The sequence below is a fragment of the Rhodopseudomonas palustris genome (assembly GCF_013415845.1).
GTDB lineage: Bacteria > Pseudomonadota > Alphaproteobacteria > Rhizobiales > Xanthobacteraceae > Rhodopseudomonas > Rhodopseudomonas palustris_F.
Window position 1 is genome coordinate 1,017,023 of the sequence record NZ_CP058907.1, and the last position, 913,452, is coordinate 1,930,474.

At 65.0% G+C, this 913,452-nt stretch carries 827 protein-coding genes, 6 tRNA genes, 4 pseudogenes and 2 riboswitches (1 of these 839 running past the window's edge); of the genes and pseudogenes, 511 read left to right on the forward strand and 326 right to left on the reverse strand.

The window, feature by feature from the left end; genetic code table 11:
• Positions 1–230: the beginning of a UbiD family decarboxylase gene (locus HZF03_RS04705; protein ID WP_011156466.1), read on the reverse strand. Its footprint begins 1,309 nt before the window's first position; the window shows 230 of its 1,539 coding nt (coding positions 1–230); the start codon lies at positions 228–230; its stop codon lies off the left edge, out of view.
• 115 nt (positions 231–345) lie between these two features.
• On the opposite strand from HZF03_RS04705, the gene ubiT reads away from it, so the two are divergent.
• The 3 genes from ubiT (at position 346) to HZF03_RS04720 (ending at position 2,861) form a co-directional block, all read left to right on the forward strand.
• Positions 346–891, forward strand: a complete 546-nt coding sequence (gene ubiT / locus HZF03_RS04710; RefSeq protein WP_011156467.1) for a ubiquinone anaerobic biosynthesis accessory factor UbiT — start codon at positions 346–348, stop codon at positions 889–891.
• A 3-nt stretch (positions 892–894) separates the two neighbouring features.
• Complete coding sequence (ubiU, locus tag HZF03_RS04715; RefSeq protein ID WP_011156468.1) at positions 895–1,872, forward strand: ubiquinone anaerobic biosynthesis protein UbiU; 978 nt, start codon at positions 895–897, stop codon at positions 1,870–1,872.
• A 68-nt stretch (positions 1,873–1,940) separates the two neighbouring features.
• Positions 1,941–2,861 carry a U32 family peptidase gene (locus HZF03_RS04720; RefSeq protein ID WP_119019249.1) on the forward strand — a complete coding sequence of 307 codons (921 nt, stop codon included), beginning with the start codon at positions 1,941–1,943 and terminating at the stop codon, positions 2,859–2,861.
• A 487-nt stretch (positions 2,862–3,348) separates the two neighbouring features.
• Here the strand turns inward: HZF03_RS04720 and HZF03_RS04725 are convergent, their stop codons facing one another.
• Entirely contained in the window at positions 3,349–4,650 is a 1,302-nt protein-coding gene (locus HZF03_RS04725) for an alpha/beta hydrolase family protein (protein ID WP_119019250.1), read from the reverse strand.
• An 81-nt stretch (positions 4,651–4,731) separates the two neighbouring features.
• Between HZF03_RS04725 and HZF03_RS04730 the strand changes: the two genes are divergently transcribed.
• Positions 4,732–5,304 carry a TetR/AcrR family transcriptional regulator gene (locus HZF03_RS04730; protein WP_119019251.1) on the forward strand — a complete coding sequence of 191 codons (573 nt, stop codon included), beginning with the start codon at positions 4,732–4,734 and terminating at the stop codon, positions 5,302–5,304.
• 28 nt (positions 5,305–5,332) lie between these two features.
• Here the strand turns inward: HZF03_RS04730 and HZF03_RS04735 are convergent, their stop codons facing one another.
• The 9 genes from HZF03_RS04735 to tkt form a co-directional block, all read right to left on the reverse strand.
• Positions 5,333–6,121, reverse strand: coding sequence for an inositol monophosphatase family protein (locus HZF03_RS04735; RefSeq protein WP_011156472.1), 789 nt, complete (start codon positions 6,119–6,121; stop codon positions 5,333–5,335).
• A gap of 104 nt (positions 6,122–6,225) precedes the next feature.
• Complete coding sequence (locus HZF03_RS04740; protein WP_119019252.1) at positions 6,226–7,317, reverse strand: tetratricopeptide repeat protein; 1,092 nt, start codon at positions 7,315–7,317, stop codon at positions 6,226–6,228.
• A 16-nt stretch (positions 7,318–7,333) separates the two neighbouring features.
• Positions 7,334–7,993 (reverse strand): thiamine phosphate synthase, encoded by a 660-nt coding sequence (locus tag HZF03_RS04745; protein WP_119019253.1) that lies wholly within the window; start codon positions 7,991–7,993, stop codon positions 7,334–7,336.
• 5 nt (positions 7,994–7,998) lie between these two features.
• On the reverse strand, positions 7,999–9,033 hold the full coding sequence (locus HZF03_RS04750) for a class I fructose-bisphosphate aldolase (RefSeq protein ID WP_012494591.1): 1,035 nt from the start codon (positions 9,031–9,033) through the stop codon (positions 7,999–8,001).
• Between the two features lie 54 nt (positions 9,034–9,087).
• Positions 9,088–9,411, reverse strand: coding sequence for a type II toxin-antitoxin system PemK/MazF family toxin (locus HZF03_RS04755; RefSeq protein ID WP_011156476.1), 324 nt, complete (start codon positions 9,409–9,411; stop codon positions 9,088–9,090).
• Positions 9,408–9,692, reverse strand: a complete 285-nt coding sequence (locus HZF03_RS04760) for an antitoxin MazE family protein (protein WP_119019254.1) — start codon at positions 9,690–9,692, stop codon at positions 9,408–9,410. Before HZF03_RS04760 ends, HZF03_RS04755 begins: the two co-directional genes overlap by 4 nt.
• 97 nt (positions 9,693–9,789) lie before the next feature.
• A complete protein-coding gene (locus HZF03_RS04765; protein WP_119019255.1) occupies positions 9,790–10,986 on the reverse strand; it encodes a phosphoglycerate kinase in 1,197 nt (398 codons plus the stop codon).
• A gap of 221 nt (positions 10,987–11,207) precedes the next feature.
• Positions 11,208–12,215 carry a type I glyceraldehyde-3-phosphate dehydrogenase gene (gene gap / locus HZF03_RS04770; protein ID WP_011156479.1) on the reverse strand — a complete coding sequence of 336 codons (1,008 nt, stop codon included), beginning with the start codon at positions 12,213–12,215 and terminating at the stop codon, positions 11,208–11,210.
• A gap of 215 nt (positions 12,216–12,430) precedes the next feature.
• Positions 12,431–14,416, reverse strand: coding sequence for a transketolase (gene tkt, locus HZF03_RS04775; protein ID WP_119019256.1), 1,986 nt, complete (start codon positions 14,414–14,416; stop codon positions 12,431–12,433).
• Between the two features lie 327 nt (positions 14,417–14,743).
• On the opposite strand from tkt, the gene HZF03_RS04780 reads away from it, so the two are divergent.
• Together HZF03_RS04780 and HZF03_RS04785 are read left to right on the forward strand one after the other, a co-directional pair.
• Positions 14,744–15,088 (forward strand): DUF4164 domain-containing protein, encoded by a 345-nt coding sequence (locus tag HZF03_RS04780; RefSeq protein ID WP_012494595.1) that lies wholly within the window; start codon positions 14,744–14,746, stop codon positions 15,086–15,088.
• On the forward strand, positions 15,085–15,495 hold the full coding sequence (locus HZF03_RS04785; protein ID WP_011156482.1) for a cell division protein ZapA: 411 nt from the start codon (positions 15,085–15,087) through the stop codon (positions 15,493–15,495). Before HZF03_RS04780 ends, HZF03_RS04785 begins: the two co-directional genes overlap by 4 nt.
• A gap of 135 nt (positions 15,496–15,630) precedes the next feature.
• Here HZF03_RS04785 and HZF03_RS04790 read toward each other — a convergent pair whose 3' ends face one another.
• The 8 genes from HZF03_RS04790 to HZF03_RS04825 form a co-directional block, all read right to left on the reverse strand.
• The gene (locus HZF03_RS04790) at positions 15,631–16,872 is read right to left on the reverse strand and encodes a class I SAM-dependent RNA methyltransferase (RefSeq protein WP_119019257.1); all 1,242 of its coding nucleotides are present in this window, start codon (positions 16,870–16,872) and stop codon (positions 15,631–15,633) included.
• Between the two features lie 46 nt (positions 16,873–16,918).
• On the reverse strand, positions 16,919–18,343 hold the full coding sequence (locus HZF03_RS04795) for an MATE family efflux transporter (protein ID WP_011156484.1): 1,425 nt from the start codon (positions 18,341–18,343) through the stop codon (positions 16,919–16,921).
• 62 nt (positions 18,344–18,405) lie between these two features.
• Positions 18,406–19,146: a TlyA family RNA methyltransferase gene (locus HZF03_RS04800; protein ID WP_119019258.1), complete on the reverse strand. Its 741-nt coding sequence runs from the start codon at positions 19,144–19,146 to the stop codon at positions 18,406–18,408.
• Positions 19,147–19,148: 2 nt separating this feature from the next.
• Complete coding sequence (locus HZF03_RS04805; protein WP_119019259.1) at positions 19,149–19,712, reverse strand: nucleoside 2-deoxyribosyltransferase; 564 nt, start codon at positions 19,710–19,712, stop codon at positions 19,149–19,151.
• Positions 19,713–19,811: 99 nt separating this feature from the next.
• On the reverse strand, positions 19,812–21,737 hold the full coding sequence (gene dxs, locus HZF03_RS04810) for a 1-deoxy-D-xylulose-5-phosphate synthase (RefSeq protein WP_011156487.1): 1,926 nt from the start codon (positions 21,735–21,737) through the stop codon (positions 19,812–19,814).
• A gap of 414 nt (positions 21,738–22,151) precedes the next feature.
• A complete protein-coding gene (locus HZF03_RS04815; RefSeq protein ID WP_011156488.1) occupies positions 22,152–22,403 on the reverse strand; it encodes an exodeoxyribonuclease VII small subunit in 252 nt (83 codons plus the stop codon).
• Positions 22,404–22,486: 83 nt separating this feature from the next.
• Complete coding sequence (locus HZF03_RS04820; RefSeq protein ID WP_011156489.1) at positions 22,487–23,416, reverse strand: histone deacetylase family protein; 930 nt, start codon at positions 23,414–23,416, stop codon at positions 22,487–22,489.
• 105 nt (positions 23,417–23,521) lie between these two features.
• Positions 23,522–25,204, reverse strand: coding sequence for a bifunctional metallophosphatase/5'-nucleotidase (locus HZF03_RS04825; RefSeq protein ID WP_119019320.1), 1,683 nt, complete (start codon positions 25,202–25,204; stop codon positions 23,522–23,524).
• 218 nt (positions 25,205–25,422) lie between these two features.
• Here HZF03_RS04825 and HZF03_RS04830 point away from each other — a divergent pair, with 218 nt between their 5' ends.
• On the forward strand, positions 25,423–25,899 hold the full coding sequence (locus tag HZF03_RS04830; protein WP_011156491.1) for a hypothetical protein: 477 nt from the start codon (positions 25,423–25,425) through the stop codon (positions 25,897–25,899).
• 38 nt (positions 25,900–25,937) lie between these two features.
• Here the strand turns inward: HZF03_RS04830 and HZF03_RS04835 are convergent, their stop codons facing one another.
• On the reverse strand, positions 25,938–26,699 hold the full coding sequence (locus HZF03_RS04835; protein WP_041809473.1) for a crotonase/enoyl-CoA hydratase family protein: 762 nt from the start codon (positions 26,697–26,699) through the stop codon (positions 25,938–25,940).
• Between the two features lie 206 nt (positions 26,700–26,905).
• Positions 26,906–28,687, reverse strand: coding sequence for an acyl-CoA dehydrogenase family protein (locus tag HZF03_RS04840; protein WP_119019260.1), 1,782 nt, complete (start codon positions 28,685–28,687; stop codon positions 26,906–26,908).
• Positions 28,688–28,901: 214 nt separating this feature from the next.
• Between HZF03_RS04840 and HZF03_RS04845 the strand changes: the two genes are divergently transcribed.
• The 23 genes from HZF03_RS04845 to HZF03_RS04955 all read left to right on the forward strand — a co-directional run bounded on the left by HZF03_RS04845 (position 28,902) and on the right by HZF03_RS04955 (position 51,725).
• A tRNA-Gln gene (locus tag HZF03_RS04845) sits at positions 28,902–28,976 on the forward strand.
• A 130-nt stretch (positions 28,977–29,106) separates the two neighbouring features.
• Positions 29,107–30,108, forward strand: a complete 1,002-nt coding sequence (locus tag HZF03_RS04850; RefSeq protein ID WP_119019261.1) for an NADH-quinone oxidoreductase subunit B family protein — start codon at positions 29,107–29,109, stop codon at positions 30,106–30,108.
• Positions 30,105–31,550, forward strand: a complete 1,446-nt coding sequence (locus tag HZF03_RS04855; RefSeq protein ID WP_119019262.1) for a nickel-dependent hydrogenase large subunit — start codon at positions 30,105–30,107, stop codon at positions 31,548–31,550. The genes HZF03_RS04850 and HZF03_RS04855 overlap by 4 nt, the downstream gene beginning before the upstream one ends.
• Positions 31,551–31,785: 235 nt before the next feature.
• Positions 31,786–32,898, forward strand: coding sequence for a hydrogenase small subunit (locus tag HZF03_RS04860; protein ID WP_011156495.1), 1,113 nt, complete (start codon positions 31,786–31,788; stop codon positions 32,896–32,898).
• A gap of 18 nt (positions 32,899–32,916) precedes the next feature.
• Positions 32,917–34,710 carry a nickel-dependent hydrogenase large subunit gene (locus HZF03_RS04865; protein ID WP_011156496.1) on the forward strand — a complete coding sequence of 598 codons (1,794 nt, stop codon included), beginning with the start codon at positions 32,917–32,919 and terminating at the stop codon, positions 34,708–34,710.
• Between the two features lie 16 nt (positions 34,711–34,726).
• Complete coding sequence (cybH, locus tag HZF03_RS04870) at positions 34,727–35,455, forward strand: Ni/Fe-hydrogenase, b-type cytochrome subunit (RefSeq protein WP_119019263.1); 729 nt, start codon at positions 34,727–34,729, stop codon at positions 35,453–35,455.
• A gap of 127 nt (positions 35,456–35,582) precedes the next feature.
• Positions 35,583–36,170 (forward strand): HyaD/HybD family hydrogenase maturation endopeptidase, encoded by a 588-nt coding sequence (locus HZF03_RS04875; RefSeq protein ID WP_119019264.1) that lies wholly within the window; start codon positions 35,583–35,585, stop codon positions 36,168–36,170.
• Between the two features lie 13 nt (positions 36,171–36,183).
• The gene (locus tag HZF03_RS04880) at positions 36,184–36,777 is read left to right on the forward strand and encodes a HupE/UreJ family protein (protein ID WP_119019265.1); all 594 of its coding nucleotides are present in this window, start codon (positions 36,184–36,186) and stop codon (positions 36,775–36,777) included.
• A 21-nt stretch (positions 36,778–36,798) separates the two neighbouring features.
• A complete protein-coding gene (locus HZF03_RS04885; protein WP_011156500.1) occupies positions 36,799–37,101 on the forward strand; it encodes a HypC/HybG/HupF family hydrogenase formation chaperone in 303 nt (100 codons plus the stop codon).
• A gap of 220 nt (positions 37,102–37,321) precedes the next feature.
• Positions 37,322–37,723 (forward strand): thioredoxin domain-containing protein, encoded by a 402-nt coding sequence (locus HZF03_RS04890; protein WP_119019266.1) that lies wholly within the window; start codon positions 37,322–37,324, stop codon positions 37,721–37,723.
• Positions 37,720–38,586, forward strand: a complete 867-nt coding sequence (locus tag HZF03_RS04895; RefSeq protein WP_119019267.1) for a hydrogenase expression/formation protein — start codon at positions 37,720–37,722, stop codon at positions 38,584–38,586. The genes HZF03_RS04890 and HZF03_RS04895 overlap by 4 nt, the downstream gene beginning before the upstream one ends.
• A complete protein-coding gene (locus HZF03_RS04900) occupies positions 38,583–38,795 on the forward strand; it encodes a rubredoxin (protein WP_119019268.1) in 213 nt (70 codons plus the stop codon). Before HZF03_RS04895 ends, HZF03_RS04900 begins: the two co-directional genes overlap by 4 nt.
• Complete coding sequence (hybE, locus tag HZF03_RS04905) at positions 38,785–39,312, forward strand: [NiFe]-hydrogenase assembly chaperone HybE (protein ID WP_119019269.1); 528 nt, start codon at positions 38,785–38,787, stop codon at positions 39,310–39,312. The genes HZF03_RS04900 and hybE overlap by 11 nt, the downstream gene beginning before the upstream one ends.
• Positions 39,309–40,418 (forward strand): nickel-dependent hydrogenase large subunit, encoded by a 1,110-nt coding sequence (locus HZF03_RS04910; protein WP_119019270.1) that lies wholly within the window; start codon positions 39,309–39,311, stop codon positions 40,416–40,418. Before hybE ends, HZF03_RS04910 begins: the two co-directional genes overlap by 4 nt.
• Positions 40,411–40,752, forward strand: a complete 342-nt coding sequence (gene hypA, locus HZF03_RS04915) for a hydrogenase maturation nickel metallochaperone HypA (RefSeq protein ID WP_011156506.1) — start codon at positions 40,411–40,413, stop codon at positions 40,750–40,752. The genes HZF03_RS04910 and hypA overlap by 8 nt, the downstream gene beginning before the upstream one ends.
• Positions 40,752–41,708 (forward strand): hydrogenase nickel incorporation protein HypB, encoded by a 957-nt coding sequence (hypB, locus tag HZF03_RS04920; RefSeq protein ID WP_119019271.1) that lies wholly within the window; start codon positions 40,752–40,754, stop codon positions 41,706–41,708. Before hypA ends, hypB begins: the two co-directional genes overlap by 1 nt.
• A gap of 4 nt (positions 41,709–41,712) precedes the next feature.
• Positions 41,713–43,986, forward strand: coding sequence for a carbamoyltransferase HypF (gene hypF / locus HZF03_RS04925; RefSeq protein ID WP_119019321.1), 2,274 nt, complete (start codon positions 41,713–41,715; stop codon positions 43,984–43,986).
• On the forward strand, positions 43,986–44,219 hold the full coding sequence (locus HZF03_RS04930) for a HypC/HybG/HupF family hydrogenase formation chaperone (protein ID WP_011156509.1): 234 nt from the start codon (positions 43,986–43,988) through the stop codon (positions 44,217–44,219). The genes hypF and HZF03_RS04930 overlap by 1 nt, the downstream gene beginning before the upstream one ends.
• On the forward strand, positions 44,216–45,358 hold the full coding sequence (hypD, locus tag HZF03_RS04935) for a hydrogenase formation protein HypD (protein ID WP_119019272.1): 1,143 nt from the start codon (positions 44,216–44,218) through the stop codon (positions 45,356–45,358). Before HZF03_RS04930 ends, hypD begins: the two co-directional genes overlap by 4 nt.
• Entirely contained in the window at positions 45,355–46,401 is a 1,047-nt protein-coding gene (hypE, locus tag HZF03_RS04940; RefSeq protein WP_119019273.1) for a hydrogenase expression/formation protein HypE, read from the forward strand. Before hypD ends, hypE begins: the two co-directional genes overlap by 4 nt.
• A 40-nt stretch (positions 46,402–46,441) precedes the next feature.
• Complete coding sequence (locus HZF03_RS04945; RefSeq protein WP_012494722.1) at positions 46,442–47,890, forward strand: sigma-54-dependent transcriptional regulator; 1,449 nt, start codon at positions 46,442–46,444, stop codon at positions 47,888–47,890.
• Positions 47,880–49,232, forward strand: coding sequence for a sensor histidine kinase (locus HZF03_RS04950; protein WP_119019274.1), 1,353 nt, complete (start codon positions 47,880–47,882; stop codon positions 49,230–49,232). The genes HZF03_RS04945 and HZF03_RS04950 overlap by 11 nt, the downstream gene beginning before the upstream one ends.
• Positions 49,233–49,337: 105 nt before the next feature.
• A complete protein-coding gene (locus HZF03_RS04955) occupies positions 49,338–51,725 on the forward strand; it encodes a PAS domain-containing hybrid sensor histidine kinase/response regulator (RefSeq protein WP_119019275.1) in 2,388 nt (795 codons plus the stop codon).
• Between the two features lie 23 nt (positions 51,726–51,748).
• On the opposite strand, the gene HZF03_RS04960 is transcribed toward HZF03_RS04955, so the two are convergent.
• Positions 51,749–52,540 carry an IclR family transcriptional regulator gene (locus HZF03_RS04960; protein ID WP_119019276.1) on the reverse strand — a complete coding sequence of 264 codons (792 nt, stop codon included), beginning with the start codon at positions 52,538–52,540 and terminating at the stop codon, positions 51,749–51,751.
• Positions 52,541–52,900: 360 nt separating this feature from the next.
• On the opposite strand from HZF03_RS04960, the gene HZF03_RS04965 reads away from it, so the two are divergent.
• From HZF03_RS04965 to HZF03_RS04995, 7 genes are all read left to right on the forward strand, one after another.
• Entirely contained in the window at positions 52,901–54,259 is a 1,359-nt protein-coding gene (locus HZF03_RS04965; protein WP_119019277.1) for an aromatic ring-hydroxylating dioxygenase subunit alpha, read from the forward strand.
• On the forward strand, positions 54,256–55,716 hold the full coding sequence (locus tag HZF03_RS04970; protein ID WP_119019278.1) for a glutamine synthetase family protein: 1,461 nt from the start codon (positions 54,256–54,258) through the stop codon (positions 55,714–55,716). The genes HZF03_RS04965 and HZF03_RS04970 overlap by 4 nt, the downstream gene beginning before the upstream one ends.
• A gap of 46 nt (positions 55,717–55,762) precedes the next feature.
• Positions 55,763–56,935 carry an ABC transporter substrate-binding protein gene (locus tag HZF03_RS04975; protein ID WP_119019279.1) on the forward strand — a complete coding sequence of 391 codons (1,173 nt, stop codon included), beginning with the start codon at positions 55,763–55,765 and terminating at the stop codon, positions 56,933–56,935.
• Between the two features lie 211 nt (positions 56,936–57,146).
• Positions 57,147–58,013 carry a branched-chain amino acid ABC transporter permease gene (locus tag HZF03_RS04980; protein ID WP_119019280.1) on the forward strand — a complete coding sequence of 289 codons (867 nt, stop codon included), beginning with the start codon at positions 57,147–57,149 and terminating at the stop codon, positions 58,011–58,013.
• A gap of 2 nt (positions 58,014–58,015) precedes the next feature.
• Positions 58,016–59,014 carry a branched-chain amino acid ABC transporter permease gene (locus HZF03_RS04985; RefSeq protein WP_012494729.1) on the forward strand — a complete coding sequence of 333 codons (999 nt, stop codon included), beginning with the start codon at positions 58,016–58,018 and terminating at the stop codon, positions 59,012–59,014.
• Entirely contained in the window at positions 59,011–59,775 is a 765-nt protein-coding gene (locus HZF03_RS04990) for an ABC transporter ATP-binding protein (protein ID WP_119019281.1), read from the forward strand. Before HZF03_RS04985 ends, HZF03_RS04990 begins: the two co-directional genes overlap by 4 nt.
• Positions 59,756–60,469 carry an ABC transporter ATP-binding protein gene (locus tag HZF03_RS04995; protein ID WP_119019322.1) on the forward strand — a complete coding sequence of 238 codons (714 nt, stop codon included), beginning with the start codon at positions 59,756–59,758 and terminating at the stop codon, positions 60,467–60,469. Before HZF03_RS04990 ends, HZF03_RS04995 begins: the two co-directional genes overlap by 20 nt.
• A 13-nt stretch (positions 60,470–60,482) precedes the next feature.
• On the opposite strand, the gene HZF03_RS05000 is transcribed toward HZF03_RS04995, so the two are convergent.
• Positions 60,483–63,020: an HWE histidine kinase domain-containing protein gene (locus HZF03_RS05000; protein WP_119019282.1), complete on the reverse strand. Its 2,538-nt coding sequence runs from the start codon at positions 63,018–63,020 to the stop codon at positions 60,483–60,485.
• 215 nt (positions 63,021–63,235) lie between these two features.
• Between HZF03_RS05000 and HZF03_RS05005 the strand changes: the two genes are divergently transcribed.
• Positions 63,236–64,021: a Crp/Fnr family transcriptional regulator gene (locus HZF03_RS05005; RefSeq protein WP_119019283.1), complete on the forward strand. Its 786-nt coding sequence runs from the start codon at positions 63,236–63,238 to the stop codon at positions 64,019–64,021.
• A gap of 21 nt (positions 64,022–64,042) precedes the next feature.
• Here the strand turns inward: HZF03_RS05005 and HZF03_RS05010 are convergent, their stop codons facing one another.
• Positions 64,043–64,774, reverse strand: coding sequence for a Crp/Fnr family transcriptional regulator (locus HZF03_RS05010; RefSeq protein ID WP_011156525.1), 732 nt, complete (start codon positions 64,772–64,774; stop codon positions 64,043–64,045).
• 166 nt (positions 64,775–64,940) lie between these two features.
• Here HZF03_RS05010 and HZF03_RS05015 point away from each other — a divergent pair, with 166 nt between their 5' ends.
• A complete protein-coding gene (locus HZF03_RS05015) occupies positions 64,941–65,516 on the forward strand; it encodes a histidine phosphatase family protein (protein WP_119019284.1) in 576 nt (191 codons plus the stop codon).
• Positions 65,517–65,568: 52 nt separating this feature from the next.
• Positions 65,569–65,768, forward strand: a riboswitch (cobalamin riboswitch).
• 190 nt (positions 65,769–65,958) lie between these two features.
• Entirely contained in the window at positions 65,959–66,294 is a 336-nt protein-coding gene (locus HZF03_RS05020) for a cysteine-rich small domain-containing protein (protein ID WP_011156527.1), read from the forward strand.
• A gap of 64 nt (positions 66,295–66,358) precedes the next feature.
• Here the strand turns inward: HZF03_RS05020 and HZF03_RS05025 are convergent, their stop codons facing one another.
• Positions 66,359–67,504, reverse strand: coding sequence for an acyl-CoA dehydrogenase family protein (locus tag HZF03_RS05025; RefSeq protein ID WP_119019285.1), 1,146 nt, complete (start codon positions 67,502–67,504; stop codon positions 66,359–66,361).
• A 375-nt stretch (positions 67,505–67,879) separates the two neighbouring features.
• Positions 67,880–68,749 (reverse strand): alpha/beta fold hydrolase, encoded by an 870-nt coding sequence (locus HZF03_RS05035; protein WP_119019286.1) that lies wholly within the window; start codon positions 68,747–68,749, stop codon positions 67,880–67,882.
• Between the two features lie 197 nt (positions 68,750–68,946).
• Between HZF03_RS05035 and HZF03_RS05040 the strand changes: the two genes are divergently transcribed.
• Positions 68,947–69,375 (forward strand): ArsR/SmtB family transcription factor, encoded by a 429-nt coding sequence (locus tag HZF03_RS05040; protein WP_011156530.1) that lies wholly within the window; start codon positions 68,947–68,949, stop codon positions 69,373–69,375.
• Positions 69,376–69,388: 13 nt separating this feature from the next.
• Here the strand turns inward: HZF03_RS05040 and HZF03_RS05045 are convergent, their stop codons facing one another.
• Positions 69,389–69,769: a rhodanese-like domain-containing protein gene (locus HZF03_RS05045; RefSeq protein WP_011156531.1), complete on the reverse strand. Its 381-nt coding sequence runs from the start codon at positions 69,767–69,769 to the stop codon at positions 69,389–69,391.
• 208 nt (positions 69,770–69,977) lie between these two features.
• Here HZF03_RS05045 and HZF03_RS05050 point away from each other — a divergent pair, with 208 nt between their 5' ends.
• Positions 69,978–70,592 carry an SAM-dependent methyltransferase gene (locus HZF03_RS05050; RefSeq protein WP_119019287.1) on the forward strand — a complete coding sequence of 205 codons (615 nt, stop codon included), beginning with the start codon at positions 69,978–69,980 and terminating at the stop codon, positions 70,590–70,592.
• A 7-nt stretch (positions 70,593–70,599) separates the two neighbouring features.
• Here HZF03_RS05050 and HZF03_RS05055 read toward each other — a convergent pair whose 3' ends face one another.
• Positions 70,600–70,995: an ArsC/Spx/MgsR family protein gene (locus tag HZF03_RS05055; protein WP_011156533.1), complete on the reverse strand. Its 396-nt coding sequence runs from the start codon at positions 70,993–70,995 to the stop codon at positions 70,600–70,602.
• 13 nt (positions 70,996–71,008) lie between these two features.
• Entirely contained in the window at positions 71,009–71,599 is a 591-nt protein-coding gene (locus HZF03_RS05060; protein WP_119019288.1) for a DUF2478 domain-containing protein, read from the reverse strand.
• A gap of 246 nt (positions 71,600–71,845) precedes the next feature.
• On the opposite strand from HZF03_RS05060, the gene modD reads away from it, so the two are divergent.
• Positions 71,846–72,688 (forward strand): ModD protein, encoded by an 843-nt coding sequence (gene modD, locus HZF03_RS05065; protein WP_119019289.1) that lies wholly within the window; start codon positions 71,846–71,848, stop codon positions 72,686–72,688.
• 130 nt (positions 72,689–72,818) lie between these two features.
• Here modD and HZF03_RS05070 read toward each other — a convergent pair whose 3' ends face one another.
• A complete protein-coding gene (locus HZF03_RS05070; protein WP_119019290.1) occupies positions 72,819–74,453 on the reverse strand; it encodes a class I adenylate-forming enzyme family protein in 1,635 nt (544 codons plus the stop codon).
• Between the two features lie 243 nt (positions 74,454–74,696).
• Here HZF03_RS05070 and HZF03_RS05075 point away from each other — a divergent pair, with 243 nt between their 5' ends.
• The 4 genes from HZF03_RS05075 (at position 74,697) to HZF03_RS05090 (ending at position 77,019) form a co-directional block, all read left to right on the forward strand.
• Entirely contained in the window at positions 74,697–74,903 is a 207-nt protein-coding gene (locus HZF03_RS05075) for a hypothetical protein (protein WP_011156537.1), read from the forward strand.
• Positions 74,904–74,981: 78 nt separating this feature from the next.
• Entirely contained in the window at positions 74,982–75,632 is a 651-nt protein-coding gene (locus HZF03_RS05080; protein WP_119019291.1) for an NUDIX hydrolase, read from the forward strand.
• A 139-nt stretch (positions 75,633–75,771) separates the two neighbouring features.
• Positions 75,772–76,146 carry a protocatechuate 4,5-dioxygenase subunit alpha gene (locus HZF03_RS05085; RefSeq protein WP_012494745.1) on the forward strand — a complete coding sequence of 125 codons (375 nt, stop codon included), beginning with the start codon at positions 75,772–75,774 and terminating at the stop codon, positions 76,144–76,146.
• 15 nt (positions 76,147–76,161) lie between these two features.
• Positions 76,162–77,019 carry a class III extradiol dioxygenase family protein gene (locus tag HZF03_RS05090; RefSeq protein WP_119019292.1) on the forward strand — a complete coding sequence of 286 codons (858 nt, stop codon included), beginning with the start codon at positions 76,162–76,164 and terminating at the stop codon, positions 77,017–77,019.
• Positions 77,020–77,155: 136 nt separating this feature from the next.
• Here the strand turns inward: HZF03_RS05090 and HZF03_RS05095 are convergent, their stop codons facing one another.
• Positions 77,156–78,046 (reverse strand): helix-turn-helix domain-containing protein, encoded by an 891-nt coding sequence (locus HZF03_RS05095; RefSeq protein ID WP_119019293.1) that lies wholly within the window; start codon positions 78,044–78,046, stop codon positions 77,156–77,158.
• 150 nt (positions 78,047–78,196) lie between these two features.
• Here HZF03_RS05095 and HZF03_RS05100 point away from each other — a divergent pair, with 150 nt between their 5' ends.
• Complete coding sequence (locus HZF03_RS05100) at positions 78,197–79,384, forward strand: cytochrome P450 (protein WP_119019294.1); 1,188 nt, start codon at positions 78,197–78,199, stop codon at positions 79,382–79,384.
• A gap of 36 nt (positions 79,385–79,420) precedes the next feature.
• Here the strand turns inward: HZF03_RS05100 and HZF03_RS05105 are convergent, their stop codons facing one another.
• Positions 79,421–81,367, reverse strand: coding sequence for an alkyl/aryl-sulfatase (locus HZF03_RS05105; RefSeq protein ID WP_119019295.1), 1,947 nt, complete (start codon positions 81,365–81,367; stop codon positions 79,421–79,423).
• Positions 81,368–81,626: 259 nt separating this feature from the next.
• Between HZF03_RS05105 and HZF03_RS05110 the strand changes: the two genes are divergently transcribed.
• Positions 81,627–82,280, forward strand: coding sequence for a 2-hydroxychromene-2-carboxylate isomerase (locus HZF03_RS05110; protein WP_119019323.1), 654 nt, complete (start codon positions 81,627–81,629; stop codon positions 82,278–82,280).
• A gap of 131 nt (positions 82,281–82,411) precedes the next feature.
• Complete coding sequence (locus HZF03_RS05115) at positions 82,412–83,176, forward strand: sulfite exporter TauE/SafE family protein (protein ID WP_119019296.1); 765 nt, start codon at positions 82,412–82,414, stop codon at positions 83,174–83,176.
• A gap of 25 nt (positions 83,177–83,201) precedes the next feature.
• Here HZF03_RS05115 and ccoG read toward each other — a convergent pair whose 3' ends face one another.
• Positions 83,202–84,644 (reverse strand): cytochrome c oxidase accessory protein CcoG, encoded by a 1,443-nt coding sequence (ccoG, locus tag HZF03_RS05120; RefSeq protein WP_119019297.1) that lies wholly within the window; start codon positions 84,642–84,644, stop codon positions 83,202–83,204.
• Positions 84,645–84,762: 118 nt separating this feature from the next.
• Positions 84,763–85,041 carry a hypothetical protein gene (locus tag HZF03_RS05125; RefSeq protein WP_420853846.1) on the reverse strand — a complete coding sequence of 93 codons (279 nt, stop codon included), beginning with the start codon at positions 85,039–85,041 and terminating at the stop codon, positions 84,763–84,765.
• A 226-nt stretch (positions 85,042–85,267) separates the two neighbouring features.
• On the opposite strand from HZF03_RS05125, the gene HZF03_RS05130 reads away from it, so the two are divergent.
• The 3 genes from HZF03_RS05130 to HZF03_RS05140 all read left to right on the forward strand — a co-directional run bounded on the left by HZF03_RS05130 (position 85,268) and on the right by HZF03_RS05140 (position 87,122).
• Positions 85,268–85,858 (forward strand): PadR family transcriptional regulator, encoded by a 591-nt coding sequence (locus tag HZF03_RS05130; RefSeq protein WP_119019298.1) that lies wholly within the window; start codon positions 85,268–85,270, stop codon positions 85,856–85,858.
• Positions 85,859–85,946: 88 nt separating this feature from the next.
• A complete protein-coding gene (gene petA, locus HZF03_RS05135) occupies positions 85,947–86,480 on the forward strand; it encodes a ubiquinol-cytochrome c reductase iron-sulfur subunit (protein ID WP_119019299.1) in 534 nt (177 codons plus the stop codon).
• 249 nt (positions 86,481–86,729) lie between these two features.
• Positions 86,730–87,122 carry a NifB/NifX family molybdenum-iron cluster-binding protein gene (locus HZF03_RS05140; RefSeq protein WP_119019300.1) on the forward strand — a complete coding sequence of 131 codons (393 nt, stop codon included), beginning with the start codon at positions 86,730–86,732 and terminating at the stop codon, positions 87,120–87,122.
• Between the two features lie 179 nt (positions 87,123–87,301).
• Here the strand turns inward: HZF03_RS05140 and HZF03_RS05145 are convergent, their stop codons facing one another.
• Positions 87,302–87,505 (reverse strand): YgaP family membrane protein, encoded by a 204-nt coding sequence (locus HZF03_RS05145; protein ID WP_119019301.1) that lies wholly within the window; start codon positions 87,503–87,505, stop codon positions 87,302–87,304.
• A gap of 80 nt (positions 87,506–87,585) precedes the next feature.
• Between HZF03_RS05145 and HZF03_RS05150 the strand changes: the two genes are divergently transcribed.
• The 7 genes from HZF03_RS05150 to HZF03_RS05180 all read left to right on the forward strand — a co-directional run bounded on the left by HZF03_RS05150 (position 87,586) and on the right by HZF03_RS05180 (position 95,009).
• The gene (locus HZF03_RS05150) at positions 87,586–87,927 is read left to right on the forward strand and encodes an ArsR/SmtB family transcription factor (RefSeq protein WP_119019302.1); all 342 of its coding nucleotides are present in this window, start codon (positions 87,586–87,588) and stop codon (positions 87,925–87,927) included.
• 1 nt (position 87,928) lies between these two features.
• A complete protein-coding gene (locus HZF03_RS05155) occupies positions 87,929–88,924 on the forward strand; it encodes an efflux RND transporter periplasmic adaptor subunit (RefSeq protein WP_119019303.1) in 996 nt (331 codons plus the stop codon).
• Positions 88,921–92,145 (forward strand): efflux RND transporter permease subunit, encoded by a 3,225-nt coding sequence (locus HZF03_RS05160; protein WP_119019304.1) that lies wholly within the window; start codon positions 88,921–88,923, stop codon positions 92,143–92,145. Before HZF03_RS05155 ends, HZF03_RS05160 begins: the two co-directional genes overlap by 4 nt.
• A 61-nt stretch (positions 92,146–92,206) precedes the next feature.
• On the forward strand, positions 92,207–92,860 hold the full coding sequence (locus HZF03_RS05165) for a DsbA family protein (RefSeq protein WP_012494760.1): 654 nt from the start codon (positions 92,207–92,209) through the stop codon (positions 92,858–92,860).
• 208 nt (positions 92,861–93,068) lie between these two features.
• On the forward strand, positions 93,069–93,380 hold the full coding sequence (locus HZF03_RS05170; protein ID WP_119019305.1) for a hypothetical protein: 312 nt from the start codon (positions 93,069–93,071) through the stop codon (positions 93,378–93,380).
• Positions 93,381–93,384: 4 nt separating this feature from the next.
• Positions 93,385–94,647 carry a ferric reductase-like transmembrane domain-containing protein gene (locus HZF03_RS05175; protein ID WP_119019306.1) on the forward strand — a complete coding sequence of 421 codons (1,263 nt, stop codon included), beginning with the start codon at positions 93,385–93,387 and terminating at the stop codon, positions 94,645–94,647.
• Positions 94,644–95,009, forward strand: coding sequence for a cytochrome b5 domain-containing protein (locus HZF03_RS05180; RefSeq protein ID WP_119019307.1), 366 nt, complete (start codon positions 94,644–94,646; stop codon positions 95,007–95,009). The genes HZF03_RS05175 and HZF03_RS05180 overlap by 4 nt, the downstream gene beginning before the upstream one ends.
• Positions 95,010–95,108: 99 nt before the next feature.
• Here HZF03_RS05180 and HZF03_RS05185 read toward each other — a convergent pair whose 3' ends face one another.
• Complete coding sequence (locus HZF03_RS05185) at positions 95,109–96,239, reverse strand: site-specific DNA-methyltransferase (protein ID WP_011156559.1); 1,131 nt, start codon at positions 96,237–96,239, stop codon at positions 95,109–95,111.
• Between the two features lie 379 nt (positions 96,240–96,618).
• On the opposite strand from HZF03_RS05185, the gene ypfJ reads away from it, so the two are divergent.
• From ypfJ to HZF03_RS05205, 4 genes are all read left to right on the forward strand, one after another.
• The gene (gene ypfJ, locus HZF03_RS05190; protein WP_119019308.1) at positions 96,619–97,533 is read left to right on the forward strand and encodes a KPN_02809 family neutral zinc metallopeptidase; all 915 of its coding nucleotides are present in this window, start codon (positions 96,619–96,621) and stop codon (positions 97,531–97,533) included.
• A gap of 138 nt (positions 97,534–97,671) precedes the next feature.
• Entirely contained in the window at positions 97,672–98,220 is a 549-nt protein-coding gene (gene moaB / locus HZF03_RS05195) for a molybdenum cofactor biosynthesis protein B (RefSeq protein ID WP_119019309.1), read from the forward strand.
• A gap of 112 nt (positions 98,221–98,332) precedes the next feature.
• A complete protein-coding gene (locus HZF03_RS05200; protein WP_119019310.1) occupies positions 98,333–99,151 on the forward strand; it encodes a CoA transferase subunit A in 819 nt (272 codons plus the stop codon).
• On the forward strand, positions 99,148–99,900 hold the full coding sequence (locus tag HZF03_RS05205) for a CoA-transferase (RefSeq protein WP_119019311.1): 753 nt from the start codon (positions 99,148–99,150) through the stop codon (positions 99,898–99,900). Before HZF03_RS05200 ends, HZF03_RS05205 begins: the two co-directional genes overlap by 4 nt.
• Positions 99,901–100,059: 159 nt before the next feature.
• Here HZF03_RS05205 and HZF03_RS05210 read toward each other — a convergent pair whose 3' ends face one another.
• Positions 100,060–100,998 (reverse strand): bifunctional helix-turn-helix transcriptional regulator/GNAT family N-acetyltransferase, encoded by a 939-nt coding sequence (locus tag HZF03_RS05210; protein WP_119019312.1) that lies wholly within the window; start codon positions 100,996–100,998, stop codon positions 100,060–100,062.
• A gap of 165 nt (positions 100,999–101,163) precedes the next feature.
• Complete coding sequence (locus HZF03_RS05215; protein ID WP_119019313.1) at positions 101,164–101,730, reverse strand: glycosyltransferase; 567 nt, start codon at positions 101,728–101,730, stop codon at positions 101,164–101,166.
• 180 nt (positions 101,731–101,910) lie between these two features.
• Between HZF03_RS05215 and HZF03_RS05220 the strand changes: the two genes are divergently transcribed.
• The 3 genes from HZF03_RS05220 to HZF03_RS05230 all read left to right on the forward strand — a co-directional run bounded on the left by HZF03_RS05220 (position 101,911) and on the right by HZF03_RS05230 (position 105,662).
• On the forward strand, positions 101,911–103,071 hold the full coding sequence (locus HZF03_RS05220) for a PA0069 family radical SAM protein (RefSeq protein ID WP_119019314.1): 1,161 nt from the start codon (positions 101,911–101,913) through the stop codon (positions 103,069–103,071).
• A gap of 96 nt (positions 103,072–103,167) precedes the next feature.
• Positions 103,168–104,082, forward strand: a complete 915-nt coding sequence (locus HZF03_RS05225; protein WP_119019315.1) for a ribonuclease HII — start codon at positions 103,168–103,170, stop codon at positions 104,080–104,082.
• A gap of 71 nt (positions 104,083–104,153) precedes the next feature.
• Positions 104,154–105,662 carry a glycosyltransferase family 39 protein gene (locus HZF03_RS05230; RefSeq protein WP_119019324.1) on the forward strand — a complete coding sequence of 503 codons (1,509 nt, stop codon included), beginning with the start codon at positions 104,154–104,156 and terminating at the stop codon, positions 105,660–105,662.
• A gap of 39 nt (positions 105,663–105,701) precedes the next feature.
• On the opposite strand, the gene HZF03_RS05235 is transcribed toward HZF03_RS05230, so the two are convergent.
• Positions 105,702–107,951, reverse strand: coding sequence for a TonB-dependent receptor (locus tag HZF03_RS05235; RefSeq protein WP_119019316.1), 2,250 nt, complete (start codon positions 107,949–107,951; stop codon positions 105,702–105,704).
• 456 nt (positions 107,952–108,407) lie between these two features.
• Positions 108,408–109,244: a uracil-DNA glycosylase gene (locus HZF03_RS05240; RefSeq protein ID WP_119019317.1), complete on the reverse strand. Its 837-nt coding sequence runs from the start codon at positions 109,242–109,244 to the stop codon at positions 108,408–108,410.
• Positions 109,245–109,445: 201 nt separating this feature from the next.
• On the opposite strand from HZF03_RS05240, the gene HZF03_RS05245 reads away from it, so the two are divergent.
• The 3 genes from HZF03_RS05245 to HZF03_RS05255 all read left to right on the forward strand — a co-directional run bounded on the left by HZF03_RS05245 (position 109,446) and on the right by HZF03_RS05255 (position 114,151).
• Entirely contained in the window at positions 109,446–111,104 is a 1,659-nt protein-coding gene (locus HZF03_RS05245) for an electron transfer flavoprotein-ubiquinone oxidoreductase (protein ID WP_011156570.1), read from the forward strand.
• Positions 111,105–111,362: 258 nt separating this feature from the next.
• A complete protein-coding gene (locus HZF03_RS05250; RefSeq protein WP_119020118.1) occupies positions 111,363–113,147 on the forward strand; it encodes a tetratricopeptide repeat protein in 1,785 nt (594 codons plus the stop codon).
• A gap of 122 nt (positions 113,148–113,269) precedes the next feature.
• Positions 113,270–114,151: a 4-(cytidine 5'-diphospho)-2-C-methyl-D-erythritol kinase gene (locus HZF03_RS05255; protein WP_179906314.1), complete on the forward strand. Its 882-nt coding sequence runs from the start codon at positions 113,270–113,272 to the stop codon at positions 114,149–114,151.
• 144 nt (positions 114,152–114,295) lie between these two features.
• Here the strand turns inward: HZF03_RS05255 and HZF03_RS05260 are convergent, their stop codons facing one another.
• Positions 114,296–115,306, reverse strand: coding sequence for a polyprenyl synthetase family protein (locus HZF03_RS05260; RefSeq protein ID WP_011156573.1), 1,011 nt, complete (start codon positions 115,304–115,306; stop codon positions 114,296–114,298).
• Between the two features lie 207 nt (positions 115,307–115,513).
• On the opposite strand from HZF03_RS05260, the gene HZF03_RS05265 reads away from it, so the two are divergent.
• The 8 genes from HZF03_RS05265 (at position 115,514) to HZF03_RS05300 (ending at position 124,104) form a co-directional block, all read left to right on the forward strand.
• A complete protein-coding gene (locus HZF03_RS05265; protein WP_119020120.1) occupies positions 115,514–115,741 on the forward strand; it encodes a putative signal transducing protein in 228 nt (75 codons plus the stop codon).
• Positions 115,734–116,513 (forward strand): tRNA1(Val) (adenine(37)-N6)-methyltransferase, encoded by a 780-nt coding sequence (locus HZF03_RS05270; RefSeq protein WP_119020121.1) that lies wholly within the window; start codon positions 115,734–115,736, stop codon positions 116,511–116,513. Before HZF03_RS05265 ends, HZF03_RS05270 begins: the two co-directional genes overlap by 8 nt.
• 245 nt (positions 116,514–116,758) lie before the next feature.
• Positions 116,759–117,661 carry a S49 family peptidase gene (locus HZF03_RS05275; RefSeq protein ID WP_012494777.1) on the forward strand — a complete coding sequence of 301 codons (903 nt, stop codon included), beginning with the start codon at positions 116,759–116,761 and terminating at the stop codon, positions 117,659–117,661.
• A 118-nt stretch (positions 117,662–117,779) separates the two neighbouring features.
• Complete coding sequence (locus tag HZF03_RS05280; protein ID WP_012494778.1) at positions 117,780–117,968, forward strand: DUF4234 domain-containing protein; 189 nt, start codon at positions 117,780–117,782, stop codon at positions 117,966–117,968.
• 425 nt (positions 117,969–118,393) lie between these two features.
• Positions 118,394–119,341 carry a glycine--tRNA ligase subunit alpha gene (locus HZF03_RS05285; RefSeq protein WP_119020122.1) on the forward strand — a complete coding sequence of 316 codons (948 nt, stop codon included), beginning with the start codon at positions 118,394–118,396 and terminating at the stop codon, positions 119,339–119,341.
• 151 nt (positions 119,342–119,492) lie between these two features.
• Positions 119,493–119,924, forward strand: a complete 432-nt coding sequence (locus tag HZF03_RS05290; protein WP_119020123.1) for an endonuclease domain-containing protein — start codon at positions 119,493–119,495, stop codon at positions 119,922–119,924.
• Positions 119,925–122,375: a glycine--tRNA ligase subunit beta gene (gene glyS, locus HZF03_RS05295; RefSeq protein WP_119020124.1), complete on the forward strand. Its 2,451-nt coding sequence runs from the start codon at positions 119,925–119,927 to the stop codon at positions 122,373–122,375.
• Between the two features lie 625 nt (positions 122,376–123,000).
• Positions 123,001–124,104, forward strand: a complete 1,104-nt coding sequence (locus HZF03_RS05300; RefSeq protein ID WP_119020125.1) for a hypothetical protein — start codon at positions 123,001–123,003, stop codon at positions 124,102–124,104.
• A 13-nt stretch (positions 124,105–124,117) separates the two neighbouring features.
• Here the strand turns inward: HZF03_RS05300 and HZF03_RS05305 are convergent, their stop codons facing one another.
• Positions 124,118–125,404 carry an MgtC/SapB family protein gene (locus HZF03_RS05305; protein ID WP_234832347.1) on the reverse strand — a complete coding sequence of 429 codons (1,287 nt, stop codon included), beginning with the start codon at positions 125,402–125,404 and terminating at the stop codon, positions 124,118–124,120.
• 473 nt (positions 125,405–125,877) lie between these two features.
• Here HZF03_RS05305 and HZF03_RS05310 point away from each other — a divergent pair, with 473 nt between their 5' ends.
• The 3 genes from HZF03_RS05310 to HZF03_RS05320 all read left to right on the forward strand — a co-directional run bounded on the left by HZF03_RS05310 (position 125,878) and on the right by HZF03_RS05320 (position 130,888).
• Positions 125,878–126,033, forward strand: a complete 156-nt coding sequence (locus HZF03_RS05310) for a DUF3096 domain-containing protein (protein ID WP_011156614.1) — start codon at positions 125,878–125,880, stop codon at positions 126,031–126,033.
• Between the two features lie 91 nt (positions 126,034–126,124).
• Complete coding sequence (gene ppdK, locus HZF03_RS05315) at positions 126,125–129,139, forward strand: pyruvate, phosphate dikinase (protein WP_165858190.1); 3,015 nt, start codon at positions 126,125–126,127, stop codon at positions 129,137–129,139.
• 318 nt (positions 129,140–129,457) lie between these two features.
• A complete protein-coding gene (locus HZF03_RS05320) occupies positions 129,458–130,888 on the forward strand; it encodes a cell wall hydrolase (RefSeq protein WP_119020127.1) in 1,431 nt (476 codons plus the stop codon).
• 556 nt (positions 130,889–131,444) lie between these two features.
• Here the strand turns inward: HZF03_RS05320 and nadC are convergent.
• The 3 genes from nadC to nadA all read right to left on the reverse strand — a co-directional run bounded on the left by nadC (position 131,445) and on the right by nadA (position 135,159).
• On the reverse strand, positions 131,445–132,320 hold the full coding sequence (gene nadC, locus HZF03_RS05325) for a carboxylating nicotinate-nucleotide diphosphorylase (protein WP_119020128.1): 876 nt from the start codon (positions 132,318–132,320) through the stop codon (positions 131,445–131,447).
• Positions 132,321–132,336: 16 nt separating this feature from the next.
• Positions 132,337–133,953, reverse strand: coding sequence for an L-aspartate oxidase (locus HZF03_RS05330; RefSeq protein ID WP_119020129.1), 1,617 nt, complete (start codon positions 133,951–133,953; stop codon positions 132,337–132,339).
• A gap of 93 nt (positions 133,954–134,046) precedes the next feature.
• The gene (nadA, locus tag HZF03_RS05335) at positions 134,047–135,159 is read right to left on the reverse strand and encodes a quinolinate synthase NadA (protein ID WP_119020130.1); all 1,113 of its coding nucleotides are present in this window, start codon (positions 135,157–135,159) and stop codon (positions 134,047–134,049) included.
• Between the two features lie 352 nt (positions 135,160–135,511).
• On the opposite strand from nadA, the gene acuI reads away from it, so the two are divergent.
• The 6 genes from acuI to HZF03_RS05365 all read left to right on the forward strand — a co-directional run bounded on the left by acuI (position 135,512) and on the right by HZF03_RS05365 (position 142,329).
• Entirely contained in the window at positions 135,512–136,498 is a 987-nt protein-coding gene (acuI, locus tag HZF03_RS05340) for an acrylyl-CoA reductase (NADPH) (protein ID WP_119020131.1), read from the forward strand.
• A 114-nt stretch (positions 136,499–136,612) separates the two neighbouring features.
• A complete protein-coding gene (locus tag HZF03_RS05345; RefSeq protein ID WP_119020132.1) occupies positions 136,613–137,182 on the forward strand; it encodes a hypothetical protein in 570 nt (189 codons plus the stop codon).
• Positions 137,183–137,988: 806 nt separating this feature from the next.
• Complete coding sequence (locus HZF03_RS05350; RefSeq protein ID WP_165858191.1) at positions 137,989–138,729, forward strand: helix-turn-helix transcriptional regulator; 741 nt, start codon at positions 137,989–137,991, stop codon at positions 138,727–138,729.
• Between the two features lie 85 nt (positions 138,730–138,814).
• Positions 138,815–141,031: a TonB-dependent receptor gene (locus HZF03_RS05355; protein WP_165858192.1), complete on the forward strand. Its 2,217-nt coding sequence runs from the start codon at positions 138,815–138,817 to the stop codon at positions 141,029–141,031.
• Between the two features lie 7 nt (positions 141,032–141,038).
• On the forward strand, positions 141,039–141,482 hold the full coding sequence (locus HZF03_RS05360) for a hypothetical protein (RefSeq protein WP_119020135.1): 444 nt from the start codon (positions 141,039–141,041) through the stop codon (positions 141,480–141,482).
• Positions 141,475–142,329 (forward strand): class I SAM-dependent methyltransferase, encoded by an 855-nt coding sequence (locus HZF03_RS05365; RefSeq protein ID WP_119020136.1) that lies wholly within the window; start codon positions 141,475–141,477, stop codon positions 142,327–142,329. Before HZF03_RS05360 ends, HZF03_RS05365 begins: the two co-directional genes overlap by 8 nt.
• On the opposite strand, the gene HZF03_RS05370 is transcribed toward HZF03_RS05365, so the two are convergent.
• The 4 genes from HZF03_RS05370 to HZF03_RS05385 all read right to left on the reverse strand — a co-directional run bounded on the left by HZF03_RS05370 (position 142,326) and on the right by HZF03_RS05385 (position 147,232).
• Positions 142,326–144,998 carry a DUF2339 domain-containing protein gene (locus tag HZF03_RS05370; protein ID WP_119020137.1) on the reverse strand — a complete coding sequence of 891 codons (2,673 nt, stop codon included), beginning with the start codon at positions 144,996–144,998 and terminating at the stop codon, positions 142,326–142,328. The two genes, HZF03_RS05365 and HZF03_RS05370, sit on opposite strands and share 4 nt — an antisense overlap.
• A 51-nt stretch (positions 144,999–145,049) precedes the next feature.
• Positions 145,050–146,045: an NUDIX hydrolase gene (locus tag HZF03_RS05375; RefSeq protein WP_119020138.1), complete on the reverse strand. Its 996-nt coding sequence runs from the start codon at positions 146,043–146,045 to the stop codon at positions 145,050–145,052.
• Positions 146,042–146,548, reverse strand: coding sequence for a tyrosine phosphatase family protein (locus HZF03_RS05380; protein WP_011156628.1), 507 nt, complete (start codon positions 146,546–146,548; stop codon positions 146,042–146,044). The genes HZF03_RS05375 and HZF03_RS05380 overlap by 4 nt, the downstream gene beginning before the upstream one ends.
• A 66-nt stretch (positions 146,549–146,614) precedes the next feature.
• Positions 146,615–147,232 (reverse strand): YfbR-like 5'-deoxynucleotidase, encoded by a 618-nt coding sequence (locus HZF03_RS05385; RefSeq protein ID WP_012494793.1) that lies wholly within the window; start codon positions 147,230–147,232, stop codon positions 146,615–146,617.
• 189 nt (positions 147,233–147,421) lie between these two features.
• Between HZF03_RS05385 and HZF03_RS05390 the strand changes: the two genes are divergently transcribed.
• Positions 147,422–147,583, forward strand: coding sequence for a hypothetical protein (locus tag HZF03_RS05390; RefSeq protein ID WP_165858189.1), 162 nt, complete (start codon positions 147,422–147,424; stop codon positions 147,581–147,583).
• Positions 147,584–147,589: 6 nt separating this feature from the next.
• Here HZF03_RS05390 and HZF03_RS05395 read toward each other — a convergent pair whose 3' ends face one another.
• Together HZF03_RS05395 and ygfZ are read right to left on the reverse strand one after the other, a co-directional pair.
• On the reverse strand, positions 147,590–148,246 hold the full coding sequence (locus HZF03_RS05395; RefSeq protein WP_119020140.1) for a DNA-3-methyladenine glycosylase I: 657 nt from the start codon (positions 148,244–148,246) through the stop codon (positions 147,590–147,592).
• Positions 148,243–149,124, reverse strand: a complete 882-nt coding sequence (gene ygfZ / locus HZF03_RS05400; protein WP_119020141.1) for a CAF17-like 4Fe-4S cluster assembly/insertion protein YgfZ — start codon at positions 149,122–149,124, stop codon at positions 148,243–148,245. Before ygfZ ends, HZF03_RS05395 begins: the two co-directional genes overlap by 4 nt.
• 147 nt (positions 149,125–149,271) lie before the next feature.
• On the opposite strand from ygfZ, the gene HZF03_RS05405 reads away from it, so the two are divergent.
• Together HZF03_RS05405 and HZF03_RS05410 are read left to right on the forward strand one after the other, a co-directional pair.
• Positions 149,272–150,606 (forward strand): dihydroorotase, encoded by a 1,335-nt coding sequence (locus HZF03_RS05405; RefSeq protein ID WP_119020142.1) that lies wholly within the window; start codon positions 149,272–149,274, stop codon positions 150,604–150,606.
• Positions 150,607–151,110: 504 nt separating this feature from the next.
• Positions 151,111–151,266, forward strand: a complete 156-nt coding sequence (locus HZF03_RS05410) for a hypothetical protein (protein ID WP_011156634.1) — start codon at positions 151,111–151,113, stop codon at positions 151,264–151,266.
• A gap of 20 nt (positions 151,267–151,286) precedes the next feature.
• On the opposite strand, the gene HZF03_RS05415 is transcribed toward HZF03_RS05410, so the two are convergent.
• The 4 genes from HZF03_RS05415 to HZF03_RS05430 all read right to left on the reverse strand — a co-directional run bounded on the left by HZF03_RS05415 (position 151,287) and on the right by HZF03_RS05430 (position 153,058).
• Positions 151,287–151,550: a hypothetical protein gene (locus HZF03_RS05415; protein WP_011156635.1), complete on the reverse strand. Its 264-nt coding sequence runs from the start codon at positions 151,548–151,550 to the stop codon at positions 151,287–151,289.
• 130 nt (positions 151,551–151,680) lie between these two features.
• A complete protein-coding gene (locus HZF03_RS05420) occupies positions 151,681–152,058 on the reverse strand; it encodes a TIGR02301 family protein (RefSeq protein WP_012494798.1) in 378 nt (125 codons plus the stop codon).
• Positions 152,059–152,120: 62 nt separating this feature from the next.
• On the reverse strand, positions 152,121–152,564 hold the full coding sequence (locus HZF03_RS05425) for an NUDIX hydrolase (RefSeq protein WP_119020143.1): 444 nt from the start codon (positions 152,562–152,564) through the stop codon (positions 152,121–152,123).
• The gene (locus tag HZF03_RS05430) at positions 152,561–153,058 is read right to left on the reverse strand and encodes a hypothetical protein (RefSeq protein WP_041810259.1); all 498 of its coding nucleotides are present in this window, start codon (positions 153,056–153,058) and stop codon (positions 152,561–152,563) included. The genes HZF03_RS05425 and HZF03_RS05430 overlap by 4 nt, the downstream gene beginning before the upstream one ends.
• A gap of 61 nt (positions 153,059–153,119) precedes the next feature.
• On the opposite strand from HZF03_RS05430, the gene HZF03_RS05435 reads away from it, so the two are divergent.
• On the forward strand, positions 153,120–153,893 hold the full coding sequence (locus HZF03_RS05435; RefSeq protein ID WP_119020144.1) for an SOS response-associated peptidase: 774 nt from the start codon (positions 153,120–153,122) through the stop codon (positions 153,891–153,893).
• Positions 153,894–154,001: 108 nt separating this feature from the next.
• On the opposite strand, the gene HZF03_RS05440 is transcribed toward HZF03_RS05435, so the two are convergent.
• Complete coding sequence (locus HZF03_RS05440; RefSeq protein ID WP_011156640.1) at positions 154,002–155,429, reverse strand: FAD-binding oxidoreductase; 1,428 nt, start codon at positions 155,427–155,429, stop codon at positions 154,002–154,004.
• A gap of 118 nt (positions 155,430–155,547) precedes the next feature.
• Positions 155,548–156,531 (reverse strand): L-threonylcarbamoyladenylate synthase, encoded by a 984-nt coding sequence (locus HZF03_RS05445; protein ID WP_119020190.1) that lies wholly within the window; start codon positions 156,529–156,531, stop codon positions 155,548–155,550.
• 242 nt (positions 156,532–156,773) lie between these two features.
• Between HZF03_RS05445 and HZF03_RS05450 the strand changes: the two genes are divergently transcribed.
• From HZF03_RS05450 to HZF03_RS05465, 4 genes are all read left to right on the forward strand, one after another.
• A complete protein-coding gene (locus HZF03_RS05450) occupies positions 156,774–157,676 on the forward strand; it encodes a helix-turn-helix domain-containing protein (RefSeq protein ID WP_119020145.1) in 903 nt (300 codons plus the stop codon).
• 125 nt (positions 157,677–157,801) lie between these two features.
• Positions 157,802–159,088, forward strand: a complete 1,287-nt coding sequence (locus tag HZF03_RS05455; RefSeq protein WP_012494805.1) for an MFS transporter — start codon at positions 157,802–157,804, stop codon at positions 159,086–159,088.
• Positions 159,081–159,983 (forward strand): amidohydrolase family protein, encoded by a 903-nt coding sequence (locus HZF03_RS05460; RefSeq protein WP_119020146.1) that lies wholly within the window; start codon positions 159,081–159,083, stop codon positions 159,981–159,983. The genes HZF03_RS05455 and HZF03_RS05460 overlap by 8 nt, the downstream gene beginning before the upstream one ends.
• 120 nt (positions 159,984–160,103) lie before the next feature.
• Positions 160,104–160,180 (forward strand) — tRNA-Pro (locus HZF03_RS05465).
• A gap of 110 nt (positions 160,181–160,290) precedes the next feature.
• Here HZF03_RS05465 and HZF03_RS05470 read toward each other — a convergent pair.
• Positions 160,291–160,959 carry a hypothetical protein gene (locus tag HZF03_RS05470; protein WP_234906868.1) on the reverse strand — a complete coding sequence of 223 codons (669 nt, stop codon included), beginning with the start codon at positions 160,957–160,959 and terminating at the stop codon, positions 160,291–160,293.
• Positions 160,960–161,294: 335 nt separating this feature from the next.
• Between HZF03_RS05470 and HZF03_RS05475 the strand changes: the two genes are divergently transcribed.
• The 6 genes from HZF03_RS05475 to HZF03_RS05500 all read left to right on the forward strand — a co-directional run bounded on the left by HZF03_RS05475 (position 161,295) and on the right by HZF03_RS05500 (position 165,750).
• Positions 161,295–162,626, forward strand: coding sequence for a curlin (locus HZF03_RS05475; protein ID WP_119020147.1), 1,332 nt, complete (start codon positions 161,295–161,297; stop codon positions 162,624–162,626).
• A 112-nt stretch (positions 162,627–162,738) separates the two neighbouring features.
• Positions 162,739–163,059, forward strand: a complete 321-nt coding sequence (gene csgH / locus HZF03_RS05480) for a curli-like amyloid fiber formation chaperone CsgH (protein WP_119020148.1) — start codon at positions 162,739–162,741, stop codon at positions 163,057–163,059.
• Positions 163,060–163,088: 29 nt separating this feature from the next.
• Complete coding sequence (locus tag HZF03_RS05485) at positions 163,089–163,547, forward strand: curlin subunit CsgB (protein ID WP_234832349.1); 459 nt, start codon at positions 163,089–163,091, stop codon at positions 163,545–163,547.
• Entirely contained in the window at positions 163,544–163,960 is a 417-nt protein-coding gene (locus HZF03_RS05490; protein WP_107343248.1) for a curli production assembly/transport component CsgF, read from the forward strand. The genes HZF03_RS05485 and HZF03_RS05490 overlap by 4 nt, the downstream gene beginning before the upstream one ends.
• A gap of 51 nt (positions 163,961–164,011) precedes the next feature.
• Complete coding sequence (locus HZF03_RS05495) at positions 164,012–164,953, forward strand: CsgG/HfaB family protein (RefSeq protein WP_119020150.1); 942 nt, start codon at positions 164,012–164,014, stop codon at positions 164,951–164,953.
• Between the two features lie 2 nt (positions 164,954–164,955).
• Positions 164,956–165,750 (forward strand): lytic transglycosylase domain-containing protein, encoded by a 795-nt coding sequence (locus tag HZF03_RS05500; protein ID WP_119020192.1) that lies wholly within the window; start codon positions 164,956–164,958, stop codon positions 165,748–165,750.
• A 31-nt stretch (positions 165,751–165,781) separates the two neighbouring features.
• Here the strand turns inward: HZF03_RS05500 and HZF03_RS05505 are convergent, their stop codons facing one another.
• Positions 165,782–166,120: a hypothetical protein gene (locus HZF03_RS05505; protein WP_234832350.1), complete on the reverse strand. Its 339-nt coding sequence runs from the start codon at positions 166,118–166,120 to the stop codon at positions 165,782–165,784.
• Positions 166,121–166,328: 208 nt separating this feature from the next.
• On the opposite strand from HZF03_RS05505, the gene HZF03_RS05510 reads away from it, so the two are divergent.
• The 7 genes from HZF03_RS05510 (at position 166,329) to HZF03_RS05540 (ending at position 171,779) form a co-directional block, all read left to right on the forward strand.
• Positions 166,329–166,589, forward strand: a complete 261-nt coding sequence (locus tag HZF03_RS05510; protein WP_119020151.1) for a hypothetical protein — start codon at positions 166,329–166,331, stop codon at positions 166,587–166,589.
• A 150-nt stretch (positions 166,590–166,739) separates the two neighbouring features.
• Positions 166,740–167,411 carry a Crp/Fnr family transcriptional regulator gene (locus HZF03_RS05515; RefSeq protein ID WP_119020152.1) on the forward strand — a complete coding sequence of 224 codons (672 nt, stop codon included), beginning with the start codon at positions 166,740–166,742 and terminating at the stop codon, positions 167,409–167,411.
• Positions 167,412–167,526: 115 nt separating this feature from the next.
• Positions 167,527–167,715 carry a YgaP family membrane protein gene (locus HZF03_RS05520; protein WP_011156655.1) on the forward strand — a complete coding sequence of 63 codons (189 nt, stop codon included), beginning with the start codon at positions 167,527–167,529 and terminating at the stop codon, positions 167,713–167,715.
• A 76-nt stretch (positions 167,716–167,791) separates the two neighbouring features.
• A complete protein-coding gene (locus tag HZF03_RS05525) occupies positions 167,792–168,163 on the forward strand; it encodes a carboxymuconolactone decarboxylase family protein (RefSeq protein ID WP_012494817.1) in 372 nt (123 codons plus the stop codon).
• A 134-nt stretch (positions 168,164–168,297) separates the two neighbouring features.
• Positions 168,298–169,377, forward strand: coding sequence for a 3,4-dihydroxy-2-butanone-4-phosphate synthase (ribB, locus tag HZF03_RS05530; RefSeq protein WP_119020153.1), 1,080 nt, complete (start codon positions 168,298–168,300; stop codon positions 169,375–169,377).
• Positions 169,378–169,437: 60 nt separating this feature from the next.
• A complete protein-coding gene (locus HZF03_RS05535; protein WP_119020154.1) occupies positions 169,438–170,652 on the forward strand; it encodes an acyl-CoA dehydrogenase in 1,215 nt (404 codons plus the stop codon).
• A 194-nt stretch (positions 170,653–170,846) separates the two neighbouring features.
• Entirely contained in the window at positions 170,847–171,779 is a 933-nt protein-coding gene (locus HZF03_RS05540) for an MBL fold metallo-hydrolase (RefSeq protein ID WP_119020155.1), read from the forward strand.
• 13 nt (positions 171,780–171,792) lie between these two features.
• Here the strand turns inward: HZF03_RS05540 and HZF03_RS05545 are convergent, their stop codons facing one another.
• The gene (locus tag HZF03_RS05545; protein WP_119020156.1) at positions 171,793–173,544 is read right to left on the reverse strand and encodes a methyl-accepting chemotaxis protein; all 1,752 of its coding nucleotides are present in this window, start codon (positions 173,542–173,544) and stop codon (positions 171,793–171,795) included.
• Positions 173,545–173,740: 196 nt separating this feature from the next.
• Between HZF03_RS05545 and HZF03_RS05550 the strand changes: the two genes are divergently transcribed.
• Positions 173,741–174,487, forward strand: coding sequence for a YebC/PmpR family DNA-binding transcriptional regulator (locus tag HZF03_RS05550; protein ID WP_011156661.1), 747 nt, complete (start codon positions 173,741–173,743; stop codon positions 174,485–174,487).
• A 46-nt stretch (positions 174,488–174,533) separates the two neighbouring features.
• On the opposite strand, the gene HZF03_RS24425 is transcribed toward HZF03_RS05550, so the two are convergent.
• A complete protein-coding gene (locus tag HZF03_RS24425) occupies positions 174,534–174,707 on the reverse strand; it encodes a hypothetical protein (RefSeq protein ID WP_234803358.1) in 174 nt (57 codons plus the stop codon).
• A 330-nt stretch (positions 174,708–175,037) separates the two neighbouring features.
• Here HZF03_RS24425 and ruvC point away from each other — a divergent pair, with 330 nt between their 5' ends.
• The 11 genes from ruvC to HZF03_RS05610 all read left to right on the forward strand — a co-directional run bounded on the left by ruvC (position 175,038) and on the right by HZF03_RS05610 (position 184,130).
• The gene (gene ruvC, locus HZF03_RS05560; RefSeq protein WP_104511976.1) at positions 175,038–175,562 is read left to right on the forward strand and encodes a crossover junction endodeoxyribonuclease RuvC; all 525 of its coding nucleotides are present in this window, start codon (positions 175,038–175,040) and stop codon (positions 175,560–175,562) included.
• A 184-nt stretch (positions 175,563–175,746) separates the two neighbouring features.
• Complete coding sequence (gene ruvA, locus HZF03_RS05565; RefSeq protein ID WP_011156664.1) at positions 175,747–176,364, forward strand: Holliday junction branch migration protein RuvA; 618 nt, start codon at positions 175,747–175,749, stop codon at positions 176,362–176,364.
• Positions 176,361–176,786 (forward strand): cytidine deaminase, encoded by a 426-nt coding sequence (locus HZF03_RS05570; RefSeq protein WP_119020158.1) that lies wholly within the window; start codon positions 176,361–176,363, stop codon positions 176,784–176,786. Before ruvA ends, HZF03_RS05570 begins: the two co-directional genes overlap by 4 nt.
• Before the next feature lie 177 nt (positions 176,787–176,963).
• Positions 176,964–178,013 carry a Holliday junction branch migration DNA helicase RuvB gene (gene ruvB, locus HZF03_RS05575; protein WP_119020159.1) on the forward strand — a complete coding sequence of 350 codons (1,050 nt, stop codon included), beginning with the start codon at positions 176,964–176,966 and terminating at the stop codon, positions 178,011–178,013.
• A 7-nt stretch (positions 178,014–178,020) separates the two neighbouring features.
• Positions 178,021–178,485, forward strand: a complete 465-nt coding sequence (ybgC, locus tag HZF03_RS05580) for a tol-pal system-associated acyl-CoA thioesterase (protein WP_011156667.1) — start codon at positions 178,021–178,023, stop codon at positions 178,483–178,485.
• A gap of 98 nt (positions 178,486–178,583) precedes the next feature.
• Positions 178,584–179,894, forward strand: coding sequence for an NAD(P)/FAD-dependent oxidoreductase (locus tag HZF03_RS05585; RefSeq protein WP_011156668.1), 1,311 nt, complete (start codon positions 178,584–178,586; stop codon positions 179,892–179,894).
• A gap of 145 nt (positions 179,895–180,039) precedes the next feature.
• A complete protein-coding gene (locus HZF03_RS05590) occupies positions 180,040–181,254 on the forward strand; it encodes an OpgC domain-containing protein (RefSeq protein WP_119020160.1) in 1,215 nt (404 codons plus the stop codon).
• A 57-nt stretch (positions 181,255–181,311) separates the two neighbouring features.
• Positions 181,312–181,779: a nuclear transport factor 2 family protein gene (locus HZF03_RS05595; protein WP_119020161.1), complete on the forward strand. Its 468-nt coding sequence runs from the start codon at positions 181,312–181,314 to the stop codon at positions 181,777–181,779.
• A gap of 16 nt (positions 181,780–181,795) precedes the next feature.
• Positions 181,796–182,344, forward strand: coding sequence for a TetR/AcrR family transcriptional regulator (locus tag HZF03_RS05600; protein ID WP_119020162.1), 549 nt, complete (start codon positions 181,796–181,798; stop codon positions 182,342–182,344).
• Positions 182,345–182,493: 149 nt separating this feature from the next.
• Positions 182,494–182,865, forward strand: a complete 372-nt coding sequence (locus HZF03_RS05605) for a YciI family protein (RefSeq protein WP_119020163.1) — start codon at positions 182,494–182,496, stop codon at positions 182,863–182,865.
• The gene (locus tag HZF03_RS05610) at positions 182,862–184,130 is read left to right on the forward strand and encodes an RNA polymerase sigma factor (RefSeq protein ID WP_119020164.1); all 1,269 of its coding nucleotides are present in this window, start codon (positions 182,862–182,864) and stop codon (positions 184,128–184,130) included. The genes HZF03_RS05605 and HZF03_RS05610 overlap by 4 nt, the downstream gene beginning before the upstream one ends.
• 20 nt (positions 184,131–184,150) lie before the next feature.
• Here the strand turns inward: HZF03_RS05610 and HZF03_RS05615 are convergent, their stop codons facing one another.
• On the reverse strand, positions 184,151–184,939 hold the full coding sequence (locus tag HZF03_RS05615) for an SDR family NAD(P)-dependent oxidoreductase (protein ID WP_011156674.1): 789 nt from the start codon (positions 184,937–184,939) through the stop codon (positions 184,151–184,153).
• A 241-nt stretch (positions 184,940–185,180) separates the two neighbouring features.
• Here HZF03_RS05615 and HZF03_RS05620 point away from each other — a divergent pair, with 241 nt between their 5' ends.
• The 24 genes from HZF03_RS05620 to HZF03_RS05735 all read left to right on the forward strand — a co-directional run bounded on the left by HZF03_RS05620 (position 185,181) and on the right by HZF03_RS05735 (position 210,696).
• Entirely contained in the window at positions 185,181–185,357 is a 177-nt protein-coding gene (locus HZF03_RS05620) for a DUF2934 domain-containing protein (protein ID WP_119020165.1), read from the forward strand.
• A 504-nt stretch (positions 185,358–185,861) separates the two neighbouring features.
• Positions 185,862–186,278: a YciI family protein gene (locus HZF03_RS05625; RefSeq protein WP_012494833.1), complete on the forward strand. Its 417-nt coding sequence runs from the start codon at positions 185,862–185,864 to the stop codon at positions 186,276–186,278.
• A gap of 137 nt (positions 186,279–186,415) precedes the next feature.
• Positions 186,416–187,120 (forward strand): TetR/AcrR family transcriptional regulator, encoded by a 705-nt coding sequence (locus tag HZF03_RS05630; RefSeq protein ID WP_119020166.1) that lies wholly within the window; start codon positions 186,416–186,418, stop codon positions 187,118–187,120.
• 142 nt (positions 187,121–187,262) lie between these two features.
• On the forward strand, positions 187,263–187,730 hold the full coding sequence (locus HZF03_RS05635; protein WP_119020194.1) for a DUF2852 domain-containing protein: 468 nt from the start codon (positions 187,263–187,265) through the stop codon (positions 187,728–187,730).
• A gap of 150 nt (positions 187,731–187,880) precedes the next feature.
• The gene (locus HZF03_RS05640; RefSeq protein ID WP_119020167.1) at positions 187,881–188,348 is read left to right on the forward strand and encodes a carboxymuconolactone decarboxylase family protein; all 468 of its coding nucleotides are present in this window, start codon (positions 187,881–187,883) and stop codon (positions 188,346–188,348) included.
• On the forward strand, positions 188,332–189,237 hold the full coding sequence (locus HZF03_RS05645) for a sigma-70 family RNA polymerase sigma factor (protein ID WP_119020168.1): 906 nt from the start codon (positions 188,332–188,334) through the stop codon (positions 189,235–189,237). Before HZF03_RS05640 ends, HZF03_RS05645 begins: the two co-directional genes overlap by 17 nt.
• A gap of 306 nt (positions 189,238–189,543) precedes the next feature.
• Positions 189,544–190,254, forward strand: coding sequence for a protein TolQ (gene tolQ / locus HZF03_RS05650; RefSeq protein WP_011156681.1), 711 nt, complete (start codon positions 189,544–189,546; stop codon positions 190,252–190,254).
• Positions 190,255–190,288: 34 nt separating this feature from the next.
• Positions 190,289–190,759: a biopolymer transporter ExbD gene (locus HZF03_RS05655; protein ID WP_011156682.1), complete on the forward strand. Its 471-nt coding sequence runs from the start codon at positions 190,289–190,291 to the stop codon at positions 190,757–190,759.
• 48 nt (positions 190,760–190,807) lie between these two features.
• A complete protein-coding gene (locus HZF03_RS05660; RefSeq protein WP_119020169.1) occupies positions 190,808–191,791 on the forward strand; it encodes a protein TolA in 984 nt (327 codons plus the stop codon).
• A gap of 72 nt (positions 191,792–191,863) precedes the next feature.
• Entirely contained in the window at positions 191,864–193,198 is a 1,335-nt protein-coding gene (gene tolB, locus HZF03_RS05665; RefSeq protein WP_011156684.1) for a Tol-Pal system beta propeller repeat protein TolB, read from the forward strand.
• Between the two features lie 170 nt (positions 193,199–193,368).
• Positions 193,369–195,699 (forward strand): putative bifunctional diguanylate cyclase/phosphodiesterase, encoded by a 2,331-nt coding sequence (locus tag HZF03_RS05670; RefSeq protein WP_011156685.1) that lies wholly within the window; start codon positions 193,369–193,371, stop codon positions 195,697–195,699.
• 194 nt (positions 195,700–195,893) lie between these two features.
• Complete coding sequence (locus HZF03_RS05675; RefSeq protein WP_119020170.1) at positions 195,894–196,643, forward strand: N-acyl amino acid synthase FeeM domain-containing protein; 750 nt, start codon at positions 195,894–195,896, stop codon at positions 196,641–196,643.
• Between the two features lie 327 nt (positions 196,644–196,970).
• A complete protein-coding gene (pal, locus tag HZF03_RS05680; RefSeq protein WP_011156687.1) occupies positions 196,971–197,468 on the forward strand; it encodes a peptidoglycan-associated lipoprotein Pal in 498 nt (165 codons plus the stop codon).
• 155 nt (positions 197,469–197,623) lie between these two features.
• Positions 197,624–198,661, forward strand: a complete 1,038-nt coding sequence (gene ybgF, locus HZF03_RS05685) for a tol-pal system protein YbgF (RefSeq protein WP_119020171.1) — start codon at positions 197,624–197,626, stop codon at positions 198,659–198,661.
• Between the two features lie 54 nt (positions 198,662–198,715).
• Complete coding sequence (gene tilS / locus HZF03_RS05690) at positions 198,716–199,756, forward strand: tRNA lysidine(34) synthetase TilS (RefSeq protein ID WP_119020172.1); 1,041 nt, start codon at positions 198,716–198,718, stop codon at positions 199,754–199,756.
• Positions 199,757–199,987: 231 nt separating this feature from the next.
• Positions 199,988–201,904, forward strand: coding sequence for an ATP-dependent zinc metalloprotease FtsH (gene ftsH / locus HZF03_RS05695; RefSeq protein WP_011156690.1), 1,917 nt, complete (start codon positions 199,988–199,990; stop codon positions 201,902–201,904).
• A gap of 132 nt (positions 201,905–202,036) precedes the next feature.
• Complete coding sequence (locus tag HZF03_RS05700) at positions 202,037–202,786, forward strand: AzlC family ABC transporter permease (protein ID WP_119020173.1); 750 nt, start codon at positions 202,037–202,039, stop codon at positions 202,784–202,786.
• Positions 202,783–203,100 carry an AzlD family protein gene (locus HZF03_RS05705; RefSeq protein WP_119020174.1) on the forward strand — a complete coding sequence of 106 codons (318 nt, stop codon included), beginning with the start codon at positions 202,783–202,785 and terminating at the stop codon, positions 203,098–203,100. The genes HZF03_RS05700 and HZF03_RS05705 overlap by 4 nt, the downstream gene beginning before the upstream one ends.
• A gap of 186 nt (positions 203,101–203,286) precedes the next feature.
• On the forward strand, positions 203,287–203,961 hold the full coding sequence (locus HZF03_RS05710; protein ID WP_012494842.1) for a TetR/AcrR family transcriptional regulator: 675 nt from the start codon (positions 203,287–203,289) through the stop codon (positions 203,959–203,961).
• Between the two features lie 123 nt (positions 203,962–204,084).
• On the forward strand, positions 204,085–205,578 hold the full coding sequence (locus tag HZF03_RS05715; RefSeq protein ID WP_011156694.1) for an FAD-linked oxidase C-terminal domain-containing protein: 1,494 nt from the start codon (positions 204,085–204,087) through the stop codon (positions 205,576–205,578).
• A gap of 162 nt (positions 205,579–205,740) precedes the next feature.
• Entirely contained in the window at positions 205,741–206,982 is a 1,242-nt protein-coding gene (locus HZF03_RS05720) for an FAD-binding protein (protein ID WP_119020175.1), read from the forward strand.
• Complete coding sequence (gene glcF, locus HZF03_RS05725; protein WP_119020176.1) at positions 206,979–208,292, forward strand: glycolate oxidase subunit GlcF; 1,314 nt, start codon at positions 206,979–206,981, stop codon at positions 208,290–208,292. Before HZF03_RS05720 ends, glcF begins: the two co-directional genes overlap by 4 nt.
• Positions 208,293–208,366: 74 nt before the next feature.
• Positions 208,367–209,305 (forward strand): hypothetical protein, encoded by a 939-nt coding sequence (locus HZF03_RS05730; RefSeq protein ID WP_119020177.1) that lies wholly within the window; start codon positions 208,367–208,369, stop codon positions 209,303–209,305.
• 419 nt (positions 209,306–209,724) lie between these two features.
• Positions 209,725–210,696 carry a TorF family putative porin gene (locus tag HZF03_RS05735; protein WP_119020178.1) on the forward strand — a complete coding sequence of 324 codons (972 nt, stop codon included), beginning with the start codon at positions 209,725–209,727 and terminating at the stop codon, positions 210,694–210,696.
• Positions 210,697–210,956: 260 nt separating this feature from the next.
• Here the strand turns inward: HZF03_RS05735 and HZF03_RS05740 are convergent, their stop codons facing one another.
• Positions 210,957–212,717: an ABC transporter ATP-binding protein/permease gene (locus HZF03_RS05740; RefSeq protein ID WP_119020179.1), complete on the reverse strand. Its 1,761-nt coding sequence runs from the start codon at positions 212,715–212,717 to the stop codon at positions 210,957–210,959.
• A 270-nt stretch (positions 212,718–212,987) separates the two neighbouring features.
• Here HZF03_RS05740 and HZF03_RS05745 point away from each other — a divergent pair, with 270 nt between their 5' ends.
• Positions 212,988–214,652, forward strand: a complete 1,665-nt coding sequence (locus HZF03_RS05745; RefSeq protein ID WP_119020180.1) for an L-lactate permease — start codon at positions 212,988–212,990, stop codon at positions 214,650–214,652.
• 144 nt (positions 214,653–214,796) lie between these two features.
• Positions 214,797–215,213, forward strand: a complete 417-nt coding sequence (locus tag HZF03_RS05750) for an META domain-containing protein (RefSeq protein WP_119020181.1) — start codon at positions 214,797–214,799, stop codon at positions 215,211–215,213.
• 2 nt (positions 215,214–215,215) lie between these two features.
• Here the strand turns inward: HZF03_RS05750 and HZF03_RS05755 are convergent, their stop codons facing one another.
• The 4 genes from HZF03_RS05755 to groES (HZF03_RS05770) form a co-directional block, all read right to left on the reverse strand.
• Positions 215,216–216,721 (reverse strand): phytoene desaturase family protein, encoded by a 1,506-nt coding sequence (locus HZF03_RS05755; protein ID WP_119020182.1) that lies wholly within the window; start codon positions 216,719–216,721, stop codon positions 215,216–215,218.
• A 112-nt stretch (positions 216,722–216,833) separates the two neighbouring features.
• Complete coding sequence (locus HZF03_RS05760) at positions 216,834–218,027, reverse strand: hypothetical protein (protein ID WP_119020183.1); 1,194 nt, start codon at positions 218,025–218,027, stop codon at positions 216,834–216,836.
• Between the two features lie 214 nt (positions 218,028–218,241).
• The gene (gene groL, locus HZF03_RS05765) at positions 218,242–219,885 is read right to left on the reverse strand and encodes a chaperonin GroEL (RefSeq protein ID WP_119020184.1); all 1,644 of its coding nucleotides are present in this window, start codon (positions 219,883–219,885) and stop codon (positions 218,242–218,244) included.
• Between the two features lie 39 nt (positions 219,886–219,924).
• Positions 219,925–220,221, reverse strand: a complete 297-nt coding sequence (groES, locus tag HZF03_RS05770; RefSeq protein ID WP_011156705.1) for a co-chaperone GroES — start codon at positions 220,219–220,221, stop codon at positions 219,925–219,927.
• A gap of 297 nt (positions 220,222–220,518) precedes the next feature.
• Here groES (HZF03_RS05770) and HZF03_RS05775 point away from each other — a divergent pair, with 297 nt between their 5' ends.
• Together HZF03_RS05775 and HZF03_RS05780 are read left to right on the forward strand one after the other, a co-directional pair.
• A complete protein-coding gene (locus HZF03_RS05775) occupies positions 220,519–221,034 on the forward strand; it encodes a hypothetical protein (protein WP_011156706.1) in 516 nt (171 codons plus the stop codon).
• A gap of 43 nt (positions 221,035–221,077) precedes the next feature.
• Positions 221,078–222,286 (forward strand): MFS transporter, encoded by a 1,209-nt coding sequence (locus HZF03_RS05780; RefSeq protein WP_011156707.1) that lies wholly within the window; start codon positions 221,078–221,080, stop codon positions 222,284–222,286.
• A gap of 15 nt (positions 222,287–222,301) precedes the next feature.
• On the opposite strand, the gene HZF03_RS05785 is transcribed toward HZF03_RS05780, so the two are convergent.
• Positions 222,302–223,093, reverse strand: coding sequence for a protein phosphatase CheZ (locus tag HZF03_RS05785; protein WP_011156708.1), 792 nt, complete (start codon positions 223,091–223,093; stop codon positions 222,302–222,304).
• Positions 223,094–223,393: 300 nt separating this feature from the next.
• Between HZF03_RS05785 and HZF03_RS05790 the strand changes: the two genes are divergently transcribed.
• Positions 223,394–224,182: a L,D-transpeptidase gene (locus tag HZF03_RS05790; RefSeq protein ID WP_119020195.1), complete on the forward strand. Its 789-nt coding sequence runs from the start codon at positions 223,394–223,396 to the stop codon at positions 224,180–224,182.
• Between the two features lie 87 nt (positions 224,183–224,269).
• On the opposite strand, the gene HZF03_RS05795 is transcribed toward HZF03_RS05790, so the two are convergent.
• From HZF03_RS05795 to HZF03_RS05820, 6 genes are all read right to left on the reverse strand, one after another.
• A complete protein-coding gene (locus HZF03_RS05795) occupies positions 224,270–225,121 on the reverse strand; it encodes a DUF2076 domain-containing protein (RefSeq protein WP_119020196.1) in 852 nt (283 codons plus the stop codon).
• Positions 225,122–225,236: 115 nt separating this feature from the next.
• A complete protein-coding gene (locus tag HZF03_RS05800; protein ID WP_119020185.1) occupies positions 225,237–226,130 on the reverse strand; it encodes a ChbG/HpnK family deacetylase in 894 nt (297 codons plus the stop codon).
• On the reverse strand, positions 226,127–227,170 hold the full coding sequence (locus HZF03_RS05805; RefSeq protein ID WP_119020186.1) for a glycosyltransferase family 2 protein: 1,044 nt from the start codon (positions 227,168–227,170) through the stop codon (positions 226,127–226,129). Before HZF03_RS05805 ends, HZF03_RS05800 begins: the two co-directional genes overlap by 4 nt.
• A gap of 93 nt (positions 227,171–227,263) precedes the next feature.
• Positions 227,264–228,241, reverse strand: coding sequence for an ATP phosphoribosyltransferase (gene hisG / locus HZF03_RS05810; RefSeq protein ID WP_012494854.1), 978 nt, complete (start codon positions 228,239–228,241; stop codon positions 227,264–227,266).
• Complete coding sequence (locus HZF03_RS05815; protein ID WP_119020187.1) at positions 228,238–229,386, reverse strand: ATP phosphoribosyltransferase regulatory subunit; 1,149 nt, start codon at positions 229,384–229,386, stop codon at positions 228,238–228,240. Before HZF03_RS05815 ends, hisG begins: the two co-directional genes overlap by 4 nt.
• A 144-nt stretch (positions 229,387–229,530) precedes the next feature.
• Positions 229,531–230,286: a 16S rRNA (uracil(1498)-N(3))-methyltransferase gene (locus HZF03_RS05820; protein WP_119020188.1), complete on the reverse strand. Its 756-nt coding sequence runs from the start codon at positions 230,284–230,286 to the stop codon at positions 229,531–229,533.
• Positions 230,287–230,477: 191 nt separating this feature from the next.
• On the opposite strand from HZF03_RS05820, the gene HZF03_RS05825 reads away from it, so the two are divergent.
• A complete protein-coding gene (locus HZF03_RS05825; RefSeq protein WP_012494857.1) occupies positions 230,478–231,194 on the forward strand; it encodes a hypothetical protein in 717 nt (238 codons plus the stop codon).
• Positions 231,191–232,141, forward strand: a complete 951-nt coding sequence (ubiA, locus tag HZF03_RS05830; RefSeq protein ID WP_104511968.1) for a 4-hydroxybenzoate octaprenyltransferase — start codon at positions 231,191–231,193, stop codon at positions 232,139–232,141. The genes HZF03_RS05825 and ubiA overlap by 4 nt, the downstream gene beginning before the upstream one ends.
• A gap of 35 nt (positions 232,142–232,176) precedes the next feature.
• Here ubiA and HZF03_RS05835 read toward each other — a convergent pair whose 3' ends face one another.
• Entirely contained in the window at positions 232,177–232,701 is a 525-nt protein-coding gene (locus HZF03_RS05835; protein ID WP_179906263.1) for a DUF6101 family protein, read from the reverse strand.
• A 298-nt stretch (positions 232,702–232,999) separates the two neighbouring features.
• Between HZF03_RS05835 and HZF03_RS05840 the strand changes: the two genes are divergently transcribed.
• The 5 genes from HZF03_RS05840 to lpxK all read left to right on the forward strand — a co-directional run bounded on the left by HZF03_RS05840 (position 233,000) and on the right by lpxK (position 237,874).
• Positions 233,000–234,397, forward strand: a complete 1,398-nt coding sequence (locus HZF03_RS05840) for a TldD/PmbA family protein (RefSeq protein WP_011156719.1) — start codon at positions 233,000–233,002, stop codon at positions 234,395–234,397.
• Positions 234,384–235,199, forward strand: coding sequence for a 3'(2'),5'-bisphosphate nucleotidase CysQ (locus HZF03_RS05845; RefSeq protein ID WP_012494861.1), 816 nt, complete (start codon positions 234,384–234,386; stop codon positions 235,197–235,199). The genes HZF03_RS05840 and HZF03_RS05845 overlap by 14 nt, the downstream gene beginning before the upstream one ends.
• A gap of 37 nt (positions 235,200–235,236) precedes the next feature.
• Positions 235,237–235,485 carry a DUF4170 domain-containing protein gene (locus tag HZF03_RS05850; RefSeq protein ID WP_011156721.1) on the forward strand — a complete coding sequence of 83 codons (249 nt, stop codon included), beginning with the start codon at positions 235,237–235,239 and terminating at the stop codon, positions 235,483–235,485.
• A 69-nt stretch (positions 235,486–235,554) separates the two neighbouring features.
• Positions 235,555–236,859 carry a 3-deoxy-D-manno-octulosonic acid transferase gene (locus tag HZF03_RS05855; RefSeq protein WP_041809542.1) on the forward strand — a complete coding sequence of 435 codons (1,305 nt, stop codon included), beginning with the start codon at positions 235,555–235,557 and terminating at the stop codon, positions 236,857–236,859.
• Positions 236,852–237,874 carry a tetraacyldisaccharide 4'-kinase gene (lpxK, locus tag HZF03_RS05860; protein ID WP_119019979.1) on the forward strand — a complete coding sequence of 341 codons (1,023 nt, stop codon included), beginning with the start codon at positions 236,852–236,854 and terminating at the stop codon, positions 237,872–237,874. The genes HZF03_RS05855 and lpxK overlap by 8 nt, the downstream gene beginning before the upstream one ends.
• 9 nt (positions 237,875–237,883) lie before the next feature.
• Here the strand turns inward: lpxK and HZF03_RS05865 are convergent, their stop codons facing one another.
• Positions 237,884–238,111, reverse strand: a complete 228-nt coding sequence (locus tag HZF03_RS05865; protein WP_012494864.1) for a DUF2093 domain-containing protein — start codon at positions 238,109–238,111, stop codon at positions 237,884–237,886.
• A gap of 148 nt (positions 238,112–238,259) precedes the next feature.
• A complete protein-coding gene (xseA, locus tag HZF03_RS05870) occupies positions 238,260–239,873 on the reverse strand; it encodes an exodeoxyribonuclease VII large subunit (protein WP_119019980.1) in 1,614 nt (537 codons plus the stop codon).
• A gap of 237 nt (positions 239,874–240,110) precedes the next feature.
• Here xseA and purD point away from each other — a divergent pair, with 237 nt between their 5' ends.
• Entirely contained in the window at positions 240,111–241,394 is a 1,284-nt protein-coding gene (gene purD / locus HZF03_RS05875) for a phosphoribosylamine--glycine ligase (RefSeq protein WP_119019981.1), read from the forward strand.
• Between the two features lie 163 nt (positions 241,395–241,557).
• Positions 241,558–242,466, forward strand: coding sequence for an alpha/beta fold hydrolase (locus tag HZF03_RS05880; protein ID WP_119019982.1), 909 nt, complete (start codon positions 241,558–241,560; stop codon positions 242,464–242,466).
• Here the strand turns inward: HZF03_RS05880 and HZF03_RS05885 are convergent.
• Complete coding sequence (locus HZF03_RS05885; RefSeq protein ID WP_011156728.1) at positions 242,450–242,896, reverse strand: nucleoside deaminase; 447 nt, start codon at positions 242,894–242,896, stop codon at positions 242,450–242,452. The genes HZF03_RS05880 and HZF03_RS05885 overlap by 17 nt on opposite strands.
• A gap of 165 nt (positions 242,897–243,061) precedes the next feature.
• Between HZF03_RS05885 and HZF03_RS05890 the strand changes: the two genes are divergently transcribed.
• Entirely contained in the window at positions 243,062–245,272 is a 2,211-nt protein-coding gene (locus HZF03_RS05890) for a pseudouridine synthase (protein WP_119019983.1), read from the forward strand.
• Between the two features lie 238 nt (positions 245,273–245,510).
• Positions 245,511–246,074: a 16S rRNA (guanine(966)-N(2))-methyltransferase RsmD gene (rsmD, locus tag HZF03_RS05895; RefSeq protein ID WP_119019853.1), complete on the forward strand. Its 564-nt coding sequence runs from the start codon at positions 245,511–245,513 to the stop codon at positions 246,072–246,074.
• 207 nt (positions 246,075–246,281) lie between these two features.
• Here rsmD and prmB read toward each other — a convergent pair whose 3' ends face one another.
• From prmB to uvrC, 5 genes are all read right to left on the reverse strand, one after another.
• Entirely contained in the window at positions 246,282–247,304 is a 1,023-nt protein-coding gene (gene prmB / locus HZF03_RS05900) for a 50S ribosomal protein L3 N(5)-glutamine methyltransferase (RefSeq protein ID WP_119019844.1), read from the reverse strand.
• Positions 247,304–247,771: a molybdenum cofactor biosynthesis protein MoaE gene (locus HZF03_RS05905; RefSeq protein ID WP_119019845.1), complete on the reverse strand. Its 468-nt coding sequence runs from the start codon at positions 247,769–247,771 to the stop codon at positions 247,304–247,306. Before HZF03_RS05905 ends, prmB begins: the two co-directional genes overlap by 1 nt.
• A gap of 25 nt (positions 247,772–247,796) precedes the next feature.
• Positions 247,797–248,048 carry a molybdopterin converting factor subunit 1 gene (moaD, locus tag HZF03_RS05910; protein WP_119019846.1) on the reverse strand — a complete coding sequence of 84 codons (252 nt, stop codon included), beginning with the start codon at positions 248,046–248,048 and terminating at the stop codon, positions 247,797–247,799.
• Positions 248,045–248,671 (reverse strand): CDP-diacylglycerol--glycerol-3-phosphate 3-phosphatidyltransferase, encoded by a 627-nt coding sequence (gene pgsA, locus HZF03_RS05915; RefSeq protein WP_011156734.1) that lies wholly within the window; start codon positions 248,669–248,671, stop codon positions 248,045–248,047. The genes moaD and pgsA overlap by 4 nt, the downstream gene beginning before the upstream one ends.
• Before the next feature lie 139 nt (positions 248,672–248,810).
• Complete coding sequence (uvrC, locus tag HZF03_RS05920; protein WP_119019847.1) at positions 248,811–250,925, reverse strand: excinuclease ABC subunit UvrC; 2,115 nt, start codon at positions 250,923–250,925, stop codon at positions 248,811–248,813.
• Positions 250,926–251,235: 310 nt separating this feature from the next.
• Here uvrC and HZF03_RS05925 point away from each other — a divergent pair, with 310 nt between their 5' ends.
• Complete coding sequence (locus tag HZF03_RS05925) at positions 251,236–251,859, forward strand: outer membrane protein (protein ID WP_012494872.1); 624 nt, start codon at positions 251,236–251,238, stop codon at positions 251,857–251,859.
• A 418-nt stretch (positions 251,860–252,277) separates the two neighbouring features.
• On the opposite strand, the gene HZF03_RS05930 is transcribed toward HZF03_RS05925, so the two are convergent.
• On the reverse strand, positions 252,278–252,493 hold the full coding sequence (locus tag HZF03_RS05930) for a cold-shock protein (protein WP_012494873.1): 216 nt from the start codon (positions 252,491–252,493) through the stop codon (positions 252,278–252,280).
• A 273-nt stretch (positions 252,494–252,766) separates the two neighbouring features.
• Entirely contained in the window at positions 252,767–253,624 is an 858-nt protein-coding gene (locus HZF03_RS05935; RefSeq protein ID WP_012494874.1) for a 23S rRNA (adenine(2030)-N(6))-methyltransferase RlmJ, read from the reverse strand.
• A gap of 293 nt (positions 253,625–253,917) precedes the next feature.
• Between HZF03_RS05935 and HZF03_RS05940 the strand changes: the two genes are divergently transcribed.
• The gene (locus HZF03_RS05940) at positions 253,918–254,313 is read left to right on the forward strand and encodes a response regulator (protein WP_011156739.1); all 396 of its coding nucleotides are present in this window, start codon (positions 253,918–253,920) and stop codon (positions 254,311–254,313) included.
• 85 nt (positions 254,314–254,398) lie between these two features.
• Here the strand turns inward: HZF03_RS05940 and HZF03_RS05945 are convergent, their stop codons facing one another.
• The 3 genes from HZF03_RS05945 to hisS form a co-directional block, all read right to left on the reverse strand.
• Positions 254,399–254,794, reverse strand: a complete 396-nt coding sequence (locus HZF03_RS05945) for a thioesterase family protein (protein WP_119019848.1) — start codon at positions 254,792–254,794, stop codon at positions 254,399–254,401.
• 207 nt (positions 254,795–255,001) lie between these two features.
• On the reverse strand, positions 255,002–255,205 hold the full coding sequence (locus HZF03_RS05950; protein ID WP_119019849.1) for a tautomerase family protein: 204 nt from the start codon (positions 255,203–255,205) through the stop codon (positions 255,002–255,004).
• A gap of 138 nt (positions 255,206–255,343) precedes the next feature.
• On the reverse strand, positions 255,344–256,873 hold the full coding sequence (hisS, locus tag HZF03_RS05955) for a histidine--tRNA ligase (RefSeq protein ID WP_119019850.1): 1,530 nt from the start codon (positions 256,871–256,873) through the stop codon (positions 255,344–255,346).
• A 214-nt stretch (positions 256,874–257,087) separates the two neighbouring features.
• On the opposite strand from hisS, the gene aptA reads away from it, so the two are divergent.
• The 3 genes from aptA to HZF03_RS05970 all read left to right on the forward strand — a co-directional run bounded on the left by aptA (position 257,088) and on the right by HZF03_RS05970 (position 260,963).
• Positions 257,088–258,434: an omega-aminotransferase AptA gene (gene aptA, locus HZF03_RS05960; protein ID WP_042440842.1), complete on the forward strand. Its 1,347-nt coding sequence runs from the start codon at positions 257,088–257,090 to the stop codon at positions 258,432–258,434.
• Between the two features lie 96 nt (positions 258,435–258,530).
• The gene (locus HZF03_RS05965; RefSeq protein WP_119019851.1) at positions 258,531–260,096 is read left to right on the forward strand and encodes an EAL domain-containing protein; all 1,566 of its coding nucleotides are present in this window, start codon (positions 258,531–258,533) and stop codon (positions 260,094–260,096) included.
• A 12-nt stretch (positions 260,097–260,108) separates the two neighbouring features.
• Positions 260,109–260,963: a TIGR01459 family HAD-type hydrolase gene (locus HZF03_RS05970; RefSeq protein ID WP_119019852.1), complete on the forward strand. Its 855-nt coding sequence runs from the start codon at positions 260,109–260,111 to the stop codon at positions 260,961–260,963.
• Positions 260,964–260,994: 31 nt separating this feature from the next.
• On the opposite strand, the gene HZF03_RS05975 is transcribed toward HZF03_RS05970, so the two are convergent.
• The 4 genes from HZF03_RS05975 to HZF03_RS05990 all read right to left on the reverse strand — a co-directional run bounded on the left by HZF03_RS05975 (position 260,995) and on the right by HZF03_RS05990 (position 267,983).
• Complete coding sequence (locus HZF03_RS05975) at positions 260,995–263,058, reverse strand: hypothetical protein (protein ID WP_119019429.1); 2,064 nt, start codon at positions 263,056–263,058, stop codon at positions 260,995–260,997.
• Between the two features lie 166 nt (positions 263,059–263,224).
• On the reverse strand, positions 263,225–266,050 hold the full coding sequence (locus tag HZF03_RS05980; protein WP_119019428.1) for a DUF4159 domain-containing protein: 2,826 nt from the start codon (positions 266,048–266,050) through the stop codon (positions 263,225–263,227).
• On the reverse strand, positions 266,047–266,979 hold the full coding sequence (locus tag HZF03_RS05985; RefSeq protein ID WP_119019427.1) for a DUF58 domain-containing protein: 933 nt from the start codon (positions 266,977–266,979) through the stop codon (positions 266,047–266,049). Before HZF03_RS05985 ends, HZF03_RS05980 begins: the two co-directional genes overlap by 4 nt.
• Positions 266,979–267,983, reverse strand: a complete 1,005-nt coding sequence (locus tag HZF03_RS05990; RefSeq protein ID WP_119019426.1) for an AAA family ATPase — start codon at positions 267,981–267,983, stop codon at positions 266,979–266,981. The genes HZF03_RS05985 and HZF03_RS05990 overlap by 1 nt, the downstream gene beginning before the upstream one ends.
• A gap of 233 nt (positions 267,984–268,216) precedes the next feature.
• Between HZF03_RS05990 and HZF03_RS05995 the strand changes: the two genes are divergently transcribed.
• From HZF03_RS05995 to HZF03_RS06010, 4 genes are read left to right on the forward strand one after another with little or no spacing between them, the layout of a single operon-like run.
• A complete protein-coding gene (locus HZF03_RS05995; RefSeq protein WP_119019425.1) occupies positions 268,217–268,828 on the forward strand; it encodes a DUF1285 domain-containing protein in 612 nt (203 codons plus the stop codon).
• 8 nt (positions 268,829–268,836) lie between these two features.
• Entirely contained in the window at positions 268,837–269,502 is a 666-nt protein-coding gene (locus HZF03_RS06000) for a CoA pyrophosphatase (protein WP_179906265.1), read from the forward strand.
• The gene (locus HZF03_RS06005; protein ID WP_012494883.1) at positions 269,499–269,762 is read left to right on the forward strand and encodes a DUF6111 family protein; all 264 of its coding nucleotides are present in this window, start codon (positions 269,499–269,501) and stop codon (positions 269,760–269,762) included. The genes HZF03_RS06000 and HZF03_RS06005 overlap by 4 nt, the downstream gene beginning before the upstream one ends.
• Positions 269,759–271,015: a CCA tRNA nucleotidyltransferase gene (locus HZF03_RS06010; RefSeq protein WP_119019424.1), complete on the forward strand. Its 1,257-nt coding sequence runs from the start codon at positions 269,759–269,761 to the stop codon at positions 271,013–271,015. The genes HZF03_RS06005 and HZF03_RS06010 overlap by 4 nt, the downstream gene beginning before the upstream one ends.
• A 129-nt stretch (positions 271,016–271,144) precedes the next feature.
• On the opposite strand, the gene HZF03_RS06015 is transcribed toward HZF03_RS06010, so the two are convergent.
• The 3 genes from HZF03_RS06015 to HZF03_RS06025 form a co-directional block, all read right to left on the reverse strand.
• Positions 271,145–271,372 carry a YodC family protein gene (locus HZF03_RS06015; RefSeq protein WP_011156753.1) on the reverse strand — a complete coding sequence of 76 codons (228 nt, stop codon included), beginning with the start codon at positions 271,370–271,372 and terminating at the stop codon, positions 271,145–271,147.
• A 77-nt stretch (positions 271,373–271,449) separates the two neighbouring features.
• Positions 271,450–272,082: a 7-carboxy-7-deazaguanine synthase gene (gene queE / locus HZF03_RS06020; RefSeq protein ID WP_119019423.1), complete on the reverse strand. Its 633-nt coding sequence runs from the start codon at positions 272,080–272,082 to the stop codon at positions 271,450–271,452.
• A 10-nt stretch (positions 272,083–272,092) separates the two neighbouring features.
• Complete coding sequence (locus tag HZF03_RS06025; RefSeq protein ID WP_104511954.1) at positions 272,093–272,548, reverse strand: tRNA (cytidine(34)-2'-O)-methyltransferase; 456 nt, start codon at positions 272,546–272,548, stop codon at positions 272,093–272,095.
• 276 nt (positions 272,549–272,824) lie between these two features.
• Here HZF03_RS06025 and petA (HZF03_RS06030) point away from each other — a divergent pair, with 276 nt between their 5' ends.
• The 3 genes from petA (HZF03_RS06030) (at position 272,825) to HZF03_RS06040 (ending at position 276,290) form a co-directional block, all read left to right on the forward strand.
• Positions 272,825–273,352 (forward strand): ubiquinol-cytochrome c reductase iron-sulfur subunit, encoded by a 528-nt coding sequence (petA, locus tag HZF03_RS06030; protein WP_012494887.1) that lies wholly within the window; start codon positions 272,825–272,827, stop codon positions 273,350–273,352.
• A 40-nt stretch (positions 273,353–273,392) separates the two neighbouring features.
• Positions 273,393–275,459: a cytochrome c1 gene (locus HZF03_RS06035; protein WP_011156757.1), complete on the forward strand. Its 2,067-nt coding sequence runs from the start codon at positions 273,393–273,395 to the stop codon at positions 275,457–275,459.
• A gap of 156 nt (positions 275,460–275,615) precedes the next feature.
• Positions 275,616–276,290, forward strand: a complete 675-nt coding sequence (locus HZF03_RS06040; protein ID WP_119019422.1) for a dienelactone hydrolase family protein — start codon at positions 275,616–275,618, stop codon at positions 276,288–276,290.
• A gap of 481 nt (positions 276,291–276,771) precedes the next feature.
• Here HZF03_RS06040 and HZF03_RS06045 read toward each other — a convergent pair whose 3' ends face one another.
• A complete protein-coding gene (locus HZF03_RS06045) occupies positions 276,772–277,548 on the reverse strand; it encodes an SDR family NAD(P)-dependent oxidoreductase (protein ID WP_011156759.1) in 777 nt (258 codons plus the stop codon).
• The gene (pdxH, locus tag HZF03_RS06050; protein ID WP_011156760.1) at positions 277,545–278,183 is read right to left on the reverse strand and encodes a pyridoxamine 5'-phosphate oxidase; all 639 of its coding nucleotides are present in this window, start codon (positions 278,181–278,183) and stop codon (positions 277,545–277,547) included. The genes HZF03_RS06045 and pdxH overlap by 4 nt, the downstream gene beginning before the upstream one ends.
• 123 nt (positions 278,184–278,306) lie before the next feature.
• Between pdxH and HZF03_RS06055 the strand changes: the two genes are divergently transcribed.
• The 6 genes from HZF03_RS06055 to HZF03_RS06080 all read left to right on the forward strand — a co-directional run bounded on the left by HZF03_RS06055 (position 278,307) and on the right by HZF03_RS06080 (position 284,234).
• Positions 278,307–278,717, forward strand: coding sequence for an RT0821/Lpp0805 family surface protein (locus HZF03_RS06055; protein ID WP_104511951.1), 411 nt, complete (start codon positions 278,307–278,309; stop codon positions 278,715–278,717).
• 119 nt (positions 278,718–278,836) lie between these two features.
• Complete coding sequence (locus tag HZF03_RS06060) at positions 278,837–279,805, forward strand: DnaJ C-terminal domain-containing protein (protein ID WP_012494889.1); 969 nt, start codon at positions 278,837–278,839, stop codon at positions 279,803–279,805.
• Positions 279,806–280,203: 398 nt separating this feature from the next.
• Positions 280,204–281,025, forward strand: coding sequence for an enoyl-ACP reductase FabI (gene fabI / locus HZF03_RS06065; protein ID WP_011156763.1), 822 nt, complete (start codon positions 280,204–280,206; stop codon positions 281,023–281,025).
• Between the two features lie 108 nt (positions 281,026–281,133).
• Positions 281,134–281,727, forward strand: a complete 594-nt coding sequence (locus HZF03_RS06070) for a histidine phosphatase family protein (protein ID WP_119019421.1) — start codon at positions 281,134–281,136, stop codon at positions 281,725–281,727.
• A 115-nt stretch (positions 281,728–281,842) separates the two neighbouring features.
• Positions 281,843–282,931, forward strand: coding sequence for a chorismate synthase (gene aroC / locus HZF03_RS06075; protein ID WP_012494891.1), 1,089 nt, complete (start codon positions 281,843–281,845; stop codon positions 282,929–282,931).
• 103 nt (positions 282,932–283,034) lie between these two features.
• Positions 283,035–284,234, forward strand: coding sequence for an adenylate/guanylate cyclase domain-containing protein (locus HZF03_RS06080; RefSeq protein ID WP_011156766.1), 1,200 nt, complete (start codon positions 283,035–283,037; stop codon positions 284,232–284,234).
• A gap of 175 nt (positions 284,235–284,409) precedes the next feature.
• Here HZF03_RS06080 and clpS read toward each other — a convergent pair whose 3' ends face one another.
• Positions 284,410–284,715 carry an ATP-dependent Clp protease adapter ClpS gene (clpS, locus tag HZF03_RS06085; protein WP_119019420.1) on the reverse strand — a complete coding sequence of 102 codons (306 nt, stop codon included), beginning with the start codon at positions 284,713–284,715 and terminating at the stop codon, positions 284,410–284,412.
• 246 nt (positions 284,716–284,961) lie between these two features.
• On the opposite strand from clpS, the gene HZF03_RS06090 reads away from it, so the two are divergent.
• A complete protein-coding gene (locus HZF03_RS06090; RefSeq protein ID WP_119019419.1) occupies positions 284,962–285,798 on the forward strand; it encodes a DUF1194 domain-containing protein in 837 nt (278 codons plus the stop codon).
• Between the two features lie 128 nt (positions 285,799–285,926).
• On the opposite strand, the gene yiaY is transcribed toward HZF03_RS06090, so the two are convergent.
• The gene (gene yiaY, locus HZF03_RS06095; RefSeq protein ID WP_011156769.1) at positions 285,927–287,078 is read right to left on the reverse strand and encodes an L-threonine dehydrogenase; all 1,152 of its coding nucleotides are present in this window, start codon (positions 287,076–287,078) and stop codon (positions 285,927–285,929) included.
• Positions 287,079–287,267: 189 nt separating this feature from the next.
• Positions 287,268–288,770, reverse strand: a complete 1,503-nt coding sequence (gene adh, locus HZF03_RS06100; RefSeq protein WP_179906316.1) for an aldehyde dehydrogenase — start codon at positions 288,768–288,770, stop codon at positions 287,268–287,270.
• A 256-nt stretch (positions 288,771–289,026) separates the two neighbouring features.
• Here adh and HZF03_RS06105 point away from each other — a divergent pair, with 256 nt between their 5' ends.
• Complete coding sequence (locus tag HZF03_RS06105) at positions 289,027–290,916, forward strand: sigma-54-dependent Fis family transcriptional regulator (protein WP_119019418.1); 1,890 nt, start codon at positions 289,027–289,029, stop codon at positions 290,914–290,916.
• A 40-nt stretch (positions 290,917–290,956) separates the two neighbouring features.
• Here HZF03_RS06105 and HZF03_RS06110 read toward each other — a convergent pair whose 3' ends face one another.
• The 10 genes from HZF03_RS06110 to HZF03_RS06155 all read right to left on the reverse strand — a co-directional run bounded on the left by HZF03_RS06110 (position 290,957) and on the right by HZF03_RS06155 (position 303,905).
• Positions 290,957–292,360, reverse strand: coding sequence for a carotenoid oxygenase family protein (locus HZF03_RS06110; protein ID WP_119019417.1), 1,404 nt, complete (start codon positions 292,358–292,360; stop codon positions 290,957–290,959).
• 41 nt (positions 292,361–292,401) lie between these two features.
• On the reverse strand, positions 292,402–293,787 hold the full coding sequence (locus HZF03_RS06115) for a vWA domain-containing protein (protein ID WP_119019416.1): 1,386 nt from the start codon (positions 293,785–293,787) through the stop codon (positions 292,402–292,404).
• Complete coding sequence (locus tag HZF03_RS06120) at positions 293,780–294,889, reverse strand: AAA family ATPase (RefSeq protein WP_011156774.1); 1,110 nt, start codon at positions 294,887–294,889, stop codon at positions 293,780–293,782. Before HZF03_RS06120 ends, HZF03_RS06115 begins: the two co-directional genes overlap by 8 nt.
• Positions 294,890–294,907: 18 nt before the next feature.
• Entirely contained in the window at positions 294,908–295,960 is a 1,053-nt protein-coding gene (locus HZF03_RS06125; RefSeq protein ID WP_119019433.1) for a hypothetical protein, read from the reverse strand.
• A gap of 173 nt (positions 295,961–296,133) precedes the next feature.
• Positions 296,134–297,129, reverse strand: a complete 996-nt coding sequence (locus HZF03_RS06130; protein ID WP_119019415.1) for an alpha/beta fold hydrolase — start codon at positions 297,127–297,129, stop codon at positions 296,134–296,136.
• Between the two features lie 220 nt (positions 297,130–297,349).
• On the reverse strand, positions 297,350–298,855 hold the full coding sequence (locus tag HZF03_RS06135) for a M81 family metallopeptidase (protein WP_119019414.1): 1,506 nt from the start codon (positions 298,853–298,855) through the stop codon (positions 297,350–297,352).
• Positions 298,856–299,003: 148 nt separating this feature from the next.
• The gene (locus tag HZF03_RS06140; protein ID WP_119019413.1) at positions 299,004–300,656 is read right to left on the reverse strand and encodes an ABC transporter ATP-binding protein; all 1,653 of its coding nucleotides are present in this window, start codon (positions 300,654–300,656) and stop codon (positions 299,004–299,006) included.
• 108 nt (positions 300,657–300,764) lie between these two features.
• On the reverse strand, positions 300,765–301,655 hold the full coding sequence (locus HZF03_RS06145) for an ABC transporter permease (protein ID WP_011156779.1): 891 nt from the start codon (positions 301,653–301,655) through the stop codon (positions 300,765–300,767).
• Positions 301,656–301,668: 13 nt separating this feature from the next.
• Positions 301,669–302,610 (reverse strand): ABC transporter permease, encoded by a 942-nt coding sequence (locus tag HZF03_RS06150; RefSeq protein WP_011156780.1) that lies wholly within the window; start codon positions 302,608–302,610, stop codon positions 301,669–301,671.
• A 164-nt stretch (positions 302,611–302,774) separates the two neighbouring features.
• Positions 302,775–303,905 (reverse strand): M20/M25/M40 family metallo-hydrolase, encoded by a 1,131-nt coding sequence (locus HZF03_RS06155; protein WP_119019412.1) that lies wholly within the window; start codon positions 303,903–303,905, stop codon positions 302,775–302,777.
• 251 nt (positions 303,906–304,156) lie between these two features.
• Between HZF03_RS06155 and HZF03_RS06160 the strand changes: the two genes are divergently transcribed.
• Positions 304,157–305,770, forward strand: a complete 1,614-nt coding sequence (locus HZF03_RS06160) for an ABC transporter substrate-binding protein (protein ID WP_012494904.1) — start codon at positions 304,157–304,159, stop codon at positions 305,768–305,770.
• A gap of 542 nt (positions 305,771–306,312) precedes the next feature.
• On the opposite strand, the gene HZF03_RS06165 is transcribed toward HZF03_RS06160, so the two are convergent.
• The gene (locus tag HZF03_RS06165; protein WP_012494905.1) at positions 306,313–306,948 is read right to left on the reverse strand and encodes a hypothetical protein; all 636 of its coding nucleotides are present in this window, start codon (positions 306,946–306,948) and stop codon (positions 306,313–306,315) included.
• A 484-nt stretch (positions 306,949–307,432) separates the two neighbouring features.
• Here HZF03_RS06165 and HZF03_RS06170 point away from each other — a divergent pair, with 484 nt between their 5' ends.
• Positions 307,433–308,449, forward strand: a complete 1,017-nt coding sequence (locus HZF03_RS06170) for a CBS domain-containing protein (protein WP_104511943.1) — start codon at positions 307,433–307,435, stop codon at positions 308,447–308,449.
• Positions 308,450–308,493: 44 nt separating this feature from the next.
• Here the strand turns inward: HZF03_RS06170 and HZF03_RS06175 are convergent, their stop codons facing one another.
• Genes HZF03_RS06175 through HZF03_RS06185 form a run of 3 tightly spaced genes read right to left on the reverse strand, consistent with a single transcriptional unit; the run spans position 308,494 to position 310,676 of the window.
• Complete coding sequence (locus tag HZF03_RS06175) at positions 308,494–309,285, reverse strand: hypothetical protein (RefSeq protein WP_104511942.1); 792 nt, start codon at positions 309,283–309,285, stop codon at positions 308,494–308,496.
• A gap of 28 nt (positions 309,286–309,313) precedes the next feature.
• The gene (locus HZF03_RS06180; protein WP_234832299.1) at positions 309,314–310,336 is read right to left on the reverse strand and encodes a CHAD domain-containing protein; all 1,023 of its coding nucleotides are present in this window, start codon (positions 310,334–310,336) and stop codon (positions 309,314–309,316) included.
• 16 nt (positions 310,337–310,352) lie between these two features.
• On the reverse strand, positions 310,353–310,676 hold the full coding sequence (locus HZF03_RS06185; protein ID WP_011156787.1) for a hypothetical protein: 324 nt from the start codon (positions 310,674–310,676) through the stop codon (positions 310,353–310,355).
• Between the two features lie 268 nt (positions 310,677–310,944).
• On the opposite strand from HZF03_RS06185, the gene iorA reads away from it, so the two are divergent.
• The 12 genes from iorA to HZF03_RS06245 all read left to right on the forward strand — a co-directional run bounded on the left by iorA (position 310,945) and on the right by HZF03_RS06245 (position 324,304).
• Positions 310,945–312,768, forward strand: a complete 1,824-nt coding sequence (gene iorA / locus HZF03_RS06190; protein WP_119019410.1) for an indolepyruvate ferredoxin oxidoreductase subunit alpha — start codon at positions 310,945–310,947, stop codon at positions 312,766–312,768.
• A complete protein-coding gene (locus tag HZF03_RS06195) occupies positions 312,765–313,709 on the forward strand; it encodes a 2-oxoacid:acceptor oxidoreductase family protein (RefSeq protein WP_119019409.1) in 945 nt (314 codons plus the stop codon). Before iorA ends, HZF03_RS06195 begins: the two co-directional genes overlap by 4 nt.
• Positions 313,706–314,869, forward strand: a complete 1,164-nt coding sequence (locus tag HZF03_RS06200; RefSeq protein ID WP_119019408.1) for a 2-oxoacid:acceptor oxidoreductase subunit alpha — start codon at positions 313,706–313,708, stop codon at positions 314,867–314,869. Before HZF03_RS06195 ends, HZF03_RS06200 begins: the two co-directional genes overlap by 4 nt.
• 1 nt (position 314,870) lies before the next feature.
• Positions 314,871–315,701 (forward strand): 2-oxoacid:ferredoxin oxidoreductase subunit beta, encoded by an 831-nt coding sequence (locus HZF03_RS06205; RefSeq protein WP_011156791.1) that lies wholly within the window; start codon positions 314,871–314,873, stop codon positions 315,699–315,701.
• Between the two features lie 14 nt (positions 315,702–315,715).
• Positions 315,716–316,276 carry a 2-oxoacid:acceptor oxidoreductase family protein gene (locus HZF03_RS06210; RefSeq protein ID WP_012494910.1) on the forward strand — a complete coding sequence of 187 codons (561 nt, stop codon included), beginning with the start codon at positions 315,716–315,718 and terminating at the stop codon, positions 316,274–316,276.
• A gap of 23 nt (positions 316,277–316,299) precedes the next feature.
• Positions 316,300–317,634, forward strand: a complete 1,335-nt coding sequence (locus tag HZF03_RS06215; RefSeq protein ID WP_119019407.1) for a phenylacetate--CoA ligase family protein — start codon at positions 316,300–316,302, stop codon at positions 317,632–317,634.
• 209 nt (positions 317,635–317,843) lie between these two features.
• Entirely contained in the window at positions 317,844–318,716 is an 873-nt protein-coding gene (locus HZF03_RS06220) for a branched-chain amino acid ABC transporter permease (protein ID WP_011156794.1), read from the forward strand.
• A gap of 2 nt (positions 318,717–318,718) precedes the next feature.
• On the forward strand, positions 318,719–319,864 hold the full coding sequence (locus HZF03_RS06225) for a branched-chain amino acid ABC transporter permease (RefSeq protein ID WP_119019406.1): 1,146 nt from the start codon (positions 318,719–318,721) through the stop codon (positions 319,862–319,864).
• Entirely contained in the window at positions 319,861–320,622 is a 762-nt protein-coding gene (locus HZF03_RS06230) for an ABC transporter ATP-binding protein (RefSeq protein WP_119019405.1), read from the forward strand. The genes HZF03_RS06225 and HZF03_RS06230 overlap by 4 nt, the downstream gene beginning before the upstream one ends.
• Before the next feature lie 3 nt (positions 320,623–320,625).
• A complete protein-coding gene (locus tag HZF03_RS06235) occupies positions 320,626–321,375 on the forward strand; it encodes an ABC transporter ATP-binding protein (protein ID WP_119019404.1) in 750 nt (249 codons plus the stop codon).
• The gene (locus HZF03_RS06240) at positions 321,359–323,059 is read left to right on the forward strand and encodes an AMP-dependent synthetase/ligase (RefSeq protein ID WP_119019403.1); all 1,701 of its coding nucleotides are present in this window, start codon (positions 321,359–321,361) and stop codon (positions 323,057–323,059) included. Before HZF03_RS06235 ends, HZF03_RS06240 begins: the two co-directional genes overlap by 17 nt.
• Positions 323,060–323,098: 39 nt before the next feature.
• Complete coding sequence (locus HZF03_RS06245) at positions 323,099–324,304, forward strand: ABC transporter substrate-binding protein (protein WP_119019402.1); 1,206 nt, start codon at positions 323,099–323,101, stop codon at positions 324,302–324,304.
• A 190-nt stretch (positions 324,305–324,494) separates the two neighbouring features.
• Here HZF03_RS06245 and HZF03_RS06250 read toward each other — a convergent pair whose 3' ends face one another.
• The 3 genes from HZF03_RS06250 to HZF03_RS06260 are packed head-to-tail and all read right to left on the reverse strand — an operon-like array spanning position 324,495 to position 327,698.
• Positions 324,495–325,691, reverse strand: coding sequence for an acyl-CoA dehydrogenase family protein (locus HZF03_RS06250; protein ID WP_119019401.1), 1,197 nt, complete (start codon positions 325,689–325,691; stop codon positions 324,495–324,497).
• A gap of 18 nt (positions 325,692–325,709) precedes the next feature.
• Positions 325,710–326,846: an acyl-CoA dehydrogenase family protein gene (locus tag HZF03_RS06255; protein WP_119019400.1), complete on the reverse strand. Its 1,137-nt coding sequence runs from the start codon at positions 326,844–326,846 to the stop codon at positions 325,710–325,712.
• A gap of 3 nt (positions 326,847–326,849) precedes the next feature.
• On the reverse strand, positions 326,850–327,698 hold the full coding sequence (locus HZF03_RS06260; RefSeq protein WP_119019399.1) for an enoyl-CoA hydratase: 849 nt from the start codon (positions 327,696–327,698) through the stop codon (positions 326,850–326,852).
• A 322-nt stretch (positions 327,699–328,020) separates the two neighbouring features.
• Here HZF03_RS06260 and exbB point away from each other — a divergent pair, with 322 nt between their 5' ends.
• From exbB to HZF03_RS06275, 3 genes are read left to right on the forward strand one after another with little or no spacing between them, the layout of a single operon-like run.
• A complete protein-coding gene (gene exbB, locus HZF03_RS06265) occupies positions 328,021–328,821 on the forward strand; it encodes a tonB-system energizer ExbB (RefSeq protein ID WP_234832298.1) in 801 nt (266 codons plus the stop codon).
• A gap of 4 nt (positions 328,822–328,825) precedes the next feature.
• A complete protein-coding gene (exbD, locus tag HZF03_RS06270) occupies positions 328,826–329,263 on the forward strand; it encodes a TonB system transport protein ExbD (protein ID WP_119019398.1) in 438 nt (145 codons plus the stop codon).
• The gene (locus HZF03_RS06275) at positions 329,260–330,132 is read left to right on the forward strand and encodes an energy transducer TonB (protein ID WP_119019397.1); all 873 of its coding nucleotides are present in this window, start codon (positions 329,260–329,262) and stop codon (positions 330,130–330,132) included. The genes exbD and HZF03_RS06275 overlap by 4 nt, the downstream gene beginning before the upstream one ends.
• A gap of 19 nt (positions 330,133–330,151) precedes the next feature.
• Here the strand turns inward: HZF03_RS06275 and HZF03_RS06280 are convergent, their stop codons facing one another.
• The gene (locus HZF03_RS06280; protein ID WP_179906267.1) at positions 330,152–331,660 is read right to left on the reverse strand and encodes an AMP-binding protein; all 1,509 of its coding nucleotides are present in this window, start codon (positions 331,658–331,660) and stop codon (positions 330,152–330,154) included.
• A 337-nt stretch (positions 331,661–331,997) separates the two neighbouring features.
• Between HZF03_RS06280 and HZF03_RS06285 the strand changes: the two genes are divergently transcribed.
• Genes HZF03_RS06285 through HZF03_RS06310 form a run of 6 tightly spaced genes read left to right on the forward strand, consistent with a single transcriptional unit; the run spans position 331,998 to position 336,029 of the window.
• Complete coding sequence (locus tag HZF03_RS06285; protein WP_119019395.1) at positions 331,998–333,185, forward strand: hypothetical protein; 1,188 nt, start codon at positions 331,998–332,000, stop codon at positions 333,183–333,185.
• A gap of 15 nt (positions 333,186–333,200) precedes the next feature.
• Entirely contained in the window at positions 333,201–333,806 is a 606-nt protein-coding gene (locus tag HZF03_RS06290) for a hypothetical protein (RefSeq protein WP_012494923.1), read from the forward strand.
• Entirely contained in the window at positions 333,793–334,185 is a 393-nt protein-coding gene (locus HZF03_RS06295) for a phage holin family protein (RefSeq protein ID WP_119019394.1), read from the forward strand. The genes HZF03_RS06290 and HZF03_RS06295 overlap by 14 nt, the downstream gene beginning before the upstream one ends.
• Positions 334,182–334,883, forward strand: coding sequence for a hypothetical protein (locus HZF03_RS06300; RefSeq protein ID WP_119019393.1), 702 nt, complete (start codon positions 334,182–334,184; stop codon positions 334,881–334,883). The genes HZF03_RS06295 and HZF03_RS06300 overlap by 4 nt, the downstream gene beginning before the upstream one ends.
• A 5-nt stretch (positions 334,884–334,888) precedes the next feature.
• Complete coding sequence (locus tag HZF03_RS06305) at positions 334,889–335,047, forward strand: hypothetical protein (protein ID WP_165858155.1); 159 nt, start codon at positions 334,889–334,891, stop codon at positions 335,045–335,047.
• Positions 335,048–335,075: 28 nt separating this feature from the next.
• A complete protein-coding gene (locus HZF03_RS06310; protein ID WP_119019392.1) occupies positions 335,076–336,029 on the forward strand; it encodes a YihY/virulence factor BrkB family protein in 954 nt (317 codons plus the stop codon).
• On the opposite strand, the gene HZF03_RS06315 is transcribed toward HZF03_RS06310, so the two are convergent.
• Positions 336,026–336,952: a response regulator transcription factor gene (locus HZF03_RS06315; protein WP_119019391.1), complete on the reverse strand. Its 927-nt coding sequence runs from the start codon at positions 336,950–336,952 to the stop codon at positions 336,026–336,028. The two genes, HZF03_RS06310 and HZF03_RS06315, sit on opposite strands and share 4 nt — an antisense overlap.
• Complete coding sequence (locus HZF03_RS06320) at positions 336,942–340,310, reverse strand: hybrid sensor histidine kinase/response regulator (RefSeq protein WP_119019390.1); 3,369 nt, start codon at positions 340,308–340,310, stop codon at positions 336,942–336,944. The genes HZF03_RS06315 and HZF03_RS06320 overlap by 11 nt, the downstream gene beginning before the upstream one ends.
• A 256-nt stretch (positions 340,311–340,566) precedes the next feature.
• On the opposite strand from HZF03_RS06320, the gene urtA reads away from it, so the two are divergent.
• The 7 genes from urtA (at position 340,567) to HZF03_RS06355 (ending at position 347,398) form a co-directional block, all read left to right on the forward strand.
• On the forward strand, positions 340,567–341,829 hold the full coding sequence (gene urtA / locus HZF03_RS06325; protein WP_011156814.1) for an urea ABC transporter substrate-binding protein: 1,263 nt from the start codon (positions 340,567–340,569) through the stop codon (positions 341,827–341,829).
• Between the two features lie 166 nt (positions 341,830–341,995).
• A complete protein-coding gene (urtB, locus tag HZF03_RS06330) occupies positions 341,996–342,922 on the forward strand; it encodes an urea ABC transporter permease subunit UrtB (protein WP_119019389.1) in 927 nt (308 codons plus the stop codon).
• Between the two features lie 14 nt (positions 342,923–342,936).
• Entirely contained in the window at positions 342,937–344,088 is a 1,152-nt protein-coding gene (gene urtC, locus HZF03_RS06335; protein WP_011156816.1) for an urea ABC transporter permease subunit UrtC, read from the forward strand.
• Positions 344,089–344,098: 10 nt separating this feature from the next.
• A complete protein-coding gene (urtD, locus tag HZF03_RS06340; RefSeq protein ID WP_012494928.1) occupies positions 344,099–344,854 on the forward strand; it encodes an urea ABC transporter ATP-binding protein UrtD in 756 nt (251 codons plus the stop codon).
• 10 nt (positions 344,855–344,864) lie between these two features.
• A complete protein-coding gene (urtE, locus tag HZF03_RS06345; protein WP_119019388.1) occupies positions 344,865–345,554 on the forward strand; it encodes an urea ABC transporter ATP-binding subunit UrtE in 690 nt (229 codons plus the stop codon).
• 35 nt (positions 345,555–345,589) lie between these two features.
• Positions 345,590–346,819: a formamidase gene (gene fmdA, locus HZF03_RS06350; RefSeq protein WP_119019387.1), complete on the forward strand. Its 1,230-nt coding sequence runs from the start codon at positions 345,590–345,592 to the stop codon at positions 346,817–346,819.
• A 234-nt stretch (positions 346,820–347,053) separates the two neighbouring features.
• Positions 347,054–347,398, forward strand: a complete 345-nt coding sequence (locus tag HZF03_RS06355) for an FmdB family zinc ribbon protein (protein ID WP_011156820.1) — start codon at positions 347,054–347,056, stop codon at positions 347,396–347,398.
• A 116-nt stretch (positions 347,399–347,514) separates the two neighbouring features.
• On the opposite strand, the gene cobS is transcribed toward HZF03_RS06355, so the two are convergent.
• Positions 347,515–348,312: an adenosylcobinamide-GDP ribazoletransferase gene (cobS, locus tag HZF03_RS06360; protein WP_119019386.1), complete on the reverse strand. Its 798-nt coding sequence runs from the start codon at positions 348,310–348,312 to the stop codon at positions 347,515–347,517.
• A gap of 131 nt (positions 348,313–348,443) precedes the next feature.
• Here cobS and HZF03_RS06365 point away from each other — a divergent pair, with 131 nt between their 5' ends.
• The 4 genes from HZF03_RS06365 to HZF03_RS06380 all read left to right on the forward strand — a co-directional run bounded on the left by HZF03_RS06365 (position 348,444) and on the right by HZF03_RS06380 (position 354,606).
• A complete protein-coding gene (locus HZF03_RS06365) occupies positions 348,444–348,914 on the forward strand; it encodes a hypothetical protein (protein ID WP_234832297.1) in 471 nt (156 codons plus the stop codon).
• 259 nt (positions 348,915–349,173) lie between these two features.
• Entirely contained in the window at positions 349,174–351,918 is a 2,745-nt protein-coding gene (locus HZF03_RS06370) for a cation-transporting P-type ATPase (protein WP_119019385.1), read from the forward strand.
• Positions 351,919–352,008: 90 nt separating this feature from the next.
• Positions 352,009–352,914: a universal stress protein gene (locus HZF03_RS06375; protein ID WP_119019384.1), complete on the forward strand. Its 906-nt coding sequence runs from the start codon at positions 352,009–352,011 to the stop codon at positions 352,912–352,914.
• A gap of 96 nt (positions 352,915–353,010) precedes the next feature.
• A complete protein-coding gene (locus HZF03_RS06380; protein WP_119019383.1) occupies positions 353,011–354,606 on the forward strand; it encodes an FAD-binding oxidoreductase in 1,596 nt (531 codons plus the stop codon).
• Here the strand turns inward: HZF03_RS06380 and HZF03_RS06385 are convergent.
• The gene (locus HZF03_RS06385) at positions 354,578–355,042 is read right to left on the reverse strand and encodes a hypothetical protein (RefSeq protein ID WP_119019382.1); all 465 of its coding nucleotides are present in this window, start codon (positions 355,040–355,042) and stop codon (positions 354,578–354,580) included. The two genes, HZF03_RS06380 and HZF03_RS06385, sit on opposite strands and share 29 nt — an antisense overlap.
• A 231-nt stretch (positions 355,043–355,273) precedes the next feature.
• On the opposite strand from HZF03_RS06385, the gene sciP reads away from it, so the two are divergent.
• The 6 genes from sciP to flbD all read left to right on the forward strand — a co-directional run bounded on the left by sciP (position 355,274) and on the right by flbD (position 360,878).
• Entirely contained in the window at positions 355,274–355,549 is a 276-nt protein-coding gene (gene sciP, locus HZF03_RS06390) for a CtrA inhibitor SciP (protein ID WP_011156827.1), read from the forward strand.
• Between the two features lie 199 nt (positions 355,550–355,748).
• Positions 355,749–357,365, forward strand: a complete 1,617-nt coding sequence (gene fliF / locus HZF03_RS06395) for a flagellar basal-body MS-ring/collar protein FliF (protein ID WP_119019381.1) — start codon at positions 355,749–355,751, stop codon at positions 357,363–357,365.
• A 6-nt stretch (positions 357,366–357,371) separates the two neighbouring features.
• Positions 357,372–358,460: a flagellar motor switch protein FliG gene (gene fliG, locus HZF03_RS06400; protein ID WP_011156829.1), complete on the forward strand. Its 1,089-nt coding sequence runs from the start codon at positions 357,372–357,374 to the stop codon at positions 358,458–358,460.
• On the forward strand, positions 358,460–359,086 hold the full coding sequence (locus HZF03_RS06405; RefSeq protein WP_012494936.1) for a FliH/SctL family protein: 627 nt from the start codon (positions 358,460–358,462) through the stop codon (positions 359,084–359,086). The genes fliG and HZF03_RS06405 overlap by 1 nt, the downstream gene beginning before the upstream one ends.
• A 17-nt stretch (positions 359,087–359,103) precedes the next feature.
• Positions 359,104–359,451 carry a flagellar motor switch protein FliN gene (gene fliN / locus HZF03_RS06410; RefSeq protein WP_011156831.1) on the forward strand — a complete coding sequence of 116 codons (348 nt, stop codon included), beginning with the start codon at positions 359,104–359,106 and terminating at the stop codon, positions 359,449–359,451.
• A gap of 47 nt (positions 359,452–359,498) precedes the next feature.
• Positions 359,499–360,878 (forward strand): sigma-54-dependent transcriptional regulator FlbD, encoded by a 1,380-nt coding sequence (gene flbD, locus HZF03_RS06415; RefSeq protein ID WP_012494937.1) that lies wholly within the window; start codon positions 359,499–359,501, stop codon positions 360,876–360,878.
• 370 nt (positions 360,879–361,248) lie between these two features.
• Here flbD and HZF03_RS06420 read toward each other — a convergent pair whose 3' ends face one another.
• The 3 genes from HZF03_RS06420 to HZF03_RS06430 form a co-directional block, all read right to left on the reverse strand.
• Entirely contained in the window at positions 361,249–361,395 is a 147-nt protein-coding gene (locus tag HZF03_RS06420) for a hypothetical protein (RefSeq protein WP_165858154.1), read from the reverse strand.
• A gap of 63 nt (positions 361,396–361,458) precedes the next feature.
• Positions 361,459–361,737, reverse strand: coding sequence for a DUF1488 family protein (locus HZF03_RS06425; RefSeq protein ID WP_011156834.1), 279 nt, complete (start codon positions 361,735–361,737; stop codon positions 361,459–361,461).
• A 37-nt stretch (positions 361,738–361,774) separates the two neighbouring features.
• Entirely contained in the window at positions 361,775–362,044 is a 270-nt protein-coding gene (locus HZF03_RS06430; protein ID WP_042441404.1) for a hypothetical protein, read from the reverse strand.
• A gap of 228 nt (positions 362,045–362,272) precedes the next feature.
• Here HZF03_RS06430 and HZF03_RS06435 point away from each other — a divergent pair, with 228 nt between their 5' ends.
• Both HZF03_RS06435 and HZF03_RS06440 read left to right on the forward strand, forming a co-directional pair.
• Positions 362,273–363,100: a transglutaminase-like domain-containing protein gene (locus tag HZF03_RS06435; protein ID WP_119019380.1), complete on the forward strand. Its 828-nt coding sequence runs from the start codon at positions 362,273–362,275 to the stop codon at positions 363,098–363,100.
• 131 nt (positions 363,101–363,231) lie between these two features.
• The gene (locus tag HZF03_RS06440) at positions 363,232–364,341 is read left to right on the forward strand and encodes an ATP-dependent DNA helicase (RefSeq protein WP_011156837.1); all 1,110 of its coding nucleotides are present in this window, start codon (positions 363,232–363,234) and stop codon (positions 364,339–364,341) included.
• A 150-nt stretch (positions 364,342–364,491) separates the two neighbouring features.
• Here HZF03_RS06440 and HZF03_RS06445 read toward each other — a convergent pair whose 3' ends face one another.
• The gene (locus HZF03_RS06445; RefSeq protein ID WP_119019379.1) at positions 364,492–365,187 is read right to left on the reverse strand and encodes a class I SAM-dependent methyltransferase; all 696 of its coding nucleotides are present in this window, start codon (positions 365,185–365,187) and stop codon (positions 364,492–364,494) included.
• A 282-nt stretch (positions 365,188–365,469) separates the two neighbouring features.
• Here HZF03_RS06445 and HZF03_RS06450 point away from each other — a divergent pair, with 282 nt between their 5' ends.
• On the forward strand, positions 365,470–365,997 hold the full coding sequence (locus HZF03_RS06450; RefSeq protein WP_042440862.1) for a Dps family protein: 528 nt from the start codon (positions 365,470–365,472) through the stop codon (positions 365,995–365,997).
• Positions 365,998–366,259: 262 nt separating this feature from the next.
• On the opposite strand, the gene HZF03_RS06455 is transcribed toward HZF03_RS06450, so the two are convergent.
• Positions 366,260–366,784 carry a hypothetical protein gene (locus tag HZF03_RS06455; protein ID WP_119019378.1) on the reverse strand — a complete coding sequence of 175 codons (525 nt, stop codon included), beginning with the start codon at positions 366,782–366,784 and terminating at the stop codon, positions 366,260–366,262.
• A gap of 232 nt (positions 366,785–367,016) precedes the next feature.
• A complete protein-coding gene (gene carA / locus HZF03_RS06460) occupies positions 367,017–368,210 on the reverse strand; it encodes a glutamine-hydrolyzing carbamoyl-phosphate synthase small subunit (RefSeq protein WP_119019377.1) in 1,194 nt (397 codons plus the stop codon).
• A 148-nt stretch (positions 368,211–368,358) separates the two neighbouring features.
• Between carA and HZF03_RS06465 the strand changes: the two genes are divergently transcribed.
• The 3 genes from HZF03_RS06465 to HZF03_RS06475 all read left to right on the forward strand — a co-directional run bounded on the left by HZF03_RS06465 (position 368,359) and on the right by HZF03_RS06475 (position 371,110).
• Positions 368,359–369,063: an alpha/beta fold hydrolase gene (locus HZF03_RS06465; RefSeq protein ID WP_119019376.1), complete on the forward strand. Its 705-nt coding sequence runs from the start codon at positions 368,359–368,361 to the stop codon at positions 369,061–369,063.
• 157 nt (positions 369,064–369,220) lie between these two features.
• The gene (locus tag HZF03_RS06470; RefSeq protein ID WP_119019375.1) at positions 369,221–369,676 is read left to right on the forward strand and encodes a GatB/YqeY domain-containing protein; all 456 of its coding nucleotides are present in this window, start codon (positions 369,221–369,223) and stop codon (positions 369,674–369,676) included.
• 585 nt (positions 369,677–370,261) lie between these two features.
• Entirely contained in the window at positions 370,262–371,110 is an 849-nt protein-coding gene (locus tag HZF03_RS06475; protein WP_119019374.1) for a DUF2189 domain-containing protein, read from the forward strand.
• A 113-nt stretch (positions 371,111–371,223) separates the two neighbouring features.
• Here the strand turns inward: HZF03_RS06475 and HZF03_RS06480 are convergent, their stop codons facing one another.
• A complete protein-coding gene (locus HZF03_RS06480; protein WP_119019373.1) occupies positions 371,224–371,697 on the reverse strand; it encodes an SRPBCC family protein in 474 nt (157 codons plus the stop codon).
• Positions 371,690–372,004 (reverse strand): ArsR/SmtB family transcription factor, encoded by a 315-nt coding sequence (locus HZF03_RS06485; protein ID WP_011156846.1) that lies wholly within the window; start codon positions 372,002–372,004, stop codon positions 371,690–371,692. The genes HZF03_RS06480 and HZF03_RS06485 overlap by 8 nt, the downstream gene beginning before the upstream one ends.
• Positions 372,005–372,132: 128 nt before the next feature.
• Between HZF03_RS06485 and HZF03_RS06490 the strand changes: the two genes are divergently transcribed.
• Positions 372,133–372,750, forward strand: coding sequence for a LysE family translocator (locus tag HZF03_RS06490; RefSeq protein ID WP_011156847.1), 618 nt, complete (start codon positions 372,133–372,135; stop codon positions 372,748–372,750).
• Between the two features lie 123 nt (positions 372,751–372,873).
• Here the strand turns inward: HZF03_RS06490 and HZF03_RS06495 are convergent, their stop codons facing one another.
• A complete protein-coding gene (locus HZF03_RS06495; RefSeq protein WP_119019372.1) occupies positions 372,874–373,671 on the reverse strand; it encodes an N-formylglutamate amidohydrolase in 798 nt (265 codons plus the stop codon).
• Between the two features lie 161 nt (positions 373,672–373,832).
• Here HZF03_RS06495 and HZF03_RS06500 point away from each other — a divergent pair, with 161 nt between their 5' ends.
• On the forward strand, positions 373,833–374,240 hold the full coding sequence (locus HZF03_RS06500) for a gamma-glutamylcyclotransferase family protein (protein ID WP_119019371.1): 408 nt from the start codon (positions 373,833–373,835) through the stop codon (positions 374,238–374,240).
• A 16-nt stretch (positions 374,241–374,256) separates the two neighbouring features.
• Here HZF03_RS06500 and HZF03_RS06505 read toward each other — a convergent pair whose 3' ends face one another.
• Positions 374,257–374,499 (reverse strand): LIM domain-containing protein, encoded by a 243-nt coding sequence (locus HZF03_RS06505; RefSeq protein WP_011156850.1) that lies wholly within the window; start codon positions 374,497–374,499, stop codon positions 374,257–374,259.
• Between the two features lie 352 nt (positions 374,500–374,851).
• On the opposite strand from HZF03_RS06505, the gene HZF03_RS24580 reads away from it, so the two are divergent.
• The 5 genes from HZF03_RS24580 (at position 374,852) to HZF03_RS06530 (ending at position 380,560) form a co-directional block, all read left to right on the forward strand.
• Entirely contained in the window at positions 374,852–375,526 is a 675-nt protein-coding gene (locus tag HZF03_RS24580; RefSeq protein ID WP_338111537.1) for a VOC family protein, read from the forward strand.
• A gap of 134 nt (positions 375,527–375,660) precedes the next feature.
• Positions 375,661–377,658, forward strand: a complete 1,998-nt coding sequence (dnaG, locus tag HZF03_RS06515; RefSeq protein WP_119019370.1) for a DNA primase — start codon at positions 375,661–375,663, stop codon at positions 377,656–377,658.
• Between the two features lie 259 nt (positions 377,659–377,917).
• Complete coding sequence (gene rpoD / locus HZF03_RS06520) at positions 377,918–380,014, forward strand: RNA polymerase sigma factor RpoD (protein ID WP_011156852.1); 2,097 nt, start codon at positions 377,918–377,920, stop codon at positions 380,012–380,014.
• Positions 380,015–380,081: 67 nt separating this feature from the next.
• Complete coding sequence (locus HZF03_RS06525) at positions 380,082–380,363, forward strand: DUF1902 domain-containing protein (protein ID WP_234832296.1); 282 nt, start codon at positions 380,082–380,084, stop codon at positions 380,361–380,363.
• Positions 380,363–380,560, forward strand: coding sequence for a type II toxin-antitoxin system HicA family toxin (locus HZF03_RS06530; protein ID WP_013503820.1), 198 nt, complete (start codon positions 380,363–380,365; stop codon positions 380,558–380,560). The genes HZF03_RS06525 and HZF03_RS06530 overlap by 1 nt, the downstream gene beginning before the upstream one ends.
• Before the next feature lie 107 nt (positions 380,561–380,667).
• Here the strand turns inward: HZF03_RS06530 and HZF03_RS06535 are convergent, their stop codons facing one another.
• Both HZF03_RS06535 and HZF03_RS06540 read right to left on the reverse strand, forming a co-directional pair.
• The gene (locus HZF03_RS06535) at positions 380,668–380,991 is read right to left on the reverse strand and encodes a HigA family addiction module antitoxin (RefSeq protein ID WP_012494952.1); all 324 of its coding nucleotides are present in this window, start codon (positions 380,989–380,991) and stop codon (positions 380,668–380,670) included.
• 9 nt (positions 380,992–381,000) lie between these two features.
• Positions 381,001–381,291: a type II toxin-antitoxin system RelE/ParE family toxin gene (locus tag HZF03_RS06540; protein ID WP_119019368.1), complete on the reverse strand. Its 291-nt coding sequence runs from the start codon at positions 381,289–381,291 to the stop codon at positions 381,001–381,003.
• A 438-nt stretch (positions 381,292–381,729) separates the two neighbouring features.
• On the opposite strand from HZF03_RS06540, the gene HZF03_RS06545 reads away from it, so the two are divergent.
• On the forward strand, positions 381,730–384,225 hold the full coding sequence (locus tag HZF03_RS06545) for an ATP-binding domain-containing protein (RefSeq protein ID WP_119019367.1): 2,496 nt from the start codon (positions 381,730–381,732) through the stop codon (positions 384,223–384,225).
• 865 nt (positions 384,226–385,090) lie between these two features.
• The gene (locus tag HZF03_RS06550; RefSeq protein ID WP_119019366.1) at positions 385,091–386,854 is read left to right on the forward strand and encodes a sensor domain-containing diguanylate cyclase; all 1,764 of its coding nucleotides are present in this window, start codon (positions 385,091–385,093) and stop codon (positions 386,852–386,854) included.
• 251 nt (positions 386,855–387,105) lie between these two features.
• Here the strand turns inward: HZF03_RS06550 and HZF03_RS06555 are convergent, their stop codons facing one another.
• A complete protein-coding gene (locus tag HZF03_RS06555) occupies positions 387,106–387,957 on the reverse strand; it encodes an SDR family NAD(P)-dependent oxidoreductase (RefSeq protein WP_119019365.1) in 852 nt (283 codons plus the stop codon).
• Positions 387,958–388,150: 193 nt separating this feature from the next.
• Complete coding sequence (locus tag HZF03_RS06560; RefSeq protein ID WP_179906269.1) at positions 388,151–389,266, reverse strand: beta-ketoacyl-ACP synthase III; 1,116 nt, start codon at positions 389,264–389,266, stop codon at positions 388,151–388,153.
• Between the two features lie 297 nt (positions 389,267–389,563).
• On the opposite strand from HZF03_RS06560, the gene HZF03_RS06565 reads away from it, so the two are divergent.
• The 3 genes from HZF03_RS06565 to HZF03_RS06575 all read left to right on the forward strand — a co-directional run bounded on the left by HZF03_RS06565 (position 389,564) and on the right by HZF03_RS06575 (position 391,832).
• Positions 389,564–389,911 (forward strand): cupin domain-containing protein, encoded by a 348-nt coding sequence (locus HZF03_RS06565; RefSeq protein WP_119017158.1) that lies wholly within the window; start codon positions 389,564–389,566, stop codon positions 389,909–389,911.
• A 226-nt stretch (positions 389,912–390,137) separates the two neighbouring features.
• Positions 390,138–391,091, forward strand: coding sequence for a restriction endonuclease (locus tag HZF03_RS06570; protein ID WP_119017155.1), 954 nt, complete (start codon positions 390,138–390,140; stop codon positions 391,089–391,091).
• A 177-nt stretch (positions 391,092–391,268) separates the two neighbouring features.
• Positions 391,269–391,832, forward strand: a complete 564-nt coding sequence (locus HZF03_RS06575; RefSeq protein ID WP_119017154.1) for a type 1 glutamine amidotransferase domain-containing protein — start codon at positions 391,269–391,271, stop codon at positions 391,830–391,832.
• Positions 391,833–392,016: 184 nt separating this feature from the next.
• Here HZF03_RS06575 and HZF03_RS06580 read toward each other — a convergent pair whose 3' ends face one another.
• A complete protein-coding gene (locus tag HZF03_RS06580) occupies positions 392,017–392,388 on the reverse strand; it encodes a hypothetical protein (RefSeq protein WP_119017157.1) in 372 nt (123 codons plus the stop codon).
• A 226-nt stretch (positions 392,389–392,614) separates the two neighbouring features.
• On the opposite strand from HZF03_RS06580, the gene HZF03_RS06585 reads away from it, so the two are divergent.
• Entirely contained in the window at positions 392,615–393,433 is an 819-nt protein-coding gene (locus HZF03_RS06585; protein ID WP_119017153.1) for a lytic murein transglycosylase, read from the forward strand.
• 30 nt (positions 393,434–393,463) lie between these two features.
• Here the strand turns inward: HZF03_RS06585 and HZF03_RS06590 are convergent, their stop codons facing one another.
• Complete coding sequence (locus tag HZF03_RS06590; RefSeq protein WP_011156868.1) at positions 393,464–394,177, reverse strand: flagellar hook capping FlgD N-terminal domain-containing protein; 714 nt, start codon at positions 394,175–394,177, stop codon at positions 393,464–393,466.
• 12 nt (positions 394,178–394,189) lie between these two features.
• Positions 394,190–395,788: a flagellar hook-length control protein FliK gene (locus HZF03_RS06595; RefSeq protein ID WP_119017152.1), complete on the reverse strand. Its 1,599-nt coding sequence runs from the start codon at positions 395,786–395,788 to the stop codon at positions 394,190–394,192.
• A 312-nt stretch (positions 395,789–396,100) separates the two neighbouring features.
• Here HZF03_RS06595 and mnmA point away from each other — a divergent pair, with 312 nt between their 5' ends.
• The 8 genes from mnmA (at position 396,101) to HZF03_RS06635 (ending at position 404,909) form a co-directional block, all read left to right on the forward strand.
• Positions 396,101–397,294, forward strand: coding sequence for a tRNA 2-thiouridine(34) synthase MnmA (gene mnmA / locus HZF03_RS06600; RefSeq protein ID WP_079403157.1), 1,194 nt, complete (start codon positions 396,101–396,103; stop codon positions 397,292–397,294).
• 19 nt (positions 397,295–397,313) lie between these two features.
• The gene (locus tag HZF03_RS06605) at positions 397,314–397,952 is read left to right on the forward strand and encodes a class I SAM-dependent methyltransferase (protein ID WP_119017151.1); all 639 of its coding nucleotides are present in this window, start codon (positions 397,314–397,316) and stop codon (positions 397,950–397,952) included.
• 45 nt (positions 397,953–397,997) lie between these two features.
• The gene (locus tag HZF03_RS06610) at positions 397,998–398,336 is read left to right on the forward strand and encodes a hypothetical protein (RefSeq protein ID WP_119017150.1); all 339 of its coding nucleotides are present in this window, start codon (positions 397,998–398,000) and stop codon (positions 398,334–398,336) included.
• 117 nt (positions 398,337–398,453) lie between these two features.
• Positions 398,454–398,530, forward strand: a tRNA-Met gene (locus HZF03_RS06615).
• Positions 398,531–399,719: 1,189 nt separating this feature from the next.
• Positions 399,720–400,784, forward strand: a complete 1,065-nt coding sequence (locus HZF03_RS06620; protein ID WP_119017149.1) for an ABC transporter substrate-binding protein — start codon at positions 399,720–399,722, stop codon at positions 400,782–400,784.
• On the forward strand, positions 400,781–402,397 hold the full coding sequence (locus HZF03_RS06625; protein ID WP_119017148.1) for an ABC transporter permease: 1,617 nt from the start codon (positions 400,781–400,783) through the stop codon (positions 402,395–402,397). The genes HZF03_RS06620 and HZF03_RS06625 overlap by 4 nt, the downstream gene beginning before the upstream one ends.
• On the forward strand, positions 402,394–403,203 hold the full coding sequence (locus HZF03_RS06630; protein WP_119017147.1) for an ABC transporter ATP-binding protein: 810 nt from the start codon (positions 402,394–402,396) through the stop codon (positions 403,201–403,203). Before HZF03_RS06625 ends, HZF03_RS06630 begins: the two co-directional genes overlap by 4 nt.
• Before the next feature lie 41 nt (positions 403,204–403,244).
• On the forward strand, positions 403,245–404,909 hold the full coding sequence (locus HZF03_RS06635) for an alkaline phosphatase family protein (RefSeq protein WP_119017146.1): 1,665 nt from the start codon (positions 403,245–403,247) through the stop codon (positions 404,907–404,909).
• A gap of 54 nt (positions 404,910–404,963) precedes the next feature.
• Here HZF03_RS06635 and HZF03_RS06640 read toward each other — a convergent pair whose 3' ends face one another.
• From HZF03_RS06640 to HZF03_RS06660, 5 genes are read right to left on the reverse strand one after another with little or no spacing between them, the layout of a single operon-like run.
• A complete protein-coding gene (locus HZF03_RS06640) occupies positions 404,964–405,299 on the reverse strand; it encodes a thiosulfate oxidation carrier complex protein SoxZ (protein WP_119017145.1) in 336 nt (111 codons plus the stop codon).
• Positions 405,296–405,766: a thiosulfate oxidation carrier protein SoxY gene (locus HZF03_RS06645; RefSeq protein WP_119017144.1), complete on the reverse strand. Its 471-nt coding sequence runs from the start codon at positions 405,764–405,766 to the stop codon at positions 405,296–405,298. Before HZF03_RS06645 ends, HZF03_RS06640 begins: the two co-directional genes overlap by 4 nt.
• Positions 405,766–407,058 carry an NAD(P)/FAD-dependent oxidoreductase gene (locus HZF03_RS06650; protein WP_119017143.1) on the reverse strand — a complete coding sequence of 431 codons (1,293 nt, stop codon included), beginning with the start codon at positions 407,056–407,058 and terminating at the stop codon, positions 405,766–405,768. The genes HZF03_RS06645 and HZF03_RS06650 overlap by 1 nt, the downstream gene beginning before the upstream one ends.
• A 10-nt stretch (positions 407,059–407,068) precedes the next feature.
• Entirely contained in the window at positions 407,069–407,410 is a 342-nt protein-coding gene (locus tag HZF03_RS06655) for a c-type cytochrome (protein ID WP_133303218.1), read from the reverse strand.
• Positions 407,411–407,428: 18 nt separating this feature from the next.
• Entirely contained in the window at positions 407,429–408,538 is a 1,110-nt protein-coding gene (locus tag HZF03_RS06660; protein ID WP_234832155.1) for a YeeE/YedE family protein, read from the reverse strand.
• Between the two features lie 210 nt (positions 408,539–408,748).
• Between HZF03_RS06660 and HZF03_RS06665 the strand changes: the two genes are divergently transcribed.
• From HZF03_RS06665 to HZF03_RS06695, 7 genes are all read left to right on the forward strand, one after another.
• Positions 408,749–408,901, forward strand: a complete 153-nt coding sequence (locus HZF03_RS06665) for a hypothetical protein (RefSeq protein ID WP_179906271.1) — start codon at positions 408,749–408,751, stop codon at positions 408,899–408,901.
• Between the two features lie 363 nt (positions 408,902–409,264).
• The gene (locus tag HZF03_RS06670; RefSeq protein WP_210210273.1) at positions 409,265–410,464 is read left to right on the forward strand and encodes an amino acid ABC transporter substrate-binding protein; all 1,200 of its coding nucleotides are present in this window, start codon (positions 409,265–409,267) and stop codon (positions 410,462–410,464) included.
• A 56-nt stretch (positions 410,465–410,520) separates the two neighbouring features.
• Positions 410,521–411,387, forward strand: a complete 867-nt coding sequence (locus HZF03_RS06675; protein ID WP_119017140.1) for a branched-chain amino acid ABC transporter permease — start codon at positions 410,521–410,523, stop codon at positions 411,385–411,387.
• 74 nt (positions 411,388–411,461) lie between these two features.
• Entirely contained in the window at positions 411,462–412,337 is an 876-nt protein-coding gene (locus HZF03_RS06680) for a branched-chain amino acid ABC transporter permease (RefSeq protein ID WP_234832154.1), read from the forward strand.
• On the forward strand, positions 412,334–413,086 hold the full coding sequence (locus HZF03_RS06685; RefSeq protein WP_119017138.1) for an ABC transporter ATP-binding protein: 753 nt from the start codon (positions 412,334–412,336) through the stop codon (positions 413,084–413,086). Before HZF03_RS06680 ends, HZF03_RS06685 begins: the two co-directional genes overlap by 4 nt.
• On the forward strand, positions 413,083–413,799 hold the full coding sequence (locus tag HZF03_RS06690) for an ABC transporter ATP-binding protein (RefSeq protein ID WP_119017137.1): 717 nt from the start codon (positions 413,083–413,085) through the stop codon (positions 413,797–413,799). Before HZF03_RS06685 ends, HZF03_RS06690 begins: the two co-directional genes overlap by 4 nt.
• A gap of 24 nt (positions 413,800–413,823) precedes the next feature.
• Positions 413,824–414,462 carry a 2-hydroxychromene-2-carboxylate isomerase gene (locus HZF03_RS06695; protein WP_119017136.1) on the forward strand — a complete coding sequence of 213 codons (639 nt, stop codon included), beginning with the start codon at positions 413,824–413,826 and terminating at the stop codon, positions 414,460–414,462.
• Between the two features lie 513 nt (positions 414,463–414,975).
• Here the strand turns inward: HZF03_RS06695 and HZF03_RS06700 are convergent.
• Positions 414,976–415,572 (reverse strand): nitroreductase family protein, encoded by a 597-nt coding sequence (locus tag HZF03_RS06700; RefSeq protein ID WP_119017135.1) that lies wholly within the window; start codon positions 415,570–415,572, stop codon positions 414,976–414,978.
• Between the two features lie 525 nt (positions 415,573–416,097).
• On the opposite strand from HZF03_RS06700, the gene groES (HZF03_RS06705) reads away from it, so the two are divergent.
• The 29 genes and pseudogenes from groES (HZF03_RS06705) (at position 416,098) to HZF03_RS06840 (ending at position 447,802) form a co-directional block, all read left to right on the forward strand.
• Complete coding sequence (groES, locus tag HZF03_RS06705) at positions 416,098–416,385, forward strand: co-chaperone GroES (RefSeq protein ID WP_119017134.1); 288 nt, start codon at positions 416,098–416,100, stop codon at positions 416,383–416,385.
• 55 nt (positions 416,386–416,440) lie between these two features.
• A complete protein-coding gene (gene groL / locus HZF03_RS06710; RefSeq protein WP_119017133.1) occupies positions 416,441–418,066 on the forward strand; it encodes a chaperonin GroEL in 1,626 nt (541 codons plus the stop codon).
• A 304-nt stretch (positions 418,067–418,370) separates the two neighbouring features.
• Positions 418,371–420,467 carry a sensor domain-containing protein gene (locus tag HZF03_RS06715; protein WP_165858085.1) on the forward strand — a complete coding sequence of 699 codons (2,097 nt, stop codon included), beginning with the start codon at positions 418,371–418,373 and terminating at the stop codon, positions 420,465–420,467.
• Positions 420,468–420,890: 423 nt separating this feature from the next.
• Positions 420,891–421,337, forward strand: coding sequence for a carboxymuconolactone decarboxylase family protein (locus HZF03_RS06720; protein WP_234832153.1), 447 nt, complete (start codon positions 420,891–420,893; stop codon positions 421,335–421,337).
• Between the two features lie 43 nt (positions 421,338–421,380).
• Positions 421,381–422,442 carry an acyl-CoA dehydrogenase family protein gene (locus tag HZF03_RS06725; RefSeq protein WP_234832152.1) on the forward strand — a complete coding sequence of 354 codons (1,062 nt, stop codon included), beginning with the start codon at positions 421,381–421,383 and terminating at the stop codon, positions 422,440–422,442.
• A complete protein-coding gene (locus HZF03_RS06730; protein WP_119017129.1) occupies positions 422,439–423,209 on the forward strand; it encodes an ABC transporter ATP-binding protein in 771 nt (256 codons plus the stop codon). The genes HZF03_RS06725 and HZF03_RS06730 overlap by 4 nt, the downstream gene beginning before the upstream one ends.
• 12 nt (positions 423,210–423,221) lie before the next feature.
• A complete protein-coding gene (locus HZF03_RS06735) occupies positions 423,222–424,412 on the forward strand; it encodes an ABC transporter substrate-binding protein (RefSeq protein ID WP_119017128.1) in 1,191 nt (396 codons plus the stop codon).
• A 71-nt stretch (positions 424,413–424,483) separates the two neighbouring features.
• The gene (locus tag HZF03_RS06740; RefSeq protein ID WP_234832151.1) at positions 424,484–425,173 is read left to right on the forward strand and encodes an ABC transporter permease; all 690 of its coding nucleotides are present in this window, start codon (positions 424,484–424,486) and stop codon (positions 425,171–425,173) included.
• Between the two features lie 104 nt (positions 425,174–425,277).
• Positions 425,278–426,186 carry an ATP-binding protein gene (locus tag HZF03_RS06745; RefSeq protein ID WP_119017127.1) on the forward strand — a complete coding sequence of 303 codons (909 nt, stop codon included), beginning with the start codon at positions 425,278–425,280 and terminating at the stop codon, positions 426,184–426,186.
• Positions 426,187–426,189: 3 nt separating this feature from the next.
• Positions 426,190–428,145: an anaerobic carbon-monoxide dehydrogenase catalytic subunit gene (cooS, locus tag HZF03_RS06750; protein WP_119017126.1), complete on the forward strand. Its 1,956-nt coding sequence runs from the start codon at positions 426,190–426,192 to the stop codon at positions 428,143–428,145.
• Between the two features lie 277 nt (positions 428,146–428,422).
• Complete coding sequence (locus HZF03_RS06755) at positions 428,423–429,370, forward strand: ATP-grasp domain-containing protein (protein WP_119017125.1); 948 nt, start codon at positions 428,423–428,425, stop codon at positions 429,368–429,370.
• Between the two features lie 26 nt (positions 429,371–429,396).
• The gene (locus HZF03_RS06760) at positions 429,397–429,957 is read left to right on the forward strand and encodes a carboxymuconolactone decarboxylase family protein (RefSeq protein WP_119017124.1); all 561 of its coding nucleotides are present in this window, start codon (positions 429,397–429,399) and stop codon (positions 429,955–429,957) included.
• A pseudogene (locus HZF03_RS24600) lies at positions 429,954–430,151 on the forward strand (ATP-binding cassette domain-containing protein); the annotation flags it as partial. The gene HZF03_RS06760 and the pseudogene HZF03_RS24600, both read left to right, overlap by 4 nt.
• Before the next feature lies 1 nt (position 430,152).
• Entirely contained in the window at positions 430,153–430,707 is a 555-nt protein-coding gene (locus tag HZF03_RS24385) for an ATP-binding cassette domain-containing protein (protein ID WP_119017122.1), read from the forward strand.
• Positions 430,704–431,411 (forward strand): ABC transporter ATP-binding protein, encoded by a 708-nt coding sequence (locus tag HZF03_RS06770; protein ID WP_119017121.1) that lies wholly within the window; start codon positions 430,704–430,706, stop codon positions 431,409–431,411. Before HZF03_RS24385 ends, HZF03_RS06770 begins: the two co-directional genes overlap by 4 nt.
• The gene (locus tag HZF03_RS06775) at positions 431,411–432,268 is read left to right on the forward strand and encodes a branched-chain amino acid ABC transporter permease (RefSeq protein ID WP_119017120.1); all 858 of its coding nucleotides are present in this window, start codon (positions 431,411–431,413) and stop codon (positions 432,266–432,268) included. Before HZF03_RS06770 ends, HZF03_RS06775 begins: the two co-directional genes overlap by 1 nt.
• A 2-nt stretch (positions 432,269–432,270) precedes the next feature.
• A complete protein-coding gene (locus HZF03_RS06780; RefSeq protein WP_119017119.1) occupies positions 432,271–433,230 on the forward strand; it encodes a branched-chain amino acid ABC transporter permease in 960 nt (319 codons plus the stop codon).
• Positions 433,227–434,450 carry an ABC transporter substrate-binding protein gene (locus HZF03_RS06785; protein ID WP_119017118.1) on the forward strand — a complete coding sequence of 408 codons (1,224 nt, stop codon included), beginning with the start codon at positions 433,227–433,229 and terminating at the stop codon, positions 434,448–434,450. Before HZF03_RS06780 ends, HZF03_RS06785 begins: the two co-directional genes overlap by 4 nt.
• 291 nt (positions 434,451–434,741) lie before the next feature.
• Positions 434,742–436,400: an ABC transporter substrate-binding protein gene (locus HZF03_RS06790; protein ID WP_119017117.1), complete on the forward strand. Its 1,659-nt coding sequence runs from the start codon at positions 434,742–434,744 to the stop codon at positions 436,398–436,400.
• 71 nt (positions 436,401–436,471) lie between these two features.
• Positions 436,472–438,085, forward strand: a complete 1,614-nt coding sequence (locus HZF03_RS06795) for an ABC transporter substrate-binding protein (protein WP_119017116.1) — start codon at positions 436,472–436,474, stop codon at positions 438,083–438,085.
• A 24-nt stretch (positions 438,086–438,109) separates the two neighbouring features.
• On the forward strand, positions 438,110–439,078 hold the full coding sequence (locus tag HZF03_RS06800; protein ID WP_207804860.1) for an ABC transporter permease: 969 nt from the start codon (positions 438,110–438,112) through the stop codon (positions 439,076–439,078).
• Between the two features lie 101 nt (positions 439,079–439,179).
• Positions 439,180–439,962 carry an ABC transporter permease gene (locus HZF03_RS06805; protein WP_234832158.1) on the forward strand — a complete coding sequence of 261 codons (783 nt, stop codon included), beginning with the start codon at positions 439,180–439,182 and terminating at the stop codon, positions 439,960–439,962.
• Positions 439,962–440,984 carry an ABC transporter ATP-binding protein gene (locus HZF03_RS06810; RefSeq protein ID WP_119017113.1) on the forward strand — a complete coding sequence of 341 codons (1,023 nt, stop codon included), beginning with the start codon at positions 439,962–439,964 and terminating at the stop codon, positions 440,982–440,984. Before HZF03_RS06805 ends, HZF03_RS06810 begins: the two co-directional genes overlap by 1 nt.
• Positions 440,944–441,942, forward strand: coding sequence for an ABC transporter ATP-binding protein (locus tag HZF03_RS06815; protein WP_119017112.1), 999 nt, complete (start codon positions 440,944–440,946; stop codon positions 441,940–441,942). The genes HZF03_RS06810 and HZF03_RS06815 overlap by 41 nt, the downstream gene beginning before the upstream one ends.
• A gap of 394 nt (positions 441,943–442,336) precedes the next feature.
• Positions 442,337–443,386, forward strand: coding sequence for an ABC transporter substrate-binding protein (locus HZF03_RS06820; RefSeq protein WP_119017111.1), 1,050 nt, complete (start codon positions 442,337–442,339; stop codon positions 443,384–443,386).
• A gap of 70 nt (positions 443,387–443,456) precedes the next feature.
• Entirely contained in the window at positions 443,457–444,272 is an 816-nt protein-coding gene (locus HZF03_RS06825) for an ABC transporter ATP-binding protein (protein WP_119017110.1), read from the forward strand.
• Positions 444,269–445,135, forward strand: a complete 867-nt coding sequence (locus HZF03_RS06830) for an ABC transporter permease (protein WP_119017109.1) — start codon at positions 444,269–444,271, stop codon at positions 445,133–445,135. The genes HZF03_RS06825 and HZF03_RS06830 overlap by 4 nt, the downstream gene beginning before the upstream one ends.
• Positions 445,132–446,694 (forward strand): class I adenylate-forming enzyme family protein, encoded by a 1,563-nt coding sequence (locus HZF03_RS06835; protein WP_165858084.1) that lies wholly within the window; start codon positions 445,132–445,134, stop codon positions 446,692–446,694. Before HZF03_RS06830 ends, HZF03_RS06835 begins: the two co-directional genes overlap by 4 nt.
• A gap of 112 nt (positions 446,695–446,806) precedes the next feature.
• The gene (locus HZF03_RS06840; RefSeq protein ID WP_119017107.1) at positions 446,807–447,802 is read left to right on the forward strand and encodes an NAD(P)H-dependent flavin oxidoreductase; all 996 of its coding nucleotides are present in this window, start codon (positions 446,807–446,809) and stop codon (positions 447,800–447,802) included.
• Positions 447,803–448,215: 413 nt separating this feature from the next.
• Here the strand turns inward: HZF03_RS06840 and atzF (HZF03_RS06845) are convergent, their stop codons facing one another.
• From atzF (HZF03_RS06845) to HZF03_RS06880, 8 genes are all read right to left on the reverse strand, one after another.
• Positions 448,216–450,039, reverse strand: a complete 1,824-nt coding sequence (gene atzF / locus HZF03_RS06845) for an allophanate hydrolase (protein ID WP_119017106.1) — start codon at positions 450,037–450,039, stop codon at positions 448,216–448,218.
• The gene (uca, locus tag HZF03_RS06850; RefSeq protein ID WP_119017105.1) at positions 450,039–453,587 is read right to left on the reverse strand and encodes an urea carboxylase; all 3,549 of its coding nucleotides are present in this window, start codon (positions 453,585–453,587) and stop codon (positions 450,039–450,041) included. The genes atzF (HZF03_RS06845) and uca overlap by 1 nt, the downstream gene beginning before the upstream one ends.
• A 2-nt stretch (positions 453,588–453,589) precedes the next feature.
• The gene (locus HZF03_RS06855; RefSeq protein WP_119017104.1) at positions 453,590–454,225 is read right to left on the reverse strand and encodes an urea amidolyase associated protein UAAP2; all 636 of its coding nucleotides are present in this window, start codon (positions 454,223–454,225) and stop codon (positions 453,590–453,592) included.
• A 2-nt stretch (positions 454,226–454,227) separates the two neighbouring features.
• On the reverse strand, positions 454,228–455,067 hold the full coding sequence (locus tag HZF03_RS06860) for an urea amidolyase associated protein UAAP1 (RefSeq protein WP_119017103.1): 840 nt from the start codon (positions 455,065–455,067) through the stop codon (positions 454,228–454,230).
• Positions 455,068–455,105: 38 nt separating this feature from the next.
• Positions 455,106–455,897 (reverse strand): ABC transporter ATP-binding protein, encoded by a 792-nt coding sequence (locus HZF03_RS06865; RefSeq protein ID WP_119017102.1) that lies wholly within the window; start codon positions 455,895–455,897, stop codon positions 455,106–455,108.
• The gene (locus tag HZF03_RS06870) at positions 455,894–456,712 is read right to left on the reverse strand and encodes an ABC transporter permease (RefSeq protein WP_011156972.1); all 819 of its coding nucleotides are present in this window, start codon (positions 456,710–456,712) and stop codon (positions 455,894–455,896) included. The genes HZF03_RS06865 and HZF03_RS06870 overlap by 4 nt, the downstream gene beginning before the upstream one ends.
• Positions 456,713–456,745: 33 nt before the next feature.
• Positions 456,746–457,816: a putative urea ABC transporter substrate-binding protein gene (locus HZF03_RS06875; RefSeq protein ID WP_119017101.1), complete on the reverse strand. Its 1,071-nt coding sequence runs from the start codon at positions 457,814–457,816 to the stop codon at positions 456,746–456,748.
• Between the two features lie 75 nt (positions 457,817–457,891).
• A riboswitch (guanidine-I (ykkC/yxkD leader) is annotated at positions 457,892–457,996 on the reverse strand.
• A 193-nt stretch (positions 457,997–458,189) separates the two neighbouring features.
• Entirely contained in the window at positions 458,190–458,981 is a 792-nt protein-coding gene (locus HZF03_RS06880; protein ID WP_119017100.1) for an enoyl-CoA hydratase/isomerase family protein, read from the reverse strand.
• A 119-nt stretch (positions 458,982–459,100) separates the two neighbouring features.
• Here HZF03_RS06880 and HZF03_RS06885 point away from each other — a divergent pair, with 119 nt between their 5' ends.
• The gene (locus HZF03_RS06885; RefSeq protein WP_119017099.1) at positions 459,101–460,660 is read left to right on the forward strand and encodes a class I adenylate-forming enzyme family protein; all 1,560 of its coding nucleotides are present in this window, start codon (positions 459,101–459,103) and stop codon (positions 460,658–460,660) included.
• A 156-nt stretch (positions 460,661–460,816) separates the two neighbouring features.
• On the opposite strand, the gene HZF03_RS06890 is transcribed toward HZF03_RS06885, so the two are convergent.
• Positions 460,817–461,755, reverse strand: coding sequence for an IclR family transcriptional regulator (locus HZF03_RS06890; protein ID WP_179906273.1), 939 nt, complete (start codon positions 461,753–461,755; stop codon positions 460,817–460,819).
• Between the two features lie 119 nt (positions 461,756–461,874).
• Between HZF03_RS06890 and HZF03_RS06895 the strand changes: the two genes are divergently transcribed.
• The 6 genes from HZF03_RS06895 to HZF03_RS06920 all read left to right on the forward strand — a co-directional run bounded on the left by HZF03_RS06895 (position 461,875) and on the right by HZF03_RS06920 (position 467,500).
• Positions 461,875–462,735, forward strand: coding sequence for a MaoC/PaaZ C-terminal domain-containing protein (locus tag HZF03_RS06895; protein ID WP_119019996.1), 861 nt, complete (start codon positions 461,875–461,877; stop codon positions 462,733–462,735).
• A gap of 212 nt (positions 462,736–462,947) precedes the next feature.
• Positions 462,948–464,192, forward strand: coding sequence for an ABC transporter substrate-binding protein (locus HZF03_RS06900; protein WP_119019997.1), 1,245 nt, complete (start codon positions 462,948–462,950; stop codon positions 464,190–464,192).
• 7 nt (positions 464,193–464,199) lie between these two features.
• Positions 464,200–464,919 carry an ABC transporter ATP-binding protein gene (locus HZF03_RS06905; RefSeq protein ID WP_107343456.1) on the forward strand — a complete coding sequence of 240 codons (720 nt, stop codon included), beginning with the start codon at positions 464,200–464,202 and terminating at the stop codon, positions 464,917–464,919.
• Positions 464,912–465,616, forward strand: coding sequence for an ABC transporter ATP-binding protein (locus tag HZF03_RS06910; RefSeq protein WP_119019998.1), 705 nt, complete (start codon positions 464,912–464,914; stop codon positions 465,614–465,616). The genes HZF03_RS06905 and HZF03_RS06910 overlap by 8 nt, the downstream gene beginning before the upstream one ends.
• Positions 465,617–465,629: 13 nt before the next feature.
• Positions 465,630–466,493 carry a branched-chain amino acid ABC transporter permease gene (locus HZF03_RS06915; protein ID WP_011156981.1) on the forward strand — a complete coding sequence of 288 codons (864 nt, stop codon included), beginning with the start codon at positions 465,630–465,632 and terminating at the stop codon, positions 466,491–466,493.
• Positions 466,490–467,500, forward strand: coding sequence for a branched-chain amino acid ABC transporter permease (locus tag HZF03_RS06920; protein WP_012495057.1), 1,011 nt, complete (start codon positions 466,490–466,492; stop codon positions 467,498–467,500). The genes HZF03_RS06915 and HZF03_RS06920 overlap by 4 nt, the downstream gene beginning before the upstream one ends.
• 27 nt (positions 467,501–467,527) lie before the next feature.
• Here the strand turns inward: HZF03_RS06920 and HZF03_RS06925 are convergent, their stop codons facing one another.
• From HZF03_RS06925 to HZF03_RS06940, 4 genes are all read right to left on the reverse strand, one after another.
• A complete protein-coding gene (locus HZF03_RS06925) occupies positions 467,528–470,686 on the reverse strand; it encodes an efflux RND transporter permease subunit (RefSeq protein ID WP_119019999.1) in 3,159 nt (1,052 codons plus the stop codon).
• Complete coding sequence (locus tag HZF03_RS06930) at positions 470,683–472,077, reverse strand: efflux RND transporter periplasmic adaptor subunit (protein WP_119020000.1); 1,395 nt, start codon at positions 472,075–472,077, stop codon at positions 470,683–470,685. The genes HZF03_RS06925 and HZF03_RS06930 overlap by 4 nt, the downstream gene beginning before the upstream one ends.
• An 87-nt stretch (positions 472,078–472,164) precedes the next feature.
• Complete coding sequence (locus HZF03_RS06935; protein ID WP_042441454.1) at positions 472,165–472,560, reverse strand: FixH family protein; 396 nt, start codon at positions 472,558–472,560, stop codon at positions 472,165–472,167.
• Between the two features lie 96 nt (positions 472,561–472,656).
• Entirely contained in the window at positions 472,657–473,058 is a 402-nt protein-coding gene (locus tag HZF03_RS06940) for a hypothetical protein (RefSeq protein WP_042440893.1), read from the reverse strand.
• Between the two features lie 544 nt (positions 473,059–473,602).
• On the opposite strand from HZF03_RS06940, the gene HZF03_RS06945 reads away from it, so the two are divergent.
• The 6 genes from HZF03_RS06945 to HZF03_RS06970 all read left to right on the forward strand — a co-directional run bounded on the left by HZF03_RS06945 (position 473,603) and on the right by HZF03_RS06970 (position 480,378).
• The gene (locus tag HZF03_RS06945; RefSeq protein WP_011156986.1) at positions 473,603–474,547 is read left to right on the forward strand and encodes a family 2A encapsulin nanocompartment shell protein; all 945 of its coding nucleotides are present in this window, start codon (positions 473,603–473,605) and stop codon (positions 474,545–474,547) included.
• Positions 474,534–476,507, forward strand: coding sequence for a family 2A encapsulin nanocompartment cargo protein cysteine desulfurase (locus HZF03_RS06950; RefSeq protein WP_119019565.1), 1,974 nt, complete (start codon positions 474,534–474,536; stop codon positions 476,505–476,507). Before HZF03_RS06945 ends, HZF03_RS06950 begins: the two co-directional genes overlap by 14 nt.
• Positions 476,508–476,674: 167 nt before the next feature.
• Positions 476,675–477,622 carry a serine O-acetyltransferase EpsC gene (gene epsC / locus HZF03_RS06955; protein WP_012495063.1) on the forward strand — a complete coding sequence of 316 codons (948 nt, stop codon included), beginning with the start codon at positions 476,675–476,677 and terminating at the stop codon, positions 477,620–477,622.
• Positions 477,623–477,811: 189 nt separating this feature from the next.
• Complete coding sequence (locus HZF03_RS06960) at positions 477,812–478,918, forward strand: methionine ABC transporter ATP-binding protein (RefSeq protein ID WP_119019566.1); 1,107 nt, start codon at positions 477,812–477,814, stop codon at positions 478,916–478,918.
• Complete coding sequence (locus HZF03_RS06965; protein WP_012495065.1) at positions 478,908–479,576, forward strand: methionine ABC transporter permease; 669 nt, start codon at positions 478,908–478,910, stop codon at positions 479,574–479,576. Before HZF03_RS06960 ends, HZF03_RS06965 begins: the two co-directional genes overlap by 11 nt.
• A gap of 28 nt (positions 479,577–479,604) precedes the next feature.
• Complete coding sequence (locus HZF03_RS06970) at positions 479,605–480,378, forward strand: MetQ/NlpA family ABC transporter substrate-binding protein (protein ID WP_119019567.1); 774 nt, start codon at positions 479,605–479,607, stop codon at positions 480,376–480,378.
• 357 nt (positions 480,379–480,735) lie between these two features.
• On the opposite strand, the gene HZF03_RS06975 is transcribed toward HZF03_RS06970, so the two are convergent.
• The 4 genes from HZF03_RS06975 to HZF03_RS06990 form a co-directional block, all read right to left on the reverse strand.
• Positions 480,736–482,073, reverse strand: coding sequence for a phenylacetate--CoA ligase family protein (locus HZF03_RS06975; protein ID WP_119019568.1), 1,338 nt, complete (start codon positions 482,071–482,073; stop codon positions 480,736–480,738).
• Positions 482,074–482,168: 95 nt separating this feature from the next.
• Entirely contained in the window at positions 482,169–482,954 is a 786-nt protein-coding gene (locus tag HZF03_RS06980; protein ID WP_012495067.1) for a MetQ/NlpA family ABC transporter substrate-binding protein, read from the reverse strand.
• A 246-nt stretch (positions 482,955–483,200) separates the two neighbouring features.
• Positions 483,201–483,392, reverse strand: a complete 192-nt coding sequence (locus tag HZF03_RS06985) for a hypothetical protein (protein WP_012495068.1) — start codon at positions 483,390–483,392, stop codon at positions 483,201–483,203.
• Between the two features lie 72 nt (positions 483,393–483,464).
• On the reverse strand, positions 483,465–483,626 hold the full coding sequence (locus tag HZF03_RS06990; protein ID WP_165858161.1) for a hypothetical protein: 162 nt from the start codon (positions 483,624–483,626) through the stop codon (positions 483,465–483,467).
• Positions 483,627–484,083: 457 nt separating this feature from the next.
• Here HZF03_RS06990 and HZF03_RS06995 point away from each other — a divergent pair, with 457 nt between their 5' ends.
• Positions 484,084–484,917: an NAD(+)--dinitrogen-reductase ADP-D-ribosyltransferase gene (locus HZF03_RS06995; RefSeq protein ID WP_119019570.1), complete on the forward strand. Its 834-nt coding sequence runs from the start codon at positions 484,084–484,086 to the stop codon at positions 484,915–484,917.
• A 171-nt stretch (positions 484,918–485,088) separates the two neighbouring features.
• Here the strand turns inward: HZF03_RS06995 and HZF03_RS07000 are convergent, their stop codons facing one another.
• The 12 genes from HZF03_RS07000 to HZF03_RS07055 form a co-directional block, all read right to left on the reverse strand.
• Positions 485,089–485,619, reverse strand: a complete 531-nt coding sequence (locus HZF03_RS07000) for a pyridoxamine 5'-phosphate oxidase family protein (protein ID WP_119019571.1) — start codon at positions 485,617–485,619, stop codon at positions 485,089–485,091.
• Between the two features lie 57 nt (positions 485,620–485,676).
• A complete protein-coding gene (locus HZF03_RS07005; protein ID WP_119019572.1) occupies positions 485,677–486,267 on the reverse strand; it encodes a gamma-glutamylcyclotransferase family protein in 591 nt (196 codons plus the stop codon).
• Positions 486,264–486,956 carry a Fe-only nitrogenase accessory protein AnfO gene (gene anfO, locus HZF03_RS07010; protein ID WP_119019573.1) on the reverse strand — a complete coding sequence of 231 codons (693 nt, stop codon included), beginning with the start codon at positions 486,954–486,956 and terminating at the stop codon, positions 486,264–486,266. Before anfO ends, HZF03_RS07005 begins: the two co-directional genes overlap by 4 nt.
• A gap of 79 nt (positions 486,957–487,035) precedes the next feature.
• Complete coding sequence (gene anfK / locus HZF03_RS07015) at positions 487,036–488,421, reverse strand: Fe-only nitrogenase subunit beta (RefSeq protein ID WP_104512167.1); 1,386 nt, start codon at positions 488,419–488,421, stop codon at positions 487,036–487,038.
• A gap of 12 nt (positions 488,422–488,433) precedes the next feature.
• Positions 488,434–488,874 (reverse strand): Fe-only nitrogenase subunit delta, encoded by a 441-nt coding sequence (gene anfG / locus HZF03_RS07020; protein WP_119019574.1) that lies wholly within the window; start codon positions 488,872–488,874, stop codon positions 488,434–488,436.
• A gap of 12 nt (positions 488,875–488,886) precedes the next feature.
• Positions 488,887–490,455: a nitrogenase iron-iron protein, alpha chain gene (gene anfD / locus HZF03_RS07025; RefSeq protein ID WP_119019575.1), complete on the reverse strand. Its 1,569-nt coding sequence runs from the start codon at positions 490,453–490,455 to the stop codon at positions 488,887–488,889.
• Between the two features lie 49 nt (positions 490,456–490,504).
• Positions 490,505–491,332, reverse strand: coding sequence for a nitrogenase iron protein (gene nifH / locus HZF03_RS07030; protein ID WP_011157001.1), 828 nt, complete (start codon positions 491,330–491,332; stop codon positions 490,505–490,507).
• A 525-nt stretch (positions 491,333–491,857) separates the two neighbouring features.
• Entirely contained in the window at positions 491,858–493,543 is a 1,686-nt protein-coding gene (locus HZF03_RS07035; RefSeq protein WP_234832317.1) for a sigma-54 interaction domain-containing protein, read from the reverse strand.
• A gap of 3 nt (positions 493,544–493,546) precedes the next feature.
• Positions 493,547–494,068: a hypothetical protein gene (locus HZF03_RS07040; protein WP_338111538.1), complete on the reverse strand. Its 522-nt coding sequence runs from the start codon at positions 494,066–494,068 to the stop codon at positions 493,547–493,549.
• 176 nt (positions 494,069–494,244) lie between these two features.
• Positions 494,245–495,075, reverse strand: a complete 831-nt coding sequence (locus tag HZF03_RS07045; protein WP_119019577.1) for an amino acid kinase family protein — start codon at positions 495,073–495,075, stop codon at positions 494,245–494,247.
• Positions 495,076–495,084: 9 nt separating this feature from the next.
• Positions 495,085–495,897, reverse strand: a complete 813-nt coding sequence (locus tag HZF03_RS07050) for an amino acid kinase family protein (RefSeq protein WP_119019578.1) — start codon at positions 495,895–495,897, stop codon at positions 495,085–495,087.
• 292 nt (positions 495,898–496,189) lie between these two features.
• Positions 496,190–497,005 carry a GntR family transcriptional regulator gene (locus HZF03_RS07055; protein WP_119019598.1) on the reverse strand — a complete coding sequence of 272 codons (816 nt, stop codon included), beginning with the start codon at positions 497,003–497,005 and terminating at the stop codon, positions 496,190–496,192.
• A 375-nt stretch (positions 497,006–497,380) separates the two neighbouring features.
• On the opposite strand from HZF03_RS07055, the gene HZF03_RS07060 reads away from it, so the two are divergent.
• The 8 genes from HZF03_RS07060 to HZF03_RS07095 all read left to right on the forward strand — a co-directional run bounded on the left by HZF03_RS07060 (position 497,381) and on the right by HZF03_RS07095 (position 508,970).
• Positions 497,381–498,382: an ABC transporter ATP-binding protein gene (locus HZF03_RS07060; protein WP_179906318.1), complete on the forward strand. Its 1,002-nt coding sequence runs from the start codon at positions 497,381–497,383 to the stop codon at positions 498,380–498,382.
• Positions 498,379–499,428 carry an ABC transporter ATP-binding protein gene (locus HZF03_RS07065; RefSeq protein WP_119019579.1) on the forward strand — a complete coding sequence of 350 codons (1,050 nt, stop codon included), beginning with the start codon at positions 498,379–498,381 and terminating at the stop codon, positions 499,426–499,428. Before HZF03_RS07060 ends, HZF03_RS07065 begins: the two co-directional genes overlap by 4 nt.
• A complete protein-coding gene (locus HZF03_RS07070) occupies positions 499,419–500,972 on the forward strand; it encodes an ABC transporter substrate-binding protein (protein ID WP_119019580.1) in 1,554 nt (517 codons plus the stop codon). Before HZF03_RS07065 ends, HZF03_RS07070 begins: the two co-directional genes overlap by 10 nt.
• Positions 500,973–501,024: 52 nt before the next feature.
• Positions 501,025–501,981, forward strand: a complete 957-nt coding sequence (locus HZF03_RS07075; RefSeq protein WP_119019600.1) for an ABC transporter permease — start codon at positions 501,025–501,027, stop codon at positions 501,979–501,981.
• Positions 501,978–502,862, forward strand: a complete 885-nt coding sequence (locus HZF03_RS07080; RefSeq protein WP_119019581.1) for an ABC transporter permease — start codon at positions 501,978–501,980, stop codon at positions 502,860–502,862. The genes HZF03_RS07075 and HZF03_RS07080 overlap by 4 nt, the downstream gene beginning before the upstream one ends.
• A gap of 26 nt (positions 502,863–502,888) precedes the next feature.
• Complete coding sequence (locus HZF03_RS07085) at positions 502,889–504,604, forward strand: AMP-binding protein (RefSeq protein WP_119019582.1); 1,716 nt, start codon at positions 502,889–502,891, stop codon at positions 504,602–504,604.
• A 63-nt stretch (positions 504,605–504,667) separates the two neighbouring features.
• On the forward strand, positions 504,668–507,979 hold the full coding sequence (locus tag HZF03_RS07090) for an acetyl-CoA carboxylase family protein (RefSeq protein ID WP_119019583.1): 3,312 nt from the start codon (positions 504,668–504,670) through the stop codon (positions 507,977–507,979).
• A 37-nt stretch (positions 507,980–508,016) separates the two neighbouring features.
• The gene (locus tag HZF03_RS07095; RefSeq protein WP_119019584.1) at positions 508,017–508,970 is read left to right on the forward strand and encodes a hotdog fold domain-containing protein; all 954 of its coding nucleotides are present in this window, start codon (positions 508,017–508,019) and stop codon (positions 508,968–508,970) included.
• 6 nt (positions 508,971–508,976) lie between these two features.
• Here the strand turns inward: HZF03_RS07095 and HZF03_RS07100 are convergent, their stop codons facing one another.
• Positions 508,977–509,132 carry a hypothetical protein gene (locus tag HZF03_RS07100; protein WP_012495088.1) on the reverse strand — a complete coding sequence of 52 codons (156 nt, stop codon included), beginning with the start codon at positions 509,130–509,132 and terminating at the stop codon, positions 508,977–508,979.
• 137 nt (positions 509,133–509,269) lie between these two features.
• Here HZF03_RS07100 and HZF03_RS07105 point away from each other — a divergent pair, with 137 nt between their 5' ends.
• The 6 genes from HZF03_RS07105 to HZF03_RS07130 all read left to right on the forward strand — a co-directional run bounded on the left by HZF03_RS07105 (position 509,270) and on the right by HZF03_RS07130 (position 515,016).
• Positions 509,270–509,878: a cytochrome c oxidase subunit 3 family protein gene (locus tag HZF03_RS07105; RefSeq protein WP_119019585.1), complete on the forward strand. Its 609-nt coding sequence runs from the start codon at positions 509,270–509,272 to the stop codon at positions 509,876–509,878.
• Between the two features lie 4 nt (positions 509,879–509,882).
• Positions 509,883–510,152 (forward strand): cytochrome C oxidase subunit IV family protein, encoded by a 270-nt coding sequence (locus HZF03_RS07110; RefSeq protein WP_011157017.1) that lies wholly within the window; start codon positions 509,883–509,885, stop codon positions 510,150–510,152.
• A 111-nt stretch (positions 510,153–510,263) separates the two neighbouring features.
• The gene (locus HZF03_RS07115; protein WP_011157018.1) at positions 510,264–510,716 is read left to right on the forward strand and encodes a c-type cytochrome; all 453 of its coding nucleotides are present in this window, start codon (positions 510,264–510,266) and stop codon (positions 510,714–510,716) included.
• A gap of 37 nt (positions 510,717–510,753) precedes the next feature.
• Positions 510,754–512,100 (forward strand): cbb3-type cytochrome c oxidase subunit I, encoded by a 1,347-nt coding sequence (locus tag HZF03_RS07120; protein WP_042440902.1) that lies wholly within the window; start codon positions 510,754–510,756, stop codon positions 512,098–512,100.
• Positions 512,101–512,154: 54 nt separating this feature from the next.
• Positions 512,155–512,967, forward strand: a complete 813-nt coding sequence (locus HZF03_RS07125) for a CbbQ/NirQ/NorQ/GpvN family protein (RefSeq protein ID WP_119019586.1) — start codon at positions 512,155–512,157, stop codon at positions 512,965–512,967.
• Between the two features lie 141 nt (positions 512,968–513,108).
• Entirely contained in the window at positions 513,109–515,016 is a 1,908-nt protein-coding gene (locus HZF03_RS07130) for a nitric oxide reductase activation protein NorD (RefSeq protein ID WP_119019587.1), read from the forward strand.
• 13 nt (positions 515,017–515,029) lie between these two features.
• Here the strand turns inward: HZF03_RS07130 and HZF03_RS24430 are convergent, their stop codons facing one another.
• The 4 genes and pseudogenes from HZF03_RS24430 to zigA all read right to left on the reverse strand — a co-directional run bounded on the left by HZF03_RS24430 (position 515,030) and on the right by zigA (position 518,156).
• Positions 515,030–515,287: a formate/nitrite transporter family protein gene (locus HZF03_RS24430; protein ID WP_234832318.1), complete on the reverse strand. Its 258-nt coding sequence runs from the start codon at positions 515,285–515,287 to the stop codon at positions 515,030–515,032.
• A gap of 94 nt (positions 515,288–515,381) precedes the next feature.
• A pseudogene (locus tag HZF03_RS24585) lies at positions 515,382–515,723 on the reverse strand (formate/nitrite transporter family protein); the annotation flags it as partial.
• Between the two features lie 116 nt (positions 515,724–515,839).
• On the reverse strand, positions 515,840–516,844 hold the full coding sequence (locus HZF03_RS07140) for a DUF4424 domain-containing protein (protein WP_234832319.1): 1,005 nt from the start codon (positions 516,842–516,844) through the stop codon (positions 515,840–515,842).
• 103 nt (positions 516,845–516,947) lie between these two features.
• Positions 516,948–518,156: a zinc metallochaperone GTPase ZigA gene (gene zigA, locus HZF03_RS07145; protein ID WP_119019589.1), complete on the reverse strand. Its 1,209-nt coding sequence runs from the start codon at positions 518,154–518,156 to the stop codon at positions 516,948–516,950.
• A gap of 328 nt (positions 518,157–518,484) precedes the next feature.
• On the opposite strand from zigA, the gene ilvD reads away from it, so the two are divergent.
• The gene (gene ilvD, locus HZF03_RS07150; RefSeq protein WP_119019590.1) at positions 518,485–520,344 is read left to right on the forward strand and encodes a dihydroxy-acid dehydratase; all 1,860 of its coding nucleotides are present in this window, start codon (positions 518,485–518,487) and stop codon (positions 520,342–520,344) included.
• 119 nt (positions 520,345–520,463) lie between these two features.
• On the opposite strand, the gene HZF03_RS07155 is transcribed toward ilvD, so the two are convergent.
• Positions 520,464–521,267, reverse strand: a complete 804-nt coding sequence (locus tag HZF03_RS07155; RefSeq protein WP_119019591.1) for a gamma-glutamyl-gamma-aminobutyrate hydrolase family protein — start codon at positions 521,265–521,267, stop codon at positions 520,464–520,466.
• A 245-nt stretch (positions 521,268–521,512) separates the two neighbouring features.
• Here HZF03_RS07155 and HZF03_RS07160 point away from each other — a divergent pair, with 245 nt between their 5' ends.
• Entirely contained in the window at positions 521,513–523,327 is a 1,815-nt protein-coding gene (locus HZF03_RS07160) for a chloride channel protein (RefSeq protein WP_119019592.1), read from the forward strand.
• Between the two features lie 13 nt (positions 523,328–523,340).
• Here HZF03_RS07160 and atzF (HZF03_RS07165) read toward each other — a convergent pair whose 3' ends face one another.
• From atzF (HZF03_RS07165) to HZF03_RS07220, 12 genes are all read right to left on the reverse strand, one after another.
• Complete coding sequence (atzF, locus tag HZF03_RS07165; protein ID WP_119019593.1) at positions 523,341–525,146, reverse strand: allophanate hydrolase; 1,806 nt, start codon at positions 525,144–525,146, stop codon at positions 523,341–523,343.
• On the reverse strand, positions 525,143–525,889 hold the full coding sequence (locus HZF03_RS07170; protein ID WP_234832320.1) for a GntR family transcriptional regulator: 747 nt from the start codon (positions 525,887–525,889) through the stop codon (positions 525,143–525,145). Before HZF03_RS07170 ends, atzF (HZF03_RS07165) begins: the two co-directional genes overlap by 4 nt.
• Complete coding sequence (hpxZ, locus tag HZF03_RS07175; RefSeq protein ID WP_011157029.1) at positions 525,886–526,281, reverse strand: oxalurate catabolism protein HpxZ; 396 nt, start codon at positions 526,279–526,281, stop codon at positions 525,886–525,888. Before hpxZ ends, HZF03_RS07170 begins: the two co-directional genes overlap by 4 nt.
• A 2-nt stretch (positions 526,282–526,283) precedes the next feature.
• On the reverse strand, positions 526,284–527,660 hold the full coding sequence (locus tag HZF03_RS07180) for an AtzE family amidohydrolase (protein WP_179906322.1): 1,377 nt from the start codon (positions 527,658–527,660) through the stop codon (positions 526,284–526,286).
• A gap of 28 nt (positions 527,661–527,688) precedes the next feature.
• Positions 527,689–527,880: a DUF4089 domain-containing protein gene (locus tag HZF03_RS07185; RefSeq protein ID WP_085977288.1), complete on the reverse strand. Its 192-nt coding sequence runs from the start codon at positions 527,878–527,880 to the stop codon at positions 527,689–527,691.
• A gap of 92 nt (positions 527,881–527,972) precedes the next feature.
• On the reverse strand, positions 527,973–529,796 hold the full coding sequence (locus HZF03_RS07190; RefSeq protein WP_119019595.1) for a dipeptide ABC transporter ATP-binding protein: 1,824 nt from the start codon (positions 529,794–529,796) through the stop codon (positions 527,973–527,975).
• Positions 529,793–529,948 (reverse strand): hypothetical protein, encoded by a 156-nt coding sequence (locus tag HZF03_RS07195; protein WP_234832321.1) that lies wholly within the window; start codon positions 529,946–529,948, stop codon positions 529,793–529,795. The genes HZF03_RS07190 and HZF03_RS07195 overlap by 4 nt, the downstream gene beginning before the upstream one ends.
• 3 nt (positions 529,949–529,951) lie before the next feature.
• Entirely contained in the window at positions 529,952–530,863 is a 912-nt protein-coding gene (locus HZF03_RS07200) for an ABC transporter permease (RefSeq protein WP_119019603.1), read from the reverse strand.
• 10 nt (positions 530,864–530,873) lie between these two features.
• Complete coding sequence (locus HZF03_RS07205; protein WP_119019596.1) at positions 530,874–531,887, reverse strand: ABC transporter permease; 1,014 nt, start codon at positions 531,885–531,887, stop codon at positions 530,874–530,876.
• 173 nt (positions 531,888–532,060) lie between these two features.
• The gene (locus tag HZF03_RS07210) at positions 532,061–533,680 is read right to left on the reverse strand and encodes an ABC transporter substrate-binding protein (RefSeq protein WP_119019474.1); all 1,620 of its coding nucleotides are present in this window, start codon (positions 533,678–533,680) and stop codon (positions 532,061–532,063) included.
• Positions 533,681–534,058: 378 nt separating this feature from the next.
• Complete coding sequence (locus HZF03_RS07215) at positions 534,059–534,523, reverse strand: hypothetical protein (RefSeq protein WP_011157035.1); 465 nt, start codon at positions 534,521–534,523, stop codon at positions 534,059–534,061.
• Positions 534,524–534,776: 253 nt separating this feature from the next.
• On the reverse strand, positions 534,777–535,016 hold the full coding sequence (locus HZF03_RS07220) for a hypothetical protein (RefSeq protein ID WP_011157036.1): 240 nt from the start codon (positions 535,014–535,016) through the stop codon (positions 534,777–534,779).
• Positions 535,017–535,341: 325 nt separating this feature from the next.
• Between HZF03_RS07220 and HZF03_RS07225 the strand changes: the two genes are divergently transcribed.
• The 7 genes from HZF03_RS07225 (at position 535,342) to HZF03_RS07255 (ending at position 541,389) form a co-directional block, all read left to right on the forward strand.
• Positions 535,342–536,349, forward strand: a complete 1,008-nt coding sequence (locus HZF03_RS07225; RefSeq protein WP_011157037.1) for an ABC transporter substrate-binding protein — start codon at positions 535,342–535,344, stop codon at positions 536,347–536,349.
• 47 nt (positions 536,350–536,396) lie between these two features.
• The gene (locus tag HZF03_RS07230; RefSeq protein ID WP_119019473.1) at positions 536,397–537,212 is read left to right on the forward strand and encodes an ABC transporter permease; all 816 of its coding nucleotides are present in this window, start codon (positions 536,397–536,399) and stop codon (positions 537,210–537,212) included.
• Positions 537,213–537,216: 4 nt separating this feature from the next.
• Positions 537,217–538,002 (forward strand): ABC transporter permease, encoded by a 786-nt coding sequence (locus HZF03_RS07235; protein ID WP_119019472.1) that lies wholly within the window; start codon positions 537,217–537,219, stop codon positions 538,000–538,002.
• A complete protein-coding gene (locus HZF03_RS07240; protein WP_119019471.1) occupies positions 537,999–539,063 on the forward strand; it encodes an ABC transporter ATP-binding protein in 1,065 nt (354 codons plus the stop codon). The genes HZF03_RS07235 and HZF03_RS07240 overlap by 4 nt, the downstream gene beginning before the upstream one ends.
• A gap of 20 nt (positions 539,064–539,083) precedes the next feature.
• Positions 539,084–539,914: a phosphodiesterase gene (locus tag HZF03_RS07245; protein ID WP_119019478.1), complete on the forward strand. Its 831-nt coding sequence runs from the start codon at positions 539,084–539,086 to the stop codon at positions 539,912–539,914.
• A 103-nt stretch (positions 539,915–540,017) separates the two neighbouring features.
• Positions 540,018–540,413, forward strand: coding sequence for a response regulator (locus HZF03_RS07250; protein WP_012495113.1), 396 nt, complete (start codon positions 540,018–540,020; stop codon positions 540,411–540,413).
• 130 nt (positions 540,414–540,543) lie between these two features.
• Complete coding sequence (locus HZF03_RS07255; protein WP_119019470.1) at positions 540,544–541,389, forward strand: alpha/beta fold hydrolase; 846 nt, start codon at positions 540,544–540,546, stop codon at positions 541,387–541,389.
• A gap of 10 nt (positions 541,390–541,399) precedes the next feature.
• Here the strand turns inward: HZF03_RS07255 and HZF03_RS07260 are convergent, their stop codons facing one another.
• Positions 541,400–542,635 (reverse strand): NAD(P)/FAD-dependent oxidoreductase, encoded by a 1,236-nt coding sequence (locus HZF03_RS07260; protein ID WP_104512181.1) that lies wholly within the window; start codon positions 542,633–542,635, stop codon positions 541,400–541,402.
• A gap of 349 nt (positions 542,636–542,984) precedes the next feature.
• Between HZF03_RS07260 and pgm the strand changes: the two genes are divergently transcribed.
• The 4 genes from pgm to HZF03_RS07280 all read left to right on the forward strand — a co-directional run bounded on the left by pgm (position 542,985) and on the right by HZF03_RS07280 (position 547,236).
• Entirely contained in the window at positions 542,985–544,637 is a 1,653-nt protein-coding gene (gene pgm / locus HZF03_RS07265; protein ID WP_119019477.1) for a phosphoglucomutase (alpha-D-glucose-1,6-bisphosphate-dependent), read from the forward strand.
• 177 nt (positions 544,638–544,814) lie between these two features.
• Positions 544,815–545,507 (forward strand): NnrU family protein, encoded by a 693-nt coding sequence (locus HZF03_RS07270; RefSeq protein WP_119019469.1) that lies wholly within the window; start codon positions 544,815–544,817, stop codon positions 545,505–545,507.
• 215 nt (positions 545,508–545,722) lie between these two features.
• Positions 545,723–546,949 (forward strand): NnrS family protein, encoded by a 1,227-nt coding sequence (locus HZF03_RS07275; protein WP_119019468.1) that lies wholly within the window; start codon positions 545,723–545,725, stop codon positions 546,947–546,949.
• Between the two features lie 38 nt (positions 546,950–546,987).
• Positions 546,988–547,236: a DUF2249 domain-containing protein gene (locus HZF03_RS07280; protein WP_119019467.1), complete on the forward strand. Its 249-nt coding sequence runs from the start codon at positions 546,988–546,990 to the stop codon at positions 547,234–547,236.
• A gap of 3 nt (positions 547,237–547,239) precedes the next feature.
• Here HZF03_RS07280 and HZF03_RS07285 read toward each other — a convergent pair whose 3' ends face one another.
• The 3 genes from HZF03_RS07285 to HZF03_RS07295 form a co-directional block, all read right to left on the reverse strand.
• The gene (locus HZF03_RS07285) at positions 547,240–548,442 is read right to left on the reverse strand and encodes a CaiB/BaiF CoA transferase family protein (RefSeq protein ID WP_119019466.1); all 1,203 of its coding nucleotides are present in this window, start codon (positions 548,440–548,442) and stop codon (positions 547,240–547,242) included.
• Between the two features lie 134 nt (positions 548,443–548,576).
• Positions 548,577–549,248 (reverse strand): response regulator transcription factor, encoded by a 672-nt coding sequence (locus HZF03_RS07290; protein WP_041810310.1) that lies wholly within the window; start codon positions 549,246–549,248, stop codon positions 548,577–548,579.
• Positions 549,249–549,267: 19 nt separating this feature from the next.
• A complete protein-coding gene (locus tag HZF03_RS07295) occupies positions 549,268–551,580 on the reverse strand; it encodes a GAF domain-containing protein (protein WP_119019465.1) in 2,313 nt (770 codons plus the stop codon).
• A 345-nt stretch (positions 551,581–551,925) separates the two neighbouring features.
• On the opposite strand from HZF03_RS07295, the gene pufB (HZF03_RS07300) reads away from it, so the two are divergent.
• The 9 genes from pufB (HZF03_RS07300) (at position 551,926) to HZF03_RS07340 (ending at position 561,869) form a co-directional block, all read left to right on the forward strand.
• The gene (gene pufB, locus HZF03_RS07300; protein WP_011157052.1) at positions 551,926–552,081 is read left to right on the forward strand and encodes a light-harvesting antenna LH1, beta subunit; all 156 of its coding nucleotides are present in this window, start codon (positions 551,926–551,928) and stop codon (positions 552,079–552,081) included.
• Between the two features lie 12 nt (positions 552,082–552,093).
• Positions 552,094–552,273, forward strand: a complete 180-nt coding sequence (locus HZF03_RS07305) for a light-harvesting protein (protein WP_011157053.1) — start codon at positions 552,094–552,096, stop codon at positions 552,271–552,273.
• Positions 552,274–552,459: 186 nt separating this feature from the next.
• Positions 552,460–553,896, forward strand: coding sequence for a PucC family protein (locus HZF03_RS07310; protein ID WP_011157054.1), 1,437 nt, complete (start codon positions 552,460–552,462; stop codon positions 553,894–553,896).
• 18 nt (positions 553,897–553,914) lie between these two features.
• Entirely contained in the window at positions 553,915–554,565 is a 651-nt protein-coding gene (locus HZF03_RS07315) for a hypothetical protein (protein WP_119019464.1), read from the forward strand.
• Positions 554,566–554,580: 15 nt separating this feature from the next.
• On the forward strand, positions 554,581–554,874 hold the full coding sequence (locus HZF03_RS07320) for a hypothetical protein (protein WP_011157056.1): 294 nt from the start codon (positions 554,581–554,583) through the stop codon (positions 554,872–554,874).
• 140 nt (positions 554,875–555,014) lie between these two features.
• Positions 555,015–556,556 carry a flavin-containing monooxygenase gene (locus HZF03_RS07325; protein ID WP_179906277.1) on the forward strand — a complete coding sequence of 514 codons (1,542 nt, stop codon included), beginning with the start codon at positions 555,015–555,017 and terminating at the stop codon, positions 556,554–556,556.
• A gap of 345 nt (positions 556,557–556,901) precedes the next feature.
• A complete protein-coding gene (locus HZF03_RS07330; RefSeq protein ID WP_119019463.1) occupies positions 556,902–558,101 on the forward strand; it encodes an efflux RND transporter periplasmic adaptor subunit in 1,200 nt (399 codons plus the stop codon).
• A gap of 10 nt (positions 558,102–558,111) precedes the next feature.
• A complete protein-coding gene (locus HZF03_RS07335) occupies positions 558,112–561,279 on the forward strand; it encodes a multidrug efflux RND transporter permease subunit (RefSeq protein ID WP_119019462.1) in 3,168 nt (1,055 codons plus the stop codon).
• Between the two features lie 137 nt (positions 561,280–561,416).
• Complete coding sequence (locus HZF03_RS07340) at positions 561,417–561,869, forward strand: hypothetical protein (RefSeq protein ID WP_119019461.1); 453 nt, start codon at positions 561,417–561,419, stop codon at positions 561,867–561,869.
• Between the two features lie 256 nt (positions 561,870–562,125).
• Here the strand turns inward: HZF03_RS07340 and HZF03_RS07345 are convergent, their stop codons facing one another.
• From HZF03_RS07345 to HZF03_RS07365, 5 genes are all read right to left on the reverse strand, one after another.
• Complete coding sequence (locus HZF03_RS07345; protein ID WP_119019475.1) at positions 562,126–562,575, reverse strand: ferritin-like domain-containing protein; 450 nt, start codon at positions 562,573–562,575, stop codon at positions 562,126–562,128.
• Between the two features lie 114 nt (positions 562,576–562,689).
• Complete coding sequence (locus tag HZF03_RS07350; protein WP_119019460.1) at positions 562,690–563,919, reverse strand: Coenzyme F420 hydrogenase/dehydrogenase, beta subunit C-terminal domain; 1,230 nt, start codon at positions 563,917–563,919, stop codon at positions 562,690–562,692.
• 60 nt (positions 563,920–563,979) lie between these two features.
• The gene (locus tag HZF03_RS07355) at positions 563,980–564,468 is read right to left on the reverse strand and encodes a CIA30 family protein (protein WP_119019459.1); all 489 of its coding nucleotides are present in this window, start codon (positions 564,466–564,468) and stop codon (positions 563,980–563,982) included.
• Entirely contained in the window at positions 564,468–566,072 is a 1,605-nt protein-coding gene (locus HZF03_RS07360) for an alpha/beta hydrolase (RefSeq protein WP_119019458.1), read from the reverse strand. The genes HZF03_RS07355 and HZF03_RS07360 overlap by 1 nt, the downstream gene beginning before the upstream one ends.
• Entirely contained in the window at positions 566,072–567,385 is a 1,314-nt protein-coding gene (locus HZF03_RS07365; protein WP_119019457.1) for a DUF3422 family protein, read from the reverse strand. Before HZF03_RS07365 ends, HZF03_RS07360 begins: the two co-directional genes overlap by 1 nt.
• A 238-nt stretch (positions 567,386–567,623) precedes the next feature.
• On the opposite strand from HZF03_RS07365, the gene hemC reads away from it, so the two are divergent.
• From hemC to HZF03_RS07380, 3 genes are read left to right on the forward strand one after another with little or no spacing between them, the layout of a single operon-like run.
• Positions 567,624–568,616, forward strand: a complete 993-nt coding sequence (gene hemC / locus HZF03_RS07370) for a hydroxymethylbilane synthase (RefSeq protein WP_041809592.1) — start codon at positions 567,624–567,626, stop codon at positions 568,614–568,616.
• A gap of 5 nt (positions 568,617–568,621) precedes the next feature.
• The gene (bchI, locus tag HZF03_RS07375) at positions 568,622–569,644 is read left to right on the forward strand and encodes a magnesium chelatase ATPase subunit I (RefSeq protein ID WP_119019456.1); all 1,023 of its coding nucleotides are present in this window, start codon (positions 568,622–568,624) and stop codon (positions 569,642–569,644) included.
• The gene (locus HZF03_RS07380; RefSeq protein ID WP_012495132.1) at positions 569,641–571,413 is read left to right on the forward strand and encodes a magnesium chelatase subunit D; all 1,773 of its coding nucleotides are present in this window, start codon (positions 569,641–569,643) and stop codon (positions 571,411–571,413) included. Before bchI ends, HZF03_RS07380 begins: the two co-directional genes overlap by 4 nt.
• A gap of 42 nt (positions 571,414–571,455) precedes the next feature.
• On the opposite strand, the gene HZF03_RS07385 is transcribed toward HZF03_RS07380, so the two are convergent.
• Complete coding sequence (locus HZF03_RS07385; protein WP_119019455.1) at positions 571,456–572,175, reverse strand: PilZ domain-containing protein; 720 nt, start codon at positions 572,173–572,175, stop codon at positions 571,456–571,458.
• Between the two features lie 381 nt (positions 572,176–572,556).
• The gene (hemE, locus tag HZF03_RS07390; protein ID WP_375164934.1) at positions 572,557–573,573 is read right to left on the reverse strand and encodes a uroporphyrinogen decarboxylase; all 1,017 of its coding nucleotides are present in this window, start codon (positions 573,571–573,573) and stop codon (positions 572,557–572,559) included.
• Between the two features lie 140 nt (positions 573,574–573,713).
• On the opposite strand from hemE, the gene HZF03_RS07395 reads away from it, so the two are divergent.
• The 5 genes from HZF03_RS07395 (at position 573,714) to hemF (ending at position 579,454) form a co-directional block, all read left to right on the forward strand.
• Entirely contained in the window at positions 573,714–574,667 is a 954-nt protein-coding gene (locus tag HZF03_RS07395) for an alpha/beta fold hydrolase (protein ID WP_011157071.1), read from the forward strand.
• A gap of 10 nt (positions 574,668–574,677) precedes the next feature.
• Positions 574,678–575,565: an alpha/beta fold hydrolase BchO gene (gene bchO, locus HZF03_RS07400; RefSeq protein ID WP_119019454.1), complete on the forward strand. Its 888-nt coding sequence runs from the start codon at positions 574,678–574,680 to the stop codon at positions 575,563–575,565.
• Positions 575,566–575,640: 75 nt separating this feature from the next.
• Positions 575,641–577,176 carry a phytoene desaturase gene (locus HZF03_RS07405; protein ID WP_119019453.1) on the forward strand — a complete coding sequence of 512 codons (1,536 nt, stop codon included), beginning with the start codon at positions 575,641–575,643 and terminating at the stop codon, positions 577,174–577,176.
• Positions 577,173–578,240: a phytoene/squalene synthase family protein gene (locus HZF03_RS07410; RefSeq protein WP_119019452.1), complete on the forward strand. Its 1,068-nt coding sequence runs from the start codon at positions 577,173–577,175 to the stop codon at positions 578,238–578,240. The genes HZF03_RS07405 and HZF03_RS07410 overlap by 4 nt, the downstream gene beginning before the upstream one ends.
• Before the next feature lie 302 nt (positions 578,241–578,542).
• Complete coding sequence (gene hemF / locus HZF03_RS07415; protein WP_011157075.1) at positions 578,543–579,454, forward strand: oxygen-dependent coproporphyrinogen oxidase; 912 nt, start codon at positions 578,543–578,545, stop codon at positions 579,452–579,454.
• Between the two features lie 49 nt (positions 579,455–579,503).
• Here the strand turns inward: hemF and HZF03_RS07420 are convergent, their stop codons facing one another.
• Positions 579,504–580,340, reverse strand: a complete 837-nt coding sequence (locus tag HZF03_RS07420; RefSeq protein WP_119019451.1) for a universal stress protein — start codon at positions 580,338–580,340, stop codon at positions 579,504–579,506.
• 300 nt (positions 580,341–580,640) lie between these two features.
• Between HZF03_RS07420 and HZF03_RS24525 the strand changes: the two genes are divergently transcribed.
• Entirely contained in the window at positions 580,641–580,775 is a 135-nt protein-coding gene (locus HZF03_RS24525) for a hypothetical protein (protein ID WP_011157077.1), read from the forward strand.
• A complete protein-coding gene (locus HZF03_RS07425; RefSeq protein WP_162843682.1) occupies positions 580,772–580,924 on the forward strand; it encodes a hypothetical protein in 153 nt (50 codons plus the stop codon). The genes HZF03_RS24525 and HZF03_RS07425 overlap by 4 nt, the downstream gene beginning before the upstream one ends.
• Before the next feature lie 26 nt (positions 580,925–580,950).
• Here the strand turns inward: HZF03_RS07425 and HZF03_RS07430 are convergent, their stop codons facing one another.
• Positions 580,951–581,904 carry a carotenoid 1,2-hydratase gene (locus tag HZF03_RS07430; protein WP_119019450.1) on the reverse strand — a complete coding sequence of 318 codons (954 nt, stop codon included), beginning with the start codon at positions 581,902–581,904 and terminating at the stop codon, positions 580,951–580,953.
• Between the two features lie 4 nt (positions 581,905–581,908).
• Positions 581,909–583,468, reverse strand: coding sequence for a 1-hydroxycarotenoid 3,4-desaturase CrtD (crtD, locus tag HZF03_RS07435; protein ID WP_119019449.1), 1,560 nt, complete (start codon positions 583,466–583,468; stop codon positions 581,909–581,911).
• A 121-nt stretch (positions 583,469–583,589) separates the two neighbouring features.
• Here crtD and HZF03_RS07440 point away from each other — a divergent pair, with 121 nt between their 5' ends.
• The 17 genes from HZF03_RS07440 (at position 583,590) to HZF03_RS07520 (ending at position 599,410) form a co-directional block, all read left to right on the forward strand.
• Positions 583,590–584,456 (forward strand): polyprenyl synthetase family protein, encoded by an 867-nt coding sequence (locus HZF03_RS07440; protein ID WP_012495143.1) that lies wholly within the window; start codon positions 583,590–583,592, stop codon positions 584,454–584,456.
• Between the two features lie 49 nt (positions 584,457–584,505).
• Positions 584,506–585,627 carry a methyltransferase gene (locus HZF03_RS07445; RefSeq protein ID WP_119019448.1) on the forward strand — a complete coding sequence of 374 codons (1,122 nt, stop codon included), beginning with the start codon at positions 584,506–584,508 and terminating at the stop codon, positions 585,625–585,627.
• Between the two features lie 88 nt (positions 585,628–585,715).
• A complete protein-coding gene (gene bchC, locus HZF03_RS07450; protein ID WP_011157082.1) occupies positions 585,716–586,654 on the forward strand; it encodes a chlorophyll synthesis pathway protein BchC in 939 nt (312 codons plus the stop codon).
• On the forward strand, positions 586,654–587,652 hold the full coding sequence (locus HZF03_RS07455) for a chlorophyllide a reductase iron protein subunit X (RefSeq protein WP_011157083.1): 999 nt from the start codon (positions 586,654–586,656) through the stop codon (positions 587,650–587,652). Before bchC ends, HZF03_RS07455 begins: the two co-directional genes overlap by 1 nt.
• Before the next feature lie 23 nt (positions 587,653–587,675).
• Positions 587,676–589,262 (forward strand): chlorophyllide a reductase subunit Y, encoded by a 1,587-nt coding sequence (gene bchY, locus HZF03_RS07460; RefSeq protein ID WP_012495146.1) that lies wholly within the window; start codon positions 587,676–587,678, stop codon positions 589,260–589,262.
• On the forward strand, positions 589,262–590,710 hold the full coding sequence (bchZ, locus tag HZF03_RS07465; RefSeq protein ID WP_119019447.1) for a chlorophyllide a reductase subunit Z: 1,449 nt from the start codon (positions 589,262–589,264) through the stop codon (positions 590,708–590,710). Before bchY ends, bchZ begins: the two co-directional genes overlap by 1 nt.
• A gap of 77 nt (positions 590,711–590,787) precedes the next feature.
• Positions 590,788–591,012, forward strand: a complete 225-nt coding sequence (locus HZF03_RS07470) for a hypothetical protein (protein WP_012495147.1) — start codon at positions 590,788–590,790, stop codon at positions 591,010–591,012.
• Positions 591,013–591,165: 153 nt separating this feature from the next.
• Positions 591,166–591,363, forward strand: coding sequence for a light-harvesting antenna LH1, beta subunit (gene pufB, locus HZF03_RS07475; RefSeq protein ID WP_011157086.1), 198 nt, complete (start codon positions 591,166–591,168; stop codon positions 591,361–591,363).
• Between the two features lie 15 nt (positions 591,364–591,378).
• A complete protein-coding gene (gene pufA / locus HZF03_RS07480) occupies positions 591,379–591,570 on the forward strand; it encodes a light-harvesting antenna LH1, alpha subunit (protein ID WP_011157087.1) in 192 nt (63 codons plus the stop codon).
• A gap of 131 nt (positions 591,571–591,701) precedes the next feature.
• Positions 591,702–592,535 carry a photosynthetic reaction center subunit L gene (gene pufL, locus HZF03_RS07485; protein WP_011157088.1) on the forward strand — a complete coding sequence of 278 codons (834 nt, stop codon included), beginning with the start codon at positions 591,702–591,704 and terminating at the stop codon, positions 592,533–592,535.
• A 27-nt stretch (positions 592,536–592,562) separates the two neighbouring features.
• Positions 592,563–593,486 carry a photosynthetic reaction center subunit M gene (gene pufM, locus HZF03_RS07490; RefSeq protein ID WP_011157089.1) on the forward strand — a complete coding sequence of 308 codons (924 nt, stop codon included), beginning with the start codon at positions 592,563–592,565 and terminating at the stop codon, positions 593,484–593,486.
• A 285-nt stretch (positions 593,487–593,771) separates the two neighbouring features.
• Positions 593,772–595,205, forward strand: coding sequence for a transcriptional regulator PpsR (ppsR, locus tag HZF03_RS07495; RefSeq protein WP_104512183.1), 1,434 nt, complete (start codon positions 593,772–593,774; stop codon positions 595,203–595,205).
• Positions 595,198–596,091 carry a chlorophyll synthase ChlG gene (gene chlG / locus HZF03_RS07500; RefSeq protein ID WP_011157091.1) on the forward strand — a complete coding sequence of 298 codons (894 nt, stop codon included), beginning with the start codon at positions 595,198–595,200 and terminating at the stop codon, positions 596,089–596,091. The genes ppsR (HZF03_RS07495) and chlG overlap by 8 nt, the downstream gene beginning before the upstream one ends.
• A gap of 2 nt (positions 596,092–596,093) precedes the next feature.
• On the forward strand, positions 596,094–597,410 hold the full coding sequence (locus HZF03_RS07505; protein WP_119019446.1) for a BCD family MFS transporter: 1,317 nt from the start codon (positions 596,094–596,096) through the stop codon (positions 597,408–597,410).
• A 1-nt stretch (position 597,411) separates the two neighbouring features.
• A complete protein-coding gene (locus tag HZF03_RS07510; protein ID WP_011157093.1) occupies positions 597,412–598,617 on the forward strand; it encodes a geranylgeranyl diphosphate reductase in 1,206 nt (401 codons plus the stop codon).
• A gap of 19 nt (positions 598,618–598,636) precedes the next feature.
• Positions 598,637–599,101, forward strand: coding sequence for a TspO/MBR family protein (locus HZF03_RS07515; protein ID WP_011157094.1), 465 nt, complete (start codon positions 598,637–598,639; stop codon positions 599,099–599,101).
• Positions 599,102–599,137: 36 nt separating this feature from the next.
• Entirely contained in the window at positions 599,138–599,410 is a 273-nt protein-coding gene (locus tag HZF03_RS07520) for a hypothetical protein (protein ID WP_012495151.1), read from the forward strand.
• 124 nt (positions 599,411–599,534) lie between these two features.
• Here HZF03_RS07520 and HZF03_RS07525 read toward each other — a convergent pair whose 3' ends face one another.
• Positions 599,535–599,954 carry a c-type cytochrome gene (locus HZF03_RS07525; RefSeq protein WP_011157096.1) on the reverse strand — a complete coding sequence of 140 codons (420 nt, stop codon included), beginning with the start codon at positions 599,952–599,954 and terminating at the stop codon, positions 599,535–599,537.
• 321 nt (positions 599,955–600,275) lie between these two features.
• On the opposite strand from HZF03_RS07525, the gene ppsR (HZF03_RS07530) reads away from it, so the two are divergent.
• Complete coding sequence (gene ppsR / locus HZF03_RS07530; RefSeq protein WP_119019445.1) at positions 600,276–601,670, forward strand: transcriptional regulator PpsR; 1,395 nt, start codon at positions 600,276–600,278, stop codon at positions 601,668–601,670.
• Entirely contained in the window at positions 601,671–603,866 is a 2,196-nt protein-coding gene (locus HZF03_RS07535; protein WP_119019444.1) for a GAF domain-containing protein, read from the forward strand.
• A gap of 43 nt (positions 603,867–603,909) precedes the next feature.
• Here HZF03_RS07535 and HZF03_RS07540 read toward each other — a convergent pair whose 3' ends face one another.
• Positions 603,910–604,572, reverse strand: coding sequence for a biliverdin-producing heme oxygenase (locus tag HZF03_RS07540; RefSeq protein ID WP_119019443.1), 663 nt, complete (start codon positions 604,570–604,572; stop codon positions 603,910–603,912).
• A gap of 60 nt (positions 604,573–604,632) precedes the next feature.
• On the reverse strand, positions 604,633–605,514 hold the full coding sequence (locus HZF03_RS07545) for a cobalamin B12-binding domain-containing protein (protein ID WP_119019442.1): 882 nt from the start codon (positions 605,512–605,514) through the stop codon (positions 604,633–604,635).
• Between the two features lie 331 nt (positions 605,515–605,845).
• Between HZF03_RS07545 and bchF the strand changes: the two genes are divergently transcribed.
• Genes bchF through hemA form a run of 14 tightly spaced genes read left to right on the forward strand, consistent with a single transcriptional unit; the run spans position 605,846 to position 621,682 of the window.
• Positions 605,846–606,331, forward strand: coding sequence for a 2-vinyl bacteriochlorophyllide hydratase (gene bchF, locus HZF03_RS07550; protein WP_011157100.1), 486 nt, complete (start codon positions 605,846–605,848; stop codon positions 606,329–606,331).
• Positions 606,328–607,617 (forward strand): ferredoxin:protochlorophyllide reductase (ATP-dependent) subunit N, encoded by a 1,290-nt coding sequence (locus HZF03_RS07555; RefSeq protein WP_011157101.1) that lies wholly within the window; start codon positions 606,328–606,330, stop codon positions 607,615–607,617. Before bchF ends, HZF03_RS07555 begins: the two co-directional genes overlap by 4 nt.
• A 2-nt stretch (positions 607,618–607,619) precedes the next feature.
• Entirely contained in the window at positions 607,620–609,242 is a 1,623-nt protein-coding gene (bchB, locus tag HZF03_RS07560; protein ID WP_104512190.1) for a ferredoxin:protochlorophyllide reductase (ATP-dependent) subunit B, read from the forward strand.
• Positions 609,217–612,963 carry a magnesium chelatase subunit H gene (locus HZF03_RS07565; protein WP_119019441.1) on the forward strand — a complete coding sequence of 1,249 codons (3,747 nt, stop codon included), beginning with the start codon at positions 609,217–609,219 and terminating at the stop codon, positions 612,961–612,963. The genes bchB and HZF03_RS07565 overlap by 26 nt, the downstream gene beginning before the upstream one ends.
• A complete protein-coding gene (bchL, locus tag HZF03_RS07570) occupies positions 612,960–613,898 on the forward strand; it encodes a ferredoxin:protochlorophyllide reductase (ATP-dependent) iron-sulfur ATP-binding protein (RefSeq protein ID WP_011157104.1) in 939 nt (312 codons plus the stop codon). Before HZF03_RS07565 ends, bchL begins: the two co-directional genes overlap by 4 nt.
• Positions 613,898–614,599 (forward strand): magnesium protoporphyrin IX methyltransferase, encoded by a 702-nt coding sequence (bchM, locus tag HZF03_RS07575; RefSeq protein ID WP_011157105.1) that lies wholly within the window; start codon positions 613,898–613,900, stop codon positions 614,597–614,599. The genes bchL and bchM overlap by 1 nt, the downstream gene beginning before the upstream one ends.
• The gene (locus HZF03_RS07580; protein ID WP_119019440.1) at positions 614,596–616,029 is read left to right on the forward strand and encodes a BCD family MFS transporter; all 1,434 of its coding nucleotides are present in this window, start codon (positions 614,596–614,598) and stop codon (positions 616,027–616,029) included. The genes bchM and HZF03_RS07580 overlap by 4 nt, the downstream gene beginning before the upstream one ends.
• Before the next feature lie 22 nt (positions 616,030–616,051).
• Complete coding sequence (gene puhA, locus HZF03_RS07585) at positions 616,052–616,819, forward strand: photosynthetic reaction center subunit H (protein WP_011157107.1); 768 nt, start codon at positions 616,052–616,054, stop codon at positions 616,817–616,819.
• Entirely contained in the window at positions 616,816–617,478 is a 663-nt protein-coding gene (puhB, locus tag HZF03_RS07590) for a photosynthetic complex putative assembly protein PuhB (protein WP_011157108.1), read from the forward strand. The genes puhA and puhB overlap by 4 nt, the downstream gene beginning before the upstream one ends.
• Positions 617,479–617,493: 15 nt before the next feature.
• Positions 617,494–618,000, forward strand: a complete 507-nt coding sequence (gene puhC, locus HZF03_RS07595) for a photosynthetic complex assembly protein PuhC (RefSeq protein WP_011157109.1) — start codon at positions 617,494–617,496, stop codon at positions 617,998–618,000.
• Between the two features lie 2 nt (positions 618,001–618,002).
• The gene (locus HZF03_RS07600) at positions 618,003–618,302 is read left to right on the forward strand and encodes a hypothetical protein (protein WP_011157110.1); all 300 of its coding nucleotides are present in this window, start codon (positions 618,003–618,005) and stop codon (positions 618,300–618,302) included.
• Positions 618,299–619,396: a magnesium-protoporphyrin IX monomethyl ester (oxidative) cyclase gene (gene acsF / locus HZF03_RS07605; protein ID WP_012495162.1), complete on the forward strand. Its 1,098-nt coding sequence runs from the start codon at positions 618,299–618,301 to the stop codon at positions 619,394–619,396. The genes HZF03_RS07600 and acsF overlap by 4 nt, the downstream gene beginning before the upstream one ends.
• 13 nt (positions 619,397–619,409) lie before the next feature.
• Positions 619,410–620,474, forward strand: a complete 1,065-nt coding sequence (puhE, locus tag HZF03_RS07610) for a putative photosynthetic complex assembly protein PuhE (RefSeq protein WP_011157112.1) — start codon at positions 619,410–619,412, stop codon at positions 620,472–620,474.
• Complete coding sequence (hemA, locus tag HZF03_RS07615) at positions 620,471–621,682, forward strand: 5-aminolevulinate synthase (RefSeq protein ID WP_119019439.1); 1,212 nt, start codon at positions 620,471–620,473, stop codon at positions 621,680–621,682. Before puhE ends, hemA begins: the two co-directional genes overlap by 4 nt.
• A gap of 340 nt (positions 621,683–622,022) precedes the next feature.
• Here the strand turns inward: hemA and HZF03_RS07620 are convergent, their stop codons facing one another.
• Positions 622,023–622,991 (reverse strand): LysR family transcriptional regulator, encoded by a 969-nt coding sequence (locus HZF03_RS07620; RefSeq protein ID WP_012495164.1) that lies wholly within the window; start codon positions 622,989–622,991, stop codon positions 622,023–622,025.
• Between the two features lie 585 nt (positions 622,992–623,576).
• Here HZF03_RS07620 and HZF03_RS07625 point away from each other — a divergent pair.
• The 6 genes from HZF03_RS07625 to cbbX all read left to right on the forward strand — a co-directional run bounded on the left by HZF03_RS07625 (position 623,577) and on the right by cbbX (position 630,875).
• Complete coding sequence (locus tag HZF03_RS07625; protein ID WP_119019985.1) at positions 623,577–624,266, forward strand: response regulator; 690 nt, start codon at positions 623,577–623,579, stop codon at positions 624,264–624,266.
• Positions 624,267–624,287: 21 nt separating this feature from the next.
• The gene (locus tag HZF03_RS07630) at positions 624,288–625,124 is read left to right on the forward strand and encodes a response regulator (RefSeq protein WP_011157116.1); all 837 of its coding nucleotides are present in this window, start codon (positions 624,288–624,290) and stop codon (positions 625,122–625,124) included.
• Between the two features lie 15 nt (positions 625,125–625,139).
• Complete coding sequence (locus tag HZF03_RS07635; RefSeq protein ID WP_119019986.1) at positions 625,140–627,851, forward strand: PAS domain S-box protein; 2,712 nt, start codon at positions 625,140–625,142, stop codon at positions 627,849–627,851.
• Between the two features lie 201 nt (positions 627,852–628,052).
• Positions 628,053–629,510: a form I ribulose bisphosphate carboxylase large subunit gene (locus HZF03_RS07640; protein WP_119019987.1), complete on the forward strand. Its 1,458-nt coding sequence runs from the start codon at positions 628,053–628,055 to the stop codon at positions 629,508–629,510.
• Positions 629,511–629,523: 13 nt separating this feature from the next.
• On the forward strand, positions 629,524–629,946 hold the full coding sequence (locus HZF03_RS07645; protein WP_011157119.1) for a ribulose bisphosphate carboxylase small subunit: 423 nt from the start codon (positions 629,524–629,526) through the stop codon (positions 629,944–629,946).
• Positions 629,947–629,948: 2 nt separating this feature from the next.
• On the forward strand, positions 629,949–630,875 hold the full coding sequence (cbbX, locus tag HZF03_RS07650; protein WP_011157120.1) for a CbbX protein: 927 nt from the start codon (positions 629,949–629,951) through the stop codon (positions 630,873–630,875).
• A 57-nt stretch (positions 630,876–630,932) separates the two neighbouring features.
• On the opposite strand, the gene HZF03_RS07655 is transcribed toward cbbX, so the two are convergent.
• Positions 630,933–631,907, reverse strand: coding sequence for a LysR family transcriptional regulator (locus tag HZF03_RS07655; protein WP_119019988.1), 975 nt, complete (start codon positions 631,905–631,907; stop codon positions 630,933–630,935).
• 136 nt (positions 631,908–632,043) lie between these two features.
• On the opposite strand from HZF03_RS07655, the gene HZF03_RS07660 reads away from it, so the two are divergent.
• The 5 genes from HZF03_RS07660 to HZF03_RS07680 all read left to right on the forward strand — a co-directional run bounded on the left by HZF03_RS07660 (position 632,044) and on the right by HZF03_RS07680 (position 637,922).
• A complete protein-coding gene (locus HZF03_RS07660) occupies positions 632,044–633,093 on the forward strand; it encodes a carbon-nitrogen hydrolase family protein (protein WP_119019989.1) in 1,050 nt (349 codons plus the stop codon).
• A gap of 207 nt (positions 633,094–633,300) precedes the next feature.
• A complete protein-coding gene (locus HZF03_RS07665) occupies positions 633,301–634,485 on the forward strand; it encodes an ABC transporter substrate-binding protein (protein ID WP_234832338.1) in 1,185 nt (394 codons plus the stop codon).
• Positions 634,486–634,493: 8 nt separating this feature from the next.
• Positions 634,494–635,369 carry a branched-chain amino acid ABC transporter permease gene (locus HZF03_RS07670; protein WP_012495170.1) on the forward strand — a complete coding sequence of 292 codons (876 nt, stop codon included), beginning with the start codon at positions 634,494–634,496 and terminating at the stop codon, positions 635,367–635,369.
• Positions 635,366–637,231: a branched-chain amino acid ABC transporter ATP-binding protein/permease gene (locus HZF03_RS07675; protein WP_119019991.1), complete on the forward strand. Its 1,866-nt coding sequence runs from the start codon at positions 635,366–635,368 to the stop codon at positions 637,229–637,231. The genes HZF03_RS07670 and HZF03_RS07675 overlap by 4 nt, the downstream gene beginning before the upstream one ends.
• Positions 637,218–637,922 carry an ABC transporter ATP-binding protein gene (locus HZF03_RS07680; protein ID WP_011157126.1) on the forward strand — a complete coding sequence of 235 codons (705 nt, stop codon included), beginning with the start codon at positions 637,218–637,220 and terminating at the stop codon, positions 637,920–637,922. The genes HZF03_RS07675 and HZF03_RS07680 overlap by 14 nt, the downstream gene beginning before the upstream one ends.
• Before the next feature lie 49 nt (positions 637,923–637,971).
• On the opposite strand, the gene HZF03_RS07685 is transcribed toward HZF03_RS07680, so the two are convergent.
• The 3 genes from HZF03_RS07685 to HZF03_RS07695 all read right to left on the reverse strand — a co-directional run bounded on the left by HZF03_RS07685 (position 637,972) and on the right by HZF03_RS07695 (position 642,327).
• Positions 637,972–638,754 carry an alpha/beta fold hydrolase gene (locus HZF03_RS07685; protein WP_179906279.1) on the reverse strand — a complete coding sequence of 261 codons (783 nt, stop codon included), beginning with the start codon at positions 638,752–638,754 and terminating at the stop codon, positions 637,972–637,974.
• Between the two features lie 3 nt (positions 638,755–638,757).
• Positions 638,758–640,053 carry an O-acetylhomoserine aminocarboxypropyltransferase gene (locus HZF03_RS07690; protein ID WP_119018089.1) on the reverse strand — a complete coding sequence of 432 codons (1,296 nt, stop codon included), beginning with the start codon at positions 640,051–640,053 and terminating at the stop codon, positions 638,758–638,760.
• A 156-nt stretch (positions 640,054–640,209) separates the two neighbouring features.
• Complete coding sequence (locus HZF03_RS07695; RefSeq protein ID WP_119018088.1) at positions 640,210–642,327, reverse strand: S9 family peptidase; 2,118 nt, start codon at positions 642,325–642,327, stop codon at positions 640,210–640,212.
• Positions 642,328–642,457: 130 nt separating this feature from the next.
• Between HZF03_RS07695 and HZF03_RS07700 the strand changes: the two genes are divergently transcribed.
• From HZF03_RS07700 to HZF03_RS07720, 5 genes are all read left to right on the forward strand, one after another.
• Entirely contained in the window at positions 642,458–643,333 is an 876-nt protein-coding gene (locus tag HZF03_RS07700; RefSeq protein ID WP_119018091.1) for a dihydrodipicolinate synthase family protein, read from the forward strand.
• A 251-nt stretch (positions 643,334–643,584) separates the two neighbouring features.
• Complete coding sequence (locus HZF03_RS07705) at positions 643,585–645,915, forward strand: xanthine dehydrogenase family protein molybdopterin-binding subunit (RefSeq protein ID WP_119018087.1); 2,331 nt, start codon at positions 643,585–643,587, stop codon at positions 645,913–645,915.
• 77 nt (positions 645,916–645,992) lie between these two features.
• On the forward strand, positions 645,993–646,607 hold the full coding sequence (locus tag HZF03_RS07710; protein ID WP_119018086.1) for a LemA family protein: 615 nt from the start codon (positions 645,993–645,995) through the stop codon (positions 646,605–646,607).
• Positions 646,608–646,611: 4 nt separating this feature from the next.
• Positions 646,612–647,526 carry a TPM domain-containing protein gene (locus HZF03_RS07715; RefSeq protein ID WP_119018085.1) on the forward strand — a complete coding sequence of 305 codons (915 nt, stop codon included), beginning with the start codon at positions 646,612–646,614 and terminating at the stop codon, positions 647,524–647,526.
• Between the two features lie 13 nt (positions 647,527–647,539).
• Entirely contained in the window at positions 647,540–648,037 is a 498-nt protein-coding gene (locus tag HZF03_RS07720) for a TPM domain-containing protein (RefSeq protein WP_011157134.1), read from the forward strand.
• Positions 648,038–648,118: 81 nt separating this feature from the next.
• Here HZF03_RS07720 and HZF03_RS07725 read toward each other — a convergent pair whose 3' ends face one another.
• On the reverse strand, positions 648,119–648,730 hold the full coding sequence (locus tag HZF03_RS07725; RefSeq protein ID WP_012495179.1) for a glutathione S-transferase family protein: 612 nt from the start codon (positions 648,728–648,730) through the stop codon (positions 648,119–648,121).
• Between the two features lie 208 nt (positions 648,731–648,938).
• On the opposite strand from HZF03_RS07725, the gene HZF03_RS07730 reads away from it, so the two are divergent.
• Positions 648,939–649,910, forward strand: a complete 972-nt coding sequence (locus HZF03_RS07730) for a hypothetical protein (RefSeq protein ID WP_119018084.1) — start codon at positions 648,939–648,941, stop codon at positions 649,908–649,910.
• A 155-nt stretch (positions 649,911–650,065) separates the two neighbouring features.
• Here HZF03_RS07730 and HZF03_RS07735 read toward each other — a convergent pair whose 3' ends face one another.
• The 3 genes from HZF03_RS07735 to putA form a co-directional block, all read right to left on the reverse strand.
• Positions 650,066–650,839, reverse strand: coding sequence for a ferredoxin--NADP reductase (locus HZF03_RS07735; RefSeq protein WP_011157137.1), 774 nt, complete (start codon positions 650,837–650,839; stop codon positions 650,066–650,068).
• 316 nt (positions 650,840–651,155) lie between these two features.
• The gene (locus HZF03_RS07740; RefSeq protein ID WP_012495181.1) at positions 651,156–652,364 is read right to left on the reverse strand and encodes a CaiB/BaiF CoA transferase family protein; all 1,209 of its coding nucleotides are present in this window, start codon (positions 652,362–652,364) and stop codon (positions 651,156–651,158) included.
• Between the two features lie 164 nt (positions 652,365–652,528).
• Complete coding sequence (putA, locus tag HZF03_RS07745; RefSeq protein ID WP_119018083.1) at positions 652,529–655,537, reverse strand: bifunctional proline dehydrogenase/L-glutamate gamma-semialdehyde dehydrogenase PutA; 3,009 nt, start codon at positions 655,535–655,537, stop codon at positions 652,529–652,531.
• Positions 655,538–655,681: 144 nt separating this feature from the next.
• On the opposite strand from putA, the gene HZF03_RS07750 reads away from it, so the two are divergent.
• Entirely contained in the window at positions 655,682–656,329 is a 648-nt protein-coding gene (locus HZF03_RS07750) for a hypothetical protein (protein ID WP_104512206.1), read from the forward strand.
• 24 nt (positions 656,330–656,353) lie between these two features.
• On the opposite strand, the gene HZF03_RS07755 is transcribed toward HZF03_RS07750, so the two are convergent.
• From HZF03_RS07755 to HZF03_RS07765, 3 genes are all read right to left on the reverse strand, one after another.
• A complete protein-coding gene (locus HZF03_RS07755) occupies positions 656,354–658,123 on the reverse strand; it encodes an adenylate/guanylate cyclase domain-containing protein (RefSeq protein WP_104512207.1) in 1,770 nt (589 codons plus the stop codon).
• A 203-nt stretch (positions 658,124–658,326) separates the two neighbouring features.
• Positions 658,327–659,436 (reverse strand): YcjF family protein, encoded by a 1,110-nt coding sequence (locus HZF03_RS07760; RefSeq protein ID WP_011157142.1) that lies wholly within the window; start codon positions 659,434–659,436, stop codon positions 658,327–658,329.
• Positions 659,433–660,902 carry a YcjX family GTP-binding protein gene (locus HZF03_RS07765; RefSeq protein WP_104512208.1) on the reverse strand — a complete coding sequence of 490 codons (1,470 nt, stop codon included), beginning with the start codon at positions 660,900–660,902 and terminating at the stop codon, positions 659,433–659,435. The genes HZF03_RS07760 and HZF03_RS07765 overlap by 4 nt, the downstream gene beginning before the upstream one ends.
• 243 nt (positions 660,903–661,145) lie before the next feature.
• Between HZF03_RS07765 and trhA the strand changes: the two genes are divergently transcribed.
• Together trhA and HZF03_RS07775 are read left to right on the forward strand one after the other, a co-directional pair.
• Complete coding sequence (gene trhA, locus HZF03_RS07770) at positions 661,146–661,841, forward strand: PAQR family membrane homeostasis protein TrhA (RefSeq protein WP_011157144.1); 696 nt, start codon at positions 661,146–661,148, stop codon at positions 661,839–661,841.
• A 59-nt stretch (positions 661,842–661,900) separates the two neighbouring features.
• Positions 661,901–662,701, forward strand: a complete 801-nt coding sequence (locus HZF03_RS07775) for an SDR family oxidoreductase (protein WP_119018082.1) — start codon at positions 661,901–661,903, stop codon at positions 662,699–662,701.
• A 488-nt stretch (positions 662,702–663,189) separates the two neighbouring features.
• On the opposite strand, the gene HZF03_RS07780 is transcribed toward HZF03_RS07775, so the two are convergent.
• From HZF03_RS07780 to HZF03_RS07805, 6 genes are all read right to left on the reverse strand, one after another.
• Positions 663,190–664,272 carry a threonine aldolase family protein gene (locus HZF03_RS07780; protein ID WP_119018081.1) on the reverse strand — a complete coding sequence of 361 codons (1,083 nt, stop codon included), beginning with the start codon at positions 664,270–664,272 and terminating at the stop codon, positions 663,190–663,192.
• A 298-nt stretch (positions 664,273–664,570) separates the two neighbouring features.
• Positions 664,571–665,188: a 30S ribosomal protein S4 gene (rpsD, locus tag HZF03_RS07785; RefSeq protein ID WP_119018080.1), complete on the reverse strand. Its 618-nt coding sequence runs from the start codon at positions 665,186–665,188 to the stop codon at positions 664,571–664,573.
• A 189-nt stretch (positions 665,189–665,377) separates the two neighbouring features.
• Positions 665,378–666,154 carry an acyltransferase gene (locus HZF03_RS07790; protein ID WP_119018079.1) on the reverse strand — a complete coding sequence of 259 codons (777 nt, stop codon included), beginning with the start codon at positions 666,152–666,154 and terminating at the stop codon, positions 665,378–665,380.
• The gene (locus HZF03_RS07795; RefSeq protein ID WP_011157150.1) at positions 666,154–666,549 is read right to left on the reverse strand and encodes a cupin domain-containing protein; all 396 of its coding nucleotides are present in this window, start codon (positions 666,547–666,549) and stop codon (positions 666,154–666,156) included. The genes HZF03_RS07790 and HZF03_RS07795 overlap by 1 nt, the downstream gene beginning before the upstream one ends.
• Before the next feature lie 53 nt (positions 666,550–666,602).
• Positions 666,603–667,397 (reverse strand): glutamate racemase, encoded by a 795-nt coding sequence (gene murI / locus HZF03_RS07800; RefSeq protein WP_011157151.1) that lies wholly within the window; start codon positions 667,395–667,397, stop codon positions 666,603–666,605.
• A gap of 82 nt (positions 667,398–667,479) precedes the next feature.
• Positions 667,480–667,968 (reverse strand): PaaI family thioesterase, encoded by a 489-nt coding sequence (locus HZF03_RS07805; protein ID WP_011157152.1) that lies wholly within the window; start codon positions 667,966–667,968, stop codon positions 667,480–667,482.
• Positions 667,969–668,122: 154 nt separating this feature from the next.
• On the opposite strand from HZF03_RS07805, the gene HZF03_RS07810 reads away from it, so the two are divergent.
• Positions 668,123–669,487, forward strand: coding sequence for a TrpB-like pyridoxal phosphate-dependent enzyme (locus tag HZF03_RS07810; RefSeq protein ID WP_012495192.1), 1,365 nt, complete (start codon positions 668,123–668,125; stop codon positions 669,485–669,487).
• 400 nt (positions 669,488–669,887) lie between these two features.
• Positions 669,888–672,098 (forward strand): phosphoribosylformylglycinamidine synthase subunit PurL, encoded by a 2,211-nt coding sequence (purL, locus tag HZF03_RS07815; RefSeq protein ID WP_012495194.1) that lies wholly within the window; start codon positions 669,888–669,890, stop codon positions 672,096–672,098.
• A 245-nt stretch (positions 672,099–672,343) separates the two neighbouring features.
• Here the strand turns inward: purL and HZF03_RS07820 are convergent, their stop codons facing one another.
• Together HZF03_RS07820 and HZF03_RS07825 are read right to left on the reverse strand one after the other, a co-directional pair.
• The gene (locus tag HZF03_RS07820; protein WP_011157157.1) at positions 672,344–673,525 is read right to left on the reverse strand and encodes an acyltransferase family protein; all 1,182 of its coding nucleotides are present in this window, start codon (positions 673,523–673,525) and stop codon (positions 672,344–672,346) included.
• Between the two features lie 74 nt (positions 673,526–673,599).
• The gene (locus HZF03_RS07825) at positions 673,600–673,962 is read right to left on the reverse strand and encodes a DUF427 domain-containing protein (RefSeq protein ID WP_104512217.1); all 363 of its coding nucleotides are present in this window, start codon (positions 673,960–673,962) and stop codon (positions 673,600–673,602) included.
• A 162-nt stretch (positions 673,963–674,124) separates the two neighbouring features.
• On the opposite strand from HZF03_RS07825, the gene HZF03_RS07830 reads away from it, so the two are divergent.
• On the forward strand, positions 674,125–674,361 hold the full coding sequence (locus HZF03_RS07830) for a BolA/IbaG family iron-sulfur metabolism protein (RefSeq protein WP_011157159.1): 237 nt from the start codon (positions 674,125–674,127) through the stop codon (positions 674,359–674,361).
• Positions 674,362–674,435: 74 nt separating this feature from the next.
• On the opposite strand, the gene HZF03_RS07835 is transcribed toward HZF03_RS07830, so the two are convergent.
• A complete protein-coding gene (locus tag HZF03_RS07835) occupies positions 674,436–674,834 on the reverse strand; it encodes a MarR family winged helix-turn-helix transcriptional regulator (protein ID WP_234832207.1) in 399 nt (132 codons plus the stop codon).
• Between the two features lie 67 nt (positions 674,835–674,901).
• Here HZF03_RS07835 and HZF03_RS07840 point away from each other — a divergent pair, with 67 nt between their 5' ends.
• Both HZF03_RS07840 and HZF03_RS07845 read left to right on the forward strand, forming a co-directional pair.
• Positions 674,902–675,396, forward strand: a complete 495-nt coding sequence (locus tag HZF03_RS07840; RefSeq protein ID WP_165858109.1) for a hypothetical protein — start codon at positions 674,902–674,904, stop codon at positions 675,394–675,396.
• A 237-nt stretch (positions 675,397–675,633) separates the two neighbouring features.
• Positions 675,634–676,359: a hypothetical protein gene (locus HZF03_RS07845; protein ID WP_119018076.1), complete on the forward strand. Its 726-nt coding sequence runs from the start codon at positions 675,634–675,636 to the stop codon at positions 676,357–676,359.
• 55 nt (positions 676,360–676,414) lie between these two features.
• Here HZF03_RS07845 and HZF03_RS07850 read toward each other — a convergent pair whose 3' ends face one another.
• The 3 genes from HZF03_RS07850 to egtB form a co-directional block, all read right to left on the reverse strand.
• On the reverse strand, positions 676,415–677,488 hold the full coding sequence (locus HZF03_RS07850; protein ID WP_119018075.1) for a fatty acid desaturase: 1,074 nt from the start codon (positions 677,486–677,488) through the stop codon (positions 676,415–676,417).
• A 356-nt stretch (positions 677,489–677,844) separates the two neighbouring features.
• The gene (gene egtD, locus HZF03_RS07855; RefSeq protein ID WP_119018074.1) at positions 677,845–678,825 is read right to left on the reverse strand and encodes an L-histidine N(alpha)-methyltransferase; all 981 of its coding nucleotides are present in this window, start codon (positions 678,823–678,825) and stop codon (positions 677,845–677,847) included.
• A gap of 45 nt (positions 678,826–678,870) precedes the next feature.
• A complete protein-coding gene (gene egtB / locus HZF03_RS07860) occupies positions 678,871–680,130 on the reverse strand; it encodes an ergothioneine biosynthesis protein EgtB (RefSeq protein ID WP_119018073.1) in 1,260 nt (419 codons plus the stop codon).
• A gap of 284 nt (positions 680,131–680,414) precedes the next feature.
• On the opposite strand from egtB, the gene grxD reads away from it, so the two are divergent.
• Genes grxD through HZF03_RS07875 form a run of 3 tightly spaced genes read left to right on the forward strand, consistent with a single transcriptional unit; the run spans position 680,415 to position 682,620 of the window.
• Positions 680,415–680,741, forward strand: coding sequence for a Grx4 family monothiol glutaredoxin (gene grxD, locus HZF03_RS07865; protein ID WP_012495203.1), 327 nt, complete (start codon positions 680,415–680,417; stop codon positions 680,739–680,741).
• On the forward strand, positions 680,738–681,280 hold the full coding sequence (locus tag HZF03_RS07870) for an O-acetyl-ADP-ribose deacetylase (protein WP_119018072.1): 543 nt from the start codon (positions 680,738–680,740) through the stop codon (positions 681,278–681,280). Before grxD ends, HZF03_RS07870 begins: the two co-directional genes overlap by 4 nt.
• A 59-nt stretch (positions 681,281–681,339) precedes the next feature.
• Positions 681,340–682,620: a serine hydrolase domain-containing protein gene (locus HZF03_RS07875; RefSeq protein WP_119018071.1), complete on the forward strand. Its 1,281-nt coding sequence runs from the start codon at positions 681,340–681,342 to the stop codon at positions 682,618–682,620.
• A gap of 10 nt (positions 682,621–682,630) precedes the next feature.
• Here the strand turns inward: HZF03_RS07875 and mdlC are convergent, their stop codons facing one another.
• From mdlC to HZF03_RS07900, 5 genes are all read right to left on the reverse strand, one after another.
• Positions 682,631–684,259 carry a benzoylformate decarboxylase gene (mdlC, locus tag HZF03_RS07880; protein ID WP_119018070.1) on the reverse strand — a complete coding sequence of 543 codons (1,629 nt, stop codon included), beginning with the start codon at positions 684,257–684,259 and terminating at the stop codon, positions 682,631–682,633.
• A gap of 269 nt (positions 684,260–684,528) precedes the next feature.
• Positions 684,529–685,386 (reverse strand): HTD2 family dehydratase, encoded by an 858-nt coding sequence (locus tag HZF03_RS07885; RefSeq protein WP_119018069.1) that lies wholly within the window; start codon positions 685,384–685,386, stop codon positions 684,529–684,531.
• Between the two features lie 12 nt (positions 685,387–685,398).
• On the reverse strand, positions 685,399–686,493 hold the full coding sequence (locus tag HZF03_RS07890; RefSeq protein WP_119018068.1) for a CaiB/BaiF CoA transferase family protein: 1,095 nt from the start codon (positions 686,491–686,493) through the stop codon (positions 685,399–685,401).
• A gap of 200 nt (positions 686,494–686,693) precedes the next feature.
• Positions 686,694–687,866 (reverse strand): acyl-CoA dehydrogenase family protein, encoded by a 1,173-nt coding sequence (locus HZF03_RS07895; RefSeq protein WP_011157171.1) that lies wholly within the window; start codon positions 687,864–687,866, stop codon positions 686,694–686,696.
• A 34-nt stretch (positions 687,867–687,900) separates the two neighbouring features.
• Positions 687,901–689,166, reverse strand: a complete 1,266-nt coding sequence (locus tag HZF03_RS07900) for a cytochrome P450 (protein ID WP_119018067.1) — start codon at positions 689,164–689,166, stop codon at positions 687,901–687,903.
• 347 nt (positions 689,167–689,513) lie between these two features.
• On the opposite strand from HZF03_RS07900, the gene HZF03_RS07905 reads away from it, so the two are divergent.
• Both HZF03_RS07905 and HZF03_RS07910 read left to right on the forward strand, forming a co-directional pair.
• Positions 689,514–690,686, forward strand: coding sequence for an isovaleryl-CoA dehydrogenase (locus HZF03_RS07905; RefSeq protein WP_119018066.1), 1,173 nt, complete (start codon positions 689,514–689,516; stop codon positions 690,684–690,686).
• A gap of 94 nt (positions 690,687–690,780) precedes the next feature.
• On the forward strand, positions 690,781–691,575 hold the full coding sequence (locus HZF03_RS07910; RefSeq protein WP_119018065.1) for a class I SAM-dependent methyltransferase: 795 nt from the start codon (positions 690,781–690,783) through the stop codon (positions 691,573–691,575).
• Here HZF03_RS07910 and HZF03_RS07915 read toward each other — a convergent pair.
• Both HZF03_RS07915 and HZF03_RS07920 read right to left on the reverse strand, forming a co-directional pair.
• On the reverse strand, positions 691,572–692,396 hold the full coding sequence (locus tag HZF03_RS07915) for a DUF2927 domain-containing protein (protein ID WP_234832206.1): 825 nt from the start codon (positions 692,394–692,396) through the stop codon (positions 691,572–691,574). The two genes, HZF03_RS07910 and HZF03_RS07915, sit on opposite strands and share 4 nt — an antisense overlap.
• Positions 692,397–692,464: 68 nt before the next feature.
• Positions 692,465–693,046, reverse strand: a complete 582-nt coding sequence (locus HZF03_RS07920) for a L,D-transpeptidase (protein WP_119018064.1) — start codon at positions 693,044–693,046, stop codon at positions 692,465–692,467.
• Positions 693,047–693,226: 180 nt separating this feature from the next.
• Between HZF03_RS07920 and HZF03_RS07925 the strand changes: the two genes are divergently transcribed.
• Together HZF03_RS07925 and HZF03_RS07930 are read left to right on the forward strand one after the other, a co-directional pair.
• Complete coding sequence (locus tag HZF03_RS07925; RefSeq protein ID WP_119018063.1) at positions 693,227–694,771, forward strand: acetolactate synthase large subunit; 1,545 nt, start codon at positions 693,227–693,229, stop codon at positions 694,769–694,771.
• A gap of 113 nt (positions 694,772–694,884) precedes the next feature.
• The gene (locus HZF03_RS07930; protein ID WP_012495214.1) at positions 694,885–695,316 is read left to right on the forward strand and encodes a DUF5413 family protein; all 432 of its coding nucleotides are present in this window, start codon (positions 694,885–694,887) and stop codon (positions 695,314–695,316) included.
• 162 nt (positions 695,317–695,478) lie between these two features.
• Here HZF03_RS07930 and HZF03_RS07935 read toward each other — a convergent pair whose 3' ends face one another.
• From HZF03_RS07935 to HZF03_RS07955, 5 genes are all read right to left on the reverse strand, one after another.
• On the reverse strand, positions 695,479–695,799 hold the full coding sequence (locus tag HZF03_RS07935; protein WP_011157179.1) for a hypothetical protein: 321 nt from the start codon (positions 695,797–695,799) through the stop codon (positions 695,479–695,481).
• A gap of 162 nt (positions 695,800–695,961) precedes the next feature.
• On the reverse strand, positions 695,962–697,422 hold the full coding sequence (locus HZF03_RS07940; RefSeq protein ID WP_119020109.1) for a hypothetical protein: 1,461 nt from the start codon (positions 697,420–697,422) through the stop codon (positions 695,962–695,964).
• Positions 697,423–697,663: 241 nt separating this feature from the next.
• Positions 697,664–697,738 (reverse strand) — tRNA-Val (locus HZF03_RS07945).
• A gap of 142 nt (positions 697,739–697,880) precedes the next feature.
• Entirely contained in the window at positions 697,881–699,161 is a 1,281-nt protein-coding gene (locus HZF03_RS07950) for a coiled-coil domain-containing protein (protein ID WP_119020110.1), read from the reverse strand.
• Between the two features lie 240 nt (positions 699,162–699,401).
• Positions 699,402–699,995 (reverse strand): DUF1134 domain-containing protein, encoded by a 594-nt coding sequence (locus HZF03_RS07955; protein ID WP_107343619.1) that lies wholly within the window; start codon positions 699,993–699,995, stop codon positions 699,402–699,404.
• 107 nt (positions 699,996–700,102) lie between these two features.
• Here HZF03_RS07955 and HZF03_RS07960 point away from each other — a divergent pair, with 107 nt between their 5' ends.
• Positions 700,103–700,609: a YHS domain-containing (seleno)protein gene (locus tag HZF03_RS07960; RefSeq protein ID WP_119020111.1), complete on the forward strand. Its 507-nt coding sequence runs from the start codon at positions 700,103–700,105 to the stop codon at positions 700,607–700,609.
• An 8-nt stretch (positions 700,610–700,617) separates the two neighbouring features.
• On the opposite strand, the gene HZF03_RS07965 is transcribed toward HZF03_RS07960, so the two are convergent.
• On the reverse strand, positions 700,618–701,445 hold the full coding sequence (locus HZF03_RS07965) for a 3'(2'),5'-bisphosphate nucleotidase CysQ family protein (protein WP_119020112.1): 828 nt from the start codon (positions 701,443–701,445) through the stop codon (positions 700,618–700,620).
• A gap of 133 nt (positions 701,446–701,578) precedes the next feature.
• Here HZF03_RS07965 and chpT point away from each other — a divergent pair, with 133 nt between their 5' ends.
• The 6 genes from chpT to HZF03_RS07995 all read left to right on the forward strand — a co-directional run bounded on the left by chpT (position 701,579) and on the right by HZF03_RS07995 (position 708,298).
• Positions 701,579–702,235 carry a histidine phosphotransferase ChpT gene (chpT, locus tag HZF03_RS07970; protein ID WP_011157185.1) on the forward strand — a complete coding sequence of 219 codons (657 nt, stop codon included), beginning with the start codon at positions 701,579–701,581 and terminating at the stop codon, positions 702,233–702,235.
• A gap of 190 nt (positions 702,236–702,425) precedes the next feature.
• The gene (locus tag HZF03_RS07975) at positions 702,426–705,239 is read left to right on the forward strand and encodes a hybrid sensor histidine kinase/response regulator (protein ID WP_179906281.1); all 2,814 of its coding nucleotides are present in this window, start codon (positions 702,426–702,428) and stop codon (positions 705,237–705,239) included.
• 26 nt (positions 705,240–705,265) lie between these two features.
• A complete protein-coding gene (locus HZF03_RS07980) occupies positions 705,266–705,736 on the forward strand; it encodes a chemotaxis protein CheW (RefSeq protein WP_174270123.1) in 471 nt (156 codons plus the stop codon).
• A gap of 67 nt (positions 705,737–705,803) precedes the next feature.
• Positions 705,804–706,169, forward strand: a complete 366-nt coding sequence (locus HZF03_RS07985) for a response regulator (protein ID WP_011157188.1) — start codon at positions 705,804–705,806, stop codon at positions 706,167–706,169.
• Positions 706,170–706,247: 78 nt separating this feature from the next.
• Positions 706,248–707,423, forward strand: coding sequence for a protein-glutamate methylesterase/protein-glutamine glutaminase (locus HZF03_RS07990; RefSeq protein WP_011157189.1), 1,176 nt, complete (start codon positions 706,248–706,250; stop codon positions 707,421–707,423).
• Positions 707,420–708,298, forward strand: coding sequence for a CheR family methyltransferase (locus tag HZF03_RS07995; RefSeq protein ID WP_012495220.1), 879 nt, complete (start codon positions 707,420–707,422; stop codon positions 708,296–708,298). Before HZF03_RS07990 ends, HZF03_RS07995 begins: the two co-directional genes overlap by 4 nt.
• 296 nt (positions 708,299–708,594) lie before the next feature.
• Here the strand turns inward: HZF03_RS07995 and HZF03_RS08000 are convergent.
• Positions 708,595–708,864 (reverse strand): annotated as a pseudogene (locus tag HZF03_RS08000) (winged helix-turn-helix domain-containing protein); the annotation flags it as partial.
• A gap of 62 nt (positions 708,865–708,926) precedes the next feature.
• Between HZF03_RS08000 and HZF03_RS08005 the strand changes: the two are divergent.
• Together HZF03_RS08005 and HZF03_RS08010 are read left to right on the forward strand one after the other, a co-directional pair.
• The gene (locus HZF03_RS08005; RefSeq protein WP_119020020.1) at positions 708,927–712,346 is read left to right on the forward strand and encodes a DUF4365 domain-containing protein; all 3,420 of its coding nucleotides are present in this window, start codon (positions 708,927–708,929) and stop codon (positions 712,344–712,346) included.
• A 63-nt stretch (positions 712,347–712,409) separates the two neighbouring features.
• A protein-coding gene (locus HZF03_RS08010) for an IS3-like element ISRpa2 family transposase (protein ID WP_179906209.1) occupies positions 712,410–713,593 on the forward strand; the annotation gives its coding sequence in 2 pieces (ribosomal slippage) (positions 712,410–712,659 and positions 712,659–713,593; 1,185 coding nt in all).
• A gap of 127 nt (positions 713,594–713,720) precedes the next feature.
• Here HZF03_RS08010 and ctrA read toward each other — a convergent pair.
• Positions 713,721–714,422, reverse strand: coding sequence for a response regulator transcription factor CtrA (gene ctrA / locus HZF03_RS08015; protein ID WP_011157191.1), 702 nt, complete (start codon positions 714,420–714,422; stop codon positions 713,721–713,723).
• A 367-nt stretch (positions 714,423–714,789) separates the two neighbouring features.
• Between ctrA and fliI the strand changes: the two genes are divergently transcribed.
• The 4 genes from fliI to HZF03_RS08035 all read left to right on the forward strand — a co-directional run bounded on the left by fliI (position 714,790) and on the right by HZF03_RS08035 (position 718,323).
• Entirely contained in the window at positions 714,790–716,115 is a 1,326-nt protein-coding gene (gene fliI / locus HZF03_RS08020) for a flagellar protein export ATPase FliI (RefSeq protein WP_011157192.1), read from the forward strand.
• A gap of 109 nt (positions 716,116–716,224) precedes the next feature.
• Positions 716,225–716,653, forward strand: coding sequence for a flagellar export protein FliJ (gene fliJ / locus HZF03_RS08025; RefSeq protein WP_011157193.1), 429 nt, complete (start codon positions 716,225–716,227; stop codon positions 716,651–716,653).
• 177 nt (positions 716,654–716,830) lie between these two features.
• Positions 716,831–717,379 (forward strand): sigma-70 family RNA polymerase sigma factor, encoded by a 549-nt coding sequence (locus HZF03_RS08030; protein WP_011157194.1) that lies wholly within the window; start codon positions 716,831–716,833, stop codon positions 717,377–717,379.
• A complete protein-coding gene (locus tag HZF03_RS08035) occupies positions 717,379–718,323 on the forward strand; it encodes an anti-sigma factor (RefSeq protein WP_119019505.1) in 945 nt (314 codons plus the stop codon). The genes HZF03_RS08030 and HZF03_RS08035 overlap by 1 nt, the downstream gene beginning before the upstream one ends.
• 200 nt (positions 718,324–718,523) lie before the next feature.
• On the opposite strand, the gene HZF03_RS08040 is transcribed toward HZF03_RS08035, so the two are convergent.
• A complete protein-coding gene (locus HZF03_RS08040) occupies positions 718,524–718,724 on the reverse strand; it encodes a hypothetical protein (RefSeq protein ID WP_011157196.1) in 201 nt (66 codons plus the stop codon).
• Positions 718,725–719,054: 330 nt separating this feature from the next.
• Positions 719,055–721,289 carry a flagellar biosynthesis protein FlhA gene (gene flhA, locus HZF03_RS08045; protein ID WP_085977329.1) on the reverse strand — a complete coding sequence of 745 codons (2,235 nt, stop codon included), beginning with the start codon at positions 721,287–721,289 and terminating at the stop codon, positions 719,055–719,057.
• 160 nt (positions 721,290–721,449) lie between these two features.
• On the opposite strand from flhA, the gene HZF03_RS08050 reads away from it, so the two are divergent.
• Positions 721,450–722,694 (forward strand): MFS transporter, encoded by a 1,245-nt coding sequence (locus HZF03_RS08050; protein ID WP_119019504.1) that lies wholly within the window; start codon positions 721,450–721,452, stop codon positions 722,692–722,694.
• 91 nt (positions 722,695–722,785) lie between these two features.
• Here the strand turns inward: HZF03_RS08050 and HZF03_RS08055 are convergent, their stop codons facing one another.
• Positions 722,786–724,477, reverse strand: coding sequence for a methyl-accepting chemotaxis protein (locus HZF03_RS08055; RefSeq protein ID WP_119019503.1), 1,692 nt, complete (start codon positions 724,475–724,477; stop codon positions 722,786–722,788).
• A 657-nt stretch (positions 724,478–725,134) separates the two neighbouring features.
• Here HZF03_RS08055 and HZF03_RS08060 point away from each other — a divergent pair.
• The 4 genes from HZF03_RS08060 (at position 725,135) to HZF03_RS08075 (ending at position 729,274) form a co-directional block, all read left to right on the forward strand.
• Positions 725,135–725,210, forward strand: a tRNA-Ile gene (locus HZF03_RS08060).
• 282 nt (positions 725,211–725,492) lie between these two features.
• Entirely contained in the window at positions 725,493–726,311 is an 819-nt protein-coding gene (locus tag HZF03_RS08065; RefSeq protein ID WP_234832306.1) for a helix-turn-helix domain-containing protein, read from the forward strand.
• A gap of 380 nt (positions 726,312–726,691) precedes the next feature.
• Positions 726,692–728,206 (forward strand): diguanylate cyclase, encoded by a 1,515-nt coding sequence (locus HZF03_RS08070; RefSeq protein ID WP_119019501.1) that lies wholly within the window; start codon positions 726,692–726,694, stop codon positions 728,204–728,206.
• Between the two features lie 201 nt (positions 728,207–728,407).
• Positions 728,408–729,274, forward strand: coding sequence for an FTR1 family iron permease (locus HZF03_RS08075; RefSeq protein WP_119019506.1), 867 nt, complete (start codon positions 728,408–728,410; stop codon positions 729,272–729,274).
• Here HZF03_RS08075 and HZF03_RS08080 read toward each other — a convergent pair.
• The 4 genes from HZF03_RS08080 to HZF03_RS08095 all read right to left on the reverse strand — a co-directional run bounded on the left by HZF03_RS08080 (position 729,265) and on the right by HZF03_RS08095 (position 731,677).
• Positions 729,265–729,975: a transglutaminase-like domain-containing protein gene (locus tag HZF03_RS08080; RefSeq protein ID WP_234832305.1), complete on the reverse strand. Its 711-nt coding sequence runs from the start codon at positions 729,973–729,975 to the stop codon at positions 729,265–729,267. The two genes, HZF03_RS08075 and HZF03_RS08080, sit on opposite strands and share 10 nt — an antisense overlap.
• A gap of 28 nt (positions 729,976–730,003) precedes the next feature.
• Positions 730,004–730,231, reverse strand: coding sequence for a DUF3222 family protein (locus HZF03_RS08085; protein ID WP_011157204.1), 228 nt, complete (start codon positions 730,229–730,231; stop codon positions 730,004–730,006).
• A gap of 98 nt (positions 730,232–730,329) precedes the next feature.
• Entirely contained in the window at positions 730,330–730,599 is a 270-nt protein-coding gene (locus HZF03_RS08090) for a hypothetical protein (protein ID WP_119019499.1), read from the reverse strand.
• 76 nt (positions 730,600–730,675) lie between these two features.
• Positions 730,676–731,677: an alpha/beta fold hydrolase gene (locus tag HZF03_RS08095; RefSeq protein WP_011157206.1), complete on the reverse strand. Its 1,002-nt coding sequence runs from the start codon at positions 731,675–731,677 to the stop codon at positions 730,676–730,678.
• Between the two features lie 152 nt (positions 731,678–731,829).
• On the opposite strand from HZF03_RS08095, the gene HZF03_RS08100 reads away from it, so the two are divergent.
• From HZF03_RS08100 to HZF03_RS08110, 3 genes are read left to right on the forward strand one after another with little or no spacing between them, the layout of a single operon-like run.
• Complete coding sequence (locus tag HZF03_RS08100) at positions 731,830–733,092, forward strand: efflux RND transporter periplasmic adaptor subunit (protein ID WP_012495226.1); 1,263 nt, start codon at positions 731,830–731,832, stop codon at positions 733,090–733,092.
• Positions 733,089–734,315 carry an ABC transporter permease gene (locus HZF03_RS08105; protein WP_119019498.1) on the forward strand — a complete coding sequence of 409 codons (1,227 nt, stop codon included), beginning with the start codon at positions 733,089–733,091 and terminating at the stop codon, positions 734,313–734,315. The genes HZF03_RS08100 and HZF03_RS08105 overlap by 4 nt, the downstream gene beginning before the upstream one ends.
• Complete coding sequence (locus HZF03_RS08110) at positions 734,308–734,988, forward strand: ABC transporter ATP-binding protein (protein WP_011157209.1); 681 nt, start codon at positions 734,308–734,310, stop codon at positions 734,986–734,988. Before HZF03_RS08105 ends, HZF03_RS08110 begins: the two co-directional genes overlap by 8 nt.
• A 99-nt stretch (positions 734,989–735,087) precedes the next feature.
• Here the strand turns inward: HZF03_RS08110 and HZF03_RS08115 are convergent, their stop codons facing one another.
• The gene (locus HZF03_RS08115; RefSeq protein ID WP_119019497.1) at positions 735,088–736,305 is read right to left on the reverse strand and encodes an ABC transporter substrate-binding protein; all 1,218 of its coding nucleotides are present in this window, start codon (positions 736,303–736,305) and stop codon (positions 735,088–735,090) included.
• A gap of 534 nt (positions 736,306–736,839) precedes the next feature.
• Between HZF03_RS08115 and HZF03_RS08120 the strand changes: the two genes are divergently transcribed.
• Positions 736,840–737,730, forward strand: coding sequence for a flagellar hook basal-body protein (locus tag HZF03_RS08120; protein WP_234832304.1), 891 nt, complete (start codon positions 736,840–736,842; stop codon positions 737,728–737,730).
• 101 nt (positions 737,731–737,831) lie between these two features.
• Here HZF03_RS08120 and HZF03_RS08125 read toward each other — a convergent pair whose 3' ends face one another.
• The 3 genes from HZF03_RS08125 to HZF03_RS08135 all read right to left on the reverse strand — a co-directional run bounded on the left by HZF03_RS08125 (position 737,832) and on the right by HZF03_RS08135 (position 740,747).
• On the reverse strand, positions 737,832–738,230 hold the full coding sequence (locus HZF03_RS08125; protein WP_119019495.1) for a translational machinery protein: 399 nt from the start codon (positions 738,228–738,230) through the stop codon (positions 737,832–737,834).
• 134 nt (positions 738,231–738,364) lie between these two features.
• On the reverse strand, positions 738,365–739,378 hold the full coding sequence (locus tag HZF03_RS08130; RefSeq protein ID WP_179906283.1) for an aldo/keto reductase: 1,014 nt from the start codon (positions 739,376–739,378) through the stop codon (positions 738,365–738,367).
• Between the two features lie 160 nt (positions 739,379–739,538).
• On the reverse strand, positions 739,539–740,747 hold the full coding sequence (locus tag HZF03_RS08135; RefSeq protein ID WP_119020113.1) for an ABC transporter substrate-binding protein: 1,209 nt from the start codon (positions 740,745–740,747) through the stop codon (positions 739,539–739,541).
• A gap of 102 nt (positions 740,748–740,849) precedes the next feature.
• Between HZF03_RS08135 and HZF03_RS08140 the strand changes: the two genes are divergently transcribed.
• On the forward strand, positions 740,850–741,545 hold the full coding sequence (locus HZF03_RS08140) for a sulfite exporter TauE/SafE family protein (protein WP_119020114.1): 696 nt from the start codon (positions 740,850–740,852) through the stop codon (positions 741,543–741,545).
• Between the two features lie 28 nt (positions 741,546–741,573).
• On the opposite strand, the gene HZF03_RS08145 is transcribed toward HZF03_RS08140, so the two are convergent.
• Complete coding sequence (locus tag HZF03_RS08145; RefSeq protein WP_119020115.1) at positions 741,574–742,788, reverse strand: GGDEF domain-containing protein; 1,215 nt, start codon at positions 742,786–742,788, stop codon at positions 741,574–741,576.
• 372 nt (positions 742,789–743,160) lie between these two features.
• Here HZF03_RS08145 and HZF03_RS08150 point away from each other — a divergent pair, with 372 nt between their 5' ends.
• Positions 743,161–743,358: a hypothetical protein gene (locus HZF03_RS08150; protein WP_012495238.1), complete on the forward strand. Its 198-nt coding sequence runs from the start codon at positions 743,161–743,163 to the stop codon at positions 743,356–743,358.
• A 208-nt stretch (positions 743,359–743,566) separates the two neighbouring features.
• Complete coding sequence (gene queD / locus HZF03_RS08155) at positions 743,567–743,929, forward strand: 6-carboxytetrahydropterin synthase QueD (protein WP_011157217.1); 363 nt, start codon at positions 743,567–743,569, stop codon at positions 743,927–743,929.
• Between the two features lie 66 nt (positions 743,930–743,995).
• On the opposite strand, the gene HZF03_RS08160 is transcribed toward queD, so the two are convergent.
• Together HZF03_RS08160 and HZF03_RS08165 are read right to left on the reverse strand one after the other, a co-directional pair.
• Positions 743,996–744,586, reverse strand: coding sequence for a hemerythrin domain-containing protein (locus tag HZF03_RS08160; protein ID WP_011157218.1), 591 nt, complete (start codon positions 744,584–744,586; stop codon positions 743,996–743,998).
• Between the two features lie 141 nt (positions 744,587–744,727).
• Complete coding sequence (locus HZF03_RS08165; protein WP_119019483.1) at positions 744,728–747,649, reverse strand: heavy metal translocating P-type ATPase; 2,922 nt, start codon at positions 747,647–747,649, stop codon at positions 744,728–744,730.
• 51 nt (positions 747,650–747,700) lie between these two features.
• Between HZF03_RS08165 and HZF03_RS08170 the strand changes: the two genes are divergently transcribed.
• Positions 747,701–747,976: a metal-sensitive transcriptional regulator gene (locus HZF03_RS08170; protein ID WP_011157220.1), complete on the forward strand. Its 276-nt coding sequence runs from the start codon at positions 747,701–747,703 to the stop codon at positions 747,974–747,976.
• 29 nt (positions 747,977–748,005) lie between these two features.
• On the opposite strand, the gene HZF03_RS08175 is transcribed toward HZF03_RS08170, so the two are convergent.
• The 8 genes from HZF03_RS08175 to HZF03_RS08210 all read right to left on the reverse strand — a co-directional run bounded on the left by HZF03_RS08175 (position 748,006) and on the right by HZF03_RS08210 (position 755,270).
• Positions 748,006–748,716 carry a hypothetical protein gene (locus tag HZF03_RS08175; RefSeq protein ID WP_234906869.1) on the reverse strand — a complete coding sequence of 237 codons (711 nt, stop codon included), beginning with the start codon at positions 748,714–748,716 and terminating at the stop codon, positions 748,006–748,008.
• A gap of 76 nt (positions 748,717–748,792) precedes the next feature.
• Positions 748,793–749,644, reverse strand: coding sequence for a 3,4-dihydroxyphenylacetate 2,3-dioxygenase (hpaD, locus tag HZF03_RS08180; protein ID WP_119019480.1), 852 nt, complete (start codon positions 749,642–749,644; stop codon positions 748,793–748,795).
• Between the two features lie 27 nt (positions 749,645–749,671).
• Positions 749,672–750,214 (reverse strand): VOC family protein, encoded by a 543-nt coding sequence (locus HZF03_RS08185; RefSeq protein WP_119019479.1) that lies wholly within the window; start codon positions 750,212–750,214, stop codon positions 749,672–749,674.
• Positions 750,215–750,369: 155 nt separating this feature from the next.
• Positions 750,370–750,672: a preprotein translocase subunit YajC gene (locus tag HZF03_RS08190; RefSeq protein WP_011157224.1), complete on the reverse strand. Its 303-nt coding sequence runs from the start codon at positions 750,670–750,672 to the stop codon at positions 750,370–750,372.
• Between the two features lie 254 nt (positions 750,673–750,926).
• Positions 750,927–752,276 (reverse strand): oxygen-independent coproporphyrinogen III oxidase, encoded by a 1,350-nt coding sequence (gene hemN, locus HZF03_RS08195; protein ID WP_011157225.1) that lies wholly within the window; start codon positions 752,274–752,276, stop codon positions 750,927–750,929.
• A gap of 28 nt (positions 752,277–752,304) precedes the next feature.
• Positions 752,305–753,015 (reverse strand): bacteriochlorophyll 4-vinyl reductase, encoded by a 711-nt coding sequence (gene bchJ, locus HZF03_RS08200; RefSeq protein ID WP_179906285.1) that lies wholly within the window; start codon positions 753,013–753,015, stop codon positions 752,305–752,307.
• The gene (gene bchE / locus HZF03_RS08205; RefSeq protein WP_011157227.1) at positions 752,987–754,684 is read right to left on the reverse strand and encodes a magnesium-protoporphyrin IX monomethyl ester anaerobic oxidative cyclase; all 1,698 of its coding nucleotides are present in this window, start codon (positions 754,682–754,684) and stop codon (positions 752,987–752,989) included. Before bchE ends, bchJ begins: the two co-directional genes overlap by 29 nt.
• Positions 754,685–754,841: 157 nt before the next feature.
• Entirely contained in the window at positions 754,842–755,270 is a 429-nt protein-coding gene (locus HZF03_RS08210; RefSeq protein ID WP_011157228.1) for a hypothetical protein, read from the reverse strand.
• A gap of 221 nt (positions 755,271–755,491) precedes the next feature.
• On the opposite strand from HZF03_RS08210, the gene HZF03_RS08215 reads away from it, so the two are divergent.
• Both HZF03_RS08215 and HZF03_RS08220 read left to right on the forward strand, forming a co-directional pair.
• Positions 755,492–756,232 carry a metallophosphoesterase family protein gene (locus tag HZF03_RS08215; RefSeq protein WP_011157229.1) on the forward strand — a complete coding sequence of 247 codons (741 nt, stop codon included), beginning with the start codon at positions 755,492–755,494 and terminating at the stop codon, positions 756,230–756,232.
• A 3-nt stretch (positions 756,233–756,235) separates the two neighbouring features.
• Positions 756,236–757,675 carry a serine/threonine protein kinase gene (locus HZF03_RS08220; RefSeq protein ID WP_119019538.1) on the forward strand — a complete coding sequence of 480 codons (1,440 nt, stop codon included), beginning with the start codon at positions 756,236–756,238 and terminating at the stop codon, positions 757,673–757,675.
• A gap of 45 nt (positions 757,676–757,720) precedes the next feature.
• On the opposite strand, the gene HZF03_RS08225 is transcribed toward HZF03_RS08220, so the two are convergent.
• A complete protein-coding gene (locus HZF03_RS08225) occupies positions 757,721–758,371 on the reverse strand; it encodes a BON domain-containing protein (protein WP_011157231.1) in 651 nt (216 codons plus the stop codon).
• A 378-nt stretch (positions 758,372–758,749) separates the two neighbouring features.
• Between HZF03_RS08225 and HZF03_RS08230 the strand changes: the two genes are divergently transcribed.
• The 8 genes from HZF03_RS08230 to HZF03_RS08265 all read left to right on the forward strand — a co-directional run bounded on the left by HZF03_RS08230 (position 758,750) and on the right by HZF03_RS08265 (position 770,803).
• On the forward strand, positions 758,750–761,101 hold the full coding sequence (locus HZF03_RS08230; protein ID WP_119019539.1) for a phosphoketolase family protein: 2,352 nt from the start codon (positions 758,750–758,752) through the stop codon (positions 761,099–761,101).
• Between the two features lie 177 nt (positions 761,102–761,278).
• Positions 761,279–761,782: a response regulator gene (locus tag HZF03_RS08235; RefSeq protein WP_011157233.1), complete on the forward strand. Its 504-nt coding sequence runs from the start codon at positions 761,279–761,281 to the stop codon at positions 761,780–761,782.
• Between the two features lie 646 nt (positions 761,783–762,428).
• A complete protein-coding gene (locus HZF03_RS08240; protein WP_119019537.1) occupies positions 762,429–764,579 on the forward strand; it encodes a methyl-accepting chemotaxis protein in 2,151 nt (716 codons plus the stop codon).
• Positions 764,580–764,757: 178 nt separating this feature from the next.
• Positions 764,758–767,571: a hybrid sensor histidine kinase/response regulator gene (locus tag HZF03_RS08245; protein WP_011157186.1), complete on the forward strand. Its 2,814-nt coding sequence runs from the start codon at positions 764,758–764,760 to the stop codon at positions 767,569–767,571.
• Between the two features lie 26 nt (positions 767,572–767,597).
• Positions 767,598–768,068, forward strand: coding sequence for a chemotaxis protein CheW (locus HZF03_RS08250; RefSeq protein WP_174270123.1), 471 nt, complete (start codon positions 767,598–767,600; stop codon positions 768,066–768,068).
• Positions 768,069–768,121: 53 nt separating this feature from the next.
• Complete coding sequence (locus HZF03_RS08255; RefSeq protein ID WP_119019116.1) at positions 768,122–768,997, forward strand: CheR family methyltransferase; 876 nt, start codon at positions 768,122–768,124, stop codon at positions 768,995–768,997.
• A gap of 11 nt (positions 768,998–769,008) precedes the next feature.
• Positions 769,009–769,323 carry a hypothetical protein gene (locus tag HZF03_RS08260; RefSeq protein ID WP_011157236.1) on the forward strand — a complete coding sequence of 105 codons (315 nt, stop codon included), beginning with the start codon at positions 769,009–769,011 and terminating at the stop codon, positions 769,321–769,323.
• A 229-nt stretch (positions 769,324–769,552) separates the two neighbouring features.
• A complete protein-coding gene (locus HZF03_RS08265) occupies positions 769,553–770,803 on the forward strand; it encodes an EAL domain-containing response regulator (protein ID WP_119019117.1) in 1,251 nt (416 codons plus the stop codon).
• 30 nt (positions 770,804–770,833) lie between these two features.
• On the opposite strand, the gene HZF03_RS08270 is transcribed toward HZF03_RS08265, so the two are convergent.
• Positions 770,834–773,425 (reverse strand): hybrid sensor histidine kinase/response regulator, encoded by a 2,592-nt coding sequence (locus tag HZF03_RS08270; RefSeq protein ID WP_119019118.1) that lies wholly within the window; start codon positions 773,423–773,425, stop codon positions 770,834–770,836.
• A 422-nt stretch (positions 773,426–773,847) separates the two neighbouring features.
• Between HZF03_RS08270 and HZF03_RS08275 the strand changes: the two genes are divergently transcribed.
• Complete coding sequence (locus HZF03_RS08275; RefSeq protein WP_011157239.1) at positions 773,848–774,474, forward strand: response regulator transcription factor; 627 nt, start codon at positions 773,848–773,850, stop codon at positions 774,472–774,474.
• A gap of 50 nt (positions 774,475–774,524) precedes the next feature.
• Here the strand turns inward: HZF03_RS08275 and HZF03_RS08280 are convergent, their stop codons facing one another.
• Positions 774,525–775,307, reverse strand: a complete 783-nt coding sequence (locus tag HZF03_RS08280; protein WP_012495252.1) for an SDR family oxidoreductase — start codon at positions 775,305–775,307, stop codon at positions 774,525–774,527.
• A gap of 108 nt (positions 775,308–775,415) precedes the next feature.
• Between HZF03_RS08280 and HZF03_RS08285 the strand changes: the two genes are divergently transcribed.
• Together HZF03_RS08285 and HZF03_RS08290 are read left to right on the forward strand one after the other, a co-directional pair.
• Complete coding sequence (locus HZF03_RS08285) at positions 775,416–776,177, forward strand: glucose 1-dehydrogenase (RefSeq protein ID WP_012495253.1); 762 nt, start codon at positions 775,416–775,418, stop codon at positions 776,175–776,177.
• 601 nt (positions 776,178–776,778) lie between these two features.
• A complete protein-coding gene (locus tag HZF03_RS08290; protein WP_234832281.1) occupies positions 776,779–781,260 on the forward strand; it encodes an autotransporter-associated beta strand repeat-containing protein in 4,482 nt (1,493 codons plus the stop codon).
• A gap of 152 nt (positions 781,261–781,412) precedes the next feature.
• Here HZF03_RS08290 and HZF03_RS08295 read toward each other — a convergent pair whose 3' ends face one another.
• Positions 781,413–783,017, reverse strand: a complete 1,605-nt coding sequence (locus tag HZF03_RS08295; protein WP_119019120.1) for a GMC family oxidoreductase — start codon at positions 783,015–783,017, stop codon at positions 781,413–781,415.
• A gap of 70 nt (positions 783,018–783,087) precedes the next feature.
• Positions 783,088–784,521: a coniferyl aldehyde dehydrogenase gene (locus HZF03_RS08300; protein ID WP_119019121.1), complete on the reverse strand. Its 1,434-nt coding sequence runs from the start codon at positions 784,519–784,521 to the stop codon at positions 783,088–783,090.
• A gap of 290 nt (positions 784,522–784,811) precedes the next feature.
• Between HZF03_RS08300 and HZF03_RS08305 the strand changes: the two genes are divergently transcribed.
• The 4 genes from HZF03_RS08305 (at position 784,812) to HZF03_RS08315 (ending at position 787,062) form a co-directional block, all read left to right on the forward strand.
• A tRNA-Met gene (locus tag HZF03_RS08305) sits at positions 784,812–784,888 on the forward strand.
• Between the two features lie 361 nt (positions 784,889–785,249).
• A complete protein-coding gene (locus tag HZF03_RS24440) occupies positions 785,250–785,522 on the forward strand; it encodes a GNAT family N-acetyltransferase (RefSeq protein ID WP_234832282.1) in 273 nt (90 codons plus the stop codon).
• 170 nt (positions 785,523–785,692) lie between these two features.
• The gene (locus tag HZF03_RS24530) at positions 785,693–785,827 is read left to right on the forward strand and encodes a hypothetical protein (RefSeq protein WP_012495256.1); all 135 of its coding nucleotides are present in this window, start codon (positions 785,693–785,695) and stop codon (positions 785,825–785,827) included.
• Between the two features lie 71 nt (positions 785,828–785,898).
• Positions 785,899–787,062: a DUF3095 domain-containing protein gene (locus HZF03_RS08315; protein ID WP_011157246.1), complete on the forward strand. Its 1,164-nt coding sequence runs from the start codon at positions 785,899–785,901 to the stop codon at positions 787,060–787,062.
• On the opposite strand, the gene HZF03_RS08320 is transcribed toward HZF03_RS08315, so the two are convergent.
• Both HZF03_RS08320 and HZF03_RS08325 read right to left on the reverse strand, forming a co-directional pair.
• Positions 787,059–787,499, reverse strand: coding sequence for a DUF2147 domain-containing protein (locus HZF03_RS08320; protein WP_119019122.1), 441 nt, complete (start codon positions 787,497–787,499; stop codon positions 787,059–787,061). The genes HZF03_RS08315 and HZF03_RS08320 overlap by 4 nt on opposite strands.
• A 131-nt stretch (positions 787,500–787,630) precedes the next feature.
• On the reverse strand, positions 787,631–789,004 hold the full coding sequence (locus HZF03_RS08325) for an MATE family efflux transporter (RefSeq protein ID WP_119019123.1): 1,374 nt from the start codon (positions 789,002–789,004) through the stop codon (positions 787,631–787,633).
• Between the two features lie 274 nt (positions 789,005–789,278).
• On the opposite strand from HZF03_RS08325, the gene HZF03_RS08330 reads away from it, so the two are divergent.
• The 3 genes from HZF03_RS08330 to crcB all read left to right on the forward strand — a co-directional run bounded on the left by HZF03_RS08330 (position 789,279) and on the right by crcB (position 791,839).
• Positions 789,279–790,514: an MFS transporter gene (locus HZF03_RS08330; RefSeq protein ID WP_011157249.1), complete on the forward strand. Its 1,236-nt coding sequence runs from the start codon at positions 789,279–789,281 to the stop codon at positions 790,512–790,514.
• A 201-nt stretch (positions 790,515–790,715) separates the two neighbouring features.
• On the forward strand, positions 790,716–791,312 hold the full coding sequence (locus HZF03_RS08335; protein WP_119019124.1) for a superoxide dismutase: 597 nt from the start codon (positions 790,716–790,718) through the stop codon (positions 791,310–791,312).
• A 152-nt stretch (positions 791,313–791,464) separates the two neighbouring features.
• Positions 791,465–791,839, forward strand: coding sequence for a fluoride efflux transporter CrcB (gene crcB, locus HZF03_RS08340; protein WP_012495262.1), 375 nt, complete (start codon positions 791,465–791,467; stop codon positions 791,837–791,839).
• A gap of 67 nt (positions 791,840–791,906) precedes the next feature.
• Here the strand turns inward: crcB and HZF03_RS08345 are convergent, their stop codons facing one another.
• On the reverse strand, positions 791,907–792,644 hold the full coding sequence (locus HZF03_RS08345) for an AraC family transcriptional regulator (RefSeq protein ID WP_234832283.1): 738 nt from the start codon (positions 792,642–792,644) through the stop codon (positions 791,907–791,909).
• Between the two features lie 333 nt (positions 792,645–792,977).
• Here HZF03_RS08345 and HZF03_RS08350 point away from each other — a divergent pair, with 333 nt between their 5' ends.
• Both HZF03_RS08350 and HZF03_RS08355 read left to right on the forward strand, forming a co-directional pair.
• Positions 792,978–793,142 (forward strand): hypothetical protein, encoded by a 165-nt coding sequence (locus tag HZF03_RS08350; RefSeq protein ID WP_234832284.1) that lies wholly within the window; start codon positions 792,978–792,980, stop codon positions 793,140–793,142.
• A gap of 44 nt (positions 793,143–793,186) precedes the next feature.
• Complete coding sequence (locus HZF03_RS08355; protein ID WP_119019126.1) at positions 793,187–793,822, forward strand: pyridoxamine 5'-phosphate oxidase family protein; 636 nt, start codon at positions 793,187–793,189, stop codon at positions 793,820–793,822.
• A 302-nt stretch (positions 793,823–794,124) separates the two neighbouring features.
• Here HZF03_RS08355 and HZF03_RS08360 read toward each other — a convergent pair.
• Positions 794,125–794,289 (reverse strand): annotated as a pseudogene (locus tag HZF03_RS08360) (IS3 family transposase); the annotation flags it as partial.
• Positions 794,290–794,304: 15 nt separating this feature from the next.
• Here HZF03_RS08360 and HZF03_RS24605 point away from each other — a divergent pair.
• Positions 794,305–794,595, forward strand: a complete 291-nt coding sequence (locus HZF03_RS24605; RefSeq protein ID WP_165858149.1) for a PepSY domain-containing protein — start codon at positions 794,305–794,307, stop codon at positions 794,593–794,595.
• Between the two features lie 43 nt (positions 794,596–794,638).
• On the opposite strand, the gene HZF03_RS08365 is transcribed toward HZF03_RS24605, so the two are convergent.
• Together HZF03_RS08365 and HZF03_RS08370 are read right to left on the reverse strand one after the other, a co-directional pair.
• Positions 794,639–795,127: a CinA family protein gene (locus tag HZF03_RS08365; protein ID WP_042440926.1), complete on the reverse strand. Its 489-nt coding sequence runs from the start codon at positions 795,125–795,127 to the stop codon at positions 794,639–794,641.
• Positions 795,128–795,245: 118 nt separating this feature from the next.
• A complete protein-coding gene (locus tag HZF03_RS08370; RefSeq protein ID WP_119019128.1) occupies positions 795,246–795,989 on the reverse strand; it encodes a sulfite exporter TauE/SafE family protein in 744 nt (247 codons plus the stop codon).
• A 145-nt stretch (positions 795,990–796,134) separates the two neighbouring features.
• Here HZF03_RS08370 and HZF03_RS08375 point away from each other — a divergent pair, with 145 nt between their 5' ends.
• The gene (locus HZF03_RS08375) at positions 796,135–797,922 is read left to right on the forward strand and encodes an acyl-CoA dehydrogenase family protein (RefSeq protein WP_119019129.1); all 1,788 of its coding nucleotides are present in this window, start codon (positions 796,135–796,137) and stop codon (positions 797,920–797,922) included.
• A gap of 134 nt (positions 797,923–798,056) precedes the next feature.
• Here HZF03_RS08375 and HZF03_RS08380 read toward each other — a convergent pair whose 3' ends face one another.
• The 4 genes from HZF03_RS08380 to HZF03_RS08395 all read right to left on the reverse strand — a co-directional run bounded on the left by HZF03_RS08380 (position 798,057) and on the right by HZF03_RS08395 (position 803,916).
• Positions 798,057–799,529: an amidase gene (locus HZF03_RS08380; RefSeq protein ID WP_119019139.1), complete on the reverse strand. Its 1,473-nt coding sequence runs from the start codon at positions 799,527–799,529 to the stop codon at positions 798,057–798,059.
• Between the two features lie 411 nt (positions 799,530–799,940).
• Positions 799,941–800,801, reverse strand: a complete 861-nt coding sequence (locus HZF03_RS08385) for a hypothetical protein (RefSeq protein ID WP_119019130.1) — start codon at positions 800,799–800,801, stop codon at positions 799,941–799,943.
• A 104-nt stretch (positions 800,802–800,905) separates the two neighbouring features.
• Positions 800,906–802,462 (reverse strand): acyl-CoA synthetase, encoded by a 1,557-nt coding sequence (locus tag HZF03_RS08390; RefSeq protein ID WP_119019131.1) that lies wholly within the window; start codon positions 802,460–802,462, stop codon positions 800,906–800,908.
• Between the two features lie 278 nt (positions 802,463–802,740).
• A complete protein-coding gene (locus tag HZF03_RS08395; RefSeq protein ID WP_119019132.1) occupies positions 802,741–803,916 on the reverse strand; it encodes an acetyl-CoA C-acetyltransferase in 1,176 nt (391 codons plus the stop codon).
• 131 nt (positions 803,917–804,047) lie between these two features.
• Here HZF03_RS08395 and HZF03_RS08400 point away from each other — a divergent pair, with 131 nt between their 5' ends.
• The 8 genes from HZF03_RS08400 (at position 804,048) to HZF03_RS08435 (ending at position 813,809) form a co-directional block, all read left to right on the forward strand.
• The gene (locus HZF03_RS08400) at positions 804,048–804,725 is read left to right on the forward strand and encodes a TetR family transcriptional regulator (protein ID WP_119019133.1); all 678 of its coding nucleotides are present in this window, start codon (positions 804,048–804,050) and stop codon (positions 804,723–804,725) included.
• Between the two features lie 455 nt (positions 804,726–805,180).
• On the forward strand, positions 805,181–805,939 hold the full coding sequence (locus HZF03_RS08405; RefSeq protein WP_012495272.1) for an SDR family NAD(P)-dependent oxidoreductase: 759 nt from the start codon (positions 805,181–805,183) through the stop codon (positions 805,937–805,939).
• A 223-nt stretch (positions 805,940–806,162) separates the two neighbouring features.
• A complete protein-coding gene (locus HZF03_RS08410) occupies positions 806,163–806,969 on the forward strand; it encodes an enoyl-CoA hydratase/isomerase family protein (RefSeq protein WP_119019134.1) in 807 nt (268 codons plus the stop codon).
• A 50-nt stretch (positions 806,970–807,019) separates the two neighbouring features.
• Complete coding sequence (locus HZF03_RS08415) at positions 807,020–808,894, forward strand: AMP-binding protein (protein WP_119019135.1); 1,875 nt, start codon at positions 807,020–807,022, stop codon at positions 808,892–808,894.
• A gap of 147 nt (positions 808,895–809,041) precedes the next feature.
• A complete protein-coding gene (locus tag HZF03_RS08420) occupies positions 809,042–810,169 on the forward strand; it encodes an acyl-CoA dehydrogenase family protein (protein ID WP_119019136.1) in 1,128 nt (375 codons plus the stop codon).
• 136 nt (positions 810,170–810,305) lie between these two features.
• On the forward strand, positions 810,306–811,553 hold the full coding sequence (locus tag HZF03_RS08425; RefSeq protein ID WP_119019137.1) for an acyl-CoA dehydrogenase: 1,248 nt from the start codon (positions 810,306–810,308) through the stop codon (positions 811,551–811,553).
• A 150-nt stretch (positions 811,554–811,703) separates the two neighbouring features.
• Positions 811,704–812,948 (forward strand): acyl-CoA dehydrogenase, encoded by a 1,245-nt coding sequence (locus tag HZF03_RS08430; RefSeq protein WP_119019138.1) that lies wholly within the window; start codon positions 811,704–811,706, stop codon positions 812,946–812,948.
• 165 nt (positions 812,949–813,113) lie between these two features.
• On the forward strand, positions 813,114–813,809 hold the full coding sequence (locus tag HZF03_RS08435; protein WP_119019140.1) for a nitroreductase: 696 nt from the start codon (positions 813,114–813,116) through the stop codon (positions 813,807–813,809).
• Between the two features lie 294 nt (positions 813,810–814,103).
• Here HZF03_RS08435 and HZF03_RS08440 read toward each other — a convergent pair whose 3' ends face one another.
• Positions 814,104–814,886: an enoyl-CoA hydratase/isomerase family protein gene (locus HZF03_RS08440; protein WP_011157439.1), complete on the reverse strand. Its 783-nt coding sequence runs from the start codon at positions 814,884–814,886 to the stop codon at positions 814,104–814,106.
• Positions 814,887–815,187: 301 nt separating this feature from the next.
• On the opposite strand from HZF03_RS08440, the gene HZF03_RS08445 reads away from it, so the two are divergent.
• The 4 genes from HZF03_RS08445 (at position 815,188) to HZF03_RS08460 (ending at position 819,895) form a co-directional block, all read left to right on the forward strand.
• Positions 815,188–815,862, forward strand: coding sequence for a Crp/Fnr family transcriptional regulator (locus HZF03_RS08445; protein ID WP_011157440.1), 675 nt, complete (start codon positions 815,188–815,190; stop codon positions 815,860–815,862).
• 11 nt (positions 815,863–815,873) lie between these two features.
• Positions 815,874–816,758 carry a DUF6537 domain-containing protein gene (locus tag HZF03_RS08450; protein ID WP_119018317.1) on the forward strand — a complete coding sequence of 295 codons (885 nt, stop codon included), beginning with the start codon at positions 815,874–815,876 and terminating at the stop codon, positions 816,756–816,758.
• Positions 816,759–817,005: 247 nt separating this feature from the next.
• Complete coding sequence (locus HZF03_RS08455) at positions 817,006–817,410, forward strand: DUF3307 domain-containing protein (protein ID WP_012495279.1); 405 nt, start codon at positions 817,006–817,008, stop codon at positions 817,408–817,410.
• A 274-nt stretch (positions 817,411–817,684) separates the two neighbouring features.
• Positions 817,685–819,895 (forward strand): sensor domain-containing diguanylate cyclase, encoded by a 2,211-nt coding sequence (locus tag HZF03_RS08460; RefSeq protein ID WP_119018318.1) that lies wholly within the window; start codon positions 817,685–817,687, stop codon positions 819,893–819,895.
• A 205-nt stretch (positions 819,896–820,100) separates the two neighbouring features.
• Here the strand turns inward: HZF03_RS08460 and HZF03_RS08465 are convergent, their stop codons facing one another.
• Positions 820,101–820,487 carry a hypothetical protein gene (locus HZF03_RS08465; protein ID WP_119018319.1) on the reverse strand — a complete coding sequence of 129 codons (387 nt, stop codon included), beginning with the start codon at positions 820,485–820,487 and terminating at the stop codon, positions 820,101–820,103.
• A gap of 246 nt (positions 820,488–820,733) precedes the next feature.
• Here HZF03_RS08465 and HZF03_RS08470 point away from each other — a divergent pair, with 246 nt between their 5' ends.
• Positions 820,734–821,141, forward strand: coding sequence for a hypothetical protein (locus HZF03_RS08470; protein WP_119018320.1), 408 nt, complete (start codon positions 820,734–820,736; stop codon positions 821,139–821,141).
• A 6-nt stretch (positions 821,142–821,147) separates the two neighbouring features.
• Here the strand turns inward: HZF03_RS08470 and HZF03_RS08475 are convergent, their stop codons facing one another.
• Together HZF03_RS08475 and HZF03_RS08480 are read right to left on the reverse strand one after the other, a co-directional pair.
• On the reverse strand, positions 821,148–821,480 hold the full coding sequence (locus tag HZF03_RS08475) for a YkgJ family cysteine cluster protein (RefSeq protein WP_011157446.1): 333 nt from the start codon (positions 821,478–821,480) through the stop codon (positions 821,148–821,150).
• Between the two features lie 63 nt (positions 821,481–821,543).
• The gene (locus HZF03_RS08480) at positions 821,544–822,164 is read right to left on the reverse strand and encodes a pyridoxamine 5'-phosphate oxidase family protein (protein ID WP_119018321.1); all 621 of its coding nucleotides are present in this window, start codon (positions 822,162–822,164) and stop codon (positions 821,544–821,546) included.
• 101 nt (positions 822,165–822,265) lie between these two features.
• Here HZF03_RS08480 and HZF03_RS08485 point away from each other — a divergent pair, with 101 nt between their 5' ends.
• Positions 822,266–823,183 (forward strand): LysR family transcriptional regulator, encoded by a 918-nt coding sequence (locus HZF03_RS08485; RefSeq protein WP_119018322.1) that lies wholly within the window; start codon positions 822,266–822,268, stop codon positions 823,181–823,183.
• A complete protein-coding gene (alkB, locus tag HZF03_RS08490; RefSeq protein ID WP_119018323.1) occupies positions 823,180–823,830 on the forward strand; it encodes a DNA oxidative demethylase AlkB in 651 nt (216 codons plus the stop codon). Before HZF03_RS08485 ends, alkB begins: the two co-directional genes overlap by 4 nt.
• 6 nt (positions 823,831–823,836) lie before the next feature.
• Here the strand turns inward: alkB and paaK are convergent, their stop codons facing one another.
• Positions 823,837–825,168, reverse strand: coding sequence for a phenylacetate--CoA ligase PaaK (gene paaK, locus HZF03_RS08495; protein WP_119018324.1), 1,332 nt, complete (start codon positions 825,166–825,168; stop codon positions 823,837–823,839).
• A 14-nt stretch (positions 825,169–825,182) separates the two neighbouring features.
• Positions 825,183–825,656, reverse strand: a complete 474-nt coding sequence (gene paaI, locus HZF03_RS08500) for a hydroxyphenylacetyl-CoA thioesterase PaaI (RefSeq protein ID WP_119018433.1) — start codon at positions 825,654–825,656, stop codon at positions 825,183–825,185.
• Positions 825,657–825,880: 224 nt separating this feature from the next.
• Here paaI and paaZ point away from each other — a divergent pair, with 224 nt between their 5' ends.
• From paaZ to HZF03_RS08515, 3 genes are all read left to right on the forward strand, one after another.
• The gene (gene paaZ / locus HZF03_RS08505) at positions 825,881–827,920 is read left to right on the forward strand and encodes a phenylacetic acid degradation bifunctional protein PaaZ (protein ID WP_119018325.1); all 2,040 of its coding nucleotides are present in this window, start codon (positions 825,881–825,883) and stop codon (positions 827,918–827,920) included.
• A 56-nt stretch (positions 827,921–827,976) separates the two neighbouring features.
• Entirely contained in the window at positions 827,977–828,993 is a 1,017-nt protein-coding gene (locus HZF03_RS08510; RefSeq protein ID WP_119018326.1) for a quinone oxidoreductase family protein, read from the forward strand.
• Between the two features lie 241 nt (positions 828,994–829,234).
• On the forward strand, positions 829,235–829,972 hold the full coding sequence (locus HZF03_RS08515; protein ID WP_119018327.1) for a hypothetical protein: 738 nt from the start codon (positions 829,235–829,237) through the stop codon (positions 829,970–829,972).
• Positions 829,973–830,575: 603 nt separating this feature from the next.
• Here the strand turns inward: HZF03_RS08515 and HZF03_RS08520 are convergent.
• The 6 genes from HZF03_RS08520 to HZF03_RS08545 form a co-directional block, all read right to left on the reverse strand.
• Positions 830,576–831,538: a fatty acid desaturase family protein gene (locus HZF03_RS08520; RefSeq protein WP_119018328.1), complete on the reverse strand. Its 963-nt coding sequence runs from the start codon at positions 831,536–831,538 to the stop codon at positions 830,576–830,578.
• A 52-nt stretch (positions 831,539–831,590) separates the two neighbouring features.
• Positions 831,591–832,814 carry a bifunctional alpha/beta hydrolase/OsmC family protein gene (locus tag HZF03_RS08525; protein ID WP_119018329.1) on the reverse strand — a complete coding sequence of 408 codons (1,224 nt, stop codon included), beginning with the start codon at positions 832,812–832,814 and terminating at the stop codon, positions 831,591–831,593.
• Positions 832,815–832,992: 178 nt separating this feature from the next.
• On the reverse strand, positions 832,993–833,658 hold the full coding sequence (locus tag HZF03_RS08530) for a sulfite oxidase-like oxidoreductase (RefSeq protein ID WP_119018330.1): 666 nt from the start codon (positions 833,656–833,658) through the stop codon (positions 832,993–832,995).
• A gap of 22 nt (positions 833,659–833,680) precedes the next feature.
• Positions 833,681–834,880: a cytochrome P450 gene (locus HZF03_RS08535; RefSeq protein ID WP_119018331.1), complete on the reverse strand. Its 1,200-nt coding sequence runs from the start codon at positions 834,878–834,880 to the stop codon at positions 833,681–833,683.
• A 68-nt stretch (positions 834,881–834,948) separates the two neighbouring features.
• Positions 834,949–835,176 carry a ferredoxin gene (locus tag HZF03_RS08540; RefSeq protein WP_011157460.1) on the reverse strand — a complete coding sequence of 76 codons (228 nt, stop codon included), beginning with the start codon at positions 835,174–835,176 and terminating at the stop codon, positions 834,949–834,951.
• 100 nt (positions 835,177–835,276) lie between these two features.
• Positions 835,277–836,710, reverse strand: a complete 1,434-nt coding sequence (locus HZF03_RS08545; protein ID WP_119018332.1) for an amidase — start codon at positions 836,708–836,710, stop codon at positions 835,277–835,279.
• Between the two features lie 138 nt (positions 836,711–836,848).
• Here HZF03_RS08545 and HZF03_RS08550 point away from each other — a divergent pair, with 138 nt between their 5' ends.
• Positions 836,849–837,961 (forward strand): SbmA/BacA-like family transporter, encoded by a 1,113-nt coding sequence (locus tag HZF03_RS08550; protein WP_119018333.1) that lies wholly within the window; start codon positions 836,849–836,851, stop codon positions 837,959–837,961.
• 12 nt (positions 837,962–837,973) lie between these two features.
• Here the strand turns inward: HZF03_RS08550 and HZF03_RS08555 are convergent, their stop codons facing one another.
• From HZF03_RS08555 to HZF03_RS08580, 6 genes are all read right to left on the reverse strand, one after another.
• Positions 837,974–839,350 (reverse strand): GH1 family beta-glucosidase, encoded by a 1,377-nt coding sequence (locus tag HZF03_RS08555; protein WP_119018334.1) that lies wholly within the window; start codon positions 839,348–839,350, stop codon positions 837,974–837,976.
• Between the two features lie 185 nt (positions 839,351–839,535).
• Positions 839,536–840,315: an SDR family oxidoreductase gene (locus tag HZF03_RS08560; protein ID WP_119018335.1), complete on the reverse strand. Its 780-nt coding sequence runs from the start codon at positions 840,313–840,315 to the stop codon at positions 839,536–839,538.
• Positions 840,316–840,357: 42 nt separating this feature from the next.
• Positions 840,358–841,842, reverse strand: a complete 1,485-nt coding sequence (locus HZF03_RS08565) for an ATP-binding cassette domain-containing protein (protein WP_165858120.1) — start codon at positions 841,840–841,842, stop codon at positions 840,358–840,360.
• Positions 841,842–842,765: a branched-chain amino acid ABC transporter permease gene (locus HZF03_RS08570; protein ID WP_011157465.1), complete on the reverse strand. Its 924-nt coding sequence runs from the start codon at positions 842,763–842,765 to the stop codon at positions 841,842–841,844. The genes HZF03_RS08565 and HZF03_RS08570 overlap by 1 nt, the downstream gene beginning before the upstream one ends.
• Position 842,766: 1 nt before the next feature.
• Positions 842,767–843,642 carry a branched-chain amino acid ABC transporter permease gene (locus tag HZF03_RS08575; RefSeq protein WP_119018337.1) on the reverse strand — a complete coding sequence of 292 codons (876 nt, stop codon included), beginning with the start codon at positions 843,640–843,642 and terminating at the stop codon, positions 842,767–842,769.
• Positions 843,643–843,838: 196 nt separating this feature from the next.
• Positions 843,839–845,053 (reverse strand): ABC transporter substrate-binding protein, encoded by a 1,215-nt coding sequence (locus tag HZF03_RS08580; protein WP_420853859.1) that lies wholly within the window; start codon positions 845,051–845,053, stop codon positions 843,839–843,841.
• A gap of 308 nt (positions 845,054–845,361) precedes the next feature.
• On the opposite strand from HZF03_RS08580, the gene HZF03_RS08585 reads away from it, so the two are divergent.
• Positions 845,362–846,375: a tartrate dehydrogenase gene (locus HZF03_RS08585; RefSeq protein WP_234832231.1), complete on the forward strand. Its 1,014-nt coding sequence runs from the start codon at positions 845,362–845,364 to the stop codon at positions 846,373–846,375.
• 33 nt (positions 846,376–846,408) lie between these two features.
• Here the strand turns inward: HZF03_RS08585 and HZF03_RS08590 are convergent, their stop codons facing one another.
• From HZF03_RS08590 to HZF03_RS08605, 4 genes are all read right to left on the reverse strand, one after another.
• On the reverse strand, positions 846,409–847,242 hold the full coding sequence (locus tag HZF03_RS08590) for a flagellar biosynthesis protein FlhF (protein WP_119018340.1): 834 nt from the start codon (positions 847,240–847,242) through the stop codon (positions 846,409–846,411).
• Between the two features lie 140 nt (positions 847,243–847,382).
• On the reverse strand, positions 847,383–848,297 hold the full coding sequence (locus HZF03_RS08595; protein ID WP_119018341.1) for an NAD(P)-dependent oxidoreductase: 915 nt from the start codon (positions 848,295–848,297) through the stop codon (positions 847,383–847,385).
• Between the two features lie 34 nt (positions 848,298–848,331).
• Entirely contained in the window at positions 848,332–849,582 is a 1,251-nt protein-coding gene (locus tag HZF03_RS08600) for a Zn-dependent hydrolase (protein WP_104513060.1), read from the reverse strand.
• A gap of 69 nt (positions 849,583–849,651) precedes the next feature.
• Positions 849,652–850,602, reverse strand: a complete 951-nt coding sequence (locus HZF03_RS08605) for a LysR family transcriptional regulator (protein WP_011157472.1) — start codon at positions 850,600–850,602, stop codon at positions 849,652–849,654.
• Positions 850,603–850,717: 115 nt separating this feature from the next.
• On the opposite strand from HZF03_RS08605, the gene HZF03_RS08610 reads away from it, so the two are divergent.
• The 9 genes from HZF03_RS08610 to HZF03_RS08650 all read left to right on the forward strand — a co-directional run bounded on the left by HZF03_RS08610 (position 850,718) and on the right by HZF03_RS08650 (position 861,824).
• Positions 850,718–851,536 (forward strand): putative hydro-lyase, encoded by an 819-nt coding sequence (locus HZF03_RS08610; RefSeq protein WP_119018342.1) that lies wholly within the window; start codon positions 850,718–850,720, stop codon positions 851,534–851,536.
• 57 nt (positions 851,537–851,593) lie between these two features.
• Entirely contained in the window at positions 851,594–852,841 is a 1,248-nt protein-coding gene (locus tag HZF03_RS08615; RefSeq protein WP_011157474.1) for an ABC transporter substrate-binding protein, read from the forward strand.
• Between the two features lie 127 nt (positions 852,842–852,968).
• Entirely contained in the window at positions 852,969–853,847 is an 879-nt protein-coding gene (locus HZF03_RS08620; protein WP_012495306.1) for a branched-chain amino acid ABC transporter permease, read from the forward strand.
• Positions 853,847–854,833, forward strand: a complete 987-nt coding sequence (locus HZF03_RS08625; protein WP_119018343.1) for a branched-chain amino acid ABC transporter permease — start codon at positions 853,847–853,849, stop codon at positions 854,831–854,833. The genes HZF03_RS08620 and HZF03_RS08625 overlap by 1 nt, the downstream gene beginning before the upstream one ends.
• Positions 854,830–855,564 carry an ABC transporter ATP-binding protein gene (locus tag HZF03_RS08630; protein WP_119018344.1) on the forward strand — a complete coding sequence of 245 codons (735 nt, stop codon included), beginning with the start codon at positions 854,830–854,832 and terminating at the stop codon, positions 855,562–855,564. Before HZF03_RS08625 ends, HZF03_RS08630 begins: the two co-directional genes overlap by 4 nt.
• Positions 855,548–856,252: an ABC transporter ATP-binding protein gene (locus HZF03_RS08635; protein ID WP_011157258.1), complete on the forward strand. Its 705-nt coding sequence runs from the start codon at positions 855,548–855,550 to the stop codon at positions 856,250–856,252. The genes HZF03_RS08630 and HZF03_RS08635 overlap by 17 nt, the downstream gene beginning before the upstream one ends.
• A 193-nt stretch (positions 856,253–856,445) precedes the next feature.
• On the forward strand, positions 856,446–857,225 hold the full coding sequence (gene otnI / locus HZF03_RS08640; RefSeq protein ID WP_119018345.1) for a 2-oxo-tetronate isomerase: 780 nt from the start codon (positions 856,446–856,448) through the stop codon (positions 857,223–857,225).
• 212 nt (positions 857,226–857,437) lie between these two features.
• The gene (locus tag HZF03_RS08645) at positions 857,438–860,632 is read left to right on the forward strand and encodes an efflux RND transporter permease subunit (protein ID WP_119018346.1); all 3,195 of its coding nucleotides are present in this window, start codon (positions 857,438–857,440) and stop codon (positions 860,630–860,632) included.
• Complete coding sequence (locus tag HZF03_RS08650) at positions 860,622–861,824, forward strand: efflux RND transporter periplasmic adaptor subunit (RefSeq protein WP_119018347.1); 1,203 nt, start codon at positions 860,622–860,624, stop codon at positions 861,822–861,824. The genes HZF03_RS08645 and HZF03_RS08650 overlap by 11 nt, the downstream gene beginning before the upstream one ends.
• 168 nt (positions 861,825–861,992) lie before the next feature.
• Here the strand turns inward: HZF03_RS08650 and HZF03_RS08655 are convergent, their stop codons facing one another.
• Both HZF03_RS08655 and HZF03_RS08660 read right to left on the reverse strand, forming a co-directional pair.
• Positions 861,993–863,507, reverse strand: a complete 1,515-nt coding sequence (locus HZF03_RS08655; RefSeq protein WP_119018348.1) for an acetyl-CoA acetyltransferase — start codon at positions 863,505–863,507, stop codon at positions 861,993–861,995.
• Positions 863,508–863,546: 39 nt separating this feature from the next.
• Positions 863,547–864,326, reverse strand: a complete 780-nt coding sequence (locus tag HZF03_RS08660; RefSeq protein WP_119018349.1) for an SDR family NAD(P)-dependent oxidoreductase — start codon at positions 864,324–864,326, stop codon at positions 863,547–863,549.
• Between the two features lie 167 nt (positions 864,327–864,493).
• On the opposite strand from HZF03_RS08660, the gene HZF03_RS08665 reads away from it, so the two are divergent.
• Genes HZF03_RS08665 through HZF03_RS08675 form a run of 3 tightly spaced genes read left to right on the forward strand, consistent with a single transcriptional unit; the run spans position 864,494 to position 866,696 of the window.
• Positions 864,494–865,294: an enoyl-CoA hydratase/isomerase gene (locus tag HZF03_RS08665; RefSeq protein ID WP_011157264.1), complete on the forward strand. Its 801-nt coding sequence runs from the start codon at positions 864,494–864,496 to the stop codon at positions 865,292–865,294.
• Positions 865,295–865,301: 7 nt separating this feature from the next.
• Complete coding sequence (locus tag HZF03_RS08670; protein ID WP_119018350.1) at positions 865,302–866,297, forward strand: phosphotransferase family protein; 996 nt, start codon at positions 865,302–865,304, stop codon at positions 866,295–866,297.
• Positions 866,298–866,315: 18 nt separating this feature from the next.
• The gene (locus HZF03_RS08675) at positions 866,316–866,696 is read left to right on the forward strand and encodes a DUF6285 domain-containing protein (RefSeq protein WP_119018351.1); all 381 of its coding nucleotides are present in this window, start codon (positions 866,316–866,318) and stop codon (positions 866,694–866,696) included.
• Between the two features lie 26 nt (positions 866,697–866,722).
• Here HZF03_RS08675 and HZF03_RS08680 read toward each other — a convergent pair whose 3' ends face one another.
• Together HZF03_RS08680 and HZF03_RS08685 are read right to left on the reverse strand one after the other, a co-directional pair.
• The gene (locus HZF03_RS08680; RefSeq protein WP_012495315.1) at positions 866,723–867,064 is read right to left on the reverse strand and encodes a hypothetical protein; all 342 of its coding nucleotides are present in this window, start codon (positions 867,062–867,064) and stop codon (positions 866,723–866,725) included.
• 121 nt (positions 867,065–867,185) lie between these two features.
• Positions 867,186–867,965, reverse strand: a complete 780-nt coding sequence (locus tag HZF03_RS08685; protein WP_119018352.1) for an enoyl-CoA hydratase-related protein — start codon at positions 867,963–867,965, stop codon at positions 867,186–867,188.
• Positions 867,966–868,090: 125 nt separating this feature from the next.
• Here HZF03_RS08685 and HZF03_RS08690 point away from each other — a divergent pair, with 125 nt between their 5' ends.
• A complete protein-coding gene (locus tag HZF03_RS08690; protein ID WP_042440934.1) occupies positions 868,091–869,365 on the forward strand; it encodes an acyl-CoA dehydrogenase family protein in 1,275 nt (424 codons plus the stop codon).
• Positions 869,366–869,741: 376 nt separating this feature from the next.
• Here HZF03_RS08690 and HZF03_RS08695 read toward each other — a convergent pair whose 3' ends face one another.
• Both HZF03_RS08695 and HZF03_RS08700 read right to left on the reverse strand, forming a co-directional pair.
• Entirely contained in the window at positions 869,742–871,319 is a 1,578-nt protein-coding gene (locus HZF03_RS08695; protein ID WP_119018353.1) for a fatty acid--CoA ligase, read from the reverse strand.
• 297 nt (positions 871,320–871,616) lie between these two features.
• Entirely contained in the window at positions 871,617–872,489 is an 873-nt protein-coding gene (locus HZF03_RS08700) for an SDR family oxidoreductase (protein WP_011157270.1), read from the reverse strand.
• 107 nt (positions 872,490–872,596) lie between these two features.
• Between HZF03_RS08700 and HZF03_RS08705 the strand changes: the two genes are divergently transcribed.
• Both HZF03_RS08705 and HZF03_RS08710 read left to right on the forward strand, forming a co-directional pair.
• Positions 872,597–873,409 (forward strand): crotonase/enoyl-CoA hydratase family protein, encoded by an 813-nt coding sequence (locus HZF03_RS08705; protein WP_119018355.1) that lies wholly within the window; start codon positions 872,597–872,599, stop codon positions 873,407–873,409.
• 148 nt (positions 873,410–873,557) lie between these two features.
• Entirely contained in the window at positions 873,558–875,102 is a 1,545-nt protein-coding gene (locus tag HZF03_RS08710; protein WP_011157272.1) for an acyl-CoA synthetase, read from the forward strand.
• Here HZF03_RS08710 and HZF03_RS08715 read toward each other — a convergent pair.
• The 3 genes from HZF03_RS08715 to HZF03_RS08725 form a co-directional block, all read right to left on the reverse strand.
• Positions 875,099–877,900 carry an ATP-binding protein gene (locus HZF03_RS08715; RefSeq protein WP_119018356.1) on the reverse strand — a complete coding sequence of 934 codons (2,802 nt, stop codon included), beginning with the start codon at positions 877,898–877,900 and terminating at the stop codon, positions 875,099–875,101. The two genes, HZF03_RS08710 and HZF03_RS08715, sit on opposite strands and share 4 nt — an antisense overlap.
• A 158-nt stretch (positions 877,901–878,058) precedes the next feature.
• Complete coding sequence (locus tag HZF03_RS08720; RefSeq protein WP_119018357.1) at positions 878,059–878,949, reverse strand: LysR family transcriptional regulator; 891 nt, start codon at positions 878,947–878,949, stop codon at positions 878,059–878,061.
• On the reverse strand, positions 878,946–880,010 hold the full coding sequence (locus HZF03_RS08725) for a YeiH family protein (RefSeq protein ID WP_119018358.1): 1,065 nt from the start codon (positions 880,008–880,010) through the stop codon (positions 878,946–878,948). Before HZF03_RS08725 ends, HZF03_RS08720 begins: the two co-directional genes overlap by 4 nt.
• Positions 880,011–880,288: 278 nt before the next feature.
• Between HZF03_RS08725 and HZF03_RS08730 the strand changes: the two genes are divergently transcribed.
• From HZF03_RS08730 to HZF03_RS08745, 4 genes are all read left to right on the forward strand, one after another.
• Positions 880,289–881,071, forward strand: a complete 783-nt coding sequence (locus HZF03_RS08730; RefSeq protein ID WP_119018359.1) for a hypothetical protein — start codon at positions 880,289–880,291, stop codon at positions 881,069–881,071.
• Between the two features lie 100 nt (positions 881,072–881,171).
• Complete coding sequence (ppc, locus tag HZF03_RS08735; protein ID WP_119018434.1) at positions 881,172–883,982, forward strand: phosphoenolpyruvate carboxylase; 2,811 nt, start codon at positions 881,172–881,174, stop codon at positions 883,980–883,982.
• A 137-nt stretch (positions 883,983–884,119) separates the two neighbouring features.
• Positions 884,120–884,449: a DMT family transporter gene (locus HZF03_RS08740; protein WP_011157279.1), complete on the forward strand. Its 330-nt coding sequence runs from the start codon at positions 884,120–884,122 to the stop codon at positions 884,447–884,449.
• A gap of 408 nt (positions 884,450–884,857) precedes the next feature.
• Positions 884,858–886,183, forward strand: a complete 1,326-nt coding sequence (locus HZF03_RS08745; RefSeq protein ID WP_119018435.1) for an OmpA family protein — start codon at positions 884,858–884,860, stop codon at positions 886,181–886,183.
• A gap of 160 nt (positions 886,184–886,343) precedes the next feature.
• Here HZF03_RS08745 and HZF03_RS08750 read toward each other — a convergent pair whose 3' ends face one another.
• The 3 genes from HZF03_RS08750 to HZF03_RS08760 form a co-directional block, all read right to left on the reverse strand.
• Positions 886,344–887,258 carry an SDR family NAD(P)-dependent oxidoreductase gene (locus HZF03_RS08750; RefSeq protein WP_011157281.1) on the reverse strand — a complete coding sequence of 305 codons (915 nt, stop codon included), beginning with the start codon at positions 887,256–887,258 and terminating at the stop codon, positions 886,344–886,346.
• Between the two features lie 286 nt (positions 887,259–887,544).
• The gene (locus HZF03_RS08755; RefSeq protein WP_119018360.1) at positions 887,545–888,684 is read right to left on the reverse strand and encodes a thiolase C-terminal domain-containing protein; all 1,140 of its coding nucleotides are present in this window, start codon (positions 888,682–888,684) and stop codon (positions 887,545–887,547) included.
• Positions 888,685–888,689: 5 nt separating this feature from the next.
• Positions 888,690–889,103, reverse strand: coding sequence for a Zn-ribbon domain-containing OB-fold protein (locus HZF03_RS08760; RefSeq protein ID WP_011157283.1), 414 nt, complete (start codon positions 889,101–889,103; stop codon positions 888,690–888,692).
• A 295-nt stretch (positions 889,104–889,398) separates the two neighbouring features.
• Between HZF03_RS08760 and HZF03_RS08765 the strand changes: the two genes are divergently transcribed.
• Together HZF03_RS08765 and HZF03_RS08770 are read left to right on the forward strand one after the other, a co-directional pair.
• The gene (locus HZF03_RS08765) at positions 889,399–890,748 is read left to right on the forward strand and encodes an amidase (RefSeq protein WP_119018436.1); all 1,350 of its coding nucleotides are present in this window, start codon (positions 889,399–889,401) and stop codon (positions 890,746–890,748) included.
• Positions 890,741–891,427, forward strand: coding sequence for a DUF2848 domain-containing protein (locus HZF03_RS08770; RefSeq protein WP_119018361.1), 687 nt, complete (start codon positions 890,741–890,743; stop codon positions 891,425–891,427). Before HZF03_RS08765 ends, HZF03_RS08770 begins: the two co-directional genes overlap by 8 nt.
• A 174-nt stretch (positions 891,428–891,601) precedes the next feature.
• Here HZF03_RS08770 and HZF03_RS08775 read toward each other — a convergent pair whose 3' ends face one another.
• On the reverse strand, positions 891,602–892,051 hold the full coding sequence (locus tag HZF03_RS08775) for a PaaI family thioesterase (RefSeq protein WP_119018362.1): 450 nt from the start codon (positions 892,049–892,051) through the stop codon (positions 891,602–891,604).
• A gap of 338 nt (positions 892,052–892,389) precedes the next feature.
• Positions 892,390–893,562, reverse strand: a complete 1,173-nt coding sequence (gene pobA, locus HZF03_RS08780; RefSeq protein WP_119018363.1) for a 4-hydroxybenzoate 3-monooxygenase — start codon at positions 893,560–893,562, stop codon at positions 892,390–892,392.
• 168 nt (positions 893,563–893,730) lie between these two features.
• Here pobA and HZF03_RS08785 point away from each other — a divergent pair, with 168 nt between their 5' ends.
• From HZF03_RS08785 to HZF03_RS08825, 9 genes are all read left to right on the forward strand, one after another.
• Positions 893,731–894,741: a TRAP transporter substrate-binding protein gene (locus tag HZF03_RS08785; RefSeq protein WP_119018364.1), complete on the forward strand. Its 1,011-nt coding sequence runs from the start codon at positions 893,731–893,733 to the stop codon at positions 894,739–894,741.
• A 225-nt stretch (positions 894,742–894,966) separates the two neighbouring features.
• A complete protein-coding gene (locus tag HZF03_RS08790) occupies positions 894,967–895,461 on the forward strand; it encodes a TRAP transporter small permease (protein ID WP_041810326.1) in 495 nt (164 codons plus the stop codon).
• Positions 895,462–895,467: 6 nt separating this feature from the next.
• Complete coding sequence (locus tag HZF03_RS08795; protein ID WP_420853851.1) at positions 895,468–896,775, forward strand: TRAP transporter large permease; 1,308 nt, start codon at positions 895,468–895,470, stop codon at positions 896,773–896,775.
• A 166-nt stretch (positions 896,776–896,941) separates the two neighbouring features.
• Positions 896,942–897,403 (forward strand): DUF3237 domain-containing protein, encoded by a 462-nt coding sequence (locus tag HZF03_RS08800; RefSeq protein ID WP_119018365.1) that lies wholly within the window; start codon positions 896,942–896,944, stop codon positions 897,401–897,403.
• 294 nt (positions 897,404–897,697) lie between these two features.
• The gene (locus HZF03_RS08805; protein ID WP_119018366.1) at positions 897,698–898,504 is read left to right on the forward strand and encodes a crotonase/enoyl-CoA hydratase family protein; all 807 of its coding nucleotides are present in this window, start codon (positions 897,698–897,700) and stop codon (positions 898,502–898,504) included.
• Positions 898,505–898,515: 11 nt separating this feature from the next.
• Positions 898,516–900,411 (forward strand): feruloyl-CoA synthase, encoded by a 1,896-nt coding sequence (locus HZF03_RS08810; RefSeq protein ID WP_119018367.1) that lies wholly within the window; start codon positions 898,516–898,518, stop codon positions 900,409–900,411.
• Positions 900,412–900,648: 237 nt separating this feature from the next.
• On the forward strand, positions 900,649–901,068 hold the full coding sequence (locus HZF03_RS08815) for an acyl-CoA thioesterase (protein WP_119018368.1): 420 nt from the start codon (positions 900,649–900,651) through the stop codon (positions 901,066–901,068).
• 79 nt (positions 901,069–901,147) lie between these two features.
• Entirely contained in the window at positions 901,148–902,305 is a 1,158-nt protein-coding gene (locus HZF03_RS08820) for an ABC transporter substrate-binding protein (RefSeq protein ID WP_011157295.1), read from the forward strand.
• A 315-nt stretch (positions 902,306–902,620) separates the two neighbouring features.
• Positions 902,621–903,475 (forward strand): GGDEF domain-containing protein, encoded by an 855-nt coding sequence (locus HZF03_RS08825; protein ID WP_119018369.1) that lies wholly within the window; start codon positions 902,621–902,623, stop codon positions 903,473–903,475.
• On the opposite strand, the gene HZF03_RS08830 is transcribed toward HZF03_RS08825, so the two are convergent.
• The 3 genes from HZF03_RS08830 to HZF03_RS08840 are packed head-to-tail and all read right to left on the reverse strand — an operon-like array spanning position 903,413 to position 906,947.
• Positions 903,413–904,132 (reverse strand): ABC transporter ATP-binding protein, encoded by a 720-nt coding sequence (locus HZF03_RS08830; protein ID WP_012495344.1) that lies wholly within the window; start codon positions 904,130–904,132, stop codon positions 903,413–903,415. The genes HZF03_RS08825 and HZF03_RS08830 overlap by 63 nt on opposite strands.
• Complete coding sequence (locus HZF03_RS08835) at positions 904,129–905,901, reverse strand: branched-chain amino acid ABC transporter ATP-binding protein/permease (protein WP_119018370.1); 1,773 nt, start codon at positions 905,899–905,901, stop codon at positions 904,129–904,131. Before HZF03_RS08835 ends, HZF03_RS08830 begins: the two co-directional genes overlap by 4 nt.
• A 5-nt stretch (positions 905,902–905,906) precedes the next feature.
• Positions 905,907–906,947, reverse strand: a complete 1,041-nt coding sequence (locus HZF03_RS08840; protein WP_165858121.1) for a branched-chain amino acid ABC transporter permease — start codon at positions 906,945–906,947, stop codon at positions 905,907–905,909.
• 164 nt (positions 906,948–907,111) lie between these two features.
• On the opposite strand from HZF03_RS08840, the gene HZF03_RS08845 reads away from it, so the two are divergent.
• Positions 907,112–907,630: a MarR family winged helix-turn-helix transcriptional regulator gene (locus tag HZF03_RS08845; RefSeq protein ID WP_119018371.1), complete on the forward strand. Its 519-nt coding sequence runs from the start codon at positions 907,112–907,114 to the stop codon at positions 907,628–907,630.
• A gap of 136 nt (positions 907,631–907,766) precedes the next feature.
• On the opposite strand, the gene HZF03_RS08850 is transcribed toward HZF03_RS08845, so the two are convergent.
• Entirely contained in the window at positions 907,767–909,497 is a 1,731-nt protein-coding gene (locus HZF03_RS08850) for a cation:proton antiporter (protein ID WP_119018372.1), read from the reverse strand.
• A 48-nt stretch (positions 909,498–909,545) separates the two neighbouring features.
• Here HZF03_RS08850 and HZF03_RS08855 point away from each other — a divergent pair, with 48 nt between their 5' ends.
• Both HZF03_RS08855 and HZF03_RS08860 read left to right on the forward strand, forming a co-directional pair.
• Complete coding sequence (locus HZF03_RS08855; protein WP_234832226.1) at positions 909,546–910,130, forward strand: DUF3124 domain-containing protein; 585 nt, start codon at positions 909,546–909,548, stop codon at positions 910,128–910,130.
• 110 nt (positions 910,131–910,240) lie between these two features.
• Positions 910,241–911,815 carry an adenylate/guanylate cyclase domain-containing protein gene (locus tag HZF03_RS08860; protein ID WP_119018373.1) on the forward strand — a complete coding sequence of 525 codons (1,575 nt, stop codon included), beginning with the start codon at positions 910,241–910,243 and terminating at the stop codon, positions 911,813–911,815.
• Between the two features lie 240 nt (positions 911,816–912,055).
• Here HZF03_RS08860 and HZF03_RS08865 read toward each other — a convergent pair whose 3' ends face one another.
• On the reverse strand, positions 912,056–913,336 hold the full coding sequence (locus tag HZF03_RS08865) for a glycerate kinase type-2 family protein (protein WP_119018374.1): 1,281 nt from the start codon (positions 913,334–913,336) through the stop codon (positions 912,056–912,058).
• Between the last annotated feature and the right edge of the window lie 116 nt (positions 913,337–913,452).

Genomic DNA, 913,452 nt, shown 5'->3' on the forward strand with positions numbered 1-913,452 from the left:
GTGCCGAACAGATTGACCAGGATCGGCATCTCGGACGGCGTGCCGTCGGCCTTGATCGGGTTTTCGATCAGGAGTGCCGGGCCACCGGCATGCAGCACACGACGATGGATTTCTGTGAGGTCATGGACCACCGACACCGGCTTGCGGATGCGGTGCAACTGTCCGCGTGATTCGAGATAGCCACTAAATGCACGCAGATCAGGGAAGGGCGGTTTGACGCGGCTCAGCATGGTGTCTCCCTGCGGACAACACTGGTCAGCACTTGCCATCGACCCTGTCTTTGATCAGGCGCAAAGAAGTACCGTCGGGGCCGGGCTACGCGAACTGTTCACGATAAGGTGGCCCATGTCGGTATCCAATTCGTCCGTCTCCAGGATGCCCGCGCCGCTTGCCCTCGCGACGCGGGTGTTGCCGCTGTTGCCACTGCAGGTGTTGCTCGGAATCTGCTTGCGCGAAATTCGCGCGCGCCATCCCCGGATCTTCGATCGCCTCGGTCCGCACACCGGCAAGCGATACGGCCTCGCGCCGACCGATCTGCCGATCGCGTTCGTGCTCGAGCCGCGCCGGATGAATCCGCGGGTTACGGTGGTGCGTACGCTGCCTACCAACATCCACGCGCGGATCGCGGGGCCGCTGTCGGCGCTGATCGGTATGACCGACGGCTCCTATGACGGCGACGCGCTGTTCTTCTCGCGCGACATCGAAATCGACGGCGACATGGAAGCGGTGGTCGCGCTGCGCAATGCGATCGACGATTCCCGCGTCGACTTCCTGAAAGAGTCGGTGGCGTGGTTCGGCCCGCTGGCGGCGCCGATCGAACGGATCTTGCGCAGCCTGGTCGGCGCGCAGCCCGGTTATCGCGAAGAGCTGGGTGTCGGAGGCGGAGGTTAGAGCATGGAACTGATCTGTCCCGCTGGTACGCCGGCAGCGCTGCACGATGCCGTCGCCGCAGGCGCCGATGCGATCTATTGTGGTTTCAACGACGAAACCAACGCGCGCAACTTCCCGGGGCTGAACTTCAGCCGCGAGGAGATGCGTGAGTCGATCGCGCACGCGCATCGCTACGGCACCAAGGTGCTGGTGGCGATCAACACCTTCGCCCGCGCCGGCAATGTCGAGCTGTGGCAGCGCGCGGTCGACGACGCGGTCGAAGCCGAGGCCGACGCGCTGATCCTCGCCGACGTCGGCGTGATGGATTACTGCGCCAAGACCCATCCGGAGCAGCGGTTGCACGTCTCGGTGCAGGCGGCTGCCGCGAATCCGGATTCGATCCGGTTCTATGTCGACAGCTTCAACGCGCAGCGCGTGGTGCTGCCGCGCGTGCTCAGCGTGCAGGAAATCGCCGCGATCACCAAAGAGGTGAAGGTCGAGACCGAGGTCTTCATCTTCGGCGGCCTGTGCGTGATGGAGGAGGGCCGCTGCTCGCTGTCGTCCTACGCCACCGGCAAGTCGCCGAACATGGACGGCGTGTGTTCGCCGGCCGCCTCGATCCAGTATCGCGAGCAGAACGGCTCGCTGGTGTCGCGGCTCGGTGAGTTCACCATCAACAAGTTCGCCAAGGGCGAGGCTGCGGCGTATCCGACGCTGTGCAAGGGCCGCTACCAGACCGACGAAGGCTGCGGCTATCTGTTCGAAGACCCGGCCAGCCTCGATGCCACCACGATGCTGCCGGACCTGCGCGCCGCCGGCGTCGCGGCGCTGAAGATCGAAGGCCGCCAGCGCGGCCGGGCCTATATCGAGCGGGTGGTGAAGACGTTCAAGGACGTGCTCGCCGCGCTCGATGACGGACGGCCGCTGCCGGTCGACGCACTGCGCGGCCTGACCGAAGGCCAATCCACCACCACCGGCGCCTACAAGAAGACCTGGCGCTGACAGCGTGGCGCCGACGCCCGTCGGCGCCGAGTGATTTTTCGCGAACCACCCACAGCGAGGCTACTCCCATGCAACTCACGCTTGGACCGGTGCTGTTCAACTGGAAGCCGGAAGAGTGGCGCGACTTCTATTTCCGCATCGCCGACGAAGCGCCGGTCGACACCGTCGTGGTCGGCGAGGTGGTGTGCTCGAAGCGCCAGCCGTTCCTCGAGGAGCACATCCCGGCGGTGGTCGAACGCCTCGCCGGCGCCGGCAAGAAGGTGCTGATGGGCTCGCTGGTGCTGATGTCGCTGCCGCGCGAGCGCAAGGCGATGGGCGAGCTCGCCGCCGACGACGGCTTCATGATGGAGGTCAATGACCTCTCCTGCCTCGGCATGCTCGGCGGCAGGGCGCACGCGATCGGTCCGTTCGTGAACATCTACAACGAGTCGACTGCGGCGTATTTCGCCTCGCGCGGCGCCGACCGCATCTGCCTGCCGCCGGAGCTGCCGCTGTCGGCGATCCGCAGCATCGCCAAGTCGCTGCCCGACGTGTCGTTCGAGGTGTTCTCGTTCGGCCGCGTGCCGCTGGCGATCTCGGCGCGCTGCTATCACGCCCGGCTCAACAAGCTGACGAAGGACAACTGCAAGTTCGTCTGCGAGCAGGACCCCGACGGTCTTGCCGTGACCACGCTCGATGACGAGCCGTTCCTGGCGATGAACGGCGTGCAGACGCTGTCCTACACCTGCGCCAGCCTGCTTGGCGACATCGACAAGCTCAAGGACGCCGGCGTCTCCTCGATGCGGCTGTCGCCGCAGCAGTGTGACATGGTGGCGGTCGCCAAGCTGTATCGCGAGGTGATCGACGGCAAGATCGCCGTCGCCGAAGGCGGGCAGAAGCTCGATCAGCTCTACCCTCTGAAGAAGTCCAACGGCTTCCTGTTCTCGAAGCCGGGCGCCGCGTTCGTGACTGACAGCGGCGACGTGCGGCGGATCGTGCCCGCCGCGTAAGCGCGGCGATTATTTGAAGCTCGGCGCCTCTCTACACAAACAACCGTCACCCTCCGCGCAAGCGGAGGGCCCAGTGCGGCCGTGCGCTGATCATTGAAGCAAAGCTCTGGATACTGGATCGCTCGTCTGCGCGGGCGATGGCGGCCGATTGTGTGGCATCGAGTGGCAATGCGGATCACCACTCGGTCCCGTCATGCGCAGGCTCGACCCGCCTGCGGGGCCGAAGCCCCTTCGGCGTGGCGAAGGCCCGCGCATCCATCCCGCGCGTGAGCGCGTGCGCAACAGCTTCATTTGAAGAAGATGGATCGCCGGGTCCAGCCCGGCGATGACGGCTTGCTTGGTTCGAAGAGGGAGCGTGCTCTCAGCCCGTTACGTCAGCGGCTTCAATATTCTGCACCTCGCCGCCGCCAAGGTCATCGACCATGGTGGGTACGCCGGATGTCGCCGGCGACGTTAATCCCGGGGCGCTCAGCCGGGCCAATTGCCGCTAGCCGAGCGTCTCGTCGAGCCAATCGAAGATTCGGGCGAAAGCCAATCGGTTGGCTCCGACTTGGCAATGCGCGCCGGCGCCTTCCGCCGTCGTGAAACGGATCAGGGTCTTACGACAGGTCAGGTGATCGTACAGTTGCTGGGGCTGTTGTGTGAAGAACAGATCTGCCTCGGCGTCGCAAACCAGCGTCGGGCAAGTGATCGCCTCCGCCACCCCATTGCGAAGATTGTAGTCGAGCATCTTAGCTAGGAAAGCGCGTGGTGACGCGGCGCCGGTCGACCACATCCCGTGCTCGTAGGCCCAGCGGAAAGTCGTCGACGTCTTCATTTGCTGCGCCAGCATCTGATCGATCGCCGGCGCTTGATCCGCTTTCAAACCCGACAGGAAGCCTTCGAGTTTTTCAGGCGGAACGTTCGCTTTGAAGGTGGCGGAAAAATCGTAGACGCCGTCATTGGCAATCAGAGCCGCAAGGCGCTTCTCGTAGGCGGCCGCCCGCGGGGCCAATAGCCCGCCCAGGCTGATTCCCATCAGCGCCAAGCGTTTCGGATCGACGTCGGGCCGCGTCAGCGCGAAATCGACCACCGGACCGACCGCATTTTCCCAGTCCGGCCTGAAGACGAGGCCGTCGCGATGCAGCGGGCCATATTGGCCGGGGCCGTCAAAAGCCAGGACATTATAGCCGCGTTCGACTGCCGCGCGTGCGCCGAACACATGCATCTCTTCAGCTGAACCGTCGAAGCCGGTATGCAGGATCAGAGTTGGACGCCGGCCAGGGCGGCCGGCTGAGTGGAAATAGCCGGGCAGCGTGCCGGTCCCGTATGGGATTTCGACGGGTTCGATGGCCGGTTCGTGCATCCTGGCGGCTTGGCCGTAGCATTCCACCGACCGCTTATAAGCCCGCAAAACCCTGGCGTCGTGCGGGCTTCCGTGCAGGAAGAAATCGGAGCACTGGTAGTAGGTCGCCGCGCGCAACAGACCATCTCGCGCGCTGACCCGATGGCCCCGCGCCAACTGTCTGGACGCTTCCTCTGCAACACGGTCTGCGGTCGCGTTCCATGCTGCGTACCAGCTATCCACGTCGCCAGCTTGGATGCTGTTGGCCGTCGCCAGAACTTCGCCAAATGATGAGCCGCCGTATTCTCCGGCTCCGATCGCTCGCAGCGTCTCGTACCAGAACTGATTATCGCTGGGAAACAGCAGCCGATCGACCGGAGGCGAGCCTGCCGCCGCTGGCGCTTGGCCAGCGTTGGTGAACAGAGTTGCAAGTGAAGTCGCGGCGAGAAAGAAACGACGATCCATGGGGAATGCTCCTGTAACGAGCCACCATGATAGGCGCCGAGGAGCGTTATTGCAAAATTTTTTGCGTTAAGGACTGTCGCGATGCAGCGTAATTCTCCTAAATCCCGACCTGGCGGTCGCGCGGCGCGGACAAAAACTGCTACGTTTCAAGCAGTTGCGGAGCTCGTCGCGGAAAAGGGACATGGGGCGGTAAGCATGACCGACGTGGCCGAGCGAGCCGGAGTCGCGGCGACGAGCCTCTATCGGCGCTGGGGAGACATCGGCTCGCTGATCCGCGAGGTCGCGGTCGAGCAGTTGATGCGCGACTATCCCATTCCCGACACGGGATCGATCGAGGGCGATCTCCGCCAGTGGGCGCGATCGATCGCTTTGACCTTAAGCCGGCCCGAAGGTTCGTCTTTCTTTCGCGCCTTCGTCGCCACCGCCACGCCGACACATGCCGGGACCGTGGCGCCGCCGGAAGCGTTGGCACGGCGGATCGAGCAGATTGAGCAGATGCTGGCGCGCGCGAATGCCCGCGGCGAACGCGCGCTCGCCGTCGATGACGTCATCGACTTTCTGCTCGCCCCGCTGTTCGTGCGCGCGCTTTTCGGCACGCCGCTCGACGAGGAAGCGGCCGAGGCTCTAGCCGAAAGGTTGCTGAAGAGATGGTGATGCAGAAGGAGGGCTGATCACGAGCCTCTCAGCTCAGCGGCTTCAGGATCCGCGCGAGTTCGGCGTGGATGGTTTCGTTGCCGCAGACGATGTCGCCGGTCTTGAGAACGTCGCCGCCGTTGATGTCGCCGACGGTGCCGCCGGCTTCGCGGATCATCACGATGCCGGCTGCGATGTCCCACGGCGACAGGTTGCGTTCCCAGAAGCCGTCGAAGCGGCCGGCCGCGACCGCGCCGAGGTCGAGCGAGGCGGTACCGAACCGGCGCAGGCCGGCGACCTTCGGCTGCAGGGCGGCCATCTCGCGCTGGTTCTGCGCGAAGTCACCGCGGCCGATATGCGGCAGGCCGCAGCCGATGACGCAGTCGTGGAGTTCACGGCGATTGGCGACGCGCAGGCGGGTGTCGTTGAGGAAGGCGCCCTTGCCGCGCTCGGCGATGTACAGCTCCTCATTGGCAGGATTGTAGATCACGCCAGCGATCATCGTGCCCTCGCGCTCGAGCCCGATCGAGATCGCGAAATGCGGGATGCCGTGCAGGAAGTTGGTGGTGCCGTCGAGCGGATCGACGATCCAGCGGTGGCTCTTGTCGGCGCCTTCGCGCACGCCGCCTTCCTCGCCGAGGAAGCCGTAGCCCGGCCGGGCTTTCGACAGGTCCTCGTACAGCATCTCCTCGGCGCGCTTGTCGGCGCGCGACACGAAGTTTGCCGGGCCCTTCAGCGACACCTGGAGATTCTCGATCTCGCCGAAGTCGCGCTTGAGGCTGCGGCCGGCGCGGCGCGCCGCCTTGACCATGACGTTGATGAGGGCGGAATGGATCATGGTCTGGTCTCGTGACGACCTGCGAATGGTCTGGTCGGGAAGGGGATGTGTGGGGTTTGCGGCCGCAAGGGGTGCCCTTTGCGGCGGGCGGCGTCAACCCCGGATCATTTGCCGCCGCCGATCCAGGTCCGCGCCGCCTCTTCGGCCTTGGCGCGATCCTCGGCCGACATCTGGGCCAGCGTCTGGTCGAGCTGCAGATCGCCCTTGCCGGCGGTCTTGGCGACCAGGTGCCATTTCATCGCCTCGTTGATGTCGCGCGGCGCGCCCTGGCCGGAGACCAGCACATGGGCGAGGCGGTTCTGGGCGATCGGGTTGTTGGCCCGCGCCGCCTTGCGCAGCAGCGCAACGGCGGCCGGCTCGTTCTTCGGGGTGCCGGTGCCGTTGTACAGCGCGATGGCGTATTCGACCTGGGCCGGGACGTTGCCGGCGAGCGCGGCGGCCTGCAGCAACCGCACCGACTGCTCGATGCTCTTGGTTACCCCTGTACCTTCCTTGTAGAAGGTCGCCAGCGCGTATTGGGCTTCCGGGTTGCCGGCATCGGCGGCCATCCGCAGCAGTTCGGCAGCGCGCTTGACGTCCTGCGGGAAGGTCTGGCCGTCGAGATAGAGCAGCGCCAGATTATAGGCTGCCTTCGGCTCGCCAAGCTTGGCAGCCTGCGCCAGCCATTTGGCGGCTTCCTCGCGGTTCGGCGGGCCGCCGCGGCCGCCCATCCGGGCCATGGCGAGGGCAAACATCGCCTCGCGGTCGCCGAGATCGGCCGCTCGCGAGTACCACTCCGCCGCCTTCTTGTAGTCGCGCTTCACGCCGAGGGCATTGGCATAGAGCTCGCCCAGCATGGTCATGGCCTTGGCGTCGTTGTCGGCGGCGCGCTTCTGCGCCAGTTCGAACGCGGTCTTGTAGAAGCCGCGCTGATAGGCGCCGTACACCAGGTCGACGTTGGGATCTTCGGCCGTGGCCGCGCCGCCCTCGGGGGCGGCCTTAGCGTCGGGTTTGTCTCCCGGCTTCTTGGCCTTGTCCTTCGCCTCGGTGGCGGGTGCCTTAGCCGGAGCCGGCGGCCTGGGCTTCGGCTTTTCCGGCTCCAGCGGCTTCGGGAATGGGTTGGGGCCAGACGGCGGCGACAGCGAAACTTGCGCCGCCGCGCCGGTGGCAAGCAGCAGTGAAGCCGCAACAATCGCGAACGCGCGCAGCGCCTTCATCGTCGAATCCAATGTGTCATTGCCGGGGGGCGGCAGCGAAGCCTTGACGTAGCGCTTCGCCGGCGTCCGCCAGCGCGGCCGTGGGATCGTCGGCGCCCCAGATGAAGTCGCCCACCAGCACGAAATCGGCACCTGCTGTGGCGAATTGATGGACTTCCTCGCGGCTGGTCGCATAGCCGACGCATGGCGGCTCGAACAGCTCGGCCCACCAGTCCAGCCGCTCGGCGATCGCCTCCGGCGACGGCCGGGTTCCATCGGCGCCGGGTTCGCCGAACAGCACGTAATCGGCGCCGGCTTCGCCGGCGATCATCGAATCATGGCGGGTTTCCAGCCCGCCGACGCCGGCGATCCGGGACGGCTGCAACTGCGGCAGCCATTCCTGCATCGCCTTGATGCCTGACAGATGCGCGCCGTCGGCGCCGCCGCGGGCCACCAGGTCGGCGTGGCCGTCGACCAGGAGCGCCGCGCCGCCTGCCTGCACCACTGGTGCCACCGCCTTGATCCGCGACGTCAGGGTCCGCGGATCGGACGACTCCAGCCGTAGCAGTACCGCCGCGATATCGGCAGCGGCGAGCAGCTTCGGCAGAGCCGCGGCCAGGGCGGCGGGATCGGCAGTCACCGGCGTCGCCAGATACAGGCGCGGCGCCGGACGCGATGGAGCAGGCTTGGCGTTCATACGGCTCAGGCGGCCTTCTTGGTTTCGAGCTCGGCGCTCCACTCGCCCTTGGCGGCGAGCGAGTTCATCCGGGCCCGGTGGGTGAACGCGGCCTGGCCGGCCGCGACGTTCTCGGCCTTGCCCGACCACGCCTTCTGCGGCGCGGCCTGCAGGGCACGGCCGTACGAGAAGGTGAGGCCCCAGGGCAGGCCACCGATCTTGTTCATGGCATCGAGGTGGGCCGTCGCTTCTTCGTCCGACTGGCCGCCGGACAGGAAGGCGATGCCCGGCACCGCCGACGGCACGCAGGCCTTCAGCAGCTTCACGGTCTTCTCGGCGACTTCCTGCACCGACGCCTTCTTAGCCGATTTCTTGCCGGGGACAGCCATGTTCGGCTTCAGGATCATGCCTTCAAGGGCGACGCGCTGGAAGTACAGTTGCTGGAAGGTTTCCTTCAGCACCCATTCGGTGATGCTGTAGCAGGTGTCGATGTCGTGGGCGCCGTCCATCAGCACCTCCGGCTCGACGATCGGCACGATCTGGGCCTGCTGGCACAGCGCCGCGTAGCGCGCCAGCGCGTGGGCGTTGGTCATGATCGCGGTGTGGCTCGGAACGCCACGGGCAGTGTCGATGTCGATCACCGCGCGCCACTTCGCGAACCGGGCACCCTGCTTGTAGTATTTGGCGAGCCGCTCGGCGAGCTTGTCGAGGCCGACCGTGATGGTTTCGCCCGGGCAGTTCGGCAGCGGCTGAGTGCCCTCGTCGACCTTGATGCCCGGAATGCTGCCGGCCTGCTCGATCAGCTTCACCAGCGGGGTGCCGTCGGCGGCGTTCTGCCAGATCGTCTCGTCGTACAGGATCACGCCGGAGACGTAGTCGCTCATCGCTTCCTTGGAGCGGAACAGCATCTCGCGATAGTCGCGGCGGTTGGTCTCGGTCGACTCCACCCCGATGACGTCGAACCGCTTCTTGATCGTCCCCGAGGACTCGTCGGCGGCGAGAATGCCTTTGCCGGGCGCGACCATGGCGCGAGCGATCTGGTTCAAGTCAGCGAGGTTCATCGCGTCTCTCCTTTGGCTGTTCTTGTTGGTTTGGGAAGCCGTTCGGACAGGGTCTTAGACAATGCCGAGGAAGATGGCGAGGGCGCGATTGACCGCGGCCATGTCGTCGGTGGAGAGGGAACCGATCACCGGGCCGACTTTCCGTCGTGCCAGCGAACCGATCTTTTCAATCATGATGCTGGAAGGGCTTCGCAGTCCATTTTCCTTCGTCGGCAAGACCAGGATACGCGTTCGCCGAGTGTCCAGCAGATGCGAAGTCAGCGGCAGGACGGTTACCGACGCAAGGTCGTCAAAACCATCAGACTGAATGACTAAAGCCGGCCGGGGCTTTCCGTAGTCTCCTGAAAACGCGACGGTGACCAGATCGCCGCGCTTCATGCTTTCCAATCACCGAAATCGGCCAGTTCCCACATGCCTTCCAGCACGATTTCGCTTTCGGGATCGGCGTTGATGAGTTCGCACTCTCGCCGGATCTCGGCCTTGTATTCCGGAGAGTTGTAGTCCTCCGGAACCCAGATCGTGACTGGCTTCAGGCCCATGGCCTTCATCTTTTCGCGGTGACGGCGGACCCGTTCGGCGCTGGCGCTGCGGGGCTTCGAGGCTCCACCGGAAGCGGCAGGGCGCTTGCCCTTGGCTGGCTTGTCGACCGGCTTGTCCATCGCAGGCCTCCTCCGACCGGAGCGTTACATGTAACGCAAGATAGGCTCCGGTGGAGGCGGTCGCAAGCCGGCGCCGCGGGGGCGCCGGCAGTAGGGATCACTTGACCTGGAGCACTTCGACGCCCGGCAGCGGCTTGCCTTCCATCCATTCCAGGAAGGCGCCGCCGGCGGTCGAGATGTAGGTGAAGTCGTCGGCGACGCCGGCATGGTTGAGCGCCGCGACGGTGTCGCCGCCGCCGGCGACCGACACCAGCTTGCCGGCCTTGGTGCGCTTGGCGGCATGTTTGGCGGCTTCGACCGTGCCCTTGTCGAACGGCGTCAGCTCGAAGGCGCCGACCGGGCCGTTCCACACCAGGGTCGCGGCATCGTCGATCGCGGCGTGAATGCGCTCGATCGAACGCGGGCCGACGTCGAGGATCATGGCATCGTCCGGGATGGCGTCGAGCCCGTAGGCGAACGACGGCGCATTGGCCTCGAAGTGATAGGCGACGGTGGCGTCGACCGGCAGGATGATGGCGCAGTTGGCGGCCTCGGCCTTGTCGAGGATGCGCAGCGCGGTCGGGGCCAGGTCCTTCTCGCACAGCGACTTGCCGACCTTGACGCCCTGGGCGTGCAGGAAGGTGTTGGCCATGCCGCCGCCGATCACCAGCGCCTGCACCTTGGTGACCAGGTTTTCGAGCAGGTCGATCTTGGTCGACACCTTGGCGCCGCCGACGATCGCGATCACCGGCTTCACCGGCGCTTCCAGCGCCTTGTTCAGCGCGACCAATTCGGCCTGCATGGTGCGGCCCGCGTAAGCCGGCAGCTTGTGGCCGAGGCCTTCGGTGGTGGCGTGGGCGCGGTGCGCGGCCGAGAACGCGTCGTTGACCCAGATGTCGCCGAGCTCGGCGAGCTTGGCGACGAACGCCGGATCGTTCTTCTCTTCCTCGGGATGGAAGCGGGTGTTTTCCAGGCACAGGATGTCGCCGTCGGCCATCGCGGCGATCGCCTTGGCGGCGGGCTCGCCGATGCAGTCGTCAGCGAAGCCGACCGGCTTCTTGATGACGTCGGCCAGCGCAGCAGCGACCGGCTTGAGCGAGTTCTTGTCGTCGCGGCCCTTCGGCCGGCCGAAATGCGCCAGCAGGATCACCTTGGCGCCCTTGCCCGACAGCTCGGTGATGGTCGGCATCACGCGTTCGAGCCGGGTGGTGTCGGTCACCTTGCCGGCGTCCATCGGCACGTTGAGATCGACGCGCAGCAGCACGCGCTTGCCCTTCAAATCGACGTCGTCGAGGGTGCGGAATGTCTTTGTCATGATGAACCCGGTGCCTTGGGTGTCATCCTTCGAGACGCCTCGCTGCGCTCGGCTCCTCAGGATGAGGGAGGATGAGGGGCGCACGAAGAACAGCTTCGGCGCGTCGAATGCGGCGCCCCATGGGAGAAGCGGGTAATAACCCGAACTTGGTCCATGAGGCGCCGTGTCGTTTTCGACTTCGTCGCTGAGCGACTTGGTCGACGAGATCGAGACTTAGTCGATTAGATCAGCTTGCCAATCGCGACGGCAGTGTCGGCCATGCGGTTGGAGAAGCCCCACTCGTTGTCGTACCACGACATCACGCGAACCAGCGTGCCGTTCTGCACCTTGGTCTGGTCCATGTGGAAGGTGGACGAGTGCGGATCGTGGTTGAAGTCGATCGAGACGTTCGGCGCGTTGGTGTAGCCGAGGATGCCCTTCAGCTCCTGCTCGGCGGCGCGCTTGATCGCTTCGTTGATCTCTTCCTTGGTGGTGGCCTTCTTGGCGATGATCTTGAGGTCGACCACCGAGACGTTCGGGGTCGGCACGCGGATCGCGACGCCGTCCAGCTTGCCCTTCAGCTCCGGCAGCACCAGGCCGATCGCCTTGGCGGCGCCGGTCGAAGTCGGGATCATCGACATCGCCGCGGCGCGGCCGCGGTAGAGATCCTTGTGCATGGTGTCCAGCGTCGGCTGGTCGCCGGTGTAGGCGTGGATCGTGGTCATGAAGCCGGTTTCGATGCCGACGGTGTCGTTGAGCACCTTGGCGACCGGAGCCAGGCAGTTCGTGGTGCACGAGCCGTTCGAAACCACCATGTGGTCCTTGGACAGGGTCTCGTGGTTGACGCCATACACGATGGTCGCGTCAGCGCCGTCCGACGGAGCCGAAACCAGCACGCGCTTGGCGCCGGCGGTCAGCAGCGTGGCGGCCTTGTCGCGCGCGGTGAAGATACCGGTGCATTCCAGCGCGATGTCGACGCCGACTTCCTTGTACGGCAGCGCCGAAGGATCCTTGATCGCCGTCACCTTGATCTTGCCGCGGCCGGCATCGATGGTGTCGCCGTCGACCTTGACCTCGAACGGGAAGCGGCCGTGGACGGAGTCGAAGCGGAGCAGATGGGCGTTGGTCTCAACGGGGCCGAGATCGTTGATCGCAACGACTTCGATATCCTTACGACCGGACTCGTAGATCGCCCGCAGAACGTTGCGGCCGATACGGCCAAACCCATTGATCGCGACCCGGACTGCCATCCAATTTCTCCTCGCTGCAGATGATTTTCAGTTCTATGGCGGGGCCCGCCCCGTACTCTTGCGCGGTTTCATGCCCAAAATGCCGAGCAGTTGCAATCCGCTCGTTCATGATTCAGATCAAAGACTTACCGCAGGCGCGGCCCACCTGATGCGGTGAACCGCCGCGCCTGAAAAACTGCGCGATCCTTAATCGCCCGAGTGTGGGCGCCGAGATATTAGGCGGCAAGCCGACGCTTAGCGGCGTCCGCCACAGCTTCGGCGGTGATTCCGAAGTGCTTGTAGAGGTCCTTGGCCGGTGCGCTGGCGCCGAAGCCGGTCATGCCGACGAAGCCGCCGTCCGGACCGATCACCGCGTCCCAGCCGAACCGCACCGCGGCTTCGACCGCGACCTTGACCGGTGCATCGCCGATGATCGCCGCGCGGGTGGCATCGTCCTGAGCCAGCAGCAGATCGAGCGACGGCACCGACACGACGCGGGCGGCGACGCCCTGCACCTCGAGCAGCTTCTGGGCCGCGACTGCGATCTCGACCTCGGAACCGGTGGCGAAGATCGAAACCTGCGCCTTGCCGGGTGCCGGGATCAGCTCATAGCCGCCGGTGGCGCAGAGGTTGGCCTCGGACGTCGCGGTGCGGACCTGGGCGAGGTTCTGCCGCGACAGCGCCAGCAAGGTTGGCCCATTGGTGTTTTCCAGTGCGAGCTGCCAGCACTCGGCGGTTTCCACCGCGTCGGCCGGGCGGAATACCCGCATGTTCGGCATCGCCCGCAGCGCCGCGAGATGTTCGACCGGCTGATGCGTCGGGCCGTCTTCGCCGAGCCCGATCGAGTCGTGGGTCATGATGTACACGACCGGCACATGCGACAGCGCCGCCACCCGCATCGACGGGCGGGCGTAGTCGGTGAAGCACAGGAAGGTGCCGCCCGCGGGCGCAAACCCGCCGTGCATCGCCAAGCCGTTCATCGCCGCCGCCATGCCCATCTCGCGGATGCCGTAGTGGATGTAGCGGCCGGAGAAATCGTCCGGCGTCACGTCCTTGGCCTGCTTGACGCGGGTGTTGTTGGAGGGCGTCAGGTCGGCGGAGCCGAGCAGCAGCTCGGGTACCACGGGCGTCAGCGCTTCCAGCGCCAGCTCGCTGGCCTTGCGGGTCGCGATGGTCTGCGGCTCGGCAACCAGCTTGTCCTTGAGCGTACGGATCGCGTCCGCAATCGCCGCCGGCCGCTTGCGGTCGATCACCCGGCGCTTGAAATCGTCGCGCTTGTCCGCTGGCAGGGCGTCGAACCGCGCCAGCCAGTCGGCGCGCGCCGATGCCCCCTGCTTGCCGACATTGCGCCAGGCGCTGAGCACGTCGTCGGGAATCTCGAACGGGCCGTAATCCCAGCCGAGCGCCTTCTTGGCGCCCGCGAGCTCCTCGGCTCCGAGCGGCTCGCCATGGGCCTTCGAGGTGCCGGCCTTATGCGGCGCGCCGAACCCGATCGTGGTCTTGCAGGCGATCATGGTCGGCCGGTCGGAGGCCTGGGCTTTGCGGATCGCGTCGGCGATCGCCTTGTGGTCGTGGCCGTCGATCCGGAACGAATTCCAGCCATGCGCCTGGAAGCGCGCGACCTGGTCGACATTGTCGGTCAGCGACAGCGGCCCGTCGATCGAGATGCCGTTGTCGTCGTACAGGAAGATCAGCTTCGACAGCCTGAGATGCCCGGCTAGTGCGATCGCTTCGTGGCTGACGCCTTCCATCAGGTCGCCGTCCGAGCACAGCACGTAGGTGTAGTGATCGACGATGTCGCCGAACTCCGCTTGCAACAGTCGTTCTGCCAGCGCGGTGCCGACCGAGGAGGCGACGCCCTGGCCGAGCGGACCGGTGGTGGTCTCGACCGAGGAGGTGATGCAGTTCTCAGGATGCCCCGGCGTCTTGGAGTCGAGCTGACGGAAATTCTTGATCTGGTCGAGCGTCAGCTCCTCATTGCCGGTCAGATACAGCAGCGCATAGAGCAGCATCGAGCCATGGCCGGCCGAGAGGATGAAGCGGTCGCGATCCGGCCAGTGCGGGTCGACCGCATCGAATTTCAAGAACTGCGTCCACAGCACGGTCGCGACGTCGGCGGCGCCCATCGGCAGCCCGGGATGGCCGGATTTGGCTTTTTCCACCGCATCCATCGCCAGCGCCCGGATTGCGTTTGCCATACGGGAATGATCGACCTGCGCCATGATGGATCTCGCTGAAAAATGAGGGATGCCGTGTTCCGGTGGAATCGGAACGTGCCCTGCCTTGATGGCAGGGCGATGAACAGAACAGATGGGGGTGAGCAGCCGGAGAAGCCAGTTCGGCATAGCACCCGATACCGTTAAGGCCAATATTAGGGCCGGAAACCGGCGTTCCGAGGGGCGCTTTGCAGTGCATAGTTCAGCGGCAGCGTTGCGCTGGGCTTCTGCGCCACGTAAATTTCATGCTCTAAAGGCTTGTTCAATCGTGGCTTTTGTGGGGGTCCCCAGAGACCTCGGGTGTGGGAGCTTGCGAGGGGTCGCGCAACGAGCATGACGGATCGTCCTGCCCACGGTTCCATCGCTACCGATCAGGCACCGGCCGAGATCGTTGCGGCGGCTCGCCGCCTTGCGGCGGCGCTCGAAGCGCTGGAAAGCGCGGTGGAACGGCGTGCCGAGGCCGACCGCGACGAGGACGAGCTGGCATCGCGAATCCAGGCGCTCGGCGCCGATCGTTCGCGCCTCGCCGATGAACTCGACGGTGCGTTGGTACGCAGCCGCAAGCTCGAGCGGGTCAATCGCGAGATCGCGCAGCGGCTCGACTCCGCGATCGACACCATCCGTCACGTGCTCGACACGGAAGCAGGCGATCCACAGCCGGCCGAGGAGGAGTCATGAGCTCGAGCGACTCCGCTGGATCCGCCAACCACGTCAGCGTCACCATCAACGGCCGGCAATACCGGATGGCCTGCGAGCCAGGCCAGGAGCCGCAGCTGCTCGGGCTCGCTGAAAATCTCGAGACACGGATCCAGAGCCTGCGCGGCCGGTTCGGCGAGATCGGCGACGCGCGGCTGACTGTGATGGCGGCGCTGATGATGGCCGACGAACTCCTCGACGCCCACGGCCGCATTGCCTCGCTGCAGCAGGAGGTCGATGCCCTGCGCAACGACCGCGCCGCTGCGCTCGATCGCACGGTCTCGACCAACCGCGCCGTCGCCGCTGCACTCAACAGCGCCGCCGAACGCATCGAACGCACCACCCAAGTGCTCAACCGCACGATCGGCGGCGGCATCGCGATCGGATAGTTGTTACTCCGTCATTCTGGGGCACGCGCAGAGCGCGTGAACCCGAAATCCCGACATGTTGAAATGCCGGTTGCTCGACAGCTCCAGATTCCGGGTTCGCTCGCGTTCGCGAGCGCCCCGGAATGACGCTTTGAACTACTGCTTTCGTAACACCGCCACCAATTCGACATGAGGCGTGTACTTGAACTGATCGACCGGGATCACGCGTTCGAGCTTGTAGCCGCCATCGATCAACAGTTTCGCATCGCGGGCGAAGGTGGTGGCGTTACAGGAGACGGCGATCACCAGAGGCACCCGGCTCGCTGCGAGCTGCGCGGCCTGCGCCTGCGCGCCCTGGCGCGGGGGATCGAACAGCACGGCGTCGAAGTCGCGGAGTTCGGGCGGTGCCAGCGGGCGACGGAATAGATCGCGTGCTTCGGCCTTCACCGGCTTCAGCCCCGACGTTGCCGGCGCGGCCTTCTGTAGCGCCGTGACCGCCGGCGCATCGCTGTCACAGGCGAATACTCGCGCCTTTTCGGCGAGACGTAGCGCGAAAGGGCCGACGCCGCAGAACAAATCCGCGACCTGCTTGGCGCGGCCGAGATTCGCCATCGCCAGCTCCGCCAGCGTCTGTTCGCCAAGCGCCGTCGCCTGCAGGAACACACCCGGCGGCAGCGTCACTTTGGCCTTGCCGATCGCCACCACCGGCGGCCGGCGCAGCAGAACTAATTCACCGTGGCGCGTCAGCCGGGCGAGCTTGTGCTTCTCGGCGAGTTGCGAGAGTGAAGTGATCATCTTCGGCGGCAGCGGCCCGGAGCCGCGCACGTCGATATCGAGGCCGTTCTCGGTGGCGGTGACTTGAATGTCGAGCGGCTTGCCGACCGGCGTCAGCGCTTCGGCCAGCGCCCAGGCCGCCTCCAGCGCGCCGTTCAGCCCCGGATCGAGGATCGGGCAGTGATCGATGCCGATGATGTCGTGGCTCGCGGTGGCGCTGAAGCCGACCTTGAGAATGTCGTGCGTGCCGCGGCGGGCATGCAGCGTGATGCGGCGGCGGCCGGCGCCGTGGGCGTCGATCAGCGGGTCGACCGGAACGTCGATCCCGGCTTGGGCCAGCGTCTCGATTACTAGGTTGCGTTTCCACGTCCGATACGGCTCGTCGCGCAAATGCTGGATGGCGCAGCCGCCGCACACGCCGAAATGCGGACAGAACGGCGCCACCCGGTCGGGGCTGGGGATCTCGACGCGCAGTAGTTTGCGGCGGTCGGGATGACCCTGCACCGGTTCGGCCTCGACAGTTTCGCCGGGCAGGGCGAACGGCACGTAGGTCGCGCCGCCTTGCGACAGGCTGACGCCGTCGCCGCGGTGGCCGAGCTGATCGATCGTCAGGGTTTGGATCATGGCGATGCGATAGTCCCCGGCCGGCAGGCCGTAAAGCCGGAAGTGATCAGGCGGCGACGGCCGCGGCCATCGCGTCGCGCGTCAGCCGGTGGAATCGCCACACCAGCAGCGCCGCATAGACGACGAGGCCGACCGCGAGCCCGATCCAGACACCGAACGGTCCGAGGTCGGTGTGGAAGCCGAGCACCCAGCAGAACGGAAAACCGATCACCCAGAACCCGAGCACCGCGAACAGCAGCGGCACCTTGGTGTCGTTGCGGCCGCGCAGCGCGCCGTTGGCGACGACCTGCAGGCCGTCGGCAATGAAGAAGCTCGCGCCGACGATCAGCAGTGCCGCGGTCAGCGTCGCGGTTTCGATCGAGGTGTCGGAATCGCCGAGGAACAGCTGCGGGATCTGATGCCGCGTCAGCGCAACCAGCAGGGTCATCGCGGCCATGAACACGAAGCCGAGGCCGATCGCCGCAAAGCCGGCGCGTCGCGCGGACGGCGGATCGCCGCGGCCGACCGCATGGCCGACCCGCACCGTGGCGGCGACCGAGATCCCCATCGGCACCATGAACATGATCGCGGCCACCTGCAGCGCGATCTGATGCGCGGCGAGTGCGGTGGTGCCGAACTTGCCCATCAGCAGCGCGGCGGCGCCGAATACACCGTATTCCAGCACGGAAGCGCCGGAGATCGGCAGGCCGAGCTGCAGCAGCCGGCGCATAAGCTCGCCGTCGAACCGGAACAGTTCGCCGAACACTTGGTATTTCCGGAACGGGCGCATCGTCACGCACACCACGGCGGCGGCGATACACATCGCCCACGACACGATGCTGGTGGCGAGGCCGGCGCCGAAGATCTCCAGCCGCGGCAGGCCGAACGAGCCGTGGATCAGTACGTAAGCGAGGCCGAGGTTGATCGGGATCGCGGTCAGCATGATCCACAGCGCCGGCTCGGGCCGGTTCACCGCGCCCATCAAGCCGCGCAGCGCGATGAATAGCCAGCCCGGCACCAGCGACCATGCCAGCCCGTCGAGATAATCACCGGCAAGCCGCGAGGTCGCAGGATTTTGGCCGAGCGCGACCAGCAGCTCTTCGCCATAGAGCTGGCCGAGCGTCAGCGGCACACCGGCGATCACGCCCGCCCACAGGCCGACGCGCAGTGAAGCACGCACCTGACGCGGCGCGCGGGCGCCGAACGCCTGTGCGGCCAGCGGCGTCACCGCGGAGACCAGACCCAGACCCATCGTGAAGGTCGAAAACAGCACGAAATGCGCCAGCGCCGCCGCGGCCACGGCGGCATCGCCGAGCCGGCCGATCAGCGCCAGATCGGTGGTCATCATCGCGATCTGGCCGAGCTGCGTCAGCGCCATCGGCCACGCGAGCCACAGCGTTTCGATCAGCTCTGTCCGCCACGCAGACGATTTCGCCGGCGCAAGCGCGCCGGCGGCGATGTTGGAACCAGGTGCGGTCATGGCGCGCACCATAGCCGAAGTTGCGGCCGGAGTAAGACTTTGGTTCCGGCCAAGTCGTCGCGCCCAGGACGCCTTCAGCCGCGCTTCGCACCGAGGAAGAACTCGACATTGCCGTCGCCGCCGGCGATCGACGAGGCAAATACCTCGATGTCGCGGCAACCAAGCGAGGCGGCGAAGGCGACGGCCTCGTCGCACACCGCGCGGTGCACCTTGGCGTCGCGGACGATGCCGCGCTTCGAGGGCGCCTCGAACTGCGGCTTGATCAGTGCCAGCAGACTCATCGGCGATGCGGCGAGCGACAGCGCAGCGGGCAGCACCTGTTTCAGTGAGATGAAGCTGGCATCGATCACCACGACGTCCGGCCGCTGCGGCAGCCGCGTGCCTTCGAGTTTGCGGATGTCGGTCTCTTCCATCGAGACGATCTTGGGATGGCCGCGCAGCGAAGCGTGGAGTTGATCGCGGCCGACATCAACCGCGAACACCAGCGCGGCACCGTGTGCCAGCAGCACCTCGGTGAAGCCGCCGGTGGAGGAGCCGACGTCGAGGCAGACGTGATCCTCGATCTCGATCGGATAGCGCTCCAGCGCGCCGGCGAGCTTGACGCCGCCCCGCGACACCCAGGGATGCGCCGGCTGCGCTTCGAGCACGGCATCAAGCGCGATCGGCTCAGAGACTTTCATCACTGGTTTGCCGTCCGCGACTACGAGGCTGGCCTCGATCGCCGCCTGCGCCCGCGCGCGGCTGTCGAACAGGCCGCGTTCGACCAGCACGACATCGGCGCGCTTGCGGGGCGTGGAGTCCGATGACTTGGCCATGGTCAGCGCGCCTGTTGCGGCCGCAGCCGCTCTGCCGCGATCTGAAGACAGGCGGTGAAGCTGTCGAGATCGTGCCACAGGTCGGCCGGCCGCCGGCGTGGCGTCACTAACGGAGCCCCGTACAGATCGAGGCAGTGGATCAGCATCAGGTTGTCGGCGAGGCCGAAGTCCTCGACCGCCAGTCGGTCGGCGCCGATCAGCAGACCGTTGCGGCTCTCGACGGTTTCGAACTGCTTGACGCGCGCGACGTAGTTCGCCGGATCGTTCGAATAGCCGAGCACCAGCTTGCCGCGTCCGGCCATGTAGCCGAGTTCGTACACCGTGCCGGCGTCGGCGCTGGGGCCGCGAAACGGCGTCAGATTGGCGATGATGGCGTCGGCATCATTCATCATCGCTTCGTTGCCGCGGAAGATCTGCAGCGACGCGTCGTGCGCGGCGAGCGCCACCGCGTTGTCGAGCGGAAACAGGCCGGTGAAGCCGTGGTCTGCGCACAGCGCGGCTTTGCGCCGGCCGATCAACAGCGCATCGGGCAGGAATACGTCGGGACCGGCGAGGTAGATCTTCATGGTCGGGTGGGTGCAAATTCACCCTCCCCTGGAGGGGGAGGGTCAGAGCACGCCGGCGCAGCCCGGGAAATCTCTGCCAGGGGCGCGCGTGTCAGCGCCTCAGGCCAGCTTCGAGGTCTCGGTCGCGGCATCCTTGCCGAGCACGTCGAACACCTTCTTGACGATTGCCTTGGCGTCGAGGCCGGCGCGGGCGTACATCGCCACCGGATTGTCGTGATCCATGAATACGTCGGGCAGCACCAGCGCCCGCATCTTCACTTCGCCGTCGAGCATGCCGTGCTCGGCCAGCGTCTGCATCACGTGGCTGCCGAAACCGCCGATCGAACCTTCTTCGATGGTGAGCAGCACTTCGTGGTCGCGGGCGAGCTTCAGCACCAGCTCGACATCGAGCGGCTTCATGAAACGCGCATCGGCGACGGTGGTGGAGAGGCCGAGGGTGGCGAGTTCGTCCGCGGCCTTCTCCGCCTCGGCGAGCCGGGTGCCGAACGACAGCAGCGCGACCTTGTTGCCCTGGCGGATCACGCGGCCCTTGCCGATTTCCAGCGGAATGCCGACTTCCGGCATCTCGACGCCGCGGCCTTCGCCGCGCGGATAGCGCACCGCGCTCGGCCGGTCGTCGATCGCCACCTGGGTGGCGACCATGTGCACCAGCTCGGCTTCGTCGGCCGCAGCCATGATCACCATGTTGGGGAGGCAGCCGAGATAGGCGTTGTCGAACGAACCGGCGTGGGTGGCGCCGTCGGCTCCGACGAGGCCCGCGCGGTCGATCGCAAAGCGCACCGGCAGCTTCTGGATCGCGACGTCGTGCACGATCTGGTCGTAGGCGCGCTGCAGGAAGGTCGAGTAGATCGCGCAGAACGGCTTGTAGCCTTCGGTGGCGAGGCCGGCCGCGAAGGTCACGGCGTGCTGTTCGGCAATGCCGACGTCGAACGTGCGCTTCGGGAAGGCCTTCTCGAAGATGTCGATGCCGGTGCCCGACGGCATCGCCGCGGTGATGCCGACGATCTTGTCGTCCTTCTGGGCTTCCTTGACCAGGCTCTGGCCGAACACGTTCTGATAGGAGGGGGCGTTCGACTTGGCCTTGGCCTGGGCGCCGGTGGCGATATCGAACTTGACCACCGCGTGATACTTGTCGGCCGCCGCTTCGGCCGGGCCGTAGCCCTTGCCCTTCTGGGTGACGACGTGGATCAGGAACGGGCCGGTGTCGGCATCACGGACGTTCTGCAGGATCGGCAGCAGGTGGTCGAGGTTGTGGCCGTCGACCGGGCCGACGTAGTAGAAACCGAGTTCCTCGAACAGGGTGCCGCCGCCCATCATGAAGCCGCGGGAATATTCCTCGGCGCGGGCGGCGCGGTCGGCGATCAGCTTCGGCAGGTGCTTCCCGATCTGCTTGCCGGCCTCGCGCAGCGACCGATAGGTCTTGCCCGAGTACAGCCGCGACAGATAGGCGGACATCGCGCCGACAGGCGGGGCGATCGACATGTTGTTGTCATTGAGGATGACGATCAGCCGGGAGTTCATCGCACCGGCATTGTTCATCGCCTCGTAGGCCATGCCGGCCGAGATCGAACCGTCGCCAATCACCGCGATGACGTTGTTCTTCTTGCCGGCGAGTTCGCTGGCGACCGCCATGCCGAGGCCGGCCGAGATCGAGGTCGAGGAGTGGCCGGCGCCGAACGGGTCGTGGTCGCTCTCGGTGCGCTTGGTGAAGCCGGACAGGCCGCCGCCGGTGCGCAGGGTGCGGATGCGGTCGCGCCGGCCGGTCAGAATCTTGTGCGGGTAGGCCTGGTGGCCAACGTCCCAGATCAGCCGGTCGCGCGGGGTGTCGAACACATAGTGCAGTGCGGTGGTCAGTTCGACCACGCCGAGCCCGGCGCCAAAATGCCCGCCGGTGACCGATACCGCGTCGATCGTCTCCAATCGCAATTCGTCGGCGACCTGCCGAACCTGATCGATCCGCAGCTTGCGCAGATCTTCCGGTGTGCGAATGGTGTCGAGAAGCGGTGTTTTACTAAATTCGGTCACGGCGATATTCCAGTCTTATAACTATAGGGTGGTGAGTCCCTCGACGAATGGTCCGAGTGTCCAGTCTGCGCGAGCCTCACCCGGCTCCCGCACTCCTACGTCAGGAGAAATCAACGATCGAAGCGTAGTGTGCGCTCCCGATCGTCGAAGTGACCTCGATCACTTATTGCGGCTGCACACGTCCACCGAACTTGACAGTGCCATCCCGGCGAGTGTCAAGCGCGGCGCATAAGCTCATACCTTTACACAAACCCGTCTTTAAAGCCAACCATCGGCCGCCCAAGGCTTGGTCAGGCTGCGTAAACTTTCGGCCAACAGGGTTGATGGGGGTAATTTCGGAACTCCAGTGTTGCGCCGCAAACACGGTGGGTGCCTGGATGGTGGCGCAAACAATTACCTTTACGTATGGTTGAGTTACTGCACGTCCAGCGGCTCGGTGCCGGTCGGAGCGCCCTGCGCGTCGGTGGTAATCTTGTCCACGCGGGCTTCGGCCTGCCGCAGCAGATCCTCACAGCGGCGCTTCAAAGCTTCACCGCGTTCATAAATCGTGACCGACTCCTCGAGCGGCACCTTGCCGTCTTCGAGCCGCTTGACGATGGTCTCGAGTTCCTCGAGGGCGCGCTCGAAGCTGAGCTTTTTCACATCGGTGGTTGCGGCTTCGGCCATTTCGCATTCCCAGCTGCACCGCGCGGGGGGCGCGGCAGCATTGTTTTGGTTGTTGTTCTTGGTCGCCTGACGGGGCGGCTGGTTCAAGCGCCCATCAGGGCGCCGACGTGAGCCGCAACCGATTCACTCAGGCCCTGGAGGTCATATCCCCCCTCGAGGACCGAGACAATCCGCCCGCCGGCGGTCTGGGCCGCGACCTCCATCAGGCGTTCGGTGACCCAGCCGAAATCTTCGGCGCGCAGGTTCAGGCTGGCCAGCGGATCGCGGTAATGGGCGTCGAAACCGGCCGAAATCACGATCAATTCCGGCGAAAACCGCTTGAGCTGGGGCAGGATCAGCTGCTCGAACGCGAACCGGAACTCGGTGCCACCGTCTTCGGAGGCGAGGGGGGCGTTGACGATATTGTCATATTCGCCGCGCTCGCCCTGGGAGCCGGTACCTGGGAACAGCGGCATCTGGTGAGTTGAGCAATACATCACGGTGCGATCGCCCCAGAAGATGTCCTGGGTGCCGTTGCCGTGGTGGACGTCGAAATCCACCACTGCGGCGCGCTCGATGCCGTATTGCCGCTGGGCGTAGCGCGCGGCGATCGCCGCATTGCCGAAGAAGCAGAACCCCATCGGCTTGGTGATTTCGGCATGGTGCCCCGGTGGACGGGTGGCCACGAAGGCGTTGGCGGCCTCGCCCTTCATCACCGCGTCCACCGCGGCGACCGAGCCGCCGACACCGCGTAGCGCGGCTTCGAACGTGCCGGGCGACATCGAGGTGTCACCGTCGACATAGACGATGCCGGTGGACGGCGACATGTGGCGCAGCTCGACGATGTGGTGATCGGTGTGGCACAGCGCGATGTGCTCGAGCGAGCCGATCGGCGACTCCGCGCGCGCCAGCGGTGCAAAGCGTTCTTCACCGAGCGTCTTGTTGATGGCGACGAGCCGCGCAGCGCGCTCAGGATGTCCTTCCGGCGTGTGATGGTCGAGGCACGCGGAATGGGTCAGAAAAAGCGTGGTCATTCAGAAGTGCCCGGGCGCCGATCTGTGTCTGCGATATATTCGAATGAATGTAGTTATTCGCAGCGACGAGCGAAAGGGCCGCTTAAGGCTTAGCCGGCCGCAAGCTTAATTCAATCGCGTCACCCGGTCGGTCGGCGGCGGCGCCACCGGGCTGTGAGTCTTGAAATAAGAGAACAACGCGTCGACGTCGTACACGCCGGTTTGCGGTGCAGCACCGTCCTTGAACACGGTGAAGCCGTCGCCGCCGGCTGCCAGATAGGCGTTGAGCGTCACCCGATAGGTGCGGTTCGGGTCGATCGGCGCTCCGTTCAGCGACATCCTGTCGGGCGGAATTCGTCCGCCGGGGGCGCCCGCCGCATCCCAGGCGAAGTGAAAACCCTTCGACACCTGCAGAATTCGCGGCCGCGCCGGCTCAGCCCATTGCTGTTCGAGCGCCGCCTTGAGCTGAGCGCCGGTCAGCGTCATCGTCACCAGCTGATTGCGGAACGGCTGCGCGGCGAACACCTGGCCGAATGTCACTGCTCCGCCTTCGCCGCCCAGGACATCGGAGCGGACGCCGCCCGGATTGGTCAGCGCGATCTCAGCGCCGCCTTTGTCCTTGTCGAGGGTGGCGGCGAGCTGAGCATCGGCGACGACGTCGCCGAGTACGCTCTCGCCGGCCACGTTCGGCATCCGCGACAGTGCCGAAGTCACCGAGCCTGCCGGCCGCGCCGCGATCGGGCCGGCCAGTTTGTCGTAGGCGGCGATCAGTTCGGTCTGCGCCGGATCCTTGGCCAGCGTTTCGGTTCGGACGATCGTGTTATTGGCCGCAGCGCTGATCACGTCGCCGGTGGTCGGATCGAGCTTGAGGTCGATCGCGGTGACGATGGTGCCGTATTTGTCGCCGCTGGTGACGAGGCGGCCGTCGATCCGGCAGGTGTAGGCGCGGTGGGTGTGGCCGCTGATCACCACGTCGACGGCGCGATCGAGCTTGTTGACGATCTCGACGATCGGGCCGGAGATGCCCGGGCATTCGTTGTAGTCGCCGGTCGGAAAACCACCTTCATGGATTAGCACCACGATCGCCTCGACGCCCTTGGCCTTCAGCTCCGGGATCAGGGCGTTGACGGTCTCGGCCTCGTCCTTGAATGAAAGTCCGGCGACACCTGGCGGTGACACCATATTCGGCGTGTTCTTCAGCGTCAGCCCGATGAACGCCACCGGCACACCGCCGAACTTGCGGATCGCATAGGGCGGAAACACCGTCTTGCCGGTCGCGGTCTCGACCGTGGAGGCGGCCAGATAGTTGAACGCCGCGCCCTTGAACGGATGCGGCCCCTGGCAGCCGTCGACCGGATGGCAGCCGCCGTTCTGCATCCGGAGCAGCTCGGTCTTGCCCTCGTCGAATTCGTGATTGCCGACCGAGGACAGCGCCAGCCCCATCAGCGACAGCGACTCGATGGTCGGCTCGTCGTGAAACATCGCCGACAGAAACGGGCTGGCGCCAATCAGATCGCCGGCGGCGACGAAGATTGCATTGGGATGATCCTTGCGCAGCGCTTTGACCAGCGTCGCCATATGTTCGGCGCCGCCGGCGGGGACGTGAATCTTCTTGGTCCGATCGGCCGGATCGTCGATCGTGATGCCGCCGGGCGGTGGCTGCAAATTGCCGTGGAAGTCGTTGATCGCGAGAATCCGCAGATCGACCGGCGGCGGCAGCAATTCGGCCGCGCGCGGTGCGGGCACGAATGCGACAGTGAGCGCGGCGGCGGTGGCGAGCAGGGCTAGGCGGGAGCGGAGCTTGATCATCGGCGATCCGAGCAGAGCTTTTTTCTGGCTTCGCATCGCCTGCCGCGCGAGCGAATGCAAGTGGCGTCGGTTTGCCGCAGGGTGCCGGCGATACGCCGCCGAATACCAACCTTGCCGAGGTGCCGATTGAACTGGACACAGGCACCACTTTACTGATGACGTTCAATCGCGCACCTGCCGTCGAGTCGGGTGCGCTCGTACAAGACCGGGGATGACGCATGAAGATGTTCACGCTCGCCAAGCCCGCCGCAGGAATCATCGGTGCGCTGGCGCTCGTCGGCACGATCTCGCTGGCCGGCGCACAGCAGCCGCGGGAAGGCGAGCGCCCCCAGCCGCGCCTCGCTGACCTGATGCAAGGCGCGCAGGTCGGGCACATCAAACTCTGGTATGCTGGCAAGGCCGGCAATTGGGGGCTCGCCACTTACGAGACCAAGCAGCTCAAGACTCGGCTCGAAGACGCCGCTCAGCTGTATCAGAGCCTACCGGTCAACGACGTCACCACCATGGCCAAGCCGATCCAGGCGGTGTCGGCGGCGATCGCCGCCAAGGACGTTCGCGAATTCGCCCGCGCCTATGACGAGCTCACCGCCGGCTGCAATTCCTGCCACCAGTCGGTGAAGCTCGGCTTTGTCCATTTGCGGACGCCGTCGTCGAACCCGTTCAGCGATCAGAATTTCGCACCGGGGAAGAAGTAATCAGCTCGGCTGCGGCACCCGGCGGGTGCCGCACAGGCTCATGCCTTCTTCCGCTGGAAGAACCGCATGAAGGCGTTGACGGCTTCGGGCGATTTCATTCGCTCGCCGAACAGATGAGTTTCCTGATCGATCCGCCGGGTGATCTCGTCGGGCGCCAGCCGCAGCAGCTTACGTGAGATCGCCACCGCTTCGGCCGGCAGCGCGCAGATTTCCCGCGCGGCTTTCTTGGCTTCCATTTCGGTCTGGCCCGGCGCCACGACGACGTTGACGAAACCGGCGACGCGGGCGTTCTCGGCCGTCATCGTGTGGCCCATCACCAGCGTGGCGAACGCGCGCTGATAGCCCATGGTGCGCGGCATCAGCAGGCTGGAGGCGCCCTCCGGCACCAGTCCGAGCTGGATGAACGGCGTCGAGAACGTCGCCGTGGTCGAGGCCAGCACGTAGTCGCAGTGAAACAGCATCGTGGTGCCGATGCCGATCGCGATGCCGTCGACAGCAGCAATGATCGGCTTCACATTGTGAGCCAGCGAATACAGAAATTTGGTGGCGTTGGTGACGCGCGCGGCGCCGCTGGTATCGGTGCCGGCTTTGAGGAAATCGTCGAGATCGTTGCCGGCGGTGAACACGCCGGAGCCGCCGGTGATGATCAGGCAGCGGATGTCGGGATTGTTCTGCGCGGTGTCGATCGCGTGGCTCATCTCGCGATACATGTCCTGCGTCAGCGCGTTCTTCTTTTCCGGCCGGCGCATGGTGATCACGCGCGTGCCGTCTTCATCCGTGACGATCAGATGCTCCGTCATGGCATTTCCCCCTAAGACTCGGCGTCCCCGCATCGAGCGGAGCGCTCCTCGGTACGCACCGTATCACGTTCGTCCGTGACGTCAGCTGACGCCCCCGCCGCCCGCGACGAATTTCTGTCGAAGCGCAGGCCTTAAGCGATGCACACAAAATAAAGGGTGGCTGCGACGCAGCCACCCCGGAGTTCTTCGTAAGCCGAAGGATCAACTTAGGCAGTCAGCACCGCCTCGGCACCGGCCACAGACGCCGCGCTGTCGACCACGCTGCGCTCCAGCGCAGGGGCCTGCACCGCGACGGTCTCGGCGAAGAACCGTGCCAGCGCGACGTAGCGCGACGGATCGTTGATGCCTTCGAGATCGCGCGCCGCGAGCGCTTCGGCCGCCAGCGCGCAGCCGCCGAGCGTGGCGCCGAACAGACGCAGGTAGGGCGTGGCGCCGGCCAGCGCGTCGTTGGTGTCGCTGCCGAGCTTGTCCAGGAGATAACGGCTGGTGCGGTCGAGCGCTTCCAGCCCCTCGCGCAGCCGCAGGCCGGTGAGGCCGAAGCCCGGATCGTTCGATGCTTCCACATCCTTGACGATCAGCGTCAGCTCGTCGAGCAGCGCGAACACCGAGGCGCCGCCGTTAGCGCCAAGCTTGCGGGTGACGAGGTCGATCGCCTGGATGCCGTTGGTGCCTTCATAGATCGGCGCAATCCGCGCGTCGCGGTAGTGCTGCGCGGCGCCGGTCTCTTCGATGAAGCCCATGCCGCCATGGATCTGGACGCCGAGCGAGGCGACTTCGATGCCGATGTCGGTGGAGAACGCCTTGGCGATCGGCGTCAGCAACGCGCCGCGCGCCGCGGCGGAGGCTTTGACCTTCGGGTCGGTGCTGCGCGCCGCGATGTCGAGTGCCACCGCGGTCGAGTAACAGATGGTGCGTGCGGCGCCGATCAGCGCCCGCATCGTCAGCAGCGTGCGCTTGACGTCGGGGTGCTTGATGATCGGATCCGACCCCGGGCCGGCGCTGCCGATCGCGCGGCCTTGTTTGCGCTCCTGCGCATAGGCCAGCGCCTGCTGATAGGCGCGGTCTGCAATGCCGACGCCTTCGAGGCCGACCGCAAGGCGGGCCTGGTTCATCATCGTGAACATGCACTGCATGCCGCGGTTTTCTTCGCCGATCAGATAGCCGATTGCGCCGCCGTGGTCGCCCATCGTCATGGTGCAGGTCGGCGAGGCGTGGATGCCGAGCTTGTGCTCGACGCCGCTCGGATAGATGTCGTTGCGGGCCCCGAGCGTGCCGTCGGCGTTGACGAGGAATTTCGGCACCAGGAATAGCGAGATGCCCTTGGTGCCGGCCGGCGCATCCGGCAGCCGCGCGAGCACGAAATGCACGATGTTGTCGGTCATGTCGTGGTCGCCGTAGGTGATGAAGATCTTGCTGCCGAAGATCTTGTAGCTGCCGTCGGCGGCACGCTCGGCGCGGGTGCGCAGCGCGCCGACGTCGGAGCCGGCCTGCGGCTCGGTGAGCTGCATCGTGCCGGTCCACTCACCGGAGATCAGCTTGCCGAGATAGACCTGCTTCAGCGCGTCGCTGCCGTGGGTGTGCAGCGCGTCGATCGCCGACAGGGTGAGCAGCGGGCACAGCCCGAACGCCATGTTGGACGACGCCCAGATCTCGGTGCAGGCGGCGTTGACCGCCATCGGCAGCCCCTGGCCGCCGAAATCCTCCGGTCCCGACACCGCATTCCAGCCGGCGGCGATCCAGCGCTGATAGGCATCCGGCCAGCCCGGCGCGGTGGTGACCTTGCCATGCTCGAGCTTGATGCCGTGCTTGTCGCCGACCCGGTTCAGCGGCGCCAGGATGTCGCTGGCGAACTTGCCCGCCTCGTCCAGAACTTGCGCGGTGATCTCGCTGTCGTAGTCGCCAAAATGGCCGGCGGCGACGGCGGCCTGCAATCCCGCACCGTGGTTCAGGGAAAGAAGGATGTCGTCGATCGGAGCGCGATAGGTCATGTTGATGTCCCGGCTGACGGAAGGATGCCGGCCTTTTTCCACGAAAACCCATTCCCCTCAACCGTCCGTCGCGTCGCGCCGGCTCTGCAGCCGGACCGGCCACACGCCGCGCACGACGCTTTCGGCGGTTGAAATGCCGCTTGGGTGTCGATAGACCGGCGGAGCCGAAGCGAATCCGCCATCCGGCCGCCCTGCGCGGCCCGGAACCGGCTGTTGGGGCGTAGCCAAGCGGTAAGGCAGGGGATTTTGATTCCCCCATGCGGAGGTTCGATCCCTCCCGCCCCAGCCAATTATTTCAACAGCTTAAGTCAGGCGCGACGGCCTATCTCGATGCATGGGTGTCGGACATCCGCCTTGCGGCCGTCGCTCGAACTCCCCCATAGTCGCTGCCCACAGAGCTGGTTGGGAGGCCGGCGGCGATGGACTCCTTCGACATCCTTTGGCTGCAAGGAGCCAGCTGCGGCGGCTGCACCATGGCGGCACTGGAAGGCGGGCATTCCGGCTGGTTTGCCGAGCTGAAGCGGTTCGGCATCGATCTGCTGTGGCATCCTTCCGTGAGCGAGGCGACCGCCGAAGAGGCGGTGGCGATCTTCGAACGCATTGCGTCCGGCGAGCAGAAGCTCGGCGCGTTGGTGCTGGAAGGCGCCGTGCTGCGCGGGCCAAATGGCAGTGGCCGGTTCAATATGCTCGGTGGCACCGGGCGTTCGATGCTGCATTGGGTGACGGCGCTGGCGCCGCGCGCCGATTATGTGGTCGCGGCGGGAAGCTGCGCGGCGTTCGGCGGCGTGCCGATGGCGGGGGGCAATCCGACCGACGCCAGCGGCCTGCAATATGCGGCGGCAGAGCCAGGCGGCGTCCTCGGCACGGCGTTCCGCTCCCGCGCCGGGCTGCCGGTCATCAACATCGCCGGCTGCGCGCCGCATCCCGGCTGGATTTCCGAAACACTGGCCGCGCTGGCGCTTGGCGGTGTCGACACCGCTGCGCTCGATGCGTTCGGCCGGCCGCGTTTCTTCGCCGATCATCTGGCGCATCACGGCTGCGCCCGCAACGAGTACTACGAGTTCAAGGCCAGCGCCGAGGAGCTGTCGCAGCAGGGCTGCCTGATGGAGCATCTCGGCTGCAAGGCGACCCAGGCGGTCGGCGACTGCAATCAGCGCGGCTGGAACGGCAGCGGCTCCTGCACCAGCGGCGGCTATGCCTGCATCGCCTGCACCTCGCCGGGCTTCGAGTCCTCCCAGGGCTTCATGGAAACCGCCAAGCTCGCCGGCATTCCGGTCGGCCTGCCGCTGGATATGCCGAAGGCGTGGTTCGTCGCGCTGGCGGCGCTGTCGAAATCGGCGACACCGAAGCGGGTTCGGGCCAACGCGGCGGCGGATCACATCGTGGTGCCGCCGCGCAGCGATCCCGGCCGGCGGCCATGACGCGGCGAATTACGGTCGGCCCGTTCAACCGCGTCGAGGGCGACCTGGAAGTGCGGCTCGATCTCGACGACGGCGTCGTCCGGTCGGCCGAAGTCACTGCGCCTTTGTATCGCGGCTTCGAACAAATCCTGCGCGGGCGATCGGCGATGGATGCGCTGACCCTGGTGCCGCGGATCTGCGGCATCTGCTCGGTGTCGCAGTCGATGGCCGCGGTGGCGGCGCTGCGGGCAGCCGGCGGCGTGCGGCCGGCGCGCAACGGCGTGCTTGCCGCCAATTTGGCGCACGCGGCTGAGAACGCGGCCGATCACCTGACGCACTTCAATCTGTTCTTCATGCCGGACTTCGCCCGCGATGCTTATGCGGGGCGGCCGTGGCATCCTGAGATCGCGGCTCGCTTCAAGGCGGTGCAAGGCAGCGCGGCGCAGGCGATGCTGCCGGCGCGGGCAAGGCTGTTGCAGATCATGGGCCTGCTCGCCGGCAAATGGCCGCACAGCTTGGCGTTTCAGCCGGGCGGCACGACCTGCGCGATCGATCTCGGCGAGCGGGTGCAACTGCTGTCGATCATCGGCGATTTCCGTGATTTTCTCGAACGCACAATGTTCGGCGACAGTCTCGACAACCTGCTGGCGATCGACAGCGTGGCGGCACTGGAAGCTTGGCGCGACGGCCGCGGCGGCGATTTCGCCAGTTTCCTTGCGGTGGCCGACGATCTTGCGCTGCATCGGCTCGGCCGGATCGCGCTGCCGCTGATGAGCTTCGGCGCCTATCACGGCGAGGATGCGCCGCTGTTTGCGGCCGGCGTGCTCGATTCAGCCAGTGCGGCGCGGACGTCGTTCGATCCTGCCGCGATCACCGAGGATGTGGCCCACGCCTGGATGCGCGACACCTCGCTGTCGCCGCTGGAAGCCGACACCGACCCCGATGCGGACAAGCCCGCCGGCTACAGCTGGTGCAAGGCGCCGCGGCTTGGCGGCGGTCCGGCCGAAGTCGGCGCTATGGCCCGGCAGGCGATCGACGGCGATCCGCTGATCCGCGATTGTGTCGCCCGTTTCGGTTCGTGCGTCACAACCCGCGTCATCGCGCGGCTGCGCGAGACCGCCCGGCTGGCGCTTGCGATGCATCAGTGGGCGCGGCAACTCGATCTTGCCGAGCCGTTTCTGGAGCGGGGCGAGCGGGGACGGGACGGCACCGGCATTGGCCTCGTCGAAGCTGCCCGCGGCAGCCTCGGTCACTGGATCGAGCTGCGCGGAGACAGCATCCGCCGCTATCAGATCATCGCGCCGACCAGCTGGAATTTCTCGCCGCGTGATCGCGGCGGCGTTCCGGGGCCGCTCGAACAAGCGCTGGTCGGCACGCCGGTCGGTGATGCCGGCGCACGCGCAGTGACGATCCAGCACGTCGTGCGTTCGTTCGATCCCTGCATGGTGTGCACCGCGCACTAACTGCTTGGCTGATCGCACCTGCGGTCACTCGGTTGTCAGCGCCGCAACCGGCTTATCACCTCGTCGTTTCCCGAAGCCCAGGGGGCTCACCCGAGATCGCGGAGCTTTACCGTTGCTATCAAGCACTTGATGCAGTGCGTCATTTCTACGCGTCGCTGGCACGGTTCTTGCGATCTCTCGTGAAGTTGCGAAGTCCGCACAGAGACTTCGAGAGGGCGGGACACCGGGAGCCATCATGGGTGCAGTGACGGAAACCTTTTACGAGGTGATCAGGCGGCAGGGGATTACGCGGCGCAGCTTCGTGAAATTCTGCAGTCTCACGGCCACCAGTCTCGGCCTCGGGCCGATCGGCGCCACCCAGATCGCGCATGCGCTGGAGACCAAGCCGCGCGTGCCGGTGATCTGGATGCACGGGCTGGAATGCACCTGCTGCTCGGAGAGCTTTATCCGCTCGGCGCATCCTCTGGTGAAGGATGCGGTGCTGTCGATGATCTCGCTCGATTACGACGACACCATCATGGCGGCGGCAGGCCATCAGGCCGACGCGATCCTCGAAGAGACTCGCAAGAAGTACAAAGGCCAGTACGTGCTGGCGGTGGAGGGCAATCCGCCGTTGAACGAAGACGGCATGTTCTGCATCGACGGCGGCCGCCCGTTCGTCGAGAAGCTGAAGGAAATGGCCGAAGACTCGATGGCGGTGATCGCCTGGGGTAGCTGCGCCTCCTGGGGCTGCGTACAGGCCGCCAAGCCCAACCCGACCAATGCCACCCCGATCGACAAGGTGATCCGCAACAAGCCGGTGATCAAGGTGCCGGGCTGCCCGCCGATCGCCGAAGTCATGACCGGCGTCGTTTCCTACATCATAACCTTTGGACGGCTGCCCGAGCTCGACCGCCAGGGCCGGCCGAAGATGTTCTACTCGCAGCGCATCCACGACAAATGCTATCGCCGGCCGCATTTCGACGCCGGTCAGTTCGTCGAGGAATGGGACGACGACGGCGCGCGCAAGGGCTACTGCCTCTACAAGATGGGCTGCAAGGGCCCGACCACCTACAACGCCTGTTCGACGGTGCGCTGGAACGGCGGCGTGTCGTTCCCGATCCAGTCGGGCCATGGCTGCATTGGCTGCTCGGAAGACGCGTTCTGGGACAAGGGCTCGTTCTACGACCGGCTCACCACCATCAATCAGTTCGGTATCGAGGCCAACGCCGACAAGATCGGCGCCACGGTCGCCGGCGTCGTCGGCACGGCGATCGCCGCGCACGCCGCGGTGACCACCGTGCGCAATCTGTCGCGCCGCAAGGAAGTCCCGAACGGCAACGGTACCTCCAACGGCAAGTCGGCTTAAGGCCCAGGACGCAGCATCATGACCAACGTCACGACTCCCAACGGCTTCAAGCTCGACAATGCCGGCCGCCGCGTCGTCGTCGATCCGGTGACCCGGATCGAGGGGCACCTGCGCGTCGAGGTCAATGTCGACAGCAACAACGTCATCCGCAACGCGGTGTCGACCGGCACGATGTGGCGCGGCATCGAGGTGATCCTCAAGGGCCGCGATCCGCGCGACGCTTGGGCGTTCACCCAGCGGATCTGCGGCGTTTGCACCGGCACTCACGCGCTCACGTCGGTACGCGCCGTCGAGAACGCGCTGAAGATCAACGTGCCGGAGAACGCCAACACCATCCGCAACATCATGCAGCTCGCGCTGTATGTGCATGATCATCTGGTTCACTTCTATCATCTGCACGCGCTCGACTGGGTCGACGTGGTGTCGGCCCTGAAGGCTGATCCGAAGGCCACTTCGGCGCTGGCGCAGTCGATCTCGCCGTGGCCGATGTCGTCGCCGGGCTACTTCAAGGATCTGCAGATCCGCCTGACCAAGTTCGTCGAGAGCGGCCAGCTCGGCCCGTTCAAGAACGGCTATTGGGGCCATCCCGCCTACAAGCTGCCGCCCGAAGCCAATCTGATGGCGGTGGCGCACTATCTCGAGGCGCTCGATTTCCAGAAGGAGATCGTCAAGATCCACACCATCTACGGCGGCAAGAACCCGCATCCGAACTGGCTGGTCGGCGGTGTGCCGTGCTCGATCAATGTCGACGGCACCGGCGCGGTCGGCGCGATCAACATCGAGCGGCTCAATCTGGTGTCGTCGATCATCGACCAGACCGTCGCTTTCGTCGAGCAGGTCTATGTGCCGGATCTGGTGGCGATTGCCGGGTTCTATAAGGACTGGCTGTATGGCGGCGGGCTGTCGTCGAAGTCGGTGATGTCCTACGGCGATCTGCCCGAATACGCCAACGACTATTCCGACAAGAGCCTGATGCTGCCGCGCGGCGTGATCATCAACGGCAATCTCAACGAGGTGCTGCCGGTCGATCTGAGTGCGCCGGACCAGATCCAGGAATTCGTCACCCACTCCTGGTACAAATACGCCGACGAAGGCAAGGGCCTGCATCCGTATGACGGCGTCACCGAGCCGAACTTCGTGCTCGGCCCCAACGCCAAGGGCACCCGCACCAACATCGAGGCGCTGGACGAGTCTGCCAAGTACTCGTTCCTGAAGGCACCGCGCTGGAAGGGCCACGCGGTCGAGGTCGGGCCGCTGGCGCGCTACATCATCGGCTACGCCCAGGGCAAGCCGGAGTTCAAGGAGCCGACTGAAAAGCTGCTGAAGACGCTCGACGTGCCGGTCACCGCACTGTTCTCGACGCTCGGCCGCACAGCGGCGCGCGGGCTCGAATGCCAGTGGGCGGCGCGCAAGCTGCGTGCGGCGCAGGACAAGCTGATGGCCAGCATCAAGGCCGGCGATCTATCCACCGCCAACACCGACAAATGGCACCCGTCGAGCTGGCCGAAAGACGTCAAGGGCGTCGGCTTCACCGAGGCTCCGCGGGGCGCACTGGCGCACTGGGTCAAGATCAAGGACACCCGAATCGACAATTATCAGTGCGTGGTGCCGACCACCTGGAACGGCAGCCCGCGCGATCCGCAAGGCAACATCGGTGCATTCGAAGCGGCGCTGCTCGACACCCCGATGGCCGACCCCAACCAGCCGCTGGAGATCATCCGCACGCTGCATTCGTTCGATCCGTGCCTCGCCTGCTCGACCCACGTGATGAGCGAGGACGGTCAGGAAATGGCACAGGTCAAGGTCAGCTGACGCAGGGGAGGCGACGATGACCACGGAAATCGCACGGGTCCAGGGCGCCATCGACTCGGCCGGAGAGCGCGCCCGGTCGTTGCAGACGGTCTATGTCTATCAGGCGCCGGTGCGGCTCTGGCACTGGGTCAACGCGCTGTTGATCGTGGCGCTATGCGTCACCGGCTATCTGATCGGTTCGCCGCCGCCCTCAGTGCCGGGCGAGGCCAGCGCCAGCTTCCAGATGGGCTACATCCGCTTCATCCACTTCGCGTCGGGACAGACGCTGATCGTGTTCTTCATTCTGCGTGCCTATTGGGCGATCGTCGGCAACAAATACTCCAAGCAGCTGTTCTACATGCCGATCACCAACCGGACCTGGTGGTGGGGCATGATTTACGAGTTCAAATGGTACGCCTTCCTGGTCAAGGATCCGAAGAAGTACATCGGCCACAATCCGCTGGCGCATGTGGCGATGTTCACCTTCATGCTGTTCATGATCTTCATGATGTGCAGCGGCATGGCGCTGTACGCCGAAGGGCAGGGTATCGACAGCTGGCAGTACAAGATGTTCGGCTTCATGTTCTGGATCTTCCCGAACAGCCAGGATCTGCACACCGTGCATCATCTCGGGATGTGGGCGATCGTGGTGTTCGTGATCGTGCATATCTACGCCGCGGTGCGCGAGGACATCCTCAGCCGCCAGAGCATGATCTCGTCGATCATCTCCGGCGAGCGCCTGTTCCGCGACGATCTGCCGGATTGAGGTTGGTTGAAGTGGGTTTCTCCCCGTCATTGCGAGCGCAGCGAAGCAATCCAGAGGTGCGGTGCACGGAGCTGGATTGCTTCGTCGCTTCGCTCCTCGCAATGACGCATTGAAACGTGAGGACTCAATGACAGATGCGCCCCGCGTCCTGATCCTCGGCATCGGCAACATCCTGTGGGCCGACGAAGGCTTCGGCGTGCGCGCGGTCGAAGCGTTTCACCGGGCCTATGATGTGCCGGCCAATGTCACCGTGCTGGATGGCGGCACCCAGGGGCTCTACCTCGTCAACTTCCTGCAGGACCACGACCACCTGCTGGTGTTCGACGCGATCGATTATGGCCTCGAGCCCGGCACGCTGAAGCTGGTGCGCGGCGACGAAGTGCCGAAATTCACCGGCGCCAAGAAGATGAGCCTGCATCAGACCGGTTTCCAGGAGGTGCTGAGCGCCGCCGATCTGCTCGGCGCCGCGCCACGCGAGCTGGCGCTGATCGGCTGCCAGCCGCTCGATCTGGAAGATTGGGGCGGAGCGCTGACCGAGCCGGTGCGGAGCCGCATCGCCGAGTCGCTGGCGTTGGCCTGCGCGATCCTGGCGGAGTGGGGCGTGGCCGTGACGCCGCGCGCGACACCGCTACCCGAAGGTGCCGCCCTGCTGGCCAATGATATCGACCACGATCATTACGAACGGCGCGAAGCCGCCGCATCTCCCACGATCTGAGCGAGGAAACCGCATGACTCATCTGCTCCGCGCCGGCACTGCCCTGATTGCGTTGCTCGGCCTGTCCGGCCTCGCCGAGGCCCACACCGGCGTTCACTTGATGGCGGCGGACGGTTTCGCTGCCGGCTTCGTGCATCCGTTCAGTGGCCTCGACCACCTGCTGGCGATGGTGGCGGTCGGTCTGTGGGCGTGGTCGCTCGGCGGCGCGGCGCGCTGGATTGTGCCGGCGAGCTTCGTGGCGCTGCTCGCGTGCGGCGCCGTGCTCGGCGCGTCCGGCGTATCGCTGCCGGCGGTCGAGCCGATGATTGCGCTGTCGGTGATCGCGCTCGGCGTGCTGGTGGCGCTGTCGGTACGGGTGCCGACGCTCGCAGCCGCCGCGGCGGTGGCGCTGTTCGGCCTGTTTCATGGTTTCGCCCACGGCGCCGAGATGCCTGCGCTGGCGCAGCCGCTTGCTTATGGGGTTGGCTTCGTCGCCGCCACTGCGCTGCTGCACGGCATTGGCCTCGCGCTCGGCGCCGCGTTGCCGCGGTTTGCACCGGCGCCGTCGATCCGCCTCGCCGGCGGTGCGATCGCGGCGGCCGGTGTCGCGCTCGCGCTCCCGCTGTAAGCGTCCGGCGAGTTTGCGGCGATGTGCGTCGGCCTGCCGATGACGGTGATTTCGACCGAGGAGGGCTCGGCGCTGTGTGTGCGCCGCGGCGAGCATCGCAGCGTCTCGACCATGCTGATCGGCGAGGTCGTCCCCGGCGATCAGCTTCTGGTGTTCATCGACAGCGCCATCCGCCGGCTCGATGCCGAGGAGGCGCGGCTGATCGACGATGCGCTGGACGGCGTCGCCGCTGCGCTGGAGGGCAAGCCGTTCGAACATTTGTTCGCCGATCTGATTGATCGCGAGCCCGAGCTGCCCGAGCATCTGCGCCGCGACCCGCAGTAGTTGCGATCCGTTCGCGCATCAACGCACGTCATCTACAAGTCTACTTCCCACCTGCCGGCTACTATGTTTCCATAGGCCCGCCTTGGCAGCGGGCGATTGGTCACAACCGATCGCAAAATGGTTAGTTTGCTGCCAATTCAGGGCAATCTCCGGCTGGCACGTCGCTTGCTCAATTAGCGACGGCGAAAACAACAAGCGCCGGAACGGGAGTGGAGGAAACATGAGCGGTTCGCTCGCGCGCGCGGCTGCGCGGCCAAATGCACCGACATTGGTGGACGAAGCCACCGTCGACGACTTCATCGCCCACTCCGGCAAGATCGTCGTGCTGTTCTTTCGCGGCGATGCGGTGCGCTTTCCGGAGGCGGCCGACCTCGCGGTGGTGCTGCCCGAACTGATCAATGCGTTTCCGGGCCGGCTGGTCGCGGCCGAAGTCGCCGCCGAGGCCGAGCGCGACCTGATGGTGCGCTTCGGCGTCGCGGTGTGTCCGAGCCTGGCGGTGGTGCAGCCGGAGCGCACGCTCGGCGTGATCGCCAAGATCCAGGATTGGTCCAGCTATCTGGCGCAGATCGGCGCGATGCTGGCCGAGGTCGATCAGCGTGGCGATGCGGAGCTGCAGTCATGAGAGTGGGCTACTGGACCAAGCCGGACAGTGACGACATCGAAATGACGCTGCTGCCGATCGGCGCGGGCGATGCCGGGCGCTTCGGCGTCACCGGCGCCGGCGCGATCTCCGCATTGGCGACCCGCGGCGGCGAGGAATTGACGCGGCAATGCCCGCTGCTCGCCGGCACCTTGACGCAGCTCGCCGAAGCGCTCGCCGCGCAGCGTGTCGACGCGCCGACCACGCTCTTGTCGATCGATCATCTGTCGGAGACCGAGCGCAGCCTGCTCGACGACATCCTCGGTGAAGGGGAAGTCTCCGGCATCGTCGCGCTGCCCGATCGCCGCGTCGCGCAGGTGCAGGAATCGGTGCTTGCCGGGCTGTGGCGGGTGCGGATCGAGGGCGACGCCGACGGACCGGCGCGCGATTATCTGGAAATTGGCTCGATTCCTGCGATCGTCAGCCGTGCCGCGCAGGATTTTCCCGCGCCCGACATCGAGATCACCGCGCCGCCCGCCGGCGCGATGAACGTGCAGCCGGTGCTGGCTGAAATCCGCGAGCGGATGGCGGCGCATCAGATCGGCCAGCCGTCGCACGTGATCAACTTCACGCTGCTGCCGATGAACGAAGCCGACATGGATCACCTCGCCGCGACGCTCGGCAATGGCGCGATCCAGCTGTGGTCGCGCGGCTATGGAAGCTGCCGCGTGCTGGCGACTGGCGCACGCTATGTCTGGTCGGTGCAGTTCCTCAACGCGATGGATGCGCCGATCCTCGATACCATCGAGATCGGCGACGTGCCGGCTGCCGTGCGTGCCGCCGATGAGGACTTTCAGGACTCAGCCGAACGGCTCGGCGAAATCATCGAGGCGTACTTCCGATGACCGAGTTCGCCACGTCTCACGACAGCGAGACCGATCCACGTACCCGGATGGAATGCGGCGTGTGCTGGACCGTGTATGACCCGGCCGAAGGCGATCCGCTCGGCCGTGCCGCGCCGGGGACGCCGTTCGCGGCCCTGCCGGAGGATTGGTGCTGCCCGACCTGCGATGCTCCGCCGGTCAAATTCCTGAGGCTGGACGATGACCGCTGAGGTCGCAGCGCACCGCGATGTCGAAGCGCTCGCCGCGGGCGAGGCGGTGGCGGCGATCTACCGCGCGGCGGTGCCGGCGATGCGCGATCTGCCGGTGTTCAATCCCGCGCTCGATGTCGCTGCGGTCGGCTTCCGCGCGTTGGACGACCATGCGTTCGGGGTGATCGTCACGCCGTGGTTCATGAATCTGGTCCGGCTGCCGCTCGATTCTGCCACTGCCGCCGGACGCAGCCAGGGCGAGGTAGTGACGCGCGTGCTGCCGGTCGGCGCGCTGGAGTTCACCGTCGGTCAGCTCGACGGCATCGGCGGAATCGAAAGCTGCTCGCTGTTCTCGCCGATGTTCGACTTCGCCGATCAGTCGGCGGTGGAAGCGGCTGCCGAGGCGGCGCTCGCCGCGGTGCTCGAAGCCGAGCAGGTTGCAGACGAGACGTCGCCGTCTCAGGCTCCGAGCAAGATAACGACTACGCTTGATCGCCGCGGCCTGCTGCGCGGCGCCTGGATGGAGCGGCAGCCATGACCGCGGCGCCGGGCGAGGATCGCATCGAGGTCGGAATCGTCCGCCGCGGCGATCGCGTCATTCGGCTCGACATCACGGCGCGCCGACCGATCGGCATCCGCCGGCTGGCGCAAGGCAAGTCCGGCGAGATGATCGTCGCGCTGGTGCCGCGGCTGTTCGCGCTGTGCGCATCGGCGCAGGGCGTTGCGGCGGCTCAAGCGCTGGCGGCGGCACGCGGCACCTCGCTATCGCCAGCGGTCGTCGCGGCACAGGCCAGCGCGGTACTGGCGGAGCGCATGATCGAGCTATTGCGCGGCACCATGCTGTTGCTCGGCGGCGGTGGATCTCCCGCCCTCACTCATCAGCTGCGCGATCTGATGATTGCCGCGCGGCCGAGCAATCCGGCGGCTCCGCTCGACGACGAAGCGATCAGCCACATCGCGCAGGGGCTCGAAGCACTCGGTCTGGCGCCGGGCTCGTTTGCGGATGCCGCCGCCTGCCGGCGCTGGCTCGGCTCGGATACGCTAATGGCCGAGCTTCACCGCCAGCTCGTGGCTGAGGCCGAATTCGGTGCAGCTTCGGTCGATCCGCTCACCGCGGCGGATGATTTCGTGATCGGCGAGCGACTAACTGGGCTGGGGCCGTCCTTCGCGGTGCGTCCCGATCTGGCAGGCCGCGTGCCGGAGACGGGTGCCCTCGCACGCAATGCGCATCACCCGGTTGTCGCCGCGTTCGGATCAGGCCTCTTCGGCCGGTTGCTGGCGCGGCTGATCGAGATCGCCGCGACGCCTGAGCTACTACGCGCGGTGCGGCGCGGGAACGTGGACACCGCTGCAGTCGTGCAGAGCGCACCACTTGGCGATGGCATCGGCCTCGCCGCCGTCGAATGTGCCCGCGGCCGGCTGTATCACCTGATCGCGCTCGATGCTGAGGGAGCGATCCGGCAGTTCGAGATCCTGGCTCCAACCGAGTGGAACTTTCATCCCGAAGGTCCGCTCGCCCGCGCGCTGGTCGGGACGAATCTGCAGGCCAGCGAAGCCGATCGCCGCCTGGTCGAGCGGCTGGTCGCGGCGTTCGATCCCTGCGTCGGCTTCGACGTTCGTTTTCGCGAGGCTGCCGATGCATGAGATGGCGCTGTGTGAGAGCATGATCGAAATCATCGAGCGCGAGGCGCGCGAGCAGCAGTTTTCGCGGGTTCGCGCGGTGTGGTTGGAGATCGGCGCGCTGGGCCATGTCGACCCGGAGGCGATGCGGTTCTGTTTCTCGGCGGTCGCGCATGGCGGCATCGCGGCCGATGCGCGGCTCGAAATCCTCGAAATGCCCGGCGCCGCCTGGTGCATGGACTGCGCCAAGACGGTGACGATCGCGCAGCGCGATGCGCCGTGCCCGGATTGCGGCGGCCATCACTTGCAGATCACCGCCGGCGAAGAATTGCGGATCAGGGAATTGGAGGTCGATTGATGTGTACGGTTTGCGGATGCGGCGATGCCAGTGCGGATCCGGGTCATGGTCACGACCATCCGCACAGCCATGGCCACTCTCACGGCGACGGTCACGCTCATCATCACCACCATCACCACGATCATGATCACGCGCATCCGCACACGCATGATCACGACCACGGCCATGATCATCACCACGATCACGGGCACGACCATGGCCATGTGCATGCGCCGGCGGGCGGCAGCATCGATTTTGGTGCCGGCCTTGCCGGCGTGCACATCCCCGGCCTGTCGCAGCCGCGGATCGTGCAGATCGAGCGCGATATCCTGTCCAAGAACGACGCTTACGCGGCGGAAAACCGCGCACGGCTGGCGGCGAGCGGCACCTTCGCGCTCAACTTCGTCTCCAGTCCGGGTTCGGGCAAGACGTCGTTATTGGTGAAGACGATCTCCGACCTGAAGGATCAGTATCCGATCGCGGTGGTCGAAGGCGATCAGCAGACCGCCAACGATGCCGAGCGAATCCGCGCCACCGGCGCGCCGGCGATCCAGATCAACACCGGCAAGGGCTGCCATCTCGACGCCCACATGGTCGGCCACGCGCTCGATCAGTTGCCGCGCCAGGAGGGCGGACTGCTGTTCATCGAGAACGTCGGCAACCTGGTCTGTCCCGCCGGTTTCGATCTCGGTGAGGCGCACAAGGTGGTGGTGCTGTCGATTACCGAAGGCGAAGACAAGCCGCTGAAATATCCGCACATGTTCGCGGCCGCGAAGCTGCTGCTGCTGAACAAGATCGACCTGCTGCCGCATCTTGATTTCGATCTTGCCGCGACGATCGAATATGCGCGGCGCGTCAACCCGACCATCGAAGTGCTGACGGTGTCGGCCAAGACCGGCGAAGGCTTGGCGGCGTTCTACGCCTGGATCGGCAAGCGTGCGGCCGCGGTGCGGGCCGCCGCCAACGCTGCCGAGTAGCGCGATGCAGCCGGCCGCGCCGCTCACCGCCGCCGCCGAACGCGCCCGGGTGCGCGTCCGCGGCGCGGTGCAGGGCGTCGGCTTCCGGCCGTTCGTGTACCATCTGGCGCATCGCTACCAGCTCGGCGGCTTCGTCGCCAACGATGCTGACGGCGTCCTGATCGAAGTCGAAGGGGCGGCGCTGCCGGAGTTCCTGGTCGCGCTCCGCCGCGAGGCGCCGCCACTGGCGCGGGTCGACACCATCGAGACCGAAACGGTTCGGGCGCGCGGCGACCGGGACTTCGGCATCGCCGAAAGCCGCGGCGGGGCGGTGACCACGCGAATTGGGGCGGATGCGGCGACCTGCGAGGCCTGCCTCGACGATCTGTTCGATCCGGCGAGCCGATTTCATCTCTATCCGTTCGTCAACTGCACCCATTGCGGCCCGCGCTACACGCTGACGCGCGCCTTGCCGTACGACCGCGCCAACACCTCGATGGCCGGCTTTACGATGTGCGAGGATTGTCGTCGCGACTATCTGGATCCGCACAACCGCCGCTTTCACGCCGAGCCGATCGCCTGCCCGCGCTGCGGCCCGCAGCTCAGCCATCCGATCGAGGAGATCGTCGCTTGCTTGCGCGACGGTGGGATTGTCGCGCTGAAGAGTCTCGGCGGCTATCATCTGCTGTGTGACGCAACCAGCGAAGCCGCCGTCGTCGAGCTGCGCCGGCGCAAAGGCCGCGACGCCAAGCCGTTCGCCGTGATGGTTGCGTCCGAAGCTTCGCTGGATCGCATCGTCATCGCGACCGAGGCCGAGCGCGCGTTGGTGTCGTCGGTCGAGCGGCCGATCGTGCTGATGCGCGATCGCGGTGCGCTGGCGCCGTCGGTTGCGCCCGCGCTCGATGCGGTCGGCGTGATGCTGCCCTATACGCCGCTGCATCATCTGATCTTCCATGCCGCCATGGGCGCGCCCGCGGGACGCGAGTGGCAGCGCGCGCCGGTTGATCTGGCACTGGTCGCCACCAGCGCCAATCTCGGCGGCGATCCGATCGTGACCGAGGATGCGCAGCGGCGGCTGGCATCTGTCGCTGATCTGATCGTCAGCCATGATCGAGACATCGTGGTGCGCGCCGACGACAGCGTCGCGCGGGTGATCGACGGTGCACCGTCATTCATCCGCCGCGCACGCGGCTTCACGCCGCGGCCGATCACATTGCCGGGCGAGACGCCGCCGGTGCTGGCGGTCGGCGCCTACTTGAAAAACACCATCACGCTGACCCGCGGCGGCGAGGCGTTCGTGTCGCAGCATGTCGGCGATCTCGCCACTGCCGAAACCGTGCGATTCTTTGAAGAGACGGTGGACCACCTGACGCGTCTCGTCGGCGTGAAGCCGGCCGCAATCGCGCACGATCTGCACGCCGACTTCGCCTCGACCCGTTTTGCCGAGAGCCTCGCCGCCGAGCATCTGGGCCTGCCGCTGATCGCCGTGCAGCATCATCATGCCCATGTCGCCTCGATCGCGGCCGAGCACGGCATCGACACGCCGCTGCTCGGCCTCGTACTCGACGGTCACGGCCTCGGTAGCGACGGCGGCAATTGGGGCGGCGAACTGCTGCGCGTCGATGGCATGCGGTTCAGCCGGCTGGGCCACCTGAAGCCATTGGCGCTACCCGGCGGCGATGCGGCGGCACGCGAGCCGTGGCGAATGGCGGCGGCGGCGCTTCACGCGCTCGGGCGCGACGATGAGATCGCATCGCGCTTCGCCGATCAGCCCCGCGCGGCAGCGCTCGCCGCGATGCTCGCCAATCACGGCTGCGCCACCACCACCAGCGCCGGCCGGCTGTTCGATGCGGTCGCGGGCCTGCTCGGCGTTTGCGCCGTACAAAGCTATGAAGGCCAGGCGGCCATGCAGCTCGAAGCGCTGGTGCAAATCCCGCGCGTGCTGGGCGGCGGCTGGGAGATCGGCGCCGGCACGCTCGATCTCTCGTCGCTGCTCGCCCATTTGGCGACGTCGCGGATCGATGCGCGAGACGGCGCCGAACTGTTCCATGGCACGCTCGCGGCCGCGCTGGCTGCGTGGGCCGTGCATGCCGCGGAGCAGAGCGGACTTACGACCATTGCACTCGGCGGTGGCTGTTTCCTCAACCGCGTACTGAGCGAAGATCTGGCGGCGCGACTGCGCGCGCGAGGGCTGACGCCGTTGCTGGCGCGGCAGGTGCCGCCGAACGATGGCGGCCTCAGCCTTGGTCAGGCCTGGATCGCCGGACAACATCTCACTGTCAGCAAGGAGCCGCACTGATGTGTCTCGCCATTCCGGCCGAAGTGGTCGAGCTGCTGCCCGAGCAGATGGCGCGGGTGTCGCTCGACGGCGTGAGCAAGGTGGTGTCGGTGGCGCTGGTCGAAGGCGTGGCGGTCGGGGACTACGTCGTGGTGCATGTCGGCTTCGCGCTGACCCGGATCGACCCGGACGAGGCCAAGCAGACACTGGCGCTGCTCGCGGAGATGAGCCAATCGGCCGAGGTCGCGCGATGAAATACGTGGACGAATATCGCGACGGCAACGTGGCGCGGCAGATCGCGGCGGCGATCGCACAGGCGGCCGATCCATCGCGCAGCTATCACTTCATGGAGTTCTGCGGCGGCCACACCCACGCGATCTCGCGCTATGGCCTGGAAGATCTATTGCCGCCGAACGTCAGGATGGTCCACGGCCCCGGCTGTCCGGTCTGCGTGCTGCCGGTCGGACGGATCGACATGGCGATCCAGCTCGCGCAGCGTCCGGAGGTGACGCTGTGCACCTATGGCGACCTGATGCGGGTGCCCGGTTCGCATGGCACCTCGCTGCTGCGCGCCAAGGCGGCCGGCGCCGACATCCGCATGGTGTATTCGACGCTGGATGCGATCGCGATCGCCGAGGCGGAGCCGAACCGTGAGGTGGTGTTCTTCGCCATCGGTTTCGAAACCACGACGCCGCCGACCGCATTGGCGATCAAGCTTGCGGCCGCCAAGCGGCTGACCAATTTCAGTGTGTTCTGCAACCACGTGCTGACGCCGCCGGCGATCCGCGGCATCCTCGAGCATCCCGATCTCGATGGTCAGCCGGGGCCGCGCCTCGACGGCTTCATCGGTCCCGCGCATGTCAGCGCAGTGATCGGCGCCGATGCATTCGCCGAGTTCGCGCGCGATTTTGCCAAGCCGGTGGTGGTCGCCGGCTTCGAACCGCTCGATGTGATGCAGTCGATCCTGATGCTGGTGCAGCAGGTCAATGACGGCCGCCACGTCGTCGAGAACCAGTACATCCGCGCGGTGACGCCGGGGGGCAACCGCATCGCGCAGGCTGAAGTCGCGGCGATCTTCGAGCTGCGGGACAGTTTCGAATGGCGCGGCTTCGGCCGCGTGCCGGCGAGCGGCCTGCGGTTGCGCGAGGCTTATGCGGCCTTCGACGCCGAGCGCCGCTTCGCGATGGCGGAGATCTCCGCCGCCGACAATCCGGCGTGCGACTGCGGTGCGATCCTACGCGGCATCAAGCGTCCGACCGATTGCAAATTGTTCGGCACGCTATGCACGCCGGAGACCCCGATGGGATCGTGCATGGTGTCTTCGGAAGGCGCCTGCGCGGCGCATTGGACCTACGGTCGCTTCCGCGACCACGCACGGAGGGCGGTGGCATGAGCGACCGGATCAGGCGGCGCAAGCTCGATCTCGCGCACGGTCGCGTCGACCTCTCGCACGGCGCTGGCGGCCGCGCGATGGCGCATCTGATCAGCGAGATCTTCCACGCCGCCTTCGACAACCCGATGCTGCGCGCCGGCAACGACCAGGCGGCGTTCGAAGTGGCGGCGGGTCGGATGGTGATGACCACCGACGGTTACGTGGTGTCGCCGCTGTTCTTCCCCGGCGGCGATATCGGCTCGCTCGCCGTGCACGGCACCATCAACGATGTCGCGATGGCTGGCGCTAGGCCGCTGTATCTGTCAGCCGGCTTCATCATCGAGGAGGGCTTTGCGTTCGCCGATCTCAAGCGGATCGCCGACAGCATGGCGGCGGCGTCGCGCGCGGCCGGCGTGCCGATCGTCACCGGCGACACCAAGGTGGTGGAGCGCCGCAAGGCCGATGGCGTGTTCATCACCACGACGGGCGTCGGCATCGCGCCGCGCGACCTCGTGCTGTCCGCCGAGCAGGCACGGCCCGGCGACAAGGTGCTGCTGTCGGGCTTCATCGGCGACCACGGCGTCGCGGTGATGTCGCAGCGGCAGAATCTCGCGTTCGAAACGTCGATCCAATCGGACAGCGCCGCGCTGCACGAGCTGGTCGCCGCCATGGTGGCGGCTGTGCCGCAGGGCCTGCGGGTGATGCGCGATCCGACCCGCGGCGGGCTTGCCGCGACCTTGAACGAGCTGGCGCAGCAATCCGCGGTCGGCTTCCGGCTCGATGAGGATGCGGTGCCGGTGCGGCCCGAAGTGGCGGCGGCGTGCGAGCTGCTCGGGCTCGATCCACTGTATGTCGCCAACGAGGGCAAGCTGGTGGCGGTCGCTGCGCCCGAGGCGGCCGATGCGCTGCTCGCCGCGATGCGGGCGCATCCGCTCGGGCGCGATGCTGCGATCATCGGCGAGGTCATCGACGACGATCATCACTTTGTGCAGATGACCACGGCGTTCGGCGGCGGCCGGATCGTCGATTGGCTGGCCGGCGAGCAGTTGCCGCGGATTTGTTGATGGTGTTTGGTTCAAATCGTTGCGTGACGGGACGACGGGGATGAGTGGACAGGCGACAGTGCTGGTGGTCGACGACGAGATCCGGTCGCTCGAATCGCTGAAGCGGGTGCTGTGCGACGAGTTCGAAGTGATCTGCGCGCGCGACGCCGGTGAGGCGCGGCGGGTGCTGGAGAGCGAGATCGTTCACGCCATCCTGTGCGACCAGCGGATGCAGTACGAAACCGGCGTCGACTTCCTCAAGGATGTGCGCAAGACCTGGCCTGACCCGGTGCGGATGATCATATCCGGTTATTCCGACAGCGAGGACATCATCGCCGGCATCAACGAAGCCGGGATCTATCAGTACATCGCCAAGCCGTGGCATCCGGACCGGCTGCTCGATATCGTCCGCGGCGCGGTGCAGCTGTTCATGCTGCAGAAGGAAACCGAGACCGCCGGCATCGACATCAAGCTGACGCCGGAGCGGGCGCAGCGCGTCGTTACCGAAAAGCGCGGAGCCGCCCGCAAGCTGTACGAATTCGACCGCATCGTGCACGCGCCGGACAGTCCGCTGAGCGAAGTCATCGAACTCGGCAAGCGCGCTGCCGAGTTCGATATCTCGGTGCTGATCACCGGCGAGAGCGGCACCGGCAAGGAGCTGCTGGCGCGGGCGATCCATTACGGCTCGGCTCGATCCGGCAAGGCGTTCGTGGTCGAGAACTGCGGCGCGCTGCCGGATGAGTTGCTCGAAAGCGAACTGTTCGGCTGCAAGAAGGGCGCGTTCACCGGCGCCTATCAGGACCGCATCGGTCTTTTTGAAGTGGCCGATGGCGGCACGATCTTCCTCGACGAGATCGGCGAGACCTCGCCGGCATTTCAGGTGAAGCTGCTGCGCGTGCTGCAGGAGAGTGAGATCCGTCCGCTCGGAGCGCAGCGGGTCCGCAAGGTCGACGTCCGCGTCGTCGCGGCGACCAACCGCGATCTGGAAGCCGAGGTGCGAGCCGGCCGATTCCGGCGCGATCTGTACTACCGGCTCGCGGCGTTTCCGCTGCATATGCCGGCGCTACGCGAGCGGCCGATGGATGTTCCATTGATCGCCGCCAAGGTGCTGGCCGACGTTGCCAAGTCGTACGGTCGCAATGTTGCAGGCTTCGCGCCAGGAGCGCTCAACCGGATGCGCCACTACGACTGGCCCGGCAACGTGCGCGAACTGCAGAACGAGATCCAGCGCATGGTGGTGCTGGCAACCGAGGACCGGCTGCAGGAAGGCGATCTGTCGCCGCGGGTGCGGCAGGGCGGCGAGCCGATCCAGCTCAAGCCGGTGCGCAACGGCTGTGCGACGCTGAAGACCAACATCGAAGCGCTGGAGCGGCACATGATCTCCGAGGCGCTCGATCGTCATGGCGGCAATATCAGCCGCGTCGCCGGTGAGCTCGGGCTGTCGCGCGTCGGGCTGCGCAACAAGCTCGGCCGTTACGATTTGCGCAAGGGCCTCGCCGATGAGGTCTGATCGCGGTGGTCGCGAGAGTCTGATCGACCGGGTCGGCTCGCAACTGCCGTCGCCGTTTGCCGGCGATCAGGAGGCTGCGTGGATCGAAGTGATCCGCAAGATGGACGAGGTTTACGCCGACCTGCTGCGCTACGAGACCGACCTGGAAGATAAGAACGCGGCGCTCGAGGAAGCGCAGGCGTTCATCTCCAGCGTGATCGAGTCGGTGTCCGACATTCTGATCGTCTGCGACCGCCACGGCAGTATCCTGCAGGTCAATCCGGCGGCGGTGCGGCTGCTCGGCGACAGCGCCGGCACGCTGCTGCATCGGTCGCTCACCGATCTCGTCGATCCCGCCGATCGTGCCCGGATCGACGCGCTGTTGCAGGCGCAGTGTCCGAGCGAAATCAGCAATCTGGAGATCCGCTTCGTCACCGAGCGTGGGCTGTCCGATCTCTATGCGATCAATGGCGCCACCCGCTGCGATCCGGCCGGGCACCGGCTCGGCGCGGTGCTCACCGGACGCCCGATCGGCGAGCTGCGGCGCGCCTATGAGGCGCTGCATGCCGCGCATAGCGAGCTGCAACACGCGCAGCGCCAGCTCGTCGAGCAGGAGAAGATGGCGAGCCTCGGACGCTTGGTCGCGGGCGTTGCGCACGAACTCAACAATCCGATCAGCTTCATCTACGGCAACATCCATACGCTCGATCGCTACCGCGACCGGATGTCGGCGTATCTCGGCGCGATCCATCGCGGCGCCGAACCGGCCGAGATCGAACGGCTGCGCCGCGACTTGAAGATCGACGCGCTGCTCGCGGATTACGGCTCGCTGATCGAAGGCACGCTGGAAGGCGCGATGCGGGTTGCCGACGTCGTCAAGAATTTGCGGCGGCTCAGCTTCCCGAAGAGCGGCGAGAGCCTGCGCGTCGATGTCGATCGCGTGGTGCGCACCGCAGTGCGCTGGGCAGCGCGCGCCAAACCGCATCACGTCGACTTCGCTTTCGAGATCGCGCCCGAACTGGCGATCCTCGGCAACGAGGGCCAGTTCCACCAGATCATCGTCAATCTGGTCGACAACGCGCTCGATGCGGTGCGCGGCCAATCTGCGCCGCGGATCGAGATCGCGGCGCGGCGCGGCGGCGACCAGATCGTGATCACCGTGTCGGATAACGGCTGGGGTCTGCCCGATGGACTGATCGACAAGATCTTCGAGCCGTTCTTCACCACCAAGCCGGTCGGTGAAGGTACCGGGCTCGGCTTGTGGATCAGTTATGGCATCGCGCGCGAACACGGCGGCACCTTGGCGGCAGCGAACCGCAACGGCGGCGGCGCGGTATTTACCTTGGCGCTTCCCGCGGCCTGAGCGGGTAGTTGGCGGCTTCGGTTCCATCGCGATCGGCGCGTTCCAAGGTCGACTCTCTGCCGAACATTGCGCTACGCTGGATGCCCAAGGCCCAAGAGGCGGCAGGTGACCAACAAGCTGTCGGCGCCCGAACAGGCGCTCATCGATCGCGAAAGGGAACTCGCTGAAGTTCAGCGCATCGCCAAAGTCGGCGGTGTGGTGGTGGATCTGACCGCCGGGTTCCGCAATCACCGTTCGCCGGAGTATCTGGCGATCCACGGCCTGCCGCCTGAAGCCGTCAACGAGACGCATGAAGACTGGGTCCGCCGGCTGCATCCCGATGATCGTGAACGCGCCGAGCGGCAGTTCCTCGATCTGATTAAGGGAACGTCCGACCGCTACTCGGCGGAGTATCGCATCATCCGTCCGAATGACGGCGAGGTCCGCTGGATCGCGGCGGAAGGACGGATCGACCGCGATGAATCGGGACGCGCGGTGCGGATGGTCGGCGCGCATATCGACATTACCGATCGCGCCATCGCCCGCGAGATGCTGCGCGAGAGCGAGCAGCGCTTCAAAGCGATCGCCGACAGCGCGCCTGTGCCGATCTGGGTGACCCGGCTCGACCGCACCCGCAGCTTCGCCAATCGCGCCTATTGCGACTTCATCGGGCTGCCCTATGAGGACGCGCTGGTGTTCGACTGGCGCAGCATCATCCATCCCGACGATGTCGCCGAGGTGGTACGTAACAGCGTCGCCGGGGAAGCCTCGCTGCAGCCGTTTGTGCTCGAAGGGCGCTATCGCCGCGCCGACGGGCAGTGGCGATGGATCAGGTCGGAGTCGCAGCCGCGTTGGGATCCGGCCGGACGCCACATCGGCTTCATCGGCGTCGCGCACGACATCACCACCGCCAAGCAGGCGGAGATCGATCTGCGCAATGTCAACGAGACGCTGGAGAGGTTGATCGCGCAGCGTACCGCGCAACTGCATTCCAGCGAGTCCCAGCTCCGCGCGATCCTGGAGACCACCAACCAGTATCAGGGCCTGCTCGATCTCAAGGGCCGGCTGCTCTACGTCAATGGCACCGCGCTCGCAGGCATCGCGGCCGAGCCGGCGCAGGTGCTCGGCGCGCTGTTCTGGAAGACGCCGTGGTTCGAGGCGGCGCCCGAGGCGGCAAGCGCGATCGAGCGCGCGTTCCGCACGGCGCGGGTGGGCGAGATCGCCAAGCTCGATCTGGAGCTGCAGCTTCCCGCCGGGACGCGGCATATCGATTTCTCATTGCGGCCGGTGGCGGATACGCAGGGCGGGGTGATGGCGGTGCTGGCCGAGGGCATCGATTCCACTGAGCGCCGCCGCAACGAAGAGGCGCTGCGGCAGGCGCAGAAGATGGAGGCGGTCGGGCAACTCACCGGCGGCGTCGCACACGACTTCAACAATCTGCTCACCATCATCCGTTCCGCGGTGGACTTCCTGCGCCGTCGCGATCTGCCGGAGGAGCGCCGACGTCGCTACGTCGATGCGATTTCGGATACGGCGGATCGTGCCTCGAAGCTCACCGGGCAACTGCTCGCTTTCGCGCGGCGGCAACCATTGTCGCCCGTGGTGTTCGATGTCGCGACCCAGATCCAGAGCATCGCTAATCTGATCCGCCCGCTGGTCGGCAGCCGGGTCGAGATCGATGTCGACACCGGGTCGGGACCGAACTACGCGATAGCCGACGTCGGCCAGTTCGAAACCGCTCTGGTCAATCTCGCTGTCAACGGCCGCGACGCGATGAACGGCGAGGGGCGGTTGTCGATCGCGCTCCGCCGCGTCGATGAAATTCCGCCGGTCCGGTCGCAGCCGGCGCGGCCCGGCGAGTTCGTGGCGATCTCGGTGACCGATAGCGGCAGCGGCATCGCGCCGACCCATCTCGATGTCATCTTCGAGCCGTTCTTTACCACCAAGGAGGTCGGCCGCGGCACCGGGCTCGGTCTCAGTCAGGCATTTGGTTTCGCCAAACAGTCCGGCGGCGAGATCAGCGTGCAGAGTACGCTGGGGGAGGGCGCGACGTTCACTATCTATCTGCCGCAGGCCCAGGCGCCGGAGCAGACCGCGGCGGCACAGCTGTCGCGCGTCGATCCGGCCGGCGGACTTGGCCATCGCATCCTGGTGGTGGAGGACAATGTCGAGGTCGGGAAGTTCTCGACCGAACTGCTGCAGGATCTCGGCTACACCATCAAATGGGTCAAATCCGCCGACGAGGCACTGGCGGCGCTGGCCGAGGACGAGTTCGCGTTCGATCTGGTGTTCTCGGATGTGATCATGCCCGGCAAGAACGGCGTCGAACTCGCCACCATCATCCGCGAGCGCTATCCCGGCCTGCCGGTGGTGCTGACCAGCGGCTACAGCAGCGTGCTTGCCGAGAATGCGCATCAGGGCTTCGAACTGGTGCAGAAGCCTTATTCGGTCGAGGCGATTTCGCGCGTGTTGCGGCGGGCGATTTCCGAACGCAGGACGCGGCCGACGGGATGATCAGTTCGCTACGATCCGCGAACTCACATCATCAGCGGCCTGGCCTCTTCAGCCATCGTCTGCAGCAGCGGCAGGAAGCGGTCGATCATCTCGCCGGTGGTGATGCGATCGACATGAGCACCGATATTGGCGGCGGCGACGATGGTGCCGTCATAGCGGCGGATCGGCACCGCGACCGAACGGAAGCCGGGCTCGGCTTCACGATCGACCAGCGAGTAACCCTTGGTGCGGTCGGCAATGATGGTGGCGATCACCGTCTGCTTGTCGGTGATGGTGTCTTCGGTCTGCTTGGTCAGTGTCATGGCGTTGATCGTCGCCGTCAGTTCGTTGTTGTCGAGCCGGCTGAGCAGCACCCGGCCGACTGACGTACAGAACAGCGGCAGCCGATAGCCGAGATCGATCCCGGCCGAGAACACCCGCGCCGGGCTGGCGCGCGCCACGAACACGGCGTCGTCGCCGTCGAGGATCGCCAGCGAGCAGACTTCCTTGGCGCTCGCCGACACCCGATCCATCAGCGGTTGCAGGACCGCGCTGATCTGATTGGACGCCAGATACGCCGATGCGAGACCCAGGACGCGCGGCGTCAGGGCGAACAGCCGGTCGTCGCTGCTGACATAGCCGGCGCTTTGCAGCGTCAACAGGATACGCCGCGCCGTCGCGCGTGGCAGGCCGCACGCCTTGGCGACATCGCTCAGCGTCATCGGCCGCTTCTCGGCGCCGAAGGCTTCGATCACCCGCAGGCCGCGCGACAGGCTTTCGATGAACTCGGCGCTCTCGCTCGGGCCGTCGTCGGCGGTTCGTTTCAGTTTGGGCATGCAGGTACTTCGGTGTGGGAATGAGGCGGAGCGTTGAGTGGCAGGCGCCGCGACGTTTGAGCGCTGAGCTATACGATTGTTCGTTCAACGAACACAAGTTCGCTCGCGGCTTAGGCGTCTGCCATCCTGCTAGGCAGCAATCGCGGAGAATTTGCTCTTGCGTGAAATGCTCTTTAGAGGCAGTTTCATTCTAAACGAACGAATGTTCGTCTATCGAACTTTTTGCTGCGCAGGGCGAATGATGGTCAGGATCAATTCGAGCGGCTATGGCACCGGCCAGTTGCTGCGCTCGCTGACCCGCGATCGCTCCTGCGCTCACAACAAGCGGCCCGCCGAGGCTGCGCGAAGGAGGCCAACGCCATGATGAGCCAGGAACAGAACGATCTGATCACCCGGGTCGGGCCGGGGACGCCGTGCGGCAAGCTGATGCGCGCCTATTGGCAGCCGGCCGCGCTCGTCGACGAGCTCGAAGGCGAGCGGCCGATCAAGCCGGTGCGATTGCTCGGCGAAGACCTCGTGCTGTTCAAGGACGAGACCGGCCGCTACGGCCTGATCGATCGCGACTGTCCGCACCGCGGCGCCGATCTCGCGTTCGGGCGGCTGGAGAACGGCGGCCTGCGCTGCGCCTTCCACGGTTGGCTGTTCGACGTCGACGGCAACTGCATCGACACCCCCGCCGAGCCTGCCGGCTCGCCGCTGTGCAAGAACATCAAGCAGCGCGCGTTTCCGGTGGTCGCCAAGGGCGGCATCCTGTGGGCCTATCTCGGCGCTGGCGAACCGCCGGCGTTTCCGGAGATCGATTGCTTCATCGCCCCCGACACCCATGTGTTCGCGTTCAAGGGCCTGATGGAATGCAACTGGCTGCAGGCGCTCGAGGTTGGCATCGATCCGGCGCACGCCTCGTTCCTGCACCGCTTCTTCGAGGATGAGGACACCTCGCAGGCCTACGGCAAGCAATTCCGCGGTGCCTCGGCCGGCAGCGATCTGCCGATGACCAAGGTGCTGCGCGAATACGATCGGCCGATCATCAATGTCGAGCACACCGAATACGGCTTGCGGCTGATCGCGCTACGCGAGATCGACGACGAACGCACCCATGTTCGCGTCACCAATCAGCTGTTCCCCCACGGCTTCGTCATCCCGATGAGCACCGAGATGACGATCACGCAGTGGCACGTCCCAGTCGACGACACCCACTGCTATTGGTACGCGATCTTCACCAGCTATGCCGCGCCGGTCGACAAGGTGAAGATGCGCGACCAGCGCCTAGAGCTCTACGAGTTGCCGGACTACAAGTCTCGCCGCAACAAGACCAACGATTACGGCTTCGATCCGCACGAGCAGGCGACCGCGACCTACACCGGCATGGGGCTGGACATCAACGTCCACGATCAGTGGGCGGTGGAGTCGATGGGCGCGATTCAGGATCGCACCCGCGAGCATCTCGGCCAGTCCGACAAGGCGATCATCCAGTATCGCCGGCTGCTGCGTCAGGAAATCGAGAAGGCCGCCTCCGGTGGCAAGCCGTTGCTGGCGCTCGACGAGGCCGCGGCGCGCGCGATCCAGGGACCGGCCACGATGGACGGCATCGGCCCGAGCCGCGGCTGGGAGACCTATTGGATGGAGGTCGACGTCAAGCGTCGCCGCGGTGCGCCCTGGGCGGCACCGGTGCCGTCCGAGATCGCCGCCAAGGTCCCGCATCTGACGGCCGCAGAATGAACGTGCACCAGCGATACGCAATGGGCGACAGCCTGGCGGCCAAGTACGGGCTGTGGTCCGAGGAGCAGATCGACGCGGCGGCGCGCGTCCGCCGCATCGCCGAAGAGCAGGGGCTCGAAACCATCCGGTTCTCGTTCCCCGATCAGCACGGCATCCTGCGCGGCAAGACGCTGGTGGCGTCCGAAGCGCTGAACTGCCTCGACAACGGCGCCACCATCACCACCACGATGCTGGCCAAGGACACATCGCACAAGACGGTGTTTCCGGTGTTTCAGGCCGGCGGCGGCTTCGGCATGTCGGAGATGCAGGGCGGCGCCGACGTCGTCATGCTGCCCGATCCGACCACGTTTCGCGTACTGCCCTGGGCGCCGACCACCGGTTGGGTATTGTGCGATCTGTACTTCGCCGACGGCCGTCCGGTGCAGTTCGCCACCCGTAACATCTATCGTGCGGCGCTGCAGAAGCTCGCCGACCGCGGCTACGACTACAAGGCGGGGCTTGAGGTCGAATTTCACGTCTTCAAGGTCGTGGACAGCAAGATGCGGCCGGAGCACGCCGGCCAGCCCGGCGAGCCGCCGGAGGTCAGCCTGCTGTCGCACGGCTATCAGTATCTGACCGAGCAGCGCTACGATCAGATGGAGCCGGTGCTCGAACTGATCCGCCGCGATGTCGTCGCGCTGGGCCTCCCACTGCGTTCGATCGAGGTTGAGTTCGGCCCGAGCCAGTGCGAATTCACCTTCCAGCCGACGGTCGGCCTGCTGCCGGCCGATCTGATGGTGCTGTTCCGCGCTGCCGTGAAGCAGATCTGCCGTCGGCACGGTTATCACGCCACCTTCATGTGCCGGCCGCGGATTCCCAACGTGGTGTCGTCGGGCTGGCATCTGCACCAGTCGGTCGTGGCACGCGACGGCGGCAGCAACGCTTTCATGTCGGACAGCGACATACTATCGGATTTCGGCAGGAATTATCTGGCCGGCCTGATGACGCACGCGCGGGCCGCGACGGTGTTCACCACGCCGACCATCAACGGCTACAAGCGTTATCGCTCCTATTCGCTGGCGCCGGATCGGGCGATTTGGGGGCGGGATAATCGTGGTGTGATGCTGCGCGTGTTGGGCGGGGCGGGCGACAAGGCGACGCGGATCGAGAACCGCGTCGGCGAGCCGGCCGCCAATCCGTATCTGTACATGGCGTCGCAGATCCTGTCCGGCCTCGACGGTGTCGACCGCGCGCTCGATCCGGGGCCCTCGGCGGATACGCCTTATGAGACCAAGGCGGATTTGTTGCCGAAATCGCTGCGCGAGGCGATCTTCGCGCTGCGCGACGATCCGTTCTTCCGTACCGCGCTGGGCGACGAGTTCGTCGACTATTATACCTTTATCAAGAATGCCGAGATCGAGCGCTTCCAGGCGGAAGTCACCGAGTGGGAGCAGCGCGAATATTTCGAGATGTTCTAGCGGTCAGCGGCACCAATTTCGTCAGCCAGAGGAGAGGAAGCACAACATGAAGGGACTTCGATCGGTCTGCGCGGCCGCGGCCTTGTCGTTCGTCGCGGCAGGCGCCCACGCTGATACCATCAAGGTCGGCGTGATCGGCACCATGTCGGGGCCGTACGCGCTGTTCGGCCAGAACTTCAAGATGGGCATCGACGCCTGGGTCGCCGAGCACGGCAACAAGGTCGGCGGCCACACCGTCGAGTTCGTCTATCGTGATGAGGTCTCGCCCAATCCGGCGCAATCCAAGGCATTGGCGCAGGAGCTGATCGTCAAGGAGAAGGTGCAGTACATCGCCGGCCTGTACTTCACGCCGAACGCGATGGCGGTTGCGCCGCTGCTTCAGGAAGCCAAGGTACCGATGGTGGTGCTGAACGCGGCGACCTCCTCGATCACCGAGAAGAGCCCCTACATCGTCCGCACCTCGTTCACGATGTTCCAGAACACCGTGCCGGCCGCGAAGGTCGCCAAGCAGAAGGGCGCCAAGAAGGTTGCGATCGCTGTCAGCGATTATGGTCCGGGTATCGACGCCGAAACCGCGTTCAAGAAGACCTTCGAGGCCGAAGGCGGCAGCGTCGTCGAGGCGGTCCGGATGCCGCTGGCCACCACCGACTTCGGTCCGATCATGCAGCGGATCAAGGATTCCGGCGCCGACATGATCTTCACCTTCCTGCCGGCCGGTCCGCCGACGCTCGGCTTCGTCAAAGCCTATATCGATAACGGCCTGAAGGCGGCCGGCGTCAAGCTGATGTCCACCGGCGACGTCGTCACCGAGCCCGATCTGCCGAACATCGGCGATTCCGGCATCGGCATTCTGTCGACCTACCACTATGCGGTGTCGCACGACTCGCCCGAGAACAAGGCGTTCCTCGCTCTGCTGCAGAAGGGCGGCGCCAAGCTGGGCGATGTCACCATGACTTCGGTCGCGGCTTACGACGGTGCCCGCCTGATCTACAAGATGATCGAGGCGACCGGCGGCAAGCAGGATCCCGATAAGGCGATTGCCGCCGTCAAGGACATGAAGTGGACCAGTCCGCGTGGACCGGTGTCGATCGATCCGACCACCCGCCACATCACCCAGAGCGTGTATCTGCGCGAGGTGGAGAAACAGGACGGTAAGCTGATCAACAAGGAGATCGAGACCTTCAAGGATCAGCCGGACTGGGGACTGGTTAAGCAGTAAGCTGAAACTTTGAGCCCTTCGCGCCTTCGTTCGTGACTTGGCGCGGAGGGCTCTGGTCGACTATAGCGTTTTCGAACAAAGCGGATCGCGGTCCGTGTGAAGAAAGCGCATGACGCTCAACGGTTAGCGCGCCCAGTCGAGTCGGGAGTGAGATTGTGAAGGCTGGATTGAATCGAACGGAATCGGCGGCGTTCGCGCCAGCGGCTGTGTAATGCGGACGATTCTCGGAATCCTGCCGGACGCGCTGGCCTACGGCATGGTGCTGTTCACGATCTCGATCGGCCTGTCGATCATGATGGGCCTGATGCGCGTGGTCAATCTCGCACACGGCGCATTCACGATGATCGGCGGTTATCTCGCCTCGTTCGCGCTGGTTTCGCTCGGCGTTTCCTATCCGATCGCGATCCTGATCGCGGTGATCGGCGCGGTCATCATCTCGGTCCCGTTCGAGTTCCTGCTGTATCGGCGGATCTATCGCCGCTCCGACGAACTGACCCAGATCCTGCTGACGATCGGCATCACCTTCTTCATCGTCGGCATCGCCAACTACATCTTCGGCCCGACTTCGAAGCCGATCCCGCTGCCGGAGATGCTGAAGGGGCCGTTCGATCTCGGCTTCCGCATGATCCCGGCGCACCGGCTGTTCGTGATCGGCTGCGGCGTGGTCACCGCGGTGGCGCTGTGGCTACTGATCGAGAAGACCGAGTTCGGCGTGCGGCTGCGCGCGGCGGTCGACAATGGCGACATGGCCGAGGCGCTCGGCATTCGCACCCAAATTGTCTATTCGGTCACCTTCGCGCTGGCGGTGGGGCTCGCGGCGTTTGGCGGCGTCGTCGGCGCCGAGCTGCTGCCGGTCGAGCCGTTCTACGCGCTACGCTACATGGTGACGTTCCTGGTCGTGGTCTCGGTCGGCGGCGCCGGCTCGGTCACCGGTGCGATGGCGGCGTCGCTGTTGCTCGGCCTTGCCGACACCACCGGCAAATATCTGGCGCCGGAGTTCGGCGAGTTCTTCTTCTATGTCGCGGTGATCGTCATCGTTTACGTATTCCCGCACGGCCTGTTCGGAAAGGCGCACTAAAGATGGCGACCTTGTCCGTCACCGCTGCGCCCTCGGCCTGGGCCGGTCTCCGCAACGACCTGATCGCTGCCGCGGTGATCGCCGTGCTCGGGGCGATCGGGTACTTTGTCTATCCCGACGATCTCGCCTTTCTGATCCGCGTGATCGGGCTGGCGTTCCTGGTGATCTCGCTCGACCTCGTCACCGGCTATTGCGGCGTCGCCACGCTCGGCCATGCCGCGCTGTTCGGCGTCGGCGCCTATGCGGCCGGGAATTTCTGTCTCGCCGGCGTTACCGATCCGATCCTGATGCTGTTGATTGGCGCGCTGGCTGGTACCGCCACTGGGCTCGTCTCTGGCCTCTTGGTGACGCGTTTCCGCGGCCTGCCCCAGCTCGTGCTGTCGATCGCGTTCGGCCAGCTGGTGGCCGCGCTCGCCAACAAGCTGTCGTCGATCACCGGCGGCAGCGACGGCCTTGCCGGCATCTCGCCGAGCCCGGTGTTCGGCATCTTCAACTTCGATATGTTCGGCCGCACCGGTTACGTGTTCTCGGTGATCGTGCTGCTGGTCACGATGGTGACGCTGCTTCGCTTCGCCCGCTCGCCGTTCGCGCTGCTGTGCCGTGCCATCAAGGACGACACGCTGCGGACCCGGATGATCGGCGTCTCGGTGTATCCTCGGCTGGTGGTGATGTACTGCGTGGCCGGTGCGGTCGCCGGGCTCGGCGGAGCGCTGACCGCGATCAACACCGGCGTGGTCGGGCTCGACAGCGTCAGCTTCGAGCGCTCGGCCGAAGCGCTGATCATGCTGATCCTCGGCGGTGCCGGCAATCTGTGGGGCGCGTTGATCGGTGCGATCCTGTTCGAGCTGTTTCACCACTACGTCTCGACCGCGAGCCCGTTCCACTGGATGATCCTGGTCGGTGTGTTGCTGATCGTGGTGGTGCTGTTCTTCCCCAAGGGGCTGGTCAACGAAGTGACCCGGCGGATCGGCGATTTCAGGCAGGCGAGGGCGGCGCGATGACGACCTTGCTCGAAGTCCAGCGTCTGTCGAAATCGTTCGGCGGCTTGCGCGTCACCGACGACGTCTCGTTCACGCTGTCGAGCGGCGACCGCGTTGCGCTGATCGGGCCGAACGGCGCCGGCAAGACCACGCTGGTCAATCAGCTCTCCGGAGATCTGGCGCCGTCGGATGGCCGCATCCTTCTCGCCGGCGAGGACGTCACCACCGCATCGATCCCCCAGCGCGTCCGCGGAGGTCTGGTGCGCACCTTTCAGGTGACGCGCCTGTTCACCAGCCTCACGGTGGCCGAGAACGTCGCGCTCGCAGTGATGCAGCGCCGCGGCCTGACCAAGCGGATGTTCTCTTCGGTGATCGACAAGTCAGATGTTCGCGACGAGTGGCAGGGCGTGCTCAGCCTGCTCGGCATCGGTCATCTGGCGGCCACGCCGGTGACCAAACTGGCTTACGGCCAGCAGCGGCTGCTCGATCTTGCGATCGGTCTCGCCATGAAGCCGCGGGTGCTGGTGTTGGACGAGCCTGCAGCCGGCGTGCCGCACGACGAGTCGCCGCGGATCCTCGAAGCGATCGGGCGGATGTCGCCGGAGATCGCGATCCTGATGATCGAGCACGACATGGATCTGGTGTTCAAATTCGCCAAGCGCGTGCTGGTGCTGGCGAACGGCGCGCTGATCTTCGAAGGCACGCCCGCTGAGGTGAAGGAAAACGACGCCGTCCGTGCGGCCTATTTGGGAAACTATGCCGATGCCCGCCGCGCGTCTTGAGGTCGAGCGCCTGTCCGCCGGCTACGGCTCGGTGAGCATTCTGAGCGACATCGGCTTTGCCGTGCCGGCCGGCGGGCGGCTGACGGTGCTCGGCCGTAACGGCGTCGGCAAGACCACGCTGCTGGCGACCCTGATGGGGCTGACCACCCACAAGGGTGGGACGGTTCGGATCGGCGAGCGCGAGGTGACTGGGCTCAAGACCTACGCGCGGGCCGCCGCAGGTCTCGGCTACGTGCCGCAGACGCGCGATGTCTTTCGCTCGCTCACTGTCGAGGAAAACCTGTTCACTGGACTCAAGGGCCGGCCGCGGTCCGAACTGGAGTCCGTGTATGCGATGTTCCCGCGGCTGGCGGAGCGTCGCAACCATGGCGGCATGCAGCTCTCCGGCGGTGAGCAGCAGATGCTGTCGCTGGCCCGCACGCTGCTGGGCAAGCCGAGTGTGCTGCTGCTCGACGAGCCGCTCGAAGGCTTGGCGCCTGTGATCTGTGATCAACTGATGGCGACGATCATCAAGCTCGCAGAGTCGGGTGAGATGACCGTGGTGCTGGTCGAACAGCAGATCGAGCGCGCTCTCGATTTCGCCGACGATGTGCTGGTGGTCGAGCGCGGCCGGATCGTTTGGCGGGGGCAGGCCGCGGAGTTCAGGGCCGACCGCGAACTGGCCGACCGGCTGCTCGGCGTCGGTATCGGCTGAGCCTGCGCGTCGCTCATTCGCTATCGTCGAGCATTGCGGACAGGGCACCGCGCAGCGAGTCGATCGAATACGGCTTACGGACGATCGGCAGGCCGCGCATGCGCTCGGGGATCATTGCCGTGTCGCCGTAGCCGGTGGCGAAGATGAAAGGGATGCCGAGGCGTTCGAGTTCATCGGCCACCGGAAGCGAACTGCCGCTACCGAGATTGACGTCGAGAATTGCCAGCGTCGGTGGCCGCTGCGCGATTGTCTGCAGCGCTTCTTCGGCGGAGGCGACCGAGGTTACCAACTTCGCTCCGATTGCGCCGAGCATATCCTCGGCGTCCAGTGCGATCACCAGTTGATCTTCGACGAGCAGGATCGATGCGTCGGCGATGTTCAGCGCGCTGCTGTCGGTGCTCTGGCCGCTTGCCTGCACGCTGGACAGCCGCTGCAGCGTCTCGGTGACGAATTGGCCCGGAATACCGAGTCGGGCGACGACGCCGCCCGGCAGGTAGTCGACTTCGCTCCATCCGCCGAGATCGAACGGAATGCTGCGGCTGAGCAGCACCGTGCCGAAGCCCTGCCGAGTCGGTGGCCGGACCGGCGGGCCGCAGCTCTCGGTCCACTCGATGTCGCAGCGGCCGTCGTCGCGCACCGTCCAGGCGACCTTGAGGCGTCCCGACGAGCGCGACAACGCGCCGTATTTCGCCGCATTGGTGGCCAGCTCGTGTAGCACCAGCGCCAGCACCGAATAGGCGCGGGCATCGACGCCGACATCCGGGCCCTCGAGAGCGATCTGGCTCGCCGGGTAGGGCGACAGTTCGGCTTGGATCAGATCGAGCAGCGCGCCGCCGCCGTCGGACCGCACCACCTGATCGTGCGCAAACGACAGCGCCATGATCCGACCACGCAGCGCCGAAGCGAACTCCTCCAGCGATTTGCCGTCGCCGGCGGGCTGATTCACCAGCGATTTGATCAGCGCCAGGATGTTCTTGACGCGATGATTGAGTTCTTCGTTGAGGACGCGCTGTCGTACCTCCGCCTTCTTGCGCTCAGCCGAGAGTATTTCGCTCTGCCTCAGCAGGACTTCGCGCAAGCCAACCTGAATGGTTGCCGCGGTGTCGCGATCGTCTGGGCTCCATGGTACCGATTGGCCATCGACTTGCTCTTTCCAGATCGAGAAGCTCTTGCGCGGCGTCAGCCGGTCGCCGAGCGGGCCGGTGTCGTAGGTCTTGTTCGGATCGCCCGCCCAATTCAGCGTCTGGACTTGCTCCTTGCGGAAGAACAGCAAGTAGTCGCCGGCGACCTGCGACAGCGGGATCGCAAGCATGCCGGCTGCGGCGCCGGCATAGTCGGTCGCCGCCGCGATCCGGTCGGTGAGGGCGTGGGTGGCGACGATCTCGTTGCCGGCCCGGCCGGTGAGAAGATGCAGGATCGACGGCAGCGCGTCAGCGGGCGGCGTCGATCCGTGCGCGGTCCAGACCCCGTTCATCCACAGCCCGACGCCGTCGCTCGGGATCAGGTCGGCGATGCGTTTCAGGTTGCCGCGCAGAAAGTCGTCGACCGAGGCGTCGAACGACATCTCGCTGGTCAGGCTGTCGAGTGTCCGCCGGGTGCGCAGCGAGGACTGGAAGCGGCGTTGGTGGTGGGCGGCGGTGAAGTGCAGCGAGAAGAAGTCGGCGAACATTTCGGCGGCGACGCGCTGCGCCATCGGCACGGCACGCGGCTCGTAATGATGACAGGCGATCAATCCCCATAGCGTGCCGTCAATGATGATCGACAGCGACATCGAGGCGCTGACGCCCATGTTCCGCAGATATTCGAGATGGACCGGCGAGACGCTGCGCAGGTGCGCGAACGACAGATCGAGCGCGGCGCCGGAGGCGTCGCGCTCGGGCACGATCCGGCTGCTGATGCCGCGCGAATCCGAGATCACGCGGATCGCGTTCTTCAAGTACAGCAGCCGCGCCTGTTGTGGGATGTCGGAGGCTGGGAAGTGCTGACCGAGAAAGCTCTCGAGGTCGCTGCGCTTCGCCTCGCCGATCACTTTGCCGGAGCCGTCGTCCGCGAAGCGGTACATCATCACGCGGTGATAGCCGAGCATCGCCTGGAGATAGCGCGGTACCCGTGCGGCCATCTCCTCGAGTGACTTCAGCTCTTTGGTGCGCGCGATGATCTGCCGCGTCAGCCGCAGCGGATTGTCGGCCTGATCGGCCGCCGCAGGTTCGAATTCGACGATCGATGTACCGTCATGGCGATGCAGCGAGATGTCGAAGGTGCGGCCGGTCAGGCCGTCGCGCCAACCGAAGATCAGCGCCGGCCGCTTTGGATCGGAGGACTGCGCCAGTGCGTTGCGCAGCGCGTGGGCTTCGGTCTCGCCGAAGTAATCGGCGAGTAGCTCGCCGACCCGCGGAGTTTCGCGTCCAAAGAACGCGCCGGCATTTTCCGAAATGCGCGTGATCCGCACCGCCTGCGCGTCGCAGGCCAGCAGGCAGCCGCACGGCTGAATGCTGCCGGGGATGTGGATCGGCTCGCGATCGCAGGAGGTGAGATCGACCTTACGCGGCATCGGACGCCCCCAGCGGGTATCGAGCGCGCTCCGCTCTGCGCTCGATCGGAGGCGCGCAGTGCTCACAGGTGATCGTCAACAGGATGGAAGCGCCAACAGCCAATGGATGCCTTGTGGGGTGGGGAGGAGCGAGCTGACGACAGCCGTCCACCGGGCTAAGGCTGGAGACACTCGCGACGTGTCTCGCTTGGACGCTGGGAACCAATCTAACCCCGATGCATTGTTTGTTCCGTTCACTAGTGGACAGAGGAACAGGCGTGACCGACACTTCCCACCGGCCCAACAACAATTTGTTGCGAGCGCTGAGCGCAACCGACTTCGAGCTGGTTCGTCCGCATCTCAGGTGCGAGAGCCGGGCCGCCGGCGATCTGCTGTATCGCCCGGGCGATCACGTCGGCAGCGCGTACTTTCCGTGCGGGCCGAGCCTTGTCTCCTACGAGGTGACCGACGGCGACGGCCGCGGCGTCGAGACGGTGCTGGTCGGGCGCGAGGGCGCGGTCGGCGGGATCGTCAGCTCAGGTTTCCTGCCGGCGTATTGCCTGATCAACGTCAAGTTCGAAGGGCCGTTCGTCCGCGTGCCGATCCTCAGCATCCAGGCTGCCAAGGATCGCTCGCCGAGCTTCAAGAACCTGTTTGCGCGCTATGCCGATTGCCTGATGGCGCAGATGTTTCAGGCGACCGCGTGCAACGCGATTCACTCGATCGAGCAGCGCACCGCGAAGTGGATCGCCGCGGCGATGGACCGGACCGGCGACACGATGGTCCCGCTCACCCATGAACAGCTCGCGGCGATGATGGGCGTCGGCCGCAGCTACACCAGTCGCGTGCTGCAGGCCTTCCGCCACGAGGGCATCCTGACCACGCGGCGCGGCGCGCTGATCGTCGATGATGCCGACAAGCTGCGGCAGCGGGCCTGCCGCTGCAACGAGGCGATCAAGGACCATTTCGACATCGTCTTGCGTGGAGTCTATCCTGAACCGGACGACGCGGCGGTGGCGTAGTCCTGGCACAGGCCCAAGGCTTCAGCGCGCCGGCGCGCGCTTGAGATGCAGGTAGCCGGGATCGAATTCGCCGATCTTGGCGAGGCTCTGCCAGTTGCGGATCGTCAGCACCCCATAGCGGAAGTCCATCGTCTTCGACGCCCGCAGCAATGAGATCGTGCGGTTGACGGTGGCGATCGCCATGCCGAGCGTATCGCCCAGTTGGGCGAGGCTGATCGGGAGCTGCATTGAATTACCGTCGGTCAGCTTGGACACCTCGGCGCGGTAGAACAGCTCGCAGAACAGATGCGCCATCCGCGCCTTCATCGTCCGGGCCGAATTGTTGGTGATTGCCTCGCGGAAAATCGCCGCATCCACAAGGGTCTCGCGCCAGATCGCAAAGCCGAGCCCGGGCCGGGCTTCGAACATCCGCAGGATCTCCCGGTGCGGAATGATCGCCGCCACCGCATGCCCAATCGCGCAGAGCGAATGATCCATCCGCTCGAGGAAGATCCCCTGCGAATCCGGCAAGTCACCGACCATGTGAAACGACAAGAATTGGCGGCGGCCGTCTCGCTGCAGATGATATCGCCCTAGCATGCCGTCAACGACCAGCGCGGCGCCTTTCGGCGATTCGCCCTGTCGGATCAGATCCTCGCCGCTCTCGAGCTCCCGCAGGGTGAAGCTGAGATCGCGAATCGCGATGAGATCATCGGCCGACAGTCGGGAGTGCTCCCGCAGCTTGTCGATCAGGACTCGATGGACATCCTTCATGTCGCCCTTTCGGATCAGATCATCTGATAGGTAGTGGAACTTGGGAGCTTCAACTCCGAAGGACGGCAGAGGTTGCAATTTCCGGGCCGGGTCGCCGTGTTCGTCTTCGCTTGCGCGGTGCGCGTCCGGCGTGCTCTGTCGGCCGGATCGTTCGCGAGGATGACCGATGAGCGAGTTCAGCCGTCTGTGGCTGGTCCGGCATGCGCCGGTCGATGGACCGAAGGGCGTGATTCACGCGCCTGACGCGCCAGTCGACCTCGGCGACAGCGCGGCGCTCGGTGCGCTACGTGAAAAGCTGCCGGGCGATGCTGCGATCTTCGCCAGTCCGAGCCAGCGCACCCGCGACACAGCCGCGGCGCTCGGGCTCGAGCCGCATCTCGATCCGGATTTCCGCGAGCAGGATTTCGGGACCTGGACCGGACGTCGCCACGACGATTTGTCGCGCGAACTCGGCCCAGCCTACGATGCCTTTTGGCAGGACGCCGCCCGTCTGGCGCCACCGGGTGGCGAGAGCTTTGTCGATCAAATCGAACGGGTGCGGCGCGGTCTGGCGCGGCTGCCCGGTGGCGATGTCGTGCTGGTGGTACACTCCGGCACCATTCGCGCCGTACTGGCGATTGCACTCGGGACTTCGCCCGAAGCGGCGCTGAGCTTCGTGATCGATCCGCTGTCGCTGACGTTGATCGATCGGCTGGGATCCTCCGGCTGGCGGATCGTCTGGGTCAATCGCGTGGTCGGTTAGGCCGGCCGTTTGGACCCAAGCCTTTTTGCTTGCGCGGCCTGTTGCCGCGTGCTCTGGTTTTGACGTCTTCGGTGCCTCGCGTGCGAGGTGAAACTGGGAATACGGTGCTGTGTTTTTCACCTAATCCGTAGCTGCCCCCGCAACTGTAGGCGGATCTGTCCGGATCATGTAGCCACTGACGTCCTCGGCGTCGGGAAGGCGGTCCAGGCGATATCCGTGAGCCAGGAGACCGGCCGAAGACGGGAAGCATCTAACCGATCGACGGCGGGTCGAGAGCGGAGCAGTGATGACTGATTTCTCTTAGCAGGCAGGCCGCGCGCCAGCGGTCGTTGGGAGTCGATGCTCCCTGCCGCCTTGCGCCCATCACCCGTCAAATCAAGAACCAGCCCAGCGCCGCTGCGATTGAGCCGGCGGTCCCCTGCTGCGGCATGAGGGAACGGTCATGGAGCCGAAAGACACCACCACCAACGAGGCCTTCAAGGGCTTCACCAACGAAGCCTGCCCGTTCCTGCCGTGTCATCGCGGCGTCGAGCGGGAGTTCAACTGCCTGTTCTGTTATTGTCCGTTGAGCGCCTATCAGTGTCCGGGACCCTACAAAACGTTCGTCGACCGCAACGGACTGACGCGTAAGGATTGCTCCGATTGCACGCTGCCGCACAACGGCTATCGGCGGTCGTGGAATTTCATCCAGCGCTGGCTGGAGCGGCCGGTGCCTTGGGACAGCCAGCCGCAGGATCCGCGCCGCCTCAAGCGCGAAGTGTCGGAAAGCGGCGACTGAACGCGGCCGCCGGCGCCTCCGCGCCGCTGGCTTGAACCAGCAACGGTGGCGCCGGCGCGCCGTGTTACAGCGAGCGGGCGATCAGCAGCTTCATCACCTCGTTGGTGCCGCCGTAGATCTTCTGAATGCGCGAGTCGATGAACATCCGGCCGATCGGGTATTCCTGCATGTAGCCGTAGCCGCCGTGCAGCTGCAGGCACTCGTCCACGGTCTCGACCTGCTTTTGCGTCGTCCACCATTTCGCCATCGAGGCGGTGACGGCGTCGAGATTGCCGGCGACCAGCTGGACCAGGCAGTAATCGACGAACACACGCGCGATGAAGGCTTCGGTCTTGCGTTCGGCGAGTGTGAAAGCGGTGTTCTGGAATTCGATGATCGGTTGGCCGAACGCCTTGCGCTCCCGCGTGTATTCCGAAGTCAGCGCGACCGCGCGCTCCATCGCCGCCACCGCGCCGATCGCGATGATCAGCCGCTCTTGCGGCAGCTGCTGCATCAGCTGCACGAAGCCTTTGCCTTCCTCTCCGCCGAGCAGGTTCTCCTTCGGCGTCCGGGCGTTCTCGAAGAACAGCTCGGAGGTGTCGGAGGCGTGTAGGCCGATCTTGTCGAGGTTGCGGCCGCGCTTGAAACCGGGGTTGTCCTTGGTCTCCAGCACGATCAGCGACAGCCCCTTGGCGCCGGCGCCGCCGGTCCGGGCGACGACAATGATCAGGTCGCAGTTCTGGCCGTTGGTGATGAAGGTCTTCTGGCCGTTGATGACGTAGTCGTCGCCGTCGAGCTTGGCGGTGGTGCGCACGCTCTGCAGGTCAGATCCAGTGCCGGGCTCGGTCATCGCGATCGCGCCGATCAGCTCGCCGCGCGCCATGCCGGGTAGCCAACGCCGCTTCTGTTCTTCCGACCCGTAGTTGAGGATGTAGTGCGCCACGATGCCGCTCGACACGGTGACGCCGGACAGCGCGTCCGGGACGATCTTCTCCATGTCCTCATAGACCGCGGCATCATAGGCGAAGCTGGCGCCGAGCCCGCCGTACTGTTCCGGAACGCTGGGCAGCAGCGCGCCCATTTCGCCGAGCTTCAGCCAGGCCGAGCGATCGACCATCTTCTGCTTCCGCCACTTGTCACCGTGGGGCGCGAGATCCTTGGCGAGGAATTTGCGAAACTGGTCGCGGAACGTGTCCAGCTCTTCGGTCATCCAGGGCGATCGGTATTCCATGTTTCCTCACTCGAATGGGCGGCCGCTTGGTACGGCGTATCGCCCGCTGATCTAGGCCAGTTCTGCGGTGCAGGATAGCCGTTGCGATCGCCGTATCTTGCGGCGTGTCGCTGCGGGCGGCTGTGCTGTTCGCAGCCGCAGCATGCGCAATAGGGGACGGGCGCTCAGGTGGTGCCCGACCCCGGCCGCCTCGCGTTCGCCGGCACCGCCGATGAAGTTCGCAACGATCCGCGGCTGCTGCAGTATCTGGCGCCGTAGCAGCGCTATCACCTTCTCCGCCATTGCGGGCGCAGCGAAGCAATCCAGACATTGTACACAGAGCTGGATTGGTTCGTCGCTTGCGCTCCTCGCAATGACGGGAGAGGGCGTTCGTGCTCAGGATGCGGGTGAAAGCTCGACAAACTCCGCAATGAGCCGCAACACCTCGTCGGGCCGGTCGTGCTGCAGCCAGTGGCCGGCGTCGGCGACGATCTCGGCGCGAACGTTTTTGAAGTAGCGCGAAGTTTCGGCCGCTTGGGCCGGATCGATGAAGCTCTCGCCTGCAAACAACAGCAGCGTCGGGCAGGTGATCCGCCCCCACAGCTCGGCGTATTCCTGCGGCGCCAGCCGGTGCGGGGCGGTGACGCGCTGATACGGATCGAACTTCCACGAATAGCTGCCGTCGTCGTTGCGGCGGGCCCCATGGGTGGCGAGGTGCAGCGCAAGGTCCGGCGTCAGCCGTTTGTTGTGGGCGCGCATCTGCGCTGCGGCATCGACGATCGTCGCGTAGTGGCGCGGCTCGCGGCCTTCCAGCCGATCGAGCTGCCCGAGCCATTTGATCATCCGCTCGTGGACCGGGGCCATCTTGGCGTCGGGGCGGACCGTCACGCCGTCGAGCACCACGAGCCGTTTCACCTTTTCCGGGAATGTCCCTGCATACAGCATCGCGATCATGCCGCCCATCGAATGGCCGATCACGGTGGCAGGCTGAGCATCAGCGAGCGGCGGCAGGCGCGTCAGGTCGTAGACGTATTCCGGCAGCGCGTAGCTGCCGCCGCGCGCCCAGTCCGAATCGCCATGGCCCCGCAGATCCGGCGCGATCACATGAAAGTGCGGCTGCAGTGCGCGGGCGAAAACATCCCAGCTTCGGCCATGGTCCTTACCGCCATGGATCAGCAGCAGTGGCGGCGCGGCGGCGTTGCCCCAGTCCCAATAGTGCAGGCGCAGGCCGTGGGATTGAAAGAAGCGGCTTTGTGGTTGTTGCATCGTTGTTTTTTCGAGCGTTTCCACGGCTGCAATAGCCCGGGCCGGCGACCGCTTCAATGCCCTGCTGGGCGGGCGACGCCCCACCGGGGGAGCCCATCGGCGCAACCTTGGCGGGCTGACAATCTGTTGCAACATGGCTATGCATGGATTCATGCGCGCGTCTTCATCGCCCATTTGAATTGAGCGGAGATCCCTCGATGGCTGCGGCCAGCGGAGTCCGAAAGACCTCTCCGACGCTGAAGCGTGTCGATACCCGCGAGCTACGCGAAAATGCCGTGGTGGCGGCCGAGTTTCTGAAGACGCTGTCGAACGTGTCGCGGCTGATCATGCTGTGTCAGCTCGCCGAAGGCGAGAAGTCGGTGTCGGAACTCACCGAGTTGCTCGACGAACGGCAACCGACGGTCTCGCAGCAGCTCGCGCGGCTGCGCAGCGAAAAGCTGGTGCAGGCGCGGCGCGAGGGACAGCAGGTGTTCTATTCGCTCGCCAGCGAAGAGGTCCGCAGCCTGATCCTGGCGCTGCACGCCACCTTCTGCCGCAAGGATCGCGACAAAGACAAACCTGCTGCAGCATCGCGCGCGAAAGCTGCGCCCACGCCACGCCGTCAGCGCCAGAGCGTCGACGCCTGACAGAGGCGTCGCTTCAATCAGCCGGCTTGCGGCCGAACAACCGCTGAAACAGGCTCGGCGGCTTCGGGCCCTGCACGGTCGGAAAGCCGGCCCTGCGCCACGCCAGAATGCCGCCGCCGAGCACGTAAGGCTCGCATACGCCGCGCGCCTTGGCGTCGATCTGGCCCGCATACATCCGCGTCCGTCCGCCCGAGTGGCAGAAGAAGATCGCCTTGCGCCCGTGCGCCGCGCCGAGATCGCCATGCTTGAAACCGGTCAGCGGCAGCTCGATCGCGCCGTCGATATGTTCGCGCGCAATCTCGTGACGCTCGCGCACGTCGACCAGCACCGCACGGCCTCCGGTCACGAGGCGGTGGGCTTCGATCGGCGAAATCGTCTTTACGCTCATGGCCATCGGTCTTTCGTGTTGTGAGCCTCGTCGCTGATGTCGTCGTCAGCGTCATGTCGTAGCGTAGGTACATTCGAACAATGGCCGACGGTCTGTGACGATGTCACCGCGGCGGCGCAGCCAATGGTGCATCAAGGAGGCGGGCATTGCGCGGTGCTCGTGCAGCCGCCAAGCTGGCGCACCAACGCAGCGTGTTGGAAGGAGAACCGGCATCATGGCATCCGAACATTTCGACATGTGGGAGAGCCGTTTTTCCGCGAACGGTTATCTGTTCGGCACTGCGCCGAACGCATTTCTGGCGTCGTGCCATGATCTGTTGCCGAAGCAGGGGCGGGCGCTGGCGATCGCCGATGGTGAGGGCCGCAACGGCGTATTCCTGGCCGAATGCGGACTGTCGGTGCTGTCGGTGGATTTCTCGCCGACTGCGCAGGCCAAGGCGCACAAGCTGGCAGCCGAGCGCGGCGTCACGATCGAAACCCGAACCATCGACCTCTTGAGCTGGCAGTGGCCGGGCGGATTCGACGTGATCGCCGGCATCTTCTTCCAGTTCGTCGAACCGGAGCAGCGCCCGCAGATCTTTCAGCAGATCCGCGACGCGCTGAAGCCCGGCGGTCTGCTGCTGATCGAGGGCTATCGGCCGAAGCAGCTCGCCTACAAGACCGGCGGTCCGAGCCGCGCGGAAAACCTCTACACCCGCGAACTGCTGGAGCGGGCGTTCGGCGATTTCGACAATCTCAGCATCCGTGAGCACGACAGCGAGATCGTCGAGGGCGCCGGCCACGCCGGACTATCGGCGCTGATCGATCTGGTTGGATGGAAACCGAAGTAATCGGCGGTCAATCGTCCATCGCGCAGCCGTCGAACACGCGCGGCCCGCCGGTCTGCAGCCCGAGCCAGGCGTGAACGGTGGCCTGATCGAATCCGACTTCGCGGCGGTCGCCCGACTGCATCAACGGGCGGCGGATCAGCAGCGGATCCTCGATCATCAGAGCGAGCGCTGCCTCCACACCGAGCGCGGCGAAATCGATCGCGCCGGCTTTCACTTTCGGCGACGATTGATTGAACCACTCGATCAGCGGCTTGTCGCCGAAGAACGGCCGCAGCGTCTCGCGGGTCCATGGCTCGGCCAGCAGGTTGCGGACCTCGAGCTCGTGGCCGGATGCGGTGAGCAGCGCCTTCTGCCGCGCGTTGCCGACGCAGCCGGGCTTCTCGTAGAAAACGACTTTGGCCATCGTGACAGCTCCCTCAACAGATCGTCTTGTGCTCGCGCTCATCGACGTTCGCGCCGCAGGCCGATGGTGCCGCCAATCGCGGCGCGATGCCGGCCCACCAGCTCTCGATCGCCGCGCGGCTGCACGGCAGCACCGCGCCCTCGTCGCCGATGAACTCGCGCCAGGCGTCGGCGCATTTCTCCGGCACCGCTGTGAGGAGCGGCCGTCCGGTGACGATCGCCTCGGCGAATTCGTTGCGCAGGCCCTTGCCGGTCGCTTCCTGCTTGGAGAATTTGTTGATCACCACCAGCGCGGTGTCGCTCGCGACCGCGCGTGTCACGGCTTGCGCGGACTCGGCGAGGCCGCCGGCGTCGAGCTTGCATGATCCTGCGCCGCTGCCGAGCGTCTGCGAAATCCCGATCGCCTCGCCGGTCATCAGGTCGATGAGCTGCATGTCGATCTTCCTGCCGGCGGCGTCCTTGAGGTTCCGCTGCACGATGCCGCCGAGCCGGTCTCCGGCCGCAAGCCGGGCGAATGCGAACTCTGCCAGCAGCGCGTCGACGTCATCGTCGGCCCGGTAGATGATCGCGGCGATCCGCGGAGCCTCTGCGCTGCTGTGCGTCATCTCTGCACCCTCCAGTCGGTGTGCTCGTCGTTAGTTCAGCAAGCGCCGTGCCGATTGCATGGCTGCCGCGGTCGCTTGCTATGCGGTTGATTTGTCGATCGTTTCGCTCCGCCGGACTGGCTGCGAGCTTTGGTCGCAAACCTGACAGCGTTGTATAGTCATGGACATAACGGTCCGAAGCGGAGATGTTGCGCCGGAAACGCCGCGCGTCAAATGCGCCGAACGACGATATCGGGGACCTGCCGTATGCCTGCCGCGACCACTGCCGAACTGGAGCGCCTGCTCGACGACGACGTGCCGTGCGGCGACTTGACCACCGAGGCGCTGGGCATCGGCGCCGCGCCTGGCGTGATGCAGTTCGCTGCCCGCGACCCGATGGTGCTGGCGCTCGCCGAAGATGCTGCTGCAATCATCCGGCTGTGCGGCTGCGAGGTTGAACTGGTCGCCTCGTCCGGCAGCCGGCTCGCGGCCGGCGCTCCGATCCTGACCGCGCGCGGCAGCGCCTCGGGCCTGCTGCGCAGCTGGAAGGTGGCGCAGACGCTGATCGAGATCTGGTCCGGCGTCGCCACCGCGGCGCGCGACATCGTCGATGCGGCGCGCGCGGTGTCGCCGGCCATCGCGGTCGCCTGCACCCGCAAGAACACGCCGGGTACCAAACGGTTTGCGGTCGCCGCCGTGAAAGCCGGCGGCGCCACCATGCATCGGCTCGGCTTGTCCGAGACGGTGCTGGTGTTCGGCGAGCACCGCGGCTTTCTGAATGAGCCGTTGGCGGCGACGGTGACGCGGCTGCGCGCCACACTCCCCGAAAAGAAGCTGATCACCGAAGTGGCGTCGATCGACGCAGCGCTCGCCGCGGCGGAGGCCGGCTTCGACGTGCTGCAGCTCGAAAAATTCGCGCCCGCCGATGTCGCGACCTTGGTCCAGCAACTTGCCGTGCGGCCGTCGCGCCCGGTCGTTGCGGTCGCCGGCGGCGTCAACGCCGGCAACGCCGCTGCTTATGCCGAGGCCGGCGCGGAGGTGCTGGTGACCTCGGCGCCGTACATGGGGAAGCCGCGCGACGTGCAGGTGCGGATCACGCGGGCAAACTAACCACAACAACCTGCGTCATGGCCGGGCTCGACCCGGCCATCCATCTTCTTGCGAAACAGATGGATGCGCGGGTCAAGCCCGCGCATGATGGCTCATATTGATGCGAGGCCCTGCTCGTTCGCTTCGCGAACTAAGACCGAGCGTAACTCGCCGCCCGGTCCGCTATCGTCTCGCGCAGCACCGTTTTCTGAATCTTGCCGTTGGCATTGCGGGGCAGGGGCTCGGAGCGGATGATGATGCTCTCCGGCACTTTGTAGTCCGACATCCGTGCCGCGCAGTAGGCGGCGACGTCGCGCTCGTTGAGACTGGCGCCTTCGCTGGTCACCACAATGGCGTTGACGCGCTCGCCGAGCACTGGGTCGGGCGTGCCGATGATGGCGGTTTCCAGCACGCCGTCGATCCCGCAGATCACGTTCTCGACTTCGGCCGAGAAGATCTTGAAGCCGCCGCGGTTGATCATGTCCTTCTTGCGGTCGAATACCCGGACGAAGCCGTCCTGGTCGATCGAGCCGATGTCGCCGCTGCGCCAGTAGCCGTTCACAAACTCCTTGGCGTTGGCGTCCGGCCGCTGCCAATAGCGCGGCACCACCATCGGGCCGGCGATCAGGAGTTCGCCGGGCTCGCCGGGTGCGACCTCGTTGTCGTCGGCATCGAGCACGCGGACATGCGCGTAAGGAATCACCTGGCCGACGCTGTTCATGTGATCACGCCAATACGCCTGCGGCATGATCGTGGTCGGCGAGGTGGTCTCGGTCGCGCCGTAGGCGTTGCGGAGCTGCAGGTTCGGCAGTCGCTTCGCCAGCATCTCGATGGTCGGCACCGGCATCGGCGCGCCGCCGAAGCAGCCGATCCGCCAGGCCGACAGATCGTGCTTGTCGAACTCCGGATGCATCACCGCGAGTGTGTAGATCGCCGGCACCAGGATCGAATAGGTGATCCGCTCGCGCGCCGCGAGGGCGAGGAAGTCGGCGGTTTTGAACGCCTGCCGCATCAGCACAACGCAGCCGCCGGCCGCGATCGTTGCATAGGATACGCCGACGAGGCCTGTCACATGCGACAGCGGCACCGCGACCAGGCCGCGGTCGCGTTCAGTCAGCTCGTGGGCGCGCGCGAACGCGTAGGATGAATGCAGGATGCTGAGATGAGTCAGCTCGGCGCCCTTCGGTTTGCCGGTGGTGCCCGAGGTGTAGAGGATCACCGCGGTATCGTCTTCGTGCATCTCTGCGAGCGGCGCGTTCGCCGGCTCGGCGGCGAGCAGATCCTCGAACGGCCGCGCGCCCTCGGCGGTTCCGTGCGCGACGAAGCGATGCGCGAGCTGTGGCACTTCGGCGGCTGCCGGGATCTCGTCAGTTAGCCCCGCCTCGAACACCACCACCTTGGCGCCGCTGTTGTTCAACAGGAATTCGAGTTCGGCACGGCGCTGCCGGATGCCAATCGGGACTACCAGGACGCCGAGCCGGTTGCAGGCGAGCGTCACCGCCAGGAACTCCCAGCAATTGCCGAGGAACATTGCGACGCGGTCGCCTTTGCCAATGCCGAGTGCGGTCAGCGACACCGCAATCTTGCGAACCAGCAGATCGAGCTCGCGATAGCTGAGCGCGCGGTCGTCGACGATCGCCGGACGGTCGCCGAACCGCGCGACCAGATCGTCGAACATGGCTGCGAGATGGGCAGGGCGCTCGGAGAAGCACAGCATCGACCGGCCGTCGTAGTGAGTCTCGCGGCGCAGCGCGCCACCGATGCCGGCCTCGGGCCAGAACGTCATGGGTGTTTCCTCATTGATCGTTGGGACGCCGCGGTTGCTTCCGCGATCGTCCGGCGGCTGTTTGCAGCGCCGCGGCAATTCTATCCCGGCTCGGCCAAGAACCACCAGTCGGTGCTTCGGTGTGTCACCTCACGGAAAATGTGTGCCTTCGCGGCGCGCTGACACAGCGGCGTCAGCATTGCCACCTAGGATGGCAATTTGCGACGGCGGGAACTGCCGCACGTCGATGTCAGGAAAGAAGCGATGAGACTCTCCGACGTGGAATGTGAATGCGGCGCGCTGTACCGCTGCGCCGAATCCGAAACGCTCGACGGTGAGCCGGGCAATCTGCATTGCGCCAATTGTGGCCGGATCGTCGAGGCGTGGCAGACCCGCAGCAAGCGCGTGTATCGCTGCGTGCTGACGCCGGACCGCAGCTATCCGGTGGTGGCGCCGCCGCCCGCGCCGTAAGCGCATGCTGGACGGCGCGTTTGATTTTTCGAAGCGGCGCGCAACGTCGTGCCTCGCTTGAGGGACGCTCGATCCTATATGGTGGAGGTCGATTTTCCGACGACGAAGGGCGGTAAGTTGCGAACTCCGGTGCTGGCAGCAGGCGGAATCGTGTTGCGGCGCGGCAAAGATCCGCTGTTCGCGGTCGTCCGGATGCGCAAGCGCAACGATTGGGTGCTGCCCAAGGGCAAGCTCGATCATGGCGAGACGCCACGCCAGGCGGCCGAGCGCGAGGTGCTGGAAGAGACCGGCCACGTCGTTGCGGTCCACGAATTCATCGGCACGCTCGCCTATGATTCCGGCGGCCGTTCCAAGGTGGTGCATTTCTGGCGGATGGAAGCCGAGCCACGGCAGACCCTGCCGCTGATGAAGGACATCCGCGCGGTCGATTGGTTGCCGCTCGACGAGGCGCTGCAGCGGCTGTCGCGCAGCTACGAGCAGGCGTTTCTGACCGAGGTGGGCCCATTGGTGCTGGAATCGGCCGGCCACTTGCTGTCGGCAGCCCCCGCCGCGCCGCCGCCACCGCGCTGCCCGACCAGTCCGTTGCCGACCGGGGACGAGATCGTCACCGACCTTGCCGAAGCTCCGTCGTTGGCGCTCGAACAACCATCCGAAGCGCTCGAACCGCAGCCGCCGCTGTCGATGCTGCAACGACTGCGACGATGGCTGCGGGGGCAGTCCCGCTCCTGATCGCTCTGTTACGGGGCGGTCTCTGCTGTCCGGATTCTCCTGACATTTGACGCACGTCAAATAGCCTCTCCTGCCGCCGCCTATCGTTCGCGAAATTTGGCCGTAGGGCCACATGCAGGAAACGTCATCAGGGGATGCCATGAGTGAGGCATTGGCGGCTGGCGCCGGGCGCGCCAAGCGCGAGATTTTCGGGACGCCGATCTTCGGCCCCGAGTCGGCGCAGAAGGGCTACGCTCTCAACAAGATGTGCTTCTCGTTCAACGACGCCGGCGCGCGCGCCGCGTTCGTCAAAGACGAAGCTGCGTATTGCGCGCGCTATGGCCTGACAGCGGCGCAGACCGAAGCGATCCTCAAGCGCGATCTGCTCAAGCTGCTCGACGAGGGCGGCAACGCCTACTACCTCGCCAAATTCGCCGGCATTCTCGGCCTCAACATGCAGGACATCGGCGCGCTGCAGACCGGCATGACGGTCGAGCAGTTCAAGGCGAAGCTGCTGGCGGCGCGGGACAATTGAGAGGGGATTGCTGACATGGCGACGATTATCGGCGGCCTGGCCGCTTCGCACGTGCCCGCGATCGGCGGGGCGATTGCCAAGGGCCTGCAGAAGGATCCGTATTGGGCTCCGTTCTTCGACGGTTTCGATGCGCCTTGCCGCTGGCTGGAGGCAGCCAAGCCCGATGCCGCGGTGGTGATCTACAACGACCACGGACTCAACTTCTTCCTCGACAAGATGCCGACCTTCGCGGTCGGCGCCGCGCCGGAATATCGCAACGACGACGAAGGCTGGGGCATTCCGGTGATGGCGCCGTTCAAGGGCGACACCAAGCTGTCCTGGCACATCATCGAGACGCTGGTGGAATCTGAGTTCGACCCCGTCACCTGCCAGGAGATGCTGGTCGATCACGCCTACAGCCTGCCGATGGAGCTGTTTCTGCGTGGCCGCGCTCACGACATTCCGACCGTGCCGGTGGTGGTCAACACCGTGCAGCATCCACTGCCGTCGCTGCGCCGCTGCTTCAAGCTCGGCCAGGCGATCGGCCGCGCGATCGAGAGCTATCCGGAAGATCTGAAAGTGGTGGTGATCGGCACCGGCGGCCTGTCACATCAGCTCGAAGGCCAGCGCGCCGGCTTCATCAACACCGCGTTCGATCGTCGCTGCATGGACGCGATGACCGGCGATATCGAGAGCTTACTCGGCATCGACCCGCACGAACTGGTCGAGCTTGCCGGCAGCCAGGGCGTCGAAGTGATGAACTGGGTCGCCATGCGCGGCGCTCTCACCGGCGACGTCCACGAACTGCACCGCAACTATCACCTCCCGATCTCCAATACCGCATCGGGCATCATGCTGATCGAGAACCGGCCGAAGTTGGCTCAGGCGGCGTAGGTCTGTCTCGTCAGCGGCACTACTACGCAAAGATCGTCAAGCCCGGGCTTGACCCGGGTATCCACGAAATTGGGCAAGGCAGTGCTTGTGGCCGTGGATGGCCGGGGCAAGCCCAGCCATGACAGTCTTTGGTGGACTACGCCTCCTCGCTCACCACGCGCCGATAATCCCGAGGACTCTGGCCGGTGCGGCGTTTGAAGAAGCGGCAGAAATAAGCAGGGTCTTCGAAGCCGAGTTCGAACGCGAGCTTGGAGATCGGCGCAGCTATATACGTCAGCCGGCGGCAGGCCTCGCGGGTGAGGCGGGCATGGACCACGTCGAGCGCGCTCTGGCCGGTCTCGGCTTTCGCCAGACGGTTGAGGCGTTCAGGCGTCATGCCGAGTTCGTCGGCGTAGCGCGCGATCGGCCAATGCTCGCAATGATGTGTCTCCACCAGCAACAAGAAGCGGGTGAACTGATCGCCGCCGCGCGCGGCATAGCGCGCTTGCCGCTCGCTTTGCTGCGCCAGCCTCCACACGATGGCACGGCCGAGCCACAACGGCACGGGCGAGTTGCCGGCATCCGGCGTCGCGAATTCATCGGCGAGCTCGGCGAACAATCTGTCGATCCGCATCGTTGCGGCGCCGTCCGGCGCGAATTCCAGGATGCGGGCCGCAGCGAACAGATCGCGGAGCGCCTGGCCGGTCGCCGGCACATCGCCTTCGATCATTGCGTGCGGATTGAAGGTGAAGACCTGACCTTCGGTGTGCGGCGAGAACCTGAAGCCGTGAACGACACCGGGCGGCACGATCACCGCGACCGGCCCATCGCGCTGCACGCGCTGCTCGTCGAGCGCGATCGTCGCCGTTCCGGAGCCGATCCAGAGGATTTGATGCAGGCTGCGGTGGGCGTGGACATCGATCTCCCACTGATACAACCGGCTGCGCGACTGGATCGCTTCGACATGCAGCATGTCGACCGGCGCCGCCGGCGTTTCGCCGTACAGCGCGAAGATCGGAATTGCTGCTTTGCGGCGTGCGCGAGCCATTCCGCAGCTAAGACCGAACGTCGGAAAAGTGCAAGTTTTTGTCACCGCGGCGTCTCACGGGGAAATACACCGTCAACTACACTCGGATGATCGCCGCAACTAACAGATCAAAACGAACCGGGCGGCCGCAACAAGAGAGGAAATCAGCTCATGTTCAGCTTCGATCCCTATTCGCCCGTTGTCGATGCCGACCCGTTCCCGCTCTACAAGACGCTGCGCGACGAGTATCCGGTGTTCTGGAGCGAGCCGGCCCAGATGTGGATTTTGTCGCGCTATCTCGACGTGGCCGGTGCCGGCAGCAACTGGCAGGTGTTCTCGTCGGCCAAGGGCAACCTGATGACCGAGCTGCCGAACCGGGCCGGCGCCACGCTCGGCACCACCGATCCACCGCGCCACGACCGGCTGCGCGGGCTGGTGCAGCACGCCTTCATGAAGCGCAATCTCGAAGCGCTGGCCGAACCGATGCGGGAGATCGCCCGCGATGCCGCCGAGGCGCTGCGCGGCCGCGACCAATTCGATTTCATCAGCGACTTTTCGTCCAAGTTCACCGTGCGGGTGCTGTTTGCAGCGCTTGGCCTGCCGATGGGCGATGAGCAGACCGTGCGGGACAAGGCGGTGCTGATGGTGCAGAGCGATCCGGTGACCCGCGCCAAGGGGCCTGAGCATCTCGCCGCCTACGCATGGATGCAGGACTACGCGTCGGGCGTGATCGCGCAGCGCCGCGCCGAGCCGAAGAACGATCTGATCTCGCATTTCAGCATGGCGGAGATCGATGGTGACCGGCTCGACGAGCGCGAGGTGCTGCTCACCACCACCACGTTGATCATGGCTGGCATCGAGTCGCTCGGTGGCTTCATGAGCATGCTGGCGCTGAACCTGGCCGACTTCGCCGATGCGCGCCGCGCGGTGGTGGCCGACCCGGCGCTGCTGCCGGACGCGGTCGAGGAGTCGCTGCGCTACAACACCTCGGCGCAGCGCTTCAAACGCTGCCTGCAGAGCGACCTGACGCTGCACGGCGTCACCATGAAGGCGGGGGACTTCGTGTGCCTCGCCTATGGCTCGGCCAATCGCGACGAACGGCAGTTTCCGAATCCCGACGTGTACGATCTGACGCGCAAGCCGAAAGGCCACCTCGGCTTCGGCGGCGGCGTCCATGCCTGCCTCGGCTCGGCGATCGCCCGGATGGCGATCAGGATCGCATTCGACGAGTTCCACAAGGTGGTGCCGGACTACACGCGCACCGAGCAGCAGTTGAACTGGATGCCATCGTCGACCTTCCGCAGCCCGCTGCGGCTCGACTTCGCGGTCGAGCAGGCCGCGGCGCGATCCGCGGCGTAGCCATCCCGGCAAGGTCCCATCGGAGCGGCCGTGGTCTCAGGTCACGGCTGCTCTTTTAGGTTCGACGATCTCGAACATCCGCGGGAATTCGTCCATCAGCGCCATCAGCTCGGCGAGCTTCATCGGATCGCCGCTGACTTTGATCTTGCCGGCCATCACCGCCTCGGGAAAGGAGGTCTGCTTGGCGATCACCTCGTCGAGCAAGCTTCTCGGCAGCACGAAGCCGGCGTCGGCCTTGGCGGATTGCGTGCCGGGCAGATAGGTCAGCGCGCAGTTCTCCAGCGTCAGCACCCAGTATTCGCTGGTGTCGGTGAACTGCCAGTTCAGCACGATGGTCTTGCCCTCGGCCTTCGGTCCGTTGAGGCGGACGCCGAGAACGTCCCAGATCTGCGAGGTCTTCAGCGCCGACAGCGTCTCGCGCGGCATCCCGGGCCGGGTCGGCATCTTCGGCATGCCGTGGCGCAGTTCCTGGGCGCCGAACAGATAGGCGTTGCGCCAGGTCGCGCTCTCGGATTGGTAGCCCAACTGTTCGAACGTATCGGCCAGCAGCAGCCGGCCGTCCTGGTTGTCGGGGTCGGCGAACACCAAATGGCTGAGTGCCTGCGCCACGAAGCGGAATTCACCGTTGGCGAAATCGGCGCGCGCCTTCGCTAGCAGCGCGTCGGGGCCGCCCATGTAGTCGACATACTTCTTGCCGGCGTCCACCGGCGGCAGCGGATCGAGATTGGCCGGGTTGGCGTCGTACCAGCCGAGATACTTCTGATAGATCGCCTTCACGTTGTGGCGGATATGGCCGTAATAGCCGCGGGCGTGCCAGGCACCATCGAGGCTCTTCGGCAGGCGGATGGTTTCGGCGATCTCGGCGGCGGTAAGGCCGTGGTTCATCAGCCGCAGCGTCTGGTCGTGGGCGAATTTGTAGAGGTCACGCTGCTGCCGGATCATCAGGTTGATCCGTTCGGTGCCCCACACCGGCCAATGGTGCTGGCCGCACATCACCTCGGCCTTGCCGCCCCAGAGCCGCAAGGCTTCGCCGAGATAGCCGGACCACGCCAGCGCATCGCGCACGTCGGCGCCGCGGAACGGCAGCAGATTATGGAAGTTGTGCGTGCAGTTCTCGGCGAGGTTGAGCAGCTTGTAGCGCGGAACGTAGAAGTGCATCTCCGCCGGCGCTTCGGAGTTCGGCGCCATCTGGAATTCGAAGTCGACGCCGTCGATGCGGCGGGTGTCGCCGGTCGCCTTGATCAGGTCGGTCGGCCGCAGCAGCGCGGCAGTGCCCGCGGCCATCGTCTTGCCGAGTCCGCAATCGACATGGCCGCGCGGTCCCTTGGCGAGCAGCGGCCCGAACTGATACTGCGCGCGCCGCAGCATCGCCGGCCCCGCGATGATGTTCTCGGAGACGGCGTGCTCCATGAACAGGTCGGGTGCGATGATCGGCACCCGACCACTCGCGAGCGTGGCGTCGTCGAGCACGCCGCGCGCACCGCCCCAATGATCGGCGTGGGTGTGAGTGAAAATCACCGCCACCACCGGCCTGTCGCCGCGGTGGCGGGCATAGAGCTGCATTGCCGCGCGGGCGCCTTCGATCGAGGTCAGGGTGTCGACCACGATCACGCCATTGTCGCTCTCGATCAGCGTCATGTTGGCGATATCGAAGCCGCGGACTTGGTACACGCCCGGCACGACCTCGAACAGTCCGTGCTGCATGTTCAGCCGCGATTGCCGCCATAGGCTTGGATCGACGGTTGCCGGTGCGATCTCTTCCTGGAGAAACTGATAAGGTTCGAGACTCCACACCGTCCGGCCCTGCGCCGAACTGATCGCGGCGTGGTCGATGCTGCCGAGAAAGCCACGCGCGGCGTCGTCGAAATCGGTCGTATCGGAGAACGGCAGCTCGTCCAGCACGGCCTTGTGGCGCGCGATCACCGAGGCGGAGGCGTCCTTCGGCGCAGTTGCGTCGTTCGCGATCGTGGTGGTCTCGCTCATCCTCGGTCTCCTCCGGTCTCGTCGTTTGTCGCGACGGCGGTATCTCAGCCGATGCAGAAACGGATTGCAATCGCAGGTCTCCGCCTTACGATTAGTTCATCAATGACAGACGCCGCCGAAGCGGCGCACCAATCAGGGAGATCTTCATGAGACTAATCGGTGGCGCGGCGAGGCCGTCCAAGCCCGCGCGGCGGAAATTGGCTCTGCAAATTGTACATTGCGGGACGCCCGTGGCGACGGTCTGGACGAAGGTTGGCCGATGAGTCTCAGCGTCGATCTGTTCTGGTCGTTTCGTAGCCCTTACAGCTATCTGTCATTGCCCAAGGCGGTGAAGCTGGTCGAGCAATACGATTTCGTCATCAACGCGCGGCCGGTGTATCCGCTCGCGGTGCGCGACCCGACGTTCTTCAAGCGCACCGATCCGAGGTTCGCGCGCTACGTCGTGCTCGACAGTTTTCGCGTGGCGCAGAAGGAGGGGATTCCGTTCCGCTTCCCGCGGCCCGATCCGATCGTGCAGAACATGCAGACGCTCGAAGTCGCTGCCGAGCAACCCTACATCACCCGCCTGACGCGGCTCGGCGCTGCTGCCCAGCTCGCTGGCCATGGTCTGGCGTTCATCCGCGAAGTCAGTTCCGTGCTGTATGGCGGCGCGGTCGACAATTGGCACGAAGGCGATCATCTGGCCAAAGCCGCCGAGCGGGCCGGGCTCGATCTGGCGCAACTCGAGGCGGAGATCGCGGCCGATGCCGACCGATACGACGAGACCATCCGCAGCAACGAGCGCGATCACGCCGCATCGGGCCACTGGGGCGTGCCGACCTTCGTGTTCAAGGGCGAACCGTTCTTCGGCCAGGACCGGCTCGATCTGCTACTGTGGCGCCTGCAGCAGCATGGGCTGAAGGAGCGGGACTGATCCGTCAGTCCGGGGCGCGAGCGTTCGCGAGGCGATAGGCGCCGGGGCGGGTTTGCCGCGGCCGATATTCCTCTGTACAGCGGAAGCGCCGCCGGTCGCGCGGCGACCCTCCATCCATTCGAGTCCGTTCGTTGTCGATCATCCTCGATCCCTGGTTCTACGCCGTCGCCATCCCCGCGGTGTTCCTGCTCGGCCTCGCCAAAGGCGGCTTTTCCGGCGTCGGCATCGCCGCGACGCCGCTGCTGGCGCTGTATCTGCCGCCGCTCGAAGCCGCCGGGCTGCTGCTGCCGGTGCTGATCACGCAGGATCTGATCTCGCTATACGTGTACCGGCATCATTGGGATGCACGCAGTCTGAAGGTGATGCTGCCGGGGGCGCTAGTCGGAATGGCGATCGCGTGGTGGACGGCCTCGATCGTGTCCGACGATGCGGTGCGGTTGATCGTGGGCGGCGTCGGGCTGGTGTTCGTGCTCAACGTCTGGCTGCGGCCGCATGCTTCCGCGGTGAAGCTGTCGGATGCCGCCGGCGTGTTCTGGGGCGCGGTGTCGGGCTTCACGTCGTTCATGACGCAAGGCGGCGGCCCGCCGTATCAGGTCTATATGCTGCCGCAGCTCCTGCCCAAGCTGGTGCTGGTCGGCACCACGACGATTTTCTTTGCCATCATCAATGCGCTGAAGATCGGTCCGTATTTTCTGCTGGGGCAATTCACCCCGGCCAATCTCGGAACGTCGCTGGCGCTGTTGCCGCTTGCCGCGGCGGCCAACATGGCGGGGATCTGGCTGGTGAAGCGGACGCCGACCGGGCTGTTCTACCGGATCGCCTACGCGCTGCTGTTCGTGGTGTCAGTGGCGCTATTGTATCAGGGACTGTCTCACCTGGTGCGCGGGGCGACGTAACCGATCGTCGCCCCGCCACCGTTGCTTAGTTCGAGGTCGGCGGCACGAAGTGGTCGACCGCAGTCGCCATCTCGCCGGTCTGCGGATCCTTGACCTCGAAGGTGATGTTCATCGACTTGCTCGGCACCTGCTCGCTCGGCACCATCACCGACAGCCGCAGTTCGCGGGTCTGATCCTGGCCGACTTCGACATCGAGCCGGTCCTTGGCGTCCGGATCGACGCCGACCGCCTGCAGCCGGGCACCCGGCACGCCGCTGACCGACACCTGCATCACGCGGCCCGTCGGGCGTTTGTTGAGCAGCCGCACGGTGTAGTCGTTGCGCACGCCGCCGTTGGACAACGTCACGAACAGCGGGTTGCGCTCGTGCAGCACATTGATGTCGAGCGAGCCGCGCGTTGCCAGCGCATACACCATCACCGCGCCGACCAGCACGATCAGCCCGGAATACAGCAACGTGCGGGCGCGGATCGGACGATACACCGAAGGTTTGCCGGCGAGCCGGCGCTGGATGTTGATGTCGGTATCGTAGGCGATCAGGTCCGGCGGACGGCCGACCTGCTGCATCACCGTATTGCAGGCGTCGATGCACAGGCCGCACTGCACGCAGCCGAGCTGCAGACCCTGGCGGATGTCGACGCCAGTCGGGCAGACGTTGACGCATTGGTGGCAGTCGATGCAGTCGCCGGCGGTCTCGCCATGGGCGCGCACCACTTCGGCCTTCTTCACCGACATCCGCGGTTCGCCGCGGTCGTACTTATAGGTGACGTTGAGCGCCCATTCGTCGGTCAGCGCCGCCTGGATGCGCGGCCACGGGCACATATAGATGCACACCTGCTCGCGCATGAAGCCGGCGAGAGTGTAGGTGGTGAAGGTGAGGATGCCGATCCAGACATAGGCGACCATCGGCGCCTGGAAGGTGACCAGCTCCTTCACCAGCGTCGGGGCGTCGGCGAAGTACAGCACCCAGGCGCCGCCGGTCCACCACGCGATCATCAGCCAAATGAAGTGCTTGAGGGCGAGCTCGCCGACGCGGCGTACGGTCAGCCCGTGCTTGTCCTTGGTGATGCGATCGCGGCGGTCGCCCTCGATCAGCCGTTCGACTGCGTAGAACAGGTCAGTCCACACGGTCTGCGGGCACAGATAGCCGCACCACACGCGGCCGGCGAGTGCGTTCATCAGGAACAGCACCAGCGCGGCGATGATCAACAGGCCGGTGAAGTAATACACTTCCTGCGGCCACAGCTCGATGAAGAAGAAATAGAACCGCCGCGCCGGCAGATCGATCAGCACCGCCTGATCGGGCAGGCCGGGGCCGCGGTTCCAACGTAGGAACGGCGTGAAGTAGTAGATCGACAGCGTGATCGCCAGCAGCGCCCATTTGATCCTGCGGAAGCGGCCGTGCACCGCCTGCGGATAGACTTTCTTGCGGGGCGCATAGAGCGGCCCCTCGATGTTGGTTTCGGTCATAAGAAGGGCTTTCGCTGGAGCTTCGCCCCGGAGAGGGGGCGGCCGTCTCCGGGCGAAATCATGCGGGATCAGTCACGCAGGATCGAGACGCTCTCGTGAGCGTCTCGATGGGGATCGTTCAGCGCATTGACGGGCGCGCGATCTTGCGCGCGACCAGGAACGAGACCGGCATCGCGATCACGAAGCCGCAGCCGACCGCGATCGGAATCCAATGCATCGCCTGCTCGGACAGGCTCGGAACCGCCAATACTGCAATAATCATCATGCCCGCGAGCGTCGCGCCGCCGATAATCCAAAGCAACATGGCAACCTTGATCATGATCTTCTCCTGTTGTTCTGCCGGGGCCGTCAGCCTCGCTCCCGAGCCGAGCGCAGGGTGCGCGATGGCGGGGCTCAAATGTCGGGGAAACATTTGAATATGTTCGGACGATATATTTTGGTCCCGTTCTAAGTTTGATCTGGATCAAACGATCTGTATCGGAAAACCACAGGCCGTGGAACAGGATAAGTAACAAGGCACCATTCTGTCGCACCTGGCCGAAATGTCGCTGCGCTCTCAAAAGATATATCTTTACTTCGCCCCGAGGCGTCCCTAGGTAAGATATATCTTTCAGGAGGTCGTCATGGACGGCGTCGACAACAGCCCGCGACGATGCGGGTTTGGGATGCCCGGGTGCCGGTGGGGCCGCCGGGGCATGGGCGGCCGCGGGATGGGCGGCGGCGAGATGATGCGCGCCGGCCGGATGCTGGCGCAAGGCGACCTCAAGCTGATCGCGCTGGCGCTGATCGCCGAGCAACCGCGCCACGGCTACGACATTATCAAGATGATCGAGGAGAAGACCGCCGGCTTCTACGCCCCGAGTCCGGGCGTGGTGTATCCGACGCTCACCTTCCTTGAAGAGACCGGCCACGTCATCGCCCAGCCGGAAGGCACCAAGAAGCTCTACGTCGCGACCGACGAGGGCCGAGGCCACCTGGCCGCCAATCGCGCGTTGGCCGATGCGGTGTTCGACCGCCTCGCCGCGTTCGGCGAGATGATGCGGCAACAGAACGTCGACAGCGGCACCGAGGGCAACGATTTGCCGCCGCTGCTGCGGGCAGCGCTCGACAACCTTCGGGAAGTCGCGATCCGCCAGATAGTCAAAGACCCGGACAACGAAGCAGAGCTTGTTGCGATCCTCGCTCGCGCCGCCGGCGAGCTTCGCAAAACGTAGGTGCGGCGCGATCCGCATCATTGGACCACGCATTCGACCGCGGGCCGGCACGGCAATCCGGCCAGCGGACAACCTTCAGGAGACGACGATGACCGCTATTACGTCTGAACAACCGAGCCGCCGTGACGTGTTGTACTTGGCGACCGGGGCCCTGGCTGCGGTCGGCACCGCCGCGATGGCGTGGCCGTTCGTATCCCAGCTCAATCCCGACGCCGGCACGGTTGCGGCCGGCTTCCCGCTCGAAGTCGACCTGGCGCCGATCTCGGAAGGGCAGGTCGTGAAGGTGTTCTGGCGCGGCCAACCGATCTTCATCAGCCACCGCACGCCGAAGGAAATCCAGTCAGCGCAGTCCGCCGATTGGCAAAGCTTCCGTGATCCGGAGCCGGACTCGGCCCGCGTCAAGCCCGGCAAGGAGCAGTGGCTGGTGGTGTCGGCGATCTGCACCCACCTCGGCTGCGTGCCGACCGAGCATCAGGGCAACTACGACGGCTGGTTCTGCCAGTGCCACGGCTCGCAGTACGACTCCGCCGGCCGTATCCGGCTCGGGCCGGCGCCGCGCAACCTGCCGCTGGTGCCCTACAAGTTCGCCACTGACACGCAGATCATTATCGGCGAGACCTGAGCGCGGCGCAGCCACAATCGAATTTGTCATGCGCGGCCTCGACCCGCCTGCGCGGCCGTAGCCGCTTCGGCGTGGCGAAGGCCCGCGCATCGATCGCGCGCGTCAGCGCGCCCCGAACGCTTGCGCGAAGATGACGGATTGCCGGGTCATGCCCGGCAATGGCGATCCATCGGTCGTTGCTGCGCGCCCGGCCGTGTTGAAGCCGCGGGCGCGGCTCTTTCTTCACTCACAGTTTCCGAAAGCCCAATCATGCTGATCGCAGTCGCCAGCCAGAATTTCCGCACCGTGACCGGCCACGCCGGCAAGACCCGTCGCTTCCTGGTGTTCGATGCGGCGCCGTGCCGTCCGCCCCAGGAGGTCGATCGACTCGACCTCCCCAAGGAGATGTCGATCCACGAATTCAAGGAAGACGGGGCGCATCCGCTCGACAAGGTCAGCGTGGTGATCGCCGGCAGCGCCGGGCCCGGCTTCCTCGCCCGCATGGCAGCGCGCGGCGTGATCGCCATCACCACATCCGAGACCGATCCGGTCACCGCGATCAAGAACTATCTGGCCGGGTCGCTGGCGCCCGCAGCCCCTCACGATGACGACGACGAGGAAGAAGAAGGCGGCTGCAATTGCAATTGCGGCCGGGCGGCCTGAGCGCGCCGCGTCGCTTCGAGGTGCCGCATCGCTTCCAGCCGCTGCGGTGCCAAACGCAACAGCGTCATGCGCGGGCTTGACCCGCGCATCCATCGCTCTTCATTGAAAATTTTGTCGCCAGAAGATGGATTGCCGGGTCGAGCCCGGCAATGACGTCTGTTGTTGGTGTCCTGTCGCCCTTACGAAAACGCATTGCCGGCCGGACGGCCGAGCTTCTTGAACACGATCGCCGCCGGGCAGAAGCCGGTGAACGATGCCTGGATCATATTGACCCCGGCGAATGCCGTCAGCAACAGCCAATACGGGCTGACCAGCCAGCCGAGCGTGAGGCTCACCAGCACGACGGCGCCGGCGAAGGCGAGCACGGTTTGATCGAGATTCATCGCAGTCCTCCTCCTGTGTGATGGCCCGGCCGCCCGGGTTCGGGTTGACTATATATTCGAATAATCGTATATACGCAAATATGAAAATAACAGACGATCCGATGGTGGTTGCCGCCGACCAAGCCAGCGAGCTTCTGAAAGCGCTGTCGAACCGGCATCGGCTGCTGATCATCTGTCAGTTGGTGGACGGCGAGCGCTCGGTCGGAGAACTCGCCGACGCGCTGGATCTGCGCGACTCGACGGTGTCGCAGCATCTCGCGCTGCTGCGCCGCGACGGGTTGGTATCGGCGCGGCGCGATGCGCAGTCGATCTTCTATTCGATCGCCAGCGAACCGGCGCGCGAAGTGTTGACGACGCTGTACCGGGTGTTCTGTCCGGGGCAGGCGACCGGAAAGACCAGCCGCAAACCTGCAGGGGCGTGACATGCGAATGCGATGGACGATGAGCGGCGCGGTCGCCGCATGGCTGCTCGGAGCAGTGGCGGCGCATGCCGCGGCGACGCTGACGGTGGCGGAGACCAGGATCTCCGACGAGAAAGCGGTGTTCGCCACCGTCGAGAGCATCAGCGTGGTGCCGGCGCGCGCGCGGATCGGCGGCACGGTGGTGGCGCTGAAGGTGCGTGAAGGCGACAGCGTCACCCGCGGCCAGGAGATTGCAGCCATCGGCGACGACAAGCTGACGCTGCAGATGAACTCGCTCGACGCCCAGATCCAGGCGCTGCAGGCACAGGCGACCCAGGCGCAGATCGACTACGATCGCATCTCGGGGTTGGTCGAGCGCGGCACGCTGCCACGCACCAAGCTGGACGAAGCCCGTACCGCGCTCAACGTCGCCGAGAACAACCTGCGCGCCAAGACTGCGGAACGGTCGGTGGTGCAGCAGCAGTTCAAGGAAGGCCAGGTGCTGTCGCCGGACGACGGACGCGTGCTGAAGAAGATGATCACCGTCGGTTCGGTGGTGCTGCAGGGTGATCCGATCGTCACCGTCGCACAGCAGCACTACAAGCTGCGGCTCCGGGTGCCGGAGCGGCACGCGCGCTCTCTCAAGAAGGGTGACAAGATCCGCGTCGACGGCAGCGAGTTCGGCGACAACGCAGCCAAGTTCGGCACCATCGATCTGGTGTATCCGCAGATCGAGGACGGCCGAGTCGTCGCCGACGCCACTGTCGAAGGACTGCCGCAATACTTCGTCGGCGACCGGCTGCGGGTGTGGATCTCCGGCGGTGAGCGCGAGGCCTTCGTGATTCCGGCGAAGTTCGTCTCCACCGAATTCGGCATCGACTACGTCCATATCGGCGAGCCCGGCAAGACCATGGCAGTGCCGGTGCAGCGCGGCCGCGAACATCCGACCGAAGTCATGCCCGACGGACTCGAGATTCTCTCGGGTCTGCGCAATGGTGACAAGTTGGTGCAGCCGTGAATCTTGGAATTTCGGGACGCCTGACCAAGGCGACCATTCAATCGCCGCTGACTCCGCTGTTCCTGCTGGCCTCGCTGATTGCCGGGCTGATTGCGCTCGCCGCGATCCCGCGTGAGGAGGAGCCGCAGATCAGCGTGCCGATGGTCGACATCCGCATCAACGCCGACGGCCTGCGCGCGCCGGACGCGGTGGAGCTGGTGACCAAGCCGCTGGAAGCGATCGTCAAGGGCATCGACGGCGTCGAGCACGTTTATAGCCAGACCGAAGACGACCGCGTGATGGTGACGGCGCGCTTTCTGGTCGGGACCAAGGCCGAGGATGCGATCCTGCGGGTTCACGAGAAGATTCGCGCCAACATCGGTAGCATCCCGGTCGGCATCCCCGAGCCGCTGATCGTCGGCCGCGGTATCAATGACGTTGCCGTCACCGTGCTGACGTTGTCGCCGAAGCCGGAAGCTGCCGCGCGTTGGACCGACAAGGATCTCTATGAGCTCGCCGACAAGCTGCGTTCCGAGCTGATGAAGGTCGACAGCATCGGCCTGACCTACATCTCCGGCGGCGGCGCGCAGCAGATCCGGGTCGAGCCCGATCCGGAAAAGCTGTCGCTGTACGGCGTCACGTTGCAACAGCTCGTCGCCAAGGTGAAGGACGCCAACCGTTCGTTCCTGGCAGGCAGCGTCCGCGACGCCGGCACGATGCGCAGCGTCTCGGCCGGGCAGACCCTGATGGGCATTCCCGACATCGGCCTGCTGCTGGTCGCGACCCGCGACAATCGTCCGGTCTACGTCAAGGACGTCGCGCAGGTGATCATCGGGCCGAACATGGCCGAGCATCGGGTGTGGAACGATGCCCGCGACTCCGCCGGCAAATGGGACCGTGTGCCGGCGGTGACACTTGCGCTCGCCAAGCGCGCTGGCGCCAATGCGGTGGTCGTGTCGCACGACATCAAGGCGCGGCTGGCGACGCTGCAGGGCTCTCTGATCCCGAAGGATGTCGCCGTCACCATCACCCGCGACTACGGCGAAACCGCCAACGAGAAGGCCAACGAACTGTTGTTCCATCTCGGCCTTGCGACGATCTCGATCGTGGTGCTGATCGCGATCGCGATCGGCTGGCGCGAGGCGATCGTCACCGCGGTGGTGATCCCGACCACGATCCTGCTGACGCTCTTCGCGGCGAATTTGATGGGCTACACCATCAACCGCGTCAGCCTGTTCGCGCTGATTTTCTCGATCGGCATCCTGGTCGACGACGCTATCGTGGTCGTTGAAAACATCGCCCGGCACTGGGGGATGAAGGACGGACGGCCCCGGCTGCAGGCCACCATCGAGGCGGTCGCCGAGGTCGGCAATCCGACCGTGATCGCGACCCTGACTGTGGTCGCAGCGCTGCTGCCGATGCTGTTCGTGTCCGGGCTGATGGGGCCGTATATGGCGCCGATCCCGGCCAACGCCTCTGCCGCGATGCTGTTCTCGTTCTTTGTCGCCATGATGGTTGCGCCGTGGCTGATGCTGAAACTGGCGCCGAAGCAGGGTGTCGCCGGGGCCGGGCATGGCCACCACGACGAAGGCCGGCTCGGCCGGCTGTATCGCCGCTTCGCCTCGCCGATCGTCGCTAGCAAGCGCGCGTCCTGGATCTTCCTGCTCGGCGTCGGCATCGCCACGCTGCTATCGATGGCGCTGTTCTACACCAAGTCGGTGACGGTGAAGCTGCTGCCGTTCGACAACAAGAGCGAGATCGCCGTGGTGCTCGATCTGCCCGAGGGCGCCACGCTCGAAGACACCGAGCGCACGCTGTTCGCGGCGGCCGACATCGCCCGCGGGCTGCCCGAAATCACCTCGGTGCAGACCTTCGCCGGCACGCCTGCGCCGTTCAACTTCAACGGCCTGGTGCGACACTATTACTTGCGCGAGCGGCCCGAACTCGGCGAGCTGCAGGTGAACTTGAAGGAGCGCGGCGAGCGCAGCCGCGCCAGCCATGACATCGCGCTCGACCTGCGCAAGCGATTGCAGGCGCTGAAGCTGCCGGAAGGCACCAGCCTCAAGGTGGTCGAGGTGCCGCCTGGTCCGCCGGTGCTGTCGACGCTGCTGGCGGAAATCTACGGCCCCGACGCCGCGACGCGCCGTGCGGTTACCGCCGAGGTCGAGAAAATCTTCAAGCAGGTGCCGTTCATCGTCGACGTCGACAATTCGATCGGTGAGCCGCGGCCGCGGCTCAGGCTGTCGATCGACCAGGACCGGCTAGAGTTCTTCGGCGTCGAACAGAAGGACGTCTATGACACCGTCCAGGCGCTGTTCGGCGGCACCTCGATCGGCTACTCGCATCGCGGCGAGGGCCGCAATCCGATCGCCATCACGGTCGGGCTGCCGAAGCGCGATCTCGAATGGAACGAGGCGCTGGCCTCGACGCCGGTGCCGGCCAATTCTCTGCCCGGCGCCAAGACGGTGGTCGAACTCGGCCAACTGGTGAAGGCCACCAAGGAAGTCGGCTCGCCGATGATCTTCCGCCGCGATGGCCGGTTCGCCGACATGGTGATGGCCGAGCTCGCGGGGAAATTCGAAGCGCCTTTGTACGGCATGCTCGACGTCGACAAGCTGATCGAATCCCACGACTGGGGCAAACTGCCGAAGCCGGCGATCAGCCTGCACGGCCAGCCGTCCGACGAGTCGAAACCGACCGTGCTGTGGGACGGCGAGTGGGAGATCACCTGGGTGACGTTCCGCGACATGGGCGCCGCGTTCGGCGCCGCAATCCTCGGCATCTATGTGCTGGTGGTGGCGCAGTTCAAAAGCTTCAAGCTGCCGCTGGTGATCCTGACGCCGATCCCGCTGACGCTGATCGGCATCCTGATCGGCCATTGGTTGCTCGGGGCGCCGTTCACCGCCACCTCGATGATCGGCTTCATCGCGCTCGCCGGCATCATCGTGCGCAACTCGATCCTGCTGGTCGATTTCATCCGCCATTCCGGCGGCGTGGGGAAGACGTTGCGCGAAGTCGTGCTGGAAGCCGGTGCAGTGCGGTTCAAGCCGATCCTGCTCACGGCTCTGGCCGCGATGATCGGTGCGGCAACGATCCTGCTCGACCCGATCTTCCAGGGCCTGGCGATCTCGCTGCTGTTCGGCCTCGCGTCGTCGACGCTGCTCACGGTACTGGTCATTCCGGCGATCTATATCGTGTTGCGCGACAAACCGCCGATTCCGCCGCCGGCCACGGCAAAGTGATGGCACTGCCGTTCGATCCGAGGCACAACAGGGCCAACCCAAGTCCTGGAGATTGGAACCGATGATGATCACCCGACGGTCGGCCGTGACGGCGGCGCTTGCACTGGCTCCGACGCTGGTGGCCGCCAAGGCCTGGGCGGCGCCGACCGCGCCGGATGCCGAGGATGTGCTGTCGACCGATGCGGTGTTGTACGACGCGGAGATTCCGGTTGCGGGCAATCCCAAGGGCGACATCACCATCGTCGAGTGGTCCGACTATCGCTGCCCGTACTGCAAAAAGGTGGCGCCGGACCTGACGCAGGTGGTGAAGGAGGACGGCAACATTCGCCTGGTGCTGAAGGACTGGCCGATCTTCGGCGGAGTATCGGTCGATGCGGCGAAGATGGTGCTGGCTTCGAAATACCAGGGCAAGTTTCTGCAGGCGCACGAGGCGCTGATCGGTTCGACCTCGAAGCTGACCGAGACGACGCTGAACGAGACGCTCAAGGCCGGCGGGATCGATGTCGACCGCGCCACCAAGGATCTCGACGCCAACCGCGCCACGATCGAAGCGATCCTCAAGCGTAACGACACTCAGGCGAAGGCATTCGGCTTCCAGGGGACGCCGTCGTTCATCGTCGGCCGCTTCCGCGTGCCCGGCGTGCTCGACGTCGCGCTGTTCAAGCAGGCGATCAAGGACGCCCGCGAGGCCGCGAAGAAGACCGACAAGAAGTAATAGCTTCGGACACTGACCTTTCCTCGTCATTGCGAGCGAAGCGAAGCAATCCAGTTCCGAGCATGGAGCCCTCTGGATTGCTTCGCTCGTAATGACGGAGAGCCGGCGGGGCCCGCTTTCAATTTCGCCTGTTGCTTGATCTGAGTCATCTTCACAACCGTCGCGGTCGCGCTAAGCTGCGGCGTCGCATCGCAGCGGGATGACGGTTATGCTCTGCATCCGCTTGGCGGCGTGTGCTGCCGTGATGATCAATCTGTCCGGATTGGTGCTGAGCGCGACTCCCGCGGCCGCGGCGCCGTGGCGCGCCGACGAAGGCAATACGCGTGGCTGGATGCTGATGTCGCCGCCGGAGCGGATCGAGCATCAGGGACGGGTGCGCGGCTTCACTGATTACAACGCCTGCGAAGCCTATCGGGCCGAGCATCACGCGCTGATGGTGCAGCGGGCGCGCGAGCGCGGGCTCGACCTGCCGCACGGTGGACGCGACTTCTGCGATCATCTGAAATCCGGGCGGGATTGAGCCGGTGGCGGCCGCTGCTGCAGCGCTGCGCAGGTGGTCGATCCCGCTGCTGAGCTGCGCGGTGCCGGCAGGCTTCGCGGTGTGGGCATTTCCCGAAGGTCTGGCGCCGGTTCGCGCCGCGGGCATCATCACCGGCTGGCTCGGCTGCGGCTTGTTGCTGGTCAGTCTGCTGCTGATGCTGCGCGAGCCACGGCTTGCGGCTTGGCTGGGTGGCCTGGAGCGAATGTATCGCTGGCACCACGCCACAGGACTGGCGGCCTATCTGTTCCTGTTGCTGCATCCGCTGCTGCTCGCCGCCAACAACTTGTCGTCGCCGCGGGTCGCCTGGCAGACGCTGTCGCCGTTCACCGAAAGCTGGCCGGTGTGGTCCGGCTGGCTCGGGCTGCTGCTCCTGATGGGCGGCCTCGTCACCACCTTCATCCGCCGCATCCGCTACAGCACGTGGCGCTGGCTGCATGCGCTGCTCGGCCTCGGCGTGCTGACCGGGCTGGTGCATCTGATCCTGCTCGGCATCGATGAGCCTGTGCTGCCGATCCTGGCGGTCGCGGCGGCGATTCTCGGTTGGCGGCTGATCCGTGGCGATCTTGGGCTTGCGGCGCGGCCCTATGTGGTGACGTCGGCGCTGCCACTCGCGGCGCGATCGATCGAGGTCGTGCTGCGTCCGCTCGGTGATCCGGCGATGGTGACGCCCGGTCAGTTTGTCCTCGTGGAATTCGGCAACGGCGACCGCTATCGCGGCTGCGGCGAATTTCATCCCTTCACGGTCAGCACGATCGCGGGCCAGGACGAGCTGCATCTTGCCGTCAAGGCGCTCGGGGACTGCACCACCCGGATGCAGGCGATCGAGCCCGGCGTTGCAGCCCGCGTGATTGGCGGTTTCGGCGGCTTCGTCGATCCGCACGGAAGGGCGCCGCAGTTCTGGGTGGCAGGCGGGATCGGCGTCACGCCTTTCGTTGCTTTGCTGAACGCCGGCCCGCTGCTGCATCCGACGCGGCTGCTGTATTTGTATCGCTGCGAAGCCGACGCGGCCTTCCTGCCGGAGCTGCGCGCGACTGCGGCGGCCGATCCGAAGTTTACGCTCCATGCCGTTGAGACCGGTGACGGTGTTCCCGATCTCGGCCCGTTGTTGCCGCCCGCCGGCGAGTTGTCGGGCGCCGAGTGTTATTTGTGCGGACCGCCCGGTCTGGTCGCCGCATTGAAATCGGCGCTCGCTGCACGCGGCGTCACCGCTCAGCATGTCCACTACGAGAATTTCGAGTTCAGATGATGCGCAAGCTGTTCTACGTCTCGACCGCCGCGTTCTGGATCGCCGTCGCCGGTTTCTGGATCGCCAATCTCCTGGTGCCGGGCGCCGACACCACGGCGACCGCCGCCGAGCGCGAGATCGGCGCCGCTGAATTGGCGAAGCATGCGGTGCCGCAGGATTGCTGGATGGCGATTCGCGGCAACGTCTACGACATCACGGCGTATCTGCCGGATCATCCGTCGCGGCCGAGCATCATCGAGCCGTGGTGCGGCAAGGAAGCGACCGAGGCTTACGACACCAAGACCAAGGGTCGTAAGCACTCGTCCGAAGCCGACGCGCTGCTGCCGAAGTACCGAATCGGACGGTTCATCGACGGAAGCTAGGGAGGTGTCTTAGGGAAAGCAGGCGCGGTTCGCATATCGCAACCACGGCAAAAAGAGCTCCGGTTCTGATTGGATCAGAACCGGAGAAACCTATTTGCGTCAGGCGATCATCGTGCTGCGAATCTCGGCGCGAAGTTCGTCGATCAGCCGCAGACCCTTGCTGGTTTCGACGTGCCAGAACGTCCAGCCGTTGCAGGCCTCCGACCCCTGGGCCACCGCGCCGATTCGGTGAATCGAGCCGACCTTGTCGCCGAGCATGATCGCGCCGTCGGCGCGCACCAGTGCGCCGTGCCGCTTCTTCGAATCGACTAATCGTGCGCCCGGCGAAATCATGCCGCGCTCGATCAGCTCGGAGAACGCCACCCGTGGCGCATCGCGCGCGGTAAGGAACGGCTTCAGCGTGTCGTCCGGCAGCGGTTCGATCGAATCGATCCGCGCACGTGCAGCTTCAGCATAAGTCTTGTCGCGCTCGATGCCGATGTAGTTGCGGCGCAAACGCTTGGCGACAGCACCTGTGGTGCCGGTGCCGTTGAACGGATCGACCACCAGATCGCCCGGCTTCGACGAGCTCAACAGCACGCGCGCCAGAAGCTGTTCGGGCTTCTGCGTCGGGTGCACCTTCTTGCCGTCCTTGCCCTTCAACCGTTCGTCGCCGGTGCACAGCGGAATCAGCCAGTCCGAGCGCGCCTGAACGTCCTCGTTGGCGGCCTTCAACGCATCGTAGTTGAAGGTGTAGCCCTTGGCGTTCTCATCGCGCGCGGCCCAGATCATGGTTTCGTGCGCATTGGTGAAACGGCGGCCGCGGAAGTTCGGCATCGGATTGGACTTGCGCCAAACGATGTCGTTGAGCACCCAGAACCCGAGGTCCTGCATGATCGTGCCGACGCGGAAAATGTTGTGGTACGAGCCGATCACCCACAGCGTCGCCGACGGCTTCATGATCCGTCGCGCGGCGAGCAGCCATGCACGGGTGAAGTTGTCGTAAGCGGCGAAGGACGCGAACTTGTCCCAATCGTCGTCGACGGCGTCGACTTCCGATTCATCGGGACGCTTCAGCGCACCTTTGAGCTGTAGATTGTACGGCGGATCGGCGAACACCAGATCCACCGACTTCGGCGGGAGCTTCTCCATCTCGGCGATGCAATCACCGACGATGATTCGGCTCTCGGGCATATCTTCAAATTGAGTGCGGGGCGCCCTTGCAGACGCCCCGCGACGCGACACAACCATGACTCAACTAACCTGACTCATGTGACGCCGTCGGCGACGCGGGACCAACAAACCGACTAGCCACTACAATGACCCGTCAAAGTAAAAATCGACTTAATTGGATTGCAGTTTGGTGACCACGGAACGAACGAACCGAGGAACAGTTCTCTGTGCCGGCATATCGGCGGCAGGAACCAGCGCGAATGGTTACACCATAGGTGTTTACGCACGGCTTTGTGCTGCGCAGATCCGGCGATGCGTCGTCCACGCCGGCGTTCGGGCTGCGCACTAGGCAATATTTGCCGGGCAGGTTAATGCTAATTGTCGCCGATTTCTTCCGATCGGCTACACACGGGGACCGGCCCCGAATCGCCGGTGCGGCCAAACCGAGGACAGGCTGATGCGTTTCGATGATTTCCGTCGCAGCGACAATATCGACGACCGCCGGGACCAGGAGGGCGGCGGTGGTGGTGGTGGCGGATTTCCGATGGGCGGCGGCGGTCTCGGTATCGGCACCATCGTGGTGCTGGGTATCGTCGGCTGGGCGCTCGGTATCGATCCGCGGCTGCTGATCAGCGGCGCCGAGATGATCTCGGAGACGACGCAGCATCATCAGGCCGACAGCCGGCCCAGCAAGCAGGGCGCGCCGACCGACGAGGTCGGCAGCATGATTTCTGGCGTGCTGGGCGAGATCGACGATCGTTGGACCGAAATCTTCAAGGCTAACGGTCAGACCTATGTCGGGCCGAAGATCGTGCTGTTCCGCGGCCGCACCAATGGCGGCCGCTGCGGCATGGCGCAGGCGGCGATGGGGCCGTTCTATTGTCCGCCCGACCGGCAGATCTACATCGACACCTCGTTCTTCAAGCAGGTCGAGACCCGCTTCCGCGGCTGTTCTGGGTCGGCCTGTCAGTTCACTGCCGCTTACATCATCGCGCACGAGGCCGGCCATCACGTCCAGAACCTGCTCGGCATTCTGCCGAAGGTGACGCGCGCTCAGGAGGCGGCCGGCTCGCGCGCCGAAGCCAATGCGCTGCAGGTGCGCGTCGAGCTGCAGGCCGACTGCCTGTCCGGCGTCTGGGTCAATCGCGAAAAGAAGAAGCGTCCGAACTTCCTCGAGGACGGCGACATCGACGCCGCACTCACCACCGCGGCCGCGATCGGCGACGACACCCTGCAACGCCGCGCCGGCCGCGACGTCGTGCCGGACTCCTTCACCCACGGCTCCGCCGAACAGCGCAAGCGCTGGTTCATGACCGGCTATCAGCAGGGCACCGTCCAGGCCTGCAACACCTTTGCGGCGGAGAAGCTGTAAGGTCTCGGCTTTCGGCGGCAGATATTCATTCGTCATGCCCGGCTTTGTGCCGGGCATCCACGTTTCGCGGTATGCCGAAGACGTGGATGATAGGGACAAGCCCGGCCATGACGCTGGTACAGGTTCGACGAGGCGCTTATGGCGAGCAAAGATCAACCGAAGCAATTCATCCCGCTCAACATCGCCGTGCTCACGGTCTCCGATACGCGCTCGCTTGATGACGACAAGTCCGGTGCGACGCTCGTCGAACGGCTGAGCGGCGCGGGGCACAGGCTGGCGGCGCGTGAGATCGTCACCGACGATGTCGAGAAGATCCGCACCGTCATCCGGCGCTGGATCGCCGATGACGGTGTCGATGCGATTATCACCACCGGAGGCACCGGCTTCACCGGTCGCGACGTGACGCCGGAGGCGATCGAGCCGCTGTTCGAAAAGCGGATGGATGGATTTTCGATCGCCTTTCACATGTTAAGCTGGGGCAAGATCGGCACCTCGACGATCCAGTCGCGCGCCACCGCGGGCGTCGCTGGCGCGACCTACATCTTCTGCCTGCCGGGCTCGCCCGGCGCCTGCCGCGACGGCTGGGACGGCATTTTGGCCGCGCAGCTCGATTATCGGACGCGGCCGTGCAATTTCGTCGAGATCATGCCGCGGCTCGACGAGCATCTGCGCCGCAGCAAGAGCTGAGCCGCACGCATCTGCATCGGCCGTCCGCGTGCCTTGACAGCCGCGGCCCGCCACGGAACCATCGCCTCCAATCACAAGGCGCAACAATGCGCCGCGACGATGGGAGGATGTTTTGGGTCAGATCGTTTCGATCGAAGCGCTCGCCGCGCAGATCCGCGACGGCATGATGGTGGCGGTGCCGTCCGACACCAGCGGCGTCGCGATGGCGGCAACCGTTGCGATCATCGCCAACCGGCCGCGCAATCTGCATCTCGTCTGCATCCCGATCAGCGGCCTGCAGGCTGATATGCTGATCGGTGAAGGTCTGGTCGGCACGGTCGAAACCAGCGCGATCTCGCTCGGCGAAGCCGGCGGTGCGCCGCGTTTCGCCGAAGGCATCCGTAGCAGCGCGTTTGTGATGAAGGATGCGACCTGCCCGGCGATCCTCGCCGGCCTCGTCGCCGGCCAGAAGGGCGTGCCGTTCATGCCGATCCGCGGCATCATCGGCAGCGACATCCTCGACACGCGCGACGATTGGAAGGTGATCGACAATCCGTTCGCGCCCGACGATCCGATCGTGGTGGTGCCGGCGATCCGCCCCGACGTCGCGCTATTCCACGCGCCGGAGGCCGACCGCTTTGGTAACGTCCGGATCGGCCGCCAGACCGAACTCGCCGCGATGGCCTACGCGGCCAAGACCACGCTGGTGACGGTCGAGCGTATCGTCGAGAGTTCGCTGCTTGCGGACGAGAACGCCACCGCCGGCGTGCTCCCGGCGCTTTATGTCAGTGCGATCGCTGAAGCCAAGAACGGCGCCTGGCCGCTCAGCCTCGCCGGCGAATACAACACCGACACGGCCGAGGTCGCGCGCTACGCCAAGATGGCCCGATCGGCGGAGGGTTTCGCCGCCTACATGCAGGGTTTTGCCCAGAAGTTCGAGGCGGTGGCATGAGCACGGCGGCTGCGACGTCACGCGAAATCCTGATCGCCACCATTGCCGATCTGCTCGACGGCGTCCGCACCGTCGCAGTCGGCGCCTCGTCGCCGATCCCGGCCGCCGGCGCGATGCTGCTGCGCGCCCGGAGCGAGAGCAGCGGTAGAGATCCGGTGCGGGTGATTGTGCTCGGCTCACGCGAGCACAACTTCTTCACCAACGGCGCGTTCGAGCTGTTCGATGCCACCGCGCAAGGGCGGATCGACGCGTTCTTCCTCGGCGGAGGTCAGATCGACGGGCAGGCCAACATCAATCTGGTCGGCACCGGCGATTATCCGGCAAGCCCCGTGCGATGGCCGGGCTCGTTCGGCTCCGCCTTCATGTACTACCTGGTGCCGCGGGTGATCCTATTTCGCGAGGAGCATTCTCCGCGGGTCCTGGTCGACAAGGTCGACTTCGTCAGCGCGCCGGGCGCGAGCGAGCGGATCTATCGCAGCGGCGGTCCGCACGCGCTGCTCACCGGGCTGGCGCTGTTCGGCTTTGACAAGCAGCGCAAGCGGTTCTGTTTGCGCAGTGTGCACCGGGGCAGCTCGGCGAAGGAGATCCGCGCCGCCACCGGTTTCGACTACGACGTTCCGGAACAGGTGCCGTTCACGCCGGAGCCGGATGCGGAGACGCTGGCGTTGTTGCGCGGCCGTGTCACCGACGAGCTCGCCGAGTGCTACCCGCAATTTGCCGAAACCCTGGTGGCGGATCGGGCGGCGTAACCCGTCGTCACCGCCGCTGGTTCAGCGCGGCGCGCCGCCACCGGAGCAAGGCTCGCGCGGCGGCTGCGATCGCAGCGCGCTGCAGCGCCCGTCCACGCCTGGTGTGGAAGGCGATCAGCTCGGCGGTGACGCGCGGCGACTCGGCGCGCTGCGGCGGCATTACAGGCTCAACTCCCAGGTTTCGCCGATCAGGTCCTGGCCGAAGCTGCGATGCGGCTCGGCCGCGACGCGTTGAAAGCCCGCATCCTGATAGATCCTGCGCGCCGCGGTCAGGATGCTCTGCGTCCACAGCGTGACCTTGCGATAGCCGCAGAGGCGCGCGAACCCGATCGCCTCGTCGATCAGTCTGCGGCCGAGCTGATGGCCGCGCGCCTGTGGCGTTACCAGTAGGAGCCGCAGCTTGGCGACATCGTCACTGTCTCGCACCAGAAACAGCGATCCCGCCTGGACGCCGTCGTACTCTGCGATCCAGCAGCGCTCGCGGCCGGGATCGTGTGAGGCCAGGAACTGTCCGGCGATCTCTGCCACCAAGGCTTCGAATGAAGCATCGAAGCCGTATTCGGCCGCGTAGAACGCGCCATGGCTCTGCACCACCCAGCCGATATCACCGGGGCGGGGACTGCGCAGGATCGGCGGCGGCGCGCTGCCTGCACCGAGCAAGCCCTGAATGGTGGACATCGCCGCGGTGAGCCTCGCCCGCTCGGCCGGCGGCAGGCCCGCCAGCATCGCGGTCACTTCGTTCTGCGAACTGCGTTCGAGCTTGGCATAGGCGGCGCGGCCCTTGGCGGTCAGCGTCAGCAGATGCTGCCGCCGGTCGGCCGGCGAGGGGGACCGCTTCACCAGGCCGTCATCGGCAAAACCCTGGATGATCCGGCTCAGATAGCCGGGGTCGAGCTTCAGTTCGGCGCCGATCTCTTTGGCGGTCGGTGCGTCGCGATGGGCCAGCTCGTACAGAATCCGCGCTTCGGTCAGCGAGAACGGGCTGTCCATCAGCCGCTGCTCGAGCACGCCCAGCCGTGCGGTGTAAAACCGGTTGAAGGCTCGCACCCGCGCGACCTCGTCGCCTTGGTTCGGCTGCTGCACGATGCCTGTCTCCATTCGTTTCGTCTCCGGTCGGAGCCTTGTCGCGATCTTCGGGCGGAGATCGCTGGGGCGAGCGGAACCATCTCAGCTCGATTGATTGCTTTCGTCAACAAATTAATTGCTAGAAGCAACTATTGGGCGGGGCGGTGCGTCGGAAAGGGAGCGGCGTCGAAACGGAGGTCAGGCGGCGAGGATGACGCGGCTGCGTAGCAGGGTGCGGGACGACCGGCCGAGGTCGCGCGGCAACGTCGCTTCCCCGCCGTGCCCGGCGTGCCCGCCAAGTCGAACGTAATGGTCGCGGGCGATCACCAGTCCCTGGTCCGCGCCGGAGCTGGAGAAGCTGCGGATCAGCGCCATCAGGCCTTCGCGCCAGCCGCTCGGTGCATAGGGCGATCGCGCGTAGCGGAAGATGCCGGCGCGCGGATGGCCGCTGGCGGCAACGCCTTCGATGAACTGGGTGGTCTCTTCGATCCAGCCCGGATCGAGCACCGCGCCGGCGTGGAGAAACATCAGCCAGGGCTGGCGCGCCTGCTTGGCTCCGGCCGTGAGCGCTTCGGCGCGGTTACCGTCGAAGGCGAGGTAGTTGCAGCCCGCCACATCGGCGACACGGGCGATGGTATCGCTGCCGCCGCTATCGACCAGGGTGACGTCGCTGACGACCCCGGCCGCAGCGCCCGGGACCAGCGACGCCAGCGTCGCGACGGCGGTCCGCTCGACGCCTTCGGTGGAAATGATCACGCTCAACATGTCCGGCGGGTGACCCTACGAAGACAGATGGCGCCACGCTTAGCACCTCATTGGCGCGAAATCAGCCGCGAATTGCGCAATGCCTATCATCGGGGCAACGTCATGCGTGGCGTTGTCGCCGAACGGTGCGAGTCGAACGTTTGTTCTTGATTTGTTCTTTCGACTCGCTATCTTGGACGCATGAGCAGAGCATCCAATGCCCTCAAGCGCCCGCCGGTCACGGCGCCCTCCGAGCCGGTGGGCGCGTCTTCCCCTTTCCCCGCCATCGAGGTGGCGGTTGATGAGCAGCGGCGCCGCGGTCGTGGCGCGCAGTCGAACGCCAGCGGCCGCTACGAGGCCGAGGCGCGCACCGCCTTCGACGACGGATGGGAAAGTCTGGAGGATCTGCCGCCGTTCAAGACGACGGTGGCGCTGGATACCGCTCGCAAGGTCATCACCCGCAACGAGTCGCCGGATATCGGCTTTGATCGCTCGATCAATCCGTATCGTGGCTGCGAGCACGGCTGCGTGTACTGCTTCGCCCGGCCGACCCACGCCTATCTCGGTCTGTCGCCGGGGTTGGATTTCGAATCCCGGCTGTTCGCCAAGCCGGACGCGCCCGCGCTGCTTGAAAAGGAGCTTGCGGCACCTGAATACGAGCCGCGGATGATCGCGATCGGCACCAATACCGATCCGTATCAGCCGATCGAACGCGAACGGAAGATCATGCGCGGCATCCTCGAGGTGCTGGAGAAGACCGGTCACCCGGTCGGCATCGTCACCAAGTCCGCACTGGTGGTGCGCGACATCGACATCCTGGCGCGCATGGCCAAGCGGCAGCTCGCCAAGGTGGCCCTGTCGGTCACGTCGCTCGATCCTAAGCTGGCGCGCAGCATGGAGCCGCGCGCTTCGACGCCGGCCAAGCGGCTCGAAGCGCTGAAGCTGCTTGCCGACGCCGGCATTCCCACCACCGTGATGGTGGCACCGGTGATCCCGGCGCTCAACGACATGGAGATCGAGCGCATCCTCGATGCCGCCGCCCACGCCGGCGTCAAGGAAGCGAGCTACGTGCTGCTGCGGCTGCCGCTGGAAGTGCGGGACCTGTTCCGCGAATGGTTGATGGCGAACTATCCGGACCGCTATCGCCACGTCTTCACGCTGATCCGCGACATGCGCGGCGGCCGGGACTACGATTCTCAGTGGGGCACCCGGATGAAGGGCACCGGCCCGATCGCCTGGATGATCGGCCGTAGGTTCGAGACCGCCTGCACGAGGCTCGGGCTGAACAAGCGCCGCTCCAAGTTGACGCTCGACCATTTCGAGAAGCCGGAGAAAGCCGGGCAGCAGCTCAGCTTGTTCTAAGGGGCAGGAGATCAGTTCCCGCTGGTTGCGCTGAATTGCGGGCATGATCCGGAATTTACGGTTGCGCAGCCCGGGCCTCACCCGCAGCATCGCCGCATGATTCGGGATACCAAACAGCCGATCAAGGTTCCGGCGAAGCCGGCGAGCCGATCGGGCGGCAAGGCCAAGACCGTCAAGCCCAAGACCATCAAGCCCAAGACCGTCAAGGCGGCTGACGGGAAGGCGGCGAGCGCGAAAGCCTCGACTTCCAAGGCCGCCGTGTCCAAGACCAGTGCAAAGGCCGCGGTCGCCAAGCCCGCATCCGCCAAGGGGCTGAAGGGCGTGATCGCAATGGCGCCGCCGAGCTTCCGGCGCGAGCGGGCGCTGATCAAGCGCGGCATCTGGCCAATCGCCGGCTGCGACGAGGCCGGCCGCGGCCCGCTCGCCGGTCCGGTGGTGGCGGCCGCCGTAGTGCTGGACCCCAAGCGCGTTCCCAAGGGGCTCGACGATTCGAAACGGCTGTCGGCCGAAAAGCGCGAAGCCCTGTTCGAGGAGATCTGCGCCACCGCCCAGGTTTCGGTGGTCTATGCCTCCCCGGAGCGGATCAATCGCGACAACATTCTGCGTGCCTCGCTATGGGCGCTGACCCGCGCTGTCCACGCGCTCCCGGACCTGCCTCGCCATGTGTTCGTCGATGGCCGCGACCGGCTGGCGACCAAATGCGACAGTGAAGCGGTGATCGGCGGCGACGGGCTGATCGCCTCGATTGCTGCCGCCTCGATCATTGCCAAGGTGTCGCGCGATCGGCTGATGTGCAAACTCGCCGAGCAGTGCCCCGGCTATGGCTTCGAGCAGCACAAGGGCTACGGCGTGCCCGAGCATCTGGACGCGCTCGCGCGGCTCGGCCCGACGGTGCATCACCGCCGCTTCTTCGCACCGGTCGCCGCAGCCTGGCAGAAGATCGAAGGCGCTCCGCCGCCGCAGATCCGCGACCTGTTCGAGGCCGACGTCACGGTCGAAGCCACCGCGTGAGTGCGGCCGCGCCGGTTGCGCGTGCGGCCGCCGGGCTCTATCACGGTCAGACCGAATTTCGCTGGCCCCACATGCGCTTCGCCTCCCTGATCGTCGAACTGATCCGCGCACGGCCGCTGCTGGTGTTCTGGCTGGTGGTGTGCGCTCAGGCGCTGCTGTGGATCCTGGTGCCGACGCTGTTCTACGCCACCCCGCCCGGCGACGTCGCGGTGGTGCTGGCCTATGGCCGCGAGTACCAGGTCGGGACCGATCTTGGTCCGCCGCTGGCATTCTGGCTCGCCGATGTCGCGTATCGGGCCGCCGGCAATCACATGATCGGCGTCTATGTGCTGGCGCAGCTCTGCTTCATCGTCACCTTCTACGCGTTGTTCCAGCTCGCCCGCGCCGTGGTCGGGCCGCAATACGCGGTGGTCGCGGTGCTGCTGACCTCGACCGTCACGGCCTTTGCGGGTTCAGGCGTCGAGTTCGGCCCGCTGATCCTGGCGCGGCCGCTGTGGGCGCTGGTGCTGTGGCACGGCTGGCAGGTGATCGGTCAGCACCGCCGCGCTGCCTGGTTCGCGTTGTCTATCGAGATCGGCCTGCTGCTCCTCACCACCGTGGCGGCGCCGGCGCTGCTGGTGCTGCCGCTCGCCTTCGCGCTCGCCAACGCGCGCTGCCGCCGTGCGCTGGTGTCGCTCGATACGGTGTTCGCGCTGCTGGTGATCGCCGTGCTGGCGCTGCCTTACGGCGTCTGGCTGCTGCGAGCCGATCAGTTTGCGCTGCCGGCGCTGCCGACGACGGCAGAGCTCGGCGATCGCGCGCTGCTTGGACTGAATCTGTTCCGCGGTCTGGTGATCTCGCTCGCCGGCATCGCGCTGCTCGCGGTGCTCAACATCGGCCGGTTTGCCCCGAAGCATCACGATGCGCCGATGATTGCCCGGCCGCCGGTCGATCCGCTGGCGCGGCAGTTCGTCTATGTGTTCGCGCTGGTGCCGCCGATCTTCGCCAGCATCGCGGCCGCGGTGTTCGGCCTCGGCCATGTCGTCGGCGGCCCCGGCGTCGTGCTGCTGCTCGCCGGTCTCGCGGTGATGATGCTGATCGGCGACGTGCTGTATCTGCACCGCCAGCGGCTGTTGCGCTCGGCCTGGGCGGCGCTGATCGCCGCCCCGGCCGTCGTGGTGATCTTCACCGTGGTGGTGCAGCCCTGGCTGACGCGCACCGAGGTGCCGACTTCGCTGCCGGCCAAGCAGATGGCGCAGTTCTTCGCCGACAGTTTCGAGCGCCGTACCGGCAAGCCGCTGCCGGCAGTGGCCGGCGATCCGCAACTTGCCAGCCTGATCGCGCTGGCGCCGTCGCGCCCGCATCTGCTCCTCGACGCGACGCCGGCGCGGACGCCGTGGGTTACGCAGGGCGACTTCGATCGGAATGGCGGCGTGGTGGTGTGGCGGGCTGCAGATACTGCGGGCAAGCCGCCGGACGACATCGCCCAGCGCTTCCCGGGAATTGTGCCGGAGCTGCCGCGCGGCTTCGACCGGATGATCTCCGGCCGTCAGCCATTGCTGCGGATCGGCTGGGCGATCGTGCGGCCGAAGGCGCCGTAGCCGTCCCGAGCACGGGGCAGCTCCGGCGCCGCGCCGCTGTTATAGTTCGACGTCCAGCGACACCAGGTAAGTTCGCGGCGCGCCGAGTGCGATGGTGCCGAACGACGCCACGCCGGCCCAGTAATTGGTGCCGGCGACGTTCTGCACTGTTCCGCGCAGCGTCGTCTTGCGGCCTTCGATCATGGTGACGTAGCGCACGCCGAGATCGACGCGGGTCCAATCCGGCAAGACTTGCGTGTTGCTATTATTGACATATTGCCGGCCCGTGTAGATCACGGTCCCGACCAAAGTCATCGCTCGCAGCCCTGGCAGATCCCATTCGCCGGTAAGATTGACCTGCGTGGTCGGCACGCTGATCGGCGTCTTGCCGAGATTGGCAGCAGTGGCGGTCCTGGTCACTTCGGCGTCGAACAGCGTCACGCCGCCGACCGCGCGCAGGTGCGGCGCGATCTCGCCGAACACGGAGAATTCGGCGCCGCGCACGCGCTGCTCACCGCCTGCCGAATACACCCCGGCGTTCAGCTCGCCATTGGGCTTGTTGATCTGGAATAGCGCGAAGGTCGTGCCGATGCGGCCTAGATCGAGCTTGACGCCGGTTTCATATTGCTTGGTCCGATACGGCGCCAGAACTTCGCCCGAGTTGGACGCACTGATCGGTGCGACGTCGCCGCGGCTGAGCCCTTCGATGTAGTTGGCATAGACCGACAGGTGCTCGATCGGGCGGATCACCAGACCGGCCATCGGCGTGGTGGCGGACTGGTCGTAGGAGGTCGTCAGCGCGCCGGTCGAGGTGGAGTAGTTGTGCGAGATCACCTGCTGGCGGCGGACGCCGAGCGTAAGCATCACGCGCTCGTCGAGTACCGACATCGTGTCGGCGATCGCGAAACCGTTGAGGCGGGTGTCGGACAGCCGCGGCTTGAACGCCGGAACCGTATAGGTCTGTTCGGGCTGCACCAGCGGCGTATACAGGTTCGACAGATACGACTGTCCCGGCGGGAACGTGCGATACTGCTCGTCCTGATAGTGCGATCCCTGCACGGTGACTGCGTGATGGACGAAGCCGGTGTCGAATTTCGCCCGCACCCCGCCATCGAAGGTGAAGCGATTGACGTCGAGATTGTAGTACTGCGACGTCGTCGAAGTGTCGCCGCGGCTGTTGAGGATGGTCGGCAGGCCGAAGAACCGTTCGGCATTGGTCTTGGAGCCGCCGATGTTGCCGAACACCGTCACCGAGTCGGTGAGGTCGAACTCGTTCTTCCACAGCGCCGAGGATTCCCGAATCCGCGACCATTCCCAGGTCTGCGTCAGGTTGTTGCTGCCGACCGGCGCGGGCGGCACCGTGATGCCGCTGGTTGTGAAGAACGGACGCACTGGCGCGGTGATGTGCTCGTTCTGGGTCAGCGCGTAGATCCAGGTTCGGTAGCGCTCGCCTTGATAGTCGAAGGCCAGCGACCCGACCTGCAGACGGTCGTTCTGATGATCGATCGCGGTGTCGCCGCCGCCGAGCTTGCCGGTGAAGCGCAGGCCGAATTCACGCTGGTCGCCGAACCGCCGTGCGACATCGAGGTTGGTGTAGGCGAAGCCCTTGGACGCATAGCCGACGCCGATCCGGCTGAGATCGGCTTCTGCCCGTTTCGGCACCACGTTGATCACGCCGCCGACGCCGCCGTTCGGCGAGACGCCGGACAGCATCGCGGCGGGACCTTTGAACACCTCGATCCGGTCGACATAGTCGTTGAAGATTCGGAAATTCGGCGCGATGCCGTAGACACCGTCGAACGCGACCTCGCCGGCCGTTCCTTCGGCGATCGGAAAGCCGCGAATGTAAAACGAGTCCACCATGCCGCCCACCGGGCTCGTGACCCGAACCGAAGGATCCAGCAGCATCGCGTCGGCGACGGTCGCCGCCTGCTGATTGCGGACCGCCTCGTTGGTGTAGCTCGCCGTGGAGAATGGTGACCGGAAGGTGTCAGTGTTGCCGAGCATGCCGAGCCGGCTGCCACGGGCCACCTGACCTCCGGCGAAGGGCGCCGGCCGATCCGATGTCGCCGAGCGGTTTACCGCCCGCTCGGCAGAAGGCTGCGGTGCCGCGGGCGCGGTCCGCGCGCGAGCTGCGGTGCGGGCAACGCTCCGGCGAGGTGTAACAGCCGGCTTGCTGCGGACCGTGCGCGGCGCATCGACCGTAACTGACGGCAGAGCAGTTTGGGCGTGGCTTGACGTGGGGCAGGCTGCCAGCCATGCGCTGAGCACGACAAAGCTGGCGCTGCCGAGAGCTCGACAACGGGACATCGTAAATCCTGATACGGCAGGGACGCCGCTTCGGTTGGAGGGCGGTCTGATAGATGCAGCCGTTGCCGCACCTATTTCGCTTGCATCCGCGCCGCCGCCACGGCTTGGCCCGTCTATCCGCCACAAGCGGATGTCAGCGGCGAGCGCTGAAATCTCGATCGAGAAGCAACTAAGCGTCAGGTCTAATCGGCAGAAGCTCCCCCTCGGCTGGGATTCAGTCGAGGGGCATCATGCTCGTCGCGAGATTGTTGCTACAATTTTACCCCCGTGCCTTGGTGGGGGATCGCTCGCCGAAGGTCAACCGGACGTGGAGCAGAATAGATGGCTTCTACGTAGTCGCGCTCTAGATGCAATGTGGCGTTTTACATCTCGCGACGTCGAGTGATGCTTTATCTCACATCCGACGTCGCGCGGTGCAGAAGCGCGAAAGCGGGAAAAGGCGTCGGCAGGGTCGGCTCAGGCGGAGGGCCCAGAGAGTGCGGAGGCCGCAGAGAGTGCGGTCGCGATCGCGCGCAGGTCTTGCCAGGCGAGCCGCTTGTAGGTCGGCTGGCGCAGCAGGTAGGCCGGATGCAGCGTCGGCAGAGCGCGGATGGTGCGGGTGCCGGTGTCGTAGTCGAACCAGCGGCCGCGGGTGCGCATGATGCCGTCGCGGGTGCCGAGCAGCGCCTGGGTCGACGGGTTGCCGAGCGTCACCAGCAGGTCCGGGTTCACCAGTTCGATCTGGCGCCGGATGAACGGCAGGCAGATCTGGGTCTCCTGCGGGGTCGGCGTGCGGTTGCCCGGGGGACGCCACGGGATCACGTTGGCGATATAGACGTTGCCGCGGTTCAGTCCGATCGCTGCCAACATCAGGTCGAGCAGCTTGCCGGAGCGGCCGACGAACGGCAGCCCTTCGATGTCCTCGTCGCGGCCCGGCGCCTCGCCGACGAACATCACCTTGGCCTGCGGATTGCCGTCGGCGAACACCAGCTGGGTCGCGGTCGCGCGCAACGCGCAGCCGTCGAACCGCTGCATCAGCTCGCGCAGCGCTTCCAGGGTCGGCGCGGTCGCGGCGGCTTCGCGCGCCGAGATGATGGCGGCGTCCGGGCTCGCAGGCGGTGCACCGAACGCCAGTGGTGGGGGCGGCTTGGCGTGCAAGGCGGGCTTGACGATCGGGCGCGGCTCGGGCGCCGCGGGTTCTGGCGCATCGTCGAGCATCCGGTTGATCGGATCCTCGGCCAAAGCGCAATCCACCCCTGCGTCCAGATAGAACGCGAGCAATTGACGCAGGCTCGGCGCGGGATCGGGTGTCATGCGGCGTGGTTTATCGTGAATGGACGAAACAGAACAGCCGATCTCGTTGCATCACGTTCCGCAGTGCGAAACTTATTTTCGCATCTATGATCTCGAGGCTGGAAAGATGAGCCAGCCGGTACATTTGGGTGGTTGTTCTTCTTCTAAAAATGCGAAAGAACACCCCAGGAAACGTCTCCGAGAGTCCTGCGAGAAAAAACGATGAGTGATGAAACGCTGCCGCCCCGCGAATCGATGGAATTCGACGTCGTGATCGTGGGTGCAGGCCCGTCGGGACTGTCCGCAGCCATTCGATTGAAGCAGATCAACCCCGAGTTGTCGGTGGTGGTGGTGGAGAAGGGCTCCGAAGTCGGGGCCCATATCCTGTCAGGCGCGGTGATCGATGTTTCGGCGCTCGACCGACTGATGCCGAGCTGGCGCGAGGACGAGAGCTGCCCGCTAAAGACCCACGTCGAAGACGACCACTTCTACGTCATGACGGCGTCGAAAGCGCTCAAGGTGCCAAACATCATGGTGCCGCCGATGCTCGACAACCATAAGAATTTCATCGGCTCGCTCGGTGATCTGTGCCGCTGGCTCGGGCCGAAGGCCGAGGAACTCGGCGTCGAGATCTATCCCGGCTTCGCCGCGACCGAAGTGCTGTACGGCGACAATGGCGAGGTGCGCGGCGTCGCCACCGGCGACATGGGTATCGGCCGCGACGGCCAGCCGAAGGATTCCTACACCCGCGGCATGGAACTGCTCGGCAAGTACACGCTGTTCGCCGAAGGTGCACGCGGCAGCCTGTCGAAGCAGCTGATCGCCAACTACAAGCTCGACAAGGATTCCAATCCACCGAAGTTCGGCATTGGTCTCAAGGAAATCTGGCAGGTCGAGCCGTCCAAGCATCGCAAGGGCCGGATCGCCCACTCGTTCGGCTGGCCGCTCAGCAACAATGTCGGCGGTGGCTCGTTCCTGTATCACTACGGCGACAATCTGGTGGCGGTCGGCTTCGTGGTGCATCTCAACTACGACGATCCGTATCTGTCGCCGTTCGAGCAGTTCCAGAAGTTCAAGACTCATCCGTCGGTAGCGCCGATCTTCGAGGGCGGCAAGCGTATCTCCTACGGCGCCCGCGCCATCACCGAAGGCGGCTATCAGTCGGTGCCGCGTCTGACTTTCCCGGGTGGCGCGCTGATCGGCTGCGCGGCCGGCTTCGTCAACGTGCCGCGCATCAAGGGCGTCCACAACGCGATCGGCTCCGGCATGCTGGCCGCCGAACACGTCGCGGCGGCGCTCGCGGCGGGCCGCTCCAACGACGAGCCGGTGGACTACGAAAACGCCTGGCGCGACTCCGGCGTTGGCAAGGACCTGTTCCGCGTTCGCAACGTCAAGCCGCTGTGGTCGAAGTTCGGCACTGCCGTCGGCGTCGTGCTGGCCGGCTTCGAAATGTGGTGTTCGACGTTCGGCTTCTCGGTGTTCGGCACGCTGTCGCATGGCAAGCCCGACCGCTCGACGCTCGATCCGGCGAAGTCGCACGAGCCGCACAAAAATCCGAAGCCGGACGGCAAGCTGACCTTCGACCGCCTGTCCTCGGTGTTCCTGTCGAATACCAATCACGAGGAAGACCAGCCGGTGCACCTCAAGGTCGCCGATATGCAGCTGCAGAAGACGTCGGAGCACGACGTCTATGCCGGCCCGTCGGGCCGCTACTGCCCGGCCGCGGTGTATGAGTGGGTGGAAGAGCCGACCGGTCCGCGCTTCGTGATCAATGCGCAAAACTGCGTCCACTGCAAAACCTGCGACATCAAGGACCCGAACGGCAACATCACCTGGGTTCCGCCGGAAGGCGGCGGCGGCCCGAATTATCAGGGCATGTGATCAGCGTTCTGACCGCGCGGCTTTGACCACGCGTCCGTGAGCGGCGGCGAGGCGATGCCTCGCCGCGCGGCCACGATGCTGCCATGTTGCCACCGTCTCAATCGTCTTCGACCGCCCGCTGGCGCCGTAGGGGGACCGCGGCGTTGTGCGCCGTCGGGCCTATCCTTGCGGTTGAGCGCCAAACGCGGCATTGTCGACGCGATGCTGCCGGCTCGGCGGCCGGGCCAACGAGCCTTTTCCTGGAGCTAGGCAACCTTGATGCTTTCCCTTCGAATCCGTCGATCGATGGCCGTCGCTCTCACGCTGGTGGCGATGCCGATCGCCGGACAGGCGCTGGCGCAAACCCCCGATCATCCGGCCGACAACGCGGCGCAGTTTCCGACCAGCCAGGATCTGCGCTCGATGACGACCGCCGGCAGCTACCTGGCCGCCCGCCACGCCAGCATCGAGCGTGACGCCGCCTCTGCCGCTGCGTTCTACCGCTCCGCGCTGCGCACCGATCCGAGCAACAACGAGCTGCTCGACCGCGCCTTCATCTCGTCGCTCGCCGAAGGCGACATCGACGAGGCGGTCAAGCTCGCGGATCGCGTGCTGAAGATCGACAAGTCCAATCGCGTCGCCCGGCTGGTGATCGGTATTCGCGATCTGAAGACCAAGAAATACGCTGCCGCGGTTCGCAACGTGAACCAGTCGGTGCGCGGCCCGATCACCGATCTGATCGCGACCCTGATCTCGAGCTGGTCGCTGTACGGCGCCGGCGACGTCAAGAGCGCGGTCGGCAACATCGACAAGCTGGCCGGTCCGGAGTGGTATCCGATCTTCAAGGATCTGCATTCCGGCATGATGCTGGAGCTGGCCAACCGCCAGAAGGACGCCGGCGAACGGCTGGAGCGCGCCTACAAGCTCGACGATTCCGCGCTGCGCGTGGTCGAGTCCTATGCGCGCTGGCTGTCGCGCAACAAGAGCGAGGCCGAGGCGCTCGCGGTCTATCAGGCGTTCGACAAGAAGCTGCCGCGTCACCCCCTGATCGAGGACGGCATCCGCGAGGTCAAGGCCGGCAAGAAGCTGCCGGCGCTGGTCGACAGCCCGCAGGCCGGCGCCGCCGAGGCGCTGTACGGCATCGGCGCGTCGCTGACCCGCCGCGGCGGCGAAGATCTGGCGCTGGTGTACCTGCAGCTCGCGCTCTACCTCGAACCCAATCATGCACTCGCGCTGCTGGCGCTCGGCGATCTCTACGAGTCGGTGAAGAAGCCGCAGATGGCGATCAAGGTGTATGAGCGCGTGCCGGCGTCCTCGCCGCTGAAGCGCAACGCCCAGATCCAGCTCGCCACCGACCTCGACGCCTCCGACCGCAGCGAGGAAGCGATCAAGATCCTCAAGGGCGTGATCGCCGAGGACGGCAAGGATCTCGAAGCCATCATGGCGCTCGGCAATATCGAGCGCGGCCGCAAGAAGTTCGCCGATTGCGGCGAGACCTACTCCAAGGGCATCGACGCGCTCACCGGTGCCGAGAAGAACGCCTGGGTGTATTACTACTTCCGCGGCATCTGCGAGGAGCGCTCCAAGCAGTGGGCCAAGGCCGAGGTCGACCTGAAGAAGGCGCTGCAGATGCAGCCCGACCAGCCGCACGTGCTGAACTATCTCGGCTATTCCTGGATCGATCAGGGCATCAACCTCGACGAGGCGATGACCATGATCAAGCGCGCGGTCGATCAGCGCCCTGACGACGGCTACATCGTCGATTCGCTCGGCTGGGCGTACTACCGCATCGGCGACTACGAGAATGCCGTGAAGACGCTGGAGCGGGCGATCGAATTGAAGCCCGAGGACCCGACCATCAACGATCACCTCGGCGATGCCTATTGGCGCGTCGGCCGTACGCTCGAAGCCCGCTTCCAGTGGGCGCACGCCCGCGACCTCAAGCCCGATCCGGAGGAGCTGCCGAAGATCGAGGCCAAGATCTCCAACGGTCTGCCCGAAGATGACAAGGCGTCGGCGGCGTCCGCGGACAAGAAGAAAGAAGACGGCAAGGGCGGCGGCTGAGGCGGCGCGGCCGGCCTTTGCGGCGGAAACGCGAACGCGCCTAAAAGGGGGGTGGAGCTTCGGTTCGGATTCGACCAGAACCGGCGCTCCTGGAGACTTTTTCCGTGACTGACGGCTCTGCGATGACACTGCGTGACGAGGCGCGCGCCAAGGTGAACCTGACGCTGCGTGTGGTCGGCCGTCGCCCCGACGGCTACCACGAGCTGGAAAGCGTGGTGGCGTTTGCCGATTGCGCCGATCACTTGACCCTGCAGCCCGGCGCAGCGCTGAGCCTGACCACGATCGGCCCCGGCGCGCAGGATTGCGGCGACAGCGCCGACAATCTGGTGCTGAAGGCTGCGCGGCTGCTCGGTGAGCGGGTGCCGGACCTGACGACCGGCGCCTTCACCCTCGACAAGCATCTGCCGGTGGCGGCCGGCATCGGCGGCGGCTCGGCTGACGCCGCGGCGGCGCTGCGGCTGCTTGCCCGCGCCAATGATCTCGCCGTCGATGATCCTCGACTGGTCGAAGCCGCCCGGCTGACCGGCGCCGATGTTCCGGTGTGCCTGCCGTCGAAGCCGTGTGTGATGACCGGCGTTGGCGAGAAGCTGTCGCCGCTGCCGCTGCCGCGGATCCCGGCCGTGATGGTCAATCCGCGGGTACCGGTGGCCACCAAGGACGTGTTCACCGCGCTCGGTCTGAAGCCCGGTTCGCTTGCAGTCGGCGCCACTGACGTCCTGGCTGCACCGGCCTGGCCGGAAGCCGGCGCGGCGCTCGCCGATTGGGTCGTGGCGCTCGAGGCCGGCACTAACGATCTCGAACCGCCGGCCCTCAAGGTCGAGCCGGTGGTCGGCACCGTGCTGGAGGCGCTCCGCGCGACCGCCGGTGTCCAGCTCGCCCGGATGTCCGGATCGGGCGCGACCTGCTTTGCGCTGTATGCCGATGATGCTTCAGCCCGCGCTGCTGCCGACTCACTCCGCGCCGCGCATCCCGGCTGGTGGGTCCACGCCGGCAGCCTGAGCTGACGGCCGCTTCAGCGGCGGTCATCCCGGGGCGCGCGCAGCGCGAACCCGGGATCTCGCAGTTCAGAACATCTCGGGATTCCCGGTTCGCTCGCTTTGCGAGCGCCCCGGAATGACGGTGCTTGTTTGAGGAAGAGCTGCGTCCGCTCAGTGCGAACGCGCCAGGCAGAAAGCCACCACCTGCTCCAGCGCCGTCTTCATCGGCGAGGAGGGGAACAGCGCCAGCGCGTCGACCGCCATCGCGCCGTAGTGATGGGCGCGCTGGATGGTGTCGTCGAGCGCGCGATGCTTGGTCATCAGCTTGATCGCCTGATCGAGGTCGGCATCCGAAATCTCGCCGCGCTCCAGCGACTTGATCCAGAACTCGCGCTCGGCGTCATTGCCGCGGCGGAACGCCAGCACCACCGGTAGGGTGATCTTGCCCTCACGGAAGTCGTCGCCGACGTTCTTGCCGAGCTTGGCGGCCTTGCCGCCGTAGTCGAGCACGTCGTCGATCAGCTGGAAGGCGATGCCGATGTTCATGCCGAACGAGCGGCAGGCCGACTGCTCCGGCTTTGGCCGGTTGGCGATCGCCGGACCGACTTCGCAGGCGGCGGCGAACAGTTCGGCGGTCTTGCCGCGGATCACCGCGAGATATTCGTCTTCGGTGGTTGCGGTGTTCTTGGCGGCGGCAAGCTGCATCACCTCGCCTTCGGCGATGGTGGCGGACGCCGACGACAGGATGTCGAGCGCGCGCAAGCTGCCGACCTCGACCATCATCCGGAACGCCTGGCCGAGCAGGAAGTCGCCGACCAGCACGCTGGCCTCGTTACCCCAGAGCATTCGCGCCGACTTCTTGCCGCGGCGCATCTCGCTCTCGTCGACGACATCGTCGTGCAGCAAGGTGGCAGTGTGCATGAATTCGACTGCGGCAGCGAGCTTGATGTGGCCGTCGCCGGTGTAACCGGTGAGATTCGCCATCGCCAAAGTCAGCATCGGCCGCAGCCGCTTGCCGCCGGAAGAGATCAGGTGGTTGGCGACTTCCGGAATCATGGTGACGTCGGAGCCGGTCCGCGACAGGATGGTGGCGTTGACGCGCTCCATGTCCGCCGCAACGAGTTCGACCAGTTGGTCGATCGAGGCGGTCGAGGGGCCCTCGAAGGGTACGATAACGGCCACGCTGGCTCTCCAAATTCCGGGGACGGATGCGGCGAAGCTGCTCGCGCCATCCGCGCCTTGGTCCAGTCATCGAGGCGCCGGCCGGCTCGACCATTCCGCGCCTCATGCGGTTCCCTCTATAGCACGGGAACGACCCTTCAACGAGGCGATCGATCCCCCGCAACGGTCGGCGCGAGCTATAATGCAGGGACGACAGGAGAGGCAAGGTTGCGAGAACTGCTGCGGACGAACGACGCGGTACTGCTTTCGGCGGTGGGGGCACTGCTCGACGGCGCCGACATCGACCATTTGGTGCTGGACCAGAACATGAGCATTCTCGAAGGCTCGCTCGGGGTGATCCCGCGCCGCGTTCTGGTGCACGAGGACGATCTGGCCGGCGCGCGACGGTTGCTGACCGACGCCGGGCTGGCGAACGAACTCAGGTCCGATGACTGAACCGGTTGATCCGGCAGCGCAAACCGTCACCGAAGACGGCTTTCTCGACGGCCGGCTGCGGCTGCGGCAACCCGTCACCGGCCACCGCGCCGGCCATGACGCGATCCTGCTGGCGGCTTCGACCCGGGCGAAGGCAGGCGATCGGGTGGTTGAATTCGGTAGCGGGGTCGGCGCCGCAGGGCTGGCGGTCGCGCGTCGGGTCGAGGGGATTGCCCCGTTGCTGGTCGAGATCGATCCAAGCCTGGCGGCGCTGGCCTGCGACAACGCGCGCCTCAACGGTCTTGTCGCCGAAACCGTCTGCCTCGACGTCACCGGTCCGGCCGAGGCGTTCGCGGCCGCCGGGCTCGGACCCGATACGGCTGACGCGGTGCTGATGAATCCGCCGTTCCATGATGCCGCCCGGCATCGCGGTTCGCCCGATCCGGCGCGGCAGTCTTCGCATCTGGCCACCCCGGCCACGTTGGAGGCCTGGGTCCACGCGGCGCGGCGGCTGCTCAAGTCAGGCGGGACGCTGACGCTGATCTGGCGGGCAGATGGGCTTGCCGATGTTCTGGGTGTGCTCGGACGCGGCTTCGGCAGCGTGATGATTCAGCCGGTGCACGGTCATGCCGACAAGCCGGCGATCCGTATTCTGGTTCGTGCGACGAAAGGCGGGCGGGCGCCGCTGATGCTTCTTCCAAGTTTGTTGCTCAACGATCCGTCAGGGCACCAGAGCCCGATGGTGCGGGCCGTGCTCGCCGGGGAGCAGATTTTGCCGCTGGCGCAATCCTGATCAGCGGCTGGGCAAAAACTACGCAGCGCTGACTACTGCGGTTGCGGCTCGTTGTGCTTTGCCGGCGCGCTGGTGACGTGCACGGCCGCCAAAATCGCAGCGATCAACAACATCAGCAGGTAAATTTTCATCGGTCCCTCCGCTGCGTCGTTGCAGCCTCGTCCCTATATGAATCCTGCGTTGCAAAACACGTTCCATACCTACCAAGTGGTGGCATTCGAGATGGTCGACAATAGGGTGAAGCGATGAGCGATGCTGCGATCAGCGGTCGCAGCGAGCAGGGCTGGCTCGCCGGTCTCGGCAACTGGATTCCGGCGCGTTTCCGACGCGACATTCCGGTGGTGCCGGTGGTGCGGCTGTCGGGCACGATCGGTGCGGTAACCCCGCTGCGGCCGGGCCTGACGCTTGCCGGAGTCGCCAAGCTGCTCGACCGCGCCTTCTCCACCCGCAACGCCAAGGCGGTGGCGCTGGCGATCAATTCGCCGGGCGGCTCGCCGGTGCAGTCGCGGCTGATCTATCTGCGCATCCGAGCGCTCGCCGCCGAGAAGAAGCTGCCAGTGTACGCATTCGTCGAGGATGTCGCGGCATCCGGCGGCTACATGATCGCCTGCGCGGCCGATGAGATCTATTGCGACCCGTCGTCGATTCTCGGTTCGATCGGTGTCGTCGGCGGCGGCTTCGGCTTTCAGGAACTGATCAGGAAAATCGGCGTCGAACGCCGGCTCTACACCGCCGGCGAGCGCAAGGCGCAGCTTGATCCGTTCCTGCCCGAAGACCCGCAGGAAGTCGCGCGGTTGAAGGTGCTGCAGCAGGAGATCCACGCGCTGTTCATCGCGCTGGTGAAGGAGAGCCGCGGCACCCGCCTGAAGGGCGAGGAGTCGAAACTGTTCACCGGCGAGTACTGGGCCGGCGCCACCTCGGTGTCGCTCGGGCTTGCTGATTCGATCGGTGATTTGCGCGCGGTGCTGCGCGGCAAGTTCGGCGACAAGGTCCGCACCCCGCTGATCTCGCCGCCGACCGGTCTGCTCGCCAACCTGTCGCGCAAATCGAGCGGTGCGGGAGCTTCGCTCGACGGCGTCGCTGCACTCCCCGAATCAATGATTACGGCGCTGGAAACGCGGGCGATCTGGGCCAAATACGGCTTTTGAAAGATGCACGGCGGCGCGGCCTCCGCGCCATTTGGTCCCGTCAGCGTGAGTTGCGAGTGATCGCCCACTGAGCGAAGATGCAACAGGGGCGTGACGCGACTCAAGGAGAGGTTGGACGATGCCGCCGCTGCTCGTATTGGCTGGAAGCCTGGTGGGCATCGCCATGGTGCGGTGGGCCTTCCGCACCGCCGGACGCGTGAATCAGGAGCTTGAGGTCGCCCGCGCGACGATGTTCGCCGACGCGGACCGCGCCAAGCTGCCGACGCTGCGGCCTGATCCGGTGACCGGCGCCTATCGGCCGGGCTGAGCTTTCCGCCAGACTGACCTTTTCGATCGGTGATTTTGGAATCGGTGCGCCGGCCCGAAGGGCGGGGCATCACCCATCGGGCCGGCGCGCAACCTTGGAGGTTGCAAACTTTTAGGAGCGGCCGAGCGAGTCGCTCAGCAGCGGCGCGACCACCAGCACGACCAGCGCAGCACTCACCGCATGAAAGGCTGTCATTTCGGCTCCCCGTCGTTTCGGCACCGGCTCCGCAGCCGAGCGCCCCGTCCCTGGAGCTCGATGGTTACCCGTCAGTTGCTAACGAAATTCAGCTTTTAGAGACCGCCGCGGCGGGGTGGTTAAGAACCCGTTAACCCGCGATTTGGCCCGTCCGTCGCCTTGATTTGCCGGGACGCGGCCGATACGGTCCGGCCGCTTTTCCAAAAACCCTCGTGAATCCAAAGCCGATCATGGACCCGACGCCTCCGCACATGCGCCCGGAACGTTCGTTCCAGGGCCTGATCCTGACGCTGCAGCGCTTCTGGGCCGATTACGGCTGCGTCATCCTGCAGCCCTACGACATGGAAGTCGGCGCTGGCACCTTCCATCCGGCCACCACGCTGCGGGCGCTCGGCCCGAAGCGATGGAATGCAGCCTACGTGCAGCCGTCGCGCCGGCCGAAGGATGGCCGCTACGGCGAGAACCCGAACCGGCTGCAGCACTATTATCAGTTCCAAGTGATCCTGAAGCCGTCGCCGCCGGACATCCAGGACCTGTACCTGAAGTCGCTGGCCGCGATCGGCGTCGACACCGCGCTGCACGATGTGCGCTTCGTCGAGGATGACTGGGAGAGCCCGACGCTGGGTGCCTGGGGGCTCGGCTGGGAGTGCTGGTGCGACGGCATGGAAGTCAGCCAGTTCACCTACTTTCAGCAGGTCGCCGGCGTCGAATGCGCGCCGGTCGCCGGTGAGCTGACTTATGGGCTCGAGCGGCTGGCGATGTACGTCCAGGGCATCGACCGCGTCTACGACCTCAACTTCAACGGCCGCGACGGCGACGACAAGGTCACCTACGGCGACGTGTTCCTGCAGGCCGAGAAGGAATACTCGAAGCACAATTTCGAGGTCGCCGACACCGAGATGCTGTTCGAGCAGTTCAAGATGGCCGAGGCCGCCTGCAAGAAATATCTCGACGCCGGCTGGGTGATGTCCGCCGATGGTGCCAAGCGCGAAGCCCACGCCATGGCGCTGCCGGCCTACGACCAGTGCATCAAGGCCAGCCACGTCTTCAATCTGCTCGACGCCCGCGGCGTGATCTCCGTCACCGAACGCCAAAGCTACATCCTCCGCGTCCGCGAACTGGCGAAAGCCTGCGGCGAAGCGTGGGTACATACGGAAGCGGGACGGGCGGAAGCGTAGTTCTCTCTTACCCACCCCTGGAGGGGCAGGGTCCTCGCTGAAGCGAGCGGGGTACACGATAATGAGGACGCCTCTGCTCCCCTCCCCCTTGCGGGGAGGGGTCGGGGGTGGGGGTCCACGGATGCAGACGTCAATGTTTGGATCGCCAGCGATGATCGACGATCGCCAGCGGTATTTCGCGCAGATGATGCGCCAGAATCCGACGGACGCCGAGCGTTTGCTGTGGCAGCGCTTGCGGCACGACCTCGTGCTGGCAAACTCGCATTTTCGTCGGCAAGTGGTGATCGGGCCTTTCATCGTCGACTTCGCCAGCCGCGGAGCTAGGCTGGTGATCGAACTTGATGGCGGTCAGCACGATGAGCAGCGTGCCGCCGATGAAGTGCGGAGCCGCTACATCGAGGCTCAAGGCTATCGCGTGCTTCGCTTCTGGAACAACGATGTGTTCGGCAATCTCGATGGTGTTCTCGCCGAGATTCAGTCCGCGTTGACCCCCACCCCCGACCCCTCCCCGCAAGGGGGAGGGGAGCCAAAACCGCGCGCTCCCCGCAAGCCGCGCCGTTCTCGCACCAGGATTTCAAACTAAATGCCCGATCTCCTCCTCGAACTGTTCTCCGAAGAAATCCCGGCGCGGATGCAGGGGAAGGCTGCTGATGATCTGAAGCGGCTGGTCACCGACAAGCTCGTCGCCGAAGGTCTCGTTTATGAGGGCGCCAAGGCGTTTGCGACGCCGCGGCGGCTGACGTTGACGGTGCACGGCATTCCGGCGCGGCAGCCGGATCTGAAGGACGAGCGCAAGGGGCCGAAGGTCGGCGCGCCGGATGCTGCCGTGCAGGGCTTTCTCAAGGCCACTGGGCTCGCCTCTCTGGACGAAGCCAAGATCCAGCGCGATCCGAAGAAGGGCGACTTCTATGTCGCGCTGATCGAGAAGCCGGGCAAACCTGCGATCGACGTGATCGCCGAATTCCTGCCTGTCATCGTCCGCACCTTCCCGTGGCCGAAGTCGATGCGCTGGGGCGCGCGTTCGGCGAGGCCCGGCGCGCTGCAATGGGTGCGGCCGCTGCATTCGATCATCGCGACCTTCGGCATGGAAACCGAAGAGCCCGATGTGGTGCATTTCAACGTCGACGGCATCGAGGCCGGGCAGACCACGCGCGGCCATCGCTTCATGGCGCCGGATGAATTCAGCGTGCGGCGATTCGAGGACTACGAGGCCAAGCTGTTCGCCGCCAAGGTCGTACTCGATTCCGCCCGCCGCAAGGACATCATCCTGGCTGATGCGAAGACGCTGGCGCAGGCGCAGAACTACGAACTGGTCGAGGATCAGGGCCTGCTCGACGAAGTCTCCGGCCTGGTCGAATGGCCGGTCGCGCTGATGGGCTCGTTCGACAAGGACTTCCTGTCGATTCCGGACGAAGTAATCCGCGCCACCATCCGCGCCAACCAGAAGTGCTTCGTGGTCGCCGATCCCGCGACCGGCAAGCTCGCCAACAAGTTCATCCTGACGGCGAACATCGAAGCCAGCGACGGCGGCGCCGCGATCACGGCCGGCAACGAGCGCGTGATCCGCGCGCGTCTCTCGGACGCGAAGTTCTTCTACGAGACCGATCTGAAGACCAAGCTGGAAGAGCGGCTGCCGAAGTTCGACCAGATCGTGTTCCACGAAAAGCTCGGCACCCAGGCCGAGCGCATCGCCCGGATCGAGCGCTTGGCAGCGGAGATCGCGCCGCTGGTCGGCGCCGATGTCGAAAAGACCAAACGTGCCGCGAAGCTCTGCAAGGCGGACCTGCTCACTGAAGTCGTCGGCGAATTCCCCGAGCTGCAAGGGCTGATGGGCAAGTACTACGCGCTCGCCCACGGCGAGGACGCGTCCGTCGCTGCGGCGTGCGAGGAGCACTACAAGCCGCAGGGGCCGGCCGATCGCGTCCCGACCGATCCGGTCAGCATCGCGGTGGCGCTCGCTGATAAGCTCGACACGCTGGTCGGGTTCTGGGCGATCGACGAGAAGCCGACGGGGAGTAAGGATCCGTATGCGCTCAGGCGCGCGGCGTTGGGGGTGATTAGGTTGATTCTCACGAATCAACTGCGCGTAAAAATTGCCGATCTGGTTCCTCTCTCGGCGCTCGCATACCTCATCTGGGGATTCCATGCTCGTCGTGATTTCAATCACGGTGGTTACTTGGAGTTGGTCGGCGAGCGGGCAGATGGCAATGGAGTCACCGGTGGTGATTGGCATAAGCTGCCATACTCCGCGTATCTCAACTATGATGGGTTCATAGACGCTAAGGCAGAGCTAATTGGAGCTGCGGAGCTTGCTGTCATCAATGATGATGAAGAGGAGGCGGGATATGCGGCCTTGGCCGAATTGAAGGTCCGCCTTGAGGCCATGGAAGGGTTTGCCGGTGGGTTGGCGTTCGGCTATGAGGATCTCGACAAAGAAGGACTGGCGAATTACTTCGATTCTCGGAACTACGATTCTAGGGTTTGGAAGGGAGCCGGAAAGTATATCCTCGCCTCGCTTCTTCCTTTCTTCGCCGATCGCCTCAAAGTCCAGCTCCGCGATCAGGGCGCGCGGCACGACCTCGTCGATGCGGTGTTCGCGCTCGAAGGCCAGGACGACATCCTGATGATTGTCCGCCGCGTCGAGGCGCTCGCTGCGTTCCTCGCGACCGACGACGGCAAGAATCTGCTGGCCGGCACCAAGCGCGCCGCCAATATCCTGCGCATCGAGGAGAAGAAGGACGGCCGCGCGTTCGACGGCGCGCCGGACGCGTCGCTCTACGCGCAGGACGAGGAGAAGGCGCTGGCCGCTGCGATCGACCGCGCTAAGGCGGATGCCGTTGCCGCCGTCGCCAAGGAAGACTTCGCCGCGGCGATGACCGCGATGGCGGGCTTGCGGCCTGCTGTCGATGCGTTCTTCGACAAGGTCACGGTCAATGCCGACGACAAGGCCGTTCGCGAAAACCGCCTGAAGCTGCTGAACGAAATCCGCGCCGCGACGCGCGCGGTGGCGGACTTCTCGAAGATCCAGGACTAACGGCGGCTGTTGGTCCGCCGCGCCAGCCGCTGCCACGCCACGTCATTGCCGGGCTCGACCCGGCAATCCATCTTCTTTGCGAAGAGTCTTTGCGGGCGCGCTGCGCGCGCGATGGATGCGCGGGTCGAGCCCGCGCATGACGCCCTCTGCGGGGCAGCGTCACCATTACGTCATTCCGGGGCGCCGCGGGGCGGCGAGCCCGGAATCCATAACCACGGCGCGGGTGGTTGAGCAGAGCGTGTCGGCGGCTGTGCCTAACGGCGAGTTCGGGGAGTATGGATTCCGGGCTCACGAGCTTCGCTCGTGCCCCGGAATGACGGCGAAATGCGTCCTCCCGTGGTCATTGCCGGGCTCGACCCGGCAATCCATCTTCTTTGCGAAGAGTCTTTGCGGGCGCGCTGCGCGCGCGATGGATGCGCGGGTCGAGCCCGCGCATGACGCCGGTGTGGGGGAGAGGCCGCGCGGCGTTCTGGAATGACGGTGGAGGGAAGCCCCGCCTCCCCCTCAAAAGCTGCACCGATCAGCAACATCGCGAAACGATTAACCGGTCGTTAACCATGTCCTGACAGGTTGGCTGGCGGTAACGGTTCCTTAACCGTCCTCCTCGGCAGCGGGGCGCTACGCCATGACCAGCATCACCAACGGCCTGAACAATTACGCGCAGTACGGGGCCGCCTATGCGCGGACCGCGGGTGCGCAGACCTCGCTGGCCACCATCCTGAACGGCAACAGCGACGACGTGCTGCCGGGCGCCAGCAGCAATGCGGCGACCCAGCTGACGCTGTCGGCGGCGGCGCGCGCGCAGCTCGCCGGCTCGTCGAAGGATTACTCCGCGGTGATCAGCGACAGTCGCGCCGCGATCGACAAGCTGTACAAGGCGGCCAACGTCACCGCACCTTATGACGACAGCGGCAAGCCGAAGATCGACCTGTCCGGGCTCGACCGCCGGGCGCTGTTCGCGATCGCCTCCAATGCCGGCGGCCGGTTCACCGACGCCGAGCAGACGCTGGCGGCGACCACCCGGATCGCGCAGTTCAACGATGCGCTGTCGCCGGCGACACAGACCGCCAACCTGATCGGCGACTACAGCACCGTGTACAAGGCGGCTGCCAGCTATCTCGACGGCGCTTCGAGCGAAGAGAAGGCGACCCCGACCTGGCAGGCCGAGCGCGCCGCGATCACCAAGGGGCTGGCGGCGACGCAGAGCGATCCGTCGAAGATCCCGGCCGGCATCAGCAACGATCCGGTGGCGGCGTATCTGGCGCGCTATCCGTCCGGCAGCAGCACCACGGCGACGAAGGATTTCGGCAGCGTCGCCAAGCAGGCCCGCGCCACGCTCGACGATCAGGCTGCGCAGGCGACCGCTGCCGGCAAGCTGCTGGTGTACGATCCGGCGCGCAAGACCGGCCAACAGGCGGATCTGTCGGTGCTCGACAATCGCTCCCTGTCGGCGATCTCGCTCAACAAGGACGACCTGTTCTCGCAGGAAGAGGTGTTCGCCGCCAAGCGCGAGCTCGACGGCCGTAACCGTGCCAGCATCCTCACCGCGCTGAAGCAGAGCCAGACCTCCGGCAATCCGGCGGATTTCAGCCTCGGGCTGCTCAACGCCTATTCGGGCATGAGCGCCGAGGAGCGCACCGCGACCAACTGGACCCCGGCGTTCCGCGACAACGCGGTGCAAAGCTACAAGGCGACCACGTCGCTGCTGTCGATGCTGAAGCGCGGCTAGCGTTCGCCGCCGCTCACGCCGCGATCTTCGCGAGCCACGCCGCCAGCGCGACGCCGGCGATCGCCAGCCCCACCAGCACCACCGCGCTCGGCCAGGTCCGGCGGCCGCCGAATGCCACCGCATAGGCGGCCTTCAACACGTTGTTAGACGAGGCAGCGATCAGCACCGCGATCGCGACTGCATGTTCGCCGATGCCCGCGGTGCCGCCCTGCGCCAAATTGAGCACGAACGGGTCGATGTCGGAAAAGCCGACGATCGCCGCCAGCCAGTAGATGCCCTGCGTACCGAATTCGGTTTTGACCCAGGTCGAGGCCAGCGAGATCGCGACGAACAGGGCTGCAAACACCGCTGCGGCGCCGAGTTCGAGCGGGTTGCCACGTTCCGATGGCTGGGTGGCCTCGCCGCTGGGCGCTTTGATGATGAGGTATTGCAGCGCTGCGATCGCCAGAGCGACTGCCGCGAGCCCCAGCATCGGCACCGCCAATGCGCGCGCCAGCGTCAGGTTGAACACCGCGATCACCACCAGGATGCGCAGGTACATGATGCCGGTCGCGAGGGTGATTCCAGCCGTCGCCTGGCGACGGAACGACTCGCTGACGGCGGCTTGCCGCGCCAGAACGACGGTGGTGGCGGTCGAGGAATACAGCCCGCCGAGTCCGGCCATCCACAGCCCTTGGGCTGCGCGCTGCCAATAACGCTGCGCCAGATAGCTCGCATAGGACAGCGCCGACACCAGCGTCAGCGCCAGCCACACCTGCCGCGGCGTGATGCTGGTCAGCGGGGTCACCGGCTCGGCCGGCAGCAGCGGCAACACCACACCGCTGAGGATCAAAAACTGCGCCGCGGTGGTGATCTCGCGCGTATCGACCTTGCGCACCAGCCGGTGCAGCCAGTCGCGGCCCGTCAGCAGCATCACTGCGGTCACCGTCACGCCCACCGCAACCCAATGCGGCAGCGCCAGCGCGATCGCCCCGAGCAGATATGCGTGAACGTTGAGCAGCAGCACGACGAGGCCGGCATTGCGCTCGCCCTGGTCGTCGCGCTCGCGCAAATGCACGGTGTAGAAGATCGACAGCCAGACGCCGAGCACCAGCAATCCGCCGGTGAAGGCGACCAGATGGGTGGGGTCGAGCCAGTACAAAACGCCGCCGCCGAGAGATAGCAGTGGAAAAGTGCGGACGCCGCCCGGCCGCGCCGATTTGCGCTGTTCGAAGAAATCTTCGAACGCGAAACCGAGAAAGAAACTCAGCAGCAACAACAGTGCGAGGCTGTGAACGGACGGTGTTGCGATCATCGGCATCGGCGAGGGCCGCATCTGCGCGGGAGGACGGCACGGAAGAAGACCGCGACGCCGGCGCGAGAACCGAGCCGGTTCCGGAACTCTAGCAGGCGGTGCGATGCGGGAGAAGCAATCGGAGGGCGAGGGAGGACCGACGGAGAAGAGCCCCGCCCGGCGGGGGAACGGGACGGGGCTCTCCGATCCGGCCGCGTCGGTGGCGTCCGGACCCACGTTCAAGCGACTTGCGCGTCCACCTGAACGATCGAAAAGCAGAGGCCTCAATCGCGGCTGTTCTGCTCGGTCTGTGGAGGCAATGCCCGCCGGCTTGGGATGTTCCGTGCAGGGATGTCGCAGTCCTTGGGATTTTCGCCCTTCAGGGAACCCAAGCCGCGCAGCGGCGTCATCAGCCGCCGGTATCGCTCCTTGCCTGCGTCCGCTACCAATCCGCCTGCGATTCGATCTTGATCGCTTTCCTTCGCCGGAGACATCCTGCCATGACAATCACCACTGCCCACATTCCAGCCATCGTCGCGCTGCTCGCCGGTATCCTGATTCTGGTGATGCCGCGTCTGCTGAACTTCATCGTTGCGATCTATCTGATCTGCATCGGACTGATCGGTCTGGGTGCGTTGCGTTTCTTGCATCTTTAGTCGGCTCGGGTTCCGCCAGCTTGCTTGAGACCGCCAAAACGTGGTCTAAAGCGCCCGTTTTCTGTTCCTCTTTCGCGGACCGTTGAGAGCCATGGCCAAAGCCGCTTCGAAGAAGAAGACCGCCCCGAAATCCAAGTCTTCCAAGACTGCGCGTGGAAAGGGCGCTGCCGCGTCGAGTGCGCGCAAGGCAGTGGCGAAGAGCCCGCCGAAGCCGGCCAAGAAGGCTGTTAGCAAGCCGGCCGCCAAGCCCGCTGCGAAGTCGAAAGCGGTGACCAAGCCCACCACCAAGACGGTGACCAAGGCTGCGGCCAAGCCTGCAACCAAGGCGGCCACGAAGCCCGCGACCAAACCGGCCGCGAAGGCGGTGGCCAAGTCCGCTGCCAAGCCCGCCAAGAAGCCCGCCGCCAACGTGGTGGCCGCGCCGAAGGCCGGCAAGTGGGTTTACACCTTCGGCGACGGCAAGGCTGAAGGCCGCGCCAACATGCGCGACCTGCTCGGCGGCAAGGGCGCCAACCTCGCCGAGATGGCCAATCTCGGCCTGCCGGTGCCTCCGGGCTTCACCATTCCGACCTCGGTCTGCACCTACTTCTACGCCAACGGCAAAACCTATCCGAAGGAGCTGCAGTCGCAGGTCGAGCGCGCGCTCGATCACGTCGGCAAGCTCACCAACAAGAAGTTCGGCGACGCCAAGAACCCGCTGTTGGTGTCGGTGCGCTCCGGCGCCCGCGCCTCGATGCCGGGCATGATGGACACCGTGCTCAACCTCGGCCTCAACGACCAGACGGTCGAAGCGCTGGCCGAGAAGTCGGGCGACCGCCGCTTCGCCTATGACAGCTATCGCCGTTTCATCACGATGTACTCGGACGTGGTGCTCGGCTTCGAGCACCATCACTTCGAGGAAATCCTCGACGCCTATAAGGACGCCAAGGGCTTCACGCTCGACACCGATCTCGATGCCGACGACTGGGTCGATCTGGTCGGCCAGTACAAGGAAGCCGTGGCGCGCGAGACCGGCGAGGACTTCCCGCAGGATCCGCACGCCCAGCTGTGGGGCGCGATCGGCGCGGTGTTCTCGTCGTGGATGAATGCCCGCGCGGTGACCTACCGCCGCCTGCACGACATTCCGGAATCCTGGGGCACCGCCGTCAACGTCCAGGCGATGGTGTTCGGCAACATGGGTGAGACCTCGGCGACCGGCGTCGCCTTCACCCGCAACCCGTCGACCGGCGAAAGCCGTCTGTACGGCGAATTCCTGATCAATGCGCAGGGTGAGGACGTCGTCGCCGGCATCCGCACCCCGCAGGACATCACCGAGCACGCCCGCCTCGAATCCGGCTCCGACAAGCCGTCGATGGAAATGGCGATGCCGGAGGCGTTCAAGGAGCTGACCCGGATCTATACCCTGCTTGAGAAGCACTACCGCGACATGCAGGACATGGAGTTCACGATCGAGCAGGGCAAGCTCTGGATGCTGCAGACCCGCGGCGGCAAGCGCACCGCCAAGGCGGCGCTGCGGATCGCGGTCGAGCTCGCCAACGAAGGCCTGATCAATCGCAAGGACGCCGTGACCCGGATCGAGCCCGGCTCGCTCGACCAGCTGCTGCATCCGACCATCGACCCGAATGCCAAGCGCGACGTGATCGCCACCGGCCTGCCGGCCTCGCCCGGCGCCGCCTCCGGCGAGATCGTGTTCTCGTCGGATGAGGCCGCCAAGCTGCACGCCGACGGCCGCAAGGTCGTGCTGGTGCGCATCGAGACCAGCCCGGAAGACATCCACGGCATGCACGCCTCGGAAGGCATCCTCACCACCCGCGGCGGCATGACCTCGCACGCCGCCGTGGTGGCGCGCGGCATGGGCAAGCCCTGCGTCTCCGGCTGCGGCGCGATCCGCGTCGATTACGGCCGCGGCACCATGATGATCGGCAACCGCACCTTCAAGGCGGGCGACATCATCACCATCGACGGCGGTACCGGCCAGGTGCTGGCCGGCAAGATGCCGATGATCGAGCCGGAACTGTCGGGTGACTTCAACACGCTGATGGGTTGGGCCGACGAAGTCCGCAAGCTCAAGGTCCGCGTCAATGCCGACACCCCGGCGGACGCCCGCACCGCGATCAAGTTCGGTGCCGAAGGCATCGGCCTGTGCCGCACCGAGCACATGTTCTTCGAAGAGACCCGCATCCGCACCGTGCGCGAGATGATCCTCGCCGAAGACGAGCAGTCTCGGCGCTCCGCGCTCGCCAAGCTGCTGCCGATGCAGCGCGCCGACTTCGTCGAGCTGTTCGAGATCATGAAGGGCCTGCCGGTGACGGTACGCCTGCTCGATCCGCCGCTGCACGAGTTCCTGCCGCACACCCAGGCGGAGATCGAGGAAGTGGCGCGGGCGATGAACGCCGATCCGCGCCGGCTCGCCGATCGCGCCCGCGAGCTCGCCGAGTTCAATCCGATGCTCGGCTTCCGCGGCTGCCGTCTTGCGATCGCCTATCCGGAGATCGCCGAGATGCAGGCCCGCGCGATCTTCGAGGCCGCGGTCGAGGCCGAGAAGCGCACCGGCGAGCAGGTCGGTCTCGAAGTGATGGTGCCGCTGATCGCGACCCGCGCCGAGTTCGAGCTGGTGAAGGCCCGGATCGATGCCACCGCGCAGGCGGTGAACCGCGATACCGGCAGCAATCTGAAGTACCAGGTCGGCACCATGATCGAGCTGCCGCGCGCCTGCCTGATGGCCGGTGACATCGCCGAAAGCGCCGAGTTCTTCTCGTTCGGCACCAACGACCTGACCCAGACGACGTTCGGCATCAGCCGCGACGACGCCGCCAGCTTCCTCGGCACCTATATCGAAAAGGGCATCTTCACGGTCGACCCGTTCGTGTCGGTGGACCGCGACGGCGTCGGCGAGCTGGTCCGGATCGGCGTCGAGCGCGGCCGCAAGACTCGCGCCAAGCTCAAGGTCGGCATCTGCGGCGAACACGGCGGCGACCCGGCGTCGGTGGCGTTCTGCCACGAGGTCGGCCTCGACTACGTGTCGTGCTCGCCGTATCGCGTGCCGATCGCGCGGCTCGCCGCGGCGCAGGCCGCGCTCGGCAAGGGCATCGCCAGCCAGGCGTAATCGCGCCTCGCAATTGATCAGATTTCGAATGGCCGGGCTTCGTCCCGGCCATTTGTATTTGTGCGTTGGTAACCAGCGGCGCGGCTGATGTGCAACGTCTTGTTAACGACGTCGCACAACGCATTCTTAACCAGCGTTATGAAGCGCTGATTCACCACATTCGCAGCCGGTTCCATGAACTAACAGCTTGGCGTTGCGTGTTGCTCGCATGCATCGGCCATTAACGCACGGGCAACTTTAATCGGATAACAACAGAAACGATCAACTTGTCCGAAACCCTCGGACTTGATCGCGAGTAAGCGTTGCGTGAGCGTATAGATGTCAGTCATGCGTAACCGGTCGAAGGGCGCGCGGATTGCGTCCTTCGGCCTCGGGGTTTGTGTCTTCGCGGCGCTGCCCAACGAAATCGGACACCAGGATATTGCGTCGCTGCTGGTTCGGCAGACGGGCGTTACCGAGCGTTGGCAGAAGCGGATGTTCGCGTCCTCGCTCGGCTCGGTGCAGGTCGCGACGTTCTCGTTCGGCCGGCCGCTCGGAACCTGGACACCGCAGCTCGGCTCCTCGCGTCTGGTCAGCATCGAAGGCCGCAGCGGCGGTCTCGCCGCCACTCGCAATCCGCTGCTGCAGGCGCCGTCCCGTTACCAGGCTTCCGACTACCCGAAGGTCGACCGCACCCTGAAGGGCGACCGCCTCGCGCTCGCTAGGCCCGACCAGTCGCCGACCCTCGAAGTTGCGCCTACGCCGGAGGACGCCGGCTCGCAGGCGCCCAACGTCGCCGGCGGTAAGACTGCCGAACAATTCCCGAGTTCCGATCAGAACGGCGCGCTCCGCGCGGCCGAATCCTCGCCGGCGCTCGATCCCGAACTCGCCGAAGCGCTGAAGTCCGAGCCGCTGCCGCAATACGATGGCTCGCTGTCGCTCGATAAGGACCACGAGGCGGCCGCTGTCGCGCCGCGGCCGCGCGATCCGTTCTCGTTCAAGACTGCCAGCCTGTTCTTCGGCACCGGCTCGCTCGGCGGCATGGATGAATCCCTGGAGCAGTGGCAGCCGGGCGAAGAGCCGATCATCGTGTCGCCGAACGCGGCCGATCCCGACATGAAGTCGCCGCTGCCGCAGACTGCTGCGCTGGATCCGTCCGCTTCGGGCGAAACCATCGCCGGCAAGGGCCAGGTCAACGTCGATCATCACGTCAAGACGCCGGCCGAGCGGCTCGGCCTCGCCAATGACTCCAAGCTGCGCGCCAAGCACGAGAAGTGTCTGGCGGAAGCGGTGTATTTCGAATCACGCGGCGAAAAGGTGCGCGGCCAGATCGCGGTGGCGCAGGTGGTGCTCAACCGGGCGTTCTCCGGCTTCTATCCGACCAACGTCTGCGGCGTGGTCTATCAGAACAAGAACCGCCGCTACGCCTGCCAGTTCACCTTCGCCTGCGACAACATCGCCGACGTGGTGCGTGAGCCGGAGATGTGGGACCGCGCCCGCAAGATTGCGCGCGCGATGCTCGACGGCAAGCTGTGGCTGCCCGAAGTCGGCAAGTCGACCCACTACCACGCCTATTGGGTGCGGCCGTCCTGGGTCCACGAGATGAAGAAGATGTACAAATTCGGCGTACACACCTTCTATCGTCCGCGCGCCTGGGGCGACGGCAGCGACGCCCCGAGCTGGGGCACCGCCGCCGAAACCGCCTCGATCGCCGCCCAACTCACCGAAGCCGCCAAGAGCTCGGCGGAGATTCAGGCCAGGGGCAACTAAGCGGGCAGCGCGCACAGGCCCCGCCTGTGTTGCCTGTTGTTTCCTTGACAGCCCCAGCAGTCATTCCGGGGCGCGCGCAGCGCGAACCCGGAATCTCGCGGTTTGGAGAAGGGGCGCTTTGCCAATTTCAGATTCCGGGTTCGCTCGCTCTCGCGCGACCCGGAACGACACCTTCAGATTTCGTCATTCCGGGATGCGCTGCGGAGCAGCGCAGGCCCGGAATCCATAACCCCTGCACTTGCTCTTTGGGCGAAGCGGTTATCGCCCTGTGCCTTAACGCGATGACGGTGGTTATGGATTCCGGGCTCGCGCTTCGCGCGCCCCGGAATGACGTGGCGGAGTCTATTACTTACTTGTAGCGTCATTCGCGGGCCTGCCCGCGCATCCATCGTTCTTCAAGAGGATGGATTGCCGGGTCGAGCCCGGCAATGACGCTTGGTGAAGCGGGTCAGCTTCGCTTCATCGTCGCGATCCGGCATTGCTGCCAAAATCGACAGGGACCCATCGGTTGCAGCTGAGAACTAACCATCGACGTTTCGGGGCCGTAGGTGCCAGACTACGCGTCGATATCCAGCGCGACGTCGAAGTTCGGCGCCGAGTGTGTCAGCGCGCCGGAGGAGGCGTAGTCGACGCCGGTTGCGGCGATGCTGCTGATCGACTCGCGGGTGACGCCGCCGGAAGCTTCGAGCACGACGCGGCCGGCGCTCATCGCCACCGCTTTCTTCAGCGTGTCGAGATCCATGTTATCGAGCAGCACGACGTCGGCGAGATTGGTATCGAGCACCTCGCGGAGCTGATCGAGCGTGTCGACCTCGATCTCGATCTTGACCAGATGGCCGATCTTGGCGCGCGCCGCTTCCAGCACCGGTCGGATGCCGCCGGCCACCGCGATGTGGTTGTCCTTGATCAGGATGGCGTCGTCGAGGCCGAAGCGGTGGTTGAAGCCGCCGCCGCAGCGCACCGCGTATTTCTCCAGCGCGCGCAGCCCCGGCGTGGTCTTGCGGGTGCAGCAGATCCGCATCTTGGTGCCTGCGGTGTGGCGGACGTAGTCCGCGGTCAGCGTCGCGATGCCCGACAGCCGGCCGACGAAGTTCAGCGCGGTACGCTCGCCGGCGAGAACGGCGCGGGCCGGGCCCGAGATCGTCAGCACCTGAATGCCCGCCGCCACAGTGTCGCCGTCGCGCGCATGCGCGGTGATGGCGACTTCGGCCGAGAGTTGGCGAAACGTCTCGATCGCCAGCGGCAACCCGGCGATCACGCCGGCCTGGCGCGCCACCAGGATCGCGTGCGCTTGTGTTGCTTCCGGAATCGTTGCGACCGAGGTGACGTCGCCGGCACGGCCGAGATCCTCGTCGAGCGCGCGCCGCACAGCGTCGGTGATCGCCAATGGCGACAGGAATGCATCGGGATGCAGCAGGGCAGACGGCAACATGAAAGATGGTCCTGAATCAGGCGAGCGCGGATTGCGCAGAGAGGCGAGGGGAGCGCGGGGCACCGCCGCCGAGCGCGGCGGCGCGCTCGCGGGCCTGAGCCAGCGAGGTGGTGGTGCGTTTCGCCTGCGCCGGGTTTTCTGTCGGATAGTCGGCGCGGTAGTGCGCGCCACGGCTCTCGGTGCGTGCCAGCGCTGCGGTGGCGACCAGCAGCGCGGTCGTCGCCATATTGGCGAGCGTGGTCGACGAGGTCTCGGCTTCGAGTGCCGCGAACGTTCGCACCGCTTCGGTCAGTCCGTCGCGGTCGCGGACCACGCCGACCTTGCCGGCCATGGTCTGGCGCAGCAGCAGCTCCTGCGCTGGATCGATCGGCGTGCTGTGTGTCTCGTGCACATCGAGTCGCGACTTGGTCGCGGCGAGGTCGGTGCCGGCGATGTCCTCGGCGATCCGCGCCGCGTACACCACGGCTTCCAGTAGCGAGTTGGAGGCGAGCCGGTTGGCGCCGTGCGCGCCAGTGCAGGACACTTCGCCCGCCGCCCACAGCCCGTGCAGCGAACTGCGTCCGCGCATGTCCACCGCGATGCCGCCCATGTGGTAGTGCGCCGCCGGCGCAATCGGGATCGGCTGTGTCGCCGGATCGATGCCAGCCGATATGCAGCTCTCGTACACGGTCGGGAAATGCTCGGCGAAATGCGCGCCAAGCGCCTTGGTGGCGTCGAGATAGGCGCCGCGGCCGGAGGCGACTTCGGCAAACACGCCGCGGGCAACGATGTCGCGCGGCGCCAGCTCGGCGAGCGGATGCGCGGCCAGCATGAAGCGTTCGCCCTGGCCGTTGATCAGGATCGCGCCTTCACCGCGCAGTGCCTCGGTGGCGAGCGGCGCCGGATCGCGGCCGACCATGATGGCGGTCGGATGAAACTGCACGAATTCGGGGTCGGCAATTCGCGCGCCGGCCCGGGCCGCGATCGCCAGCCCGACGCCGCGGGCCTCGATCGGATTGGTGGTGACGGCATAAAGATGACCGATGCCGCCGGTGGCGAGCACCACCGCGCGTGCCGCGATGTGCATCGGCGAGCCGGCGGCGTTGCCGACCTTGCGCAGCCGCAGTCCGGCGACCGCATCGTCGTGCATCAGCAGCCCGTCGGCAAACCAGCCTTCGATCACCTTGATCGACGGCGTGTTGCGCACCGCTTCGGTGAGTGCGCTGATGATCGCCTGGCCCGCCATGTCGCCGCGGACGTGGACGATGCGCCGCGCCGAATGCGCCGCTTCGCGCGCCACCGCCAGCCGGCCTTCGAGGTCGCGGTCGAACGGCACGCCGTAGCTGAGGAGATCGTGGATCCGTGCGGCCGCTTCGCCGGCGAGGCGATGCGCCACCGCCTCGTCGACCAGTCCGGCGCCGACCGCGATGGTGTCAGCCGCGTGCGATTCGGCGCTGTCGCCTTCGCCGACAGCCGCGGCGATGCCACCCTGCGCCCAGGCAGTGGAGGCGCCTTCGCCGAGCGGTGCGGCGCTGATCACCGTCACCGGCCGCGGCGCCAGCTTCAGCGCGCAGAACAGGCCGGCGAGACCACCGCCGACGATGACGACGTCACCATGGACGCCAAGATGTGCGAACTCAGGCGTGGTGCTCATGCGGCGATCCAACTCTCACGCGATTGTCCGCGAACGCCTTCGATGCACAGCGATGGCGGCACGGACGCCGCCATTCGTCGCGAGCCCTGAAGCTCAGTTGTTCAGGTTGATCATCCGCTCCACCGAGCGCCGGGCCGGCGCGATGATGGCGGGATCGACCGTCACTTCCTCACGCAGATACACCAGGCTGTCGAGGATCTTCGCCAGCGTGATCCGCTTCATGTGCGGGCACAGATTGCACGGCCGCACCATTTCGACGTCGCGCAACTCGGCCTGGACGTTGTCGGCCATCGAGCACTCGGTGATCATCACCACGCGCTTCGGATGCTGGGTCTTGACCCAGTTGATCATGTGCGCGGTCGAACCGGTGAAGTCGGCTTCGGCCAGCACGTCCGGCGGACATTCCGGATGCGCAATGATCTTTACGTTCGGATCGGCCTCGCGATAGACGCGCAGCTCGTCGCCGGTGAAGCGCTCGTGCACTTCGCAGGCGCCCTTCCAGGCGATGATCTTCACCTTGGTCTGGGAGGCCACGTACTTCGCCAGATACTGATCCGGCACCATGATGACGCGGTCGACGCCGAGGCTTTCGACCACCTGCACGGCGTTCGACGAGGTGCAGCAGATGTCGACTTCGGCCTTCACGTCCGCGGACGTGTTGACATAAGCGACCACCGGCACGCCGGGGAATTTCTCGCGCAGCAGCCGAACGTCGGCGCCGGTGATGGAGGAAGCGAGCGAGCAGCCGGCGCGGGAATCCGGGATCAGCACGCGCTTTTCCGGATTCAGGATCTTGGACGTCTCGGCCATGAAGTGCACGCCGCACTGCACGATGGTCGAAGCCTTCACCTTGGTGGCTTCGATCGCGAGCTGCAGCGAGTCGCCGACGATGTCGGCGACGCAATGGAAGATCTCCGGCGTCTGGTAGTTGTGCGCCAGGATCACGGCGTCGCGCTCGCGCTTCAGCTCGTTGATCGCCTTGACGTAGGGCGCCATGAACGGCCACTCGACCGGCGGCACGACGTTCTGCACCTTCTCATAGAGGTGTGCGGTCGCCGCTTCGACTTCGGGCGTCCATTCCAACGACGGCATCGGCAGCGCGCGGGCGCGTTCGTTCGCGCTCAAAGGTGCGCGCGGCAGCGACCCTTGGCGCGCATGCGGCGGCAGGCCGAAATTCTCCGGACCGTAGAGTTCAGCAAGCGGCATCGACGCCTCCTTGTACCGCGCTCCAATATATACTCAGTTTGAGCATATGCTGGGTTTGAGAAATCCGGCCACGATGGGCCGGCAACTTCCAACCGCTGCGATGAACCGCTTCCCTAAAGCCTTCGCGTCCCCGCGCCCCGCTTCCAGGAACCTATGAGGATAGGCTTATCCTCATTCAGAGCATAACTAATATAACACGTGGCTCCAGGTTCCGCCAGAGGCCGAAAGGGTTAAATCGTCACACCAGAGTCACGCAATTGCATCGCTGCAGCGCAGCGCGATCTTTACAGCGGGCCTGCGCTTTCTCTAACTCACGTCGGCATCGGCAAGCACAATTCAAGGGGGAGCGACAATGGCGACGTTCAAGGCGATCCGGATCGACAAGGCCGAGAAGGGCACCGTCGCGGCGCTGACCCAGTTCGACGAGGCCGAGCTGATGGACGGTGACGTGACGGTCGCGGTGGAGTGGTCGACCCTCAACTACAAAGACGGTCTCGCGGTCACCGGCAAGGCGCCGGTGGTCCGCCGCTTTCCGATGATCGCCGGCATCGATTTCGCCGGCACCGTGCTGGAGTCGTCGCATCCCGATTGGAAGGCCGGCGACAAAGTGGTGTGCAACGGCTGGGGCATGGGTGAGACCCATCTCGGCGCCTATGCCGAGAAGGCCCGCGTCAAAGGCGACTGGTTGGTGCGCTTGCCGCAGTCGCTGACTGCGCGTGACGCGATGGCGATCGGCACTGCCGGCTACACCGCGATGCTCAGCGTGCTGGCGCTGGAGAAGCACGGGCTGACCCCGAAGGACGGCCCGGTGGTCGTCACCGGCGCGGCTGGCGGCGTCGGTTCGGTGGCAATCGCACTGTTGTCGAAGCTCGGCTATCACGTCATCGCATCGACCGGCCGGGCGTCCGAAGAGGCTTACTTGCGACAGCTCGGTGCCGCCGAGATCATCGATCGCAACGAGTTGTCCGGTCCGGCCAAACCGCTGGCGAAGGAGCGCTGGGCCGGCGGCATCGACAGCGTCGGCTCGACCACGCTGGCCAATCTGCTGTCGATGACCAAGTACCGCGGCGCTATCGCCGCCTGCGGTCTGGCGGCCGGCATGGACCTGCCGAGCTCGGTCGCCCCGTTCATTTTGCGCGGAGTGTGTCTTTACGGCATCGACTCGGTGATGTGCCCGTTGTCGGAGCGCAAGCGCGCCTGGGAGCGACTCGCAACCGATCTCGATCCGGCAAAACTTGCGGAAATCACGCAAGAAATCGGCCTCGACCAGGTCATCGACGCCGGCGCCAAGGTGCTGGCTGGTCAGGTCCGCGGCCGCATCGTGGTGAAAATTTCGTAGGGGATCGGTTACTTCGTTCAGACTTTACCAACCAAGCTGCGCCATTCTTGCCGCAGTTTGTATGGTAAGGATCGGGTTAAGCGAGTTTCACCCGCTCCCAGTAGGAGTACAGGCATGTTTGCGCGTTTCGTAGTCGGAGCCGTGATATCCGGCGCTGCTGTCCTTCCGGCGATGGCCGGTTCGATGAATGCGGACGAGGCACGTAAATTCGTCGCGAACAAAGTGTTCGCGTTCACCTGTTTCGATGGAACCCGCGGCGCAGGCCGCGTGTTCGACGATGGCGGAGCTGCCGGCCAGGTGCAGTTCTCCGGCGCCGGTCCCAACCGTTTTATGCGCCTGCCCGGCAACACGCTGCAGGTGCGCGGCGAAGCGATCTGCGCGTCGATCAAAGGCATTCCGTTCGAGCCCTGCTTCAACCTGACCAAGACCAGCGAGCGCAGCTTCCGCGGTGCGGTCTCGGGCATGGGCTTCGCGTATTGCGATTTCCGCCATCAAGGCCGGATCCAGCTCGCACGCGCCATCTCGCATTCTCACACGCAGAGCCGTCCGCGCTCGCTGCACGCGCCCGGCAACCAGCAACGCGCCGAAGTCACCGCCAGCGTGCCGACGCCGCGCGTGGAGTCGGCCCGGCTCGATCCGCCGAGGGCCGAGGCCGCGCCCGAGCTGCGCCGCTCCACGGACTAAGTCGACCTGTCGCGCTTCTCGGGGAGGCGCCGTCTGCCTGACCCGGATTTAAGTGGTGAAACTCGGCTAGAGATGACGCGCATGCGCCGGTCGCACGAGCCGCGTTCTCGTTGGCAATCGAGGCGACACGACAGTCGTAGCTTCGGCCCTCTGTCGCGTCGACCGGAAGGTGCCGCCCCACGTGTCGGGGTGGTCACCCCTTGTGGCGTTCGATTCAGAAATTGGTCGTCATCGCGAATCGGAACGTCAGCGGTCTGCCTTGGGCGATGGTGCCGTAGCTCGCGACGCCCGACCAAGTCCTCGTTGAGCACATTCTGCACCGCTGCCGGAAGGTCACCGGCCGTGCGTTGATCGTGGTGCGGTAGCGCATACCGAGATCGAGTCGGGGCCATGCGGGATCATCTGCGTGTTCGGGGCATTGACGTATTGCTGATAATCGCGGCCGGGACTGAACATGTTAGCAGGCGTCACCATCGCGACATCGCCTGGTCTCGGCGTCCGTCTACTTTGATATGATCTAAATTGTTGAGTTTGCGCGATTATTTATGTGGCCCTAAGACTATCGGAGGGATGCGAAGACAGCCGGACAGCATCGGTCCACGTGGCTCCATATGGACGTTCAAGCGTACGAGCAAGTTGATCTGATCCGGTTCGAAGCGGCTCTCCGCTCGCCGCGCGCTGTCGATACTCCTGCGTGCATCCGCAATCTGCAGGTTCAACCCGGCCTCAACCTGCTCTCGACTGATCTTCGCCTGACCAGGCCGGCCGTCGTCGAAGCCGAGACCTTTCCGTCGGTCTGCCTCAGCGTGGTGCTCGACGGCTATGCGCAAGGCAAGACCGCCGGCATCGACACCGGCTTTCGTCCCGGTGAGTTCTGGATCTCGTCGACCAACGATCGCGTCTCGACGCGGAAGGTCATCCTGTCGGCGCATCCGGTGCGCACGGTCGAGCTGGTCGTCACGCCGCAATGGTTCGAGTTCGCGCAGACGCGGTTCGGCGGCGACCCGGCGTTCGATGCGATGGGCGCGGCCGTCGAACGGGCAACTGTGACCCGGCGCCGCCCGCTCGATGCACGGCTGAAGCAAGTCGCCAGATCGATCCAGCATTCAACCGGCTCCGGGTTCGCGACCGCGCTCTACCTCGAGAGTCGTGCACTCGATCTGTTGGCCGCACTGGCGGCGGAATTCCAGGGTGGCGGTGAACGTCCCGCGGTCGATCTCAAGGCTCCTGCGCTGGAGCGGGTGGTCGCCGTCAGGGAGCAGATCGATCGCGATCCGGCCGTGGCGACGACGATCACTGCGCTGGCGGCTGCGTTCGCCGTCAGCCCCAGCAAACTGAAGCAGGATTTTTCCGCCGCCTTCGGCGTCGGTCTCGGGCGTTACATTCACGAACGGCGCCTGCAGTTCGGGCGAGAACTCGTCGAAGACCACGGCGTGACCGTCTCGGAGGCCGCCTATCGCTGCGGATATGGCCAGCCGGCGAACTTCACGACGGCATTCAAGCGTCGCTTCGGCCGGCCGCCCAGCGCCGTCAGACGCTTCTCATAAGCCCTTTGTCTGAATTCATAAGCGAACGATGTCTCGCTTCGTGAACAACTCTGCGATGACTGCCCCGGCGAAGTGCGAGGGGCTAATGACCAGACGCAATCTCATCGTTCTGCTGATGTGTTCGGTGTCGTATCCGGCGATTGCCCAGCAGGCCGTGATGCTCGACGAAATCACGGTGACGGCGCAGAAACGTCCGGAGCAGGCGGCCGACGTTCCGATCAGTATCGACGTCTGGAGCGGCCAGCGCCTCGAGGAAAGCCGGACTCTGCGCCGCGATCAGGCGCTGTCGGCGACGCCGAACGCGCAGATGGGAACGGTCTCCGGCAGCCTCTACACGAATTTCACGGCGATACGCGGCGTGGGCTCGGCGTTGATCGATACCGATCCCGCCGTAGGGCTCTATGTCGACGGCGTCGCGGCCGGTGCGTCGCAGACCTACGGCGGCAATCTGCTGGACATCGATCGAGTGGAGATTCTGCGCGGCCCGCAGGGCACGCTCTACGGACGCAACAATCTCGCCGGTTCAGTCAACGTCATATCCAATCTTCCGGATCCGTCGCGGACGTACGGCGAATTCGGCGTCGACTACGGCCGGTTCAACACGGCGCGCAGCTTCGGCTTCTTCAACACGCCGATTGGTAACAGCGGTTGGGCGGTTCGTGGCGCGCTGTCCGGCTCCCGCAATGACGGCTATACGCCGGATGATGCGACAGGCGGGAAGGTCAACTCGCTGCAGGATATCTCCGGGCGCTTCAGCGTTATGGGGCCGGTCAGCGACACGGTGGACTTTCTGGGAAGCGTCGAGCACGAGCGTCAACGCACCGTCGATGGCGCGTTCATGAGCGAAGCGGATTTCCAGGCCGGGCGGCGCAGTGTCGACATCGTCAATCCGTTCAACGGCACCCTCTCGACGACGACCGCACGCGCTCAGTTCACGGCCCGCCTCGACAACGGTGATCGTCTGGTATCGCTCACCGGCTTCCGTACCAACGAAACCGACTTCAAGGGCAATTCGTTTCCCCAAGGCTATTTCGCCGCGACCAACGCCTTCTTCAGAAGTGCGGGTGTCGCCGGCTTCCAGTATCGGGCCGACAATCCCTTCAACGGAAGCTACGATCAGATCTCCCAGGAATTCCGCTACGAATCCGATCACAACGAGCGCTTCAAATGGGTCGGCGGACTCTACGCGGAGCGCAGCCACGGATCCCGTCAGTACGGCCTGACCAACAGTTTCGATTCGGGCGGCTTCTTGAGTGGGAGCGGCGTGACGCTGCAGTCGAAGGGCGTGACCGACACGACCGCACTCGCCGCCTTCGCGGACGGCACCTTCGCGCTGACCGAGCGCTGGAAGATATTCGGGGGAGCGCGCCTCGGCTACGATCACAAGGAGTTCTCTTACGACTTCCGGTCCGACAACGCGTCGTTCAACACGATCTTTGCCCCGGTCGTCGCCGGCTTTGCGCCGGCCTATCTCGCCAGCCTGTCCGCGCCGTATGTGACGCCGCGCTTCGGCACTCAGTTCGACGTGAGCGACAAGCTCAACGTCTATGCCAGCATCAGCCGTGGCTACAAGTCGGGCGGGTTCAATGCCGGCTTCGTCGCTCGCGGTGACGAGAAGGCGTTCGACGCCGAGACGCTGTGGAGCTACGAGGCGGGTTGGAAAGGTCGTTTCCTCGCCGATCGGCTGTCACTCAACGGCAGCGTCTTCTTCATGGATTGGCGCAATCAGCAGGTTCAGACGTTCAACGTCGCCACCCAATCGACGCCGATCCAGAACGCTCCGAAGAGCCGGTCCTACGGCGCCGAACTGGAGGCCCGTCTGAAGATCGACGATCATTGGTCGGTGCGCGCCGGGCTGGGATATGTCGACGCCACCTATGTCGACTTCAAGAACGCGCTCGCAACCGGAGCCTCGACGACGATCGACGTCGGAGGCAACCAGCAGCAATACGTCTCGAAATTCTCGGGCACGGTCGGCATCGGCTATGCCTGGAACGTCGGCTACGACGATCTGCAGGGGGCGGCGGAGGTCGCGTATCAGTTCCGGTCCGGATTCTACTTCGACGTCGCCAACACGCTGCGCCAGCCGGCCTATGGCTTGCTGAATGCGAGGATCGGGGTGGAGAACGAGCGCTACGCCGCGCATCTGTGGGGGCTCAATCTCGCCGACCAGCGCTATCGTGTCTCGGCGACGGACTTCGGGCTCGGTTCGCTGGTCGCGGTCGGAACCCCGCTGACGGTGGGGGCGACGTTCAAGATCAAGTTTTCGCAGCAGAACGACGCCCACGCGATCGTCAAATAGGTGCCCGATGAACAGCCCTCTCGACGTCAAGGATCTGATGGACCTCGGACTAGACCCGGTCGTCGTCTTCAACCCGCCGTCGATCGGCACGCCGGATCGGATTGAGCGCTATCATGCGGCGCTGGAATGGTTGATCGGGCGAGAACGGCCGTTCGTCCTGGTCACGCGCGCGGACGGAGACGAGGCGTCGGAAAGCCACGAGGATCGCAAGTCCCGCGCTGTGTGGTTCAAGAACAATCTGATGGCGTTGGTGCAGGTGTGCCGCGGGTTCGTCTACGTCGAACAGGACGAAGCCAGGCGGGCCGCGTGGCAGGCCCGGGCTGAAGGCATGGCCAAGACGTTTCCGGTTCCGATGATCATCGCCGGCGACATGGAAGCTGCAATCACGCAGGCGCTCGATCTGGTGGCGGCGTCGCGAGATCCTGCACCCGGCGGCTCTCCACATGCCTGAAAAGATGTCGGCCGACACTCTGCACGGCGTGGCGGAGACGCTGCTCATTCCGCAGGCCGCACGCGCGCTGCTGCCGCATCGGTTGCCGCGGAGTCGGTACGACGATCCGGAGGCGCGCCGCATCGCGAAACAGCTCGATGCTGATCTGACCCGGTTCCAGAGCGATAGGGCGTCGATGGAGAGCGCGATTGCGCGATCCGACTGGATTGATCGCCGGGCGGCGGCTTTCTTCATGGCTCATCCTGGCGGCTATGGCGTGAGTCTGGGGAGCGGGCTCGACACGCGCCTGGCCCGGCTGGCGCGGATCACCGACATGGTGCGCGCCGAATGGATCGACCTGGATCTGCCGGAGGTGACGGCGCTTCGTCGCCGACTCATTCCGGATACGGACTCATCGCGTTCGATCGCCGCGGACTTGAACGGCACCGACTGGTCCAGGGTGCTGGACGGGGCGGCGGATCGTCCGCTCATCGTCACCTGCGAAGGCGTGTCGATGTACATGACGCCCGAACGGGTGGCGGCTTTGTTCGGGACCATCGCCCGATGCCGCGGCGCATCTCGCGCGCCAACTGAGATCATCTTCGATTACTGCAGCCCCATGATGGCGCGACTCGGACGACATCACGTGTCGGTGCGCAAGACGTCGTGCGGGCGCTCGGACGCATCGCCGTTCCGGTCCAGCATGCGGCGCGCCGCCGACATCGCCGCCTTCGATCCACGCTGGCGCATCGACGAAGAGACCGATGGTCCGGCGCGCAGCGGCGCGGTCGGGACGGTGATCGCGACGATGCACCGCGTGATGACCGGCCGTATGGTCTACGGCCTGGCCAGAGCCACGCTGGTCTAACGAACGGGATCCTCGGGTGCATCGCCCGTCACGGGCGTGCCGCGCGGACGGAACAGGATGCGCTGATACAGCCATCCGATCGCCACCAGCACCACGCCGAGGCCCATGAACGACAGCGCCCGGTACACACCGGTCAGCGTCGACATGTCGATCACGAACACCTTCAGCACGGTGAGCCCGATCACCACCGCCGATGCCAGCCGCGCGCGCTGTGAGTTGAACAGCAGGCCGGCACCGAGCAGCAGCACGCCGCAGATCAGCCACGCCACCGAGTAGGTGTATTGTTCGGCATCGGTGGTCGGCCCGTAGGCCAGGATCGGGCCGTGATACACGCGCTGCACCTGCAGCGTCACGTAAGCGAGCCCCATGATCAGCGCCAGCGCGGCGAAGCCGTTGGCGTAGGCCGGACGCCGCACGCCTGCGACCGCATAGGACAGCAGCAGCGCCAGCACGGCCGGCAGCGCGTAGGCGAGTACGAGGCGGTTGATGATGAGCCCGCCGACATCGGTGGTCCAGAACGTCGGGTTCTCCCACAGCAGCAGGCCAAACACGCTGCCCAGCGCAGCGAAGATCGCGAGCAGGATCGCAGCGATGTTGTGGACCGGGCTGTGGCTGCGCAGCCGCAACCGTTCCAGGCCGATTGCCATCGCGAGCGTGACGCAGACCTGCAGGGCGACTTCTGTCAGGCCGGCGCTATCGCGATAGACGTCGCCGCCATTCACCGCGTGGCGGATTTCCATGAAGGCAAGCAGCACGGTGAACAGGATTGCGGCGGATTCTATCATGCGTAATGGCGCATCATCGCCGCGTCGGCGCATCCAGATGCTGGCTAGCCAGAACGAGGCCGCCGGCACGCCGTAGCCCCACAGCAGCCAGTTGAACACCGGCGTGGTGCCGACCGTGTCGCCGACGATGCGCGGCTCGTAGCCGATCCGGGCCACGACGATGCCGGCGAGGATCGCGGCGAGCCAGCGCAGGAACGGGATCGGCCGCTGCAGCGAGATCCACGCGGTGCCTGCCGCCATCAGCGCCAACGCGATCGTGAGCCAACCCTTCTCCAGCGCGAAGGTCAGCGCCAGCGCCAGCGCGCCAAGCGTCCCGGTCGCAAACAACGCGATCGAGATCGGCAGTCCCGGCCGATTGTCGCGCTTGCTGAGATGCTCGGTGGCGAAGCCAAACACAGCGGCGAGCACGACCGAGACAATCGCGAACGGAATTGAGCGATCGAGATGCACGATACGCGCATACAGCGCGATCAGCAGCGCCAGCGGCGTGAACACGCCGGCTGCCGCCCAGATCACTGGCACGGCCGCGTTCGGAGATCGTCCCTGCGCCAGGATGCCGAAGCCGGCGAAGCCGAGGCCGAACACCGCGGCGGCGATCAGATGCGTCGTCACCGGACCCGACAGCGGATCGGCGCCAATGCCCGGTAGCGCTCCGCCCGGAAGGACGAGGAGCTCGGGACTGCCGCGCACCACCCACGACAGGAACACCAGACCGACCAAGCCTGCCGCAGCGCCGACCGCAGCAGTGGCGGCCGCGGCGCGCCAGGCGATGCCGAGCGTTGCGGCGACCAGCCCCGCGAACACGATCAGCGCCGCATCGCTGTGCGTGCTGGCCACCACGATCAGCGCGGCACCGAGCAGATAGGTCGCGAGCGCTGCCGACGAGACCGGTTCGATCCGGCCCGGCTCGATCGACGGTCCGAACAGCAGACCGCATACCACCAGCAGCGCCGCCAGCGTGAAGCCGGCGATGACGTGGAAGGCGTGCGGTGCGATCAGCGTCGCGGCGCCTTCGAGGCCGGGCAGCGTCCACAACAGGGCGAGAATGACCGTCGTCACAGCCAACCAGCGCCACAGCCGGATACGGGCGAGCGCGAACGAGGCGGCGGTGATGACCGCCAGGTAGATGTAGAGCGCCCAGTAATCGGGCTCGCCCGACGATACCAACACCGGCGTCGCAAAACCGGCGACGACGCCGAGCCCGGCGAGTGCCGGTCCGTGGAGGAGTGCTGCGGCGAGCGTGCCGAGCGCGACAAGGCCGAGTAGGATGAAGGCGGTTGCGGGCGCGAGGAAATCGTACAGCGCGTAGGACGCATACACGGTCGCGAATGCCACCGCAGTGCCGGCCGCTGTGAGGATCGCCGGGATGTTGGCGATCGGCAGCGCGGCGAGCTGTGCGACGCTTTCCTTGCGGCGCGTGATTTCGCCGGCGATCAGCAGTGCCAGCGCGAACAGAGCGCCGAGCAGCACCCGCACGCCGGGACCGAGCAGGCCCTGCTCGATCGAGTAGCGCACCATGAAGAAGCCGCCGAGCGCCAGCGTCAGGCCGCCGATCCACACCACCCAGCGGGTGCCGATCCGCTCCTCGAATCCGGGCTTCGCAGCTTCTGCGACCGCCTCCGCCGCGGGAGTGGCCGTTGTGTCAGGCGATGATGGTTCGATGGCAATCGTCGCGGCAATCTCCGGCGCGGCCTCGGCCTCAGGAGCCAGCGGAGCCTCGTTGATCGCGATGGGGGCAGCCGTGGCGGCTTGGGGCGTCGCGGGGAGGGGCTGTCCTGCGGTCAGCGCGTCGAGCCGGGCGCGCAGCTGAAGGATCTGGGTCTGCGTCTTGCGGGCGATCACCAAGGCGACGATGGCGATCGCAAAAGCCAGTAGCTCGAACATCCAACCTCCAGGCGAGCGGCCCAGATGGCGGGGCGTTTCGCTTTGACAGAATTACCGCCGGCCGCGCACGCGCAGGCCGGGGGCGGGCCGTTCCTGCAGCACCTCGCGGCGGAAGCGGAACAACGCAGCGGGGCGCCCGCCGGTTCGTGTCGACATCTCGCCAGTCGGTTCGACCAGCGCGCCGGCTTCCACCAGGCGGCGGAAATTCTGCTTGTGCAGATGCCGGCCGGAGATCGCTTCGACGGTGTGCTGCAATTCGGTGAGTGTGAACTCGGGCGGGAGAAGTTCGAAGACCACCGGGCGGTATTTCAGCTTGGCGCGCAGCCGCGCGATCGCGGTGGCGAGGATGCGGCGGTGGTCGAACCGCATCGCGACGCCGAGTGTCGGCACCTTGCTGCGCGACAGCGCCGCCGGGCGGCCGTCGCGGCGCGCCTCTTCGATCAGCCCGGCCTCGTAAAGCAGTTCGTAGCGGTCGAGCACGCGCTCCTCGTCCCACGGTGCCCCATCCACGCCGAAGAACAGCCGCACCCGATCCTTGCGTGCCAGCGCCCGCGCCATCCCCGGCTCCTCGGCCTGTGCGGCCCAGGCGGTGAGTTCGGGGATGATATCGCGCGCGATAATCGCCGGCTGCTGTTCGCGCCAGTCTTCCCACGGGAAGAAGCGATACCAGGGTTCGAAGGTGGCGCCAGCCGCACGCGCGGCGTTGTCGGCGGCGCGGGTCAGCGCCAGATAGCCGATCGAAGCGACGTGAACCTCGGTGTCGCCGAGCCGGGCGTGACGGCCACGGTCTCCGAAGGTGTAGAGCTGCTCGACATAGCCGAGCCGCAGCCCGGTCTGCTCTTCCACCCAGGCCCGCAAGCCGATCTCCAGGGTGCGGTGGGTGATGGCGTCGAACGGGCCGTAGGGCAGGCCGGCGAGGCTGCCTCCGCCGTCGCCCGACGCTGTCAGGATCATCGGCTGGTTGGCCTCGATCGCGACGATCGCCGCGGTCAGTCCGATCTCGATCGGAACCGTGGCCTTGTCGCTGATCTCGGAGGGCAGGCTCATTCGAGATCGACGCGAAACGGCACGCCCTCGATGCTGAGATCGCCGGGGCCGATCGCCTCGAGGGCGCGCAGCATCCGCCCCTGCCGCCCCAGCGCCCGATCGGCCAGCGCCACGATCAAACGATTCGGTGATGCGCAGGGCGAGGCCCGGCGGATCTGACGGGCGATCGTCACCTCGTCGCGATGCGGATTGAGCGCGCAGGCGGCCGCAAATGCGCTGGCGGTGGAGCGGCTGATGCCGGCGTAGCAATGCACGACCAGCGGCGCCGAGCGATCCCAGCTCCGAACGAAATCCAGCACCTGGCTGATGTGATCGAGATTCGGCGCGTTGAAGCCGTCCATCACCTCGGTGATGTCGTCCATCTCGATCCGCAGGTGGTTGGCTTCGAGCACTGTGGCCGGGCGTTGCACTTGGCCGACATTGGCCATCACCGAGAGCACATGGCTGGCCTCGGTCGTCGCAACGGTCGGATGCAAGGCTGCGAGCGAGCAGACGTGAATCATGGGCCTTTCCGAGGTTGGCGCGATCTTAATCCTGCGCCGCGGGCGGTGAAAGCGCGATGACGGGACTCAAGCCTGCAGGCTCTCGAACCGGGCCAGCAGCCGCTTTTCGGCCTTTCCGGCCGGCCAGGGCGTCAGATAGTCCTCGACCATCGCCTCCGGCAGGCCCGGATCGTTGCCGAACAGCCGCTTGGCCTCGGCCTTGGTGAAGCCGGCGAGGTGAGTCGCTTCGAGGTAGGCGGAGCCGCGGTCGGCGGCCTTGATCTGGCGTTCGATCGCCTCATCCAGCACCGCCGGCAGGCCGAAGCGGATGTGGATCGCGCCGAGCAGGCGCTTTTCGACCCGCTTGTAGGACTCGCCGATCACCGCTTTGAACGGCGAGATCATGTCGCCGATCACGTATTCTGGGGCGTCGTGCAGCAGCGCGGCGAGCCGCAGCTTGGCGTCGATCCGCGGGTTCTTCTCGCGCATCACCGCCTCGACCAGCAGGGTGTGCTGCGCCACCGAAAAGATGTGGGAGCCGCTGGTCTGGCCGTTCCACCGCGCCACCCGGGCGAGACCATGGGCGATGTCGGCGAATTCGACGTCGAGCGGCGAGGGATCGAGCAGATCGAGCCTGCGGCCAGACAGCATCCGCTGCCAGACGCGGCTGGAGGCTTGCGACGATTTCTTCGGCGAAGACGGCATGACGATTCGAAATGGGACAGCTTGAGTAGATAGACGCGCCGCGGCGGCCGCGGCGATGTAACCGCCATATAGGCAGCCTTGCCCGAACTAAGCCACCGTCTCGGCCCAGTTCTGCACGATCTTGAGAGTACGATCGGGGTCCTTGTGCTGGTGGGCGTATTGCACCAAGGGGGATACACGATGGGGAGATTGGATCGCCGCGATGGGGAGCGGCTGCAGTGCAGTGATGCGGACGAACGGGCCGCACCAGCGGTGGCGCTGCGGGATCTGGAGAAGGAAAACGAGACGCTGAAGGAACTCGTCGTCAGCCTCTCCGAATTGGTGATGAAGCGGGTCGCGGGGCAGCGCTGAGAGAACTCAGCGCTGACGTAACGGAGCCCTCTTCGCCGGCGCCGCAGAACGCCGCGCCGGTTTTTTCATCTGCCCGCAGGTGGCGTGGCAGTGACAGTCGACCAGATGGTCGTTGACCATCCCGACCGCCTGCATGAAAGCGTACACGATCGTCGGCCCGACGAACTTGAAGCCGCGTGCCGATAGGTCCTTGGAGATATTCACCGACAGCGGCGTCGAGGCCGGCACGCTCGCGGTGGTCTTGAAGGTGTTGATTTTCGGCGTGCCGCCGACGAAGTCCCACAGCAGCTTCGAGAAACCCGGACCTTCTTCCTGAATCTTTAGCCACGCCTTGGCGCTGCCGATCGTGCCCTCGATCTTGGCGCGGTTGCGGACGATGCCGACGTCGTTCATCAGTGCCGCGACCTTGTCGGCGTCGTAGCGGGCGATCTTGGCCGGATCGAAATCGTCGAAGGCGCGGCGGAAGTTATCGCGCTTGCGCAGGATCGTGATCCACGACAGCCCAGCCTGAAAACCGTCGAGGATCAGCTTCTCGTACAGTGCGCGGTCGTCGTATTCCGGCACGCCCCATTCGGTGTCGTGATACGCGACATAGAGCGGATCGTCGCCCGGCCACGGACAGCGCATAAGTCCGTCAGCACCGACGCGCGGTCCGCGGGTCATATGGCGGTCTTCCGCTGCGCCGGCGTCAGCTCGTCTGGATCAGCGATCGCCAAGGTGACGCCGCCCGCACTCAGCGGCAGCGACGCCTCGCGCGCCTCGGCAACACGGTCGATGCGCAGCAGCGCCAGGCCGCGGCCCGTCGCCGACGATCCCATTGTGCCGACGCTCTTGTCGCCTGCGTTGATCTCGCTGCCCGGCTGCGGCGCGGGGCCGTCGAAGGTGACGCGCACGATCCGGGTGCGCGCGGTGCCGCGGTGGTGCATCCGCGACACCACTTCCTGGCCGATGTAGCAGCCCTTGTTGAAATCGACGCCGGACAGACGGTCCATATTGGCTTCGTGCGGAAACGCGTCCGCATAGCCGAAGTCGAGGCCGCCGGCCGGGACGCCACAAGCGATGCGATGCGCCTCGTACTCGTCCGCCGCTACCATCGTGGCGCCGAGTGCTTCGGCGGTTGCGGTGGCCAGGATCTCCGGCACCAGGATGCGCCAGCCGAGCTGATCACCGCGCGGATCGCGGAATCCCATCTCCGGCGGCTGCGACGGTTCGCCGCCCCATAGCGTCAGCACGCCGAGCCGGTCGGACACGTTCTCGATCAGCACCTTGGCGCGCAGCTTGTAGAACTTCAGCTTGGTGGCCAGTGCTTCGCTGAGCGGTTTCGGACAATCCAGCAGGAAGCCGCCATCGTCCTCGGCCGGCAGCTCGGTGATCAGGAAATCAGTGACGATCTTGCCCTGCGGCGTCAGCAGGGCGCCGAACCGGCCGGCGCCGGGTTCGAGCCTGTTCAGATCGGTGGTGACCAGGCCGTTCAGCAGGTGCCGCGCGTCGGGGCCGCTGATCTTGAGAACGCCACGGTCGGCGAGGAAGGCTGCCTTCATTGATCTCTCTCATGACGCCGGCCGGAAACATCCTTGCGTAAACGGTCCGGCCGACTAAGACATCCCAAGTTAGGCGGCCGGGCGCTGGTCAACAAGGCTTTGCAAGACTCGCGCCGCTTCGCTCCAAAACGGGCACCCGAGGACGTCATGACCGGCACATTCGACACCATTCTGAAGGGCGGCACCATCGTCAACCAGGACGGCGAGGGCGTCGGTGACATCGGCATCAAGGACGGCCGCATCGCCGCGCTAGGCTCGCTCGGCGCAGAAAAGGCCGGCGAGACGATCGATTGCCGCGGCCTGCATGTGCTGCCGGGCGTGATCGACACCCAGGTGCATTTCCGTGAGCCCGGCCTGACTCACAAGGAAGATCTCGAAACCGGCTCTCGTAGCGCCGTGATGGGCGGCGTCACCGCGGTGTTCGAAATGCCGAACACCAATCCGCTGACGATCACCGAAGAGACGTTTACCGACAAGGTGAAGCGCGCCGAGCATCGCATGCATTGCGACTTCGCGTTCTTCATCGGCGGCACCCGCGACAATGTCGAGGAACTGCCTAAGCTCGAGCGCGCTCGTGGCTGCTGTGGCGTCAAGGTGTTCATCGGCTCGTCGACCGGCAGCCTGCTGGTCGAGGACGATCCGAGCCTCAAGCGCATCCTGTCGGTGATCCAGCGTCGCGCCGCGTTCCACGCCGAGGACGAGTATCGGCTCAACGACCGTAAGGGCGAGCGGATCGAGGGCGATCCGCGCTCGCATCCGGTGTGGCGCGACGACATCGCCGCCTTGCAGGCGACGCAGCGGCTGGTGGCGATCGCGCGCGAGACCGGCAAGCGTATCCACGTGCTGCACGTCTCGACCCGGCAGGAGATGGAGTTTCTACGCGAGCACAAGGACGTGGCGTCGGTCGAAGTGACGCCGCACCATCTGACGCTGGTTGCGCCGGATTGCTACGAGCGGCTCGGCACCAAGGCGCAAATGAATCCGCCGGTGCGCGATGCCTGGCACCGCGACGGCATCTGGCACGGGCTGGCGCAGGGCGTGGTCGACGTGCTCGGCTCCGACCACGCGCCGCATACGCTGGAAGAAAAGGCCAAGACCTATCCGGCCTCGCCATCGGGCATGACTGGCGTGCAGACGCTGGTGCCGACCATGCTGGATCACGTCAATGCCGGCCGGCTGTCGCTGGCACGCTTCGTTGATCTCACCAGCGCCGGCCCGGCGCGGCTGTTTGGCATCGCCTGCAAGGGCCGCATCGCCGCCGGTTTCGACGCCGACTTCACGGTGGTCGATCTCAAGCGTAGCGAGACCATCACCAATGACTGGGTCGCCTCGCGCGCCGGCTGGACACCCTATGACGGCGTGCGCGTGACCGGCTGGCCGGTCGGCACCTTCGTGCGCGGCGCCAAGGTGATGTGGCAAGGCGAGCTGACGACGCCGGCGCGCGGCGAGCCGGTACGTTTTCTCGAGACGCTGAAGCCGTAGAACAGCGCTTCGCCCATCCGTGTCGTTTCCTGCGGCTGCCGCGTCACGCGCGGTGGCCCGCCTTGGCGCGATTGATGGTCGAACGACGCCCGGCACGAAGTGCTGGTAAGCGGGACGCAGGTTCCAAATCTGCTGCGTAGTAACAGCCTCCAGATACCTGCCGTGGACCAGGACGAGCCGGTGATAGGTGCGGATTGATGCGGCGGTTGGCGGTGCGACATGCGACCGTCCCCCTTTGATCTCCGGCTGCTGTTGCTCGAGCAGCGATCATCCCGGTTAGCGCCCCGCGTCGTTTTGTCCGTGCCTCCGTGGAACTCCGGTGGGGTATTTTGCGTATCCACTGCGCGATCATCATCCGCGATGATCGAGGCCAGAACGATTCGGCCAGCGCGAGGTCGCGGCAGGACCGGTGGTTAACAGGAAAGCAACGCAACAGGCGCAGCATTTCGCGTCGCACGATCGCCGGGATCGTCGATTGACCGATACGCCGAAAGGGGATTCCAGATGGAAGCTCAAAAGACCGCGGTCGAAGCGATCGTCGCATTGACGGGCTATGACCGCGCCGTGGTGGCCGAATTCATCCGTCGGTTCTATCTCGCCGGCGTTCGCGATCCGAAGCGGCTGACATTCAAGGGACTGCAGGCGTTCGCCCGCACCTGATTGTCGCCGACTGATTCGCTTTATTGCTTCGCCAAGCCGACCGAGAACTCGCCGTTGAGCACGCGGCCGGGCAGGCCTTCCACGAACTTGGCGACCGCGTCCTCGCCATAGGTGGCGACGAGCTCGGCAAAAGCAGTGAACAGGCTGGCTTGCGCCAGGCAATCGCCGTCGACCCCGTCGTGCAGGGCTTCGGCCCATGCCTCGCTGAGATAGGTGAGCGCAGTTTGCTTCTGCTCTCGGTCGGATTGCACTTCGCGATCGATGGGGAAGGTCGTCAGGCTCATGAACTTCAGCAGTCTCGGCGCGCTCCACCGCGAAGCGCGATGGGGTAGTGTTAGCACGCGGCTGCCGAACGCCTAGGCAGTTCTTTAGGAAAGGTTAACGGCCTGGGATAAACCCGCGGCCGTCGAGTGGTCAGTTCGCGTATCGAGCGGTCAGGTCGCGCGACAGCTTCGAACCTTCCTCCAGGTACCGCCGAATCGCCACGGTCGCGGCCGGCGTGCAGGTCCGGTAGGTCTGCTGGAACCCGTTGTAACCCCGATTGAACGCCGCGATCAGCCGGGTCCGGCGCTCGCCCGAGGGGGTCTCGGCGTCGATCAGCGCCTGCATCTCGGAGCGCCATTTGGCGCCGTCGCTGCCGCCGCAGATCCCTCTGAGATAATGCAGCGTCCCGAGAATCTCGGCGAGGCGCTGCAATTCGGCGTCGAACGGCGCCGCGCCGTCCTCGGCGCGCGCCGGGACGAGCCCGCAGCAGGCGAGGATCATCAGCACGGCAAGGGAACGCTTCAGCATGGCCGGCCTGATAGGCCGTTTCATCGGCCGCAGCAAGGAGTTGCCGGTTCCGGAAAGCGCCATCAGGTTCCGATCAGCTCGCGGGCGCCCTCGACCAGTTCGGCCAGCCCCTCGGTGGTCGAAAAGTTGGCCAGTTCATCAGGGCTGATCCAGCGGGCGTCGTCGAGTTCGCCATTGAGCTGCGGCTCACCGCCGGCCCAGCGCGCGGCGAACACCATGATGACGTAATGCCCGGCTGCACTGGCGGCGGAAGGCAGCACCTCGCGCCGGCCGGCAAGACCGACGATCTGGATCGACAGCGCGGTTTCCTCGGCAACTTCCCGCACCGCCGCCTGCTCCAGCGTCTCGCCGAATTCGACCCGGCCACCGGGCAGCGAGTACAGGCCCTTGCCCGGCATCCGCGCCCGGCGAACCAGCAGAAGGCGGCCCTCCCGGAAGATCGCGGCGCTGACGGCCAATTGCGGGTGGCGCGGCTGCGCCGGTGCGGCCTCGGTCACGGCGTTCAATGCGCCATGATGTAGTCGACGTCGGCTTCGCAGCCTTGGCCGTTGATGATGCCGCCGGCGCGGCCGATCAACGGCTTGATCCAGCCGACCGCGCTCTCGGCGAGCTTGGCCCGGGTGGCGTCCTGCGAGGCTTGGCGCATCGCCTCGCCGACCGCGGTGAGGATCGCCGTCATATTGTTGGTGATGTCGTCGAAATCCGATCTAATTCCGGGATCGGCCGTGTCATAGGCTTCGATCGCGAGATCGCGGGCCTTGAAGTTCGAGGCTTTGAAGTGCTCCGCGTAGGAGAGGGGATGCCAGGACAGGAAGTCTTCCGAGCACTCCGGCATGTCCGGAATCATTTCGAGCAGCATCACGGCTTCATTGAAATGATTCAGATAGTCGGTGGCGAGCCCGGTCTTCGGATTGATATTTGCGGAGGCAAGCTGAGCGGCGCGCGCCTCGTCGTAACGGGAGGGCGCACTTTGCGCAGCTGTGGATTCACTCGACGCCATCGGCGGCATTTTTGTTTACCGAAGTTAACAAGCACTGAACACGCCACCGGGTCCTGACAGCATGTGCGGACGCTTCGTGATCACCTCGGCTCCCGCCGCTATCCGACAGCTCTTTGGCTACGCCGATCAGCCTAATTTTCCGTCACGCTACAACATCGCCCCGACCCAGCCGGTTCCCGTGGTGATCGTCGACGAGGGCGCCCGGCGGTTCCGGCTGATGCGCTGGGGGCTGATCCCGTCCTGGGTGAAAGATCCGCGGACGTTTTCATTGCTGATCAACGCCCGCGCCGAGACCATCCAGGACAAGCCGGCCTTTCGTAACGCGTTCAGGCGTCGGCGCTGTCTGGTCCCGGCAGATGGCTACTACGAGTGGAAGGCCGGCGGCTCGCGCAAGCAGCCGTACTTTATCCATCCGGCCGGCGGCGGGCCGATCGGCTTTGCGGCGCTGTGGGAGACCTGGACCGGCCCGAACGGCGAGGAGCTCGACACGGTGGCGATCGTCACCACCGCGGCGCGCGGCGGCCTGGCCGATCTGCACGACCGCGTCCCGGTGACGATCGCGCCGCATCATTTCGCGCGCTGGCTCGAGACGGACGAAACCGACACCGAGGCGGTGATGGCGCTGCTGCGACCGCCGGGAGAGGGCGAGTTCGTCTGGCACCCCGTGTCGACCGCGGTCAACCGCACCGCCAACGACAATCCGCAACTGATCCTGCCGATCGCAGCGGAGGAGGTCGAGGCTCCGCCGCCAGCCGTTGCGAAGCCGTCGCCACCGAAGCGCGCGGTGCGGCCCAAGATCTCGGCGGATGACAGCGGGCAGGGCTCGTTGTTCTGACAGCGGTTAGCAACGTCCTTGCGAGCGAAGCGAAGCAATCCAGCAGCGCCGAACACTGAGCGCGGGATTGCTTCGTCGCTTCGCTCCTCGCAATGACGGTGGAGAGACCTACACCACTTTGCCGGGATTCATGATGCCGTGCGGGTCGAGCAGAGCCTTGATCGACCGCATCAGCTCGATCGCGGTCTTGTCCTTCACCTCGGCAAGCTCGTCGCGCTTCATCACGCCGATGCCGTGTTCGGCCGAGATCGAGCCGCCGAGCCGCAGCACCACCTCGAACACCACCTGGCTGACGTCGTGCCAGCGGGCCAGGAACTCGGCCTTGTCGGCGCCGACCGGCTGGCTGACGTTGTAGTGGATGTTGCCGTCGCCGAGATGGCCGAACGGCACAGGGCGCGCGCCCGGGATGAGGGCGACCACCGCGGCGTTGGCTTGTTCGATGAACTGCGGCACCGCCGCGACCGGCACCGAGATGTCGTGCTTGATCGAGCCACCTTCCGGCTTCTGCGCCGGCGAGATCTCCTCGCGCAGTTTCCAGAACGCCTGCTGCTGCTGCACCGAATTCGCGATCGCCGCGTCCACCACGATGCCGTCCTCGAAGCCGCGCTCGAGAATCGACTCCAGTGCGGCGCGGGCGTCGTCGCGCGGCGACGACAATTCGATCAGCACGTACCACGGATAGCGCGCCTCGAGCGGGTCGCGATTGTTGGCGTGCCGCACCGAGAAATCGAGCGGCGTCTCGGCGATCAGTTCGAAGCTCGTCAGATTGCCGGCGGCCTCTCCTTGCGCGATGCCGAGCAGCTTCAGTGCGTCGTCCGGCGACTGCAGCCCGACGAACGCGGTCTCGACCGCGCGCGGCTTTGGAAACAGCTTCAGCGTCGCTGCGGTGATGATCCCGAGCGTGCCTTCGGCGCCGATGAACAGATCCCGCAGGTCGTAACCGGTGTTGTCCTTCTTCAGTTTGGACAGCAGGTTCATCACCCGGCCGTCGGCGAGCACGACCTCGACGCCGAGCGCCATGTCACGCGCCAAGCCATAGGCGAGCGCCGCGGTGCCGCCGGCATTGGTCGAGAGGTTGCCGCCGATGGTGCAGCTTCCCTGCGCGCCGAGCGACAGCGGAAACAGCCGGTCGACCTCCGCGGCCTTCTCCTGCACCCGCTGCAGGATGGCGCCGGCCTCGACCGTGATGGTGTTCGACGAAGTGTCGATTTCGCGGATCTTGTCCATCCGCTTCAGCGAAATCACCACCTCGCCATTGTGCGGCGTCTGCCCGCCGACGAGACCAGTGTTGCCGCCTTGCGGCACCAGCGCGACACGCGCCTCGTTCGCCAGCTTGCAGATCGCCACCACCTCCTCGGTGGAGCCGGGACGCAGCACCAGCGGCGAGTGGCCGCGATACAGATTACGCTCCTCGGTGATGTAGGCTTCGAGCTCGAGAGGATCGGTCAGCGCGTGCTTGTCGCCGACGATCGCGGTGAAGCGCGCGATCAGTTCGGGCGAGAGCGTAACGGGCGAAAGCTGGCTGACGATGTTCATGGTGTTTCCTCTTCCCTGTCGTCGCGAGGCGCGAAGCGATCGATCCGAAGCGCGTCTTAGACGCCTTTGGATTGCTTCGTTTCGCTTGCGACGACGTCGCGATCTGCTTGTTGGTTTGTCATGGGCGCGGTGCCGCTGCGCGGCGCAGACGATCGTTGATCGCTTCGCCGAGTCCGTGAAACGGGATCGGCATCACGGCGATGCCGCGTGCGCCGCGATCGTCGAGCGCGCGAAGCGCGCCGAACAGATGTGCTGCGGCTTCGGTGAGGTCACCGCGCGGCGAGAGGTTGTGGACCGCGGCGGCTGTCTCGGCGCCCGGCGGCAACTCAGGGCCGAACGCCAGCAGCGCTTCGCCCGGTTTCACCTCGGTCGCATTCAGCCGGACCAGCGCACGCGGCGCGTAGTGCGACGCCAGCATCCCTGGTGCGACAGGCGCGTGATCGTCGGTGTTGTTAGTCGTCGGTGTGCCCAGCGCTTGACCGAGTACGCGCTCGATCGCTTCGCGCGGCAGGCCGCCGGGCCGCAGCAGAACTGGTGCGCCGAGGCAACTGACGATCGTCGACTCGACGCCGACCATCACCGGTCCGCCGTCGACGATCACATCGATCCGGCCGTCGAGATCGGAAGCGACATGTGCCGCGGTGGTCGGCGACACGTGACCGGACCTGTTGGCGGACGGCGCCACCACGGGCCCATCAAACGCGCGCAATAGTGCCTGCGCCACCGAATGCGACGGGATGCGGATCGCGACGCTGTCCAGCCCGGCGGTGGCGAGGTCGCAGACGGAACAGTCCGCCTGCTTCGGCAGCACCAGCGTCAGCGGCCCTGGCCAGAATGCCTCGGCGAGGCGGAGCGCGGCTGCATCGAACCTTGCGATGGTGCGCGCAGCATCGAGATCGGCGACATGCGCGATCAGCGGGTTGAACGACGGCCGGCCCTTGGCAGCGTATAGCCGCGCCACCGCTTCGGCATTCGATGCATCGGCGCCGAGCCCGTACACCGTCTCGGTCGGGAACGCGACCAGCCCACCGCCGCGCAGCGCGCGCGCGGCTTTGTCCGCATCCGCTGCGGTCAGCCTCTTGGTGATCAGGTCGAGCATCATTTCCGGTTTCATATCGCAATTCGTGCGGATGCGAAGTAGCAAAGTCGACGCGCTGCGCTGCATGCGCGCGAGAGCTGCGTGGCGCGGTCTTGCTCAACGGGCTCGCGCAACCCGCGAATCCGGCCGTTCCGCGTGCGAAAAACCCCGTTAAAATCGCAGGTTAGGCGGCGCGGCGGCCCCGGGGCTTGCAAGCCTCTCTAATATGGAGTGAGGATAGTTCGTTCAACCAGGCGCCCCTTCCGATGCAGCTCAATCCCCTCCTTCATGCCGAACGCGTCACCGGCCGAAGGCAATCGGCCTTGATCGATCTGTGGTCGACCACGGGATTCGCCGCGGCCGTGAGCGAGGTGACGGGGCCGCATATTTACGAGTTCGGCGAGCTGCCGGTGCCGACCGTCGCGATCACGCTGTACGACGTGCGCCGGCACGTTCTGATGGAAAACGGCAAGGTGCGCCGCGACGCGCCGGTGCGCTCGGGACGGTTTCGCATCGGTCAGCCGGGGCGGCGCGTGGTGGTCGATGCCGTGCCGGACACCCAGTGGGGCAAGCTGCTGCTGCTGTATCTCGGCGAGCCGCTGCTCAAGGAGGTGGGAACCTCGCTCGGCTCCAGCGGTCCGATCAGCTTGCGCGACACCACCTGGGATGTCGACGATCCGCTGCTGGAAGCGTCGGCCAAACGCCTGGTCGAGGCCAGTGATAGCGGCGACCGGCCGAACGCGCTGCTCGCCGAGCAATTGGCCTATACGCTGGCGCTGCATCTGACGGATCGCTATTCGGCGCCGCGCAGTGCGCCCGCCGAACTGTCCGCGCCGCTCGAGGCGCCGGTGCGCGATCGCATCGCCGAATTCGTTCGTTCCGATCTCGGCGCGCCGATCACCTTGGCGGCGATGGCGGAGGTCGCGGGCATGAGCCCTTCCTGCTTCATTCGCAGCTTTAAGCGCTCCACCGGAATGACGCCGCATCGCTTCGTGGTGGAGCAGCGCGTCGCCGCCGCCCGGCGTCTGCTGGAGACGTCGGACCTGCCGATCGTCGAGATCGCGCTCGGCGTCGGCTTCTCGTCGCAGTCGCATTTCGGCGTTGCGTTCCGTCAGGTGACCGGCGAAAGCCCGGCGCGGTATCGCCGGCGGCAGCGCGGCGGCGAGTAATTTTTCGACAGAAATCCGCCAGCTCCGCGGTCACCCGACAATTTTTCGGCAGACGTGTTCTCACGATTGCGAAATTTGTCGCCGACGAGCGGTCGCCCGGTGAAGGCGAGCGAGGGAGGGCACGTATGACGACATCTTCGAGCACGGTCGCGCCGATCACGGACACCAGCCTGACCGGCTTCTACAAAGACATGACCGTCACTGAGAAGCGCACGTTCTGGGCCTGTGCCACAGGCTGGGCGCTCGACGGCATGGACTTCATGATCTACCCGCTGGTGATCGGCACGATCATCGCGCTGTGGAAGGTCGATGCCGGCTCGGCCGGTCTCGCCGGCACCGTGACGCTGCTGGCGTCGGCGGTCGGCGGCTGGGCTGCGGGCTATCTGGCGGACCGGATCGGGCGCGTCCGCACGCTGCAGCTCACGATCATCTGGTTCTCGCTGTTCTCGCTGCTCTGCGCGTTCGCGCAGAACTTCGAACAGCTGCTGATCCTGCGCGCGCTGCTCGGCTTCGGCTTCGGCGGCGAATGGGCCGCGGGCGCCGTGCTGATCGGTGAGACGATTCGCCCGCAATATCGTGGCCGCGCGGTCGGCTCGGTGCAGTCGGGCTGGGCGGTCGGCTGGGGCATGGCGGTGCTGGCGCAGGCCGCGTTGTTCTCGCTGCTGCCGCCCGAGGAGGCGTGGCGCTGGATGTTCGCGATCGGCGCGCTGCCGGCGCTGTTGGTGCTGTATCTGCGCGCCTATGTGAAGGAGCCGCAGGTTGCCGTCGAAGCCCGCGCCAAAGTCAGTGCGGCGGGTGGCAGCCGCTCGATCCTGGCGATCTTCCAGGGCCGGATCCTCAAGACCACCATCCTGGCCTCGCTGGTCGCCACCGGTTGCCAGGGCGGTTACTACGCGATCACCTTCTGGGTGCCGCGCTTCCTGACCACCGAGCGCAAGCTGTCGATCGTCGGCTCGACCGGCTATCTGGCGACGCTGATCGTCGGCTCGTTCGTCGGCTATCTGGTCGGTGCGTGGTTCGCCGACCGGTTCGGCCGCCGCAGCCTGTTCCTGACGTTCTCGCTGGGCGCGATGGTAGTGGTGCTCGCCTACACGCAGCTGCCGCTCTCCAACGAAATGCTCTGGGTGCTCGGCTTCCCGCTCGGCTTCTTTGCCTCGGGTTACTTTTCGGGCATGGGCGCGTTCCTGACCGAGCTGTTTCCGACCAGCCTGCGCGGCTCGGGGCAGGGCTTCTGCTACAATTTTGGCCGTGGCGTCGGCGCGCTGTTTCCGTTCCTGGTGGGCTATCTGTCGCAGGTTACCACGCTCGCCAACGCGATCTGCCTGTTCGCGGTGTTCGCTTACGTGTTGTTCTTCGCCGCCGCCTACGCGCTGCCGGAGACCCGCGGAAGGGTGCTGAGCGCCGATGAGTAAGGCTGATACGTCCAAGGATCCGGCTCCGGCGTGTCCGGGGCCGGATCCGGCACCGCGCCGTCCGACCCGCTACGTCGTCCCGCCCGGCGCGGTCGATACCCACGCCCATGTCATCGGGCTGCCGCCGACCTATCCGTTCGTCGACGCCCGCAGCTACACGCCGCCGGCGGCAACGCCGGAGTCGTATCTGGCGATGCTCGATGCCACCGGCATGACCTATGGTGTGGTCGTGCAGGTCAGCGTGCACGGCACCGACAATCGGCTGATGCTGGAGACGCTGCAGGCACACCGCGATCGGTTGAAGGGCATTGCGGTGATCCCGCTCGGGCTACCAGACAAGGAACTGGCGGCGCTGAAGGATGCCGGCGTCGTCGGCCTCCGCCTGAACATCCTGTATGGCGGGGGCATCGGGTTTGAGCGCGTCGGCGAATACGCAGCGATGGCCAAGGAGCTTGGCTGGCATCTGCAGTTCCTGATCGACGCCAAGGATCTCGTGCCGCTCGCGCCGCAGCTCGGCGATCTGCCGGTGCCGTTCATCGTCGATCACTGGGGGCATTTCCCGGTGTCGCGGGGGATCGACGATCCCGGCTTCCAGACGCTGGTGTCGCTGGTCCGCGACGGCGCCTGGGTGAAGCTGTCGGGCGCTTATCGGAACACGGTCGCGGGATTTCCCTATCTCGACACCATTCCGTTTGCCCGCCTGCTGCACGAGACGGCGCCCGATCGTTGCGTCTGGGGCAGCGACTGGCCGCACGTCGCGACCTGGACGCACATGATGAACGTCGGCGAGCTGCTCGACCTGCTTGCCGACTGGGTGCCGGATGCGGCCGCGCGCGACCGCGTCTTCACCGACAACGCCTACCGTCTTTACGGCTTCACACCCACTCGGGCCTGAGTTTTGTGCGTTCAACCGCCGCCCCTGACCGGAGGGCGGCGGTTGGATAAAAATCCTGCTCAATATCGATTGGAACGCTTGCGAAGCCGAAAGGTGGACGCTATAAGCCGGGCCTCTTGTCGGAGTGTGGCTCAGCCCGGTAGAGCACTGCGTTCGGGACGCAGGGGTCGCAGGTTCGAATCCTGCCACTCCGACCAAGATTTCCAGCGATTTCCCCTCGCTTTTCCCGATCCCTTCTTCGTTTCACAGCATCACGACGCGGCCGCCGCTGTGCGAGGCCGTGCGAGCCGCTGCGCCGATGCGGCCTTCACCAACTGCCGCGGCGGGAATCGATCTGGGTGAAGTCGATCGGGCTCGGTTCGCCGACCTTGGGCGGCGGCGGCTTTTGAGGTTGTGCGCCACGCTGCTTGGCGGCCTTCAGGATCGCCTCGGCCAACGGCCCGGCCTTCACCGGGCCGGTCTGCTGCGGCTGCCCGTTCGACCCCGGTGGGGCCTGCAGCGCCATTGGCTGGTCGAGCCGGCCGGGGCGGACGCGGACGCCGACCACGGTGCCCCGCTCGGCGTCGAAGGCGCATTCATACGAGACCCGCACCCACTCCTTCTGCGGCGACAAGAAGCGGATCGAGTCGCCGCGATAATTGACGATGGCGTTGTCCGGCTTGGATGGATCGGCCTGCTGGAAAATGCCGGAGAACGGCCTGCTGATCCACTCGAAGTCGCCCGGAGCCTGCGCCTCGATCTTGCGGGCGCAGATCGCCGAGGCCTTCTCGTTGTTGGCGCGGACGCAAGCCTCCGGACATTTCGGCGAATCGGCGGCTGCCGGCCCGGAGATCGATGGTGATTTAGTACCATCAACGTTGACGGCCCCCGGCTTCGACGTCGGAGCGGGCTGTGAAGACTGTGCATGAGCCGCGCCGACCAAGCTCGAGACCAGCGCTGCCCCATAGATCAAACGCATCATTTTGATACCACCCATGGTTGGGCGCGTAGTTATTTTCTAGTCCGAAACTCCAGAAGGCGCGAGTCCAATCTTGCCGTCCCTTTGTGGTCTCAACAATTATTACTTCGTTAGTGACAGCTAATCGCTGTTAGCTCGCTTATCTAGACTGTTCTATTTCGGGAAAGGAAGTCGATTACTTAGAAGTGTATAGTTCACTCACCAAGTGTACATCGCTAAAAGCATGTTTTGCCCCATAATGACACAACTTAATCATTGTTTAACCTTTGGCTTCCCCCTAACAATTCGGGGCTCCAAGCGGCGAAGCCCGCTGGACATACGGCATTGATCTTTCAACAGGGGAGTATTTGTCGATGAAGCGTAATCTGTTTTTTGTAACGGCCAGCGTGCTGGTGTTGTCCGCAACCGCCGCGATGGCGGACAGTAACGTGGTGGTGCTGAATCAAGCTGATGCCACGCAAAAGGCGGTGGTCGATCAAGAGGGGTCGAGTAACTCGGTTGGCGCTTACAACGGGTGGTCTGGTTTCGATCAGAACAATGGCGGCCTCGCCGGCGGCAATAGTCTGACGGTCACTCAGACCGGAAACGGCAACAGTGTCGGTCGAGACGTGAAAGGTTATCAGTCCGGCGAGGGTAACTCAGCCGTGATTCTCCAGGCGGGTACCAGCAGCGACGTCGAGTTGCAGCAGAAGGGGACAACAAACGGATCGTCAGCCACGGGCTGGACGAACGATCCGGGTGTGTACAACAAAATCACCCAAGACTCGACCTCGAACGGCAGCAAGGTTTCAGTCTTCCAGGATGGCAAGAACAACGCTTTCAGCATCAAACAGGGTAATACCAACAATAACGCCTCGGTCTCGCAAGGTGGCGAGTCTGGCATGGCGTACGTTCGGCAGGGAGTCGGTGTCGCCGAGACCGATGCTGCGACTGGTGCCTCCCTCCCGCTCAATGGCAACTCCAACGTAGCGACGATCTCTCAGGTGAGCGCAGGCCTTAATTATGCGGTCGCCGTGCAGGGTGGTGGTGATTCAAATAGTTTGTCGATCAGCCAGACGGGTAACTTGCACGGAGCGAACGCTTGGCAGATTGGCGGTGGGAATACTTTCAGTTCGATTCAGGCTGGCACAGGAAATACTGCTGGTCTCAACGGTGGAATCTACGGCTCGGATGATCCGATCAAGCAAGTTGGTAATTCCAATTCCTATGTGTCGAATCAGAGCGGTAGCTACAACACTGCGAATGGATCACAGGTTGGGGATGTAAACTATCTCTACAACAGCCAGAGTGGGAACAACGGGGCAATCTCTGGTTCGCAGACCGGCAAATTCAATTACCTCAATAGCACTCAGGCTGGATCGTACAATAGTCTCAAGTATTCGCAGGCGAACGCCTCCGGTGGCGCTTGGAATTACGTTTACAACACTCAGACCGGTGCTGGAACCTCTGGATCGGTGAACGTGGCTGATGTCAAGCAGGACGGTTACGGTCTTTACAGCAGCGGCACTCAGTCCGGTGCGGACGGAAATTCCGCCAAGGTCGAGCAGACGGGGACGTGGCACGTCAGTTATTACACTCAGAGTGGCTCGGCCAACGTGATTCAAGTGGCGCAGACCGGTAGCGGAAATTACTCCAGCGTCAATCAAGCGGGCTCCGGCAATAACGCGAATATCACGCAGAAGTAAGCCGTTGGCTTTCTCTTATATGAAGCGAGGCGTGCGCGCCTCGCTTCCCTTCGGGATCTGCGGCGTGAACATCCGTCGCTGATCTCCCAGTGGTTGCGTCGCGGAGAGTCACATGGCTGTGGATCAAGTCCCACCGGTTGTCCAATGTGAGGTCGAGGCTGCGGTCAGCGGCGGCCACGTCACGTTGCGCGGCGTGATCGCTGCGGCGCGCGACGGTGGAGGCAGCTACACGCTGACCGTCGACAAGACCGGCGCAGCCGGGACCTCGCGCATCAAGCAAGCTGGCGCCTTCAGCGCCGTCGCCGAGCAGCGCGTGACCGTCGGCAACGTCGTGCTCGATTACAGCACCGCCAACCGATACGCAGCCAAGCTGGATGTGTCGTTCGGCAACATCACTATTCAATGTGATCTCGATCCGGAGACAGTCAAATGACCGCATCAACACGAGCGATGCGAGTAGCCGTGCCTCGGGTAGCCGCCGCGATGATCGGCGGTGTGGCGTTTGCCGGTGTGGCGTCGGCGCAGTCGGCCGATCTCTACACTGATTTTTCCGGCTATCTTGTGAACCCGGCGCAGCAGGGGGCGGTCGCCGACGGCGCGCTGCCGAGCGGCAGCCACAATACAGCGATCGTCAACCAGACCGGCAATGCGAACTCCGTGACGTCCGACGTGCGCGGCTCGTTGAACGTGACGCTGCAGTCGCAGCTCGGCTCCGGCAATGAGTCCAGCTTCACCGTCAACGGCAATCAGAACGTGCTGCACAACAGTCAGATCGGCGACAACAACAGCGCCAGGCTCGACGTCACCGGCAACCGCAACGCCTACAGCAGCACCCAGATCGGCAGCAATCTTAGCTACGGCCTCAGCCAGGTCGGCAACAATGGCGGGGCCGTCATCGTACAAATGGGAGGTCATCGATGAAATACGCTGGCATTCTCGCTGCCTTCGCCTTGTGCGCCAGTGCCGCCGGGGCGGATGCAGGCAGCCTGGTTTACACCCCGACCAATCCGGCATTCGGCGGCAGCCCGCTGAACGGATCGTGGCAGATGCAGCAGGCGACCGCGGGCAATCACTTCAACCGCGCCGCTCCCACCAGCGGGCCGCAGCAGCTGACGCAGTCGCAGATCTTTGCCCAGCAGCTGCAGAGCCAGCTCTACGCCTCGCTCGCCAACCAGGTCACCCAGGCGATCTTCGGCACCAACGCGCAGCAGAGCGGCACCTTCACGTTCCAGGGCACGACGATCAGCTTCGCCAAGGTCGACGGTCAGACCAACATCACGATCAACGACGGTTCGACCGTCACCCAGATCAGTCTGCCGACCGTGACGCATTGACCCGAGTTTCACCTGCCGGCGTTGGCCGCGGGTTGTGTGAGGATATTTGGCGTGACACGTTATTTCAGATCGATCATTGGCCTGGCCGCGGTGGCGGCTTTGCTCGCGGGCTGCTCGCGCCCCGGTCATCGCGACAGCTTCTTCGAGGAGCCGCCGGTGGTGACGCCGCCGTCGCCGACCGCTGTCAATCTCGAGACCTTGCCGCCGCCGAAGCAGAAGATCGACATCGCGATCTATCAATTCCCCGATCTCACCGGCAAGAACGAGCCAAACGACAACGTCGCAGTCTTCTCGCGCGCTGTGACCCAGGGCGGCGCCGGACTGGCGATCGATGCGTTGAAGCGCGCCGGTGGTGGAGCCTGGTTCCGCGTCGTCGAGCGCAACGGCCTCAACGATCTGCTGCAGGAGCGTCAGCTGGTCCGCGCCACCCGTCAGGAATTCGACCGCGACCGCGCCAAGCCGCTGCCGCCGATGCGCTTCGCCGGTCTCCTGATCGAGGGCGGCATCGTCGCCTTCGACGCCAACTATATGACCGGCGGCATCGGTGCCAACTATCTCGGCATCGGCGCCGACACCAAGTTCCGCCGCGACATGGTCACCGTCGCCCTGCGGGTCGCCTCGGTGCAGACCGGCGAGGTGCTGACCAGCGTCACCACCACCAAGACGGTGTACTCGGTGTCGTTGCAGGGCAACACGTACAAATACGTCGCGCTCGACAAGCTGCTGCAGATCGAAGCCGGCATCACCCGCACCGAGCCGACCCAGCTTGCGGTGCGGCAGGCGATCGACCTCGCGGTGTATTCCACCATCATGGAGGGCGCGCGCGACAAGCTGTGGCGGTTCGCCGATCCGGCGATGGAGGCCAAGCTGATCCGCGACTATCTCGACCGCGACAAGCCGCAGCCGGCGTTCATGAAGCCGTATCTCACCAAGGAGGAGCGGATCGAGGCCGAGAAGATCGATCATTCACCGGAATGGGCGCCGCGGAGCTGACCATGGCGGCGCGCGCGCTTCTCGCCTGGCTGGCAACTGCGGCACTTGCTGCCGTGACGGCCGGCGCGAGCTGCGGCGGTGTGATGGCGCAGCAGCGCATCGCCGATGCCGGCGGCTTGGTGGTGACCGCGCGCGCCGGAGAATCGTCCTTTGATGCACCCGCCGCGCCAACGGCACCATGGGCGCAAGTGATTGCACAGGCCGCGCAGGACAATGGCTTGCCGCCGGCGTTCCTGACCCGGCTGCTCAACCAGGAAAGCACCATGTTCACGCTGGCAGTGAGCCGCGCTGGTGCCATGGGCATCGCGCAGTTCATGCCCGGCACGGCCGCCGCGCGCGGGCTCGACGATCCATTCGACCCGTTCAAGGCGATCCCGGCCGCCGCGCGCTATCTCGCCGACCTACGCCGCCAGTTCGGCAATCTCGGCCTCGCCGCCGCCGCCTATAATGCCGGCGCCGGCCGGGTGTCGTCTTGGCTGCGTGGAACCTCGGAATTGCCGGCCGAAACCCGCGACTACGTGCTGCGCATCACCGGCTCCAGTGCGGAGGATTGGGCTGCCAATCGTGCGGATGCGTCGGCGATCAGCGCCGGCGTGCCGGCCCGGCCGCCGATCGTCTCACCGGCCGTTGCCGCGACGACACGCGTGCTTCCGGCGGTCCCGGCACCTGCCGCTCCGCGCGCTGCCAACCGCGCAGAGCGCGGCCGCGCGAGTGCGAAGAAGCCGACCGCCGAAGCTGAGCTGTGCGCTTCCGTTGCCGCCGGTGGCCGCGGCTGCATCCTGCAGACGGCATATTGAAACCGACGTGCCGACGAACCGGCACGGCCGATCACGGCAGGCGGTTGCGTTTCCGCTTCGGCTTCTTGGCCTTGCTGCGCCGATAATAGTCGCTTTCGCGCTTGAGCAGTGGTGAGACATCGCTTCGCGGTGGCGGCGTTTCGGAATAGGTCGTGACGCCCTGTTGCTTCTCGATGCATCGGCGCAGCGCCGTCGGATCTGTCAGCAATGTGCAATCATTGACCGCGCGGGGATTGGGCGAGAGCTGCGCCTGCGCCGGAGCAGCGAGCAGCACGACGACACCGATCAGTAGCGAATTCCGTAAGCAAGACATCGCGTTGAAGTCCCTGACGAATTCAACCACCTTAACTGAAGATTGCAGCTGCGCCACCTCGCAAATCGAACAGCGGAAAGTAACATCGCACCGTTGAAGGTTGAGGACACGAGACGTGACCTCCTCCGACAGGAATTAAGCGTGGCTCGACAATCGCCAACATCTCCGGCTCGTAGGCCATCATCGCTGCAATGACCCGCCGGTCCATGTTCCTCTCGGAACACTCTCGCATCATTGACATTGACCTCCGAACAGGAGGTTCAAGATGTCCAACCGCTTTCGCATCGCTTCTCTCGTTTACATGATGACCAACGCGGTGCTGTTCGGCATCGGCATGGTCATTATCTTGACGATCCCCGCACTGTCGCAGAACGCCATGGCATGGGTTCCGGCGATGGTGGTGGCGAGCTTCGTGCTTGCAGCGCCGATCGCGTGGTTGATTGCGCCGCGCCTGCGCGCCCGCTACTGGCGCCATCGCGACGGTGACGTGATCTCTGGCCCGACGACCGCGACCGAGAATCCGTAACGCGTTCTGCGCGTCCTTCGAACCGCAGATACGCCAGTCGTCCCTGCGTGCGCGGCGGTTCGCCGCCGCGTTCGGTTGATCAAGATCAACTGGACGCTGTGGCGCTCGCCTCTATCCTTCGCAGGTCGAACGCGAACTGGCTTGGTGGCGATGTTGCCTGCTGTGGATTGGTTGCGCGGCTTCCCGGCGCTCGGGGAGCTGCCGGAGACGGAACGGAGCGCACTGGCAGGGGCCGCGATGGCGATGAGCCTGCCGGCCGGCGCCTCTGTGTTCGCTCCGGATCAGCCCTGCGGCATGTTCATTCTGGTGTGCCGCGGCACGGTACGTGTGTTCCAGCTCGATCCGGCCGGCAACGAGATCGTGCTGTATCGGCTCGGCCCCGGCAGCATCTGCATTCTCACCACGTTGGCGCTGCTCGCCTCCGACAGCTACAGCGCTTTCGCGGTGACCGAGAGCCCGGTTGAGGCGGTGGGCCTGCCGGCCGCGACGTTCCACGATTTGATCGGCCGCTCGGCGCAGTTCCGCAGCTTCGTGTTCAACGCCCAGGCTGCACGTATGGCGGATCTGATGGCGGTGATCCAAAACGTCGCGTTCGCCTCGATCGAGACGCGGCTGGCCTCGCGCTTGCTGGCGCTGGCGGCGGACGGCCGCGAATTGTCGATCACGCACGCCCAGCTCGCCGCCGAGATCGGCTCGGCGCGGGAAGTCGTCAGCCGCCATCTCAAGACCTTCGAACGCCGCGGCTGGGTCAGCCTCGGACGAGGTCGTGTTGAATTGCGCAATGCTGCCCCGCTGCGGGCTGCTGCGCAGGCTGCCCGCTGAACCTCTTCTCGCAGCTTCTGGACGTCTTCTCTGCCGCCGGTGACTTGGTCACAGACCGTGATCCCCGCACGCCATACAACCAGCGTGTCACTCAACCGAGCGAGGGGAAACGAAGATGACTGTGAACATGGGAATGATCGATCGTCTGCTGCGCGCCATTGTCGGCGCCGGCCTGATCTATTGGGCGCTGACCGGCGGTCCGATCTGGGCCTGGATCGGCGTCGTCCCGCTGCTGACCGCGGCGATCGGCTTTTGTCCGGCTTACACGCTGCTCGGCATCAAGACCTGCCCGACCAAGTCTTGACGTCCACTACCCAAGTGTGGCTCTCGGGGCGGCGCAGCCCGCTCCCGGGAGTTGCCTTTGTTGAATAGGTGAAACCATGCACAAGAACTGGATCGATCTGACGGGCGAGTTGTCGGTGGCGCTGCGCGAAGTCCGCACCGGCGCGCCGGACGTCATGAAGGGTTTCTCGGCGATCGCCCAGGCCGCGCTCAAGGCGAATGCGCTCGATACCAAAACCAAGGAGCTGATCGCTCTGGCGATCTCGGTGGCGACGCGGTGCGACGGCTGCATCGGCTTCCATGCCGAAGCCGCGGTGAAGCACGGCGCGACCCGCGACGAGGTGATGGAGACCATGGGCATGGCGATCTACATGGGCGCCGGCCCGAGCGTGATGTACGCCGCCCAGGCGGTCGAGGCTTACGATCAGTTCGTCAAGAAGAAGGCCGCGGCGACTTCGCCTGCGGAGTAACCGCCAACCGCACGCGTCGTTTCAATTCCGCTCTGCGGTAGAGAATTTCGCGCAAGGCGGCCGCCCGGCTGGCCCGCCTTGCGTCGCCGCCCGCGCTGCGTCATATGGTCGGGTCCTGTTTCAGAGATCCGATCATGGCGCACCCGATTCAAGAAGTTCTGCAAGCCTTCGCCGCCGGCGAAATCGTCGTCGTCACCGATGACGATGATCGTGAAGGGGAAGGCGATCTGGTGGTCGCCGCCTCGCTGTGCACGGCGGAGAAGATGGCGTTCATCATCCGCCACACCTCGGGCATCGTCTGCGCCCCGATCACCATGGAAGACGCGCGGCGGCTGCGACTCGACCCGATGGTCGCGCACAACGACAGCAACCACACCACCGCCTTCACGGTTTCGATCGACTACAAGCCGGACAACGGCACCGGCATCTCGGCGGACGAGCGCGCATCGTGCTGCCGCGCGCTCGCCAATCCCAATGCCGGCGCCGCCGACTTCGCGCGCCCCGGCCACATCTTCCCGCTGATCGCGCGTGAGGGCGGCGTGCTGCTGCGCTCGGGACATACCGAGGCTGCGGTCGACCTGTGCAAGCTCGCCGGTTTGCCGCCGGTCGGTGTGATCAGCGAGCTGATGAACGACGACGGCACCGTGACCAAGGGTGCGCAGGTCGTCGCATTTGCCAAGAAGCACAATCTCAAGCTGGTTACGATCGCCGACCTGATCGCGCATCGCCAGGCCCGCGAGAAGCTGATCGAGCGCGTCGCCACGTTCCCGGTCGAAAGCCCGATCGGCGTGATGCGGGGCTATGCATATCGCTCGCCGTTCGACGAGATTGCCCACATCGCCTTCGTCTTCAACGGCGTCGGCGACGGCAAGAACGTGCTGACCCGGTTCCACAAGCCGAACATCGTCAAGGAGATCTTCACCGGTCCCCGGCGGATGGAATCTGTACTGGCGCAGTTCAAGAAGAACGGTTCCGGCGTGCTGATCTATCTGCGCGATGGCGCCGCCGGCGTGCCGGTGTCGCCGATCGACGAGCAGAAGACCGCCGAAGCCGACCGGCACCGGCAATGGCGCGAGATCGGCGTCGGTGCGCAGATCCTGCGCGACCTCGGGGTGACGTCGATCCGGCATCTCACCACGTCGCAGATCGACTACAAGGGCCTGTCGGGTTTCGGCATCGAAATCGTCGGCAACGAGCACCTTGAAGGCACCTGACCGAGGTTTTACCCTCCCCATCAACGTCGCCCGAAGCGGCAAGGTCTGAAAGGACAATCGATGAGCGTGCGCGCGCAAACCAAGGACAAGCCGGCTCAGGCGAGCTTCAAGTGGGATGATCCGCTGCTGCTGGAAGATCAGCTCACCGAAGACGAGCGGATGATCCGCGACACCGCGCGCGCTTACGCCCAGGACAAGCTGCTGCCCCGCATCAACCAAGCGTATCTCGAAGAGAAGACCGACCGCGAGATCTTCAACGAGATGGGGGCGCTCGGCCTGATCGGCGTCACGCTGCCGGAGGAATACGGCTGCGCCAATGCCAGCTACGTCGCCTACGGCCTGGTGGCACGCGAGATCGAGCGGGTCGATAGCGGCTATCGCTCGATGAACAGCGTGCAGTCGTCGCTGGTGATGTATCCGATCTATGCTTACGGCGACGAGAACCAGCGCAAGAAGTATCTGCCCAAGCTCGCCTCCGGCGAGTGGGTCGGTTGCTTCGGCCTCACCGAGCCTGACGCCGGCTCCGATCCCGGCGGCATGAAGACCAAGGCCGAGAAGGTCGCTGACGGCTATCGCCTCACCGGCAGCAAGATGTGGATCTCGAACGCGCCGATCGCCGACGTGTTCGTGGTGTGGGCGAAGTCGGCCGCGCACGACAACCAGATCCGCGGCTTCATCCTCGAGAAGGGCATGAAGGGCCTGTCGGCTCCGAAGGTCGGCGGCAAGCTCAGCCTGCGTGCCTCGATCACCGGCGAGATCGTGATGGACGGCGTGGTCGTTCCGGAAGATGCGCTACTGCCGAACGTGTCGGGCCTCAAGGGGCCGTTCGGCTGCCTCAACCGCGCGCGCTACGGCATCTCCTGGGGCGCGATGGGCGCCGCGGAAGACTGCTTCCACCGCGCCCGGCAGTACACGCTCGACCGCAAGCAGTTCAATCGTCCGCTCGCTGCGACCCAGCTCGTGCAGAAGAAGCTCGCCGACATGGAGACCGAGATTACCCTCGGTCTGCAGGCCAGCTTGCGCGTCGGCCGGCTGATGGACGAGGGCAAGATGGCCCCGGAGATGATCTCGATCGTCAAGCGCAACAATTGCGGCAAGGCGCTCGACATCGCCCGGATGGCCCGCGACATGCACGGCGGCAACGGCATCCAGATCGAGTATCACGTGATGCGCCATGCCCAGAACCTCGAGACGGTGAACACCTACGAGGGCACCCACGACGTGCACGCGCTTATCTTGGGCCGCGCGATCACTGGGCTGCAGGCGTTTTCGTAAGGCGTGGCGTAAGTCCGCGCCCTTCGTTCCGCGCTCTGCGTCATCGCCCGCGTAGGCGGGCGACCCAGTATCCCAGGGCGTCTGAGATCAGCGACGGCGGTGAGTACTGGATCCCCCGCCTGCGCGGGGGATGACGACCGGGAAGGAGGATGGGTCCGGCGACCCATCAGCAAATAACAACAAACGGGAAACGCATGAGCGACGAGAGCGAACCTTCGGACGATGTTCCGTTCAATCGCGAGTTCGGGCTGCAGCCGGGCATCGTCGAGGAAATCCGTCCCGGCTTGCGCCGCGTGTTGTGCAACAACCCGTCGCCGTTCACGTTCACCGGCACCGTCAGCTACATCGTCGGCCGCGGCAAGGTCGCGATCATCGATCCGGGTCCTGCGGACGAGGCCCATGCCAATGCGCTGCTGAACGCCGTCAAAGGCGAAACCGTCACGCACATCCTGGTCACCCACACCCACAAGGATCATTCGCCCGGCACGCCGCTGATCAAGCAGGCGACCGGCGCCACCGTCTATGCCGAAGGACCGCACCGCGCGTCGCGGCCGTATTTCGAGAGCGAGACGGTGTCGACCGAGTCCGGCGCCGACCGCAACTTCAAGCCGGATGTCGAGATCCGCGACAGCGATATGATCGAAGGCGATGGCTGGACCATTGAATCGGTGGCGACGCCCGGCCACACCGCCAACCACATGGCGTTCGCCTGGCGCGAAGGGGATGCGCTGTTCGTCGGCGATCACATCATGGGCTGGTCGACCACTATCGTGGCGCCGCCGGACGGCTCGATGCCGGACTACATGGCGTCGCTTGACCGGCTGATCGGACGCGACGAGCAACTTTATCTGTCCGGTCACGGCGCCGAGATTCTAGAAGGTCCGCGCTACTCGCGATTCCTGAAGCGGCACCGGCTGGCGCGCGAAGCCTCGATCCTGCACCGGCTCGGCAAGGGCGAGACCGACATTCCCAGCATGGTGCGGGCGATCTACATCGGCATCGACCCGCGCCTAGTCAGCGCCGCCGGCTATTCGGTGCTGGCGCACCTGGAAGATCTGGTGATGCGCGGCGTCGTTGCCACCGAGGGCGATCCGGTGATCAGCGGCCGCTACCGGCTGGCCGGTTAGCAGCCGCTTCTCTTCATAGTTTGTAGGCGGTGCGGAAGCCGCCCCAGTGGCGACCGCGCACCCGCACCGGCACATCGATCTCGCGCATCATCACGGTCTGGCCGCCGCCCATGTCGCGGGCGTAGCTCTGGATCAGGAACGAGCGGGTATTGCGCCCTGCCGCGAGCCCGGCCGGATCGTTGAAGATCCGGCGGTTGCGTGAGTTGGCGGTGTTGAACGCGACGTCGCCCGGCCGCTGCGGCTGCGAGTACAGCTTGTTGTGCACCGGCAGATAACCGTTGCGGTCGATCATCACGCAGAACGCCATCCGCCGGTCCTTGGCCAGAAAGCTTTCTTGGAACGGTGGCAGCGCGCGGTCGGCCCAGTCGAGATACTGCGTGCGGTATTGCTTCGGATCGGTTCCGGCGATCTCGATGTAGTTTTCGTCGAACATCTGCTCCAGCGTCAGCGCGCCTGACGCAATGCCGCGTTCGAAGATCTTCGAAAGTTCATGCCCGGCCTCGATCGCGCGGGTGACGAACTCGGTGTTCTCGTCGCGGATCGCCCATAGCCGATCCTCGATCCGGTTCTGCAGCGCCGCGTCGGGGGCGACGAATAGCGCCAGCGCCCCGGCCTTGCCGTGCTCGGCGATGCGGATGCTGCAGGCGCCGATGTCCTGCAGCTCGGCGGAGAGTTGCTGGCCGGTCGTCAGGGCGGCGGCGGATGGGCCGCTGATCAACACGCCGTCCATCGAGATTTCGTACACCGGCGCGGTGATCCTGCCGCGCGAAGTGTCGAGTTCGATCTGCAGGTGGCACGGCAGCTTCTCGCGGCGTCGTGCGTCTTCGCGGTCGCCGAGCTTGAGTAGAACCGCGGTCCTGGCCCGCAGCTTCTCGGCGAAGTTGGTTACGTTCTGGCCGGCGCGGGCGACCTCGTCGCCGTGTTGTTCTGCCTCGCGGGTGGCGCTGTCGATCTCGGCGGCGCTGTCGCCGACCGAGGCGATGAAGGTCGACGCCGAGGTGGCGTTGCCGGCGATTTCGCCGGTGGTGGCGTTCTGTTCGGCCACCGCGCCGTTGACTGTCTCGAATACCGGCCGGATCGCCGAGATCGCGCTGGTGATACGATGGACGGCGTCGGCCGAGCTGGACGCGTCGCGCTGCAGGGCGTCGATCTTGCGCTTGATCTCCTCGGTCGCCTCCTGGGTCTGCACCGCCAGCGCCTTGACCTCGGTCGCCACCACGGCGAAGCCGCGGCCGGCGGCGCCGGCGCGGGCCGCCTCGATCGTGGAGTTCAGCGCCAGCAGGGTGGTCTGCCGGGCGATCTGGGAGATCAGATTGACCACATTGCCGATCGCAGCCGACGAATCGCGCAGCCGCTCGACATTGGCTGTGGCCTCGTCGGCCGCGGCGCTGGCGTCGTCGGCGAGTTGCGATGCCTGACGGACCTGTGCGCCGATGCCATGGGCCGAATGGGTGAATTTGTCGGCCGCCTGGGAGAACGAACTCGCGGTCGTCTGGGCGGCACTGGTCCGGCCGGTGAGGGCGTCGGTGCGCTCGCGGATGGTGTGAAGCGTCGAGGTGGTCGACTGCACCCCGGTGGTCACGGAATGGGCAGCACGTTCGAGCTGCCGAATCAGCGAGCCGAGCTCCAGCTCCAGCAATTCGAGGATTTCACGGGCGGAATCGGCTTCCGCGACCGTCGGTTCGGCTGCAGCCGGGGGCGAGGCCGCCACGACGTTCAGGGCCGCCGTTTCCGGCGACCGCTTGCGAAATAGGCCGAACGCCATAGTTCCTCCCGCAAAACTAGAAGATAGGCTGCTACTCTCGCGGCGCCCCGTGAAGTTACGGTTAAATTTTCTTTCCGTGGAACTACGGATTTCGTGCTTCGGGGCGACGGCAAGTCTTTGATTTTGGCGGATGCGCCGCTTATAACCCCGCGCCGCAGCCCGAAATTCCAACGGATCGACCCGCGAGAGAGAGCGCATGGCCGGACATTCGCAATTCAAGAACATTATGCACCGCAAGGGCCGCCAGGACGCACAGCGGTCCAAGCTGTTCAGCAAGCTCGCCCGCGAAATCACCGTCGCTGCCAAGCTCGGCACCCCGGACCCGGCAATGAACCCCCGGTTGCGGGCGGCGGTGCTCGCGGCGCGCGCGGAAAACATGCCGAAGGATAACATCGAGCGCGCGATCAAGAAGGCGATCGGCGGCGACTCAGAGAACTACGACGAGATCCGCTACGAGGGTTACGGCCCCGGCGGCGTCGCAGTGATCGTCGAAGCGCTGACCGACAACCGCAACCGCGCTGCATCGGACATCCGCTCGTTCTTCACCAAGTCCGGCGGTAACCTCGGTGAAACCGGCTCGGTGTCGTTCATGTTCGACCGCACTGGGATCATCGAGTACGACGCCGACAAGGCTTCCGCCGACGACATGCTGGATGCCGCGATTGAAGCCGGCGCGGACGATGTGGTGTCGTCGGAGGCCGGCCACGAGATCTACGCGTCCCAGGAAACCTTCCGCGACGTTGCCAAGGCTCTCGAGGCCAAATTCGGCGAGGCCCGCAAGGCCGCGGTGATCTGGAAGCCGCAGAACACGGTCGCGGTCGACGACGAGACCGGCGAGAAGCTGTTCAAGCTGATGGACGCCCTCAACGACCACGACGACGTCCAGAACGTCTACGCCAACTTCGAAGTCTCTGACGCCCTGATGGCGAAGATGGCGGGCTGATCAGGACTGCGCGGCCGGAGTGGCCGCGCGTCCCGGGCTTGCCGCTTTATAGCACCTCGATGTTGTACTTCGCGGGGCCGACCACCGACACCACTCGCATGTAGATGGTGTTGTTGTTGTTTCCGTCCTCATAGATGATGGTCTGGTTCGCGGGCACCGGTGGCGGCGGCGGCGGAGCCGGCGTGTAGGGGGTGTTCGGCACGCGTTGGGTGATGAGCACGCCCGTTGTTCCAGCCGGCGGCAAAGGGCCGATGGGCTGGAGGGTGGGAAACGTCAGGCTCTCCACCGGCACTGCGTAGGCGTCAGTTTCCGAAACACGTTTAACCTGACCGTGAGTGATAACTCGGCTCATAACGATCTCCTATCGGCTACTTCCGATAGCGCTATGCAACCATCACAACTTTAAGTTGTAAAACACAATCTGCTCACCTCGTGTTCGCACGAGGGGCGTCGCGTTTTCGCGCGGCTCTCGACGCGACGCTGGGGAAGGCTCCGCTCAGCGCGCTGTTGCTATTTTGTTCTTAAGCTTTTCGGCGCTATCACAAGCGTCATGACCGCAGTCTCGATTCGTCGCCCGATCCGCATCCTCGGCATCGACCCCGGCCTTCGCCGCACCGGCTGGGGGGTGGTCGACAGCGACGGCAATCGGCTGGTCTATATCGCGTGCGGCTCGGTCGAGCCGCGGGATACGCTGCCGCTGGCCGAGCGGCTGCTGGCGATTCATGATGGGCTGGCGAAAGTGCTGGCCGCCCACGCGCCGGCTGAGGCCGCGGTCGAGCAGACCTTCGTAAACAAGGACGGCGCCGCGACGCTGAAGCTCGGCCAGGCGCGCGGCGTGGCGATGCTGGTGCCGGCGATGCATGGCCTTTTGGTCGCGGAATACGCGCCTAATCTCGTCAAGAAAACCGTGGTCGGCGCCGGCCATGCCGACAAGACCCAGATCCAGATGATGCTGAAGATCCTGCTGCCCAAGGCCGATCCGAAAACCGCCGACGCCGCCGACGCCCTCGCCATCGCCATCACCCACGCCCACCACCGCGGCGCCGCGCAGCGGCTGAAGGCGGTGGGGGCATGATGATGTTTGGAGCGATGCTTCTCCGCGCATGCAGCGCGCGCCCTCTCCCGTTTGCGGGAGAGGGCTGGGGTGAGGGCGACGCGAGCACAGTGCTCGGGGACCCCCACCCCCGACTCCTCCCCGCGAGGGGGAGGGGGGAAGAGGCGTCTCGCTTGGTTGGGGCACTGCTCGCTGGAGCCCACGCATGATCGGCAAGCTCAAGGGCATCATCGACAGCTACGGCGAGGACTACGTGATCCTCGACGTGCAGGGCGTCGGCTATCAGGTACACTGCGCCAGCCGCACCCTGCAGGCGCTGCCGTCGCCGGGTGAAGCGGCGACGCTGTCGATCGAAACCTATGTGCGCGAGGATCAGATCAAGCTGTTCGGTTTCCGCACCGACACTGAGCGCGAGTGGTTCCGGCTGCTGCAGACGGTGCAGAGCGTCGGCGCCAAGGTGGCGCTGGCAGTGCTGTCGACATTGCCGCCGCACGACCTCGCTAACGCGATTGCGCTACGCGACAAGGCCGCGGTGGCGCGCACGCCCGGCGTCGGGCCGAAGGTCGCCGAGCGCATCGTCACCGAGTTGAAGGACAAGGTTCCGGCGCTCAGTGCGGTCGACCCCGCAGTGGTGAAGCTCTCCGGCGCGATCGACGACAATCGGGCGCCGCGCGCAGTGGCGGATGCGATTTCGGCGCTGGTTAATCTCGGCTATGGCCAGCCGCAGGCGGCGGCCGCGGTCGCCACAGCCTCCCGCACTGCCGGTGAGGACGCCGAGACGGCGCAGCTGATCAAGCTCGGCCTGAAGGAGCTGTCGAAGTGAGTATCACCGAGGCCGACCGCGCGCTGATCGACGCCGCGATCGAGGCAATCACCAAGCGCTATCGCAATGATTGGCAGGAGGTCGGCGCCGCGCTGCTGACCCGCACCGGCAAGCGTTATGTGGCGGTCAATCTCGACGCGTATCTCGGCCGGATGGCGGTGTGCGCCGAAGCTGTCGCTCTCGGTCAGGTGATCACCGAGCTTGGAGAGGCCGGGATCGACACCATCGTGGCGGTTCGCCATCCCAAGCCCCACGATTCCGACCGCGAAGTCCGCGTCGTGTCGCCGTGCGGCGCGTGCCGCGAACTGATCTGGGACTACGACCGCAACGCCCGTGTGCTGGTGCCTGGGCCGGATGGTGTCGAAGCCGTCGGGATCAGCGATCTGCTGCCGAACAAATACAGCCGGGAGCGGATGTTGTGAGTGCCCTGACCGTGTTGGCCGCTACTCTCTCCGCTTGCGCGGCGCGCCCCCTCCCCCTTGCGGGGAGGGCAGGGGTGGGGGTCCACAACGGGACGCCATCCTTGTGGCCCCCCACCCCCGCCCCCTTCCCGCAAGGGGGAGGGGAGAACAGGCACTGCCGCGTGGTACACTTCCCCAATGACTGACCCCTCCCGTCTCGTCACACCCGAGCGCCGCGGTGATGACCTCGGCGATGCGGCGCTGCGGCCGCAGAATCTGTCCGAGTTCGTCGGCCAGCAGCAGGCGCGCGCCAACTTGCAGGTGTTCATCGACGCCGCGCGCAAGCGCAAAGAGGCGCTCGATCACGTGCTGTTCGTAGGTCCCCCGGGCCTCGGCAAGACCACCCTGGCGCAGATCGTGGCGCGCGAGCTCGGCGTCGGATTTCGCGCCACATCGGGACCAGTGATTGCGAAGGCCGGCGATCTCGCAGCCTTGCTGACCAATCTCGAAGAACGCGATGTGTTGTTCATCGACGAGATTCACCGTCTCAGCCCGTCGGTCGAGGAGGTGCTGTATCCGGCGATGGAGGACTTCCAGCTCGACTTGATCATCGGCGAAGGCCCGGCAGCCCGCTCGGTGAAGATCGATCTGTCGAAGTTCACCCTTGTTGGCGCCACCACGCGCGCCGGCCTCCTGACCAATCCGCTGCGCGACCGCTTCGGCATTCCGATCCGGTTGAATTTCTACACGATCGAGGAGCTGGAGAGCATCGTCACCCGTGGTGCGCGCGTGCTCGGGACTCCGATCACGGCTGACGGCGCCAACGAGATCGCCCGCCGCGCCCGCGGCACGCCGCGCATCGCCGGCCGCCTGCTGCGCCGGGTCCGCGACTTTGCTTCCGCAGCCGATGCCGAAGCGATCGACCGCACCATCGCCGACCATGCGCTTGGCGCGCTGGAAGTCGATAGTGCGGGCCTCGATGCGATGGATCGGCGTTACCTCACCACGATCGCGCTCAACTATGGCGGCGGCCCGGTCGGTGTCGAGACGATGGCAGCGGCTCTGTCCGAGCCGCGCGACGCCATCGAGGACATCATCGAACCGTATCTGATCCAGTGCGGTTATCTGCAGCGCACCCCGCGCGGGCGCCTGCTGACCGACCACGCCTTCCGCCACCTCGGCCTCGCCGCCCCCTCGCGCGACCCGGCGCAGTTCGGGTTGTTTGGCGATACAGGGGACCAAGAGTAGCTCAACGATGGCTGACGCTCGCTTGCATCATCTTTCCCTCGACGGCGCCATCATCGATGGCGCTCACCACATGCACGTCCGGGTCTATTACGAGGACACCGACTTCTCCGGCATCGTCTATCACGCCAACTACCTGCGCTTCATGGAACGGGGGCGGACCAATTATCTGCGGCTGCTTGGGGCGGCGCAGAGCGAGTTGTTCGCGGAAGCCGAAAGCGAAACCCCGGGCTTTGCCTTCGTGGTGCGGTCGATGCAGCTCGACTTCCTCAAGTCGGCAAAGATGGACGACCTGCTCGAGGTGATCACCCGGCCGGTCGAAGTCCGCGGCGCTTCGATCACCATGCAGCAGCAGATCAAGCGGGGCGATCTCGTGCTGATGGAGGCCAAGGTCAAGGTCGCGTTCGTCTCCGGCGGCCGCGCTAGGCCTATTCCGATACCGCTCCGGGTGGCCATGAAGGCGGACGTGGCCTGACCCCGCCGGGCGGCCGTTGCCTGTTTCCCGAGCTAGGGTGCTCCGGAATTTGATGTTACAGGGGGCGAGCCGGAAGCTCGAACCCCTCGGACATCTTGATGAGTGATAAGCCCCATAGGATTGTTATCGTCGGCGGCGGCGCCGGTGGCCTGGAACTCGCCACGGCGCTCGGCAACAAGTACGGTAAGTCGGACGCCGTCCGCGTCACCCTGGTCGACCGCAGCCGCACTCACATCTGGAAGCCGCTATTGCATGCGATTGCCGCCGGCTCGCTGCGCCGCTCCCAGCACGAGCTGAACTATCTGGCCCAGGCGCATTGGCACGGCTTCCATTATCGCCTCGGCGAGATGAATGGTCTCGACCGCGCCCGCAAGGTGATCAAGCTGGCCCCGGTGATCGACGACGAAGGCCGCGAAATCAATCCGGAAAGCGAGCTTGCTTACGACACGCTGGTGATCGCGATCGGAAGCGTTACCAATGATTTCGGCACCCCGGGGGCGCGCGATCACGCGGTGCCGTTGGAGACGCCAGAGCAGGCGTCGCGCTTCAACAAGCGCATGGTCAATGCCTGTCTGCGCGCTCAGCATCAGCACGCCCCGATCGAGCCGGGGCAGCTGCATGTTGCGATCATCGGCGCCGGCGCCACCGGCACCGAACTCGCCGCCGAGCTGCATCACACCGCGCGCGAGATCATCGCCTACGGTCTCGACAAGATCGATCCTGAGCATGACCTCAAGATCGTGCTGATCGAAGCCGCGCCGCGCATTCTGCCGGCGCTGCCGCCGCGTATTTCGGATGCGACGCTCAAGCTGCTGCTCGATCTCGGCGTCGAGGTGCGCACCGGCGCCCGCGTGGCGGAAGTGCTCGACCATGCGGTCCGTCTAGCCGACGGCGAAGTGATCCCGTCGGAGCTGGTGGTGTGGGCGGCCGGCGTGCGCGCTCCGGATTTTCTCGAAGGGATCGACGGCCTGGACACCAACCGCATCAACCAGCTGGTGGTGCGGCCGACGCTGCAGACCACCCGCGACGATAATGTGTTCGGGATGGGCGACTGCGCTGCCTGCGCAATTCCCGGCTACGAGAACGGCGTGCCGCCGCGGGCGCAGGCCGCTCACCAGGAAGCCGAATTCATGCTGGAGCAGATCGAGAAGCGGCTGAAGGGCGAGCCGCTCGGCGAATTCCGCTATCGCGATCTCGGCTCGCTGGTGTCGCTCGGCAAGTATTCCGCAGTCGGCAATCTGATGGGATCGCTGGTCGGTAAGAGCTTTCTGATCGAAGGCTATTTCGCTCGCTTCATGTATCGCTCGCTCTACAAGATGCACGAAGCGGCGCTGTACGGCCGCGGCCGCACCCTGCTCAGCGTGCTGTCTGGCTCCACACGACCCACCCCCACGGTGAAGTTGCACTAGCCTTCCGAGCTGCCTCGGGTCGCCCCGGTGTCTCCCGGACAGCCTGTGCGACCGCCGTAGGTTAGATTGGCGGCGTAACGGCTGATTCGGGCGCACAGGGAGGTCGCACGTGACGGGAGGAGTTCAGTCTCGCGAGGTGCCGCTGATGGGGCAGGGCGAGCGCGATTTGCGGCTCGATTTCCTGCGCGGCGTCGGCCAGTGGATGATCTTTGTTGATCACATCCCGTACAATTTCCTCAACTGGTTCACGCTGCGCAACTACGGCTTCTGCGACGCCGCTGAATTCTTCGTTTACATCTCCGGCTATTCGATCGGGTTCGCTTACGGACCGGCGGTGCGTGCCGGCGAGATGGTCGCGGCGACCAAGCGACTGTGGACCCGCGCGGCGCAGCTCTATGTCGCGCACATCTTCCTGTTCCTGTTCTTCACCGCGCAGATCTCCCGTGCGGCGCGTCGGTTCGACAATCCGATGTACAAGGACGAGTTCAACGTCGCGCAATTCCTCGAAAATCCTGACGTGATGATCCAGCAGGCGCTGCTGCTGAAGTACAAGCCGGTCAATCTCGACGTGCTGCCGCTGTACATCGTTCTTGTGGTTGCCGCGCCGCTGATCCTGTGGGGCCTGCTGCGAAGGCCGACTCTGACGCTGGTGTGCTCCGGCCTGCTGTACCTCGTCTCTCGCCACTTCGGCTGGAATCTGCCGTCTTTCCCCGACGGACATTGGTATTTCAACCCGTTCGCCTGGCAGTTTCTGTTTGTGTTCGGCATCTGGTGCGGCTTCGGCAATGGCCCGCAAATTCGGCCCTGGGTGAAGTCGCTGCCCAATCAGATCCTGAGCTGGACGATCGTGCTGGTCGCGCTGGTGATCGCGTTGTCGTGGAATTTCGAAGCGCTCTACGGCCTGGTGCCGGAGTCGATCGGCAAGATCCTGTATCCGATCGACAAGACAAGCCTGGCGCCGGTGCGTCTGATCCACTTCCTCGCACTGCTTGCGATCGTCGTGAAGCTACTGCCGCCGGATCTGCCGGCGCTACGCTCCGAGCATCTGCGCCCGATCATCCTGTGCGGCCAGCGCTCGCTGCCGGTGTTCTGCTTCGGTGTGATCCTCGCCTTCACGGCGCATTGGATCCTGGTGCAGGTGTCGGGCAGCATCGCGATGCAGATCCTGGTCAGCGTCGGCGGCATCGGCCTGATGACCGGCGTGGCTTGGCTCGCGACCTGGTACCGGACGCTGCCGACGCTGGTGACGGTGCCTGCGACGGTGCCGGTCGATCACGGCGACGAGGTGCCGGCGGAAGCCGAGAAGGCGTCGATCGCTGAGCCCTCCGCTCCGGAGCGGGGGCCGACCGAGCGCGCTTGACTCGCTGTACCGATCAGTACAGTCTCGCTGCGTTGAGTTCGCAGTGGAGAAGCCGTCATGTCTCGTCCCCCGTTGCCGCCGTTCACCCGCGAGACCGCAACCCAGAAGGTGCGGATGGCCGAAGATGCCTGGAACTCGCGTGACCCGGCGCGGGTGTCCCTGGCCTACACGCCCGACAGCCGCTGGCGGAATCGCGCCGAGTTTCTGCAAGGCCGCGACGCCATTGTCGAATTCCTGACCCGTAAATGGGCGAGGGAACACGATTATCGGCTGATCAAGGACCTCTGGGCGTTCGACGGTCGGTTCATCGCGGTGCGGTTTCAGTACGAGTGGCACGATGAAGCCGGGCTTTGGTATCGCTCCTATGGCAACGAGCAGTGGGAATTCGACGACGACGGACTGATGCGGCGGCGGGAGGCCTCCATCAACGACGTCGCGATCAGCGAGGGCGACCGCCGCTTCCACTGGTCGGCACCCGGTCCGCGTCCCGACGATGTGCCGGGGCTCGCCGCAGAGCCGTTCTGACCGTGCCGGGAGAGAGATGAAGGACCGAGCCTCCCTGCTGCCGCTGCTTGGCGAAGTATTTCGGACCCACGGCTACGAAGGGGCGTCGCTGGCGCTGATCACCGAGGCGACTGGGCTCGGCAAGGGGAGCCTGTATCACTTCTTCCCCGGCGGTAAGAAGCAGATGGCCGAAGAGGTGCTGGCCGAGATCGACGGCTGGTTCGAGGCCCACATCTTCGCGCCGCTGCGCGATCCGTCCGATCCTCCTGCCGCCATCGCGGCGATGCTCTCGGGCGTGGACGAATATTTCCGCTCGGGTCGTCGCGTCTGCTTGGTCGGGGTGATCGCGCTCGGCCGTGCGCGCGATGAATTCGCCGCGCCGGTGAACGACTATTTCGCTCGCTGGCAGGACGCGCTGGCGGCGGCGCTACGCCGCTGCGGAGTGTCGGCCGCCGCGGCCCGGCGCCGTGCCGAGGATGCCGTGCTGTCGATCCAGGGCGCCCTGGTGCTGGCGCGCGCGCGCGACGATGCCGCCGTGTTCACACGCGCATTGTCCGAATTGAAAGGGCGACTGCTGGCTGCGTAGCGTGCCTCAGAGTGTACCCGTGGGTTCCAGGCCCTCGGTCATCCGCTTCGTTGACGACCTCGTTCCTGGCTTGGACAGGCAAACATTGTTCGGCATGCTGTCGGCCAAGGACGACGATGATCGTCTTACAGCCGAGGGAGACGCACGCCATGCTCTACGCCATCCTTTGCTATCACGATGAGGGCTTTGTCGGCTCCTGGAGCCGCGAAGAAGACGCCGCCGTGATGGAGAAGCTGAAGGTGGTGCACGGCAAGCTCGCCGAGGCGGGCCGTCTTGGGCCGGTGGCGCGGCTGCTGCCGACCACCGCGGCGACGACCCTGCGCAAGGATTCCGAGCCGCCCGTCGTGATCGACGGTCCGTTTGCTGAAACCAAGGAGCAACTGCTCGGCTTCTATGTCGTCGAGTGTGATGGTCTCGACTGTGCGCTCGAGGTGGCGCGCGATCTCGGCCGCGCCAATCCCGGCGGGGCTTACGAGATCCGCCCGATCGGGCTGTTCATGCCGGGGACGGCGCAGCCATGACCGACCTCGCCTGGATCGAAACCGCGATCACCGCGGCGCGGCCCCAGGCGATCGGCGCGCTGCTGCGCTACTTCCGCGATCTCGACACCGCCGAGGAGGCGTTCCAGAACGCCTGCCTGCGGGCGCTGAATGCCTGGCCGCAGAATGGGCCGCCGCGTGACCCTACAGCATGGCTGATTATGGTCGGCCGCAATGTTGCGATCGACGATCTGCGGCGCGGCACGAAGCAACAGCCGCTTCCTGATGACGCGGTGATTTCCGATCTCGACGATGCCGAGGACGCGCTCGCCGAGCGGCTCGACGGCTCGCATTATCGCGACGACATCCTGCGGCTGCTCTTCATCTGCTGTCACCCCGAGCTGCCGCCGACCCAGCAGATCGCACTGGCGCTGCGCATCGTCTCGGGACTGACCGTGCCGCAGATCGCGCGGGCGTTCCTGGTGACCGATGCGGCGATGGAGCAGCGCATCACCCGCGCCAAGGCCAAGGTTGCGCGGGCCGGCGTACCGTTCGAGACCCCCGGCGCAGTCGAGCGCGCCGAGCGTCTCGGCGCGGTGGCGGCGATGATCTATCTCCTCTTCAACGAGGGCTATTCGGCCGCGGGCGAGACCGCCGGGGTCCGCGCGCCGCTGTGCGAGGAGGCGATCCGGCTGGCGCGCCTGTTGCTGCGGCTGTTTCCGTCCGAGCCGGAGATCATGGGGCTGACGGCGCTGATGCTGCTACAGCACGCCCGGGCGCCAGCGCGGTTCGATTCCGGCGGCACGATCGTGCTGCTGGAGGATCAGGACCGTAGCTTGTGGAACGGCACGATGATTGCCGAGGGGCTAGCGCTGATCGACAAGGCGATGCGTCACCGCTGCACCGGCGCGTATCAGATCCAGGCGGCGATCGGCGCGCTGCACGCACGCGCGCCGCGCTATGAGGACACGGATTGGGCGCAGATCGATCTGCTGTACGGCTCGCTCGAAATCCTGCAGCCGTCACCGGTGATCACGCTCAACCGCGCGGTGGCGGTGGCCAAGCTGCGCGGACCGGAAGCGGCGCTGGCGATGATCGCGCCATTCGAAGCCCGGCTCGGCAGTTACTTTCATTACTTCGGTGCCAAAGGCGCGCTACTGCTGCAGCAAGGACGCTGCGACGAAGCGCGCACCGCGTTCGACCGGGCGATCGCCCTTGCCCGCACTCCGGCCGAGGTCTCGCACATCCGGATGCATCTCGACCGGCTGATGCGGGAGGCCGACGCGGCCGGGCGTGCGAGCGCGTAGTCGTCGGACTGACCAGGCGGCTAACTATTTTTGCGTTCACCGCGCAGCGACGGCAGGCCGATGCCGGCGGCGTCGAAGCCGCCGTCCACCGCTAGAATTTGTCCGGTGATGTAGCTGGCGCGATCGCTGCACAGGAAGAAGATGGCCTCCGCCAGCTCCTCCTCGAGGCCGTAGCGTGCCATCGGAATCGCGTCGCGATAGTCGGACCGGATGTCCGCAGTGTGGACCTGCTTGGCCATTGCGGTGTCGACCGGACCGGGCGCAACGCCGTTGACGCGGATGCCGAGCGCGGCGAGTTCGACCGCGCACTGCTTGGTGAAGTGCGCCAGCCCGGCTTTGCTCGACCCGTAGGCGACGCGCAGGGTCGAGGCACGGAGCGACGAGATCGATGTGATGTTGACGATCGCGCCCCCGCCGGAGTCGCGCATCAGCGGCACCGCGGCCTGGGTCATCAGGAACGGACCGGTCAGGTTGACGTCCATCACCCGCTGCCATTCGTCCGGCGTCGTCTCCATCAGCGGCTTGAACACCGCAATGCCGGCGTTGTTGACGAGCGCATCGAGCCGTCCGAACCGCTCAGTGACCGCAGCGATGTCGCGGGCGACCGACCCGCGATCGGCGACGTCACAATGCAGCGCAATGGTGCGTTCGGGCAGGGCCAACGCCTGCATTGCGGCGCGCAGTCCGTCATCGTCGCGGTCGAGCAGCGCCACCGACCAGCCGTCGGCGAGAAAGCGCTTGGCCGCTGCGAGTCCGATGCCGCGAGCGGCTCCGGTTACCAGCGCGACATGGGGCGAGGATGCGGTCATGGCTGTTCCAGTCATTTCAGTGTCATCGAGCGGATGGGATTGTTCAGCGGATCGGCGCGCGCCAAGGCAGCGGCGGCTTGACGATACACATGCCAGCGTCCCGCCGTTGCTGTCCAGCGCCGCACTGTCACGGCAGCCCTGTTGGGAACAAGTCGACGACATCCGGTTTACATCGAACTGAAATACAACTTCACATCCCGGCGGGACGACGCCGCCGCATTTCAGAAATTGGGAGGTTTCAATGCAAGACGAACTCGAAGAACGCATTCGCCATCGTGCCCAAGAGCTGTGGCATGCTCAGGGGCAGCCCGAGGGACGCAGCGAGGAATTCTGGTTGCAGGCTGAAAACGAAGTCCGCGGCGAGAAGGAAACCTACGACCAACTGAAGTCGGATCCGAGCATCACGACCAACAGCTGACCGTCGCTTACGGAAGCGCCGCCTGCGTTCTTTGCGGCGGCGCTTCGTTCGTTGGCACTAACGATCTTCGATAGGTCAACGCACGTAGAATACGACGCCGGCGATGGTCAGCAGCGCGGCGGCGGCAAGTAGATGCGCGAGCGCGCGCGATGCGGCGAGTTTGGTAGTGTCGTTCATGCGGTTTTCTCCCCAGTCTGCAGAGCCGTTGCTGCGGCCCGCGGGCATCACGATCGGAGACGACCTGCATCGCGCAGGCACAGCCCGGCAAATATGCGCCGGACGTGATCGTTGATGAGATACGCTGAACACCCCGCGACGACCATTCGCACTTAGAGTCCCCACTCTGCGAATAGCGACATTGGTAAGCTGGTCACTCAATGCGGCGGCAATTTGTCGGCGGATTGGTGCGCTGACGTGCGCTGCACTGCAAATCTTTCGCAGCCGATGTCGGCGGGCGCGGTTACCGATCGTCTTCAAGCTGACAATCCAGCAGGGAGAGTGATGATGCGTTTCATGATGCTGATGATCCCGAAGGGATACGAGGCGGCGAAGCCCGGGGTGATACCGGAAGCCGATGCCGTCGCGGCGATGATGAAATACAACGAGGCGCTGCAGCAATCCGGTGTCCTGATTACTTGCGACGGCTTGCATCCGCCGTCGATGGGCGCGCGCGTCAGCTTCGACACCGGCAAGCCGGTGGTTACCGATGGACCGTTCGCCGAAGTCAAGGAAGTGCTCGGCGGCTATTGGATGATCGAGGTGGCCTCGCGCGAGGAGGCGATCGCCTGGGCGACGCGCTGCCCCGCCGGGCCGAACGAGATCATCGAAATCCGCCAGGTGCAGGAGATGGCCGACTTTCCGGCCGAGATGCAGAGCGAACTGGCCGGCTTCGAGGCCATGCAGGCGGCCGGACGGCGCTGACCAGCACTCCGCAGCCTGCGTCGGGGCGCTTGATCCTCCGCCATGGTCTGGGGTGTTCCGCCAGTGGGCGCCCTGACGCTGCCTGCCGGCAATTGGGTTCGTGACCTTTACATCGCCCTCATGTAAGACCCCTTCACATGAGCTGGCGCAAGGAACAGGGCCGCGCCGAGCGCGGCTACCATCACGGCAATCTCAAGGAAGCGCTGCTGCAGGCAGCGCTTGGGCTGATCGCGGAGAAGGGCCCCGGCGGCTTCACCTTCGCCGACGCCGCGCGGATGGCCGGCGTCAGCCCGGCTGCGCCGTATCGCCATTTCCGCGATCGCGACGAGCTGCTGTCCAACATCGCCCAGCGCGGCTTCGAACTGTTCGAACAGGTGCTGACGAAAGCCTGGGACGACGGCCGTCCCGACACCGTCACCGCGTTCATGCGGGTCGGGCGGGCCTATCTGGCGTTCGCCCGGAGCGAGCCGGCGTACTATTCGGCGATGTTCGAATCCGGTGTTCCAATCGACGTTAATCCGATGCTTCTGACCGCTTCGGAACGCGCCTTCAACGTGATCCGCGCCGCTGCCGAGCGTCTGGCGGCGTTGACACCGCCCGGCGTGACCCGGCCGCCGGCGCTTATGATGGCGTTGCACATCTGGTCGATGTCGCACGGCATAGCCTCGCTGTTCGGCCGCGGCGATGCCGCGCGGCGCAAACTGCCGATGGCGCCCGAGGAGCTGCTGGAGGCCAGCGTGTTGATCTACCTGCGGGGTCTCGGGTTCTCGACCGACTCTGCGTCGGCGGCCGAAAAGCCTGCAGAACCAAAGCGATCCGGCCCCTGGGGCCCGGCTGCTTGATCGCCCCGCTCACCGCAAGGTGAGCCCTGCGGCGAAAAATCCCCCAAACCTCGGACCGGTCTTTCTTGACAAACCAATAGAACCGCCCAAGTATGTAAATGTTATTTACATTCACAACGGCATCGAGCCGATGGAGAAGCAAATGGCCAACGCCGCTGACTACGAACGATGGGGTCCCGCCGGGGCGCGCTACCAGCCCGCGCTACGGTCGTCCTGGAGTCCGGGCTGGATCCTTCTGACGGTGGCCGGCTTCATCGTCTGGTGGCCGATTGGCCTTGCACTTCTCTTCTACACACTCTGGAGCAGAAACATGGGTTGCTGGGATCGCGATCGCTTCGCGGGCAAGATGGAGCGGATGCAGTGGAAGATGGAGCGGATGCGCAACCGCATGGATCGCGGCGGCTTCGGCTTCGGCCCGCCGACGAGCGGCAACCGCGCGTTCGATGAATATCGGATGGAGACGCTGCGCCGGCTCGAAGAAGAGCAGGTCCAGTTCAAGGAATTCCTCGACCGCCTGCGCCACGCCAAGGACAAGGAAGAGTTCGACGCGTTCATGGCGCAGCACCGGACCAAGCCGAATCCGTCGCCCGACAATTCGGCGCAGGGCTGATCAGCGCCCTGATCTGACCCTCCAGCGCCAACCCGCCGCCCGCCTGAGCCCCCAGGCGGGCGGCTTCTTTTTTGTCGCGCTTTTGCTCGCGGCAATGTCACATCGCGCGGCGCTGTCTCGTCCTATGCTCGTCAACCAAGGGAGACGACCATGATACCGCGCCTCAACCCCGCCGCTGCCGCGCCAGACGCCTACAAGGCGATGGTCGCGCTGGAAAAATACATCCAGGGCAGCGGCCTCGAGCCGAGCTTGATCGAACTGGTCAAGATGCGCGCCTCGCAGATCAACGGCTGCGCATTCTGTCTCGACATGCACAGCAAGGACGCCCGCGCCCGTGGCGAGAGCGAGCAGCGGCTGTATCTGCTTAATGCCTGGCGGGAATCGCCGCTCTACACCGATCGTGAGCGCGCCGCGCTCGGCTGGACCGAAGCGCTGACACTGGTCGCGCAAACCCAGGCGCCGGACCAGGACTACGCGGCCGTGAAGTCGCATTTCAGCGACGCCGAACAGGTCAATCTGACGTTGCTGATCGGGGCGATCAACACCTGGAACAGGATCGCGATCGGCTTCCGGCTGCTGCATCCGACCCCAGCCGTCGCGCATGCCAAGGCCTCCTGATCCAGCTATGTCCGACGATGCCGCAGCGAGCTTCGCGCCGCTGCGGCCGCGGCTGTTGCGCGTCGCCTATCGGATGCTGGGCTCGATCAGCGAAGCCGAAGACGTCGTGCAGGACGCTTACTTGCGCTGGCACCGCAGCGATCGTCGCGACGTTCGCGATCCGGCGGGCTTTCTCACGCGCACCGTCACGCGCCTGTGCCTCGACGTGCTGAAGTCCGCTCGGCAGCAGCGCGAGACCTATGTGGGGCCGTGGCTGCCGGAGCCGATCATTGCCCCGGAGCTTGAGCCTGATGGCGATGACATCACCCTCACTTTGATGCTGGCGCTCGAGCGGCTGTCGCCACTGGAGCGGGCCGCATTCTTGCTCCACGACGTGTTCGGTGTCGGCTTCGATGAGATCGGAACGACGCTCGGACGTGATGCGGCCGCCTGCCGCCAGCTTGCGGCGCGAGCCCGGGCGCATGTCCGTGCTGAGCGGCCGCGCTTTCCGGTCTCGGCAGAGCAGGGGCAGGCGATCGCCGCGGCGTTCTTCCAGGCTTCGCGGAGCGGCGATCTCGCCGCGCTGACGTCGCTGCTCGCGAACGAGGTCGTCTTTGTCAGCGATGGCGGTGGCAAACGGCCGGCAGCGATCAACCCGGTGCATGGCAGCGATCGGGTGACACGCCTGCTTGTCGGCATCGCGCGTAAGGCGCCGCCGGGGGCGAGTTCGCTGCTTGCGGTTCAGCTGATTGACGGCCTGCCGGGCTTCGTCTCGCGCGAGCCGGACGGGCTGATCCAGACCACAGCGCTCGAAATGACGGATGGTCGGATCGTCGCGATCTATGTGGTCCGGAACCCTGACAAGCTTCGGCATCTGATCCCCGTGCAGCCCTCCGCCGGTCTGCACTGAGCGCATCCGGCCGTCCCACTACGGCCCGCCGGCAGCCGTCCGGCTCCCGATCACTGGTATTTTCCCTGTTATAGTAACCCCTTATTAACCCTGATGAGGGTTTGGTGAGGAACGTCAAAATGCGGCATCAGCCCTTGTTTTGACACGTTGACAGGGGATTGAGGGGCCGGCTTCGGACAGGCCATCCCCTGCGACAACTGAAGGCTCCCACGGTGGCGCTTGGGCCAGATCGCGGCGCGTGGCCGCGGGGAGCCGGAGCCTTTGGCGGAATCGGCCGATGCCGAAACGTGTGAGAGGATTGCGACGATGAACCCGGCCGACGTGACACAGCTTGCTCCGGCGGTCTCCACGGACGTGTCGCTGCTGTCGTTGTTCTGGCACGCCCACTGGGTCGTGAAGTCGATCATGCTCGGGCTGCTCGGCTGCTCGGTCTGGGTCTGGGCCATCGCGATCGACAAACTGCTGCTATTCTCCCGCACCAAGCGCGCAATGGATCGCTTCGAACAGGCGTTCTGGTCCGGCGAGTCGATCGACGAGCTGTACCGCGCACTGTCGGCGAAGCCGACGCATTCGATGGCCGCGTGTTTCGTCGCCGCGATGCGCGAGTGGAAGCGCTCGTTCGAAAGCCATTCGCGCTCGTTCGCCGGCCTGCAGATGCGGATCGAGAAGGTGATGAACGTCTCGATCGCCCGCGAGGTCGAACGGCTGGAGCGCCGCCTGCTGGTGCTGGCGACCGTCGGCTCGGCCGGCCCGTTCGTCGGTCTGTTCGGCACGGTCTGGGGCATCATGTCGAGCTTCCAGTCGATTGCCGCGTCGAAGAACACTTCGCTGGCTGTGGTCGCGCCCGGTATCGCCGAGGCGCTGTTCGCCACCGCGATCGGCCTGATCGCCGCAATTCCGGCGACAATTTTCTACAATAAGTTCACGTCGGAAGTGAACCGGCAGACGCAGCGGCTGGAAGGCTTCGCCGACGAGTTCTCGGCGATCCTGTCGCGGCAGATCGACGAGCGCACGTGAACGGAGGCCAGGTGAGCACAGCGGGCATTCGATCATGGGAATGAACGTAGCCACTGGCGGCGGAGGCGGCCGGCGTCGCGGCGGGCGACGCCCGGTGATGGCGGAGATCAACGTCACCCCGATGGTCGACGTGATGCTGGTGCTGCTGATCATCTTCATGGTCGCGGCGCCGCTACTCACCACCTCGATCGATATCGATCTGCCGGTCGCCCGTGGCGGCAATCAGATCCAGTCGAACTCGCCGCCGCTGACCCTGTCGGTCAAGCGCACCGGCGGCACCTGTAACTCGCAGGTCGAGCTGTATCTCGGTGATAGCCCGATCGCGGCATCCGAGCTTGAAGCCAAGATGAAGGCGATCCGCGAGACCCGGTCGGAGACCGACAACGTGGTGTATCTCCGGGGCGACAAGGACGTCTGCTATACGGACATGATGAAGCTGCTTGGCAACATCCGGACCGCGGGCTTCAAGGCCAACATCGTCATCGTTCCCGAACAGGGGAGTTGAGCCGGCACCGCCGGCGTCGGCCGCGAAGGTGGAGCAGGAATTCTGAAGGTGAAGATCGACAAGACATGGGCTGCGTCGGTGGCGTTGCACGCTCTCGTGCTCGGCTGGGCCATGCTGTCTTTCACCTCGAAGGCGTTCGAACTTGAGCCGCAGGATTCGGTCGCGGTCGACACCATCTCCGAAGATCAGCTCGCCAAGGTGATGGCCGGTATGCGCACCGGCAAGAAGGATAACCCCAAGCCGCTGGTCGAGAAGGTCGCCGAGGCCAAGCCGGTCGACGACACGGTCGGCAAGATCAGCGAGAAGGCGCCGGTGGTCACCGACACCTCGCCGCCGCCCCAGCCCAAGCCGAAGCCGGAAGAGAAGCCGGTGGAGAAGAAGCCTGATCCGCCCAAGCCGGTGGTGAAGGAAGAGCCGAAGAAGGAAGAGCCCAAGAAGGCGGAGAAGAAGCCGGAGCCGGCGAAGGAAGAGGCCAAGGAAGCGGAGAAGAAGCCGGAGCCGAAGGTCGATCCGATCGCTGAGGCGCTGAAGAAGGAAGAGAAGAAAAAGCCGCCGCCGAAGCCGACCGAAACCGCCGCCAAGCCGCCGGAGCAGACCAAGCCGAAGCCTGAGCGGGTGTTCGACCAGTCGAAGATCGCGGCGCTGCTCGACAAGCGCGACCCGACCCGCAATGCCGTGGCCGGTGACGTGTTGAACTCGAACGCGGCGCTCGGGTTGTCGAAGGGCAAGTCCGCGGACAATTCGGCGACCTGGGGCGCGATGTTCCAGTCGCAGGTCGAGCGCTGCTGGAAGAAGCCGTATGGCGGCATCGAAGCGCAGCGTGCCGAGGCTTCCTTCGTGATCCGCCTGAAGCGCGACGGGACTCTCGAAACTCTGCCGCAGCCGGAAGGCCATCCGGCGACGCCGTATCTGCGCGTGTATCAGGAGAGTGCGCTGCGGGCGATCATCGAATGCCAGCCGTATAATCTGCCGGCACAGTTCTTCGACGAATGGAAGTTCTTCGCGCCCGTGTTCACCGATCGACGTCCGTAATGCGAACCTCCGCTCACCATTGCTCGCGCCGCCCGGCGCGGATCACCTGACCGACCCGATGGATTGCCCGCCATGTCGTTTGACCTCAATCGCCGCCAATTGATGATCTCCGCCGCGACGGCCGCTGGCGCGCTCGCGCTCGGCCCCGCCCGCGATGCCTTCGGTCAAGCCCGGGTGCAGATCACCGAAGGCAACGTCGCCCCGCTGCCGATCGCGATTCCGAACTTCGTCGCCGGCACGCCGTCGGACGCTGAAGTGGGCACCGGCGTGTCGCAGGTGATCACCAACAATTTGAAGCGCTCGGGACTGTTCGCGCCGATCGATCAGGCCGCGTATCTGGAAAAGATCACCAACATCGACGTGCCGCCGCAGTTCAAGAGCTGGGCGAGCATCAACGCGCAGGCGCTGGTGACCGGGCGGATGACCCGGCAGGGCGACGGCCGCCTCAAGGCCGAATTCCGGCTGTGGGACGTTGCCACCGGCCAGCAGCTTGCCGGCCAGCAGTATTTCACCTCGCCGGAATATTGGCGGCGCATCGCCCACATCATCTCGGACCAGATCTATGAGCGTCTGACCGGCGAGAAGGGTTACTTCGACAGCCGCGTGGTGTTCATCGACGAGAGCGGCCCGGCTGACCGGCGCGTCAAGCGGCTGGCGCTGATGGATCAGGATGGCGCCAACGTGCGCTATCTCACGCGCGGCAGCGATCTGGTGCTGACGCCGCGGTTTTCGCCGACCAACCAGGAAATCACCTACATGGAGTTCGGCCAGGGTGAGCCGCGGGTGTATCTGTTCAACGTCGAGACCGGCCAGCGCGAGATCGTCGGCAATTTCCCCGGCATGTCGTTCGCGCCGCGGTTCTCGCCGGATGGCCAGCGCATCATCATGAGCTTGCAGCAGGGCGGCAACTCCAACCTGTTCGTGATGGATTTGCGCTCCAAGGCGACGACGCGGCTGACCGACACGCCGGCGATCGACACTTCGCCCTCCTACGCCCCCGACGGCAGCCGGATCTGCTTCGAAAGCGATCGCGGCGGTAAGCCGCAGATCTACATCATGCCGGCGAGTGGCGGTCAGGCACAGCGGATTTCATTCGGCGACGGCAGCTATTCGACCCCGGTGTGGTCGCCGCGCGGCGACTACATCGCCTTCACCAAGCAGGGCGGCGGCCAGTTCGCGATCGGCATCATGAAGCCGGACGGTTCTGGCGAACGCATCCTGACGTCCGGGTTCCACAATGAGGGCCCGACCTTCGCGCCCAACGGCCGGGTGTTGATGTTCTTCCGCGATCCGGGCGGAAACGCCGGCCCATCGCTGTTCACGGTCGACGTTTCGGGCCGCAACGAACTGCGGGTTCCGACCCCCGGTTACGCGTCAGACCCGGCCTGGTCGCCGCTGCTGTCCTGACCACTGAGCGTTGAACTCACCGTAAGTTCCGAGCAGAGATTTACGGTGAGTTCCGCACGTGTCGTCGGTGCCGTTTCGGTGGACATCGCAATGATCCGCTAAGCATGTTCACTCAGAAAGACTTCATCAGCAGGGGTTACAACGGGTCCGAAAGGACACGCTTGCGCTTGATGCAGCTTGCCAGCCAGAAACGGAACTCCGAGCAAACGTCGCCTGCGATTCGCGCGGGCTTGGTCGACTCGTTGTTCATGAATCCGGCGCCGATGATTGTCGGAGCGTTCGGGCCTGCGATAGCCGGCGCGGTCATAGGGCTGGTCACTGGAAGCATCCTGAACTGGCTGTGCGTTCCGTTGTTCGTCCTCATCGGCTTCGCGCGGGCCGTGCAGATGCGTCGCTATCAGCAGCGCAACGCTCCGCTGACGGTGGAGGAGGCCGACGTCTGGGAGCGTCGCTATCGCTTGGGAGCGATCGCTCACGGTATCTCGCTCGGAGCCTGGTCGCTGGTGGTCTTGCTCGGTACCGACGACTCGGCCGCGCATATGCTGTGCGTCGCGACTGTGGTGGCATATACTTCGGCGGGTGTTGGACGGACCTTTGGCCGCCCCCAGATCTTCCATCTGCAGGTGCTGCTGAGCTGTGGTCCACTGATCTTCGCGATGGTGAGGGTCGGCGGGGTCTATTATCTCACGCTGGCGTTGCTCAGTGCGGTGTTCTTTATCTCGATCCGTCATCTGACATCGAGCCTGCAGCGAATCTATCTCAACGCCTGGATCGGCCGGGAGCGCGAGGCTGCACTGGCCAACCAGTTCGACACCGCGCTGAATAACATGCCGCACGGGTTGTGCATGTTCCGCGCCGACGGCCGCCTCGCTGTGATGAACCATCGCTTTGCCGAGATGATGCGGCTCCGGGACGAACTGGTCAAAGGCTCGCCCACCGCGACCGAAATCGTATCCGCGTGCGTAGCGATCGGCGCGATTTCAGCAGCGAGTGGCCGCCTGATCCTGTCGGAGATAGAGAGCGCGCTCGCGGGCGAGATCGTTACGGTCGGCGATGAGACGATTCCCCGGTCCTTGTGCTGGACCTTCCAGCCGATGGCGGACGGCGGCGCCGTGGTGCTGATCGAAGATATCACCGAGCGTCGCAACGCCGAAGCGCGGATCGTTCATCTTGCGCGTTACGACGAGCTCACGGCGCTGCCGAACCGGGTCAGCTTCCGGGACGAAATTGAGCGCATTCTTGAGGCCGAGCACGGCAGGGGCAAGACCCGGCTTTCGGCGCTGTTGTTCATCGACCTCGACCAGTTCAAGCAGATCAACGACACGCTCGGCCATCCATGCGGCGATCGGCTGCTGTGCTCCGTTGCCGAACGGCTGCGTGACATGCTGCGGCCGGACGATTATGTGGCGCGATTCGGTGGCGATGAATTCGTCGTATTCCAGCAGAACATCGCCTCGAACGAAGATGCTGCGGCGCTGGCTCGCCGAATCGTCGATCGGTTGAGCGACCGCTATCTGATCGATCATCACGTTGTTGAGATCGGTGCCTCGATCGGCATTGCGATGACGTCGCCGGGCACCAAGGCCGACATCCTTCTCAAGAATGCCGATATGGCGCTGTATCGCGCCAAGGCCGACGGCCGCGGCAATTATTGCTTCTTCCGCGAGGAAATGGCGCAAACCGTCGAGGCCCGCCGCATCCTCGAGCTCGATCTGCGCAAGGCGCTCGCCAACGAAGAATTTGAGCTGTACTACCAGCCACTGGTGAATCTCAAATCCGGCAAGATCACCACCTGCGAAGCGCTGCTCCGCTGGAATCACCCGGTGCGCGGGACGGTATCACCGGTCGATATTATTCCGGTCGCCGAGGACATGGGGCTGATCGTCGACCTCGGTCGCTGGATCCTGCGTAAGGCCTGCATGGAATGCATGCTGTGGCCGGAGCCGGTAAGTGTCGCGATCAACTTCTCTCCGCAGCAGTTCCATCAGCGTGACGTGCTGACAGAAGTGCGTTACGCGCTTGAAGTTTCCGGCCTGCCTGCCAGCCGGCTGGAGATCGAAATCACCGAGTCTTCGTTGCTGCGGAATACGCAGTGGACGCACGACGCTTTGCAGCAGCTTCACGCCGAAGGCGTTCGAATCTCGCTCGACGATTTCGGCACTGGCTATTCGTCACTCAGCTATCTGCACAGCTTCCCTTTGCAGAAGGTGAAGATCGACCGCTCGTTCCTCGAGGGGATCGACAGCGACCGGCCGCTGACTCTGTTGCGCGGCGTCGCTCGTCTCAGCAGCGATCTTGGCATGTCGGTGGTCGTGGAAGGCATCGAAACCAACGAGCAGCTCGAATTGATCAGCGCCGACGGCACCGTCACCGAGGCGCAGGGCTATCTGTTCAGCCGTCCGGTCCCCGCCCAGCGCATTCGGCAATTGCTGAACGCGTCGCAGGGGGTGCGCCAAAAAGACGGCAAAGTGCTTTCTTTGCCGACTCGATCGATCGCCTAAGTCCCCTTTTCGGGGCCCGATCTCAGGTAAAATTTCCTCGAACTTCTCCATTGTCGCTGGATATTCACTAAAGTGGAATTATAAGAATTAACCCTAATAGTTCTAATGCTTTGCCGGTCCGTTAAGGATTCGTTAACATTTTCGTACGGTCGGTAGCCTGTGTTGTGTCGGGACATGTGGGTGGGGTGAGAGCGATGGGAGTCGTACGACCAGCTGAACAGCAAAGCCGGATCGCCGCCCGCAGGGTCGCGTTGCTTGAGAAGGTGGACTATCGACTCGCTGAAACTCCGGCAGAACGCGAGGCGATCTACCGGTTGCGATATCGCGCCTATCTCAAAGAAGGGGCGATCGACGCCAACAGCAGCGGCATCGTTACTGACCGGTACGATGATCTTCCGAATTCATGGATCTTCGGCGTGTTCTATGAGGGGGAGCTCAGCAGCTCACTGAGGATCACAGTTGCATCTCCGGATCATCATGACTGCCCATCGATGGACGTTTTTCCGGATTTTCTTCAACCCTGGCTTGCTGAGGGCAAAGTTATCGTGGACCCCACGAGGTTCGTGGCCGATCCGACAAGCGCCAACCGGCTGCCCGAACTGCCATATCTGACTCTGCGTCTGGCCTATGTCTCGTGTGAGTACTTTAACGCGGACATCGGCCTTGCCTCGGTGAGGACCGAGCATCAGGCATTTTATCGCCGGGTGATGATGCGTTCGATCTGTGAATCGCGGCCGTATCCAGGATTGAAAAAGCCCATCGGGCTCATGGAGATCGACTTCCCCGCGATGCACGACAAGCTGTTCGCCCGTTATCCGTTCTTGCGCTCCAGTGAATCCGAGCGGCGCAGCTTGTTCGAACCGGCGACAGGTGTTCCAAATCTGACTTTGGCCGAGGCTCCAAATCTCGTGCCGATCGCTCCCATCGGTCGCACGTGTCTTTGACCGCACTCGGTTCTTGCGACGATTAGATCGAGCTGGCTTTCAGATCGATCGCCGGCATCGACCGGCGGTCGCCAATTATTGGAAGCTTTGGCCTTTCTCCGGCGCTCACAGCTCTCCACGCTTCCAACGCTTATCCGGGAATGGAACGCCACGGCTTCACTCTGGCGCCACATTTGCTCCTCATTAACCATCACGTTTGCTTTTGGCCGACCGGGGGCAATTGATCGAGTTCGGCAACACCTCGTCAAGGTTGACGGAACGTTCGCTTAACCATCGCCCTGTAGACCGAAAACACAGTCGGAATATCGCGAGCGTGGAGGCTCCGGAATGACCAATCACAAGCGAATCCTCCAGGGATTGAAGGTGGCCGCGGTGCTCGCGGTGGCCCTGTCGATGGGGGCTTGCGCGAACAAGAATGGGCTCGGTGGTGCCGATGGCGCGATGGCTGGTGCGGCCACCCCGGGCAGCCAGCAGGATTTCGTCGTCAACGTCGGTGACCGCGTGTTCTTCGAGAGCGATCAGTCGGATCTGTCGCCGCAGGCGGCCGCGACCCTCGACAAGCAGGTGCAGTGGCTGCAGACTTACAGCCGCTACACCTTCACCATCGAAGGCCACGCCGACGAGCGCGGCACCCGCGAGTACAACATCGCGCTCGGCGCGCGTCGTGCGCAGTCGGTCCGCAACTATCTGGTGTCGCGTGGTATCGACGCGCAGCGGATGCGGACCATCTCCTACGGCAAGGAACGCCCGGTCGCGGTCTGCAACGACATCTCGTGCTGGTCGCAGAACCGCCGCGCCGTCACGGTGCTGAACGCCGGCGCCTGATCGCCGGCCTCAATCGAAGTCGCAAAACGGCGCCGCGGGGCGCCGTTTTTGTTTTCGGTGGCGGCTTTGGCCGTCGCCTCAGTCACATTTTTGGCGTAGTACGGCGATCAATCCAGCGCCACTTGTTTGGCCGCCCTCGAACTCGTCGGACTGTCATGTCATCTGGTTTTGCCGTCTCCGCGCGCAGCCTCGCTTTGATGGCGACGCTCGCTTTCGCCGCTCCCGCGCTGGCCCAGCAATATGGCGGCGAGGTCGATCCCGAGATCCGTATCCAGCAGCTCGAGGACCGGCTGCGGACGCTGACCGGCCAGAATGAAGAGCTGCAGTACCGCAACCGTCGGCTCGAAGAGCAGGTTCGGCAGTTGCAGAGCGGCGCCGGTGCGCCGGGTGCTCAGCAGCCCGCCCCTAATCAGGCGGCGACGCCGCCGGCCGCTCCGCAGCAGCCTTATAGCCAGCCCGCGCAGCAACCGGCTTACGGCCAGCAGCAGCCGGGTTACGGTCAGCCGCAGGCCCCGATGGTTCAGCCGCAACCGGCCGTGCCGCAGGGCGGCGGCCGCCGTGGCGACGCGTTCGATCCGTCGCGCGATCCCAACGCGCCCGGTGTGCCGCGCGCGCTTGGCGGCGGCCAGCTGCCGATGGAGCAGAGCGGTGGCATGCCGGCCGGCCGCGCCGCCGGCGCTCCGATGGATCTGTCGAACGGCAATGGCGGTTACGTCCAGGGCGGCTATCCGCAAGGCGGCGCTCCGTCCGCCGCTAAGCAACCGCCCGCCGCCGCAGCCGGTGGCGCCTTGACGACGCAGCCGCCGTCGCAGACGCCGCGTGACGAATTCGATCTCGGCATTGGCTACATGCAGCGCCGCGACTACGCACTGGCCGAAGAAACCATGCGCAACTTCGCGCAGAAGTACCCCGACAATCCGCTGACTGCGGATGCGCAGTATTGGCTCGGCGAGAGCTTTTTCCAGCGCCAAATGTATCGCGACGCCGCCGAGGCATTTCTGGCTGTGACCAGCAAGCATGAGAAGTCCGGCAAGGCGCCGGATGCGCTGCTGCGGCTCGGCCAGTCGCTGTCGGCACTGAAGGAAAAGGAAGCGGCGTGCGCCGCGCTCGGCGAGATCGGCCGCAAATATCCGCAGGCGTCGTCGAGCGTGAAGAAGGCGGTCGACCGCGAGCAGAAGAAACTCAAGTGCTGAACCCAGCAGGCCTCGGCGGATAGCGGGGCCTGACAACCGGCAGGCAGACGGCCGATGTCCGGAACCGATCACGAGGCAGTATCTGCAACCGAGGCGCGGCGGCTGTTCGCCGACTGGAAGGCGGCGCCGGCGATCGTGCTGGCGGTCTCCGGCGGGCCCGACTCGCTGGCGCTGATGTGGCTCGCCGCCCGCTGGTGGAGGTCGTTGAAGCGAGGCCCGGCGTTGGCGGTCGTCACCGTCGATCACGGCCTCCGTCCTGAGGCAGCCGCCGAGGCGCGCGCGGTGAAGCGATTGGCGGCCTCGCTCGACCTTCCGCATCGGACGCTGCGCTGGAGTGGCGACAAGCCCAGCACGGGGATCCAGGCGGCGGCTCGCGGGGCACGTTATCGGTTGCTGGCGAAGGCCGCCAAAACGCTCGGTGCCTCGCATGTGATGACCGCGCACACCCGCGACGATCAGGCGGAGACCGTCCTGATGCGCCTGTCGCGTGGCAGTGGAATCGCCGGCCTTGCCGCGATGGCGCGGGAAATTGAGCGGGACGGGGTGGTGCTGGCACGGCCGCTGCTCGATGTTCCCAAGGCCCGGCTGATCGCCACGCTGGCCAAAGCTCGAATCGATTTCGCGACCGACCCGAGCAACGCCGATCCGCGCTTCACCCGCCCACGGCTGCGCGAGCTGATGCCGCAGCTTGCGGCCGAAGGCTGCGATGCCCGTTCGCTGGTTCGGTTGGCGGTCCGTGCGGCACGTGCCGATGCAGCGCTGGAACTGATGACCGACGGCGCTGAGCAGTTCTTGGCCTCGCTCGATGCCGGCTCGGAGCGCCCGGGCGTCGATGCACGCGCGTTCCTAGGGCTGGCTGCAGAAATTCAGATTCGTTTGTTGCTGCGAACCCTGTCCCGTCACGGCCACGAAGGGCCGCCGGAACTCGGCAAGGTCGAAGCGCTCGCGGAAGCGCTAAGCCAGGCGGCGGCGAGGAGCCCGCAAGCGGCAGCGAAGATTCGCCTCAAGCAGACCCTGGCGGGTGCCGTGATTTCTCTCACCGGTGACCGCCTGGTGATTGCCCCAGCCCCGCCGCGGCGTGGTCGGGTCCGCTGATGGTCTCTCCACGTACGTTTAACCACCTCCCTGGAGAGGGCCTTTGATCGCCACGATTTGAGCGAGAAACCGGTTAGAATGCGCCAAATAGTCCTGTGTGCTTCTCTTGGCAGGGGCTCGGCTCACACCTAGATTAGGCGAACCGGCTCTCGGGAAGCTCCCGCAGTGCCATTCGTTTCGGCGCCGCAGGGCCCACCTGGTCGCGATCCGCGCGACCCATAAGGAAGACCGATGAACGCCAATCTGCGCAATTTCGCCCTCTGGGTCATCATCGTGCTGCTGCTGTTGGCGCTGTTCACGCTCTTCCAGAATCCGGGCCAGCGCACCGCGTCGCAGGAAATTCCGTTCTCGCAGCTCCTCAGCGAGATCGACCAGAACCATGTTCGGGACGTGGTGATCCAGGGCCAGGAAATCCGCGGCACCTTCACCAACGGCTCGACCTTCCAGACCTACGCGCCGAACGATCCGTCGCTCGTGACCCGCCTGTACAACGGCAAGGTGTCGATCACCGCCAAGCCGCCGGGCGACAACGTGCCGTGGTTCGTGTCGCTGCTCGTGTCGTGGCTGCCGTTCATCGCGCTGATCGGCGTGTGGATCTTCCTGTCGCGGCAGATGCAGGGTGGCGCCGGCAAGGCGATGGGCTTCGGCAAGTCGCGCGCCAAGATGCTGACCGAAGCGCACGGCCGCGTGACGTTTGAAGACGTCGCCGGCGTCGACGAAGCCAAGCAGGACCTGCAGGAGATCGTCGAATTTCTGCGCGACCCGGGCAAATTCCAGCGTCTCGGCGGCCGCATTCCGCGCGGCGTGCTGCTGGTCGGCCCTCCCGGCACCGGTAAGACCCTGATCGCGCGCGCGGTCGCGGGCGAAGCCAACGTGCCGTTCTTCACCATCTCGGGTTCGGACTTCGTCGAAATGTTCGTCGGCGTCGGCGCCAGCCGCGTCCGCGACATGTTCGAGCAGGCCAAGAAGAACGCGCCGTGCATCATCTTCATCGACGAAATCGATGCGGTCGGTCGTCATCGCGGCGCCGGTCTCGGCGGCGGCAATGACGAACGCGAGCAGACCCTCAACCAGTTGCTGGTCGAGATGGACGGCTTCGAGGCCAATGAGGGCGTGATCCTGATCGCGGCCACCAACCGGCCCGACGTGCTCGATCCCGCGCTGCTGCGTCCCGGCCGCTTCGACCGTCAGGTCGTGGTGCCGAATCCGGACGTCGTCGGCCGCGAGCAGATCCTCAAGGTGCACGTTCGCAAGGTGCCGCTGGCGCCCGATATCAACCTGAAGAACATCGCGCGCGGCACTCCGGGCTTCTCGGGCGCCGACCTGATGAACCTCGTCAACGAAGCGGCGCTGATGGCGGCCCGGCGCAACAAGCGCATGGTCACTCAGTCCGAGTTCGAAGACGCCAAGGACAAGGTGATGATGGGCGCCGAGCGCAAGTCGCTGGTGATGACGGAAGAGGAGAAGCTCCTCACCGCGTATCACGAAGGCGGCCACGCCATCGTCGGCCTCAACGTCCCGGCCACCGACCCGATCCACAAGGCGACCATCATTCCGCGCGGTCGTGCGCTCGGCATGGTGATGCAGCTCCCCGAGCGCGACAAGCTGTCGATGTCGCTCGAGCAGATGACCTCGCGTCTCGCCATCATGATGGGCGGCCGCGTCGCCGAAGAGATGGTGTTCGGCCGCGAGAAGGTGACTTCAGGTGCCGCATCGGACATCGAACAGGCGACCAAGCTGGCGCGGATGATGGTGACCCGCTGGGGCCTGTCGGAAGAGCTCGGCACCGTCGCTTACGGTGAGAACCAGGACGAAGTGTTCCTCGGCATGTCGGTGTCGCGCACCCAGAACGCGTCCGAGGCGACGATCCAGAAGATCGACGCCGAGATCAAGCGGCTGGTCGAAGAGGGCTACAACGAGGCCAAGCGCATCCTCACCGAGCGTCGCGCCGACCTCGAGGCACTCGCCAAGGGCCTGCTCGAATACGAGACCCTGACCGGTGACGAGATCACAGACCTGATCAACGGCAAGAAGCCGAACCGCGAATCGGTGCTGGAGCCGTCGGGCCCCCGCACCTCGGCGGTGCCGCCGGCCGGCAAGCCGCGGCCGCGGCCCGATCCGGGCCTGGAGCCGCAGCCCCAGGCGTAAGCCGACCGGCCAAGCTGACTTCGAAAAACGCGGCGGCAACGCCGCGTTTTTTGTTGCGTGTCGCCCGCTGCCGCCGCGCTTGACCTGATCGCGCGAAGACCCCAGGCAGAAGGCGTCGTCACGGATCCTGCAATGACCACTCACATCACCAAAGCGCCGGCGTACTGGTCGCGCGACGCGATCTGGCCCGGCATCGTCGCGATCGGCCCGATGCTGCCCGGCACGCTGGCGTTCGGCATGGCGTTCGGCGCACTGTGTGCGCAGAAGAACTTCACGCTGGCCGAGGTCGAAGTGATGATGGCCACCGTCTATGGAGGGCTGTCGCAGTTCGTCGCGGTCCAGGCTTGGCCAGATCGGCTGACGCCGTCGACGATCGCGGCGCTGGCGCTGCTCACCACCACCGTCAACATCCGCTTCTTCCTGATGACGGCGTCGATGCGGCCGTGGTTCGGCACGTTGCCGGCGTGGCAGGCTTATCCCCCGCTGCTGCTGGTTACCGATGGCGGCTGGCTCGCAGCGATGCGCTATCGTGAGCATGGCGGCGCCAATGCCTGGTTCTACCTCGGCGGCGCGTTGGTTCTGTATCTGGTGTGGCTGGTCTCGGCGATTCCGGGCTTTCTGCTCGCCGAACAGCTCGCTGATCCGAAGAAGTTCGGCGTCGACATCGCGATGCCGGCGTTCTTCGCGGCGCTCTTGGTACCAGCCTGGAAGGGGCCGCGCCGGGCGATTACTTGGCTCGTGTCGGGGATCGTCGCCCTGACGGTGCATTGGCTGATCCCGGGCTATTGGTTCATCATTGCCGGCGCGCTGTCAGGTGCGATCACCGCCGGACTGATGGATGAACCGCCAGTGGCGACGTCCCACGCGGGGCATTCGTCATGACCGATATGCTCCGCAGCGACGTGATGATTGCCTTCGCCATCATGACTGCCGTCACCGTCGCGTCCCGGCTCGGCGGCTACTTCATGATGCGCTATGTCGAGGTCACGCCGCGGGTGAGGCGGATGCTCGATGCGCTGCCCGGCTCGATTATCGTCGCGGCGGCGCTGCCGGTGGCGGTCAATGGCGGGCCGATCGTCATGCTCGCGCTGGCGGCCGCGATCGCGGTGAGTGTGCTGCGTCGCAATGACTTTCTGGCAGTCATAACCGGTATGTTAGTAGCGGCGGCGGCCCGAGCTCTGGGGCTGCCGGGCTAGTTTGCAGGAATGCTATTCATTTCATTACCGTAAGGGCTTGCCTTCGCTTCTGAATAAGTGTTCACTTTTTTCACTGATTTGGTGAGGGTGTTCCGTCCGTTTCCCTCGCTACTCCAGCAACTTGATGAGCGCGCCGGTCGATTTTGTCGCACACTGCGGCCGCGCTCGTTCCAGGACGAACACGCCATGGTTTACCGGCGAACCCACCAGGTGGTTAAGCGCTTAGCAGCGCGCCGCAGCGCTATCCTCGCTGCAGCGCGTGAGACCGCCGCCGAAGGCGGAATGGCCGCGGTGCAGATCGCGCCGGTGGCAGCGCGTGCCAAGGTCGCCGCAGGCACCGTGTACCGTTACTTTCCCTCCAAAGCCGATCTGATTTCGGAACTCATCGCCGACGTCTCGCGCGACGAGCTCGCAGCGATCCGCCGTGCAGCCGACGCAGCGCCTGGGCCGTCTTCAGCACTGGCGGCGGCGGTCACCACGGTCGCGGTGCACGTATTGTCTCATCGCAAGCTGGCGTGGGGCATCTTGGCGGAACCCGTCGATGTCGATGTGTCCGCCTCACGGCTCGCCAGTCGCCGTGAGATCGCCGGCGAGATCGAACTGCGGATCACTGCCGCGGTGCGCGCCGGCCATCTGCCTGCGCAAGACACCGCGCTCGCTTCGACCGCGCTGCTTGGCGCGGTGCACGAATCGCTGGTGGGCCCCCTGGCGCCGGACAATCTCGACGACCCGGCGAAACTCCGTGATGCGGTGCAAACCGTCACGCTGCTGGCGCTTCGTGCGGTCGGGGTGATGGATGCCCGCGCCCGAGGCCTCGTGGTTCAGGCGGTGGTGCCGCCGCGTAGTCTGGTCGGGGCCTGATCAGTTCCAGTTTGCTCTGCGCGAGTGCGCTGGCTATGACAATCAGCGTATCCTGATCCGACCGTTTCCGCTCGCGGCGCGACAACCGCCTCGCGCACAGCAGCCTGCGCAGGAGTATCTCGCATGACTATTCTGATGCCGGAGCCGGATCAGTCGGTGCTGGCCCGTCGCGACGAGATCATCGCGGCGTTGCGCAAGATCGTGCCGGGCGAGGGCGTGATCTCCAGTGCCGCCGAAATGAAACCCTACGAGTCCGACGGCCTGATGGCGTATCGTCAGCCGCCGATGGTGGTGGTGTTGCCGAGCACGACCAAACAGGTTTCCGAGGTGCTGCGCTATTGCCACCAGAACGGCATCAAGGTGGTGCCGCGTGGCTCCGGCACCTCGCTGTCCGGCGGCGCGTTGCCGCTCGCCGATGGCGTGCTGCTTGGCCTCGGCAAGTTCAAACGGATCCGCGAGATCGACTTCGATAATCGCGCGGTGGTGGTCGAGCCCGGAGTCACCAATCTGGCGATCAGCCAGGCGGTCGATCATGCCGGCTTCTACTACGCGCCCGATCCGTCGTCACAGATCGCCTGTTCGATCGGCGGCAACATCGCCGAGAACTCCGGCGGCGTGCACTGCCTGAAATACGGCATGACCACCAACAACGTCCTCGGCTGCGAAATCGTGCTGATGACCGGCGAGATCCTCAAGATCGGCGGCAAGGCAGCCGAATGCGCAGGCTACGATCTGATGGGCGTCATCACCGGTTCCGAAGGGCTGCTCGGCGTCATCACCGAAGTCACCGTGCGGATCCTGCGCAAGCCGGAAACGGCGCGGGCACTGATGATCGGCTTCCAGAGCGTCGAGGCGGCCGGACAGTGTGTGGCCGACGTCATCAGCGCAGGCATCATTCCGGGAGGCATGGAGATGATGGACAAGCCGGCGATTCACGCCGCCGAAGCCTTCGTTCATGCCGGCTACCCACTCGACGTCGAGGCGCTGCTGATTATCGAGCTCGACGGTCCGCAAGTCGAGGTCGATGAACTGATCAGCCGTGTCGAGGCGATAGCGCTCGGCTGCGGCTCGACCACCTGCCAGATCTCCACCAGCGAGCAGCAGCGGCTATTGTTCTGGAGCGGCCGCAAGGCGGCGTTCCCGGCGGTGGGACGAATCTCGCCGGACTATCTGTGCATGGACGGCACGATTCCGCGCAAACAGCTTCCGCTGGTGCTGCGGCGGATGAACGAGATGTCCGAGAAATACGGCCTGCGCGTCGCCAACGTATTCCATGCCGGCGACGGCAATCTGCATCCGCTGATCCTGTATGATGCCAACAAGCCAGGCGAGCAGGACGCGGCCGAAGCTTTCGGGGCAGACATCCTCAAGCTGTGTGTCGAGGTCGGCGGCGTGCTGACCGGCGAGCATGGGGTCGGGATCGAGAAGCGCGATCTGATGCCGGAAATGTTCTCCGACATCGATCTCAACCAGCAGCAGCGGCTGAAATGCGCGTTCGACTCCGAAGGTCTGCTCAACCCCGGCAAAGTGTTCCCGACGCTCCACCGCTGCGCCGAGCTCGGACGCATGCATGTCCACAAAGGCCAATTGCCGTTCCCGGATATTCCGCGGTTTTGACGGATAGCTGGTTCTGAAACATGGCCGAACTTTCCACGTCATTGCGAGCGAAGCGAAGCAATCCGGCGCCGAGCACAGAACTTGATTGCTTCGTCGCTTCGCTCCTCGCAATGACCGCCGAGGATTGGCTCTCTGACCTAATTTGAAGGACGACGTTTGCCCGTGGACACGCTGAAAGTACGCGACGCGCAGGAGGTCGAGGACGCCGTGCGCGCCGCGATCGCCAATGAGCAGCCGATCGAGATCGTCGGCCATGGCAGCAAACGCTCCATCGGCCAACTGATGTCGACCAATGCGGTGCTGGAGTTGTCGGCACTCAACGCCGTCACTGCCTACGAGCCCAACGAACTGATCATCACCGTGCAGGCCGGTGCACCGATGGCCGATGTGCTGTCGCTGATCGATTCCAAGAACCAGCAATTCGCTTTCGAGCCGATGGACACCGCCGCGCTGCTCGGCACCTCGCCGGGAGCGGGCACCGTTGCCGGCATGATCTCGGCCGGTCTCGCCGGGCCACGGCGGATCAAGGCCGGTGGCGCGCGCGATCATTTGCTTGGTGCCAATGCCGTGTCGGGCTTCGGCGAGAGCTTCAAGGCCGGCGGCAAGGTGGTGAAGAACGTCACCGGTTACGACCTCTGCAAGCTGCTTGCCGGCTCCTGGGGGACGCTGGCGGTAATGACCGAGGTGACCCTGAAAGTGACGCCCCGGCCCGAGAGCGAGCGGACGCTGGTGCTGCGCGGGCTCGGCGACGTCGTTGCCAACAAGGCCATGACCGCAGCGCTGGGCTCGCCTTACGACGTCACCGGCGCCGCGCATCTGCCCGGCTCGGCGCTGCGCACTACAGTCGGTGCGCTGGCAGAGATCGCCCAGCCTGATCAGTCACTGACGTTGCTGCGGCTCGAAGGCATCACCTCGTCGGCCAGCCACCGCGCCCAGTCGCTGCGCGCGGCGCTGAAGAGTTTTGGCGATGCCGAACTGATCGAGGACGATGCCTCCGCCGCGCTATGGCGCGCGGTGCGCGACGTCGAGCCGTTCGCAGCGTCCGGTCCGCGGGCGCTGTGGTCGGTGTGGCGCATCGTCTGCCCGCCGGCGGCCGGTGGTGCCTTCGGCGAGCAGCTCAGCCGCGAGAGTGGCGGTGAGGTGATTTATGACTGGGGCGGCGGCCTGATCTGGGCGGCATTGCCGCCGGCAACCGACGGCCATGCCAAAGCGTTGCGCCAGCGGGTCGAGAAGATCGGCGGTCATGCCTCCTTGATCCGTGGCAGCGATGCGGTGCGGGCCGGCATCGACGTCTTCCATCCGCAGCCGGCCGGCCTCGCGGCGCTCGGTAGCCGCGTCAAGCGCAGCTTCGATCCCACCAACATTCTCAATCGCGGCCGGATGTCGCGAGGATCCGCGACATGAAGACCGAGTTCAGCCTGACTCAGCTCGCCGATCCCGACATCGCCGAGGCCGACAAGATCCTGCGCGCCTGTGTGCATTGCGGTTTCTGCACCGCGACCTGCCCGACCTATGTGCTGCTCGGCGACGAGCTCGACAGTCCGCGCGGGCGCATCTACCTGATCAAGGAGATGCTGGAGAGCGACAAGCCGCCGACCGCGGATGTCGTCAAACACATCGACCGCTGCCTGTCGTGCCTTGCCTGCATGACCACCTGTCCGTCGGGCGTGAACTACATGCACCTGGTCGATCAGGCCCGCGTCCGGATCGAGAAACAGTACCAGCGGCCGTTCTGGGATCGCGTTGTCCGCGAGGCGCTGTCGTGGATGATGCCGCATCCGGGCATGTTCAGGCTCGGGATGTGGGCGGCGCGGATCGTGCGGCCGGTTGCGGCGCTGTTGCCGGGCTCGCACAACCTGACACATCCGACGCTGCTCAGCCGGATCAAGGCGATGCTGGCGCTGGCGCCGAAGCATTTGCCGGAGCCGGGCCCCGACTCCGGGACGACGTTTCCTGCGGTGGGCCCGAAGCGCGGCCGGGTGGCGCTGTTGCACGGCTGCGCCCAGCAGGTGCTGGCGCCCCGCATCAATCGTGCGGCGATCAATCTGCTCACCCGCCATGGCATCGAGGTGGTGCTCGCCGCGGACGAAGCCTGCTGCGGCGCCCTGATTCATCATCTCGGCCGCGACACCCGCACGCTCGAATACGCCCGCACCAACATCAAGGCGTGGCTGGCCGAGATCGAGCGCGGCGGGCTCGACGCAATCCTGGTGACGACCTCCGGCTGCGGTACGGTGATCAAGGATTACGGCTACATGCTGCGAGAAGATCCGGAGTATGCGGCCGCGGCCGCAAAGGTTTCGGCGCTCGCCAAAGACATCAGCGAATATGTCAGCGGCCTTGAACTGTCATTGCCACGTCCTCATGACGACGTCGTGGTCGCTTATCACTCCGCATGTTCGTTGCAGCACGGCCAGAAAATCACGCAGATCCCCAAAGAACTGCTTTCCAAGACTGGATTCGTGGTGAAAGATATCCCGGAGAGTCATTTGTGTTGTGGTTCGGCGGGCACGTACAACATTCTCCAGCCTGACATCGCGACCAGATTGCGCGATCGGAAGGTCGCCAATATCGCTTCCGTCAAGCCGGATATGATCGCCGCGGGCAATATCGGCTGCATGGTGCAGATCGCCAGCGGAACGGAAGTCCCTGTTGTGCACACGATTGAACTTCTCGATTGGGCGACAGGCGGGCCCCGTCCTGCTCCGCACTGATCGGAGCCTGGAACGCCGGTCGCGGGGCGCGTGATTGCTGGCCGAGCAGCAATCCGCACAACTGGAGGACGACCATGGCGAAAGACAAGAAGTCGAAGAAGAGGGACAAGGCCGACAAGAAGGCCGAGAAGTCCAAGGCCAAGAAGAAGTCCAAGCTGTTGCTGGCCGCCAAGGCAGGCAAGAACAAGAAGAGCAAATCCGCCGGCAAGGCATCGGCCAAGAAGGACAAGTCGAAGCCGAAGGCCAAATCGAAAGCCAAGCGGGTCCCGAAGGCCAAGTCCGCATCCAAATCCAAGGCCGCCGCCGGTAAGGCTGCCAAGAAGGCGGTGAAGAAGGCCGCAGCTAAACCCGGCAAGAAGGCAGCTAAGCCGGCTGCCAAGTCCGCCGCGAAGTCCCCAGCTAAGTCAGTAGCGAAGCCGGCGACGAAGAGCGTTGCCAAGTCGGCTGCGGGTAAGCCGGCCAAGGCAAAGGCCGCCGCGCCGAAGGCCCCGGCTACGAAGACCCCGGCTACGAAGGCCTCTGCGGCCAAGAGGAAGGCCGCCAAGGCGCCCGTCGCCAAAACCGCCGCGAAGGCTCCCGCCGTCAAGCCGGCAGCGCCCAAGCCAAAGCCTGCGTCCCGCAAAGCGCCTAAGCCGGCCGAAGCTGCGCCCAGCGCGGCGGCCGAGCCGGTTGCTCTGCCGCCTGCAGCTCCGAAGAAACCTCGCAAGCCGCGCGCCAAGAAGCCGGCACCGGCTGTCGTCGAGCCGGAAGAGACCCAGCACGAGGCAGTGTCCGAGCCGGTGGCCGAAGCGACTCCGGAGACCGAGGATGTTGCGCCGGCCGAGCCGTTTCCGTCCGACGAGACCACATCGCCCGCGGATAACGAGCCGGTGGAGTCGTCTGCAGAGACCGATTCGATCGAGACCTCGGGTGATCCCCGGCCGGACGCCACCGAGGCGGCCGGAGAGGAGGAAGTTCCCGACGAGGAGTTTGACCACGCCGAGCCGGCCAAGCCGGCGGCTGACCCGATGTAATTAGGACGGTAGTCCGATCCTGATTTGCCGAGGCCGCGGTCCTGGACCGCGGCCTTCGTCGTCACGTTCCCCGAGCAGGGCTCTACAAGCAGCGCTTTTCGCCGAGGCTTGGTCGGGCGCATCGCAGCGATTCGGTCCTGCGGCCGCTACTTGTTACTTAGCCAAAAGTGTTGCTCTAACCACCATATCTCATGAATTTGGCCTACGAGCCGTTCGCAAAGCAGTGATTTTCTTGCAACACTTCCAAACAACGAATGGTTGAGTGTGCGGGATTGCACAAAAAGTCGGCATCTGCATGTGTTTTTTGCTTCACGGTTTTCGTGAGGCACCGCACAGTGATGTCACAATTGGTTTTGTGCAGGTCGATGTCGCGTCCTTGAACTTCGGGTCCGGCTGGCTTGGAAACGATGGGGATCAAAATGAAGAAGACAATCTTGTCGGTCGCGGCTTTGCTCGCAGTCGGCGTGGGCTCGGCCTCGGCGGCTGATCTGCCTGCCAAGGTGTACACCAAGGCTCCGCCGATCGTGGCGTTCGATCCGTGGGATATCGCGTTCGGCGCGGCCGTCATGAGCGACTACGTCTTCCGCGGCGTCACCCAGTCGAACCACAAGCCCTCGGTCACCGCGTATTTCGAGCCGCGCTACAACCTCACCAAGGACCTGCAGCTCTACGTCGGTACCTCGTTCGAGAGCATCTCGTTCGCCAACCGCGCCGCGGCTGAAGTCGACATCTACGGTGGTATCCGCCCGACCTTCGGCGCCTTCGCGTTCGACTTCGGTGTCTGGGGCTACCTGTATCCGGGTGGTTCGTGCGTTGATACCGCGGCGTCTGGTCTCGGCACCCTGTGCGCGGGCGACACCAACGCGATCTCGCTCGTCAACGGCAACGTCATGAAGAAGGACGTGAGCTTCTACGAGGGTTACGCCAAGGTTCTGTGGACCATCAACGACAGCTTCGCGATCGGCGGCAACGAATGGTATTCGCCGAACTTCCTGAACACCGGTGCCTGGGGCAACTACGCGTCGGTGACCGGTAAGTATACCGCCCCGACCACCCTGTTCGGTGCGAGCGGCGTCGGCATGTACGTGTCGGGTGAATACGGCCGTCAGTGGTTCGGTACGACTGACGCCTTCTATGGCAACATCAAGCTGGCCGATTACAATACCTGGAACGTCGGCGTGGGCTTCACCTACAAGGTGTTCACCCTCGACCTGCGCTACTCGGACACCGATCTGTCCCAGGCGAGCTGCAACGCGTTCACCAGCGACTTCACCGCGACTGCCAATGGAAGCTTTTCGTCGATCAATCAGACCGGCGTTGGTTCGAAGTGGTGCGGTTCGACCTTCATCGCCAAGCTGTCGGCTGACGTGACGCTGGGCGCTCTGAAGTAAGATAAATCCCTTCCGGGACTAAGGGCGGCAGAGCAATCTGCCGCCCTTTTCGTTTTTCTGCTCATTCTGTTCGATCTCTGGCGAGACCCGCCTGGAACTGGCTGTCGCCCCGGTGCTCAAGCGAGCCGTGCGGTGGGATCAGGTTGGGCGCAATCAAGCGAGCACGGCGAAAGAGCTGCGGCGGATCACCGACCGCGGATAGCCACTCGCGATTGCCACTGACGTTTCGATGCCTCTGCTTGTCCCGACCGTTGGATCGATCAGCTGCCCGCAAGCCCGACTTCGGGAGCCGCCGCCTTGGCTCGGTCGTGCAGGGTGAAGCCGTCGCCGGTGCGCGACAGCAACGCGTCGCGCTGATGGAAGGCTTCGAGCGTGGAGCGGTGGCCGATCGAGACGATCGTGGTGCCCGGCAGCTTGCGGTCCAGCAGCTTGTAGAGCGCCGCTTCCGACGGCTCGTCCAGCGACGCGGTGGCTTCGTCGAGGAACAGGTATTGCGGGGCGTGTAGCAGCGCCCGCGCGATGCCGAGCCGCTGCTGCTCGCCCAGCGACAGCGTCCTGTTCCAATGGCCATGCTGATCGAGCCGCTCTGCCAGTGCCGGCAGTCCCACCTCGCGCAGCACCTCGGCGACCTGCACGTCGCTGAACGCACCGGATTCGGCCGGATAGACGATCGCGGCGCGCAGCTCGCCGACCGGGAAGTAGGGGCGCTGCGGCAGCATCATCAGCGTTGCATCCGCAGGGATTGCGATCGAGCCCGAGCCGAACGGCCAGATCCCCGCAATTGCGCGGAACAGCGTCGACTTGCCGGCACCAGACGGGCCGACGATCAGGGTCCGCTCATTGTCGCCGATCTTGAAGCCGTCGGCGCTGATCAGCGGCGCTCCGGCCGGTAGCGTCAGGTTGAGGTCCTTCAGTTCGATTCCGCCGGCCGCAGCCGGCACGCGCATCACGCCTGGATTGTCGCGCCGGGTGGCCGCGCCTTCGATCGCGCGCTCGAAGCCGTCGAGCCGCTGCAGCACCGACTGCCATTCCGCCAGCGTCCGGTAGGCGGTGATGAAGAACGACAGCGAGTCCTGGACGCTGCCGAAGGCGGAAGCGGTCTGCATCATGCCGCCGAGCTGCACCTTCTGGGCGAAGAAGGCCGGCGCCACCAGGATGTAGGGGAAGATGATCGAAGCCTGCGAGTAGCTGGCGGTGAAGGCGGTCAGCCGTTTGGTCCGGCTCATGATCCGCATGAAGTTCTCGGCCACGTAGCTGAAGCGGGACGACAGCTTGTCGCGCTCGGCCGGCTCGCCGCGGAGCAGCGCGATCTGTTCGGCGTTCTCGCGGGCGCGCACCAGGTTGAAGCGGAAGTCGGCTTCATAACGCTGCTGGCGGAAGTTGAGATCGACCAGCGGCGAGCCGATCCAATGGGTGAGGGCGGTGCCCAGCGCGGCATAGATCAGCGCGCCCCAGACGAGATAGCCGGGGATCGGGACGTCCTGGCCGAACAGATGCAGCGGCGCTTCGTTCGATAGCCCCCACAGGATCACCACGAACGAGGCCAGCGTCACCACGGCGTTGAGCAGGCCGATGCCCAGCGCCAGCGTGCGCTCGACAAACAACTGCGTGTCCTCGGCGATGCGCTGATCGGGGTTGTCGGCGGCGTCGCCGGTGAGCTGCATCTGGTAGTGGTTGGCGTCGTGCAGCCAGCCGCCGAGATAGCGCTCGGTCATCCACTTGCGCCAGCGGATCTGCAGCCACTGATTGAGATAGAGCTGATAGACCTTGAGAGCGATCCAGATCGCCGCCAGCACACAGAAGTAGATGATCTGATAGGTGAAGACGTCGTAGTTCCGCTCCTGCAGCGCGTTGTAGAACACGTTGTTCCAGCGGTTGAACAGCACCGAGAGCCCGACGACGGCGAGCTCGATGACGACGACGGCTGCGAGCAGCCCGCGGCCCATCCATTTGTCTTCGGCACTGAAATACGGCGCGGCGATCCGCCAGGCGGTCGCCAGCGTTCCTTTGATGTTGCTCACGGATGAGATCTCCGGTGCGGCTCTCGGGGAGTTTGGTGGTTAGACGAAAGTTGTAGGTAACTTAACCTACGGCGGCTTGTCGCACCCAGTTGTCGCACCCTAGCATGATCGTGCCGGCGGCAAGATCGGCGGTCAGGTGCTTCGCGCGTTTGTGAGCAGGCCCGCTCATTCGGCCGTACTTGAGGAGGCCGCTGCCTCCCGATTGATCTCCGTGTCGGACCGGCTCGCACCGACGCGGCCAAAAAACATAACATTTAGGGAGAGAAATGCGTGTGGAATCAAATCTATAATCCACTTGGCAGCGCCGCTTTGTCGACCCTGGCGGCGGCCGTTCCCGTGGTTACGCTGCTGGTGCTGATCGCGAGCGGCAAGGTGAAGGCTCACCTTGCCGCGATCATCGCTCTGGTGCTCGCCAACGCGGTGGCGATCTTCGTATTTACGATGCCGGCCAACATGTCGGTGCGCGCCTCGCTACTCGGTGTCGTCACCGGCTTCTTCCCGATTGGCTGGATCGTTCTCAACGTCATCTTTCTCTATCGGGTCACCGTGGCGACCGGCCGGTTCGAGCTGCTGCAGCGGGCGATCGGTGGTGTCACCACCGACCGCCGACTGCAGCTACTCCTGATCGCGTTTGCGTTCGGCGCATTCTTCGAAGGTGCATCCGGGTTCGGCACGCCGGTCGCGATCACCGGTGCCGTGCTGATCGGCCTCGGCTTCTCGCCGCTCGCCGCCTCGGGCCTGTCGCTGATCGCCAACACCGCGCCGGTCGCCTACGGGGCGCTCGGCACGCCGATTCAGGGCCTCGCCTCGGTCACTGGCCTCGATCCCTACATCCTCGGCGCGATGGTCGGCCGGCAACTGCCGTTCTTCTCGCTGCTGGTGCCGTTCTGGCTGATCTGGGCGTTCGCGGGCTTCCGCGGCATGATGCAGATCTGGCCGGCGATCCTGGTCACCGGCGTGTCGTTCGCGGTCCCGCAATTCCTGATCTCGAACTACATCAATCCCTGGATCGTCGACATCGGCGCCTCGCTGATCTCGATGGGCTGCCTGATCCTGTTCCTGAAAGTGTGGCAGCCGAAAGAGCTGTGGCTGTCGCCGAAGCTGCGCAGCCACGATCCCTCCACCGAAACCATGGCCCCGCCGAAAGAGCTGAGCCGGGCTCCGCTGACGCAGACGCAGCTGTGGGGCGCGCTGCTGCCGTGGATCATCGTCTGCATCGTGATGCTGATCTGGGGCACCGGCCTGTTCAAGAGCTGGGCGAATTCGATCTTCGTCTGGAACTATCCCGTCCCTGAACTCGACAAGATGATCATGAAGGTGCCGCCGGTGGCCGCGAAGCCGACGCCAGAGGGCGCGGTGTTCTCGTTCACCTATCTGTCGTTCACCGGCACCGGCATGTTGATCGCGGCGCTGATCTCCGGCCTCCTGATGGGCGTATCGCCCGGCAGGATGGCGGCCGAGTATGGCCGCACCATCAAGGTCTGCGCGATCTCGCTGATCACCATCTCGGCGATGCTGGCGATCGGCACGTTGACCCGTCTGTCCGGCGTCGACGCGACGTTGGGCTTAGCCTTCGCGGCGACCGGCGTGTTGTATCCGTTCTTCGGCACGTTGCTCGGCTGGCTTGGCGTGGCGCTGACCGGATCGGACACCGCCTCCAATGTGCTGTTCGGCAATCTGCAGAAGATCACCTCCGAGCAGCTCGGCCTGTCTCCGATCCTGATGGGCGCCGCCAACTCATCCGGCGGTGTGATGGGCAAGATGATCGATGCTCAGTCGATCGTCGTCGCGTCGACCGCGACCAACTGGTACGGCCGCGAAGGCACGATCCTGCGCTACGTGTTCCTGCACTCGATTGCGCTCGCGTGTCTGGTCGGCGTGCTGGTGATGCTGCAGGCCTATGTCTATCCGTTCACCGCGATGGTCTTGAAGTAACGCAAGCCAGCGCTGAATTGCGCCAAAGCCCCGCGGTCTCGGTCGCGGGGCTTTTCGTTGCAGGCTTCTCTGGTGCCGCGGTCTGGCCAAGCCGGTGCGGTTCGCGATAAACAGCGGACCTTCCTGAACAACGGCCGAGGCACCATGCACTGTCAGTCGATCTTCCGTTTCGTCGCCATTGCCGTGGTGCTGGCAGCCAGCCTCTCGACGCCGTCGCTTGCGCAATCCGACCAGGAGTTTCCGTTCGGTCTGGAACTGACCTTGGATGCGCCGCCGAAGCCGGGTTCGAAGCGGATTCCGAATTTGGAAATCGGCGACCAGGGGAGCGTGCGGCTGGAGCTGTGGTGCAAGGGCGGCGTTGGGCAGTTCTCGGTCGCCGGCAGCACCGTGATCTTCATGCCGGGCGCGATCGAGGATCGCAATTGTCCGGCGGACCGCGCTCAGGCGGATGATGCGCTGGTCGCAGCGCTTGCCGCGGCGACCAGCTGGAGCCGGCAAGGCGATTTCGTGAACTTCACCGGTGGTCCGCAGCCGCTGCGGTTCCACCTCAACACGAACTAAGGCTATTTCCGATCCTGCAGGATCAGCTCGGCGCATCCTTCCGCCGCCTGCACCACGCCGCTGTAGCCGCCGATGCCCGCATAAGCCGACGACAGGTATAGGCCGGGCAGGGCTGTGCGCGGGGTGCGATAGGGCGCATCCGAGTTCGGCAGCAGCGGCGCAAAGCCGTAGACCGCGCCCTGCGGCGCGCCGAGATATTGCTGTACCGAGTAGGCGGTGTTGAACGCCGCCGCCGTCACCGCGCCGGCGAGGCCCGGATAGCTGCGGTCGAGATGAGAGAGGAGCGCCTGCTGCCAGCGGGCGCGCTTGGCCCGATAAGTATCCTGATCGAGGCCGTCCCAGTTCGACACCCGGTCGGGGCCAACCACCGACAGCACGTAAGGCGGCGACGGCACGCCGGAATCGATCGCGGTGTAGTCGGCGATCGCCAGCGGCGGCATCCGCGCACCCGGCTCGTCCGCCATCAGCGTCTTGGCTTCGGCGTAGGATGCCAGTGTCGTCATCCAGTCCGGCAGCAACTGCGTGGCGTAGCTGCTGACACCGAATTCGCGAGGCGGCCTGGACAGGCCGAGCGTCAGCGCGAACAGCGAGAGCGAGGGTGTCCGATCGGCGTAGCTGTCGGTGAGCAGCTTGGCCTGGTCGGCAGGAAGCAGGCTTGCCAGCGTCGAAGGCGCGGCATTGCCGATCACCGTCGAGGCCTCGGCGGTCTGCGGATCGCCGCCGTCGCGGGCGATGTGGGTGACCTGATGCGGGCCGCCATGATCGCCCATCACCACGCCGGAGACGACGCGGCGGAGCAGTACCTCGCCGCCGGCCTTGCGCACCGCGCGGGCCAGTGCGCTCGACAGCCGCTGCGAGCCGCCCTGAATGAAGCGCGCGCCGCTGAGCAGGAAGCTGCCCTGCACCATCGCGAACGGCACCCACCACAGCGCGGCGATATCATCGTGAACGTAGGACAGGTTGCCGGCGACCGCGCACTTCACCGCTTCGTCGTCGCCGAACAGCGCCTGCAACTTGTCGCCGAGCGGCGCGTGCCAATCGGGATACTCCGGCGCCAGTGCCAGCACGGCGTCCAGGCCGCCATCGCCGAGCGTTCCGGCAAGGCGTTCGAGTTCGCCGAGCCATTGTGCGATCCCGGCGCTCGCGTGGGGGAAGCGCTGGTTCAGCGCGTCGCGGGCAGCGGCGAATTCGTCTGGGAGCGTGAAGGGTTCGCCAACCGGACCGCCGCGCATCTGATACAGCGCCCCGGCTGGAATCCACTGCACGGCGTCGAGCACGCCGGCGCGGCTCAAGGCGCGGTGTTTCGGATCGCGGCCGTGCTGCGGGTTGCCGGTAATGTGCAGCGAGCCTTCGACGAACAGTTCGCCGGCCTTGTAGCTCGAGGCTGCGCCGCCGACCGAGTTGCCGCGCTCGATCACCAGTACCTTGCGGCCTTCGCGGGCCAGGATCGCGCCCGCAGTCAGGCCGCCGAGCCCGGCGCCAATTACCACTGCATCAAAGCGCGTCATTCAGCCGATCATCCTGCCATCCAAGGGAAGCGCTTCATTGCCGCATTGCAGCGGCATGTCAAATCGCGGTTCCATGACCTGGCGACGGCCGATCCTGGGCGCTTGCTGCGCGCTATTGCCAAGTCGAGCTTTCGGAATCCCAACGCTGGCCTTTGAGCTCCTTGGCGAGAGCCGCGACCGCGCCGCCATCGGTGCGGGGCTCACCTTCCTCTTCGCCGGGAGCGTCGTCGTTGAGGCCGAGCCGCGGCGGCGCGTTCTCATCGACGGTGGTGTCGCTGGCGTTGCCGAGCCACAGCATCAGCTTGTCGGTGCCGCCCGGCTTGTCGGCGCTGACCAGCGCCTCGACTGTGATCACCTCGGTGAGCTGCAGCGCCGGGAACGTCTCGCTCGGCCGCTTGAAGGTCATCTTCAGCTTGCCGCTTGCGTCGTCCCACACCGCCGAGGCGAGCTTGGCTTCCAGCGTCTGCGACAGGGTGGCGGTGATGGTATTGGCGATCTTCTCGCGATTGATCTTGCCGCCATCGCGCCAGCCCGCCGCCGGGAACAGGACGGTGCGGTCCATGTCGACGATGCCGTTGGTCCAGCCGGCTGCGGCAACGCCGGGGAACGCCTTGGCCTTGGCGATCACCGCAGCGGCGCGTTCCGGATCGACGGTGAGGTTGACCACCAGCTTGCCGGCGCGCAGCGCGTCGCAGCCGATGCTGAGGCTCGACAGCGACACTTCGACGTTCTCGGTCTTCAGCGTCTTCAGGAAGTCCGAAGCGCCTTCGAGCGCGACGCGAACCCCGACGGCTTCCGGCGACACCGCGGTAAAGTCCTTCGGTGCCTGCGCGATGCTGTCGTCGACGGACTGGTTCTCCTGGAATTCCTTCTCGCTGAGATCGGCATTGTCGGTCGAGGTGATCTCGTGCGTGGCGGTTCCGATCCCGATCACGCCTTTGAAGTCGTATGTCTCGCCATTCGGCCTCTGCTGCAGGCTCACCGACACCGGCGCCTTGCCGGCGAGCGTCTGGGTCGTCCCGGTCAGGGCCTGGCCGTTCGGAGTCAGGGTGACGACGAAGCGGTCGCGGCGGTCCGAGGTCTTCGACGGCGAATAGCAGACGTCGAGCTCGGCGGAGGTGACCGTCTTGCCCTGGCGCTTCTCCTTCAGGATGACGTCGGCGCCGTCCATGAAGCCATCGATGGCGGTGAAATAGCGCGTCTCGTTGGCCGGCGGCGCTGCCGATTTGGTCGCGGACTTGCTCTGGGCCAGGGCGACATCGGTCGCCGGCAGCAGGGCCAGCAGGCTGAACAGGAATGCGCGCATCACATGAACCTCGCGAGAATCAGGCTGCATCGAACCTAGAGCTTTTTGGGAGCCGAGTGGACAACGGTTCGCTGGGACACAACGCGCCAGAACCGGAAATGCTCTAGTCGATTCGAATTGCATCCGAACCAAGGCGCGCGAGGTGCGGCGCCAAAAAGCAAGGCCGCCCGGAGGCGGCCTTGCATGATCGATCTTCAGTGCGAGAGGGGTGGGCTTAGAAGCCCATGCCGCCCATACCGCCCATGCCACCGCCGGCCGGCATCGCCGGAGCGTCGGCCTTCGGCAGTTCGGCGACCATCGCTTCGGTGGTGACCAGCAGCGAGGCGACCGACGAGGCGTCCTGCAGCGCGGTGCGCACGACCTTGGCCGGATCGACGATACCCTTGGCGAGCATGTCGACATATTCCTCGGTCTGGGCGTCGAAGCCGAACGTCTCGGTCTTGTTCTCGAGGATCTTGCCGACCACGATCGAGCCTTCGACACCGGCGTTCTCGGCGATCTGGCGGATCGGAGCTTCGAGCGCCTTCAGCACGATGTTGATGCCGGCCTGGACGTCCGGATTGTCGTTGCTGATGCGGCCGACGGCCTTCTTGGCGCGCAGCAGGGCGACGCCGCCGCCCGGCACGATGCCTTCCTGAACCGCAGCGCGGGTCGCGTTCAGCGCGTCCTCGACACGGTCCTTCTTCTCCTTGACCTCGACTTCGGTCGCGCCGCCGACGCGGATCACCGCGACGCCGCCCGCGAGCTTGGCCAGACGCTCCTGCAGCTTCTCACGGTCATAGTCCGAGGAGGTTTCCTCGATCTGCGCCTTGATCTGCGAAACGCGGGCCTCGATCTCCGGCTTCTTGCCGGCGCCGTTGACGATGGTGGTGTTCTCCTTGTCGATCACCACCTTCTTGGCGCGGCCGAGCATCTTCAGCGTCACGGTCTCGAGCTTGATGCCGAGGTCTTCCGAGATCAGCTGGCCGCCGGTCAGGATCGCGATGTCTTCCAGCATCGCCTTGCGGCGATCGCCGAAGCCCGGCGCCTTCACGGCCGAAACCTTGAGGCCGCCGCGCAGGCGGTTGACCACGAGGGTCGCGAGCGCTTCGCCTTCGACGTCCTCGGCGATGATCAGCAGCGGCTTGCCCGACTGCACCACCGCTTCGAGCACCGGCAGCATCGACTGCAGGCCCGAGAGCTTCTTCTCGTGCAGCAGGATGTAGGCGTCGTCGAGTTCGACGGTCATCTTCTCGGCGTTGGTCACGAAGTACGGCGACAGATAGCCGCGGTCGAACTTCATGCCTTCGACGATGTCGACTTCGGTGTCGAGCGACTTGTTCTCTTCGACCGTGATGACGCCCTCGTTGCCGACCTTCTGCATCGCCTGGGCGATCATCTTGCCGATCGGCGCGTCGCCGTTGGCCGAGATGGTGCCGACCTGGGCGATTTCGGCCGAGGAGGCGACCGGCTTGGCGCGCTTCTGGATGTCCTTGACCACGGCCGCGACCGCGATCTCGATGCCGCGCTTCAGGTCCATCGGGTTCATGCCGGCCGCGACGGCCTTGGCGCCCTCACGGACGATCGCCTGGGCGAGCACGGTGGCGGTGGTGGTGCCGTCGCCGGCGAGGTCGTTGGTCTTCGAGGCCACCTCGCGCACCATCTGCGCGCCCATGTTCTCGAACTTGTCCTCGAGCTCCACTTCCTTGGCGACGGTGACGCCGTCCTTGGTGATGCGCGGGGCACCGAAGCTCTTCTCGATCAGCACGTTCCGGCCCTTCGGACCGAGCGTGACCTTCACGGCGTTGGCGAGCACGTCCACGCCGCGCAGCATGCGGTCGCGGGCATCGCCGGCAAACTTGACGTCTTTAGCAGCCATTCATTCGCTCCTGATATCTCGATACTGTCGCGATGCGGCTCAGCCGACCACGCCCATGATGTCCGACTCCTTCATGATCAGGAGTTCTTCGCCGTCCAGCTTGATCTCGGTGCCCGACCACTTGCCGAACAGCACGCGATCGCCGACCTTGACGTCGATCGGGGTCAGCTTGCCGGTCTCGTCGCGGCCGCCCGGGCCGACGGCGATCACCTGACCTTCCTGCGGCTTCTCCTTGGCGGAGTCCGGGATGATGATGCCGCCCTTGGTCTTGGTTTCGGCGTCGATACGCTTCACCACGACACGGTCATGGAGAGGACGAAAATTGATTTTAGCCATGGGCTATCCTGTGTGTTGCTGGAGGGGCTTTGGCGTTCGAGTGCCGGTTCGTGATCGCGGCTCGTGTTCGCGTCCGCGTGTTGGCAGTCGTACTGCAAGAGTGCTAATTGTGCGCTCGGGAATATGGCCTGCTGCTGTTTCTGTCAAGCTGACGGGCTTAAGGGCTTGGTGATGCCGGTGTAAGATGCTCCGTCCGCCGGACGGGACACCGTTCATCGGCGCGACCGCATTGCCTGCTGTGGCATTTTGCGGTTGTGTGGTTTAGGGGCGAACGGGGCGTTTGCTCGGGGAGAAATCATGGTCAATTCACGCAACGCACGCGCGTCGCTCAATCTGGGCATGGCGTCGCTGATGGCGCTGGGACTCGGCGCGTGCGGCAGCATCGGTGGCTTCGGCCTTGGCGGTTCGCAGCCGGCTGCTGTGCAGGAGCCAGCTGCGCCGCCGGAACTGCCGGCCACCATCCGCTCGGAAGAGATCGTCGGCCGCTGGGGCCTGGCGTCGTATCTCAATCCGTCCGACCGCGCCCGCACCGAAAAGGCAGCGGTCGCGCAGTGCAAGAATCCTTACGTCATCGGTGCCGGTCCGACCGGCGGCGTGATCATGCATCTAGCCGACCAGGCGACCCCGCAGGAGCTGCGGCTGAAGGGTTCGCAAAGCGGCAAGAACTATATCGGGCCGGCCGGTCCGATCGGCGAGCAGGACCGCGAGATCGTGTCGTTCGACGGTCGCGTGATGATCACCCGCTTCGTCGACAAGGACGCCGCCACCCGATACGGCAACATGGTCTATGTCCGCTGCGCCCCGCGCGCCTGACCGCTGCCACTCCCATTCCAGGCCGACCTGACTCCATGACCTCATGAGTGGACTGCGCAGACTGGTGTCCGGACCGGAACGCGCAGTCGGCGTTCTGGCGGTCACCCAGATTCTGTGCTGGGGCATGCTGATCTATCCGCCGGTCTTGACCATGCCGCATCTGGCTGCGGCGCACGGCTGGTCGTTGGCGTTCGGCATGTCTGGGTTTTCGCTGGCCCTTGTGATCTCCGGCATCCTGTCGCCGATCGTCGGCGGTCTGATCGACCGCCACGGCGGCAACGTGGTGATGGCGCCGGGAGCGTTGGTCGGCGCGCTCGGCATGGTGCTGATTGCCGGCATCGATCTGTGGCCGGTGTATTTCGTTGGCTGGGCTCTGCTCGGCGTTGCGATGGCCTCGACCCTGTACGATCCGGCATTCGCCACGCTGGCGCGGCTGTTCGGCACCACGGCCCGGCGGCAGATCACTTTCGTCACTTTTGCGGGCGGCTTCGCCTCGACCGTCGGCTGGCCGGCGACCCATCTGCTGCTCGACAATGTCGGTTGGCGCGGCACTTACTTCGCCTTCGCGGCGGTGCTGGCCTGCGTGGTCGCGCCGCTGCACGGCTTGGTGCTGCCGCGCAAGGCGGCGCCATCGGTCGCCGCGCCGAGTCCGAATCCGCATCTGATGCCGGCGGAGCCGCTGCGCCCGGAGGGGCGTCCGTTCGTGCTGATCGCGACCGCGTTTGCGATCTACGCCCTGATGCTGTCCGGGGTGACGTCGAACCTGCTGGCGATGTTTCAGCGCGGCGGCCTCGACGCCGGCACCGTCGTGACGCTCGGCGCGCTGTTCGGTCCTTCTCAGGTCGCAGCCCGGCTCGCGGACTTCCTGCTCGCCGGTCGGACGCATCCGCTGTGGATCGCGCGCGGGGCGGTGGGGCTGATGGCCTGTTCGTTCGCCATGCTGGCGTTTGCCGGACCGTCGGTGCTGGTCGCGGGCGTGTTCTGCGTGGCGTTCGGCGCCGCCAATGGCGTGATGACGATCGCGCGCGGCAGCCTGCCGCTGTTGATGTTCGGTGCGCAGGGCTACGGCCGGGTGATCGGCCGGATCGCACGGCCTGCGCTGTTCGTGCAGGCCTCGGCGCCGTTCATCGTGGCGGCGGCGGTGGAGCGGTTTTCCGACGCCACCGTGATCGAGGTCGGGATGGTCTGCGCCCTCGCGGCGCTGGGGTGCTTTCTGGTGCTGCAGCCGCCACGCGCCGCCGAGCGGCGCTGAGGCAACGGCTTGCGATCAGTTGAACATCGCGTCGATGTCGTCCTGCGAAGCGTGGCCGTCGTCGCCGAGCGCTCGCGGACCGTTCAGCAGCTTGGCGTCGTCGTCGCGGGTGTCGACCACCGGCGGCGCGTGCGCCTTGATCTCGTCGACGCCACCCCAGATCTCCATCATCTGCACGATGTGATGCTCGATGAACTTCATCGTGTTCATCACCTTGCTGATGCGCTGGCCGGTGAGATCCTGGAAGTTGCAGGCCTCGAAGATCGAGATCACCCGCTCCTGGATTTCTTCGCTCAGGGCCTGCTGCTGATCAGCCGAGTTGACCTTGCCGAGCGCGGTGGCGGCCTGATCGATCGCTTCCGCCGCTTCGAGGATCTGCTGCGTGGCTTCCTCGGTGCCGCCGACGACCGCGCCGAGTTCGCCGTTGACCTTGGCCATCTCCTCGCCGCTGAAGCTCTTGGAGTGCAGCACGGCGATTTCGCGCTTGGTCTGATCGATCGCGTTGTGGATCAGATCGAGTTCGATCTTCAGCTTCTCGCACTGCTCGACCTGAGCCTTGTAGCTCGCCAGCAGTGCTTTGGTCTCTGCGGCTTCGGCCGCGAGCGAAGCGTCGATTTCCTTGTTGGTACCCGACTCGCCGGATGCGGGCGCAGGATGGACGCCGTTGACGATCTGGGCTCGGATCGCGCGTAGCTCCGCCATCAGGTCGCGATTAGTCGGACCCGCTTCGAATTCGATCGGTGCGAGCATCGGCGCTGCGCCGAGCGTAAGTTCTTCAATGCGGAAACGCTTGCGTTGGAAGGACATCGGTCGGTTGATCCCAGTTCAAGGCACCGGCCTGTCGTAGCGACATCTGTTTAACGGTGCGTTGCGGATCGGAACCTGCATTTTCGCTAAGTAATCGGACGAACATACGCGCTGTTAACCATGGTGTATCGGCGTTCATCGAAAATAAACGCTGATCTCAAGAACAGGCGCTGTAGAGCGTCATGGTGAATCCGTTTGCCGTTTGCGTTTACCAAACCGATCCGGTTTTGGTTTCTGATCCGTTGCGTTCACCGCCGCAAATTTCGGCGAGTCCACGACGAAACGGTGCAGAGTACGTCGATGTTCAACAAAACTACCCTCGCATTGCTGACCAGCGTGTCCTGTCTCACCGCTGGCTATCATCCCGCCGTCGCTTACGAATTTTCATCGGGCCCGCAGCCGACGGTGGTCTATGCCGAGCCGCAGCCCGCCCCTCCGGCGCGGGTACGCACCGCCTATGCCGACCGCCCGAATATGGGCGGCGGTTTCATCGAATTCCTGTTCAGCGATGGCGCTCCGCCGCCGTCCTCGCGGTATTATCAGCGTGAGCCGGCCTATGAACAACGTCGTGAGTACATCGCGCCGACCGCTCCGCAGCTGATGCAGGAGCAGGAAGCGGCGATCGAGCCGGCCCATCCCGAGTTCGATCCGCGCTACGAAAAGCAACTTGTTGATTACCATGGCGGCGAAAAGGCCGGCACGATCGTGATCGATACCCCGAACAAGTTCCTCTACCTCGTGCAGGGCGACGGCAAGGCGCTGCGCTACGGCGTCGGCGTCGGCCGTCCCGGCTTCACCTGGTCGGGCGTGAAGACGATCACCGCCAAGCGCGAATGGCCGGCGTGGACGCCGCCGAAGGAAATGCTGGCGCGCCGTCCCGATCTGCCGCGTCACATGGAAGGCGGGCCGGCCAATCCACTCGGCGCGCGGGCGATGTATCTCGGCTCCTCGCTGTACCGCATCCATGGCTCCAACGAGCCTTGGACGATCGGGACCAACGTCTCGTCCGGCTGCATCCGCATGCGCAACGAGGACGTCATCGACCTGTACAGCCGCGTCGGCGTCGGCACCAAGGTGGTGGTGATCTGATCGCTCGAAGCGAAGGCTGAGCCGTCTTACGACAACGGCCGCCCTTTTTGGGGGCGGCCGTTGCGCGTTGGCGGATGCTGGAGAGCGTTAAGCGAAGTCGCTGTCGCCGCCGTCGTCGAAGTCATCCGAGTCGAGATCCATGTCGTCGCGGTCGTTGCCCGCGTCGGCGACACGGTCGTAGTCGTTGCTGTTCTGATCCATCATGCCGTAGCGCGAACTATCGTCGACGCCGCCGCGCTGCGAGCCGATGTCACCGAGCCCGGCCTGCTGCGCAAGGTTGCCGCCTGAAGAGTCGCCGCCCCACGGGCTCTGGGTGCCGCCGCCCAATCCGCTCTGGTCGGCGAGACTCTGATGCGAGCCGCCACCCATCATGCCGCGGATGCTGGAGAGTAGCAGCGAGCCACCGACCACACCGGCGGCGGCCGCCGCCGCGGTGCCGAGGAACGAACCTCCACCTCCGCCGCCACCGAAAGCTGAGCCGCCCTGGCCGCCGAACGGGCCGCCATACTGGCCCTGTGGCTGCCCATAGGGCGCCTGCGGCGGCTGGCCGTAAGGCGGCGTGGCGGATTGCTGGCCGAGCACCTGCCCGGTGTTCCAGGCCGGACGGCTACCGGTGGAGGGGGGCGGGACGTTCGGCACCGAACCCCGTTGCGGCGTCTGGCCCTGGCCGAAGAACGCGTCGCGCATCGAATCGAGAAAACCGCCACGCTCCTGCGATTGCGGCGCATGGTCGGCTTCCAGTTCCTGGATGCGCTCGTGCGCCCGCTTCAGCGCTTCATCCTGGACCAGTACGGTCTGCACCAGCCCGTAGATTGCATTCGGCGCGATCCGCAGCCCCTGTGTAATGGCGGCGGCGGCTTCCGGGTCGCGCGGGGTGGCTTCCAGGCGGGCGAGCCGTTCGAACAGATCGTCGACAAGCTGGCGTTCCTGCGGTGTCATCATGATCTCCCTGAGCATCGCTCGAACCCGCGCCGCGGCGCTCGCTGCTGCGATCGCAGGCGCGGGTGTCGACAAATCTAAGGAACCTTGAGGCGGCCGTAAGTCCGGGCCCGGATTAAATTTCTGTATGCGACAAAACGGTCTGACCCGGCGCCTGGGGCGGCACCGCCGCGAGGCTGACATTGTGCTTTGCAAGTAGTTCCGGGAAGCGATCACTGCCGAGATACGCGTATTCGCGCTCGCGCTGATCGGTGAACGGATCGAGGCTGATCAGCGTGTCGTCGACCTCGCCGGGATGGCACATCACCAGGCCGCCATCGGGCAGACCGTGGAGGAACGAGCCCATCAGGGTGTCGAAATCGGTTTCGCGCAGGAAGTCATAAGCGCCGGCGAAGCCGGAATTGAACGCGATGCCGGCCTGCGCCGCGCGGCTGCGGAACGGCGCGCTGAGTGCGTCGAGCAACAGCGGCTTGGGGTTGCCGAGCCGCCGCGTCAGCGGCACGCTGCGGCCGCACTGCCGCACCCAGGCGTCCGGCGCCAGCGTTTTCACCGCGCCGAGGAAGGCGTCGCGGACCTGCGGAAACAGCTGCACGTGCTGATGGCCGTCGATGTAGTCCGGCGGACGGCCGAACCGGTCGGTGAAGGCTTCGATCTGCGCGCTGAGTTCGGTGGCGATCACCGCGCGGTCGTGGCGGCGCAGCAGGGTGCCGCGCAGCTTGCGCCCGAGCGGCAGAAACTGGCCGCCATGCAGCGGGTGATAGTGCATGGTCAGCGGTGCGAACGGCGCCGTCAGCGTGGCGTGCAGCCCGATCGCCGCATGCGGATTGGCGGCGGCGGCGTTGAGCAGTTCCGCCGCGTCGTCACGCCCGATCGCCGGGCCGACCATCATCACCGAGGTGGCGTTGATCCGGCCGCGTTCGATCAGATCGCGGATCGCGCGGTTGACCCCGGGGCTGATGCCGTAGTCATCGGCAACCAGCCAGATCCGGCGCTGGTCCGGTTTGCTCATTCGGCGGCGGACCGCTTGGCCGGATCGCCGGCATCTGTGTCGGCGCGCTTCACGCTGTGCTCGGCCACGAAGTAGATCGGCCGCGCCTTCATCTCGGACAGGATCTTGCCGATGTACTCGCCGACGATGCCGATCATCAGCAGCTGCACGCCGCCGATCGTCATCATCCCGACGATAATCGACGGATAGCCCGGCACCGATTTGCCGTCGATCCAGGTCTCCCACAGGATGGATAGGCCGAACAGAAATGCGCTGATCGCCAGTACGACGCCGAGCAGGCTGGCGATCCGCAGCGGGGCCACCGAGAACGAGGTCAGCCCCTCGATCGACAGCCCGATCAGCCGCGCGGTCGAGAACGTGCTGAAGCCGTGCGAGCGCGGCTCCGGTTCGTAGTCGACCCGCTTTTGGCGGAAGCCGATCCAGCTCGCCAGGCCCTTGAAGAACCGGTTGCGTTCGGGAAGCTGCCGCAGCGCCTGGGCGGCGCGCGGTGACAGCAGGCGGAAGTCGCCGGCATCTTCCGGGATCTTCTGCCGCGCGCCCCAATTGATCAGCGTGTAGAAGCTGCGCACCGCAGCGCGCCGCAGCGCCGGCTCGTTGTCGCGATGCGCCTTGGCCGTATAGACGACGTCGAAGCCGTCCTCGATCCAGTGCCCCACCAGCGTCTCGACCAGTTCCGGTGCATGCTGGCCGTCGCCGTCCATGAACAGCACGGCGCCGCGGCTGGCGTGGTCGAGTCCCGCCATCAGCGCGGCTTCCTTGCCGAAATTGCGCGACAGCGACACCACCTGAACGTCGAGCATCGTCGCCGGCAGATTACGGGCGATGCTCAGCGTCGTGTCTGAGCTGCCGTCGTCGACATAGACCACCTCGCAGCCGAGGCCGTAGCGCTGGCGCAGCGTTGCGGCCAGCGTGATCAGCCGGCCGTGCAGCGCCTGCAGGCCGCCGGCTTCGTTGTAGGCCGGCACCACGATGGACAGGCCCAGTGCCGCGGCGGTACCCGCTTCGGTGGACAGACCCGAGACGTCACTCCCAAGCATCATCGATCGACTTCCGGCTTGCACACGGCCTTGTTTGTCTCGTGACTATATGGTGGTTCCACCCGCCGGCGCCACCGGCGCCGGGTTGCCTCGGCATTATTGCGGCAGGAACGCCGCAAGCTTGCTGAACAGCGGGTTTTCCTTGTCGAACACGTAGTCGAGCGCGGCTACCGACACGGTGTCTGCGCCATGCTGCCGCAGGAAGCTGCCGAGCGCGTAGATCTGCGCCGGCGGACAGTGCAGCGTCAGCATGCCCGACGAGGTCGGCCCGCCGAACGGCGACACCACGCCGAACCGGCTGTGGGCTTCGGCGAGCAGCGCGTCGTTGCAGCCTTTGAACCGGGTGCGGACTTCCTTGTACTTGCCGGCGCGAGCGCGCGAGGCGATGTGATCGAGGATCACGCGCGCGGTTTCGCGCGCGGTGTCCGACCAGTCGGCTTCGCGCGAGGCGACGAGATTGGCCTGGCTGCGCAGCATTACGCCGTCGTCGAGCACCTTGAGGCCGTTGGCGGCCAGCGTCGCGCCGGTGGTGGTGATGTCGACGATCATCTCGGCGGTGCCGACCGCGGGCGCGCCCTCGGTCGCGCCGGCGCTCTCGACGATCCGATAGTCGACGACGTTATGCTGGGCGAAGAAGCCGCGGGTCAGGTTGATGTACTTGGTCGCGACCCGCATCCGCCGGTTGTGCTGGGCGCGGAAGCCGGTGGTGACGTCGTCGAGGTCGGCCATGGTGCGGACGTCGATCCACGCCTGCGGCACCGCGACCACGACGTTGGCGTAGCCGAAGCCGAGGCCGTCGATCAGCAGCACGCGCTTGTCGGCATCGGTGATGCTCTCGCGCACCAGATCCTCGCCGGTGACGCCGAAATGCACCGAGCCGCGGGCGAGGTTGGCGGCGATCTCGCTGGCCGAGAGATACGCCACCTCGACATTGTCGAGGCCGGCGATCGTGCCGCGATAATCGCGCGCGCCGCCCGGCTTGCTCAGCGTCAGCCCGGCGCGGGCGAAGAACGCTTCGGCGTTTTCCTGCAGGCGGCCCTTGGACGGGACCGCGAGAACGAACGGCGCGCTCATGCGGCACCTCCGGCGCTTGTCTGTTTCATCGCCTCGATCCAGATCGAGAAGCCGACCGCAGGGATCGGCGAGGCGGCGCCGAGCTGGCTCATCAGCCCGTCGTAGCGGCCGCCGGCGACCAGCGGCTCGTCGCCGTTGCCGGCGCGGTGCACCTCGAATTCGAAGCCGGTGTAGTAATCGACGCCGCGGCCGAACGCGGTGGAGAACCGCACCTTGGACAGATCGATGCCGCGGCCGGCCAGGAAGCCGATCCGTGCTTCGAACTGATCGATCGCTGCGTCGATCGACAGCTTGGCATCGGCGGCGAGCGCACGCAGCGCCTTTAGGGCGTCGGTTGGTGCGCCGGCGATCGCCAGGAAGCGCTTGATCTTGTCGAGCGCGTCGCGCGGCAGCGCGCCGCTTTTCAGCGTCGATTGCTCGAGGAAGCGGTCGGCGATCTCCGCCACCGAACGGCCGCCGAGCGTGGTGGCACCGGCGATCGACATCAGGTCGGTGACGAGCGCCAGCGCCGCCTTGCGGTCGGAGCCGGCGAGCGCGGCAAGCACGCCTTCGTATTCGTTGCTGGTCGAGGGGGCGAGTGTCAGCCGCTCCAGGTCATGCGCCAGGCTGGCCTTGCGATGAAAATCCTTCATCAGCCGCCGCCGCCACACCGGCATCAGGTCGAGCGCGTCGATCAATGCGGCGAACAGCGCGACGTCGCCGGTGCGGACCTCGACCTCGCCGGCTTTGAGCGCGGTGGTGGCGCCGAGCGCCAGCGCCAGCATCTCGGCATCGGCCGCGGCGCGGTCCTGGCGGCCGAACGATTCGATCCCGGCCTGCAGGAATTCACTTGGCTTGCCGCCGCGCTGGCGGAACACCGGGCCGAGATAGTAGAACCCGACCGGCTGTCCGGCGGCCTTGGAGGCGAGGTAGTCGCGCGCCACCGGGATCGTCAGGTCGGGGCGCAGGCACAGCTCCTCGCCGCTGGCATCGGTGGTCAGGTAGAGGCTCTTGCGGATGTCCTCGCCCGACAGGTCGAGGAATGGTTCGGCGGGCTGCAGGATCGGCGGCGTGGCCTGGGCGTAGCCGGCCTCCGCGAAGGATTGCAGCAGCGCCTCCGCCCACGCGGCGGATCCGGTCGCGCGAGCGGCGGCGGTCTTTGTCATGATCGGTCAGTCCTGCGGTCCCGGGCAGGGAGGGTGAAACAGAAAACGCTAGTCGGCGCAGCCCTTAACACGGGTGGATGACAGATTCGACCGTCATCCGCCGCGGTTCGAAGGGGCGGGGCGGCGCCAATGGTCGAATGTTACCTAATTACCCTTCCAGTCGCCCAACACCGCCTGAACCAGAGTCAGGGCGGCGACCGCTGCAGTGTCGGCCCGCATAATCCGCGGGCCCAGTGCTAGCCGCAGGATGGCGGGCTGTTTCAGCAGCAAAGCGCGCTCTTCGGTGGAAAACCCGCCCTCGGGCCCGACCAGCAGGTCGACGCCCCTGGCCGCCGCATCCCGGGTGGCTTGCAGCGCCGCGACCGGGTCGGCGATCTCCGCGTCCTCGTCGCAGAACACCAGCAGCCGCTCTCCGTTTGCCCGACCGGCTAGGAACCGGTCCAGCCCGATCGGCTCGCCTACCTCGGCGAGGCTGAGGATGCCGCATTGCTCGGCGGCCTCGATCACATTGGCGCGCATCCGGTCGGTGTTCAGCCGGTGCACCTGGGTGTGCTGGGTGAGCACCGGCTGCAGCCGGCCGGCGCCCATTTCCACAGCCTTTTGAGCCATATAGTCGAGCCTGGCGTGCTTCAGCGGGGCGAACACATAGGCGACGTCGGGGAGGCGGTCCTGCGGCCGCGTCTGCTCCGCCACCTCCAGCGCCTCGGGCCGCTTGCGGCCCGCGATGGTGGCGCGCCACTCGCCGTCACGACCATTGAAGGCCAGCACGGCGGCGCCGGCACCGAGCCGCAGCACATTGCCGAGATAATTGCTCTGGTCGCGCTCGAGTGGCACCTGCGCACCGGGCGCGAGGGCGGCATCGACGAAAAGGCGGGGGCTGCGGAAGTCGTATCGGCTCATCGGCTGGGTCTCACGCGCCGCTTCTAACCCAATTTTTCAAGAATATCAGCCGCCTGTGGGGCGAAGCGCCGCGCTGCCGCCCCAATCGCCGGGTTGTTAAGGGCGATCCGGAATCGTAAAAGGCCCCCACGTCGTTTTTCGACGCGTCATCGGGCCAACGGGGACCATCGAACCTTGCCGGAGGAGCAGCCTTGATCATCCGACGTTTGATTGTACCGGCGTTAGCCGCCGCTTTTGCAGTTCAAGCCGTCCCGGCGCTGGCCCAGGGCGCGTTCCCGGCGCCGTTGCCGAACCAGTCTTCATCATCTTCGGCATTTCCTGCGCCGCTGCCGAACCAGTCGTCGTCATCGCCGGCTGCATCAAGCAACAGCTCGGTGTTTCCGCCGGTGAACAGCTCGGGCGGATCGTTCCCGGCCGCGGGCGCAGCCCCGATCGCCGGCGGCGGCGGGGCGTTCGGTCCACCGCCCGGTGCCGCGCCGATGGGGCAGCAGGCCGGCGGCGAAGCCTGCATGAACGACTTCCTCAAGCTGCGGAAAGAGGCCGAGAAGCGCGGCCAGGCGATTCAAGCCGCCGGCAAACGCAAGGCTCCGGCCTCCGAGGCCTGCAAGCTGATCGGCGCGTTCTCCAGTTCCGAGACGGCGATGATCAAATACGTGGTCAGCAACGCCAAGCGCTGCGGCATTCCGGACGACATCGCCGAACAGCTCAAGACCGGGCATAAGCGCACCGAGCAGATGCAGAAGCAGGTCTGCAACATCGCCGAGCAGCAGCAGCAGCGCGGGCCGGCCGGTCCGAGCTTCGCCGACGTGCTCGGCTCCTCCAGCGCCACGCCTGAGGTCAACACCTCCGCCAAGAAGTTCGGCGGCACCACCTTCGATACCCTCAACGGCAACGTGCTGGCGCGATGAGTGGAATTCCGGCCAGCGGCGCGGCCGGGCGGGTCGCCGACTCCACGGGCAACTGGGTCGACAACCATGCGCCGCTGTGGACACGGCCTTATTTGAGGCTGGCACGGTTCGATCGTCCGATCGGTTCCTGGCTCCTGCTGATGCCGTGCCTGTGGTCGGCGGCGCTCGCCGCCGGCATGGCCCACGACCTCAGCCGCCTGCCTCTGTTCTGCGCGCTGTTCTTCATCGGCTCGTTCGTGATGCGCGGCGCAGGCTGCACCTGGAACGACATCACCGATCGTGATCTCGACGACAAGGTCGAGCGCACCCGGTCGCGGCCGATTCCGGCCGGGCAGGTCACCGCCAAGCAGGCCGCCGTGTTCATGGTGCTGCTGTGCCTGATCGGCCTCGTGGTGCTGCTGCAGTTCAACAGTTTCGCGATTGCTACCGGCATCTCGTCGCTGATTATCGTCGCGGCCTATCCGTTCATGAAGCGGATCACCTACTGGCCGCAATTCGTGCTCGGTCTCGCGTTCTCATGGGGCGCGCTGATGGGGTTTGCCGGCACCTTCGAGCGGCTCGATCTGGTCGCGTTCGCGCTGTACGCCGGTTCGATCGCCTGGGTGATCGGCTACGACACCGTCTATGCGCATCAGGATGCCGAAGACGATCTGATGGTTGGTATCAAGTCGACAGCGCTGCTGTTCGGCGAGAACACCAAGCTGGCGCTGGTGCTGCTGTTCGGTCTGGCGGTGAGCCTGATCGGCGTGGCGCTGAAGCTCGCCGATGCCGGCTGGTTCGCCTGGATCGGCCTCGCCGCCTTCGCGGCGCATCTGGTGCAGCAGATCGTGCGGGTCGACATCCACGACAGCCCGCTGTGCCTGAAGCTGTTCAAGTCGAACCGCGACGCCGGCCTGCTGCTGTTCGGCGGCCTGGTGGCCGACGCCGTCTCGCGCAGCATGGCGTGAGCCCGGGCAGGCCCGGCACTCTCATCGGAGCATGATTAGTTGCGCGCGATGATCTCGCGCTCGCCGGCGAAGCACTTCGGTGAGTCGAGCAGGCGGCCGACCCGTCGGCGCATCAGGAAGCGCGGACGACGCTTGCTGATCACGTGGTGACGGCGGCGGCGCTGCGCGGGTTCGCGCTGCTTGTCTTCGGGAAGCTGCGGCAGTCCGAAGATCTCACTCCAGAGCGCCCACATGCGTTCGATCTCCTCGGGATCGTCGCTGATCCCGAGCGGGATCGACAGCGACGGATCGCGGTGCACCAGCATCAGCATGCGGCCGTCGTCGAGACCTCGGCAGCCGATGCCGCGGAAGTCGCTGACGCTGACGTTCACCGCCATTCTCATGCCGGCGACGGCGCGGCGTAGCACCACCCGCTCGCGGTGTAGTTCGATTTGCCGGATGCCACCGTCGGCCCGCACATCGTGCGCGTCGAAGCGGATCGGCAGTGAGAGAGGGTCGAGCCGCAAGTCGCGGCTCGACCCGGCGAGGTTAGCCCCGCCTGTTGCTGTTTGACGCCTCACGGCTTTGATCTCCCCGCCGGAATTATGTTCCCGGTCGATGGGTGAGAGCTTGCCAGAGCCCGGTCCGAATTCGCTTAATAAGGCTGGTTAATCGAAACTGACCCCGGCTGCTTCGCCGCTCATGATTGACAGAACCTTGGCCAGCATGATTGACGCAATCTTGCGCTGGGGCTCGCAAATGATTGTTCCAGCCTGGTGCAAAGTGCTTGAAGTCCGCGCCGAACAGGCACATCTGTGATGTCCACCGCGCGCATTCGCTGCCTCCGCTTCGTTACTTCCAGCCTTAGGAATTGTATTTGTGAACTCTTCACCAAGCGCACGCTCTTTGTCTTCGCCCTCTGTGGATTCCGCTTTGTTCGATCAGTCGGCGCTGAGCGATCTTGCACAGCGGCTGGTTGAGGCGGCGCGGCGCGCTGGTGCCGATCAGGCCGACGCTGTGGCGGTGCGTGGGGTGTCTCACGGTGTCGAAGTGCGCGATGGGCGGATGCAGGAGTCCGAGCGCTCGGAGGGCGACGACGTTGGCCTCCGGGTGATCGTCGGCCGACGCCAGGCGGTGGTCTCGACCAACGACATCAGCGGCGACGCGGTCACCAAGCTTGCCGAGCGCGCGGTGGCGATGGCCCGCGTCGCGCCGGACGACAAGTATGTCGGCCTCGCCGATCCTGAACTGCTGGCGCACGATTTTCCTGAGCTCGATCTGCTCGATCCGAACACGCCCTCGACCGCCGAGTTGGAGCGGCGCGCCCGCGCCGCGGAGGCCGCAGCGCTCGCAGTTCCTGGAATCAACAAGTCAGGCGGCGCCTCGGCGTCGTCGGGGATAGGCGGCATGGTGCTGGTGACGTCGACCGGTTTCCAAGGCTCGTTTCTGCGCTCCAGCCATAGCATCTCGATGACCGCGATTGCGGGCGAGGGCACCGGCATGGAGCGGGACTATGAATATACGACGGCGCCGCACGCCTCCGACCTGATGTCGCCCGAGGAAGTCGGGCGGGTCGCCGGCGAGCGCACCGCGGCCCGCGTCGGGCCGCGCAAGGTCGAGACCTGCAAGGTGCCGGTGGTGTTCGATCCGCGCGTTGCGGGCTCGCTGGTCGGGCATCTGGTCGGTGCAGCGAATGGCGCGTCGATCGCGCGCAAGACTTCGTTCCTGAAGGATCGTCTCGGCCAGAAGCTGTTCAAGGATGGCATCCGCATCGTCGATGATCCGCTGCGCAAGCGCGGCTTGCGTTCGCAGGCGTTCGACGCCGAGGGCGTTGCGGTCAAGCCACTCTCGATCGTCGACGATGGCGTGCTGACGTCGTGGCTGCTGGATTGCGCCACCGCGCGCGAACTCGGCCTCACCACCACCGGCCACGCGCATCGCGGCGTGTCGTCGTCGCCGTCGCCGGGGCCGTACAATCTGCATCTCGAAGCCGGACCGCTCAGCCCGGCCGAGCTGATAGCCGACATCAAGCAGGGCTTCTACGTCACCGATCTGATCGGCTCCGGCGTCAACGGCGTCACCGGCGACTACAGCCGCGGCGCCGCCGGGTTCTGGATCGAAAACGGCCAGCGCACCTACGCGGTCAGCGAAGTCACCATCGCCGGACACCTGATCGACATGTACAAGACGCTGACGCCGGCCAGCGACCTGACCTTCCGCTACGGCGTCAATGCGCCGACGCTGCGGATCGAGGGGCTGACGATTGCCGGACGCTAATCCAGATACGCGACACATCGAGACATCCGATAGCGATGCAGCGCTGCTTGCCGACACCGTGCGTGAGGCTGGCGCACTGGCGCTGTCGATGTTCCGAACCGAACTGCGGACCTGGACCAAGGGTGCATCGTCGCCGGTTTCGGAAGCCGACATTGCCGTCGACGAATTGATTCGGCGCCGCCTGCAGGACGCCACACCGCACTATGGCTGGCTGTCTGAGGAAAGCGCCGACGATCTCGTCAGGCTCGACAAGGATTGGGTGTGGATCGTCGATCCGATCGACGGCACCCGCGCCTATCTGGCCGGCCGGGAGGATTGGTGCGTTTCGGTCGCGCTGATCGCGAATGCCAAGCCGATGCTGGCCGCGGTGTTTGCGCCGGTATCTGGTGAGTTCTTCTTTGCCACGCGTGGTGCGGGTGCGTCGCTCAACGGCGCGTCGCTGCACGCCAGCGTCGGCACGACGCTGGAAGGCGCAAAGGTCGCCGGGCCGAAGCCGCTGATCGAACGGCTGGCGCTGCCGTCGACCGCCCACATCCTGCCGCGGATCGGCTCTCTGGCCCTACGGTTGTGCCGCGTCGCTGATCGTCAGGTCGACGTTGCATTCGCCGGAGGGCAGAGCCGCGATTGGGACCTTGCCGCGGCCGATTTGATCGTGCACGAAGCGGATGGTACAATGACAACTCTCGCGGGCGAGGACATCGTCTACAACCGTCCCGAGGTCACACATGGCGTGCTGGTGGCTGCGGGGCGCGAACGTCATGCTCACATCGTCGAGCATTTCCGCGTTTCTCCGCGAGGCTGAGCGCGCGCATGCCTGTTCGCCGCAATGAGGAAGTTTGATGTCGGACAATGCGCAGCAATTGCTCCACCTCGTAATCGGGGGAGAATTGGAGGACCTCGAGAACGTGACCTTTCGCGATCTCGAAAAGGTCGACATCGTCGGGGTGTACCCGAACTACGCAACGGCCTACGCGGCGTGGAAGGCCCGGGCGCATCAGACGGTCGATAATGCGCACATGCGGTACTTCATCGTTCATCTGCATCGCTTGCTCGATCCAGAAAAAGAAGCCCGGTCCGCGCAGCACTGATCGCGCGGGACTGACGATGCTGCCGAGCGATGATGCGCGTCACCTTCGCGGTGACAGACGGGGCCGTTGATGGTGGATCCGGTGCCGATGACGCTCCGCGTCTATCGCAAGTTGACCGCTGCCGCGGCGCCGCTGGCGTCGCTGTGGATCGGTCGGCGGCTGAAGCAGGGCAAGGAAGATCCAGCCCGGGTCGGCGAGCGTCGCGGTCTCAGCAACGATGCGCGACCGCGTGGACCGGTGGTGTGGATCCACGGTGCCAGCGTCGGCGAAGTGCTGGCTGCGGCCGGACTGATCGCACGGTTGCGCGCGCTCAACCTGCGCATCCTGCTCACCTCCGGCACGCTGACTTCGGCCCAGGTGGTGGCCAGCCGGTTTCCGCCGGACATCATCCACCAGTTCATTCCCTACGACGCGCCGCGCTTCGTTGATCGCTTCCTCGATCACTGGCGTCCGAGCCTGGCGTTGTTCATTGAATCCGATCTGTGGCCGAACCTGATCCTGGCCGCCTCGGCGCGGCGGGTGCCGATGGTGCTGATCAACGGCCGGATGTCGCAGCGCTCGTTCCCGCGCTGGCAGCGTGCGTCCGCAACCATCGGCGCGCTGCTCGGCCGGTTCGATATTTGTCTGGCGCAGTCTCGCGTCGATGCCGAACGTTTCAGCGCGCTCGGCAGCCCGAGCGTGATCACCACCGGCAATCTGAAGATGGATGTCGCGCCGCCGCCGGCCGATCCGGGCCGGCTGGAGCGGCTGCTCGCGGTCACTCGCGGCCGCCCGGTGATCGTCGCCGCCTCGACTCATCCGGGTGAGGAAGAATTGCTGGTGGAAGCGCATCGCCGGCTGTCCGCGAGCTTCCCGACGCTGCTGACGGTGATCGTGCCGCGGCATCCGCATCGTGGCGAGCAGGTCGCCGGTCTTGTCGAAGCCGCCGGCCTGCCGGTGGCGCTGCGCTCGCGCGAGCAGCAGCCGATGGCCGCGACCGCGATCTACGTCGCCGACACCATGGGCGAACTCGGGCTGTTCTATCGGCTGGCGCCGATCGTGTTCATGGGTGGCTCGCTGGTCGAGCACGGTGGCCAGAATCCGATCGAGGCGGTGAAGCTTGGCGCCGCGATCGTGCATGGCCCGCACGTCTCCAATTTCACCGAAGTCTATCGCGCGCTCGACGATGAAGGCGGTGCATTCGCCGTGTCCGACGTCGACGCGCTGGTGCTGCGGGTCTCGTCGCTGCTGTCGAACCACGACGCGCGGCAGATCTCGATCACCGCGGCCACCAACGTGGTCGACCGCCTCGGCGGCGCGCTCGACCGCACCATCGCGGCGCTCGAGCCCTATCTGCTGCAATTGCAGATCGAACAGGGCGCCGCGAATGCGTGAGCCGGGCTTCTGGCACCGGCCTCCTTCCCTGGTGTCGCGCCTGCTGCTGCCGATCGCCGCGATCTACGGCAACATCGCCGCGGCGCGGATGCAGAAGGCCGGGACGACGATCGGCGTGCCGGTGCTGTGCGTCGGCAACTATCACATGGGCGGTGCCGGCAAGACGCCGACGACGCTCGCGCTGGTAGCGTTGCTACGCGAATTCGGCGAAACCCCTGTCGTACTGAGCCGCGGCTATGGCGGACGGCTGCAGGGACCGGTCCAGGTCGATCCCTCGCGACACAGCGCCGCCGACATCGGCGACGAGCCACTGATGATGGCACGCCGCGTACCGGTGGTGGTGGCGCGCGACCGCACCGACGGCGCGGCACTGGCCTGTGCGCTTGGCGCCACCGTGATCCTGATGGATGACGGATTCCAGAATCCCGCCTTGACCAAGGACGCGTCGCTGATCGTGGTCGACAGTCACCGCAGCATCGGCAATGGCAGCGTGTTTCCGGCCGGGCCGCTGCGCGCGCCGCTGCCGTTGCAGGTCGCGCGCACCGATGCGCTGGTCGTGGTCGGCGACGGCACCGCTGCGGACGGCCTCGCGCAGCAAATTACGACGAAGGGCGGCGTGGTGCTGCGAGCCCGACTGGTGCCGGAGCCGGCGTCTGTCGAGGCACTTCGCGGGCGGCGGGTGCTGGCGTTCGCCGGCATTGGCGATCCGGCGCGGTTCGTCGCGACACTTCGGGACAGCGGCGTCGAAGTGGTCGAGCAACGCGCGTTCGCCGATCACCACCCGTTCACGGCGGAGGAACTGGCCGAGCTCGCCGCTGCGGCCAAGCGCGATGGACTGACCTTGGTCACGACCGAAAAAGATCTGGCGCGGATCGGCGGCGCGCAGCAGGCGCTTGGGGTGGAGATCGTACCGTTTGCCGTGACGCTGGCGTTCGGCGACGAGGCCAAGCTGCGGCTGTTCCTGCTCGACCGGCTCAACGGCGCGCGCGCCGCGAAGCTTGCCGGGCGGCGCTGAGACGCGGTCTCAGCTCTTGGGCTGAAACGCGTCGGGATAGTGCCGCTTCAGCACGGCTTCGGGCGTCGCGTACGGTTCCTTGAGATCGACGCTCCAATATTTCAGCTCGTCGAGCGGGATCTGCACCCCGGTGACGGCGCAGCGCACATAGGTGCCGGGCGAGATCACGCGGAAGTCGCCATCGAGATATTGCACCTGGGCTTCGCCAGAACCCGAGAAGCCAAATTTATTCAGCACGGCCGATCTCCTGGAAAACCGCAGGTTGCGGAACGACGCAACGCTGCGGGTCGATACACCCTGACAGATAGAACGGAAGCGCCGCATTGCAAACCGCCGTCCTGTCATGGCGGAGTCGTTTTCCCCGCGGTCCAATGGTCGTCCGGATCTAGAATAGTGACCCCTGGTCGGCGGGACTTGTCGGCCGCTTGGCCGGCTTTGCCGGTGCTGGCGCCGGTTTGGCAGCCTCGGCCGGCGATCCGCTGCCGCCGTCGGCGGTAACAGCAACCCGGCCGTCGGCAAATTCGACGCTGAGCCGGGCGCCTGCGGCGACAGACGCGGCGGCGTGCACCGAGCGGCCATCGGCGTCCCGCACCAGCGCGAACCCGCGCGCCAGCACTCCTCGGTATGATAATGCGGTGAGGAGCTTGCCGGTGGCGTCGACTCGCGCCTGCCGGCGTTCCAGCAGGGTGATCAGCGCCCGCCGCGCCCGCTCGGCGAGACGCTGCAGCCGCTCCTGCTCGCGGGCGATCCGCATCCGCTGCGCCTGCTGATTGGCCAGTTTCGAGGCCTGCAGCCGCACCGCCAGCCCCTCGAACCGCTCCCGGCGATGCCGTAGCGTGGCGCGGGCGCAGCGTTGCAATTGCGTGCCCGCGCTGTCGAGCCGGTGGGCGCTGTGCGCCACCTGCGCCCGCAGCACCTTGAGCGTCATGCCCGCCGCTGCCGCAGCGAAACGGCGGTGATGGGCGTTCGTACTGGCGCGCAGGGCACGGGGCAGGGCGGCGGACGCGCCGTCGAGCCGCTGTCGTGGAATCGCGAGCAGGTCGGACGCACCCGGCAGGGCGCGGGCGGCGGCGCGCAGCTCGTTGCGGCGGAAATCCTGGCCGCGCTGCCAGCTCGACAGTATCCGCCGCGCCAGCCCGCCGACTTCGACGAACAGTTCGGCCCGCACCGGCACCGCCATTTCGGCCGCCGCCGTCGGGGTCGGCGCCCGCTTGTCGGATGCGAAATCGATCAGGGTGACGTCGGTCTCATGGCCGACCGCCGAGATCAGCGGGATCATGCTGTCGGCGGCAGCGCGGACCACAATCTCTTCGTTGAACGACCACAGATCTTCGAGGGAGCCGCCGCCGCGCGCGACGATCAGCAGGTCGGGACGCGGGATCGGGCCGTCTTCGGGCAGCGCGTTGAAACCGTGGATCGCGGCGGCAATCTGCTCGGCCGAGCCTTCGCCCTGCACCCGCACCGGCCACACCAGCACGCGGCGCGGGAAGCGGTCTTCCAGCCGGTGCAGGATGTCGCGGATCACCGCCCCGGTGGGAGATGTGACGACGCCGATCACCTCCGGCAGCCACGGCAACAGCTGTTTGCGCGCCTCGTCGAACAGGCCCTCAGCGGCGAGCTTCTTCTTGCGCTCTTCCATCAGCGCCATCAGCGCGCCGACGCCGGCCGGTTCGAGCGCCTCGATCACGATCTGATATTTCGACGAGCCGGGGTAGGTGGTCAGCTTGCCAGTGGCGATGACTTCCAGGCCTTCCTGCGGCTTGAACCGCATCCGGCCGGCGACGCCCTTCCAGATCACCGCCTCGATCTTGGCGCCCTCGTCCTTGAGCGCAAAATAGCAGTGACCGGACGAATGCGGCCCGCGGAATCCGGTAATCTCGCCGCGCACCCGGACATGCCCATAGGTGTCCTCGACCGTCCGCTTCAGCGCCTGCGACAGCTCGGAGACGGTGAATTCGCCGACATTGGCGAGGGCTTGGGGCGTTTGCAGTCGGGCCATGCGATTCGATCGGGGTTTCGGGATGCGGCGGAAGGTAGGGGCTTTCGCCGCGGACGCCAACCCGCGGGGACGTCCAGTCTGCCGCGCCGGTGCGGCCGGATCGTGCCGCAGCCGGGCGGACGGCGACTTCGGCTCCGAGCGTCCGGACATATCCACATCCGCGCCGGCGCGCGTTGCCGGGCGCGTGCCGCGTGTTACACCTCGCGGACCATCCACAGGGCGCACGGTCAGGCTTTCATGAACATCCTTCTCCTCGGCTCCGGCGGGCGCGAACACGCACTGGCCTGGAAGATCGCGGCCTCGCCGCTGGTCACCAAGCTGTGGTGCGCGCCGGGCAATGCCGGGATCGCCCGCGAGGCGACCTGCGTGGCGCTCGACATCGGCAACCACCAGGCCGTGGTCGAGTTCTGCAAGGCCAATGCGGTCGACCTTGTCGTGGTCGGGCCGGAGGCGCCGCTCGCCGCCGGCATTGTCGACGATCTGGCCGCGGCCGGCATCAAGGCGTTCGGGCCGAGCCGGAAGGCGTCGCAGCTCGAAAGCTCGAAGGGCTTCACCAAGGATCTGTGCAAGGCGCACGACATCCCGACCGCGGCTTACGAGCGGTTCGGAGATCCCAACCAGGCCAAGACCTACATCCGTGCCCAGGGCGCGCCGATCGTGATCAAGGCCGACGGCCTGGCCGCCGGCAAGGGCGTGGTGGTGGCGATGACGGTGGCCGAGGCCGAAGCCGCGGTCGACATGATGTTCGGCGGCGGCCTCGGCAGTGCCGGCGTCGAAGTGGTGGTCGAGGATTTTCTGGTCGGCGAAGAGGCGTCGTTCTTCGTGTTGTGCGACGGCGAGCATGCACTGCCGCTCGCCAGCGCGCAGGACCACAAGCGCGCGTATGACGGCGACAAGGGGCCAAACACCGGCGGCATGGGTGCGTATTCGCCGGCGCCGGTGATGACCGATGCGATCTGCCAGCAGGCGATGCAGCGGATCATCTATCCGACGCTGAAGGCGATGAAGGCGATGGGCGCGCCGTTCAAGGGCGTGCTGTTCGCCGGGCTGATGATCACCGACGAAGGTCCGCAACTGATCGAATACAACGTCCGCTTCGGCGATCCGGAGTGCCAGGTGCTGATGATGCGGATGATGTCCGACATCGTGCCGGCGCTGCTCGCTTGCGCGGACGGCCAGCTCGATCATTTCAGCCTGCGCTGGCACGACGAGCCTGCGCTGACCGTGGTGATGGCGGCCAAGGGCTATCCGGGGACTTACGAGAAGGGCACGCGCATCGCCGGGCTGGAGCGCGCCGACGCGATTGCCGGCGTGCAGATCTTCCACGCCGGCACGATTGCCTCCGGCGACTGGATCCTCGCCAATGGCGGCCGCGTGCTGGCGGTGACGGCGTCGGCCAAGACCGTCGCCGAAGCGCAGCGCCGCGCCTACGAGGCGATCGGGGTGATCAACTGGCCCGAAGGCTTCTGCCGCCGCGACATCGGCTGGCAGGCGGTGGCGCGGGAACGGCGAGGGAAGTAGCTGCGTTGAAGTTCTAAGTTCGCTCAGCATCCGTCATGGCCGGGCTCGTCCCGGCCATCCACGTCTTCACTTGCGGCATCTGTCGTAAGTCGTGGATGCCCGGCACAAGGCCGGGCATGACGAGTGCTTCAAATGATCGTTAGTCACTCGCGAGGCTTCACTCATGCCCGATCTCGCCGACTTGTTTCCGGGCTTCGGCTCGGAATGGATCAACACCTCTTCGGGCCGGATCTTCGCGCGCGTCGGCGGTGACGGGCCGCCGCTATTGTTGCTGCACGGCTTTCCGCAGACCCATGTGATGTGGCACCGCGTTGCGCCGAAGCTGGCCGAGCGCTTCAAGGTGATCGTCGCCGATCTGCCCGGCTACGGCTGGTCGGATATGCCGGAGAGCGACGAGCAGCACACGCCCTACACCAAGCGGGCGATGGCCCAGCAACTGATCGAGGCGATGGAGCAGCTCGGCCACGTGCACTTTGCGCTCGCCGGCCACGATCGCGGTGCGCGCGTCAGCTATCGGCTGGCGCTGGATTCGCCGGGCCGGCTGTCGAAGCTCGCGGTGCTCGATATCCTGCCAACCTACGAATACTGGCAGCGGATGAACCGCGCCTATGCGCTCAAGATCTATCACTGGAGCTTCCTGGCGCAGCCGGCGCCGCTGCCGGAAAATCTGCTCGGCGGCGATCCTGATTTCTACGTCAAAGCCAAGCTGGCGAGCTGGACGCGGGCAGGCGACCTGTCGGCGTTCGATCCGCGTGCCGTCGAGCATTATCGTCTTGCATTCGCCGACCCGATGCGCCGCCACGTGATGTGCGAGGACTACCGCGCCGGCGCCTATGCGGATTTCGAGCACGACAAGGTCGATGTCGAAGCCGGCAACAAGATCCCGGTGCCGATGCTGGCGCTGTGGGGCGCCTCCGGCATCGCACAGTCGGCCGCGACGCCGCTCGATGTCTGGAGAAAGTGGGCGTCCGACGTGCAGGGCGCGCCGATCGAGTCCGGGCATTTCCTGCCCGAGGAAGCGCCGGACCAGATCGCCGAGGCGCTGGTGAAGTTCTTCAGCGTCGCGCCTTGAAGAATTCCCGCAGCATGGTTGCGGCCTCGCGCTCGCCGACGGCGGAATACACTTCGGGCGCGTGATGGCAGGTCGGCTGGCCGTAGAACCGCACGCCGGATTCCACTGCGCCGCCCTTGGGATCGAACGCGCCGAAATACAGCCGCCGGATCCGGGCGAACGAAATCGCACCGGCGCACATCGTGCACGGCTCCAGCGTGACGTAGAGGTCGCAATCGACCAGCCGCTCGCTGCCGAGCTTCGCCGCGGCTTCCCGGATCGCCAGCAACTCGGCGTGGGCGGTGGGATCGCGGTCGGTCAGGGTGCGGTTGCCGGCCTTGGCGATCACCACGCCGTCGCGGACGATCACGCAGCCGATCGGCACCTCGCCGGCTTCGGCCGCCGCGGCAGCCTCAGCCAGCGCCAATTCCATGAAAGTGGAAGCCGTCATCGTCGTTCTTGGCTCGTCTCGCCCCGAAAACTCTGCTAGGAGACCGGCTTCAGCAAAAGTGGATGGCTGTTGTGCGTGACCATGCGCGTTTCGATCGGAGCGCGCGGCCTGCGAGCCTTTCCCGACTGCCTGTGCCCCATTCCGTTTCCGACAGAAAGACCAGTCATGCCCCGCGACACCCGTAAAGACAACGACTCTGCGCGGGGCCGCCGCGACAGGCCCGCCGGCGGTAAGGGCGGTTTCGGCGGCAGAGGTCCGGCCGGCGGCAAAGGCCCGGCGGGCGGCAAGGGGGCGTTCGGCGGCAAGGGCCGCTCCGGCGCGGCCAGGGGGCCGGAGAAGAAATTCGCCAAGCGCGCCGGCGAAGGCGCCGGTGAGGGCCGCGGCGAGAAGACCTACGCCAAGAAGTCGTTCGGCGGCGACGCCAAGCGCTCGTTCGGCGGCGAGGGCAAGCGGCCCTACGCCAAGCGTGACGGCGCCGCACCGCGCCGCGATTTCGCCGATCGGCCGCGCCGCGATGACGGCGATGCGCCGCGTCCGCGTTTCAACCGCGACGACCGGCCCGCGCGCAGCGGCGGCGACCGTCCCGAGCGCGGCCCTCGCAAGGAATTCGGCGATCGTGCGGAGCGCGGTCCGCGCAAGGAGTTCGGTGACCGTCCCAAGCGGGATTTCGGCGACCGGCCGAAGCGCGACTTCAGTGATCGCCCCAAGCGCGATTTTGCGGATCGGCCGAAGCGCCCCTTCAAGCGCGACGGCGAGCCGGGCCGCGACCGCGGCGACGACAAGCCGTGGCGTGCCCGCGAGGACCGGCCGGCGCGTGCCGCAGGCGATGGCGATCGCAAGTTCGACAAGGGCGGCTTCGACAAGCCGCGGTTCTCCAAATCGCGCGACGACAAGCCGCGCTTCGACCGTGATCGAGGCGACAAACCCCGGTTCGACAAGCCCCGCGGCGACAAGCCGCGGTTCGATCGCGGCGAGCGTTCCGAGCGCCCCGAACGCAGCGGTGACCGGCCGAAATTCTCGCGGCCGCGCGACGGTGATCGCGGCGAGCAGCGTCCGTTCCGCGAGCGCAGCTTCGATCGTCCGCGCGAGGATCGGCCGCGCAGTGACCGCCCGCGCAGTGACCGTCCGCGTGAGGACCGTCCGCAGCGCGACCGTGCTGCCAGGCATGGCGACTGGCATGAGCATCCGAAGAACGAGGGCCGCGGCTTCGATCGTCCGCGCACGAGCCGCGACGATGAGCGCAGCTTCGACCGCCCGCGCCGCGACAACGAGGACGGCGGCCGGATCTTCGCCAAGCGTCCGGCATTCGGTGGCCGCGGTGCGTTCCGCAAGCAGGATCCGGCAGCTTCCAAGCGGAAGCCGGCGGCGCCGGCGAAATCCGACAAGGCCGGCGAGCGCATCGCCAAGGTGGTGGCGCGCGCGGGGCTGTGCTCGCGCCGCGACGCCGAGGCGTGGATCACGGAAGGGCGTGTCACCGTCAACGGCAAGGTGATCGACAGCCCGGCGCTCGACGTCAAAGCGAGCGACGTCATCACCATCGACGGCAAGCCGTTGCCGGAGCGCGAGCGCACGCGGCTGTTCCTGTATCACAAGCCGCGCGGCCTGATGACGACGCACAGCGATCCGGAAGGTCGCCCGACAGTGTTCGACCATCTGCCCGAAGGGCTGCCGCGGCTGATCTCGATCGGCCGGCTCGACTTCAACACTGAAGGCCTGCTGCTGCTCACCAATGACGGCGGTCTCGCTCGCGCACTCGAGCTGCCGGAGACCGGCTGGCTGCGGCGCTACCGCGTCCGCGCGCATGGCGAAATCACCCAGGCGCAGCTCGATGAACTGCAGAACGGCATCGAGGTCGACGGCGTGCAGTACGGCCCGATCGAGGCCAAGCTGGAGCGTGACCAGGGCGCCAATGTCTGGCTGGTGTTCGCGATTCGCGAGGGCAAGAACCGCGAAGTCCGCAACGTGCTGGCGCATCTCGGCCTCGAGGTGAACCGGCTGATCCGCGTCTCCTACGGCCCGTTCCAACTGCTCGAACTCGGTGAAGGCGAGGTCGACGAGGTCAAGACCCGTGTGCTGCGCGACCAGCTCGGCGAGAAGGTGATTGCGCTCGCCGGTTGCGACTTCGCCGGCCCATCGCCGAGTGAGACCAAGCCGAAGCCGCGCGCCGGCAAGGCCGTGTCCGCCGAGGAGTGGGCCGTGGCCGATGCTGCACCCGCGCCGAAGAAGACGATCACCAAGCGCGGCGCGGTCGAGGATCGCAAGGGCCGCAAGGTCAAGGTCGAACGCACCGCCAGCGAAGGCGGCGATCGCCCGCTGTCGCGCGGCCCCGCCCGCCGCTACCACGGCAAACGCGACCTCGCGCCGCGCGACGAGTGAGCTCAGCGGCCGTAATGGCGATTGGCCTTGCAGCGCGCACGGCTGAACCTCTCCCCGCGTGCGGGGAGAGGTCGACGCGTGTTTGCGCGGCGGGTGAGGGGGCGCCTCCGCACGGCCGAGACTCCGTGCCGGCGTCGCCCCTCACCCCACCCCTCTCCCCGCAAGAGCGGGGCGAGGGAGCGCGCTTCCATCGCGGCGATCGCTTCCTTTTACATCGGAGCGGATGGAGACAGTTGCGATGCGCGTGATCGGCGGGCGGCTCAGGGGGCGCAATCTGGTGGCGCCGTCGTCGCGGGATATTCGGCCGACGGCGGACCGGTTGCGCGAGTCGGTGTTCAACATCCTGATGCACGCTTACGAGAATCCGATTCTCGATGCCCGGGTGCTCGACCTGTTTGCCGGCACCGGTGCGCTCGGCATCGAGGCGTCGTCGCGCGGCGCCAAGTTCGTGCTGTTCGTCGACAATGGCGCCGAGGCTCGCGCGCTGCTGCGCGCCAATGTCGAGACGCTGGGGCTCGGCGGCGTCAGCAAAGTATATCGCCGCGATGCCGCCAATCTCGGGCCGGCGCATCCGGTCGAGCCGTTCGGTGTCGCGTTTCTCGATCCGCCGTATCGCAAACAGCTTGCCGAGGCCTCGCTCGCTTCGCTGCGTGACGGCGGCTGGCTGCTGCCGGGCGCGCTGGTGATCGTCGAGGAAGCCAAGGACGCCGGCTTTGCGGCCCCCGTCGGCTACACCGAACTCGACCGCCGTGCCTATGACGACACTGAGTTCACGTTCCTGCGGTTCGGGACAGGCGCGTAGTTAGCCGCTTTTATTGAGCAAAACCTTTCCATGTCATTCCGGGGCGCGCGTAGCGCGAACCCGGAATCCATAATCCCTGAGTTTGTTGGTGAAACCAAGCGTCGCCACGCTCGGCCCTACTGCGAGTCCTGGGGGTATGGATTCCGGGCTCACGCGCGTAGCGCGTGCCCCGGAATGACGATGGATAGGGCGGGTCGAACCTGCCGACTACAAATCCGCCGCGGCGATCCAGAACACTTCGGCTTCGGAGTCTTCGCTGTCGAGCCACAGCAGCGGGAGCTGCGGGAATTCGTCTTCGATCTGCGGCCGGCAGCGGCCGACTTCGCACAGCAGGCCGCCGTCCGGGTTGAGGTGATCTTTCGCCTCGGCGAGGATGCGGCGGATGATGGTGAGGCCATCGTCACCGCCGTCGAACGCCATCGCCGGCTCCGCGCGGCACTCGGCCGGCAGGCTCGCCATTCCTTCGGCATCGACATAAGGCGGGTTGGTGATGATCAGATCGTAGCGCTCGTCGCCGAGCGGACCGAACAGGTCGCCGTGATACAGGCTGACGCGATCGTCGAGCCGATGCTCGGCGACATTGCGGGTCGCGACCGCGAGCGCATCCTTCGACAGATCGACGGCATCGACCGTCGCGTTCGCGAAGGCGTAGGCCGCGAGGATCGCAAGGCAGCCCGAACCGGTGCAGAGGTCGAGCACGCGCTCGACCGCCTCGGGCGCATCGATCAGCGAGGTGTCGCCGCCGTCGAAATGCGAGTCCAGCAGCTCACCGATATAGGAGCGCGGCACGATCACCCGCTCGTCGACGTAGAACGGCACGCCGCGCATGTAGATCTTGTTGACGAGGTACGCCGCCGGCAGCCGGGAGCCGATCCGGCGCTCGATCAGGCCGAGGATCGCGGCGGCTTCGCGGGTGGTGACGCGGGCAGAGGCGAACATCTCGAACTGATCGGGATGCAGATGCAGCGCCTCGCCGACCAGGAACACGGCTTCGGCGATCGGATCGGTGGTGCCGTGGGCGAACACCACCCCGGCTTCGGCGAAGCGGCTGACCGCATAGCGGACGAAATCGAGCAGCGTGACCAGTTCGCCCGGCGCTACCTTCGGCGGCTTGGCGGCCACAGACCTGGCGGCGACGCCGCGCTTGGCGGGTTTCGCCTTCGCGACAGCCGTCTTCGCAGCTTTCGGCCTAGCTGCCTTGGCGGCTTTCGCTTTTGTTTTCTTCGCCATCAATCCTTGCTCCATCGCGCCAGCGCGGCGTCGTCGCGGCTGTGCGCCTCGACCCAGCGCGAGCCGTCTGAGCGCTCCTCGCGCTTCCAGAACGGCGCGTTGGCCTTGAGATAGTCCATCAGGAATTCCGCCGCCGCGAACGCCGCCTGGCGATGCGCCGAGGCCGCCAGCACCAGCACGATGTTGTCGCCCGGCACCAGACGGCCGACGCGGTGGATGATCGTCAGCGCGGTGATCGGCCAGCGCTTGATCGCCTCATCGGCATGGCGCTGGATTTCCTCCTCGGCCATGCCGGGATAGTGCTCGAGCGTCAGCGCCGCGACGGTGTCGTCACCTTCGACGCCGCGGCACAGTCCCATGAACGACACCACCGCGCCGATATCGGTACGGCCGCGCGTCATCGCGGCGGTCTCGGCGGCGACGTCGAAATCGGCTTCCTGAATGCGGATGGTCACCGGAACGGTCATCGGATCATCCCGTGCGTGCGCCGGCTCAACCGCCGGTCATCGGCGGGAAGAATGCGACCTCGCGTGCGCCATGAATCGGCGTCTCGGCGCGGACATGGGCGCGATCGATCGCGGCGCGGATCACGCCCGGCTTTTCGAACGCCAGCGCGTAGCCTTCGCCGCGCGCCGCCAGCCAGCCAATCAGGTCGGCGACGGTTGTCACCGCCGGCGGCGGTTCGACCGTCTCTTCGTCGACGCCGATCCGCTCGCGCACCCAGGCGAAATACTTCACCTTCATGCCTGATCCTCTTCGATCAGGTGGTGAATGCCGGCGCGGAAATAGTCGTAGCCGGTGTACATCGTCAGCAGCGCCGACAGCCACAGCAGCGATACGCCGATCTCGGTGGTGAAGGGCAGGACCTCGTCGCCGGCTTCGCCCGCGAGCAGGAAGCCGATCGCGACCAGCTGCGCGGTGGTCTTCCATTTCGCCAGCCGCGTCACCGGCACGCTGACGCGCAGCGCGGCGAGATATTCGCGCAGGCCCGACACCAGGATCTCGCGGCACAGGATCACGATCGCGGCCCACAGCGTCCAGCCATGGATGATGCTGTCGGCCGCCAGCATCAGTAGGCAGGATGCTACCAGCAGCTTGTCGGCGATCGGATCGAGCATCCGGCCGAATGCCGACTGCTGATCCCAGATCCGGGCGAAATGGCCGTCGAGGAAATCGGTGATCGCAGCGGCGATGAACACCGCCAGGGCCACCCAGCGCAGCGCCAGCGGTCCACCCAGGATGGACTGAGCGAAGATGCAGCCGACCACCACCGGGATCGCCGCGATGCGGGCATAGGTGAGGATGTTCGGAAGCGTCAGTGACGTCTTCGTTCCCCGCACCGGCGCTCTCGTCGAGACGTTGTTCATCGTGACTTACCAATACTGCCCGCGACGGAAGGTCAACCTCCGACCCGGGTGCTCTCGTTCCGTATCAGGAAAAGGTGAAATCCGCATTGGGCGCGGCCGCCTTCGGCGCCGCCGACTTTGGTCGGGGGCTGCCGGTGTGTCAGTCCGGACAGGCATGGAAAAACTCGAAGATTCGCTTGGCGCTCTCGGCGCTGATGCCTGGAACTTTGCCGAGATCGGCGATCGACGCCCGCTCGATTTCTTTCAACGTGCCGAAATGCAGCAGCAGCGCTCGCTTGCGCGTCGGGCCGATGCCGGGGATCTCCTGCAGGCCGGCCTCGCGGATGTCCTTCTTGCGCAGCGTACGATGCGACCCGATCACGAAACGATGCGCCTCGTCGCGCAGCCGCTGGATGAAATACAGCACAGGGTCGCGCGGCTCGAGCTTGATCGCGTCGCGGTCCGGCAGGAACAGTGTTTCGCGCCCGGCGTCGCGGTCCGGGCCCTTGGCGACGCCGAGCAGGGTGACCTGGTCGGTCAAGCCGATGCCGGACAATGCTTCGCGCGCGGCGTTGAGCTGGCCGCGGCCGCCGTCGATGATCACGAGGTCGGGCCACTGCGGAACATCGTCATCCTTCGGCTTGGCCTTCGCGGCGGCTTCGCCGTCGCCTTCGGCCTGTGAGGTCACCAGCCGCTTGAACCGCCGCTGCAGCACCTCGCGCATCATCGCGTAGTCGTCGCCCGGCGTGAGGCCTTCGGAGCGAATGTTGAATTTGCGGTACTGGTTCTTGATGAAGCCATCCGGGCCGGCGACGATCATCGCGCCGACCGCGTTGGTGCCCTGGATGTGGCTGTTGTCGTACACCTCGATCCGCTGCGGCGTCTTCGGCAGGCCGAGCGTGGTGGCGAGGTTTTCCAGCAGCCGGGCCTGGGTGGCGGTGTCGGCGAGCTTGCGGCCGAGCGCTTCGCGCGCGTTGGTCTGGGCGTGGGCGACCAGTTCCTTCTTCTCGCCGCGCTTGGGCAACGTGATCTCGACCTTGTGGCCGGCCTTGACGCACAGCGCGTCGGCGAGCAGCTCGGCCTCCTCGATCTCATGCGACAACAGGATCAGCTTCGGCGGCGGCTTGTCGTCATAGAACTGCGCCACGAAGGCGCCGAGCACTTCGGCCGGTGTGAACGACTTCTCGGCGCGCGGGAAGTAGGCGCGGTTGCCCCAGTTCTGGCCGGTGCGGAAGAAGAACACTTCGACGCACGAGTAGCCGCCGTCCTGATGGATGGCGAACACGTCGGCCTCTTCGACGGTGCGTGGATTGATGCCCTGCTGGGACTGGATCGCCGACAGCGCGGCGAGACGGTCGCGGTACAGCGCCGCGGTCTCGAATTCGAGCTCGCCCGACGCTTTCTCCATCTCGGCCGCCAGCAGCTCCTTCACCGCCCGGCTGCGACCGGACAGGAAGTCGGTCGCCTCGCGCACCAGCTCGCTGTAGCCGGGGAAGTCGACCTCACCGGTGCACGGGCCGGCGCACCGCCGGATTTGATAGAGCAGGCAGGGGCGGGTTCGGCTCTCGAAGAACGAGTCGGTGCAGGACCGCACCAGGAACGCGCGCTGCAGCGCCGTGATGGTGCGGTTCACCGCACCGGCCGAGGCGAACGGACCGAAATACCGTCCGGGGCGGCTCTGCGCGCCGCGATGCTTGAGGATCTGCGGCGCCCAATGGTCGCCGGTGATCAGGATGTAGGGAAACGACTTGTCGTCACGGAGCTGGACGTTGAAGCGCGGCCGGAGCTGCTTGATCAGGTTGGCTTCGAGCAGCAGCGCCTCAGTCTCGGTCGTGGTGGAGATCACCTCGACCTCGACGGTGAGCGCGATCATCCGGGCGATCCGCAGCACCTGGCCTGTGGGGCGGGCGTAGGACGCCAGCCGCTTCTTCACGTTCTTGGCCTTGCCGACGTAGAGCACGTCGCGCTCGGCGTTCAGCATCCGGTAGACGCCAGGTGAGGTCGGGGCGAGCCGCACCGCGCGCGCGATCGCCGACCGGCCCACCGCCATCGGCCCGGCACCGGCCTGCGCCGGCTCAGCTTCCGGCTCGTCCTCCACCTCCGGCAGCCGCGCCTCGTCGTCCTCCTCGACCGCAAGCGAGGCGGTCGCCGCGTCGATGTCCTGGTTGCCCGCAGCCGGGCGCGTGTCCGCGACGGGCGCAGCGCCGTCAGGGGAGGCCGTGTCGAGCGGTGGTTCGGCCGCGGCCGCAGGCGGCTCGGCGGGATCATGAATCATGGCGGCCCCAACCTATGCGCTCGCTTCCGCGGTTGCCAGCGCAGGGCTGCGGCGGAACCGAGCCCGCGCGAAATTCCGCTGTCTTGCCATGGTGTTGCCGCGAAGGCCGGGAAGTAAGATTTTGTTAACAATGCGCGCCGGATCGGTCCGCGGGTTAAGAACCGTTTAACTTAAAACTCTCGATAAATTCGACGGGAAAAGAGAGGAAAGCCGTAACCATTCGGGACATTTTCCCATCGGCCGCGGGAGGCCGATGACTGGACGCAGGCCGTGCCGCCGCTGGCGCGGGCGGGTCGTCGAGGAGAGTAAGATGCGTAAAGTTACACTGGCAGCGGCGGCCGTGATCGCCGCAAGCGTGTCGACGGCTCAGGCGGCCGACATGGGTTACTACCGGTCGAACGCGCCCTATACGGTCAATCAGCCGCTCAACGCCTTCAGTTGGGCCGGCCCCTATCTCGGCGGCAACCTCGGCTACTCCTGGGGCAACGTCACCAACAACATCACCAAGCCGTCGGGCTTCTCCGGCGGCGTGCAGGGCGGCTACAATTGGCAGTCCGGCAACATCGTGTTCGGTCTCGAGGGCGACATTCAGTTCTCGACCGCCGACGACACCTTCGCGCAGTACAAGTTCTCGAACCCATGGTTCGGCACCGGCCGCGGCCGCATCGGCTACGCGATGAACGACGTGCTGATCTACGCCACCGGCGGTCTGGCGTTCGGCCAACTCAAGGGCCAGAACGTGTTCGCCTCGGAAAGCCACAGCTCTGCGGGCTGGACGGTCGGCGCTGGCGCCGAGTTCGCCTTCGCTCCGAAGCTGAGCGCCAAGGTCGAGTATCTGTATATGAGCCTGTCGACCAGCAACTTCTTCATCACCGGCATGCCGAATGGCTACAACGCCGGGTTGGTCCGCGCCGGCATCAACTATCACTTCTAAGTCGCGCCTGATCGTCGCGATCAAGATCTTTGCGAACAAGGTTCGCGAAGCAGCCTTCGAGACCAAGAAACTTGGATCATCACTCCCGGCCGGTTTTCCGGCCGGGATTTTCTTTGTCGGTGACCGCCCGTGGTCGCAGCGCCGATTTATCACTAGGCAGTACGCGGGCCGGCAGGCTCTGCCGCTCAAGCGTCGCGTGATGTGGTTTGCGCAAGGAGGCTGTTGCGAGGCCACGCTTTGCAAAACGGTGCAAGCGGCCTGCAAGCGAACCGCCATAGCTTCGGAAGGAGCGCCCGCGTGATGCCCGCGTCGCCCATGCCCGAACTCACTGCGCGCTACCTAATGGCACGCGCCAACGTCGTCGCGCCCCGTCCCAACCCGTGCAGCGCCGCCGCGACGCTGCAGCTTTCCGAGCCGATTACGGCGAGATCACCAAGTTGACCGCCTTGGGGCCTTTGCCCTTCTTGTCAGGCTCCACTTCGAATGAAATACGCTGTCCCTCGGTCAAGTCTTTCAAGCCGGCCCGTTCGACTGCGGTAATGTGTACGAACACATCGCGGCCACCGTCATCAGGCTTGATGAAGCCGTAGCCGCGCTCGCCGTTGAAGAACTTCACCGTTCCCGTCATTGCCATTCCGGAAACTCCTCCCAGCATGCTTTCCGACGCGCGCCGGCGCATCGGTGCGACCTGGCATTTCGCTGCCGGATAGCTTGGCCAAGAGCGGGACCTGCTACTGACTGCGGGTCCAATCAAAATACGCTTTGAGGCCTTGTCACTCCGCCGCCCCCATTCGCGGAAGCGGAACGTAAAGCCAGTCCAATGAAACTAGCATAATACGGAATTTAGCGGATTGCCTACGGTCGAGTTGTGACTTTTCGCAAGCTGTTGGGGTCAGCGAATGAGTAATCAGGACTTCGGGAATTCGAGGCGGTAACGACCGACCCCACCGAGGCCGAGCGGACGCTCCAGCTCGGGGAGAACGGTTCTCAGTTCATCGGCCAGCGTCCAGGGCGGATTGACGATCAGCAGCCCGGTCGATGTCAGCGGCCCGTCCGACTGTTGTGGGGCGACGCTGAACTCCAGCCGCAGGCATTTGCCTTCGCCGCCCGCGGCGGCAGTCTCGGCCACCGCAGCGGCCAGCGCCTCGGTGGCGCGGCGGTTCTTGACCGGGTACCACAGCAGATACACGCCGGTCGGCCACTTGGCGTGGGCGGCGGCGAACTTGGCGGCCATCTGCTCGAACTCGTCCTTGCGCTCGAACGGCGGGTCGATCAGCACCAGCCCGCGCCGCTCCTTCGGCGGCACGTAAGCGGTGAGTCCGGTCCAGCCGTCGAGATCCACCACCCGGCCCTGCGGATCGTGGCGCAGCGCCGCGATCAGCTGCTTGCGCGCCACCGGCTCGAGCTCGCAGGCCACCAGGCTGTCCTGGGGGCGGAGCAGGGCGCGGGCGATCAGCGGCGAGCCTGGGTAGGCGGTCATGTCGCGCTGCGGGTTGAACGCCCGGACGATATCGAGATAGGGCGCGATCAGCGCGTAGGCCTCGTCGGAAAACCGCGCCTGCAGCACCCGGGCGATCCCGGTCGCCCATTCGCCGCCCCGGCGGGCCTCCTCGCTGGTCAGGTCGTACAGGCCGGCACCGGCGTGGGTATCGACCACCCTGAAGGCGGCCGGTTTGTCGTGCAGGTACGTCAGGATGCGGACCAGCACGAGGTGTTTGATGACGTCGGCGAAATTTCCGGCGTGGAAAGCGTGGCGATAATTCATGGCCCGTCCCCTAGCAGGGCGCGGCCTGCGCCGCCATGGTTTGGCGATCCGGGCGCCAGCCCCGTACGACTACGAGGCCGGCGCCAGTTCCAAATCCAGCGATTTTTCAATTAGTTTGGCCGCGCTGGGCGATTTGGCCGCAGAGCCCCGATTAACGCGCTGTTTAACCCCCGATGCTAGTTCTTGCTTTGCGAAAGACCGGCGGTTGTACGCCAGGACTTTCAAGAGAACCTGCGTTAGCCGGCCGGTCGGGCGGTGGTCGAGCCACCCTGCGGCGCCTTGGGGAGTTGAAGATGGCGGTTGATTTGTCGATGTCGGTTCTGGTGGTGGACGACTATAGCACCATGATCCGGATCATTCGTAATCTTCTCAAGCAGCTTGGTTTTGAGAATATCGATGACGCCAGCGACGGCTCGGCAGCGCTCGCCAAGATGCGCACCAAGAAGTACGGCCTGGTGATTTCCGACTGGAACATGGAGCCGATGACCGGCTACGACCTGCTGAAGGAAGTGCGCGCCGATCCGAACCTGTCGCAGACCCCGTTCATCATGATCACCGCGGAGTCGAAGACCGAGAACGTGATTGCGGCCAAGAAGGCAGGCGTCAACAACTACATCGTCAAGCCGTTCAATGCGGCGACGCTGAAGACCAAGATCGAGGCGGTGTTCCCGGATCACGTCGCGGCGTAAGCCGGCCGACCTTTTGTCTTCCGCACAGCTTTAGAACGCGCTCCTCATCGAGGGGCGCGTTTGTTTTTTGCAGCAGGGCGAAGGCTCAGCCTTCGGCGAAGCGCTTGGTGAACAGCGCAACGTCAACCAGGCCGCGGGCGTGGCGGCCGTCGCCGACCTTGCGGTCGCCGAGGAACGAGGCGACGTCGAACCGGATCACGCGGCGCTCCACCGCGCTCACCACCGCCGTGGTTCGCACCGTCTGGCCGACGAAGGCCGGCGCCAAATGGCGGATGTCGACTTCGCTGCCGACCGTCACCCAGCCTGAGGGCAGCTTCGGCGCGATCGCGTCGCCCGAGGTCATTTCCATCACCAGGATCATCATCGGGGTGGCGAACACCGCCGGCATAGACGGCACGAAGTGCTGCACGGTGATGTCCTGCGTCACCGTGGTCAGCCGCTCGGCGCTCATGCCGACGGTGATGAAGTCGCGTGCGTCCATGGGGCCTCTTCGTGCTTTTTGGCGATGCCTCAACGTTCGTCATTCCGGGGCGCGCAGCGAAGCAGCGCGAGCCCGGAATCCATACACTCAGTGTCATCGATCAGCAGGGGGGTGGCAACCCGGCGTCACATCAATCAGCACAGTGGTTATGGATTCCGTGCTCGCGCTGCGCGCGCCCCGGAATGACGACGGATGGGACAGGATGATCTACTTGCCCTGCGCTGCCTTGCGCTCGACGAAGGTCATGCCGCCCTTCATCTTGTTGGTGAGCGGGGCTTCGTTGATCTGAATCACCACGTCTTCGGCGGCGACGCCGAGATGCGTCACCAGCGCCTGGGTGATGTCGCGCATCATCCCGGCCTTCTGCTCGTCGGTGCGGCCCGCGGCCATGTTGACGGTGATCTCGGGCATCGGTGGTTTCTCCCCTTTTTGCTTGGTCTTTGTTGTTGTCATTCCGGGGCGCTCACGCCGTGAGCGAACCCGGACTCTCATGGTGCCCTGAACTGCGGGATTTCCGGGTTCGCGCCTGACGGCGCCCCGGAATGACGACTATCCCCACGCCACCCGGCGGCGCTGCAGCAGCTCCTGCACCTTGGCGACCATTTCATCTTCCTTGCAGGAGAACTGCGCTTCGGCCTGCTTCTTCAAATACTCGTCGCGGTCCTTCTCCAGCGACGCCAGTTCGGCGCCCAGGATCAGGTCCTTGATCTGCACGATGCCCTGCTGCTTCTCGTCCGAGCCCTGGATGATGGCGCAGGGCGAGTTGCGCTTGTCGGCGTATTTCATCTGCTGGCCGAGCGAGTGCTTGGGATTGCCCAAGTACAATTCCGCCCGGATGCCGGCTTTGCGCAAGGTGGCGACCATCTTCTGGTAGCCCGCGATCTCGCCGCCGAACACGGTGACGACAACGGGGCCGGCCTGCGGCTTGTTGCCGAGCTGGCCGATCAGCGTCAGCGCCGCCTGCAGCCGCGACACGCCGATCGAGAACCCGGTCGCCGGCACCGGCTCGCCGCGGAAGCGCGACACCAGGCCGTCATAGCGCCCGCCGCCGCCGACCGAGCCGAACCGCACCGGGCGGCCCTTGTCGTCCTTGGTATCGAGCAAGAGTTCGACCTCGTACACCGGGCCGGTGTAGTACTCGAGGCCGCGGACGACGGATGGATCGATGCGGATGCAATCGCCATAGCCGCCGGCTTCCGCCAGTTCGGCAATCGTTGCGAGTTCGGCGACGCCGTCGCCGCCGGTCTTCGATCCTTCGACGCGCGCTCGCATGTTCGCGACCGTCGCCTGATTATCCGCGCCCTGCATGCTGGCACCGGCATCCTTGTCGCCGATGAAGCTGATGATGGCCTGGATCTGCGTGTCGTTCAGGCCGGCGCCTTTGGTGAAGTCGCCTTTGCCTTCCTCGCCGCCATCCCAACGACCGGGGCCAAGTAACTGGATGATGTCCCGAATCGGAAACTTGTCGGCCTTGTCGATCGCGCGCATCACCGTGAGCCACTGCGCGTCGCTGTCGATGCCTTGCGCTTCGCGGATGCCATCCAGCACCTTGCGGTTGTTCACCTTCACCACGTAGCTGCCGCGCGGGATGCCGAGCGCCTCCATGGTGTCGGCGGCCATCATGCACATCTCAGCGTCGGCCGCGGCGGTCGGCGCGCCGACGGTGTCGGCGTCGAACTGCATGAACTGCCGGAAGCGGCCGGGGCCGGGCTTCTCGTTGCGGAATACCCAGCCGAACCGGTAGCTGCGATACGGCTTCGGGAGCTGATCGAAGTTTTCGGCGACGTAGCGCGCCAGCGGTGCGGTGAGATCGTAGCGCAGGCTGATCCACTGCTCGTCGTCGTCCTGCAGCGAGAACACGCCCTCGTTGGGACGGTCCTGATCGGGCAGGAACTTGCCGAGCGCGTCGGTGTATTCGAACGCCGGGGTCTCCACCGGCTCGAAGCCGTAGCGTTCGTACACCTCGCGGATCTTCTCCACCATCGCGCGCGTCGCCGCGATTTCGGCAGGGCCACGATCGGCGAGGCCCCGCGGCAGCCGGGCGCGCAGTTTCTGCGGTTTTTTCGGTTTCTCAGCCATGATCGCCTTTCAACTCAGGGCCGGGTTGGTACCAGCCGGTGTCCGCCGCAGCAAGGTTGGGTTGTGTGATCCAGCGCAAATCCCTCGCCGCCGGGGTCCATTAACAGATGGATGCCCCACGGAAATTTGCTGGCTCGCGGCGTTCCCGTAGGGGCGTGAAGCTGATACCGTGCCGCGCCTTTCACCCCCGGCCGCGCAGTGCATGAGGAGCGCCATGTTAGACAAGATCAAGCCCACGTCCGCCGTCAACGCGCCGAACGATCTCAACGCGTTCTGGATGCCGTTCACCGCGAACCGGGCCTTCAAGCGCGCGCCGAAGATGGTCGTGGGTGCCGAAGGCATGCACTACATCACCGCCGATGGTCGCAAGATCATCGACGCCGCCTCGGGCATGTGGTGCACCAATGCGGGCCATGGCCGCAAGGAAATCGCCGAGGCGATCAAGGCGCAGGCCGATGAACTCGACTTCTCGCCGCCGTTCCAGTTCGGCCAGCCGAAGGCGTTCGAACTCGCCAGCCGGATCGCCGATCTGGCGCCGGAAGGCCTCGATCACGTGTTCTTCTGCAATTCGGGCTCGGAAGCCGGCGACACCGCGCTGAAGATCGCGGTCGCCTATCAGCAGATCAAGGGCCAGGGCTCACGCACCCGCCTGATCGGCCGCGAGCGCGGCTATCACGGCGTCGGCTTCGGCGGCACCGCGGTCGGCGGCATCGGCAACAACCGCAAGATGTTCGGTCCGCTGCTCAACGGCGTCGATCATCTGCCTGCGACTTATGATCGCGACAAGCAGGCTTTCACCATCGGCGAGCCGGAATACGGCGCGCACTTCGCCGAAGCGCTTGAAGGCCTCGTCAATCTGCACGGCGCCAACACCATCGCGGCGGTGATCGTCGAGCCGATGGCCGGCTCCACCGGCGTGCTGCCGGCGCCGAAGGGCTATCTCAAGAAGCTGCGCGAGATCACCAAGAAGCACGGCATCCTGCTGATCTTCGACGAGGTCATCACCGGCTACGGCCGTCTCGGCTATGCCTTCGCGTCCGAACGTTACGGCGTCACCCCGGACATGATCACCTTCGCCAAGGGCGTCACCAATGGTGCGGTGCCGATGGGCGGCGTGATCACCTCGGCGGAGATCCACGATGCGTTCATGACCGGCCCCGAGCACGCGGTCGAGCTGGCGCACGGCTACACCTATTCGGCGCATCCGCTGGCCTGCGCGGCCGGCATCGCCACCCTCGACATCTACCGCGACGAGAAGCTGTTCGAGCGCGCCAAGGCGCTGGAGCCGAAATTCGCCGAGGCAGTGATGTCGCTGAAGTCGGCCCCGAACGTGGTCGACATCCGCACCGTCGGCCTGACCGCCGGTATCGACCTCGCCTCGATCGCCGATGCGGTCGGCAAGCGTGGCTTCGAGGCGATGAATGCCGGATTCCACGACCACGAGCTGATGCTGCGGATCGCCGGAGACACCCTGGCGCTGACCCCGCCGCTGATCCTCAGCGAGGACCACATCGGTGAGATCGTCGACAAGGTCGGCAAGGTGATCCGCGCGGTCGCCTGATTCTGCCCGATATCCCCTTGGGACGGCGGACGAATCCAGTGGACTCGTCCGCCGAATCGACAAAGATGGCGGATCGGCAGGCAACCACCGGCTTAAATGATCCGCATCTCGACCATTTTCATTGCCGTCTGCATGGTGCTGATCGCCACCTCGCTCGGCATGGTGGTGTATGCGGTCGCCGGATTTAACTTCGCCCAGGCGTCGCTGGTCGGCCTGACCGCACTGACATTGTTCGTGCTGTACCAGGCGGTTTCGATGCGGATGCGCGACCGCGCCGAGGCTGGCGATCAGATCGCCGACCTGTCGCGCGGTACTGCCGATCTCGCCCGCCAGGTCGGCGAATTCGGCCGGCGGCTGGCGGTGGTCGAGGCCAAGCTGGTTTCCGCCCGGTCGTCGCAGCAGGACCGGGTCCAGCACGTCTCCGACGAAATCACCGAGCTCGGTACTCTGGTGCAGCAGCTTGCTGCTTCCGTGGCTGCCCACGAAGACCTTCTGACCTCCGCCGCCCACAGCGTGGTCCGCCCGGAGGCGATCGCGGCGCCGGAACCTGCCACGCTGGCACCGGCAGCGATCCCGCCCGCGGCAGCGCCGGCGATTCCCGCTCCCGCAGCCGTGCCGCCATCGGTGCCTCAGCCCGAAACGCCGATCGTCGGAGTTGCGCCGGCGTCGGCCGCTTCGACGGTCGCCGCTTCTACGGTTGCGACACCCGAGGCCGCTTCAGTTCCGGCTTTGGCTGCGGCGCCTGCCGCTGTCACTGCGCCCGCCGGTCCCAATCTGGCGGCAGCGGTAGCGAGCGCCGTCGATGGCGGCCGCTTCGATCTTTATCTGCAGCCGATGGTCTCGCTGCCGCAGCGCAAGGTGCGCGCCTACGAAGTGGTGACGCGTCTGCGGGACAACGCCGATCAGGCGATCCCTGCCGAAACCTACCTGCCGATCGCCGAGACCGCCGGACTGATGGGGCGGATCGACAACGCCATCCTGCTGCGCGCCGTTCAGGTGGTCCGTCGGCTGTTGGTGCGCAACAAGGACGTCGGGCTGTTCGTCAACATCGCGGGCGCGACGCTGTCCGACAAGGCCGCCTTCGCCCAGTGTCTCGACTTCCTCGAGGCCAATCGCGCGCTGGCGCCGTCCCTGATCCTCGAATTCAAGCAGAGCGCGTTGCGCGGCCTTGGCCCGATCGAAGCCGAGCATCTTGCGGCGCTGGCGCAGCGCGGCTTCCGGTTCTCGATCGACCACGTCACCGATCTGCGATTCGAGCCCCGCGAACTGGCCGATCGCGGCGTCCGCTTCATCAAGGTGCCGGCGTCGCTGCTGCTTGCCGCGCACGACACCGCGTCGGCCGACATCCATCCGGTGGATCTGTCCGATCTGCTCGGCCGCTTCGGCATCGATCTGATCGCCGAGCGGATCGAGGGCGAACGCGCGGTGGTCGACCTGCTTGACTACGATGTTCGGTTTGGGCAGGGGTTCTTGTTCGCAGCGCCCCGTCCGCTGCGGCCAGAGACCGCCACCAACGCGGCCGCGCCGGCTTCCAACGCCCCGGCCCAGCAGGACATCAATCTTGATCCAGGCAAGCTACCGCAGAGCCCGCTCGCTCGCATCGAGCCGGCACGCGTCACCGGCAATGCCGCACTGGTTCGCCGCGCCGCCGGCCCGTTCTGATCGATTCAGCCGATGACCACGTTGCGTTTCGTCGAGCATCTGCACGAGCTCGTCGGCTCGGTCGACGTCGTGCTCAGCGACATCTGGGGCGTGGTGCATAACGGCCTGGAATCGTTCCCTGACGCCTGCGCGGCGCTGAAGACCGCGCGCGATCAAGGCCGCACCGTCGTGCTGATCACCAATGCGCCCCGGCCTGCGGATTCGGTGCAGCGCCAGCTCCGCAAGCTCGACGTGCCGGACGATTGCTACGACGCGATCGTGTCGTCGGGCGATCTCACCCGCATCTATGTGGCCCAGCATCCCGGACAGTCGATCTACTGGCTCGGCCCGGACCGCGACAATTCGATCTATCGCGGCCTCGACGCGGTGCTGACGCCGCTCGAAAAGGCCGATTACATCATCTGCACCGGGCCGTTCGACGACGAAACCGAGTCGGCCGAAGACTATCGCGAGATGATGGGGCAGGCGCTGGAGCGCAAGCTGACGCTGGTCTGCGCCAATCCGGACATCGTGGTCGAACGCGGCGACCGGCTGATCTACTGCGCCGGCGCGATCGCCGAACTGTATCGCGAGCTCGGCGGCGACGTGATCTTCTACGGCAAGCCGCATCGGCCGATCTACGACCGGGCGATGGCGTTGGCGCGCGAGATCCGTGGCGTCGACACGCCGGTGCAGCGGGTGCTGGCGATCGGCGACTCGGTGCGGACCGATCTTGCCGGCGCGCAGGGCTACGGCATCGATCTGCTGTTCGTCACCCGCGGCATTCATGCCGATGCGTTCGAGGGGATCGACCGGCTCGACACTGCTGCGGTGAACGAATTGTTCGGCCACCCGCCGCTGGCGCTGACCCGCGAGCTGCGCTGGTAGGCGCAGCTCGACTTCCACCTTTCAAGAGTGATCAGCGGCCTTCGCGCAGCCAAGTCGCCGCGAAGGCGCCGAGCAGCAGCAGCAAGCCGATCAGCCCGGTGAACACCGGCAGCACGCCGACGCCGGTGACGACGCTGGCGTCGCGCATCCGCACGCCGAGCCAGCCGTCGCCGCGGAACATCGTCGCCGAGGTCACCGGCACGATCCGCGGCAGCTCGACGCTGCCGCTCTCGGCGATCCGCCGGGCATCGCCGCCAGTCGCCTGAGTGAGTGGCCGCAGCGTCTCGGTGGTCGAGGTGACTTCGGCGAATTCCTTCGGATTGACCGGCCCGACATTGATCAGCGCCTTCAGCGTGCCGTCGGTCGCCGACCACAATCCGAGCTCGTCGGCCGGAAGCGTCGCGCGCCAGGTGCCGGGATCGCCGGCCGTCAGCGTCAGTTCACGGGTCTTGCCCGACGGCGATGTGACAGTGACGGGCGGCACGCTCTCGCCCATGGTCTGCCGTAGCACTTCGAGGTTTTTGCCCTCGGATTTCAGCCGCAGCGCTTCTTCATCGAGATCCGGCTGCTTCATCAGCCAGTGCGACATCCGCCGCAGCAAATCGAGATGCGGGCCGCCGCCCTCGTAGCCGCGCGCCCACAGCCAGATGTGGTCGCTCAGCAGCAGCGCGACGCGGCCCTCGCCGAAATGCGACAGCAGCAGCAGCGGCATGTTGTCGGCGCCGGTCATCAGCGGCGCTGCGGTGGCGTTGCGGGTGTCGACCGTGCGGAAGAACCGGCTCCAATGCGGCGGCTCGGAGGCCGAGCCTTCGAGCCCGCGCGTCACCGGATGGCGCTTGCCGGCGTCCGACAGCCGCGCGTGATACGGCTTCTCGGTGACGCCGACCGGCTCGGCCGGCAGCAGCGTGTCGAGCGGCGTGCGCCAGATCGAGGTGGTCGACGCGTAGTCCGGCCCCGCCGATACCAGCACCGCGCCGCCATTCTTCACGTAGCGCGAGATGTTGTCGAAATACGCCATCGGTAGCACGCCCTGGCGGGCGTAGCGGTCGAAGATGATGAGCTGAAACTCGTTGATTTTCTGCTGGAACAGCTCGCGGGTCGGGAAGGCGATCAGCGACAATTCGTTGATCGGCGTGCCGTCCTGTTTCTCCGGCGGCCGCAGAATGGTGAAGTGTACCAGATCGACGCTGGCGTCGGATTTCAGCAGGTTGCGCCAGGTGCGCTCGCCGGAATGCGGCTCGCCGGACACCAGCAGCACCCGCAGCTTGTCGCGCACCCCGTCGATCGACACCACCGCGCGGTTGTTGACCAGCGTCAGCTCGTTCTCCACCGGCGAGGCTTCGATCTCGACGATGTTCTGGCCGGCGTGCTTGATCTCGACATCGACATTGACGGTCTGGCCGCTCAGCACGGTGCGCTGGTTCAGCACTTCGCCGTCGCGCCGCACCACGACGCGGGCGCGGTCGCCAGTGATGCCCTGGTCGTCGAGCCGGTAGGTGATGGTCTGGGTCTGGCCGACGATGCCGAATCGCGGCGCCGCCAGGATTGCGATGCGGCGGTCGCGCTCGTCCTTGCGGCCGGTAATCAGCGCCTGCACCGGCGCCTGGAAGCCGAGCGCCTGCGCGTTCGCCGGGATGTCATGGACACGGCCATCGGTGATCAGGAACGCGCCGGCGACGCGGTCAGTCGGCACGTCGGACAGCGCCGACGTCACCGCGCCGAACAGCTTGGTACCATCGGTCTCGCCGTCGGCCTGGCCGGCTTCGACGACCCGGACCTCGAGTCCCTTGATCTGCTTCAGCCGGTCGACCAGCGCCTCCTTGGCCTGTTCGGCTTCTTCGGTGCGCTTGCCGAAATTCTGGCTCGGGCTCTTGTCGACCACCACGGCGGCGACCGAGGACAGCGGCTCGCGCTCCTCGCGGGTGAACGACGGATTGGCGAGTGCCAGCACGATCAGCGCCAGCGCTGCGATCCGCACCCAGGCGCCGCGCGACCGCCCGAGCAGCAGCAGCAGCGCGATCACCGCAACAGCAGCGATCGCGACCCACAGCACGGCGGTCGGGACGAGAGGCGCAAAGGCGATGCCGTAGTGCATCAGGTGCTAGCTCCGGATGCTGCCTGCTCCCTCTCCCATGGGGAGAGGGTTGGGGAGAGGGGGTACGACCTATTGAGAGGGCGAAACCCCTCACCCGGCGCTGCGCGCCGACCTCTCCCCATGGGATAGGTGAAGGATGCCTCGCTCGATTGTTGTCGATGTTGCATCACTGCCCCAGCCGCTCGATCAGCGCCGGTGCGTGGACCTGGTCCGCTTTGTAGTTGCCGGTCAGGGTGTACATCACGATGTTGACGCCGGCACGGAAAGCGAATTCGCGCTGGCGCGGCTCGCCGGGCGTCAGCGGAAGCATCGGCTGACCATCGGGACGCAGCGCCCAGGCGCCGGCGAGATCGTTGGAGGTGATGATGATCGGCGACACGCCGTCGCCGCCGCGCGCCGGGCGCGTGGTGTCGTCCTCGTCGGTCTCGCGCGGCAGCGCCTCGACCCAGGTCTGGCCGGTGGTGAAGCGCCCGGGGAAGTCGCGCAAGAGGTAGAACGTCTTGGTCAGGACGTGCTCGCGCGGCACCGGCTCCAGCTCCGGCACGTCGAGCGACGACAGCACATTGCGCAGCGTGATCATGCCGGGCGTCTGCGATGCGCCGTTCGGATCCGGCGGCGCTTCGATCGCATCGCGGGTGTCGAAGATCACGGTGCCGCCCTGCTTCATGTAGGCGTCGATCTTGTTGAGCGCGTCCTGCGGCGGCTTGGGCCCGCCGGCGATGATCGGCCAGTAGATCAGCGGGAAGAACGACAGCTCGTCGCGCGCCGGATCGACGCCGACCGGCTCGCCGGCTTCGAGCGCGGTACGCTGCGCCAGGAACAGCGTCAGCCCGCTCATCCCGGCTTTGACGATCGCATCGACGTCGGCGTTGCCGGTGATGACGTAGGCGAGGTGAGTCTGTGCCGTGGCTTTGATGGCGAAGTCGTCTTTGGCGCCCTGCGCGCGCAGCGGGAGCGGCATCGATGCCAGCGGCAGTGCGATGATCAGCGCCAGTGCGGCGGCGGCGGCGCGGCGGCGGCGCATCAGCAGCGCGGCCAGCCCGCCGCCGAGCACGGCGACGATCAGCGCATCGAGCAGGAACAGGCCGAGCGACGAGGCCAGCAGCATGCCGCGCAGATCGCGCGGCTCGGCGTTGCTATAGGCGGCGCGGCGGGCATTGATCGCCGACGTATCCAGCGGCGCGATGCGGTCGGCAGCGGCGAGTGCATTGACGGCGATCGGGCCATCGGCGGGACCGTAGAATCCGGGCGGATGTTCGGCGCTGCCGCGCTCGCGATAATCGGCAGGAATCGGCTTGGCGGAGGCCGGCGGCGGACCGAACGCGCCGAAGCCGTCGAGGTTTCGCAGCGGTGACACCGTCTCGGCGGCGTTCGGATCGGCGGCAACGCCGGCGCCGGGCGTCGATGTGTAGCCGGACATGTCGACCAGCCGGCGCAGCATCTCGACGAAGGTGCCGGACATCGGCAGGTTGGACCAACGCATGTCGGCGCTGACGTGGAACAGTGTCACCAGTCCCTTGCCGCGATGCTCGCCGGTGACCAGCGGAGTGCCGTCGGCGAGCGACGCCCAGCTCTTGCCGGGCAGCGTCGCGTCCGGCTCGGCCAGCACCTGGCGGTTGACGGTGACGTCGCTCGGCACTGCAAGTCCGGCGAACGGTCCATCGCCGGAGAACGCGGCGAGCTGCTGCGGCTTCTCCCAGGTCAGGCTGCCGCCGAGGCTGCGGCCGCCTTTGCGCAGCTTCACCGGGACCAGATCGTCATCGTCCTGGCGGGCAAGGCGAGGCCCGGCGAAGCGTATCAGCACGCCGCCCTGTTCGATCCAGGCATCGAGCCGCTGCCGGATTTCCGGTGACAACGCGCCGACATCGGCGAGCACGATCATCGGCAGCTTCTGATCGAGGAATTGTGCGATCACCTGCTGCGGCGCGGTGCGTTCGCCCTGGCGCAGGTCGGCGAACGGCGACAGCGCGCGGGTGAGATAGAACGTTGCTGCGAGCAGCGGCTGCGCCGTATCACTGCTTGCGCCGGACACGATGCCGACCCCGCGGCGGCGCCAGCGCTTGTCGAGCAGCTGCACGGCGCCCGCGGAGCGCTCGCCGGCGATTTCAAGCCGGGCGATGTCGTTGCGCAGCTCGACCGGCAGCTCGAAAGCCGCCTCGGTCTCGGTGGCGCCGGGCGCAAGGCTGAAGCGGGCTTCGCCGATCGGCGCGCTCTTGGCGTCGAGCGCGCGGACCACACCGGCATCGACGCCGCCGCTCTGGGCGCGCAACACCTTCACGGTCATCTTCGCCGCGGCGTTTTCGGCGGCGGCGAGCGCGTGGGCGGGCGGGGCGCCGCCCTCGACGATGGTGACGCTGCGGTTCTGCACCAGTCTGTTCAGCCCGGTGACGAAATCGCTGCCGCGGCCGGTGTCGACGCCGTCGGTCAACCAGACCAGCTCGGTATCGCCGGCGGTCTTCAGGAACCGCTCGATTCCGGGCAGCGCATCGACGCGCTCGACCGCATACGGCTTTGGCGCCAGCTGGCGCAGTGACACCCGCGCGGTACCGGCCGGCATCAGGGCAGGATCGCGCGCGGTTTCTGACAGCGGCGCCAGCGCCACTGCGCGGCGGGCGCTGTCGGCTTCGGCGATCAGCTCGTCGGCCGCCTTGATCCGCGCCTCCCAGCTCGACGCCGCGCTCCAGCCGTCATCGAGCAGGATGAGCAGCGGCGCCTGACTGCCGCCGGCAGCGGTCTGCGGATTCCAGATTGGACCGGCAAGCGCGATGATCACCAGCGCGGCCGCGAGCATTCGCAGCGCGGTCAGCCACCACGGCGTACGCGACGGCGTCTCTTCCTTCGGGGCGATCTCGAACAGCAGCCGGGTCGGCGGAAAATCGACCCGACGCGGCCGCGGAGGCATCACCCGCAGCAGCCACCACAGCGCCGGCAGCGCCAGCAGGCCGATCAGCAGCAGCGGCTGTGCGAACGAAAGGGGGAGGGCGCCGATCATGCGCCACGTCCTGCTTTGCCGCCGGCGTCTTTGGCGGTGGTCATGCCGCCGTGCAGGAACAGCAGCAGCTCGGCGGCCGAGCGCGAGGTGGTGTGGGTCGAGAACAGCCAATCGAGCTTGGAGGTCTCGGCACGGATCGCGTCACGATGCGCGGCGACCAGAGCGATGTAGTCGCTGGCCCATTTCTCCGCGCGGCCGGCTGTGATCGCGCCGCCACCTTCGGGCTCGACGAATTCGACCCGCCCCGCATAGGGAAAGCTCTCTTCGGCGGGATCGACGATCTGCACCAGCGTGCCGTGGGCGCCGGAAGCCGACAGGCCGGCGAGCATTTGCCGGATCTCACCGACCGGCGACCAGAAGTCGGACAGCACCACGATCTCGGCCCGGGACGACGGCACGAATGACGGCGGCAGGCTGCTGCGCGTGGCGGTGTCATGCAGGATCGCCTGCGCCATCTTGTCGATGACGTTGTTACTCGAGGTCGGGTTCATCAGGCTGGGAATGCCGACCCGTTCGCCGCCGGCGACCAGCAGGTCCGCCAGTGCGAACGCCACGATCAGGCCGCGCTCGAGTTTGCTGTCGCGCGCGCTCTTGGAGGCGAAGGCCATCGACAGCGACCGGTCCGGCCATAGCCAGACGGTGTGCGCGGCTTCCCACTCCAGCTCGCGGACATAGAGATGATCGTCGCGCGCCGAGCGGCGCCAATCGACGTTCTGCGCCGGCTCGCCGGAGACGAAGCGGCGATACTGCCAGAAATTCTCGCCGGCGCCGGCGCGGCGGCGACCGTGCAGACCGTGTGTGACGTTGTTGGCAATCCGGCGGGCCTCGAGCATCAGGCGTGGCAACGACGCTGCGAGCGAACGGCTTTCGCCATCCGCGCGGCGAACCGCGAGCGTCTCCTGGGTGCGATGCTCCTCGGCCTGCGCCATCAACCGATCCGGCTCTTGAGCTTCTGGATCACGTCCGGAATGGTGCGGCCTTCGGCGCGGGCCGAGAAGGTCAGCGCCATACGATGCTTCAGGATCGGTTCGGCGAGGTCGAGCACGTCGTCGATCGACGGAGCCAGCCGGCCGTCGAGCAGCGCGCGGGCGCGCACCGCCATCATCAGCGATTGGCTGGCGCGCGGGCCGGGGCCCCAGACGATCAGCTTGCCGAGGTCGCCGGCGTCGGGGCCGGGACGAGCCGAGCGCACCAGCGACAGGATCGCTTCAACCACCGAGTCGCCGACCGGCAGCCGCCGCACCAGCCGCTGCGCCGCCAGCAGCGTTTCGCCGCTCATCGTTGCTCTCGGTGCCGCCTGCTCGGCGCCGGTGGTGTCGAACAGGATACGGCGTTCGGCGTCGCGATCCGGATAGTCGACGTCGATCTCCATCAAAAAGCGGTCGAGCTGGGCTTCCGGCAGCGGGTAGGTGCCTTCCTGCTCCAGCGGGTTCTGCGTGGCGAGCACATGAAACGGCTTCGGCAGATCGTGCCGGGCGCCCGCAACGGTGATGTGCTGCTCCTGCATCGCCTGCAGCAGCGCCGATTGGGTGCGCGGGCTGGCGCGGTTGATTTCGTCGGCCATCAACAGCTGCGCGAATACCGGGCCGGCAATGAAGCGGAACGAGCGCTTACCGGCGGCGGTCTCGTCGAGCACTTCGGCGCCGAGAATGTCTGACGGCATCAGGTCGGGCGTGAACTGCACACGCTTGGCATCGAGACCGAGCGTGACACCCAGGGTTTCCACCAGCTTGGTCTTGGCGAGGCCGGGGACGCCGATCAGCAAAGCGTGGCCGCCGGACAGAATCGTCACCAGCGTATTTTCGACCACGCGATCCTGGCCGAAGATCACGGTCGAGATCGCTTCCTTGGCGGCGCGCACTTCGCTGGCGACCTGCTCGGCCGAGCGGACGATGACGTCTTCGAGTTTCTCGACACTGTCTGCGCCGGCCATATCGTCTCTCCTGTCCACACCGGCCGCCGCCGGGCCGGTTGTTTTCACCGGGAGCATGTTAGGCTGTTCGCCGCGAGACAGCGAAGGCCCTGGTTTCATTCACCAAATCTTTCCCCACATTATGAGCATCGCGGGATTGGCGCGGATCACGTTGTGGAGAGTTAAAACAAGCCGCGCGTGGCGAAACAGGGCAGCTCGCGTGCCGGGTTGGAAATCGAGGGTCAGGGTAAACAATGGCGAAGCAAGGGCAGAGTTCACCGCACAATCTCGACGGCCTCACCGAGGCCGCGCGGGAGGCCGCGGCGAGCGCCGCCAAGGGCAAGGGCTTGCCGCCCGTGCATCTTTGGAACCCGCCGTTCTGCGGCGATCTCGACATGCGCATCGCTTCGGACGGAACCTGGTTCTATCTCGGCACGCCGATCGGCCGCCCCGCTTTGGTGCGGCTGTTCTCGACCATTCTGAAGCGCGAGGGCGACAAGCACTTCCTGGTGACCCCGGTCGAGAAGGTCGGCATCAAGGTCGACGATGCGCCGTTTCTCGCGGTCGAAATGGTCAAGGATGCGGACGAGCGCGGGGCGCTGCTGCGCTTCCGCACCAATGTCGACGACTGGGTGACGTGTGATGCCGACCACCGGCTGCGGTTCGAAGTTGCCGAAGACGGCGGAGTGACACCGTACCTTCACGTGCGTGCCGATCTGTGGGCCAAGGTGACGCGGGCGGTGTATTACGATCTGGTTGACATCGGTGAGGAGCGAGTGGTCGATGGTCGCTCGATGTTCGGCATTGCGTCCGGCGGCGCGTTCTTCGCCATGGCCGATGCCGAGCTGATGAGGGAAGCGCATTGACCGGACCGATGACGGGAACGCAGTCTGCCAGCGGTAGCATCAGTTCGGCGGACTTCTTCGATCGGGCCCAGCGGCGGCTGCGGTTCGACGTGCCGGCGGCGCTCACCGACGCCGGGGTGATTCCCGCCACCGGTGATCAGGGCAACGATCAGATGCTGCGCACCATCGCGCAGGAACGGCCGATCCGTCCCGCTGCGGTGCTGATTCCGGTGGTCGAGCACGCCGAGCCGACCGTGCTGCTGACGATGCGGGCCGCGCATCTCAACGATCACGCCGGCCAGATCGCGTTTCCCGGCGGCAAGATCGACGCCACCGACAATTCGCCGCTCGATGCCGCCTTGCGCGAGGCCGAGGAAGAGATCGGGCTCGATCGCTCCTATGTCGAGCCGATCGGCTATCTCGATGTCTATGGCACCAGTTTCGGTTTCCGGATTTTGCCGACGGTGGCGCGGGTGCGGCCGGGCTTTGAACTTGCCATCAACAAATCGGAAGTCGACGACGCCTTCGAAGTACCGCTCGCGTTCCTGATGGACCCCGGAAATCATCAATTGCACAGCAAGGAATTTCGCGGCGCGCAGCGGTCCTACTACGCGATGCCGTTCGCCGAGCGCTACATCTGGGGGGCGACGGCGGGCATTCTGCGCGCGCTGTACGAACGGGTCTGCCTGCCATGATCCGTGTCGTCCTTACTGAGATCGGAATTTTCCTCATACCTTTCGTGCTGTACGCGGCCTTCCTGATCGCCACACGGTCGGCGATGTTGCATCGTGCCTCTTGGCCGTTGCGCGTGGTCGGGTGGCTGGTGGCGACAGCGCTGGTGCTTGTGATCGTGAGCTTGCTGTTGCTGGTGCACTATTCGGGCGCACCGCCGGGATCGACCTATGTTCCGGCGCATCTGGAGAACGGCAGGCTGGTGCCTGGGGTAGAGAAATGACCGACATGCCAGTGCGCAGCGATGCGCCGTGGCTACACACGGGACCGGCGGCGCGGGTACTCGCGCTGCTGAACGGCGACGGAGAAGAGGCGCGGGTGGTCGGTGGCGCCGTGCGCAACGCGTTGCTCGGCGAGCCGATCGGCGATGTCGACATCGCCACCACCGCACTGCCCGACGAAGTGATCCGCCGCGCCAAGGCCGGCGGTATCAAGGCGGTGCCCACCGGGATCGAGCACGGCACCGTGACGCTGGTGGTCGAAGGCCACGGTTTCGAAATCACCACGCTGCGCGAAGACGTCGAGACCTTCGGCCGCAAGGCCAAGGTGGCGTTCGGCCGGGATTGGGAGCGCGACGCGCAGCGCCGTGACTTCACCATCAACGCTCTGTCGATGTCGGCCGACGGGGCGGTGCACGACTACGTCGGCGGCCTCGTCGACATCGCGGCGCGCCGCGTGCGGTTCATCGGCGATCCCGACCAGCGCATCGCCGAGGATTACTTGCGCATCCTGCGGTTCTTCCGCATCCACGCCGCCTATGGTGCCGGCGAGCCGGATCGCGACGCGTATTTGGCCTGCATCCGCGGCCGCGGCGGTCTTGCCGCGTTGTCGGCGGAGCGGCAGCGGATGGAGATGTTGAAGCTGATGATCGCGGACGGCGCCGAAGCCTCGGTGGTGGCGATGGCCGATGGTGGGCTGCTGCTCGCGGTGCTTGGCGGTGTCGCTTATCTCGGTGCCTTTGCGGCGATGATCGGCGCAGAACGTGCGCTCGGGCTCGAGGCCGATCCGGTGCGACGGCTCGGCGCGCTGGCCGTGGCTGTCACCGAGGATGCCAAGCGGCTGGCCCAGCGGCTGCGGCTGTCGAACGTCGAAGCCAAGCGGCTCGACTCGATGGGCCACCGCTGGTGGCGGCTTGCCGGCATGGACGAAGCGACCGCGCGGCGGCGGCTATATCGGCTCGGCGAAGCGCGGTTTCACGACCGCATGATGCTGGCCTGGGCGCGCGCCGGTCGCGGCGCCGATCCAGCGCCGTGGCGCCAACTGATCGCGCTGCCGCAGCGCTGGCAGGCGCCGACCTTCCCACTCAAGGCCGCAGATTTCCTCGCGCGCGGCTTTGCTGCCGGGCCGGCGCTCGGCCACGTGCTGACGCTGGCTGAAGATGCTTGGCTGGCGGCCGATTTCCCGCTCGATCCGGCCGCGCTCCGCACCATCGCTGATCAGACCGCGGCACGCTTCGCACGCGATCATCTGCTGTAGCCGCAGCGGCGATTAGCAAGGAAGAAGGTGCCGGAGCGAAGCAACGCCACGCGTCAGGCTCGTCCGGAAAATACGCGACCGCGTGCTGATCCGCGGCCGCGTCAGTTGTGGCGAAGACAGCCTGTTCGTTCAGGCGACCTTGGTCTGCTCGTCTTCGTCGAGATCGTCGTCTTCGTCCTCATCATCGTCGACTTCGACGGCGATGGAATCGAGCACGGCCAGCGGCAGGGTCTCGCGGAACAGATCGCCGTCTTCACCCATCCACAGACAGGTGGCGCTGTCGTCGCTGGCTTCCGCCACCGTCATCGCCTGGCCGCCGGATTTCAGCATGACGATATCGCCCGGTTTCAAGTCCATGGTCGGCTCCTGCTCGGTTGTTGACCTCGCGATGAGCCTAGCGATTCGTCATGACAGCCGGATCACGCCGGCGCGAGCTACCTGATGCCGGTGATCTTGTGAGTCTGCAGGCTGAGCCGCCATTGCGGGTGCTTCAGGCAGTAAGCGATCGCGCGGGTGGTGTTGTCGTCGCGGTCCGGGCCGTCCATCGGTTGCAGCGAAAACCGCTCGAACTCGAGCGCCGCAAACTCTTCCGGCATCGCATCTGGCTGCGGATACACCAGCTTCAACTCATCGCCGCGGCGGATGCGCAACTCGGCACCTGCCTTAGGACTGACGCACAGCCAGTCGATGCCGACCGGCGGCTCGATCGTGCCGTTGGTCTCCACGCCAATCGCGAAGCCGCGCGCGTGCAGTGCGGTGATCAGTTCGCCGTCGAGCTGCAGTAGCGGCTCGCCGCCGGTGATCACCACGTAGCGGTCGCGCGCATCTCCGCCCCACTGCTCGGCGATGGTGTCGGCGAGATGCTCGGCGCTGGCGTAGCGGCCGCCGAGCGTGCCGTCGGTGCCGATGAAGTCCGTATCGCAGAATTTGCAGGTCGCCTGATCGCGGTCCTGTTCGCGGCCGGTCCACAGATTGCAACCGGCGAAGCGGCAGAACACGGCTGCGCGGCCGGCATGGGCGCCTTCGCCCTGCAACGTCAGAAATATCTCCTTAACCGCGTAGCTCACGCGTCGGTCCTCACTGTGCGAACTGGGTTTGCCGCAACGCCTCGCCGGTCACCACGGCCGCGGCCATCGCGATGTTGAGCGAGCGCAGGCCGGGCTGCATAGGAATTACTACCCTGGCATCTGCGGCAGCCGCGACGTCGTCCGGGACCCCGGCACTTTCCCGGCCGAGCATCAGCACGTCAGTCGGTTGGTAACGCTGTTCGAAATAAGGCCTTTCACCTTTGGTCGTAAGTAAAATCAGCCGCCAACCCGCGGTTTTCCGCCATTGCTCGAATTTTAGCCAAGAATCGTGCCGGACGATGCTCACCTGATCCAGGTAGTCCATCCCGGAGCGACGGAAATGCCGATCAGAGGTGGGAAAGCCGGCCGGCTCGATGATGTGCGCTTCAACGTTCAAACAGGCGCAAAACCGAAGAATAGTGCCGGTGTTTTGCGGGATGTCGGGTTGAAACAGGGCGATGCGCATCCCGTAATGCTCCCTATCAACTGAACGATAACGTGCCGTGTGTCATGGCACATCTTGGAATCGATCGAGGCGCGCCAATTAGCCGTTCGCGGGCTTGCGCTCTACCGGCAAGGGTGCCAATAGAACGATTCTGGACTGTCTGTTCTACCCGACCGGCCATGACAAGCGGCCCGGGGCATGTTGAAGGCCGCCGATCTCGCGACCTCCCCGGGCAATCGTCTCGCAAGCTTTGCCGAGAGCGCTGTGCCGGTCGCAGAGATGAAAGGGCTTTGGATCGTGACGACAGAGGCTTCGGCGGAACCGACACGCCGTGATTTTCTCTATATCGCAACCGGCGCGGTTGCCGCCGTCGGTGCGGCGGCTGCGGTGTGGCCGTTCATCTCGCAGATGAACCCGGACGCGTCGACGATCGCCGCCGGCGCGCCGATCGAAGTCGATCTGACCCCGATCGCTGAAGGTCAGGACATCAAGGTGTTTTGGCGCGGTCAGCCGATCTACATCATGAACCGCACCAAGAAGCAGGTCGAAGAAGCGCGCAACACGCCGCTGTCCGACCTCAAGGATCCGCAGACCGATCAGGCGCGGACCAAGGAAGGCCACGAGAACTGGCTGGTCGTGGTCGGCATCTGCACCCATCTGGGCTGCATTCCGATCGCGCACGAGGGCAAATACGACGGGTTCTTCTGCCCGTGCCATGGTTCGCAGTACGACAGCTCCGGTCGTATCCGCCAGGGGCCGGCGCCGCTCAACCTGCCGATTCCTCCCTACCAATTCGTCTCCGACACCAAAGTCCAGATCGGCTGACGTTCCCGTGCGCCGTACCAATGCTTACTAGGATCGCATCATGAGCGGACCCTCGACCTATCAGCCACAAAGCCCCTTGATGAAGTGGCTGGAGCAGCGCCTGCCGATCGCGGGCCTCGTTCATTCCTCCTTCATCGCCTACCCGACGCCGCGTAACCTGAACTACTGGTGGACGTTCGGTGCCATCCTGTCGATGATGCTGGCGGTGCAGATCGTCACCGGCATCGTGCTGGCGATGCACTACACCCCGCATGTCGATCTCGCCTTCGACTCGGTCGAGCGCATCGTTCGTGACGTCAACTACGGCTGGCTGCTGCGCAACATGCACGCCGCCGGCGCGTCGATGTTCTTCATCGCCGTCTACGTCCACATGCTCCGCGGTCTGTACTACGGCTCGTACAAGGCGCCGCGCGAAGTGTTGTGGATCCTCGGCGTCATCATCTACCTGTTGATGATGGCGACCGGCTTCATGGGTTACGTGCTGCCGTGGGGCCAGATGAGCTTCTGGGGCGCCACCGTGATCACCAACCTGTTCTCGGCGTTCCCGATCGTCGGCGACAGCATCGTGACGCTGCTGTGGGGCGGCTATTCGGTCGGCAACCCGACCCTGAACCGCTTCTTCTCGCTGCACTACCTGCTGCCGTTCGTGATCGCCGGCGTGGTCGTGCTGCACGTCTGGGCGCTGCACGTCACCGGCCAGAACAACCCGGCCGGCGTCGAGCCGAAGACCGAGAAGGACACCGTTCCGTTCACGCCTTACGCGACCCTCAAGGACGTGTTCGGCATGTCGTGCTTCCTGGTGTTCTACTCCTGGTTCATCTTCTACATGCCGAACTACCTCGGCGACGCGGAGAATTACGTTCCGGCCAACCCGGGCGTGACCCCGCCGCACATCGTGCCGGAATGGTACTACCTGCCGTTCTACGCGATCCTGCGTTCGATCCCGAACAAGCTGATGGGCGTCATCGCGATGTTCGGTGCGATCATCGTGCTGCTGTTCCTGCCCTGGCTCGACAGCTGCAAGGTGCGCTCGTCCCGCTATCGGCCGATGGCCAAGCGCTTCTTCTGGGCCTTCGTGGTGACCTGCCTGGTGCTGGGCTGGCTCGGCTCGAAGCCTGCGGAAGGCATCTACACCACGCTCGGTCAGGTGTTCACCTTCTTCTACTTCGCCTACTTCCTGATCGTGCTCCCGGTGCTGGGTCGTATGGAAAAGACTCTGCCGCTGCCGAACTCGATCGCCGAAGACGTGCTCAACAAGGGCAAGGTCGCCAAGGCCGTTGCCGGCCTGGTGGCGGTGCTGTTCGCAGGCGGCCTGATGGTCGGCGGCGTGCAGCCGGCCAAGGCCAACGAAGGTGGCGAGAACCCGCCGTCGCTGCAGTGGAGCTTCGCGGGTCCGTTCGGCACCTACGATCGCGCCCAGCTGCAGCGTGGCTTCAAGATCTACAAGGAAGTCTGCTCCAACTGCCACTCGCTGAAGCTGTTGCAGTATCGCAACCTCGCCGAGCCGGGTGGCCCGGGCTTCACCGTGGAGCAGGCCAAGGAGATCGCGGCCGCTGCGCAGATCAAGGACGGTCCGAACGACCAGGGTGAGATGTTCGAGCGTCCCGGCCGGCTCGCCGACACCTTCCACTCGCCGTTCCCGAACGAGCAGGCTGCTCGTGCGGCCAACGGTGGTGCGGCTCCGCCGGACATGTCGCTGCTGGCCAAGGCGCGCACCTATCCGCGTGGCTTCCCGCAGTTCATCTTCGACTTCTTCACCCAGTTCCAGGAGCAGGGCCCGAACTACATCGCCGCGCTGCTGCAGGGCTACGAAGACACCCCGCCGGAAGGCTTCAGTCTCCCGGACGGCTCGTTCTACAACAAGTGGTACCCGGGCCACTCGATCAAGATGCCGCCGCCGATCCAGGCCGGCATGGTCAGCTACGACGACGGCACCCCGGAGACCCTCGAGCAGTACGCCAAGGACATCTCGACGTTCCTGGTGTGGGCTTCCGAGCCCCACATGGAGGCCCGCAAGCGCCTCGGTCTGCAGGTGATGATCTTCTTGGTCATCCTTTCCAGCCTGCTGTACTTCGTGAAGCGCAAGGTCTGGTCGAACGTCCACTAAGCGGCGGACGAACCAACACAACGAGACAGGAAAGCCCCTTCGGGGGCTTTTTTGTTGTCTGCATTCCGGCGTTTGCCGCTTAGCAGCGATTGCATCCGGCGGCTGCTCCGGACAAAATAATAAAAAGCAATTGCATGTAACCCGCGAGGAGGATCCATGGGCACGCTGATCACTTTCAAACGTCCGGACGGCAAGGAAGCGAGCGGCTATCTCGCCAACGCCGCCAGCGGCAGGGCGCCGGGCGTGGTGGTGATCCAGGAATGGTGGGGGCTGTCCGAGCAGATCAAGGGATTGACCGACCGCCTCGCGCTGGCCGGCTTCGATGCGCTGGCGCCCGATCTCTACAACGGCACGGTGGTGCCGTATCACGACACGGATGCCGCCAATAAAGAGATGAGCTCGCTCGACTTCATGGACGCCACCACCCAGACGGTGCGCGGCGCAGTGAACTATCTGTCGCGCAACGGCGCCAAGGTTGGTCTGACCGGCTTCTGCCTCGGCGGGGCGGTGACGGTGATCGGCGCGTGCAAGATTCCGGAACTGAGCGCTGCGGTGGTGTTCTATGGCATTCCGCCGGAGCAGGCCGCCAAGCCGTCCGAGGTGCAGGTACCGATGCAGGGCCACTTCGCCAATCGCGACGATTGGTGCACCCCGCAGGTGGTGGATGCGTTCGAGGCCGGATTGAAGGCCGCCGGCAAGCAGGCCGAGTTCTTCCGCTATGAGGCCGACCACGCCTTCGTCAACGAGCAGCGTGCGGCGGTGCATGACCGCGAGGCGGCGGAACTCGCGTGGAGTCGATCGATGCAGTTCTTTGGAAAGCATCTCTCCTGACGGCCGCCGCCCGGTAAAATTTGAGCATTCGGCTGAAGACTTGGCAGATCAGTTTGCTGCGATAACGTCGGCCTACGCCACGAGGACAGCATGCTTGAAAAAGTCTTAAACCCGGATCTCCGAAACGTCGTCGACCTCGCCAGCTACCGTGCCAAGCCGCTCGGTATCCGGGGAGACGAGGGACGCCGGTGCAGACACTGCGGAGCGGCTCTGCTCGATGACGAGTCGGAGGATGATTGTTCGAGTGCCGGCATCGCCCTCCAGTCGCCGGTTCGCCGGCGACCGACGCGTGTGTTCCGCGCAGACTGATTTGATGACGACCGGCGTAGCCGCCTCGAGCCGCCACGCCGCACGCAACAAGACCGATGCGATCGTCTGCAACGCCCCGTTTCCGATGCGATCGGAAATGGGGCGTTGGTCTTTTCGGGGCACTTCAGGTTGGTAGCTGCTGCAGGCCCGGCTTGGGGCGCCGGGCGCAGAATCAAACGTGCTGGCCGCCGTTGATGTGGATTTCGGCGCCGTTCACATAAGACGACGTCTCGGTGCACAGCACGTAGATGATCTTGGCAACCTCGTCCGGGGTGCCGAGGCGGCGCATCGGGATCTGCTCCTCGACGATCTTTTCGGTGCCCGGCGACAGGATCGACGTATCGATCTCGCCCGGCGCGATCGAGTTGACCCGGACGCCGACATGGCCGAAATCCGCCGCCATCTCCCGGGTCAGCGCCGCGAGCGCTGCCTTCGAGGTGGCGTAGGCGGCGCCGGCGAACGGGTGCACCCGCGAACCGGCGATCGAGGTGACGTTCACCACCGACCCCTTGACCGCCTTCAGTTCCTCGATCAGCCCGCGCGCCATCAGGATCGGCGCGAAGAAATTCACCCGGAACACGTGCTCCCAGGTGTCGATTTCGGTGTCGATGGTGCCGAGACGGGCGCCGCCCGCCGCTTTCGGCGAGATCGCGGCGTTATTGACCAGTGCATGCAGCACACCGCCGTCGAGCCGCTCGCGGATCTCATCGATCGCCCGCAACGTGTCGGCACGGTCGCCGAGGTCGACCTGAATATGGTCTTCCGGCCCGGCACCCCAGGGGCACTGCTCCGGAAACGGATGGCGCGAGCAAGTGATCACTCGCCAGCCGGCGCTAGAGAAGCGGATCACCGTGGCGTGGCCGATGCCGCGGCTGGCGCCGGTCAGGATCATGGTCCGGCGCGGCGCGTTGCTCTCGGGCGGGCGCGGCTTTTGGGAGTCGGGGCTCATGGATACAGCCTTGTCTTGGTCCAGGGGTGATCCGGGGTGTCCCGGCGAAATTCGATGCGGTCGTGCAGGCGGAACGGACGGTCGTGCCAAAACTCGATCCGGCTCGGCGTGATCCGCCAGCCGCTCCAGCCAGGCGGCCGCGGGACGTCGCCGATCAGATGGCGCGCCGTCACCTTGGCGATCGCCTGCTCGAACGCGAACCGGCTTTCCAGCGGCTGCGACTGCTTGCTCGCCCAGGCGCCGATCTGCGCCTGCTTCGGCCGGGTCGCGAAATAGGCGTCGGCCTCGGTGTCGGTCACCGGGGTCACGGTGCCGCGAATCCGAATCTGCCGGCGCAGCGATTTCCAGTGAAACAGCAGCGCGGCCTTCGGATTGGCGGCCAGCTCGCGGCCCTTCTGACTAGCAATGTGGCTGTAGAACACGAAACCGTGCTCGTCATAGCCCTTCATTAGAACCATGCGCACGTCGGGCAGGCCGTCCGGATCGACCGTTGCCAGCGCCATCGCGTTCGGATCGTTGGGTTCGGACTTGTTGGCTTCCGCAAGCCATTCAGCGAACAGCGCAAACGGATTCTCTGCCGCAGTGAAATCACCGGGCGTTAACTCACTCTGTGGTCTGATCGTAGGGTCGCTCATGCGAGGGAATCCGACTTGTGCTTCACCGCGGTCCGGAACGCGCTGCGGGTCCTATATAGGCTCGACCTATATAGGACACGGCAACGCATTGGCCTATCGGCCATCTCGCACGGCTCGCCGGCGATGATAGCGATTCTAATCGGTGCCTCGCTCGGCGGCTGCGGCATGAACGGACGCGACGGGGCCTTTGCCCAGATGGACAGCAGCGACTTCACCGGCTCGATCGGCGCCGTGCTGCCGGCCCGCGAGGATGGCCCGACCGACGCCGATATGGCGCTGGCGCGGATCGCCGCCTCCGACGTGCTGACCAAAGGCGACAAGGATTCCAGCCAGCCGTGGGAGAATCCGACCACCGGAGCGCGGGGCTCGGTGACGCCTCTGGCGGCCGCCTACAGCAACGAAGGCCGCACCTGCCGCGACTTTCTCGCCTCCTATGTGAAGGAGCGGACCGAGAGCTGGATGCAGGGCGCGGCGTGCCGGACCACGCAGGGACATTGGGAAATCCGCTCGCTGCGGCCGTGGCGTAAGAGCTGATTCCTGCCGAATTGCGTCCGCTGGCGGGCCGATTCCGGTTGCAAAAAAGACATGAAACCCCCAGATGACTGGCGACGGGCGTTCGCCCACAGTTGGAATTCCTGAAGGAGACGAGACGGATGCGCGACCCCTATGAGGTCCTGGGGGTGCAGCGGGACGCCAGCGCTGCGGCGATCAAAAGCGCCTATCGCAAGCTGGCGAAGAAGCATCACCCCGACAGCAACAAGAACGATCCTAAAGCCGCCGCGCGCTTCTCTGAGATCAACTCCGCCAACGAAATCCTCGGCGACGAGACCAAGCGCAAGCAATACGACCGCGGCGAGATCGATGCCGAAGGCAAGCCGCGCTTCCAGGGTTTCCCTGGTGGTGGCGGCCGCGCGGGCGGCGCCGGTGGGTTCGAGCAATATTCCTTCCGCAGCGGCGGCGGTGCCCCCGGTGGCGGATTCGGCGGCGCGGCTGGTTTCGAGGACATCCTGAATTCGATGTTCGGCGGCGCAGCCGGCGCGCGCGGCGCCGGTGCGCGTGGTCGCACCCAGGGCTTCGACTTCGATACCGGCTTCGCGCCCGACCTCGATCAATCGGTGTCGATGACGGTGACGCTCGAAGAAGCGACACGCGGCACCGAAAAGCGGGTGCGGCTGCCGACCGGCAAGGAGCTCAACGTCAAGATTCCGGCCGGCGTCAGCGCGGGCCAGCAGATCCGGCTGAAAGGGCAGGGCGAGAGCGCGCCCGGTCACCGCGCCGGCGACCTGCTGATCACCGTCAACATCGCCCCGCATCCCTACTTCAAGATCGACGGCAATGATCTGAAGCTCGAGCTGCCGCTGACATTGTACGAGGCGGTGCTCGGCGCCAAGGTCCGGGTCCCGACGCTGACCGGCGCGATCGAATTGTCGATCCCGAAGAACACCTCCAGCGGCCGGATCTTCCGGCTCAAGGGCAAGGGGCTGCCGAAAGGCAGCGCGGTCGGCGATCTGTTCGTCACCACCCGCATCATTCTCCCGGACGGCCACGACGCCGCGCTGGAGAAGCTGATGCAGAAGTGGCGGGACGACCATCCCTACAATCCGCGGACCGAGCTCGGCTAAGCCCACGGGCAGCGGAATTTGACGCAAGTAGCGGCCTCGGTGCGGGGGATCAGCGCGCAACCCCGCCCGAGGCCGCTTGCGTCGATCGGCGGATCGGACGCGACTCACAAGATGCTGAGCGGCCGGTGCGATTCTGCGGCGCGTCGGTGTTCCGATTGGCGATAATCGATGTCGAAAATGGGATCGGTCGCATAGCACGCATTGAAAACGCTGCGCGATTTCGAATAGCGCACGGTTTTCCAACTAATTGACGAAGACAGTTTTCGTCCGGCGCGATCGATGCTGGGTAGGCCGCCCAGCCTTGCCCAAATGGTTGAATTTGCACGGGGACATGGGGCTGTACCCGGCCGGGCCGCTGGTGTAGGTCGAAGGCCGATTGCAAGACGATAGGATAGTCCATGTCGACAGCTTCCGGCCTGATGCAAGGCAAACGCGGTGTCATTCTTGGCGTCGCCAACAACCGTTCGATTGCTTGGGGCATCGCGAAAGCCTGCCGCGCCCAGGGCGCCGAGATCGCGCTGACCTATCAGGGTGACGCGCTGAAGAAGCGGGTCGAGCCGCTCGCCGCCGAACTCGGCGGCCTGGTGCTCGGGCACTGCGACGTCACCGACGGCGCCACGATCGACGCGGTGTTCGACGCGGTGAAGGAGAAGTGGGGCAAGATCGACTTCGTGGTTCACGCCATCGCGTTCGCCGACAAGGACGAGCTCGACGGCCGTTATGTCGACACCTCGCCGGAGAATTTCTCCAAGTCGATGCTGATCTCGTGCTACTCGCTGACCGCGATCGCGCAGCGCGCCGAGAAGCTGATGACCGACGGCGGCTCGATCATCACGTTGACCTATTACGGCGCCGAGAAGTGGATGCCGCATTACAACGTGATGGGCGTCGCCAAGGCCGCGCTGGAGGCCAGCGTGCGCTACCTCGCCGCCGACCTCGGCGAGAAGAACATCCGGGTCAACGCCATCTCGGCCGGCCCGATCAAGACGCTGGCCGCGTCCGGCATCGGCGACTTCCGCTACATCCTGAAGTGGAACGAATACAACGCGCCGCTGCGCCGCACCGTGACGATCGAGGAAGTCGGCGATAGTGCGCTGTACTTCTTGTCTGACCTGTCCCGCGGCGTTACCGGCGAAGTCCACCATGTCGATTCCGGCTACCACGTCGTCGGCATGAAGAACCCCGACGCGCCGGACATCTCACTCGGCGGCAAGGACTGAGGACACGCTCAGGATCGTCATGCGCGGGCTAGACCCGCGCATCCATCCTCTAAATCACCATCCTTGATGGATTGCCGGGTCGAGCCCGGCAATGACGTAAGTAAGGCCATGCCCACCATCTACTTCATCCGCCACGGCGAGACGGACTGGAACGCGACCGGGCGATATCAGGGCACGCGGGACATTCCGCTGAACGACAAGGGGCGGGGCCAGGCGGTCTCGGCCGGCGGCGTGCTCGGCGGGCTGCTCGCACGGAGCGGTGAGCCGCCGGCGGAGCTGGACTATAGCGCCAGCCCGCTCGGCCGCGCCCGCGTGACGATGGAGCTGGTGCGCGGCGCGCTCGGTCTGCCGCCCCAGGGCTACGCGGTCGACGAGCGGCTGCGCGAGATCACCTATGGGGCGTGGGAAGGCTTCACCCTCAAGGACATGGAACAGTCCGACCCGGAACTCTATGCTGCGCGCCATGCCGACCGCTGGAGCGTCGCGCCGCTGCGCGGCGAGAGCTACGCCCAGCGGCTGCCGTTCGTCACCGACTGGGTCGCCGCGCTGAAGCGCGACACCGTCGCGGTCGGACATGTCGGCACCGGACGCACCCTGTTCGTCGCGCTCGGCCTGAAAACCCCGCGCGAAGCGTTGGAAGGCCCGATCCAGCAGGGCGCCGTCTACGTCTTCCGCGACGGCGGCTTCGACATCGTGAGCTGAGCTTCCGCGGCGTTCTTCCCTTCTCCCACAAGGGGAGAGGGGGCTGAGGCCGGTTTGACCGTGTCCGGCCGGCGCGTTACCACACCGGCGCAATCCAAAAGGGTCGGTCCGCGCCATGTCGTTCAATACCTTCGGCCATCTATTTCGCGTCACCACCTTTGGCGAAAGCCATGGGGTGGCGATCGGCTGCGTGGTTGACGGCTGCCCGCCGCTGATCCCGCTGACCGAGGCCGATATCCAGGGCGATCTCGACCGCCGCCGGCCCGGCCAGTCGCGCTTCACCACCCAGCGCCAGGAAGCCGATCAGGTGAAGATCCTGTCCGGCGTGATGGTGCATCCCGAGACCGGCGTGCAGGTGACGACCGGCACCCCGATCGCGCTGTTGATCGAGAATACCGACCAGCGCTCCAAGGACTATTCGGACATCCAGAACAAGTATCGCCCCGGCCATGCCGACTTCACCTACGAGGCGAAGTACGGCATCCGCGACTATCGCGGCGGTGGCCGCTCGTCGGCGCGCGAGACCGCTACCCGGGTCGCCGCCGGCGCGATCGCCCGTAAGGTGATTGCCGGCATGACCGTGCGTGGCGCTCTGGTGCAGATCGGTCCGCACAAGATCGACCGTGACAAATGGGATTGGGACGAGATCGGCAACAACCCGTTCTTCTGCCCGGACAAGGATAAGGCGGCGTTCTACGCCGACTATCTCGACGGCATCCGCAAATCCGGCTCGTCGATCGGCGCGGTGGTGGAGATCGTGGCCGAGGGCGTGCCGGCCGGGCTCGGCGCGCCGATCTATGCCAAGCTCGATGGCGACCTCGCCGCGGCGCTGATGAGCATCAATGCGGTCAAGGGCGTCGAGATCGGCGATGGCTTCGCCAGTGCCGAACTGACCGGCGAACAGAACGCCGACGAAATGCGGACCGGCAATCATGGTCCGGCTTTCCTGTCCAACCATGCCGGCGGCATCCTGGGCGGCATTTCCACCGGCCAGCCGGTGGTGGCGCGGTTCGCCGTCAAGCCGACCTCGTCGATCCTGACCCCGCGTAAGACCGTCGATCGCACCGGCCACGACACCGAGATTCTCACCAAGGGCCGCCACGACCCCTGCGTCGGCATCCGCGCCGTGCCGGTCGGCGAGGCGATGGTCGCTTGCGTGCTGGCCGACCACCTGCTGCGGCACCGGGGACAGGTCGGCGGCTGATCCGAGCCGCCGTCTCGCTCCAGCATCCGCGCAGGACCGCTGGATGACTGCCATGAGTCCGCTCCTGCTACAAATCGCCCCGCGACGCAGCTAAGATGCTGCCATGCATTCCGAGCAGATCCGCGGCATTCTCGACTGGCTGAGCGATGGCGCACGGTCCGAGCCAGACCCGGCCATGAAGATGAAGCTGACCTGCGAGCAGCTCGTCGCGGCCGGGATACCGCTGCACCGGGTCGGCGTCTTCGTCGAGACCCTGCACCCCGACATCTATGGCCATCGTTTCATCTGGCGCGCTGACGGCGAGGTCGAGGTTGGCTCGACCACCCAGGACGTCGAGATGTCCGAGGAATATAAGCGCAGCCCGCTGAAGATCCTGTACGATTACGGCGTCGAGGTCCGTTTTCGGCTCGACGACCCGGAGAGCAAGAACTTCCCGTTCCTGGACGATCTGCGCGCCGAGGCCGTCACCGATTACACCGCGCTGCCGCTGCGATTTCTCGACGGCACCTATCACGCCGCGAGCTTCGCCACCAAGCAGCCGGGCGGCTTCACCGACTCCCAGCTCAGCGCGCTACGGGCGATGATGCCGCCGCTGTCGCGGCTGGTCGAGGTGATCAGCCTGCGCGACATCGCCACCAATCTGCTCGACACCTATGTGGGCAACCGCGCCGGCGCCCGGATTCTCGCCGGACAGATCCGTCGCGGCCACGCCGATCATCTGCGTGCCGCGATATGGCTGTCCGATCTTCGCGGCTTCTCGGCGCTGTCCGACGGCCTGCCGCCGGAGATCATGGTCAAAGTGCTGAACGCGTATTTCGACTGCCAGGTCGCGGCGATTGCCAGCCACGGCGGCGAAGTGCTGAAGTTCATGGGCGACGGGCTGCTCGCCGTGTTTCCGATCGCCGACGACGGCGCTGACGCCGCCGAGGTTTGCGGCCGGATGCTGGCCGCCGCCAACGAATGCCGCGCCAGCATCGCGGCGCTGAGTTTCGTCGAAGGCAGCTACGCCATCGAGAGCTTCCGCTTCGGCGTTGCGCTGCATGTCGGGCAGGTGCTGTACGGCAATATCGGCGGCGGCAACCGGCTCGACTTCACCTGCATCGGCCCGGCGGTGAATCTCGCCGCGCGGCTGGAGCGGCTCGCCGCCCGTCTCGGCCGCACCGTGGTCGCCTCCAGCGATTTCGTCGGGCTGTGCTCGGAAGGCTGGAGCGACCTCGGCGAATTCCCGATGGCCGGCTTCTCGCACGCCGAACGGGTGCATGGCCTCACCGACGAGATGCCGCTGGCTGTTGAAGGGCTGTGAGACACTGAACCATCAAATTGCCGAACGTCATCCGCGGGCTTGACCCGCGGATCCATCGCGCGCGCCAGCGCGCGTATCAAAGAGTTGTCCTGCAGAAGATGGATCGCCGGGTCGAGCCCGGCGATGACGCTTTTCGGATAGCAAGCGCAACGGTTTTGATACTACACCGTCCGCGCTACTCCTCCGGCTCCGTCGTGAACAACAGCGGATAGCCCTTGGCGCGGCCGGCGTCGGTGGCGCGGGTGGCTTTGGTCTCGGCGACGTCCTTGGTGAACACCCCGACCACGCAGACGCCGCGCTGATGCGCGGTGAGCATCACCTTGGTGGCTTGATCCTCGGTCATCCGGAACTCGCCCTTCAGCACCGACACCACGAACTCGCGCGGCGTGTAGTCGTCGTTGACCAGGATCACCTTGTGCAGCTTCGGCCGCTCGACCTTGATTTTGGCCTTGGTCTTCGGCTTCAGGTCGATGTTGCTCATCCGGTGCCGACCCGCGTCGCGTGTTGGTTGCATCCTCGTGTCGCCCAATCCTACAGCCTCAACGGTCCCGGGAAAACCGGGGCGGTTGAGCTAAGCACATCGCTGTGCGGGAGGCTTGCTTTGCATCGCACGCTCACGATCGATGATCGTTAGTGACTGGAAAGTGATCGGGATGGAACCGGCTTGGCCGCTTTTCGTCATCTGGTTTGCATGTCACCATCGCGGTTGGTCGACCGGAGGGCTGCGATGCGCTGGTGGGTCTCGATCGGAATCGTGCTCGCCGTCGCAGCGGCCGGCATAGCCGCTGTCGCCGCGCCCAACCAGGCGCCGCAATCCGCAGCGGGTGACGATGCCAAGCAGGTCGACGTCGAGCTGGTACTGGCGGTTGACGTCTCCTACTCGATGGACGTCGACGAACTCGCGGTGCAGCGCGAAGGCTATGCCCAGGCGCTGATCTCCAGCGAATTCCTCAAGACCCTGAAAACCGGCCCGACCGGCCGGATCGCGGTGACGTATTTCGAATGGGCCGCGTCCAGCGATCAGAAGATTATTCTTCCGTGGCACATCATCGACGGGCCGGAATCCGCCGATGCGGTCGCGGCCGAGATCCTGAAGGCGCCGCTGCGCCGTGCTTCGCGGACTTCAATCTCCGGCGCCATCAACTTCGCGCTGCCGCTGTTCGAGCAAAACCCGTATCACGGGCTGCGACGGGTGATCGATATCTCCGGCGACGGCCCGAACAATAACGGCGAGCCGGTGACGATCGCGCGCGATGCCGCGGTCGCCAAGGGCGTCGTCATCAACGGCCTGCCGATCATGGTGAAAGAGCCGTCCTACTCGATGATGGATATCGAGAATTTGGATTATTACTACGAGGACTGCGTCATCGGCGGTCCCGGCGCTTTCGTCGTGTCCATCAAGGATCGCGCCAAGTTCAAAGAGGCGATCCACACCAAGCTGGTGATGGAGGTCGCCGGCCACACTCCGCCCGCCCGCATTGTCCCGATCGCCGACGAGCACCGTCCCGCTCGGGTGTCGTGCCTGATTGGCGAGAAGGTCTGGCAGGATCGGTGGGGGCGGTGAGGGCGCGGACGGATCGGGCGTCTCCGTCCGGATCAGTTCGAGCGGGATGACTTGCCAATTCAGAATTCAGTCATCCCGCTCCAAGGTTGATCGGATCGGCCGTTATCCGATCATGGACGCGACGACCGTCAGGCGGCCGCCCGGAAGATGGTTTCGATCTCGGTCTGCGTCGCCTGCTTCGGATTGGTGAAGCCGCACGCATCCTTCAGCGCGTTGGCGGCGAGGATCGGCACGTCGGTTTCCTTCATGCCGAGACCGCCGAGACCGGGCGGAATGCCGACATCGGCCGATAGCCGCTGGATGGCATGAATGGCGGCATCGGCGCCTTGGGCATCGGTCATGCCGGTGGTGTCGACGCCGAGCGCGTGGGCGACGTCCTTCAGCCGTCCCGCCGCGACTTGCGCGTTGTAGGCCTGCACGTGCGGCAGCAGCACCGCGTTGCAGACGCCGTGCGGCAGGTCGTAGAAGCCGCCGAGCTGGTGCGCCATCGCATGTACATAGCCGAGCGAGGCGTTGTTGAACGCCATGCCGGCGAGGAAGCCCGCATACGACATCGCCTCGCGGGCGACGAGGTTCTGGCCCTCGGCGACCACGGTGCGCAGACTGTTGGAGATGATCGACATCGCCTTCAGCGCGCAGGCGTCGGTGATCGGCGTTGCGGCAATCGACACATAGGCTTCGATCGCGTGCGTCAGCGCGTCCATGCCGGTCGCGGCGGTCAGGGCCGGCGGCTTGCCGAGCATCAGTACCGGATCGTTGACCGACAGCAGCGGCGTGGTGTGGCGGTCGACGATCGCCATCTTCACCTGGCGTTCCTCGTCGGTGATGATGCAGAACCGCGTCATCTCACTCGCCGTGCCGGCCGTGGTGTTGATGGCGATCAGCGGAAGCTGAGCGTGCGCCGACCGATCGACGCCTTCATAGTCCTTGATGCTGCCGCCATTGGTGGCGGTCAGCGCGATGCCCTTCGCGCAATCGTGCGCTGAACCGCCGCCGAGCGAGATCACGCAGTCGCAGTTCTCCTGCTTCAGCAGTGCAAGCCCGTCTTCGACGTTCTTGATCGTCGGGTTTGGCTTCGCGCCCGGGAAGACGACGCTGGTCACGTTGCGTTCGATCAGCATCGAGGCGATCTGGTCGGCGACGCCGAGCTTGTGCAGCCCGCTGTCAGTGACGATCAGCGCGCGCTTGAAGCCCCGTGCCTTGGCGTGGTCCGCTGCGCTCGATACGCAGCCGGCGCCGAACAGATTGAGAGAGGGAATGAAGAAGGTCGTTGCGGTCATTGGTGTTTCCTTCCATGCGTTTTCGTTGTTGATCGGTGGTCGATGAGCGCGCCGGCCGGACGAATGCGACGGTCCAGCTACGCTCCGCGTTTCCAGGGCAATACCCTGCTGTCCGGACGGCGCAGGAAACGCCGTCCGGTATTGCTGCGAGCGAGTGCTTTGCACCCGCCGATGAAGTGAGTTCGCTTCCTAGAAGAAGCCGAGTGGGCCGGTGCCGTAGCTCACCAGCAGGTTCTTGGTGTGCTGATAGTGATCGAGCATCATCTTGTGGGTCTCGCGCCCGATGCCGGATTGCTTGTAGCCGCCGAAGGCGGCGTGCGCCGGATAGGCGTGGTAGCAATTGGTCCACACCCGGCCCGCAGCGATGGCGCGTCCGAACCGATAGGCACGGGTGCCGTCCCGCGTCCAGACGCCTGCGCCGAGTCCGTACTGGGTGTCGTTGGCGATGGCGATCGCTTCGGCTTCGTCCTTGAAGGTGGTGACCGACACCACGGGGCCGAAGATTTCTTCCTGGAAGATCCGCATTTGGTTGTGGCCGCGGAACACGGTCGGATGCACGTAGTAGCCACCGGCGAGATCGCCGGGCAGCTGCGCCCGCCCGCCGCCGGCCAGCAGTTCGGCGCCTTCGTGCCGACCGATGTCGATGTAGGACAGGATCTTGTCGAGCTGCTCTTGCGACGCCTGCGCACCGATCATCGTTGCCGGATCGCGCGGATCGCCCTGCCGGATCGCGGCGACGCGGGCGAGCGCCCGCTCCATGAAGCGATCGTAGATCGATTCCTGCACCAGCGCGCGGCTCGGGCAGGTGCACACTTCGCCTTGATTGAGCGCGAACATCACGAAGCCTTCGATCGCCTTGTCGAAGAACGGGTCGTCTTCGGCCGTGACGTCGCCGAAGAAGATGTTCGGCGATTTGCCGCCGAGTTCCAGTGACACCGGCACCAGATTCTCGCTGGCGTATTGCATGATCAGCCGCCCGGTCGAGGTCTCGCCGGTGAAGGCGATCTTGGCGATGCGCGGGCTGGACGCCAGCGGCTTGCCGGCCTCGACGCCGAAGCCGTTGACGACGTTGACGACGCCGGGAGGCAACAGATCGCCGACCAGTTCGGCCCATACCAGGATCGAGGCCGGGGTCTGCTCGGCCGGCTTCAGCACCACGCAGTTGCCGGCGGCGAGTGCCGGCGCCAGCTTCCAGGCGGCCATCAGCAACGGGAAGTTCCACGGAATGATCTGGCCGACGACGCCGAGCGGCTCGTGGAAGTGATACGCGATGGTGTCGTGATCGATCTCCGAGATCGAACCTTCCTGCGCGCGCAGTGCACCTGCGAAATAGCGGAAGTGATCGATCGCCAGCGGCAGGTCGGCGGCCCGCGTCTCGCGGATCGGCTTGCCGTTGTCGAGCGTCTCGGCGATCGCCAGCAGATCGAGATTGGCTTCCATCCGATCGGCGATGCGATTGAGAATGAGTGACCGTTCTGTCGTCGTCGTCTTGCTCCAGGTGACGCTCGCGGTGTGCGCTGCATCAAGCGCGAGTTCGACGTCTTCCTTCTGCGAACGCGGAATTTCCGTCAGTTTTGCGCCGGTGATCGGCGTGGTGTTGTCGAAGTATCTGCCATCGACCGGCGCAACCCAGCGGCCGCCGATGAAGTTGCCATAGCGGGCCTTGAAGACCGTGCTGGCGTCAGGATGCATCGTTGTGATGAGGTTCATGGCTTCCTCCCATATGTTGAAGCGAGCGGAACTACGCACAACCTGTGCCACCCGCGCCGGAGGCCTGCGGCCACTGCTCCGCGAACTGATCAGTTCGTTGATAAAGCTGGGAGGATTCTAGATTGGGACGCGCCGGCCGCAGGTGGCGATCTCTGGACAGCACCTCAGGCTGCGTGTGATACTCGCAGCAGTTGGACGCAACACCTGTTGCAGAATCCAACACTCCGAGGATCCGCCTATGTCTGTCGCATCAAACCGTGATGCCGTCGTCACTGCGCGCCGTCGCTTCTTCGGGGAAGGGCGGTCTGTCGATGGAATGCTCGCCGCTCCGATCCTACGGTCGTGGCAGCGCTGCGCCGGCCAGGGGCTGGACGCCAGCCGCTCGCCGCTGGTCGAGCCGCCTACCGCCCGCGAACTGCGCGAATTTCAGGAACGCCACGACCGGCTCGGCCGTCTCGCGCGGCCGGAACTCAATGCTCTGCAAGGCGATGCACGTCTGACCGGCAGCGTCGTCATTCTCACCGATGCGGCTGGCGTCGTCCTCGATATGATCGGCTCCGGCGAATTTGCGGGGCGTGCGGCGCAAGTGGCGCTGCGGCCCGGCGTGTCGTGGAGCGAAGCCGACACCGGCACCAATGCGATCGGCACGGCGCTGGTCGAGCGTCAGCCGATTGCAGTGCACGGCGCCGAGCACTTCTTCGAGCGCCACCGCATCCTGGCTTGCGCCGCCGCGCCGCTGATCGATCCGCGCGGCGTGGTCGCCGGTGCGCTCGATATGACAGGCCCCGCGGCGATCCGCCATGTCCACGCGCTCGGCCTGATGCGACTCGCCGCCGAGCAGATCGAGCACCGGTTCTTCACCGAAGGATTCGAGCACTGCACCATGCTGCGGCTGCACACCGACCGTGCGCTGCTCGGCACGCCGCGCGAAGGCGTGCTGGCGTTTGCCGATGGCGTGCTGGTCGGCGCCAATCGACACGGCCTCGATCTGATGAATCTCGATTGGCCGGCGCTCGATCTGGCGAGGCTCGAAACGCTGCTGCCGGGTGTGCGCCCCTCGGATCAGATCCAGATGCTGCGCGGCCCTCGTGGCACGCGGCTGTGGGGCCGGTTGGTCGACCCGCTGCGCCGCAGCCCACGCGCGCCTGCAGCATCGATGCCCGCTGCTGTGCCGGCGGCTCCGGTCGGGGAGGTCGAGCCGATCCTCGATGCAGAAATGATGGCGCAGCTGTCGCGCACCGTGCGGCTGGTCGAGGCGGGGATTCCGGTGCTGCTGCTCGGCGAGACCGGATCCGGCAAGGATGTTTTCGCGCGCCGCGTTCACGCCGAGAGTGCGCGGCGCAACAAGCCGTTCGTGCCGGTGAATTGCGCGGCGCTCCCCGAGGGGCTGATCGAGTCGGAGCTGTTCGGCTACGAGGCCGGTGCCTTCACCGGCGCGCGGCGGCAGGGCGCGCCCGGGCTGCTGCGTCAGGCCGATTGCGGCGTGCTGTTTCTCGACGAGATCGGCGACATGCCGCTGTCGTTGCAGAGCCGGCTGCTGCGCGTGCTGCAGGACAAGCAGATTTCGCCGCTCGGCGGTGGCCGTCCGGTGCCGGTCGACTTCGCGTTGATCTGCGCGACGCACCAGCCGCTCGGCACCCTGCTGGCCGCCGGGGCGTTCCGCCAGGATCTGTACTTCCGCATTGCGCAATATGTCGTCGAGCGGCCGCCGGTGCGCCATCATCCGGACCGGCTCGCGCTGGTTCGGACGCTGTGGCGCCAGCTCGGCGGCGAAGACGCCGGCGTGCAGCTCTCGGCTGAGGTCGAGCGTGTGCTCGCCGCCTACAACTGGCCGGGCAACTACCGGCAACTGGTCGGAACGCTACGCGCCCTGTTGGTACTTGGCGAGCCGGGACACCCGGTCGAGGTCTCGGCACTGCCCGCCGAAATCACCGCGGCGGCCGGCGCGGTGGAGAGTCAGGTTTCCGAGACGCTCCCGGGGACGTCGCTGGCGGAACAGACCCGGTCAGTGCTGCAGGCCGCATTGGACGCCAGCGGCGGAAACGTATCGCGCGCCGCGCGCCGGCTCGGGATCGACCGAAGTACGTACTATCGCCGCCTGCTCAAGGACAAAGATCGCGGCCGATGAGCTGCGCGATGCGTTGTGCTGCGTGGCGGGTGACGATCCCTTATCCTGCCGGCACCCAATTGCCGTGGAAGCCGTCGGGAATGCGGTGGCCGAGATGCACCAGGGCGATCGGGCCTGCCGCAATGTCTGTCGCATTGAACACCGCAAGGTCGCTGCGATTCTCGCAGCCGCGCCACACCACCGCGAGCAGCCAACCTTCGGCTTCGTTTGCGTCGGTCGCGCGCGGCACGAACACCGGCTCGCCGATGGTGTCGCCGGTCGGCAGCAGATAGCGAGTGCGGCGATGGCCGTTGCCGTCGACATGCACGAGTCCAGTGAGCATGCCGAGCATCGGTGTTTCCGGGCTGGCGCACGCGTACCAGCCGTGGCCGCTGCGCAGGCCGGCACGGCGCTCGTCGATCCGTGGAAATTCGCCGCTGATCTCGTCCAGATAGCTGCGCTTGAAGGCGTTGGTGTTGCCGGCGAGGTCGAAGCTCCAGCGGCACAGTCGCGCACGGCCCTTCTCCGGATCGGTGCGGCGACCGTCGGGATGGGTGAACAGCGGCGCTTCCTCCGACTGCATCACGTCGGCGACGATCCGGGTGCCGTCCTCCCACGCGTTCATGACGTGGAACACGAAGCAAGCCTCGCCGCGGAACCAGCGGATGTCGCGGGTCGAGCCGGAGCGGTTCATCACGCCGACATACGAGCCCTTGCGCGGATCCCAGGCGTAGGGCGGCCGGCCGCGCATCGCGCGCCAGATACTGCCGGTGAGCGGCAGGATCGGGAACAGCACATGATGCTCGGTGACGATGAAGTCGTGCACCATCGCCGCAAACGGGGCCTTGAAATGCTCCAGCCGGGTGACGTTGCCCGAGGCGTCGATCGCCCCGAACGACATCGTACGCGTCAGCGGGCCGCTGGCGTTGTAGCCGAAGAACAGCATCTCGCCGGTCACCGGGTCGATCTTCGGGTGAGCGGTGAATGGCCCCTTCAACGCGCCGCCGTAGTCGCAGTAACCGCGGGTCTCGAGCGTGTCGCGTTCGATCTGCATCGGCAGATGCGCCTCTTCCAGCGCCAGGAGCCGGCCGGCGTGGAACACGATGTTGGTGTTGGCGACGTTGCCGTCGTCCGGCACCGAGCGCGGTGCATCGGGCAGCTTGAGGTTGAACTCGCCGTAGAGCGGGCGGCCCGCCTCGTGCTCGGCGAGCCATTTCGGCGTGCGCACCCAGCGGTTACGATACGACGCGCGGCCGTTCTCCAGATGAAACGCGTGCAGCATGCCGTCGCCAAAGAACCAGTGCGCGTTCGGCGAGACGAATTGCGGGTTGGCGCCGTTGCGATACAGCGTGCCGTTCAATTCCCGCGGCAGCTCGCCCTTGATGCTGAGGAACGGCGCGTCGCATTCCATTGGGATCGGCGCGAGATTGTCGCACGCATCCGGAATTCCGGTCACCTGAAGCATGGCGTGCTCCTGAGCCTCTCTTGGTCGTGCTTCGGACCTCGTCAATCGAGCGCGAGCAGGCGCCCGAACGGCTGCACCGCGTGAGCGTGTTCTTGTGGCACCGCCCAGATCACCGGCCAACGCGGCTTGAAATGCGCCGGGCCTTCGAGGTCGGTCAAGACCACGGTGATATCGGGCTTGTGCCGGTCGGCCTCGGCGAGCAGCGGCGTGAAGTCGGTGCCGCCGCCGCCGGAGAATTCGATCTCGCTGAGCACGAAGCGGCGGCCGGGCTCGAAGACCTCGACCTGCCGCACCCGCTCGTCGCCGATGATCAGCACCAGGCCGGCTTCCTGGCGCCGGATGATGGTTTCGATCTCGTTGGCAAAGCGCTGCACCAGCGCGTCGTCGATCGAGCCGGAGACGTCGATGATCAGCACCAGCCGCGGCTCGTTCTTGGTGGGGCTGAAGCCCGGCTCGAACGGCATCCGATGATTGCCGGCGCGGCCCTGGTTGGCGATGTAAGAGCGGGTCGGGCGCGACCACGTCAGCGCCGGCTTGCGGGCGAGGCCGCGCGCGAGCTGCACCCGCAGCACCTGGGCCCACGGCGTGCGGGTCCGCGGCAGATCGGCGATCAGCGCGCGCAGCATCGAGAATGCGCCGTCGCCGGCATGGCCGCGCAAGATTCGCTCGCTCCATTCGCGTGCCCGTTCGGCCTCGTGCTCGGGTGCCGACTGTGAGTCCGGGTTAGGTACCAGGTCGCGTGAGCCACCGGCGCCGAGAGCCCGCACCTTGGCGGACTTGGCGCCATCGCTCGGTCGCGCGGTCTCGGTCTCGGTCTCGCCGGCGCCGGATTGCGACTGCGCCTGATCCTTTCCGCCGGAGCCGGACGCATCGGCTTCGGAGCCTTGCTGGGACTGCCGGCCGGATTGTTGTTTGCCGCTGGTGCCGTCACGGTCGCGGTCGTCGATCGCGCGGTACAGCTTCTCGACGTCCCATTCCAACAGTGCCGCCTCGGGCTGCTGCTCGCGGCCGAGCGCCTGGAAGACGATCTGCTCCAGCATCACGGCGTTCGCCGGCAGTTGCAGCCAGCTCAGATGCGCCAGCGTTGAGTTGACGATGGCGTCGGCGCAGATGTTGAACAGTTCGAGATCGACACCGCCCTGCGTACGTTGCAGCTCGACGAAACGCTGGGAGTGGCGCAGCGCGATGTGCAGCACTTCGTGCGCGACGACGCCGACCTGTTCGGGCAGCGGCAACCGTTCGAATGCGGCGCTGTAGTACACCGTGGTGCCGTCGGTGCCGGCGGCAGGGACGTCTGCCGGTGCATCGGCGGCAAGGTCGCGATGCTGCACCCACAGCGCCAACCCTCCGGTCGAGGGCGCGAACTCAACCATGCGCTGGATCGCACGCGTGCCGCGGTGACAATACAGCGCGCTGGCTTCAGGCATCGGAGGCTTCCAATTGCCGGCGCCCGGCGTAGCTGGCGTAGGCTGGGCTGTCGAGGATCGCGGATTCGAGGCCGTTCTCCAGGCCGCGCTGCATCAGCAATTCCATCGCCAGCGTCTGCGCTTCCCGGATCGGCAACGGCGCAGCGCTGCGGATGTCGGGCAGTTGCTCGATGATCTCCAGGGCGCGCGCCATCGTCTGCTTGTCGGTGCTGGCGGCGAGCAGCCCATACAGCATGCCGTAGAGGGCATCGAGCGACTTCGGCAGCAGTGCCGCGGTCTCCGGGCCCGGACGTGCGGCGAGTAGCTTCAGCACATCGGTGCCGGCCTGAATTTCGCGCAGCACGCCGAAGAATTCCGCGGCATTGGCGGCGCCGATCCGGCCCTGCACGAACAGCCGCTTGGCGTGATCGGACAGGCCGGATTTCAGCACGTTGGAAATGTCCTCCCAGCCGCGCGGGCTGGCGCCGATCAGATGATCGCCGGCGAGCTGCGCCTGGGTGTCGTCGAGCTTGTCGGGACGGATCTTCAAATAAGCCATCACTTCCGGAGCGAATTCCTGCGTGATGGCGTGGTTGAGAAACGCATCGATCGCGGTCTGGACGTTGAAGTGGAACATGCGGTCGGCGAGCGCGGTGCCCATGTCGTGGCTGATCGCGCCATGGAAGCTGGCATTGCCGGCGGCGACCACCTGCCAGCCGTCCGGCAGATGATAGTTGCCGACGCGGCGATCGAGGATCAGCGAGTAGGCCGAGATCTGCAGCCGCTGGTCGGCGGCTGTGAGCTCGTCGAGAAACAGCACGCCTTCGGGCTGATCGCGGGACGGCAGGAACTCCGGCGGAAACCAGACCGTCTTGGCGAGATTCTCGTCGGCATAGATCGCGCCGCGGATATCCACGGGCTCGATCGTGGTCAGCCGCAGATCGATCAGCGGCACCCGATAATGTGCGGCGACCTGGCGGACGATCGAGGACTTGCCGACCCCGCGCGTCCCCCACAGCATCGACGCCCGCCGCCGCAGCGTCGGATCGGCGTATTGCTCGATCAGCGCGGCCTTGGCGGCTGCGATCGAGACCGGAGGGATGTTCATCGGGTTGCCGTGCATCGATCGTGTCCTCGCTCGTCAGGTCGTCTGGGCGTCCAGGTTGGTCGTCGTCGGTTCCGGTTCGGACTCCGGCAGCCAGGTCTCCTTCCAGCGCCGGGGAATCGGGGGAATCTCCAGCGAAGGGGTTTCGCGCATGCCGAACGCGCCGAACATCAGCAGCGGCGGTGCGCCCATCAGCAGCAGGTTGAAGATCGAGTCCTGCGGCACGTCGATCATCGTCAGGCTGGCCGCTCCGGCGATCAGGCCGCCGAAGAACAACGCCGGCACCGCGCGGCGGAAGGTGACGGTCCAGCGCGCGCCGCGCAGCTTTTCGTAATACGCCGCCGGGGGCCGCGTCAGGGTGCGCTCCAGATGCGCCACGGTCTTCTCAAAGGCGGCCTCGACGCGGCCGCTCCGCTCGGGTTCCTGGCCGCGCACCATCAGCTTGCCGGTGAAACCGGATTTGTTCTTGCGCAGCGTGGACCACGACCAGCCGATGACGGCGAGCAGATCCTCCGGCAGCGCCACGCCGGGGGCCTTCGGCGTGATGTCGATCTCGGCCGGATAGCTGCGAACCTGGGCTGCACGCAGCACCACCATGAAGCCGGCGATCTCGGCCTCGCCCCGAATCAGCTCCCGGCGCACTGTGTCGGTCGCAGCGCGCCGCGCGTTCGGCTGCACCAGGCGATAGCTCAGCGCCACCGCGGTGCCTTCGATGGTGCGGAACTGTTGCTGCGGCAGCACCGTTTCGATCCGCTGCAACAACACCGCCGGATCGTCTCCCTGGCTTTCGAGCGTCGCCGACAGCCGCTGCGGCAACGTCAGTGTTCGGGTGATGAGGTGCAGACCCGGGCGCGGATTGTCGAGCTGCAGCACCTCGGTCGCATCGATCCCGCTACGATCGGATTTCTCGTGCGTCACCGGTTTGAAGATCAGCCGGCGGGCGATGCGATCGCTGGCGGCAAGGTCCACTTGGTAGCCGCGTTGCGTGAACGGCTGCACCAGCCCGAGGATTTCATGGTGGGTGAACGGGTGGGTCGGCTTGGTGGTGTCGATTCCTGCCGAACCGGTCCAAAGCTGAGCGTAGTTCATGACCGTCACCAACCTCCGCAGTGTGAGCAGCTGCGGCGCAGCCCGATGAGGAGCCGCGCCGCGATTCACGCGCTCAGTCGATCGCGTTGGGTCTAGTTTCTTCAACTGCGAGGCGAACGCAACTCACGCTATTGTTGATCGTGGCTCGCGGAGTTGCGTCACGCAGTGTGGGCTCAAACCGAGTGCGCGAGAGTCGGCTTGCCGACGTCGCTCGGCTGCAGCTTGCCCAGGAACTGATTGTACGAAGATACCACCTGATCCAGCACCTCGAAGTGCGGGAACGCGCCGGCGTCGAACTGCACGAGGGTCCAGTTCGGACGGCCTGCCACGCGGTTCTTGTGCCGGTAGTCGACGAAGTCGCCGCGCACCCCGTGCGCCATCCACACCGGCAGACGAAGCTGCTCGTAGACGGTCAGGATGTCGGTGCTGAACATGAAGCCGGCCACGAAGTAGTACGGGGCATAGCGTGCGCCGGGCTGATGCGTGGTGGCGTAATCGTAGTCCACCATCGGTTCGTCGATGGTCTTCGAGCCCCAGGCCTTCTCCAGGAACTTGCGGATCACCGGCCGGGCCGTGAGCAGCTTGAAGAAACCGCGATCCCACAATTTGACCCGCAGCGTGTCGATGATCCACGAACGGCCGCGCGTGCCGGGCGTGCCCGCATCACGGGCCTTGCCTTCGAATCCGGTCGGGCTGATGAAGCCGAGCGAACGGAATGCCTGCGGCGCCTCGGTCGCGGCGCGAGCGAGGAATTCGCTGGCCAGAGACAGCGCCAGCGCGTCGACCGGCTGTTCGCCGTGAATGCGGCGGATCTGTTCGACCGCGGCGTGGACCGCGTCGGTCATCATCCGCGCGGTGTATTCTCGGTCGTCGCGATCGGACTGGCCGAATCCCGGCAGGTCGATCGCATAAACCGGGCGCGTCTTCGCGTAGTAATCGTAGAGCGGCTTGACTTCGTAGGCCGAGCCTGCAGCGTTGACGCTGTGGATCAGCAGCAGCGGAGTCGTGTTGCCGTCCGGCTGCGCGGATCCGTCGGCGTAGATCGCCAGCCGGCCGACCACGCTGGTGATATCGGTGCGCGCACCCGCTACCGGATTGGCGAGACTCGTGCGCGCAAGATTTTGCTTGATGCGAATTGTTTCGATTGCTTGCCCGCTGATCAACGGCATCTGCGACCTCTCTTCAATTGAGCGAACCGTCGAGCCAATCGCGTGGAACCGGGAAGGTTCCAATTCGCGCGCGCTCCGAGTCGACCAAAAGAAAGAATGGTATTCGCATACACAGAAGCGCACGCACGATCGACTCGTACACACGCATGATAGTCCAGTGACCGACTGGTGCGATCACGAGGACGATGCGTCAGAGTTGCTTGACGTCAGGAGCGAGTTGTTAGTTCGGCGTGACGAATGGCTGTCCATTTGGCCTGACACGAATGCCCGGCTTCAGCCGCGTCCACGGCAAGGCGGCGGTGTCGGCCGGCATCGCGCCGGGTGCGGCACAGATCAACAGCCGCTCGGCGATCGGCTGAAAATCGGCACGGAAATGCACCGAGCTTTTCACAACCAGGATCGCCTGTGCGGTCGGTTCAATGCCGACGTAGCGATACATCGCCTGGTCGGCGAGCTGCGCCTTGTGCGATGCGACCACCACGCGCACACCGCCGATCCGCAGGCAGGCGGACGGACCCATCTCCATCTCGCGTCCGCCGAAATACGGACCGGGTGCGACGAAGCGGCCATCGGACAGCTGCTCGACGACGAAGATCTCTTCGAACGGCGCGTCGCCGGGAATCCCCGACTTGCCGCCGAGCGCCAGCGAGAGGACCGCGCCGACGCCGGCCGCATGAGCGGCCTTGGCCGCATCGGGATCGTAGATCACGCCGATCGCGGCGCGCTGCGCGTTGTTGCGCACCAGCGCGCGCAGCATGCCGGTGGTGTCGGAATCGCCGCCGGCGCCGGGATTGTCCTGGGTGTCGGCGATAATCACCGGCTTGGCGGCAGTGCGCGCCAGCTCGATCGCATGCTTCACGCCTTCGTCGGGCGAATAGATCTTGCCGTCGAAGTCGTCCTCGAGACTAGCCACCAGCGATGCGACGGAATCAGCCGCCGCATCGGCATCAGCCTGGGTGCGGCCATAGGCGAACACCGACGGGGCGCAGTCCGGGAAGTCGGCGGCCGGAAAGCCCGGCGCAAACGACAGCGTCGGCACAGCCTCGCTCTCCAGCGCCGCGAGCTTGTCGTAGACGCCCTTGGTCGGCTGATCGAACGTGCACTGCCACGAGATCGGAATCAGGAACGGCAGTTGCCGGAACGCCTTGGCGAATTTCTGGCCGCTGGTCAGGATCAGCTCCAGATGCTTGGCGGCGGCGCGGCCGGTGTCGGCCATGTCGACATGCGGATAGGTGCGGTAGGCGATCAGCGCGTCCGCATGCTCGACCATGCGCGGCGTCACGTTGGCGTGCAGATCGATGCTGACCACCAGCGGCAGATCGGGGCCGATCACCTCGCGCACCCGCGCCAGGATCTCGCCTTCGCCGTCGTCGAGATGTTCGGTGACCATCGCGCCGTGCAGGTCGAGATAGACCGCATCGAGGGGGCCGGCGGCCTTGATGCCGTCGATCATGATTTTGACGACGCGCTCGAACGCGTATTCGGTGACGTGCGCCGACGGGCTGGCGCCGCAGGCGATGGTCGGGATCAGCTCCCAGCCCTTGGCTTCGGCGTCTTCGACGAAGCCGGCAAGGCCGACATTGATGCCGCGCATCACCTTCAGCACGTTCGCGCCGATCGTCATCGCCGGCCAGCCGCCGCCGTGCACGAACGCCTCCCAGGTCGCCTTGGTGGGCGCAAAGGTGTTTGTCTCGTGCAGGAAGCCGCCGACGGCGATACGGGTCATGGTTGTTGTTCTCTTGCTGACTTAACGTTCGTCATTCCGGGATGCGCCCCTTGGGGCGCAGGCCCGGAATCCATATCCCCTGGCGGTGGTTATGGATTCCGGGCTCGCCGCTGCGCGGCGCCCCGGAATGACGCGGGGAAGCGGATACTTAGCTTACCATCGCCGCCGGCGCTTCGCTGACCGGACGGAAATTGGCGAAGTCCCAATGCCGGCCCGGGGCGGCTTCGAGCAGTTGGCGGGTGTAGGCTTGCTTGGGGTGGGTCAGCACTTCGGCGGCGGGTCCCTGTTCGACGACGCGGCCTTTTTCCATCACCGCGACGTCGTCGCAGATCTGCGCCGCGACGCGCAGATCGTGGGTGATGAATAGCAGCGCGATGCCGAGCCGGGTCTGGATCTCGTCGAGCAGATTCAGCACCTGCGCCTGCACCGAAACGTCGAGCGCCGACACCGCTTCGTCCGCGACCAGCACGTCGGGATCGAGCGCCAGCGCGCGGGCGATCGCAATGCGCTGGCGCTGACCGCCGGAGAACTGATGCGGGAACCGCGAGATCGCATCCGCCGGCAGATGCACCAGTTCGAGCAACTGCCGTGCCTTGGCCATCGCCTGGGCGCGCGGCATGCCGTAATTGATCGGTCCCTCGGCGATGCTCTCACCGACGCTGACGCGCGGATTGAGCGAGCGATACGGGTCCTGAAAGATGATCTGGATCTTCTGCCGATGCGGCCGCAGCAATCGGCGCGACAGCTCGGAGATCTCGCGGCCGGCGAGCCGGATGCCCCCCGAGGTCGGATCGATCAGCCGGACGATGCAGCGCGCCACGGTGGATTTGCCCGAGCCGCTTTCGCCGACGATGCCCAGGGTGCGGCCCTTGTGCAGTGTCAGCGTCACGTCCTGCGCCGCCACCACTTCGCGGTGACGGCCGAGCAGCGAGCGTTCGCGATACACCTTGCCGAGCTCATTGGCTTCCAGAACGACCGGCGTGCGGTTCGCGGGGCGCGGCGCCCGCGGCACCAGGCTCGGGACCGCCGACAACAGATTGCGGGTGTACTCCATCTGCGGGCGGCGTAGCACCGCCTCCAGCGGACCGGTCTCGACCAGCCGGCCCTGCCGCATCACCGCGACGCGGTCGGCGATCTCGGCGACCACGCCCATGTCGTGGGTGATGAACAGCACCGCGGTGCCGTGCGCCTGCTGCAGTTCGCGGATCAGCGTCAGGATCTGCTTTTGCGTGGTGACGTCGAGCGCCGTGGTCGGCTCGTCGGCGATCAACAGTTTCGGTTCGAGCACCAGCGCCATCGCGATCATGATGCGCTGACGCTGACCGCCCGATAGCCGGTGCGGATAAGACGCGAAGATCCGTTCGACATCCGGCAGCCGTACCTGCTGCATCATGTCGAGGATGCGGCGGCGGCGTTCGCGCGCGGGCAGGTCGGTGTGGAAGCGCAGCACCTCGTCGATCTGCTTGCCGACCGGCACCACAGGATTCAGCGCCGTCATCGGCTCCTGAAAGATCATCGCCATCCGCGAGGCACGGAGCTGGCGCAGCCGCCGCTCGCTGGCCGCCAGCACGTTCTCGCCGGCCAGCCGGATCTCGCCGCCGGACGCTTGCAGCACGCCCTTCGGCAGCAGCCCCATGGTCGTGAGTGACGTCACCGATTTGCCAGAGCCGCTCTCGCCGACCAGGCACATCGTCTCGCCGGCCCGCACGTTGAGTGAGATGCCGTCGATCACCTTGTCGCCGTGCCCGCTGCGGCCGAGGCGGACGACGAGGTTGTCGATTTCGAGGACGTTATCGGTCATGTCGGGCTCCGCAGTCGGGTACGGCGCGCTCCCTCTCCCCGCGCGCGGGGAGAGGTGAGGTCGGTGCGCGTTGTGGGGCTGAGAGAGCAGACATGATGAGCTGCCTCTTCATCGGCTGCCCTCGCGCTGTTTCATCCGCGGGTCGAGCGCGTCGCGGGCGGCATCACCGATCAGGTTGACCGACAGGATCGCGATCGACAGCAAGAGGCCCGGCCAGAAGATCAGCATCGGCTTGATCTGAAAGTAGGCGCGGCCTTCGGCCATGATGTTGCCCCAGGTCGGCGTCTCCGGGCTGATGCCAGCACCGAGGAACGACAGGATCGCTTCGGTGAGGATTGCCGAGGCGGCGATGTAGGTGCCCTGGACGATCAGCGGCGCGACCGTGTTGGGCATCAGGTGCCGCACCATGATCTTCGGCAGGCTGGAGCCGACTGAGATCGCGGCTTCGACATAGGGCTCCTCGCGCGCGGTCAGCACCACCGAGCGGACCAGCCGGGCGACCCGCGGGATTTCCGGAATGGTGATCGCGATCAGCACCGTGGTCAGGCTGGCGCCGGACAGCGACACCACCGCGATCGCCAGCAGGACGCTGGGAATCGCCATCAAGCCGTCCATCACCCGCATCATCACCGCGTCGACCCAGCGGAAGAAGCCGGCGACCAGACCGATGACGAGGCCGATCGCGATCGCGACGATCGCCGAGCCAATACCGATCAGCAGCGACACCCGGCCGCCATAGATGATGCGCGACAGCAGATCGCGGCCATAGGCGTCGGTGCCGAGCAGGAATTCGGCACTCGGCGGCTTCAGCCGCAGCGCCGGCGCCAGCTTCACCGGATCGTGCGGCGCCAGCCACGGCGCGAAGATCGCCATCAGCACGACCAGCGTCAGGCAGATGGTGGCGACGGCGATGATCGGCGTCGACAGCAGGAAACCGAGCCGCGGACGCATCGGGCGCGGCACCGGAAGGGTCGGTTCGGACATGGTATCGATGGCCATGGTGCGCGCGCCCTCAGTACCGGATACGGGGATCGAGCAGCGTGTAGGCCAAATCGATCAACAGATTGACGGCGACGTAGATGCCGCTGGTCAGCAGGATCATGCCCTGGATCACCGGGTAGTCGCGCGCCAGCACCGCGTCGACGGTGAGGCGGCCGATGCCGGGCAGGTTGAAGACGCTCTCGGTGACGACGACGCCGGAGATCAACAGCGCAAAGCCTGTGCCGATCACGGTGATTACCGGGACCGCCGCATTGCGCAGCGCGTGGCGCAGCAGCACGCGGCTTTCGTTGATGCCCTTGGCGCGCGCCGTGCGGACATAGTCCTCGCCCAGCACGTCGAGCATCGCCGCCCGCGTCATTCGTGCGATCAGCGCGATGTAGATGAAGGACAGCGTCAGCGTCGGCAGCACCAGCCGCTCGGCGAACGGGCCGAAGCCGCGCGCCATCGGGCGGAAGCCCTGCACCGGCAGCCAGCGCAGCTCGATCGCGAAGATCTGGATCAGCACGTAGCCGATCACGAACACCGGCACGGAGAAGCCGATCACCGACAGGCCCATCACAAAGCGGTCGACCCAGGTGCCGTGTTTCCACGCGGCGACGACGCCGAGCGGAACCGCGACGATGACCGACAGCACGATGGTCGACAGCGCCACCGTGATGGTCGGCTCGATACGCTGGCCGATCATCTGCAGCACCGGCACCTGCGAGATCAGCGAGACGCCGAGGTCGCCGTGCAGCAGCCGTCCGATCCAGGTGAAGAACTGCACGTAGAGCGGCTCGTTGAGCCCTAGCGACGTGCGGATGCGCATCAATTGTTCAGGGGTGGCGCTGTCGCCGGCAATGATCGCGGCGGGATCGCCCGGTGTCAGGCGCAGCAGCAGGAACACGAACAGTGCGACCACACCCATCACCGGGATGGCCGCCAGCAAACGACGGATCAGATAGCCGAGCATCGGCGCTCCATCATGGATTTGGATCGACGATTAGCGAAACTTATCCCGAAGATGCGGTTCGTCATCATCACCTGCGCTTGATGCCGTCGAAATCACCCTCGGAGTTCAGCAAGTCCCGTGCCAGGGCTGCAAGCCGGTGCGGTCTGATTTGCACAGGTGGGCGCTCACTCCAGCGTTGCGAGCAGGCCCACCATCAGCCGACCGCGCTCGGCGAGGCTGTCGACCTCGATGTGCTCGTTCAGCGTGTGCGCGTCTGCGCCGCGCACACCGAGGCCATCAAGCGTCGGAATGCCCATCGCGCCGGTGAAGTTGCCGTCGGAGCCGCCGCCGGCGCTACCGTGCGGCAGGCTGACGCCGAGCTGGGACGCGACCGTGCGGGCCTTTTCGTAAAGCGCCATGGTGCCGGCATCCGGCTCCCACACCGGGCGGGTGACGCCGCGCGTCACCTTGAAGGTGACGTCACTGCTGCTGCCGCTCAACGCCAGCATGCGGTCGACGCCGCGGTCGAGGTCTGCCTGACGCTTGGCCATGCTGAGCGCTTCGCCGGTGCAGGTGGTGGCGACGCAATTCACCCATTGGCCGCCGTGGACGATGCCGACGCTGAAGGTGCAGTCTTCCGTGGTCATCGCATCGATCGCCAGGATCTGCTTGGCCATTTCCCGTATTGCGGAACGGCCCGACGACAACGTCGCGCCGGCATGGCTCGGTTTGCCGATCGCCTCCAGGTTGAATCGCGCGATCGCGTAGCGTCCGGTGACGACGCCGTTGTCTGGGCGGCCGGGCTCCGGCACCAGCACGTATTTGTTGCGCGCCGCTTCGGCTTCGATGATGTCGCGGGTCGACGGCGTCCCGACTTCTTCGTCGGGCGTGAACAGCACCGTGATCGGCAGCGGCGTCGTGAACGACGCGCGCGCGAGCTGCTTGATCGCTTCCAGCGTCAGGTAGTTACCGCCCTTCATGTCGAAGATGCCGGGGCCGAACGCCTTGTTGCCCTCGCGGCGGAACGGCAGTTTCGACAGCGTGCCGACCGGATGCACGGTGTCGAGATGACCGGCGATCAGGATGCCGGGCTCGCCTTGCTTGGGATGCGGAAAGCGCGCGCGGACACAACCGGCGAAACCCTGGCGGCCGGCGATGCGCTCGATTGTCGCGCCCATGATCGCCATCTCCCGCGCTGCAAGATCGAGCATGCGCTCCACCGCGGCGGTGTCCCAGGTCGGGCTCTCACATTCAACCCAGGCGCGCAGGCCTTGCAGCATCGTATCGGAATCGAATGGGAGATTTGCTGGGTTCATTGCGCACTCTCTGTTGGGTGGCTTTACGAGACTGATTACCGGCGGCTTTGTAAAGCGAAAGATTTCGCTCCCCACTACACGGCCGAGCACCGGCAGCGGCGAGCCGGATGATTGACGCTTGGCACACTTGGTGCAAGTCTCGATTATCAGGGTGTGGCAATGCGCTGATCGCGTGGCACCGCGCCCGGACTCTTACTGCCCTGCACAAGCAATCATCTGTGACTGATCAGTTTCAAGTCAGGAGAAATCGAATGTTCCATCCACCGCGTTGGATGCGCTCGGTCGTCGCGTCGAAAATCGCTGTGCCGGCGTTCGCGCTCGCGGCATCGTTGACGCTGCCGGCGGCCGTCGATGCCAAGACGATCCGCGCCGTCATGCATTCCGACCTGCGTATCATCGATCCCGGCCTGACCACCGCCTACATTACCCGCGACCACGGCTATATGGTGTACGACACGCTGCTGGCGATGGACTCCAAGTTCAAGGTCCAGCCGCAGATGGCGGACTACAAAGTTTCAGACGACAAGCTGACCTACACGTTCACGTTGCGCGACGGACTGAAGTGGCACGACGGCACCCCGGTCACCGCGGAGGACTGCGTCGCCTCGCTGAAACGCTGGGGCCAGAAGGACGGCATGGGCCAGAAGCTGATGCAGTTCACCGCCAGCCTCGAAGCCACCGACCCCAAGACCATCACGCTGAAGCTGAAGGAGCCCTACGCGCTGGTGCTGGAATCGATCGGCAAGCCGTCGTCGCTGGTGCCGTTCATGATGCCGAAGCGGATCGCCGAGACGCCGGCCGACAAGCCGATCCCAGAGCAGATCGGCTCCGGCCCGTTCAAGTTCGTGGCCTCCGAATTCCAGCCCGGCGTCAAGGCGGTGTACGTGAAGAACCCCGACTACATTCCGCGCAAAGAGGCGCCGGACTGGACCTCGGGCGGCAAGGTCGTGAAGGTCGACCGCGTCGAGTGGATCACGATGCCGGACGCGCAGACGGCGGTGAACGCCCTGCAGTCGGGTGACATCGACTTCATCGAGAACCCGTCGTTCGACTTGCTGCCGGTGCTGGCGCAGGACAAGGAGCTGACGATTGACACGCTGAGCCCGCTCGGCTTCCAGACTCTCGGCCGGATGAACTTCCTGCATCCGCCGTTCGATAATCCCAAGGTTCGCCGCGCCGCCTTCCTGGCGATGAGCCAGAAGCCGGTGCTCGACGCGCTGGTCGGCAATCCGAAGTACTACAAGATCTGTGGCGCCGTGTTCGGCTGCGGCACGCCGCTCGAGACCGACGTCGGCTCCGAGACGCTGGTCAAGGGCAACGGCATGGCCGAGGCCAAGAAGCTGCTCGCCGAATCCGGCTACGATGGCACGCCGATCGCGCTGATGGCGCCCGGCGACGTGGTGACGCTGAAGGCGCAGCCGATCGTCGCTGCTCAGTTGCTGCGTGACGCCGGCTTCAAGGTCGACGTCCAGGCCACCGACTGGCAGACCGTGGTGTCGCGCCGCGCCAGCCAGAAGCCGCCGAGCGAAGGCGGCTGGAATATGTTCTTCACCAACTGGGCCGGCCCCGACATTCTCAATCCGGTCGCCAACGTTTCGGTCGGCGGTCAGGGCAAGAAGGGCGGCTGGTTCGGCTGGGCGGAGGACGCCAAGGTCGAGGAGCTGCGCGACAAGTTCGTCCGCGCCAACTCGCCGGACGAGCAAAAGAAGATCGCCGAAGAGATCCAGAAGGAAGTCTATGAGCAGGTGATCTACATTCCGCTCGGCCAGTACACCGCGCCGAGCGTGTGGCGCAAGGAGCTCTCCGGCATCGTTCACGGCCCGGCGACCCCGGTGTTCTGGAACATCGACAAGCAGGGCGATTAAGCGAGCGCTAAGCCCGCATCATTCGTCGAAACATCATCGCGCCGTCCTGCATCCAGCAGGGCGGCGCTTTGCTGTGCGGAGCTTGCACAGCTCGCGGAGGATCGTCAGGTATCCGCTTGACGACGGATCGACATCAGCCAGAGATTGCGGCGTGCGCCATGCCGGCCTACGCGTTCTTCAGAAGGGGCGCGAGGAAATGCGGGCGGCAAATTCAAAGGCTTTCATGAGCCGTTCAATTGACGATTAGTTTCGTCATGGCCGGGCTCGTCCCGGCCATCCACGCCTTGCTTGCTGTTTTCGCTGAAAGACGTGGATGCCCGGCACAAGGCCGGGCATGACGGGTTGAAACGAAGAGTGCTTGATTTCACTGCCCGCATTTGCAGTCGGGTTCTCAAGATGAGAACGTTACGACCCTTGGCAAGGGCCAAATCCGCTTCAATCAATCGATGAAGTGCTCTAGCTCCGCGCAACAAAAAGCCCGGCACGAAGCCGGGCTCGATTGGCGGGGTGCTGTCCCGATGCGGATCGGGCGCGCCTCTCGATCACTTGCGGGCGCAGGCGACCTTGATGGCGCTGGCGCTCGGGCTGCACTTCGCCGTCACCGAGCCGTCCTTGACCGTGAGCTGATCGGCGAGCTTGGCGGCGCCGCCGTTGACGCAATAGGCCGAGGTCAGGGTCTCGTTGGCAGCGCAGGTCACCGGGCAGCCGTCCGAGGCACAACTGGTCGATGTGACGTTACGCACCGCGGCGATCGCTGCCGGGGCCGCAGCAGCGGCCTGCTTGTCGGCGGCCGGAGCCTTGGTGGCAGGCGCGGGTGCCGGAGCAGCCTTCGCCGCCGGAGCGGGCGCCGCGGCTTCGGGGGCCGGCGTCGCGGCGGTCTCGACCGCCGCCGGGGCGGCGCTGGTTTCCACGGCGGCCGGGCGGGCATAGTAGCCGCTCGCCGACACCAGATAGACGAACAGGGCCGCAACCACGACCGCCCCGATCATGATCAGCGTCGTCGGCGGCAGTGCGCGGACGCGATCGACCGTCGAGCGGATCGAGGTGATGAAAGAAGTGGCATCGAACGAACCGCCACGGGAACGCATATCGTCGAAGGTGAGATACGCTGCGATCACGAGGCCACCACCGAACAACATGAGTATCAGCAGTGGACCGAGCGCGGAGAGATACTCCATGTTACGTCTTTCCATTCAGGGCAGGCCGGCGCGAGGTGTATAGGTTTCGCCTGCCGCAAGCTGCATTGTCGAAAATCAAATGAACACGCATATGCAACGGTGCGTTGAGGTATGTCAAAACCGTTGAGGCGCCGTTGGTCGAGGTGTAGCACGGCAGAGGGCGTGACGTCATCGCGGCAGAAAGCGTCGCAATTTGTTAGGGTTGACGATTAACACCTCGTCATTTGCCGAGTGCGGACCGGCTTTCCCTATGGTCGAATGTCCAATGCCCGGCGCGGCCTGCGGAGTCTGCGTCGATCGACCGCGATCAATGCCGAACAGCCTGCTTCCCGAAGCGTAGCGCACTGCGGAATATGGCGGTTGCTTGACGGAGATTCGCAAAAGCCCGCTGTGCGGCCGCAAGGCCGTTGCGCGTAGATCGCGCATCAGACCGCCATAGACGCCGCATATCATTCGATAGCCCGCAACGTTCGAAGAGATTCCCATGAAGGCAGCAGACGTGATGACCACCGCCATCGTGACGGTGCAGCCCGACACGCCCGTCCACGCCATCGCCGAGACGCTGCTCAAGCACGGCATCAGCGCCGTGCCGGTGGTCGACGGCGCCGGTGTGCCGCTCGGCATCGTCAGCGAAGGCGACCTGATGCCGCGCGCCGATAGCGATCGCGAGGCGCGTCACGATTGGTGGCTGCAGATGCTGTCGGAAGGCGAGGCGGTGCATCCCGACTACGTCCGCTTCCTGAAGTCCGATACCCGCACCGCCAAGGATGTCATGGTCGGTCCGGTGGTGACGGTCGAAGAGACCACGGCGCTCGCCGACATCGCCGACCTGTTGGTCGAGAAGCGGATCAAGCGGGTGCCGGTGGTGCGCGCTGGCCACATCGTCGGCATCGTCAGCCGCGCCGACCTGCTCAAGACCATGACTGGGCTCAACCACACCGGAGCTGATCCTGTGCACGACGATCCGAACGCCTGGCCGACGCCGTCCGACAAGCTCGCGGCACTGAGCCGTCCCGTCGCGCCGCCGGCTCCGCCGCCGCATGATCCTGCGGCCGACGATCTCTCCGCCTCAGCGTTCCGCGAGCTGGGGCTCGAGCACGAGCACGAGGAAGACGAGAAGCGAAAGCATGCCAAGGAGCTGGCCGACGAAAAGCACCACCGTCTCGCCAGCGACATGCTGGCGTCGCATCTGACCGACGAGACTTGGCAGAAGCTGCTGCGCAACGCCCGATCCGCCGCCAAGAAGGGCGAGCAGGAAAGCCTGCTGCTGCGGTTTCCGGCAGAGCTGTGCACCGATCACGGCCGCGCCGTGAATGCGCCCGATCCCGAATGGCCGTCGACGCTGCGCGGCATGGCCGCCGACATTTACCTGCGGTGGAAGTCGGAGCTACGCCCGCACGGCTTCGTTCTGCAGGCCCGCGTGGTCGATTTCCCCGACGGCATCCCCGGCGACATCGGCCTGTTCCTGACCTGGGGCAAGACCGAAGCGGCGCATCATTGATGTGCCGTCACTGATTTACGCTCATCGAGAGCGCGGCTCCGCGCTCAGATTTTGAGGTTGCGATACACCGAGACCTCGCGCTCGCGCGCGAGGCGGGCATCGTCGCCGGCGCGGATGCCGCGCCAGCCGTCGAAGAACACCACGATGGTGGTGATCAGTCCGGTGATCTTGCCGATCAGGAATCCGAACGGGAAGATCAGCCGCTCCGCCGGCAGGATGAACTGCGAGCCGAGGAAGATGATCACCGCGTTGGCGAAATACGCGGTGCGGTACAGCGTCTGCTCTTTCCAGGCGCTGCGCGCGTAGGGGCGCGAACTCTTCTTCACCGCCTTGTTGTAGCGCGGATTGCGCAGCAGCCCGAGCAGCCGGCGTTTCTTCGGCAACTGCCGTGGTCCGGCGATCAGAGCGCGATAATTCTCCCGCATCTGGAAATGCGCGATCAGCGCCAGCAACAGGTTGAGCGCGACCAGCACCGCCTTTAATTCCCACACCGACAGCAACAGCTGCGCGGCGAGGTCTACGAAGATCAGATGCGTCGCCGCGTTCAGCACGAAGGCCGAGCGGTGGAACGCGGCGCGGTTGATGTTGCCGACCTTCTCGTCGATGAACGCCGCGCCCGGCTTGGTCTCGCCGAGCTGCAGCAGGGAGTCGCGTTGGGCGTCGGTCAGTTCCCAGCTCTTGCCGAGTTCGGCGATCGTCACCGCCGGGGTGCCACGCTTGATCCTGAACGTCGCCTTGGCCGACCATTCGGAGACCCGCGCCAGCCAGCGCCGCGTCACTGCGAAGCGCGAGGTGCTGGTCGCCGCCTCGACGAGAGGGTGGGGATCTGGCTGCATCGTGTCCTTCAGCGCGGCTCGATCGCCGTCAATCGCCGAAAAGCGGATCCTCTGCAAGCTTGGCGGCGGCCTTGGCGGCCGCCTTCATCTGTTGTCGGATCTCGACATCATCAAGGTCTGCGAGCTGCCGGGCGGCGTCGGGATCGAGCTTCGCCGTGGCCCGGCGGCTGAATTTGCCGGCGAGTTTGCGGTGCACAGCGACGTCGTTGAGGGCGCCGAGCGCGTCGAGCAGCTTCTTCAGGTGCTTCCTGAACCGTTCCAGCCGCTTGCCCGTCCTGCCGTCGAACAGGCTTTCGAAGAAGCCGATTGCGTAGTTCAGCTTCTTGGCGGCGATCCGGACCTGATGCCGCTCCTCGTCGTCGAGCTGCTCCAGCTTCTCCAGGCGCTTGTTGAGCTTGCGGGCGCGGCGGGCCAACACCTGTTGGCCGAACTCGGCGGCCGACGGGCGTTCCGCGCCGTTTGCGCCCCTGGTCCACTCTCCGGCGTCGATCCAGCGTTGCAGGTCGCTCATCAGCTTGCGGAAGCGCTGCAGCTCGACGGTGGCGCTGGCGCTGGCGAAGGCTGCGCCGCGGTCGGAGCCGAGCCGCTTCAGGAACGCCGGTGAGCCGGTTCCAAGTTGCGCGCTCTTGATTTTGACTTCCAGGAGATGAAGGTCACGCGCCGGGGCGAGCCGTCCAGCGAGCCACTTCAGCTCACGCTTCAACCGCTGGGTGTCGCGCCCTTCGATCAGCTCGCCGAACACCGAGATCGCTGCGCGCATGCGCCGCAGCGCGATCCGCATCTGGTGCACGCCGGTCGGATCGCGGCGTCGCACCTTCGGTTGCTGCGCGGCGGTCAGGCGTAGCAATTCGGTCGCAATCGCCCGGAATGCCTCGGCGCTGCCGGCATTTTGCGACAGAACGATATCGTGGGCCGGGCCGGTGCCCGGCTTGGCCGTACGCTTCTTGAGAACTCGACGCATATTGTCCCACGCGGACGAAGAAGATGACCGCCCGCGGTATCCTAGCAGATTTACGCGCCGATGACGCCGCGTCGCGCAGTCGCCCCACACGCACCGCAACTGCCGGTCAGGCCCGCCTCAGCACCTCCAACGGGTAGCCGATCAGCTTGGCCACCGCATATGCAATGCCCATGCCGATCAGGGCCGCGATCGCCTGGCCGCCATAATACCAAGCGGCCGACGGCGGGAACGGCATCAATTGCGTGGCGAGGTCTAGGCACCACAGGATCGCGCCGACGCCGACGCCCATGACGATGACGAGCTGAATGCGCTGCACCGCGGCTTCGATCCGGGCCATCCGCGCTTCGACGTGTTTGTCCGGCCCGCGCTCCGGCGCCGGTTTGCTCGGAGCCGGGGTGTTCTGGACGTTGTCCGGAGCCGTCGTCGTCATGCCGTCCTCACTGTTCGTCTAAAGTCCAACTATCCACGCGATCGCCGTCGCGACCCGCTCTTGCGTAGCAGTAATCGTCGCTGCACTGCACAGAATTGACTCAGCACAAAAGCACTCCTGCAAACGCCAGCGCTTAGTGATCACGCCGTCAGATAACTGGCAGGCCCGTTGACTTAGCGCAAATACGACCGAAGGTAAATTTGGGAAAGAGAGCCCCTTTACAGCAGTTCTAATCGCCGCAGCGGCGTGCGCTTGGGGGGAGCTCGTGATGCATACACCTTGGCAAGCCGCCACCGCCTTGAAGAGCGAAGCCAAGGAGCTTCGCCCGCTTACCGGTAACGAAGCGATTGCGCGTGCCGCCTGGGAAGCGGGCGTTCGTGTCGCCGCTGCTTATCCTGGTACGCCTAGCACTGAAGTTCTTGAGAATCTTGCGACCTATCCGGTCGAGGATTTGCACGCGCAGTGGTCGACCAACGAGAAGGTCGCGCTCGACGTCGCGATGGGCGCGTCGTTCGCGGGGAGCCGCGCACTGTGTGCGATGAAGCATGTCGGCCTCAATGTCGCTGCCGACGCGTTCATGACCGCGACCTACATCGGCGTGAACGGCGGTTTGGTGCTGATTGTTTGCGACGACCCGGGCATTCACTCGTCGCAGAACGAGCAGGACAGTCGGATCTACGGCCAGCTCGCCAGTATCCCGGTGCTGGAGCCGAGCGACGCGCAGGAAGCCTACGACTTCACCAAGCTGGCGTTCGAGATTTCTGAGCAGTTCGACACCCCGGTGATCGTACGCAGCACCACGCGTCTGTCGCACACCCGCAGCACGGTGTCGGTGGGCGAGCGCGTCGAAGTGCCGGCGCGCGTCTTCCTGGAGCGGCCGTCGAAGAACGTGATGATTCCGGCGCACGCCCGCGGTAGGCATCTGTTCGTGCTCGAGCGCGAGGCCAAGCTGAAGGACTATCTCGCCGCCGCCGACATTACCCGGGTCGAGAAGGGCGATACCAAGTTCGGCGTCGTCACCGCCGGCACCTGCTATCCTTATCTTCGCGAAGTTCTGCCGAATGCCACCGTGCTGAAGCTCGGTGCGTCCTGGCCGCTGCCCGACACGCTGCTGCGTGAATTCTGCGCCTCGGTCGATCAGGTGTTCGTGGTCGAGGAGCTCGAGCCGATCATCGAGAAAGAGGTCGCCTCGCTCGGCATCAAGGTCGAGGGCAAGCGGCTGTTCCCGCGCGCCGGCGAGTTCTCGCCCGAGGTGGTTCGCGCCGGGTTCGTGCAGGCCGGCCTGCTGCCGGCGCCGCCGTCGTACAACGCCTGGGTGCCGGAACCGGTGGTGCGTCCGCCGGTACTTTGCGCCGGCTGCCCGCATACGTCGAGCTTCCTGGCAGTGCGCGCCTCCGGCGCCCGCGTTGCCGGCGACATCGGCTGCTACACGTTGGCGGTGCTCGACCCCTTGCGCGGTATCGACACCTGCGTGGCGATGGGCTCCTCGATCGGCAACGCCATCGGCATGGCGAAGGCCGGCGAGGCCAAGCCGGTGGTCGCCACCATCGGCGACTCCACCTTCCTGCATGCCGGCCTGCCGGCACTGATCGATGCAGTCTACAATCAGGCCAACATCGCGGTGGTGCTGCTCGACAACCACATTACGGCGATGACCGGCGGCCAGGAGCATCCCGGCACGGGCAAGACACTACGCGGCGAACCCGCGCCGCAGGTCGACTATGAAGCGCTGATCAAGGCGTGCGGCGTCAAATGGGTGAAGAAGGTCGACTCCTACGACCTCGCAGCCACCCATCAGGCGCTGCGCGAGGCGATCAATTATCGCGGCGTCGCGGTGCTGATCTCGAACCGGCCGTGCGTGCTCGATCCAATCAAGATCAAGGGCCCGCCGCTGGAAGTCATCACCAGCCAGTGCACCGCCTGTCAGTCCTGCATGAATCTCGGCTGCCCGGCGCTGACCTGGAGCGACGAATGGTTCGAGGGGCGGCATCGGGTGAAGATCGACCCGGCGCTGTGCATCGGCTGCACGCTGTGCGCCCAGGTCTGCACCATCGACTGCATCAAGATCGCGACCCCGGCGGTGACGCAATGAACGAGCAGAGCAACATCGCAGTGAATGCGGACAGCGAGCCGGTGGCGTTCAACGCAGCATTGGCGGAGCCCACCAACGTGCTGATCGTCGGCGTCGGTGGCCAGGGCGTCATCATGGTGTCGAAGGTTCTGGCGTCACTGGCGCAGGCACACGGCTACGAGGTCAAGCAGAGCGAAGTGCACGGCATGGCCAAGCGTGGCGGCACTGTGTTCAGCCACGTCCGGTTCGGGCCGCGTGTGTGGTCGCCGACCATCGCCAAGGGCGAAGCCGACGTGCTGATCGCGCTGGAATGGGCCGAGGGGCTGCGCTGGCTGCCGCATCTGAAGCGCGACACCGGCGTGTTCATCTGCGACACAAAGCGGATCGTGCCGCCGTTCGCCTGCCTTAGCCGTCGTCTCGGCGCGCCGATGCGCTATTCGACCGAGACTGCCGAGCAGGTCGCGGCCTACGTGTCGGAGGCGTACGCGATCGACGCCACCAAGATGGCCGAAGAGCTCGGCAATGAGCGCGCCGCCAACGTGGTGCTGCTCGGCGCGCTGTCGACGGTGCTCGAATTCGCGCTGCCGGAATGGGAAAAGACCGTCACAGCGTTCGTGCCGAAGAAGACCATCGCGGTGAACTCCGCCGCATTCGAACTCGGCCGTAATTGGATTGCGGATGCCAAGAGCGAGCCGGCGACCGCGGATGCGGCGCCTGCGTCCGTGCCGGCGCATACGCCCTATCGGCCGCGCCTCGAGATCACCGACGCTTGGTGCAAGAGCTGCGAGATCTGCGTCAAGCTCTGCCCAGAGCGCTGCCTGAAGCTCAACGCCGATCGCGTGGTCGAACTGGTGGCGCCGGAGAAATGCACCGGCTGTCGGTTGTGCGAATGGCTGTGCCCGGACTTTGCGATCCGCGTTCATCTCGACACTGAAGCGCCCGCGATGGAGGCCGCGCAATGAACGCGCCGGATCGTCACGTCCCAAAAGCTGCCGCCGCCAAGCTGCTGTCCGGCAATGCCGCCTGCGCCCAGGGCGCGATCGACGCCGGCTGCAAGTTCTTCGCCGGCTATCCGATCACCCCGTCGTCGGAAATCGCGGAGCGGCTGTCAACCATGCTGCCGGCCGCCGGCGGCGTATTCATCCAGATGGAAGACGAGATCGCCGCGATGGCGGCGGTGGTCGGCGCCTCGATGGGCGGCGTCAAATCGCTGACCGCGACCTCCGGCCCCGGCTTCTCGCTGAAGCAGGAGAACATCGGCTACGCCGCCGGTGCCGAGATTCCCTGCGTGATCGTCAACGTGATGCGCGGCGGCCCGTCGACCGGCATGCCGACGCGGCCGTCGCAGGCCGACATCTTCCAGACCCGCTACGGCAGCCACGGCGATTATCCGATGATCGTGCTGGCGCCGGCGTCGGCGCGCGAGATCTACGACGAGACCATTCGCGCCTTCGATCTTGCCGAGCTGTGCCGCACGCCGGTGATCCTGCTGTACGACCAGGTGATCGCGCAGTCGTCGGAGACTGTGGCGCTCGGCGGCCGCACTTCGGTGCACGCGACGCGCAAATGGGCGAGTGGCCCGCGCGAAGCTTACAAGCCCTATGCGGCAGATGCCGATCTGGTGCCGCCGATGCCGCGTCCAGGTGACGGCTATCGCACCCACACCACCGGCCTGACCCATAGCGAGACCGGATTCCCGAGCCAGGATCCGGAGACGGTGATCCGCAATCTCGGCCGGCTCTATGCCAAGCTCGATCGTCATCGCGACTTGATCGATAGCTTTGAGGCCGTTCGCTGCGAAGACGCCGAGGTGGTGATCGTTGCGATCGGCATCAGCGCTCGCGCGGCCCGCCGTGCCGTCGATGCCTGCCGCGCCGAAGGCAAGAAGGTCGGGCTGTTCCGTCCGGTCACGCTGTGGCCGTTCCCGGAAGTTGCGCTGCGCGAGGCGACCAAGAACGCCAAGGCGATCCTGGTGCCCGAACTCAACATCGGCCAGCTGCGGCTGGAGATCGAGCGCCAGCTCCGCGACCGCCGCGTTGAAGGCCTGCATCTGATCAGCGGTGAACCGATCACGCCGGCGCAGATCGCAGCCGCCGCTACCAAGCTCGCTTCGGAGGTCTGAGATGTTCCGCGACGCGCCGCATTTCGACGTCCGCGATTATCTCCGCAAGGAGATGATGCCGCACTTTCTCTGCCCGGGCTGCGGCCACGGCATGGCGCTGCGCGCGCTGCTGTGGGCGATCCATGAGCTGAACATCGACCGCGACAAGCTCGCCGTGGTGTCGGGCATCGGCTGCGCCGGACGGCTGTCGGCCTATATCGACGCCAACACCTTCCACACCACGCACGGGCGCCCGTTGGCCTATGCGACAGGGCTTGCTCTCGCCCGGCCCGACCTGCACGTCGTGGTGATCACCGGCGACGGCGACTGCCTGGCGATTGGCGGCAATCATCTGATCCACGCCTGCCGCCGCAATCTCAAGCTCACCTGCCTGATGCTCAACAACGAGATCTACGGCATGACCGGCGGCCAAGTGTCGCCGACGACCTCGGAGACCCGGCTCACCACCACCACGCCGTATGGCAATTCCGAGCCAAACTTCGACGCATGTGCGCTCGCAACCGCCGCCGGCGCCGGCTTCGTCGGGCGCGAAGTCACCCGGCACGTGCCGAAGCTGAAAGAGCTGATCAAGGCCGGGCTGCAGCATCCGGGCTTTGCCTTCGTTGAAGTGGTGTCGGACTGCACCGAGGTTTACGGCCGCAAGAACGACATGGGCTCCTCGGCCGAGATGGTGATGCGGCAGAAGAGCGAGATGCGCCCGAGCGCTTATCGTGACAGCGTCGACGAGCCGTTCCGTTCGACCGATCTGCCGACCGGCATTCTGGCTCAGAACAACCGGCCGGAATACGGCGCGGCCCTGCGCGCCGCTGCCGCCGCACGCGCCGGCAAGTGACGGGGAGATCAGCCATGTCGACATCCCGCATCGAACTGCGCTTCGGCGGTACCGGCGGCCAGGGCCTGTTGCTCAGCGCCAAGCTGCTGGCCGACGCGCTGGCGCTGGAAGGCCGTCACGTCGCGCAGTCGCAGACCTACGAGCCGACCTCGCGCGGCGGTTTCTGTAACGCCGACCTCGTCGTCGCTCATGGTGAGGTCGACTATCCGCTGCCGATTGAGTTCGACCATCTGGTGCTGCTCGACAAAATCGCCATCAAGCCATCCTGGCCGAAGCTTAAGGCCGGCGCGCTGGTGATCTCCGACGTCCGGCTGTGCCCGGAACTGCCGGAAGGCGGACGGTTCAAGCGCTATCCGTTGCCGCTTAGCCGCACCGCGATCGAACTCGGCAGCGAACGCGTCACCAACATCGTAGCGCTCGGCGTGCTGATCGAGTTGTCCGGCATCTGCAAGCACAAGTCGGTCGAGCAGGTGGTGCGTGCGTCGTCGCCGCGCGGCTTCCTTGACCTCAACATGGATGCGCTGGCCGCCGGCTACGCGCTGGCCAAGACGCCTGCCGTCGCGGCGGCCTCCTGATTTTCTGACAAAGGATTGCTTCGATGAGCGCCCAGCCCGCATTGCGCGAACAGACCGTCTATATGCACGACCGCGCCATCGAGACCATGCCACGGCCGCAGCTCGCGGCGCTGCAGTTCGAACGGCTGCGAAAGATTGTCGAGCGGGCGTATCGGGACGTTCCGCACTATCGCAAGAGCTTCGACGAAGCCGGCGTCAAGCCTGCGGATCTGACCTCGCTGGCCGACCTCGCGAAGTTTCCCTTCACCAAGAAGACCGACCTGCGCGACAACTATCCTTTCGGCATGTTCGCGGTGCCGCGCAATCAGATGCCGCGCATCCATGCCTCGTCGGGTACGACCGGGAAGCCGACCGTGGTCGGCTACACCAAGACCGATCTCGACAACTGGGCGAACCTGATGGCGCGGTCGATGGTCGGTGCAGGCGCGTCGCCGGACGACATCGTCCACAACGCCTATGGCTACGGCCTGTTCACCGGTGGCCTCGGCGCGCATTACGGCGCCGAGCGGCTCGGCTGCACCGTGGTGCCGGCTTCCGGTGGCGGCACGGAGCGGCAGGTGCAGCTCATCGTCGATTTCGGCGCCAATGTGCTGTGCTGCACGCCATCTTACGCGCTGAACATCGCCGAAGTCGCCGAGCAGATGGGCATCAACCTGCGCGGCGCGCCGCTGCGGGTTGGCCTGTTCGGCGCCGAGCCGTGGAGCGACGCGATGCGCCGCGATCTCGAGGCGCGGCTCGGCATCAAGGCGGTCGACGTCTACGGCCTGTCGGAAATCATGGGACCGGGCGTGGCCTGCGAATGCCATGTCGCGCAGAACGGCCTGCACGGCTGGGAAGATCACTTCCTGTTCGAGACCATCGATCCGGAAACGCTGCAGGTGCTGCCGATGGGCTCGGTCGGCGAACTGGTGATCACCACGCTCACCAAGGAAGCGCTGCCGATGATCCGGTATCGCACCCGCGACATCACCAGCCTGAACACCGAGCCCTGCGCCTGCGGCCGCACCCATCTGCGGATCATGCGTGTCACCGGCCGCGACGACGACATGCTGATCATCCGCGGCGTCAACGTCTATCCGTCGCAGGTGGAGTCGGTGCTGATCGGCTTCCCCGGCATCGCGCCGCACTACCAGATCGTACTGACCCGCGAGAAGGCGCTCGACGCCATGACGGTCGAAGTCGAAGTCGCGCCCGGCGCGCCGTCCGACGACGAGGCCCGCGCCAAGAAAGCCGCCGAAGTGACCCATCACATCAAGTCGCTGATCGGCGTCACCTGCAAGGTGTCGGTGAAAGCACCTGGCGAAGTTCCCCGTTCGCAGGGCAAGGCGGTGCGGGTCAAAGATCAGCGAAACATCTGATCGGTTGATTCCCGAACGTCATCGCGCCTTTGCGATGCAGCATAAAAGTAATCGACACGCGCCTTGACAGGCGCGTGTCGATCTAACTTTAATTAACTGATTGAGTAAGCCGAGCGCGATCAACGCGTGACGGAACGCTCAGTCACGCTGACCGGCAATCAATGTCGGCCGCAATAAATGTGGTTTGCAAAGAACCACACGGGGAAGAAATGCTCGATTTCGTCCAGCAGGTGATCGGCGGGATTGCCCTCGGCTGCGTCTACGGCTTGATCGCCCTCGGCTTCGTGCTGATCTACAAGGCGACCGAAGTCGTCAATTTTGCGCAGGGCGAAATCATGATGCTCGGCGCGTTTCTGTCGTTCACCTTCATCGCCACACTCGGGCTGAACTACTGGTTCGGCTTCCTGCTTTGTGTGGTCAGCATGGCGGTGCTCGGCGCCGCGATGGAGCGGCTGGTGGTGCGGCCGATCCTCGGGTACCCGCAGTTCTCGATCGTGATGGCGACGATCGGGCTCGGTCTCGTCATCCGCTCGTTGGTTGGCATCATCTGGGGCACCGACGATTTGCGGATCGAGACGCCGTTCACCGGCGGCGTGATCCAGCTTGGCGGCTTGGTGCTGTCGCAGGACAGCCTGTCGATCATTGTTGCCACCGCGCTGCTGTGCGCCGTGCTGTACGCTTTCTTCCGCTTCACCAAGATCGGCATCGCCATGCAGGCGACGTCCCAGAACATGCTGGCGGCCTACTACATGGGCATTCCGGTGAAGCGGATGTTCTCGCTGATCTGGAGCCTGAGTGCGATCGTCGCCTGCTGCGCCGGCGTGCTGCTGGCGCCGATCACCTTCATCCACGCCAATCTGGGTTTCCTCGGCATCAAGGCGTTCCCGGCCGCCGTGCTCGGCGGCTTCGGCAGCATCCCCGGCGCGCTCGCCGGCGGCATCACCATCGGCATCGTGGAATCGCTGTCGGGCTTCTATCTGCCGGAAGGGTTCAAGGACGTCGCGGCCTACATCGTGCTGCTCGCGGTGCTGCTGTGGCGGCCGCAGGGCCTGTTCGGCAGCAACGCGCTGAAGAAGGTCTGAGGATGAGCGCGCACGTCCGAACCAGCTACGCGCAGAGCGAGCAGCTGTTCCCGTCGAAGAACGCCGCGTTCTGGTACGCCGTCCTGGTCGCGGCGCTGATCGCCGCGCCTTATGTGCTGGAATCCTATTATCTCAGCCAGCTCGTGTTCGTGCTGATCTACGCCATCGTCGGCATCGCCATGAACGTGCTGTCGGGCCAGGCCGGGCAGGTGTCGATCGGCCATGCCGCGTTCATGGCGATCGGCGCCTACTCCGCCGCGGTGGCCGAGAAATACGGCCTGCCTCTGCCGGTCTATCTGGTGCTGGCCGGCGGTTTCACTGGGCTGATCGGCTATCTGGTCGGACTTCCGGCACTACGGCTTCACGGGATCTATCTGGCGATCGCCACACTGGCGTTCGCGTTCATCGTCGAAGAGATCGTCACCCGCTGGGAGAGCGTCACCAACGGCAACGAAGGCTTGATGCTCGGTGCGCCCTCGCTCTTCGGGCTCAAGCTCGGCGCGCAGGGCTTCTATTATCTCTGCCTCGGCGTCACCGTGGTGGTGATCCTCGCCGCGATCAACATCCTGCGGTCGCCGACCGGGCGCGCCTTCCTGGCGATCCGCGACAGCGAAACCGCGGCGCGCAGCATGGGCATCGACACCGCGCGCTACAAGACGCGCGCGTTCGCGATCTCCGCAGCGTTTACTGGCCTTGCCGGCGTGCTTTACGCGCACAAGCTGTCGTTCATCAGCCCGGAAATGTTCAGCCTGTCGATGTCGATCGAATTCGTCATGATCATCATCATCGGTGGCGTGCTCAGCCTGCGCGGCGCGGTGTTCGGCGCGATTTTCATGATCATCGTCGATCCGATCCTGATCGTGGTGAAGGACAAGGTGCCGCAACTGACGCTCGGGGCGATGCAGGGCGTGGGGCTGTCGGATCAGCTCACCGATGCGATCCAGGCCGGCGTGGTCCGCGTCGCCGGCGCGCCGGGGCTGAAGTCGCTGATCTTCGGCCTGATCATCATCCTGTTCATCATCTTCGAGCCGATGGGCCTCGACGGTCGCTGGGCCCGAGTGAAGTCGTATTTCCGACAGTTCCCGCTGTATCGGCCGACGAGCGCGCGCGCCCAGCGGATGTTCCTGAAGTCGGAGCGCAACCGGTGAGCACGTTCTTCAAGGTCGACAAGCTCACGGTTAAATTCGGCGGTCTCACCGCCGTCGACGACGTCTCCTTCGATATCGCCGAGGGCGAGGTCTTTACCATCATCGGCCCCAACGGTGCCGGCAAGACCACGCTGTTCAATTTGATCAGCCGCCTCTACACGCCCTATGCGGGGCACATCATCTTTCGCGACGAGGACGTCACGCGGTTGTCGGCGCAGCAGATCGCCGGCCGCGGCATCGCCCGCACCTTCCAGAACATCGAGCTGTTCGAGAGTGCTTCCACGCTCGACAATTTGCTGGTCGGCCGCCACCGCCATTCCACCACCTCGACCTGGCAGGACGTCCTGCGGCTGAAGAAGGTCCGCGACGAGGAAATCGCGCATCGCCGCGCGGCCGAGGAGGTGATGGACGTGCTGCGCCTGCAGCGCTACCGCGACACGCCGATCGGCAGCCTGCCATACGGCGTCCGCAAGGTGATCGAGGTCGCCCGCGCGCTGTGCGTCGGCCCGAAGCTGCTGCTGCTCGACGAGCCGTCGTCCGGCCTCAACGTCGAGGAGACCAACGCGATGGCGGAGTGGATCCTCGAGATCAATAACCGACTCGGTATCACCGTACTCATGGTCGAGCACGACATGTCATTGGTCAGCCGCGTGTCGGATCGCGTGCTGGCGCTGAACTACGGGCGGATGATGGCGCTCGGCACGTCCGATGAGGTGCAGAACCATCCCGATGTCGTCGCCGCCTATCTGGGAGCCTGATCGATGAGCGCCCAGCCGATCTTACGGCTTGCCAATATTGAAAGCTGCTACGGCCCGATCACCGCGATCCGGGGCATCACCCTCGATTTGATGCGTGGCCAGATCGTCACCGTGCTCGGTGCCAACGGTGCCGGCAAGACCAGCATCCTGAAGACGATCTCCGGCGTTCTCGATCCGCTGAAAGGCACGGTCGAATTCGAAGGCCGCAACATCCAGTCGATGGAGCCGGACAAGGTGGTGCGGCTCGGCATCAGCCACGTGCCGGAGGGGCGCGAGATCTTCCCGTTCCTCAGCGTCCGCGACAATCTCAAGATGGGCGCCTACATCCGCACCGATCAGCACGAGGTCGCCGCCGACATCGAGAAGGCATTCAATTACTTCCCGGTTCTGCGCGAGCGCCAGGATCAACTGGCCGGTCAGCTCTCCGGTGGCCAGCAACAGATGCTGGCGATCAGCCGCGCGCTGATGGCGCGGCCTAAGGTGCTGCTGCTCGACGAGCCGTCGCTCGGCCTGTCGCCGCTCTTAGTGAAGGAGATCTTCGCGATCATCCGGCGACTCAATGCCGAGGAGGGCGTCTCGATCCTGCTGGTCGAGCAGAACGCGCGGATGGCGCTGGAGACCGCACACTATGGCTATGTGCTCGAGGTCGGCCGGGTGGTGAAGCACGACACCTGCGCCAACTTGATGCAATCGGATCAGATCCGGGAATTTTATCTCGGCCACGGACAGGGCGGACATGGCAAGCGGCACTGACACGACCACGCTGGCGGGCCGCGTCATCGCGGCGCTGCGCCAGCACGGCGATGCCGTGGTGTTGCGCTGGAAGCGATACGGGTTGTGGCAGCCGGTCAGCGGCCGGCAATTCGCGGATCGCATCGAGGCGATCGCCGCCGGCCTGCGCGCCCAAGGCGTCGGCCCCGGTTCGGTCGGCGCGGTGATGGGCGACAATTGTTACGAGTGGGTGCTGGCGGATCTGGCGATCGGCGCCGCCGGCGGTGTCTCCGCCGGGTTCGATCCGCATGGCGATGCAGATGACCTCGCGCGCGTGCTCGGCGACTGCAAGGTGAGCGTGTTGTTCGTCGCCGGCGACGACCAACTGCACAAGGCGCTCGGCGTCCGCGAGCGCTGCCCGTCGCTCCGGCGCATCGTCGCAATGCATCAACAGTGGGACGAGGGCGCCGGTGATCCCGGCGTGATCCCGCTGTCGGCACTCGAAGCCGCGGGACGGGACGGCGCCTCGGGAACGGCAGGCCGCGAGGCCGTGATCATTTACACCTCCGGTAGCACTGGCCCGGTTCGCGGGGCGATCCTCGGCCATGATGCGGTGATCGTGCAGGCCGAGCGGGCGAAGCAGGCGCTGGGATTGCGTGCCAGCGATGAGCGGCTGTCGCTGACGCCGCTGCACCACGTGCTGGAGCGGGTCGTCGGCATCTACGCCTCGCTGCTCGCCGGCACGGTGATCAATTTTCCGGAAAGTCCGGACACGGCGCTGGCCGACCTCGCCGAACTGCAGCCGACCATCGTGCAGGCTTCGCCGCAGCTATTCGCCAGGCTGCACGCCGGCATCATGCTGGCGATCGGCGAAACCACGAAGTTTCAGCGCTGGGCTTGCCGCATCGCGTTCGCCCGTGGCCGTGGCGGCTCGCCACTACGCCTCGTCACCGATCCCTTGGTATTGGCGCCGATCCGGCGACGCCTCGGCCTTTGCCGCGCACGGTTGTGCCTGTCGAGCGGCGCGGCGCTGCGGCCCGATGTGGCCGATTGGTTCGCTGCGCTCGGCCGGCCGTTGACGGATGTCTATGGGCATGCCGAAGCTGGCGGCGCGGTGCGGATCGCCGATCATCACGTGATGGAGTGGAAGCTCGGCGACTATGACGAGCTCTGGCTGCGCGGCGACGCACTGTTTCTCGGCTATGCGGGCGACACCGCGCCCGCCACGCATCGCGATGGCTGGTGGTGCAGCGGCGATATTGCCCGCCGCGACGGGGCCGAGCGCTACGCGATCGTCGGCCGGCTCGAGGACGTGCTGCAGCGGGGCGGCGAGCGCGTGCTGCCGTTCGCTGCCGAGCAGGCGCTCAGCGCATCGCCCTACATCGCCGATGCCTTCGTGTATCTCGACGCCGCCGGCCGCGCCGTGGCGCGGGTGCTGCTCGATAGCGACCACGCGGTCCGCTACGCACAGGACCGCGGCATTCCGTTCACGCACTTCCAGAGCCTATGCCAGGCGGACGAGATCCGCGCGCTGGTCGGCGAGGCCATCGCCGACGTCAACCGCCGCCACACCGCGATCCGCATCGAGCATTTCACGCTGATCGAGCGCGCGCTGCGCCCGGGCGATGCCGCGCTCGCGCCGTCGGGAACGCTGCGGCGGCATCTGCTGAAAGGCGACGACGGCGACGCCGACACCAAACGCCGGTCCGTCGCCGGCGCGCACTAAGAAACTCCAAAGCAAACAACACAGAGAGGGAGCGAAACCATGAAGTCCAGCACTCTGCCGATGCTCGCCGCCGCGGCGCTGATCGGCCTCGGCGCCCAGCCCGCCCTCGCGCAGTTCAAGACCCAGGGTGTCACCGACAGCGAGATCGTGATTGGCACCCACATGGATCTCAGCGGGCCGCTGAAGGCCTGGGGCGTGCCGGCCACCAACGGCATGAAGCTGGCGATCGCGCAGATCAACGATGCCGGTGGCATCAACGGCCGCAAGATCCGGCTGGTCAACGAGGACGACGGCTATGATCCGAAGAAGGCGGTGCTGATCACCCAGAAGCTGATCGAACTCGACAAGGTGTTCGCGATCGTATCGGCAATGGGTTCCGCCACCACGCTGGCGCCGATGCCGCTGGTGCAGTCAGCGGGCCTGCTTCACCTGTTTCCGATCACCGCCGCCGAATTCACCTTCAAGATGGATCCGGCCAAGCCGGAAGATCGGCTGAAGTTCAACATGTTCAGCCCTTACTACGACACGATGCGGCTGGGCATCAAATACGTCATCGAGAAGACCCAGCCCAAGAAGCCCTGCATCGTCTATCAGGACGACGAGATGGGCAAGAACTTCACCGACGCCTACACCGACCAGCTCAAGGCGATGAACATCCCGAGCGCCACGATGGTGTCGTTCAAGCGCGGCGCCACCGACTTCAATTCGCAGGTCGCGCGGATGAAGGCAGATGGCTGTGACATGGTGGCGCTCGGCTCGGTGGTGCGCGAGTCGGTCGGCATCACCACGGCGGCGCAGAAGCTCGGCTGGAAGCCGACCTTCGTGGTGTCATCGCCGAGCTACGTGCCGGATTTTCCGCAGCTCGGCAAGGAAACCACCGAAGGCATCTATGGCGTCGGCCAGACCGAGATCTTCTACGCCGACACCGCCACCGGCGAGGTCAAGAAGTTCATCGAGGACTACAAGAAGATGTTCGGCATCGATGCCAACCAGCAGTCGACCGCCGGCTACAACGGCGTGATGGTGTTCGCGCATTTCGCCAAAAAGGCTGGCAAGACGCTCACCACCGAGTCGCTGATGACCGCGCTGGAATCCGGCGAGACCTTCGATGACATTTTCGGCGGCGCCCCGATCAGCTTCTCAAAGGACAACCACCTCGGCGTCTCGGCGGCGGTGATCGGCCAGATCAAGGACGGCCGTTGGACGACGATCGCCAAGAACCAGTCCTACAAGACCGAGAAATAATCTCGGCGCATTGTCCCAAACCCAAATGCCCGGCCTCGCGCCGGGCATTTTTCTTTCGAAGGCAGCGTTTCAACTCTCAATTCGTCATGGCCGGGCTCGTCCCGGCCATCCACGTTCTTTCATGCGTCCGCTGCAAGACGTGGATGCCCGGCACAAGGCCGGGCATGACGTGGTGAGTTGGACTTAGTGCCTATAGCCCCAGCACCAGCTTGCTGATGATGTCGCGCTGGATCTCGGAGGTGCCGCCGAAGATGGTGTAGGCGCGGCCGTTGAGGTGCGTCGGCATCACGGCGAGTTCGTTCTCCGGAATCGCCGGCGGCGCGTTGAGCCGGTGCAGCGGGCGGGTCGGTTCGACATAGAGGCCGTCTGTGCCGATGACGTCGACGCCGAGTCGGCTCACCGCCTGGTAGATCTCGCTGGTGCGCAGCTTCAGGATCGACGACACCGCGCCGGGGTTCTGGCCGTTCTGCAGCGCCGAGAGCACCCGCAGCTCGGTCATTTCCAGCGCATCGATATCGACCTCGGCCTCCGACATCCGGATCGCGATGTCCGGATCCTCGATCGCCCGGCCGGTCGCGTCCGACTCGGCGAACGCCGCCGCCCGGTGCAGCGCCTTGCGGAGCTTCGCCGAGGCGATGCCGGAGCCGCGCTCGAATTCCAGGAGATACTTGCCGTAGGTCCAGCCCTTGCCTTCCTGGCCGACCAAGTTCGACGCCGGAATCCGGACGTCGTCGAAGAACACCTGGTTGACCTCGTGATCGCCACCGATCGTGAGAATCGGGCGGATGGTGATGCCGGGGCTCTTCATGTCGATCAGCACGAAGCTGATGCCATCCTGCTGCCGCGGCTCGTCGCTGGTGCGCACCAGCGCGAACATCATGTTGGCGTTGTGCGCGTGGGTGGTCCAGATCTTGGTGCCGTTGATGACATACTCATCGCCGTCGCGGACCGCGCGGGTCTTCAGCGACGACAGGTCCGAGCCCGAGCCCGGCTCCGAATAGCCCTGGCACCAATAATCCTCGCAGGACAGAATCCGCGGCAGGAAGTAGTTCTTCTGCTCCGGCGAGCCGAAGCCGATGATCACGGGGCCGACCATCTTGACGCCCATCGGCGTCGGGGAGGGCACGCCCGCATGGGCGCATTCGGTCTCGAAAATCCAGCGCTGTGCCGGCGTCCAGCCGGTGCCGCCATATTCGACCGGCCAGCCCGGCGCGCCCCAGCCCTTGGCGTTGAGGGCGCGTTGCCAAGGCACGCCGGTCTCCGGCTCGGAGAACACCGAGGCGTTGAGCGACTCGGCCCGCTTCATGTCGGGCGTCAGATTCGCCGCGATGAAATCGCGGACCTCTTGCTGGAAGGCGAGCTCGGCTTCGCCGAAGGTCATGTCCATGTCGATGCCTCGCTTTGCTTAAACAGGCCGGCCGCTGAGCGCAGCATGGCGGCGATAGTGATGGGTGCTGCCGCCGAACAGCGTCTCGAACGCCAGCAGGCGTTTGAAATATGCGCCGACGTCGAGTTCCTCGGTGACGCCCATGCCGCCGTGAAGCTGCACCGACTGCTCGGCGACGAAGCGTGCGCCCTTGCCGATCTTGGCCTTGGCGCCGGAGGCGGCACGGCCACGCTCGGTGGCCTCGGCATCCGCCTTCAGAGCCGCACGCAGCGCCATCGAGCGGGCTTCGTCGACCTGCACCGACATGTCGGTCAGCCGATGCCGCACCACCTGGTTGGCGGCGAGCGGCCGGCCGAACTGTTTTCGAACTTTGGTGTAGTCGAGCGTCTTGTCGGTCAGCGTCTGCATCATGCCGACCGCTTCGGCCGACATCGCCGCGAGCGCGCGATCGACCACGGCCTCGATCGCCGGATACGCATCGCCGTCAGTGCCGAGCATCGCGTCGGCCGGGACGCGCACGCCTTGCAGCGTCAGATTGCATGCCCGTCCGCCACCGAGCCGCGGATAGTCGGCGAGCGATAGCCTCGCCGCGTCGCGCGGCACCAGGAACAGCCGCAGCGAGCCGCTGCCGTTGTTCGCCAGCCGCGCCGAGACGATCAGCTGATCGGCCGAGGCGCCGTCCAGCACCGCAACTTTAGCGCCGTCGATCACATAGTGATCGCCGTCTTTGCGCGCGGTGGTGTCGACGCGCGATAGATCTGCGCGCGCGGCGCGTTCGGCATGCGCGAAAGCGAGCCGCAACGTTCCTTCCGCGATCTGCGGCAGCAGCGCCGCCTTCTGCTCGTCGCGGCCATGTTCGGCGACGAGGCCGGCGCCGAGCACCACGGTCGACAGATACGGCTCGCTGACGAGGCCGCGGCCGAACGCTTCCATCAGGATGCCGACTTCGATCGCGCCGCCGCCGATGCCGCCATGCGCCTCGGGCAGCGGCAGCGCCAGCCAGCCGAGATCGGCGAACTGCTTCCAGATTGCTTCGCTGAAGCCGAACGGCTCCTTGGCGTTCTGCTCGCGCAGCTTCGTCGTGTAGGTCTCGGCGATGAAGCGGTCGGCGCTTTCGCGCAGCAGCCGCTGTTCGTCACTGGGCGTGAGATCCATCGCTTACACCTTTACTTGCTTGCGCACCGACGGATGCAGTCCCGACGGATCGACGATCATTCCAAACTCCTGCAGATTATGAGCGTGACAAAGCTGATGCAGCGCGAACGCCTGATCGATCGCGGCCGGCTGCCCCTGGATATCCACCGAGCGGTTGACCGCTTCCTTGGTCATCTTCAGCGCAAAGCTCGGCTTGGCGGCGATCCGCTGGGCCAGCGCCATGGTGAAAGCGGATAGTTCGGTGGCAGGCACCACGTGATTGACCATGCCGAGCTGATGGGCTTCTTGCGCGCTCCAGCTGTCGGCGGTGAACAACAACTCCTTGGCCTTGCGCGGGCCGAGCTCCCAGGGATGCACGAACCACTCGACGCCGCACACGCCCATTGTCACCACCGGATCGCAGAACTCGGCCGAGTCGGCGGCGACGATCAGGTCGCAGGCCCAGGCCAGCATCAAGCCGCCGGCAATGCACTTGCCGTGCACTTCGGCGATGGTCGGCTTGGCGAGATTGCGCCAGCGCCGGGTGATCTGCAGATAGATCTCCTGCTCGCGTGCCATCCGTCCGTGCGCGCCCGGCTCGCGAAACCCGCCCCAGGCGCCGATCGGCGGAAAGTCGATACCGGCTTCATTCTTGGTGGTCGCGCGCAGATCGTGGCCGGCGGAGAAGTGCGGACCGGCACCGGCCAGGATAATCACCTTGACGGTGTCGTCCTGCACCGCGTCGTCGAACGCGGCGTTGAGGTCGTAGGTCATCTGCAGATTTTGCGCGTTGCGCGCGTCGGGACGGTTCATCACGATTCGTGCGACCGCCGGATCCGGTCGCTCGACCAGGATCGTCTCGTAGGAGCTCATCCATCCTCCCGTTTCTTATTGTCTCGGCTTGTGGCGCCGGTTGTGTTTCGCGGAGTTTGGCAGGTCGCGCGCGCGACTGCAAACGGCATCTCTGCGGCTCTTGCTGAGGAATTCCGTACGACGGAGCGCGCTGAAAATGCCAGCCCGCCATCCTGCGCCGGTTCCGGAAAATAGCCGCTTTGAGCCAGAACAAACCGCGTCCGATGGGTTTATGCGATGGCCTCCGGCATCGGACCCGGGGGCCAGAATTGATTTCGGGTGGCCAGCGATCCGTGCGATAGCTCGCGGCCCCGCGCCGAACGTCTTTGCCTGTCGAAAGTGGATGATGCCGCCATTTTGCGTCCCGCCGATGATCCGCAATCTCGTCCGCGCCGGCGCGCTCGGCTCCGTGGTCGCGCTGTTACACGGCACCGCCGCTTATGCCGCCGCCGATATCGCCAGCCTGCCGCGCGACCTGTCGGCCTGGGGCATGTTCAAGAACGCCGACATTGTCGTGAAGGTGGTGATGGCAGGCCTCGCGCTGGCATCGCTCGCGACCTGGACGGTGTGGCTGTCGAAGACCATCGAGCTACGGCGCGAAACCGCGCGCGCCCGCGATGGTCTCAGCAAGCTCGAAACCGATACCACGCTGGCCGAGCTCGGCCGCAGCAGCGAGGGTGCGCATGACGCGGTGTCGCAGCTGATCCAGACGGCGGCGCGCGAAGGCAGCCTGTCGGGCTGGACTTTCGATGCCGACTTCAAGGAGCGCGTCGCGCTGCGGCTGGAGCGGGTCGAAGCGGCGATGGCGCGCAAGATCGCCAGCGGCACCGGCATTCTCGCCACCGTCGGCGCGGTGGCGCCGTTCGTCGGCCTGTTCGGCACAGTGTGGGGCATCATGAATGCCTTCATCGGCATTTCCGAAGCGCACACTACCAATCTGGCGGTGGTGGCACCCGGCATCGCCGAGGCGCTGCTCGCCACCGCGCTCGGCCTGGTCGCCGCGGTGCCGGCGGTGGTGATCTACAACTATCTGGTCCGTGCCATTGCGACCTATCGGGCGCTGCTCGGCGACGCCTCGGCGCAGGTGCTGCTGCTCGTCAGCCGCGACCGCGGCCGCTCGGCGCGGCAGATGCGGGCGGGGTGACGCGATGGGCGTGCGGCTCGGCGGACGACGGCCTGCGGCGGAGGGCGATCTCGAGGTCGCGCATGAGATCAACGTCACGCCGTTTATCGACGTGATGCTGGTGTTGCTGATCATCTTCATGGTGGCGGCGCCGCTCGCCACCGTCGATATCGGCGTCGATCTGCCGGCCTCCACTGCACAGCCCCAGCCTCGTCCGGACAAGCCGGTGTATCTGTCGGTGCAGCCGGATCTGACGCTCGCGGTCGGCGAGACCATCGTGGGGCGTGATACGCTGGGGGCTGCGCTGCAGAGTGCGACGAATGGCAACAAGGACGAACGGATCTTCGTGCGCGCCGACAAGGCGGTTGCTTATGGCGAGTTGATGGCGGTGATGAACCTGCTGCGCGACGCCGGCTATCTCAAGGTCGCGCTGGTTGGACTCGACGGCCGGGATCAGCCATGAACGACTACGTGCTGCACGAGGCGCCCGGGCGCGGCCGCAGCCAATGGCTGCTGTCGGCGGCCGCGATCGTCATGGCGCATTTCGGGCTGATCGCCGCTGCGGTCGCCTGGTATCAACAGGCTCCGTCACCAGGCGTGGTGATGCCGGCGATCCTGGTCGACATGGCGCCGGCCTCCGCGGCGCCCGCACTGCAGCCGCAGGATCTCGCGCCGGGACCTGAGATGCAGGAAGCGCCCAAGCCACAGGATGAGGCGAAACAGCCGCCGCCGTCACCGGCTCTTGAACCTCCGCAGCAACTCGCGGCACAGCCGCCAGAGCCCCTCGCGCCAGTGGTGCCGGAATCGGAAGTCGTACTGCCGCAACCGCCCGCTGCGGTCGAACCTTTGCGGCGTGACGACGCCAAGCCGAAGCGGGAGGAGATCAGGCGCGAGCGGGCGAAGCGCGATGATATCAAGCGGGACGAGGCCAAGGCCAAGCCGCATGCGCACCCGCCGGCGCCGCGTACCACGGCGGCGCCGAAGGCCGAGCGCCAGGCTGCGCTCGCCGCCGCGCCGAGCGCGGGGCAGGCTGCTGCAACCGCTGCGTTGCCTTCGTATCGCGACCGGCTGGCCGCGCATCTTGCCCGCTACAAGCAATATCCGTCGGAGTCGCGGGCGGCGCGCGAGCAGGGCACGGCGATGCTGTCGTTCACCGTCGGCCGCGGCGGCCAAGTGCTCGGCAGCCGGCTGGCCCGCACTTCCGGCCATGCCGCGCTCGACGCCGAGACCATGGCGATGATCCGCCGCGCCCAGCCGCTGCCGCCGTTCCCGAGCGAGATCACCCAATCGTCGCTCAGCTTCACCGTGCCGGTGCGATTTTCGCTGCAGTGAGTGAGCGCGCAGGCCGGCGTCAGGCCTGCCCGTGCGCTGTCTTCACTGCAGCCCGATCGATAGCACCCTTCGCATCCTTCGGCAGCGCCTCGACGAACACCACGTGCTTTGGCTTCTTGTAGCGGGCGATCAGCGATGCGACGAATTCGGCGAGGGCGTCTGCGGCGATGCTTTCGCCTGGTTTGCATACGCACACCGCCTTGATCGCTTCGCTCCATTGCGGATCTGGCACGCCGATCACCACCGCGTCGGCGATCGCTGGATGCTGCTTCAGTGCGCCTTCGACCTCGGCTGGATAGACGTTCTCGCCGCCGGTCTTGATCAGCTCCTTTTCGGGCGCGCGGCCGGCGTAGAACAAATAACCGTCGGCATCGAATCGGCCCATGTCCCCGGTATGGTGCCAGCCGTTGCGGAACGCATGCTGGGTGGCGGCCGCATTGTTCCAGTAGCCTTTGAATACGGTCGGGCCGCGCAGCACGATCTCGCCGACTTCGCCCGGCGGCAGCGGGCGATCTTCCGCATCGACCACCGCGACGGTGCGCCAGAACAGGGGGCGCCCGGCGGATTTCGGCCGGTCACGATAGGGCGCAAAAGTTGAGAGCCCCGAGGTTTCTGATTGGCCGAACGTTGCCCAGAACGTCGCATTGGGGCAGGTGGCCTCGAACCGCTCGATCGTCTCCGGCGTGTCGAGCCCGGTCACGGCGCGCAGGCTGGCCAGCTGCGCCGGCTCGGCCTGATCGAGAATGTTGCCGAGCATCGGCGCGAACTCGGCCATCACCGTCACCCTGTGAGCTTCGATGTCGCGCGCCGCCTGCGGCGGGTCGAACTTTGCGGCGATCACGCTCGCGCCGCCGGCCTGCTGCAGGGTCAGCATCAGGCCGAGCCCGGTGACGTGAAACAGCGGCAGCATGCCGAGATTGACGTCGGCTTCGGTCAGTCGCCATGCGTCGACCAGCGAGCTTTGCGCGATCAAGAGATTGCCCTGCGAGATCAGCGCGCCGCGCGGCCGGCCGCCGACCGCGGCGGTGTGGATGATGACGAAGCCGTCGGCAGCGCCGAACTCCGGGGCGCTGAACGGCGTGTCCGAGGCGAGATCCTTGAACGGCGCAAACGGTCCGCTACCGTCGCCGATCGCGTAGGCTTTCTTGACGCCGCCGAGCGAAGGCAGCACCCCGGCAACGATGTCGCGATAATCGGTGCCGGCCACCACCACGCTGGGCGCGCCGTCGCCGAGCACGAAGGCGATCTCGTCGGCGTTGAGCCGATAGTTTACGGGCAGCAGGATCGCGCCGATCAACGCCACCGCGCCGATCAGCTCGATCATCTCGATGCAATTCTGCGACAGAATCGCCACCCGGTCGCCGGTGTGCACGCCGTCGCGGAGCAGGCCGCTGGCCAGCCGCTCGGCCCGTGCCAGATAGTCGCGGTGGGTGAGGTGGACGCCATCGACCATGAAAGCCGTGCGATCGGGAAACAGCGCCGCGTTGCGGCGATAGACGTCGGCTAGCGTGAAGTCGTGAAGCGCCATCATGTCCCCCCTGGTACAGCCGAGGTCGCATGGTGCGGTCGGCCTGGATTGTTGTGCCGGCCGGTTCAGCCGGCCGTTCGCGCCTTGCTTTGTAGCGAACATCTTCATGCGGCGGAAAGCACCATCGCGATCTGATCGTCGGCAACCCGACCGCGCTACCGCTCAGGGCGGCCGAGAATCCACCGAAACGTCGGAGGTCAGTCGAATTTTAGTGGCCTGCGGCCAACCTCCGCTTCTCCTCTTGTTCCCGAATCCCCATTTGAATGAATGCATTGACAAGTGAGGAACAGAGCCGACCCTGTCGAGTTGGGCACCCGGACATGCATGGAGGCATTTGATGGCCAACGATACGCGCAGCCTGGAAGAGATTCGCCGCGACACCGAGCGTGCCCGTGCCGGCCTGACCGAGACCGTTGGCCAGTTGCGTGCCACGGTGACCGACACTGCCAACGACGTGCGCGAGAAATACTCGCCAGCCGCGATCAAGGCGGAGGTCAACAACTACATCAAATCGCGCGGTGAAGACCTCGCCGACGGCGTGCGCGACTCGATCCGCAACAACCCCGTGCAAGCGGTCGCGGTGGGCGCCACGTTGGCGTATCCGCTGTGGAAGATCGTGCGGGCGATTCCGACGCCGGTGCTGATGATCGGGGCGGGCCTGTATCTCGCCGGCACCCGGTCCGGCACAGAACTTACGCAGCGTGCCTCCGATGCGGCGCGTGACCTCGCCGGAGATCTCGAGCGCCGTGCCCGCGATTTCTCTGCCGATGCCGCCGATAGCGCGATCGCAGCTCGGGAATACGCCTCCGGCGCGATTGATGCCGCGGGGGAAGTCGTGGCGAGCCGCGCAGACCAATTCCGTCAGGCGGCGACGGCCACCGCGGCTGATCTTAAGCACAAGGGACAGGACCTCGGCCGCAGCGTGTCCGAAAGTAGTGACGAGTTGCGTCGCCGTGCCAGTGCGGCTGGTGAAGCGTTTGCTGGCGAGGCCGACCAGCTCGCGGCGCGCGGCGCAGGACTCGCCGGCATGGTCGTAGACACGGTCCGCGACGCGGCCGAACAGGTCCGCGATCGCGCCGGGGATGCGGCGACCAAGATGCGCGAGACGCTTCACGACACCCGCGATGCCGGGATGGATGCGGCGTCCCGGCTGCGCGATCAGGCGACCGATTTCGGCAACCGCGCCACCAAGACCGCTAGGCAGACCTTGACCGATCATCCGCTGCTGGTGGCGGGCGCAGGTCTGCTAATTGGTGGACTGATTGCAAGCGCCTTCCCGCGCGTTCGCGCCAGTGGCACCCGTGTGGGCCGTCAGGTTGCTGCGGGGGCTAAGGACATGGTGACGCGTGGCGCCGAAAAGGGGCAGGCCGCCTATCAAGGGGCAGCTCAGGAAGCGGAGAAACAGGGATTGACTGGTGAAGATCTCGCCGAGAACGTTCGCGATCTCGGCCAGCGCGTCCGCAAGGTCGCCGAGGCTGCTGTCACATCATTCGAGGCGTCGTCGCCCTCGCAGAACAAACATTGATCGGAGACATCGGACATGGCTGAGCAGATCGTCAAGAATCCCGGCGCGACCGGCGGCAGCAATGGCGGTCGCCAGCAGCAGCCCCCTAAATCCCCCAAGAAGGATGCGCAGGAGCTTTCGGGTGAGTTTGGACAAAGCGGTGAGCACGAGCGTGACCTGAAGGAGCGGATCGTCGGCCTCGCAAGCGACTCGGCAGATGCAGCGCGCGCCAAGGCGGAAGAGTTCGCCGAAACGGCCAAGGAATTCGCGGCCGAGGCCGGCGAATCGCTGAAGCGCCGCGCCTATGAAGAGAAGCAGGCGGGCGCCGACTACGTCGCCAACATCGCCGACGCCATCCGTCGCGCTTCGCGCGAGTTCGACAATGATCTGCCGATCGCCGGGGTTTACATGCGCAAGGCCGCGTCCAAGGTCGAGGACATCTCCGACACCGTGCAGCGCGGTGATCTGTCTGACCTCGTCCACGGCGTCCAGGATTTTGCGCGTCGCCAGCCCACCGTGTTCCTCGGCCTCGCCGTCCTGGCCGGCTTCGGTGCCGTGCGGTTCTTGAAGAGCTCAACGGGACGCGACAGCCGCGTCGTCGATGCCGAGCCCAACCGAGGTTCTGACGATGACAACGCCTAATAATCGTTCGATCCCGGATTTGGTGGGCGACGCATTTACCCAGTTCGCCAAGCTGGTCAGCAACGAATTCGATCTGGCCCGCGCCGAGATTTCGGAGAAGTTCGGCCAGATCGGCCGCGCCGCGGCGATGATAGGGGCCGGTGCGGTGATCCTGATCCCCGGCCTCATTCTTCTCCTGATGGCCGCGGTGGCGGCCCTGGTCGAGCATGGGTTTTCACAGTCGGTCGCGTATTTGATCGTGGGTGCATGCACCACAGGTCTAGCCGCGGCACTGATCGCCTTCGGCGCCAACCGCCTGTCGCCGGAGACGCTGAAGCCGGAAATGACAATCGAGCAATTGCAGCGGGACAAGGAAGCGGCCGGGGAGATGATCCGATGACCAAGAAAAATGGTGTGCCGTTCGTCAGCGATCTCGGCGACGCGATGCGGCGCAATCCGGTTTCCACCGCGCTGATCGGCATGGGACTGCTCTGGCTGTTCACCGGCGACCGCGCGAAAGCGAGCGCGGAGCGTATTGCTCGCGGCACCGGCCTCGACCGCGTGCCGGACGTTGCGTCCGATGCCCTTCACAGGGTTGGCGAGCGTTTTGCCGACGTCGGCGAGAAATTGTCCGAGGTGCGGGACAGCGCCGCCAACGCAGCCGGCGAGACGGCCCGAATGGCGCGCGATCGAGGCACCGAAGCTTTCGAGCGTGCGTCCGAGTTCGGCCGGGCGATTCCGGAAGCCGGTGCGGATCTGTACGACAGCGCCAAGACCAAGCTCTCGGATCTGTTCAACGAGCAACCGCTGCTGCTCGGCGCGATCGGTGTCGCGATCGGTGCTGGCATTGCGGCGTCGTTGCCGGCGACCGAGACCGAGCGCGAACTATTCGGCGACACCAGCGACGAGATGATGACGCAAGCACGCGGCTACGCGGAGCGGGCGAGCAGCATGGCGCGTGACGTTGCCGGTGCGGCGGCCGATGAAGCCCGTCGTCAAGGGCTGACGCCGGAGGCCGCGATGGCTGCGGTTCGTGAGGTCGGCGAGAAAGCCAAGCGGGTCGTGGAAGTCGCTGATGACAATGTCCGCCTGGAGTGATCGCGATGGACAACGACAAGGCGCCTGACGATCGCCCCGGCGATGCGATGAAGAGCGGCACTCGTGAGCCTTGGAAGAAGCCGGGGCAAAGCTCTCAGGTCGAAGATCAGAACCCGCCCGACAAGCCGGATCTGGAGCGCTGGCACGAAACCGACACGCACTGATTCTTCCAAAGACCTGGCAAGCATCGAGATGAACGCTGCGGAGCCGAGCGCTGCGCGCCGCGTATGGCGCGCGCCCGAACGCACCTCTCCGGCCGGGCTGCATCGGTTTGCGGATTCGCCGTGGCAGGTGCTGTGGGCCGAGTGGAAGCCGATCGCCGTCGGCACTTATGGGCGGATCGGCGACGACCGTTTGTTTCTGGTCGCTGCAGGCGTTGTGTTCTATTGGCTGCTCGCGCTGTTTCCCGCCATCACAGCTCTGGTGTCGTCCTATGCCCTGTTTGCTGACGCGGCCACGATCGGTGACCATTTGGCGCAGCTCTCCTCCATCGTACCAGCTGGTACATACTCGGTGATCGAGGAGCAGGTCGGTCGCGTGTTGGCGAACGGCCAGACCAAGCTGGGGTTTGCGTTTCTGATCAGCCTATCGCTGGCGCTGTGGAGTGCCAACGGCGGGGTCAAGGCGATTATCGCCGCGCTCAACGCGGTGTACGATGTCGAGGAGCAGCGCGGCTTCTTCAAGCTCAATGGATTTTCGCTGCTGCTCACGCTTGGCGCCCTTGGCGCGGTGCTGGCGGCGATCGGTCTGGTGATCGCTGCGCCGATCGTATTGGCGCGGATTGGGCTCGGTAACCTGGTGGCGGTCGCGATCGACTACGGGCGCTGGCCTGTATTGGCGTTGATGACGTTCGGCGGTCTGTCGCTGCTATATCGCACAGCGCCGAACCGGCCGTCGCCACCGTGGCGTTGGGTGGCGCCCGGTAGCATCGTCGCGACGCTGAGCTGGCTCGCCGGCTCCGCCGCGTTGTCCTATTACCTCGCCAATTTCGCCGACTACAACGCCACCTACGGCTCGCTCGGCGCGGCGATCGGCCTGATGATCTGGATGTGGATGACGGCGATCGTCGTGCTTGCCGGCGGCGAGCTTAATGCTGAGATCGAAGCACGCGCGGGCCGGCTCGGGTGCACGGAGACAAGCAGTTAGTCGCGACGGCTTGCATTGGTGGCGATCGCCGCGGCGGCTGTGCGGTTTTCGACGCCGAGCTTGGCATAGATCTGCTCGAGGTGCTTGTCGACGGTGCGCGGGCTGAGCCCCAGGATCTGCGCGATGTCGCGGTTGGTCTTGCCCTTGCTGAGCCACGCCAGCACTTCGCTTTCGCGGCTGGTGAGGCCAAACTCGGCGGAGAACTGCGCCGGCGCTTCGGCCGAGGTGTCGCGTCCCAGCCGCAGCAGGAATTCATTGGGACCGAGCTTGCCCATGTATTGCAGCCGCAACTCGTCGTTGCGCAGCATCGAGGACTTCATCGGCACCTTCGGCTGGGCGAGGCCGGTGTGCACCTGCTCCAGCCATTCGAGCCACGGCTTCGGCAAGTCGAGCCGCAGGCCGTCCTCCGGCGCGCCGTCGGCGGCGAGCAGCTTCTGCGCCTGCGGTGTCGCCCACAGCACCTTGCCGAGCCGATCGACCGCGAGCAGGAAACGTCCCGACACATCCAGCGCAGCACGCGCGCTCTGGCTGACGCGGGCATTGTTCAGATGCACGCGAATCCGCGCCAGCATCTCCACGATCGCAATCGGCTTGGTGACGTAGTCGACGCCGCCGGCCTCCAGCCCGCGCACGATGTGCTCGGACTCCGACAGGCCGGTCATGAAGATCACCGGCACGTCGGATAGTCCCGGGCTGCGCTTCAGCCGCCGGCAGGTTTCGAAGCCGTCCATGCCCGGCATCACCGCATCGAGCAGGATGATGTCGGGCGTGATCTGTTCGACGATCCGCATCGCTGCGGCGCCGTCGAGCGCGACCATCACGGTCATGCCGGCGCCGTCGAGGGCGTCGGTCAGCATCCTCAACGTCTCCGGAGAGTCGTCGACGACCAGAGCGATATCGCGCTTCTTCAGGTCATTGTTCATGGCGATACAGCGTGTTCAGCGTCTTCATGTAGGTATCGAGGTCGAACTGCTCCACCATCGTTCGCATCTGCGACACGAACGCCCAGGTCTCCGGATAATCGGTGTGGATCTGATCAAGTTTGGATTCGATGCCGCGGATGTAGCCGATCTTGCCGAGCTCGATCAATTCCTCGACGTGCTGCATCGGCGGGTTTTGAATCTCGGTGGCGTTCGCTGCAGCGGCGGTAGCCTCGCCCTTGTAGATCCAATCGATCTTGAGCAGCTGGCCGATCAGTTCGAGCAGGCGCGGAATGTCGACCGGCTTCATCAGATAGGCATCGTGGAACGGCTGCGACAGCAGCGTGCCGTGCGCCTCCAGCGCGCTCGCCGACAGCATCAGGATGCGCGCGTGATGGTGGCCTTGGGTGCGGAGCGTCTCCGCCACGGTCCAGCCGTCCATCCCCGGCATCGAGATGTCGAGCAGGAACAGATCAGGTTGGCAATGCTCGGCGAGATCGATGCAGGAATAGCCGTCGGTTGCGACCAGCACGATGAAGCCGAGCGGCGCCAGCGTATCCTGCAGCAGGCCGCGCTGCGCCGGATCGTCGTCAGTCACCAGGATGGTCTTGCGCGGGCCGTGATAGCCGAGCACCGGAGCGCGGATCGAGCGGGTGCGGGTCGGGTTGGTGACCTCCGACAGCAGCAGCTTGACGCGGAAGGTTGAGCCCTTATCGGGCGTCGAGGTGACGGTGAGGTCACCGCCCATCACGCCCGCAAGCAGCTTGCTGATGGTGAGGCCGAGGCCGGTACCGCTGTGCGGCTGTGCCGCGCCGAGCGCGCCGCGCTCGAACGGCGCAAAGATGCGCTCGAGGTCGTCGGTATGGATGCCGGGGCCCGTATCGCGCACTTCGAGTTCGGCCACTGGGTTACGATAGTGCACGATGAAGTGGACGCTGCCTTCCTGGGTGAACTTGATGGCGTTCGACAACAGGTTGATCAGCACTTGCCGCAGCCGCTTCTCGTCGGCATAGACCATCGGCGGCAGATATTGCGGCCGCTTGAACACGAATTCGATGTCCTTGGCGGCGGCCTGCAGTCGGAACATGCCGACAAGCTGGTCGAGAAATTCGCCGAACCGCACCTCGTCGCGCGACAGATACAGCCGGCCGGCTTCGATCTTGGAAATGTCGAGCAGGCCGTCGATCAGGCCGGAGAGATGGTCGGCGCTGCGCCGCATCAGCCGGATCTGGTCACGCGGCCGCGGCGGCAGAGTGTTGTCCTGTTCGAGCAGCTGCGCGTAGCCGCTGATCGCATTGAGCGGCGAGCGCAGCTCGTGGCTGAGGCCGACGACGTAGCGGCTCTTGGCGAGGTTGGCGGACTCGGCCGCTTCTTTGGCGCGCTGCAGCTCGGCGTCGGTCTGGCGGTGGGCGTCGATCTCCTGCATCAGCAGCTGGGTTTGTCGCCGCGTCTCGGCCTCTGCTGCCTGCCGGCTGAGCCGCGCCAGCACGAACAGCCAGCTCACCACACCGACGATGATGGTGAGCGCGAAGAACAGCTTCCAGAGAATCTCGGCGAGCTCGATCTGCTGCGCCTCGTTCGCGGTCGCGACCTGCAGATAGATCAAGAATAGCGACAGTCCGATCAGTCCGACCGAGACCGCGAACACGGTCAGATAGTGCCCGACCTGGGAGTTCAGTAGCGCGTAGGCCCGCTGCGGCAGCATCTTGCCGAGCGCATCGGTGAACTGTGCGTCGATCCGCGCATGTGGCTTGCACAGGTCGTTGCAGCGCGCATCGAGCGAGCAGCACAGCGAGCAGATCGGCCCCGCATAGGCCGGGCAATAGGCCATGTCTTCGGGCTCGAACGAGTGCTCGCAGATGCAGCACTTGATTGACTCGGCGGTCTGCCAGGCCCGCTTCGGCTTGCGCGCGATATAGAATCGCCCGCCGGTGACGAAGGCAATCATCGGCGCGGTGACGAAGGCGACCACGAGCGCCACGAACGGCGCCAGCGCCTTCGCTGTCGGCCCGAACACGCCATAGAATGCGCTGATCGATACCACGGTTGCGATCGTCATCGAGCCGACGCCGACCGGGTTGATGTCGTAGAGATGCGCTCGCTTGAACTCCATGTGCTTCGGCCGCAGCCCGAGCGGCCGGTTGACGACGAGATCGGAAACCAGGGCGCCGACCCAGGCGATTGCGACGTTGGAGTAGAGTGCGAGCGTATGCTCCAGCGCCTTATAGACGCCGATCTCCATCAGCAGCAGCGCCACCAGCACGTTGAAGACCAGCCAGACGACGCGGCCGGGATGGCTGTGGGTCAACCGCGAGAAGAAGTTCGACCAGGCTATCGAACCCGCATAGGCGTTGGTGACGTTGATCTTGATCTGCGACAGGATCACGAATGCGCCGGTCAGCGCCAGCACCAGGCCGGGCTGCTCCAGCACGGTGCGGAACGCCTCGAGATACATGTGGGCCGGCTCGGCCGCCTGATCCGGCGGCGCGCCGCGGCTGAGCGCGAAATATGCCAGAAATGAGCCGGCCAGGAGCTTCAGCGAACCGGGCACGATCCAGCCGGGGCCTGCGCTGATCATTGCGATCCACCAGGCGCCGCGCGAGGCCCGGCGATCGCGCGGCAGAAAGCGCAGAAAATCGACCTGCTCGCCGATCTGCGCGACCAGCGCGAACACCACTGAGGCTGCAGTGCCGAACAGCAACAGATCGAGCTTGCCGTCCTGACTGCCTTGCTCGCCGGCAAAGCGCGTCCAGGCGACGAACGACTCCGGGCTCTTCACTGCGATCGCGGCGAACGGGAGGATGTGCAGCAGAACCCAGAACGGCTGGGTCCAAAGCTGGAACCGGCTGATCAGCGTAATGCCGTAGGTCACCACAGGGATGATCACCACCGCGCTGAAGAAATAGCCGATCGGGAGTGGCAGGCCGAAGCACAGTTCCAGCGCATTGGCGAGGATGACCGCCTCGATCGCGAAAAACAGGAAGGTGAACGAGGCGTAGATCAGCGAAGTGACAGTCGAGCCGATATAGCCAAAGCCGGCGCCGCGCGTCAGCAGGTCGATGTCGACGCCACATTTGGCCGCGTGGTAGGCAATCGGCAGGCCGCAGCAGAAGATGATCACGCTGACGACCAGGATCGCCGCGGTGGCGTTGGTGACGCCGTAGTTCAGCGTGATGGTGCCGCCGATCGCCTCCAGTGCCAGGAACGAGATCGCGCCGAGGGCGGTGTTGGCGACGCGAGCTGCCGACCACCGGCGCGAGCTCTTAGCGGTGAAGCGAAGCGCGTAGTCTTCGAGGGTCTGGTTGGCGACCCACTGATTGTACTGGCGCCGAACGCGATCTATGCGCTGCCGCCCCGCCACGCGCTTCTCCTCATCTCTACTCGACACTAGCGCCGATCCACCGGCGACGTTGCCGGTTTTGCCGTCACGGCACGCGCAATTTGTCGGCCTCGCGCTCGTTGTTACGGCACCGGGACCGGAGATCCCGACGCCTGAAAAACCTACGTCGCGATCTTGCGATGCAACATACGTGATCTTGCGTATCGGTCCAGCCGCCGAATTCGTCGATCGTTTCCCTGACTGCACTCGCGTCCCACGAACCACGAAGGGGTAGTTAATGTCAGACGAAAACAAGACGGGCCTGAATTCGCCGCTCCGGCGTAAACTGCTGATGGGGATGGCGGCAATTCCCGCCCTCACGATGCTGCCGCGCACGTCGTTCGCGCAGGCGCCTGCAACTTCTGCGGTCAATACGACCGGACTCGCGGTGACGGATACTGAGGTCACGGTCGGCATCCTGCACTCGGTCACCGGCACCATGGCGATCTCCGAGACCGGTTCGGTGCAGGCCGAGAAGTTGGCGATCGAACAGATCAACGCCGCGGGCGGTGTGCTCGGCCGCAAGATCAAGTACATCCAGGAAGACGGCGCCTCCGACTGGCCGACCTTTGCCGAGAAGGCCAAGAAGCTCCTGGTCAACGACAAATGCGCCGCGGTGATGGGCTGCTGGACCTCGGCCTCGCGCAAGGCGGTGCTGCCGGTGTTCGAGCAGTACAACGGCATGCTGTACTACCCGACCTTCTATGAAGGCCTCGAGCAGTCCAAGAACGTCATCTACACCGGTCAGGAAGCCACCCAGCAGATCATCGCCGGCCTCGATTGGGTCAACAAGACCAAGGGCGCCAAGAGCTTCTACCTGCTCGGCTCCGACTACATCTGGCCGCGCACCTCGAACAAGATCGCTCGCAAGCACATCGAGAACCATCTGCAGGGCTGCAAGGTGGTCGGCGAAGAATACTTCCCGCTCGGCCACACCCAGTTCAACTCGGTGATCAACAAGATCAAGCTGACCAAGCCGGACGTGATCTACGCGATCATCGTCGGTGGTTCGAACGTGGCGTTCTACAAGCAGCTCAAGGCTGCCGGCATCGACCTGTCGAAGCAGACCCTGCTGACGATCTCGGTGACCGAGGACGAAATCGACGGCATCGGCGGTGAGAACATCGCGGGCGCTTACGCCTGCATGAAGTACTTCCAGTCGCTCGACAATCCGAACAACAAGAAGTTCGTCGAGGAGTTCCACAAGATGTGGGGCCCGAAGACGGTGATCGGAGACGTCACCCAGGCTGCCTATCTCGGCCCGTGGCTGTGGAAATTGACAGTCGAGAAGGCTGGCTCGTTCGACATCGACAAGGTCGCAGCGGCCTCGCCCGGCGTTGAGTTCAAGGGCGCGCCGGAAGGCTACGTCCGGATCCACGAGAACCACCATCTGTGGTCCAAGACTCGCGTCGGACGCGCCAAGGCGGATGGTCAGTACGAGCTGATCTACGAAACCGCCGATCTGGTCGAGCCCGATCCGTTCCCGAAGGGCTACCAGTAAGCGTCGGCAGGCGCTCTCACTCCGGACGTCATCGCCGGGCTCGACCCGGCGATCCATCCTCTTCGGAAGATGGATGCGCGGGTCATGCCCGCGCATGACGCTGCGAGTGTGGAAGCGCGCCGCCGACCTCCACCGAGTTCAGATCATTCCATCCAGGGGCAGCCTCATGTTCGGCGAATATTCGATTGGTGATCTCGGGGCGATCTTCGCGATGCAGGGCTTCGCGGGGCTCATTCTGTTTTCCGTCTACGTGCTGATGGCCCTTGGCCTGGCGATCATCTTCGGCCAGATGGGCGTCATCAACATGGCCCACGGCGAGTTCATGATCCTGGGCGCCTACGTCACCTGGATGACGTCGAACTTCTTCCAATCCTATCTGCCGTCGCTGTTCGCCGGCTACTTCTTCATCGCGATGATCCTGGCATTCATCGCCTCCGGGGCGCTCGGCATGCTGGTGGAGTGGGGGCTGATCCGCCACCTCTATAAGCGTCCGCTCGACACCCTGCTGGCGACCTGGGGGTTGTCGCTGATCCTGCAGCAGGCCTACCGGTCGATCTTCGGTGCGCGCGAGGTCGGCGTCGAGTTGCCGCAGTGGATGCTCGGCTCCAAGCAGGTCACCGACACCATCGAGATTCCGATCAACGGCATGTTCGTGATGGCGCTCACCGTGCTGATCACCGCGGCCGTGTCCTACGTCCTGTTCTGGTCGCGCTGGGGCCGTCAGGTCCGCGCCGTGGTGCAGAATCGGGTGATGGCCGGCGCCGTCGGCATCAACACTGAAAAGATCGACCGCTACACCTTCGGCCTCGGCTGCGGCATCGCGGGCATCGCAGGCTCGGCGTTCACCATGATCGGTTCGACCGGTCCGACCTCCGGTCAGCTCTACATCGTCGACACCTTCCTGGTTGTGGTGTTCGGCGGCGCCGCCAGCCTGTTCGGCACCATCGCTTCGGCCTTCAGCATCTCCCAGGCGCAGTCGACCATGGAGTTCTTCATGTCCGGCTCGATGGCCAAGGTGCTGACGCTGCTCGCCATCGTCGCGATCCTGATGGTGCGGCCGCAAGGTCTGTTCGCCCTCAAGGTCCGTAAGTAACAGGAGCCTCCGTCATGGAAAGCCCGCGCTTTCTCAGTCGTACCGATCTGCTCGGTCTCGCCGTCCTCGCCGTGCTCCTGGTGGTGATCCTGCCGCTGTCGCTCGACGTGTTCCGCCTCAATCTCGTTGCCAAATATCTGACCTACGCCTTCGTGGCGATCGGCCTTGTGCTGTGCTGGGGCTTCGGCGGGATTCTCAGTCTTGGCCAGGGCGTGTTCTTCGGCCTCGGTGGCTACTGCATGGCGATGTATCTCAAGCTGGAAGCCTCCAGCGTCGAGAACACCAAGATCCAGTCGACGCCCGGCATTCCGGACTTCATGGACTGGAACCAGATCACCCAGATCCCGTGGTTCTGGCAGCCGTTCCACAGCCTGACGATCACCGTGATCGCGATCCTGGTGGTGCCGGCGGTGTTCGCTTTCCTGATCGGCGCTGCGATGTTCAAACGCCGGGTGGGCGGCGTGTATTTCGCCATCATCACCCAGGCGATCGCCGCGATCATGACCATCCTGATCATCGGCCAGCAGGGCTACACCGGCGGCATCAACGGCATCACCGACCTTCGCACCTTGAAGGGCTGGGACATCCGTCCCGACCACGCCAAGGTGGTGCTGTACTTCGTCGAAGTCGCGTTCCTGTTCGGCGCGATCTTGCTGGCACTGTTCGTGCGGCACTCGAAGCTCGGCCGCATTCTGGTGGCGATGCGCGAGAAGGAGGACCGGGTGAGGTTCTCCGGCTACAGCGTCGCCAACTTCAAGATCTTCGCTTTCTGCCTCGCGGCGATGTTCGCGGCGGTCGGCGGCGCGATGTTCACACTCAACGTCGGTTTCATGTCGCCGTCCTTCGTCGGCATCGTGCCGTCGATCGAAATGGTGATCTACACCGCGGTTGGCGGCCGGCTGTCGATCTTCGGCGCGATCTACGGAACGCTGCTGGTCAACTTCGCCAAGACCTCGCTATCGGAATCCTTTCCGCAGCTCTGGCTGTTCGGTCTCGGCGCCTTGTTCATCGCGGTGGTGCTGATCTTCCCGAACGGTCTCGCCGGCATCTGGCGCGATTACGTCCAGCCGCTGTTCGACAAGCTGATCTCCAAGCGAAAGCCCGGTTCGGATCCTACAGGTGGCAAGTCGTTCGGCCCGGTGGCCGACGGCGCCCCGGCGGAATGAGGAGGACACCATGCTGATCGGCCATCAACCGCCCGAATTCCTGCTCGCCGTGGAAGGGCTCACGGTTTCGTTCGACGGCTTCAAGGCGGTCAACGATCTGTCCTTCTACGTCGAGGAGAACGAGATCCGCGTGATCATCGGCCCCAATGGCGCCGGCAAGACCACCGTGCTGGATCTGATCTGTGGCAAGACCAAAGCGACCTCCGGCGCGATCCACTTCCGCGGCAAGGATCTCACCAAGATGAAGGAGAACGAGATCGTCCAGGCCGGCGTCGGCCGCAAATTCCAGACGCCGTCAATCTACGAGGACCTCACGGTGTTCGAAAATCTGGAGATCTCCTATCCGCAGGGACGCTCGGTGTTCGGTGCGCTGGCGTTTCAGCGCACCGCGGCTGTGCGCGAGCGCGTCGAGGAGGTCGCCGAAGCAATCTTCCTGAAGGACAAGCTCGGCATGAGCGCCGATCTGCTCAGCCACGGCCAAAAGCAGTGGCTCGAGATCGGCATGCTGCTGATCCAGGACCCCGACCTGTTGATGCTCGACGAGCCGGTCGCCGGCATGAGCGTGTCCGAGCGCGTCAAGACCGCCGAACTGCTCCACACCATCATCAAAGACCGCTCGGTGCTGGTGATCGAGCACGACATGAAGTTCGTCGAAGACATCGCCCACAAGGTCACCGTGCTGCACCAGGGCCAGATCCTGTCCGAAGGCTCGATGGACACGGTCAAGAACGACCCGAAGGTCATCGAAGTCTATCTCGGCCACTAAGGAGGCGGACATGCTCGCTATCAACGATCTGCACGTCGCCTATGGACAGAGCGAGGTGTTGCACGGGCTCAATATCGATGTCGCGCCGAATGAGATCGTCGCGATCATGGGCCGCAACGGCATGGGCAAGACCACGCTGATGAAGTCGCTGATGGGCATCATCCCGCAGCGCAAAGGCTCGATCGCGATGAACGGCATCGAGCTCGGCGGTCTCAAGAGCTACGAGCGCGTCGCCAAGGGGCTCGCTTACGTGCCGCAGGGCCGGATGATCTTCTCCACCATGACGGTGAGGGAGAACATCGAAACTGGACTTGCGGCCTCTGGCGAGAGCGAGGTGCCGGCGGACATTTACGAGCTGTTCCCGGTGCTGCTCGAAATGAAAGGGCGGCGCGGCGGCAATCTGTCCGGCGGCCAGCAGCAGCAACTCGCGATCGCTCGCGCGCTCGCCACCAAGCCGAAGGTGCTGCTGCTCGACGAGCCGACCGAAGGTATCCAGCCGTCGATCATTCGCGAGATGGCGCGCACCTTGAAGCGTATCCGCGACAGCCGCGGTCTTTCGATCATCGTTTCCGAACAGGTGCTGAGCTTTGCGCTCGACGTCGCTGATCGGGTGCTGGTGATCGAAAACGGCGAAATCGTTCGCGATGAGCCGCGCGCCAGCGTCGATGAGGCGCAGGTCGCGAAATATCTGTCCGTCTAGTTTTCACTCGTCCACTGGTAACAAGGGAGCTTCCGATGCCAGAGACATTGATTAAGGTCGATCTCACGCAGTCTGCTTACGACAACGAGATGGTCCACAACCGTTGGCATCCGGACATTCCGATGGCTGCGTGGGTCAATCCGGGCGACGACTTCATCGTCGAGACCTATGATTGGACCGGCGGTTTCATCAAGAACAACGACTCGGCCGACGACGTTCGCGACATCGACCTGTCGATCGTGCACTTCCTGTCCGGCCCAATCGGCGTCAAGGGCGCCGAGCCTGGCGACCTCCTGGTCGTCGACCTGCTCGACATCGGCCCGAAGGCCGAGAGCATGTGGGGCTTCAACGGCTTCTTTTCCAAGCAGAATGGCGGCGGCTTCCTCACCGACCACTTCCCGCTGGCGCAGAAGTCGATCTGGGACTTCAAGGGCATGTACACGTCCTCGCGCCACATCCCGGGCGTGAATTTCGCCGGTCTGATCCATCCCGGTCTGATCGGCTGCTTGCCCGATCCGAAGCTGCTGTCGGCGTGGAACGAACGTGAGACCGCGCTGATCGCGACCAATCCGACCCGCGTGCCCGGCCTCGCCAATCCGCCGTTCGCGCCGACCGCCCACATGGGCAAGCTGAAGGGCGACGACAAGGCCAAGGCAGCGGCCGAAGGCGCCCGCACCGTGCCTCCGCGCGAGCACGGCGGCAACTGCGACATCAAGGATCTGTCGCGCGGTTCGAAGATCTACTTCCCGGTCTATGTGCCGGGCGGCGGTCTGTCGATGGGCGACCTCCACTTCAGCCAAGGTGACGGCGAGATCACCTTCTGCGGCGCGATCGAAATGGCCGGCTGGCTGCACATCAAGGTCGACATCATCAAGGACGGCGTGTCGAAGTACGGCATCAAGAACCCGATCTTCAAGCCGTCGCCTGTGACGCCGAACTACAAGGACTATCTGATCTTCGAGGGCATCTCGGTCGACGAGCAGGGCCAGCAGCACTACCTCGACGTCACTGTGGCGTATCGCCAGGCGTGCTTGAACGCGATCGAGTATCTGAAGAAGTTCGGTTACTCCGGTGCCCAGGCCTATTCGATCCTCGGCACCGCGCCGGTACAGGGCCATATCTCGGGTGTCGTCGACGTGCCGAACGCCTGCGCCACGCTGTGGTTACCCACCGAGATCTTCGACTTCGACATGATGCCGACCTCGGCCGGCCCGGTGAAGGCGATCAAGGGCGACGTCCAGATGCCGATCTCGCCGGATAAGTAAGGACTGCGGAGTTCGGGTGAAAAACTCCCGCCGTCATTGCGAGCGAAGCGAAGCAATCCAGCACCATGGACTGATCTGGATTGCTTCGTCGCTTCGCTCCTCACAACGACGGAGCTAGCTTGGAGAGCCGGACTCTAAGACTTCCCTGCGCGACGGGGAGCGGGACGGGGCGTCTTTTCCGCCCCGCTCCCATCGCACAGGTCCGAACAAATCGTCAGCGCAAGGGAAACGACGATGCCTGTTTATGAATACATGTGCGACGCCTGCGGGCCGTTCACCGATCTGCGGCCGATGGCGGAATGCGACGATCCGCAGCTCTGCCCGACCTGCGAGACCTCGTCGCCGCGGGTGATCCTCACCGCCCCGAATTTCTCCTGCATGCCGGCGTCGCAGCGCAACGCGCACGCCACCAACGAGAAGAGCCGGAACGCGCCGATGACGGTCGGCGAATACAAAGCCAAGCACGCGCCCGGCTGCAGTTGCTGTTCGGGTATCAAGAAGCCGGCCCGGCTGCAGACCCGCACCAAGAGCGGCGCCAAGGGCTTCCCCACAGCGCGTCCGTGGATGATCAGCCACTGAGTGCTGTCCCGTCATTGCGAGCGAAGCGAAGCAATCCAGGAGTCGGGGGCAACGAGCTTTCTGGATTGCTTCGTCGCTTTGCTGCTCGCAATGATGCAGGGATTTGAACGACCGACCTATCCGGCGACCACCGCCGCGACGCCGAGCAGAAAGCCGATCTCGAACAGTTGCTCGCTGGCGCCGAGCACGTCGCCGGTGTAGCCGCCGATCAGCCGCTTGGCCCAGCCGGCCATTGCGGCGGCGAGGATGCCGCCTGCAGCAAGTGCGATCACCACCGCGATCGGCGACACCAGGAGCAGCGGCAGCGCGCCAAGCGCGACCGCGATTCCGCCCAGCACAAGTTCATCCTTGCGCAGCGTAGTGTCGGCGTAGCTCGCCTTCATCGCCGCGGTGTTGCCGGCGTAATTCATCCGGTGTGCGACCAGACACGAGGCGCCGCGCGACGCCGCGTGGCAGGCGACCAGCGCGGCCAGCGCCGCCCACAGCGGCAATAGCGACAGCGCCGCAACCCGCAGCGCGACGCCGATGCCGAGTGCGAGCGCGCCATAGGTGCCGATCCGGCTGTCCTTCATGATCTCGAGCCGGCGCTCGACCGTCCAGCCGCCGCCGAACGCATCGAAGGTGTCGGCGAGCCCGTCTTCGTGGAACGCGCCCGTCAGCGCGATCGAGGCGGTCACCGCAAGGAGCGCGCCGAGCGTCGGCCCGAACAGCGAGGTGCCGACGATCATCGCCGCAGCCGACACCACGCCGATGCCGACTCCGACCACCGGAAAAAACGTCATCGCCCGCATCAGCCAGTCCGGCTCCGGCGCACGGTCGGCGCTCGGCACCGGCAGAATGGTCAGGAAACGTACGGCGTCGAGCAATTGCGCCAGCGTCGGCGTCGGCCGCGAAACTTGGGGGGAGTCGGTCATGAATCTGCCTTTGCGGAAGCCGCCGTACTGCGCGCCCAGGCCGCTACGGTCAAGCTCTTGCGTACGCAGTCGACAGGCTGTCGCGCGGTGCCTTAGTACCCAGTCAATGCCTCCGCGACCTTCTGCCGGCTGTGACCACCCGCCGCATCCAAACGGCTAACCCCTTGATAGAGGTCAATGTGACGGCCAAGTGCCGGCAGCTAACCTTTGTCGCTCCTGACCCAGATGGGGTACGCTTCCTGACGATGCGGTTTGAACGACATAACGACGGCCGGACGGTGTCCGCTGCATTGCGCCTGTGGCTCAAGGCGGCGATCTGCGTCTGCGCTTTCGTTGTGCTCGTTCTCGGCAATGTCTCGGCCGCGTCGGCTCACGAGGCGCCGCGGCCAGAGCTCGTCTTCGTCAAGACGCCGCCGCCGGTGCCGCCGCTGAACCTCAGCGACGATCCGGAGATCATGACCACCGACAGCGCCAATGCTCTGACTCCGGTCTCGTTCAGAAGCCTTGGCTGCGATCAGTCGACCCGCGTGCACCTGCCGCTGGCCGAGCCGATGCTCGATCGCAGCGAGCCGCCGCAACTACGGCCGCCGATAGCCGCGTAGCCCCACGCTGCGACTCCGTCTGCTGCTTTATTCCCGATCGAGCGAGCCGTCGTCTGACGGCGCGAGGCACTGAGCCTTTCCTCGCCCGATCGCTGCGGCGACGCCGTCCTGCATTTCCAAATTCCCCACATCGCGCTGCGCGGCCGATCCCGTCTTGGGACCGGACGGAGCCGAGGCCATGGACGCGTCTCTTCAAGAGAGGCGTTCCGACTCCGGGCCGCAGCGTTTCTGTCGAGCCGAAGACGTCGAGAGCCCCACCATGACCGAACTGCTGCAAGCCGACATCAAAGGCCCGAACGATCAGGCCTCCGACGAGATGTGGCACGCGATCGATGCCGATCGCGTCCTCACCGGCCTTGCCACCACCCGAGGCGGCCTCAGCACCGAAGAGGCCAAACGCCGGCTGCAGAGCTACGGACCCAACGCGCTGCCAGAGCCGCCGCGTCGCTCGGCGATTCTGCGGTTTCTGTCGCAGTTCAACAACACGCTGATCTACTTCCTGCTCGCGGCCGCGGTCGCAGCCGCATTCCTCGGCCACCAGATCGATGCCGCAGTGATCGTCGCGGTAGTGACGATCAACGCCATCGTCGGCTACATTCAGGAAGACAAAGCCGAAAAGGCGCTGGCCGCGATCAAGAAGATGATCTCGCCGCGCGCGCATGCCTGGCGTGACGGCCACCGCGTCGTGGTGCCGGCTGAAGAACTGGTGCCGGGCGACGTGGTGATGATCGAGGCCGGCGATCGCGTGCCGGCAGATTTGCGGCTGACGCGCGCCCGCGGCCTGCTGATCGACGAGGCGATGCTGACCGGCGAGTCGGTGGCGTCCGAAAAGCACGATCAGCCCGCGGCGGTGGACGCGCCGCTCGGCGACCGGCTGTGCATGGGGTTCTCCGGCACGCTGGTGTCGGCCGGGCAGGGCTTCGGCGTCGTGGTGGCGACCGGCGCACGCACCGAGATCGGCCGCATCAGCACGATGATCCAGGGTGTCGAGCAACTGGCGACGCCGCTGCTCGCACAGATCAACAAGTTTGGTGAGCGCTTCACCTGGGTGGCGATTTCGGCGGCGGCCGCAATCTTCGCCTTCGCCACGCTGGTGCGCGACTATGCCTGGGCCGATGCGCTGATCGCTGTGGTGGCGCTCGCGGTCGGCGTGGTGCCGGAAGGCTTGCCGGCGGTGATCACCATCACGCTGGCGATCGGCGTGCAGCGGATGGCCAAGCGCAACGCCATCATCCGCCGCCTGCCGGCGGTGGAGACGCTCGGCGCCACCTCGGTAATCTGCTCCGACAAGACCGGCACGTTGACGCGTAACGAGATGACCGCGCGCCGCATCGTCACCGCCGATCACACCATTCTGGTCAGCGGCTCCGGCTACGTGCCGAAGGGTGACCTCACCGTCGACGGTAAGGATAATCCTGAAGCGGTGCCGTCGGCGATGCAGCTCGTTCGCTCGGGACTGCTGTGCAACGACGCGCAGCTGCGCCCGGTCGACGGTCACTACGTGGTCGACGGCGATCCGATGGAGGGCGCGCTAGTCGCACTCGGGATCAAGGCCGGTCTCGATCCCGACACCGAGCGGGCCGCGTGGAAGCGCTCCGACGAGATCCCGTTCGACGCGCAGCATCGCTTCATGGCGACCCGCCACGCCACCGATTCCGGCGCGCAGGTGATCTTCGTCAAGGGCGCGCCCGAGCGGCTTCTGGCGATGTGCGCAACTCAAGTCGGGCCCGGAGGCGCATTGCATCCGATAGATCAAGAATTCTGGACCGCGCAGATCGCGCGTGCGGCGGCCGAAGGCGAGCGTGTGCTCGGCTTCGCGCTCCGTTCGCCGGCGCGGCCGTCCGACCAACTCGGATTTGCCGATCTCGACGAGGGGCTGGCGTTCATGGGGCTGGTCGGCTTCATCGATCCGCCGCGCGATGAGGTGATCCAGGCGATCGCCGAATGCCGCTCGGCCGGCATCGTGGTGAAGATGATCACCGGTGATCACGCCGCGACCGCGGAGGCGATCGCGCGGCAGCTCAATCTGACCGACCATCCCGACGTCGTCACAGGGGGCGATCTCGACCGCACGCCGGATTCCGGCTTCGTCGAGCTCGCGCGCCGCACCGATGTGTTCGCTCGCACCAACCCGGAGCATAAGCTGCGCATCGTGCAGGCGCTGCAGTCCACCGGCGCAGTGGTGGCGATGACCGGCGACGGCGTCAACGACGCGCCGGCGCTGAAGCAGGCCGATGTCGGCATCTCGATGGGCCACAAGGGCACCGAGACAGCCAAGGAAGCCTCGCAGGTGGTGCTGCTCGACGACAATTTCGTCTCGATCGTCGCCGCGGTGCAAGAAGGCCGCACGGTTTATGACAACATCCGCAAAGTCATCGCCTGGACGATCCCGACCAACGGCGGCGAGGTGCTCACCGTCATCGTCGCGATCCTCTTCGGCTTCACCATGCCGATGACGCCGGTGCAGATCCTCTGGATCAACCTGATCCTCACCGTCACGCTCGGCCTCGTGCTGGCGTTCGAGCCGCCGGAGCCTGGCGTGATGAAGCGGCCGCCACGGCCGGCGCACGCGCCGCTACTGTCGCGCTTCTTGGTGTGGCGGATCTTTTTCGTTTCGTTCCTGTTCACGGTCGGCGCGCTGGCAATCTTCTTCTTCGCGCTCGGCAAGGGACTGTCGCTCGACACTGCCCGAACCATGGTGGTGAACGTGCTTGTGGTGTTCGAGATCTTCTACCTGTTCAACGTCCGCTATCTGCACACCAGCTCGATCTCGCTGCGCGGCGCGCTCGGCACCATGCCGGTGCTGGCCGCGCTTGTCGTGGTGATCGCCGCACAGCTCGCCTTCACCTACGCGCCGTTCATGCACAGCCTGTTCGCCACCACGCCGATCTCGCTGGTCGACGGCGCCGTGGTGATCGGCGCCGGCGTGGTGCTGATGATCGTGCTCGAACTCGAGAAATGGGTGATGCGCCGGATCGGCGCGCTGCGCAGTCTCGAGCCATAACCGGCTTCATTGCGGCGCGCACGGCACCACGCCGTCGCGCCGCTTCCATCGCGTGTGGTCACGCGGCCCTTAGTAACGACGAGGTTCATCATGAACGAACTGCCCCGTCCCGATATGATGTTCGGCCTGAAAGTGGTGCTCGCTGCCACGGATTTCTCGGCGCGCTCCGATCGTGCGGTGCGCCGCGCCGCGGCTCTCGCCCGGCAGAGCGGCGCCCGGCTGGTGATCGCCCATGTGGTCGACGACGACCAGCCCGAGCACATCGTCGCCGTAGAGGTCGAACTCGCCGAGTCCGCGCTCGCTGACGCGATCCGCGAACACACTTATCTCGCAGGCCTACAATGCACGCCGCTGGTGCTTCTCGGCACGCCGTTCGATGCCATCGTCCGCGCCGCCCACCAACAGGGGGCGGATCTGTGCGTCGTCGGCAGCCACCGCCGTGCCTTCCTACGCGACATCTTCGCCGGCACCACGGCCGAACGGGTGATCCGCAACAGCACGGTGCCGGTGCTGATGGCCAATCTCGACCCGGCGCTGCCCTATGCCAAGAGTCTCGCGCCGGTCGACCTGACCGATTGTTCGGCGCAGGCCTTGGAGACCGCGCGGCGGCTCGGATTGCTGCAGCGAACCAAGCTGATCGTGATGCACGTTTATGACGCCGCTGCCGCCGGCATGCTGAACTACGCGGGTGTCGATAAGACCAGCCTCGACGATTATCTCGTCGACACCCGCACCGACGCGGTGCGGGATCTGGTGCGCTTCCTGGAGCCGCTGCGGCTCGACGACGTCGACTACTCGACCGTGGTCAAGGAAGGCGCCGGACCCGCCACCGATATCATTGAGGCCGCCACCGAATTGCGGCCGGATCTGGTGGTCATCGGTACGCACGCGCGGCGTGGTGCAGTGCGGCTATTGCTCAGCAGCGTGACCGAGGAGGTATTACGCCGCCTGCAGCGCGACATCCTGGTGGTACCTGTGCGCGACGCCGGGAGCTGAGCCCAGACGGCTTGCCGGCCTTGACATTGCCCGTCACACTACCCGCCGATCGGCGCGGCATCGGTACCTCGCCGACGAACAACGGGGAGGTCGACGATGGGCGCGCGGCTGAAGCATTACGGCTGGGGTCGGGAAGGCGAGGGGATGACCGAGGCCGAGCAGACTTTCGTGCTTGGCCGCTACAAAGCGAAGTTCGGTCGCGACAGCTTCGATACCGTCGAGGTCGCGCACCTCGACGACATCAAGCTGCGCGAACCGCGGATCGTGCCGCCGAAATCACTGTCGGAAATCTGCGCGGTTGACGTCTATCAACGTGCTGCCCACGCCTACGGCAAGTCCTATCCGGACTACGTCCGTGGCATGCTCGGCGACTACGACGCGGCGCCCGACGTCGTTGCCTATCCGCGTGACGAGGCCGAGATCGCCGCGGTGATGGACTGGGCCGGCGGTGCCGGTGCAGCGCTGACGCCGTTCGGCGGCGGCTCGTCGGTGTGTGGCGGCGTCGAATGCCGGGTCGACGGCAGCCCCTACAAGGCGGCGGTAACGCTCGACTTGCGCCATCTCGGCAAGGTGCTGGAGGTCGACGCCACCTCGCGCGCGGCGCTGATCCAGGGTGGTGCTTACGGCCCTGCGCTCGAGGGGCAGCTCAAGCCGCACAATGTCACGCTGCGGCACTTTCCGCAGAGCTTCGAATATTCGACGCTCGGCGGCTGGATCGCGACCCGCTCCGGCGGTCACTACGCCAGCCTCTATACGCATATCGATGATTTCGTCGAAAGCGTCCGCGTGGTGACGCCGCGCGGCGTGCTCGAGACGCGGCGGCTGCCCGGCTCCGGCGCAGGGCCGAGTCCGGACCGGATGTTTATCGGCTCGGAAGGCATCCTCGGCGTGATCTCGGCAGCGTGGATGCGGCTGCAATCGCGCCCCAGGTTTCGCGCCGGCGCCTCGGTGCGCTTCCCGTCCTTCTTCGCCGCGGCGCGCGCGGTTCGGGCGGTGGCGCAGGCTGGCCTCTATCCCTCGAACTGCCGCATCCTCGATCCGCAGGAGGCGTACAACACCGGCGCCGCCGACGGCAGCGTGTCCATCATGGTGCTGGCGTTCGAGAGCGGCGACCATCCGGTCGAGCCGTGGATGGCGCGGGCGCTCGAGTGCTGCGCCGATCACGGCGGTATCAGGGAAGAGGCAGAGGCCTCGTCAGGACATCTCGAAGGCGCCGCCGGGCTGTGGCGCAACGCCTTCATCCGGATGCCTTATGCACGCGAATTCCTCACCCCCGCCGGGCTGATCAACGACACTTTCGAGACGTCGATTACCTGGGAGCGGTTCGAGAGCTTCCACGACAGCGTCAAGACCGCGACCGAACAGGCGATCCTCGATGCGACCGGGATCAAGGGCGAAGTCACCTGCCGCTTCACCCACGTGTATCCGGATGGGCCGGCGCCGTACTTCTCGTTTCATGCGCTCGGCCGGCACGGAGAGCTGCTCGAGCAATGGCAGGCGATCAAGGATGCGGCGAGTGACGCGCTGATCGCGGCGGGTGGTACCATCACCCATCACCACGCGGTGGGGCGCGATCATCGCAAATGGTACGATCGCCAGCGGCCGGACTTGTTCGCCGCCGCGTTGCGCGCCGCCAAGCGCGAGCTCGACCCGCAGGCGATGCTCAATCCGGGAGTGCTGATCGATCCGTAGCGCGGCGCTGCGGCGTCCCCGGCGCGGGTGGCGGCAGCATGGCGTTGCCGTCCGGCAGCAGATCTGTGGCGCGGCGGCGCGGCAGGTCGACCCGGGCTTCGACGAATTCCGGCGGGCCTTCGACCAGCCGCGCGATTCGCCGGTCGCGTTCTTCGAGCGGCGCTTCGGGATCGATCAGCGCGTGAATCTGTGACGCGGCGAGTTCGACGGCACGGTCCGGCGCGATCGTCAGCGGCGGCCGTGCCCCCGGCGCGATGCTGAGCCCCAGTTGCACCAGACGCCCGAGCGCTTCGGTCCGCGACAGCAGCCGGCTGGTTGCCCACTGATCGACGGCTGCGAGCGTGGCGTCGTCGAGTGCGACCGCATGCAAGCTGTCGCACGCAATCACGGGTGAGTTGGTGGTTGGCTTCGTTGCCGGCGCGCTGTCGTCACTCATGTTGTCAGCACTAGACGATCGATCGCTGCTTCGAAAGCCGAACCTTCGGTTTGGCGGCCCACCACGTAATCACAGCAGGCCGGGCATTTTGAGGCGTTCGGGACGGCTGCCATTCGTTACCGCTTTACTAACACCAACCTGAACAATCCTGCGGCTCGCTTAGGCAAATTTTAAGCCGGCGCGCTTAGGTTAATTGTGTGAGTTGAGTGCTTTGCGAGTTGTGAGTACGCCATGACAGAGCCCCACCGCCCGAGGGTAAAATACGTGATCGGGCCCGATGGAAGCCCATTGACGATCGCGGACCTGCCTGCACCCGGCACCAAGCGCTGGGTCATTCGCCGGAAGGCCGAAGTCGTCGCTGCCGTCCGCGGCGGTCTGCTCTCCCTCGAGGAGGCGTGCAGCCGATACACGCTGACCGTGGACGAATTCCTGTCCTGGCAGTTCTCGATCGACCATCACGGCCTAGCCGGCCTGCGCACCACCCGAATCCAGCAATATCGCCAGTAAACAAATCCTTTCCAGGTTTTGACGTTTTGACGAAAGCCGGCCCCGTTTCGGGAAGCCGGCTTTCAGCATTTTCAAGGGTTTTTGCAGTCCGTTAAGACTCGTTAACCATATCGAAACCATCCCATAGGCAAGATTTGCCTAGCCGTGCGGGGAGGCTGAGCCCGCCGGTCGGTCGTGCTGCGCATCCGAGGGGCGTTTCTTGCAGAATCTGTTGGGTTTTCTCAAAGGCTTGGGAGCCGCCCGGCTGATGGCGATGATTGCCGTCACGGTTGCGCTGGTGGGATTCTTCGCCTTTGTCATCATGCGGGTGTCGCAGCCGCAGATGACGACCCTCTATACGGATCTCAGCGTCGAGGACTCCTCCAGCATCATCAAGGAGCTGGAGCGCCAGGGCATTCCGTTCGAGATGCGCAACGACGGCGCCATTCTGATGGTGCCGAAGGACAAAGTGACGCGGCTGCGGATGAAGCTCGCCGAAGGCGGCCTCCCGAAGGGCGGCGGCGTCGGCTACGAGATCTTCGACAAGTCGGATGCGCTCGGCACCACCAGCTTCGTTCAGAACATCAATCATCTGCGCGCGCTCGAAGGCGAGCTGTCACGCACCATCCGGGCGATCGACCGGGTGCAGGCGGCGCGCGTGCATCTGGTGCTGCCGGAGCGTCCGTTGTTCTCCCGCGAGGCGCCGGAGCCGTCGGCCTCGATCGTGCTGCGCGTGCGCGGGGCGCTTGAGCCGCAGCAGGTGCGCGCCATCCGTCATCTCGTCGCCTCCGCCGTTAACGGCCTGAAGCCGCAGCGGGTCTCGATCGTCGACGAGGCCGGCCAGCTGCTGGCGGACGGCTCCGCCAGCGGCGAGCAGGTCGAAGGCGCCACCAGCGACGAGCGCCGTGCCGCGTTCGAAAAGCGGATGCGCAATCAGATCGAGGGCATCGTCTCCTCGGTGGTCGGCTCCGGCCGCGCCCGCGTCCAGGTCTCCGCCGACTTCGACTACAACAAGATCACCCAGACCTCCGACAAATTCGACCCCGAAGGCCGGGTGCTGCGGTCGAGCCAGACCCGCGAAGAATCCGCCGCGACTTCGGCGGCGGACGGCCAGGTCACCGTCAACAACGAGCTGCCCGGCGCGAACCAGGGCCAGGGTGCCGGCGCGCGCGACGTCAGCAAGAAGTCGGAAGAGACCAACAATTACGAGATCTCCCGCGTCACCAAGACCGAGGTCACCGAGGCCGGCCGCGTCAACCGGCTGTCGGTCGCGGTGCTGGTCGACGGCGCCTACACCAGGAACGACAAGGGCGAGCTGGTCTATGCAGAACGGCCTAAGGAGCAGCTCGACCGCATCGCCGCGCTGGTGCGCTCGGCCATCGGCTTCGACCAGAAGCGCGGCGACCAGATCGAAGTGGTCAACCTGAAGTTCGCCGAGGCGCCGCAGGTCGAGAAGCTGCCGGAGCCGGCCGGGCTGATGGGGATGTTCCAATTCACCAAGGACGACATCATGAACATGATCCAGCTTGGGGTGATGTTCCTGCTCGGATTGGTGGTCCTGTTCATGGTGATCCGCCCGCTGGTGAAGCGCATCCTCGCCGCCGAGCCGGCGCCGGAAGCAGCCGGCGGCCTGCCGGCGCTGGCCGACGGCACCGTGCCGCAGATCGGTGCCGATGGTCAGCCGGTGCCGGCCAGCGTGCCCAGCATGATCGATATCGCCCAGGTGCAAGGCCAGGTTCACGCCCAGTCCGTGCATCGGGTCGGCGAACTCGCAGAACGCAATCCCAACGAAACCGCCGCCATTATTCGTCAATGGCTGGCCGAACCCGCAACCTAATCCGCCATGGCCGACGCGCCCGTCCCAGCAACCAGTCAGGATGACATCGCCTCCGTCGTCGCGACGTTGGCGCAACGTCAGAGCGGCCGTGCGCCCAGCAAGCCGCTCAGCGGGCCGAAGCGCGCCGCCATCCTGATGCTCGCGCTCGGCGAACAGTACGGTGGCAAGATCTGGAGCCTGCTCGACGACGAGGAAGTGCGCGAACTGTCGATGACGATGTCGACGCTCGGCACCATCGAGCCGGAAACGGTCGAGGATCTGCTGCTCGAATTCGTGTCGCGGATGTCGGCATCCGGTGCGCTGATGGGCAACTACGACGCCACAGAGCGGCTGCTGCAGAAATATCTGCCGGCCGACCGCGTCACCGGCATCATGGAAGAAATACGCGGCCCCGCTGGCCGCAACATGTGGGAGAAGCTGTCCAACGTCTCCGAAGAGGTGCTCGCCAACTATCTTAAGAACGAGTACCCGCAGACCACCGCCGTGGTGCTGTCGAAGCTCAAGCCCGAGCACGCCGCCAAGGTGCTGGCAATTCTGCCGGAAGACATGGCGCTCGACGTCATCAACCGCATGCTGCGGATGGAAGCGGTGCAGAAGGAAGTGATCGAGAGCGTCGAAAAGACGTTGCGCTCCGAATTCATGTCGAACCTGTCGCAGACCCGCCGCCGCGACGCCCATGAGGTGATGGCGGAAATCTTCAACAATTTCGACCGTCAGACCGAGACCCGCTTCATCACCTCGCTGGAAGAGGACAACCGCGAGTCCGCCGAGCGCATCAAGGCGCTGATGTTCACCTTCGACGATCTGGTCAAGCTCGATGCCGGCTCGGCCCAGACCCTGATGCGCAACATCGACAAGGACAAGCTGGCGATCGCGCTCAAGAGCGCCAACGAAGAGGTCCGCGGCTTCTTCCTCGGCAATATGTCGTCGCGCGCCGGCAAGATGCTGATGGACGATATGGCCGCGCTCGGTCCGGTGCGGCTGCGCGACGTCGACGAGGCGCAGGCGCTGCTCGTCAACCTTGCCAAGGATCTCGCCGCCAAGGGCGAGATCGTGCTGACCAAGAACCGCGCCGACGACGAACTGGTGTACTGATGGCCGCTCCCGCACAGAAATTCCTGTTCAACGACGATTTCGGGGCACCTGAGAAAACCCGCGAGAAGGCGATCGCTGCAGCCGAGCTGGCGCAGGCCGTCGCCGCCGCCGAGCAGCGCGGCTATCAGAACGGATTTGCCGCCGGCCAGAACGAAGCCCTGGTCGAGGCGCAGCGGCGCAGCGCGATGGCGCTGGAGCAGGTCGCGCAGGCGATGCACGTGATCGCCAGCGGCATCGGCGGCGTTGAAACCCGGATGGAGACCGAAGCGGTCGAAGTCGCGATTGCCGCGGCACGCAAACTCTGCGGCGAACTGATCGCCGCCGAGCCGCTGGCCGAGATCACCGCGCTGGTCGGTGATTGTTTCCGCCATCTGGTGGCGACGCCGCATCTGGTGGTGCGGATCAACGACTCTCTTTATGAGGCCGCGCGCGAGCGTATCGAATTGCTCGCCAAGCAGAGTGGCTTCGCCGGACGTCTGGTGCTGCTGGCCGATCCGGAAATCGCCGGCGGCGACTGCAAGATCGAATGGGCCGACGGGGGCGTGGTGCTGGAGCGCGCCACGGTCGAAGCCAAGATCGACGAATTGGTGGGCCGCTACATGGCATCGCGCAACAGCGGCCGATGAGAAAAGGAAGATGAGACATGGGCGATAATGACGGCCAGGTGCCGCTTCCCGACCTCAATGGTGCCGATGCCCCCCCGCTGGCCGACGTCGGCTATCAGGAAGACGAACAGATTTCGCGCGTCGCCGCCGATCTCGAAGCGGTGTTCGACGTGCCGGTGCAGGTGTCGGCCGTGCTCGGCCGATCGAAAATGGACGTCGGCGAGCTGCTCAAGCTCGGACCCGGCGCAGTGCTGGAGCTCGATCGCCGCGTCGGCGAGGCGATCGATATTTATGTGAACAACCGCCTGGTGGCACGCGGCGAAGTCGTGCTGGTCGAGGACAAGCTCGGCGTCACCATGACGGAAATCATCAAGGCGGACACCTAAACGCGAAGCGCGCGGGACTCGCGCGGCAGGAGATCTAGGAGCAATTCATGCGGCTTCTCATCGTCGGCACCTTGAAGGGCCAGCTCACCACCGCGACCAAGATCGCGATCGATAACGGCGCGTCGGTCACCCACGCGGCCGACAACGAACAGGCGATGCGGGTACTGCGCGGCGGCAAGGGCGCCGACCTGCTGCTGGCCGATGTCGCGCTCGATATCCGCGATCTGGTGATGCGGCTCGAAGCCGAGCACATCCACGTGCCGATCGTCGCCTGCGGCATCGCCTCCGATGCCCGCGCTGCGGTCGCCGCGATCCACGCCGGTGCCAAGGAGTACATCCCGCTGCCGCCGGATCCGGAGCTGATTGCCGCGGTGCTGGCGGCGGTGGCCAACGATAGCCGCGAGCTGGTGTATCGCGACGAGGCGATGGCCAAGGTCGTGAAGCTGGCGCAGCAGATCGCCGGCTCCGAAGCTTCCGTGATGATCACCGGCGAGTCCGGCACCGGCAAGGAAGTGCTGGCGCGCTACGTCCACAGCCGTTCCAATCGCGCCAAGAAGCCGTTCATCAGCATCAACTGCGCGGCGATCCCCGAGCACCTCTTGGAATCCGAACTGTTCGGCCACGAGAAGGGCGCCTTCACCGGCGCAGTGGCGCGCCGTATCGGCAAGTTCGAGGAAGCCAGCGGCGGTACGCTGCTGCTCGACGAAATTTCAGAGATGGACGTGCGGCTGCAGTCCAAGCTGCTGCGTGCCATCCAGGAGCGGGTGATCGACCGCGTCGGCGGCAAGAGCCCGGTGCCGGTCGACATCCGCATCCTTGCCACCTCGAACCGCAATCTGGCCGAAGCGGTGCGCGAAGGCACGTTCCGCGAAGACCTGCTGTTCCGACTCAATGTCGTTAATCTGAAGATCCCGCCGCTGCGCGAGCGGCCGGCCGACATTCTCGAACTGGCGCAGCACTTCGCCAAGAAATATGCCGATGCCAATGGCGTGCCGCTGCGGCCGCTGTCAGCCGAAGCGCGCCGCGTGCTCACCACCAATCGCTGGCCGGGCAACGTCCGCGAACTCGAAAACACCATCCACCGCGCGGTGCTGATGGCGCAGGGCGACGAGATCGGCCCCGAAGCGATCATCACGCCGGACGGTGACCGGCTCGATCAGACCAAGACGCCGCCGGCGGTGGCGCATGCCACCTTCGCGGCCGAGCAGGTCACCCGCGCGCTGGTCGGCCGCACCGTGGCGGATGTCGAACGCGATCTGATCCTGGAGACGTTGAAGCACTGCCTCGGCAACCGCACCCACGCTGCCAACATCCTCGGCATTTCGATCCGAACGCTGCGCAACAAACTCAATGAATATGCCGACGGCGGCCTCCCGATCCCGCCCGCCGGCGGCGGTGAGCCGCGCGCCTTCGTGCAGATGGGTTGATCGCCATCTTCGTCTTTCCGCGACCCTGAAGAGAGCCCTCCGGCCCCCTCTGGAAGGTCTCTCCTCCGCCCCTCCTCCTGAAAGGAGGTGGGGCGGAGAGGGGCTATTTGGCAGCAAAGAGTAGCTTCATCCGCTGTCATTCCGAGCGCGAGCGCGAGCTCGCGACCCCGGAATCCCGAGCTTGTTATCACTCACGCGCACCGCACATCGAGATTCCGGGTTCGCTCACTTCGTGAGCTCCCCGAAGTGACCGGAAATTAGTTCTTTCATCAAATATCAAGATCGAAAGGCGCGTCGCCCGGCGACGCAAGGCACCTCCATCCGCGGCCGGCTCCCTCGCCCGCTTTTGCGGGAAGAGGTTGAATTAGCCTCACGAATATTTCGGAGCGTCGGGATTGCGGAAGATGCGGATTGGATCGCCCGGGGTGAGCTTCGGCGCGGTCAGCATCGCATAGGCGTACAGCGCCAGATAGGCGCAGGCGAGTGCGCCCACCCCATACAGAATCCAAGTCGCCACACGCCGCATCTCGTTCATCCTCCGCCTGCGGAAGATGGCGATCTGGCCGTCAGAGTCAAATCGTCAGCTACGAAAATCCAGTCGCCGCAGGATGATCCCCGGAGGCCGGCCTTCCATCTCCGCGTTGGCGAATTTGCGTTCGGCGCAGCTCTCGATGCTGGCGCGCAGCCGCATGAACTGTTGCTCTCGTTGGGCTGGTGGGGTCCGCTTCGCCCCGTCGAGAAAGTCCATCGCGTCGGAACTGATCGCGCAGGGCACTTCGGTCAGATCGTTGATCATCGAAAACAGCACCACGGAGCGGTCCTCATCGTAACCGCGAAAGCTGCCGCTGGTAAAACTCATGGTGGATCATCCTCGTGTTGCGGGCGGCCCGCGCGGTTCAGGCCCGGCTGGTGCTGCTGTCGGCTTGTCGCGCGTCTCGCAGCGCGTCCGGTTCGATCGTGAGCATTTCTACCGCGGATTGGCGCGGCGGCGCGCAGGGCACCGTGATCATCGTCGCGACACGGCGGAACACCGGGAACGACAGGCCCTCGATCAGTTCTTCGTCGGTGATGACGTCGTAAGCGCCCGCCGGCAACTCGCGATCGATGCCGCGGAGTCGAAATGGATGAGCGAAGACGATCGTTTCGCGGCGCGTTCGGGTGGTCATGGACGCCTCCTTCGGGCCGCTGCGTCCTATCATCGGCCGTGTCGTTTTACGCAGCGATGACCGATGATGATGCTGCGCCTTTTCCTGCGCGATAGCCATCGAATTCGTCGTAAGTGGCTCGTTTGGTCCGCAACAGCTTGTTTTTAGGCCCTCGAGTGCCATTTAGGGAAAGCAGCCGGCGATCAGTTCCGATCAAGCCCACGGCGCGATAGTGGAGACCGCCAACCCATGAAGCTCCGCGTCGGCTATGAGATGATCTACGATTTCCCGCAACCGACGCCGATGATCGTGGTGCTCGGCACGCATTTCAGTCGGGCCTCCGACATCATCGTTCCGGATTTTCTCACTGTCGAGCCGCCAGTGCAGATCACGCCGTATCGCGACATGTTCGGCAATTGGTGCAGCCGCCTAGTGGCACCTGCGGGCCGGATGCGGCTTGCCGCCGACGGGATCGTGCGCGACAGCGGAATCCCGGATCCGGTGGTGCCGACGGCGACTCAACATGCCATCGAAGATCTGCCGGCCGACAGCATCGTCTATCTGCTCGGCAGCCGCTATTGCGAGACCGACCTGCTGTCCGACACCGCATGGAAGATGTTCGAGACCACGACGCCGGGCTGGCCGCGGGTGCAGGCGATCTGCGATTTCGTGCACAACCATATCAAGTTCGATTACCAGCACGCCCGCGCCACTCGCACCGCGCATGAAGCGTTCGACGAGGGCCGCGGCGTGTGCCGCGACTATGCTCATCTGGCGATCGCGCTGTGTCGCTGCATGAACATTCCGGCGCGCTACTGCACCGGCTATCTGGGCGACGTCGGCACGCCGAAGCCGTGGGCCGCGGGCGATTTCGCCGGCTGGTTCGAAGCGTTCATCGGCGGCCACTGGTACACGTTCGATCCGCGGAACAATGTGCCGCGGCTCGGCCGCGTGCTGATCGCGCAGGGCCGCGACGCCGCCGACGTGCCGATCACCCAGACCTTCGGCCCCAACACCCTGGTCAGCTTCAAAGTGTGGACCGACGAAATCGACGAGACCGCCGACCGTTCGCACTGACACTGTTCCGGTGACGCCTTTCGTGCCGTCGGCACCGAGCCCGGTTCCGATTCAATCGGAGCCGGATTTGCTTTAGCTTGCCGGAACCGAATCGCCGCGGGTCCGCCCGCGTGGTCCGCCCGCGAGATCCCATGACCACCTTCACCCCTGTTCAGGACGAGGCGCTGAAAGCCGTCGGCGCCTGGCTCAAGGCCAAGCCCGGCCGCAACGGCACGCCGCTGGTGTTCCGGCTGTTCGGCTACGCCGGCACCGGCAAGACCACGCTGGCGCGCGAGATCGCCGAGGGCGTGTCGGGCGAGGTGAAGTTCGCCGCCTTCACCGGCAAGGCCGCTTTGGTGATGCGCAACAAGGGCTGCGACGACGCTTCGACCATCCATTCGCTGATCTATCGCACCAAGGAGAGCGGCGTCGAGCAGCCGAGTTTTGAGCTGTGGGACGACGCGCCGGCTTCGAAAGCCAAGCTGATCGTGATCGACGAGTGCTCGATGGTCGACGAAGAACTCGGCCGCGATCTGATGTCGTTCGACTGTCCGCTCTTGGTGCTCGGCGATCCGGCGCAGCTGCCGCCAATCCAGGGCGGCGGCTTCTTCACCAATGCCGAGCCCGACGTGATGCTCACCGAAGTGCATCGCCAGGCGCAGGACGATCCGATCGTGCGGCTGTCGATGGACGTGCGCGAGGGCAGGGCGCTCGAACGCGGTCGCTATGGCGAGACCGAAGTGGTGACGCGCGATCAGCTTGATCCGCAGCGTGTGATGGACGCCGATCAGGTGCTGGTCGGCCGCAACAACACCCGCCGCGCCTACAATGCGCGCTTCCGCCAGCGACTGAACATCGAGGACCCGTTTCCGGTCGGTGGCGACAAGCTGGTTTGCCTGCGCAACAACCGCAAGAAGGCGCTATTCAATGGCGGGCTGTGGCGGGTGAAGTCGCGCTCGCCGATCAAGACCAAGATCATCACCATGCGGGTGACGCCCGATGAGGATTTCGGCGGCCGGCTGACCAAGGTCTCGGTCCGCAACGAGTGCTTCGCCGGCGGCATCGAGGACATCTCGTGGGATCAGCGCAAGCCCTATGACGAGTTCGACTACGGCTATGTGCTCACGGTGCACAAGAGCCAGGGCTCGCAATGGGATGACGTCGTGCTGTTCGACGAGAGCTTCGCGTTTCAGGACAGCCGCGCCCGCTGGCTCTACACTGGCATCACCCGCGCTGCGAAACGGCTCAGCGTGGTGGTGTAGGGGCGATTTCGCTCGACCTCTCTGCCTGTCATTCCGGGGCGCGAGCGATCAGCTCGCGAACCCGGAATTTGACGCGCATAATAACTTCGGGATTCCGGGTTCCCTCGCGGTGCGAGCGCCCCGGAATGACGTGCTGGCAGGACCGAAAAACTACTCAGCCTTCCGCGCCACGAAAGTCATCCGCCACGGGTTGTGGCCGATGTTGCGCTCGGCGCGGCGAGCGGTGAAGCCGGCGGCGTTCAGCTTGGCCAGCATCTCGGCCTCGCTGTAGCGCTGCAGGCCGATCTTCGTGCGCAGCTCGCGGTAGTCGGACAGCGCAGTCCGGGCTAGGCCCCACAGCGCATCCTTCATGAAGTCGTGACGGCGGGCCATCAACAGCAACGACAGCACGTCGCGCGTCATCCCGACCTCGGGGCGCAGAATATCGCCGACCACCAAGCTGCCGGGCGGCGACAGCAGCCTCCGGATCACCGCCAACGCCTGGTCGAGCTCGGCCGGCTTCATGTATTGCGCCACTGAATTCATCACCACCAGATCGACCGAACCGTCAGCCATGGTGCGCAGATCATCGAGCGACCGCACCCTGATCTTGGTGTTGAGTGCGTAGCGGGCGATCAGCCGGCCGCGTACGCCGGGGGCGGGTTCGGCCAGGATCAGCTTGCCGCAGGCCTCTGCGACGGTGGTCGCCGACAGCGCCTCGCCGCAGGAATAGTCCAGCACCACCGCGCCGGGGGAGGGGATGTAGCTGATTATGTCCCGGGCGATCTCGGCAAAATGCACGTCGCGATGGCGCTTGCTGACATAGATCGTGTGGGTGGAGTCGTAATAATCGATCCAGTCGTCCATCCCTTGACCCCGAAACACCCGCCGAACCAGGCCGAACGCGGCCAAATCAGGGCCGATCGGTGCAGTACTGCTGTCTTTGCATGGCTGTTCCATGAATGGAACGCCACCGGACGCAGCGCGTTGATGAGGGGTCTAACGTGTTTCGCGGGAAACACCAATGCACAGCCGAAACATCCAAGACGAGCTTTTCGGGACCGGCTTGGATCGACCGGGCCGCGGCCGCCCCGCCTGACCGTTGCATCCACCCCTAGCCGTCAACCGCATCACCGCAGGATTCTCATCGTGACCAAAGCAAAATCCGGCTCCGTCGCCCCCGAACTCGACACCCCGACCGACCTGCCGCCGCAGTCGGTGGAGAAGATCTCGACCGCGCTGAACGGTCTGCTCGCCGATTCCTTCGCGCTGTATCTGAAGACCAAGAATTTCCATTGGCACATCAGTGGTCGTCATTTCCGCGACTATCATCTGCTGCTCGACGAGCAGTCGGCGCAGATCCTGGCCACCACCGACGATCTCGCCGAGCGCGTCCGTAAGGTCGGCGGCACCACGCTGCGCTCGATCGGCCATATCTCCAAGCTCCAGAGCATCCAGGACAATAACGACGACTACGTCCCGCCGCGCGAGATGCTGCGCGAGCTGATGAACGACAACAAGAAGGTTGCCGCCGCGATGCGCAAGGCGCACGAGATCGTCGACGAGTGCAAAGACGCCGCCAGCGCCGGCTTGCTCGAGAACTTCATCGACGAAACCGAGAAGCGCACTTGGTTCCTGTTCGAAGCCACCCGCCAGGAAGGCGCCAACGAGGCGTAGGCGACGCGGGCTGTACAAGAGGCTCTCATTGAAGAGTTTATGAGAGAGACTCCCCCAAGCACAGCGACCTCCCTCTCCCCGCCCTTAGCGGGGAGAGGGGTGGGGTAAGGGGCGAAGCAGGCACTGCGCTGCGGCTTCGACCGAGCCCTTAGACTGTCGACTCCCTGGAGACGCTCCCTCACCCGGATTGCTGCGCAATCCGACCTCTCCCCGCGCGAGGGGAGAGGTGAAGACGCGCACCTGGGATGAGAGCACTGCGAAGCTACTTCAGCCATAGCTTCCGCAGTGGTCCATCGGCCCCGTACACCGGATCAGTCTTTGGCAGGGCTACCTGCGGAATGGTCTGTAACGCGCGCCGATAATTGGCGGGCGTGGGCCGCGTCACCTGCATCTTCGGCCCCTGCGGATAGGCGCCGACCACCGAGAAATCGTGGCTGGCGAACAGGCATTTGTGGCCGGTGCCTGCGGGCAGCACGGCGATGTCGCCGGGTGTCAATTCGATCGCTTCGCCTTGTTCGCCGCCGAACAGCACCATTGCCCGGCCGCGTGCGACGCCGAGCGCCTCATGCACGGTGGCATGATAATGGTGGTAATCGAAAATGCCGTTGCGCCAGCGGTCTCCCCAGCCATTTTGCTCGAACAGCTCCTCGATCGCCTGCTCCGGCTCACGGCCCGAAACATCGATAGCGCGCTTGTACAGCAGCAGCGGCAGCGGTGTGTTCGGGATCAGCCCGTCGTCGTCGAACACCAACTCAAGCGGTTTGATCTGGTCGCGGGCAAGCGACATGGCGTCTCCGGCGCGTGCAGGGAAGGATCATCGGCTCGCTGAGATAACGTGACGCCGCGCCGGGCGTTCCCGTGTTCGTCACTCGCCTAATACACGTCATTCCGGGGCGCGCCGATAGGCGCGAACCCGGAATCCAGACGTGACTGTGCCCAAATCAGATTCCGGGTTTGCGAGCTACGCTCGCGCCCCGGAATGACAAGTTGAGAAGATGATATGAGTAAGGCCGCCGCGACTACGCGGCGGCTTTCTTCGCGCGCATCAGATCGGTGAAGCGGCGGAACAGATAGTGCGAGTCCTGCGGACCGGGCGATGCCTCGGGGTGGTACTGCACCGAGAACACCGGCTTGTCGGCCAGCGCGATGCCGCAGTTGCTGTCATCGAACAGCGAGATGTGGGTCTGCTGCACATTGGCCGGCAGCGTCGATTTGTCGACCGCGAAGCCGTGGTTCATTGAGGTGATCTCGACCTTGCCGGTGGTGAGATCCTTGACCGGATGATTGGCGCCGTGGTGACCCTGATGCATCTTCACGGTCTTGCCGCCGAGCGCGAGGCCGAGCATCTGGTGTCCGAGGCAGATGCCGAAGGTCGGCACGCCAGTCTCGATCACCTTCCGAATCACCGGCACCGCGTATTTGCCGGTCGCGGCCGGATCGCCCGGGCCGTTCGACAGGAACACACCGTCCGGCTTCATCGCCAGGATGTCTTCGGCCGAAGTGGTGGCGGGCACGACGGTGACCTTGCAGCCTTCGCCGGCCAGCAGCCGCAGGATGTTGCGCTTGATGCCGTAGTCAATCGCGACGACGTTGAACTCGGGCTTGTCCTGCCGTCCGAAGCTCTCGCCCCACGCCCAAGGCGTCTCGTCCCAGGTGAAGCGCTGGGCCGAGGTGACCATCGGCACCAGGTCCATGCCTTCCAGGCCGGGCCACTCGCGGGCCTCTTCCTTCAGCGCGTGCAGGTCGAACTCGCCGGTGGGCGAATGCGCGATCACCGCATTGGGCATGCCCTTGCTGCGGATCAGCGCAGTCAGAGCACGGGTGTCGATGCCCGACAGGCCGATGATGCCGCGAGCCTTCAGCCAGGCGTCGAGATGGCGCGACGAGCGATAGTTCGACGGGGCGGTGATGGCGCTGCGCAGGATCACGCCCCGTGCGCCCGGCGTCGCCGCCATGTTCACCGTCTCGATATCCTCGTCGTTGGTGCCGACGTTGCCGATATGCGGGAAGGTGAAGGTGATGAGCTGCCCGGCGTAGGACGGATCGGTGAGGATCTCCTCGTAGCCGGTCATGGCAGTGTTGAAGCAGACCTCGCCAACGGCGTGGCCCTCTGCGCCGAGGCCGAAGCCTTCGAACACGGTGCCATCGGCAAGCACGAGCAGCGCGGTCGGCTTGTGGTCCGGCCAAGCGGGATGGGATGCTGAATTGGTCATGAGCGCACTACATAGTCGCGGGCGTTGCCGACGTCAAAGCGCCGAACCCCTCCAACTGTTCGCTTTTGGACGAGATTTGACAGGGAATTTGGCTGTCCTAGGCTCCCTGGCGGGCGCAGGGGCAGAATCGTGCGTGGGGAGAGCTTGAATGGACACATCATTGCCGGTGGTGCTGGTGCCCGGTTTGGCGGGCTCGCCGCGGATCTACGCCCCGATCTTCCCGGCGCTATGGGCGTGCGGCTCGCCGGTGACCGTCGCCAACCATATCTGCGACGACAGCATGGCGGCGATCGCCCGGCGGATTCTTGCCGAAGCCCCGTCACGGTTCGCGCTCGCCGGGCATTCGATGGGGGGCTACATCGCGTTCGAGATCATGCGTCAGGCGCCCGACCGGGTCGCCAAGCTGGCGCTGATCAACACCCAGGCCCGGCCCGATAGCCCGGAGGCCACCGAACGCCGCACCCGGCAAATCGGAGAAGCGGAGGCCGGCCGGCTGCATGCGGTGCTGGACGAGCTGTACCCCGGCTTCGTGCATCCGTCGCGCCGCGATGACGCCGCGCTGCGGACCGTCGTTCATGAGATGGGCGATGACGTCGGCGCTGCCGGCTTTGTCCGCCAGCAGCGGGCGATCATTGCCCGCACAGACTCGCGCCACACCGTGGGGACGATCGGTTGCCCGACCCTGGTGATTTCCGGCGACACCGACACCACCATTCCGAACAGCCTTTCGCGGGAAATGGCCGACGGCATCACCGGGGCGAAGCTGGTGATCATTCCCGATTGTGGCCACCTGCCGCAGATCGAGCAGCCCGCCGCGACCGCTGCCGCGCTGGCGGACTGGCTGCGGAACTGAGTTGTCTGAGGCTACCGAAGCGCCTACATCAGCGGCAGATTTGCCATTTTCGTCATCGTGAGCCGAAGGCGAAGCAATCCAGGCTCTTTTCGCGGCCTCTGGATTGCTTCGTCGCTTCGCTCCTCGCAATGACGCATCGAATACGAAGGAGCCCGACATGCTGCGCGACGACATCAACAACGCCGTGAAAGAGGCGATGAAGGCCAAGGACGAGCGCAAGCTGTCGACGCTGCGGATGGTGAATTCGACCATCAAGAACGCCGACATCGAAGCCCGCGGGCAGGGCAAGCCGCCTTTGAGCGATGGCGATCTGCTCAGCCTGCTGCAGAAGATGATCAAGCAGCGCCAGGAATCGGTCGAGCTTTATGACAAGGGCGGCCGCGCCGAGCTCGCCGATCAGGAACGCGCCGAGATCGCCGTGATCCAGGCCTACCTGCCGCAGCAGATGTCCGACGACGAGGTGAAGGCCGCGATCGCCGCCACCATCAGCGAAACCGGCGCTGCGCGCATCAAGGACATGGGCAAGGTGATCGGTGCCCTGAAGGCGAAGTACGCCGGCCAGATGGACTTCGGTAAGGCCAGCGGCATGGTGAAGGCAGCGTTGACGGGTTAATCGCGCGCTGACGTTCGCGCGATCCTTTCGTCCTTCATTCCGGGGCGCCGCGGAGTGGCGAACCCGGAATCTCGACGTGATCCTGCGTGACGGCCGCCGCGCACCCCGTTGCGCCTTTCTTCGCGAAAACTGCAAGATTCCGGGATCGCGGTCGCTCGCGAACCCGGAATGACTGATCAAACTCAATGCCCCATCGCCGGCTTGTCGCTGCGGAGGGAGAGCGCCAGCGGGATCATGGCCGCGGCGATCAGGCCGAGCGCGACGAAGACGTCGAGATAGGCCAACAAGCGATCTCGGCGCACCGCTTGCACAGCCGTTCACGACGGTGTGAAGCGGGGCCTGCCAGCCTGCCGAACAACGGCGATGTGTAGGTGCGGCTGCGGAAACGCGTCCAAACGACCCGCTGAGTGGCTGGTTTTGCGCGTGTTGCGGCGCGAATTAGTTGTGCGATGCGGCGGGAACTAATCGATATGCATGGCTCTTAGCGATCGGCTGCTACCAAGTTGATTGACGGTCGTTGCGCTTCGCGCCTTAATACGCGTAACTAATAATGAACAATGCCCCACGAACCAGGGAGGAGCGACTATGTCGATCTCCGGTAAGGTTGATCCCGTGGTGCGGCCGATTGCGATCGGAGACATCGCGGAAGCGTTGGGTCAGGGCCTGCGCGATTTCCAAGCCGCGCCTCTGTACGGGCTGGCGTTCGGTGCGTTCTATGCGGCGGGCGGATTGTTGATCCTCGCCTGTCTCACTGCCTTCCACATGGTGTATCTGGCCTATCCGCTCGGGGCGGGCTTTGCGCTGATCGGGCCGTTCGTCGCGCTCGGCCTGTACGAGGTCAGCCGGCAGCGTGAGGCCGGCAAGCGGCCGTCTTTGCTGCAGATCGTCGGCCTGATGCGAAGCCGCAGCGAGCTTGGCTGGATGGCGTTCGTGACGCTGTTCCTCTTCGTCATCTGGATGTACCAGGTCCGTCTGCTGATCGCGCTATTCCTTGGCGTCGGCGCGTCGTTCGGCAGCCTGCAGGAGTTCATCTCGGCGGTGCTCACCACCAACGAGGGGCTGGTGTTCCTGGCTGTCGGCAATTGCGTTGGCGCCTGTCTGGCCCTGGTGCTGTTCTCGTTGACGGCGGTATCGTTCCCGCTGCTGCTCGATCGGGACGTCGATTTCGTCACCGCGATGGTGACCAGCGTCCGCGCGGTGGTGAAGAGCCCGCTGCCCATGATCGGATGGGCCGCCACCATCGTGGTCTTGCTGGCGATCTCAGCGCTGCCTTATTTCCTCGGGCTGGTGGTGACGTTGCCGGTGCTCGGTCATGCCACCTGGCACCTGTATCGCAAGATCGTTGCGCCGGTCGCGGCTGAACTTCCCGACACCGCCGATACCGAGGCGAGCAACAACGTCGTGGCGATGCCCAAGCGCGCCGCGACAGGCTGAAGCCTAGCTAGAGACGGTTGATGGCCGGGACAGGCCCGGCCACGACGGCTCCGTGAGGAAACTAAGCTGTTTCCGGACAAGCTTTGCCGCAGGCAATGTGACCCGGTTACGGCTTACACATGAGCGGATTCCGCCGCCGCGTGCGACTGCGGAGCGAATGGTAGCGGCTGGCCGGTTTCCAAAATGCTCTTCAGGCTCGCCAGCACCATCGGCCAACCGAAACTGATGCTCGGCAGCGTCGCGCTGCCTTGGGTGAAGTTTTGGTGCGTGACCGTGAGCTTGACGAGGTCGCCTTGCGGTTCGATCTCGTAGGTCACGCGTGACGGTTTTTCCTGGCGCATCCCCGGATCCCACACCGAGACCCAATCGTACGCGAGCCGATGCGGCGGATCAGACTCCACGATAGTGCAGCGGTTCTTGATCTCGCCGCCGCGCTCCATCGTCATTTCGGAGCCGACGGTCCAGTCCGAGCGCAGCGTGCAGTCCATCCAGTAGCGCCGGGTGAAATCGGCGTCGGTCAAGGCGTGCCACAACCGGTCTGGCGTGGTGCGGATATAGGTGACGTAGGCGAATTCCGGCTTACTCATCGCGCGTCTCCAGTTTGCGTTTCAGATCGCTGAGGGCGGCGAGCCGGCCGCGCTCGAATTTCCTGATCCAGCGTTCGCCGATCTCATGGATCGGCATCGGGTTCAGGTAGTGGAGCTTCTCGCGGCCGTGTTTGACCGTGGCGACCAGATTGGCCGCTTCGAGAATCGCAAGGTGCTTGGTCACGGCTTGCCGCGTCATCGCGAGGCCGTCGCAGAGATCGCTCAGCGTCTGCCCGTTGCGGGCGTGGAGCCGGTCCAAAAGGGCGCGCCGCGAACCATCTGCCAGCGCTTTGAAGACCTCATCCATGGCGGCGATAATAGGCAACCAAAAGGTTGCGTGTCAACACCGACCATCGACGCGGCCTTTTCGCCAGTCGTCGCAGTCGCGCAGGGCTGGTAACGTCTCGGTGGAATCGTTGCGTGAATGGGAATGCCATGTCTCTCGAAATGTACCTGACCTTCGTCACCGCCTGCATCGTGCTCGCTCTGCTGCCAGGGCCGGTGGTGACGCTGGTGATCGCCAACGGCCTGCGTCACGGCACACGTGCCGCGTTGCTCAATATCGCCGGCGCGCAGCTCGGGCTCGGTCTGGTGATCGCGCTGGTCGCTGCAGGGCTGACCACGTTGATGGCGACGATGGGATATTGGTTCGACTGGGTACGGTTTCTCGGCGCGGCGTATCTTGTCTGGCTCGGCATCGGTCTGATCCGCAGGCCGGTCGAAGGTCTGTCGACCGATCAGCCGCCGCCTCCGCCGCGCGGCGGCTTCTTCCTGCAGGGCTTCTTCGTGCTGCTGGCGAATCCGAAGGTGCTGGTATTCTTCGGCGCGTTCATCCCGCAGTTCGTCGACATGCAGCGCGAGACGGTGCCGCAGGTGGCGCTGCTCGGCGTCACCTTCATGGTGATCGCGGCGATGACAGATGCGATCTACGCGCTGCTCGCCGGCCGCGCCCGCACGATGTTCTCGGCCCAGCGCACGCGGCTGCTGTCGCGGATCTCCGGCGGCTTCATGATCGGCGGCGGCATCTGGCTGGCGCTCAGCCGGGCGAAGTAAGGCGCGGCCTTGCCGTCATTGCGCGGAGGCGAAGCCGACGAAGCAATCCAGCTACCGGGTACTCGGCGCATCTGGATTGCTTTGCCTTCTGCTCGCATTGACGCAGAGATTTGCGATAGCGTGCTATCGCAGCGCTTGCTGTTGCCGGAGTGTATCGGCGATCGTGCTCAGCACGCGGGTGAGCCGGCTGGCCCATTCGACCTGGCCGGCCTCGTCGGTGATCTGATCCTGGCGGATTTCGATGCCCGAGGTGATTAGACCGCGTGCGGTGCCGTGCACCGGAATGGTGTAGTCGGTGCCGTCCGAGACCGCATAGGGCTGATTGTCGCCGATCACCAGATCCGGCTCGCGGCGCAGCTCGGCGAGCAGCAGTGGCGGCAGCACGGTGCAGTCCTGATACAGCGTGCCGATGTGCCAGGGCCGCGCCATGCCGTGATACACCGACGTGAACGAATGCAGCGCCAGCAGCACGGTCGGCTGGCCGGACAATTGTCGGTCCTCGATCGCGGCCTCGATCTGTTGGTGATACGGATCGAAGATCAGCCGCCGCCGCTCCGCGGCGTGCTCGCGAGACAGCCCGTCATTGCCGGGGATCGTGGTCGCTTCGCTGACCAGCGGGATCGAACTCTCGGCGCTCGGCGGCCGGTTGCAGTCGATCACCAGCCGCGAATAGCGCTGCGCGATCAGATGCGCGCCGAGCGCATCAGACACCCGCTCGGCGACACCGGCGATGCCGACGTCCCAGGCGATGTGCCGCGTCAGTTCGGCTTCGGGCAGGCCGAGGTCGCCGAGCTGCGCCGGAATCTGGCGGCCGTAATGGTCGCACACCAGCAGGAACGGCGACTGTCCGTTCTGATTGCGCTCGATCACCGGAGGTTCTCCGGCATCGAGGCTGAGGAAATTATCGCGCACGCCGTCCATCACCGAACCTGCCTATCGATCTGTGCCGTCCGAGCCCCGCCGAATCGGTAGCGGATTCGCCGGCGCGGCGTCGAGACGATTGAACTTCGCCGGCACGAACCGGGCATGACAGCCCGCCGACGTTTGGATAGCTTCGGCCGGACTTGCTGAAGTTGCGGTGAATGATGTCCGATCGTCTGTTCGTTTATGGCACGCTGATGCGCGGCTACGACCATCCTATGGCCCGGCTGCTGTCGTCGAATGCGGAGTTTGTTGGGGCGGCTTCGATCCCGGGCCGACTGTATCTGGTGCGGCACTATCCGGGCCTGGTGCCGTCGGATGATCCAGCCGATCGCGTTCACGGCGAAGTGTTCCGGCTGCATCGGCCGGACGAGGTGCTGGCGCAGCTCGACGACTACGAAGGGTGCGGGCCCCGCGACCAGCGCGCGGAGTACCGGCGCGAGATCGCCTGCGTGACGCTGGAGGGCGGCACCGAGCTCGACGCGTTCGTGTACTATTTCAATTGGGACGTGGCGCGGCTGCCGCGTATCGAAACGGGGCGGTTTCAGCCGGAAGCGTTTTCCGGCTGAAAGGGCCTGAAGGCTTCTAGCCGGTGAGGTGCAGCTCGATCCGCGCATTGGCGGCGAGCGGCAGCAGGGTCAGCCAATCGGGATCGCCTGGCTCGGTGAGGCAGAAGCTCGGAAAGTCGTAGGCTTCGACCGAAGCGGTGGCGATATCGAGCACGTGGCCGCAGTCGTCGCATTTCCAGGAATGGATCTCGTACACCCCGTCGATGGCTTCCACGCCAAGCGACGTCATCTGCGCATTGCAATGGGCACAATTAGCCATGGTCTGGCTCCTTATCGTTCGAACGCGACGCTCCAGAACTTCGGAAGCGACGCGGGTGAGCCCTTTAAGCCTTGGCTGATCGTTCTCCCCCGACTCCCCCGCATTGCGCAGGGTGCGGCAGTTCAATCCCGCTTGCGCGGTGCAGCAATGAGCTGGATCAAACCGGCTCCGCTTGCGAATTGTCGCGGGTTTACAAGGGTATCGACCATGCCGCAATGCGAAATATTGCGAGGTGATGACACGCGTGTGCAACTTAGTTTGTTCGCGCTAAAGTGGCTGTCCTAAAGGTCGACAACTTGGAGGCAGGCGCGGCGACGTCAATAATACCCGCTTTGCATCGGGGCAGATCACTATGGACCACTCAGACTTTCGAATCGGACTGGAGTTTGTGACGGCAGCCGGACGCTGGCGCTGCACGGATATCGGCACACGTACGATCACTGCGATACGTCTCGATCTCGATCATGACACGAGTTGCTACGACGGGCCGCCCTACGCGATCACCGAAATGGCTTTCGATGAAGACGACATCGCTGCCTGTGCGATCGCTCCAGAACACGGTTCGTTCGACGACAGCGGGAAATTCAGGATTGCAGAGCCGCAGCGGAATCATACATCCAGCCTGTCTCGCATTTGTGCGATCGACTACACGGCTATCATCGTTCGCGACATGCCTGCGATGCGGGCATTTTATAGCGATTTGCTTGGATTTTCATTGATCCGGGAACTGTCCCCCAACTGGGCGGAGTATCGGGTCGGCCGCAACGTCCTCGCGCTCGCCAAGCCAAAATTGACAGCTGCAGATTCTCCAATTCCGTTCGGCACTGCATCGGTTCAGCTGGCGTTTCGCGTGCCTCTGGCCGATGTCGATCGATGCGCTGCTGAACTTGCCCAGAAGAGCGTCGCTTTGCTGTCGCCCGCGACGGACCAGAGCTTCGGGCACAGGACGTTGTTTTTTCGGGACCCCGACGGAAATTTGCTAGAGATCTTCGCTGAAATCCCTTCCTTTCCGGTGTCTCAGCGTTAGTCGGCGGGGATTCATCGCCGTCTGTGGCTGTGGATAGCCGGGACAATTCGGCGCCCCCTCGTCATCACCCTGCGCGAGCCTATATCCATGGTCGGTTGGCGCCGTTGCTGAGCGCCGCTTAGCCCCCGAGCCCTATGCGCTTCTCGCCGCAGTTCCTCGACGATCTGAAAGCCCGGCTGTCGGTGTCGGAGGTGGTCGGCCGCCGCGTCAAGCTGAAGAAGGCCGGGCGGGAGTGGAAGGGGCTGTCGCCGTTCCAGCAGGAGAAGACGCCGTCGTTCTTCGTCAATGACGAGAAGCAGGCGTGGTTCGACTTCTCCTCGGGCAAGAACGGCTCGATCTTCGATTTCGTGATGCTGACCGAGGGCGTCGACTTCCCCGAAGCCGTGGAGCGGCTGGCGGCGATGGCCGGCGTGGCGCTGCCGGTGCAGTCGCCGGATTCGGCGCGGCAGGAACAGCGCCGCAAGTCGCTGTACGACGTGATGGAGCTGGCGGCGAACTACTTCGCCGAGAATCTTGCCTCGCGGGCCGGCGCCCGTGCTCGCGGGTATCTCGCCGATCGCGCGATCTTGCCGGGCACGCAGGTCAAGTTCCGGCTCGGCTACGCATCGAACGAGCGCTACGCGCTGAAGGAGCATCTCGGCAAGCACGGCGTGCCGGTGTCCGACATGATCGAAGCGGGGCTGTTGTCGGCGGGCCCTGATATTCCGGTGCCGTTCGACAAATTCCGCGATCGCGTGATGTTTCCGATCACCGATCTGCGCGGCCGGGTGATTGCGTTTGGCGGACGCGCGCTGGAGAAGGACGTTGCGGCGAAGTATCTGAACTCGCCCGAGACGCCGCTGTTTCACAAGGGCGACAATCTCTACAACCACGCGCCCGCACGCAAAGCCGCGCATGACGGCGGCGCGGTGATCGTGGTCGAGGGCTATGTCGACGTCATCGCGCTGGTCACCGCTGGTTTCCCCGCAACCGTCGCGCCGCTCGGTACCGCGCTGACCGAAGCGCAGCTGCAGCACCTCTGGAAAATGGCCGACGAGCCGATCCTGTGCTTCGACGGCGACCGCGCCGGCCAGAAGGCGGCGTATCGCGCCGCCGATCTGGCGCTGCCGCATCTGAAGCCTGGGAAGAGTCTGCGTTTTGCGCTGCTCCCAGAAGGGCAGGACCCCGACGATCTCGCTCGCGCTGGTGGCCGGCTGGCGGTCGAGGAGGTGATCGGCGCGGCGCGTCCGCTCGCCGACATGCTGTGGGCGCGCGAGGTCGAAGGCGGCCTGTTCGCCACGCCCGAGCGCCGGGCGGCGCTGGAGGCGCGGATCAACGAGCTGTCGAACGGTATCCAGGACGAGGTGGTGCGGCGCTATTACCGCCAGGATCTGGCCGAACGGCTGCGGGCGGCGTTCGCCCCGCCGGGCGGCTATGGCGGCGGCTTTCGCGGCGGCGGCGGCGGCGATTCGGGGAGGCGATTCGCCCCGCGGGACGGTTTTCCACAGGGCGGCGGCCGATTTGCCCCGCGCGGGCGTCCGGGACAACCGGCGCCGATGCTCGGCCGCGGCCCCTACCAGATTGCCAGCCCGGACCTGATTTCGAGCCCGATCATGCGCGGCCAGCGCTCGGCGATGTCGCGCCGCGAGGCTCTGATTCTGATCTCGCTGCTCAATCACCCCTGGCTGCTCGACGACCATCTGGAGGAAATCGCCGCGCTGGAATTCGCCCATCCGGAGGCGCACCGGCTGCGGGCGGCGATCATCGCCGCCTTCGCCCAGCATCACCACCGCGGCGACGATCCGGTCGGCCAGGCCGAAAAGCTCCGCGCAGATTTGGTTAAGGCAGGCTTATCCGAGCAATTGCAACGGGTTGAGCGGGCGATCACGACCTCGGCGGTGTGGGGGAGCGGGCCGAAGGCGGCGCGCGAGGACGTCCTTTCGACGTGGCAGCAACTCGTTGCCTTGCATCGACAATCCCACTCCTTACTTAGGGAATTGAAGGATGCCGAGCTGGCTTTGGGTGACGACGGCAGCGAGGCGAATATGCGGTGGTTGAACGACGTCAAGGCGCGCCTGGCGCAGGTCGAGGGGACCGAGGCGCTGATCGAGGGATTCGGCGAATCCTCCGGCCGGTTCCAGCGCAGCGTGTGAGGCGGTCAGCGGAAGGCCCCGGGCGGGCGTCGAGTCGAAAAGACTCGCCAATTCCCGGATTTAGCTGCAAAAACAGGGTTAGTAAGGGCTTAACGGCATTCCGGTAGAAGGCCTTCGGGCGACCAATTTGGGTAACCAGCGAGCGGGATCGTGCGGGGTGGCGCAGGCGGGCGCCGCCCTTTGTGCGTCTCTCCCGATAAGGCAAGTTTTCATGGCGGCGCGGTGACGCCTCGTCCGTGAGCGCGTTCAGGAGCAGTGGATGGCCAGCAAGGCGAAGACGGTTCAGGTGCAGGACAAGGACAAGGACGACAAGGTAGACGCGCCGGAGAAGGACTCCGTCGACGCTCCCTCGCCGCTCCTCGACTTGTCGGATGCGGCCGTCAAGAAGATGATCAAGCAGGCGAAGAAGCGCGGCTTCGTCACCTTCGATCAGCTCAATGAAGTGCTGCCCTCCGACACCACGTCGCCGGAGCAGATCGAAGACATCATGTCGATGCTGTCCGACATGGGCATCAATGTGTCCGAGGCGGAAGACACCGAGGCCGAAGAGGAAGAGGCCAAGGAAGAGGCCGACGAGGAGCTCGACAACGATCTCGTCGAGGTCACCGCCAAGGCCGTCACCGAGACCAAGAAGTCCGAGCCCGGCGAGCGCACCGACGACCCCGTCCGCATGTACTTGCGCGAGATGGGCACCGTCGAGCTGCTGTCGCGCGAGGGCGAAATCGCGATCGCCAAGCGGATCGAAGCCGGCCGCGAGGCGATGATCGCCGGGCTGTGCGAAAGCCCGCTGACCTTCCAGGCGATCATCATCTGGCGCGACGAACTCAACGAAGGAAAGATCTTCCTTCGCGACATCATCGATCTCGAAGCCACCTACGCCGGCCCCGAGGGCAAGAACAACATCGGCGAGCCCGGTGAGGAAGCCGCGGCCGAAGGCGAGGGCGGTGCGCCCGCGCATGTCGCGCCGCCGGCGGCTCCGCCGTCTGCCACCCCGTTCCGTCCCGCGCAGCAGCGCGGCGCTGCGCCGGCCGAAGCCGAGGGCGAAGGCGCGCCCGAGGGCGATGGCGACGACGACGAGTTCGAGAACCAGATGTCGCTCGCCGCGATCGAGGCCGAGCTGAAGCCGAAGGTGGTCGAGACCTTCGACAAGATCGCCGATAACTACAAGAAGCTGCGCAAGCTGCAGGAGCAGGACATCGCCAACCAGCTGCAGAACGAGCAGCTGTCGCCGTCGCAGGAGCGCAAGTACAAGAAGCTGAAGGACGAAATCATCGTCGAGGTGAAGTCGCTTCGCCTCAACCAGGCCCGTATCGACAGCCTGGTCGAGCAGCTCTACGACATCAACAAGAAGCTGGTGTCGTTCGAGAGCCGCTTGATGCGGCTCGCCGACAGCCACGGCGTCGCCCGTGACGACTTCCTGCGTAACTATCAGGGCTCCGAGCTCGATCCGCGCTGGCTCAACCGGGTGTCGAAGCTCTCGGCTAAGGGCTGGAAGAACTTCGTCCACCACGAGAAGGACCGGATCAAGGACCTGCGCCAGGAAGTGCAGTCGATGGCGGCGCTGACCGGCCTCGAGATCGGCGAATTCCGCAAGATCGTCCACTCGGTGCAGAAGGGCGAGCGCGAAGCCCGTCAGGCCAAGAAGGAAATGGTGGAGGCCAACCTCCGCCTCGTGATCTCGATCGCCAAGAAGTACACCAACCGCGGCCTGCAGTTCCTCGATCTCATTCAGGAAGGCAACATCGGCCTGATGAAGGCGGTCGACAAGTTCGAGTATCGCCGCGGCTACAAGTTCTCGACCTACGCCACCTGGTGGATCCGGCAGGCGATCACCCGCTCGATCGCCGACCAGGCCCGCACCATCCGCATCCCGGTGCACATGATCGAGACGATCAACAAGATCGTCCGCACCTCTCGGCAGATGCTCAACGAGATCGGCCGCGAGCCGACCCCGGAAGAGCTCGCCGAGAAGCTCGGCATGCCGCTGGAGAAGGTCCGCAAGGTTCTCAAGATCGCCAAGGAGCCGCTGTCGCTCGAAACCCCGGTGGGTGACGAAGAGGACAGCCATCTCGGCGACTTCATCGAGGACAAGAACGCGGTGCTGCCGATCGACGCCGCGATCCAGTCGAACCTGCGCGAGACCACCACGCGCGTGCTGGCCTCGCTGACCCCGCGCGAAGAACGCGTGCTGCGCATGCGCTTCGGCATCGGCATGAACACCGACCACACGCTGGAAGAAGTTGGCCAGCAGTTCTCGGTGACCCGCGAGCGCATCCGCCAGATCGAAGCGAAAGCGCTGCGGAAGCTGAAGCATCCGAGCCGGTCACGGAAGCTGCGGTCGTTCCTCGATAACTAAGACAAATGGCCGTCATGGCCGGGCTCGTCCCGGCCATCCACGTCTTGGAGTTGCGACGTTTGAGAACGTGGATGCCCGGCGCGAGGCCGGGCATCACCATCGACACGAGGCGACGATGTCGAAACCGGTCATCTTCACCGTGTCCGCCGTTTGGGACGCCGACGCAGGCGTCTGGAGCGGACATTGCGACGACATCCCGGCAGCGGCCGATGCGCCGACGCTCGACGCGTTGCTGGCCAAGATCGAAGCCATGACGCTGGACCTGTTGCCGGACAATCATCCCGGCGTCGATCCGGCGTCGGTGTTTTTGCAGATCACCGCCTTGCGTGAAGCGCTCCCGGCGGCCTGATGGCGCCGCAGTTTGACCGCGAATTGAGAGACCTGCTGCGGGCAGCCGGCTGCACGCTGGTTCGCCAGGGCAAGGGAAGCCATGAGATCTGGCACAGCCCGCTCACGAATCGAAACTTCGCCGTTCCGGTCGGCATTCCGAGCCGTCACACCGCGAACGCCATCCTGCGCCAAGCGGGGCTGCCGAAGGCTTTTTGAGCCGCGAAAGCAGATGCGTAAGCGCCGTAGGTTGGGGTAGGCGCAGCCGTAACCCACCATCAGCACACGTGGCCCATGTCGCCCTCGCGTCTGCGCCTACGGGTCTGCTATTCCGCCGCGCCCGCGTAGCGCGCAATCTTGATCTCGCCGGCGCGCTTGCGCGCCTCAGCGATATCGAAGCTGTTCTGCATGCGCATCAGAGTGTCCATCGACACGCCGAACGCCTTTTCGATGCGGAGCGCCATCTCGGACGACAGCGAGGCGCGCTCGTTCAGAACCGCGGACAGCGCCGGCCGGGTGACGCCCAAGACCTTCGCGGCTTCGGTGACGGACAGCCGGAGCGGTTCGATGATCTCGTGCTTCACGAAGCTGCCGGGGTGTGCCGGGCTTTTCATGCGCAGGTCGGTCTTTGTCCGCATCGTCGGTCTCATCAAAGCGTCCTAATGGTAGTCCTCGTAGTCGAGATCGATGATCTCGATCCCATCCTTGTCGATCTGGAAAGTCAGCCGCCAGTTCTTGGTGACGAACAGACTCCATGTCCCCTTGCGATCCCCGGTCAGCCTGTGCGCCTTCCAGCTCGGGATTGTTCGGAGTTCGTCCTCCCGCTCCATGTCCTGCAGAAACGAAATCATGCGGCGAAGCTTGTCCGCGAGGGCCGCTTGAATCCCGCCGGCGTCATCATCCTCGATGAGCCGCCGGAGCCCCTTGTGCAGGACGTTCCGAATTCTCATGGAAAGCACGATATAGGATGGATCTGTCGTCTGTAAAGCGACGCTTTACATGTCCGTGGCGTCTCGCAACCGTCAGCCAGACTAAGCCGTCTGCTGATCCGCCCATGATGCCTTAAGTAGTGTCGCTGCAATGGCTGGGGTTCAATCCCGGCCATTTTTGCTCGACATAGAGCTGGATCGGGTCGAGGTCGAAGCCGCTCCGCCAAACTGAGGGATGCAGGCGAATTGTCCCGCGTGGCCGCGGAATAAGCGCCGTACGGTGAGTTGGGCGAAGCCGTAACCCACGGTTCGAGAGGGGCGGAATACGCCTTCGGCTCATCCGCCCTACGGGTTACCTTGTTATGTCGGAATGTTCGTTAGGAAGGTAGGACGACGTTCTGATGGAATTGCTACAATGACAACCATTACGTGAGTCGGCCGCAAACACGGATAAGTCGTATGCCAGTTGGATCAACAAAGCCATTGCCTGACATAATAGCCGCAGCGAAAGAAGAATTGGATGTCCTTGATGCTATGGCTCGGGGCGTTTCAGAGCAAATTTCGGAACTCTCTAAGCGGCCGCAATCTCTAGGTCACCTCGACGTCAATGACCTCGCACTTATTGATCAACGGCGTGCTCGGCAGAAGGCTTTTGAAGAACTTGCCCACCGGGTTTACGGACGCACTGTCATCGGGACCGAACTTGATGGCAGTGATCGTCCGAAAGGCAATTTCACATATCGAATAACGCAAGCTAACGTGGGGTTTATCGACAACGGTTGTTTCGTACTGCCACGCAATTCGAGGCTCGCTAGCGAGCTTGTTTCTGCGCAGCCTGGAGACCGGCGGGACGTCGAAATTCCGGCTGGCGAACGATGTTTCAGTGTTCGCGATATCCGCACGCTGGATGGGCCTGTAAATCTTCGTTCTTCGAACGAAGAGCCTAACTTCCGCTCGATGGCGATTCGAAAGCTTGGTTCGAAAAGGCCTCTGGCTGTCGACGATCTCCGCGGTACCGTTCGTCACTTTCTCAGTTCTCCTAAAGAGAAAGAGACGACGCCTGTTCCTCAGAAAAAGCCCTTTGAGGGATCCGATCCGACTTGGTTGATCGATTGGGTAGGAGTTTACTTGGGTGATACGGATGATCAGTCGCTCGGTCATCAGTTTATCACTCGGACCACTGTCGACCAAGAGCGTGCCCTTAGCAATCCGCGAGGTCTCACTTTTGTCGAGGGCGTAGCTGGGGCTGGTAAAACGTCTGTTGCCTTGGGGCGCTTGAAGTTTTTTGCTAACTTTGGGACCGGCGTCGAGCGTGAGAGCTATGGATTGCAAAATGCCGCCGATAAAGATTTCTCTTCAGCCGGAATGGTTGGGTTTGTGCTTAGTCACAGCTTGAGGGGATACCTCAAGGAAACTGCGTCTGCGTTAGAGCTGGTGCATCTTCCGATCAAGGATTTTGAAGAGTTCAGGGGGGATCTTTATAGCAAATTCGGCATATCTAATCAATTTAGGAGGAGGAAAGGCCCCAATTCGCCAATCCGTTGCCGAATGGAGTGGCTGCGAGCGTTGGATGTGGTTATGGCTCGCGAGGCGGCGATCCGGCTACGGAGTAAGCTCTCTCAGGCATCAGTAATCTCACCACGTATAGTTGGAGTGATCACGAAAATTTCGGTAGATTTGTTGAAAGCTAACACTTCGCAGGAGGTCAGGTCCTTTTATCTCGGTGGCTTGGCGGCTCGCACAGTAGCGGCTATTTCGGAAGCGGAGACCCAGGATGAGGAAGATCGCGTAAGGGCGACATTCCGAGTCATCGAGAAGTCAGATAACCAACGGCGTCGAAATGAAGAAGCAGCCCTTAATCGAGAGCTCGATAGGGTTCAGGCGCAATCTGAAAAGAAATTGATATCAGCACTCTCGCGGTCGTTTCTCGCCGATTTGAATTCCTCTGAGTTGCTTCGAGGGGCTGTGCGCCAGGAGGCGTTTCGTTCAGTTGTCCATGAATCGTTTGCGTTGTTGCCGCAGCCCGTAAGCGGTGAGATTCTCGATAGCAACGTGCATGAGATCAAGAGTCTGCTTGCGGAAGCTGGGGATCGTCCAAGTTTACCGGAGTGCGACCTTGTGGTGCTGGCAGTATTTGCTGGAATGATTTCAGAGGGATTTGATTACACTGATCAAGGTCGCGCATTGAATCACCTGCATCAAATGCGAAGATATAATGCTGTATTCATCGACGAGGTGCAAGATTTCACAGACAGCGAAATCGTGCTGATGGGCATGTCAGCCGATAGCAAATACAATCAGATCACCTTGTCGGGTGATCGCTTTCAGCAGTTGCAGTCATCTGGAGCGCAGAAGATCGATGATCTATTTCCGTGGATCCCGCGCTCGGCGCGAAATAGGACGATATTCTTGGATCAAAATTTTCGTCAACGAGCAGAATTGGCCGGGCTTAGCGCAGGATTTCGATTTGCACTTCTTGGGGACGGCCGAGTCAAATTCGAGAGGGCTTCATTTCAGCCGGCGGCCGTCTATCAGTACGAGGAGCCGCGTCGGATGGCGGACTTCATCGTGGCTCGTATTCGGGATCTGCCCCATCATGCGACGATTGCAATCATTATGCCCACCGCAGATGAGGCGCAGCGGTGGTTTGATCTGCTGGATGATGATTTAGGTGCATACCATCGTCCGGCCTTGATGTCTCGGAGAGACGACCTAACGAAGCGGGTTAATGTCCACTTCACCGAGGTCCGGGAGACGAAGGGGCTAGAGTTCGATGTTGTGATCATTCCGGATGTTGGTTCTTTTGAACTCAACAGTCCGATCGGACGCAATCAAGTTTATGTCGCGGTGAGCCGAGCAAAGCAGTCTCTTTTGATCGGCTGTGCTGCCCCCTTGCTGGACCGAGCGAGGATGCTTGAAAGAGAGCGCCTAGTGTCCATACGAGCAGTACCCTAGAGAGTTGTTTCCGTTCACAAGCCATGCTCGCGGGCCGGCAGCTTACGAAATTTTGAAGTAGGATTAAAGTCCGATAGATCGATCCCGCTTCAATACCGAGGCGCGGATCGCGATCGTCTTGAGGCGCGGGCCGGGGGGCAGTCGACGCGGCAGCGTCGGGCGCGACAGGGACGGCGGTTCGGGGCCGCGGGGGCGCAAGTCCGCAGGGGCTTGGCCTTGGGGGGCTATGGCGCCGCTGAACCAACGCGCAGCTGTGCTGTGCGGGCCGGGGCGGAGATGCGCCCCACTTGCTCCGCCTTTGCGCGCCGGCCCAAGTCGTGTGGTCCCGACGCCCGTCGCTGGCGTTAAGAAACGGAGTGCCTGCACGCCGACCGGCCGCAGGAGACAAGGTCCGGACGTTCGCGTCCGCACTGCTCAGTCCCGACGGTGACGAACCCAAGCGTATCAAACGCAGCCGGGGAGCGCATGAAGCAAGCCGGAAGCCTCACCGCGTGCGGAACGCCGAACGTGTCGGTGCTTTGTTGGTGACTAACTCATACGCTTGTTGAACTGCGCACGAGGCTGCGGACGCATCGCGCGTCTGGCGTTCCGCACACCCTCGTGTCTTGGGTGGCGAAGGGGCAGGCATCCCGCTCGGACAAAACCCATCCGCCCCCGCGCTGTCCAATCAACAGCGGCGAGGGCGCATGTCTTGGGGACATGTCTGGTGGATCCGGCGGCGATCGATGATCGAGACGATCGGCACCAGAGGGTGAACCATTAGTGAAGCATTCAGATCTGAATTGTATGTGGTTTATTCGGCGCAGCCGCGTTGGGCGGTCGCTCGGAACGATGGCTTGTTTCGGCGGAGATGACACGAAGCCTGATGCGCGGTCTCTGGAATCAGATTGCCACCAGCCTCAAGACGCGGTTTCTGGTCGTGACCGTCTGCGTGTTCGGGCTGGTCGCCGTGCCGGCCTATGTGGCGTTTGAATTCCTGACCCGTCAGACCGTGGTTGCGCTCGGCACGTTGTTCGCCGAGAAGCAGGTGCTGTTCGACCGCTACCGCGGCCTCGAGGCGCTGATCCGCGAGGTCTCGCTGGCCGAGACGGTCGCCCGGTCGCCGGCGGTGCGCGCCTGGGCCCGCGACGAGGCCGACCCCGACAAGACGAAGCGCGGGCTGGCCGAGCTCGAGCATTACCGGCTGTCGTTTCACGACAAGAGCTATTTCTTCGTCGTCCACCAGTCCGGAAACTACTACTTCAACGACGCCAAGAACGACTACGACGGCAACCAGCTCCGCTATCAGGTCAAGCGCGACAATCCGCGCGACGGCTGGTACTTCAAGACGATCGCGGCCGGACAGCCCTGCCAGCTCAATGTCGATCGCGACGACAATCTCGCCGTCACCAAAGTCTGGATCAACTGCGTCATCGCCGACCAGGGCCGGATTCTCGGCGTGATCGGCACCGGCGTCGACCTCACCGAATTCATCCGCGAGGTGGTGGCGCTGCCGCAGACCGGCGTCACCAGCATGTTCGTCGATCACGCCGGCGCCATCCAGGCGCATCGCGATCCGGGGATGGTCGATTTCCACAGTCTCACCAAGGACACCAAGACCAAGAAGACGATCTTCCAGCAGGTCGATAGTCCCGCCGACGCCGCCGAACTCGCCGCCATGATGAAGCGCGTTTCCGCCGGCCCCGCGGCGGTCGAATCGCGCTTCATGAACATCGGGGGGCGTGAGGTCCTGGTCGGAGTCGGCTATCTCGACCAGCTGGGCTGGTTCAACGTGACGCTGATGGACATCGACGCCATCATCGATCGCCGCTTGTTCACCCCGATCGCGTTGCTGCTGATCGTGATGATGACGGCGGCGGTCGCGCTCGTCACCATCCTGTTCCGCCGGGTCGTGCTCGATCGGCTCGCCACCGTCGAGGCGGCCGCGCGGCGGGTCGCAGACGGCGACTTCGACCATATCGTCGTCGACCAAGGCAGCGACGAGATCGGCCGGCTGTCGCGCACCTTGTCCGGCATGGCGCACGCCGTGCGCGACCACACCCGCATTCTCGAGGATCTGGTCGACGAGCGGACCGAGAAGCTGCGGCGTCTCGCCAATATCGATCTGCTGACCGAGATTCCGAACCGTCGGGGGTTCACCCAGGTGTTCGAGCAGTGGCTGGCGCAGTCGCCCTTGGCGCCGCGGTCGGCCGGGCTGCTGCTGATCGATCTCGATGACTTCAAGGACGTCAACGATGTGTTCGGCCATCTGGCCGGCGATCGCCTGCTGTGCGAGACCGCGCGGCGGCTCGCGCCGCTCCTCACCGAGCGGGACACCTGCGCCCGCTGGGGCGGCGACGAGTTCGTCGTGCTGGTCGAGGATCGCGACGCGGACGGCCTGCGGGAGCTGTGCGCGCGCATGGTCGACGCGATGAACGCCGCGCCGATCCGCTCCGACGATGGGCAGGACATCGCGCTGACGGTCTCTATCGGCGCCTGCCGGGTGGTCTCGGGCAGCTCGATCGACGCCGCCTTTGCGGAGGCCGATGCGGCGCTCTACGCCGCCAAGCGCGCCGGCCGCAACCGGTTCGTGCTGTTCGACTCTGGCGCCGGGGCGGCGCTCGACGCGGTGGCGACGGCGCCGGCTTGAGCTGGCGTGCGCCTCAGAGCCCGACTGGAAATGCGGGCAATGAAATCGAGCACTTTCGTTTCAACCCGTCATGCCCGGCCTTGTGCCGGGCATCCACGTCTTGCAGCGAAAACAGCAAGAAAGGCGTGGGTGGCCAGGACAAGCCCGGCCATGACGAAACTAATCGTCAATTGAACGGCTTATCAAAGCCTTTCAATTAGCTGCCCGCATTTCCGGTCAGGCTCTCAAGAAGACGCTGGCGCCGTGGCTTGTTACTTCCCTTCGACGAACGCCCTGAAGCGGTCGGCCCAGGCCGGGTGCCAGCGCGACAGCGCGGGGCGGTTGTCGATGATGTCGCCGGCGGCCCAGGCGATGCGGCGTTCGTCGAGGCTTCGGGGCACGTCATTGTCCGGGCATAGGATGTAGAAGTCGCCGTCCTCAAGCCGCGCCAGCATGTAGTCGACGGTCTGCTCGGCGGTCCAGGCGCCGGCCGGTTTCTCGCTGCGCCCGCGCGCGGTCAGCGCGGTGAAGACGAAGCCGGGGATCAAAAGATGCGCCGTCACCGCGCAGCTCTCGGTGGTGCGCAGCTCGTGCGCCAGCGCTTCGGTATAGGCCTTCACGCCGGCCTTGGAGACATTGTAGGCCGGATTGCCCGGCGGCGTGGTGATGCCTTGCTTGGAGCCGGTGTTGATGATCAGCCCCGGCCGGCCGCGCGCGATCATGTCCGGCGCGAAGATCTGCGAGCCGTGGATCACTCCCCAAAGATTGACGCTGAGGATGCGCTCATAGGCCTCGCGCGGGCCGAGCGCGGTGCTCGGCGGCTCGATGCCGGCATTGTTCATCACCACGTCGACGTCGCCGAACCGCGCGGTGACGGCGGCGCGCAGCGCCTCGAGCTGGTCGGGTTTGGCGACGTCAGTTTCCTTCGCCAGCACGTCGTCGGCGCCGCCGCCCGCGACATGTGCCAGCAGCTCCGCGGCGCGGGCGAGATGATCGGCGTTCAGATCCGCGATCGCCACCTTCATGCCGGCCTGCAGAAACCGCTTGGCGGCCGCAAAGCCGATCCCCGATGCGCCGCCGGTGACGACGGCGACCTGATCCTTGGCGATGGCGGGATGCGGCATGGCGGTCTCCTCGATGCAATGGCGATGCCGGGGAGATAGGCGCAGCGGCGGAGGCCGCAAGCCGAGGAGACGGGCGGACTTTCATCGTCATTGCGAGCGAAGCGAAGCAATCCAGCGACGTCGTGCACCTGGCTTCTGGATTGCTTCGTCGCTTCGCGCCTCGCAATGACGGGGAGACGGCGACGCGAGGCTGTTACCGCTTCTGCACGAACACCGTGCCGGCCGAGTAGCCGGCGCCGAACGAGCAGATCAGGCCAAGGTCGCCTTGCGCCATGTCGTCCTGGTGCTTGTGGAAGGCGATGATCGAGCCGGCCGACGAGGTGTTGGCGTAGTCGTCGAGAATGATGACGTTTTCGTCTCGCGTCGGATCGCGGCCCAGCACCTTGCGGCCGATGATCTCGTTCATGTTGATGTTGGCCTGGTGCAGCCACATCCGCTTCAGGCCGTGCGGATCGATACCGATCTCGCGGGCGTGCTCGATGATCATCTCCGACACCAGCGGCACCACTTCCTTGAACACCTTGCGGCCCTGCTGCACGAACAGCTTGTCGACGTTGTCGCGGCCTTCCGGCCAGGCGCGGTTGAGGAAGCCGGCATTGTTGCGGATGTTGTTGGAGAACTGCGTCTTCAGCTTGGTGCCGAGGATCGACCAGCCGCCCTGCGCATCATCGGCGCGCTCGACGATCGCCGCGGTGGCGACGTCGCCGAAGATGAAGTGACTGTCGCGGTCGCGGAAGTTGAGATGGCCGGAGCAGATCTCCGGATTGACCATCAGCACCGCATCGACCGAGCCGCCGCCGACGAAATCCGCCGCGGTCTTCAGCCCGAAGGTCGCCGACGAGCAGGCGACGTTCATGTCGAATGCGAAGCCGCCGAGCCCCAGCGCGTTCTGCACCTCGATCGCCATCGCCGGGTACGCGCGCTGCATGTTGGAGCAGGCGCACAGCACCGCGCCGATCCGCTCGCGCGGCTTGCCCCAGCGTTCGATCGCCTGTTCGGCCGCGGTCACCGCCATCTCGGCGAGGATCGACAATTCGTCGTTGGAGCGCTCCGGGATGATCGGGCGCATCACGTCAGGATCGACGATGCCCGGCTTGGCCACCACGTAGCGCGACTTGATGCCCGAAGCCTTCTCGATGAATTCGGAGGACGACGGCTGCAGCGGCTCGATCTCGCCGGCTTCGATCCGCGCTTTATTCGCCGCGTTGAAGTTCGCCACATAGGTGTTGAACGCCTCCACCAACTCGGCATTGGAAACGCTGTCGGGCGGAGTGTAGAGGCCGGTCGCGGCAATGACGGCAGGGCGCACGGAAAGCTCCAGGCTCAGTGGCTGAGTGAGAGGACCGCCGGCCAAGCGATCCGCCGCGCCCTGCCGGTATCCGACGCCGTTTCACCTGCGTCTGCTTTGACGCCGGACAAAAGGCGGAACTCGGCCGCATCGTCCGTTGGTCGGGAGCGGGGAGGCCGGCGGGCGGGGCGCGCGGGCATCTCGGCCGGCGCGGGCAAACGCGGTATGAAACGCCGCGCGGCGAAACACAAGCTCCATCGCAAGACGGATAGCGGCCGGCGCCGATCGGCGCCAAATTCCGCGCCGAGGATGAAAGCCATGGACGCACCGCACGGAAATCTGCTGCACCCGCTGCCGCCCGCCGGCCCCGACGAAGTGCTCGAAACCCTGCTGGCCCGCGGCGGCATCCGCATCGAGCGCATCGTCTCGTTCGGCCAGTCGAGCCCGGACGGGTTCTGGTACGATCAGAGCGAGGACGAGTTCGTCGTGCTGCTGTCCGGCGCCGCCGTGCTGCGCTTCGAAGACGGCAACCGCACCGTCGACCTCACCCCCGGCACCTGGATCGACATCCCCGCCCACTGCCGCCACCGCGTCGAAGCCACCGCGACCGACCAGCCGAGCGTATGGCTGACGATGTTCTGGCCGGCGGCGGTGAAGACCACGTAGTCTGTAGTCGTCCGTAGCCCGGACGTAGCAAAACGAAATCCGGGATTCAGGCCGACGGCCGCCGCCAATCTGCTTTCGCATCGTTGGCAACACGTCGGTTGTTTGTCGCGACCCGTATCGAGACCTCTGGCGGAACTCTGCGGCCGCCGTTATGATCTCAGGCGTCATTTCATTCCTGAACTAATTAGTATCTGCCAAGATTCCAATTCATTTCCAATGTGGTTCGATGTTCTATTTCGTCAAAGATGCCGTGAGGCAGTGGGCTGTCGATGTCTTCGCAAATTCCGTCAAGCGACTGGGAAGCGCCGATGATCGTCTGCAGGCGATCAGGTGGCTGGGGCAATCGCGAGATGTCGTCGCGAGCGAGCTGAGTGTTTCGGACAAGATCAGGCGTCTATCTGGTCTCGTCGACTCTCGTTCCGTTGTGGAGTTCGTCGCGGCGCGCGTCACTGAGGCGGTCCAGGATTACAGGCATTCCAATCTTCCCACCGCCGTGAAAGTTGCCATCCCGGCGACCCTGGCCGCAGTGCCTCTCGTTGGAGGCCAGGCCGCTGGACTGGCCGCATTCGGCGGCGCGATCGGTGTTCCGATCCTTCTTCTGGTCTTCCTCGGCGCCGCCGGTATCACATCGATCATTGAGGCGATCATCAGGGATCCCGCGGCGCGGCCGGCAATCGCAGAGGTCATCGACATCATCATCAAGGATGAGCGTCTGCGCGAGACTAGCTGGAGAATGAAAGCCGCAATGCGCGAACGCCCGGTAGACCCGGTCCGGTTCGCGACACCCCAGGAAGGTGCCGGCATCCACGCCGCACTGCTGAAGATGGACCCGTTTCAGTTCGAGCGCCACGTCATGAGTTTCTTCGAGAGCGCAGGATGCAAGTCATGGGTCACGCAGAGGTCCAACGACCTAGGGGTCGATGGATTTGCACTCCACCCGAAGGGCCTCATCGTCACGCAGTGCAAACGGAACTCACTAGACAATCGGGTCGGGCGGCCCGTCGTCCAGCAGTTCAAGGGGGTGATCGAGGAGCAAAATGCCTTCCACGGCTTCATCGTCACCACGTCGAGCTTTTCGGAAGAGGCGCGGCGATCCGCGGTGTTATCGGGCCGGATAACGCTCGTGGACTCTGGCGAGTTAGTATCTTGGCATCTCGCGGCTCCTCGCTTCGATCTGTAGGAGCAGCCGTAACCCGCAGGATACCGGTTGCTATGTTCTGCCTGCCCCTCTCAATACCGCGTCGCTGCTCTTCACCGCGCCCTGACGGCGACCTTCGTCTGTGTTGTTCCCGGCGGAACGATCACCCGTGCCTGCGATTACTCAGCGGGGTGCTGATCAACGACATGGAGAGCACATATGGCAGGCCAACTCGATGGCAAGCGCGTCGCTATTCTCGCCACCCACGGCTTCGAGCAATCGGAACTGGAAATCCCGCGTGACAGGCTGAAGGCGGCCGGCGCCCAGGTCGACATCGTCTCGCCGGAGCAGGGTGAGATCCGAGGCTGGAGCGGCAAGGATTGGGGGCATCTGGTCAAGGTCGACAAGCAGCTCTCGGCGGTGAAGGCCGACGACTACGACGCGATCGTGCTGCCCGGCGGGCAGATCAATCCGGACCTGCTGCGCGTCAATCAGGATGCGCTGAAACTGATCAAGTCGTTCTTCGACGCCGGCAAGACCGTGGCGGCGGTATGCCATGCGCCGTGGCTGCTGATCGATACCGGCATCACCAAGGGACGCAAGATGACGTCCTACAACTCGATCAAGCAGGACGTCATCAATGCCGGGGCGAAATGGGAGGACTCTGCGGTCGTTACCGACAATGGCGTCATCACCTCGCGCAACCCGGGCGACCTCGAGGCGTTCTCGGCCAAGATCATCGAGGAGATGCGCGAGGGTAAGCACCAGCGCCGCGCGGCGTGATCCGCTGAGCGAAACGGCAGCGCTCAGCCGCCGTTTCGCCATGGTGATCGGCGACAGTTCCGATAAGCGAACAACGACCGCGCCGGTGGCTCATCGGCGCGGTTTTGATGCGAGAGGAGCCGCGATGGCGCGGGCCGGCAGAGGTGGAGCGTTACAGCGCCGGATGACGCCGCAAGCTGCCAGCTCAGAGGCTGCCGTGCCGGCGCACCGCGCGGGCGCCATGCTCGGCGCGCACCGGGATGGCCTTGGCACCGGGGATCATCTCGATCGGCAGCGCCAGCTTCCTGCCGCCCTTGCCACCGCCGCGCAGATCGCTGCCCATCGCCATGATGGCCGAACCCATCGCGGCCGATCCGAAGGTGACGACGAAGCCGAACAGCAACAGGCCGAGCGCGGTGCCCGGCGAGTCGTCGGCAAAGATCAGGTCGCGCAAATGGCCGGGGTTGAGATACAGCAGCCCGCCGAGCAGCAGGGCCGCGATCATCACACCGATCGCCAGATTGATCGCCAGGAGGCGAAACAGCGGTTGGCCCAGCAAGGCACTCCGGCGCGGCATGATGTTCTTCCCTTCGATAACGATGGTGCGCAAGCTTGGCGCCAGCGTCCCAGGATTCGGGGCCGATCAGACTTGTCAGATATGGCGCTGTTGGTCCCGCCTCGCAACCGCAAGTATGAAATGGTAGATTCGCGCGGTTGTCATAGCAATACGCATCAATACGCATTCAGGTTCGGTTCGCCGTCCTTTCCGTTCGCCATTTCCCTTCCTTGGAGACACGATTCAGATGTTGAAGCTGCGCCTTGCTCTCGTCACCTGCGCCCTAGGCGGCGCGCTGCTGTCCACTGCGCCGGCTGAGGCCGCCCGCTGCGGCGGCGACTTCAACAGCTTCATCGCCAGCTTTTCCGCTGACGCAGCCCAGGCCGGAATTTCACAGGGCGTGATCTCGCAGGCGCTCGGCGGCGTCACCGAGGACCCAGGCGTGCTGGCGTTCGACCGCCGCCAGCGCGGCACCTTCAACAAGAGCTTTGAGCAATATGTTTCGACGCGGGTCGGCGCCGGCCGCATCAAGGCCGGCCGCGCGATGCTGATGCGTCACGCTTCGCTGCTGTCGCGGATCGAGCGCCAGTTCGGCGTGCCGCCGCAGATCGTGGTGGCGATCTGGGGCCTGGAGACCGATTACGGCAAGGGCGACATGGGCAAGCTGCCGGTGTTCCGCGTGCTGGCGACGCTGGCGCATGACTGCCGCCGGACCGAGCTGTTCCAGGGCGAGCTGCTGGCGGCTCTGCAGATCCTGCAGCGCGGCGACCTGACGCTGCGCGACATGGTCGGCGCCTATGCTGGCGAGATCGGCCAGACCCAGTTCCTGCCGTCGTCCTACATCAAGTACGGCGTCGACTACGACGGCAACGGCCACGTCGATCTGCGCCACAGCGTGCCGGACGTGCTGGCCTCGACCGCCAATCTGCTGAAGAGCGCCGGCTGGAAGGCCGGCGGCTCCTACGAGGAAGGCTCGACGAATTTCGAGGCGATGCGCGAGTGGAATCGCGCGCTGGTGTATCGCAAGACGATCGCTTACTTCGCCGACAAGCTGATCGAGCAGTAAGCGCGCGGCAAATCCGGGCGCACGGCACCGTCACATCGAGGTGGCGGTGCTGTTGGCCCGGACCAGCTTGTTGATCTGGTCGAGCGAGAAATTCTGGCCGCCGATCGACAGTTTTGGCGGCGTCTGGGTGAGATCGACGGAGTCGATCGTGCCCTGGATCTGGGTGGAGACCGTGGCGGTCTTCCCCGACGCGTCGGTGGCGACGATCGACAGCTTGTAGTTGCCGTCCGGCCATTGGGTGCCGTCGTTGCCGCGGCCGTCCCATTTGAACGCCTGATCCTTGCCGGCATTGATGGTGAACTTGCCGGAATACACCGTCTGGCCGGTGTCGCTCTGAATCGAAACCTGGGCGCTGACCGGCTTGTCGGTCGACAACGACCAGATCGCATTGCCTTTGGTCATCTGCACCTTGCTGCCGTCGACGATGGCGTTGGCGCCGACGAGGCTCATCGCTTGTGTCGCCTGTGCGGTGGTCTGCAGCTGCACCAGCGAGCTCAGCGAGTCGTTTGTCTTGAGCTGCTGCTCGATGCCGGCGAACTGCACCAACTGCTGGGTGAACTGGTTGGTGTCCAGCGGGTCGGTCGGGTTCTGGTTCTTGAGCTGCGTCGTCAGCAGCGTCAGGAAGGTCTGGAAATTGTCCGCGATGCCCGGGGTCGAGCTGGTCTTGGACTTGGCGCTGTCGGCGGAGTAGTTCGGATTTGGGGCCGAGTACGGCGTAGTCGCGGTTGTGGAATCGACGGACATGCGCGTTGCTCCTCAGATTCGAATATCGACGCCGCCGCTCGCACCGAGCATGCGGCCGTAGCCGCGGCTCGCGACCGGCGTGGGCGGCAGTTCGTCCTGCGAAACCACCAGCCGCTGCGACCTGCGGCCGCTCTCCTGCTGCTGGCCCTGCTGACCGGACGAGGACTGGTCACGCAGGCTGAACTGCAGGCCGCCGTCGCCGGTCTTCAAACCGGCGTCGTCGAGCGCGCGCTGCAACTGGGTCTGATCCTGACGCAGCATCTGCAGCGTCTCGGGCTTCTCCACCGTCAGATGCGACGTCACCTGGCCGTGGCGATCGACGTCGATCCGCACGTCGATACGGCCGAGCTCGGCCGGATCGAGACGGATATCGAAGCGGGTCGCGCCGCCTTTGGCGCGGGTGGCGATCTCGACCGCGAGCCCTTCGACCGGCACCGGCGCGTTGGCGGCGTTGGTGGCGGTGAGCTGCGAGGCGGCAGCCGCGTTGACGCCGTTGGTCGCGGCCGGCTGCAGATGCTGAGGCACGGCGATCGGGGTCTGCGGCAGCATGGTGTTGGCATCGGCCTGCGCCTGGGCCTGCGGCAGCGCCGCGTCCGGCTTCAGGTGCGAGGAGCTGCCCTTCGGCGAGGCATCGTCGACGGCGCCAGCGAGCGCGTGGGCGAGCTTCGCGTCTCCGGCCGGCTGACCGTCGGGCGTGGTCTGGCCGGGCTGCGGCGGCACCGGCGTTCCGGTGGTGGCGTTGGCGGTCGCCGCCTGCGCAGCCGCGGCTTGCGCGGCCGTCGTTGTGGTCGTGGCCTCGCCCTTGGCTTCTGACTTGGCTGTCCCGTCGGTCTTGGTGCCGGTCTTGGCATCGGCCTTGGCGCCATTGGCCTGGGCCGCCAGCGCGGCGAGTTTCGGATCGGCCGCAACCCCGGTCTGGGCGGCCTCAGCGGTGCCGGTCTGATCGGTGGGGGCGGTCTGCGTCGTCGCCGTGCCGGCATCGGCCTTGGCCTTCAGCGCCGCGGCGGCGGCGATCGCCAGTGGCGTGCCGTTCGCGGTTCCGGCAGCGTCGCCCTCGGCGTTCGGGCCGGTCGCGGCGGTCGTGACCTGGGCTGCGATCAGCGCGGTCGCATTCGGCGTGATTGTCACCGGCGGGGTCGCGCCGGCGTCCTTGCTGTCCGCCTGGTCGGCGCTCTTGGCATCGGTATCCTTGGTGACGCCGGCAGACTTATCGTCCTTGGCAGACTTGGTGCCGTCGGCCTTGTCGCTCTTCGCCGTACTGGTCTTGTCGCCGCTGGTGGTGTCAGTGGTCTTGGTGTCCGGCTTGGTCGGGTCGGACGACGCGGCGTTGTCGGCGCGGCGGGAGTCGTCGCTGCTGTCGCGGGAGCGGCTGCGATCCGTCGCACCGCTGCGGTCGGTGCGGGAGCTGCGGCTGGTGTTTCGGTCGTCCGAGGCGCTGCTCGAGGCGCGCGTGTCCGGCCTCGGCGCCGAGCTGGCCTTGTCGTAGGCGGCGGTATTGCTGTCCACGAGTGCGGCGAAATTGTCCGTATGCGACGACCGCTCGTTGCGCGCCTGGGTGCGAGGCGCGGGGGCGGGCGTGCTGGCTGCGACGTCTGGCGATGCGTTGACCACGGGCAATCTCTCACTCTTCAGTCCAAAGCACCTTGAGCAAGGACCGGGCCAAACAAAACAATAAGCGAATCCAGATGCTTGGCATGGGCGAGGGCAGGGCGGAACCGGCGTTTGCCACGCTATTTCTGCCGCTGCGGCAGAATTTGCCGCGGCCGCGGCCCGCAAAACCGGGCCGCTGCGATTGCGCCTCCGGGAGGCGGCCTATATTAAAAGCATGCATCACCCAAGTTTGCGGAATTGGCCCTGCCGCTTCCGGACATTGCGGAAGGATGACCGCGCGGCGGACGCCGGTCGCAGCTTATGACTGAACCAATGCTCAACAGTCTGGATCTCGAAGGCCGGCCGCAGGACACCCGCGTCGTGGTCGCGATGTCCGGCGGCGTGGATTCCTCGGCGACTGCCGCGCTGCTCAAGGCGCAGGGCTACGACGTCGTCGGCATCACGCTGCAGCTCTACGATCATGGCGAGGCGATCCATCGCAAGGGCGCCTGCTGCGCTGGGCAGGACATTCACGACGCCCGCGCGGTCGCCGAGCGGATCGGCATTCCGCATTACGTGCTCGACTATGAAAGCCGGTTTCGCGAGTCGGTGATCGACAGCTTTGCCGACAGCTACGCCTCCGGCGAGACGCCGGTGCCGTGCATCGAATGCAACCGCTCGGTCAAATTCCGCGACCTGCTCGCCACCGCGCGCGAGCTCGGCGCCTCGGCGCTGGCGACCGGTCACTACGTGTCGTCGCGTCGCCTCGATGACGGATCGCGGGCACTGGTCTGCGCCGCCGATCGCGACCGCGACCAAAGCTACTTCCTGTTCGCGACCACCCGCGAACAGCTTCAATTCCTGCGCTTCCCGCTCGGCGATATGACCAAGCCGCAGACCCGCGAGCTGGCGCGGCAGTTCGGCCTGTCGGTTGCCGACAAGCACGACAGCCAGGACATCTGCTTCGTGCCGACCGGCCGCTACACCGATGTGGTGGAGCGGCTGAAGCCGAACGCGATGGAGCCGGGCGACATCGTCGATGTCGACGGCCGCGTGCTCGGCCAGCATCCCGGTATCGTGCATTTCACCGTCGGCCAGCGCCGCGGACTCGGCATCGCGTCGCGCTCGCCGTTGTACGTGCTGCGGCTCGATGCGGCGCAGCGACAGGTCGTGGTCGGCCCGCGCGAAGCGCTGCTGATGGACCGCATCGTGCTGCGCGACATCAACTGGATCGGCGACGGGTCACTCGACGACGTGATCGGCGACGGCCTGGAGCTCTTCGTCCGGGTGCGCTCGACGCGGGCCCCGCAGCCGGCCTGGCTGCGCGCGGCGAACGGAGGCTACGAGGTCGAACTCGTGGTCGGCGAGGAGGGCGTGTCGCCGGGGCAGGCCTGCGTGTTCTATGACGCGGCCGAGGGCCAGGCGCGCGTGCTCGGCGGCGGCTTCATCAAGAGCGCTGCGCCGCGCCGGTTCGAAGGTGGGCGCGAGCAAATCGAGGCGCCGGCGCTGGCCGCCGCGCGCGGCTAAAGGATTTTCGGGGCAGAGTATGGCGAACGACATCGATCGCGCGGGCGTGGCGAAAGCCTACGCGCGCTGGGCGCCGATTTACGATCTGGTTTTCGGCAAAGTGTTCGACAGCGGCCGGCAATCGACCATCGCGGTGGCCGATGCGATCGGCGGACGGGTGCTCGACGTCGGCGTCGGCACCGGGTTGTCGCTGTCGGATTATTCGAAGACCACGCGGCTGTGCGGTGTCGATATTTCCGAGCCGATGCTGCGCAAGGCGCATGAGCGCGTCCGCACGTTGAACCTTAGCAATGTCGACGTGCTCGCCGTGATGGACGCCAAGAACCTGGCGTTTCCGGCCAATTACTTCGACGCCGTCGTGGCGCAATACGTCATCACCGCGGTGCCGGACCCGGAAGCCACGCTGGACGATTTCATCCGCGTGCTGAAGCCGGGCGGCGAGCTGATCCTGGTCAACCACATCGGCGCCGAGAGCGGCCCGCGCAAGCTGTTCGAACTGGCGTTCTCGCCGATCGCGCGCCGGCTCGGTTGGCGGCCGGAGTTTCCGTGGCAGAGGCTGGTGAACTGGGCGGCGCGTCATGGCGGGGTGGAACTTGCCGAGCGTCGGCCGATGCCGCCGATGGGCCACTTCTCCCTGATCCGCTATCGCAAACTGTGACCTCGTGCCGCCGGAACGTGGCGAGCCTCGCCACGTTGTCCGGGCATGATGTCGAAACTGACCATCGCGTTCGGTTGTTTGGCCCTGGCAGCCGCGCCCGCTGCGGCCCAGGCGCCGCCCAAGCCGCCAACCACTACGGCACCGTCGGCGACCGAATGCTCGCCGCATGCGACCGTCAATCCTCCCGGCGCCACGGCTCCTGACGCCACCACCGGGCAAACCCAGCAGCCGCTCGGTGACAAGCTCGCCAAGTCTGACGGTGTGCTGTGCCCGCCTGCAGGCGTGGACCCGGAAATTCGGGCGCCGACTCCAGACGTCGGCAAAACCCCGGTGATTCCGCCGCCGGGCAGCCCAGGAGGCGATCCGACCGTCCGTCCCAAATAGCCCATAATGCCGAGTTTTCCCGCCCTGTCCGGCATTGCTTGACAGGGCAACCCGCGCCTCCTTATATGCCGCGCGTTCGCATCGCCTTTGTTCGCAAGGCCGACGGCGAACCACCGTGGCGGGGTAGCTCAGCTGGTTAGAGCACGGGAATCATAATCCTGGGGTCGGGGGTTCAAGTCCCTCTCCCGCTACCATAGTTTTTCAAGCGCTTAGCTGTCGTAGAGCCGCTCCAGCACGCGCCTTCTAAATCCCCGGACAACGTCGCGAATAGCCCTTTCGGGCGTCACCCATCGCGCTCGAGCTTGCACTGGTCCACGGACTGTCTGAACGGACGGCCTGGCGGATTCGGATGGTGTTTGCGGACCTTTCTCCACACATCACTTCGCGGGAGCATCATCCGACTGCAGTTGTCGGTGGCTTGCAGCAGGACGTGTGGTGCCTTCTGGATTGCGTCGTGCTGCTGCTCGTCCGGTGGCAGCGACTGTACGTAGTCGTCGGCGTCGCGCAGCGTACGCAAGGGCCGGCTACCCTCAGGCAGCGGCAACGACTGGCAGAGCGGCGTGTCCTGTCTCGGCGGTCATCCGGTACGGGGCCGTCCACGTCCGTATGGGGACCTCGCGCTCCTCCGTCAACGTGACGACACGTGTCGCCCAGGTCGTTGACCGTCTCAGTAGCATGTATGCGAACAGCGGACACTCTCCGAGGACGACCAGCAATGCGGTCGATCATGAGCGCCGTGGCAGTGTAGTTAGTGGCCGACCCCGCGAATCCGCGTAGCAGGCCCCTAGTGAGCACGTCGGTTGTTCAACCGGTCGTGACATTAATTTCTTGGTGCCTTCAGTCTTTTCCGAAGCCCTGTTTCGGGTTGGAGCGGAGAACGCGATTTTGTGGGTGATCTTGATCACGTCCAGACCGGAGAGTGCCAAAGTAGGCGCTCAGTGTCCAATGCGGCTCCGGGCGGAAATTTGTTTGTGCTGCGAACGTCAGCGTCATCGTCCCATGCCGGCGGCTTTGATTGCCACACGATCAATTCGACCGGGCGACATCTGGAAAAAGGGGGGCATAAGCGGACTGCCAACTCAAAGATGGCGCGCCTCTCTCGGCAGATTGCAACCGAGATGCGGTGGATGCAGCCGGAAATCTAGCGGTGGGATGCCGCGGCCGCCGAATGGGTCACCAAACGGGAGAAGCTGCATAATGATTAGTCCGCGAGGCCGGTCTGGATGCGAAAGATATTCCATTTCCGCGGCTGTTAGCAGCGCAATCTCACTTTACTGAGGCCTGCGCGGTTTTGTTGCTTTACCGGAGACGTTCCCGCGATTTAATGGCGTGAACTCGTTGCCGCGCCACGTTCAACGGCGATTACTCTGAGGGGAAGCGGTCATGTTTTGCGCGTTGCGGCTGTCCGCGGTTGTGCTGTTTGTCGGCGCTCTGTTGTCTTCGGCGTTTGCGGCGGAGCCGGTGACGATCCGCATCGGCACGCCTGATCAGAGCGCCGGGCCGACGCCGTCCGGCGGCATGGGGATCGTCACCTACATCGCCGGCAAGCAGTTACTTGAGCAGGAGTTCGCCAAAGACGGCATCAAAGTCGAATGGACGTTCTTCAAGGGTGCCGGTCCCGCGGTCAACGAAGCACTGGCGAATAAGCAGCTCGATGTCGTCTATCTTGGCGACCTCGCCGCGATTATCGGCCGCGCCAACGGTCTGGCGACGCGCTTCCTGGTGCCGGTGCGCGGCAACAATGCTTACCTCGCGGTACCACTCGACTCCGACGTCAAGAAGGTCGAGGACCTGAAGGGTAAGCGTGTCACCGTGTTTAAGGGGACCGCCTATCAGCTCGTGCTCGATCGGGCGCCGGCCAAAGCGGGGCTGAGCGAGCGTGATCTGCAGGTCGTCAACCTGGATTGGAGCGCGGCGTCTGCTGCGCTAGCCGCCAAGCAGCTCGACGGCAACTGGGCCGGCTTGCAGGCGGTGACGCTGCAGGAGAAGGGGCTGGCGCGGATCGCGCTGAGCGCTCGCGATCTAGGCCGCGAGTTCACGGTTCAGAGCGGATTCCTTGCCCGGGAGGAATTCATCGCGGCACATCCCGATCTCGTCCAACGGCTCGTCACTGTGGTGGTCAAGGCACAGCGCGATCTGTCGCAGTCGGACCACCTCGAGGATTTCATCATCTTTGCGTCGCAGCGCTCCGGCATTCCGGCCTCGCTCGGCCGCACCGAATACGGCGGAGAGGATCTGAAGTTTCGGTTCTCGCCGTTGATCGACGAGTTCGTCATCGACGGGCTTCGCGTTGGCGTCGCGCAGGCGAAGGAACTGAGCCTGGTCCGAAAGACCTTCGACGTCGGCCCGTGGTTTGAGCCGAGGTTCGTCGACAAGGCGGTCGAAGACCTTGGGCTGAAGAGCTACTGGCCGCGTTACGACAAATCCGGGCAGCCGCTGGGGCAATGAGTAGCGACGTCGTAGCCAGCGGAGACTACCCACCGCGCGGAGCGGCCGTTGCAGGATTCCGCACGCTGCCACGGTTCGGTGTGCCGGCCTGGCTGCGGTCCTCGGCGCTGCTGGGGTTGGTGGTGCCGGTCGCCTTGTTGGCGCTGTGGAGCGTCGCAGCGGAGCGGCACTGGATGTCGTCGCAGGTGCTGCCGACTCCGGCTTTGGTGTGGCAGACAGCGAGTGAATTGCTTGCGGACAATCTGCTGTCGAACCTCGTGATCAGTTTGCAGCGTCTGCTGTTCGGCTTCACGCTCGCGGCTTTGGCCGGCGGCTTTCTTGGCGGCGCGATGGGGCTCAGTCGGCGTGTCGAGGCGGCGGTCTATCCGACCTTCATCGCGTTGGTGCAGGTGCCGACGCTTGCCTGGATTCCCTTCCTGATGATGGTGCTCGGCCTCGGCGAGGCGCTGAAGGTCGTCGTCATCATCAAGGCGGTGGTCACCCCGGTGGTGATCTACACCCATGTCGGCGTCCGCGATGTCGATCCGAAGCTGCTCGAGGCCACACGCATTCTACGCCTCGGTTTCTTTCGACGTCTGGGCAGCGTGATCCTGCCGGCAGCGCTGCCGGCGTTTCTCACCGGGCTGAGGCTCGGACTGGCGCAGGGCTGGACCTCACTGGTCGCCGTTGAGCTGCTGGCGTCCTCGGAAGGCATCGGCTTCCTGATGGTGTGGGGCCGGCAGCTGTTCCAACTCGACGTGGTGTTCGTCTGCATCCTGGTGATCGGCATCGTCGGTCTGGTGATGGACCGCGGGCTCAATGTCGTCGATCGCGCCGCAGTGCGCTGGCCGCGTCCGGCCCTGGCGGAACACCGCACCGCGCGCGGCGGATATCGTCTGCTGTCATGGCTCTTCCCGGCGGGACTGCTGGCTGCATGGGCCGCCGCGAGCGCTTCGGGTGCTATCAGTCCGACAATGTTGCCATCGCCGGCGGCGGTGCTGTCGGTGCTCGGCCACGGTCTCGCCGATGGATCGTTCGAAAGCGCGATGGGCCTCAGCCTGCAACGCGCGTTCATCGGCCTCGCGCTCGGCGCCAGCAGTGGCTTTGTAGTCGGTCTGGCGATGGGTCTGAACCGCCCACTCGACCGTTTGTTCAATGGCACGCTCGCGGCGCTGCGGCTGGTCGCGATTTTCGCGTGGATTCCGTTGCTGACCGCCTGGGTCGGGCTGGGCGAAGCGTCGAAGATCACTTTCGTGGCGATCGCCAGCTTCTTTCCGATGCAACTGGCGGCCTATCGCGGCGTCGCGACGCTGTCCCCGCATCTGATCGAAGCGTCGTGGACGCTGCGGCTCGGCGGAATCGACCGGCTGCGCTGCCTGGTGCTGCCCGGCATCGCTCCTTCTGTGTTTGCCGGACTGCGGCTGGCGCTGCTGCAATGCTGGATCGGCACGATGGGCGCCGAGTACTTCATGCCCTCTGGGGGAGGCATCGGCAGCCTGATGATCGGCGCCCAGCAGATGTTCCGGACCGACGTGGTGCTTGCTGCGATGGTGATGATCGGCGTGGTCGCCGCGCTGCTCAACGCGATCGGCAGCAGGATCGAAGCTCGCGCAACCCGTTGGAGATCAGCATGAGCGCTGCACCACTGGTGTCGTTCAGAAACGTGCACAAGTACTTCCAGCTCAACGGCGCGCTTCTGCACGCGGTGAACGGCTTCGACCTTTCGATCGCCGAAGGCGAGTTCGTCGCCATTGTCGGCGGCAGCGGCTGCGGGAAATCGACTCTGCTGCGGCTGCTTGTCGGCCTCGACCGCGACTATCAGGGCGACATCCTGATCGATGGCCTCCCGCTGCCCGGAATCGGCAGCGACCGCGGCATTGTGTTCCAGGAGCATCGGCTGTTTCCGTGGCTCACCGTCGAGCAGAACATCGCGCTCGGCGTGATCAACGATCGCTTGTCGAAGGCCGAGCTCGCTACCTCCCTCGCCGAGCATATCGCACTGGTCGGACTGCGTGGCTTCGAGAAGGCGCTCCCTCACCAGCTCTCCGGCGGCATGGCGCAGCGGGTCGCGATCGCGCGGGGCCTGGTGGCGAGCCCGCGCATCCTGATGCTGGACGAGCCTTTCGCGGCGCTCGACGCGCTGACGCGGCATCAGATGGAAGACGAACTCCACCGCATCGGCGCAACCCGCAACGTCACCACCGTGTTGGTCACTCACGACGTCGAGGAGGCGATCTATCTGGCCGATCGCGTCGTGGTGATGACGCCGCGCCCCGGCACCATCAGGGAGATCGTCGCCGTCGACCTGCCGAGGCCGCGCGACCGCACCGCCCCAGCGTTCCTCGATTTGCGGAAGTCGATTCTGCGACTACTGACGGCCGACGACGTCGGCGTGCACGACACACCACGGGTCACTGCGCTTCTCCCCGTGGCGATCTGATCCCCTTTCACCTCGATTCTCCCAACGCCAGGACTGTTTTGATGACCACCAAGCGCAACGTGCTGTTCATCATGTGCGACCAGCTGCGATACGACTACCTCGGCGTATCCGGCCATCCGCGATTGAAGACCCCGAACATCGATGCACTGGCGCAACGCGGCGTCCGCTTCGTCAATGCCTATGTGCAGTCGACGATCTGCGGCCCGTCCCGGATGAGCACCTATACCGGCCGTTACGTGCGGTCCCATGGTTCGACCTGGAACGGCATCCCGCTGCGGGTCGGTGAACCGACCCTGGGTGATCATCTCAAAGAGATCGGCGTCCGTAACGTCCTGGTCGGCAAGACGCACATGGTGCCGGATCGCGAGGGCATGGCGCGGCTCGGCATCGTGCCGGATTCGCTGATCGGCGTTCACGTCTCGCAATGCGGCTTCGAGCCGTACGAGCGCGACGACGGTCTGCATCCGGACGGTCCGTACGATCCGACGCCGGACTACGACGCCTATCTGCGCAGCCAGGGCTTCGACGCCGACAACCCCTGGGAGGCGTGGGCGAATTCCGCCGAGGGCGGCGACGGCGAACTGCTCAGCGGCTGGCTGCTCTCGCATGCCGACAAGCCGGCGCGCGTCCCCGATGAACATTCGGAAACGCCCTATATCACCCGCCGGGCGATCGAGTTCATCGGCGAGGCGGAAGCCGATGGGCGGCCATGGTGTTTGCACCTGTCATACATCAAGCCGCACTGGCCCTATATCGTGCCGGCGCCGTATCACGATCGCTACGGTGCAGACGACGTCCTGCCGGTGGTGCGGTCCGATCGTGAGCGGCAGCACCCGCATCCGATCTTCGCCGAGTTTCAGCACGAGCGCGTGTCTCAGGCGTTCTCGCGGCCGGGCGTACGTGAACGGGTAATCCCGGCCTATATGGGGTTGATCGAACAGATCGACGACCAACTCGGGCTGCTGTTCGCCTATCTCGACGAACGCGGACTGACCGACGACACCCTGATCGTGTTCACCTCCGATCACGGCGACTATCTCGGCGACCACTGGCTCGGCGAGAAGCAGATGTTTCACGACGTCTCGGTGAAGGTACCGTTGATCGTGGTCGATCCGTCGCCTGCAGCCGACGCTACGCGCGGCACGGTTTCGGAGGCGCTGGTCGAGCAGATCGATCTGGCGCCGACCTTCCTCGATTATTTCGGCGGCCGGCCCAAGCCGCACATTCTCGAGGGACGGTCACTGCTGCCGCTGCTGCGCGGCGAGCGCGTCGAAAACTGGCGATCCTACGTCTTCTCGGAATACGACTACGCACTGGATCGCGCTCGCATCTCGCTCGGAACGCCGGTGCCTGATTGTCGGCTGACGATGGTGGCCGATGGTCGCTGGAAGGCGGTGTTCGTCGAGGGATTCCGCCCGATGCTGTTCGACCTCGACAATGATCCGCACGAGTTCGAAGATCTTGGTGACAGCGAAGATCATGCCGAGGTGCGGCAACGCCTGTCCGATGCGTTCTTCGCCTGGGCACGGCGGCCACGCAGCCGCATCACCCGCTCGGACGAGGCGATCGCGGCGAAAGACGATGCGCAGCGTGCCTACGATCGCAATATCGAATCCGGCGTCCTGATCGGCTATTGGGACGAGACGGAGCTCGCCGAGGAACGCGCCAAGCGCGCCCGATATCTGGCATCGCGCCGGCCAGACTGACGGCCGGTGCAGGTCAAGCCTGACCGGCGCCTGGCGCAGCGCGTCCGGAGCCTTCTATTTTACGTCCACATGCGCGACGTCATCGACGCTGCGGCCGTCCTCGTGGGTCCAAACAAATCTGAAATCGGTCGGGCCGGAGATTCGGGCGTGGAATATGAGATAAGGGTTGGCTGATGTCGCGTTGCGGAAGTCGACGTTCAGTACCGGCGCGCCGTTGGCTTCGGCGATGAAGCTCGCCAGGAAATCGCGTGCGATCGGCTGACCGTTCGGCGTCTTGCGCAGGCCGGTCTCCATCGGATGCTCCAGCAGCGTTCGGATCTCGACGACTTCGCCGACCGTGGCGACGGAGGGTAGCTTGAGACGTGGACGACCGGTCAGCGGCACCGTCATGTCAGGCAGCCTCCGACGCTCACTTTGATCTCAGCGGCGGCGCGGTTCACGGTGCCGTCGCTGTGCTCGGCAAACACCAGCAGCATCTGTTTCTCGGCGAGCCGGATACGCATCGACACCTGCGCCCTCCCGGACGCCGGCGAGAGCCTGAAGCTGGCGATGCCGGGCGTCGGATTCTTCGTCGCCACCAGATGGATGGCGCGGACGTAACGCTCCGCGGTCATCGGGCTGTCGACCACCACGGTGACCGGGACAACGGCGCCGTTCTCCGCGGTCTCCGGCACCTGCAGCGCGATGCCGCCGTCGCGCGGCGTCGCGTTGCCGATCAGATCGCGGATCGCCGCGTCGACCTCGTCCGAGGTGGACGCCCGCGCGAACGGCACGATGGAGGCGACCAGGCCGACAGATGCGGCGATCAGCATCTGGCGGCGGTCGACGGCCAACGGAAGATCGTCGAGGTGCTGCATCAGCTGAACGCATCCTTGGTGATGCTCGCATACCAGGAGTCGGCGTACTGCGCTTCGAGCTTGCGCTGCAGCTTCTTCTCGGCGAGCGGTCCGCGCGGCGACACCCCGCCGGAGTTCGGCGTTTCGACGAAGCCCTTTTCGCTCGGCCGGAACACGCCGACGACCGAGATGCCGTAGTCGTCGCCGACATGACTGTAGCAGGTGTTGAAGTAGACCGGATCCTTCGGCGGTTCACGCCCTTCCAGCAGGGCGACGGCGGACGCCACCGCCTGCTTCGAGGTCGAGTTGGCGATGAAGCCTGACTTCGGCAGCGGTCCGCCGATATTGGCGTCGCCGATGACGTGGATGTCCTTCGCCTTGACCGCCTCGAAGGTGTACGGATTGACCGGGACGAAACCGGTCTCATTGACGAGGCCGGCGTCGACGGCGATCTTCGCCGCGGACTGCGGCGGGATGACGTTGCCGACGTCGACCTTGTGGCGCGTGCCGAACTCGGTCCGGAACACTTTCTCCTTGGTATCGACCGAAACCACCTTGCCGTCCTTGCTACCAGGCACCCATTCGATCAGGCCGGGATAGAGTTCGTTCCAGGCATCCTGGAACAGCCCCTGCTTGGAGAACGCGTCCTTGGCGTCCAGCGCGATGATCTTGGCGCGGGGCTTGTGCTTCTTCAGGTAGTTGGCGACCAGGCTGATACGCTCGTAGGGGCCTGGCGGGCAGCGGAACGGATTGGCGGGAATCGCGAATCCGACGACGCCGCCATCGGGCAGGGCTTCGAGCTGCTTGCGCAGCAGCAGCACCTGCTCGCCGCGCTCCGGCACCCAGGCGTGCGGGAAAATCTGCGCCGCGTCTTGATCGTAGCCGGGTAGCGCGCCCCATTTGATGCCGATGCCGGGCGACACGATCAGCTTGTCGTAGGCGATTGTCTTGCCGCTGCGCAGCTTGACGACTTTCTTGTCCGGTTCGATCGCGTCGGCCCAATCGTGGATGAAGTTGATGCCGCGCTTCTTCAGGGCGACGTACTGATGCGTGATGTCGGACAGCGTGCGCGTGCCGCTGAGGAGCAGGTTGCCGTAGGGGCAGGTGACGAAAGATTTCTGTGGCTCGATGACGGTGACGTCGATGTGCGGAAAATTGATGCGGGCGAAGCGAGCCGCCGAGGCGCCGCCAAAGCCGCCGCCGATGATCACCAGGCGGGCGCCATCCTTGGCGTGGAGTAACGAGGGAGCCGCGAAGGTGGCGAGGCCGGCAGCGGCCAGTTTGCCGAAGGAGCGGCGGGAGATGCTGGTCATGATGTCCTCTTCAGCGCGGCAAGGATGAGAAATAGTCGGCCAAAGTGGCGACCTCGGCTTCGGAGTAGCCGCGTGCGATGCGCGGCATGATGGTCGCGGCTGGCCGCTGGTTGTTGCGAAACTCGTCCCAGACCAGAACGAAGGAGTCGCGTTTGTAGCCGGCGAGTTCGGGCGTTCCGCCCTGGCCCTTGCCGAACTGGCCGTGGCAGCCCGAGCAGGCCTGCACGATCAGTGGCGGCGGGAGACCCGTCTTTTTCTTTTTGTGCACCTCTGCGAGTGAGGGAGTCGCTGCCACCGCCAGCGCGGCGGCGGCAAGAACTAATGAAACAACCGATGAACGTGTGACTGACATGAAGTCCCCCGTGGTGAGTCAAACTGATTGTCGGAGAATGCGGCGCTGAACCGGCGTGTCGTCGAGCCCGAACAGCGGGCGCAGATGGACGCCGAGCCAATTGCCGGGCAGTGCGGCCGCGATCCACAGCCAGCCGTGCAGACTTCCCGACGCGATGCCGGAAAACATCGCGCTGATGTTGCAGCCGGTCGCGACGATGGCACCGGCGCCGAGCAGCAGGCCTCCGACCACCGAGGCGATCAGATGCAGCGGCGCGATCCGCCATTGCGGAGAAAAACGGCCTGCAAGTCCCGCAGCCAGCAGCGCGCCGACGATGACGCCGACGTCCATGATCGACGTGATGTCGGCCGAGAGCGGACGATGCAGCGCTTCGGCACGGGTTGGATTCTCCCAGAATGTCCAGAACACCGGATCGGCGCGCCCGGTGGCGTCCGCGATCTTCGAACCCCACAGCGCGAAGGCTTGGGTAATTCCCCAGGGACGTCCGGCGACTAGCAGCGTCGCGAAGTTCAGCATTGCGAGCGCGAGCGCTGCCCAGGCGAACGGCGATAGCTGCTGCGGTTGCGTTCGCCAGATCGAAGCCGCTTCCCCATGTCGGCGTCGCTCGTGCAGAAGCGCGATGCGCCACAACAGTAAGAACACCGCCGCGTAAAGGGCGAGGACAGGCAGCAGGCCCAGCATGGCCAGCAGCGATACGCCGGGCAACGTCGGCAGATCTGTCCATAATTCTGCGTGCTGCGCGGCGAGTGTTGCGCCAACGACGATGAACAGCAATGTGACCAGCATCCGAGTTGAGCCGCCTCCGACCGTGTACAGCGTGCCGGATGCGCAGCCCCCGCCAAGCTGCATTCCGATCCCGAACGCAAAGGCGCCTGCGGCCAATGCAATCCCGGCGGGAGAGACGAATCCGCGCACCGGCTGGCCGAACACCGCTCCGGCGTCCAGCGCGGGCAGAAAGGTCACGGCAGCCGCGGCGAGCATCAGGCATTGCGCACGAACATGTGCGGTTCGGCCGTCGCGCAATAGCGCACGAAACCCGGCACTGAATCCGAACGTCGAGCGATACAGCGCGTATCCGAGTGCGATGCCGACGCCCCACAGCGCGACGCTGCGCCAGTCTTGCGCCACGACTGCGCCTCCAGCGAGCGCCAGCACAACTGCGAAGCCGACGACAGGCCACTGGACGTGCGCCCGAAATGAGATGAGAAGCCCAAACACTTTTCAAACAGAGCTCATGGAATTCATCGTATCGAAGCCGCAGGCGGCTGGAATCTCAAGCCGGTGGAAGTCGGACTCGCAAAATAAGCAGCAATCACTTCATGCGATCGGATGATCAGCATGACGTTCTCTCTGCATTGCAGAAATCACGCGCACTGTTCTCTTTGCTGGCGGCATCTGGATATTGAGGGCCTTGCGTACGAGCGCGCGCGGGAAAAACTGTTCGAGGACAAGGTCACCAGGCTGCGACAGCCCGTCGCGGATGCGAAGTGAGTGCTCGTTGTCGACGAAGCGATCTTGCTCAGTCGATGTGCGGTTGCACCCCAGCATCGATTAGCGTGGCCGGGAGCGCGCGAAGTGCGTGGGGGACGTCAGGGTTCACCGAGGAAGGTGCGGCCAACTTCTGGGTGACGTGGATCGTGCAATCGCCTTCTCGACCGACAATGGCGGTCGTTGATGTCGACGTCGGCGTGTTGCCGAACCGTCGCGGCATGACGTTCTCCTGGACATGATGATTGGAGTAATGCATTGCGCAAACCGGATGCTGCGGAGATAAAGCTATCTTTTGATACAGCTAGGATTGACTTTGATTAGCGTGTCGACGACACGAGGCCCTCATCAAGTGTAAGGGCCGTCATGAAAACACTGCTGTCGATCGCTTCCGCGATGCTCGCCGTTTCGTCGCTCGTGCTGTCGCCCGCGCGTGCGGACGAGGCGCTTCGAATCGGGGCGCCGCTGCCGCTCACTGGTGCGCTGGCGCCGGAAGGTGCGAAACTGAAGCAGGGTTATGAGCTCTGGCAGGACAAGGTCAACGCCACCGGCGGCGTAAAAATCGGCGACAAGAAGCAGAAGGTCGAGCTCGTCTATTACGATTATCAGTCGACCACGCCGAAGGCGGTCCAGCTCGCCGAAAAGCTGATCAGCGACGACAAAGTCGATTTTCTTTTCTCGCCGTTCGGCTCCGGCGCGGCCAAGGCGGTGAGTGCCGTCGCGGAGAAGTACGGCGTCCCGCTGCTGGCCTCCAGCGCGTCGTCCGCCGAAGTCTTCGACCAGGGCTACAAGAATCTGTTCGGTCTCTACACCGACAACAGCACGCTCAGCGAGCCGATCGCCGAATTGATCAAGGTGAAGCTGCCGACCATCAAGCGGGTTGCGATCCTGGCCCGCAACGATCTGTATCCGTTGTCGCTCGGTAATGAATTCGAGAAGAGCGCCAAGAAGCGTGGCTTTGAAGTGGTGTTTTACGAGAAGTACCCTATCGGGACGCTCGATCACTCCTCCGCGCTGACCCAGCTGCGGGCGGCGAAGCCCGATTGGGTGGTGGTGACCGGCTACATCAACGATCTCATCCTGGTACGCAAGCAGGCAGCAGAGCTGAAGGTCGGCGGCCAAGTTTACACCCTGATCAACGGTCCTGCCTACAAGGAGTGGATCGACGCCGTCGGTCCCCTCGCCGAGAACGTCACCACCGCGAGCTGGTTTCACCCGGTACTGAACTACACCAGCGAGGACGTGTTTGGTTCGACCAAGGCGTTCGTCGAGCAGTTCAAGGCGAAATATGGCGCCGAGCCGGACTTCACCCAGGCCTCGGGCGCCGCGGTCGGCGTCATCTTGCAGACCGCGATCGAACGGGCTGGCTCGAAGGATCGCACCGCGGTGCGCGAACAGCTCGCCAAGGGGAATTTCAAGACCTTCTTTGCACCCGTCTCGTTCGGTCCGACCGGCATCGCCAATTCCTACATCCCGCCGGTTTATCAGATTCAGCAAGGGAAGGTTCAGGTCGTTCTGCCGGCCGAACTCGCCACCGCTCCCTTCCGCGCGAACGCCGCGGACTGATCGGACGAGATCGACGGCCGGATGTCGTCGCTGCTGGTGGTCACGAAGGTTTAGTGATGCTTTGGATTCAGGTGCTAGTGAACGGGCTCGCCCTCGGTGGCCTGTACGCCTGCATTGCGGCCGGATTTTCCCTGGTCTGGGGTGTTCTCAATATCATCAACATCCTCCACGGTTCGTTGATCGTGCTCGGCGGCTACCTGGCGTTCTTCGCTCATCAGCAATTCGGCGTCAGCCCGTTCGTGCTGGCGCCGTTCGCCGGCGCGGCGACCTTCCTGATCGGTTTCGCCCTCCAGCGTTTCGTCGTGAACCCGGTGATGGGCAGGCCGGTGCTGATCACGCTGGTGCTGACCTTCGGCCTCAATCTGTTTCTCGACAACGCCATGCTGGCGACGTTCAAGGCCGACTATCGCAAGATCAACCTGCAGCCGCCGCTCGGCGTGGCTGAATTCGGCAATATCATCGTTCCGATCGACCGCATCTATGCAACGGCGGAGGGGCTGGCGCTGGTCGGCGCGCTTTGGCTGCTGCTGCGCTTCACCCAGCTCGGGCGCGCGATCGTCGCGGTGAGAATGGACCGTGATGCGGCAGCGCTGATGGGCATCAACGTGTCGTGGACCTACGCGATCGCCTTCGGTCTGGGCACCTTCATGGCCGGTGCTTCGGGGGCGCTGCTGGCCGCGATCTTCCCGATCTCACCGGTGTCCTCGAGCGGCTATTTGGGCAAAGCCTTCGTGATCTGCGTGCTGGGCGGCCTCGGCAGCATTCCCGGGGTGGTGCTGGGTGGATTCGTCCTCGGCGTAATCGAGAGTTTCGGCGCGCTGGCGCTCGGGCCTGAGAATGCGCTGACGATTTCCTTCGTGCTGCTGCTGATCCTGCTGGTCGTGAAGCCGACGGGGCTGCTGGGTCGGAAGGGCTTCGCCTGATGCTGTGGCGGGTATTCGGGGCCGGCGTTATCTTACTCGCCCTCGCGGCGTTGCTTGGGTTCGGCGACAATTATTTGCTGCGGCTGGCCTCGACCGCCGCGATGTACGCAACGCTCGCCGTCGCCTGGAATATCGTCGGCGGTTTCTGCGGTTATCCGTCGTTTGCCACGGCAGCATTCTTCGGATTGGGCGCCTATGTGGGCGGCGTATCTCTTTCGCACGGAGTCCCGCTGTATGTTGCATGGATCGGGGCTGGTCTGGCGACTGCGACGTTCGCCGCCGCATTGGGATTGGCTATCCTTCATCTGCGTGGCCACTATTTCGCGATCGGCAGCCTGGTGATTGCCGACGTGCTGCGGGAAATCACGACCACTTGGACGTCGCTGACCGGTGGCGGCATGGGGTTGAATGTGCCGTTGCTCGCGGGCGGCCCGGAGGTGCAGGCGCGGCTGGTGCTGACCGCGATGCTTGCCGTCGCAATCGCAGCATGGCTGACCTCGCTGTGGATCGCGCGCGCGCGGCTCGGCGTCGCTCTCCGTTGCATCGAGCAGAACGAGGACGCCGCACAAGTCATCGGCGTCGACACGAGCGCAGCGAAGATCGCGGCGTTCACGATCTCCAGCCTGTTTGTCGGAACGGTCGGGGCGATCTACGCATCCTGGGTCAACTATATCGATCCTACCGACGTTTATGACGTCTCGCTGTCGGTGAAGCCGATCATCATGGCGATGCTCGGCGGCGTCGGAACACTCGGTGGTCCGGTGATCGGCGCGATCGCCTTCCTCGGGCTAGAAGAACTGATCTGGCGCAACAGCCTGGAGTTTCACGCCGGCATTCTCGGGCTTCTGGTTGTCGCGCTGGTGCTGTTCCTGCCGGGCGGCCTGCGGGACCTGCAGGGACGGGGCGCTTGGCATTGGCTCACCGCGGTTATCCGGAGGAGGCCCCGATGACGGCGCTGCTGCGGTTCGCCGGTGTGTCGAAGAAGTTCGGCGGCTTGCTGGCGCTGGACAACGTCACGGTCGCCCTGCAGGAGGGCGAGATCATTGGCCTGATCGGTCCGAATGGCGCCGGCAAGACGACGTTCGTCAATGTCGTCACCGGTGTGCTCGCGCCGTCGTCGGGCACCATTCACTTCCGCGATCGGCGGATCGACGGGATGCGGCCGGATCAGGTAGCGCGGGCCGGGATCGCGCGCACCTTTCAGATCGTCCAGCCGTTTCCGCGTCTCACCGCGCGCGAGAACGTTGCGGCGGCGGCGCTGTTCGCGGGCGGCGTCGACACGCCCGCCGAGGCGCGCCGCATTGCGGACACGCATCTCGCATTCTGCGGTCTGGCGCGCGAAGCCGACAAGCCGGCGGGTTCGTTGACCCTTGCGGGGCGGAAGCGGCTCGAACTCGCCAAGAGCCTCGCCGCCGGGCCGAAGCTGCTGTTGCTCGACGAGGTCAACGCCGGACTGAACGCGGCCGAGATCGACGACGCCTTGCGGTTGATCGCCGAAATCGCCGACCGCGGCATCACCGTGCTGTTGATCGAGCATCTGATGAAGGTGGTGTCACGCTCGTGCCGCCGCCTGTTGGTGCTGCACCAGGGTAGGCTGATCGCCGACGGCGCGACGGCGCAGGTGATGACCGACGACGGCGTCATCGAGGCTTATCTCGGCCGGCGCTGGGCCGAAGCACAGCGGGGTGCTGGAATATGACCGCGCCATTGCTGCAGGTCAGCGACCTTGCGGTCGGTTACGGCGACGTCCAGGTGGTCTGGCAGGTCGATCTGACGGTCGAGCAAGGCCGCGTGGTGGCGCTCGTCGGTTCCAATGGCGCGGGCAAAACCACACTGCTGCGCGCCATCTCGGGGCTGCTACCGACTCGGCACGGCAGCATCACGGTTGCCGGCGAGCGCCTGGAGGCGGCGCGTCCAACTGACTTTGTTCGCCGCGGCATCGTCCACGTTCCGGAAGGCCGGCGACTGTTCGCCGGCTTGTCGGTGTTCGACAATTTGATGCTGGGGGCTTATCTGCGCAACGACAAGGCCGCCGTCTTCGCCGATCTCGAGCGGATCTTTACGTTGTTTCCAAGGCTGCGCGAGCGACGCAGACAGGACGCCTCGACGTTGTCCGGCGGCGAGCAGCAGATGTGCGCGATCGGGCGTGGCCTGATGGCGGCTCCGAAGCTGCTGTTGATTGACGAATTGTCGCTGGGGCTGTCGCCGTTGGTCGTCGACGAACTGATCGCGGCGCTGCGACGCGTGAACGCCGAGGGCACCAGCCTTCTGGTCGTCGAGCAGGACGTGGCGACCGCCCTCGAATTTGCAGATGATGCCTATGTCATCGACCAGGGCCGCACGGCCGCGTCAGGCCCTGCCGCCAGCATCGCCACGGATCCGTCGATCCGCGCCGCTTATCTCGGCCTCTGACGTCCATCAACAAGGTTCAACTGCATGACGCGCGAACGACCGCAGGTCGAATACTTCTTCAGCTTCATTTCACTCTGGTCCTATGTCGGCAGCCTGGTGTTCCAAGACATCGTCCGCCGCCACGACCTGCAGGTCGTCTACAAGCCGATCGATCTGATGGCGATCTTTGCCGCCGGCGGCGGCAAGCCGGTGCGACAGCGGCCGCTGCAGCGGCAGGCTTATCGGCTGGTGGAGATGGAGCGCTGGAAAGCGATCCGCGGCATTCCGCTGGTGACCTGGCCGAAATTCTATCCGGCCGACCCGTCTCTCGGACATCGCCTGCTGCTCGCCGCAATCGAGGAGGGCTCCGACGTCTCCGCCTTCGTGCATGCCGGGCTGAAGGCGGTGTGGGCGGATGAGCTGAACATCGAGGATCCGAACACGTTGATCGAACTGGCCGACCGCAGCGGCCTCGATGGCGGTCGCCTGCTGGCGCGCGCGGCTGATCCAGAGCTGATCGCGTGCGAAGCCCGACTGAGCACGGAGGCGGTCGACCGCCGTTTGTTCGGCGCGCCGTTCTATTTCTACCGGGGCGAGCCGTTCTGGGGGCAGGACCGGCTCGATCTACTGGAGCGGGCGATCGCGTCCGGCCGGCCGCCGATCCTCCCTCCTGCGGGGATCTGAGACGCGCAGTAGGCGTAACGGTCGCCGCGCATCTCATTCCGCAGCGGACGTCAAGCCGACTGGGCCGCTTCGACGACGGTGACCGTTCCGGGACCGGCCCGATCCTCACCCCCGTGTCGGCCTGCTGTCGCGCCCGTGCGTCTCCGGACGATGGCGCGCCTTTCCGGCGCCGTACCACGGCAGCAGCCAGCGCACGGCGCGTTCGAAGCGATGAAGAACTGCCCCCCACCCCACCGCGACGCCCTCGCCGATAGTGACGTCCTGCGCCCACACCGGGCCGGACGCCAGCAATGCCGTGACCGCCACCGCAAGCGCGGCAGCCGTCTTGCGCGCGCCCAGGCCGGATCATCGAAGACGTCCGTGTCCCGTTCGAGCGCCCGCGCGACCCCGGCCTGCTGACAGCCAGCGAATTCGTCGCCTTGAAGCGCACTTCCTCGATTTGCTACGGAGTTCCGGGGGCGCTGAGCGAGGCTCGCTCTCGAAGTCGGAACCTGGCAGTGCCGCGCCCGCAGCCTACCCCAGGAAGCTGCCGGCTCTGGTGGTTTCGGAAACCGGCAGCCGTGCGTTCGGCTGCTCGAGCGGACGAAACGCCTCGGGAAGGGCGTCGCGCTCGCCGCGTCGGCCGATCGCGATGGCGATCTGCACCTCATGATCGTCCGGCACCTTCAGCTCCGATGCGGCCCGTTCGATATCGAAGCCGCCGATGCCGTGCGCCGACCATCCGGCCAGTGACGCCTCAAGCGCAAGGTAGGCCCACGCTGCGCCGGCATCGAACGCATGGGTGCGGCTGGGAACCTCCACATCGGAGCCCGGCGGGCGTACCGTCGTCTTCGAAACCAGGATCACGAGTGCGGACGCATTCTTGGCCCAGCTTTGGTTTCGTTCGTAAAGAAGCCCGAGGAAGCGATCGAAGTCCGAACTGTCGCGCTTTGCGTAGAGGAAACGCCAGGGCTGCGAGTTGTAGGACGACGGCGCCCAGCGCGCCGCCTCGAACAGGCGGCTGAGCTCGTCGTCCGCGATCGGTTCTCCAGTAAAGGAACGGGGCGACCAGCGATTGGGAAATACGTCTGAGACCGAGTGATGAGGGACTCTTTGGCCGTTGTTGCTCATATGAGGTGCTCGGGATTGCTGACTTGGCGAATGTTGTCGTTCGGTGGCGGGTCATCCGAACCGGTGTGCCGAGATGCTGTCGGAACCAGCCTTTCCGATCAATCGCCCGGTGAACAAAATGATGATTGGCTCGCTACAAGGCCTGTCGGCGGCAGTTCCATTCTTCGGCAGCGGCCGTGTCCGAGCCGAATTTCGTGCTGCAACCAGGCGAGCCTACGACGAGGCGAGGTCACCGCCGTTCTCAGGAGCTTCACTCCGTGTGTCGAACCGGCGTCTCGGCGAACGTAAATTGCCGCAGCGACGAGCTTCGGATCGTCGCACGCTCGTTATCCAGCTAGGTAATGATTAGTTCAAGTAATCAGTTATTTGGATGTCGATCGTCTACGACGCTCGCCGGATTTGAAATGGACACGGCAGCCTCGCCTCCCTAGCGTCATGGGTCCCGGTCCGCAGCGCAGCGACGGTGAGCGACGCATGGTCGGACCGGCAGGCAATCCATCGTTAATCGAGAAGAGGCCCTTCTGTATGAGCTTTCGTCCGTTACACGACCGCGTCGTCATCCGCCGTATCGAAGAAGCAGCCAAGACCAAGGGCGGCATCATCATCCCGGACACTGCGAAAGAAAAGCCGCAGGAGGGCGAGATCGTCGCCGTCGGAAGCGGCGCTCGCGACGAAAGCGGCAAGCTCGTGCCGCTCGACGTCAAGACCGGCGATCGCGTGTTGTTCGGCAAGTGGTCGGGCACCGAGGTGAAAATCAACGGCGAGGACCTACTGATCGCCAAGGAGTCCGACATCCTCGGCGTGATCGGCTGAGTCCGTCCCCGCTGACGCCTTCACCCTCATTTCGCATCACAATCACGGGACTACTATGCCAGCCAAGGACGTCAAATTCTCCACCGATGCCCGCGAACGACTTCTGCGCGGGGTCGATACTCTCGCCAACGCGGTCAAGGTCACGCTCGGTCCGAAGGGGCGCAACGTCGTAATTGAAAAGTCGTTCGGTGCACCGCGCATCACCAAGGACGGCGTCACAGTTGCCAAGGAGATCGAGCTCGAGGACAAGTACGAGAATCTCGGCGCGCAGTTGCTACGTGAGGTTGCCTCGAAGACTAACGACCTCGCCGGCGACGGCACCACGACCGCGACGGTGCTTGCCCAGGCGATCGTTCGGGAGGGCGCCAAGGCGGTCGCGGCGAGCCTCAATCCGCTAGACCTCAAGCGCGGCATCGATCTTGCTGTCGCGGAGGCGGTCAAAGACATCGAAAAGCGCGCCAAGCAGGTGCAATCGTCGGAAGAGGTGGCGCAGGTTGGCACTATTTCGGCCAATGGAGATGCGTCGGTCGGAAGAATCATCGCCACCGCAGTCCGCAAGGTGGGCAACGACGGAGTCATTACCGTCGAGGAAGCCAAAAGCCTCGAGACCGAACTCGATGTCGTCGAGGGCCTGCAATTCGACCGTGGCTACCTGTCTCCCTATTTCGTCACCAATGCCGACAAGCTGCTGGTCGAATTTGAAGAACCCTACATCTTGATCCACGAGAAGAAGCTGACCTCGCTGCAGCCGCTGCTTCCGATCCTCGAATCGGTGGTGCAGACCGGCAAGCCGTTGCTGATCGTCGCCGAAGACGTCGAGGGCGAGGCGCTGGCGACTCTTGTGGTCAACAAGCTGCGCGGCGGCTTGAAGATCGCAGCCGTCAAGGCGCCCGGCTTCGGTGATCGCCGCAAGGCGCAACTCGAGGACATCGCGATCCTCACGGGTGGGCAGACCATCTCGGAGGATCTAGGCATCAAGCTTGAGAAGGTCACGCTCGCGCAGCTCGGTCGGGCAAAGCGGGTCCGGATCGACAAGGAGAACACCACGATCGTCTCCGGCTCCGGCAAGAAGAAGGATATCGACGCCCGCATTGCGCAGATCAAGGCACAGGTCGACGAGACCACGTCCGATTACGATCGCGAGAAGCTGCAGGAGCGGCTGGCTAAGCTCGCCGGCGGCGTCGCTGTGATCAGGGTCGGCGGTGCGACCGAGGTCGAAGTCAAGGAGCGCAAGGACCGCGTCGACGACGCGCTCAACGCCACGCGTGCGGCGATCGCCGAAGGCATCGTGCCGGGTGGCGGCGTCGCGCTGCTGCGTGCCAAGGCTGCGGTCGCGAAGCTGCGCCAGCCCAATGCCGACGTCCAGGCGGGAATTCAGATCGTGCTGAAGGCGCTGGAAGCTCCGGTTCGTCAGATCGCAGAGAATGCCGGCGTCGAGGGCTCGATCATCGTTGGCAAGATCCTTGAAAACCGGTCGCAGACGTTCGGCTTCGATGCCCAGACCGAACAATATGTCGATCTGATCGAGGCCGGAATCGTTGATCCTGCAAAGGTGGTGAGAACTGCTTTGCAAGACGCCGCCTCGATCGCCTCGCTGATCGTGACGACCGAGGCCCTGGTCGCGGAGATCCCGAAGGACAAGCCTGGCTTCGCAACGGCTCCGGGTGGCGCCGAGTTCTGAAGCCGAAGCATCGACTTGTGTAGCGACGAGGGCCCGATCAGCAGTCGGGCCCTCGTTCGTTCCGGAGACGCCAAGCCGATGCGATCTCAATCATCTATTGAGCGTTCTCTGGTAGCTTTACGAGGACATGCACAACGCGATTACACTCCGTAGAATCCGTACAACGTAGATAGTAGTCATGATGGAATTTCATTCTGTTGCCGTTCGGATTTCGAGTGTGTTTGCGCCGATCAGGACGACGGTAGTTGCATTGCTCGTGCCGTCGGCGTGGCGAGAGATCTTTGCGGTCCCCACGCCAAAGGCTGTGAACAAAGTTACCGAACTGCTGACGAGTGACTCGGAATCTCCAGAATTGCGTCGTCTGCGCGAGAGCAACTCCAGGCAGGCCGAGCAGATCGGACAGCTGGTCCAGGCGATCAACAACATGGCGCAGGGCCTGTGCATGTTTGACGGCGATCAGCGCATCATCGTCTGCAACGACAAATACGCATCGATGTACGGCCTCGATCCCGAGACCGTTCGGCCCGGCACGCTTCGCCGCGACATGATCGAGCGGCTGGTTGCGGGCGGCATTCGGTTCGCCGGAGAGACGCCAGAATCCTATCTGCGCGAGCGCACCGAGGGCGTCGAGCGCGTCGTCGACAAAATTCATCGGCTTGCTGATGGTCGCATCATCGCGGTGTCGCGACGTCCGCTGAGCGGCGGCGGATGGGTGGCGACTCACCAGGACATCACCGAACTGAAGCAGCGCGAAGCATCCTTCCAGCTGCTGTTCGACAATAATCCAGTGCCGATGTGGGTCTGTGACCGTGCAACTTTGCGCTGCCTGGCTGTCAATCAGGCGGCGATCGATCACTACGGTCACCCGCGCGAAAGTTTCTTGGAGCTGCGGCTGACCGATCTGCGGGCAGTGCAGGCCGATGGCGACGCTGAGGTGCCGTCCTTCGGCACTGAGGCCGAGAGGCTGGAGCATCATCGCAAGAGCGACGGCAGTTTGATCGACGTGTCGATCTATGCCCGCGAGTTGGTTTACGACGGCGTCGACGCGGTGCTGATGTCGATGATCGATATCACCGATCGTCGGCTGGCGGAGCGTCGGATCGCCCATCTGGCACATCACGATATGCTCACCGGCCTTTTCAATCGGGCTGCCTTTACCGAGAGGCTCGACGATTTGTTGCGACAGGGCGACAAGCCGTTCGCGCTGCTGCTGGTGGATCTCGACCACTTCAAGGAAGTGAATGATATATTCGGACACGTCGTCGGTGACGCCTTCCTCAGCGCGGTCGCAGAGCGCCTGAGAGGGCCGGCGGCCGGTTACTTCCTGGCCCGGATCGGCGGCGATGAATTTGTGATCATCGCGGAGGGCAGCCAGCCGGATACAGCGCTGCAACTGGCCGAGCGGCTCTTGGCCATCTCCTCCGAGACGCTGTCGTTGCAGGGCCACGAGGTCGACATAGGCCTCAGCATCGGGATCGCGCTGTACCCCGACAACGGCGCCGACGCCGTTACGCTGATCGCAAACGCCGACGCGGTGCTATACCGCGTCAAGGGCGAAGGGCGAGGCAGTGCCCGCCTGTTCGAGCCGGACATGGACCACAAGATCCACGAGCGCCACGCTTTGGTGCGTGAATTGCGGCACGCCGTCGAGCGCGACGAACTCGTTCTTCACTATCAGCCACAGATTGCCGCGGACGGCCGCATTGCCGGCTTCGAGGCACTGGTGCGGTGGCTGCATCCCCGCCACGGGTTGCTGTCGCCCGGCCGGTTCATCGCGCTGGCCGAGGAGACCGGACTGATCGGCGACCTAGGGGAGTGGGTGTTGCGAGAGGCGTGTCGCGAAGCTGCGACTTGGCGGAAGCCACTCACTGTCGCCGTCAATCTGTCCCCGCTGCAGTTCCGGCAGAAGGATCTGTTCCAACTCATTCACGGCGTGCTGTTCGAGTCCGGGTTGCCACCCTTCCGGTTGGAGCTGGAGATCACCGAGAGCGTTCTGATGAACGATCGCATGGGCGCAATCAGCGCGCTGCGGCAGATCAAGGCGCTAGGTGTTCAGATCGCTCTGGACGATTTCGGCACCGGCTATTCCTCGCTGTCCTATCTGCAGTCGTTTCCGTTCGACAAGATCAAGCTCGACGCGCAGTTCGTAGCCGAACTCGGCTCGGGACCGCGGGCCGCGACTCTGATCCGCGGCGTCATCGCACTCGGGCATGGGCTCGACATGACGATGATCGCTGAAGGTGTGGAAACCGAAGCGCAACGTTCGTTCCTTCTGTCGGAGCGGATCGATCAGTTGCAGGGTTATCTGATCGGCCGTCCGATGCCGATCGAGAATTACGCCGCAATAATCGGCCTGGCCGCCGCTGCATGCGGAATGCCGGAGAGGACCGTTATGGCGTGACGGCAACGGTCGGCGTCAAGGAACCGATCCGATCGACGCCCGGCAGCGTAGGCCTCAGGGATATTTCGGACGTGTCGTCCTGTCTGGATGTATTCTGTCGGATCACTCTCCGAATGTTCGTGCTGTTAGAAGCGATTTCATCGGAACAGTTTTCCAAGAACACCGAAGCGCGGCGTAGGACTATCTTTCTTTCGTATCGCGACTAGTCACCGCATCGCCGACATCGCAAATATGCGAGCAGAATGCGGCTGGGTCGTATGAACGGTCGCTGCCGTGGAAACTGCTGACATCGGGTAGGTCATGACGAGACTTCCGCTACGAACCATTGAGGACGCGCCGGACGATGCCAAGCCGCGGCTGGTAGCGGCCGAAAAGAGCAACGGCTTCCTGCCGAACCTTGTGCGATTGCTCGCGAACGCGCCGGTGGCACTGGACGCGTATCAGACATTGGGAGCGATCAATGCGCGCGCGAGCCTGACGCTCGCCGAGCGTGAGGCCGTGCAGATTACGGCGGCGACCGTTCATGGTTGCGGCTTCTGCGTCGCCGGTCACACGGCGCTCGCCTACAAGCAGGCGGGCCTCTTGGAGGACGTCGTCGCGCCACTCCGCGAAGGTGCTCACGGCCCCGATGCAGGGCTCAACGCGGTTGCGGATTTCACGCGTGCCGTGATCCGGTCGCGCGGCGCGGTCGAGGGCGACGAACTTGCCGCTTTTCGAGCGGCTGGCTTCACCGATGCCGCGGCGCTGGAGGTCGTTCTCGGCGTCAGCCTCGCGACCTTGTGTAACTTCGCCAACAATCTCGGCCAGCCCGCACTCAATCCGCAGCTGGAGCCTTTCGCTTGGCACAAGTCCGCCCAGGCGGCCGAATAGCAGCGTCGCGAGCCACGAGATGTCCGGCGTTCCGACTGGGTTGATGGACTGGCTGACGTCCCATGCCGATGCGCTCGACACCAGTGCGGTGCGGGCCGCAGAGGTCCTGCCGCGGCTGGGCGAAGCGGGCCTGTTCCGTCTCGGCGTCGCCGCCGCGTCGGGCGGTGTCGGCGGCGACGTGACAGACGCCGTCTCGGCGATCGCCGCCGTCTCCGAGCTGTCGCTGGCAGCGGGTTTCGTGTTCTGGGGGCAGCGCACATTCATCGAGTATCTGCTGCAGAGCCCTAACGCCGCTCTGCGCGAACACAAGCTTCCCGATCTGCTCGCGGGCCGCCGGGCCGGCGCGACCGGGCTCTCCAACGCAATGAAGTTTCTGTCGGGATTTGAACCCCTGCAGATCAAATCCCGCAACCAGGGTCGCGACAAGCGCATCGACGGAAAGCTGCCCTGGGTCACCAATCTGCAGCCGGGTGGTTTCGACGTTGCAGCGGCGATTGAGGACGAACGCGGCGTTGCTTTCGTCGCGAGCCTGTCGTCCGACGACCGCGGACTGCGGCGATCACCCGATCTGGAGTTGATGGCGCTGCGCGGAACCAGCACGGCGGCGATCATCCTCGACGATGTGGTGATCTCTCCCGATCGGATCATTCACCCCGACGCGTGGGCCTGGCTGCCGACGGTGAGGCCGGCGTTTCTCGGCCTGCAATGTGGCATGTCGATTGGGTTGGCGCGGCGATCGATCACCGAGGCGTCGCGCGGTCTGGAGGCGGGCCGCGACATCCTCGCCGAGCCGCTCAAGCTCCTTGCAAAGGATCTGGCAAGAAACAAGGCGCAGCTGTTCGAGGGCTTGCTGGACGGGCGCTTCGAAGCAAGACCGGCGGCGTTGTTCCGTCTGCGGATCCGGCTTGCGGAGATCGCGCTCGAGGCGGTGCAGCTCGAACTGTCCGCGGCCGGCGGCAAGGCCTATCTGTCGCAGCCCGGACGCGAATTTCAACGGCGCTGGCGCGAGGCCGCTTTCATTCCGGTAATCACGCCGAGCCTCGTACAATTGAATACTGCGCTGCGCGCACACGAACAGCCGTCTGCGATCGGTGAACCCGCATGAGCGTATCGCCGGTCCTGGAGGCCAACGCCATTGCGCTGAACTACGCCGGCAATGGACCCGCGGTGCTGGAGGGCTTCGATTTCGCGCTGCAGGCGGGTGAGGTGGTCAGCATCCTCGGAGCCAGCGGGGTGGGCAAGTCCAGCCTGTTGCGAGTCATGGCCGGATTGCAGCGGCCGACCGATGGCGCCGTGCTGGTCAATGGCATCGCCGTCGAAGGTGCCCATCCGCGCGTCGCGATCGCCTTCCAGGACCCCAGTTTGCTGCCGTGGCTGACACTCGAGCGCAACGTCGCGTTTGGGCTCGATTTCAAGCACCAGCCGGAGCTTTCTGGTGATGAATTGCGTCGTCGCGTCGATACCGCGATTCAGGATGTCGGCCTGGTACATGCGCGGCGGCACTATCCGGCGCAACTATCCGGCGGAATGGCACAGCGCACGGCGCTGGCGCGCTGCTTGGCGCGGAGGCCGGAGATCCTGCTGCTCGACGAGCCGTTCGGCGCGCTCGACGAGGTGACGCGGGGCGAGATGCAGCATCTGCTCCTGGCGGTGGTGCGCACCTATCGCACCGCTGCCGTCCTGATCACCCACGACATCGACGAAGCGCTGCTGCTGTCCGATCGCGTGCTGCTGCTTGGCGGCGCGCCGGCGTCGGAGATCGGCGCCTGGCGGATCGACCTGCCGAAGCCGCGCGAAGATTACGTCGCCGAACTGGGCCAGATCCGAATCGAGATCTTGCGCACCCTGCGTGACACCGCAAAACGACACTGAGGGGACCGAACGATGGCCTTCGAAGACCAATTCTCCCGCCGCGACCTGATGAAGCTGTCGGCGCTGCTCACTGCTTCCGGCGCGCTGCCGCTGTTGCGGAGCTACGAGGCGCGCGCCCAGGAGGCCGACGCACCGGTGCGGATCGGCTATCTGCCCATCACCGACGCTACGCCGCTGCTGGTGGCGCATGGCAAGGGCTTCTTCGAAGCCGAAGGCCTCAAGGTGGAGAAGCCGGTGCTGTTGCGGAGCTGGGCACAGTTGCTGGAAGCGTTCATCTCCGGCCAGGTCAATGTCGTTCATCTGCTGTCGCCGATCACCGTATGGGCGCGGTTTGGCAGCAAGGCGCCAGCCAAGGTCGTCGCGTGGAATCATACCGGCGGTTCGGGCCTGACGGTGGCGCCGCAGATCGGCAGCGTGAAGGATCTCGGCGGCAAGACGATCGCGATTCCGTTCTGGTACTCGATCCACAACGTCGTGTTGCAGGCGCTGCTGCGCGAAAACGGCTTGACGCCGGTGACCAAGCGGACCGGCGAGCCTGCGGCGAGCGAAGTCAATCTGGTCGTGATGGCGCCGTCCGACATGGTGCCGGCGCTCGCATCCGGTCAGATCGCCGGCTTCATCGTCGCTGAGCCTTTCAACGCCACCGCGGAGACGCTCGGCGTCGGCAAGATCCTGCGCTTCACCGGCGACGTCTGGAAGGATCACGCCTGCTGCGTGGTGTTCATGCACGAGCGCGATCTGCAGCAGCGGCCGGAATGGACGCAGAAGGTGGTCAACGCGCAGGTCAAGGCCCAGCTCTGGATCCGCGGCAATCGGGCAGAGACCGCGGCACTGCTGTCGAAGGACGGCGTCAACAAGTACACGCCGCACGCCACCGCCGTGCTGGAGAAGGTACTGGCTGCGCCGGATGCGGACGTCGACGCGTATGTGAAGTCGGGTGCGATCCGTAATGCCGACTGGCGCGAGCGCCGCATCGATTTCCAGCCCTATCCGTTTCCCAGCTACACGGAAGAACTGGTGCGCCGTCTGAAGGACACGTTGATCGAGGGCGACCGCAGCTTCCTCGCCGCGCTCGACCCGGCGGCCGCCGCGAAGGAGTTGGTCGACGATCGCTTCGTCAAGGCGGCGGTGACGGCGGCGGGCGGGCTCGCCGCGTTCGGACTGCCGGATTCGTTCACGCGAACGGAAGTCGTGGTGGCGTGACGGCGAGCTGGACAAGCGCGGAAGCTAGCGCTGGCGTAGAGCGAGTCGGTCACTCTGGCGCCGTCGCCGCAGTGCGAAGCGCGACTGGGCGGCCCGCGCGTTGGCGTGGTCTGGCGACCAGCAGTCTGCTCGGCGCCGCCGGGCTGATCGTGTTGATTGTGCTGTGGTGGGTCGGAACCGACCTGATCGCGACGCCCGGCAGCTTCCTGCGGCATTTTTCGCCGACCAGCGCATTCGCCAGCCTTGCGCAACTCGTCACGCAATCCGATCTGCCGATTCATCTGCTGGTCAGCCTGCGCCGCATTCTGATCGGCCTCGGCATTGCGCTGCTGATCGGAGTGCCGGTCGGGCTCGCTGTGGGTAGCTCGCGTCTATTGAACGCGGCGACGTCGCCGGCCTTCCAGTTCCTGCGGATGATCTCTCCGCTGTCGTGGATGCCGATCGCTGTGATGGTGTTCGGCGTCGGCGACAGGCCGATCTATTTCCTACTGGCATTCTCCGTGGTGTGGCCGATCCTGCTCTCGACCGCCGATGGGGTCCGACGGCTGGAGCCGAGCTGGCTGCGGCTTGCCGCTAGCCTATCGGCGACGCGGTGGGAGACTTTGCGGCACGTCATCGTCCCCGGCGTGCTCGGTCATGTGCTGATCGGCCTGCGTCTCGCCATCGGCATCGTCTGGATTGTACTGGTGCCATGCGAAATGCTCGGCGTTTCGGCGGGGCTCGGTTACTTCATCCTGGATACGCGCGACCGGCTCGCCTAATCCGAACTGATGGCGATGGTGCTGCTGATCGGGCTACTCGGCTTTCTGCTCGATGCCGGCGCTCGCGCGCTGTATCGGCTCGCAGCGCGTAGCAGCTAGGGGCGATGACCATGTCCGACCATCCGTCGCTGAAGATCGCGATCGCCGGAAAAGGCGGCGTCGGCAAGACGACCGTCGCGGCGGCGCTGGCGCGCGCATTCACTCAGCGTGATCTGAAGGTGCTGGCAATCGACGCCGATCCCGACGCTAATCTGGCGAGCGGCTTGCCGCTCGACCGCACCGACCTTGCGCCTGCGCCCTTGGCGGCGCGCCGCGATTTGCTACGCGCTACGGCCAGCCAGCAAGGTGCATTGCCGGCTGGCCTGTTCCTGCTCAATCCGGTGATCGACGATGTGCCGATCCCGACCGTGTCCTGGGGCGGACGGCATCGCCTGGTGGTGCTGGGCTGGACAGGGCATGGCGGGCAGGGCTGCTATTGCGACGAGACCGCTGTTTTGAAACGGGTGCTGCAACGTATCGTCGCCGAGGCCGGCGAAGTGATCATCATCGATGGTGAACCAGGCCTCGAACATCTCAGTCGCGGCACGCTGGGGAGCGTTGACGTGTTGATCGCGGTGCTTGAACCCGGACGTCGCAGCGTGCAGACGGCGCTGACGATCCGCAGCCTGGCGGAGGATCTCGGCATTCCGCATTGCCTGCCGTTGCTGAGCGGCAGTCACGATGAGGTGGACGCGCGGCAGATCGAGCAGCAGTTGGGCGACTGGCCGTTGCTCGGCAGGCTGCCGTTCGACGCCGCCATTGCTCGGGCCGATCTCGACGGCGGATTGCCGCAGTTCGGCGCGGCCTATCAGGATGAGATCGACCGGGTCGTCGCGCAGCTAGTTGCGCTCGATCACCAACCACACGGCGCGCCGCGGTTCGCCCCGCGACCACACACCCATATCGGCGCTGACGGCCGGCCCTATACGCACAGCCATGGTGGAGCATCCGCCCACGACCACGAGCACTCCTGAACCATGGCAAAGCCCATCGAGCCATCTACTGGCAAGTCCGCTGCCAAATCGGTCAAGCAGTACAAGCGCGGATTTCCCGACAAGGCCGACGTGCTCGCACGCACGCCGGATCCTGGCGTGCGGGAGATGCTGGAGCACCTGGAGAGCTGCGGCGTCGACACCTGCTTCGACCGCTTCGATCGGCAGCAGCCTGGGTGCGATTTCGGATTGGAAGGGACCTGCTGCCGCATCTGCAACATGGGGCCCTGCCGCATCACGCCGAAGTCGTCGCAGGGCGTCTGCGGTGCTGATCAGGATCTGATGGTGGCGCGCAATCTGCTGCGTTCGCTCGCCGGCGGTGTCGCCGGCCACGGCACGCGCAGCCGTGAAGTGATCCTGGCCTTGAAGGCAGCCGCGCGCGGCGAGCTGCCGCAATCGCTGAAAGGGGAAGCGAAGATCCGTGCGGTCGCCAAGTCGTTCGGGCTCGATCCGGGCTCCAGCCTGAATGCGCTGGCCGAGCAGATCGCCGACATTCTGCTCGCCGACATGGCGCGCACCGAGCCGGGCATTCATCGCACGATGGCGTCGCTGGCGCCTGCCGAGCGCCTCGCGACCTGGGATGCGCTCGATATCATGCCGATCGGCTCCTATCACGAAGTGTTCGAGGCGCTCAGTCGCACTGGCGTCGGCACCGACGGCGATTGGCGCAACGTGATGCAGCAGTTTCTGCGCTGCGGCTTGGCGTTCTCCTGGAACAGCGTCACCGGTGGCGCGATCGCACAGGATTGCCTCTATGGCCCGCCGCGCCGCAGCCGGATCAAGACCGATTTCGCCGCGATCGAAACCGGTACCGTCAACATCGCGATCCACGGCCACTCGCCGGTGCTGGCTTCAGTTTTGGTGCGGCTCGCGGACGATCCCGCAATTGAAGCCAAGGCCAGAGATGCCGGCGCCGGCGGCCTCCGCTTCTACGGCATCTGCTGCACCGGCCTTTCGGTGCTGTATCGCGAGGGCGGCGTGGCGCCGCTCAGCAACGCGATGGGCGCCGAACTGGTGCTCGGCACTGGCGCCATCGATGCCTGGGTCGCCGATGTGCAGGACATCTACCCGTCGATCATGCAGGTCGCCGCCTGCTTCCACACCACGGTGATCACCACCAGCGACTCCGCGCGATTGCCCGGTGCGCTGCATATCGGCTTCGATCATGCGCACAGCAACTTCGCCGAGGTCGAGACGATGGCACACCGCATCCTCGATGTCGCGATCGCGACCTTCCGTCGGCGGAGTGCAGAAAAAGTGCATCTGCCCAAGCAGGGCTTCGATGCGGAAGTCGGTTTTTCGGCCGAGAACGTAATCGAATCGTTCGGCGGCGCGGCAGGATTGCTGGCGCATTTGCGCGAAGGCCGTATCCGCGGCGTGGTCAATCTAGTCGGCTGCAACAATCCGAAGGTGGTGTACGAGGAGGCCACAGTCATCGTCGCCCGGCATCTGCTCGCAAACGATGTCCTCGTGCTCACGAACGGCTGCGCGTCGTTTCCGTTGCTCAAGCTGGGGTTCTGCCGCCCCGAAGCGCTGGAGTGGAGCGGCGCAGCATCACGCGCGGCGCTCTCCGCGGCCGCGCTGCCTCCCGTGCTTCACATGGGCGAATGTCTCGACAACGCACGCGCCGTCGGCATCTTCCGCGCGCTGGCCGACGCCGCAGGGCTGCCGCTGAAGACCATGCCGTTCGCCTTCGTCAGTCCAGAGTGGTCCAACGAAAAGGGCATCGGCGCCGCGCTGGCGTTCCGGCTGCTTGGCATCGACTCCTATCACTGCGTGTATGGCGCAACGCTCGGTTCGGAGAAGGTGCAGCACTTCCTTGAGCATGACACTCGCGACCTGCTCGGCGCTGCCGCGATCGTCGACACCGACCCGGAGCAACTTGCGCGGCGCATCGTGCAGGACCTCGACCGTCGTCGCTCTACTTTGGCGGACGACTAAACTGCGATAATCCAGCGTTCGCGAGAACAATCATAGATTGAGCAAGCTGACCATGTTTCGTGGGATGACGTTGACAGCGCGATTGTTACTTTTGCTGTCGGGGTCGATAGAAAATCCAGCTCGAAAACGGCGGCACAACGAAATCCTGCTTCGTTGACTTCGATCAGACGTCGATTAGCTTGCCGCCGTCGCGACGCAATCGCGAGCAGCGATCGCGATCCTCCAGAACGAGCCGCGGCTTGCTTTACTTTCGTCCGCAGACGTGTCCGGAGTCCCGATGTCCAAGCTATACGTCGTCCACGAGAACCCGGCTTGGATCGGTGCCTTCGCCGACGCATTCGAGGCGCGCGGGTTGACGTGGCAGCAATGGCTGATCGAGGACGGGGCGTTGGATCTGTCGGCGATCCCGCCCGAAGGCGTGTTCTATAGCCGAATGAGCGCCTCGGCGCACACACGAGATCATCGTTATGCTCCCGAGTTGACGCTGGCTCTGCTGCTATGGCTAGAGCGCCACGGGCGGCGCGTCGTCAACGGCAGCACAGCGCTCGACCTGGAGATCAGCAAGGCGCGGCAGTATTCACGGCTGGAGAGCGCAGGCATCCGCGTTCCGCGTACCATTGTTGTCGCCAATAAGCACGAGATCGTGCGTGCTGCGGACGAGGCATTCGGCGACGCGCCGGTGATCCTGAAGCCGAACCGCGGTGGCAAGGGGCTTGGCGTCCGACTATTTCATACAGGCGCTGCGCTGGCCGATCATCTCGACAGCGCGGACTACGAGGAACCGGTCGACGGCATCCATCTGTTGCAGGAGTACATCGTCGCAGAAGAGCGGTTCATCACTCGGGCCGAGTTCGTCGGTGGCCGCTTTCTCTATGCGGTGCGGGTCGATACCAGCGACGGCTTCGAGCTGTGCCCTGCGGAGGCGTGCCAGGTCGGCGATGCGTTTTGTCCTGCAGGCAGTAATTCGCGCCCGAAATTCGAGATCGTTAGCGACATCGATCATGGCCTGAAGGCGAGCTATGAACGCTTCCTATCGGACAACGGAATCGAAATTGCCGGCATCGAGTTCATGGCCGGAGACGACGGCCGCGTCCTGACTTACGACATCAATACTAACACCAACTACAACCCTGCTGCCGAAGCCAGGGCTGGTCGCTCAGGTGCGCTAGCAGTCGCCGATTATCTCGGCAGCCTGCTTCGCACCCCCCACCCCCACGCCGCTTAACCCACGTAAAAGAAGGCAAACGCCCAATGGCCCGCGTCCGCTCGATCCCGTCCTCCGAACTGCCTGCCGATCTCGCCGACATCTACGAGCGGTTTGCGACCGGGTACGGTCCGTTCCGCAATCAGGTCGCGGTGTTCGCCCATGTTCCGGCGGCCCTGCGCCATTTGATGTCGTTGCTGATGGAGTTGCGCGAAGCGAAGACCTTGTCCAAGCGTCACTTGGAGATCGCCATTGTGGTGGTCTCCAAGCTCAACGAGTGCCATTACTGCGTCGCCCATCACAAGCCGTTCCTGGTCGTCGAAGGACTGTCGCCGGCCGGCGTCGAGACTATCCTCGACTACGAGAACCATCCCGAACTCGACGCCAAGGATAAACTGGTGGTGCGCTGGGCCAAGGCCGCCTGGCTCGAGCCGAACCGGATTCGTGACGCGCTGTACGACGAGCTGCGCGCTAATTTCAGCGAAGCCGAGATCGTGGAGTTGACGCTGCGGATTACGCTGTGCGGGTTCTTCAACCGCTTCAACGATGCGCTTCAGGTCGAAGAGGAGCCCGAGGCTTTGGAGCGGGTCGAAGCGGTCGAGGCATGAACGGACTTGGGTCCCGCATTGCTGCCACAGGCCTGACCAAGAGGTTCGGCGGTCTGGTCGCCGTTGACGGCGTGTCGCTGCGGGTCGAGCCCGGCGAGATCGTGGGGCTGATCGGTCCGAATGGCGCGGGAAAGACCACGCTGTTCGACCTGCTGTCGGGCGTGTTGAAGCCCGACGCTGGACGTCTGGCGGTCGATGGCATCGACGTCAGTGGCGCTCCGCCGCATCGGCTGGCGCAGCTCGGGTTGGTGCGAACCTTTCAGCCTCTCGCGGGAGCTCGATCGTCTGACCGTGCTGGAGAACGTGGCGGGCGAGACGCTCAACGGGGCGCTGTTCCTCCCATGGAGGACGCGCAGTGTCGAGCGCAGCGTGGTCGCACGGGCACGTGATCTCCTGGCGCTGGTGTCACTGTCCGCCCATGAAGCAAAGCCCGCAGCGTCGCTGTCGGGTGGCCAGAAGAAGCTGCTCGAACTGGCGCGCTGTCTGATGGCCGGCGCGCGCACCATCTTGCTCGACGAGGTCGCCGCCGGAGTTGCGCCGCCCGTCGTCGAGGACATCGCCAAACTGGTGCTGGCGCTGAACCAGCAAGGAACGACCTTCGTGGTGATCGAGCACAATATAGGCGTGATCCGCCAGCTCGCTTCGCGCGTGATCGTGCTCGCTGGCGGACGGGTGCTGGCCGAGGGATCGTTCGCCGAGGTCTCGTCGAACCTGGACGTCGTCGCATCGTATCTTGGACAGGCGGCATGACATTGTTGTCACTCAAGGCGGTGCGGGCCGGTTACGGCTTCGGCGACATTGTCCACGGCGTCGACCTCGACGTCGCAGTTGGCGAAGTTGTCGCGTTGATCGGTCCGAACGGCGCCGGCAAATCGACGCTGCTCAGGGCGATCGCCGGCCTCGCGGTGGTCAGCGGCGGCCGCGTTCGCTTCGACGGGATCGATCTGACGTCCCGTGATCCGCAGACACGGGCGCGCGCCGGGATGGCGCTTCTGCCGCAGGAGCGCAACGTCTTTCGAACGCTCACCGTGTCCGACAATCTCGATGCTAGTGCGTGGGGGGTGTCCGATCGGAGCGATCGTCGCGGCGAGGTGCTGCAATTGCTGCCGCCGGTTGGCGACCTGCTGAGCAAGCGGGCAGGGCGGCTGTCGGGCGGACAGCGCCAGATCGTCGCTCTGGCGATGGCGCTAATGGCGCGGCCCCGGCTGTTGCTGGTCGACGAGCCCACCGCAGGTCTGGCGCCGCGTCTGGTCGGCGAGATGCTCGACCTGCTGCGCGGGCTCGCCGCGCGCGGTTACGGCGTGCTGATAGTCGAACAGAACGCCCGTGCGGCGCTGCTGCGCGCCGATCGGGCGCTGGTGCTGGTCGATGGCCGGGTGGTACGCAGCGGGCCGGCCGCCGATCTCGGCCGCGAGCCGGATTTCGGCGCCCTGTTCTTCGGCGAGGCGGCGTGATGCAGATCATCGTCAACGCGCTGGCAAGTGCAGCGATCCTCGCGCCGGCGGCCGTTGCCTTCACACTGATCTTCACGCTGTTCGGCTACGCCAACTTCGCCGCCGGCGCGTTCGTCACCATCGGCGCGTTTGCAGCCTGGACCGCGAACGTCGTGATGGGTCTTCCGCTAGTCGTCGCCGGCATGGTTGCGGTCCTTGTCACCGCGGCCGCGATGGTCGCCTGCGACGCGCTGGTGTTCCGCCCGTTGCGCGGACGCAGCGGCGCGACCTTGTTGCTGGTCTCTGTGGCGTTGTCGTTCGTACTGGAGAACATCATCCGGTTCGGCTTCGGCTCGCAGATCAAAGGCTTCGACCTGCCACTCACGGGCCCGCTGTCGATCGGCAGTGTGCGCATCACGCGCGAAGCTCTTGCGGTCGTGGTGACAGCCGCAGTGGCGATCGCGGCGGTGGGAGCAGTGCTTGCGTTCTCGCCGATCGGTCGTGCGCTACGAGCAGTCTCGGACAATCCGGCGCTGGCTCGGGTCCGCGGTTTGCCGGTCGAGCGTGTGCTCGGCTTCGGCACGCTGGTCGCCGGAGCCCTGTTCGGATTGAGCGGCACCCTGGTCGGCGTCGACCTCGCGATTGATCCCGCATTGACCTGGACCGTGACGGTGCCGGTGATCGCCGCCGCCATCGTCGGCGGACTCGGCTCTCCGGCCGGCGCCACCCTCGGTGCCTTGGTCATTGGCTTCGCCGAGGAGTTGACGGTGTTGGTGCTGTCACCGCCGTACAAGGCGGCGGTGGGCTTCGTGGCAATCGCCGCGGTGTTGCTGCTGCGGCCGCAGGGTCTGCTCGGCGTCGTCGTCAATCGGAAATAGCCATGGACGCTTACCTCGTCTCGATCCTGACCGTCACGGGCATCTATGCGGTGCTGACGCTCGCCTTGAATCTGCAATACGGCTTCACCGGTCTGATCAATTTCGGCGTCGTCGGTTTCTACGGACTCGGCGCCTATGCGAGTGGGATCGGCACAGAGACGTTCGGCTTGCCGTTTACGGCCGGTCTTGCCGTCGCCGTTGCGATCGGCGCACTAGCCGGGGCGGTCGTCGCGTTGCTGTCGTTGCGGCTGTCCGGCGATTTCCTTGCCATCGTGACGCTCGGCTTCGCCGAGACGGTGCGCCTCGTGCTCACCAACGAGGACTGGCTGACGCGCGGACCGCGCGGCTTCTCGATCTCCACCCGGCCGCTGCCCGAGGGGCTCGGCCGCGATGCCTCCACGCTGTCTTATCTCGGGCTGGTCCTGCTGTTGCTAGCGATCGTGTTCGTGTTGCTTGAGCGCCTGGCGCGCGCGCCTTACGGCCGCGTCCTGCGCGCCATCCGCGAGGACGATCTGGTTCCGGCGACGCTGGGCAAGAACGTCTTTGGGTATCGTCTGCAAGCCTTCGTCCTCGGCAGCGCGATCATGGCGGCGGCCGGGTCGCTCTACGCGCACTATGTGCAGACCATCACGCCGGACAATTTCACCACCCCCGTCGCCATCCTGGTGTGGATGTCGCTGATCGTCGGCGGCGCTGGCAACAACCGGGGCGTCGTGCTCGGCGCCGCGGTGGTGATCGCGATCTACGAAGGCAGCCGGTTCATCGCTCCGTTTCTGCCGTGGCTCGACGCCGAGCAGGTCTCGGCGCTGCGCTTCATCGTGATCGGCGTGGCGTTGATCCTCACCGTTCGGTTTCGTCCCGACGGCCTGCTGCCGGAGCTGCCGCATCACGCGGCCCCGGCGGAGGCGGCCGCGCCAGCCTCCCGATTTCAGCTCGACCAACATGAAGGAATAGGTCTATGACCCGCCTCTCTCGTCGTCTGTTTCTCGCCGGCTCGACCGTCGCGTTGGCGACGCCCGCGTTGCTTCGTCATGCGCGGGCCCAATCCGAACCGATACGGATCGGGAGTCTGCCGCCGCTGAGCGGCGGTGGCGGCCCATACGGTCCTGAAATCGCCGATGCGCACCGGCGGGTCGTCGAGGCGGTCAACAAGGCCGGCGGCGTACTCGGGCGCGAGGTCAAGCTGACTGTCGAGAATTCCGAGACCAATCCGGAGGCGGCCGTTCGCGCAGCGCGGAAGCTGATCGACGTCGACCGCGTCATTGCTATCCTCGGTACCTGGGAGTCGTCGTCGACGATCGGCATTCAGCCGCTGGCGCAGGAAGCAAACGTGCTGCAACTGTTCACTTCGTCGTCCGACTCGGTGCCGAACGGTGACAAGAAGGGGCTCGCCTTCAACTTCCAGCCGCTCAACAGCGCCTGGGGTGTCGCGCTCGCCAAGCTGGCGGCGAAGCGCGGTTTCACCGAAATCGCCTTCGCCGGCCCCAACAACGATTTTGCCAGTTCGATCATCGACACATTCCGGGACTCGTTGGTCAAGGAGGGCGGCAAGGTCGTGGGCGAGCCGTTCCTTTACAATCCGAACCAGCCGTCCTATCGCGCCGAAGCCGAGCGGCTGATCCGCGGCAATCCGCCGGCGGTTTTCGTCGCCGGCTACGTCAACGATTTCACCGCGGTCTACCGCGAACTGATCCGCGCCGGTTACAAGGGGCAGGTCTTCGCGATTTCCTTTGCGGTCGGTCCTCAGTTCAAGGAAGCGGTCGGAGCGGCCGCCAACGGCATCCTGCACGGCTTTCCGGTGCCGCCGATCGGCAAGGACACCTACGACACCTATTTGCGTTTCGTCGGAAAGGAGCCGAACGGTCAGGTGCAATTGCCCTATGGTTGTGCGGCCTACGATCAGATCAACGTGCTGTTGCTGGCGATCGAAAGCGCGAAGTCGACCGAGCCCGCCAAACTGCGCGAGCACATCTTCAAGATCACGACGGGGCCCGGCGAGCGGGCGACCACGTTCCTCGAGGGCGCCAAGTCGATCGCGGCGGGAACAGCGATCAAATACGACGGTGCCAGTTCGTCGGTGGATTTCAAGCCCAACGGAATGCTCAAGAGCCGCGACTTCGAGCTCTACGAAATCCGTGACGGCAAGGACGTCTCCGTGCTGCGGATCACCAACGAGACCTGATCGTATCGGTATCTCCGCGCTTTGCTCCCGCGGCGCTTAGCTTGTTCACGGCCGCCCTTTGTGGGGCGGCCGTTCTGCTTTGCCGACAAACTCAATATTCGCCGGCACGGCGCCTGATGCAAAGAATGAATGCGTCGCGTTGTTAACTACAGCGGTTAGATCGTGCTTTGCGCGTCGAACTATTTGAAATTGACCACGGCGGCTCTACGCCTCGATATAGTTGAAAGGTAATTTCGCGCAACAGTGGTAGTTCGTCGAACTACACGTCAATATCATTTCAACGAGGAACGGATGCCGGATCAGCGATTCTCCCAAGGCGCGACCGAATGGACTCGAAAGCTCGCTAACATTCGGTTGCGCAAGTGCACCGTCGCGCTGGCGATGGTCGCGGCTGTATTACTTGCCGCGCCCGTTCGTGCCGCCGAGGTGCCGCAGCCCGGTGGAACCCTGACTGCCATCATCCAGCCCGAGCCGGTGATCCTCACGGCTGCGCTCAACACCGCGGCCCCGACCGGTACGGTCAGCGGCAATATCTTCGACGGTCTGGTCGACTACGACACCAGCCTCAAGCCGATCCCGGCGCTCGCGGAGAGCTGGGAAACGTCGGCCGACGGGCTGTCGTTCACGCTGCATCTGCGCAAAGGTGTCCTCTGGCACGACGGCAAGCCCTTCACCTCCGCCGACGTCAAGTGGACGCTGGAGAATGTCTGGAAAACGATCCATCCACGCAACCAGGCGACTTTCGCCAAGGTCCGTGCCGTCGAGACGCCCGACGATGCCACGGTGATCTTGCGACTCAGCGAACCGTCGGTGGCGATCCTCAGTTCGATCAACAGTAACGGGGCGCAGGTGCTTCCTAAGCACCTTTATGAAGGTACCGACATTCTCAACAATCCCTATAACAACAAGCCCGTCGGCACCGGCCCCTTCGTGTTCAAGGAATGGAAGAAGGGCGAGTACATCCTGCTCGAGAAGAATCCAAACTATTGGGATAAGGGCAAGCCGTATCTCGACAAGGTCATCTACAAGGTGGTGCCGGATGCGGCTGCGCGGTCCGCCGGACTCGAGAAGGGCGAGATCCAGTACGCCACGCTGAGCCCGGTGCCGCTGAAGGATGCCGAACGGCTCGGCAAGCTGCCTGGCCTGAAGATCGAAACCGCGGGCTATGAATGGTTGTCGCCATGGCTGTTCCTCGATTTCAACGTCGAGCGCGGTCCGCTCAAGGACATCCGGGTGCGCCACGCGCTGGCGCGGGCGATCGACCGCAAGGCGGTCGCCAACGTGGTCTGGTACGGCTTCGCTAAGCCCGCGGGCAGCCCGATTCCTTCGACGCTGGCGGCGTTCCACGATGCCAGCGCGGCGACCGACACGTTCGACGTGAAGTCGTCCGATGCCCTGCTCGATGAGGCAGGCTTCAAGCGCGGCGCCGACGGCAACCGCTTCACGCTGTTCATCGACTACATCCCCTATGGCGACGACTACAAGCGAACGGCCGAATACATCAAGCAGGCGCTGAAGCGCGTCGGTGTCGACGTCACCATTCGGACACAGGATACGGCGGCCTATACCAAACGGGTCTACGGCGATCGCGATTTCGATCTGTCGATCACCTGGTTCGCGGCGTTCTCGGATCCGCAGATCGGCGTCACCCGTGCCTACTGGTCTGCGTCCGTCGGCAAGAACATCCCGTGGACCAACGGTTCGGGCTACAGGAGCAACGAGGTCGATCAGATCATCTCGAAAGTGCAGGGCGAGCCAGATCCGGTCAAGCGCGTCGCATTATTCAAGGACTTCCAGAAGATCGTGCTGACCGATCTGCCGACCTTGCCGCTGGTCGAACTCAAATTCTTCACGGTGCAGGCGGCAAATCTGAAGACGCTGAAAATCCGCGGCGATCAAGTCTACGGCAGCTTCCGCGACTTCTGGTTCGAGGTCCCGAAGCAGAATTGATCTCCGCTGCTCGGCGGCGGTGTGCCTCTGCCGAGCTACTCGACGATCTCCGCCAGCAAAGGACTTGCGACATGACTCCGATCGTAACCAAGCCGCGCGTCTGGATAGCGGCACTTGCCACCGTGGTTCTTGCCGTCGCGCCGTCGCTGGCCGCCGAGACGCCGAGATCGGGCGGCACGCTGACTGCGATCGTCCAGCCGGAGCCGGTGACGTTGACGCCGGCCGCCAACACGGCGCAGCCCACCCAAGTGATCGCGGCCAACATCTTCGATGGCCTGGTGTATTACGACCTCGATCTGAAGCCGCAGCCGTCGCTGGCGACGAGCTGGACGGTGGCGCCGGACGGACTGACCATAAGCTTCAAGCTGCGCAGCGGCGTGAGATGGCACGACGGCCGGTCGTTCTCGTCCGCCGATGTCAAGTGGAGCCTGGAGAACGTCTGGAAGACCATTCATCCGCGCAACAAGGCGATCTTCGAGAACGTCTCCAGCGTGGATACGCCCGACGATCACACCGTGATCCTGCATCTTGCGAAGCCGTCGCTGCCGATCCTGAGCGTGATCAACGGCGTCGGCGCGCCGATCCTGCCGAAGCATCTCTACGAAGGCACGGACATTCTCAATAATCCATACAACAACAAGCCCGTCGGCACCGGCGCGTTTGTGTTCAAGGAATGGAAGAAGGGCGAGTACATCGTCCTGGAACGCAATCCGACCTATTGGGAGCCGAACAGACCCTATCTCGACAAGGTCGTGTTCAAGATCATCCCGGATGCCGCGGCACGCGCCGCCGCGATCGAGAAGGGTGAGGTCCAGTACGCCGCCTTCAATCCGGTGCCGTTCCGCGACGTCGAGCGGCTGTCGAAACTGCCGGGCCTCAAGGTCGATACCCGTGGCTATGACTGGCTGTCGCCGTTGCTCTATCTCGACCTCAATGTCGAGAACTCATATCTCAAGGACCTACGGGTCCGACAGGCGATCGCCCATGCGCTCGACAAGGACGCAATCGCCAAAGTGGTTTGGTACGGCTTCGGCAAGCCGGCGATCAGCCCGGTGCCGTCGACGCTCACCACGTTCCACGATGCCAGAGTGCCAACCTATCCGTTCGATCCGAAGAAGGCCGAAGCGCTGCTCGACGAGGCCGGCTTCAAGCGCGGCGCTGACGGCGTGCGCTTCACACTCAACCACGACTTCCTGCCCTACGGCGACGACTACAAGCGCACCGGAGAGTATCTCAAGCAGGCGCTGAAGCGGGTCGGCATCGACATCAACATCCGTAGCCAGGATTCTGCTGCATTCATCAAGCGGGTCTATGCCGATCGCGATTTCGACATTTCCAGCTCCTGGAACGGTGCCTTTCCGGATCCGCAGATCGGCGTGGTTCGAGCCTACTGGTCGGGCTGGCTCGGCACCAAGACACCCTGGACCAACGGCTCCGGCTATCGCAACGCCGAGGTCGACGGCCTGATCCAGGCCGCGGCGATCGAGGGCGATCCGGCCAAGCGCGTCGACGATTTCAAACGCTTCCAGCAGATCGTGCTACGTGACCTCCCGACGTTGCCGCTGCTGGAGCTGCGATTCTTCACCATCCATGCGTCTGGTCTCAAAGACGTGGTGCTGCAGGCGGATCAATCCTACGGTTCGCTGAAGAACGCCTGGTTCGAAACGCCGCCTGCGCAGAACTGACGGGCCTCACACGTGACGATGACCGTGCTGAGCTTCCTGGCACGCAGGGGCGTGCAACTGGCGCTGGTGGTGCTCGGCATCGCCGTGATCAACTTCTTCCTGCTGCACCTCGCCCCGGGCGACGCGGCGCAGGTGCTGGCCGGGGAAGCGGGTTCGGCCACACCGGAGTATCTCGCCGCGCTGCGCAAGCAGTTCGGACTTGACCAGTCGCTACCGGTGCAGTTCGGGGTCTATCTCGGCAACCTGCTGACGTTCAATCTCGGCTATTCGTTCCGCCAGGGGATGCCGGTCGCGGAGCTGATCATGCAGCGGCTGCCGGCGACGCTGCTGCTGATGGGAACGGCGATCGGCTTCGCACTGGTGGTCGGATCGGCGCTCGGCGTCGCCGCGGCACGCAACGCCGGGCGCGTCGCCGATACTGCGATCTCCGCCGTTGCGCTGCTGTTCTATGCGACGCCAGTGTTCTGGACCGGGATCATGCTGATCGTGGTGTTCTCGGTCTGGCTCGACTGGCTGCCGGTCGGCGGCATGGTCAGCATCGAGAAAGGCTACACCGGCGTCGCCTATCTGCAAGACGTCCTGCTGCATCTGATCCTGCCGGCGGCAACGCTCGGACTGTTCTTTCTCGCCGTGTATGCGCGATTGATGCGCGCGGCGATGATCGACGTGCAGGGACAGGACTTCGTCCGCACCGCGGTCGCCAAGGGCGTCCGGCCGGGCCGCATCGCGCGGCGGCACGTGCTGCGCAATGCGTTGCTGCCGGTGGTCACGATGTTGGGGGTGCAGGTGGGCTCGGTGCTCGGCGGCGCCATCCTGGTCGAGACCGTGTTCTCCTGGCCGGGGCTCGGTCGGCTGGCGTTCGAGGCGCTGTTCCAGCGCGATCTCAATCTGCTGCTCGGCATTCTGCTGTGTAGTTCGGTGGTGGTGGTGATCGCCAATATCCTGATCGATCTCTTGTACACCGTGCTCGATCCGCGCATCGAACTGATCTGATCATGACCCTCATTGATTTCGCCGTCGGTAATTCCCGTTTTCGTCCCGGCCGGAGCAGCCTGTTCTCGCGTGCGATCCGGCAGCCGTCGGCGCTGATCGGGATGGTGCTGCTCGGCGCGATCATCGCGCTGGCGCTCCTCGCTGATCAGATCTTCCCTGGCGATCCGCTTGATTTCGTCGGACAGCCTTTCCTGCGGCCCGGGGCCGATCCCGCGTTTTTACTCGGCACCGACATGCTCGGGCGCGATCTGGCGTCCGGCATCGCGCATGGTGCGCGAATTTCGCTGTTGATCGGCGCGGTGGCCACGGCGGTGTCGCTGGTGATCGGCGTCGGTGTCGGTGCGATTGCCGGCTATTACGGCGGCAAGGTCGATGCCGCGTTGATGCGGCTGACCGAGTTCTTCCAGACCATTCCGCAGTTTCTGTTCGCGTTGACGATCGTGGCGATCCTGCAGCCCACTATTCCCACCATCGTTGCCGCCATCGGCGTGACGGCCTGGCCGAGTCTCGCGCGACTCGTCCGCGCCGAGATCCTCAAGCTGCGCCACGGCGACCTGGTGCAGGCGGAGATCGCGCTGGGCGCCTCCGACCTGCGCATCATCTTCCTGCATCTGTTGCCGAACACGCTCGCGCCGATCATCGTCTCCGGCTCGGTCATGGTCGCCACCGCGATCCTCACCGAGTCGAGCCTGGCGTTTCTCGGCCTCGGCGATCCTAATGTGGTGAGCTGGGGCGGTATGGTCGGCGCAGGGCGCGAAGTGTTGCGCTCGGATTGGTACATCGCGACGATCCCTGGCCTCGCTATCGTCGTCGCCGTGTTGGCGCTCAACCTGCTGGGCGACGGATTGAACGATGCCATCGATCCCAAGCGGGAGCGTCGGTGATGGTCGGTCTGCCGGCGCTATCGGTCGAGGGGCTGACCGTCAAATTCGCCGATCGGGGCGGCGACCTGACGGCGGTGAGCGGCCTCGATTTCGAACTGGCGCAAGGTGAAACGCTGGCGCTGGTCGGCGAGTCCGGCTGCGGCAAGTCGCTGACGGCGCTGGCGCTGCTCGGGCTGATCGCGCCGCCTGGGCGTGTCGAAGGCCACGCCATCAGGCTCGATGGCCGCGACATTCTGGGACTGCGCGGGGAGCAGATGCGCAGGCTGCGCGGCAATCGCATCGCGATGATCTTCCAGGAACCGATGACGGCGCTCAACCCGGTGCTCAGCATTGGAGAACAGATCGTCGAAGCGATCCGCGAGCACGAGAACATTTCCTATTCGGCCGCGCGTGAGCGCGCTGTGGCGCTGCTCGATCGGGTGCGGATTCCCGATCCGCGTCGCCGGTTCGACGACTATCCGCATCGGCTGTCCGGCGGCATGCGGCAGCGCGTGGTGATTGCGATCGCGCTGGCCTGTTCCCCGTCGGTTCTGGTGGCCGACGAGCCCACCACCGCGCTTGACGTGACGATCCAGGCGCAGATCCTGGAGCTGATCGACGAGCTGAAGCGCGAGACCGGCACTGCGGTGCTGCTCATTACTCACGACCTCGGCGTCGTGGCTGAACACGCCGACCGAGTGTTGGTGATGTATGCCGGCCGCAAGGTTGAGGAGCGCGCGACCAGGGACCTGCTACGCACGCCGCGTCATCCCTACACAAGCGGCCTGATCGCCGCCCACCCGCGGCTGGGCGCGGGCAGCGGCTTTCGCGCGCGGCTCACCGAGATTGGCGGGATGGTGCCGTCGCTGCGCGAGATGCCGCTGGGCTGTCGTTTCGCGCCGCGCTGTCTGCTCGCGATCGAGGCTTGTCACGTCGCGCCGCCGCCGCTGATTCCGGTAAGGGAGGGCGGATCTGTCGCTTGTCTGAGAATCGAGGAGTCGCGTGTTTCAGAGCTCGCTTCCTTTGGTGCCGGCGCATCTTGAGCCGCTGCTCACGGTCGACGACCTCGTGGTCCGGTTCGGGACTTCGCGCGGGGTGGTACAGGCCGTCGACGGTGTGTCACTCACGATCCGGCCCGGCGAGACGCTGGGCCTGGTCGGTGAGTCCGGCTGCGGCAAGTCCACCCTGGGGCGCGCGATCGCGCGCCTGATCGAGCCCGAGCGCGGCAGCGTGCGGCTCGGCGGCGTCGATCTCAGCCGGCTGTCCCGGAACGAGTTGCGCGCGCATCGCAGCGATATTCAGATGGTGTTTCAGGATCCGCTGGCATCGCTTGATCCACGCTGGACCGTCGGGGCGCTGATCGCCGAGCCGCTCAACATCCATCGGATCGGAAGCCGCGCCGAGCGGCGCGACCGCGTTGCCGATCTCCTGACCAAGGTCGGCTTGCCGGCCGACGCAGCCGGCCGCCATCCGCATCAATTCTCCGGCGGCCAGCGCCAGCGCATCGGCATCGCGCGCGCGTTGGCGCTCGATCCCAAACTGCTGGTGCTCGACGAGCCGGTTTCGGCGCTCGACGTCTCGGTGCAGGCGCAGATCCTGAACTTGCTGGTCGATTTGCAGAAGCAACTCGGCGTCGCGTATCTGTTCATCAGCCACGATCTCTCAGTCGTCGAGTATATCAGCGACACGGTCGCGGTGATGTATCTCGGCCGTATCGTCGAGATCGCGTCTCGTGAACGGTTGTGGTCAGCGCCGGCGCACCCCTACACGCAGGCGCTGTTCGCCTCGATCCCGCGGATCGACTGCAACAGCCCCGGCCGACGCGGCGCGCCGCTGAAGGGGGATTTGCCGAGCCCCTATGCGCCGCCGTCCGGCTGCCGGTTTCATACACGCTGCCCGGTGGCGCTGGAGCGTTGCCGAACGGAAACTCCCCGGCCGGTGCGGTCGTGCGGTGACGCGGGTCACTCGGTCGCGTGCCATCTGGTTGTGGACGAGAAATAGATCAGAGTTCGGGACGAGACTGCGGTCAACAGGATCCGCTCGCCCAAGCGATCCAAAGTCACGACGCTCGCTCACCAAGCGACGTGCGTCTGGCGCGGAACGGGTAGTTCCTATGCGGCGAACCACTGCTCGACGACGACGGCTCTTGCTTCCTTGTTGGATTTGCGACGGCAAGGTGCGTGACCGTTTGAGACGCCTGCTCGGAATTTTACTGTCGTGGTGCCGTTGCATCGACGATTTTGCTTCTGATGCGTACGTCCAATTTGAAGTTTCCTTTCATCGACAATTCTCCAGTGCGAAATCTATAACGCCGGTAGCAGTGGGCTCCGCGCCGCGTCACACCGCAAGGCTGTGCAATGTCGCATGAAGCCGTTTTAGAAGGAGCGTGACTTCGATGTTTGACGTTGCAGACAATCGCGATGCCGTCAGCCGTTTCAAATCGAGCCGCCGGTCGTTTCTGCAGAGCGCATTGGTTGGGGCATCGATAGGTCTGTCAGGCGCGTTTTCGCGAACGGCGTCGGCTGAAGCCTCCGAAATCCGCCTCGCGAACCAGTATGGCTTTGGGCATCTGCCGTTGACCATCATGAAGGACCAGAAAATCATCGAGAAGCATGCCGCGGCGGCAGGAATCCCGTTGAAGGTGTCTTGGATCAACACGCAGGGCTCTGCGACCTACGAAGCGCTGGTCTCCGGATCGGTCGACGTGATCAGCGCCGGTCTCCCCGGTGTTTTCAATCTCTGGGACAAAACACGCGGGGCTGTCCGCGCCATCGGTCCTGCCGGCGCGGTGCCGATGGTTCTCGTCACGCGCAATCCGAAGGTGCTTTCCGTGAAGGACTTCACCGACGCGGATCGTATCGCTGTTCCCACCGTCCGGGTGTCGCCGCAGGCGATCTTCCTGCAGCAGGCGGCAGCGGAAGCGTTCGGCCCAACGAATTTCAATAAGCTCGACCATCTCACGGTCAGTCTGTCCCATCCCGATGCCTTGGCTGCCTTCCTCTCCGGTGGCGAGGTAAACGCACATTTCTCGATCGCGCCATTTCTGGCCCAGGAACTGAAAGTGCCGGGAACGCGTGCGATCCTCGACAGCGGTGAGACGCCGAACGGTCCCACGACCCAGGTCGTGCTCGCATCGACGCAGAAATTCCGGGAGCAGAATCCGAAGCTGTTCGCGATCTTCTTCGCCGCCTACCAGGAGACGCTGGAGAGCATCGCCGCCGACTCCCGCCGCACGGCTGAAAGCTATCTTCGCGAATCCGGCGACAAGACCTCGCTGGAAGACACGACGCGGCAACTGACCGAATTGCGCCGCTACTACGATATCGTTCCGCGCAACACCTTGGCTCTCGCCAAGTTCATGAACGACATCGGCACGATCAAGACGCGTCCGGCGACTTGGAAGGAGTTCTACTTCCCTGAGATTCATAATCTTGCCGGTAGCTGAGCGCGGCTTCTGGGCCACGGACGAGACTCTCTTCCGCAGCTTTCGGCGGCTGCTATCAGGATCTCAAATCATGAAACCTCAGTCGATGTGTGTGCCTCCATCCGAGGGCAGCACAGTCTTGTCTGTCGAAAGCGTGTCGCTGGTCTACAAGACGCAGGATGCGCTGGTTACCGCGGTCTCAGAGGTGAGTTTCCGGGTCGATCGCGGCGATCGCCTCGTTCTGCTCGGGACTTCGGGGTGCGGAAAATCATCATTGCTCAAGGCGATCGGCGGCTTCCTGCCCCCGACGCGCGGCGAGATCAAACTTCACGGCCGCCGGGTCCACGGCCCGGGCCCGGACCGGATGATGGTGTTCCAGGAGTTCGATCAGCTGCTACCGTGGAAGTCGGTGACCGAGAACATCGCTTTCCCGCTCGAGATGAGCGGGCGTACCGATGCCGCCGAAGCGCGCCGCAGGGCGCTTCGCTTCGTCGATAAGGTTGGCCTCACTCGTTTCGCCGATGCCTATCCGCACACCTTGTCGGGCGGCATGAAGCAGCGTGTCGCCATCGCGCGGGCCATGGCGATGCAGCCAGAGATCCTGCTGATGGACGAGCCGTTCGCATCGCTCGACGCGCTGACGCGGCGGCAGATGCAGAGCGAGTTGCTCGAACTCTGGCAGGACACCGACATCACGCTCGTCTTCGTCACGCACTCGGTCGAGGAAGCCCTGATCATCGGCACGCGGCTGCTGCTGTTGTCATCGCAGCCGGGCAGGGTGCTCGACGACGTCTCGGCGGGTGGTGCGCCGCTGAGCGCGCTGGCACCGGACGAGCATCGTCGGTTGCTGGCTCACATCGATCGCCGGTTGTTAGGGGCAATGAAGCGCGACGAGGCGGCGGCATGAGCGGTTCAGCAAAACTGCAGTTCCGCGCGGTGCAGGGCGAAGCAGCGGACCGGCCGATCGCGGCCGAGCGCCAGTTGTCGGTTTGGCAAAGGCAGTTCGGACGTAGTTGGGTGCACCAAGCCGCTTTCCTGTTGTTGCTTGCGACGGTTTGGGAGGGCTATGGGCGGTTCGTCGACAATCCATTGCTGGTGCCGACTCTGAGCCAGACGCTGCTAGCGATGTGGGACGGGCTGGTCGGCGGCGAACTGACTGTGCGGATCGGCAACTCGCTGCGGGTGCTGTTGACGGGCTATGTCATCGGCGTGGTTCTGGCCTGCCTGTTGACGTCGCTCGCAGTATCGAACAGGTTCGGGCGCGATGCCTTGTCGGTGCTGACCGCGATGTTCAATCCGTTGCCCGCAATCTCGCTGCTGCCGATCGCATTGCTGTGGTTCGGCATGGGGTGGGGCAGCCTCGTGTTCGTCATCGTCCATGCCGTGATGTGGCCAATGGCACTGAATGTGCACACCGGATTCGAGGGGATTTCCCCAACATTGCGGATGGCAGGCCAGAATGCCGGTCTAAGAGGACTACGCTATGTGCGGCATATCCTACTTCCCGCCGCGCTGCCCTCGATCATCTCCGGCCTCAAACTCGGTTGGGCGTTTGCCTGGCGCACGCTGATCGCCTCCGAAATGGTATTCGGCGTGTCGTCGGGCTCGGGCGGCATCGGCTGGTTCATCTTCGTGAACCGGAATTTGATGGAAACGGCGAACGTGTTTGCAGGCCTGCTGACGGTGGTCTTGATTGGATTGCTGATCGAGAGCCTGATTTTTCGCACGCTTGAGAACGCCACGGTGCGGCGATGGGGGATGGTACGATGACTGATCTCGAAGCAGTGTCACGGTTGCGGCGGCTGGCAGATGTGCGGACGCTATGGCGCGCGGAATTCCCGAAGCGTATCGCGCTGTCGCAGGGTGATGCCCGTGTCAGTTACGGCGAACTCGCCGATCAAATCGACGCAACCGCGGCTTGGTTCTACGAACTCGGGTACCGTGCGGGCGAACGGATCATCCTGGTCGGGGAGAACTCGGCAGCGCTGCTCGAGGCGATGTTCGCGGCGAGCGCGCTGGATCTATGGGTCGTGATGCTGAATGCCCGGCTATCTAAGCCGGAGATCGATGCGATCCGGGCGCATTGCCGCCCCCGCGCGACGATCTATTTCGCCGATCGGTCCCCGGATGCTCTGCGGCACGGTGAGGCCAGCGCTGCGCGCCGTGTCGGTCATCCCAGCCTCGGTACGGTTCTGATCGACGAGGAAGACCTTGGCGGCACGGCCGAGCCGGTGCTGGACGATCCCGCCGAACAGATCGCCTTGCTAATGTATACGTCGGGTTCAACCGGTACGCCGAAGGGCGTCATGCTGTCCCATCGCAGCGTGCTGACTTTAGCTTCGACCTCGGCATCGCTGCGGCAGTTGCGCACTGAGGATCGCCTGTTCCTGACGACACCGATGACCCATGTGATGGGACTGTTCTCCGTCAGCCTGTCGGCGCTGCTGGTCGGCGCCACGGTGGTGATCGAGCAGCGGTTCGATCCGGAGACCGTGCTGAACGTGCTGAAGCGCGAGCGGATCACGGTGTTTCCGGCAGTTCCGACGGTATTCTACAAGCTGCTGCATCACATCGAAACGCACAACGTTCGACTCTATCTTCCTTCGCTGCGCTTTATCTGGGCCGGTGGCTCGCTGTTGGAAGCTGCGTTGGCGGAGCGCACGCGTGCGGTGTTCGGGCTTCCGCTTCACAATGGTTACGGCATGACCGAGGCTTCGTCGTCGATCTGCCTGACGTCGGTGACTGCGCCGGTTGTGCCGGAGTCGGTCGGCTGGTTTCTGCCGGGCCTCGAGTGGAAGCTCGTTGCCGTTCGCTCGGGCGATGCGGCCGATAGCGATACGCCCGACGTCGGCGAATTGTTGATCCGCGGGCCGACCGTTATGAAGGGCTATTTTCGTGATCCCGAACTCACCGCACGCACGCTGGATGCGGACGGATGGCTGACAACAGGCGATCTTGCTCGGGTTGCCGACGGCCAAGTCTACATCGTCGGGCGCAGCAAGGACATGATCGTGCGCTCCGGCTTCAACGTGTATCCCGCGGAAGTCGAGCGCGCCATTAACGCTCACCCCCAGGTCGTCCACTCCGCCGTGGTTGGCAGGCGCGAGCAGAACAATGAGCGCATCATCGCCTTCGTCGAGCGAGCGCCGGCCTCATCCGTCAACGACACGGAGCTTGACGCGTTTCTTGCGGGCCGGCTTGCCGGCTACAAGCGCCCCCAGGAATTCCGCTTCGTGGACAAGCTGCCGCTGGCGACCAATGGCAAGGTTCTGAAGCACAGACTGGCGCTGCATGCGTCCGATGGCGCTCCTGTCTCCGAGACGGCTTGACACTGTCTGATCGCGACTGCGATCAATTCCACGCGGAGATCGGCGCTGCAGCGCCACGGGATGTTGCGGTCCGCCGACGCGCCAAGACCAAGCAAGAAAGTCGAAAGTGCAAATGTCCGAGAAATTCAAACAGATTCGCGCGCGTCTACGACTGCCAGTCCTGGTCGCGCCGATGCTGCGCATATCAGGGCCGGCTTTGGTTGCAGCGAGCTGCAGTAACGGCGTCATCGGCTCGTTTCCAACGGTCAACGCCCGAACGCCCGACCAGCTCGATCGATGGATCGACGAGATCAAGCAGGCCGTCTCGGCCGCTGGTGCCTACGACGCGCCTTACTGCGCAAACATTCTGGCGCGATCTGATCCGGACAAGCTGCAGGCCGACCTCAAAATTTTGATCAAGCACAAGGTCGAAATCGTCCTCGTCAGCACTGGCGCGCCTGAGAAATATGTAAAGCCGCTGCAGGATATCGGATGCTTTGTCATCGCCGACGTCGCCTCGATCCGCCATGCGAGAAAGGCTCTGCAGCAAGGCGTCGATGGTCTCGCTCTCTTGACGGCGGGCGCCGGCGGGCAGACCGGCTGGGCCAATGGCTTCGCATTCGTTCGCGCGATTCGCGATTTCTATGACGGTCCACTGTTGCTGGCCGGGGGCGTCTCCGACGGTCAGGCGTTGTGGGCCGCACGGACACTCGGCTGCGATCTCGGCCTGATGGGGACGCGCTTCATCGGCACGCAGGAGTGCGATGCATCCGACGGTTACAAAGCGATGCTGGTCGACAGCAGCATCGACGATGTGGTGCTGACGCGTGGCATCAGTGGTATCGACGCCAACTTCCTTCGCCCGTCGATCATTGCCTGCGGTCTCGATCCGCAGGAATTGGCGGCCCCGGTGTCACCCGAACGCGCCCGTGAAATGTTCAGCAGCTACGCGGACGGGATGCGCGGTCCGAAACGCTGGGTTGATCTGTGGAGCGCTGGCCATACTGTCTCGGGCGTCAAGGTGGTCCAGAGCGTGGCGGAGGTCGTGGATCAGTTGGCGGTGGAATATACCCGAGCCCAACGTGCGACCAGGGCGCTGCTTGCCGATGCGGACGATCCCGCCATCTGAGTGGCTCCATGAGAGCCGGTTTATGCGTTTGCCGATACGTTCCCGCCAGCCCGGTTGGCGAAGGCTGGAGCGAATGGGGGAAATGCCTTGCGCGTAGTTCAGTTTAGTGTCGTCGCACCGGCTTAGATTGTCTATGGCTGAGCTGTTCGCTCACCGTGACGGGCAGGCCTATCTGCGTATTCCTATCGTTTCGATCGGTGCGTAGGAAGCGGTGCCTTGTTGCGGAGGTGCTCCGCACTCGTTGGCATCTCAGTCGATGTGGTCGAAGTGGTCATCGCAGCTTCGGGACGGACGCAACCATGTTCGAGGACGTGGCCAGTGGTCGGGCACGAGCAATTCGTCGTTCCGTCGCTTTCCGCGGCCGCGGTCCGCGACATCGGACACTAGATCAGGAGGCCGTCTCGCGCCTCGCCTTACCCGGCAAGGCTTTTGATGTAGGCTCTCCATCCGCCGAATGACGAAATATCCCTAGCGCCTTTCAGGCCCTCGGCTTCGACGATAAACCCCTTTGGCGTGGTGCCGTCGGCGAGGTGTGTAGTGCCGATGCCGAGCGGCGAGGGGATGCCGGCGACGAAGCTGCCGAAGCCTTCGGCGGAGATCGCCCAAACCTCCGTTGCGATTGGGGTGCCTTCGCCCGGAGCGACGCGCAGCAGGCCGGGCCTGAATGGTGGGCCGCCCTGCAGGGCGAACAACTTGTAGTCGGGCGCGGTGGAGACTGCGCGCAGGAAACGCGCGCCGCGGCTGGTCAGCTCGTGGTTCAGCGGCATGCCGGACAGATGCGCGCCGACCACCACCAGCTCGATCTCATTCGCAACGGCAGAGGGCGATACTTCGATGGGAGCCGGCACCTTGGTGCTGCTGGCGCCTAAGTGTACGCCGCTTGCGGCGTGAAGGCGCTCGCCCAGCGCGGCGAGGAGGTCGTCGCGGCCTGCCGGTGCGATCAGCGTCACGCCCGACGGAAAACCATCGGCGCGGAAGCGACTCGGCACAGCCAGCGCGCACAGGTCGAGCAGGTTCACGAAATTGGTGTAGGTGCCGAGCTCGCTGTTCGGACCGATCGGATCAGCCTCCAGCTCCGCGACCATGCGCGGGCGCGGATAGGTCGGCACCATCAGTACGTCGATGCCGCTCCAGATCGCATCAGCGGCGCGGCGCAGTTCGGCCAGCCGGTACAGGCCGCCAAACGCATCGGCAGCGCTGAACGCCGAAGCCGAGCCGATGATCTTGCGCGTCACCGGATGTAAGAGCTCCGGCGTTGTCTCGATCACATGTCGGATTGCCTGATAGCGCTCAGCGACCCACGGTCCGCTGTAGAGAAGACTGGCGACGTCGAACAACGGCGTCAGGTCCACCGCGCGCACGGGGCCGGGCACCACCGTCGCAAGATCGGCGACGGCAAGATCGAATGCGTGTTCGGACTCGAGGTCGTCGGCGAATTTGCGGCTGGCTGGATTCGGCAGCCCGATTCGTAAGCCGGGCGACAACGCGTTCGGACGGGCCGGTGCGCCGGCGTGCGGGCGCGACCATGGATCTTCGCGGTCGAAAGCTGCGATCACGCCATAGACCGCATGCGCATCGGCGACCGTGCCGGCGAACACCGAGATTGTATCGAGGGTCCGGCACGCTGGCACCATGCCGCGCGACGATACGCTGCCGAGCGATGGCTTCAGTCCAACGATGTTGTTGAGCGCGGCAGGCACGCGGCCGGAGCCTGCGGTGTCGGTGCCGAGCGCGAACGTCACGAGGCCATGCGCCACCGCCACGGCCGAGCCGCTGCTCGACCCGCCGGGCACGTAGCGCGGATCCATCGCATTGCGCGGCACCGGATAGGGCGTGCGGACGCCGACCAGGCCGGTGGCGAACTGATCGAGGTTGGTCTTGCCGATCAGAATCGCGCCGGCATCGAGCAGGCGCTGAACCGCAAACGCAGTTTCGCTCGGCGTGGACGCGAAGCCGGGGCAGGCTGCCGTGGTCGGCAGCCCGGCCACGTCAATATTGTCCTTCACGGCGAATGGGATGCCCCACAGTGGCTTCGTATCGGGATCGAACGGGCCGAGTGCGGCGGCGTCGGCAAGGACGTCGTGCTCCGGCCGCAGCGTGATGAAGATGCCGGGATCGGCCACGGCTTCGAGCCGGCGATACGTCGTGGCGATGATCTCTGCCGGAGAGGCGCCGGCCGCATAGGCGGTGTGCAGCGTCGCGATCGTCGGGAAGGTGGTGAGTTCAGCAGCCGACATCACACTTCCTCCAGCGCGCAGATCAGGTCGCCGGCGCGCAGCGTCTGGCCCGGCTTGGCGTTGAGGGCTCTGACGATGCCGCGTGCGGTCGCCGGAATCGCGATCTCCATCTTCATCGACTCGATCACCGCCAGCGTCTGGCCGATCTCGACATGCTCGCCCGGTTCGATGGTGAGCTTCCAGACGTTACCCGGCGCCTCGGTGAATTGGCCGACGCAGCCGTCCGGCACGTCGCCGCCGGAGCCGAGCGCGGCCGCGGTGTCGTCCTCCACCACCTCGTCGAGCTTGGCGTCGCGCCAACGCTGGCGCTCGGCCTCGAACGCGGTCTGCTGACGGGTCTTGAACGTCGCGATGCCGTCGGCTTCGCGCGCCAGGAAGGCCTTGTAGTCGGCGTAGGAGAACGTCGTCTCTTCGATCTTGAGCGGATAGCCGCCGTGCGGGAACGCGGCTCGGGCGTCGAGCAGCTCTTCCGGCGTCACCGGGAAGAACCGGATCTGGTCGAAGAACCGCAGCAGCCACGGATGGCCGGGCTTGAACACTTCGGTGGTGCGCCAGGTGTTCCAGACCTGGATGGTGCGGCCGAACAGCTGATAACCGCCGGGGCCTTCCATGCCGTAGATGCACATATAGGCGCCGCCGATGCCGACGGCGTTTTCGGGCGTCCAGGTGCGGGCCGGATTGTACTTGGTGGTGACCAGGCGATGCCGCGGATCGACCGGGGTGGCGACCGGCGCACCGAGATAGACATCGCCGAGGCCGAGCACGAGGTAGTTGGCGTCGAACACGATGCGCTTGACATCGTCCTCGTTGTCGAGGCCGTTGATGCGGCGGATGAACTCGATGTTGGACGGGCACCACGGCGCATCCGGCCGCACCAGCTCCTGATACTTGCGCATCGCCAGCACCGCCTGCGGATCGTTCCAAGACAGCGGCAGATGAATGATGCGGCTCGGCACCGCCATCGCCTCGACCGAGGGCAGTTCGCGCTCGATTCTGACCAGAGCGTCGAGCAGCTTGCGGCGCGACATCACCGTGCTGTCGTAGTGGATCTGCAGCGAGCGGATTCCCGGGGTGAGATCGATCAGGCCGGGTAGTTTCGCCTTCTCGACCGCCTCGGCGAGCACGTGCACCCGCAGGCGCAGCGCGATGTCGAGCTCCATCGGGCCGTATTCGACTAGAAGATTGTCGTCGCCAGCGCGGCGATACACCACCGGGATCTCGCCATCATCATGGCGGCCGACGATCGCGGAGCCAAGCTCGGCGGGCGCGGTGATCACGGTCGGCCCCGCGACCGGATCATCGGCGCGCGTCACCGGCACGAAGCGGAGCTTATCGCCGGGCTTGAGCTGGCCGACCTTCCACAATTCGTCGCGCGCCACCACGGCCGGGCAGACGAAGCCGCCGAGACTGGGGCCGTCGGGGCCCAGGATGATCGGCATGTCGCCGGTGAAGTCGATCGCGCCGACCGCATAGGCGTTGTCGTGGATATTCGAAGGGTGCAGCCCGGCTTCGCCGCCGTCGGTGCGGGCCCATTGCGGCTTTGGTCCGATCAGCCGCACACCGGTGCGCGCGCTGTTGAAATGCACTTCGTAGTCGGAGGCGAACAACGTCGCGATGTCTTCGTCACAAAAGAAATCGGGCGCACCGTGGGGGCCGTAGATTACGCCGATCTGCCACGCACGTGTCAGAGCCGGCCGCTCCGCGTCACTCAGCGCACGCGGCTCCGCGGCCGGCGCGATCGAACCGAAATGCAGCACATCGCCGGCCTTCAGAGCGCCAGTGGCGTGGCCGCCGAACGCGCCGAGCGTGAACACGGCGCGCGAACCGAACACTTCGGGCGCGTCGAAACCGCCGCGGATGGCGAGGTAACAACGTTGGCCCGCGCCCTCGATCTTGCCGACCGCCAGCATCTGGCCGGCGCGCACCGCAATCGGCGCGTCATTGCCGACCGCCACACCATCGAGCTTGGCGCCCATGCCGGCTCCGCACAGTGCTACCACGGCGTCGGCGTTGAAGCGAAGCGTCGGGCCGCTGACGGTGAGTTCGAACGCCGCTGTGGTTTCCGGATTGCCGACGATCCGGTTGGCTAGGCGGAACGAGCGCTCGTCCATCGGTCCGCTCGGCGGCACGCCGACGTGCCACAGATGCAGCCGGCCCGGCAGCTCCTGCAGGCCGGATTGCGCGCCGGGCGCCACCACGTCGATGGTGCGCGCCGCGAAGCTGAAATCGGCCAGCACCTTGGTGGCGACCTTGCCGCTGCGGAACAGATCGGACGAAGCAATCGCGCGCAGATAATCGAGATTGGTCTCGATCCCGGCCACGGTGGTCGTGGTGAGCGCGCCGATCATCTTGTCGATCGCGGCGTCGCGGTCGGCGGCGTGCACGATCAGCTTGGCCAGCATCGGATCGTAGAACGGCGTTACCTCGTCGCCGGTTTCGATCCAGCCGTCGATGCGGGCGTCATCCGGAAACGCCACCTGGGTCAGCCGGCCGGCCGAGGGCCGGAAGCCGGCACCGGGATTTTCGGCATACAGTCGCACTTCGATCGCCGCGCCTTGCGGCGGACGCGGCGTGTAGGTCGCAAGCGGGCTGTCGCCGGCAGCCTGGCGCACCATCCATTCGACCAGATCGACCCCGAACACCGCTTCGGTGACCGGATGCTCGACCTGAAGGCGGGTGTTGACCTCGAGGAAATAGAATTCGTCGCGGGCGACGTCGTAGATGAATTCGACGGTGCCGGCGGATTCGTAGGCGACGCTCTGGCCGAGCGCGACCGCGGCCTGATGCAGCCGCGCCCTCATCTCGTCCGAGATGCCGGGTGCCGGGGTTTCCTCGACGACCTTCTGATTGCGCCTCTGCAGCGAGCAGTCGCGTTCGCCGAGCGCGATCACGTTGCCCTGGCCGTCGCCGAAGATCTGCACTTCGATATGCCGGGCATCGGCGACGAAGCGCTCGAGATACACCCGCGCGTCGCCGAAGCTGGCGCGGGCGGTGCGCTGCACGGTGGCGAAGCGCTCGCGTAGCGTCGCTTCGTCATGGCAGAGCTGCATGCCGATGCCGCCGCCGCCCGCCGTGCTCTTCAGCATCAGCGGAAAGCCGATGCGGCCTGCGGCCTCGAGCGCTTCCTCGATGCTGTCGATCAGCCCGGTGCCGGGCAACAGCGGAACGTTGCTGGCTTGCGCCAGTTCGCGGGCGCGGTGCTTCAGGCCGAACGCCTCGAGATGTTCGGGACGCGGACCGATGAAGGCGATGCCGTGCTGCTTCAGCCGCTCGGCAAAGCCGCGGTTCTCCGACAGGAAGCCGTAGCCGGGATGCACCGCCTGCGCGCCGGTGGCGAGGCAGGCGTCGATCACGGCGTCGACGTTGAGATAGCTGTCGCTGGCGGCGTCGCCGCCGACACGCACCGCTTCGTCGGCCTCGCGCACCGGGCGGGTGAACCGGTCGGCGTCCGAATAGATCGCCACGGATGCGATCCCCATCCGGCGCAAGGTGCGACCGATCCGCCCAGCGATTTCGCCGCGGTTGGCAATCAGAACTTTGCTGAACATGATCAGTCCTCGCCTGCCTCGTAGATCACCACCTGGATCGGCGTCGGGAAGAAGCCGTTGCAGGGATTGTTGACCTGCGGACAGTTCGAGATCAGGCACAGCACGTCCATCTCCGCGATCATCTCGACGTAGTCGCCGGGCTTGGAGACGCCGTCGACGACGGTGAAATTGCCGTCAGGATCGAGCGGCACGTTCATGAAGAAGTTCAGGTTCGGCACGATGTCGCGCTTCGACAAGCCGTGCTTGGCGGCCTCCAGCACGAAGTTCTCGCGGCAGGCATGCAGATACTTGGTCTGATGCCCGAACCGCACGGTGTTGCTCTCGCAGGAGCAGGCGCCAGCAGAGGTGTCGTGCAACCCGCAGCTATCGGCCACCATGCGCAGCATGGTGCGGCCCTCGGTGGACATGATCCGCGTGCCGGTGGTGACGTAGGCCGAGCCCTGGGCGCGCAGCGTGTCCTGGCCGCTGTAGCGTTCGCCGAAGTCACTGGCGGCGTAGAACAGGGTGTCGACCGCCTGCTGGCCGTGGCTGTCGACGATGCGCAGCGTCTGGCCCTTACGGATGATCGCCGACCACGGCACGCGGGCCGGGATCACGGTGTCGAGCACGATGCGGGCGGAAGCGGGAATCGCGGTCATGCTCAGGCCCTCCCTGCGGCGCCGGCGAGATAGAACGCGTTGTTCTCGAACGCGCGCTTGGCTTCGAGCGACACGGTGCGGCACAGATCGTCGGCAGCGAGCTGGGACGCCTGGTAGCGAATGAGATCGATGTCGCCCGGGGCGTAACTTGGCGATGGATCGAGCGGGTGCGGACAGTTCGACACTGCGATCAGCAGGTCGAGCTCGGCGCGCAGATCGACGAAGTCGCCCTGGTGGCGACGCTCGCCGTGCCATTCGAACCGGCCCTGCGAATCGACCGCGACCGGGGCGAAGAAGGCGATCGAGGGGTGCACGTCGCGGCGATCGAGCCCGAGCTTGCCGGCGGCGAGCACGAAGTTGTCGCGGGTGTTGCGGAAATTGCCGGCGCCATAGCGGGCCGCATTGGTTGCGGCGTTGGAGCCGCCCACCATGGTGTCGTGCGCGCCGCTGGTATCCTCGATGATCGACAGTAGCGCACGCCCCATGTCGGACAGGATTACACGGCCTTTGCGCAAGGACGCCGCCCACTGCACCTTGATGGTGTCGGCGTGGTTCAGCCGCTCGCTCGGGTCGAGCGCATTCCAGGCCTGGATGCTGACGCAGGACGTGCCACTGGTGTTGATGATGCGCACGGCCTCGCCACGGCCGAGCTTGGTCACGTAGTACCAGCCACCCGGCACAGTCTCGCGATGGATGATCGCGTCCGCGGCGATCGGCGCGCCGTCGCGCGGCGTCGGCGGCGGCAGGGCCTTCGGCGCCTGCTGCTGGCCCAGCGCCTTATGCTGTTCGTAGCGCCGGCGGTTGGCCTCGACTTCGGCCTTCTCTTGCTCGGTCAGGATCATGCTGCCCTCACGGTGAACAAATGCCGGGTCGTCCCGGCTCATGCTCCCTGTGCGGCCGGGTCGTCCCGGCCGGAGCGGATTGGATGGTCGGTGCGCGGCTGCGCGACGCGCCGCGGGAAGATTTCGAGATCGCGGGAAATCGTCGCGCCGTAGCGCTCGCGTTCCTCGGGACGGTTGCGATTGCGTTCGAACGCGATCACCCGCGTCGCCAGGCTGAAGGCCTCGGACAGATCGTGCGTGACCATCACCACGGTGAGCTCGGTCTCGTTCCACAGCCGTTTCATCAGCACGTGGATGTCGGCGCGGATGCCGGGGTCGAGCGCGCCGAACGGCTCGTCGAGCAGCAGGATCTTTGGGCCGCGCATGATCGCCTGCGCCAGCGCCAGCCGCTGCTGCATGCCGCCGGATAGCGATGCGGGATATTTGTGCTCGTGGCCCTTCAGCCCGACCTCGTCGAGCAGCGCCAGCGCCTGCTCGGTCGCCTCGCGCCGCGCCCGGCCGAACAGCCGGCCGAGCAGCCGCGATTGCTGCAGCTCGCGGCCGAGCAGCACGTTGTCGAGCACGGTGAGATGCGGAAACACCGAATAGCGTTGGAACACCACGCCGCGATCGGCGTCGGGTTCGCTGGGCATCGGCTGGCCATCGATCAGGATCTGGCCGCGGGTCGGCGTCTCCTCGCCGAGCAGCATGCGCAGGAAGGTGGTCTTGCCGCAGCCGGAGGGCCCGACCAGCGCCACGAAGGCGCGCGGCGCGACGTCGAGCGTGATCCGCTCCAACACGATGTGGTCGCCGTACTCTTTCCAGACGTTGTCGAAACGGATCGCGCTCATTCCGCCCTCACCGCGGCGAACCAGGGGAAGGCTTTGCGCTGGATCAGTCGCAACGCCAGGTCCATCAAGAAGGCGAGCAGCGTGATCCACACCACGTAGGGGATAATCACGTCCATCGCCAAATAGCGCCGCACCAGGAAGATGCGATAGCCGAGCCCGGAGTCTGAGGCGATCGCTTCGGCGGCGATCAGGAACAGCCAGGCCGGTCCGAGTTGCAGGCGCAGCGAGTCGATCAGCCGCGGCAGGATCTGCGGCAGCACCACGCGGAGCGCGATCTGCCAGGTCGAGGCACCGAGCGTCTGCGCCTTGATCAGTTGTTCGCGCGGCAGTTCGAGCACCTTCATCGACAGGTCGCGGATGATGCAGGGCAGTGTGCCGATCACGATCAGCGCGATCTTGGAGTTCTCGCCGAGCCCCATCACGATGAACAGGATCGGCAGCAGCGCCAGCGGCGGCACCATCGAGGTGACCGACACGAACGAACCGAGCAGGGCATTCGCGGCCGGCAGCAGGCCGATCACGATGCCGAAGACGAGCGCCAGCGATGTGGAAATCGCCAGCGCCGCGCCCAGCCGTTCGAGGCTCGCCAGGGTATCCGACCACAGCAGATAGCTGCCGGTGCGGGCATCGACCTGGAAGGCCATCTGCTTGACCGCCTGGCCCATGCTGGACAGCGCCGGCAGCAGCTTGTCGTTGGGATTCTCCGCCAGCCGTGCGCCGGAGCCCAGCAGATACGCAATGATCACCAGCACGAACGGCAGCGCCGCCATGTAGATGGCGAGTTGCCGTCCAGGCCTGATGTTCACCCATCGCATCGTCGTGCTCCGGCTTGCTTGTGACGTGATCGCTTACAGCTTGCCGGCCGCGGCGGCGTTCATGAAGCTGGGGTCGAAACGCAGCTTCACGTTGGCCTTGTCGCCCAGCACGCTCTTGTCCGCGAGCTCGATGCCGACGGCGTCGGCCGACTTCGCCCCCTTGCCGAGCAGATCCTTGTCGAACAGGAACTTGCGGACGCGGTCCATGGTGCTGCCGATCGCAGCGCTCTTGGTGAAGGCTTCGGCGTCGGCGGCCTTGCTGAACAGCTTGGTCGAGGCGAGCTGGCTTTCGAAGCCGGCCAGATCAGTGCCGGATGCCTTCGCCATCGCTTCCTTGGCGGCCTTGGCCTCGGCGCCTTCCGCCGTCATCTTCGCCATGGTCTCGTACCAGATCCCGACCAGCGCCTTGGCGAAGTTCGGATTGTCCTTCACCACCGCGGTGTTGGCGACCATCAGGTCCATGATTTCGCCGGGGATCTGGGAGGAGTCGAACACCTTGTGGGCGTCGGGCGAGGCGAGGATTTCGGAGACGATCGGATTCCAGGTCACCACCGCGGTGACGTCGGCCGTCTTGTAGGCGGCGGCGAGGTCGGCGTCGGAGGTGTTGACCACCTTGACGTCCTTCTCGCTCAGCTTGTTGGATTCGAGCGCGCGCGCCAGCAGATAGTGCGACACCGAGAACTCGACCAGATTGACCTTCTGGCCCTTGATCGCGGAGAAATCCTTCTTGTCCTTGAGGATCACCGCGTCGTTGCCGTTGGAGAAGTCGCCGACGATCACAGCGGTGGTGTCGACGCCGCCGGCGGCGGGAATCGACAGCGCGTCCATGTTGGTGATGGTCACCGCGTCATACGAGCCCGCGGTGTATTGATTGATCGACTCGACGTAGTCGTTGAACTGCTTCACCTCGATGGTGATGCCGTATTTGTCCGCCCACTTCTTCACGATGCCGGTGTCGGCGGCATAGCCCCAGGGCATCCAGCCGACATAGATCGACCAGGCGACCTTGAAGTCCTTCTTGGGGGCGGCGGAGGCTCCGGCGACGCTCAGCGCGACGATCGAGCCAGCAAGGATCAGAGAAGATAGGAAACGAGTCTTCCGCATCGGATCATTCCTCAGAATCTGGTCGCGATGAGGAATTGACGTGGACCATCGTTTGCCAATTCCTCGGCTTACGAGGTCTCCCGGGCTTTTGTCCCGCCGTGCGTCCGAAGGATTTCTCCCTTCGGGGGGCAGCTCTCGGACCAGCGCCTGAAACAGGCCGGAACCCTAGCCACCAACTCTGTGCCAATTGTTGCCCGAACGGACGCCATCTTTGAAGGTCCGCACGGCACAAACAATGTGCAATCCCTGGCGGTAGTTCGGTCAACTGCCCAGCGGCTCGGCGGAGTCGGTACGATTGTGTGGTCTCGATGACCAGCTTACCGATCTGCACAGATCTGCTACCGAGCTCGCCTGTATCTTCTGCGAGGCTTTCTCAGCGCCTGAAGTCGGCCTTGCGCTTCTCTTGAAACGCCGCGACGCCTTCGGCGAATTCGGTGCTGCCGAAAGCGACGCCCTGGGCGAATGCCTCGAGGGCGAAGAACTGTTCGATCGGCTCGAACGCGCCGTTGACCAGCATCTTGGTGAGGCCGAGCGAGGTGGCGGGACCGGCGGCAAGATCAGCGGCGAGCTTCAGTGCCTCGTCCATCAGCGTGTCAGCAGGGACGACGCGCTTGGCGATGCCGAGTGCGAGCGCCTCCTCCGCTTCGACGCGGCGGTTGGTGAGCAGGATGTCTTTGGCGCGCATCGCGCCGACCGCCCGTGGCAGCGTCAGCGCCAAGCCGAGATCCGGTGCTGCACCGAGCCCGGGAAATGCTGCGCGGAAGTAAGCTTGATCCGACATCAGCACGATGTCGCAGAGTAGCGCCAGCGAGAAGCCGGCGCCGGCGGCCGATCCGTTGACTGCGGCGATCACCGGCTTCTCGGCTGTGAGCAACATCTTGGCCCAGCCGTGCGTCACCTGCATCCGCCGCCGCACCTGCGGCGCGGCGCGATCGCCCATGTTGTTGATATCACCGCCGGCACAGAACGAGTCCTCGCTACCGGTGATCACCAGGCAGCGCACGGCTGGATCGGTGAGTAATTCCGGGATGCGGAGTTCGAAATGCTGCTTGACCGCTGGTTGCAGCGCATTGCGCATCGACGGGCTGTTGAGGCGAACCACCATGACGTTGGTGTGGCGTTCGAACACGACGGCATCGCCGTCGGCTGCGCTGCGTGCAGGCATGTGTTTCCACCCTTGTTTTGTTTCCGGCGAGGATAGCGCAGTTCGTAACAATTTGCGAAAACGATTTTCGCAATGCTAAAACGCGTTCAAGCAACAACACGAACAGGGGGGAGCGCGACATGCAGTTGACGGCGGGCTTGCGCAAGGCGGCCGCGTTCCGCGCCGACGACATCGCGCTCGTGACCCCCGAGCGCAGCTTCAGCCATGGCGAGGTGCTGGACCGGGTGGCGCGGCTCGCAAGCGTGTTCCGACGCTTCGGCATTGAAGCCGGCGAGCGGGTTGCGATCCTGGCGGCCAACGGCAATGCGTACATCGAGTGCTATTTCGCCGTGCTGTGGGCTGGTGGCGTCGTGGTGCCGATCAATTCCCGGTTCTCGCTCGCCGAGATGATCGAGCAGGTGACTGATGCCGAGCCGACGGTGCTGGTGAGCGATCGCAGCTTTCTCGACAGTGCGCTGCAACTCGCCGATGCCTGCCGCTGCATCACCGCCGTGGTCGCTGCCTCGCCGGGCGCTGCTGGGTTGCCTAAGCTCTACGATTACGAGGCTGCGCTCGCGGACGAGAAGGCTTGCGCCGACGCCGGCCGTGGCAACGACGATCTCGCTTGCCTGTTCTACACCGGTGGCACCACTGGGCGCGCCAAGGGCGTGATGCTCAGCCACCGCAGTCTGTGGGTCAACGCGGTAGCGACGTCGCTGTCTTTCGGCTTCGATGAGACCACAGTGGCGCTGCACGCTGGCCCGCTGTTCCATCTCGGCGCCGGTGCACGGGTCTACACCACCTCGATCATGGGCGGGCGACACGTGGTGATCCCGCGGTTCTCGCCGAACGACGTGCTGGCTGCGATCAGCCAGCACAAGGTGACGGTGGCGACCTTCGTGCCGACGATGCTCGGCATGATCCTGCAACTGCCGGATCTCGACAGCTACGATCTGTCGAGCCTGAAGCTGATCACCTATGGTGCTTCGCCGATGCCCGAAGCGGTGTTGCAGGAGTGCCTGCGGCGATTCCCGTCGATCAGGTTCGGCCAATCCTACGGCATGACCGAGCTATCGCCGGTCGCGACCATTCTGTCGCCGGCCGATCATCTGCCGTCCGCCCCACGGCATCGGCTGCGCTCGGCCGGCCGGCCCATCGTGTCGGCAGAAGTCAGGATCGTCGATGCCGAGGACCGCGAGCTGAAACCCGGCGAGGTCGGCGAGGTGGTGGTCCGTGGCCCCATGGTGATGATGGGCTATTGGAGACAGCCGGAGCTGACCGCGCAGGCGCTGCGCGGCGGCTGGATGCACACCGGCGATTCAGGCCGGTTCGACGCCGATGGCTATCTCTACATCTCCGACCGCATCAAGGACATGATCATCACCGGCGGCGAGAACGTGTATTCGATCGAGGTCGAGCACGCGATCGCGGCGCATCCCGACGTGCTGCAATGCGCTGTGATCGGTATCCCTCATGCCAAATGGGGCGAGGCGGTGCATGCGGTAGTGGTGCGCCGCGCGGGCTCTTCACTGACGGCGGAGGATCTGATCACGTTCTGCCGTTCGGTGATCGCCGACTACAAATCGCCGCGCAGCATCGAATTCCGCGACGACCCGCTGCCGCTGTCGAGCGTCAACAAGATCAACAAGGCGGCGCTCCGCGCCCCGTATTGGAGCGACAAGGATCGGCGAGTGAATTGAGGCTCTGTCTCAGGCACAGCGTCACCCGCGCCGTCACTGCGAGGAGCGCAGCGACGAAGCAATCCAGCTTCGTGCGCCGGACGATGGATTGCTTCGCTTCGCTCGCAATGACGGGGGGCGTGCCTCCACCGTGCGTAAGGACGACGGAGCGCGCCGTTACCCGCCCAGCGCGGCGCTGATTGCTCTTGCTGCATGTGCCAGCGCCGGGCCGTGGTGTTCGATCAGTTGCTGCTGCGACACCAGATAGGCCGGGCCGCCGAAGCTCAAGGCATATACCGGGCCGCCATTCGGCGGCACGATTGCGGCGCCGACTGCGTTGATGTCCTTGCGCCACTCGCCGGTCGAGATGCAGAAGCCCTGCCGGGCCATCTCACGCATCGACTTGGTGATCGATTTCTCGATCTTCGGCCAGTCGGCGCCGTGGTGGTCGCGCAATTCCGCCAGCAGCGCCCGGCGCTCATCCTCGCCGATCGTCGCCAGATAGGCTTTGCCGAGCGACGTTGTGGCGAGCGGCACGCGGGAGCCCGGTGGCAGCCGCAGGCCGATCAGCGCGTCGCTCTCGCAGCTTTCGATGTTTAGCATCATCAGCCGTTCGCGGGTGCCGAGCCCGACATGCAGCTGGCTGTCTTCGGCCAGCTTGGTCATGATCGGCAGCGCGGCTTTGCGGACGTCGAGATTGGCGAGCGCTGCGTAGCTCAGCGCCAGCGCGCGGGCGCCGAGCTGATAGGTCGCCGAGCGCGGCTCGTAGGTAAGGTAGCCGAGCTGGATCAGCGTGTGAGTCATCCGCGAGATCGTCGGCTTCGGCAGGCCGGTGCGCTCGGCGAGTTCCTGATTGCCGAGCGCGCGGTCGCCGGCGCGAAACGCGCCGAGCACGTCGAGGCCGCGCGCCAGCGCCGAGACGAACAACCGGCCGCCGGCATCATCGCGTTCGGCGGCGTCGGCGCGGGGGCGACGCGATGCGCGCTGCAACGATTGCCGCTCGGCGCGGCGTTGCGCGCGATCTTCCGAACTCGCAGCAGGAGGTCGCTTCTCGACTTTCGCGCCACCGCGTCGCTTGGCGGCTGCGGGCCCGCGCGTGGTTGTCTTCGCCGCCATGATCGTGGTTTCCGTGCGGCCCGGCCGCGAGTCAAAGATGTTTGCGAAAATCGATTTCGCATATTGTGCGACAGCCACCGCGGTGGCAAGCTGCACAAAAAACAAGAGGAAGCGGAAGGATGCCGATCGACCCCGCGCGCTTGCGCAACTGGCCCATTCCCGACATCGAACAGAGCTATACGGAACGCGACACCATGTTGTACGCGCTCGGCGTCGGTTATGGCGATGCCCCGCTTGACTCGAAGCAGCTGCGTTACGTCTACGAGCAGGATTTGCAAGTGCTGCCGTCGATGTCAGTGGTGCTCGGCTATCCGGGATTCTGGCTCGGCAATGAAGACACCGGCGTCGACTGGCGCAAGGTTTTGCACGGCGAGCAGGGCTTCGAGATATTCAAGCCGCTGCCGCCGAAGGCAACGGTGGTCGGGCGTTCGCGCGTCACCGGTCTGTTCGACAAGGGCGCTGGCAAGGGCGCCGTGTTGTTGTCAGAGCGCGATGTCGTCGATATGGCGACCGGCGAGCTGCTGTGCCGCCTGACTTCGACCACGATGCTGCGCGGCGACGGCGGGTTCGGAGGACCTTCGGGGCCGTTGCCTGTGCCGCACGCGCTGCCCGAGCGTGCGCCTGATCTGTCGCTGCGGATCGCAACCTCGCCGCGCGCCGCGCTGCTGTATCGGCTGTCCGGCGACTACAATCCGTTGCACGCCGATCCCGAAGTCGCGCGCAAGGCCGGATTCGACAAGCCGATTCTACACGGGCTGTGCAGCTTCGGTGTGGTGTGTCGCGCCTTGGTCGAGCTGTGCTGCGATGGCGATCCGACACGGCTGACCAAGATGCAGGTGCGGTTCTCATCGCCGGTGTATCCCGGCGAAACCATCGTCACCGAAGTGTGGAACGATGCAGAAGGGCGAGTTTCGTTCCGCGCCAAAGTGGCCGAACGGGATGTCGTTGTGATCAACAACGGTCTCGCCGCGGTCTCGTGACATCGTCCGGATTATTCCGCGTGCAGGAAAACGGTGCGGCTGGCTTCCAGGCTGGTCGCATCGCCGCAACAGCCTCCGCGCGACTGCGCGAGAACGACGCCTTCACAACGTAGGCTGGTAGTTAGGCCGGTGTTTAGAGAGTGACTTTCGGCGAGCATCACGTATAAGTCCGCCGACGCTGCAACAACAACGAACAACAAAGAGGAACGCCCGTGTCCATTTCCCGACGTTCATTCGGAATCGGTGCGACTGGTCTGGTGCTCGGAACGGTCGCAGCGCCTTGGGTTCGCAACGCCAACGCCGAGCCGGCCCCGATCAAGATCGGCGTGATCAATTCGATGAGCGGCGGTCTGTCGGCCTACGCGCAGGAAGGCAAGCCGGCGTTCGACTACATCATCGATCAGATCAACAAGAGCGGCGGCATCAAGAGCAAGGATGGCGCTAAGATTCAGTTGCTGCAGGCCGACGACGCCAGCCAGCCGGCGCGGACCGCGACCGAAGCGCGCCGCCTGATCACCGAAGAAAAGGTGCCGCTGCTGACTGGTACCATCCTCAGCGCCCAGATGCTGGCGCTGACGCCGGTGCTCGACGAATTGAAGGTGCCGACGCTGTCGATCTGGGCCGGCGGTGCCAAGTCGAACTACATGTTCTCACTCGGCTACCCGTACGACCGCGGCTACGCGCAGTCGATGCACGACTTCATCGTGTCGCTGCGCGACAACGACAAGTTCCCAATCAAGACCGCGGTGATGTGCTACTCGAACTACGAGGCCGGCCAGCAGGTCAACAAGTTCCTGGTCGAGAAGCTGAAGGCCAGCGGCATCGAGGTGATCGGCGAAGCGCCGCTCGACACCAAGGCGCAGGACCAGACCTCGGCGATGATCCGCATCCGCTCGCTGAAGCCGGACGTCGTCACCGGACTGGTGACGCCGCGCGACGGCATTCTGATGCATCAGGCGCGCTACAACCTGAACTACCAGGGCAGCCTGTTTGTCGGCGGCACCGGCGGTTATTCGGACCTGTCGCTGTGGAAGGATCTCGGCCCCGAGATCGGCAAGGCGGTGCTGACACGCAACCTGTTTGGCATGACGGGCTTCAGCGCCGGCGCCAAGATGGACTCGATGCAGAAGATCATCACCGAGCTGCACGACGTCGCCAAGCTCGAGCGCATCGGCCAGGGCGCGGTTCAGTATGCCCAGGGTGCGCGCGTGCTGCAGCAGGCGCTGGAGAACGCCAAGTCGCTGGAGCCGGACGCGCTGCTCGAGGCCTTCAAGAGCTTCAAGATTCCGTTCGGCGATCCGCATCTCTACATCGCCAAGCCGAAGGGCCTGCAGTTCGCCGAAGACCGGTTGCTGACCGACGGCTCGGCGATGATGATCCAGTGGATGCCGGATCAGAGCCAGGAGGTCGTGTTCCCGAAGGAGTTCGCACAGGCAGCTCCGCGTCCGAAGAGCTGATCTCGTCGTGGCCCTTCTCGAAGTCGACAACATCAGCAAACGCTTCGGCGGCCTGCTCGCGCTGAACGACGTCTCGTTCGGCGTCGAGAAGGGCGAGATCCTCGGCATCATCGGCCCCAACGGCGCCGGCAAGACGACGCTGTTCGGCGTCGTCTCCGGCTTCATTGCGCCGTCGAGCGGCGACGTCCGGTTCGACGGCCAGCGCATCACCGGCATTTCGCCCGACCGGCTGACGCGCCGCGGCCTGGTGCGCAGCTTCCAGATCGTCCAGACCTTCGCCGACATGACGACGCTCGAGGTCGTCACCACGGCGGCGCTGACCCGGAGGCCGTTGCGGCAGGCGATCGATTATGCAGCCGAGGTGCTCACGCGCGTCGGCCTCGGCGCCAAGCTCGATGAGACGCCGGCGACGCTGTCGCTGCAGGACAAGAAGCTCCTCGAAGTCGCCAAATGCGTCGCGACCGATCCGCAGTGCATCCTGCTCGACGAGGTGATGGCCGGCCTCACCATGGCCGAGACCGAAGCGCCGATGGCGATCATCCGCGAGCTCAACCGCTCCGGCGTCACCATCGTGATGGTCGAGCATGTCATGCCGGTGATCATGCGGATGGCGACCCGGATGGTGGTGATCAATTTCGGCGAGAAGATCGCCGAGGGCACGCCCGACGAGATCATCAAGGACCGCAAGGTGATCGACGCTTACTTCGGAGAGCATCTCGATGCTTGAGGTCGAAGGTCTGGTCGCAGGCTATGGCGGCTCGCCGATCCTGCGCGACGTGTCGCTCAGGCTCGCGTCCGGCGAAATCGTCGGCCTGCTCGGCGCCAACAATGCCGGCAAGACCACGCTGATCAACTGCCTGTCGGGGATCGTGACGCCGATGTCCGGCCGCATCCTGTTCGAGGGGCAGGACGTCACCCGAACCACGGCGCGCGAGCGCGTCGAACTCGGCATCATCCAGGTGCCCGAGGGGCGGCTGGTGTTCCCCGAGATGAGCGTGCGCGAGAACCTGCTGCTCGGCGGGTTCTGCGACCGCGCCCGAACGCATCGCCCGGCGCAGATGGAAAAGGTGCTGGATCTGTTCCCGCGGCTGAAGGAGCGGCTGACTCAAGCTGCCGGCACGCTGTCCGGCGGCGAGCAGCAGATGCTGGCGATCGGCCGCGGCCTGATGGCGGAAGCTCGCATCCTGATGCTGGACGAGCCCTCGCTCGGCCTCTCGCCGCTGTTCGTTCAATATATCTTCGAGATCATCGACCAGTTGCACCAGAGCGGCCTCACCATGCTGCTGGTCGAGCAGAACCTCAATCTGACGCTGCGCCATGCGCAACGCTGCTACGTGCTCGAACGCGGCCAAGTCGCGGTCGAGGGCGCGGCAGATTTGGTCAGGGACGATCCGCGCACGCGGCAGGCCTATCTGGGCCTGTGAACGGAGACGGCAAGTGAGCGAATTCTGGCAGGCCTTGGCGCAAGGCGTTCTGATCGGAAGCACCTACGGGCTGCTCGCGCTGGGCATGGGCCTGGTGTACGGCGTATCCGGAATCGTCAACTTCGCCCATGGCGATTTCATCTCCCTGGCGATGTTCATGGCGCTGGCGCTGTTCTCGGCGTTCGCACTCGATCCTTACGTCTCGGCGCTGATCACCATCCCGGTGATGGCGCTGATCGGCGGGCTGGTCTATCGCTATCTGTTACGGCCGATGGCCGGACATCAGTTTCTGATGATCGTGCAGCTCACGCTGGGTCTCAGCTTGGTGCTGCAGAACGGCATCCTGATGGTGTTCGGCGGCCAGCCGGCGCGCACGCCGTCGATCGTGGAATCGAAGTTGATCATTCTCGGCGACGTCGTGCTGCGGTTGCCGCATCTGATCGCGTTTGCGGTCGCGTTCGCGATGGCGATCGGGCTGTACGTGATGCTGCGCTCGACCGATTTCGGCCGCTCGATCCGCGCGGTGCATCAGAACGCGCGCGCCGCAGCGTTGATGGGGGTCGACGTCGGCCGTGTTCAGGTCGTCACCTTTGCGATCGGTGTCGCGATCCTGGCGGTCGCCGCGGCGCTGCTGCTGCCTGGCACGCCGATCACCCCGACCCAGGGCCTGCAGTACACCGTGATCACGCTGCTGGTCGTGGTGCTCGGCGGCATGACCAATTTCGTCAGCATCATGCTGAGCGGCCTGGTGATCGGCATCTCCGAGGCGTTCGGCCAGATCTATGTGTCGGATACGCTCGGCCGGCTGGTGCCTTACGCGATCTTCGTGCTGATCATGCTGTTCCGGCCGCAGGGCCTGACCTGGAGGACGTCATGATCAGCAAGGGCTTCTATCAGACCCTGGCGTCGCCATGGCTGTGGGGCATTCTGGTTCTCGCGGCCTGCCTTCCGCTGGCGCTGAACAGCTACCATCTCCACCTTCTGACCCTGGCGCTGGTCTATGTGGCGCTGGCGTCGGCGTGGAACATCGTCGGCGGCATGGCCGGCCAGGTGTCGCTGGCGCACAGCCTGTTCATCGGCATCGGCGCGATGCTGTCGACCGCGCTGCTGGTCAAGTTCGGCATCAACATGTGGGCCGGGCTTGTGATCTCCGCGGCGATCGCAGGCGCGCTCGGCGCGATGATCGCCTGGATCGACTTCCGGTTTCAGCTCGGCCATTTGTCGTTCGTGCTGATCACGCTGGCGTTCGCCGAGATGGGCGCAATCATCGTCGAAGGCTGGGAGTTCCTCGGCGGTGCCTCCGGCCTGCTACTGCCGCGTGACACTGGTGACTTCTGGGCGTTCCAATTTGGCGGCGGACGCGGTGCGTTCTGGGTGATGCTCGGGCTGGCGGCTGCCGTGGTGCTGGTCAACGTCGCGATCCTGAATGCGCCGCTCGGCTATTATCTGCGCACCATCCGCGACAATGAGAAGGCAGCGCAGGCGATCGGCGTCAACGTGCTGCGCCACAAGATCACCGCGATGACGATCTCGGCGGTGCTGACCTCGATCGTTGGCACCTGTTATGTGCGCTATTTGACCTTCGCCGATCCGTATCTGCTGGCGACCCCGACCATCACCATCGAGATTGTGCTGTTCGCCACCGTCGGCGGCCTCGGCCGCGCGTTCGGTCCGGCGCTCGGCGCGCTGCTGCTGGTGCCGCTCGGCGAGGTGCTGCGCGGCCAGCTCGGCGGTGCGGTGCCGGGGCTGCACTACTTCATCTACGGCGTGGTCGTGATCGTGGTGATCCTCGTCACGCCGCGCGGCCTGCTGCCGCTCGCCGAACGGGCGTGGCGCAGCTTGCGCCGCCGCGGCCCGGAGCCGCGGCCGGCTTCAGCGTCGTAAGCCGAGACCATCACCGGCCGGGAGCGACTACGCTCCCGGTGCCAGCACTGCACCGGCATTGCGGCGGCGGGCCGCCCGGTTCAGCCTAAAGCCTTCGATCAGGCCGTAGATCGCTGGGATCACGATCAGCGTCAGCAGTGTCGACGACACCATGCCGCCGATCATCGGCACCGCGATCCGCTGCATGATCTCGGACCCGGTGCCGCTGCTCCACAGGATCGGCAGCAGGCCCGCCATGATCGCCACCACGGTCATCATCTTCGGCCGGACGCGCTCGACTGCGCCTTCCATGATTGCGTTCTGCAGATCGTGCGGCGACAGCGGCCGGCCTTCAGCGATACATCGCGCTTTGGCGGCGGCCAGCGCGTGGTCGAGATAGATCAGCATCACCACGCCGGTTTCTGCTGCGACACCGGCCAGCGCGATGAAGCCGACTGCGACCGCGACCGACAGATTGAAGCCGAGCGCCCACATCAGCCACAGCCCGCCAACCAACGCGAACGGCAGCGACAGCATCACGATCAGCGTCTCGGTCAGCGATCGGAAGTTGAGGTACAGCAGCAGGAAGATGATCGCGAGCGTCAGCGGCACCACGATCTTCAGCCGCGCGGTGGCGCGTTCGAGATACTCGTACTGTCCGCTCCAGGTCACATAGGTACCGGGCGGGAAGCTGACGCCGGCCTGCACGGCCTGCTTGGCGTCGGCGACGTAGCCGCCGAGGTCGCGGTCGCGGATGTCGACATAGATGTAGGTCGCAAGCTGACCGTTCTCGGTGCGGATCGAGGTCGGGCCGCGCGCCGGCTGCACCGTCGCCACTTCGCCGAGCGGCACGGCACCGCCGGCCGGCAGCGGCACCAGCACGTCGCGGGCGATTCCTTGCGGATCGTCGCGCAGCTCGCGCGGATAGCGCATGTTGACGGTGAAGCGCTGACGGCCTTCCACGGTCGTGGTCACGGTTTGGCCGCCAAGCGCAGTGGCAATGGTGTCCTGCACGTCCTGGATCGCGAGGCCGTAGCGTGCAAGTGCGGTGCGTTCCGGTACGATTTCCAGGTAGTAGCCGCCGATGGTGCGTTCGGCATAGGCCGAGGAGGTGCCGGGGACGGTCTTAATCACCTGCTCGACCTGTTTGGCGAGGCGGTCGATCTGGACCAGATCGGTGCCGATCACCTTGACGCCCACCGGTGTGCGGATGCCGGTCGACAGCATGTCGATCCGGGCTTTAATCGGCATCGTCCAGGCGTTCGAGACGCCGGGGAATTGCAGCGCCTTGTCCATCTCGGCGATCAGCCCGTCGGTGGTCAGGCCCGGCCGCCATTCTGCTTTCGGCTTGAGGTTGATCACCGTCTCGAACATTTCGGTCGGCGCCGGATCGGTTGCGGTCGAAGCGCGGCCGGCCTTGCCGTACACCGACGCGACCTCGGGAAAGCCGCGGATGATGCGATCCTGCATCTGCAGCAGCTCGGCTGCCTTGGTGATCGACAGGCCGGGCAGGGTGGTCGGCATGTAGAGCAACGTGCCTTCGTCGAGCGAGGGCATGAACTCGGTGCCGAGCTGGCGCGCCGGCCAGATCGAGATGCCGAGCACCACCAGCGCCAGCACGATCACCAGGGTCTTGGCGCGCAGCACGGCGCGGATCACCGGGCGATAGATCCAGATCAGCGCGCGGTTGATGATGTTGCGGTGCTCCGGCACGATCTTGCCGCGGACGAAGATCACCATCAGCGCCGGCACCAGCGTCACCGACAGTAATGCCGCCGCCGCCATCGCGAATGTCTTGGTGAAGGCGAGCGGCCCGAACAACCGGCCCTCCTGCGATTCCAGCGTGAAGATCGGCAGGAACGACACAGTGATGATCAGGAGGCTGAAGAACAGCGCCGGCCCGACTTCGGATGCGGCCTCGATCAGGATGGCGACGCGAGACTTGCCTGGCTCGGCCCGCTCGAGGTGCTTGTGGGCGTTCTCGATCATCACGATCGCGGCGTCGACCATGGCGCCGATCGCAATCGCGATGCCGCCGAGGCTCATGATGTTGGAGCCGAGGCCCAGCAGCTTCATTGCGGCGAACGCCATCAGCACGCCGACCGGCAGCATCAGGATCGCCACCAATGCGCTGCGAACGTGGAGGAGGAAGATGATGCAAACCGCGGCCACTACCAAGCTCTCTTCGAGCAGCGTGTGCTTCAGCGTGTCGATCGCGCTGTAGATCAATGTCGAGCGATCATACACCGGTACGATCTCGACCGATTTCGGCAGGCTGCTGGCGATTTCCTGGAAGCGCTTCTTGACGTGCTCGATCACGTCCAGCGCATTGACGCCGAAGCGCTGCAGCACGATGCCGCTGGCGACTTCGCCTTCGCCGTTGAGTTCAGCGATGCCACGTCGCTCGTCCGGACCGAGCTCGACCCGCGCGACGTCCTTCAGTAGGACCGGCGTGCCGCCGCTCGCCTTCAGCACGATGTTGCCGAGGTCGTTGATATCCTTGATGTAGCCCTTGCCGCGGATGACGTATTCGAACTCTGACAGTTCGACGGTTCGGCCACCGACATCGGCATTCGACGCGCGGATCGCCTCGCGCATCCGCGCCACGGTGATGCCGCGGTCGCGCATCCGCTGCGGATCGAGCACCACGTTGTACTGCTTGACGAAGCCACCGATGCTGGCAACTTCGGCGACACCTTCGGCCTTGGCGAGCGCAAACCGCAGATTCCAGTCCTGGATGGTGCGGGTGTCGGCGAGGTTCAGCTGCTTCGACATCACCGCGTATTGATAGACCCAGCCGACGCCGGTGGCGTCCGGGCCGATGCTTGGGGCGACGCCCGCCGGCAGGCGCGAGGCGGCCCCGTTGAGGAATTCCAGCACCCGCGAGCGCGCCCAATAGATGTCGGTGCCGTCCTCGAAGATGACGTAGACGAACGACACGCCGAAGAACGAGAAGCCGCGCACCACCTTCGACTTCGGCACCGTCAGCATCGCGGTGGTCAGCGGATAGGTGACCTGATCCTCGATCACCTGCGGCGCCTGCCCGGGATATTCGGTGTAGACGACGACCTGGGTGTCGGAGAGATCCGGAATGGCGTCGAGCGGCAGATGCAGCAGGGCGTAGAGACCCGCGGCTACGGCGAAACCCGTGCCGAACAGCACCAGCAGCAGATTGCGCGCCGACCAGGCGATGATCCGGGCAATCATGGCTGGGCTCCGGCGTGGTCGTGTGCGTGATTGTGCGACGAAGCTTGCGGCTCGTTGCTGGGGGCGTTCGCTCCGTCGGCAAAGCCCTTTAGCGCGGCCTTCAGATTGCTCTCGGCGTCGATCAGGAAGTTGGCGGAGGTGACCACCGCCTCGCCTTCGTCGATGCCGTGTTTGACCTCGACGACGCCGTCGCCGCGGCGTCCGAGTGTCACCGTCCGCGGCTCGAACCGGCCGTCGCCCTTGTCCACCAGCACGATGCGCCGGCTGCCGTTGTCGAGCACGGCGGAGGTTGGAATCGTCAGCACCGGTGCATCGCCGGCGATGTCGATCTCGGCATCGACATACATGTCCGGCAACAGCTTCAGATCCGGATTGGCGAGTTCGACGCGTAGCCGCGTAGTGCGCGTATCGCGATTGACCTGCGGATAGATCACCGCGATCGTTCCAGAGCGCGCGCGATCAGGGAAGGCGCGGGCTCGGATCGTCACCTTCTGACCCACCGAGAGTGTGCCGAGATCGCGTTCGGCGACGTCGACGAGGGCCCACACCGTCGAGATGTCGGCGATCCGGAACAGCACGTCACCGACATTGGCGCGCATGCCGTCGATCGCGTTGCGCTCCAGCACAATGCCGTCGCGCGGCGCGCGCCATTGCACCGTCACCGGCGCGGTCCGCGTCCGCTCCAATTCGGCGATGGTCTCGTCGGGTACGTCGAGATTGACCAGTCGCTGCCGCGAGCCGCGGCCGAAGGCTTCGATCGTGCTTCTATTCTTCGAGGTGATCGTCGACAGATACTCGGCGGCGGCCGAGGCGATCGCCGAGCTGTAGATCTGCATCAGCGGCTGCCCGGCCTTGACGAAGCTGCCGGTGGTGACGTCGGCGATCTTCTCGACGAAGCTCTCGCTGCGCATCGCGATCACCGAGACGCGGCGCTCGTCGAGCTGGATCACGCCCGGCGCCTTCACCATCACATGCAGGGCGCGGCGTTCGGCGGACTCGGATTTGACGCCGCTGCGCTGGATCTTGCCCGGAGAGAGCTTCACCGTGCCATCGGCGCTGTCCTCGCCCTCATAGACCGGGACGTAGTCCATCCCCATCGAGTCCTTCTTCGGAACCTTGGAGATGTCGGGCAGCCCCATCGGGTTGCGGTAGTACAGGATCTTGCGATTGGGATCTGGTGGGGGCTTCGGCGCCGTCTGCGCAGAGGGCTCGTCGGCCTCATACACCGGCAGATAAGCGCGGCCTTGCGCATCGGCCTTCGGCACCGCCGACCAGCGCGGCGCGCCGGATGGATCGCGGTAGTACAGCGGCGACCGCTCGTTTGCCGCGGCAGGCGACGCGAGACAGAGTCCGATCAGAAACAGCAGTGAGGGTGAGCGCAGCTTGGTCATGACGTGCACCGTCGCGCGCCGCGAGGGCGCATCCGAATTCGGGAGAAATGAAGAACGGCGGCGCCGCGGCTGCGGCGCCGCGCTGGCCTACTTGAACGCCTTGACGATCACCTTGCCGGTGACGGTCTCGGGCTCGCCCTGGACCTTCGCCAACAGCGTGACCTGGTAGCGGCCGGCCATCGGCAGGTCGGTCTTGAAGGCGTACACGCCGGGCTCCGGCGACGGCAGCGCCGTCACCGGCGACACCATGTCGGCCATGTTGTCCGGCGCCATGTCGACGCGGGTCTTGAAGATCACCGCGCCTTCCACCGGCTTGCCGGTGGTCTTGTGGGTGAGGCGGATGGCGACGGTGACGTCGTCGCCCTTCTTCATCTCGGGGGTCTTGGGCTCGAAGGTGTAGTCACCCGCGCCGGCCATTGCGGCGGTCGCAAACAGGGTGAGCGCGGCGGCGCAGGCCGCTGCGGTGCTGAATTTCGCAGTCATCATGATCTCCAAACGTGTCTGATCTCGTGCTGCGGGCGAACGGCACGCAGCATTTATTGGCGCGGGCGAAACGCTCGCGCGGCGGTCAGCGAGAGATCAGACGCGAGGAGGCCGGAACGGCGGGCTGCCGGCGTGGTCCGGCACGAACAGGTCGGCCGGCGGAAACACCGTGCTGGCGCGCTGGGCGATGAACTTCACCGGCACCGTAGCGACCGGCGAGAAGCCGACCGAGGCGCCGACGCAGCAGAACCCCAGCGGACACTTGGCTGGATGTTTGGGGAGAGACGGCGTCGCTGGCGTCGCATCGGCCGTGATGCCGTGGCAGGATTCGACGGCCGCGGCCTGGTGGGCGTGGGCGCCGGCGTGATGATCGTGCTGTACATGCTGCGCCGCTTCGATCGGGGCCGCAGGCAGTATGACGGCCGACGCCGAGCCGATCGGCAAAGCTGCCAGCGACAACGCCATCATCAGTGCCAAGATCGTCCGGAACAGTCGCATCCCGCTTTCAGCTCGCCATGGGCCGTCGGCCCATCCAATAGCACGACGCCAGAGGTAAGACTTGTCACGCGTCAATTTCAAGACCGGCGGCTCATGAAGCCGCGACGATCTCGATTTCTGTAATCATACCCAGGTGGGGTATCTGAACGCAAGCGTGCCGTTCCGGCAGCGGCCGTGGCTTGGCAACGCATCCGGCGCTGCATTGGGCCTCGCCCTGGTGCCGTGACACCTGTACGTCGTCTGCCGTCGGTATTGCAGTGGCTGGCGGGGCACACTTCCACATCCATCTAAAGAATTATTCTCGTGGGGTGAAGGAACTCATTCTTCGGCGACTGCCTTCGGGGAAATGCGTTGCTAATCGCGGGCGCTGAATCGACAGTAATGAGTTGAGTGCATCTGTTAGTAGAAATCTATTCTATTAGTTGCGTGTCCGGCGACAGATCGCTGACATGGACACAACTCAAATCTTCTCCTATTCCGCGAAGGTGGTCCATTTGAGCGACGCGCCGGCACTTAGGTGCCGCGGCGCCGAGGGTAGTGATTCATGACTGAAGATACCGAAGTTCGCAGGACGCTCGCTGAAGGCGCCGCGCGCCAACTCGCCAACGCCACCAAGACCCGTGCGCAATGGGGCGGAATCTCCCCGCGCTGGCTGGTGCCGCTGTTGCATTGGACCCCGGTCGAGGCTGGTATCTTCCGTCTCAATCGCGTCAAGGAAACCCGCGGCGCGACCGCTTCAGCCTCCTTCGATGTCGAATGCAGCCCGCGGCGCGATCGCGATCCGGACCTGCCGGAAACTTTCGTCGACTACGAGGAGCATCCGCGTGAGTACTTCCTCAACGCGGTGACGACCGTGCTGGATGTCCAGACCCGCGTGTCCGACCTCTACAGCCACCCGTTCGACCAGATCCAGGAGCAGCTCCGCCTGTTGATCGAGAAGGTCAAGGAGCGGCAGGAAGGCGAACTGATCAACAACGCCGAGTATGGCCTGCTCGCCAACACCGCGCCGTCGCAGCGGATTTCGACCCGGAAGGGCCCGCCTACCCCGGACGATCTCGATGAGCTGATCACCAAGGTGTGGAAGGAGCCGGCGTTCTTCCTGGCGCATCCGCGCGCGATCGCCGCATTTGGCCGCGAGTGCACCCGCCGCGGCGTGCCGCCGCCGACCATCAACATGTTCGGCTCGCCGTTCCTCACCTGGCGCGGCCTGCCGCTGGTGCCGTCCGACAAGGTGCCGTTCGACGAAGCCGGCCGCACCAAGATCCTGCTGCTGCGCACCGGCGAGAAGAAGCAGGGCGTGGTCGGCCTGTTCCAGCCCGGCGTGCCGGGCGAAGTGGCGCCGAGTCTGTCGGTGCGGTTCATGGGCATCAACCGCAAGGCGATCGCCTCGTATCTGATCTCGCTGTACTGCTCGCTGGCGGTGCTGACCGAGGACGCGCTCGGTGTGCTCGATGACGTCGAGGTCGGTACGTATCATGAGTACGCCTGAGCCGACCCTGCCGCATCCCGGCTCGGCGGCTTTGCCGCAAGGCGGAGCGCTGCCGCATCCGGCGTCGCTGGAGCAGGCGTCGGCCGCAGCGGTAGGCGCACCGGATGTCGCCTCGATCGCGCGGTTGGCGAATGCGTTCTTCTCGGCGCTGCCGACCGGGGCGGTTCCAGAGCCCGGCGCCGCGCTTGGGTCGGCGCCGCTGTTTGTGGCCGAGCCGCTGCATAATGCCATCCCCGGCACCCCGGCGCTCTCTCCGTCCTATAAGCCGAACCACAATCCCGGCGCGGCCTCACCGATTCCCACCGTAGGTGCGGCTCGGCCGTCGGGACCGATCTTTGCGCTCGATCCCAACCTGGGACCGGAGCCGACCACGGCGGTAAGCTCGCTGCCGCAGGAGCTGAAGGTGCCGCTCGCGGCTCCGCCTGTGGCTCCGCCGCCTCCGTCCGCGCCGGCGGTGCAGCCTGTGTTCGCGCGCGACACCGATCTGGCCGCGCTACCCGGCCGGCTCGACGAATCCCGTAGCTTCGTGCCGCGCACCGCATTGCCGAGCGCGGGGCCGTTCGGTGCCGACGCCGCGGCGACGGCAGCGCCGCTGTACTTTCTCGCCGACAATCCGGCCCTGGCCCATGTGACGCCGGCATCAGCCGCGCCGCCCCGTGTCGAGACCTTCGACCTCACGGGACTGGCGCCGCAGCATCGCCCCGACGTGCACGTGCTCGATCTATCCGGCGCACGTCCGTTCGACGCCAACGTCTTCAAGCGTGATTTCCCGATCCTGCGCGAGACCATCAACGGTCGTCCGCTGGTATGGCTCGACAACGGCGCCACGACGCAGAAGCCGCAATGCGTGATCGATCGGCTGGTGCAGTTCTACACGCACGAGAACTCAAACATCCATCGCGCAGCCCACACGTTGGCGGCGCGTTCGACCGATGCCTATGAGGCCGCTCGCGACAAGGTGCGCGACTTCATCAATGCATCGTCGGTGAAGGACATCGTCTTCGTCCGCGGCGCCACCGAGGCCATCAACCTCGTGGCGCAGGCCTGGGGTCGGCGCAATATCGGCGAGGGCGACGAGATCGTGGTGTCGCATCTCGAGCATCACGCCAATATCGTGCCGTGGCAGCAACTCGCCGCCGAGAAAGGCGCGCGCTTGCGCGTTGCGCCGGTCGACGATCACGGCCAGATCCTGCTCGATGAATACGAGAAGCTGCTCGGGCCGAAGACCAAGATCGTCGCCTTCACGCAAGTCTCCAACGCGCTCGGCACGGTCACGCCGGTCGCCGAGATGACGGCGCTGGCCCATCGCCACGGCGCCAAGGTGCTGGTCGACGGAGCCCAAGGCGTCTGCCACATGCCGGTCGACGTCCAGGAGTTGGATGTCGATTTCTATGCGTTCTCCGGTCACAAGATGTTCGCGCCGACCGGGATCGGCGTGCTGTATGGCAAAGCCGACGTGTTGGAAGCGATGCCGCCTTGGCAGGGCGGCGGTAACATGATTGCCGACGTCACCTTCGAGAAGACGATCTTCCAGGGGCCGCCGGATCGGTTTGAAGCCGGCACCGGAAATATCGCCGATGCAGTCGGTCTTGGGGCCGCGATCGATTATTTGAGCCGCATCGGCATGGCCAACATTGCGGCGCACGAGCACGAGCTGCTCGCCTATGGCACCGAGCACCTGCTGACGGTGCCGGGCCTGAAGCTGATCGGTACCGCGCGGGAGAAAGCCGGCATCCTGTCCTTCGTGCTCGACGGCTGCCGCAGCGAGGATGTCGGCAAGGCGCTCGATCGCGAAGGCATCGCGGTGCGCGCCGGCCATCATTGCGCCCAGCCGATCCTGCGCCGGTTCGGGCTGGAGAGCACGGTGCGGCCGTCGCTCGCCCTCTACAACACGCATGATGACATCGACGCGCTGGTCGACGCGCTGCAGCGTTTGCAGAGCGGGCGGGGCGTCCGATGAAGATGACGCTCCTCGTTAGCACTGACACCGTCATTGCGAGGAGCGTAGCGACGAAGCAATCCAGCTCCGTGCACTGTGCTTCTGGATTGCTTCACTTCGCTCGCAATGACGGGGAGAACTTGTCGTTCGACGCCTTGAAGCCAACTCATCACCGGAGCTGACCGCGCATGTCGCAATCCGCCGAGCCCCGTGTCGTCACTGAGCCAGCATGGGACCTCGGCGAGATCGTCGCCGAACTTGCAGGGCTCCGCGCGATTTCTCAGCGCCGGCGCTATCGCGGCCGGTCACTGCCGGAGCTGCCGTCGCGCGAAGCGGTTGCGGGAATCGTCGATGCGCTGGTGGCGGCGCTGTATCCGCGCCACTTCGGACCGGCGGGACTGTCGGAAGACAGTCTCGACATCTACGTCGCCGACACCATCGAGCAGGCGCTGCGCCGGCTGCGCCGCGAGGTCGGCCGCGAGTTGCGCCTTGCTGATCTCGACGGCGCCGCGAAACCCGGCGAGATCGAACAGCAGGCGCTGACCATCGCGGCGGATTTCGCCCACGACCTGCCGCGGATCCGCGCGCTGCTCGACAGCGACATCCGCGCCGCCTTCGACGGTGATCCGGCAGCGAAGAGCCTGGACGAAGTCGTGTTCTGCTATCCGGGCGTCGCCGCGATGATCCGGCATCGCATCGCCCACCGGCTGTACGTGCTCGGGGTGCCGATGCTGGCGCGGATCGTCGCCGAGATCGCCCATGCGCAGACCGGCATCGACATTCATCCCGGCGCGACCATCGGCGAGAGCTTCTTCATCGATCACGGCACCGGCGTTGTGATCGGCGAGACCGCGCGGATCGGCAAGCGGGTGCGACTGTATCAGGCGGTGACGCTCGGCGCCAAGCGGTTCGAGACAGACGAGCACGGCCGCATCGTCAAGGGCGGCGACCGTCACCCGATCATCGAGGACGAGGTCGTAATCTATGCCGGCGCCACGGTGCTTGGGCGGGTGACGATCGGGCAGGGCTCGTCGATTGGCGGCGGCGTCTGGCTGACGCGCGACGTGCCGCCGAACAGCGTCATCACCCAAGCCAAGGCGCGCCACGACGCTTTCGAGGACGGTGGCGGTATCTGAAGCGGCATGTCTGTGAAAGAATTTTCTCTCGCCTGACCATTCGGGGTCAAATCTTAATCGTGATATGCCGTCGTTGCGACGGGCGCGTTGTTTTTATTCTCCGGGCATTGCGATGCGGGATGCTGGCCGGTAGTCGATAGGGAACGCCGCCACGCGGGCGGCCACCTGGAATCGATGAACGAGCCCATTATGAATGCTCCCTGGCAACCGCCCGCGGGAGAGCGCCCCGCCTTTGTATCGTCGCAGCCGACGACCGGTATCCTGATCGACCGTGTCCGCAAGGTGTATCCGGCGCGGAAGAACAGCGCCGAAGTCGTCGCCCTCGACGACATCAGCCTAACCGTGCCGAAAGGCTCGATCCTTGGTGTGATCGGCCGCAGCGGTGCCGGCAAGTCGACGCTGATCCGGCTGATCAACGGCCTCGACAAACCGTCGAGCGGCCGCGTCGTCGTCAACGGCGTCGAAATCACCGCGCTGTCCGAGCGCGATTTGCGCACCGCGCGGCGCTCGATCGGCATGGTGTTTCAGCACTTCAATCTACTGTCGTCGCGGACCGCCTTCGGTAACGTCGCGCTGCCGCTCGAGATCGCCGGCACGCCCAAGGCCGAGATCGAAAAGCGCGTGCTGCCGCTGCTCGACATGGTCGGACTTGCCGACAAGCGCGACCGCTATCCGGCGGAGCTGTCCGGCGGCCAGAAGCAGCGCGTCGGCATTGCGCGGGCGCTTGCCACCGAACCTTCGGTGCTGTTGTCGGACGAAGCGACTTCGGCGCTCGACCCGGAAACCACCGATCAGATTCTCGAACTGCTGAAGCAGATCAATCGCGACCTGCATCTCACCATCCTGTTCATCACCCACGAGATGGCGGTGGTGAAGGCGCTGGCCGACCGCGTCGCGGTGATCGAAGGAGGCCGCATCGTCGAGCACGGCGCAACCTTCGATGTGTTCGCCACCCCGCGCCATGAGGTGACGCGGCGGTTCGTCTCGTCGGTGACCGGCAGCGGCGCGCCGGACTGGCTCCTGGAAAAGCTGCAGCCGCAGCAGCCGCCGGGCGGGCAGGCGGTGCTGCGGATCACCTTCAAGGGCAGCGACGCCAACCAGCCGCTGCTGTCGCGGGTGTCGCGTGATCTCGGTGTCAATCTCAACATTCTCTCGGGGCAGGTGGAGATGATCGCCGGCCACCCGTTCGGCACGCTGATCGTTTCGCTCGACGCCGCGTCCGAGGTGCTGCGCCAGGTGATCGCGCAATTGTCGGCTGGCAACAATCTGGTGGAGCAGCTCGGCTATGTCGCCTGAACTCATTCGCATGATCGCGTCGTCGACACTCGACACCCTCTATATGGTCGGGCTGGCGGGGCTGTTCGGCACGTTGATCGGTCTGCCGCTCGGCATCTTTCTGGCCACATCTCAGGCCGGCGAGTTGTTCGCGGCGCCGATGGCCAATCGTCTCATCGGCGTCGTCGTCAATGCGACGCGCTCGACGCCGTTCATCATCCTGGTGGTGGCGATTGTTCCGTTGACCCGGCTGATCGCCGGCACTTCGATCGGCACCGCGGCGGCCACCGTGCCGCTGACGATCGCGGCGATCCCGTTCATCGCCCGCGTCATCGAGGCGGCAATCCGCGAAGTCGATCATGGCCTGATCGAAGCCGCGCGTGCGTTCGGCGCCAGCCCGCTGCAGATCGTCCGTAAGGTGCTGCTGCCGGAAGCGATGCCGGCGGTAACGCTGGCGCTGACACTCACGATCGTCAGCCTGCTCGGCTATTCGGCGATGGTCGGTGCCGTCGGTGGTGGCGGCCTCGGCGACCTCGGCATCCGCTACGGCTACCAGCGCTTCATGCCGGAGGTAATGCTCACGGTGGTGCTGGTGTTGATCGCGCTGGTGCAGGGCGTGCAGACGCTCGGCGACACGCTGGCGCGCAAGCTCGATAAGCGCCGTATCCGCCGTCACTGATTTTCGCTGTTCAGACCAGGAGTTTCCAATGCGCCGTCTTGCCGTTTCCCTGATCGCGCTGGCCTTCGCCGGCGCCGCCCATGCCGAGACCATCCGTGTCGGCGTAACCGCCGGCCCGCACGCCGAGATCCTCGACGTGGTCAAGAAGGTCGCGGCCGAGCGCGGCCTCGACGTCAAGCCGGTCGAGTTCACCGACTACGTGGTGCCGAACCAGGCGCTGGCGCAGAAGGAGCTCGAGGCCAATTCGTTTCAGCATGAGCCGTATCTGAAGGCGCAGGTCGCCAAGACCGGCTGGAAGATCGTCAAGGTCGCCAACACCATCGCCTCGCCGCAGGGCGTGTATTCTGTCAAGGTCAAGGCGCTTGCCGATCTGAAGCAGGGTGCCACCGTGGCGATCGCCAACGACCCGTCGAACGGCGCACGCGGCCTGCAAATTCTGGCGCTGCACGGCCTGATCAGGCTGAAGGACGGTGTCGGCGCCACCGCGACGGTCGCCGATATCATCGACAACCCGAAGAAGCTGAAATTCGTCGAGCTCGACGCCGCCCAGCTGCCGCGCTCGCTGCAGGATGTCGACCTGGTGTCGATCAACAACAACTACGCGGTGCAGGCCGGCCTCGACCCTTCCAAGGACGCGCTCGCCCGCGAGAACGTCGAAGGCCCCTGGGTCAACATCATCGCGGTGCGCGAAGAAGACAAGGACAAGTCCTGGGTCAAGCAACTGATCGACGCCTATCACTCCGACCCGGTCAAGCAGTTCGTCGAAACCCGCTTCAAAGGGACTTATATCCCGGCGTGGTAAGGGCGTAGCGCTCTTCATTCGATTGTCCGACACGACAAAGCCCGCGCATCGCGCGGGCTTTTCTTTTCGTCAAGCCATCGGCCGTGGCCGCGCTTGTTCCCGGCTGTCTAGGTTTTCGCGCCAGGAAGAGCCGCAAGACGTGGATGCCCGCGACGAAGCGCGGGCCTGACGAACTACACCGGCCCCATCCCGCGCGGATCGCGACAGGCCTCTCCCCGTCATTGCGAGCGCAGCGAAGCAATCCAGAAGACCCGTGCACGAAGCTGGATTGCCTCGTCGCTTCGCTCCTCGCAATGACGATGTGAAGAGCCGCGGCGGAACGCTGACGCTCCGCCGCCTTGTCCTCAATCCTCTTCTTCAGCTCCAAACCCCGCTGCGCCGATCCTCGACCCGCTTGGCCTTGTGCGTGGCGCGGGGCAGGGTGTCGGGCTTGAGCACCGACACCGCCGCCGACACGCCGGTCACGGCTTTGAGCTTGCGCTCGAAGCGATCCGCCAGCGTCTCCGGCGCGCCGTTGTAGCCGTGGATGTGCTCGACCTCGACGGTCAGTCGGTCGAGATGATTGATCCGGTCGACCACCAGCCGGTACTCGCCGGTCAGCTCATGATCCTGCCGCGCCACCGCTTCGACATCGCTCGGGAACAGGTTGACACCCTTGATGATCAGCATGTCGTCGCGCCTGCCATGCACGCCGTTGAGCCGGATCGCGGTGCGACCGCAGCGGCACGGCTCCGGATTGAAGCTGACGATGTCGCCGGTGCGGAACCGGATCATCGGCCGCGCCGTCTTCTGCAGCGTCGTCAGCACCATTTCGCCGCGGTCCCCCGGCTTCACCGGCTCGCCGCTGTCGGGATCGATCACCTCAACCAGGATGTGATCCTCGGCCCAGTGCAGCCCCTCTTTCTGCTCGCACATCCCGGCGCAGGAGCCGAAGATATCGGACAGGCCGTAATAGTCGTAAACCGACGCACCCCACAGCTGCTCGATGCGGTTGCGGGTCTCAGGGATCGAGCCGCCGGGCTCGCCGGCGACGAAGATCCGGCGCACGGCGAGATCCTTGCGCAAGTCGTAGCCTTCCTTGATGGCGGTCTCACCGAGGTACCAGGCGTACGACGGCGTGGTCCAGATCACCGTGGCCTGGAACTGGCGGAGGATCTGCAGCAGCCGATCGGATGGAATTGTGCCGGCGTGAATCGTCAGCGCGCCAAGTTTCTGCGCGCCGAGCACGCACGGGCCGCCGATGAACAGCGAGAAATTCAGCGAATGCACGTAGCGATCGCTCGGCCGCATCCCGGACGACCAAAACTGCCGCGCCTCATAGTCGATCCAGCCGTCGAAATCGGATTGGGTGAACGGCGAGGCGGTCGGCACGCCGGTCGAGCCGGACGAGGCGGAGATGTAGACGATGTCTTGCTCCGGCACGGCGACGAGATCGCCGAACGGCGGCACCGCCAGCTGGCGGTCGCGCAGGGTGCGCTTGTCGATGAACGGAAAGCGGCGGATGTCGTCGAGCGATTTGATCTGAGCCGGCGAGACCTTGGTGGCGTCGAACGCGGCGCGATAGGCGGGCGAACCCGCATAGGCGTGGGCGATGTGCTTCTGCAGCAGCGACAGTTTCAGCGCGTCCCAGTCGGCGCGCGATTGGGTTTCGAGCTTGGCGTCCCAATACGGCCGCTCGTCGGAAGTCGTGGTCATGTGCAGTGTTCCTGAATGCCGACGACCGGCCGCTGGGCGGCCGGTCGCGCTGTCGATGACTGAAATGGTGTTGATTGTCGTCGCGGCGGCCGGTCTCACCAGGTGGTGAGAATGGTACCGTTGAAGCGCTTCTCGGTGAAGGCCTTCACCTCCGGCGAGCGATAGATCTCGACGAACTTCTTCAGCGTGGCGTTGTCCTTGTTCTTGGCGCGCACTGCGAACACCAGGTTCCAGTTCGTGTCGGCGCCTTCGAGCAGCAGCGCACTCTTCGGATCGAGCCCGGCGCTCAGCGCGTAGTTGAGATTGACCGCCGAAAAATCGAGATCGTTCAGCGAGCGCGGCAGCTGCGCGGCGTCAAGCTCGACGATCTTGAGATGCTTGGGATTCTCGGCGATGTCGGCGATCGTCGCCTTGATGCCGATCCCCGGCTTCAGCTTGATCAACCCTGCCTTCTCGAAAAGTTGCAGCGCACGGGCGCCGTTGGACGGATCGTTCGGGATCGCGGCGCTGGCGCCGTCCTTGATGTCGGTCAGCGTCTTGACCTTGTTCGAATAGATCCCAATCGGCACGATGATGCTCTTGGCGATCGAGACGATGTCATAGCCGCGCTGCGCCACCTGGTTGTCGAGATAGGGCTGGTGCTGGAAGTTGTTGATGTCGAGATCGTCCTGCGCCAGCGCCGCATTGGGCACGGTGTAGTCGGTGAATTCGGTGATCTTCACCTCGATGCCCTGCTTGGCGGCGAGATCGCCGGCGTAGCGCAGAATCTCGGCGTAGGGACCGGCGGTGGTGCCGATCCGGACCACTTCGGTGCTGAAGGCCGGAGCCGCTGCGGTGAGCGCGGCGAAGGCGGCCGCAGCGAAAACGAGTTTACGTGCCATGGGAATTCAACCTCGATACGTGACCATCTCGGTGGTCGTGGTTTGCGGGGAAACTATCGGCCGCCTGATCCGGCGGCCATTTCGAAATCCACGACGAGGCGAGATCGGGATTTCCCGATCCTGCGCTGCCGCAGAAGATTCGTGTCGTAGGGCTGCTCATGGTGCCTGCCGCGCCTCCGCGGCGATCACGACGCGAAGGCGGCTGAGGCGAGCCGGTTGGTTTGCGAGAAACGGTGCCGCTAGAGGCTATTGCAGCCGCGGACGGCCTTCTTTCCAGCAGCGGGTCGCGGCCTTCTGTGCGGCGACGAGCGAACCGAACGAGCGGCGCTCCAGACTGTTGAAGTCGTGATGCGCGGCGAAGAAGCAGAACTTGCGTCCGTCCCTGACAACGATGCCGGCGGTGCGGGCTTGAACTTCGATAACGTAAGCGTCGGACATGACTCTCCCACTGGCAAAGCCAGTGCCTTCTGATCTCTAATGATGTCGGGTGGTGTCGAAACGGTGTCGGCGTCAGCCGAGATTCATTCGACAGCTACAACAGAGGCCGGAGCGGGAGGGTGCGCGTTCCGACGAGATCGCGCCGTGCGAGGTCGAGGCGGCCGCAACGAGCGCAAGCGAATTACCGAATTGCGGTGCAGATAAGTCAGCAATGATCGAGATGTTGGCGTTCATGAGCCGATCTCCGTCAACAAAGGAGCCCACGAGCCGTGTCGTGGCGCTTTAGCGATTAAACCCGCGGCGCAAGCTGCTCCGTCAAATCCCGCGATCCGAGCTCACGAAGAACATCGGACGAGTCAACTCTGCCAAACGTTGTTGTGAAGTCAACGTGTGCCGAAAAATAAGATCGATTTGGCATGGGATCGCGCGAATGAGAAAACGTCGCGGTTTGTGCAATCGGATCAAGAGAAGTTTGTGCTGCAGCGCGCACATGCGCGAACCGGCCCGAAACAGGCACTCCGTCTGCGACTCTCTGTTGCGCACGGAACGCTCGCTCGAGGCGGTGCCATCCAAGGAGAAATTGCGAGTCATTCGTGATCAGAGGCGCAATGCCCCCTCCGACAGGCGGGCTTGATGAGCGGCTGATGTCTCGATCAAATGCCGCGTCGGCACTCCGATCTCGCAGCCACGTATGGACGAACTCAGCCCTTCTCCTCCGGTGAGCGAGGATCCCGAACACTGGTACTGCACCAATATGGTCGGCGTGCCGGTCGGGCTGATCGGCTCGACGGCGTTCAATCGCTGCCTGCGGCGGATCACCATCCATGGCACGCGCGAGACCCATCCCGGACTGTTCCGGCTATTGGCGGCCTGCGAATATCCGGCGACGGCTGCCGAGGTGTTCGAGCATTACATGGAGCTCGAGTTCGGTCTCGCGCCCGGAGCGCACGAACCCACCCAGGCTCGTCATCCGACCAGCTATCTCGATTTGCTGCGCGGTTGGGGCGTCGAGTCCGACTGCCCCAAAGCGGCGGTGCTGAAGGGTTGGGTCGAGAGCAGGTTCGGTCTGGTGCCGACCTTCCACAAGCAGCGGCTCGGTCTGTTTCCGTCGGCGGCGTGGGCGACCTATCTGCAGGAGAAGACCGATGCCCGCTTCCACAACAACTGCATCTTCCAGCAGTTCGACCTGCTTTATGAATATTGCCAATGGAGCATCCGCCGCTTCAAGACGCCGGGACCGCGTTTTGTCCGGCTGTGGCGCGGCACCAACGATGTCGAGCAGCAGCTGGTCGAGGGCGATGCGCGACAGCGACTGTGCACCGTGCGGCTGAACAATCTGGTGTCGTTCAGCGATTCCAAGGAGCGTGCGGATGAGTTCGGCGATTGGGTGCTGGAGACTGAGGTGCCGACGGTGAAGCTGCTGTTCTTTCCCGGCCTGCTGCAGCGCCAGGTGCTCGGCTATGAAGGCGAGTTTCTGGTGATCGGCGGTAACTACAAGGTGCGCGCGTATCACGGGTGGTTTTGAAGGCCGAGCGGCATCCTCGCAGCTATAAAGTGTCCCACGCTTCCACGAGTCATTCCGGGGCGCGAGCGCAGCTCGCGAACCCGGAATCTCGACGTTCAGAGCACCTCGAGATTCCGGGTTCGTGGCCCTTCGGGCCGCGCCCCGGAATGACAGCGTTGGGAGCTGACCCGATTAATCCGTCTCGCCGGGCTGCTCGGGGCGCGGTTCGCCGAAGCCGTAGGCCTTGCCCTTGATGCTGTCGATGTCGATCCGGATCACTTTGGTGATGCCGAGCTTTTCTGCCGGGTAATCGAACTTGCGGTCGGTGAAGCGGCTGACGATCAGGTCTAGTGCCCGGGTCTTCTCGGCGACGTCGTCGACGAAGCTGGCGCGGCCGAAGCCGATCACGGTGCGGTGCTTGGCTTCGAAATCACAGGCCGCCTCGGCCGTCACAACGCCGTTCTCGGTCGTCACCTCGAAGCAGACGCGGTTGTTGGTCTTGAGGATCTCGATTTTGGTGCCGGCGCTGGCCGAATGGACATACAGCGCCTTGCCATCGAAGCCGTAGAACACCGGCACCAGGAACGGCACGTTGTCGCGTGCCAGCGCCAGATGCAGCACCTTGTTGCTCGCCAGGATCGCGTCGATCTCGGCGCGGTCGGAGATTTCGCGGCTCCGCCGCCGCATCGGTCGCGACAACAGGTCGGAGGCGGGTTCGGTCATTCCAAGTCTCCTAATTGCGCGGCGCGCCGGCTTTGCCGGGACCGCTGGATCGGATTGTCAGCAGGCGCAGGACAGCTTCGAGGCCAGCGCCTTGATGTCGGTATTCATCTTCGGAACCGGGTAGCGCGCCTGCACCGCGGTGCAGGCTTCGAGTACTGCGATCGCGCGCGCTGGCAGGCCGCGGGCGCGTGCGCCGGCGAGAATGAAATCGAGATAGTCGCGGCTTGCCGGCTGCTGCGGACCCATCTCGGTCTTGCGGTGAAACAGCGCGTCGAGCAGCTGGCCGTTCTCGTCGATCACTTGGACCGGGTAGTGGAAATACGATCCGCCTCCGTCGAGCTTGACGCCCTGCCAGGCATCGAAGCGGTCGAGCTCGGTGGCCGACAGCTCGTAGAGCACGCCCCACACCTCCGCACCGGGCTCATCCACCAGGGTCTCGAGGCCGCTGTCCCAGACTTCCGAATGGCCGTGGAAGCCGAGCCGGTAGGCCGGCAGCCGGGCGATCGCGCGGATCTTCGGCTGGCACAGCCGCACCATGATGTGCTCGGGGTTCAGCGTTGCCCCATAGGCAAACAGAAGCGTGGTCGGACGGCGGGCCGGCTTCGCGCGTGGCACGGTCGGAAGCGGCGTGGTGAGCGTCGTGGTCATGTCGCCTCTGCCTGTGGTTTCGGAGTGATGGTGGCGGCGACGCCGAGGCCTGGCAGCTCCAAGATCTCGGCATCCATGTCGAGCGCGCGCATCGCGCGGGAGAACCAGCGCGGGATGTGATCGCAGACGAGATCGAGCTGCCGGAACGGCGTGCCGGTGAGGAACGGGATCAGGATGTCCCAGGAATTGAGCCCGGGATCGTCCTGCAGCAGCCGCACCAGATCGAGCCGGAAGTGACCGCTGTCATCATCGCCGACCAGCACCGGCTTGATGTCGTCGAGATCGCTGGCCGCGCCGTCCTTATGATGGCGCCGTCGGCGCGAGCGCCGCTCGGCGCGGGCCGCCTTGGCGGTCTGCTGCGCGCGCTCGTTCTCCTTGCGGGCGATTGTCTCAAGCTGGGTGAACAGTGGACCGTGCGACTGCCAGGTCTGAATGCCCATCTCCTGCAGCAGCGAATTGACCACGCCGCGCACGCTCCTGGAGAGAAACAGACGGCAGTCTTCCAGCTCAGGGAGCATCGCGGCGAGCGAAGCGTGGATCTCTGCGAGACCATCATCCGGCCGTACCGCGAAGCGGATGGTCTTGCGCACCTTCCAGACTTCGCCCTGCTGCTCGAACAGCAGAATCACGCCCTTGTCCGAAACCTTGGCGACCTCGCCCTCGGCGTCGACGTAAGCTGCGATCTTCATCGGTTGTCTCGCGGTTAGTCAGGAGAGGAGTCCGGCGACGGACATGGCAAACCGCCGCCGGACTAGATCTTGAGCGTGGTCACCACACGTTCAGGATCCATTCGCGGTTCTTCTTGACCTCCATGTCGTTGAACAGCGTGTTGGCCATCTGTTCGGCGAGCCAGGTCGCGCCGGCGTAGCCGACGACGGGATAGCGATACAGGCCGGCGCGGTCGTAGGTCGGGAAGCCGACCCGCAGCATCGGGATGTTGTAGTCGATCGCGACGAACCGTCCCTTGGAGTGGCCGAGGATCAGATCGAGCTCGAGGCCGTTCTTGATGCGCTCTTCGAGCTCGAACAGGTCGGCGTTGGTGATGATCTCCATCGGGTAGTCGACATTGGCCTTCAGCGCCGCGATCCGAGGGTCGTTGGCGTAGCCGGCGTTCTCGTCGCCGAGCAGCAGCAGCACCGGCTTCATTTCCAGGTCGAGGCAGTACTCGGCGAGGCCGAGCACCAGATCCGGATTGCCGTAGATCGCCACCTTCTTGTCGGCCAGGAACATGTGGGCGAGGTCGGTGATGGCGTCTAGCGCGATGCCGCGTTCCTTGACCAGCGATTCCGGGATCGGCTTGCCTGTCATGTCCTTGACGTTGCGCAGGAAGGTGTCGGTGTTGCGGATCCCGATCGGGGTTGGGCCGATCACTGCCGGCACGTCCCAGCGGGTCTGCAGCCAGGTGGCGGCGAGGCCGCCCTCGTAGCGGTTGAGCGCGATGGTGCCTTGCGCATCGGCGGTCGCGGTCAGGTCCGCAATCGTGGTCGAGCCGTGCGACACCGCGCTCTTGTCCGGCATCAGCGGGCTATCGAAGCTCTCGATCTCGAACAGCACGTTGGCTTCGACCTGCATCTCGGCGAGCAGATGCTTGAGCTCCTTGACGTCGCCCGGATTGACCCAGCCGGTGATCAGATTGATCTTCAGGCTCGGTTTGTCCTTCTTGGAGAAATGCTTGACGAAGTCGCGCACGGCGACGTCGTAGCCCGTCACCATACTGCCGACGAAGCTCGGGCAGTGGATCGGGATCAGATGGACCTCGCGGTCCGGATATTTCACGTCGAGCAGCTCTTCCTGCAGCTTGGTGACGACGCCGTCGACGTCGTCGCCGATTACTTCGGTCGAGCAGGTGGTGATGATCGGCACCACCTTGACGTGCGGGTAGCGCATCAGCAGCACGTCGACCGCTTCCTCGACGCGGTCGAGTGCGCCGAACACTGCGCCGTCCTCGTGCACCGACGAGGAGGCGATCTCGAAGCTCTCTTTGAGGTGCTGCGAGATCAGCAGGCGGACGAACATCACGCAGCCCTGGCCGCCGTGGACGATGCCGATGCAGTCCTTGATGCCGATCGAGGCGTATTGGGCGCCGGCCGGCTGGCAGGTGAAGATCGGATTGATGGTGCCGATCCGGTCCTTCGGCTTGAATTGACAGTTCATGGCGGGGTCCAATCAGTAGTGCAGGTCGGTGAGCTCTTCGTTGAGCGAGCCGGTGACGGTGAGATAGTCGACGCGGGCGTGCAGCTCTTTCATCAGCGCCGTGATGTCGCCCTTGGACATCGTGGCGAGCCACGGACAGGTCGCCAGATAGGCACGCTGCAGCGTCACCGAATCGACCCAGTAGCAGCGGTCTTCCGGTGTCTCCGGCGTGAACGGCTCGCCGGCGAGCAGCTTGGCGGCGATGCCGAGGATGCCCTCGTTCTGCCGCTTGCGGTCCCACGCCCGCGAGTGGAACTGCCAAAGGCAGTTCTTCATGATCCAGTCGACCATCTGGTCGACACGGGCTTTGGTGACGTCGTCGAGTGCCTCATAGGCCGCGAGCGAGGCGGCCGCCGCGGCGGCGTCGGCGGGGAACGGATGTTCCGAGGCGACTTTGTAGGTGATCTTGGTCATGGGGCTCTCGTCTCACTCGGCCGCTTCGGCTTTGACGATCGGGGTGAAGTAGGGCGCGTTCTTCTTGCGCAGGTCAGAGATGATGTCGTCCTTGCCGGTGTAGCGTCGCAGCGTCTCCGACTTGGCGATCTCCTCCGGCAAGGTGACGTCCGACAGCATGCGCTGCGTGACGAAGCCGCGATCGGCCGGGATCTCGTCCTTGCTGATGTCCAGCCCGGAGAGCTGGTGCATCGGCGAGTAGATGCCGTTGTAAATGTCGCGGGCGAACCGTACCCAGCCTTCGAAGCCCTTATAGGGGCCGTTGTGATAGGCGTGGGCATTGAGGTAGGGGACGCGGACCTTCTTGGCGACTTCGCCGGGACGCTTGCCGGTGAAGATGATGTCCGGCTGCAGCTTCTCCAGCGCCTCGAGGCCTTCGAGTTCGTTGGGATCGTCGATCGCCAGCGCATCCTCGCCGCAGCGCGCGATGCCTTTCTCCATGTCCCCTTGGTGGCCGAACTTGGTGTAGACCGAGACGACCTTGACGCCCATCTCCTCTTCGATGGCGTGCGCCCAGTGCCACAGCTTGGAGCCGCCCGGCCACAGGCAGACCTTTTTGCCCTTCAGCCGTTCCTTGTACCAGTCGATCTCCGGCTTCCAGCGCGCGGTCTCTTCGGCGATGATCGCTTCGGCGCGGTCTTCGATGCCGAAGAACATGCCGATCTTGCGCAGCGACTGCGACAACGGCTCGAAGCCGAAGCCGTCGATGTCGAGCCGCGGAATGCCGTAGCGGACGCGCAGCTCGTTGCAGATGTATTCGGCCGAACGGGCGCATTCGAGCACGTTGAGATGCGCGCGGTGCATCGCCCGCAGGCCGTCATAGGTGCCATTGCCGGTGAAGGTCGACAGCACCTGGATGCCCATCCGGGTGAAATAGTCGAGCATCACCTCCTGGTCGCCCTGGATGTTGTATTCGCCCACATAGTTGATGACGTAATCCGAGGTGATCTCGGGCTCGACGGTGCCGACCTTGTCGTTGATCCAGGCGATGTTGATCTTGTGGTGGCCGCCGGACTGGCTGGGGCCGCCGAAGCCTGGCGAGTTGCAGGTGAAGATGTCGACGTCCGGCATTTCCTCCATCACTTCGGCGGCGACCGCGTTGATGTCGTCGCCGATCAGCGCGGTGGCGCAGGTCTGGTAGATTGTCATGCGCTTGATATCGGGGCAGGCCTTGAATGCTTCGACGATGTTCTGCTTGAGAAGACCTTCGGCGCCGAACACGATGTGCTTTTCGCGGACGTCTGTGGCGAAGGTGTATTTGAGCTGGAAGTTGTTGTTGTCGGAGATGTAGCGCTTGGTCTGCCAGGTGTCGTAGGTGCAGCCGACGGGGCCGTGACTCATGTGAATCACGTCCTTCATCGGCGTGCCGATCACATGCTTTGCGCCGCAATAGGCACAGCCGCGCTCGGAGATCGATCCGGGGATGGTATTGAGATAGCCGAGCGGCAGCGCGGTGGCGAGATTATCGCCGGCGCCCTTGGTGACGGCGTGCTTCTGGCGTTCGGGCAGACATTTCGAACAGTCGAACTCGTGATATGGCATTGTATTGTCCTCGTGCGGGAAGTACGCCGTCAGGCGCGGGGAGCGCAGGTCAGTCCATCAGACCGTACTTCACGACCATCGCTTCGAGCTGATCCATCGTCAGCGGCTTCGGAATCACGAAGTCCTTGTTGTCGATGATGGCGGCGCCGAGCTGCTTGTATTCATGGGCCTGTTCGGCGGCGGGATCGAATTCGGTGACGGTCTTCTTGTTGAATTCGGCCTTCTGCACGATGTTGTCGCGCGGCACGAAGTGGATCATCTTGGTGCCGATCGCCGCGGTGAATTCTTCGAGGAATTCGCGCTCGCCGTCGACCTTGCGGCTGTTGCAGATGATGCCGCCGAGTCGCACGCCGCTCTGCTTGGCGTATTTGACGAGGCCCTTGCAGATGTTGTTGGCGGCATAGATCGCCATCATCTCGCCGGAGGCGACGATGTAGACTTCCTGTGCCTTGCCGTCGCGGATGGGCATCGCGAAGCCGCCGCACACCACGTCGCCGAGCACATCGAAGAAGATGAAGTCGAGATCGTCGGTGTAGGCCTTGTTGGCTTCCATCAGGTCGATCGCGGTGATGACGCCGCGGCCGGCGCAGCCGACGCCCGGCTCGGGCCCGCCGGACTCGACGCAGCGGATGTCCTTGAAGCCGCTCTTCACGACGTTCTCCAGCGTCACCTTCTCTGCGCCGAGCGTGCGCAGCGTGTCCATCACGGTGTCCTGCGGCTTGCCGCCGAGGATCAGGCGGGTCGAGTCCGCCTTGGGATCGCAGCCGTGAATGAAGACGTTCTTGTCGTGATAGAAAGCGAGCGCCGCCGCCGTATTCTGCGTGGTCGTCGACTTGCCGATGCCACCCTTGCCGTAGATCGCCACCTTGCGAGTCATGGTCCGAAGCTCCTGCGATGAATTGACCGGGACGATGAGTGATCCATCGCCTCGCCATCCTTAAGAGCAACGGACGTGCCAACGTGTGCGCATTGGACAAGGTTGAATCGGAAGTACGCGAAGGGAAAAACTGACGTCGAGATGAGTGAAAGAGATGCTAAGCATTAGCATGCATCGACAGTGACGTGACGCGGGAGTGTGATGACGAAGCGCTACGAATGCCCTGGAATTTGGCGCTTCAGCGCATGGCGATGACGATCCGATAAGTTGGCAAGAGGGATCGATCACGGGCCCGTCGCGAATTCGCAACGTGAATGTTCTGCAAGCGTAAATTCCGACAGAGGCGTGACGCGGGCCGTAACTTTCTGCCTCTCGGTGCGGAGCGCGGCGAAAGTTACGACAGGCGTAGATTCCAGTGTCAAGATTTACCCGGCGGTTGATTGCGTGCGAGCTCTCCGCCAACGCAAAGCGGCGGCTCGTGAGAGCCGCCGTCAAAAAAAGTCCGAAGCAAATGGCGAGACGACGTCAGTTCCGCGGACGCAGCCCTGCGGTGCGGAATGTCTTGTAGGTCAGTCTGTGGCGGTCCATCCGCAGGCCGAGCATTCGCCGCGTCAGGCCGAGCGTGGTGGCGGCCTGGCCGACATTACCATTCGAGGCTTTCAGTGCCTCGACGATCATCTCGTATTCGACTGCCGTGACGCGGTCTTCGAGCGTGCCACTGAAGCCGGTCCCTGTTTCGGTCGGTGTCTGCAGCGACGGCGGCAGATCGTAGCCGTGGATCACGCCTTCCTCCGCCAGGATCACCGATCGCTCGATCACGTTCTCCAGCTCGCGCACGTTACCCGGCCAGTGATAGCTCATCAGCATGTTGATCGCTGGCGTCGAGATCCGTTTGATCGGTTTGCCGATTTCGGCCGAATAGGTGGTGACGAAATGGTCGGCGAGGGTGATCACGTCGGAGCCGCGGTCGCGCAGCGGCGGGATGGTGATCGGGAAGACGTTGAGGCGATAGAACAGATCTTCGCGGAAGGTACCCTCAGCGACCATCTCGGCGAGGTTGCGGTTGGTGGCGGCGATGATGCGGACATCGACCTTGACCGGCTTGGCGCCGCCGACGCGCTCGAACGTCCGTTCCTGCAGCACGCGCAGCAGCTTAGCCTGCGTCGGTAGACTTAATTCGCCGACCTCGTCGAGAAAGATCGTGCCGCCGGATGCCTGTTCGAAGTAACCTTTGTGAGTGGCGATCGCGCTGGTGAACGCGCCGCGCTCATGGCCGAACAATTCGCTTTCCGCGAGCGCTTCCGGCAGCGCCGCGCAGTTCGCCTTGATGAACGGGCCGTCGGCGGCCGGGCTGTTGTAGTGCAGGGCGCTCGCCACCAGCTCCTTGCCGACGCCGCTTTCGCCGAGTAGCAGCACGGTGGCCTTGGTCGCGGCCACCTTGTGGATCATGGCGTAGACGTCCTGCATCGGCTTGGAGTTGCCGATGATGTTAGCCGGGCGGAAGCGCTGCTTCAGCTCGCTCTTCAGTCGCCGATTTTCGGTCTCCAGCCGCACCTTGTCGATGTTCTCGATCAGATACAGTTCGACCGCTGGCGCGATCAGCGATGCGACCATCGCCAGCAGTTCGGCGTCCTGCTTCAGCAGGCGCTGATTCATATACACGCGCTCGGCGCAGATCGTGCCGACCACCTTCTGGGCGAGTACGATCGGCACGCAGAAGAACGCCAGCTTGTCCTGCTTGCGGCCCTTGTTGTGGGCGCGGGTGCGATCGAGAAAGTCCGGGTTGTCGATGACCCGCGGGATGATGATCGGCTTGCCGGTCTCGACCACCTTGCCGGTGATGCCTTCGCCGGGCGCATAGATGCCACGCCCGCGCTCCTCCTCCGTCAGCCCGAAGCTGTCGTGAATGAAGATCGCGTCGGAGTGACGGTCGTACAGCATCATCGCGCCGCGCTGCATCCGCATCTGTTGACGCATGCCGTCGAGGATGATCGATACCAGCGTGGCCAAGTCGGCGTTCTGCGTCAGCACCTGATTGATGCGAAACAGGATCTGCAGCACGTTGACCCGGCATTCGCCGGTGAAGCAATGCGTGAATTCGTCGACGAAGCCTTCGAGTTCGTTGCCGGGATCGAGCGTCGTCAGGCGCTTGGTTTGCTCGGGCTGCACCGGATCGGTGTCAAGGCGGCGTCGGTTCTGGACCGTCGGCATCGCTCACTCCACCGGCAGGATCGCTAGGGCGATCGTTTCTGTGCTGACGCCGCTGATTTGCAGCAGCAACTCGCCTGCGGTGAACTCGTAGCGCACGAGTTTGCGCACAGCGTCGCAATCGGTCGCGCCGCTGAAGCCGCTGGGCTTCAGCATTTGGTCGCCCTGGACGGCGTCGATCCATCCGGCGGCCGCCAGCGCGACCGTGTAGATGCCGGCGTTGCCTACCTGCTTGATACGGATGAAGCCGGCGAAGCGCTCGGGGGCTATGCCGCGCTCGGGTGACTTCGGCAGAGCGGCTTCAGCGGACGGCTTCAGGGACACAACGATCGACCGCGTCGGCAGTGTGTCCAACGTCTGGCCTGACGTGAGTAGCATTCGATCGGACGCGGTGAGGCTCGCGCGCTCGCGATCGATCGGCCATTTGAATGCAGCGCAGCCACTCGGCTCCGCCGCCATGGCTATCGTGGATGACAGGGTGAGGAGGATCGGAATGATCGCGGCCTGCCGGGCGCGTGCGATCGACATGATGCAGGCTCCAACCTTCGATCCGCAAGTAATGCGATCGAGTTGCAGATGGTTGGAACCCTCGTTCCTGATGACGGCGAGCGCTTACGGCGCGGCACCGTCATCAGGATAGGCAAAAGCGACGCGAGATGGAAGCGTGCTGCATCAAAAGCCGCGCGCCTCCGTGTTCGCGACGATCAGGCCGGCTGTGCGCCGGTCTTGATCATGGTACCGACATGCTGGCCGCGCAGCGCCGCAGTGAGCTTGCCGGGCTTCAGTCCGTTGACGACCTGCACCCGCTCGATGTGGCGGGCGTTGGCCATCACCTCGAACAGCGCGCGGTCGAGCGGAAGCGTGCCGTCGTGCTTGGCGAGATCGGCATAGCTGGTCTCGGCGAACAGCTTGGCCTTGTCGCCGCCGGGCGCGTTCGGATCGGCGCTGTACACGCCGTCGACATCTTCGACGATGGTCAGTCCGGCCGCGCCGAGCGCGTCGGCCAGCAGGAAGGCGCCGACGTCGCAGCGATGCGCGGGCAGCCGCGCGCCGGGGAATTCGTGGTTGTGATAGGGCGGGAAGGCGCTCGCGACCACAGCACGCGCCGCGCTGAGGTGAATCGCGAGCTGGTTCGCCACCGTCGGCTTCTCGACGTAGGACACGCCGTCCGGGGCCAGCAGCGTGGCCAGGATATGGCCGTTCTGCCCGGCTTCGCTGGCGGCGAGCGGTGCGAGCGAGCCGACCGGCAAGCCGAGATCGAGCGCGACGCTGTAGAGATGCCGCGCGCGGACGCCGGCGCCGGTCAGGATCAGCAGACGATGCTCGGGTAGCAGCCCGCGCAGTTCCTCGACGATCGGCAGGATCGCCTCCGCCCCGCGATCCATGATCGAGCGGCCCCCGATCTTGACGACCTGCAGCCACGGCAGGATGCGGATCGGGCGCTTGCCGGCGACCGGGCGGGTGAGATTGTTGTCGAGCAGCGTCTGGCGCGCGAGCGGCGAGGCGACGTGCTTGATGTGGTTGGTATCAGCCATGGTCGATCCTCAGTTCGCGGTGATGATGGTGCCGACATGCTCGCCGGCCAGGGCGCGCGTCAGATTGCCTGGCACCAGGCCGTTGACGACCTGGACCTCGCGGACGTGGCGAGCGGCCTTCAGCAGATCGAGCACTGGGAATTCGAGGATCGAGTCGTGCAGTCCCTTGGCCTTCATTTCGTCGACCGAGATCTTCGGAATGAAGGTGGCGTTCTTGTCGGTCTTGGGGTTGCCCGTGTAGAGGCCGTTCTCGTCCTTCACATAGATCATCGCCTTGCAGCCGAACTGCTCGGCCACCAGGTAGCAGCCGGCGTCGGTGCGATACGGCGGGATGACGCCATCGGCGGACGGGCGCATCCACAACCCATAAGGCGGCATGCCCGAGAACACCACTGCGTTGACTTCCTTGAGATACAGCGGCACCGCGGACAGCCCGGCGTCGCCGACCGACGAGATGCCGTGCTTGGCAAGCAGTTGCCCGAGCATCTCGGCATTCTGGCTGGCAACGGAAGCCCCGAGCTGCGACAACACGCCGGCCGGCAGATTGAGGCCGGCGGCGATCGAATACAGGTGTCGCGCGCGGGTGCCGGCGCCGGTACCGATCAGCAGCTTGTGGTCCTTGCGCGCCGAGACGATCTCCTCGACCAGCGGATAGACCGCAGCACGGCCGCGATCGATCATGCTCTGGCCGCCGATCTTGATCACGGTGGCGTCGGGCAGGATGCGATAATCCGTGGCAGCTTCGGTCGCGGCCAGAAGCTCGGGATCGGACATCGATCGCTGCATCAGCAGCGCTTCGAGCTCCGCAGGGGTATGGGCCATGAAAGATTCCTTATGCATAGGCAGACCGACGCTGCCGGGGCGGCGTCAGAGAGGTATTTGAGCTGGCGTTTATGGGAGGCATGCGGCCTCGGCCGTCTGGCAGCAGGGCACCGCAAACCGAAATAGATGCGGGAGCCCGTTCCGCGATGGAACCGCTCAAAATGTGTCGCGAACCAGCCTGCGCGTCAATTGGTAATAATAGCTATTAATGAGTAAATTCAAGGCGTTATGTAGCTAACGGTGACGACGCTCTGGGGCGAAAGAAGTGTCTTCTGACGTACAAAGACCTCTGTCAGGGTTGCACGGCAGCGCGTCCGGAGGGGCGGGGCGGACGTCCTACGACACCGGCGCTCTCTGCAGCCGCGATGCCGTTGAAGTCGATCGCTTCGCCGCGCATCCGCGACAGCGTCGCAAGCGCCCGGTCGCGATCGCCTTCGAGCAGTTCGCGATAGTGCGTCTCGGCCGCATTCGGCCGGCGTTGCCGGATCGCCCGCAGGGTCGAGGCCATCAGGTCGGCGCTCTGCCGGCGGATCTTGCGGGTCTGGTAATCGAGTGGTGATTTCCAGATTGTCGTCCACACCGTTTGATTGGCGAGGTCGGCTAGCAGCTCGACCAGCAGCTCGTTGCCGGAGCCGCGGGCGATGGTGCGGACCGCCCGCGTCGTAGTGCGGGCGAAGCTGAGCGGATCGTCGATCTCGACGCCCGCGTTCAACTCGTCGCAGCGCCGCGCCAGCGTCTCGACGAAGCTCTCGATCGGCGAAGTAGCCATCGTCCGCACTGCCAGCATCGACAGCGCGGTTCGGACGTTGAAAAGATCGGCTACCGACTTCAGCGACAGCGGTTTGACGTAGGCGCCGCGCCGCGGATTGAGTTCGACCAGACGGCGTCGTTCGAGAATGCGGATCGCCTCGCGGATCGGGCCGCGGCTGACGCCGAAGTCACGCGCGAGGTCTAGTTCGACCAGACGCTCGCCCGCCTTGCGACGCCCGGAGACGATGTCGGCGCCGAGCTCTTCGGCGATCTGGTCGGGCAGTGTGCGCAGAGAGAACCGGCCCACCGGTGCGGCCTCATCGTCTCCCGCGGCCCTGCGATAGGTTGTCGCTGCCATGTTGTCTCCTCGGCTCTCCAGACGGCGGCTCGCGTGTCGCTCTTCTTCGTAGCCTGACAGTCGATTGTTGACAATCGACAACCGGTGTCCTTTGATGTCCTTCGCCGTCGCCGGACAGATACCGGCAGCCAAGCTGGAACGAGCGACGGACCGCGTGCGCATGCCGCGGATCAAGGGAGGTAGTCGCGATGACGTTCGCGCAGATGCGAACCCGCACCCGAAATGTCGGGCTCAAGGCGCTTTGCACATTCGCCGCGTCGCACAGACTTCCTGAAAACAAGCTGTTCGCTTCGGCTATCGCTGTCCGCCACGCCTGCGTCGTGAGCTGACGCGGTGGTGTCGGTTGATCAAGTCATCGTGCGCGACCGAGGAGCCGTGCCGGTTGGCGCCGCAGCGCCGCTTCTTGCGGTGCGAGATCTGTCACTGTCGTTTGCGACCGCCAGCGGTTCATTGCCGATCACGCGCAACGTCGGCTTCTCGATCGCGCCCGGCGAACGCGTCGGCCTGGTCGGCGAGAGCGGCTGCGGCAAGACAGTCACCGGGCTGTCGCTGCTGCGACTACTGCCGGCGCACAACGCCGAGGTGCGCGGCGAGATCATGTTCGACGGCGTCGATCTGTTGAAGCTGTCGCCGCGTCGGATGCGGGCGGTGCGCGGACGCGACATCGCGATGATTTTCCAGGAGCCGATGAGCGCGCTCGATCCAGTGTTCACGGTCGGCGATCAGATCAGCGAAGCCTATCGGGTGCATTTCCCGGTCAGCCGTGCCGAAGGCCGCGACCGCGCGATCGAGGCGCTGCGCGAGGTCGGCATTCCGGCGCCGGAGCGGCGCTGTGACGAATATCCGCATCAGCTCTCCGGCGGCATGCGGCAGCGCGTGATGATCGCGATGGCGTTGATCTGCAAGCCGAAGCTTCTGATCGCCGACGAGCCGACCACGGCACTCGACGTCACTGTGCAGGCGCAGATCACCGACCTGTTGCGGTCGCTGAGCGAGCGCACCGGCACCGCGCTGATCTTCATCACCCATGATCTTGGCGTCGTCGCCGAGACCTGCACGCGGATGATCACGATGTATGCCGGCGAAGTCGTCGAAGACGCGCCGGTCGACGACGTGCTGACGCGGCCGCGCCATCCTTACACCTCGGGCCTGCTGCGTTCGCTGCCCGGACTCAGCGCCCGCCGCGGCGTGCTGTCGTCGATCCCCGGCCGGGTGCCGTCGCCGAACGCGATGCCGGCCGGTTGCCGGTTTCGCGCCCGCTGCACCCATGCGGCGGCTGGTTGCGAACGTGAGCAGGTGATGGTCGCAGTCGACGTCGGCCATGCGGCCCGCTGCTGGCGCGCGACCGAACTGGCCTTGCGGGGAGCCGTGAATTGACCCAGCCAGCGACGACCCCTCCCACAGATGTCATCGTGGTGCGCGATCTGCGCATCCTGTTTCCGACCCGTGACGGCCACGACACCGTCAAGGCGGTCGACGGCATGGACTTCGAGGTTCGCACCGCCGAGACCTTCGGCATCATCGGCGAATCCGGATCGGGCAAGACCACGCTGGGGCGCGCCTTGGTGTCGCTGCTGAAGCCGACCGAGGGGCAGATCCTGCATCAGGGCGTCGATCCCGCTGCGCTCGGCGCCAAGGCGTTCCGCAAGCATCGCCGCGACTACCAGATCGTGTTTCAGGATCCCAACGCGGCGCTCAACCCGCGGATGACCATCATCGACAGCGTGATGGAGCCGCTGGAGATCGTCGGCGAGGGTGATGCGGCCTCACGCCGTCGCCGCGGTATCGCTGCGCTCGAGCGCGTTGGTCTGTCTCCAGAAGCTGCCGATCGCTATCCGCATCAGCTCTCGGGCGGACAGAAGCAGCGCGTCAACATCGCGCGGGTGCTGACGCTGCGCCCCAAAGTGATCGTCTGTGACGAGGTGGTGGCGGCGCTCGACGTGTCGATCCGCGGCGACGTGCTCAACCTGTTTGCCGACCTGCAGCGCGAGTTCGGCCTCACTTACGTGTTCATCACCCACGACATCTCGGTGGTGTCGCACATCTCCGACCGGATCGCCGTTACCTATCTGGGCAAGCTGATGGAGCTCGGCCCCGCAGAAGACGTGATCGAGCATCCGCTGCATCCCTATACGCGCGCGCTGCTGTCGGCTGAGCCGATTCCGTTGCCGTCGCATCTGCGGGTCGATCGCCGCATCATTCTTGAAGGTGAGATCCCGAGTCCGGTGGCGCCGCCGTCCGGCTGCCGGTTTCGCACCCGTTGTCCATCGGTGCGGCCGCGCTGCGCGGATGAGGTGCCAGCGTGGCGTGAAGTCAGGCCGGGGCATCGCGTCGCCTGCCATTTTGCGACCGCCGACGGTCCGCCACCCGATCAACGACAAGTACAAAACACAACAATCATGGGAGGATCAACATGCGCGTGATCGATTTCGGTGAACGCACGCTGCGCCGTCGCGAGGTTCTCGCGCTGCTTGGTGGCGCTGCTGCGACCGGCGTGCTCGGACTGCCGCGGCAGGCGCTCGCCGCCAAGAACGGTGGCATTCTGAAAGTCGCGGCGCCCGCCAATCCGTCGTCGCTCGATCCTGCGACCGGCGGTGCGGGCTCAGACCACAGCATCCTGTGGACGATCTACGACACCCTGGTGGAGTGGGACTACGACACCCTGAAGCCGAAGCCAGGCCTCGCGAAGTGGTCGTATCCCGATCCGAACACCATGGTGCTGGATATCTCCGAAGGCATCAAATTCCACGACGGTACGCCGCTCGACGCCGAGGCGGTGAAGTTCAACCTCGATCGCAACCGCTCCGACCAGCGCTCCAACGTCAAGCCGGACCTGTCCAGCGTTGACGGCGTCGAAGTCACCGGCCCACTGCAGGTGACGCTGAAGCTGAAGAATCCCGACACGGCGCTGCCGGCGATCTTGTCGGATCGCGCAGGCATGATGGTGTCGCCGACCAATATCAAGGCGCTCGGCAACGACACCGATCGGAAGCCGGTTGGCGCCGGCCCGTGGAAGTTCGTGCGCTGGAACGATAACGAGATCGTCGTCGTCGCCCGCAACGAAAACTACTGGCGCAAGGGCCGGCCATTCCTGGACGGCATCGAGTTCAACATCATCCCGGAGAATGCGACCGCGCTGCGCTCGGTAGTCGCCGGTCAGAACGACATGGCGTTCCAACTGCCGGCGCGGCTGAAGCCGGTGATCGAGCGCGCCAAGGATCTCAAGCTGGTGTCGTCGCCGACGCTGTATTGCATCCAGGTGTATTTCAACTACGCGCGCGCTCCGCTCGACAACGTCAAGGTACGCCAGGCAATCAACTTCGCGCTCGATCGCGACACCTTCGTCAAGGCGGCGCTCAGTGGCCTTGGCGAGCCGGCCCGAATGACGCTGCCGAGCTCCCACTGGGCCTATGCCAAGGACGTCGCCGGCACCTATCCGTATGATCCGGAGAAGGCGAAGAAGCTGCTTGCCGAGGCCGGCTACAAGGACGGGCTTGAAATGACGATCGGCGGCTACACCGATCAGGACTCGGTGCGGCGCGGCGAGGTCATTCAGGATCAGCTCGGCAAGGTCGGCATCAAGCTGAAGTTCACCCGCGGCACCATCGCTGAAATCAGCGCGCAGTTCTTTGCCCAGGAGAAGAAGTTCGACATGCTGGTGTCGGCCTGGACCGGTCGTCCCGATCCGAGCATGACCTACGGGCTCGGCTTCGACAAAGGCGCCTACTACAACGCCGGCCGCACCGCCGATCCTGAGCTGTCGAAGCTGATTCAGGAAAGCCGCGCCAGCCAGGATCTCAACGAGCGCGCTGCAGTGTTCGCCAAGATCCAGCGATTCACCGTGGAGCAGGCGCTGTCGGCACCGCTGGCGTTCCAGTACGAGCTCGACGCGCTGTCGGCGAAGGTCAAGGACTTCCAGCCGAACCTGCTCGGCAAGCCGAAGTTCGAGAACATCTCGCTCGGCTGATCAAACGGCGCCGCGACTGCTCGCGGCGCCGTTCTGCCAAATGGGTTTGGTCATGTTGAACGCCATGCGTCTACGCATCATCGGTCGCCGTCTGTTGCACGCGGTGCCGGTGGTGGTGCTGTCCACCTTCATCGTGTTCGGGCTGCTCAAGCTGGTGCCCGGCGACGTCGCGGTGACGCTGGCGGGCGACAACGCTTCCGAGCAGCGCATCGCCGAGATCCGCGAGCTCTACGGCCTGAACCAGCCGTTCTTGGTGCAATACGGCGCCTGGCTGTGGAAGGCCGTGCAGGGCGATCTGTCGACCTCGCTGGTGTCGAGCGAAGCCGTGCTCACTTCGATCGAGCGCTGCCTGCCGCACACGCTGCTGATCGTGGCGCTGGCGCTGTTCACCGCGTTGGTGATCGGCGTGCCGCTCGGCATCGCGGCGGCGGCAAAGCCGGGTTCATGGATCGACGGCATCGTGATGGCGATCGCCTCGCTGGGCGTCGCCGTGCCGAATTTCTGGCTCGGCATGCTGCTGGTGGCGTTCTTCTCGCTGCAGCTCAATTGGCTTCCTGCGACCGGCGCCGCGTCGCTGATGAAGGACCCGGCCGCGGCGCTCAGTCATGCCATCCTGCCGGCGCTCGCACTTGCTTCCGGTGGCATCGCCGAGGTGGCGCGGCAACTGCGCTCCTCGCTGGTGGAGATCCTGTCGTCGCAGCAGGTCCGCACGCTGCACGCCAAGGGCCTGCCGCCGTCGTCGATCTTGTGGCGGCACGGCTTAAAGAACGTCGCCGTCAATCTGCTCACCGTCATCAGCCTGCTGGCGAACCGCATGCTGGCCGCGACCGTCGTTGTTGAGGCGGTGTTCGCGATCCCGGGCATGGGCGGGCTGATCGTCAATGCCGCGATGCATCGCGACTTCCCGGTGGTGCAGGGGGTGGTGTTCACGATGGTGCTGATCGTGGTGACGCTGAACCTGCTGACCGACATTCTCTACAGCGTGCTCGACCCGAGGATCGCGTCATGACGTCGGTCTCGCTCACCGCCCCTCCGCATCAGCATCGCCGCCGCCGGATGCGCCGCTTCCTGCGCTGGTTCGTATCCGATCTGCGCGGCGCGATCAGTCTGACGTTTCTGTTGATCTTGCTGGTGATCTCGCTGCTGGCGCCGTGGATCGCGCCGTATGACCCGGTCGCTCAGGACATCGATGCGGCGCTGGCGCCGATGTCGGCACAGCATTGGCTTGGCGCGGACGATCTCGGCCGCGATACGCTGAGCCGATTGATATACGGCGGCATGGCGTCGCTATATGCGAGTTTCCTGGCCGTGGCGATCGCGGTGCTGATCGGGGTGCCGGTCGGCATCCTGGCCGGCTATCTGGGCGGCTGGGTCGACACCATGATTAGCCGCGTCATCGACAGCTTTCTGTCGTTCCCCGCGATTGTCCTCGCGATCGCCGTCACCGGCGCGCTCGGCATCGGTCTTACCAACGGCATGATCTCGGTCGGCATCGTGTTCGCGCCGCAACTCGCTCGGCTGGTGCGTGCCCGCACGCTGGTGGTGCGGCAGGAGCTGTATGTCGATGCCGCACGCTGCTTCGGCGGTTCGACCGCCCGCATCCTGTGGCGCCACGTGCTGCCGAACGCAATCCAGCCGGTGATCGTGCAGGTGACGCTGCTGCTCGCCGCCGCGCTGCTCGCCGAGGCCAGCCTCAGCTTCCTTGGCCTCGGCATTCAGCCGCCCGATCCGAGCTGGGGCGCGATGCTGGCGCGCGCCTATCAGAACATGGAGATCGCGCCGGAGCAGATGTATCCGCCCGGGCTCGCCATCCTGTTCACCGCGCTCGCTTACAACACACTCGGCGAGTCCTTGCGGGCGGCACTCGATCCGACGATGAAGCGCAACTGATCAAACAAGAACAACAAGGACGAGACATGACCGTGGACGCCAAGGAAGCTGATTATCTCGCAAAGCTGCACGAACTGTGGGCCAAGGCGTGGCCGAAGGGTACGCCGCGCGAGCCGCAATATCTGCACGGTGAGGTCGCCCTCAGCGAGTATCTGCGCGCTTGGGCGAAATCGGCGCCGCTGCGGCCGGCGGTGATCTTCTACGGTCACGTCACCACTTATGCGGATCTGGACGAGCAGAGCGATCGCTTCGCCGCGCTGCTGATGCAGAAGGGCGTGAAGAAGGGGGACCGAGTCGCGGTGTTCCTGCCGAACTGTCCGCAGTTCCACATCGTGTTCTTCGGCATCCTCAAGCTCGGCGCGATCCATGTGCCGGTTAGTCCGCTGTCGCGGGCGTTCGAGCTGTCCTACGAGCTCAACGACACCGACGCCGAAGTCATCGTCGCGCTCGACCAGCTCGCTGGCGTGGTCGACCAGGTTCGCGGCGAAACCTCGCTGCGCGAAGTGATCGTCACCAGCTTCGCTGACGTGATCCCGACCAATCCGACGATCCCGGTGCCGGATTCGGTGAGCGGCCCGCGGATAGCGGTGCCGGGCGCGACCGACCTGCTGCCCGCGCTCGCGGCATTGCCGAAGCCGGAGCCGTTGCCGCCGGCCGCGCTCGACGATGTCGCGGCGCTGAACTATACCGGCGGCACCACCGGCATGCCGAAGGGCTGCGTCCACACTCAGCGCGACATGGTCTACACGGCGGCCGCCAATCACGGCATCTCGGTGGTGGCCGATCAGAACAGCGTGTTCCTGTCGTTTTTCCCGGAGTTCTGGATCGCGGGCGAGAATTTCGGTCTGATCTTCCCGATGTTCACCGGCGCAACGCTTGTGCTGCTGGCGCGGTGGGATGCGCTCGGCGTGCTGAGCGCGATCCAGCGCTACAAGGTCAACGTCACCGCGATGCCGGTCGACGGCGCGGTCGAATTGATGGATCACCCGCGCTTCAAGGAGTTCGATCTGTCCTCGCTCAGCCAGGTGCGGGTGGTATCGTTCGTCAAGAAGCTCAACCCGACCTACCGCAAGCGCTGGAAGGATCTCACCGGCACGATCCTCACGGAAGCCGCGTGGGGCATGACCGAGACACACACCTCGAACACCTTCACAGCCGGTTTCCAGGGCGACGATTTCGACCTTGTCTCCCAGCCGATCTTCGTCGGCCTGCCAGTGCCGGGTGCGGAGTTCAAGATCACCGACTTCGAGACCGGCGAGCTCGTGCCGCTCGGCGGCGAAGGCGAAATCCGCGTCCGCACGCCGTCGCTGCTCAAGAGCTACTGGAATAAGCCGGAGGCGACCGCACAATCGCTGGTCGATGGCTGGCTGCGCACCGGCGACATCGGCACGATTGATCCGCAGGGCTTCCTGCACTTCCTCGGCCGCCGCAAGGAGATGCTCAAGGTCAAGGGCATGAGCGTGTTTCCGCCAGAGATCGAGGCGCTGCTCGGCCAGCACCCGAAGGTGCTCGGTTCGGGCGTTGTGGGGCGCGACGATCCCGGCAAGGGCCAGGTACCGGTCGCCTTTATCCAGCTCAAGCCGGAAGCCGAAGGCACCATCACCCCGGCCGAGCTGCAGGCCTGGTGCGCCGAGCGGATGGCGGTCTACAAGGTTCCGGAGATCCGTATTATCGACGCGCTGCCGATGACCGCGACCGGCAAGGTGAAGAAGCAAGAGCTTAACGCCAACGCGCCGCTGTGAAACGAGACGGCCGGCGACGCAAAGGCGTTGCCGGCTCAAAGCTACCTGCCGAGGAAATCCCCAATGCCGTTCCGAAAACTGCTGATCGCCAACCGCGGCGAGATCGCGATCCGTATCGCGCGCGCCGCCGCCGAGTCGGGCCTGACCACTGTGGCGATCCATCCCGCCGATGATGCGGCATCGCTGCACGTCCGCATCGCCGATCATGCCGAGCAGATCCCCGGCCGCGGCGCGCGGGCTTATCTCGATATCGAAGCGGTGATCGCGGCGGCGAAGGCGGCGGGTTGCGATGCGCTGCATCCCGGCTACGGTTTCCTCAGCGAGAACGCCGATCTGGCGCGGCGCTGCGCCGAGGAGGGCATCACCTTCGTCGGGCCGTCGCCGGAGGCATTGCGGCTGTTCGGTGACAAGGTTGCCGCCAAGGAGCTGGCGAAGCGCTGCGGCGTGCCGATCATTGCCGGCACCATCGGGCCGTCGACCCTGGAAGAGGTGCAGGCGTTCTTCGCCTCGCTTGGCGACAAGCCGGCGGTGATGATCAAGGCGATGGCCGGGGGCGGCGGCCGCGGCATGCGCGTGGTCGAGCGCGCCGAAGATCTCGCCGACGCCTATGCGCGCTGCCAGTCCGAAGCCAAGGCGGCGTTCGGCTATGAGGGCGTCTATGCCGAGCGGCTGATCCGCAACGCCCGGCATATCGAGGTGCAGATCATCGGCGACCGGCACGGCAATGTCAGTCAGCTCTGGGAGCGCGAATGCACGATCCAGCGCCGCAATCAGAAGCTGATCGAAATCGCGCCGAGCCCGTCACTGTCGGAGGGACTGCGCAGCCGCATTGTTGACGCGGCCAAGACCCTCGCGGCGGCGGCAAACTACGACAGCCTCGGTACCTTCGAATTCCTGGTCGACAGCGAAGCCGGCGAGGGCGACGGTGCCTTCGCCTTCATCGAAGCTAATCCGCGGCTGCAGGTCGAACACACCGTCACTGAAGAGGTGTTATCCGTCGATCTGGTGCGCTCGCAGCTTGCGGTCGCCGGCGGCGCGATGCTGACGGCGCTTGGGCTCGATCAGGCCTTGGTGCCGCGTCCCCGGGGCTTTGCGATCCAGCTTCGCGTCAACATGGAGACGATGGACGCCAAAGGAGCGACCAAGCCGACCGGCGGCACGCTGGCGATCTTCGAGCCACCGTCTGGTCCCGGCGTTCGCGTAGATACGTTTGGCTACGCCGGCTACACCACCAGTGCGGCCTATGACTCGCTGCTCGCCAAGGTGATCGTGCATGGCCGTGGCGACTGGGCCGAGGCGGTCGCAAAGGCCGCCCGGACGCTTCGCGAATTCCGCATCGGCGGCGTTGCTACCAACGTGCCGTTGCTGCAGGCGATCCTCACGCACGCCGATTTCAAGGCTAATCGGGTCAGCACCAGTTTCATCGATCGCCACGTCGCCGAACTCGTCGAGGCCGCGCAGCAGTTCGATCGGCCGCTGATCGCGACGGAAGGTGCCGACAACCGGAGCAGCGCTGCCGCCGCGGCAAGCAAGGAGCCGGTCCCCGAGGGCGCGGTCGCGATCGCTGCGCCGCTGCAGGGCACCGTGGTGGCGATCACTGTCGCGGAAGGCGACGTGGTGCGGCCGGGGCAGCAGCTCGCGGTGATCGAGTCGATGAAGATGGAGCATCTGGTCGCGGCCGAGCAGGGTGGTCGCATCCGCCGCATCGTTGCCGCCGACGGCGTGACGCTGATGCAGGGCGAGCCGATCCTGTATTTCGAGCCGCAGGACGTCGAAGGCGACCACGTGGTCGCCGAAGAGGATATAGATCTCGATGCGATCCGGCCGGACCTCGCCGAGATGCTGGCGCGGCAGGCCAATACGCTCGACGAGAACCGCCCCGACTCGGTCGGGCGGCGGCGCAAGACCAATCAGCGCACTGCGCGCGAGAACGTCGCCCAGCTCGTCGACGAAGGCTCGTTCATGGAATACGGCAGCCTCGCGATCGCTGCGCAGCGCCGCCGCCGTCCGCTCGACGACTTGATCAAGAACACCCCGGCCGACGGCCTCGTCACCGGTGTCGCCACGATCAACGCCAAGCAATTTGGCGAACACGCCGCACGTTGCATGGTGATCGCCTACGACTACACCGTGCTGGCCGGCACCCAGGGCCACATGAACCACAAGAAGATCGACCGGATGCTAACACTGGTCGAGCAGTGGCGGATGCCGCTGGTGTTCTACGCCGAAGGCGGCGGCGGCCGGCCAGGCGACACCGATCGGCTCGGCATGACCGGCCTCGACGGTCCGTCCTTCGTGCAGTTCGCCAAGCTGTCCGGCCTAGTGCCGGTGGTCGGCATCGTCTCCGGCTATTGCTTCGCCGGCAACGCCGCGATGCTCGGCTGCTGCGACGTCATCATCGCCACTCAGAACGCCTCGATCGGCATGGGCGGTCCGGCGATGATCGAGGGCGGCGGCCTCGGCGTGTATCACCCGGCCGAGGTCGGACCGGTGTCGTTCCAGTCGCCGAACGGCGTAGTCGATATTCTGGTGCAGGACGAAGAAGAGGCGACTCGGGTCGCGCAGAAATATCTGTCCTACTTCCAGGGCGCGGTCGCCGAGTGGAAGGCGCCGGACCAGCGGCTGCTGCGGCAGGCGATTCCTGAGAACCGGCTGCGGGTGTACGACATCCGCAGCGTCATCGATCTGATCGCGGACGAAGACTCGGTGCTCGAACTGCGCCGCGATTTCGGCGTCGGCATGATCACCGCCTTCATCCGGATCGAGGGCAAGCCGTTCGGTCTGATCGCCAACAATCCGAAGCATCTCGGCGGCGCGATCGACGCCGACGCCGGCGACAAGGCGGCGCGCTTCCTGCAGCTCTGCGATGCGTTCGACATTCCGATCGTGTCGCTGTGTGATACGCCCGGCTTCATGGTCGGCCCGGAAGCGGAGAAGACCGCGATCGTCCGCCACGTTGCTCGGATGTTCGTCACCGGCGCCAGCCTTACGGTGCCGCTGTTCGGCATCGTGCTGCGCAAGGGGTACGGCCTCGGCGCGCAATCGATGATCGGCGGCGGTTTTCACGCCTCGTTCTTCACCGCGGCCTGGCCGACCGGCGAATTCGGCGGCATGGGTCTGGAGGGCTATGTGCGCCTCGGCTTCCGCAAGGAGATGGAGGCTATCGCCGATCCGGCCGAGCGCGAGGCTTACTACAAGAACAAGGTCGCGGAGCTGTATGCCAACGGCAAGGCGGTCTCGATCGCGTCAGTGTTCGAGATCGACAACGTGATCGATCCGGCCGAGACACGGCGCTGGGTCATGGCCGGGCTGCGCTCGGTGCCGACGCCGCCGGAGCGCACCGAGCGCAAGCGGCCCTGCATCGATACCTGGTAGCAGCCGACGAATCTCCGAACGCATTGGGAGCGAAACGATGACGCAAGCCGCTTTCGAAACGCCGATCGATGACTCCGGCGACGCGTTGGTCGGGCCGTGGCGGCAGCCGCGGCAGATGCTGCACGCGCAGGTGTACGACTCGCACGCCTCGATCCACGACGACGCTACCGCGCAAAAGCTCGGCTTCAAGGGCGGTACCATTGAGGGGCCGACGCATTTCAGCCAATTCGCGCCGCTGTGCGAACGGTTGTGGGGCAAGGAGTGGTTCGAGACCGGTTGTATCTCGGCGCATTATCGCAACGCCGCGTTCGAGGGTGAGGACGTCCAGGCGATCGTCGATAAGCCGGCGGCCGGTGGCCGTCAGACTACGATCCGCATGGCCAAGCGCGACGGCACCGAAGTGCTGCGCGGCACGGTCTCGGTTGGCCGCGACGCGCCAGCTTCGGCGCTCGATGTCCGCCTCACCGAGCTGAAGCCGCTCGCTGATCCGGTGATCCTGCGCGAGGTTTCGGTCGGGATGACGACCAAAACCCAGGCGGCGCAGATGGACCATGAGCAGGTCATGGGCGAGCTGTATCCGTTCTCGCTCGACCAGAAGCTCAAGGTCATCACCGAGCCGTCGCCGTACTATCGGCCGGGCGGCGCTTCGCCCTGGGGCAAGGCGATCATCCCGCTGGAGATGCTGAGCGTGTTGTTCCAGTATCTCAGCAAGCAGGACGGACTGCCGGTGCGCGGACCGGTGGTGGGCCTGTTCGCCGACCAGGAGATCCGGTTGATCCACGGCCCGCTGTTCGTCGGCGAGCCGTATCGGATCGAGCGCAAGGTGGTGGCGCTGTCCGGCAGCAAGCGCACCGAGAGCATGTGGGTGCGGAGCGAAGCCTATGACGCCACCGGCCGGCTGGTCGCAACCATGCTGCTGAATTCGGCGACGCTGAAGGACTCCTACGCACCTTACGCGCGGGAATACGCCGCGCTGTATCCGGCAGGATAATCCTGCCTATTGGGTCAGGAACAGGCTGGCGGCAATCGCCACCGTGATGATCGCGGTGGCGACCACGCCCGTGGTTTGCAAGGCGCCAAACCGGCGCATGGCGAACGCGAAGGCGATGATGATCACCGAGACGACGATCAGTCCCAGCTTGGCTTCGGTCATGGGCCCCTCATGCTTTGATGGGCGCGATCCTAGTGGCCGGCAGGAGGCGCTGTTTGTCGGGGCGCAAGCTCTGGTGAATTGCCCGCGAGTTTGTCGCGGCACAACGTTCCGGCGAGGGGCGCCTCTATAGTCGCGCCATGACCGACGCGATCGCAGCGGGGGTGCCCGCGCTCTCCGACAGCACCGACAGCCGGATCGAGTCCGGCTCCAGCGCGATCGACTCGCTGCCCGGTCACCTGATGATGTGGGTGCTGATCTTCAGCGAGCTCGCCGCGTTCGGCGCGCTGCTGATCGGGTTCCAGATCGCGCGGGCGCTGCAACCTGAAGCGTTTGCGGCCGGGCAGGGGCAGCTCGATCCAGCGCTCGCCGCCGCCAATACGCTCTGTTTGGTGTCGAGCGGCTGGTTCGCAGCCAAGGCCAGCGCCGCCGCTCGTAACGGTGCGCGCGACGCGACGTGGCGCTGGACGCTGGGTGCCTGTTTGCTCGGCGCCGCGTTCATCGCCATCAAGCTGTTCGAATATGCCGGCGAGATCGGCCGCGGCGCCGACATCGACGGCAACACCTTCTTCACGCTGTACTTCCTCCTCACCGGATTCCACCTGCTGCATGTCGCGCTCGGGCTCGCGATCCTGCTCGGCGTTGCCTGGCACGCCCATGCCGCCGCAGTCGAAAGCGGAACCTGCTTCTGGCACATGGTCGATCTGGTGTGGCTGGTGATGTTCCCGATCGTCTATCTGATGCGGTGAGGCGATGATCCACATCCTTCATCGCCGAGACCGCAGCGCCATTGCCCTGCTGCTGCTGACCATCCTCGGCGTACTCCTCAGTCGCGGTGCCGTGGCGGCTTTTGCCGGCGGCACCGTGCTGATGGTGGTCGCGGTGCTGAAAGCCCGTCTGGTCGTGCTCGATTACTTCGGGTTCCGCGGCACGCCCGGGCCGTGGCGGGCGCTGCTGCTGGGCTGGATCGCGCTGGTCGGGTGCGGTGCACTCGCTTCACCATTACTACAGGCCATCCGCTAATCGTTCCGAACGTTGAGCCAGCACAAAGTTGCGGCGATCCGGTCGATTAGTTTTTCTGACGAAGCTGCAGCGCCGCACCTTCGTCTCCCCCACATCAAAAGGAATCAAGTGATGGCTGAACGCCTCACCAAGTCTGCCGCGCGCAATGTCTTCTTCGGCGGCTCGGCCTTCTTCTTCGCGATCTTCATCGGGCTCACCGCCCACAGCCACTACTATATCGCGACAAAATCGACCGACGCCGAGACCCTGACCCCCGCAGTGGCCCGCGGCAAGCACGTTTGGGAAAAGAACTCCTGCATCAACTGCCACACCCTGCTCGGCGAGGGTGCGTATTTTGCTCCTGAACTCAGCAACGTCTGGGTGCGCTGGGGCGGTGACAAGGATCCGGCTCAGGCCCGCGAGATGCTGAAATCCTGGATGGCGTCACAGCCGTCCGGCGTCCCGGGCCGGCGGCAGATGCCGCAGTTCCACCTGACCGATCAGGAAGTGGGCGATCTGGCCGATTTCCTGGAATGGACCAGCAAGATCAAGACCCAGCACTGGCCGCCGAACGACGCCGGCTGATCCGACCTTCACGCATCCGCATCAGAAAGACCTCGTGATGAAATATCAAACCCAAAAGGTTGCGTTGCTGTATTTCTACGGCGCGTTGACATTGTTCCTCGCCCAGGTGTCGTTCGGGGTGCTCGCCGGCACCATCTACGTGCTGCCCAACACGTTGTCGGAGCTGCTGCCCTTCAACATCGTCCGGATGATTCATACCAACGCGCTGATCGTCTGGCTGCTGATGGGCTTCATGGGTTGTGCCTATTATCTGGTGCCAGAAGAGGCCGAGAACGAGCTGTTCAGCCCGCTGCTGGCGAAGCTGCAGTTCTGGCTGTTCTTCGGCGCCGCCGGCGCCGCGGTGGTCGGCTATCTGTTCCACTATCACGAGGGCCGCGAATTTCTCGAACAGCCGTTCGTGATCAAGATCGGCATCGTCGTGGTCTGCCTGATCTTCCTGTTCAACATCACTATGACGGTGCTGAAAGGGCGCAAGACCACCATCACCAACATCCTGCTGTTCGGGCTGTGGGGCGTGGCGATCTTCTTTCTGTTCGCGTTCTACAACCCGGCCAACCTCGCGCTCGACAAGATGTACTGGTGGTACGTCGTGCACCTGTGGGTCGAGGGCGTGTGGGAATTGATCATGGCGTCGGTGCTGGCGTTTCTGATGATCAAGCTCAACGGCATCGATCGCGAAGTGGTGGAGAAGTGGCTCTACGTCATCATCGGCCTTGCGCTGTTCTCCGGCATTCTCGGGACCGGTCACCACTATTATTGGATCGGCGCGCCGGGCTATTGGCAGTGGATCGGCTCGCTGTTCTCGACGCTCGAAGTCGCGCCGTTCTTCACCATGGTGGTGTTCACCGTGCAGATGACCTGGAAGGCCGGCCGCAAGCACGAGAACCGCGCTGCGCTGTTGTGGTCGGTCGGATGCTCGGTGATGGCGTTCTTCGGCGCCGGCGTGTGGGGCTTCCTGCATACCCTGTCCTCGGTGAACTACTACACCCACGGCACCCAGGTCACCGCGGCGCACGGCCATCTCGCTTTCTTCGGCGCCTATGTGATGCTGAACCTGGCGATGATGACCTATGCGATCCCACAGCTCTGCGGCCGCGCGCCGTACAATCAGGCGCTGTCGATCGCCAGCTTCTGGCTGATGTGCACGGCGATGAGCGTGATGACCTTTGCGCTGACCTTCGCCGGTATCATCCAGGTGCATCTGCAGCGCGTGCTCGGCCAGGGTTACATGGAGGTGCAGGATCAGATCGCACTGTTCTATTGGGTGCGGCTCGGCTCCGGCGTCGCCGTGCTGATCTCCGCGCTGATGTTCGTCTGGGCGATCCTCGTCGCCGGACGCACCAAGCAGGCCACGCTGACTGGCGCCCTGCAACCGGCCGAATAGACCCCTGGCGGCCACGGGGATCCGTGGCCGCCTCTTTCGTTCACGGAGATCGCCATGAAGCCCGCTCTGCATGCCATCGATGCAACGTTGCCCGCTCCGCCGACCTACACGCCCGCCGGCAACGAATGTGCACTGTTCGAACACGCCTGGAAGCGGCGGGTGCCGCTGCTGCTGAAGGGGCCGACCGGCTGCGGCAAGACGCGCTTCGTCGCGCATATGGCGGCGAGACTCGGCCTGCCGCTGTTCACCGTGTCCTGCCATGACGATCTGACTGCGGCGGATCTCACCGGTCGCTACCTGCTCAAGGGTGGCGAGACGGTGTGGGTCGATGGTCCGCTGACTCGCGCGGTGCGGGAAGGCGGCATCTGCTATCTCGACGAAGTGGTGGAAGCGCGCAAGGACGTCGCGGTGGTGCTGCATCCGCTGGCCGACGATCGCCGCGTGCTGCCGCTGGAGCGCACCGGCGAGGAACTGCAGGCACCGCCGCACTTCATGCTCGTGGTGTCCTACAACCCTGGCTACCAGAGTCTGCTCAAGGCACTGAAGCCGTCGACCCGTCAGCGCTTCGCCGCCATCGAGTTCGGCTTCCTGGCGCCCGAACAGGAAATCGCCGTGGTGGCCGCCGAGAGCGGCCTGCCGAGTGAACGCGTCGCGCCGCTGGTCGCGCTCGCCGGCCGGCTGCGCAAGCTCAAGGGCCACGACCTCGAAGAAGGCGTGTCGACCCGGCTGCTGGTTTACTGCGCCAGCCTGATCAGCGAAGGCCTCTCGGTACGCGACGCCGTCCTCGCCAGCCTGATCGAGCCGCTGACCGACGATGCCGATGTGAAGGCGGCCCTGATCGAAGTCGCCAGCGCGGTGATGGGGTGACCTGATCTCGACGCGATCATTCCGGGGGGCCGCGCAGCGGCGAACCCGGAATCTCTCTCGATAACAATCTCCGGATTCCGGGTTCGCGAGCTGCGCTCGCGCCCCGGAATGACTCCCTGGGATTTCGCTGGAGCAAACGCCATGCTCGACTTCCTCGAACTCGAAGAAACCGTCGGCCGTGCCTGGCATCGGCTGGTGGGGCGTGCGGCGAGCTATCTGGAGCATCCAGAACACGCGGCGGCGCTGATCGACTGCCGCGCCGCGCTCGGCGTGATGTATCGCGGGTTCGGCGGCGAGACCGCGGTGCAGCTTGCCGGCAGCAGCGCCCGCACCTCGGGGCACCGTCTCGGCTGGCGGCAACGCATCGGGCTCGGCGAGGAGCGGCTGATGCAGCCCGGCCGCGACGACGCCACGTTGTTTCTGCCCGACCGGATCGCGCTGTTCGCCGATGTCGCACTCAATCGCGCACTGTATCGCTGGCTGGCAGCTTGGTTTGCGGTGGCGCCAACCGGCAGCGTGCAGGAGGCCGATCCGCTGCGGCGCGACGTTCTACTGCTGCGCCGTGCGCACGCCACAACCCAGCAGGTGCTCGCGGCCTATCCCGGGCTTCGTGGGGCCTATCACCAGCTTGCGGCCGCAACCGCGGCCGCGCGGCCGAGGCGTGCACTGCCGCGAATGGAGAGCGATCTCGAAACCGCGATCCAGGCCCTGCTCGGCGCGGAAGTCACACCGGATCCCGAGCTGTGGCGGATGATCGTGACCGATGGGGAGATCCTGGTCCGCTCGCCACCGGGCTATCAGCCGTTTCTGCCGTGCCCGTTGTGGGGTGAAGTCTGGACTCGCGATGTCGAGGCTGCGGTCTGCGAGGCCGACGAAATCGACGAGGCGGCGTCAAAGCCATGTTCGGAGCCGCGGCGTAAGGCGGCGAAGCGGAAGGCGGACGACGGGCCAAAACGCGATCCGCTCGCGCTCAACCGGTTCGAGAAGATCCTAGCAATGGCCGAGATGGTCAATGTCGATCGGCCGACCGAGGATGATGACGAACATGCCGACAAGGCAGCCGACGATCTCGACGAGATCACGATCGGCAAATCGACCAAGAAGCCCGCGAGCAAATTCCGGTTCGATCTCGATCTGCCGCCGCAGGCGATCGAGCACAGTCGGCTCACCGCCGGCACGCTGTATCCGGAATGGGACTATAAGCGCGGCGCCTACCTTCCGGATCATTGCCGCGTGCTGGCACAGGAGGCGCCTGAGCAGGGCGAGGCGTGGCAGTGCAGCGAGGCGACCCGGGCCCTGGTCAGACGAGTGCGACGCCAGTTCGAAGCGTTGCGGCCGCGGCACGAGGTGCTGCGGGCGCAAGCTGACGGTCATGATCTCGACCTGGACGCGCTGGTGCGCTCGCGCTGCGAGATCGCCGCCGGCGATGGCGGCTTCGACCGCTTCCACCTGGCAGCCCGGCCACAGGCGCGCGACCTGGCAGTGACGCTGCTGGTCGACGTCTCGCTGTCGACCGATGCCTGGATCGACAACCGCCGCGTGCTGGATGTCGAGAAAGAAGCGCTGACGGTGCTGGCCCACGGCATCGAAGCATGCGGCGATCAGCACAGCATCCTGACCTTCACGTCGCGGCGCCGGGCTTGGGTGCGGGTGGAGACCGTGAAGGGCTTCGGCGAGCGCATGAGTCCGCTGGTCGAACGGAGGATCGTGGCGCTGAAGCCCGGCTACTACACGCGGATCGGCGCGGCGCTGCGCCATGCCAGCGCGGAGCTGGCCAAACAGCCGCAGCGCAAGAAGCTGCTGTTGGTGCTGACCGATGGCAAGCCCAACGACGTCGACCATTACGAGGGCCGGTTCGCGCTCGAGGACAGCCGCAGGGCGGTGCAGGAAGCCCGCCGCAGCGGCATCGCGGTGTTCGGCGTCACCATCGATGTCGATGCGCAGTCGTATTTTCCGACGCTGTTCGGCCGCGCCGGTTATGCCATCGTCGGACATATCGGCCGGCTGCCCGCCGCGCTCCCCGGCATCTACCGCAACCTAATGGGGTGACCGGACTCGCCGCTCACTCCATCTCTTTCATCACCTGCGCATAGGTCAGCAACGCGAACAGCGCGGTGCCGCCGATGACGTTGCCGATCAGCACCGGCGCGACGAATCCGCCGAACACCTGGGCGATACTGACCGAGCCGTCCAGCATCAGCATGAACGCCTCCATGCTTCCGGCGGCGATGTGCATGAAGCCGCCGGCCGAGATCAGCCAGGTCATCACCACGATGATCCAGACCTGACTGCCTTCCGCGCTCGGCAGTAGCCACACCATCGCGGCGATCAGGAAGCCGGCCGAGTGTGCCGAGCGACCAATTCGCCATCACCGGCAACACCACCGTGATGGTGTTTTCGGTGAACAGCCGCTGATGCGCTAGCACTACCATCAGAAAGCCGATCGAGTAACCGAAGCTGGTCACCAGCGGCCGCCAGCCGGTCGGCTCCAGATGCTGCTGCAGCACTGCCTGCGCCAACAGCGAGAAGCTGATCGACAGGCCGGCGGCGAACCCCGACCACCACAGCGACACCACCGGTCGCGCCATTTCCTCTTCGCCGAGGCGTCGGACGATCTCGTAGATCACCGGCGTGCGCGGGCTCGATCGCGACTCGACGTCCTCGACCTCGCGCTCGGTGATTGCCGCGTGACTGTCTTGCGGATCGTCGTTTCGGCCCGACGAGGTGGAGGCGGGGGAATGCTGCGCTGGCGCCATCGACGGTCCCCGGCCGCAGAGTCGCACAAGCAGGATTGCTCGACGCCTTGCAGACCGCAGGTCAAGCGCGACGCGGGACCGAAGTTCCGGCCTATCAGCGTGGACGTTCGCGATCGCTACTGCGGCGGATCGATGATCAGGATGTTGAGATCGCGACCCGGCTTGAAGTTGGTCTTGCGCACTTCGAACCGGGTGGGGCCGGTCTTGACCACGCCGGTCTCGCAGAAGCTGACCAGTGAGTTGGGCTTGCCCTTGTCGATCGTCAGATGGAAATCGCCGATCGGCTTGGCCCAATTGGCGCCGGTGGTTAGGACGTAGGAGACGCGCTGCTCCGGCGGCGGCTGGTTGCCGTTCTTGCGCGTCATCGCTGCGACGGCCGTGACGAACGAGGGCTCGGTGCAGAACTTGTGGACGTAGTTTTTGCGCTGCTCTGCGGTCGTATACTGGCCGGTGATACCGGTCTGGACGCTGCCGCCGACACTTGGTGTGTAGCTGTGCTCGACCACCAGCTCGCGCCCGGCCGCGAAGGTCTGCTCCCAATAGTAGGTTGCCCGCAGCCGCCAGCTCGGCGCCAGATGATGCTCCATCCCCTTGCCGGCGTCGTAATCGTCGGGCCGGATGATCTCGTCCTTGAGCAGTTGCTGCTGCGTCTGCGCCGGCAGCGCTTCCAGCGCGGTCTGGGTCGCCTTCGCGCGCGGTTGCAGCGGCACGCCCAGGGCTTTCAGCCGGGCAGTCACGTCGGTTTTGTCGACCAGCGCCTTTTGTTCGAGCTGAGCTGTGACCTCGCGGCCGTCAACCTTAGTACGGAAGTTCAGGAAATTGTCGGAGTCGTTGTTCGGCACGTCGATGTTGCTGGCGTCGGAAAAGTCGATCTCCGGCATCGGAAACGCCACGGTGACGTGCTGATCGGCGCTGGAGCGATTGAGAAAGCGGTAGCGCACGTCGATCCGCTCCCGCGAGATCGACAAGTCTTCCGACAGCATTTCGATATCGGCGTTGGTGCGGAATTCGAGCCCGCCGGTCGTCAGCGCTGCGGTGGTGTCGTTGGCTCGGGCCGGAAGGCAGCACGTCAGCAGCGCGATCGCCACAGCGGCCGCAGATGCAGCGATGTTTTGATGCACGGTATCCCCCAACGCCGAAGCTCTGCCGCGAACACGCCGCGGCACTTGATCCGATTGTGCAAGAGCACACAACCGGATCATTGGGGCGGGTCAATAATTGGGCTCAGTTCTGTGCCGGCGCCCAGCTCGGGAACGGATCGGGCAGTTGCTGCCACGCATCCGGCGTGAACTGTGCATCTTCACCGACCAGGCACATGTCGAGCTGGCGGCGCAGTGCCGCTTCGTCCATCTCGCCGGTGCCGATGAATACGATTTCCTGGCGACGGTCGCCCCACACCGGATCGAAATACGGCTTCATCGCCTCGTGCCAGTCGACATTGTCCGGCCAGCGCGTCTTCGGCACCGCCGACCACCACAGCCCTCGCTTGGAGGTGCGGACCATCGCGCCGGCCTGCGCGATTTCACCGACATGCTGCGGCCGCGTTGCCAGCCAGAAGAAACCCTTGGCGCGGATCACGCCCGGCCAGCTGCGGTTGCAGAACGACTGGAAGCGGAGCGGATGAAACGGCCGCCGCGCCCGGTACACGAATGAGCGGATGCCGTATTCCTCGGTCTCGGGCACGTGGTCGGCAAAGCCGTTCAGCTCCTTGAACCACAGCGGATGCTGATGCGCGCGCTCGAAATCGAACAGCCCGGTGTGCAGCACCGACGACAGCGGCACGTCGCCGAAATCGGCCTCAATGATCTTGGCATCCGAGTTCAGCGCCCGCACGATCGATCGCGCTGTTTCGCGCCGGCTCGGCGAGGTCGCCGACACCTTGTTGAGCACGATGACGTCGGCGAATTCGATCTGCTCGACCAGCAGGTCGACCAGCGTGCGCTCGTCGTCGGCGCCGGCGACTTCGCCGCGGTCGCGCAGGAATTCCTGGCTGGCGTAGTTCGCCAATAGGCTGGCGGTATCGACCACCGTCACCATGGTGTCGAGCCGGGCGACGTCAGAGAGGCTGTCGCCGTTCTCGTCGCGGAATTCGAAGGTGGCCGCGACCGGCAGCGGCTCGGCGATCCCGGTGGATTCGATCACGAGTGCATCGAACCGGCCGCTCTCGGCCAGCTTGCGGACCTCGACCAGCAGATCCTCGCGTAGGGTGCAGCAGATGCAGCCGTTGGTCATCTCGACCAATGTTTCCTCCGACCGCGTCAACCCGCCATCCTGGCGCACCAGCTCGGCGTCAATGTTCACCTCGCTCATGTCGTTGACGATCACTGCCAGCCGCCGGCCTTCGCGGTTGGACAGCATCCGGTTGAGCAGGGTGGTTTTGCCGGCGCCGAGAAAGCCGGACAGCACGGTGACCGGGAGGAGGGGGTGATCCATGGCGGAAGGGCCTTCGATTGCAGGTATTGGAGGATTGCGTATGAAACGTTATAACATTACATAAAGGCCGGGCAAGCCTCCGAGCTCAAGCCGGAGCGGAAGCAGTTCAATTGATCGTGCGCAGGGGCAGTCGCGCAAGTACAGCCCCTGATTGCCATGTCTTGCGCCTCGCTCACGCCGACCTGCGCGCCCGGCGACCATTGAGAGGCCGTTGGTTCTGCAGTAAGGCTTATCGATGGTCGCTTTGCTTCGGCGCGCCTCTCACTGAAGCCTGTTTTCGGCCGCCGGCGCGCCCTTCCGGCGACGGACATTTTCACGGAACAGTTCAATGCCTGCTTATCGCTCGAGAACGACGACCCACGGCCGCAACATGGCCGGCGCGCGCGGCCTGTGGCGCGCCACCGGTATGAAGGATTCCGACTTCGGCAAGCCGATCATCGCGGTGGTCAATTCGTTCACCCAGTTCGTGCCCGGCCACGTCCATCTCAAGGACCTCGGCCAGCTTGTTGCGCGTGAGATCGAAGCGGCCGGCGGCGTTGCCAAGGAGTTCAACACCATCGCGGTCGATGACGGCATCGCGATGGGCCACGACGGCATGCTGTATTCGCTGCCGTCGCGTGAGCTGATCGCCGACAGCGTCGAGTACATGGTCAACGCGCACTGCGCTGACGCGATGGTGTGCATCTCCAACTGCGACAAGATCACGCCCGGCATGCTGATGGCGGCGATGCGGCTTAATATTCCGGCCGTGTTCGTCTCCGGCGGCCCGATGGAAGCTGGCAAGGTGGTGCTGAAGGGTAAGACACACGCGGTCGACCTGATCGACGCGATGGTCGCCGCCGCCGACAGCGCCATGAGCGACGAAGACGTGCAGACGATGGAACGTTCGGCATGTCCGACCTGCGGCTCGTGCTCGGGCATGTTCACCGCCAATTCGATGAACTGCCTCACAGAAGCGCTCGGCCTGTCGTTGCCGGGCAACGGCTCGGTGCTCGCCACCCATTCTGATCGCAAGCGGCTGTTCGTCGAGGCTGGCCACACCATCGTCGATCTAGCGCGCCGTTACTACGAAGGCGACGACGCCTCGGTGCTGCCGCGCAACATCGCGAACTTCAAGGCGTTCGAGAACGCGATGACGCTCGACATCGCGATGGGCGGCTCGACCAACACCGTGCTGCATCTGCTGGCCGCGGCGCGCGAGGCCGAACTCGACTTCTCGATGAAGGATATCGATCGGCTGTCGCGCCGGGTGCCGTGCCTCAGCAAGATCGCGCCTTCGGTGTCCGACGTGCACATGGAAGACGTGCATCGCGCCGGCGGCATCATGGCCATCCTGGGCGAACTCGACCGCGCCGGCCTGCTCGATACGTCCTGCACCACGGTGCATTCCGAAACGCTCGGCGCAGCGCTCGCGCGCTGGGACATCCGCCAGAGCAACAGCGAGAGCGTCCGCACCTTTTTCCGAGCGGCGCCGGGCGGTGTGCCGTCGCAGACCGCGTTCAGCCAGGACCGCCGCTACGACGAGCTCGATCTCGACCGTGAGAAGGGCGTGATCCGCGACGCCGCGCATGCGTTCAGCAAGGACGGCGGCCTCGCCGTCCTGTACGGCAACATCGCGCTGGACGGCTGCATTGTGAAGACCGCCGGCGTCGACGCCTCGATCCTGACCTTCTCGGGTCCGGTGAAGGTGTTCGAGAGCCAGGACGACGCGGTGTCGGCGATCCTGACCAACAAGATCGTCGCCGGCGATGTGGTCGTGATCCGCTACGAAGGTCCGCGCGGTGGTCCGGGCATGCAGGAGATGCTGTATCCGACCAGCTATCTGAAATCGAAGGGCCTCGGCAAAGCCTGCGCGCTGATCACCGACGGCCGGTTCTCGGGCGGCACCTCTGGCCTGTCGATCGGCCACGTCTCGCCGGAAGCGGCGGAAGGCGGCCTGATCGGCCTGGTACGCGACGGCGACCGGATCTCGATCGACATCCCGAACCGTACCATCAGCCTCGACGTCTCCGAAGCCGAACTCGCCAAGCGCGGCGAGGAAGAGCGGGCGCGCGGCGAAGCGGCGTGGACGCCCAAGGACCGCAAGCGCAACGTCTCGGCTGCGCTGCAGGCCTACGCGATGCTGACCACCAGCGCCGCCAACGGCGCGGTGCGCGATGTGAAGCGTCGGTTCGGTAAGTCGAACTAAGCGGCTGACTTACGGCTGGGCAGTTCTGTGTTGATGAGCTCAGAACTGCCCGCGACCGCTCTCAATACAACGACATTCTCGGGGCGAGGACGCATGGCATGTAGCAATGATGCTGTGCCTCAGCCCGACCGCCGCAGCACGGCCGGCCGCTGCCGCGCCGTACGATACGCGGTGACAGCTTCCCCGAAGGCCAAAAACAGCGCGCGGTTGATCGGATTGACCTGCGGATCGTATTCGGCGTGCCACTGCACGCCGAGCGCGAAGCCGGGCGCATCGGCGATGCGAATCGCTTCGATGGTGCCGTCCTCGGCGACGCCTTCGATCACAATGCGCGGGCCGGGCTCAAGAATGCCCTGGCCATGCAACGAATTCACCCGGATCAGATCGCGGCCGAGCAGGCGTGAGAACACGCCATCGGACGTAAGCTGCACGTTGTGGCGATCGGCGAACACAACGGTCGGATCGGGATGGATCTCGCCATTCTCCAGCCGCGGCATGCGGTGGTTCATCCGCCCCGGCAGCTCGCGAATCTCCGGATGCAGCGAGCCGCCATAGGCGACGTTCATCTCCTGAAAGCCGCGGCAGATCCCGAACAGCGGCACACCGCGCTCGACGCAGGTACGCACGAGCGCCAGCGCCAGCTCGTCGCGCGGCTGGTCGTAGGGCTCGTGGCGCGGATTGGGCTCGGTCTTGAAGTAGGTCGGATGCACGTTGGCCCGGCCGCCGGTGAGCAGGATGCCGTCGACCACCTCCAGCAGGTCCTCGATCTGGGCGAACTCTGACGAGCCGCCGAACATCAGCGGCAGCGCGCCGGCAACCTCGGCCACCGCGCGCAGGTTGCGCTCGCCCACATGCTGGACGGCAAACCGATTATCGACGAGATGGGCGTTGCCGATCACGCCGATCACCGCTCTGCCAGTCATCCTGTTCCTCCCTGACAACCATCGGACCATACAGCCAAAACGGCGAAAATCGAGCCCGACGCTGCTGCCTTAATTGGTTGCCTGCTCTGCACTGGCGATCCGTCTGATCAGCCGCTAGAAGCTGGCGCCAATCAGCCGAGTTCGTGCGGCGTCGAGCCGGCACGGGTTTGTATCTTCCCGAGGATCGCTCGCAGCCATGTGCCTCGCCCGATGTCGATGACCATCCTTGCCGGCGAGGCCGCCCGATGAGCGTCGTCTCGCGCCCGGACACGCCCGCTGTTTCGGGCCCTACCTCCGCTGCGCCGGCGGCTTCCGCTCCGTGGCGACTGCCTGCCGTGGTGCGCAATTTCGTGCGCAACCGGGAAATCGGCTTGGTGATGGTCGCGGTGGTGATCGGGCTGCTGTCCGGGCTGTTAGTGGCGATCATCTGGCGCCTGAGCGAATTCGCTCACGCGGTGTTGTTCAACATTCCGTTCGACACAAGGCTCAGCGCTAACGGCGTGATCTCCTGGCAACGGACGCTGCTGGTGCCGCTCGGCGGCGCGGTCATCCTGACGATCATTGGCGTGTTCTATGCAGGCCGCTTCAAGGGCCGGCTCGCCGACGCTATCGAAGCCAACGCGCTGTATGGCGGACGGGTGTCGATGCGCGGCAGCCTGCTGATCTCGCTGCAGACGCTGCTGTCGAATGGCTGTGGCGCGTCGGTCGGCCTGGAGGCAGGCTACACCCAGATCTGTGCGGCGTTCAGCTCGCAGATCGGCCAGCGGCTCGCCGCCCGGCGTGCCGACATGCGGCTGCTGGTGGCCTGCGGCGCTGCAGGTGCGATTAGCGCCGCGTTCACCGCGCCGCTTGCGGGGGCGTTCTTTGCGTTCGAGGTCGTGCTCGGCGCCTACACCTCGGCGAGCCTGGTGCCGGTGATCGCCAGCGCGGTGTCGTCGTGGCTGGTGATGCGGAATCTGGTGCACCCGTCGTTTCTGCAGATCCCCGGCGTGCCGACGCCAGCATCGGTCGAGATGATCGGCCAGACCATGCTGCTCGGCGTGCTGTGCGCGTTCTTCAGCATCTTGGTGATGCTGGCGGTGGCATTCTCGGAGCGAGTGTTTCAGAGCATTAGCGTCTGGCGCGGCGCCCTGCGGTTGGTGATCGGCGCGCTGCTGCTCAGCGGTCTGGCGCTGCTCAGTCCGACCGTGCTCGGCTCGGGACACGGCGCGATGCAGCTCTTGCTAATCACCAACCCGACTTGGCTGATGCTGCTGACGACGCTGATCTTGAAGACGCTGGCATCGGCAATTTCGCTCGGCGCCGGCTTCCGCGGCGGCCTGTTCTTCGCTTCCCTGATGCTCGGCTCGCTGATCGGCCAACTCTACAGCACGGTGCTCACTCCGTATTTCCCGGACATTGCGCTGCAGCCCGGCACTGCCGCGGTGGCCGGCATGGTGGCGCTCGGCACCGGCGTGATCGGCGCGCCGTTCAGCATGATCTGTCTCGCGCTCGAACTGACCGGCGACTTCTGGGTGACGATCGGCGCGGTGGTGGCGGCGTCGATGAGCGCGCTGATCGTGCGCGAGCTGTTCGGCTACAGCTTCGCCACCTGGCGTTTCCATCTGCGCGGCGAAACCATCCGAGGTCCGCAGGATATCGGCTGGGTCAAGCAGATTAGCGCCGCCACGCTGATGCGGACGGACTTCCCGACCGCGCCGGACGACCTGCCGATCGTCGAGGCGCAGAAGCTGTTCCCGCCCGGCCGCGTCAAGCACATCGTGCTGCGCCACGTCGATGGCAGTTACGGCGGCATCGTCAACTCCGCCGAACTCCACGGCGTCCCTGATCCTGCAGAGGCGGTCCTGGAGACGCTGGCGCAGCAGCGCGATCAATTCCTGCAGCCCCAGGTGACGGTACGCGACATTCTGGCGGCATTCGATCGCACTGAGGCCGACGTCCTGGTGGTGATCGACAATGCCGAGGATCGCCGCGCGATCGGCACCGTGAGCGAGGCGCACGTGCTGCGGACCTATTCGACCGAGCTCGAGCGCCGCAATCAGGAAGTGTTCTTCCGCTGATCGCGGCAACACTTCAGCCGGTCGCCGCCAGCTCCGCCATGTAGGCGCGCCAGCCGCCGAAATGTGAGATATCGCGGGCGCCCTCGATCGCCGCTGGCTCGGTAAGGAAGCCCTTCACTGAGCTGCCATCGGCGAGCGTCAGCGTGCCGATCGACAGCGGCGATGGGATCGCCGCGACGAACGAGCCGAATGCGGCCGGCGACAGTGCCCACACCTCCACGGCGATCGCCGCGCCACCACCTGGCGCCACGCGCAGCAGGCCGGGCTTCGGCGGCACGGTGCCTTTCAGCGCATAGAGTTTGTAGTCCGGCGCTGTGGCGGTGGCCGACAGCAGTCGGCCGCCGAGTGCCGTCAATTCGCGGTTCAGCGGCATGCCGGACAGATGCGCTCCGACCACCGCGATCGCGATCCCACCCGGCGCATCACCGCCAGTGACTTCGGCGAGCGGCGGCTGGGGCTGGCCGCTGGCGCCCATCGGCAGCGCGGTGTCGGCGTGGAACACGCGGCCGAGGCCGGCAAGTTCGGCATCGCGGCCGGCAGGCGCCAGCAGGGTGATGCCGAACGGAATGCCGTCGCTGCGGATCGACGCCGGCAGCGCGAGGCCGCACAGGTCCAGCAGGTTGACGAAGTTGGTGTAGGTGCCGAGCCGGCTATTCAGCGTGATCGGATCGGCCAGCACCTGTTCGACCGTGTATGCGGTCGGCGCGGTCGGCAGCACCAGCGCGTCGATGCCGGCGAAGCTGTGTTCGGCGATCTTGCGCAACGCCTGAAGCCGGTACAGCGCCGCGAAGGTGTCTGCCGCAGATAACTTGGCGCCGGCGAGCGTGATCTGCCGCGTCACCGGGTGCACCGCGTCCGGCTGGGTTTCGAGCAGCTCCCGAATGGTCAGAAAGCGCTCAGCCACCCATGGCCCTTCGTAGAGCAGCCGCGCCGTCTCGTAGAGCGGTTCGACATCGATCTCGACCAGCTCCGCACCGAGCTTTCGCCAGCGCTCGAGCGCTTCCTGATAACCACGCGCCGCGAGATCATCGCCGAAGAACTGCAATTGATCTTGCGGCGGCACGCCGAGCCGCACGCGCTTCGGGATCGCGGTGACTGCCGCCACCGGCCGTTCGCGCGAGAACGGATCTTCGGCATCCGGTCCAGTCATCACCCGCAGTGCGGTCATCGCGTCATCGGTGGTCAGCGCGAAGATCGAAACGCAGTCGAGCGTGCGGCACGCCGGCACGACACCCGTAGTCGAAATCATCCCGAGGCTCGGCTTCAGCCCGACGATGTTGTTGAGCATCGCCGGCACCCGGCCGGAGCCCGCCGTATCGGTGCCGAGCGACAGCGGCACCAGACCGGCACCGACCGCGACCGCCGAGCCGGAGCTCGACCCGCCCGGCACCAGATCGCTGCGCATCGCATTGCGCGGCACGCCATAGGGCGAGCGGACGCCGACCAGCCCGGTGGCGAACTGATCGAGATTGGTCTTGCCGATCACGATCGCGCCGGCGGCGCGCAGCTTGGCGACCGCAGTGGCATCACGCGCCGGCTGATACGCAAACGCGGGGCATGCGGCGGTGGTCGGTAGGCCGGCGACATCGATATTGTCCTTCACCGCGACTGGAACGCCGTACAGGGGCAGCGACGGATCGCGAGCCGCCAGCGCGACCGCTTCGGCGATCGCATCGGCCTCGTCCCGCAGGGTGATGAACAGCGCCGGATCCGCATAGGCGCGGATGCGCTGGTAGCTGCGCGCGATCGTCTGCGCAGGGGTGGTGGTGCCGGCGCGATGCGCGGCGACGATTTCACTGATGGTTTCGAATTTGCTCATACCGACACCGCGTAAATTTCGTATTCGTCGCGCACCAGATCGATGTGATGGCGCATGGCCTTGGCAGCACCGTCGCGGTCGCCGCGCAGGATCGCGATCACCACGCGGTCGTGCTCTGCGTGCGACTTTGCCAGCCGTCCGAGATTGCGGAACTGGGCACGGCGGAACGGCTGCACCCGCACCCGCGTCGCTAGCGTGATCTCGGCGATGTAGTCATTGTGTGCCCCCGCATAGATCGCGTTGTGGAAGTGTTCGTTGACTTCGTGGAAGCGTTCCGGATTGCCCTGCGAGCTGAGCATCCGTAGCTCCTCATGGATCGTCTCCAGCGTCCGGCGCTCCAGCGGCGTCATCCGCTCGGCCGCGAAGCTCGCACACAGTGCTTCGAGTTCGGACATCGCTTCGAACATGCCGGTCAGCCGTTCGAACGACGGCTGCGCCACCACCGCCCCGTGATGCGGCCGCGACTCGACGAGGCCGCTGGCGACGAGCTGTCGTAGCGCCTCGCGCACCGGCGTGCGCGAGACCTTGAAACGCTGTGCGATATCGGTTTCGTCGAGTGCTGCGCCGGGGCGTAGCGTGCCGCGAACGATCTCGTCGGCAAGCTGGCGCCGCAGCTCCTCGGCGCGGGTGATCTTGATCGGAGAAGGGGCGGCCCGCACGATCCGCGCGTCCGGAGTGATTAATCCCGGCGGCGCGAGAGGCAACCTGGTTCGGCGTGAAGTCTGCGCATCATCGAAGCTCATGGCGACGCCCGCGGTTCGTCGATCATGCTGACATGAGCCGCGACGATGCGCCAGCCTTCGGCAAACCGCACCCATGTCTGCATCTGCCGTCCGACCTTGCCCGGCGCGTTGTCGCGGTAGAACAAGGTCGACGCCACTGCGGTGTCGCGACCATAGGCTGTGATGATCGTGCGCGCGGTGGTGCGCATCAGCCCGATCGGCGAGCGGGCGCCGCGAAACGCTTTGATCTCATCGTAGCCGTAGAGATTTTCGCCGCCGCCGTAGCGCAGCGTCCGCGGATCGTTGTGGAACAGCTCGTTGAGCGTGGCGACGTCGTTGCCGACAAGCGCGGCCTCGTAGCGGGCGAAGGCTTCGCTGACTTCGGCGACAATTTCTGGCAGATCGATATCCATGGTCAGAAATCCTTCGGTCGCGGTGCGCGGGCGACACCGGCGCGTTCCAGCGCGGCGGCGACGCGCAGCGCGATGTCTTCGCGCCACGGGGCGGCAATGATCTGCACCCCGACCGGCAGCGGTTCGAGCGGGATCGGGGCGGCCACCACTGGCAGCCCGATGAACGAGATCGGCTGAGTGTGGATCCCCACGTTGGCGCGTACCGGAAGCTCGACGCCGTCGAGCGTGAAAGTGACCTGTCCGAGCTTGGGCGCGACGCAAGGCGTTGCCGGGGCGATGATGACGTCGACCTGCTCGAACAATTCGAGCACGCGGGCGCGGTACCAGCGGCGGAACTTCTGTGCGCGGTCGACCAGCGATGCCGGCACCATCGCGCCGGCCAGCAGCCGGTCACGCACGGCGGGGTCGAAATCGTTTGGTTGTCGTCGCAGCCGGTCGAGATGTAGCGAGGCGCCTTCGGTCGTGCTGATCACGTAAGCCGCGGCGCGAGCTCGGGCGGCTTCCGGCAGTTCGACCGAGCGGGTGATGCCGAGCGCCTTGACCACGCGATCGACAGCTTCGCGTGCTTCCGGGAACAGATTAGTCTCAAAGTAACCGCCGGCCTTCGCGATCCGCAGGCCGTCGATGCCTTCCGCGAGCAGGCCGGAGACGGGCTCCGGTGCCCGCGCGGTGCAGGCGGCGTCGCCATCATCCGGCCCCTGCATTGCGTCGTAAGCTAGCGCCAGATCAGCGGCGCTGCGCGCCAGCGGGCCGAGGTGGTCGAAGCTCGCTACGAACGGAAACGAACCGGTGCGCGGCAGTCGCCCGTAGGTCGGCTTGAGCCCAAAGATGCCGCACAGCGAGGAGGGCACCCGGATCGAGCCGTTGGTATCCGAGCCTAGCGCGAGCGGCACCTCACCGCCGGCAACCGCAGCGCCCGATCCGCCGGAGGAGCCGCCGGTCATCCGGGTGGGATCGTGCGGATTGCGCGACGGGCCGTCGTGAATGTTCTCGCCGGTGAAGTCGTAGGCGTATTCGCCCATGTTGAGCGCGCCGATCAGCACCGCGCCGGCCGCCTCCAGCCGCTTGATCAGCGGCGCATCGTCGGTGGCCGGGCTGCGGTCGCGGTTGATTTTGGAGCCGGCCCGGGTGGCGAGGCCGGTGACGTCGAACAGGTTCTTCACCGCGAACGGCACGCCGGCGAGCGGGCCGATGCTTTCGCCGCGCGCGATTGCCGCATCGATCTCGCGTGCGCGTGCGCGGGCACGCTCGGCAACGACATCGGTGAAGGCATTGAGCGTCACATCCGCCTTGGCGATGCGCGCGAGCGCGGCCTCGGTAGCAGCGAGAGCGGTGATGGTCCGGTTCGCCACAGCTGCGGCGGTCTCGGAGGCGGTCATCCAGTCGGTGGAGATGGCGGAATCGATCTCAGGCACGGAACACGCTCGCAGGCTCGGTCTCATCGGGAAGCGGAAATTCATCGACCATCCGCGCTAGCTTCAGCGACACTTCGAGATTGGCACGCACCGCCGGCTTCCAGGCCGGATCGATCGGCAATCCAAGCGCGGCAGCGAGGGCGTCTATGTAGGAGTCGAGGGTGGTGGGATCACTCAAAGCCATGGTCCTTCAGCAAGCTTGGTATTTAAGTTCATCATTCCGGCTCGCCGCTTCGCGTGCCCCGGAATGACGAGTGGAGGGGGGCACAGCGATCATCACGTCACCGGCAGCGGCGGATGCGGGATAGCGGTGAGAAGTTCGCGGGTGTAGTCGTGCTTCGGGCTGCCGAGCACCTGCTCGGAGGGACCCTGCTCGACGATCTTTCCAGCGCGCATCACGATGACGCGGTCGCACAGCAGCCGCACCACGTTGAGGTCGTGCGACACGAACAGGTAGCTCATCCCCATCGATTGCTTGAGGTCCTGCAGCAGGTTCAGCACCACCGCCTGCACCGAGACGTCGAGTGCCGCGGTAGGTTCGTCGAGGATCACCAGCTTCGGCCGCAGCGCGATCGCACGAGCGATGCCGACGCGTGCCTTTTGGCCGCCGGAGAGCTGATGCGGAAACCGGTCGAGCAGATCGAGCGGCAGGCCGACCTGCTCGGCCAGCTCCTCGCAGCGCGCGCGCACCGCGTCGCGGCCCTTGATCTCGCCAAGCTGCAGGATCGGGTCGGCGATCGCTCGCGCCGCGGTGAAGCGCGGATTGAGGCTGTCGGTCGGGTCCTGAAACACCATCTGGATCGACTTGCGCAGCGGCAGCCGCGCGAAGCGGTGCGGCAGGATAGTGCCGATCTCCTCGCCGTCGAACACGATGCGGCCAGAGGTCTGATCGAGCAGCCGCATCAGCATCATCGAGGTGGTCGACTTGCCGCAGCCGGACTCGCCGACCAGCCCGACGCTTTCACCATGCCTGATCTGGAAGCTGATGCCGTCGACCGCGCGAAACACCTCCGGCTCCGGCGCCGGCCCGAGCGAGAACAATCGGCTCAGCGTCGCGGTGGCGCCCTGGCGCGGATACTCCTTCACCAGCTTTTCGACGGAGAGGAGGGAGGCCGCTGTCTTCGAAGCGTTTGCATCTTTGCGCGAGCCACTCGCCTCATCGTCACCCCCGGGCTTGACCCGGGGGTCCATCGTCTTCGACGAAGCTTCTCCCGAAGTGGGATGGATCGCCGGGTCGAGCCCGGCGATGACGCTTTCACGCTGAGCCGCGCCGCCTTCCCCCTCCGTCAGCAGCTCGCGCAGACCAACGCCGAGCCGCGGCGTCGCGCGCATCAGTTTCTTGGTGTAGGGGTGCTGCGGATTGGCGAAGATATCGGCCGCGGAGGCGGTCTCGACCACGCGGCCCTTCTCCATCACCACCACGCGGTCGCAATAGGCGGCGGCGAGACCGAGGTCGTGGGTGATCAGGATCGTGGACAGGCCGCGGCTCTTGGTCAGCTCGACGATCAGGTCCATCACCGCCTTCTGGGTGGTGACGTCGAGGCCGGTGGTCGGCTCGTCGGCGATCAGGAGCTGCGGGTTGCAGGCGAGAGCCAGCGCGATCACAACGCGCTGGCACATGCCGCCGGAGAGTTGGAACGGATAGGCGTGATAGCGCTCGCGCGGCCGCGCGATCTTCACCGCCCCCAGCGCCGCGATCGCCTTCTCGCCGCGATCGGTCGACGTCGATTGCACATGCTGGCGCAGCACGTCTTCGATCTGGTCGCCGACCTTGCGGATCGGGTTGAGAGCGGCGCGCGGGTTCTGGAAGATCATCGAGATCTCGCGGCCGCGCAGATCGCGCATCTCGCGCTCGCTGGCTGCTTTGAGATCCATGCCGCCGAACATCACCGAACCTTCGGCGATCCGTCCGGCGCGGTCGAGGATCCGCATCACCGCGTAGGATGTCACCGATTTGCCGGAGCCGGATTCGCCGACGATAGCCAGTGTCTCGCCTTTGCCGACGCTGATATCGACATGCTGCACCGCCTTGACGATGCCGCGGCGGGTGACGAATTCGACCGTGAGATCACGAACTTCGAGCAGGGGCTGGGTGGTCATGACGGCATCTCCACCTGGTGGCTGTCACCGCCGGGCTTGCCCCGGTGGTCCATCGTCTTTGAAAGACGCTTTTGCGAAGCGGGATGGATGGCCGGGTCAAGCCCGGCCATGACGGAGGCTTGTGAGGCGAGGTGAGCGGCTGACAGGTTCATGGCTCACGTCCTCCGCTGCGGATCAAAAATGTCGCGCAGGCCGTCGCCGAGCAGGTTGAAGCAGAACACGGCGATCATCAGCGCGAGGCCGGGGAACAGCGCGATCCACCATTCGCCGGAGACCATGAACGACGCACCTTCCGCGACCATGATGCCCCATTCGGCGGTCGGCGGACGGACGCCGAGGCCGATGAACGACAGGCCGGCGGCGTTGAGGATCGCGTAGCCCATCGTCAGCGACATCTGCACGATCATGATCGGCATGATGTTCGGCAGGATGTGCACCAGCAGGATGCGCATCTCGCTGTTGCCGCACAGCCGCGCCCCCATCACGAAGCCGGCTTCGCGGCGGACATTGGCCTCGGCGCGGGCAACGCGCGCATACAGCGGGAAGTTCACGATTGCGGTGGCGATGATGATGTTTTGCACCGTGTTGCCGAGAGCCGCCACGATGCCCATCGCTAGCACGAACAGCGGGAACGCCATGATGGTGTCGGCGATCCGGCCGACGATACGGTCGGTCCAACCACCGAAGTAACCGGCCGCGATGCCGGCGAGGCCGCCCATCAGGAACACCAGCACCACCGAGGCGACGGCAATGAACAGGTCGAGCCTGGTCGCGACCACGACGCGGCTGAAGATGTCACGGCCGAGCTGATCGGTGCCGAACCAATGCGCTGCCGACGGGGCTTTGAGCGCTTGGGCGGTGTCGCTGGCGAGCGGATCGTAGGGGACGATATACGGCCCGAATAGAGCCGCGAACACGATCACCACCAGAAGGCCGAAGGCGAAGGCGGTGACGTGGTTGTCACCGAGCACGTAGCGGGTGTGTTCGATCGCGTCCCGTAGTGCGGAGCGGCGCGCGGGCTTGGGGCTGGCGGAGGTTTCGCCGATCGGAGGGGAGACGCTGGTCATGGTCATGCTCCTAGCCTTCCAGCCGCACGCGTGGGTCGATCACGCCGTAGAGAATGTCGATCGCCAGATTGAGCAGCACGTACATCACCGCCATGGTGAGCACGAAGCCCTGCACCGGCGCAAAATCGGACGCGATCAGCGCTTCGACCGCGTAGGAGCCGATGCCGGGCCAGGCGAACACCTTCTCGACCAGCACGTTGGCGCCGAGTAGGAACGAGAACACCATCGACAGCGTGGTGATCACCGGCAGCATGGCGTTGCGGAATGCGTAGGTCATCGTTACCTTGCGCGGCGACAGGCCGCTGGCCCGCGCGGTGCGGACGAAGTCCGAGGCCAGCACCGCCAGCATCGAGGCGCGGGTCATGCGTGCGATCGGCGCCAGCGAGAAACTCGCCAGCGTCGCTGCGGGCAGCAGCAGTTGACTCAGCGCCGATCGGAGAGTTTCGAAGTCGCGGGCGATCAGGCTGTCGATCAGATAGAAGCCGGTGACGGTGGGTGGCGCGCTGTAGAACACGTCGAGCCGGCCCAGTGGCGCCGGCGACCAGCCGAGCTTGAAGTAGAATACATAGACCAGCAGTAGGCCGGTGAAGAACACCGGTAGCGACACGCCGGCGGTAGTGGTGATGCGGCAGAGGTGATCGATCCACGAGCCCGGCCGCGTCGCCGCCATGATGCCGAGCGGGATCGCGATCACGACCGCGAGCGCGAGGCCGAGCAGGGTAAGCTCGGCGGAGGCGGGCAGGCGGTTCTTCAGTTCGGTGACCACGGGCTGCCCGGTGGTCAGCGACTCGCCGAGATCGCCGCGGGCGAGGTCGGTGGTGTAGCGGACGAACTGTTCGGGCAGCGATTTGTCGAGGCCGAGCTTGTGCCGGATCTGCTCGATCGCCTCCTTGCTGGCCGCGGGACCGGCGAAATACGCCGCCGGATCACCCGGCAATGCGCGGGTCAGCAGGAAGGTGACGATCACCACGCCGATCAGGCTCGGGATCGCGAACATCAGGCGTTTGCCGATCAGGGTGAGCATTGGGTCATCCCCTTAGAGAGTTAGGCAAAAGAAGATTGCGTCGCCGCGCGCCACGATCTTCTCCCCTCCCCTTGCGGGGAGGGGGCGGGGGTGGGGGGCCGCGAGCACTGCGCCCGCGTCGCCCTCACCCCGGCCCTCTCCCGCAAGCGGGAGAGGGAGAAGAGTGCTCACGCTCAGCCCTTCACCATCGTCCGGTAGTCGAGACGGCGGTGGAACCAGTAGGCGAAGCCGGAGACGTTCTTCTGCATCGCGACGTTGAGGTAGGGCTGGTACAGCGGGACGCGTGGGATGTCCTTGAAGGCGAGGTCGACGAAGCCCTTGACGTCGCTGTCGTAGGTGGCGGTGTCGCCGGTTGCGGCGGCGATGCGGGAGCTGTCGATCAGCTTGTCCATCTCGGGCGAGTCGTAGCCCATGGTGTTGAAGATCGACTTGCCGGAGTGGTAGCACCAGTAGAAGAAGTACTCCGGATAATCGAGCCAGCCCGAGAAGATGTTGACGTAGAGCGGCATCACCTTCTTGTTCAGCTCGGTGCGCCAGTTGGCGCCGGGGATCTTGTTGATGGTGCAGCGGATGCCGATCTGCGCCAGGCTTTCCTGGATCAGGATGCACATCGGCTCGTTGACGCCGGCGAAGCCGAGGTCGAACGACAGAGTGGTGTCGAAGCCGTTCGCGTAGCCGGCTTCTGCCATCAGCGCCTTGGCCTTCGCCATGTCGGTATTGTACTTGGTCGGCTGCGGCCACTTCACTTCGGTCGCCTTGTCGGCGGCTGCGCCGAACATCGGGTTGGCGAGGCCGAACATCACCGCGTCGATGATCTTCTGATATGGCACCGCGTGGGCGACCGCCTCACGCACCTTCGGATTGTTGAACGGCGGCTGGGTGACGTTCATGCCGAGATACTGGATGCCGTTGGAGATCGGCAGCGACACCACATTGACCTTGCCGTCGCGCTTCATCTCGGCGAAGTCCTGGTTCGGCAGCTCATAGGAGATGTCGGCGTCGCCGCGCTCCAGCAGTGCCCGGCGGTTGCCGGCCTGCGGCACCATGCGCCAGATCACGCGCTTGATTTTGGGCAGCGGGCCGCCGACCCACTTGTCGTTACGCTCCATGATCACTTCGGTGCCGGCGGTCCACTTCACCACGCGATATGCGCCGGAGCCGGCGGTGTTCTGCTTGGTGTATTCGAGACCCCACGGATCCTTCTCGCTGGCGTTCTTCTTCACCAGTTCGGAGTTGACGACGCAGGGCACGATCACCGCGAGATCCGGGATCGTGAGCTTGTCCTTCTTCAGGAAGTCGACCCGCACGGTGTGATCGTCGACCACCACGAACTGCTCGGGCTTGGTCAGCGAGCCTGCGCTCATCTGGAAGGTCGGAAAGCCGCCGACGCTAACGGAGCGGTCGAGCGACCACTTCACGTCCTTGGCGGTGACCGGGGTGCCGTCCTGGAAGGTGGCGTTCTTCTTCAGCTTGAAGGTCGCAGACATGTCGCCGATGACCATGTCGTCGGCGAGCTCGCCCTTGAACTTGTCCTTGTCGTAGTAGGGAACGCCGCCGGGGCCTTCCTTCATTTCGTGGGTGATCAGCCGGTCGTAGCAATTCCACGACACCTCGTAGCCGGGCACGTTGGTGCCGACGCCGTGGATGTCGAGGTTGTTCGGGCCGCTCTCGGAGACAACCAGCAGGGTTTCGGACCGGGCGTCGGCCTTGGCGGCCGACCAAATCGCCGGTGCTGGCACCATCGCGCCGGCGGCGAGGGCTGTAGCGGACTTGAGGAAATCACGACGCTTCATATGCGGCTCCAAAAGCAGCGAGGATGAGTAGCTGATGGAACTCGTTCGCAAGCTTCGTGCCAGACACCTAAATTGACCTAACCATCTGAAATGTTTCGATATTATCCTGAATGGTGATTAGGCCACCTGCCTCGGCTCCGCCCAATTGCATACAAAGCGCAGATTTTGCATAAATAATGTGCATGCTCCGAGCGCTGGGTCGCTGGCGAGCATCAGCCGAACGGCGCCGCACTGGCGCAGCCTGCGGAAGTCGGCCTTCGAAAGTGGCTGCGGCGGGACCAGTCCCATGGTCGCCGACGGCTAGCGGCCAAAACAAAAGCGGCGGGGAAATCCCCGCCGCCTGCGTCGTCAGTGGCTCGAACGATCCGCCAGAGGCGATCAGTTAATCTTGGCGCTCTCGTTGCGGACCTGGGTGTACAGCACGCTGTCGTTGGCCGGCTTGGCTTCGATTGCGGTGGTCGGGCGAACCACCGGACGGTGGCTGCGATAGACTTCGAACGCGTACCACGCGGCGACCACGGCAGCGATCAGCGCGACCTGGCTTGGCGGCAGGATCAGCGATAGCGCGATCAGCGCGGTAGCCACCGTGCCGGCCTTCACCACGCTCTCACCGTCGTGGAACATGGCGTTGAAGCGTTCCCAGTTCTCGCCCTTCCAGAACGGAGCGGAGAACCGATCCAGAGCGAACCGCGTCCACGCGCCAGCGAAGCCCAGCTTGCGCGCCCACATCAGATACAGTGAGCCCGCGAAAGCGAGCAGCGAGACCAGCGCGCCGACCGGACCGGCGGCGTAACCGATGACCACGACCAGCGCGGCCGTGAATGCAATGATCCAGTATTGCATTGTGTGACCCTTTCACCCGCTTGGCGGGCGCCTTTCAAATTTGATTCGATGGCGGCGTTAGCCGGCGCATTATGGGCTGTTTTCCACAGCGGCGCCGCAAAAAATTGGCGCGTTAGTTATTCATCCGATTAGCACTTTGGTCAAAGGTAATTAGTTATGGTGTGTCCTGACGTGGAACGATCGTCGGGTGCGACAGCCTGCCGCGACCGGGCGATCGGGCGCTGATTATCCAGGATGATCGTACCGCAGAAAGTCAGCGCGCGAGGCGGCTTTCGGCTTCGGCAATCTTGGCGTTGCGGATGCGCTTGGCATCGCGGCTGGCCATGAACGGCATGCCGAGCTTGCGTGCCTTTACCTGCACCGATGAGCGCGCGCGCTTCAGAGCGGCTGCCGCGCGCACCGCCGATGCGCCGCTGGCAATCAGCTCCTTCAACCGCTCGACCTGTTCGTCGTCCCACGGTCTGCAAGCATTGCTCTTGGCGGACGTCGGCATCAGCAGCTCCTTTCGCTGTCGGGCCCGCTCGCCGGTGGAAGCGTGCGGGCAGGGCATGTGAAGGTTGGTGCGCGAAGCTCTGCGGCTGGCGGGTCGGTGATCGATGGTCGCAGCACAGGTTCGGCGATCGGACTGGCCCGGATGCGATGGGCCCTCGCGCAGTTGTTCGCCTCTCAATCGTTTTCAACAGTGAAAGTTCCTGACGGTGGCTCTCGGCACCGGTTACCGGCGCTGTCGCAAACCTGTCATCGGCGATCGATAGGGGAGGGCGCGCAGCGGCGGCCTTGCCGCCCGAGGCTGCGCTCAGTCGAAAACGAGGAAGCCGATGAGACTGGTCCGGTTGATGACCGCGCTTTGTGCGCTGTCCGCATTTGCGTCGCTGCAGCCGGCGAAGGCTGCGGATGTGATCTGCTACAATTGCCCGCCGCAGTGGGCCGATTGGGCGACCATGCTGAAGCAGGTCAAGGCCGACCTCGGCTACGACATCCCGTTCGACAACAAGAACTCCGGCCAGGCGCTGTCGCAGCTGATCGCGGAGAAGAGCAATCCGGTCGCCGACATCGGCTACTTCGGCGTCAATTTCGGCATGAAGGCGAAGGCACAGGGCGTCACCCAGCCGTACAAGCCGGCGAAGTGGGACGAGGTCCCGGCCGGCCTGAAGGATCCGGACGGCGAGTGGACCGCGATCCATTCCGGCACGCTCGGCCTGTTCGTTAACGTCGATGCGCTCGGCGGCAAGCCGGTTCCGGCATGCTGGAGGGATCTGGAGAAGCCGGACTACAAGGGTATGGTCGGCTATCTCGATCCGCCCTCGGCGGCGGTCGGTTATGTCGGCGCGGTGGCGGTCAATCTCGCGCTTGGCGGCAGCGATCAGGACTTCTCGCCGGCGGTTTTGTTCTTCAAGAAGCTGCACGACAACGATGCGATCGTGCCGAAGCAAACCTCCTACGCCCGCGTGGTGTCGGGCGAGATCCCGATCCTGTTCGACTACGATTTCAACGCCTATCGGGCCAAGTACACCGAGAAGGGCAACTTCGCCTTCGTGATCCCGTGCGAGGGCTCGGTCGTGTTCCCCTATGTGGTCAGTCTGACGAAGGGCGCGCCGAATGCCGACAAGGCCAAGAAGGTGATGGACTATCTGCTGTCCGACAAGGGCCAGGCGATCTGGACCAATGCGTATTTGCGCCCGGCGCGGCCGATCGCCCTGCCGCCTGAGGTCAAGGCCAAGTTCCTGCCGGACAGCGACTACGCGCGCGCCAAGAACGTCGACTGGGCCAAGATGGAAGCGGCCCAGAAGGCGTTCACCGACCGTTACCTCGCCGAAGTCCGTTGAGTCGATCGGCTGTCCCGGCTGGCGACGGCCGGGACGTCGTCTGAATCATGAAGCATCACAAATTCCTATTGATCTGTCTGGCGCCCCTGGTCGTGCTGACCGTGGCGTTCTTCTTGCTGCCGATGGCGCGACTGGTGGTGATCGGGGCCGAAGGGCCGGAAGGGCCCGCCGGCTATCTCGCCATCCTGCTCGAGCCGCGCTACCGCGCCACGCTGATCAACACCGTGCTGCTTGCGGCCGCCACCACGATCGCGACGCTGATCGTCGCCACCATCGCCGGACTGTTCCTGCAGCGGCACCGGTTTCCCGGCCGTGCCGTGCTGATCGCGATGCTGACCTTCCCGTTGGCGTTTCCGGGCGTGGTGATAGGCTTTCTGATCATCCTGCTCGCCGGACGGCAGGGCGTGATCGGCGATCTGACGCGGTTTGCCACCGGCACCAAGGTGGTGTTCGCCTATTCGATTTGGGGGCTGTTTCTCGGCTATCTATATTTCTCGATCCCGCGGGTGATCCTCACGATTATGGCGGCGGTGCAGAAGCTCGATCCAGGGCTCGAAGAGGCCGCTCGTTCGCTCGGCGCCAGCCCTTGGGCTGTGCAGCGCGACGTGGTGCTGCCAGCGCTGGTGCCGGCATTCGTCGCTTCCGGCGCGATCGCATTTGCGACTGCGATGGGCGCATTCGGCACCGCCTTCACGCTCGCCACCAACATCGATGTGCTGCCGATGCTGATCTACACCGAGTTCACGCTGGCGGCGAACTTTGCCACCGCGGCGTCACTGTCGGTCGGCCTCGGCTTGATCTCCTGGGCGATGCTGGCGTTGGCGCGGTCATTGACCGGCGGCACTGTGGCGGCGACGGGCTAGGGCGATGCGCGACCGCCTGATCTTCATCGGACAACTGCTGTTCACGCTGCTGGTCGCCGCATTCCTGGTGGTGCCGGCGCTGCTGTCGATCGCTGCCGGCGTCACGGCGAACTACTTCCGCGGCATCTCCTCCGGCGTCACCCTGCAATGGGTGGTCCAGGTGTGGACACTGTATGCCGACAGCATCGTGTTGTCGTTCGTGATCGCACTGGCGACGCTGGCCGTGACGCTGGTCGTCGGCGTGCCAGCTGCGTACGCGCTGCATATCCGCGGCGGAGCCTGGTCGCGGCTGATCGAAGAGGTGATCACCCTGCCGCTGGCGATCCCGGGCTTGGCAATTGCGCTGGCGCTGCTGCTGACCTATGGCGGCTTCGGCGACTTCCGGCGGTCCTGGCTGTTCATTTTGGTCGGCCATGTGGTGTTCACCATGCCGTTCATGGTGCGCTCGGTAATGGCGGTGTTCGCCACCATCGACATCCGTACCCTCGACGAAGGCGCGGCCTCGCTCGGCGCATCGCCGGCGCGGCGGTTCGTCAATATCATCGTGCCGAATGCGAGGCCGGGAATTCTGGCCGGTGCCCTGATGGTGGTGACGCTGTCGCTTGGTGAGTTCAATCTTACCTGGATGCTGCACACGCCGCTGACCAAGACGCTGCCGGTCGGGCTCGCGGACAGCTACGCGTCGATGCGGCTCGAAGTCGCCTCGGCCTACACGCTGATCTTCTTCATCATGATCGTCCCTTTGCTGGTGGCGATGCAATTGCTCGCGGAGCGGGAGCCGAAACGATGACGGCGGATGACGGACACGGCGTCGCGGTCGAGGTCGCGGCCTGCGGCAAGACCTTTTCGGATGGGACGCGTGCGCTGGAGCCGGCGAGCCTCAGCATCGCGCGCGGCGAAACGCTGGTGCTGCTCGGTCCGTCCGGCTGCGGCAAGACCACGATGCTGCGGATCATCGCCGGGCTGGAGAGCCCGGATGCCGGCGGGCGCGTGCTGTTCGACGGCGTGGACGTGACCTCGGTGCCGATCGAGAAACGCAATGTCGGCATGGTGTTTCAGTCCTACGCGCTGTTTCCCAACATGACGGTGGCCGACAACATCGGCTACGGGCTCAAGATCCGCGGCGTCGCCAAGGCGGAGCGCGCCGCGCGGATCGCCGAACTGGTGGCGCTGACCAACATCGCCGGGCTTGAGCATCGGCGGATCGATCAGCTCTCCGGCGGTCAGCGCCAGCGTGTCGCGCTGGCCCGCGCCGTGGCGATCCGTCCCGCCGTGCTGCTGCTCGACGAGCCGCTGACCGCGCTCGATGCGGCGCTCCGTGAACGGCTCCGCGGCGAGCTCGATCGGCTGCTGCGCTCGCTCGGCATCACCACGATCTATGTCACCCACGACCAGGCCGAGGCGATGGCGCTCGGGGACCGGATCGTGGTGATGAGCAAGGGCGCGATCGCGCAGGTGGGCACGCCGCGCGAGATCTATTTTCGCCCGGCGACTCGGTTCGTTGCCGAGTTCGTCGGCGCCGCCAATATCATCGAGGCCGAGATTGCCGATGGTGCGCTGCGATTGCCGGGCGGGCATTTGCGCATCGCCGACAGCATCAGCCGCAGTCGCGCGGTCGCGATGATCCGCCCGGAGACGATCCGGATCGCTGCGACCGAGGCCGCGACGCTGCAGGGCGTTGTCGAGAGCGTCAGTTTCGTTGGCGACCGTCAGCGCGTCGTTGTGTCCGGCGCGACCGCGAGGCCGCTGGCGATCGATGCCCCGAGTGCGTTGCCGATCCGGGGCGGCGACCGCGTCGGTCTCGTGGCCGATCCCGAAGCCATCCGGCTGCTGCCCGAGCACCTGGGATGAACCAGAACGAGAGATCGACCATGCCGCCGAAGCCGATTCTGATCGCTCAGATTTCCGACCTGCATATCAAGGCGCCGGGCGAACTCGCCTATGGCAAGGTCGACACCGCGGCCGCGCTGACCCGTTGCGTCGCGGCGCTGAACGCGCTGGCGCCGCGGCCCCACGTAGTGGTGATCTCCGGCGATCTCGTCGATAGCCCGAGCGCTGAAGAGTACGCGCATCTGGAACGGCTGCTGGCGCCGCTGCAGATTCCGCTCGTTGCCGTACCGGGCAATCACGATTCCCGCGAGCTGATGCGCACTGCTTTCGCGCAGCCGACCTTCCCGGCCGAAGGACCGCTCAATCAGCTCTACCCGGTCGATGGGATAGATATCGTGTTGCTCGACTCCAATGTTCACGGCCAGCCGCATGGCGAGCTCGACGCCGGGACGTTGCAGTGGCTCGAGGCGGTGCTGTCGTCGTCGGATCACCGGCCTGCATTGCTGTTCCTGCATCATCCGCCATTCGCCACCGGCATCTGGCACATGGACCGCCAGAACCTGCGCAATGCCGCCGAGTTCGCGCTCCTTGTCGAGCGCTATCCGTGGGTGCGGCTGGTCGCGGCGGGCCACGTGCACCGCGCGACTGTGACCGGCTTTGCCGGCACCTTGGCGACGATCTGTCCGGCTCCCAACCATGCCGTGGCGCTGGATCTCGGAGAACAGCTCGCGCCTTCTTTCTGCGTCGAACCGCCAGCGTTTCATCTGCACGCCTGGTTCGCCGAGCGCGGCGAGCTTGTCACGCATCAGGTCCCGATCGGATCGTTCGACGGCCCGCATCCGTTTTTTGGGGCGGATGGTAAACTGCTGTAAAAGCCGTTGGAACCCTGCGTCGTTAACGACATCGCTCGAATTAGGAACAATTTTACCGAGGGAAACTCCGTATGACCGGAACGATCGTGGGGTTGAGCCCTTGATGATCGGTCGTGTCGACGAGAGGATGACTGAGGTGAGCAGGGGACCGGTTGTATTGGTGGTCGAAGACGAACCGCTCCTGCGCATGAACGCCGTCGACATGATTGAGGCAGCTGGCTTTCACGTGCTGGAGGCTGGCTCGGCCGACGACGCAATCGAGGTCCTGGAAAAACGGGACGACATCTGCCTGGTGTTTACCGACATCCAGATTCCAGGCTCGATGGATGGCCTGAAGCTGGCGCGTGCAGTGCGGGGACGGTGGCCGCCGATCAAGATCATCACCACCTCTGGACGGGTGCAGGTTGCAGCGGACGACCTGCCGGACGGCGGGCGCTTTGTACCAAAGCCGTACACTCAGGCGCAGATTACCGGACTGCTGCGGGAAATGTTGGTCTGAGTACGGCTTCGCTCGTTTTGGCGCTTGCCCCGGCGCTTTCCAAAATTTAATCGTATCATTCTAGAAACAGGTCTTTTCGAGCTATCCTCCCGTCCCAGCTAAAGAATAAGGGAGGACGGACTAGGATATCATGAAACGGCCACTGATCATTTTCTGCCTGCTGAGCGTGGTCGCCGCCGCGGCGTACTTTTCATTCAGCCATTGGGCAATCAGACACGAGACGCTGACCTTCTTCGACGAGTCGCGGGGGCGTCCGGTCGCGATCGATCTCGCAGTGCGGCGAGACGCCGAGATGAAGGCCGAGGCCGGAATGGTCACGCTGCCGGTCGCGGTTGTCAGCCATGGCAACACCGTCAAGAACACCGAGTACTCGTTCCTGGCCAACGTACTCGCAGCCCGCGGCTATCTGGTCGCAAGCATCCAGCACGATCTTCCCGACGACAAGCCGCTGATGACGGTGGCCGGCTCTCTCTATGTGGGGCGCCTCGCGGTGTACGAGCGCGGTGAGAAGAACATCTTCTTCGCGCTGAACGAGCTGAAGAAGCTCGAGCCGAATGCGGACTACGATCATCTCACCCTGGTCGGCCACTCCAACGGCGGCGACATCTCGATGTTCTTCGCCCAGCAGCACCCCGAAATGGTGCGGCGCGTGGTGACGCTGGACAATCTGCGGGTGCCGTTTGTCACCTCCGGCTTCGCCAAGATCCTGTCTTTCCGCTCCAAGGATCCGCAGTTCAAGACCGATCCAGGCGTGCTGCCCGATCCGAAGACCGCCAAGGAGGCGGGAATCGAGATCATCGACACCGGCGCTCAGCACACCGAAATGAGCGATCGCGGCCCCGACAGCGTCAAGGCGCGGATTCAGTCGACGCTCGACAAGTTCCTGTCGGACGAGGGCAGCAGCAAGCTGCAGCCGCTCGACGTCCAGAAGGACATCAAGCGGATGTACAACGATCCGCGGGCAATGGGGCCGTAGGGGCGTTGCCTCAGACCGGCGAGCGGTCGAGCGCGAAGTGGTCGAGTGCCGGTAGCCGCTCGCCGTCGATCAGCCGGCCGATCAATCGGCTCGCGAGATAGCTGAACGTGATTCCGTTGCCGCCGTAGCCGTAGGCGGCGTAGATCCGCGGCTGGCCGGGCACTGGGCCGATCAGAGGCAGGCCGTCCACCGTGGTCGAAAATGCACCGGACCAGACGTATTCCGGGATCGGCGCCGCCTGCGGCCACAGCCGATGCAGCTTGTCGAGCAGGATTTTCGCCTTCTCCGGCATCAAGGCGTCGCGCGCGTCCGGGTCGGTCACCTGATCGTCGTCCTCACCACCGATGATGATGCGGTCTTCCGCCGTGGTCCGCGCGTACAGATAGTCGGACGACGCTTCCCAGATCAGCGCGCGATCCCGCCACAGTTGCTCCGGCGGCTGCGGCAGCGTCGCCACCACCCAACTCGATGCGGTCTTATGCAAGTCCGAGGTCACGATCTCGGGCAGGATGTAGCCGGTCGCCAGCACGACGTGTGCGGCTTCGATGCAGCAGCCATTGTCGGTTGCCACATGCACGCCGCGGCCGAAGCTGTCATAAGCTGTGGCCTCGGCGTCAAACAGCGAGGCGCCGCGCTCTGCGGCGGCGCTCAGCAGTCCGTGCGACAGCAGAAGTGGATCGACCTCGGCCGACCCCGGCGAGACGATCGCTGCCTCGCGATCGAAGCCGTATTCGGATCGGAGCTCGCGATAACCCAAAAAGGCGCCGGGCAGGCCGGCGCGTTTGCGAAGTTCGTGCTCTTCGAGCAGCTCTTTCGCGCCGTGATCTCCGGCGGCGAGATAGACCGTGTCGCGCGGTCGTAGCGCGCTCGGAAGCCGCAGCGAGTGGGCCAACCGGTACAGTCCCGCCACTGCGCTGTGGCTGAGTTGATATACGTCGGCGGCACGCTCGAAGCCGTAGAACGCCGACAATTCAGTCAAGGACCGGTCGATTTCCCACTCCAGCATCGCGGTCGATGCTGCCGTGCTGCCGAAGCCGGGGCGTTCACGGTCGATGATGCAGACCTTGCGGTCCTGCCTTGCCAGGTGCTCGGCCATCATCGAGCCGGTGATGCCGCCGCCGACGATCAGCACGTCGACGGCCAGATTGCGGTCGAGCGGTTGGCGGATCGGCCGTGTCAGGCCGGCCGCCCACGGCGCGACTCCGCCGCGTAGTTCGCTTTGCCGAGAGGCACGGAACTGATCCATTGCTCATCATTTCCCGAGGCCGAAATCGATCGGCCGATCGTGAAAAAGGTCTCGCACCGCCGACACGGCCGAGACCTTTTCCGATTGCTGAAGCTGGTGCGCCGGACTTAGCGCCAGAACAACGCCAGCAGAATAATGATCGGCAGCGGGATCCCGATCAGCCACATCAACGCGCCTTTTCCGAACGTCATGTCTCATCCTCCAGTCATCCAACTGGGGCGATAACCGTGTCACTCGCGAACGGTTCCGCGCTGGCGTTTCGGTTCGGGCTGCTCATCCGGATGCCGTCTTGACGGCCGCCCCGCGCCGGGCGAGGGATCGGACCTGGTTCGAAGGCATGGAGTGCAAGATGGCTGCGAAGGTGAGCCCGCTGGCGGGCAAGACCGTCGATCCGAACAGTCTGGTCAACGTCCCGCGGCTGGTGACGGCATATTTCGTCGGCAAGCCGGACCCGGCGGTCGCGACCGAGCGTGTGGCGTTCGGTACCTCGGGGCATCGCGGCTCGTCGCTGAACAACGCCTTCAACGAAAGTCACATCGTGGCAGTCAGCCAGGCGGTGTGCGATCATCGCCGCGCTGCCGGCATCACCGGCCCGCTGTATATCGGCATCGACACCCATGCGCTGGCCGAGCCGGCCCTGGTCAGCGCGCTCGAAGTGTTCGCCGCCAACGAGATCGACGTGGTGATCGACGAACGCGGCGGCTACACCCCGACGCCGGTGATCTCGCACGCGATCCTCACCCACAATCGCGGCCGCACCGACGGTCTTGCGGACGGCGTGGTGGTGACGCCGTCGCACAATCCGCCCGAGGACGGCGGCTTCAAGTACAATCCGCCAAACGGCGGCCCGGCCGACACCGACATCACCTCGGCGGTGGAAAAGGCTGCGAATGCCATGCTCGAAAACGGGCTGAAGGGCGTCAAGCGGATCTCCTACGATCGCGCCCGCAAGGCGAGTTGCGTGCATCGCCGCGACTACATCACGCCGTATGTGGAAGACCTCGCCCATGTGGTCGACATGGAGGCAATCCGGTCGAGCGGAGTGAAGCTCGGCATCGATCCGCTCGGCGGCGCCGCGGTGCATTACTGGCAGCCGATCATCGAGCGCTACAAGCTCGACGCCAAGGTCGTCAGCGACGCTGTCGATCCCACGTTCCGCTTTATGACCGCGGATTGGGACGGCAAGGTGCGGATGGACTGCTCGTCGCCTTACGCGATGGCGCGGCTGATCGGGATGCGCAACGACTTCGACGTTGCGTTCGCCAACGACACTGACGCCGACCGTCATGGCATCGTCACCCGTTCCAGCGGGCTGATGAATCCGAACCATTATCTATCGGTGGCGATCGCCTATCTGTTTGCGCACCGGCCGCATTGGGGGCGCGACGCCGCGATCGGCAAGACCGCAGTGTCGAGCGCGATGATCGATCGCGTCGCCAGCAAGATCGGCCGCAAGGTGGTCGAGACCCCGGTCGGTTTCAAATGGTTCGTAGACGGGCTGATCGGCGGCAGCTTCGGCTTCGCCGGTGAAGAGAGCGCCGGCGCGTCGTTCCTGCGCCGCGACGGCAGCGTCTGGACCACCGACAAGGACGGCATCATCCTCGGTCTGCTCGCGGCGGAGATCACCGCCGTGAGCAAGGCCGACCCGGGCGAATTGTATCAGCGGCTCACCGCCGAGCTCGGCGCGCCGTTCTACGCGCGGATCGATGCGGCGGCATCGCCGGCCCAGAAAGCACTGTTCAAGACGCTGACCGCGGAGAAGCTCGGCGTCAAGCAGCTCGCCGGCGAGCCGGTCACCGCAACGCTGACCAAAGCGCCCGGCAACGGCCAATCAATCGGCGGCGTCAAGGTCACCACCGCCAACGGCTGGTTCGCTGCGCGGCCGTCCGGCACCGAGGATGTTTACAAAATCTACGCCGAGAGCTTCGTCAGCGCTGACCATCTCAGCAAGATTCAACACGAAGCCCAGGCAGCCCTCAGCGCAATGTTCGCCGCAGGTTGACGCACGACAACGTTGGAACTGGTCGGGCGGGCGATGTGTGGCGAATAACCTGTCCTCGCTTCACTCCGTCATTGCGAGCGGAGCGAAGCAATCCAGACCTCCGTGTGGGACGCTGGATTGCTTCGTTGCTTTGCTCCTCGCAATGACGGACTGCGTCGCCAACGTGTGAGGTCGACCTTGTCCGGCTGGACTGAATTCGTCGCCGCCTTCGCCGTGTTCCTGCTCAGCCACGCGATTCCGGCACGGCCGGCGGTGCGGGCGAGACTGGTCGGCGCGCTCGGCGAGCGCGGCTTTCTGATCGCCTACAGCAGCGAGTCGTTGCTCGTTCTGACTTGGCTGATCGTCGCCACCGAGCGAGCGCCGTTCGTTGAGCTGTGGCCGTTCGAGACCTGGCAGATGTGGGTGCCTAACCTGGCGCTGCCGCTCGCCTGTCAGTTTGCGGCGTTCGGCATCGGCGCCGCCAATCCGCTATCGTTCGGCGGCAATCCGCGGACACCCTTCAATCCGCATCACCCCGGCGTGGTCGGCATCGTCCGGCATCCGCTGCTGTGGGCGATCGGGCTGTGGGCAGGCGCACATGTCGTGCCGAACGGTGACCTCGCGCATGTACTGTTGTTCGGTTTCTTCGCGATGATCGCGGTAATCGGCATGCTGATCATCGATCGCCGCAAGCGCCGCCAGCTCGGCGCCGAGCGCTGGGCCGAGCTTGCGGCGCGGACCTCGTTCTGGCCGTTCGCGGCCCTGATCAGCGGCCGCTTCAGGCCGCAGACTTGGCGGATCAGTTCGCTGCGGCTGTGCATCGGCTTAGCCGCGTGGCTCTCGCTGCTGCTGCTGCATCCGCTGGTGATCGGCGTCTCACCGCTGCCCTGACAAGCAGTTCCTGGCGCCATTGCGAGCGAAACGAAGCAATCCGGCTCCGTGCCCTGAGCCGGATTGCTTTTCGGCAGCGCCTCCTCGCAGTGATGGAAGACGTGGTTCCCTGCAAATCGTTCGCGAGTTTGCGCTGGCACAACCAGCCCTGGACGCCGCGCTCCTAGACAGAATGAGCCGGTCACAACCGCCGGTGCCAGTTCCGGTGGAGCGCGATGAGCAGCACGACGATCGAATCTTCCCCAGCCGGCCCCGCCAAGCGCAAGCCGGTGCCGCGCTATCCGTTGCAGAGCCGCTGGACCGTCCTGTCGGCCGGGTTCCGTCCGTTCTTCCTGCTCGGCGCGATCTTCGCCGCGGTCGCAGTGCTGCTGTGGCTGCCGGTGTATCACGGCGAGCTGACGCTGCAGACCGCCTTTGTGCCGCGCGACTGGCACGTCCACGAGATGCTGTACGGCTATTTGCCGGCGGTGATCACCGGCTTCCTGCTCACTGCGATCCCGAACTGGACCGGACGCCTGCCGCTGCAGGGCGCGCCGCTGGCGACGCTCGCGGTGGTGTGGCTCGCTGGACGGCTGGCCGTGACGTTCTCGGCCGACACCGGCTGGCTCGCTGCGTTGCTGATCGATGCCTGTTTCCTGCTGCTGGTGGCGCTTGCGGCGCTGCGCGAGATCATCTCGGGGCGTAACTGGCGCAACCTCAACGTCGTCGCCCTGCTGACGCTGCTGCTGATCGGCAACGTCGCGTTCCATCTTGAGGCGCATTTCGGCGACTCCGCCGATTACAGCATCCGCATTGGCATCGCGGTGGTGATCATGCTGATCTCGCTGATCGGCGGCCGCATCACCCCAAGCTTCACCCGCAACTGGCTGGTGCGCGCAAATCCCGGCCGGCTGCCGCAACCGTTCAACAAGCTCGACATGGTGATCGTTGCGTTCAGCGGCCTGACGCTGGTGCTGTGGGTTTCGATGCCGTTGAGCCCGATCAGCGGCTTTGCGCTGCTGATTGCCGGCGTGCTGCATCTCGTCCGGCTGGCGCGCTGGGCCGGCGATCGCACCGTCAAGGAGAAGCTGCTGCTGGTGCTGCACGTCGGCTATCTGTTCATCCCGCTCGGCTTCCTGCTCACGTCGGCGGCGGCGTTCGGGCTGATGCCGGTCAGCGCCGGCATTCACGCCTGGATGGTCGGCGGCGCCGGCGTGATGACGCTGGCGGTGATGACCCGCGCCTCGCTCGGCCACACCGGCCAGCAACTCACCGCCTCGCTGCCGACGCAGGGGATCTATCTGGCGGCGCTGTTTGCCGTCACCGCGCGGATCGCGGCGGCGCTGCTGCCGGCCTGGAGCGACCCGCTGCTGCATCTGGCTGCGCTCAGCTGGGCGGTCGCCTTCCTCGGCTTCGCGCTGAGCTACGGCCCGACGCTGCTCGTCCGCGGCAAGCCGCGCTGATCCGCCGAGCCTTCACCACCTCCAACCAGGACAGGGCCATGACCGAAGCCGCCGCCACCGCCGAACGCGTGCTCGACGTCCGCGAGATCCCGCCATATCAGCGCCACGAGATCATCCCGCGGCTGTTCGATCATTTGGCCCCGGGGCAGGCGATGCAGATCGTGGTCGATCACGATCCGCGGCCGCTGCGCCAGTTCTTCGCATCGGTCCATGGCGATGATTGCCAGTGGACCTATCTGGAGCAGGGACCCGCGGTGTGGCGTGTACGGCTGCGCCGCGCCGCGTAGTGCTCAGCGTGCGCCGAACCGGGCGATGTCCTCGTCCGAATAGCCGGCCTGTTGCAGCACCGTCTTGGTGTGCTCGCCGAGCCGCGCCACGCGCGGGTTCGGCGACGGATTGGCCGCCGACATCCGGAACGGCAGATTGAGCACCTTGAAGCTGCCGGCATCGTCGTGCACTTCTGCGAGCGCTTGGCGGTGCGCGGTCTGCGGATCGGCCATTGCCTCGGCCACGGTGCGATAGGCCGAGCAGGGCACGCCGAATTTGTCGAGCGCGGCAAGGCACTGCTTCGACGTCAGCTTGCGCGACCAGCTCGTCTCGATGGTGTCCATCAGTTCGCCCCAGGCGAGGCGGCGGTCGGCGTACTTCTCGAACCGTGGATCGGTGATCAGGTCCGGGCGCTCGGCCGCCAGCATGAAGCTGCGGAACGATTTCTCGCTGGCGACGGCGATCATCACGTACCCGTCGGAGGTTTCGACAGGGCCGAACTGCGGCCGCCCCGGCAGCGTCACCGGAAACTGCGACCACTGCATCTCGTTCAACGTCAGCGTCAGCATCGCTTCCAGCATCGACACGTCGATGTGCTGGCCCTCGCCGGTGCGCACCCGCTGATACAACGCCGAGGTAATCGCCCCATAGGCGTAGATCCCGCTGACGACGTCGGCGAGATAGATGCCGCAGTAGTCCGGGCGGTCGCGGCCGGGCTGATAGGCGAGGTGCGCGAGGTCGAAACCGGACGCGGCATGGATCGCAGGCGCATAGGCGGGCAGTTCCGCCGACGGCCCGGTCTGGCCGTAGCCGGAGATCGAGCAGTAGATCAGTTCGGGATTGAAGCCGCGCAGCGACGCGTAGTCCATCTGCAGCCGCTGCATCACGCCGGGGCGGAAGTTCTCGACCAGGATATCGGCGCCGGCGACCAGCCGCTGCACTGCCTCGAGGCCGTCGGGCGATTTCAGGTCGAGCACGATGCTCTTCTTGCCGACGTTGAGCTGTCCGAACGCGGTGCTGCAGGCCTCGCGCACCGGCGGCCGGTTGCGCATGGTGTCGCCGTCGGCGGCTTCGATCTTGATCACCTCGGCGCCCATGTCGGACAGCATCCGGGTGCAGTGCGGGCCAGCGATGGTGGTGGAGAAATCGAGCACGCGGAGCCCGTCGAGGGCCCTGGCGTTAGCGGTGGTGGCCAGCGGTTTCTGTGTCCGCGTTTCGACGGTCATTCGGTCTCCCCTGATCCCTCCCGTTCTTGACGCGGCGCGTAAAGCACCAGCGCCCGCGGGAAGTTGCTTGCCCAATGAAGGTGCAGGCTAGCGGGTCGATCGGACCGGATCAACGGGGCGAAATGGTACGGACGCTATGGGTCCGACAGCCAGCCCATGCTGAGCGCGAACCGCACCACCTCGACACGATTGTGGAAGCCGAGCTTTGCCATGCCGCGCGCCTTGTAGGTTTCGACGCTCTTGGCGCCGATCTGCAGCTTGGCGGCGATGGTCTTATTGCTATGGCCGATCGCGGCGAGCCGCAGCACCTCGATCTCGCGCGTCGACAGTTCCGACACCGCATTGTGCTCGTCGCCATTGTGCAGATGCGGCGTGGTGCGTCCGATGGCGCGGCCGGCGATCGCCGGATCGAGATAGATGCCGCCGCTGCCGACCGCGTGGATGCCGCGGATCAGTTCTTCGGTGGCGGAGCGTTTCAGCACGTAGCCGGCGACGCCGAGATCGAGCAATTGCCGCAAGTAAGCGCCGTCTTCGTGCACGGTCAGCACCAGCACGCGGCAGTCCGGACAGGCGGCGAGGAACTTGCGTGCCACCTCGATGCCGTTGAGGCCGGGCATCGACAGATCGAGCACGGCGACGTCCGGCTTCAATTCCGTGGCGCGGCGCAAGGCGTTCGGACCGTCGCTGGCCTCGCCCACCACTTCGAGCCCGGGATCGCCTGCGACCAGCGCCTTCATTCCGCTGAGCACCACCGGGTGATCGTCGGCGATAAACACCCGCAGTCGGGAAGGGGATTGCTGGTCCATCGCGGTTGCTTTCATCTGGTCACAGCGGAATGCGCGCGTACAGCGCAGTGCCCTTGCCGGGCGCGGATTCGATTTCGAGCGAGCCGCCGACCAGCGACAGCCGCTCACGGATGCCGAGCAAGCCCAGCCGCCCGGACGGCTGCTTACGGCCGGCGGTGACGAAGCCGCAGCCGTCATCCTCGACGATCATCGTCACCTGGTCGTCGCCGAGCTGCAGAATGACGCTGACATGGCGGGCCGAGGCATGGCGCACCACGTTGGTGAGCGCTTCCTGCAGCACGCGGTACAGCGTGGTCTCGACCGGGGACGGCAGCCGGCGCGAGCCGAGCGTCATGTGCAGGTCGAACTCGATGCTCGACTTCTCGCTCCAGGAGTCGAGCAGGTTCTGGATCGCGGTCTGGATGCCCAGGTCGTCGAGTGCGGTCGGGCGGATTTCCCAGGCGAGGCGGTTGGCCTGGCGGCCGACGTCGGCGGTCAGGCTCTTCATCTCAGCGATGCGCTGCTGCAATTCGGGATTGTCGCCGGCGGCTTGGCCGAGCTTGTCGAAGCCGAGCTGCAACAGGGTCAGCGACTGGCCGAGCGTGTCGTGCAGTTCGCGGGCGATCCGTAGGCGTTCGGCTTCCTGATCTTCGACTGTCCGACGCAGCACCTTCGATAGGTCGGCCTCGACCAGCACCCGCCGCCGCTTCTCTTCCTGCAGCGTCTTGGCGACGTCTTTGGAGCGGCTCAGGCCGAGCTCGACCTGACGCATCAACTGTTCCTGCAGCAACTGCGCCGACCGTCGCTCGCGGGCGATGCCGTCGATCCGCCGCAGCACGACGTCGAGCAGCGACTCGCGCAACCGGTGCGCTGCATCGACATCCGTGTCGAGCCACGGCTCGCCATGCAGCCGCACCGATTCTTGCCAGCTCGACGCGCAGCCTTTCGGCGTTCGGGGCGCGCCTGCATCGACGCCGACCGGCTTGTTGGGCATGCCTGCCCAGGTGACGACGCGGACAACTTCAGGGCGGAACCACAGCACGTAGTTGTGCGGCGTGTTGGAAAGCGACAGCGCCAGGAGGCCGCTGGCGCAGCCGGCGAACGCCTTGGCGGGCGGATACGCCAGCGCCAGGCAATCGGTGTGGTACACGCCGTCGTGCGGGACGCCGTGCAACCATCCCATCATCGCGGCCACTTGTGCAGGCCCCGGTGTCGCACCGATTCCGGTGAACTGGCCGTCGATCCACAGACCGACGCCGGCGGCCGGGATGAAGTCGAGCAGATTCGGATAGAACCGGATCAGCCCTTCGGCGAGATCCGACTCCTGGCTCATCCGCGTGACCAGCTCTTCGTGGATGCGCGTGCTGCGCAGCCGGGCGGCGAGCTGATCGGCGGCAAGCCGCGTCTCGAGCTGCAGCGATGCCATCTCGGCGAACAGCGCGCAGGCTTCGCGCATCCGGTAAGGCAGAAACCGTGGGGTGGCGTGATGGCAGACGATCAGGCCCCACAACTCGCCTTCGACCACTAGCGACAGCGAAAGCGACGCGGCGACGCCGAGTTGGGCCAGATACAGCCGGTGTTCGGGGGAGGCGCTGCGGGTCGCGCTGAACGACAGATCAAGCGCGAGGCCGTTGCGCGGACTGTGCGCCGGCCACAGCGGTGCAGCGGGAGCATGAACGTCGGGCTGCACCCGGATCCGGCTGACGGACCCCGGCTGATTTGAGATGTCCGGTTGCGGATCGCGCAAGCCGAGGAACGGACTGGTTTCGGGACCGCGCGCTTCGGCGATCACGTCGGCGCTGCCGTCCGGCGCAAAGCGGTACACCATCACCCGGTCGAAGCCGGTCATGCTGCGCAGCTCGGCGGCCATCGCGTCGCAGAAGCCTTGGAGGTTTGGCGCCGGCCGTGCCCGCCGGATCATCGACTGCACCAGCGCCAGCGAATTTTCCGGCGCTGGTTCGCGGCGCGGATCGAGCTCTACCACCAAGAGCCCCGAGGCATGATGGACGATGACGTCGATCGGGGTGGCGTCCGGCGCATTCAGTGTGAAGGCGTGTTGCGGCCGCTCGATCCAGCGATCGGTAGTGGCAAGCGCCTGCAGCCTCGCAATCTGGTCGGACGAAAAGGCCGTGGAGGCTGCGGTGCCCGGCAACAACTCCGCCGCCGCGCCGAGCAGCGATGCGGTCGCACCGGCGGCGTGGATGATGGTCAAATCCGCCGGAGCCAGCGCCAACAGAGCGGCGTGGGGCTGAATCGCACCGGGCAGGACCTCTGTACGCGTCCCACCGGCGAGGGTGATCGGGTCGAAGTCCGAAGCCCTGAGCTCGGCAGAATTGTCAAGGCCAGAGTGCATCACTATCTACTCAATTTTCCGTGTCCGGGACTCGTCGGACCGGTTTGAGGATGTCCGGTATGACACGGACAGTCGTCAGTGTCATGTTAAATTGACAAAGATGTGTGTCAGGATAGTCTTACAATCACTCGGATGTGATCAGGACGTGAGTCCTCGTCAGCCGAGGGCTGGAAGCATCCACATCGGTCCGCTCCAACGCGAGGCGACTCGTCGTTGTCCGGCGGATGGGTGCAGGAGCGAACAGGGAATGCTGAGACCAAGCGAACAAATGTTCGGCGTAGCAGCAATCAACCTACGTGCAGGTTCAGCACGACACTGATCGTAAGTCTCTCAGGAGGATTTACTATGGCAGACGATCCCAACAAGGTCTGGCCGACCGGTCTGACGATCGCGGAATCGGAAGAGCTCCACAAGCATGTGATCGACGGCACGCGCATCTTCGGCGCGATCGCCATCGTCGCCCACTTCCTGGCGTATGTTTACTCGCCCTGGCTGCACTAAGGAGTACGTAAGATGAATCAAGGTCGTATTTGGACTGTTGTGAAGCCGACCGTTGGTCTTCCGCTCCTGCTCGGCAGCGTGACCGTGATCGCGATCCTGGTGCACTTCGCTGTTCTCAGCAACACCACCTGGTTCTCGAAGTACTGGAACGGCAAGGCCGCGGCGATCGAGAGCTCGGTCTCCATCGGCTAATTCAGCTTCTTTCGAAGCTGTCGTGGCTGGACCGGGATCCAAGGGTCCCGGTCGCTTGCTTTGTAGCCCGAGCGGGGTGCGGACATTTGATCTGCCGCAGTTCATCTTTGGTCGCAAAGTGGTGCTGTTCGATCGGACACCGGCGGATCTGACCGCCGGGCTCACGCAAGCTGGAATTGCTGCACGATGAACACAGTCAGCCAAAAGATGATGAAAGTCTGGTCCTCGCTTGGGCCGCGCTTTCTGCCTTTCGCGGATGCGGCCACGCCGGATCTGCCGTTGTCCCGGTTGCTGCGCCTGTCGCTTTTTCAGGTCGCGGTCGGCATGTCGCTGGTGCTGCTGGTCGGCACCCTGAACCGGGTGATGATCGTCGAACTCAACGTGCCGGCCTCGATCGTCGGCGTAATGGTTTCGTTGCCTTTGATCTTTGCGCCGTTCCGGGCGCTGATCGGCTTCAAATCCGACGTTCATAAATCTGCGCTGGGCTGGCGCCGCGTACCGTTCCTGTACAAGGGCACGATGGTGCAGTTCGGCGGTCTCGCCATTCTGCCGTTCGCGCTGCTGGTGCTGTCCGGCGGCGGTGACTCGGCGCAGGCCCCCGTCTGGGTTGGACAAGTTGCGGCCGCCGCGGCATTCCTGCTGATTGGCGCCGGTGTGCACACCACCCAGACCGTCGGCCTCGCGCTCGCGACCGATCTGTCGCCGCCGGAGTCGCGGCCGAAGGTGGTCGGCCTGATGTACACCATGCTGATGTTCGGCATGATCGCGAGCGCCATCATCTTCGGCGTGCTGCTCGCCGAATTTTCACCGGGACGCCTCATTCAGGTGATCCAGGGCTCTGCCGTCGTCACCATCGTGCTCAACGGCATCGCGTCCTGGAAGATGGAAGCGCGCCGCCGCGACAATCCCAATCAGGTGACCGCACATCCCGAGGCACCGAGCAGTGGTTTCCGCGAATCGTGGGACGCCTTCATTCAAGGTCCGAACGCGATGCGCCGGCTGATCGCCGTCGGCTTCGGCACCATGGCGTTCAGCATGGAAGACGTGCTGCTCGAACCTTATGGCGGCCAGATCCTGCATCTGAGCGTCGGCGACACCACGAAGCTCACCGCGGCACTCGCGGTAGGCGGTCTGTTCGGCTTCGGCTACGCCTCGCGCGTACTCAGCCGCGGCGCTGATCCGTTCCGGATGGCGAGCTTCGGTGCGCTGGTCGGTATTCCGGCATTCCTCGCGGTGATCTTCTCCGCCGACTTGTCGTCGAGTACGGCCTCCGCGTTGGTGTTCGGTTTCGGTACGCTGATGATCGGCTTCGGTGCCGGTCTGTTCGGCCACGGCACGCTGACCGCGACGATGAACGCGGCGCCGAAGGATCAGGTCGGTCTCGCGCTCGGCGCCTGGGGCGCTGTGCAGGCTTCGGCCGCCGGTATCGCTATCGCGCTCGGTGGTATTCTTCGCGACGTGGTAACCGCTTATGCGCCGCACGGTTGGGGCGGGGCCGCGGCAGGTTATCACTTTGTCTATTACCTCGAACTAGTGTTGCTCATTGCCACGCTGGTGACGATGTTCCCTCTGACACGGCGGCGGGAACCGATTCTGATGCAGGGCCAGTTGCGCGGGTCCTGAGAGTGAGACGGAGTAGCTATGACCCACATCATTACCCGCTTGTATGACTCGAGCAGCCGCCTGTCGGCACTCGAGAGCGATTTGAAGAGCAGTTCCTTCAAATACGCGGTGGTCACGGCCAGCCGTTCTTCCGCCGAAGAAACCGCTGCCGCGCTTCTCAAGGCCGGCGTGTCGCGCGCGGAAGCCGCGACTCTTGCCGATTATCTCAAGAAGGGTGGCGTCGTCGTCGCAGCGCAGGCCGAGTTCGGCTACGGCGCGAAACTCACCAAGATTCTCGACGGCTACGGGCCGAACCCGATCAGCCTGAAGTCGTCGTCCTCGTCGCGTGCCGCCGAACAGAGCGATGCCGCGCCGTTCTCGAATTTGATCCACGCGCCGGTGCTGCTCGAGACCTCCGGCCCGTACAAATCCTATTCCGGTGACTTGCTGCTGGTCGACAGCGACAAGACCTTCTCTGGTACGCCGCTGGTTATCAGCAGCGATGGCCCGTATCAGTCGTTCTCCGGAACACCGTTGTTGCTCGACAGCAGCGGCCCATACAAGTCCTTCTCAGGGACTCCTCTGTTGCTGGACACCAGCGGTCCGTACAAGTCGTACTCGGGCGAACCGCTGTTGATCAACAACTCCACACCCTTCTCCTCCTGGCTGGGCCTGCCAGTGCTACTCTAAGTAAAGGAATCGACCATGAGCGAAGAATACAAAGGACACTCTGGACATCCGCTGATCCTGAAGCAGGAAGGCGAATACAAGGGCTATTCCGGTGAACCGCTGATCCTGAAGCAGGAAGGCGAGTACAAGGGTTACTCCGGTACTCCGCTGATCCTCGAGCAGAAGGGCGAGTATCAGAGCTTCTCCGGCACTCCGCTGATCCTGAAGCAGGAAGGCGAATACCGGGGCTTCTCCGGTGCGCCGCTGATCCTGAAGCAGGACGGCGAGTACAAGTCGTTCTCCGGCTATCCGCTGCTGCTCAACATCTGAGCCAGCCGGCCCTACAGGTCCCATGACGCCGCGGGCAGTAATGTCCGCGGCGCCGTGCTTTTGGGTCGCAAGAAAATGCTGGGCAAACGCGCGCCCAGCGGTCAATCTGTTTCCAACGACACAAAAAAAGTCGAGGAAACATGACCCACTCTGCCTCCGCTGCGCCCAGCAGCGCCGCGGCGTCCACGCCGTTCAGCGACCCCGCTCCCAATCCCGATTGCGAACATGTCGACGTGCTGATCGTCGGCGCTGGCATTTCCGGCATTGGTGCCGCCTACCACCTGACGACGCAGTGTCCCGGCACCCGCTTCGTCGTGCTCGAAGCCCAGGACGGCTTCGGCGGCACCTGGCGAACCCACCGCTATCCCGGCATTCGCTCCGACAGCGATCTGTACACCTTCGGCTATCGCTTCAAGCCCTGGACCGGCAAGCCGATCGCGACGGCTGCTGAAATCCGCGATTATCTCGGCGAGGTGATCGCCGAGCACGATCTCGCCCGCCACATCCGCTACCGCCACCGCATCGTTTCGGCGAACTGGTCGAACGAGGATGCGTGCTGGACGATCGAGGCGTTGCGCGGCGAGGGCGGCGAGACCGTGCTCTTCACCGCCAACTTCCTTTGGATGTGCCAGGGCTACTACCGCCACAGTGAAGGCTATACCCCCGAATGGCCGGGCATGGCCGAGTTCAAGGGGCGGATCGTCCACCCGCAGACCTGGCCGGACGATCTCGACGTTGCCGGCAAGCGGGTGATCGTGATCGGGTCGGGCGCGACGGCTGCGACGCTGGTGCCGTCGATCGCCCCCAAGGCTGAGCACGTGACCGTCCTGCAGCGCTCGCCGACCTATTTCATTCCCGGTCGCAACAAGATCGAGATCGCCGACACGCTGCGCGAGCTCGGAATCTCCGAAGATTGGATTCACGAGATCGTCCGCCGCAAGATCCTATTCGATCAGGCGACCTTCACCCGCCGCTCGATGAGTGAGCCCGAGGTGGTGAAGCAGGAGCTGCTCGCGGGCGTTCGCGCTCATCTCGGCCCGGATGCCGATCTCGATCCGCACTTCACGCCGAGCTATCGGCCGTGGCGGCAGCGTATCGCCTTCGTTCCCGATGGCGATCTGTTCAGGGCGATCGCATCGGGCAAAGCCTCGGTGGTCACCGATGAGATTGACTGCTTCACCGAGCAAGGTGTCCGGCTGAAGTCCGGCGAGACGCTTGAGGCCGACATCGTTGTCACCGCGACCGGCTTCAATCTCAACGTGCTCGGCGACATCGCATTCTCGATCGACGGCAAGCCGCTCAATTTCGCCGAGACCGTGACCTATCGCGGCATGATGTTCACTGGCGTACCGAACATGGCGTGGGTGTTCGGTTATTTCCGCGCCAGCTGGACGCTACGGGCCGATCTGGTCGCCGACTTCGTCTGTCGTCTGCTCAGCCACATGAAGCAGACCGGCCATCGCAGCGTGGTGCCGGCGTTGCGCCCGGAAGACCGCGACATGGCGCTGCTGCCGTGGATCGATCCGGAGAACTTCAACCCCGGTTATCTGATGCGCGGCATGCACCTGTTGCCGAAGCGCGGCGACAAGCCGGAGTGGCAGCACAGCCAGGACTATTGGACCGAGAAGGATCAGTTCCCTGCGATCGATCTCGACGATCCGGCGTTCGTCTACAGCAGGTAGCGGCGTGTCTTCGAGCGCCTGCGGGGGCGGACACGCGGTCTTGCAGGCGCTCGTCTTTAACTTTGGATTAACTCAGTTGCTGGGAACGCGGTGTCTCTTATCACTTCGTAGTCCTCCGATTCACACAGCCGTGAGGCGGTGAAAGCACAACGACTTCATGCGGTTCCGTACCGTGTGACATTGCGCCGCCGCCGCACGATGTTGTGCCGCACAATTCCGCGATTAATTTCCATTCATCAAGCGTGTCCACGATCGCGTTGTTGCGATCGGTAGCCGACGGTCGGCTGCGCATGACGAGGCGTCGATGCCTCGGATGACACGAGTCGGATTGAAGAGGTTATTTTGATGCGGGGATGGACCAAGCTGGGTTGGACGGCCGTTGCGCTCGCCGTCTTGGCACCGGCGCTTGCCGGGTGCAAGGAACCGTCCGCCGCCAACGCTTCGGCGGCAGAGAAACCCGAAGTCAGCATTGTGACCGTGAAGCCGCAGCCGCGCTCGATCGTGCGCGAACTGCCGGGCCGGATCGCGCCGATCCGGGTTGCGGACGTGCGGCCGCGCGTCTCAGGCATCATTCTGCGCCGGACGTTCCAGCAGGGCAGCGAGGTGAACGCTGGCGACCCCTTGTATCAGATCGATCCGCGCCCGTTCGAGGTTGAGCTGCAGGCTGCTGAAGCCGCGCTGGCCAAGGCCACGGCCGCCCGCGATCAGGCCGACATGCACGCCAAGCGCGTCTCGATGCTGGCGAACGAGCAGGCGGCGTCGCGTGCCGCCAATGAAGTCGCGATCACCAATCTGCGTCAGGCTGCGGCCGAAGTCGCGGTCCGCGAAGCGGAAGTCGCGCGCGCCAAGCTCAATCTGGAATACGCCACCATCCGCGCGCCGATCAGCGGCCGGATCGGTGCGGCGCTGGTCAGCGAAGGCGCTCTCGTGGTGCAGAACGATGCCACCAGCCTTGCGACGATTCAGCAGCTCGACCACGTCTATGCCGACTTCACCCAGCCGGTGTCCGAGATGGCGCGGCTTCGCCGCGCGTTTGATTCCGGCGAGCTCGACCAGATCGCGGCCGATGCGGTGCGCGCTCACCTCGTGCTCGACGACGGCACACACTATCCGGAGCACGGCAAGCTGCTGTTCTCGGATGCCAAGGTCGATGCCTACACCGGCCAAGTGACGCTGCGCGCTGAGTTCGACAATCCGAAGCGCGAGCTGCTGCCGGGCATGTATGTGCGGGTGCGGATCGAGCAGGGCATCGACGCCGACGCCCTCGCAGTGCCGGAGCAGGCGGTTCAGCGCAACAACGGCGGCGGCAGCGAAGTGTTCGTCGTCAAGGACGATAATCGCATCGCCGTGCAGGCGGTACGGGTCGGCGCACAGCAGGATGGCCATTATCTGGTGCTCGACGGCCTGAAGCCGGGCGAGCGAGTGGTGGTCGAAGGCTTCCAGAAATTCGCTGCAGGCGACACCGTGGTGCCGGTGAACGTTGCCGATCGCCGGTCGGCGGCCGCCGTTCCGACCACCACGGGTTCGGCGAACGCGGTGCGATAGGCGCCGCCCGATGCCCGCGTTTTTTATCGACAGGCCGATCTTCGCCTGGGTGATCGCGCTGTTCATCTGCTTGATCGGCGCGATCTCGATTCCGTTCCTCCCGGTCGCGCAATATCCGATCATCGCGCCGCCTTCGATCTCGGTGTCGACGCAATATCCCGGCGCCTCGCCGGAGAACCTCTACAACAGCGTCACCCGGCTGATCGAAGAAGAGCTCAACGGCGCCAACGGCATTCTGAATTTCGAGTCGACCTCCGACTCGCTCGGCCAGGTCGAAATCATCGCCAACTTCGAGCCGGGCACCGACACCGAAATGGCGTCGGTGAACGTCCAGAACCGCATCAAGCGCATCGAGGCACGTCTGCCGCGCGCCGTGCTGCAGCAGGGCATCCTGGTCGAGGAAGCCTCGAGCGCGGTGCTGCAGATCATCACGCTGACGTCGACCGACGGCTCGCTCGACGAAGTCGGCCTCGGCGACTTCATGATCCGCAACGTGCTCGGCGAAATCCGGCGTATCCCGGGCGTCGGCCGTGCGACGCTGTATTCGACCGAGCGCGCGCTCCGGATCTGGATCGATCCGGCCAAGCTGATCGGCTACAATCTCACCGCCGACGACGTCACCAAGGCGATCGAGGCCCAGAACGCCCAGGTAGCTTCCGGCAGCATCGGCGCCGAGCCGACACCGAAGGGCCAGAAGATCTCCGCGCTGGTGCTGGTGAAGGGCCAGCTCTCGTCCGCCGACGAATTCGGCGCCGTGGTGCTGCGCGCGAACTCAGACGGCTCGACGGTGCGGCTACGCGACGTGGCGCGGATCGAGATCGGCGGCTTTTCCTACCAGTTCAACACCCGCCTCAACGGCAAGCCGACCGCAGGTCTGTCGGTGCTGATGTCGCCGACCGGCAACGCGCTCGCCACCGCGAGCGCAGTCGAGGCCAAGATGAAGGAGCTGTCGCGCTTCTTCCCGGCCAACATCAAATACGAGATCCCCTACAACATCACCCCGGTGGTCGAGGCCTCGATCACCAAGGTGCTGCACACCCTGGTCGAAGCGGTGGTGCTGGTGTTCGTGGTGATGTTCCTGTTCCTGCAGAACATCCGCTACACCATCATCCCGACCATCGTGGTGCCGGTGGCGCTGCTCGGCACCTGCGCGTCGCTGCTGATGTTCGGCTATTCGATCAACATGCTGTCGATGTTCGGCATGGTGCTAGCGATCGGCATTCTGGTCGACGACGCCATCGTCGTGGTCGAGAACGTCGAACGCATCATGGCCGAGGAGGGGCTGCCGCCGAAGGAAGCGACCCGCAAGGCGATGTCGCAGATCACCTCGGCGATCATCGGCATCACCCTGGTGCTGATAGCGGTGTTCCTGCCGATGGCATTCTTCCCCGGCTCGGTCGGCATCATCTATCGGCAGTTCTCGGTGACGATGGTGTCGGCGATCGCGTTCTCGGCGCTGATGGCGCTGTCGCTGACGCCGGCGCTGTGCGCCACGCTGCTGAAGCCGGTGACCAAAGGCCATGCCCACGCCGAGCGCGGCGTGTTCGGCTGGTTCAACCGCACGCTGGACACCGTCCGCGAGCGCTATTCCGGCATCGTGCGCTGGAATCTCGGCCGCACCGGCCGGTTGATGCTGATCTACGCCGTGCTGGTCGGCGTGCTCGGCTTCGCGATGGCGCGGATGCCGGGTGGCTTCCTGCCGATCGATGACCAGGGCTTCGTCACCGTCGACGTACAGACGCCGTCGGATTCGTCCTACAACCGAACCTACGATGTGGTGAAGCAGGTCGAGGACTATCTGCTGAAGCGCGATGGCGTGCAGAACGTCACCTTCCTCACCGGCTTCAGCTTCCTCGGCCAGGGCATGAACGCCGCGCAGGCGTTCGTGACGCTGAAGGATTGGGGCGAGCGTGACGCGAACTCGTCCGCCGCTGCGATCGTCGACGACGCCAACCGCAAGCTCGGCAGCATCCGCGACGCGCGGATCTCGGCGCTGCAGCCGCCGCCGGTCGACAACCTCGGCAACTCATCGGGCTTCAGTTTCCGGCTGCAGGACCGCGGCCAGAAGGGGCACGCTGCGCTGGTTCAGGCGAGCGAACAGCTCGTCGCCGCCGCCAATGCGAGCCCGGTGCTGCAGAAGGTCTATGTCGAGGGCCTGCCGCCGGCGCCTGTGCTCAATCTGATGATCGACCGCGAGAAGGCCGGCGCATTCGGCGTCACCTTCGAGGACATCAACACCACGATCTCGACCAATCTCGGCTCCGCCTACATCAACGACTTCCCCAACCGCGGCCGCATGCAGCGCGTGATCGTGCAGGCCGACGCAGAAGGGCGCATGAACGCCGACGACATCCTCGGCTACACGGTGAAGAACAGCCGCGGCCAGCTGGTGCCGTTCTCATCCTTCGCCACGGTGGAATGGGCGAAGGGCCCGACCCAGATCGTCGGCTTCAACTACTATCCGGCGATCCGCATCAGCGGCGAAGCGCGGCCGGGCTTCACCTCGGGCGATGCGATCGCCGAGATGGAACGGCTCGCCGATCAGCTGCCGCGTGGCTTCGGCTACGATTGGACCGGCCAGTCGCTGCAGGAAAAGTTGTCGGGCTCCCAGGCACCGATCATCCTGGCGTTGTCGGCGCTGGTGGTGTTCCTGGTGCTGGCGGCGCTGTACGAAAGTTGGACGATCCCGCTGTCGGTGCTGCTGACGGTGCCGCTTGGCATCGCCGGCGCGGTGATCGCCGCGACGATGCGGTCGCTGCCGAACGACGTGTACTTCACCGTCGGTCTGATCACGATCATCGGTCTGGCCGCCAAAGACGCGATCCTGATCGTCGAGTTCGCCAAGGATCTCCGCAAGGAGGGCAAGTCCCTGCGCGAGGCGACGATGGAGGCGTGTCACCTCCGGTTCCGCCCGATTCTGATGACCGGTCTGGCGTTCTGTTCGGGCGTGCTGCCGATGGTGATTGCCAGCGGCGCAGGCGGAAAGAGCCAGCAGGCGCTCGGCACCGGCGTGATGGGCGGCATGATCGCGGTGGTGATCCTGGCGTTGCTGTTTGTTCCGGTGTTCTTCGTCGCGGTGCAGCGGCTGTTCGGACGCGACCGCTCGGACGATCCCGTCGGGGAAACCTTGACGCATCAAGTTCCGCTGCATCCGCAGTTGCCGCACGATCCAGCCTGAGCCGGGATTACTGGCGCAAATTACCAGCTCAGGCACCTGCGTCTCCGAGCACATGGTCCTGGAACTAATCGAACTATCTCCGGTTGGTTGTCGACAGGAACGACAACTCAATCACTCGAACACCGGAGGCACTCCTCATGAACGGAGACCAACCCATCAGCTGGCTGATGTTTTTCACATTGGCGGCTGGCATCGTTATCGTCGGATTCGTTTTCCTCAACTTCATTCGCTCGCGCTCCAACCGTGAAGTCGCGGCGAACACGCTGGAAGGCAACGCGCCGGCCCGCGGTGCCGCGGCAGATGGCGCCTTGCCGGAACTGGCCGGCCTCACCGTGTTCGCCCTGATCGCCATGAGCCTGCTGACCGCCGGCTTCGCTTACAATCCGGGTGAGAAGGTTGCTGCCGAAGCCTCCACCCCGGCCGCGAGCAATAGCGGTACGACGACTGGCATGTCGCAGCCGAAGAACATTCAGAATGAGCCGAAGCGCTATCAGCCGAACAACCCTGGCACCGACACCCGCACCTCACCGACGGGTTCGGATACTGGCGTGGGTAACTCGCCCGGTTCGACCGGCACTCTGACCAAGTAATTCACATCAGTCTAAACGTCGAAGGCCCCGGTTCTCAAGAACCGGGGCCTTTTGCTGTCGCGAGGCGCCGCGGAAAGATCGCTCGAGAAATCAATTTTGTGTGCGGCCAGCCATCATTTTGCCGCCGGAAACGAGAATGGCCGGGACAAGCCCGGCCATCATGGAATTTTGATTGATGCGACTGCAGAACCTGCAGTCAGGCTGATGAGGCACCGCGTCTCGGAAGCGCCATAGCCGCTTCGATCGATGAAGCGCCTTAGGTCGCCGCCTCGTAGGCCGCCTTCTGCTGCTCCATCAGCGCGATCTTTTCGCTGATCTTGGCGCGCTGCGCCGACAGCGTCGACGATATCGACGGAATGCCGGCAATCGCCTTCAGCGCGTCGTCGTATTTTGACAGATTGCGCTTCTCGCCATCAATCAGGCCCGGCAGCACGCTGCCGTCGAGGCCGTCGAACAGAGAGCGCACGCTCATGATGGTGCGGTGAACCACGCTCATAAACGAGCCGGAATCGTCAGCGGTTTCGCCGGCGTTGATCAGCATGCCAGCGAGTTCTTCGGCGTTGCCGTGATGTAGCGCGATCATATCCCGGAACAGCGAGGTCAGGCCTTTGCCTTCCGCGTCTTCCAGCGCTTCCTCGTAGCCGTTGCGGGCGTCGATCTCGCTGGTGTACAGCGTCTTCAGATGGTCGATAATATCGGTGTCCACGTCAGCCTCCATGCTCGGTTGATCGATCGGCGAGCGGCGACGCCGCACACCTCGCGCGCGATAACCTGGATCCGGAAACTCGGTTCCGGGTAGGAACCGTGGCACGGAAAGTTATTAGTCGCGGCGTTCGCCGTCTTGCGGCGCGAGCCCATAGGGCTTTACCAGGGCCCAGACATGGGCCGGTATCATGTTCTTCATTTTGTGTTTGTAGTGCCGGCGCAGATGCAGCACGGTCTCGACCGCCTTCATCTCGACACGCGCACGCGCGAATTCGATTCCGCGCGGGCCGACTTTCGGCATTAGCCATCCCATGAACGGCCGCAGCCAGTTCGGCATGCCGCGCACAGGCAGTCCGCCGGCAGCGAGTTCGGTGTTCTTCAAGAAGCCCTTCACCGGCGCGACGCGATTGCCCGCGCTTGTCGGCTCGCTTAGGCGAACGTCGTTGCCGAGCAGCTTCAGCAGCTCCTCGCCGCGCTCGTTGCGCACCAGCAGCCACTGCTCGCCGCGTCCACCCATATAGCCGACGGTGATGTCGGCGAGCGTATTGGTGTAGTCGACGCAGGTGCGGCAGGTGATCGGGAAGAAGTCCGGTGGCAGTTTCGAGATCGGCAGCAGCAGGAACGGGATCGCCTTGACGTTGCCGTCGTCGAACCGCAGCTCGACGTGATAGTCGGCGCGGAATTCCAGATAGGTGATGGTTTCGGGCTTGTCGGACAGCAGATCCAGGAAGCCGTGAAACGCTTCGGTGGTGGTGTTGTCCGAGCAGGGCGTGCCGATCACATAGAGCTTTTCGAGGCCGAGCTGATCCTGCAGCCGGCGCAGCGCGTAGATCTGGCAGGGCACGCCGATCACCGCGAGCCGCTTGTAGCCGGCCGCGATTGCCGGTTCGATCAGCGCCAGCGACGGTGCGTAGCCCATTCGCATCCCGCGGCACTGCGCCATGCCTTCCGGCTTGGTCACCAGCACCGGCATCGGTTTCCATTTGTCGGACGGGTCCGGCGCCATCGCGATCACCGCGTCGACCGCACCGGTCTCCAGCAGCCGCTGCGCGATCGTGGTGGTGATGCCGGTCCACTGCGCCCCTTCACGCGGCTGTTTCATCGCCGCCTGCACCATGCGGCGATACGGGCCGAAGAACGCTTCGTCCCCGGTCGCGGCATCGCGGTTGCGGCCATGCACCCGTCGTTCCATCGCCGGATAGTCCGGCTTGATGAATTGGCAGGCTTGGCCGCACTGCTTCGGATCGCTCATCCGCGACACGCCGCAGTCGGTGCACAGTTCTCGCTCCGCCGGCGCGTTCAGCGGCGGCGTCCACAGCGCAGACGGGGTGTTGCGATCGTGCATGGGCGCGTCTTGTAGGAACCGGCCAATGGCCTCGCCATTCGCCTTAAGTTGCTCTCTCGATCAATAGAGCCAAAGCTGGGCGACCGATAGATCTGCGTCAAACTCGCGGCCGATCGCCACCAGCCCGACCCGCCGCAGTCGGCGGGGGGCGAACGGCACATCGGTGCGGTGCCGCGTGAGCGCGGCGAACGGGAACTCGAACACCTGCCAGCGCGGTGTCGCCTGGAACGGCTGCCGATAGGACTGCTGCGGCCGTGTCAGATCTGTGGTGCGAAGATGCAGGCCGTAAGCCTGGTCGTTGCCGAACAGTTCCGCGGCGATACCTTCGAAGCCGCCGGCATCGAAGGCGCCGCCGTCCGGCGCCAGGTCCATCGCGATCTGGATGAAGCCGCTATTGTTCTCGGTCGATACCGCGCCGCGCATTCGCGCAGCCGTCCGGCCCTCAACCTCGACAAGCTGCACGGTGCCCTGCGACACGCCGCCCATCACGGTGTCGGTGATCACCCTCCAGCGCCGCTGTCCTTCCGCCGGCCACAGCTCGTGCTGCATCAGCGGATCACCATTGGGAACGTCACCGCAATTGCCCAGGCGAACAGCACCGCGTTGGCGAGCGCACCGGGCAGCGGGTGATTGGTCGCCTTGTAGGTCCAGTTGCTGATCAGGCCGAAGGCCAGGAATAGCAGCAGGATCGCCGGCACGATGATGATCAGGAAGAACAGCTTCTGTAGATTAAGCGCGACCGCCGCCGCCAGCGAAGCCAGAAAGCAGAACTTCGCCAGCGCGTAGGCGCCGCGCTTGGAGCTCTGGCCGTGTGCCATCCATTCCGCGGTGACGAAATACGGGATCGTGCCGCAGGCGACCGCTGCGATTAGGTGGATGCGGGATTCGATGGGCATGAACGAGAACAGATAGCTGTCGAGCGCGATGCCGAAGCCGAAAATGTTGTAGGCGATCGCCGCCACGGCGCCGATCGCCAGCGCCCCGATCGCGACGCGCGGGTGGGCGGGATCGGGCAGGGCGCCGAGCGCGGCCAGTTCCTGCGCGTGCGGCCGTGCGGGATGCGGCGCTGAACGGCGGCTGCGCAGCCGGATCAGCACCAGGATCGTGGCCGTAAGCAGGCCGTACAGCAGGAAGTGCAGCGTCAGATAGTCGCCAAGCAGGATGATCAGGAAGTCAGTCGGCGCCTTCCATAGCAGCAGCGGCGTCAGCACCGCCGGCACGATCGCTGTCACCAGAAGCTGCTTCCACGTCAGGCTGGCGCCCATCGGTGCGGCGGCCGCGCGCGGCAGCAGCTTCGACAGCGGCCAGGCCAGCGCGATCAGGCCGCCGAACAAGAGCGCCAGCCAGCGCGGCCGCTGGTCGATCCAGCCGGAGCTGGTGCGGCCGAACGCATCGTTTATCCAATGCAGCGACTCGCGCATCGAGTCCTGGCTGTACAGCACGCCGATGTGCTCGACGCCGGATGAGAGCACGAAACGGCGCGCGGTGCCGTCTGCGAAGCTGCCATAGGTGCGTCCCTCGACGGCATTGCCGCCGGCGACCTGATTGACGATGCGCAGGCCCTCGTCCTTCAGCATCTGCGGCTCGAGCCCGCCGACGATCACCAGCAGATTGTGCGGCAGCGTCGCGGTCGATTTCCGCGTGAACACCGAGACCGCGACGGTGGCGATGATCTCGGGATGTTCCACCGCGTAGGCCACCACGATGTCCGAGGCCATTGAATGGCCCAGCACCGCGGCGCGGCCGTCGCTCTCCGGCAATTTGCGGGCGTAGTCGGTGACCCGGCCGAGTTCGTCGACCAGTACGCCGGTGATCTTGGTCGGCTCGTCGACGTCGCCCTGCATCGTCAGCGGATTGCGGCCGTGGCCGGTGAAATCGAAGGTCACCGCGATGTAGCCGTTGCGCGCCAGCGTCTGCGCGAACGGCTGCATCAATTGCTGCGAGCCGGCGAAGCCGTGCGCGATCACCACCACCGGAGCGCTGGTGACGGACGGCTGCCGGAACACCGTGACGGGCGTGGCTCCGACCTCGGTGTGGGTAATGATCAAGCCGTCTTTGCCGGCCTGCAGCTGCCAGAGGGCCACCGCGATCGCGATCATAGCGACAAGGGCGACGATGATCCGAAGCGGCTTCAGCCCGCGGCGCATGGCCATCAATCGACGTCCGGGATGTGTTTCTTGCGGATTCGGCGGATCGTCCACCAGATCACCAGTGCGGCAATCGGAACAAACCCAGCGGTCAGGAGATTCGGATCGATCCTCAACCGGCCGGCCTCGGCGGCCCCCTTCACCATGTAGCCGAACAGGCCGACCACGTAATAGGTGATCGCCGCCGTCGACAGGCCTTCGACGGTGGTCTGCAGCCGAAGCTGCAGCCGCGTCCGGGCGTTCATCGACTTCAGCAGTTCCTGATTCTGCTGTTCGACTTCCACGTCGACCCGGGTGCGCAGCAGATTGGCGGCGCGAGCGAGCTTCAGCGAAAGGTCGGACTGCCGTGCCTCGGTGGTGGCGCAGGTGCGCATCGCCGGTTTCATTCGGCGGGCCAGGAACGACGACCAGGTCGGCAATCCGCCGACTTTGCGTTCGCCGAGCGTCGCGAGCCGGCCGTTCATGATCTCGTCATAGGCGCGGCTGGCGCCGAACCGATACAGGCTCGCGGCGGCACCGGCCTCGACTTCGGCGGCGAGTTCGGTGAGTTCCTGCAGCAGCTTGTTGTTGTTGGCGAGATCGCCGGCGCGGCGCATCTCCGCGGTCACCTCGGCGAGGCGCCGTTCGCTGGCAGCGATCGACGGCGCCAGCCGCTGCGCCTCGGGCAGGCCAAGCAGCGCCAATGTCCGATAGGTTTCGACTTCGAGCACGCGCTGCACCAGCGCGCCGGCGCGTTCCGCCGACATGCCGCGATCGATCACCAGCACCCGCACGAAGCCGGACGGTCCGGGCTGGAAATCCGTGGCGAACAGCGCGGCGCCGTCCGAGTTCTCCGCGACCGCGAGGCTGGCCCGATCGAACAGGCGCTCTGGCGATGTCCGCGGCGGGTCTTCCGGCATCGCGTGCAGATCGACCGCGACGAGCAGGGGGCCGGGCTGTGGCAGCAGCCGCATCGGCGAGGCCAGCGAGGACGCTTCCGGATGGAACGGCACGCCGGCCGGGTCGGCCGGGATTTCCCAGGTGTAAGTGGTGAACTCGGAGTGCTGCTCCCAGCGTAGCATGGTGGTGCCGAAGTTGGCGCGGTGGTGCTTCTCGCCGGGCGGTGGCGGCTGCAAGCCACGGGACTCACAGAAGCTGATCATTGCAGCGCGGTCGGCGGCCGCGCGTTGTCCCGATGTGTCGAATGCGAAGTGCAGAACGCGCGCCGGCAGGCTCAGTGCCGTGAACGGACGTGCGTGAACTTCGCCGAGAACGATCGCGCGCAATGGATGCGGCGAAAGTCGAACGTCGCCATCTCCAATCAGAACTTCAGCCGTCATCCCGCTTTTGACCTTGCTCAATATTGCGCCTAGTTGACTTGAGTACCATTGCATGGCGATAGACAGAAGCTGAAAGGTTCCGCGAAAGGCTGTCGCAGGCGCCGGAATTGTCCGAGATCAACGACCCCTGGCCCCCCGCCGGGCTTCTACGCGACATCGGTGTCATCCGTTTGCAATCTGGCTCGGGCTGGTCATAAGGTTCGGCCGAACTTCGCCGCGGGCCCGTCGCGGTTGTCGAATGGAGCGTGTGGTGAAATTTCCAGTCCGTATTGGTACGCGCAAGAGCGTGATGGCGCTTGCCCAGACTGAAGACATCGCCAAGCAGCTGAGCGCAGCTGCGAGTGAGCTCGATCCCCAGATCATCAAGTTCGAGACTGTCGGCGATAGCGATCAGATCAGCAAGCTGCTTCCGCACGGCGGCAAGGGCGGCGCGTTTGTCGCCGAGATCCGCGCCGCGATGCTGCGCGGCGAACTGCATTGCGCGATGCACTCGCTCAAGGACATGCCGGCCAACGAAGAAACGCCTGGCCTGATCGTCGCTGCCACGCTGGCGCGCGATCCTGCCTGCGACTCGCTGGTGCTGCGCAAGGGGCTGACCCTCGAAGAGCTGAAGAAATCCCGCGGCAAGGGCTACACCATCGGCACCAACGCGGTGCGTCGTGCGGCCTATGCCAAGCGGCTGTTTCCGGAAGTCGAGGTGATCCATTTCCGCGGCGCGGCCGACAGCCGGATGCGTAAGCTCGACAATCGCGAAAAGCAGCGGATGCCGGACGGCAGCGAGGTCGGTCCCGCCGATGCGCTGATCATGGCGCGTGCCGGCATCGAGCGCGTCGGCTTCGTCGATCGCATCGCTCATGACTTCACGCCGGAAGAAATGCTGCCCGCAGCGGGCCAGGGCATCGTCGCGGTGGAATGCCCCGTGCACGAGTGGAAGACCCGTCAGTATCTGGCGCTGATCGATAATCACCAGTCGCGGCTATGCTGCGACGCCGAGCGCGAAGTGCTGTGGGTGCTCAACGGCCATTGCAACTCTCCGATCGCGGCGCACTCGGTCATCACCGGCGACGAGATGACGTTGCGCGCCTCGGTTCTCGATCTGGAGGGCGGGATGTTCATCGAGGCGGCCCGCACCGGCCCGGCCAATCGGCCGCGCGAACTCGGCCGTACGGTCGGCCTCGAATTGCTCGACAAGGGCGCCGCCGCGGTGATCGAAAAGACCCGGCCGGAGTAATCGCAATGGCCACAGTGTTTCCGTTCTCCGCGATCGTCGGCCAGGAAGAGATGAAGCTGGCTCTGCTGATCGCAGCTGTCGATCAGAAGGTCGGCGGCGTGCTGGCGTTCGGCGATCGCGGTGCCGGCAAGTCGACCGCCGTGCGCGCTCTCGCAGCGCTGCTGCCGAAGATGAAGACCGTAGTCGGCTGCCGCTACAATTGCGATCCCGATCAGCCCGATCGTTACTGCGAAGAGTGCAAGGAAAAGGTCAAGCACGGCAAGGTCAAGACCGCGCAGGTGCCGGTGCCGGTGGTCGATCTGCCGCTCGGCGCGACCGAAGACCGCGTCGTCGGCGCGCTCGACCTGGAGCGTGCGCTCGCCAAGGGCGAGAAGGCGTTTGAGCCCGGCCTGCTGGCGCGGGCACATCGCGGCTTCCTTTACATCGACGAAGCCAACCTGCTGGAAGACCATCTGGTCGACCTGCTGCTCGACGTCGCCGCCTCCGGCGAGAACGTGGTCGAGCGTGAAGGCCTCAGCATTCGTCACCCGGCGCGGTTCGTGCTGGTCGGTACCGGCAACCCCGAAGAGGGCGAACTGCGTCCGCAGTTGCTCGACCGCTTCGGCATGTCGGTGGAAGTGAAGACGCCGGACACGTTGCCGGAGCGCATCGAAGTGGTGCGCCGCCGTGATTCGTTCGAGAACGATCCTGCTGCCTTCGTGGCCGATTGGTCGAAGGAAGAGGCCAAGCTGCGCCGCAAGATTTCGCAGGCCAAGGAACGGCTGCCCGAAGTCACTGTGAGCGACGCGGCGCTGGAGCGTGCCGCCAAGCTGTGTATGACGCTCGGCACCGACGGCCTGCGCGGCGAACTGACCTTGATGCGCGCCGCGCGTGCGCTCGCCGCGCTCGAACACGACAAGACCGTGACCGATGAACACCTGAAGCGGATCGCGCCCTCTGCCTTGCGGCACCGGTTGCGCCGCAATCCGCTCGACGATGCCGGCTCTAGCGTGCGTGTCGACCGCGCGCTCGCCGAAATCTTCGGATGAGCATCGCGCTCGCATGGTCCGATGCGGTGACCGCGGCGCAGTTGTTCGCGGTCGATCCGGTCGGTACCGGCGGTGTGTTGTTGCGCTCGCGCGCCGGCCCGGTGCGCGATCGCTGGCTCGCAATGATGCGGGCCGCGCTGCCGCCTGAACAACCCTATAAGCATCTGCCGCTGCATATCGCCGACGGCCGCCTGCTCGGTGGACTGGATCTGTCTGCGACGCTGCTCGCCGGCCGGCCGGTCGCCGAGCGGGGCCTGCTGTCGGAAGCCGACGGCGGCGTGCTGGTGGTGGCGATGGCCGAGCGGCTGCAGTCCTCGACCAACGTTTATCTGACCGCAGCTATGGACGCGCACGAAACCGCGGTGGAGCGCGACGGCCTGTCGCTGCGGATGCCGGCGCGGTTCGGTGTGGTCGCGCTCGACGAAGGCCTCGAGGACGAGTTCTCGCCGGCAGGTCTGCGCGACCGGCTAGGCTTCCATCTCGATCTCGATCAGTTCGCCTGGCGCGAGACCGACGACTTCCCGATCTCGCTCGACGACATCCGCGCCGCTCGCGCGCGGCTCGCCGATATCAAGGTCGAGAGTGAGCAGATCGAGGCCGTGTGCACGGCGGCCGCAGCGCTCGGCATCATCTCGCTGCGAGCGCCGCTGCTGGCGATCCGCGCCGCCAAGGCGAGCGCTGCTCTGTTCGATCGCACCAAGATCGAACAGGACGACATCACGCTCGCCGCGCGCCTGGTGCTGGCGCCGCGTGCGACGATCTTCCCGCAGCAGGAGCAGCCGGATCAGGCCGACGAGCCGCCGCCGCCCGAGCCGCCTCCGCCGGAAGACGACAATCAGGACAACAACGATCAGGAACAGCAGACGCCTGATATCGACAAGGCGCTGGACGAGGTGATCCTCGCCGCCGTCAAGGCTGCGATGCCGCCCGGCGTGCTGGAGGCGATGCGCGCCTCGGCCGGACGGGCGCGTGCCCGCTCGGCCGGCAAGGCCGGCGAACTGCAGAAGTCGAAGAAGCGTGGCCGCCCCGCCGGCAGCATCCGCGGCGAACTGCGCGACGGCTCCAAGCTCAACGTGATCGAGACGCTGCGGGCCGCAGCGCCGTGGCAGCCGCTGCGGCGGCGCCAGGCCGAGGGACGCAACGGCAGCGCGCCGCGCATCCTGGTCGAGAAGGACGATTTCCGGATTGCGCGCTTCAAGCAGCGCACCGAGACCATCACCATCTTCGTGGTCGATGCGTCGGGGTCTGCGGCTTTGCACCGGCTCGCCGAAGCCAAGGGCGCGGTCGAGTTGTTACTTGCGGATTGCTATGTCCGCCGCGATCAGGTGGCGATGATCTCGTTCCGCGGCACCATCGCCGAGATCCTTCTGCCGCCGACGCGGTCGCTCGCGCGCGCCAAGCGCAGCCTCGCCGGCCTGCCGGGCGGCGGCGGCACGCCGCTGTCGGCTGGGCTCGACTGTGCGTTCATGCTGGCGGATTCGATCAAGCGCAAAGGCCAGACGCCGACGGTGATCGTGCTTACCGACGGCCGTGCCAACATCGCGCGCGACGGTGCACCGGGCCGGCCGCAGGCCGAGGAAGACGCCAAGTCGTCGGCGCGGCAGTTCCGCGTCGCCGGAATCAGCTCTGTGGTGATCGACATGTCGCCGCGTCCGGGGCCGCAGGCGGAAGCCTTCGCCAAGGAAATGGACGCGCGCTATCTGCCGATGCCGCATGCCGACGCCACCGTACTGGCGCAGGCGGTGACGGCCGCGACCCGGCAGGACTGAGCGGCGTCCTGTCTTCCCTTGTGCTGCTGATAGTGTTGCGCGTCAGGCGTCGAGCACGAACGCGTCGTCGTCTTCGGCGGCAAGGGGCTGGATCGGCGCTAGTGGTGGCGGTGCCTCGATCGTTGCGAGCCGTTCGACCCGAGCGCCGACCGTCGAATTCCGCTGCGGCGGGCGGGCTATGCGCCATTCCAACTCGCTGCGGTTTTGCAGTTCGGTGAACTTCACCGCAAATCCATCCGGCCGGTGCCGCACCACGCGGCCGACACAGCTGCCGACCGCGAGCGGCGTTCCGATCTCGGGCTGCAGATCTGCGGACACCGCGGCGCCGGAGATCGACATGTCGATCACGAAGCAGGTGTGCGAGGAGCCGTCGGCGAGCGTCAGGCTGGAGTGCGGGCACACCGGCACCACGCGCGCGTCCTTGATCGCCGGATCGAGCATCTTCTTTTCGAGCCAGCTCAGCTGATTCGACAGCCGCTCGCGCATCGCGCGGGTCACCGCCAGTTCGAGCAGGAAGCCGCCGGGCAAGGTGTCGCTGATATGCCCGTCCAGCTTGCCGAATTCGCTGAAGTAGGACGAGATGTGGTCGCCGACGCGCCCGATCACCGGAACGTCGACGATCATCCGGAACGGCGACACCCGGCTGGTGCGGCAGGCAAATTGTCGCAGCTTGCCGTTCTGGTCGTACCAGTTCGCCAGCGAGTACTTGCCACCAACGGTGACGTTGACGGCGCGCTGCTTCAGAAATCGCTGGACGGACACGGCGGTTCGGCCCCCGGGGAAATACCTGTCGATCAGTAACGCACTCGCCCTCGCGGAGATCTTCTGGATTGCTCATTACACGCCAATGATTCCAACCTTGGTTATCGAAATCTTGTGGCTGCGAATAAGCTTGTTCTGGAACCTGGAACCCAAGCGTTTCAAGGCGTTCCCAGCGCCTGCGAGCTAAAAACCTGGGGGGCTGACCAATGCCGATTATCAGGCGCAATGAGTTCAAAAACGGGAACTAAGCGTCTGTACAACCTGGTTGTTAGATTGGCTTCGAGAGTTGTGGTGATTGCTCGTCGCAATCCGCAAAGCAAAAGAGCCGGTGCGGCTGCACCGGCTCTTCGATCAGGTCGGACGGCGAGAAGCGAGGGCGCCTCAGGCCTTGTAGTCGCGGACGCGCTTGATCATCTGCTCGACGTGAGCGATCGGCGCGTCCGGCGTGATGCCGTGGCCGAGATTGAAGATGTGACGGCCCGACGAGAAGTTGTTCAGGACGTCGTCGACCCCTTGGTCGAGCGCCGAGCCGCCTGCGATCAGCAGCAGCGGATCGAGGTTGCCCTGAATTGCGACCTTGGTCTGCACCTTCTCGCGCACGAACGCCGGTTCGGCGGTCCAGTCGATGCTGACGGCGTCGACGCCGGTGCGTTCGACGAACGCCGGCAGCAGCGCGCCGGCGCCGCGCGGGAAGCCGATGATCTTGGTGCCCGGCTTGACCTTGCGGATGCCCTCGACGATCCGGCGGGTCGGCTCGATGCACCACTTCTCGAATTCGCGCGGCGGCAGGATGCCGGCCCAGGTGTCGAAGATCTGCAGCACGTCGGCGCCGGCATCGAGCTGCTTGAGCAGATACTGAATCGAGCTCTCGACCAGCACGTCGATGATCTTGGCGAACGCGCCAGGGTGCTGATACGCCATCAGTCGTGCCGGATGTTGATCCGAGGTGCCCTGGCCGGCCACCATGTAGGTCGCGACCGTGAACGGTGAGCCGCAGAAGCCGATCAGCGTGGTCTCCGGCTTCAGTTCGCGGCGAACGATGCGCAGCGCTTCGAATACCGGCTCAAGCTTGGAGAGATCGATCGCGTTGTTCAGCGTGCCGACCAGATCAGGCGAATTCAGCGGGTCGAGCCGCGGGCCTTCGCCGACTTCGAACCGCACCGAGCGGCCGAGCGCGTAAGGCACCACCAGGATGTCGGAGAAGATGATCGCCGCGTCGAAGCCGAATCGCCGGATCGGCTGCAGCGTCACCTCGGCGGCGAGCTCCGCATTAAAGCACAGATCGAGGAAACTACCGGCTTGCGCCCGCGTTGCGCGGTATTCCGGCAGGTAACGTCCGGCCTGCCGCATCATCCACATCGGAGGAGAGGCCTGCCGGTTGCCGGAAAGCACTTCCATGAACGGTTTGGTCACCAGATTCTGTGTCAAGAGAGCTACCCACTGTTGTACGACAAGTCTTCTTGACGGTCTGATACACTGCGCGCACCGTCTTGACCACGCCGACCTGCGGCGGAGATGCCGCGAATAGGAATTTCGAGATGAATGCAACCGCACCCACCCCCGCTTCGTCCGAGACGCTCAGCGGAAATCCGGCGCTTCCGCCGCCGGTCCCGGGCGAACGTCACGATATCGACAGTTTCGGCGGTCGGCTGACCTACTGGTCCGCAGCGCCGGCGGAGCCGACGTCCGAGCCTCCTCTACTGCTGATCCACAGCGTCAATGCCGCAGGATCGGCCTACGAGGTCCGGCCGATCTTCGAGCACTACGCACGGAGCCGACCGGTTTATGCGATCGAATTGCCGGGTTTTGGTCATTCGTCGCGCGCAAAGCGTCAATACACCATTCGGATGATGACGGATGCGGTGCATTCCGTAGTCGCCGAGATTCAGAAGGTGCACGCCGACAAGCGGATCGACGCGCTGGCGCTGTCGCTCGGCAGCGAATTCCTCGCACGCGCCGCGAGCGAAACGCCGCAGGCGTTTCGCAGCCTGGCGCTGGTGGCGCCGACCGGATTCGACAAGAAGAACCAGCGCTGGACCGCCGGTTCGCGGGCGATTCCGTGGCTGCATTCGTTCTTCGAAAATCCGGTGTGGAGCGAAAGCATCTTCAAGCTGCTGACGATGAAGCCGGTGATCGGCTGGTTCTTGAAGAAGGCGTTCGGCTCGCCCAGCATCGATCAGGGCATGCTCGACTACGACTATCTGACGACGCATCAGCCGGGCGCCCAGCACGCACCGTATTACTTCGTGTCCGGCTATCTGTTCAGCCAGGACATCCTGCGGATTTATCAGGACCTGCCGATGCCGGTGTGGTTCAGCCATGGCGTGCGCGGCGACTTCGTCGACTACACCTTGAAGACCACGGTGGAGGGCCGGCCGAACTGGACCGTCACGGTGTTTCAGACCGGCGCGATGCCGCATTTCGAGGTGCCGGGCGAATTCATGCGGGCCTATGACGAGTTTCTCGGCCGGGTGACCAAGGCCGGGACCTGAGGCTGCCGCGATGTCCGACCTGGTCTGGAGTCGCGATGGCCTGGATTGGCCTCATCGCGAGGCCAGCCGCTTCATCGAAGCCGGCGGCTTCCGCTGGCATGTGCAACGCATGGGATCGCCGGCCGCGCCGGCGATCCTGCTGATCCACGGCACCGGTGCGGCCTCGCACTCCTGGCGCGGTTTGGCGCCGCTCTTGTCGCGGCATTATCACGTCGTCGCGCCGGATCTGCCCGGGCACGGCTTCACTCAAACGCCGCGCGGCCATCGGATGTCGCTGCCCGGCATGGCATCCGATCTCGCCGCGCTACTGCGTGTGCTCCAGGTCGCGCCGCAATTGGTGGTCGGGCACTCCGCCGGCGCCGCGATCCTGACGCGGATGTGCCTCGACGGTGCGATCGATCCGAAGATCCTGTTCAGCCTCAATGGCGCGTTTTTGCCCTATGGCGGCCCGGCGGCGAGCTTCTTCTCGCCGCTCGCCAAGATGCTGGTGATGAACCCCTTCGTGCCGAGCCTGTTTGCCTGGCAGGCCGGGCATCGCGGCGCGGTCGAGCGCCTGATCGGCAACACCGGCTCCATCATCGATCCGGCCGGCATCAAGCTCTACGGGAAGCTGGTCTCCAGCCCAAATCATGTGGCTGCAGCGCTGCGGATGATGGCGAACTGGGATCTCGAACCGCTGTTGAAAGCGTTACCCAATCTGAAGCCGCTGCTGGTGCTGGTGGCGGCCGAGGGGGACCGCGCGATCCCGCCATCGGTCGCGGTTAAGGTGCGGGAAATCCTGCCGAAAGCCGTGATCGAGCGGATTCCGGCGCTCGGCCATCTGGCCCATGAAGAGCGTCCGGCGCTGATTGCCGCCCTGATCGAACGCTACGCGGAAAAACTGGAGAATATCGAATAGATCAAAGACGGCTTGTCAGGATCTGCTTACAGATTGCCGCTAGCCCTCTGTCAATTTTTTGTTACAGTGGTACCCATGCTCGATCCTGGCCCCAATCCTGCTCCCCGTCCTTCTCGCGATCGTGCCCCGCATGCGGTGGTGATCGGCTCCGGCTTCGGCGGCTTGGCCGCGGCGGTGCGTCTTGGCGCCAAGGGGTATCGGGTAACCGTTCTTGAAAAGCTCGATAAGGCCGGCGGCCGCGCTTACGTCCACAAGCAGGACGGCTTCTCATTCGACGCCGGTCCGACCATCGTCACCGCGCCGTATCTGTTCGAAGAGCTGTGGAAGCTGTGCGGCAAGCGGATGTCGGACGACATCACCTTGAAGCCGATGTCGCCGTTCTATCGCATCCGCTTCGACGACGGCACGCACTTCGATTACTCCGACGACCGCGACGCGGTGCTCGACCAGATCGCCAAGTTCTGCCCGGACGACGTGCCGGCCTATGACCGCTTCATGGCGGCCTCGCACGAGATTTTCAAAGTCGGTTTCGAGCAGCTCGGCGATCAGCCATTCAGTCACTTCACCGACATGCTGAAAATCGCGCCGGCGATGATCAAGCTGGAGAGCTATCGCAGCGTTTATGGCCTCGTCGCCAAGCACTTCAAGGATCCGAAGCTGCGCCAGGTGTTCAGCTTCCATCCGCTGCTGATCGGCGGCAACCCGTTCATGTCCAGCTCGGTGTACTGCCTGATCACCTATCTGGAAAAGCAGTGGGGCGTGCATTCGGCGATGGGTGGCACCGGCGCGCTCGTCACCGGTCTGGTCAACCTGATCGAGGGCCAGGGCAATACGATCCGCTACAATCAGGATGTCCGCCAGATCGTCGTGGAAAACGGCACCGCATGCGGCGTCAAGCTCGCCGATGGCGAGTTGATTAAGGCCGATATCGTGGTGTCCAACGCCGATTCGGCCTCGACTTATCGCTATCTGCTGCCGCCGGAGACGCGCAGGCGTTGGACCGACGCCAAGATCGAGAAGTCGCGCTATTCGATGAGCCTGTTCGTCTGGTACTTCGGCACGAAGCGCCGTTACGAAGACGTCAAGCACCACACCATTCTGCTCGGGCCGCGCTACAAGGAACTGATCAGCGACATCTTCAGCCGGAAGGTGGTCGCCGAGGATTTCAGCCTGTATCTGCATCGCCCGACTGCGACCGACCCGTCGCTCGCGCCGCAGGGCTGCGACACTTTCTACGTCTTGTCGCCGGTGCCGAATCTGCTCGGTGATACTGATTGGCACACCAAGGCCGAGACTTATCGCGCCTCGATCGCCAAGATGCTCGGTGCGACCGTTCTGCCCGATCTGGAAAACCAGATCGCGACCTCCAAGATCACCACGCCGATCGATTTCCAGGACCGGCTGTCGTCGTTCCGCGGCGCGGCGTTCGGTCTGGAGCCGGTGTTGTGGCAGAGCGCCTGGTTCAGGCCGCACAATCAGAGCGAAGACGTCAAACGCCTTTATCTCGTCGGCGCCGGAACGCATCCCGGCGCTGGCCTGCCCGGGGTGCTGTCCTCGGCGCGGGTACTCGATGCGCTGGTCCCCGAGGCCGACAGTCTGGTGACATCATGAGTTTGCAATCCGATATGTTGGCCCAATCCGACATGCTGGCCTGCCGTGAGATGATCAAGGAAGGCTCGCACACCTTTCACGCGGCCTCCAAGGTGCTACCGCGGCGGATCAGTGATCCGGCGATCGCGCTGTACGCGTTCTGCCGCGTCGCCGACGACGCCGTGGATCTCGGTCTCGACCGCGCCGCCGCGGTCGAAGTGCTGAAGGACCGGCTCGATCGCGCCTGCCGCGGCGTGCCGCGCGCCTATCCGTCCGACCGCGCCTTCGCCGATGTGGTGGCGCGGTTTTCGATTCCGCCGGCAATTCCCGAGGCGCTGATCGAGGGCCTGGAATGGGATGCGCAGGGCCGCCGCTTCGAGACGCTGTCGGATCTGTATTCGTATTGCGCTCGCGTCGCCGGCACCGTCGGCGTGATGATGACGCTGGTGATGGGCCAGCGCAAACCCGACATCGTGGCGCGTGCCTGCGATCTCGGCTGCGCGATGCAGCTCACCAATATCGCTCGCGACATCGGCGAGGATGCCCGTAACGGGCGCATCTATATGCCGCTGTCGTGGATGCGCGAAGCTGGCCTCGATCCGGAGACCTGGCTCGCCAATCCGAAGTTCACGCCGGAGATCGCCAGCATCGTCAAGCGGCTGATCGACACCGCGGATGCGCTCTACGATCGCGCGACGCTCGGCATCGCCAACCTGCCGCGGGCCTGCCGTCCCGGCATCTTCGCGGCGCGCGCGCTGTACGCCGAGATCGGCCGCGAGGTCGAGCGCTCCGGCCTCGACTCGGTGTCGAGCCGAGCAGTGGTCTCAACCGGCCGCAAGCTCGCCGTGCTGGCGCGGCTGCTGGCGTTCCAGGAAACCGAATGGGCGCCGGCGAAGTATCTGCCGGCCAAGTTCGGCGACATGGAAGAGACCAAGTTTCTGGTCGACGCGGTGATCGCGCATCCGGTGCGCGAACTGCCGGCGCGCCAGAAGGTCAAGCCGATTGAGCAGAAGGTCGCCTGGCTGGTCGACCTGTTCACCCGCCTCGAACGCCGCGACCAGATGCTGCAACGCAGCCGGGTGTAGTTGCTGTCTGCTGCGTCGGCGTACGCGTGGCGCGCGCCGACGCTCGTTGCCCATGGTTCGAGGACGGCGCTGGGCGCCTCCTCACCATGAGGAGCACTGTGCGTAGCGACACTCCACGAGGCCCAGTTTCGTGCATCCGCTCGCCTTAGCCTCATCCTGAGGGGCCGCGTAGCGGCCGTCTCGAAGGATGGGCTGCGAGCCCCAGGGCGGCGCGCAGATCAAACGCAACTGATTTGCAAAAACTCTCGAAGCCGCCACGATGGCGTGATACCGATGCAGACCTTGCGCAACGGATCACGGCCATGACCATCGACACTGACCTCGACCGCACGCCCGCTGCTTCCTCTGAAAATCCCGTCGAGGCTCGCCGGACTCAGGCGCGGGCCTGGTTCGAGGGGCTGCGCGACAGGATCTGCGCCGAGATCGAAACGCTGGAGCGCGAAGCGCCGGCGGAGCTGTTTCCCGGTGAGCCGGCTACCTTCACCTACAAGCCGTGGCAGCGGAAGACCGGTGCCGGCGGCGGTGTCGGCGGCTTCTTGTCGAACGGGCGGCTGTTCGAAAAGATCGGCATCCACACCTCGTCGGCGAACGGCAAGCTGACCCCGGAGATGGCCAAGAACGTGCCGGGCGACGGCAGCCTGGACTACGTCTCCACCAGCATCAGCCTGATCATGCATCCGCGTAGCCCGCGGGTGCCGACCGTGCATATGAATACGCGATTTTTGTCGACCTCGCAGGGGTGGTTCGGCGGCGGTGCCGACCTGACGCCGATGCTGCCGGAGCAGCGCAGCCAGGACGCCGAAGACGCGGTGATCTTCCACACCGCGATGAAGCACGCCTGCGACGCTCACGATCCGGCCTATTATGACAAGTTCAAGCCCTGGGCCGACACCTACTTCTTCCTGCCGCATCGCGGCGTCGCACGCGGCGTCGGCGGAATCTTCTTCGACTATCTCAACAGTGGCGATTTCGATCGCGACTTTGCCTTCACCCGCGCCGTCGGTTCGGCGCTGCTCGACGTCTATCCCAAGATCGTGCGCAAGCGCATGATCGAACCGTGGACCGACGCGGAGCGGGCGCAGCAGCTCGCCTGCCGCGGGCTCTATGTCGAGTTCAACCTGCTCTACGATCGCGGCACGATGTTCGGTTTGCAGACCGGCGGCAATACCGAGACCATCATGAGCTCGATGCCGCCGCTGGTGAGCTGGAGCTGACGCCGACGACCGGCGCCGTCGCGTTCAAGCGGCGGTGCGATCTGTCGCGTCAGTGATACAGAAACAGCGCGCAGGGCGGGGTGTCGACCAGCGCATCCGTGGTCGAGCCGAACAGCGCTTCGCGGAATCCGCGATTTCCGTACGCGCCCATCACCACCGTGCCGATGTTGCGCTCGGCAACGGCAGAGCGGATCAGGTCCGCAGGGTCGTCGCCCGACGAGCTCGGTACGGCTTGCGCCGCGTGTCCGTGAATCTTCAGAAACTCCGCAGCGGCGTTGGCCTTGCGAACGGCCGCAGCCTCGTCGCGGTCGATCGCCAGCACGCAGATCTGTTTGCCGTCGCCGAGGCCCAGCAGCGCGAACACCTGCAGCGCGCGCATCGCCGGAAGACTACCGTCATAGGCGATCAGCACCGCGTCGCCCGCCGGTAGTTCGTCAGGACAGACGATCAGAGGCCGCGGCGTTCGCACCACCAGCTTGGCGATCACCGCCGACAGCGGCTCCTGGCTGCCGCCGAATCCGGTGTCGTGGCCGGCGATGGCGAGATCGCGGGTTTCTGTCGCGAGGCGAAAGCCGTCGGCCGCGTCGCCCTCGAACGACAGCGCTGCGCATGCGATCGACCGGCTGCGGCATTCGTCCGAGAACGCTGCCTGCAGGCGCTCGCGCGTGGCATCGGCTTGGCGTTTCAACTCGGTCTGCAGCTGGGTCTGGTAGGCCGACATGCCGATGCCGCCGAGCATCGGCGCTTCGATCTCGCCGAGATCGACGCCGGCGAGCCCCGTAAGGTCAGTGCCGGTCTGCTGCACCAGGCGGAACGCATAAGCGCGCGCCGCCAGCGACGACGGCGTATCGCCGAGCAAGACCAGGGTTCGCTTGAGCATGGACATGTTGGATCTCCCATTCCGGCCGTCTGAAGAGTGTTGGCCGCTGCTGTACGACGATCGTGGGTCGTCGGACGGCATGCCGGGCCGAGCTAGCTCGGGACACCACCATTGGCGAGATTGCCGCCCCCTTCGATGTGTCGCGATGACGCACGAGCGGCATTCGATCGCAGTCAACTCACCATGCGGCCGGAGACGAGGTCGGCTGCGGTTCCGCGTTGCGCCGATTGAAGAACGCGATGGGAGAATCTCGAGAGTCAGTTATTCTGCTACCTCTTGGGTATCAGCCATCGATGGAGGCCTGCCGTGGAGGAGTATTACGGACTGATCGAACTGATCCTGGTCGTGCTCTGCGTGGCAGTCGGCTGGCTGGTGCTGGAGCGCCAAGGCAAACGCCTCGACCGCGCCCGCGCCGAGCGCGACAAGGACCCCGCGCAATGAACAGTGACAGCGCCTTCAATTACTTCGAAATCCTGATGCTCGGACTGTTCGCCGCCGGCTGGGCCGTGCTCGAGTGGCAGGGGCGGAGGCTGGATCGTAAGCGCGAGGCGGAGAGGGAAAGAACAACCACCGAGCACGAACGCACCTAGCCCCGTCATGGCGTTAGTTGTGGCAACTACCTCCGCCGCGGCATCCGGAACGGCAGCATCGCTTGCACCACCGGCATGCGGAATCGGTCGAGGGAGAGGCTTTCGTGTACCAGCGTCACCTTCTCGCCGAGCAACGTCGTTTCCACCATCGAGCGGGCGTAGAACGGAGTGTCTTCGAGGGTGCGGACCAGCTTGACACTGGCTTCGCTGCGGGCGCTGCGGTCGACCTTCCAGCCTGAGCGCGGCAGCGGCAACAGTTGCGGCGGGGTGAATTCCTGCTTGTTGCCTTCGGCGTCGAACGTGACGGCGAGGTCGACCCGACTGCCGTCGCGGCGCTCGGCCTCGTACAGGATCACGGTCTTGTCGCGCATCGCGCCGCGCGCCCATTCCCAATGCCGGAATCCCGTCTCGATCGGCTCGTCGCCAGCGTTGGTGTCGAGATAGCCTTCGCCTCGCCACGACAGATTTGGCCGGCGCAGATCGACTTCGACCCGCGCGCGCGGCGCGATCGGCCACCAGCGATGATTGCCCTGTGGATTGAGGACGAAGAAATCCTTGGTGATCGCGACCGGCGTCACCCGGACGCGGCCTTCGATCCGGCCCGGCACCGGCGCGCCGGTTTCGCGGATGTTGATGGTCAGCGTCTTGCCGTCCCAGCCGAGATCGCTCGGCCCGATCAGGAAGGAGTTGACGTTGCGCGCGACGCGGCCGCGGCCGCGCTCGGTCATCGTCCAGCGCTTGCCGGCCTCGTGATACAGCGCGGCGTTGATGGCGCAGTGATCGAGCGGATCGGCCGGCGCACGGCGCCGCGCGAACGCGTAGTACGGCGAGAACACGCTGCCGATAAAGGCGATGATGGTGAGCCCTTCGCGGCCATCGTCGCTGATCGCGTCGATGTACCACCAGGCGTAGCCGTTGTGCGGAATGTCGACATTGAATCCGGCGCGGCGTTCGTCGGTTTCGTTAGGCCAGGCAATCATAATCTCACGTCGTCTTGGAAGCAGCCGGGCGAAGCGCAGGCTTCGGGCTGGCGGGTGTGAAGCCGAGATCGGCGAACAGGGTCGCCGCCGCAGCGCGACCCGACAGGGCGGCCATCGGCACGCCGGGGCCCGGGTGGGTGCTGCCGCCGGCCAGATAAAGGCCGGCGATCTTTGTACCCGCTCCGGGACGTTCGAACGAGGCACTCCAGCCGTGCGAGGCGCGACCATACAGCGCGCCGCCGGTGGCCGGGAACAGCCGGTTGAAATCTGCCGGCGTGGTCACCTGGGTCTTGCCCGGATCGGCATCGATCCGCAGGCCGCAACGCTGCAGCACGCCGAACGCGCGTTCGGCGGCTCGCGCGACCTCGGCTTGATCGAAGCTCTTGCGATCGCCGACCGGCGGCGCGTTGATCAGCACCAGCAATTCCTCTTCGCCGCCTGCCGCCAAGCGTGCCTCGTCGTCGATGCGGTCCTGCGCGCAGACATACACGGTCGGCTCGCTCGGCACCTCGCCGCGGCCGAAGATCTCGGTGAACTCCCGTGGATAATCCCGCGAGAAGAACACCGAATGGCGGCTCAGTGGGAAGCCCTCAGTTTTCGCCACCATGCTCCAGGTCATGGCCGACAGCGATCGCAACCGCGGCGCCAACGGTGCGGCCGCAGAGCGCACCGCTTCGCCGAACAGTCCGGCCGGCAGCGCACCGACATCGGCGTTGACGATCACCGAATGCGCTTCGATCCGCTCGCCGCTTTCCAGGACCACGCCGGCAGCGCGTCCGCCGGAAACCATCACCTCGCGCACGCTCTGCTCGTAGCGAATCGTGGCGCCGAAGCTGGTGGCGCAATCGGCGAGCGCCTGCGCCAGGGCATGCATGCCGCCTTCGATGATCCAGACGCCTTCGTGTTCGACATGGGCGACCAGCATCAGCGTCGCGGGCGCATCGAAGGGGGAGGAACCGCAATAGGTCGCATAGCGGCCGAACAACTGCCGCATCCGCGGATCGTGGAAGTAATCGCCGAGCGCTTTCCACATCGTAGTGAACGGGCGGATCTTGCGCAGCTCGAGCAGGCCGCTGAGGCCGCCGGCGGTCGCCAGCTTCGGCAGGCTCGGCGCGGTGGCGCGCAGGAATGGCTTTTCCAGAATCTCGTAGATGCGCCGGCTGTCGGCGCAAAACTGCCGATAACGCTTCGCTTCCGCAGCACCGGCGAACGCGCCGATCGCATCGGCCGAGCGGGCCTCATCGGCGAACAGGTCGAGATGCTGGGTGTCGTCCCAGGCGTGGCGGGCCAGGACCGACAAAGGTCGTAGGCGCACATGGTCGGAGAAGTTCAGGCCGATGCCGGCGAACAGCTCCTCGAACACCCAGCGCATCGTGAACACGGTCGGGCCGCTGTCGATCCGCGCCGGACCGATGGCCACTTCGCGCATTTTGCCGCCGGGGGCGGCGGCGCGTTCAAGCACGGTGACGTCGAAGCCGCGTGCGGCCAGCGTCAGCGCAGACGTCAGTCCCGCGACGCCGGCGCCGATCACTATGACGCGATTCCTCGCGGTCTGGTCTCGCATCCGTTTTCTCACTCCGGCTCAGCTGTCTTTGAGCCATATCATTGACAGGTGTCCACAATAACTTACAGTTTGGCATGACAAGTTAAACTGACACTTGTGCCTGAAGCGCGGGAGTGTGGCCATGGACGTGACCAATCGGATCGAGCGTGCTCTGACAGAAGCGCTCAATCAGGCCGACATGGCCGGATGTCCGCCGCGGCTGGCGGCAGCAATGCGCAGCGCGGTGTTCCCGCGCGGGGCGCGCGTTCGTCCGCGGCTCTGCCACAGCGTGGCGCTTGCTTGCGGCGAAGACAATCCGGGAATTACCGAAGCGGCCGGTGCCGCACTTGAGCTGATGCACTGTGCCTCGCTGATCCATGACGATCTTCCGTGCTTCGATGGTGCCGACCTGCGTCGCGGCCGCCCGTCGGTGCACAAGGCGTTCGGGGAACCGCTCGCGGTGCTTGCCGGTGACGCGATGATCGTGCTGGCGTTTCAGACCATCGCGCGGGCCGAAGGCCCGGCGGACCGCCTGCTGAAGCTGACCCAGATCATCGGCGGCGCCGTCGGCGTGCCGTTCGGCATCGTCGCCGGTCAGGCCTGGGAATGTGAGACCGAAATCAATCTCGCCCATTATCACCGCTCCAAGACCGGCGCGCTGTTCGTGGCCGCCACCGCTATGGGCGCGGCTTCGGCCGGCTCCGATCCGGAGCCGTGGCGGATGGTCGGTGAGAAGATCGGCGAAGCCTATCAGGTTGCCGACGATTTGCGTGACGCTGCCGCCGATGTCGAAGAGATCGGCAAACCGGTTGGGCAGGACGTCGCCCACGATCGCCCCAGTGCGGTGCGCGAGATGGGTATCGATGGCGCGATCTACCACCTGAAGTCGCTGGTGCGCGGCGCCGTCGAGGCGATGCCGGAATGCACCAATGGCAACGAGCTGCGGTCGCTGATCATGTCGGAAGCGACACGCCTGGTGCCGGCGAAACTGGCCGCGACTGCGGCCTGACGCGGCCGCCGGCTTGGCCTTCGCGGCTGGCCGGTGGTAGCACACCCAGATGGTCTCATTGAGCCTGCGTGACCGGCTGCTCGGCTGGCGCGATTCGATCCTGTCGAATCCGCGCTTTCAGCGCTTTGCAGCGGTGTTTCCGTTGATGCGTCCGGTCGCGCGCCGGCGTGCCGTGGCGATGTTCGACCTCGTCGCCGGCTTCGTCTATTCACAGATCCTGCTGGCCTGCGTGCAGCTCCGGCTGTTCGACATTGTCGCTGAGCGCCCGGCCACCGCCGAAGACCTTGCGGTGCGGCTGGGGCTGCCTGTGGACTCGTTGCGCGTGTTGCTCGATGGGGCGGTTGCGCTTCGGCTGCTCCAGATGCGCAGCGGCCAACGCTACGGCCTCGGCCAGCTCGGCGCCGAACTGCGCGGCAATCCGGGGGTGCTGGCGCTCGTGGCGCATCACGCCATGCTATATCGGGATCTTGCCGATCCGGTGGCGCTGCTGCGCGCGCCGCGCGGTGGGGGGGAACTCGCCGCGTATTGGGCGTATGTCCGGGGCGAGCGGCCGGGCGAACTGCCGGCCGATGCGATCGCGTCCTATACCGCGCTGATGGCGGCGTCCCAGCCGATGATCGCCCGCGAGGTGCTGCACGTCTATTCGTTCCGCGATCACCGCTGCCTGCTCGACGTCGGCGGCGGCGACGGCTCGTTCCTGTCGGCGGTCGCCGCGCAGGCGCCGCAGCTGCGCTGCATGCTGTTCGACCTGCCGGCGGTAGCCGAGAAGGCGGCCGCCCGGTTCGAGGCGAACGGCCTGAAGGGCAGGGCGACCGCGGTCGGGGGCAGTTTCACCACCGACCCGCTCCCCGAAGGCGCCGACATCGTTTCGCTGGTCCGGGTGATCCACGACCACGACGACGAGGTCGTCGAAGCGCTGCTGCGCGCCGTCCACAAGGCTTTGCCCGACAACGGGAAATTGCTGATCGCCGAGCCGATCGCCGGGCTTCCCGGGACGGCTGCGATCTCCGACGCCTATTTCGCCTTTTACCTTTACGCCATGGGCTCCGGGAAAGCCCGGAGCTTCCCTCGACTGCAGGCGATGTTGGAGAATGCGGGCTTCTCCCAGGTCACTTTGCACCCGGTTCCGATGCCGCTGGTTGCTTCCGTAATTACCGCATCCAAACGGTAGTTGTGTTAATCTGGCTTGACACTGTGATCCGTCAGTTTAGCATGACAGTCGGCGGCAGAGCTCTGCCGTTCGGAATTTGGAGTAAGCGATGGACACCATCGCGGTCGTACTCAAGCAGCCACAACAGGTCGAACTCAGTCGCTTGAGCCTTACGGCGCCGACTGACGACGACATCGTTGTCGATGTGGCTTGGAGTGGCGTCAGCACCGGTACGGAGCGGCTGTTGTGGTCGGGCCGGATGCCGCAATTCCCCGGAATGGGTTACCCGCTGGTCCCCGGCTACGAGTCGGTTGGCGAGGTCGTTGAGGCTGGATCGGCCACCGACCTGAAGCCGGGCCAGATGGTGTTCGTGCCCGGCGCGAAGTGCTTTGGCGAAGTGCGCGGCTTGTTCGGCGCCTCGGCGTCGCGGCTGGTGGTGCCCGCCAAGCGCGTGGTGCCGCTCGATTCGAAGCTCGGCGAGCGCGGCATTCTGATCGCGCTGGCTGCGACTGCTTATCATGCGATCGCCGCGCGCGGCGCGACACCGCCCGACTGCATCGTCGGTCACGGCGTGCTCGGTCGTCTGTTGGCGCGGATTTCGATCGCGCTCGGCAATCCGCCGCCGGTGGTGTGGGAGAAGAACCCGATCCGCTCCGGCGGTGCCGAAGGTTATGCGGTGGTCGATCCCGCATCCGACGAACGTCGCGACTATCGCAGCATCTACGATGTCAGCGGCGATCCAAAATTACTCGACACTTTGATCTCGCGCATCGCGGCCACCGGCGAGATCGTGCTCGCTGGGTTTTACAGCGAGCCGCTGTCGTTCTCGTTCCCGCCCGCTTTCATGCGTGAAGCACGCATTCGGGTTGCGGCGGAATGGCAGCCGCCGGACATCGGCGCCACCAAGGCGCTGATCGAAAGCGGCAAGCTCTCGCTCGATGGACTGATCACGCACCACCAGGAGGCGGCGTCGGCACCTGACGCCTATCGGATCGCTTTCGAAGACCCTGCCTGCCTCAAAATGGTTCTGAATTGGAGACCGAGCTGATGAACGTCGTTCCGCAGATCAGCCTGCAAGACGCACAACTCCGGGCCGAGGCGTCGGTTGAACCCGATGCCCCGGTGACGACTCCCGTCACCAAAGAAACCCAGATCATTGCGATCTACGGCAAAGGCGGCATCGGCAAGAGCTTCACGCTCGCCAACCTGTCTTACATGATGGCGCAGCAGGGCAAGAAAGTGCTGCTGATCGGCTGTGATCCGAAGAGCGACACCACTTCGCTGCTGTTCGGCGGCAAGGCCACTCCCACCATCATCGAGACCTCGTCGAAGAAGAAGCTCGCCGGCGAGGAAGTCACCATCAGCGATGTCTGCTTCAAGCGCGACGGCGTGTTCGCGATGGAGCTCGGCGGTCCGGAAGTCGGCCGCGGCTGCGGCGGTCGCGGCATCATCCACGGCTTCGAGACGCTGGAGAAGCTCGGCTTCCACGAGTGGGGCTTCGACTACGTGCTGCTCGACTTCCTGGGCGACGTGGTGTGCGGCGGATTCGGCCTGCCGATCGCCCGCGACATGTGTCAGAAGGTGATCATCGTCGGCTCCAACGACCTGCAGTCGCTGTACGTTGCCAACAACGTCTGCTCGGCGGTCGAATACTTCCGCAAGCTCGGCGGCAATGTCGGCGTCGCCGGCATGGTGATCAACAAGGATGACGGCACCGGCGAAGCTCAGGCGTTCGCCAAGGCGGCCGGCATTCCGGTGCTGTCGGCGATTCCCGCCGACGAAGGCATCCGCCGCAAGAGCGCCAACTACGAAATCGTCGGTCTACCGGACGGGCAGTGGGGTCCGCTGTTCGCCACGCTCGCCGAGAACGTCGCCACGGCACCGCCGGTCCGGCCGAAGCCGCTGACTCAGGACGGGTTGCTCGGCCTGTTCTCCAGCGACGTCACCGGGCGTGATGTCGTGCTCGAGCCGGCGACGATGGCAGATATGTGCGGCGCTGCGGTGCTGAACAAGCCGTCGCTCGAAGTGATCTACGACGAGGTCTGAGATCGGGTGATCGGGAGTTCGTCATGAGCGTCATGTCTCGCTATTCCGGCCCCGTCGCCGGATCGATCGTCGATGATGCGGCCGAGTTTTCGGACGTCGATACGTCGTCGATCAATCAGGCTGCGACGAAGAACGACGGCCTCGGCTGCCATGCCGGTGCCGCGCAGATGAAGGCGGCGGCGGAAGCCGCCGGCAAGAGCGACGTGCTCGAACGCTACGCCGCCGACTATCCGAAGGGGCCGCACGATCAGCCGCAGAGCATGTGCCCGGCGTTTGGTTCGCTGCGCGTCGGTTTGCGCATGCGCCGCACCGCGACCGTGCTGTCCGGCTCGGCCTGCTGCGTGTACGGACTGACCTTCGTGTCGCACTTCTACGGCGCCCGCCGCACCGTCGGCTACGTGCCGTTCAGTTCGGAAACGCTGGTCACCGGCAAGCTGTTCGAAGACATCCGCGAGGCGGTCTACAAGCTGGCCGATCCGTCGCAGTACGACACCATCATCATTACTAACCTCTGCGTGCCGACGGCGTCGGGCGTACCGCTCGATCTGCTGCCGAAGGAGATCAACGGCGTCCGCATCATCGGCATCGACGTGCCGGGCTTCGGCGTGCCGACTCACGCCGAGGCTAAGGACGTGCTGGCCGGTGCGATGCTCGAATACGCCCGCAAGGAAGCGGAGCAGGGCCCGGTGCAGGCGCCGCGCGGCGGCCGCAGCGAGCGCCCGACCGTGACGCTGCTGGGTGAAATGTTCCCGGCCGATCCGGTTGGTATCAACCTGATGCTCGATCCGCTCGGCCTCGCCGTGGGTCCGGTGGTGCCGACCCGCGAGTGGCGCGAGCTCTATGCGGCGCTCGACTGCCAGGTCGTTGCGGCGATTCACCCGTTCTACAAATCGTGCATTCGCCAGTTCGATCTCGCCGGCCGCAAGGTCGTCGGCTCGGCGCCGGTCGGTCACGACGGCACCGAGGCGTGGCTGGAAGCGATCGGCACAGCCTGCAACGTCGAACGCTCTAAGATCGACGCCGCCAAGAATCGCTTCCTGCCGGCCATCAAGGCCGCGCTCGCCGCCAAGCCGATCAATGCCCGTATCACTGTCTCCGGCTACGAAGGCTCGGAGCTCTTGGTCGCGCGGCTGCTGATCGAGAGCGGCGCGAATGTGCCGTATGTCGGCACCGCGGTGCCGCGCACGCAGTGGTCGGATCCGGATCGCGAATGGCTCGAGGCCAAGGGCGTGCGGGTGCAGTACCGCGCCTCGCTCGAGCAGGACTTCGCTGCGGTCGACGAATTCATGCCGGATCTCGCCATCGGGACCACCCCGGTGGTGCAGAAGGCGAAGACGATGTCGATCCCGGCCTTGTACTTCACCAACCTGATCTCGGCGCGGCCGCTGTTCGGTCCCGCCGGCGCCGGCTCGCTGGCGCAAGTGATCAATGCCGCGCTCGGCAACAAGGCGCGATTCGACGAGATGAAGGAGTTCTTCGGCGACGTCGGGCAGGGCTATGCCGCCGGCGTTTGGGAAGACACTCCGAAGGACGTTCCTGCCTATCGCGAGAAGTACAAGAAGCAGATCGAAGCCGCAGCCAAGAAGCGCAAGGCGGAGGAGATGATCTGATGCTCGTCCTCGATCACGATCGCGCCGGCGGCTATTGGGGCGCCGTGTACGCCTTCACCGCGGTGAAGGGCCTGCAGGTGATTATCGACGGTCCGGTCGGTTGCGAAAACCTGCCGGTGACCTCGGTGCTGCACTACACCGATGCGCTGCCGCCGCACGAACTGCCGATCGTCGTCACCGGCCTCGGCGAAGAAGAACTCGGCAAGCTCGGCACCGAAGGCGCGATGCACCGCGCCCACAAGGCCCTTGATCCCTATCTGCCGGCAGTCGTCGTCACCGGCTCGATCGCCGAGATGATCGGCGGCGGCGTCACGCCCGAAGGCACCGGCATCAAGCGCTTCCTGCCGCGCACGATCGACGAAGATCAGTGGCAGAGCGCCGACCGCGCGATCTCGTGGCTGTGGAAAGAATACGGCCCGAAGAAGATTCCCGAGCGCAAGCGCAAGGACGGCGAGAAGCCGCGGGTCAACATCATCGGACCGATCTACGGCACCTTCAACATGCCGTCCGATCTCGCCGAAATCCGCCGGCTGATCGAAGGCATCGGCGCCGAAGTCAACATGGTGTTCCCGCTCGGGACTCACCTCGCTGATATTCCCAAGCTGGTGAATGCCGACGTCAACGTCTGCATGTATCGCGAGTTCGGTCGGCTGCTGTGCGAATCATTGGAGCGCCCGTACCTGCAGGCGCCAATCGGCCTGCATTCGACGACGCGCTTCCTGCGCAAGCTCGGTGAGCTCACCGGCCTCGATCCCGAGCCGTTCATCGAGCGCGAGAAGAACACCACCATCAAGCCGCTGTGGGATCTGTGGCGGTCGGTGACCCAGGACTTCTTCGGCACCGCCAGCTTCGCGGTCGTCGCCACGGATACCTACGCCCGCGGCGTGCGGCATTTCCTCGAAGACGAGATGGGGCTGCCGTGCACCTTCGCGGTCTCGCGCTGCGTCGGCAAGAAGACCGATAACGGAGCGGTGCGTGCGGCGATTCGCCAGACTCCGCCGCTGATCATGTTCGGCAGCTACAACGAAAGAATGTACTTGGCCGAGACCGGTGGTCGCGCCGTGTACATTCCGGCGTCATTCCCGGGTGCTGTGATCCGCCGTCACACCGGCACGCCGTTCATGGGGTATTCCGGCGCCACTTATCTGGTGCAGGAAGTCTGCAACGCGCTATTCGACGCGCTTTTCAACATCCTGCCGCTCGGCAGCGACCTCGATCGCGTCGATCCGACGCCGGCTCGCCGGCATGAAGAATTGCTGTGGAGCGATGAAGCCAAGGCGCTGCTCGACGAAGTGCTCGAGCAGCACCCGGTGCTGGTGCGGATCTCTGCGGCAAAACGTCTGCGCGATGCCGCTGAAAACAGCGCGCGTCGTGCCGGACAGGAAAAAGTCACTACCGAGTTCGTCAGTAAAGCGCGTGCGGCGCTGCTCGACGGGCAATCGGTGTAACGATGATTTGAGCTAGAACAATGCGCTTCACAATGTCGCGACCAATTATGAGCAATCCAAGAGTGAGGAGATGATCGATGTCCGACTATGTCCACACCGGCCGTCGCTCGAGGGTTCTTCCGGATAGTGCTGCGTTCGAATGTCGGTTGATGTTCGGTGCGTGCTACGCGCTGTTTCTGACCCGCGCGATCGTGGCTCGTGCCATGCCGTGGCGCAAGAAATCCGGCTCCCAGGAATCGGTATTTAGCGAGGCTCACAACGCCGCGAGCGTGCTGGTGACGTCGTCGTTCATGGGAATGTAATTCGGGAATTTCGTCCGGCCTCCGCCGGACGGAAGGCTGCCGTTTTGGAGACGAAACGGTAAATCGCTGTCGTTTCGGAAACGATACGGCAATCGTTGCTGCCCTCGCTCGGGCAGCGTGTCGGCCGAAAGGCCATCACTAGGAGGTGACCAAATGAGTGACGGTTCCATCTCGGGACTTTCCGAAGCGGAAGCCAAGGAATTCCACTCGATCTTCGTGACCAGCTTCTTCCTCTTCATCGTCGTTGCGGTTGTCGCTCACATCCTCGCCTGGATGTGGCGTCCGTGGCTGCCCAAAGCGACCGGCTACGCGATGGACAGCGTTCATCAACTGACCTCGTTCCTGTGCTAAGGGGAGACGACTACTATGTGGCGAATTTGGCTTCTGTTTGATCCGCGTCGCGCGCTGGTCCTGCTGTTCGTGTTCCTGTTCGGCCTGGCCATCATCATCCACTTCATCCTGCTGAGCACCAGCCGGTTCAACTGGCTCGATGGTCCGCGTGCGGCGAAGGCGGCGTCGATCTCGCTGCCGTTCACTCCGCCGAGCATGCCGGTCTAATGGCGTGACTCACTGCTTGCCGGAAGGGCTGGGAAACGGACCGATCTGCCGGGCCCACACCCTTCCGGGAAGCGACATGGACTGGACGACGACGATGGATTTTCCCTGGCTCGCACGCGGAGGAACGATCGATGGCAATGCTCAGCTTTGAGAAGAAATACCGCGTTCGTGGCGGAACGCTAATCGGGGGCGACCTGTTCGATTTTTGGGTTGGCCCGTTCTACGTTGGGATCTTCGGGGTGATGACCGTGTTCTTCGCGCTGATCGGCATCGCGCTGATCGCGTGGAATACCGCGCTCGGCCCCACCTGGAATCTCTGGCAGATCAGCGTCAACCCGCCGGACGCGAAGTACGGTCTGGGATTTGCGCCGCTCGCCGAGGGCGGCATTTGGCAGTGGGTGAGCATCTGCGCGACTGGCGCGTTCGTCACCTGGGCGCTGCGTGAGGTCGAAATCTGCCGCAAGCTCGGCATTGGCTTCCACGTTCCGTTCGCCTTCAGCTTCGCGATCTTCGCTTACGTTACGCTGGTGGTGATCCGTCCGGTCCTGATGGGCTCCTGGAGCTACGGCTTCCCCTACGGCATCTTTACGCATCTCGATTGGGTGTCGAACACCGGCTACTCCTACGGCCAGTTCCACTACAATCCCGCGCACATGATCGCGATCACGTTCTTCTTCACCACCTGTCTGGCGCTCGCGCTGCATGGCGGCCTGGTGTTGTCGGCGCTCAATCCCGACCGTGGCGAACCTGTGAAGTCTCCGGAACATGAGAACACCGTGTTTCGTGATCTCGTCGGCTACTCGATTGGTACCATCGGCATTCACCGCCTCGGTTTGTTCCTGGCGTTGTCGGCTGTGTTCTTCAGCGCGGTCTGCATGATCATCAGCGGTCCGGTGCTGGCGGAAGGTGGTTCGTGGCCCGATTGGTGGAATTGGTGGCGCAACCTGCCGATCTGGAATCCGTAATTCAACCGGTCACAAGAGAGTCTTGTCATGGCCCAATACCAGAACATCTTTACGCAGGTCCAGGTTGAAGGACCTGCCTATGCGGGGGTGCCGCTACGTCCCGGCAGCTCTCCTCGCGAAACGCAGACGACCTTCAACTACTGGCTCGGCAAAATCGGTGACGCGCAGGTTGGCCCTGTCTATCTCGGGTTCACCGGTGTGTGCTCCTTGCTCTGCGGGTTCGTCGCGATCGAGATCATCGGCCTCAACATGTTGGCGTCGGTGGACTGGAGCCCGATCGAGTTCCTGCGCCAGTTCTGCTGGCTGGCACTCGAACCGCCGAAGCCGGAATACGGTCTGACCATTCCGCCGCTGAAGGAAGGTGGCTGGTGGCTGATGGCCGGGTTCTTCCTGACCGTCTCGATCGCCCTGTGGTGGGTTCGCACCTATCGGCGCTCGCGGGCGCTCGGGATGGGCACCCACGTGTCGTGGGCGTTCGCTTCCGCGATCCTGCTGTACCTGGCGCTCGGCTTCATTCAGCCGCTGCTGATGGGCTCCTGGAGTGAAGCACCGCCGTTCGGCGTCTTCCCGCACCTGGACTGGACCAACAACTTCTCGATCAAGTACGGTAACCTGTACTACAACCCCTTCCACTGTCTCTCGATCGCCTTCCTGTATGGCTCGGCCCTGCTGTTCGCCATGCATGGTGCGACCATCCTCGCTGTGAGCCGCTACGGTGGCGAGCGCGAAATCGAGCAGATGCTGGACCGTGGTACTGCACTTGAACGCGCTGCTCTGTTCTGGCGCTGGACGATGGGCTTCAACGCGACGGCCGAATCGATCCATCGTTGGGCTTGGTGGTTCGCGGTGCTCTGCCCGCTGACCGGTGCCATCGGCATCATCCTGACCGGTCCGGTTGTTGACAACTGGTTCGATTGGGGCGTGAAGCACGGCCTGGCGCCGCCGCGGTAATACAACCGCACGTCTATCTGAACGAATGATGCGCGCGCCTGATGGTATAAATCCAATCAGGCGCGCGTTGCTGCTTTCGGCTCCCGAGAAAGGCAGAGGCGGGCGGTTCTTTTGTACCGCTAGCTGATGACGAGGGAAGCGACCTGCTGTAAACGAAGCGCCTCCAACTCCGCCTGAGAGGCCAACAAACAAAGCCTGAGAAGACTTCAAACAATAGGGCTGAACTTGTAAGGACGCAGACGCCGGAGTGGAGGGACGAGTTCTTGCTGGAGGATATTTGCCCTGGTGCAAGTGTTCAAATCTCCGAAGGAGTCGCTGGGGGATCTCGGTGCACAATCTGCCGCGAAGCTGATCGCCGCTGCGACCGATGTCGCGCTGGTGGTCGATCCGCAGGGTGTGATCCGGGACGTAGCGTTTACTAGAGAGGAACTGGCCCACGAGCTGGACGGCCAGAGCCGTTGGCTCGGCGCGCGGCTCGTTGACATCGTCACCTCTGATACCCAGCCGAAGATCCGCGAATTGCTGCTCGACGCCACCGTGCGCGACGCCCCGACCTGGCGGCAGGTCAACCATCCTTCGCCGAACGGCGAAGACATTCCCGTGCTGTATTCCGCGATCAACTTTGGGCGAGACGATCGCCTGTTGGTGGTAGGGCGTGATCTGCGTCAACTCGCCATGATGCAGCAGCGGCTAATCAACGCGCAGCAATCGATGGAGCGCGACTACATCCGGCTGCGGCACGCCGAGACGCGATATCGGCTGTTGTTCCAGGTGTCTTCTGAAGCGGTGATGATCGTGGATGCGGCGAGTGAACTGATCGTCGACGCCAATCCGGCGACGCTGGCCATGTTCGATACCAGCGCGCCCGAGGCGTTGAATGCGCCGGTGATTGGATTCGTCGACGGCGCCGATCAGCAGACTGTGTTGAACCTGTTCGCCGATGTGCGCTCCACCGGCCGCGACGGACGCGCCCGAATCAAGCTGGCCGATGGCCGCCGCGAATGTGAGTTGTCGGCGTCGCTGTTCCGCCAGGAAAACGCATCGCTGTATCTGGTGCGGCTGGCGTCGCACGGCGCGCCGCCCGAGGCCGGCAGCGCCAAGACCGCGTCGCTGCTGCTCAACTATTTCGAATCCGCCGCCGATGCGCTGGTGATTACGCAATATGACGGCCGGGTGGTCCGCGCCAATCTGGCGTTCCTGGAGATGGCGCAGCTCGGCAGCGCCGAGCAGGCGCGCGGCGAGCTGCTCGATCGCTGGCTCGGCCGCACCGGCGTCGACCTGTCGGTGGCGCTCGCCAATCTGCGCCAGAGCGGGACGATCAAACTGTTCGCCACCGTACTTCGCGGCGAGTACGGCGCGGTCGCCGAAGTCGAAGTTTCGGCGGTCGCCCTCAAGGATAGTGACGACAAGCCTTGCTTCGGCTTTGCGATCCGCAATGTCGAGAAGCGGCTGACCACGGCGGCGACGTCGAAGCGCGAACTGCCGCGCTCGGTGGCGCAGCTCACCGAACTGATCGGCCGGGTTCCGTTGCGCGACCTCGTCCGCGAGACCACCGACGTGATCGAAAAATTGTCGATCGAGGCGGCGCTGGAATTGACCGGCGACAATCGCGCTTCGGCTGCGGATATGCTCGGACTGAGCCGCCAGAGCCTCTACGTGAAATTGCGCCGGTACGGTCTGGCGGAACATGCGCCGGAAGGAGACGGAGCCGATGAGTAACAGTGTGGCCGTGCGTCCAGCGCCCTCGGCGGTGCTCGAGGTGCTGCACCCGATCACCTGGTTTCCGCCGATGTGGGCGTTCGGCTGCGGCGTGGTGTCGTCCGGCGTGCCGATCTCGTCGCGCTGGGTGGAAGTGATTGCCGGCATCGTGCTGTGCGGCCCGCTGCTGGTCGCCACTAGCCAGGTCGTCAACGACTGGTTCGATCGCGACGTCGACGCCATCAACGAACCGAACCGTCCGATTCCGTCGGGCCGCATTCCGGGTCGCTGGGGCCTGTATCTGTCGTTCCTGTGGACCGCGGCCTCGCTGCTGGTCGCCAGCCAGCTCGGCGCCTGGGTGTTCGGCGCCGCTGTGCTCGGCCTGGTGCTGGCCTGGATGTATTCGATGCCGCCGTTCCGCCTGAAGCAGAACGGCTGGCTCGGCAACGGTGCCTGCGCGATCACCTATGAGGGCTTCGCGTGGTTCACCGGCGCCGCGGTGATGCTCGGCGGCCTGCCGCCGTGGTGGATCGTCACGCTCGCGCTGCTCTACAGCGCCGGCGCTCACGGCATCATGACGCTCAACGACTTCAAGTCGATCGAAGGCGACATCAAGACCGGCGTCGGCTCGCTGCCGGTCAAGCTCGGCGTCGACAACGCCGCGCGGGTGCTCTGTGCCGTGATGGCGATCCCGCAGGTGATCGTGGTGGCGCTGCTGCTGTCGTGGGATCGGCCGATCCAGGCCGGCATCGTCGGCTTCGTGCTCGCCGTCCAGCTCGCCTTGATGGTGCGGTTTCTGCGCTCGCCGGTCGAGCGCGCCACCTGGTTCTCGGGCCTCGGCGTCGCGCTGTATGTTTCCGGCATGATGGCCAGCGCCGTCGCCGTTTCATCGTTCGGAGCAGCTTGATCATGATGCGACCGCTGTCGTGGCTCGGCATTATTCGGATGGGGCTGGTGCAGACCGGCCTCGGTGCGATCGTGGTGCTGACCACCTCGACGCTGAACCGGGTGATGGTGGTGGAGCTGGCGCTGCCGGCGATGCTGCCCGGCGCGCTGGTCGCGATTCACTACGCGCTGCAGGTCTTCCGTCCCGCCTGGGGCCACGGTTCGGATCGCGGCTCGCGCCGCACGCCGTGGATCATCGGCGGCATGGCGGTGCTGGCGCTCGGCGGCTTCCTGGCTGCGGTCGCCACCGCCTGGATGACGGTGCAACCGCTGTTCGGGACGGCGCTCGCGATCGTCGCGTTCTGTCTGATCGGCGGCGGCGTCGGCGCGGCCGGCACTTCGCTGCTGGTGCTGCTGGCCAAGCGCACTGACGAGAAACGCCGCGCGGCGGCGGCCACGATCGTCTGGGTGATGATGATCGCAGGCTTCATCGTCACCACCGCGATCGCCGGCCAGTTGCTCGACCCGTTCTCGCCGCAGCGCCTGATCGCGGTGTCAGGCGGCGTGTCGCTGATCGCGATGGTGCTGACCTTCGCGGGTGTGTGGGGCGTCGAAGGCCGCGCCGCGGTCGCGGCGCCCGCGGCTGCGCCGAAGGGCTCGTTCCGCAAGGCCTTCCTCGAGGTCTGGCACGAGCCGCAGGCGCGGCGGTTCGCGATCTTCGTGTTCGTGTCGATGCTCGCCTATAGCGCGCAGGATCTGATCCTGGAGCCGTTTGCCGGTGCGGTGTTCGGCTTCACGCCGGGCGAGACCACCAAGCTGTCGAGCGTGCAGCACGGCGGCACGCTGATCGGCATGGCGATGGTGCCGATCATCGGCGCGCTGTTCCCGAAAACGCGCGGCAATCTGCAGATCTGGACGATCGGCGGCTGTATCGCATCGGCGATCGCGCTGCTCGGGCTGTCGTCGGCCGCGATCGTCGGCCCGAGCTGGCCGCTGCGTAGCACCGTGTTCATGCTCGGCGTCACTAACGGCGCCTACGCGGTCGCGGCGATCGGCTCGATGATGGAATTGGTCGGCGCCGGCGGCGAGCATCGCGAAGGCGTGCGGATGGGACTGTGGGGCGCCGCGCAGGCGATCGCGTTCGGCATCGGCGGCTTCATCGGCACGCTGGCGAGCGATCTGGCGCGCCTGGTGCTGGGGGCGCCCGCTTTGTCCTACGCGGCGGTGTTCGCCGCGGAAGCTGGTTTGTTTGTGGTGTCGGCCGCGATGGCTGTGTGGGTGCATCGCGCGCAAAATCGTCGTGACGTTGATTTGACCAATGCAGCAGTCGCCGGAGGTTGAAATGAGTGATAGCTCCGCAATTTATGATGTCGTTGTCGTCGGCGGCGGCCCTGCCGGCGCTACTGCGGCGTGCGATCTGGCGCGCGCCGGCAAGCGGGTGGTGCTGCTCGACCGTGCCGGCCGCATCAAGCCATGCGGCGGCGCGATCCCGCCGCGCGCGATCCGCGATTTCGCGATTCCCGACAGCATGCTGGTCGCCAAGATCAACGCCGCGCGGATGGTGTCGCCGAGCAATGTCGAAGTCGACATGCCGATCGACGGCGGCTTCGTCGGCATGGTCGACCGCGAGCATTTCGACGAGTGGCTGCGCCAGCGCGCCGCGACCGTCGGCGCCGAACGGCGCACCGGCCTGTTCAAGCGGTTCAGCCGCGACGAGTCCGGCGTCAACACCGTGCACTATGAAGGGCGCGGCCCCGACGGGTCGATGATCGACCAGACGGTGCGCTGCCGTGCGATCATCGGCGCCGATGGTGCGGTGTCCGGCGTGGCGCGGCAGTTCCTGAAGGATGCCGACCGCGTGCCGTTCGTGTTCGCCTATCACGAGATCATCAAGGCGCCGACGGCGGAGCAGAAGGCCGCCTATGAAAGCCGCCGCTGCGACGTGTACTACCAGGGCCACGTCTCGCCGGATTTCTACGGCTGGGTGTTCCCGCACGGCAATACGGTCAGCGTCGGCACCGGCTCGATGCACAAGGGCTTCTCGCTGCGCGATTCGGTCGCGGAGCTGCGCAAGCAGACCGGACTCGACGAGGTCGAGACCATCCGCAAGGAAGGCGCGCCGATCCCGCTGCATCCGCTGCCGCGCTGGGACGACGGCCACAGCGTGCTGCTCGCCGGCGATGCCGCGGGCGTGGTCGCGCCGGCCTCGGGCGAGGGCATCTACTACGCGCTGCTCGGCGGCCGGCTCGCCGCCGAAGCGGTCGAGGAATTCCTGCAGACCGCCGACGCCAAGGCGCTGAAGCTGGCGCGCAAGCGCTTCATGCGCGGCAACGGTTCGGTGTTCCGGATCCTCGGCCTGATGCAGTGGTATTGGTACGCCAACGACAAGCGCCGCGAACAATTCGTCAGCATCTGCCGCGATCGCGACGTGCAGAAGTTGACGTGGGACGCCTACATGAACAAAAAGCTGGTCCGGGCGAAACCGATCGCCCACGTCCGGATCTTCTTCAAGAACCTGGCCCACATGACGGGGCTGGCTTCGGTCTGATACCTGCAGGCGGTGGCTTGTGAATCCGATCTTTGTTGCGGCCGCCGTCGCAATCTTCGTTGGTCTGCTCGGCGGCTCGCTGACCGACACCGGGACTTGGTACCAAAGCCTGGTGAAACCGTGGTGGCAGCCGCCGGACTGGGCGTTCGGTCCGGCCTGGACGGTGATCTTCGCGCTCGCCGCGATGTCGGCGGTGTACGCCTGGCGCGGCGCCCGCACCCGCGCGCAGCGCGACTGGGTGATCGGCCTGTTCGCCGCCAACGGCTTCTTCAACGTGCTGTGGAGCATGCTGTTCTTCACGGTGCGGCGGCCGGACTGGGCGCTGCTCGAAGTGCCGCTGCTGTGGCTGTCGGTGCTGGCCGGCGTCGTGGTGTTCTGGCGCAGCGCCCGCACCGCGAGCTACTACCTGCTGCCGTATCTGGTCTGGGTGACGTTCGCCGCCTACCTCAACTGGACCGTGGTCGCGCTGAACACGCCGTTCTGAACGCGCGGCGATGCTGCGGTCGCATCGAGAACTGCCATGCAGATGATGTCCGAACTGTTCGCCAGCGGCACCGTGGTCGACGCGGTGCTGATCTTCCTGCTCGTCGAGGCGATCGGGGTGATCGGCTACTGGCTGTGGCGCAAGCGCGGCATTGCGCCGGCCGATTTCCTGCCGGGCATGATCTCCGGCGCGCTGATGCTGCTGGCGCTGCGCGCCGTGCTCGCCGGCGCGGGCTGGATGGTGCCGACGCTGTGCCTGCTGGCTGCAGGCGGTGCGCATCTGGTCGACGTGCTGCGCCGCTGGCGCTGAAGACCGGGCAGGGCGCGGCCACGAGCGTTCCCGGCGCGGGCAGAGAGCTTCCCAAACACGAAGGGCTTCGGTTCTGGCGAACCGAAGCCCTTGTGATTTTCAAGCGTCAGTAAATCGGAGCGACTTACTTGAGGGTGGCCAGATAGGCGACCACGTCCTTACGCTGCTGCTCGTTGGCGAGCTTGAAGGTCATCTTGGTGACGCCGACCGCCTGATCAGCCTTACCCTTATCGGTCAGGAACTTCTTCAGGAACGCGTTCGGATCGTTCAGGTAGTTGATGATGTTGTCGGCGGTCCAGACCAGACCCGCTTCACCCGAATTGTGGTTCAGCGGCGAATAGGTGAAGCCAGCCGCGGTACCGGCCTTACGACCGACGACGCCGCCCAGAGCCGGACCGACCATGTTCTTGTCGGCGCGGTGGCAGGTCATGCACTGTTTGAACACCGCCTCACCCGCCTTGGCGTCCTGGGCCGAGGCAGTGCCGATCGACAGAGATCCGGCGGTAGCGGCGATGCTGAGAATTGTGAGAAGTTTTTTGACCACGTCTCTCTCCTTAAGAACCCGTCTTGGCGTCAAGCGACCCCGGGCCTCGTAGGCCACGACAAACAGTCGCATCCAAACCCGTTCTGATCGGTTCTGTAAAGTCGTTCTAACACGGTTGGACACCGATCGTTCGATGCGATTGTGCTAGATGACGTTGATCTGTCGAAATTATATTACCGGTTAGACAATTCGGCTAATTTTCCGTTCCCAGGCTGCAACCGACCCTTGTCAAGGGTGCGTAACCTGAATAAGTCCTTGGGAGCACGGCGGTGTTCTGGACAATGCGTCGTATTGACGCCCCGTCGTGTGCGAGCGGAGCTCATGGCGTCAAAGTCCGTTCATGCCGACATCACCCTTCTGCTCGATATGGAGGGTGTGATTCGCGAAGCCACCCTGTCTCCGACGATGGCGGCCGAGAGCGTGGACGGTTGGCTGGGGCGTCGCTGGAGCGACATCGCGGGCGCCGAAGGCGGCGACAAGGTTCGCCGCATGGTCGAAGACGCTCGCCGCAGCGGCATCTCGGCTTTCCGCCAGATCAATCAGCCTTTCCCGAGCGGCGTCGAAATCCCGATCGAATTCACCACGATGCTGCTGGGCGATCGCACCGGCATGATCGCGGTCGGCAAGAACATGCAGGCGGTCACCGAGCTGCATTCCCGGCTGATCGCTGCGCAGCAGGCGATGGAGCGCGACTATTGGCGGTTGCGTGAATTGGAGACTCGCTACCGCCTGGTGTTCGACGCCGCCGCCGATGCGGTGATGATCGTCTCCGCCGGCGACATGCGCATCGTCGAAGCCAACCGGGCGGCGGTGAATGCGATCAGCCGCGTCGAGCGCGGCAATGACGACCTTGCGGGGCGCGATTTCCTCGCCGAAGTGGCGGCTGCCGATCGCGATGCGGTGCGCGACATGCTGGCCCAGGTGCGCCAGCGCGGCACCGCACTCAGCGTCCTCGTTCATCTCGGCCGTTACGACCGCGCCTGGATGCTGCGCGGTTCGCTGATGTCGTCCGAGCGTCGCCAGGTTTTCCTGCTGCATTTCACCCCGGTGACCACGACTCCCGCGATCGACGACGTCGACGATGATGCCGTGCTGCGCGGGCTGATCGATCGCATTCCGGACGGGTTCGTCGCACTGGATTCTGAAGGCGTCGTTCGTCACGCCAACCAGGCGTTTCTCGATCTGGTGCAGATCGGCTCCAAGCCTGCGGCGGTCGGACGATCGCTGGGCGGCTGGATGGGCCGTCCGGGCGCCGATCTGTCCAGCTTGCTGACGCTGCTGCGGCGCTACAAGACGGTGCGGCTGTTCCAGACGACGATCCGCGGCGAGCTCGGCACCGAGACTGAAGTCGAGGTCTCGGCCGTCGACGGCGAGGACGACCAATACATCGGCGTTCTGATGCGCAATGTCGCGCGACGCCTCGACGCTGCGGACGACCACGATGCCTTGCGTCAGGCGCTCGGCCCGATCAGCAAGCAGCTCGGGCGATCCTCGCTGCGCAAGCTGGTGAAGAACGCCGTGAGCATTGTCGAGCAGCACTACGTGAAGGAAGCGCTGTTGCGATCCAAGGGCAATCGCACGGCAACTGCCGAACTGCTCGGATTGAGCCGGCAGAGCCTTTATGCAAAACTCAACCGCTACGGCTTCGACGACAAAGGTGTCGTTGCTTCTGCTGCCGACGGTGCAGAGGGCGCCTCAGACGACGCAGAGGATTGAGTGGCAGGTCATGCCTCTGGCAGCCCCGCATTCGGGACCGCCGATCTTTCGAATTGCGAACGTGAAGAGATCCACCTCGCCGGCTCGATCCAGCCGCATGGCGCGCTTCTGGTCGTCAGCGAGCCGGATCATCGCATCATCCAGGCCAGCGCCAACGCCGCGGAATTTCTGAATCTCGGAAGCGTGCTCGGCGTTCCGCTCGCCGAGATCGACGGCGATCTGTTGATCAAGATCCTGCCGCATCTCGATCCCACCGCCGAAGGCATGCCGGTCGCGGTGCGCTGCCGGATCGGCAATCCCTCCACGGAGTACGACGGTCTGATGCATCGGCCTCCGGAAGGCGGGCTGATCATCGAGCTCGAACGTGCCGGCCCGCCGATCGATCTGTCCGGCACGCTGGCGCCGGCGCTGGAGCGGATCCGCACGGCGGGCTCGCTGCGCGCGCTGTGCGATGACACCGCGCTGCTGTTTCAGCAGTGCACCGGCTACGACCGGGTGATGGTGTATCGCTTCGACGAGCAGGGCCACGGCGAAGTGTTCTCCGAGCGCCACGTGCCCGGGCTCGAATCCTATTTCGGCAACCGCTATCCGTCGTCGGACATTCCGCAGATGGCGCGGCGGCTGTACGAGCGGCAGCGCGTCCGCGTGCTGGTCGACGTCAGCTATCAGCCGGTGCCGCTGGAGCCGCGGCTGTCGCCGCTGACCGGGCGCGATCTCGACATGTCGGGCTGCTTCCTGCGCTCGATGTCGCCGATCCATCTGCAGTACCTGAAGAACATGGGCGTGCGCGCCACCCTGGTGGTGTCGCTGGTGGTCGGCGGCAAGCTGTGGGGCCTGGTTGCCTGTCACCATTATCTGCCGCGCTTCATCCATTTCGAGCTGCGGGCGATCTGCGAGCTGCTCGCCGAAGCGATCGCGACGCGGATCACCGCGCTTGAGAGCTTCGCGCAGAGCCAGTCGGAGCTGTTCGTGCAGCGGCTCGAACAGCGCATGATCGAAGCGATCACCCGTGAAGGCGATTGGCGCGCAGCGATTTTCGACACCAGCCAATCGATCCTGCAGCCGCTGCACGCCGCCGGTTGCGCGCTGGTGTACGAAGACCAGATCAGGACCATCGGCGACGTGCCTTCCACGCAGGATGTGCGCGAGATCGCCGGGTGGCTCGATCGCCAGCCGCGCGCGGCGGTGACCTCGACCGCGTCGCTCGGTCTCGACGTGCCGGAGCTCGCGCATCTGACGCGGATGGCGAGCGGCGTGGTCGCGGCGCCGATTTCGGATCATCGCGGCGAGTTTCTGATGTGGTTCCGCCCCGAGCGCATCCACACCGTTACCTGGGGCGGCGATCCGAAGAAGCCGTTCACGATGGGCGATACACCGGCGGATCTGTCGCCGCGGCGCTCCTTCGCCAAATGGCATCAGGTTGTCGAAGGCACGTCCGATCCGTGGACGGCCGCCGATCTCGCCGCGGCTCGCACCATCGGTCAGACCGTCGCCGACATCGTGCTGCAATTCCGCGCGGTGCGGACACTGATCGCCCGCGAACAGTACGAACAGTTTTCGTCCCAGGTGCACGCTTCGATGCAGCCGGTGCTGATCACCGACGCCGAAGGCCGCATCCTGCTGATGAACGACTCATTCCGCGACATGTTGCCGGCGGGTTCGCCATCCGCCGTCCATCTCGACGATCTCGCCGGGTTCTTCGTCGAATCGAACGATTTCCTGCGCAACGTCGCCGAACTGATCGATCACGGACGCGGGTGGCGCGGCGAAGTTCTGCTGCGCGGCGCCGGCAACCGCCCGTTGCCGCTGGCAGTGCGCGCCGATCCGGTGACGCGGACGGAGGACCAGTCGCTCGGCTTCGTGCTGATCTTCAGCGACGCTACCGATCGTCGCACCGCAGATGCCGCACGCACGCGTTTCCAGGAAGGTATTCTCGCCAGCGCACGTCCCGGCGTGCGGCTCGACTCCAAGTCCGACCTGTTGCACGAGAAGCTGCTGTCCGCGCTGGTCGAGAACGCGCAGCTTGCCGCATTGGAAATTACTTACGGCGTCGAGACCGGACGCATCGCCGAGCTGCTCGAAGGCGTCCGCCAGTCGATGCTGCGCACCGCCGAAGTGCTCGGCCATCTGGTGCAGCACGCGGCGCGCACGGCCGGCAGCGACAGCTCGAGCAATGGCTCGCAGAACAAGAAGTAGCGCTGCGTCTCTCAGCCGCAGGCGCGGCAAGCGCAGAGACTGGTTAGGCGTCGAGATGCTGCTGCACCGCGACCGACAGTGCGATGTTGCAGGTGAACGCCACCGCGCCTTCCTCGATCACCGCCGCCGCATCGGGAGCCGCAGCACCGGCCCGCTCCAGCGCCTCGCGATAGTCGGTCTTCAACGTCGCCGGATCACCGATTGCCGAAAAGTCGTAGTGGGCGAGTTCGCCGGCACTGAGCTGCATGGTCTTCTCCAGCAGCCGACGCACGATCTGTCCGCCGTTGAGGTCGCCGAGATAGCGGGTGTAGGCGTGCGCGATCAGGCGGCTGCCGTCGCCTTCGCTCACCTCCGCGATCCGCTCTGCATAGGCTTCGGCAGCCGGCAGCACCGGCAGCCGCTCGTGCCAATCCGCACCGGCAAGCGCGGCGAGGTCGGATTCGATCGCCGGCGTGCGTGCCAGCGGATGCGCGGCGAGCGGCGCCAGGATCGGATTGTCGCGGTGTCGCTCGATGCCGGCTTCGATCGCCCGATAGGCCGGATGTAGATTGCGCAGCAGCAGCGTGTAGCCGTCGCGCCCTGCGGTGCCGTGCAAAATCTCGGAGAGGATGCCCGATTTCTCGGCTTCGAGATGCAGCTGTCGGGTCCGCACATACAACGCGGTGACGACACTGTCCGCGCCGCGTTTCGCTGCTTCCACCACCATACCAGGCCTCCAATGCAGGAGGCCTTATAGCAGAAATCGAATCGCGAATGCGAACCCGCGTCAGCTCTTGTTCCGCGCGGCGTGGACCAGCGCGCGGGCGAGCCGCGGCGCGGTTGCCCCATCGACCGCATAACCGTCCGCTCCGATCGAGCGGATCAGTTCCGGCCGGAGCAGCAGCAGCGGGCCGCCGAGCAGGATTGCCACATCGCGATTGCGCGAGTCGCGGCGGATGTCCTGGACGTAGCGCTTGAGTTGATCGAGGTGGCGATCGCCGCCGACCGAAAAGCCGACGACGTCGAACATACGGTCCTGCACCAGGGACATCATCTCGCGACGCGTGTTGAAAGGGCCGGTCCAGATGTCCCAGCCGTCGCGCCTGAAGAACTCTGCGACCATCGTCAGCCCGAAGCTGTGTTGCTCGCCATCCAGCGTGGTCAACAGCACAGTGCCACCACCACTGGCACGGTGATCATCGGCAACGCTTTCGCCGAGATGGCGAAGAATTCGTTGCAGCCGACTAACCCCGAGCGTGACGTTGAGGAAGTTCGCGCTGTCGTGCTCCCACATCTCGCCGAGGCGCTGCGCGGCCGGCGCGAGCAGGTTGAGGAAGATCAATTCGGTGGCAGTCCCCCGCGCGATAAGACTCTCCACGTAGTCGAAGGCAGCAGTCTCGTCGTGACCGAGAACCAACAGGGTGAAGTGCTGCACACCGAAAGGCGTACCAGGATCGACCGGGGCGGACATGTTCGAAAACGAGATCGTGTGCAGCTTAATTCGGGAATGGGTGAGCGTTCGAAGCGATAGGGCAATGGCAGAGGTCTGGGGCCGGGGGCGTGCTCGCCAGAGCGGCTCCGGGATCGGAGGGGGTAGGGGTGTCACCGGGAGGGTGGCCGGTTCGGCGTCGGCAATGGCCGCGATCGGAGGGTCGTCCCAGTCCGTCATGAGCGGTACTCCCTGACCTTCGACTTAAGGCTGACGGCCGACAGACCGTCAAGTTTAATTTACGTATGGTTTGATTGACAGTGGCATGAGTGGAGACTAGCCTTTGTTGATCAGCCGCACTTTAGGGAGTGGCGCGGTGCATCATCCGTCAGCATCAGATCAAGAAAAAGAGGGTCTCGGTGCGACAGTCCCGGCCTCCCAATCTAACGTTCCGGTATCGCACCACCGCGACACGCACGTGTCAAACGTTCTTTACATGAAGAGCGCGGAGGGTGCTTTGCCGCACAATGGCACCGCTGGTGCGGTTTCTCAGCAAAAGCAGACGGTTAAGATGCTCTACACGCCCGAAGAGCGGGTTCGCCGGGACGCAACAAAATGGACGCTGGTGCAGGGCATCCTGGCGCCGGTCCAGTTCGTGGTCTTCCTGATCAGCCTCGGCCTGGTGCTCCGCTATCTCGGAACCGGCGACGGCTACGCCGCTGCGACCGTCTCGGTCGTGATCAAGACTTTGGTGCTCTACACCATCATGATCACCGGCGCGATTTGGGAGCGCGAAGTCTTCGGCTGTTACTTGTTCGCGCCCGCGTTCTTCTGGGAGGACGTGTTCAGTTTCCTGGTGCTGGCGCTGCACACCGTCTATCTGGTGATGCTGTTCCTCGGCCTCGGCGATGCGCGTGATCAGATGTACGTCGCGCTTGCGGCCTATGCGACTTACGTCGTCAACGCCACCCAGTTCGTGCTCAAGCTGCGCGCCGCGCGCCGCGACGAGCGTCTGGCTGGCCTGCGCGAGCCCTCGGTGTCCGGGAGCCGCGCATGACCGTTCATGTCACAGGTTGTTCGACCGCGACCGCGGATCAACTGGTGTCTCGCGAAATCCGCACCGAGAGCGGGCAACGCGAAGTGTTCTGCGGGCTGACCGGCATCGTCTGGCTGCATCGCAAGATTCAAGATGCGTTCTTCCTGGTGGTCGGTTCGCGCACCTGCGCGCATCTGGTCCAGTCGGCCGCCGGCGTGATGATCTTTGCCGAGCCGCGGTTCGGCACGGCGATCATGGAAGAGAAGGATCTCGCCGGTCTCACCGACGCCAATGACGAGCTCGACCGTGTGGTGACGCAGCTTCTGGCGCGTCGTCCGGACATCAAGCTGCTGTTTCTGGTCGGCTCGTGCCCGTCGGAAGTGATCAAGCTCGATCTGTCGCGCGCCGCGCTCCGCCTGTCGCAGCGGTTCTCACCCGGCGTTCGTATCCTCAACTACTCGGGCAGCGGCATCGAGACCACCTTCACCCAGGGTGAAGATGCCTGTTTGGCGTCGCTGGTGCCGGAACTGCCGGCCCAGACCGATACCAAGCCGTCGCTGCTGGTGGTCGGTTCGCTCGCCGACGTGGTGGAAGATCAGTTCGCGCGGATGTTCGAGGCGCTCGGCGTCGGCAACGTCGCGTTCTTCCCGCCGCGCAAATCGACCGCGCTGCCCAGCGTCGGACCGAACACCAAGATTCTGATGGCGCAGCCGTTCCTGCCCGACACCGTGCGGGCACTGGAAGAGCGCGGCGCCAAGCGTCTCGCGGCGCCGTTCCCGCTCGGCGTGGAAGGCACCACCGGCTGGCTGCGTGCGGCTGCCGATGCGTTCGGTGTCGACCCGGCGAAGTTCGAGCAAGTCACCGCGCCCAATCGCGCCCGCGCCGAGCGCGCGCTCTCTGCGTTCAAGAGCGAGCTCGGCGGCCGGCGAATCTTCTTCTTCCCCGACTCGCAGCTCGAGATCCCGCTGGCGCGCTTCCTGTCGCGTGAACTCGACATGCAGCTCGTCGAAGTCGCCACGCCGTATCTGCACCGCGAACATCTCGCCGAAGAGCTGAAGTTGTTGCCGATCGAAGTCGCGCTGACCGAAGGTCAGGACGTCGACGATCAGCTCGACCGCTGCCGCATCGCGCGTCCCGATATCGTGGTGTGCGGCCTCGGCCTCGCCAATCCGCTCGAAGCGGAAGGCATCACCACCAAATGGTCGATCGAACTCGTGTTCACCCCGATCCAGGGTTACGAGCAGGCGGCCGATCTCGCTGAATTGTTCGCGCGGCCGCTGGTGCGGCGCGCCAAGTTGGTGGCCTGACCATGCAGCTCACCGTATGGACCTATGAAGGCCCTCCCCATGTCGGCGCGATGCGCGTTGCCACGGGTATGGAGAAATTGCACTACGTGCTGCACGCTCCGCAGGGCGACACCTACGCCGATCTGTTGTTCACGATGATCGAGCGCCGCAACAAGCGGCCGCCGGTGACCTACACGACGTTCGCCGCGCGCGATCTCGGCAAGGACACCGCCGAGCTGTTCATGAGCGCGGCCCGCAATGCCTATGCGCGCTTCAAGCCGCAGGCGATGATCGTCGGCGCGTCCTGCACCGGCTCGCTGATTCAGGACGATCCGGGCGGGCTCGCCAAGTCGCTCGGGTTCTCGATCCCGGTGATCCCGATCGATCTGCCGGCGTATCAGCGCAAGGAAAACTGGGGCGCGTCCGAGACGTTCTATCAGCTGGTGCGCGCGATCGCCGGCCCGAAGGCGCCGCCGCCCGGCACCAAGCGTGCTGAGCGCGCGCCGGGCCAGCGCGCCAAGTGCAATCTGCTCGGGCCGACCGCGCTCGGCTTCCGCCATCGCGACGACATCACCGAAATCACCAGGCTGCTCGGCCAGCTCGGCATTGACGTGAACGTGGTGGCGCCGATGGGCGCGACGCCAGCGGATCTGACCCGTCTCGGCGAGGCCGACTTCAACGTCGTGCTGTATCCGGAAGTCGCCTCGCAGGCGGCGTCCTGGCTGCAGCGGATCTTCCATCAACCGTTCACCAAGACGATTCCGATCGGCGTGTCGGCGACGCGCGAATTCGTGCGCGAAGTCGCGGGCCTTGCCGGCGTCGATCCGGAGCCGGTGCTGGCTGCGGCCTCGACCCGGCTGCCGTGGTACTCGCATTCGGTCGACTCGACCTACCTGACCAACAAGCGCGTCTTTATCTTCGGCGATGCCACCCATGCGATCGCCTCGGCGCGAATCGCGTCGGAGGAGCTTGGCTTCAAGGTGGTCGGGCTCGGCACCTACAGCCGTGAATTCGGCCGCGACGTCCGCGAGGCGGCGGCGAAATACGGCGTCGAGGCGCTGATCACCGACGACTATCTCGAAGTCGAAGCCAAGGTCGCCGAACTGCATCCGGAGCTGGTGCTCGGGACCCAGATGGAGCGCCACATCGCCAAGCGCCTCGGCGTGCCCTGCGCGGTGATCTCGGCGCCGGTGCACGTCCAGGATTTCCCCGCGCGCTATGCGCCGCAGATGGGATTCGAAGGCGCCAATGTGATCTTCGACACCTGGGTCCATCCGCTGATGATGGGCCTCGAAGAGCATCTTCTGGCGATGTTCAAGGACGATTTCGAATTCAAGGACGGCGCGCTACCGTCACATCTCGGCACCGGCCACGCACCGGCTTCCGCGCCCGCAGCGGCGGAGGTCGCCGTTGCGCTGCCGCAAAGCGCGCCGGTTCTCGACGGTGCAGCATCTAACCCGGCTCCGGTCGCAACCGCCCCCACAGGGGCCGTGTGGGCGCCGGAAGCCGAAAAGGAACTGCTGAAGATACCGTTCTTCGTCCGCGGCAAGGCTCGCCGAAATACCGAGCGCTTCGCCAACGAAAACGGTGTCGCAACCATTACTGTCGAGACCTTGTACGATGCCAAAGCGCACTTCGCCCGCTGACAAGACCCCGGTTCGGGTCGTCATCGTCACGCTGGACAGCCATTTGTCCGGTGCCGCCGCACGTGCTCGCAACGTGTTGCGGAAGGATTATCCCGGAATCGAGCTGACGGTGCACTCCGCCGACGAGTGGGGGAGCGACGGACACGCGCTGCAGCGCTGCCTCGCCGACATCGCCACCGGCGACATCATCATCGCCACCATGCTGTTCATGGACGATCACGTCCGTGCGGTAATGCCGGCGCTGCAGGCGCGGCGCACCGAATGCGACGCGATGGTGTGCTGCATGTCGGCCTCCGAGGTGGTGAAGCTCACCCACATCGGCAAGTTCGACATGAGCGCCGAAGCGCTCGGCATGATCAATTGGTTGAAGAAGCTGCGCGGCAAGAAGCACGAGGGCTCGGCCGGCAAGGGCGAGATGAAGATGCTGCGGCAGCTGCCGAAGCTGCTCCGCTTCGTGCCCGGCACCGCGCAGGACATGCGCGCCTACTTCCTGACGCTGCAGTACTGGCTGGCCGGTTGCGAGCAGAACATCGCCAATATGGTGCGGTTGCTGATCGACCGCTACGCGAGCGGTCCGCGCAAGGGTCTGCGCGGCGTCGCCAAGGTCGAGCCGCCGCTCGAATATCCAGATATCGGGGTGTACCACCCGAAGATGAAGGGCCGGATTGCCGAGTCGGTCGACAAGCTGCCGACGGGCCCGAGCGAGGCCAAGGGCACGGTCGGCGTGCTGCTGCTGCGCTCCTATCTGCTCGCCGGCAATGCCGGGCATTATGACGGCATGCTGGAGACGTTCGAGGCCAAGGGCCTGCGCGTGATTCCGGTGTTCGCTTCGGGCCTCGATCAGCGCCCGGCGATCGAGCAGTTCTTCATCAAGAACGGCCGTCCCACGGTCGATGCGGTGGTGTCGCTCACCGGCTTCTCGCTGGTCGGCGGTCCCGCCTACAACGACTCCAAGGCGGCCGAAGACATCCTCGCCGCGCTCGACGTGCCGTATCTGTCGGCGCATCCGGTCGAGTTCCAGACGCTGGAGCAGTGGGCGACGTCCGATCGCGGCCTGATGCCGGTGGAAAGCACCATCATGGTGGCGATCCCCGAGCTCGACGGCTGTTCCAACCCGATGGTCTATGGCGGCCGCTCCGACGGCGGCGACGTCGCCTGCCCGGGCTGCGAGAAGTTCTGCAAGTTCGAGCGCAACGAAAGCGGCGGCGACATGCATGTCTGCAGCGAGCGCGCCGAAATGCTGGCGTCGCGCACCGCCAAGCTGGTGGCGCTGCGCCGGAGCGAACGCAAGGACCGCAAGGTCGCTGCGGTGCTGTTCAACTTCCCGCCGAACGCCGGCAACACCGGCACCGCGGCGTTCCTCGGCGTGTTCGAGTCGCTGTTCAACACGCTGAAGGCGATGAAGGCCGAAGGCTACACCGTCGAGGTCCCCGAAAGCGTCGACGCGCTGCGTGAGGCGATCATCAACGGCAATGCGGCACGGTTCGGCGCCAATGCCAACGTCCATGCCCGCGTGATGGCCGGCGATCACGTCAAGAACGAACGCTATCTGCGGGAGATCGAAGCGCAGTGGGGTCCGGCGCCCGGCAAGCAGCAGAGCGACGGCTCGTCGATCTTCATTCTCGGCGAGCGCTTCGGCAACGTGTTCGTCGGCGTGCAGCCGGCGTTCGGTTACGAAGGCGACCCGATGCGGCTGCTGTTCGAGAAGGGGTTTGCGCCGACGCATGCCTTCTCGGCGTTCTATCGCTGGATCAAGCAGGATTTCGGCGCCCACGCGGTGCTGCATTTCGGCACCCACGGCGCGCTGGAATTCATGCCCGGCAAGCAGACCGGCCTGTCCGGCACCTGCTGGCCCGACCGCATGATCGGCGATCTGCCGAACATGTATCTGTACGCCTCCAACAACCCGTCCGAAGGCGCGATCGCCAAGCGGCGGTCGGCGGCGACGCTGGTCAGCTACCTGACTCCGCCGGTCGCGCATGCCGGCCTGTATCGCGGGCTGCTCGAGCTGAAGTCTTCGCTGGAGCGCTGGCGCGGCCTGACGCCGGAGGAAGAGACCGAGCGCGCGAATCTCGCGACGCTGGTGCAGGCGCAGGCCGCCGGCCTCGACCTTGCCCCGGCCGAGCCGGCCTGGACCGCCGAAGAGGCGGGGGCGACCATCGCCAAGCTCGCCGACGCCGTGCTCGAGATGGAATACGCGCTGATCCCGCACGGCCTCCATGTGGTCGGCAATGTGCCGTCCGAAGAGGAGCGGGTCGAGACGCTGGAAGCCGTTGCCGATGCGATGCACGGCAAGCGCCCCGACAAGTCCTTGCTCGAAGCGCTGGTGCGCGGCGGCCATCCCGAACATCTGTCCGGCAATGGTCCCGAGGCTCAGGCCAATCTCGACATGCTCAAGGAGCTGGCCGGGATCGACAAACTGCTCGCCGAAGATCACGAACTCGCCGCGATCCTGCGCGCGCTCGACGGCAAGTTCATCCGTCCGGCGCCGGGCGGTGACCTGCTGCGTACGCCCGCGGTGCTGCCGACCGGCCGCAACCTGCACGGCTTTGATCCGTTCCGGATTCCGTCGGCCTACGCGCTCCAGGACGGCGCCAAGCAGGCGCAGCGGCTGATCGACAAGCACATCGCCGAGGGCAATCCGCTGCCCGAGACGGTCGCGATCGTGCTGTGGGGCACCGACAACCTCAAGAACGAAGGCGCGCCGATCGGCCAAGCGCTGGCGCTGATGGGAGCCCGGCCGCGGTTCGACGGCTACGGCCGTCTCGCCGGCGCCGACCTGATCCCGCTCGAAGAGCTGGGCCGGCCGCGGATCGACGTGATCATCACGATGTCGGGCATCTTCCGCGACCTGCTGCCGCTGCAGATCAAGCTGCTCGCCGAAGCCGCCTTCATGGCGGCGAGTGCCGAGGAGCCGGCCGACCAGAACTTCATCCGCAAGCATTCGCTGGCCTACCAGGCCGAGCACAAATGCGACATGGAGACGGCGTCGCTGCGGGTGTTCGGCAATGCCGACGGTGCCTACGGCTCCAACGTCAACCATTTGGTCGAGAACAGCCGCTGGGAAGACGAGGACGAGCTCGCCGAGACCTATACCAAGCGCAAGAGCTTCGCTTACGGTCTCAAGGGCCAGCCGGTGCAGCACGCCGAACTGCTCAAGAGCGCGCTCGCCGACGTCGATCTCGCCTATCAGAATCTCGACTCGGTCGAGCTCGGCGTCACCACCGTCGATCACTACTTCGACACGCTCGGCGGCATCAGCCGCGCGGTGCGCAAGGCGAAGGGCGGCCAGGCTGCGCCGGTGTATATCGGCGATCAGACCCGCGGCGCCGGCACCGTCCGGACGCTGTCGGAGCAGGTCGCACTCGAGACTCGCACTCGGATGCTGAATCCGAAGTGGTACGAGGGCATGCTCAAGCATGGCTACGAAGGCGTGCGCCAGATCGAAGAGCACGTGACAAATACTATGGGCTGGTCGGCAACCACGGGTGAAGTCGCGCCGTGGGTGTACAAGCAGCTCACCGAGACCTTCGTGCTCGACCCTGAAATGCGGGCACGCCTCGCCGCGCTCAATCCGGTGGCTTCGGCGAAGGTCGCCAACCGCCTGATTGAAGCGCACGAACGCAACTACTGGTCTCCGGACCCGGAAATGCTCGAGACCCTGCGCAAGGCAGGCGAAGAGCTCGAGGATCGCCTGGAAGGCGTGGGAGTGGCCGCATGAACATCCTGACTGATCCCAATAAGCTCAAGACCTCGGGCTGCGCCGACGTCAACGCGTCGAAATGCGCCGAGGGCGACGGCGAGGGCAGTGTCCAGGTCCAGCTCGACCCCAACCTCAACATCGGCACCGCCAAGGTGTTCTCGATCTACGGCAAGGGCGGCATCGGCAAGAGCACGACCTCGTCGAACCTGTCGGTGGCGTTCTCCAAGCTGGGCAAGCGCGTGCTGCAGATCGGCTGCGATCCGAAGCACGACTCCACCTTCACGCTCACCAAGAAGCTGATGCCGACGGTGATCGACGTCTTGGAGTCGGTGAACTTCCACTCCGAGGAGGTACGCCCCGAAGACTTCGTGTTCGAGGGCTACAACGGCGTGATGTGCGTCGAGGCAGGCGGTCCGCCGGCCGGCACCGGCTGCGGCGGCTACGTCGTCGGCCAGACCGTCAAGCTTTTGAAGGAGCACCACCTGCTCGAAGATACCGACGTGGTGATCTTCGACGTGCTCGGTGACGTGGTGTGCGGCGGCTTCGCCTCGCCGCTGCAGCATTCCGAGCGGGCGATGATCGTTGCCGCCAACGATTTCGATTCGATCTTCGCCGCCAACCGCATCGCCGCGGCGATCCAAGCGAAGTCGAAGAATTATGCCGTCCGTCTGGCGGGAGTGATTGCCAATCGCAGCCGCGAAACCGACCAGATCGACAAGTTCGGCGAGCGCACCGGCATCAAGCGCGTCGCGCATCTGCCGGATCTGGATGTCATCCGAAAGAGCCGTCTGAAAAAGATGACGCTTTTTGAGATGGATCACACCCCAGAAATTGAAGCTGTGCAAAATGAGTATCTTCGGCTCGCGACGGAATTGTGGGAGGCGAAGGAACCCCCGGTCCAGGGCAAGCCGCTGAAGGATCGCGACATCTTTGATCTCTTGGGATTTGATTGATGGCGTTGGGCAGCTACATCGAGCGACGCGGCGAGCTTGAAACCTATTTCGATCGCACCGCGGCCGACACCTGGGCCAAGCTGACGTCGGATGCTCCCGTCAGCGGCATTCGCGCCACCGTGCGCGCCGGCCGCGACGAAATGCGCAACACGCTGCTGTCGTGGCTTCCCGCCGACATGACCGGCACCCGGCTGCTCGACGCCGGTTGCGGCACCGGCGCGCTGTCGATCGAGGCGGCGCGGCGCGGTGCCAAGATCGTTGCGATCGATCTGTCGCCGACATTGGTGGCGGTGGCGCGCGAGCGTCTGCCGGACGACATCGATCCGGCCGCGATCGACTTCCGCTCCGGCGACATGCTCGACCCCGAACTCGGCGAGTTCGACTTCGTGGTCGCGATGGACTCGCTGATCCACTACCTGCCGCACGACATCTGCCGCATGTTGGCGACGCTGGCGTCGCGCACCCGGCAATCGATGGCGGTGACGTTCGCGCCGAAGACTCCGCTGCTGACGCTGATGCATTTCGTCGGCGGTTTCTTCCCGCGCGCAGACCGTGCGCCGGCGATCGAGCCGATCAGCGAAAAGACGCTTCGTGGCCTGGTGGCGGAAGATCCGCTGCTGGCGCAATGGCAGCCCGGCCGCACCCATCGGGTGTCGTCCGGCTTCTATACCTCGCAGGCCCTGGAGATGGTTCGACGATGAGCCAAGTGGCGGCGACTTTGGCGAAAGGCTGGATGCGTCTCGGGACGCGTTTCCTGCCGTTCGCTGACGCGGCGACGAAGGAGCTTCCGCTCGGTCGTCTGCTGCGTCTGTCGCTGTTCCAGGTCTCGGTTGGTGCTTCGATCGTTCTGCTCAACGGCACCCTCAATCGGGTGATGATCGTCGAGCTCGGCGTTACCACACTGCTCGTTTCGCTGATGGTGTCGCTGCCGCTGGTGTTCGCGCCGTTCCGCGTGCTGATCGGCTTCAAGTCCGACCATCACCGCTCGGTGCTCGGCTGGCGCCGGGTGCCGTACATCTGGATGGGCACGCTGCTGCAATTCGGCGGCTTCGCCATCATGCCGTTCGCGCTGCTGGTGCTGTCGGGCGAGGGCGCTTATCCGGCGGTGTACGGTCAGTTCGGCGCAGCGCTGGCGTTCCTCTTGGTCGGCGCCGGCCTGCACACCACACAGACCGCCGGTCTTGCGCTCGCCACCGACATCGCGCCGGAAGACTCGCGGCCGCGGGTCGTGGCGTTTCTGTATGTGATGCTGCTGATCGGCATGACCGGCAGCGCCGTGATCTTCAGCGAACTGCTGCGCGACTTCAGCGAGCTCAAGCTCATTCAGGTGATTCAGGGCGTTGCGGTGGTGCAGCTGCTGCTGAACATCGTTGCGTTGTGGAAGCAGGAAGCCCGTAACCCGGCACTGACCGCCGCCTCGCGGCAGCGTCCGCAGTTCGGCGAGTCCTGGGCGCAGTTCCGCGCTGCCGGCGGCTCGACCCGGATGCTGGTAGCGGTGGCGCTCGGCACAGCCGGCTTTTCGATGCAGGACATTTTGCTGGAGCCGTTCGGCGCGCAGGTGCTGCAGCTCACCGTCGGTCAGACCACGGCGCTCACGGCATTCTTCGCAATCGGCACGCTCGCCGGCTTTGCGCTGGCGGCGCGGACGCTCGGCCGCGGCGGCGATCCGTATCGGCTCGCAGGGCTCGGTGCGATGATCGGCATGTTCGCCTTCGCAGCGGTGGTGATTTCGGCGCCGGCGCAGTCGGTGCTGCTGTTCCGTGTCGGCACTGCGCTGATCGGTCTCGGCGGCGGCCTGTTTGCGGCCGGCACGCTGACCGCGGCAATGGCCGTCGCGTCAGGCAGCGACTCGGGAATGGCGCTCGGCACGTGGGGCGCAGTGCAGGCAACCGCCGCCGGCGGCGGAATCCTGCTCGGCGGCGGCATTCGCGACGCCGTCGCTTCGCTCGCCAGTGACGGCACGCTTGGTGCCGTGCTGTCGGGGCCGGCAATTGGTTACTGCTTCGTTTACTACATCGAGATCGCGTTGCTGTTTGCAACGCTTGTTGCGGTCGGTCCGCTCGTGCGCACGACACGAACGAACTACGCGCAGTCGTCAGCCAAATTCGGCCTTGCCGAATTTCCAGGTTAACTAAGAGGAAGGGGTCTGTCCCATGCAACCCGGAGCGTATTTGGACTTAGCACAGGTTACCCTGTACGTATTTTGGATCTTCTTCGCTGGCTTGCTGTTCTATCTCCGCCGGGAAGACAAGCGCGAGGGCTATCCGCTGGTGGCTGATGCCGGCAGCGGCACTCGCCTGGCGAAGATCGGCGTGCCTGCGCCGCCGGATCCGAAGACCTACCTGCTGCGTGGCGGTGCGACCAAGACCGTGCCGTCGACCAGCAACGACCGCCCGAACGTGGCGCTCACTCCGGCCGCTCCGTGGCCGGGTGCGCCGTTCGTCCCGACCGGCAATCCGTTCGCCGATGGCGTCGGCCCGGGCTCCTACGCGCAGCGCGCCGATGTGCCGGAACTCGGCCTCGACAACCTGCCGATCATCGTTCCGCTGCGTGCCGCCAAGGGCATGTTCCTCGATCCGCGTGACCCGAACCCGGTTGGTATGCCGGTCGTCGGCTGCGACGGCGTGGTCGGTGGTACGGTGACCGAAGTGTGGGTCGACCGCGCCGAAGTGCTCGCCCGCTACCTCGAGGTCGAGGTTGCCAAGAGCCGCAAGCGCGTGCTGCTCCCGGTGCCGTTCGCGCTGATCAACGATCCGTTCGGCAAGGTGTCCGTCGACGCCATCCGCGGCGATCAGTTCGCCGGCGTCCCGACCACCTCGAAGGGCGATCAGGTCTCCAAGCTCGAAGAAGACAAGATCTGCGCGTATTACGGCGCCGGCACTCTCTACGCCACGCCGCTGCGTTCGGAGTCGCTCGTATGATCGACAGCCCCAGCCAGTTTCGTGAGCTTCCATCGCCCTTGCCGGAGGGAGAGCGCGTCATCTGGCAGGGGAAGCCGACCTACAAAGGGTTGGCCATCAGGTCCTTCCACATGCGGGCCGTGGCGATTTATTTCGTCCTGCTGATCGCGTGGAAGGCCTGGTCGAACTGGTCGAACGGCCAGTCGCCGGCGGAAGCGTTGACGTCCGCGTCGATGCTTCTGATCCCGGCGGCAGCCGGTCTCGGTCTGCTTGCACTGCTCGTCTGGCTGTTCCGCCGGGCGACCTGCTACACCATCACCTCAAAGCGCGTGCTGCTTCAGATGGGCGTGGCGCTGCCGATCACGATCAACATCCCGTTGACCCGGATCGCCAACGCCGACCTCCGCCAAAATCGTGACGGCAGCGGCGATATCCCCCTGCGGATCATCGACGACAAGCGCGCATCCTACGTTCTGCTGTGGCCGCATGTGCGGCCCTGGTACATCAATCATCCGGAGCCGATGCTCAACTCGGTCCCGGACGTCGCCACCGTCGCTGCCAAACTCACCGAGGCAGTGAAGGCGCAAACCGACAGCTCCGCGGTGGCGATCATGCAATCCACCAGTAGCGGCCCAGAAGACGGTCCGCTGCCAAGTCCCACCGCACCGGCAGTAGCCTAATAACCGGAGATCGAGATGAGCGAGGCCGCGCACAATCTCAATGTTCCGAAGGGCGCTTTGATCGCGGCTGCGGCGGTCGTGTTGTTCACGATCGCTGTGGCGGCAACCGCCCAACTGACCGGGGTTGGTCATTCCCGAATGACCCCTCCGGCGATGGTCGAAAGCCTCGACCTGAACTTCGAAGACAGTCCCGACGGCGCCGTGCTCGTGTATCGGACCGCCGATCGCAGCCTGGTGAAGTCTTTGCAGCCGGGTCAATCCGGCTTCGTCCGCGTGGTGTTGCACGGCATGGCGCGTGATCGCCAGAAAGCCGGCGTCGGCTCGGAGCCGTCGTTCAAGCTCGCCCGCTACGTCAACGGTCAGTACACGCTGACCGATCCGGTCACCAGCAAGGTGATCGACCTCAACGCGTTCGGCGCCGACAATCTCCGCGCCTTTTCGCAGTTGATGCCCGCCGGCAACGGCACCGATCAAACCACCTCCAATAACGAGATCCTCAACGAGAAGGGCGCTTCGAAATAAGCATGTTCGGACTAGGGAAACGCACGAGCTTCGACGTCCCCTGCACGGTCGAGATCGAACAGACCTCGGAAACCCTGCATGCGCACGTCGTCCTCGACGGCGACATCGAAATCGGACCCGGCGACGAGGTCCTGGTTCATGATGCGCCGACCCACGTCGACTTCGGCGAACGTTTGGTCGTTCGTCGCACCGCAACCGTGGTCCGTGCCGGTCTTCTCGACAAGATTCGTGCGCGGTTCGAAGGCTACCGTGAACTGACCGAACTGTACGAAGTCAGCTTTTCGACCGGGAGGGTTCAATGATTCCAATGGAGGGTGGCGCCCAAGGCGCACTCCGAACGCGACCAGACATCAAGGGTAGCGTCGACAGCCTCAACATCGCCAAGCAAGACACCATCCTGACGCCGCGGTTCTACACCACCGATTACGCGGCGATGGACAAGCTGGACGTCAGCCTGGTGCGGGCCGAATGGACCGCGATGATGAACGAGCTGCGTGCCGACTATAACAAGTCGCACTTCAAGAAGACCGACGAGTTTCTGAACAGCGACCTCGACAAGCTGCCGCCGGAGCTGCGCGCCGAGTTCAAGGACTTCCTGGTGTCGTCGCTGACGGCCGAGTTCTCCGGCTGCGTGCTCTATGCCGAGATCAAGAAGCGGATCAAGAACCCGGAGATCCGCGAACTGTTCGGCTTGCTGAGCCGCGACGAAGCCCGCCATGCCGGCTTCATCAACGAGATCCTCAAGGATCACGGCATCGGCGTCGACCTGTCGTTCCTGACCAAGGTCAAGAAGTACACCTACTTCCGGCCGAAGTTCATCTTCTACGCGACCTATCTGTCGGAGAAGATCGGCTACGCCCGCTACATCACGATCTATCGCCAGATGGAGCGCCACCCGGAACGCCGCTTCCACCCGATCTTCAAGTGGTTCGAGCGTTGGTGCAACGACGAGTTCCGGCACGGCGAGGCGTTCGCTCTGCTGATGCGCGCCGATCCGTCGCTGCTGTCCGGCGTCAACAAGCTGTGGATCCGGTTCTTCCTGCTCGCGGTGTTCTCCACGATGTACGTCCGCGACCACATGCGCCCGGCGTTCTATGAGGCGCTCGGCGTCGATGCCACCGACTACGGCATGCAGGTGTTCCGCATCACCACCGAGATCTCCAAGCAGGTCTTCCCGGTGACGATCAACCTCGACGATCCGCGCTTCCTGCAGAACCTCGAGCGGCTGCGCATCGCCGCGGAGAAGATCGACCGCAGCCACAGCCAGGGCCTGCTCGGCAAGTTGAAGCGGCCGTTCTACGCCGCCTCGGCGGCGCTGGCTTTCGGCCGGCTGTTCCTGCTGCCGGCCAAGCGCAACGAACTGCCGCGCGTCATCGGCCTGCGTCCGGCGTGGTGAGGGGGATGGTGTGATGGTCAGCTACCTCGGCCCACCGATCTTCGCAGCCTTCGTCTGGTGGTTCTCCACCGGAGCGGTGCTGCTCCTGGTCGGCAGCGTCGGCCGCTCTGAATTGCTGCGGGCGGTGTGCGCCGGGGGAATGCTCACCATCGCCCTGTGCGGCCTGTCGGTCACCGCGCACGACGTCAGCGTCGGCGCCGCCTATATGGCGTTCAGCTGCATCATCTTCCTGTGGGGTGCGCAGGAGATCGCGTTCCTGTCGGGCTGGCTCACCGGCCCGCGGGCCGAGCCGTGCCCGCCCGGCGCCAAGGGCTTCGCCCGCTTCAGCTACGCGCTGCAGGCGATCATCTATCATGAGATCTGCCTGCTCGCCTGCGGCGGCGTGGTGCTGGTGGTGACGCTCGGCGCCGAAAACCAGGTCGGGCTGTGGACCTATGTGGCGCTGTGGGTGCTGCGCCAGAGCGCCAAGATCAATCTGTTCCTCGGCGTGCCCGTCACCAATGACGAGCTGATGCCGGATGCCGTCCAGTTTCTGAAGACCTACTTCGCCCGCAAGCCGGTCAGCGCTTTCTTCCCGATTTCGGTGACGATGGCGACCGCGGTGCTGGTGGTTATGATCCAGCGCATTGTCGAAGTCGCGGATACGCCGTTTGAAGTAGTCGGACTGACGCTGGTCTCGACGCTGTTCGCGCTCGGTGTCGTCGAGCATTGGTTCATGCTGCTGCCCCTGCCTGCCATCACGCTGTGGAGCTGGGGCATTCGTCCAGGTTTCTCGCCGGAGAACATCGTCATGGAACAGAAACCCTCCGCTCCCATCGCTGCTGCATCCGCGCAGGGATCGCCTGCGCAGCTCTCAGAAGCTCCGACGGCCGCTGAGGCTCGTCCCGCCGCGCCGCAGCTCGTTGTCGTTCCCACCGCCCGCGCCGAAGAGGCGCAGCCGAAGGCGCGCCAGCTGTGCGCCCGGCAGCGGCTGGAAGATCAGTTCCGCCAGACCTTCCTGGAGCAACATCCGCGGAGTGGCTTGGCAACGGCACGGGTCGCAGAACCCGCCGCGACGCTCAACGGGAGGACGTCATGAACTACGAAGCCTATTTCAAGCGGCAGATCGAAGGCCTCCATCGCGAAGGTCGCTATCGCGTGTTCGCCGACCTGGAGCGTCATGCGGGTGCGTTCCCGCGTGCGACCCACCACCGGCCCGAGGGCACCAATGAAGTCACGGTGTGGTGCTCTAACGACTATCTCGGCATGGGCCAGCACCCGGCGGTGCTGAGCGCGATGCACGAGGCGCTGGACTCCTGCGGCGCCGGCGCTGGCGGCACCCGCAACATCGCCGGCACCAACCACTATCACGTGCTGCTGGAGCAGGAACTCGCGGCGTTGCACGGCAAGGAAGCCGGACTGCTGTTCGCCTCTGGCTACGTCTCCAACTGGGCGACGCTGTCGACGCTGGCGTCGCGGATGCCCGGCTGCGTGATCCTGTCGGACGAGCTGAACCATGCCTCGATGATCGAAGGCATCCGTCACAGCCGCAGCGAGACCCGGATCTTCGCGCACAACGATCCGCGCGACCTCGAGCGCAAGCTTGCCGATCTCGACCCCCATGCGCCGAAGCTGGTGGCGTTCGAGTCGGTGTACTCGATGGACGGTGACATCGCGCCGATCGCCGAGATCTGCGACGTCGCCGACGCCGCCAACGCCATGACCTATCTGGACGAGGTCCACGGCGTCGGCCTGTACGGTCCGAACGGCGGCGGCATCGCCGACCGCGAAGGCCTCAGCCACCGCCTCACCGTGATCGAAGGCACGCTGGCGAAGGCGTTCGGCATCGTCGGTGGCTACATCACCGGCTCGGCGGCGCTGTGCGATTTCGTCCGCAGCTTCGCCTCGGGCTTCATCTTCTCGACTTCGCTGCCGCCGGCGGTCGCCGCCGGCGCCTTGGCGAGCGTCCGCCACATCCGCTCCTCCTCGGCCGAGCGCGAACGCCATCAGGATCGTGTCGCGCGGCTGCGGATGCGGCTCGACCAGGTTGGCGTCGCCCACATGCCGAACCCGAGCCACATCGTGCCGGTGATGGTCGGCGATGCGGTGCTGTGCAAGCAGATCAGCGACGAGCTGATCAACCGCTACGGCATCTACGTGCAGCCGATCAACTATCCGACTGTGCCGCGCGGCACCGAGCGGCTGCGGATCACGCCGTCGCCGCAGCACACCGATGCCGACATCGAGCATCTGGTGCAGGCGCTCTCTGAAATCTGGGCACGGGTCGGCCTCGCCAAGGCCGCCTGAGCCCGTTCCTGATCTACCCGAGCAAGACTGGCGCGCGCCCTCCGGCGCGCGCCTTTGTCTTTGAAGGGCTTGGTGCCTGTGTCTGCCCCTTACCCCGACCGTCTCCCCGCGAAGGGCGGGGAGAGGGAGCCTGCTGTGCTTCGGGGTGCGGCAGAGCCCACACGGGCGCGTGCAGTTGAAAGTCTCGGTCTCGGGCTCGGCCTAACCTCTCCCCGCGCGCGGGGAGAGGTCGGATTGCGCAGCAATCCGGGTGAGGGGGCGTTTCGGCATAGCCGAGCCTCAGAAATCTGCGACGGCGGAAGGCCGGGCTCAGCGGATCAGGACCGCCGGCCCCCTCCGTTCAGCCCCGCTTGCCGCGCGGCGACGGCCGGGTCAGGCGCATCCGGCCATGGGTGCGCGGCAGGAAGTGCGAGCCCTCGGCCTTGATGAACTCAAGCATCGCTCGCGCGGGCGGCAGCAGCACCTTGTCCTTGCGGCTGACCACGAACCACTGCCTCACCACCGGCAGCCCCTCGACATCGAGGATCACCAGCCGCCGCTCGTCGAGCTCGGTGGCGACGGTGTGGGCCGAAATGAAAGCGACGCCGAGCCCGGCGATCACCGCCTGCTTGATGGTCTCGTTGCTGCTCATCTCCATGCCGATCGGCGGGCTGATCCCGGCGCCGCCGAAGAACTGCTCCATCAGGCTGCGGGTGCCGGAGCCGGGCTCGCGGGTGACGAAGGTCTCGTTTGCCAGCTCGCGCGGCGCGATGTTGTCCTTGCGCGCCAGGCGGTGCGCGGTCGGGGCGATGATGACGTGGGGGTGGTCGCCGATCAGGTGGACGTCGACTTCGAGGTCGACCGGCGGACGCCCCATGATGGCGATGTCGAGCTCGTAGTTGCGCAGCTCCGCGCCGATCTCCTGGCGGTTGCCGATCGACAGGTGCACGTCGATCTTCGGATGGCGCTTGAGGAAGCCGGAGATCGCGAACGGCACGAAGTACTTTGCGGTCGACACCGCACCGATCGAAATCCGCCCCGCCGTCTTGCCGGCGATCATCTCCAGCGAGGTCTCGCAGGCCGCGATCGCCGCCTCGATCCGCTCGCTGAGCGCCAGCACCTCGCGCCCGGCGTCGGTCAGCCGCATCCCGTCATTGCTGCGCTGGATCAGGGGCAGATCGGCCAGCGCCTGCAGATTGCGGAGCTGCAGCGTCACCGCCGGCTGGGTCAGGTTCAGCTTGCCGGCCGCCGCCGTGATGCTGCCGGTCTCGGCCAGTGCCGCCAGCGCGCGAAGCTGGCGAATCGAGACGGTTTTGAACTGTCGGCTCATCAAACAAACACGGCGTGCGGGGACGATTGCGAACTCTCGGCTATTCGCCAGAGAGGGTCAACCTGGAGCAGGGGGCCCCCTTGCTCCGGGCCTTAAGGGGGCAAGAGTGCGATCGGCCTGCGCCTGTCTTTGATCGGGGGCGATTGACCTGGTCATGGCCGGGTTCGTCGGAGCCAGCAACGTCTTATGGGGGCGCTGCGCTGGAGAGGTGGGGCGCTAGCACGAGTCCGAGCACGACGCAGGGGGGCTACACCTGACTTTGTTAGTGCGTGGTCGCGGGCGCTCAGGAAAGGTGAGAGGCTAACCGATTAGTTCGCCGCAATGGTGAGTTCTGTGATTTTGCGGCGAGCAATACTCGTAAACAGCGTCATTTTGATGCGTCGCAATGAATGCCATGATTACTACGTAACTACGTGAGATAACGAGTATTGGCCTGTTTGTCTTTGCGGTGCGCGAGAATCACGTTCATTTAAACTGTATATTAGTTCGCGAGTTATCAATATTCTCGCGGTTTCGTTGCGTGATACGGAGTGGCTGGCTGCCGCCACGGCAAAAGCGACATGCGATCGTCGAAAGGGAGGTCGTGTGAAAAGTCGTATTCTGCATATTGATGACGATCCCGCGATGCTGAAGGTCGTCGCCGCGGTGCTATCCCGAGATCCGGATCTTGAAACCAGGGGGTGCCTTTCCGCCGAAGAGGGCGTGCGCGCTGCGGCCGAATGGCTGCCGGACCTGATCCTCAGCGACGTTTCGATGCCGGACGTCGACGGCGTGCAATTCCTCGAAGAACTACGCAACCAGCCCGTCACCATGAGTATCCCGGTGGTTTTCACCACGGCGTGCGGCCGGTTCGACGACATCTCCGATTTCAAGTCGCTCGGCGCCTCCGGCATCATCGCCAAGCCGTTCAATCTGCGCGAACTGATCAGCAGCGTGCGCGGCTATCTCGACCTTGCTGCGGCGGCCGCCGACGATGCCGAATCGCTTCCCGAGGTCGAGATCCGTGACCGCTTCAGGGAAGACGCCGCGCTGCTGCGTGAGCTGCGCGAGCCGTTCGAAGATGGAGCGGCGCCGGACGGACTGCGCCATGTGGCTCACAAGCTGGTCGGCGTCGCCGGGATCTATGGTTTTGCGGCGATCAGCACGGCTGCGGCCGAGGTCGAGCGGGCGCTGAAACAGGCGGTGCAACAGCCAGAATCGCGGACCGATGTGGTGTCTCGTCTCGACGAATTGCTCGACCTCTTGGACCAGAACAGCGGCCTTCGGCCGGATTGATCAGCGCGACTGGAGAGCCGTATGAGCGCCCCTGTGATCCTGATTGCTGACGATGATCCGGCGGTTTTGGCCGCGTTGTCGGCGCGATGCCGCAAGATCGGCTTCGAGGTCGACACCGCCACCAACGGGCTGCAGATGCTGCTCAAGGCGCGGCGCAAGTCGCCGGACCTGATCATCGTCGACATCAACATGCCGAAGCTCGACGGGCTCACCGCCTCGTTTCACCTGCTCGAACCGGGTGGCTTGCCGGTCGACGTCATCGTGGTCACCGGCGTCACCTGCGAGGAGACGCTGGAGCGCTGCGAGGCGATGGGGATGTTCTACGCCTGCAAATGTGAGCAGTTCTGGCATCACATCAGCCGCGCGCTCACCGAGATCTTTCCGCAGATGGCCGAAGCGATCGCCGAGCACACCGGGCCGCTGATCGCCGGGCCCGATGTGCTTCCGATCCGGCCCCGCGTGCTGGTGGTCGACGACGACGAGCAGGTCGGCCAATTCCTGGCGAGCCGCCTGAAGAAGCTCGGGATCGAGGTGCTGTATGCACCGAACGCCGCCCGTGCGTTACGGATCGCGGCCGGTCAGTATCCGAGCGTGGTGGTCACCGACTATCACATGCCGGAAGGCGATGCCGATTTCCTGATCATGCGGCTGCGCAGCTCGCGCTCGACCGCGCAGATCCCCGTCATCGTCCTCAGCGGGTGGGAGATCGATGAAGTCACCGCCAAACTGCTGAAGCGCGATATTCTGGGCTATTCCGGCGCTATCGCGATCTTCAAGAAGTCGTTCGACGTGCAGGCGCTGTTCGACACGATCCAGCAATACTGCACGGGCGAGTCCAGGCCGGACGCCGCGGTCTAGGCGGATGGCGCACCGATGAACGACTTCAAAGACGCCAAGAGGAAGTTCGAAGGCGCACCGGTGCCCGCGCCGCGACGGCCGGTGCGACGGGGCGGGCGTGCCTTGATCCGACTTTTCGGGGTCGCGGTGATCGTCTCGCTCAGCGTGATGGCGGGGCGGATCGCCTCGCAGCACACTCGCGCCTGGGAGCCTCCCGGCGTCGGGCACGGGCTGGACGTGCCCTGGTGGATCTTTGTGATCTCGCTTGCGGTCGGCCTGTCGATCGCCGGCCTGATCGAGCTGCAACTGTCGCGCTACGAGCGGCGCAACGCGCACAAGCTCCGGCAGGCGCATCTGGCGGCGATCGTCGAGGGATCGAGCTACGCGATCGTCGGCCAGTCGATCGACGGCACGGTGCTGAGCTGGAACAAGACCGCCGAGCGGCTGTTCGGCTACACCGCCGAGCAGGCGATCGGCCAGAATGCCACCGAGCTGATGGTCCCGGACGATCTGCGCGACGAAGAGCAGCAAATGCTGTCCGGCATCAGCGACGGCACCGCGTTCGCCTATCTTTGGACCAAACGCAAGCGGGCGAACGGCACGCTGGTCGATGTCGCGGTCAGCATCTCGCCGATCCGCGCCGATGACGGCCGGCTGATCGGGATGGCGGCATCGATGCGCGACATCACCGATCTGGTGCAGGCGGAGCGCGAAGTTCACGACCTCAACGCCGCGCTGGAGCGGCAGGTCGCCGAACGCACCTGCCAGCTCGAAAAGACCCTGACGCTGCAGACAGCCATCCTGGAACGCGCCGCCTATGCGGTGATCGCCACCGACGTCACCGGCACCATTACGCTGTTCAATCCGGCCGCCGAGCGCATGCTGGGCTACAAGGCCGAGGACCTGATCGGCCGGGCGAGCGCGATGCTGTTCCACGATTCCGACGAACTCGCCGCGCGCGCCGAGGCGATGCGGAAAGAGGGCATCTCGGTCAGCTCCAATCTCGGTGTGCTGCAGGCTCGCCTGGCCCGCAACGATCCCGACACCGCGATGTGGACCTACATCGATGCCATGGGCAACCGCATCCCGACCCGGCTCACGCTCAGCCGGCTGCGCACCAAGACCGGCGTCAACCTCGGCGTGCTGGGGATCGCCGTCGACCTGACCGAGCAGCTCAAATACGAGGACGAGCTCAAGGCCGCGCGTGCCAGCGCCGAGCAGGCGAGCGCCGCCAAGGCGGATTTCCTCGCCAATATGAGTCACGAAATCCGCACGCCGCTGAACGGCATCATCGGCTACGCCGATCTCGTGCTGGAGGACGAGACGCTGGCGCCGGATACGCGCCGTCAGGTGATGCGGATCTTCGAGGCCAGCGACTCGCTGCGGGTGATCATCGATGACATCCTCGATTTCTCGAAGATCGAAGCCTGCGGGCTCACCCTGGAAAGCAAGCCGCTCTACATCAACGAGCTGATCGCCAATTGCGCCTCGATCATCGAGCCGAAGGCGGATGAGAAGGGGCTGAAGCTGATCGCGACCGCCCAGGCGACACCGCCGGTGCTGATCGGCGACGCAGGGCGGCTGCGTCAGGTGCTGCTCAACCTGATGAACAACGCCGTCAAGTTCACCACGGCCGGCTCGGTCGAGCTGATCGTGTCGTGTATCGGGCGGGTTGATCATCTGGTCCGGCTGCGCATTTCCGTTGCCGACACCGGCATCGGCATCTCGCCGGAGGCGCAGAAGGGGCTGTTCAAGCGCTTCAGCCAGGCCGACGAGACGATCTCGCGCAAATTCGGCGGCACCGGGCTCGGGCTGGCGATCTCGCAGCGGATCGTCCAGGCGATGCACGGCGAACTCAAGATCGACAGCCAGCCGGGTGTCGGCAGCACGTTCTATTTCGAAGTCGAGCTGCCGGTCGCCGAGCGGATCGATATCGAGCGGCTCGATGCGCAGGTCCATTGCAGTCGTTCGGTCAAGATCCTGGTGGTCGACGATGTCGAGATGAACCGCGATCTGTGCAAGACGATGCTGACCAGGGCCGGCCACGACGTCGATCTCGCCGACAGCGGCGCCACCGCGATTGCGATGGTCGCGAGCCGCACCTACGACCTGATCTTCATGGACGTTCAGATGGGCGAAATGGACGGGCTCGAAGCCACCCGCCGGATTCGTGCGCTCGGTCATGCTTACCGGGACGTGCCGATCATCGCGCTCACGGCCAACGTGCTTCCCGAACAGGTGGAGCGCTATAAGGCGGCGGGCGTCGACGGCCATCTCGGCAAGCCGATCAATCGCGCCGAACTGCTGGCCTGCGTGGCCCGATGGATCGACGGCGATATCGCGCACGTGCCGTCCGAGCCATTGGCGCCTGTCGAGCTTGGCTCCGAGCCGGAGCATCCGGTGCGCGATCAGGCTGCGCTCGAAGATCTGCGGATGTTTGCCAGCGAGCACGATATCGCGGGCTTTGCCGAGCAGCTCCGCGACACCATCACGCGCATCAGGACGCAGTGGCCGCACCACATCGACGCGATGAAGCTCGATCACGAGGCGCGGACCGCGCTCGGCGCCGCAGCTCACAAGACCGTGTCGCTCGCCGGTCAGCTCGGCTTCAAGCAGTTAGCAGCAGCGTGTCGCCGGATGGAGGCCGCCTGCGCGCCTCACAGGGATATCCACGACGCGTTTGCGGCGCTGCATGCCGCGCTCGACAACGCCGAGCCGGTGCTCGACGCCCCGTACGAGCTGACCTGATCGCGCCTGCCGCGATATATAAGAAATACTTTTGCGATATCGAAGATAATAAAATTTCTCTTATTTTCGGCGTTGTGGTCAAAGTCCTCCCGCACGCATCCCGCGACGCTGATCGGCATAGCGCGAACTTCGCGACCGAGTTCCCGAACGGCGTCGACCATCCAGCCGCCTCGGCCGGCCAGGGCTTTCAAGGAGGACGACATGAACGAAGCAGTCACCATCCGCGGCAAGGAACGCTACAAGTCCGGCGTGATGGAATACAAGAAGATGGGCTATTGGGAGCCCGACTACGAGCCGAAGGACACCGACGTCATCGCGCTGTTCCGCGTCACTCCGCAGGACGGCGTCGATCCGATCGAAGCTTCCGCGGCCGTCGCCGGTGAATCGTCCACCGCGACCTGGACAGTGGTGTGGACCGACCGTCTGACTGCGGCGGAGAAGTATCGCGCCAAGTGCTACCGCGTCGATCCGGTGCCGAATTCGCCCGGTCAGTACTTCGCTTACATCGCCTACGACCTCGATCTGTTCGAGCCGGGCTCGATCTCCAATCTCACCGCGTCGATCATCGGCAACGTTTTCGGCTTCAAGCCGCTGAAGGCGCTGCGGCTCGAGGACATGCGGCTGCCGATCGCGTACGTGAAGACGTTCCAGGGCCCGGCGACCGGCATCGTGGTCGAGCGCGAGCGCATGGACAAGTTCGGTCGCCCGCTGCTCGGCGCCACCGTCAAGCCGAAGCTCGGCCTGTCGGGTCGCAACTACGGCCGCGTGGTGTACGAGGCGCTGAAGGGCGGCCTCGACTTCACCAAGGACGACGAGAACATCAACTCGCAGCCGTTCATGCATTGGCGCGAGCGCTTCCAATACTGCATGGAGGCGGTCAACAAGGCCCAGGCCCAGACCGGCGAGATCAAGGGTACCTACCTCAACGTCACCGCGGCGACGATGGAGGACATGTACGAGCGCGCCGAATACGCCAAGGAGCTCGGTTCGATCATCGTGATGATCGACCTCGTGATCGGCTACACGGCGATCCAGTCGATGGCCAAGTGGGCTCGCAAGAACGACATGATCCTGCATCTGCACCGCGCCGGTCACTCGACCTACACGCGGCAGCGCAATCACGGTGTGTCGTTCCGCGTCATCGCCAAGTGGATGCGGCTCGCAGGCGTCGACCACATTCATGCCGGCACCGTGGTCGGCAAGCTCGAAGGCGATCCGGCGACCACCAAGGGCTACTACGACATCTGCCGCGAGGACTTCAACCCGATGACGCTGGAGAACGGCCTGTTCTTCGACCAGCATTGGGCCAGCCTCAACAAGCTGATGCCGGTGGCCTCGGGCGGCATTCATGCCGGCCAGATGCACCAGCTGCTGCACCTGCTCGGCGAAGACGTTGTGCTGCAGTTCGGCGGCGGCACCATCGGCCACCCGATGGGCATCGCTGCCGGCGCCACCGCCAACCGCGTCGCGCTGGAAGCCATGATCCTCGCCCGCAACGAGGGCCGCGACTACCTGCACGAAGGCCCGGAAATCCTCGCCAAGGCGGCGCAGACCTGCACCCCGCTGAAGGCCGCACTCGACACTTGGAAGAACGTGACCTTCAACTACGAATCCACCGACACCCCCGATTACGCGCCGACCCCGTCGGTCTCGGTCTAAAGGAGCGACACCAATGCGACTGACCCAAGGCTGTTTCTCGTTCCTGCCCGATCTCACCGACGAGCAGATCGCCGCTCAGGTGCAATACGCGCTGTCCAAGGGCTGGGCGGTGAACCTCGAATTCACCGACGATCCGCATCCCCGCAACACCTATTGGGACATGTGGGGCCTGCCGATGTTCGATCTGCAGGACGCCGCCGGCGTGATGATGGAACTGAACGAATGCCGCAAGATCTACGGCGACCGCTACATCCGGCTGTCGGCCTTCGACTCCTCGCACGGCTGGGAGTCGGTGCGGCTGTCGTTCATCGTCAACCGCCCAAAGGACGAGCCCGGCTTCCGGCTCGACCGCCAGGAGTCCGACGGCCGCAACATGCGGTACACCACACGCGCCTATTCGGCCGACAAGCCTGAAGGCCGCCGCTACGGAGGCTGATCGTGGACGCGACAGCAACGACGCCCAATGGAGACGACGCGCCGCCCGCGCGCGTCGATCTCCGAGCCGAGTTCAATGAAGTCGGCATCGGCGAGGTGCTCGATCAGCTCGATCGTGAGCTGATCGGGCTGAAGCCGGTGAAGACTCGCATTCGAGAGATCGCGGCGCTGCTGCTGGTCGAACGGCTGCGCAAGCGGATGGGGCTGGCCACTGGCAATCCCACCTTGCACATGTCGTTCACCGGCAATCCCGGCACCGGCAAGACCACGGTGGCGCTACGCATCGCCTCCATCCTGCACAAGCTCGGCTTCGTCCGCCGCGGCCACGTCGTCTCGGTCACCCGCGACGAACTGGTCGGGCAGTATATCGGCCACACTGCGCCGAAGACCAAGGAAGTGCTGAAGAAGGCGATGGGCGGCGTGCTGTTCATCGACGAGGCGTATTATCTCTATCGCCCGGAGAACGAGCGCGACTACGGCCAGGAAGCGATCGAGATCCTGCTCCAGGTGATGGAGAACCAGCGCGACGATCTGGTGGTGATCCTGGCCGGCTATGCCGACCGGATGGAGAAGTTCTTCCAGAGCAATCCCGGCTTCCGCTCGCGGATCGCCCACCATATCGACTTCCCGGACTACACCGACGGCGAGCTCTTGACGATCGCCGAAGGGATGCTGAGCGAGCAGAACTACCACTTCGCCCCCGAAGCGAAGGCCGCGTTCGAACGCTACATTGGCATCCGCAAGACCCAGCCGTTGTTCGCCAACGCCCGTTCGATCCGCAACGCGCTCGACCGTATCCGTCTCCGCCAGGCCAACCGCCTGATCGCCGACCTCGACCGCTCGCTGAGCGCTGAGGATTTAATGACGATCGAAGCGGGGGATGTGCTGGCGAGCCGGGTGTTCGGGAAGGAAGACGGTCGCGACCGGTGAGCATCGGTCGCGCCACGTCAAGTCGATGCTCGTCATGGTCCCGCGGGCGCATCCCGGTCAATGGCCGCGGACCGCGGAGACCGCCGGCTCGGTGTCGAGCAGCGCGTTCAACATCTTTTTCCCCGAAGTATCGACCTGCATCATCTGATCGGCCTTGAAGGTCGCCTTCAGGAAGCTCGACACCGCGCGGATGCGCGGCACGAATTGCAGGTCGGTATGCACGTTGATCCACAATTCGCGCGACGTCGACATCCGATCGTGGAGAATTGGTATCAGATCGCAGCGGCCCTTGGTGGCGAAGCTCGGCAATAGCACCAGCCCGAGCCCGCCAGCGGCGGCGTTCATCTGCGCGATCATGCTGTTGGAATGAAAACTCACCACGGGGGTTTTGATGACGTCGTCGAGCCAGCGCACCGAATCGAGCTGGATGAGGTCGTCGATATAGGTGATGAAACGGTGTCGCTTGAGATCAGCGGAAGAGCAGGGCAAGCCGTTTTGCGCGATGTAGTCCTCTGATGCGTACAGTCCGAGTTCGAAGCAACCGATGCGTTCCGAGACCATGCCCTGGCCGCGGGGTTGAAAGAAGCTGAGGAAGAGGTCGGCTTCGCGGCGGTTGACCGAGACGGCTTGCGGCGACGTCAGCAACTCCACGATCAGATTTGGATGTTGGCGGTGCAGCCGCGAGAACTGAGCGGCCAGATACAACGACGCGATCCCTTCCATTGTCGCCAGCCGGACGCGGCCCGCCGTTCGGCTGCCGCTGCATTGCACGTCCTCGCGCATCGCGATCACGGCGCTCTCGATCCGTTCGGCATGGCAGAGCAGTCGGTCGCCGAGCTCGGTCACGCGTAGTCCGGAGGGAAGCCGCTCGAACAGTGCGATCCCGAGAGTGCTTTCGAGATGGGCGATCTTCCGACTGATAGTGGATTGGTCGACCTTCAGTCGTCGCGCCGCGCTGCCCAGGCTGCCGCCTCGGGCCGCATGCAGGAACACCTTCAGGTCGTCCCAGTCGAGTGAATTGAACTCTGTCATGGCTTCGTATCGGCAAAAGCTGTGCCAATCGGAGCCGGGGAGGCGAAGTGTCGCCGACTGCAAGCCGGGTTGCAGGATTGCCTCTACCCATCGCCCGCGGAGGCGACCTAGCCTGCTCGAAACCAAGGACGACAACATGCTTCCTCACTTCAAAGCAGCTGCGATACACGCCGCGCCCGTATTCCTCGACAAGACTGCGACTACAAAAAAGGCGATCTCGCTCATCCGTGAGGCAGTCGCTGCGGGTGCGGAGCTGGTTGCATTTCCGGAGACTTACATCCCGGCGTTTCCGGTTTGGGCGGCGTTGTGGGCACCGATCGACAACCACGATCTGTTCGTGCGAATGGCGGATCAGTCGGTGCTGATCGATGGTCCCGAGGTGAAAGCGATCCGGGACGAGGCTCGGCGGCTCGGCGTTGTGGTGTCGATCGGTATCAGCGAAAAATCGCCGGCCAGCGTGGGTGGGATCTGGAACTCCAATCTATTGATCGGCGAGGACGGCGAGATCCTCAACCATCACCGTAAGCTGGTTCCGACCTTCTACGAGAAGCTGATCTGGAGCGCCGGTGACGGCGCGGGTCTCCGCGTCGTCGACACGCGGCTCGGCAAGATCGGTCAATTGATCTGCGGCGAAAACACCAATCCGCTGGCGCGCTATGCATTGATAGCGCAGGGCGAGCAGTTCCATATCTCGAGCTGGCCGCCGGTCTGGCCGACCCGGCGTCCGGCCGAAGGCGGAAACTATCACATTGCGGCGGCGACCCGGATTCGCGCCAGCGCGCATTGCTTCGAAGCGAAGGTCTTTGGTCTTGTCACGTCCGGCGTGCTCGACAAGGCCGCGCGCGACATGCTGGTGGCGCGCGATCCGTCGGCCGCAGCCGTGCTCGACGGCACGCCGCGCGCGGCGACATTCTTCTTGGACCCGACAGGCGAGCAGATCGGCGAAGCGCTGTGCGAGGACGAGGGCATTCTGTATGCCGATATCGATCTCAACCGATGCGTCGAGCCCAAGCAATTTCACGACGTGGTCGGTTACTACAACCGGTTCGATGTTTTCGCCGTCAGCATCAGCCGTCGCCGGCTGACGCCGGCGACGTTCGTCGACGATCTGCCACTCCCCGCAGTCGTGGACAATGTCGAAGACAAGGTCGGGCGCGCGCCGAACGCGGCGCCCGTAGTCCTTTAACTTCGCCGGAGGCGTTTCCCCAAGCCGCAGTTCACTGCCGATGGTGGCGGTGATTCAACTCGTAGAGGTGGTGATATGCAGTTTGACCGTCGGCAGCTTTTGCTTGGAGGAGTCGGCGCCGCAGCCGGGCTTGCGCTTCCCGGAGGTGCATTTGCGCAATCGCCGGCCGCGATCGGAACCTTTCCGGCGGGCGTTTCGGCCGATTCGGTGTTTGTGGGCCTGACCATTCCGCTCACCGGGGTTTTCTCGGGCGATGGCGGCGATCTCAAGCTCGGCTACGAGCTGGCGATCGCGCAGATCAACGCCGGTAGCGACATCGCGCAGAAATGGGGACTCAAGGGCAAGGGCGTGCTGGGCCGGCAAATTCGCTACAAGGTCTCGGACACCGAGGGCAAGCCGAACCTCGATGTGCAGAGCGCCACGCAGTTCATCCAGCGCGACAAGGCCATCATGGTGTCGGGCTCGGTGTCTAGCTCCAGCGCGATCGCGCTCGAAGAGCTCGGGTCGCGCGAGAAAGTGCTGTACATGGTCGGCATCGCCGGCTCCAACGACATCACCGGAAAGAATTGCCAGCGCTACGGATTCCGCTCTCAGCAGAACGCCTATATGGCGGCCAAGGGCCTCGCTCCGGTGGTGGCGAAGGCGCTCGGCAAGAACATCAAGATGGCCTTCCTGGTGCCCGACTACACCTACGGCCACAGCGTGTATGACAGCTTTTCCAAGTTCGCGACCGAGCAGGGCTGGAAGCAGGTTGCCAAGGAAGTGGTGCCGCTCGGCACTACCGATTACTCCTCGGCGTTGCTCAATATCGCCAACAGCGGCGCTGATGTGTTCGTCAACATCGCCTTCGGTGCCGACTCCGTCGCCTCGACTAAGCAGGCCGAGCAGTTCGGTGTGCTGAAGCGGATGAAGCTCGTCGTGCCAAATCTGTCGTCGTTCCAGGACAAGGAGCTCGGCGCCGAGTTGATGCAGGGGGTCTACGGAAGCTGTGATTTCTGGTTCGGTCTGCAGGACAAGTTCCCGCTCGCCAAGGCGTTCGTCGACAGCTTCGTCGCGCAGAACAATTACCATCCGCGCTGGGGGGCACATATCGGCTACATGCAGACCTATCTGTGGGCGATGTCGGTCGAGCGTGCCAACACCTTCAATCCGGTGGACGTCATCAAGGTGATGGAGAATTCCAAAGCGGAGCCCTACGTCACGACGATCGGCAAAGTCTATTTCCGCGCCGAGGACCATCAGATGGTGCGCCCGATCCCGATTCTGCGCGGCAAGAAACCGTCGGAGATGAAGCACAAGGAAGACTTCTACGACATCATCGACCTTGTCGACGGCGAGGCCGTGATGAATCCGCCGGACCTGTTCGGTTGCAAGCTCGGCCCCTACACCTGAGGATCGTCATGCCGAGCTTGCCCGTTCTGATTTCGCAGGCCTTTAACGGCTTGGCACTCGGCTCACTGCTGGCACTTGTCAGCAGCGGGTTGACGATCATTCTCGGCACGCTCGGCGTGCTGAATTTTGCCCACGGCGCGCTGTTCGCCGTGGGCGCCTACGCCGCCTTCGTGATGCTGCAGTACACCTCGTCCTTCGTGCTGGCGGTCGTCGTCGGCTGCGGCTTCATGCTGGTGCTCGGCTTCGTGCTCGAGCGCGTCATTATCCGTTACTTTTACGACCGACCGCACGAAGACCAGATCCTCGTGACTTACGGCATCGGCATCGTGCTCGTCGAGTGCATCCGAGCCGGATTCGGAGGCAACGCCCAGCGGGTGCCCGTGCCGTCCTGGGGGCAGGGCGCCACGCAGCTCGGCTTCCTGATCTATCCAACCTATCGGTTGCAACTGATCGCAATCATCGCCGGGTTGCTGCTCGCCCTCTATCTGGTGTTGTACCGTACCTCAATGGGCCTGGTGGTGCGCGCCGGAATCGAAAATCCGGGTATGGTCGGAATTCTAGGCATCAATGTCCGCCGTGCCTTCCTTCTGGTGTTCGCGATCGGCATCGTCGCCGTCGGCCTCGCCGGAATGCTGTATGCCCCCGTGGTAGCGGTTTCGCCGGACATGGGTGCGAACTTCATGGCCCAATCCTTCGTCGTGATCGTGCTCGGTGGTCTCGGCTCGTTCCCAGGCGCCATCGTCGGCGGCCTGATCGCGGGCGAGATCATCAGTCTCACGAGTGCGTTCAACTCATCGTATTCGGAAGTCATGCTCTACGCACTTATGGCGCTGTTGCTCGTGATGCGTCCGCAGGGGCTGTTCGGTACGGAAGGCCGGGCATGAAGTGGGCGAGCAGATACGTTCCGGAAGCCCTTGTCCTGCTGACGCTGGTGCTAGCTCCGGTGGCGCTGAATCCGCTCGGGTTCTCGACCGACCTGCTGACGCGGGTGCTGAATTGGGGGCTGATCGGCCTCGGCTTTGATATCTTGTTCGGCCTGACAGGGCTGTTGTCATTCGGCCAGGCGGCGTTCTACGGCGTCGGCGGTTTCGTGACGGCCTATCTGCTGGTGTCCGGCGCAGTGGGCAGCGTTTGGCTCGCGTTACTTGTGGGGACGGCCTCAGCCGGGGTTTTCGGTCTCGTGGTCGGCTGGTTCGCCGTCCGGCGGATCGGCATTTACTTCACGATGATCACGCTGGCGTTCGGCCAGATGGCCTATTTCATCGAGAATTCGCCGTTGTCGGATTACACCGGCGGCGAGAACGGGATCCCCGGCGTGCCGGCGCCGACACTCGGCTTCGGAGCCGATGCGTTCAGGATCAGCGCCGGATTGCCGATGTACGTACTCTTCGCGGTGATCTTCTTTCTCGGCTACGTACTGGCACGGCGCATCGTGCGCTCGCCGGTGGGCGCGATTCTGCTGGCCATCAAGGAGAACACCGGACGCGTCGCGATGCTCGGCCACGACGTGCCCGCCTACAAGCTGACCGCGTTCGTCATCGCTGCACTGTACGCCGGCCTTGCCGGCGGCTTGCTCGGCTCGTTCCAGAGCTATATGCCGCCTGACGCGTTCTCGCTCGAGACATCTGGACAATTGGTGGTGCAGACCATCGTCGGCGGTGCCGGCACCCTGATTGGACCGTTGGTCGGCGCAGCAGTGTGGCTGTGGCTGCGCGACAACCTGCAACTGATCCCCGGCTTCGCCATGCTTTGGAAGTTGGTGCTCGGCATCGCGTTCATCGTGCTGGTGATCGGGCTGCGCCGCGGCGTCTGCGGAGAGATCGTGCATTGGTGGAACGAACGCACCAATCAAGCAGCGCTACGCGCGGCCGAAGCGCGAACGGAGGCGATCGAGGCGCACAACATCGATGCCGTGGCGGGCGAGGAGCTCAGGCGCAGGGATGTCGCTCTATCGCTCGCCGAGCCCGCGACCGGCGACGGAGAGGTCGCGCTCGAGGCGCGATCGCTGGCGCGATACTATGGCGGCCTGCGCGCAGTCGATGGCGTTTCTTTCAAGGTGCGTCGCGGATCGATCCATGCCGTGATCGGCCCGAACGGTGCCGGCAAAAGCACGCTGTTCAAAATGCTGCTCGACGAGATCAGCCCGTCGTCGGGAGAGGTGCTGCTGTTCGGCGAGAGATTGACCGGAGTTGGCGTCAGCCGAGCCGCCCAGCGCGGGGTCGCCAAGAGCAATCAGCTCAATCAGTTGTTCCCCAATCTGTCGGTGCGCAACAACCTGCGGATCGCAGCCTTAGCGCGCGGCCGCGGCCCCTTGCGCTTCGATCTGCTGCGGCCGGCGGATAGCCTGCCGGACGTCGAAGCACAGATCGCCGTCATCCTGGATCAGCTCAACCTCGTCGAGCGTGCCGATACACCGGCGCATGTGCTGGCTTATGGCGAGAAGCGCCGCCTCGAAATCGGGATGGCGCTGGCGACGAGTCCGAACGTGCTGCTGCTCGACGAGCCGCTGGCCGGTATGAGCCCGGCGGAGAGGGCTGCGACCTGTGCCTTCATCCGCGATATTGCCCGAGCCCGAACCGTGGTGATCGTCGAGCACGATCTCGACGCCATTTTCGGCCTCGCCGAGCGCATCACCGTGCTTTACGAGGGTCGGCTGCTCGCGGACGGCACTGCCGACGAGGTCCGCCGCAACCCGGCCGTCCAGGAGGCTTATCTCGGAGGGCTGCACGCGCATGAGTCTGCTTGAAGTCGACCGCATCAACACGCTGTACGGTGACTCCCATGTGCTGTTCGACCTCTCGATCCGGGTCGAGCAGGGCGAGGTGGTGGCCTTGCTGGGCCGCAACGGCGCCGGCAAGACGACCACGCTGCGTTCGATCATGGGCGTGCTGTCGCCACGGAACGGCTCCATCCGCCTGGACGGCAAGCCGATCGGCGGCTTGCCGCCGTCGGCGATCGCCGCCATGGGCGTTCAGCTCGTCCCCGAAGAACGCGCCATCTTCGGCGGGCTCACGGTCGAGGAGAACTTGCGCATCGCCGCGCTCACTGCCCCGAATGCCTGGACGTTCGATCGAATCTACGAGGTGTTTCCGCGGCTCAAGGAACGGCGTAAATCGGCGGGGCGCTCGCTGTCCGGGGGCGAGCAGCAGATGCTGGCGATCGCCCGCGCGTTGATCCGCGATGCGCGCATCATCCTGCTCGACGAACCGTTTGAAGGTCTCGCGCCGTTGATCGTGCGCGACCTGGTCGCGGTCGCCCGCGATCTTGCCGCCGAAGGACGGACCATGATCGTGGTCGAACAGAATGTCGCTGCCGCGCTCAGCTTCGCCAACCGGGTCTACGGCCTCAACAACGGTCACGTCGTCTTCGAGGGCACCCCGGCCGATCTCACCGCCAACCCGGGCATGGCCCGCGACTTTCTCGGCGTCGCGTCCTGACGCGGGGCCGGTGCGGCGAGGTCTCGTCTCGCCGCACCGGCCGTCGCGATCATTGCTGCAGCGCCTTCAGCACCTCGTCGGGACGCTCGACCATCATCGTATGGCCCGCGCCTTTGAGGATCACGGTGCGTGATCCTGCGATCGCGGCGGCGAGGGTCTTGCCGTTCTTGGTCGGGGTCATCATGTCGCGTTCGCCGAGGATGAACAGCGTCGGCACCGTCACCTTCGCAGCCGCTGCGAGCGCGTCCTTGTAGTCGTTGCACGCCGACAGATCGTTGAAGATCACGCCGGGCTTGTTGGCTTCGAGCACCCGCACCGAGCCGCCGTGCATCCACAGGCCTGGGGCGAGGTTGCCGCCGATCTCGGCGTCGGGGCCGAGGCCCCAGATCGTCATCATGGCGATCGCGGCGGGATCGTTGGCTTCGGCGGCCTTCAAGAGATCGGGGCCGACCGCCATCGTCGAGGTGGTGCCGATCAGCGCCAGCGACGCGACCTTGGCCGGATGCCGCGCGGCGGCTTCGAGCGCAATCAGCGAGCCCATCGAGTGACCGATCAGCTTGGCCGGCTGCGCGCCTGTGGCGTCGAGCAGCGCGGCGATCCAGTCCGCCATCTCGGCAATCGTCTTCAGCGCCTCGCCACCGGAGCGGCCGTGGCCAGGCAGGTCGGGCGCCAGCACGGCAAAGCCGTGATGCGCGAACCAGCGCGTCTGCAGCGCCCACACCGAGTGATCGAAGCCAGCGCCGTGAATGAACACCGCGGCGGGCAGCGACGCGTCGAACGGCTTGCCGCCGGTGGCGACGAAGGTGTCTGTCCCGTTGACCTTGATCTGCATGGCTTAGCCCTTCTGCGAAACGCGCAGCGCCTGCGCCAGGTCAGCGATAATGTCGTCGGCGGTTTCGATGCCGACCGACAGCCGGATCAGCTCTTCACCGATGCCGGCGGCCGCGAGCTGCTCGGCGCTCATCTGCTGATGCGTGGTCGATGCCGGATGGATCACCAGCGTCTTGGCGTCGCCGACATTGGCGAGATGGCTGGTCAGCCGCAGCGCTTCGATGAACTTGCGCCCGGCGGCGCGGCCGCCCTTGATGCCGAACGAGATGATCGAGCCGGCGCCGTTCGGCAGCAGCGTCTTGGCGAGTTCGTAGTCGGTGTGGTTGTCCAGCGTCGGATGCAGCACCCAATCGACCGCCTTGTTGGCCTGAAGGAAGTCGAGCACCGCCTTGGTGTTGGCGACATGCCGATCCATCCGAACCGGCAGCGTCTCGATGCCCTGCAAAAGCTGGAAGGCGTTGGTCGGCGACAGACACGCACCAAAGTCGCGCAGGCCTTCCATCCGCGCGCGAATGACGAAAGCGGGCGGGCCGAACTGCTCGTCGAAGACGACGTCGTGATAGCCGGCGTAGGGCTCGGTCAGCGTCGGAAACTTGCCGGAGCCGCGCCAGTCGAACCGGCCGCCATCGACCAGCACGCCGCCGATGGCGATGCCGTGGCCGCCGAGCCATTTGGTGACCGAATGCATCACGATGTCGGCGCCGAGCTCGATCGGCTTGCTGAGGTACGGCGTCGCGAAGGTGTTGTCGATCAAGAGCGGGATTTTCGCCTCATGGGCGATGGCCGCGACCTTCGGGATGTCGAGCACTTCGAGACCCGGATTGCCGATGGTCTCGCCGATCACCAGCCTGGTGTTCGGCTGGATCGCCGCGGCCAGACCGGCGTGGTCGCGCGGCGCCACGAAGGTGGTGGTGATGCCAAACCGCGGCAGCGTGTGCGCCAAGAGGTTGATCGTGCCGCCGTACAGCGACGACGACGCGACGATGTGATCGCCGGCATTCAGCAGCGTGGCGATCGCCAGATGCAGCGCCGCCATGCCGCTGGCGGTCGCCACCGCGCCGACGCCGTTCTCCAGCGCGGCGATCCGCTCTTCCAGCACCGCGATCGTCGGATTGGAAATCCGCGTGTAGAGGTGGCCGGGCCGCTCCATGTTGAACAGCGCGGCGGCGTGGTCGGTGTCCTGAAACACGTAGGACGTGGTCTGATAGATCGGCACCGCGCGCGAGCCGGTCAGCGGATCGGGATGTTGCCCGGCGTGCAGGCTGAGGGTTTCAAATCCGGGCGGTTTGGGTGCGGCCATGATGTGCTCGGGATGTTTCCTGGATTGTTAGTTAGGTTCCTTCATTGCGAGGAGCGGAGCGACGAAGCAATCAGGCTCAGTGCTCGGCGCTTCTGGATTGCTTCGCTTCGCTCGCAATGACGGGGAAAGGGCGGTGTCCAAGACTTTATGCCACGCTCACGCTTCGGCGTCAGCCAAGCCGACCGCCCACAGCGCGAACGCATAGACGATGGCGATCTCGTCGAGGCGGCTGAAGCGGCCGGAGGCGCCGCCGTGGCCGGCGCCCATGTTGATGCGCAGCAGCACCGGGCCGCCGCCGGTCATGGTAGCGCGCAGCCGCGCGACCCATTTGGCGGGCTCCCAATAGGTGACGCGCGGATCGGTGAGGCCACCCATCGCCAGGATCGCTGGATACTCTTTGGCGGCGACGTTGTCGTAGGGCGAGTACGACAGGATGGTCTTGAAGTCGGCTTCGCTCGCAATCGGATTGCCCCACTCCGGCCACTCGGGAGGGGTCAGCGGCAGGGTGTCGTCGAGCATGGTGTTGAGCACGTCGACGAACGGCACCTCGGCGACGATGCCGGCGAACAGCTCTCCGGCGCGATTTGCGACGGCGCCCATCAGCATGCCGCCGGCACTGCCGCCGTGGGCGACGATGCGCTTGGGCGAGGTGTAGTTCGTCGCAATCAATGCGCGGGCACTGGCGGCGAAGTCGTCGAACGAGTTGGTCTTCTTCTCGCGCTTGCCGTCCAGATACCAGCCCCAACCCTTGTCGGCGCCTCCGCGGATGTGGGCGATCGCATAGACGAAGCCGCGGTCGACCAGCGACAGTGCGTTGGCCGAAAAGCCGGCGCCCATTGCATGGCCGTAGGAGCCGTAGCCATACAGCAGCAGCGGCGCCTTGCCGTCGAGCTTGAGGCCGGCCCGATGCAGGATCGACACCGGCACCTCGGCGCCGTCGCCGGCCTTGGCCATGATCCGGGTGGTGACGTAATCGGCCGGATTGTGGCCGGAGGGAATCTCCTGGCGCTTGCGCAAGGTCCGCTGCCGCGTCGCCATGTCGTAGTCATAGACTTCCGACGGCGTCGTCATCGACGAATACGAGAACCGCAGGTTCGTGGTGTCGAACTCGTAGCCGCCGATGGTGCCGAGCGAATACGCGGTCTCGGCAAACGCGATCGCGTGCTCATCGCCGGTCTTCAGGTCGCGGATGGTGATCGAGGGCAGCGCATTGGCGCGCTCCAGCCGGATCAGATGGCCGGTCGTGAGATCGAAATCGATCACATAGATCCCGGCGCGGTGCGGGATCAAATCGCGCCAGTTGTTGCGGGTCGGCTCAGCCAGCGGCGCGGTGACGATCTTGAAGTCGATCGCACCGTCGGCATTGGTGAGGATGAACAGTTCGTCGCCGCGATCGCCGAGCGAATATTGCACGCCGAGTTCACGCTTGGCGACGAGGCGCGGCGGCGCGGTCGGGTCGGAGACGTCGATTAGCCGCTGCTCGGAGGTCTCGTGGTCGCCGCCGGCGATCACGCAGAACCGGCCGCTGGTGCTTTCGTGGATGTGGGTGAACCAGCCGGAGTCCGGCTCCTCGTAGATCAGAAGATCGTCGGCCTGCTGGGTGCCGAGCTTGTGCAGCCACACCTGCATCGGGCGGTGGTTGTCGTCGAGCTTGACGTAGAAGAACGCGGTCGAATCCGCGGTCCACACCAGGCCGCCGTCGGTCTCCTCGACCGTGTCGGGCAGGTCCTGCTTGGTCGTCCAGTCGCGGACGCGGATGGTGTAGTATTCGGAGCCCTTGGTATCGGCGCTCCAGCCTTCCAGCTTGTGGTCGAGCGAGTGCCGGCGGTCGCCGAACTGGAAGTAGTCGTGGCCCTTGGCAAGCTCGTCACCGTCGAGGATGATGTCGATCTCGCCGCTGCCGTCGCGCGCGACGCGGCCGTACAGCGGGTGCTGGCCGCCCTCGCGATATTTGCGCAAGTAAGCGTAAGGGCCATCCGGCGACGGGACGCTGGAATCGTCCTCCTTGATCCGGCCGCGCATCTCGGCGACCAGCTTCTTCTGCAAACTCGTGGTGTGGCCGAGCACGCTGTCGGTGTAGCCGTTCTCTGCCTCGAGATAGGCGCGGATATCGGGATCGAGCAGCGACGGATCGCGCAGCACCTCCTGCCAGTTCGGATCCTTCAGCCAGGCATAGTCGTCGGTCAGCGTGATGCCGTGGGTGGTGAAGCTATGCGGACGGCGCGGCGCGACCGGCGGTTGCTGGTTGGCGGCACGGGGCGGGGCAGAGGTCATCGGCAGGTCTCGTTCAGGGCGGGGTGGGCAGGCTTAGCACGTTTCCGCCTTGCGGCGCCGGGCGGATTGCGCTGGATAGGCGGGGGCGCCGGTTCCGGCGGCCGGATGTGGACAAGTGACGGATTGGATGATGACGGATTTTCACGGCGTATTCCCTTATCTGGTGTCTCCGGTCGATGCGGAGGGCCGCGTTCGCGCCGATGTGATGGGACGGCTGTGCGACGATCTGATCCAGGCCGGCGTGCACGGGCTGACGCCGCTCGGCTCGACCGGGGAATTTGCCTATCTCGGCACCGCGCAGCGCGAGTCCGTGGTGCGGGCGACCATCGAAGCCGCGCAGCGCCGGGTGCCGGTGGTGGCAGGCGTCGCCTCGACCTCGGTGGCGGACGCGGTGGCGCAGGCGAGGCTGTACGAGAAGCTGGGCGCCGACGGCATTCTGGCGATTCTCGAAGCGTATTTTCCGCTGAAGGATGCGCAGATCGAAAGCTATTTCCGCGCCATTGCGGATGCGGTCGAGATCCCGGTGGTGATCTACACCAACCCGCAATTCCAGCGCTCGGATCTGACGCTCGACGTGATCGCGCGGCTCGCCGAGCATCCGCGGATTCGCTACATCAAGGATGCCTCGACCAATACCGGGCGGCTGTTGTCGATCATCAACCGCTGCGGCGACGCGCTGCAGGTGTTCTCGGCCTCGGCGCACATCCCCGCGGCGGTGATGCTGATCGGCGGCGTCGGCTGGATGGCCGGCCCCGCCTGCATCGCGCCGCGCCAAAGCGTTGCGCTGTACGAGCTGTGCAAGGCGCAGCGCTGGGACGAAGCCTTGATGCTGCAGCGCAAGCTGTGGCGGGTCAACGAAGCCTTCGCCAAATTCAACCTCGCCGCCTGCATCAAGGCCGGCCTGTCGCTGCAAGGCTACGACGTCGGCGACCCCATCCCGCCGCAAGCCGCGCTGACGGCCGAGGAGCGGAAAGCGGTCGAGAAGGTGCTGGCGGAGATCGCGTAAGTACGCCACGCGGCGCAGCGCGCTCCCCTCCCCCTTGTGGGGAGGGGTAGGGGGTGGGGGTCCCCAGGCACAGCTTGTCCTTGGGTCGTTCAACTTTGCCGTTGTCACGTTGACGGTCGCACCGCCTCGCTCGTGGTACCCCCACCCCCGCCCCCTCCCCGCAAGGGGGAGGGGAGAAGAGGCGCCCCTCTTGGCGTACCGCTCGGTTCTCCGCTAAAACTGCGGCCAAGCAAGCAACAAAAGGAAACGGCATGAACATTCTCCCCGGCTCCATGCGGTTCGGCGCGGGTCAGCCCGTCAAGCGTCTCGAGGATCAGCGGCTGCTCACCGGGCACGGCGGCTACCTCGACGACAAGGCCGCCGATGGCGCGTTGTGGCTGGTGGTGATGCGTTCGCCGCATGCGCATGCCGACATCGTCTCGATCGATACCGAGGCGGCGAAGGGGATGCCGGGCGTGGAAGCGGTGCTGACCGGCGCCGATCTGATCGCCGACGATGTCGGCACCATCCCGACCCTGCCGATCTTTAAGCGGCCCGATGGCTCGCCGATGGCGCTGCCGCTGCGACGGCTGCTGGCGCACGAGAAAGTCCGCTTCGTCGGCGAGCCGGTCGCCGCCGTGGTCGCGACCTCGCAGCTCGCCGCGCAGGCGGCGATCGAGGCGATCGCGGTCGAATACCACGAGCTGCCGGCGGTGACCGATCCGACCGCGGCGATCCAGTCCGGCGCGCCGGCTGTGTGGGCCGAGACGCCCGACAATATCGTGGCGGCGATGAGCTATGGCGATGCCGCCAAGGTCGATGCCGCGTTCGCCAGCGCCGCCCACACCGTGTCGCTCGATCTCGTCAGCCAGCGCCTGATCCCCTCGGCAATGGAGCCGCGCTCGACCATCGCCGAGATCGAGAAGAAGACCGGCCGGCTGATCCTGCACACCCAGTCGCAGACGCCGGGCCAGACCCGCGATGCGCTCGCCGAGGCCATTCTGAAGCGGCCGAAGGAGAGCATCCAGGTGCTGGTCGGTGATATCGGTGGCGGCTTTGGCCAGAAGACCGGCGTTTATCCCGAAGACGCGCTCGTCGCCTACGCGGCGGTGAAGCTGAACCGCAAGATCCGCTGGCGTGGCGAGCGCACCGATGAGTTCATCGGCGGCACCCACGGCCGCGACCTGACCTCGACCGGCTCGTTCGCGCTCGACTCCAAGGGCAAGGTGCTGGCCTATCGCGTCACCTCGATCGGCGGCACCGGCGCTTACTTGGCGGGGGCCGGCGTGATCATTCCGCTGGTGCTCGGGCCGTTCGTGCAGACCGGCGTGTATCACCTGCCGGTGGTGCATTTCGACATCAAGGCGGTGATGACTCACACCGCGCCGGTCGGCGCCTATCGCGGCGCCGGGCGGCCTGAGGCGGTGTACATCGTCGAGCGGCTGATGGACGCTGCGGCGCGCAAGCTGAACATGGACCCGCGCGCGATCCGCAAGATCAACTACATCAAGCCGTCGCAGCTGCCCTACACCAACGCGGTCGGGCAGGTGTACGACAGCGGTGCATTCGCGCACATGATGGACCGGGCTGCCGAGCTGTCCGATTGGGACGGCTTCAAGGCGCGCAAGAAGGCGGCGCAGAAGAAGGGGCTGCTCTACGGCCGCGGCGTCACCAGCTACATCGAATGGACCGGCGGCCGCGCCCACACCGAGAACGTCAAGCTGCACGCCACCGCCGAAGGCCGCGTCGTGCTGCATTCCGGCACCCAGGCGATGGGGCAGGGGCTGGAGACCACCTACACCCAGATGATCGCTGCGGCGCTCGAGATTCCGCTCGACAAGATTGATGTCGTGCAGGGCAACACGGATTTGGCGATCGGCTTCGGCAGCGTCGGCTCGCGCTCGCTGTTCGTCGGCGGCACGGCGGTCGCGGTCTCGTCGGCCGAGATGATCGCCAAGGCCCGCGAGAAGGCCGCCAACATTCTCGAAGCGTCGATCGAGGACATCGAATACTCCGGTGGCATGCTGACCATCGCAGGCACCGACCGCAAGATCAGCCTGTTCGAGATCGCCGCCAAGGAGAAGGGCACGCGCCTCAGCGTCGACTCCACCGGCGAGGTCGACGGACCGTCGTGGCCGAACGGCGCGCATATCTGCGAGGTCGAGGTCGACCCCGAGACCGGCGTCAGCCGGGTGGTGCGCTATACCACGGTGGATGACGTCGGCAATGCGGTGAACCCGATGCTGGTCGCCGGCCAGATCCACGGCGGCGTCGCCCAGGGCGTCGGCCAGGCGCTGTATGAGAACGCCGCCTACAATGACGACGGCCAGCTCCTGACCGCGAGCTATCTCGACTACTGCATCCCGCGCGCCGACAACCTGCCGCCGATCAACGTCACGCTCGATCCGTCGGCGCCTTGCAAGACCAATCCGCTCGGCGCCAAGGGCTGCGGCGAATCCGGCGCGATCGGCGGCCCGCCCTGCGTGGTGCACGGTGTGCTCGACGCGCTGGCCCCGCTCGGCGTCACCACGCTGAACACGCCGCTGACCCCGGAAAAGGTCTGGCGCGCGATCCAGGACGCCAAGTCGGCCCAGGCGGCTTAGAACCTCAACGCCCGCAATACCGACAAAGACACACCGGCGCATGCTATGCTGCGCCGGTTCGCGCGCGGGAGAGATCGATGCGGAAGTTTCTGACGGTGCTGGCGGCGCTCGCCGCGCTCAGCCTGAGCAATTGCGGCTACAACACCATCCAGAGCGAAGACCAGGAGGTGAAGTCCACCTGGTCGGAGGTGGTGAACCAGTATCAGCGGCGCGCCGATCTGGTGCCCAACCTCGTCAACTCGGTGAAGGGCTTCGCCCAGCAGGAAAAGGACGTGCTGCTCGGCGTCACCAACGCCCGCGCCAAGGTCGGCAGCATCCAGGCGACGCCCGAGGTGCTGAACGATCCGGCCGCGCTCCAGAAGTTCCAGCAGGCGCAGGGCGAACTGTCGAGCGCCCTGTCGCGGCTGCTGGTCGTCACCGAGAACTATCCGCAGCTCAAGTCTGATGAGCTGTTCAAGAACCTGATGGCGCAGCTCGAAGGCACCGAGAACCGCATCACCGTGGCGCGCAATCGCTACATCAAGGCTGTCGCGGCCTATAACGTCACGGTGCGCTCGGTTCCGACCAACTTCACCGCGATGATGTTCGGCTACAAGGAAAAGCCGAACTTCACGGTGGAGAACGAGAAGGCGATCTCGACCGCGCCGAAGGTCGATTTCACCCCTGCGCCGGCTCCAGCCCCGGCCAAGTGAGCGCATGACCGCGGCGACGATCCGCGCCGGATGGTTGGCGCTGCTGCTCTGCGTCGTCGCTCTGGCGCTGGCGCCGTTCGCCCGCGCCGACGTCGCGGTGCCGGTGCTGACCGGCCGCGTCGTCGATCAGACCGGCACGCTGTCCGCCGATGCGGTGGCGCGGCTCGATCAGAAGCTGAAGGCATTCGAGGCCCGCAAGGGCAGTCAGATCGCCGTGCTGATCGTGCCGACGACGCAGCCCGAGGCGATCGAGCAGTTCTCGATCCGGGTCGCCGAAGCCTGGAAGATCGGCCGCAAGAAAATCGATGACGGCGCGATCCTGCTGGTCGCCAAGAACGACCGCAAGCTGCGCATCGAGGTCGGCTACGGCCTCGAAGGCGCGCTGCCCGACGTCACCGCCAAGCGCATCATCGACGAGATCATCACGCCGAAATTCAAGACCGGCGATTTCGACGGCGGCATCGAGGCCGGCATCGACCGGATGATCGGCGTGATCGACGGCGAGCCATTACCGACGCCGCAGCCGCAGCACGAATGGGCTGCCCCCGAATCGATGGATGAGTTGACCGGCTGGGCGATCCCGCTGTTGTTCGGCACGCTGGTGCTCAATGGCTTCTTGAAAGCGGCGCTCGGCCGCGTTGCAGCCTCGGGGCTGACCGGCATTATCGTCGGCGCGGTGGCGATGCTGTTCGGTCTGGTCTGGTACATCGCGCTGGTCGCCGGCTTCGCCGCGTTCCTGCTGGCTCTGGTGATCGATCTGTTCGGCGGGCCGACGATCTCGTCGGGGCGGCGCGGCGGCTCCGGCGGTACCTGGACCGGTGGCAGCAGCGGCTCGTCGTGGTCGAGCGGTTCGAGCGACAGCGGCTTCAGCGGTGGTGGCGGCAGCTTCGGCGGCGGCGGCGCCTCGGGCAGCTGGTGAGGAGAGGCGCAGCATGGGCATCCGGCGGATCGGCAAGCACCTGTTCACCAGTCGCGGCGCGGTGCACCGCGCGTTTTCGCCGGATGCGTTCGATGCGATCGAGCGTGCCATAAAGGCGAGCGAAACCCGCCACGTCGGCCAGATCCGCTTCGTCGTCGAGGGCGCGCTCGACGGTGCGCCGCTGTTTCGCGATCAGCCGGTGCGCGAGCGCGCACTCGACATCTTCTCGCAGCTTCGGATCTGGGACACCGAGCACAACAACGGCGTGCTGATCTATCTGCTGCTGGCCGACCGCAACGTCGAGATTATCGCCGATCGCGGCATCGACGGCCGCGTCGGCGCCGACACCTGGGAGGCGATCTGCCGCGAAATGGAGGCCGAGTTTCGCGAGGGCCGGTTCGAGCAGGGCGTGCTCCGCGGCATCGACCGCATCACCGCGCATTTGGCCGAACATTTCCCGCGCAGCGGCCCAAGCCCGAACGAAATCCCCGACGCACCGGTGGTGGTGTAGTAACACGGCGGCATCCCACCTCTCCCCGCAAGCGGGGAGAGGGAGAAAGCACCGACGCCTGGCCTTCGAAACGAAAGCGCCTCACGCCTTCGCTGACGGCCGCGCCGCGATGCGCTTGAACCACTCGGCGATGGTGGTGTTGGCGGGATCGAGCGGCTGGCCGACCTGGGCGCCGAAATCGAGCCAGCCGTACAGCAGCAGATCGGCGAGCGTCAGCCGCGCGCCGCAGACATATTCCTTGCCCTTCATCTGCTCGTTCATCCACCGGATGCGATCGGCAGCTATCTTCTTCAGGCCGGGCGCGGCTTCCGGCACGCAGACCACGCGATCCTGAAACATCTTCAGGCCCTCGGCGAAGCGGAAGCCGTTGGTCAGCGGTTCGCAGATGTAGAGATCGATGCGCCGCGTCCACATCCGGCATTCGGCGCGCTCTTCCGGCGTGGTGCCGATCAGCGGCGGCTGCGGATGCTTCTCCTCGAGATATTCGCAGATCGCGGTGATCTCCGCCAAGAAGCTGCCATTGTCGAGTTCGAGAGTAGGAGTCTGGCCGTGGGGATTGCGAGCGAGATGCTCGGGCTTTCGATTCTCGCCGGCGCGGATGTCGAGCGTTTGGGTCGGAATCGTCAGGCCCTTTTCGGCGATAAACATCCGCACCAGGCGTGGATTGGGTCCGATCGAATCGTACAGCTTCATGGTCGTCTCCCTGGTCGGCGCTTTGTTGCGCCTTTGATGATCGATCTGTCCTAGCGCGGGACACCGTGCGGTGCAAAGCCGCGCGGTGCGTCATGCTGCGCGCGTTCCTCACGATTCGTGAAATTTCCGTAACCGTCGGCGGAAGTAACGATTTCGCAAGTAATAAAAGTTACCGAATAGTATCAAGCTGATCTGGAGGATTTGAGACGTGGACGAGCATCGCAACGAGCCCATCGGTGAACAGCAGACCGGCGCGGCCGCCGCGACGGACGGAGCGCAGGCGAACGCCGGCACCCCCGAAGCAAGCTCGGCCTCCGCGCCTCAGGGGACGCCGGCCAACACCCCGGCCAATGCGGGCGCCGCCAAGCCGGATGACGCGAAGCCTGCCGGCAAATCCGAGATCGAGAAATCGGATCGTGTCAGCCGTCCGCGGCCCGGCACCGTGACCATCATGGCGCCGTCGCCTCGCGAAAATCTGTATCGGCACTGGGACGACGAGATCGAGGTCGAGGCGCCCGACGAGGCAAGCCAGTCCGCGGTTCATCGTTTCGGCGTGCGCAAGCTCGCGGCGGTTGCTGCGGCGGTGATCCTGGCGGCGATCGCCGGTGCGGTCGGTGGTGCACTTGCCACCGCCAGCCTGTCGCATCGGAGTGACGCCGAGACCACCGCGGCTTCGGCGCAGGTGAAGACGCTCGACGCGCAGGTCGCTCAGCTCCAGACCGAACTGTCGGCGCTCAAGGCCGATCTCGACCACGCCGCCAAGCAGAGCACAGCGCAGCTCGGCAAGACCGCGGACCGGATCGAGAAGCTTGAGAAGGCACAGGCCGAGCCGGTCGCCAAAATCGCCAAGCTGAGCGAGACGGTCGAGAAGCTGCGCACCGCGCAGGTTCAGCCGCCGGCTGCTCCGGCTCCGGCGAATGTCGCGGCGGTCCCCGCCAAGGACGTCACCGGCTCGATCACGCCGAAGGCCGAAGCTGCGAAGCCGGGCCGCTTGCCGACGGTCGAAGGCTGGGTGCTGCGCGATGTGTATGACGGCGGCGCGGTGGTCGAAGGCCGCTCCGGCACGTACGAAGTCTATGCCGGTGACCCGATCCCGGGTGTCGGCCGCGTCGATGCGATCCGCCGCCAGGACGGCCGCTGGGTCGTGGTGACCAGCCGCGGTCTGATCGTCGCCCGCTGATCGCGCAGCCTCATTCTTGAAACTTTAACGGCGCCGGCTGTGAGACAGCCGGCGCCGTTTTGATTTGGCTTTGCCGCGGAGCCTTGCAGAGTTGTTCAGGCACCCGCCGGACGATAGCAATTAGTTGTCGCCGGCGCGCGATTTCGAACGGCGCGTCAGCGCTCGACGAATGCCTTCTCGACCACGAAATGGCCTGGCTCGCTGTGGTTGCCTTCGCGGAAGCCGCGTTCGCTCAGCATCGCCGGCAGTTCGGCGAGCATCGCCGGGTTGCCACACAGCATCACCCGGTCAGACTCGCGATCGAGACCGGACTGGCCGAGATCGCTGAACAACTGGCCCGACGCGATCAGATCGGTGACGCGGCCGCGGTTGCGGAACGGCTCGCGGGTCACGGTCGGGTAGTAATGCAGCTTGTCGCGGATCAGATCACCGAGGAACTCGTGGTCGCGCAGGCGCTCGACCAGTTGCTCGCCATAGGCCAGTTCGGGAATCTGACGGCAGCCGTGGACCAGCACGATGGATTCGTAGTTGTCGTAGATTTCCGGGTCCTTGATCAGGCTCGCGAACGGGGCCAGCCCGGTGCCGGTCGACAGCAGCAGCAGCCGCTTGCCGGGGATCAGATTGCCCGCGATCAGCGTTCCGGTCGCCTTGCGCCCGACCAGGATCTGATCGCCTTCCTTGATCTGCTGCAGCCGCGAGGTCAGCGGACCGTTCGGCACCTTGATGCTGAAAAACTCCAGCTCTTCCTCGTGATTGGCGCTCGCCATGCTGTAGGCGCGCATCAACGGCCGGCCGTCGACTTCCAGGCCGATCATCGCGAACTGGCCGCTCTGGAACCGGAATCCAGGGTCGCGCGTTGCGGTGAAACTGAAAAGCGAGTCGGTCCAATGCCGGACCGACAACACCGTTTCGGTTTGGAATGCACTCATCGTCTTCTCCTCACCCGCAGGTCATCTCCTGCGTCCGATGAGACGATGTCGCGGATATCGACCCCTTTTCGCAATTGCGAAATCGCACTCGCCGCCAATTAGTAGCAAAATTTCATGCAGGGCGCTGACAAGAGGTGCGATGCGCTGTTTTCTCGCAAATCCGAGCAATTTGTTTTCGCACCCGAGATGGCCTCGCACCTGGCCTCAGGCCCCTTGCGACAGGAGCAAACCTCGTGGGGGCAGTGCACGCATTCGGCGAAGTCGAGGCCGACCTCGCGTACTTGACGTTGCAGCTCGCGGAGGGGCGCGTCGCCTCTTAACCGACGGCACCCGATGCACGTAGCGCCTTGATGGCGGCGTCGTCATAGCCCGCGCTGCGCAGCACTTCGTCGCTGTGCTCGCCGACGCCCGGCGGCTTGCGCGGCCGGGTCTTGGTGCTGCCTTCGATCCAGATCGGGCTGTTGATCGTCAGCGTGGTGTCGTTCTCGAACGGCACCAGCACTTCGTTTTCGATCAGCTGCTTGTCGGTGGTGATGTCGTCGAGAATGCCGACGACGCCGAACACCAGCCCGGTGCCGTCGAGCGCCTTGCGCCACTCGGCGAGATCGCGGGTGGCGAAGATCTCGTCGAAGATGCCGATCAGTTCGATCGAGCGTGCATGGCGGTCCGCCTTGGTGGCGAAGCGCGGATCGTCGGTGAGATCCTCGCGGCCGAGACACTTCGTCAGCGTCGGCCACTGCTTCTCTTCGTTGAGCAGCGACAGGATCAGCCAGCGGCCGTCGCGGCAGCGATAGTGATTGGCCACCGCGTTGAGCGCGCGCTCGCGCGGCCGCCGCGGCTGGAACTCGGCGCCGACCAGCTTGGCCTGGGCCAGCACGCTGGTCGACCACAGCCCGTTGGCCATCAGGTTCGACTTCACCTCGCTGCCTTTGCCGGTGCGCTCGCGCTTGTACAGCGCGGTGACGATCGCGCCGAACAGCGACATCGCGCAGGGATGGTCGCCCATGCCGGCGACCGATCGCGCCGGCGTCGAGTCCTCGTCGGCGCGCACCAAGTCCATCATGCCTGAGCGTGCCCACCAGGCGTTGCTGTCGAAGCCGGGCTTGTTGGCTTCCTCGCCGCGCTCGCCATAGCCGGTGAAGCTCGCATAGATCAGCCGCTCGTTCAGCGGCGCGAGGTCGGCGTAAGCGACGCCGAGCCGCGCCCGCACCGGCGGCGGGAAGTTGGTGATGAACACGTCGGCTTCGGCAACCAGCTTGCGCAGCACCTCCTTGCCCTCGGGCTTGGCGAGATCGAGCGCGAGGCTGCGCTTGTTGCGGGCCTCCAGCATCCACGCGTAGTTGTGGTCGCTGATCGGATAGCCCGGCAGGTTCGGCAGGTTGCGATAGGGATCACCCGCACCCGGCGGCTCGATCTTGATGACGTCGGCACCGAAATCCGACAGCACGGTGGCGGCCGCCGGTGCAGCAATGAAACTCGCGCAATCGAGCACCTTGAGGCCGCTGAAGATGCCGTTCTCGTCCATGCGCGTGCGCTCCCTTGCGTCTTGTTTTTTCGTTGTCCGGAAATTCGCGCAGGCACGCGTCGATCCGGTTTCTGCCGCATATGAACCGGGTTATCAGCACGATGCAATATTGGAACCTGCATGGACGTCTTCCGGCGACGCGCAGGCTTTGAAAGTGTCGGTCGTTATTCGCTGCCTGTCAGCAGAGCGGCATTGCCGCCGGCGGCCGCAGTGTTGATCGACACCGTCTGTTCCAGTGCGAACCGCGGCAGATAATGCGGGCCGCCGGCTTTGGGGCCGGTGCCCGACAGGCCGGAGCCACCGAACGGCTGGACGCCGACCACGGCGCCGATGATGTTGCGATTCACATAGACATTGCCGGTGGGAAGCCGCGCGATCACTCGCGCGATCGTGTCGTCGATCCGCGACTGCACGCCGAGCGTGAGTGCGTAGCCGGTCGTGGCGATGTCATTGAGGAGATCGTCGAACTGCGCCGCCTTGTAGCGCACCACGTGCAGGATCGGGCCGAACACTTCCTCGGTGAGCTCTGAGGCACGGTTGAGTTCAAAGATGTGCGGCGCCACAAAGTTGCCGCTCGCGGGCGCGGTGCCGGCGAAGTGAAGCTGCGCCTCGCGCTTCATCGCGGCGATATGCGTATCGAGCCTGGTCTTCGCCTCGGCGTCGATCACCGGTCCGACATGCGTCGCCGGATCGCGCGGATCGCCTATTGTTAGCTCGCGCGCCGCGCCGGCGATCATCGCGATCACTCGGTCGGCAACGTCGTCCTGCACGCACAAGAGTCGCAGCGCCGAACAGCGCTGACCAGCGGAGCGGAATGCAGAGGCAATGACGTCGTCGGCGACCTGCTCGGGCAGCGCGGTGGCGTCGACGATCATCGCGTTGATGCCGCCGGTCTCGGCGATCAGCGGCACGATCGGACCGTCCTTCGCGGCGAGCGTCCGGTTGATCGCGCGCGCGACCTCAGTCGATCCGGTGAATACGACGCCGGCGATGTCGCGCTGTTCGACCAGTGCCGCGCCGATGCGGCCGTCGCCTTGCACCAGATGCAGCGCAGCCGGCGGTACGCCGGCTTCGTGCAACAGGCGCACCGCGACCTCGGCAATCACCGGCGTCTGCTCGGCCGGCTTTGCGACCACCGCGTTGCCGGCCATCAGCGCCGCCGTGATCTGGCCGATGAAGATCGCGAGCGGGAAGTTCCACGGGCTGATCGCGACGAAAATGCCGCGGCCGCGCAAGGTCAGCGTGTTGCGCTCGCCGGTCGGTCCAGGGAGGGCCTGCGGCTCGCCGAACAGCCGGCGGCCCTCGCTGGCGTAGTAGCGGCAGTAGTCGACTGCTTCGCGCACTTCCGCCACGCAATCGTCGAGCGTCTTGCCGCCTTCGTCCTGCAGGAGCGCGATCAGCTCGCCACGGTGTTGCTCCAGCAGATCGCCGGTGCGCTGCAGGATCGCGGCGCGATGATCGCCGGAGGTTCGGCTCCATCGCTCGAAGCCTTTGCGTGCGGCAGTGACCGTGGCCGCGGCTTGTTCCGGCGTGGTGGACGCGACCGTCGGCAGCGGCCGGCGTGCGCTTTCGATGTCGCCGAGCAGTGCGGCGAGCGCGCTGCGGTCGCCGAATTCGATGCCACGCGAATTGATCCGCTGCGGCTGGTACAGATCGCGCGGCAACGGGATCGCCGAGTTGCGCGCGTTCTCGGGATGGCCGATCAGTGTGGCAGGTCGCGTCAGTAGTTCGGCGATCGGCACGCTGTCGTCGCCGGCTTGGGCCACGAAGGATGAATTGGCGCCGTTCTCCAAGAGGCGCCGTACCAGATAGGCCAGCAGGTCGCGATGCCCGCCGACCGGCGCGTAGATCCGGCACACCGCCTGCGGATGGTCGGCGAGCAGCCGGGCATACAGTGCCTCGCCCATGCCGTGCAGCCGCTGGAATTCGTAGCCGTCGCAATCACCAGCCTCGGCCAGGATGGTGGCGACCGTGAGCGCATTGTGACTGGCGAATTGGGGGAACAGACGCGGGCGCAGCGCCAGCAGCTTGCGCGCGCAGTGCAGATAGTTGAGATCGGTCATCGCCTTCCTGGTGAACACCGGATAGTCGGCAAGCCCGCGCTCCTGAGCCCGCTTGATTTCGGTGTCCCAATAGGCGCCCTTCACCAGCCGCAGCATCATGCGGCGGTCGAGCGCGCGCGCGAGCTTGGCGACGTGGTCGATCACCGTGGCGGCACGCTTCTGATACGCCTGCACCGCGAGACCGTAACCGTCCCAGCCTTTGAGCGATGGATCGGCAAAGCAGGCGGCGAACACCTCGAGCGACAGCTCGAGCCGGTCGGCTTCTTCGGCATCGACTGTGAAGGCGAGGTCGTGGCTCTTGGCGAGCTGCGCCAGTTTGAGCAGCCGCGGCGTCAGTTCCCGCATCACGCGGTCGCGGCTGATCGCCTCGAACCGTGGATGCAGCGCCGACAGCTTCACCGAGATGCCAGGCCTCGCCGGCAGCGCCGCGTTGCCGGCGCGGCGGCCGATCGCGATGATCGCATCGGCGTAGGATTGATAATAGCGTTCGGCATCCGCCGCCGTGCGGGCGCCTTCGCCGAGCATGTCGTAAGAATAGCGAGAGCCCTCACGCACATACGGCTGTGCGCGGGCGAGCGCCGCCTCGATCGTTTCGCCGAGCACGAAGTGACTGCCGATCAGCCGCATCGCCTGACGTGTCGCGGCGCGCACCGCGGGCGTGCCGATCCGCCGGGTTAAGGCCGCGAGCGTGCCTTGCGGTGTCTCGCCGGCAAGGACGAGACGTGCCGATAGTCCGAGGGCCCAGGCCGAGGCGTTCACCAGCACGGCATCGGACTTGATACGGTGATGCGCGAAGTCGCCCTGGCCGAGCTTGTCCTCGATGAAGGCGTCCGCAGTCGCAGCATCCGGAACCCGCAGCAGCGCCTCGGCCAGCACCATCAGGGCCAGGCCTTCTTTGGTCGACAGCGCGAACTCGCGCAGCATGGCTTCGACGCCGCCCAGGCCGTGTTCGGAACCGCGGATCGCGCTGATCAGGTCGGTCGCGATGGCGTCGATCTGGGCTTCACGGTCGGGCGGCAGCGTGGCGGTCGTCAGCAACTCCGCAGCCAGCGCAGCATCATCCGGCGCGTAAGCCGCGGTGAATTCGGCAAGCGGCGGGTCTGACGGCATGGCGGTCGGCTCCCGAGGCCAGATAGCTGTGGACGGCACGCATCAGTGCAGCCAGCAAATGCAATGCCATCCAGGCTGCCATATTGGCACGGCCGGGGCCTGACGCTAGCTTCGCCTCCACCACAGGGAAGGCTGGGAGCGGGGATGAGGGTGACGCGCGGCAAGTCCAACGCACGATGGTTCGGTGCGCTCGCGGCCGTGGCGCTCGCCGCCACCTGGTTCGGTGTGCCGGCTGGTGCGGCCGAACTCAGCTCGCAGGTCTCGTATCTGTATAGTTCTGTGTCGATCTTCCCGCCGAGCGCCAAGGGCATGACGGTATGCTACGGCTTCGTCTGCCGCCGCCGCTATGAGCTGGCCTTTTCGACCGGTGATCGCGCGGCGCTGTCGCGGATCATGGCGTCCGGCAAGGCGTCGGCTGCTGCGGAACGCGCGGCGGTGCAGAAGGCGGTGGTGTGGCTCGACCGGCGGCTCGGCCCGGTGCTCGGTACCGACAAGCGGATCGCGCGCGCGGATTTTCGTTACTTCGACGACAAGCATAATTTCGATTGCTGGGACACCACCCGCAACACCACCAGCCTGCTGCTGGTGATGCAGGAATGGGGCTTGTTCAAGTATCACAGCGTCGGCGATCCCAAGTATCGCGGCAACGTCCTGGTGCTGCAGACGCCGCACAACACCGCGGTGCTGACCGAGCGTGCCGCCGGCACGCAATGGGTGGTCGATATGTGGACCCGCGCCTATGCGCAGACGCCGGAAGTGATGCCGGTCGATCAGTGGGTCAAGCTCGACTGAGATAGTCGGTCGTGCGTGCGCCGTTCAGGCCAGTACCAGGTCTTCGTTCAGCACGGCGACGAGATCGCCGGCGCGTTCGACGACGCAGACCAGCATCGGTTCGGTGCGGCCGCGGATTTCCAGCTCGAGCGTCGGCAGCGCCTGTTCGGACAGGCCCGCGGTGGCGCGGAGTTCGTCCGACAGCAGCGTCTCGCAGCCGAGCGACTTGGTCATGTCCTGCAGCCGCGATGCGACGTTGACGGAGTCGCCGAGCGCGGTGAACACCATGTGGTCGCGATAGCCGATCTCGCCGACCACCACTTCGCCGCTGTGGATGCCGATGCCGAAGCGGATCGGCTCGGGCAGGTCGTGGCCGAGAAAATTGTTGAGTTCATCGATCGCCGCGCCGATGGCCGCGGCAGCGCGAACGGCGTTGCGGCAGGCCTCGCGCGGTGTTTCGGCAAGCCCGAACAGCGCCAGCATGCCGTCGCCGACGAACTGATTGGGCTGGCCGCCGCAGGCGATCACGCTGCGCGACACCGCGCCGAGAAAGCGGTTGACGATGAACACGGTGTCGAACGGCAACCGGCTTTCGGCGAGCTTGGTCGAACCGCGCATGTCGACGAACATGCTGACCAGATAGCGCTCCTCGCCGATCCGCGCCGCGCGCGCCGCCTTGCGCGCGGCGGCGACGTTGCGCGGGGGAAATACCGGCAGGAAGGTCAGATCCTGCGTCGGCTTGAGCTGGCAGGCGAGGCGGATCGACGGATCGTCGCCGGTGCCGATCGAGGCGAGTACGAAGGCTTCGCGCGGCGACGGCGGCGGCAACATGGCGGGATCGCCCAAGACGCGGATCCGGCAGGTCGAACAGCGAGCCCGGCCGCCGCAGGCGGAGGCATGCGGGATGTTGTGGCGCTGGGTCGCCTCCAGCACGGTGAGGCCCTTCGGCACCCTTATGCTGCGCTCGCCGTCATAGGTCAGCCGGACCATGCCGCCGCGCCGTTCGATGATCGCGCGTACCGCGCGGGCGATCAGCGCCAGGGCGATCAGGCCGAGATAGAAAATCAGGAAGCCGTTGCCGATCGCTTCGAGCGTCTGCTGCTGCTCCGGCGTGCCGAGATTGGCCGGCGCGAGATTATTGGCCTGCCACTGCGGGGAAGCTGCCTCGCGCGCCACCGTGCGGCCGCCCTGATAGAAGCCGAGCAGTGCCAGCGTCGGGATCAGCACCGCGGCGGCGAGCAGCCACGGCATCGCGCGGCGGAACGCCGGCTTGATCCGCAGCCAGACGTAGAGACCGATGCAGCCGTGGGTCCAGGCGATCAGCATCACCGCCACCATCAGCCAGGCCCGATAGGACGGCGAAGCGACGAAGTAATTGTACAGCACCTGCGGATACAGCCGGTCCTGGTCGTACAGCACGTTGCCGAGCCGCATCACGATGACATGGCTGTAGATCATCAGCGGCACCGACAGCCCGAGCACGAGCTGCAGCGGCTCCAGCGTCTTCCAGCGGAACTGGCGGCGCTGATACAGTGCCCACAGTCCGAGCCCGGCATGCACCGTCACCGAGCCGTAGAACAGGATCGCGACCGGCAGGAACTGCCAGATCTCCAGGTGCCACAGCACGCCGGCATGCAGCGCCTCGGGCGAGATGTTGCCGAGCGCATGGTTCAGGAAGTGGCTGAGCAGGTAGGTGAACAGCACCAGCCCGCAGAACATCCGGACCTGCCGCAGCCCGATGCCGCCGAGCCAAGCGGGCTTTTTCCCGCGGGCAGAAGCGTTCTGTTTTTTGTTCGGCTTCGCTCGCGTCGCCATCAATGACCGCATACCTCGATCGCATCATTCCGGGATGCGCTGGGTGAGCAGCGCAGGCCCGGAATCCATCATCCCTGTCAGTGTTTTGGATTCCGGGCTCGGTCACGTCGTTCGCGCCCCGGAATGACGGTCGTTGTGTCAGCAGGCGCTGGTCAGCACAAGAAACTTCGTCGGGACAGCTTGGACGCAGGGTCAACGGGCCCTTACTCGTCCTTCTCCCGCTTCTTCATCAGGTCCTTGACGAGGTCGCCGAGCTGCGGACGGGGCAGGGCATCGAACGGCAGTGGTCGGGTGAGGTCCATCGCGGCGAGGCCGAGCCGCGCGGTGAGCATGCCGTTGACCACGCCCTCGCCGAGCTTGGCCGACAGCCGCGAGGCGAGGCCATGGCCGAGCACCGATTGCATCACGCTGTCGCTCAACGCGATGCCGCCGGTGATGGCAAGGTGCGACACCGTTTGGCGCATCAGCTTGAACATGCCGAGCGCGCCGGGGCGGCCGCCATACAGCCGCGCGAGCTGGCCGATCAACCGGGTTGCGGCGATCGCCACGAACAGCACGTCGATCAGCGCCTTCGGGCTGATCGCGGTCACCAGCGACACCCGCTGCGCGGCCTTCGAGATCAGCACCTTCGCTTCCAGATCCAGCTGCGCCATCAGTTCACGCTCGGCGAGGCGGATCAGGTCGGCGCCGTCGATGATGTCGTCGATGTGCTTCTGCAGCGTGGCGCGGCCATGTGCGAGCTGCGGGTTGGGGTGTTCGAACTTCAGCAGTTCGCGGATGATGGCGCGGGCTTCGGCGCTGTTGTCGGTTTCCAGCACCCGCGCGGCGCGGGCGTGGAGCTGTTCGATCCGTGCCAGCCGGATCAGCCCGAACGCCTCGCGGCCGATGATGATCGCCAGCGAGCCGCCGGCGAGCAGCGCCAGCACCATGCCGATGGTGCCGAGCGTCTGGCTCTGCGCGAACAGATCCTCGACCAGCTTGCTGATCCACAGCCAGAACGCCAGCGACACCAGACCGGTCGCGGCGCTCCAGAACACGGTGCCCCAGCGGAAGCCCTTCTTCGGGTTGATGACGCTCTTCGGCGCTTTCGGCGCCGAGATCGGCGGCTCGGCTTCGCGGGCGAGTTCGACCCGGGCGCGCGGCGGCGGGGGTGGCGGTGCGGCACCGGCCGCAGACGCGGCAGGCCTGGCGTCCGCTTTCGCGGACGGCTTGGCCGTATAGCTGCCGCCGCCGTCGTCGGAATCGATCAGCACCACGCTCGGGTCGCTGAGCTTGAAGGTCGCCGGCCGGCGAGGAGGAACCCGCTCGGTCATTGCAGTCGGTCTCCGATCAGGAACTGAAGCGCCCGGTCGAGGCGGATGTGAGGCAGCGCCGGACCGTCGGGGTCATGGCTGTCGAGCCGCGGCGGGCGGAAGCGCAGGAAGCGGAAGTCGGCCTCCTGGTGCGAGCCGGCGGCGAGCCCGCGGAAGGTGTCCTCGCCGCGGAACAGGCCCTGCAGATTGGTCGGCAGGTCGCCCGGGAAGGTGGCGACTTCGGTTTCGCCGTCAAACACCTCGCCTTCGGCCATTTCGCCGGCGATCGGCGTGCCGACGATCGAGGGCAGCCGGTCGCGGCCGCGTTGCACCTGGGCCTCCCGGGTGGCGCGGACGGCGGCCATCGCCACCACGTCGACCTTGGCGCCGGCGAATTCCGCGCGCTTCATCGCCTGCTCGACCAGCTTGCGCAGGATCGCCTCGAGCCGGTCGTGGCTGGAATGGTGCAGATGGTCGGCCTTGGTGGCGGCGAACAGGATGCGGTCGATCCGCGGCCGGAACACCGAACTGAGCAGCGTCGAGCGACCGACCCGGAAACACTCCAGGATCCCGGCCAGCGCAGCTTCGAGATCCTGCAGCGCCTCGGGACCGGCGTTGAACGCCGACAGCGCGTCTGCCAGCACGATCTGGCGGTCGAGACGGGCGAAGTGATCGCGGAAGAACGGCCGCACCACGGCGTCCTTGTAGGCTTCGAACCGCCGCCGCATCATCGCCCACAGCGAGCCATCCGGCGCGATGCCGCCGTCCGGCACGTCCAGCGGCGCGAAGGTCAGTGCCGGCGAGCCGGCAAGATTGCCGGGCATCAGGAAGCGGCCCGGCGGCAGCAGGCTCATCGCGAACTGCTCATCGCGGCAGGCACGCAAGTAAGCGGTGAACAGTCGCGCCGCTTTGAGGGTTTCCTGCTCGTTCTCACGGCCCTTGGGATCGAGCGTGGCGAGATGGGCGTGCCACTCCCGCGCCACCCTGGCCCGCGGGTCCTGCCGCGACAGCGCGAGACTCTCGGCCGCCCAGCGCTCGTAGCTCTTGCCGAGCAACGGCAGGTCGAGCAGCCATTCGCCCGGGTAGTCGACGATGTCGAGCGTCAGCGTGGTCTCAGAGCCGTTCTTGCGCTGATAGTCGATCACCAGCCGCAACTCGCTGATGTCGACCGTCGAACTCGGCCATTGCCGCTGTTCGATCAGCGTGGCGAGGAAGTTCTCATAGGCGAAGCGCGGCACCGCATCGTCGGGCTGCGGCGCCAGCCGCGCCGTCGCGATCCGCCCGGTCGACATCGATTCAAAGATCGGAAACCGGCCGCCCCGACACAACCCGTGGACGAGGGCGGTGATGAACACCGTCTTTCCGGCGCGCGACAGACCGGTGACGCCGAGCCGGATGGTGGGGTTGAACAGGTTCTCGCTGTAGTCCTTGAGCGCCCGCGCCGACAGCCACGCATCTTCGAGCAGATTGGAAAAATTGAAGGCCATGCGCGCCAAGGTTCAATCGTCAGAGTTGCCGGCGAAACTAGCCGGAAACCGCCGATTCGTGCGACAATCCGACCTGTACGGCCGGTCTTGGCTTTGCCGCCTTTCCGGCGGAAAATTCGCGCTCGATCGGACGGTGGCGGTGGCCGAGCGTGCCGCCGCGTGTGTATCGCACCGCCGCCGGTCGTCATGAATGCGCCAGATCAATTCGGATAAGGTGTTCGAGAACAGGGTGTTCGCTGCAGAATGACGATCTTCCGCCTCAAGCAAATCGTGTCGCATGCCAGGATCGACGCCAAAGGCGCGGTTCACTGGAACTACGATCGCGCCGAGCTGATCGCCGATGGCGTCGTGCATGTGCTGGGCCTCGTCGCCGGGTTGATCGCCGCCACTGCGCTGGTCACGCTGACCGGCGTGTTCGCATCCACGCCGACGATCGTCTCGGTATCGGTGTATGTTGCAGGGCTGCTGGCGATGCTCGGCCTGTCGGCCGCGTACAATCTCTGGCCGGTGTCGCCGCGCAAATGGCTGCTGCGGCGGTTCGACCATTCGGCGATCTACATTCTGATCGCCGCAACGTACACACCGATCATCAGCCAGATCAAGGATCAGGTGTTCGGTCTGGCGCTGCTCGCCGGCGTCTGGGGCGTCGCGGTGGTGGGCATCGTGCTCAAGCTGTTCAAGCCCGGCAAATTCGACAAGCTGTCGGTCGGGCTTTACCTCGCGCTCGGCTGGAGCGGCATCATCGCCTACGATCAGGTGGTCGAGACGCTGCCGACCACGGCGATGTGGTTCCTGGCGATCGGCGGCCTGCTGTACACGCTCGGCGTGATCTTCCACGCTTGGCGGCGGCTGCGGTTCCAGAACGCGATCTGGCACGCCTTCGTGCTGGTCGCGGCCGGCTGCCACTACGTCGCGGTGATGGACCTGGTGCTGGCGTAGCGGGCGCCGGATCTTTCCGATATGAACGCCCCCGCCAACAACAAGCGGGGGAAACAACCATGCAGATCGCGGGCAAAGTCGTCGTCGTCACCGGCGGCGGCAACGGAATCGGGCAGGCGCTGTGCGAAGCCTTTCACAAGGCCGGCGCCGCCAAGGTCGTGGTCGCTGACCTCGATCAGGCCCGCGCCGAAGCGGTCGCCGCGTCGATCGGCGGCGCGGCTTTCAAGTGCGACGTGGCCAGCGAGGCCGACATCAAGCACGTGATCGAGGAGACCGAGCGCCAGTTCGGGCCGATCGATCTGTTCTGCTCCAACGCCGGGATCGGCGGCGGCTTCGATCCGATGGCGGAGAACGCCGGCGGCGCCTCCGACGAGCCGTTCATGAAGAGCTGGATGATCCACGTGATGGCGCATGTCTACGCCGCGCGGCATCTGGTGCCGCGCTACCGGGCGCGTGGCGGCGGTTACTTCCTCAACACCATCTCGGCGGCGGGTCTGCTGTCGCAGGTCGGCAGCCCGGCCTATTCGGCCACCAAGCACGGCGCGGTCGGCTTCGCCGAAAGCCTCGCCATCGCTCACAAGGCGCACAACATCCGTGTTTCGATCCTGTGCCCGCAGGGCGTCGATACCAACATGCTGCGCTCGATCCCGAAGGGGCCTCAGTCGGCCGACGGCGATCTCACCGCCGAGCAGGTGGCGAAGGATGCGCTGCAGGGCATCGAACAGGAAACCTTCCTGATCCTGCCGCACCCGCAAGTGATCGATTACATGCGCAAGAAGACCGAGAACTACGATCGCTGGATCGGCGGTATGGCGAAGATCCAGGCCAAGCTCCGCGAGACGTTCGGCGGCAAGGCGTAGTCTTCGCTTCGATCCTAATTGCCTATTCTCCGGCCTCTGCCTGTCGGCGTCTGCTTCAGTATGTCGCAGCGGTGCCGAGGAACGGATCGCCCATTCGACGTTCCGTCTGTACAGGCGCACAACACCGCGGCGTCTGTTATGCGATCGCACCGTCGTCCGGGCGGTGCGATTCTTGTTATCGGCAGCCAACGGAGAACTTCATGTCAGATCATTCCCATCGCCGGCCAAGCTGGGTGGCGCGCAGCCTCGCGGCGATCGCCATCACCAGCATCTATTGCTTCAGCTTTGTCGGCGCCGCGGCGGTGGTCTCAGGCGTGACCAGCAGTGAAGCGCACGCCCAGCGCGGGCGTGGACGCGGTCGGGGCTATAGCGGTCGGGGCTATAGCGGCCGGGGTCGCGGTCGCGGCTGGGACCGTGGACGGGGACGCGGGTCTTACGGCGGCCGCTGCGTTGTCAACGCTGCCGGCGTCCGGATCTGCCTGTAAAGGTCAGGCTGCCCGCACGATCTCGCGGACGTGGTCGAGCGTTTGCTCGATCATGTCCGCGCTGACGTCGAGATGCGTACAGGCGCGGATCCGTCCCTCCATCATCGCCAACACCACGCCGCGCCGGCGGAGCTGTGCGACCATGTCGGCGCCGGAGACGCCGGTGCGGTCCGGTTTGAAGAACACCAGATTGGTCTGCGGCGTCTGCACCTCGATGCCGTCGATCTGCGCCAGCCCGGAGGCAAGACGGCGCGCGTTGGCATGATCGTCGGCAAGGCGATCGACGTGATGATCGAGCGCGTACAGACACGCCGCGGCAATCACGCCGGACTGCCGCATCGCGCCTCCGAGCCGCTGCTTCCAGCGCCACACCTCGTCGATGAAGGCACGCGGGCCGGCCAGCACGGCGCCGACCGGTGCACCGAGGCCCTTGCTGAAATCGATCCACGCCGAGTCCCAACCCGCGGTCATCGCCTTGGCACTGATACCCGTGGCGACCACCGCGTTCATCAGCCGTGCGCCGTCGATATGCGTCCACAGCCCGGCGTCCTTGCCGGCCGCGGCGACCGCGTCGAGCGTGGCCTGCGGCCAGATTGTGCCGCCGCCGATATTGGCGGTCTGTTCGGCGCTGACCATCACTTGTGGCGGTTCGTAGCGCGTCTTCGGATGCAGCGCGGCGCGGAACGTCTCAAGTGAGAACTGGCCGTCGTCGCCGTCCAGGCCGGTGATCTGGAAGCCGCCGAGCGCGGCGTGCGCACCGCCTTCGCGTGACAGGATGTGCGCGGTGCGATGGGCGATGATCTCGTCCCCGGGCCGGCAGGTCGCGAGCGTAGTCGTGACGTTGCACATCGTCCCTGAAGGGAGGAACACTGCGGCCTGTTTGCCGAGCAGCGCCGCGACGCGCTCCTGCAACAGGTTGGTGGTCGGATCGTCGCCGGTCTGCTCGTCGCCGACTTCTGCGCGTGCCATCGCCTCGCGCATCGCCGGCGTCGGCCGGGTCTGGGTGTCGGAGAGCAGATTGATCCGCACCGGCGGCGCGTTCGGATCGGGTAGGGAAGGGATGTAGGCCATACCCGAGGCTAACATGCCGGGTGCGAAGCGGAAGAGTTTTGCCCGGACACGATCAGGTCAGCGGGATGTGATTGGTACCATGCCGAGAACGTCATTCCGGGGCGCGCGAAGCGCGAACCCGGAATCTCGCGGTGAACGGGTGCGGTCTTCGCCACGTACCCGCTGAACTCTCCTTCGCAACATCCTCGAGATTCCGGGTTCGCTCACTTCGTGAGCGCCCCGGAATGACGAAAATTAGTCACCGCCAAACAAAAAGGCCCCGGCGAACCGGGGCCTTAATGCATCGGACTGAGCAGCAATCAGTGCGAAGAAATTAGCGCGAATAGAATTCGACGATCAGATGCGGCTCCATCTGCACCGCGAACGGCACGTCGGAGAGAGCCGGGATGCGGGCGAACTTCGCGATCATCTTGTTGTGGTCGACCTCGATGTAGTCCGGCACGTCGCGCTCGGCGAGCTGGCTGGCTTCGAGCACGAAGGCGAGCTGCTTGGAGGCTTCCTTGACCTCGATCACGTCACCGACCCGCACCTTGTAGCTCGGGATGTTGACGCGCTTGCCGTTGACCTTGATGTGGCCGTGATTGATGAACTGGCGGGCCGCGAACATCGTCGACACGAACTTGGCGCGGTACACCACGGCGTCGAGACGGCGCTCGAGCAGGCCGATCAGGTTCTCGCCCGAGTCGCCCTTCAGACGGGTCGCCTCGACGTAGATGGCGTGGAACTGACGCTCGGAAATGTTGGCGTAGTAGCCCTTCAGCTTCTGCTTGGCGCGCAGCTGGACGCCGAAGTCGGACAGCTTGCCCTTGCGGCGCTGGCCGTGCTGGCCGGGGCCGTATTCACGGCGGTTGACCGGGCTCTTCGGACGACCCCAGATGTTCTGGCCCATCCGGCGGTCGATTTTATACTTAGCTTCAGCGCGCTTTGTCATCGCGTCCTCTAGGGTTGGAGTTGTGAGGAAACGCGCCCTCCTGTGCATGGGGAAAAATCCCCTGCCGACAGGTCCGTCCTTAAAGCATAAGGGGAGGACCACGGGTCGCGAAACGCAACGCGGGCCGAAACCGGCCCGCGAGCGGGGGCTTTCTAGGGGGAAAGCCCTGGGATGTCAATTCGCGCCGGTTCAAGGCCCGGCTGCGGCCCGCAGCGCCCGGGCGGGGCGATCCAGACCCTCGATCTCGGCCGCAATGAGCGTGTTCAGCACCTGTTCCAGCCGGGTTGTCAGCCGCGCGATCGGGGCGGCGTCGATCACCCGGTGGTCGAACCGGACGATCACCTCCAGCCGGCCATCGTCGGTGAGTCGGCCGTAACTGAGGATGTAGGGGCCGGGGCTGACCGGACAAAGATCGCCGGGGCCGAACGCCGATACCGAGGAGACTCCGAAGCTGCCGAAGAAGTTGGCCCGCGGCCGGTCGAGCGACATCCCGACCCACCAGGCGATCCGCCGCAGCGGCCACGGCATCCGGCTGATCCGCAGCAGCTTGCGGAACATCGGCACGGTCTCGATCGGCGCGGTGCTGGCACCGCGAATGATCGCGTCGACCTCGGTGAGCGGCAGCGTGTCGGCGGCGGTCACCTTCTGCATCAGCACGCAGTCTTCGCCGTCGATGCGGCGTGCGACCGCGATCATCCCGACGCTCTTCGGCAGCTCGAAGAAATGCGGCCACGGGAAGTCGACATACAGCGTGCGCAACAGCGGCTCGTCGCGCGCCACCAGGCTGAACGCCTTGGCGAAGATCGCGGCGAAGCCTGGCGGCGATGCAGCGGCGGCCCGGGCCCGCGCCAGCGGGGCGAGATGCAACGTGCGCCGATAGCTGATCAGCGGCACGGCCTGCGAGGCGTGCATCAGATCCGCAATCAACCTGCGGGGGGCCGAGATCCGGCGTGTTCTGCCCCGCATTACTTGGCGGGTGTCGCCAGCGGCTTGGTCTTGTCGACCACCCACACCGCCATCACCTTGGCGCCCTTGTCGCCGTGCACTTTGGCATCGTGCACCACACCGGCCTGGATCACGTAGGAATCGCCGGCCTTGAGGTGCTTGTCGGGTTCGCCGTCGATGCTCATCACCGCTTCGCCCTCGAGCAGATAGCCGGTCTCGATGCCGGGATGGGTGTGCCGCCCGATATTGCCGCCCGGCGGCAGCTCGGCGAGACCGCTGACCGTGACATAGCCGTCGGGGAATTCGATCTTCTGCAGCGGCGTGCGTTTGATGCCGCTCTGCTGCGCGACGGCGGCGCCGGCAGCAGCTACCACGGCGCATGCGACCAGGATGTGACGCAAGGTTTTGATTGTCATTGGGGCTCCTCCGGGGCGCAAGGCTAGCAGCGTCCCGGCAGGCGGAAAAGCGCTCAGGCCGGAATCCGGCCGCCGAAATAAGGCGCCAGCGCCGCGCTCGCCCGGGGATGCCGGCCGGAGGTGAAGATCATTTCGGCGCCGGGCGTGGGGGCGTGGCCGGTGGCCGGGCCGAGCAGGGTGACGACGCGGCGGGCGATCGCGGGGGCCGGATCGATCCAGTCGACCGGCCACGGCGCCAGCCGGATCAGCCTGTCGAGCAGCAAGGGATAATGTGTGCAGGCCAGCACCACCGCATCGGTGCGGCCGCGTTTGGCGTCGGCTTCGACGAAACACGGCGCGATCTCGGCGCGGATCGCGGCGTCGGTCACTTCGCCGCCGCCGAGCGCGGTTTCGGCCAGCGTAGCGAGCCGGATCGATCCGACCAGCGACACCTCGCAGCCTTGGGCGAAGTCGCGGATCAGCGCGCGGGTGTATTCGAGCCGCACCGTCGCTGAGGTGCCGAGCACCGAGACACGCTTGGTGCGGGAGCCCGCGCAGGCCGGCTTGATCGCCGGCACTGTGCCGACGAACGGCACCCGGTAGCGGGCCCGCAGCGGCGCCAGCGTCATGGTCGAGGCGGTGTTGCAAGCGATCACGACGAGGTCCGGCGCGTGCGCCGCGATCAGTTCGCCCATCAGCGGCACGACACGGCCGATCACCGCCTCTTCGCTGCGCTGCCCATAGGGGAAGAATGCGTCGTCGCCGACATAGACATAGTGCGCGTCGGGGCGGGCCCGGACCACTTCACGCAGCACCGTCAGGCCGCCGAGGCCCGAATCGAACACCAGGATTGTGGGGAGCGAGGTCACGGCGGCGACCTTACCCGATCTTGGTTAGCTTTCGGTTGTCGATCGCGCGATGCAGCCCTGCGGAGACGGCAAAGCCGCCGGGTCAGTGGCTGTCGGCGACCTCGGTCGGCGGCACCTTGCGCTTCACGCGCTTGATGGTGCCCGAGAACGTGAACAGCGGCCGCTCGCCGCTCTTGAGGATGCCGCGCACGAAGATCAGCGACTTGCCGGCCCGGGTGACTTCGCCGGTCGCTTCGATCAGTTCGCCCTCGAATGCCGCATCGAGAAATTCCGCGCCGAACGCCACCGTCACGCCCGGTCCCTGCAATTCGCGGACGGCGATCGCGAACAGGCAGTAGTCGGCGAAGGTCATGAAGCAGCCGCCGTGCACCGCCTTCATGCCGTTGAGGTGCTTCTTCTCGACCCGGAAGGCGCAGCGGACGCGGCCGTCGTCGTCGAGGCGGTGCCAGAACGGTCCGTTGTGCGATTCGAAAGTGTCCCGCGTCCACGTCCGCCAGCCGGCGAACTCACCTTCGGTTGCGGTGAAAAGGTCCGGGCGACTGGGACGTGTCGGTTCGGCGGTGGTGGTCAAGGGGCGTTATCCTTTGGTCTATCGTTTGGTCCATAAAACTGATGCCGCGCTGCAATGCAAATCCACAAATCTAATTGACACTGCGCAATTGGCAGGCAGGTCGCCGCTGTATACCCTCCCGGGCCGCAAAACCGGCCGCGTGAGGGAGAATAGAATGAGCGACCAGATCAAGTATGTGCTGGACGAGGAGAACATCCCGAAGTCCTGGTACAATCTCAACGCCGACTTCCCGACGCCGATGCCGCCGGTCCTGCATCCGGGCACGCATCAGCCGGTCGGCCCGAGCGATCTGGAGCCGCTGTTTCCGATGGAGCTGATCCTCCAGGAAGTTGCGACCGAGCGCTACATCGAGATTCCCGAGCCGGTCCGTGACGTGTTCCGGATGTGGCGCCCGGCGCCGCTGATCCGTGCGCGCCGCCTCGAGCAGGCGCTCGGCACGCCGGCCAAGATCTACTTCAAGTACGAAGGCGTTTCGCCTGCCGGTTCGCACAAGCCGAACACTGCCGTGCCGCAGGCCTGGTACAACAAGCAGGCCGGCATCAAGAAGCTGTCGACCGAGACCGGTGCCGGGCAGTGGGGCTCGTCGCTGGCGTTCGCCGGCTCGCTGTTCGGGCTCGACGTCCTCGTCTTCCAGGTCCGCGTGTCGTACGACCAGAAGCCGTATCGCCGCGCGCTGATGGAGACCTACGGCGCCCGCTGCATCGCGTCGCCGTCGAACGAGACCGATTCCGGCCGCGCCATTCTGGAGAAAAATCCGAACAGCCCCGGCTCGCTCGGCATCGCGATCTCCGAAGCGGTGGAAGTCGCCGCCAAGAACCCGGACATCAAGTACGCGCTGGGTTCGGTGCTCAACCACGTGATGCTGCACCAGACCATCATCGGCGAAGAAGCGATCAAGCAGTTCGAACTGGCGGGCGATGATCCGGACGTCGTGATCGGCTGCGCCGGCGGCGGTTCGAACTTTGCCGGCCTGGCCTTCCCGTTCCTCGGCCTGCAGCTCCGCGGCGGCCGCAAGCGGCGCATCATCGCGGTCGAACCGGCGGCGTGCCCGACCCTGACCCGCGGCACCTACGCCTACGACTTCGGCGACACCGCGCATCTCACCCCGCTGGTGAAGATGCATACGCTCGGCTCGACCTTCATGCCGCCGGGCTTCCACGCCGGCGGTCTGCGCTACCACGGCATGAGCGGGATGGTGTCGCACGCCTACGAACTCGGCCTGATCGAAGCCCGCGCCTACAAGCAGGTCGGCTGCTTCGAAGCCGGCGTGCAGTTCGCCCGCACCGAAGGCATCGTGCCGGCGCCGGAATCGACCCACGCGGTGCGTTGCGCGATCGACGAGGCGCTGCGCTGCAAGGAGGAGGGCAAATCGGAAACGATCCTGTTCAACCTCTCCGGCCACGGCCACTTCGACATGCAGGCCTACATCAACTACTTCGAAGGCAAGCTGGTCGATCAGGACTACGACGAAGCCGACCTCGCCACCGCGTTGGCCGGCCTGCCGGCGGTGGCGGCGTAACCCTTCAGCCAACCGCAAGGCACTGACCCAACCTCTCCCCGCCCTGTGCGGGAGAGGTCGGATTGCGCAGCAATCCGGTGAGGGGCGGGCACAGCGTCAATCCGCGGCCGGCCTGTCAGGCCGGCACAGCGCCGCGCCGCCCGACGACCCCGCACAATTTCCCTGTTTCGATTCACTGCCCGGCCCCTCATCCCACCCTTCTCCCCATGCAGAGCGGCGAGAAGGGGCCGGCCGCGGCCGGGGCGGAAGCTGCAACTTATTGAAAAGGCGTGCCTTCAATCACGGCCGAGGGCGGTTCGCCATCCCCAGGCGCGCAGAAAAGCCTTTCCCCCTTGGGCCGTTCTTTCTACATAACAGCGGTCCGCGCCGGCCCCTCCGGCGTGCCGAGGAATGCTGCCCTATGTCCGCTCCCGAGCCGAAGATCACCCCGGAACTGATCGCCAGCCATGGCCTCAAACCGGATGAATATCAGCGCATTCTCGATCTGATTGGGCGCGAGCCGACTTTCACCGAGCTCGGCATCTTCTCGGCGATGTGGAACGAGCACTGCTCGTACAAGTCGTCGCGCATCCATCTCAAGGGGCTGCCCACCAAGGCGCCGTGGGTGCTGCAGGGGCCGGGCGAGAACGCCGGCGTGATCGACATCGGCGACAATCAGGCGGTGGTCTTCAAGATGGAGAGCCACAACCACCCGAGCTACATCGAGCCGTATCAGGGTGCGACCACCGGCGTCGGCGGCATCCTGCGCGACGTCTTCACCATGGGGGCGCGCCCGATCGCCTGCCTCAACGCGCTGAGCTTCGGCGACCCAAGCCATCCCAAGACCCGTCACCTGGTGTCCGGCGTGGTCGCCGGCGTTGGTGGCTATGGCAACTCGTTCGGCGTGCCGACCGTCGGCGGCCAGACTCGGTTCCACACCCGCTATGACGGCAACATCCTGGTCAACGCGATGGCGGTCGGCCTTGCGGACGCCGACAAGATCTTCCTCGCCGCGGCGAGCGGCGTCGGCATGCCGATCGTCTATCTCGGCTCCAAGACCGGCCGCGACGGCATGGGCGGCGCCACCATGGCGTCGGCCGAGTTCGACGAGGGCTCGGATGAGAAGCGCCCGACCGTGCAGGTCGGCGACCCGTTCGCCGAGAAGCTGCTGCTCGAGGCCTGCCTCGAGATCATGGCCAAGGACTGCGTGATCGCGATCCAGGACATGGGTGCGGCCGGCCTGACCTGCTCGGCGGTCGAGATGGGCGCCAAGGGCGACCTCGGCGTCGAGCTCGATCTCGACGCGGTGCCGACCCGCGAGACCGGCATGACCGCCTACGAGATGATGCTCTCCGAAAGCCAGGAGCGCATGCTCATGGTGCTGAAGCCGGAGAAGGAAAAGGAAGCCGAAGAGATCTTCAAGAAGTGGGGGCTCGACTTCGCGATCGTCGGCTACACCACGCCGACCAAGCGCTTCGTGGTCAAGCATGGCGGGCAGGTGAAGGCCGACCTGCCGATCAAGGAGCTCGGCGATGAGGCGCCGCTATACGATCGCCCCTGGGTCGAGAGCCCGAAGCTGCCGGTGATCCACGCCCGTGACATCAACGCGCCGATGGGCGCGGCCGAGGCGCTGGAGAAGCTGCTGGCGACGCCGGACCTATGCAGCAAGCGCTGGGTGTGGGAGCAGTACGACCACGTCATCGGCGGCAACACCGTGCAGCGTCCCGGCGGCGACGCCGCGGTGGTGCGTATCGAGGACGGCCCGAAGGGCTTGGCGCTCACCGTCGACGTCACGCCGCGCTACTGCGAGGCCGATCCGTTCGAGGGCGGCAAGCAGGCGGTGGCGGAAGCCTATCGCAACATCACCGCGGTCGGCGGCAAGCCGCTGGCGATCACCGACAACCTCAACTTCGGCAATCCCGAGCGGCCCGAGATCATGGGCCAGCTGGTCGGATGCCTGAAGGGCATCTCCGAAGCCTGCATCGCGCTCGACTCGCCGATCGTCTCCGGCAACGTCTCGCTCTACAACGAGACCTCGGGCCGCGGCATCCTACCGACTCCGTCGATCGGCGGCGTCGGCGTGCTCGATGACTTCACCAAGTCGGCGACCTTGGCCTTCAAGGCCGAAGGCGAGGCGATCCTGCTGATCGGTGAGACCAAGGGCTGGCTCGGCCAATCGGTGTACTTGCGCGAGATCTGCGGCCGTGAAGAAGGCGCACCGCCGCCGGTCGATCTTGCGGTCGAGAAGCGCCACGGCGACGTCGTCCGCGGCATGATCCACGCCGGCACCGCGACCGCCGTGCACGATGTGTCAGATGGCGGCCTGCTGGTTGCGATCGCCGAGATGGCGATCGCCGGCAACATCGGCGCCTCGCTCGACGCGCCTCCCGGCGAGACCGTGTCGCACGCCTGGTGGTTCGGTGAAGATCAGGCCCGCTACGTCGTCACGGTGAAGGAAGCCGATCTGCTCGCGGTGAAGACCAAGCTGAAGACGATCGGCGTGCCCTGCACCCAGATCGGCGTCACCGGCGGCCACGCGCTGAAGATCGAAGGCGAACGCACCGTCGACCTCAAGGCCCTGCGCCACGCCCACGAGCACTGGCTGCCGGACTACATGGGCGGGAAGAACTAACCGCGGTCGCCGTGTTATTCCGGGGGCGCTCGCGCAAGCGAGCGAGCCCGGAATCTCAGCCGCGTCCGATCACCCCTCCATCGTCATTCCGGGATGCCTGCGTAGCAGCGCAGGCCCGGAATCCATAACCCCTGTACTCGCGGATGAGCACGGTGGGTGATGCCGTGAGCCAGTAACGACCGCAGGGGTTATGGATTCCGGGCTCGCGAGCTGACGCTCGCGCCCCGGAATGACGGGGGAAGGGTCTATAGCACCCGATATGCGCCCGGAATCTTCCGCAGCAGATAGGTCGTGGCCCAGCTCAGCAGCAGGCCGAGGGTGAACACGATGGCGGCTTTGACGATCGCCGGCAGGTCGTAGTCGTACAGCCAGTACTGCAGCCACAGCATGTAGGCGTAGTGCACCAGGAAGATGCCGTAGGCGTCGTGCTGCAGCGGATCGAGCAGGCTCCAGCCGCCGCGGCGGAAGCGCAGGAAAACCGCCAGGATGGCGAAGATGATCGCGGCGCTGAAAGCGGTGAGGGCGACGCTGTAGCTCGCCTCGTACCACATCGGCAGATCGTCGGGATTGTCGAGGATGCCGCGCTTGATGCCGATCAGGCCCCACATGCCGAGATACGGCACCAGTGCCACCAGCAGCCAGATCCACCATTGCTGCGCCAGCTTGCCGCCAGCGCCGAGCACGCTCTGCTCGGGATGGCAGGCGCCGATGCCGGCGCCGATGAAGAAATACGCGGTGTACAGCAGCACCCGGCTGGCCTGCACCGCGAACGGGCCCCATTCGAACCAATAGGTCGAGGTGTAGTACAGCCGCGACGGCACATAGAGAATTGCGGTGACCAGGAACACCGTGCCGATGAACAGCGCGGGCGACTTGTAGCCGAGCTTGGCCAGATGATTGATCGGATCGAGCGAATGCCGCGAAATCCGGTACAGCGCGCCGCCGATCACGCTGAAGATGAACAGCACCCACAGAAACCACAACGGTCCGCTCGGCCACGGGCCGACCGTGATCATGTTCTCGTAGAATTTGGCGAAGCTCTCGGTCGGGTCGGCGCGCAGCGCCAGCGCGTAGTAGGCGATCGGGATCACGGTGAACGCCGCGATCACGAACGGGATGCCGAGCCGGATCAGTCGGTCGCGCGCCAACGAACCGAATTTCGGCCGGTGGTCGAGGCTCGGCCACAAGAACAGCCCCGACAGCATGAAGAACATCGCCATGAAGAAGCTGTCGGTGGCGAGCACTACGCAATCGAAGCCGATGAACGAGCTCGGGTCGGTGTGGCCGAAATAGGTGTAGGGGATCACCGAATGGTGGATCAGCACCAGGATGGTGAGGAAGGTGCGGGTTCGGTCAAGCGACAGGTCGCGCACATGCGAAGCTGCGTTCGCGGTCATGCCGCCGGTGGTGGGATAGGTTACAGTCACGACGATAGCCCCGTGCGATGCCGCCGGTGAATTACGATACTGCGCAATAGCTGAATCGCCTCTTCGGCGAATTGCTAGGGTTTGAATTCTTCGATTTGAACTTTTTGCGGATAGAATGCCAGATAACCGGCGATCTCCGCCATAGCCGGAAATGGATTCTCGTAGCTCCAGACCGCGTTGGCCTGCGGTTCGCCCCCGGCGACGATACTGAAATAGCTGGCATCGCCCTTGTACGGGCAATGAGTGACACGTGCGGTTTTTTCCAGCAGCCGCATGTCGGCGTCTTCCCGGGGAATGTACTGCACCGGCGGGTAGCTCGCCTCCTGCAGCGTCAGCGCCCGGCGGGTCTCGGCGATCACCTTGCCGTCCGCGCTGATCCGGACGCCGTTCGGATTGGCCGTGATCGAGATCGGGTGATCGGGGCCTGGGAGCTTCATGGGCGGATCTCTCGGGTGCGATTCGGACCAGCGTCACCATCACCTCGCCGCGATGTGCCGGCGTGGTGGCTTTGAAAGGGACGCACTGCCATATAGGATGGCGGTGCAAGATTGCCACCGCGCCCCCGCGCAGGCGGCCGCGACGATCTGGAGGATGACCGAATGCCGATGGATGCCCGCGACATCGAGGCCATGATCAAGGCCGCGATTCCCGACGCGGAAGTGACGATTCGCGACCTCGCCGGAGACGGCGATCATTACGCCGCGACCGTGATTTCGGAGACGTTCCGGGGCAAGTCGCGGGTCCAGCAACACCAGATCGTCTATCAATCGCTGCAGGGGCAAATGGGCGGCGTGCTCCACGCGCTGGCGCTGCAGACCGGCGTGCCGGAAGCCTGACGGCGGACGGCCTTCGTCCGAAGCCCAGCGGCTTCGGCCGCCGGCGCCTGGTACGATCGCTATTCGAGCCGCTGCTATTCGAGCCGCGCAACGCGCGCGGTTGCGCGATCCATGCGACGGCGCATGGCGTTGACGCTGTCGGACAGTTCTCCGACGTGCCGATCGACCAGCGTGCCGCGCGCGATCTCTTCGATACTGCATATCTCGTCCTCGACCCGCGTCAGCGTCTGTTTCGCGCTCCCGGTCAGCGACAGCAGAATAACCCGCCGGTCCTCTGCCGATTGAGTGCGGTTGAGGAGGCCGCGCTGCTCCAGCGGCCGGATCTGCGCAGAGACGAACGATCCTTTCATATTGAGCAGCGCCGCGACTTCGCCGACTGGAACGCCGTCCCGGTCGGCCAGAAAGTCGACCGCCTTGATCAGCAGCCATTGCGATCCCGTCAGGCCGACTCGGCGCCCGAGCAGTTCGGCCATCCGCAGGATCGAGAAACTGATGGCTGATACGTCCCAGACCAAGCGATGCAACAGACGATCGGCATGATTGATGTCGGTGGCGGTGCCGATCGGCTCGTCGTCGGCGTCGTTCGTTTCGGGCGTCATCCCGTCGTCCTTTCAGCACTTGCCACGCGTTTCGTGCCCCTGCGCGAAGTATCGCCTCTCCGCACAGAACGGAGCGGTGCTTCGAATCAGGCCGGCGAGCGCTCATGCGCCCGGCACGGGTGGCGAAATTTCATCGGCATATGGCGGGCGAAGCGGTGTCGCGGCGCCCGAACTCATCGTCGTTCAGACGGCCTGTTTGGGCGGAGGAGTATCGGGACTTGCCCGCAGCGCGATCGCCAGAGAGGACCCGGCAAAGCAGGCCTTTTTGCTGTCGGGCGATGGCCGTCCGACCACGGACGCCGGAATCACGGCAGATGAGCACGACGAGCAGCGATCGCAGACCGAGACGGCCGAGGCGTCGGTAGTGTCATCCACAGAGTGCGTGCTGAACACGGCCGATGCCGCGACCTCCGTCGGATGGAGGCAAGCGACCTGATGCAGCAGGCCTGAGATGAGATAAAGCGAGATCACCATGACCAACGGCAGGCGACGTCGGGCCTGCGCCGTTTCGGTCGAAAGCCATCGAATGAACCCGCTTCTCATGCGGGATCGCATAACAAATCTGTCACAATTCGCAAAGGCGGAGCGACAGTAGCGCCACAGTCCGCTGCACGGCATTGACGTTAACGAAGGCTTTACAGCCGCGCGGCACGGTCTCGGCGGGTGGGGAAGCATGTCGAACTGGCGGGAAGAAAGGGCGAAGGCTAACGCGCTGGCGCTCGCGCAGCTGACCAAGCGCCTGCCGGATGCGTTCCCGCAGGCCGTGCTGATTCATGCCAAAGCCCGCGCCTATGTGCCTTCGACCCTCCGGGTCGCGGTCGACTCGTACTGGCGCGCGCATCCGCTGCGCGCCGAGCGGCTGGCGCGCGTGCTGGCAGCGCGCAGCGGTGCTCCAGCGGGCTGGCGATGGCAGGTCGGTGACGGCCCGGAGACGGGACTGCCGACCACGTTCCGAACTCCACCCGCGCCGTATCGGGAAAGAGCGCACCAGCGCGGTCCCGGTTTCTGCTGCGTCTGCGGCCAGCCGGTGTATCGGTTCGGCTGGCACACCGATCTATGGGACGCCGGCATCAACAAGAATGCGACCTGGCACAGTGCCTGCGTGACCGCCTGGCAATTTTGGAATGCGCCGAGCGGCCAGACCAAGCTGCTGCGGCGCCTGCAAGGCCGTCGCTGCCGCGAGACCAACCGGCGGCTGCTGCGGACTGCGGAAGTCGATCACCTCGTGCCGCTGTTCCAAGTCTGGCAGCAGCACCGCGATCGCACATGGCCTGAGCTGCTCGGCTATTGGGGCCTGCCGAACCTGCAGGTGATCAATCGTGAGGTCCACGCCGCCAAATGCGCGAGCGAGGCGCGCGACCGGCGCTCCACGCGTCTTGCGGCGACCGAGCACGCCTGAGCCCGACGCACCTGCGTCGCGGCGCGCGACGCGCTGCTGTTTACTCGTAGACCTTCTACAGCTGCCGCGTTGCGAGACCCACGGTTGCTTGCTGCCGCTTTTGGGCGCGGACGTCGCGGAACGACACCAGACGTCGCTGGGCCTCGTCCCACAAGGCCAGCGGGATGCAACGGAAGCTCTGCCACAACGTGACGCGGCCGATGGCGCGAAGTTCGGGGTGATCGTGCAGCACGCGCGGCAGGCGATAATACGGAATGCGGCTCGCCAGATGGTGCACGTGGTGCATCCCGATATTGGCCGTGAACCAGCTCAGCGGTGCCGGCAGATCGTAATACGAGCTGCCATATAGCGCGGCTTGATGCAGGCTCCAGCGCTCGTTGTGCTCCCACGTCGTGGTCTCGAACTGATGCTGAACGTAGAACAGCCACACCCCGGCGGTCGCGGCTAGCAGCATGATCGGCAGATGCACCAGCAGGAATGCCTTGATGCCGATGAACCAGGTGAGCGTCACCACGATGCCGGCGATTGCCGCATTGGTGGCCATCGCACTTACCCAAGGCCGCCAGCCATCGCGCATCAGTCCGACCGGAAGTCGCTGTTGCAGCAGAAACACGTAGGCCGGTCCGAGGCCGAACATCACCAGCGGGTTGCGGTAGAGACGATATTTCAAACGGCCCCACCAACTCAGTTCGCTATATTCCCGCACGGTCAGCGTATCGAGATCGCCGACGCCGCGACGATCGAGATTGCCGGTGGTGGCGTGATGCGTGGCATGCTGGCGACGCCAGCAATCGTAGGGCGTCAACGTGATCACGCCGATCACCCGGCCAACCCAATCGTTCGCTTGTCGCTTGCTGAAGAAGGCGCCGTGGCCGCAGTCGTGCTGGATCATGAACAGGCGGAGCAGAAACCCGGCCGCCGGAATAGCGATCAGCAACGACGCCCAGGCGTGTCCCATCGAGTACACGAACCAGGCCGCACTCCACAGCGCCACCAGCGGCAAGGCGGTGATCGTCAGCTCGGCGATGCTGCGCGACCGGCTTGGCGTGCCGTATTCGGCCAGAATGCGAGTCCAAAGCCGCGCGTCTGAGGCCGGGGCCTCTGCGTCATGGGGCATGTTCGAGGGCATGGCGAAGAGGTCCTGCGATCGCACGTGATGAAAGGGGACAAGGTGCGCGTGCGTGCGCCACCGTGACTGGATGTGAACGAGAATGGCGATTGCAGTCGATACCGGGGTGTGCCGATCTCGTTCGGCCGCCCGACCACCAGTGATGTCGCCGACGATGCATGAGCCTGACGACTGGGTAGGCCCTCACGGTCAATACAGATCGGCCAGTGTGGCCGCCGTCCACCAACGGGCGCAACTGCGCGCCCGCATCCCGTGCGTCAAAGACGAGTTACTAACTCAATATGGGGGCGGTCAGATCGACCGCAACCTGTCGGCCTTCAAATCCATTCTCGGGTCGTGCGCGGCCTTGCCGCGAGTTACACCCGAGAACCGTTGGTCTCGATCGCATGTACTGAGAACATTGCGTCCGCATCGGTCCAGCACCGCGCCGGAGTCCAGCCGGCCTGCTGCGCCAGCGCGCGAAACCGCTCCAGGCTGTATTTGTAGCTGTTCTCGGTGTGAATGCTCTCGCCGGCGCGGAAGCCGATGCGTTCGCCGAACAGATGCACGCTCTGGTCGCGCAAGCTGACCAAGTGCATTTCAATCCGGTGCTGATCGCGGTTGTAGATTGCTCGGTGCGCAAACGCGGACAGATCGAAATCCGCGCCGAGCTCGCGGTTGATCCGGATCAGCAGGTTGAGGTTGAATTTGGCGGTCACGCCGGCGGCATCGTCATAGGCCGGCACCAGGACATTTTCGTCCTTCTCCAGGTCGACGCCGATGATCATCCGGGCGCCGCGGCCGAGAATATCGCGGGCGCTCTCCAGAAATCGACGCGCCTCCTGCGGTTCGAAGTTGCCGATCGTCGATCCCGGGAAGAACCCGACCTTGGGCAGGTCGCGTACCGCAGGCGGCAGCGCGAACGGCTTGGTGAAATCGGCGGCGAGGGGATGCACCGCGAGCTGCGGGAAATCCCGCTGAAGCGCTTCGGCCTGCATGATGATGAAGTCGCCCGAAATATCCACCGGCACATAGGCCGCGACCTGGTGGGCCGCGAGCAACAGGCGGATCTTGGTGGTGGCGCCTGCGCCGAATTCGACGATCGCCGCGTCTGGTGGAATGAGTGCCGCGATCTCGGCGGCGCGGTCCCGCAAAATGCCGAGCTCGGTGCGGGTCGGATAGTATTCCGGCAGGCGGGTGATCTCGACGAACAGTTCCGAGCCGGTGTCGTCGTAGAAGTACTTCGGCGACAGCTCCTTCTGCGGCTTCGTCAGCCCATCCAATACATCGCGCGCAAACGCAGCCGTGTTGGAATCGAGCCGATGCGCTTGCGTCTGCACAGCGACGTGCACGTTCATAGGCGATCCTCCGGGCCGCGCGCGTGGCGCGTTTAGATGTTCAAATCAGGCGCCGTAATCGGCGAGCCGCAGTCCGGTGAACTGCCAGCGGTGATGCGGATAGAAGAAATTGCGATAGGTGACGCGGCTGTGGCCTTCAGGCGTTGCGCAGGACGAGCCGCGCAGCACCAGCTGATTGACCATGAACTTGCCGTTGTATTCGCCGAGCGCGCCGTCGATCGCCTTGTAGCCGGGGTAGGGCGCATAGGCGCTGCGGGTCCATTGCCAGACGGCGCCAAAGGCATCGGGAAGCTGACCGGCGCGCGCCGCGACCTCCCATTCCATTTCGGTCGGCAGATGCTTGTCGGCCCAGCGGGCGAAGGCGTCGGCTTCGTAGTAGCTGACGTGGCAGACGGGGGCGTCGGGATCGATGCTCTGCAGGCCGCCGAGCGTCATGATCTTCCATTCGCCGTCCACCTGCCGCCAGTGGCCGGGCGCCTCCCAGCCTTCACGTTCGGCGCAGGCGAAGCCGTCCATCAGCCACAGCGTGGCGGTGCGATAGCCGCCCTCGGCCATGAACTGCAGCCACTCGGCATTGGTGACGAGGTGCCGGGCCAGCCTGACCGGTCCCACCAGCGCGCGGTGCACCGGTTTTTCGTTGTCGAAATGAAAGCTGTCGCCGGCATGACCGATCGGGTGGATGCCCTCCGGCAGCGTCACCCAGTCCTCACCGTGATGGTCCGTTGTCGGCAGCCGCCACGCCGGATCGTAAGCCGGCGGGATCGGATTTTGCGCAAAGGCATGGAGGATATCGGTGAGCAGCAATTCCTGGTGCTGCTGCTCGTGATTGAGCCCGACCTCGATCAGCGGCGCGACCTCCCCGAGCTTCGCAGCATCGGCGGCGGCGAACCAGTTCAGCATCGCTTCATCGACGTGGCGGCGATAGGCCGCAATCTCGGCGACGCCGGGGCGGGTGAGCAGGCCGCGCGCGGCGCGAGTGTGCCGTGGCCCGGCCGAGACGTAATAGGAATTGAACAGGAAAGCGTAGTCCGGGTCGAACACCTGATAGCCCGGACAATGCGGGCCGAGCAGGAACTGCTCGAAGAACCAGGTGGTGTGGGCGCGGTGCCACTTCGCCGGGCTGGCGTCCGGCATCGACTGCACCACCTGATCTTCCGGCGACAGCGGCGCCGCGCGGCGCTCGGTCTCGTCGCGCACCGCCCGATAGGCGGTGGCGAGCTGGGCGGCCAAATCGCGGGCGGAGACGGACGATGTGGAAGATTCGACTGCAGCGCTTGCGGCGGAGGACAAAATCGTCACGAGCATCTCCGGTTTGGTGGAAAAACGCTGCTGTTGGGAATGAGTTCCAGAGGATCAAATAGGGGCTGGCGACCCGGATGTAAGGTCGGCGGCGTACCGGCGAGGATTTTACCCACCGTGGGGCCGGTCCTCGGACTCGGTACGGGGGCGCCGAAAAAGGGCAGCGAAGTCAACGCGACAGCCGGGCTCAATCGGTTTTGACTTGGGCTATCCGGAGGTTTCAGGATACATATATGACCGTTCGACCCGGCCGCTGGTGGTCAGCTGGCCGCGCCGCAAAAGGATTCGCCATGAGCATCGAGCAATTCATCGACAACGAAGTGAAGGCCAACGACGTCGTGCTGTTCATGAAGGGCACGCCGCAGTTTCCGCAGTGTGGCTTCTCCGGTCAGGTGGTGCAGATCCTCGATCACATCGGCGTTCCGTATAAGGGCCACAACGTGCTCGAGAACGCCGAGCTGCGCGACGGTATCAAGGTCTATTCGAACTGGCCGACCATTCCGCAGCTGTACGTGAAGGGCGAATTCGTCGGCGGCTGCGACATCGTGCGCGAAATGTTCCAGGCCGGCGAACTGCAGAAGCTGTTCACCGACAAGGGCATCAAGGCCGCCGCCTGAGCCCCTTCTCCCGCCAGATCGGCGCGGCGACTTGCGAGGTCGTCGTCGCCGACATCACCACGCTGGCCGTCGACGCGATCGTCAACGCCGCCAATTCGTCTTTGCTTGGCGGCGGCGGCGTCGATGGCGCGATCCATCGTGCAGCCGGTCCTGAGCTGCTCGCCGAGTGTGAAACGCTGGGCGGCTGCGAAACCGGCGATGCTAAGATTACCCGCGGCTACCGTTTGCCCGCGCGCCATGTGATCCACGCCGTCGGCCCGATTTGGCACGGCGGCGGCCATGGCGAAGACGCCGCGCTCGCCTCCTGCTATGCCCGCGCCCTGCAGCTCGCGAACGAGCATGCGCTGACCTCGATCGCGTTCTCGGCGATCTCGACCGGTGTTTACGGTTTCCCGCCTGAACGCGCGGCGCCGATTGCGGTTCGAACCACCCTCGATGCGCTGCGCTCCGCCACTTCGGTCACCCGAGCGGTGTTCTGTTGCTTCTCGCCCGCGAGTGCCGAGTTGCACCGGGCCGCGCTTGCGGATGCGGCCCCTTGAAACCGTTCCAAGCGCCGCTACCATCACATCTACGAAAAAGAACTCAGGAGGATACGAGAATGCTGCGTCGCGCTACGCGATGGTTGATGGCAGGAGCGCTGGCCGCAATGGCCGCGAGCCCGGCGATCGCCGAGACCACCTTCGACCTGCCGCCGAGCGTGCAGTTCTCCGACAAGAAGCTCGAACGGATCGACGAGTTCTTCAACAAGATCATCGCCGAGGGCAAAATCCCCGGTGCGATTGTGTATATCGAGCGCCACGGCAAGCCGGTCTATCACAAGTACTTCGGCGTTCGCGACGTCGCCACCAAAGAGCCGATGACCGACGACACCATCTTCCGGTTGGCGTCGCTGACCAAGCCGTTCACGGCGTTCGCGGTGATGACGCTGGTCGACGACGGCAAGATCAAGCTCGACGATCCGGTCTCGAAATACATCCCGGCGTTCGCCGACACCAAGGTCGGTGTCGAGAAGAAGCGCGAGGACGGCGAGAAGTATCTCGATTTCGTCGCGCCGAAGCGGCCGATCCTGGTCAGCGATCTGTTGCTGCACACCTCGGGCATCACCTACGGTTTCTATGGCGACAGCTTGGTGCGCAAGACCATCGCGGCGGCCAAGATCTATGATGGCGATCCGAGCAATGCCGAGTTCGCTGAGCGGATCGCCAAGTTGCCGCTGCAGGAGCAGCCCGGCACGCTGTGGGACTACGGCAATTCCTACGAGGTGCTCGGCCGGGTGATCGAGGTCGCCTCCGGCAAGTCGTTCTACGAATACCAGAAGGAGCGGCTGTTCGATCCGCTCGGGATGAAGGACACCCGCTATTATCTGGTCACCGATGAACAGAAGGCGCGGATGGCGCAGCCGATGCCGAACGACGCCGATTTCCGGGTCGGGCGACCGAGCCGGCCGGACATCGTCAAGAAGTGGGAATCCGGCGGCGGCGGCCTGACTTCGACGCCGTCTGACGTGATCCGCTTCGTCCGCATGCTCCACAACAAGGGCGAGCTCGACGGCAAGCGCTATCTCAGCGAAGCCGTGTTCAAGGACATGACCACCGACCACATCGCTCCGAACTCCGGCGTCGAGCGCGACTACTTCTATTTCCCGGGTGACGGCTTTGGCTACGGCTACGGCCTCGGCGTCCGCACCGACGCCGGCAACGCCAAGCCGCCGCCGCCCGGCTCGCTCGGCGAACTGAAGTGGGACGGCGCCTCGGGCTGCTACTTCGTGGTCGATCCGAAGCTCGACATGTTCTTCGTGCTGATGGAGCAGACCCCGTCGCATCGCCAGCCGATCCAGCGCGAGCTGAAGAAGCTGGTTTACGAGGCGCTGGACAACTGATGACGCAGCGTCAGCCGTTGCGCGCGTAGAGCATCGGCACCGACGTATCGAGCATCGCCTCGACCAGGCTGACGCCGTCCCCTGCAAGGGCGCGCGTCAGCGCCGGCGCCAGCTCCTCGCTGCGCGTCACCCGCACCGCATCGCAGCCGAGCGATTGCGCCAGAGTGGTGAAGTCGATCCCGGGCAGCTCCAGACCGGGCACGTTCCGCACCTGCATCACCTGGCTGAACGAGCGCATCGCGCCGTAGCCGCCGTTATTCAGCACCACCACGGTCAGCGGCAGCTTGCGCTGCGCGGCCGTCCACAGCGCCTGGATCGAGTACATCGCCGAGCCGTCGCCGATCAGGCAGACGGTGCGGCGGTTCGGATGCGCCAGCGCGAAACCGACCGAGGCCGGCAGCGACCAGCCCAAGCCGCCGCTCGCCATCGTGGCGAAACTGTCCTGGCCCGGCATCGGCATGTATTTCTGCATCGCCGGGCGATGCGACGGCGCTTCCTCGACCAACATGGCGCTCTCCGGCATCGCGGCGCGGAGGGTGTGCAGCAGATACTCCACCGGCATCGGCTCGGCTGGCCGGGGTGCTGGTGGCACCGCGCGGGCCGGCGGTGCGGCACGCTTGGTTTCCGGCAGCAACTCCAGCAGCAGCGTCAGGGCAGGGGTCATCGTCGCGATGATGCTGGTGCCGAGCGGCGTCACGGATGCGGCTTCGGCATCGTCGGTGATCTGGAACAGCTGCGAGCTTCCGTCGAAGATCGCGGCGTGGCCTTCGACATGAAAGGTGAACACCGGCGAGCCGATCACCACGATCACGTCGTAGGCGCCGAGCGTTTCGGAGAGTTGTCCCGGCGAGGCGGGCAGGAAGCCGGCGAACAGCGGATGCCGTTCAGGGAAACTGCAGCGCGCCGAAAAGGGCGAGACCCACACCGGCGCCTTGGCCCGCTCAGCGAGCTGCACCATCGGACCGACCGCGGCGGCGCGATCGACCGCGGGCCCGACCACCAGCGCCGGCTTCTTGGCTTTGGCCAGCGCGTCGGCGACCGCCTGCATCGCTGTGCGGTCCGGGCCGATCTCGCGGGTGATCGTGCGCGGCGGCACCGGCGCCGCCGGCCGCACCCAATCGTCGATCGGTACCGACACGAAGGTCGGCCCGCACGGCGGCTGCATCGCGACGTAGTAGGCACGGGCGATCGCGGCGGGCACGTCCTCGGCGCGCGCCGGCTCGACGCTGTACTTCACATAAGGCCGTGGAAACTCGGAGGCGCGCTCGGCGCCCAGGAATGCCTGCAGCGGCAGCAGGCTGCGGGCTTGCTGCCCGGCGGTGATTACCAGCGGCGTCTGGTTCTTGAACGCGCTGTAGATGTTGCCGAGCGCATTGCCGACGCCGGCGGCCGAATGCAGATTGACGAAGCCGGCGTTGCGCGTCGCCTGCGCGTAGCCATCCGCCATCGCCACCGCCGAAGCTTCCTGCAGCGCCAGCACGTAGTCGATATCGTCCGGCCAGTCGCTGAGGAACGGAAGCTCGGTCGAGCCGGGATTGCCGAACACCTTGTCGATCTTGAAGGCGCGCAGCAGGTCGAGCGTGGCGGATTTAACGGTCGTGACAGCAGCGTTCGGCTGCTTGGACTTCTTCGCGGGCAAAGGCGATTTCCTCGGGCGGCGGACGCCGGTGTTATTGTTTGCACCGATCAAATCCGCAGGCGGCGAGGGGAGTCAACACGAGTGTGCGTGTGGCCCGAAGCCGTTCAACGGCCGCAGCGCACTCCCTCGCCCCGCGCTTGCGGGGAGAGGGTTGGGGTGAGGGGCGGCCAAGAGCACTGAGGCTCGGCTGAGAGGAGGTGCCCCCTCACCCGACCGGCTACGCCGGTCGACCTCTCCCCGCGTGCGGGGAGAGGTTAACACGTGGCGCTTTACCAGCTCGCCGTGGCCTTCATCGTCGGCACGCCGTCGACGTTCGCGGTCCACAGTTCGAGGCCGGCTGCGGTCTCGTTGGCGTTGACGCTGAAGTCGGCGCCGTCGAACAGCGGCTGGACGCCGCGATAGCTGAAGGTCTTCGGCACGCTGCCTTTGAGCTTGGCGGCGAATTCGACCAGCAGTGCGGCCTGCATCGGGCCGTGCACGATCAGGCCCGGATAGCCCTCGACCTTGGTGACATAGTCGCGGTCGTAGTGAATGCGGTGGCCGTTGAAGGTCAGCGCCGAATAACGGAACAGCAGCACCGGATCGGCGAGGTGGCTTTCGCGATGCTTGGCGGCCGGCGGCGCAGCCGCGAGCTTGGCCGGCGCTGCGGGGGCGGACGAGGGCGGCGGGACATCGCGATACACGATGTCCTGGCGGTCGCGGATCGCCACGCCGCGGGGCGTGGTGATCTCGTGATTGACGGTGACGAAGCACAGCGTGCCGGTCGAGCCCTGCTTGATCGTCACGTCGCCGATCGTGGAGGTTCGGGTCACTTCGTCGCCGACCTTGAGCGCGTCGACGAACTGCAGTTCGCCGCCCGCCCACATCCGCCGCGGCAGCGGCACCGGCGGCAGGAAGCCGCCGCGGGTCGGGTGGCCGTCCGGGCCGAGCTGGTCCATCGGGTAAACCGGCTGGCCGAGGCACCAATGCACGGTGAAGGGGGCAGCGTCGCCGGCTTGCGGTTTGCCGATGTCGAGGAACAGCGTCGCGCGCAGGCCCTTCACGAGTTGCGGGGTGACGAAGTCAGTGGCCTGTTCGCTGCGGCCGATCCATTGCCGCAGATGATCGATGTCGAGCACGTCGGTCATGTTGGTCCTCGCTTACTTGCGCTTGTCGCCGATGCCCGGCACCGCGCCGTAGCGGCGCTCGTCGCCGACGAAGATCGCCGCCGGCGCCGGATAGCTGACTTTACCGTTCGGTGTGTCGACTTCGATCCGGCGAAGATGCGGATGGTGCGACAGGTCTTCCATCGCGTTGACTTCGGCGAACGCGATGTCGGCGGCGGCCAGATGTTCGAGCAGGTCGTCGCGGGTCAGCGAGGCGAAGATGTCGGCCACGATCTTGTCGGTGTAGTCGCGGTTCTTCACCCGCTCGACGCCGTTGCACAGCCGCGGATCGTTCGGCAGGTCTGGCTGGCGCAGCACGTCCGAGCACAGCTTCTTCCACTCGCGCTCGCTCTGGATCGAGATCAGGATGTCCTTGCCGTCCTTCGACGTGAACACGCCATAGGGCGCGATCGACGGGTGAGCGAGGCCGAGACGCTTCGGCGGATTGCCGGCCTCGGCGTTGAGTAGCGGCACGGTCAGCCAGTCGGCCATCACGTCGAACATCGAGATGCGGATGTCGGCGCCCTGGCCGGTGCGGCCGCGGCCGATCAGCGCTTCGAGGATCGCCGCATGGGCGGTGGCGCCGGTGGCGACGTCGACGATCGACATGCCGACGCGGGAGGCGCTTTCCGGGCCGCCGGTGATCGAGGCGAGGCCGCTTTCCGCCTGGATCAACAGGTCATAGGCCTTGCGATGGGCGTAGGGGCCCTCGTCGCCGTAACCGGAGATCGTGCAGATGATCAGCTTCGGATAGTCCTTGCGCAGCCGCTCGCGGGCAAAGCCGAGCTTGTCCATCGAGCCCGGCTTCAGGTTCTGCAGCAGCACGTCGGCCGAGGCGATCAGCTTCTCCAGCTCCGCGCGGCCTTCCTTGGTGGCGAGGTCGACTACCGCGGATTCCTTGCCGCGGTTGAGCCAGACGAAGTAGCTGCTCTGGCCCTTGGCGGCGGCGTCGTAGCCGCGGGCGAAATCGCCTTCGGGCCGTTCGATCTTGATGACGTGGGCGCCGGCATCGGCGAGCCGCGAGCTGCAATACGGCGCGGCGACCGCCTGTTCGACGGCGATGACGGTCAGTCCTTCCAGCGGAAGCATTGCTCAATCCTTGCGATGGTCATGCCGGAGCGCGGCACCATTGTCGTCATTCCGGGGCGCGAGCGAAGCTCGCGAACCCGGAATCTCGATATGTCGTGCCGATGCCGGATCAACAGCTCGAGATTTCGGGTTCGCCGCTACGCGGCGCCCCGGAATGACGAGTTGATGTTACCGGGTGCATTGCACGCGATGGAAGAGGTTTAGTAAGACCGCGGCATCCCGAGCACGTGCTCGGCGAGATGCGACAGGATCAGGTTGGTCGAGATCGGTGCGACCTGATACAGCCGGGTTTCGCGGAATTTGCGCTCGACGTCGTATTCCTCGGCGAAGCCGAAGCCGCCATGGGTCTGGATGCAGGCATTGGCCGCCTCGAACGAGGCGTCGGCGGCGAGCATCTTGGCCATGTTGGCCTCGGCGCCGCAATCCATGCCGGCTTCGTACTTGCGGGTGGCTTCCTTCACCATCAGCTCGGCGGCGCGCATGTTGGCGTAGGCCTTGGCGATCGGGAACTGGATGCCCTGGTTCTGGCCGATCGGCCGGCCGAACACCGCGCGGTCCTTGGCGTAGGCGCTGGCCTTGGCGATGAACCATTTGGCGTCGCCGACGCACTCCGAGGCGATCAGGATGCGCTCGGCATTCATGCCGGAGAGGATGTAGCGGAAGCCCTTGCCCTCTTCGCCGATCAAGTTCTCCTTCGGCACCTTCATGTCGGTGAAGAACACTTCGGTGGTGGCGTGGTTCATCATCGTGCGGATCGGGCGGATCTCAAGGCCATGGCCGCGCGCTTCGCGCATGTCGACCAGGAACACCGAGAGGCCCTCGGTCTTCTTGGTCACCTGATCCTTCGGCGTGGTGCGCGCGAGCAGGATCATCAGGTCGGAATATTCCGCCCGGCTGGTCCAGATCTTCTGGCCGTTGACGACGTAGTCGCCGTTGGCGTCCTTTTTGGCGAAGGTCTTCAGCGAGGTGGTGTCGGTACCCGAGGTCGGCTCGGTGACGCCGAACGCCTGCAGGCGGAGTTCACCGCTGGCGATCTTCGGCAGCCACTTGGCCTTCTGCTCGTCGCTGCCGTGCCGCAGCAGGGTGCCCATGGTGTACATCTGGGCGTGGCAGCCACCGCCGTTGCAGCCGGCGCGCTGAATCTCTTCCAGGATCGCCGCCGCGGCCGACAGCTTCAGGCCGGCGCCACCGTATTCCTCGGGGATCAGAACGGAAAGGTAACCGGCCTCCGTCAGGGCGTCGACGAACGCCTTGGGATAGGCCATTTCGCGGTCGAGTTTGCGCCAGTACTCGCCGGGAAACTGCGCACACAGTTTGGCGACGGCGTCGCGGATGTCGTGGTATTCGTCCTGCTCCGCGGCATGGTGTTTCATCGGCTGCGTCTTCTTGTTGGTTTTGGGGGGAAGGTCATGAGACCCGGACCGGCAAGGACTCGTAGCCCTTGACGAAGCTCGAATACACCCGCTTCGGCTCCCCGACAACTTCAATACGCTCGAAACGCTTGAGCATCTCCTCCCATACGATCCTCAGTTGCAATTCGGCCAAGCGCATCCCGACGCACCGATGGATACCGAAACCGAACGACAGGTGGATCCTGGCCCGGGCGCGGTCGATGATGAATTCCTCCGGCCGCTCGATCACCTCGTCGTCGCGGTTGCCGGAAACGTACCACATCACCACGCGGTCGCCCTTGCGGATGGTCTTGCCGCCGAGCTCGGTGTCTTGGAGGGCGGTGCGGCGCATGTGGGCCAGCGGCGTCTGCCAGCGGATCACCTCGGGCACCATGGTGTCGATCAGCTTCGGATTGGCCCGCAGCTTTTCGAATTCGTGCGGGTTCTCGTTCAGCGCCAGCACCGAGCCGGTCATGGTGTTGCGGGTGGTGTCGTTGCCGCCGACGATGAGCAGCAGGATGTTGCCGATCAGGTTGTCGCGGTCCATCGTCCGGGTGGCGTCGTGATGTGCCATCATCGACAGCAGGTCGTTGCGCGGCTCCGAGTTCACCCGCTCGTTCCACATCCGGGCGAAATACGCGGCGCATTCGTTCAGCTCGTCGCGGCGCTGCTGCTCGGATTCGACCACGCCGCTCTTCGGCAGCGCGGTGGCGACGTCGGACCAGCGCGTCAGCTTGCGGCGTTCGTCGAACGGAAAATCGAACAGCGTCGCCAGCATCTGCGTCGTCAGCTCGATCGAGACGCGGTCGACGAAGTTGAAGGTCTCGCCCCGCGGCAGGCCGTCCAGCACCTTCTGGGTCCGGCCGCGGATCAGCACCGCCAATTCGTCCAGATGCTGCGGGGTGAACATCGGCGACACCGTCTTGCGCTGCGCCGAGTGCCGCGGCTCGTCCATCGCGATGAAGCTCGGCCAGTCGTAACCGACCGGCGCGTCGCGGATCGAGATGCCGCCGAGCGTGGAGTCCGACGAGAAGATCTGGTGGTTGGTGTCGACATGCATGATGTCGTTGTACTTGGTGACGCTCCAATACGGCTCGATCGGCGCGTTGGTGCAGTAATGCACCGGCTCTTCCTTGCGCAGCCGTTCGAACCACGGCCACAGCGTGTCGTCGCGGAAGTGCCGCGGGGCACCGGGATGGAAGTCCTTCAGCGGGGTCGCATAGGCTTCCTCGCGCGCCGCCCGCAGCCGCGCCGCTTTTCCGGTCTCGATGGTGCCGTGCATCGTCGTCCTCCCTGGCCATGTCATGGACGCTCGCCGCGGGTGGGCGGCGGCGGTCGCGGTCGGATTTTTTTGTCCCGCCATGGTTCGGTCCGGCGGGTTCGGCCGTCTGATCAGATCGTCAAGAGGCGGCAGCGGCGGGGCGCTTTCGGGGAGCCCGACCGGCCGTTCGAACAAATTGATTTGACGGTAGAAAAGCGCTCCGCGCGCGACTTGCGTCGACAAGCTGGAGACCGTGCTGCAGCGCCCGACCATTGGAGCCTTCTCAGGCTCCCGGCGCCGTGACATGGTGCGCGCAAACAACACACGGCGACGCTGCCAGGCGTCGCCGAGCGGAGCGAGCACCCAGCATGATTCCCAACGCGCAGAGCCTGTTCAACTTCGATCTCGGCGAGACCGCCGACGCGATCCGGGAGACCGTTCGCGACTTCGCCGCTAACGAGATCGCACCGCGCGCCGAGGCCATCGACAAGACCAACACGTTCCCGCGCGACCTGTGGCCGAAGCTCGGCGCGCTCGGCCTGCACGGCATCACCGTCGAGGAAGACTACGGCGGCGCCGGGCTCGGTTATCTCGAGCACTGCATCGCGATGGAGGAGATCTCCCGCGCCTCCGCGTCGGTCGGTCTGTCCTATGGCGCGCACTCCAACCTCTGCATCAATCAGCTGCGCCGCAACGGCAACGAAGCGCAGAAGCGCAAATATCTGCCGAAGCTGATTTCCGGCGAGCATGTCGGCGCGCTGGCGATGAGCGAGCCGGGCGCCGGCTCCGACGTGGTGTCGATGAAGACCCGCGCCGACAAGAAGGGCGACCGCTTCATCCTCAACGGCAACAAGATGTGGATCACCAATGGCCCGATCGCCGAGACGCTGGTGGTGTACGCCAAGACCGATCCGAACGCCGGGCCGCGCGGCATCACCGCGTTCCTGATCGAGAAGGGCTTCAAGGGTTTCTCGACCGCGCAGAAGCTCGACAAGCTCGGGATGCGTGGCTCCGACACCGGCGAACTGGTGTTCGAGGATTGCGAAGTGCCGGAGGAGAACGTGCTCGGCGAGGTCGGCCGCGGTGTCAACGTGCTGATGAGCGGGCTCGACTACGAGCGCGCGGTGCTGGCCGCCGGCCCGGTCGGCATCATGCAGGCCTGCATGGACGTGGTGTTGCCCTACGTGCACGAGCGCAAGCAGTTCGGCGAGCCGATCGGCACCTTCCAATTGGTGCAGGGCAAGGTCGCCGACATGTACGTGACGATGAACGCCTCGCGCGCTTACGTCTATGCGGTGGCCAAGGCCTGCGACCGTGGCGAGACCACCCGCGAAGACGCCGCCGGCGCGATCCTGTACGCCGCCGAACGCGCCACGCAATGCGCGCTCGATGCGATCCAGCTGCTCGGCGGCAACGGCTACATCAACGACTATCCGACCGGCCGCCTGCTGCGCGACGCCAAGCTCTACGAGATCGGCGCCGGCACCAGCGAGATCCGCCGCATGCTGATCGGCCGCGAGCTGTTCACCAAGACCGCGTAAGACGTCACGCGTTGCAAGGGTGCCATGCTGGCGCCCTTGCTTTGACATCTGTGACCCCTATGGCTCCGCCCTCGCTTGAAATCGGAGGGACAAAATGGACGCCAAGGAGGTCTCCGCACATTGGGAGAGCAACGCCGAGACGTGGACGATGCTCGCGCGCGCCGGCCATGACCGGTATCGCGATGCGCTGAATACGCCGGCTTTCCTCGCGATGTTGCCGCCGGTCGCTGGTCTGAAAGGGCTGGACCTCGGCTGCGGTGAAGGCACCAACACGCGCGCCGTCGCGCGGCTCGGCGCCTCGATGACCGGCCTCGACATCGCCCCGACTTTTCTGCGTCACGCCCGGGACGCCGAACGACGTGATCCTCTCGGCATCGACTACGTGCTGGGAGACGGCCTCACATTGCCGTTCGCAGACGGCAGCTTCGATTTCGTGACGGCCTTCATGTCGATGATGGACATGGTCGACCAGGCGGCTGTGCTCCGGGAGGTTGCGCGAATCCTGAGGCCGGGCGGCTTTTTGCAGTTTTCTATCCTGCATCCCTGCTTCGTGCCGCCGACACGCCGCAACATCCGCGATGAGCACGGCGTTCCGGTGGCCATCGAACTGGCCGATTACTTCGACGAGAGCGACGGTCGGGTTGAGCGGTGGTTGTTTTCCGGCCTCTCGCCGGAGCAGAACGCCACCCTGACGCCGTTTGCGGTTCCGCGGTTTCACCGCACGCTGTCGACCTGGGTTGCGATGATCGTCGGGGCAGGGCTCAGGATCGAGGCGTTCGGCGAGCCGATGGCCTCGGAGGAGGTCGCTGCAGCCGAACCGATCGTCGCGGACACCCGGGTCGCCCCGATCTTTTTGCACGTGTTGGCGAAGCGCCCGATGACGCCTTAACGCGTCAGCTTGTTCACCTTGGCGACGTAGCTGCGCACGTCGGCGAGGACCTGGGGCAGCACGGCTTTGACCTCGGGCACGGTCATGCCGGGGCGGATCGCCGGGTGGTACAGGATGTTCAACAGGTACTGATCGTAGACGTCGAAATAGCCCTTCTGGACGTCGTCGTTGAACATCGTCCACGGCACCTTGTCGGTGTCGTTGATCGGGCCGAGCGATTGCAGCAGCTCCTCGTAGGCGCAGTCGCGGAACACGAAGTCGCCGTTGTCGATGGTGAGGATGACGTCGGAGCGCTCGATCTCGTACCGGTCGTTCTTGCGGAAGCCGGACAGGCACTGCGGATCGAGGCTTTCGCGGATCTCGCGGGCGCGTTCCTCGCCGTAGAACGTCGCGATGGTCTTGCCGAGGTTGCGGTCGCGGACGAGGTGGACGGTGACGTTGGCCTCGTCCGGATTGTCGGTCATCGCTATATCAAGATGCTCGACCCGGCCGGCGATGTCCGACACGATCCGGGCGAGCTCGGCGCGGCGATGCGCCTGGCCGTCGCCTTCGGCATAGACCCGCACCGGGGCCTCGTATTTGCGAATCCGGTCGACCCGTCCCGCCATGTGGAATTCGGCGCCGAACGCGGTGCGGAAGAAACCGTCGACGATCTGACTGTCGGTGAAGTCGGTCTTCTCGCTGCGCTGGGTGGCGGAGAAGTCGGTCGCCTCGGCGGCGCCGGCCGGGGCCGTCGCGAGGAGCGTGATCGCGGCGGTAACCGCCGCGAGCGCAGGTCTAAGATGCCGGGTGCCGCAGTGCATCACGAAAGGCTGCCGCATTCCGGTCCGGCGCACAACCGGCAATTCGGCCGCAGCCGCCTGTGCACGCGGCCGATCGCCCTGCTGGCTTAGTTTTTCACCACCACCACGGTGCCGACCCGAACCCGGTCGTACAGGTCCTTGACGTCGTCATTGGTCATACGGAAGCAGCCGGACGACACCGCCTGGCCGATCGTTTCCGGCTCGTTGGAGCCGTGAATCCGGTACAGCGTCGAGCCGAGGTACATCGCCCGGGCGCCGAGCGGATTGTCCTCGCCGCCTGCCATGTAGCGCGGCAGGTCGGGGCGGCGGCGCAGCATCTGGGCCGGCGGCGTCCAGCCCGGCCATTCCTTCTTGGCGGTGATGCGGTGGGTGCCCGACCAACGGAAGCCGTCGCGGCCGACGCCGATGCCGTAGCGTAGCGCGGTGCCGTCGCTCTGGACCAGATACAGCCGGCGCTCGCGGGTGCTGATGACGATCGTGCCCGGGGCATAGTTGCCGTCGAACATCACGGTCTCGCGTGGGATCGGATTGGCGCTCGGGCCGGAGCGATAGTACGGTCCGAATCCCATCACCGAGCGCAGGTCGAGCTCTTGCGCCGAAGCGGCGGTCGGCAGGGCGGTGGCGATCGAGATCAGCGCGAGCGCGCTGGCGGCAAGTCGACGAACCATTCCGAAACCTCGCAATCTTCGTTTCGCTCCGAACTGGCCATAATCGCAGCGATTGCGCAAGCCGGCGGCCGTACGTCGGCGCACGCGTTCGCCGCAGTCCTGCCGCGCGCCGTCCCCCTTTGACGAAGCGATGGAACAATGATTGATCGGGCGCACAAATTGCAAATCGGGAGCGAAACTATGAATGGTGCCGAGAGTCTGGTGCGGACGCTGGTCAAGGGCGGCGTCGATGTCTGCTTCACCAACCCTGGCACGTCGGAAATGCACTTCGTCGCCGCGCTCGACCGGGTCGAGGGGATGCGCTGCGTGCTCGGCCTGTTTGAGGGCGTCGTCACCGGCGCCGCCGATGGTTACTATCGGATGAAGGGCACGCCGGCCTCGACGCTGCTGCATCTCGGCCCCGGCCTCGCCAACGGCCTTGCCAACCTGCATAACGCCAAGAAGGCGGCTTCCGGTATCGTCAACATCGTCGGCCAGCACGCTACCTATCACATCGATTACAACGCGCCGCTGACCTCCGACATCGAGGGCCTGGCGCGGCCGATGTCGGCCTGGGTCCGCACCTCGCCGGACGCGAAGTCGGTGGCGCGCGACGGCGCCGCCGCCATCGCCGCCGCCAAGAGCTCGCCGGCGCAGATCGCCACGCTGATCCTGCCGGCCGACACCGCCTGGAACGAAGCCGACGGCGTCGCCGACGTGCCGGAAGAGAGCCAGCGCCCGACCTATTCGCCGCAGGCGGTGGAAGCCGCCGCGCGCGTGCTGCGCTCGGGCGAGCCGACGCTTTTGCTGCTGTCCGGCGCTGCGCTCACCGAGCATGGCCTGGCGCTGGCGCAGCGGATCGCCGGCAAGACCGGCTGCAAGGTGATGGGCCAGACCTACAACGCCCGGATGGCACGCGGGCAGGGGCGCTACTGGATCGAGCGGATTCCGTATGTGGTCGATGCCGCGCTGCCGATCCTCAAGCAGTTCCGCCACATCGTGCTGGTCGAGGCGATGGATCCGGTGGCGTTCTTCGCCTATCCGGACAAGCCGAGCCTGCTGAAGCCGGAAGGCTGCGAGGCGCATCGCGTCACCGAGGTCGGCGAGAATTCGGTCGCGGCGCTGGAAGCGCTGGCCGGTGCGCTCGGCGCCAAGGCGAGCGACGCCGCGCCGCAGAAGCTGGTCGAGATCGGCAAGCCGACCGGCGCGCTGACGCTCGACAATATTGCCCAGACGATCGCGATGGCGATCCCGGAGAATGGCATCGTGATCGATGAATCGATCACCACCGGCCGCGGCTTCTTCCCGCCGACGGCGGCCGCCGCGCCGCATGACTGGCTGCAGAACCTCGGCGGCTCGATCGGCTTTTCCCCGCCGGTCGCGGTCGGCGCCGCGGTGGCCTGCCCGGACCGCAAGGTGCTGTGCATGGTCGGCGACGGTAGCGCGATGTACACCGTGCAGGCGCTGTGGACCCAGGCGCGCGAGAACCTCGACGTCACCACCGTGGTGTTCGCCAACCGCAAGTATCAGATCCTGCGCGGCGAGTTCGACGGCGTCGGCGCCGGTAAGCCCGGCCAGCGCGCCGAGGACATGCTGACGCTGGACCGGCCGGACCTCGATTGGGTGGCGCTCGCCAAGGGCATGGGCGTTCCGGCGCGGAACGTGTCGACCGCCGACGAGTTCAACGCCGCGCTCGCCGCCGGCCTCGCCAGCGGCGGCCCGAACGTGATCGCGGTGCAGATGTAGCATCGCGGACGGCCCTGCCACCCAGGGCCTTCCCGTTTCGGACAGTTGTCGAACCGGTGGCCGGCAGCGTAGCCTGTCGGCCGCGGCCGGGCATGGCCGCGGGTGGAGCAGGCATGAAGCGCTATGTGATCTTTGCCGCGATCGGTCCGTTGATCGGCGGCTTGCTGCTGTTGTTCGCGACGACCTATCAGTCGGGCTATTGGGCGCACACCAACCTGACCGAGGTGCAGAAGTTCTTCGTCGTGTTGTTCAAGTCGCTGCAATACAGCTATCTGTTCGGCCTGCTGCCGGCGCTGATGATGGCGGCGATCGACGAGATCATCTGCCACATCCGCCGCGTCGGCCCCGGCGGCCGGGTGGTGATCGTCGGCGTGATCGGCTTCCTCGCCACCGCCTTCATGTACGGCAACCGCGGCGCCGATGCCGGCGTCCTGCAATTCGTGCTGTACGGCCTGGTCGGCCTGGTGCCGGCGACGCTGTCGTCGTGGCTGGCCAACAAGTTCTGTGCCCCCGTCACCGCCGAGACTAAGCCAGCCTCGGCTTGAGCGAGCAGGGGGCAGCTAACGGCCCCCGTAGGATGGGGTGAGCGCAGCGAAACCCATCGTGCCGTCGGGCGGCTGTTGACGAGCGCCACAATAGGCGCAGCACGACGAGACGGCGCGTGCCCGCGCCGTCCCGCACGATCCGCGCCGGCGATGTCCTTTGGCTCAGCGAGCTGCCGCCGTCGCTTCGCCCCAGCCGCTCAGGCTTTCGATCGCATTGTCCTGCAGCGCGCCTTCGAGCTTGGCCTTCAGCTCGGCATGGCGCGCGCGCACCGCCGCCGCATGGTCGGCGGTCATGCCGCTGTCAAAGGCGCGGACCAGCGGGCTCAGCAGCAGAAACTCCTCGGTCTCCTTCTGCGTCAGTCCAGCGATCACGGTGGCGCCGCGGGCGTCCTTGGTCAGCGCCCGGATCTGCTCCAGCCACTGCCGCAGCGACGTCTCCTGCTCGAGCAACGCGTTGATCTTCTGATCGATGGTGTGAGGCATGGACCGCTCCCTTCCCGACGATGGACAGATGCCATCTGCGATCGTCGCTAAACGAGCGTGCAGTGCGGCCGCATTGTGCCGGATCAATTGGTGCGGTGCGAAAAAATCGCGATGCAGGTACTGTAAGCAGGTGAGTAACGGATGTGCCGAGGGCGACGAAACTCACATTAGCTTGCTTGCCGATTCTCTTAATGTGCCGTCGATCAAATGCAGTTTTCTTAGCTTGGAAAAATTGGGATTCTTTCTTGCGATCTCGGTTAGTCTCTCCCACTTTCGACCGATTTCGCCAACATCTATAAGTACAAAATGACCGTGATTAGTCTTTTCTGCCTTCATATAGGCGTCGAGTTGTTTTTCATACCCGTGCACGGTCTTGTTGTTTGTTGAAAGCTTTATCTCGACGACGATCTTGTCGCTGCCTTCAGAGAATTTGAAGTCAACTGGTCCGGCACCCATGTCAGATTCCGGAGATATGTCGAGATTGTTAGCGTTGCAGTACGAGATTGCAATTGCAAGAAATAACAGTTGAGCAAATCTTTCATGTCTTGGCTTGCCATTGACGTGAAAGACCTCCGACATTCTATTGTTTTCGACTAATTCTTGAAACTGGTGGATGATTGCGCTTGTTACGTTCTCGAGGCGCTCCATTCTTGTGAGGCTCTTGTTGTCATTAATATCCAGTTTGTAGAGGCTAGAGTAGGTTTCCGCCAAATGACTCCATTGAATCAAGCCTTCAGGATCAGATCTCAGATCGTAAGGAGTCTTCTCAGCTAGTTTCAGTGCGTCGAGCAATGCCTGGAATGCCTGCCCGCTTAGCATTGCCCTTTCTGTTATGAAATTCTTCTCGGCTCTTGTGCGTATCTTGAAGATTTCCGAAATGTGTGTGTTGACGCGATCTCTTAGCTCCGCATTGCTCTGTGCGGCAGCGGCGATCTGTATGGGGTTGTCTGCAATAGGGAGGTGTTTAAGGACATCAGATGGTAATAGAATTACCGGCAGGTTGTGTCGCGAGAATTCGTTTTCCGGCATCCAGACGGCTGTAGTCCCAATCTTCAATTCCTTTAGTGGCAGCGAGATGCCAAGCTCATCTCTTATTTCGGAGGTGATCCGTGAGTTGAATGCCACTATCTGCTCAAGGATTATCTTGGTAGTCATATCGCTGATTAAGTCGGGGCCGATGCCCTCTTCAAAAAGCGCCAGGGCGGAGAAAAGCTCGGGATCCTTCACGCCAAGTTCGATAACGTTCTTTGCCCACTCGACAGATTTTCGAGATTTAATGGTGCCGAAGGCGCGTCCGTTCGTTGAGTGTTTGCTGTAACCGAGGCAGGTGCCGTTTAGGCCCGCAACCTCTTTGAATTGAAATAGCTTAAGGGCCGCTTTCCAGGCTTTGTCGTCCTTCTTGGTCGACATTCTCAGCAGGCTACATATCTTTGAAAAATGAGCCTCGTAGGCTTCAAAGGCGCTGGAAGAAAATTCGGGATGCCTACTTCCAGGAAGCAAAAAGGGGTCGATAAAGAGTGGGCTATCGACATCCAGCGTGGGATTGAAGACGCCCTTTGCTTCAAGCCAATTAGCATCGATTCTGAATTGCTCTGAAAACAGAATCCCGAAGTTCTTCCTCATGCTCAGTTCCTAATAGTCTGCGCCGTAGATGCAGTTTCGTCGAAAATGATCGAAGCTTGCAGGCGTAGGGGAATCTCAATCAGAGGTAGTGAATAACATTCGTCTGCGGAGGGGAAGTTCTCGACGTGCACCGATTGTGTAGAAGCACAGAATCGAACGTAAGTTCTCGATCGATGCACTGGTTAAAGCGCTCGTTCGACGGTTACGATTAAGAAACTGGACGTCGGTTCGCTTATAGGAATGGTGGGCGCACAAGGGATCGAACCTTGGACCTCTCCCGTGTGAAGGGAACGCTCTCCCGCTGAGCTATGCGCCCGGGACCGGTTGGGGACAGGGGCCGCGAAGCGGCCGGTCGAACCACCGTAGAGGCGCGATTTACGAAGTGCGGGGCGGGGGTGTCAAGCGGCAACACCCGGCTTTGGCAGATTTGCCCAGATCGTCGTAGGGCGCGGCGCGGTTCAGCCGGTCTGGCGCGCGCGCGAGGCGTGGGATTGCAGCGCGCGGATGCGGTCGGCCAGCGTGCCGCCGGCCACCACCGGCGTGACGCCGGCGCTCTTGGTACCGTTGGCGGCTTTGGTGCCCTTCGCGGCCTTGGCCGGCGCCGGCGTGGTCAGCATCGCCTGGATCGGCGAATCCGGACCTTCCAGCGTGATTGCCAGCTTGGCGACCTCGGCGGCGATGTCGTTGATCCGCTCGCGCAGCAGCGCGTTCTCCATCCGCTCGGTTTCCCACGAGCTTTCCGCCTGCTGCTTCAGCGCCACCAGCTCGCGCTGCGCCTTGGCGCGTTCGTCGTGGGCCTGGGTGAGCTGGTCTTCGAGCGCGGCCTTGTCCTTGCGGATGCGAGCGAGGTCCGGCGACTTGCTGCTGGTGGCGTCGAGCTCGTTGCGCAGCTCGCCGACGGTGCGCAGCGCGGCTTCGTTGGCAGCGCGGAGCTGATTGTTCTCGAATTCGCGCTCGGCCAGCAGCTTGCTCTGGGCGGCGAGGCGCTCTTCCAGTTCGTGGACGCGGCCGCCGAGGAGCTCGGCTTCCTTGACCTGCAACAGCAATTGCCGGTCGAGCTCGCCGACGCGCAGGCTCAGCGCCTCGACGCGGCCGCGGGCCTCATCCAGCTCGCGCGTGGTGGAAGCGGATTCGCCGCGCTGCGCTTCGAGCCGGCTGCGGGTGGCGGCAAACTCCTTTTCGGCTTCGCCGACCCGCGCCTGCAGCTGTTCGATCTTGGCGTGCAGCGCCACCAGTTCGACCTGCCGGGTGTCGGCCAGGGTGGAGCGCTCGTTGAGCTCGGCATTGATGCGGGCGAGTTCGGCCTGCTTCTCGGCCAGCGCGCTCTCGGCGCTGCGCAGCTCCTCGGTCTTGGCGGCGAAGTCCTGCTCGGTGGTGCGAAGCTGCTCCTGCACCGCCTTCTCGCGCGCCTCCAGTGTCTCGATCGCGGCGTTCTTCTCGGCGAGTTCGAGCTTGAGGCGATTGATCGCGTCGGTCTTCTTGCCGATCTCGGCGAACTGGCTGGTGGTCTTGTTCTTGAGCTGGTCGACGCTCATCTCCAGCCGCCGCGCCGACATCGCAAATTCAGCCCGGAGCTGGTCCTTGTCGGCCTGAATCTCCGCCATCGATAGCGGCGTCGCCGCTTCCAATCGCTTCGTCGTCAGCCGCACCGCGCGATTATGCACCAGCGGTGCCAGCATCAGCGCGAGCAGCATCGCGACCAGAAAGCCGATCGCCAGATACATGATCTGTTCGACCATCGATGTCTCCCACACGCGCTTTGGCAAGGCGCGCGCGTTCCGCGGAGCTTGGCGCGGAGCGCGTCGGCGCGAATTCGGACGATGAACCGTTGATGGCGCGGGCGAACGTCGCCGTCCAGCCGCAAATCCATTTGCGGCACAATGCCATAAGCCGGCGCCTTCGCGCCAGTGCATTGCGGCGTTAACGTGAATCGGTAGCCGGTTACGCGCTCTGGCTGTAAGCCGCGCAGGCGGCCTGGATCAGAACGGATTCCAGGTCGCCGAGGGGGTGAACTTCAGGTAGCCGATATTGGCACCGAGCCGCAGGCCGATACCCGACTGGATCGGCACCAGCACGATGCCGTTGGCAGTCAGCGCGGTCATGCCGAAGCCGCCGACCACATAGGCCGAGCCGTCGATGCCGCCGAACCGCTGATAGATCGCGTTGGTGGAGGGCAGATTGTACACCAGCGTCATGGTGCGGGCGCCGTTGCCGCCCCAGTCGAAGCCGACCGACGGGCCCTGCCAGTACACTTTCAGGTCACCGGCGTTCTTGGTGTAGAGCGTGCCTTCGCCGTAGCGCAGGCCGGCCACGAACGCGCCCGAGCCTTCTTCGCCGAGCACATAGCCGTTGGGCAGGCCCCACTGGCTGACCGCGCGCTCGATCACCGAGGCGAGGCCGCGCGAGACGTTGCCGAAGAAGCGGTGGCCGGCGCCGACCAGTTCGTCCGGCCCGTAGGTGTTCGGGCCGGCGGGGGACTTCGGTGGCAATGGCTGTTGCTGCGCCACAGCCGGCACATTCAGGGCCGCCAGCGCAACAAAGGCCAGCGCGGCGCGACGCGTCACGAAGCTCATGCAATTCACCCCTGGGTCTTCAAATCCCTTGCGCCGCTTTAACCGGATGCTGACGGGCATCCTGTAGCGACGTTTGTCCCCGACTCGGAACGTTATCGGCAGCAACTATGACGGCACAGCGGCAGGAACGGAACCGGATGCGCCTTCGAATCGCCTTGATCGGACTGCTCGGCCTCGTTGCCGTCTGCAGTTCTGCGTCCACGATTGTGCTCGCCGGCACGACCGAGCGCCTCGTGGTCGATCGCACCACCGGTCTTGCGATCGATGGCTTCGATCCGGTGGCGTATTTCACCGATCATCAGGCGCGGCAAGGCCAATCCGAGTTCGAGGCCTCTGCGAAAGGCGCGGTCTGGCGGTTCTGCAACGACGACAATCGCAAGTTCTTTCTCGCGCGGCCGGATATCTACGGCCCACAGTTCGGCGGTTACGACCCGGTCGCGGTGGCGCGAGGCGTGCCGCTTGCCGGCAACGCGCTGATCTGGCTGATCAGTGGCCAGCGACTGTATCTGTTCGACCGCGAGGAAAACCGCGATGCCTTCGCGGCCAACCCGGAGCGCTATCTCCACGATGCCCGCGAGCGCTGGCCGGGACTGTTGGCAACGCTCGCCGAATAGCTCCGGCGCTAGCGACCGTCAGGGTCGCCCCAGGCGATGAATTCCGGCACGATGAAGTTCGGCCGCGGTGCGTCGAACCGCAACGGCGCGCCGGCCGCGTCGGTCACCTTGCCGCCCGCGGCGACGACCAGCGCAGCGCCTGCCGCGATATCCCACTCGCAGATCGGCGCCAGCCGCGGGTAGATGTCGGCCTTGCCTTCGGCGATCCGGCAGAATTTCAGCGACGACCCCAGCGTCGCATGTACGGCGCCCGGGCGGGCGTCGATGAAGGCGACGGTGGCGGGATCGAGATGCGACCGGCTGACCGTTGCGGTCCACGGCTCGCCCGGCTGCGGCAGTGGCCGCGTGCGGATGGCGGTGGCTGCAAAGCTGAGCCCGTCCGCGGCGACAGTCAGTTGCTCAGCGCCATGGCCGACCACGCCGCGCCACGCCAGCCCTAGAGCCGGCGCGCCGATGATGCCGAGCACCGGCACCCCGTCGCACACCAGCGCCAGGTTGACGGTGAATTCGTCGCGGCCGGCGATGTACTCCTTGGTGCCGTCGAGCGGATCGACCACGAAGAAGCTGCCCGATGTCGGTCGTCCGTTGCCGCAACATTCTTCGGACAGCACCGGGACGTGCGGAGCGATCTGCGCCAGTCCCTCGGCGATCACCTGGTCAGCGGCGAGATCGGCGGGCGTCACCGGCGAGCCGTCCGGCTTCTGGGTGACCTTGGCGTCGCGCGGGATCGCCATGATCGCCGCCCCGGCGCGCAGCACCAGCTTGGTGAGCGGTTCGAGCAAAGCGGCGGCGTGCTCGGCCGAAACGACGGCGGGCTGTTCGAACGCGGCAGTCATCAAGCTGTGTCATCCTCGGTCGGTGGTCCGGTTGGTGCCGGACCGTTGTGTTGGCACTGCCTGCAGCCGCAGTGTATCAAGCCATTAACCAAGGCTGATTCGTCTTGCGAGCGGTTTTCCGAGGAACAGACTGATGTCCGACACCCAATCTCCCGCTGTGCAGGCTCCCGCTCCCGATGCGCTGGAGTTGGCGGCGCTGCTGTGTTCGCGGGTGTGCCACGATCTCATCAGCCCGGTCGGTGCGATCGTCAATGGCCTGGAAGTGCTCGACGACAGCTCCAAGCAGGAAGACCGCGATTTCGCGCTCGAATTAATTCGAAAGAGTGCCAAAACCGCATCGGCACGCCTGCAGTTCTGCCGCCTGGCGTTCGGCGCGGCGGGCTCGGCTGGTGCCCAGATCGATCTCGGTGACGCGCAGAACATGGCGCGCGGTCACCTCGAAGACGACAAGACCAAGCTGACCTGGAATCTGCCGCGGCTGCTGCTCGCCAAGAACCGGGTCAAGCTGCTGCTCAACATGCTGGTGATTGCACAGCAGACGATTCCGCGCGGTGGTACGCTGACGATCGACCCGATCGGAGAAGGCGACAATTTGTCCTTCCGCATCGTTGCGGCCGGTATCAACGCCCGCACGCCGCACAACATCGTCGATCTGCTCAACGGGACTCAGAGCGGTCCGATCGAGTCGCACGGCGTGCAGCCGTACTACACGCGACTGCTCGCGCAGGCCTGCGGATTGACCGTTTCACTCGCCCCGGAAGGCGACACCATGGTGGTAACTGCGTCCTGAGAGGCGCAGTGATATAGTGAACATTGTATTGACGATGAGCCTCGGGATCATACGAAGGCCCTAACTATTTGAACTTCCGCCGCATCGTCCCGCGGCCCGCAACCAATATTAAACGCTTTCCGCACACAGTGGCCGCGTTAGTCGGGCATTGGCGACGGTCGCGTGCCCGCGTGCAGTGAAGGCCACGCGTATGGACGATCTTCTTCGTGAGTTTTTGACGGAGACCTTCGAGAGCCTGGACACGGTTGACAACCAGTTGGTCCGGTTTGAGCAGGAGCCGAACAACGCGAAGATATTGGACAATATTTTTCGTCTTGTTCACACCATCAAGGGAACGTGCGGGTTTCTAGGGTTGCCGCGGCTTGAAGCGCTTGCGCACGCGGCCGAGACCCTGATGGGCAAATTCCGGGACGGGATGCCGGTGACGGGGGAGGCGGTGACGCTGATCCTGACCACGATCGACCGGATCAAGGACATTCTGACCCAGCTGGAGGCGACCCAGGCCGAGCCCGAGGGCGAGGACGGCGACCTGATCGGGGAGCTGGAGCGGCTGTCGATGCGCTCGCCGGAGGAGATCGCGGCCGAACTCGGCGGCGCTGCGCCGGTGGAGGTTGCCGAAGTCGAAGCTCCTGCCGAAGCTGTTGTGGCCGAGGCGGCCGACGCCAATTCGACCGAAGGCACCCTGGTGGCGCAGACGCTGGAGCGTCCGCTGCGGCCGGGTGAAGTGTCGCTGGATGAGCTGGAGCGCGCCTTCCGCGAGACCGAGATCGAGATGGCCTCGCCGCCGCTGCAGCCGGCCGTGAGCGAAGCTCCGGCTGCTGTGGCCGAAGCCGCGCCGCCTGAACCGAAGCTGGCCAAGCCCGCCAAACCGGCCGCCAAGCCGGCGGCGAAGAAGTCCGGCGGCGAAGGCGAGGGCGCAGCGGAAGGTGGGGCCGCTGGCGGCGTCGCCAACCAGTCGATCCGCGTCAATGTCGATACCCTCGAACACCTGATGACGATGGTGTCGGAGCTGGTGCTGACCCGCAACCAGCTGCTCGAGATCAGCCGCCGCCACGAGGACAACGAGTTCAAGGTGCCGCTGCAGCGGCTCTCCACCGTCACCGCCGAGCTGCAGGACGGGGTGATGAAGACCCGGATGCAGCCGATCGGCAACGCCTGGCAGAAGCTGCCGCGCATCGTCCGCGATCTGGCCGCCGAACTCGGCAAGCAGATCGAGCTGGAGATGCACGGTGCCGACACCGAGCTCGACCGCCAGGTGCTCGACCTGATCAAGGACCCGCTCACCCATATGGTGCGCAACTCCGCCGACCACGGGCTGGAGAAGCCCGAGGACCGGGCGCGCGCCGGCAAGCCCGAGCAGGGCACCATCCGCCTGTCCGCCTATCACGAGGGCGGCCACATCGTGATCTGCATCGCCGACAACGGCCGCGGGCTCGACACCGAACGGATCAAGGCCAAGGCCTTGGCCAACGGGCTGGTCACCGAGGCCGAACTCGAGAAGATGACCGAGGCGCAGATCCACAAGTTCATCTTCGCGCCGGGCTTCTCGACCGCCGCCGCCGTCACCTCGGTGTCGGGCCGCGGCGTCGGCATGGACGTGGTGCGCACCAATATCGACCAGATCGGTGGCACCATCGAGGTGAAGTCGGTTGCCGGCGAAGGCTCGGCCATCACCATCAAGATCCCGCTGACCCTGGCGATCGTCTCGGCGCTGATCGTCGAAGCCGGCGGTGACCGCTTCGCGATCCCGCAGCTCGCGGTGGTCGAGCTGGTGCGGGCACGGGCCAACTCCGAGCACCGCATCGAGCGGATCAAGGATACGCCGGTCCTCAGACTGCGCGACAAGCTGCTGCCACTGATCCATCTGAAGAAGCTGCTCGGCATCGACGAGGGCGCCAACAGCGAGCCGGAGAACGGCTTCATCGTGGTGACCCAGGTCGGCAGCCAGACCTTCGGCATCGTGGTCGACGGCGTGTTCCACACCGAAGAAATCGTCGTCAAGCCGATGTCGACCAAGCTGCGTCACATCGGAATGTTCTCGGGCAACACCATCCTGGGCGACGGCGCGGTGATCATGATCGTCGATCCGAACGGGATCGCGCAGGCGCTCGGCACCGCGGTGTCGGCGCAGCACGATATCTCCGACCAGGCGGCGGCGAGCCGCAACGCCTCGGCCGAACAGCTCACCTCGCTGCTGGTGTTCCGCGCCGGTTCGAGCCAGCCGAAGGCGGTGCCGCTGTCGCTGGTGACGCGCCTGGAAGAGATCGCCTCCGACAAGATCGAGATGTCGAACGGCCGCTACATGGTGCAGTACCGCGACCAGCTGATGCCCTTGGTGCTGATGGAAGGCGTCGAGGTCGCCACCAGCGGCGTGCAGCCGATCCTGGTGTTCGCCGACGAGGACCGGTCGATGGGCCTTGTGGTCGACGAGATCGTCGACATCGTCGAGGAGCATCTGCACATCCAGGTCGGCTCCAGCCGCGAGGGCATTCTCGGCTCTGCGGTGATCAAGGGCCAGGCCACCGAGGTGATCGACGTCGCGCACTTCCTCCCGATGGCGTTCTCCGACTGGCTGGCGCGCAAGGAGATGAAGCAGTCGCTGACCACCCGCTCGGTGCTACTGGTCGATGACAGTGCGTTCTTCCGCAACATGCTGGGTCCGGTGCTGAAGGCGGCGGGCTACAAGGTGCGGGTCGCGACCTCGGCGGTCGAGGGCCTGTCGGTGCTGCGCTCGGGTGCGCAGTTCGACGTGATCCTGACCGATATCGAGATGCCGGAGATGAACGGCTTCGAGTTCGCCGAAGCGATCCGCTCCGACACCAAGATGTCGAACCTGCCGGTGATCGCGCTGAGTTCGCTGGTGTCGCCGGCGGCGATCGAGCGCGGCCGCCAGGCCGGTCTGACCGACTACATCGCCAAGTTCGATCGGCCCGGCCTGATCGCTGCGCTGAAGGAGCAGACCACGATGCATGCGACGCCCGAAGTGCTGGAGCAGGCGGCATGAGCGAGACCAGGAAGGACACCCCCGCGATGAGCCGCACCATCGACGCGATCAGCGGCAACACCACCCAGTTCGCCACCGCGATGATCGGCGGGCAGCTATTCGGGCTGCCGATCAGCCGGGTGCAGGACGTGTTCATGCCGGAACGGCTGACCCGGGTGCCGCTGGCGCCGGATGACGTCGCCGGCGTTCTGAACCTGCGCGGCCGGATCGTCACCGCGATCGACATGCGGGCCCGTCTCGGGCTGCCGAAGAACCAGGACGGCAAGCCGCCGATGGCGATGGGCGTCGACCTGCGCGGCGAATCCTACGGCCTGCTGATCGACTCCATCGGCGAAGTGCTGACCCTGCCGGACGAGGGCCGCGAGACCAACCCGGTCAACCTCGACCCCCGCATGGCCTCCTTCGCCAACGGCGTCCACCGCCTCGACGGACAGCTCATGGTCGTCCTCGACGTCGACAAAGTGCTCGAAATCGCAACTCAACGTATGGCTGCATAACGTCTGGACTGATTGCGGCGCAATCGCAGGAACTGCCCATCCGGGCGTGAACTGATAGAGGCAGAAAATGAAGACATGTCTGGTGGTCGACGACTCGAGCGTCATCCGGAAGGTCGCGCGGCGCATCCTCGAAGGTCTCGACTTCGAGATCGTCGAAGCTGAAGACGGCGAGAAGGCGCTCGAAGCCTGTAAGCACGGGCTGCCCGACGCCGTTCTGCTCGATTGGAACATGCCGGTGATGGATGGCTACGAGTTCCTGCGCAATCTGCGCCGGATGCCCGGCGGCGACGCGCCGAAGGTGGTGTTCTGCACCACCGAGAACGACGTCGCGCACATCGCGCGCGCGCTGCATGCCGGCGCCAACGAGTACATCATGAAGCCGTTCGACAAAGACATCGTCACGGCGAAGTTTCAGGAAGTCGGCCTGATCTGACGGGGGTCGGACGGCCGGTTTTGGCGCCGCGGTGTGGGTCGCGGTGGGGAGTGGAAGTATGCGTTGCGTCGGTGTTCTATGAGCGTAGCTTTGGCAGGTAGTCCCGCTACGAATTCGGCGCAATACGAGCCGTTGCGCGTGATGATCGTCGACGACTCGGTCGTCATCCGCGGCTTAATCTCCAGATGGGTCGAGGCTGAGCCGGACATGGTGGTGGCGGCCTCGCTGCGCACCGGGCTCGACGCCGTCAATCAGCTTGAACGGGTGAAGCCGGACGTTGCGGTGCTTGACATCGAAATGCCGGAACTCGACGGCATTTCGGCGTTGCCGCAGTTGCTCGCCAAGAAGCGCGACCTGGTCGTGATCATGGCGTCGACGCTGACCCGCCGCAACGCGGAGATCAGCTTCAAGGCGCTCTCGCTCGGCGCCGCCGATTACATTCCGAAGCCGGAAACCACTCGCGAGCCGCAGGCCGCCGACATCTTCAAGCACGATCTGCTGCAGAAGATTCGTTCGCTCGGCGGCCGGGTTCGTCGCCGCGCCGTACCCGGAGTTGCTGCGCCGGCGATCGCGCGTGAACCGCATCCGGCGCCGCTGCCGCATCCCGCAGTGGCTACTCCGACCGTTGCCAGCCAAGCTGCGCTGGTGAAGCGCTCGTTCGGTCCGACCGCGCCGCGCGTTCTACTGATCGGCTCGTCGACCGGTGGGCCGCAGGCGCTGATGTCGATGGTGGCCGATATCGGTCCGGTGATCGATCGTTTTCCCGTGCTGATTACCCAGCACATGCCGCCGACCTTCACGACCATCCTGGCCGAGCACCTTGCGCGCGCCAGCCGGCGCCCGGCGCATGAAGGCATCGAAGGCGAAGCCATCAAGCCCGGTAACATCTATCTTGCCCCCGGCGGCAAGCACATGCGCGTCGCCAAGCAGGGCGGCAATCCGGTGATCGCGCTCGACGACGGCCCGCCGGTGAACTTCTGCAAGCCTGCGGTCGATCCGCTGTTTATGTCGGCGATCGAAGTCTGGCAGGGCGGCATTCTCGCCGTGGTGCTGACCGGCATGGGATCGGACGGCATGCGTGGCGGCAAGGACATCGTCGCCGCTGGCGGCAGCGTGATCGCCCAGGACGAAGCCTCCAGCGTGGTCTGGGGCATGCCAGGTGCGGTCGCCAATGCGGGCGTCTGCGCCGCGGTGCTGCCGCTCAATCAGATCGGGCCCAAAGTGGTGCGCCTGTTCGCAGGAGACCGCTCGTGAACCCGTTGGATTACGACTTCCTCCGCAAGCTCCTGAAGGATCGCTCCGGCCTCGATCTGTCGGCCGACAAACAATATTTGGTGGAGAGCCGATTGCTGCCCCTGGCGCGTCGGCTCAGCCTCGGCGGCATCGGCGACCTGGTGCAGAAGATGAAGGGGATGGGCGCGGAATCGCTGATCTCCGACGTCGTCGAGGCGATGACCACCAACGAGACGTTCTTCTTCCGCGACAAGGTGCCGTTCGATCACCTGCGCGAGGAGATGCTGCCGGCGCTGCTGCAGGCGCGCGCGGCGCGGCGATCGCTGCGGATCTGGTGCGCGGCGTCGTCGACCGGCCAGGAGCCGTATTCGATCGCGATGACGCTCAAGGAGCTGGGCCCGGCTGTGGCCGGCTGGCGGTTCGAGATCATCGCCACCGATCTGTCGCCGCAGGTGCTGGAGAAGTCCAAATCGGGCCTGTTCAGCCAGTTCGAAGTGCAGCGCGGTCTGCCGATCCAACTCCTGGTGAAGTACTTCAAGCAGGCCGGCGAGGTGTGGGAGCTCAGCCCCGAGATCCGCGCCATGGTGCAGCACCGTCAGCTCAACCTGCTGCACGACTTCTCGTCGCTCGGCACGTTCGACATCGTGTTCTGCCGCAACGTGCTGATTTATTTCGATCAGACCACCAAGGTCGGCATTCTGGAGCGGATCGCCAAGCGGCTCGAGCCGGACGGCTATCTGACCCTCGGCGCCGCCGAGACCGTGGTTGGCCTGACCGATGCGTTCAAACCGCATAGTTCGCGCCGCGGCGTGTATCTGCCGAACCTGAAGTCGGCGCCGTCGATCGTCCCGGCGTTCCCCGCGACCACCGCCCTCAGCAGCCTGCGGGCCAGCTGAGGCGCGGAAACGCTCGGGCTCTTCAACCGCATCATTGCCAAACACCCTTCGTCATTCCGAGGCGTGAGCATAGCTCGCGCCCCCGGGATCCGGAGGTTGTCGTGCAAGGCAGCAGCCAAGTAACCGCGTCACGCGTCACATTCCAGGCTCGCGCCGATCGGCGCGTACCGGAATGACTTGGGTGAGGGGGGGGGCGGCCAGAGCAGCATCCCAAAAAACAAAAACCCCGCCATTTGCGGCGGGGTCAAGGACCACTCGGAAGGAGAGCGCCGGGTGGCGCTCCTGGGTAAACTGGGTCAGGCCGGGATGCGGACGTCGTCCTCGGACGGCTCGCGGAGCACGTAACCACGGCCCCACACCGTCTCGATGAAGTTGCGGCCGTCGGACGCGTTGGCGAGCTTCTTGCGCAGCTTGCAAATGAAGACGTCGATGATTTTCAGTTCCGGCTCGTCCATGCCACCATAGAGGTGGTTCAGGAACATTTCCTTGGTCAGCGTGGTGCCCTTGCGCAGCGAGAGCAGCTCCAGCATCTGATATTCCTTGCCGGTCAGATGGATGTACTTTCCCACAAGTTGTGATCCCCCTAAATTTAATCCTAGGAAGCACCATAAGCCAACTGGTGAGTGCGATGCAGTTGAAATTCATTAGCGACGATGAAATTGCTTTCGAGAGAGCTCAGCGAAGTATTGATGTCGAGTTCAAGTATGACGTTGTGATTTGTAGTGCCCCAAGCGATCGCGCACTAATTCGTCCGTTTGCGGAGTGGCTCCGCAAGGCGGGACTGACTGTGTGGTTTGAGGATTGGATTCGCCAGACCGAAGAGCCAAACAGGGGTGAAATCGAATTTTCGTTAGAACACTCGCGTGTCATGGTCTTCTGTATGACCGCGGATGCCTTTGGCGCCAATTGGCCTGATCTAGAAGAAAGAACGCTGCGATTTCGAGACCCGCTAAATAGGCGTCGCAGATTTGTACCGATTCTTCTCAGCTCCACGAGCGTCCCGCCGGCCCTTTCGCGGATTGAATGCATCGACGTATTGTCGGATGGACCTGATCTAGCCAAAGCGAAACTATTGGAAGTGTGTGCGGAGAGGACTACCTCTCTAAGGCATGATGACGCAAGATTCGTTTTGAAGAATTCAGCTCACCTAAACTACAAGTACAATGAAGTTAGGCACTGCTCTTTTAGTAAGGATGGAAAGTTCGCGTTGGTCGCAGGTACGCAGCGGATAATTCATCTATGGGACCTAGAGACACGGCGCTGCCTTAAGTCGCTAGCGGGCCATAGTGGTGATGTTGTGTTTGTCTGTTGGTCTCCAAATGAAGAGTTAGCAATTTCGGCATCGTATGATCATACGTTGCGTTTGTGGAATCCTCATACGGGCGAAAATCTCTCGGTACTTAGTGGGCATGGAGCCCCCGTCTTGTGTGTCTCCTGGAGTCAAGATCAAAAAAAACTACTATCTGGGGCTACTGATGGGGGAATTCGAGTATGGGATTTGGTGAATTGTGAATGCGTCGGTTCTTTTGAAGTGCACGGAATTCAAATTATTAGTCTCGAGTGGAGCTCAAATCAAAATATGGCATTGTTGGGCTGTTCGGATGGAACGGTGCGACTTTGGGATGTGCACGCTGGAAGAAACGTTCGTGTATTTGAAGGTCACACTAAGTCGGTACTTGGTGTCGCATGGAGCGTTGATCAAAGGACCGCGGTATCTTGCTCGGGAGATAGAACGATCCGTCTATGGAATATTGAGACGGGTGACTGTCTAAGGGTTCTCGAAGGGCATACGCAATACGTTTCTTGCATCGCGTTAAATGCTGAAGGGCAGCTGCTGTCTGGGTCCGACGACAGGACTGTGCGTCTCTGGGATATCGGCGGAGGGCGATGTGTCGAAACCTTTTCAGGACTCTGGGGTGTAGTAAGTGGACTGAGCTGGGGTTCGCAAAATCAAAGCATCAATTCAATTGATTCTGACGGAAGATTCCAGAGTTGGGATCTTTCAAGTTCGCAGAAAGTGTCGGTCTGGAGTGCCGCGATAGATGAGCAAGTCAAATACACAAATGCGAAAGTGCTTTTGGTTGGAGATACGAGTTCAGGTAAGACGGCGCTCGCCCATAGGCTCGCAACAGGGGAGTGGAGGCCGAGCGAAGCGTCAACAATTGGAGCTTGGTCAACGCAATGGAAGCTCGAGCACAACGATGTAGATTATCAAATCGAGAGAGAAGTATGGTTGTGGGACTTTGGTGGGCAGGCCGACCAACGTTTGATTCATCAAATGTACATGGAGGATGCGGCGCTTGCCGTGCTTGTATTTGATGGCCAGAAAGAGAATCTCTTCGATGTCTTGGGGCAGTGGGATCGTGACATAGCAAAGGCGGGCGGAAAGAGTCTTTCAAAATTGCTAGTAGCTGGGCGCATCGATGCCGGTGGTTTGCGCGTTAGTCGACACCAACTGGGGGTGTTCGCAGAGGAGCGCGGATTTAGTGATCTGATAGAAACAAGTGCGAGACTGGGAACGGGCTGTGATCATCTCCGTGATGCGATCGTTCGTGGAATTAGGTGGGAAAGCATTCCCTGGCGTTCGTCGCCACTTCTATTCAAGAAACTCAAAGATGGAATTGTGAACATCAAGGATGAGGGGCGGATTCTAATTCGGCTCAATGAGCTCAGGGATTTACTTGAGCTTAGATTCTTTGGTGAGATAGGGAAGTTTTCGCAGGAAGAGCTGCATGCAGTGGTTGGTCTGTTGGCCGGGCCGGGCATAGTGTGGGAATTGAAGTTTGGAGATTGGATATTGCTCCAGCCTGAGAGGATCAATGCTTATGCTCAGGCGGTCATTCAGGCGATGCGCAATGATAAGCAGGAGCTTGGTTGTGTGTTGGAGGAGGATATTCTTGCAGGGCGGCTCGACTATTTGGCTTCAATCGGGAGGGTTAGTGAGGATGATGAGCGCTATATACTTCTGTCTGTGCATCAGACTCTGATTGAGCGCAGTTTGTGCTTCCGTCAACATACCGAAGACGGGCCTGTCTTGGTGTTTCCCAGTTATTTTAGAAGGCGTAAGCCGGAGCTAACTAGTCATCCTTCGATCTGGGTTAGCTATCGATTTGACGGATTTCTTGATGATGTATACTCCACTCTTGTCGTACGATTGCATCATACCGCGCCATATAAATTGGATCAGCTCTGGCATTATGCTGCTGATTTTAGGACGCTGACTGGCAAGCGGCTTGGAATTAAGCTTGTTCGTCTTAATGAGGGTCGTGGAGAGTTGCAATTGTATTTTGAGAGCTCCGTTTCGCTCAACGAGACTATTATATTTTGTAAGTATGTACATGAGCATCTGCTGCAAAAAGCAGAAGATATATCGCGAATTCGCCACTACGTCTGTCCTCGTTGCCACTCTCCAGTTCGCGATTCCGAGGTTGCGATGAGAAAGCTTCAGGGGTGGAATTCGAGCGGAATGAAAGAGGTGGCGCCATCTATCATTTGTCAAGATTGCGAGAAACGGATTCTTCTTTGGGACGATATGGAGAAGTGCTTTGCAAGTGGGGAGAGCCAACAACGAGTTCATGAGCTTCAGGAGCAGTCGGCGAGGGGGCTCGATAGCGAGAGCAAGGAGCGTTTGCTCGTGGGCGAAGTAATTTCGCAAGTTGCGCTAGCTGGGCAGATCAGTAGAGAAATAAGTGTGTCTGATCATGGTATTGATTTAGAGATTGAATTTAAGACAGACGATGGTCTAGCGACAGGTCAAAAGGTGTATGTTCAACTTAAATCGGGTGATTCTCATCTTTCATTCAGAAAAAAGGATGGAGTTGAGATTTTCAAGATTCGAAAGGCTAGGCACGTTCAATACTGGCGAGAACAGTCGTCGCCTGTGTTGCTGATTATTCGGAAGTCTGACGGGCAAATTCGATGGATGGATGTTCGAGATTATCTCAGGAGAACGTCAGGGAACGTTCGGCACATAGAGTTTAGAGGTGAGCGTTTTGACGTGATGAGCATCCGGCGTTTACGTCAATCCGCGCTGAGCGGAGAGTTTTAGTGACCTTGCCCCTCGGGCTTAATCCAGTTTGAAGTTCGTTCTGGCCCTAACGAGGACCAGAGCATGAAGCGCAGCCGCTTTTCGGAAGAGCAGATCATCGGGATTTTGAAGGAGCACGAGGCTGGCGTTTCGGTCGCCGATCTGTGCCGCAAGCACGGCGTCAGCGACGCCAGCATCTATAAGTGGAAGGCGAAGTTTGGCGGGATGGACGTCTCGGAGGCCAAGCGATTGAAGTCGCTGGAGGACGAGAACACCCGGCTGAAGCGGTTGCTGGCCGACGCCATGCTGGACAATGCAGCCCTGAAGGATCTTCTGGGAAAGAAGTGGTGACGCCCGCGGCCAAGCGGAAAGCTGTCGCGCATCTGCAAACTGCATTCGAGATGAGCGAACGGCGGGCGTGTAAAGCCATCGGCTGCTGCCGCATGACAGTCAGATATCAGACGAGCCGGAGCGATGATGCCGGGCTGCGCCAACGTATGAGGGCGATCGCCCATGAGCGCCGGCGCTTTGGCTATCGGCGCCTCCACGTCCTGCTCAAGCGTGAGGGCTACCTGGTCAATCACAAGAAGCTGTTCCGGCTGTACCGTGAGGAGAAGCTCACAGTGCGCCGCCGGGGTGGCCGCAAACGGGCCCTCGGCACACGAGCTCCCATGATAGTGCCGGTGCTCCCGAATGATCGCTGGTCGCTCGACTTCGTGTCGGATCAGATGACCGATGGTCGACGCTTCCGCATTCTGACTGTGGTCGACGACTGCACCCGCGAGTGCCTGGCGCTGGTGGTCGACACCTCGCTCTCGGGCGCCCGGGTCGCACGAGAACTGGACCGGCTGGTTGCCGAGCGCGGCAAGCCCAAGATGGTGGTGAGCGACAATGGCAGCGAGTTCACCAGCAATGCCATCCTGACATGGGCCGATCAGAGCCGTATCGCCTGGCACTACATTGCGCCGGGAAAACCCATGCAAAACGCCTTCATCGAGAGCTTCAACGGCCGCCTGCGGGATGAACTGCTGAACGAAACGCTGTTCACCTCGCTGGCCCAGGCCCGCGTAGCGCTCCGGTGCTGGCGGGCCGACTACAATGATGCACGACCGCACTCACAGCTCGGGTGGCGGACGCCATCCGAGTTCGCCGCCACCTGCAATCCGCGTCGGGATCTGGCGCTGCGCTATATCGAAAGCTCCACGCCAGCTCCCGCCACCGCCCACATGGGCCCATCTAACCACCCGAACGAACTCAGACCTGGATAAAACTTGGGGGCAAGGTCATTAGGATAAGGTCTTTCTTTCCCTATGAAAACAAAAACCCCGCCATTTGCGGCGGGGTCAAGGACCACTCGGAAGGAGAGCGCCGGGTGGCGCTCCTGGGTAAACTGGGTCAGGCCGGGATGCGGACGTCGTCCTCGGACGGCTCGCGGAGCACGTAACCGCGGCCCCACACCGTCTCGATGAAGTTGCGGCCGTCGGAGGCGTTGGCGAGCTTCTTGCGCAGCTTGCAGATGAAGACGTCGATGATCTTCAGTTCCGGCTCGTCCATGCCACCGTAGAGGTGGTTGAGGAACATTTCCTTCGTCAGCGTGGTGCCCTTCCGCAGGGAGAGCAGTTCCAGCATCTGATATTCCTTGCCGGTCAGATGCACGCGCTGGCCGCCGACTTCGACGGTCTTGGTGTCGAGATTGACGACGAGATCGCCGGTCTGGATCACCGACTGAGCGTGGCCCTTGGAGCGGCGGACGATCGCGTGGATGCGCGCGACCAGCTCGTCCTTGTGGAACGGCTTGGTCATGTAGTCGTCGGCACCGACGCCCAGGCCCTTCACCTTGTCCTCGATGCCGGCGAGGCCGGACAGGATCAGGATCGGGGTTTTGATCTTGGAGACGCGCAGCTGCTTGAGAACGTCATAGCCGGACATGTCCGGCAGGTTCAGATCAAGCAGGATGATGTCGTAGTCGTACAGCTTGCCGAGGTCGACGCCTTCTTCTCCGAGATCCGTCGTGTAGACATTGAAACTCTCGGATTTGAGCATCAATTCGATCGACTGCGCAGTGGCGCTGTCATCTTCAATCAGCAATACGCGCATGCCAGTCCCCTCTAAGCGCCGCTACGGGCGTCAGGCGTCCGCACACTTGCGGCACTGGAAACGCCTTTGAAGAACTGATTCGGATCCTGACGAGGAATGGTTAACAAAAACTGATTCGGCTCCGCAAGGTCCTAGCGTGCAATTTTTCTCGAATCGCACTAAGGTGTTGCGGGAAAGCAGCTTTTTGCCGACCGGCCCCTTCAAGTTCCACTTTAAGAGTAGGTGCTAACCGACTCTTGCGACTCACCCTTCATTCTGAGGGGCGAGCGTGCTCAGCTACCAAAGACAGTGACGCAATGATTAACGATGCGGGTAAACACGAAGTTAAGGCGACAGGCCCAGCGTCGACGAACTTAAGGGTTTCGCAATGAAGGCCCTGGCGGAACAGATCGGCGATATCGATAGCGTCAATACCTATGGCCGTGTCGTCGGCGTCCGCGGACTGATGGTCGAAATCGCCGGGCCGATTCACGCGATGAGCGTTGGCGCACGCATCGTTGTCGAGACCGGCGCCAACCGTGAGATCCCTTGCGAAGTAATCGGCTTCACCGGCAACAACGCCATCGTCATGCCGTTTGCCGGGCTCGAAGGCGTGCGCCGCGGCTGCCGTGCGATCATCGCCAACTCTGCTGCCCAGGTGCGACCGTCTCCCCACTGGCTCGGCCGCGTCGTTAACGCTTTGGGCGAACCGATCGACGGTAAGGGGCCTCTGGTACAAGGCCCGTCGCCGATGCAGTTCCGCAATCAGCCGCCGCCGGCGCATTCGCGCAAGCGCGTCGGCATGCCGCTCGATCTCGGCGTACGTGCACTGAATACGTTTCTCACCTGCTGTCGCGGGCAGCGCATGGGTATCTTCGCCGGTTCCGGCGTTGGTAAGTCGGTGCTGCTGTCGATGCTCGCCCGCAACGTCGATGCCGCGGTATCGGTGATCGGGCTGATCGGCGAACGCGGCCGTGAGGTGCAGGAGTTCCTGCAGGACGACCTCGGCGAAGAAGGTCTCGCGCGCTCGGTTGTGGTGGTCGCGACGTCGGATGAGCCGGCGCTGATGCGGCGGCAGGCGGCGTATCTGACGCTGGCGATCGCCGAATACTTCCGCGACAACGACAAGGACGTGCTGTGCCTGATGGACTCGGTGACACGCTTTGCGATGGCGCAGCGTGAGATCGGACTGTCGGCCGGCGAGCCGCCGACCGCCAAGGGCTACACGCCGACGGTGTTCACCGAACTGCCGAAACTGCTCGAACGTGCCGGTCCGGGGCTGGGCGAGGGCACCATCACCGGCATCTTCACCGTGCTGGTCGACGGTGACGATCACAACGAGCCGGTCGCCGACGCGGTGCGCGGCATTCTCGATGGCCATATTGTGATGCAGCGCTCGATCGCCGAGCGCGGCCGCTATCCGGCCATCAATGTGCTGAAGTCGGTGTCGCGAACGATGCCGAAATCAGCCGATCCCGTTTATCTGCCGATGATCAAGCGGGCGCGGCAGATCATGGCGACCTACGCCGACATGGAAGAGCTGATCCGGCTCGGCGCCTATCGTCCCGGCTCCAGCGCCGAAGTCGACGAAGCGGTGCGGCTGCACGAGCCGCTTGAGGATTTCCTCCGCCAAGGCAAGGACGAGGCGACCAGCTTGCAGTCGGGATATGTCCAATTGGAGCAGATCCTGAGTAATTCGGAAACGGAACGCTAACTTTGTCCGGCCATCATGCTTGGCACGTCAATCGATTTGCCGGGTGGCCCCGTCGTGACCATCCGGCGATGTCCCGCGTTGAACTGGGACTTCTGGGGAGTACGAGTCGATGAAGTCACGCGAAACGCTGATCCGTCTGAAGAAATTTCAGGTCGACGAGCGGCGCAGACGGGTTGCCCAGATCGAAGCGATGATCGCGGATTTCGAGCGGATGTCGTCCGATCTGGAGCGCGAAATCGTCACCGAGCAGGAACGCGCGGGGATCACTGACCCCAGCCACTTCGCCTATCCGACCTATGCCAAAGCGGCGATTCAGCGCCGCGAGAACCTGACCCGCTCTGCCGACGAGCTGCGGGTGCAGCTCGAAGAAGCGCGTGGCCAGCTGTCCGAAGCGTTCGACGAGATGAAGAAAGTCGAATTGCTCGACGAGCGCGACCAGGCGCGCGAACGCGCCGAGGAAAGTGCCCGCGAACAGGCCGACCTCGACAGCATCGGGTTGATGCGTGCACGGCTCGGTGGGGCTGGCGCCGTCGCCTGACCTTTTGCAACTTTGCGTCGAAACAGCCCGGGCCCTCGGTCCGGGCTTTCGTTTGCGGTATCCACAGCCTATGCAGGGCGTGGTGGAACGCTGCGTTGCACGATATGCTGGTCTGGTTCGGGCCGCTCGGCCGGAACAGGGGGGGCGTGGCCGCAACGGCCATGGTGAGGTCTCGGAATGCTGTCGCCGGCTGAGTTGGTTTCGCTGATCGCCGCGGTCGCCGAGCGCGACCAGGACGCGTTCCAGCGACTCTACGATGCGACGCGGGCGAAACTGTTCGGCGTCGTCCTTCGTATCTTGCGGCGACAGGATCTCGCCGAAGAAGTCATTCAGGACGCCTACGTCAAGATCTGGAACAACGCTGCGCAGTTCGATTCCACGGTGGCCTCGCCGATCACCTGGATGGCGTCGATCGCGCGCAACCGGGCGATCGACGTCGCGCGCAAGCGGGGCGAAGTCTCGATCGAGGAAGAGCCGTCCGCCAACGACGTCGCGGCGGAGACGCCGGATCCGCTGGCGCGCCGCGAGATGACCGAGGAATTGAAGCGGCTGCTGGAGTGCATCGGCCGTTTGGAGCCTGACCGCCAGAAGCTGGTTCTGCTGGCTTACTACAACGGCTGGAGCCGGGAGCAGCTCGGCGCCAAGTTCGGCGCTCCGGCCAATACGATCAAGACCTGGCTGCGCCGCAGCCTGCTCGATGTTCGGGGGTGTTTGGGACTGACCTGATGGCCCACAGCGAAGACCATAGCGCGCTCGCCGCGGAATACGCGCTCGGCACACTCGACGCCGCCGAACGGGCGGAAGCCGAGGCGCTGACGCGCAGCGATGCGGAGTTCGCCGCGCTGGTCAAAGCGTGGGAGCTGAAGCTCGGCGCGCTTAATCAGATGGTCGGGCTGGTCGAGCCACGCGCCGAGGTATGGGATCGGATCAAGGCGGTGATCGCCGCCGAGTCACAGCGCGCGGTGCCGCCGCAGGCTGCGCCGCCGATCGGTGACGTCGCCAATGCGGGGGTGCTCGGCGCGCCGGGAGATCCGATCTTGCCGCGTCCCGCCAACGACACCGGTCCCGCGCCTTCTAGCGCGTCGTCCGAACTCAGCCCTGAATCCAAGCGCGTCGTTCACTTCGCCAAGCGCGCTTACATCTGGCGCGGCGTCGCCATGCTGTCGAGCGCGATCGCAGCCTCGCTGCTGCTGGTCGTGGGCGCCCAAGTATATCAGCCGGATCTGTTGCCGGATGGGGTGCGTCCGCCGATCCGCACCAAGATCGTCAAGGTCGAAACGCCGCCGCCCGCGGTGCCGGCGCAATACGTCGCCGTGCTGCAGAAGGATGGCAACGCCCCGGCCTTCATTCTCACCGTCGATGCCGGCAGCAAGACCTTCACGGTGCGCCGCGTCGCCGCGACGCCCGAGCCGGGCAAGAGCTATGAACTCTGGATCGTCTCCGACAAGCTGCAGAAGCCGCGCTCGCTCGGCGTGATCGGCAACCGCGATTTCACTGTCAATCCGGTGCTGTCGTCCTACGATCCCGACCTCGTCAGCAAGGCGACCTATGCGGTGACGGTCGAGCCGGAAGGCGGCTCGCCGACCGGCGTTGCCACCGGTCCGATCGTATTCACCGGTAAGCTGGTCGAAAGCGTGCCGCAGGAGCCGATCCCAACCACGCCACGGTAGTAACGGCGCTGCAGAGCGCTTGACCGATTGATTGAAGCGGACAGTTCGACGAGCGGCGCGAACTCATCATCAACGCACAAAAGAAAAACGCCCGTGGGGAGCGGGCGTTTTCCTTTGGGTCTCCACCTGGGGTGAGTGGGACCTCCTCAGCTCACGCGTTGGCCAGGGGGGCTATCCGGCATGCGTGATGGCTGGAACGGTTAGCGGATCACCATCGTTTCCGCCTTGCTGATCGCCGTCGGCTTGCCGGCTTTGATCACTTTTGCAGTCTGGGTGTAGCCGTCGTCAGCTCCGAGCCGCGCCGTGATCCCGAGGCCCGCCACCGCGATCCCGGCGACCAGAGCCACGGCCACAATCTTCAAGTGGGTGGTGCGATCGGCACTGTAGATCGAATGGTTCATCGGGGAGCCTCCTGGTTTCTTCTCCACCCTCGGAAATTCGTGTTTGCAATCCCGAAGCAGGTTCAAAGAACTCGCCAGGAAAACGTAGGAAATCGACCGTACGTTCCGCAGAGGCGATCACAAGCGTGTGAACACGTGTGACAACGCGCGAGAATGCAATGCGGAAGCCCGGCTTAACTTATTGAAAATTAATCAGATCGAGGGCGGGGCGAGGTGATCGGCCGAATCCCGGCGCTTATCGCCGCCCAACGCCATTCTGGGTGGTAGGGCTTGTCTGTTGCGCAAAAGTCGCGCAGCCGAAACGAAGCAGGCGCTGCGGGAACTCCCGGCTCAGACGCTGCCGACCGTTTTCAGCCGCGCCCGCGGATGGATCTCGGCCTGCGACATCACGGTGGTCTGGGCGCGGAAGCGCTCGACCAGCGAGCGGACGAACGGCCGGATCGAGGCGGAGGTCACCAGCACCGGGGCCTCGCCTTCGCGCGCGGCCTGCTCGAACTTGTCGCGCACCGCGGTCATGAATTCCGACAGCTTCGACGGCGCCATCGCCAGGGTGCGGTCTTCGCCCTGGCCGATGATCGATTCGGCGAACGCCTGCTCCCACTTCGCCGACAGCGCGATCAGCGGCAGGTAGCCGTTGTAGGAGGTGTTCTGCGCGCAGATCTGGCGCGCCAGCCGGGCGCGGACGTGCTCGACGATCGTCGACGGATTGCGCGAGAACGCCAGCGCTTCGGCGATGCCTTCGAGGATGGTCGACAGGTCGCGGATCGAGACGCGCTCGGCGAGCAGCAGCTGGAGCACGCGCTGGATGCCCGAGACGGTGATCTGACCCGGGACGATATCCTTGACCAGCTCACCCTGTTCCTTCGGCAGGTCTTTGAGCAGCTTCTGGGTTTCGCCATAGGACAACAGGTCGGACATGTTGGCCTTGAGCAGCTCGGTCAGATGCGTCGACAGCACGGTGGCGGCGTCGACCACGGTGTAGCCCTTCAGCGACGCCTCTTCCTTGAAGTTGGCGTCGACCCAGGTCGCGGGCAGGCCGAAGGTCGGCTCGGTGGTGTGAATGCCGGGCACCGTCACCTGTTCGCCGGCCGGGTCCATGACCATGAACTGGTTCGGCCAGATCCGGCCGGTGCCGGCGTCGACTTCCTTGATCTTGATGACGTAGGTGTTGGCCTCGAGCTGGACGTTGTCGAGGATGCGCACAGCCGGCATCACGAAGCCCATCTCGATCGCCAGCGAGCGGCGCAGCGCCTTGATCTGCTCGGTCAGGCGGTCCTGGCCGTCGGGGCCGTTGACCAGCGGCAAGAGCGCGTAGCCGAGCTCGATCTTCAGATCGTCGATCTTCAGCGCTGCGGCGATCGGCTCCTCCGCCGCGGAAGCGGCCGCCGCAGCGGCTGCGGCTGCTTCCGGCGCGGCTGCGGCCTGCGCCGCCTCGGCAGTGACCTCCCGTTTGCGGTTGCGCGCCTTCAAGGCCAGGTAGGCCGAGCCGCTGCCGAGCGCCAGGAACGGGAGGGTCGGAATGCCCGGCAGCACCGCCAGCACCAGCATCACCGCGGCCGCCATGCCGAGCGCCTGCGGGTAGCCGGAGAGCTGACCCATCATCGCCTTGTCGGCCGAGCCGGAGATGCCGGCCTTCGAGACCAGCAGGCCCGCCGCGGTCGACACGATCAGCGCCGGGATCTGAGTGACCAGGCCGTCGCCGACGGTGAGCAGCGTGTAGGTGTGGCCGGCTTCCGAGAAAGACAGGCCCTGCTGCGCGACGCCGATGATGATGCCGCCGATCACGTTGATGAACACGATCAAGAGGCCGGCGATGGCGTCGCCGCGGACGAACTTCGACGCACCGTCCATGGCGCCGAAGAAGCCGCTTTCGTCTTCGAGCTCCTTGCGCCGCGCTTTGGCGGTGGCTTCGTCGATCAGGCCGGCCGACAGGTCGGCGTCGATCGCCATCTGCTTGCCGGGCATCGAGTCCAATTGGAAACGCGCCGCGACTTCGGCGATGCGGCCCGAACCCTTGGTGATGACCACGAAGTTGACGATGATCAGGATCGTGAACACGATGATCCCGATCACGAAATTGCCGCCCATCACGAAGCCGCCGAACGCCTCGATGACGTGACCGGCGGCCGCGGTGCCTTCATGGCCGTGCGACAGGATCAGCCGGGTCGACGCCATGTTCAGCGACAGCCGCAACATCGTCGAGATCAGGAGCACGGTTGGGAACGACGAGAATTCCAGCGGCGCCTGGATGAACAGCGACGTCATCAGGATCAGGATCGACAGCGTGATCGAGATCGCCAGGAACAGGTCGAGAATGATCGCCGGCAGCGGCAGGATCAGCACGACCAGGATGGTCAGCACGCCGATCGCGAGCGCGAGGTCGCCGCGCCGCAGTATGGCGATCATTTCGTTGAGGCTGGGAATGCCGGACCCAGTGCTCTGGCCGACCGTGGTGTCCGTCATTTCAGCCGCCGTCCCCTGTGCGCGTCGCTTGCGCCGGCCAGACGTCTTCGCCGCGACCGGAGGGGCGCTGGGTCCAACGTGAGGCAGCGCACTGGCGTCCACGGGCATTCCCCGTTTCTCGCGGCCGACGACACTTCTTCACTGGGCAAAATTTGCCCGGTTCATGGTTAGCAAAGTGTTAACGCCGCCCCGGGTGCGACCGCATGGCAGGGCGGTGGCCGGCGCCCTTGACCCGCAGCGTTGCGCCAGAAACTCTGCACATATGGAAACGCCCGTGGAAAAGACCGGCAAAACGCCGGCGTTCACGCTCGACTCGCATCAGGCGTGGGTCCGGCTGGGATTGGCGCTGGTGATCGGTTCGATCGGCAGCGTCGGAATGTGGTCGGTGGTGGTCGTGCTGCCGCTGGTGCAGGCGGAGTTCGCCGCCAGCCGGGGTGCTGCGTCGCTGGCCTTCACCATGGCGATGCTCGGCTTCGGCCTCGGCGGCGTCGCCACCGGCAAGCTCACCGACCGGTTCGGCATCGTGGTGGCGATCGGCAGCGGCATCGGCCTGCTCGGGCTCGGCTATGTCGGCGCCGGGCTGTCGGCTGCGCTCTGGCAGTTCGCCGCCTTCCATCTCCTGATCGGCGCCGGTGCCTCGGCGACCTTCGGCCCGCTAATGGCCGAGGCTTCGCACTGGTTCGAGCGCTACCGCGGGCTTGCAGTGACGATTGCCGCCAGCGGCAATTATCTCGCCGGCACGATCTGGCCGCCGCTGGTCAACTGGGGCAGTGCCAGCATCGGCTGGCGCGCCACCCATCTGGCGATCGGCGCGTTCTGCGTCGTCGCGATGACCCTGATGGTGCTGATCCTGCGCGCCAGGATGCGCGGCCATGCCGCTGCCAGCCACGCTGCAGCCCCGCCGCCGAAGATCGACCTGCAGCTTCCCACCAACACGCTCACGGTGCTGCTGAGCGTCGCCAGCATCGCCTGCTGCGTGGCGATGGCGATGCCGCAGGTCCACATCGTCGCCTATTGCGGTGACCTCGGCTATGGCGCGGCGCGCGGCGCCGAGATGCTGTCGCTGATGCTGGCGTTCGGCATCATCAGCCGGATCGGCTCGGGCTTCCTGGCCGACCGGATCGGCGGCATCCCCACGCTGCTGCTCGGCTCGGTGGCGCAGGGCGCTGCGCTGATGTTCTATCTGTTCTTCGACAGCCTGGGTTCGCTCTACGTGATCTCGGCGATGTTCGGCTTGTTTCAGGGCGGCATCGTGCCGGCCTATGCGATCATCGTGCGCGAGGCGATGCCGGCGCGCGAGGCCGCTACCCGAGTCGGCATCGTCATCATGGCGTCGGTGCTCGGCATGTCGTTCGGCGGCTGGATCTCCGGCGTGATTTTCGACGCCACCGGCTCCTATGCGGCCGCCTTCGTCAACGGCATGGCGTGGAACGCCGTCAACGTCGCGATCATCTTGATGCTATTGCTACGCGCCCGGCGCCGCGGACCGCAGGTGGCGATGGCGTAGCGAGGTCGTTCTAGTGCTCACCAGAACGAAAGAGCCGCGCGGCTGACACCGCGCGGCTCGTGTTCACAAGGCGAGAAGCGGGAAGTCTGGCTCAGGCCGAGCGCACGCTCTGCAGGAAGTTGGCGACTTCGACCTTCAGCCGGCTGGAATCCTGCGACAGCGATTGCGCTGCCGACAGGACCTGCGCCGACGCCGAACCGGTCTCGCTGGCGCCGCGCTGCACGTCGACGATGTTGGCGGAGACTTCGTTGGTGCCGCGCGCCGCCTGCTGAACGTTGCGGGCGATCTCCTGGGTCGCGGCGCCTTGTTCTTCGACCGCCGACGCGATGGTCGAGGCGATTTCCGACATCCGCTCGATGGTGTGGCCGATCTCGCGGATCGCCGACACCGACTCGCCGGTGGCGGCCTGGATGCCGCCGATGTGCTGGCTGATCTCGCCGGTCGCCTTCGATGTCTGTTCGGCCAACGCTTTGACTTCGGCTGCCACCACGGCGAAGCCGCGGCCGGCTTCGCCGGCACGTGCCGCTTCGATCGTCGCGTTGAGTGCGAGCAGGTTGGTCTGGCCGGCGATCGTGTTGATCAGTTCGACCACGTCGCCGATCCGGGCGGCTGCCTGCGACAGCTCGCCGACGGTGGCGTTGGTCTTGCGCGCCTGATCGACCGCCTCGACGGCGATGCGAGCGGATTCCTGCACCTGCCGGCTGATCTCGTTGATCGAAGAGGTCATCTCCTCGGTCGCCGAGGCCACCGACTGAACATTGGTCGAGGCCTGTTCGGACGCCGCCGCCACGGTAGTCGCCTGCACCTGAGCGTGTTGGGCTGTCGTGGTGAGCGTGCGCGCCGAAGCTTCCAGCTCGGTAGATGCGGACGACACGGTTTCTACGATCTCCCCGACGGAGGCTTCGAATTGTCGGGTCGCGGCGTCGATGCGATGGCCTCGCGCGATTTTGTCTTCGGAATCCCTGGCGGCGGCCGCGTCGGCCGTGCGCTTGTCGAGCAACGCCTGTTTGAACACCTGCAGCGCATCGGCCATGGCGCCGATCTCGGTGTTCTTGCCGCGATGCGGCACCTCGGCGGAGAGATCGCCGCGAGTGAAATCCTGCATCGGCTTGACGATCGAGGCGATGCCTCGCGACAGATCGCGGATCACCAGGATGCTCGCGGTGATGCCGATCACGATCGCCACGACCAGGATGCCGATCATCAGGAAGATCGCCCACAGATAAGTCGCTTCCGCACTCGCCGTGGCGCCTGCCGCACCCTTGTCGTTGAGGTCGATGTCCTTCTTCAACACCTCGTCGATCTGCGCGCTGATCGGGCCCATCGTCTTCGCCATGTAGTCGTTGGCGGCGACTGGAAGCTCACCGGCGGCCTTGCGAGACATCTCGAGGCCTGTGGGAGCGAGACTGGTGTAGTTCGTCCACGACGCGACGAGGCTGTCGTACAGCTTGCGCTCTTCCGGCGTTGCGACCATCGGCGCGTAGGTGCGCAGCGATTGCTTCACCGCCTCATCAAATGCGGCGACCTGCTTCTCGGTTGCGAGCTTGCGCTCGGTAGTGGCTTCGAGCAAATGCGCGCGCAGCGTGTTGCGATACAGCGCCACGTTGGTGCGCATCTCGCCGAGAACGCGGACCGACGGCATCCAATTGGTGCCGATATCGACGGTGCTCGTATTCAACGTCCGCATCTGCAGCAGGCCGAGCAGACCCAGGCCGGAGAGCGCGATCAGCAGGACCGCCACCAGAGCAGTGATTTTCGTCCGTAATGGGACATTGGCGAGCATTGTTTTTCCGATTCAACTTTTAAGCGACCAGCGAGAGGCGCAGGCGGCGATCGCTGCATCCTCGGTTAAAATGTTTGTTCAAAAGCTAATCAATTTGTACGTTGACGGACCTTCTTCGCGATTTCGCTATCGATCTTTCGACCTAACAGTCTGGTCGTAGTCAGGGAGGCGCGTCGGTCGATCGTGTGCGCGGAGTAACAAACGCCGAGGCGACCAGCCGCGAACCGAGTGGACGCTGAGTCCGATCGATGCGCGATCGTTTTCGTAGTCGCCATGACGCGCGAAGAGACTCCAAGCTGCTCATCAGCTACCGCCACAGATCGCGAGCGGTGTCTGTCCAGCGCTGGATCTGATCGAAGCGGCGGCGACTGGTGCGGACCGAGACGACTTGCTTGGGCGGCGTCTTCGGACGCAGGCTCCGAGTGTCGGTCCTGCAGAGACAGGCACGCCGGTTCCGTCTCCGAAGGCTGGCGTGGCAGCCTGAGATCTCCACCGACGACCGGTCGACCGTTCCCAAACTCCCGTCGGTGGGGGCATCTCCATCGACCCACCGGGGGGGGCGCTTGCCCGCCAGCCGCCGGCGAGCTGCCGATTGCCGCCGCACGCCCGCCATTGTATGGGGAGACCGCACCGTCCGCCGCCTTGCGGCCGCCGGCGGGGCCTGTAGCTCAATGGTTAGAGCCGACCGCTCATAACGGTCTGGTTGCAGGTTCGAGTCCTGCCGGGCCCACCACGTTGCTGTGGCTGCGCCTTGCCAAAAGGGAAGCCTTCCGAATTGAATCCGCCACCGCCGTCATCAGCCCTTCTGCAGCCGGTTCGGTTCTCGACGGAGCAGCTTTCTGCACGCGACCGGTTCGATGCCTGGCGGGAGTATCTGCGTCCCGTTGCCGATCTGGCGCCGGCAGCGGATGGGGTGGGGACCTCTGCGATCGATCTTGCGTGCTGGGATCTCGGCAACTTTGCGATGTGCCAGGAGCGGAACTCGGGAACGCGGTTCACGCGCACGTTGCGGCGCGTGAAGACGGTATTTGCGGATCACTGGTACCTGTTCCTGATCAAGGCCGGATCGAATTGGGTCGTCAGCGACGGCGGCTGGTCGTCCGGGCAGGAGATCCGCGGCGCGCCGGGGCAGCTCAGCTTGTATTCGCTCGGCGAAGCATTCCATGGCGAGATGAACCCGATCGAGGTCTTGATGCTGTTCATCCCGCGCGACGCATTCGCCCGGCAGGCCGGTAGGCTCGACCGGCTCAACAACACCATCATCGACACCACGCGTGGGCAGCTCCTGTCCGACTACATGCTGGCGCTCGAGCGCCAGTTGCCGAATCTGACGCATGACGAGGTGCCGGCGATCGTCCGCGCCACCGAGGCGATGATCGCCGCGTGCCTGACGCCGACGCCGCACAGCCTGGAAGATGCGCGGGACGGTGTCATTCTCAGTCTCGGAGAACGCGCCCGCAAGCTGGTGCAGGCTCGGCTGTCCGATCCAAGATTGACGCCGGCCTGTCTCGCCAAGAGCATCGGCGTGTCACGGAGCGCGCTGTATCGGCTGTTCGAACCGCACGGCGGCGCGGCGCGCTACGTGCGCAACACGCGCCTCGCCGCCGCGCATCGCGCGCTGTGCGATCTCACCGAGACCCGGCAGATCCAACAGATCGCCGGTTCGTTCGGGTTCACCAGCTCGCAGGAATTCAGCCGCGCCTTTCGCCTGCGATACGGCTACAGCCCGTCGGAACTGCGCGCTGATATCAGCAGATCGACGCTCCACCTCGGCCGCGATCCGGTGATCGAGGGCGGCCGGACGCTCGGCGAGTTTTTACGAACCACCGCTTGACGCCGGTCGCGGCGCGGCGTCGCGCCGCCATCTCGGACCTTCGTGGTCCGATGCCCGCGGAGTGCAAAGTCATTCTTGCCGCGTTTGCATATCAGCCTGGTCTAAATTGCTCAGTGGTACGTGGGTGTCATCTCTCTGAGCCGAATCGTGCTTAACTGATCCACTCCTCTCCTGCGACGCCCGCCGCAGATGTTGCTTTGTGGGTATTTTTATACTGTTGTCGATGCGATTGGTCGCCAATCGATTTGGGACCGGTTGTTTCGAAAGCGAGACGAAAAGCCAACGCCCCGCCGCCCCGTAAGGGTTTAAACTTCAGCACCGGGAAAGCGGCCGCCTGTGCGGCCTCCGTGCGCTGACAGAAGAAACTGTAGTACCCGCTTATGACGATATCCGCAGATCCAGATCGCGACTGGAAGAATCGCATTTCGGCGCAGGCTCTCAGGCAGATCCAGGAGCTCGATCTCGCCCTCGATCCGAACAGCTTCGAGCTGTGGTACACGTTCTTCTCCGGCCGGCACAAAGCGCTCACCGAGGCCGTCAACGCACTTTTGGCCGCGACCGGCCGGCCTAGCGCAGGTGACATTTCGGGCCTGTACGAGCAGTTTCTGTATCCGACCAAAGCGGTCACCCGCATCCATGCGATCGGCGCGCTGGTGCACAGCCAATCGAACGCGCTGATCGACGTGATCGAAGAGGCGTCGGATGCGACCCATGGCTACGAGACCCGGCTGTCGAGCGCGGCGCCGCGCCTGGCGCTCGGACGGATGGAAGACGGGCTGCAGGCGATCGTCGACGAACTGCTGACCTGGACGATGGACATTCAGACCGCCAACGCGGTGCTGGTGGACCGGCTGAGATCCGCCGCCGATCAGGTTCGCAAGTTGCAGGATCAGTTGGATCAGGTCCGGCTCGAGAGCATGACCGACCCGCTCACCGAGGTCGGCAACCGCAAGTACTTCGAGAACCAATTGTCCCAGCATGTCGCCAGCGACGACAGTGGCCCTCTCTCGCTGCTGATCGTCGATCTCGACAACTTCAAGCAATTCAACGATCGCCACGGCCATGTTGTCGGCGACGACGTGCTGCGGCTCGCGGCTTCGACCATCAAGCACAATTGTCGCCGTGACGACGTAGTTTGCCGCTATGGGGGGGACGAGTTCGCCATCATCCTGCCCCGCACGCCGTTGCGGGAGGCGCTGCTGCTCGGCGAGGCGATCCGGGCCGCGATCGCGGCGCGCGAGCTGCATCGCCGGTCGACCCATGAGAGCCTTGGCCGGCTCCTGATCTCGATCGGTGCAGCGGAGTTCAGGCCGGGCGAGACGGCGGATGATTTCGTCGAGCGTGCCGATCATTGGATGTACGCCGCCAAACAGGCGCGACGCGACAGGACGCGGCCCGGCCCCGACGCCGCCGCCCGCGATCCCGGCGAGCGGCGTCCGGACATCCTGTGGCACGAGACCTACGCTTGCGGCGAGCCGACGATCGACGCTCAGCACCGCGAGCTGTTCGACCTCGCCAACGTCATTCTCGGTCCCGAGATCGAGATGCTGGAGCCCGCCAGGCTGTCGGAGGTGGTCGAGCTGCTACTGACCCGCGTCGCCGAGCACTTTCAGTACGAACAGGCCGTGCTCGAAGCGTCCGGCTACGATGAATGTGGGCTGCACCGGATGGAGCACGACCATCTGCTGATCCGTGCCCGGCAGGTGAGCGAGGCGGTGGTCTCCGGGCATCAGTCGCTTGGCGAACTACGCGCGTTCCTGGTCAATTCGGTCATCCTCGGCCACATGCTCAAGGATGACCGGCGGTTTTTCCCGTTGTTCGACCGTCAAGCATCATCCGCCACGCAGAGTGGGGCCGCACCGGTGCATCGCGAGCGACGGCGGTTGTCGCTGTAGCAGGTGGTAAGACCGAACCGAGGCGTCTTGGCCCCTCCTATGCCGGATCGGGCTGCTTTCGCGCGGCTGTGATCCCAAATTGCATTCCTCGCCCGGGATTTTTCGCGAAATTGGTGTATCCTCGCAACCCCTGGCTGCAGGCGAGTCGGCCGTACATGATGCGGCGACCTCCGGCGGTTGGGCGAGGCGAAGTTGGCGCAGATGATCGGGTCGCAGTTCGGCAACGTGGTCATTGTGGTCTGGCGCGAGGGCGTCGAGGCGCTGCTGATCGTCGGCATCCTTAATGCCTGGCTGCGGAATAACGACGCCAGCGGGATTGGTCGGCGCTATCTGTGGGCGGGCGCGGCCGCCGGACTGCTGATCGCCTGCGGTTTCGGCACCACCATCGCACTGTCCAGCAGCACGATTCCGGTGACCAGCCGAGAAATCTATGAAGCGATCGCCACCCTTCTCGCCGCCGGCCTGATCGTCCACATGGTAGCCTGGATGCGCGGCCAGGGCCGCACTTTGCGCGACGAACTCGAAGCGGCACTGCGACAGGAAACCATCACCGCGAGTTGGTGGGGCGTCTTTACGCTGGCGGCCCTGGCGATCGCGCGCGAGGGCGCCGAAACGATCCTGTTCCTGCTCGGCGCGCTGTCGGCAAGCGAAAGCGCATCCCCGGCCGAGCCGATCCTGGGCGGCATCGCCGGCGTCGGCCTTGCGCTCGCGACCTACGCACTGCTGCAGTTCGGCAGCTGGATCGTAACTTGGCGGCTGTTCTTTCGCGTCACCGAAGTGATGATGTTGCTGCTCGCTGCCTCGCTGTTGATGAGCGGGGTGGATACCTTGAGCAAGCTCGGCATGCTGCCGTCGACCACGCGGCTGTGGGACAGTTCGGCGATGCTGTCCGACCACGGGCCGATCGGCGCCCTGGTGGCGGGCCTCACCGGCTATCGGTCGCAGCCGACCCTGCTCGAGCTCGGCTTCTACGCGGCGTATTGGATCTGCGTCGTTCTACTGCTGCGCAAGACGACGGCGCCCGAACAGGTCGTCGTCGCCGAGAACCGCGCCGAAATTCAGCGCTGAGCTGAACCCGTGGCGCGCGCCGCCGCATCCTGCGCCGCTTCCTCTTCCATCGAGCCGCGCAGGCTGCCCTGTTGCGCAAGGTGGGGGTACTGGCGCTTCATCTCGGCCTGCACGAATTTCACCGGCACATCGAAATACGCGCCATGCTCGCGGACATATTCCATGAACCGCGCGTCGTTGTTGTCGAACGCCTGCATCACCGCGTCCGAGGAGCCATCGAAGTCGAGCGGCGCGACGCCGAGCTTGTCGCACAGCGTGCGATTGAAGGTGGGCGACGCCTTGACCCATCGCTCGCCAGTGAAGCACTCGGCGTAGCCGTGCCAGGCGAACAGATCGGTGCCCATCGTTCGGGTCAGGTTCTCGGTGGCGAGATGATTCCGGACGTCGGCAAAGCACACCCGCGCCGGAATGCCGGACGCGCGCGCCAGCGCGGCGAACGCCGAAGCCTTGCCGACGCAGTAGCCGCGCTCGGCGCGCAGCACGCTCGATGCGCGGAAGATCTCGGGGCTGGAAAAGTCGACATAAGGATCATAGCGGACGCCGTCGCGCACTGCGAGGTACAGCGCGCGGAGTTTGTCGGCGAGCGTTTCGGCGCCGCGCGTCGCCTCAGCGGCGCGCGCGATCACTTCGGGATGATCGCTGTCGATGAATTCCGCCGGCGCCAGACAAACCGCGATTTCGGAGGCGGCTGTCTTGGCCATGGCGGAGTTGGCGCCGCTGTTGCCGGACTCAGACCGCATGCAGCTTCGGCCGAGAGGACAGGATCTGCTTTGCGATCACCACCGGACAATCGTCCGCGTGCTTGATTTCGTCGCCGGTCTGCAGCCAGGGCACCGATGCGCCGCACAATTTGCACTGGTTGTGCGCGCCGCCGTCCTCTTCGGAGACGATCTCGATGGCCGTCTTCAACAGGGCGGTGGCGATTTTGCGGACGTCTTCGGCGGCAGTGTCGGTCATGGCTTGATTCCGTGGAACGCGTGGCGGCCGGGCGACCGCGGCCGGAGTGTGCCGCCGTTCGCCGAGCGTTGCAACTAAACGGTGGCCCGGTGCGGGGCCTAGTAGCAGGGATGGCGACGGCCGTCCTGCCCCCGGTAGGCGGCGGCTCCCTGGCTGCACAGCGCCGACACCGGACCGTCATAGGTGGCGTAGGCGTGGCCCGGCCAGATCGGCGGCCCGTAGTTATGCAGATAGGGCGAGCTCGACTGGTGGTAGTGCGAATGATGGTGATGATGCTGTGCGCGATGATGCCGATGCCCAGCCAGCGCCGGAACGGCGGTGGCTGTGGACAGGATCATCACGGCACAGGCCAGCTTGAACGTGGTCATGACACACTCCGTTGGTTCCGGAAAAGGAACGTTCCCGACGCGCTGAGGTTTCATCGCGCCGCGGACGTTGTTGGCGTCAGCTGCGCTCGGCGGCTTCGGCACGGGACGGCGCGGCGCGCTCCGCGACCGCATCCGCCAGCCGCTCGATCTCGGCTGCGATGGTGTCGGCGTGGGCATGATGCGCCATGTGGCCGGCGCCGTTCAGTCGGAGCAGCCTTGCCTGCGGCACCGCCTGCGCCAGCGCTTCGGCGTGGACCTGCGGCGGCACCACCGGATCGGCGGTGCCGGCGACGATCACGGTCGGCACTTGGATGGCGCCATAACGCGGCACGTGATCGATCAGCTGATCCCGCAGCCCGGCATATTCTTCGAGACTGGCGGCGAACCGCTTGGCGGTCAGCGCCAGCGCCAGCCGGCTGCGCTCGGCATAGTCCGCCGGCGGCGTTTCCGGCCGGAAGATCCGCGCCGAGATCCGCTTCATCATCGCCAGCGACAGCGGCGGCAGCAGCGTGTAGGTGACCAGCGGCTTCATCAGTACTTCGGCGGCACGCTGGAACAGCGGCAGGCCCTGCGGTCGGGGATGGGTGGTCGGATTGATCAGAACGAGCCCGGCGACGGTGTCGGGATTGTCGAGCGCATAGCGCAGCGCGATCAGGCCGCCGAACGAATGCCCGACCACGATCAACGGGCCGGCGTCGCGATCGCGCAGCACTTCGCGGATCAGCGTCACCTGATAGGCCGGCGAGGCGACCGGGCCGGTGCCGGTGACGCTGTAGCCCTGGCCGGGGCGGTCCGGAACGATCACCCGCAGCCGCTGCGCCAGTCGCTCGCCCAGCGACATCCGCATGTCTTCGCAGCACAGGTTTGCGCCGTGCAGCAGCAAGACGGTTGGCTGGCCGGAGGCTGCGGGACGTGCCGGCGATAAATCGAGTGCGTGCATCCGCACGCCGTTGGCATTGATGAACACGCCGCGCGGCGGATAGCGCGCCTCCAGCCGGCGCGCCAGACGGCACGAGACCCAGCCCGCCGCCGTGAACAGCACGACGACGCTCAGCACCAGCAAGATCAACGTCGTCATCGTATCCTTCGGCCATAGAGAATCGGCCGCGGACGAGCCCGCAGCGGCAGCCGAAATTGAGCACGCGGACGTGTGGTCGCAATTGATCTTTCGCAATGGCTGCCCAACGGTCCGGGGATAGGTCTCGCCAAGGCGATCGACCGCGGACCATCATGTTGGAGAAAGTCGAGCAAATCGACACGCCGCGGCCCAATCTGGCGGTGCGCTGGGCGGGTGGGTTGTGGCGTCATAAATGGCCGGTGCTTGGCATCGCCCTGGTCCTGATCGCAGCGGGTCTCGGGCTTGCCCGGTTGCTGCTCGGGCCCGAGGTGGTGGCGGCGTTGGTCCAGCGCGGCAACCTGGTCCAGACCGTGGTTGCCAGCGGCCATATCGAAACACCTTACCGCGTCGAAATCGCCAGCCAGATTACCGGCACCGTCAAGGACGTGCTGGTGAAGGAGGGCGAGCAGGTGCATCAGGGCCAGCAGCTCGTCGCGATCGAGGCGTCGGAACTGCAGGCCTCGGTGGTGCAGGCCGAGGGTGCCGTGGCGCAGGCCCAGGCGCGGGTGCGCCAGCTGCGCGAACTGACCAAGCCGGCCGCCGACGAGGCGCTGAAGCAGGCCCAGGCCAATCTGCTCAATGCCCAGGCCGCTTACGAGCGCGCCTCCAAGCTGGCGGCCTCCGGCTACGGCACCAAGGCGACGCTCGACGACGCCACCAAGAATCTCGATGTCGCCCGCACCCAGGTGCGCACCGCCGAGCTGCAGGTGTTCACCACCAGCCCTGGCGGCAGCGACTTCGTCATGGCCGAAACCCAGCTCAGCCAGGCGCTCGCCAATCTGAACACCGCGCAGGCGCGGCTCGGCTATGCCACCATCGTGGCGCCGCGCGACGGCGTGCTGATCACCCGCAATGTCGAGCGCGGCACCGTGGTCCAGCCCGGCAAGGCGCTGCTGGTGCTGGCGCCGGCTGGCGACATCCAGATCGTGGTGCAGATCGACGAAAAGAATCTCGGCCAGCTCGCACTCGGCCAGCACGCGATGGCCTCCGCCGACGCCTATCCCGACAAGCGTTTCGACGCGACGCTGAGCTACATCAACCCGTCGGTCGACATCAACCGCGCCTCGGTCGAGATCAAGCTCAAGGTCGATGATCCGCCCGACTATCTGCGCCAGGACATGACGGTGTCGGTCGACATCGCCACCGCGCGGCGCGACGACGTGGTGATCGTGCCGGCGCGCGCGGTGAACGACGCTGCCGCGGCGCCCTACGTGCTGAAGGCGAGCGGCGGCCGCGCTGTTCGCCAGCCGGTCAAACTCGGCCTGCGCGGCGTCGGCTTCTACGAAGTGATCGACGGGCTCGTTCCGGGAGACCGGGTGATTCCGCTCGCCACCGGCGTCAAGCCGGATCAGCGCATCCGGGCGGTGCTGCGGTGAAGCGCTGGCTGCCGTTCGAGTGGATCGCCGCGGTGCGGTTCCTGCTCGACGGCGCGGTGCAGACGCTGGTGATCGTCGGCGGCATCGCGATCGGCGTCGGCGTCATCGTGTTCATGTCGGCGATGCTGGCGGGGCTGCAGGCCAATTTCATCAAGCGGGTGCTGACATCGGTGCCGCAGATCCAACTGCTGCCGCCGGATCAGGTGGCGCGGCCGCTGCGCAACCAGCCGGGCACGGTCGAAGCCGCGGTAGTGCAGCGCCCGACCCAGCGGATGATCTCGATCGATCAATGGCCGAAGATTCGCGCCGAGATGCAGGCGCGGCCCGACGTCGTCTATGCCGCTGCCACCGCGTCCGGTTCGGCGCTGGCGCTGCGCGGCGACACCAGCCGCGCCGTGACGTTGTACGGCATCGAACCGGAGATCTACTTCAAGATCGTCAAGGTGCCGGATTTCATCGTCGCCGGCGAGGCACAGGTCACCACCGAGGGCATCCTGATCGGCATCGAGCTGGCGCGCGACCTCGGCGCCTCGCTCGGCGACAAGATCATCGTGTCGACGCCGCTCGCGGGCAATCGCATCCTCACCATCAAGGGGATCTTCGATTTCGGCAACAAGGCCGCCAACCAGCGCAACACCTTCGTCACCCTGCGCAATGCCCAGAGCATGCTGGGGCTGATCGGCGGCGTCACCTCGATCGATCTGACGGTGGAGGACATCTATGCGGCGGAAACCATCGCCCAGGAGATTCAGGCGATGCTGCAGGTCAAGGCCGACAGCTGGATCAAGACCAATGCGCAGTTCTTCACCGCGGTGCAGGCGCAGCAGAACTCCAACACGCTGATCCGGCTGTTCGTCGGGCTGTCGGTGGCGTTCGGCATCGCCGCGGTGCTGATCGTATCGGTGATCCAACGCTCCAAGGACATCGGCATCCTGCGCGCGATGGGCACGCGGCGCGGGCAGATCCTGCGAGTGTTCCTGATCCAGGGCGGGCTGCTCGCCTTCGTTGGCTCGGTGCTGGGCTCGGCGTTCGGCGCGCTGGCGCTGTTCACCTGGCATCGCTCCGCGCGTCAGGTCGACGGCAGCGAGTTGTTTCCGCTGATCCTCGATCCCGATCTGTTCGTCTGGGCGGCGGTACTCGCCACTGCGACCGGCGTCGCCGCGGCGATCGCGCCGGCGCTGCGCGCCGCCAGGCTCGATCCGGTGGTGGCGATCCGTGGCTGACGTCCTCAAGCTCGACGGGATCCGCAAATCCTACAATGTCGGCACGCCGGTCGAAACCGAGGTGCTGCACGGCATCGACCTGACGATGCAGCGCGGTGACTTCCTGGCGCTGATGGGGCCGTCAGGCTCTGGTAAGTCGACGCTGCTCAACATCATCGGCCTGCTCGACCGCCCGACCGGCGGGCGCCTCCTGATCAATGGCGAGGACACCGGGCAGCTCAGCGACTCGGCGCTGACACACCTGCGCGGCCACGCCATCGGCTTCGTGTTCCAGTATCACTATCTGATCTCGGCGTTCACCGCGCGGGAGAATGTGATGATGCCGATGCTGGTCGATCGCGGCCGCCCCGACGCCGCGATGGAAAAGCGCGCCGACGAACTGCTCGACCGCGTCGGCCTCAGCCGCTGGCGCAACAACAGCGCCACCAACATGTCCGGCGGCCAGCAGCAGCGCGTTGCAGTCGCCAGAGCGTTGGCGATGGACCCGGATCTCGTGCTCGCCGACGAGCCGACCGGCAACCTCGATACCAAATCCGCCAATGACGTGTTCGAACTGATGCGCCAGATCAACCGGGAACGCGGCACCACGTTTCTGCTCGTCACCCACAACGACGACCTTGCCGAACGCTGCGACCGCATCGTCCGGGTGGTGGATGGCAAGATCGCGGGGTAGGGGACTGATCGGGCGGGTGCTCGGCGCGAGCATCGTCCCAAAAGCTGATGCGCGGGCCCGCTTCAGAACCCGCGCATCCGTCAATCGCTGCAGTGCTGATTAGTTGGTGACCCGTGCCTCGAGCACGTCGCCGAACATCTCCCAGCGATCGCCCTTGAACCGCATCAGCTGCATCTGCTCGATCGGAAAATGATCGGTGGGCGAGGTGTTCATGGTGATGCCTGGCAGCAGCGAGGCCGGTGCGTAGCCCTTCAGGCTGGTCGCCACCTTCATGATGTTCTCGCGGGTCAGATTATCGCCAGCCTGCCTCAGGATGTATTCCAGCGTCTGCCCCGCGCCGTAGGAATACAGCAGCAGACCGTTGGAGCGATCGGCGCCCGGCATGTATTTCTCGAGGAAGGCGTCCCACTCCTTCACGCCCGGATCGTTCTTCCAGGTCGGATCGGTCGGGTCCTTGACGTAGTTCGCGGTGATCGCGTCTTGGGCATATTCCATCCCGGCCGGTTTGATCACTGCACCGACCGACGACGAGACGTTGTTGAGAATATGAACCGGCTTCCAGCCGAGTTCGCCCATCTTGCGGATCGCCAGCGCGGCGAATTTTGGCGTGGAGAGATTGAGGAACAGATCGGCGCCCGAAGCCTTGAGCTTGGCCATCTGCGAATCGATGGTCGGATCGGTGATGTCGTAGGTCGCCTCGGAGATGATCATCGAGGTCTTGGCACCGAACCCGTCCTTGACGCCCTTGTAGATGTCCTTGCCGTAATCGTCGTTCGCCACCAGCACGGCGATCTTGGCGTTGGGATAGGTCGCCATGATCCACTTCGCGTAGATCCGGCCCTCCGCCTGATAGGGCGGATTGAACGGCATGGTCCAGGGATAGGTCTTCGGATCATCGCCGAACCGCGTGCCGCCGCTCGACAGCATCAGCTGCGGCACCTTCTTCTGGTTCAGATATTTCATCACGGCCGTGTTCGATGGCGTGCCAAGCGTGTGGTACAGGAACAGCACCTCGTCGCCTTCGACCAGCTTGCGGGTCTGCTCCACCGCCTTCGGCGGCGAGTAGGCGTCGTCATACGAAATGAAATTGATCTTGCGGCCGTTGATGCCGCCTTTCTCGTTCAGCATCTTGACGTAGGCGCTCTGGACCTGGCCGACGATGCCGTAAGCCGACGCCGGGCCGCTATAAGGCACGAAATTGCCGACTTTGATCTCGGTGTCACTGGCTCCCGGGCCGTAGGATTTCTGCGCAAGTGCAACGCCGGGTGCGAATAACGACGTCGCCGCGACAACGGCCGCAAGTCCGAAGAGTCTCATCTGTTTCCATCCCATTTTCTTGGCGCGATCTGTTCGATCGTCACGGTGGCGATACTAGACGCGCGCGGGAGGAGGGCGCAATCCCGATCACGTGGACTGATCAGCGCATCTGGCTGAGCGCCCATCGGTGGTGCGATGCAGCCAATACGCGTGAACGATCCGCCGAATTGCTTTGTGCGGAATTTAGGTTGCCGGACACTTCGTTCTGGCCAGGAGAGTTGATCTCCCTCGCACCGATAGGCTCACCGGGAGTGTTGCGACTGACACTGCCGTCGATGTGTCTGCGATCTGAGCTCTGTCGCAAATGGTGGATCGTTAGTGGATGCGGATCGCAGCTCGCCGGCTCGCTAATTAGAGATATCTTGCGGTCAGCGATCTGGGTTGCGCGCCTGCGATAAGCCCGGTGTTGTGATTACTTAGGTCATACGCGCAGCTACTTTTACGGAAAGACTTTCCGACCGGTCGTACGAAATTTCCCCGTAGAAGAATGGGGTCGCTTGTCGATGTTATTGATTTGTTTGAGGTGACGTTCTGGTGCGCGCCTTGCAGAGCTCTTTGGGTTGCGCGGAAATCGACGCGCAGACGCTGATCAGGGAGCTCCTTATGGGATCACTTGGTGCATTGTGGACGGCGACCACGGGCCTGCAGGCTCAGTCCGCCGCTTTTGAGAACATCTCGGGCAATGTCGCCAATGCGCAGACAACTGCATTCAAGGCGACCAATACGGCTTTTTCCGACCTCATCTATCCGCCGCAGGTCTCGGATACCGTCTTATGGCGTTCGGTCCTGACCAACAATCAGCAGGGATCGATCAGCAATGATCCGGTGAGTACCCATATGGCGATTGGCGGGGAGGGATATTTCACGGTCGAGGCGCCATCGGGGGTGAGTGGGAGCGGCCAGCCGACGTTCAGTACGAGCGAGACCACCTATACGCGACGCGGCGATTTCGATCTCAAGAACGGCTATCTCGTCAACGGCGCGGGTTACTACCTGATGGGGTCGCAAATTGATCCCGTCACCGGCGCCGTGGGCAGCCTGGCGCCGCTTCAGTTCGATACCAGTACGGAAGTGCCAAATCTCGGCGTTCTACAGAGCCTGTCGGTCAGCTCATCCGGCAAGCTGCAAGGCACCTATTCCAAGGGGCAGACAGTCGACGTTGCGTCGCTTTCGATAGCCAGCTTCGCCGGCGAGGGTTTTATGAAGCAAGGCAGTGGCGGAACATTCTCGCCGACGCCTCAATCCGGTCCGGCCCTCTACGTCAACGCCGGTACGGTGGTCGGGAGCGCCCTGGAGGCTTCGAATGTGGACATCGCGGATCAGATGACCACGATGGTTCAAGCGCAGCAGGCCTATTCGGCATGCACACGAGTCGTGACCGCATCGAACGAGATGATGCTGACGATGACCAGTCTCACCATCTAAGATGGTGGTGATGCGGTGTCGATCTCCTTCGTCGATGGGAGTAGGTGTCCCAACCGTTGCAGGTCAGTCAGCCGGGATCAACCGGCTGACTCTGATCAGGCTCACCGCGCCTGCGGCGTCGTCCGGTCTTCGGCTTTGAAGTACTTGCGGGCGTGGGCGACGATCTGGCCGTCGCTGGGGTGATCGACGGTCTCGACCGCGGCGATCTTGGCTTTCAGGGCCGGGTTGTGGTCGGCGATGTATTTTTCCAGCGCGTGCTTGGTCTGCGCCGGCCCGACGATCAACACGATGCCGGCGTCGGCGATCGCTTCCATCGCGGCGTGGAGGAAATGCTCGTCGACCGGCTCGTGGCCGGAGCCGACTGCGCGGTGATGGTGGACGTGCCGGTTCGGGTTGTCGGCGTGCACCACGAGCTTGTCGGTCTCGGCCGGGTTGAAGTGAAACACCCGCGCTTCGCGATGGTCGATCCAGATCACGGCGTGGAAATGGGGGCTGGTCATGGGGCGGTCTCCCGGTTTCTGATACGGCACACAGGCAATAACGATCGCGCGGCCGCGTGATGCGACGACACTACGGTGCGGCGCAGCGGATCGGCTTGATCGGCCGCAACTTTGGCCCGGGCGGGCGCCGGCGGTCAGCCGGCATGGCGCACCGTGCGACCCTCGATCGGGTAGGCCGGGTCGTTGTAGCCGGGCGTGGAGGGATGGCCGCTCGCCACCAGGGCGTCGACCAGCGCCTCGTCGTCAGCGGTGAAGCGGTAGTCGAGCGCCCGGACGTAATCGTCCCATTGCTGCTCGGTGCGTGGGCCGGCGATCACCGAGGTCACCAGCGCGTTGTTCAGCACCCAGCCGACCGCAAACTGGACGGCGGTGGCGCCCTTGGCTTCGGCGTGGGCGCGGATCTGCTGCGCCAGCTTCAGCGATTCCGGCCGCCATTCGGTCTGCAGCATCCGCTTGTCGGCCCGGCCGGCGCGGCTGTCCTTGTCCGGCTGCGCGTCGGGCGCGTATTTGCCGGTCAGGACGCCGCGCGCCAGCGGCGAGTAGGGGACGATACCGAGGCCGTAGAAGCCGCAGGCCGGGATGTGCTCGACCTCCGGCATCCGGTTCATGGCGTTGTAATACGGTTGGCTGACCACCGGGCGGTCGATGCCGAGGCGGTCGCAGATGTTGCAGATTTCGGCGACGCGCCAGGCGCGATAGTTCGACACGCCAAAGTAGCGGATCTTGCCGGCGCGGATCAGGTCGCCGATCGCCCGTACCGTTTCGTCGAGCGGCGTCGCATGGTCTTCGCGGTGCAGATAATAGATGTCGATCCAGTCGGTGCCGAGGCGCTTCAGGCTGTCGTCGGCTGCCTGAAGCACGCGGCGGCGCGACAACCCGGCACGGTTCGGTCCGTCTCCCATCGGATTGGCGACCTTGGTGGCGAGGATCCAGTGCTCGCGATGCGCCGCGATCGCGCGGCCGACCACCTGTTCGGATGCGCCCATTGAATAGACGTCGGCGGTGTCGATGAAATTGATCCCGGCGTCGCGCGCCTTATCGATAATCCGTGCCGAGGTCGGCTCGTCGGTCGCACCGCCGAACATCATGGTGCCGAGGCATAGCGGCGAGACTTTCAGGCCGCTGCGGCCGAGCGAACGATAGTCCATTGGGGGCCTCGTCTTTTGATAGTGGCATCGATCCCGGTTCTCATCCGTCATGGCCGGGCTTGTCCCGGCCATCCACGCCTTTGCGGGCGCTTGAAGACGTGGATGCCCGGCACAAGGCCGGGCATGACGATATCGGACGCGAGTGCGGCGCGACAGGGTGCTACTTCTTCACCAGCGAACATGCCGGATCGGGCGGGCCGAAGGCTGCATCGCCGGGGATGTGGGCCAAAATCTTATAGTAGTCCCACGGATATTTCGACTCCTCCGGGGTCTTCACCTGCACCAACATCAGGTCGTGGACCATCAGTCCATCCTCGCGCAGTTTGCCGCCGCGGGCAAAGAAGTCGTTGACCGGTTTCTCCCGCATCTTGGCCGCGACCTTCAGGGGATCGTCGGTACCGGCGTCCTTGATCGCCTGCAGGTAATGCATGGTCGCCGAATACACGCCGGCCTGCCACATCGTCGGCATCCGGTTGATCTTGGCGAAATAGCGCTTCGACCATTCCCGGGTCTTGTCGTCCATGTCCCAATAGAACGACGTCGTCAGCAGCAGGCCCTGCGCGGTGGGGAGGCCGAGCGAATGCACGTCGGTGATCAGCGCCAGCAGCGCCGCCATCTGCTGGCCACCCTTGAAGATGCCGAATTCGCCGCCGGTCTTGATCTCGTTGACGTTGTTGGGCGGACCGGCCGCAATACCGATGATCTTGGCCTTCGAGGCCTGCGCCTGTAGCACGAACGACGACACGTCCGAGGTCGCGAACGGCGGTCGCACCGAGCCGAGCACCTTGCCGCCGGTCTTGGTGACCATCGCGGCGGCGTCCTTCTCCAGCGACTGGCCGAAGGCGTAGTCGTCGGTGATGAAGAACCAGGTATCGCCGCCGCGCTTCACCACCTCCTGCGCGGTGCCGACTGCCAGGGCATGCGTGTCGAATACCCATTGCATTGCGTAAGGGCTGCAGAACTTTCCGTGGAAATCCGCCGCGCCGGTCGACTGGGTGATGAACAGCCGCTTCTTTTCATTGGCGATGTTCTGCACCGCGAGGCCGACGGCGGAGACCGGCACGTCGAGGATGAGGTCGACCTGCTCGACGTCGTACCAGCGCCGCGCCAGCGTGGCGCCAATATCGGGCTTGAGCTGATGATCGCCGACGATCACCTGGATCGGCTTGCCGAGCACGGCGCCGCCGAAATCGTCTACCGCCATCTGCGCGGCGGTGACGGAGCCCTGGCCGGTGGGCGTCGAGGCGGGGCCGTTCATGTCGGTGAGGACGCCGAGCTTGACGACGTCGTCGGAGACTTGCGCGCGGGCGATGGACGATGACAGCAGCGCAGCCGTCATCATCGCCGCCGCGATCGATCTGGCGATCATTCGTTTCTCCCTTGTTCCGGCTCTGCGGCCGTGTTGTGATTAAGAAACTTACACCATTCTGCCGCCACCGCAATTTACCGGCGGCGCGACGACCAGGGGCCGATGTTCGCGATACTGGGGTTGGGGTTTCTGCTCGGGATGCAGCATGCGCTCGAGGTCGATCACATCGCCGCGGTATCGACAATCGCGGCGCGCCGCAGCGGCGTCGCCGATATCGTCAAGCACGGATTGACCTGGGGCCTCGGACACACGCTGACGCTGTTCCTGTTCGCCGGCATCGCGCTGGTGATCGGCCAATCGATCCCGGAGCAGATCGCCCAGCCGCTCGAAGGCGCGGTCGGCTTCATGCTGGTGGCGCTCGGCGGCCATCTGCTGTGGCGGCTTTGGCGCGACCGCGTCCATGTTCATGTCCATCAGCACGGCGACGGCGTTCGCCACCTCCATTTGCACAGCCACGCCGACCGGTTGAGCCATCACGCGCCCAGCGCGCATCAGCATGAGCACGGCTTTCGCTGGCGGACGCTGTTGGTCGGCCTGATGCACGGTATGGCCGGTTCGGCGGCCCTGTTGGTGCTAGCGGTGTCGCAGGCGCCGAGCCCGATGCAAGGGCTACTTTACGTTGCGCTGTTCGGGCTTGGTTCGATGGTCGGAATGGGAGCGCTATCGGCGGTGATCGCGGTGCCGTTGGTGATCTCGGCACGCTCGCTGACGACCGCTAACCGTCTGCTGCAGGGCGCGGTCGGTATCCTCACGATCGCGATCGGGCTGAGCACCATCCACGCGACGCTGCTAGCTTAGCGACGCGAACCGCCTAGGCGGCGCAACGTCAGGCGATCTTGCGCAGCGTCTCAGGTGTGGGGAGATGGGTCTCGAGCGGCGGCTCGGGGGCGGGCTCGTACACCGCGTAGCGGTCCTTGCCGAGCTTCTTGGCGTTGTACAGCGCGACATCGGCCGCCGCGATTAGCCGCTCGGGGTGCTGGCCGATCTGCGGGGTCCACTGCGCGATGCCGATCGAGGCTGCGATCTTGATCCCAGCCTCGCCGCGCTCCGACACGGCGCGGCTCTCGTCCAGGATATAGCGGGCAATCATCGCGCCTTCGCGCAGCGTCGTGCCCGGCATTACCACGCAGAATTCGTCGCCGCCGGCCCGGGCCAGCAGATCGCCGGGGCGCAGCCGCGACTGCGCGGCCCGCGAGAACCGACGCAGGCACTCGTCGCCTGCTGCATGGCCGTGACCGTCGTTGATCGCCTTGAAGCCGTCGAGGTCGATCGCCAGCACGGCGAACGGCTCGCCGGTGCTCATCGAGAGCGTGCACTGCTCCGACATCCGCTGCAGCAGATGCCGGCGGTTGGAGATGCCGGTGAGGTCGTCGAGCAGCGCGAGATTTTCAACTTCCGAGCGCAGCCGGTCGATCGCCATCAGCAGGAAGGCGAAATTCCAGGTCATCGACAGGAACACCAGCGCCAGCACCAACGCCGACTGGAAGTCATTGAAGTGAACCAGCGAGAGTTCGCCGCCGACGCCCATGATCGCAGCGACGGAGCGCACCAGATAGACAGCCATGATCAGACAGGCGATCACGGCGGCCATCCGCGCGCCGGGGTTGCGACGCCCGACCTTGGACGTCACCAGCGGCAGCGTCAGGGCGATCGGGACCAACTGCGCCAGCGAATACACCAAGATCCGCATCGCCATCGAGTCGACGACGAAGATGAAGAAGGTGAGCCCGAGTGCGGCCGTGCCGGTGACGATGAACGAGGTCATCCACGGCACGCGGCGGCCGTAGAACTCGTACATGCCCATGGCTGACAAACAGCAGGCGAAGACCACTAACGTTCCGCCGCCGATCAGCGAGAGTTCGACATTGATCACTATGCGAAGCATGCCGACGACGGAGCCGGTCGCGAGCACGAAGCAAGCCGCCGTCATGTAGCGGGCTGGCGTGAAGTTTGGATAGTTGCGGGTGACGTGGACCCACACCAGGCCCAGCGAAACGAAATTGATCAGGAAGACGATCCAGAGCGTCGGCATGCTCAACATGCGCGCCTCCGCTCGATGGAGGCCGCCCAACCTCCGATTGTTATCTGTCGCCCGCCCATGACTACTCCCAAAGTTGAGCAGAGGGTGCGCCGCGAGCGTTTAACGGAATCTGATCATGCTTCGCAAAAATACGGGTTGGTTTTGAATCAGTGAACGGCGGCGCAGCATTGCGTGACAAAGGCTATTCACTTGCCATTAACGATGCGGATTGCGCGAAATAAGCGAACAATTGTGGATAACAACGCGAAATATCTTCACCAGCCGATAGAAGCGGCAGCGAATCTGTTCCGATCAAAACGGAGGCGGTTGCAAGATCGGCGAGCCCGGTCCCGTCTCGTGTGGCGTTAGTATCCATCAGCTCGAGAGGACGAGATGGCGAAGAAAGCCAAGAAGGCGAAGACCGTCGCTAAGGCCAAGAAGGCCAAGACGGTGAAGAAGGCCGCCAAGAAGGTCACGAAGAAGGCGACCAAGAAGGCCGCCAAGAAAGCGACGAAGAAGGCAGCCAAGAAGACCGTGAAGAAGGCCAAGACGGCTAAGAAAGCCAAGAAGGCCAAAAAGGCTAAGAAGTAACTGCCACGGAGGCGCCCCGCGCGGGCGCCTCCGCTGGCCGCCGGCGAGGATCGGCGGCGTGATGGCTGCCCGCGGCGGGGCGGCTCTGCGGCCGGCGGGCTTGCCCGAAGGCACTTTTGGGGGCATAGCCCGCTTCAAATACGGCAGCCGCTCTTATAGGGTCCGCCGACGTTCCGGCCGGCCTGCGCCGCCTAACCCCCCGAAACCGATGAAGATCACCCAAGCCTTCCGCTTCGAAGCCGCCCACTATTTGCCCAACGTGCCGGAAACCCACCGCTGCAAGCGGATGCATGGGCATTCCTACCGGGTCGAACTGCAGCTCAGCGGGCCGATCAATCCGGTCACCGGCTTCGTGCTGGACTTTTTCGAGATCGAGGCCGCGTTCGGGCCGCTGCTGAAGCGGCTCGACCATTACTGTCTCAACGAGGTCGAGGGTCTGGAGAATCCGACCGCGGAGAATATCGCGATCTGGATCTGGCGCCGCACCAAGCCGGAGCTGCCGCAGCTTTGCGGCGTGCGGGTGTACGAGACCTCGGACTGCTGGGCCGATTACGCCGGCGAAGACGACTGACGTCTGGGGCGGCTCAGAGGCCGCCCACGTAGAAACGTCCGCGGCAGATGTGGACCGAGGCGCCGGTCAGGCGCGCACCGCCGACGTCTTGCTGCGGTCGGCTGCGGTTTCCTGCTCCCAGCGCAGGATCGTCGCATACAGGTTCTGGAACTTGCTCGCGGTCTCGCCGTCGAACATCGGATCCTTGCGATCGTCGATCCGCGCGTCGATCTTCGCCCAGTCTTCCGGGGTCAGCGTTTCGAGCGCGGCCGGGAACAGCAGCTGTTCTTCCTTCAGCATGTGGCGGCGCTGGTGCTCGATGAAGTCGCGCGCAGCGGCGTGGAAGGTCTGACGCGGAAGTTCCTGATCGGCGAGCACATCGTCCACCACCTTGGCGAAGTTCGCGAGGCGATCGACTTCCAGCTCGTGCTCTTTCTCGATGTCACCGACCGTTCCGGCGACCGCGGGATTGCGCTCCTTCAGGATGCGATAGACGACGTCTTCCTTCGGGTGGTGACAGGCTTCCGGGTACTCCTTGAAGTACTGAATGATCGCCTGGAAGATTTCGTAGTCGGGTCGCTCGCGGCGATCGAAGACGCTGAGCTCCTGTTCGAGCACGTCGAGCAGGCGCGCGATATTGCGGTGCTCGTCGTTCAGCAATTCAATGATTCGTGACATGGCCGACCTCGATGTCGCTATCCGCAAATACGCAACGATTTGCGGCAAACCTTCGCGACCGCAAAATACGTCCAATCGACCGCCAATCCTTGCGTTAGATCAACTGGACGCAGGCGGCTATCAGTCGCAACCGCGCTACTGTTACAACGCGGTGCGGCGCAGGCGGAGCGCGTTGCCGATCACGCTTACCGATGACAGCGACATCGCGGCGGCGGCAATGATCGGCGACAATAACAGGCCGAAGCTCGGGTACAGAATGCCGGCGGCAATCGGGATGCCGGCTGAATTGTACACGAACGCAAAAAACAGGTTCTGCCGGATGTTGCGCATCGTCGCCTGCGACAATTTGCGGGCGCGAACGATGCCGCCGAGATCGCCCCTAAGCAGCGTGACGCCGGCGCTCTCCATCGCTACGTCCGTCCCGGTTCCCATCGCGATGCCGACATCGGCTGCTGCCAGCGCCGGGGCGTCGTTGACGCCGTCGCCGGCCATCGCGACGACGCGGCCCTGCTGCCGCAGCTTCTCGACCACCGCGCTCTTCTGATCCGGCAGTACCTCGGCTTCCACGTCGGCGATACCCAGCTTGCGAGCCACCGCGTTCGCAGTGACGCGGTTGTCGCCGGTCAGCATGATCACCTTGATGCCATCGGCGGCGAGCGCCTTCAGAGCTTCAGGCGTCGAGGGCTTCACCGCGTCGGCGATGGCGAACAGCCCGGCGAGGCGACCGTCGATCGCGACATGCACCACGGTGTCACCGTCACCGCGCAACTGCTCGGTCTTCGCTGCGAGCGAAGCCGTGTCGATACCGAGCGAGGCGAGATACGCCGGGTTGCCGATCACCACTGTTCGGCCCGCGATCTTGCCGGTCGCGCCTTTGCCGGTCGGCGCGTCGAAATCGGTGACGTCGGCGAGATCGAGGCTGCGCTGCTTGGCGGCGCGGACGATGGCGTCGGCGAGCGGATGCTCACTGGCGCGCTCGATGCTGGCGGCAAGCCGCAACAGCTCGGTTTCATCCGTTCCATCCGCGGCCACGATCGCAACCACGCTCGGCCGGCCTTCGGTGAGCGTGCCGGTCTTGTCGATCACCAAGGTGTCGACCTTCTCCATCCGCTCCAGCGCTTCGGCATTGCGGATCAGCACGCCGGCCTGTGCGCCGCGGCCGACGCCGACCATGATCGACATCGGCGTGGCGAGGCCGAGTGCGCAGGGACAGGCGATGATCAGCACGCTAACGGCAGCGACCAGCGCGAAGGTCAGCCGCGGTTCGGGCCCGAACGCGGCCCAAGCCGCAAAGGCGGCGATCGCGGCGAGCAGCACTGCCGGCACGAACCAGCCCGCGACCAGATCGGCGACGCGCTGGATCGGGGCACGCGAGCGCTGCGCCTGCGCCACCATCTGCACGATGCGCGACAACATGGTGTCGCGGCCGACCTGATCGGCCCGCATCACAAAGCCGCCGGACTGGTTCAGCGTGCCGGCCACAACCTTGCCGCCGGTCTCGCGACTCACCGGCATCGACTCGCCGGTCACCAGCGACTCATCCAACGTGCCGCGACCATCGAGGATGGTGCCGTCGACCGGCACCTTCTCACCGGGACGCACGCGCAGTCTGTCGCCGACGATCAGGCTGTCGATCTCGACCTCGTGCTCGCTGCCGTCCGTGTCGATCTTGCGGGCGGTCTTCGGCGCCAGCCCGAGCAGCGCCTTGATGGCACCGGAAGTGGCCTCGCGGGCGCGCAGTTCGAGGACTTGCCCGAGCAGCACCAGCACGGTGATCACCGCCGCGGCTTCGAAATACACCGGCACGGTACCGCCATGGCCGCGGAAGGCGGGTGGGAAGAGCTGCGGCGCCACCGTCGCCACCAGGCTGTAGATGTATGCGACGCCGGTGCCCATCGCGACCAGCGTGAACATGTTGAGGTTGCGCGTCATCACCGACTGCCAGCCGCGCACGAAGAACGGCCAACCGGCCCACAGCACCACGGGGGTCGCGGAGACGAACTGGATCCAGTTCGACAGCGCCGGATCGATCAGGCCGTGGCCGCCGACGAGATGACCGCCCATCTCGAGCACAATAGCCGGCAACGCCAGCACGAGGCCGATCCAGAACCGGCGCGTCATGTCGACGAGCTCGGGGTTCGGCGTGTCATCGAGCGACACCAATTCAGGTTCAAGCGCCATGCCGCAGATCGGGCAGGTGCCGGGGCCGACCTGGCGGATCTGCGGATCCATCGGGCAGGTGTAGATGGTGCCCTCCGGGACGTCCGCGGCCGGCTTCGCCTTGCTCTTGTCCAGATACGACACCGGATCGGCGGCGAACTTGGCTTGGCAGGCTTCGCGGCAGAAATGATAGGTCGTGCCCTTGTAGGCGAAGCGATGCTTGCTGGTGGAGGGATCGACCTTCATGCCGCACACCGGATCGATCACTTGGCCGTCGTCGGCGGCTGCGCCGTGATGGTGATCAGCGTGATCGTGCGCACCGCCGCAACAGGACGAACTGGCTGCCTTGGCAAGGTAGCGCTGCGGGTCGGCCGCGAACTTCGTCCGGCAACCGCCGCAGCAGAAGTGATAGGTGGTGCCGTCGTGTTCGAAGCTGTGCTTGCTGGTCGCGACGTCAACCGTCATGCCGCAGACCGGATCAATCGCCTTGGTGGCGACTGGGGCTTCGCCGTGCTGATGTCCGTCGCTGCCATGACCGCCGCAGCACGAGGACTTTGCCGGCAGCTCGGTGAGCTGATGCAGCTTCGGAGTTGCCTTCGGCGGCAGCGTGAACGGGTTGGCGGCCTTGGCCAGAACGCCGGCCGGATCGGCTGAAAAAGTATCGCGGCAACCGCCGCAGCAGAAATAGTAGGTCTGGCCGTCGTGATCGAAACGGTGCTGCGCCGTCGCGGTGTCGACGGTCATGCCGCACACCGGATCGATCGCCGTTGCCGCGTTGCGCGCCGCAACGCTCCCGGCGCCGCCGCAGCAAGACGAGGTCGCCGGCGCGTTTGCGCCCGCCGAACCGCAGCAACCCGTGTTCTCGACGGAGGCGTCGTGCCCCGCATGTTCCGCGTCGCGCATTGCGTCACCCTGGCGCTTGTAACCCATACCGTGTAGGGGTATATATCCGGCATGCACAAAGACATCAAGGCGTCGTGTCAAAAACGGCTGGGCCGGATCGAGGGGCAGGTGCGCGGCATCTCCAAGATGGTGGAGGAGGGGCGCTACTGCATCGACATCGTCACCCAGATCTCAGCGGTCCGCGCCGCGCTGCGGCGGGTGGAGGAAGAGGTGCTGAAAGATCACGTCGCGCATTGCGTCGAGCACGCGATCGCCAGCGGTGACAAAGCCGATCAGCGCCAGAAGATCGCGGAGCTGATGGACGTGATCCAACGCTCCGGCCGCTGACCGGCGGCGTGAGTCGGCGTCGTCTGCGTTCAGCGACGCTGGGCGGAGGTCGTCGTCGATGTCCCGAACAGCGAGGTCTTCACCGCGCTGAAGCCGGCCGACAATTGCGTCAGGCCGCAGGACACCGGATCATTGCTGCCGCAGGCGTAGCGCGACTCCGGCGAGCGTTTGCGCTCGGCGCGCTTCTTCTCAGCGCGTGGACGGGACTTATCGGCCGCGACACGGGGCTTGTCGGCCTCGGTGCGCGGCTTGACGGTGACGACGCGGGGCTTCGGCAGTGGCGGCGGAGGCTCGGTGGCGGTCGCCTGTTGTTGCAGGGCGGCGATCTGCTGTTGTTTCGCGGTGAACGCCGCCAGAATCATCTGCCGGCGGCGCTCGTCGAGAAACGCAGTGTACTCCTCGTCGATCTTCCGCAGCTCGGCGGCCGTCGGATTGGGGCCGGCGATATCGAAGCTGCGGTTCTGCATGAAATCGAAATAGGTGTAGCCGCCGCCGGCCTTCCGCCTTCCGGCGAACTTGGCGTCGCACTGGGTTTGCAGCGCAGCTTTGACATCCGGGGTGGTCGCCTTGGTTTCCCCCTTGGCGATACAGTCTTCGTAATCGACTGGCTCTTTGTTCGGCCACCACTGCGCCTGGGCGTGGGATGCCGGCGCCGCGATCCCGATCAGGATCGCGAGCTGAAGCATTCCGAGATGGCTTACTCCGGTCATGCCCGTCCCGCGGCTTGAGTAGCGGCGCATTATTCCGGATTCCGCCGGGGACGAGGCGGTTTGTCAAGGCGCCGGGGCGGTGCTGAGCGCTGAATACACGTGCAAATTAACTCACATGAAATTCGACATTGACTTGGCCGGAGCCGCTGGAGGGGAAATAATCGCATAATGGCTCGGCCTCGCCGGTGTAATCGTCCCACCCGAGCGCTGCGAACAGTATCACGGTATCGGCCATGCCGCCTTCGCCGTTGCACTTGACCGCGTAGTCCGGAAGCATCGCGGTGAATTCGCGGTAACGCCGCTCTTGCCAAAGCTGCAGCACCCGCAGGTCGACCTGACGGTTGAACTCACTTGCGATGGTGGTCCAGGCATCGGGGCCGAGATCCTTGTTCGGCCATAGCCGGTGCGACAGCGATCCCGAAGCAAGGATCGCGACGCGTTCGTCGGTGGCATCGATCGCGCGGCGGGTGGCTTCGCCGAGCGCGCGGCTCTCCTCGATCGAGGTGAACAGTGGCGAAGCGATCGAGACCACCTTCGCCCAGCCGTCGGGATTGAGATAGTGCATCGGCACGATGGTGCCGTATTCGAGCCCGAGCGTCGGCACCTGATGCGCCAGGGCCTTCAATCCGTGACTCTGTGCCTCGGCGGCGATCGCCTGCGCCAGAGCCGGATCGCCCGGCAGGTCGTAGCGCAGATCCTGGATCATGTGCGGCGCTTCGTGGCTGGTGAACGAGCCGCGGTGCTGCGCATTGGCGTTGATGTGATAGCCGAAGTTCGACAGCCAGTGGGTGTCGAACACCACAAAGGTGGTGACCTCGCGCTCTTTTGCGCGACGTCCAAGTTCGCGTAGCGCCGCGACGGCGCCCGCCCGTGCCTGACGTAGCGGACTGTCGGAGGTCTCCGACAGCATCAGTGAGGGGACGTGACTGACCTTGGCCGCCAGTACCAGCTTGCCCATCGGTGCAACTCCCGAGTCGTGCTGGTGCTATTCGGCGTCGGCGAATTCCTTCTGGTGCAGCCACGCGGTGTGTCGCGGCGGCTGCTTGGTCACCGCCCATTCGTCGACCATCGCATGAGCGACGCTCTTCATCTGGGCAAGCTGCTCCGGCGTCGCGGTCCAGGCGGCGACCTCGAGCCGATGGCCGCTGGGATCGCGGAAGTAGATCGACTTGAAGATGGTGTGATCGGTCGGACCGACTACGTCGAGGCCCTCGGCTTCAGCGCGTTGCTTCGCCGCCATCAACGTGTCGACGTCATCGACCTGGAAGGCGATGTGCTGTACCCAGTCCGGGGTGTTCGGATCGCGGCCCATCGGCGGCGAGTTCGGCAGCTCGAAGAACGCCAGGATGTTGCCGGCGCCGGCATCGAGGAAGATGTGCATGTAGGGATCGGGCGCCTTGGTCGACGGCACTTTGTCTTCAGCGATCGCGCCGATCAGCTCCATGCCCATCACTCGTCCGTAGAACGCGACGGTTTCCTTGGCATCCTTACAGCGATAGGCGACGTGATGGATCTGCTGGATTTGCATGATGTCCTCCCGATTGTTTTGTGCATTTGATCCGCATTGGATCAAACCAGCCTGTCGGGAGGTTGACGTGGATCAACGATCCAGCCGCCGGCGTTAGAGACGCCGGCCGGCGAGCATGGCGCCGGCAGCGGCCGGCGCGAGGCAGTCAGTAGGGATCAGGCGGCGCGGTTGTCCGCCAGGACCGACTCGGCGTGCTCAATGTGTTCGAGCTCCGATAGCTTGGTGCTGGTCTTGCCCCGGCACGACCACGAGATCTGCGCTTCGTCACCGTTGATCGACAGGATGATGCCGGTGGCGCCGCCCTGGGTCGTGACTTCGTCGCCGACCGAGAATGTTTCGTTGGCGAGTGCGGCTTCCAACGCGGCACGGAGGCAGAACAATTCGTTGCCGTTGGCGGCGCGGAATGCGGCGGCGGCCTTGGCAACCATGTCGTCGGTGACTTTGAGTTTGTGGGCCATTGCACGTACCTCGATTGGTTCGATCGTGGAGGGCTGCGACGTTGCCGACCCGCACGGGAAGAACCACGCGGCGATTAGGCTGCTAGATGTGGTATTTTCCGTTAAAGATGCAGCTCCGTAAGGATACTGAGGACTGCTAGATTACCGTCGGCGGTAATAATCCACCCAACCGCGAAATTGCAATTGAGCTGCATCAAAACGACAAACGCGCGCCGAAGCGCGCGTTTTCGTGTTTGGTAATATTGTAGGGTCGGTCAGACCGCGATCGAGTGCCGGACCGACGAGTTGCGCAGGTAGGTGTCGAACACCGACGCCACGACACGCGACAGCCGGACGCCTTCCGGCGTCAGCGTCAGCTTGCTGCCGTTGCACACCACGGCGCCGTCGCGCTGCAGTTCGGCGAGCGAGTCCTGCTCCGGCGCGTACCAGTCTTCGCCACAGCCGAAGGCCTTGCCGGCTGCGGCGAGGTCGACCTTGCCGTCGCACATGATGCGTTCGATCACGTGGGCGCGCAGATTGTCCTGCTGGGTCAGAGCGTGACCACGCGCGACCGGGATCTTGCCGGCTTCGACCGCGCGCGACCAGGCACCGGTTTCGCTGATGTTCTGCACATAGCCGCTCGGGGTGCGGCCGATCGATGTGGCGCCCAGGCCGATCAGGGTCTGCGCCGCGTCGGAGGTGTAGCCCTGGAAATTCCGGTGCAGTTCGCCGGTCTTGGCCGCGATCGCGAGCGAGTCACCCGGCAGCGCGAAATGGTCGATGCCGATGCGGACATAGCCGCCCTTCACCAAGGCTTCGGCAGCGGTCTCGGCCTGCGTGGCGCGCAGCTCCGGCTTCGGCAGCGACTCGTCCGGGATCATCCGCTGGTTCTTGGCGACCCACGGCACGTGAGCGTAGCCGAACAGCGCGACCCGGTCGGGCTTCATCTCGACGCACTGTTCGACGGTGCGGCGCAGGTCTTCGGCGGTCTGATAGGGCAGGCCGTAGATCAGGTCGAAATTGATGCGCTCGACGCCGGCCGATTTGAACAGCTGCATCGCGCGCGCGACCATTTCGGGCGGTTGGACGCGGTTGATCGCTTCCTGCACCTTCGGGTCGAATTCCTGCACACCGAAGCTGGCGCGGGTGAAGCCGAGCTCGCCGATCTTGGCGGCCATGTCTTCGGTCAGCGTGCGCGGGTCGCTCTCGATCGCGATCTCGGCATCGGGCAGGAACTCGAAGCGCTCGCGCAGCAGCGTCATCAGCGCGCCGAGATCCTGCGGATCGATCACCGTCGGGGTGCCGCCGCCGAAATGCAGATGACGCACCGGCATGGTGCCGGGGAGAGCGTCCGCGACCAGATCGATTTCGTCGATCAGGTGCTCGACGTAGTCGGCGACCGGATCGTACTTCGCCGCCAGCTTCATGTTGCAGCCGCAGTACCAGCACATCTGCTTGCAGAACGGCACATGAAGATACAGCGAGACCGGCTCGTCGGTGTCGAGCTGGGCGAGCCAGCCGCGATAGATCGACTCCGGGAAGTCCTTCGCGAAATGCGGTGCGGTGGGATAGCTGGTGTAGCGCGGCACCGAGCTCTTGGCGTATTTGTCGAGGGCAGACGACATCGTCGTGATCTCTCTGATCGCCCGCGGATCAACGCGCGGAAAGGGTTTCTGACTGGCCTGCGATCGGCTCTGATCGCCTGCTGGCGTAAATATTGGCGGCGTCGGGGATCGAGGTCCAATCCGCCACGAAGCGACAGCAATTGTCGCCATGTGCTCCGCACGCCGTCTCGGTCACTCGTGTATAGGGCGACACCAGCGACTGGAATAGCCGTTGAAATACGGAGGCGTGCCAGACGCAGACATAGTGATCGGCGTGTTCGCCAGCGCACAGCGGATTGGCCGCGATCTCGAACGTCACGGTCTTGCCGGCGCGCGCGGAGAACTTGCCCGAACCCGCAAACGTCCAGGCGTGCGCAGTGATCGCCTTGGTCAGCATCTTGGCGGCGATCGAGGCCGGCATGATCTTCAGCACCGCCTGCGCGAGCTTCGGAATCCGGTTGGCCAGGATGTAATCGCCGGTGCGCAGCCCCGCGTCGGCGAGAACCGCTGCGGCCTGCTGCTGCGGTAGCACGCGGCGCACCGCCTGATGGATCGCTGCGACCGGGCGTTCGTCGACCATCACCGAAGGCGGAGCGGCGAGCCAGTCGCTCGCCGCCGCCTCGGAGAAGATCTCTTTCGCGGCCGGCTGGAGGCCGGCCGCGTCGAGCGCGTGGATCAGTTGGATGACGGCATTGGGTCCGATCTCGGACATCGCCGAATGCGTTTCCACGTCAGTGACGGGTGACCGAACCTGCGTCATGGGTGCTGTCCGCCACGCGGCTGGTTACGGTCTTGGCGAGCGCCGCCTTGGCATCGGCTTCGCTCTCTTCCATCTGGTCGGTACCACCGCCGCAGGCCGAGACGATCGCCATCTGAGAGGCGGCCGCCTTGCGGGAGCGGTCGGCGTTGGCTTCCCAGTCCGCCATCTGCGCGTGCGAGATCTTGCGGGTGGTGTCGAACTGGAAGTCGACCTTCTTCTTCGACTGCGGACCCCAATAGCCGACGCGGCCGAGGTCGTAGAACTTGCGCTCGAAGCCGGCCTTGAGGAACGCCTTCAGGCAGCCCAGCAGGTAGCGACGCCGACGTCCCGTTCCCGACCAGGGATACGAGAAGAACGCCTTGTACATGTAGAAGCGGCGATAGTTGTTCATCACCCGGTCGAGCAGTTCGCCGCGTTCCATCGCCGCCGGCTTCACGATCGGCGTGACGAAGTTGTACTTGGCGAAGTCGAACACCTCGACCTTGTCGGACAGTTCCTTGAACAGCGGCGTGAACGGCCACGGGGTGTACATCGACCAGTTGGCGAGGTCCGGCTTCCAGTCCATCGCCATGCGGTAGGTTTCTTCCAGCGTCTCCGGGGTCTCGGAGTCGAGACCGACGATGAACTGGGCTTCGACGACGATGCCGGCTTCGCGGAGCAGGCGGATCGCCTTCTTGTTGTCGGAGATCTTGGTCTCCTTGTTGAACAGGTCGAGCTTGAGCTGAGCCGCCGCTTCGGTGCCGAGCGAGACGTGCATCAGGCCGGCTTCGTTGTAGAATTTCAGCAGCTGCTCGTCGCGCAGGATGTCGGTGACGCGGGTGTTGATGCCCCACTGCACCTTCTTGTTCAGGCCGCGCGCGATCAGCTCTTCGCAGAACTGGATGAACTTCTTGCGGTTGATGGTGGGCTCTTCGTCGGCGAGGATGAAGAAGCCGACGTCATACTTCTCGACCAGCTCCTGGATCTCGTCGACCACCTTCTTGGGATCGCGGACGCGGTAGTCGCGCCAGAATTTCCACTGCGAGCAGAACGAACAGGTGAACGGACAGCCGCGCGCCATGTTCGGGATCGCCACGCGGGTGTTCATCGGAATGTAGCGATACAGATTCCAGTTCAGTACGCCCCAGTCCGGCTTGATGGCGTCGAGGTCCTTGACCGTCGGAGCCGCCGCGGTGGCGACGATCTGGCTCTCGCCGTTGGAGCCTTCGGTGTAGGCGAGGCCCTTGATCTCGGAGCGGTTCGCCGGCCAGTTGCCCGAGGCAACGGCGCGCGCCAGCTCGACGACGATCTCTTCGCCTTCGCCGCGGACGATCACGTCGACCCACGGCGCTTCGCTCAGCACCTGCTGATACATGAAGGTCGCATGCACGCCGCCCAGCATGGTGACGATCTTCGGGTTGACCTGCTTCGCGACCTTCAGTGCTTCTTCGGCCGCGTAAATCGAGGGGGTGATCGATGTGGCGCCGACCAGGTCGGGCTGATAGTCGGAGATGATCTTGGCGAGACCTTCGTTGGAGATCTCCTCGGTCATCGCATCGACGAATTTGATGTCGGCGAATCCGTTCGCCTTCAGCGCGCCTGCCAGATAGGGGGCCCATGCCGGCGGCCAGTGGCCGGCGATCTCCGCGCCACCGGAATGATAATTCGGGTGAATGAGAAGGATGCGCACTGACTTTCTCCCATGATTGTCAAGAAACGATGACATGTGCGATGTCAACGATTGTTGACGCAGATCAAACGAATGGTGCTTTGGTACTAGGCGAGACGCCGTCTGCGTTTCGCCGCTGATAAGTCGCGGCGAGAAACGCCGCGCAGATCGGAAGGAATCACGACTCCGCTACGAAATTGGTGTCGTGGCTGAGAGCGTCCAGCGTATCGACGTTCAAGCAGTAGCGCTGATAGCTAGGGATCAACGTACCGGCTGCGATATCGGCGTCACACTCCAGCTTGTGGTCACACACGGCGCAGGTGCGCCGCAGATCGTTGAGCAGCATCGGCTCCTTCTCGGCGAGCGCACGGATGCTGATGCGCAGCGCTTCGAGCAGGCAAGGTAACTCCTTGGCGCTGGTCCCCTTGGTCGCGAGCGCGCGGACTTCGGCCGGCGACAGTCCAAGGTCCTTGACCATGTTGGCCATGGCTCGGCCGAAAGCTTCGAGTTCGCTCGGACTTCCTGCAATCTCTTCCCACTCTCGGACGACGTCGGCGACGGCTTCTGTCACGGGCGCGGTTTTTGTCGGCTTGCCGGGTGCGGTCATGAGCGCCTCCAACGCAACTTGCCGCGCGATATACTCATACAAGCACGCACCTCCCATTGCGCTGGATCAAGGAGTGCAACGCGGTTGCGATCGATCAAAGACAGGCCGTAAACTCCGGCCGGGCCGTGCGAATTTTCGCCCGAGGCGGACACGCGCCGGCGCCATAACGACGATGGGAAGACGCCCCTGCGGGGGCGGTAAAGGAAGCAGGAGGGGGCGCGGTGCTGCTGGGGCTTTTCGCCGACATTCACGCCAATCGGCCGGCGTTCACCGCATGCCTCGCCAACGCGCGCGAGCGCGGCATCGAGCGCGTCGTTCTACTGGGAGATTACGTCGGCTACGGCGCCGACCCGGACTGGACCGTCAGTACCGTCCGCGACCTGGTCGCCGACGGCGCTGTCGCGGTGCTCGGCAATCACGATGCCGCGATCGGTAATCCAAAAGTACAGATGAACGCCGAAGCGGAGGCCGCGATCGAATGGACGCGCGGCCAACTCGATTCGGCGCAGCGCAAGTTCCTGGCCGACCTGCCGATGCGCCAAGAAGAGCACAGCCTGCTGTTCGTGCATTCGGAAGCGACGCGGCCGGAGTCCTGGATCTACGTCACCGACACCGCGATCGCCTCCCGCAGCATGCAGTCGGTATCGGCGCACGTCACCTTCTGCGGTCACGTCCACAAGCCGGCGCTGTATTCGCTCTCCGTCACCGGCAAGATGACCACCTTTGTGCCGACGACGGACGTGCCGGTGCACCTGTTGCCGGGGCGGCAGTGGCATGCGGTGCTCGGGTCGGTCGGGCAGCCGCGCGACGGCAATCCGGCCGCGGCCTACGCGCTCTACGACACTGTCAAGCACGAGCTGACCTATTGCCGGGTGGCGTATGACGCCAGCGAAGCGGCGCGGCGCATTCGCGACAACGGCCTGCCGCTGTGGCTCGCCGATCGCTTGCTGGTGGGGCGCTAGGCGATGGACGAGGTCACGTTCGAGCAAGGCTCGACGATCGACGGTTTCATCATCGAGGAGGCGATCCATCGCGGCGGCATGGCGACGTTGTTCAAGGTGCGCCGTGACGACGATCCAACGCCGATGGTGATGAAGATCCCGCGGATCGGCGAGGGTGAAGATCCGGCCGCGATCGTCAGTTTCGAGATGGAACAGATGCTGATGCCGCGACTGTCGGGGCCGCACGTCCCGAAATTCGTGGCGATGCAGGACTTCTCGACCCAGCCCTATATCGTGATGGAGCGCATTGCGGGCGAGCCGCTGCTGGCGCGCCTCCCTGAACTGCCGCTCGGCTATGATGAAGCCGTGGCGATCGCCGCCAAGATCGCCACCGCGATCGCGGACTTGCATCGCCAGCACGTCATTCATCACGACATCAAGCCGAGCAACATCATGTTTCGCCCGAGCGGCGAGGCGGTGCTGCTCGATATGGGCCTGGCCTGCAGCGACCAACTGCCGGACCTGATGCAGGAGGAATTCCGGCTGCCGTTCGGCACCGCTCCCTATATGGCACCGGAGCGGCTACTTGGCGTGCGCGACGAGCCGCGCAGCGATCTGTTTGCGCTCGGCGTGTTGTTGTATTTCTTCACCACGGGAGTACGGCCGTTCGGCGAGACCGAGACGATGTACGGCATGCGTCGCCGGCTGTGGCGCGATCCGCATCCGCCGCGCAAGCTGCGGCCCGACTATCCGTTGTGGCTGCAGGAGATCGTGCTACGCTGTCTGGAGATCGAGCCGGCGTGGCGCTATCCGACCGCGGCGCAATTGGTGTTCGACCTGACCCATCCCAGCGAAGTGAAGCTGACCACCCGCTCGGAGAAGCTCAAACATGATCCGCTGCGCACCGTGCTGCGCCGCCGTTTCAACAAGGAACTGACCCGGCCGCGCGCCGTCGAGTCGATGGCGGCTCACCTCGCATCGGCCCCGATCGTGGCGGTGGCCATCGATGTTGCCGAAGGCTCCGGAGCACTCAACGATGCGCTCCGCACCACAGCCTCGCGCATCCTCGCCACGCTGCCGTCGGCGCGGCTCGCCTGTCTCAACGTGCTCAAGCTCGGCCGCATGACGATCGATCGCACGCTCGACGAGCACGGCCACAACAAGCACGTCGATCGCCTGGTGCAGCTTCGGCACTGGGCCGAACCGCTGAAGCTCGAAGACGACCGCCTTACCGTGCACGTGCTCGAGGCGGTCGATCCGGCGTCGGCGATTCTGGAGTTCGCCCAGGCCAGCCGTGTCGATCACATCCTGATCGGTGCGCGGCGCAGTTCGGTGTTGCGCTCGCTGCTCGGCAGCGTCTCGGCCAAGGTGGCGGGCGAGGCGAGTTGCACGGTGACGATCGTGCGCGAGCCGCAGCTGGCGCCGCCGCGCAGCGGGCCGCGAGCTGGCGCGCAGGACGCGTGATCCCGCGTCAGACGGGCAGAATCTCCGACGTGCGGGAATCCTGGATCAGTTGATCATCAGACGGTCATCGACCGCTGCTACGCCTGGAGTCGACCATGCGGCATTTTGCGCCGCGCGACGTTCGTCCCAGGTGTCGACCCGGCCTTCCAGGATCACGATGTTGCCGTTCTTCACAGTGACACGGATGGTCTTCGATCCGATCTCGGCGTGGCGGCGCAGCGCCGACTCGATCTTGTCGCGGATGCAGGAATGATCGGCGAGTGGATTGTTGATGACGATGTTGTTGGTGACGCCCATCACGCCGGCGAGCTTGCGGACATCGTCTTCGGCGGCGGCGCGTTCGAAGTGCCAATCCACCGTGCCGCTCAGCGTCAGCCAGCCGTTCTCGACCTGGACGTCGACCGAGCTCGACGGAACCAGCACGTTCCATTCAAGGAGGTCGCAGGCTCGCTGTGCGATCTGATCGTCGGCGGTTCGATTGAACGGCGAGCGGACTTCGAGGTGGTCGGTGATCGCGTGCACGCCTTTGACGCGGCGGGTCGCAGCGATCGCCGCGACCTTGTCCGCATAGCTCATAACGTGACCACTGAGGATCACTCTGTCGGCTTCGACAGCAACCTTGATGTGGCCGCTGTTGAAGCTCGGATCGAATTCGAACTCGTCAAGGATGTTTTGACGAAGCTGGGACTCGGACATTCGTGGCCTCAAGAGTACCGCTACGCTGACGCGCGGCATCTTGGTTGCTCGCGCTGCAAACACATTGATCAGAATCAACGAGATTGGGCCTTTGCGATTGATCCGCATCAAACCTCAGCAAGGCGGTGCGTCGCGGCACTGTCATTGATCTCGCCGCGTGCTGGCGTGCGCAGTCGGCACTCGATTGCTGCATGATTGCTCACATTGCGTTGCGTTCGCGCATGACTATGTCACGCAAAGCTGACATTGTTTGCAGCCATCATCGCCGTGCGCGGGGGCGCGCCGCACCGTGTGACGTGGAAGTGAACCCGCCTGCAGGGCACCGGCCCTGCATCTGCGCCGCTCTGGCGCGCCTCGACTGATAATCTGGAGATGATGATGCCCGACGTGTTGTCCAACGATCTGTTGCAGAAGATGGACGCCTATTGGCGCGCCGCGAACTACCTGTCTGTCGGACAGATCTATCTGCAGGACAATCCGCTACTCGATCAGAAGCTGCAGCTCGACCACATCAAGCCGCGCCTGCTTGGCCACTGGGGTACGACCCCCGGCCTCAATCTCCTCTACGTGCATCTCAACCGGCTGATCACCGAGCATGATCTCGACATGATCTACATTACCGGTCCCGGCCATGGTGGGCCCGGCCTGGTTGCCAACGCGTATCTGGAAGGCACCTACACCGAGCGCTATCCGGCGATCGAGCGCAGCCGCAACGGCATGCAGCGGCTGTTCCGACAATTCTCCTGGCCGCACGGCGTGCCGAGCCACGTTTCGCCGGAAACGCCCGGCTCGATCCACGAGGGCGGCGAACTCGGCTACTCGCTGGCGCATGCCTATGGCGCGGCGTTCGACAATCCGAATCTGATCGTCGCTTGCGTGGTCGGCGACGGCGAGGCCGAGACCGGCGCTCTGGCGACGAGTTGGCACTCCAACAAGTTCCTCAATCCGGCGCGCGACGGCTCGGTGCTGCCGATCCTGCATCTGAACGGCTTCAAGATCGCCAACCCGACCGTGCTGGCGCGGATCACGCCGCAGGAACTCACCGACCTGATGCGCGGCTATGGCTATGAGCCGCACTTCGTCGAAGGTGACGATCCGGCGGTGGTGCACCAGACGCTGGCTGCGACACTGGAGCGTGTGCTCGGCGAGATCCGCTCCATTCAGGACAAGGCGCGCAACCACGGCGCCACCGAGCGGCCGCGCTGGCCGATGATCGTGATGCGGACCCCGAAGGGCTGGACCGGCCCCAAGCAGGTCGATGGCAAGCCGGTGGAGGGCACCTGGCGCGCCCATCAGGTACCGATCGCGGACTTCAAAAATCCTGAGCATCTGACGCTGCTCGAAGACTGGATGCGCAGCTACCGGCCCGATGAGCTGTTCGACGCCACCGGCAAGCTGCGCGACGAGCTGCAGGCGCTGGCGCCGACCGGCCGTCGCCGGATGAGCGCCAATCCGCACGCCAATGGCGGCGAACTGTTGGAGCCGCTGTCGCTGCCCGATTTCCACGACTACGCGGTGACGCTGACCGGGCCCGGCGCGCTGAAGGCCGAGGCGACGCGGGTGCTCGGCACGTTCCTGCGCGACGTGATGAAGAACAGCCTCGAGAGCGAAAACTTCCGCTTGTTCGGCCCGGACGAAACCGCCTCGAACCGGCTCGATGCGGTGCTGCAAATCTCGCCGAAGGAGTGGATGGCGGCGATCGAGGATGTCGACGTCGATCTCAGTCCGGACGGCCGGGTGATGGAGGTGCTCAGCGAGCATCTATGCCAGGGCTGGCTCGAAGGCTATCTGCTGACCGGCCGCCACGGCTTCTTCTCGTGCTACGAGGCGTTTATCCACATCATCGACTCGATGTTCAATCAGCACGCCAAATGGCTGAAGGCGTGCGCCACGATCCCGTGGCGGAAGCCGATCGCGTCGCTGAACTATCTGCTGACCTCGCACGTCTGGCGCCAGGATCACAACGGGTTCTCGCACCAGGATCCCGGCTTCATCGACCACGTCGCCAACAAGAAGTCGAACGTGGTGCGGATCTATCTGCCGCCGGATGCCAACTGTCTGCTGTCGGTGGCCGACCACTGCCTTCGCAGTCGCAACTACGTCAACCTGATCGTCGCCGGCAAGCAGCCGGAATGGCAGTGGCTCGATATCGACGCCGCCGTCCGTCACTGCACCACCGGCGCCGGGATCTGGCATTGGGCCAGCGACGAGGGCGAGCCCGACGTGGTGATGGCCTGCGCCGGCGACGTGCCGACGGTCGAGACGCTGGCGGCGGTGACGCTGCTGCGCCAGTACGTACCGGACATCAAGATCCGCGTCGTCAACGTGGTCGATCTGATGGTGCTGCAGCCGAGCTCCGAGCATCCGCACGGCCTGGACGACCGCCGCTTCGACGAGCTGTTCACCACCGACAAGCCGGTGATCTTCGCCTTCCACGGCTATCCGTGGCTGATCCACCGGTTGACCTATCGCCGCCGCAACCACGTCAACATCCACGTCCGCGGCTACAAGGAAGAGGGCACCACCACCACGCCGTTCGACATGGTGGTGCTGAACGATCTCGACCGTTATCGCCTGGCGCTCGACGCCATCCTGCGGATTCCGCGGCTCGCCGATCAGCGCGACGCCGCCACCTCGCGCTACTGGGCGACGATGCAGCGGCACAAGCTGTATATCGGCGAGCACGGCGACGATCTGCCGGAGGTCCGCGACTGGCGCTGGTCGGCCTGATCTGTTGACGCCAAGGGCCGGCGCGATCCGAACAATTGCGCCGGTCCGGTCAAGGCACCATCAACCACCCGCACACCGCAATGCGCCATCTTGGCGCATTGCCTCTTCGCATTAACCGACGGTTGCAGCACCCTCGCTATCGCTCGTCGATCGCGTGACGGGTTAGGGAGCTGAGTGATGCGTCGTGAACAGCGAACCGAGGCGGAGCAGAATGGTATCCACGCCGACAAGCTGCTCGGCCTGCTCGATCTGCTGGTGATCGATGACGATGCCACGCAGCGCATGCTGATTGCGGGTGCGGCGGAGAAGGCCGGCTACGCGGTGACCCACGCCGCGTCCTGCGCCGAAGGCATCGGCCTGATTCGCGTCAAGCATTTCGACTGCATCACGCTGGACCTCAAGCTGGAGGACGGCGACGGCGCCGACGTGATGCGGGCGATGGCGGCGGCCAAGTACGAAGGCCCGATGATCGTGATCAGCGGCATGAGCTCGCCGCATCGCCGTGCCTCGCGCGATCTGGCGCGATCGCTCGGCATGGAGCTGCTGCAGAGCTTCCCGAAGCCGATCGATCTCGCCGCACTCCGCATCTCGCTCGCCAATCTGCGCAGCACGGTGGCCGGCCTGCCGATCGTGCATTCGTGGGGCGAGGTGTGCGGCCCCCGCTTTGAACGCAACGGTTGAGCGCTTCCACAGCCCGTTCGCTTCGCTTTGATTCTCGGGTGATGTGTCGCCCGCATAGGCATCTCCCGGACAGCTGCCAGGGCTGACTACGACGTTTGTCTTAACTGCTGCTCGATTTGTGACTGCGCTTAACTCATCGTGACGCTCGGCAACCGCACCGATCCGCCGTAAACAGCAAATCGATCGTATTTTCAGACAGTTTTACGAATAGGATAGAATTGGGTTCCTATCCTCGTGCTCATACCAAGTAACTGTCCGGCGATATTTCCGGTCAGTCGCGCAAGCATCCTGCTTTGATCACCGCTTATGCAAAGTCGGTGCAGCCGAGCAGATCGAGCCGAAGGTGTGAAATGTCGATTGTCATCCAAATGTTGGTTGCCGCCTTCGTGTTCGATCCCGGTGATTGCACGAGGTCGATCACGGTTTGATCCGGAGTCTGGCGCGAAGTCTGAAATTGGACTGAATCCGAGGCCCGCAAAGCCGCTATCCCATTTTCAGAATGCTTCACGCGCCGGTTGTACGACCCGCGCGAGCGGCACGACCGTGCGGTCGGCGCGAGCAGCGCTCGGTCCTGCGATCGCCGCGCCTCAACAACAATAATTTCGTCTGCCCAAGCCCGTCGGTTCTGAGCTGTTTGGAGTCTGAAATGCGGAAGAACTTGCCTGTCACCGACGACGAATACGTGCTCGACGACGGCACACTGATCGTTTCGAAGACGGACGTGAAAGGCAGGCTGACGTATTTCAACGAGCAGTTCGTCAAAGCGTCCGGCTTCAGCGAGCAGGAATTGATGGGGCAGCCGCACAACATCGTGCGCCACCCCGACATGCCGCCGGAGGCGTTCCAGAATCTGTGGGATACGCTCAAGGCGGGACGGCCATGGGTCGGCGCGGTCAAGAACCGGCGCAAGAATGGCAGTTTCTATTGGGTGCTCGCAAGCGCCACGCCGCTGTGGGAGAACGGCCAAGTCACCGGCTACATGTCGGTGCGGACCAAGCTGCCGGCCGATCAGCGTGCCGAAGCCGCGCACGTCTATGCCTTGCTGCGAAACAACAAGGCGCACGGCTACAAGATCGATGACGGCATTATCCGGCGGCGGTCGTGGTTCGGCCGGCTCGGGATGTTCACCCGGACGCTGCGCTCGCGCCTGACCACCATGGTGGCAGTGCAGGCGGTGATCATGATGATCATCGGCGCTGCCGGGATCTACGCGGTCCACAACATGGATCAGCGACTGCAGTCGGTTTATGAGGATCGCGCCGTGCCGCTCGGACAGCTGACGGCGATCAACGAGCGGCTGCTCGACGATGCGATGGCGCTGCGCGGCGCGGTGGTTCGCGCCAAGGTCGGCAAGCAGATCCGCGACGTTGCGGGCCGCATTGCCGCGAACCGCGAGCGCTCCGATAAGCTGTTTGCCGACTACACGGCGACGCGGCTCACCGCAGGCGAAATGGCGGTGGCCGCTGCGTTTTCTGCCGCTCGGCAGGCTTACTTCGACGAGGTGGTCGGCCCTGGCATCGCAATGGTGGCGGCCCGGGAATTCGACCGGCTCGGCGAGTTGATGACCGGCCGTGCGGAAGACCTGTTCATGGCGGCGAAGACCGAATTGGATAAGCTGGTCGCCCTGCAGGTTCAGGGCGCGCGCGATGAGTATTCCAGTGGCCAGCGGGAATACGTCACGATGCTGGCGATCTCGATCACGTTGCTGGTGATCGGACTGTTTCTCGGCGTCCTGAACGGCGTGTTCACGACCCGGGCGATCACCGTTCCGCTGCAGCGTCTCAACACGGTGATGAGCAACATCGCCCAGGGCAAGTTTGACAGCCGTGTCGTGATCGAACGCGATGACGAGGCCGGCGTTGCGCTGCGCAACATTCAGGCGATGCAGAACCAGTTGTTCTTCAGCCGCGAGGAAGAAAAGGACGCAGCCCAGCGCACTGCCCTGCAGCGCAAGCTGGATATGCTCCAGCTCGCCAATGAGTTCGAAGCGGCAGTCGGGGAGATCATCGAAACTGTTTCGTCGGCGTCGACCGAGCTCGAAGCCTCGGCCAGTTCGTTGACGTCGACTGCGGAGCGCTCGCGGGAGCTGACCGTCACGGTCGCTGCGGCGTCCGAGCAGGCGGCCTCGAATGTGCAGTCGGTGGCTTCGGCTACCGAGCAGATGTCGTCGTCAGTCAGCGAAATCAGCCGCCAAGTGCAGGAGTCGGCGCGGATCGCGGTCGAGTCCGTCAACCAGGCGCGACACACTAACGATCGCGTGAGCGAGCTGTCGCAGGCTGCTGGGCGGATCGGCGCGGTGGTCGAACTGATCAACAACATCGCCGGCCAGACCAACCTGCTCGCGCTCAACGCCACCATCGAAGCGGCGCGGGCCGGCGAAGCCGGTCGCGGCTTTGCGGTGGTCGCGCAGGAGGTGAAGATCCTCGCGGAGCAGACCGCCAAGGCGACCGGCGATATCAGCCAGCAGATCTCCGGCATCCAGGCGGGCACCGAGGAGTCCGTCGCCGCGATCCGTCAGATCGGTATCACCATCGACCGGATGGCGGAGATCGCGTCCACGGTGGCGTCGGCGGTCGAGGAGCAGGGTGCTGCGACGCAAGAAATCGCCCGCAACGTTCAGCAGGCCGCACACGGCACCATCCAGGTGAGTTCGAACATCGCCAGCGTCCGCCAGGGCGCTGCCGAGACCGGATCGGCGTCGTCTCAGGTGCTGGCGGCGGCCCAGGCGCTGTCGCACGACAGCAACCGGCTGAAGACCGAGGTCAGTCGCTTCCTCAGCACGGTGCGGGCCGCCTAAGCGCGGTCCGCCTGCCGGCGCAGTCTGGTGCGACTGGCTCGTACTCCTACGTGCCGCAAAATTAACGAGAGCGTAGGCCACCGCCGGATATGGCTGGCAATGGACATAAATTCCGCTCGTCGAGTGGAGGGCCGCGGGTCCTGCGGTTACCGGTGTGTAGGCGAAAGGCGTAACGCGTATGGACGATCTTCTTCGTGAGTTTTTGACGGAGACCTTCGAGAGCCTGGACACGGTTGACAACCAGTTGGTCCGGTTTGAGCAGGAGCCGAACAACGCGAAGATATTGGACAATATTTTTCGTCTTGTTCACACCATCAAGGGAACGTGCGGGTTTCTAGGGTTGCCGCGGCTTGAAGCGCTTGCGCATGCGGCCGAGACCCTGATGGGCAAATTCCGGGACGGGATGCCGGTGACGGGAGAGGCGGTGACGCTGATCCTGACCACGATCGACCGGATCAAGGACATTCTGACCCAGCTGGAGGCGACCCAGGCCGAGCCCGAGGGCGAGGACGGCGACCTGATCGGGGAGCTGGAGCGGCTGTCGATGCGCTCGCCGGAGGAGATCGCGGCCGAGCTCGGCGGCGCTGCGCCGGTGGAGGTCGCCGAAGTCGAAGCTCCTGCCGAAGCTGTTGTGGCCGAGGCGGCCGACGCCAATTCGACCGAAGGCACCCTGGTGGCGCAGACGCTGGAGCGTCCGCTGCGGCCGGGTGAAGTGTCGCTGGACGAATTGGAGCGCGCCTTCCGCGAGACCGAGATCGAGATGGCCTCGCCGCCGTTGCAGCCGGCCGTGAGCGAAGCTCCGGCTGCTGTGGCCGAAGCCGCGCCGCCTGAACCGAAGCCGGCCAAGCCCGCCAAACCCGCCGCCAAGCCGGCGGCGAAGAAGTCCGGCGGCGAAGGCGAGGGCGCAGCGGAAGGTGGGGCCGCTGGCGGCGTCGCCAACCAGTCGATCCGCGTCAATGTCGATACCCTCGAACACCTGATGACGATGGTGTCGGAGCTGGTGCTGACCCGCAACCAGCTGCTCGAGATCAGCCGCCGCCACGAGGACAACGAGTTCAAGGTGCCGCTGCAGCGGCTCTCCACCGTCACCGCCGAGCTGCAGGACGGGGTGATGAAGACCCGGATGCAGCCGATCGGCAACGCCTGGCAGAAGCTGCCGCGCATCGTCCGCGATCTGGCCGCCGAACTCGGCAAGCAGATCGAGCTGGAGATGCACGGTGCCGACACCGAGCTCGACCGCCAGGTGCTCGACCTGATCAAGGACCCGCTCACCCATATGGTGCGCAACTCCGCCGACCACGGGCTGGAGAAGCCCGAGGACCGGGCGCGCGCCGGCAAGCCCGAGCAGGGCACCATCCGCCTGTCCGCCTATCACGAGGGCGGCCACATCGTGATCTGCATCGCCGACAACGGCCGCGGGCTCGACACCGAACGGATCAAGGCGAAGGCCTTGGCCAACGGGCTCGTCACCGAGGCCGAACTCGAGAAGATGACCGAGGCGCAGATCCACAAGTTCATCTTCGCGCCGGGCTTCTCGACCGCCGCCGCCGTCACCTCGGTGTCGGGCCGCGGCGTCGGCATGGACGTGGTGCGGACCAATATCGATCAGATCGGCGGCACGATTGAAGTAAAGTCGGTCGCGGGCGAAGGCTCGGCCATCACCATCAAGATCCCGCTGACCCTGGCGATCGTCTCGGCGCTGATCGTCGAAGCCGGCGGCGACCGGTTCGCGATCCCGCAGCTCGCGGTGGTCGAACTGGTGCGGGCACGCGCCAACTCCGAGCACCGCATCGAGCGGATCAAGGATACCCCGGTCCTCAGACTGCGCGATAAGCTGCTGCCGCTGATCCATCTGAAGAAGCTGCTCGGCATCGACGAGGGCGCCAACAGTGAGCCGGAGAACGGCTTCATCGTGGTGACCCAGGTCGGCAGCCAGACCTTCGGCATCGTGGTCGACGGCGTGTTCCACACCGAAGAAATCGTCGTCAAGCCGATGTCGACCAAGCTGCGTCACATCGGAATGTTCTCGGGCAACACCATCCTGGGCGACGGCGCGGTGATCATGATCGTCGATCCGAACGGGATCGCGCAGGCGCTCGGCACCGCGGTGTCGGCGCAGCACGATATCTCCGACCAGGCGGCGGCGAGCCGCAACGCCTCGGCCGAGCAGCTCACCTCGCTGCTGGTGTTCCGCGCCGGCTCGAGCCAGCCGAAGGCGGTGCCGCTGTCGCTGGTGACGCGCCTGGAAGAGATCGCCTCCGACAAGATCGAGATGTCGAACGGCCGCTACATGGTGCAGTACCGCGACCAGCTGATGCCCTTGGTGCTGATGGAAGGCGTCGAGGTCGCCACCAGCGGCGTGCAGCCGATCCTGGTGTTCGCCGACGAGGACCGGTCGATGGGCCTTGTGGTCGACGAGATCGTCGACATCGTCGAGGAGCATCTGCACATCCAGGTCGGCTCCAGCCGCGAGGGCATTCTCGGCTCGGCGGTGATCAAGGGCCAGGCCACCGAGGTGATCGACGTCGCGCACTTCCTGCCGATGGCGTTCTCCGACTGGCTGGCGCGCAAGGAGATGAAGCAGTCGCTGACCACCCGCTCGGTGCTGCTGGTCGATGACTCGGCGTTCTTCCGCAACATGCTGGGTCCGGTGCTGAAGGCGGCGGGCTACAAGGTGCGGGTCGCGACCTCGGCGGTCGAGGGCCTGTCGGTGCTGCGCTCGGGTGCGCAGTTCGACGTGATCCTGACCGACATCGAGATGCCGGAGATGAACGGCTTCGAGTTCGCCGAGGCGATCCGCTCCGACACCAAGATGTCGAACCTGCCGGTGATCGCGCTGAGTTCGCTGGTGTCGCCGGCGGCGATCGAGCGCGGCCGCCAGGCCGGTCTGACCGACTACATCGCCAAGTTCGATCGGCCCGGCCTGATCGCGGCGCTGAAGGAGCAGACCACGATGCATGCGACGCCCGAAGTGCTGGAGCAGGCGGCATGAGCGAGACCAGGAAGGACACCCCCGCGATGAGCCGCACCATCGACGCGATCAGCGGCAACACCACCCAGTTCGCCACCGCGATGATCGGCGGGCAGCTGTTCGGGCTGCCGATCAGCCGGGTGCAGGACGTGTTCATGCCGGAACGGCTGACCCGGGTGCCGCTGGCGCCGGACGACGTCGCCGGCGTTCTGAACCTGCGCGGCCGGATCGTCACCGCGATCGACATGCGGGCCCGTCTCGGCCTGCCCAAGAACCAGGACGGCAAGCCGCCGATGGCGATGGGCGTCGACCTGCGCGGCGAATCCTACGGCCTGCTGATCGACTCCATCGGCGAAGTGCTGACCCTGCCGGACGAGGGCCGCGAGACCAACCCGGTCAACCTCGACCCCCGCATGGCCTCCTTCGCCAACGGCGTCCACCGCCTCGACGGACAGCTCATGGTCGTCCTCGATGTCGACAAAGTGCTCGAAATCGCAACTCAACGTATGGCTGCTTGACCTAGCGCACCGAACCCAGCTCACCGCCCTCGAATTCTCCCGGGAAGGAACGCATGACACCGCTCGATTACGAGTACCTGCAAAAGCTGCTCAAGGACCGTTCCGGCCTGGTGTTGTCGGCTGACAAGAAGTACCTGCTCGAGAGCCGGTTGCTGCCGCTCGCCCGCAAGGCGGGTGTGCCGGGCATCACCGATCTGGTGCAGAAGATGAAGGCCGGATCGGACTCGCTGATCAACGACGTGGTCGAAGCGATGACCACGAACGAGACGTTCTTCTTCCGCGACAAGACGCCGTTCGATCACTTCAAGGACAGCGTGATCCCCGAGCTGATCAAGGCGCGCGCGGGTCGCAAGTCGCTGCGGATCTGGTGTGCGGCATCGTCGACCGGCCAGGAGCCGTATTCGCTGGCGATGCTGCTGAAGGAGAAGGCATCCGAACTCGCCGGCTGGCGGATCGAGATCGTCGCCACCGACCTGTCGCCGGAAGTGCTGGAGAAGTCCAAGGCCGGCCTCTACACTCAGTTCGAGGTGCAGCGCGGCCTGCCGATCCAGCTGCTGGTGAAGTACTTCAAGCAGGTCGGTACGATGTGGCAGCTCAATGCCGACGTGCGCTCGATGGTGCAGTACCGTCTGTTCAATCTGTTGCAGGACTTCACGGCTCTCGGCAAATTCGACGTGATCTTCTGCCGCAACGTGCTGATCTATTTCGATCAGGCGACAAAATCTGATATCTTCAACCGGCTGATGAAGGTCAACGAGCCGGACGGCTACCTGTTTCTCGGCGCCGCCGAGACCGTGGTCGGTCTCACCGACTCCTACCGGATCTGTCCGAAACGGCGCGGCGTGTACCTGCCGAACAGTTCTGCCACCTCGACGGCTCCGGGGCTCGCGCTTGGCGGCTTGAAGACGAGTGCCCTGACGGGGCGATAAAGGAGGACGAAGTGGCGTCCGAGAGCGGCGGGCCGGAACGGGTGTCCTTCGGGCGTGGCTACAACGTCTGGATCATGGGCATCGACGGCACTTGGCGGCGCAACTGCGTTCTCAAGGCGGTGTCGAGCGTCGATGCCGAACTCGAGCTCGAAGGATCGATCGAAGGCCTCAACCTGAAGGAGTTCTTCCTTCTGCTGTCGTCCACCGGTCTCGCCTATCGCCGCTGCGAACTGATCCGGGTCAACGGCTCGGAGATCGACGTTCGCTTTCTCAGCACCCGCAACAAGAGCGTTAAACCTTCCAGCCGCGACGACCGCATGGCCTGAGCCTGGAATATAAATTGCGTCAAATTCGGCAGGGAACCGCTAACCGATTTTCCGAAGGTGACGAGGGTCTTGGTTCTGCAAACGCTTCTTTCAACGGTCGAGTGGTAGGATCATTTCGCGCTCTGGTTGGCGAAGGTCGGTTCGTTCCCGACTGCGTCAGCCGGTTCGCGTGAGGAAAACGCGCAACGACAAGCGACGCGTTCAAGGAGCTCTGACAGAGAGCACGGCGATGGTAGATCCAACCAACCACAATCCGGCGATCGATGTTCTCGTCGTCGACGATGATCCGGTTCAGGGGGCGATCGTCAGCGGTGTCTGCACCAAGCTCGGTTACCGCCCGCATTTTGCCTCGTCCTATCATGAAGCGGCCGCGCGCCTCGCGACCGGCCGGTTCGATTACATCACGATCGATCTGTCGCTCGGCGATCACGACGGCATCGAACTGTTGCGGCTGATCGCGGAGACCGAGGCCAAGCCGCGTCGGATCATCGTGATCAGCGGATGTGAAGAGCGCATCCTCAATGCCACGGTGCGGATGGCCCACGCCGTCGGGATGCTCGACACCATTTCGCTGCCGAAGCCGATCGATCTGGCTCTGCTCCGCGGTGCGCTGGCGCCGTTCCAGGAAGCCGCGGCGTCGCGGCGCGGAGTGGATTCGCGCCTGTCCGAGATCACCGCCGACGATCTGCGCCGCGGTCTCGACCGTGGTGAAGTCTATGCCGCGTTTCAGCCGAAGATCGATCTTTCCACCGGCAAGGTGACGGGCTGCGAAGCGCTGGCGCGCTGGGACAGCGCAACGTTCGGTCCGGTCGGCCCGGATGTCTTCATTCCGCTCGCCGAGCAGGGCGGGCTGATCAAGACGATGACGCTGCGAATGCTGCGCGACTCGATGACGTTCGCTGCCGCGTTCCTTCCGACCGAGCCGAAATTCGTCGTGGCGGTCAATCTGTCGGCCTCGCTGCTGTCCGACACCTCGCTGCCGGAGGAGGTCGAGCGCCTGCTCGCGGAGATCGGCGTACCGGCACGGTCGCTGATGATCGAGGTCACCGAGACCACCGCAATGGCCGATGTCGGCCGCGCCATGGACGTGTTGCTGCGGCTTCGCCTCAAGGGCATCGGCATCTCGATGGACGATTTCGGCACCGGCTATTCGTCGCTGTCGGCGCTGGCGCGGATGCCGTTCAGCGAATTGAAGATCGATCGCTCGTTCGTCAAGGACTGCCTGACCGACGCCGACATGTGGAAGATCGTGTCGTCCTCGGTCGCGATCGCGCATCAGTACAACATGAAGGTCGTGGCCGAAGGCATCGAGGATGCTGCGACCTGGCACGCCCTCGATGCGCTCGGCTGCGATATCGGCCAGGGCTTCGAGTTCTCGCGAGCGCTGCGCCAGGATGCCTTCGTCGAATGGTACCACGGCTGGATGGCGCGTCCGCCGGCCACGCGGGCGGCCGTCGTGCCGCTGCAGCGCGAGGCCTGAGCGCTCGAGCTTCGCGCGCCCGATCCAGCGTCAGCCTGCGAGCTCCACCAGTTGATTGTCGTCTGCCAGCACGCGGCGCGCGGCGCTGAACGCCGCTTTGATCTGCCTGGTCATCGCCACGTATTCGGCTTGGGTCAGATGCGGCGCGGCGTGCTCCAGTTCGCGCGCCAGCCCGGACAGAGTGTCGAGCCCGAAGGTGGCCGCCGCGCTCTTGAGCGAATGCGCCTCCCGTTCGATCCGGCGGCGCTCACTGGCGATGTCGAGTGTGTCGAACAGCGCGATCCTGGCTTCGGTGTCGCGTGCGAACACCGACAGCACCGCCAGCGTCGCATCCTCGCCAATCTCCTCGACCAGATGGCCGAACGCTTTGCGGCCAACATAGAGCTGCCCCGCGCCAGCGACGTCCGACGGCACTGCAGTCTGGTCGGAGTTATCGGCTGGCGGCGGAACGAGGGGCGCCGGGGCGGGCCCAATGCGGGGAGACTCCGCGGCCGGCAACGGCGGCAGCGCGCGCAGGATGGCTTCGATCAGCGCCTTCTTGCGGACCGGCTTGGCGACGTGATCGTTCATACCGGCGGCGCGGCAGGCAGCGGCGTCCTCGGCGAAAGCATTGGCGGTGAAGGCGATAATCGGGACATTGGCGAGCGCTCCACCGTGTGAGCGGATCGCACGGGTGGCATCGAGCCCGTCCATTTCCGGCATCCGCACGTCCATCAGCACGATGTCGTAGCCGAACCGGGTCGCGGCGGTCACCGCCTCGGTGCCGTCGCAAGCGGTGTTGGTCTGGACCCTGAATTCTCCGAGCATCTGTGTGGCGATGGCGCGGTTGGTCGGATTATCGTCGACCACCAAGATCCGCAGCGGCCGGCCGGCCGCCTCGATCCGGGCGCGGAATTGCGCATAGACGTCCTGATCGTCCTGCTCCGGCGGCGCCGCATGGTCGGCGATCGGCAGCGTCAGCGAGAAGTGGAATTCGGAGCCGCGGCCCGGCGCCGAGCTGACACCGATCTTGCCGCCCATCTGCTCGATCAGCCGCTTGCTGATTGCCAGGCCGAGGCCCGATCCGCCGAAGCGGCGGCTGATCGAACTGTCGGCTTGGACGAAATCTTTGAACAGCGAGTCGATCTTGTCGGCGGCGATGCCGATGCCGGTGTCGGTGACGATCCATCGCATCCGGGCGTTGGTCGTATCGCGAGAGATGCACTCCGTCGTGATGACGATCTCGCCCGCCGTGGTGAACTTCACCGCGTTGGAGATCAAGTTGAGCAGCACCTGCCGAATCCGCCCGGCGTCGCCGGTCAGTGCCTCGGGAATGTCGCCTCGCGCCTCCTGGCGGATGACCAAGCCCTTGGCGATGGCGCGGGGGCTGATCACGCTGAGCGTGTTGTCGACGATGCTGCGCGGTGCGAACGGGATCGGCTCCAGGCTGAGCCGGCCGGCTTCGAGCTTGGAGAAGTCGAGGATGTCGTCGAGGATCTGCAGTAGGTTATCGCCGGCATCGTGAATGCTGGTCACCGCCTGGCGCTGCTCGGCGTCGAGACGCGTCTCGAGCAGGTTGGTCGCGAGCCCGATCACGGCGTTCATCGGCGTGCGGATCTCGTGGCTCATCATCGCCACGAAGCTAGATTTGGCCGCGCTCGCCGCCTCGGCCGCCTCGGCATAGAGATGCTGCTTGCCCCACCAGCGCGCGATCGCAACGCTGCCGGTGATGATCACCAGTGCGCTGATCACCGACATCGCGATCATCAGTACCGCCATGTCCTGCCAGTTTTGCAGCGCGCTGTCTTCGGGCTGGGTGACACGGACCACGATCGGGTAGTTCGGCAGCATCCGCGTGACGCGAATCTGCTTGTTCGAGTTCCCCGACTCGCGCTGCCGGCTGCCTGCCGCCAGGGCGAGGCGTCCAGCGTCGGTCACGACCGTGCCGAGCTTGTCGGAGTGAGGATAGTTGACCAGCAGCGTTCCGTCGGAGCGCAGCAAGGCGATTTCGGTGCCGGCCCCCGGCGATGTGGCGGCGAAGAAGTTCTCGAAATACTGCACCGAAATCGCGCCCAGCAGCAGGCCAATAAAGCCGCCGCGCGTATCGTTCAGACGCTGCGCGAGGTAAATGTTCCAGGTTCCGGAACCGCGGTTTCTGGTCGGGGCGCTGACGAAGGTCGAGAGTGTGGAGTCGCTGCTGAGTGCCCTGAAGTAGTCGCGGTCGGAGATGTTGACGTCGGGGATTGGCCAATAGCGCGAGAAATTGATCAGCTTGCCGGTCTCATCGATCATGGTCACGGCGTCGACCTGTGGCATTCCGGTGATCTTCTCGCTGAGCAGCGAGTACACGGATTGCTGCGACATCAGCCGTCGGTAGGATTCACTGTCGGTCACGCCGGCGCGGCTGACATAATCTCGGACGCTGGAGAGCAGCAGATCCATCGATTTCAACGACCGATCTGCCTCTTCGGCGAGCGTCAGCGTGTAGCGTTCGAGGTTGGTTTCGGCGGTCTGCAGCGTGCTTTCGCGCAGGTTGCCGAGGAAGATCAGGTTGGTGCCGACGATGGTGGCGATCAGGACGATGGTGGTGACGCGAAGGGCCACCAGGGATCGCTTGAGGTTCGGGCGGGTCGGCGGCAGCATTGGTAAAATGGCTCCCGGTCAGTGATCGGAGGCCGGGGCGTGGCCCCGCCGCACGCCGATGGAATCTTGAGAGAGGCGGTGCAGCAACGGCGCCGGACGGGGTTTATCCCCGCGGCCTTTGCGGTTTTGATAGCGCTTGCTTGCTCGAATCCGGTCCATAGTGATATTCGGGAACCTAGGTTCTAATCGAGGCTATCGGGAAACCCCCGGTCGGTTGGTTCGTACTAGACGAGAGTTTTGCGGACGAAGCTCCGGACAGCGCGTACTTAGTAGGGGGAAGCAGATAACACCGGCGACCTCGCATGTTTCTGGAATCACCATAACGGTTTGGTGCTGTCTTCGCGTTAACTTGGTTCCCCGTAGAAGTACGGGCTGTTGTTGAACGATGCGTTCCATTCAAGGTTTTACCGGGAGGTCGTGCAATGAACGAACAAGCAGCGGGAGGAGAAGTCTTCGTCGTCGACGACGATCCGGCGGTGCGCGAGACACTGTCGATCGTGCTGTCGGCGGCGGGCTATCAGGTGATTTGCTTCGCCGATGGTGAATCGTTGCTTGCTGTCGCGCGCAGCCGCAGCCCGGCCTGCATCCTGCTCGACGTTCACATTCCCGGCCGGTCGGGTCTCGACATTCTGGCGGAGCTGCACGCCGAGGATTACCCGGCGCCGATCTTCATGATCTCGGGCAAAGGCGACATCGCGATGGCCGTCAACGCCATCAAGAACGGCGCGCTCGACTTCATCGAGAAGCCGTTCCGCGGCAAGGAGATCGTGTCACGGGTGGAAGAGGCGATCGAGGCCTTCTCGCGGCGGCGCGATGCCGGGCAGGGCAGCAAGGCGCCGTCCTATAACTTCCCCGGCAAGGAGCCGTTGACGCTGCGCGAGCGCGAAGTGCTCGAGCTGTTCTCGGCCGGTAACACCAACAAGGAAGCCGGCCGCCAGCTCGGGATCAGCCCGCGCACCATCGAGTATCACCGCGCCAACATCATGAAGAAGCTCGGCGCCCGCAATGCCACCGATCTGGTGCGCATCGTGATGACGGCGCCGAAGTAAGCCGAAGACCGGCGGCATCGCACCGCCGGTCTTTCGTCGTCGGGCGGCCGTTACATCGTGCCCGGGAACGCGCCGCCGTCGAGCAGCAGGTTCTGGCCGGTGATGTAGCCGGCGTGGACGCTGCACAGGAACGCACAGGCGGCGCCGAATTCATCAGGCGTGCCGAAGCGTCCCGCCGGGTTTTCGTTCTTCCGCGCTTCCAGGATCTGCTCGGCCGGCTTGCCGGACGCCTTGGCCTGACCGGCCGCGACGCCGCGCAGCCGATCGGTGTCGAACGGGCCGGGCAGCAGCGCATTGATCGTCACGTTGTGACGGACGGTCTTGCGCGACAGGCCGGCGACGAAGCCGGTCAGACCGGAGCGCGCGCCGTTCGACAGGCCGAGCACGTCGATCGGAGCTTTCACGGCGGCCGAGGTGATGTTGACGATGCGGCCGAACTTGCGCTCGATCATCTTGTCGACCGTCGCCTTGATCAGTTCGATCGGCGTCAGCATGTTGGCGTCGAGCGCCTTGATCCAGTCGTCGCGGGTCCAGTTGCGGAAGTCGCCGGGCGGCGGGCCGCCGGCATTGTTGATCAGGATATCCGGCTCCGGGCAGGCCGCCAGCGCGGCGGCGCGGCCTTCCGGCGTGGTGATGTCGCCGGCGACCTCGATGATCTCGACATCGGGATAGGCCTTGCGCAGCTCCGCCGCAGCCTGCGCCAGCGCTTCGGCGCCGCGTGCAGTCATCGTCACATGCACGCCTTCGGCGGCGAGCGCCGCAGCGCAGCCGCGGCCCAGTCCCTTGCTCGATGCGCACACCAGCGCGCGGCGGCCCTTGATTCCCAGATCCACGTTTCACTCCAGCATGGATGACGATGTCGGTGAGGGCGGTACTCTAGCCAAGCGGCTCCGGCATGGTAAGGGGAGGGCAACGCATAACGCATCAACGGGAAACGCGGCATGGATCCACTGTTCGACGTCAGCAACGAAGTCATTCTGGTCACGGGCGCATCGCAGGGTCTGGGGCGGCAATTCGCCCGCGTGCTCGCCGCCCGCGGCGCCGCGATCGTGCTGGCCGCGCGACAGATCGACAAGCTGCAGAGCCTGGAGCAGGAGATCAAGGACAGCGGCGGCCGCGCCGTGGCGGTGCGGATGGATGTCACCGATCTCGGCTCGATGGCCGCCGCGCTCGATCAGGCCGAAGCTGCGCTCGGTCCGATCACCGTGCTGATCAACAATGCCGGCGTCGCCACCGAGAAGCTCGCGATCGACACCAGCGAGGCGGATTGGGACAAGGTGATCGGCGCCAATCTGAAGGGCGCTTACTTCCTCGCCACCGAAGTCGCGCGCCGGATGATCGCGCGGCAGCAGGGCGGCAACATCGTCAACATCGCCTCGGTGCTCGGCCAGAGCGTGCTGAAATTCGTCTCGCCCTACGCGATCTCAAAGGCCGGCATCATTCAGGCCACCAAGGCGATGGCGCTCGAACTCGCCAGCTCGCGCATTCGCGTCAACGCGCTGGCGCCGGGCTACATCGACACCGACATCAATCGCGACCTGTGGTCGACGCCGGCCGGCGAGAAGCTGGTCAAGAGCATCCCGCAGCGCCGCGTCGGCCACGAGTCCGATCTCGACGGCGCCATCCTCCTGCTCGCCTCGAACGCATCGCGCTACATGACCGGCAGCGTGGTGACGGTGGATGGCGGGTTTTTGCTGGGGTAGGCGATTCTTTCACAGCGTGCTCTTTCACACTGTCTCGTTCGTCATTCCGGGATTGCGCCGCGCGCCGGAATGACGACGCAAGAACGGCATCGTGATTCGCCCGCACTCCGTCGATACCAAGCCGTTGGATCGCTCGCTGCATCGCGACTCCTCGCCGCGACAATCGGGCGCGCCTCGCCGGGCTGACTCAGGTGCGCCGTGGCGGTATTCAAGGCTTCAGCATCACGAACGATCTTGATGATCGCGTTTATCGAGCGTGGGCCGCGCGTCTTACAACGATGTGCGATGGTATCATTTGATGCGATGCCCACGTGGCACCGGCAGTCGGTTCGGTACCGTGAAGTACATTGCAGGCGCCAATCGTCGTTCGGCGCAATCGCAATTGTATCTTGCTTGCAACGACTGAAACTTTTTACCGTCGATTGCTTTCGCCTCGCTCTACCGTGACCTAGTAGTTTTACGAGGTCGGTGGAGTTGGAATCTAGTGGCGTACAAGCGAACACGGTCGACTGACATCCAGGTATTGCTGGCAGGCGGCAGTCGGGTCGGTGCACGGAGCATTGCGGCGCTGAGTGCGGCGCTGTTGCGCGCGATCACAGTCATGACGACCCTGACAGTCCCGGCGATGGCTGACGGCGGTGCCGGCGGACAAGGCGGCGACTCCTCCGCCGCCGGTGGGATCGGCGGCTCTGGCTATGTCGGAGCGAGCGGTGGTAGCTCGGGACCGAGCACGACCGCGGGGTCGGGCGGCGGCGGCGGCGGTGCGGCCGGCGGCGGGAGCGGTGGCTCCAGCGGCAATACAGACAGTGTCGGAGGTGCTGCGGGCGGCACCACGCCGGGGCAAGACGGCAGCAATGGCACGATGGCGGCCTCCCCCAGCGGAGGTGGAGGAGGCGCCGGCGGCAACAATGGCAACGTGGCCACTGCTCCCTTCAGCAATGCGGCAAACTCCACCGGCCAAAATGGTGGCAAAGGCGGCAACGGCGGTGCAGGCACAGATTCAGGCTCCACCGGGGGTGGTGGCGGCGGCGGCGGCGCGGGGGGCGTCGGTTTCGTCTTTTCGGACAGCAGTTCCTTCACCAATGGCAATTTTACGATTCAAGGCGGCGCCGGCGGCAATGGCGGTGCCGGGGGATCTGCGGCTGCGGCAAACGGCAATGGCGGCGCGGGCGGAGACGGCGGGACCGGCCTTCTATTGACCTCACCGGGGGCGACGGTCACCAACAGCGGCACCATCAAAGGTGGCAATGGTGGCGCCGCAGGCGCAGCAGGCGCCGGAACGGGCACCGCCGGGGCGGCGGGGGCCGCTGGCGCGGGCGGCACTGGGATCGTCGGCTCCGGCCTGACCATTATCAACTCCGGGTCGATTCAGGGCGGCCTCTCCGGCGACGGAACGCGAGCGAACTCGATTACATTTACGGGCGGCAACAATACGCTGACGTTCATGAACGCGGGGGCGGGCCTTACCGGTGCGATCGGTCTCGCGACCAGCAGCACCACCCTCACGTTCGCACAGTCGACCAACTCGACCCTCGACCAGATGATCACAGGAGCGGGCTCCGTCACAAAGGCGGGCCCTGGCGTGCTGACGCTCACCGGCCTCAACACCTACGCGGGTGGCACCACCATCTCGGCCGGCACACTACAGATCGGCGACGGCGGCACGACCGGATCGATCACTGGCAGGGTGGCTAACAGCAGCGCGCTGTCGTTTAATCGCTCAGATACCTACACGCTCGATGGCGTGATCTCAGGTAGTGGACGTGTGAACCAGCTCGGTCCAGGGACGACGGTCCTCACGGGCAACAACAACTACAGTGGCGGCACCACCATTTCGGCTGGCACGCTGCAGGTCGGCAACGGTGGCACCACCGGAACGATCGGCAGCGGAAACGTCAATAACGCCGGTATTTTGGCGTTCAATCGCTCCAATGCTCTCACCTTCTCAGGTTTGATCTCCGGCGCCGGCGCGGTCGCTCAACTTGGATCCGGCAACCTGACGCTGTCGGGTAATAACACCTATACCGGCGGAACGACGATCAGCAGTGGCACTGTCACAGCCACCACCAGCCGCGCCTTGGGCACCGGCGATGTAAGGATGATGCAGGGCGCGACCTTGGCGCTCCCGTTCAACTCTACCCTCGCCAATAATTTCATCATCAGTGGCACCTCTATTCTCAAGGTGGAGTCTGGCACCACCCAGATTACAGGCGTCCTCTCCGACGGGCCCATCTCAGGGAGCATCGAAAAGACAGGCGGTGGTGTGATTTCCCTCACCGGCAACAACACTTACACGGGGGGGATCACTATCTCGGCCGGCGCGTTGGATATCGGCGCCAATGGCTCCACCGGATCGATCACCGGCGATGTTATCAATAACGGCTCTCTGCGGTTCAAACGTTCGGACGACTACGCTTTTGGCGGCGCCATCTCTGGCACGGGGACAGTCTTCAAGTACGGCGCTGGCGTAACGACCCTGACTGGTGCCAACACTTATACCGGCGGAACCACTATTGGGGCCGGTATGCTGCAGATCGGCGATGGCGGCACGACCGGATCGATCACTGGCAAGGTGACCAACAGGAGCGAGCTGTGGTTCAATCGCTCAGATACCTACACGTTCGGTGGCGCAGTCTCGGGTACGGGAAGTGTGAGCCAGCTCGGTCCAGGGACGACGGTCCTCACGGGCAATAGCACCTACACGGGTGGCACCACCATTTCGGCTGGCACGCTGCAGGTCGGCAACGGTGGCACTACCGGAAGTATAGCCAATAACGTCAGTAACGCCGGCACTTTGGCGTTCAATCGCTCCGATGATGTAACTTTTTCTGGTGTGATCTCCGGCACCGGCGCGGTAGCCCAAATTGGATCCGGCAACCTGACGCTGTCGAGGGCGAACACCTATACTGGCGGAACAACGATCAGCGGCGGCACTGTCACGGTCGGCAACAACAGCGCTTTTGGCGTCGGCGATGTGAAGATGACGCAGGGCGCGACGTTGGCGTTCGGCAATGCCGACTACACCATCGCCAACAATTTTGTGGTCAGCGGCACCTCCATTTTCGATATCCGGACTGGCACCACCCAGACCATTACGGGCGCTGTCTCCGACGGGGACACTGCAGGCATCATCGAAAAGAACGGCGATGGCAAGCTGATCCTAAATGGGCGCAATTCCTTTTCGGGCGGCACTATCATCAACGCCGGAACGCTGCAGCTGGCGAACAGCAACATGCTGTCGGCGACCACCGCGGCGACGGTCGCTTCAGGGACCACTCTCGATCTCGGCGGCTTCGATCAGACGATTGGTTCGTTGGCGGGAGCTGGATCGGTCGCGCTCGGTGCGGCGCTGCTCACGACGGGGGCGGACAACAGCTCGACGAATTTCTCCGGAACGATGTCAGGGACCGGCGGGCTGACCAAGCAGGGGACCGGAAACCTCATTCTCTCCGGCACCAATGATTACACCGGGCCGACGACGATCAATGCCGGCACATTGTCGGTGAACGGGTCGATCGCTTCGGCGGTGACGGCGGCGAGCGGCGGCCGGCTCGGCGGCTCCGGCAGCGTCGGTTCGACCACGATTGCATCCGGCGGGACGCTGGCACCCGGCAATTCGATCGGAACTCTGACGGTCAATGGCGATCTGACCCTCGCGGCCGGCTCGAGCTATGCGGTCGAGGTGTCGCCGACGGCGTCGGATCGCACCAACGTCACGGGGCGTGCCACACTCGCCGGCACCGTGCAGGCGAGCTACGCGACCGGGAGTTACATCTCCAAGCGCTACACCATCGTCAATGCGGGCGGCGGTGTCGCCGGCACATTCGGTGCGCTTGTCGACACCAATCTGCCTGCCAACTTCAGATCGGCGCTGGCCTACGATGCCAACAATGCCTACCTCGATCTGATGCTGGCGTTCGTTCCTCCTACTGCGCCGGACTACGGCAATGGGTTGAGCCGCAATCAACAGCAGGTCGCTGGTGCGCTGGTCAATTCGTTCAACGTCGCCGGTGGAATCCCGACCACGCTGGGCACTTTGAGGCCGGACGGGCTGAGCCAGGCTTCCGGCGAAGCCGGAGCCGCGCTGCAGCAGTCGTTGTTCGGCTCGGCCGATCTGTTCATGCGCAGCGTGTTCAGCAACGCGCTCGACCCGGCGGACGGCTCCGCTGGGCGGGAGTGCGCGGCGCCTGGGTCCCAAGCAGGACCGCGCGACGCGTGCGCGGCGCTGCCTCCCGCGGCCGCCTCGGCGTCGCGCTGGAGCGTCTGGGGCGCGGGATACGGCGGCACGCTGCGCGTCGGTGGCGACGCATCCACCGGCTCGCACGACACCACCAGCCGAGTTGCCGGTGCTGCCGCGGGTGCAAGCTATCAGGTGTCGCCGCAGGCCCGCGTCGGTTTCGCGCTGGGTGGTTCCGGTTCGAGCTTCAGCCTCGCGCAAGGCCTCGGCTCCGGCAGCTCAGACAACTTCAACGCCGCGCTCTACGGGCGCTATCAGCTCGGCCCGTCATATTTGGCGGCGGCGCTCGGCTATGTGTGGCAGGACGCCACTGTCGATCGGACAGTGACGGTTGCCGGCGGGGAGGCGCTGCGCGCCCGGATGCATCCGCAGGCTCTGACGGCGCGGGTCGAGGGCGGTCAGCGCCTGCAGGTCAGCGGCATCGGTGTCACGCCTTATGCGGCGCTGCAGACCACCACAATGTTCCTGCCGACCTTTGGCGAGACCGGAACGAGTGTGTTCGCGCTCGACTACGCCGGGCGCCAGTCGACGGTGACGCGCAGCGAACTCGGGGCTCGCTTCGACGACGAGGTCTTCATCGATGGACGGCCGCTGGCGCTGAGAGCGCGGGCCGCCTGGGCTCACGGCTGGAACACGGACTGGCAGGCGGCGGCCACGTTGCGGCAAATCCCGGCCGCGCAGTTCAACGTCTATGGCGCGGCGCTGCCCGGCGATTCCGTCCAGGTTTCGCTGGGAGCAAGTCTGGGACTCGGTCGCGGCTGGACCGTCTCGGCGGCATTCGACGGTGAGTTCTGGAAGCACGCCGAGAGCTACGCCGGCCGTGCGCTCGTCAGCTACCAGTGGTGACATCGCACACGAAGCTGATCGAGCGACTGCGCGCACGGAGTCTGATGCGCGACGTCCACCTCATCGGGCAGAGGGGCTGAATCCAAAGACGGTCGCTCCGGCGCACCTTGCGGTGCGTCCGGAAGCGTCGGTTTCACGTGACGCGGACGAGGTCAGTTCGCCCGCATCTCCTCGCGAATCATGTCGGCGGCTTTCTCGCCGATCATGATGGTGGGGGCGTTGGTGTTGCCGCCGATCAAAGTCGGCATCACCGAGGCGTCGACGATGCGCAAGGCCCCGATGCCATGCACGTTCAGGCGCGGATCGACTACCGCCGTCGCGTCGCTGCCCATCTTGCAGGTGCCGACCGGATGATAAACCGTGTCGACGCGGGCGCGCAGGATGGCGCGGATGTCGTCGTCGGTGCGGACATTGGCGGTGAACAGATCCTTCTGCTGCAGGGCGCGCAGCGCCGGCGTCTCCATCAGCCGCTGTGTCGTCTTGTAGCCCGCCACCATGGTTTCGAGGTCGTCCGGATCGCCGAAGAAGTTCGGATCGATCCGCGGCGGCGCCAAGGGATCGGCGCTGGCGAGCCCGACGCTGCCGCGGCTCTTCGGCCGCAGCAGACAGAAATGGCAGGAAAATCCCGTGCCCCAGTGCCGCTTGCGGCCGTGATCGTCGACCATCGCCATGCCGAAATGCAGCTGGATATCCGGCACGTCGACGTCGGGACGTGTCTTCAGGAAGCCACCGCATTCGGCGAAGTTGGTGGTCAGCGGTCCGCGGCCCTCACGGCGATATTGACCGATCGTCGACAGCAGCCGGGCGATCCCGGTGAAGCTGGTGCCGGTGAAATACGGGCTGTCCGACTGATAGGCGAAGATGAAGTCCGGGTGATCCTGCAGGTTCTGGCCGACGCCCGGCAGATGGTGCACCACGTCGATGCCGTGCGCCTTCAGCGCGGCGGCATCGCCGATGCCCGACAGCATCAGCAGCTGCGGCGATTGGAAGGCGCCGGACGCGAGGATGACTTCGCGGCGCGCGCGGATCTCGCGGAGCTGATCGTTCTGCCGATACGCGACGCCGACGGCGCGACCGCCTTCGATCAGAATCCGGGTCGCCTGCGCGTCGGTCTCGACCCGCAGATTGCGGCGCGTGCCGATATGCGGATGGACATAGGCCCGCGCGGCGCTCCAGCGTTCGCCATTGTGCTGGGTGAGTTGATACAAGCCGAGGCCTTCCTGCTCCTCGCCGTTGAAATCGTCGCGGATGCGGAATTGCGCCTCGCGCGCCGCCTGCAGGAAGATCTCGTGTGCCGGATTGTCGGTCCGCAGCCGGTTGACGTGCAACGGTCCGCTCTGGCCGTGATAGGCGCCGTTGAAGTCGGAGTTGTTTTCCGAGCGCTTGAAGTACGGCAGCACGTCGGCGTAGGACCAGCCGGCGTTGCCGAGTTCGGCCCAATGGTCGTAGTCCCATTTGTGGCCGCGGATATAGACCATGGCGTTGATCGCCGACGAGCCGCCAAGCCCTTTGCCGCGCGGCTGATAGCCGACGCGGCCGTTGAGGCCGGGCTGCGGCACCGTCTCGAAATGCCAGTTGTTCAGCTTGCTCGGCACCATCAGCGACAGCGCGTAGGGCGTCTTCACCACCCAGTTGTCGGCCGTGCCGCCGGCTTCGAGCAGAGCCACCGACGTGTTGGTGTCTTCCGACAAGCGACCGGCGACGGCGCAGCCGCCGGAGCCGCCGCCGACCACGACGAAATCCACTGTTTCGCTCACGAGCGTTTCCCTCCGCGATGTTGTCTTGTTGATTGCCGCCGGCATCTTCGGCCGTGCGGGTCTTCTCTTGTTACGACATCAGGCGCAGCACCTTCGACAGCCGCGCGATCTTGGCGCCGTAGGGCGGATACAGATCGGCGAACCGGTTGTAGGGCGAGCGATAGAAGATCGGCTTCATCTTGGTGAAGGTGTTGAAGCCCCATTCGCCGTGATACGCGCCGGTGCCCGAGGCACCGACGCCGCCCATCGGCTGGTTGGCCTGGGCGAAATGCACCAGGCAATCATTGATGGTGACGCCGCCCGAGACGGTCCGCTCCAGCACTTGGTCGCGCGCGGCGTCGTCGGTGCCGAACCAATACAGCGCCAGCGGCCGGTCGCGGCCGTTGATGAAATTGATCGGCTCGGTCGGCTCGCTGTAACCGAGGATCGGCAGCAGCGGACCGAAGATCTCCTCCTGCATGATCTTCATCTCGGGCGTTGCGCCGAGCACGAGGGTCGGCGGGAATTTGCGCTTGCCCGCCCACGCGGCATCGTCGGCCGAGGCGGGCTGCAGCAGCCGCGCGCCGCGTGCGACAGCATCGTCGACCAGGCTCTTCAGCCGCGCGTAGTGATGCTCGGCGATGATCGAGGTGTAGTCCGGATTGGCCGGGTCGGTGCCCCACATCTGTTGCATCGCGCCCCAGATCTTGCCGGCGAGGGCTTCGACTCTGTCCTGCGGGGCGAGCACGTAGTCGGGCGCGATGCAGGTCTGGCCGGCGTTCATCAGCTTGGCGTAGGCGATCCGCGGTGCCACCTCGTCGAGATCGGCCGACCGGTCGACGATGGTCGGCGATTTGCCGCCGAGTTCGAGTGTGACCGGGGTGAGGTTCTTTCCAGCTTCAGCGGCGACGATGCGGCCGACGCGGGTCGAGCCGGTGAACATCAGGTGGTCGAACGGCAGTCGCGCGAAGGCCTCGGCGACGCCGGCCTCGATCCCGGTCACCATCATCTCGCTGGCATCGAACTTGGCCGCGACCGTCTCCTGCAGCAGTGCGGCAAAGTGCGGCGACAATTCGCTCGGCTTGATCATCACCCGGTTGCCGGCGGCGATCGCGCCGATCGCAGGCGCGACGGTGAGCTGCAGCGGATAATTCCACGGCGCAATCACCCCGACCACGCCGAGCGGTTGCGGCAGCAGCCGGTTCTTGCCCGGCAGGAACTGGAGCTGGGTCGACACCTTGCGCGGCGCCATCCAGCGCTTGAGATGCCGCGAGGTATGCTTGATGTCGCCGAGCAGGCTGAGCGTCTCGGCGATCAGCGTTTCGGTCGAGCTGCGGTGACCGAAATCGGCGGAGATCGCCTGCTCGAATCGTTTTTCGTTGTCCTTGATCAGCGCGCGCAGCCTGGCGAGCCAGTCCTGACGCTGCTCCAGCGTCGGCGGCGGTTCGGCGCGCGAGATCTCGAACATGCGATGAAAGCTGTCGTGGAGCGCATTGCCCCCGAAACCGCCGATTGGCTGGTCCATCTTTCGCTCCCTGCGATGCCCGTTTGGTTGGAGAATGGGCTGATTTTCGCGAAGTCTCGCAGGGGAAGAGGATTCCGGCAACCACACCGGGTTCCGTCCGTCATATAATCTTGAAAATCTTCGCCCAAATCCTCCGTTGGGGCTTTCCAAATCCCCCTGGCATTGGTAGACACCCCTCGCGCCCCGGGCATTCGCCCCGGGCACCTTCTCAGGAAGCTTCCGGGAGGATCGATCAGCGCCTTTGGGCGTTGATGGTCATCGGTTTTCTGAAAAGCCGCGCAAAGGTTTAACGCGGGGTGGAGCAGCCCGGTAGCTCGTCAGGCTCATAACCTGAAGGTCATAGGTTCAAATCCTATCCCCGCAACCAAATCTCGATCGTCAGATCAGTGATTAAGCCCGCCTCTGGCGGGCTTTTTCGTGTCTCGTGACTGTTTTCGACCGCGCACAGGAGATCGGCCCCTGCGGCGATAGCCCATCATGGGTCCGCGCAGCAGCCAACACCGGCGATCGGCCAAAAGATCGGCCAAATCCGCTCGAAGGCTTTGCAGAAGTTGGCGAGGCTGAAGCCGACCTGGGATCGCTAGGTGACTGCGTTTGCGAACGCGCCGCGCCCGCTGTCGGAAGCGGACGATCGCGACGGGTTCGATTGCGGACGAGAGTCGTTGAACGCTTGGTTTCGTCGGCACGCGTGGGCGAACCACGTCAGCGGGGCGTCGCGGGTGAACGTCATGACCGACCCGAAATCACACCGGATCATCGGCTATGTGACGCTGAGCGCCTGTCAGATCGAACGGGCCTATCTGCCGAAGCCGCAGCAAAGCAACCAGCCGGATCCGGTCCCGGTTTTGCTGCTGGGCCAGCTTGCGGTGGACAAGGCTTATCAAGGTCGGGGGCACGCCGCCTCATTACTGCAGTTTGCGTTGAAGTCGGCGCTGCGCGCCGCTGAGATCGTGGGATGTGTCGGTGTGGTCACCCATCCGCTCGACGACGGCGTCCGATGATCATTCGGATGTCTGAACTGGAACAACATTTCGGTGTCGCGATCGGATGAGCACCTTCCTCCATCGTCTCCCGGCTTGATCCTCCCGCTCCCGATCTGATCTAACGGACACGACCTCGGCCGCCAGCGGGCGCTGCGCTTGCACCGCTGGTGGTGAACCGGACATCTGACGTGAAATCGCTCGGCATCATCTTTCTGTTGGCTTTGGCTGTGTTCGCCTATGGTCTCTATTCGGACATCGCGCTGACGCGCTGTGCGCGCGGGACGATCACGGCTGCGCTCGGCCTGTGCTCGGGCAGCGACTGACCTCGGCCGTTCGCAACCGATCGGGTTTGCGGACGTAACTCATCGTCACCAATCGAGCAGGGCCGGGCGGCATGAGCGCGGGCGATAGCGGCGGATTCTATCAGAGTGTCGCAGTGTTTCGCGGCTTCCGCAGCCTGATGGATCCTGCTCTCTACGCGCCGCTGCCGGACGATTGGACCATCGGCGTCGCCGACATCGTCGATTCCACCCGCGCGATCGCCGAGCAGCGCTACAAGTCGGTCAACATGGCCGGCGCGGCCGTGATCGCGGCGGTGACCAACGCGCTTCAAGGGCGCGAATTTCCGTTCGTGTTCGGCGGCGACGGCGCCGGCTTCGCGGTGGCGCCGGCCGATCTGGCGGCCGCCCGCGATGCGCTGGCGGCGACGGCGGCCTGGGTTCGCGACGAGCTCGGCCTGACGATGCGGATCGCGCTGGTGCCGGTCGCTGCGATCCGCGCCAAGGGACTCGAGGTTCGCGTCGCCCGGTTCGCGCCTTCGCCGCACGTCAGCTACGCGATGTTCGCCGGCGGCGGTCTCGGCTGGGCCGAAGCGGCGATGAAGCGCGGCGAGTTCTCGATTCCGCCGGCGCCGCCTGGCACCGCGCCGGACCTCTCCGGCCTGTCGTGCCGGTTCGAGGAAATGCCGGCCCGGCGCGGCGTGATCCTGTCGGTGCTGATCATGCCGACGGCGCAGGCCGATCCAGCGGCATTCCGCATTTTGATCGAAGACATCGTGTCGCTGATCGAGCGCAGCCCGGAGGCGGGCAGGCCGGTGCCGAGTGAGGGCCCGCGGCTACGCTGGCCGCCGCAGGGCTTCGACCTCGAAGCGCGCGCCGAGCGCGGCGGATCGCTGACGCTGCGCCGCGCGGCGCTGCTGGTTCAGACGCTGTTCAGCTATCTGATCATGCGGCTCGGCATCACCGTGCGCGGTTTCGTGCCGCGCGCTTACTTGACCGAGCTGGTCGAGAATTCAGACTTCCGTAAATACGACGACGGACTGCGCATGGTGGTCGACTGCGCGCCGGAGCTCGCCGACGCGCTGGAGCAGAAGCTGGCCACCGCGGCGGCCGCAGGCGTGGCGCGCTACGGCGTGTCGCGGCAGCAGTCGGCGATGGTGACGTGTTTTACGCCGTCGGTGACGCGCAGCGATCACGTCCACTTCATCGACGGGGCGGGCGGGGGCTATGCGTCCGCCGCCCTGGCTTTGAAGGCGATGCCCGATAGGGCGGTCGCTTAGCGCGTCAGCGTCCAGGTTTCGCCGCCGCACAGGGTGCCGACGCAGCCCTCGACCCGCAGGCTGGTCGGGCCGGTGTGCGAGATGCTGCTCTCATAGGTCTTGCCGTCGTCGGCATTGTAGATGTGGCCGGACCATTTGCCCTGCGACACCGGGCGCATGTCGCCGAAGATCTGCAGGCCGATGATCGGCCGCGAGGCGAGCTGCGGATCGGCGTTCTTGTCGTCGACCTGCGGCTTGCCGGTATTCGGGTCGATCGGCGTCTTCAGCCAGACGATGCTACCGCACAGCGCGTTGCCGCAGCTCTTGATCCGGACCTTGGCGTCGCCGGCCTGGGTCAACCAGGTGCCCTGCGGACCGGCCGATTGGGCGATCGCCCCTGTGGGCGACAGCACGAGGGCAACCAGGGCAGCAACGACAAAACCAGACCGAACGGCCATTCCATACCTCCAAACGATACTCGCGGGAGCCGCGAACAGCATTCAGAAGCAGTGCGGCGGGCGGTTGGATAGCAGAGCGGCCGATTCGTGCAATCGTATGACCCTTGCCGCACGCTGGGGATAATTCCGATTCATTTGACCCAGCGTGTCAGATAGATCGCCGCGGCGCTGCCGAGGCCGTACACCACCATCGCCACCGCCACCATCGCGAACATTGCCGACGCCGGCGCCCCGAAGGCGACCAGCGCCCATCCGCCGAGGGCCACCAGCACAAGCCGTCCGGTCGCGGCGAGCACCGGCCCGCCAACCTTGGCGGCGCCCTGGCTGGCGAAATACAGCGTGACGCCGAGGCCGAAGAAGCCGAAGCCCGGGCCGGCGAGGCGGAAGTACGTATGCGCGGCGGCGGTGACGGCCGGATCGGCGGTGAACAACGACACCCAGAGCGCCGGCCAGATCGCCAGCACGGCGCCGACCAGTCCGACGATCACCGCGGATACTACGCCGGCCGTCCACGCCACCCGCCGCGCCCGGGCGATATCACCGGCGCCGATCGCCATCCCGACCATCGGGATCGAGGCGACGCCGACCGCGAACGCGATCGGGATCAGCAGGAATTCCAATCGCGAGCCGATGCCATAGCCGGCGAGCGTGGTGGTGCCGTAGCTCGCCAGCACCTTGGTGAAGATCAGAATCGTCAGCACCGACTGCAGCGGAGCAAGACAGGCGAGTGCACCGACCTTGAGGATGTCGATGAAGATCGGACGCTGCAGACGAAACGACGGCAGTTGCAGCCGCAGCCGGCTGCGGCCGCTGGCGAGATAGATCAGCAGGAACAGCGCGCCGATGGTGAAGGCGACCGCTTGGCCGGAGGCGACGCCCGGCATGCCGAGCCGCGGCATTCCGAATAGGCCGAGTCCGAGCGCGCCGCCGATCACCACCTGCAAGGCCGCGACACCGAGGAGGGCGCCGGCCGGCAGGATCATGTCGCCAGTGCCGCGCAAGATCGAGGCGAGGGTGTTCACCAGCCAGATCGACACGGCACCCGAGAACAGGACGACCGAGTAGCTGCAGGCCTGCTCCAGTACGTCACCGCGCCCGCCCAGCAGCGCAAACAGGGACCGGCCGAACAGCAGCATCACCAGCGTGAACAGCAGCCCGCCGCCGATCCCGATCAGAATCGCGTGGAGCGCCAGAACGCCCGCCCGGTGTGTATCACCGGCGCCGAGGGCGCGGCTGATCGCCGATGATACGCCCCCGCCCATGGCGCCGGCCGACATCATCTGCGTCAACATCGCGAACGGAAACACCAGGGCGATCGCCGCCAACGGCTCGGTGCCGAGCCGGCCAATATACGACGTCTCGGCCACCGCCACCAATGCTGTGCCGACCATCGCGATGGTGTTGGGGATCGCCAGCCGCACCAGCGTCGGCAGGATCGGGGCGGTCAGCAGCCGGTTCGGCGGCGGTGCGGGCAGCGGCGTGTCGGCGGGTGCCTCGATGGTCATATGGTCGCTCCCCGGACGCCGCCTCGCGATTGACGGCGGTCTTTTGTATGATGATTAACATACAATAAGCGCAAGGCGTTGTCCGGCACAAGCGGCGGGGCATTGCAGGACACGCGGGCGCGACGGCGTTTCGTGCAGGGCTCCCGGGGCGACTGGCCACGCGGCGGCACCCCTGCATTCGGCGCAGAACCAGAATACCGTCGGGATGGATGGTCAAATCTCCCAAACCAGGGCATGAAGAAAGACAAATATTCTCCGGGAGAGGAAACCGCCTATGAAGGCAGCTCAGCTCAGCGCGTTTCAGCGCTGGTCGATCCTGATCGGCGCGTCGGTGCTGCTCAGCCTCGCCATGGGCATGCGGCAAAGTTTCGGGCTGTTTCAGCCCTCGGTGATCCGCGATGTCGGTATCACCAGCGCCGACTTCTCCTTTGCCACAGCGCTGCAGAACATCATCTGGGGCGTCACGCAGCCGATGGTGGGACTGATCGCCGACCGCTACGGCACCCGCTGGGTGATGGCGGGCGGTGTGATCGTCTATGCGGCCGGTCTCGTTCTGATGATGGTTGCGGACTCGGCGCTGATGTTCACGTTGGGTTGTGGTGTCTGTGTCGGCATTGCGCTTTCGTGCACCGCCTCCAGCATGACCATGACGGTGACCTCGCGCACGGTGTCGCCGGCCAAGCGCAGCGTCGCGATGGGCGCGGTCTCGGCGGCCGGGTCGCTCGGCCTGGTGCTGGCCTCGCCGCTGGCGCAGACGCTGATCTCGACCGCCGGCTGGCAGATGGCGCTGATCGGATTTCTCGGCCTTGCCGCGGCGATGCTGCCGTCGGCGCTGTTCGCCGGCCGTGCCGACAAGCTCGACATCGACAAGTCGGACGACGTGCAGCAGTCGGCCGGCGAGGTGGTACAGACCGCGCTCGGCCATTCCGGCTTCCTGGTGATGGCGATCGCGTTCTTCGTCTGCGGTCTGCAGCTCGTGTTCATCACCACGCATCTGCCGAACTATCTGGCGATCTGCGGCCTTGATCCGTCCCTCGGCGCATCGGCGCTGGCGGTGATCGGGCTGTTCAACGTGTTCGGCTCGTATGCGTTCGGCTGGCTCGGCGGCAAGTTTCCGAAGCAGTATTTGCTCGGCGGCATCTACATCGTGCGGTCGTTGACGGTCGCGGCGTATTTCTATTTCCCGGCGTCAGCGACCTCGACGATCGTGTTCGCCGCGATCATGGGATCGTTGTGGCTCGGGGTGATTCCGCTGGTGAACGGTCTGGTCGCGCAGTTGTTCGGCCTGCGCTACATGGCGACGCTGACCGGCATCGCCTTTCTCAGCCATCAGGTCGGCTCGTTCCTCGGGGCCTGGGGCGGCGGCGTGATCTACGACCATCTCGGCAGCTATGATCGCGCCTGGCAGGCTGCGGTGCTGATCGGCCTGATCGCCGGTTGTGCCCAGATGCTGATGAACGTTCGGCCGCCACGACGCCGGGACGAATTGGCTGTGCCTGCCACCGCCTGATCGGCGCGAGCAGGGGGCGGCCGGGCCTCAACGGTACGATCCTGCGCTAGCGGTAAGGCGTTCATGTTACAGCGGTATTCGCTTCGGTCGAACCGCTGCGACATGCTGTTGCAAGTTAGAATAGATATTGGGTCCCGCCGGGGAACCTTTTATAAGGGTTCCCGTTAAAGACGACGTCTCCCACCATCGTGGAAATGCATCATGACCTTCACGCTACCCGAATTGCCGTATGCCTACGACGCGTTGCAGCCGTACATGTCGAAGGAGACCCTGGAATATCACCACGACAAGCATCATCAGGCGTATGTCACCAACGGCAACAACCTGCTGAAGGGCACCGAATTCGAGGGCAAGTCGCTCGAGGAGGTGGTCAAGGGCTCGTTCAACAAGAACGCCCCGTTGTTCAATAACGCCGCCCAGCACTTCAACCACATCCACTTCTGGAAGTGGATGAAGCCGAACGGCGGCGGCAGCAAGCTGCCGGGCGCGCTCGAAAAGAAGATCAACGAAGACCTCGGCGGCTTCGAGAAGTTCAAGGCCGATTTCGCCGCGGCCGGCGCCGGCCAGTTCGGCTCGGGTTGGGCCTGGCTCTCGGTCAAGAACGGCAAGCTCGAAATCTCCAAGACTCCGAACGGCGAGAACCCGCTGGTGCACGGCGCCACGCCGATCCTCGGCGTCGACGTCTGGGAGCACTCCTACTACATTGATTATCGCAACCGCCGTCCGGACTACCTGAAGGCGTTCGTCGATAGCCTGATCAACTGGGAGTATGTCGAGGAGCTGTACTCCAAGGCCTGATCACGGCGGCAAGCACGCACGGAAGCGAAAAGGCGGTCGCGGCGCGGCCGCCCTTTCTTTTGGCATCGAGCCCGACCATGCGGCTTGCGGTCGCACTTGTCCTGCTGCAAGAACGGCGGCGGAGCGACGTTCGCAGATGGAGCAATAGTCGGATGGCCTATCTTCTGGTGTTCGTGGGCGGCGGGCTCGGGGCGATGTTTCGCCACTTCATCAACACGCTGAGCGGCCGCCTGCTCGGCACCGCGTTTCCGTATCACACCTTCTTCATCAACGTGACCGGCTCGATCGTGATGGGGCTGATCGCCGGCTATCTCGCTTTCAAAGGCGGGTCATCGCAGCACTTCCGGCTGTTCCTGATGACCGGCATCCTCGGCGGCTACACCACCTTCTCGGCTTTTTCGCTCGATGCGGCGCTGCTGTACGAGCGCGGCGCGGTCGGGCTCGCGGTGGTGTACGTGCTCGGCTCGGTGGTGCTGGCGATCGCCGGCCTGTTCGGCGGGATGGCGTTGATCCGCGCGATGACTTGAGTTTCTTCGTCATTGCGAGCGAAGCGAAGCAATCCAGCTTAGAGCGTTTTCGAGCGATCTGAGGACGTTAGCGCAGCGCCACCTCCTGATCCGTCCAACGAAGATAGTGCCGCGGTGCTGCGCCAAGCTCGCGCTTGAACATCGCGGCGAAGGCACTTGGACTATCGTAGCCGACGTCGAGCGCGACGCCAGTCACAGTTTCGCCTGCTCCGAGACGTGCCAAGGCTTCCAAAAGTCGCACGCGCTGCCGCCAGCCTGAAAAGCTCTGGCCAGTCTCTCGGCGGAATAGCCGGGTTAGCGTCCGGCGGCTGAGGCCGCATTTGTCGGCCCAGTGGTCAAGGGTGAGGTTCGACGACGGATCGACCAGCACCGACTTGCAGATCTCGGCAAGGCGCGGGTCCGGCGGCACCTGCACGTGCAGCGTCACCTCCGGCATCCGCACGATCTCGGTGAGGAGAAATTCGATGAGCGTGCCGTCGCGTCCATTCTGGTCGTAGATCTCAGGTATGCGTACGGCCTCGTCCATCAGCGCTTCGACCAGCGACGAGGCGCGGATCAGCCGGCACGTATCGGAGGCCTTCCGCTCGCGATTCGGCGTGACGTAGATCGTCTGCGCCTCGACCTCACCCCAGGCACGCGATTGATGCACGACGCCGGCAGGAATCCACAAGCCATGACCGGGCGGCACCACGAAATGACCGCGTTCGGTCATCATGGCGGTTACACCCGTGATCTGCAGGATGAACTGGTCGCGCCGATGCAAGTGACGCGTGCTGGTGCTCTCGTTCGGATAGGTGGCCGTCATCGCGGCGACCGGTCGCGCAATGGTCTGAAGGTGTCCCGCACAATTTGCGGCTGCTACGGGGCCTTCCTGCCTGTGGTAGGCGCGCAATTCAGCAGTGTCTTTTCGCCGCGTTGCGACTTTCATGGGTCGTGAACTCCCGATCCGTGGCGTTTTCGCAGCGCTCTTATGCATCGTCCGGGCCAGGCATGGCCCGATCGCGATGATTGTTGTCCCCGATCAGGTAGCGCGGGACAGGGCATCCGGCAACAATACCGGCGCCCACATCATTCGCGGAACCCGGATGCGGGCTTGGCGAAGTCAATCTCATGTCGATATGCGACCACGGAGAGCTCGATGAACAGACGCGAATTCACCCAGGCCATGCTGACCGCTACCGCCGCCATCCCCTTCGGCATCTCGCGCGCAGCCGGCCAGACCCGCGGTGGAACGCTCAACACCATCTCCAGCCCGAGCCGCCGCTACTGGTCACTTCATCCAACCAGCAGCAACCTACGCTGACGCTCGGCGGCAACATCTACGAGAGCTCAGAGGGAAGTTCGTAAATGGACAGCCAGGGTGCAGGCGGGAAGCCGTCGATCAAGTCGCAGGACGATCTTCGCGCGCATTTCGGGCAGTTGAGCCCGCTCGCGGAGAAAAAGGTTCTCAACCATCTCGACAAGTTTTGCCGGGACTTCATCGCGCTGTCGCCGTTCCTCGTTCTTGCGACCAACGATGGTAACGGCCATGCCGACGCAAGCCCACGGGGCGATGCGCCCGGCTTCGTCGCCGTGCTCGACGACAAGACGTTGTTGATCCCCGACCGGCGCGGCAATAACCGTGTCGATACATTCGGCAACATCATCGCCTCGCCCGGAATCGGCCTAATTTTCCTTGTGCCCGGTATCAACGAGACCCTGCGGGTCAACGGCCGCGCCGAGATATCGCAGGATGCGGAACTGCTGACGCCGCTGGCGGTGCAGAACGTCGTCCCCATCATTGGGCTCAAGATCCATGTCGAGGAAACCTATTTCCACTGCGGCAAGGCTCTGATGCGCTCGAAGCTGTGGAATCCGGCCACACAGGTCGAGCGAAACAGCTTTCCGACGCTTGGCCGGATCATTGCCGAACAGACCGCTGCCATCGAGGTTGCAGATGCCGAGAAGGCGATGGAAGAAGCTTACCGTACGAGGCTTTACTGAGGATAACGACGTCAACGTTCTGGCGGGAAACGCGCCGGCGCGTCGTTCGATTACGAGACGACGCCGGCAACTGTTCGGCGGGGCATCGCAGTGACCAACCGTCCGCCGGCGTCTGCCGTCGCCAAAAACCGAAAACTCTCGATCAGCAAGTTGAAGCAGGATACTCCGCTATCCCAAGAGCATCGACGGAGAGACGTCTGAGCTCTTTGTCTCCATTATTCGTTCGGTCACAACTGTACCGGGAGTATCTTTGACGAAAGGACTGAACCGCCCCGGGTTTGCCGGAGGCCATTTGGTTTAGGTCATGCCGCCATGGCCGGTTGTTCCAGCATGGCGTAGTAGCGTTGTTCGGCTTCCGCGGGCGGTATGTTGCCGATGGGCTCAAGGAGCCTTCGGTTGTTGAGCCAGTCGACCCATTCCAGGGGGGCGAACTCGACGGCCTCGATGTTGCGCCATGGCCCGCGTCGCCACTCACGGCAAAATTGTTTCAGCCGATAATCGTCAACGCGAGAGACGGACGGCTCGATCGGCTGCTGTCGATGCCATGGTATCTTCGGTTACCGGAACTATCGAGGCCGCTGCACTTTGGCGATTATGGCCGACTTCACTTGAAGATCGTTTGGGCGGCTCTTGATGTCATTGCGATCATCGTTCCTGAAACCGGAGTCTACCTTTGGCTCGTGCGGGGGGCCGCAGCTTCGAGCGAATGCCGGGCGAAGCGCAGCCCTTATCGGCGAGCCCTGGGAGAGAGGCCGTCCCGTGCGAGTCAATGACGTGGACCATCACGGATTTAAATCGGTCGGCTTCGAGCTTGCGTCACCCGATCGGCGTCATCATTCTCAGCAAAAACGTCAGCGCGGTCGCGGCGAACACGTGCATGTTCTCGACGCGGTCGGCGCTTTCCGTCTCCAGCGTCATCACCGCCTGCCGCGGCCCGGCGACCGCGATGCAGGTGTGGCCGGCGGCGTCGCCGTAGCGGTTGCCCGAGGGGCCGGCGGCGCCGGTTTCCGACAGTGCCCAGTCGGCGCCGAGCCGGGAGCGAATCTGCTTCGCCAGCAATTCGGCATAAGGCTCCGACGACGACCGCAGCCCCTTCATGTCGGGATCCGGGATGTCCATCAGCACACGTCGTGCCTCGCGGGTGTACACCACCGCAGAGCCGACAAAGTACGCCGATGCGCCGGGCACGGCGAGCAGCGCAGAGGCGATCAATCCGCCGGCCGAGGATTCAGCCACTGCAATGGTCTGCTTCTGCGCGATCAACCTGAGCGCGACCTTTTCGGCCACCGGCAGCAATTCCCGCATTACCGATCTCCTCTGTGCTGCCTGCGTCGCCTTTGGCGGGACGAATCGACACATGATCGGCTGTACTTGATCGGAAGCTGTGCCAGCGGGCAAACCGAATGTGGGCCGGCCCGGTCGTTCAGCGCAGTCCGGCGAAGCTGCTCCACACCAGGGTGAGCCCGGACAGAAACAGCAGCGCCAGCACCACATTGCGAAACGAGCGGTCGCTCAGCGCGTGATAGGTCCGCGCGCCGAGCCAGGCGCCCAGCAGGATGGGCGGCAGCGCCAACACCGCCGCGTAAAGAACGTCACGCGTGACGAGGCCGTGCGCGGTCTGCAGCGCTAGCGCAGCGATCAGGACGGTGGAGTTGAACGCCTGAAACACGCCGCGGCGCTGATGTTTGTCCCAACCGCGGACGTTCGCCCATAGAATCGGCGGTGGGCCGGACAACCCGGCGAAGCCTCCCATCACGCCGCCGATCCAGCCGATCACGCCATCCATCCAGCGGCCGCCGAAGGTCAGTGCCATCGGCGGGGTGAAATACAGCGTAGGCGGGAAGATAAGCAGAAACAGGCCGACGAACAGCTTGAAGCCCCACGGGTCGGCATACGCCACCAGCACGCTGCCCGGGATCACGCCGGCGAGCCCGCCGATCAGGAACGGCGTCACCAGTTTGAAATCGATGTGCTGCCACACCATCCGCATGGTCGAGGCTTGCGAAGCCATCGAGCACAGCAGCACCAGCGGCACGGCGACGGTCGGCGGGAAGACGTAGAGCCAGAACCCGAGCGAGACCAGCGCCAGGCCGAAGCCCGAGAGGCCCGAGACGAACCCGCCACACAGCGCCCCAGCGATCAGGATGATGAGGGGTGTTAGTTCCATCGGCCTCGATGCGTCCGCGCAATTCCGTCAGGCGGAAGCCATCGCGCGTCCGTGAAGGAGTGTCGATGCAGGCTTGCTTTGTGGCGCCTGTCGATTGGGCTTATAGCATCGGACAAGGCTCTGAAAACCAAAACAAGAGTTGCAGATGTTGGCAGGAAACAAACGAGATGCCGTGCTCGCGGCGAAGCCCGGCAACGCCGCGAACCTGATCGCTCCCGATACGACCGGACTGAATTTCTATCGCGCCGATCCATCGCTCGCCGATCTTCTGCGCATTCATTTGCCGAACGCCCTGGTCGATCACATCGAGCCGCATCTCGACCGCCTCGGCGCTCTGGCCGGCGGCCGGCTTGACGAGTGCGCGCGCCTGGCCGATCGCCATACGCCGATCCTGCATCAGCGCGACCGCTTCGGCCGCGACGCGCAATACGTCGAGTATCATCCGGCGTATCGCGAATTGGAGGCTGCCGCGTTCGGCACCTTCGGCATTCACGCGCTGTCGCACCGCAAAGGCATCATGGGCTGGCCCGACGTCTATCCAGTCACCGCCAAACATGCCTTCACGCTGCTGTTCAACGAGACCGAATTCGGCATGGGCTGCCCGATCAACGTCACCGACGGCTGCGCCAAGCTGCTGTCGAAGTTCGGCGACGAGGCGTTGAAGGCCAAGTATCTCGACGGCCTGACCCAGACCGACATGAGCAAGCTGACGCAAGGCGGTCAGTTCATGACCGAGAAGGAAGGCGGCTCAGACGTCGGCACGCTGACTTCGGTCGCGGTGCCGGATGGCGATCACTTCCGGCTGTATGGCGAGAAGTGGTTCTGCTCCAACGCCGATGCCAAGGTGGTGATGCTGCTGGCGCGGCCCGAAGGCGCCGGTCCCGGCACGCGCGGCGTCGGCCTGTTTCTGATGCCGCGGTTCCTCGACGACGGAACGCCCAATCACTATCGGATCGTGCGGCTGAAGGACAAGCTCGGCACCCGCTCAATGGCGTCGGGCGAGATCAAGCTCGAAGGCGCGATCGCTTACGCCGTCGGCAAGCTCGACCGCGGCTTCGTGCAGATGGCCGAGATGGTGAACTCATCGCGGCTGTCAAACGGCGTGAAGTCCACCGCACTGATGCGGCGCGCCTGGCACGATGCGATCACGGTGGCGAACAACCGCGTGGTGTTCGGCAGCCGCATCGTCGACCTTCCGCTGGCGCGCCGGCAGCTGATGAAGATCCTGGTGCCGACCGAGCAGGGGATGTCGATCAGCTTCCTCACCGCCGATGCGCTCGACCGCGCCGAAGGCGGCAGCCAGGACGCCGCCGCACTGCTGCGCATCCTCACCCCGACGCTGAAATTCCGCGCCACCCGTGATGCGCGCAAAGTCTGCGGTGATGCGCTCGAGATGCGCGGCGGCATCGGCTATGTCGAGGAGTTCGCCACCGCGCGGCTGCTCCGCGACGCGCATCTCGGCTCGATCTGGGAAGGCACCGGCAACATCGTGGCGATCGATGCGCTGAAGCGCGCGATCGGCAGGCACGGCGCGGAATCGGCGCTGGGGGCCGATCTGCATGCGCGGCTCGACGACGCGGCGCGCGTGCCGCAGGTTTGGCGCGACCGGCTGCGCGGGTTGATCGACCGCTCGATCAGTTTTGGTCGCGACGTTGCGCGGAACTCTGAGAACGAGGCCGACGCTCGCCGCGCCACCAGCGCGCTGTATCACGTTGCGAGCGCGGTCGCGCTCGCCTGGGAGGGCGCGAAGATCGAAGCGCTGCGCGGTGATGCCCGGCGCGTGCTGCTGTCGCGCCTCGTCGTCGAACATCGGCTGTATCAGCCCGATCCGTTCGCGCACCAGGACGGCAAGCTCGAGTTCGCGATTGCCGACTGTCTATTGGGTGAGCGGAACGCAGGGATGGACGAGATCGCGCTGCTGCTGACGGCGTAGTGTGCGAGGTTCTGAAATCTCTTCCCGTCATTGCGAGGAGCGAAGCGACAAAGCAATCCAGCGCTGTGCCCGGGGCTCTGGATTGCTTCGCTTCGCTCGCAATGACGGCGGATTGTGGTGATGTTCGCCGCTAACTAATCGACGAGTGTCTTCGGCGGTTTGAAGCCGCCGAATTCGCGCTCGATCAACTCGGCGAGCTTGAGCGGCGTGCGGTCTTCCAGCCACGGGCCGACGATCTGCACGCCGATCGGCAGGCCGTCGTCCGACATCGCGATCGGCAGCGCGGTCGACGGCAGGCCGGGCAGGGTGGCGATGCCGGGCCACACCAACTGGTCGACGTAAGGATGCGGCTTGCCGTCGATCAGGATGCGGCGCTCTTCCTGCGGCTCGTGGTGGTCGTGCGGATAGGCAGGCGTCGGCATCACCGGGCAGATCACCGCGTCGAACGATTTGAACAGCTCGCGCCACTGCGCGCGCAAACCGGTGCGGCGGCTGTCGGCGGCCACCCAGTCGCGGTGGCTGAGCACGATGCCGCGCAGCCGCTCCGCAGCGAGGCTGTCGTCGCTGGCGCTGAGCCCCGCTGCCATCGCCTGCGCGCCGGCATAGAGATCGGCGGGGAAGCCGGCGGCGAGGAACGACAGCAGCATCCGCATATAGACCCGCGAGGTCTCGGCGAGATCCGGCAGCAGCGGCGAGGAGCGGGTGACGCTCGCGCCGGCCTTGGTCAGGCCGTCCGTCAACGTCTGCAGTGCGCCGTGCACGGCCGCGCCGGTCGGCAGCAGCGGATGCGTATCCAGCAGCAGCACGCGGAAGTCCTTCAGTGCGGTGTGCCGTGCCGCCGGCAGATCGAGCTGATAGGCGATGCCGTCGAAGATCGGATCGGTGCCGGCGATGACGTCGAGCAGCAGCGCCAGATCGGCGGCCGAGCGCGCCATCGGGCCGATCACCGACAGATCGCGATTGGACGGCAGCGGCGGGAACGGCGGCGGCGTGTGGCCGCGTGCCGGGCACAGGCCGAAGGTCGGCTTGTGGGCGTAGACGCCGCAGTAATGCGCCGGCACCCGCAGCGAGCCGCCGATATCCGAGCCGAGCGACAGCGCGCCGAAGCCTGCGGCCAGGGCGGCCGAGGAGCCACCGGACGATCCGCCCGGCGTGCGGCCGAGATCATACGGATTGCCGGTGGTGCCGTAGATCTCGTTGTAGCTTTGCCAGTCGCCGAGTGCGACCGGCACGTTGGTTTTGCCAAGGATCACGCCGCCCGCGGCCTTGACCCGCTCGACCGCCAGCGCATCGGCGGCGGCGACGAAGTTCTTCTGCTCGACGAAACCCCAGGTGGTCGGCAGGCCGGCGACGTTGAAGCTCTCCTTGACGGTCATCGGAATGCCGAGCAGCGGCTCGCGCCCGCCGCGCGACAGCGCGAGGTCGGCTGCGCGCGCGCTCTGCAGCGCCCTGTCGAAGTCGCGGACGCACACCGCGTTGACCTTGTCGTCGTGCCGCTCGATCCGTCCGATCGCGTCCTGCGTGAGTTCGACGGCGGAGACCTGCTTGGCCTTCAGGGCGGCGGAAAGATCGGTGACGGTGGCAAAGCTCCAGGGCGAGGCGGGCAAGATGGCAGACTCCGAGTTCGAGGCGGGCATGAGCGCGCGGGAGCTTAATCGGTTCTCGGGCGGGCGGTAGTGCCTTGCCGCACCGCCTCCAAGATGCCGTCAGCGAGCCTCGGATAATTTTTCGCCGCGCGAGATATTCTTGACTTCGGTCAAGGATCATTCCACGAACTATCTATTGCATACCCGCCTGGGTAGTACGCGTTGGGCAGTGATCGGCGGTTCGGGCGTGCGGGCCGACGAGAGCGATGTGGGGGCGTGCCGCTGCCGGCGAGGCGGATCGGATGTAGCAGGTGAATTCCCACCCGCGGATATGGCGACGCGGTGGGCCGAGTCTCCCTTGACTTAAAGCTCCGGCGGTTCCGGAGCTTTCTTTATGTCGGGAGGTCGAAAGCCTGGCTGGCTGGGCTGTCTTCAGCTCCGAAAATCTTGCGGTGTGAAGCCGATGTCGAGGATGCGCCATTCCCGGTACTTGTCGGCTGGCAGCATCGTGTAGGGCTGGCACGCTTCGAGGGCGGAGATAGCGCCTTTCATCAGCGCTGGGCCTTTGGCCGAGGCGCTGGCCTCGATCAGGAACGGCTCCTGGGCGAGCCGGCCGTCGGGCGTCAGTCCGACCCGGATTACGATTTTGACGTTGTCGGACGGCGACAAGCCCGCCGGCAACGACGCGCAGGCCTTCAGCCGCTTGCGCAAGGCCGCCACTGCGTCGGCGCTGATATTGGCGACGGTCTCGGCCGGCGCGTCGAAGCCGCCTTCGGCGGGCAGCCCGAGCGCCACCGAGTATTTCACTGTGATGTCCGGCTCCTGTGGAATCGCCGGCGGATAGGGCGCAGCCGTCGCCGGTGGGGCCGGCTGAGGCGGCGCGGGTTGGGGGGGCGGCGGAGGCGTCGGCGCCTGGGCACTCTGCTGCGGCGGCTGAGGGGCGGGAGCCGGGGGCTTGGTCTCGGCCGGCTGCGGCTTGGTGGCGGGCGTGGGCTGTTGTTGCTGCGGCTTGGGCTGCTCCGTGGGTGTCTGCGACACCTCGAAATTCGGAGTCGGCTGCTCGACGGGCTTCGACTCGGGCTCCTTTTCCGGCACCGGCGGCGGGGCTTCGTCTGCGGTCACCACCTCGACTTCGATCCGCTGCTCCGGCACCTCGGCGAACGGGTGCACTTCGGCAAGCAGTAAGACTGCGCCGACCAACATGACATGCGCCAGCACCGAGACGGCGGCGCCGGCCCGGTGGGAGGTGGATGACGAGGTGGGATCAGGACCGGGCCGCATCGCCGCCAGCATAGCGCGGCAGGACGAAGGAGCGGAGTCGTTCTTGGCGGCCCGCGGTGGATCAGAGGTCACACCTCCGCCGGCAGGCGGCGGAGGTGTGGAAAGGTCGGAGCGGCTCAGGCGGTCGCGGCGGCGGCCTTCTGCTGCGACGGCCAGTAGCGGTCTTTGAGGTGGCGCTTGACCAGCTTGCCGGTGGGGGTGCGCGGCAGCTCGGCCTCGAAGTCGACCGTACGCGGGCACTTGATCGGCGACAGCCGCTCGCGGCAGAACGCGATCAGCTCGGCCGCCCGCTCGCTGCTCGGAGCCGCGCCGTCGCGGAGCTGCACCACGGCCTTCACCTCTTCGCCCATCTCGGGATTGGGCACGCCGAACACCGCGACGTCGGCGACGTCCGGATGGGTCAGCAGCACGTCCTCGGTCTCCTGCGGGTAGATGTTCACGCCGCCGGAGATGATCATGTAGCTCTTGCGGTCGGTGAGATACAGGAAGCCCTCGTCGTCGAGATAGCCGACGTCGCCGAGCGTCGACCAGCCTTTCTCGTTGTAGGCCTTCTTGGTCTTGTCCGGATCGTTGTGATAGCTGAACGAAGGTGCGTCGGCGAAGTACACGGTGCCGATCTCGCCGACCGGCTGCTCCTCGCCCTCGTCGTCGAGGATCTTGATGGTGCCGACCACCGCCTTGCCGACCGTGCCGCGATGCGCCAGCCATTGCTGCGAGGTCGAGACCGTGACGCCGTTGCCTTCGGAGCCGGCGTAGTACTCGATCAGGATCGGCCCCCACCACTCGATCATCTTGGCCTTGACATCGACTGGGCAGGGCGCGGCGGCATGGATCGCGCCCTTCAGCGACGACACGTCATAGCGGCTGCGGACCTCGTCGGGGAGCTTCAGCATGCGCACGAACATCGTCGGCACCAGCTGCGACTGCGTCACCTTGTACTTCTCGACCAGCGCCAGGAACTGCTCGGCGTCGAAATGCTCCATGATGATCGAGGTGCCGCCGAGCGTGGTCGCCATCATGTTGAAGCGCAAAGGAGCGGCGTGATACAGCGGCGCCGGCGACAGATAGATGCTCTCGGCGTTCATGCCGCACATCTTCTCGCACAGCAGGCGCAGGAACGGGCTAGGCACGTCGATGGCGTTGCCTTCGAATTCGCGCTTGATGCCCTTCGGCCGGCCGGTGGTGCCGGAGGAATACAGCATGTCGTAGCCGGCGACTTCGTCGGCGATCGGCGTGGTCGGCTGTGCGGCGGTTTCCTGCTCCCATGAGCGGAAGCCCACGGTCGGCGAATCGACCATGTAATACAGCGGCGCGCCCGGCGCATCCGACAGCAGCGACTTCATCGTCTCGCTACCCTGGGCCGAGGTGATCACCACCTTGGCGCCGCAGTCCTGCACGATGTAGCCGATCTCGTCTTTGGTCAAATAGCGGCTGATCGCGGTGTAATACAGGCCCGCGCGCTGCGCCGCCCAGCAGATCTCCATGAACGCCAGCCGGTTTTCCATCAGCAGCGCGATGTGATCGCCGGCCTTCAGTCCCAGCGACCGGAACAGATGCGCGCCCTGATTGGAGCGCTCGTCGAGCTGTCGGTAGGTGAGGGCCTGACCGGTCGAGGCCATCCGGTAGGCAACTTTGTCGGGATTGGATTGGGCGTGAATCGACGGATGGGTCATGCGGATCGTTTCCTCTCGGTGATACGGCGGATTTGGCTCCGCTCTGTCTGGCTCGGTGCCTCTTGATGAGGAGCACGACAAAAACCGCGCGCCTCGGAGGCCAGCTGGGATTCCGTCACGTGGAGCGAAGCGACGAAGCAATCCAGTCAGTGCAAAACTCTGGATTGCTTTGCTTTGTTCGCAATGACGTCGATCGTCTTCATCCACTGACTGTTGGTCGGGACGAAGGGGAGACGCGGCGAAGACGCCGCGCCTCAGGATGAGCCGTTCCCGGTAGCTTACAGCCGCTCGACGATGGTGACGTTGGCCATGCCGCCGCCTTCGCACATCGTCTGCAGACCGTAGCGCTTGTTCTGCTGCTTCAGCGCGTGGATCAGCGTGGTCATCAGCTTGGTGCCGGAGCCGCCGAGCGGATGGCCGAGCGCGATCGCGCCGCCATTGACGTTGAGCCGCGCCGGATCGGCACCGGTGGCCTTCAGCCAGGCGGCCGGGATCGAGGCGAACGCTTCATTGACCTCGAACAGATCGATGTCGTCGATCTTCATCCCGGCCCTCTTCAGCGCATATTCGGTGGCGGGCAGGGGGGCTTCCAGCATGATCACCGGATCGCCGCCGCGCATCGTCATGTGATGGACACGCGCCAGCGGTTGCACGCCGAGCTGCTTCAGGCCCTTCTCGTTGACCACCACCACGCCGGAGGCGCCGTCGCAAATCTGGCTGGCGGTCGCCGCCGTCAGCTTGCCGCCGTTTTCGTTGATCAGCTTAACGCCCTTGATGCCGTCGAGCGTCGCGTCGAAGCGAATGCCTTCGTCGATGTGGTGGATGTCGGTCGAGCCGTCGGCCCGGGTGATTTCGAGCGGGATGATCTCGTCCTTGAACTTGCCTCCTTGCGTCGCGGCGATCGCGCGCTGGTGGCTGTTGAATGCGAATTCGTCGAGCTCGTCCTTCGACAGGTTGTACTTGTTCGCTACCATCTCGGCGCCGACGAACTGGCTGAACTGGATGTTCGGGTAGCGCTCTTCCATCTTCGGGCTCTTGTAGTTACCGAGCCCGGCCTTGGCGGCGAGGATGCTCGGCGAGCCCATCGGCACGCGGGTCATCGATTCGACGCCGGCGGCGATCACGATGTCCATGGTGCCGGCCATCACCGCCTGTGCGGCGAAATGCAGCGCCTGCTGCGACGAGCCGCACTGACGGTCGACCGACGTGCCCGGGACGCTCTCCGGCAGCTTCGAGGCCAGCACTGCGTTGCGGCCGACATTGACGGCCTGCTCGCCACCCTGGCCGACGCAGCCCATGATCACGTCTTCAATCTGATCCGGCGCGGCGCCCGAACGGTCGACCAGCGCATTGATGACGGAGGCGGCGAGATCGACCGGATGCCAGCCAGCCAGACGACCTCCCTTGCGGCCGCCGGCAGTGCGAGCGGCAGCGACGATATAGGCCTCGGCCATGTGTTCTCTCCCTGAAAATGGTTGTTGGGTACGGGTTTCGGACCGCCGCGATTTAAGTGGTGGGGGAGGATTTAGTCAATCGATCAATTAACGCTTGAGCCATGTCAAACGATGCTGTAAGTCCGACAGCAATGGCAGCGCATCTCAACCATTCTGCGGCTACTAAAGTACCGGCGGCGAAAAACTCCACCGCCGAGAAGCTGTTGGTTGCCGCGGGCGAATTGATGATCGAGCGTAATTCGGTCGAGATCTCGCTGGCCGACATCGCTCAGAAATCCGGCGTCAACGCCGCGCTGGTGAAGTACCACTTCGGTAACAAGGATGGTCTGCTTCTGGCGCTGCTCGAGCGCGATGCGTCGAACGAAATGACGCATCTCGATTTCCTGCTGGCGCAGCCGCTGTCGCCGACCACCAAGATGAAGCTGCACATCGCCGGCATCATCAAGGCGTATCACCAATTTCCGTATCTGAACCGGCTGATCCACTACTTGCTGCACGGCTCCAATCGCGAAGCCGCCGACGAGGTCACCAAGTTCTTCGTCGGGCCGCTGCTCGACTTTCATCGCCGGCTGCTTGCGGAGGGTGTTGCCACCGGCGACTTTCGCGAAGTCGATTCGGTGCTGTTCTACACCACGCTGATCGGCGCTTGTGATCATCTGTTCTTCGGTCGGCAGACCATGATGCGTGCCGCCGGCGTCGGTCCGGTGACCGAAGAGGTTTGCCGTGCCTATGTGGTGCATATCGAAAAGATCGTCCTCGGTGGGTTGCTGACGAACAGAGCGCGTCAGCCTTCCGCCGCCGGATCCTGAGCTAACAAAAAGAAGAAACGACCCCACCAACTACAGAGATCTTTCAATCAAGACCCGGGACAAGCCAAGGAAATCCGAAAAACAACAATAACGCCCAAGGATCAGTTCACGGAACCTGCCCGCAAGAGGCAGGCGGAATGGAGCTTCAGGCACCCCCGGGACATTGTTCGTATCTCTATAAGAAGAAAACGCCAGGAAACGCCCAAGCAATCTGTCGGAACGCGAGCTCAACGAAACGCCACCCAAGGAGAGACCTCGAACCGGATCGGTAGCGGCCCAAGCCGCGACCTTTTGCCGGCCACAACGATCGGGGAAACGCCCAAGGGGCTGTTGAAGGCTCGGACCAACAGCGCAATAACCACGCGGGACGCATCGGCCCGACCGCTCTTAAAAGGCGGCGAGCGGTGTCGTCCGAGACCAAGCTTCAAGAAAGCGCCCAAGGAAAGGGATATCCAATGCAGTTGAAAGACGTCTCCGTTCTCATCACCGGCGGTGGTTCGGGGCTCGGCGCCGCGACCGCGCGGGCGATGGCCGCCAAGGGCGCCAAGGTTGCCGTGCTCGACATGAACAAGGACAATGCCGAGAAGGTCGCCGCCGAGATCGGTGGCGTTGCCTGCGTCGGCGACGTGTCGCAGGAAGCCCCGGTCAAGGAGGCGATCGCCAAGGCTGAAGCCGCGCACGGCATCGTCCGCGTGCTGGTGAACTGCGCCGGCATCGGCGGTGCGGTGAAGACCGTCAGCAAGAACGGCGCCTATCCGCTCGATCACTTCTCGCGCATCATCAACGTCAACCTGATCGGCAGCTTCAACTGCATCCGGCTCGTCGCCGAGCGCATGCAGAGCGCGCCGACCATCGGCGAAGAGCGCGGCGTCTGCATCAACACCGCGTCGGTGGCGGCGTTCGACGGTCAGATCGGCCAGGCCGCTTACTCGGCCTCGAAGGGCGGCATCGTCGGCATGACCCTGCCGGTGGCGCGCGACCTCGCCTCGATGAACATCCGCGTCATGACGATTGCGCCGGGCCTGTTCCTGACCCCACTGCTGATGGGTCTGTCGGAAGACGCCCGCAAGAGCCTCGGCTCCCAGGTGCCGCATCCGGCCCGCCTCGGCGACCCGTCGGAATACGCTTCGCTCGCGGTGCAGATCGTCGAGAACCCGATGCTGAACGGCGAGACCATTCGTCTCGACGGCGCCATCCGCATGGCGCCGCGCTAAACGCGCACTTCTCACCCTTTCCGTTTCGGGAGAGGGTGAGATCTTCGATCTGCGCCGCGTGTAGTTCGTGACATATTGACGATCTCTCGCGCGGCGGAATTCGAAGCACGCAGGACTGTTTCTTTCCCCGTATCTGGGAGGGGAGCGACTATCGCCGGAACGGCGATCCGACTAAACGTCGCAGCAGCGGCGTATAAGAACAAGAACTGACGGGAGTGATGGCGTGACCGAGGCCTTGCTGGTCGATCATCGTGACGGTGTCGATTGGGTCACGCTCAATCGGCCGGAGAGCCTCAATGCTCTCGATCCCAGCCTGATCGACGCGCTCAACGAATATTTTGGCCGCCTGCAGCGCGATCGGACGACACGCGTCGTCGTGCTGAAAGGCGCGGGCGCCAATTTCTGCGCCGGCCTCGACCTCAAACATGCGATGGCGCGCCGCGCCGGTGAGAACGCCACGCCCGGCGTCACCGAGTCGCTGGATTCGCAGCGCCGCATCGCCGACATCGTGATGCTGATGCGCCGCTGCCCGCAGCCGATCATCGCGCTGATCCGCGGTGCCGCGGCCGGCGGCGGCTTTGCGCTCGCTCTGGCTTCCGATGTTCGCATCGCCGGGCGCAGCGCTCGAATGAACTGCGCTTTCATCAAGCTCGGCCTCGGCGGCTGCGACATCGGCACCAGCTACTTTTTGCCGCGCCTCGTCGGTGTCTCGGTGGCGTCCGAACTGATCCTCACCGGCCGCTTCATCGGCGCCGAGCGCGCGCTGATGACCGGGCTCGTTTCTGAACTGGTGGAAGACGATCAGCTCGAAGCCGCGGCGCAGCCGTTCGTGGATGCGATGATGGCGGCTTCGCCAGTCGGTTTGCGGTTGTCCAAGGAGTGCCTCAACATGGCGGTGGATGCCGGCTCGATCGAGCAGGTGATCGCGATGGAGGATCGCAACCAGGTGCTGTGTTCGCGCTCGGAGGATTTCAAGGAAGGCGTCGCCGCGTTCCTCGAGAAGCGCAAGCCGGTCTACGGCAACCGCTGACCAAATCAACGTTGGCCCGGCAAGAGGCCGAGAAAACGGGAGACGACGACATGACTGCCAGCGCAGCCGCAGTGCTGACCAAGCCGCCCTTTCGCAAGGTGAACTGGCTACCGCGCGAGATCGACGTCGATCGCCGCGAGGGCGGCGTCATCGTGATGAAGTCGCGCTTCCCGCTGATGGATCACGATCCCAACCTGCCGATGGCGCTGGCGAAGTGGGCCAAGCAGCGTCCGGATCATATCTGGCTGGCGCAGCGCAAGGGGCCGGAGCGGCAGTGGCGCAAGGTCAGCTACGCCGAGGCCAAACGCATCGTCGACGGTCTCACCCAGGCGCTGCTTGACCTGAAGCTGCCGGAAGGCCGGCCGCTGACGGTGCTGTCCGGCAATTCGATCGAGCACGCGCTCATCATGATGGCGGCGATGCAGGCGCGGATTCCGACCGCGCCGGTGTCGCCGGCCTATTCGCTGATGAGCCACGATCATCTCAAGCTGAAGTATCTGTTCGATCTGGTGAAGCCGGCTGCCGTGATGGTGCAGGAAGGGACTCCCTTCACCAAGGCGCTACACGCGCTCGATCTGAAGGACGTCCAGGTGATCCACGTCGCCAATCCGGCCGACGGCATCGCCAGCATCGCGTTCGACGACATGGTGGCGACGCCGGTGACCGATCAGGTGGCGCAGTCGATCGCGCAGATCACGCCCGACACCGTCGCCAAGTTCCTGTTCACCTCCGGTTCGACCGGGATGCCGAAGGCGGTGATCAACACCCAGCGGATGATGTGCGCCAACGCTGCGATGATGATGCAGGTGCGGCCACGCGATCCGGACGGTCCGCCGCCGGTGCAGCTCGATTGGATGCCGTGGAATCACACCATGGGCGGCAATGCGGCGTTCAACCCGTTGTTGATCGAAGGCGGCACGCTGTACATCGACGACGGTCGCCCGGTGCCCGGCCAGATCGAAGAGACGCTGCGCAACCTGCGCGAAATCTCGCCGACCTACTACGCCAATGTGCCGGCCGGCTACGCTGCGCTGGCGAGCGCGATGGAGAAGGACGACGCGCTGTGCCGGTCGTTCTTCAAAGACATGCAGCTGATGGCTTATGGCGGCGCCCGGCTGCCCGACGATCTGTACGAGCGGATGCAGGCGCTGGCGGTGCGCGCCACCGGACACCGGCTGGTGTTCTACACCGGCTGGGGCTCGACCGAGACCTCGCCGACCTCGACCGGCACCTATTGGGACACCGAGCGCGTCGGCCTGATCGGGCTGCCGTTCCCGGGCGTCGAATTGAAGATGCTGCCGGTCGGCGACAAGTACGAACTGCGGCTGCGCGGCGTCAACGTGATGCCGGGCTATCACGGCCAGCCGGATCTCACCGAGAAGGCGTTCGACGAAGAGGGGTTCTACAAGATCGGTGATGCGGGCGTGTTCGTCGATCCGAACGATCCGGTGAAGGGCATCATCTTCGCCGGCCGGGTCGCCGAAGACTTCAAGCTGATGACCGGCACCTTCGTCCACGTCAGCACCGTGCGCACCGATGCGATCGCCGCGGCGAGCCCGGTGATCCAGGACGCACTCGTAGCGGGGCAGGACCGCGCCTATATCGGCCTCTTGGCTTGGCCCAATCTCAACGCCTGTCGGGTGATGATCGGCGATCCGAATGCGAGCTTCGAGGATGTGGTGAAGCATCCCGACGTGCTCGCGGCGCTCCGTGCCGGTCTGCAGAAGCACAACCGCGAAGTCGAAGGCGCCAGCTCGATGCGGATCGCACGGGCGATGCTGATGGTCGAGCCGCCGTCGATCGACGGCAACGAACTCACCGACAAGGGCTACATCAACCAGCGCGCCGGCCTCGAACGCCGCGCCGCTTTGGTCGAGCGGCTGTACGCCGAGCATCCGGATTCGGATGTGATGGTGCTGCAGTGAGACATGTGAACTTAACTCTCCGTCATTCCGGGGCGCGCGCAGCGCGAACCCGGAATCTCGAGATTCCGGGTTCTCGCCTGTCGGCGAGCCCCGGAATGACGGTGAAGACATTCAAGACCGACACCTAACAACAACGGGACTCCGCCCATGAATTTCGATTTCTCCGACGACCAGAAGCAACTGCGCGATCAGGCGCGGCGGTTTCTTGCCGAGAAGTGCCAGCCGAAGGCGGTGCGTGCCGTGCTCGAAGGCAAGGCGGATTACGACCGTGACCTGTGGAAGGGGCTCGCCGAGATGGGCTTCCTCGGCGTCGCAATTCCCGAGGAATACGGCGGGACCGGCGCGGGCCACCTCGAGCTTTGCGTGATCGCCGAGGAACTCGGCCGCGTGCTGGCGCCGGTGCCGTTCTCGTCCACCGTGTATCTGGCCGCCGAAGCGCTGCTGCTGGCGGGTTCGGAAGAGCAGAAGCAGAAGTGGCTGCCGAAGATTTCGTCGGGTGACGCGATCGGCACGTTGGCGCTGTTCGAAGGCACCGGCAATCCGTCGCCGGCCGCCGTCAAGCTCGCGGTGTCGAACGGCACGCTCACCGGCGCCAAGAAGCCGGTCGCCGACGGCGCAATCGCCGACTTCGCGATCGTCGCGGCGCGCACCGGCAACAGCGGCCGCGAGACTGACGTCTCGCTGTTTCTGGTCGATCTCAAGGCTGGTGGCGTCACCGCCAAGCCGCTGCAGAACGTCGATCCGTCGCGCCAGCAGGCCGAACTGACCTTCGCGGGCGCCAAGGCCGAGCCGCTCGGCGCGGCCAATGAGGGCTGGAGCATTCTATCGCGCGTGATGGATCGCGCCGCGGTGCTGATCGCGTTCGAGCAGGTCGGCGGTGCCGACCGCGCGCTGGAGATGGGCCGCGACTACGCGCTCGACCGCATCGCGTTCGGCCGGCAGATCGGCTCGTTCCAGGCGATCAAGCACATCCTCGCCGACATGTACGTCTCGGCGACGCTGGCGCGTTCGAACTCCTACTACGGCGCCTGGGCGCTCTCGACCGACGCGGCCGAGCTGCCGGAGGCCGCCGCTGCGGCGCGGATCAGCGCCACGCAGGCGTTCCAGCATTGCGCCAAGCAGAACATTCAGGTGCACGGCGGCATGGGCTTCACCTGGGAGTTCGACTGCCACCTGTACTATCGCCGCTCCAACGCGCTGGCGCTCAGCCTCGGCAGCCAGTCGTATTGGGAAGATCAGCTGATCGACCGGATGCGCCAGAAGAACGCGGCGTAACTCACGTGAACCCCATCCTGAGGAGCCCGGCGCAGCCGGGCGTCTCGAAGGATGAGGATGAACAGCTCATGGTTCGAGACGCGCGCGAGAGCGCGCTCCTCACCATGAGGGCCCGTCAGGACAAAGGTTCGCATCGATGAACTTCGACGATACCCCGCAGGAAGCCGAATTCCGCGCCAAGGCGCGCGCCTGGATCGACGCCAACGCGCCGAAGCAATACGAGGAAGAGCTGCGCAAAGCGTCGCTCGGCCGGGTCGTGCTGAAGGGCGCCAATATTCTCGAGGTCGCCAAGGCCTGGCAGAAGAAGAAGGCGGATGCGGGCTGGGCCGTTCCGCATTGGCCGAAGGAATATGGCGGCCGCGGCGCCTCGCCGATCGAGCGCGTGATCTGGCAGCAGGAAGAGGGCGTGTTCGGCAAGCTCACGGCGATGTTCATCATCGGCCAGGGCATGTGCGGTCCGACCATGATGGCCTACGCCTCGGAAGAGCAGAAGCGGCACTACCTGCCGCCGCTCGGCTCCGGCGAGAAGATCTGGTGCCAGCTGTTCTCCGAGCCGGCCGGCGGCTCCGACGTTGCGGGCCTGCGGACGCGCGCCGAGAAGGACGGCGACGACTGGATCATCAACGGCCAGAAGATCTGGACCTCCGGCGCGCACTACTCGGATTACGGCATCCTGATCACCCGCACCGACCCGACCGTGCCCAAGCACAAGGGTCTGACGATGTTCTTCCTCGACATGAAGAGCGAAGGCGTCGAGGTGCGGCCGATCAAGCAGGCCAACGGCAATTCCGACTTCAACGAGGTGTACTTCACCAACGTGCGGATTCCGGACAGCCAGCGCCTCGGCGCCGTCGGCGACGGCTGGAACGTGTCGCTGACGACGCTGATGAACGAGCGCATGTCGATCGGCGCCAACGTCGCGACCGGCTTCCCGGAGCTGTTCGATTATTGCTCGTCGCTGACGTTCGACGGCGCGCCGGCGCTCGACGATCGCGCGGTTCGCAGCAAGCTTGCGAACTGGGCGGTGAAGGCCAGCGGCCTGCGCTACACTTCGTTCCGGTCGATCTCGGCGCTGTCGAAGGGCCAGCGTCCGGGTCCGGAGAACTCGATCGGCAAGCTGGTCGCCGGTTCGATGATCCAGGAAGTCGCGATGTACGCGCTCGATCTGCAGGGCGCCGCCGGCGTGCTCAGCGGGCCGGAGGATGCTGAGGTCGCCGGCCGTTTCCAGGCGATGCTGCTGCGTTCGCCGGCGACCCGCGTCGAAGGCGGCACCGACGAGATCCTGCGCAACATCATCGCCGAGCGCGTGCTTGGCCTGCCCGGTGACATCCGCGTCGACAAGGACGTGCCGTTCAACCAGATCCCGACCAAGGGGCGAGCTTAAACGATTGCCGCATGCGCGGCACTTCATCCTGAGGAGCCCGGCGTAGCCGGGCGTCTCGAATAATGAGCCGAATAACTCATGGTTCGAGACGCGCGATGCGCGCTCCTCACCATGAGGGCCGAGACAAGAACAAAGTGACGAGAGGCTGAGATGAATTTCGACGATACCCCGCAGGAAGCCGAGTTCCGCGCCAAGGCTCGCGCGTGGATCGATGCCAACGCGCCGAAGCAATACGAAGAGGAATTGACCAAGTCCGGCCTCGGCCGCATCAGCCTGAAGAGTGCCGACATCGTCGAGGTCGGCAAGGCGTGGCAGAAGAAGAAGGCCGAGGGCGGCTGGGCCTGCCTGACCTGGCCGACCGAATATGGCGGCCGCGGCGCGACGCCGATCGAGAAGGTGATCTGGCAGCAGGAAGAGGGCGTTTACGGCAAGCTCACCCAGCCGTTCCAGATCGGCGAGGGCATGTGCGGCCCGACCGTGATGGCTTACGGTGCCGAGGAGCATAAGCGCCGTTACTTGCCGAAGCTCGCCTCGGGCGAAGAGATCTGGTGCCAGCTGTTCTCCGAACCCGCCGGCGGCTCCGACGTCGCGGGTCTGCGCACCCGCGCCGAGAAGGATGGCGACGACTGGATCATCAACGGCCAGAAGATCTGGACCTCCGGTGCGCACTACTCGGACTACGGCCTGCTGATCACCCGCACCGACCCGAATGTGCCCAAGCACAAGGGCCTCACCATGTTCTTCCTGGACATGAAGAGCCCGGGCGTCGAGGTGAAGCCGATCAAGCAGGCCAACGGCATGCAGGAATTCAACGAGGTGTTCTTCACCAACGTGCGAATTCCGGACAGTCAGCGTCTGGGCGCCGTCGGCGATGGCTGGAACGTGTCGCTGACCACGCTGATGAACGAGCGCATGTCGATCGGCGCGCGGCTTGCCACCGGCTTCCCGGAGATCTTCGCGTTCTGCAATGATCTGGTGACGGAGAACGGCCCGGCGATCGACGATCCGGCGGTGCGCAGCAAGCTGGCGAACTGGGCCGTGAAGGCCAGCGGCCTGAAGTACACGTCGTATCGCTCGATCTCGGCGTTGTCGAAGGGCCAGCGCCCGGGTCCGGAGAACTCGATCGGCAAGCTCGTTGCCGGCCCGATGCTGCAGGACATCGCTGCGTTTGCGATGGATCTGGAAGGCGCTGCGGGCGTGTTCACCGATCCGGCCGAGGCCGAAGCCGGCGGCAGCTTCCAGGCGATGCTGCTCGGCTCGCCGTCGATGCGGATTGCCGGCGGCACCGACGAGATCCTGCGCAACATCATCGCCGAACGCGTCCTCGGCCTACCCGGTGATATCCGCGTCGACAAGGACGTGCCGTTCAACAAGATCCCGACCAAGGGGCGGTAAGGCGATCATCAAGAGCGGGCCGTCATTCCGGGGCGCGAGCAAAGCTCGCGAACCCGGAATCCCGAAGTTGTTGACATCGATCGATGAGCTGTGCGCGTTTCAGATTCCGGGTTCGCTCACTTCGTGAGCGCCCCGGAATGACGACCATCGAGCAATGAGGCCATGATGACCGACGCTGCCGCGACCACCGCTCCGATCGACGTCCTCGAAGACCTGATGGCAGCCCGCTATTCATGCCGCGGGTTTCGGCCCGATCCGGTACCGCGCGCGACGATCGAGCGGATCCTGGGGGCGGCGCAGAAGACCGCGTCGTGGTGCAACAGCCAGCCGTGGCAGGTGGTGATCACCTCGGGCGAGGCGACGGCGAAGTTTCGCGACGTGATCTATCCGGCTGCCGCCAGCGGTGCGCCGATGTCCGGCGATTTCGAGTTTCCGCGCGAGTATCGCGGCGTCTATCTCGACCGTCGCCGCGAGAGCGGCTTTCAGCTCTACAACGCGGTCGGCATTGCCCGCGGCGACAAGGCCGCGGCCGCCCAGCAGGCGCTGCAGAATTTCAGTTTCTTCGGCGCGCCGCATGTCGCGATCATCACCACCGATGAGGCGCTCGGCGTCTATGGCGCGGTCGATTGCGGCGGCTATGTCACATCTTTCATGCTGGCCGCCCAGGCCCTCGGTGTCGCTACCGTGCCGCAGGCCGCGCTGGCGTTCCATGCCGGCGTCGTCCGCAAGCACTTCGGCCTCGGCGACGACCGCCGGGTCGTTTGCGGCATTTCGTTCGGCTACGCCGACCCCGACCACAAGGCCAACTCCTACCGCACCAACCGCGCCGCGCTCGGCGAGGTCGCGACGTTCGTGGAGTAGCTGCTGCGCCGCCGAGTTCGAACCTCTCCCCGCGCGGGGAGAGGTCGGATCAGCGCGCAGCGCTGAGCCGGGTGAGGGGGCGTTTCCGCTCAGCCGAGAGTCCGCGACTCGCGTCGCCCCTCACCCCAACCCTCTCCCCGCAAGAGCGGGGCGAGGGAGTGCGCTGCCGTTGTGGCACTGGCATCCCATGCTGATTATCGAGCGAAGCCAAGTACAGCTTCTCCACGTCATTCCGGGCTCGCGAGCTGCGCTCGCGACCCGGAATGACGACGGAGAGTCTGCGAAGCATGAGTTTCAAAACCGCGGCGCACGCTTTTCCGTGAACGCTGCGATGCCTTCTTTGATCTCGTCGCTGCGCATCGAGGCGCGGGCGCGGGTGTCGGCGGCTTGTTCGTCGAACGCGGCGCGGGCGAATTCGTTGATGGCGCGCTTCATGCCGGCGACCGCGTTCGGCGCGTTGCCGGCCAGCGTCGTCGCCAAGGCGTCGACCTCGCGGTCGAGCCGGTCCATCGGCACCATCGCGGTGAGATAGCCGATCCGCAGCATCTCGGCCGCTTCGATCCGCTGCGCGGTGAGGAACAGCCGCTTGGCGTTGTCGATGCCGAGGCGGGAGACGTAGCGCTTGATGCCGCCCGGATAGTAATGCAGCCCGAGCCTTGCGGCCGGCATGAACATCTCGGCGGTGTCGACGCCGATGCGGAAATCACAGGCCAGGGCCAGATCGGTCGAACCGCCATAGACGCCGCCGTTGAGCCGGCAGATCGTCGGCACCCGCAGATCCTCGAGCCGGTTGACCACGACTTCGAACGCCGACCCGGGGGATTCGGCCTCGACCTCCGCGGTGGCGCGCTCGGCGACCTCGCCGAGATCGAAGCCCGCCGAGAATGCCCGGCCGGTGCCGGTGAGCACCAGCACTCGCACCGCCGGATCGGCATCGAGCCGCGCGAACTGATCGAGCAGGGTGGCGAGGTCGTCCGGCTGCAGCCGGTTGAGGTGCTTGGGGCGGTTTAGTCGGATGGTGGCGCGAGGACCGTCGATGGTCAGCACCGGCGCGCTGGCAGTGTCGCTGTCGGACATTGGTCAGGTCTCCTGATCGGAAGCGGGCGGCTGCCGGAACGGCGCCGGGCCCTTCAAAGACCGCGGACAACGCCGCGGCGGATGGGAAAATAGGCCGGGCAAACTGCCCGCCGGCCGGGCGCCCGTCAACTCGCCGGGGCGCGGAAGGGGCTCGGGCGCCGCTCGCGCAATCTGCGCCTGCTGTTTATAATTCCGTCCGCACCAGCGTGTAGGGGAGAGCGGCAGCCGGAAGGGCGGCTATCTCTCGGATCGCTTCCGCCGGCTTCGGCGCCTTCGATTGCAAGACAACGGTGGGTCCCACATGGATATGTCTCTCATCGCCCAGAATGCCGGCATGGCGAGCAGCGTGTTCGCGACCATCTTTGTGCTCGCCACCGCCACGATGCGGACGATGATTCCACTGCGGGTGTTCGGCATTCTGACCAACCTGCTGCTGATCGCGGTGTCGATCCCGACCCACAACTATCCGACGCTGGCGCTGCACGCGGTGCTGCTGCCGCTCAACGCCTGGCGGCTGCACCAGATGCTGCAACTGGTGCGCGACGTGAGGAAGTCGGTGAACAGCGACCTGTCGATGGATTGGCTGAAGCCGTTCATGACCGAGCGTAAATGCGCCACCGGCGAAGAGCTGTTCTACAAAGACGAGCGCGCCGAGGAGATGTTCTACATCGTCAGCGGCCGCTTCCGTCTGGTCGAATCCGGCATCGAGCTGCCGGTCGGCGCCATTGTCGGCGAGCTCGGCATGCTGTCGCCGACCCACACGCGGACGCAGACGCTGGAATGCGTCGAAGCCGGTACGGTGCTCGGCGTCAGCTATCGTCAGGTCGAGGAGCTGTACGTGCAGAACCCGGAATTCGGATTCTATTTCTTGCGCCTCGCCAGTGCGCGGCTGTTCGAGAACATTGAATCACTGCAGGCCCGATTGGCTGCGGTCGCGCCGCCGCCGCGGACCGACGCCGTCGGCCGGACCGCCTGAGGGCTGCGGCGTTGGCCGGCTACATCGACGCGCTGCGCTTCACGCTCGCCGAAATGCTCGGCGAGAATGATCGCGTCGTCGTGCTGAACGCACCGGCCACAGCGTCGCCGCCGATTGCGCAGGCGCTGGAGGACGCTGCCGCCCGGCTGGTGAACTATCAAGGGCGCCGCTATGCGCGGCTGTATCTCGACCGGATCAGCCGATTCGTCGGGCGGCGCGAAGTCGACGACGCGATGTTGCTGCGGATCGCCGAGCTGCTGGCGATGCGGATGGCCTACGAAGACCCGATTCGGATTGCGCAGCTCACGCTGCAGGAAGCGGCGAGCGCGCCGTCCGGCCGTGCGATGCCGCGGATCGACCGTAGATGCCGGTTTCGAATCGACGAAGTGGTGGCGGCGCTGCCGGTGGTGGTGGCCGATCCAACGCTCAAAGTGCTGGACTATCTCGGCTGGCTGCACATGCCGGTGAAGATGCGCTTCAACGGCAGCGGATGGCTCGGCATTCGCAAGCTGCGGATCATCTCCTGGTTGCGGCGCTGGCGGTTGCTGTCAATTCGCTATGCCAACGAGCGCAAATGGGTGGAGCGCTGGCTGCACATGATCGACCGCAGCCTCGCTGTCCGTCCCGACGCGGTGACCGCGGTGGTTGAAAGCGCCACCATGGTCCGCGGCTATGGCGATGGCTATCGTTACGGCATGGCGAACTGGACATTGATCATCGACGCGCTGGTGAAGCCGGCGGTGAACGGCACGCTGCCGCTGCCGGATCTGGCACAGGCGATTGCGGAGGCGCGTGCCGCCGCGCTGCCGGATCGCAAACAGACCAGTTTGAAGCGCGCGATCGAAGCCATCAGGGCAAGGTGCGATGCGATGCCAATTCAGGCCGCGGCGTCATGATCGCGCCGATCATGCCACCCGGCTACCGTTTGTGTGCGGTGCGTGCGCGACGGGAATTGCACAGCCATATGAAGGCCGTACGCTGGCAGCCACGTGCATTCGGCCGCGAGAAATGTCATAAAACTGCGCTGGTCGATGCCGACCGGCTGCGATGCGAAGCCTCTGCGCGGGAGGGCGGGCGATCGGACTGTCGGGCCCCGACAGCCGCCGCCATCACCGCCCGCAAGGCCCAAGCGAAGGTGCGAGCTTGATCCTTCCCGATTTGTCGTCGTCGATTGCGGTGGGCGCACTGATCTATTGGATGCTGCTCCTCACCATCAAACACGTGTTCGCGGATTTCATTTTCCAGAACAAGTGGATGGCGATGGGCAAGGACGCCAAGACCGGGTGGGCGCTGCCGCTGCTTGCGCATTGCAGTGTGCATCTGGTGATGACGACGCTGCTCATGCTGATCCTTGCGCCGCGTTACTGGTACATCGGCGTGATCGATTTCCTGATCCATCTCGCGATCGATCGGCTGAAGGGCTTCCTCGTTGCCACTTACGACGTCACCAATCAGGATCGCTGGTTCTGGTGGCTGATTGGCACCGATCAGGCGCTGCATCACTTGACCGGCTTCGGCCTCGCCATCGTCCTTGCCGCAAATCCGTGAGACGTTAGCCCGGTCCGAGTAGTACGACCGGTTTTGCAATCCGCCGGTTCCGCACTCCGTCAATTTGTCAGCGCGGTGTGCACGAAAAACTCACGATCAGAATCAATCGGACCGTTCAATCCGCAGGATTACTCGTGTTCGAGGCTGCTCCACGTAGTTGTACGCGGTGCGGCGTTAACGGCTGCATGACTTGCGACTGATTAGCGTCGTTGCGATCAGCAGGGGATGCTGACCGCACGCGACGTCGTGGCGGATAACCCGAAGTTCCGGTGCAATGGCCCGCCATTTGGAATCGCAGCTCGACTTCATCTTCTTCTTCTATGGGCTGTCGTTCATCCTGCTCGGCGCACTGTGTCTCGTGCTCGCCCGGGGGCAAGACGACGATCGTGGAGCCACGATCCGCTGGATCGGACTGTTCGGCTGCGTCCACGGCGCCAACGAATGGCTCGACATGCTCGCTCTGATCGCGGGCGATGGCACCGAGTTCATGGTGGTCCGGACGGTGGTCTTGATCGTGTCCTTCATGCTGTTGGCCGAGGCGGGACGGAAGGGGGGGGAGACGCACGGCCTGCCGATGCCCGGGCCGTGGATTTATATCCCTATCCTCATAGGCATCGGCGCGATCGGCTTTGTCGACGGGTTGGCCTCGGCGAAGGCGGCGGCGCGCTATCTGCTTGCCGCGCCCGGCGCGGTCCTCGTTGCCTTCACGGCGTTCACGGGCCGAAACGACGACATTCGGATCAATCGGCCGCTGATGGTCGGTGTGACGATCGCCTTCGCCGGTTATGCCGTGGCGGCCGGCATGATCGTCGAGTTCGCACCGTTCTGGCCGGCCAACAGCTTCAATCAGGAGACGTTTCTACGCGTCACCGGCGTGCCGATTCAGCTCGTTCGTGGGCTGATCGCGGTAGCGCTTGCGGCGCTGGTCTGGGCGGCCTGGGGCCGCCGGGTGATGGAGAAGCTGGATTATCCCGGCTATTCGCTGCACTTGAAACGCCAGTTTATCGGTGTGCTCACGACCCTGCTGCTGGTCTTGGCGCTTGGCTGGGCGCTGACGAACTATCTCGGCGAGATCTATCGCGAGGGGGTCGAGGGCGAAGCGACCGGCGACGTTACTCTGCTGGTCAGCGGCCTCGAACGCGAAACCGCGATCGCCGACGCAATGGTGAAAGCGCTCGCGGCGTCGCCATCGGTCCAACCGATGTTGGCTGGGCGGGAAGGCAACCGTGTAGCCGAGCTGTCGCTGCTCGAACTCGATGCCGGAGTCATACAGGCGACCCGTGGCCTGATCGTCAATCGTGCCGGGGATATCGTCGGATCGTCAGATTCGTCGGATCAGAGCTGGCTGGGCATGCCGAACCTACGCTCGGTCGATTGGTTCGAGCAGTCGATCGCCGGCCGGGCCGTGCACCAGATCCGGGTCGATCCGCCACAGCGCCTGCGAACTTATCTGACCGCTTCCCCGATCCGCGATGCCCATGGAGAAATTCAAGGCGTCGCGATGCTGGAGACGTCGCTGGAAACACTTGCGGAGCTGATGACCCGCTTCGACCAGGCATTTTTTGTCGTCGATGCACGTGGGCTGGTCGTCATTACCAACCGCCGCGACGAACTGTTCCGAACGCTGTGGCCGCGGCCGGATCTGCCGCGTCTTCAGATCGCCGAACAGTTTGGAGCGTCGGGACGCCCGATGCTGGCTCGCGAAATCTTTGGCGGCGACTGGGTCGAGTTCGGCGGGCGACGCAGCTACGTGCTGCGGCAGCCGATCGACGGCACCCAGATGTCGCTGATCCTCGCCATTCCGGTGAAGGGGATCTTCGCCAGCCGGCTGCTCGGCATCATCATCACGCTTCAGGTCGCGATCGCTGCGCTGTTCTATTTCTTCGGCATGGACCGCGGGGTGCGGGACCGTTTCGAGCGCCAGCTTCGCGAGGAACTGCTGATCCAGACCGAAGATCTCGCCCGCCAGGCGGCCACGGACTCGCTGACCGGCTTGGCGAACCGGATGAAGTTCGATGCCCGCTTGAACGAGGAGTTGTCGCGGTCGCTGCGTAGCGGAAGACCGTTCTCGCTGATCATCTTCGACATCGATCACTTCAAGGAAGTCAACGATATCTACGGTCATCCGGTCGGCGACCAAGTGCTGGTCCGGCTGTCGCGGACCGTCGACGCGAGCGTTCGGCAGGCGGACCTGTTGGCGCGCTGGGGTGGCGAAGAATTCGCGATCCTGCTGCCCGACACCGACGCGGCGGCGGCCTATGAAACCGCCAAGAAGCTACGCCTGCTGGTCGCGCATACCATCTTCGAGCATGTCGGCACGATCACCGCGAGCTTCGGCGTTGCCCAGGTTCTGCCCGGCGATCATGCCGACACGTTGGTGGCACGCGCCGACAATGCGCTGTACCGGGCCAAGCTGAACGGCCGCAACCGGGTCGAACTCAGCCTGCCGGTGATCGAAGTCGTGGAGCTTTCGCCCACCGCGTAACGCACGAAGCGTAGCCCCGCGCTCCTTGTGTTGGATCAGCAGCCATCCGTCAGGCGTGGAGTTCGCGCATCGATCTCGTGTTGGCCGGGTTTGTTCCGGCCAGCAGCCAGTTTTCCGCGACTTTTGCTCCCGGACGTGAATCCGCGGGTCAAGCCCGGGCAGGACGCGGGCCTGTAGCATTCTCTACGAGTGTCTGGCCGGGCTCTCAGGCGCTCAGTCGATCCTCTGGCCCCGGCGCGGAACTCTCGTTCGGGGCCTCCTGCTTCTGCAGGTGTGGGGCCAGCTTGGCATTGGCCTTCATGAATTGCTGCTGCCACGCCATGCCGTCTTCGAGCACGCGCGCCGTCGCGCCGCCGAGCCAGTCCTGATACTCGCGGAACGCATCGAGCGGCGTTGTCGCTTCGCCGATCCTCCGGGCCGCTTCGAGAGCGGCGCGGGTTCCAATTCGCCGGCGCTCGAACCAGCCGTCGGCAAACTCCTTCATGCTGTCGAGGACGGTTGCCTCGCCTTCCCAGAACTTGATGCCCATCGGGGCGTAGGTCTTGGCGGCGGGCTGTAACAGGTTGGGAAATAACGAGACCGGATCAGCCATGTGTACTCTCCATCGTGAAGATGAACGAACTCACTGAACCGAAAGCCGCTCAAGGGCGGCACTTGAATAGTTAACCGATTAGATGGCGACGTCACGACGAAACTGCAGGTCGTCGCAAATCGTGATCGCCGTTTAGTTCCATGCGTCTCGCGCAACGGCTGGTGTGGGTATCAGGTTGTGTAGTTAAGAGGTCCTTAACAAAATCAGCCGCATCCTTGCGATCACAACCTGTTCGGGAGAACGCCGATGTGGTCCAGCCGTGAAGCTTTCGAGAACGACGCTTGCCCGGTCCGCGAGGAACTGCTGGGCCAGATGTACCGAGCTAACGAAAACGGGCTGTCGCAACTCGTCGACAGCGTGTCCGGCGATGTCCGGGCGATGTTGGCGCTGTTTTGCTATCGTCGCGCTCATCTGCAGCCGTTGGCGCTGGCCGTCGCTGCGACCTGTGACGAGCGCGACCTGATCCAGGCCGGCGGACGAGCGGGTTCCGTGCTGTATGCCCTGGCCCATGAAAAACGCTCGCCGCGGGTGAGCGGTTACACACAGCGCAAATCGATTACGCTTTCGACTGCGCCGCTCGCCAGTTTCGCCCCGCTCGATCAGGAGACGGATGTGGAACTCGACGGTCAGCCGGCGCCGGACGCCACCAACTGATCGAACTCAGTCCGTGATCGCGGCGGGAAGCGGCGGGAGCCGGAACTTCCGCCGCGCCATCAGGCATTCGGGATCGCCGGGCTGGCAGTCGCGGCAGACCTCGGGTCGCAGCGCGTAGATCGTGCAGGCGGTCGCCTGACCGATCGTCCCGCTCAGCGCGGCGCAGCGATTGGCTTCGCAGCGCATTCCCGACAGCCGCTGATTGACCAGCGCGGCCGGGATCGCGTCCAGCGCGGCGTCGTCCTCGATCGTGAAGCGCGGCCAGTTTTCCGAATAGCCGCAGCAGGCGCCGCAGCTCTGGCACGGGTTTTCAGCTTCAATCGGGGGAAGGGCGTTCATCGCCTCTCTTTATCCCGCTCCGGCCGGGTGCGAAACCGGCCGCCTGCGCGGATCGGCCAACCATTATTCCCGCGGCTGCGTGGCCGCCGCGAGCAGCGCCTCCAACTCGGCGATCCGAATGTCGCGCGTCGTGATCGCGGCGGCGACGTCCGCCGCATCAAACTTCTGCGGGATATGCTGCGGGCAATTGCTGTCCCAGGCCTCGACCTCGAACAGGATCGCCTGTTCAGGTCTTGCCTTGTAGCCCTTTGGCATCAGCCGCGCGACCAGCTCGGGATCGTCCTCGATCACCTTGGCGCGGCCCCAGATCTTGATCCGGCGCCGGTGCGCATAGTCAATCACGAACAGATAGGCCTTCGGGTTTTCGGCCAGATTGCCCTGGGTAATGAACTGCTGGTTGCCCTTGAAGTCGGCGAAACCGATGGTGTGCTCGTCGAGGATGTGAAGGAAGCCGGCGGGCCCGCCGCGATGCTGAATATACGGCTGCCCGTCTGCGCTGGCGGTGGCGAGCAGTACGCTGGTCTGGGCGCGGAGGAAGGCGGCCAAATTGTCGTCGATGGTGGTGGACCAGCCGCCGTTGCGTTCGACGCGGGCATAGGCGTCGCGCGATCCCTTGCGCGCCTGGATCGCCTTGACGGTCGGCGTGAACGCGATGTCGCTGGAGACGTGCAGTGCTTCGGTCATGTGACCCTCCTGCTTGATGCCTCCCGACAGATCGTTCTTTCCTTGGACGGAAACAATCAGTTGATTTGACACTTCATTGTTGCGCCCCTCGAAATAGTGGCATGGACCGATTGGACACGATGACGGCGTTTGTGGCCGTCGCCGACCTGAAAGGCTTCGCGCCGGCTGCGCGAAGACTCGGGCTGTCGCCCTCCGCGGTGACCCGGATGGTTGCGGCGCTGGAAGAGCGTCTCGGCACCCGGCTGTTGCAACGGACGACACGCTCGGTCGCGCTGACCGATACCGGCGCTCGCTATTTGGAACGGGTGCGGCGGATCTTGGCCGACGTCGAAGAGGCCGACACCTCCGCCGCGGCCGAGCGCGTCACCCCATCTGGCAGGCTGGTCGTTTCGGCTCCCGTCGGCTTCGGCCGGCGTCATGTCGCGCCGCTGCTGTCGGACTATCTGCGACGCTACCCGGAGGTGACCGGCGAGTTGCGGCTGTCGGACCTGATGATCAACCTGGTCGAGGACGGTGTCGATTGCGCGGTCCGGATCGGACATCTGTCGGATTCAAGCCTGGTGGCGCGGCAGCTCGGCGCCATGCGCCGGATCGTGGTGGCCTCGCCGGCCTATTTGGCGGCGCGCGGCGTTCCGGCCACGCCGGCAGAGATCGCGGCGCATGATGTGATCCACTTCGGACAGACCGGCGCGCCGGCCGGCTGGCACTTCGTCGTCGACGGCCGCGATGTCCGCATCGCCTGCACGCCGCGCCTCGTCAGTAATGTTGCCGACGTCGCGATCCTGGATGCCGAGCGGGGCGGCGGCCTGACCCGCGTGCTGGCCTATCAGGCAGCGGACGCGATCGCGGCAGGGCGGCTGCAGATCGTGCTGGCGAACTACGAAGTGCCACCGTTGCCGATTGCGATCGTCTATCCAACCTCGCGGCTGTTGTCGGCGAAGGTTCGGGCTTTCATCGATCTTGCAGCGGAGACGAGCGACTGGCGCTTCGCCGGTGATGGGAAGAGGAGCAGGGTGTGACGGCGGATCTGTTCGACGGTCTCGACGACGCGCCGCGACGGGAAGACATCGCGCCGGGTGCTGCGCTGCTCAGCGGTTTTGCCCGCGCAAACGAGCGCGAACTGCTCGCCGCGATCGACGCGGTGGTGGCGCGTGCGCCGTTCCGCCACATGATGACGCCGGGCGGTCACACGATGAGCGTGGCGATGACGAGCTGCGGCTCCGTCGGCTGGGTCACCGACCGCCGCGGCTATCGCTACTCGCCGAACGATCCGGACAGCGCGACGCCGTGGCCAAAGATGCCTGCGGTGCTCCGCGATCTTGCGCAGCGCGCCGCCGCTGACGTCGGCTTTGCCGGCTTCGATCCGGACGCCTGCCTGATTAATCGCTACGTGCCCGGCGCCAAGATGGCGCTGCATCAGGACAAGGATGAAGCCGACTTCTCGGCGCCGATCGTGTCGGTGTCGCTCGGCCTGCCGGCGACTTTTCAGTTCGGCGGCATGGCCCGCAGCGACAAGCCGCGACGCTATGAGCTGCGTCATGGCGATGTGCTGGTGTGGGGCGGCCCGTCGCGGCTGGTGTATCACGGCGTGCTGACGCTGAAGGACGGCGAGCATCCGCTGCTCGGCCGACAGCGGATCAATCTCACCTTCCGCAAGGCGCTGTAGCGCGCGCTAGCCCTTCGGCCGCTTGTCGAACACCCGCCGGGCCTTGCCGAGCGAGCGCTCCAGCGTGTCGGGCGGCACCACCTTGATGGTGGTCGAGATGCCGATGGTGTTCTTGATGTAGGCGGCGACCCGCTCAGCGTGCGGCACCAGCCCGGCGCCGTCCCAGCTCTCGGCGCGCGCTTCGGCCAGCACCGTCATCTCGTCCATCCGGCCTTCGCGGGTCAGCTCGATGATGAAGTGGCCGCCGCACCAGTCGGTGCCGAGCAGCACTTCCTCGATCTGGGTCGGAAACACGTTGACGCCGCGCAGGATGATCATGTCGTCGGAGCGGCCGGTGATCTTTTCCATGCGGCGCATGCCGGGGCGCGCGGTGCCGGGCAGCAGCCGCGTCAGGTCGCGGGTGCGATAGCGGATCACCGGAAAGGCTTCCTTGGTGAGCGAGGTGAACACCAGTTCGCCTTTCTCGCCATCCGGCAGCACGTCGCCGGTGTCGGGATCGATCACTTCCGGATAGAAGTGATCCTCCCAGATGTGCAGGCCGTCTTTGGTCTCGACGCATTCCTGCGCGACGCCGGGGCCGATCACTTCCGACAGCCCATAGATGTCGGTCGCATCCATGTCGAACGCCTGCTCGATCTCGGCGCGCATCGCATTGGTCCAGGGCTCGGCACCGAACACGCCGTATTTCAGCGAGGATTGCCGCGGGTCGAGGCCCTGGCGTTTGAATTCATCGAGGATCGCCAGCATGTAGCTCGGCGTTACGGTGATGACGTCGGGGCGGAAGTCGTTGATCAGCTGCACCTGCCGTTCAGTCATGCCGCCGGACACCGGAACGACGGTGCAGCCGAGCTTTTCGCCGCCGTAGTGCGCGCCTAGGCCGCCGGTGAACAGGCCGTAACCGTAGGAGTTGTGAATGATCATGCCGCGCCGCGCACCGGCGGCGCGCAGCGAGCGGGCCATCACGGTGGCCCAGGTGTCGATGTCCTTCTGCGTGTAGCCGACCACGATCGGCTTGCCGGTGGTGCCGGACGACGCGTGGACGCGCACCAGGTTTTCGCGCGGCACCGCGAACATCGCGAACGGGTAGTTGTTGCGCAGATCGGTCTTCACCGTGAACGGAAACTTCGACAGATCGGAGAGCTGGCGGAAGTCCGACGGATGCACGCCCTTGCGGTCGAACGCGGCTTTATAGTGCGCGACGTTGTCGTAGGCGTGCTTCAGCGACCAGGCCAGCCGCTTGGTCTGCAGCGCGACGATCTCATCGCGCGAGGCGCGCTCGGCGTCGTCGAGCTCCGGATTGTAAGTACCCGGCTTGATCTGGTGCACGGTTGCGGCCATCGCCGTCTCCTTCCTCAGCGTGGGTCTGGTTGTTGCGGTGGCACTAGCGTGCCGCCGATCGAGCGCGAATGGCCGCGGAATTCGGCGATCACCGTCTGGCCCGAGCTGACGCGGACGTCGTAGATGCCGCTGCGGCCGGAGCGCGACACTTCGCGCGCTGTCGCGACCAACCGGGCGCCGAGTTTCCCGGGGCGGATGAAGGTGATCGCGCCCTGCGCCGCGACCGTCGAGTCGTTGTAGGAATTGCAGGCGTAGGCGAAGGCCGAGTCGGCGAGGGTGAAGATGAAGCCGCCATGGGCGATGCCGTGGCCATTGACCATGTCGGTGGTCACCGTCATCGCCAGCGTGGCGAAGCCGGCGCCGATCTCGACGATCTCCATGCCGAGCGCCTTGCTGGCGTGATCGTTGGTCCACATCGCATCGGCGCAGGCCCGCGCCAGTTGGTCGGGCGATAGTTCGGCCTGGGTCTGCGGAGCCGCCACGGTCACTGCGGGCTCCTGCAGGCGCAGTACAGCGACATGGCGCAAGGCCACGACGCCTGATCGGCGATCAGGTCGGTCACGTTTCTCTCCCTCACGTCGCGGGCTTTCGCAAAGCCTCTTGAATTGAACGATCGGTCAGTCAATTATTAGCCCAAGCAATCATCGTGTCAACGGCCGGCGCGGACGTCAAACCGCGCTGTGATCGCGGACCGCACTCGGGGAGAGACGCCATGACCGCCATTCTGCAAAGCCTGGCCTGCGATCGCTGGGAGACGCCGGCGACCGGGCTGGTCGATATTCCGAGCGCGATCGACGGCCGCGTCGTGGCGCGTGCGTCCAGTGCGGGACTCGATTTCGCGGCAATCGCCCGCCACGCGCGGCAGGTCGGCGGGCCAAAGCTGCGGGCGATGACGTTTCATCAGCGCGCCGATATGTTGAAGGCGCTCGGCGCTTACTTGGGCGAGCGCAAGGAGCAGCTCTACGCCCTCGCGGCCGATACCGGCGCCAACCGCCGCGACAACGCCATCGATATCGAGGGCGGTCTGGTCACGCTCGCGGCTTTCGCGTCGCGCGGCCGCCGCGAATTGCCGGATGCGAGCTTCATCACCGAGGGCGAGGTTGAGGCTTTGTCGAAGCACGGCAGCTTCGTCGGTCAGCACATCCTCAGCCCGCTGCATGGCGTCGCGGTGCATATCAACGCCTTCAACTTCCCGTGCTGGGGCTTGCTCGAAAAGCTCGCGCCGGCGCTGCTGGCCGGCGTGCCGGTGATCGCCAAGCCGGCGACTGCGACGGCCTACGTGGCCGAGGCGCTGGTCAAGCTGATCGACGAGTCGAAGCTGCTGCCGCAAGGCGCGCTCCAGCTCGTCTGCGGCGGCCTTGGCGATCTGCTCGATCATCTTGGCGGCCAGGATGTGATCGCTTTCACCGGATCGCTGGAGACCTCGGAGAAGCTGCGCGCGCATCCGAACGTCGCGCGCCATAGTATCCGCTTCATCGCCGAGCGGGACTCGCTGAATGCCGCGGTGCTCGGCCCCGACATCACGCCGGCCGATCCGGAGTTCGATCTGTTTGTCCGCGAGATCGTGCGCGAGATGACCGCCAAGGCCGGGCAGAAATGCACCGCGATCCGCCGCGTGCTGGTGCCGCGCGCGCAGGAGGCCGCAGTGATCGACGCGCTGAAGGCGAGGCTTGCCGACGTCAAGCTCGGCGATCCGCGCAAAGACGACAAGGCGATGGGCCCCTTGGTCAGCCGCAGCCAGCGCGAGGCGGTGCGTGCGGCGATCGCGATGCTGCAGGGCGAAGCCGAGATCGTGTTCGGCGATCCGAACGTCTGCGAAGCTGAGGGCATAGACACCCAGGCGGGTGCTTATATGGCGCCGGTGCTGCTGCGCGCGCGCGATCCGATGCAGGCCAGGCTGGTTCACGCCACGGAGGCGTTCGGTCCGGTGGCGACCGTGCTGGCCTATGATGATGTCGCCCAAGCGGTCGAGCTGGTCCGCCGAGGTGAGGGCAGCCTGGTTGCGTCGCTATTTACTTACGACGATACAATCGTCGAGCAGATGATCCTCGGTCTTGCGCCGTTCCACGGCCGCCTGCTGATCGTCGACCGTGACGATGCGGCGGAATCCACCGGCCACGGCACGCCGCTGCCGGCGCTGCTGCATGGCGGTCCGGGCCGCGCCGGTGGGGGAGAGGAGCTCGGCGGCTTGCGCAGCGTGTATCACTACACGCAGCGCACCGCGATCCAGGCGTCACCGCGGCGGCTCGCAGCACTCACCGGCACTTGGAGCCGCGGTGCGCCGGCGCCGGCGGCCGAGGTGCATCCGTTCAAGCTCAACTACAACCAGCTCGAAATCGGCCAGAGCATTGAGACCGCGAGCCGGCCGATCTCGCTTGAGGACATCGAGCACTTCGCGCATTTCACCGGCGACACCTTTTACGCCCACATGGACGAGGCGGCCGCCAAGGCCAATCCGTTCTTCCCTGGCCGCGTCGCGCACGGCTATCTGATCCTGGCGTTCGCCGCCGGCCTGTTCGTCGATCCGGCGCCGGGCCCGCTGCTCGCCAATTACGGGCTCGACAATCTGCGTTTCCTCAAGCCCGTCTCGCCTGACGACAGCATCAAGGTGAAGCTGACCGTGAAGCAGAAGTCGCCGGCGCGGCGGCCGGAATATGGCGAGGTGCGTTGGGACGTCGAGGTCGTCAACCAGAACGGCGAGCCGGTGGCGCGCTATGATCTGCTGACGATGAGCTCCCGTCCCGCGGCATAGCCGGGCGCGGCGGAATCTGGCAGAACGCGGCGCTGTTTCCTGCTGAGGCCGTCACCATGTCCGATTCTTCCGTTGCCGCTGCGATCTCGATCGAGGCGCGTTGCGTTCGCCTGCAAGACAAGGCCGCCGATGTCGCGGCGATCACGCCGGTCCTCGAGAGGCTGCCGCTGTCGCGGCGCGCGGCTTCCGAGGTGCTGATCGAGGTGAAGGCGGCGGCGGTCAATCCGTCCGACGTCAAGGCCGCGACCGGGCTGATGCCTTACGCGGTGTTTCCGCGCACGCCGGGCCGCGATTTCGCCGGTCGCGTCATCGACGGTCCTGCCGAATGGCTCGGCCGCGACGTGTTCGGCTCGTCCGGCGATCTCGGCATCCGCCGCGACGGCACGCACGCGACGCATCTCGTCGTGGAAGCCGACGCGCTGGTCGAAAAGCCGGCAAGCGTGTCGTGGGAAGAGGCCGCGGGCATCGGCGTGCCGTTCGTCACTGCGACCGAAGGCCTGCGCCGCGCTGTGCTCGCGGCCGGCGAGACGCTGGTGATCATGGGCATCAACGGCAAGGTCGGGCAGGCGGCCGCGCAGATCGCCACCTGGCGCGGCGCCAAAGTGATCGGCGTGGTGCGCAAGGCGGAGCCCTATGCGGGCCATGCCAGTGCGCCGGTGGAGATCATCGACTCGTCGTCCACCGATGTCGCCGCCAAGTTCCGCGAACTCACCGGCGGCAAGGGCGCCGACGTGGTGTTCAACACCGTCGGCGATCCGTACTTCAAGGCGGCGAACCAGTGCCTAGCCCTGCGCGGCCGGCAGATCCTGATCGCCGCCGTGCATCGCATCGTCGAGTTCGACATCCTCGCCTTCTACCGCGGCCAGCACACCTATGTCGGCATCGACACGCTGGCGTTCTCGTCGATCGCGACGGGGGAGGTGCTGCGCTCGCTCGGCGACGGCTTCGCCGGCGGGCATCTCAAGCCGTTCCCGATCGTCGATGGGGCGATCTACCCGCTGGGTCAGGCGCAGGCCGCGTATCGCGCAGTGGCTGGCTCGTCGCGCGACCGGGTGATCATCAGGCCCGATTAGTTCGTTTCGACTCGGTATCACGTCGAAGCCGTCGGACGTTTCGCCGCCGGCCAACTCATCACGTCGCGCTCACGTTTGACCCGCTTATTATACCGGCTTCCAAACAGGAACCTTGCGGCTCCGGCGATGGTTGAAGTTCCGCCGGTTGTCCCGATCGAGCGGTGACCGGCAACCACGGTGGACCGGAAACAGCAGTCCGCCAGCAGGTGGTACGTTCGCTCGTGACCGGAGACCTCTGCCGATGCTGGACAAGGTGAGCGGTGCCGATCTCGCGTTGCTGAGTACGCAGGCCCTCAAGACCCGGCTGCTGCAACTGGTCGAGGGCCAGGACGACAAGCGGCTGAGCGAAAAGCTCGCACTGCTGGACGGCACGCTCGCGCCCTATGTCGATGAGCTGACGCGGCGCAATCCGCATCCGCGCGCCGAGGATCAGGTCGCGGCGGTGATCGGGGTGTGGACGCCGGTGTGGTCGACCATCCCGTTTCACCATGCGCTGCCGGGTAGGATTCCTTCGCAGTCCTACCAGATCTTCCGTGACCGGGGCTTCTACGCCAACGTCGCGCACCATGCGCCGGGGCACCAGAACGCGCTGCTGCACAGGCTGACGCCGCTCGGGCTCGCCTGCAATCTGATGCTGGTGCAGCGCTTCGAGGTCACAGGCGGGCGGTGGCTGATCGAGAATATCGGCATCGAGGTGGCACGCGGCCGGCGCGACAAGGGCCTCAGCATCGACGATGCCGAAGCGTGGTTCGACGCGGTGCTGGCACAGAAGCTCGATCGCGCCGAAGCTCCGAACGCCACCCTGGGCGCTCCCGACTTCAGCGGCGTCGACGCGGCATCAGCGAAGCGGCTGGCGAAGTCGTTTCAGGCCAAGCCGATGATGGAGAACATCTACCTCGACGACGATCTGCGCCTGATCCGAAGCCGGCGCGAACCCGCACAGCGGCCGTCCTACACCATCGGTGTCCGCCTGCGCTGACGCGCCGACGGCCGCCGAGGCCGCCTCTTCGCGCGCCCAAGAGGCGATCCCTCGGAACCAGCAGCTTCGCCGCGTCGTCAGTTGCGATTTTGCCCCGTCGTGCCGGGACGCAAGCGCCAGCTCGGGAACCGGAGCCCGAGCGGCTGCGCTGTCGTCGCTGATTTGCTGAGCTGGCTGTTCGCCGCCCGCTAGGCTCGACCGGGAGCCCGTATTCCGGAGCCGCCGCCGTGCGTGAGGATAGGCGTGGGCCCCCAATACGCCGCTTGCCTTCGGTCTCCCGAATTGAGGTCAGCGGCCGGTGTAGCAGTCATTGCCGCACCACGCTTCCCGGTAGTCCAGCTTGGGGTGGGAGCGGGCATTGCCCGGCCAGCATCATTGCTGTGGGTGGCGGGAAATGACCTTAAGCGGACCTCTCGGACGCGGCTACATTGCGCAGCTAACAGTCTAGCGTAGGCGGCTGGGCCGAAGTGATCCCCTCTGACTAGGTATTTCAGATATCCACACTCGGTCTGTGGAAAATCAGTCACTAGGTCGCTAAAGCATCCAGGATCCAGCTCTTTTCAAAGGCCGTGAGTATTTCACGCCGGCTCTTTGCTTCTTCGATCAGACGCTTGCGCAATGTGTCGATTGTGTCGTCGCCAGCTTCAGCACGTCGCGATAGGACGGCGCCACGGTGACGCGGTCGATCAGGCCCTTCTGCTGTAGCAGCCGGTGCGCCTCCGGCAGATTATAGCAGGGCAGGTACATGAACAGATGATGCTCGGCGTGGTAGTTGACCCAGTATGGCGCGATCAGCGCGCGCTCCAGCGGATTGGCCAGTGTGGTGCGGGCCTGGCTGAACGGATCAGTGCTGGTCGAGGTGCAGGCGTGTTCGGCGATGTTGCGCACCCGCGTCACCAGCGGCAGCCAAGTCGCCATCGCCACCAGCCAGACGCCGACGAACCAGATGCCGGCGCCGGCCAGCCAGAACAGCACCAGCAAGACGGCGTTGGCCGCGAGGAAGCGCTGGGTTCGCGCCTTGCCGCTGGCGACGAAGCTGTCGTGCTTCGGCGCGCCGCTGTCCGCCGGCGCGAACAGCGCCTTCAGCGCCGGCAGCCGCTGCTTGACGAAGGTCTGTCCGGTGAGGTCGCGGATCGCCTTGCGGACAAAGCTGTCCTTGCTGATCGGGAACGGCGCCGACAGCACCAGGTCGGGGTCCTCCGGCTGCTGGGTGTATTTGTGATGCTGCAGATGATAGCGCCGATACGCCGGCAGATCGGCGCCGACCGGCACCGCGCACAGCCATTGCCCGATCGCTTCGTTGAGTTTCGCATTGCGGTGCAGCCCGCCATGCGCTGCCTCGTGCATCAGGATGGCGAGGCCGAGTTGCCTGGTGCCGACGATCATCACCGCGATCAGCCAGGTCAGCGGGTTCGGCCAGATCGTCACCAGCGCGACGGCGAGGGCGATCGTGCCCCAGGCATGCGCCACCAGCCACAGGCCGCGGGCCGAGCTGCGATGCGTCAGCCGCGCCCATTCGTCGGGCGTGAAGATGGTCTTCGGATCGATCCGCGCCACTGCCGGCATCGCCGCCTCCCTGATTTTGTTTTCGGCAGTGTCGGGGAAGCGGCCGGCAGCGTCAATCGGCGCTACGCGTGATGATGCTGACTTCCGAGGTGAGGGTGCGATGCACCGGACATTTGTCGGCGATCTCGATCAGTTTGGCGCGCTGCTCGGCGGAGAGGTCACCCTCGATGCCGATCACCCGCTCGATGCGGTCGAGCAGCCCGACCTTGGTTTCGCATTCGGCGCAATCCTCGGCGTGGATCTTGGCGTGGCTCAGCGTCACCGTGACACGATCGAGCGGCAGCGCCTTGCGTTCGGCATAGAGCCGCATCGTCATCGAGGTGCAGGCGCCGAGCGCCGACAGCAGCAGATCGTAGGGCCCTGGACCGCTGTCGCGGCCGCCGACGCTGGCCGGCTCATCGGCCAGCAGTCGATGCGGTCCGACGCTGATCTGCTGCTGGAACTTGCCGTCGCCGGTTTCCTGCACGGTGACGAGGCGCGGCACCTCGGGCGCGCCGGCAGTCGGGGCCGGCGGCTCGGCGTCGATGTAGCGCTGCGCCCAGGCCGCGATCACCCCGGCGGCGTAGTTCGCGTCACGGCGATCGCTCAGCAGATGGTCGGCGTGATCGAGCGAGACGAAGCTCTTCGGATGCTTGGCCGCGAGAAAGATCTTGGTGGCGTTGTCGATGCCGACGGTGTCGTCGGTCGGCGCATGCAGGATCAGCAGCGCTTTGTGCAACTTGCCGATCTCGGCCATCAGGTTGTGTTCGGCGATGTCGTCGAGAAACTCGCGCTTGATCGTAAACGGGCGGCCGGCCAGCGAAACATCGACGCGGCCTTCAGTGCGGATCGTGTCGACCTGACCGGCGAACAGTCCGGTGACGTGCGACGGATCGGACGGCGCCGCGATGGTGGCAATCGCCTTCGCTTCGGGGATCTGTGCCGCGGCTGCCAGCACCGCAGCGCCGCCGAGACTGTGGCCGATCAGCAGCGACGGCGCCCGATGCGTCGCGCGCAGATGGTCCGCCGCCAGCACCAGATCGGCGACGTTGGACGAAAACGTCGCATTTTCGAACTCGCCCTCGCTGGCGCCAAGCCCGGTGAAATCGAACCGCAGCACCGCGATGCCGCGCGCCGCCAGCGCCGCCGCGATCCGCCGCGCCGCGAGGTTGTCCTTGCTGCAGGTGAAGCAATGCGCGAACAGCGCATAGGCGAGCGGCTGCGCATCCGGCAGATCGAGCGCCGCCGCGAGTTGATGCCCGCCGCTGCCTGCAAATTGGAAACGTTCGGTCGGCATCTGCAGGCCTCCATGTTGTTGTCATTCCGGATTGCGAGCGAAGCTCGCAAGTCCGGAATCCATACTCTCCGTCCTTGCAGTAAGGCACGGTGGAGCAACGCCGTGATCAAATCTCCGCGTGCAGGGAGTATGGATTCCGGGCTCGCGCTACGCGCGCCCCGGAATGAGCGGCGCGGCGTCAATCACTCGAATAGCGCTGCTCGGCCCATGGATCGCCGCGGTTATGATAGCCGCGAACCTCCCAATAGCCCGGCGCGTCGTCGTCGCGGAATTCGATGGCCTGCAGCCACTTCGCGCTTTTCCAGAAATACAGATGCGGCACGACGAGACGCACCGGGCCGCCGTGCTCCTGATCGAGCGGTGCGCCGGACCAGCTATGCGCGATTAGCGCATCCGCGGCGGCAAAATCCTCGATCGACAGATTGGTGGTGTAGCCGTCGTAGCTGTGCAGCACGACGAAGCGCGCTTGATCGGTCGGCTGGCAGGCCTCGAGTAGCGTTCGTGTCGCGAGCCCCTGCCAGCGATTGTCGTAGCGCGACCAGGTGGTCACGCAATGGATGTCGGAAACGATGTCGGCCTGCGGCTGGGCCGTGAACTGTGCCCAATCCCAAAACACCGGCTGCGCCACGGCGCCATAGACGTCGAGCCGCCACCGTTCGCGGCCGATCTGCGGCGTCAGGCCGAGATCGAGCACCGGCCAGTCTTTCACCAGATGCTGGCCCGGCGGCAGCCGCTGCTCATCCGGCCGGACATGCCGGCCGGTGAGAAATTTGCCTTCTGCCGCCCAGCGCTGCTTGCTGCGGGTGAGTTTGGACTCCGGCGGCAGTTCGGCATCGTCGGACATCGGCGACCTTTCGGGCGAGGGCTTAGCTCGGCTTGCCGAACAACAGCGGCAGGCTGCGCGGGCCACGGACTGTGCCCTCCGACCAGCGCACTTTTTGTGACGGGTCGAGCCTAAACGAAGCAATCCGCTTCAGCCACTCCTCGATCGCAACCGTCATCTCCATCCGCGCCAGATTGGAACCGACGCAGCGATGGATGCCGAGGCCGAACGCGACGTGCGGATTCTCCTTGCGGTCGATCATCACTCTGTCGGCCTCGGGAAACACCGATGGATCGCGATTAGCGGCGGGGAACGACAGCAGCACCATGTTGCCCGGCTTCACAGGACAGCCGGCGATCGATGTCTCCTTCATCACCTCGCGGGCCATCGTCACCGGCGAATAGGCGCGCAGGAATTCCTCGATCGCAGTCGGCATCAGCTCCGGTTCGGCGAGTAGCCGTTCGCGGTCGGCCGGATGCGTGGCGAGGTGCCACAGCGCCGCGCCGATCGCGCTCCAGGTGGTGTCGATACCTGCGATCAGCAGCAGCCGCAGCGAGCCGAGCACATGCGCGTCCGACAGCGGCTGGCCCTTGTCGTCACGGGCGTTCATCAGTGTGCTGATCAGGTCGTCGGTCGGCTTCTGCTTGCGGTGCGCGATATGCCCCTGGAAATAGGTGCTCATCTCGAACACCGCCTTCATCAGGATGGCATCGTCGTTGATGCCGAGTTCGAGGATCTCATGAATCCAGCGGATGAAGATGTCGCTGTCGTCTTCCGGAATGCCGAGCATATGGCAGATGGTCTTGACCGGAATATGCTTGGTGTAGGCGGTGGCGGCGTCGCAGCCGTCGTCCTCGATGAAGGCATCGATCAGTTCGTTGCAGATCGCGCGCACCCGTGGCTCGAGCTTGGCGACCGCATCGGGCGTGAACGGTGGCAATAGCAGCCGCTTCGCCGGCTTGTGCTCCGGCGGATCCGAGGTGATCGGGGGCGCTGGCGGCGGTGATTCCGAGCGGACGTTGCGGACGATCACCCGCCGCGACGAGAAATGATCGGTATCGTAGGAGATTTCCTTCACCGCCGCGAAGGTCGTCGGCATGTAGCAGCCGAGAAACCGGTCGGTGTGAACCAGCGGACTGGCCGAGCGCAGCTCGTCCCAGATCGGATAGGGATTTTCGGTCCAGCGCGGATCGGTGTGGTCGAAGTCGTTGACCCAGTCGGTGACGGGTGCGCGTTCGCTCATGTCTGGCGTTTCCTCTGCTGAGTATCGGTGCGGTCTTGGCGCCGCTCGAACGGGAGAAGGCGGAGTGATCAAGCCTCGTCGATGACGATCGCATTCTCAGGGCAGTTGGACTTGGCCAGCCATGCCTGGTCGATCAGCGCGGTGGGCACCGTGCCGTCGCCGGTTTCGTGAGCATTTCCGTAGTCGTCGAGCTCGAACAGCTCAGGAGCCAGCGCCTTGCAGCGCGCATGGCCCTGACACTTGTCCTGGTCGACGTGGATCTTCAGCGTCTCGGACGCATTTAGGTGATCGGACATTGGCGTTTCCCTATCGTCCGCCTTTGTCGGCGGATCTATCGGTGTTGCAACACGCGTGAGAGTAGCACAGCGTGTTGCAACCGCCAGTCCCGGAAGGCGCCTACAGGCTGGCAGGCGCCGGGCGCGGGTCGATCGGGGTCGTGCTCTTGAGGCCGAGGATATCCTCGAGCAGCGCGGCGCCGGCGAGCAGGCCGGCTTCGTTGCGCGGCCGTGCCACCATCTGCAGGCCGATCGGCAGGCCGGTTGCGGTGAAGCCGCAAGGCAGCGACAGGGCAGGGCAGCATACCAGCGTGATCGCGTAGACGATGCCGAGCCATTCGACATAGTTGCCGAAGGTGTGGCCGTTGCATTCGGCCAGGTAGCGCTGCTCGACCGGGAACGGCGCGGTGATCGTCGCCGGGCACAGCAGCAGATCGTAGGTCTTAAAGAACTCGATCGTGCGCGCCGTCATCGCCACCCGCTGCGCTTCGGCCTTGGCGAGATCGTCGACGCTGAGCTTCAGGCCCTGTTCGATATTCCAGATCACTTCGGGCTTGAGCAGATCGCGCTTGGTGCGCAGCAGGTCGGCCTTGCTGATCGCGAAGTCGAACGCGCGGAGCGCCTGGAAACATTCATGCGCTTCGGACAGATCCGGCTGCGCCTGTTCGACGATCACGCCGGCCTCGGCGAAGCGTTCGGCCGCCTTGCGGGTGACGGCGGCGACTTCCGGATCGACCGGAGTGATGCCGAGATCGGGCGAATAGGCCACGCGCAGCGGCTTCTGCCGCGACCGCGCCGCCGCGAGGAACGAGGTGGCAGGCGAGGGGATCGACAGCGGGTCGGCGGCGTATTCGCCGCTCATCGCGTCGAGCAGCAGCGCGACGTCATCGACATTGCGGGCCATCGGGCCCTGAACGCCGAGATTGCGGTCGATCTTCGCCGCCGGCGTATGCGCGACCCGGCCGAAGCTGGGACGGAGACCGACGATGCCGCAGAAGCTCGCCGGATTGCGCAGCGAGCCGCCCATGTCCGAGCCGTGGGCCAGCCATGCGGTGCCCGATGCAAGCGCCGCCGCGGCGCCGCCGGACGAGCCCGCCGCCGAGCGCGACAGGTCCCACGGGTTGCGGGTCGCGCCGAACACTTCGTTGAACGTATTGGCGCCGGCGCCGAATTCCGGCGTGTTCGACTTGGCGTACACCACGCCGCCATTGGCTTCGAGATGCTCGACCATCAGGTCGGAGCGCGCCGGGACATTGTCCTTGTAGATCGGCGAGCCCTGGGTGGTGAGCACGCCTGCGACCGCGGTGAGATCCTTGATCGGCACCGGCAGACCGGCCAGAAGGCCGCGCTCGGCTGGCGGTTTCTTCATCAGCTCTGCGGCGTGGCCGCGGGCACGGTCGAAGCATAGAGTGGGGAGAGCATTGACGGCGCCGTCGACTTCGGCAATCCGCTCTTCGAGCACGTCGAGCACCTCGATCGGCGTCACCTCGCCGGACTTGAGCTTGCCCACCACTGCACAAGCGGTTTCCTTTACCAGCGCCTGATCTGCCGCCACCCTGTAACTCCCCTGAGTTGATCGCGCCGGCGGTATCAGTACATCACCGTCTGCGCTTTTGGACCGGATACCAAGACTAGACGCAATGGGTACCCCGGACCGCTTCACAACCAGCCGGTCCGGGCCTTATATCGCGTCATGGGACTCTTCTCACATAACGACTCGAACGGCCACAACCTGACCGGGTTCTGGCTGATGTCCCGCAGATTTTGGCTGAGCGGCAAGCCACGCGTCACGGGCCTGATCGTGGTGCTGATCGGCGTGGTGCTCGCACAACTGCTGGTTCAGTTTTATCTCAATTTGTGGAATCGGCATTTCTTCGATGCGCTCGAGCGGCGGGACGCCGGCGCGCTGTGGACGCAAACCGGCATATTCGTGATGCTCGCCGCCACCAGCGTGCTGGTCGCTGCGACCTCGGTGTGGGGGCGCATGACCGGGCAGCGCAAATGGCGCGAGTCCATGACATGTGAAATCCTCGCGCGCTGGTCGCGAAAGGACCACAACGTCCCAATCGATGGTACAGATCACGGTGCCGAGAACCCGGAATATCGCCTCGCCGAGGACGTGCGGATCGCCACCGACTCGCCGGTCGATCTGATCCTGGCGTTCCTGTCCTCGGTGCTGACGGCGTTGACCTTCTTCAGCGTGCTGTGGAGCGTCGGCGGCAGCATCGACGTCACCGTGTTCGGCCATCGCGCTGAGATCCCGGGCTATCTGGTGGTCGGCGTGATCGGATACTCCACCCTGATGACCGCGCTGATGCTGTGGTTCGGCCGGCGCATGACCAGCATCAGCGAGCGGCGCAACCAGAACGAGGCGGAATTCCGGGCTGCGGCCGAAGTGATGCGCGGCGGTCGCCCCGCCAGCGAAGCCGATGAGAAAGCCTGGATGATCAAGCTGGCGGAGCGGTTGAAGGCGGTGCTGCGCTCGTGGCGCGAGCTGTGCTGGCAGCTCGTCGACATGACGCTGGTGTCGCACAGCAACTTCCTGTTCGCGCCGGTCGCCGCGTATTTCCTGTGCTTCCCGAAATATCTCGCCGGTGCGATGACGCTCGGCGAAGTGACGCAGAGCGCGGCGGCGTTCGTCACCGTGCAGGGCGCGGTGAACTGGCTGGTCGACAATTATCAGCGGCTGGCGGACTGGCGCTCGTCTGCCAACCGCGTCGCGGCCCTTCTGGCCGCGATCGATGCGATGCCGGACCGCAATCCGGTAACGCCAGCCGAGCCTTCGCGCGAGCTGGCGTCGCCGTAGGCTCCTCTTGGCTCAGGTGGCTGTGCCGCGGGCGTGACGGATCACGTCGGCGAACCACTTGAACGACGCCTTCGGAATCCGGCGCAGCGTCGCATAGTCGATGTAGATCAGCCCAAAGCGCACGCTGTAGCCGGACTCCCACTCGAAATTGTCGAGCAGCGACCACACCATGTAGCCGCGCACATCGGCGCCGGCTGCGACCGCCTGGTCGAGGGCGGTGATGTAGTCGCGCAGGAAGCCGATCCGGCCCGGATCGACCACTTCGCCGTTGGCGTCTGGCTTCTCGATATTGCTGCCGTAACCGTTCTCGGTGACGTAAACCGGCTTGCCGTAGCGGCGGCTGATCTCGATCAGCGTATCGCGGAAGGCATCCGGCTCGATCGTCCAGTCGATCGGCGAGCGCGGAATGCCCTCGGGCTTCGGCCCCCAGCCGAGTCCGACGATCGCGTTCGGATCGGAGTTGATATAGACGGGGCTGTAATGGTTCAGACCGAACCAGTCGAGCGGCCGGTGGATGCGCTCCATGTCGCCGGGCTGGATATACGGCTTGATGGCGTCGCGGATCAGGTCTGGATACTCGCCGCGATATTGCGGATCGGCGAAAGCGCGATTCCAGTAGTCGCTGATCAGCTTGGCCTCGGCGACGTCTTCCGGCTTGTCGCTCGATGGGTACACCGGCTGATAGTTGGTGACCAATCCGATCTTCGCATCCGCCACGGTCTCGCGCAGCACGTCGACGGCGGCGCCGTGCGCCAGATTGACGTGGTGAATCCAGCGGTGCAGCTTCTCGTCGGCGCTGCGGTCGCGCGCGCCGAACGAGCGGCTGAACAGGCTGAAGATGCCGGGCTCATTGAAGGTGGCAAACCGCTTCACGCGCTTGCCGTAACGCTCGCCGATCACCCGCGCGTAGTCGGCGAACCAGCCGACGATATCGCGATTCATCCAGCCGCCGCGCTCTTCCAGCGCTTGCGGCAGATCCCAATGATATAGACAGATCCACGGCTCGATGCCGGCGGCCTCCAGCGCGTCGATCAGGCGATCATAGAAGGCGAGGCCGGGCTCGTTGATCGCGCCGGTGCCTTGCGGGAAGATCCGCGGCCAGGCGATCGAGAATCGATACGCCTGAATGCCGAGCGTCTTCATCAACGCGACGTCTTCCTGATAGCGATGATAGTGATCGCAGGCGACATCGCCGGTGTCGTTGTTGGCGACATAGCCGGAGCGGCAGTACACGTCCCAGATGCTCTGGCCGCGGCCGTCCTCGTTGGCGGCGCCTTCGATCTGGAAGCTCGCGGTCGACACGCCCCAGATGAAATCTTTGCGGATGTGCGACAACACCGGCAAACCGGCCACGGGCTCAGAGGCGGGAGGGGTGAGCGATGAGGCCATGGCAAAATCTCCGATTGCAGGTGTCATTTGATACGCCGCGGCGCAGACGGCGCCGCTTGCGTTGAATCAAACAGCGACGTTGTGACGCCCGTGCGGTTGACGATCCGTTGCGGCCCCGCTGCGGCGGAAGGAGTGTGCGGCGCATCGTCATGGCTGCGTTGCGGCCGGCGCGCGGCCGCTGCAGTTCAGGCCGGCCAGCCGGCGCTGAGTCCGCCGTCGACCGAGAAAATCGCGCCGGTGGTGTAGCCGGACCGGTCGGAGGCCAGATAGGCCATCAGGTCGGCGATCTCGCGCGGCTGCGCGGGGCGGCCGAGCGGAAGGTTTTTCTGCAGCTCGAGGTAGCGGCTCTCGTCGCCGAGCTCTGCTTTGGCGCGGCCCTTCATCCGTCCGAGATAGCGATCGGTGCCGACCGGGCCGGGATTGATGCCGACGACGCGGATGTTATCGGCGAGGCTGCGGCTGCCGAGCGCCCGGGTGAACGCCATCAGCGCAGCGTTGCCGGCGGAGCCGCAGATATAACCGGCGTCGAGCCGTTCGCCGGCCGCGCCGATGTCGTTGATGATGACGCCGCCGCCGCGCGCCTTCATCTGCGCGTAGACCAGCCGGGTGAGATCGATGAAGCCGAACACTTTCAGATCCCACGCATGGCGCCAAGTGGCGTCGTCGATCGCATCGATGGTGCCGCGCGGAATATCGCCAGCATTGTTGATCAGGATATCGATGTCCGTTGCCTGGGCGGCGAGCTGCGCCAGGTCTGCTTTGCTGCGCAGGTCCGCGACGTGGACCGCGACGCCGACGCCGTGTTGGTCGCGCAGCCGCGCGGCGAGGGCTTCCAGCGCATCCTTGTTGCGGGCGGCGAGCCGCAGATGACAGCCTTCCTCGGCGAAAGCTTCGGCCGCGGCGGCGCCGATGCCCTTTGATGCGCCGGTGATGAGGACGCGCTTGCCGCGCAGATGCAGGTCCATCGAGTGCCCTTCGGTGAGGTCCGGTTCGGCCGGACGCCGCCGCTACAGATAGCCCTCTCCGGCCTCGGCGGCAAAGCGCGCCGGATCGCCCTCCCACACGATGCGGGCGTGCTCCAGCACATAGACACGGTCCGCATGCGGCAGCGCGAAAGTGACGTTCTGCTCGCCCAGCAGCACGGTGATCGACGAGGTCTGGCGCAGCTTCTCCAGCGCCTTCGACAACTGCTCCAGGATCACCGGCGCAAGACCGAGGGTCGGCTCGTCCAGGATCAGAATCTTCGGCTGCATCATCAGGGCGCGGCCGATCGCCAGCATCTGTTGCTCGCCGCCGGACAGGGTCTGTGCAAGCTGACCATGTCGTTCCCGCAGGATCGGGAACAGATCGAACAACCATTCGATCTGCTTGTCGCGGACGTCGTCGGCGAGGTGGTAGCCGCCGAGATCGAGATTCTCACGCACCGTCATCTCGCCGAACAGCTCGCGCGACTCCGGACATTGCACGATGCCGTCGCGCGCGATCTTCGCCGCCGAGGTGCCGCGCAGCGCTTCGCCGCCGCGCTTGATCGCGCCGGTGTAGGGGAGGAGCCCAGAGATGGTATTGAACAGCGTGGTTTTGCCGGCGCCGTTGAGCCCGACCACCGAAACGAACTCGCTCTCGTGGACGTGGATCGAGACGTTCTCCAGCGCCTGCGCTTTGCCGTAGAACACGTTGACGTTCTCGACCTGCAGCAGCGGCACCTTGTCGTGGAAGCTGGTCTCCGGCCGCGCCGAGGTTTCGATCGCGCCGCCGAGATACACCCGCCGCACCGTCTCGTTTTTCATCACTTCGCCGGCGGCGCCGGTGCAGATCTCTTCGCCGAGATACATCGCCAGCACGCGGTCGACCAGCGCAGCGACACTCTTGACGTTGTGGTCGACCAGCAGCACCGCGCGGCCTTCATCGCGGAAGCCGGCGATCAGTTCGGAGAAGGTGCCGACCTCCGCCAGCGTCAACCCGGCGAACGGTTCGTCGACCAGCACCACCTTGGGATCGCGCGCGATCGCTTTCGCCAATTCGAGGCGGCGCAGGTCGGCGAATGGCAAGGTCGGCGGCTTCCGCCGCATCACCGCGCCAAGGCCGACCCGTTCTGCGATCGCCTCGGCGCGCTCGACCAGTGCGCGATCGTGAAACAGCGCCAGCAGGCTATCGGGCAGCAGCGCCACCATGATGTTTTCCAGCACGGTCTGCCGGTTCAGCGGCCGCGAATGCTGAAACACCATGCCGAAGCCCTTGCGGGCGATCTTGTGCGCCGGCAGGCCGGCGACGTTCTCGCCCTGGAACACGACTTCGCCGGCGGTCGGGCGTTCGATTCCCATGATCGATTTCATCGCGGTGGACTTGCCGGAGCCGTTCGGCCCGATCAGCCCGAAGATCTCGCCGGCGCGCAGGTCGAACGACAGGTTCTTCACCGCAGTGAGTCCGCCGAACCGCTTGGTGAGGCCGCGGACTTCGAGTGTGGGAGCGAAGTTGCTGGAGACTGCGTCCATCAAGTCCTGGCCTCACGCGACATGGCGGCTCCGAGGAAGCCGCCGGGGAAGAACAGCACGACGAGCAGAGCGATCGCCGAGACGATGAAGGTGGCGAGTTCGCCGGTCGGGCGCAGGAATTCGCCTGCGACGATCAGGAACACGGCGCCCAGCGCCGCGCCGATCACGGTCCGCCGCCCGCCGAGCACGGCTGCGACGATCACGTTCACGCCGACCGCGACATCGACCACGGTGCCGACCGAGGCGGTGCCGAAGTAGAACACCAAGAGCGCGCCCGACAGGCCGGAGAAGAAGGCGCTGACCACGAAGGCGAACAGCTTGTGCTTGACGATGTTGAAGCCGAGCGCGCCGGCCTGCACCGGATCCTGGCCCGAGGCCTGCAGCACCAGGCCGATCGGCGATTGCGATAGCCCGTACAGGATCGCGCCGCTCACCGTCATGAAGCCGAGCGCGATCCAGTAATTGGCACCGGCGTTGATGGTGATGACGTCCGGAATGGTCAGCCCGATCTCGCCGCCGGTGAGGTCGGCGAACACGACGATGAAGTTCTGCAGCATCAGCACTGCGACCAGCGTGGTCAGGCCGAAATACGGCCCGCGCACCCGCAGCGCCGGAAGCGCCAGGACGAAGCCCGCGACCACCGCGGCCATCGCGCCGATGAAAATGCAGAAGTACGGCGACACGCCGTAGAGATTGTTGACGATGCCTGCGGTGTAGGCGCCGGTGCCGATCAGGAAGGTCGGGCCGAAATTCACCTCGCCGGCAAAGCCGAACAGCAGATCCCAGGACATCGCGAAAACGCCGAAGTAGAAAGCCACCGTCAGCAGCCCGAGGATGTAGCCGGAGACATAGAGCGGCAGCGTCGCGGCGACAGCGACCACTAGCAGGGCGATCCAGAACAATCGTGACGTGAAGAACCCCATCTCAGCGCCTCCCGAGCAGGCCCTGAGGCCGCAGATACATCACCGTGACCAACAGCAGCAGCGCCGGGATCGATCGATAGGCCGGCGAGATCATGTAAGCGGTGAAGGTCTCCAGATAGCCGACCACGAAGGCGGCGATCAGCGAGCCGGAGACGCTGCCGAGCCCGCCGAGCACCACGATCGAGAATGCGCTCGCGGTCAGCGGACCGACGCTGTAGGACGACACACCCAGGAACATGCCGAGCAGCACCCCGGCGATACCGGCGAGCACGCCGTAGATGATCCAGACGACGACGTAGATGTTGGTGAGTTTGAGCCCAAGCAGGGTGACGCCGCGCGGGTTCATCGAGGCTGCCAGCACCGCCTTGCCGATCTTGGTGCGGTTGACCAGCAGCCACAGCAGCGCGATCACCAGGCAGCACACCAGCGCGGTGAAGATCTCGTTGCGCGGGGTACGAACGCCGAGAATCTCGACCACGCCGGTGACGATCGGCAACACCGTCTTGGCGTTGTTGGTGAAAAAGTAAGCGATCGCCTCCTGGATCATGATGCCCCAGAGCAGGGTGCCGGTGAGGACGAAGATCTCCTTCTCCTCATTGGCGATCCGCCGTGACCGCTGGATCGGCTGCACCACCGCGAAATAGGTCAGCAATGCGATCACCAGGGCGGTGGTGATGCCGATCAGCGCGCCGGCGTAGCTGCCGATGCCGAACGTGCTCGATGCCGCCCAGGCCGCGACCGCGGCGGCGACCATGATGGCGCCGTGTGACAGGTTGAGCACGCCGGAGACGCCGAAGATCAACGTGAACCCGGTCGCGCCCAGCGCATACAGCGCGCTGATGGCGAAGCCGTCGATCAGGATTTGCAGGGCGAGCATTCGGGACTTTCAGTTGGCCAAATCCGGGACGTCATTCCGGGATGCGCGCCGCCGGCGCGCAGACCCGGAATCCCGAGCTGTTCTGAGATTCCGGGTTCGCGGGCGGCGCCCGCGCCCCGGAATGACGATGTGGAGAAGCTTGCAGCCGGACGAAAAATGCTCCCGTCCTTGGTGGCGGGAGCATTCGCTGAAGCGGTCAGTTCGCGGCGGCCTTGATGAAGGCCGGGAACTTGATCTTGGCTTTGGCCACTTCCGGCGGCCACACCGCGACCTGCTTGCCGTCCTGCCATTGCAGCATCAGACCGGTGAGCAGGCCCTTGCCGTATTTCAGGCCGTGGGTGAACGGCTCGTCCTTGCCGTAGAACTGGACGCGGCCGATGGTGCCTTCGTAGTCGGTCTTTTCCAGCGCTTCGACCAGCTTCTCGCCGTCGGTGGAGCCGGCGCGCTTCACCGCCTCGGCGATGTAATAGACCTCGTCATAGGCGGTGTAGCCGGCATAGGACGGATAGTTGCCGTATTTCTTCTTGAAATTCTCGGCGAACGGCACCGACTTCGACGTTACCGCGACGCCGGGGCCCGACACGCCCTGGTACAGCACGCCGTCGGAGGCGTTGTTGGTGTCCTTGCCGAAGGTCTCGTTGGTCGCCTGGGAGGCGATGCCGAACATCGGGATCGGCACCTGCTGGTTCTTCCACTGCACCGTCGGCTGCACGCCGACATGCGAGATGCCGGTGATGATCACGTCCGGCTTCGAGCCCTCGATCTTATTGAAGATCGGCGTGAAATCAGTGGTGTCGGGCGAGAACCGGATGTGGTCGAGCACCTTCAGCCCAACCTTCGGCAGGCACTCCTGGTAGCCGACGTCGAGCGGCTTGGTCCAGGCCGCGTCCTCGCTCATGATCACCGCGCTCTTCATCTGGCGGGCGTCGACCAACAGGTCCTTCGCTGCATCGCACACCGACTGGGCAAGCTCGCCGGAGGTGAGATAGCCGTGGAAGGTGTATTTGTTCTTCTCGTAGTCCTTGTTGATCGCCTTGGTGATCTCGTTGGACGCCGCGCCGGGTGTCACGAACGGCGTTTTCAGCCGCGAGGCCCACGGCATCAGCGCCAGCACAACTTCCGAGATGTAGCTGGCGATCACCGCGTTGACCTTGTCTTCATTCACGGCGCGCTGGAAAGCGCGTACGGAATCGGCCGACGAGGAGTGGTTGTCGTAGCTGACGATCTCGATCTTGCGGCCGTCGATGCCGCCCTTCGCGTTGATTTCTTCAGCGGCGAGCTGCGCAGCCTGCGGAATGGAAGCGCCAGCGATCGCCTGCGCTTCGGCGATCACGCCGATCTTGATCGGGTCGGCGGCGAGCACCGACGAAGCACCGAATCCGATCGCAGTCGCGGCGACCACAGCGCGCATCGACCACGAACGGACATTCGAGGGGGCTGGAGACATGGCGTTTCCTCTTTATTGTCTTTGTTTGGGGGCGCGTTGGCCGGCGGCTTGTTGATCAGCCACGAAAAGTGTAGCGCGCGTTTTGTCGCAGGCAAGCACAATGCTTTTGCATTCACGCGGATTCGCTATGTGCAGCGCAGCGTTGAATGCCAGCGTCCTTTGGGCCAGATGAAGCCGCGCCATGCGCGACACAAAGGGGAACCGAGTTGAATCAGAGCAAAGATCAGTATCGCATCGCCGTGATCGCGGGCGACGGCATCGGCAAGGAAGTGATGCCGGAAGGATTGCGCGTGCTTGAAGCGGCCGCGAAGAAGCATCTGGTCAAACTGGTGTTCGACCATTTCGATTTCGCCAGCTACGACTATTACGAGAAGCACGGCCAGATGATGCCGGACGACTGGAAGGAGAAGATCGGCGGTCACGATGCGATCTTCTTCGGCGCGGTCGGTTGGCCGGCCAAGATCCCGGATCACATTTCGCTGTGGGGTTCGCTGATCAAGTTCCGCCGCGAGTTTGATCAGTACGTCAACCTGCGCCCCGTGCGGCTGATGCCCGGGGTGCCGTCGCCGCTCGCCGGACGCAAGCCGGGAGACATCGATTTCTGGGTGGTGCGCGAGAACACCGAGGGCGAATACTCCTCGGTCGGCGGCCGGATGTTCCCCGACACCGAGCGTGAGTTCGTCACCCAGCAGTCGGTGATGACCCGGGTCGGTGTCGACCGCATTCTGAAGTTCGCGTTCGAACTGGCGCAGTCGCGGCCGAAGCGGCATCTCACCTCGGCGACCAAGTCGAACGGCATCTCGATCACCATGCCGTATTGGGACGAGCGCGTCGAAGCGGTGGCGAAGAGCTACCCGGAAGTGAAGTGGGACAAGTACCACATCGACATCCTCACGGCGCACTTCGTGCTGCATCCGGACTGGTTCGACGTGGTGGTCGGCTCTAATTTGTTCGGCGACATCCTGTCCGACCTTGGTCCGGCCTGCACCGGCACCATCGGCATCGCGCCGTCGGGCAACATCAATCCGGAGGGCGACTTCCCGAGCGTGTTCGAGCCGGTGCACGGCTCGGCTCCGGACATCGCCGGACAGGGCATCGCCAATCCGATCGGAATGATCTGGTCGGGCGCGATGATGCTGGAGCACCTCGGCGAGAAGCAGGCGGCGGATTCGATCGTGAAGGCGATCGAACGCACCTTGGAGGAGCGCACGCTCCGCACCCGCGATCTCGGTGGTCAGGCCGACACCTCGGCCTGCGGCAAGGGCGTGGCCGAGATGGTGGAGTAAGCGCTCCGTTAGGGGAGCGCGCAGAAGCCGGCGTCAGCGGGTCGGTGACGAACCCGCGGCGCTTGCTCGCATCAGCGTCATCGGCTTCCGAAGGCGGCGCCGTTGCCGGAGCTGCGGCGGCTGCCGCAACGGACGGCGCGGCTTCAGCGCGATCGCGTAGCCGGGCTTGCGGCTCGGCGGAAGCGGGCGAGCCGGATTGCGTGCCGCCTTACGCTGTTGACGCTTGCTTGCTGCCTTACGGGCGCCACGCGAGATGGGACGGCGGTTCTGGGAGGGCCGCGGCTTGGTGACCTCCCGCGGCCGCGGCGCGACGATGCGGGTGAACGGCCCCAGCAGGAGAGGGGCCGGTTCCGTTATTTGCTGAGCGGGCGTCGCGGCCTGAGCCAGCACGGCCGAACTCTGCGTCGTGCTGGTTGGCGGCGGAATCGGAGCGCTGCGGTTCGCGTGCGCCGAGACGTCTGCGCCGGCATCGTGAATCCGGACCACGCGTCGCGGCGGTATTGGGCCGTCGCGGTGGATGCTGAAAGCCAGGTAGGCGGCGATCAGCACGGCCACGAGCAAGGTGATCGGCGCGCCGACCATCAGCGTGCTGGCCATCACGATCATCGCAACTGCAGCGGCCTTCAACAGCTTGTCGCTATCGTCGAATAGCCGCTCGAGCCACAGCCAGTTGCTGCGCGTCCAGATCGGTGGATCGAACCGAACGCCGAACGCGGCGCGCGCCTGGGCAAAGCCCAATTCGCGCGCAGAGAGCAAGTACCAGGTAACGAAGAAGGCCAGCAGGAACGCCAGCGTGCCGACGAGGCCTGCGGCAGAACCGATGATGATGACCAGCGCGAGGGCGAAGACCGCGTACCAATCCTTCATGGGAATAACTCCGTGCGATTCGCTAAGTATCGCACAGACTTAGTTTGCGTGCCGTTGATTCGGATCAGGCCGCGACACCTGTGTGGCGGAGGCAGGCTGGCGACCTGGGATTTTGCGGTAACTAATTGCCGTCGTTGGGCTTAGCTCGCGGCTGCGATCCGCCGGCAATGGGCGCGCGCGGCTGCGATCAGGTTCTCGCTCGCCTCCGGGGTACGGAAGGCCGAATGCGCCGAGAGCGTCACGTTGGGTAGCGCCGTGAGGGGATGGCCGGTGGGCAGCGGCTCGATGTCGAACACGTCGAGCGCGGCATGGCGGAGGTGACCCGAACGCAGCGCGTCGATCATCGCGGACTCATCGACGAGGGCGCCGCGCGCAGTGTTGACCAGGATGGCGCCCGGCCGCATCGCGGCGATCCGCTGGCGCGACAAGAACCCGCGGGTCTCGTCGTTGAGCAAGAGATGCATCGAGACGACGTGGCTGTCGCGAAGCAGAGTGTCGAGATCGACGAAGCGGACGCCGTCGACCTCTTTCGTACTCCTGTTCCAGGCGATCACCTTCATGCCCGAGCCGTGAGCGATCCGCGCGACTTCTGCGCCAATGCCGCCGAAGCCGATCAGGCCGAGCGTCTTGCCGGTGAGCTGCATGCCGTCTTCACGCAGCCATTGGCCGTGCCGCATCTCGCGATCCATGATCGCAAGGTTGCGGGACGCGGCCCACATCAGCGCGATGGTTGCTTCTGCGACCGCGGTGTCGCCGTAGCCGCGGATCAGGTGAACCTCGATGCCGAGCTCAGCGAGCTCTTCGATGTTCATGTAGCTCCGGGCGCCGGTTCCGAGGAACACGACGTGCTTCAGCCCGGTGCAGCGCCGGGCGACCTCGGTCGGCAGGTAGGTGTGGTCGATCAGCGCGATCGCGGCGCCGGCCAGCACCTCGGGTAACTGCTCCGGCATCACGTCCGGGTCGCAGTGGATCTTCACGGGTGGATCGCCCGGCGTCGCCATGCGCTCCATCAGCTCGGCGAGCGTATCGCTGGCGTCGACGAACACCGCGTGCATCGTGATCTCCCCCTATCGGCTGGTTTGTCGGCGATTACTTGGCGACGCCGGCGAGTGACAGCACGGTGTGCAGCAGCACGTTGGCACCGGCGGCGCAGTCGGGCTGGGTCGCGTCCTCCAACTCGTTATGGCTGATGCCGTCCTTGCAGGGCACGAAGATCATCGCGGTCGGAATTCTGGTGTTGAGGTTGCAGGCATCGTGACCGGCGCCGGAGGTGATGCGGCGGTTCTGATAGCCGAGGGCGTTGGCGGCGCTCTCGACGCTGCCGACCAGGGCAGGATCGAAGTGCGTCGGCTCCTTGCGCCACACCAGATCGAGCGCGACCTCGACCTTGCGCCGCGGCGCGATCTCGGCGATCGCGGCGCGCAGCCGCTGGTCGAGCCGATCCATGATGGTGGCGTCCGCGCTGCGCATGTCGATGGTAAAGGCGATCTCGCCGGGAATGACGTTGCGTGACGGGGAGGCGATCACCGCTTCGCCGACGGTGCCGACGGCATTGGGGCCGAGCTCGGTTGCGATCTTCTCGACCGCCAGCACGATCTCCGACAGCGTGGCCAGTGCGTCGCGGCGCAGATGCATCGGGGTCGATCCGGCATGGCTTTCGAAGCCGGTGATCTTGCCGTCGTACCACAGCACGCCCTGGCCATGATCGACCACGCCGATGGTCTTGCCTTCCGCCTCCAGGATCGGTCCCTGTTCGATATGCAATTCGATGAAGCCAGTGAACGGTTGGGCGCCAACCGGTTTGTCGCCGCGATAGCCGATGCTGTCGAGCGCTTCGGCGACGCTGATGCCGGCCGCATCCTTGCGCGACAGCACGTCCTCGACGGTGAAGTCGCCGACGAACGCCGCCGAGCCCATCATCGCCGGGGCGAATCGCGAGCCTTCCTCATTGGTCCAGTTGGTGATGCACAGCGGCAGTTCGGTCTCGATACCGGCGTCGTTGAGCGTCCGGATCACTTCGAGAGCGGCGAGGGTGCCGAGGATGCCGTCAAACTTGCCGCCGGTCGGCTGGGTATCGAGATGCGAGCCAAGGCCGATCGGTGGCTTGGCCATGTCGCGGCCCTTGCGTAGCGCGAACATGTTGCCGAGTGAATCGATGCTGACCTCGAGGCCTGCCTGCTCGCACGCCTGGCGAAACCAGTCGCGCACCTGCTTGTCTTCCGCCGACAGCGTCAGGCGCTTCACGCCGCCTTTCGGAGTGCCGCCGAACTGCGCGGTGCTGACGATAGTGTCCCACAGCCGCGAGGAATCGATCTGCAGGTTCGAGGCAGTCTTGGTCATAGTCACTCCGGTAATTCAGCGCGGACGCGCGAGGCAGAACGAAAGTGTGTCAAGCCGGCTGGGCGCGCGTCAACCAATCGCCGGTTCAACGACGTGAGCAATATCGCGGAGCTGCATTGCAGGATCGGGCATGAAGCCACCGGTGTGCGCGATCTCGGCCGCGAGTTCGGCGACGCGCTCGATCGCCACCGTGTCGGGGGAGGCGAGCCAGCTTGCGGAGAACCGCAGCGGTGAGATCTTCAGGTCGGTCTGCAGAAGTTGCAGCCGGCCTTCGGCGAGTTCGTTCTCCACGATCGCGGTCGGGATCACCGCGATGCCGAGGCCCTCGATCGCCATGTGGATAACCGTGCCGAGTGAAGCCGAGGCATGCAGGCGGATCGGCGGCAGCTCCGGCTTATTGAACAGCGAGCGAACGATCTCATAAGGCTGCGTCTTGCGCGGGAAGGTGATGATCGGGAATTTCGCCAGATCCGCCACCGTCAGCGGACCGTTGCCGAGGCCGAGCGAGGGGCTGGCGAGGAAGCCGATCGGATACTCGCACAGCACCCGGCTGCGCACGGTGGAAGCCGTCATCGGGCCGAGTAGGAACGCCAGCTCGATCTCCTGCGCCAACAGCCGGGCGCGCAGGTTCGGGGTGATGTCGACTTCGATCTCCAGCGACAGGTTGGGATAGACCCGGTTCACCTGCTCGATCAGCCGTGGCAGCCAGGTGTGGACGATGGTCTCGGCGACGCCCAGCCGCAGCACGCCCCGCATGCTCGACTGATCGCTCACCGCCGCCATCATCTCGGTGCGCAACCGGATCAGCTTCTCGGCATACAGCATCAACTGCCGGCCGCTCGGCGTCGGCGAGGCGACTCGGTGGTCGCGCTGCAGCAGCCGCACTCCGAGCTCCCGCTCCAGTTGCGCGATCCGCTGCGAGATCGCCGGCTGGGTCGTGTTCAGCTTGTGCGCCGCGCCGCGGAAGCTGCCGAGCGTCACGACCCAAATGAATGTTTCGAGCGCTTTGAAGTCCACCATCGGTCGACTCCTTCAGTCGATAAGACGAGTTTATTGTTTCCGATCAGAAACAAAGATTAGACATTATACTAGGCTTCGGCTCCTGTACTGTCGAGAGACTAGGCAGGACGAGCGAATGACTGTTTTTGCGGCAGAGCAACAGTTCCACGACGCCGAAAGGCCGCTTCCTTCCCATCAGGCCCGGCTCAACTGCCGCGCCGGACTCGCCGAGACGACGGCCGGCGTGGCGCCCGGTTTCGTGCAGGGCAACCTGGCGATCCTGCCGGAAAAATACGCCGCCGCCTTCCATCGCTTCTGTCAGCTTAACCCAAAGCCGTGCCCGATCGTCGGTATGTCCGACGTCGGCAACCCGATGATTCCGTCGCTCGGCATCGACCTCGACATCCGAACCGACCTGCCGCGCTACCGGGTGTGGCGGGACGGCGAGTTGGTCGAGGAGCCGACCGATATTGTTGCGCATTGGCGTGACGACCTGGTCGCCTTTGTGATCGGCTGCTCGTTCTCGTTCGAAGAGGCGCTGCTCGCCGATGACATCCCGATCCGCCATATCGAAGAGAAGGTGCGGGTGCCGATGTATCGCACCAACATCCCGTGCGAGCCGGCCGGTCCGTTCTCCGGGCCGATGGTGGTGTCGATGCGGCCGCTCAAGCCGAAAGATGCGATCCGCGCGGTCCAGATTACCTCGCGCTTTCCCTCCGTTCACGGCGCTCCGGTGCATATCGGATTGCCGCAGTCGATCGGGATCGCCGACATCGCCAAGCCGGACTACGGCGATCCGGTGCCGATCGGCCCCGACGAATTACCTGTGTTTTGGGCCTGCGGTGTCACTCCCCAGGCGGTGATCGCCGCAGCTAAAGTCCCGTTCGCCATCACCCACGCGCCCGGATTGATGCTTGTCACCGACCTGAAGAACAAGCACCTTGCCGTGCTGTAACGCCGAACCGAACCTCTGACCGCTTCACTCCCAACGTTGGTAGCAAAGGAAGACGTCATGAAGATCAATCGCCGTAACCTCGTTCTCGGCGGCGCGGCCAGCGCCGCTTTGCTGCCGTTCGCGACGGCAAGGGCCGAGACCAAGGAAGTCGTCATCGGTGTGATCTATCCGTTGTCGGGATCGAGCGCCCAGATCGGCGTCGATGCGCAGAAGGCGTTCCAGACCGCGGCCGAACTGATCAACAACAAGTACGATTTCGATCTGCCGCTGGCGCGCGGCGAGGGCCTTCCGGGGCTCGGTGGCGCCAAGGTCCGCCTCGTTTTCGCCGACCATCAGGCCGATCCGCAGAAGGGCCGCGCCGAGGCTGAGCGACTGATCACTCAGGAAAAAGTCTGCGCCATCGTCGGCACCTACCAGAGCGCCGTGGCGGTCACCGTCAGCCAGGTTTGCGAGCGCTATCAGGTACCGTTCCTGTCGGCCGACAACTCCTCGCCGAGCCTGCATCGCCGCGGCCTCAAGTATTATTTCCGGCCGGCTCCGCACGATGAGATGTTCTCGCAGGCGATGTTCGACTTCTTCGACGCCTTGAAGAAGAAGGGCCAGAAGATCGAGACGCTGGCGCTGTTCCACGAAGACACCATCTTCGGCACCGACTCCTCCAACGCGCAGCTCAAGCTGGCGCAGGAGCGTGGTTACAAGATCGCGGCGGACATCAAGTACCGCGCCAACTCGCCGTCACTGACTGCCGAGGTGCAGCAGCTCAAGGCTGCGGACGCCGACGTGCTGATGCCATCGAGCTACACCACCGACGGCATTCTGTTGATCCGCACCATGGGCGAGCTCGGCTACAAGGCCAAGAACATCGTGGCGCAGGACGCCGGCTTCTCGGAGAAGGCGCTGTATGATGCGGTCGGCGACAAGATCCCGGGCGTGATTTCGCGTGGCTCGTTTTCGATCGACCTTGCGCAGAAGCGGCCGATGGTCGGCAAGATCAACGACATGTACAAGGAGAAGTCCGGCAAGGACTTCAACGATTACTCGTCGCGGCAGTTCATGGGCCTGATCGTGATGGCCGACGCCATCAACCGTGCCAAGTCGACCGACGGCGAGAAGATCCGCGACGCCCTGGCAGCGACCGATATGCCGGGCGAGCAGACCATCATGCCGTGGAGCCGGGTCAAGTTCGACGAGACCGGCCAGAACACCTTCGCCGACCCGGTGCTGTTGCAATATGTCGGCGGCAAGTTCGTCACCATCTTCCCCACTCAGGCCGCGGTCGCTGACGCGATCTGGCCGATGCCGTAACGCAGGAAGTTAAAACGGGCGCACCATGGTGCGCCCGTTTGTGTGAGGGGCGTAGCGGCGACGCAATCCAGCGCTGCGCTCCTGTTTTGGATTGCTTCGCTTCGCTCGCAATGACGGAGAGAGGACTTTGACCACCGCGACGATCATCCAGTCTCTCGCCAGCGGTCTGCTGATGGGACTTCTGTACGGCTTGGTCGCGGTCGGCCTGGCTCTGATCTTTGGCCTGATGGATGTCACCAACTTCGCCCACGGCGAATTCCTGATGTTGGCGATGTACATCACCTTCTTCCTGTTCGCGTTCTTCGCGATCGATCCGATCCTCGCCGCTCCGCTCGTCGGGGCGGCGATGTTCGTGTTCGGCGCGGTGATTTACCTATTGGTCGTCCGATTTGCGATGAGAGCCAGAGCCAATATCGGCATGGTGCAGATCTTCACGACCTTCGGCCTCGCAATCCTGATGCGCGGCCTGGCGCAGTACTTCTTCACCCCCGACTATCGCAGCATCAACGTCTCCTGGCTGGGCGGCAAGACGCTGGAGATCGGCGGCGTGTTCCTGCCCGTGCCGCAACTGGTCGGCGCGCTGGTGTCGATCGCCGCGTTCGGCGCGTTGTACTTCTTCATGAAGAAGACCGATTTCGGCCGTGCGCTCGAAGCGACCCGCGAGGACGCAGGCGCGGTGGCTCTGGTTGGCATCGACAAGAACAAGGTGTTCGCGCTGGGCTGGGGCCTTGGCTCGGCATTGATCGGTCTGGCAGGCGCCGTGATGGCGATCTTCTTCTATATCTATCCCGATGTCGGCGCCTCGTTCGCGCTGATCGCCTACGTCACCGTGGCGCTCGGCGGCTTTGGCAGCGTGTTCGGCGCCTTCGCCGGTGGCATCATCGTCGGCCTGGTCGAGGCGACCACCGCGATGATCCTGCCGCCGTCGCTGAAGTCGATCGGCATCTACGCCGTTTATCTGCTGGTTGTGTTCATTCGGCCGCGTGGCCTGTTCGGATCGATCTGATGGACAAGGCTCACCTCAAACGCCGCCGCCGCGACCTGATCGTCGCCGCTCTGCTTGCCGCCGCCGCTGCCTGCGCGCCGTTGTTCATCAAGGATGTCTACGTCCAGAACATCATGGTGCTGACCCTGATGTATGCGGCACTGTCGCAGGGGTGGAACATCCTGGGCGGCTATTGCGGCCAGATCTCGCTCGGCCACGCGCTGTATTTCGGCCTCGGCGCCTACACCACGGCGCTGTTGTTCACCAAGCTCGGCGTGCTGCCGTGGTTCGGCATGATCGGCGGCGGCATCATCTCGTCGGTGATTGCCCTGGCGCTCGGCTATCCGACCTTCCGGCTGCGCGGCCACTATTTCGTCATCGCCACCATCGTGATCGCCGAGATCGGTTTTCTGTTGTTCCACAATTGGGACTGGGCCGGGGCGGCGCTCGGCATCGACATTCCGGTCCGTGGCGACAGCTGGGCCAAGTTCCAGTTCACCCGCAGCAAGCTGCCTTACTACTATTTCGCCCTGGTGTTCTGTTGCCTCGCCTGGCTCATCACCTGGTGGCTGGAAGACTCCAAATGGGGCTACTGGTGGCGCGCCGTGAAGGACAATCCGGACGCGGCCGAAAGCCTCGGCGTGGTGGTGTTCAACTCCAAGATGGGCGCCGCCGCGGTATCGGCATTCCTCACTGCGGTTGGCGGCAGCTTCTACGCGATGTTCGTGTCCTATATCGATCCTGAAAGCGTGATGACCTTCCAGTTCTCGCTGCTGATGGCGCTGCCCGCCGTGCTTGGTGGCATCGGCACGCTGTGGGGCCCGGTGCTCGGCGCTGCGATCTTGATCCCGCTCACCGAGCTGACTCGGTCGTTCGTCGGTGGCTCGGGACGCGGCGTTGACCTGATCCTGTACGGCAGCGTGATCGTGGTGATCGCGCTGGCGCGGCCGGAAGGCTTGATCGGCCTGTTCTCCCGCCGCTCGGCTTCCAAGGGAGTGCCGCAATGAGCGAGACACTTCTGGAAACCCGCGGCGTGTGGCAGCGCTTCGGCGGTCTCGTCGCCAACAGCGACGTGTCAATCAAGGTCGGGCGCGGCGAGATCGTCGGCCTGATCGGCCCGAACGGCGCCGGCAAGTCGACGCTGTTCAATCTGATCGCCGGCGTGCTGCCGCCGACCCAAGGCTCGATCATCTTCGACGGCGAGGACGTCACCAAGCTCCCTGCCACCGCTCGCTGTGCCCGCGGCATCGGCCGGACCTTCCAGGTGGTGAAGAGCTTCGAGTCGATGACGGTGATCGACAACGTCATCGTCGGCGCGCTGATCCGCACCACGGTGATGCGCGAGGCGCGGCGCAGGGCGCATGAGGTGCTGAAGTTCTGCGGCCTGGACGGGCGCGCCGACGTGCTCGCCAGCCAGCTCATTCCCTCTGAGAAGCGCCGGCTCGAAGTCGCCCGCGCGCTCGCCACCGAACCGAAGCTGCTGCTGCTCGACGAGGTGCTCACTGGTCTGACGCCGACCGAAGCGGAGAAGGGCGTCGAACTGGTGCGCCGCGTCCGCGACGCCGGCATCACGGTGCTGATGGTCGAGCACGTCATGGAAATCGTCATGCCGTTGGTCGACCGTGCCATCGTTCTCGACCTCGGCAAGGTGCTCACCGAAGGCAAGCCGGCCGACGTGGTGCGCGACCCGAAAGTCATCACTGCTTATCTTGGGGATCGTCATGCTGTCGGTGCGTGAGGTCACCACCGCCTATAAGGGCCTGGTCGCGATTTCGAACGTCTCGATCGAGGTCGAGCAGGGCGAGATCGTCTGCGTCGCCGGCGCCAATGGCGCGGGCAAATCGACGCTGCTGAAATCGATCGCCGGCGCCGAGCGCATTCGTTCCGGCCAAGTGCTGTTTGACGGCGAGCGGCTCGACGGCGTCCCGCAGCATGTGATCACCAAGCGCGGCGTCGCCTATGTGCCGGAGAACCGCCGGCTGTTTCCCCGGCTGTCGGTCCACGACAATCTGCGGCTCGGCAGTTACCTCTATCGCGGTGAAGCCGATCGCGAGAAGCCGCTGGAGTTCGTGTTCAGCCTGTTTCCCCGGTTGCAGGAACGGTTGGAGCAGCGTGCCGAGACTTTGAGCGGTGGCGAGCAGCAGATGCTGGCGATCGGCCGCGCGCTGATGACTCGGCCGCGCCTGCTGATGCTCGACGAGCCGTCGCAGGGCATCATGCCTAAGCTGGTCAGCGAGATCTTCCAGTCGGTGAAGAAGATCCGCGACGCCGGCATGACCGTGCTGATCGTCGAGCAGCGCATGGCCGAATGCCTCGAAATCGCCGACCGCGCCTACATCCTGCAGACCGGCCGCGTCCTGATGCAGGGCAAGGCCGCCGAGCTGATGGATAACCCCGACGTCCGGAAGGCGTATCTGGGGCTCTAGCTGAGCGTCCCTCTAGTTTGTTCTGCCTTTGAGTTGAGCGTCAATCTATCTGCGTCATTGCAAGGAGCAAAGCGACGAAGCAATCCAGAAGTCCCCGTGCACCTGGCCTGGATTGCTGCGCGGCGCTCGCAATGACGGATGCTGAGATTCATTGTATCTCTTGAGCATCCAAGGATGCCGGGGGACGCTCAACATGCCGCGCTTCGCAGCCAATCTCAGCCTGATGTTCACCGAGCACGCCTTTCTCGACCGTTTCGATGCGGCGCGGGCGGCGGGATTTGATGCGGTCGAGTTTCTTTTTCCCTACGAGGTCGAGCCCAGCGCCATCGCCGAACGGCTGCAGCGCAACCGCCTGACCCAGGTGCTGTTCAACCTGCCGCCGGGCGATTGGGCCGCCGGCGAGAAGGGATTTGCGGCGCTGCCGGACAAGTTCGACGAGTTGCAGCGCAGCCTGCACACGGCGCTGCCTTATGTGCTCGCAACCGGGGTGAAGCGGCTACATCTGCTGGCAGGCAATGCCGACCGCCGCGACGCGGCGGCGGCGCTGGCGTTTCGGCGGTCCTTGGCGGTTGCCGCGCATTTCTTCGCGCCGCACGGCATCGACGTGCTGATCGAGCCACTAAACCGGCGCGACGCGCCCGGCTATTTTCTCGACGATGTCGATTACGCTCACGCTCTCGTTCGCGAGATGGCCATTGCCAATCTGAAGCTGCAATTCGACGTCTATCACTGCCAGATCCTGCATGGCGACGTCACCACGCGGCTGCGCGAGATGCTGCCGATGATCGGCCATGTTCAGATTGCCAGCGTGCCGTCCCGGCACGAACCGGACGGCGAGGAGCTCAACTATCCGTTTCTATTCGCCGAGCTCGACCGGCTCGGTTACGCCGGCTTTGTCGGCGCCGAGTATCGTCCGCGCGGCAAGACCGAGGACGGCCTCGGCTGGTTCAAACCGTACCGCGCCGGAACCTGACGTCGCCGGCAGCTCACGCCGTTTGTTGCACTGCAATCAATCTGTCGTGACCGCGCGTCGGAACGCGCTCAATAACCAGCGACCCAGCGGTTTGTCGCGTCGCCGCCGGCTGCGCGACGCTTGGCTAATTGCACGGCTTTCGATAAATCAACAGAAGGGCCCCGCCGGGCAGGCGGCCTTTCCGTAACAAGAAGACCGGGACGACCCGACGAATGATCGCGCTGGTCCGCATCGCACTAAGCCGGCCGTACACGTTCGTGGTGTTGGCGCTGCTGCTGCTGATCGTCGGCCCGCTGGCGGCGCTCCGTACCCCGACCGACATCTTCCCTGAAATTCGTATCCCGGTGATCGGTGTCGTCTGGCAGTACACCGGCCTGCCGCCGGATCAGATGGCGGGACGTATCACCACGCCATTCCAGCGTGCGCTCACCACCACGGTGAACGACATCGAACACATCGTGGCGAACTCCTATGGCGGGTTCGGCATCGTCAAGATCTTCTTCCAGCCCAACGTCGACATCCGCACCGCGAATGCGCAGGTCACCGCGATCTCGCAGACGCTGCTCAAGCAGATGCCGCCCGGCGCAACGCCGCCGCTGATCCTGAACTACTCCGCCTCCACCGTGCCGATTCTACAGTTGGCGCTGTCGGGCGAGGGGATGACGGAACAGAGCCTCGCCGACCTCGCCATCAATCAGCTTCGTACTCCGCTGGTGACGGTGCCCGGCGCGGCGATCCCGTGGCCGTTCGGCGGCAAGCAGCGCCAGATCCAGATCGATCTCGATCCCAGCGCGCTGCAGGCGCGCGGGTTGTCGGGCCAGGATGTCGCCAACGCGCTCGCAGCGCAGAACCTGATCACCCCGGTCGGCACCCAGAAGATCGGCGAGTTCGAATACATCATCCAGCTCAACAACTCGCCACTGAAGATCGAGGAGCTCGGCAACCTGCCGATCAAGGCGGTCGGCGGCGCGATGGTCTATATCCGCGACGTCGCCTCGGTGCGTGACGGCAATCCGCCACAGACCAACATCGTGCATGTCGACGGCAACCGTTCGGTGCTGATGATGGTGTTGAAGGCCGGCGCGGTGTCGACGCTCGATATCATTGCCGGCATCAAGCAGAAGATCATCGACGTCAAGGGTGCCATGCCCGAGTCGCTGAAGATCGCGCTGATCGGCGATCAGTCGGTGTTCGTCCGCGGCGCCATCACCGGAGTCGCCGTCGAAGGGGTGATCGCGGCCCTGCTGACCAGCGTGATGATCCTGCTGTTCCTGGGCAGCTGGCGATCGACCATCATCATCGCGGTATCGATCCCGCTGTCGGTGCTCGGCGCCATCATCTGCCTGTCGGCGATCGGCGAGACTCTGAATATCATGACGCTCGGCGGCCTCGCGCTGGCGGTCGGCATCCTGGTCGACGACGCCACGGTGACGATCGAGAACATCAATTGGCACCTGGAACAGGGCAAGGAGGTCGAGCCCGCGATTCTCGACGGCGCCAACCAGATCGTGACGCCGGCCTTCGTCTCGCTGCTATGCATCTGCATCGTGTTCGTGCCGATGTTCTTCCTGCAGGGCGTCGCGCGCTATCTGTTCGTGCCGATGGCCGAAGCGGTGATGTTTGCGATGGCCTGGTCGTTCCTGCTGTCGCGCACGCTGGTGCCGACGATGGCGAAGTATCTGCTGAAGCCGCACGTCCATCACGACAGCCTTTCGGGGCGGAAGCCGTCGCGCAATCCGCTGGTGCGCTTTCAGCAGGCGTTCGAAGGCGTGTTCGCCCGGTTCCGTCACGGCTATGGCGATCTGCTGACGCTCGCGATGGGGCATCGCCGGGCATTCGTCGCCGGCTTCCTCGGTGTGGTCGCGCTGTCGTTCGCGCTGGTGCCGTATCTCGGCCGCAACTTCTTCCCGTCGGTCGATGCGGGCCAGATCCTGATGCATGTCCGCACTCAGGTCGGCACCCGGATCGAGGAAACCGCCAACCAGCTCGCCGAGGTGCAAAAGGCGATCCGCAAGATCATTCCGCCGGACCAGATCGAGACCCTGACCGACAACATCGGTATGCCGATCTCGGGCATCAATCTCACCTACAACAACACCGGCGTGATCGGCACCCAGGATGCCGACATCCAGATCAAGCTGAAGGGCGAGCACAGGCCGACCGAACAGTATGTGAAGATCCTGCGCGAGCAACTGCCACGGCAGTTCCCCGGGATGACCTTCGCGTTTCTGCCGGCCGATATTGTCAGCCAGATCCTCAATTTCGGCGCGCCGGCGCCGATCGACCTGCAGATCCGCGGCGCCAATTTGCCGGCGAATTTCGATTACGCTGGCAAGCTGCTGGCCAAGACCAAGCGCATCCCGGGCGTCGCCGATGCCCGCATTCAGCAGTCGCCAAACAACCCGACCTTCAACATCGATGTCGACCGCACCCGCGCCCAATATGTCGGCCTGACCGAGCGTGACGTCACCAACAGCCTCGTCGTCAACCTTGCCGGCTCGTCCCAGGTGGCGCCGACCTATTATCTCAATCCTGAGAACGGCGTGTCGTATTCGATCGTGATGCAGACGCCGCAATATCACGTCGATTCGCTGAGCAAGCTCGAGACCATTCCGGTGTCGGCCTCAGGTGCGGCCGCGGCAGGCGCGCCGATCCTCGGTGGCCTTGCCGAGATCAAGCGCTCCGCCGGCAATGCCGTGGTGTCGCAATACGACATCCAGTCGATCGTGCAGATCTTCGCCACCACGCAGGGGCGTGACCTCGGCGCGGTGGCGGCCGATATCCGCAAGGTGATCGACGAGACCAAGGCCGAGGTGCCGAAGGGCTCTTCGGTGGTGCTACTCGGCCAGGTCGAGACTATGAATAGCGCGTTTGCTGGGCTGTTGTTCGGCCTGCTCGGCGCGATCGTGCTGATCTATCTGCTGATCGTGGTGAACTTCCAATCGTGGGCCGACCCGTTCGTGATCATCACGGCTCTGCCGGCTGCACTCGCCGGCATCGTCTGGATGCTGTTCGCGACCGGCACGACGCTGTCCGTGCCGGCGCTCACCGGCGCGATCATGTGCATGGGCGTTGCCACCGCAAACAGCGTGCTGGTGATCTCGTTTGCGCGCGAGCGCTATGCGGTGCTCGGCGATCCGGTGCAGGCCGCGCTGGAGTCCGGCTTCGTCCGGTTCCGTCCGGTGCTGATGACGGCGCTGGCGATGATCATCGGCATGGCGCCGATGGCGCTGGGCCTCGGCGAGGGCGGCGAGCAGAATGCGCCGCTCGGCCGCGCCGTGATCGGCGGGTTGCTGTTCGCGACGTTTGCAACGCTGATGTTCGTGCCGGTGGTGTTCTGCATGGTTCACAAGAAACAGCCGGCATCCGATGCCGAGCCTGCTCCGGAGATGTCGCATGCCCACTGATCAACCGCCGCGTAGATCCCGTCGCGGTCTCGGCATCGCCGGGGTGGTGCTCGGCTGCGGTGCGGTCGCGATTGTCGTCACCGGGATCAGCGCCCGCGAGAAGAGCAGTGCCGAACTGCGAACTTGGACCGACGAGCAGGCGATCTCGAGCGTCGCGGTGACGCGGCCCGACGGCAAGGCGCCGACCGCTACGCTCGATCTGCCGGGACGGCTCGAAGCCTATTCGCGCGCGCCGATCTACGCCCGCGTCTCCGGCTACGTGAAGAGCTGGAGCGCCGATATCGGCGCCAAGGTGAAAGCCGGTGAGGTGATCGCCGAGATCGAGGCGCCGGATCTCGATCAGCAATTGCTGCAGGCCCGTGCCGATCTCGCCAGTCAGCAAGCGAGTGCGAAGCTGTCGGAAGCGACACTGAACCGGCGCAAGACGCTGGTGGCGTCGAACTTTGTCTCGGCGCAGGAGATCGACGAACGCACCGCCGACCTCGCAGCCAAGAAGGCGGCGGTCAATTCCGGCCAGGCCAATGTCGAGCGGCTCGAAGCGCTCGCCGGCTACAAGAAGATCACTGCACCGTTCGACGGAATCGTCACCGAGCGTAACACCGACGTCGGCGCGCTGATCAATGCCGGTTCGAGCTCAGGGCCCGCGATGTTCGTGGTGTCGGACATCGCGAAGCTGCGCGTCTACGTCAACGTTCCGCAAAACTACGCGCCGCTGGTGCGGATCGGCGGCAAGGCGGTGATCGCGCTGCCCGAATATCCGGGCCGCACCTTCCCGGCGACGGTTGAAGCGTCCTCACAGGCGGTGGACGTCGCCTCCGGCACGATGCGGATTCAACTCGGGCTCGACAACGCCAAGGGCGAACTGATGCCGGGCGGCTTCGCCAATGTGAAGCTCGCGCTGGTCCGCGATTCTGCGCCGCTGCACATTCCCGCCTCTGCGCTGATCTTCAACCGTAGCGGGCTGCGTGTTGCGACGGTCGGCCCGGATGATCGCGTGCAGCTCAAGCCGGTCACCATCGCACGCGACCTCGGGCGCGAGATCGAGCTGTCCGCCGGTCTCACCGCCGAGGACCGCATCATCATCGCGCCGCCGGACGGCATCGCCAACGGCGAGAAGGTGCGCGTGGTCGCCGACGATGCTGCGAAGGCCGGGAAGCCGACGGCCTCGGAGAAGCAGGACGTGAAGGGGTAGGGCACCAGGCTCCCCCGCGTTTGCGATCGACCAAGACCTATCCCCGTCATGGCGAGAAGCCGAAGCGACGAAGCAATCCAACAGCGCCGTGGACGATGCTCTGGATTGCTTCGCTTCGCTCGCAATGACGGAGAGGACTTGTGGCTTGGCTCTCCCTGATGACCCGAACTAACCGGCGCTACGCCACTCCAGCACACCATCGGCTGCCGTGACGATCGGGCCGCGGGTGCCGACCGGGCTGCAGTCCATGTTGGTCAAGAACGCCAGCGTCGCCTGATCCTGCGCCGGCACGCGCGCTAGCGCGCGGGCGCCGTCTACGGTGCGCAGCATCACCACGCCATGCTGGACCTCACCACGGCCGTCATAGATCACCGTGAAGGTTTCGACGGTGCCGTCACCGCTGGCTTCAGTGACGAACCGCGGCACGACGCCATAGGCCGCATCGGCCTTCGCCTGCACGCTGACGTCTTCGCTCAACGGTTGCTGCGGTGGGGTGCGCGAAACGATGAGGCCATGATGCTTGGTGACGAAGCCGCCCTGGCCATACAGCAGGCCGAGCTTGGCGCCGTCGCGCAGGCGGCGGACCATCGCGCAGGCGGCATGGGTCATGTAGGTGTTGAGCGGCGCGCCGAAGAAGGTGAGGCCGCCCGTCACCGTCGGCTCGACGTCGTCGCCGAGACCGAGCGTCCGCCGCGCCATCTTCGGCACCACTGGGAAGCACGAATACAGCTCGATTGCGTCGAACGCGCGGCCGTCGCCACCGACCATCGCCTTGATGGTCTCCAGCACCGCATTCTGGGCGTGGCTCTGCACGAACTGATCGCGGGCGAGATAGTCACGCGGCTCTTCGGCAGAGGCGCCGCCGTGGATATAGATCAGCTTGTCCTCGGGGATGCCGGCTGCGCGCGCTTTCGCCAGCGAGGTCAGCAGCACCGCGGCGCCGAGATTGACGCTCGGATTGGCGACCATCAGCTTGGTGTAGGGCCAGGCGATCAGCCGATTGTCGGATGAAGGCGTCGTGATCTCATTCGGCGCGAAGGCACGCTTGATCCAAGCATTCGGATTGCGTTCCGCCGCCGCTGCGTAGCGCGACCACAGCACGCCGGACTCATCCAGTGCCTGCCGCGGTGTCTGGCCCCAATGCGCAGCGGTGGCGGCTTCGTACAGCGGATATACCGTGATCGGCCTTGCGACCCCGAGGGTCGAAGCGATCGGCTGCTGGAAGGCCGCGCCGCGCTTCGGCTCCGGTGCGTCATGGGCGAACGGCGTCCACGGCAGGTCGATCTTGGCTCGCGCAGCTTTGGTCGCCGTCGACTGCGCCTCGGCGCCGCAGACCACGGCGACCTGTGCTTCGCCGCGGGCGATCCGCAGCGCGGCTTCGTGGATGAAGCGGATCGGGCTCTCGCCGCCGACCGGACCGTAGAAACAGTGACGCGGCGCGATGCCGAGCCGTGTCGCGAGTTGTTCGGCCGGCGCGTGGTAGCGCCAGCTTAAGAAGTTGACGACGTCGAGCGAGTCGATCTGCGGCAGCAGGCTCGCGGCGCTGTCGTCGCCGGTGCGTTGCACGGCGGCTTCGAGCAGCGCCAGCGGCTCCAGCCCTTGCGCGATGTCCTTGGGGTGGTCGGCGATTTCGCCGACACCGGCGATGACGGGAATGCGTTCGGGCGGGAGCGTGGTCGGCATTTTCTTGCTTCTTATTGATCGAAGGTTGGTGAGTGGATGTCAGAACGCGGTGTAGCCGCCATCGATCACGAAAGTATCAGCGGTGTGATACGACGATGCCTTGCTCATCAGATACACCGCGATGCCGCCGAAATCTTCCGGCTCGCCGAACCGCCGTACCGGAATGCGTGGCATCACGTTGGCGACGAACTTGTCGTTCCCCATGACGCCCGCGGTCATGTCGCTCTTGATCCAGCCCGGCAGGATCGCATTGGCGGTGACGCCATAGCGGGCGAGTTCGACGGCGAGCGCGCGGACCAGTGCATTGATCGCCGCCTTGGTGGCCGCGTAGTGCTCGTTGCGCGCGGTGCCGAAGATCGAAGCGAGGCTCGAGGTCGCGACCAGCCGGCCGAACGGATCGCCGTCGGCGGCGCGCTCGGTCATGTGCCGGGCCGCGGCCTGGAAGGCGTGGAACACGCCGTCGAGATTGGTGGCGAACATCGAGCGCCATTGCTCTTCGGTACGGTCGATGAAAGCCTGCCGGCCGCCGCCGCCGATGCCCGCATTGGCGAAGCAGCCGTCGACGCGGCCGAACGCCTTCAGCGTCGCGTCCATCGCGGCCTTCACCGAAGCCGGATCGGTGACGTCGCAGATCTGAGCTTCGACCTTGCCGGGAGCATTTGCCATGGTAGCGAGCGCGGCGTGATTCTTGACCGCGTTGCGACCCCAGATCGACACGTTACAGCCCGCAGCAGCCAGAGCCTGTGCCATACCGAGGCCGATACCACCGTTGCCCCCGGTGACGACCGCGACGCGGCCGCTCAAATCGAAAATGCTCATCCAGCGTTTCCATTTTTGTTTGTTGCGCGCTACACCGTGCGGGCCAGGCGCGCGCGGTGATCGATGCAGGACCATGGACAAGCGCGTCGCAAAAATCAAATATGGCCTCACGTCGTGAAGCCCTTCCACAGCGCGGAATAACCGCGAACCGATAGCGCGAGGAAACAATGCAGTTCAAACACGTCACGCTCGATTTCGACGGTCCCGTTGCGATCCTGAAGCTCGATCATCAGGAAGTCATGAACGCGGTGTCGATCGACATGCTCGGCGGACTCGGCGAAGCGCTCGACGCGATCGAAGACAAGCGAGCCGAGGTGCGCTGTCTGGTGATCACCGGCGCTGGCCGCGCGTTCTGCACCGGCGCGAACCTGCAGGGCCGTAACTCCGGCAACAACATGAGCCAGAGCGGCAAGGGTGCCGGCGCCGCGCTCGAGACCGCGTTCCATCCGTTCCTGCGTCGGCTGCGCAAGCTGCATTGCCCGATCGTCACCTCGGTCAACGGTCCGGCGGCCGGCGCCGGCATGAGCTTCGCGTTGATGGGCGACATGATTCTGTGCGCCAAGTCGTCGTACTTCCTGCAGGCGTTCCGCCGCATCGGTCTCGTGCCGGATTGCGGCTCGACCTGGCTGCTGCCGCGGCTCGTCGGCAAGGCGCGATCGGTCGAGCTGTCGCTGCTCGGCGAGAAGCTGCCGGCCGACAAGGCGCTGGAATGGGGCCTCGTCAATCGCGTGTACGAGGACGCCGAACTGTGGGCCGAAACCATGAAGCTGGCGCACGACCTCGCCAACGGACCGACCATCGCTCTGTCGCTGATCCGCAAGCTGTATTGGGACTCGCCCGAGAATTCGTTCGAGGAGCAGCTCAACCTCGAATTCGAATGCCAGCGTGTCGCCGGCTCGACCGACGACTTCAAGGAAGGCGTCGGTGCGTTCCTCGAAAAGCGTCCGGCGCAGTTCAAGGGCAAATAAGCCCGATATGGCTGCTGCAGCTATTGCCGGCGCGCTGACGCAAAGCGTGATCGGATGGTGCGCTGGCGCGACCGGCATTCGTGATCTCGCGCAGCTCTCGGGCGGTGCGAGTCAGGAGACTTGGTCGTTCGTGATCGAGCGGCCGGACGGCGACATCGCGGCGATCCTGCGCCGCTCGCCGCCGGGCTACGGCAGCGTTTCCGGGCGCGCCGCGGGTCTCGATGTCGAGGCCGAACTGATGCGGCTCGCCTATGAGGCTGGCGTGCCGTCGCCGCAGGTGCTGCACGTTCTCACCGAGGCCGACGCGCTCGGCGCCGGCTTCGTGATGCGGCGTGTCGATGGCGAAACCATCCCCCGCAAGATCCTGCGCGATGCAGAGTTTGCCGAGGCGCGGCCGAAGCTGGCGCGGCAGATCGGCATCATCCTCGCCGGTCTGCACGGCATCGACAGCGCCGCGCTGCCGCCGCTGCGGACGATCAGCTCGACCGAGGAGATCGGTCTGTTGCGCGATGACTATCGTTCGTTCGACTGGCCGCGGCCGGTGTTCGAACTGACACTGCGGTGGCTCACCGATCATGATCCGGGCGCGTCGAAAGCGACCACGCTGGTGCACGGTGATTTTCGCCACGGCAATCTCATCATCGGTCCCGATGGTGTGCGCGCCGTGCTGGATTGGGAGCTGGCGCATCGCGGCGATCCGATGGAGGACCTTGGCTGGATCTGCGTGAATTCCTGGCGGTTCGGCGAGATCGACAAGCCGGTCGGCGGGCTCGGCTCGCGCGAGGAGATGTTCGCCGGCTACGAAGCCGCCGGCGGCCATGTCGACGAGGCGCGCGTCAAATTCTGGGAAGTGATGGGTACGCTGCGCTGGGGCATCATGTGCTGCGGCATGATGCGGCGGTTCCGGGAAAGCCCCGATCATTCGATGGAGCGCGCGATGATCGGTCGTCGCTCGTCTGAAACCGAGATCGATCTGCTGCGGCTGCTGGCGCCGCGCAGCTAATCATTCAGCGAGGCAGCGATGCAGGACGAACCTAGGCCGGACGAACTGATCAAGGCGGTGGCGGACTTTCTGCGCGAGCAGATCGTCCCGCAGATATCAGGCCACGCCGCATTCAAGCTGCGGGTCGGCATCAACGCGCTCGATCTGGTGACGCGGCAACTGGCGCTGTCGGGCGAGAGCGACGCCGAAGAACACGCCAGCCTGAAGGCGCTGTTCAGCCACGACGGCTCGCTGTTCAACCTCAATGCCGAGCTCGCCGACCGCATCGCCTCCGGCGCGGTCGATCTGTCGACGCCCGGCGTCAAGGACCATCTGTGGCGCACCACGCTGGCGAAGCTCGCCGTCGATCAGCCGAACTACGCGAGCTATCGGCGGGAGGTTGAACGTTGCAGCGATTAGCGCGGGGCGTGGTTTCTCAATCGCCGTCACTGTGCGGTAAGAATTGCTTGGTCGCCCAGCCCAAGGGCAATCTGAGCTGATCGATTGCGTTCCGGGCTATCAGCAAGCTTGTATCCTTGCTCGATAAGGCGAGTGGTATAGTTCTTATTGTAAATGAATGCCCAAATGAGGCCAACAACGAACCAGCCTAAGCCGAGGCCCAAAACACCGAAAAGCACGCCGGCGACAAGAACTCCCAAACCGATTGCGAGGTCTCCTCTAATCAGGGCAGGAAATCCTCCAAAAAAGAAGCTGGTCCAACTGAAACCGTAGAAGCCTGTCTTTGTTACGCCCGTGGTTGGGTTCTTCAGCAAGACTGGAGTTGCCATATCAACCTCAAAAATCAATTGGCTAAGGTAATCCGCTACAAGGCGTCCGAAGCCACTAGCTCTAATCGGACGCCTTGCTATCATTCCCACTTAGGGCCATCAAGTCATTACTTGGTGGGGGCTATTTCCCGCTCCAGTTCGGCTTGCGCTTTTCGGAGAACGCTTTCGGGCCTTCGATGTAGTCCTGCGAGGCGACCATGGCTTTCACTGCCGGGTAGTCGCGCTGCTCGGCGATCGCTCGCGGCAGTGACACTTCGAGGCCGCGCGACAGCGTCTGCTTCGAGGCGCGGATCGACATCGGTGAGACGGTGCAGATGGTTTCGGCCCAGCGTTCCGCCGCGGCGAGCGCCTCGCCTTGCGGCACGACTTCGTTGACGAAGCCGAGCTCATAGCCCTCCTGCGCCTTGACGTGGCGGGCGGTGAGGATCATGCCCATCGCGCGCTTCAGCCCGATCTGGCGGGGGAGGCGGTGCAGGCCGCCGGCCAGCGCCGCGAGGCCGACGCGCGGCTCCGGCAGCGCGAAGGTTGCGTTCTCCGCAGCGATGATCAGGTCGCAGGCAAGCGCGATCTCGAAACCGCCGCCCATCGCGACGCCGTTGACGGCAGCGATAATCGGCTTGTCGCAATCGAACCGCGAGGTCAGGCCGCCGAAGCCGCTCTCCCCCCAGCCGCGCTTGCCGCCGGAGGCCTGCCACTTCAGATCGTTGCCGGCGCAGAACGCCTTGTCGCCGGCGCCGGTGACGATCGCCACCCACTGCTCGGGATCGGCAGCGAACTCGTTGAACACGCCTTCGAGCTCGTAGTGCGCATCGGTATGCAGCGCGTTGTACACTTCGGGCCGCGACAGCGTGACGATGGTGATCGGGCCCTTGCGGGTCACGGTGGAAAATTGCAGCGCCATCGGCGTTTCCTTTTTTCGTTGAGCAGAATTGTGCGGCTGAAGCGCGCTTGACTTGTCTCGTGCGGCGCATGTTAATCAGTCGCTTAACAAGATCAACAACAACACGAAGACTGTGGGAGCACGCCTTGGATTTTTCTCTGCCGCCCGATCTGGTCGCCTATCTCGCCGAGCTCGATCGCTTCATCGAGTCCAAGATCAAGCCGCTGGAGCAGGCGGACGACAACATCCGCTTCTTCGATCACCGCCGCGAATGGGCGCGCACGGATTTCGAGCATGGCGGGCTGCCACGCCACGAGTGGGAAGATCTGCTGCGCAAGGCGAAGAACCTTGCCGACGACGCCGGTCATCTGCGTTTCGCGATTCCGAAGCGTTACGGCGGCCAGGACGGCACCAACCTCTGGATGGCGGTGATCCGCGAACACTTCGCCGCCAAGGGGCTCGGCCTGCACAACGACCTGCAGAATGAGCATTCGATCGTCGGCAATTTTCCGATCGTGAAGATGCTGGATCTCTACGGCTCGCCCGAACAGAAGGCGATGATCGACGGTTCGATCACCGGCAAGTACCGCATCACGTTTGGCCTGACAGAGCCCGATCACGGCTCCGACGCCACGCACATGGAAACGCGCGCCGAAGAAGCGGTGCGCGACGGCAAGAAGGGCTGGGTGATCAACGGCGAGAAAATGTGGACGACGGGGATGCACGTCGCCACGCATTGCGCGCTGTTCGCCCGCACCGCCGGCAAGGACGGCGATGCACGCGGCATCACCTGCTTCCTGGTGCCGGCCGATGCGCCCGGTGTGAAGGTCGAAGAGTATCTCTGGACCTTCAACATGCCGACCGACCATCCGCGGGTGTCGTTCAAGGACGTGTTCGTCACCGAGGATGCGGTGTTCGGCGAGGTCGGTCGCGGTCTGTCGCTGGCGCAGTGCTTCGTGCATGAGAACCGCATCCGCCAAGCAGCGTCGTCGCTCGGCGCGGCGGTGTTTTGTATCAATGAGAGCGTCAAATACGCGCGTGAGCGCAAGCCGTTCGGCGAGGAGTTGGCGCGCAACCAGGCGATCCAGTTCCCGCTGGTCGAGCTCGCGACCCAGGCCGAAATGCTGCGCCTGTTGATCCGCAAGACGGCGTGGGAGATGGATCAGATGACCCAGGCCCAGGTGGAGCACACGCTGTCCGACAAGGTTTCGATGTGTAACTACTGGGCGAACCGGCTGTGCGGCCAGGCGGCCGATCGCGCGATTCAAGTGCACGGCGGCATCGGCTATTCGCGCCACAAACAGTTCGAGCACATCTACCGCCACCACCGCCGCTACCGCATCACCGAAGGCAGCGAGGAAATCCAGATGCGGAAGGTGGCGGGCTTCCTGTTCGGCTACATGGGCGCGAACAAGAGGTGAGGGGAGACGGCTGCCTCTCGCCGGTCATTCCGGGGCACGCGCGAAGCGCGTGAACCCGGAATCCCGAGCTGTCGATCGTCGGGTGTTTGCCACCTCGAGATTCCGGGTTCGCGCTACGCGCGCCCCGGAATGACGGGTCTGGTTTAGCGCGCTGACGCACGCGATGGATGCGCGGGTTCGAGCCCGCGCATGACGTTCGTCAGGTTGATAGGCGTTGCCCCGCCTACAAACGTCATCCCCCGCGCATGCGGGGGATCCAGTATACGAGGGCGCTCATGGCAGATGCAGCGCAGAGCGACGAGCGCTCTGCGATACTGGGTCGCCCGGACGGGCCGGGCGATGACGACAGTGGATGTGTGTAGCTGAACGCCGCCGCTCAGTTCACCTGCCGGTCCTTGCCGCTCCAATACGGATCGCGGAGCTGGCGGCGGAGGATCTTGCCGGAGGCGTTGCGGGGCAGGGCCGGGATGAAGTCAATCGACTTCGGCGTCTTGTAGCCGGCGATGCGGGTGCGGGTGAAGCCGATGATGTCCTGCGCGGTCGCTTCCTTGCCGGGCTTCATCACCACCACGGCCTTCACAGACTCGCCCCACTGATCGTCGGGCACGCCGACCACCGCAACTTCGGCGACGTCGGGGTGATCGCAGATCGCGCTCTCGACCTCGGCCGGATAGATGTTCTCGCCGCCGGAGATGATCATGTCCTTGATGCGGTCATGGATGTAGACGTAGCCGTCCTCGTCCATGTAGCCGGCGTCGCCGGTGCGCAGCCAGTTGTCGCCGTCGATCGTCTTCTTGGTGGCGTCGGGGAGATTCCAGTAGCCGACCATGTTGGAGCCGGAGCGGGTCGCGATCTCGCCGACCTGCCGCGGCGGCAGCGGTTTGCCGTCGGGATCGAGGATCGCGATCTCCACGCCGGGCAGCGCCTTGCCGGCTGAGCGCATCCGTTCGAGCCCTTCGACGTGGTCCTCCGGTGGCAACGCCACGATGGTGCCGGTGGTCTCGGTCATGCCGTACATCTGCACGAAGCCGCACTTGAAGACGTCGATACATTCTTTCAGCAGCGCCGCCGGGATCGGCGAAGCACCGTACAGCATGTATTTCAGCCGCGAGAAATCGACCTCGCGAGCACGCGGCTGCCGCACCACGAACTGCATCGCGGCCGGCACCATGAACAGCTTGGTGATGCCGGACTGCTCGAAGAAATCGAGTACCTTGGTCGGATCGAATTCACGCGCGATCACGCCCTTGGCGCCGTGATAGATCCCCATCATGCCCCAGCCGGAGCCGCCGATGTGGAACACCGGCATCGCCACCAGCGAGACGTCGTCGGGCGACCATCGGTTCCACTCCGGCTTGTTGTCCTGGCCGGCGCGGACCAGGGACAGGAAGTTGGCGTGGCTGAGCATCGCGCCCTTCGGCTTGCCGGTGGTGCCGGAGGTGTAGAGCTGGATCGCGATGTCGGACGGCGCGATCGCGACCTGCGGATCATCGCTCGATTGCGCGTCGCGCCATTTGGTGAAGTCCTGCCACTCCGGCGCGCCGCCTTCGGTGGTGATGATGGCGCGCACGCTCGGGATCTGGTCCTTGAGGCCGCGGACCTGATCGACGAATTCCGGGCCGACGAACAGGATCGCCGCTTTGCAGTCCTCGACGATGTAGGCGATCTCCGGTCCGGCGAGCCGCCAGTTCACCGGCGCCATCACCGCCTTGGCTTTGATCGCGCCGGACCACAGCTCGAAATAGATGTCGCTGTTCTTGCCGAGATAGGCGATGCGCTCGTTCGGTTGCACGCCGGAGGCCTGCAGCGCGCGGGCGACCTGGTTGGTGTGGCGGTCGAAATCCGCAAAGGTGCTGATGCGGCCCTCGAACTCGTAGGCGATCTCGTTGCCGCGGGTGTTGGCCTGCGCACGGATGACGTCGGCCAGCGTGGCCGGCTCGGCTGCCTCGGACATTGTCTCTCCCTTGGTATTGTTAGTTCGTTGCTTGTTGTTTTGTGCGAAGTCTGCCGTGCTTCGGCTGCAAACACAAGCGGGAGGGAATGTCGCGGGTGAGGTTGGGCGCCGGCGGGATTGATTAGTTGCTGAGGCGCGAGAGCCATCCCTCCCCCTTGCGGGGAGGGGCGGCCGAGCGAAGCGGAGGCCGGGGTGGGGGAGCCCCAGGCACTGAGCAAGGGGCGCGCCCCCACCCGACCGGCCTTACGGCCGGCCACCCTCCCCGCAAGGGGGAGGGATGTTTCGGCGAGCGCTTCGTTACCCCCGCTGCGCGCGGTCCTTTTCGTTCTGGGCTTTGATCGAGGCCTTGGCCTGATCCCAGTCGGCGTTGCTCCAGTCGCGGAGCTGGTAGAAATTGCCGCCCATCGCGAGGCCCTGGGCGCCGTCCATGGCGATGGTCTCGCCGCTGATCCAGTCGCAGCCGCCGGAGATCAGGAAGGTTGCGAGGTTCTGCAACTCCTCCATGGTGCCGACGCGGCCCATCGGGTTCATCTTGATGGTGCGTGCGCCGGCTTCGTCGCCCGGCTTGATCCGCTTGCTCATGCCCTCGGTCGGAATTTCGCCCGGCGCAATGGTGTTGAGACGGATGCCGTATTTACCCCATTCGGTGGCGAGCGACATCGTCATGGCGTGGATCGCCGACTTGCTCATCGCCGACGGCACCACATAGGGGCTGCCGTTGCGCACCCAGGTGGTGGTGATCGACACCACGTTGCCGCGGTGGCCGCCGGCGATCCAGCGCTTGCCGACCGCGTGGGTGACGTAGAACGTGCCGTGCATCACGATGTTGGCGACGGCGTCGAAGCCGCGCGGGCTGAGATCCTCACTCCGCGAGATGAAATTTCCCGCCGCGTTGTTGATCAGGTCGGTGAGCGGCCCGCTCTCGAAGATGGTCTCGACCATATGGTCGACTGCCGCAGCGTCGCGGATGTCGACGCCGTAGGTCATCACCTTGCCGCCGTACTGATCCATCAGTTCGGTCGCGGTCTCGTCGCACACGCCCTTGCGGCGGCCGCAGATGTGCACTTCGGCGCCGAGCTGCAGGAAGCGCGCCGCCATCGCCTTGCCGAGGCCGGTGCCGCCACCGGTGACGAGGATGCGACGGCCGGCGAGAAGCTGATCTGTGAACATGAGAAAACCGCCCGGAAAAGTTGAAGTTGGTCGTTAATTAGGCGATTGACTAAATCCCGACAACGCTTTTCTGTAGCGGCGCTGCAAAACAACGAAGGGACTGCCCGATGAACGATCGCGTTTCGGTGACGATCACCGACGGCGTCGCCGATGTCCGGCTGGTACGTGCGGACAAGATGAATGCGCTCGATGCCGCGATGTTCGAGGCGTTGGTGAACACCACCGAGCGGCTGGCGAACGAAAAGGGCGTGCGTGCCGTGGTGCTGTCGGGCGAGGGCAAGGCGTTCTGTGCCGGCCTCGACATGGGACGTTTCGCCGCGATGAAGGAGAGTGGCGGCAACGGAATTCCGGGAGGCGAATTTCGTGACCTGACCAAGCGCACCCATGGCCAGGCCAACGCGCCGCAGCAGGCGGTGTGGGGCTGGCGGATGCTCCCGGTGCCGGTGATTGCTGCGGTGCACGGTGTTGCATTCGGCGGCGGCTGTCAGCTCGCGCTCGGCGCGGACATCCGGTTGATAGCGCCGGACGCCAAGATGTCGGTCATGGAAATCAAATGGGGCCTGGTGCCGGACATGGCCGGCACGCCGATCCTGGCGACGCTGCTGCGCGACGACGTGCTGCGCGAACTGACCTACACCGGACGGATCGTCGCGGCACACGAGGCGGTGAGCATCGGGCTCGCCACCAAGATCGTCGACGATCCGTACCAGGTCGCGCTGGAGATGGCCCGCGAGATCGCCGGCAAGAATCCGGATGCGGTGCGCGCCGCCAAGCGGATGATGAACAAGCTCTCGGTCGATCCGGGGCCGGCGCTGCTCGCTGAGAGCGTCGAGCAGCAGAAGTTGATCGGCTCGCCGAACCAGACCGAAGCGGTGCGCGCGAATTTGGAAAAGCGCGCGCCCAACTTCATCGACGCATAGCGCTACGCGGCAAATACATGACTTATCGAGGGGACGCCGCGCGCATCGCGCGGCGTCTTCGCTTATAAGCGTCGCATCAACGCGCTGCAGCGTGCGGTCATCATCGTGCGCTGGAGCCAACCCCGACCTCGAGAATCGGAGAGTAACAATGTCCGAGAACCAGCTTTATCACGGCATCATTTCCGGCGACCGCCGCCGCAGCTTCGACGAGGTGAACGCGCGCGTCGCGACCATCGCCGGCGGCCTGCAGGCGCTCGGCGTCAGGCCCGGCGATTGCGTTTGCGTGCTGATGCGCAACGACATCGCCTTTATGGAAGCGGTGTATGGCGTGATGACGCTCGGCGCCTATGCGGTGCCGGTGAATTGGCATTTCAAGCCGGAAGAAGTCGGCTACATCATCGGCGATTCCGCCACGCGGGTGCTGATCGGCCACGCCGATCTGCTGCACAGCGTCGCCTCGGCGATTCCGGCAGACCTCACCGTGCTCAGTGTGCCGACGCCGCCCGAAGTGATCGCCAACTACAAGATTGCGCCGGATCATCTGTCGCCGCCAAACAATGCGATCGATTTCGACGGCTGGCTGGCGCAGCAGAAGCCGTATGACGGTCCGGCGCAGCCGCAGCCGCAGAACATGATCTACACCTCCGGCACCACTGGCCATCCGAAGGGCGTCAAGCGGTTCGCGCCGACTCCGGAGCAGGCCGCGCACGCCGAGAAGATGCGCGCGACGATCTACGGCCTTAAGCCGCAGGTGCGCGCGCTGTGCCCGGGGCCGCTGTATCACTCCGCGCCGAATTCGTTCGGCATCCGTGCCGGCAAGCTCGGCGGCGTGCTGGTGCTGATGCCGCGGTTCCACCCGGAGGAGTTCCTGCAATTGGTGCAGGAGCACAAGATCGACACCGTGTTCATGGTGCCGACGATGTTCATCCGGCTGATGAAGCTGCCCGCGGAGGTGCGCGCCAAGTACGACGTCTCGTCGCTGCGCCACGTTATCCACGCCGCCGCGCCATGCCCGGCCGACGTCAAGCGCGCGATGATCGAGTGGTGGGGGCCGGTGATCTATGAGTTCTACGGCTCGACTGAATCGGGTGCGGTGACGTTCGCGACCTCCGAAGACGCGCTGAATAAGCCCGGCACGGTCGGCAAGATCGCGCACGGCGCTGAGCTGAAGTTCATCGACGACGACGGCAACGAAGTGCCGCAGGGCGAGATCGGCGAGATCTTCTCGCGGATCGCCGGAAATCCGGACTTCACCTATCACAACAAGCCGGAGAAACGCGCCGAGATCGACCGCGGCGGCTTCATCACCTCGGGCGACATGGGCTATCTCGACGACGACGGCTACGTGTTCATCTGTGATCGCAAGCGTGACATGGTGATCTCCGGCGGCGTCAACATCTATCCGGCCGAGATCGAGGCGGCACTGCACGCCGTGACGGGCGTGCACGACTGCGCGGTGTTCGGTATTCCGGACGCGGAGTTCGGCGAGGCGCTGATGGCGATGCTGGAGCCGCAGCCGGGTGTGACGCTCGACGAGAGCTTCATCCGCTCGCAACTCAAGCTGGCGCTGGCCGACTATAAGGTGCCGAAGCACATCAAGATCATGCCGGAACTGCCGCGCGAGGATTCCGGCAAGATCTTCAAGCGCCGCCTGCGCGATCCGTATTGGGCGAATGCCGGCCGAGTGATTTAGTTCGCCGCACTCTTGCGGTCTGTACCTGCCGTATCACCAGAAGTTTGGTGATCGGCGCGGTTCAGTGCGGCGCGCACCAGCCGCGCCAGATCGGCGCGGCGGAACGGCTTGGACAGCAGCAGCACGCCGGGATCGAGCCGGCCGTGATGCATGATCGCATTCTCGGTGTAGCCCGAGGTGTACAGCACCTTCACCGGCCGCAGCCGCGCCACCGCGTCGGCAAGCTCGCGGCCGTTCATGCCGCCGGGCATGATGATGTCGGTGAGGAGCAGATCGAACGGCGTGCCGCGCCGCACTTCCGCCAACGCTGCGGCGCCGTCGGCGGCCGCGATGGTGCGATAGCCGAGACCTCGGAGCTGGGCGAGCGCGAAGTTGCGCACCAGCTCGTCGTCTTCGACCAGCAGGATGGTCTCGGTGCCGCCTTCGACCGGCGTGATCGAGGGCAGGGCATCGATGTCGGAGTCCGCGCGCGGCAGATACAGCCGGATCGTGGTGCCGTGCTGCTCCTCGCTGTAGATCTGGACGTGGCCGTTGGACTGTTTGACGAAGCCGTACACCATGCTCAGCCCGAGGCCGGTGCCCTTGCCGACGCTCTTGGTGGTGAAGAACGGCTCGAATGCTTTCTCCAGCACGTCCGGCGCCATGCCGAAGCCGGAGTCGCTGACCGCGATCATCACGTAGCGGCCCGGCTTCACCTCGGGGTGGTGTTCGGCGTAGTCGTCGTCGAGCATCACATTGGCGGTCTCGAACAGCAGCTTGCCGCCGTTCGGCATTGCGTCGCGTGCATTGACGGCAAGATTCAGTAGCGCTGAGGACAGTTGCGACGGATCGATCAGCGCGGGATCGACCGTGGGATCGAGCCGGGTGTCGATCGCGATGTGCTCACCGATGGTCGGCCGCAGCAGCTGCTTGATATTCGACACCACGGTGTTGACGTCGATATTGCGCGGCTGCAGCGGCTGTTTGCGGGCGAAGGCGAGCAGTTGCCTGGTCAGATCGGCGCCGCGTTCGGCGGCCTGATCGATCATCTTGGCGATGGTGACGAGGTCCGGGCGATCGGTCAGCTCGTCGAGCAGGATCTCGGCGGTGCCGCTGATCACCGTCAGCATATTGTTGAAGTCGTGCGCGACGCCGCCGGTGAGCTGGCCGATCGCCTCCAGTTTCTGCGCCTGGTGCAGCCGCCGCTCTGTTTCCTTCAGCTCGGAGACGTCGCTGAACACCACAACCGCGCCGCTGATCGTGCCGTCGGCCTCGCGGATCGGCCGCGCGTTGCCGGAGACATAGACAATCTTGTCGCTGCCGAGCACATGGACGACGAACTCGAAGCGATCGATCGGCTCGCCGCGCATCGCCCGCCGTCCGGGACGCTGATCGACCTCCAGCGGGGTGACGCCGTCGGCGAGGAACGACTCGACCGAGGTTTCCCAGGTCGGGCCAGTGATGCCGGTGGGCGAGGTGCGCAGCGCCACCGCGGCGGGGTTCTCATAGACGATGACCCCTTCGGTATCGACCAGCAGCACGGCCTCGGCCATCGCATTCATGATCGATTCGAAGATCTCCTTCTCGCGGCGGAGCGCCGCGGTCTTCTCGCGCGACTCCTGCATCGTCGACGAGAAGGCCTCGGCCAGGACGCCGATCTCGCCGCCGGCGTTGCGCGGCAGCGTCAGCGGCCCGCCGCCACTAAGGCTTTCGACCGCACGGGTCATTTCCGAGAGTGGCCGTGCCAGGCTGCGGGCGAACGCCACCGCCAGCGCGATTGCCACCAGCACCGCAAAGCTACCGCCGACAAGTGTCGACTTTCCCCATGCCAGCATCGGGCCGCGGATCATGTCGTGTTCGGCGATCGCTTCGACCAGCGCCAGGGGCGTCTCGGTGCCGGCGTTCATCGGCTGATAGGCGACGCCGAACCGGTCGCCGTTGCGGCTTTCGATCACGGCCGGAGTCCAGCGGTCGTTCGCCAGCGCCTCGGCAAGCGCGGGAAAATCCTGCTCCAGGGTCGAGGGAAAGCCGATCGCCAAGTCGCCTCGGGAAGCGTCCGGGTGGAACAAGTAGTGCCCCTTGTCGTCCACCACATAGATCTTCGACGACGCCAGCACCGGATCTTTCAGCCGCTCGAACGGCCTTCTCAGGTCGATCGTCGCGGCCAGCACGCCGAACCGCGCGCCTTCGTCGCTGAACACCGGGGTGACGACCCGAATGATGGGACGCAGCGCCGCTGCGTCTTGCTGTGGAGGGGGGGCGGACGGCTGCTCGATCGGCTCGAACTCGACGTTCGAGATCAGAATCTCGCCGTCCTTGGCCGACATGCCGAGCTCGATGATCTCGCGTCCACCCGCGAACGCTAACTGTTCATCTGGAACCACGCGGATCTTGCCGGTTGTCTGACGTTCGACCCGGACGATGTCGCGCCCCTGGTTGGCGACGCCGATCAGCCGGTAGCGTGCGAAGTCCGGTTTGTTTTCCAGTTCCAGCGCCAGGCGGCGGCCGATCCGTTCGCGCCATTGCGGCAGGCTCTCCCCGCCGGCGACGGTCTTCGACGGGTCGAGGCTGAGTTCGATCAGCTCGTCGATGCCGATGATGTGGCGGAAGCCCATTAGATCGGCGGTGGCGCCGTTCACGAGGTGGGACAGCTCGCGCGCCTGCCAGCTCGCATTGGCATTGAGGCCCGCCAGCGTCCGTTCGACGGCGACCGGTGCGATATTGCGATAGCCGAGATAGCCGACCCCGATTGCGGTCAGCATTGCCGTCGACATCACCAAGATCGCCAGCCTAGTCGAAAGCGTCAGCCCCTTGCGCACGTGTGACCCTCCTGGGGCACAATGCTACGCTGGGCTTTCGCGACGCCGCAACGACGCGGGGCAAATGCGCTGAGTTTTCTTTGGATACTTTATAATTGGAAGTTCCTGTGCGGGGAACCGGGAATTAGTAGTCGCGATGTTGGTATCCACGTCCGCGATTAGCTCGCAGATGTTGCCGACAATTCAGCAAGTAGTGCTTTCTCAGCCTGACTGTTGCTGTGTTCCTTGTGTCGCAAAAGATGAAATGCGCGACGCGGCAGATCGAATCGAAGACTATACAACGTGCCGGCGGCGAGTGACGGCGCGGCGACGAGCCCGGAGATCGCGGTGGCGCAGTCGGAGCTTTCGACCGCAGCCCGGATTGCTTCGTTGGACGGCAATTCGAGGCGCACCTCGAGATCAGACAGCGCAAGTCCGCTGCGCTGCAGCGCAGCTTCGAACATCGCGCGCGTGCCGGAGCCGCGTTCGCGCAGCACCCAGCCGGTGGTGGTGAGCTTGGCGGAGGTCAGGCGTTGCAGTGAGCGCCAGGGATGGTCGCGGCCGACCACGATCACCAGATCGTCGCCGCCGATCGGCGTGGCGCTGAGCAGTGGGTCGTCGACGTCGCCTTCGATGAGGCCGAGATCGGCGCGACCTTCGCGCACGATCGCGGCGACCTGCTCGGTGTTGGTGATCGTCAGTTGCAGCGCAATGCCGGGATAACGTTGCCGGAATCGCAGCAGCCGCTGCGGCAGCCAGTAATTGCCCGCGGTCTGGCTGGCAGCGACGCTGAGCGAACCGCGTTTCAGGCCGGCGATGTCGTCGAGCGCCTGTGCGGCGGCGCGGGCACGGGCGAGCACCGCGCGGGCCTCGCCGAGGAAGTCGCGCCCGGCCTGGGTGAGCACGATGCCGCGCCCGACGCGGTCGAATAGCTTCACGCCGTGACGCGCTTCCAGCGCGGCGATCGCCGCGCTGGTGGCCGATTGGGTGAGGTTCAGTCCGCTCGCGGCGCGGGTCATGTGCTGCTGTTCGGCGACCGCGATGAAGATGCGGAGCTGCTCGAGTGTCATCCATGCCATCCTGTGAGTTTGATCAGCGCCAGCGAGAAGCCGGCAATGAACAGCGACGCGGTGAGGCCGAGCAAAGCGGGGCGCAGGCCGCGCGCGGCGAGTTTGCGCAGGTCGGTCTCCAGTCCCATCGCCGCCAGCGCCATTGAGAGCAGGAAGGCGGTGATCGCTACGATCCAGCTCTTCGCCTCGTGCGGGATCGCGACGAACTCGTTGACGCCGATCATAGCCACGAAGCCCAGCACGAACCACGGCATCGGCGGTGTCGCAGTGTGGTCGCCGGCGGGCTGATGCTTGGCGCGGACGCGTGCCAGCATGCCGAGCCCAATCACCAGCGGCGCCAGCATCATCACCCGGGACAGCTTGGCGATCGTGCCGAATTCGCCGGCGCGCTGTCCGCCCTGGAAGCTCACCGCCACGGCCTGCGCGATCTCGTGGATCGAGGCGCCGGTCCACAGCCCGAAACCGTGGGCGTCGAGATTGAGTACGTTCTGCAACAGCGGATAGCTGACCATCGCCAGTGAACCGAACACGGTGACGCAGGCCACGCCATAGGCGACGTCTTCGTCGTCGGCGCGGGTCACGGTGTTGGTGGCGATGATCGCGGACGCGCCGCAGATCGAGGTGCCGGCGGCGATCAGCTCGGCGAGCTTGCGGTCGACGCCGAGCACGCGCCCGAACCACACCGTGAAGCAGAAGGTGGCGAGCAGCGTCGCGGCGATGATCGCCAGCCCTTCGCCGCCGACCTCGATCAGTTGCGCGGTGGTGAGCTGCAGGCCGAGCAGGATGATGGCGAAGCGCAGCACTCGCCGGAGGCTGAACTTGACGCCCGGTACCGCCCAGGACGGCGTGCCGATCGCATTGTGGGCGACGATGCCGATCAGGATCGCAAGCAGCATAGGGCTGATCCCGGGCATGCCCGGAATGGCGCGCAGGCCGACCGCGGCGGCTGCGATCGCGGCGGTCACCAGCACCCCGGGTGCGATGGCCGCAAGGTGGTGCGCGAGATGGGCGGCGCGTGGGTGGCGGGGCGGGTAGAGTTTGGCATTTGTGATCAGGCTCATGGATCGGCTCCTTGTTGGCCAATCCATCGCGTTTCCGTATTGATCAATCAAACGGATTATTATTTTCAAATCAATCGATGAAGACGATTGATTGATGCGTGTCCCGTTGGCGGCAGGTTCCTTCTTTCTGGAACTGCCGCGGCGCCGGATCGTTGCCGACCGTGACGCGTGCTGAACGGGGTTGGCAGCTTGCTTACCAAAGCGCGAGATGCACGCCAGGACGTCACAGCGCGTGCGCGGGTTCCGTGCTACACAGGAGCACGCTGGAGGGATCGACCATGACCAACCTGCAATCCGATGCACCGCGCACGAAATGGCACTCCGGGATCGGCGGTTTCTTCGTCGGGGAGTGGCCCTATCTGCTGATGTTGCTGCTGGCGCTGTTCGGCGTCGCTTACACCAGCTTCTCCGAGACCAGCATCTATTGGGTGATCCTGGCGCCGTTCATCGGCCTCGTTTGCGTGGTGTCGCGCTGGCGCGAGGCGCGCGCGGTCGATCAGCACGTCTATTTGGTGGTGTCGCAGGCGTTGCATTGGGGCGCGGTGCTGCTGTGCATGCAGCTGATGTCGCTGCAGGTGACCCGGCAGCTCAGCGGGCTCGCTGCCGCGCTCGGGGTGCTGACGTTGCTGGCGCTCGGCACCTTCACCGCCGGCCTGCACATCCGCGCCTGGAAGATCGCGCTGGTCGGCGTGATCCTCGGCATCAGCGTGCCGGCGATTGCCTTCCTGCAGCAATCGGCGCTGTTGATTCTGCTGGTGATCGGCCTGATCGTCGCGATCGTGGTGCCGTTCATCTGGGCCAGGCGTCGTCCCGAGACGACACCTGAGCCGCTGTTCCAGCCGCCGTTTGCCCGCGCCGCCGCGCCGCCGGCCGCGACCGCTGCGCACCCGGTGCCGCAGCCGTCACTGTATGAAACGCCGGTGACCGCGCCGATGCCGGTCGCTCCGCCACCGGCACCGACTCCCACAGCTGCCGAACCGACATCACCGCCGCCGGGTGCGCCCCCTACGGACGACGAATCGCGGCCGGACAACGTCCGCAACATCTCGGGGTCGCGCTAACTGTCCTCTGGCGGCCACGCCGGGCGTCCGCTGCTATTCTTGATCTTGCGTGCGGTGCACAAAATACTCCAGGATGCCGGTGGTGTCCTGGAGTGCTGTCATGTCGTCGCTGAATCTGTCCGCCGGCCCCGAGCCGGTCTCCGAACGTCCTGACGACGCGGCCGCGATCGAAGCCGAGACCCGGCTGCGCAACGACATCCGGCTGCTCGGCCGCATTCTCGGCGATACCGTGCGCGAGCAGGAAGGCCAGAGCGTGTTCGATCTGGTCGAGAACATCCGCCAGACCTCGATCCGCTTCCATCGCGATGACGACAAGACCGCGCGCGCTGAACTCGCCGCCATTCTCGACGGCATGTCGATCCAGGACACGATGCGGATCGTTCGCGCCTTCAGCTATTTCTCGCACCTCGCCAACATCGCCGAGGACCAGAACAACATCCGCCAGATGCGCGCCGGCTCGACCGCCGGCTCGGCGCCGCGCGCCGGCCTGCTCGCCAAGACTCTGGCGCACGCGCGGCAGGAGGGCATCAGCGCCGCGGAGCTGCGCAAGTTCTTTGCGACCGCGCTAGTCAGCCCGGTGCTGACCGCGCATCCGACTGAGGTGCGCCGCAAGAGCACGATGGACCGGGAGATGCAGATCGCGGGATTGCTCGATCAGCGCGACCGCGTTCAGCTCACCGCCGACGAATGGGACGACAACGAGGAGCGGCTGCGCCGCGCCGTCGAGACGCTATGGAAGACCAACCTGCTGCGCCGGACCAAGCTGACGGTTCTGGACGAAGTCACCAACGGGCTGTCGTTCTACGACTACACCTTCCTGCGCGAAGTGCCACGGCTGCACAGCGCGCTGGAGGACCGGCTCGCCGATGCGGCGAAAGCCGAAGGCGCCAACGCCGAGGGCGAACTCGCCAGCTTCCTGCGGATGGGAAGCTGGATCGGCGGTGACCGCGATGGCAATCCGTTCGTCACCGCCGAGGTGCTGCACGGCACCTTGAAGCTGCAGAGCACGCGGGTGCTGCGCTATTATCTCGAGGAGCTGCACGAGCTCGGCTCGGAATTGTCACTGGCCTCGCATCTCGCCGGCACCACCGACACCGTCAAGGCGCTGGCTGAAACTTCGCCCGACACCTCGCCGCATCGCAAATACGAGCCGTATCGTCTCGCGGTGTCCGGCATCTATGCGCGGCTGGCTGCCACGGCGCTCAAGCTCGAGGTCGAGAACCTCCGCGCACCGGTCGGCGAGGCCGAGCCCTATGCCAGCGCGCAAGACTTCAAGGCCGATCTCGACGCCATCCATCTTTCCCTGACCACGCATCATTCCGGCGTGATCGCACGCGGTCGGCTGCGCCAGCTCCGTCGCGCCATCGACTGTTTCGGATTCCACCTCGCCAGCCTCGACATGCGGCAGAACTCGGCGGTGCATGAGCGCACCGTCGGCGAGCTGATGGACGCGGCCCGCCCCGGTACGTCCTACGCGGTGCTCGACGAGGAAGCGCGGATCGCGCTGCTGATCAGCGAGTTGCGCAGTACCCGGCCGCTGACCTCGATGTTCGTCAAATACAGCGACGAGACGGTCGGCGAACTCGCGGTGTTCCGCGAAGCCGCCAAGGCCCACGCGACCTACGGGGCGGCGGCGATCCCGCAATGCATCATCTCGATGACAAAGGGCGTTTCCGACCTCTTGGAGGTCGCGGTGCTGCTCAAGGAAGTCGGGCTGATCGATCCGTCCGGGCGCAGCGCCATCAACGTCGTGCCGCTGTTCGAGACCATCGAGGATCTGCAGGCCTGCGCCAAGATCATGGACCGGCTGCTGTCGATCCCCGAATATCGCCGCTTGGTCGACAGCCGCGGCTCGGTGCAGGAGGTGATGCTCGGCTACTCCGATAGCAACAAGGACGGCGGCTTCGTTACTTCCGGGTGGGAGCTCTACAAGGCCGAGATCGGCCTGATCGAGATCTTCGAGCACCACGGCGTGCGGCTGCGGCTGTTCCACGGCCGTGGCGGCTCGGTCGGCCGCGGCGGCGGCCCGAGCTACGATGCGATCGTGGCGCAGCCGGGTGGTGCGGTGAACGGCCAGATCCGCATCACCGAGCAGGGAGAGATCATCACCAGTAAATATTCCAACGTCGAAGTCGGCCGCAACAATCTCGAGATACTCGCTGCCGCGACGCTGGAGGCCAGCCTGCTGCAACCGAAGCGGGTGGCACCGCATCGCGATTATCTCGAAGCGATGGAGCAGCTCTCGGCATTGGCCTTCAAGGCGTATCGCGGCCTGGTGTACGAGACCGACGGCTTCGTCGATTACTTCTGGGCCTCGACGGTGATCAACGAGATTTCGACGCTGAACATCGGCAGCCGCCCGGCCTCGCGCAAGAAGACCCGCGCGATCGAGGACCTGCGTGCGATCCCATGGGTGTTCTCGTGGGCGCAGTGCCGGCTTATGCTGCCGGGCTGGTATGGCTTCGGCAGCGCGGTTTCGGCCTGGGTCACAGAGCACCCCGACAAGGGCATCGCCTTTCTGCAGGCGATGTATCAGGAGTGGCCGTTCTTCCGTACGCTCTTGTCGAATATGGACATGGTGCTGTCGAAGAGTTCGATCGGCATCGCCTCGCGCTATGCGGAGCTGGTCGAAGACACCGCGATCCGCGACCGCATCTTCGGCCGCATCCGCGCCGAATGGCATTCGTCGATCGACTATCTCCTGGCGATCATGCAGCAGGACCATTTGCTGCAGAGCAACCCATTGCTCGAACGCTCGATCCGCCACCGCTTCCCGTATCTCGATCCGCTGAACCACGTCCAGGTCCAGCTGCTGCGCGAACATCGTACCCACGATCCGGACGAACAGGTGCTGCGCGGCGTGCAACTGACGATCAACGGGATTTCCGCGGGGCTGCGGAATAGCGGGTGAGGGCGGCCCATAGCTGGGATTGGTCTATGCTCATTCAGCTGGTGGAAAGGCGCGCCCTTTAGATTGGCAGCGATGCTGAAGCCTGGGCGTTACCCAGCCCAGGTAGCCAGCGGCCGGCATCCACCGAGGACGTCCCCATGAAGTGGCTCTATCTTCTGATTGCGATCGTCGCTGAGGTCGTCGGTACGTCGGCGCTGAAGGCGTCGCAGGGGTTTACGGTGCTGCTGCCGTCGGTGCTTGTTGTCGTCGGCTACGGCGCGGCGTTCTATTTCCTGTCGCTGACGCTGAGCAGTATCTCGGTTGGCATCGCCTATGCGCTGTGGTCCGGGATCGGGATCGTGCTGATCTCGGCGGTCGGCTGGCTGTGGTTCGGCCAGGCCTTGGACACGGCGGCGATAATTGGCATTGCGTTCATCATCGCCGGCGTTGGCATCATCAATTTTTTCTCGAACGTGTCTGCGCATTAGAGCTGTGCTTCGCTGGCGCGAGCGAACTGAGATCCGCGCGGATAATTTCGGCACTGCGAACGGCAGTGAGGCTTCGCGCTAAGCCGAGTCGATCCTCCGATTTTGCATCCCGATACCGCGAACGCAGTACCCCGCTACAGTCCGGTAGAGGGGTAGTTAGTTGTGTGCTGAAAATGACGGCTTGCCTGCTTAGTTAGTAAGCACGGTGCGTGGCAGGTCAAACTTTCGTCAGGATGGTGGCCGGCGCACCGATGGCGCTAACTGAGCGGCGACCGACCCTGCCGATCGATCAGGCGATCATGGCGGCGGTTCGACAATGCGAACGCGCGTTCGCTGTGCCATGCCGGCTTGGCTTCGCTGATGAATGCCCCGGCGCGCGGCCCGATCGCGGCGGAGAAGGGGCGTCCGATGCTGTATCTCGTCACTCATTATTGGATCTGGCTGGCGGCGGCGTTCGTCGTCGGCGCCGTCACGCCGCTGCTCGCGGACAAATTCGGTTGGGCGGCCGACCTCGAGAACTACTGGGTGAGCCGGGTCGGCGTGGTGCTGGCGGTCGCGCTGGTGCTGGTGCTGGCGCAGCTCGCGTCCGGCAAGGCCGAGCTGCTGCTGGAGGCCGGCATCGGTCTGGTGATCGCATACGTCGCTGGCGGGCTGGCCGGCGGCATCGCGCCGGGCCTGCTGCCTGTGCGGTTTGAAGGTTGGTGGGTCGGCCTGTTCGCGACCGGCCTGATCCTCGCGGTGTTCGGCATCACCACGCTGCCGAAGCTGGAGCCGGACCTGCGCGAGCGTGTCGCCGATGTGGTGAAGGAAGCCGGCGCCGATCCCTTGAACTTTGACGTCGCCGGGCGCGACGTCCTGCTGCCGGCCGACCTCGGTAGCGACAAGGTGCGGGCCTCACTTGGCGAGCAGATCCTGAAGGTGCCGGGCGTGCGCCGCGTCGCCGATGTCGACGAACTGAGTGGTTCAGCGCTGGCCGCGAAGACCGTGGCGAAGCTGCAGGCCGAAGCAGAGGCAAAGGCGAAGGCGGAAACGGCCGCGAAGGAAGCCGCCGCCAAGGAGGCTGCTGCCAAGGCCGCCAAGGACGCGGCGCAGAAGCACGCGGCCGCCAAGGCCAAGGCGGACTCCGAGGCAAAGGAAGCCGCCGCGAAGGCCGCCGCTGAAGCTGCGGCCAAGGAAGCGGCTGCGAAGGAAGCTGCCGCCAAGGAAGCTGCGGCTAAGGCCACGGCGGAAGCGGCCGCCAAGCAGGCTGCCGCCGATGAGGCGGCGAAGAAGGCGGCCGATGAAGCCGCCAAGCAGGCGGCTGCTAAGCCCGCCGCCGCGCCTGCGGAGATCAAGACCGCGAACGCCACCGGCGCGCTGCCGTCAAGCCCGGCGCAGGATTGCCAGGGGCGGGTGTCGGCTCTGGCTGCGGCCGAGAAGATCAACTTCGAGCGCCGTAGTGCGGCAATCGACAAGGCGTCGCAGCCGCTGCTGGACAAGCTCGCCGCGGCGATCAAACAGTGCCCGGCGGTGACCATCGAGGTTGCCGGCTACACCGATGGCGCTGGCAAGAAATCCGCCAACGTCGCGCTGTCGAAGCGCCGCGCCGAAGCGGTGGTGGCGAGCCTGACCAAGGTCGGGATCGGCTCGGTCAAGCTGGTGGCGGAGGGCTACGGTTCGGCCAAGCCGATCGCCGCCAACGACACCGCCGAAGGCCGCGCGCAGAACCGGCGGATCGAATTCGTGGTGAAGTAACTCCCCCTCCAAGGTGCTTCACCCGACGGAAAAGCCCGCCGCGAGGCGGGCTTTTCTGTGCGTGGATTCTTGGTCGAGTCATTCCGGGTTCGCGCCTGGCGGCGCGCCCCGGAATGACGTGCTGGTGTTTAACCGATCGTCGTCGTGGAGCTGACCGAGTTTACACCGGATCCCAGTTGAAGATGTCGGCGGAGCGGTCGAGCTTGTAGAACGAGCCCTTCAGCGCCGGCATGCCGTGCTCGGCGAGGCTTTCGCAGGTCCAACCGCCGTCGCGATGCACCGAGCGGATCGGGCGCGACTGGCCCATCAGGAAGATCTCGTTCATCCGCACCGCGAATATCTGGCCGCTGACGTCCTTGGCGGCGTCGCCGAGCAGATACACCGACAGCGGCGCGATCTTCTCCGGGCCCATCTGCTGCATCCGCGCAACGCGGGCCTTCTCGGCTTCGGTCTCGGTCGGGATGGTGCCGATCAGGCGGCTCCAGGCGAACGGCGACACGCAGTTGGAGCGGACGTTGAAGCGCTGCATGTCGAGCGCGATCGACTTCGACAGGCCGACAATGCCGAGCTTGGCGGCCGCATAGTTGGCCTGGCCGAAATTGCCGATCAGGCCTGAGGTCGAGGTGAAGTGCACGAACGAGCCGCTCTCCTGCTCGCGGAACAGCCGCGCCGCGGCGTGGCTCACGTAGAATGTGCCCATCAGGTGCACCTTGATCACCTGCTCGAACGCGTCGATGCTCATGCGGTGGAAGATCGCGTCGCGCAGGATGCCGGCGTTGTTCACGACGCCGTCGAGCTTGCCATAGGTGTCGACTGCCTGCTTGACGATCTTGCTGGCAGGAATTGCCTCGGCGACGCTCTCGAAATTCGCGACCGCGATGCCGCCTTCCTTCTTGATCTCCTCGACGACCTGCTCGGCCGGGGCGGCGTCGGTACCCGAGCCGTCGGAAGCGACGCCCGGATCGTTGACGACCACCTTGGCGCCTTCGCGCGCCGCGAGCAGTGCGATCTCGCGGCCGATGCCGCGCCCCGCGCCGGTGACGATGATGACTTTGCCGTCCAGTGCCTTGGCCATGTGATGTCCTTTTTGTTTGTTGTTGGTTGTGATCTACCAGTCATTCCGGGGCGCGCGGAGCGCGAACCCGGAATCTCGCGGTGTTCTGCTGAGCGAGACTCCGGGTTCGCGAGCTGGCGCTCGCGCCCCGGAATGACGCTCGTTGTTTTGCCGTCATGCGCGGACTTGACTCGCCTGGGGGCCGAAGCCCCTTCGGCGCGGCGTAGGCGCGCGCATCCATCTTTTCGAGGGATGGATCGCCGGGTCGAGCCCGGCGATGACGTGGTGTACTGCGGCTTGCGCCGAACTACTTCTCGTTGGTGAAGATGATCGTGCCGCTTGCTGCGAACATGCCGCCGACGCCGTGGCAGACCGAGATCTTCGCGTTCGGCACCTGTGCGGGCGCGATGCCCCGCATCTGCCGGACGCTTTCCTGCAACGCGTACATGCCATACATGCCCGAGTGCATGTAGGATAGGCCGCCGCCGTTGGTGTTGAGCGGCAGCTTGCCGCCGGGGCGGGTGTTGCCGTCGGCGATGAACTTTCCGGTTTCCTCATAGGGCATGAAGCCGAGGTCGCCGAGGCCGAACAGCGGCAGGTGCGCAAAGGCGTCGTAGATCATCAGATGATCGACGTCGCTGTGGCTGATACCCGCTTCGCGGAACGCGGTCGGGCCCGCCACCTTGAAGGCACGCGAGGAGTTGAACGTCTCCATCTGGCTGACCATCGGCGTTTCCACGCTCTCGCCGGTGCCGAGCACATAGACCGGTTTGTGCGGGAAGTCCTTGGCGCGATCGGCAGAGGTCATGATCAGCGCGCCGCCGCCGTCGGTGACGAGGCAGCACTGCAGCAGCCGGAACGGGTAGGCGATCATCCGCGAGTTCAGCACGTCGGCGACGGTGATCGGGTCCTTCATCATCGCGCGCGGATTCTTCGCGGCCCATTCGCGCTGCACCACGGCCACCGAGGCGATCTGCTCGTGGGTGATGCCGTGGGTCTTCATGAAGCGCAGCACCGGAATCGGAAACTGGCTCGGCGGCCCGTAGATGCCGTAGGGTGCTTCGAACTGGCCCTGCAGGCTGTCGGCGGGGATCGAGCGCGGCAGCTTGCCGATCATCGACTTGCCGCTCTCGGCGTGGGTGATCAGCACGGTCTTGCACAGCCCGGCCTCGATCGCCGCGGCGGCGTGGCGGACGTGCAGCATGAACGAGCAGCCGCCGACCGAGGTGCCGTCGACCCAGGTCGGGGTGATGCCGAGATAGTGGGCGATCTGCTGCGGCGTTTCCACAGCGGTGGCGATGCCGTCGATGTCCGAGAGCCTCAGCCCGGCGTCGGCGATCGCGTTGAGCGCGGCGTCAGCGTGGAGCTGGATCTGCGACATATCGGGGATGACGCCGAGCTTGGTGGTTTCGGCGGCGCCGACGATAGCAACCTGATTGCGACGCATGGTGCTTACCCCTTCGCCGGACGGAATTGCGGAAGGGTGAGGTTGTCGTCGATCTTCTGGAAGGTGACTTCCAGCTTCATATCGAGCTCGAGCGCCTCGGGCGTCTGCGGGCACTCCAGAATGTTGCTCATCATCCGCGGGCCCTCTTCGAGCTCGACCACCGCGATCGCGTAGGGCTCGGTGAAGCCGGCCGCCAACGGCCGATGATTGATCACGTAGGAATACAGGGTGCCCTTGCCGGAGGCCTTGAACACGCTGACCTCGCGCGAGCCGCATTTCGGGCAGAACGGGCGGGGTGGGAAGTACGCGTGGGCGCAGGAATCGCAGCGCTGAAGCCGCAGTTCGCCTTGCTTGGCGCCGTCCCAGTAGTGCTGGGTCTCCGGAGTGATCTTGGGACGTGCGCGTGCGGGTTCAGCCATGTCTTAGTTTTCTCCCTGAGCTGGCTCGTGGGCCCATCGGTTGTGCGGTCTTGATGCGATATCGGCCCGCCAGCGTCAACACGCGCAGGGCGCGGAGCCATGTGCAGGAATTGTATTCCGCAAAGCGGACAATCGCGGAGTGCGAGCGTTGCACTGAGCGCGGGGCCGGAGCGGCCGTGGCGGCGGATGGCAAACCGTCACTTTCCGCGCTACTGAATAAGCCGATGATGTTTCACGTGCGATCGAGGCGCGCCGCCGCGTGCGTGAAGATCGGCTTCCCATCGGAATGGACAGCATGACCCGACATCCCACACTCGCCGCTCTCGCGGCCGATCTCGAAGCCGGCCGCACCACCGCCCGCAAGCTGGTGGAAGACTGTCTGGCGCGGATCGCCGATCCGGCCGGCGAGGGCGCGCGCGCCTTCATCCACGTCGATCGCGACGCGGCACTGCAGGCGGCGGACGCGATGGACAAGCTCCGCGCCGCCAAGGCGGCGCCGTCGCCGTTCGCCGGCATTCCGATCTCGATCAAGGATCTGTTCGACATCAAGGGCCAGGTGACCCGCGCCGGCTCGCGCGCGCTCGACGACAATCCGCCCGCCGACAGCGATGCGCCCGCGGTGGCACGGCTGCGGCGCGCCGGGTTCGTGGTGATCGGCCGCACCAACATGACCGAGTTCGCGTATTCGGGAATCGGCATCAACCCGCATTACGGCACGCCGAAAGCCGCCTATCGCCGAAACGTCGGCTACGTGCCGGGCGGCTCGTCGTCAGGCGCCGCGGTCTCGGTCGCCGACGGCATGGCGCATGCCGGACTCGGCACCGACACTGGCGGCTCGTGCCGGATTCCTGCGGCGTTCAACGGCATCGTCGGCTACAAGCCATCGCAATATCGGGTGCCGCGCGACGGCGCGGTGCCGCTTTCGTTTTCGCTCGACAGCATTGGCCCGCTGGCGCGCAGCGTTGAATGCTGCGCCACGCTCGATGCGATTCTCGCCGACCAGCCGGTGGGACCGCTGATCGCGCGCCCGCTGAAGGGCATGCGGGTCGCGGTGCCGACCACGGTTGCGCTCGACGATCTCGATGCCGCCGTCACGGCCGCGTTCGAACGCGCGCTGAAGACGCTGGCGAGCCACGGCGCGATCATCGAGAAGATCGAAGTGCCGGAGTTCGCCGAGGTTGGTCCGCTTGGCGCCAAGGGCGGTTTTGCCGCTGCCGAGAGCTACGCCTGGCACCGCTACCTGATCGTGGCGCAGGGCGACGTCTACGATCCGCGGGTGCGCGAGCGCATCCTGCGTGGCGAGACCCAGAGCGCCGCCGACTACGTCGATCTGGTGAATGCGCGCAAATCGCTGATCGCGCGTGCCTCGGCGCGGCTTGCGCCGTACGATGCGGTGGCGGTGCCGACCACTGCGATCGCGGCGCCGACCATTGCGGAGCTGGCCGACGACAAGGCGTTCACCAAGGCCAATCTGCTGACGCTGCGGAATTGCACCCTGATCAACATGATCGACGGTTGCGCGATCTCGCTGCCGTGCCACCAGGACGGTGAGCCGCCGATCGGGCTGATGCTGGCGGGTGTCAACGGCACCGACCGCGAAATCTTCGAAGTTGCGGCCGGCATGGAGGCGGTGATCCGTGGTTGATCTCGCCTTCGCACTCGACGCCGCCGGCAGCCGCACCCAGCTGACGCTGCCGATCACCACTGCGGTGATCGCCGGCTGGACCGGGCGCGATCCGGTGGCGCGCGATCACCACATCGCTGAACTCGAAGCGATCGGCATCGCGCGGCCGGCGTCGACGCCGATCTATTACCGCGTCGCCGCGGCGCGGCTCGCCACCGCGCCGGCGATCGAAGTGTCGGGCGGGGATTCGTCGGGTGAGGTCGAGTTCGTGCTGATCGGGCATCAGGGCCGCATCCTGGTCGGCGTCGGCTCCGATCACACCGACCGCAAGGTCGAGGCCTATGGCGTCACGGTGTCGAAGCAGATGTGCGACAAGCCGGTGGCGCCGGAGCTGTGGGAGTTTGGCGACGTCGAGCCGCATTGGGACCGTATCATGCTGCGCTCGTTCGCGACCATCGGCGGGACGCGCGTGCTGTACCAGGAGGGCACGCTCGATGCGATGCTGCCGGCGCGCGAGCTGATCGCCCGCGGCTTTGGCGGCGGCGCCCTGCCGGACGGCACCGCGCTGTTCGGCGGCACCTTCGCCGCCAAGGGCGGCATCCGCCCCGCGTCGCGGTTCGAATTCGAGATCGACGATCCCGTGCTCGGCCGTATCATCCGCCATGGCTATGACGTGTTGGAGCTGCCAATTCTGGGGTGAACAAGGCGCAAGCGCGCCATCACCACCGCTCGTCATTCCGGGGCACGCGCGAAGCGCGTGAACCCGGAATGACGAGGTTGTGACGCAAGCTGACGCCGCAGAACAGCTCGGGGTTCCGGGTTCGCGCTCCGCGCGCCCCGGAACGACGGTGCTAGACGGCCATGAGCCGCTAACTCACTCCTTCGCCTTCACCACGCTGAACGTACCGTTGGCGCGGGCGCAGCGAGTACCGTCGGCGGTGACAAAGCACTGCGCGACGCACAGCTTGGCGCCAAGCTTGATCACCTCCGGCTCGATCTGCAGCCATTGGCCGATCTTGGCCGGACCGATGAAGTCGATGGCCAGTGACGACGTCAGCAGCCGCCCACCGCCGCCGAGCTTGAGGCCGCAGCTGTAGCCCATCGCGTTGTCGGCCAGCGCGGTGATCAGCCCGCCATGAGCGAGGCCACGCGAATTGGTGTGGCACTCGCGAATCCACAAGCCGAGCATCACCGCGTCCGCGGTGGTCTTGGCGTAGAGCGGCTCCCACGGCGCGGTGAGGGGGCTCGAACGGGCGTGGCGCACGAAACCGTCAGGAATGCCGTCGGTCGCGGCGGTGTGGTTCGGATCGGGATCGGTCGTCATGCGCGTCGTCGCTCGCCTCGCTGCACTGACAACCTTTAGACCGCACCGCAGCATCGCCGGCAACGCCGACAAAGTTTGAAGCGCGGTTTGAGACGGTGTTTGAAACGGCCAGCAGGGGGCGCTCTGATTGCACGGCTGCATTCGATATCCTGGCGTTCGTCATTCCGGGGCACGCGCGTCAGCGCGTGAGCCCGGAATCCATAACCACAGCCGTGATTAGAGCTTGTGGAGGTTCGATCGTCCCAGAACACAAGCGCAGGGCTTATGGATTCCGGGCTCGCGCTCCGCGCGCCCCGGAATGACAATGGCTAAGCCGCGAATGGCGACTCTGCGTCGTCTTAATACGGCAGGCCGACGTAGTTCTCCGCCAGCGAGGTGATCGCGGCCTTGGAGTTGACCAGGTAGTCGAGTTCGGCGGTCTGGATGCGCTGGGAGAAGGCGTCGCTGTCGGGGAAGCGGTGGAGCTGCGAGGTCATCCACCAGGAGAACCGCTCGGCCTTCCACACCCGGCGAAGCGCATTGGCTGAATAGGCATCGATGCCGGCCTTCGACTTCTCCGCGTAGTATTCGCGCATGGCGCGCGACAGGTAGTACACGTCGCTGGCGGCGAGGTTCAGGCCCTTGGCGCCAGTCGGCGGCACGATGTGGGCGGCGTCGCCGGCGAGGAACAGCCGGCCGAACCGCATAGGCTCGGCAACGAACGAGCGCAGCGGCGCGATGCTCTTTTCGATCGATGGGCCGGTGACCAGCTTTCCGGCGGTTTCCGGATCGAGCCGGCTCTTCAGCTCGTCCCAGAACCGGTCGTCGCTCCAGTCGGCGACGTCGTCGGTGAGCGGACACTGCACGTAATAGCGGCTGCGGTGCATCGAGCGCATCGAGCACAGCGCGAAGCCGCGATCATGGTTGACGTAGATCAGCTCCGGTGACACTGGCGGGGTGTCGGAGAGCAATCCGAGCCAGCCGAACGGATACACCCGCTCGAACGACTGCACCGCACTTGCCGGCATGCTCTGCCGGCTGATGCCGTGGAAGCCGTCGCAGCCGGCGATGAAATCGCACACGATCTCGCGCGTGGTGCCGTCCTTGACGTAGCGCACCTTGGGATGGGCGCCTTCGAAGTCGTGCAGGCTGACGTCGGCGGCGTCGTAGATCGTGGTGAGACCGGCGGCGCTACGCGCTTCCATCAGGTCGCGGGTGACCTCGGTCTGGCCATACACGGTGACGCTCTTGCCGCTGGTCGCGCCCCTCAGATCGATGTGGTGCCGCTGACCGGCGAACGCGATCTCGAAGCCGCCGTGCACCAGCGCTTCCTGGTGCAACCGGGTGGAGACGCCGGCTTCGTCGAGCAGGTCGACCATGCCCTGTTCGAGCACGCCGGCGCGAATCCGCGACAGCACGTAGTCCGGATCCTTGCGTTCCACGATGACGGCGTCGATGCCGTATTTGTGCAGCAGCTGGCCGAGCAGCAGTCCGGACGGACCCGCGCCGATGATGGCCACTTGTGTCCGCATGGTCGTTCCCCCGATGATGTCGTGGCCTCGTTACGGGACCGTCAACAAGCCGTCTAGCCGCCGTCCGGTGTCTAGCAGCTATTACGCGGCCGTCACTTGCAATGATGGTTATAACCTATAACAATGCGGCCCAAAGGCCGATTGAAGCCGACCAAGGGAGAGAGCTTGATGAGGAAGACTCTGCTCGCGCTGCTGCTTGCCGCCAGCGTGACGCCCGCGCTCGCGCAGGACAAGACCGTCAACTGGAAAGTCTCGCTGTGGGTGCCGCCGGCGCATCCGCTGGTGCCGGCGACCAAGGCGTGGGCCGAGGACATCCAGAAGGCTTCCGGCGGCAGCATCCGGATAACAGTTTTCCCCTCCGAGCAGCTCGGTAAGGCGTTCGACCATTACGACATGGCGCGCGACGGCATTGCCGATGTCACCTACGTCAATCCCGGCTATCAGCCCGGCCGCTTCCCGATCGTCTCCGCCGGCCAGCTTCCGTTCGTGTTCAAGGACGGCAAGAAGGGCACGCTGGCGCTGAACGAGTGGTACCACAAATACGCCCCGACCGAAATGAAGGACACCAAGCTGTGCTTCGCCTTCATCCATGATCCCGGCGCGCTGCACGGCAAGAAGAAGGTGCTGCTGCCGTCCGACATGAGCGGCCTGAAAGTGCGGCCGGCGCAATCGACCATCGGCGAAATGGTGAAGTTGTTCGGCGGTACCAATGTGCAGGCTTCGGCGCCGGAATCGCGCGACGCGCTGGAGCGCGGCGTTGCTGACGAGATCACCTTCCCCTGGGGCTCGGTGTTCCTGTTCGGCATCGACAAAGTGGTCAAGTATCACATGGACGTGCCGCTCTACACCACGGTGTTCACCTACAACATCGGGCTGAAGGCCTATAATGCGCTGTCGGACGCGCAGAAGAAGATCATCGACGATCACTGCACGCCGGAATGGGCCTCCAAGGTCACCGACCCTTGGACCGACTTCGAAGCCAATGGCCGCGTCAAGATGAAGGCGTTGCAGGACCACGAGGTCTATCCGCTGACCGATGCGCAGCTCGCCGAATGGAAGAAGGCGACCAAGCCGCTGCGCGACAGCTGGGCCGAGCAGGTCAAGAAATCCGGCGGCGATCCCGCCGCGGTCGAGGCCGATCTGCAAAATGCGCTGAAGAAGTACGACGCGGGGCTGTGAGCTTCTCCGCGGTCATTCCGGGATGCGCGCATCGCGCGCAGACCCGGAATCTTTGACCCAAGATCGAGATTCCGGGTTCGCTCGCTGCGCGAGCGCCCCGGAATGACTTTTCATCGTGACTGACTCAGTCGCAACGATCGAGCCCCGATGAGTTCTCCTCCCGACGACAAGCTCCGCGATCGGCTGCCTGGCGCCCTGACGACGCGGCGTTTCTCCAAGAACGGCATGGACCGTTTCATCGACGCGATCGAATGGATCGCGGCGTTCTTCGTCGGCATTGTCGCGCTGAACACGTTTCTCGCCGTGTTCATGCGCAAGTTCTTTTCGGTGACAATCCCAGATTACTACAATTTCGGCCAGTTCATGCTCGGCGTGCTGATCTTCTGGGGTATCGCGGCGACCTCGTATCGTGGCTCGCATATCACGGTCGATCTGGTGTGGGCGGCGGCGTCGCCGCGCTGGCAGCGGATCATCGACATCTTCGCCACCCTAGTGCTGCTGTTCGTCGTCAGCGTGCAGACCTACACGCTGTTCGACAAGGTGGTGACCACCAAGGCCGACCACATCGTCACCATGGATCTGCAGATCCCGATCTGGCCGTTCTATCTGGTGTCGTGGATCGGAGACGTCTCCGCGGTGCTGCTGATCGCGATTCGAACCTTCCGGCTGATCTTCCATCCGGAGCAGATGCGCGAAGTGCGCATGAAGCCGGTGGAGTAGGCCGCGATGCTGACCAACGAGACCGTGGCCGCCATCGGCTTCGTCAGCCTGTTCGTCCTGATGCTGCTGCGCGTGCCGGTCGGCATGGCGATGGGCCTCGTCGGCGTCACCGGCTTCGGCTATCTCACCGGCTTCGAGCCGGCGCTGAAGCTGGTCGGCCAGACCACGATGCGCACCGTCACCGACTATTCGTTCGGCGTGATCCCGATGTTTCTGCTGATGGGCGCGTTCGTGGCGGCCTCGGGCATCAGCCGCGAGCTGTTCCGCGCCGGCAACACCATCGTCGGCCATTGGAAGGGCGGGCTCGGCATCGCCACTATCGCGGCCTGCGGCGGCTTCGCGGCGATCTCCGGCTCGTCGGTCGCGACCGCGGCGACGTTTTCGGCGGTGGCCTATCCTGAGATGCGCCGGTTCGGCTATCCGCAATCGTTCTCCACCGGCGTGATCGCGGTTGGCGGCACGCTCGGCGCGATGCTGCCACCGTCAACCGTGCTGGCAGTGTACGGCATCATCACCCAGCAGGATATCGGCAAGCTGTTCATTGCCGGCATCCTGCCGGGCCTGCTGGCGATCGTGATGCACATGATCACGATCTGGATCATCGGCGTGGCGCGACCGGGCTTCCTGCCGGCCGGGCCGAAGAGTTCGTGGGGCGACCGCCTTGCCGCCTTCCGTGACGTGTGGTCGCCGCTGCTGCTGTTCCTGTTCGTGATCGGCGGGCTGTATGGCGGCTTCTTCATTCCGACCGAAGCCGGCGCCGTCGGCGCCGTCGGCGCGTTCCTGATCGGCATCCTGCGCGGCAAGCTCGACCGCGACGGCATCCTGCAGTCGCTGCTGCAGGCGACCCGCACTGCGGCCGCGGTGTTCACCGTGCTGATCGGCGCGCTGTGCTTCGGCTACTTCCTGACCATCACCCAGACGCCGCAATACGTCACCGAATTCCTCACCGGGCTCGGCATCGGTCCCTACGGCGTGCTGGCGCTGATCCTGCTGATGTATCTGGTGCTCGGCTGCCTGATGGACGCGATGGCGATGGTGATCCTCACTGTTCCGATCGTGTTTCCGGTCGTCACCGCGCTCGGCTTCGATCCGATCTGGTTCGGCATCATCATCGTGATGACGGTCGAACTCGGCCTGATCCATCCGCCGGTCGGCATGAATGTGTTCGTGATCAAGAGCGTGATCAAGGACGTCAGCATGTCCACGGTGTTCGCCGGTGTGCTGCCGTTCGTCGTCACCGATCTGATCCGGCTGGTGATCCTCATCGCATTTCCGATCATCGCGCTGTGGCTGCCGATGCGGATGATCGGGTAGGCGCGGGGGGACGTTCACAATCAACCTCCCGTCATTGCGAGGAGCGAAGCGACGAAGCAATCCAGTTGTCGACCCGCGATTCTGGATTGCTTCGCGGAGCCTGTGCCCGGACGGCGCGAAGCGCCGATCCGAGTGCTCGCAATGACGAATCTGGAAAGGCCGTGCAATGACCCCGACTCTCGAAACCAAATACGTCTTCACCATCACCGCGCGGATCGGTGATGTGACCTCGGCCGGCGAGATCGGCACCGGCGTGCGCCGGATTATTCCGATCCTCGGGGGCGAGGTGAAGGGCGAGGGGATCAGCGGCAAGGTGCTGCCGTTCGGTGCTGACTTCCAGATCATCCTGCCGAACGAACTGATCGAGCTGGAAGCCAAATACGCCTTCGAGACCGATGACGGCGCGGTGGTCTATGTCGAGAATATCGGCATTCGGTTTGGGCCGGTCGAACTCTTGCAGAAGCTTAAACGCGGAGAGCCGGTCGATCCGAAGCTGATCTATTTCCGAACCCGGCCGCGATTCGAGACCGGCCACCCGAACTATCAGTGGCTGATGCAGCATTTGTTCGTCGGCTCCGCCGCCCGCCACGCCGATCGCGTCGTGATCGACGTGCATCAGGTGTTGTGAAGCCATCGCCCAGGATAGCGATCCGACCTCTCCCCGCGTGCGGGGAGAAGTCGGATCGGCGCGAAGCGCTGATCCGGGTGAGGGGGCGCTTCCACGCGGCCGAGCCGTGGAGACTCGCGGAGAGCTGCCCCTCACCCCAACCCTCTCCCCGCAAGGGCGGGGCGAGGGAGCGGGCCGCGCAGGCGATGGACCAGCCCCGAAAGCCGGCTGAGCCGCATTTCGAGCGCCACCCCGATTGACGCCGGCCTCAACTGATTGTTATGGTCTATAACTATTCTGCACAGGACGTAATAAGTGCTCACAGGAAACGCTCAGGCCGCGACCATCGCGGACCCGTCGACGCTTGTCGTCGATACCGTCGGCCCGGTGCTGACGATCGGTCTCAATCGCCCCAAGAAACGCAACGCCCTCAATGACGGGCTGATGGCGGCGCTGAAGGATTGCCTCACCGACATTCCGGACCAGATCCGCGCGGTGGTGATCCACGGCATCGGCGATCACTTCTCGGCTGGCCTCGACCTCTCCGAGCTGCGCGAACGCGACGCCACCGAGGGGCTGGTGCATTCCCAGACCTGGCACCGGGTGTTTGACAAGATCCAGTACTGCCGCGTGCCGGTGATCGCGGCGCTGAAGGGCGCGGTGATCGGCGGCGGGCTCGAGCTTGCTTGCGCGGCGCATATCCGCGTCGCCGAAGCGTCGGCCTACTACGCGCTGCCGGAAGGCAGCCGCGGTATCTTCGTCGGCGGCGGCGGCTCGGTTCGGCTGCCGCGGCTGATCGGCGTGGCGCGGATGGCCGACATGATGCTGACAGGGCGCGTGTATTCGGCCGCCGAGGGCGTGGTGCACGGCTTCTCGCAATATCTGATCGAGAACGGCTCGGCCTATTACAAGGCGCTGGAGCTCGGCAATCGCGTCGCGCAGAATGCGCCGCTGACCAATTTCGCGGTGCTACAGGCGTTGCCGATGATCGCCGAGGCCAATCCGCAGACCGGCCTGTTGATGGAATCGCTGATGGCGACCGTGGCGCAGAGCGACCAGGAAGCCAAAACGCGGATACGCGCTTTTCTCGATCACAAGACAGCCAAGGTTCGGCCGAGCTGAACGGAGCCGTGATGGACGCCATGACCGATCCCATTGCATTCGCCGCTACTGCCGCCGGGCGCGACGCGGCTCATCCGCTGCGCGACATTTCTTTCGGCGAGATAGGTATCGCTACCGAGCGAAAGCCGGACGGCACGATCTACGTGCGCTCGACCACCACGCTCACCGACTATCCGGTGCGGATCACCGATCGGCTGCATCACTTTGCTGAGACCGCGCCGGACCGGGTGTTCATGGCCGAGCGGAACGGTGAGGGCGGCTGGCGCAGGATCAGCTATGCCGAGATGTTGCGCGCCGCGCAGACCATCGCCTCGGCGCTGATCGCGCGCGGACTGTCGGCTGATCGGCCGGTGATGATTCTGTCCGGTAATTCGATCGACCATGCGATGGTGATGTTCGGCGCGCTGTATGCGGGCGTCGCGATGTGTCCGGTGTCGCCGCCGTATTCGCTGGTGTCCAAGGATTACGGCAAGCTGCGCCATATCGTCGGGCTGCTGACTCCGGGCCTCATCTTCGCCGACGACATCACTGCCTTCGCGCCCGCGATCCTCGCCACCGTGCCAGAGGATGTCGAGCTCGCTGCCACGCGCGGCGAGGTGAAGGGGCGCAAGGTGACGTCGCTCGCCGAACTGCTGGCGACGCCGGAACATCCTGAACTCGCCGCCAAGCACGAAGCGATCGGCCACGACACCATCGCTAAATTTTTGCTGACGTCGGGATCGACCGGCAATCCGAAGGCGGTGATCAATACGCAGCGGATGATCTGCGCCAATCAGGTGATGATCCGCGAGGCGATGGCGTTCCTGAAAGACGAGCCGCCGGTGATCGTCGACTGGCTGCCGTGGAATCACACCTTCGGCGGCAACCACAATATCGGCCTGACGCTGTTCAACGGCGGCTCGATGTATATCGACGACGGCAAGCCGACGCCGGCCGGGATCGCCGCGACCATCCGCAATCTGCGCGAAATCGCGCCGACGGTGTATTTTAACGTCCCCAAGGGCTACGAGTCGCTGCTGCCGGTGCTGCGCGAAGACCAGCAGTTGCGCAAATTGTTCTTCAGCCGGCTGCACGCGATGTTCTTCTCCGGCGCCAGCCTCGCGGCGCATGTCTGGAACGGGCTTGACGAGGTCGCGGTCGCGGAGACCGGCGCGCGGGTGCCGATGCTCACCGGCCTTGGCGCCACGGAGACTGCGCCGTTCTTCATGTCGGTGACGCCGCAGACCAGTCGTTCCGGCCATGTCGGGCTGCCGGTGCCCGGCAACGAGGCCAAGCTGGTGCCGAACAACGGCAAGCTCGAAGTCCGCGCCAAGGGGCCGAACATCACCCCCGGCTATTGGCGCGCGCCCGAGCTGACCGAGAAGGCGTTCGACGAGGAGGGCTTCTACAAGCTCAACGATGCGCTGAAGCCGGTCGATTCCAACGACCTTTCGCGCGGCTTCGATTTCGATGGCCGCATCTCCGAGGATTTCAAACTGGCGTCGGGCACCTGGGTCAGCGTCGGTCCGCTACGCGCCAAGTTCATCGCAGCCTGCGCCCCGCTGGTGCGCGACGTGGTGATCGCCGGGCTCGACCGCGACTATGTCACCGCGCTGGCGGTCCTCGATCCCGACGGCTGCAAGCTGATCAACGCGACGCTGCCGCTGGAAGACCTCGCTGGCATGGCGGCCGACCATCTGATCCGCGAGGCGTTCCGCGAGCGCTTCGCCACGCTGTTGACGCAGGCGACCGGCTCGTCCAACCGCGTCACCCGCGCCGTGCTGCTCGGCGAACCGCTGTCGATCGACAAGGGGGAGATCACCGACAAGGGCTCGGTCAACCAGCGTGCCGTGCTGGAATATCGCGCCTCGTTGATCGCGGATCTTTACGCCGACCCACCGCCCGCGCATGTGATTGCGCTGGAGTGAAGGCATCAAGATGGACCACGACAGCCGTAACCGGCACGGCGCGACCTCGCCCCGCGCGCGGGGAGAGGTCGTCCCGGCGCCGCGCAGCGGTGCCGGGGCGGGTGAGGGGCGTCGCTGCGAAGCCGAGACGCGCGGATGGCTCGCCCCTCACCCCAGCCCTCTCCCCGCAAGAGCGGGGCGAGGGAGCGCGCTGCCGGCGGCGCGACCACAGTGCTCTCATAGGAGAAACAGGTTTCGATGTTCACCAACCGCCGTGAGGTGCAGATCCAGTGGGGCGATTGTGACCCGGCGGATATTGTGTACTACCCGCGTTACTTCGCGATGTTCGATGACTCCACCTCGGCGCTTTTTGTCGCAGCCGGATGTTCGAAGCGCGACCTGATCAAGGTTTATGGTCTAGTCGGGATTCCGATGGTGGACACCCGCGCCAAGTTTTACATCCCCTCGACCTATGGCGATGTGATCAGCATCGAAAGCCGGATCGAGCGGTTCGGGCGTTCGAGCTTCGAGGTGCTGCACAAGCTGTTCAAGGGCGAGCAGCTGGCGCTCGAAGGCTTCGAGACGCGCGTGCTGGTTGGCCGTCATCCTGACGATCCGAGCCGGTTGAAGTCGGTAGCGGTGCCGGAGGAGGTGAAGGCGAAATTCATGCGGGGCTGACTCGCCGCCGGTGATGCCGTAAACAAGACGACAAGATCGCGCCGAACACGGCCGATGCCATAACAGGGAGGAGGAGAACGTGACCAAGTTCAAGCTATCCGCTACGGCGATCGCCGTGGCCCTCGCGTTGCCGGGGCTTTCCGGGGCCGCGCTTGCCGAAACTAACGAAATCACCATCGGTATCACCGTCACCACCACTGGTCCGGCGGCGGCTCTCGGCATTCCGGAGCGCAATGCGCTGGAATTCGTGGCTAAGGAAATCGGCGGTCATCCGCTCAAGGTGATCGTGCTCGACGACGGCGGCGATCCCACCGCGGCCACCACCAATGCGCGGCGTTTCGTCACGGAGTCGAAGGCCGACGTGATCATGGGCTCGTCGGTGACGCCTCCGACCGTAGCGGTCTCCAACGTCGCCAACGAGGCGCAGGTGCCGCACATCGCGCTGGCGCCGCTGCCGATCACGCCGGAGCGCGCCAAGTGGTCGGTGGCGATGCCGCAGCCGATCCCGATCATGGGCAAGGTGCTCTACGAGCACATGAAGAAAAACAACATCAAGACCGTCGGCTACATCGGCTATTCGGACTCCTACGGCGATCTGTGGTTCAACGACCTGAAGAAGCAGGGCGAGGCGATGGGTCTGAAGATCGTCGCCGAAGAGCGCTTCGCGCGGCCGGACACGTCGGTGGCAGGTCAGGTGCTGAAGCTGGTCGCCGCCAATCCGGATGCGATCCTGGTCGGTGCGTCCGGCACCGCGGCAGCGCTGCCCCAGACCAGTCTGCGTGAGCGCGGTTACAAGGGCCTGATCTATCAGACCCATGGCGCCGCCTCGATGGACTTCATCCGTATCGCCGGCAAGTCGGCCGAGGGCGTGCTGATGGCGTCGGGCCCGGTGATGGATCCGGAAGGTCAGGACGACAGCGCGCTGACCAAGAAGCCCGGCCTCGAGCTCAACACGGCCTATGAAGCCAAGTACGGCCCGAACAGCCGCAGCCAGTTCGCTGCGCATTCGTTCGACGCCTTCAAGGTGCTGGAGCGGGTGGTGCCGGTGGCGCTGAAGACCGCCAAGCCGGGCACGCAGGAATTCCGCGAAGCGATCCGCAAGGCGCTGGTCAGCGAAAAGGACATTGCGGCGAGCCAGGGCGTGTACAGCTTCACCGAAACCGATCGCTACGGCCTCGACGACCGTTCGCGCATCCTGCTGACGGTGAAGGATGGAAAATACGTAATGGTGAAGTAACCTCATCGTGCCGGCGGCGTCCCGCCTGCGCCTTGCGAAGCCGGCCTCCCCGTGAGGCCGGCTTTTTGCTGAGCGCAATCGCGCGCGCATCATCAACGGGTTGTTTGGGCGTCGCAGAAAGATCCGGGTCGGTCTTAGCATCGCGTTAAGGCTGACGTTTCGAATTGCGCAGAGTTAACGTGAACTCTGTTGCCGGTCTGGTAGGACTACCAGGGTCCAACGAACATCCGCGCGGCGGAAAGCGGCGCATCGGGCCAGGAACCGGCCGAAGCGATTTCCGCTTCTGAGACGGTATGGCCGCAACAACGGTGATTGATGCCGAACCAGATCGTCACGCAACGCGATGTGATCCGCTACACCGCGGGCCGGGTTGTGGCCGCGGCCGGGATCACGGCGATCGTCACCATCATCTTTCTGATTTCCGATCTCGGTACCGACTTGCACGCTACCGTTGAGGTCGGCGCCGTGGTGAAGGCGTCACTGGTGGTGGCGCTCGGCGTCTCGACCACGCTTTCGGGCGCGATGGCGTATCGGTCGGCGCGGCTGATGCGGCAACTGACCTCGACCCGCGCCGAGCTGATGCGGATGTCGCGCACCGACCCGTTGACCGGTCTGCTCAACCGGCGCGGCTTCGACGATGCGGCGGCGTCCGTGCTGGCAGAGGCCGCCGATGCCGGCCAGCGGGTAGTGGCGTTGATGTGCGACATCGACCGCTTCAAGGCGATCAACGATCATTACGGCCACAATATCGGCGACCGCGTACTCGCCGAGATTGGTGGCATCCTGCGCGACTTCGCCGCGCCGCGCGGCATGCTGATTGCGCGCCATGGTGGCGAAGAATTCGCCGGCCTGATGGTCGGCGTCAGTGACGCGCAGGCCAACGACTATGCGATGACGCTGTGCCGGATGTGCGCCACCGATGTGCCGTGCGACGGCCGGCTGGTGCCTGTGACGATGAGCTTCGGCGTCGCAGCCTATGCGGGCGGCGAACTGCCGGCGCTGATGCGCCGCGCCGATCTGGCGCTGTATCGCGCCAAGGATCTCGGTCGCAACTGCGTGGTGCAGCTCGAAGGCAGCGAGGGAGTCCTGGCCGCTGCCGCGACGCCGTCAGGCGGGGTGCGAGAAACCGAGATAGCTGGCGACCACCGCCTCGTTGCGGGCGACCTCTGAGGCCGGGCCGTCGAGCACGAACTCGCCGAGCTCCATCACATAGGCGCGGTCGGCGATCGCCAGTGCCGCCTTGGCGTTCTGCTCCACCAGCAGCACCGAGACGCCGGCTTCGCGCAGTTCGCCGACGATGCGGAAGATATCGGCAACGATGATCGGGGCGAGGCCGAGGCTCGGCTCGTCGAGCATCAACAGCTTCGGTGCGCCCATCAGCGCGCGGCCCATCGCCAGCATCTGCTGCTCGCCGCCGGAGAGCGTACCGGCGAGCTGCTTGCGCCGTTCCTTCAGCCGCGGAAACAGGCCGTACACGCGCTCCTGCGACTGCGCTGCCACTGCCTTGGCGATGCGGAACGCGCCGAGTTCGAGATTGTCCTCCACCGTCATGGTGGCGAACAGCTCGCGATGCTCAGGCACCAGCGACAGACCGGCGGCGACGCGGTCTTCGATATCGAGCCGCGCGACGTCGACGCCGTCGAAGGTGACGCGGCCCTTCAGCGGCAGCACGCCCATCGCAGCGCTGAGCAGGGTGGTCTTGCCGGCGCCGTTGGCCCCGACCACGGTGACGATCTCGCGCTGGCGCACGTCGAGCGACACGTTCCGCACCGCCTCGACCTTGCCGTAGGACACCGAGACGCCGGATACCGAAAGCAGGGCGGTCATGCCAGCGCTCCGAGATAGGCTTTGATCACGTCCGGATTGGTCTTGATCGCGTCGGGCGTGCCTTCGGCGATCCTGGTGCCGAAGTCGAGCACGACGATGCGGTCGGCGAGGTCCATCACGAAGCCCATGTCGTGTTCGACCAGTAGAACTGACATACCGCTGTCCTTGAGCTGCCGCAGCAGCGCAGCGAGCCGCTGCTTTTCCATGTGGCGCAGGCCGGCGGCCGGCTCGTCGAGCAGAAGCAGTTCGGGATCGGCACACAGCGCGCGCGCGATTTCGACGATGCGCTGCTGGCCGAGCGAGAGCGACCCTGCGAGCTGATCGATCTCGGCGCCGAGCCCGACGCGCTCGATCTGGCGCGCGGCTTCGGCGAGCAGCTTGGCCTCGTCGCCGCGATCGAACCGCAGCATACTGGTGATCGCGCCGGAGCGGCCGCGCAAGTGCGCGCCGATCGCGACATTCTCTAGCACGGTCATGTCCGGCACCAGCTTGACGTGCTGGAAGGTGCGGGCAATGCCGAGCTTCACCACCTCCTGCGGCGGCGTGTTGTCGACCGGCTTGCCGTGCACTTCGATCCGCCCGCCGGTAGTGGTGAGGATGCCGGTGATCAGGTTGAAGGTGGTCGATTTGCCGGCGCCGTTCGGGCCGATCAGCGCGACGATCTCAGCGGCGTTGACCTCGAACGACACGTCGTTGACTGCAACCACGCCGCCGAACTGCTTTCGCGCGCGCTCGACCTTCAGCAGCGGGGCGGTGGTGGAGCCGCCGACACGCTCGCGCGCGGGCAGGCCACCGGCATTGCCGGTGACGGCACGCCGGAATTTCAGCGGCACCAGATTGGCGAGCCAGGGCCAGACGCCGCCGGGCGCGAGCTGCAGCAGGACCACCAAGAGGATGCCGAACACGATGATCTCGAGCTGGCCCTGGCCGCCGAACAGCAGCGGCAGATAGCCCTGCAGCACTTCCTTCAGGATGATGACGATCGCAGCGCCGAGCACGCCGCCCCAGACATAGCCGGCGCCGCCGACCACGGCGATGAACAGATACTCGATGCCGGCCTGGGGCCCGAACGGCGTCGGGTTCACGTTGCGCTGAAAATGCGCGTACAGCCAGCCGGAAAGGCCGGCGAGCACCGCGGCGTAGATGAACACCAGAAGCTTGGCGCGCGCGGTCTGCACCCCAAATGCTTCGGCAGCGACATGGCCACGGCGCAGCGCGCGGATCGCGCGGCCGGTGCGGCTGTCGAGCAGGTTCATCGTCAGCACCGCGCTGATCAGTACCATCGCCCAGATCACGAAATAGATCGTGTAAGGATCGTACATGTCGATCGGGCCGATCGACAGCGGTGGCACCCGCGAGATGCCGTCGTTGCGGCCGAGGAAGTCGAGCTTGCTGAACAGGTAGTACAGCGCGATGCCCCAAGCGATGGTGCCGAGCGGCAGATAGTGGCCGGACAGCCGCACTGTCATCAGCCCGAGCAGCACCGCGGCGATGCCGGCGACTGCAAGCGAAGCCGGCAGCGCCAGCCATGGCGACAGGCCATAAACCGTGGTGATGTAGGCGGTGGTGTAGGCGCCGAAGCCGCAGAATGCGGCCTGGCCGAACGAGGTGAGCCCGCCGACGCCGGTGAGCAGCACCAGGCCCATCGCCACCAGCGCGGCGAGGCCGATATTGTCGAGCAGCACGATCCAGAACGGCGGAATGCCCGGGATCAGCGGCAGTGCCGTCATCACGGCGGCGAACAGGAAGATCGGCAACCAACGCGGCATCACGCTTAGTCCTTCTCTTCTTCGACCGCGGGGGCGGCGAGCGAGCGCAGTACCAGCACCGGTAGGATCAGCGTGAAGACGATGACCTCCTTGTAGTTCGAGGCATAGAACGAGGAGAACGACTCGACGATACCGACCACGATCGCGGCGATGGCGGTGAGCGGATAGCTGACCAATCCGCCGATGATCGCGGCAACGAAGCCTTTGAGGCCGATCAGGAAGCCGGTGTCGTAATAGAGCGTGGTGATCGGTACGATCAGGATGCCGGAGATCGCGCCGATTACCGAGGCGAGCAGGAACGCGATCTGGCCGGAGAGCGAGGTGCGGATGCCGACCAGCCGCGCGCCGAGCCGGTTGACCGCGGTGGCGCGCAGCGCCTTGCCGTAGCGGGTGTAGCCGAAGAACAGCCACAGCGCCGCCATCAGCGCCAGCGTGATGCCGTACACCGCGAGGCTCTGGCCTGTGAAGATCAGCGGTCCGACGCTGAGCGCCACGTCCGACAGCGGTGGGCCGCGCAAGCCTTCGGCGCCGAAGAAGATCAGGCCGAAGCCCTGCAGCGCCAAGTGGCAGCCGACCGAGGCGATCAGCAGCACCAGCACTGAAGTGTGTGCCAGCGGCTGGAAGGCGATGCGATACAGAAACAGCCCGATCGCGGCGACGATCAGCAGCGACAGCGCGATATTGACGGCGACGCCTGGCTTATGCGCCGGCAGCCAGGTCGCCAGCGCCAGCACGATCGCCGGGAAGGCGATGTAGATCAGCGCCGCGCGCATCACTTTGGCGACATGCAGCGATTTGCGGGCGCTGAACAGCTCGAAGGCGAACGCCACCAGGCCCATCACCAGCGCAAGCTGCGCGGTGCCCGGCACGCCGCCGGCCGACAGCGTCGCGTAGGTGAGAGCGCCGAATGTGATGAATTCACCCTGGGGGATCAGGATCACCCGGGTGACCGCAAAGACCAGCACCAGCGCCAGCCCCAGCAGTGCGTAGATCGCGCCGTTGGTGATACCGTCCTGAACAAGGAACAGCAGAATCGTGGTGTTCACGCGAACGTCCCCTCCCGCGAAGGCGCGTCGTTGCGCACCTCCATCTGCCGGCAGTTGAATTCTGCTCAGGCTATTTGATATGGTGCATAACAATTATCGATTATAAGCTCAAGGCCCGCGAGGCGTTCGCGGTGACCTCGTCGAACAGGATCACGAGCCCGGCGATGACCACATCGAAAACCGCCGCCGTCGCCAAGCCGACGCGAGCCGGGCGCAAGGCGCCGGCGGTCGAGACAGCCCCCGAGGCCTCCGAGCTGAAGATGGGTGAGCTGTCGGAGCTGCTCGGCTACGCGCTGAAGCGCGCGCAGCTCCGTGTGTTCGAAGACTTCCTGCATTGCGTCGCCCCGGTGCAGCTCACCCCGGCGCAGTTCTCGGTGCTTCTGTTGCTCGACGCCAATCCCGGCCGCAATCAGACCGAGATCGCTACCACGCTCGGCATCCTGCGTCCGAACTTCGTCGCGATGCTCGATGCGCTGGAAGGTCGCGGCCTGTGCGTGCGAACCCGATCGCCGAGCGACCGTCGCTCGCACATCCTGATGCTCACCGACAAGGGCCGCGCCACGCTGGCGCGCGCCAAGAAGCTGGTGGCGACCCGCCACGAAGACCGGCTGACCGAACTGCTCGGCCGCGACAATCGGGACGCTTTGCTGTCGATGCTCGCGACCATCGCCCGCGAGTTCTGAACACGCCAGCGATCAGCGATCCTACGATGCGGTCCAGATCGTGGTGATCGCGTGGGTCGACAAGTTCGCGCAGAGTGGAGCTAAGCGTATCTGTTTGTCAGCGCAACTGTGAGGCGAGTTCGCCCGCGCGATAGCGTTACGGGAGGACTTCCCTGCGTTCGGCGAGGCGAGCATCTAGGGCGGCGCGCTTATCGGACAGCAGGCCGTTGTCGGCGGCTTCGATCACCTCGAACAGCTCGCGGGCGTCGGCCAGCCGGGTGACGGTGACGTAGTCCGCACCCGCCTGATACATCGCCTCGACATCGGCGAGCAGGTCGGCGGTTGCGACGATCTGTGCGTTGGGATTGAGCGCGCGGACGTGGCGCACCAGCCGCTCGTTGGTGGCGCCCTTCAGCAGCGAGTCCGGCACGCTGAGAATGATGATTTCGGCCTTCGCCACGCCGGCGTGCAGCAGCGTGTCGACGTTGCTGATATCGCCGTAGATCACGTGCATGCCACGCTCGGTGAGGGTACGATACACCATCGGGTTGAAGTCGATCACACTGATCTGCTTGAGGAGCTCCGGGGTGTGCTGCTCGATCTCGCTGACCAGCGCGCTGGCGGCGCGGAAGAAGCCCAGGATCACGATGCGATGCACCGCGCCGTGGCCGGCCTCGGCAGCGGCCTCGGCGCCGCTTTGCTGCTGGCCGAGATCGCGGAAGCCGAATTTGGTCAGCGATCCGATCGCGCGGCGGGTGATCGGATCGCTGCGCATGATCACGAAGGTCGACAAAACCGCCAAGAGCACGAAGGCGAACGACGCCGCGCTCGCGGTCTGGGTGCCGATATGTCCGGCGGCGACGCCGGTCTGGATCACCACCAGCGAGAACTCGCTGATCTGCGCCAGGTTCAGCGCCGGCAGCAGGCTGGCACGCAGGCCCTGCTTCATCAGATACAGCGGCAGGAAGGTGGTGAGCAGCCGGCTCGCCAGCGTGAATACCGCGATCGCCAGCGCCAGTCCGATCACCGAGCCGTTCGGGATCGGGATCGTCATGCCGAGCGCGACGAAGAACAGCGTGATGAAGAAGTCTCGCAGCGTCGTCACCTTGGCGGTGACGTCGAGCGCATAGGGGAAGGTCGACAGCGACACGCCGGCGACCAGCGCGCCCATCTCGCGCGACAGATGCAGCCGCTCGGCGATTTCGCCGATCAGAAAGCACCACGCCAGCGCGCCGAGCAGCACCAGTTCGGGCGTGCGGGCAATGCGGTGAAACAGCCAGGGCAGCACGTAGCGCGACAGCGCCAGCGCAGTCGCGACCAGCGCGACGACACGCGCGATCGACAGCAGCAGCACCGAGATCTGCAGGTCGGCGAGACTCGGCTGCACCGCCAGGAACAGGATCGCGAAGATGTCCTGCAGCACCAGGATGCCGAGTGTGATGCGACCGGGCAGGGTGTCGAGCTCGCGCTTCTCGTACAGGACCTTGACGATGATCACGGTGGAGGACAGCGCGCACGCCACCGTCAGATACAGCGCGTCGAAATGGCCGCCGCCGAGGCTGAGCCCGATGCCGACGAAGAAGGCGAGGCCGAGAAGCACGCCGCCGGCGATCTGTCCGCCGGCCGCCACCAGGATCACCGGGCCTGCCCGGATGATCTTCTTCAGATCGATCTCGAGGCCGATCATGAACAGCATAAAGATCAGCCCGAGCTCGGAGATCACCGAGATCGAGTTCTCGGATTTCACCCAGCCAAGGCCGAATGGACCGATGACGAAACCGCCGATAAGGTAGGCGAGGATCAATGGCTGACGGAAAAAATGCGCCGCCAGTCCGAGCAGCCAGGCGAACAGGATGCTCAGCGTGATATCGCCAATCAGTTCGTGCATGCACCTTCCGCCGTGGAATGCCTTGGCGCGAACACTAAAGGGACAGCCATGCTGAGACAATGCATCGGGAGCCTGGCTCGCGGAACGAGACGCCATTACGTCGGCGCTCGCGTGATTCTCTGGCTGACATGCCTGATTCTGTCGGCTGGCGCACCGGCTTTGGCGCAATCACCGGCCCCGCGGGACATCGCCAAGGCATTCGCCGGCTCGCTGACCGCGCTGCCGAGCGAGCCGCTAACCATCGGCGGCTCGATCTATGTGCCGGCCTATTCCAGCGTGTCGATCAATCAAGGCGGGGCGCGGGCGGATTTTTCCGTGACGCTGAGCATCCACAACGCCTCCGAGACCAAGCCGCTGGTGATCAAGCGGATCGCCTACTACGATGGCGCCGGTAAAATAGTGGAGAGCCATCTCAAGGAGCCGGTGGCGCTGAAGCCGTTCGCCACCATCGAGGCGTTCGTCGCCACGCTCGACACCCGCGGCGGAACCGGCGCCAATTTCGTGATCGACTGGGCGGCGGCCGGCGACATCGCCGAGCCGGTGACCGAGGCGCTGATGATCGGCACCTTCGCCAACGGTCATTACGCCTTCATCTCGCAAGGCCGTCCGATCCGATCCACCGCGGGCCGCTGAGCCGCCGACTGCCGCGGGCCGGTCGACCGGTAGCCCTACACCCGGATGCTTCTCTTTATACCGCCTACGCGCTAGGTTCCCGGCTATCACGGCAACCAGGGCAGGGCGGCATGGACAAATCTGAGACGGACGATCTGCGCGCCCGTGGATGGTGGACCGGCCTCGCAATCGCGGTGCTGTTGCTCGGCCTGCCGCTGGCGGTTTGGCTCGATCTCACCAACCTCGCCGATGCCGCGCTTCGCCGTCAGGCGTCCGACTTGAATTCGGTCATCAAGAGCGTCCGCCACTACTACGCCGCCAATGTGGTGGGGCGCATCCTGTCCCATCCCGGGCAGGTGCAGGTGATTCACGACTACGAGAATGTGCCCGGCGCGATTCCGATCCCGGCGACGCTGTCGCTCGAACTCGGCAAGGTGATCGGCGAGCAGCAGAGCAACATCACCTACCGCTTCGTCTCGGATTATCCGTTCGCCACCCGCGCGCCGCATCAGCTCGATGCCTTCGAGCGGGATGCGCTTGCCGCGCTGCGCAAGGACGCGAGCGAGAACATTGTGTCGGCCTCAGCAGGGCTGTTCAGCGACAGCGTCCGGCTGGTGTCGCCGGTGACGATGGCGCCGGCCTGCGTCGCTTGCCACAACAGCCATCCCGAAAGCCCGAAGCGCGACTGGAAGGTCGGCGATGTCCGTGGCATCCAGGAAGTGATGATCACCCAGCCGATCGCCGCCAACCTGTTCTCGTTCAAGTTCCTGCTGGCTTACTTCGTCCTGGCGGCGGTGTGCGGCGTGTCGTTCCTGACGATGCAGCGCCGGCAGTCGCAGAAGATCCTGGCGATGAACCACGAGCTGGAGACCAACAACGACTTCCTGGCTTCGCTGTCGATGAAGATCTCGCGCTACATCCCGCCGCAGATCTACAAGAGCATCTTCTCCGGACAGAAGGACGTCGTCATCCACACCGAGCGCAAGAAGCTGACGATCTTCTTCTCCGACATCCAGAACTTCACCGCCACCACCGAGCGGCTGCAGCCGGAGCTGATCACACAGCTTCTCAACGAGTACTTTACCGAGATGTCCGAGATCGCGCACCGCTACGGCGGCACGATCGACAAGTTTATCGGCGATGCGATGCTGATCTTCTTCGGCGATCCGGAAACCAAGGGCGACCGCGCCGACGCGCAGGCCTGCGTGCGGATGGCGTGGGCGATGCAGCGCCGGCTGTCCGAGCTGAACGCCAAATGGCGCGCCGCCGGAATCGAGCAGCCGTTCCGGTCGCGGATCGGGATCAATTCCGGCTATTGCAATGTCGGCAATTTCGGTAGCGCCGACCGGATGGACTACACCATCATCGGCGCCGAGGCGAACCTCGCCGCGCGGCTGCAGTCGATCGCCGAACCGGGCGGCATCGTGGTTTCGTACGAAACCTATGCGTTGGTCAGCGACATCATCGACGCCCACGCGCTGCCGTCGATCACCATGAAGGGGATCAGCCGCGAGGTGGTGCCGTACGCGATCGATCACCTCCGGGACGGCAGCGAAGCCTCGGCGGTGGTGATCGAGAAGATGCCGGGGTTCGATTTCCATCTCGACACCGCAGCCGTCGCCGCCACCGACAGCGAGCGCGTCCGCTCGGTGCTGCTCCAGGCGCTATCCTCGCTCGACCGGCGACAGCCGAAGGCGGCGGAATAGCAGGCACAATCACCACGTCATCGCCGGGCTCGACCCGGCGACCATCTTCCAGAAGAAATGGATGCACGGGCCTTCGCCGCGCCGGAGGGGCTACGGCCACGCAGGCGGGGCAAGCCCGCGCATGACGGGGAATAAGACCCCGTCATTGCGAGCGAAGCGCGGCAATGCAGGGCCCTGTGCACTGTGGCTTCAGGATTGCTCCGTCGCTGCGCTTCTCGCGATGACGACGGTGCGGGCGCCTCACACCAAGATCACACGGATATCGTTGACGTTGGTCAGTGTCGGGCCGGTGATCAGCAGGTCGCCGGTTTTGGCGAAGAAGCCGGTGGCGTCGTTGTCGGCGAGATACGCGGCGGGATCGAGCTGCAACGCCGCGATCTGTGTGAAGGTTGCCGCGTCGATCAGTGCGCCGGCGGGGTCGTCGGCTTTGCCGGCGCCGCCGTCGGCGCCGTCGGTGTCGGCCGCGAGCGCCGCGATGCCGGGCAGATCAGACAGCTGCTGCGCCAGCGCCAGCGCGTATTCCTGGTTAGGGCCGCCGCGGCCCTGACCGCGCACCGTGACGGTCAATTCGCCGCCGGACAGGATCGCCAGTTTGCGCCCCGCAGCCCGAGCCTCGCGCGCGAGCCGGGCGTGTGAGGCTGCAACGTCACGGGCTTCGCCTTCGAGATCGGCGCCGAGATCGGCGACCTCGTAGCCGGCGTCGCGCGCAACTTGGATGGCCGCATCGAGCGACTGTCGCGGCCGCGCGATGATCTCGAACCGCGCATGCGCAAACGCGCCGTCGCTGGCCTTGATGCTTTCGTTGCGCTCATCGTTCAGCGCGGCGGCGACCGCCGGATCGAGTTCCAGACCATAGCGTGCCACCAGCGCGCGGGCATCGGCCAGCGTGGTCGGATCGGGCACGGTCGGGCCCGACGCAATGGCAGACGGTTCGTCGCGCGGCACGTCGGAGATCGCCAGCGTCACGATCTGCCCGGCGTGCTGACCGGCGCGAGCGAGGCGGCCGCCTTTGATCCGCGACAGATGTTTACGTACCGTGTTGACCTCGCCGATCGGTGCGCCGGAGCGCAGCAGTGCCCGGGTCGCCTGCTGTTTCTGCGCCAGCGTCACGCCCTCCGTCGGCGCGATCCAATTGGCCGAGCCGCCGCCGGACAGCAGCACGAGCAACAGGTCGTCCTGCGTGGCGGTGGCGGCGAGGGCGAGGCTCGTTTCGGCGCCGCGCACCCCGGCGGCGTCGGGCATCGGATGGCCGGCCTCGATCACCTCGATGACGCGCGTCGGCATACGGTGTCCGTGGCGCGTGGTGGCGATGCCGATCAGTCGCGACGGTTCCAGACCCAATGTGTCGAGATAGTGCCGCTCGGCGGCGGCGGCCATTGCGGCAGCACCCTTGCCGGCCGCGAGGCAGATGATCCGTCCGCTCGGCGCCGGCGGCAGATGCGCGGCGAGAATGCGGTCGGGATGCGCGGCGGCGACGGCCGCATCGAAGATGGCGCGGAGCAGTGGGCGACGATCGGTCATGCGCCCGTTGTGGCAGGCGCACCGCGGGGCGGCAAGACGGACGCGCCGAGACCGAGCAGGACGACGAGCCGTCCCGCTTCTTGTGCCGGGCCACCTTCACCCACGAGGGCAGAAGG

Bases quoted from the DNA above. Each gene is read 5' to 3' on its own strand.
- HZF03_RS08085 (WP_011157204.1), bottom strand. From the start codon at position 730,231: ATGACCGACACTGCCGCCGAAGACGTCCGCAAAATCGCCACCGCCCTG.
- HZF03_RS04820 (WP_011156489.1), bottom strand. From the start codon at position 23,416: ATGACCACGCTTTTTCTGACCCATTCCGCGTGCCTCGACCATCACACG.
- uca (WP_119017105.1), bottom strand. From the start codon at position 453,587: ATGTTCAGCAAAGTTCTGATTGCCAACCGCGGCGAAATCGCTGGGCGG.
- ilvD (WP_119019590.1), top strand. From the start codon at position 518,485: ATGCCTGCTTATCGCTCGAGAACGACGACCCACGGCCGCAACATGGCC.
- HZF03_RS05790 (WP_119020195.1), top strand. From the start codon at position 223,394: ATGTTCAACAAAACTACCCTCGCATTGCTGACCAGCGTGTCCTGTCTC.
- HZF03_RS05475 (WP_119020147.1), top strand. From the start codon at position 161,295: ATGAAGCGTAATCTGTTTTTTGTAACGGCCAGCGTGCTGGTGTTGTCC.
- HZF03_RS06820 (WP_119017111.1), top strand. From the start codon at position 442,337: ATGTTTGACGTTGCAGACAATCGCGATGCCGTCAGCCGTTTCAAATCG.
- HZF03_RS04885 (WP_011156500.1), top strand. From the start codon at position 36,799: ATGTGCGTCGGCCTGCCGATGACGGTGATTTCGACCGAGGAGGGCTCG.
- HZF03_RS08730 (WP_119018359.1), top strand. From the start codon at position 880,289: ATGACCAACCTGCAATCCGATGCACCGCGCACGAAATGGCACTCCGGG.
- HZF03_RS04740 (WP_119019252.1), bottom strand. From the start codon at position 7,317: ATGAAGGCGCTGCGCGCGTTCGCGATTGTTGCGGCTTCACTGCTGCTT.
- HZF03_RS05015 (WP_119019284.1), top strand. From the start codon at position 64,941: ATGAGCGAGTTCAGCCGTCTGTGGCTGGTCCGGCATGCGCCGGTCGAT.
- HZF03_RS07910 (WP_119018065.1), top strand. From the start codon at position 690,781: ATGGACGCCAAGGAGGTCTCCGCACATTGGGAGAGCAACGCCGAGACG.
- HZF03_RS06835 (WP_165858084.1), top strand. From the start codon at position 445,132: ATGACTGATCTCGAAGCAGTGTCACGGTTGCGGCGGCTGGCAGATGTG.
- HZF03_RS05715 (WP_011156694.1), top strand. From the start codon at position 204,085: ATGACTATTCTGATGCCGGAGCCGGATCAGTCGGTGCTGGCCCGTCGC.
- HZF03_RS05940 (WP_011156739.1), top strand. From the start codon at position 253,918: ATGGCGGTTGATTTGTCGATGTCGGTTCTGGTGGTGGACGACTATAGC.
- HZF03_RS06770 (WP_119017121.1), top strand. From the start codon at position 430,704: ATGACATTGTTGTCACTCAAGGCGGTGCGGGCCGGTTACGGCTTCGGC.
- HZF03_RS06950 (WP_119019565.1), top strand. From the start codon at position 474,534: ATGAGTACGCCTGAGCCGACCCTGCCGCATCCCGGCTCGGCGGCTTTG.
- HZF03_RS06665 (WP_179906271.1), top strand. From the start codon at position 408,749: ATGACGTTCTCTCTGCATTGCAGAAATCACGCGCACTGTTCTCTTTGC.
- HZF03_RS08185 (WP_119019479.1), bottom strand. From the start codon at position 750,214: ATGCAAATCCAGCAGATCCATCACGTCGCCTATCGCTGTAAGGATGCC.
- HZF03_RS06975 (WP_119019568.1), bottom strand. From the start codon at position 482,073: ATGACCACGACTTCCGACGAGCGGCCGTATTGGGACGCCAAGCTCGAA.
- HZF03_RS05025 (WP_119019285.1), bottom strand. From the start codon at position 67,504: ATGGAATACCGATCGCCCTGGATGACCGAAGAGCTGGACACGTTCCGC.
- HZF03_RS07655 (WP_119019988.1), bottom strand. From the start codon at position 631,907: ATGACAGAGTTCAATTCACTCGACTGGGACGACCTGAAGGTGTTCCTG.
- HZF03_RS07760 (WP_011157142.1), bottom strand. From the start codon at position 659,436: ATGACCGAGCGGGTTCCTCCTCGCCGGCCGGCGACCTTCAAGCTCAGC.
- HZF03_RS06825 (WP_119017110.1), top strand. From the start codon at position 443,457: ATGAAACCTCAGTCGATGTGTGTGCCTCCATCCGAGGGCAGCACAGTC.
- HZF03_RS08055 (WP_119019503.1), bottom strand. From the start codon at position 724,477: ATGCTCGCCAATGTCCCATTACGGACGAAAATCACTGCTCTGGTGGCG.
- bchB (WP_104512190.1), top strand. From the start codon at position 607,620: ATGCAGCTCACCGTATGGACCTATGAAGGCCCTCCCCATGTCGGCGCG.
- rpoD (WP_011156852.1), top strand. From the start codon at position 377,918: ATGGCCAGCAAGGCGAAGACGGTTCAGGTGCAGGACAAGGACAAGGAC.
- HZF03_RS08390 (WP_119019131.1), bottom strand. From the start codon at position 802,462: ATGACCCATCCGTCGATTCACGCCCAATCCAATCCCGACAAAGTTGCC.
- HZF03_RS04965 (WP_119019277.1), top strand. From the start codon at position 52,901: ATGATGAGCCAGGAACAGAACGATCTGATCACCCGGGTCGGGCCGGGG.
- fliG (WP_011156829.1), top strand. From the start codon at position 357,372: ATGGCCGACGCGCCCGTCCCAGCAACCAGTCAGGATGACATCGCCTCC.
- HZF03_RS06865 (WP_119017102.1), bottom strand. From the start codon at position 455,897: ATGAGCGCGATCCGTTTCGACAACGTCTGGAAAGAGTACGGCGACCAC.
- HZF03_RS07950 (WP_119020110.1), bottom strand. From the start codon at position 699,161: ATGGTCGAACAGATCATGTATCTGGCGATCGGCTTTCTGGTCGCGATG.
- HZF03_RS05440 (WP_011156640.1), bottom strand. From the start codon at position 155,429: ATGAACATCGTCAGCCAGCTTTCGCCCGTTACGCTCTCGCCCGAACTG.
- HZF03_RS07070 (WP_119019580.1), top strand. From the start codon at position 499,419: ATGCGCGTGATCGATTTCGGTGAACGCACGCTGCGCCGTCGCGAGGTT.
- HZF03_RS06890 (WP_179906273.1), bottom strand. From the start codon at position 461,755: ATGGCGGCGAAGACAACCACGCGCGGGCCCGCAGCCGCCAAGCGACGC.
- HZF03_RS05470 (WP_234906868.1), bottom strand. From the start codon at position 160,959: ATGGGTGGTATCAAAATGATGCGTTTGATCTATGGGGCAGCGCTGGTC.
- nifH (WP_011157001.1), bottom strand. From the start codon at position 491,332: ATGACTCGCAAGGTGGCGATCTACGGCAAGGGTGGCATCGGCAAGTCG.
- HZF03_RS05945 (WP_119019848.1), bottom strand. From the start codon at position 254,794: ATGGACGCACGCGACTTCATCACCGTCGGCATGAGCGCCGAGCGGCTG.
- paaZ (WP_119018325.1), top strand. From the start codon at position 825,881: ATGACCGCCATTCTGCAAAGCCTGGCCTGCGATCGCTGGGAGACGCCG.
- HZF03_RS08865 (WP_119018374.1), bottom strand. From the start codon at position 913,336: ATGACCGATCGTCGCCCACTGCTCCGCGCCATCTTCGATGCGGCCGTC.
- HZF03_RS06240 (WP_119019403.1), top strand. From the start codon at position 321,359: ATGGCAAGCGGCACTGACACGACCACGCTGGCGGGCCGCGTCATCGCG.
- HZF03_RS07520 (WP_012495151.1), top strand. From the start codon at position 599,138: ATGCAGATGATGTCCGAACTGTTCGCCAGCGGCACCGTGGTCGACGCG.
- HZF03_RS05165 (WP_012494760.1), top strand. From the start codon at position 92,207: ATGATGATCACCCGACGGTCGGCCGTGACGGCGGCGCTTGCACTGGCT.
- HZF03_RS06040 (WP_119019422.1), top strand. From the start codon at position 275,616: ATGGGCACGCTGATCACTTTCAAACGTCCGGACGGCAAGGAAGCGAGC.
- HZF03_RS08555 (WP_119018334.1), bottom strand. From the start codon at position 839,350: ATGGCCTCATCGCTCACCCCTCCCGCCTCTGAGCCCGTGGCCGGTTTG.
- tilS (WP_119020172.1), top strand. From the start codon at position 198,716: ATGTCCGGAACCGATCACGAGGCAGTATCTGCAACCGAGGCGCGGCGG.
- hisS (WP_119019850.1), bottom strand. From the start codon at position 256,873: ATGGCTGAGAAACCGAAAAAACCGCAGAAACTGCGCGCCCGGCTGCCG.
- HZF03_RS08235 (WP_011157233.1), top strand. From the start codon at position 761,279: ATGCGTCGTGAACAGCGAACCGAGGCGGAGCAGAATGGTATCCACGCC.
- HZF03_RS08485 (WP_119018322.1), top strand. From the start codon at position 822,266: ATGGACCGATTGGACACGATGACGGCGTTTGTGGCCGTCGCCGACCTG.
- HZF03_RS05670 (WP_011156685.1), top strand. From the start codon at position 193,369: ATGCAGCTTGCCAGCCAGAAACGGAACTCCGAGCAAACGTCGCCTGCG.
- HZF03_RS06695 (WP_119017136.1), top strand. From the start codon at position 413,824: ATGACGCGCGAACGACCGCAGGTCGAATACTTCTTCAGCTTCATTTCA.
- HZF03_RS07740 (WP_012495181.1), bottom strand. From the start codon at position 652,364: ATGGACGAGAACGGCATCTTCAGCGGCCTCAAGGTGCTCGATTGCGCG.
- HZF03_RS08035 (WP_119019505.1), top strand. From the start codon at position 717,379: ATGGCCCACAGCGAAGACCATAGCGCGCTCGCCGCGGAATACGCGCTC.
- HZF03_RS06125 (WP_119019433.1), bottom strand. From the start codon at position 295,960: ATGAACTACGCTCAGCTTTGGACCGGTTCGGCAGGAATCGACACCACC.
- HZF03_RS06935 (WP_042441454.1), bottom strand. From the start codon at position 472,560: ATGACTGCGAAATTCAGCACCGCAGCGGCCTGCGCCGCCGCGCTCACC.
- HZF03_RS08370 (WP_119019128.1), bottom strand. From the start codon at position 795,989: ATGGAACTAACACCCCTCATCATCCTGATCGCTGGGGCGCTGTGTGGC.
- HZF03_RS06920 (WP_012495057.1), top strand. From the start codon at position 466,490: ATGATCAGCAAGGGCTTCTATCAGACCCTGGCGTCGCCATGGCTGTGG.
- hemC (WP_041809592.1), top strand. From the start codon at position 567,624: ATGGAGCGTGTGGTGAAATTTCCAGTCCGTATTGGTACGCGCAAGAGC.
- HZF03_RS07405 (WP_119019453.1), top strand. From the start codon at position 575,641: ATGCTCGATCCTGGCCCCAATCCTGCTCCCCGTCCTTCTCGCGATCGT.
- HZF03_RS08365 (WP_042440926.1), bottom strand. From the start codon at position 795,127: ATGCGGGAATTGCTGCCGGTGGCCGAAAAGGTCGCGCTCAGGTTGATC.
- HZF03_RS06215 (WP_119019407.1), top strand. From the start codon at position 316,300: ATGAGCGCCCAGCCCGCATTGCGCGAACAGACCGTCTATATGCACGAC.
- HZF03_RS04745 (WP_119019253.1), bottom strand. From the start codon at position 7,993: ATGAACGCCAAGCCTGCTCCATCGCGTCCGGCGCCGCGCCTGTATCTG.
- fmdA (WP_119019387.1), top strand. From the start codon at position 345,590: ATGCCAGAGACATTGATTAAGGTCGATCTCACGCAGTCTGCTTACGAC.
- puhA (WP_011157107.1), top strand. From the start codon at position 616,052: ATGCAACCCGGAGCGTATTTGGACTTAGCACAGGTTACCCTGTACGTA.
- HZF03_RS08150 (WP_012495238.1), top strand. From the start codon at position 743,161: ATGGCGAAGAAAGCCAAGAAGGCGAAGACCGTCGCTAAGGCCAAGAAG.
- HZF03_RS07280 (WP_119019467.1), top strand. From the start codon at position 546,988: ATGACCGAAGCCGCCGCCACCGCCGAACGCGTGCTCGACGTCCGCGAG.
- HZF03_RS07940 (WP_119020109.1), bottom strand. From the start codon at position 697,422: ATGAGGAAGAACTTCGGGATTCTGTTTTCAGAGCAATTCAGAATCGAT.
- HZF03_RS06380 (WP_119019383.1), top strand. From the start codon at position 353,011: ATGGGCGCGCGGCTGAAGCATTACGGCTGGGGTCGGGAAGGCGAGGGG.
- HZF03_RS07045 (WP_119019577.1), bottom strand. From the start codon at position 495,075: ATGGCTGATACCAACCACATCAAGCACGTCGCCTCGCCGCTCGCGCGC.
- HZF03_RS05490 (WP_107343248.1), top strand. From the start codon at position 163,544: ATGAAATACGCTGGCATTCTCGCTGCCTTCGCCTTGTGCGCCAGTGCC.
- HZF03_RS04850 (WP_119019261.1), top strand. From the start codon at position 29,107: ATGGACTCCTTCGACATCCTTTGGCTGCAAGGAGCCAGCTGCGGCGGC.
- hybE (WP_119019269.1), top strand. From the start codon at position 38,785: ATGACCGCTGAGGTCGCAGCGCACCGCGATGTCGAAGCGCTCGCCGCG.
- HZF03_RS08330 (WP_011157249.1), top strand. From the start codon at position 789,279: ATGAAGGCAGCTCAGCTCAGCGCGTTTCAGCGCTGGTCGATCCTGATC.
- HZF03_RS08210 (WP_011157228.1), bottom strand. From the start codon at position 755,270: ATGACCGCACCCGGCAAGCCGACAAAAACCGCGCCCGTGACAGAAGCC.
- HZF03_RS08580 (WP_420853859.1), bottom strand. From the start codon at position 845,053: ATGCGCGCTGTGGTCGCCGCGACTGCGATCGGATTCGGTGCTTCGTCG.
- HZF03_RS08130 (WP_179906283.1), bottom strand. From the start codon at position 739,378: ATGGACTATCGTTCGCTCGGCCGCAGCGGCCTGAAAGTCTCGCCGCTA.
- HZF03_RS05145 (WP_119019301.1), bottom strand. From the start codon at position 87,505: ATGAATCTCGATCAAACCGTGCTCGCCTTCGCCGGCGCCGTCGTGCTG.
- HZF03_RS04780 (WP_012494595.1), top strand. From the start codon at position 14,744: ATGACGGATCGTCCTGCCCACGGTTCCATCGCTACCGATCAGGCACCG.
- HZF03_RS08655 (WP_119018348.1), bottom strand. From the start codon at position 863,507: ATGCCGACCACGCTCCCGCCCGAACGCATTCCCGTCATCGCCGGTGTC.
- HZF03_RS07915 (WP_234832206.1), bottom strand. From the start codon at position 692,396: ATGCGGCAGCCTTTCGTGATGCACTGCGGCACCCGGCATCTTAGACCT.
- HZF03_RS07810 (WP_012495192.1), top strand. From the start codon at position 668,123: ATGAGCGACCAGATCAAGTATGTGCTGGACGAGGAGAACATCCCGAAG.
- HZF03_RS07125 (WP_119019586.1), top strand. From the start codon at position 512,155: ATGAAGCCCGCTCTGCATGCCATCGATGCAACGTTGCCCGCTCCGCCG.
- HZF03_RS04855 (WP_119019262.1), top strand. From the start codon at position 30,105: ATGACGCGGCGAATTACGGTCGGCCCGTTCAACCGCGTCGAGGGCGAC.
- HZF03_RS05220 (WP_119019314.1), top strand. From the start codon at position 101,911: ATGAGCAGAGCATCCAATGCCCTCAAGCGCCCGCCGGTCACGGCGCCC.
- hypB (WP_119019271.1), top strand. From the start codon at position 40,752: ATGTGTACGGTTTGCGGATGCGGCGATGCCAGTGCGGATCCGGGTCAT.
- HZF03_RS08290 (WP_234832281.1), top strand. From the start codon at position 776,779: ATGACGACCCTGACAGTCCCGGCGATGGCTGACGGCGGTGCCGGCGGA.
- HZF03_RS05610 (WP_119020164.1), top strand. From the start codon at position 182,862: ATGACCGACCTCGCCTGGATCGAAACCGCGATCACCGCGGCGCGGCCC.
- HZF03_RS05280 (WP_012494778.1), top strand. From the start codon at position 117,780: ATGCCGCCGCTGCTCGTATTGGCTGGAAGCCTGGTGGGCATCGCCATG.
- HZF03_RS08745 (WP_119018435.1), top strand. From the start codon at position 884,858: ATGCTGTATCTCGTCACTCATTATTGGATCTGGCTGGCGGCGGCGTTC.
- urtE (WP_119019388.1), top strand. From the start codon at position 344,865: ATGCTCGCTATCAACGATCTGCACGTCGCCTATGGACAGAGCGAGGTG.
- bchO (WP_119019454.1), top strand. From the start codon at position 574,678: ATGTCCGACCTGGTCTGGAGTCGCGATGGCCTGGATTGGCCTCATCGC.
- HZF03_RS06635 (WP_119017146.1), top strand. From the start codon at position 403,245: ATGACCACCAAGCGCAACGTGCTGTTCATCATGTGCGACCAGCTGCGA.
- HZF03_RS07155 (WP_119019591.1), bottom strand. From the start codon at position 521,267: ATGACTGGCAGAGCGGTGATCGGCGTGATCGGCAACGCCCATCTCGTC.
- HZF03_RS06495 (WP_119019372.1), bottom strand. From the start codon at position 373,671: ATGGACGGCGTGCGCGATAATTTCCTCAGCCTCGATGCCGGAGAACCT.
- flbD (WP_012494937.1), top strand. From the start codon at position 359,499: ATGCGGCTTCTCATCGTCGGCACCTTGAAGGGCCAGCTCACCACCGCG.
- HZF03_RS05305 (WP_234832347.1), bottom strand. From the start codon at position 125,404: ATGCCGATGATCGCAACACCGTCCGTTCACAGCCTCGCACTGTTGTTG.
- HZF03_RS07410 (WP_119019452.1), top strand. From the start codon at position 577,173: ATGAGTTTGCAATCCGATATGTTGGCCCAATCCGACATGCTGGCCTGC.
- fabI (WP_011156763.1), top strand. From the start codon at position 280,204: ATGTCGACAGCTTCCGGCCTGATGCAAGGCAAACGCGGTGTCATTCTT.
- csgH (WP_119020148.1), top strand. From the start codon at position 162,739: ATGGCTGTGGATCAAGTCCCACCGGTTGTCCAATGTGAGGTCGAGGCT.
- HZF03_RS08375 (WP_119019129.1), top strand. From the start codon at position 796,135: ATGTTGGCAGGAAACAAACGAGATGCCGTGCTCGCGGCGAAGCCCGGC.
- HZF03_RS06385 (WP_119019382.1), bottom strand. From the start codon at position 355,042: ATGAGTGACGACAGCGCGCCGGCAACGAAGCCAACCACCAACTCACCC.
- HZF03_RS08005 (WP_119020020.1), top strand. From the start codon at position 708,927: ATGCAGTTGAAATTCATTAGCGACGATGAAATTGCTTTCGAGAGAGCT.
- HZF03_RS05590 (WP_119020160.1), top strand. From the start codon at position 180,040: ATGGGGCAGGGCGAGCGCGATTTGCGGCTCGATTTCCTGCGCGGCGTC.
- HZF03_RS08385 (WP_119019130.1), bottom strand. From the start codon at position 800,801: ATGCTGGCGGCGATGCGGCCCGGTCCTGATCCCACCTCGTCATCCACC.
- HZF03_RS05805 (WP_119020186.1), bottom strand. From the start codon at position 227,170: ATGATGCTTGGGAGTGACGTCTCGGGTCTGTCCACCGAAGCGGGTACC.
- HZF03_RS06110 (WP_119019417.1), bottom strand. From the start codon at position 292,360: ATGCTTCAGGTGACCGGAATTCCGGATGCGTGCGACAATCTCGCGCCG.
- HZF03_RS05410 (WP_011156634.1), top strand. From the start codon at position 151,111: ATGGAAGCTCAAAAGACCGCGGTCGAAGCGATCGTCGCATTGACGGGC.
- pobA (WP_119018363.1), bottom strand. From the start codon at position 893,562: ATGCGGACACAAGTGGCCATCATCGGCGCGGGTCCGTCCGGACTGCTG.
- ybgC (WP_011156667.1), top strand. From the start codon at position 178,021: ATGGCTGACGCTCGCTTGCATCATCTTTCCCTCGACGGCGCCATCATC.
- anfK (WP_104512167.1), bottom strand. From the start codon at position 488,421: ATGAACTGTCAATTCAAGCCGAAGGACCGGATCGGCACCATCAATCCG.
- HZF03_RS07850 (WP_119018075.1), bottom strand. From the start codon at position 677,488: ATGCCCTCGAACATGCCCCATGACGCAGAGGCCCCGGCCTCAGACGCG.
- HZF03_RS07260 (WP_104512181.1), bottom strand. From the start codon at position 542,635: ATGGATCAGTTCCGTGCCTCTCGGCAAAGCGAACTACGCGGCGGAGTC.
- HZF03_RS07050 (WP_119019578.1), bottom strand. From the start codon at position 495,897: ATGGCCCATACCCCTGCGGAGCTCGAAGCGCTGCTGATGCAGCGATCG.
- HZF03_RS08660 (WP_119018349.1), bottom strand. From the start codon at position 864,326: ATGAGCATTTTCGATTTGAGCGGCCGCGTCGCGGTCGTCACCGGGGGC.
- HZF03_RS04985 (WP_012494729.1), top strand. From the start codon at position 58,016: ATGGCGACCTTGTCCGTCACCGCTGCGCCCTCGGCCTGGGCCGGTCTC.
- HZF03_RS07395 (WP_011157071.1), top strand. From the start codon at position 573,714: ATGAATGCAACCGCACCCACCCCCGCTTCGTCCGAGACGCTCAGCGGA.
- HZF03_RS06290 (WP_012494923.1), top strand. From the start codon at position 333,201: ATGGCTGAGCAGATCGTCAAGAATCCCGGCGCGACCGGCGGCAGCAAT.
- HZF03_RS08570 (WP_011157465.1), bottom strand. From the start codon at position 842,765: ATGGGGTTCTTCACGTCACGATTGTTCTGGATCGCCCTGCTAGTGGTC.
- HZF03_RS05655 (WP_011156682.1), top strand. From the start codon at position 190,289: ATGGGAATGAACGTAGCCACTGGCGGCGGAGGCGGCCGGCGTCGCGGC.
- HZF03_RS06790 (WP_119017117.1), top strand. From the start codon at position 434,742: ATGCCGGATCAGCGATTCTCCCAAGGCGCGACCGAATGGACTCGAAAG.
- HZF03_RS06985 (WP_012495068.1), bottom strand. From the start codon at position 483,392: ATGTCCGACGCTTACGTTATCGAAGTTCAAGCCCGCACCGCCGGCATC.
- HZF03_RS07705 (WP_119018087.1), top strand. From the start codon at position 643,585: ATGAACATTCTCCCCGGCTCCATGCGGTTCGGCGCGGGTCAGCCCGTC.
- HZF03_RS08510 (WP_119018326.1), top strand. From the start codon at position 827,977: ATGTCCGATTCTTCCGTTGCCGCTGCGATCTCGATCGAGGCGCGTTGC.
- HZF03_RS05240 (WP_119019317.1), bottom strand. From the start codon at position 109,244: ATGACACCCGATCCCGCGCCGAGCCTGCGTCAATTGCTCGCGTTCTAT.
- tolQ (WP_011156681.1), top strand. From the start codon at position 189,544: ATGAACCCGGCCGACGTGACACAGCTTGCTCCGGCGGTCTCCACGGAC.
- HZF03_RS08550 (WP_119018333.1), top strand. From the start codon at position 836,849: ATGGGACTCTTCTCACATAACGACTCGAACGGCCACAACCTGACCGGG.
- HZF03_RS07255 (WP_119019470.1), top strand. From the start codon at position 540,544: ATGAAACGGCCACTGATCATTTTCTGCCTGCTGAGCGTGGTCGCCGCC.
- HZF03_RS08625 (WP_119018343.1), top strand. From the start codon at position 853,847: ATGGACAAGGCTCACCTCAAACGCCGCCGCCGCGACCTGATCGTCGCC.
- HZF03_RS05320 (WP_119020127.1), top strand. From the start codon at position 129,458: ATGTCAGTCATGCGTAACCGGTCGAAGGGCGCGCGGATTGCGTCCTTC.
- HZF03_RS06475 (WP_119019374.1), top strand. From the start codon at position 370,262: ATGTCGATCTCCGGTAAGGTTGATCCCGTGGTGCGGCCGATTGCGATC.
- HZF03_RS06535 (WP_012494952.1), bottom strand. From the start codon at position 380,991: ATGAGACCGACGATGCGGACAAAGACCGACCTGCGCATGAAAAGCCCG.
- HZF03_RS04975 (WP_119019279.1), top strand. From the start codon at position 55,763: ATGAAGGGACTTCGATCGGTCTGCGCGGCCGCGGCCTTGTCGTTCGTC.
- HZF03_RS06910 (WP_119019998.1), top strand. From the start codon at position 464,912: ATGCTTGAGGTCGAAGGTCTGGTCGCAGGCTATGGCGGCTCGCCGATC.
- HZF03_RS05735 (WP_119020178.1), top strand. From the start codon at position 209,725: ATGAAGAAGACAATCTTGTCGGTCGCGGCTTTGCTCGCAGTCGGCGTG.
- HZF03_RS08790 (WP_041810326.1), top strand. From the start codon at position 894,967: ATGGACCGTTTCATCGACGCGATCGAATGGATCGCGGCGTTCTTCGTC.
- HZF03_RS04760 (WP_119019254.1), bottom strand. From the start codon at position 9,692: ATGGACAAGCCGGTCGACAAGCCAGCCAAGGGCAAGCGCCCTGCCGCT.
- crcB (WP_012495262.1), top strand. From the start codon at position 791,465: ATGGCCTATCTTCTGGTGTTCGTGGGCGGCGGGCTCGGGGCGATGTTT.
- purD (WP_119019981.1), top strand. From the start codon at position 240,111: ATGAACATCCTTCTCCTCGGCTCCGGCGGGCGCGAACACGCACTGGCC.
- HZF03_RS07600 (WP_011157110.1), top strand. From the start codon at position 618,003: ATGTTCGGACTAGGGAAACGCACGAGCTTCGACGTCCCCTGCACGGTC.
- HZF03_RS05905 (WP_119019845.1), bottom strand. From the start codon at position 247,771: ATGACCGTTCCGGTGACCATCCGCATTCAGGAAGCCGATTTCGACGTC.
- ybgF (WP_119020171.1), top strand. From the start codon at position 197,624: ATGTCATCTGGTTTTGCCGTCTCCGCGCGCAGCCTCGCTTTGATGGCG.
- bchM (WP_011157105.1), top strand. From the start codon at position 613,898: ATGGCGTTGGGCAGCTACATCGAGCGACGCGGCGAGCTTGAAACCTAT.
- cooS (WP_119017126.1), top strand. From the start codon at position 426,190: ATGGCAAAGCCCATCGAGCCATCTACTGGCAAGTCCGCTGCCAAATCG.
- puhC (WP_011157109.1), top strand. From the start codon at position 617,494: ATGAGCGAGGCCGCGCACAATCTCAATGTTCCGAAGGGCGCTTTGATC.
- HZF03_RS08040 (WP_011157196.1), bottom strand. From the start codon at position 718,724: ATGAACCATTCGATCTACAGTGCCGATCGCACCACCCACTTGAAGATT.
- putA (WP_119018083.1), bottom strand. From the start codon at position 655,537: ATGCCGTCAGACCCGCCGCTTGCCGAATTCACCGCGGCTTACGCGCCG.
- ruvC (WP_104511976.1), top strand. From the start codon at position 175,038: ATGACCGCAGTCTCGATTCGTCGCCCGATCCGCATCCTCGGCATCGAC.
- HZF03_RS05795 (WP_119020196.1), bottom strand. From the start codon at position 225,121: ATGACACCGCAGGAACGCCAGCTTGTCGACGATCTGTTCGAACGGCTC.
- HZF03_RS05545 (WP_119020156.1), bottom strand. From the start codon at position 173,544: ATGGCGTTCGGCCTATTTCGCAAGCGGTCGCCGGAAACGGCGGCCCTG.
- HZF03_RS07775 (WP_119018082.1), top strand. From the start codon at position 661,901: ATGCAGATCGCGGGCAAAGTCGTCGTCGTCACCGGCGGCGGCAACGGA.
- HZF03_RS07900 (WP_119018067.1), bottom strand. From the start codon at position 689,166: ATGCACGGCACCATCGAGACCGGAAAAGCGGCGCGGCTGCGGGCGGCG.
- HZF03_RS06855 (WP_119017104.1), bottom strand. From the start codon at position 454,225: ATGACCGCGATTCCCGCTTCCGCCCGCATCGTGCTCGACACCGTGATC.
- HZF03_RS04910 (WP_119019270.1), top strand. From the start codon at position 39,309: ATGACCGCGGCGCCGGGCGAGGATCGCATCGAGGTCGGAATCGTCCGC.
- HZF03_RS06555 (WP_119019365.1), bottom strand. From the start codon at position 387,957: ATGCCGCATCCCGCCATCGCCAAGGATCAGGTCGCCGTCGTCACCGGC.
- HZF03_RS07120 (WP_042440902.1), top strand. From the start codon at position 510,754: ATGAAATATCAAACCCAAAAGGTTGCGTTGCTGTATTTCTACGGCGCG.
- HZF03_RS07110 (WP_011157017.1), top strand. From the start codon at position 509,883: ATGATCCACATCCTTCATCGCCGAGACCGCAGCGCCATTGCCCTGCTG.
- paaK (WP_119018324.1), bottom strand. From the start codon at position 825,168: ATGGCCGCAACCGTGCACCAGATCAAGCCGGGTACTTACAATCCGGAG.
- HZF03_RS06700 (WP_119017135.1), bottom strand. From the start codon at position 415,572: ATGAGCAACAACGGCCAAAGAGTCCCTCATCACTCGGTCTCAGACGTA.
- HZF03_RS05605 (WP_119020163.1), top strand. From the start codon at position 182,494: ATGCTCTACGCCATCCTTTGCTATCACGATGAGGGCTTTGTCGGCTCC.
- HZF03_RS07765 (WP_104512208.1), bottom strand. From the start codon at position 660,902: ATGGCCTTCAATTTTTCCAATCTGCTCGAAGATGCGTGGCTGTCGGCG.
- HZF03_RS07790 (WP_119018079.1), bottom strand. From the start codon at position 666,154: ATGCGGGGCAGAACACGCCGGATCTCGGCCCCCCGCAGGTTGATTGCG.
- HZF03_RS08845 (WP_119018371.1), top strand. From the start codon at position 907,112: ATGACCACATCGAAAACCGCCGCCGTCGCCAAGCCGACGCGAGCCGGG.
- HZF03_RS06155 (WP_119019412.1), bottom strand. From the start codon at position 303,905: ATGAACCCAGCAAATCTCCCATTCGATTCCGATACGATGCTGCAAGGC.
- HZF03_RS08460 (WP_119018318.1), top strand. From the start codon at position 817,685: ATGGCCCGCCATTTGGAATCGCAGCTCGACTTCATCTTCTTCTTCTAT.
- HZF03_RS05975 (WP_119019429.1), bottom strand. From the start codon at position 263,058: ATGCACTACGGCATCGCCTTTGCGCCTCTCGTCCCGACCGCCGTGCTG.
- HZF03_RS07185 (WP_085977288.1), bottom strand. From the start codon at position 527,880: ATGGCTTTGAGTGATCCCACCACCCTCGACTCCTACATAGACGCCCTC.
- HZF03_RS07285 (WP_119019466.1), bottom strand. From the start codon at position 548,442: ATGACCGTCGAAACGCGGACACAGAAACCGCTGGCCACCACCGCTAAC.
- HZF03_RS07700 (WP_119018091.1), top strand. From the start codon at position 642,458: ATGACGGATTTTCACGGCGTATTCCCTTATCTGGTGTCTCCGGTCGAT.
- HZF03_RS06860 (WP_119017103.1), bottom strand. From the start codon at position 455,067: ATGATCCTGACCGAGCAAGAGAAGGCCGAAGTCGAGGCCAACCGCCGG.
- HZF03_RS08325 (WP_119019123.1), bottom strand. From the start codon at position 789,004: ATGACCATCGAGGCACCCGCCGACACGCCGCTGCCCGCACCGCCGCCG.
- HZF03_RS05925 (WP_012494872.1), top strand. From the start codon at position 251,236: ATGCGTAAAGTTACACTGGCAGCGGCGGCCGTGATCGCCGCAAGCGTG.
- HZF03_RS05005 (WP_119019283.1), top strand. From the start codon at position 63,236: ATGCATTGTTTGTTCCGTTCACTAGTGGACAGAGGAACAGGCGTGACC.
- HZF03_RS08420 (WP_119019136.1), top strand. From the start codon at position 809,042: ATGAATTTCGATTTCTCCGACGACCAGAAGCAACTGCGCGATCAGGCG.
- HZF03_RS08665 (WP_011157264.1), top strand. From the start codon at position 864,494: ATGCAGTTCAAACACGTCACGCTCGATTTCGACGGTCCCGTTGCGATC.
- HZF03_RS06430 (WP_042441404.1), bottom strand. From the start codon at position 362,044: ATGACCACCCGAACGCGCCGCGAAACGATCGTCTTCGCTCATCCATTT.
- HZF03_RS08470 (WP_119018320.1), top strand. From the start codon at position 820,734: ATGTGGTCCAGCCGTGAAGCTTTCGAGAACGACGCTTGCCCGGTCCGC.
- HZF03_RS05270 (WP_119020121.1), top strand. From the start codon at position 115,734: ATGACTGAACCGGTTGATCCGGCAGCGCAAACCGTCACCGAAGACGGC.
- HZF03_RS06480 (WP_119019373.1), bottom strand. From the start codon at position 371,697: ATGAGTAAGCCGGAATTCGCCTACGTCACCTATATCCGCACCACGCCA.
- HZF03_RS05525 (WP_012494817.1), top strand. From the start codon at position 167,792: ATGCACAAGAACTGGATCGATCTGACGGGCGAGTTGTCGGTGGCGCTG.
- HZF03_RS08760 (WP_011157283.1), bottom strand. From the start codon at position 889,103: ATGGCTGAACCCGCACGCGCACGTCCCAAGATCACTCCGGAGACCCAG.
- HZF03_RS06530 (WP_013503820.1), top strand. From the start codon at position 380,363: ATGGCGCCGCAGTTTGACCGCGAATTGAGAGACCTGCTGCGGGCAGCC.
- HZF03_RS08405 (WP_012495272.1), top strand. From the start codon at position 805,181: ATGCAGTTGAAAGACGTCTCCGTTCTCATCACCGGCGGTGGTTCGGGG.
- HZF03_RS07660 (WP_119019989.1), top strand. From the start codon at position 632,044: ATGCTTCCTCACTTCAAAGCAGCTGCGATACACGCCGCGCCCGTATTC.
- HZF03_RS07455 (WP_011157083.1), top strand. From the start codon at position 586,654: ATGAACGTCGTTCCGCAGATCAGCCTGCAAGACGCACAACTCCGGGCC.
- anfO (WP_119019573.1), bottom strand. From the start codon at position 486,956: ATGAAGATCGCAGCTTACGTCGACGCCGAGGGCGAGGTCGCCAAGGTT.
- HZF03_RS07355 (WP_119019459.1), bottom strand. From the start codon at position 564,468: ATGCAGCACGAGCTGTGGCCGGCGGAAGGACAGCGGCGCTGGAGGGTG.
- HZF03_RS06930 (WP_119020000.1), bottom strand. From the start codon at position 472,077: ATGACCAAGCTGCGCTCACCCTCACTGCTGTTTCTGATCGGACTCTGT.
- HZF03_RS08575 (WP_119018337.1), bottom strand. From the start codon at position 843,642: ATGCTCGCCCTGCAAATCCTGATCGACGGCTTCGCCATCAGCGCGCTG.
- HZF03_RS06130 (WP_119019415.1), bottom strand. From the start codon at position 297,129: ATGCCGTTGATCAGCGGGCAAGCAATCGAAACAATTCGCATCAAGCAA.
- hpaD (WP_119019480.1), bottom strand. From the start codon at position 749,644: ATGGGCAAGCTGGTACTGGCGGCCAAGGTCAGTCACGTCCCCTCACTG.
- HZF03_RS07565 (WP_119019441.1), top strand. From the start codon at position 609,217: ATGCCAAAGCGCACTTCGCCCGCTGACAAGACCCCGGTTCGGGTCGTC.
- HZF03_RS08750 (WP_011157281.1), bottom strand. From the start codon at position 887,258: ATGGCCAAGGCACTGGACGGCAAAGTCATCATCGTCACCGGCGCGGGG.
- atzF (WP_119019593.1), bottom strand. From the start codon at position 525,146: ATGAGCAAATTCGAAACCATCAGTGAAATCGTCGCCGCGCATCGCGCC.
- HZF03_RS05285 (WP_119020122.1), top strand. From the start codon at position 118,394: ATGGACCCGACGCCTCCGCACATGCGCCCGGAACGTTCGTTCCAGGGC.
- HZF03_RS08825 (WP_119018369.1), top strand. From the start codon at position 902,621: ATGCCGAACCAGATCGTCACGCAACGCGATGTGATCCGCTACACCGCG.
- HZF03_RS06150 (WP_011156780.1), bottom strand. From the start codon at position 302,610: ATGCTCGGCTATCTGATCCGTCGTTTGCTGGCGGCCATCCCGGTGATG.
- HZF03_RS08400 (WP_119019133.1), top strand. From the start codon at position 804,048: ATGGCAGCGCATCTCAACCATTCTGCGGCTACTAAAGTACCGGCGGCG.
- HZF03_RS07795 (WP_011157150.1), bottom strand. From the start codon at position 666,549: ATGACAATCAAAACCTTGCGTCACATCCTGGTCGCATGCGCCGTGGTA.
- HZF03_RS05990 (WP_119019426.1), bottom strand. From the start codon at position 267,983: ATGGCCGGCGCAGACAGTGTCGAGAAACTCGAAGACGTCATCGTCCGC.
- HZF03_RS07920 (WP_119018064.1), bottom strand. From the start codon at position 693,046: ATGGTTCGTCGACTTGCCGCCAGCGCGCTCGCGCTGATCTCGATCGCC.
- HZF03_RS05760 (WP_119020183.1), bottom strand. From the start codon at position 218,027: ATGCGCGCATTCCTGTTCAGCCTGCTGGCCCTGCTGCCGGCGACCGAT.
- ftsH (WP_011156690.1), top strand. From the start codon at position 199,988: ATGAACGCCAATCTGCGCAATTTCGCCCTCTGGGTCATCATCGTGCTG.
- HZF03_RS08815 (WP_119018368.1), top strand. From the start codon at position 900,649: ATGTTCACCAACCGCCGTGAGGTGCAGATCCAGTGGGGCGATTGTGAC.
- HZF03_RS05310 (WP_011156614.1), top strand. From the start codon at position 125,878: ATGACAATCACCACTGCCCACATTCCAGCCATCGTCGCGCTGCTCGCC.
- HZF03_RS04790 (WP_119019257.1), bottom strand. From the start codon at position 16,872: ATGATCCAAACCCTGACGATCGATCAGCTCGGCCACCGCGGCGACGGC.
- HZF03_RS06275 (WP_119019397.1), top strand. From the start codon at position 329,260: ATGAACGACTACGTGCTGCACGAGGCGCCCGGGCGCGGCCGCAGCCAA.
- ruvA (WP_011156664.1), top strand. From the start codon at position 175,747: ATGATCGGCAAGCTCAAGGGCATCATCGACAGCTACGGCGAGGACTAC.
- HZF03_RS05675 (WP_119020170.1), top strand. From the start codon at position 195,894: ATGGGAGTCGTACGACCAGCTGAACAGCAAAGCCGGATCGCCGCCCGC.
- HZF03_RS06375 (WP_119019384.1), top strand. From the start codon at position 352,009: ATGAACGAACTGCCCCGTCCCGATATGATGTTCGGCCTGAAAGTGGTG.
- HZF03_RS05995 (WP_119019425.1), top strand. From the start codon at position 268,217: ATGGCGAAGCAAGGGCAGAGTTCACCGCACAATCTCGACGGCCTCACC.
- HZF03_RS05585 (WP_011156668.1), top strand. From the start codon at position 178,584: ATGAGTGATAAGCCCCATAGGATTGTTATCGTCGGCGGCGGCGCCGGT.
- exbB (WP_234832298.1), top strand. From the start codon at position 328,021: ATGATGCCGCCATTTTGCGTCCCGCCGATGATCCGCAATCTCGTCCGC.
- HZF03_RS08585 (WP_234832231.1), top strand. From the start codon at position 845,362: ATGCCGGAAGGATTGCGCGTGCTTGAAGCGGCCGCGAAGAAGCATCTG.
- HZF03_RS05385 (WP_012494793.1), bottom strand. From the start codon at position 147,232: ATGCCGTCTTCGCCGAAGAAATCGTCGCAAGCCTCCAGCCGCGTCTGG.
- HZF03_RS07960 (WP_119020111.1), top strand. From the start codon at position 700,103: ATGACGGCACAGCGGCAGGAACGGAACCGGATGCGCCTTCGAATCGCC.
- HZF03_RS07340 (WP_119019461.1), top strand. From the start codon at position 561,417: ATGAACGGAGACCAACCCATCAGCTGGCTGATGTTTTTCACATTGGCG.
- HZF03_RS05970 (WP_119019852.1), top strand. From the start codon at position 260,109: ATGACCACGTTGCGTTTCGTCGAGCATCTGCACGAGCTCGTCGGCTCG.
- HZF03_RS07675 (WP_119019991.1), top strand. From the start codon at position 635,366: ATGAAGTGGGCGAGCAGATACGTTCCGGAAGCCCTTGTCCTGCTGACG.
- HZF03_RS06610 (WP_119017150.1), top strand. From the start codon at position 397,998: ATGATGTCGAAACTGACCATCGCGTTCGGTTGTTTGGCCCTGGCAGCC.
- HZF03_RS08080 (WP_234832305.1), bottom strand. From the start codon at position 729,975: ATGGCCAAGACAGCCGCCTCCGAAATCGCGGTTTGTCTGGCGCCGGCG.
- HZF03_RS05130 (WP_119019298.1), top strand. From the start codon at position 85,268: ATGGACGGCGTCGACAACAGCCCGCGACGATGCGGGTTTGGGATGCCC.
- HZF03_RS04730 (WP_119019251.1), top strand. From the start codon at position 4,732: ATGCAGCGTAATTCTCCTAAATCCCGACCTGGCGGTCGCGCGGCGCGG.
- HZF03_RS07885 (WP_119018069.1), bottom strand. From the start codon at position 685,386: ATGACCGACGTGCTCGACATCGATCATCTGCGGCAATGGATCGGCCGC.
- HZF03_RS05930 (WP_012494873.1), bottom strand. From the start codon at position 252,493: ATGGCAATGACGGGAACGGTGAAGTTCTTCAACGGCGAGCGCGGCTAC.
- HZF03_RS05330 (WP_119020129.1), bottom strand. From the start codon at position 133,953: ATGAGCACCACGCCTGAGTTCGCACATCTTGGCGTCCATGGTGACGTC.
- HZF03_RS08725 (WP_119018358.1), bottom strand. From the start codon at position 880,010: ATGAGCCTGATCACAAATGCCAAACTCTACCCGCCCCGCCACCCACGC.
- HZF03_RS05600 (WP_119020162.1), top strand. From the start codon at position 181,796: ATGAAGGACCGAGCCTCCCTGCTGCCGCTGCTTGGCGAAGTATTTCGG.
- HZF03_RS06140 (WP_119019413.1), bottom strand. From the start codon at position 300,656: ATGACCGATAACGTCCTCGAAATCGACAACCTCGTCGTCCGCCTCGGC.
- HZF03_RS07935 (WP_011157179.1), bottom strand. From the start codon at position 695,799: ATGCCTCACACCATCGATCAGAAGATCAACGCGTTGCTCGAGCAGGAG.
- bchJ (WP_179906285.1), bottom strand. From the start codon at position 753,015: ATGACGCAGGTTCGGTCACCCGTCACTGACGTGGAAACGCATTCGGCG.
- HZF03_RS07690 (WP_119018089.1), bottom strand. From the start codon at position 640,053: ATGGCCGCACCCAAACCGCCCGGATTTGAAACCCTCAGCCTGCACGCC.
- HZF03_RS05180 (WP_119019307.1), top strand. From the start codon at position 94,644: ATGATGCGCAAGCTGTTCTACGTCTCGACCGCCGCGTTCTGGATCGCC.
- HZF03_RS05820 (WP_119020188.1), bottom strand. From the start codon at position 230,286: ATGAGCCGATACGACTTCCGCAGCCCCCGCCTTTTCGTCGATGCCGCC.
- atzF (WP_119017106.1), bottom strand. From the start codon at position 450,039: ATGTCGGCTGCTGAACTCACCACCTTCCCGACGATCGCGACGCTGCAC.
- HZF03_RS08670 (WP_119018350.1), top strand. From the start codon at position 865,302: ATGGCTGCTGCAGCTATTGCCGGCGCGCTGACGCAAAGCGTGATCGGA.
- HZF03_RS08285 (WP_012495253.1), top strand. From the start codon at position 775,416: ATGGATCCACTGTTCGACGTCAGCAACGAAGTCATTCTGGTCACGGGC.
- HZF03_RS08100 (WP_012495226.1), top strand. From the start codon at position 731,830: ATGTTGGAGAAAGTCGAGCAAATCGACACGCCGCGGCCCAATCTGGCG.
- HZF03_RS06135 (WP_119019414.1), bottom strand. From the start codon at position 298,855: ATGACCCGTATCGCCGTCGGCGGCTTCCTGCACGAGACAAACACCTTT.
- HZF03_RS06690 (WP_119017137.1), top strand. From the start codon at position 413,083: ATGACCGCGCCATTGCTGCAGGTCAGCGACCTTGCGGTCGGTTACGGC.
- grxD (WP_012495203.1), top strand. From the start codon at position 680,415: ATGAGCATCGAGCAATTCATCGACAACGAAGTGAAGGCCAACGACGTC.
- HZF03_RS07825 (WP_104512217.1), bottom strand. From the start codon at position 673,962: ATGAAGCTCCCAGGCCCCGATCACCCGATCTCGATCACGGCCAATCCG.
- HZF03_RS04840 (WP_119019260.1), bottom strand. From the start codon at position 28,687: ATGACCTATCGCGCTCCGATCGACGACATCCTTCTTTCCCTGAACCAC.
- HZF03_RS08175 (WP_234906869.1), bottom strand. From the start codon at position 748,716: ATGCGCCGCTACTCAAGCCGCGGGACGGGCATGACCGGAGTAAGCCAT.
- HZF03_RS08275 (WP_011157239.1), top strand. From the start codon at position 773,848: ATGAACGAACAAGCAGCGGGAGGAGAAGTCTTCGTCGTCGACGACGAT.
- HZF03_RS05045 (WP_011156531.1), bottom strand. From the start codon at position 69,769: ATGGCCATGAGCGTAAAGACGATTTCGCCGATCGAAGCCCACCGCCTC.
- HZF03_RS06010 (WP_119019424.1), top strand. From the start codon at position 269,759: ATGACCGACATGCCAGTGCGCAGCGATGCGCCGTGGCTACACACGGGA.
- ypfJ (WP_119019308.1), top strand. From the start codon at position 96,619: ATGCGTTTCGATGATTTCCGTCGCAGCGACAATATCGACGACCGCCGG.
- pufB (WP_011157086.1), top strand. From the start codon at position 591,166: ATGAGTGACGGTTCCATCTCGGGACTTTCCGAAGCGGAAGCCAAGGAA.
- HZF03_RS07085 (WP_119019582.1), top strand. From the start codon at position 502,889: ATGACCGTGGACGCCAAGGAAGCTGATTATCTCGCAAAGCTGCACGAA.
- ccoG (WP_119019297.1), bottom strand. From the start codon at position 84,644: ATGACCGAAACCAACATCGAGGGGCCGCTCTATGCGCCCCGCAAGAAA.
- lpxK (WP_119019979.1), top strand. From the start codon at position 236,852: ATGCGTGAGCCGGGCTTCTGGCACCGGCCTCCTTCCCTGGTGTCGCGC.
- HZF03_RS05095 (WP_119019293.1), bottom strand. From the start codon at position 78,046: ATGGCTCGCGCACGCCGCAAAGCAGCAATTCCGATCTTCGCGCTGTAC.
- HZF03_RS07055 (WP_119019598.1), bottom strand. From the start codon at position 497,005: ATGGCAGCGACAACCTATCGCAGGGCCGCGGGAGACGATGAGGCCGCA.
- HZF03_RS08170 (WP_011157220.1), top strand. From the start codon at position 747,701: ATGCACAAAGACATCAAGGCGTCGTGTCAAAAACGGCTGGGCCGGATC.
- HZF03_RS04725 (WP_119019250.1), bottom strand. From the start codon at position 4,650: ATGGATCGTCGTTTCTTTCTCGCCGCGACTTCACTTGCAACTCTGTTC.
- HZF03_RS08475 (WP_011157446.1), bottom strand. From the start codon at position 821,480: ATGAACGCCCTTCCCCCGATTGAAGCTGAAAACCCGTGCCAGAGCTGC.
- HZF03_RS08230 (WP_119019539.1), top strand. From the start codon at position 758,750: ATGCCCGACGTGTTGTCCAACGATCTGTTGCAGAAGATGGACGCCTAT.
- HZF03_RS04735 (WP_011156472.1), bottom strand. From the start codon at position 6,121: ATGATCCATTCCGCCCTCATCAACGTCATGGTCAAGGCGGCGCGCCGC.
- HZF03_RS05380 (WP_011156628.1), bottom strand. From the start codon at position 146,548: ATGATTCACGTCTGCTCGCTCGCAGCCTTGCATCCGACCGTTGCGACG.
- HZF03_RS08345 (WP_234832283.1), bottom strand. From the start codon at position 792,644: ATGACGGCCACCTATCCGAACGAGAGCACCAGCACGCGTCACTTGCAT.
- HZF03_RS07200 (WP_119019603.1), bottom strand. From the start codon at position 530,863: ATGACCAGCGTCTCCCCTCCGATCGGCGAAACCTCCGCCAGCCCCAAG.
- HZF03_RS08465 (WP_119018319.1), bottom strand. From the start codon at position 820,487: ATGGCTGATCCGGTCTCGTTATTTCCCAACCTGTTACAGCCCGCCGCC.
- HZF03_RS07225 (WP_011157037.1), top strand. From the start codon at position 535,342: ATGAGACTGGTCCGGTTGATGACCGCGCTTTGTGCGCTGTCCGCATTT.
- HZF03_RS04815 (WP_011156488.1), bottom strand. From the start codon at position 22,403: ATGGCCGAAGCCGCAACCACCGATGTGAAAAAGCTCAGCTTCGAGCGC.
- HZF03_RS05375 (WP_119020138.1), bottom strand. From the start codon at position 146,045: ATGAGCCTGCCCTCCGAGATCAGCGACAAGGCCACGGTTCCGATCGAG.
- HZF03_RS08705 (WP_119018355.1), top strand. From the start codon at position 872,597: ATGAACGATCGCGTTTCGGTGACGATCACCGACGGCGTCGCCGATGTC.
- HZF03_RS06500 (WP_119019371.1), top strand. From the start codon at position 373,833: ATGATGTCCGATCGTCTGTTCGTTTATGGCACGCTGATGCGCGGCTAC.
- HZF03_RS06875 (WP_119017101.1), bottom strand. From the start codon at position 457,816: ATGCGGAAGACTCGTTTCCTATCTTCTCTGATCCTTGCTGGCTCGATC.
- HZF03_RS07990 (WP_011157189.1), top strand. From the start codon at position 706,248: ATGAGCGTAGCTTTGGCAGGTAGTCCCGCTACGAATTCGGCGCAATAC.
- HZF03_RS08165 (WP_119019483.1), bottom strand. From the start codon at position 747,649: ATGCGCGACGCGGAACATGCGGGGCACGACGCCTCCGTCGAGAACACG.
- HZF03_RS05055 (WP_011156533.1), bottom strand. From the start codon at position 70,995: ATGGCCAAAGTCGTTTTCTACGAGAAGCCCGGCTGCGTCGGCAACGCG.
- HZF03_RS06185 (WP_011156787.1), bottom strand. From the start codon at position 310,676: ATGACGACGACGGCTCCGGACAACGTCCAGAACACCCCGGCTCCGAGC.
- HZF03_RS07295 (WP_119019465.1), bottom strand. From the start codon at position 551,580: ATGCACTCTGGCCTTGACAATTCTGCCGAGCTCAGGGCTTCGGACTTC.
- HZF03_RS08265 (WP_119019117.1), top strand. From the start codon at position 769,553: ATGGTAGATCCAACCAACCACAATCCGGCGATCGATGTTCTCGTCGTC.
- HZF03_RS07780 (WP_119018081.1), bottom strand. From the start codon at position 664,272: ATGTTAGCCTCGGGTATGGCCTACATCCCTTCCCTACCCGATCCGAAC.
- HZF03_RS06370 (WP_119019385.1), top strand. From the start codon at position 349,174: ATGACCGAACTGCTGCAAGCCGACATCAAAGGCCCGAACGATCAGGCC.
- HZF03_RS06295 (WP_119019394.1), top strand. From the start codon at position 333,793: ATGACAACGCCTAATAATCGTTCGATCCCGGATTTGGTGGGCGACGCA.
- HZF03_RS07620 (WP_012495164.1), bottom strand. From the start codon at position 622,991: ATGAGCCGACAGTTCAAAACCGTCTCGATTCGCCAGCTTCGCGCGCTG.
- HZF03_RS07095 (WP_119019584.1), top strand. From the start codon at position 508,017: ATGACGCAAGCCGCTTTCGAAACGCCGATCGATGACTCCGGCGACGCG.
- HZF03_RS08530 (WP_119018330.1), bottom strand. From the start codon at position 833,658: ATGTCCGACGATGCCGAACTGCCGCCGGAGTCCAAACTCACCCGCAGC.
- HZF03_RS07685 (WP_179906279.1), bottom strand. From the start codon at position 638,754: ATGCAGATCAAGGTCAACGGGACAGACACCTTCGTCGCCACCGGCGGC.
- HZF03_RS06080 (WP_011156766.1), top strand. From the start codon at position 283,035: ATGCATTCCGAGCAGATCCGCGGCATTCTCGACTGGCTGAGCGATGGC.
- HZF03_RS08425 (WP_119019137.1), top strand. From the start codon at position 810,306: ATGAACTTCGACGATACCCCGCAGGAAGCCGAATTCCGCGCCAAGGCG.
- urtA (WP_011156814.1), top strand. From the start codon at position 340,567: ATGTCAGACGAAAACAAGACGGGCCTGAATTCGCCGCTCCGGCGTAAA.
- hypA (WP_011156506.1), top strand. From the start codon at position 40,411: ATGCATGAGATGGCGCTGTGTGAGAGCATGATCGAAATCATCGAGCGC.
- HZF03_RS05100 (WP_119019294.1), top strand. From the start codon at position 78,197: ATGTTCAGCTTCGATCCCTATTCGCCCGTTGTCGATGCCGACCCGTTC.
- HZF03_RS08650 (WP_119018347.1), top strand. From the start codon at position 860,622: ATGCCCACTGATCAACCGCCGCGTAGATCCCGTCGCGGTCTCGGCATC.
- HZF03_RS06630 (WP_119017147.1), top strand. From the start codon at position 402,394: ATGAGCGCTGCACCACTGGTGTCGTTCAGAAACGTGCACAAGTACTTC.
- HZF03_RS07105 (WP_119019585.1), top strand. From the start codon at position 509,270: ATGACCGACGCGATCGCAGCGGGGGTGCCCGCGCTCTCCGACAGCACC.
- moaB (WP_119019309.1), top strand. From the start codon at position 97,672: ATGGCGAGCAAAGATCAACCGAAGCAATTCATCCCGCTCAACATCGCC.
- hisG (WP_012494854.1), bottom strand. From the start codon at position 228,241: ATGAGCGCGCCGTTCGTTCTCGCGGTCCCGTCCAAGGGCCGCCTGCAG.
- HZF03_RS05710 (WP_012494842.1), top strand. From the start codon at position 203,287: ATGGTTTACCGGCGAACCCACCAGGTGGTTAAGCGCTTAGCAGCGCGC.
- HZF03_RS05275 (WP_012494777.1), top strand. From the start codon at position 116,759: ATGAGCGATGCTGCGATCAGCGGTCGCAGCGAGCAGGGCTGGCTCGCC.
- HZF03_RS08395 (WP_119019132.1), bottom strand. From the start codon at position 803,916: ATGGCCGAGGCCTATATCGTCGCTGCCGCTCGCACTGCCGGCGGCCGC.
- HZF03_RS08355 (WP_119019126.1), top strand. From the start codon at position 793,187: ATGGACAGCCAGGGTGCAGGCGGGAAGCCGTCGATCAAGTCGCAGGAC.
- zigA (WP_119019589.1), bottom strand. From the start codon at position 518,156: ATGGATCACCCCCTCCTCCCGGTCACCGTGCTGTCCGGCTTTCTCGGC.
- HZF03_RS08430 (WP_119019138.1), top strand. From the start codon at position 811,704: ATGAATTTCGACGATACCCCGCAGGAAGCCGAGTTCCGCGCCAAGGCT.
- HZF03_RS07715 (WP_119018085.1), top strand. From the start codon at position 646,612: ATGACCGCGGCGACGATCCGCGCCGGATGGTTGGCGCTGCTGCTCTGC.
- HZF03_RS05455 (WP_012494805.1), top strand. From the start codon at position 157,802: ATGACGACATCTTCGAGCACGGTCGCGCCGATCACGGACACCAGCCTG.
- HZF03_RS06960 (WP_119019566.1), top strand. From the start codon at position 477,812: ATGAATGCTCCCTGGCAACCGCCCGCGGGAGAGCGCCCCGCCTTTGTA.
- HZF03_RS06830 (WP_119017109.1), top strand. From the start codon at position 444,269: ATGAGCGGTTCAGCAAAACTGCAGTTCCGCGCGGTGCAGGGCGAAGCA.
- HZF03_RS07090 (WP_119019583.1), top strand. From the start codon at position 504,668: ATGCCGTTCCGAAAACTGCTGATCGCCAACCGCGGCGAGATCGCGATC.
- acuI (WP_119020131.1), top strand. From the start codon at position 135,512: ATGGCGACGTTCAAGGCGATCCGGATCGACAAGGCCGAGAAGGGCACC.
- HZF03_RS07670 (WP_012495170.1), top strand. From the start codon at position 634,494: ATGCCGAGCTTGCCCGTTCTGATTTCGCAGGCCTTTAACGGCTTGGCA.
- HZF03_RS05050 (WP_119019287.1), top strand. From the start codon at position 69,978: ATGGCATCCGAACATTTCGACATGTGGGAGAGCCGTTTTTCCGCGAAC.
- HZF03_RS08440 (WP_011157439.1), bottom strand. From the start codon at position 814,886: ATGTCCGACAGCGACACTGCCAGCGCGCCGGTGCTGACCATCGACGGT.
- HZF03_RS06090 (WP_119019419.1), top strand. From the start codon at position 284,962: ATGCGCTGGTGGGTCTCGATCGGAATCGTGCTCGCCGTCGCAGCGGCC.
- bchC (WP_011157082.1), top strand. From the start codon at position 585,716: ATGGACACCATCGCGGTCGTACTCAAGCAGCCACAACAGGTCGAACTC.
- HZF03_RS08145 (WP_119020115.1), bottom strand. From the start codon at position 742,788: ATGTTGAGCATGCCGACGCTCTGGATCGTCTTCCTGATCAATTTCGTT.
- HZF03_RS07195 (WP_234832321.1), bottom strand. From the start codon at position 529,948: ATGAACCTGTCAGCCGCTCACCTCGCCTCACAAGCCTCCGTCATGGCC.
- epsC (WP_012495063.1), top strand. From the start codon at position 476,675: ATGTCGCAATCCGCCGAGCCCCGTGTCGTCACTGAGCCAGCATGGGAC.
- trhA (WP_011157144.1), top strand. From the start codon at position 661,146: ATGACGATCTTCCGCCTCAAGCAAATCGTGTCGCATGCCAGGATCGAC.
- HZF03_RS08645 (WP_119018346.1), top strand. From the start codon at position 857,438: ATGATCGCGCTGGTCCGCATCGCACTAAGCCGGCCGTACACGTTCGTG.
- HZF03_RS07160 (WP_119019592.1), top strand. From the start codon at position 521,513: ATGAGCGTCGTCTCGCGCCCGGACACGCCCGCTGTTTCGGGCCCTACC.
- HZF03_RS06645 (WP_119017144.1), bottom strand. From the start codon at position 405,766: ATGCAGCACCTCGACGATCTTCCGTTGGCCGTCGACCGCCGCCAGATG.
- HZF03_RS07540 (WP_119019443.1), bottom strand. From the start codon at position 604,572: ATGGTGGTGGAAGCAGCGAAACGCGGCGCGGACAGTGTCGTCACCGCG.
- carA (WP_119019377.1), bottom strand. From the start codon at position 368,210: ATGACCAATTCAGCATCCCATCCCGCTTGGCCGGACCACAAGCCGACC.
- ctrA (WP_011157191.1), bottom strand. From the start codon at position 714,422: ATGCGCGTATTGCTGATTGAAGATGACAGCGCCACTGCGCAGTCGATC.
- HZF03_RS07980 (WP_174270123.1), top strand. From the start codon at position 705,266: ATGAGCCGCACCATCGACGCGATCAGCGGCAACACCACCCAGTTCGCC.
- HZF03_RS08240 (WP_119019537.1), top strand. From the start codon at position 762,429: ATGCGGAAGAACTTGCCTGTCACCGACGACGAATACGTGCTCGACGAC.
- HZF03_RS08685 (WP_119018352.1), bottom strand. From the start codon at position 867,965: ATGGCGCTGCAATTTTCCACCGTGACCCGCAAGGGCCCGATCACCATC.
- HZF03_RS08190 (WP_011157224.1), bottom strand. From the start codon at position 750,672: ATGGCCCACAAACTCAAAGTCACCGACGACATGGTTGCCAAGGCCGCC.
- xseA (WP_119019980.1), bottom strand. From the start codon at position 239,873: ATGGCCCGACTGCAAACGCCCCAAGCCCTCGCCAATGTCGGCGAATTC.
- HZF03_RS08220 (WP_119019538.1), top strand. From the start codon at position 756,236: ATGGACGAGGTCACGTTCGAGCAAGGCTCGACGATCGACGGTTTCATC.
- chpT (WP_011157185.1), top strand. From the start codon at position 701,579: ATGTCCGACACCCAATCTCCCGCTGTGCAGGCTCCCGCTCCCGATGCG.
- HZF03_RS05070 (WP_119019290.1), bottom strand. From the start codon at position 74,453: ATGACGTTCTGGCCCGAGGCCGGCATCGGTGGCGCGCTGCGCCGCGAG.
- HZF03_RS05035 (WP_119019286.1), bottom strand. From the start codon at position 68,749: ATGCAACAACCACAAAGCCGCTTCTTTCAATCCCACGGCCTGCGCCTG.
- HZF03_RS06655 (WP_133303218.1), bottom strand. From the start codon at position 407,410: ATGTCAGTCACACGTTCATCGGTTGTTTCATTAGTTCTTGCCGCCGCC.
- HZF03_RS07380 (WP_012495132.1), top strand. From the start codon at position 569,641: ATGAGCATCGCGCTCGCATGGTCCGATGCGGTGACCGCGGCGCAGTTG.
- HZF03_RS08300 (WP_119019121.1), bottom strand. From the start codon at position 784,521: ATGGACCAGCCAATCGGCGGTTTCGGGGGCAATGCGCTCCACGACAGC.
- HZF03_RS06280 (WP_179906267.1), bottom strand. From the start codon at position 331,660: ATGGCGCTTCACGACTTCACGCTAGCCGACGTCTATCGCCGCAACGCG.
- bchI (WP_119019456.1), top strand. From the start codon at position 568,622: ATGGCCACAGTGTTTCCGTTCTCCGCGATCGTCGGCCAGGAAGAGATG.
- HZF03_RS06305 (WP_165858155.1), top strand. From the start codon at position 334,889: ATGGACAACGACAAGGCGCCTGACGATCGCCCCGGCGATGCGATGAAG.
- HZF03_RS06060 (WP_012494889.1), top strand. From the start codon at position 278,837: ATGCGCGACCCCTATGAGGTCCTGGGGGTGCAGCGGGACGCCAGCGCT.
- HZF03_RS08070 (WP_119019501.1), top strand. From the start codon at position 726,692: ATGACGATATCCGCAGATCCAGATCGCGACTGGAAGAATCGCATTTCG.
- HZF03_RS05510 (WP_119020151.1), top strand. From the start codon at position 166,329: ATGTCCAACCGCTTTCGCATCGCTTCTCTCGTTTACATGATGACCAAC.
- cobS (WP_119019386.1), bottom strand. From the start codon at position 348,312: ATGACCGACTCCCCCCAAGTTTCGCGGCCGACGCCGACGCTGGCGCAA.
- HZF03_RS07725 (WP_012495179.1), bottom strand. From the start codon at position 648,730: ATGAAGCTGTACGATTCGATCGGACCCAATCCACGCCTGGTGCGGATG.
- HZF03_RS04825 (WP_119019320.1), bottom strand. From the start codon at position 25,204: ATGATCAAGCTCCGCTCCCGCCTAGCCCTGCTCGCCACCGCCGCCGCG.
- tkt (WP_119019256.1), bottom strand. From the start codon at position 14,416: ATGGCGCAGGTCGATCATTCCCGTATGGCAAACGCAATCCGGGCGCTG.
- HZF03_RS06730 (WP_119017129.1), top strand. From the start codon at position 422,439: ATGAGCGTATCGCCGGTCCTGGAGGCCAACGCCATTGCGCTGAACTAC.
- HZF03_RS05800 (WP_119020185.1), bottom strand. From the start codon at position 226,130: ATGAGCAAACCGGACCAGCGCCGGATCTGGCTGGTTGCCGATGACTAC.
- pgsA (WP_011156734.1), bottom strand. From the start codon at position 248,671: ATGAACAACGTCTCGACGAGAGCGCCGGTGCGGGGAACGAAGACGTCA.
- HZF03_RS05395 (WP_119020140.1), bottom strand. From the start codon at position 148,246: ATGACCCGCGGACCGCGCGTCGGTGCTGACGGACTTATGCGCTGTCCG.
- HZF03_RS05540 (WP_119020155.1), top strand. From the start codon at position 170,847: ATGAGCGACGAGAGCGAACCTTCGGACGATGTTCCGTTCAATCGCGAG.
- HZF03_RS04720 (WP_119019249.1), top strand. From the start codon at position 1,941: ATGCAACTCACGCTTGGACCGGTGCTGTTCAACTGGAAGCCGGAAGAG.
- HZF03_RS08525 (WP_119018329.1), bottom strand. From the start codon at position 832,814: ATGCCGACCGAACGTTTCCAATTTGCAGGCAGCGGCGGGCATCAACTC.
- HZF03_RS06260 (WP_119019399.1), bottom strand. From the start codon at position 327,698: ATGAGCTCCTACGAGACGATCCTGGTCGAGCGACCGGATCCGGCGGTC.
- HZF03_RS04970 (WP_119019278.1), top strand. From the start codon at position 54,256: ATGAACGTGCACCAGCGATACGCAATGGGCGACAGCCTGGCGGCCAAG.
- HZF03_RS07235 (WP_119019472.1), top strand. From the start codon at position 537,217: ATGCGCGACCGCCTGATCTTCATCGGACAACTGCTGTTCACGCTGCTG.
- HZF03_RS08540 (WP_011157460.1), bottom strand. From the start codon at position 835,176: ATGTCCGATCACCTAAATGCGTCCGAGACGCTGAAGATCCACGTCGAC.
- HZF03_RS08520 (WP_119018328.1), bottom strand. From the start codon at position 831,538: ATGCCGGCAGTGGCGCGGATCGATCCGAAGACCATCTTCACGCCCGAC.
- crtD (WP_119019449.1), bottom strand. From the start codon at position 583,468: ATGCGAGACCAGACCGCGAGGAATCGCGTCATAGTGATCGGCGCCGGC.
- HZF03_RS04890 (WP_119019266.1), top strand. From the start codon at position 37,322: ATGAGCGGTTCGCTCGCGCGCGCGGCTGCGCGGCCAAATGCACCGACA.
- HZF03_RS08350 (WP_234832284.1), top strand. From the start codon at position 792,978: ATGAACAGACGCGAATTCACCCAGGCCATGCTGACCGCTACCGCCGCC.
- HZF03_RS07930 (WP_012495214.1), top strand. From the start codon at position 694,885: ATGAAGCGCTATGTGATCTTTGCCGCGATCGGTCCGTTGATCGGCGGC.
- HZF03_RS06745 (WP_119017127.1), top strand. From the start codon at position 425,278: ATGACCATGTCCGACCATCCGTCGCTGAAGATCGCGATCGCCGGAAAA.
- HZF03_RS05250 (WP_119020118.1), top strand. From the start codon at position 111,363: ATGCTTTCCCTTCGAATCCGTCGATCGATGGCCGTCGCTCTCACGCTG.
- puhB (WP_011157108.1), top strand. From the start codon at position 616,816: ATGATCGACAGCCCCAGCCAGTTTCGTGAGCTTCCATCGCCCTTGCCG.
- HZF03_RS08785 (WP_119018364.1), top strand. From the start codon at position 893,731: ATGAGGAAGACTCTGCTCGCGCTGCTGCTTGCCGCCAGCGTGACGCCC.
- HZF03_RS07205 (WP_119019596.1), bottom strand. From the start codon at position 531,887: ATGCTCACCCTGATCGGCAAACGCCTGATGTTCGCGATCCCGAGCCTG.
- bchY (WP_012495146.1), top strand. From the start codon at position 587,676: ATGAGCGTCATGTCTCGCTATTCCGGCCCCGTCGCCGGATCGATCGTC.
- ubiU (WP_011156468.1), top strand. From the start codon at position 895: ATGGAACTGATCTGTCCCGCTGGTACGCCGGCAGCGCTGCACGATGCC.
- urtB (WP_119019389.1), top strand. From the start codon at position 341,996: ATGTTCGGCGAATATTCGATTGGTGATCTCGGGGCGATCTTCGCGATG.
- HZF03_RS06015 (WP_011156753.1), bottom strand. From the start codon at position 271,372: ATGGACTTGAAACCGGGCGATATCGTCATGCTGAAATCCGGCGGCCAG.
- HZF03_RS06565 (WP_119017158.1), top strand. From the start codon at position 389,564: ATGGACGCACCGCACGGAAATCTGCTGCACCCGCTGCCGCCCGCCGGC.
- HZF03_RS07310 (WP_011157054.1), top strand. From the start codon at position 552,460: ATGAACACAGTCAGCCAAAAGATGATGAAAGTCTGGTCCTCGCTTGGG.
- HZF03_RS08710 (WP_011157272.1), top strand. From the start codon at position 873,558: ATGTCCGAGAACCAGCTTTATCACGGCATCATTTCCGGCGACCGCCGC.
- HZF03_RS05635 (WP_119020194.1), top strand. From the start codon at position 187,263: ATGGCCAACGCCGCTGACTACGAACGATGGGGTCCCGCCGGGGCGCGC.
- HZF03_RS06545 (WP_119019367.1), top strand. From the start codon at position 381,730: ATGCCAGTTGGATCAACAAAGCCATTGCCTGACATAATAGCCGCAGCG.
- HZF03_RS07895 (WP_011157171.1), bottom strand. From the start codon at position 687,866: ATGAAACACCATGCCGCGGAGCAGGACGAATACCACGACATCCGCGAC.
- HZF03_RS06725 (WP_234832152.1), top strand. From the start codon at position 421,381: ATGGACTGGCTGACGTCCCATGCCGATGCGCTCGACACCAGTGCGGTG.
- purL (WP_012495194.1), top strand. From the start codon at position 669,888: ATGTCCGCTCCCGAGCCGAAGATCACCCCGGAACTGATCGCCAGCCAT.
- HZF03_RS04980 (WP_119019280.1), top strand. From the start codon at position 57,147: ATGCGGACGATTCTCGGAATCCTGCCGGACGCGCTGGCCTACGGCATG.
- modD (WP_119019289.1), top strand. From the start codon at position 71,846: ATGCCTGCCGCGACCACTGCCGAACTGGAGCGCCTGCTCGACGACGAC.
- HZF03_RS05435 (WP_119020144.1), top strand. From the start codon at position 153,120: ATGTGCGGACGCTTCGTGATCACCTCGGCTCCCGCCGCTATCCGACAG.
- HZF03_RS07425 (WP_162843682.1), top strand. From the start codon at position 580,772: ATGAACAGTGACAGCGCCTTCAATTACTTCGAAATCCTGATGCTCGGA.
- HZF03_RS05950 (WP_119019849.1), bottom strand. From the start codon at position 255,205: ATGCCCGAGATCACCGTCAACATGGCCGCGGGCCGCACCGACGAGCAG.
- gap (WP_011156479.1), bottom strand. From the start codon at position 12,215: ATGGCAGTCCGGGTCGCGATCAATGGGTTTGGCCGTATCGGCCGCAAC.
- HZF03_RS04960 (WP_119019276.1), bottom strand. From the start codon at position 52,540: ATGCCCAAACTGAAACGAACCGCCGACGACGGCCCGAGCGAGAGCGCC.
- HZF03_RS06465 (WP_119019376.1), top strand. From the start codon at position 368,359: ATGGACACATCATTGCCGGTGGTGCTGGTGCCCGGTTTGGCGGGCTCG.
- HZF03_RS08515 (WP_119018327.1), top strand. From the start codon at position 829,235: ATGCTGGACAAGGTGAGCGGTGCCGATCTCGCGTTGCTGAGTACGCAG.
- HZF03_RS08795 (WP_420853851.1), top strand. From the start codon at position 895,468: ATGCTGACCAACGAGACCGTGGCCGCCATCGGCTTCGTCAGCCTGTTC.
- HZF03_RS08445 (WP_011157440.1), top strand. From the start codon at position 815,188: ATGGATATGTCTCTCATCGCCCAGAATGCCGGCATGGCGAGCAGCGTG.
- HZF03_RS24580 (WP_338111537.1), top strand. From the start codon at position 374,852: ATGGACCACTCAGACTTTCGAATCGGACTGGAGTTTGTGACGGCAGCC.
- HZF03_RS06550 (WP_119019366.1), top strand. From the start codon at position 385,091: ATGCGCGGTCTCTGGAATCAGATTGCCACCAGCCTCAAGACGCGGTTT.
- HZF03_RS05345 (WP_119020132.1), top strand. From the start codon at position 136,613: ATGTTTGCGCGTTTCGTAGTCGGAGCCGTGATATCCGGCGCTGCTGTC.
- HZF03_RS07220 (WP_011157036.1), bottom strand. From the start codon at position 535,016: ATGCCGACGTCCGCCAAGAGCAATGCTTGCAGACCGTGGGACGACGAA.
- HZF03_RS06165 (WP_012494905.1), bottom strand. From the start codon at position 306,948: ATGGAGTATCTCTCCGCGCTCGGTCCACTGCTGATACTCATGTTGTTC.
- HZF03_RS07875 (WP_119018071.1), top strand. From the start codon at position 681,340: ATGCTGCGTCGCGCTACGCGATGGTTGATGGCAGGAGCGCTGGCCGCA.
- HZF03_RS06425 (WP_011156834.1), bottom strand. From the start codon at position 361,737: ATGAGTTTTACCAGCGGCAGCTTTCGCGGTTACGATGAGGACCGCTCC.
- HZF03_RS06045 (WP_011156759.1), bottom strand. From the start codon at position 277,548: ATGAGCCCCGACTCCCAAAAGCCGCGCCCGCCCGAGAGCAACGCGCCG.
- HZF03_RS04860 (WP_011156495.1), top strand. From the start codon at position 31,786: ATGGGTGCAGTGACGGAAACCTTTTACGAGGTGATCAGGCGGCAGGGG.
- HZF03_RS07210 (WP_119019474.1), bottom strand. From the start codon at position 533,680: ATGAAGCGTCGTGATTTCCTCAAGTCCGCTACAGCCCTCGCCGCCGGC.
- HZF03_RS08855 (WP_234832226.1), top strand. From the start codon at position 909,546: ATGCTGAGACAATGCATCGGGAGCCTGGCTCGCGGAACGAGACGCCAT.
- HZF03_RS07240 (WP_119019471.1), top strand. From the start codon at position 537,999: ATGACGGCGGATGACGGACACGGCGTCGCGGTCGAGGTCGCGGCCTGC.
- HZF03_RS06605 (WP_119017151.1), top strand. From the start codon at position 397,314: ATGGCGAACGACATCGATCGCGCGGGCGTGGCGAAAGCCTACGCGCGC.
- HZF03_RS06195 (WP_119019409.1), top strand. From the start codon at position 312,765: ATGAACGAGCAGAGCAACATCGCAGTGAATGCGGACAGCGAGCCGGTG.
- HZF03_RS08115 (WP_119019497.1), bottom strand. From the start codon at position 736,305: ATGAGACTCTTCGGACTTGCGGCCGTTGTCGCGGCGACGTCGTTATTC.
- iorA (WP_119019410.1), top strand. From the start codon at position 310,945: ATGCATACACCTTGGCAAGCCGCCACCGCCTTGAAGAGCGAAGCCAAG.
- groES (WP_011156705.1), bottom strand. From the start codon at position 220,221: ATGGCTAAAATCAATTTTCGTCCTCTCCATGACCGTGTCGTGGTGAAG.
- HZF03_RS05090 (WP_119019292.1), top strand. From the start codon at position 76,162: ATGGCGACGATTATCGGCGGCCTGGCCGCTTCGCACGTGCCCGCGATC.
- chlG (WP_011157091.1), top strand. From the start codon at position 595,198: ATGAGTAACAGTGTGGCCGTGCGTCCAGCGCCCTCGGCGGTGCTCGAG.
- HZF03_RS08255 (WP_119019116.1), top strand. From the start codon at position 768,122: ATGACACCGCTCGATTACGAGTACCTGCAAAAGCTGCTCAAGGACCGT.
- HZF03_RS05205 (WP_119019311.1), top strand. From the start codon at position 99,148: ATGAGCACGGCGGCTGCGACGTCACGCGAAATCCTGATCGCCACCATT.
- clpS (WP_119019420.1), bottom strand. From the start codon at position 284,715: ATGAGCAACATCGACCTGAAGCCGAAGACCAAGGCCAAAATCAAGGTC.
- HZF03_RS08800 (WP_119018365.1), top strand. From the start codon at position 896,942: ATGACCCCGACTCTCGAAACCAAATACGTCTTCACCATCACCGCGCGG.
- HZF03_RS07305 (WP_011157053.1), top strand. From the start codon at position 552,094: ATGAATCAAGGTCGTATTTGGACTGTTGTGAAGCCGACCGTTGGTCTT.
- HZF03_RS07640 (WP_119019987.1), top strand. From the start codon at position 628,053: ATGAACGAAGCAGTCACCATCCGCGGCAAGGAACGCTACAAGTCCGGC.
- HZF03_RS07075 (WP_119019600.1), top strand. From the start codon at position 501,025: ATGTTGAACGCCATGCGTCTACGCATCATCGGTCGCCGTCTGTTGCAC.
- HZF03_RS08415 (WP_119019135.1), top strand. From the start codon at position 807,020: ATGACTGCCAGCGCAGCCGCAGTGCTGACCAAGCCGCCCTTTCGCAAG.
- HZF03_RS04765 (WP_119019255.1), bottom strand. From the start codon at position 10,986: ATGACAAAGACATTCCGCACCCTCGACGACGTCGATTTGAAGGGCAAG.
- ribB (WP_119020153.1), top strand. From the start codon at position 168,298: ATGGCGCACCCGATTCAAGAAGTTCTGCAAGCCTTCGCCGCCGGCGAA.
- HZF03_RS06590 (WP_011156868.1), bottom strand. From the start codon at position 394,177: ATGTCCGTCGATTCCACAACCGCGACTACGCCGTACTCGGCCCCAAAT.
- pdxH (WP_011156760.1), bottom strand. From the start codon at position 278,183: ATGAGCGACCCTACGATCAGACCACAGAGTGAGTTAACGCCCGGTGAT.
- HZF03_RS08605 (WP_011157472.1), bottom strand. From the start codon at position 850,602: ATGGTGGACTTCAAAGCGCTCGAAACATTCATTTGGGTCGTGACGCTC.
- prmB (WP_119019844.1), bottom strand. From the start codon at position 247,304: ATGGCGAAGAAAACAAAAGCGAAAGCCGCCAAGGCAGCTAGGCCGAAA.
- HZF03_RS04950 (WP_119019274.1), top strand. From the start codon at position 47,880: ATGAGGTCTGATCGCGGTGGTCGCGAGAGTCTGATCGACCGGGTCGGC.
- aroC (WP_012494891.1), top strand. From the start codon at position 281,843: ATGTCGTTCAATACCTTCGGCCATCTATTTCGCGTCACCACCTTTGGC.
- HZF03_RS05640 (WP_119020167.1), top strand. From the start codon at position 187,881: ATGATACCGCGCCTCAACCCCGCCGCTGCCGCGCCAGACGCCTACAAG.
- HZF03_RS07755 (WP_104512207.1), bottom strand. From the start codon at position 658,123: ATGGCGACGCGAGCGAAGCCGAACAAAAAACAGAACGCTTCTGCCCGC.
- pufB (WP_011157052.1), top strand. From the start codon at position 551,926: ATGGCAGACGATCCCAACAAGGTCTGGCCGACCGGTCTGACGATCGCG.
- fliI (WP_011157192.1), top strand. From the start codon at position 714,790: ATGAAGGCCCTGGCGGAACAGATCGGCGATATCGATAGCGTCAATACC.
- HZF03_RS08560 (WP_119018335.1), bottom strand. From the start codon at position 840,315: ATGGACCTGCATCTGCGCGGCAAGCGCGTCCTCATCACCGGCGCATCA.
- HZF03_RS06990 (WP_165858161.1), bottom strand. From the start codon at position 483,626: ATGAACGCCAACATCTCGATCATTGCTGACTTATCTGCACCGCAATTC.
- HZF03_RS07170 (WP_234832320.1), bottom strand. From the start codon at position 525,889: ATGAGCTTCGATGATGCGCAGACTTCACGCCGAACCAGGTTGCCTCTC.
- sciP (WP_011156827.1), top strand. From the start codon at position 355,274: ATGACAGAGCCCCACCGCCCGAGGGTAAAATACGTGATCGGGCCCGAT.
- HZF03_RS05430 (WP_041810259.1), bottom strand. From the start codon at position 153,058: ATGGCGTCGAGTGAATCCACAGCTGCGCAAAGTGCGCCCTCCCGTTAC.
- HZF03_RS06445 (WP_119019379.1), bottom strand. From the start codon at position 365,187: ATGGACGACTGGATCGATTATTACGACTCCACCCACACGATCTATGTC.
- HZF03_RS06310 (WP_119019392.1), top strand. From the start codon at position 335,076: ATGAACGCTGCGGAGCCGAGCGCTGCGCGCCGCGTATGGCGCGCGCCC.
- ubiT (WP_011156467.1), top strand. From the start codon at position 346: ATGTCGGTATCCAATTCGTCCGTCTCCAGGATGCCCGCGCCGCTTGCC.
- HZF03_RS07545 (WP_119019442.1), bottom strand. From the start codon at position 605,514: ATGACGGACTGGGACGACCCTCCGATCGCGGCCATTGCCGACGCCGAA.
- HZF03_RS04865 (WP_011156496.1), top strand. From the start codon at position 32,917: ATGACCAACGTCACGACTCCCAACGGCTTCAAGCTCGACAATGCCGGC.
- HZF03_RS05780 (WP_011156707.1), top strand. From the start codon at position 221,078: ATGAGTGGACTGCGCAGACTGGTGTCCGGACCGGAACGCGCAGTCGGC.
- fliJ (WP_011157193.1), top strand. From the start codon at position 716,225: ATGAAGTCACGCGAAACGCTGATCCGTCTGAAGAAATTTCAGGTCGAC.
- HZF03_RS07130 (WP_119019587.1), top strand. From the start codon at position 513,109: ATGCTCGACTTCCTCGAACTCGAAGAAACCGTCGGCCGTGCCTGGCAT.
- HZF03_RS06235 (WP_119019404.1), top strand. From the start codon at position 320,626: ATGAGCGCCCAGCCGATCTTACGGCTTGCCAATATTGAAAGCTGCTAC.
- HZF03_RS08810 (WP_119018367.1), top strand. From the start codon at position 898,516: ATGGACGCCATGACCGATCCCATTGCATTCGCCGCTACTGCCGCCGGG.
- HZF03_RS05290 (WP_119020123.1), top strand. From the start codon at position 119,493: ATGATCGACGATCGCCAGCGGTATTTCGCGCAGATGATGCGCCAGAAT.
- HZF03_RS08565 (WP_165858120.1), bottom strand. From the start codon at position 841,842: ATGGACGCAGTCTCCAGCAACTTCGCTCCCACACTCGAAGTCCGCGGC.
- petA (WP_119019299.1), top strand. From the start codon at position 85,947: ATGACCGCTATTACGTCTGAACAACCGAGCCGCCGTGACGTGTTGTAC.
- HZF03_RS06490 (WP_011156847.1), top strand. From the start codon at position 372,133: ATGTCTCTCGAAATGTACCTGACCTTCGTCACCGCCTGCATCGTGCTC.
- HZF03_RS08095 (WP_011157206.1), bottom strand. From the start codon at position 731,677: ATGACGACGTTGATCTTGCTGGTGCTGAGCGTCGTCGTGCTGTTCACG.
- groL (WP_119017133.1), top strand. From the start codon at position 416,441: ATGCCAGCCAAGGACGTCAAATTCTCCACCGATGCCCGCGAACGACTT.
- HZF03_RS06070 (WP_119019421.1), top strand. From the start codon at position 281,134: ATGCCCACCATCTACTTCATCCGCCACGGCGAGACGGACTGGAACGCG.
- anfG (WP_119019574.1), bottom strand. From the start codon at position 488,874: ATGACCAAGATCACCTACAAAGTCGCCTCGGAACATCCGTTCCCCGCC.
- HZF03_RS07360 (WP_119019458.1), bottom strand. From the start codon at position 566,072: ATGGCCATGCGCCGCGGGCTGAAGCCGCTTCGGATCATCGTCGCCCTT.
- HZF03_RS06795 (WP_119017116.1), top strand. From the start codon at position 436,472: ATGACTCCGATCGTAACCAAGCCGCGCGTCTGGATAGCGGCACTTGCC.
- HZF03_RS04750 (WP_012494591.1), bottom strand. From the start codon at position 9,033: ATGAACCTCGCTGACTTGAACCAGATCGCTCGCGCCATGGTCGCGCCC.
- HZF03_RS06435 (WP_119019380.1), top strand. From the start codon at position 362,273: ATGAAGCTCCGCGTCGGCTATGAGATGATCTACGATTTCCCGCAACCG.
- HZF03_RS06205 (WP_011156791.1), top strand. From the start codon at position 314,871: ATGTTCCGCGACGCGCCGCATTTCGACGTCCGCGATTATCTCCGCAAG.
- HZF03_RS05080 (WP_119019291.1), top strand. From the start codon at position 74,982: ATGGTGGAGGTCGATTTTCCGACGACGAAGGGCGGTAAGTTGCGAACT.
- HZF03_RS07555 (WP_011157101.1), top strand. From the start codon at position 606,328: ATGACCGTTCATGTCACAGGTTGTTCGACCGCGACCGCGGATCAACTG.
- HZF03_RS05630 (WP_119020166.1), top strand. From the start codon at position 186,416: ATGAGCTGGCGCAAGGAACAGGGCCGCGCCGAGCGCGGCTACCATCAC.
- HZF03_RS06575 (WP_119017154.1), top strand. From the start codon at position 391,269: ATGGCAGGCCAACTCGATGGCAAGCGCGTCGCTATTCTCGCCACCCAC.
- HZF03_RS05210 (WP_119019312.1), bottom strand. From the start codon at position 100,998: ATGGAGACAGGCATCGTGCAGCAGCCGAACCAAGGCGACGAGGTCGCG.
- bchZ (WP_119019447.1), top strand. From the start codon at position 589,262: ATGCTCGTCCTCGATCACGATCGCGCCGGCGGCTATTGGGGCGCCGTG.
- HZF03_RS05595 (WP_119020161.1), top strand. From the start codon at position 181,312: ATGTCTCGTCCCCCGTTGCCGCCGTTCACCCGCGAGACCGCAACCCAG.
- bchF (WP_011157100.1), top strand. From the start codon at position 605,846: ATGCTCTACACGCCCGAAGAGCGGGTTCGCCGGGACGCAACAAAATGG.
- HZF03_RS07275 (WP_119019468.1), top strand. From the start codon at position 545,723: ATGAGCAGCACGACGATCGAATCTTCCCCAGCCGGCCCCGCCAAGCGC.
- HZF03_RS05255 (WP_179906314.1), top strand. From the start codon at position 113,270: ATGACACTGCGTGACGAGGCGCGCGCCAAGGTGAACCTGACGCTGCGT.
- HZF03_RS05445 (WP_119020190.1), bottom strand. From the start codon at position 156,531: ATGATGCTCGACCTGATCACCAAGAGGCTGACCGCAGCGGATGCGGAC.
- HZF03_RS07965 (WP_119020112.1), bottom strand. From the start codon at position 701,445: ATGACTGCCGCGTTCGAACAGCCCGCCGTCGTTTCGGCCGAGCACGCC.
- HZF03_RS05890 (WP_119019983.1), top strand. From the start codon at position 243,062: ATGCCCCGCGACACCCGTAAAGACAACGACTCTGCGCGGGGCCGCCGC.
- HZF03_RS06585 (WP_119017153.1), top strand. From the start codon at position 392,615: ATGTTGAAGCTGCGCCTTGCTCTCGTCACCTGCGCCCTAGGCGGCGCG.
- HZF03_RS07505 (WP_119019446.1), top strand. From the start codon at position 596,094: ATGATGCGACCGCTGTCGTGGCTCGGCATTATTCGGATGGGGCTGGTG.
- exbD (WP_119019398.1), top strand. From the start codon at position 328,826: ATGGGCGTGCGGCTCGGCGGACGACGGCCTGCGGCGGAGGGCGATCTC.
- queD (WP_011157217.1), top strand. From the start codon at position 743,567: ATGAAGATCACCCAAGCCTTCCGCTTCGAAGCCGCCCACTATTTGCCC.
- HZF03_RS04795 (WP_011156484.1), bottom strand. From the start codon at position 18,343: ATGGTGCGCGCCATGACCGCACCTGGTTCCAACATCGCCGCCGGCGCG.
- HZF03_RS06160 (WP_012494904.1), top strand. From the start codon at position 304,157: ATGTTCCATCCACCGCGTTGGATGCGCTCGGTCGTCGCGTCGAAAATC.
- HZF03_RS06620 (WP_119017149.1), top strand. From the start codon at position 399,720: ATGTTTTGCGCGTTGCGGCTGTCCGCGGTTGTGCTGTTTGTCGGCGCT.
- HZF03_RS05535 (WP_119020154.1), top strand. From the start codon at position 169,438: ATGAGCGTGCGCGCGCAAACCAAGGACAAGCCGGCTCAGGCGAGCTTC.
- HZF03_RS06810 (WP_119017113.1), top strand. From the start codon at position 439,962: ATGGTCGGTCTGCCGGCGCTATCGGTCGAGGGGCTGACCGTCAAATTC.
- HZF03_RS07510 (WP_011157093.1), top strand. From the start codon at position 597,412: ATGAGTGATAGCTCCGCAATTTATGATGTCGTTGTCGTCGGCGGCGGC.
- HZF03_RS04875 (WP_119019264.1), top strand. From the start codon at position 35,583: ATGACAGATGCGCCCCGCGTCCTGATCCTCGGCATCGGCAACATCCTG.
- HZF03_RS06880 (WP_119017100.1), bottom strand. From the start codon at position 458,981: ATGCCTGCACGCAGCGCAGCCGACGGCGATGCCGTCGTGTTCGAACGC.
- HZF03_RS05700 (WP_119020173.1), top strand. From the start codon at position 202,037: ATGACCACTCACATCACCAAAGCGCCGGCGTACTGGTCGCGCGACGCG.
- HZF03_RS05105 (WP_119019295.1), bottom strand. From the start codon at position 81,367: ATGAGCGAGACCACCACGATCGCGAACGACGCAACTGCGCCGAAGGAC.
- HZF03_RS05405 (WP_119020142.1), top strand. From the start codon at position 149,272: ATGACCGGCACATTCGACACCATTCTGAAGGGCGGCACCATCGTCAAC.
- ppc (WP_119018434.1), top strand. From the start codon at position 881,172: ATGTCGTCGCTGAATCTGTCCGCCGGCCCCGAGCCGGTCTCCGAACGT.
- HZF03_RS04785 (WP_011156482.1), top strand. From the start codon at position 15,085: ATGAGCTCGAGCGACTCCGCTGGATCCGCCAACCACGTCAGCGTCACC.
- HZF03_RS07845 (WP_119018076.1), top strand. From the start codon at position 675,634: ATGTCGAACTGGCGGGAAGAAAGGGCGAAGGCTAACGCGCTGGCGCTC.
- HZF03_RS05755 (WP_119020182.1), bottom strand. From the start codon at position 216,721: ATGACGCGCTTTGATGCAGTGGTAATTGGCGCCGGGCTCGGCGGCCTG.
- HZF03_RS05730 (WP_119020177.1), top strand. From the start codon at position 208,367: ATGGCGAAAGACAAGAAGTCGAAGAAGAGGGACAAGGCCGACAAGAAG.
- HZF03_RS06885 (WP_119017099.1), top strand. From the start codon at position 459,101: ATGCAGTTGACGGCGGGCTTGCGCAAGGCGGCCGCGTTCCGCGCCGAC.
- HZF03_RS06000 (WP_179906265.1), top strand. From the start codon at position 268,837: ATGACGGGAACGCAGTCTGCCAGCGGTAGCATCAGTTCGGCGGACTTC.
- HZF03_RS06640 (WP_119017145.1), bottom strand. From the start codon at position 405,299: ATGACGGTGCCGCTGACCGGTCGTCCACGTCTCAAGCTACCCTCCGTC.
- HZF03_RS04880 (WP_119019265.1), top strand. From the start codon at position 36,184: ATGACTCATCTGCTCCGCGCCGGCACTGCCCTGATTGCGTTGCTCGGC.
- HZF03_RS08675 (WP_119018351.1), top strand. From the start codon at position 866,316: ATGCAGGACGAACCTAGGCCGGACGAACTGATCAAGGCGGTGGCGGAC.
- urtC (WP_011156816.1), top strand. From the start codon at position 342,937: ATGGAAAGCCCGCGCTTTCTCAGTCGTACCGATCTGCTCGGTCTCGCC.
- HZF03_RS07005 (WP_119019572.1), bottom strand. From the start codon at position 486,267: ATGACCACGACGCTCACCACGCCGCTTCCGACCGTGCCACGCGCGAAG.
- HZF03_RS04930 (WP_011156509.1), top strand. From the start codon at position 43,986: ATGTGTCTCGCCATTCCGGCCGAAGTGGTCGAGCTGCTGCCCGAGCAG.
- HZF03_RS05150 (WP_119019302.1), top strand. From the start codon at position 87,586: ATGAAAATAACAGACGATCCGATGGTGGTTGCCGCCGACCAAGCCAGC.
- HZF03_RS04895 (WP_119019267.1), top strand. From the start codon at position 37,720: ATGAGAGTGGGCTACTGGACCAAGCCGGACAGTGACGACATCGAAATG.
- HZF03_RS06170 (WP_104511943.1), top strand. From the start codon at position 307,433: ATGAAGGCAGCAGACGTGATGACCACCGCCATCGTGACGGTGCAGCCC.
- HZF03_RS05980 (WP_119019428.1), bottom strand. From the start codon at position 266,050: ATGATCGGCGCCCTCCCCCTTTCGTTCGCACAGCCGCTGCTGCTGATC.
- cybH (WP_119019263.1), top strand. From the start codon at position 34,727: ATGACCACGGAAATCGCACGGGTCCAGGGCGCCATCGACTCGGCCGGA.
- HZF03_RS08590 (WP_119018340.1), bottom strand. From the start codon at position 847,242: ATGAAGGATTGGTACGCGGTCTTCGCCCTCGCGCTGGTCATCATCATC.
- HZF03_RS24430 (WP_234832318.1), bottom strand. From the start codon at position 515,287: ATGGTGTGGCTACTGCCGAGCGCGGAAGGCAGTCAGGTCTGGATCATC.
- HZF03_RS06965 (WP_012495065.1), top strand. From the start codon at position 478,908: ATGTCGCCTGAACTCATTCGCATGATCGCGTCGTCGACACTCGACACC.
- HZF03_RS08140 (WP_119020114.1), top strand. From the start codon at position 740,850: ATGTTCGCGATACTGGGGTTGGGGTTTCTGCTCGGGATGCAGCATGCG.
- HZF03_RS08615 (WP_011157474.1), top strand. From the start codon at position 851,594: ATGAAGATCAATCGCCGTAACCTCGTTCTCGGCGGCGCGGCCAGCGCC.
- HZF03_RS08030 (WP_011157194.1), top strand. From the start codon at position 716,831: ATGCTGTCGCCGGCTGAGTTGGTTTCGCTGATCGCCGCGGTCGCCGAG.
- HZF03_RS05785 (WP_011156708.1), bottom strand. From the start codon at position 223,093: ATGTCCTTCCAACGCAAGCGTTTCCGCATTGAAGAACTTACGCTCGGC.
- hemN (WP_011157225.1), bottom strand. From the start codon at position 752,276: ATGTCGTCTGCCCTCGACAAATACGCCAAGAGCTCGGTGCCGCGCTAC.
- HZF03_RS06285 (WP_119019395.1), top strand. From the start codon at position 331,998: ATGGCCAACGATACGCGCAGCCTGGAAGAGATTCGCCGCGACACCGAG.
- HZF03_RS05060 (WP_119019288.1), bottom strand. From the start codon at position 71,599: ATGACGCACAGCAGCGCAGAGGCTCCGCGGATCGCCGCGATCATCTAC.
- HZF03_RS08075 (WP_119019506.1), top strand. From the start codon at position 728,408: ATGATCGGGTCGCAGTTCGGCAACGTGGTCATTGTGGTCTGGCGCGAG.
- HZF03_RS08245 (WP_011157186.1), top strand. From the start codon at position 764,758: ATGGACGATCTTCTTCGTGAGTTTTTGACGGAGACCTTCGAGAGCCTG.
- pufM (WP_011157089.1), top strand. From the start codon at position 592,563: ATGGCCCAATACCAGAACATCTTTACGCAGGTCCAGGTTGAAGGACCT.
- mnmA (WP_079403157.1), top strand. From the start codon at position 396,101: ATGCTCAACAGTCTGGATCTCGAAGGCCGGCCGCAGGACACCCGCGTC.
- HZF03_RS05110 (WP_119019323.1), top strand. From the start codon at position 81,627: ATGAGTCTCAGCGTCGATCTGTTCTGGTCGTTTCGTAGCCCTTACAGC.
- HZF03_RS06035 (WP_011156757.1), top strand. From the start codon at position 273,393: ATGAGCGGACCCTCGACCTATCAGCCACAAAGCCCCTTGATGAAGTGG.
- glyS (WP_119020124.1), top strand. From the start codon at position 119,925: ATGCCCGATCTCCTCCTCGAACTGTTCTCCGAAGAAATCCCGGCGCGG.
- ppsR (WP_119019445.1), top strand. From the start codon at position 600,276: ATGGCGTCAAAGTCCGTTCATGCCGACATCACCCTTCTGCTCGATATG.
- HZF03_RS08700 (WP_011157270.1), bottom strand. From the start codon at position 872,489: ATGTTCACAGATCAGCTTCTCGCCGGCCGTCGCATCCTCGTCACCGGT.
- HZF03_RS08850 (WP_119018372.1), bottom strand. From the start codon at position 909,497: ATGCACGAACTGATTGGCGATATCACGCTGAGCATCCTGTTCGCCTGG.
- ruvB (WP_119020159.1), top strand. From the start codon at position 176,964: ATGACTGACCCCTCCCGTCTCGTCACACCCGAGCGCCGCGGTGATGAC.
- rsmD (WP_119019853.1), top strand. From the start codon at position 245,511: ATGCGCGTGATCGGCGGGCGGCTCAGGGGGCGCAATCTGGTGGCGCCG.
- HZF03_RS07115 (WP_011157018.1), top strand. From the start codon at position 510,264: ATGGCTGAACGCCTCACCAAGTCTGCCGCGCGCAATGTCTTCTTCGGC.
- HZF03_RS08680 (WP_012495315.1), bottom strand. From the start codon at position 867,064: ATGGCAACTCCAGTCTTGCTGAAGAACCCAACCACGGGCGTAACAAAG.
- HZF03_RS05370 (WP_119020137.1), bottom strand. From the start codon at position 144,998: ATGTTCGAGCTACTGGCTTTTGCGATCGCCATCGTCGCCTTGGTGATC.
- HZF03_RS06145 (WP_011156779.1), bottom strand. From the start codon at position 301,655: ATGGCCATCGATACCATGTCCGAACCGACCCTTCCGGTGCCGCGCCCG.
- HZF03_RS05360 (WP_119020135.1), top strand. From the start codon at position 141,039: ATGAACAGCCCTCTCGACGTCAAGGATCTGATGGACCTCGGACTAGAC.
- HZF03_RS07470 (WP_012495147.1), top strand. From the start codon at position 590,788: ATGTCCGACTATGTCCACACCGGCCGTCGCTCGAGGGTTCTTCCGGAT.
- HZF03_RS06735 (WP_119017128.1), top strand. From the start codon at position 423,222: ATGGCCTTCGAAGACCAATTCTCCCGCCGCGACCTGATGAAGCTGTCG.
- ygfZ (WP_119020141.1), bottom strand. From the start codon at position 149,124: ATGAAGGCAGCCTTCCTCGCCGACCGTGGCGTTCTCAAGATCAGCGGC.
- pgm (WP_119019477.1), top strand. From the start codon at position 542,985: ATGGCTGCGAAGGTGAGCCCGCTGGCGGGCAAGACCGTCGATCCGAAC.
- HZF03_RS08270 (WP_119019118.1), bottom strand. From the start codon at position 773,425: ATGCTGCCGCCGACCCGCCCGAACCTCAAGCGATCCCTGGTGGCCCTT.
- HZF03_RS06300 (WP_119019393.1), top strand. From the start codon at position 334,182: ATGACCAAGAAAAATGGTGTGCCGTTCGTCAGCGATCTCGGCGACGCG.
- HZF03_RS06805 (WP_234832158.1), top strand. From the start codon at position 439,180: ATGGTGCTGCTCGGCGCGATCATCGCGCTGGCGCTCCTCGCTGATCAG.
- acsF (WP_012495162.1), top strand. From the start codon at position 618,299: ATGATTCCAATGGAGGGTGGCGCCCAAGGCGCACTCCGAACGCGACCA.
- tolB (WP_011156684.1), top strand. From the start codon at position 191,864: ATGTCGTTTGACCTCAATCGCCGCCAATTGATGATCTCCGCCGCGACG.
- HZF03_RS06355 (WP_011156820.1), top strand. From the start codon at position 347,054: ATGCCTGTTTATGAATACATGTGCGACGCCTGCGGGCCGTTCACCGAT.
- HZF03_RS07335 (WP_119019462.1), top strand. From the start codon at position 558,112: ATGCCCGCGTTTTTTATCGACAGGCCGATCTTCGCCTGGGTGATCGCG.
- HZF03_RS04900 (WP_119019268.1), top strand. From the start codon at position 38,583: ATGACCGAGTTCGCCACGTCTCACGACAGCGAGACCGATCCACGTACC.
- HZF03_RS05000 (WP_119019282.1), bottom strand. From the start codon at position 63,020: ATGCCGCGTAAGGTCGATCTCACCTCCTGCGATCGCGAGCCGATCCAC.
- HZF03_RS07330 (WP_119019463.1), top strand. From the start codon at position 556,902: ATGCGGGGATGGACCAAGCTGGGTTGGACGGCCGTTGCGCTCGCCGTC.
- HZF03_RS07445 (WP_119019448.1), top strand. From the start codon at position 584,506: ATGGTCTCATTGAGCCTGCGTGACCGGCTGCTCGGCTGGCGCGATTCG.
- HZF03_RS07630 (WP_011157116.1), top strand. From the start codon at position 624,288: ATGAGCGCCCCTGTGATCCTGATTGCTGACGATGATCCGGCGGTTTTG.
- HZF03_RS05155 (WP_119019303.1), top strand. From the start codon at position 87,929: ATGCGAATGCGATGGACGATGAGCGGCGCGGTCGCCGCATGGCTGCTC.
- HZF03_RS06625 (WP_119017148.1), top strand. From the start codon at position 400,781: ATGAGTAGCGACGTCGTAGCCAGCGGAGACTACCCACCGCGCGGAGCG.
- HZF03_RS07245 (WP_119019478.1), top strand. From the start codon at position 539,084: ATGCCGCCGAAGCCGATTCTGATCGCTCAGATTTCCGACCTGCATATC.
- HZF03_RS06055 (WP_104511951.1), top strand. From the start codon at position 278,307: ATGATAGCGATTCTAATCGGTGCCTCGCTCGGCGGCTGCGGCATGAAC.
- HZF03_RS05235 (WP_119019316.1), bottom strand. From the start codon at position 107,951: ATGTCCCGTTGTCGAGCTCTCGGCAGCGCCAGCTTTGTCGTGCTCAGC.
- HZF03_RS05420 (WP_012494798.1), bottom strand. From the start codon at position 152,058: ATGCTGAAGCGTTCCCTTGCCGTGCTGATGATCCTCGCCTGCTGCGGG.
- HZF03_RS06970 (WP_119019567.1), top strand. From the start codon at position 479,605: ATGCGCCGTCTTGCCGTTTCCCTGATCGCGCTGGCCTTCGCCGGCGCC.
- HZF03_RS05300 (WP_119020125.1), top strand. From the start codon at position 123,001: ATGACCAGCATCACCAACGGCCTGAACAATTACGCGCAGTACGGGGCC.
- HZF03_RS08830 (WP_012495344.1), bottom strand. From the start codon at position 904,132: ATGACCGCCCTGCTTTCGGTATCCGGCGTCTCGGTGTCCTACGGCAAG.
- HZF03_RS05615 (WP_011156674.1), bottom strand. From the start codon at position 184,939: ATGACCGCATCCTCGCCCCATGTCGCGCTGGTAACCGGAGCCGCTCGC.
- HZF03_RS08320 (WP_119019122.1), bottom strand. From the start codon at position 787,499: ATGGCCGTTCGGTCTGGTTTTGTCGTTGCTGCCCTGGTTGCCCTCGTG.
- HZF03_RS08720 (WP_119018357.1), bottom strand. From the start codon at position 878,949: ATGACACTCGAGCAGCTCCGCATCTTCATCGCGGTCGCCGAACAGCAG.
- HZF03_RS08775 (WP_119018362.1), bottom strand. From the start codon at position 892,051: ATGACGACCGATCCCGATCCGAACCACACCGCCGCGACCGACGGCATT.
- HZF03_RS06650 (WP_119017143.1), bottom strand. From the start codon at position 407,058: ATGACCAGCATCTCCCGCCGCTCCTTCGGCAAACTGGCCGCTGCCGGC.
- HZF03_RS05500 (WP_119020192.1), top strand. From the start codon at position 164,956: ATGGCGGCGCGCGCGCTTCTCGCCTGGCTGGCAACTGCGGCACTTGCT.
- HZF03_RS05355 (WP_165858192.1), top strand. From the start codon at position 138,815: ATGACCAGACGCAATCTCATCGTTCTGCTGATGTGTTCGGTGTCGTAT.
- uvrC (WP_119019847.1), bottom strand. From the start codon at position 250,925: ATGATTCATGATCCCGCCGAGCCGCCTGCGGCCGCGGCCGAACCACCG.
- pufL (WP_011157088.1), top strand. From the start codon at position 591,702: ATGGCAATGCTCAGCTTTGAGAAGAAATACCGCGTTCGTGGCGGAACG.
- HZF03_RS05245 (WP_011156570.1), top strand. From the start codon at position 109,446: ATGAGTGATGAAACGCTGCCGCCCCGCGAATCGATGGAATTCGACGTC.
- HZF03_RS07905 (WP_119018066.1), top strand. From the start codon at position 689,514: ATGATTCCCAACGCGCAGAGCCTGTTCAACTTCGATCTCGGCGAGACC.
- HZF03_RS07580 (WP_119019440.1), top strand. From the start codon at position 614,596: ATGAGCCAAGTGGCGGCGACTTTGGCGAAAGGCTGGATGCGTCTCGGG.
- hypE (WP_119019273.1), top strand. From the start codon at position 45,355: ATGAGCGACCGGATCAGGCGGCGCAAGCTCGATCTCGCGCACGGTCGC.
- HZF03_RS07440 (WP_012495143.1), top strand. From the start codon at position 583,590: ATGGACGTGACCAATCGGATCGAGCGTGCTCTGACAGAAGCGCTCAAT.
- egtD (WP_119018074.1), bottom strand. From the start codon at position 678,825: ATGAACGTGCACGTCGCTGTGCAGACGCAAGCGCATCGGCTCGATTCC.
- hypF (WP_119019321.1), top strand. From the start codon at position 41,713: ATGCAGCCGGCCGCGCCGCTCACCGCCGCCGCCGAACGCGCCCGGGTG.
- HZF03_RS07350 (WP_119019460.1), bottom strand. From the start codon at position 563,919: ATGCACGATCGCAACACCCCGTCTGCGCTGTGGACGCCGCCGCTGAAC.
- HZF03_RS06175 (WP_104511942.1), bottom strand. From the start codon at position 309,285: ATGCAGCCAGATCCCCACCCTCTCGTCGAGGCGGCGACCAGCACCTCG.
- HZF03_RS06760 (WP_119017124.1), top strand. From the start codon at position 429,397: ATGGCCCGCGTCCGCTCGATCCCGTCCTCCGAACTGCCTGCCGATCTC.
- glcF (WP_119020176.1), top strand. From the start codon at position 206,979: ATGAAGACCGAGTTCAGCCTGACTCAGCTCGCCGATCCCGACATCGCC.
- HZF03_RS06105 (WP_119019418.1), top strand. From the start codon at position 289,027: ATGTCTGTCGCATCAAACCGTGATGCCGTCGTCACTGCGCGCCGTCGC.
- HZF03_RS05620 (WP_119020165.1), top strand. From the start codon at position 185,181: ATGCAAGACGAACTCGAAGAACGCATTCGCCATCGTGCCCAAGAGCTG.
- HZF03_RS08335 (WP_119019124.1), top strand. From the start codon at position 790,716: ATGACCTTCACGCTACCCGAATTGCCGTATGCCTACGACGCGTTGCAG.
- HZF03_RS06115 (WP_119019416.1), bottom strand. From the start codon at position 293,787: ATGCCTGAAGCCAGCGCGCTGTATTGTCACCGCGGCACGCGTGCGATC.
- HZF03_RS05230 (WP_119019324.1), top strand. From the start codon at position 104,154: ATGCGCTTCGCCTCCCTGATCGTCGAACTGATCCGCGCACGGCCGCTG.
- HZF03_RS08160 (WP_011157218.1), bottom strand. From the start codon at position 744,586: ATGTCACGAATCATTGAATTGCTGAACGACGAGCACCGCAATATCGCG.
- HZF03_RS06220 (WP_011156794.1), top strand. From the start codon at position 317,844: ATGCTCGATTTCGTCCAGCAGGTGATCGGCGGGATTGCCCTCGGCTGC.
- HZF03_RS05515 (WP_119020152.1), top strand. From the start codon at position 166,740: ATGTTGCCTGCTGTGGATTGGTTGCGCGGCTTCCCGGCGCTCGGGGAG.
- bchL (WP_011157104.1), top strand. From the start codon at position 612,960: ATGAACATCCTGACTGATCCCAATAAGCTCAAGACCTCGGGCTGCGCC.
- HZF03_RS06255 (WP_119019400.1), bottom strand. From the start codon at position 326,846: ATGGATCTCACGCCCAGTGACGAACAGCGGCTGCTGCGCGAAAGCGCC.
- HZF03_RS05415 (WP_011156635.1), bottom strand. From the start codon at position 151,550: ATGAGCCTGACGACCTTCCCCATCGATCGCGAAGTGCAATCCGACCGA.
- HZF03_RS08225 (WP_011157231.1), bottom strand. From the start codon at position 758,371: ATGTCCGAGTCCCAGCTTCGTCAAAACATCCTTGACGAGTTCGAATTC.
- HZF03_RS24440 (WP_234832282.1), top strand. From the start codon at position 785,250: ATGACCGACCCGAAATCACACCGGATCATCGGCTATGTGACGCTGAGC.
- HZF03_RS08755 (WP_119018360.1), bottom strand. From the start codon at position 888,684: ATGCGTCGCAATCAGGTTGCTATCGTCGGCGCCGCCGAAACCACCAAG.
- HZF03_RS06775 (WP_119017120.1), top strand. From the start codon at position 431,411: ATGCAGATCATCGTCAACGCGCTGGCAAGTGCAGCGATCCTCGCGCCG.
- hemF (WP_011157075.1), top strand. From the start codon at position 578,543: ATGACCATCGACACTGACCTCGACCGCACGCCCGCTGCTTCCTCTGAA.
- HZF03_RS06210 (WP_012494910.1), top strand. From the start codon at position 315,716: ATGTCGACATCCCGCATCGAACTGCGCTTCGGCGGTACCGGCGGCCAG.
- HZF03_RS07365 (WP_119019457.1), bottom strand. From the start codon at position 567,385: ATGACGGCTGAAGTTCTGATTGGAGATGGCGACGTTCGACTTTCGCCG.
- HZF03_RS05225 (WP_119019315.1), top strand. From the start codon at position 103,168: ATGATTCGGGATACCAAACAGCCGATCAAGGTTCCGGCGAAGCCGGCG.
- HZF03_RS05855 (WP_041809542.1), top strand. From the start codon at position 235,555: ATGGTGGATCCGGTGCCGATGACGCTCCGCGTCTATCGCAAGTTGACC.
- HZF03_RS08535 (WP_119018331.1), bottom strand. From the start codon at position 834,880: ATGAGCGAACGCGCACCCGTCACCGACTGGGTCAACGACTTCGACCAC.
- aptA (WP_042440842.1), top strand. From the start codon at position 257,088: ATGTTAGACAAGATCAAGCCCACGTCCGCCGTCAACGCGCCGAACGAT.
- HZF03_RS05460 (WP_119020146.1), top strand. From the start codon at position 159,081: ATGAGTAAGGCTGATACGTCCAAGGATCCGGCTCCGGCGTGTCCGGGG.
- HZF03_RS06025 (WP_104511954.1), bottom strand. From the start codon at position 272,548: ATGCGCATCGCCCTGTTTCAACCCGACATCCCGCAAAACACCGGCACT.
- HZF03_RS05085 (WP_012494745.1), top strand. From the start codon at position 75,772: ATGAGTGAGGCATTGGCGGCTGGCGCCGGGCGCGCCAAGCGCGAGATT.
- HZF03_RS07430 (WP_119019450.1), bottom strand. From the start codon at position 581,904: ATGATTGCCTGGCCTAACGAAACCGACGAACGCCGCGCCGGATTCAAT.
- HZF03_RS06315 (WP_119019391.1), bottom strand. From the start codon at position 336,952: ATGAACAATGACCTGAAGAAGCGCGATATCGCTCTGGTCGTCGACGAC.
- dnaG (WP_119019370.1), top strand. From the start codon at position 375,661: ATGCGCTTCTCGCCGCAGTTCCTCGACGATCTGAAAGCCCGGCTGTCG.
- HZF03_RS06570 (WP_119017155.1), top strand. From the start codon at position 390,138: ATGTTCTATTTCGTCAAAGATGCCGTGAGGCAGTGGGCTGTCGATGTC.
- HZF03_RS07975 (WP_179906281.1), top strand. From the start codon at position 702,426: ATGGACGATCTTCTTCGTGAGTTTTTGACGGAGACCTTCGAGAGCCTG.
- HZF03_RS05775 (WP_011156706.1), top strand. From the start codon at position 220,519: ATGGTCAATTCACGCAACGCACGCGCGTCGCTCAATCTGGGCATGGCG.
- HZF03_RS07695 (WP_119018088.1), bottom strand. From the start codon at position 642,327: ATGACCTCTGCCCCGCCCCGTGCCGCCAACCAGCAACCGCCGGTCGCG.
- HZF03_RS05185 (WP_011156559.1), bottom strand. From the start codon at position 96,239: ATGGTTGTGTCGCGTCGCGGGGCGTCTGCAAGGGCGCCCCGCACTCAA.
- ubiA (WP_104511968.1), top strand. From the start codon at position 231,191: ATGAGTGGAATTCCGGCCAGCGGCGCGGCCGGGCGGGTCGCCGACTCC.
- HZF03_RS07230 (WP_119019473.1), top strand. From the start codon at position 536,397: ATGAAGCATCACAAATTCCTATTGATCTGTCTGGCGCCCCTGGTCGTG.
- HZF03_RS05705 (WP_119020174.1), top strand. From the start codon at position 202,783: ATGACCGATATGCTCCGCAGCGACGTGATGATTGCCTTCGCCATCATG.
- HZF03_RS07315 (WP_119019464.1), top strand. From the start codon at position 553,915: ATGACCCACATCATTACCCGCTTGTATGACTCGAGCAGCCGCCTGTCG.
- HZF03_RS04755 (WP_011156476.1), bottom strand. From the start codon at position 9,411: ATGAAGCGCGGCGATCTGGTCACCGTCGCGTTTTCAGGAGACTACGGA.
- HZF03_RS08600 (WP_104513060.1), bottom strand. From the start codon at position 849,582: ATGACCAAGACTGCCTCGAACCTGCAGATCGATTCCTCGCGGCTGTGG.
- HZF03_RS04945 (WP_012494722.1), top strand. From the start codon at position 46,442: ATGAGTGGACAGGCGACAGTGCTGGTGGTCGACGACGAGATCCGGTCG.
- HZF03_RS06485 (WP_011156846.1), bottom strand. From the start codon at position 372,004: ATGGATGAGGTCTTCAAAGCGCTGGCAGATGGTTCGCGGCGCGCCCTT.
- HZF03_RS05815 (WP_119020187.1), bottom strand. From the start codon at position 229,386: ATGACAAAGACCGCCGCCGCTCGCGCGACCGGATCCGCCGCGTGGGCG.
- HZF03_RS08250 (WP_174270123.1), top strand. From the start codon at position 767,598: ATGAGCCGCACCATCGACGCGATCAGCGGCAACACCACCCAGTTCGCC.
- HZF03_RS04830 (WP_011156491.1), top strand. From the start codon at position 25,423: ATGAAGATGTTCACGCTCGCCAAGCCCGCCGCAGGAATCATCGGTGCG.
- HZF03_RS05750 (WP_119020181.1), top strand. From the start codon at position 214,797: ATGCACTGTCAGTCGATCTTCCGTTTCGTCGCCATTGCCGTGGTGCTG.
- HZF03_RS05550 (WP_011156661.1), top strand. From the start codon at position 173,741: ATGGCCGGACATTCGCAATTCAAGAACATTATGCACCGCAAGGGCCGC.
- nadC (WP_119020128.1), bottom strand. From the start codon at position 132,320: ATGTTGCCGTCTGCCCTGCTGCATCCCGATGCATTCCTGTCGCCATTG.
- HZF03_RS06895 (WP_119019996.1), top strand. From the start codon at position 461,875: ATGCCGATCGACCCCGCGCGCTTGCGCAACTGGCCCATTCCCGACATC.
- HZF03_RS07325 (WP_179906277.1), top strand. From the start codon at position 555,015: ATGACCCACTCTGCCTCCGCTGCGCCCAGCAGCGCCGCGGCGTCCACG.
- HZF03_RS08695 (WP_119018353.1), bottom strand. From the start codon at position 871,319: ATGTCCGAGGCAGCCGAGCCGGCCACGCTGGCCGACGTCATCCGTGCG.
- HZF03_RS06470 (WP_119019375.1), top strand. From the start codon at position 369,221: ATGCTGCGCGACGACATCAACAACGCCGTGAAAGAGGCGATGAAGGCC.
- HZF03_RS08630 (WP_119018344.1), top strand. From the start codon at position 854,830: ATGAGCGAGACACTTCTGGAAACCCGCGGCGTGTGGCAGCGCTTCGGC.
- HZF03_RS04990 (WP_119019281.1), top strand. From the start codon at position 59,011: ATGACGACCTTGCTCGAAGTCCAGCGTCTGTCGAAATCGTTCGGCGGC.
- HZF03_RS07035 (WP_234832317.1), bottom strand. From the start codon at position 493,543: ATGCCGACGGTCCAGAACCGACGCCGCCTTGACACCGATCCGGTGCAG.
- HZF03_RS06675 (WP_119017140.1), top strand. From the start codon at position 410,521: ATGCTTTGGATTCAGGTGCTAGTGAACGGGCTCGCCCTCGGTGGCCTG.
- HZF03_RS05450 (WP_119020145.1), top strand. From the start codon at position 156,774: ATGCAGCTCAATCCCCTCCTTCATGCCGAACGCGTCACCGGCCGAAGG.
- HZF03_RS07180 (WP_179906322.1), bottom strand. From the start codon at position 527,660: ATGACCGCCTCCGAGACCGCCGCAGCTGTGGCGAACCGGACCATCACC.
- HZF03_RS07645 (WP_011157119.1), top strand. From the start codon at position 629,524: ATGCGACTGACCCAAGGCTGTTTCTCGTTCCTGCCCGATCTCACCGAC.
- rpsD (WP_119018080.1), bottom strand. From the start codon at position 665,188: ATGACAAAGCGCGCTGAAGCTAAGTATAAAATCGACCGCCGGATGGGC.
- HZF03_RS05075 (WP_011156537.1), top strand. From the start codon at position 74,697: ATGAGACTCTCCGACGTGGAATGTGAATGCGGCGCGCTGTACCGCTGC.
- HZF03_RS06840 (WP_119017107.1), top strand. From the start codon at position 446,807: ATGTCCGAGAAATTCAAACAGATTCGCGCGCGTCTACGACTGCCAGTC.
- HZF03_RS05520 (WP_011156655.1), top strand. From the start codon at position 167,527: ATGACTGTGAACATGGGAATGATCGATCGTCTGCTGCGCGCCATTGTC.
- HZF03_RS08315 (WP_011157246.1), top strand. From the start codon at position 785,899: ATGAGCGCGGGCGATAGCGGCGGATTCTATCAGAGTGTCGCAGTGTTT.
- HZF03_RS06005 (WP_012494883.1), top strand. From the start codon at position 269,499: ATGATCCGTGTCGTCCTTACTGAGATCGGAATTTTCCTCATACCTTTC.
- HZF03_RS07890 (WP_119018068.1), bottom strand. From the start codon at position 686,493: ATGCTTCCGCTGGAAGGACTGACCGTCATCGCCGTCGAACAGGCGGTC.
- adh (WP_179906316.1), bottom strand. From the start codon at position 288,770: ATGCATCCTGACGCCAGCACGGTCTTCAAGGCCCGCTATGGCAACTTC.
- pufA (WP_011157087.1), top strand. From the start codon at position 591,379: ATGTGGCGAATTTGGCTTCTGTTTGATCCGCGTCGCGCGCTGGTCCTG.
- HZF03_RS06670 (WP_210210273.1), top strand. From the start codon at position 409,265: ATGAAAACACTGCTGTCGATCGCTTCCGCGATGCTCGCCGTTTCGTCG.
- HZF03_RS08090 (WP_119019499.1), bottom strand. From the start codon at position 730,599: ATGACCACGTTCAAGCTGGCCTGTGCCGTGATGATCCTGTCCACAGCC.
- urtD (WP_012494928.1), top strand. From the start codon at position 344,099: ATGCTGATCGGCCATCAACCGCCCGAATTCCTGCTCGCCGTGGAAGGG.
- HZF03_RS04800 (WP_119019258.1), bottom strand. From the start codon at position 19,146: ATGGCCAAGTCATCGGACTCCACGCCCCGCAAGCGCGCCGATGTCGTG.
- HZF03_RS05010 (WP_011156525.1), bottom strand. From the start codon at position 64,774: ATGAAGGATGTCCATCGAGTCCTGATCGACAAGCTGCGGGAGCACTCC.
- HZF03_RS06580 (WP_119017157.1), bottom strand. From the start codon at position 392,388: ATGCCGCGCCGGAGTGCCTTGCTGGGCCAACCGCTGTTTCGCCTCCTG.
- HZF03_RS04805 (WP_119019259.1), bottom strand. From the start codon at position 19,712: ATGAAGATCTACCTCGCCGGTCCCGACGTATTCCTGCCCGATGCGCTG.
- HZF03_RS07955 (WP_107343619.1), bottom strand. From the start codon at position 699,995: ATGAGCTTCGTGACGCGTCGCGCCGCGCTGGCCTTTGTTGCGCTGGCG.
- HZF03_RS08595 (WP_119018341.1), bottom strand. From the start codon at position 848,297: ATGCACGCGGTGTTCGTCGACGCCAGCGATACGCTCGCCGAGCTGATG.
- puhE (WP_011157112.1), top strand. From the start codon at position 619,410: ATGGTCAGCTACCTCGGCCCACCGATCTTCGCAGCCTTCGTCTGGTGG.
- HZF03_RS07710 (WP_119018086.1), top strand. From the start codon at position 645,993: ATGCGGAAGTTTCTGACGGTGCTGGCGGCGCTCGCCGCGCTCAGCCTG.
- HZF03_RS08610 (WP_119018342.1), top strand. From the start codon at position 850,718: ATGACTGTTTTTGCGGCAGAGCAACAGTTCCACGACGCCGAAAGGCCG.
- HZF03_RS05365 (WP_119020136.1), top strand. From the start codon at position 141,475: ATGCCTGAAAAGATGTCGGCCGACACTCTGCACGGCGTGGCGGAGACG.
- HZF03_RS06940 (WP_042440893.1), bottom strand. From the start codon at position 473,058: ATGCGACTGTTCCGGACGATCTTGGCACTGATGATGGCGTTGTCGCTG.
- otnI (WP_119018345.1), top strand. From the start codon at position 856,446: ATGCCGCGCTTCGCAGCCAATCTCAGCCTGATGTTCACCGAGCACGCC.
- HZF03_RS06945 (WP_011156986.1), top strand. From the start codon at position 473,603: ATGACTGAAGATACCGAAGTTCGCAGGACGCTCGCTGAAGGCGCCGCG.
- HZF03_RS06755 (WP_119017125.1), top strand. From the start codon at position 428,423: ATGTCCAAGCTATACGTCGTCCACGAGAACCCGGCTTGGATCGGTGCC.
- HZF03_RS06870 (WP_011156972.1), bottom strand. From the start codon at position 456,712: ATGCGATGGGTGAACATCAGGCCTGGACGGCAACTCGCCATCTACATG.
- ppdK (WP_165858190.1), top strand. From the start codon at position 126,125: ATGGCCAAAGCCGCTTCGAAGAAGAAGACCGCCCCGAAATCCAAGTCT.
- hpxZ (WP_011157029.1), bottom strand. From the start codon at position 526,281: ATGGATATCGATCTGCCAGAAATTGTCGCCGAAGTCAGCGAAGCCTTC.
- HZF03_RS04995 (WP_119019322.1), top strand. From the start codon at position 59,756: ATGCCCGCCGCGCGTCTTGAGGTCGAGCGCCTGTCCGCCGGCTACGGC.
- HZF03_RS08635 (WP_011157258.1), top strand. From the start codon at position 855,548: ATGCTGTCGGTGCGTGAGGTCACCACCGCCTATAAGGGCCTGGTCGCG.
- HZF03_RS06540 (WP_119019368.1), bottom strand. From the start codon at position 381,291: ATGAGAATTCGGAACGTCCTGCACAAGGGGCTCCGGCGGCTCATCGAG.
- HZF03_RS05885 (WP_011156728.1), bottom strand. From the start codon at position 242,896: ATGACGGCTTCCACTTTCATGGAATTGGCGCTGGCTGAGGCTGCCGCG.
- HZF03_RS05645 (WP_119020168.1), top strand. From the start codon at position 188,332: ATGCCAAGGCCTCCTGATCCAGCTATGTCCGACGATGCCGCAGCGAGC.
- HZF03_RS07250 (WP_012495113.1), top strand. From the start codon at position 540,018: ATGATCGGTCGTGTCGACGAGAGGATGACTGAGGTGAGCAGGGGACCG.
- HZF03_RS05850 (WP_011156721.1), top strand. From the start codon at position 235,237: ATGTCGGACAATGCGCAGCAATTGCTCCACCTCGTAATCGGGGGAGAA.
- HZF03_RS06505 (WP_011156850.1), bottom strand. From the start codon at position 374,499: ATGGCTAATTGTGCCCATTGCAATGCGCAGATGACGTCGCTTGGCGTG.
- HZF03_RS08480 (WP_119018321.1), bottom strand. From the start codon at position 822,164: ATGACCGAAGCACTGCACGTCTCCAGCGACATCGCGTTCACGCCGACC.
- HZF03_RS07680 (WP_011157126.1), top strand. From the start codon at position 637,218: ATGAGTCTGCTTGAAGTCGACCGCATCAACACGCTGTACGGTGACTCC.
- HZF03_RS06120 (WP_011156774.1), bottom strand. From the start codon at position 294,889: ATGCACGGCAACCCGATGAACATCCCTCCGGTCTCGATCGCAGCCGCC.
- HZF03_RS08135 (WP_119020113.1), bottom strand. From the start codon at position 740,747: ATGATCGCCAGATCGATCGCGGCGGCGATGATGACGGCTGCGCTGCTG.
- HZF03_RS07925 (WP_119018063.1), top strand. From the start codon at position 693,227: ATGAATGGTGCCGAGAGTCTGGTGCGGACGCTGGTCAAGGGCGGCGTC.
- HZF03_RS07420 (WP_119019451.1), bottom strand. From the start codon at position 580,340: ATGTCCATGCTCAAGCGAACCCTGGTCTTGCTCGGCGATACGCCGTCG.
- HZF03_RS06440 (WP_011156837.1), top strand. From the start codon at position 363,232: ATGACCACCTTCACCCCTGTTCAGGACGAGGCGCTGAAAGCCGTCGGC.
- HZF03_RS07040 (WP_338111538.1), bottom strand. From the start codon at position 494,068: ATGTCGATCGCACGCGCCCGGCAGGCCGCGATCATTCCGATCCTCCTC.
- HZF03_RS07000 (WP_119019571.1), bottom strand. From the start codon at position 485,619: ATGACCGAACCCGCCTCCGACCTGTTGTCGCGACCGATGCGGCGGCGG.
- HZF03_RS05215 (WP_119019313.1), bottom strand. From the start codon at position 101,730: ATGTTGAGCGTGATCATTTCCACCGAAGGCGTCGAGCGGACCGCCGTC.
- HZF03_RS05985 (WP_119019427.1), bottom strand. From the start codon at position 266,979: ATGGCGCAGGCCGAGGAGCATCGCACCCAGGAGACGCTCGCGGTTCGC.
- HZF03_RS06995 (WP_119019570.1), top strand. From the start codon at position 484,084: ATGGACGAACTCAGCCCTTCTCCTCCGGTGAGCGAGGATCCCGAACAC.
- HZF03_RS07750 (WP_104512206.1), top strand. From the start codon at position 655,682: ATGAGGGTGACGCGCGGCAAGTCCAACGCACGATGGTTCGGTGCGCTC.
- HZF03_RS06980 (WP_012495067.1), bottom strand. From the start codon at position 482,954: ATGGCACGTAAACTCGTTTTCGCTGCGGCCGCCTTCGCCGCGCTCACC.
- HZF03_RS05935 (WP_012494874.1), bottom strand. From the start codon at position 253,624: ATGAATTATCGCCACGCTTTCCACGCCGGAAATTTCGCCGACGTCATC.
- HZF03_RS06245 (WP_119019402.1), top strand. From the start codon at position 323,099: ATGAAGTCCAGCACTCTGCCGATGCTCGCCGCCGCGGCGCTGATCGGC.
- HZF03_RS07835 (WP_234832207.1), bottom strand. From the start codon at position 674,834: ATGGCCGAACTGCTCGGGCGCCGAGTCGGCCTGACGGGATCGCAATGG.
- anfD (WP_119019575.1), bottom strand. From the start codon at position 490,455: ATGCCATATCACGAGTTCGACTGTTCGAAATGTCTGCCCGAACGCCAG.
- HZF03_RS05170 (WP_119019305.1), top strand. From the start codon at position 93,069: ATGCTCTGCATCCGCTTGGCGGCGTGTGCTGCCGTGATGATCAATCTG.
- HZF03_RS06925 (WP_119019999.1), bottom strand. From the start codon at position 470,686: ATGATTGCCCGGATCATCGCCTGGTCGGCGCGCAATCTGCTGCTGGTG.
- HZF03_RS05965 (WP_119019851.1), top strand. From the start codon at position 258,531: ATGATCCGCATCTCGACCATTTTCATTGCCGTCTGCATGGTGCTGATC.
- HZF03_RS06685 (WP_119017138.1), top strand. From the start codon at position 412,334: ATGACGGCGCTGCTGCGGTTCGCCGGTGTGTCGAAGAAGTTCGGCGGC.
- HZF03_RS04835 (WP_041809473.1), bottom strand. From the start codon at position 26,699: ATGACGGAGCATCTGATCGTCACGGATGAAGACGGCACGCGCGTGATC.
- HZF03_RS07290 (WP_041810310.1), bottom strand. From the start codon at position 549,248: ATGGACCAGCAATCCCCTTCCCGACTGCGGGTGTTTATCGCCGACGAT.
- HZF03_RS05880 (WP_119019982.1), top strand. From the start codon at position 241,558: ATGCCCGATCTCGCCGACTTGTTTCCGGGCTTCGGCTCGGAATGGATC.
- HZF03_RS08740 (WP_011157279.1), top strand. From the start codon at position 884,120: ATGAAGTGGCTCTATCTTCTGATTGCGATCGTCGCTGAGGTCGTCGGT.
- HZF03_RS07215 (WP_011157035.1), bottom strand. From the start codon at position 534,523: ATGCAATACTGGATCATTGCATTCACGGCCGCGCTGGTCGTGGTCATC.
- HZF03_RS24385 (WP_119017122.1), top strand. From the start codon at position 430,153: ATGGCATCGACGTCAGTGGCGCTCCGCCGCATCGGCTGGCGCAGCTCG.
- yiaY (WP_011156769.1), bottom strand. From the start codon at position 287,078: ATGACCGCAACGACCTTCTTCATTCCCTCTCTCAATCTGTTCGGCGCC.
- HZF03_RS08860 (WP_119018373.1), top strand. From the start codon at position 910,241: ATGGACAAATCTGAGACGGACGATCTGCGCGCCCGTGGATGGTGGACC.
- moaD (WP_119019846.1), bottom strand. From the start codon at position 248,048: ATGAAGGTGAAGTATTTCGCCTGGGTGCGCGAGCGGATCGGCGTCGAC.
- HZF03_RS07735 (WP_011157137.1), bottom strand. From the start codon at position 650,839: ATGAGTGCATTCCAAACCGAAACGGTGTTGTCGGTCCGGCATTGGACC.
- nadA (WP_119020130.1), bottom strand. From the start codon at position 135,159: ATGCCGCTTGCTGAACTCTACGGTCCGGAGAATTTCGGCCTGCCGCCG.
- hypD (WP_119019272.1), top strand. From the start codon at position 44,216: ATGAAATACGTGGACGAATATCGCGACGGCAACGTGGCGCGGCAGATC.
- HZF03_RS05625 (WP_012494833.1), top strand. From the start codon at position 185,862: ATGCGTTTCATGATGCTGATGATCCCGAAGGGATACGAGGCGGCGAAG.
- HZF03_RS07080 (WP_119019581.1), top strand. From the start codon at position 501,978: ATGACGTCGGTCTCGCTCACCGCCCCTCCGCATCAGCATCGCCGCCGC.
- egtB (WP_119018073.1), bottom strand. From the start codon at position 680,130: ATGCTCGTGACGATTTTGTCCTCCGCCGCAAGCGCTGCAGTCGAATCT.
- HZF03_RS06455 (WP_119019378.1), bottom strand. From the start codon at position 366,784: ATGTCGCTTGCCCGCGACCAGATCAAACCGCTTGAGTTGGTGTTCGAC.
- HZF03_RS06405 (WP_012494936.1), top strand. From the start codon at position 358,460: ATGGCCGCTCCCGCACAGAAATTCCTGTTCAACGACGATTTCGGGGCA.
- HZF03_RS07190 (WP_119019595.1), bottom strand. From the start codon at position 529,796: ATGACCACCCAGCCCCTGCTCGAAGTTCGTGATCTCACGGTCGAATTC.
- pal (WP_011156687.1), top strand. From the start codon at position 196,971: ATGACCAATCACAAGCGAATCCTCCAGGGATTGAAGGTGGCCGCGGTG.
- HZF03_RS06785 (WP_119017118.1), top strand. From the start codon at position 433,227: ATGACCCGCCTCTCTCGTCGTCTGTTTCTCGCCGGCTCGACCGTCGCG.
- HZF03_RS06780 (WP_119017119.1), top strand. From the start codon at position 432,271: ATGGACGCTTACCTCGTCTCGATCCTGACCGTCACGGGCATCTATGCG.
- HZF03_RS07100 (WP_012495088.1), bottom strand. From the start codon at position 509,132: ATGACCGAAGCCAAGCTGGGACTGATCGTCGTCTCGGTGATCATCATC.
- HZF03_RS06225 (WP_119019406.1), top strand. From the start codon at position 318,719: ATGAGCGCGCACGTCCGAACCAGCTACGCGCAGAGCGAGCAGCTGTTC.
- HZF03_RS06250 (WP_119019401.1), bottom strand. From the start codon at position 325,691: ATGGACATGACCTTCGGCGAAGCCGAGCTCGCCTTCCAGCAAGAGGTC.
- HZF03_RS08050 (WP_119019504.1), top strand. From the start codon at position 721,450: ATGGAAACGCCCGTGGAAAAGACCGGCAAAACGCCGGCGTTCACGCTC.
- HZF03_RS07720 (WP_011157134.1), top strand. From the start codon at position 647,540: ATGGGCATCCGGCGGATCGGCAAGCACCTGTTCACCAGTCGCGGCGCG.
- HZF03_RS07985 (WP_011157188.1), top strand. From the start codon at position 705,804: ATGAAGACATGTCTGGTGGTCGACGACTCGAGCGTCATCCGGAAGGTC.
- HZF03_RS08435 (WP_119019140.1), top strand. From the start codon at position 813,114: ATGACCGACGCTGCCGCGACCACCGCTCCGATCGACGTCCTCGAAGAC.
- HZF03_RS08835 (WP_119018370.1), bottom strand. From the start codon at position 905,901: ATGCCGCGTTGGTTGCCGATCTTCCTGTTCGCCGCCGTGATGACGGCA.
- HZF03_RS07320 (WP_011157056.1), top strand. From the start codon at position 554,581: ATGAGCGAAGAATACAAAGGACACTCTGGACATCCGCTGATCCTGAAG.
- HZF03_RS08125 (WP_119019495.1), bottom strand. From the start codon at position 738,230: ATGACCAGCCCCCATTTCCACGCCGTGATCTGGATCGACCATCGCGAA.
- HZF03_RS07830 (WP_011157159.1), top strand. From the start codon at position 674,125: ATGCCGATGGATGCCCGCGACATCGAGGCCATGATCAAGGCCGCGATT.
- hemE (WP_375164934.1), bottom strand. From the start codon at position 573,573: ATGGAAGTGCTTTCCGGCAACCGGCAGGCCTCTCCTCCGATGTGGATG.
- HZF03_RS06200 (WP_119019408.1), top strand. From the start codon at position 313,706: ATGAACGCGCCGGATCGTCACGTCCCAAAAGCTGCCGCCGCCAAGCTG.
- HZF03_RS05020 (WP_011156527.1), top strand. From the start codon at position 65,959: ATGGAGCCGAAAGACACCACCACCAACGAGGCCTTCAAGGGCTTCACC.
- HZF03_RS08765 (WP_119018436.1), top strand. From the start codon at position 889,399: ATGACCCGACATCCCACACTCGCCGCTCTCGCGGCCGATCTCGAAGCC.
- hemA (WP_119019439.1), top strand. From the start codon at position 620,471: ATGAACTACGAAGCCTATTTCAAGCGGCAGATCGAAGGCCTCCATCGC.
- HZF03_RS05140 (WP_119019300.1), top strand. From the start codon at position 86,730: ATGCTGATCGCAGTCGCCAGCCAGAATTTCCGCACCGTGACCGGCCAC.
- fliN (WP_011156831.1), top strand. From the start codon at position 359,104: ATGGGCGATAATGACGGCCAGGTGCCGCTTCCCGACCTCAATGGTGCC.
- groES (WP_119017134.1), top strand. From the start codon at position 416,098: ATGAGCTTTCGTCCGTTACACGACCGCGTCGTCATCCGCCGTATCGAA.
- HZF03_RS07635 (WP_119019986.1), top strand. From the start codon at position 625,140: ATGAACGACTTCAAAGACGCCAAGAGGAAGTTCGAAGGCGCACCGGTG.
- groL (WP_119020184.1), bottom strand. From the start codon at position 219,885: ATGGCTGCTAAAGACGTCAAGTTTGCCGGCGATGCCCGCGACCGCATG.
- HZF03_RS05040 (WP_011156530.1), top strand. From the start codon at position 68,947: ATGGCTGCGGCCAGCGGAGTCCGAAAGACCTCTCCGACGCTGAAGCGT.